Source organism: Kribbella sp. NBC_01510 (assembly GCF_045040325.1).
GTDB lineage: Bacteria > Actinomycetota > Actinomycetes > Propionibacteriales > Kribbellaceae > Kribbella.
Genome location: NZ_CP109418.1, coordinates 8233168 through 9072419, shown reverse-complemented (window position 1 = coordinate 9072419; position 839252 = coordinate 8233168). Strand labels below are relative to the sequence as shown.

At 68.5% G+C, this 839252-nt stretch carries 775 protein-coding genes, 3 tRNA genes, 3 rRNA genes, 4 pseudogenes and 2 riboswitches (1 of these 787 running past the window's edge); of the genes and pseudogenes, 486 read left to right on the top strand and 299 right to left on the bottom strand.

Translation table 11 applies throughout. The annotated features are described in order from the left end of the window. Positions 1–184: 184 nt before the first annotated feature. The 3 genes from OG558_RS44160 to OG558_RS44150 are packed head-to-tail and all read left to right on the top strand — an operon-like array spanning position 185 to position 3351. Positions 185–1522: a hypothetical protein gene (locus OG558_RS44160; protein WP_405068367.1), complete on the top strand. Its 1338-nt coding sequence runs from the start codon at positions 185–187 to the stop codon at positions 1520–1522. Further along, positions 1519–2418 carry a hypothetical protein gene (locus tag OG558_RS44155; protein ID WP_405068366.1) on the top strand — a complete coding sequence of 300 codons (900 nt, stop codon included), beginning with the start codon at positions 1519–1521 and terminating at the stop codon, positions 2416–2418. Before OG558_RS44160 ends, OG558_RS44155 begins: the two co-directional genes overlap by 4 nt. A 54-nt stretch (positions 2419–2472) precedes the next feature. Continuing rightward, positions 2473–3351, top strand: a complete 879-nt coding sequence (locus OG558_RS44150; protein WP_405068365.1) for a CHAD domain-containing protein — start codon at positions 2473–2475, stop codon at positions 3349–3351. 4 nt (positions 3352–3355) lie between these two features. On the opposite strand, the gene OG558_RS44145 is transcribed toward OG558_RS44150, so the two are convergent. Continuing rightward, positions 3356–4525 carry a DUF1015 family protein gene (locus OG558_RS44145; RefSeq protein ID WP_405068363.1) on the bottom strand — a complete coding sequence of 390 codons (1170 nt, stop codon included), beginning with the start codon at positions 4523–4525 and terminating at the stop codon, positions 3356–3358. A 24-nt stretch (positions 4526–4549) separates the two neighbouring features. Here OG558_RS44145 and OG558_RS44140 point away from each other — a divergent pair, with 24 nt between their 5' ends. The 16 genes from OG558_RS44140 to OG558_RS44065 all read left to right on the top strand — a co-directional run bounded on the left by OG558_RS44140 (position 4550) and on the right by OG558_RS44065 (position 20292). After that, on the top strand, positions 4550–5659 hold the full coding sequence (locus OG558_RS44140; protein ID WP_405068362.1) for an HAD-IIA family hydrolase: 1110 nt from the start codon (positions 4550–4552) through the stop codon (positions 5657–5659). A 178-nt stretch (positions 5660–5837) separates the two neighbouring features. After that, a complete protein-coding gene (locus OG558_RS44135) occupies positions 5838–6323 on the top strand; it encodes a polyhydroxyalkanoate synthesis protein PhaF (RefSeq protein ID WP_329480469.1) in 486 nt (161 codons plus the stop codon). Position 6324: 1 nt separating this feature from the next. Next, the gene (locus tag OG558_RS44130; protein ID WP_405068361.1) at positions 6325–6819 is read left to right on the top strand and encodes a hypothetical protein; all 495 of its coding nucleotides are present in this window, start codon (positions 6325–6327) and stop codon (positions 6817–6819) included. Then, positions 6820–7635: a TlyA family RNA methyltransferase gene (locus tag OG558_RS44125; protein WP_405068360.1), complete on the top strand. Its 816-nt coding sequence runs from the start codon at positions 6820–6822 to the stop codon at positions 7633–7635. A gap of 15 nt (positions 7636–7650) precedes the next feature. Then, entirely contained in the window at positions 7651–8589 is a 939-nt protein-coding gene (locus tag OG558_RS44120) for an NAD kinase (protein WP_405068358.1), read from the top strand. Continuing rightward, positions 8589–10310, top strand: a complete 1722-nt coding sequence (gene recN, locus OG558_RS44115) for a DNA repair protein RecN (RefSeq protein ID WP_405068357.1) — start codon at positions 8589–8591, stop codon at positions 10308–10310. The genes OG558_RS44120 and recN overlap by 1 nt, the downstream gene beginning before the upstream one ends. A gap of 127 nt (positions 10311–10437) precedes the next feature. Then, positions 10438–11619: a putative cytokinetic ring protein SteA gene (gene steA, locus OG558_RS44110; protein ID WP_328518946.1), complete on the top strand. Its 1182-nt coding sequence runs from the start codon at positions 10438–10440 to the stop codon at positions 11617–11619. Further along, on the top strand, positions 11616–12563 hold the full coding sequence (locus OG558_RS44105) for a copper transporter (protein ID WP_329480459.1): 948 nt from the start codon (positions 11616–11618) through the stop codon (positions 12561–12563). The genes steA and OG558_RS44105 overlap by 4 nt, the downstream gene beginning before the upstream one ends. Before the next feature lies 1 nt (position 12564). Then, positions 12565–13374, top strand: a complete 810-nt coding sequence (locus OG558_RS44100; protein WP_405068356.1) for a hypothetical protein — start codon at positions 12565–12567, stop codon at positions 13372–13374. Further along, complete coding sequence (gene murJ / locus OG558_RS44095) at positions 13353–14978, top strand: murein biosynthesis integral membrane protein MurJ (RefSeq protein WP_405068355.1); 1626 nt, start codon at positions 13353–13355, stop codon at positions 14976–14978. Before OG558_RS44100 ends, murJ begins: the two co-directional genes overlap by 22 nt. Beyond that, positions 14975–16000: a glycosyltransferase family 4 protein gene (locus OG558_RS44090; RefSeq protein ID WP_405068354.1), complete on the top strand. Its 1026-nt coding sequence runs from the start codon at positions 14975–14977 to the stop codon at positions 15998–16000. Before murJ ends, OG558_RS44090 begins: the two co-directional genes overlap by 4 nt. Positions 16001–16021: 21 nt before the next feature. Then, the gene (locus OG558_RS44085) at positions 16022–17740 is read left to right on the top strand and encodes a CTP synthase (protein ID WP_405068352.1); all 1719 of its coding nucleotides are present in this window, start codon (positions 16022–16024) and stop codon (positions 17738–17740) included. Continuing rightward, positions 17737–18387 (top strand): NUDIX hydrolase, encoded by a 651-nt coding sequence (locus OG558_RS44080; RefSeq protein ID WP_329480449.1) that lies wholly within the window; start codon positions 17737–17739, stop codon positions 18385–18387. Before OG558_RS44085 ends, OG558_RS44080 begins: the two co-directional genes overlap by 4 nt. 101 nt (positions 18388–18488) lie before the next feature. Next, a complete protein-coding gene (locus OG558_RS44075; RefSeq protein ID WP_405068351.1) occupies positions 18489–18638 on the top strand; it encodes a hypothetical protein in 150 nt (49 codons plus the stop codon). Beyond that, positions 18635–19327 carry a cytochrome b N-terminal domain-containing protein gene (locus OG558_RS44070; RefSeq protein WP_405068350.1) on the top strand — a complete coding sequence of 231 codons (693 nt, stop codon included), beginning with the start codon at positions 18635–18637 and terminating at the stop codon, positions 19325–19327. Before OG558_RS44075 ends, OG558_RS44070 begins: the two co-directional genes overlap by 4 nt. Continuing rightward, a complete protein-coding gene (locus OG558_RS44065; RefSeq protein WP_405068349.1) occupies positions 19324–20292 on the top strand; it encodes a hypothetical protein in 969 nt (322 codons plus the stop codon). The genes OG558_RS44070 and OG558_RS44065 overlap by 4 nt, the downstream gene beginning before the upstream one ends. 165 nt (positions 20293–20457) lie before the next feature. Here OG558_RS44065 and OG558_RS44060 read toward each other — a convergent pair whose 3' ends face one another. Then, positions 20458–21066, bottom strand: a complete 609-nt coding sequence (locus OG558_RS44060; protein ID WP_405068348.1) for a hypothetical protein — start codon at positions 21064–21066, stop codon at positions 20458–20460. 106 nt (positions 21067–21172) lie between these two features. On the opposite strand from OG558_RS44060, the gene OG558_RS44055 reads away from it, so the two are divergent. From OG558_RS44055 to OG558_RS44040, 4 genes are all read left to right on the top strand, one after another. Then, complete coding sequence (locus OG558_RS44055; RefSeq protein WP_405068347.1) at positions 21173–22030, top strand: sulfurtransferase; 858 nt, start codon at positions 21173–21175, stop codon at positions 22028–22030. 92 nt (positions 22031–22122) lie between these two features. Then, positions 22123–22356, top strand: a complete 234-nt coding sequence (locus OG558_RS44050) for a hypothetical protein (RefSeq protein ID WP_405068346.1) — start codon at positions 22123–22125, stop codon at positions 22354–22356. A 12-nt stretch (positions 22357–22368) separates the two neighbouring features. Then, on the top strand, positions 22369–22632 hold the full coding sequence (locus OG558_RS44045) for a hypothetical protein (RefSeq protein ID WP_329480437.1): 264 nt from the start codon (positions 22369–22371) through the stop codon (positions 22630–22632). Further along, complete coding sequence (locus OG558_RS44040) at positions 22632–23999, top strand: amidase (protein ID WP_405068344.1); 1368 nt, start codon at positions 22632–22634, stop codon at positions 23997–23999. The genes OG558_RS44045 and OG558_RS44040 overlap by 1 nt, the downstream gene beginning before the upstream one ends. A gap of 1092 nt (positions 24000–25091) precedes the next feature. On the opposite strand, the gene OG558_RS44035 is transcribed toward OG558_RS44040, so the two are convergent. Together OG558_RS44035 and OG558_RS44030 are read right to left on the bottom strand one after the other, a co-directional pair. Beyond that, positions 25092–26132, bottom strand: coding sequence for an HAD-IIA family hydrolase (locus tag OG558_RS44035; RefSeq protein WP_405068343.1), 1041 nt, complete (start codon positions 26130–26132; stop codon positions 25092–25094). Next, positions 26129–27016, bottom strand: a complete 888-nt coding sequence (locus OG558_RS44030; protein WP_405068342.1) for a class I fructose-bisphosphate aldolase — start codon at positions 27014–27016, stop codon at positions 26129–26131. The genes OG558_RS44035 and OG558_RS44030 overlap by 4 nt, the downstream gene beginning before the upstream one ends. A 197-nt stretch (positions 27017–27213) precedes the next feature. Between OG558_RS44030 and OG558_RS44025 the strand changes: the two genes are divergently transcribed. Genes OG558_RS44025 through OG558_RS44010 form a run of 4 tightly spaced genes read left to right on the top strand, consistent with a single transcriptional unit; the run spans position 27214 to position 31462 of the window. Beyond that, positions 27214–28284 carry a class 1 fructose-bisphosphatase gene (locus OG558_RS44025; RefSeq protein ID WP_405068341.1) on the top strand — a complete coding sequence of 357 codons (1071 nt, stop codon included), beginning with the start codon at positions 27214–27216 and terminating at the stop codon, positions 28282–28284. Between the two features lie 12 nt (positions 28285–28296). Further along, positions 28297–29172 (top strand): phosphoribulokinase, encoded by an 876-nt coding sequence (locus OG558_RS44020; protein ID WP_405068340.1) that lies wholly within the window; start codon positions 28297–28299, stop codon positions 29170–29172. A 39-nt stretch (positions 29173–29211) separates the two neighbouring features. Beyond that, positions 29212–30219 (top strand): type I glyceraldehyde-3-phosphate dehydrogenase, encoded by a 1008-nt coding sequence (gene gap, locus OG558_RS44015; RefSeq protein WP_405068339.1) that lies wholly within the window; start codon positions 29212–29214, stop codon positions 30217–30219. Positions 30220–30223: 4 nt separating this feature from the next. Next, positions 30224–31462, top strand: coding sequence for a phosphoglycerate kinase (locus OG558_RS44010; protein ID WP_405068338.1), 1239 nt, complete (start codon positions 30224–30226; stop codon positions 31460–31462). Here the strand turns inward: OG558_RS44010 and OG558_RS44005 are convergent. Genes OG558_RS44005 through OG558_RS43985 form a run of 5 tightly spaced genes read right to left on the bottom strand, consistent with a single transcriptional unit; the run spans position 31438 to position 36119 of the window. After that, positions 31438–32205 carry a CbtA family protein gene (locus OG558_RS44005; RefSeq protein WP_405068337.1) on the bottom strand — a complete coding sequence of 256 codons (768 nt, stop codon included), beginning with the start codon at positions 32203–32205 and terminating at the stop codon, positions 31438–31440. The two genes, OG558_RS44010 and OG558_RS44005, sit on opposite strands and share 25 nt — an antisense overlap. Positions 32206–32215: 10 nt before the next feature. After that, positions 32216–32398, bottom strand: coding sequence for a CbtB-domain containing protein (locus tag OG558_RS44000; protein ID WP_328518967.1), 183 nt, complete (start codon positions 32396–32398; stop codon positions 32216–32218). After that, a complete protein-coding gene (locus OG558_RS43995) occupies positions 32383–33579 on the bottom strand; it encodes an MSMEG_0565 family glycosyltransferase (protein WP_405068335.1) in 1197 nt (398 codons plus the stop codon). The genes OG558_RS44000 and OG558_RS43995 overlap by 16 nt, the downstream gene beginning before the upstream one ends. 3 nt (positions 33580–33582) lie before the next feature. Next, positions 33583–35112, bottom strand: a complete 1530-nt coding sequence (locus OG558_RS43990) for a hypothetical protein (RefSeq protein WP_405068334.1) — start codon at positions 35110–35112, stop codon at positions 33583–33585. Next, on the bottom strand, positions 35109–36119 hold the full coding sequence (locus OG558_RS43985; RefSeq protein WP_405068333.1) for a carbamate kinase: 1011 nt from the start codon (positions 36117–36119) through the stop codon (positions 35109–35111). Before OG558_RS43985 ends, OG558_RS43990 begins: the two co-directional genes overlap by 4 nt. Positions 36120–36237: 118 nt before the next feature. On the opposite strand from OG558_RS43985, the gene OG558_RS43980 reads away from it, so the two are divergent. The 3 genes from OG558_RS43980 to OG558_RS43970 all read left to right on the top strand — a co-directional run bounded on the left by OG558_RS43980 (position 36238) and on the right by OG558_RS43970 (position 38665). After that, on the top strand, positions 36238–36894 hold the full coding sequence (locus OG558_RS43980; protein ID WP_405068332.1) for a hypothetical protein: 657 nt from the start codon (positions 36238–36240) through the stop codon (positions 36892–36894). Positions 36895–36968: 74 nt separating this feature from the next. Then, positions 36969–38132, top strand: coding sequence for an MSMEG_0568 family radical SAM protein (locus OG558_RS43975; protein ID WP_405068331.1), 1164 nt, complete (start codon positions 36969–36971; stop codon positions 38130–38132). Then, a complete protein-coding gene (locus tag OG558_RS43970; protein WP_405068330.1) occupies positions 38132–38665 on the top strand; it encodes an MSMEG_0567/Sll0786 family nitrogen starvation N-acetyltransferase in 534 nt (177 codons plus the stop codon). Before OG558_RS43975 ends, OG558_RS43970 begins: the two co-directional genes overlap by 1 nt. Before the next feature lie 4 nt (positions 38666–38669). Here OG558_RS43970 and OG558_RS43965 read toward each other — a convergent pair whose 3' ends face one another. Then, positions 38670–39650: an AIR synthase related protein gene (locus tag OG558_RS43965; RefSeq protein WP_405068329.1), complete on the bottom strand. Its 981-nt coding sequence runs from the start codon at positions 39648–39650 to the stop codon at positions 38670–38672. A 77-nt stretch (positions 39651–39727) separates the two neighbouring features. On the opposite strand from OG558_RS43965, the gene OG558_RS43960 reads away from it, so the two are divergent. Then, the gene (locus tag OG558_RS43960) at positions 39728–41143 is read left to right on the top strand and encodes a DUF1116 domain-containing protein (protein WP_405068328.1); all 1416 of its coding nucleotides are present in this window, start codon (positions 39728–39730) and stop codon (positions 41141–41143) included. Between the two features lie 4 nt (positions 41144–41147). Next, entirely contained in the window at positions 41148–41960 is an 813-nt protein-coding gene (locus tag OG558_RS43955; RefSeq protein ID WP_405068327.1) for a DUF2877 domain-containing protein, read from the top strand. Here OG558_RS43955 and OG558_RS43950 read toward each other — a convergent pair. Next, the gene (locus OG558_RS43950; RefSeq protein ID WP_405068326.1) at positions 41911–45093 is read right to left on the bottom strand and encodes an ATP-binding protein; all 3183 of its coding nucleotides are present in this window, start codon (positions 45091–45093) and stop codon (positions 41911–41913) included. The two genes, OG558_RS43955 and OG558_RS43950, sit on opposite strands and share 50 nt — an antisense overlap. A 112-nt stretch (positions 45094–45205) precedes the next feature. Here OG558_RS43950 and OG558_RS43945 point away from each other — a divergent pair, with 112 nt between their 5' ends. Genes OG558_RS43945 through OG558_RS43915 form a run of 7 tightly spaced genes read left to right on the top strand, consistent with a single transcriptional unit; the run spans position 45206 to position 52216 of the window. After that, positions 45206–46000: a phosphosulfolactate synthase gene (locus OG558_RS43945; protein ID WP_405068325.1), complete on the top strand. Its 795-nt coding sequence runs from the start codon at positions 45206–45208 to the stop codon at positions 45998–46000. Further along, complete coding sequence (locus tag OG558_RS43940) at positions 45990–46919, top strand: hypothetical protein (RefSeq protein WP_405068324.1); 930 nt, start codon at positions 45990–45992, stop codon at positions 46917–46919. The genes OG558_RS43945 and OG558_RS43940 overlap by 11 nt, the downstream gene beginning before the upstream one ends. Continuing rightward, on the top strand, positions 46904–48253 hold the full coding sequence (locus OG558_RS43935; RefSeq protein WP_405068323.1) for an adenylosuccinate lyase family protein: 1350 nt from the start codon (positions 46904–46906) through the stop codon (positions 48251–48253). The genes OG558_RS43940 and OG558_RS43935 overlap by 16 nt, the downstream gene beginning before the upstream one ends. Then, on the top strand, positions 48244–49236 hold the full coding sequence (locus OG558_RS43930; RefSeq protein WP_405068322.1) for a 1-aminocyclopropane-1-carboxylate deaminase/D-cysteine desulfhydrase: 993 nt from the start codon (positions 48244–48246) through the stop codon (positions 49234–49236). The genes OG558_RS43935 and OG558_RS43930 overlap by 10 nt, the downstream gene beginning before the upstream one ends. Next, positions 49233–50747 (top strand): argininosuccinate lyase, encoded by a 1515-nt coding sequence (locus OG558_RS43925; RefSeq protein WP_405068321.1) that lies wholly within the window; start codon positions 49233–49235, stop codon positions 50745–50747. Before OG558_RS43930 ends, OG558_RS43925 begins: the two co-directional genes overlap by 4 nt. A gap of 55 nt (positions 50748–50802) precedes the next feature. Beyond that, positions 50803–51129, top strand: coding sequence for a hypothetical protein (locus OG558_RS43920; RefSeq protein WP_405068320.1), 327 nt, complete (start codon positions 50803–50805; stop codon positions 51127–51129). A gap of 19 nt (positions 51130–51148) precedes the next feature. Further along, on the top strand, positions 51149–52216 hold the full coding sequence (locus OG558_RS43915) for a type I glyceraldehyde-3-phosphate dehydrogenase (protein ID WP_405068319.1): 1068 nt from the start codon (positions 51149–51151) through the stop codon (positions 52214–52216). Here OG558_RS43915 and OG558_RS43910 read toward each other — a convergent pair whose 3' ends face one another. Further along, complete coding sequence (locus OG558_RS43910) at positions 52217–52873, bottom strand: helix-turn-helix domain-containing protein (RefSeq protein WP_405068318.1); 657 nt, start codon at positions 52871–52873, stop codon at positions 52217–52219. 131 nt (positions 52874–53004) lie between these two features. On the opposite strand from OG558_RS43910, the gene nthB reads away from it, so the two are divergent. The 7 genes from nthB to OG558_RS43875 all read left to right on the top strand — a co-directional run bounded on the left by nthB (position 53005) and on the right by OG558_RS43875 (position 57224). Further along, positions 53005–53667 (top strand): nitrile hydratase subunit beta, encoded by a 663-nt coding sequence (gene nthB / locus OG558_RS43905; RefSeq protein WP_405068317.1) that lies wholly within the window; start codon positions 53005–53007, stop codon positions 53665–53667. Then, the gene (gene nthA, locus OG558_RS43900; RefSeq protein WP_405068315.1) at positions 53664–54260 is read left to right on the top strand and encodes a nitrile hydratase subunit alpha; all 597 of its coding nucleotides are present in this window, start codon (positions 53664–53666) and stop codon (positions 54258–54260) included. Before nthB ends, nthA begins: the two co-directional genes overlap by 4 nt. Beyond that, complete coding sequence (locus OG558_RS43895) at positions 54257–54619, top strand: nitrile hydratase accessory protein (RefSeq protein ID WP_405068314.1); 363 nt, start codon at positions 54257–54259, stop codon at positions 54617–54619. Before nthA ends, OG558_RS43895 begins: the two co-directional genes overlap by 4 nt. After that, positions 54600–55043 carry an OsmC family protein gene (locus OG558_RS43890; protein WP_405068313.1) on the top strand — a complete coding sequence of 148 codons (444 nt, stop codon included), beginning with the start codon at positions 54600–54602 and terminating at the stop codon, positions 55041–55043. The genes OG558_RS43895 and OG558_RS43890 overlap by 20 nt, the downstream gene beginning before the upstream one ends. Before the next feature lie 31 nt (positions 55044–55074). Beyond that, positions 55075–56397, top strand: a complete 1323-nt coding sequence (locus OG558_RS43885) for an FAD-dependent oxidoreductase (protein ID WP_405068312.1) — start codon at positions 55075–55077, stop codon at positions 56395–56397. Positions 56398–56407: 10 nt separating this feature from the next. Further along, entirely contained in the window at positions 56408–56665 is a 258-nt protein-coding gene (locus OG558_RS43880) for a hypothetical protein (RefSeq protein ID WP_405068311.1), read from the top strand. Between the two features lie 70 nt (positions 56666–56735). Further along, entirely contained in the window at positions 56736–57224 is a 489-nt protein-coding gene (locus OG558_RS43875; RefSeq protein WP_328518992.1) for an MSMEG_0572/Sll0783 family nitrogen starvation response protein, read from the top strand. A gap of 56 nt (positions 57225–57280) precedes the next feature. Here the strand turns inward: OG558_RS43875 and OG558_RS43870 are convergent, their stop codons facing one another. From OG558_RS43870 to rpe, 3 genes are read right to left on the bottom strand one after another with little or no spacing between them, the layout of a single operon-like run. Continuing rightward, positions 57281–57982, bottom strand: coding sequence for an HAD-IA family hydrolase (locus OG558_RS43870; RefSeq protein WP_405068310.1), 702 nt, complete (start codon positions 57980–57982; stop codon positions 57281–57283). A 1-nt stretch (position 57983) separates the two neighbouring features. Beyond that, positions 57984–59918 (bottom strand): transketolase, encoded by a 1935-nt coding sequence (gene tkt / locus OG558_RS43865; RefSeq protein WP_405068309.1) that lies wholly within the window; start codon positions 59916–59918, stop codon positions 57984–57986. After that, positions 59918–60631, bottom strand: a complete 714-nt coding sequence (rpe, locus tag OG558_RS43860; protein WP_328518995.1) for a ribulose-phosphate 3-epimerase — start codon at positions 60629–60631, stop codon at positions 59918–59920. Before rpe ends, tkt begins: the two co-directional genes overlap by 1 nt. A gap of 133 nt (positions 60632–60764) precedes the next feature. Here rpe and OG558_RS43855 point away from each other — a divergent pair, with 133 nt between their 5' ends. Both OG558_RS43855 and OG558_RS43850 read left to right on the top strand, forming a co-directional pair. Beyond that, on the top strand, positions 60765–61433 hold the full coding sequence (locus OG558_RS43855) for a response regulator (RefSeq protein ID WP_405068308.1): 669 nt from the start codon (positions 60765–60767) through the stop codon (positions 61431–61433). Further along, a complete protein-coding gene (locus OG558_RS43850; RefSeq protein WP_329480367.1) occupies positions 61430–62599 on the top strand; it encodes a GAF domain-containing protein in 1170 nt (389 codons plus the stop codon). Before OG558_RS43855 ends, OG558_RS43850 begins: the two co-directional genes overlap by 4 nt. Before the next feature lie 10 nt (positions 62600–62609). Here OG558_RS43850 and OG558_RS43845 read toward each other — a convergent pair whose 3' ends face one another. Both OG558_RS43845 and OG558_RS43840 read right to left on the bottom strand, forming a co-directional pair. Then, positions 62610–63605 (bottom strand): class I fructose-bisphosphate aldolase, encoded by a 996-nt coding sequence (locus OG558_RS43845; protein ID WP_405068307.1) that lies wholly within the window; start codon positions 63603–63605, stop codon positions 62610–62612. A gap of 35 nt (positions 63606–63640) precedes the next feature. Beyond that, complete coding sequence (locus tag OG558_RS43840; RefSeq protein ID WP_405068306.1) at positions 63641–64540, bottom strand: LysR family transcriptional regulator; 900 nt, start codon at positions 64538–64540, stop codon at positions 63641–63643. Between the two features lie 108 nt (positions 64541–64648). Here OG558_RS43840 and OG558_RS43835 point away from each other — a divergent pair, with 108 nt between their 5' ends. From OG558_RS43835 to OG558_RS43825, 3 genes are all read left to right on the top strand, one after another. Then, positions 64649–66109 carry a form I ribulose bisphosphate carboxylase large subunit gene (locus tag OG558_RS43835; protein WP_405068305.1) on the top strand — a complete coding sequence of 487 codons (1461 nt, stop codon included), beginning with the start codon at positions 64649–64651 and terminating at the stop codon, positions 66107–66109. 32 nt (positions 66110–66141) lie between these two features. Then, positions 66142–66567 carry a ribulose bisphosphate carboxylase small subunit gene (locus OG558_RS43830; protein WP_328519001.1) on the top strand — a complete coding sequence of 142 codons (426 nt, stop codon included), beginning with the start codon at positions 66142–66144 and terminating at the stop codon, positions 66565–66567. A gap of 62 nt (positions 66568–66629) precedes the next feature. Next, a complete protein-coding gene (locus OG558_RS43825; RefSeq protein ID WP_405068304.1) occupies positions 66630–67547 on the top strand; it encodes an AAA family ATPase in 918 nt (305 codons plus the stop codon). Here OG558_RS43825 and OG558_RS43820 read toward each other — a convergent pair. Further along, positions 67541–68119, bottom strand: a complete 579-nt coding sequence (locus OG558_RS43820; RefSeq protein ID WP_405068303.1) for a hypothetical protein — start codon at positions 68117–68119, stop codon at positions 67541–67543. The two genes, OG558_RS43825 and OG558_RS43820, sit on opposite strands and share 7 nt — an antisense overlap. A gap of 140 nt (positions 68120–68259) precedes the next feature. Here OG558_RS43820 and OG558_RS43815 point away from each other — a divergent pair, with 140 nt between their 5' ends. Together OG558_RS43815 and OG558_RS43810 are read left to right on the top strand one after the other, a co-directional pair. Continuing rightward, positions 68260–68634 carry a BlaI/MecI/CopY family transcriptional regulator gene (locus OG558_RS43815; RefSeq protein ID WP_405068302.1) on the top strand — a complete coding sequence of 125 codons (375 nt, stop codon included), beginning with the start codon at positions 68260–68262 and terminating at the stop codon, positions 68632–68634. Positions 68635–68650: 16 nt separating this feature from the next. Next, the gene (locus tag OG558_RS43810) at positions 68651–69073 is read left to right on the top strand and encodes a cupin domain-containing protein (protein ID WP_329480353.1); all 423 of its coding nucleotides are present in this window, start codon (positions 68651–68653) and stop codon (positions 69071–69073) included. A gap of 16 nt (positions 69074–69089) precedes the next feature. Here OG558_RS43810 and OG558_RS43805 read toward each other — a convergent pair whose 3' ends face one another. The 3 genes from OG558_RS43805 to OG558_RS43795 all read right to left on the bottom strand — a co-directional run bounded on the left by OG558_RS43805 (position 69090) and on the right by OG558_RS43795 (position 71595). Beyond that, positions 69090–69785 carry a DUF4386 family protein gene (locus OG558_RS43805; protein WP_329480351.1) on the bottom strand — a complete coding sequence of 232 codons (696 nt, stop codon included), beginning with the start codon at positions 69783–69785 and terminating at the stop codon, positions 69090–69092. A gap of 127 nt (positions 69786–69912) precedes the next feature. Beyond that, complete coding sequence (locus OG558_RS43800; RefSeq protein ID WP_405068301.1) at positions 69913–70743, bottom strand: LLM class F420-dependent oxidoreductase; 831 nt, start codon at positions 70741–70743, stop codon at positions 69913–69915. A 105-nt stretch (positions 70744–70848) separates the two neighbouring features. Next, positions 70849–71595 carry a phosphotransferase gene (locus OG558_RS43795; RefSeq protein WP_405068300.1) on the bottom strand — a complete coding sequence of 249 codons (747 nt, stop codon included), beginning with the start codon at positions 71593–71595 and terminating at the stop codon, positions 70849–70851. A 354-nt stretch (positions 71596–71949) separates the two neighbouring features. Between OG558_RS43795 and ald the strand changes: the two genes are divergently transcribed. The 7 genes from ald to OG558_RS43760 all read left to right on the top strand — a co-directional run bounded on the left by ald (position 71950) and on the right by OG558_RS43760 (position 79351). Continuing rightward, positions 71950–73065: an alanine dehydrogenase gene (ald, locus tag OG558_RS43790; protein WP_328519009.1), complete on the top strand. Its 1116-nt coding sequence runs from the start codon at positions 71950–71952 to the stop codon at positions 73063–73065. Further along, positions 73062–73994 (top strand): site-specific tyrosine recombinase XerD, encoded by a 933-nt coding sequence (gene xerD / locus OG558_RS43785; RefSeq protein WP_405072296.1) that lies wholly within the window; start codon positions 73062–73064, stop codon positions 73992–73994. The genes ald and xerD overlap by 4 nt, the downstream gene beginning before the upstream one ends. 640 nt (positions 73995–74634) lie before the next feature. Next, positions 74635–75546 (top strand): ParA family protein, encoded by a 912-nt coding sequence (locus tag OG558_RS43780; protein WP_328519012.1) that lies wholly within the window; start codon positions 74635–74637, stop codon positions 75544–75546. After that, complete coding sequence (locus OG558_RS43775; RefSeq protein WP_328519013.1) at positions 75531–75911, top strand: hypothetical protein; 381 nt, start codon at positions 75531–75533, stop codon at positions 75909–75911. The genes OG558_RS43780 and OG558_RS43775 overlap by 16 nt, the downstream gene beginning before the upstream one ends. 2 nt (positions 75912–75913) lie before the next feature. Beyond that, positions 75914–76897 (top strand): segregation and condensation protein A, encoded by a 984-nt coding sequence (locus OG558_RS43770; RefSeq protein ID WP_405072295.1) that lies wholly within the window; start codon positions 75914–75916, stop codon positions 76895–76897. Positions 76898–76983: 86 nt separating this feature from the next. Further along, complete coding sequence (gene scpB / locus OG558_RS43765) at positions 76984–78627, top strand: SMC-Scp complex subunit ScpB (RefSeq protein WP_405068299.1); 1644 nt, start codon at positions 76984–76986, stop codon at positions 78625–78627. Further along, complete coding sequence (locus OG558_RS43760; protein WP_405068297.1) at positions 78617–79351, top strand: pseudouridine synthase; 735 nt, start codon at positions 78617–78619, stop codon at positions 79349–79351. The genes scpB and OG558_RS43760 overlap by 11 nt, the downstream gene beginning before the upstream one ends. A gap of 114 nt (positions 79352–79465) precedes the next feature. On the opposite strand, the gene OG558_RS43755 is transcribed toward OG558_RS43760, so the two are convergent. Continuing rightward, positions 79466–79648, bottom strand: a complete 183-nt coding sequence (locus OG558_RS43755) for a hypothetical protein (RefSeq protein WP_405068296.1) — start codon at positions 79646–79648, stop codon at positions 79466–79468. Positions 79649–79774: 126 nt separating this feature from the next. Here OG558_RS43755 and pafA point away from each other — a divergent pair, with 126 nt between their 5' ends. The 3 genes from pafA (at position 79775) to OG558_RS43740 (ending at position 83598) form a co-directional block, all read left to right on the top strand. Continuing rightward, positions 79775–81136, top strand: a complete 1362-nt coding sequence (pafA, locus tag OG558_RS43750; RefSeq protein ID WP_405068295.1) for a Pup--protein ligase — start codon at positions 79775–79777, stop codon at positions 81134–81136. Between the two features lie 51 nt (positions 81137–81187). Then, positions 81188–82480: a GNAT family N-acetyltransferase gene (locus OG558_RS43745; RefSeq protein ID WP_405068294.1), complete on the top strand. Its 1293-nt coding sequence runs from the start codon at positions 81188–81190 to the stop codon at positions 82478–82480. A gap of 143 nt (positions 82481–82623) precedes the next feature. Further along, positions 82624–83598: an FKBP-type peptidyl-prolyl cis-trans isomerase gene (locus OG558_RS43740; RefSeq protein WP_329480330.1), complete on the top strand. Its 975-nt coding sequence runs from the start codon at positions 82624–82626 to the stop codon at positions 83596–83598. 53 nt (positions 83599–83651) lie between these two features. On the opposite strand, the gene OG558_RS43735 is transcribed toward OG558_RS43740, so the two are convergent. Further along, positions 83652–84098 carry a hypothetical protein gene (locus tag OG558_RS43735; protein ID WP_405068293.1) on the bottom strand — a complete coding sequence of 149 codons (447 nt, stop codon included), beginning with the start codon at positions 84096–84098 and terminating at the stop codon, positions 83652–83654. Between the two features lie 135 nt (positions 84099–84233). Further along, positions 84234–85307, bottom strand: a complete 1074-nt coding sequence (locus OG558_RS43730; RefSeq protein ID WP_405068292.1) for a DUF3866 family protein — start codon at positions 85305–85307, stop codon at positions 84234–84236. A gap of 109 nt (positions 85308–85416) precedes the next feature. Between OG558_RS43730 and OG558_RS43725 the strand changes: the two genes are divergently transcribed. Together OG558_RS43725 and OG558_RS43720 are read left to right on the top strand one after the other, a co-directional pair. Continuing rightward, entirely contained in the window at positions 85417–86370 is a 954-nt protein-coding gene (locus OG558_RS43725; protein ID WP_405068291.1) for a helix-turn-helix transcriptional regulator, read from the top strand. 73 nt (positions 86371–86443) lie between these two features. Then, a complete protein-coding gene (locus OG558_RS43720; protein WP_405068290.1) occupies positions 86444–87415 on the top strand; it encodes a helix-turn-helix transcriptional regulator in 972 nt (323 codons plus the stop codon). Here the strand turns inward: OG558_RS43720 and OG558_RS43715 are convergent. After that, positions 87412–88602, bottom strand: coding sequence for a winged helix DNA-binding domain-containing protein (locus OG558_RS43715; RefSeq protein WP_405068289.1), 1191 nt, complete (start codon positions 88600–88602; stop codon positions 87412–87414). The two genes, OG558_RS43720 and OG558_RS43715, sit on opposite strands and share 4 nt — an antisense overlap. A gap of 153 nt (positions 88603–88755) precedes the next feature. Between OG558_RS43715 and OG558_RS43710 the strand changes: the two genes are divergently transcribed. The 5 genes from OG558_RS43710 to OG558_RS43690 all read left to right on the top strand — a co-directional run bounded on the left by OG558_RS43710 (position 88756) and on the right by OG558_RS43690 (position 91954). Beyond that, the gene (locus OG558_RS43710) at positions 88756–88947 is read left to right on the top strand and encodes a hypothetical protein (RefSeq protein ID WP_329480319.1); all 192 of its coding nucleotides are present in this window, start codon (positions 88756–88758) and stop codon (positions 88945–88947) included. A gap of 59 nt (positions 88948–89006) precedes the next feature. Then, positions 89007–89300, top strand: a complete 294-nt coding sequence (locus OG558_RS43705; RefSeq protein WP_328519027.1) for a twin-arginine translocase TatA/TatE family subunit — start codon at positions 89007–89009, stop codon at positions 89298–89300. 84 nt (positions 89301–89384) lie between these two features. Then, positions 89385–90140 (top strand): twin-arginine translocase subunit TatC, encoded by a 756-nt coding sequence (tatC, locus tag OG558_RS43700; RefSeq protein WP_329480317.1) that lies wholly within the window; start codon positions 89385–89387, stop codon positions 90138–90140. Continuing rightward, on the top strand, positions 90140–91009 hold the full coding sequence (locus tag OG558_RS43695; RefSeq protein WP_329480314.1) for a YegS/Rv2252/BmrU family lipid kinase: 870 nt from the start codon (positions 90140–90142) through the stop codon (positions 91007–91009). The genes tatC and OG558_RS43695 overlap by 1 nt, the downstream gene beginning before the upstream one ends. A 108-nt stretch (positions 91010–91117) precedes the next feature. Next, complete coding sequence (locus OG558_RS43690) at positions 91118–91954, top strand: chitosanase (protein WP_405068288.1); 837 nt, start codon at positions 91118–91120, stop codon at positions 91952–91954. A 58-nt stretch (positions 91955–92012) separates the two neighbouring features. Here the strand turns inward: OG558_RS43690 and OG558_RS43685 are convergent, their stop codons facing one another. Next, a complete protein-coding gene (locus tag OG558_RS43685; protein ID WP_405068287.1) occupies positions 92013–92516 on the bottom strand; it encodes a MarR family winged helix-turn-helix transcriptional regulator in 504 nt (167 codons plus the stop codon). 87 nt (positions 92517–92603) lie between these two features. Here OG558_RS43685 and OG558_RS43680 point away from each other — a divergent pair, with 87 nt between their 5' ends. The 3 genes from OG558_RS43680 to OG558_RS43670 all read left to right on the top strand — a co-directional run bounded on the left by OG558_RS43680 (position 92604) and on the right by OG558_RS43670 (position 97734). Further along, a complete protein-coding gene (locus OG558_RS43680; RefSeq protein ID WP_405068286.1) occupies positions 92604–93494 on the top strand; it encodes an alpha/beta hydrolase in 891 nt (296 codons plus the stop codon). Positions 93495–93584: 90 nt separating this feature from the next. Next, the gene (locus OG558_RS43675) at positions 93585–96398 is read left to right on the top strand and encodes a DEAD/DEAH box helicase (protein WP_405068285.1); all 2814 of its coding nucleotides are present in this window, start codon (positions 93585–93587) and stop codon (positions 96396–96398) included. Between the two features lie 67 nt (positions 96399–96465). After that, positions 96466–97734, top strand: coding sequence for a serine hydrolase domain-containing protein (locus OG558_RS43670; RefSeq protein ID WP_405068284.1), 1269 nt, complete (start codon positions 96466–96468; stop codon positions 97732–97734). Positions 97735–97745: 11 nt separating this feature from the next. Here the strand turns inward: OG558_RS43670 and OG558_RS43665 are convergent, their stop codons facing one another. Further along, the gene (locus OG558_RS43665) at positions 97746–98210 is read right to left on the bottom strand and encodes a MarR family winged helix-turn-helix transcriptional regulator (protein WP_405068283.1); all 465 of its coding nucleotides are present in this window, start codon (positions 98208–98210) and stop codon (positions 97746–97748) included. A 63-nt stretch (positions 98211–98273) separates the two neighbouring features. Between OG558_RS43665 and OG558_RS43660 the strand changes: the two genes are divergently transcribed. After that, the gene (locus OG558_RS43660) at positions 98274–98645 is read left to right on the top strand and encodes a cupin domain-containing protein (RefSeq protein WP_329480303.1); all 372 of its coding nucleotides are present in this window, start codon (positions 98274–98276) and stop codon (positions 98643–98645) included. A 1-nt stretch (position 98646) separates the two neighbouring features. Here the strand turns inward: OG558_RS43660 and OG558_RS43655 are convergent, their stop codons facing one another. Then, entirely contained in the window at positions 98647–99933 is a 1287-nt protein-coding gene (locus OG558_RS43655) for a glycoside hydrolase domain-containing protein (RefSeq protein ID WP_405068282.1), read from the bottom strand. 104 nt (positions 99934–100037) lie between these two features. Between OG558_RS43655 and OG558_RS43650 the strand changes: the two genes are divergently transcribed. The 4 genes from OG558_RS43650 to OG558_RS43635 all read left to right on the top strand — a co-directional run bounded on the left by OG558_RS43650 (position 100038) and on the right by OG558_RS43635 (position 103971). After that, complete coding sequence (locus OG558_RS43650) at positions 100038–100511, top strand: GyrI-like domain-containing protein (RefSeq protein ID WP_329480299.1); 474 nt, start codon at positions 100038–100040, stop codon at positions 100509–100511. Then, positions 100512–101567 carry a DUF5937 family protein gene (locus OG558_RS43645; protein WP_405068281.1) on the top strand — a complete coding sequence of 352 codons (1056 nt, stop codon included), beginning with the start codon at positions 100512–100514 and terminating at the stop codon, positions 101565–101567. 796 nt (positions 101568–102363) lie between these two features. After that, the gene (locus tag OG558_RS43640) at positions 102364–103152 is read left to right on the top strand and encodes a GNAT family N-acetyltransferase (RefSeq protein WP_405072293.1); all 789 of its coding nucleotides are present in this window, start codon (positions 102364–102366) and stop codon (positions 103150–103152) included. Between the two features lie 63 nt (positions 103153–103215). Further along, entirely contained in the window at positions 103216–103971 is a 756-nt protein-coding gene (locus tag OG558_RS43635) for a DinB family protein (protein ID WP_329480293.1), read from the top strand. Position 103972: 1 nt separating this feature from the next. Here OG558_RS43635 and OG558_RS43630 read toward each other — a convergent pair whose 3' ends face one another. Next, positions 103973–104359: a VOC family protein gene (locus OG558_RS43630; protein ID WP_405068280.1), complete on the bottom strand. Its 387-nt coding sequence runs from the start codon at positions 104357–104359 to the stop codon at positions 103973–103975. 65 nt (positions 104360–104424) lie between these two features. On the opposite strand from OG558_RS43630, the gene OG558_RS43625 reads away from it, so the two are divergent. Both OG558_RS43625 and OG558_RS43620 read left to right on the top strand, forming a co-directional pair. Beyond that, positions 104425–104667: a hypothetical protein gene (locus tag OG558_RS43625; protein ID WP_405068279.1), complete on the top strand. Its 243-nt coding sequence runs from the start codon at positions 104425–104427 to the stop codon at positions 104665–104667. A gap of 74 nt (positions 104668–104741) precedes the next feature. Next, complete coding sequence (locus OG558_RS43620; RefSeq protein WP_405068278.1) at positions 104742–105968, top strand: MFS transporter; 1227 nt, start codon at positions 104742–104744, stop codon at positions 105966–105968. A gap of 21 nt (positions 105969–105989) precedes the next feature. On the opposite strand, the gene OG558_RS43615 is transcribed toward OG558_RS43620, so the two are convergent. Continuing rightward, positions 105990–107075, bottom strand: coding sequence for an FAD-dependent oxidoreductase (locus OG558_RS43615; RefSeq protein ID WP_405068277.1), 1086 nt, complete (start codon positions 107073–107075; stop codon positions 105990–105992). Positions 107076–107115: 40 nt separating this feature from the next. On the opposite strand from OG558_RS43615, the gene OG558_RS43610 reads away from it, so the two are divergent. Further along, on the top strand, positions 107116–108009 hold the full coding sequence (locus OG558_RS43610; RefSeq protein WP_405068276.1) for a LysR family transcriptional regulator: 894 nt from the start codon (positions 107116–107118) through the stop codon (positions 108007–108009). On the opposite strand, the gene OG558_RS43605 is transcribed toward OG558_RS43610, so the two are convergent. The 8 genes from OG558_RS43605 to OG558_RS43570 all read right to left on the bottom strand — a co-directional run bounded on the left by OG558_RS43605 (position 108006) and on the right by OG558_RS43570 (position 115307). After that, a complete protein-coding gene (locus OG558_RS43605; protein ID WP_405068275.1) occupies positions 108006–108488 on the bottom strand; it encodes a 2,4'-dihydroxyacetophenone dioxygenase family protein in 483 nt (160 codons plus the stop codon). The genes OG558_RS43610 and OG558_RS43605 overlap by 4 nt on opposite strands. Positions 108489–108499: 11 nt before the next feature. Then, complete coding sequence (locus tag OG558_RS43600; RefSeq protein WP_405068274.1) at positions 108500–109204, bottom strand: SDR family NAD(P)-dependent oxidoreductase; 705 nt, start codon at positions 109202–109204, stop codon at positions 108500–108502. Between the two features lie 91 nt (positions 109205–109295). Further along, complete coding sequence (locus OG558_RS43595) at positions 109296–109946, bottom strand: hypothetical protein (RefSeq protein ID WP_329480281.1); 651 nt, start codon at positions 109944–109946, stop codon at positions 109296–109298. Positions 109947–110033: 87 nt separating this feature from the next. Further along, on the bottom strand, positions 110034–110792 hold the full coding sequence (locus OG558_RS43590) for a hypothetical protein (RefSeq protein WP_405068273.1): 759 nt from the start codon (positions 110790–110792) through the stop codon (positions 110034–110036). 79 nt (positions 110793–110871) lie between these two features. Then, positions 110872–112410, bottom strand: a complete 1539-nt coding sequence (locus OG558_RS43585) for a precorrin-2 C(20)-methyltransferase (protein ID WP_405068272.1) — start codon at positions 112408–112410, stop codon at positions 110872–110874. Further along, positions 112407–113039: a precorrin-8X methylmutase gene (locus OG558_RS43580; protein WP_405068271.1), complete on the bottom strand. Its 633-nt coding sequence runs from the start codon at positions 113037–113039 to the stop codon at positions 112407–112409. Before OG558_RS43580 ends, OG558_RS43585 begins: the two co-directional genes overlap by 4 nt. After that, entirely contained in the window at positions 113036–114130 is a 1095-nt protein-coding gene (locus OG558_RS43575) for a precorrin-3B synthase (protein ID WP_405068270.1), read from the bottom strand. The genes OG558_RS43580 and OG558_RS43575 overlap by 4 nt, the downstream gene beginning before the upstream one ends. Before the next feature lie 10 nt (positions 114131–114140). Next, the gene (locus tag OG558_RS43570) at positions 114141–115307 is read right to left on the bottom strand and encodes an MFS transporter (protein ID WP_405068269.1); all 1167 of its coding nucleotides are present in this window, start codon (positions 115305–115307) and stop codon (positions 114141–114143) included. Positions 115308–115589: 282 nt separating this feature from the next. Between OG558_RS43570 and OG558_RS43565 the strand changes: the two genes are divergently transcribed. After that, positions 115590–116072 (top strand): MarR family winged helix-turn-helix transcriptional regulator, encoded by a 483-nt coding sequence (locus OG558_RS43565; RefSeq protein ID WP_405068268.1) that lies wholly within the window; start codon positions 115590–115592, stop codon positions 116070–116072. An 11-nt stretch (positions 116073–116083) separates the two neighbouring features. Here the strand turns inward: OG558_RS43565 and OG558_RS43560 are convergent, their stop codons facing one another. The 4 genes from OG558_RS43560 to OG558_RS43545 are packed head-to-tail and all read right to left on the bottom strand — an operon-like array spanning position 116084 to position 118123. Continuing rightward, complete coding sequence (locus OG558_RS43560) at positions 116084–116704, bottom strand: dihydrofolate reductase family protein (protein ID WP_405068267.1); 621 nt, start codon at positions 116702–116704, stop codon at positions 116084–116086. Continuing rightward, positions 116704–117207 carry an SRPBCC family protein gene (locus tag OG558_RS43555; protein WP_405068266.1) on the bottom strand — a complete coding sequence of 168 codons (504 nt, stop codon included), beginning with the start codon at positions 117205–117207 and terminating at the stop codon, positions 116704–116706. Before OG558_RS43555 ends, OG558_RS43560 begins: the two co-directional genes overlap by 1 nt. A 3-nt stretch (positions 117208–117210) precedes the next feature. After that, positions 117211–117552, bottom strand: a complete 342-nt coding sequence (locus tag OG558_RS43550; protein WP_329480264.1) for a metalloregulator ArsR/SmtB family transcription factor — start codon at positions 117550–117552, stop codon at positions 117211–117213. A gap of 31 nt (positions 117553–117583) precedes the next feature. After that, positions 117584–118123 carry an NUDIX hydrolase gene (locus tag OG558_RS43545; protein ID WP_405068265.1) on the bottom strand — a complete coding sequence of 180 codons (540 nt, stop codon included), beginning with the start codon at positions 118121–118123 and terminating at the stop codon, positions 117584–117586. Between the two features lie 747 nt (positions 118124–118870). On the opposite strand from OG558_RS43545, the gene OG558_RS43540 reads away from it, so the two are divergent. Next, on the top strand, positions 118871–120298 hold the full coding sequence (locus OG558_RS43540) for a DHA2 family efflux MFS transporter permease subunit (protein ID WP_405068264.1): 1428 nt from the start codon (positions 118871–118873) through the stop codon (positions 120296–120298). After that, complete coding sequence (locus OG558_RS43535; protein ID WP_405068263.1) at positions 120291–120905, top strand: TMEM175 family protein; 615 nt, start codon at positions 120291–120293, stop codon at positions 120903–120905. The genes OG558_RS43540 and OG558_RS43535 overlap by 8 nt, the downstream gene beginning before the upstream one ends. Here the strand turns inward: OG558_RS43535 and OG558_RS43530 are convergent. The 9 genes from OG558_RS43530 to OG558_RS43490 all read right to left on the bottom strand — a co-directional run bounded on the left by OG558_RS43530 (position 120898) and on the right by OG558_RS43490 (position 128798). Next, positions 120898–122469 (bottom strand): carboxylesterase/lipase family protein, encoded by a 1572-nt coding sequence (locus OG558_RS43530; RefSeq protein ID WP_405068262.1) that lies wholly within the window; start codon positions 122467–122469, stop codon positions 120898–120900. The two genes, OG558_RS43535 and OG558_RS43530, sit on opposite strands and share 8 nt — an antisense overlap. A 56-nt stretch (positions 122470–122525) precedes the next feature. Beyond that, a complete protein-coding gene (gene cobF, locus OG558_RS43525; protein WP_405068261.1) occupies positions 122526–123284 on the bottom strand; it encodes a precorrin-6A synthase (deacetylating) in 759 nt (252 codons plus the stop codon). Positions 123285–123303: 19 nt separating this feature from the next. Beyond that, positions 123304–123660, bottom strand: coding sequence for a fumarate reductase subunit FrdD (gene frdD, locus OG558_RS43520; protein ID WP_405068260.1), 357 nt, complete (start codon positions 123658–123660; stop codon positions 123304–123306). Then, a complete protein-coding gene (locus tag OG558_RS43515; RefSeq protein ID WP_329480250.1) occupies positions 123657–124037 on the bottom strand; it encodes a fumarate reductase subunit C in 381 nt (126 codons plus the stop codon). The genes frdD and OG558_RS43515 overlap by 4 nt, the downstream gene beginning before the upstream one ends. Continuing rightward, the gene (locus OG558_RS43510) at positions 124034–124777 is read right to left on the bottom strand and encodes a succinate dehydrogenase/fumarate reductase iron-sulfur subunit (protein ID WP_405068259.1); all 744 of its coding nucleotides are present in this window, start codon (positions 124775–124777) and stop codon (positions 124034–124036) included. The genes OG558_RS43515 and OG558_RS43510 overlap by 4 nt, the downstream gene beginning before the upstream one ends. Before the next feature lie 2 nt (positions 124778–124779). Then, the gene (gene frdA, locus OG558_RS43505; RefSeq protein WP_405068258.1) at positions 124780–126522 is read right to left on the bottom strand and encodes a fumarate reductase (quinol) flavoprotein subunit; all 1743 of its coding nucleotides are present in this window, start codon (positions 126520–126522) and stop codon (positions 124780–124782) included. A 12-nt stretch (positions 126523–126534) separates the two neighbouring features. After that, positions 126535–126768, bottom strand: a complete 234-nt coding sequence (locus OG558_RS43500) for a hypothetical protein (protein WP_328519072.1) — start codon at positions 126766–126768, stop codon at positions 126535–126537. Between the two features lie 84 nt (positions 126769–126852). Continuing rightward, positions 126853–128349 carry a glucose-6-phosphate dehydrogenase gene (gene zwf / locus OG558_RS43495; protein WP_405068257.1) on the bottom strand — a complete coding sequence of 499 codons (1497 nt, stop codon included), beginning with the start codon at positions 128347–128349 and terminating at the stop codon, positions 126853–126855. Positions 128350–128420: 71 nt separating this feature from the next. Then, a complete protein-coding gene (locus OG558_RS43490) occupies positions 128421–128798 on the bottom strand; it encodes a VOC family protein (protein ID WP_405068256.1) in 378 nt (125 codons plus the stop codon). A gap of 143 nt (positions 128799–128941) precedes the next feature. Between OG558_RS43490 and OG558_RS43485 the strand changes: the two genes are divergently transcribed. The 4 genes from OG558_RS43485 to OG558_RS43470 are packed head-to-tail and all read left to right on the top strand — an operon-like array spanning position 128942 to position 131483. Then, positions 128942–129271 carry a YciI family protein gene (locus OG558_RS43485; protein ID WP_329480240.1) on the top strand — a complete coding sequence of 110 codons (330 nt, stop codon included), beginning with the start codon at positions 128942–128944 and terminating at the stop codon, positions 129269–129271. Next, on the top strand, positions 129268–130455 hold the full coding sequence (locus OG558_RS43480; RefSeq protein ID WP_329480238.1) for an RNA polymerase sigma factor: 1188 nt from the start codon (positions 129268–129270) through the stop codon (positions 130453–130455). Before OG558_RS43485 ends, OG558_RS43480 begins: the two co-directional genes overlap by 4 nt. Positions 130456–130473: 18 nt before the next feature. Further along, entirely contained in the window at positions 130474–131103 is a 630-nt protein-coding gene (locus OG558_RS43475) for a maleylpyruvate isomerase family mycothiol-dependent enzyme (protein ID WP_405068255.1), read from the top strand. Then, a complete protein-coding gene (locus tag OG558_RS43470; protein WP_405068254.1) occupies positions 131100–131483 on the top strand; it encodes a VOC family protein in 384 nt (127 codons plus the stop codon). The genes OG558_RS43475 and OG558_RS43470 overlap by 4 nt, the downstream gene beginning before the upstream one ends. Here the strand turns inward: OG558_RS43470 and OG558_RS43465 are convergent. Further along, the gene (locus tag OG558_RS43465; protein WP_405068253.1) at positions 131480–131686 is read right to left on the bottom strand and encodes a hypothetical protein; all 207 of its coding nucleotides are present in this window, start codon (positions 131684–131686) and stop codon (positions 131480–131482) included. The genes OG558_RS43470 and OG558_RS43465 overlap by 4 nt on opposite strands. Positions 131687–131872: 186 nt before the next feature. On the opposite strand from OG558_RS43465, the gene OG558_RS43460 reads away from it, so the two are divergent. From OG558_RS43460 to OG558_RS43450, 3 genes are all read left to right on the top strand, one after another. Next, positions 131873–134479: an ATP-binding protein gene (locus OG558_RS43460; RefSeq protein WP_405068252.1), complete on the top strand. Its 2607-nt coding sequence runs from the start codon at positions 131873–131875 to the stop codon at positions 134477–134479. Positions 134480–134581: 102 nt separating this feature from the next. After that, positions 134582–134833, top strand: a complete 252-nt coding sequence (locus tag OG558_RS43455; RefSeq protein ID WP_405068251.1) for a DUF4242 domain-containing protein — start codon at positions 134582–134584, stop codon at positions 134831–134833. 2 nt (positions 134834–134835) lie between these two features. After that, positions 134836–135675, top strand: a complete 840-nt coding sequence (locus tag OG558_RS43450) for an alpha/beta fold hydrolase (protein ID WP_405068250.1) — start codon at positions 134836–134838, stop codon at positions 135673–135675. Here the strand turns inward: OG558_RS43450 and OG558_RS43445 are convergent. Beyond that, positions 135624–136637 (bottom strand): aldo/keto reductase, encoded by a 1014-nt coding sequence (locus OG558_RS43445; RefSeq protein WP_405068249.1) that lies wholly within the window; start codon positions 136635–136637, stop codon positions 135624–135626. The genes OG558_RS43450 and OG558_RS43445 overlap by 52 nt on opposite strands. 120 nt (positions 136638–136757) lie before the next feature. On the opposite strand from OG558_RS43445, the gene OG558_RS43440 reads away from it, so the two are divergent. The 3 genes from OG558_RS43440 to OG558_RS43430 all read left to right on the top strand — a co-directional run bounded on the left by OG558_RS43440 (position 136758) and on the right by OG558_RS43430 (position 140966). Next, positions 136758–137720: an AraC family transcriptional regulator N-terminal domain-containing protein gene (locus OG558_RS43440; protein ID WP_405068248.1), complete on the top strand. Its 963-nt coding sequence runs from the start codon at positions 136758–136760 to the stop codon at positions 137718–137720. Positions 137721–137905: 185 nt separating this feature from the next. Next, entirely contained in the window at positions 137906–139636 is a 1731-nt protein-coding gene (locus OG558_RS43435) for a SulP family inorganic anion transporter (protein WP_405068246.1), read from the top strand. After that, positions 139629–140966 (top strand): chloride channel protein, encoded by a 1338-nt coding sequence (locus OG558_RS43430; protein ID WP_405068245.1) that lies wholly within the window; start codon positions 139629–139631, stop codon positions 140964–140966. The genes OG558_RS43435 and OG558_RS43430 overlap by 8 nt, the downstream gene beginning before the upstream one ends. Positions 140967–141097: 131 nt before the next feature. On the opposite strand, the gene OG558_RS43425 is transcribed toward OG558_RS43430, so the two are convergent. Next, complete coding sequence (locus tag OG558_RS43425; RefSeq protein WP_405068244.1) at positions 141098–141295, bottom strand: response regulator transcription factor; 198 nt, start codon at positions 141293–141295, stop codon at positions 141098–141100. Between the two features lie 67 nt (positions 141296–141362). Here OG558_RS43425 and OG558_RS43420 point away from each other — a divergent pair, with 67 nt between their 5' ends. Then, entirely contained in the window at positions 141363–141929 is a 567-nt protein-coding gene (locus OG558_RS43420; RefSeq protein ID WP_405068243.1) for a DUF2252 family protein, read from the top strand. 236 nt (positions 141930–142165) lie between these two features. Next, positions 142166–142564, top strand: coding sequence for an SHOCT domain-containing protein (locus tag OG558_RS43415; RefSeq protein ID WP_329480222.1), 399 nt, complete (start codon positions 142166–142168; stop codon positions 142562–142564). Positions 142565–142705: 141 nt separating this feature from the next. Here OG558_RS43415 and OG558_RS43410 read toward each other — a convergent pair whose 3' ends face one another. Further along, positions 142706–146170, bottom strand: coding sequence for a PQQ-dependent sugar dehydrogenase (locus tag OG558_RS43410; protein WP_405068242.1), 3465 nt, complete (start codon positions 146168–146170; stop codon positions 142706–142708). A 246-nt stretch (positions 146171–146416) separates the two neighbouring features. Then, entirely contained in the window at positions 146417–146818 is a 402-nt protein-coding gene (locus OG558_RS43405) for an SHOCT domain-containing protein (protein WP_405068241.1), read from the bottom strand. A 370-nt stretch (positions 146819–147188) separates the two neighbouring features. Here OG558_RS43405 and OG558_RS43400 point away from each other — a divergent pair, with 370 nt between their 5' ends. Next, positions 147189–147707 carry a DUF1269 domain-containing protein gene (locus tag OG558_RS43400; protein ID WP_405068240.1) on the top strand — a complete coding sequence of 173 codons (519 nt, stop codon included), beginning with the start codon at positions 147189–147191 and terminating at the stop codon, positions 147705–147707. Between the two features lie 16 nt (positions 147708–147723). Here OG558_RS43400 and OG558_RS43395 read toward each other — a convergent pair. Continuing rightward, positions 147724–147795: transfer RNA gene (locus OG558_RS43395), tRNA-Arg, on the bottom strand. A gap of 168 nt (positions 147796–147963) precedes the next feature. Between OG558_RS43395 and OG558_RS43390 the strand changes: the two genes are divergently transcribed. From OG558_RS43390 to prmC, 13 genes are all read left to right on the top strand, one after another. Beyond that, positions 147964–148149 carry a PspC domain-containing protein gene (locus OG558_RS43390; RefSeq protein WP_329480215.1) on the top strand — a complete coding sequence of 62 codons (186 nt, stop codon included), beginning with the start codon at positions 147964–147966 and terminating at the stop codon, positions 148147–148149. Between the two features lie 44 nt (positions 148150–148193). Next, positions 148194–148724, top strand: a complete 531-nt coding sequence (locus OG558_RS43385) for a hypothetical protein (RefSeq protein ID WP_405068239.1) — start codon at positions 148194–148196, stop codon at positions 148722–148724. A gap of 57 nt (positions 148725–148781) precedes the next feature. After that, positions 148782–149021 carry a FitA-like ribbon-helix-helix domain-containing protein gene (locus tag OG558_RS43380; protein ID WP_329480211.1) on the top strand — a complete coding sequence of 80 codons (240 nt, stop codon included), beginning with the start codon at positions 148782–148784 and terminating at the stop codon, positions 149019–149021. After that, entirely contained in the window at positions 149021–149434 is a 414-nt protein-coding gene (locus OG558_RS43375) for a type II toxin-antitoxin system VapC family toxin (RefSeq protein WP_405068238.1), read from the top strand. The genes OG558_RS43380 and OG558_RS43375 overlap by 1 nt, the downstream gene beginning before the upstream one ends. A 62-nt stretch (positions 149435–149496) precedes the next feature. After that, complete coding sequence (gene argS, locus OG558_RS43370) at positions 149497–151155, top strand: arginine--tRNA ligase (protein WP_405068237.1); 1659 nt, start codon at positions 149497–149499, stop codon at positions 151153–151155. Next, complete coding sequence (lysA, locus tag OG558_RS43365; RefSeq protein WP_329480205.1) at positions 151152–152555, top strand: diaminopimelate decarboxylase; 1404 nt, start codon at positions 151152–151154, stop codon at positions 152553–152555. The genes argS and lysA overlap by 4 nt, the downstream gene beginning before the upstream one ends. After that, positions 152545–153855, top strand: a complete 1311-nt coding sequence (locus OG558_RS43360) for a homoserine dehydrogenase (protein WP_405068236.1) — start codon at positions 152545–152547, stop codon at positions 153853–153855. Before lysA ends, OG558_RS43360 begins: the two co-directional genes overlap by 11 nt. A 3-nt stretch (positions 153856–153858) precedes the next feature. Further along, a complete protein-coding gene (gene thrC, locus OG558_RS43355; protein WP_405068235.1) occupies positions 153859–154935 on the top strand; it encodes a threonine synthase in 1077 nt (358 codons plus the stop codon). Further along, complete coding sequence (gene thrB, locus OG558_RS43350; RefSeq protein ID WP_405068234.1) at positions 154935–155825, top strand: homoserine kinase; 891 nt, start codon at positions 154935–154937, stop codon at positions 155823–155825. The genes thrC and thrB overlap by 1 nt, the downstream gene beginning before the upstream one ends. A 325-nt stretch (positions 155826–156150) precedes the next feature. Continuing rightward, positions 156151–158199 (top strand): transcription termination factor Rho, encoded by a 2049-nt coding sequence (gene rho / locus OG558_RS43345; protein ID WP_405068233.1) that lies wholly within the window; start codon positions 156151–156153, stop codon positions 158197–158199. A gap of 104 nt (positions 158200–158303) precedes the next feature. Further along, positions 158304–158510, top strand: coding sequence for a 50S ribosomal protein L31 (gene rpmE, locus OG558_RS43340; RefSeq protein ID WP_130387310.1), 207 nt, complete (start codon positions 158304–158306; stop codon positions 158508–158510). A 95-nt stretch (positions 158511–158605) separates the two neighbouring features. After that, positions 158606–159682 carry a peptide chain release factor 1 gene (gene prfA, locus OG558_RS43335; RefSeq protein ID WP_405068232.1) on the top strand — a complete coding sequence of 359 codons (1077 nt, stop codon included), beginning with the start codon at positions 158606–158608 and terminating at the stop codon, positions 159680–159682. Beyond that, positions 159679–160506, top strand: coding sequence for a peptide chain release factor N(5)-glutamine methyltransferase (gene prmC, locus OG558_RS43330; RefSeq protein ID WP_328519096.1), 828 nt, complete (start codon positions 159679–159681; stop codon positions 160504–160506). The genes prfA and prmC overlap by 4 nt, the downstream gene beginning before the upstream one ends. Here the strand turns inward: prmC and OG558_RS43325 are convergent, their stop codons facing one another. Both OG558_RS43325 and OG558_RS43320 read right to left on the bottom strand, forming a co-directional pair. Next, entirely contained in the window at positions 160507–161442 is a 936-nt protein-coding gene (locus OG558_RS43325) for a hypothetical protein (RefSeq protein WP_405068231.1), read from the bottom strand. It abuts the gene before it with no gap. A gap of 36 nt (positions 161443–161478) precedes the next feature. Further along, positions 161479–162495, bottom strand: coding sequence for an adenosine deaminase (locus OG558_RS43320; protein WP_405068230.1), 1017 nt, complete (start codon positions 162493–162495; stop codon positions 161479–161481). 119 nt (positions 162496–162614) lie between these two features. Here OG558_RS43320 and OG558_RS43315 point away from each other — a divergent pair, with 119 nt between their 5' ends. The 17 genes from OG558_RS43315 (at position 162615) to OG558_RS43235 (ending at position 176737) form a co-directional block, all read left to right on the top strand. Next, on the top strand, positions 162615–163418 hold the full coding sequence (locus OG558_RS43315; RefSeq protein ID WP_405068229.1) for an L-threonylcarbamoyladenylate synthase: 804 nt from the start codon (positions 162615–162617) through the stop codon (positions 163416–163418). Then, entirely contained in the window at positions 163418–164536 is a 1119-nt protein-coding gene (locus OG558_RS43310) for a glycosyltransferase family 4 protein (RefSeq protein ID WP_405068228.1), read from the top strand. The genes OG558_RS43315 and OG558_RS43310 overlap by 1 nt, the downstream gene beginning before the upstream one ends. Before the next feature lie 215 nt (positions 164537–164751). Then, positions 164752–165216: a hypothetical protein gene (locus OG558_RS43305; RefSeq protein ID WP_405068227.1), complete on the top strand. Its 465-nt coding sequence runs from the start codon at positions 164752–164754 to the stop codon at positions 165214–165216. Positions 165217–165306: 90 nt separating this feature from the next. Then, positions 165307–165519: a hypothetical protein gene (locus OG558_RS43300; RefSeq protein ID WP_329480181.1), complete on the top strand. Its 213-nt coding sequence runs from the start codon at positions 165307–165309 to the stop codon at positions 165517–165519. A 118-nt stretch (positions 165520–165637) separates the two neighbouring features. Then, on the top strand, positions 165638–166420 hold the full coding sequence (gene atpB, locus OG558_RS43295) for a F0F1 ATP synthase subunit A (RefSeq protein WP_405068226.1): 783 nt from the start codon (positions 165638–165640) through the stop codon (positions 166418–166420). Between the two features lie 74 nt (positions 166421–166494). Then, complete coding sequence (atpE, locus tag OG558_RS43290) at positions 166495–166728, top strand: ATP synthase F0 subunit C (RefSeq protein ID WP_329480177.1); 234 nt, start codon at positions 166495–166497, stop codon at positions 166726–166728. A 30-nt stretch (positions 166729–166758) separates the two neighbouring features. After that, positions 166759–167331, top strand: coding sequence for a F0F1 ATP synthase subunit B (locus OG558_RS43285; RefSeq protein ID WP_405068225.1), 573 nt, complete (start codon positions 166759–166761; stop codon positions 167329–167331). Continuing rightward, positions 167331–168128 carry a F0F1 ATP synthase subunit delta gene (locus OG558_RS43280; protein ID WP_405068224.1) on the top strand — a complete coding sequence of 266 codons (798 nt, stop codon included), beginning with the start codon at positions 167331–167333 and terminating at the stop codon, positions 168126–168128. Before OG558_RS43285 ends, OG558_RS43280 begins: the two co-directional genes overlap by 1 nt. 90 nt (positions 168129–168218) lie before the next feature. Beyond that, on the top strand, positions 168219–169856 hold the full coding sequence (gene atpA, locus OG558_RS43275; RefSeq protein ID WP_329480172.1) for a F0F1 ATP synthase subunit alpha: 1638 nt from the start codon (positions 168219–168221) through the stop codon (positions 169854–169856). A 3-nt stretch (positions 169857–169859) separates the two neighbouring features. Next, positions 169860–170771 (top strand): F0F1 ATP synthase subunit gamma, encoded by a 912-nt coding sequence (locus OG558_RS43270; protein WP_328519108.1) that lies wholly within the window; start codon positions 169860–169862, stop codon positions 170769–170771. Positions 170772–170776: 5 nt separating this feature from the next. Then, a complete protein-coding gene (atpD, locus tag OG558_RS43265) occupies positions 170777–172234 on the top strand; it encodes a F0F1 ATP synthase subunit beta (RefSeq protein ID WP_329480170.1) in 1458 nt (485 codons plus the stop codon). 5 nt (positions 172235–172239) lie between these two features. Continuing rightward, complete coding sequence (locus OG558_RS43260) at positions 172240–172653, top strand: F0F1 ATP synthase subunit epsilon (RefSeq protein ID WP_329480168.1); 414 nt, start codon at positions 172240–172242, stop codon at positions 172651–172653. Between the two features lie 104 nt (positions 172654–172757). Further along, positions 172758–173189, top strand: a complete 432-nt coding sequence (locus OG558_RS43255; RefSeq protein WP_328519111.1) for a DUF2550 domain-containing protein — start codon at positions 172758–172760, stop codon at positions 173187–173189. A gap of 164 nt (positions 173190–173353) precedes the next feature. Next, entirely contained in the window at positions 173354–174406 is a 1053-nt protein-coding gene (locus OG558_RS43250) for a TRM11 family SAM-dependent methyltransferase (RefSeq protein ID WP_405068222.1), read from the top strand. 16 nt (positions 174407–174422) lie between these two features. Then, a complete protein-coding gene (locus OG558_RS43245) occupies positions 174423–175982 on the top strand; it encodes an FAD-dependent oxidoreductase (protein ID WP_405068221.1) in 1560 nt (519 codons plus the stop codon). A gap of 204 nt (positions 175983–176186) precedes the next feature. After that, entirely contained in the window at positions 176187–176336 is a 150-nt protein-coding gene (locus OG558_RS43240; RefSeq protein ID WP_405068220.1) for a hypothetical protein, read from the top strand. 128 nt (positions 176337–176464) lie between these two features. After that, a complete protein-coding gene (locus OG558_RS43235; RefSeq protein WP_405068219.1) occupies positions 176465–176737 on the top strand; it encodes a hypothetical protein in 273 nt (90 codons plus the stop codon). A 1065-nt stretch (positions 176738–177802) separates the two neighbouring features. On the opposite strand, the gene OG558_RS43230 is transcribed toward OG558_RS43235, so the two are convergent. The 3 genes from OG558_RS43230 to OG558_RS43220 all read right to left on the bottom strand — a co-directional run bounded on the left by OG558_RS43230 (position 177803) and on the right by OG558_RS43220 (position 183769). Continuing rightward, entirely contained in the window at positions 177803–178306 is a 504-nt protein-coding gene (locus tag OG558_RS43230) for a Cys-every-fifth RiPP peptide CefA (RefSeq protein ID WP_405072292.1), read from the bottom strand. A 754-nt stretch (positions 178307–179060) separates the two neighbouring features. Further along, the gene (locus tag OG558_RS43225) at positions 179061–181976 is read right to left on the bottom strand and encodes a glycoside hydrolase family 2 TIM barrel-domain containing protein (protein WP_405068218.1); all 2916 of its coding nucleotides are present in this window, start codon (positions 181974–181976) and stop codon (positions 179061–179063) included. Then, a complete protein-coding gene (locus OG558_RS43220) occupies positions 181973–183769 on the bottom strand; it encodes a glycoside hydrolase family 127 protein (RefSeq protein ID WP_405068217.1) in 1797 nt (598 codons plus the stop codon). The genes OG558_RS43225 and OG558_RS43220 overlap by 4 nt, the downstream gene beginning before the upstream one ends. Before the next feature lie 226 nt (positions 183770–183995). On the opposite strand from OG558_RS43220, the gene OG558_RS43215 reads away from it, so the two are divergent. The 14 genes from OG558_RS43215 (at position 183996) to OG558_RS43150 (ending at position 204721) form a co-directional block, all read left to right on the top strand. Then, positions 183996–186359, top strand: a complete 2364-nt coding sequence (locus OG558_RS43215; protein WP_405068216.1) for an Ig-like domain-containing protein — start codon at positions 183996–183998, stop codon at positions 186357–186359. 11 nt (positions 186360–186370) lie between these two features. After that, positions 186371–188359 (top strand): ABC transporter substrate-binding protein, encoded by a 1989-nt coding sequence (locus OG558_RS43210; RefSeq protein ID WP_405068215.1) that lies wholly within the window; start codon positions 186371–186373, stop codon positions 188357–188359. Beyond that, positions 188359–189357, top strand: a complete 999-nt coding sequence (locus OG558_RS43205) for an ABC transporter permease (RefSeq protein ID WP_405068214.1) — start codon at positions 188359–188361, stop codon at positions 189355–189357. Before OG558_RS43210 ends, OG558_RS43205 begins: the two co-directional genes overlap by 1 nt. A 6-nt stretch (positions 189358–189363) precedes the next feature. Beyond that, entirely contained in the window at positions 189364–190452 is a 1089-nt protein-coding gene (locus tag OG558_RS43200; RefSeq protein WP_405068213.1) for an ABC transporter permease, read from the top strand. 10 nt (positions 190453–190462) lie between these two features. After that, positions 190463–191464, top strand: coding sequence for an ABC transporter ATP-binding protein (locus tag OG558_RS43195; RefSeq protein ID WP_405068212.1), 1002 nt, complete (start codon positions 190463–190465; stop codon positions 191462–191464). A gap of 26 nt (positions 191465–191490) precedes the next feature. Continuing rightward, a complete protein-coding gene (locus tag OG558_RS43190; RefSeq protein ID WP_405072291.1) occupies positions 191491–192465 on the top strand; it encodes an ABC transporter ATP-binding protein in 975 nt (324 codons plus the stop codon). Positions 192466–192493: 28 nt separating this feature from the next. Further along, on the top strand, positions 192494–194002 hold the full coding sequence (locus tag OG558_RS43185; RefSeq protein ID WP_405068211.1) for an ABC transporter substrate-binding protein: 1509 nt from the start codon (positions 192494–192496) through the stop codon (positions 194000–194002). Then, positions 193996–195063 (top strand): exo-alpha-sialidase, encoded by a 1068-nt coding sequence (locus OG558_RS43180; protein WP_405068210.1) that lies wholly within the window; start codon positions 193996–193998, stop codon positions 195061–195063. The genes OG558_RS43185 and OG558_RS43180 overlap by 7 nt, the downstream gene beginning before the upstream one ends. Continuing rightward, complete coding sequence (locus OG558_RS43175) at positions 195060–196454, top strand: DUF5060 domain-containing protein (RefSeq protein ID WP_405068209.1); 1395 nt, start codon at positions 195060–195062, stop codon at positions 196452–196454. Before OG558_RS43180 ends, OG558_RS43175 begins: the two co-directional genes overlap by 4 nt. Further along, a complete protein-coding gene (locus OG558_RS43170; RefSeq protein WP_405068208.1) occupies positions 196451–197638 on the top strand; it encodes a DUF5605 domain-containing protein in 1188 nt (395 codons plus the stop codon). The genes OG558_RS43175 and OG558_RS43170 overlap by 4 nt, the downstream gene beginning before the upstream one ends. Then, the gene (locus tag OG558_RS43165; RefSeq protein WP_405068206.1) at positions 197638–199698 is read left to right on the top strand and encodes a hypothetical protein; all 2061 of its coding nucleotides are present in this window, start codon (positions 197638–197640) and stop codon (positions 199696–199698) included. The genes OG558_RS43170 and OG558_RS43165 overlap by 1 nt, the downstream gene beginning before the upstream one ends. Continuing rightward, positions 199695–200801, top strand: coding sequence for a glycoside hydrolase family 28 protein (locus OG558_RS43160; RefSeq protein WP_405068205.1), 1107 nt, complete (start codon positions 199695–199697; stop codon positions 200799–200801). The genes OG558_RS43165 and OG558_RS43160 overlap by 4 nt, the downstream gene beginning before the upstream one ends. 17 nt (positions 200802–200818) lie before the next feature. Then, positions 200819–203524 (top strand): family 78 glycoside hydrolase catalytic domain, encoded by a 2706-nt coding sequence (locus tag OG558_RS43155; RefSeq protein WP_405068204.1) that lies wholly within the window; start codon positions 200819–200821, stop codon positions 203522–203524. 342 nt (positions 203525–203866) lie between these two features. Next, on the top strand, positions 203867–204721 hold the full coding sequence (locus tag OG558_RS43150) for an alpha/beta fold hydrolase (RefSeq protein WP_405068203.1): 855 nt from the start codon (positions 203867–203869) through the stop codon (positions 204719–204721). Positions 204722–204733: 12 nt separating this feature from the next. Here the strand turns inward: OG558_RS43150 and OG558_RS43145 are convergent, their stop codons facing one another. Further along, a complete protein-coding gene (locus tag OG558_RS43145; RefSeq protein ID WP_405068202.1) occupies positions 204734–205753 on the bottom strand; it encodes a LacI family DNA-binding transcriptional regulator in 1020 nt (339 codons plus the stop codon). A gap of 191 nt (positions 205754–205944) precedes the next feature. On the opposite strand from OG558_RS43145, the gene OG558_RS43140 reads away from it, so the two are divergent. Next, a complete protein-coding gene (locus OG558_RS43140) occupies positions 205945–208392 on the top strand; it encodes a pectinesterase family protein (RefSeq protein WP_405068201.1) in 2448 nt (815 codons plus the stop codon). 51 nt (positions 208393–208443) lie between these two features. Beyond that, positions 208444–209637 carry a hypothetical protein gene (locus OG558_RS43135; RefSeq protein WP_405068200.1) on the top strand — a complete coding sequence of 398 codons (1194 nt, stop codon included), beginning with the start codon at positions 208444–208446 and terminating at the stop codon, positions 209635–209637. A 114-nt stretch (positions 209638–209751) separates the two neighbouring features. Here OG558_RS43135 and OG558_RS43130 read toward each other — a convergent pair whose 3' ends face one another. Genes OG558_RS43130 through OG558_RS43115 form a run of 4 tightly spaced genes read right to left on the bottom strand, consistent with a single transcriptional unit; the run spans position 209752 to position 213862 of the window. Then, positions 209752–210768, bottom strand: coding sequence for a glycoside hydrolase family 28 protein (locus OG558_RS43130; protein ID WP_405068199.1), 1017 nt, complete (start codon positions 210766–210768; stop codon positions 209752–209754). Beyond that, complete coding sequence (locus OG558_RS43125; protein ID WP_405068198.1) at positions 210734–211039, bottom strand: hypothetical protein; 306 nt, start codon at positions 211037–211039, stop codon at positions 210734–210736. The genes OG558_RS43130 and OG558_RS43125 overlap by 35 nt, the downstream gene beginning before the upstream one ends. After that, entirely contained in the window at positions 211036–212460 is a 1425-nt protein-coding gene (locus OG558_RS43120) for a glycoside hydrolase family 28 protein (protein ID WP_405068197.1), read from the bottom strand. The genes OG558_RS43125 and OG558_RS43120 overlap by 4 nt, the downstream gene beginning before the upstream one ends. A gap of 10 nt (positions 212461–212470) precedes the next feature. After that, positions 212471–213862 (bottom strand): glycoside hydrolase family 28 protein, encoded by a 1392-nt coding sequence (locus OG558_RS43115; RefSeq protein WP_405068196.1) that lies wholly within the window; start codon positions 213860–213862, stop codon positions 212471–212473. Positions 213863–214009: 147 nt separating this feature from the next. Between OG558_RS43115 and OG558_RS43110 the strand changes: the two genes are divergently transcribed. The 4 genes from OG558_RS43110 to OG558_RS43095 are packed head-to-tail and all read left to right on the top strand — an operon-like array spanning position 214010 to position 221354. Next, entirely contained in the window at positions 214010–215446 is a 1437-nt protein-coding gene (locus OG558_RS43110) for a glycoside hydrolase family 28 protein (RefSeq protein ID WP_405068195.1), read from the top strand. Beyond that, entirely contained in the window at positions 215425–216432 is a 1008-nt protein-coding gene (locus OG558_RS43105; RefSeq protein WP_405068194.1) for a LacI family DNA-binding transcriptional regulator, read from the top strand. Before OG558_RS43110 ends, OG558_RS43105 begins: the two co-directional genes overlap by 22 nt. A gap of 54 nt (positions 216433–216486) precedes the next feature. After that, entirely contained in the window at positions 216487–218490 is a 2004-nt protein-coding gene (locus OG558_RS43100; RefSeq protein ID WP_405068193.1) for a beta-galactosidase, read from the top strand. Beyond that, the gene (locus tag OG558_RS43095) at positions 218472–221354 is read left to right on the top strand and encodes a glycoside hydrolase family 2 TIM barrel-domain containing protein (protein ID WP_405068192.1); all 2883 of its coding nucleotides are present in this window, start codon (positions 218472–218474) and stop codon (positions 221352–221354) included. Before OG558_RS43100 ends, OG558_RS43095 begins: the two co-directional genes overlap by 19 nt. A 369-nt stretch (positions 221355–221723) precedes the next feature. Here the strand turns inward: OG558_RS43095 and OG558_RS43090 are convergent, their stop codons facing one another. From OG558_RS43090 to OG558_RS43075, 4 genes are read right to left on the bottom strand one after another with little or no spacing between them, the layout of a single operon-like run. Beyond that, positions 221724–224474, bottom strand: a complete 2751-nt coding sequence (locus OG558_RS43090; protein ID WP_405068191.1) for a glycosyl hydrolase family 95 catalytic domain-containing protein — start codon at positions 224472–224474, stop codon at positions 221724–221726. Further along, entirely contained in the window at positions 224471–226897 is a 2427-nt protein-coding gene (locus OG558_RS43085; protein ID WP_405068189.1) for a glycosyl hydrolase family 95 catalytic domain-containing protein, read from the bottom strand. The genes OG558_RS43090 and OG558_RS43085 overlap by 4 nt, the downstream gene beginning before the upstream one ends. Further along, positions 226894–227670, bottom strand: a complete 777-nt coding sequence (locus tag OG558_RS43080) for an amidohydrolase family protein (RefSeq protein WP_405068188.1) — start codon at positions 227668–227670, stop codon at positions 226894–226896. Before OG558_RS43080 ends, OG558_RS43085 begins: the two co-directional genes overlap by 4 nt. After that, positions 227663–228778 carry an FCD domain-containing protein gene (locus OG558_RS43075; protein ID WP_405068187.1) on the bottom strand — a complete coding sequence of 372 codons (1116 nt, stop codon included), beginning with the start codon at positions 228776–228778 and terminating at the stop codon, positions 227663–227665. Before OG558_RS43075 ends, OG558_RS43080 begins: the two co-directional genes overlap by 8 nt. 177 nt (positions 228779–228955) lie before the next feature. Here OG558_RS43075 and OG558_RS43070 point away from each other — a divergent pair, with 177 nt between their 5' ends. From OG558_RS43070 to OG558_RS43025, 10 genes are all read left to right on the top strand, one after another. Beyond that, positions 228956–230224, top strand: coding sequence for an ABC transporter substrate-binding protein (locus OG558_RS43070; RefSeq protein WP_405068186.1), 1269 nt, complete (start codon positions 228956–228958; stop codon positions 230222–230224). After that, entirely contained in the window at positions 230221–231090 is an 870-nt protein-coding gene (locus tag OG558_RS43065; RefSeq protein WP_329480096.1) for a sugar ABC transporter permease, read from the top strand. Before OG558_RS43070 ends, OG558_RS43065 begins: the two co-directional genes overlap by 4 nt. After that, positions 231087–231965, top strand: coding sequence for a carbohydrate ABC transporter permease (locus OG558_RS43060; protein WP_405068185.1), 879 nt, complete (start codon positions 231087–231089; stop codon positions 231963–231965). The genes OG558_RS43065 and OG558_RS43060 overlap by 4 nt, the downstream gene beginning before the upstream one ends. Then, on the top strand, positions 231962–233881 hold the full coding sequence (locus OG558_RS43055; protein WP_405068184.1) for a hypothetical protein: 1920 nt from the start codon (positions 231962–231964) through the stop codon (positions 233879–233881). The genes OG558_RS43060 and OG558_RS43055 overlap by 4 nt, the downstream gene beginning before the upstream one ends. A 9-nt stretch (positions 233882–233890) precedes the next feature. After that, on the top strand, positions 233891–234685 hold the full coding sequence (locus OG558_RS43050; RefSeq protein WP_405068183.1) for a hypothetical protein: 795 nt from the start codon (positions 233891–233893) through the stop codon (positions 234683–234685). A 22-nt stretch (positions 234686–234707) separates the two neighbouring features. Then, entirely contained in the window at positions 234708–236567 is a 1860-nt protein-coding gene (locus OG558_RS43045; protein ID WP_405068182.1) for a right-handed parallel beta-helix repeat-containing protein, read from the top strand. Continuing rightward, a complete protein-coding gene (locus OG558_RS43040; RefSeq protein ID WP_405068181.1) occupies positions 236564–238417 on the top strand; it encodes a right-handed parallel beta-helix repeat-containing protein in 1854 nt (617 codons plus the stop codon). Before OG558_RS43045 ends, OG558_RS43040 begins: the two co-directional genes overlap by 4 nt. Before the next feature lie 310 nt (positions 238418–238727). Next, entirely contained in the window at positions 238728–239594 is an 867-nt protein-coding gene (locus tag OG558_RS43035) for an ABC transporter permease (protein WP_405068180.1), read from the top strand. After that, positions 239591–240523: a carbohydrate ABC transporter permease gene (locus tag OG558_RS43030; RefSeq protein WP_329480082.1), complete on the top strand. Its 933-nt coding sequence runs from the start codon at positions 239591–239593 to the stop codon at positions 240521–240523. Before OG558_RS43035 ends, OG558_RS43030 begins: the two co-directional genes overlap by 4 nt. 2 nt (positions 240524–240525) lie before the next feature. Further along, positions 240526–242139 (top strand): hypothetical protein, encoded by a 1614-nt coding sequence (locus OG558_RS43025; RefSeq protein WP_405068179.1) that lies wholly within the window; start codon positions 240526–240528, stop codon positions 242137–242139. Positions 242140–242233: 94 nt separating this feature from the next. Here OG558_RS43025 and OG558_RS43020 read toward each other — a convergent pair whose 3' ends face one another. After that, positions 242234–243340, bottom strand: coding sequence for an SGNH/GDSL hydrolase family protein (locus tag OG558_RS43020; RefSeq protein WP_405068178.1), 1107 nt, complete (start codon positions 243338–243340; stop codon positions 242234–242236). Between the two features lie 487 nt (positions 243341–243827). On the opposite strand from OG558_RS43020, the gene OG558_RS43015 reads away from it, so the two are divergent. Further along, positions 243828–246329 (top strand): DEAD/DEAH box helicase, encoded by a 2502-nt coding sequence (locus tag OG558_RS43015; protein ID WP_405068177.1) that lies wholly within the window; start codon positions 243828–243830, stop codon positions 246327–246329. On the opposite strand, the gene OG558_RS43010 is transcribed toward OG558_RS43015, so the two are convergent. Next, positions 246316–247527, bottom strand: a complete 1212-nt coding sequence (locus tag OG558_RS43010) for an MFS transporter (protein ID WP_405068176.1) — start codon at positions 247525–247527, stop codon at positions 246316–246318. The genes OG558_RS43015 and OG558_RS43010 overlap by 14 nt on opposite strands. 128 nt (positions 247528–247655) lie before the next feature. On the opposite strand from OG558_RS43010, the gene OG558_RS43005 reads away from it, so the two are divergent. Then, a complete protein-coding gene (locus OG558_RS43005; RefSeq protein ID WP_405068175.1) occupies positions 247656–248207 on the top strand; it encodes a CGNR zinc finger domain-containing protein in 552 nt (183 codons plus the stop codon). Between the two features lie 16 nt (positions 248208–248223). Here the strand turns inward: OG558_RS43005 and fabV are convergent, their stop codons facing one another. Both fabV and murA read right to left on the bottom strand, forming a co-directional pair. Then, positions 248224–249393: an enoyl-[acyl-carrier-protein] reductase FabV gene (gene fabV, locus OG558_RS43000; RefSeq protein WP_405068174.1), complete on the bottom strand. Its 1170-nt coding sequence runs from the start codon at positions 249391–249393 to the stop codon at positions 248224–248226. 71 nt (positions 249394–249464) lie between these two features. Then, positions 249465–250751, bottom strand: coding sequence for a UDP-N-acetylglucosamine 1-carboxyvinyltransferase (murA, locus tag OG558_RS42995; protein WP_405068173.1), 1287 nt, complete (start codon positions 250749–250751; stop codon positions 249465–249467). Between the two features lie 49 nt (positions 250752–250800). On the opposite strand from murA, the gene OG558_RS42990 reads away from it, so the two are divergent. Further along, positions 250801–251388 (top strand): cob(I)yrinic acid a,c-diamide adenosyltransferase, encoded by a 588-nt coding sequence (locus OG558_RS42990; protein WP_405068172.1) that lies wholly within the window; start codon positions 250801–250803, stop codon positions 251386–251388. 7 nt (positions 251389–251395) lie between these two features. Here the strand turns inward: OG558_RS42990 and sppA are convergent, their stop codons facing one another. The 5 genes from sppA to OG558_RS42965 all read right to left on the bottom strand — a co-directional run bounded on the left by sppA (position 251396) and on the right by OG558_RS42965 (position 256392). Next, positions 251396–253048: a signal peptide peptidase SppA gene (gene sppA / locus OG558_RS42985; protein WP_405068171.1), complete on the bottom strand. Its 1653-nt coding sequence runs from the start codon at positions 253046–253048 to the stop codon at positions 251396–251398. Between the two features lie 79 nt (positions 253049–253127). Then, positions 253128–254078, bottom strand: coding sequence for a hypothetical protein (locus tag OG558_RS42980; RefSeq protein ID WP_405068170.1), 951 nt, complete (start codon positions 254076–254078; stop codon positions 253128–253130). 110 nt (positions 254079–254188) lie between these two features. Beyond that, positions 254189–255313: a CU044_5270 family protein gene (locus tag OG558_RS42975; RefSeq protein ID WP_405068169.1), complete on the bottom strand. Its 1125-nt coding sequence runs from the start codon at positions 255311–255313 to the stop codon at positions 254189–254191. After that, positions 255310–255927: an RNA polymerase sigma factor gene (locus OG558_RS42970; protein ID WP_405068168.1), complete on the bottom strand. Its 618-nt coding sequence runs from the start codon at positions 255925–255927 to the stop codon at positions 255310–255312. Before OG558_RS42970 ends, OG558_RS42975 begins: the two co-directional genes overlap by 4 nt. A 132-nt stretch (positions 255928–256059) precedes the next feature. Beyond that, positions 256060–256392 (bottom strand): hypothetical protein, encoded by a 333-nt coding sequence (locus OG558_RS42965; protein WP_405068167.1) that lies wholly within the window; start codon positions 256390–256392, stop codon positions 256060–256062. Positions 256393–256519: 127 nt separating this feature from the next. Between OG558_RS42965 and OG558_RS42960 the strand changes: the two genes are divergently transcribed. The 4 genes and pseudogenes from OG558_RS42960 to OG558_RS42945 all read left to right on the top strand — a co-directional run bounded on the left by OG558_RS42960 (position 256520) and on the right by OG558_RS42945 (position 261390). After that, positions 256520–256888, top strand: a complete 369-nt coding sequence (locus OG558_RS42960; protein WP_329480055.1) for an STAS domain-containing protein — start codon at positions 256520–256522, stop codon at positions 256886–256888. A 74-nt stretch (positions 256889–256962) separates the two neighbouring features. Continuing rightward, on the top strand, positions 256963–258945 hold the full coding sequence (locus tag OG558_RS42955; protein ID WP_405068166.1) for a methylmalonyl-CoA mutase family protein: 1983 nt from the start codon (positions 256963–256965) through the stop codon (positions 258943–258945). Between the two features lie 850 nt (positions 258946–259795). Then, positions 259796–260656: pseudogene (locus OG558_RS42950) on the top strand (hypothetical protein); the annotation flags it as partial. Between the two features lie 47 nt (positions 260657–260703). Continuing rightward, positions 260704–261390, top strand: coding sequence for a hypothetical protein (locus OG558_RS42945; protein ID WP_405068165.1), 687 nt, complete (start codon positions 260704–260706; stop codon positions 261388–261390). On the opposite strand, the gene OG558_RS42940 is transcribed toward OG558_RS42945, so the two are convergent. Continuing rightward, positions 261359–261961, bottom strand: a complete 603-nt coding sequence (locus OG558_RS42940; protein WP_405068164.1) for a TetR/AcrR family transcriptional regulator — start codon at positions 261959–261961, stop codon at positions 261359–261361. The genes OG558_RS42945 and OG558_RS42940 overlap by 32 nt on opposite strands. 77 nt (positions 261962–262038) lie before the next feature. Between OG558_RS42940 and OG558_RS42935 the strand changes: the two genes are divergently transcribed. Then, on the top strand, positions 262039–262989 hold the full coding sequence (locus OG558_RS42935) for a patatin family protein (protein WP_405068163.1): 951 nt from the start codon (positions 262039–262041) through the stop codon (positions 262987–262989). Positions 262990–263104: 115 nt separating this feature from the next. Beyond that, on the top strand, positions 263105–263935 hold the full coding sequence (locus tag OG558_RS42930) for an aldo/keto reductase (RefSeq protein WP_329480044.1): 831 nt from the start codon (positions 263105–263107) through the stop codon (positions 263933–263935). Here the strand turns inward: OG558_RS42930 and OG558_RS42925 are convergent. The 4 genes from OG558_RS42925 to OG558_RS42910 form a co-directional block, all read right to left on the bottom strand. Continuing rightward, a complete protein-coding gene (locus tag OG558_RS42925) occupies positions 263890–265122 on the bottom strand; it encodes an MFS transporter (protein ID WP_405068162.1) in 1233 nt (410 codons plus the stop codon). The genes OG558_RS42930 and OG558_RS42925 overlap by 46 nt on opposite strands. 41 nt (positions 265123–265163) lie before the next feature. Further along, positions 265164–266351: an amidohydrolase gene (locus OG558_RS42920; RefSeq protein ID WP_405068161.1), complete on the bottom strand. Its 1188-nt coding sequence runs from the start codon at positions 266349–266351 to the stop codon at positions 265164–265166. A gap of 26 nt (positions 266352–266377) precedes the next feature. Beyond that, positions 266378–267010, bottom strand: coding sequence for a GntR family transcriptional regulator (locus OG558_RS42915; protein ID WP_405068160.1), 633 nt, complete (start codon positions 267008–267010; stop codon positions 266378–266380). Positions 267011–267095: 85 nt separating this feature from the next. Beyond that, positions 267096–267584 carry a pyridoxamine 5'-phosphate oxidase family protein gene (locus OG558_RS42910; protein WP_405068159.1) on the bottom strand — a complete coding sequence of 163 codons (489 nt, stop codon included), beginning with the start codon at positions 267582–267584 and terminating at the stop codon, positions 267096–267098. Between the two features lie 84 nt (positions 267585–267668). Here OG558_RS42910 and OG558_RS42905 point away from each other — a divergent pair, with 84 nt between their 5' ends. Next, complete coding sequence (locus OG558_RS42905; RefSeq protein WP_405068158.1) at positions 267669–269558, top strand: hypothetical protein; 1890 nt, start codon at positions 267669–267671, stop codon at positions 269556–269558. Between the two features lie 15 nt (positions 269559–269573). Here OG558_RS42905 and OG558_RS42900 read toward each other — a convergent pair whose 3' ends face one another. The 3 genes from OG558_RS42900 to OG558_RS42890 form a co-directional block, all read right to left on the bottom strand. Beyond that, positions 269574–270296 carry an isocitrate lyase/phosphoenolpyruvate mutase family protein gene (locus OG558_RS42900; protein WP_405068157.1) on the bottom strand — a complete coding sequence of 241 codons (723 nt, stop codon included), beginning with the start codon at positions 270294–270296 and terminating at the stop codon, positions 269574–269576. 6 nt (positions 270297–270302) lie between these two features. After that, complete coding sequence (locus tag OG558_RS42895; RefSeq protein ID WP_329480030.1) at positions 270303–270767, bottom strand: carboxymuconolactone decarboxylase family protein; 465 nt, start codon at positions 270765–270767, stop codon at positions 270303–270305. Positions 270768–271020: 253 nt separating this feature from the next. Beyond that, on the bottom strand, positions 271021–271737 hold the full coding sequence (locus OG558_RS42890) for a TetR/AcrR family transcriptional regulator (protein ID WP_405068156.1): 717 nt from the start codon (positions 271735–271737) through the stop codon (positions 271021–271023). Positions 271738–271864: 127 nt separating this feature from the next. Here OG558_RS42890 and OG558_RS42885 point away from each other — a divergent pair, with 127 nt between their 5' ends. Genes OG558_RS42885 through OG558_RS42860 form a run of 6 tightly spaced genes read left to right on the top strand, consistent with a single transcriptional unit; the run spans position 271865 to position 277242 of the window. Beyond that, a complete protein-coding gene (locus OG558_RS42885; RefSeq protein ID WP_405068155.1) occupies positions 271865–272863 on the top strand; it encodes an NAD(P)-dependent alcohol dehydrogenase in 999 nt (332 codons plus the stop codon). After that, positions 272860–273759: an ABC transporter ATP-binding protein gene (locus tag OG558_RS42880; protein ID WP_405068154.1), complete on the top strand. Its 900-nt coding sequence runs from the start codon at positions 272860–272862 to the stop codon at positions 273757–273759. Before OG558_RS42885 ends, OG558_RS42880 begins: the two co-directional genes overlap by 4 nt. Further along, positions 273756–274559 carry an ABC transporter permease gene (locus OG558_RS42875; protein WP_405068153.1) on the top strand — a complete coding sequence of 268 codons (804 nt, stop codon included), beginning with the start codon at positions 273756–273758 and terminating at the stop codon, positions 274557–274559. Before OG558_RS42880 ends, OG558_RS42875 begins: the two co-directional genes overlap by 4 nt. A gap of 4 nt (positions 274560–274563) precedes the next feature. Further along, positions 274564–275424 carry an SDR family oxidoreductase gene (locus OG558_RS42870; protein ID WP_405068152.1) on the top strand — a complete coding sequence of 287 codons (861 nt, stop codon included), beginning with the start codon at positions 274564–274566 and terminating at the stop codon, positions 275422–275424. Positions 275425–275464: 40 nt separating this feature from the next. Beyond that, positions 275465–276841, top strand: a complete 1377-nt coding sequence (locus tag OG558_RS42865; RefSeq protein ID WP_405068151.1) for a PLP-dependent aminotransferase family protein — start codon at positions 275465–275467, stop codon at positions 276839–276841. Between the two features lie 2 nt (positions 276842–276843). Continuing rightward, positions 276844–277242, top strand: coding sequence for a VOC family protein (locus tag OG558_RS42860; RefSeq protein ID WP_405068150.1), 399 nt, complete (start codon positions 276844–276846; stop codon positions 277240–277242). A gap of 327 nt (positions 277243–277569) precedes the next feature. Here the strand turns inward: OG558_RS42860 and mmuM are convergent, their stop codons facing one another. From mmuM to OG558_RS42830, 6 genes are read right to left on the bottom strand one after another with little or no spacing between them, the layout of a single operon-like run. Beyond that, the gene (mmuM, locus tag OG558_RS42855) at positions 277570–278520 is read right to left on the bottom strand and encodes a homocysteine S-methyltransferase (protein ID WP_405068149.1); all 951 of its coding nucleotides are present in this window, start codon (positions 278518–278520) and stop codon (positions 277570–277572) included. Next, positions 278504–279430, bottom strand: coding sequence for an FAD-dependent oxidoreductase (locus OG558_RS42850; protein ID WP_329480016.1), 927 nt, complete (start codon positions 279428–279430; stop codon positions 278504–278506). The genes mmuM and OG558_RS42850 overlap by 17 nt, the downstream gene beginning before the upstream one ends. A gap of 51 nt (positions 279431–279481) precedes the next feature. Beyond that, the gene (locus tag OG558_RS42845; protein WP_405068148.1) at positions 279482–280804 is read right to left on the bottom strand and encodes an enolase C-terminal domain-like protein; all 1323 of its coding nucleotides are present in this window, start codon (positions 280802–280804) and stop codon (positions 279482–279484) included. Beyond that, a complete protein-coding gene (gene kdgD / locus OG558_RS42840; RefSeq protein ID WP_405068147.1) occupies positions 280801–281715 on the bottom strand; it encodes a 5-dehydro-4-deoxyglucarate dehydratase in 915 nt (304 codons plus the stop codon). The genes OG558_RS42845 and kdgD overlap by 4 nt, the downstream gene beginning before the upstream one ends. A 52-nt stretch (positions 281716–281767) precedes the next feature. Next, positions 281768–282460: a FadR/GntR family transcriptional regulator gene (locus OG558_RS42835; protein ID WP_405068146.1), complete on the bottom strand. Its 693-nt coding sequence runs from the start codon at positions 282458–282460 to the stop codon at positions 281768–281770. Further along, a complete protein-coding gene (locus tag OG558_RS42830; protein ID WP_405068145.1) occupies positions 282457–283578 on the bottom strand; it encodes a mandelate racemase/muconate lactonizing enzyme family protein in 1122 nt (373 codons plus the stop codon). Before OG558_RS42830 ends, OG558_RS42835 begins: the two co-directional genes overlap by 4 nt. 104 nt (positions 283579–283682) lie before the next feature. Between OG558_RS42830 and glsA the strand changes: the two genes are divergently transcribed. Then, positions 283683–285038: a glutaminase A gene (gene glsA / locus OG558_RS42825; protein WP_405068144.1), complete on the top strand. Its 1356-nt coding sequence runs from the start codon at positions 283683–283685 to the stop codon at positions 285036–285038. 19 nt (positions 285039–285057) lie between these two features. Here the strand turns inward: glsA and glmS are convergent, their stop codons facing one another. The 5 genes from glmS to nucS all read right to left on the bottom strand — a co-directional run bounded on the left by glmS (position 285058) and on the right by nucS (position 288596). Beyond that, on the bottom strand, positions 285058–286878 hold the full coding sequence (glmS, locus tag OG558_RS42820) for a glutamine--fructose-6-phosphate transaminase (isomerizing) (RefSeq protein WP_329480004.1): 1821 nt from the start codon (positions 286876–286878) through the stop codon (positions 285058–285060). Between the two features lie 34 nt (positions 286879–286912). Then, complete coding sequence (locus OG558_RS42815) at positions 286913–287191, bottom strand: hypothetical protein (protein WP_328526954.1); 279 nt, start codon at positions 287189–287191, stop codon at positions 286913–286915. Positions 287192–287265: 74 nt separating this feature from the next. Continuing rightward, on the bottom strand, positions 287266–287574 hold the full coding sequence (locus OG558_RS42810) for a metalloregulator ArsR/SmtB family transcription factor (protein ID WP_405068143.1): 309 nt from the start codon (positions 287572–287574) through the stop codon (positions 287266–287268). Next, a complete protein-coding gene (locus OG558_RS42805; protein WP_405068142.1) occupies positions 287571–287888 on the bottom strand; it encodes a hypothetical protein in 318 nt (105 codons plus the stop codon). The genes OG558_RS42810 and OG558_RS42805 overlap by 4 nt, the downstream gene beginning before the upstream one ends. Positions 287889–287936: 48 nt before the next feature. Next, positions 287937–288596 carry an endonuclease NucS gene (gene nucS / locus OG558_RS42800; RefSeq protein ID WP_405068141.1) on the bottom strand — a complete coding sequence of 220 codons (660 nt, stop codon included), beginning with the start codon at positions 288594–288596 and terminating at the stop codon, positions 287937–287939. Positions 288597–288669: 73 nt separating this feature from the next. On the opposite strand from nucS, the gene OG558_RS42795 reads away from it, so the two are divergent. From OG558_RS42795 to OG558_RS42780, 4 genes are all read left to right on the top strand, one after another. Beyond that, positions 288670–288993 carry a hypothetical protein gene (locus OG558_RS42795; RefSeq protein ID WP_405068140.1) on the top strand — a complete coding sequence of 108 codons (324 nt, stop codon included), beginning with the start codon at positions 288670–288672 and terminating at the stop codon, positions 288991–288993. Beyond that, entirely contained in the window at positions 288990–289871 is an 882-nt protein-coding gene (locus OG558_RS42790) for a methyltransferase domain-containing protein (RefSeq protein ID WP_329479999.1), read from the top strand. Before OG558_RS42795 ends, OG558_RS42790 begins: the two co-directional genes overlap by 4 nt. Beyond that, positions 289868–290323, top strand: coding sequence for an NUDIX domain-containing protein (locus OG558_RS42785; RefSeq protein ID WP_405068139.1), 456 nt, complete (start codon positions 289868–289870; stop codon positions 290321–290323). Before OG558_RS42790 ends, OG558_RS42785 begins: the two co-directional genes overlap by 4 nt. Positions 290324–290386: 63 nt before the next feature. Beyond that, positions 290387–292165, top strand: a complete 1779-nt coding sequence (locus OG558_RS42780; protein WP_405068138.1) for a 3-hydroxyacyl-CoA dehydrogenase family protein — start codon at positions 290387–290389, stop codon at positions 292163–292165. A gap of 13 nt (positions 292166–292178) precedes the next feature. On the opposite strand, the gene OG558_RS42775 is transcribed toward OG558_RS42780, so the two are convergent. Continuing rightward, positions 292179–292967, bottom strand: a complete 789-nt coding sequence (locus OG558_RS42775; RefSeq protein ID WP_405068137.1) for a phytanoyl-CoA dioxygenase family protein — start codon at positions 292965–292967, stop codon at positions 292179–292181. Positions 292968–293136: 169 nt separating this feature from the next. On the opposite strand from OG558_RS42775, the gene OG558_RS42770 reads away from it, so the two are divergent. Further along, positions 293137–293934, top strand: a complete 798-nt coding sequence (locus tag OG558_RS42770; RefSeq protein WP_405068136.1) for a helix-turn-helix domain-containing protein — start codon at positions 293137–293139, stop codon at positions 293932–293934. Positions 293935–294461: 527 nt separating this feature from the next. On the opposite strand, the gene OG558_RS42765 is transcribed toward OG558_RS42770, so the two are convergent. Together OG558_RS42765 and OG558_RS42760 are read right to left on the bottom strand one after the other, a co-directional pair. Next, complete coding sequence (locus OG558_RS42765) at positions 294462–295109, bottom strand: response regulator transcription factor (RefSeq protein WP_328519215.1); 648 nt, start codon at positions 295107–295109, stop codon at positions 294462–294464. Then, positions 295061–296356, bottom strand: coding sequence for a sensor histidine kinase (locus OG558_RS42760; RefSeq protein ID WP_405068135.1), 1296 nt, complete (start codon positions 296354–296356; stop codon positions 295061–295063). Before OG558_RS42760 ends, OG558_RS42765 begins: the two co-directional genes overlap by 49 nt. Positions 296357–296546: 190 nt before the next feature. Between OG558_RS42760 and OG558_RS42755 the strand changes: the two genes are divergently transcribed. The 12 genes from OG558_RS42755 (at position 296547) to OG558_RS42700 (ending at position 307115) form a co-directional block, all read left to right on the top strand. Beyond that, positions 296547–297578, top strand: coding sequence for a fatty acid desaturase family protein (locus tag OG558_RS42755; RefSeq protein ID WP_405068134.1), 1032 nt, complete (start codon positions 296547–296549; stop codon positions 297576–297578). A 67-nt stretch (positions 297579–297645) separates the two neighbouring features. Then, entirely contained in the window at positions 297646–298554 is a 909-nt protein-coding gene (locus OG558_RS42750; protein WP_405068133.1) for a M28 family peptidase, read from the top strand. After that, positions 298554–299036 (top strand): M28 family peptidase, encoded by a 483-nt coding sequence (locus OG558_RS42745; protein ID WP_405068132.1) that lies wholly within the window; start codon positions 298554–298556, stop codon positions 299034–299036. The genes OG558_RS42750 and OG558_RS42745 overlap by 1 nt, the downstream gene beginning before the upstream one ends. A gap of 56 nt (positions 299037–299092) precedes the next feature. Further along, entirely contained in the window at positions 299093–299386 is a 294-nt protein-coding gene (locus tag OG558_RS42740) for a hypothetical protein (RefSeq protein WP_328519219.1), read from the top strand. An 11-nt stretch (positions 299387–299397) separates the two neighbouring features. Next, positions 299398–300162 (top strand): alpha/beta fold hydrolase, encoded by a 765-nt coding sequence (locus OG558_RS42735; protein ID WP_405068131.1) that lies wholly within the window; start codon positions 299398–299400, stop codon positions 300160–300162. A 104-nt stretch (positions 300163–300266) separates the two neighbouring features. Then, entirely contained in the window at positions 300267–301367 is a 1101-nt protein-coding gene (locus tag OG558_RS42730) for an exo-beta-N-acetylmuramidase NamZ domain-containing protein (protein WP_405068130.1), read from the top strand. Further along, the gene (locus OG558_RS42725) at positions 301367–302332 is read left to right on the top strand and encodes a GNAT family N-acetyltransferase (protein ID WP_405068129.1); all 966 of its coding nucleotides are present in this window, start codon (positions 301367–301369) and stop codon (positions 302330–302332) included. Before OG558_RS42730 ends, OG558_RS42725 begins: the two co-directional genes overlap by 1 nt. A gap of 1 nt (position 302333) precedes the next feature. Further along, entirely contained in the window at positions 302334–303611 is a 1278-nt protein-coding gene (locus OG558_RS42720; protein ID WP_405068128.1) for an extracellular solute-binding protein, read from the top strand. Then, positions 303608–304546 carry a carbohydrate ABC transporter permease gene (locus OG558_RS42715; protein WP_405068127.1) on the top strand — a complete coding sequence of 313 codons (939 nt, stop codon included), beginning with the start codon at positions 303608–303610 and terminating at the stop codon, positions 304544–304546. The genes OG558_RS42720 and OG558_RS42715 overlap by 4 nt, the downstream gene beginning before the upstream one ends. Beyond that, complete coding sequence (locus OG558_RS42710) at positions 304543–305421, top strand: carbohydrate ABC transporter permease (RefSeq protein WP_329479971.1); 879 nt, start codon at positions 304543–304545, stop codon at positions 305419–305421. Before OG558_RS42715 ends, OG558_RS42710 begins: the two co-directional genes overlap by 4 nt. A gap of 10 nt (positions 305422–305431) precedes the next feature. Next, complete coding sequence (locus tag OG558_RS42705; RefSeq protein ID WP_329479969.1) at positions 305432–306160, top strand: PIG-L family deacetylase; 729 nt, start codon at positions 305432–305434, stop codon at positions 306158–306160. A gap of 277 nt (positions 306161–306437) precedes the next feature. Beyond that, complete coding sequence (locus tag OG558_RS42700; protein WP_405068125.1) at positions 306438–307115, top strand: hypothetical protein; 678 nt, start codon at positions 306438–306440, stop codon at positions 307113–307115. Between the two features lie 17 nt (positions 307116–307132). Here the strand turns inward: OG558_RS42700 and OG558_RS42695 are convergent, their stop codons facing one another. Then, positions 307133–309853, bottom strand: a complete 2721-nt coding sequence (locus OG558_RS42695; RefSeq protein WP_405068124.1) for an AAA family ATPase — start codon at positions 309851–309853, stop codon at positions 307133–307135. A 154-nt stretch (positions 309854–310007) separates the two neighbouring features. Here OG558_RS42695 and OG558_RS42690 point away from each other — a divergent pair, with 154 nt between their 5' ends. Both OG558_RS42690 and OG558_RS42685 read left to right on the top strand, forming a co-directional pair. Further along, positions 310008–311042 carry a DUF4331 family protein gene (locus OG558_RS42690; protein ID WP_405068123.1) on the top strand — a complete coding sequence of 345 codons (1035 nt, stop codon included), beginning with the start codon at positions 310008–310010 and terminating at the stop codon, positions 311040–311042. A 2-nt stretch (positions 311043–311044) separates the two neighbouring features. Then, on the top strand, positions 311045–312109 hold the full coding sequence (locus OG558_RS42685; protein ID WP_405068122.1) for a HoxN/HupN/NixA family nickel/cobalt transporter: 1065 nt from the start codon (positions 311045–311047) through the stop codon (positions 312107–312109). Here the strand turns inward: OG558_RS42685 and OG558_RS42680 are convergent. The 5 genes from OG558_RS42680 to mce all read right to left on the bottom strand — a co-directional run bounded on the left by OG558_RS42680 (position 312106) and on the right by mce (position 318565). Continuing rightward, complete coding sequence (locus tag OG558_RS42680) at positions 312106–313629, bottom strand: AI-2E family transporter (RefSeq protein ID WP_405068121.1); 1524 nt, start codon at positions 313627–313629, stop codon at positions 312106–312108. The two genes, OG558_RS42685 and OG558_RS42680, sit on opposite strands and share 4 nt — an antisense overlap. Beyond that, positions 313626–315593, bottom strand: coding sequence for a transposase (locus tag OG558_RS42675; RefSeq protein WP_405068120.1), 1968 nt, complete (start codon positions 315591–315593; stop codon positions 313626–313628). The genes OG558_RS42680 and OG558_RS42675 overlap by 4 nt, the downstream gene beginning before the upstream one ends. Positions 315594–315710: 117 nt before the next feature. Beyond that, the gene (gene ccrA, locus OG558_RS42670; RefSeq protein WP_405068119.1) at positions 315711–317042 is read right to left on the bottom strand and encodes a crotonyl-CoA carboxylase/reductase; all 1332 of its coding nucleotides are present in this window, start codon (positions 317040–317042) and stop codon (positions 315711–315713) included. A 136-nt stretch (positions 317043–317178) separates the two neighbouring features. Then, positions 317179–318081: an anti-sigma factor RsbA family regulatory protein gene (locus OG558_RS42665; RefSeq protein WP_405068118.1), complete on the bottom strand. Its 903-nt coding sequence runs from the start codon at positions 318079–318081 to the stop codon at positions 317179–317181. 52 nt (positions 318082–318133) lie between these two features. Continuing rightward, complete coding sequence (gene mce, locus OG558_RS42660) at positions 318134–318565, bottom strand: methylmalonyl-CoA epimerase (RefSeq protein ID WP_405068117.1); 432 nt, start codon at positions 318563–318565, stop codon at positions 318134–318136. 116 nt (positions 318566–318681) lie between these two features. On the opposite strand from mce, the gene OG558_RS42655 reads away from it, so the two are divergent. From OG558_RS42655 to OG558_RS42640, 4 genes are all read left to right on the top strand, one after another. Continuing rightward, entirely contained in the window at positions 318682–319896 is a 1215-nt protein-coding gene (locus OG558_RS42655) for an acetyl-CoA C-acetyltransferase (protein WP_405068116.1), read from the top strand. Continuing rightward, a complete protein-coding gene (meaB, locus tag OG558_RS42650) occupies positions 319896–320852 on the top strand; it encodes a methylmalonyl Co-A mutase-associated GTPase MeaB (RefSeq protein WP_329479947.1) in 957 nt (318 codons plus the stop codon). The genes OG558_RS42655 and meaB overlap by 1 nt, the downstream gene beginning before the upstream one ends. Before the next feature lie 295 nt (positions 320853–321147). After that, on the top strand, positions 321148–321306 hold the full coding sequence (locus OG558_RS42645) for a hypothetical protein (protein ID WP_328519234.1): 159 nt from the start codon (positions 321148–321150) through the stop codon (positions 321304–321306). A gap of 97 nt (positions 321307–321403) precedes the next feature. Next, positions 321404–322108, top strand: coding sequence for a PH domain-containing protein (locus OG558_RS42640; RefSeq protein ID WP_405068115.1), 705 nt, complete (start codon positions 321404–321406; stop codon positions 322106–322108). A gap of 16 nt (positions 322109–322124) precedes the next feature. Here OG558_RS42640 and OG558_RS42635 read toward each other — a convergent pair whose 3' ends face one another. From OG558_RS42635 to OG558_RS42620, 4 genes are all read right to left on the bottom strand, one after another. After that, entirely contained in the window at positions 322125–323399 is a 1275-nt protein-coding gene (locus tag OG558_RS42635; RefSeq protein WP_405068114.1) for an RNA polymerase sigma factor, read from the bottom strand. Beyond that, on the bottom strand, positions 323399–323746 hold the full coding sequence (locus tag OG558_RS42630; RefSeq protein WP_329479941.1) for a YciI family protein: 348 nt from the start codon (positions 323744–323746) through the stop codon (positions 323399–323401). Before OG558_RS42630 ends, OG558_RS42635 begins: the two co-directional genes overlap by 1 nt. A 72-nt stretch (positions 323747–323818) precedes the next feature. After that, complete coding sequence (locus OG558_RS42625) at positions 323819–324556, bottom strand: maleylpyruvate isomerase family mycothiol-dependent enzyme (protein WP_405068113.1); 738 nt, start codon at positions 324554–324556, stop codon at positions 323819–323821. A 31-nt stretch (positions 324557–324587) separates the two neighbouring features. After that, complete coding sequence (locus tag OG558_RS42620; protein ID WP_405068112.1) at positions 324588–325034, bottom strand: DUF4231 domain-containing protein; 447 nt, start codon at positions 325032–325034, stop codon at positions 324588–324590. 32 nt (positions 325035–325066) lie between these two features. Between OG558_RS42620 and OG558_RS42615 the strand changes: the two genes are divergently transcribed. The 4 genes from OG558_RS42615 to OG558_RS42600 all read left to right on the top strand — a co-directional run bounded on the left by OG558_RS42615 (position 325067) and on the right by OG558_RS42600 (position 330360). Further along, positions 325067–325570 carry a MarR family winged helix-turn-helix transcriptional regulator gene (locus OG558_RS42615; RefSeq protein WP_405068111.1) on the top strand — a complete coding sequence of 168 codons (504 nt, stop codon included), beginning with the start codon at positions 325067–325069 and terminating at the stop codon, positions 325568–325570. A gap of 166 nt (positions 325571–325736) precedes the next feature. Beyond that, a complete protein-coding gene (locus tag OG558_RS42610; protein WP_405068110.1) occupies positions 325737–327410 on the top strand; it encodes a methylmalonyl-CoA mutase in 1674 nt (557 codons plus the stop codon). Then, on the top strand, positions 327331–329196 hold the full coding sequence (locus OG558_RS42605; RefSeq protein ID WP_405068109.1) for an NAD-binding protein: 1866 nt from the start codon (positions 327331–327333) through the stop codon (positions 329194–329196). The genes OG558_RS42610 and OG558_RS42605 overlap by 80 nt, the downstream gene beginning before the upstream one ends. Before the next feature lie 213 nt (positions 329197–329409). Next, entirely contained in the window at positions 329410–330360 is a 951-nt protein-coding gene (locus OG558_RS42600) for a tetratricopeptide repeat protein (protein ID WP_405068108.1), read from the top strand. 3 nt (positions 330361–330363) lie between these two features. On the opposite strand, the gene OG558_RS42595 is transcribed toward OG558_RS42600, so the two are convergent. After that, complete coding sequence (locus OG558_RS42595) at positions 330364–330810, bottom strand: MarR family winged helix-turn-helix transcriptional regulator (RefSeq protein WP_405068107.1); 447 nt, start codon at positions 330808–330810, stop codon at positions 330364–330366. Positions 330811–330912: 102 nt separating this feature from the next. Here OG558_RS42595 and OG558_RS42590 point away from each other — a divergent pair, with 102 nt between their 5' ends. From OG558_RS42590 to OG558_RS42580, 3 genes are all read left to right on the top strand, one after another. After that, positions 330913–331932, top strand: coding sequence for an SMP-30/gluconolactonase/LRE family protein (locus tag OG558_RS42590; RefSeq protein WP_405068106.1), 1020 nt, complete (start codon positions 330913–330915; stop codon positions 331930–331932). 73 nt (positions 331933–332005) lie between these two features. After that, complete coding sequence (locus OG558_RS42585; RefSeq protein ID WP_329479927.1) at positions 332006–332890, top strand: MurR/RpiR family transcriptional regulator; 885 nt, start codon at positions 332006–332008, stop codon at positions 332888–332890. A gap of 47 nt (positions 332891–332937) precedes the next feature. Then, on the top strand, positions 332938–334368 hold the full coding sequence (locus OG558_RS42580) for a hypothetical protein (protein WP_405068105.1): 1431 nt from the start codon (positions 332938–332940) through the stop codon (positions 334366–334368). Here the strand turns inward: OG558_RS42580 and OG558_RS42575 are convergent, their stop codons facing one another. Then, a complete protein-coding gene (locus OG558_RS42575; protein WP_405068103.1) occupies positions 334369–335529 on the bottom strand; it encodes a citrate/2-methylcitrate synthase in 1161 nt (386 codons plus the stop codon). Between the two features lie 73 nt (positions 335530–335602). Here OG558_RS42575 and OG558_RS42570 point away from each other — a divergent pair, with 73 nt between their 5' ends. Further along, a complete protein-coding gene (locus OG558_RS42570; protein ID WP_405068101.1) occupies positions 335603–336742 on the top strand; it encodes a citrate/2-methylcitrate synthase in 1140 nt (379 codons plus the stop codon). Between the two features lie 5 nt (positions 336743–336747). Here OG558_RS42570 and OG558_RS42565 read toward each other — a convergent pair whose 3' ends face one another. Further along, the gene (locus OG558_RS42565) at positions 336748–338190 is read right to left on the bottom strand and encodes a flavin-containing monooxygenase (protein ID WP_405068100.1); all 1443 of its coding nucleotides are present in this window, start codon (positions 338188–338190) and stop codon (positions 336748–336750) included. Positions 338191–338386: 196 nt separating this feature from the next. On the opposite strand from OG558_RS42565, the gene OG558_RS42560 reads away from it, so the two are divergent. Together OG558_RS42560 and OG558_RS42555 are read left to right on the top strand one after the other, a co-directional pair. After that, a complete protein-coding gene (locus tag OG558_RS42560) occupies positions 338387–338758 on the top strand; it encodes a YciI family protein (RefSeq protein WP_329479918.1) in 372 nt (123 codons plus the stop codon). Between the two features lie 91 nt (positions 338759–338849). Beyond that, the gene (locus OG558_RS42555) at positions 338850–340094 is read left to right on the top strand and encodes an RNA polymerase sigma factor (protein ID WP_405068099.1); all 1245 of its coding nucleotides are present in this window, start codon (positions 338850–338852) and stop codon (positions 340092–340094) included. 66 nt (positions 340095–340160) lie between these two features. Here the strand turns inward: OG558_RS42555 and OG558_RS42550 are convergent, their stop codons facing one another. Beyond that, entirely contained in the window at positions 340161–340739 is a 579-nt protein-coding gene (locus OG558_RS42550) for a MerR family transcriptional regulator (RefSeq protein WP_405068098.1), read from the bottom strand. A 24-nt stretch (positions 340740–340763) separates the two neighbouring features. Here OG558_RS42550 and OG558_RS42545 point away from each other — a divergent pair, with 24 nt between their 5' ends. Next, the gene (locus OG558_RS42545) at positions 340764–342236 is read left to right on the top strand and encodes an MFS transporter (protein WP_405068097.1); all 1473 of its coding nucleotides are present in this window, start codon (positions 340764–340766) and stop codon (positions 342234–342236) included. On the opposite strand, the gene OG558_RS42540 is transcribed toward OG558_RS42545, so the two are convergent. Next, positions 342196–343158 carry an RNA polymerase subunit sigma-70 gene (locus tag OG558_RS42540; RefSeq protein WP_405068096.1) on the bottom strand — a complete coding sequence of 321 codons (963 nt, stop codon included), beginning with the start codon at positions 343156–343158 and terminating at the stop codon, positions 342196–342198. The two genes, OG558_RS42545 and OG558_RS42540, sit on opposite strands and share 41 nt — an antisense overlap. A 164-nt stretch (positions 343159–343322) precedes the next feature. On the opposite strand from OG558_RS42540, the gene OG558_RS42535 reads away from it, so the two are divergent. Beyond that, entirely contained in the window at positions 343323–343721 is a 399-nt protein-coding gene (locus OG558_RS42535) for a DUF4870 domain-containing protein (RefSeq protein ID WP_329479908.1), read from the top strand. Positions 343722–343731: 10 nt separating this feature from the next. Further along, on the top strand, positions 343732–344547 hold the full coding sequence (locus OG558_RS42530; protein WP_405068095.1) for a phosphotransferase family protein: 816 nt from the start codon (positions 343732–343734) through the stop codon (positions 344545–344547). Here OG558_RS42530 and OG558_RS42525 read toward each other — a convergent pair. From OG558_RS42525 to OG558_RS42485, 9 genes are all read right to left on the bottom strand, one after another. After that, positions 344537–345415: an NUDIX hydrolase gene (locus OG558_RS42525; RefSeq protein ID WP_405068094.1), complete on the bottom strand. Its 879-nt coding sequence runs from the start codon at positions 345413–345415 to the stop codon at positions 344537–344539. The genes OG558_RS42530 and OG558_RS42525 overlap by 11 nt on opposite strands. Before the next feature lie 10 nt (positions 345416–345425). Beyond that, complete coding sequence (glgB, locus tag OG558_RS42520; protein WP_405068093.1) at positions 345426–347636, bottom strand: 1,4-alpha-glucan branching protein GlgB; 2211 nt, start codon at positions 347634–347636, stop codon at positions 345426–345428. Positions 347637–347785: 149 nt separating this feature from the next. Further along, complete coding sequence (locus OG558_RS42515; protein ID WP_329479900.1) at positions 347786–349198, bottom strand: maltokinase N-terminal cap-like domain-containing protein; 1413 nt, start codon at positions 349196–349198, stop codon at positions 347786–347788. Then, entirely contained in the window at positions 349198–350913 is a 1716-nt protein-coding gene (gene treS, locus OG558_RS42510) for a maltose alpha-D-glucosyltransferase (protein ID WP_405068092.1), read from the bottom strand. The genes OG558_RS42515 and treS overlap by 1 nt, the downstream gene beginning before the upstream one ends. A gap of 277 nt (positions 350914–351190) precedes the next feature. Then, positions 351191–351610 (bottom strand): type II toxin-antitoxin system HicA family toxin, encoded by a 420-nt coding sequence (locus OG558_RS42505; RefSeq protein WP_405068091.1) that lies wholly within the window; start codon positions 351608–351610, stop codon positions 351191–351193. After that, complete coding sequence (locus OG558_RS42500) at positions 351610–351819, bottom strand: hypothetical protein (protein WP_328519261.1); 210 nt, start codon at positions 351817–351819, stop codon at positions 351610–351612. The genes OG558_RS42505 and OG558_RS42500 overlap by 1 nt, the downstream gene beginning before the upstream one ends. A gap of 29 nt (positions 351820–351848) precedes the next feature. Further along, positions 351849–352595, bottom strand: a complete 747-nt coding sequence (locus OG558_RS42495; protein ID WP_405068090.1) for a hypothetical protein — start codon at positions 352593–352595, stop codon at positions 351849–351851. A gap of 116 nt (positions 352596–352711) precedes the next feature. After that, entirely contained in the window at positions 352712–353800 is a 1089-nt protein-coding gene (locus tag OG558_RS42490) for an OmpA family protein (RefSeq protein WP_405068089.1), read from the bottom strand. 436 nt (positions 353801–354236) lie between these two features. Further along, entirely contained in the window at positions 354237–354509 is a 273-nt protein-coding gene (locus OG558_RS42485) for a hypothetical protein (RefSeq protein ID WP_405068088.1), read from the bottom strand. Positions 354510–354842: 333 nt separating this feature from the next. On the opposite strand from OG558_RS42485, the gene OG558_RS42480 reads away from it, so the two are divergent. Both OG558_RS42480 and folP read left to right on the top strand, forming a co-directional pair. Next, positions 354843–355439, top strand: a complete 597-nt coding sequence (locus tag OG558_RS42480; protein ID WP_405068087.1) for a winged helix-turn-helix domain-containing protein — start codon at positions 354843–354845, stop codon at positions 355437–355439. A 17-nt stretch (positions 355440–355456) separates the two neighbouring features. Then, positions 355457–356302, top strand: a complete 846-nt coding sequence (folP, locus tag OG558_RS42475) for a dihydropteroate synthase (protein ID WP_405072290.1) — start codon at positions 355457–355459, stop codon at positions 356300–356302. 27 nt (positions 356303–356329) lie between these two features. On the opposite strand, the gene OG558_RS42470 is transcribed toward folP, so the two are convergent. Beyond that, a complete protein-coding gene (locus OG558_RS42470) occupies positions 356330–356950 on the bottom strand; it encodes a Type 1 glutamine amidotransferase-like domain-containing protein (protein WP_405068086.1) in 621 nt (206 codons plus the stop codon). 67 nt (positions 356951–357017) lie between these two features. After that, positions 357018–361370 carry a S8 family serine peptidase gene (locus OG558_RS42465; protein WP_405068085.1) on the bottom strand — a complete coding sequence of 1451 codons (4353 nt, stop codon included), beginning with the start codon at positions 361368–361370 and terminating at the stop codon, positions 357018–357020. Between the two features lie 348 nt (positions 361371–361718). Here OG558_RS42465 and OG558_RS42460 point away from each other — a divergent pair, with 348 nt between their 5' ends. Together OG558_RS42460 and OG558_RS42455 are read left to right on the top strand one after the other, a co-directional pair. After that, a complete protein-coding gene (locus tag OG558_RS42460) occupies positions 361719–362324 on the top strand; it encodes a winged helix-turn-helix domain-containing protein (protein ID WP_405068083.1) in 606 nt (201 codons plus the stop codon). Positions 362325–362335: 11 nt separating this feature from the next. Further along, complete coding sequence (locus OG558_RS42455; protein WP_405068082.1) at positions 362336–363505, top strand: threonine synthase; 1170 nt, start codon at positions 362336–362338, stop codon at positions 363503–363505. Between the two features lie 61 nt (positions 363506–363566). Here OG558_RS42455 and OG558_RS42450 read toward each other — a convergent pair whose 3' ends face one another. Further along, a complete protein-coding gene (locus tag OG558_RS42450; RefSeq protein ID WP_405068081.1) occupies positions 363567–365555 on the bottom strand; it encodes an alpha-1,4-glucan--maltose-1-phosphate maltosyltransferase in 1989 nt (662 codons plus the stop codon). Positions 365556–365761: 206 nt separating this feature from the next. On the opposite strand from OG558_RS42450, the gene glgP reads away from it, so the two are divergent. Both glgP and OG558_RS42440 read left to right on the top strand, forming a co-directional pair. Beyond that, positions 365762–368356 carry an alpha-glucan family phosphorylase gene (glgP, locus tag OG558_RS42445; RefSeq protein WP_405068080.1) on the top strand — a complete coding sequence of 865 codons (2595 nt, stop codon included), beginning with the start codon at positions 365762–365764 and terminating at the stop codon, positions 368354–368356. A gap of 93 nt (positions 368357–368449) precedes the next feature. Continuing rightward, positions 368450–369319: an alpha/beta fold hydrolase gene (locus tag OG558_RS42440; RefSeq protein ID WP_405068079.1), complete on the top strand. Its 870-nt coding sequence runs from the start codon at positions 368450–368452 to the stop codon at positions 369317–369319. Positions 369320–369391: 72 nt separating this feature from the next. Here the strand turns inward: OG558_RS42440 and OG558_RS42435 are convergent, their stop codons facing one another. From OG558_RS42435 to OG558_RS42415, 5 genes are all read right to left on the bottom strand, one after another. Further along, the gene (locus OG558_RS42435; RefSeq protein ID WP_405068078.1) at positions 369392–370261 is read right to left on the bottom strand and encodes a transglutaminase-like domain-containing protein; all 870 of its coding nucleotides are present in this window, start codon (positions 370259–370261) and stop codon (positions 369392–369394) included. Beyond that, positions 370261–371085: a MerR family transcriptional regulator gene (locus tag OG558_RS42430; RefSeq protein WP_405068077.1), complete on the bottom strand. Its 825-nt coding sequence runs from the start codon at positions 371083–371085 to the stop codon at positions 370261–370263. Before OG558_RS42430 ends, OG558_RS42435 begins: the two co-directional genes overlap by 1 nt. Before the next feature lie 40 nt (positions 371086–371125). Then, positions 371126–371512, bottom strand: coding sequence for a hypothetical protein (locus OG558_RS42425; RefSeq protein ID WP_405068076.1), 387 nt, complete (start codon positions 371510–371512; stop codon positions 371126–371128). After that, on the bottom strand, positions 371509–371916 hold the full coding sequence (locus tag OG558_RS42420) for a MarR family winged helix-turn-helix transcriptional regulator (RefSeq protein ID WP_405068075.1): 408 nt from the start codon (positions 371914–371916) through the stop codon (positions 371509–371511). The genes OG558_RS42425 and OG558_RS42420 overlap by 4 nt, the downstream gene beginning before the upstream one ends. Positions 371917–372045: 129 nt before the next feature. Beyond that, positions 372046–372315 (bottom strand): hypothetical protein, encoded by a 270-nt coding sequence (locus OG558_RS42415; protein ID WP_405068074.1) that lies wholly within the window; start codon positions 372313–372315, stop codon positions 372046–372048. Positions 372316–372534: 219 nt separating this feature from the next. Here OG558_RS42415 and OG558_RS42410 point away from each other — a divergent pair, with 219 nt between their 5' ends. Beyond that, positions 372535–376812, top strand: coding sequence for a BTAD domain-containing putative transcriptional regulator (locus OG558_RS42410; protein WP_405068073.1), 4278 nt, complete (start codon positions 372535–372537; stop codon positions 376810–376812). 16 nt (positions 376813–376828) lie between these two features. On the opposite strand, the gene OG558_RS42405 is transcribed toward OG558_RS42410, so the two are convergent. Both OG558_RS42405 and OG558_RS42400 read right to left on the bottom strand, forming a co-directional pair. Continuing rightward, positions 376829–377599: an SGNH/GDSL hydrolase family protein gene (locus tag OG558_RS42405; protein WP_405068072.1), complete on the bottom strand. Its 771-nt coding sequence runs from the start codon at positions 377597–377599 to the stop codon at positions 376829–376831. 124 nt (positions 377600–377723) lie between these two features. Next, positions 377724–377987: a hypothetical protein gene (locus OG558_RS42400; protein WP_405068071.1), complete on the bottom strand. Its 264-nt coding sequence runs from the start codon at positions 377985–377987 to the stop codon at positions 377724–377726. 202 nt (positions 377988–378189) lie between these two features. Between OG558_RS42400 and OG558_RS42395 the strand changes: the two genes are divergently transcribed. Then, entirely contained in the window at positions 378190–382467 is a 4278-nt protein-coding gene (locus tag OG558_RS42395) for a BTAD domain-containing putative transcriptional regulator (RefSeq protein ID WP_405068070.1), read from the top strand. On the opposite strand, the gene glgX is transcribed toward OG558_RS42395, so the two are convergent. Beyond that, the gene (gene glgX / locus OG558_RS42390; RefSeq protein ID WP_329479859.1) at positions 382464–384536 is read right to left on the bottom strand and encodes a glycogen debranching protein GlgX; all 2073 of its coding nucleotides are present in this window, start codon (positions 384534–384536) and stop codon (positions 382464–382466) included. The genes OG558_RS42395 and glgX overlap by 4 nt on opposite strands. A gap of 128 nt (positions 384537–384664) precedes the next feature. Here glgX and OG558_RS42385 point away from each other — a divergent pair. The 7 genes and pseudogenes from OG558_RS42385 to OG558_RS42355 all read left to right on the top strand — a co-directional run. Next, a pseudogene (locus tag OG558_RS42385) lies at positions 384665–385027 on the top strand (Gfo/Idh/MocA family protein); the annotation flags it as partial. A 15-nt stretch (positions 385028–385042) separates the two neighbouring features. Then, complete coding sequence (locus OG558_RS42380; protein WP_405072289.1) at positions 385043–385705, top strand: Gfo/Idh/MocA family protein; 663 nt, start codon at positions 385043–385045, stop codon at positions 385703–385705. Beyond that, positions 385702–386745, top strand: a complete 1044-nt coding sequence (locus OG558_RS42375) for a Gfo/Idh/MocA family protein (protein ID WP_405068069.1) — start codon at positions 385702–385704, stop codon at positions 386743–386745. Before OG558_RS42380 ends, OG558_RS42375 begins: the two co-directional genes overlap by 4 nt. Positions 386746–386964: 219 nt before the next feature. Beyond that, positions 386965–387744, top strand: coding sequence for an enoyl-CoA hydratase-related protein (locus tag OG558_RS42370; protein WP_329479853.1), 780 nt, complete (start codon positions 386965–386967; stop codon positions 387742–387744). After that, positions 387745–388689, top strand: a complete 945-nt coding sequence (locus tag OG558_RS42365) for a methyltransferase domain-containing protein (RefSeq protein ID WP_405068068.1) — start codon at positions 387745–387747, stop codon at positions 388687–388689. A gap of 56 nt (positions 388690–388745) precedes the next feature. Then, a complete protein-coding gene (locus OG558_RS42360; protein WP_405068067.1) occupies positions 388746–389606 on the top strand; it encodes an acyltransferase in 861 nt (286 codons plus the stop codon). Positions 389607–389811: 205 nt separating this feature from the next. Continuing rightward, positions 389812–390678 carry a hypothetical protein gene (locus tag OG558_RS42355; RefSeq protein ID WP_405068065.1) on the top strand — a complete coding sequence of 289 codons (867 nt, stop codon included), beginning with the start codon at positions 389812–389814 and terminating at the stop codon, positions 390676–390678. On the opposite strand, the gene OG558_RS42350 is transcribed toward OG558_RS42355, so the two are convergent. After that, a complete protein-coding gene (locus tag OG558_RS42350) occupies positions 390653–391399 on the bottom strand; it encodes a class I SAM-dependent methyltransferase (protein WP_405068064.1) in 747 nt (248 codons plus the stop codon). The genes OG558_RS42355 and OG558_RS42350 overlap by 26 nt on opposite strands. Before the next feature lie 140 nt (positions 391400–391539). Between OG558_RS42350 and OG558_RS42345 the strand changes: the two genes are divergently transcribed. From OG558_RS42345 to OG558_RS42330, 4 genes are all read left to right on the top strand, one after another. Beyond that, positions 391540–392322: an electron transfer flavoprotein subunit beta/FixA family protein gene (locus OG558_RS42345; RefSeq protein WP_329479844.1), complete on the top strand. Its 783-nt coding sequence runs from the start codon at positions 391540–391542 to the stop codon at positions 392320–392322. 14 nt (positions 392323–392336) lie between these two features. After that, the gene (locus OG558_RS42340) at positions 392337–393293 is read left to right on the top strand and encodes an electron transfer flavoprotein subunit alpha/FixB family protein (RefSeq protein WP_405068063.1); all 957 of its coding nucleotides are present in this window, start codon (positions 392337–392339) and stop codon (positions 393291–393293) included. A gap of 909 nt (positions 393294–394202) precedes the next feature. After that, the gene (locus OG558_RS42335; protein ID WP_405068062.1) at positions 394203–395012 is read left to right on the top strand and encodes an NAD-dependent epimerase/dehydratase family protein; all 810 of its coding nucleotides are present in this window, start codon (positions 394203–394205) and stop codon (positions 395010–395012) included. A 13-nt stretch (positions 395013–395025) separates the two neighbouring features. Beyond that, positions 395026–395691 (top strand): nucleotidyltransferase domain-containing protein, encoded by a 666-nt coding sequence (locus OG558_RS42330; protein WP_405068061.1) that lies wholly within the window; start codon positions 395026–395028, stop codon positions 395689–395691. A 48-nt stretch (positions 395692–395739) separates the two neighbouring features. Here OG558_RS42330 and OG558_RS42325 read toward each other — a convergent pair whose 3' ends face one another. Both OG558_RS42325 and OG558_RS42320 read right to left on the bottom strand, forming a co-directional pair. Beyond that, positions 395740–396216 (bottom strand): pyridoxamine 5'-phosphate oxidase family protein, encoded by a 477-nt coding sequence (locus tag OG558_RS42325; protein WP_405068060.1) that lies wholly within the window; start codon positions 396214–396216, stop codon positions 395740–395742. Continuing rightward, the gene (locus tag OG558_RS42320; protein WP_405068059.1) at positions 396216–396800 is read right to left on the bottom strand and encodes a dihydrofolate reductase family protein; all 585 of its coding nucleotides are present in this window, start codon (positions 396798–396800) and stop codon (positions 396216–396218) included. The genes OG558_RS42325 and OG558_RS42320 overlap by 1 nt, the downstream gene beginning before the upstream one ends. A gap of 118 nt (positions 396801–396918) precedes the next feature. Between OG558_RS42320 and OG558_RS42315 the strand changes: the two genes are divergently transcribed. The 5 genes from OG558_RS42315 (at position 396919) to ligA (ending at position 402873) form a co-directional block, all read left to right on the top strand. After that, positions 396919–397290 (top strand): response regulator transcription factor, encoded by a 372-nt coding sequence (locus OG558_RS42315; RefSeq protein WP_405068058.1) that lies wholly within the window; start codon positions 396919–396921, stop codon positions 397288–397290. A gap of 150 nt (positions 397291–397440) precedes the next feature. Further along, entirely contained in the window at positions 397441–398643 is a 1203-nt protein-coding gene (locus OG558_RS42310; protein WP_405068057.1) for a cysteine desulfurase family protein, read from the top strand. Then, positions 398643–399734, top strand: a complete 1092-nt coding sequence (gene mnmA, locus OG558_RS42305) for a tRNA 2-thiouridine(34) synthase MnmA (protein WP_405068056.1) — start codon at positions 398643–398645, stop codon at positions 399732–399734. The genes OG558_RS42310 and mnmA overlap by 1 nt, the downstream gene beginning before the upstream one ends. Continuing rightward, positions 399731–400708, top strand: coding sequence for a methionine synthase vitamin-B12 independent (locus OG558_RS42300; RefSeq protein ID WP_405068055.1), 978 nt, complete (start codon positions 399731–399733; stop codon positions 400706–400708). Before mnmA ends, OG558_RS42300 begins: the two co-directional genes overlap by 4 nt. Before the next feature lie 35 nt (positions 400709–400743). After that, a complete protein-coding gene (gene ligA, locus OG558_RS42295) occupies positions 400744–402873 on the top strand; it encodes an NAD-dependent DNA ligase LigA (protein WP_405068054.1) in 2130 nt (709 codons plus the stop codon). 99 nt (positions 402874–402972) lie between these two features. Here ligA and OG558_RS42290 read toward each other — a convergent pair whose 3' ends face one another. Next, complete coding sequence (locus tag OG558_RS42290) at positions 402973–403578, bottom strand: hypothetical protein (protein WP_405068053.1); 606 nt, start codon at positions 403576–403578, stop codon at positions 402973–402975. On the opposite strand from OG558_RS42290, the gene OG558_RS42285 reads away from it, so the two are divergent. Both OG558_RS42285 and OG558_RS42280 read left to right on the top strand, forming a co-directional pair. Beyond that, positions 403516–404493, top strand: a complete 978-nt coding sequence (locus OG558_RS42285) for a hypothetical protein (protein WP_405068052.1) — start codon at positions 403516–403518, stop codon at positions 404491–404493. The two genes, OG558_RS42290 and OG558_RS42285, sit on opposite strands and share 63 nt — an antisense overlap. 47 nt (positions 404494–404540) lie before the next feature. Beyond that, on the top strand, positions 404541–404765 hold the full coding sequence (locus tag OG558_RS42280; RefSeq protein ID WP_329479822.1) for a hypothetical protein: 225 nt from the start codon (positions 404541–404543) through the stop codon (positions 404763–404765). A gap of 1225 nt (positions 404766–405990) precedes the next feature. On the opposite strand, the gene OG558_RS42275 is transcribed toward OG558_RS42280, so the two are convergent. Further along, positions 405991–406635: an ACT domain-containing protein gene (locus OG558_RS42275; RefSeq protein ID WP_405068051.1), complete on the bottom strand. Its 645-nt coding sequence runs from the start codon at positions 406633–406635 to the stop codon at positions 405991–405993. 234 nt (positions 406636–406869) lie between these two features. Here OG558_RS42275 and gatC point away from each other — a divergent pair, with 234 nt between their 5' ends. The 3 genes from gatC to gatB are packed head-to-tail and all read left to right on the top strand — an operon-like array spanning position 406870 to position 410164. Then, positions 406870–407166 carry an Asp-tRNA(Asn)/Glu-tRNA(Gln) amidotransferase subunit GatC gene (gene gatC, locus OG558_RS42270; protein WP_131355449.1) on the top strand — a complete coding sequence of 99 codons (297 nt, stop codon included), beginning with the start codon at positions 406870–406872 and terminating at the stop codon, positions 407164–407166. Next, positions 407166–408671 carry an Asp-tRNA(Asn)/Glu-tRNA(Gln) amidotransferase subunit GatA gene (gatA, locus tag OG558_RS42265; RefSeq protein WP_405068050.1) on the top strand — a complete coding sequence of 502 codons (1506 nt, stop codon included), beginning with the start codon at positions 407166–407168 and terminating at the stop codon, positions 408669–408671. Before gatC ends, gatA begins: the two co-directional genes overlap by 1 nt. After that, positions 408668–410164, top strand: coding sequence for an Asp-tRNA(Asn)/Glu-tRNA(Gln) amidotransferase subunit GatB (gene gatB, locus OG558_RS42260; protein ID WP_405068049.1), 1497 nt, complete (start codon positions 408668–408670; stop codon positions 410162–410164). The genes gatA and gatB overlap by 4 nt, the downstream gene beginning before the upstream one ends. A gap of 46 nt (positions 410165–410210) precedes the next feature. Here gatB and OG558_RS42255 read toward each other — a convergent pair whose 3' ends face one another. From OG558_RS42255 to OG558_RS42235, 5 genes are all read right to left on the bottom strand, one after another. Next, positions 410211–410753 (bottom strand): general stress protein, encoded by a 543-nt coding sequence (locus OG558_RS42255; protein ID WP_405068048.1) that lies wholly within the window; start codon positions 410751–410753, stop codon positions 410211–410213. Between the two features lie 73 nt (positions 410754–410826). Beyond that, the gene (locus OG558_RS42250) at positions 410827–411792 is read right to left on the bottom strand and encodes a PQQ-dependent sugar dehydrogenase (protein WP_329479815.1); all 966 of its coding nucleotides are present in this window, start codon (positions 411790–411792) and stop codon (positions 410827–410829) included. 177 nt (positions 411793–411969) lie between these two features. After that, a complete protein-coding gene (locus OG558_RS42245) occupies positions 411970–412887 on the bottom strand; it encodes an LLM class flavin-dependent oxidoreductase (RefSeq protein WP_405068047.1) in 918 nt (305 codons plus the stop codon). A gap of 90 nt (positions 412888–412977) precedes the next feature. Beyond that, the gene (locus tag OG558_RS42240; protein WP_405068046.1) at positions 412978–414264 is read right to left on the bottom strand and encodes a class I SAM-dependent methyltransferase; all 1287 of its coding nucleotides are present in this window, start codon (positions 414262–414264) and stop codon (positions 412978–412980) included. Next, positions 414261–415640 (bottom strand): FAD-binding oxidoreductase, encoded by a 1380-nt coding sequence (locus tag OG558_RS42235; RefSeq protein ID WP_405068045.1) that lies wholly within the window; start codon positions 415638–415640, stop codon positions 414261–414263. The genes OG558_RS42240 and OG558_RS42235 overlap by 4 nt, the downstream gene beginning before the upstream one ends. A 77-nt stretch (positions 415641–415717) precedes the next feature. On the opposite strand from OG558_RS42235, the gene OG558_RS42230 reads away from it, so the two are divergent. The 4 genes from OG558_RS42230 to OG558_RS42215 all read left to right on the top strand — a co-directional run bounded on the left by OG558_RS42230 (position 415718) and on the right by OG558_RS42215 (position 420444). Beyond that, positions 415718–416650 (top strand): 2-hydroxyacid dehydrogenase, encoded by a 933-nt coding sequence (locus tag OG558_RS42230; RefSeq protein WP_405068044.1) that lies wholly within the window; start codon positions 415718–415720, stop codon positions 416648–416650. Positions 416651–416666: 16 nt separating this feature from the next. Further along, positions 416667–417752: a WD40/YVTN/BNR-like repeat-containing protein gene (locus tag OG558_RS42225; protein ID WP_405068043.1), complete on the top strand. Its 1086-nt coding sequence runs from the start codon at positions 416667–416669 to the stop codon at positions 417750–417752. Continuing rightward, complete coding sequence (locus OG558_RS42220) at positions 417752–418015, top strand: MoaD/ThiS family protein (RefSeq protein ID WP_329479804.1); 264 nt, start codon at positions 417752–417754, stop codon at positions 418013–418015. The genes OG558_RS42225 and OG558_RS42220 overlap by 1 nt, the downstream gene beginning before the upstream one ends. Positions 418016–418185: 170 nt before the next feature. After that, on the top strand, positions 418186–420444 hold the full coding sequence (locus OG558_RS42215; RefSeq protein WP_405068042.1) for an MMPL family transporter: 2259 nt from the start codon (positions 418186–418188) through the stop codon (positions 420442–420444). Here the strand turns inward: OG558_RS42215 and OG558_RS42210 are convergent, their stop codons facing one another. After that, positions 420445–421410 (bottom strand): 5-aminoimidazole-4-carboxamide ribonucleotide transformylase, encoded by a 966-nt coding sequence (locus OG558_RS42210; protein WP_405068040.1) that lies wholly within the window; start codon positions 421408–421410, stop codon positions 420445–420447. Next, positions 421376–421456: riboswitch (ZMP/ZTP riboswitch) on the bottom strand. (Overlaps the previous gene by 35 nt.) A gap of 132 nt (positions 421457–421588) precedes the next feature. Between OG558_RS42210 and OG558_RS42205 the strand changes: the two genes are divergently transcribed. Next, the gene (locus tag OG558_RS42205) at positions 421589–422671 is read left to right on the top strand and encodes an IS110 family transposase (RefSeq protein ID WP_405068038.1); all 1083 of its coding nucleotides are present in this window, start codon (positions 421589–421591) and stop codon (positions 422669–422671) included. Positions 422672–424025: 1354 nt separating this feature from the next. On the opposite strand, the gene OG558_RS42200 is transcribed toward OG558_RS42205, so the two are convergent. Next, a complete protein-coding gene (locus OG558_RS42200; RefSeq protein ID WP_329479798.1) occupies positions 424026–424433 on the bottom strand; it encodes a nuclear transport factor 2 family protein in 408 nt (135 codons plus the stop codon). Between the two features lie 134 nt (positions 424434–424567). Here OG558_RS42200 and OG558_RS42195 point away from each other — a divergent pair, with 134 nt between their 5' ends. From OG558_RS42195 to serA, 7 genes and pseudogenes are all read left to right on the top strand, one after another. Continuing rightward, the gene (locus OG558_RS42195; protein WP_405068037.1) at positions 424568–427984 is read left to right on the top strand and encodes a S8 family peptidase; all 3417 of its coding nucleotides are present in this window, start codon (positions 424568–424570) and stop codon (positions 427982–427984) included. An 18-nt stretch (positions 427985–428002) separates the two neighbouring features. Continuing rightward, a complete protein-coding gene (gene ilvD, locus OG558_RS42190) occupies positions 428003–429670 on the top strand; it encodes a dihydroxy-acid dehydratase (protein ID WP_405068036.1) in 1668 nt (555 codons plus the stop codon). Positions 429671–429951: 281 nt separating this feature from the next. Beyond that, positions 429952–431700 carry an acetolactate synthase large subunit gene (locus tag OG558_RS42185; protein WP_329479792.1) on the top strand — a complete coding sequence of 583 codons (1749 nt, stop codon included), beginning with the start codon at positions 429952–429954 and terminating at the stop codon, positions 431698–431700. Continuing rightward, positions 431700–432203 (top strand): annotated as a pseudogene (gene ilvN, locus OG558_RS42180) (acetolactate synthase small subunit); the annotation flags it as partial. The gene OG558_RS42185 and the pseudogene ilvN, both read left to right, overlap by 1 nt. A 184-nt stretch (positions 432204–432387) precedes the next feature. Beyond that, positions 432388–433407 carry a ketol-acid reductoisomerase gene (ilvC, locus tag OG558_RS42175; protein ID WP_329484942.1) on the top strand — a complete coding sequence of 340 codons (1020 nt, stop codon included), beginning with the start codon at positions 432388–432390 and terminating at the stop codon, positions 433405–433407. Positions 433408–433511: 104 nt separating this feature from the next. Then, on the top strand, positions 433512–434753 hold the full coding sequence (locus OG558_RS42170; RefSeq protein WP_405068035.1) for a trypsin-like peptidase domain-containing protein: 1242 nt from the start codon (positions 433512–433514) through the stop codon (positions 434751–434753). A 119-nt stretch (positions 434754–434872) separates the two neighbouring features. Then, positions 434873–436471, top strand: coding sequence for a phosphoglycerate dehydrogenase (gene serA / locus OG558_RS42165; RefSeq protein WP_328519331.1), 1599 nt, complete (start codon positions 434873–434875; stop codon positions 436469–436471). 98 nt (positions 436472–436569) lie between these two features. On the opposite strand, the gene OG558_RS42160 is transcribed toward serA, so the two are convergent. Then, entirely contained in the window at positions 436570–437136 is a 567-nt protein-coding gene (locus OG558_RS42160; protein ID WP_405068034.1) for an O-methyltransferase, read from the bottom strand. A 299-nt stretch (positions 437137–437435) separates the two neighbouring features. Between OG558_RS42160 and OG558_RS42155 the strand changes: the two genes are divergently transcribed. Both OG558_RS42155 and OG558_RS42150 read left to right on the top strand, forming a co-directional pair. Continuing rightward, complete coding sequence (locus OG558_RS42155) at positions 437436–438485, top strand: 3-isopropylmalate dehydrogenase (RefSeq protein WP_405068033.1); 1050 nt, start codon at positions 437436–437438, stop codon at positions 438483–438485. Between the two features lie 46 nt (positions 438486–438531). Beyond that, complete coding sequence (locus OG558_RS42150) at positions 438532–439623, top strand: branched-chain amino acid aminotransferase (RefSeq protein WP_329479784.1); 1092 nt, start codon at positions 438532–438534, stop codon at positions 439621–439623. Positions 439624–439685: 62 nt separating this feature from the next. On the opposite strand, the gene OG558_RS42145 is transcribed toward OG558_RS42150, so the two are convergent. Further along, entirely contained in the window at positions 439686–440180 is a 495-nt protein-coding gene (locus OG558_RS42145) for a hypothetical protein (RefSeq protein ID WP_405068032.1), read from the bottom strand. Positions 440181–440282: 102 nt separating this feature from the next. Between OG558_RS42145 and OG558_RS42140 the strand changes: the two genes are divergently transcribed. The 3 genes from OG558_RS42140 (at position 440283) to OG558_RS42130 (ending at position 442758) form a co-directional block, all read left to right on the top strand. Then, positions 440283–440690, top strand: a complete 408-nt coding sequence (locus OG558_RS42140; RefSeq protein WP_405068031.1) for a hypothetical protein — start codon at positions 440283–440285, stop codon at positions 440688–440690. Positions 440691–440935: 245 nt separating this feature from the next. Continuing rightward, positions 440936–442525, top strand: coding sequence for a citramalate synthase (gene cimA, locus OG558_RS42135; RefSeq protein ID WP_405068029.1), 1590 nt, complete (start codon positions 440936–440938; stop codon positions 442523–442525). Next, positions 442522–442758, top strand: a complete 237-nt coding sequence (locus OG558_RS42130; protein ID WP_329479775.1) for a hypothetical protein — start codon at positions 442522–442524, stop codon at positions 442756–442758. The genes cimA and OG558_RS42130 overlap by 4 nt, the downstream gene beginning before the upstream one ends. On the opposite strand, the gene OG558_RS42125 is transcribed toward OG558_RS42130, so the two are convergent. Beyond that, positions 442745–444001: an MGH1-like glycoside hydrolase domain-containing protein gene (locus OG558_RS42125; protein WP_405068028.1), complete on the bottom strand. Its 1257-nt coding sequence runs from the start codon at positions 443999–444001 to the stop codon at positions 442745–442747. The genes OG558_RS42130 and OG558_RS42125 overlap by 14 nt on opposite strands. A 91-nt stretch (positions 444002–444092) precedes the next feature. Here OG558_RS42125 and OG558_RS42120 point away from each other — a divergent pair, with 91 nt between their 5' ends. Both OG558_RS42120 and OG558_RS42115 read left to right on the top strand, forming a co-directional pair. Beyond that, positions 444093–444545, top strand: coding sequence for a MarR family winged helix-turn-helix transcriptional regulator (locus OG558_RS42120; protein ID WP_405068027.1), 453 nt, complete (start codon positions 444093–444095; stop codon positions 444543–444545). A gap of 75 nt (positions 444546–444620) precedes the next feature. After that, entirely contained in the window at positions 444621–445193 is a 573-nt protein-coding gene (locus OG558_RS42115) for an isochorismatase family protein (protein WP_405068026.1), read from the top strand. A 67-nt stretch (positions 445194–445260) separates the two neighbouring features. Here OG558_RS42115 and OG558_RS42110 read toward each other — a convergent pair whose 3' ends face one another. The 4 genes from OG558_RS42110 to OG558_RS42095 all read right to left on the bottom strand — a co-directional run bounded on the left by OG558_RS42110 (position 445261) and on the right by OG558_RS42095 (position 451469). Continuing rightward, complete coding sequence (locus OG558_RS42110) at positions 445261–446361, bottom strand: ribonucleotide-diphosphate reductase subunit beta (RefSeq protein ID WP_405072288.1); 1101 nt, start codon at positions 446359–446361, stop codon at positions 445261–445263. Beyond that, a complete protein-coding gene (locus tag OG558_RS42105) occupies positions 446322–449135 on the bottom strand; it encodes a ribonucleoside-diphosphate reductase subunit alpha (protein WP_405068025.1) in 2814 nt (937 codons plus the stop codon). Before OG558_RS42105 ends, OG558_RS42110 begins: the two co-directional genes overlap by 40 nt. A gap of 132 nt (positions 449136–449267) precedes the next feature. Further along, positions 449268–449394: riboswitch (cobalamin riboswitch) on the bottom strand. A gap of 118 nt (positions 449395–449512) precedes the next feature. Continuing rightward, positions 449513–450094, bottom strand: a complete 582-nt coding sequence (locus OG558_RS42100; protein WP_405068024.1) for a DinB family protein — start codon at positions 450092–450094, stop codon at positions 449513–449515. A gap of 88 nt (positions 450095–450182) precedes the next feature. After that, complete coding sequence (locus OG558_RS42095) at positions 450183–451469, bottom strand: Fic family protein (protein WP_405068023.1); 1287 nt, start codon at positions 451467–451469, stop codon at positions 450183–450185. 396 nt (positions 451470–451865) lie between these two features. On the opposite strand from OG558_RS42095, the gene OG558_RS42090 reads away from it, so the two are divergent. Further along, entirely contained in the window at positions 451866–452639 is a 774-nt protein-coding gene (locus OG558_RS42090; RefSeq protein WP_405068022.1) for a class I SAM-dependent methyltransferase, read from the top strand. Here OG558_RS42090 and OG558_RS42085 read toward each other — a convergent pair. From OG558_RS42085 to OG558_RS42055, 7 genes are all read right to left on the bottom strand, one after another. Then, complete coding sequence (locus OG558_RS42085; RefSeq protein WP_405068021.1) at positions 452554–453699, bottom strand: Wadjet anti-phage system protein JetD domain-containing protein; 1146 nt, start codon at positions 453697–453699, stop codon at positions 452554–452556. The genes OG558_RS42090 and OG558_RS42085 overlap by 86 nt on opposite strands. Then, the gene (locus tag OG558_RS42080) at positions 453696–457094 is read right to left on the bottom strand and encodes an ATP-binding protein (protein ID WP_405068020.1); all 3399 of its coding nucleotides are present in this window, start codon (positions 457092–457094) and stop codon (positions 453696–453698) included. Before OG558_RS42080 ends, OG558_RS42085 begins: the two co-directional genes overlap by 4 nt. Then, positions 457087–457677: a DUF4194 domain-containing protein gene (locus OG558_RS42075; protein ID WP_405068019.1), complete on the bottom strand. Its 591-nt coding sequence runs from the start codon at positions 457675–457677 to the stop codon at positions 457087–457089. Before OG558_RS42075 ends, OG558_RS42080 begins: the two co-directional genes overlap by 8 nt. Then, positions 457674–459104: a DUF3375 domain-containing protein gene (locus tag OG558_RS42070; protein WP_405068018.1), complete on the bottom strand. Its 1431-nt coding sequence runs from the start codon at positions 459102–459104 to the stop codon at positions 457674–457676. Before OG558_RS42070 ends, OG558_RS42075 begins: the two co-directional genes overlap by 4 nt. A 101-nt stretch (positions 459105–459205) precedes the next feature. Beyond that, positions 459206–459400 (bottom strand): hypothetical protein, encoded by a 195-nt coding sequence (locus OG558_RS42065; RefSeq protein ID WP_405068017.1) that lies wholly within the window; start codon positions 459398–459400, stop codon positions 459206–459208. 10 nt (positions 459401–459410) lie between these two features. Continuing rightward, positions 459411–460262, bottom strand: a complete 852-nt coding sequence (locus tag OG558_RS42060) for a 3-methyladenine DNA glycosylase (protein WP_405068016.1) — start codon at positions 460260–460262, stop codon at positions 459411–459413. Continuing rightward, entirely contained in the window at positions 460259–460741 is a 483-nt protein-coding gene (locus OG558_RS42055; RefSeq protein ID WP_405068015.1) for a GNAT family N-acetyltransferase, read from the bottom strand. The genes OG558_RS42060 and OG558_RS42055 overlap by 4 nt, the downstream gene beginning before the upstream one ends. A 41-nt stretch (positions 460742–460782) precedes the next feature. Between OG558_RS42055 and OG558_RS42050 the strand changes: the two genes are divergently transcribed. From OG558_RS42050 to OG558_RS42030, 5 genes are all read left to right on the top strand, one after another. Next, positions 460783–461571: a fumarylacetoacetate hydrolase family protein gene (locus tag OG558_RS42050; RefSeq protein WP_405068014.1), complete on the top strand. Its 789-nt coding sequence runs from the start codon at positions 460783–460785 to the stop codon at positions 461569–461571. Continuing rightward, positions 461564–463081, top strand: a complete 1518-nt coding sequence (gene gltX, locus OG558_RS42045; protein WP_405068012.1) for a glutamate--tRNA ligase — start codon at positions 461564–461566, stop codon at positions 463079–463081. Before OG558_RS42050 ends, gltX begins: the two co-directional genes overlap by 8 nt. Positions 463082–463089: 8 nt before the next feature. Then, positions 463090–464007, top strand: a complete 918-nt coding sequence (locus OG558_RS42040) for a CPBP family intramembrane glutamic endopeptidase (RefSeq protein WP_405068011.1) — start codon at positions 463090–463092, stop codon at positions 464005–464007. Between the two features lie 118 nt (positions 464008–464125). After that, positions 464126–464197: transfer RNA gene (locus OG558_RS42035), tRNA-Gln, on the top strand. Between the two features lie 78 nt (positions 464198–464275). Further along, positions 464276–464351 (top strand) — tRNA-Glu (locus tag OG558_RS42030). A gap of 51 nt (positions 464352–464402) precedes the next feature. Here OG558_RS42030 and OG558_RS42025 read toward each other — a convergent pair. Together OG558_RS42025 and OG558_RS42020 are read right to left on the bottom strand one after the other, a co-directional pair. Beyond that, the gene (locus tag OG558_RS42025; RefSeq protein ID WP_405068010.1) at positions 464403–466946 is read right to left on the bottom strand and encodes an ABC transporter permease; all 2544 of its coding nucleotides are present in this window, start codon (positions 466944–466946) and stop codon (positions 464403–464405) included. Between the two features lie 3 nt (positions 466947–466949). Next, complete coding sequence (locus tag OG558_RS42020; RefSeq protein WP_405068008.1) at positions 466950–467906, bottom strand: ABC transporter ATP-binding protein; 957 nt, start codon at positions 467904–467906, stop codon at positions 466950–466952. Between the two features lie 29 nt (positions 467907–467935). On the opposite strand from OG558_RS42020, the gene OG558_RS42015 reads away from it, so the two are divergent. Both OG558_RS42015 and OG558_RS42010 read left to right on the top strand, forming a co-directional pair. Further along, positions 467936–469243 (top strand): ATP-binding protein, encoded by a 1308-nt coding sequence (locus OG558_RS42015; RefSeq protein ID WP_405068007.1) that lies wholly within the window; start codon positions 467936–467938, stop codon positions 469241–469243. A gap of 1 nt (position 469244) precedes the next feature. Next, on the top strand, positions 469245–471263 hold the full coding sequence (locus OG558_RS42010; protein ID WP_405068006.1) for a hypothetical protein: 2019 nt from the start codon (positions 469245–469247) through the stop codon (positions 471261–471263). Here the strand turns inward: OG558_RS42010 and OG558_RS42005 are convergent. From OG558_RS42005 to OG558_RS41995, 3 genes are all read right to left on the bottom strand, one after another. After that, positions 471223–471597, bottom strand: a complete 375-nt coding sequence (locus tag OG558_RS42005; protein WP_405068005.1) for a response regulator transcription factor — start codon at positions 471595–471597, stop codon at positions 471223–471225. The two genes, OG558_RS42010 and OG558_RS42005, sit on opposite strands and share 41 nt — an antisense overlap. 93 nt (positions 471598–471690) lie before the next feature. Beyond that, entirely contained in the window at positions 471691–472371 is a 681-nt protein-coding gene (locus tag OG558_RS42000; protein WP_329479738.1) for a response regulator transcription factor, read from the bottom strand. 162 nt (positions 472372–472533) lie between these two features. Then, positions 472534–473253 carry an IclR family transcriptional regulator gene (locus tag OG558_RS41995; protein ID WP_012922430.1) on the bottom strand — a complete coding sequence of 240 codons (720 nt, stop codon included), beginning with the start codon at positions 473251–473253 and terminating at the stop codon, positions 472534–472536. Between the two features lie 140 nt (positions 473254–473393). On the opposite strand from OG558_RS41995, the gene leuC reads away from it, so the two are divergent. From leuC to OG558_RS41975, 4 genes are all read left to right on the top strand, one after another. Then, on the top strand, positions 473394–474824 hold the full coding sequence (leuC, locus tag OG558_RS41990; protein ID WP_405068004.1) for a 3-isopropylmalate dehydratase large subunit: 1431 nt from the start codon (positions 473394–473396) through the stop codon (positions 474822–474824). 14 nt (positions 474825–474838) lie between these two features. After that, the gene (gene leuD, locus OG558_RS41985; RefSeq protein WP_405068003.1) at positions 474839–475438 is read left to right on the top strand and encodes a 3-isopropylmalate dehydratase small subunit; all 600 of its coding nucleotides are present in this window, start codon (positions 474839–474841) and stop codon (positions 475436–475438) included. 251 nt (positions 475439–475689) lie between these two features. After that, positions 475690–476841, top strand: a complete 1152-nt coding sequence (gene corA / locus OG558_RS41980; protein ID WP_329479728.1) for a magnesium/cobalt transporter CorA — start codon at positions 475690–475692, stop codon at positions 476839–476841. Between the two features lie 213 nt (positions 476842–477054). Further along, entirely contained in the window at positions 477055–477639 is a 585-nt protein-coding gene (locus OG558_RS41975) for an HU family DNA-binding protein (protein WP_329479725.1), read from the top strand. 115 nt (positions 477640–477754) lie between these two features. Here OG558_RS41975 and OG558_RS41970 read toward each other — a convergent pair whose 3' ends face one another. Beyond that, complete coding sequence (locus tag OG558_RS41970) at positions 477755–477961, bottom strand: hypothetical protein (RefSeq protein WP_405068002.1); 207 nt, start codon at positions 477959–477961, stop codon at positions 477755–477757. A gap of 14 nt (positions 477962–477975) precedes the next feature. Continuing rightward, positions 477976–478647: a 2-phospho-L-lactate guanylyltransferase gene (gene cofC / locus OG558_RS41965; RefSeq protein ID WP_405068000.1), complete on the bottom strand. Its 672-nt coding sequence runs from the start codon at positions 478645–478647 to the stop codon at positions 477976–477978. Positions 478648–478663: 16 nt separating this feature from the next. On the opposite strand from cofC, the gene OG558_RS41960 reads away from it, so the two are divergent. Genes OG558_RS41960 through OG558_RS41950 form a run of 3 tightly spaced genes read left to right on the top strand, consistent with a single transcriptional unit; the run spans position 478664 to position 481370 of the window. Further along, entirely contained in the window at positions 478664–479458 is a 795-nt protein-coding gene (locus tag OG558_RS41960; protein ID WP_329479721.1) for a lysophospholipid acyltransferase family protein, read from the top strand. Beyond that, the gene (locus tag OG558_RS41955; RefSeq protein ID WP_405067999.1) at positions 479455–480459 is read left to right on the top strand and encodes an NAD(P)H-dependent glycerol-3-phosphate dehydrogenase; all 1005 of its coding nucleotides are present in this window, start codon (positions 479455–479457) and stop codon (positions 480457–480459) included. Before OG558_RS41960 ends, OG558_RS41955 begins: the two co-directional genes overlap by 4 nt. Further along, positions 480456–481370, top strand: coding sequence for an aminoglycoside phosphotransferase family protein (locus OG558_RS41950; protein ID WP_405067998.1), 915 nt, complete (start codon positions 480456–480458; stop codon positions 481368–481370). Before OG558_RS41955 ends, OG558_RS41950 begins: the two co-directional genes overlap by 4 nt. Positions 481371–481397: 27 nt before the next feature. Here OG558_RS41950 and OG558_RS41945 read toward each other — a convergent pair whose 3' ends face one another. Further along, on the bottom strand, positions 481398–482111 hold the full coding sequence (locus tag OG558_RS41945) for a hypothetical protein (RefSeq protein ID WP_405067997.1): 714 nt from the start codon (positions 482109–482111) through the stop codon (positions 481398–481400). Positions 482112–482338: 227 nt separating this feature from the next. Between OG558_RS41945 and OG558_RS41940 the strand changes: the two genes are divergently transcribed. After that, positions 482339–484297, top strand: a complete 1959-nt coding sequence (locus tag OG558_RS41940; protein WP_405067996.1) for a sensor histidine kinase — start codon at positions 482339–482341, stop codon at positions 484295–484297. Continuing rightward, complete coding sequence (locus tag OG558_RS41935; RefSeq protein WP_329479711.1) at positions 484294–484938, top strand: response regulator transcription factor; 645 nt, start codon at positions 484294–484296, stop codon at positions 484936–484938. Before OG558_RS41940 ends, OG558_RS41935 begins: the two co-directional genes overlap by 4 nt. Here OG558_RS41935 and OG558_RS41930 read toward each other — a convergent pair. Further along, complete coding sequence (locus tag OG558_RS41930) at positions 484935–486071, bottom strand: ROK family protein (RefSeq protein WP_405067995.1); 1137 nt, start codon at positions 486069–486071, stop codon at positions 484935–484937. The two genes, OG558_RS41935 and OG558_RS41930, sit on opposite strands and share 4 nt — an antisense overlap. 125 nt (positions 486072–486196) lie before the next feature. On the opposite strand from OG558_RS41930, the pseudogene OG558_RS41925 reads away from it, so the two are divergent. The 3 genes and pseudogenes from OG558_RS41925 to OG558_RS41915 all read left to right on the top strand — a co-directional run. Next, positions 486197–486385, top strand: a pseudogene (locus tag OG558_RS41925) (Gfo/Idh/MocA family oxidoreductase); the annotation flags it as partial. Positions 486386–486453: 68 nt separating this feature from the next. Further along, on the top strand, positions 486454–487239 hold the full coding sequence (locus OG558_RS41920) for a Gfo/Idh/MocA family protein (RefSeq protein WP_405067994.1): 786 nt from the start codon (positions 486454–486456) through the stop codon (positions 487237–487239). A gap of 11 nt (positions 487240–487250) precedes the next feature. Further along, complete coding sequence (locus OG558_RS41915) at positions 487251–488258, top strand: sugar phosphate isomerase/epimerase family protein (protein WP_405067993.1); 1008 nt, start codon at positions 487251–487253, stop codon at positions 488256–488258. A gap of 3 nt (positions 488259–488261) precedes the next feature. On the opposite strand, the gene OG558_RS41910 is transcribed toward OG558_RS41915, so the two are convergent. The 3 genes from OG558_RS41910 to OG558_RS41900 all read right to left on the bottom strand — a co-directional run bounded on the left by OG558_RS41910 (position 488262) and on the right by OG558_RS41900 (position 490822). Further along, the gene (locus tag OG558_RS41910) at positions 488262–489455 is read right to left on the bottom strand and encodes an MFS transporter (RefSeq protein ID WP_405067992.1); all 1194 of its coding nucleotides are present in this window, start codon (positions 489453–489455) and stop codon (positions 488262–488264) included. Next, a complete protein-coding gene (locus OG558_RS41905) occupies positions 489452–489985 on the bottom strand; it encodes a GNAT family N-acetyltransferase (RefSeq protein WP_405067991.1) in 534 nt (177 codons plus the stop codon). The genes OG558_RS41910 and OG558_RS41905 overlap by 4 nt, the downstream gene beginning before the upstream one ends. A gap of 90 nt (positions 489986–490075) precedes the next feature. Then, positions 490076–490822, bottom strand: coding sequence for a MerR family transcriptional regulator (locus tag OG558_RS41900; protein ID WP_405067990.1), 747 nt, complete (start codon positions 490820–490822; stop codon positions 490076–490078). A 48-nt stretch (positions 490823–490870) separates the two neighbouring features. Here OG558_RS41900 and OG558_RS41895 point away from each other — a divergent pair, with 48 nt between their 5' ends. Next, positions 490871–491119, top strand: coding sequence for a hypothetical protein (locus OG558_RS41895; protein WP_329479698.1), 249 nt, complete (start codon positions 490871–490873; stop codon positions 491117–491119). On the opposite strand, the gene OG558_RS41890 is transcribed toward OG558_RS41895, so the two are convergent. Beyond that, on the bottom strand, positions 491116–492276 hold the full coding sequence (locus OG558_RS41890; protein ID WP_405067989.1) for an MFS transporter: 1161 nt from the start codon (positions 492274–492276) through the stop codon (positions 491116–491118). The genes OG558_RS41895 and OG558_RS41890 overlap by 4 nt on opposite strands. 52 nt (positions 492277–492328) lie before the next feature. On the opposite strand from OG558_RS41890, the gene OG558_RS41885 reads away from it, so the two are divergent. After that, positions 492329–493090: a DeoR/GlpR family DNA-binding transcription regulator gene (locus OG558_RS41885; protein ID WP_405067988.1), complete on the top strand. Its 762-nt coding sequence runs from the start codon at positions 492329–492331 to the stop codon at positions 493088–493090. A gap of 115 nt (positions 493091–493205) precedes the next feature. Continuing rightward, positions 493206–494375 (top strand): MFS transporter, encoded by a 1170-nt coding sequence (locus tag OG558_RS41880; protein WP_405067987.1) that lies wholly within the window; start codon positions 493206–493208, stop codon positions 494373–494375. Here the strand turns inward: OG558_RS41880 and OG558_RS41875 are convergent. Both OG558_RS41875 and OG558_RS41870 read right to left on the bottom strand, forming a co-directional pair. Continuing rightward, positions 494359–495471 carry a trans-sulfuration enzyme family protein gene (locus OG558_RS41875; protein ID WP_405067986.1) on the bottom strand — a complete coding sequence of 371 codons (1113 nt, stop codon included), beginning with the start codon at positions 495469–495471 and terminating at the stop codon, positions 494359–494361. The genes OG558_RS41880 and OG558_RS41875 overlap by 17 nt on opposite strands. Further along, positions 495461–496123 (bottom strand): TetR/AcrR family transcriptional regulator, encoded by a 663-nt coding sequence (locus OG558_RS41870; RefSeq protein WP_405067985.1) that lies wholly within the window; start codon positions 496121–496123, stop codon positions 495461–495463. Before OG558_RS41870 ends, OG558_RS41875 begins: the two co-directional genes overlap by 11 nt. Before the next feature lie 89 nt (positions 496124–496212). On the opposite strand from OG558_RS41870, the gene OG558_RS41865 reads away from it, so the two are divergent. After that, positions 496213–496458 carry a hypothetical protein gene (locus tag OG558_RS41865; RefSeq protein ID WP_405067984.1) on the top strand — a complete coding sequence of 82 codons (246 nt, stop codon included), beginning with the start codon at positions 496213–496215 and terminating at the stop codon, positions 496456–496458. A gap of 79 nt (positions 496459–496537) precedes the next feature. After that, positions 496538–497671 (top strand): D-alanine--D-alanine ligase family protein, encoded by a 1134-nt coding sequence (locus OG558_RS41860; protein ID WP_405067983.1) that lies wholly within the window; start codon positions 496538–496540, stop codon positions 497669–497671. 11 nt (positions 497672–497682) lie between these two features. Here the strand turns inward: OG558_RS41860 and OG558_RS41855 are convergent, their stop codons facing one another. From OG558_RS41855 to OG558_RS41840, 4 genes are all read right to left on the bottom strand, one after another. After that, on the bottom strand, positions 497683–498882 hold the full coding sequence (locus OG558_RS41855; protein ID WP_405067982.1) for an RNA polymerase sigma factor: 1200 nt from the start codon (positions 498880–498882) through the stop codon (positions 497683–497685). Positions 498883–498940: 58 nt separating this feature from the next. Next, positions 498941–499357 carry a YciI family protein gene (locus OG558_RS41850; protein ID WP_405067981.1) on the bottom strand — a complete coding sequence of 139 codons (417 nt, stop codon included), beginning with the start codon at positions 499355–499357 and terminating at the stop codon, positions 498941–498943. Between the two features lie 119 nt (positions 499358–499476). After that, complete coding sequence (locus tag OG558_RS41845) at positions 499477–499932, bottom strand: DUF3515 domain-containing protein (RefSeq protein WP_329479678.1); 456 nt, start codon at positions 499930–499932, stop codon at positions 499477–499479. Between the two features lie 30 nt (positions 499933–499962). Next, the gene (locus OG558_RS41840) at positions 499963–500196 is read right to left on the bottom strand and encodes an Lrp/AsnC family transcriptional regulator (protein WP_041290445.1); all 234 of its coding nucleotides are present in this window, start codon (positions 500194–500196) and stop codon (positions 499963–499965) included. Positions 500197–500336: 140 nt separating this feature from the next. Here OG558_RS41840 and OG558_RS41835 point away from each other — a divergent pair, with 140 nt between their 5' ends. Genes OG558_RS41835 through OG558_RS41825 form a run of 3 tightly spaced genes read left to right on the top strand, consistent with a single transcriptional unit; the run spans position 500337 to position 502754 of the window. Further along, the gene (locus OG558_RS41835; RefSeq protein WP_328519390.1) at positions 500337–501299 is read left to right on the top strand and encodes a thiamine-phosphate kinase; all 963 of its coding nucleotides are present in this window, start codon (positions 500337–500339) and stop codon (positions 501297–501299) included. 1 nt (position 501300) lies between these two features. Beyond that, entirely contained in the window at positions 501301–502104 is an 804-nt protein-coding gene (thiD, locus tag OG558_RS41830; protein WP_405067980.1) for a bifunctional hydroxymethylpyrimidine kinase/phosphomethylpyrimidine kinase, read from the top strand. Further along, a complete protein-coding gene (locus OG558_RS41825) occupies positions 502101–502754 on the top strand; it encodes a DinB family protein (protein WP_405067979.1) in 654 nt (217 codons plus the stop codon). Before thiD ends, OG558_RS41825 begins: the two co-directional genes overlap by 4 nt. Here OG558_RS41825 and OG558_RS41820 read toward each other — a convergent pair. Further along, the gene (locus OG558_RS41820) at positions 502751–503908 is read right to left on the bottom strand and encodes an ROK family protein (RefSeq protein WP_405067978.1); all 1158 of its coding nucleotides are present in this window, start codon (positions 503906–503908) and stop codon (positions 502751–502753) included. The genes OG558_RS41825 and OG558_RS41820 overlap by 4 nt on opposite strands. A 48-nt stretch (positions 503909–503956) precedes the next feature. Here OG558_RS41820 and OG558_RS41815 point away from each other — a divergent pair, with 48 nt between their 5' ends. The 4 genes from OG558_RS41815 (at position 503957) to OG558_RS41800 (ending at position 508709) form a co-directional block, all read left to right on the top strand. Then, positions 503957–504583, top strand: coding sequence for an HAD-IA family hydrolase (locus OG558_RS41815; protein WP_405067977.1), 627 nt, complete (start codon positions 503957–503959; stop codon positions 504581–504583). Continuing rightward, positions 504580–505845 (top strand): MFS transporter, encoded by a 1266-nt coding sequence (locus OG558_RS41810; protein ID WP_405067976.1) that lies wholly within the window; start codon positions 504580–504582, stop codon positions 505843–505845. The genes OG558_RS41815 and OG558_RS41810 overlap by 4 nt, the downstream gene beginning before the upstream one ends. Before the next feature lie 135 nt (positions 505846–505980). Then, positions 505981–506466: a GNAT family N-acetyltransferase gene (locus tag OG558_RS41805; protein ID WP_405067975.1), complete on the top strand. Its 486-nt coding sequence runs from the start codon at positions 505981–505983 to the stop codon at positions 506464–506466. Positions 506467–506699: 233 nt separating this feature from the next. Further along, entirely contained in the window at positions 506700–508709 is a 2010-nt protein-coding gene (locus OG558_RS41800) for a hypothetical protein (RefSeq protein WP_405067974.1), read from the top strand. 26 nt (positions 508710–508735) lie between these two features. Here the strand turns inward: OG558_RS41800 and OG558_RS41795 are convergent, their stop codons facing one another. Continuing rightward, complete coding sequence (locus OG558_RS41795; protein ID WP_405067973.1) at positions 508736–510316, bottom strand: GxGYxYP domain-containing protein; 1581 nt, start codon at positions 510314–510316, stop codon at positions 508736–508738. Positions 510317–510403: 87 nt separating this feature from the next. Continuing rightward, positions 510404–511012 carry an HAD family hydrolase gene (locus tag OG558_RS41790; protein WP_405067972.1) on the bottom strand — a complete coding sequence of 203 codons (609 nt, stop codon included), beginning with the start codon at positions 511010–511012 and terminating at the stop codon, positions 510404–510406. Positions 511013–511147: 135 nt separating this feature from the next. Between OG558_RS41790 and OG558_RS41785 the strand changes: the two genes are divergently transcribed. From OG558_RS41785 to rpmB, 5 genes are all read left to right on the top strand, one after another. After that, positions 511148–512425, top strand: coding sequence for an ABC transporter substrate-binding protein (locus OG558_RS41785; protein ID WP_405067971.1), 1278 nt, complete (start codon positions 511148–511150; stop codon positions 512423–512425). Position 512426: 1 nt separating this feature from the next. After that, positions 512427–513422, top strand: a complete 996-nt coding sequence (locus OG558_RS41780; RefSeq protein ID WP_405067970.1) for a carbohydrate ABC transporter permease — start codon at positions 512427–512429, stop codon at positions 513420–513422. Continuing rightward, positions 513412–514239 (top strand): carbohydrate ABC transporter permease, encoded by an 828-nt coding sequence (locus OG558_RS41775; RefSeq protein ID WP_329479655.1) that lies wholly within the window; start codon positions 513412–513414, stop codon positions 514237–514239. Before OG558_RS41780 ends, OG558_RS41775 begins: the two co-directional genes overlap by 11 nt. 24 nt (positions 514240–514263) lie before the next feature. Continuing rightward, entirely contained in the window at positions 514264–516246 is a 1983-nt protein-coding gene (locus tag OG558_RS41770; protein WP_405067969.1) for an aldo/keto reductase, read from the top strand. An 85-nt stretch (positions 516247–516331) separates the two neighbouring features. Next, positions 516332–516553 (top strand): 50S ribosomal protein L28, encoded by a 222-nt coding sequence (gene rpmB / locus OG558_RS41765; RefSeq protein ID WP_134124328.1) that lies wholly within the window; start codon positions 516332–516334, stop codon positions 516551–516553. A gap of 85 nt (positions 516554–516638) precedes the next feature. On the opposite strand, the gene OG558_RS41760 is transcribed toward rpmB, so the two are convergent. Continuing rightward, positions 516639–517631: an SAM-dependent methyltransferase gene (locus OG558_RS41760; RefSeq protein ID WP_405067968.1), complete on the bottom strand. Its 993-nt coding sequence runs from the start codon at positions 517629–517631 to the stop codon at positions 516639–516641. Positions 517632–517787: 156 nt separating this feature from the next. On the opposite strand from OG558_RS41760, the gene OG558_RS41755 reads away from it, so the two are divergent. The 10 genes from OG558_RS41755 to smc all read left to right on the top strand — a co-directional run bounded on the left by OG558_RS41755 (position 517788) and on the right by smc (position 529397). Further along, positions 517788–519401 (top strand): DAK2 domain-containing protein, encoded by a 1614-nt coding sequence (locus tag OG558_RS41755; RefSeq protein WP_405067967.1) that lies wholly within the window; start codon positions 517788–517790, stop codon positions 519399–519401. Then, a complete protein-coding gene (gene recG / locus OG558_RS41750) occupies positions 519398–521656 on the top strand; it encodes an ATP-dependent DNA helicase RecG (RefSeq protein ID WP_405067966.1) in 2259 nt (752 codons plus the stop codon). The genes OG558_RS41755 and recG overlap by 4 nt, the downstream gene beginning before the upstream one ends. Beyond that, positions 521656–522240, top strand: a complete 585-nt coding sequence (rsmD, locus tag OG558_RS41745; protein WP_405067965.1) for a 16S rRNA (guanine(966)-N(2))-methyltransferase RsmD — start codon at positions 521656–521658, stop codon at positions 522238–522240. The genes recG and rsmD overlap by 1 nt, the downstream gene beginning before the upstream one ends. Then, positions 522237–522707 (top strand): pantetheine-phosphate adenylyltransferase, encoded by a 471-nt coding sequence (gene coaD / locus OG558_RS41740; RefSeq protein WP_405067964.1) that lies wholly within the window; start codon positions 522237–522239, stop codon positions 522705–522707. Before rsmD ends, coaD begins: the two co-directional genes overlap by 4 nt. Positions 522708–522836: 129 nt before the next feature. After that, positions 522837–523358 (top strand): YceD family protein, encoded by a 522-nt coding sequence (locus tag OG558_RS41735; protein WP_329479641.1) that lies wholly within the window; start codon positions 522837–522839, stop codon positions 523356–523358. A 67-nt stretch (positions 523359–523425) separates the two neighbouring features. Continuing rightward, complete coding sequence (rpmF, locus tag OG558_RS41730) at positions 523426–523617, top strand: 50S ribosomal protein L32 (protein ID WP_130387616.1); 192 nt, start codon at positions 523426–523428, stop codon at positions 523615–523617. A 15-nt stretch (positions 523618–523632) separates the two neighbouring features. Further along, entirely contained in the window at positions 523633–524361 is a 729-nt protein-coding gene (gene rnc / locus OG558_RS41725) for a ribonuclease III (protein ID WP_329479639.1), read from the top strand. Then, on the top strand, positions 524362–525216 hold the full coding sequence (mutM, locus tag OG558_RS41720; RefSeq protein ID WP_405067963.1) for a bifunctional DNA-formamidopyrimidine glycosylase/DNA-(apurinic or apyrimidinic site) lyase: 855 nt from the start codon (positions 524362–524364) through the stop codon (positions 525214–525216). A 188-nt stretch (positions 525217–525404) separates the two neighbouring features. Continuing rightward, complete coding sequence (locus OG558_RS41715) at positions 525405–525560, top strand: hypothetical protein (protein ID WP_233712037.1); 156 nt, start codon at positions 525405–525407, stop codon at positions 525558–525560. Positions 525561–525836: 276 nt separating this feature from the next. Continuing rightward, positions 525837–529397, top strand: coding sequence for a chromosome segregation protein SMC (smc, locus tag OG558_RS41710; protein ID WP_405072287.1), 3561 nt, complete (start codon positions 525837–525839; stop codon positions 529395–529397). 37 nt (positions 529398–529434) lie between these two features. Here the strand turns inward: smc and OG558_RS41705 are convergent, their stop codons facing one another. Further along, entirely contained in the window at positions 529435–529758 is a 324-nt protein-coding gene (locus tag OG558_RS41705) for a nuclear transport factor 2 family protein (RefSeq protein ID WP_329479631.1), read from the bottom strand. An 85-nt stretch (positions 529759–529843) separates the two neighbouring features. Between OG558_RS41705 and OG558_RS41700 the strand changes: the two genes are divergently transcribed. From OG558_RS41700 to OG558_RS41675, 6 genes are all read left to right on the top strand, one after another. Then, positions 529844–530365 (top strand): hypothetical protein, encoded by a 522-nt coding sequence (locus OG558_RS41700; protein ID WP_329479629.1) that lies wholly within the window; start codon positions 529844–529846, stop codon positions 530363–530365. A 58-nt stretch (positions 530366–530423) separates the two neighbouring features. Next, positions 530424–530954 carry a sigma-70 family RNA polymerase sigma factor gene (locus OG558_RS41695; RefSeq protein ID WP_405067962.1) on the top strand — a complete coding sequence of 177 codons (531 nt, stop codon included), beginning with the start codon at positions 530424–530426 and terminating at the stop codon, positions 530952–530954. After that, entirely contained in the window at positions 530951–531643 is a 693-nt protein-coding gene (locus OG558_RS41690; protein ID WP_405067961.1) for an anti-sigma factor family protein, read from the top strand. The genes OG558_RS41695 and OG558_RS41690 overlap by 4 nt, the downstream gene beginning before the upstream one ends. 39 nt (positions 531644–531682) lie before the next feature. Continuing rightward, complete coding sequence (locus tag OG558_RS41685; RefSeq protein WP_405067960.1) at positions 531683–532777, top strand: threonine aldolase family protein; 1095 nt, start codon at positions 531683–531685, stop codon at positions 532775–532777. Positions 532778–532926: 149 nt separating this feature from the next. Next, positions 532927–533487: a dihydrofolate reductase family protein gene (locus OG558_RS41680; RefSeq protein WP_329479623.1), complete on the top strand. Its 561-nt coding sequence runs from the start codon at positions 532927–532929 to the stop codon at positions 533485–533487. 265 nt (positions 533488–533752) lie between these two features. Further along, positions 533753–534958 (top strand): hypothetical protein, encoded by a 1206-nt coding sequence (locus OG558_RS41675; RefSeq protein WP_405067959.1) that lies wholly within the window; start codon positions 533753–533755, stop codon positions 534956–534958. 21 nt (positions 534959–534979) lie between these two features. On the opposite strand, the gene OG558_RS41670 is transcribed toward OG558_RS41675, so the two are convergent. Further along, the gene (locus OG558_RS41670) at positions 534980–535885 is read right to left on the bottom strand and encodes a M56 family metallopeptidase (RefSeq protein ID WP_405067958.1); all 906 of its coding nucleotides are present in this window, start codon (positions 535883–535885) and stop codon (positions 534980–534982) included. Further along, entirely contained in the window at positions 535882–536274 is a 393-nt protein-coding gene (locus OG558_RS41665; RefSeq protein ID WP_405067957.1) for a BlaI/MecI/CopY family transcriptional regulator, read from the bottom strand. Before OG558_RS41665 ends, OG558_RS41670 begins: the two co-directional genes overlap by 4 nt. Before the next feature lie 78 nt (positions 536275–536352). On the opposite strand from OG558_RS41665, the gene OG558_RS41660 reads away from it, so the two are divergent. The 7 genes from OG558_RS41660 (at position 536353) to OG558_RS41630 (ending at position 545002) form a co-directional block, all read left to right on the top strand. Further along, positions 536353–537771 carry a cytochrome ubiquinol oxidase subunit I gene (locus OG558_RS41660; protein ID WP_329479617.1) on the top strand — a complete coding sequence of 473 codons (1419 nt, stop codon included), beginning with the start codon at positions 536353–536355 and terminating at the stop codon, positions 537769–537771. Positions 537772–537795: 24 nt separating this feature from the next. Further along, entirely contained in the window at positions 537796–538812 is a 1017-nt protein-coding gene (cydB, locus tag OG558_RS41655) for a cytochrome d ubiquinol oxidase subunit II (RefSeq protein WP_405067956.1), read from the top strand. After that, on the top strand, positions 538809–540434 hold the full coding sequence (gene cydD / locus OG558_RS41650; protein ID WP_405067955.1) for a thiol reductant ABC exporter subunit CydD: 1626 nt from the start codon (positions 538809–538811) through the stop codon (positions 540432–540434). The genes cydB and cydD overlap by 4 nt, the downstream gene beginning before the upstream one ends. Continuing rightward, complete coding sequence (gene cydC / locus OG558_RS41645; protein WP_405067954.1) at positions 540431–542110, top strand: thiol reductant ABC exporter subunit CydC; 1680 nt, start codon at positions 540431–540433, stop codon at positions 542108–542110. Before cydD ends, cydC begins: the two co-directional genes overlap by 4 nt. A gap of 43 nt (positions 542111–542153) precedes the next feature. Next, complete coding sequence (gene ftsY / locus OG558_RS41640) at positions 542154–543341, top strand: signal recognition particle-docking protein FtsY (RefSeq protein ID WP_405067952.1); 1188 nt, start codon at positions 542154–542156, stop codon at positions 543339–543341. 64 nt (positions 543342–543405) lie between these two features. Continuing rightward, complete coding sequence (locus OG558_RS41635; protein WP_405067951.1) at positions 543406–543810, top strand: YciI family protein; 405 nt, start codon at positions 543406–543408, stop codon at positions 543808–543810. Beyond that, complete coding sequence (locus OG558_RS41630; RefSeq protein ID WP_405067950.1) at positions 543791–545002, top strand: RNA polymerase sigma factor; 1212 nt, start codon at positions 543791–543793, stop codon at positions 545000–545002. The genes OG558_RS41635 and OG558_RS41630 overlap by 20 nt, the downstream gene beginning before the upstream one ends. Here OG558_RS41630 and OG558_RS41625 read toward each other — a convergent pair. The 5 genes from OG558_RS41625 to OG558_RS41605 all read right to left on the bottom strand — a co-directional run bounded on the left by OG558_RS41625 (position 544995) and on the right by OG558_RS41605 (position 548976). Beyond that, on the bottom strand, positions 544995–545648 hold the full coding sequence (locus OG558_RS41625; RefSeq protein ID WP_328519430.1) for a DivIVA domain-containing protein: 654 nt from the start codon (positions 545646–545648) through the stop codon (positions 544995–544997). The genes OG558_RS41630 and OG558_RS41625 overlap by 8 nt on opposite strands. Then, the gene (locus OG558_RS41620; RefSeq protein ID WP_405067949.1) at positions 545645–546784 is read right to left on the bottom strand and encodes a globin domain-containing protein; all 1140 of its coding nucleotides are present in this window, start codon (positions 546782–546784) and stop codon (positions 545645–545647) included. The genes OG558_RS41625 and OG558_RS41620 overlap by 4 nt, the downstream gene beginning before the upstream one ends. 7 nt (positions 546785–546791) lie before the next feature. Beyond that, positions 546792–547181, bottom strand: a complete 390-nt coding sequence (locus tag OG558_RS41615; RefSeq protein WP_329479601.1) for a group 1 truncated hemoglobin — start codon at positions 547179–547181, stop codon at positions 546792–546794. Between the two features lie 194 nt (positions 547182–547375). Continuing rightward, positions 547376–548344, bottom strand: a complete 969-nt coding sequence (locus OG558_RS41610; protein WP_405067948.1) for an asparaginase — start codon at positions 548342–548344, stop codon at positions 547376–547378. A gap of 56 nt (positions 548345–548400) precedes the next feature. Continuing rightward, positions 548401–548976 (bottom strand): helix-turn-helix transcriptional regulator, encoded by a 576-nt coding sequence (locus OG558_RS41605; protein WP_328519434.1) that lies wholly within the window; start codon positions 548974–548976, stop codon positions 548401–548403. Between the two features lie 78 nt (positions 548977–549054). Here OG558_RS41605 and OG558_RS41600 point away from each other — a divergent pair, with 78 nt between their 5' ends. Genes OG558_RS41600 through OG558_RS41590 form a run of 3 tightly spaced genes read left to right on the top strand, consistent with a single transcriptional unit; the run spans position 549055 to position 551725 of the window. Then, positions 549055–549999: an NAD(P)/FAD-dependent oxidoreductase gene (locus OG558_RS41600; protein WP_405067947.1), complete on the top strand. Its 945-nt coding sequence runs from the start codon at positions 549055–549057 to the stop codon at positions 549997–549999. 26 nt (positions 550000–550025) lie between these two features. Next, the gene (locus tag OG558_RS41595; protein WP_329479593.1) at positions 550026–550484 is read left to right on the top strand and encodes a sigma factor-like helix-turn-helix DNA-binding protein; all 459 of its coding nucleotides are present in this window, start codon (positions 550026–550028) and stop codon (positions 550482–550484) included. Next, on the top strand, positions 550481–551725 hold the full coding sequence (locus OG558_RS41590; protein ID WP_405067946.1) for a hypothetical protein: 1245 nt from the start codon (positions 550481–550483) through the stop codon (positions 551723–551725). Before OG558_RS41595 ends, OG558_RS41590 begins: the two co-directional genes overlap by 4 nt. Here OG558_RS41590 and OG558_RS41585 read toward each other — a convergent pair. Continuing rightward, on the bottom strand, positions 551654–552325 hold the full coding sequence (locus OG558_RS41585; protein WP_405067945.1) for a TetR/AcrR family transcriptional regulator: 672 nt from the start codon (positions 552323–552325) through the stop codon (positions 551654–551656). The genes OG558_RS41590 and OG558_RS41585 overlap by 72 nt on opposite strands. A 251-nt stretch (positions 552326–552576) precedes the next feature. Here OG558_RS41585 and OG558_RS41580 point away from each other — a divergent pair, with 251 nt between their 5' ends. Genes OG558_RS41580 through OG558_RS41565 form a run of 4 tightly spaced genes read left to right on the top strand, consistent with a single transcriptional unit; the run spans position 552577 to position 557571 of the window. Further along, positions 552577–553926 (top strand): ammonium transporter, encoded by a 1350-nt coding sequence (locus OG558_RS41580; protein WP_329479586.1) that lies wholly within the window; start codon positions 552577–552579, stop codon positions 553924–553926. Further along, a complete protein-coding gene (locus OG558_RS41575; protein ID WP_329479584.1) occupies positions 553923–554261 on the top strand; it encodes a P-II family nitrogen regulator in 339 nt (112 codons plus the stop codon). Before OG558_RS41580 ends, OG558_RS41575 begins: the two co-directional genes overlap by 4 nt. Beyond that, positions 554262–556526, top strand: coding sequence for a [protein-PII] uridylyltransferase (locus OG558_RS41570; RefSeq protein ID WP_405067944.1), 2265 nt, complete (start codon positions 554262–554264; stop codon positions 556524–556526). 10 nt (positions 556527–556536) lie between these two features. After that, positions 556537–557571 (top strand): DUF2332 domain-containing protein, encoded by a 1035-nt coding sequence (locus OG558_RS41565; protein WP_405067942.1) that lies wholly within the window; start codon positions 556537–556539, stop codon positions 557569–557571. On the opposite strand, the gene OG558_RS41560 is transcribed toward OG558_RS41565, so the two are convergent. The 3 genes from OG558_RS41560 to OG558_RS41550 all read right to left on the bottom strand — a co-directional run bounded on the left by OG558_RS41560 (position 557564) and on the right by OG558_RS41550 (position 560011). Then, entirely contained in the window at positions 557564–558457 is an 894-nt protein-coding gene (locus OG558_RS41560) for an arginase family protein (RefSeq protein ID WP_405067941.1), read from the bottom strand. The genes OG558_RS41565 and OG558_RS41560 overlap by 8 nt on opposite strands. A 390-nt stretch (positions 558458–558847) precedes the next feature. Further along, entirely contained in the window at positions 558848–559540 is a 693-nt protein-coding gene (locus OG558_RS41555) for a hypothetical protein (RefSeq protein WP_405067940.1), read from the bottom strand. A gap of 3 nt (positions 559541–559543) precedes the next feature. Then, complete coding sequence (locus tag OG558_RS41550) at positions 559544–560011, bottom strand: hypothetical protein (protein WP_405067939.1); 468 nt, start codon at positions 560009–560011, stop codon at positions 559544–559546. Between the two features lie 108 nt (positions 560012–560119). Here OG558_RS41550 and ffh point away from each other — a divergent pair, with 108 nt between their 5' ends. From ffh to OG558_RS41520, 6 genes are all read left to right on the top strand, one after another. Further along, positions 560120–561670, top strand: coding sequence for a signal recognition particle protein (gene ffh / locus OG558_RS41545; protein WP_405067938.1), 1551 nt, complete (start codon positions 560120–560122; stop codon positions 561668–561670). Between the two features lie 247 nt (positions 561671–561917). Then, complete coding sequence (locus tag OG558_RS41540; protein ID WP_405067937.1) at positions 561918–563249, top strand: lytic transglycosylase domain-containing protein; 1332 nt, start codon at positions 561918–561920, stop codon at positions 563247–563249. A gap of 200 nt (positions 563250–563449) precedes the next feature. Next, on the top strand, positions 563450–564586 hold the full coding sequence (locus OG558_RS41535; protein ID WP_405067936.1) for a lytic transglycosylase domain-containing protein: 1137 nt from the start codon (positions 563450–563452) through the stop codon (positions 564584–564586). A 25-nt stretch (positions 564587–564611) separates the two neighbouring features. Further along, the gene (locus OG558_RS41530; protein ID WP_405067935.1) at positions 564612–565700 is read left to right on the top strand and encodes an amidohydrolase family protein; all 1089 of its coding nucleotides are present in this window, start codon (positions 564612–564614) and stop codon (positions 565698–565700) included. Between the two features lie 84 nt (positions 565701–565784). After that, entirely contained in the window at positions 565785–567017 is a 1233-nt protein-coding gene (locus OG558_RS41525; RefSeq protein WP_405067934.1) for a histidine kinase, read from the top strand. Beyond that, a complete protein-coding gene (locus tag OG558_RS41520) occupies positions 567008–567646 on the top strand; it encodes a response regulator (protein ID WP_405067933.1) in 639 nt (212 codons plus the stop codon). Before OG558_RS41525 ends, OG558_RS41520 begins: the two co-directional genes overlap by 10 nt. 67 nt (positions 567647–567713) lie before the next feature. Here OG558_RS41520 and OG558_RS41515 read toward each other — a convergent pair whose 3' ends face one another. After that, positions 567714–569063, bottom strand: a complete 1350-nt coding sequence (locus OG558_RS41515) for an SPFH domain-containing protein (protein ID WP_329479560.1) — start codon at positions 569061–569063, stop codon at positions 567714–567716. 40 nt (positions 569064–569103) lie between these two features. Continuing rightward, positions 569104–569298, bottom strand: coding sequence for a hypothetical protein (locus OG558_RS41510; protein ID WP_184830799.1), 195 nt, complete (start codon positions 569296–569298; stop codon positions 569104–569106). A 124-nt stretch (positions 569299–569422) separates the two neighbouring features. Between OG558_RS41510 and OG558_RS41505 the strand changes: the two genes are divergently transcribed. Both OG558_RS41505 and OG558_RS41500 read left to right on the top strand, forming a co-directional pair. Beyond that, positions 569423–569806 (top strand): hypothetical protein, encoded by a 384-nt coding sequence (locus tag OG558_RS41505; protein WP_329479558.1) that lies wholly within the window; start codon positions 569423–569425, stop codon positions 569804–569806. A 1-nt stretch (position 569807) separates the two neighbouring features. Next, positions 569808–572030 (top strand): caspase family protein, encoded by a 2223-nt coding sequence (locus OG558_RS41500; protein WP_405067932.1) that lies wholly within the window; start codon positions 569808–569810, stop codon positions 572028–572030. Here the strand turns inward: OG558_RS41500 and OG558_RS41495 are convergent. From OG558_RS41495 to OG558_RS41480, 4 genes are all read right to left on the bottom strand, one after another. After that, on the bottom strand, positions 571996–572820 hold the full coding sequence (locus OG558_RS41495) for a carbohydrate ABC transporter permease (protein ID WP_405072285.1): 825 nt from the start codon (positions 572818–572820) through the stop codon (positions 571996–571998). The genes OG558_RS41500 and OG558_RS41495 overlap by 35 nt on opposite strands. Next, the gene (locus OG558_RS41490; RefSeq protein WP_405067931.1) at positions 572820–573770 is read right to left on the bottom strand and encodes a carbohydrate ABC transporter permease; all 951 of its coding nucleotides are present in this window, start codon (positions 573768–573770) and stop codon (positions 572820–572822) included. Before OG558_RS41490 ends, OG558_RS41495 begins: the two co-directional genes overlap by 1 nt. Positions 573771–573885: 115 nt before the next feature. Continuing rightward, positions 573886–575172, bottom strand: a complete 1287-nt coding sequence (locus OG558_RS41485) for an ABC transporter substrate-binding protein (RefSeq protein ID WP_405067930.1) — start codon at positions 575170–575172, stop codon at positions 573886–573888. Positions 575173–575177: 5 nt separating this feature from the next. Then, positions 575178–576125 carry a carbohydrate kinase family protein gene (locus OG558_RS41480; RefSeq protein ID WP_405067929.1) on the bottom strand — a complete coding sequence of 316 codons (948 nt, stop codon included), beginning with the start codon at positions 576123–576125 and terminating at the stop codon, positions 575178–575180. 206 nt (positions 576126–576331) lie between these two features. Between OG558_RS41480 and OG558_RS41475 the strand changes: the two genes are divergently transcribed. The 11 genes from OG558_RS41475 (at position 576332) to OG558_RS41425 (ending at position 584533) form a co-directional block, all read left to right on the top strand. Continuing rightward, positions 576332–577084 (top strand): DeoR/GlpR family DNA-binding transcription regulator, encoded by a 753-nt coding sequence (locus OG558_RS41475; RefSeq protein ID WP_405067928.1) that lies wholly within the window; start codon positions 576332–576334, stop codon positions 577082–577084. Further along, a complete protein-coding gene (locus OG558_RS41470; RefSeq protein WP_405067927.1) occupies positions 577081–578424 on the top strand; it encodes a 6-phospho-beta-glucosidase in 1344 nt (447 codons plus the stop codon). The genes OG558_RS41475 and OG558_RS41470 overlap by 4 nt, the downstream gene beginning before the upstream one ends. Before the next feature lie 174 nt (positions 578425–578598). Further along, positions 578599–579132, top strand: coding sequence for a 30S ribosomal protein S16 (rpsP, locus tag OG558_RS41465; RefSeq protein WP_405067926.1), 534 nt, complete (start codon positions 578599–578601; stop codon positions 579130–579132). Between the two features lie 5 nt (positions 579133–579137). Then, positions 579138–579389, top strand: coding sequence for an RNA-binding protein (locus OG558_RS41460; RefSeq protein ID WP_328526964.1), 252 nt, complete (start codon positions 579138–579140; stop codon positions 579387–579389). Between the two features lie 96 nt (positions 579390–579485). Further along, a complete protein-coding gene (rimM, locus tag OG558_RS41455) occupies positions 579486–580034 on the top strand; it encodes a ribosome maturation factor RimM (protein ID WP_405067924.1) in 549 nt (182 codons plus the stop codon). A gap of 10 nt (positions 580035–580044) precedes the next feature. Further along, positions 580045–581244, top strand: coding sequence for a tRNA (guanosine(37)-N1)-methyltransferase TrmD (trmD, locus tag OG558_RS41450; protein ID WP_405067923.1), 1200 nt, complete (start codon positions 580045–580047; stop codon positions 581242–581244). Positions 581245–581399: 155 nt separating this feature from the next. Beyond that, positions 581400–581759, top strand: coding sequence for a 50S ribosomal protein L19 (gene rplS / locus OG558_RS41445; protein ID WP_329479536.1), 360 nt, complete (start codon positions 581400–581402; stop codon positions 581757–581759). A gap of 143 nt (positions 581760–581902) precedes the next feature. Beyond that, positions 581903–582532 (top strand): signal peptidase I, encoded by a 630-nt coding sequence (gene lepB, locus OG558_RS41440; protein ID WP_405067922.1) that lies wholly within the window; start codon positions 581903–581905, stop codon positions 582530–582532. Then, positions 582529–583293, top strand: a complete 765-nt coding sequence (gene lepB / locus OG558_RS41435; protein WP_405067921.1) for a signal peptidase I — start codon at positions 582529–582531, stop codon at positions 583291–583293. Before lepB (OG558_RS41440) ends, lepB (OG558_RS41435) begins: the two co-directional genes overlap by 4 nt. 141 nt (positions 583294–583434) lie before the next feature. Beyond that, entirely contained in the window at positions 583435–584133 is a 699-nt protein-coding gene (locus OG558_RS41430) for a ribonuclease HII (protein ID WP_329479530.1), read from the top strand. Between the two features lie 76 nt (positions 584134–584209). Further along, positions 584210–584533: a DUF2469 domain-containing protein gene (locus tag OG558_RS41425; protein ID WP_012922325.1), complete on the top strand. Its 324-nt coding sequence runs from the start codon at positions 584210–584212 to the stop codon at positions 584531–584533. 15 nt (positions 584534–584548) lie between these two features. Here OG558_RS41425 and dprA read toward each other — a convergent pair whose 3' ends face one another. The 4 genes from dprA to OG558_RS41405 form a co-directional block, all read right to left on the bottom strand. Beyond that, on the bottom strand, positions 584549–585805 hold the full coding sequence (gene dprA / locus OG558_RS41420) for a DNA-processing protein DprA (protein WP_405067920.1): 1257 nt from the start codon (positions 585803–585805) through the stop codon (positions 584549–584551). A gap of 125 nt (positions 585806–585930) precedes the next feature. Further along, positions 585931–587493, bottom strand: coding sequence for a YifB family Mg chelatase-like AAA ATPase (locus tag OG558_RS41415; RefSeq protein WP_405067919.1), 1563 nt, complete (start codon positions 587491–587493; stop codon positions 585931–585933). Continuing rightward, entirely contained in the window at positions 587493–587849 is a 357-nt protein-coding gene (locus tag OG558_RS41410; RefSeq protein WP_328519468.1) for a YraN family protein, read from the bottom strand. Before OG558_RS41410 ends, OG558_RS41415 begins: the two co-directional genes overlap by 1 nt. 148 nt (positions 587850–587997) lie before the next feature. Next, positions 587998–589620 (bottom strand): APC family permease, encoded by a 1623-nt coding sequence (locus OG558_RS41405; protein ID WP_405067918.1) that lies wholly within the window; start codon positions 589618–589620, stop codon positions 587998–588000. Between the two features lie 136 nt (positions 589621–589756). Here OG558_RS41405 and OG558_RS41400 point away from each other — a divergent pair, with 136 nt between their 5' ends. The 3 genes from OG558_RS41400 to OG558_RS41390 all read left to right on the top strand — a co-directional run bounded on the left by OG558_RS41400 (position 589757) and on the right by OG558_RS41390 (position 591709). After that, positions 589757–590698, top strand: a complete 942-nt coding sequence (locus OG558_RS41400) for a tyrosine recombinase XerC (protein WP_405067917.1) — start codon at positions 589757–589759, stop codon at positions 590696–590698. Positions 590699–590761: 63 nt separating this feature from the next. Then, complete coding sequence (locus tag OG558_RS41395) at positions 590762–591241, top strand: Rrf2 family transcriptional regulator (RefSeq protein ID WP_328519471.1); 480 nt, start codon at positions 590762–590764, stop codon at positions 591239–591241. A gap of 69 nt (positions 591242–591310) precedes the next feature. Beyond that, positions 591311–591709: a VOC family protein gene (locus tag OG558_RS41390; protein WP_329479520.1), complete on the top strand. Its 399-nt coding sequence runs from the start codon at positions 591311–591313 to the stop codon at positions 591707–591709. A gap of 26 nt (positions 591710–591735) precedes the next feature. Here the strand turns inward: OG558_RS41390 and OG558_RS41385 are convergent. Both OG558_RS41385 and OG558_RS41380 read right to left on the bottom strand, forming a co-directional pair. Continuing rightward, positions 591736–592627 (bottom strand): IS5 family transposase gene (locus tag OG558_RS41385; RefSeq protein WP_405065019.1). Its coding sequence is split into 2 segments (ribosomal slippage): positions 591736–592273 and positions 592272–592627, totalling 894 coding nucleotides; the frame shifts between segments, so codons are not numbered across the junction. A gap of 46 nt (positions 592628–592673) precedes the next feature. Next, positions 592674–593327 carry a peptidoglycan DD-metalloendopeptidase family protein gene (locus OG558_RS41380; protein ID WP_405067916.1) on the bottom strand — a complete coding sequence of 218 codons (654 nt, stop codon included), beginning with the start codon at positions 593325–593327 and terminating at the stop codon, positions 592674–592676. Positions 593328–593618: 291 nt separating this feature from the next. Here OG558_RS41380 and rpsB point away from each other — a divergent pair, with 291 nt between their 5' ends. From rpsB to OG558_RS41350, 6 genes are all read left to right on the top strand, one after another. Continuing rightward, on the top strand, positions 593619–594611 hold the full coding sequence (gene rpsB / locus OG558_RS41375; protein WP_405067915.1) for a 30S ribosomal protein S2: 993 nt from the start codon (positions 593619–593621) through the stop codon (positions 594609–594611). A 110-nt stretch (positions 594612–594721) separates the two neighbouring features. After that, positions 594722–595540 carry a translation elongation factor Ts gene (gene tsf / locus OG558_RS41370; protein ID WP_405067914.1) on the top strand — a complete coding sequence of 273 codons (819 nt, stop codon included), beginning with the start codon at positions 594722–594724 and terminating at the stop codon, positions 595538–595540. Positions 595541–595584: 44 nt separating this feature from the next. Next, complete coding sequence (pyrH, locus tag OG558_RS41365; protein WP_329479512.1) at positions 595585–596346, top strand: UMP kinase; 762 nt, start codon at positions 595585–595587, stop codon at positions 596344–596346. A 150-nt stretch (positions 596347–596496) separates the two neighbouring features. Beyond that, complete coding sequence (gene frr, locus OG558_RS41360) at positions 596497–597051, top strand: ribosome recycling factor (RefSeq protein WP_329484939.1); 555 nt, start codon at positions 596497–596499, stop codon at positions 597049–597051. Beyond that, entirely contained in the window at positions 597051–597899 is an 849-nt protein-coding gene (locus OG558_RS41355; RefSeq protein WP_405067913.1) for a phosphatidate cytidylyltransferase, read from the top strand. Before frr ends, OG558_RS41355 begins: the two co-directional genes overlap by 1 nt. Next, positions 597896–598480, top strand: coding sequence for a GNAT family protein (locus tag OG558_RS41350; protein WP_329479508.1), 585 nt, complete (start codon positions 597896–597898; stop codon positions 598478–598480). Before OG558_RS41355 ends, OG558_RS41350 begins: the two co-directional genes overlap by 4 nt. Here OG558_RS41350 and OG558_RS41345 read toward each other — a convergent pair. Further along, positions 598457–599455, bottom strand: coding sequence for an LLM class flavin-dependent oxidoreductase (locus OG558_RS41345; protein WP_405067912.1), 999 nt, complete (start codon positions 599453–599455; stop codon positions 598457–598459). The genes OG558_RS41350 and OG558_RS41345 overlap by 24 nt on opposite strands. 31 nt (positions 599456–599486) lie before the next feature. Further along, entirely contained in the window at positions 599487–599891 is a 405-nt protein-coding gene (locus OG558_RS41340) for a MarR family winged helix-turn-helix transcriptional regulator (protein ID WP_405067911.1), read from the bottom strand. Between the two features lie 62 nt (positions 599892–599953). On the opposite strand from OG558_RS41340, the gene OG558_RS41335 reads away from it, so the two are divergent. The 4 genes from OG558_RS41335 to rlmN all read left to right on the top strand — a co-directional run bounded on the left by OG558_RS41335 (position 599954) and on the right by rlmN (position 602635). After that, positions 599954–600862, top strand: a complete 909-nt coding sequence (locus OG558_RS41335) for an LLM class flavin-dependent oxidoreductase (protein WP_405067910.1) — start codon at positions 599954–599956, stop codon at positions 600860–600862. A 111-nt stretch (positions 600863–600973) separates the two neighbouring features. Further along, entirely contained in the window at positions 600974–601105 is a 132-nt protein-coding gene (locus tag OG558_RS41330) for a hypothetical protein (RefSeq protein WP_405067909.1), read from the top strand. 34 nt (positions 601106–601139) lie between these two features. Beyond that, positions 601140–601439 carry a SelT/SelW/SelH family protein gene (locus OG558_RS41325; RefSeq protein WP_329479498.1) on the top strand — a complete coding sequence of 100 codons (300 nt, stop codon included), beginning with the start codon at positions 601140–601142 and terminating at the stop codon, positions 601437–601439. A gap of 77 nt (positions 601440–601516) precedes the next feature. Next, positions 601517–602635, top strand: a complete 1119-nt coding sequence (gene rlmN, locus OG558_RS41320) for a 23S rRNA (adenine(2503)-C(2))-methyltransferase RlmN (protein WP_328519484.1) — start codon at positions 601517–601519, stop codon at positions 602633–602635. Here rlmN and OG558_RS41315 read toward each other — a convergent pair whose 3' ends face one another. Beyond that, entirely contained in the window at positions 602636–603328 is a 693-nt protein-coding gene (locus OG558_RS41315; protein ID WP_405067908.1) for an alpha/beta fold hydrolase, read from the bottom strand. Between the two features lie 31 nt (positions 603329–603359). Beyond that, positions 603360–604448 (bottom strand): LOG family protein, encoded by a 1089-nt coding sequence (locus OG558_RS41310; RefSeq protein ID WP_405072283.1) that lies wholly within the window; start codon positions 604446–604448, stop codon positions 603360–603362. Positions 604449–604509: 61 nt separating this feature from the next. Here OG558_RS41310 and OG558_RS41305 point away from each other — a divergent pair, with 61 nt between their 5' ends. Further along, the gene (locus tag OG558_RS41305; protein WP_405067907.1) at positions 604510–605799 is read left to right on the top strand and encodes an aspartate aminotransferase family protein; all 1290 of its coding nucleotides are present in this window, start codon (positions 604510–604512) and stop codon (positions 605797–605799) included. A gap of 44 nt (positions 605800–605843) precedes the next feature. Here the strand turns inward: OG558_RS41305 and OG558_RS41300 are convergent, their stop codons facing one another. The 5 genes from OG558_RS41300 to OG558_RS41280 all read right to left on the bottom strand — a co-directional run bounded on the left by OG558_RS41300 (position 605844) and on the right by OG558_RS41280 (position 610997). Further along, positions 605844–606743 (bottom strand): amino acid ABC transporter permease, encoded by a 900-nt coding sequence (locus tag OG558_RS41300; protein WP_405067906.1) that lies wholly within the window; start codon positions 606741–606743, stop codon positions 605844–605846. Further along, positions 606740–607429 carry an amino acid ABC transporter permease gene (locus tag OG558_RS41295; RefSeq protein WP_405067905.1) on the bottom strand — a complete coding sequence of 230 codons (690 nt, stop codon included), beginning with the start codon at positions 607427–607429 and terminating at the stop codon, positions 606740–606742. Before OG558_RS41295 ends, OG558_RS41300 begins: the two co-directional genes overlap by 4 nt. 80 nt (positions 607430–607509) lie before the next feature. Continuing rightward, the gene (locus OG558_RS41290; protein WP_405067904.1) at positions 607510–608343 is read right to left on the bottom strand and encodes a glutamate ABC transporter substrate-binding protein; all 834 of its coding nucleotides are present in this window, start codon (positions 608341–608343) and stop codon (positions 607510–607512) included. 47 nt (positions 608344–608390) lie between these two features. Next, a complete protein-coding gene (locus tag OG558_RS41285) occupies positions 608391–609152 on the bottom strand; it encodes an amino acid ABC transporter ATP-binding protein (protein WP_405067903.1) in 762 nt (253 codons plus the stop codon). 153 nt (positions 609153–609305) lie between these two features. Next, positions 609306–610997, bottom strand: coding sequence for a sigma-54-dependent Fis family transcriptional regulator (locus tag OG558_RS41280; RefSeq protein WP_405067902.1), 1692 nt, complete (start codon positions 610995–610997; stop codon positions 609306–609308). 182 nt (positions 610998–611179) lie between these two features. Here OG558_RS41280 and OG558_RS41275 point away from each other — a divergent pair, with 182 nt between their 5' ends. The 11 genes from OG558_RS41275 (at position 611180) to OG558_RS41225 (ending at position 623203) form a co-directional block, all read left to right on the top strand. Next, complete coding sequence (locus tag OG558_RS41275; protein ID WP_329479482.1) at positions 611180–612817, top strand: hypothetical protein; 1638 nt, start codon at positions 611180–611182, stop codon at positions 612815–612817. Between the two features lie 56 nt (positions 612818–612873). Beyond that, positions 612874–613914: an FAD-binding oxidoreductase gene (locus OG558_RS41270; protein ID WP_405067901.1), complete on the top strand. Its 1041-nt coding sequence runs from the start codon at positions 612874–612876 to the stop codon at positions 613912–613914. Between the two features lies 1 nt (position 613915). Then, on the top strand, positions 613916–615013 hold the full coding sequence (locus OG558_RS41265) for an aromatic/alkene monooxygenase hydroxylase subunit beta (RefSeq protein WP_329479478.1): 1098 nt from the start codon (positions 613916–613918) through the stop codon (positions 615011–615013). 2 nt (positions 615014–615015) lie between these two features. Next, a complete protein-coding gene (gene mimD / locus OG558_RS41260; RefSeq protein ID WP_328526967.1) occupies positions 615016–615351 on the top strand; it encodes a propane 2-monooxygenase effector subunit MimD in 336 nt (111 codons plus the stop codon). 6 nt (positions 615352–615357) lie between these two features. Next, on the top strand, positions 615358–616377 hold the full coding sequence (locus tag OG558_RS41255; protein WP_405067900.1) for an amidohydrolase family protein: 1020 nt from the start codon (positions 615358–615360) through the stop codon (positions 616375–616377). Next, complete coding sequence (locus OG558_RS41250) at positions 616374–617099, top strand: iron-sulfur cluster assembly protein (RefSeq protein WP_405067899.1); 726 nt, start codon at positions 616374–616376, stop codon at positions 617097–617099. Before OG558_RS41255 ends, OG558_RS41250 begins: the two co-directional genes overlap by 4 nt. Further along, positions 617096–618121 (top strand): NAD(P)-dependent alcohol dehydrogenase, encoded by a 1026-nt coding sequence (locus OG558_RS41245; protein ID WP_405067898.1) that lies wholly within the window; start codon positions 617096–617098, stop codon positions 618119–618121. Before OG558_RS41250 ends, OG558_RS41245 begins: the two co-directional genes overlap by 4 nt. Positions 618122–618134: 13 nt before the next feature. Further along, positions 618135–619784 (top strand): chaperonin GroEL, encoded by a 1650-nt coding sequence (gene groL, locus OG558_RS41240; protein WP_405067897.1) that lies wholly within the window; start codon positions 618135–618137, stop codon positions 619782–619784. Positions 619785–619796: 12 nt separating this feature from the next. Then, a complete protein-coding gene (locus OG558_RS41235) occupies positions 619797–620000 on the top strand; it encodes a metal-dependent transcriptional regulator (protein WP_405067896.1) in 204 nt (67 codons plus the stop codon). Then, positions 619997–620464, top strand: coding sequence for an ArsR/SmtB family transcription factor (locus OG558_RS41230; RefSeq protein ID WP_405067895.1), 468 nt, complete (start codon positions 619997–619999; stop codon positions 620462–620464). The genes OG558_RS41235 and OG558_RS41230 overlap by 4 nt, the downstream gene beginning before the upstream one ends. Positions 620465–620533: 69 nt before the next feature. Beyond that, complete coding sequence (locus tag OG558_RS41225) at positions 620534–623203, top strand: WD40/YVTN/BNR-like repeat-containing protein (RefSeq protein ID WP_405067894.1); 2670 nt, start codon at positions 620534–620536, stop codon at positions 623201–623203. Positions 623204–623291: 88 nt separating this feature from the next. Here the strand turns inward: OG558_RS41225 and OG558_RS41220 are convergent, their stop codons facing one another. Continuing rightward, positions 623292–624818 (bottom strand): amidohydrolase family protein, encoded by a 1527-nt coding sequence (locus OG558_RS41220; RefSeq protein WP_405067893.1) that lies wholly within the window; start codon positions 624816–624818, stop codon positions 623292–623294. A gap of 101 nt (positions 624819–624919) precedes the next feature. Here OG558_RS41220 and miaB point away from each other — a divergent pair, with 101 nt between their 5' ends. After that, a complete protein-coding gene (miaB, locus tag OG558_RS41215; protein WP_405067892.1) occupies positions 624920–626392 on the top strand; it encodes a tRNA (N6-isopentenyl adenosine(37)-C2)-methylthiotransferase MiaB in 1473 nt (490 codons plus the stop codon). After that, positions 626389–627078 (top strand): phosphotransferase, encoded by a 690-nt coding sequence (locus OG558_RS41210; protein WP_405067891.1) that lies wholly within the window; start codon positions 626389–626391, stop codon positions 627076–627078. Before miaB ends, OG558_RS41210 begins: the two co-directional genes overlap by 4 nt. Positions 627079–627183: 105 nt before the next feature. Here the strand turns inward: OG558_RS41210 and OG558_RS41205 are convergent, their stop codons facing one another. Both OG558_RS41205 and OG558_RS41200 read right to left on the bottom strand, forming a co-directional pair. Then, positions 627184–627486: a hypothetical protein gene (locus OG558_RS41205; RefSeq protein ID WP_405067890.1), complete on the bottom strand. Its 303-nt coding sequence runs from the start codon at positions 627484–627486 to the stop codon at positions 627184–627186. A gap of 271 nt (positions 627487–627757) precedes the next feature. Beyond that, positions 627758–628207 (bottom strand): NUDIX domain-containing protein, encoded by a 450-nt coding sequence (locus tag OG558_RS41200; protein WP_405067889.1) that lies wholly within the window; start codon positions 628205–628207, stop codon positions 627758–627760. Positions 628208–628645: 438 nt separating this feature from the next. On the opposite strand from OG558_RS41200, the gene OG558_RS41195 reads away from it, so the two are divergent. Continuing rightward, complete coding sequence (locus tag OG558_RS41195; protein WP_405067887.1) at positions 628646–629593, top strand: alpha/beta fold hydrolase; 948 nt, start codon at positions 628646–628648, stop codon at positions 629591–629593. Positions 629594–630273: 680 nt separating this feature from the next. Here the strand turns inward: OG558_RS41195 and OG558_RS41190 are convergent. Continuing rightward, positions 630274–630519, bottom strand: a complete 246-nt coding sequence (locus OG558_RS41190; protein WP_329479453.1) for an antitoxin — start codon at positions 630517–630519, stop codon at positions 630274–630276. Positions 630520–630646: 127 nt separating this feature from the next. Beyond that, the gene (locus OG558_RS41185) at positions 630647–630889 is read right to left on the bottom strand and encodes a hypothetical protein (RefSeq protein ID WP_405067886.1); all 243 of its coding nucleotides are present in this window, start codon (positions 630887–630889) and stop codon (positions 630647–630649) included. A gap of 121 nt (positions 630890–631010) precedes the next feature. Between OG558_RS41185 and miaA the strand changes: the two genes are divergently transcribed. The 4 genes from miaA (at position 631011) to ggt (ending at position 635091) form a co-directional block, all read left to right on the top strand. Next, positions 631011–632000, top strand: a complete 990-nt coding sequence (gene miaA / locus OG558_RS41180; protein ID WP_405067885.1) for a tRNA (adenosine(37)-N6)-dimethylallyltransferase MiaA — start codon at positions 631011–631013, stop codon at positions 631998–632000. After that, positions 631987–632502 carry a SigE family RNA polymerase sigma factor gene (locus tag OG558_RS41175; protein WP_405067884.1) on the top strand — a complete coding sequence of 172 codons (516 nt, stop codon included), beginning with the start codon at positions 631987–631989 and terminating at the stop codon, positions 632500–632502. Before miaA ends, OG558_RS41175 begins: the two co-directional genes overlap by 14 nt. Before the next feature lie 7 nt (positions 632503–632509). Next, a complete protein-coding gene (locus tag OG558_RS41170; RefSeq protein WP_405067883.1) occupies positions 632510–633205 on the top strand; it encodes a hypothetical protein in 696 nt (231 codons plus the stop codon). Between the two features lie 80 nt (positions 633206–633285). Beyond that, on the top strand, positions 633286–635091 hold the full coding sequence (gene ggt, locus OG558_RS41165) for a gamma-glutamyltransferase (protein WP_405067882.1): 1806 nt from the start codon (positions 633286–633288) through the stop codon (positions 635089–635091). 70 nt (positions 635092–635161) lie between these two features. On the opposite strand, the gene OG558_RS41160 is transcribed toward ggt, so the two are convergent. Next, on the bottom strand, positions 635162–636256 hold the full coding sequence (locus tag OG558_RS41160; protein ID WP_405067880.1) for a M20/M25/M40 family metallo-hydrolase: 1095 nt from the start codon (positions 636254–636256) through the stop codon (positions 635162–635164). Between the two features lie 98 nt (positions 636257–636354). Here OG558_RS41160 and OG558_RS41155 point away from each other — a divergent pair, with 98 nt between their 5' ends. The 5 genes from OG558_RS41155 to OG558_RS41135 are packed head-to-tail and all read left to right on the top strand — an operon-like array spanning position 636355 to position 641754. Continuing rightward, on the top strand, positions 636355–637017 hold the full coding sequence (locus OG558_RS41155; protein WP_329479442.1) for a hypothetical protein: 663 nt from the start codon (positions 636355–636357) through the stop codon (positions 637015–637017). Next, complete coding sequence (locus tag OG558_RS41150) at positions 637010–637654, top strand: SIS domain-containing protein (protein ID WP_329479440.1); 645 nt, start codon at positions 637010–637012, stop codon at positions 637652–637654. Before OG558_RS41155 ends, OG558_RS41150 begins: the two co-directional genes overlap by 8 nt. After that, positions 637644–638759 carry an o-succinylbenzoate synthase gene (menC, locus tag OG558_RS41145; RefSeq protein ID WP_405067879.1) on the top strand — a complete coding sequence of 372 codons (1116 nt, stop codon included), beginning with the start codon at positions 637644–637646 and terminating at the stop codon, positions 638757–638759. The genes OG558_RS41150 and menC overlap by 11 nt, the downstream gene beginning before the upstream one ends. 17 nt (positions 638760–638776) lie before the next feature. Next, positions 638777–640207, top strand: coding sequence for a Na+/H+ antiporter NhaC family protein (locus tag OG558_RS41140; protein ID WP_405067878.1), 1431 nt, complete (start codon positions 638777–638779; stop codon positions 640205–640207). Further along, entirely contained in the window at positions 640204–641754 is a 1551-nt protein-coding gene (locus OG558_RS41135) for an amidohydrolase family protein (RefSeq protein WP_405067877.1), read from the top strand. The genes OG558_RS41140 and OG558_RS41135 overlap by 4 nt, the downstream gene beginning before the upstream one ends. A 133-nt stretch (positions 641755–641887) precedes the next feature. On the opposite strand, the gene OG558_RS41130 is transcribed toward OG558_RS41135, so the two are convergent. Beyond that, a complete protein-coding gene (locus OG558_RS41130) occupies positions 641888–642151 on the bottom strand; it encodes a hypothetical protein (protein ID WP_405067876.1) in 264 nt (87 codons plus the stop codon). A 104-nt stretch (positions 642152–642255) separates the two neighbouring features. Here OG558_RS41130 and dapF point away from each other — a divergent pair, with 104 nt between their 5' ends. Then, positions 642256–643098, top strand: a complete 843-nt coding sequence (gene dapF / locus OG558_RS41125) for a diaminopimelate epimerase (RefSeq protein ID WP_405067875.1) — start codon at positions 642256–642258, stop codon at positions 643096–643098. A gap of 84 nt (positions 643099–643182) precedes the next feature. Continuing rightward, positions 643183–644673, top strand: coding sequence for a GTPase HflX (hflX, locus tag OG558_RS41120; protein ID WP_405067874.1), 1491 nt, complete (start codon positions 643183–643185; stop codon positions 644671–644673). A 63-nt stretch (positions 644674–644736) separates the two neighbouring features. Here hflX and OG558_RS41115 read toward each other — a convergent pair whose 3' ends face one another. Beyond that, a complete protein-coding gene (locus tag OG558_RS41115) occupies positions 644737–647112 on the bottom strand; it encodes an immune inhibitor A domain-containing protein (protein WP_405067873.1) in 2376 nt (791 codons plus the stop codon). A 285-nt stretch (positions 647113–647397) separates the two neighbouring features. On the opposite strand from OG558_RS41115, the gene macS reads away from it, so the two are divergent. From macS to ligD, 5 genes are all read left to right on the top strand, one after another. Then, a complete protein-coding gene (gene macS / locus OG558_RS41110; RefSeq protein WP_405067872.1) occupies positions 647398–648522 on the top strand; it encodes a MacS family sensor histidine kinase in 1125 nt (374 codons plus the stop codon). A 234-nt stretch (positions 648523–648756) separates the two neighbouring features. Next, positions 648757–649395, top strand: coding sequence for a response regulator transcription factor (locus tag OG558_RS41105; protein ID WP_328519523.1), 639 nt, complete (start codon positions 648757–648759; stop codon positions 649393–649395). A gap of 147 nt (positions 649396–649542) precedes the next feature. Continuing rightward, positions 649543–651843 carry a protein translocase subunit SecD gene (gene secD, locus OG558_RS41100; protein WP_405067871.1) on the top strand — a complete coding sequence of 767 codons (2301 nt, stop codon included), beginning with the start codon at positions 649543–649545 and terminating at the stop codon, positions 651841–651843. Between the two features lie 604 nt (positions 651844–652447). Continuing rightward, a complete protein-coding gene (locus OG558_RS41095) occupies positions 652448–654445 on the top strand; it encodes an ATP-dependent DNA helicase (RefSeq protein ID WP_329479419.1) in 1998 nt (665 codons plus the stop codon). Further along, entirely contained in the window at positions 654442–655413 is a 972-nt protein-coding gene (gene ligD / locus OG558_RS41090) for a non-homologous end-joining DNA ligase (protein ID WP_405067870.1), read from the top strand. The genes OG558_RS41095 and ligD overlap by 4 nt, the downstream gene beginning before the upstream one ends. A 974-nt stretch (positions 655414–656387) precedes the next feature. Here ligD and OG558_RS41085 read toward each other — a convergent pair. Together OG558_RS41085 and lexA are read right to left on the bottom strand one after the other, a co-directional pair. Next, positions 656388–656897 carry a glutathione peroxidase gene (locus OG558_RS41085; RefSeq protein ID WP_328519527.1) on the bottom strand — a complete coding sequence of 170 codons (510 nt, stop codon included), beginning with the start codon at positions 656895–656897 and terminating at the stop codon, positions 656388–656390. 48 nt (positions 656898–656945) lie between these two features. Continuing rightward, complete coding sequence (gene lexA / locus OG558_RS41080; RefSeq protein ID WP_328519528.1) at positions 656946–657728, bottom strand: transcriptional repressor LexA; 783 nt, start codon at positions 657726–657728, stop codon at positions 656946–656948. A 359-nt stretch (positions 657729–658087) separates the two neighbouring features. Between lexA and OG558_RS41075 the strand changes: the two genes are divergently transcribed. Further along, positions 658088–658624 carry a LysM peptidoglycan-binding domain-containing protein gene (locus OG558_RS41075; RefSeq protein ID WP_405067869.1) on the top strand — a complete coding sequence of 179 codons (537 nt, stop codon included), beginning with the start codon at positions 658088–658090 and terminating at the stop codon, positions 658622–658624. Here OG558_RS41075 and ubiG read toward each other — a convergent pair whose 3' ends face one another. Together ubiG and OG558_RS41065 are read right to left on the bottom strand one after the other, a co-directional pair. Next, entirely contained in the window at positions 658625–659401 is a 777-nt protein-coding gene (gene ubiG / locus OG558_RS41070) for a bifunctional 2-polyprenyl-6-hydroxyphenol methylase/3-demethylubiquinol 3-O-methyltransferase UbiG (protein WP_405067868.1), read from the bottom strand. A 39-nt stretch (positions 659402–659440) separates the two neighbouring features. After that, positions 659441–660010, bottom strand: coding sequence for a GNAT family N-acetyltransferase (locus tag OG558_RS41065; RefSeq protein ID WP_405067867.1), 570 nt, complete (start codon positions 660008–660010; stop codon positions 659441–659443). Between the two features lie 75 nt (positions 660011–660085). Here OG558_RS41065 and OG558_RS41060 point away from each other — a divergent pair, with 75 nt between their 5' ends. After that, a complete protein-coding gene (locus tag OG558_RS41060) occupies positions 660086–660676 on the top strand; it encodes a TetR/AcrR family transcriptional regulator (RefSeq protein WP_405067866.1) in 591 nt (196 codons plus the stop codon). Here OG558_RS41060 and OG558_RS41055 read toward each other — a convergent pair. After that, entirely contained in the window at positions 660669–661619 is a 951-nt protein-coding gene (locus OG558_RS41055) for a nucleoside hydrolase (RefSeq protein ID WP_405067865.1), read from the bottom strand. The two genes, OG558_RS41060 and OG558_RS41055, sit on opposite strands and share 8 nt — an antisense overlap. 92 nt (positions 661620–661711) lie before the next feature. Here OG558_RS41055 and OG558_RS41050 point away from each other — a divergent pair, with 92 nt between their 5' ends. The 7 genes from OG558_RS41050 to OG558_RS41020 all read left to right on the top strand — a co-directional run bounded on the left by OG558_RS41050 (position 661712) and on the right by OG558_RS41020 (position 673015). Beyond that, positions 661712–662752: a glycerophosphodiester phosphodiesterase gene (locus OG558_RS41050; protein WP_405067864.1), complete on the top strand. Its 1041-nt coding sequence runs from the start codon at positions 661712–661714 to the stop codon at positions 662750–662752. 66 nt (positions 662753–662818) lie between these two features. Further along, positions 662819–664531 (top strand): GH39 family glycosyl hydrolase, encoded by a 1713-nt coding sequence (locus OG558_RS41045; RefSeq protein ID WP_405067863.1) that lies wholly within the window; start codon positions 662819–662821, stop codon positions 664529–664531. After that, positions 664528–665415, top strand: a complete 888-nt coding sequence (locus OG558_RS41040) for a dihydrodipicolinate synthase family protein (RefSeq protein ID WP_405067862.1) — start codon at positions 664528–664530, stop codon at positions 665413–665415. The genes OG558_RS41045 and OG558_RS41040 overlap by 4 nt, the downstream gene beginning before the upstream one ends. Beyond that, entirely contained in the window at positions 665412–667115 is a 1704-nt protein-coding gene (locus OG558_RS41035) for a dihydroxy-acid dehydratase (protein WP_405067861.1), read from the top strand. Before OG558_RS41040 ends, OG558_RS41035 begins: the two co-directional genes overlap by 4 nt. Positions 667116–667372: 257 nt before the next feature. Continuing rightward, on the top strand, positions 667373–667867 hold the full coding sequence (nrdR, locus tag OG558_RS41030; protein ID WP_328519537.1) for a transcriptional regulator NrdR: 495 nt from the start codon (positions 667373–667375) through the stop codon (positions 667865–667867). A 94-nt stretch (positions 667868–667961) separates the two neighbouring features. Further along, positions 667962–670856 (top strand): vitamin B12-dependent ribonucleotide reductase, encoded by a 2895-nt coding sequence (locus OG558_RS41025; RefSeq protein WP_405067860.1) that lies wholly within the window; start codon positions 667962–667964, stop codon positions 670854–670856. Positions 670857–671020: 164 nt separating this feature from the next. Further along, entirely contained in the window at positions 671021–673015 is a 1995-nt protein-coding gene (locus OG558_RS41020; protein ID WP_405067859.1) for a glycoside hydrolase family 3 protein, read from the top strand. A gap of 148 nt (positions 673016–673163) precedes the next feature. On the opposite strand, the gene OG558_RS41015 is transcribed toward OG558_RS41020, so the two are convergent. Together OG558_RS41015 and OG558_RS41010 are read right to left on the bottom strand one after the other, a co-directional pair. Continuing rightward, positions 673164–673520: a MerR family transcriptional regulator gene (locus tag OG558_RS41015; RefSeq protein WP_405067858.1), complete on the bottom strand. Its 357-nt coding sequence runs from the start codon at positions 673518–673520 to the stop codon at positions 673164–673166. Between the two features lie 222 nt (positions 673521–673742). Continuing rightward, positions 673743–674567, bottom strand: a complete 825-nt coding sequence (locus tag OG558_RS41010; protein ID WP_405067857.1) for an aldo/keto reductase — start codon at positions 674565–674567, stop codon at positions 673743–673745. A 202-nt stretch (positions 674568–674769) separates the two neighbouring features. Between OG558_RS41010 and OG558_RS41005 the strand changes: the two genes are divergently transcribed. From OG558_RS41005 to OG558_RS40995, 3 genes are all read left to right on the top strand, one after another. Next, a complete protein-coding gene (locus tag OG558_RS41005) occupies positions 674770–675399 on the top strand; it encodes a hypothetical protein (protein WP_328519549.1) in 630 nt (209 codons plus the stop codon). Positions 675400–675738: 339 nt separating this feature from the next. Further along, positions 675739–676134, top strand: coding sequence for a hypothetical protein (locus OG558_RS41000; protein ID WP_405067856.1), 396 nt, complete (start codon positions 675739–675741; stop codon positions 676132–676134). Beyond that, positions 676044–676763 carry a hypothetical protein gene (locus OG558_RS40995; protein ID WP_405067855.1) on the top strand — a complete coding sequence of 240 codons (720 nt, stop codon included), beginning with the start codon at positions 676044–676046 and terminating at the stop codon, positions 676761–676763. Before OG558_RS41000 ends, OG558_RS40995 begins: the two co-directional genes overlap by 91 nt. A gap of 59 nt (positions 676764–676822) precedes the next feature. Here the strand turns inward: OG558_RS40995 and OG558_RS40990 are convergent, their stop codons facing one another. Beyond that, positions 676823–677116: a hypothetical protein gene (locus tag OG558_RS40990; protein ID WP_405067854.1), complete on the bottom strand. Its 294-nt coding sequence runs from the start codon at positions 677114–677116 to the stop codon at positions 676823–676825. 140 nt (positions 677117–677256) lie between these two features. Between OG558_RS40990 and OG558_RS40985 the strand changes: the two genes are divergently transcribed. The 7 genes from OG558_RS40985 (at position 677257) to rrf (ending at position 685861) form a co-directional block, all read left to right on the top strand. Next, positions 677257–677610, top strand: a complete 354-nt coding sequence (locus OG558_RS40985; protein ID WP_405067853.1) for an XRE family transcriptional regulator — start codon at positions 677257–677259, stop codon at positions 677608–677610. Positions 677611–677661: 51 nt separating this feature from the next. After that, positions 677662–677865, top strand: a complete 204-nt coding sequence (locus OG558_RS40980; RefSeq protein WP_405067852.1) for a KTSC domain-containing protein — start codon at positions 677662–677664, stop codon at positions 677863–677865. A 72-nt stretch (positions 677866–677937) separates the two neighbouring features. Next, positions 677938–678165: a hypothetical protein gene (locus OG558_RS40975; RefSeq protein WP_328519554.1), complete on the top strand. Its 228-nt coding sequence runs from the start codon at positions 677938–677940 to the stop codon at positions 678163–678165. Between the two features lie 77 nt (positions 678166–678242). Next, positions 678243–679559, top strand: coding sequence for a serine hydrolase domain-containing protein (locus OG558_RS40970; RefSeq protein WP_405067851.1), 1317 nt, complete (start codon positions 678243–678245; stop codon positions 679557–679559). Between the two features lie 869 nt (positions 679560–680428). Then, positions 680429–681946: ribosomal RNA gene (locus OG558_RS40965) — 16S ribosomal RNA — on the top strand. A 498-nt stretch (positions 681947–682444) separates the two neighbouring features. Continuing rightward, positions 682445–685572, top strand: a 23S ribosomal RNA gene (locus OG558_RS40960). Between the two features lie 171 nt (positions 685573–685743). After that, positions 685744–685861 (top strand): 5S ribosomal RNA (gene rrf, locus OG558_RS40955). The 16S, 23S and 5S rRNA genes sit together here, the layout of an rRNA operon. Before the next feature lie 60 nt (positions 685862–685921). On the opposite strand, the gene OG558_RS40950 is transcribed toward rrf, so the two are convergent. Continuing rightward, positions 685922–686194: a helix-hairpin-helix domain-containing protein gene (locus tag OG558_RS40950; protein ID WP_405067850.1), complete on the bottom strand. Its 273-nt coding sequence runs from the start codon at positions 686192–686194 to the stop codon at positions 685922–685924. 79 nt (positions 686195–686273) lie between these two features. Then, on the bottom strand, positions 686274–687278 hold the full coding sequence (locus OG558_RS40945; RefSeq protein ID WP_405067849.1) for a hypothetical protein: 1005 nt from the start codon (positions 687276–687278) through the stop codon (positions 686274–686276). A gap of 101 nt (positions 687279–687379) precedes the next feature. Here OG558_RS40945 and OG558_RS40940 point away from each other — a divergent pair, with 101 nt between their 5' ends. Beyond that, positions 687380–687865, top strand: a complete 486-nt coding sequence (locus tag OG558_RS40940) for an AAA family ATPase (RefSeq protein ID WP_405067848.1) — start codon at positions 687380–687382, stop codon at positions 687863–687865. Between the two features lie 5 nt (positions 687866–687870). Here the strand turns inward: OG558_RS40940 and OG558_RS40935 are convergent, their stop codons facing one another. From OG558_RS40935 to OG558_RS40915, 5 genes are all read right to left on the bottom strand, one after another. Next, positions 687871–688521 (bottom strand): hypothetical protein, encoded by a 651-nt coding sequence (locus OG558_RS40935; protein ID WP_329479372.1) that lies wholly within the window; start codon positions 688519–688521, stop codon positions 687871–687873. A 201-nt stretch (positions 688522–688722) separates the two neighbouring features. Continuing rightward, positions 688723–691848 carry a chromosome segregation ATPase gene (locus tag OG558_RS40930; RefSeq protein WP_405067847.1) on the bottom strand — a complete coding sequence of 1042 codons (3126 nt, stop codon included), beginning with the start codon at positions 691846–691848 and terminating at the stop codon, positions 688723–688725. Continuing rightward, positions 691845–692516: a hypothetical protein gene (locus OG558_RS40925; RefSeq protein ID WP_405067846.1), complete on the bottom strand. Its 672-nt coding sequence runs from the start codon at positions 692514–692516 to the stop codon at positions 691845–691847. The genes OG558_RS40930 and OG558_RS40925 overlap by 4 nt, the downstream gene beginning before the upstream one ends. Continuing rightward, complete coding sequence (locus OG558_RS40920) at positions 692509–693183, bottom strand: hypothetical protein (protein ID WP_405067845.1); 675 nt, start codon at positions 693181–693183, stop codon at positions 692509–692511. The genes OG558_RS40925 and OG558_RS40920 overlap by 8 nt, the downstream gene beginning before the upstream one ends. Next, a complete protein-coding gene (locus OG558_RS40915; RefSeq protein WP_405067844.1) occupies positions 693180–694370 on the bottom strand; it encodes a hypothetical protein in 1191 nt (396 codons plus the stop codon). Before OG558_RS40915 ends, OG558_RS40920 begins: the two co-directional genes overlap by 4 nt. A gap of 392 nt (positions 694371–694762) precedes the next feature. Between OG558_RS40915 and OG558_RS40910 the strand changes: the two genes are divergently transcribed. The 3 genes from OG558_RS40910 to OG558_RS40900 are packed head-to-tail and all read left to right on the top strand — an operon-like array spanning position 694763 to position 696939. After that, complete coding sequence (locus tag OG558_RS40910; protein WP_329479362.1) at positions 694763–695557, top strand: TrmH family RNA methyltransferase; 795 nt, start codon at positions 694763–694765, stop codon at positions 695555–695557. Between the two features lie 45 nt (positions 695558–695602). Continuing rightward, entirely contained in the window at positions 695603–696577 is a 975-nt protein-coding gene (locus OG558_RS40905) for a GDSL-type esterase/lipase family protein (protein WP_405067843.1), read from the top strand. 11 nt (positions 696578–696588) lie between these two features. Beyond that, a complete protein-coding gene (locus OG558_RS40900; RefSeq protein ID WP_405067842.1) occupies positions 696589–696939 on the top strand; it encodes an iron chaperone in 351 nt (116 codons plus the stop codon). Positions 696940–697118: 179 nt separating this feature from the next. Here OG558_RS40900 and OG558_RS40895 read toward each other — a convergent pair whose 3' ends face one another. Both OG558_RS40895 and OG558_RS40890 read right to left on the bottom strand, forming a co-directional pair. Further along, on the bottom strand, positions 697119–698561 hold the full coding sequence (locus tag OG558_RS40895) for an SWIM zinc finger family protein (RefSeq protein WP_405067841.1): 1443 nt from the start codon (positions 698559–698561) through the stop codon (positions 697119–697121). After that, complete coding sequence (locus OG558_RS40890) at positions 698554–701496, bottom strand: DEAD/DEAH box helicase (protein WP_405067840.1); 2943 nt, start codon at positions 701494–701496, stop codon at positions 698554–698556. Before OG558_RS40890 ends, OG558_RS40895 begins: the two co-directional genes overlap by 8 nt. Positions 701497–701628: 132 nt before the next feature. On the opposite strand from OG558_RS40890, the gene OG558_RS40885 reads away from it, so the two are divergent. Continuing rightward, complete coding sequence (locus tag OG558_RS40885) at positions 701629–702603, top strand: zinc-binding dehydrogenase (RefSeq protein WP_405067839.1); 975 nt, start codon at positions 701629–701631, stop codon at positions 702601–702603. Here OG558_RS40885 and OG558_RS40880 read toward each other — a convergent pair. Continuing rightward, positions 702593–703927, bottom strand: coding sequence for a diguanylate cyclase (locus OG558_RS40880; protein ID WP_405067838.1), 1335 nt, complete (start codon positions 703925–703927; stop codon positions 702593–702595). The genes OG558_RS40885 and OG558_RS40880 overlap by 11 nt on opposite strands. Positions 703928–704047: 120 nt before the next feature. Here OG558_RS40880 and OG558_RS40875 point away from each other — a divergent pair, with 120 nt between their 5' ends. Continuing rightward, a complete protein-coding gene (locus OG558_RS40875; protein ID WP_329479348.1) occupies positions 704048–704242 on the top strand; it encodes a DEAD/DEAH box helicase in 195 nt (64 codons plus the stop codon). Positions 704243–704278: 36 nt separating this feature from the next. On the opposite strand, the gene OG558_RS40870 is transcribed toward OG558_RS40875, so the two are convergent. Continuing rightward, on the bottom strand, positions 704279–705568 hold the full coding sequence (locus tag OG558_RS40870; protein ID WP_405067837.1) for an MFS transporter: 1290 nt from the start codon (positions 705566–705568) through the stop codon (positions 704279–704281). A 406-nt stretch (positions 705569–705974) separates the two neighbouring features. Between OG558_RS40870 and OG558_RS40865 the strand changes: the two genes are divergently transcribed. Continuing rightward, positions 705975–708554, top strand: coding sequence for an MXAN_6230/SCO0854 family RING domain-containing protein (locus OG558_RS40865; protein ID WP_405067836.1), 2580 nt, complete (start codon positions 705975–705977; stop codon positions 708552–708554). 133 nt (positions 708555–708687) lie between these two features. After that, complete coding sequence (locus OG558_RS40860; protein WP_329479342.1) at positions 708688–709236, top strand: hypothetical protein; 549 nt, start codon at positions 708688–708690, stop codon at positions 709234–709236. 96 nt (positions 709237–709332) lie between these two features. Here the strand turns inward: OG558_RS40860 and OG558_RS40855 are convergent, their stop codons facing one another. From OG558_RS40855 to OG558_RS40845, 3 genes are read right to left on the bottom strand one after another with little or no spacing between them, the layout of a single operon-like run. After that, positions 709333–710724 carry a sensor histidine kinase gene (locus OG558_RS40855; RefSeq protein ID WP_405067835.1) on the bottom strand — a complete coding sequence of 464 codons (1392 nt, stop codon included), beginning with the start codon at positions 710722–710724 and terminating at the stop codon, positions 709333–709335. Then, complete coding sequence (locus OG558_RS40850; protein WP_329479338.1) at positions 710724–712373, bottom strand: FAD-dependent oxidoreductase; 1650 nt, start codon at positions 712371–712373, stop codon at positions 710724–710726. The genes OG558_RS40855 and OG558_RS40850 overlap by 1 nt, the downstream gene beginning before the upstream one ends. Before the next feature lie 53 nt (positions 712374–712426). Further along, complete coding sequence (locus OG558_RS40845) at positions 712427–713185, bottom strand: FadR/GntR family transcriptional regulator (protein WP_329479336.1); 759 nt, start codon at positions 713183–713185, stop codon at positions 712427–712429. Between the two features lie 189 nt (positions 713186–713374). Between OG558_RS40845 and OG558_RS40840 the strand changes: the two genes are divergently transcribed. From OG558_RS40840 to OG558_RS40805, 8 genes are all read left to right on the top strand, one after another. After that, positions 713375–714898 (top strand): ABC transporter substrate-binding protein, encoded by a 1524-nt coding sequence (locus tag OG558_RS40840; RefSeq protein WP_405067834.1) that lies wholly within the window; start codon positions 713375–713377, stop codon positions 714896–714898. Then, positions 714895–715845, top strand: a complete 951-nt coding sequence (locus OG558_RS40835; RefSeq protein WP_405067833.1) for an ABC transporter permease — start codon at positions 714895–714897, stop codon at positions 715843–715845. Before OG558_RS40840 ends, OG558_RS40835 begins: the two co-directional genes overlap by 4 nt. Then, entirely contained in the window at positions 715842–716660 is an 819-nt protein-coding gene (locus tag OG558_RS40830) for an ABC transporter permease (protein ID WP_405067832.1), read from the top strand. The genes OG558_RS40835 and OG558_RS40830 overlap by 4 nt, the downstream gene beginning before the upstream one ends. After that, on the top strand, positions 716657–717742 hold the full coding sequence (locus OG558_RS40825) for an ABC transporter ATP-binding protein (RefSeq protein WP_405067831.1): 1086 nt from the start codon (positions 716657–716659) through the stop codon (positions 717740–717742). Before OG558_RS40830 ends, OG558_RS40825 begins: the two co-directional genes overlap by 4 nt. Beyond that, positions 717735–718622 carry an ATP-binding cassette domain-containing protein gene (locus OG558_RS40820; protein WP_405067830.1) on the top strand — a complete coding sequence of 296 codons (888 nt, stop codon included), beginning with the start codon at positions 717735–717737 and terminating at the stop codon, positions 718620–718622. Before OG558_RS40825 ends, OG558_RS40820 begins: the two co-directional genes overlap by 8 nt. Further along, positions 718619–720052, top strand: coding sequence for an aldehyde dehydrogenase family protein (locus OG558_RS40815; RefSeq protein ID WP_405067829.1), 1434 nt, complete (start codon positions 718619–718621; stop codon positions 720050–720052). Before OG558_RS40820 ends, OG558_RS40815 begins: the two co-directional genes overlap by 4 nt. Before the next feature lie 261 nt (positions 720053–720313). Beyond that, entirely contained in the window at positions 720314–721108 is a 795-nt protein-coding gene (locus OG558_RS40810; protein WP_405067828.1) for an SDR family NAD(P)-dependent oxidoreductase, read from the top strand. Between the two features lie 47 nt (positions 721109–721155). Further along, a complete protein-coding gene (locus tag OG558_RS40805) occupies positions 721156–722526 on the top strand; it encodes an amidase (RefSeq protein WP_405067827.1) in 1371 nt (456 codons plus the stop codon). On the opposite strand, the gene OG558_RS40800 is transcribed toward OG558_RS40805, so the two are convergent. Next, positions 722482–723483, bottom strand: a complete 1002-nt coding sequence (locus OG558_RS40800; RefSeq protein WP_329479318.1) for a helix-turn-helix domain-containing protein — start codon at positions 723481–723483, stop codon at positions 722482–722484. The two genes, OG558_RS40805 and OG558_RS40800, sit on opposite strands and share 45 nt — an antisense overlap. Positions 723484–723554: 71 nt before the next feature. Here OG558_RS40800 and OG558_RS40795 point away from each other — a divergent pair, with 71 nt between their 5' ends. Then, the gene (locus tag OG558_RS40795; RefSeq protein WP_405067826.1) at positions 723555–724202 is read left to right on the top strand and encodes an HD domain-containing protein; all 648 of its coding nucleotides are present in this window, start codon (positions 723555–723557) and stop codon (positions 724200–724202) included. 13 nt (positions 724203–724215) lie between these two features. Here the strand turns inward: OG558_RS40795 and OG558_RS40790 are convergent, their stop codons facing one another. From OG558_RS40790 to OG558_RS40780, 3 genes are all read right to left on the bottom strand, one after another. After that, positions 724216–724968: a L,D-transpeptidase family protein gene (locus tag OG558_RS40790; protein WP_405067825.1), complete on the bottom strand. Its 753-nt coding sequence runs from the start codon at positions 724966–724968 to the stop codon at positions 724216–724218. A 73-nt stretch (positions 724969–725041) separates the two neighbouring features. After that, entirely contained in the window at positions 725042–725272 is a 231-nt protein-coding gene (locus tag OG558_RS40785; protein ID WP_405067824.1) for a GNAT family N-acetyltransferase, read from the bottom strand. A gap of 88 nt (positions 725273–725360) precedes the next feature. After that, positions 725361–725777: a hypothetical protein gene (locus tag OG558_RS40780; protein WP_329479311.1), complete on the bottom strand. Its 417-nt coding sequence runs from the start codon at positions 725775–725777 to the stop codon at positions 725361–725363. Between the two features lie 109 nt (positions 725778–725886). Here OG558_RS40780 and OG558_RS40775 point away from each other — a divergent pair, with 109 nt between their 5' ends. Continuing rightward, a complete protein-coding gene (locus OG558_RS40775) occupies positions 725887–726789 on the top strand; it encodes a LysR family transcriptional regulator (protein WP_405067823.1) in 903 nt (300 codons plus the stop codon). Positions 726790–726811: 22 nt separating this feature from the next. Here the strand turns inward: OG558_RS40775 and OG558_RS40770 are convergent, their stop codons facing one another. Further along, positions 726812–727807 (bottom strand): aldo/keto reductase, encoded by a 996-nt coding sequence (locus tag OG558_RS40770; RefSeq protein ID WP_405067822.1) that lies wholly within the window; start codon positions 727805–727807, stop codon positions 726812–726814. 61 nt (positions 727808–727868) lie between these two features. Here OG558_RS40770 and OG558_RS40765 point away from each other — a divergent pair, with 61 nt between their 5' ends. Next, on the top strand, positions 727869–728729 hold the full coding sequence (locus OG558_RS40765; protein ID WP_405067821.1) for a LysR family transcriptional regulator: 861 nt from the start codon (positions 727869–727871) through the stop codon (positions 728727–728729). Between the two features lie 124 nt (positions 728730–728853). Beyond that, a complete protein-coding gene (locus OG558_RS40760; protein WP_405067820.1) occupies positions 728854–730389 on the top strand; it encodes a plasmid pRiA4b ORF-3 family protein in 1536 nt (511 codons plus the stop codon). Positions 730390–730505: 116 nt separating this feature from the next. On the opposite strand, the gene OG558_RS40755 is transcribed toward OG558_RS40760, so the two are convergent. The 7 genes from OG558_RS40755 to OG558_RS40725 are packed head-to-tail and all read right to left on the bottom strand — an operon-like array spanning position 730506 to position 737664. Next, positions 730506–731480, bottom strand: a complete 975-nt coding sequence (locus OG558_RS40755; RefSeq protein WP_405067819.1) for an aldo/keto reductase — start codon at positions 731478–731480, stop codon at positions 730506–730508. Between the two features lie 59 nt (positions 731481–731539). Then, the gene (locus tag OG558_RS40750; RefSeq protein WP_405067818.1) at positions 731540–732505 is read right to left on the bottom strand and encodes a hypothetical protein; all 966 of its coding nucleotides are present in this window, start codon (positions 732503–732505) and stop codon (positions 731540–731542) included. Then, on the bottom strand, positions 732502–733803 hold the full coding sequence (locus OG558_RS40745) for a glycoside hydrolase (protein WP_405067817.1): 1302 nt from the start codon (positions 733801–733803) through the stop codon (positions 732502–732504). The genes OG558_RS40750 and OG558_RS40745 overlap by 4 nt, the downstream gene beginning before the upstream one ends. A gap of 4 nt (positions 733804–733807) precedes the next feature. Continuing rightward, a complete protein-coding gene (locus OG558_RS40740) occupies positions 733808–734581 on the bottom strand; it encodes a 6-phosphogluconolactonase (protein ID WP_405067816.1) in 774 nt (257 codons plus the stop codon). A 1-nt stretch (position 734582) separates the two neighbouring features. Further along, on the bottom strand, positions 734583–735395 hold the full coding sequence (locus OG558_RS40735; RefSeq protein WP_329479293.1) for a carbohydrate ABC transporter permease: 813 nt from the start codon (positions 735393–735395) through the stop codon (positions 734583–734585). Continuing rightward, positions 735392–736324, bottom strand: a complete 933-nt coding sequence (locus OG558_RS40730; protein WP_405067815.1) for a carbohydrate ABC transporter permease — start codon at positions 736322–736324, stop codon at positions 735392–735394. The genes OG558_RS40735 and OG558_RS40730 overlap by 4 nt, the downstream gene beginning before the upstream one ends. Then, the gene (locus OG558_RS40725; protein WP_405067814.1) at positions 736321–737664 is read right to left on the bottom strand and encodes an ABC transporter substrate-binding protein; all 1344 of its coding nucleotides are present in this window, start codon (positions 737662–737664) and stop codon (positions 736321–736323) included. Before OG558_RS40725 ends, OG558_RS40730 begins: the two co-directional genes overlap by 4 nt. 119 nt (positions 737665–737783) lie before the next feature. On the opposite strand from OG558_RS40725, the gene OG558_RS40720 reads away from it, so the two are divergent. Both OG558_RS40720 and OG558_RS40715 read left to right on the top strand, forming a co-directional pair. After that, the gene (locus OG558_RS40720; protein ID WP_405067813.1) at positions 737784–738497 is read left to right on the top strand and encodes a GntR family transcriptional regulator; all 714 of its coding nucleotides are present in this window, start codon (positions 737784–737786) and stop codon (positions 738495–738497) included. 1148 nt (positions 738498–739645) lie between these two features. After that, positions 739646–740149: an SAM-dependent methyltransferase gene (locus OG558_RS40715; RefSeq protein WP_405067812.1), complete on the top strand. Its 504-nt coding sequence runs from the start codon at positions 739646–739648 to the stop codon at positions 740147–740149. A gap of 556 nt (positions 740150–740705) precedes the next feature. Here OG558_RS40715 and OG558_RS40710 read toward each other — a convergent pair. Then, positions 740706–741041, bottom strand: a complete 336-nt coding sequence (locus tag OG558_RS40710; RefSeq protein WP_405067811.1) for a hypothetical protein — start codon at positions 741039–741041, stop codon at positions 740706–740708. Between the two features lie 543 nt (positions 741042–741584). On the opposite strand from OG558_RS40710, the gene OG558_RS40705 reads away from it, so the two are divergent. Beyond that, positions 741585–742757, top strand: a complete 1173-nt coding sequence (locus OG558_RS40705) for a helix-turn-helix transcriptional regulator (protein ID WP_405067810.1) — start codon at positions 741585–741587, stop codon at positions 742755–742757. A 29-nt stretch (positions 742758–742786) separates the two neighbouring features. Next, positions 742787–743671, top strand: coding sequence for a bifunctional diaminohydroxyphosphoribosylaminopyrimidine deaminase/5-amino-6-(5-phosphoribosylamino)uracil reductase RibD (gene ribD / locus OG558_RS40700; RefSeq protein ID WP_405067809.1), 885 nt, complete (start codon positions 742787–742789; stop codon positions 743669–743671). Positions 743672–743675: 4 nt separating this feature from the next. Here the strand turns inward: ribD and OG558_RS40695 are convergent, their stop codons facing one another. From OG558_RS40695 to OG558_RS40685, 3 genes are all read right to left on the bottom strand, one after another. Then, positions 743676–746780 (bottom strand): DUF3427 domain-containing protein, encoded by a 3105-nt coding sequence (locus OG558_RS40695; RefSeq protein WP_405067808.1) that lies wholly within the window; start codon positions 746778–746780, stop codon positions 743676–743678. A gap of 282 nt (positions 746781–747062) precedes the next feature. Continuing rightward, a complete protein-coding gene (locus tag OG558_RS40690) occupies positions 747063–747818 on the bottom strand; it encodes a DUF429 domain-containing protein (RefSeq protein WP_405067807.1) in 756 nt (251 codons plus the stop codon). Between the two features lie 23 nt (positions 747819–747841). Further along, entirely contained in the window at positions 747842–748036 is a 195-nt protein-coding gene (locus tag OG558_RS40685; protein WP_405067806.1) for a hypothetical protein, read from the bottom strand. 402 nt (positions 748037–748438) lie between these two features. Between OG558_RS40685 and OG558_RS40680 the strand changes: the two genes are divergently transcribed. The 3 genes from OG558_RS40680 to OG558_RS40670 all read left to right on the top strand — a co-directional run bounded on the left by OG558_RS40680 (position 748439) and on the right by OG558_RS40670 (position 750248). Continuing rightward, entirely contained in the window at positions 748439–749440 is a 1002-nt protein-coding gene (locus tag OG558_RS40680; RefSeq protein ID WP_405067805.1) for a helix-turn-helix transcriptional regulator, read from the top strand. A gap of 41 nt (positions 749441–749481) precedes the next feature. Further along, complete coding sequence (locus OG558_RS40675) at positions 749482–749793, top strand: antibiotic biosynthesis monooxygenase family protein (RefSeq protein WP_405067804.1); 312 nt, start codon at positions 749482–749484, stop codon at positions 749791–749793. A gap of 209 nt (positions 749794–750002) precedes the next feature. Next, positions 750003–750248, top strand: a complete 246-nt coding sequence (locus tag OG558_RS40670) for a hypothetical protein (protein ID WP_405067803.1) — start codon at positions 750003–750005, stop codon at positions 750246–750248. A gap of 179 nt (positions 750249–750427) precedes the next feature. On the opposite strand, the gene OG558_RS40665 is transcribed toward OG558_RS40670, so the two are convergent. Together OG558_RS40665 and OG558_RS40660 are read right to left on the bottom strand one after the other, a co-directional pair. Then, complete coding sequence (locus OG558_RS40665; RefSeq protein WP_405067802.1) at positions 750428–750778, bottom strand: hypothetical protein; 351 nt, start codon at positions 750776–750778, stop codon at positions 750428–750430. Positions 750779–750941: 163 nt separating this feature from the next. Further along, a complete protein-coding gene (locus OG558_RS40660; RefSeq protein ID WP_405067801.1) occupies positions 750942–751226 on the bottom strand; it encodes a hypothetical protein in 285 nt (94 codons plus the stop codon). A gap of 173 nt (positions 751227–751399) precedes the next feature. On the opposite strand from OG558_RS40660, the gene OG558_RS40655 reads away from it, so the two are divergent. Next, a complete protein-coding gene (locus OG558_RS40655) occupies positions 751400–751705 on the top strand; it encodes an effector-associated constant component EACC1 (protein ID WP_329479250.1) in 306 nt (101 codons plus the stop codon). A 561-nt stretch (positions 751706–752266) separates the two neighbouring features. Here OG558_RS40655 and OG558_RS40650 read toward each other — a convergent pair. Then, a complete protein-coding gene (locus OG558_RS40650; RefSeq protein ID WP_405067800.1) occupies positions 752267–753397 on the bottom strand; it encodes an epoxide hydrolase family protein in 1131 nt (376 codons plus the stop codon). Positions 753398–753451: 54 nt separating this feature from the next. On the opposite strand from OG558_RS40650, the gene OG558_RS40645 reads away from it, so the two are divergent. After that, the gene (locus OG558_RS40645; protein WP_405067799.1) at positions 753452–754447 is read left to right on the top strand and encodes a helix-turn-helix transcriptional regulator; all 996 of its coding nucleotides are present in this window, start codon (positions 753452–753454) and stop codon (positions 754445–754447) included. A 197-nt stretch (positions 754448–754644) separates the two neighbouring features. Here OG558_RS40645 and OG558_RS40640 read toward each other — a convergent pair whose 3' ends face one another. Both OG558_RS40640 and OG558_RS40635 read right to left on the bottom strand, forming a co-directional pair. Further along, complete coding sequence (locus OG558_RS40640) at positions 754645–755295, bottom strand: response regulator (RefSeq protein ID WP_405067798.1); 651 nt, start codon at positions 755293–755295, stop codon at positions 754645–754647. Beyond that, on the bottom strand, positions 755292–757427 hold the full coding sequence (locus OG558_RS40635) for a histidine kinase (protein WP_405067797.1): 2136 nt from the start codon (positions 757425–757427) through the stop codon (positions 755292–755294). Before OG558_RS40635 ends, OG558_RS40640 begins: the two co-directional genes overlap by 4 nt. Positions 757428–757592: 165 nt before the next feature. Between OG558_RS40635 and OG558_RS40630 the strand changes: the two genes are divergently transcribed. From OG558_RS40630 to OG558_RS40620, 3 genes are all read left to right on the top strand, one after another. After that, positions 757593–757937 (top strand): hypothetical protein, encoded by a 345-nt coding sequence (locus tag OG558_RS40630; RefSeq protein WP_405067796.1) that lies wholly within the window; start codon positions 757593–757595, stop codon positions 757935–757937. Beyond that, on the top strand, positions 757934–758620 hold the full coding sequence (locus tag OG558_RS40625; protein WP_405067795.1) for a hypothetical protein: 687 nt from the start codon (positions 757934–757936) through the stop codon (positions 758618–758620). Before OG558_RS40630 ends, OG558_RS40625 begins: the two co-directional genes overlap by 4 nt. A 65-nt stretch (positions 758621–758685) precedes the next feature. Beyond that, positions 758686–759531, top strand: coding sequence for a methyltransferase domain-containing protein (locus OG558_RS40620; protein WP_405067794.1), 846 nt, complete (start codon positions 758686–758688; stop codon positions 759529–759531). Here OG558_RS40620 and OG558_RS40615 read toward each other — a convergent pair. Continuing rightward, on the bottom strand, positions 759512–760603 hold the full coding sequence (locus OG558_RS40615; RefSeq protein ID WP_405067793.1) for an alpha/beta hydrolase family protein: 1092 nt from the start codon (positions 760601–760603) through the stop codon (positions 759512–759514). The two genes, OG558_RS40620 and OG558_RS40615, sit on opposite strands and share 20 nt — an antisense overlap. Before the next feature lie 305 nt (positions 760604–760908). Between OG558_RS40615 and OG558_RS40610 the strand changes: the two genes are divergently transcribed. Next, on the top strand, positions 760909–761580 hold the full coding sequence (locus OG558_RS40610; RefSeq protein ID WP_405067792.1) for a hypothetical protein: 672 nt from the start codon (positions 760909–760911) through the stop codon (positions 761578–761580). On the opposite strand, the gene OG558_RS40605 is transcribed toward OG558_RS40610, so the two are convergent. Then, complete coding sequence (locus OG558_RS40605; protein ID WP_405067791.1) at positions 761577–762623, bottom strand: DMT family transporter; 1047 nt, start codon at positions 762621–762623, stop codon at positions 761577–761579. The genes OG558_RS40610 and OG558_RS40605 overlap by 4 nt on opposite strands. Between OG558_RS40605 and OG558_RS40600 the strand changes: the two genes are divergently transcribed. Together OG558_RS40600 and OG558_RS40595 are read left to right on the top strand one after the other, a co-directional pair. Then, on the top strand, positions 762582–763532 hold the full coding sequence (locus OG558_RS40600) for a LysR family transcriptional regulator (protein WP_405067790.1): 951 nt from the start codon (positions 762582–762584) through the stop codon (positions 763530–763532). The genes OG558_RS40605 and OG558_RS40600 overlap by 42 nt on opposite strands. Before the next feature lie 202 nt (positions 763533–763734). Beyond that, positions 763735–765099 (top strand): FAD-binding oxidoreductase, encoded by a 1365-nt coding sequence (locus OG558_RS40595; RefSeq protein ID WP_405067789.1) that lies wholly within the window; start codon positions 763735–763737, stop codon positions 765097–765099. A gap of 64 nt (positions 765100–765163) precedes the next feature. On the opposite strand, the gene OG558_RS40590 is transcribed toward OG558_RS40595, so the two are convergent. The 4 genes from OG558_RS40590 to OG558_RS40575 form a co-directional block, all read right to left on the bottom strand. After that, positions 765164–765709, bottom strand: coding sequence for a hypothetical protein (locus tag OG558_RS40590; RefSeq protein WP_405067788.1), 546 nt, complete (start codon positions 765707–765709; stop codon positions 765164–765166). Next, positions 765706–766290 (bottom strand): hypothetical protein, encoded by a 585-nt coding sequence (locus tag OG558_RS40585; protein WP_405067787.1) that lies wholly within the window; start codon positions 766288–766290, stop codon positions 765706–765708. Before OG558_RS40585 ends, OG558_RS40590 begins: the two co-directional genes overlap by 4 nt. 196 nt (positions 766291–766486) lie before the next feature. Continuing rightward, the gene (locus OG558_RS40580; RefSeq protein ID WP_405067786.1) at positions 766487–767026 is read right to left on the bottom strand and encodes a dihydrofolate reductase family protein; all 540 of its coding nucleotides are present in this window, start codon (positions 767024–767026) and stop codon (positions 766487–766489) included. A gap of 15 nt (positions 767027–767041) precedes the next feature. Further along, on the bottom strand, positions 767042–767605 hold the full coding sequence (locus tag OG558_RS40575) for an NADPH-dependent FMN reductase (RefSeq protein ID WP_405067785.1): 564 nt from the start codon (positions 767603–767605) through the stop codon (positions 767042–767044). A gap of 93 nt (positions 767606–767698) precedes the next feature. Between OG558_RS40575 and OG558_RS40570 the strand changes: the two genes are divergently transcribed. Together OG558_RS40570 and OG558_RS40565 are read left to right on the top strand one after the other, a co-directional pair. Further along, the gene (locus OG558_RS40570) at positions 767699–770755 is read left to right on the top strand and encodes a BTAD domain-containing putative transcriptional regulator (protein WP_405067784.1); all 3057 of its coding nucleotides are present in this window, start codon (positions 767699–767701) and stop codon (positions 770753–770755) included. 94 nt (positions 770756–770849) lie between these two features. Further along, on the top strand, positions 770850–772352 hold the full coding sequence (locus OG558_RS40565) for an LLM class flavin-dependent oxidoreductase (RefSeq protein ID WP_405067783.1): 1503 nt from the start codon (positions 770850–770852) through the stop codon (positions 772350–772352). A 20-nt stretch (positions 772353–772372) separates the two neighbouring features. On the opposite strand, the gene OG558_RS40560 is transcribed toward OG558_RS40565, so the two are convergent. From OG558_RS40560 to OG558_RS40540, 5 genes are all read right to left on the bottom strand, one after another. Then, a complete protein-coding gene (locus OG558_RS40560) occupies positions 772373–772999 on the bottom strand; it encodes a DUF6308 family protein (protein WP_329479212.1) in 627 nt (208 codons plus the stop codon). A 322-nt stretch (positions 773000–773321) separates the two neighbouring features. Further along, a complete protein-coding gene (locus tag OG558_RS40555; protein WP_405067782.1) occupies positions 773322–775220 on the bottom strand; it encodes a glycosyltransferase family 4 protein in 1899 nt (632 codons plus the stop codon). 139 nt (positions 775221–775359) lie between these two features. After that, positions 775360–775953, bottom strand: coding sequence for a LysE family transporter (locus OG558_RS40550; RefSeq protein WP_405067780.1), 594 nt, complete (start codon positions 775951–775953; stop codon positions 775360–775362). Positions 775954–776208: 255 nt separating this feature from the next. Further along, positions 776209–779811 (bottom strand): UvrD-helicase domain-containing protein, encoded by a 3603-nt coding sequence (locus OG558_RS40545; RefSeq protein WP_405067779.1) that lies wholly within the window; start codon positions 779809–779811, stop codon positions 776209–776211. Further along, a complete protein-coding gene (locus tag OG558_RS40540; RefSeq protein ID WP_405067778.1) occupies positions 779808–782900 on the bottom strand; it encodes a PD-(D/E)XK nuclease family protein in 3093 nt (1030 codons plus the stop codon). Before OG558_RS40540 ends, OG558_RS40545 begins: the two co-directional genes overlap by 4 nt. A gap of 120 nt (positions 782901–783020) precedes the next feature. On the opposite strand from OG558_RS40540, the gene OG558_RS40535 reads away from it, so the two are divergent. The 8 genes from OG558_RS40535 to OG558_RS40500 all read left to right on the top strand — a co-directional run bounded on the left by OG558_RS40535 (position 783021) and on the right by OG558_RS40500 (position 789838). After that, the gene (locus tag OG558_RS40535; protein WP_329479202.1) at positions 783021–783218 is read left to right on the top strand and encodes a hypothetical protein; all 198 of its coding nucleotides are present in this window, start codon (positions 783021–783023) and stop codon (positions 783216–783218) included. 7 nt (positions 783219–783225) lie between these two features. After that, entirely contained in the window at positions 783226–783621 is a 396-nt protein-coding gene (locus OG558_RS40530; RefSeq protein ID WP_405067777.1) for a VOC family protein, read from the top strand. Positions 783622–783724: 103 nt separating this feature from the next. Next, positions 783725–786502, top strand: a complete 2778-nt coding sequence (locus OG558_RS40525; protein ID WP_405067776.1) for an FtsK/SpoIIIE domain-containing protein — start codon at positions 783725–783727, stop codon at positions 786500–786502. Next, positions 786499–787176, top strand: a complete 678-nt coding sequence (locus tag OG558_RS40520) for a hypothetical protein (protein WP_405067775.1) — start codon at positions 786499–786501, stop codon at positions 787174–787176. The genes OG558_RS40525 and OG558_RS40520 overlap by 4 nt, the downstream gene beginning before the upstream one ends. A gap of 16 nt (positions 787177–787192) precedes the next feature. Next, positions 787193–787453, top strand: coding sequence for a hypothetical protein (locus OG558_RS40515; protein WP_328519649.1), 261 nt, complete (start codon positions 787193–787195; stop codon positions 787451–787453). 69 nt (positions 787454–787522) lie between these two features. Beyond that, complete coding sequence (locus OG558_RS40510) at positions 787523–788710, top strand: hypothetical protein (protein WP_405067774.1); 1188 nt, start codon at positions 787523–787525, stop codon at positions 788708–788710. Continuing rightward, positions 788710–789186, top strand: a complete 477-nt coding sequence (locus OG558_RS40505; RefSeq protein ID WP_329479197.1) for a hypothetical protein — start codon at positions 788710–788712, stop codon at positions 789184–789186. The genes OG558_RS40510 and OG558_RS40505 overlap by 1 nt, the downstream gene beginning before the upstream one ends. Positions 789187–789442: 256 nt before the next feature. Further along, complete coding sequence (locus OG558_RS40500; protein WP_405067772.1) at positions 789443–789838, top strand: hypothetical protein; 396 nt, start codon at positions 789443–789445, stop codon at positions 789836–789838. Between the two features lie 138 nt (positions 789839–789976). Here the strand turns inward: OG558_RS40500 and OG558_RS40495 are convergent, their stop codons facing one another. Further along, entirely contained in the window at positions 789977–790288 is a 312-nt protein-coding gene (locus tag OG558_RS40495; RefSeq protein WP_405067771.1) for a hypothetical protein, read from the bottom strand. Between the two features lie 187 nt (positions 790289–790475). On the opposite strand from OG558_RS40495, the gene OG558_RS40490 reads away from it, so the two are divergent. Together OG558_RS40490 and OG558_RS40485 are read left to right on the top strand one after the other, a co-directional pair. Further along, positions 790476–791465, top strand: a complete 990-nt coding sequence (locus OG558_RS40490; RefSeq protein WP_405067770.1) for an oxidoreductase — start codon at positions 790476–790478, stop codon at positions 791463–791465. 11 nt (positions 791466–791476) lie between these two features. Beyond that, the gene (locus OG558_RS40485) at positions 791477–791968 is read left to right on the top strand and encodes a metallophosphoesterase family protein (RefSeq protein ID WP_405067769.1); all 492 of its coding nucleotides are present in this window, start codon (positions 791477–791479) and stop codon (positions 791966–791968) included. A 103-nt stretch (positions 791969–792071) separates the two neighbouring features. Here OG558_RS40485 and OG558_RS40480 read toward each other — a convergent pair whose 3' ends face one another. Then, positions 792072–792227 (bottom strand): hypothetical protein, encoded by a 156-nt coding sequence (locus OG558_RS40480; protein WP_328519657.1) that lies wholly within the window; start codon positions 792225–792227, stop codon positions 792072–792074. Between the two features lie 18 nt (positions 792228–792245). Between OG558_RS40480 and OG558_RS40475 the strand changes: the two genes are divergently transcribed. The 3 genes from OG558_RS40475 (at position 792246) to OG558_RS40465 (ending at position 794780) form a co-directional block, all read left to right on the top strand. Continuing rightward, positions 792246–792878, top strand: coding sequence for a hypothetical protein (locus tag OG558_RS40475; RefSeq protein ID WP_329479192.1), 633 nt, complete (start codon positions 792246–792248; stop codon positions 792876–792878). Between the two features lie 98 nt (positions 792879–792976). Further along, on the top strand, positions 792977–794209 hold the full coding sequence (locus tag OG558_RS40470; RefSeq protein ID WP_405067768.1) for an exonuclease domain-containing protein: 1233 nt from the start codon (positions 792977–792979) through the stop codon (positions 794207–794209). A gap of 55 nt (positions 794210–794264) precedes the next feature. Then, entirely contained in the window at positions 794265–794780 is a 516-nt protein-coding gene (locus tag OG558_RS40465; RefSeq protein ID WP_405067766.1) for an orotate phosphoribosyltransferase, read from the top strand. On the opposite strand, the gene OG558_RS40460 is transcribed toward OG558_RS40465, so the two are convergent. Next, the gene (locus OG558_RS40460; RefSeq protein ID WP_405067764.1) at positions 794777–795718 is read right to left on the bottom strand and encodes a helix-turn-helix domain-containing protein; all 942 of its coding nucleotides are present in this window, start codon (positions 795716–795718) and stop codon (positions 794777–794779) included. The genes OG558_RS40465 and OG558_RS40460 overlap by 4 nt on opposite strands. A 136-nt stretch (positions 795719–795854) precedes the next feature. Between OG558_RS40460 and OG558_RS40455 the strand changes: the two genes are divergently transcribed. After that, the gene (locus tag OG558_RS40455) at positions 795855–796646 is read left to right on the top strand and encodes an alpha/beta hydrolase (protein ID WP_405067763.1); all 792 of its coding nucleotides are present in this window, start codon (positions 795855–795857) and stop codon (positions 796644–796646) included. Continuing rightward, the gene (locus OG558_RS40450) at positions 796643–797422 is read left to right on the top strand and encodes an MBL fold metallo-hydrolase (protein WP_405067762.1); all 780 of its coding nucleotides are present in this window, start codon (positions 796643–796645) and stop codon (positions 797420–797422) included. Before OG558_RS40455 ends, OG558_RS40450 begins: the two co-directional genes overlap by 4 nt. 12 nt (positions 797423–797434) lie before the next feature. Here OG558_RS40450 and OG558_RS40445 read toward each other — a convergent pair whose 3' ends face one another. Together OG558_RS40445 and OG558_RS40440 are read right to left on the bottom strand one after the other, a co-directional pair. Then, on the bottom strand, positions 797435–797692 hold the full coding sequence (locus OG558_RS40445) for a hypothetical protein (protein WP_329479186.1): 258 nt from the start codon (positions 797690–797692) through the stop codon (positions 797435–797437). Between the two features lie 79 nt (positions 797693–797771). Further along, positions 797772–798260, bottom strand: coding sequence for an FBP domain-containing protein (locus OG558_RS40440; RefSeq protein ID WP_405067761.1), 489 nt, complete (start codon positions 798258–798260; stop codon positions 797772–797774). 215 nt (positions 798261–798475) lie between these two features. Between OG558_RS40440 and OG558_RS40435 the strand changes: the two genes are divergently transcribed. Together OG558_RS40435 and OG558_RS40430 are read left to right on the top strand one after the other, a co-directional pair. Further along, on the top strand, positions 798476–799027 hold the full coding sequence (locus tag OG558_RS40435) for a YceI family protein (RefSeq protein ID WP_405067760.1): 552 nt from the start codon (positions 798476–798478) through the stop codon (positions 799025–799027). A gap of 184 nt (positions 799028–799211) precedes the next feature. Next, positions 799212–799715 carry a hypothetical protein gene (locus OG558_RS40430; protein WP_405067759.1) on the top strand — a complete coding sequence of 168 codons (504 nt, stop codon included), beginning with the start codon at positions 799212–799214 and terminating at the stop codon, positions 799713–799715. Positions 799716–799818: 103 nt separating this feature from the next. On the opposite strand, the gene OG558_RS40425 is transcribed toward OG558_RS40430, so the two are convergent. Then, a complete protein-coding gene (locus OG558_RS40425; RefSeq protein ID WP_405067757.1) occupies positions 799819–800376 on the bottom strand; it encodes a hypothetical protein in 558 nt (185 codons plus the stop codon). Positions 800377–800625: 249 nt separating this feature from the next. Between OG558_RS40425 and OG558_RS40420 the strand changes: the two genes are divergently transcribed. The 4 genes from OG558_RS40420 to OG558_RS40405 are packed head-to-tail and all read left to right on the top strand — an operon-like array spanning position 800626 to position 803461. Beyond that, positions 800626–801228: a hypothetical protein gene (locus OG558_RS40420; protein ID WP_405067756.1), complete on the top strand. Its 603-nt coding sequence runs from the start codon at positions 800626–800628 to the stop codon at positions 801226–801228. Between the two features lie 14 nt (positions 801229–801242). Beyond that, positions 801243–802460, top strand: coding sequence for a sensor histidine kinase (locus OG558_RS40415; RefSeq protein WP_405067755.1), 1218 nt, complete (start codon positions 801243–801245; stop codon positions 802458–802460). Continuing rightward, on the top strand, positions 802435–803100 hold the full coding sequence (locus OG558_RS40410; protein ID WP_405067754.1) for a response regulator: 666 nt from the start codon (positions 802435–802437) through the stop codon (positions 803098–803100). Before OG558_RS40415 ends, OG558_RS40410 begins: the two co-directional genes overlap by 26 nt. 4 nt (positions 803101–803104) lie before the next feature. Then, the gene (locus OG558_RS40405) at positions 803105–803461 is read left to right on the top strand and encodes an MmcQ/YjbR family DNA-binding protein (protein ID WP_405067753.1); all 357 of its coding nucleotides are present in this window, start codon (positions 803105–803107) and stop codon (positions 803459–803461) included. A gap of 5 nt (positions 803462–803466) precedes the next feature. Here OG558_RS40405 and OG558_RS40400 read toward each other — a convergent pair whose 3' ends face one another. Then, on the bottom strand, positions 803467–804132 hold the full coding sequence (locus OG558_RS40400) for a maleylpyruvate isomerase N-terminal domain-containing protein (RefSeq protein ID WP_405072281.1): 666 nt from the start codon (positions 804130–804132) through the stop codon (positions 803467–803469). 31 nt (positions 804133–804163) lie between these two features. On the opposite strand from OG558_RS40400, the gene OG558_RS40395 reads away from it, so the two are divergent. Both OG558_RS40395 and pgm read left to right on the top strand, forming a co-directional pair. After that, positions 804164–805639: a fused MFS/spermidine synthase gene (locus OG558_RS40395; RefSeq protein WP_405067752.1), complete on the top strand. Its 1476-nt coding sequence runs from the start codon at positions 804164–804166 to the stop codon at positions 805637–805639. A 53-nt stretch (positions 805640–805692) separates the two neighbouring features. Next, positions 805693–807315: a phosphoglucomutase (alpha-D-glucose-1,6-bisphosphate-dependent) gene (gene pgm, locus OG558_RS40390; RefSeq protein WP_405067751.1), complete on the top strand. Its 1623-nt coding sequence runs from the start codon at positions 805693–805695 to the stop codon at positions 807313–807315. On the opposite strand, the gene OG558_RS40385 is transcribed toward pgm, so the two are convergent. After that, the gene (locus OG558_RS40385) at positions 807312–807698 is read right to left on the bottom strand and encodes a DUF3037 domain-containing protein (protein ID WP_405067750.1); all 387 of its coding nucleotides are present in this window, start codon (positions 807696–807698) and stop codon (positions 807312–807314) included. The two genes, pgm and OG558_RS40385, sit on opposite strands and share 4 nt — an antisense overlap. 76 nt (positions 807699–807774) lie before the next feature. Then, a complete protein-coding gene (locus OG558_RS40380) occupies positions 807775–808512 on the bottom strand; it encodes a HipA family kinase (RefSeq protein WP_405067749.1) in 738 nt (245 codons plus the stop codon). 48 nt (positions 808513–808560) lie between these two features. Here OG558_RS40380 and OG558_RS40375 point away from each other — a divergent pair, with 48 nt between their 5' ends. Then, positions 808561–809610 (top strand): glutamate--cysteine ligase, encoded by a 1050-nt coding sequence (locus OG558_RS40375; RefSeq protein ID WP_405067748.1) that lies wholly within the window; start codon positions 808561–808563, stop codon positions 809608–809610. 45 nt (positions 809611–809655) lie between these two features. After that, positions 809656–810870 carry an IS4 family transposase gene (locus OG558_RS40370; RefSeq protein ID WP_405067747.1) on the top strand — a complete coding sequence of 405 codons (1215 nt, stop codon included), beginning with the start codon at positions 809656–809658 and terminating at the stop codon, positions 810868–810870. 211 nt (positions 810871–811081) lie between these two features. Here OG558_RS40370 and OG558_RS40365 read toward each other — a convergent pair whose 3' ends face one another. From OG558_RS40365 to OG558_RS40345, 5 genes are all read right to left on the bottom strand, one after another. Next, positions 811082–812860, bottom strand: a complete 1779-nt coding sequence (locus tag OG558_RS40365) for a glycerophosphodiester phosphodiesterase family protein (protein WP_405067745.1) — start codon at positions 812858–812860, stop codon at positions 811082–811084. Positions 812861–812982: 122 nt separating this feature from the next. Continuing rightward, a complete protein-coding gene (locus tag OG558_RS40360) occupies positions 812983–813702 on the bottom strand; it encodes a hypothetical protein (RefSeq protein WP_405067744.1) in 720 nt (239 codons plus the stop codon). A gap of 46 nt (positions 813703–813748) precedes the next feature. After that, the gene (locus OG558_RS40355; protein WP_405067742.1) at positions 813749–816406 is read right to left on the bottom strand and encodes an ABC transporter permease; all 2658 of its coding nucleotides are present in this window, start codon (positions 816404–816406) and stop codon (positions 813749–813751) included. Further along, entirely contained in the window at positions 816403–817152 is a 750-nt protein-coding gene (locus tag OG558_RS40350; RefSeq protein ID WP_405067741.1) for an ABC transporter ATP-binding protein, read from the bottom strand. The genes OG558_RS40355 and OG558_RS40350 overlap by 4 nt, the downstream gene beginning before the upstream one ends. 136 nt (positions 817153–817288) lie before the next feature. Then, entirely contained in the window at positions 817289–818263 is a 975-nt protein-coding gene (locus OG558_RS40345; RefSeq protein ID WP_405067740.1) for a hypothetical protein, read from the bottom strand. Positions 818264–818404: 141 nt separating this feature from the next. Here OG558_RS40345 and OG558_RS40340 point away from each other — a divergent pair, with 141 nt between their 5' ends. Genes OG558_RS40340 through OG558_RS40330 form a run of 3 tightly spaced genes read left to right on the top strand, consistent with a single transcriptional unit; the run spans position 818405 to position 821743 of the window. Next, a complete protein-coding gene (locus OG558_RS40340; RefSeq protein ID WP_405067739.1) occupies positions 818405–819514 on the top strand; it encodes a S8 family serine peptidase in 1110 nt (369 codons plus the stop codon). Further along, on the top strand, positions 819511–820392 hold the full coding sequence (locus tag OG558_RS40335; RefSeq protein ID WP_405067738.1) for a S8 family serine peptidase: 882 nt from the start codon (positions 819511–819513) through the stop codon (positions 820390–820392). Before OG558_RS40340 ends, OG558_RS40335 begins: the two co-directional genes overlap by 4 nt. Further along, positions 820307–821743 carry a hypothetical protein gene (locus tag OG558_RS40330; protein WP_405067737.1) on the top strand — a complete coding sequence of 479 codons (1437 nt, stop codon included), beginning with the start codon at positions 820307–820309 and terminating at the stop codon, positions 821741–821743. Before OG558_RS40335 ends, OG558_RS40330 begins: the two co-directional genes overlap by 86 nt. A gap of 229 nt (positions 821744–821972) precedes the next feature. Here OG558_RS40330 and OG558_RS40325 read toward each other — a convergent pair whose 3' ends face one another. After that, positions 821973–822578 (bottom strand): hypothetical protein, encoded by a 606-nt coding sequence (locus tag OG558_RS40325; RefSeq protein WP_328519684.1) that lies wholly within the window; start codon positions 822576–822578, stop codon positions 821973–821975. 55 nt (positions 822579–822633) lie between these two features. Between OG558_RS40325 and OG558_RS40320 the strand changes: the two genes are divergently transcribed. Further along, positions 822634–823692 carry a ring-cleaving dioxygenase gene (locus OG558_RS40320; protein ID WP_405067736.1) on the top strand — a complete coding sequence of 353 codons (1059 nt, stop codon included), beginning with the start codon at positions 822634–822636 and terminating at the stop codon, positions 823690–823692. After that, on the top strand, positions 823692–824327 hold the full coding sequence (locus tag OG558_RS40315; RefSeq protein WP_405067735.1) for an alpha/beta hydrolase: 636 nt from the start codon (positions 823692–823694) through the stop codon (positions 824325–824327). The genes OG558_RS40320 and OG558_RS40315 overlap by 1 nt, the downstream gene beginning before the upstream one ends. A gap of 18 nt (positions 824328–824345) precedes the next feature. Here OG558_RS40315 and OG558_RS40310 read toward each other — a convergent pair whose 3' ends face one another. Continuing rightward, the gene (locus tag OG558_RS40310; protein ID WP_405067734.1) at positions 824346–824963 is read right to left on the bottom strand and encodes an HD domain-containing protein; all 618 of its coding nucleotides are present in this window, start codon (positions 824961–824963) and stop codon (positions 824346–824348) included. A 48-nt stretch (positions 824964–825011) separates the two neighbouring features. On the opposite strand from OG558_RS40310, the gene OG558_RS40305 reads away from it, so the two are divergent. From OG558_RS40305 to OG558_RS40265, 9 genes are all read left to right on the top strand, one after another. Then, positions 825012–825410 (top strand): hypothetical protein, encoded by a 399-nt coding sequence (locus OG558_RS40305; protein ID WP_405067733.1) that lies wholly within the window; start codon positions 825012–825014, stop codon positions 825408–825410. A 1233-nt stretch (positions 825411–826643) separates the two neighbouring features. After that, a complete protein-coding gene (locus OG558_RS40300; protein WP_405067732.1) occupies positions 826644–827759 on the top strand; it encodes a GNAT family N-acetyltransferase in 1116 nt (371 codons plus the stop codon). Further along, the gene (locus OG558_RS40295; protein WP_329479145.1) at positions 827731–828681 is read left to right on the top strand and encodes a potassium channel family protein; all 951 of its coding nucleotides are present in this window, start codon (positions 827731–827733) and stop codon (positions 828679–828681) included. Before OG558_RS40300 ends, OG558_RS40295 begins: the two co-directional genes overlap by 29 nt. Before the next feature lie 68 nt (positions 828682–828749). Beyond that, positions 828750–829154 (top strand): zinc metalloprotease, encoded by a 405-nt coding sequence (locus OG558_RS40290; protein ID WP_405067731.1) that lies wholly within the window; start codon positions 828750–828752, stop codon positions 829152–829154. 147 nt (positions 829155–829301) lie between these two features. After that, positions 829302–830288, top strand: coding sequence for a LacI family DNA-binding transcriptional regulator (locus OG558_RS40285; RefSeq protein ID WP_405067730.1), 987 nt, complete (start codon positions 829302–829304; stop codon positions 830286–830288). Positions 830289–830403: 115 nt separating this feature from the next. Beyond that, the gene (locus OG558_RS40280) at positions 830404–831327 is read left to right on the top strand and encodes a carbohydrate ABC transporter permease (RefSeq protein WP_405067728.1); all 924 of its coding nucleotides are present in this window, start codon (positions 830404–830406) and stop codon (positions 831325–831327) included. Beyond that, positions 831324–832157 (top strand): carbohydrate ABC transporter permease, encoded by an 834-nt coding sequence (locus OG558_RS40275; RefSeq protein ID WP_405067727.1) that lies wholly within the window; start codon positions 831324–831326, stop codon positions 832155–832157. Before OG558_RS40280 ends, OG558_RS40275 begins: the two co-directional genes overlap by 4 nt. A gap of 23 nt (positions 832158–832180) precedes the next feature. Further along, complete coding sequence (locus tag OG558_RS40270) at positions 832181–833464, top strand: ABC transporter substrate-binding protein (protein WP_405067726.1); 1284 nt, start codon at positions 832181–832183, stop codon at positions 833462–833464. Next, a complete protein-coding gene (locus tag OG558_RS40265) occupies positions 833461–834597 on the top strand; it encodes an ADP-ribosylglycohydrolase family protein (protein WP_405067725.1) in 1137 nt (378 codons plus the stop codon). Before OG558_RS40270 ends, OG558_RS40265 begins: the two co-directional genes overlap by 4 nt. Positions 834598–834599: 2 nt before the next feature. Here OG558_RS40265 and OG558_RS40260 read toward each other — a convergent pair whose 3' ends face one another. After that, a complete protein-coding gene (locus tag OG558_RS40260) occupies positions 834600–835409 on the bottom strand; it encodes a discoidin domain-containing protein (RefSeq protein WP_405067724.1) in 810 nt (269 codons plus the stop codon). 12 nt (positions 835410–835421) lie between these two features. Continuing rightward, on the bottom strand, positions 835422–836984 hold the full coding sequence (locus OG558_RS40255) for an alkaline phosphatase D family protein (RefSeq protein WP_405067723.1): 1563 nt from the start codon (positions 836982–836984) through the stop codon (positions 835422–835424). An 80-nt stretch (positions 836985–837064) separates the two neighbouring features. On the opposite strand from OG558_RS40255, the gene OG558_RS40250 reads away from it, so the two are divergent. After that, positions 837065–838363, top strand: a complete 1299-nt coding sequence (locus OG558_RS40250; RefSeq protein WP_405067722.1) for an ADP-ribosylglycohydrolase family protein — start codon at positions 837065–837067, stop codon at positions 838361–838363. Further along, positions 838353–839252, top strand: a complete 900-nt coding sequence (locus OG558_RS40245; RefSeq protein ID WP_405067721.1) for a ribokinase — start codon at positions 838353–838355, stop codon at positions 839250–839252. Before OG558_RS40250 ends, OG558_RS40245 begins: the two co-directional genes overlap by 11 nt. Next, positions 839249–839252: the start of an SUMF1/EgtB/PvdO family nonheme iron enzyme gene (locus OG558_RS40240; protein ID WP_405067720.1), read on the top strand. 1985 nt of this gene lie beyond the right edge of the window; the window shows 4 of its 1989 coding nt (coding positions 1–4); the start codon lies at positions 839249–839251; its stop codon lies beyond the right edge, outside the window. Before OG558_RS40245 ends, OG558_RS40240 begins: the two co-directional genes overlap by 4 nt.

Below are 839252 nucleotides of genomic sequence, written 5' to 3'. Positions count from 1 at the left end.
GGATCTTCTCGGCCCGCACCGCCAGGTCCACGGGAGCCCTCGATGGGGCTCCCCGGCGTGGGTGGCGGTAGGTTTGTGCGGTTACCGCACCACTGCATCGTTTGCACAGCATCGTTAGGAGTCACCGTGGCTACGCCACCTCGCAATTCTCACTCCGGCTCGGGGGACCGTCGTGGTTCGTCCGGTGGCGCCGGAGGTTCCGGTCGCTCTGGAGGCGGCCGGTCTGACTCCGCGGGCGGCCGTTCGGACTTCAGCGCCGGGCGCTCGAGCTCTGGCGGCGGACGGTCCGGTGGAAGCAGCGGGCAATCCGGTGCGGGCGCCGGCCGATCCGGCGGCTCAGGTGGTGCCGGGCGGTCAGGTGGTTCTGGCGGTGCCGGACGATCTGGCGGCGCGGGCGGCTCCGGGCGACCTGGTGCCGGTGGCTCCGGACGATCGGGTGGTGCCGGCGGTTCTGGCGCTGGGCGGTCTGGTGGTACCAGCGGGCGCGGTGGTTCTGGCGGTGGGCAGTCTTCCGGTGGGTATCGGGGACCGTCCGGCCGTGGGGACGGACCGCGGACGGGTGGGCCGCGTGGTGGATCACGGGACGGGCGTTCCGGGGATCGTGACGACAGCCGGTACGACAACCGGCGCGGGTATGCCGGGGCGCGGGGTGATGATAAGGCTGAGCGGGATCCGTTCCGTGGGCAGTTGTCCGATCGTGAGCAGCGCGATGACCGGGGTGCCGGTGCTCGTGGCGCCGGTCGTGATGACCGGGCCGGTGGTTACCGCCGCCCCGAGGGACGTGACGACCGTGGGAGTGCGGGCCGTGGTGGTCCCCGACGGGACGAGAGCGGCTTCCGGCGCGACGAGCGGCCGGCTGACCGCGGTAGCTACCGCAGGGACGACCGGTCTGGACGCGACGACCGCGGCGGTCCCCGCCGCGACGAGCGTGCCGGCGGCGACCGCGGAGGATACCGCCGCGATGACCGCTCCGCAGGTGGCGACCGCGGCGGCTACCGGAGCACCGAGCGTTCCGGCAGCGGCGATCGCGGCGGCTACCGGAGCGATGACCGTTCCGGTGGTGGCGACCGCGGCGGCTACCGACGTGACGAGCGCTCGGGTGGTGGCGATCGTGGCGGATACCGGAGCAGCGAGCGTTCCGCAGGTGGGGACCGTGGCGGCTACCGGAACGAGCGTTCTGGCGGCGGTTATCCGCGGGCCGGGCGGGACGAGCGTGGTGGGCGCGATGAGCGTAGTGGGTATCAGCGGGATGACCGGGGTGGTCGGGATGAGCGGCCGGCTCGGGATGGGTACCGTGGTGCGGCGCGGGGGAGCGGGCCGGCTCGGGGTGAGCGTGGCGCGTTCCGGCGGGATGAGCGTGGTGGCGACTCGCGTGGGCGTTCGGGGCCCCGACGGGACGACCGGGACGAGCGCCGTGGTGGGCCTCGGAGGGATGATCGGGGCGAGGAGAGGGTTGGGCCTCGCCGGGACGATCCGGCCATTCCGGAAGGGATCACCGGGGCTGAGCTCGATCGTTCGGTGAAGGCCGAGCTGCGGTCACTGCCGCGGAGCCTGGCGGATCTGGTCGCCCAGCATCTGGTCGCGTCGGGGCGGTTCCTCGACGACGATCCGGAGCTGGCGTATCAGCATGCCCGGACGGCGCGGCGATTGGCTGCGCGGCTTGGCGGCGTACGGGAGGCTGTGGCGATCACGGCGTACCTGGCGGAGCGTTATGACGAGGCGCTGACGGAGTTCCGGGCAGTCCGGCGGATGACCGGGAACCACGAGGTCCTCGCGATGATGGCTGACTGCGAGCGGGCGCTCGGGCGGCCGGACAAGGCGCTGGCGCTGACGAAGGACAAGCACGTCCGCGAACTGTCGGAGGGTACGCAGATCGAGCTGCTGATCGTGGCGGCCGGTGCGCGGCGCGACATGGGGCAGACGGCGGCGGCGATCCAGACGCTCGAGGTGCCGGAGCTGACCAAGCGGACGCGGGCCGAGTGGTTGCCGCGGCTGCGCTATGCGTACGCCGACGCGCTCGAGGCGGCTGGGCGCACGGAGGACGCGCTCATCTGGTTCCACCGGGCGGCCGGCGTCGACGGGGACGGTGTCACCGGCGCTGCCGAACGCGCTGCCCGGCTCGAAGGCCTCGAGTTCACCGACCTCGACGAAGACGACACCGTCGTGGACGACGAGTACTTCGAGCAGGAAGACGACCTGGCCGAGCAGGAAGACGACCTGGCCGAGCAGGAAGACGCAGCGGATGAGCTGGAAGACGCCGCAGACGAGCTGGAAGACGCCGCGGACGAGCTGGACGACGCTGCGGACGAGCTGGACGATGCTGCGGACGAGCAGGAAGACGCCGTAGCCGAGCTGGAAGAGGCTGCGGACGAGGGTCTGGTGGACACGCCTGCGGAAGACGACAAGCCGGAGGAATAAGACAGCGCGCTCGACGTACAGCCGCGTTCAGCTCGAGCGGGGGAGAATGGGGCGATGACGGAGAGCGTGGGTGGGGTGGGCGAGCCGCTGGGGGCTGAGGCTCCGGTTCGGGTGCTGGTGGGTAGCGCGCTTGCGAAGGGCGCTACCCGGCTGCAGGGCGCCGTGCTGATGGTGGAAAAGGGCGAGGACGACGCCATCCACCAAGTGCGGGTGTCGTGCCGGCGATTGCGGAGCGACCTGAAGCTGTTCCGGAAGCTGCTGGCGGGCGACTGGGCCGGCGAGTTGCGCAGCGACCTGGCCGCCCTGGCCCAGGCGTGCGGTGAAACCCGGGATCTGGAAGTGATCGCCGCGCTGGTGCGCGAGACCGCGAACAGCGAGGACGACGAAGAGCACGTCGAGACGATCCTGACGACGCTCACCGTCGGGCTGGACCGGGCCTCGGCACGATCGGCCGAGGTGGTGCTGGGGGCGACCACCGCGGAACTGCTCGAGACACTCGAAGCCGTCGCCGCGGCGCCGGACCTCAAACCCACGGCCGCCAAGCCGTGCGGCGAGGTCCTGCCCGAGCTCCTCGATGCGGCCAACCTCAAGTTCACCCAAGAGGCCAACAAGCTGAAGCCCTGGACTCCGGACGACGACTGGCACGAGGTAAGGCTGTTGGCGAAGCGCGTCCGGTACGCCGCCGACACCAGCGCATCCGTGCTCGGTGACGAGGCCAAAGCCACCGCCACCCAAGCAGCCAAATATCAAGAGCTATTGGGCCAGCACCAGGACCACTGCGCCGCGGCCGACGCTCTGACCGCCATGGCCGAGGATGCAGCCGCTCAGGACGACCCAGAGCTGTCCTTCACCCTTGGACGCCTGACAGAGCGCCACCGGGCGGCTCGGAGGCCACTCCGCGAGGAGTTCCTCAGTCTGTACCACCGGCCCTGACAGCTCACAGCGTCCGGAACAGCAACCCCACCCGCGGCTTAGGACCGAACGACGTCGCTTTCTGCGGCAGTACGGCGCCCCGCACGGCTGACCGTAGTACCTGATCCATCCGAGGCGCGACGAGCTCCACAGCCGCCTGCTGAGGCCCAGCCAGCGCCACCGCATCCTGAAGGGTGTGGTGGAAGCTGATGTCCGCCTCAACCACTCCCCAGGCCGGCAGCAACAGGTCGTGAAGCATCGAGACGGTTGGAGCTTCCTGTCCGCGCGTGGAGCGCAGAGTCACCCAGCTCGACCCATCGGTCACGGCGATCCGATCCGGTACGCGTTCCACTCGACCGGGCAGCACCTGCCAGCCCTCCGGGGTACGCGTCTGGACTGTGGCGAGGTCGAGCCCCGGTACGACGCGGTGGATCGGATCCAGCGTGAGTGGGTGGCGGTTGTAGTCGACCAGCATCGCCAGACCGAACTCTGCACTCGAGCGGGTCGGTTCGCGCCGCTGGCGTTCCAGGTACGCCGCATAGCGGTGGTGGCCGTCCGCGATGAGCGCCTCGTGCTGAGCCAGTTCCGCTGCGATCATCGCCAGCGTGGAAGGGTCCTCGATCCGCCAGATCCGGTGATGTGCGCCGTTGTAGGTGTCAGCGACGACCCATGGCTCACCAGAGCGGGCGTTGTCCACCGCATCACTCGCTGCGCCACCATCGCCGTATGCGAGCAGGATGGGCTCCAGGTCGGCGTCGGTCGCTTCCATCAGTTCGAGCCGGTCGTCCACCCAGTGCGGCATGACATCCTCGTGGGGCAGCACCACTCGCGCCGCCGGATCCAGGCCGAGTGAACCGACCAGTCCGCACAGTACGGCGCTCCCCAGTTGCTGCTCGTACACGTACAGCGCGGGCCGCGGGTCCTGCACCACCACACCGTCGCGTTGCCACCCGGTCAGCCGTCGCGCGGGTTCGTCGTACCGGCTGGGCCCCAGGTCCGGATCGCGTGGAAGGATGAGCCTCACCATGTTGTGCAGATCAGAGTCAGTCAGCCGCCGGACCAGGGCGGGTTCCAGCACGTCGTACGGCGGTGACGTGACGGCACCGAGCGCGCTCACCTTGCCGGCGACGAACCGCCACGCGCGCAGCGGGTCGAGCCGCAGGGCGCCCCTCGGGTCCGGCCCGCTTGATGGCATGGGCGGAATCGTACGGGGGGAAGCATGACCACGGAACGGAAAGCGCCCGCACCGCTCTCGGCGTGTGATGAACCCCTCGCCAGCCGGTACGACGTGGCCCTGCTCGACCTGGACGGGGTCGTGTACGTCGGCCCGGATCCGGTCCCGGACGCGCCCGAGAACCTGCGGAAAGCTGCCAAGGAAGGCATGCGGATCGGCTACATCACCAACAACGCGAGCCGGCCGGCACGGGTCGTCGCCGAGCACCTCGCGTCGTTCGGGCTGGATGTGATCGCCGACGACGTGGTGACGTCCGCGCAGGCCGCGGCGAAGCTGATCGCCAGCGAGTTCCCCAAGGGTTCGCCGGTGCTAGTGGTCGGTGGTGAGGGGCTGTACACGGCCCTTGAGGAGTACGGGCTGAGTCCGGTCCGGAGCAGCGACGCGCGGCCGGTCGCCGTCGTCCAGGGATTTCACCCGGATGTGAACTGGGTGATGCTCGCGGACGGCGCGCACGCGATTCACGAGGGCGCGAAGTGGTTCGCGACCAATCTGGATCTGACGATTCCGACCGCGGCCGGGAAGGCGCCGGGGAACGGGACGCTGGTGCGGGCGATTCGCGCCGCCGTCGATGTGGATCCGGTCGTCGCCGGAAAGCCCGAGCCGCCGTTGCTGGAGACAAGCATCGAGCGGCTCAAAGCCCAGTGTCCGTTGATGATCGGGGACCGGCTGGACTCGGATATCGCCGGGGCGCACGCGGTCGGGATCGCGAGTCTGTGGGTCGCGACGGGCGTGAACGACGCGCATGACCTGGCCCGGGCGCCGAAGGACCAGCGGCCGACGTACATCGCGGCCGGGCTGGGCGCGCTCGCGGAGAAGCAGGCGGGCGTGACGGTCGACGGTGCGCGGCACACGTGTGCGGGCTGGACCGCCGAGGTCGTGAACAACGCGGTGTCGGTGAAGGGCGAGGGTGCGCCGTACGACGGTCTGCGGGCGATCCTGTCCGCGGTGTGGGCCGCGGTCGACGCGCCGGCGAAACCGGGCCCGAAGCCGGCCAAGACGGCCGGTCGTACCCGTCGCCCGCTCCCGAAGCCCGCGCCGGCCCCCGGCACGATCGCCATCGACGCCGCCCTGCACCGGGTCGGCCTGGACAAATAGACGCATGCCCCCTCACCTGGAGGGTTGCCCGCTGAGGTTTCCAGGGGGGCAACCCGGGGGCAACCCTCCAGCTGAGGGGCTGCCCGTTCGGTTGCGGGTTGGGCAGTTGGGGGGCGGGGCTGGGTGGTATTGCGGGGGTGAGGCGATACCGTTGCTGGGGACGAGCGAGGAGGCAGTCATGGTGTTGGACGCACTGCGCGGCTACGTACAGCTGGCGAGCGGGCTGACCGAGGTCACCCGGCAGAAGGCCCAGGCGGCCGCGAAGGCGCTGCTGCAGCAGACCGGCGCGGATTCGCTGACGACCGGGCTGACCAGCAAGGTGAGCGAGCTGACCGACGAGATCGTTGCCACCAGCAAGAGCAACCGTCAGCTCCTCCAGGCGATCGTGTCGAACGAGGTCGAGGGCGCGGTCGCGCGGCTCGGGTTCGTCCGCGCCGAGGAGGTCGCGGCGCTGACCCGCCGGGTGCGGGCGCTCGAGGGCGAGCTCGCCGAGACCCGCGGCACCGCGCCCGCCGCGGCCGCGCCGGCCGGTGACGAGCTGGAGGACGACGACTGGTCGGCACCGGTGCCGAAGAAGGTAGCCAAGAAGGCGGCCGCGAGGAAGGCACCGGCCGCGAAGAAGGCGGCCAAGAAGCCGGCGGAGAAGCCGGCGGAGAAGGCGTGACATGACCGAGCATCCAGGCGAGCAGTTCCCGCCGGACGTGGACCCCGACGTCGAGCCGGGCTTCGCACCGGACCCGTCAGAGGAAGCACCCGCCCTCCCCGACTACGACACCGAACCGGGCCCGCAGAACCACGCGTACGCCGAGGCCGAGGTCGACACCGAAGCAGCCTTCGAAGCGTCGCTGGACGAATCAGCCGCCGGTGAGACGGCTGAGGAGCACGCGCATGTGGACCCGGCCGAGGTGGAGTTCGGTCCCGAGTTCGCGCGGTCCCCGGGCCAGGAACACGAACACTCCTTCCTGGCCGAGTCCGCCGAGGATCCCGCTCCGCGCGAGCAGGGACATCCTCTCGTGGAGGAGACGATGTCCCGGCTGGACGAGTTGCGCGACCGGCCGGTGAGCGAGCACGCCGAGGTGTACGCCGACCTGCACGAGCGACTGCAGAGCGCCCTGGTCGAGGCCGACGCCGAGCACGGTGACCGAGGCCAGACGGTCTGAGTGGCCAAGGGAGTCAAGCGATCGCGGCTCGACGCCGAGTTGGTACGACGCGGTCTCGCGCGGTCTCGTGAGCACGCGAGCGACCTGATCGCGGCCGGCAAGGTGAAGGTGTCCGGGACCGTGGCCACCAAGCCCGCGACCGGTGTCGGCGCCGACGCACCGATTCTCGTCGACACGTCCGGGACGGACGACCCCGGCTATGCGAGCCGTGGTGCGCACAAACTGATCGGTGCCCTCGAAGCCTTCGACCAGGTGCAGGTCAAGGGCCGCCGATGCCTCGACGCGGGCGCGTCCACCGGCGGATTCACCGACGTACTGCTCCGCAACGAAGCAGCTCACGTGATCGCTGTCGACGTCGGCTACGGCCAGCTGGTGTGGTCGTTGCAGACCGACGAGCGCGTCACGGTGATGGACCGGACCAACGTCCGCATGCTGACCCTCGACGCCATCGGTGGTGAACCGGTCGATCTCGTCGTCAGCGACCTCAGCTTCATCTCGCTCACGCTCGTGCTCCCGGCGCTGATCGGCGTCGCGAAGCCGGACGGTGACCTGGTGCTGATGGTGAAACCGCAGTTCGAGGTCGGTAAGGAGCGGCTCGGCAAAGGCGGCGTCGTCCGCGACCCGGAGTTGCGCGCCGACGCCGTACGCGGAGTGGCGGCCAGGGCTGTCGAGCTCGGGTGGGGAATCGCGGGCGTCGCGGCCAGCCCGTTGCCTGGTCCGTCAGGAAATGTCGAATACTTCCTGTGGATACGCCGGTCAGCGTCGGCGCTCGATGAGACGATGCTCCAGACCGCTGTTCGGAGCGGTCCACAGTGAGAGGTGGGGTCGTTGGTGGGTGAGCACGAGCCGCGGCGCGTGCTGCTGGTGACGCACACCGGGCGGGAACTGGCGGTGGAGGTGGCGCGCGAGGCACACCGGCTGCTGACCGGCGCCGGGATGCAGGTCCGGCTGCTCGGCGACGAGGCCGAGGCGCTCAAGCTCGACCCGGTGGAGATCGTCGACGACCACGAGAAGGCGGCGCTGGACGTCGAGCTGATCATGGTGCTCGGCGGCGACGGCTCGATCCTGCGCGGCGCCGAGCTGGCCCGCCCGCACGGTACGCCGGTGCTCGGGGTGAACCTCGGTCACGTCGGGTTCCTGGCGGAGGCCGAGGTGGACGACCTGGAGCGGATCGTCCAGGTGGTGGTGGACCGCAGCTACACGGTCGAGGAGCGGATGACGCTGGCCGTCGAGGTCCGGCTGGCCGGCGAGCTGATCTTCGACACCTGGGCGCTGAACGAGGCGAGTGTGGAGAAGGCGGCCCGCGAGCGGATGCTCGAGGTGCTGGTGGAGGTCGACGACCGCCCGCTGTCCCGCTGGGGCTGCGACGGCGTCGTGGTGGCGACCCCCACCGGGAGTACGGCGTACGCGTTCTCCGCGGGTGGTCCGATCGTCTGGCCCGAGGTCGAGGCGATCCTGATGGTGCCGCTCAGCGCGCACGCACTGTTCTCCCGGCCGATCGTGGTGGCGCCGACGTCGCGGCTGTCGATCGAGCTGATCCCGTCCTGGCACGGGCGCGGTGTGCTGTGGTGTGACGGCCGCCGGATGGTCGAGGTGCCGCCGGGCGCCGAGATCGAGGTGCGGCGCGGCACCACCCCGGTCCGGCTGGCCCGGGCGCACGAGGCGCCCTTCACCGACCGGCTGGTGGCGAAGTTCGATCTCCCGGTGCTCGGCTGGCGTGGCGCCGCCGAACGCAAACGCAACGGCAACAGCCAACAGGAGAAGACCTGATGCTCTCCGAAATCCGCATCACCGGATTGGGCGTGATCGAGGACGCCACGCTGGACCTCGATCCGGGGTTCACCGCGGTCACCGGCGAGACCGGGGCCGGCAAGACGATGGTCGTGACCGGGGTGAACATGCTGCTCGGCGGCCGGGCGGACAGCGGCCTGGTGCGGCACGGCACCCGCCGGGCGCGGGTCGAAGGCCGGGCCAGCGGCGTACCGAAGTCGATCGTGCAGCAGGCCGAGGACCGTGGCGGTGAGCTGGACGACGACGAGTTGCTGATCGCCCGCGAGCTCTCCGCGGAGGGCCGGTCCCGGGCGTTCCTCGGCGGCGCGTCCGTCCCGGTGTCCGTGCTGGGTGAGGTCTCCGGCGATCTGGTCGCGATCCACGGCCAGGCCGACCAATGGCGTCTGCTGCAGCCCGCGCGGCAACGCGAAACCCTGGACACGTTCGCCGGCAAACCCCTGCTCGTGCCCCTGCAGGAGTACGCCGCGGCCTACAAGCGGCACCGCGAGGTCGAGGCCGAGCTGACCGAGCTGACCACCCGGCAGCGCGATCGCCTCGCCGAGGCCGACCTGCTCCGCTTCGGCCTGGACGAGGTCGCGAAGGCCGAGCCCTTGCCGGGCGAGGACATCGAGCTCGCCGCCGAGGAGGACCGCCTCGCGTACGCCGACGGCCTGCGGACCGCGGCCACCACGGCAGCCGACGCCCTCGCCACCGAGGACATGGACTCCACCCGGCCGAACGACGTGATCGGGCTGCTCGCTCTGACCAAGCAGGTCCTGGATGCGGAGCGCCGGCACGACCCCAAGCTGGCCGAGCTTGCGGATCGGGCCGGCGAGCTCGGGTACCTGGCCGCCGATCTGGTCGGCGAACTGTCGTCGTACGCCGCTGATGTCGACACCGACCCGGCTCGGCTGGCGGTGGTGAGCGAGCGGCGCTCCTTGCTGACCGGTCTGGTTCGCAAGTACGGCGCTGAGCATGGCACCGTGGACGAGGTTCTCGAATGGACGAAGCGGTCCGCGGCTCGCCTGGTCGAGCTGGACGGTAGCGATGAGCGAGTCGAGTTGCTCACCGCTGAGCTGGCTGAACTGGACGCGAGGCTCGCCGACCTGGGCCGGCAGATGCGCGAGGCCCGGATCGAGGCCGCGGAGCGGCTCGGCGTTCTGGTGTCCGAGGAGCTGACCGGCCTGGCGATGCCGCACGCGAAGCTGTCGGTCGAGGTGCACGAGACCACGGCCGGACCGTTCGGGATCGACGAGGTCGAGTTCTGCTTCGCGGCGAACCCGGGGAGCCCGGCGCGCCCACTCCAGAAGGCCGCGTCCGGCGGTGAACTCTCCCGGGTGATGCTCGCGCTCGAGGTGATCCTGTCCGACACGCACCCGGTGCCGACGCTGGTGTTCGACGAGATCGACGCCGGGATCGGCGGCCGCGCCGCGGTCGAGGTGGGCAAGCGCCTGGCCCGGCTGGCGGAGAAGACCCAGGTGATCGTGGTGACGCACCTGCCGCAGGTGGCCGCGTTCGCGGACCGTCACGCCATGGTGCTGAAGAGCGACGACGGCTCGGTCACGACGAGTGGTCTGGTCGCGCTCGACGACGATGCCCGGCTGAAGGAACTGTCGCGGATGATGGCCGGCCTGGAGAACTCCGACGCCGCCCAGGCCCATGCGGAGGAACTCCTCGCCCTCGCCGCGGAGCGCCACAAACCCCGGCGAAAGAAGCGCTGAACCCCGCCGCATTTCGTTCGAAAGGACGACTTTGACGCAGCGTTACTGTTATTTCAGTGCGTGAACAAGGGCCTGCCCGGGTAAATGACCAGGGAAGGGGCTCTTGACATGGCAGGATGAGAGCGCGATGAAACTGCCCAGCCTGCGGAGAGCGCGACCTACTGAACTGCCCGGGACCGCCGGAGTGGTCCGGCTCGATCGGCGTACCAAGAATCTCACGAAACGGCTGAAGCCGGGCGAGATCGCGGTCATCGACCATGTCGATCTGGACCGGGTCAGCGCCGAGGCGCTGGTCGACTGCAAGGTCGCCGCGGTGGTGAACGTCGCCGACTCGATCAGCGGCCGCTATCCGAACCTCGGCCCGGAGATCCTCGTCGAGGCCGGGATCCCGCTGGTCGACGGGGTCGGCCGCGAGGTGTTCTCGATCCTGCACGAGGGCGAGCGGGTGCGGCTGCACGAGGGCTCGCTCTACCGCGGCGAGGAAGTCGTCGCCAAGGGCGTCACCCAGGACAGCCAGACCGTGGCGGAGCTGATGGACGAAGCCCGGTCCGGGCTGTCCAGCCAGCTCGAGGCCTTCACCGCCAACACCCTCGAGTACCTGCGGCGCGAACGCGACCTGCTGCTCGACGGCGTCGGGGTCCCCGAGATCCACACGCCGATGGACGGCAAGCACGTGCTGATCGTGGTCCGCGGGTACGACTACCGCGAGGACCTGGTCGCCCTGCGGTCGTACATCCGCGAGTACCGGCCGGTGCTGATCGGGGTCGACGGCGGCGCCGACGCCCTGGTGGAGAACGGGTACGCCCCGGACCTGATCGTCGGCGACATGGACTCGGTGCGGGACGACACGCTGAAGAGCGGCGCCGAGGTGGTCGTGCACGCGTACCGCGACGGCCGCGCGCCCGGCTCGGAGCGGCTGGAGCGGCTCGGGGTCGACTCGATCGAGTTCCCGGCCACCGGCACCAGCGAGGATGTCGCGATGCTGCTGGCCGACTCCAAGGGTGCCTCGCTGATCGTCGCGGTCGGCACGCACAACTCGCTGGTGGAGTTCCTCGACAAAGGGCGCTCCGGGATGGCGAGCACCTTCATCACCCGGCTGCGGGTCGGTGCCAAGCTGGTGGACGCCAAGGGTGTCGGCCGGCTCTACCGCAGCCGTGTGTCGACCTTCCAGGTGGTCGCGCTGGCCGTGGCCGGCCTGTTCGCACTCGGCATGGCGTTGGTCGCGATCGGCGCCGACGACGTGCTCTGGTCGATCCTGCGGGCGCGCTGGAGCGACTTCGTCTACTGGATCCGGGAGCTGTTCACGTGATCGACTTTCGCTACCACATCGTCTCGATCGTGGCGATCTTCTTCGCCCTGGGCGCCGGTGTGGTGCTCGGTTCCGGCCCGCTGAAGGGCGCCGGCAACGAGCTCGTCCAGGCCCAGGCCGAGAAGGACCGGCAGCAGCTGGCCGACGCGCGGGCCGAGCTGGTGCAGGTGAAGGCCCTGGACAAGTACCGCGACGACTTCGTCGCCAAGGTCACCACCGGGCTGACCGACGGCAAGCTGACCGGCAAGAAGATCGTGGTCGTGACGATGCCGAACGCCGACGGCGACCTGACCACGTCGATCCAGGACGAGCTGGAGAAGGCCGGCGGCCAGGTGACCACGAAGGTGGCGCTGGACGCCAAGCTCTTCGACCCCGGTCAGCGTCAGCTGGTCGAGTCGCTGGTCACCCAGCTTGTCACCGCGGACATCCAGTTCCCGGCCGACAGTACGACGTACCAGCGGGCCGGACTGATCCTGGCCCGGGGGGTCGCGGCCAAGGAGGAAGGCAGGACGGCCGACGCGGACTCGACCAAGATCCTCAGCGGACTGACCGGCGCGAAGCTGTTGTCGCTGAAGCCGTCGCAGATCAAGGACCGGGCCACCTTGTTCGTCGTCGTGGCCGCCAAGCCGCCGACGCCGACGCCGGACAACTCGACGTACAACGACTCCGTCGACTTCATCCAGGGTCTGGATGAGGGCAGCGGCGGTGTCGTCGTGGCCGGTACGCCGGAGACCGCGCAGAACGGCGGTCTGATCAAGGCCTTGCGGAGTGACTCCGAGGCGTCCAAGATCGTTTCCTCGGTGGACGTGGCCGACCTCCCCTCCGGGCAGATGACAGTCGTCTTCGCGCTGGTCGAGCAGGCGAGTGGCAAGGCGGGGCACTACGGCGCCATCGACGCGAAGAACGGCGTCGCGCCGTCGGCCGTACAGACGAAGGACAACTGACGTGGGAATTCTCAGCGCTGCCGTCGCGGCAGCCGCCACCGCCGCGCTCGAACGCGCCGCGGAGAAGCTGCCCAAGGAGAACCGGGAGCTGTTCGAGCGGACCAACCATCGCGGTGAGCCGGTCACGTTGCTGGAGGGACCGATCGCGGTCCTCGGCGCGCTGGCCGGGGTCGCGGCGTCGAAGTCCGACGGCAAGGTCAAGGCGGCCGCGCTGCTCGCGGGCTCGGTGTCGGGTGCGGTCGGTGCGTACGACGATCTGCGCGGCACCGCGCAGGCCAAGGGTTTCCGCGGCCACTTCGGCGCGTTGAAGCGTGGCGAAGTGACCAGCGGCGCGGTGAAGATCCTCGGCGTCGGTGCGGTCGGCCTGGCCGCCGCGGCGCTGCTGCCGCGCAGGTCCAGTGGCGTGAAGGCGGTCGCCGGAATCGTTGCCGACGGCGCCTTGATCGCCGGCACCGCCAACCTGACCAACCTGCTCGACCTGCGTCCCGGGCGTGCGCTGAAGGCGGTCGCCGCGGTGAACGCGCCGCTCGCGGTCGTGAACGGCCCGGCCGGCGCGGTCGTCGGAGCGGCTATGGCCTCTGCCCCGTCCGACCTCGGCGAGCGTTCGATGCTGGGCGACTGCGGCGCGAACGGCCTCGGCGCCATCACCGGTACGGCGCTCGCCGCATCGCTCCCGCGGCCACTCAAGACGCTGGTGCTGGGCGCGGTCGTCGCGCTGAACCTGGCGAGCGAGAAGGTCAGCTTCACCAAGGTCATCGCAGGCAACCCGGTCCTGGACAAGATCGACCAGTGGGGCCGACGACCCAGGTGAGCGAAGACGGCTCGGCCGGCCGGCCGAGCGCGGGAGCGCGCGTAGCGCAGGCGGCTCTGCTCATTGCCGGGATCACCGTGCTCGCCCGAGTGGCCGGCTTCGGCCGCTGGCTCGTCTTCTCGAAGACCGTCGGGGCCGGTTGTCTCGCCGAGGCCTACACCACAGCGAATCAGCTGCCGAACATCCTGTTCGAGGTGGTCGCCGGCGGAGCGCTGGCCGGTGTGGTCATCCCGGTGCTGGCCGGCCCGGTGGCGCGGGGCGACCGAGCCGCGCAGGGGCGCATCATCGGCGCACTCTTCTCGTGGTCCTTCCTCCTGCTGGCGCCGTTCGCCTTGCTGGCTTGGGTTCTTGCAGGTAGGTACTCGGACGCGATGCTGGACCCCGGCGCGGAGTGCGGTGGTTCGGTGGCGACTGCGACGCGGATGCTGGCGATCTTCGTGCCGCAGGTATTCGGCTACGCGATCGCCGTGATCGCGACCGCGGTTCTCCAATCCCACAGGCGTTTCGCGGCCGGTGCGTTGGCGCCACTGATTTCGAGCCTGGTGGTCATTGCCACCTACTTCCTGTTCGCAGCCGCGGCGCCTGACGCCGACGCCGCCTCACGGAGTGCCGCCGGCCTGCTGGCCTGGGGTACGACGGCCGGAGTGGCCGCACTGGCGCTCACAGTCCTCGTGCCGATGCTGTTCCTGCGCCTGCCGATCAGACCCACACTGCGACTGGACCCTGGCGTCGGGCCGGTGCTTCGAAGGCTCGCATTGGCCGGCCTGGCGGTCCTGATCGCACAGCAGCTCACCTTCGTCGTCACCACCTACCTGGCCAACCACAGGGGCGTTGCGGGCAGCATTGCCGTCTACACCTGGGCCAACGCGATCTACCTGCTCCCGTACGCCGTACTCGCGGTGCCGATCACCACGGCGGTGTTCCCGCGACTCGCAGCGACGCATGAGACAAGGGAGCGCTTCGACTTCTACGCGTCGGGCTCGACGCGCGCGGTGATGCTGGCCGGCGGTGCGGGAGCAGCCTTGCTGGTCGGGACCGCTGTCCCGGTGGCACGCATCTTCGCGTACGACGACGGCACGGTGCACGAGGCCACGGCGTCTTCGCTGGCTCACGCGCTGGTCGCCTTCGCACCTGCTGCCATCGGTTTCGCGGTCCTGATGCATGTCGGCCGCGTGCTCTACGCGCGGCACTCCGGTCGCGAGATGGCCATCGTGACGTCGGCGGCCTGGGTGCTGGTCGCCGTTGCCGGAGTGGTGCTGACAGCCGAGTGGGACGCGGTGCCGGCGTTGGCAGCAGCCATGTCGGTAGGCATGGTGGCAGGCGCTGTTGTCCTACTCGTCGTCCTGCAGCGTGAAGCCGGGCCTGGTGTGCTGTCCGGACTGACCCGTGCCACCCTTGCCGCAGTGGTCGGCGCGGCGCTGGCCGGTGCTGCAGGCTGGGCGGTCGCCCTGCCGGCCGACGACGCCGGAGTGGGCGAGGCACTCGTGTTCGGCGTGCTATCGGGTCTGGCGGTTGTCATCGTGTACGCCGCGGTCGCGGTGGTCCTGGATCGCGCGGATGCCCGCGCACTGTTCCGTCGGCGTCTGGTGGAGGAGAAGCAATGAGGATCGGGCTGCTGCTCGCGGAGTCGCGCGGCGGGATCGGGCAGCACGTCGCCTCGCTCGTGCCCCGCTTCATCGACGCCGGGCACGAGGTGGTCGTGTGTGCGCCGCCAGGCACCGCGGAGCACTTCGACTTCGGCGCCGCGACGATCGTCACGCAGGCGCCGGCGCTGCGTGGGTCCGATGTGATCCATGCGCACGGCTATCGCGCCGGCATGGCCGCACTGCGGGACCGGTCGCGGTTGCGGCCGCTCGTAGTCAGCTGGCACAACGCGGTGATCGCACCCGGACCGCGTGGGCTCGTGATGCGGTTGGGCCAGCGCCTGGTCGCCAGGGGCGCGGATCTGACTCTGGGCGCCTCCAGCGACCTCGTGGACCTGGCGAAGAGCTTGGGCGCCCGGGACGCTCGCCTCGCGCCTGTTGCGGCTCCTGCGATGCCTCAGGTCCGCACATCGGCTGCGGACGTGCGCCAGGCACTGGGCGTGGGCCAACAGCCCCTGGTCCTCACGGTGGGTCGGTTGGCTCCGCAGAAGGACTATCCGACCCTGCTGTCCGTCGCTGCCCGGGTGCACGAGTCGACTCCGGACGCCGTGTTCGTGGTCGTCGGTGACGGCCCGCTGCGCGAGAACCTGCAGGCCCGGATCGACGCCGAGCAACTGCCGGTGCGGCTGCTCGGACATCGGTCCGATGTCGCCGATCTTCTGGGTGCCGCCGATGTGTTCTTGCTCACATCGCACTGGGAGGCCCGGGCCCTGGTGATCCAGGAGGCGATGCAGGTCGGCGTACCGGTGGTGGCGACCGCGGTCGGTGGCATCCCCGAGCTGGTCGAGGGCAGCGCTGTCCTCGCGTTTCCCGGTGACGCGGACGGGTTGGCCGACGGCGTTCGGGCGGTGCTGGCGGAGCCCGAGACCGCGAACGGTATGCGGACGCAGGGCCGGGAGTTGGCCGCCAGATGGCCGGACGAGGACGCGGTGGCGAAGAATCTGCTGGACATCTATGCGGGTCTCGTCGCGACCAGGGGTTGACAAGAGGTAGGCTGAAGGCCCGTGGACAGGGCTTCGAACTTCCAGCAGACCAAGCACGTTTTCGTCACCGGTGGTGTGGCGTCCAGCCTCGGCAAGGGGCTGACAGCGTCAAGCCTCGGCAGTCTGCTGACGGCACGGGGCATCCGGGTGACCATGCAGAAGCTGGATCCGTATCTCAATGTGGATCCCGGCACCATGAACCCGTTCCAGCACGGCGAGGTGTTCGTCACCAACGACGGCGCCGAGACCGACCTGGACATCGGGCACTACGAGCGCTTCCTTGACCGGGACCTCTCCCAGGTCGCCAACGTGACCACCGGACAGGTCTACTCGAGCGTGATCGCCAAGGAGCGGCGTGGCGAGTACCTCGGTGACACCGTCCAGGTGATCCCGCACATCACCAACGAGATCAAGGAACGGATGCTGGCGATGGCCGGCCCGGACGTGGACGTCGTACTCCACGAGATCGGCGGCACGGTCGGCGACATCGAGTCGCTGCCGTTCCTGGAGGCGGCCCGGCAGGTCCGGCACGACGTCGGCCGCGACAACGTGTTCTTCCTGCACATCTCGCTGGTCCCGTACCTCGCCCCGAGCGGCGAGCTGAAGACCAAGCCGACCCAGCACTCGGTCGCCGCGCTGCGCTCGATCGGTATCGCACCGGACGCGGTCGTCTGCCGCGCCGACCGGCCGATCCCGGACGGGGTCAAGCGGAAGATCTCGCTGATGTGCGACGTCGACCAGGAGGCCGTGGTGGCCGCCGTCGACTCGCCGAGCATCTACGACATCCCCAAGGTGCTGCACACCGAGGGCCTCGACGCGTACGTCGTCCGCCGCCTGAACCTGCCGTTCCGCGACGTCGACTGGACCCGCTGGGACGAGCTGCTCCGGGTCGTGCACCACCCGAAGGACGACGTCACGGTCGCGCTGGTCGGCAAGTACATCGACCTTCCGGACGCGTACCTGTCGGTCGCGGAGGCGCTGCGGGCCGGCGGCTTCGACAACGACGCGCGGGTGAACCTGCGCTGGATCGCCTCCGACGAGTGCGCCACGCCGGAGGCGGCCGCGCGGCTGCTCGGTGACGTCGACGCGATCTGCATCCCGGGCGGGTTCGGCGTCCGCGGCATCGAGGGCAAGATCGGCGCGATCCGGTTCGCCCGCGAGCAGGGCATCCCGATCCTCGGTCTGTGCCTCGGCCTGCAGTGCATGGTGATCGAGGTGGCCCGCGACCTGGCCGGCCTGGTGGACGCGAACTCCAGCGAGTTCGACCCGGATGCCGAGCAGCCGGTGATCGCGACGATGGAGGAGCAGAAGGACATCGTGTCCGGCTCCGGCGACCTGGGCGGCACCATGCGGCTCGGCCTCTATCCGGCGAACCTTGCCGACGGCTCGATCGTCCGCGGCCTGTACGGCGCCCCGTCCGTGCAGGAGCGGCACCGGCACCGCTACGAGGTCAACAACGCGTACCGGGACAAGCTGGAGACCGCCGGACTGGTGTTCAGCGGACTGTCGCCGGACAACGAGCTGGTCGAGTTCATCGAGCTGGACCGCTTGCTGCACCCGTACTTCGTGGCGACGCAGGCCCACCCGGAGCTGCGGTCCCGGCCGACCAAGCCGCACCCGCTGTTCTCCGGGTTGATCGCGGCCGCCCTGGTCCGCCAGCGCGAGTCCCGGCTCCCGGTCGAGGAGCCTGCCGTCACGAAGAAGGCCGCGGCCGGCAAGACCGCGGTCAAGACTCGATGAAGGACCACCCAGAACTGCGGTTCGGTGCCGGTCTGGCCGACGTCCGTGAGCAGTGGCCGGTCTCCTCGTCGGAGGTCGTGCACACGACCGGTCGAGTGATCTCGGTACGGCGCGACACCGTCGCCCCACCGGGTCAGGACTCGTTCGTGCGCGATGTCGTCGTACACCCCGGTGCGGTGGGTGTGGTTGCCCTGGACGAGGACAACCGGATGCTGCTGGTGCGCCAGTACCGGCATCCGGTCGGCTACCGGCTGCTCGAGCCACCGGCCGGACTGCTCGACGTGCACGGGGAGCAGTACCGCCTGGGCGGTGAGCGCGAGCTGTGGGAGGAGACCGCGACCAAGGCCGCCGACTGGCGCATCCTGGTCGACGCGTTCACCTCGCCGGGCATGACCACCGAAGCGATCCGCATCTTCCTGGCCCGCGACCTGTCACCCGACGACGAGTCCTACGACCGCCTCCACGAGGAGGCCGACATGGAAACCGTGTGGGCCCCCCTGATCGACGTCGTCGGCGCCGTCCTGGCCGGCCACCTCCAGAACCCCATCCTCGTGATGGGCTCCCTCGCCGCCTGGACCGCCCTCAACGGCCCCGGCTTCGAATCCCTCCGTCCCGCCGACTCACCCTGGCCTGCCAAGGACCGCTAGAGCACGACTTTGGTCCCGTGCGGTAGAGGCCTAGGTCCCTGCCCAACGGTCCCGCCCGCGCGGACTCTGGGAGCAACAGCGGGTTCCGCGGAGGTGACCAGATGAAGGGCAGCTACATCCACTGGGGCGTCATCCAGATTTCGGTGACGAACCTGGTGATTATCGTGGCGATGATCGTGATCTTCGGACTGGCCCTCGTCGTCCCGTTCCCGACGGGCCGTTCGGACGATGACGACGAGGCCGGATCATGACCTCGGTCGCGAGCCGCGCGGCGGCCGGGGGACAATCGCAGCCGGAGTCACGGAACTGGACAGCCCGTCTCCGCGCCCGGCTCGGACGAACGGTCCCACCCGGTCAGCTGTTGCCGGACCGGCAACCGGCGTACGTCAACTCCTGGATCTATGTCTTCGGTGCGCTGACACTGGCCGCTTTGCTGACGGTGCTGGCCTCTGGGGTGGTGCTGACGCTGGGCGGTGCGGCCTGGTGGCATACGTCGTCGGTCGGGCACTTCGTGAACTCGCTGCATCTGTGGAGCGTGGAGCTGTTCTTCGCCTTCATGGTGATCCACCTGTGGGGGAAGTTCTTCATGGCCGCATGGCGCGGGCGGCGGGCGCTGACCTGGATGACCGGGGTCGTCGCGTTCCTGGGTTCCATCGGCACCGCGTTCACCGGATACCTGTCGCAGTCGAATTTCGACGCGCAGTGGATCGGTGGTCAGGCGAAGGACGGCCTCAACTCGGTCGGCATCGGTGCTTGGTTCAATGTGCTCAATCCGGGTCAGATGCTGCTGTGGCACGTCGCTCTGCTTCCCGGGTTGCTGGGGATCCTGGTGGTCGCGCATGTCGTGCTGGTCCGCCGGCACGGTGTCGTCCCGCCGCTCGACGCGGAGTCGCCGACCGCGGTGAAGCCTGACGAGTCCGACGAGGAGGGCGTGCGATGAACGCGACCTCCACACCGCACCGGGCCGCGCGACGCGACCGGACCCCGGATGCGCACGACTTTCCCACCCGCTCCTACGACCTGGTGAAGGAGTTCGTCCTGGCGCTGGCCGTCGTGGTCGTCCTGACGGTTCTCCTGGCGGTGGTGTTCTCGTCACCCGACGAGAAGTCGATCAGCCTGGCGGACTGGGCCAACAATGCACCGAACGACGTTGTGGCGACTGCCGCCGGTGAGCTGGCCGGCACGACCACGAGTGCCGAGTACGGCGCGCCGTACAACACCGCCGGGTCCGGACAGGTCCTGGGTCCGCTCGCGCTGCAGCGGTGGGCAGGGGTGCGGATCCCGGTCGACTCCCCGCAGGATCTGGTCATCGCACCGCTGAGCGGTGTGAGTGGCGACCCCGCGCTGACAAGCGCACTGGCCCGCTGGAATGCGGCGACCCCTGAGCAGCGGCAGGCCTGGGCCGCGACCTATGCCGACGCGCTGGCCGCAGCACCGGACACCAACGCCTCCGCTATCCCGGTCGTGCCCGCCGAAGGCCCGGTTCCGGTCCTGACGGCGAGCTTCCTGCGGTTGGCCCGGAGCGGCGGACTCGAAGGCGCACTAGATGCCAAGGGCAACTTCTACAAGGGCGATGCGACGCGTGGCCTGTTACTGCTGTCCGACGGCGCCTACCTGGAGGACCAGGCGCGGGCGCGGAATCTCGGTGGCGACCAGTGGGGCATGATGAACGAGACCGGGAACTACCCGGGACAGCCCTGGATGTGGCTCTACACGTTCTGGTACCAGGTCAAACCGTTCTCGACCTCGGACAACGCCGACGCCCAGGTCTGGGCGCTGATGATGGTGCTGTCCCTCGGGTTGGTGCTCGTGCCGTTCATCCCCGGGATCCGCTCGATCCCGCGGTGGGTACCGATCCACCGGCTCGTCTGGCGCGACTACTACCGTCAGCACCCTCGCCGCTGACCCAGCCCGGGCCGGGAGGGGCTTGAGGCAGGGAGTCAGGCTCCGCATCTTCACGCTGGCCACCGGCTCAGGCCCGTGATCGCGTAGCCCACTCGAGTGGGGAAAGAAACTTGCACCAGGCGCCGAATAGTTTCCCCACCGGCGCGAACCGGTCGGGCTCGGCCGTCAGTGCCGCCCGAGGCCGACCGGCTCGCCGCCACCTTCGCTGAGGGCGGCGGCGACCAGCCGTGCGTTCGCTGCGAACTCCTCAGCGGGCAGCTTCGGCAACATGTCGTCCCAGGCCGCGATCATGGCTCCACGCAACTGCATCATCCCGGCCGGCCGCGCGAGGAACCAGACGTGGAAGTGCTCGCTCCCATCGCCCCACCGGTTGAAATGCGTCCGCCCCACGCTGTCGATCCGCTGGATCGCGCCGGCCACGCGCTGGATCATCGGCCCGAGCGTGGCGGTCAACTCCGGCGGCAGGTTGTCGAGCCGGTAGTGCTCGCGCGGTTCGAGCAGTGCGACCATCGGCAGGCCGCTCAGCTGGAACCCGGCCTTGAGACTCCACTGCTCGTCCGCCCAGATCGCGTACCCGTCCGGATCCGCACACTTCGGGCACGCATCCCCGCCGGGCTCTCCGCGCCGCGGCGGCTCCGGAAGCACCGGGTCGGCCAGCGGCACCACCTGGATGTCGCCCTCGAACGGGAAGAACGGTCCGCCCAGCAACGGCTCGGCTGACATGCGTTCGCCGTACGGAAGCCTGCGGTGGTAGTCGGACGGGAGTTCGGTCATGCGCACATTCTGCCTGCCGGCCGTCTCACGTTCGCAGCGGTCGGATCGAGCAGCGGACAGCGATACGTACACTAACGATTCGTACACTAATCAATGAGGAGGAACGATGGCGCGAGAGCAGGTGCTGGTCGACGGTGACTGGCTGGAGAAGCGGCTGGACGACCCCGCCGTGGTGGTCTTCGAGGTGGACGAGAACAGCCAGGCGCACGCCGATCGGCACATCCCCGGCGCGCTCGCCCTCGACTGGCGCGCCGACCTGCAGGACCCGCTCCGCCGGGACCTGATCGGCCAGGACGCCTTCGAGGAACTGCTGACCACGCACCAGGTCACGCCGGACGACACCGTGATCCTGTACGGCGGGGACAACAACTGGTTCGCGGCCTACGCGTACTGGTATTTCAAGCTCTACGGTCATCGGGACGTGCGCCTCCTCGACGGAGGCACCAAGCGCTGGCAGCTCGATGGACGAGTGCTGACGGATGCGCCGGCCGCCCGTACGCGCACGCCCCGGCCGGCCGCCTACCAGGCCCAGCCCGCGGACGCGAACCTGCGGGCCTACCGCGACGACGTGATCGCCGCCATCGGCCGGGACAGCATCCTCGACGTCCGGTCGCCGGCGGAGTTCTCCGGCGAGATCCTGGCGCCGGCGCACTTCCCGCAGGAGCAGCCGCAGGTCCCCGGGCACGTCCCCGGCGCGGTCAACGTGCCGTGGTCCCAGGCCGTGGCAGACGACGGCACCTTCCTCGCCGACGAACGGCTTCGCGAGCTGTACGCCGGTGCCGGGCTCTCGCTGACCGGACCCGGCGAGGCCGCCGCCGACATCGTCGTCTACTGCCGGATCGGTGAGCGCAGTGCGCACAGCTGGTTCGTCCTGCACGAGCTCCTGGACCAGCCGTCGGTCCGGAACTACGACGGCTCCTGGGTCGAGTACGGCTCGCTGATCGGCGTACCGGTCGAGCTGTGACCCGGCCTGTACGGGCGTTGCAGCGAGGTGCAACGCCCGTGCAACAGGCCGGCGGACCATCTGATCACGACCCCTCAGCTCCGGGAGATCAGATGAGCATCGCCAGGGAACGACACTGGACCACCGACCTCGTCACAGCCTTGTGCCAGCAGCTCTACGCCCTGGCACGACGCGAGGAGGAAGCCGCCGCCAACCTTGCCTCGCGGACGCCGTACTGGGCGTCGCTCCCGCCGTCGGTCGAGGCACATCGCGTGGCGGCCCGGCTGCTGCGCGACGATGCGGACCGCCTCGAGTTCGAGTCCCGTCCCTGGGGCGTCCCGATCTGAGGAGGTGGACCCATGCTGATCGAAAGCTCAGAGGTCGACCAGGTGGTGCTGGTGTGCGGCTCGGACGATTGTGGCGGCCGCGAAGCTGACCACGAGTCCGAGACTGTCGCGTACTGGGAGACGCCCGACTCCGGTACCCTGGTCACCCGGAAAACCTGCCGCCGGTGCAGCCTGGCGACGATCATCCGGCGATGGGTCGGGCCCGCCCGTCCGCCGTCGCACGACTGCGGCTACTACAGCGACTCCTCTGGTCTCTGCTCCTACTGCACCTGCTGATGGTTGCTTGGCCGAGCCTGGCCCAACTCCGGCACGACCTGGTGATGCGGGTCCGTACCTCGACCGCCCTCGTCGACGAGTGCTTGACGCGGATCGCCGAGCTCGACCCGCGGCTGGGCGCCGTACTGGCATTGAATCCGCAGGCGGGAAGCGACGCCGCGGCGGCCGACGAGCAGCTCCGGCGGACGGGCGAACCGCTCGGCCCGTTGCACGGCATTCCGATCCTGGTGAAGGACGTGTTCGAGACGCGAAGGATTCCCACGAGCTTCGGGTGCCGCGCCTTTCGCGACTACGTTCCGGCAGACGACGCGGAGGTCGTACGGCGACTGAGGTCAGCCGGAGCCATCATCCTCGGCAAGACCGCGACCCCGGACTTCGCGATGTCGTGGCTGTCCGACTCGTCCACCGGGCTCGACACCGTCAACAGTCGATCGGAATGGCATGAGGCCGGCGGCTCGAGCAGTGGATCCGCGGTGGCCGTTGCGGCTGGGCTCGCACCGGTAGCGCTTGGGTCCGATACGGGAGGGTCCGTGCGGGTGCCGGCCTCGTTCAACGGGGTCGTCGGGATGCGTCCGACGACAGGCCTCGTACGGACGCGTGGGATGGCCGCACTCGTGTCGATGCAGGACACCCCGGGTCCGCTCGCCAGGTGCGTCGATGATGCCGCGGTCCTGCTGGAAGTGCTGGCGGGTAAGCGATGGGACGAACCTCCGCGGCGGCTGGAAAGCTACCGGCTCGGTGCGCTCGTGTTCCCCGACTGTCCGATGGAATGGGACGGCTCAGAGCAGGTGTCTGCGGTATTCGACGATGCACTCGCTCGTCTGCGCTCCTGCGGGGTTCAGATCGTCGACCGGGTCCAGGTGCCGAAGCTCGGGGACCTCCTTCGGGACAGCTCGCCGTACCTGGTGGCGGCGCGGGAGGACATCGACGCCTTCTTGGCCTCGCGTGGCGGCAGATCCTTCAGCGACCTGTACGAAGAGGGTGTCTTCCCTGAGGGAATGGATCTCGCCGAGTTGCTCGCGACGCGGTCGTCACCTGGAGCTCAGGCCCGGGCCGAGCTGCAGGCCGCGCGGAGTCGGCTGCGTAAAACGGTCGTGGACGTGATGGCGGGTCAGGGATTGGACGCCCTCGTCTACCCGACCGTTCGGGTGCCGGCGCCGCGGCGGGATCGCGATCGGTTGCGACTGCCGAGTCGGCGGCTGCCGGTCAACACCCTGATCGCATCACAGGCGGATCTGCCGGCGCTGACCTTGCCGGTGGGCAGAACGGACGAAGGGCTGCCGGTCGGCCTGGAGTTGCTGGGACGGCCGGCTGCGGACGCGGCTTTGCTGAGCCTGGCACGCCTGGTCGAGCACGCCTTGGCCTGAGTCCGTGAAGCGGCGGCTGCAACGGCTCCCTTCGGTCGACCGAACCCAACCACTTGAAGGGATCTCCCCTCAAGATGCCCCCCTTCTCCGCCCGAAATACCGCGAGAGGGGCAAGATCAGGGGAGATCCCCCCTGAAATGGCGCTCGCTGGTCGCGGCGTGAGTGGTCGGCGGTCTGCGCGTGTTGGTCGGAGGACGGACCCAGATCCGGTGACCTGGGGCACCCGGTGGTGTGGGCCGGTGTGGTGCAGCTCGAAGTATCGGCCGGGCCCTGCCCGGGCCGGCCGGTTTCACGCCTGAATACCTCCGCCGACCAGTTGCGCTGAACCGACACTTCCTGTCGACCTTGCACCCCAGCCACCCGAACCTCACCAGCCAGGCCGGATCCCGGACCTCCGCCCACATCACCCACACATCCAGCAGCAGAGCCTGAAATGAGGCTGTTCTGCTCGATGGCTGGGTGGTGGCATCTGCCGTGTCGTGGTTAGCGGGCGAGCCCCAGGACCGGTGACCTGAGACGGCCTGTGGTCCGGTCGCGGGCCTCGGTTCCCGGCGTCCGGTCGGCAGCGCCCAGACGCCCGGCCGCCGGGGTTCCGGCATGCTGCGCCGCCAGGGGGTGTTGCTCGGCGCGATTGCCGCGACCCTGGACAGGTACCGGGGACCTCGGACACCGCACAGCCTGTCCGAGGCCCCCACATGGTGTCCCAGGCCCCGCGGATCGCCACCGGCCCCACCCGCCGCCACAACGAACCCATCCAGCCACTGCACCTGCCCGCCCCTGTGCGGCCGGTCCGGCTGCGAAGGCTGCCGACGGTGCGGCCGGTCCGGCTGCGGAGGCTGTCGAGGGTGCGGCCGGAGGCTGGCGGCGTGCCGGCGCGACAGGAGGTGTCCGCTCCGGCCCCGGCGTGGCCGGCCGGAGCCAGGCGTGAATGCCTCCTCCGACCAGCACCCCTGGACCGACACCACCTGTCGAGCTGGCACGCCCAGCCGACCTCGCCCACACATCCAGCAGAAGAGCCTGAAATGATGCCCAGCTCATGGACGCTGGACCGCTGGTGTCAGCGAACACAGCATGTCGTCCACGGATCCTGGCTTAGATGCCTAGCCGACGTTCGAGAGCCGTCCATGCAGCGGGGTCCGTGGCGAGCGGTCGATCGTGGTCGCGGGCGTGCCAAGCAGCCGACACGACGGCTCGGAGGAGCCGGTGCCGCGCGACAGGACGCCGTACGGACAGCACGCCTTCCGGTGAGATCGCGACCGCCTCGTCGGGCTCGGGTCGCCGATGCAGGCCAGGTTGCAGCAGACCCGACAGGTCGAACGCGAAGTACGTCGGCCTCGCGTCGGCCTCGGCGAACGCCAGGTCACGCAGGCTGCTCGCCCCGCCCAGCACGAACAGCGAGTCCATTCCGGCCGATCGCGCGCCGACGATGTCGGTGTCCAGCCGGTCGCCGACCATGATGGCTTCGGACCGGTCGCACCCGAGCCGTGAGCATGCGAGCTCGAACAACGCCGTACCCGGCTTGCCCGTCACGTGCGGAGCGGCAGTCGTCGTGGTCTGTACGGCTCCGACGAACGCGCCGTTGCCCGGCGCCAGACCGCGGGAGGTCGGCACCGTCGCGTCGAGGTTCGTCGCCACCCAGATCGCGCCGGCCTGGGCCAGGTAGGCCACCTCGGCCAGGTCGCGCCAGGTCACGTCCTGCCCGGCGCCTTGCACCACAGCTTCCACCGACGTCCCACTGCCGAGCTCGGCGACCCGAACTGCCGTCAGGCCTGCCTCGGTGAGGGCGTCGGCAACGCCCGGTCCGCCCACGGCCAGAACTGGCGCACCGGGCGCAAGCCGTCCAGCGACGTACGCCGCGGCCGCCTGCGAGCTGGTGACGACCGACCAGCCGTCGTCGGTGAGCCCCAGCTCGCGCAGATGTGTCCGGGCCGCTGTGGGCGTCCGGGATGCGTTGTTGGTCGCGAACACCACCGGGACTTCTCCGGCAACCATCGAGTTCAAGCTCGGGATCGCACCCGGCACCGCCTGCGCACCGCGGTACACCACGCCGTCCAGGTCGCAGATCACCCCGCGGTACTTCGCCAGCAGCGGCTGAGACCTGTCAATGACGGCCGCGTCGTGGACGTGGCTCACGAACGCGCCCCGCTGGAGACGAGAGCGGCGGCGACGGATTCGCTGGCCCGCTTGCAGTTCTGCAGCAGGACGCGTCCACTCTCGGCCGCGTTCTGCGCGCGTCCCCAGGCCTCGGCCGCCTCGGCGACCAGCGAACGTGAGAACCCGTAGGTCACCTGCCAGGGATGGCCCGGGTCCGCGGCGATGGCCTGCAAGCGCGCGCAGGCCTGGTCGAGTGGTTGCCCACCGGAGAGCAGCAGTACGCCGGGAGTCTGGGCCGGCACGCCCTTCTCCAAGAGAGCCGTGGTCAGGCGGGCGACCTGCTCGGAGTCCACGGGCACCGGGTTCGAGAGGCCGGGGATGACCATGTTGATCCGCAACAGCAGCCGGCTGGGATCGACACCGACCCGGTCGAGCTCGGCGCGCAGGGCGAGCAACGCGTTGGTCGTGACGGCCTGACTGACGGTAATGCTGGAGGCGCCGAGCTCCGGCATGGCGATAGTGAGGACGGGAAGAATCCCCGCCGCCTGCGCCGCCGCCGCTCCCCGGGCGAGCACCTCCGCACCGATGTGGACAGAGCCCAGGGGAACGTCGAGCGGTGACAGGTTCTCGCGCCACTCGGCGAACGCCGCGCCGCGCCCGGCCAGGTGCGCCAGGGAGATCTCCGGCGTCGTCATGCGTACGCCGATCAACGGCCGGCTCCCGCTGGGACGCAGCGCGGCGAACGCCTCGGGTGTCAGAAGGACGGCGGAGACGTAGTCGCCCAGGCCTTCCGTGTGCAGTACTGCCTCGGTGAACCTGTGGGCCCGGTCCGCGCCGACGAGGGCCTCGGCGTACTCGTCGACGACAAGCATTCCCTTGGGTGGTTCCAGGATCGTGGCTGCGGTCTCGTCGATGGTGCGCATTGGGGCCTCCCGGCAACGAACGTGCGGCGTGCCACCGACGCTAGTCAGCAGTGCGTACGTCCCGATTCACCCTTAGGGCTGAGTGTGTGGGTGAGCTGGTGATCGGCTACCACCCCTGCGGTCACCCCTCGGGTGGATGCCGACGGGACGCGGTGCTGGTGTGCTCGAACAGTCCACCCCCGCCGCGAGGAGCGCCCATGCTGACTGAACGCCCGACGCTGACGCAGTTCCTGACCGAGGAACGGCGTCGTCACCCTGGTTCGACCGCCGACGTCGACGCGCTGATCCTCGACGTCGCGCTGGCCTGCAAGGCGATCTCGCAGCGGATCGCGTCCGGCGCGCTGGCCGGCGTGCTCGGCGCCGCCGGGGCCACGAACGTGCAGGGCGAACAGCAGCAGAAGCTCGACGTACTGGCGAACGAGATCTTCCTGCGCACCAACGAATGGGGTGGGTTGCTCGCCGGGATGGCGTCGGAGGAGCTCGAGGCGCCCTACGCGATCCCTACGCGGTATCCGCGCGGCGACTGCCTGCTCGTGTTCGACCCGCTCGACGGCTCCTCGAACATCGACGTCAACGTGTCGGTCGGGAGCATCTTCTCGATCCTGCGCGCGCCCGGGTCCGGCGCCGAGCTCGAGGACTTCCTCCAGCCCGGCACCGAACAGGTTGCCGGCGGCTACGCGATCTACGGCCCGTCGACCCTGCTGGTCCTCACGGTCGGCACCGGCGTGCACGCCTTCACCTTGGATCCCGCCCTGGGCGAGTTCTTCCTGACCCGGCAGGACATCACGGTGCCGGAGTCGACCAAGGAGTTCGCGATCAACAGCTCGAACAGCCGGTTCTGGGAGCCCGCCGTACGGCGCTATATCGACGAATGCCTGGCTGGGTCGACGGGCCCGCGGGAGAAGGACTTCAACATGCGCTGGGTCGCGTCACTGGTGGCCGAGACGCACCGGATCCTGACCCGCGGCGGCGTGTTCCTGTACCCGCGTGACACCAAGGATCCCGCGCAGGAAGGGCGGCTCCGGCTGCTCTACGAGGCCAACCCGATCGCCTTCCTGATCGAACAGGCCGGCGGCCGTGCCTCGACCGGACGTGAGCGCGTGCTCGAGGTCCGGCCGACCGGGCTGCACCAGCGGACCGGGTTCGTCTTCGGCTCGCGCGAGGAGGTCGACCGGATCGAGCGGTACCACGCCGAGTACGGCGCCGATCCCGAGGAGCAGAGCAACCCGTTGTACGGCTTCCGCGGCCTGTACCGCGCCACCGCCTGAGGAGTTGATCCCATGTCAGCCAAGCACCCCGTCGTCGCGATCACCGGCTCGTCCGGAGCCGGAACCACCTCGGTGATGCGGACCTTCGAGCAGATCTTCCGGCGTGAGCAGGTGCGGGCCGCGTTCGTGGAGGGCGACAGCTTTCACCGCTACGACCGGATGGGGATGAAGGAGCAGATGTCCCGGGCGTTCGCCGAGGGGGATCACACCTTCAGCCACTTCGGCCCGGACGCCAACCTGTTCGAGGAGCTCGAGGCACTGTTCCGCGAGTACGGCGAAACCGGGGGCGGCCGGGTGCGCAAGTACCTGCACGACGAGCCGGAGGCCGCGCCGTTCGGACAGGACCCCGGCACCTTCACACCGTGGGCGGATCTGCCGGACGACACCGACCTGCTGTTCTACGAGGGTCTGCACGGCGCGGTCGTCACGGAGAAGGTCGACGTCGCACAGCACGCGGATCTGCTGATCGGTGTCGTGCCGGTGATCAACCTGGAGTGGACGCAGAAACTGCACCGGGACAAGGCCATGCGTGGCTATTCCACCGAGGCGGTGACGGAGACGATCCTGCGGCGGATGCACGACTACGTGAACTACATGTGCCCGCAGTTCTCCCGCACCCACGTCAACTTCCAGCGCGTCCCCGTGGTCGACACGTCCAACCCGTTCATCGCGCGGACGATCCCGGCGCCGGACGAGTCGATGCTCGTGATCCGGTTCAAGGATTCGCACGGGATCGATTTCCCTTACCTGCTGTCGATGCTGCACGACTCGTTCATGTCGCGGCCGAACACCATCGTCTGCCCCGGCGGAAAGATGGATCTGGCCATGCAGCTGATCTTCACCCCGATGCTGTGGCGGTTGCTCGAGCGCCGCGACAAGACCCGCTGACGTCCATCGTTCCCCGTCCACTCTGGAGGTTCCGTCTTCATGACTGTTCGTGTCGGCATCAACGGCTTCGGCCGGATCGGCCGCAACTTCTTCCGTGCGGTCCGCGCGTCCGGGGCCGACATCGAGATCGTCGGCGTCAACGACCTGACCGACAGGTCCACTCTGGCGCACCTGCTGAAGTACGACTCGATCCTCGGCCGGCTGGACGCCGACGTCAGCGCGACCGGCGACGAAATCGTCGTTGGCCACGCGTCGATCGCCGCCCTGGCCGAACGCGACCCCGCGAAGCTGCCCTGGAAGGATCTCGGCGTCGATCTGGTGGTCGAGTCGACCGGCTTCTTCACCGACGCGAACCAGGCCCGCGCGCATGTCGACAGCGGTGGCGCGAAGAAGGTCATCATCTCGGCTCCGGCCACGAACAACGACGTCACGATCGTCATGGGTGTCAACCACGACCAGTACGACGCCGACGCGCACACCGTGATCTCGAACGCCTCCTGCACCACGAACTGCCTTGCCCCGATGGCCAAGGCCCTGCATGACGGTCTCGGGATCGTCAAAGGCCTGATGACCACGATCCACGCCTACACCGCCGACCAGAACCTGCAGGACAACATCCACAAGGACCTGCGCCGGGCCCGGGCCGCTGCGATCAACGTCGTACCGACCTCGACGGGCGCCGCGAAGGCGATCGGCCAGGTGCTGCCCGAGCTGAAGGGGAAGCTGGACGGCTACGCGATCCGGGTCCCGGTGCCGACCGGCTCCGCCACGGACCTGACGTTCGAAGCGGCGCGCGAGACCTCGGTCGAGGAAGTCAACGAGGTCGTGCGGGCGGCGGCCGACGGCGAGCTCAAGGGCTACCTGCGGTACTCCACCGACCCGATCGTCTCCTCCGACATCGTCACCGACCCGGCGTCCTGCATCTTCGACGCACCGCTGACGAAGGTGATCGGCAACCAGGTCAAGGTGGTCGGCTGGTACGACAACGAGTGGGGCTACTCCAACCGCTTGGCCGACCTGGTCACGCACGTCGGCGCGAGTCTCTGAGCCGATGGCAACCATCGACGACCTCAGCCGAGAGCTGGGTGGACTACGCGGCCGGAGAGTCTTGGTCCGATCGGACCTGAACGTCCCGCTGGACGGCGGCACCATCACGGACGACGGCCGCATCCGGGCCAGCGTTCCCACGATCCGGCGCCTCGCAGACCGAGGCGCCAGGGTCGTGGTGTCCGCGCATCTCGGCCGGCCGGACGGAACGCCGGACCCGACCTTCTCGCTCGCTCCGGTTGCCGAGCGGCTCGGCGAACTGCTCGGCGCGCAGGTGGCCTTCGCGACCGACAGTGTCGGCGAGAGCGCCCAGGCAACGGTCGAGTCGCTTCATCACGGCCGGGTCGCGCTGCTGGAGAACGTGCGCTTCAACGCCGGCGAGACCAGCAAGGACGATGCCGAGCGCGGCCAGGTCGCGGACCGGTTGGCGGCTCTCGCCGATGCCTTCGTCAGCGACGGCTTCGGCGTGGTGCACCGCAAGCAGGCCTCCGTGTACGACGTGGCACAACGGTTGCCAGCGGCAATGGGTCAGCTCGTCGCCACCGAGATCGACGTACTCCGGCGGCTCACCCGGATTCCCGAGCGGCCCTACGTGGTGGTGCTCGGCGGTGCGAAGGTGTCCGACAAGCTCGGCGTGATCGACAACCTGCTCGGCAAGGCCGACCGGCTGCTGATCGGCGGCGGGATGGCCTACACCTTCCTTGCGGCCAAGGGATACGAGGTCGGCAACAGCCTGCTCGAGGCGGACCAGATCCCGGTCTGCCGCGAGTACCTGGAACGCGCGGCGGACCGGGGCGTCGAGCTCCTGCTGCCCGTCGACGTGCTGGTCACCGACAGGTTCGCCGCCGACGCCGTGGCCGAGGTCGTGCGGGCCGACGAGATTCCTGCGGATCGGATGGGACTGGACATCGGTCCCGAGTCCGCGAAGGCGTTCGCGGCCGCACTGGCCGGCGCCCGGACCGTCTTCTGGAACGGCCCGATGGGCGTCTTCGAGTTCGATGCGTTCGCGGCCGGCACCCGTGCCGTGGCACAGGCTTTGGCCGAGATCGACGGACTGTCGGTGGTCGGCGGCGGTGACTCCGCGGCCGCCGTACGGCGACTGGGCTTCGACGAGACCGCCTTTGGCCACATCTCGACCGGGGGAGGGGCCTCGCTGGAGTACCTCGAGGGCAAGAAGCTCCCCGGCATCGACGTACTCGATGCCGGGGAGCGGGAGGGTCAGCGACCGCTCAACGCCCGGTGAGTTCGGGCGTACGCCGTAGCGGTGTGGCTCGCCCGTGCCAGCAGCGTGCCGGTCACCAGACCCAACGTGGTCCAGAGCAGCGCGAGCGTGCCGAGCGACTGGAGCCGGAACCGCCAGACCAGGCCCGCGGCGACGTCTGCGGGAATCGCATCGGGACTGGGCGGCAGACCGGCGAAGAGCAGGACACCCGCCACGACCAGCACGCCGACGACGCTCCAGCAGGTGCGGGTGGACGACCACCCGCGCCGCTGGGCGGTGCGGACGACGGCGAGCAGCGCGATGAGTGTCAGAGCCGCAATGGCGATCGCGCACGCGTAGAGGAGCGTGCGCTCGGTGACCGTGTCCGGGTCGCCGACAGCGGGCGGGTTGGCCGGGTACTTGAGGCCGGGCGCGAGTGCGAAGACCGCGAAGCCCCCGCCGGCCACGACCAGGGCACTGGCCAGCTCGCTGAAGTTCGACGTACGCCGGAATCGGCTCAGGGCAACGGCGTACAGCAGGGACAGCAGCAGCGCGGCGACGATCACGGCAAGGGCACCGCCGATCTGCTGCAGGCCGCGCGAGACGAGCTCGGTGTCGTGCCCTGATTCGCCGTGCGTGTGTTCCATCGCGGTGCGGCTCTCCTCGACCGCCAGCGCGAGCCGGACGGTCGGTTCGACGACCACGAAGCTGAAAGCGGCCGCGACCACACCGGCGGCGAGTCCGCTGGTGAGCGCGGCACGAAGTGTTGACGGCCAGAGGTTCATCTCGTCGTCCCTAGTGGCAGGGCACGCCGAGAATGTGGCGTCCGTCGTGGGTGAACTCGTGGACGTACGGCGCCAGGGTCGACAGCACCGCGCCGTTGTCCTGGAGCATCAGGTACAGCGCGATCAACGACACTACGGCGATCAGGTACGCCCAGACCGGGATGCGCTCGGTGGTGGCTACGTTGCTCGGCATTGGTCGTGGTCTCCTTCGGTGGTGGATGAGAGTGCTCGTCGATAGACCTCGAGGTGCTGTGCGGCGGTGCCGGACCACGGGTACGCCGCGGCGACGGCCGGACCGCGCAAGGCCAGCCGCTGCCGGGTGGTGTCGTCGTCGACCAGGCGCGCCAGACCCAGCGCCAGCGATTCGGCGTTGCCCGCGCCGGTCATCAGGACGTCCTGCTCGTCGGTCAGGAACTCGTGGAACACGTCGATGTCGGACGTGACGACCGGAAGCCCCGCCGCCATCGCCTCGAGGACCACCAGCCCCCACCCCTCCTTCATCGAGGGGAACGCGAAACCGTCGGCCGCGCCGAACCACTCCGGCAGTTCCTCGTCCGGAACGGTGCCGAGCAGGACGATGTCGTCATCGAGCCGCAGACCACTCGACTCCAGCGAGTCGAGGACGTTCTCGCGGTACGCGCGGTAGTCCTGGAAGGAATGCCCGCCGATGATCGCCAGCAGCGGAGGGTCCGGATGCGTCGCCTTCAGCCGGGCCATCGCCTCGACGAGATAGGCGGTGCCCTTGCGCGGCTCGATGCCGCCCACCGTGAGGTAGACGAAGCGGTCGCCGGCGCCGATCCTGCGCCGCAACTCCTTGCGGCGCAGCTCACTGATGCCGGCGCCGAACCGGTCGGTGCGTACGCCGTTGGTGACGATGCCCGCGTGGACGCCGTAGTCCCGCAGCAACTGCTCCTGCCAGAGCTTGCTGACCACGAGCACGTCGTCCGGCTCGAGGATCGCGTTGCGCTGGCAGTCCATCAGCGCCTGGGTGGTGAAGTCGTCGACGTGGTGGACCGTGCGGATCAGCCGGTACGGCGCACCCGCGTCGCGGACGCGTGCGGCGGCCCGGGCCGAGATGCAGTCCTGGCTGTGCACGATGTCGAACTGGTCGCCGATCTCGCTCAGGCATTCGGTCAGCGTGGCGATCGAGTCGAACACCCGCTCCTCGAGCGTGGCAGCGGGGGCCGGTGCCTCGACCAGGTGCACCGGTACGTCGACCTTCCGGAAGAAGCCCTTCCCCTGATCGGACAGCGCCACCACGGTGACGTCGACCCCGGCCGCCTGCAGTGCTTCGGCGAGCTCGAGGGTGTGGACGACGCCACCGCGTGGCTTGACCGAGTACGTCGTGAGCGCGAGGCGCAGGCGGTCAGCCATCGCCTACAGCTCCGCCGCGACCAGAGCGGGGTCGCGCAACGCGATCGCCGAGGCGGCGAGCGCGGCCCGGGCGGCCGTCTCGGTGACGATGGCGCCCGCGCGGCGCAAGGTGTCCTGCTGGGCCGCGAATCCCTGCGGGTCGAGCTCGGTGCCGAGCACGTAGGCGACGACCGTCGCGCCGGAGCCGACCACCTTCTCGATGGCGGGCGCGAGCGTACCGGCCGGATCCTCGTGGGCACCGTCGCCGATCACCACGTCGAGGAGGACCGCGGCCACGGCGGCGTCGTCGACCTGCCGCTCGAGGAACTCGATCCGGGCCTGCGGGTCGATCATCGGGTGCGGACGGCCCTTGGTGTACTCCTCCTCGCCGAGGTCGAGGAACAGATGCGAGTCGGGGGTCGCCGCGTCGACGGTGAGCGACTTGTCCAGCGGGACGTTGGAGTGGATCGAGCCGAGGTGGTCGGTGGCGATCGTCAAGGCCTCGTAGCACAGCGTTCCACCGCTGTAGAGACCGACCACCTTGCGTCGTGCCGGTGCCAGCCCGGTGATCAGACCGGCCACCTCCTCGGCCAGCCCCTGCACCAGATCAGGGGCTGATCCGCCGACCAGGGCGACGGTCTCGGCGGCACCCCGCTCGAGGGTGTTGACCACCGTCACGTGCTCCGCGGTGGACAGGCTGTCCCGCAGGCCCATCAGCGCGGCCACGGTCGGCTTGGACGGTACCTTCAGCAGCCGCTCGGCCACCTCGCGCGACGGCGGCTTGGACACCAGCAGGATCGCCTGGGTCCGCTCGTCCGCGTCGAGCGCGCGCAGCGCCGACTCGGCCATCAGCCCGCCGACCTCGGGTGACAGATCACGGCCGCCGACGCCGATGACGTGCGAGACTCCGATGCCCCAGCGGTCCAGCAGGCTCATCACTTCCTGCGCCCCCGTTCCGGCCGCGGCGACGATGCCGACCGGACCGGCGCTGACCCGGTTGGCGAATCCGAGGCCGACTCCGGCGATCATCGCCGTACCGGCACCCGGCCCCATCACCAGCCGGCCGAGGTCGCGGGCCCGTTCCTTGAGCTCGATCTCCTCCTCGAGCGGCACGTTGTCGCTGAAGAGGAGCACGTCCAGGCCGGCCGTCAGCGCCTTGTGCGTCTCGAGCGCGGCGTACGAGCCGGGCACCGAGATGATCGCGACATTGGCATCCGGCCGCTCGGCGAGCGCGCCGGCCAGATCGGTGGCGTTCGGTACGGCGTCGTCCGCTTCCTGCGCGTTGGCCGCGAAGAGCGTCGCCTCGGCGGTCTCCAACGCTGCTGCCGCCGCGTCGTCGTCATCGGCCCGGACTGCCAGCACAAGATCGTTCGCTGCTGCGCCGTCCGCGTCGCCGGCGATGCCTTGCTCCGCGAGGGTCTCGAGGTTGGCGGGGGTGGCCATCAGGGCCCAGCCCCAGGACACCCCGGGCGATCCGAGGATCGCGCGGGTGGCCTCGAGGAGGCGCACGCTGTCCTTGTAGGAGTTCTTGCGTACGGCGACGCGGGTGCTCATCCGACCAGCTCCTTGGTGGTGGCGGGGGTGGGGACGTCCTCGGTCAGGATCCGAGTGCCACGGTGTCCCTCAACCACCCCGTGGGGTTCGTCGAGGGTCGCGTAGACGAGTTCAGGGGTGGTGATCGCGGCGAAGCGCGGCCGCTCGGCCGCGGACGAGCCCTCGACGAACTTGATCGCGGCGCTCATCTTCGGGCCCATGCTCCCGGGCGGGAACTGCCCGTCGGCGAGATGCCGCCGGGCCTCGGTCACCGTGAGTTCTTCCACGGACCGCTCCCGCGGCGTACCGAAGTCGAGTTTGACCGACGGCACACCGGTGACCATCACGAGCGCGTTCGCGTTCGCCGCGACCGCGATCCGCTCGGCCGCGAAGTCCTTGTCGATGACGGCGTCCACGCCGCGGTAGGCGCCGTTCTCCTCGATCACCGGAATGCCGCCACCGCCCGCGGCGACGACGATGTGACCGGACTGCGTCAGCGCCGCGACGGCGTTCGCCTCGAGGATCGCCTGCGGGGTCGGGGACGGCACGACCCGGCGGAAGCCGCGGCCCGCGTCGGCGACCATGGTCCAGCCGCGCGTGCCGGCGAACTGCTCCGCCTCGCCCTCGGTGAAGAACGGCCCGATCGGCTTGCTGGGCTGGGCGAACGCCGGATCGTTGCGGTCGACAACGATGTGGGTGACGACCGAGACGGCACCGGAGATCTCGCGGCCGCAGACCTCGTGCAGGGCCAGGCAGATCAGGCTGCCGAGGGCTCCCTGGGTCATCGCGCCGAGGGAGAACAGCGGCTGCGCCGGCACCAGCCGGGCGCCCTCCTCGTGCTGGATCGCCAGGTTGCCCACCTGCGGCCCGTTCCCGTGGACGATGATGATCTGCCAGCCTCTGCGCAGGAGTGACCGGACGGACTTGGCCATGGCCAAGGCGTTCGAGTACTGCTCCTCGACGGTGCCCCGCTGGTCCTCGCGGGTGAGTGCGTTGCCGCCGAGGGCAATGACCGCGATATCGCTCATGTACGGCTCCCACTGTCCGGGGGCGGGCGTTGGCATCCGCCCGATGCAGATGGCACAACATAGCAGATGGTCATGTCGTATAGTAGATATCGAGCGAACCCGACCAGGGAGATGTGCGATGACTGACGAGATGACCGCCCGAGCGCTGCGATCCTCCTGGCGTGCGTCGGAACAGGCGCTGTACTCCCTGGGTGGCGGAGATGTCGGGCGCTACGAACGCGCCGTCCAGTTGGTCCGCGCGATCGTCGACGAACTGCGGGACATCACGTCGACCGCCGCCTTGGTCGATCGCTGGCCGGAGGCCGGCGGGATCGTCGCCGCCGCCGTGGAGCGGGTGGGCCTTGCGCTCGGCTCGCTGCCGGTGGATCAGGTGGCAGGTGCGGCCTTCGCGCTGCGTCATGGGGCGTTACAGGCCGACGAGACCCGGCGTGCCAGGTCCGAGCTCATCGCTGCCGCCCGGCAGGACGGCGCTGACTGGGTCGTGCTGCATGAGAGCGGTGACCTGCTGGCCGGGTTCGCGGATCCGTACGGCACCACGCGGATGCACCTCGCGTCCGGTCTCGCGATCGTCGCCGCGGTCCAGCCGGAGCTGATCACGGGCGCGACGGTCCGCACGCTGACCGTGGTCCGGCTCGACCCGCGCACCGGTGACCTCGTGGACGACGACCCCGGAATCGCCGACCTCGCGTACTCCGACAGTTCGTCCTTCCGCAGTGGCGAGGCCGCGTTGCGGGAGGTCGTCGAGGAGGCGGCCGCGGCGGATCGTGTCGGATGATAGACGAACGTGTCTGTCAGGAGATACGGTAAGCCAATTGCGCTGCAGGACGACACGCTCGGAAGGACGCTCCCGTGACCCAGACGGCACAGACCCGGACCCCCATCGCCACGGTCGACGACGGCAGTCGGCTGAGTGACCTGATCCTCGAGCTCCAGGAGAAGGGGCTCACGGTCAGCGGACCGTTGGAGCGTCGGCCCGGTGGCGCCGGTCCGTCGGACGCGGGCATGATCTGGGTCGAGGGGACGCCCGTCACGGTCCCCGTCGACGCCGCGTACGTCGCGAGTACGCCGTACTCCCTGGAGCGGGAGGATTCCGGCCACGGGATCTACCGCGACGGGGTGCGGCTGGCGTCCGCGACACCGGCCGGGCGGCCGCGTTTCTACGACCTCGAGACCGCGGACGGCACGCCGTACTGGAAGCTCGCGCTGATGCACCTGGACTCGCTGGCGAGCACCGTGCTGCAGACCTGTGCCTATTGGGGTAACGACGACCAGTGCACGTTCTGTGGCATCGGTGTCTCGCTCGCGTCGGGCAACACGGTCAAGGTGAAGCGGCCCGAGCAGCTCGCCGAGGTCGCGGTCGCTGCGCGCGATCTCGACGGGGCCGTGGACATCACCCTCACCACGGGATCGACGTGGGGCAAGGACCGCGGCGCGTACTACGTCAGCAAGTGCGGCCATGCGATGAAGGAGGCCTCCGGGCTGCCGGTCGAGGTGCAGTTCGAACCGCCGACCGACCTGGCTGTCATCGACAAGGTGCACAGCCTGGGCATCGACTCGCTCGGGATCCATGTCGAGTCGTTCGATCCGCAGGTGCTCGCCCGGGTCGCGCCGCCGAAGGCCCGCACCGGTATCGAGCGCTACTTCGAGACCTGGGAGTACGCCGTCGAGCGGTTCGGCGAAGGACAGGTGTCGACGTACGTCATCCTCGGTATGGGCGAGGGTCCGGAGGTCACGCTGGCCGGTTGCAAGCGGGCGATCGACATCGGTGTCTACCCGTTCATCGTTCCGCTGCGCCCGGTGCCCGGCAGCCTGATGGCCGATGCCGTCCCGCCGAGTCGTGCCTACACCGAGCGCATCGCGCGGGCGGTGGCGCCCGAGCTGGTCAAGCGCGGACTGACCGCGGACAAGGTCTCCGCGGGTTGCGCGCGGTGTCAGGCCTGCTCGGCACTGGGGTCGCTCGAACGAACCATCCAGCTGGGCATGCCGGGCCGGTTGCCGGTGCGGAGCGCGTGATGGCCCGCTCGCCCGACATCGGCGTCTGGCGGGCGGCCGGGCCGGATCTCGCCCGGCACTACGCGATCCGTCAGCGGGTCTTCGTGCTCGAGCAGCGCATCCTGGAGCTCACCGATCTCGATGGGCACGACCGCGACGCGAACACGATCCACGTGCTGGCTGCGCAGGGCTCTTGCGCGGCCGGCACGGTGCGGCTGTACCGGCTGGACGGCGAGCTGTGGCAGGGCGACCGGCTCGCCGTACTCCCGTCGCACCGGTCCTCGATGGTCGGGGCCGAGCTCGTCCGCTTCGCCGTCGCGACGGCAGGCGCACTCGGCGGCGCCCAGATGGTGGCCCAGATCCAGTTGCCGAACGTGCGCTTCTTCGAGCGGCTCGGCTGGACCCGGGCCGGTGCTCCCGCGCCGTACTGCGGCCGCGACCACCAGCCGATGGTCTATGACCTGACACAGGCGCCGCCCTTCCTCCTCCCCGGGAGACCGGCCGAACTCATGCTCGAGCCGCTCGTCGAGGTGCCGGACCTGCGGGCAGGCTGAGGCCTCAGGCCCACAGACCGGTGATCGTCTCCGTGGCCAGATCCATCAGGACCGCCTCGTGCTCGCCGTCTCCGACGGTCAGCCGGCTGCCTTCGGTCACCTGACCCACCTCCGCACAGACCAGACCGTGCCGCTCGAACACTGCGGCACAGTCCGCGACGCGATCCGCCGGAGCGGTGAGCCAGAACGCGTACGTCGGAAAGGCGATCAGCCAGCGCAATGGGTCCGCATCGGCCGGCATCGGCATCCGCCGGAGGTCGACGGACGCGCCGTGGCGGGTGAACTCGAGCAGCATCGCCAGTGATCCGAGTGCGCCGGCCATCGACACGTCCTTCGCGGCTACGGCTGACCCGTCGTCGGCGACCTGGGCGAGCAGCCGGACATCGCGGGCCAAGGTCGCGGACTGCTCCGCGATGGAGGTGAAGAACGGGAAGTCCGTCCGCATCGTGCCGTCCAAACAGGCCGCGAACAGCACCGCCTGGCCCGGTCGTACGTGCGCCATCGAGAGCGCGGAGTGCACCTGCCCGAGCGCGAACGCCGACAACGAGGTGTCCGCGTCGGCCCGGGTCAGATGGCCGCCGACGATCTTGACGTCGTACATCGTGGCGGCGTCGGCCATTCCACGGAGGACTTCCGTCACGTCGGCGTCGCGGCCGACCACCGTGTTCACGATGGCCTTCGGGACTCCGCCCATCGCGGCGACGTCGTTGACGTTGGCCAGGACGGCGGCGATGCCCGCGCCGTACGGATCCTGGCGGACGAAGGCCGGTGCGATCGCCTCACCGCAGACCACGGCGGAGGCGCCGTCGAGCCGCACCACGGCGCCGTCGTCGCCGGGACCGTGGAGGGGATCGCTGGTGTCGACGAACTCGGACACCTGGGCGATCGCGCCCTTCCCGGAGACGCCCGCGTGCCGGCGGACGACCGCCACCACGTCGTCCACGCGGGGCAGGGACTGGACGGCAGTCGGGGCTGGATCGATCATGACTCGTATCCTATAGTAGATGCTCATATCGGTCGAGAGATATCTGCTCCGGCTGTCACCCCTCGAAAGGCATCGTGATGAGTCAGACTCCCGTCGTCGATCTGCCGGCCGCCGTTGACGTGGTCAACATCGGGCTCCCGTTGTTCGAGACCGCCCTGCGGGATCAGGACCGGCCGGTGATCGGTGTGGACTGGCGGATCCCCGGCGGCGGTGACGCTCGGACCGTGGCGGCGCTGGCCCGGCTGCTGGGTCCCGCGGCCGGCCGGATCGACAAGGCCAACTCCGAGGTGATCCGGCGGCTCAACGAAGGCGTGCCGCTGCTGGTTGGCGTCGACCGCGCAGGTGCTGTCATCCCGGGCATGGGCGAGCGCACCATCCTGCACTGCGGTCCCTCGATCGCCTGGGAACAGATGCCCGACCCACTCCAGCGGTCGGTGCGGGCAGCCGTGGTGGCTGAGGGCTGGGCTCCCGATGTCGCTGCCGCCGGCCGGCTGGTCGAGTCCGGCGAGGTAGAGCTCGAGCCCGCCAACGAGCACCGGACGGTGGTCCCGATGGCCACGTCGATCGGCCCGTCGGCGCCGGTGTACGTCGTCCAGAACGAGCTCGGCGGTACGACGGCGTACTCCAGCATCAACCAGGGATCGGGCGCGGTGCAGTGGTTCGGTGTCGACAGTGACGACGCCATCGCGCGGATCGTGTTCGTCCGGGACAAGGTCGGACCGGTGCTGGCCGAAGCCCTCGCGAGTCACGGTCCGGTCGACGCCTTCGCCCTTGCCGCGCAAGGCGTTCCGATGGGCGACGACGTGCACATGCGCGTCCAGGCGACCACGAACCTGTTCCTGCGCGACCTGCTGCCCTACCTGGTGCGGGCGCAGCACCCCGCGGCGCCCGAGGTGGCGACCTTCCTCAGCGGCAACCACCTGATGTTCCTCAACGTGGCGATGGCCGCGGCGAAGTCGCTGGTGGAGTGGGCCGGCGAGGTGCGCGACGCGAGCATCGTCACGACGATGGCGCGCAACGGGACGACGTACGGCGTCCGCCTGGCCGGCGGTGGTGACTGGTTCCTCGCGCCCTCGCCGCCGATCCAGGATGCCTTGTACTACCCGGGTTTCGGCCCGGAGACGAGTGCGCCGGACATCGGCGACAGCGCCGTGCTCGAGCTGGTCGGACTGGGCGGCCCGGCCGCGGCGAACTCGCCCGCGGTGGCCGGCTTCCTCGGTGGCCGGATGTCGCACGCGATCGCCGCCACCCGGAGCATGCAGCGCATCTGTGCGGGGGAGAGCCCGCGGTTCCGGCTGCCGATCCTCGACAATGTCGGGACCCCGGTGGGTGTCGACGTACGCAAGGTGGTCGAGCTCGGCATCACGCCGGCCGTGAACACCGGAATCATCCACAAGACCGATGGCACCGGTCAGGTTGGTGCCGGCGTGGCCTGGGCGCCGATCGAGCCGTTCACCGATGCGTTGCTCGATCTCGACCGACGGCTTGCCTGACCACGTGACCGAGCACCTCGCGCCGATCGTCGTCGGGGAGGGTGTCGCGGCCGCCCACCCCGACGGGGCGCACGGGACCGTGGTGGGAACCTTCCGGAACGGTTGCTACGTGCAGGTCCACGGCGACATGTACGCCGTCGCCGGACCTGCCGTGGCACCCGGGCCGATCCACCTGATCGTTGAGCACGCCCCCGCTCGCGTGCCGGAGGGCCTCGCTGTCTGGCGCGACGGCACGCGGCTTCGCTCGACCGAATGGCAGCTGGACCTGGCCGGGGCCACTGTGTTCAGGCCGCGGATGCCCGCCGCAACCGAGCTGCACCTGGCGACGACGGCACTGAAGACGATGCGCCACCGGCTGGCAGTGCCTGACGACCTGCGGAACTGCTGGGAGTCGGTGCGTCGGGCCGTGGCCACGGATGATCTGACCGCGGCCAGGGAGCTACTCGAAGGCCGTGGCGGCGGCCTGACGCCGACCGGCGACGACGTACTCGCGGGTGTCCTGCTGGTCCACGCTTGGCGGGGCGACGACCCCGACGGCCTGCTGCGAGTCGCAGCGGAGGCAGCGACGACGAATCTCAGTCGTTCGTTCCTGGCCTGGGCGGCCCGGGGCCAGAGCCTGGCACCTGTGCATGACCTGGTGGCGCACGCGGCGGCGAACGACGTCACCGGGTTCGACCAGGCGGTGGCCACGGTGTCGGCCATCGGCGGGTCGTCAGGCGTTGCTCTCCTCTGGGGGATCGGACTCGCCACCACCGCCGCCGGGACCGTCAGGAGTTGGCGCGCGGCAGCCGTCCCGCCTGCGCGAAGTTCGTCCTGAGCTGCCGGGGGAGTGTGGCCTCCAACCGGCGCAGCGCGTCGCGGGCCTCGTCGGGGCCGCCGACCTCACCGAGGAGCAGCAGGGATCCGGTCTGCCGAGCGAGGGTCGCGGCGTCCTCGCCGCGGCCCAGCAGGTGGAACGCCAAGGCCTGGTACTTGAGCGAGCCCGCCGTACGCGCGGCATCGAGCAGCGACTCGGGATCGTCGAGTCCGATCCGGCAGCGCACCTCGCGAACGCGGAGGTCCGCCCGCCACCGGAACGGCAGCCAGTGCTCGATCAGCCGGCCGGCCGTCTCCAGCCGCTCGGCGGCGAGCTCCGTCTGGCCATCGAGGCGCTCGCTGTCCGCGAGCGAGCACAAGGCATGCAGCTCCTGCTCGATCTGCAGGCTGCCCGCCTCCACCTCGCGGGACTGACTCAGGGCGAGCTCGGACAGGTCGTGGGCCCGGATGGGTTCGCCGAGCTCGCGCCAGACCCAGGCCAGTGTGGTGTTCGTCCGCGCGCGGTAGAACGAGACGTCGTACCGCTCGAGGATCGCGGCCTTCGTCTGCAGCACGGTCAGGGCGCCGGACAGATCCCCGGCGTTGCCGCGGGCCAGGCCGGCGAAGAACAGTGCCCGCAGCAACGGATGGAACGCGCCGATGCGGTTGGAGATCGCGACCGCGTCGTCGAGCACCTCGATCGCCTCGCCGTACCGGTCGGCGTGCGCGAGCAGCGCGCCGAGGCAACTCGACACCGAGGCCTTCACCGCCCCGTCCTCGTCGCCGTTCTCGTCGAGGGCGCGCTCATACGCGCGATAGGCGGCGTCGAAATCGCCGGCCCAGTGCTTGGTCCGGCCGAGCAGGTTCCACGCGCTGGGCCGGGCGCCGGGCATCCGGGATGCTTCGTCCGCGCGGGCCACGGCCTCCTCGACGTCGCGCCGGTAGTACGCCGTCCAGCCGAGCCGCTCGACCGCGGTGGCCCGGAGCGAGCGGTCGCCGCGGGCGACAGCCAGCGCCTCCGCCTCCTGATGGTCGTCGGTCGCCGCGTCGAAGTCACCGAGCTCTTCGCGGGCCGCGCCGCGGCCGATCAGGGCGAGCCCTTCGAGCTCCTGATCGTCGGCCTTGCGGGCGGCGTCGAGTGCCGAGGTGAACAGCCGTACGGCGTCGGCGTTCGCGAACGAGCGGCGCGCCAAGGTGGCCGCTTCGTACCACGACCTTGCCGCCGCCGCGGTCAGGCCGGCGCGCTCCTGGTGATGTGCCCGCAGCTCCGGCCGGGCCGAGAAGATCTCCGCCAGCTGACGATGCCGCAGCACCCGGACCGGTCCGGGGAGATTGTCGTACAGCGCCTGCAGCAGGATCGGCGGCGACGACACGAACAACTCGTTGCGGGAGGCAAGCAAACCGGCCGCCATCGCTTTTTGCAGCGTGGGCATCAGATCGACGGCCGGACGACCGGCCAGCTGCTCGAGGGTGTCGAGGTCGAACGCGGTCCCGATCACGGCCGCGGCCTGGAGCAACTCGTCCACGTCGCTGCCACTGCGTCGGACCCGGTCGAGCACCATCGAGCGCAGGGTGCCGGGAATCTCCGGCTCGGCCTCCCCGCGGTTCAAGGCGGCGAGCACCTCGATCACGAACATCAGCTGGCCCTGGGTCAGCTCCCAGACGAAGGCCGCCTCCGAAGCGCGGCCTGCCTGCTTCGCCAGCTGGGCCACCTCCACCTCGGTGAGTGGACCGAGCTCGACCAGCAAGCCGTTGCCTGCCAAGGCGCGAAGGTCTGGGTCCAGCCGGTCGGACGGGACGGTCGCCACGACGAGAAGGGGCGCATCGCTGATGGTGTGGAGGAGCCACTGGAGTGCTTCCAAGGTGGCCGTGCCGGCCAGGTGCAGGTCGTCGAAGAACAGCAACAGCGGTTGGGCTTCGGCCGCGGTCGTGAGCACATGGCGCAGAGTGTTGAGAATCCGCCGGTGCTCGATCTCCGGGCTCGCGCGCCGGTACTCCGCTGCGCCCACGACGTCGCGCAGATCGGGCACCAGCTCCACCGCCGTGTCGGTCCACGAACCGAGCATGGCCGGCACGGCGTCGGGAGCGGTCGAGAGCAGGATCCGGCTGAGCACCGTGACGAGTGGCTGCAGCGGTGACGACCGCTCGCCCTCGAAGCAGTCGACCCGGATCGCGCGGGCGCCACCGCGATCGGCGTAGTCGGCCAGGTCTTGCGCCAGCGACGAACATCCCGAGCCCGGGCTTCCGGTGACCAGGATCGCGCCGGCTTGACCGGCGGCAGCGAGGTGCCAGCGGTCGACCATCGCGGCGTACTCGTCGTGCCGGCCGATCAGGGTCGAGCTGCCGGCGACCTCGCCTGGACGCGGAGTGAGCACCGGCCCGGGTTCGGCGCCACTCACGATCGCGCTGAACAGGGCGTCGGTCTCCGGGCTGGGCTCGACCTCCAGCTCGTCGCGCAGCTCGAGCCGGAGCTCCTCGTACGTGCGCAGCGCCGACGCGCGATCGCCGAGATGCCACTGCGCGTTCATCAGCGCGCGACCGGCCTGCTCGTCGTGGCGGGCCCGCGTGAGCACCGACTCGGCCTGGCTCGCGATGTCGCTCCACATACCCAGCTGTGCCTGAGCATCCCAGCTGGCGCGGTGCAGCCGGCGGCCCAGCGCATCCACGTGCCGCTGCTGATCCTCGGCCCAACCTCGTTGCGCGAAGGCCGGCGGAAGTTCCGGGTGGCCACGGGTGAGAAGTCCGAAGGCACGCCGCGCGGCGGTCACGGTCACGGCCGGACTCAGCGCGGCGCGTGCTTGCGCGGACTTGGCCAAGTCCTCGACGAGTGCGAGATCACTGGTCCACGCCCGCCCGCTGTTGAAGCGGTAGCCGGTGGACGACGATCCGGTGATCACGTCCGAGCCGACCGCCCGGCGTACTCGGCTGACCAGCGAGGCGATCACCCGGTCGGCGGCGAGGGGAGCATCGTCGTCGTCCCAGAGCGCGTCCACCAGGGCGTCGATCTGCACGAGCGCACCGCCCGCGGCCACCAGCCGGCGCAGCAGGATCCCGGCCCGGCCGGCCGGAACGGGACCGAGGCGGCGTCCGTCCGCGTCGGTGACCTCCAGGGTGCCGAGCACGAAGACGGTCGAGGGCGCCGCATGGGTGGACATCAGGTGACGCTCCTCTCCCGGGTCGGCCTCGGCATTTCCTATGATATAAATACATCACTGATAGTGGAGGGTGTCGATCCTCCCGGGCGAGTCGGCTGGAGAGGCGGGCGCAATGGCTGGGTCTGGTCCGAGCTTCCTCACGCTGCCGGAGCGATCCACCAAACCCCGTTCGGCCGGGCTCACCCACGTCTTGGACAAAGGGTATTCCCTCGACCGCGTGGCGTCGGTGCTCGAGGCGTACGCCGGCTGGATCGACATCTGGAAGCTCGGCTGGGGTACGGCGTACATCGAGCCGGCGCTGGCCGAGAAGGTCCGGCTGCTGCGCGACCACCAGGTCAAGCCGTGCACCGGTGGCACGCTGCTCGAGATCGCCTGGCTGCAGGGCCGGGTCGACGAGTTCTTCGAGTTCGCCACCTGGGCCGGATTCGAGTGCGTCGAGGTGTCCCGCGGGAGCACGGACCTGCCGCCGGCCGAGAAGCACCGGATCATCCGGCAGGCCCGGTCCCTCGGGTTCGAGGTCTTCGCCGAGGTCGGCAGCAAGGACCCGGGTGACCTGGTGTCCGCCGCCGAGTGGACGGACGAGCTCGAGTCGGACCTGGACGCCGGCGCCCGCTGGCTGGTGGCGGAGGGTCGCGAGAGCGGCACCGTCGGTCTGTACGACGCCGGCGGCGAGCTGCGCGAGGACCTGCTCGATGAACTGGTGTCGTCACGTGCGGCCGGATTCATCGTCTACGAGGCTCCGCAGCGGTCGCAGCAGGCTCACCTGCTGCGGCGTCTCGGCTCTGAGGTGAACCTCGGCAACATCGCGCTCGACGACGTGATGGGCCTGGAAACGCTGCGTCGCGGCCTGCGCTCCGACACGATCGGGCTCGGTGCGGCCCTGGAGACCTCGGTCCGTGCGCACTGACGAGCGGGTCGCGAGCCGGCCGACCGATCCGGAGGCGCCGAACGTCATTCCCGGGCGCTATCGGCAGGTCGCCGTCGCCAGTGTTCCGACGCTTGACCCAGCCTGGCTGACCGAGCACTTCACCGATCGCGAGGTGTACTTCCGGACCCGCTTCGTCGTGGCCCGGCACGAAGGCCGCGTGGCCCTCGTCGAGGTGGACCGCAAGCCGTCGGACGACCTGTTCACGCTGACCGTCTCGGCCCGGGTGCTGGCCGGTGCCGACGACTGCGCGGTCGTGGTGGACGAGACCGTTGACACCGCCGTTCCTTCGCAATTGGCAGCCGCCGCCGAGAGGTTCCCCGGCGTCCGCTGTGTTGTGGTCGAGGGCTCGTACTCGCACGTGAGCTTCATCTTCAATCCCGCTCCGCTCCGGATCAGATTGGTCGACGTCGTTCCGCCTGGTCCGGCCAAGTTGCTCGACCAGGTCCAGCGGGTGCTGGCCACCGCCGAGGATCTCCCGCCGGTGGTCGTCGTACCCGATCTTGTGGACAGCCGGCAGCTCCTCGCCGCGGCGTACGACGTACCTCCGCGAGATCTGTTGATCCCGTGCCGTGGCTCCGGGATGGACTTCCCCGGCAGCGCGGTGTCGTTCCTCGACGAGCGACCGGCCGAGCGGGACTGGACCCTGCTCGGGTGTGAGCGGTCCAACCAGATCCATCAATGGTTCTACGGCAGTACGCCGGAGCGGGTCGACATCTGCCCGCGGCAGTGGCTGAAGCCGGATGGCCGGAGCACGCTGACTCGCTGCTGCCTGCTCCAGGAGGGCTTCGAGAGCGGGCGAACCGGAACGGTCGTGCCGTGGGGCGCCTCGCTGGCCGAGGTCCGCGCGGCGCTCGAGACCATCGTCGAACGGGCGGAGGTGGCATGGACGCACATCTGATCGACTCCGCGATCTTCGGTCATCAGTGGAGTACGGCGGAGAGCCGCGGGATCTTCGCCGAGACCGCTCGGGTCGCCCGGTGGGTCGACGTGATCATCGCGCTCGCCGAGGCCCAGGCGGACGTCGGCATCATCCCCGCCTCCTCGGCGGCCGCGATCGCCGGCCTGCGCGGCAGCCGGCTCGATCTGGCCGGCATCGCGGCGGGAACTCGGACAACGTCGCACTCGACGCTCGGCCTGATCCAGGTGCTGCAGCGCATGCTGCCCGCGGAGGCGGCCGAGCACGTCTACTACGGCGCCACCGTCCAGGACATCTCGGACACCGCGCAGGTCCTGGAGATCGCTGAGGTCGCCGGGCTTGTCTGGCGGGACCTGTGGGCGATCGAGGCGGAGCTCCTGGCTCTTGCCGAGCGGCACCGCACGACGCCGATGGTTGGTCGTACGCACGGTCAGCCGGGGGCTCCGATCACCTTCGGCTTCAAGGCCGCGACGTGGGCCGACGAGGTCGGTCGCAGCCTGGAGCGCCTTCGTCAGGGCCGCGACCGCTGGCTGGTGGCGGAGCTGGGCGGTGCGGTCGGCGTACTCGGGTTCTTCGGCGCGCAGGCGATCCCGCTGCGTACGGCGTACTGCGAGAGACTCGGTCTCGGGGAGCCGGCCATCTCCTGGCTGACCACCCGCGATCGGCTCGCGGAGTTCGCCCAGGTGCTGGCCGCCGCGGTCAGCGCGATGGCCCGGATCGCGAACGAGGTCTACGTGCTCGCCAGGGCCGAGCTCGCCGAGGTGCGCGAGCCGTCGCCATCGACCACGGTGGGCAGCATCTCGATGCCGCACAAGCGCAACCCCGAGGTGTCCGAACAAGTCGTCACGCTCGCCCGCCTGGTCCGCTCGTCGGCGGGCGTGCTCGCGGAGACGACGATCGGCGAGCATGAGCGGGACGGACGATCCTGGAAGACCGAGTGGGTCGTGCTGCCGGAGCTCAGCCACTACACGCTGGCCGCGGCCGGGATGACGCGGACCCTGGTCGGCGGCCTGGAGGTCGACCCCGCGCGGATGCTCGCGAACCTGACAGCGACGGAAACCGCGTCCTCGGAGCGGCTGCTCAGCGTGATGTCGGCCCGGCTGGGCAAGCACAAGGCACAAGCGACGCTGCAGGACGCGTACCGGGCCGCGATCGGCACCGGCCGTTCCCTCACGGCGGTGCTCGACGGGCGGATCGAGGCGGCCGAGCTGGCCGAGCTCGACCGGGTCGACACCGGCGCCGCGGCGGCGATGGCCGACGAGGTCGTCGTCCGCGCCACCCGTCGCCGCGCGGGGGAGAGTGCGTCGTGGCGCTAGCGAGCCTCCCGCGGATTCCCCTGGGGATCTTCCCGACCCCGGTGCATCACGTCGCGGATCTCGCGGGTACGCCGGGCTTGCGCGACGTACTCGTCAAGCGCGACGACCTGACCGGATTCGCGTGGGGCGGCAACAAGGTGCGCACTCTCGAGTACGTCCTGGCCGATGCGCTGTCGCTGCGGTCCGACACCATCGTGGTCGCGGGCGGCCCCACCTCCAACTTCGCCGCCCTGTTGGCCGTTGCCGCGGCCGGGCAAGGGATCGACGTCGTACAGGTCTGGTACGGCGACCCGCGCGCCGGTGCGGCTGCGCTGGCCTTGTCGAGGAGTGCCGGTGCTCAGGTCGAGTTCACCGGTTCCGCGGATCGCAGGAGCATGGATCTTCGCGCGGGCGAGTTGGCCGGCCGGATGCGAGCCGAGGGCAGGCGTCCGTACGTCGTACCTCGCGGGGGAGCGACTCCGATCGGCGCCTGTGGTTTCGCCGTGGCCGCCACCGAGCTGGTCGCGCAGTTGGCCGGTCGCTCGGTCACTGTGGTGATCCCGGTCGGCTCGGGAGGCAGCATCGCCGGTCTGGTGGCCGGCCTCGCGTCAGTTGACGGCGACGGGGTCGAGGTGGTCGGAGTGTCGGTCTCCCGGCCCGTCGCGGAGATCGAGGCACAGGTCGCCAAACGTGCCACGGAATGCGCCCGGCTCGTCGGCGCCGGCGGTCCGCTGCCGCGGTGGCGAGTGGTCGACGGACGAGGACCCGGCTACGGCGGGGGATGGCTCGAGGCGGACCGGTTGGCGGGCGCGTTGCTGCAGCACAGCGGATTCGTCGCCGACCCCGTGTACAACGCGAAGGCACTGCTGTGGCTGAACGATCATCGCGGTGAGCTGCCCGGGCCTGTCCTGTACTGGAGCACCGGCGGGGCACTCGCAGCCGCCGACGAACTCACCACCACGGCAGCCGCGACCGCGGCCGTCGGCGAGGAGGCAACGTCATGACAGCGGTGAACTCAGCGCGCCGGGTCGAGGGCCCGTCCAAGGATCGGCCCGCGCAGCAACTCGTCGACGCGGGGTTCGCCTGGGAGATCGCCGACGCACCGCTGCTCCACCACGGGCTGAACATGGCCGACATCGCGCACGTACTCGATCTCCGCCACCGCCGGATCATCCCCGACCGCGCCGCCGCGGCGCTGCTCGGCGTACTGCTGGACACGCATCGCACCCGGCCTGAGGACTTCCCGTACGACGCGGCGTACGGCGAGCCGTACAACTCCCGCGAGCGGCACTTCGTCGCGACCATCGGTGACGACGCCGGCTGGTTGCACGCCGGCCGGCCCCGGCGGGAGGCGGCCCGGGTCGCGCTGCGGATCCTGCTACGCCGACTGACCGCCGAGCTCGCGGCCGGCGCCGCCGAGTTCGCAGCCACCACCTGTCGTACCGCGGCCCGGTACCGCGAGGTCTACATGCCGGACCAGACCTACCTCCAGCAGGCCCAGCCGTCGACGTTCGGCCACTATCTGCTGGCCTTCGTGCCGCCGGCGATCCGGGACTGCGAACGCCTGCTCGACGCACTCGAGCAGGTCAACACGAGTCCCGGTGGGGCAGGGTGTGTCAACGGCAGCCGGTTGCTGGACGACCGGCGAGTGATCGCGGATCTGCTCGGGTTCGGCGACGTCATCACGCACACCCGCGACGCGATGTGGCAGACCGACACCTTCGTCGATGTCCTGAGTACGAGCGTCAGCCTGCTGTCCAACCAGTCCAAGCTGGCCGAGGACCTGGAGATCTGGTCCAGCCAGGAGTTCGACTACATCGACCTGGCCGGCCCGTACACCCGCGCGTCGGTGCTGATGCCGCAGAAGCGCAACCCGTACGCGTTGTCGATCGTCCGCGGTGGCGGCGGCGTCCTGATCGGGCGGCTGACCGGATTCCTGGCGGTCGTGAAGAGCCCGTCGGCCCGCAGCGACAACCTGATCTTCGCGTACGGCGAGATCCCCAAGGCGGTCGAGTTCGCGACCCGCATCACGGCGCTGATGGAAGGCGTCGTCGACACGCTGAGTGTGAACGAGGCCCGGATGTGGGAGCGTCTCGAGGAGGGGTACACCCAGGCCACGGACCTGGCCGAGTTCGTCATGCTCCGGTGCGGCCTGGACTACCGGGCGGCGTACCTCGTGGTCGGGGAGGTGGTGCGCGACGCCAGCCGGCGCGGCGTCCGGGGTGTCGACATCACGTCGGAAGACCTCGATCAGGCCGCGCTGTCGGTCGTCGGGCGTTCGCTGGATCTGGATGCCGAAGAGATCCGGAACGTCCTGGATCCGCGCGCCATCGTGGCGACCCGCAGTGCCCTGGGCGGCGCCGCGCCCGAGGCGGTCGAGACCATGACCGAGGAGTACCTCGCCAAGGCCGTCGACCTCGGCTACCGGGCGAACCACGCGCTCGAGAAGTACGCCGCCGCGGAGGCCCGGCTGCTCGCCGAGGCAGAGCAGGTCGCGGCCGGGCGGGGTGAGTGACCGGCGTTGCAACGCCGTGCAACACCTGTGCAACAGCGGGCGGCAAGATCCGTTCATGGACACGTTCAACCCCGAACCTGACTGCTGCGGATGCCGCTTCGAGCAGAGCGCCCCGGCGCACCATCGGCGCCTGGTCTCGCTGGAGGCGCAGCCGATGACGTCGCTGGTGGAGCTGATCGAGATGGCGGCCACCTGGGGCGAGATCGAGTACGGCGAGGCCGAGCCGGTGATCCCCCCGAGCGAATGGATCGACTTCGCCGAAGCACACGCGTGGGCCGATGGCGACCGCGTGTTTGACGCGCTCGTGGCACTTTCCTCCCTGGTGCCACGAGCGCGGACCAAAGCAGGCGCCGGGCCGGCACGCATGCTGGTGCCGGTGTGACCCGCGAGAGGACTGCCCGATGACCGACGCACCCCGGATCGCGATCAACGGCCTCGGCCGGATCGGACGTGCGCTGCTGCGCGCCATCATCGCGCGCGACTCGTTCGTCGACGTCGTTGCCGTCCATGATCTGACCCCGGCCGCGACGCTGGCCTACCTGCTCCAGCACGACACGGTGCACGGGCGGCTCGGCGTACCGGTGGCGGCGACCGACGACGAGCTCGTGGTCGGCGACCGGCGGATCAAGGTGCTGCGGGCGAACCATCCGGGGAACCTGCCGTGGGGGTCGCTGGGAGTCGACGTGGTGGCCGAGTGCAGCGGGCACTTCACCAGCCGGGACCGGGCCGGCGGGCATCTGCGGGCCGGCGCGAAACGGGTGATCGTTTCCACCCCGACCGACTCGGCGGAGGCGACGATCTGCCTCGGTGTCAACGAGGCGACCCTCGACCCGAACTCGCACCGGATCATTTCGAACGCGTCCTGCACGACCAACTGCGTCGCACCGATCTTCGCGATCCTGGACGAGGCCTTCGGGGTCGAGGGCGGCTGGGTCGATACCGTGCACGCCTACACCAACGACCAGCAGTTGCTCGACCTGCCACACCACGACCTGCGCCGGTCCCGGGCCGCGGGTCAGAACATCATTCCGACCGGGACCGGTGCGGACACCGCACTGGCCCGGGTGCTGCCGCAGCTGAAGGACCGCGTGCACAGCGTCGCGGTGCGCGTCCCGGTGCCCGACGGCTCGCTCAGCAACGTCGTGGGAATGCTCCGTACCCACGCCACCACCGAGCAGGTGCGCGACGCCTTCATCCAGGCCGCACTGTCCGAGCGATGGGCCGGGATCGTGGGTGTCAGCGACATGCCGATGGTCTCCAGCGACGTCATCGGCGACCCGCGCTCCTGCGTCGTCACGCTGCAGGACATCGAGTCGCACGGCAACGCAGTCCGCGTGTTCGGCTGGTACGACAACGAGTTCGGCTACGCCAACCGGTTGCTCGACCTGATCGAGATGGTGACGCTGCGGACCAACGTCAGACGCCCCGCGGAAGCTCGTACGACGCCCTCGTCGGCGCTGGTGTGGTGATCAGCCGCGTCGTTCGGGCAGCGACACCCAGACGACCTTGGTGGTGCGCGCGGACGGATTGCGCCACGAGTGGTTCTCCTCGGAGCGGAAGTGCAGCGAGTCGCCCGCACTGAGGCGATAGGTCTGCGCACCGACCGTCAGCTCCAGCGTCCCGGACTGGACGTGCACCAGGGCCTCGCCGGCCGGACGCCGGTCATCCGGGGCCGACTGTGCGCCCGCGGCCATCTCGGTGATGCTCGCGGTGAGCTCGAACGGCCCGGACTCCGCGGAGATCGAACCCACCACGACGTCGCCGTCGGGTGACGTCCGGACCCGCCGCTGGTTCTTCGGGGTGAAGCTGACCGGCGTGGCCGGCGCGTCGGTCTCGTCGATGAAGTGGGCGACCGGCACCTGGAAGGCGGCCGCCAGCTTCAGCAGCGTGGTGATGGTGGGGACCATCGTGCCCTGCTCCACCTTGTGGATCGCGGCCGGTGAGACGTCGGAGCGCTCGGCCAGCTGCTGCAGCGACAGTCCGAGCCGGCCGCGCAGCGTGCGGAGCCGCGGGCCGATGCCGGCGACGACCTCGGAGACCTCGGACTCCGACAGCGGAGCCCCGGCGGGTCGCTCGGCCGGCGCGTGGTCGCCGACCCGTGCGGATCGTGCGGATGGCGGTGTCACTTTCGGCACTCCTTCGGTCTGCCCCCGGCCTTTAGTAGACGCAGTATATCCGATGGTTGACGGGCGTCGATGTGTCTCATAGTGTATTTCCTTATCGGATAAGAGATTTCGACGAACCCGAGGAGCTGCTGGTGGACGGCATTCACGACATGGGCGGCGCCCATGGCTGGGGCGCGGTCGCGATCGAACCGGACGAGCCGGTGTTCGCGGCGGACTGGCACGCTCGCACCTTCGCGCTGGGACTCGCCTCGATGGGCGCGTCGGGGACCAATCTCGACGCCTTCCGGCACGCGCTCGAGCGCCTGCACCCGGTCGACTATCTCGCCGACGGGTACTACGGGCGGTGGCTGGCGGCCGCAGAGCTGCTGCTGGTGGACAGCGGCGTACTCGCGAAGGGTGCCGTCGAGGCCCGCGCTCGCCGCCTGGCCGGTGAGGACGTCAGCGAGCCGGCTGACGTCGACGTGCGCAAACCGTCGTACGAGCGCGGTGGCCCCGGATCGTTGCGTCAGATCGACGACGCGCCGGCCTTCGAGGCCGGGCAGCGAGTGCGGGCCAGGGAGCAGTACAAGGCGGGCCACACCCGGATGCCCGCGTACGTCCGCGGTCGCGCCGGAGTCGTCGAGGCTCGCCGGCCTGCCGCCGTACTGCCGGACAGCACCGCCCACTTCACCGGCGAGGACGCGCAGCACGTCTACACCGTGCGCTTCGAGGCGACCGACCTGTGGGGGCCTGGCGCCGAGCCGGCGACCGTTTTCATCGACCTCTTCGAGAGCTACCTGGAGGACTGCCAGTGAGTGCCGATCCCCGTTCCGTCGACCGGCCACCGGCCGCCCTGCGCGCCGAGGCGCTCGAGGAGCTGCTCACCGAGCGCGGCCTGGTGAAGACCGAGGTGCTCGACGGCTTCATCAATCGCTACGTCAACGACGTCGGCCCGCTCAACGGCGCCAAGGTGGTGGCCAAGGCGTGGGTCGACCCGGACTACCGCGAACGTCTGCTCGCGGACGGCACCGGCGCCATCAAGGAGCTGGGCTTCGGCGGTCCGCAGGGCGAGCACATCGTGGTCGTGGAGAACACCGAGGAGGTGCACAACCTCGTCGTCTGCACACTGTGCTCCTGCTACCCGTGGCCCGTGCTCGGGCTGCCCCCGAACTGGTACAAGGATCCGGCGTACCGGTCCCGGGCGGTCCGGGAGCCGCGGGCGCTGCTCGCGGAGATGGGGCTGCCACTCGCGGACGACATCCGCATCAGGGTGTGGGACTCCAGCGCGGAGAACCGGTACTTCGTTCTGCCGCGGCGCCCACAGCACACCGACGGCCTGACCGAGGAAGAGCTCGCCGCCCTCGTGACCCGCGACGCCATGGTCGGCGTCGCCGAGGTGGTCTCGTGACAGCGGAGATCGCCGGCACCCTGGACGAAACCGTCACCGGGCTGCCGCGAGCCAACGGCGAGCTCGTCTTCGAGCAGCCGTGGGAGAGCCGTGCCTTCGGGATCGCGGCCGCGCTGGCCGATCAGGGCCTGTTCTCCTGGAAGGATTTCCAGGGCGGCCTGATCGCCGAGGTGGCCCGGCGCGACGGCGAACCGGGGGAGTACAGCTACTACGACCGCTGGCTCGGCGCGCTCGAAGAGCTCTTGACCGAGCGCGGGGTCGTGTCCGCGGACGACATCGACGCCCGCGCCGACGTCCTGTGCCATCGGCCTGCCGGTCACGACCATCGCGACGAGAACCATGGCGACCACGCGCACTGAGGACCTGGTGGCGGCCACCCGCAGCGTCGAGAGTGTCTGGCACGGCGGGTACCACTGCACCGTCGAGGCCGGCCCGTTCACGATCCAGGTCGACGAACCGGAGGAGGTCGGCGGCGCCAACCTCGGTCCGCAGCCGACCGACCTGTTCCTGGCTTCGGTCGCGTCCTGCTTCACGCTGGCGATCAGCTACGCGGCCCGCAAGCGCTCGCTCGACCTCACGGAGCTGACGGTCCGAGCGACCGGCCGGTACGACGGCCTGCAGTTCGGCGCCGTCCACGTCGAGGCGCGGATCGGTGCCCCCGAGGCCGAGCTCGAGCGACTGGTCGCGGCGGCCGAGCGGGTCTGCTACGTGACCAACACGCTGCGCTCCGGCGTCCGGCTGACCACCCGAGCAGTTGTCCCCAAGGACGGAGAGATCCAGTGACCATGCGATGCGAAGCAGGGAGTGAGTTCTCGTGAAGATCGTTGTGATCGGCGGCGGTGCCGCCGGCCTCGGGGTGGCCGGCGCCGCCAAGGGCCAGGACCCGTCCGCGCAGACGGTGGTGTACACCGAGTACGAGGACGTGGCCTACAGCCCGTGCGGGATCCCCTTCGTGCACGGCAAGGAGATCGAGTCGTTCGAGAAGCTGTTCCTCGCGACCAAGGAACAGTACGTTGCCCAAGGCATCGATGTGCACTACGAGACCAGCGTCGAGAGCATCGACCCCAGGTCGCGGACCATCAAGGTGAGCGGCGAGGGCGAGGTCTCCTACGACAAGCTCGTCCTCGCGACCGGCTGGAACTACGACACGCCTGACATCCCCGGCGCCGAACTCGGTGGCATCTACCACGTCAAGAACATCCGCGCCGCGATGGAGTGGGACCGCTACCTCGACACGGTGAAGTCGGCCGTGGTGGTGGAGTCCGGGCCGATCGCGATGGAGATGGTCTCGGCCCTGCGGCATCGCGGCATCGACGTGACCCTGATCGATCCCGGACCGTGGCCGATGGCCGACGTGATCGACCCGGACATCGTCGAGCCGGTCCGGAAGGACTGGGAGGAGTCCGGTGTCACGCTCAAGTTCGGCGAGCGGGTGACCGCCTTCCGGGGCACGGACACCCTCACCCATGTGAGTACGACGTTCGGCGACGTACCGGCGCAGTTGGCCGTGATCGGCAGCCACAAGGTGGCCAACTCCGGTCTCGCCGGGTCCGCCGGGATCAAGCTGGGCAGCACCGGCGGTATCGCGGTCGACCCGCGGATGCGCACCTCCGACCCGAACGTCTATGCGGCGGGTGACTGCGCCGAGATTCCGCACGGTGTCTCGAACGTCCCGTTGCAAGGGCTTTCGGGCAGCCACGCCTACGCCCAGGGCAAGACCGCGGGGATCAACGCGGCCGGCGGCTCGCGGGTGCACAACCCGGTGTACGTGCCCTGGGGGATGCTCGCCGGGCAGTGGATGATCGGCGGGGTCTCGTTCGGCGAGACGCTCGCCACGGCGCTCGGACTGCCCTTCGTCACCGGCGTTGCCGACGGTATCACCCGGGCGCGGTACTACCCGGGCGTGAAGCCGATCAAGGTCAAGCTGCTCGCGGACCCCGAAACCCGGCGGTTGATCGGCGCCCAGATGGTCGGTGGCGAAGGGATCAAGGAGCGCGCGGACTTCCTCGGCATCGTGGCCCGGACCGGTATCACGGTCGACACGCTGGCCACGATGGAGAACGTCTACTCGCCCGCGATCGGCGCGTTGAACGAACCCATCGCGATGGCGGCGCAAGCCCTCGTCGCGAAGCTCTGAGGTGGCCGGTATGCCCTTCTTCCACTGGCTTCGCGCGAACTCCGAGCACGCCCTGCTGGCCGACGCCCAGCGCCGGATGGCGACCAAGTACGGCGCCAATCCGCCGGCCCGTCCGCACGGACTCAAGGACCGCTGGTGGCGACAGGTGTTCGCACCCGTCTACCGGGTCCTGCCGTGGAGACTGCGCCGGACCACCATGCAGGCGATTCCGGGCAGCCATCGCAGGGGATGGCCGAAGCCCGACTACCTCCCGCCCGGCGATTACTGAGCCCCTGCCCCGACCGGGTGCAGGCCGTCCCACCTCTCCGCACTGCCGACACTTCGAAGGAGTCAGCATCATGCCGAAGACAGTCACCATCGAACCGCCCCAGGAGGGCGACATCCTCTTCGACGTCGAGGAGAAGATCTTCCCCGACCACCAGGCCAACGAAGGCGACAAGGCGTATGTCTTCATGCACACGGTCCCGTTCGAGGGCTCCGTCGGCCTGGTCAACATGCTCACGGCCACCCGCCTGCAGCGGAAGGGATTCGACCTCACCTTCATCCTGTACGGTCCCGGCGTCCTGATGGCCTCGGCAGCCCGCGGCTACCCGGCCGTCGGCAGCGAGGGCTTCCCGGGCAACCTCGGCTATAACAAGCAGCTCAAGACGCTGATCGACGAGGGTGCGAAGGTGTACGCCTGCCGGTTCGCGATGGGTGCGCTCTACGGCATGCGCGAGGACGACCTGATCAAGGGCGTCATCCCGTTCAACCCGCTGGACGTGCTGGACGCCAACATCCAGGCCTGGCGGGACCGGGCCATCGTGTTCGCGACCTGGACCGTCTGATCCGTCCCACGATGAACGATGCCCCGCAGCCGTGAGGCTGCGGGGCATCGTCATGTTCATCCTTGTGGAGGCGGGATGCAACGGCGGAACCAGGCGACCAGGGCTGGGTCCTCGAACCCGTCGGCGACCAGCGCTGCGCCGGACAGGTCGTCGTCCTGCGTGTAGTCGTTCTGGGCCGCAACGCAGCACAGTCCGGCCGCCACAGCCGCGCGTACGCCGTTTTGTGAGTCCTCCACGGCCACGGTCCGATCGGCCGGGCAGCCCGTTCGCCGTAGCACCTCGAGGTACACCGCTGGGCTGGGCTTGAGCTCGGGAACTTCGGTGCCGGTGACAACGGTCTGGAAGCGCGGGCCGAAGACCCGGTCCAGCAGCGGTTCGACCCATGCGCGCGTACCGGTCGTTGCCACATGCATCGGTACGCCGGCCGCGTCGAGCTCGTCGAGCAGTCGATGAACACCCGGCCTGGCCTGCACCTTCCCGGCCTCGATCAGGTCCCGCATGATCTCGGTCTTGCGAGCGTGCAACCGCTCCGCCAGGCACCGGGCATCGCCGGCGGGCACTCCGGCCTTCTCGAACCAGAACGCCAGTCGCTTGGCCCCGCCGGCGATGTGAAGCAGCTTTCCGTACGTCGGAACGTCCCAGCGGTCTCCTAGTCCGGCCTCCTCGAAGGCGGCGTTGAAGGCGACCCGATGGCCATCGCGCTCGCTGTCGACCAGCGTGCCGTCGACATCGAAGACGACCGCGGCCGGCCGGCCCACCTCAGGCCCCCGGCGACTGCTGCAGGTACTCGCGGATCCGGCCGAGCACCGCCGTGCTGGTGAAGCCGTGATGGGCCATCACCTGGTCGCCAGGGCCGCAGGTGCCGAACTCGTCGATGCCGATGGCCAGGTCGACCAGCCCCTTCCAGCCCATGGTGCTGCCGGCCTCCAGGCTGACCGTGACCGCGAGCGGATCCGGGACGTAGGCGGATCGGTCCAGCGCGGAGACCACGCGGACGCTGTGACCTTCGGCGGTCAGTGCGTCGGCGACCTCAGCGGCCAGGGCGACCTCGGATCCGGTGGCCACGATCTCGACCGAGACGGGCGAGCGCTCATCGGCCGGCGGCGTGGTCTGGGGGAGTGTCTGGCGCGACAGGATCAGGGCAGTAGGCCCGTCGGTACGCTCCAGCGCGAGCTGCCAGGCCCGTGCCGTCTCGGCGTCGTCCGCCGGGCGCAGTACCTGCAGTCCGGGGATGACTCGCAGCGACTCGATCTGCTCGACGGGCTGATGGGTGGGGCCGTCCTCGCCGACCGCGATCGAGTCGTGGGTCAGCACGTGGATGACGGGCTGGCGCATCAGCGCGGCGAGCCGGAGCGCCGGGCGCAGGTAGTCGGCGAAAACCAGGAACGTACTCCCGTAGACCCGGAACCCGCCGTGCAGGCTGAGCCCGTTCATGATCGCGGCCATGCCGAACTCCCTGATCCCAAAGGCGATCGTGGAGCCCGAGTAGTCGTGACGGGTCACCACGGCTCCGCCGGTCGCTGTCCCGGTGGAGCCGGCCAGGTCTGCCGATCCGCCGATCAGCTCCGGCATCACCGCCGGCAAAGCCTTCAGGCAAGCCTGGGACGACTGTCGAGTGGCCCGAGGCGCTTCGCCGGGAACTGCGGACAACTTCTCCACAAGAGCACCCGGCAGCCGCCGATCGCGGCTGCGACGGAACTCCGCTGCCTGATGCGGTGCGCTCGCCTCGAAGGCGGCGAACACCGCCTGCCAGGCAGCGTGTTCGCGGGCACCGACCGACGCCAACGCATCGCAGGCAGCCCGCACCGGCTCCGGAACGCTGAACGGCGGGTGCTCCCACCCGGCCAATCGCTTGGCCTCCGCGGCCAGTTCCTCCCCGAGCGGTGAACCATGCGCCTTCGACGTACCCGCTACGCCTGGCGCGCCGTGGCCGATCATGGTCCGGACTGCGATCAGGCTCGGGCGCGAGTCAGCCTTGGCCCGAGCGATGGCGGCGCAGATCGCGTCGACATCGGTACCGTCCTGAACCGTCTGCGTGTGCCAGCCGTACGCCGCGAAGCGAGCGACCTGGTCGTCGCTGCAGGAACGGTCGACCGAACCGTCGATGGTGATCGAGTTGTCGTCCCAGAGCACGACCAGCCGGCCCAGACCGAGATGCCCGGCGAGCGAGGCAGCCTCGTGGCTGACCCCCTCCATCAGGCAGCCGTCGCCGACGATCGCGTACGTGCGATGGTCGGTGATCTCCGGGTACCGCGCGTGCGTCATCCGCTCCGCCAGGGCCATCCCGACGGCCATGGCCAGGCCCTGGCCGAGCGGCCCCGTCGTGCACTCGACCCCGGCGGTGTGACCGAACTCCGGATGGCCGGGAGTGCGCGACCCGAGCTGCCGGAACGCGCGCAGTTCGGCCTCGGGCAGGTCGTAGCCGAAGATGTGCAGGAGACCGTAAAGGAGGGCCGAACCATGCCCGGCCGAGAGCACGAAGCGATCCCGGTCGGCCCAGTCAGGTGCCGAGGGGTCGTGGCGCAGATGCCGGCTCCAGAGCGCCCACGCCATCGGGGCGGCGCCCATCGGCATGCCGGGATGGCCTGAGTTCGCGGCCTGCACCATGTCGACGGCTAGGAAGCGCAAGGTGTCGACCGCCAGCCGGTCGGTCTCGACGGAGGGCGTCGCCGTTCGTTGCAGCAGCTCGGTCATCAGGCGGCCTCCTCGTTCTTCTGCGCAGCGCTGACCGCGGCCGCGCGCAACTGCCGGACGGCGGCGGCCTTGCCGTCGCTGTGGGCATACATCCACGAGCCGGAGATGAACACGTCGGCGCCGGCCGCGGCCGCGCCGCGGATGGTGTCGGCGGTGATGCCGCCGTCGACCTCGAGCTCGATCGGCAGGCCGGACTCGTCGATGAGCCGCCGCAGCCGGGCCACCTTCTTCTCCACCGACGGGATGTAGGCCTGCCCGCCGAAGCCGGGGTTGACCGTCATCGCCAGCACTAGGTCCGTCTCGGTCAGGACGTGTTCCACCAGATCCACGGGCGTGTGCGGATTGAGGGCGACACCACTGCGTACGCCGAGATCCCGGATCCGGCCGAGCGTGCGATGGAGATGGGTGCACGCCTCGGCGTGGACGATGATCAGCTCGCATCCGGCCTCGACGTACCGGGGTAGGAGCTCGTCGGGCTCCACCACCATCAGATGCGCCTCGAAGGCGACCCGGCTGTGCTCCTGGGCCGCCGCGATCACGTCCGGGCCGAAGGTGAGATTCGGGACGAACACCCCGTCCATCACGTCCCACTGGATCCGGTCGACGCCGGCGTCGCACAGCGCGCGGATCTCGTCGCCGAGGCGCGCGAAATCGGCGGGCAGCACCGAGGGGACGATGAGCGGACGGGGAGCGCGAGGGGTGGGCTCGGTCATGGCTGGCCTTCCTGATCGGAGACTTCCAAGCGCACCGTGCCGCGCCGATCGCGCCCTCACCCGCCCGGGTGGAGATGCGGGTGAATCCTCGTGATCGTGGGGGAATCGTGCTGTCTCCGCTTACTCTTGGCCCATGCCGGCCACGACTCCGACCCCGCTGCGACTCGTCCTGGTGGACGACCACGAGATGGTGCTGCACGGCCTCGTCGCGATGCTCGGCCATTTCGTCGACCAGGTGGTGGTCACCGGCCAGGCGACGACCGCGGCGGAGGCCCTCACGCTGGTCTCCGACGAACGGCCCGACGTCGTGCTGTGCGACGTACGGATCGGCAAGGAGAGCGGGCTCGACCTCTGCCGCCAGATCACCGCGCAGTATCCGGAGACCAAGGTCGTGCTGCTGACGGTGTACGACGACGAGCACTACCTGTACCAGGCGCTGAGAGTCGGTGCGTCGGGCTACATCCTCAAGCGGATCGACGGTCAGGAGCTGGTCGGGCATCTGCGCCGCGTGCGTGAGGGCGAGACGGTCATCGACCCTGCGCTGGCCGGACGCGTCGCACTGTCCGCCGCCAGGCTCAGCGCGGGCGAGTTCTGGCCGGGCGCGCACCTCGGACTCACCCAGCGCGAGTCGGAGGTCCTGGAGCTGCTCGTCTCCGGCCACTCCAACCGTGGTGTCGCGAGCAAGCTCGTCGTCAGTGAGGACACGGTGAAGACCCACATCCGTGGCCTGTACCGCAAGCTCGGGGTCTCCGACCGCAGCGGCGCCATCGCCGTCGCGCTCCGCGAGGGTCTGTTCCATTGACCGCCGAGACAGGGCCCGTCCCCTCGGCGGCCGAGCTCGCCCGACTTCTTGAGGCCGACGGTGTGCTGCTGCTCGCCAGCGACGGTCAGGAGCTCACGGTCGCCGACATCTGGCCGCCCCATCCGTCGACGGCCGCGCTGAGTATGCCGGTCGGATTCGGGGTGACGGGTCTCGTGGCCCGCAACGGCACGCCCGTCGTCCTCGCGTCCGACTCGCCGCGCAACGCGCTGCACCGGCAGTTGCTCCGTCTCGAGCCCCGGCAGACCGTCGCGAGGATGTGCGTTCCGCTCCGAGGGCTCGAGGACCACATCGTCGGTGTGCTGGCGGCCCATCGCAGTCCGCGCGTTCCCTTCGGTCCGGCCGACCTCGCCCGCGCCGAGCGGTACGCCGCGGCGGTCGGTCTGCGGCTGCACGCCGAGCAGCTGTGGCTGGCGGTGAACCGGCACCGGACCGAGCGGGATCGCCTGATCAAGCAGGCCATCTCGGCCCAGGAGGCCGAGCGCCGGCGGATCGCCTTCGACCTGCACGACGGGGTCACGACCGCGCTGGCGTCCATGTCGTTCCACCTCTCGGCCGCGGACATGACCGTGTCCGAGCTCGCCGTACGCGACTCCGCGGGCGGAGTGCCGGAGGCGGAGCTGGCGCGAGCGCGGGCCGAGCTGGTGAGCGCCCGGGAGCTGGCCGACTTGGCCTACCACCAGACGCGGGCCGCGATCTCCGGCCTGCACAGCCTGGTCCTGGACGACCTCGGCCTGGTCGCGGCGATGGAGTCCCTGGTGCAGATGGCGGCGGGTGGCGAGAGTGCTCCGTCGATCGACCTGCTGGTCGATCCCGCAGCGACCCTCGACGACATCCCCGACCACGTCGCCGCAGCGCTCTACCGGATCGCCCAGGAGGCGCTGGCCAACGCGGTCAAGCACGCCGAGGCCGATCGCGTCGTACTGTCGCTGCGGCGGGTCGGCGACTCGATCGTGTTCGGCTGCGCCGACGACGGCAAAGGGTTCGACCCGGAGGAACGGCGGACCGCCCGCGCGGGCGACGCGGACGGTGCGCAGCACTTCGGGCTCAGCTCGATCGCGGAGCGCTGCGCGCTGATCGAGGCCTCACTGCGGATCGAATCGATCCCCGAGCGAGGTACGACGGTCCTGGTCGAGCTGCCCTTCTGAAGCCCACGGTTCAGCGGGTCGCCTGACCGGCCCGACGGCAGTTGTCCACCAGGACCTGCTGGGCTTTCGGCACATTCCGGGCTTCGCCACCCCAGGTGCTCAGAGCATCGCTCACCAATGCGCGCCCGAAGGAGAACGTGACCGGCCACGCGCGGTCGCCGAGTCGGTGCAGTTCGCGGAGAGACTCGCACACGTGGCCCGTCGGCTGGCCACCGGAGAGGAATGCGATACCGGCCAGCGCCTCAGGCACTGTCTCGGACAGTACGCCGAAGGTGGCAGCGGCAATCGTCCGCGCGGTGGCTGCCGGGGCGTCGAGGCCGGGAGTCACGAAGTTCGGCTTGAGGACGACGCCGGACAGGTCGACGCCGGCCTGGGCCAGTTCGTCGAACAGGGCGCGCAGGGCAAGGTTCGATGCCTGCGCGGATGCCCCCAGATCGTGGTCACCGGTGCACAGGACCTCCGGCTCGACGATCGGGACGATGCCGTGCTGCTGGCAGAGAGCGGCGTACCGGGCGAGCGCGTGACCGTTGGCCCGGGCCGAGTACGGCGTGATCGTGGCGACATCGAAGACCGCGCGCCACTTGGCGAACGCGGCCCCGCGTTCGGCGTACGACGCGAGCCGGTCACCCAGACCGTCGAGCCCTTCGGTGACCAGCGCGCCACCGCCGCCGGGCAGCTTGCTCGTGCCGGTGTCGACCTTGATGCCGGGAAGGATGCCCAGCTCGCGCGCGGCCTGGGGGAACGGGCGGCCGTCGGCCAGCTCCTGCCCGAACGTCTCGTCGCACCAGATCACCCCGCTGACCCGGTCCGAGAGCCCATCGGCGGTGATCAGCAGTTCGCGATAGTCCCGCCGGGCGGTCGGGCTGGACGGAATGCCTTCCTCTTCCAGCCGGGACGACATGGTCTTGATGGATTCGTCGGCGGCTAGGATGCCGCGACCGGCATCGGTCATCCGACGGGCGGTGTCGGCGAGAGTGGGGAGATCGGTGCGCAGCGTCGTGGTCATGCAGTGCAGCATCGCCCGGCGCGGCACCGCCGTACTCACCCCTGGGGGCGAGACCGGGTGTGAAACGCAGCCGCCCCCACCCGCCCGGAATCGCAGACGTGCCGCAGGAACAGCCGGCTCGCCGCGGTCGGTTCGGCGGTCGTGCACAGGTGCCACGGGCGATCGACAGGAGTCCCGGGTACGGCATACGTCGCGAGCTCACCGGCGTCGAGTTGACCGCGCACGGCCTCCTCGTGCACCAAGGTCAGGCCGAGTCCCTGGCGCGCCGCGGCGACTGCTGCCCCCGAGGTCCCGAGGGTGAGCAGCGGTGGCGCCGCCTGCAGCCGGGTCAGCAGCGACAACGTCGTGTCCCGCGTGCCCGAGCCCTGACCGGTGAGCAACCAGGTGCTGGTCAGTGGATCGTCGTCGCGTCCAGGTCGGCCGACGAGTACCAGCCGGTTCGCCCGGCGGGCGCGGGTGACCAGGCCGGATCCGCGCGGCGGCCGTCCGGCGAGCACGACATCGACGGCATGGTCGCGGGCCTGGGCGAAGAGCTCGTCCCGGGGGAGGACCGACAAGGACAGCTCGACCTGCGGATGCTCGTCGACGAACGAGGCCATCAGACGGGGAAGGACATACTCGCTGGCCGTTGCTACCGCGCCGATCCGGAGCCGGCCCCGATCGGCGTCGTGCACCGCGCCGGCCGCCTCGGCGAGCAGCCCGAGGAGCTTGCGGACGTACGCCGCGAACGTCTCGCCGGCGTCCGTCGGCACGATGCCGCGCCCGGCCTTGCTGAACAGCGCGGTGCCCAGCGCGGTCTCCAGCGCCGAGATCGCGGCCGACACCGCCGGCGGCGTGACGTGCAGGGTCTCGGCCGCCGCGCGGATGCTTCCGCCTTCGTAGACGGCCAGGAAGGTCTGAAGCCGTCCCCAGGTGGCCGCGGCCGGCAGATCCATTATGTACCTATCCCTTAATGGTCAGCGGAGAAGTTTCAATTGTAGTTGATGCTTCACCGGAGCAGGCTGGTGCCCAAGGATCACGCAGACACCGGATGGGAGCAGCCGATGACGACGACCGAGAACGGCGCGAAGGCCAAGGAGCGCTGGGACCCGGGGGTGCAGAGCTACGCCGGGATGGGCTACTGGAATCCCGACTACGAGCCCAAGGAGACCGACGTACTGGCCGTCTTCCGGGTGGCGCCGCAGGACGGCGTCGAGCCGATCGAGGCCGCGGCCGCCGTGGCCGGCGAGTCCTCGACCGCGACCTGGACGGTGGTCTGGACCGACCGGCTGACCGCGAACCACCACTACCAGGCGAAGGCCTACCGGGTGGAGGAGGTGCCCGGGCGGCCGGGTGAGTACTTCGCCTACATCGCCTACGACATCGACCTGTTCGAGGAGGGGTCGATCGCCAACCTGACCTCCTCGATCATCGGCAACGTGTTCGGCTTCAAGCCGCTGAAGGCGCTGCGGCTGGAGGACCTGCGGATCCCGGTCGCGTACGTGAAGACCTTCCAGGGCCCCGCGCACGGGATCGTGATGGAACGCGAGCTGCTCAACAAGTACGGGCGTCCGTTGCTCGGAGCAACCATCAAGCCGAAGCTCGGGCTGTCCGCCCGCAACTACGGCCGGGTCGTCTACGAGGCCTGCCGCGGCGGCCTGGACTTCACCAAGGACGACGAGAACATCAACTCGCAGCCGTTCATGCGCTGGCGGGACCGCTTCCTCTACGCGATGGAGGGCGTGAACAAGGCGGTGGCCGAGACCGGTGAGCTCAAGGGCCACTACCTGAACGTGACCGCCGGGACGATGGAGGAGATGTACAACCGGGCCGAGTTCGCCAAGGAGCTGGGCAGCGTCGTCGTGATGATCGACCTGACCATCGGCTACACCGCTATCCAGTCGATGGCGCACTGGGCCAGGCAGAACGGCGTACTGCTGCACCTGCACCGCGCGGGGCACTCGACGTACACCCGGCAGAAGACGCACGGCGTGAGCTTCCGGGTGATCTCGAAGTGGTGCCGGCTGATGGGTGTCGACCACGTCCACGCCGGCACCGTGGTGGGCAAGCTCGAGGGCGATCCGGCGACGACCCGCGGTTTCTACGACACCCTGCGGGAGGACCACGTCGCGAGGAACCCGGAGAACGGGATCTTCTTCGATCAGGACTGGGCCTCGATGCCGGGTGTGCTGCCGGTCGCCTCCGGCGGGATCCACGCCGGCCAGATGCACCAGCTGCTCGACCTCTTCCAGGACGATGTCATCCTGCAGTTCGGCGGCGGCACGATCGGCCACCCGTTCGGGATCGCGGCCGGCGCCGAGGCCAACCGGGTCGCGCTCGAGGCCATGGTCAAGGCACGCAACGAGGGTCGCGACCTGCTCCGCGAAGGGCCTGACGTCCTGCGGGTCGCCGCCAAGTCCTGCGCCCCGCTCGAGGCCGCGCTGTCCACCTGGGGTGACGTCACCTTCGACTACACCAGCACGGATGCCCCCGACGTCGTCCCGACGGCGACAGCCTCCGTCTAGCCCCGATCCGCACCGACTCGAGGAGCATCACCATGCAACTGCGCCACGGGACCTTCTCCTACCTGCCCGACCTCACCGACGACGAGATCGCCGACCAGATCCGCTACGCCCTGCGGCACGGCTGGCCGGTCTCGGTGGAGTACACCGACGACCCGCACCCACGCAACGTCTACTGGGAGATGTGGGGCCTGCCGATGTTCGACCTCGCCGAACCTGACGGGGTCCTTGCCCAGATCAACGAGTGCCGGGCGACGTACCCGAACCACTACGTCCGGGTCCTCGCGTACGACGCGAGCCTCGGGCGTCAGACGACCGCGATGCAGTTCCTCGTGCAGCGGCCCGCCGAGGAGCCCGGCTTCCTGCTCTCCCGGGTCGAGGGGCCGGACCGGACCCAGCGCTACGCCATCTCGTCGTACGCCACGACGCGACCGGCCGGAGCGCGCTACGGGGACGGGTGACCCCCGTGGACACACCGACCGGCTTCGGGTTTCCCCGCACCGCCGCCACCTCGCCTGCGGAAGTGAGCACTGAGGCGCAGGAATCGGTGTTGCTGACGGATGATGCCGAGCTCGACCTGTCGGTCGACGAGGCCGCGGCCAGGGTCGAGGAGACCCTGGCCGCCCTCGAGGCAGAGCTGGTCGGGCTGGCCTCGGTCAAGCGCCGGGTGCGCGAGATCGCCTCCCTGCTCCTGGTGGACCGGGCGCGCCGTCAGTTCGGACTGACGTCGTCCCGGCCGACGCTGCACATGAGCTTCACCGGCGGGCCGGGGACCGGGAAGACGACGGTGGCACTCAGGATGGCCGCGATCCTGCACGCACTCGGGTACATCCGTGCGCCGCGCGTACACACCGTCACCCGCGACGACCTCGTCGGCCAGTTCATCGGGCACACCGCGCCGAAGACCAAGGAGGCGATCGCGCGAGCCGCCGGCGGGGTGCTGTTCATCGACGAGGCCTACTACCTCTTCCGGCCCGACAACGAACGGGACTACGGGCAGGAAGTGATCGAGATCCTGCTGACCGAGATGGAGAACGAGCGAGGTGACCTGGTCGTCATCTTCGCCGGCTACCCGGACCGGATGGCCACCTTCTTCTCGGCGAACCCCGGCCTGAGCTCGCGGGTGCCGCATCACATCGAGTTCGAGGACTACGACCACACGGAGCTGGTCCAGATCGCCGACCTGATGCTGACGTCGGAGAACTTCCGCTTCGACGACGCGGCCCAGGCCGCCTTCTCGGAGTACCTGACCCGGCGGATGCAGCGGCCGCGCTTCTCCAACGCTCGCAGCGTGCGCAACGCGATCGAGCGGTGCCGGCTCCGCCAGGCCCGGCGGCTGGTCGAGCTGAGACGCCCGCTGCGCAAGGAGGATCTCATCACGCTGACCGCGGACGACATCTTCGGCAGCAGTGTTTTCCTGGCGGCGAGCGACGCTCAGTAGGCCACCGACGTGACCCTGCCCTCCACCTCGTCCCAGAGCGCGTCGAGCTTCGCGCACAGCGTCCGGGCGACGTGGCCCGATAAGCCGGTGTGGGGCAGGTGCGGGTGGGGCCGCGTCGGCGCGGCGGCGACGGCTCGCGTGAACCTTTCCCGCACGCGAGCCTCGTCGTCGGAGTCGAGGTGCTCCCCGAGCATCGCGGCGAGCCGCCGTTCGGCGGCGATGGTCCGCCCGAGATGGTGGTGGACGCCGGACCACACCGAGGGCCACGGCACCTGGATCGTCTGGGCCTGGCCGTACTCCTTGGCCTTCGCCCGCACCAGCGTCCGTTCCAGCCGCCGGATCGCGCGCAGGTGGTCGCGCACTTCGGCTCGCCCGGCCGGGAGATGCCGCGCGACCGGCGGAAGCAGGATCCAGGTCGCCGCGGCCGTGTGCCGGCTGGCTTGGGCGAGGAATCTGTCGGTGTTCGTCCGCGCCTCGCCGGGCTGGGCCGGCGACCCGCGGTGGGCGGCTGTCCGCAGCAGCGTGAGCAGCGCGGCATGGCGACCTTCGACTTCGCTCAACAAGGTTTGCATGGTGCACCTCGCGGGTTCGGGGCTGGGGTGCTCCGAGTCTCCGAGCCGTTTCACAAGTGCACAAGGTTGATCTTCGGCTCACCCGTCCGCTCACCCTTCCGGGGCAGGGGGCCGGCGGAATCCGCCGGTACAAAGAGATCGTGGACACACGGACCGGATCGCCGGCGCGACGCGGCGCCGGTGAACTCGAGAGCGAAGTGCTCGCCGCACTGTGGGCTGCCGAAGGACCACTGTCTCCCGTCGAGGTGCAGGCCGCGATGGCCGGCAACCTGGCCTACAACACGGTGCACACCATCCTGACCAGGCTCGGCCGGAAGAGCCTGGTCGCCCGGGTACCCGCCGGCTGCCGCGCTCGCTACCGCCCGACCAAGGGCACCGCGGAGTTCGCGGCGGAGCAGATGCGGACCGCACTGGGCCAGGGCTCGGATCGCCTGGAGATCCTGCACCGCTTCGTCAGGGCCCTCGACCCGGCCGACAAGGCCACGTTGCGAGCGCTGCTCGGCGACCCGGGGTAGGTCCGAGAATGGCGTCATGGACAAGCCGGAGTTGGCGACGTTGCTGGACCTCGAGCCGCATCCGGAAGGCGGGTGGTTCCGGGAGACGTGGCGATCGGCGGTGGAGTTCGAGCCGCCCGGGTACGGCGGCGCCCGGGCCACTGCGACCGCGATCTACTTCCTGTTGGGACCGGGAGAGGAGTCGCAGTGGCATCGCGTCCGGTCGGCGGAGATCTGGCTGTGGCACTCCGGTGGCCCGCTGACGCTGGAGTACGGCGAGTCGCCGGACGTGGCCGAGGCAGTCACTCTCGGGCCGGATGTGACGACGGGGCAACAACCTCAGGTGGTGATCCCGGCCGGCGCATGGCAGGCAGCACGGCCGGCCGGAGACGCGGCCGTGCTGGTGTCGTGCGTGGTGTCGCCCGGTTTCGACTTCGCCGACTTCACGCTTCAGCGCTGAAGCGGCCGGCCCGGGATCACATCTGCGGTACGGCGGCCTCCCCGGTGGACACCTCCGGAAGGTGCTCGCGGACCATGAAGCCACCCGCGCAGGCGATCCAGACCGCGGACAGCAGCAACGGGATCGTGCTCATCAAGGTGCCGCCGGCAACGAACACGCCGTGGGTGGCGAACACGCCGAACGCGCCGGCGAACGACACCAAGGCGGCCAGCAGAGCCAGATAGCCCAGCCAGTTCGGCATCAGGTGGGTGCGCATCACGCCGATCCCGGCCGCCGCCAGCGGGAGCGCGGCGGCGACGCCGATCATCGTCGTCATCACCGCGGTGACGTCGTACATCAGCATCGTGATCGCCACGTTCCGGCCGCCGATGCTGAACACGGTCGCCGCGGTGAGTGCCGCGTTCACGAAGATCGCGGCGCCGACCAGTACCGATCCCGCGAGCAGCGCCAGGTGGACGTCACTGCGCTCGTTCCGTTCCCGGATCGCCTCGGCGAAGGCGGCGGCGAACCAGATCACCAGTCCGGCCGCGGCGGCCCACAGGAGCGCGCTGAACAGGATCGTCGTCCGGTGGTCGTTCAGCCAGCCACTGATCGTGCTGTCCGAGTCGGCGACGGTCGGAGGGTTGCCGGGCAGGAATCTGCCCAGGAGAGCCAGGACGACGAAGGCCAGTCCGGCGAAGCCGCCCCACCTCAACTCGTGTCGCTCAGTCATGGGGAAACACCTCCAAGGAGCACCGCGAAGTGTGGTGCATCTACTGCCGATGTTCCCCCGTTCCGGCCGGGAATCAAGGGGGTGCCGTCCGGCGAACAGGCGCGTCGTCGGACGGCTCCGCGAACCCCTACTGGAGAACGGTTGCCAGGGCCTCGTACCCGGGCAGCAGGTCGATTCCTTCCCGGCCCAGTTGCTGGATCACGACATGGTCCGCACCCGCGTCCAGATGGGCCTTCAGCCCCGCCGCGATCTCGACCGCCGTGCCGTGCAGCACGAGCGCGTCGACCAGCCGGTCGCTCCCGCCGTCGGCGACGTCCTCGCCGGTGAACCCGAGGCGCTCGAGGTTCGAGACGTAGTTGCTGAGCTGCAGGTACGACGCCAGGTAGTCGCGACCGGTCGAGCGCGCGATCTCCGGATCGGTCTCCAGCACCACCTTCTGCTCCGGCGCCAGCAGCACTCCGCCGCCGAGCGTACGGCGTGCTTCCCGGGTGTGCTCCGGCGTCGTCAGGTACGGCAGCGCGCCCGCGGTCCGGGTCGCCGCGAGCTGCAGCACCTTCGGGCCGAGCGCGGCCAGCGCCCGCCGGTCGACCGGAACCTTCGCGTCGTCCAGGTCGTCGAGGTAGCCGACGATGGTCTGGTACGGCGACCGGTACGCGCCGGTGCGCTCCGGGTGACCGATGCCGACCCCGAGCAGGAACCGGCCCGGGTAGTCGTCCTCCAGCCGGTGGTACGACGCCGCCACGTCGGCCGCCGGCGTCTTCCACATGTTCACGATGCTGGTGCCGACAGCAACGGAGTTCGTTGACGCCAGCAACACTTCCGCATCGCGCAGATCGGCCTCCGGGGAGGCACCCAGCCACAACGTTCCGTACCCGGCCTGCTCCAGCCCCGCCGCCAGTTCCGGACCCCAGTGCTGGGGGCCGTGCCAGACCCCGTACCGTCCCAGTTCGACCGCCACGCCGTACTCCTCTCGTCGTCCTACTCAGGGTGCAACTGGGAGCGGGCGGGCTCCATTCCAAGCATCCCCGACCGGCTGGAGGGGCCGTCAATGATCGCTGTCACGTCAGAGGTGGGCGGCGATCTCCGGAACGCGGCGCCGCAGGTCGGTCAATCGACGCTCGGTGCGCTCGGGCTCGCCGACCGTGGCCAGATTGAGCAGGCCGGGGTCGCCCGCAACCTGGCCGGCGCGGATGACGCGGGCCGATCGTTGCGCCCGGATCGGAGCGCCCTCGAGGATCTGCAGTGGCGTGAAGACATCGCCGCCGTACGCGTCGGCCATCAGGCGCAGCCGCGCGGCCTGGTAGGCGGGATCCATCGGCAGCGCGAGGGGGACCGTGTTCCACGCGGTGAAGGCGATGTCGTCCAGGGGGACGCCCGGGCCGGCCATGTCCCAGTCGATCACGCCGCTGAAGCCGGACTCGGTGCCGATCCAGTTGTAGTACCCGTAGTCGTGCATGCAGATGATCTGATCGGCCGCGAGTTCACCCCGGCTGGTCCGCCAGACGATCTCACCCTTCGGCCGGTACGACGCCACGACCCGGTGGTATCCGGCCAGCCAGCGCATGGCGTCCGCGAGCACGTCATCGGGTACTTCGGGGCCGTACGACGTACCCGGGAGGTAGTCGAGGATCTCGCGGCCCTGGTCGTCGAACCCGAGCACCCGCGGGAGGCCGGTCAGGCCGGCGTCCGCCAGGTAGTTGAGCAGGCTGTGAACTGCCGGCGTCCACGCGCCGGTCGCGCGCCGCACCGTGTCGCCGACCCGGACCGCGCCACCGACGTTGCCGCCCGGGAGGGCGATCTCAGCGTCCATGTCAGAACCTTCCCTGAAGCGATTGAAATGCGGGTACTGGAAGAGCACGAACCGTCGCTCTTCGGGGCAGTGCAAAACTGGGGTTAAGACAGAAGTAGAGATTGCGTCAAGATTGCGCAAAGCCTGCGGGGTAAGGGATTCCGGTGCAAACGTCACGGACTGCCACCGCGTCTTACAAGAGTGTAACCGAACCGCCGGGGGTGTTCCGCGAGTCATGCAGCGATCAGACCATCCGTTCAGGTGGTATGAACCTTGCGGGCTTACACTCAGCAGCGACCTGGCATCACCCCTCACGCCGGGCCGCGGACACAACGACGTGGGCCGCACACCTGGATTGTGAAAGAAGGGCGAGTTGTGAAGGTCGGAGTTCCGAAGGAAGTCAAGAACCACGAGTATCGGGTGGCGATCACCCCGTCCGGCGTGCACGAGTTCGCGCGCGCCGGGCACGAGGTTCTGATCGAGCAAGGCGCGGGGGACGGTTCGCTGATCCCCGATGACGAGTTCGTCGCGGCCGGGGCGCGGATCGTGCCGACGGCGGACGACGTCTGGGCGGACGCTGAGCTGGTGCTCAAGGTGAAGGAGCCGGTGGCCGAGGAGTACCACCGGATGCGCAAGGACCAGGTCCTGTTCACCTATCTGCACCTGGCTGCCAGCGCCGAGACCACTGAGGCGCTGCTGACGTCGGGTATCACCGGGATCGCCTACGAGACGGTCCAGCTTCCGGACGGATCGCTGCCACTGCTGGCCCCGATGAGCGAGGTGGCCGGCCGGCTCGCCCCGCAGGCCGGCGCCTACCACCTGATGCGCAACGGCGGTGGCCGCGGTGTGCTGATGGGCGGCGTCTCCGGCGTGCACCCGGCCCGCGTGGTGATCATCGGCGCGGGTGTCGCCGGGATGAACGCGGCCGCGATCGCGCTCGGCATGCAGGCGCAGGTGCAGCTGTTCGACCGCAACATCGCGCGGCTGCGCGAGGCCGACCGGATCTACCAGGGTCACCTGCTGACGATCGCCGCGAACTCGTACGAGATCGAGCGCGCGGTGCTCGAGGCCGACCTGGTCATCGGCGCGGTGCTGGTGCCGGGCGCGAAGGCGCCGAAGATCGTCACCAACGACATGGTGCGGCGGATGAAGCCGGGCAGCGTGCTCGTCGACATCGCGATCGACCAGGGCGGCTGCTTCGAGGACTCGCACCCGACCACACACGCCGACCCGGTGTACAAGGTGCACGACTCGCTGTTCTACTGCGTCGCGAACATGCCCGGCGCGGTGCCGAACACCTCGACGTACGCACTCACCAACGTGACCCTGCCGTACGCGATCGAGCTGGCGAACCTGGGCTGGCGGGAGGCCCTGAAGCTGGACCACAGCCTGGCGCTCGGCCTGAACACGTTCGACGGTCACGTCACCTACGGCCCGGTCGCCGACGCGCACAACCTGCCCCAGCGGAAGCTCGACGAGGTGCTGGTCTGAGCATCGCCCGGGCGGTCAGCGCGTACCTGGACCACCTGACGGTCGAGCGCGGCCTGGCTGCGAACACCCTGGCGTCGTACCGGCGTGACTTGCGCCGGTACGGCGACTACCTCGCGGCCGCCGGGATCGACGACCTCGGCCGGATCACAGAGGCCGTGGTGAGCGACTTCCTGATGCGGTTGCGGGAGGGCGACGCCGACCATCCGCCACTCACCGCATCCAGTGCGGGCCGGACTGTGGTCGCCGTCCGCGGGTTCCATCGGTTCTGTTTGCGGGAAGGTTTGACCGCGGTGGATCCCGCGGCCGCGGTCAAGCCGCCGGCGCCGCCGCAACGGTTGCCGAAGGCACTGTCTGTGGACGAGGTGACGCGGATCCTTGCCGCTGCCGCCGGGGCGGAGGCGGAGCCCGCCGTCCTGGCCACCCGGGACGCTGCGCTGCTGGAGTTTCTCTACGGCACCGGTGCCCGCATCTCCGAGGCGGTCGGGCTGGACGTGGACGACATCGACCTGGAGTCCGGTGCGGTCCTGCTGCGGGGCAAAGGCAGTAAGGAACGCGTCGTCCCGGTCGGGTCGTACGCCCGCGAGGCGCTGTCGGCGTACCAGGTCCGCGGCCGTCCAGACCTGGTACGGCGGGGGCACGGGACGCCGGCGCTGTTCCTCAACGCGCGGGGCGGTCGGCTGTCGCGGCAGAGCGCGTGGACGGTACTGCGCCGGGCCGCACAGCGCGCAGGGATCGCGAAAGAGATCTCACCGCACACACTGCGCCACTCGTTCGCGACACATCTGCTGGACGGCGGTGCCGACGTCCGCGTGGTCCAGGAACTCCTGGGCCACGCCTCAGTCACGACCACTCAGGTCTACACGCTGGTCACCGTCGACAAGCTCCGCGAGGTTTACGCAACGTCCCATCCGAGGGCGCTGTCCTCGTAGGGTGTCGAGCGTGGGGTGTGACTCGCGCTGTCCGCGTGCCAGTTGCTGGGGGCTTGAACAGCAACCCGGGTGTTGGCACAGGAAATAGCCTGTTCAAGGCCCCGGTGGTGTGGGTCAGCCCACGAGACGTGGCACGGACCAGGCGGTTCGCGTCGTACGAGCGGCTCGTGAAACGGTAGACCCGATGCGGTCGATCCGGGGACGGTGTGCGATCATCTGACTACGGTTGGTCATCCGGACGCGGTGATCGGCCGGGTCCGGAGCTTTGTCGACAAACAGCCCCACCCCGGTGCGGAGTGGCTGGTTGAGAGTGCTTGAATGCACGCTTACAGTCGCTGGGATCGCCCGTATCGGTTGAAAGGTTTGACGAGTCATGAACGAGTCGACATTCCCGGGCACCGAGCACCTGCCGACCCCGGCCCGACCGATAGCGCCGACGGTCGCTCAGGCGGGCGCTGCGCCGTACCAGTCCACCTCCTACGGCCACGAGCCGCCGGCAGGCAGGCACGCGGCCCCGACGCAACCGGCAGCAGCGCAACCGGCAGCAGCGCAACCGAACGAGGCACAACCGAACAGCACCACCTCTCCGCGCCCGGCGCAGCCGCAGCGGAACCTGACCCCACCCGACAACTATGCGGAGATGCCGAGGCCGACGGCCAAGCTCACCGCGGAGGACATCGCACCTGTGAATGACGCGCACGGTCCGAGGAACAAGATCGGACCGACCGGCCGGCCGGTGCCCGACCTGCCGATGCCGCAGCGGCCGACGAAGACAGGGCCGGCGCAGGTGATCGCGATGTGCAACCAGAAGGGTGGCGTCGGCAAGACCACCACCACGATCAATCTCGGCGCGGCGATCGCCGAGACCGGTCGCAAGGTGCTGCTGATCGACTTCGACCCGCAGGGTTCGGCCTCGATCGGCCTCGGCGTGCAGCCGCACGACCTGGAGCTGTCGGTCTACAACCTGCTGATGCAGCGCGACATCACCCCGGACGAGGTGATCCGTCCGACCCGGGTGGAGAACCTCGATCTGCTCCCGGCCAACATCGACCTGTCCGCGGCCGAGGTGCAGCTGGTCCAGGAGGTCGCCCGCGAGTACACCCTGCAGCGGGTGCTCGAGCCGATCGTGCCGAACTACGACGTGATCCTGATCGACTGCGCGCCGTCACTCGGCCTGCTCACCGTGAACGCGCTGACCGCGTCGAACGGCATCGTCGTACCGCTGGAGTGTGAGTTCTTCGCGCTCCGTGGGCTGGCCATGCTGACCGACACGATCGGCAAGGTGCAGGACCGGCTGAACCCGAAGCTGGAGATCGTCGGCATCCTCGGGACCATGTTCGACGGGCGTACGACGCACGCCCGCGAGGTGCTCGACCGGGTCGTCCAGGCCTTCGACGAGCGCGTGTTCCACACTGTCATCCGGCGTACCGTCAAGTTCCCCGAGACCACGGTCGTCGGCGAACCGATCACGACGTACGCCCCCTCGTCCCAAGCGGCTACCCAGTACCGCGACCTTGCCAAGGAGGTGCTGGCGCGTTGTCCCGCCGGGTGAGCCTGCCAGGTGCCAGTGAACTCTTCGGGGGTGCGGCACCGAAGCAGACCAGACCCGAGAAGCGCACCACCACTGACGGCCCGGCGCCGGGCGGAGTTCGCGCGCGCACAGCCGTCGTCGACGACCGCAAGTCCAGCGGTCGGGTCCGGCACGACACGAAGATCACCGTGTACGTGACGGAGGAGGAGCTGCTCGGCCTGGAACAGACCAGACTCGCGCTACGTGCCGAGCACGGGTTGATGGCCGACCGCGGCCGGATCGTCCGCGAGGCGATCGACGTCCTGCTGGCCGACTTCGTCGACCACGGGCCGGACTCGGTGCTGGTACGGCGGCTCAAGGCCGCGGAGCTCAAGGGCCCGGAGTGACCGTGTCCTCGGACTCGCTGCCCTTGGACCTGCCCGCTACCGACGGTGGGTCGACTGTTGCTGAGGGCAAGGGGTTCAGCGTCCACCTGGTCAACTTCGAGGGGCCGTTCGACCTGCTCCTGCAGCTGATCAGCAAGCACAAGCTGGACATCACCGAGATCGCGCTCTCGGTGATCACCGACGACTTCATCGCCCACATCAAGGCGCTCGGGTCGGAGTGGGACCTGGACCAGACGTCGGAGTTCCTGCTGATCGCGGCGACCTTGCTGGACCTCAAGGCCGCTCGGCTGCTGCCGAAGGGTGAGGTCGAGGACGACGAGGACCTCGCGCTGCTGGAGGCGCGGGATCTGTTGTTCGCGCGGTTACTGCAGTACCGCGCGTTCAAGCAGATCGCGGCGCTGGCGCAGGAGCGGATGGCGCTGGAGGCCCGGCGCTTCCCGCGGGCCGTCGGGATGGAGCCGCGGTTCGCGGAGCTGCTGCCGGAGGTGCTGCTCGGGATCGACCCGGCCGGACTGGCCGCGCTGGCAGCACGGGCGCTGGCGCCGAAGACCGACGTACCCGAAGGTGTGTCGCTCGCCCACCTGCACGCGCCGACGGTGACGGTCCGCGAACAGGCTGTGGTGATCGTGGACCGGCTGCGGCGCCAACGCAGTACGACGTTCCGCGCGCTGGTGGCCGATTCGCCGGACACCGTGACGACGGTGTGCCGCTTCCTTGCCTTGCTCGAGCTCTTTCGCGAATCGGCGGTCATCTTCGACCAGGTGACGCCGTTGGGCGAGCTGACGATTCGCTGGACGGGCACCGACGAGGGCGAGATCGACGTCTCCGACGAGTTCGACGAGGAATCCAAACCCGAGCCCGAGGACGGCGAGGCCCCTGTGGTCTCCGACGAAACCCCCTTCCTGGAACCCGGCGAATCCCTCACTGCAGAAGACGACCCCGCCCCCCACCCGGCCGAAGACCCCACCGAGACGGCAAACCAGTGACCGAACCAACCCCAACCACCCCCGAGACCCTCGTCACCGAGGACGCTGCCCCGCACACAGCAACCCCCACCGCCCAGCCTGCGGACGTGGAACCCGAGCCCAGGAACAACGCGGTCCTGGATGCGGAGGAGGCCGACGACACCACATCGCCGGTGGAGTCCGGGGAGGTTATTGCCCCCGAATCGGGCAGCAATCTTCCCCAAGCCGGTGCGACCTCCTCGGGCAACCCGGCTGCTTCTCCGGAGGACGACGTACCGGGTGACGACGTGGTGGGGGATGAGGACTACCTGCCGCCGGGGCAGACGGAGGTGCCGGTCGGCGACGAGGTGGTGATCGACGACGACACCATGCGCCGGGCGCTCGAGGCGATCCTGATGGTGACGGACGAGCCGCTGCCCGTGCTGACGCTGGCCCGCGCAGTCGGCCGCCCGACGGGAGATGTGTCCGCGGCGCTGGCGACACTGGCAGCGGAGTACACCGAGCAGGGCCGAGGATTCGACCTGCGTGAGGTGGGTGGCGGCTGGCGCTACTACACCCGCGTCGAGGCAGCGCCGTACGTCGAGCGCTTCGTCCTGGACGGCCAACAGGCGCGCCTGACCCAAGCGGCCCTCGAAACCCTCGCCGTGGTCGCGTACAAGCAACCGGTCAGCCGCGCCCGCGTCTCCGCCATCCGCGGCGTGAACGTGGACGGCGTCGTCCGAACCCTGGTAGCCCGAGGCCTGGTCGAAGAAGCCGGCGCCGACACCGAGTCCCAGGCGATCCTCTACCGCACCACCTCGTACTTCCTGGAACGCATGGGCATGCAGTCCCTCGACGACCTCCCCGAGCTGGCCCCCTACCTCCCCGACATGGACGACATCGAGGACGAACTAGCCGCCCAAACCCTCCCACCCACTCCGTCGCCGGACGCAGACGACGAGTCGCGTACGCCGTCTCCCGCCGAAGCCGACGTGGAAGAGTCGCCGGCCGTCAGCGTCGACGCGGACCTGAACACAACCGAACCCGACGACGACCTCGAGCCGGGCGCCGACCAACGGCAGTCATCAGCCGACGCCGATGAGCCAACTGACGAAGCCGAGCCCACGGACTGGTCCGGAACCGCGTCCGCCGGCCGAGCTGCCGCGGAGGAGTCCGGTACGGCGTCCGCCGACGAACCTGCTGCGGACGACCCGGCCACCGGCGTCGACGGCGATCACACCACCGCCGAGCCGGCCGACCGCGAGGTCGACCCCGACGACGCCGAGCCGACGCCGGCCGACGACGTGGAGACGGGAATCAACCGGGATCGGAGCACCACCGAGCCGATCGACCGTGAGGTCGAGCATGAGTCCGGCGACGCCGATCCTGGTGACGAAAGCGAGTCGGCTGACGCTGACGCGACGAAGTCGTCGGCGGAGACGGACGAGCCCACCGACGGAGCGGAGCCGGCCGATCAGGCTGAGCAGCCACCAGCCGACGACACGGAGCCGGCGGACGAGGTCGAGCTGACGCCAACCGACGCAGCGGAGTCGGTGGGCGAGGCTGAGCTGACACCTACCGACGACACGGAGCCGGCGGACGAGGTCGAGCTGACGCCAACCGACGCAGCGGAGTCGGTGGGCGAGGCTGAGCTGACACCTACCGACGACGCAGAGTCGGTGGACGAGGCTGAGTCGGCGCCGGTAGGCGACGCGGGGGAGCGCATTGCCGGGCGCGAGGCGGCGGATTTGGGTGTGCGGGATGGGGGATGAGACCGGGATTCGGTTGCAGAAGGTTTTGGCTCAGGCGGGGGTGGCCAGTCGGCGGAATGCCGAACTGCTGATCGAGCAGGGGCGGGTCGAGGTCGACGGGGTGGTGGTGACCGAGTTCGGAGTGCGGGTGGATCCTGAGGTTTCGGTCATTCGGGTGGACGGGGAGCGGATCCCGCCGGTCAGCGCTCACGTCTATCTCGTACTGAACAAGCCGCGCGGCGTGGTCACGACGATGTCGGACCCGGAAGGCCGTCCGTGCATCGCGGACTACGTGCAGGACCGCCCGGAGCGCCTCTTCCACATCGGCCGCCTCGACACCGACACCGAAGGCCTGCTGCTACTCACCAACCACGGCGAATTCGCTCACCGCCTCGCGCATCCGTCGTACGAGGTCTCCAAGACGTACGTCGCCGAAGTCGAAGGCAACGTCAAGCCCGGGGTGCTCCGCAGACTCCTCGACGGTGTGCAGCTCGACGACGGCCCGGCCCAAGCCGACACCGTCAAGGTCATCTCCAGCATCCGCGGCCGCACTCTCATCCAGATCACCCTGCACGAGGGCCGCAACCGCATCGTCCGCCGCATGTTCGACGCCATCGGGCACCCGGTCAAACGCCTCACCCGCACCGCCATCGGCCCCGTCCGCCGCGGCAATCTCCACACCGGCGAACTCCGCGCCCTGGACCCCAAAGAACTAGGCCAACTCCTCGACATCGTCGACCTCTAGCTGTCCCCGGTCCGGGTGAGACCGCACGTGCTTTCCGGAAACAAAAGGCCGCCAGGTGACCGGGATGTTCCGGAGAGTGGCAAGGCCGGGGCGAGGGTGATGGTGTTATTCGCCCTACAGCGTTGGGGCTTCTGAGCCGCCGGCGTAGTAGCGGAAGTAGGTCTTGTCGGAGAAGGCGGCGAAGGTGCTGCCTGCCTGGCCGAGGCCCTTGATGACTGTCGCCGTGCCGTTGGCGTGGCCGATGGCATACAGGTAGGCCGTTCGGGTCGTCAACACATGCAGCTCGATGCCGATCACAGGCGAAAGGTTAGGGCTCGAACACCCGACGTATGGCGCCTCCGGTCGCATCAATGGGGTAACACCGGGGTACGGCGCGCCTGAGACATGGCCCGGTTGTCGGAGCAGCGCCGTAGTGTGGGTGATGTGAACCGGCGAATCTTCGGTCTGGAGAACGAGTACGGCGTCACCTGTACCTTTCGCGGTCAGCGCCGACTGACCCCCGATGAGGTGGCGCGGTACCTGTTTCGGCGGGTTGTGTCCTGGGGGCGGAGCAGCAATGTCTTCCTCCGCAACGGGGCCCGGCTCTACCTCGACGTGGGGTCCCATCCGGAGTACGCGACCGGTGAGTGCGACTCGGTCACCGACCTGATCGCGCACGACAAGGCCGGTGAGCGGATCCTCGAGGGTCTGCTGGTCGACGCGCAGAAGCGGCTGCACGACGAGGGCATCTTCGGCGACGTCTACCTGTTCAAGAACAACACCGACTCGGCCGGCAACAGCTACGGCTGCCACGAGAACTACCTGGTCAGCCGGCACGGCGACTTCGCCAAGCTCGCCGACGTGCTGATCCCGTTCCTGGTCACCCGGCAGCTGATCTGCGGCGCCGGCAAGGTGCTGCAGACGCCGCGCGGCGCGGTCTACTCCGTGTCCCAGCGCGCCGAGCACATCTGGGAGGGCGTCTCCAGCGCGACCACCCGGTCCCGCCCGATCATCAACACCCGCGACGAGCCGCACGCGGACGCCGAGCGGTTCCGCCGGTTGCACGTGATCGTCGGCGACTCGAACATGTCCGAGACCACGATGCTGCTGAAGGTGGCCAGCACCGATCTCGTGCTGAGGATGATCGAGGCCGGCATCGTGATGCGCGACCTCACCCTGGACAACCCGATCCGCGCCATCCGCGAGATCAGCCACGACATGACCGGCCGCCGCGAGGTCCGGCTGGCGAACGGTCGCGAGGCGAGCGCGCTGGACATCCAGGGCGAGTACCTGAACAAGGCCCGCGACTTCGTCGACCGGCGCGAGCTCGGGACGCCGGCGGTCGAGCGCGCGCTGAACCTGTGGGAGCGGACGCTGAAGGCGATCGAGTCCGGCGACCTGTCCGGCATCGAGCGCGAGATCGACTGGGTGATCAAGTACCGGCTGATCGAGCGCTACCGGTCGCAGAACAACCTCGGACTGGCCAGCCCGCGGGTCGCGCAGCTCGACCTGGCATACCACGACATCCACCGGCCGCGCGGCCTCTACTACCTGCTCGAGCGCAAGGGCGCGGTCACCCGAGTGGTCGACGACCTGCGCGTCTTCGAGGCGAAGTCGGTGCCGCCGCAGACCACCCGGGCCCGGCTGCGCGGGGAGTTCATCAAGCGCGCGCAGGAGCGTCGCCGCGACTTCACCGTCGACTGGGTGCATCTGAAGCTGAACGACCAGGCCCAGCGGACCGTGCTGTGCAAGGACCCGTTCAAGTCGCACGACGAGCGCGTGGAAAAACTCATCGCCAGCATGTAGTCCTCGGCTAAATCACGTGTCCGGCCGGCGCCCGCGGCGTAGAACATCCGCATGGCGATCGAGATCCGGCCGGTCACCCCGGCCGAGACCAGGGAGTACCTGCGCGTCCTGCCGTACGTGAACGGCCTCCCCCAGGAGGAGCCCGAACCATCCGCCTGGTACGCCGGTCACGCTTCCTGGCCACCGCAGGTCCCAGCGACCGACGAAATGCTGGACCAGTACGTCGAGGAGGCGCAGAGCGACTGGTTCCGACCGCAGGCCGCGTTCGTGGACGGCAGGATCGCCGGTGGGTCGGCGATCGTGTCGGTCCAGGTCACGCTGCCCGGCGGGCGCCAGGTTCCGCTCGGCGGTGTCACGGCTACCGCGGTGCTACCGACGTACCGGCGGCGCGGGCTGTTGCGGAAGATCATGACCGCCATGCTGGACGACTGCCGGCAGCGTGGTGAGTACCTGGCCGGGCTGAGTGCGAGTGAGGGCACCATCTACGGCCGGTACGGGTTCGCTCCGGCGACGTTCCAGCACCGGTGGGAGGTACGTCGTACCGACACCGCCTTCCGTGCGGACTTCGCTGACCCGGGTTCGCTCGAGCTGGTGGACGGTACGGTCGCAGCCGGCGTTTGGCCGGTTTTGCACGAGCAGGTGCGGGCTGTGCGAGTGGGGGAGATCAGTCCGCTGCCCGGCAAGTGGGACGGCCTCGCGACGGGTGTTCTGTCGGCGGACGGCTCCGGACCGGCGCATCACCTCGTGCATCGGGACCCCAGTGGTGATGTCGATGGTGCGGCGTTGTTCCGGCTGCCATGGTCGCCGGACCCTGAGCAGGTCGGCGTACTGCAGGTCGAGGCGTTTGAGGCGCTCACTTTGGATGCCTACCGGGCGTTGTGGGGACTACTGCTCGACTTCGACCTCACCAAGCGGGTTGTCGCGGCCAGGCGTCCGGTCGACGAACCACTCCGCTGGATGCTGACCAACCCCAGGGCGCTGAAGCTCACGCGAACACGTGACAACCTCTGGCTGCGGATCCTCGACGTACGAGAAGCACTGGCGGCTCGCACGTACGCCGCGAGTGGTTCGCTGATCCTGGATGTGTCCGACGACCTGTGCGGGTGGAACGCCGGGCGCTGGCGGCTGGATGCGTCGCCGGAGGGAGCTACCTGCTCGCCGGCTGAGGAGTCGGCAGACATCAGCCTGAGCGTGAACGAGTTGGGTTCGCTGTACCTCGGTGGGGTCCGCGCGAGTGAGTTGGCCAACGCCGGGCGGATCGGTGAACACCGCACCGGGGGTGTAGCCCTGCTGGACGCTCTGTTGCGACCGGACCGTGCACCGCACAACGCAGTCGGCTTCTGAGCGCTGTGACTGAACGTGGTGTGATGCAACGGTGACTCGGGCGGCCGGTGGCACGGTTGGACGTGCAGGCTAGGGTGGGCGGCGTTATTGCCCCTGAGTCGAGCGGCGCGGAGCGCGTCGGGATGTATCGAGGTGCTGGTTTCGTGCGCAAGTTGTTGAGTCTGGTCGCGGTTGCGGCGCTGGGGGCATCCCTGGTGGCCTGCGGCTCCGATGGTAAGTCCGATTTCGGGGCGGGCGGGGTCAAGGTGACCTCGGACTTCGGTCAGAAGCCAACCGTCACCCACCGCGAAGGTGACCCGGACAAGACCCTGGTGACCGAGGTCCTCAAGGAGGGCGACGGGCCGGAGGTCAAGAAGGGTGAGCTGCTCACCGCGAACTACCTCGGCCAGATCTGGCGCGACGGCAAGGTCTTCGACAACTCCTACGACCGCGGTGCGCCGTCGTCATTCCCGATCGGGGTCGGCGGGGTCATCTCCGGCTGGGACGAGGGCCTGGTCGGGAAGAAGATCGGCAGCCGCGTGATGCTGTCCATCCCGTCCGACAAGGGCTACAAGTCGACCGGCAACGAGCAGGCCGGCATCAAGGGTGACGACACGCTGATCTTCGTCGTCGACCTGGTCGGTGCGTCCGCCAACGACACCCCGCTCGACGCGAGCGAGGTTCCCCCGTCGACGCCGACCAAGATCACCGTCAGCGGCCCGCTGAACGCCGAGCCGAAGGTGACGGTCGCGGCCGGCACCAAGCCGCCGGCGAAGCCGGGCAAGCCGGTCGTGTTCGCGCTCGGCAAGGGCAAGCCGATCGAGAAGGGCAGCCAGCTGATCGGCCGGTACGTCGTGTACGACTACACCGGCAAGAAGCAGGCCAGCACCTGGGACGGTCAGCCCGCCGCCAACGGCCAGCCCGCACAGCCGGGTGCGCCGACCGACCAGCTCCAGGTGGGCCCCGGCCCGTCCGGCCAGACGGGTGCGCTCGACGGTCTCGCCGGCATCCCGATCGGCAGCCGCGTCCTGGTCGAGCTCCCGCCGTCGAAGGACCAGGCAGGCAAGGCGATCAACGCCTTCGCGGTCATCGACATCCTGAACGCCTTCCCGGCCCCCAAGCAGCAGCCGGGCCAGTAGTACAAGCGTTCCGAAGGCCGGTCTCCCGAATGGGGGACCGGCCTTCGGTTGTGTCAGCGGTGGAACCAGCGGGCGGTCTGGGGATGAACGGTGAAGGCCAGTGCCGTCAGGACCGCGGTGAGGTGGACCCAGCGGAGGACGGCGATGGTGAAGAAGGTGGCGGACCAGTCGACGGTGGAGAGGTCGCCGTTCTGGATCAGCCAGCCGATCGGTTCGGACACCAGTGACGCGACCCCGACCGTGCCCAGAAGCCAGGCCACCAGATAGCGGGACCACCGCACCCCACGCCGGAAGTAGCGGTCGATCACCACGAACAGCGCGCCGTAGATCACCGCGCGTACGGCGATCTGACCCGCGAGCGACGACGTCGAGGCACCGTCGGCGTACGCGTGGATGACCTGGACCACCGTCTCCGCGACGCCCGCGCCCACGGCGACGAGCCAGAGGGACGTGGCCCAGCGAGCGGTGAGTGGGGCTCCCGCAGGAGCAATGGTTGCCATGCTTCCAGCGTCGCCGCAGAAGCCGTCCGGATCAGGAGTCCTGCGACCACACTCCAGGTGGACCTAGATCCACCTATCAGCCGCGCTCCAGCCCCGTGGTCCGGTCCTGTGTCCGCACAGCCGCCGCGGTGATGATCACGGCACGTCCACCAGACCGGCCGCGTGCCGGCCGGCCGCGGCGGCGGCTTCGAAGTAGGCGCGGTCGCCATCGAGGTCGCGGCCCATGGTGGACAACTTCACCGGTGCGGCCCGCAAGGCCTCGTACAACCCGTCCACTCCGACCCGCACGACCCGGTGCCTGGCCTTGAGTGGCTCCGCGGCGTCCCGTACCGCGTCGCCGAAGTCGCCCGGCAGATCGGGTACGACGACATCCGCCGGCTGCAACGCGACCCGGCCGTACGCGGTCAGACTGTGGTGCGAGATCCCCCGGTGCCGTGGTCGCGGATCGGCCTCCGAGATCCGCAGCGACGCCACCGCCCGCCCACCCAGCGTGCCGACCGCGTTGACCGCCTCACCTGACTGCACACCCGAGAACCCCCAGCGAGTCCCCGTCCCGAGGTTGCCCGGCCCCTGCGTCAGTACGACGAGCTCCGCCGACAACACGTGTACGGCGGTCAACAGCCCGGTGTGAACCGTCACCGCCTCACGATCCCCGCCGTACGCCTGTCCGACGGTCACTGTCCCGCTGAGCCAGCCACTGTCCCGCAGCGACGCCACGGTCCGCGAGAACGCGAGTGGTAGCGCCCCACCGTCGGTCATGACATACACAACCCGGGTTGTCGGCCGAGCCTCGTACACACCGGCCAGTACGGCGGGCAGCGCGGAGTGCAGGTCCGCCACGACCACCGGCGTACGGAACAGGTCGTCCGCATCCCGCAGTACGTCGTGATCCGGCGAGTCCTGCTCGTCCGCACCCATCACCATCGCCTGCAGCGGCGTGTACCGAGCCTTGACCAGGTGACCGCGCTCCGGCGCGTCGGCAGGCAGCCGGTCCGGTATGGCGACCACCAGCGCGTACCCGCCCGTCCCCAGCCCGCGATCGAGCGCACCGACGTTCAGCAACACCCGGTCGCCGGGGACCGGCGTACCCACCAGGTCTGGATAGGCCAGAGCGCGCACAGGCTGCGCACCGACCATCACAGTCAGTTCGACCGCACCGGCCCAGCTCCGCCCGATCTCACGCACCACTCCGTCGCGCCACCGAATCACAGGGCGACACTAGCGGGATCGTGGACCTGCACCGGCGGATCGAACCCGTGTTCGAAGGTTTCGGTGCGGCAGGGCGGGTTTTGACGCTCGAAGGCCGTAAGGTGGTCGGGTGTCGGCGCGGAAGAGTGAGCGACTGCTCAATGTGGTCATCTGCCTGCTGGTCGCGCGCACCTATGTGACCAAGGAACGCATCCGCGAGGTGGTCGAGGGGTACGCGGGCCAGACCGACGACGCCTTCGAGAAGATGTTCGAGCGGGACAAGGACGAGCTGCGCGACCTCGGCATCCCGATCGAGATGGGCACCATCGACAAGTTCTTCTCCGACGAGGTCGGCTACCGGATCCGCCGGGACGTGTTCGAGCTGCCCGAGGTGCACCTGGAGCCGGACGAGGCCGCCGTACTGGGGGTCGCCGCCCGGGTCTGGCAGCACGCCAGCCTGGCCGAGGCGACCACGTCGGCGGTGCTGAAGCTGAAGGCCGCCGGGATCCAGACCGACCAGTCCGCGCTCAGCGCGATCGAGCCGCATGTCGGTGCGTCGGAGCCGGCCTTCGACCCACTTTGGTCGGCTGTAGTGAGCCGGACCGCAGTGCGCTTCCAGCACCTGCGCAGTGGCGCGTCCGAGCCGACCACGCGGACTCTGGAGCCCTGGGGCATCGTGTCCTGGCACGGCCGCTGGTACGTCGTCGGCCGCGACTGGGATCGCCAGGCCACACGGATGTTCCGGATGTCGCGGATCGGCGGAGACGTGAAGACCGTCGGAGCTCCGGGCGCGTTCACCGTGCCGGAGGGCACGGACCTGCGTTCACTGGTGTCCGAGCTGGCGCCGCCGCGGCCGACGTCGGAGGCGAAGGTCCGCGCCCGCACGGGGTCTTGTGTGAGCCTGCGCCGCCGCGCCAACGCGATCGAGCCGTACGAGGAGGGCTGGGACCTGCTGCACGTCCCGTACGCCGACTCCGGCGTCCTGGCCGAGGAGATCGCGTCGTACGGCCCGGATGCCGTGGTCGAGGGACCCGGGGACGTGCTGGATGGTGTTCTGTGGCGGCTTCGGACGGTGGCCGGATGAGCGAGCGAAGCGAGTTCATCATCAAGCACAGCGAGCCAGGCTCATGCGCGCCCGGAGCGAAGCGAGGACGTGCATGAGCAATGCCCGTGACCAGGTGCAGCGGTTGCTCGCACTGGTGCCGTATCTCCGCGAGAACGATGGTGCTCGCGTCGACGACGTGGCGGCGGAGTTCGGCGTACGGCCGAAGCAGATCATCGCCGACCTGAAGGTGCTGTGGTTCTGCGGGCTGCCTGGTGCGCAGATGGGCGATCTGATCGAGATCGACATCGAGGCGGCCGAGGGCGACGGCGTCATCCACATCAACAACGCGGACTACCTGGCCCGTCCGCTGCGGCTGGCCGCAGACGAGGCGCTGGCGCTGCTGACCGCACTGCGCACCTTGCGCGAGGTGACGGCCGGACACGACCGGGAGGCAGTCGACCGGGCGATCGGCAAGCTGGAGCGTGCCGCGGGGGAGGCCGCGGCGGCCAGCGAGGGCGCGGCGGCCCACGTGCACGTCGAGCCGGCCGCGCCGGAGATCGCCGAGACGGTCAACCGCGGCCTGGCCGCCCAGCGCCGCCTGCATCTCACGTACGACGTCCCGTCGCGCGACGAGACCACCGAGCGGGACGTGGACCCGATGCGCCTGGTCGTGTCGGAGGGCCGGACCTATCTCGAGGCCTGGTGCCGGCTGGCCGAGGACGTCCGGCTGTTCCGCCTGGACCGCATCGCCGCCGTCAAACTCCTCGACCTCCCCAGCGAACCGCCGCCCGAGGCGACCCCGCGCGATCTGTCGAACGGCATGTTCCAGCCGTCCGAGCGCGACCTCCTGGCGACCGTCCGGCTGGCGCCCCCGGCCCGTTGGGTCGCCGAGTACTACCCGAACGAGTCCGTCGAGGAAGGCCCCGACAACTCACTGATCGTCAAGCTCCGCGTCGCCGACACCGCCTGGCTCCAGCGCCTCGTCCTCCGCCTCGGCGGCGCCGCCACAGTCCTGGACCCACCCGACCTCACCACCCAGATCGCCGCCACCGCCCGCGAAGCCCTCGCCGCCTACGACGATTAGCCCTGGCTGAGCTGTTTCTCCAGTGGGGCTCGGAAGCCCGGGGTGACGCGGACGCCGGCGAGCCAAGTGGTCCAGTGGTCCGCTTCGGCTTCGATCAGGGCTGCGGTCTCGCGGCCCACGTCCTCCAGCAACTGGTAGCGGACCTCGCCGGTTTCGGGCTGGCCCCAGCCGCCGACGATGCGGCCGTCCGCCCAGATGGTCGGGCCGATGTTGCCGGTGTTGTCGAAGAGCTTGGCCTTGTGCTCGCCCAGGTACCAAGCGCGCTCCTTCCAGCCCATCGGCGTCGGGTCGAGGGCAGGCAGGAACGCGACCCACGGCTCCGTCGGAACCTCCGGCGCCTCGTCACCCGGCAGCACATAGCCGACCTGGCCGTCCAGGTCGACCGGGACCGCCTCGACCGCGGTCAGGGCCTTCTTCGTCTGGCCGGCCGTCCAGCCGGCCCACCATTGCAGGTCCGCCGCCGTACCCGGGCCGAACGACGACAACCACGCCCGCGCCAGCGCCATCCGTGCCTCGTCCGCCGTCGGCCTGTCACCCAGCCTGTCGGGCAGCCAGTCCTCGGCCGGCGACCACTGGTGCTGACCGCTCAGCCACGTCCCCAGCGGGCGCCCACGGACGATCCGTCCCTCGGCCGACAGCTGGAACAACACCCGGCTCGTCACGTACGGCTGAGCGGCGTACGCCTTGCCCTCGGCCATGCTCAGCCGGGTCCGCAGCCGCGGCTCGTCCGCGGCCAGCTCCTGTGCGGTCGCCGATCCACGCAGCGCCAGCGCGGTCGCCGTCGACTCCTCGACCGCCCGCAGCCACTTCCCGGACGCCTCCGGATCGCCCGCTACCCCGGCCTCGGTGAGGTGCTTCACCAGCAACTTCCGCTGCTTGACCGCGATGTCGTCCGTGCACGCCGCCTGCACGATCGGCGCGAACAGAGTCGGTACGACGAACACCGTCCGGCGCATGCCGAGCATCCGGATCAGCACCCGGTCGTCGTAGAGCGCACGCTCCGTGCCCGCGACGTCACTCCCCGGAACCCGCGCAGCCACACTCAGGTGAACCGTCGCCGGGTCGGTGGCGTGCAAAGCGACCAGCGCCGCGGCCGCCTCGACCGGATCCGCCGCCCGGCACTCCGGCCCGAGCCGGTGCCGCCGCCCGAGCCGCGCCCGCCGCTCGTCCACCCCGATCCGAAACATCCGCAACCCCTCGCTCACCGAATACCTACCGACCCCACGCCACGCGGCGTACTCCGCAGACACACGGTTTTACCATCACGTTCCGACACCGTTGTCCGCTCAGACTCCCCGCAGGGCGTGGGCGATGGACGACGACCGGCTAGGCTCCTGGGTATGTACTGGTTCCTGCTCTTCCTCGCGGTGCTGGCGGTGTGGCTTCTGGTCCTCGCCCTGCTCGCGAAGAGGGTGTGGGGCCAGGCCAAGGCGCTGACGCGTGAGTTGGTCGCCGCCCAGTCCAAGCTGGACGCCGCACAGTCCGCGGCCGGGTCTGGACAGACCCGCCAGGATGAGCACGCTCCGGCGTAGTATCGGCCCACGTTCTCACGCTTGAGCCACGAGAAGAAGTTTGTGAAAGGGAGATCGACATGGCACCGCTCCTCGGTATGCCCCAAGGCGCAGAGTGGCTCGTCATCCTCGCGATCGTCGTGCTGCTGTTCGGTTCGGCCAAGCTGCCGGCCCTGGTGAAGCAGCTCGGCAAGTCGAAGAAGATCTGGGAGGAAGAGGTCGGCCCCAAGAAGAAGGAGCCGGAGCTCACCGAAGGCACCCAGCAGGTCCAGGCGCCGACCCAGCAGGCGGCCCCGCAGGCCCAGCCGGCCCAGCAGCCGAACCAGGTGAACGGTCAGGGCGACGGCCTGCCGCCCACCCACACGGCCAACTGAGCCGAGCACCCGCCGGTGTCAATGGTGAGGATCGGACGGCGTAAAGAGAAGAAAGAGCGCCGCCCGAAGGACGACGAGGGTCGGATGACCCTGCGCGAGCACATTGTCGAGCTTCGCAACCGGTTGCTCATCAGCGTGCTCGCGATCGTGGTGTGCACGGTGCTCGGCTGGATCTTCTACGACGAAGCGTTCAGGTTCCTGACCCAGCCCTTCCACACCAGCGTCGGTGACCTGGCCCGGGAGCAGGGCAAGGAGCCGATCCTCACGTTCCCCGGCGTCGGCGACGCGCTGACGTTCCGGATCAAGATCTCCGCGCTGTTCGGCCTGGTGCTCGCCAGTCCGGTCTGGCTGTACCAGCTCTGGGCGTTCGTCGCGCCGGGCCTGCACCGCAACGAGCGCAAGTGGGCCTACATCTTCGCCGGAATCGCGGCGCCGCTGTTCGCCACCGGTATGGCGGTGGCCTACTGGACGCTGCCGAAGGGCATCGCGATCCTGATCAGCTTCACGCCGCTGGACATCCAGAACCTGATCGAGCTGCCGACGTACCTGGACTTCGTCATCCGGACGATGCTGGTGTTCGGCGTCGCGTTCCTGATCCCGCTGGTCGTCGTGCTGCTGAACATGGTCGGCGTGGTGCCGGCCAAGGCGCTCGCCAAGTTCCGGCCGTACATCATCCTGGTGATCTTCGTGTTCGCCGCGGTCGCGACGCCGTCCGGTGACCCGTTCACGATGTGCCTGCTGGCGATCCCGATGTGCCTGCTGTTCTTCGCCGCCGAGGTGATCTCGCGCTTCAACGACAAGCGTCGCGCGCGGCACTCAGAGGAACTGCTGGCCGACTGATGAGGCGTGTTGCGCTGGTAGTGAATCCCACTGCCGGTCGGGGTCTTGGTGCCCGGGTTGCTCCGATCGTCCGTGAACGGCTTGCTGCGGCCGGACTGACCGTCGACGTGTTCGCCACCAGTTGCGCCGAGGACGTCGGTCGGATCTCCGCTGAGGTGGTCGCGTCGGGGGCGGATGCGGTCGCGTTGATCGGGGGCGACGGCACGATCCATCTCGGTGCCCAGGTGCTGGCCAAGTCCGGGATGCCGTTCGGCGTGATCCCGGCCGGCACCGGGAACGACTTCGCCCGCGGGATCGGCGTACCGCTGAAGGATCCGGCCGCGGCGGCCGACCTGATCGTGGCCGGCAAGACCCGGACGATCGACCTCGCGGTGGCGAAGGACGAGTACATCACCACGGTCGTGGCCGGCGGCTTCGACTCACTGGTGAACCGGCGCGCCAACGCGATGAGCTGGCCGAAGGGCAACTCCCGCTACACGGTCGCGACCCTGGCCGAGCTCCGCACGTTCAAGCCACTCGAGTACGTCGTGACCGTCGACGGCGAGGTGATCGAGACCAAGGCCATGCTGGTCGCGGTCGGCACCGGGCCCACGTACGGCGGGGGACTGCAGATCTGCGCCGGCGCCGAGATCGACGACGGCCTGCTCGACGTCACGATCATCCAGCCGGTGTCCCGGCTCACGCTGCTGCAGATGTTCCCGAAGCTGTCCAAGGGCACCCACGTGGGCCACCCGATGCTGCGGACCTTCCGTGGCCGCTCGGTCCGGCTCGAGTCGCCCGGCATCACGGCGTACGGCGACGGCGAGGTGCTCGGGCCGCTCCCGATCGACATCACCATCGCCCCGGGCGCCCTCACCGTGTTCGCCTGAGACAGAACCTTCACACTCTGAACCCCCCTCACCTCTGGTCGTGCTGAGATTGCTCTGATAGGAAAGCTTCCTAACAGTTCATCTCTCGGACGCCCACCGGAGGAGATCGTGCCGAACCGCCCCACTCGCAGGACCACACTCCTGCTCGGACTGACCCTCGCGGCCGCCCCGGCGACCGCCCTCGCCGCCACCCGCTACGCGCCGCACGCCGACGCCGCGACCAGTGGTCTCACCGCGACCGGCCTCGACGATCCCGCGAAGAAGGAGATCGCGATGCAGATCGTCTGCAGCGCGGAGAACTCCTCGCTGGACTGGAAGGCGCAGTACAAGTACATCGAGGACATCGACGACGGCCGCGGCTACACCGCCGGCATCATCGGCTTCTGCTCGGGGACCGGCGACATGCTCGAACTGGTCCAGCTGTACGCCGACCGCAAGTCGGGCAACGTATTGCAGGAGTATCTGCCGGCGCTGCGCCGCGTGAACGGCAGCGACTCGCACTCCGGCCTGGACCCGAACTACACCAAGGACTGGAAGACCGCCGCCAAGGACACCGTCTTCCAGCAGTGCCAGAACGACGAGCGTGACCGCGTCTACTTCAACCCGGCGGTGTCGCAAGGGAAGTCCGACGGCCTGCGCACCCTCGGTCAGTTCTGCTACTACGACGCGATCGTCATGCACGGGCCCGGCAGCGACGCCACCAGCTCCGGGGGAATCCGGAGTCGTGCCCTGAGGACGGCCAAGCCGCCGTCGCAGGGTGGAAACGAGACGACCTACCTCAACGCCTTCCTTGACGCGCGTGTCTGGGCTATGAAGCAGGAAGAGGCACACAGCGACACCAGTCGCGTCGACACCGCGCAGCGCGTCTTCCTCCGCAACGGCAACTTCGACCTGAACACTCCGCTCGACTGGAAGGTCTACGGCGACCCGTACCACATCAGCTGATCCATCCGGACCCGCAGCCGGACTCCCACCGACCACCAGGGGAGGGAGTTCGGCTGTGTCATGTCTGAGGCGTGTCCAGCGGCCCGGGAGCCTGCCGTGTGGTCGCCGCCGGCTCGGTGCGGTCGGTGCGGGGATCGGACTCGGCGCGTTGGCGAAGCATCGAGAGCATGGTGGCGAGCTGTTCGAGATTCGCAGCCGGGAGGACCGAGCCGACCCAGATGTTGAGCTCGGCCTCGACCGTCGGTGTCGCCGCGGCCAGGATCTCGGCGCCGGCTGGCGTCAGTTCGACCAGGGAGGAGCGGCGGTCGTGCGGGTTCGCCGTACGGCGGCAGCGGCCGGCCGACTCGAGTCGGTCGACGGCCTTGCTGGTGGCGCCGACCGTGATCGCGATGTCGTGGGCCAGGTCGTAGACCCGGGCGTTCCCGCGGGCCGCGATGACGCGGAGGAACTCGAACTGGCCGAGCGGGAGGCCGTGCTCGGCCTTCAGCCGGGCGTCGAGCACGTTGTAGAGCCGCGTTTCCAGCCGGACCAGGTCCGTGAACAACGATGTGAGATCAGTCACAGCCAGATCCTGACGATCACGGAATTGGATTCCTCGGAATGTAGTTAGGGGGAACTATATTCCTCGGAATCTATCAGGAGGCGGACGATGAGTCAGGACCAACGAGCCACCGCACGCGGCATGATCTCCAAGGGTGACCCGTCCCGGTCGCCGGCCCAGCAGCGGGATGACTTCGACGCGGTGTTCGGGGCCCTCCCGCTCGGTGACGACGTCACGCTCGAGCCGCGCTCGCTCGGCGGTGTCCCGGCGCTGGACGTGAAGGTCGCCGGAGCCGACGGGGACGGCGTGATCCTGTACCTGCACGGCGGGGGCTACGTGATCGGGTCGGCCCGTACCGGGGCCAATCTCGCCGCGCCGCTGGCCCGTCGCACCGGCCTGCAGGCGGTGTCGCTGGACTATCGCCTGGCGCCGGAGGCCGCCTTCCCGGCGGCGGTCGACGATGCGCTGGCGGCGTACAAGGAACTCCTCGAAGGTGGCCGCGAGATCTTCGTCGCGGGCGACTCCGCGGGCGGTGGGCTGGCGCTCGCCCTGGTACTGGCGGCACGTCGGGAGGGCCTGCCGTTGCCGGCCGCGGTCGTCGTGTTCTCGCCCTGGGCGGACCTCACGCTGTCCGGTGCGAGCATGGACACCCGGGGAGACTTCGACCCACTGTTCAGCCGTGCGCACATGGAGGCGTACGTCGACCATTACCTCGCCGGCTACGACCCGAAGGACGAGTTGGCGAGTCCGCTGCTCGCGGACCTGAGCGGACTGCCGCCGCTGCTGATCCAGGTCGGTACGGCGGAGGTCCTGCTCGACGACTCGCTAGGGCTCGCGGCCCGCGCCGCGGAGCACGAGGTCGACGTCAGCCTGGACGTCGTCGCGGGTGCGCCGCACGTCTACCAGTACAACGTCGGCCTCATGGACGAGGCCGACGCGGCGCTCACCCGGGCCGCCGCCTGGCTGACCCAGCGTGGCTTTGGGGGTGGCGTCGCATAGATTGGGGCCTGTGAGCGAGCGGAGCGAGGTCACCATCCAACACAGCGCATCTCGTGTCTCATCCGCGCCCGGAGCGAAGCGAGGACGTGGATGAGCACTCCGTCCGAGAAGTACGCCGTGTTTCGCTCGGACCAGGAGCATCCCGCCGTGAAGGAGTTTCGGGCGCTCTATGACTTCGAACTGGACGAGTTCCAGCTCCGTGCCTGCGCCGCCCTTGAAGACGGTCATCAGGTGCTCGTGGCCGCGCCCACCGGCTCCGGGAAGACGCTGGTCGGCGAGTTCGCCGTCCACCTGGCGCTGCAGCGCGGGCAGAAGTGTTTCTACACCACCCCGATCAAGGCTCTGAGCAACCAGAAGTACGCCGACCTGGTCAGCCGCTACGGCAGCGACAAGGTCGGCCTGCTCACCGGCGACAACTCGATCAACTCCGAGGCCCCGATCGTCGTGATGACGACCGAGGTCCTGCGGAACATGCTGTACGCCGGTTCCAGCACCCTGCTCGGTCTCTCGTACGTCGTGATGGACGAAGTGCACTACCTGGCCGACCGCGCTCGTGGCGCGGTGTGGGAGGAGGTGCTGATCCACCTGCAGGAATCGGTCTCGGTGGTGTCGTTGTCGGCGACCGTGAGCAATGCCGAGGAGTTCGGCGACTGGCTGGAGACCGTCCGCGGCAACACCGTCGTCGTCCTGGAGGAGAAGCGGCCGGTGCCGCTGTTCCAGCACGTGATGGTGGGTAAGCGGCTGCACGACCTGTTCGCTGGTGAGGCGCCGACCGCAAGGGTCGGCGCGCCCACGAAGGCCAAGTCCGGCAATCCGGCGAAGGCCAACCAGGTCGACCTGAAGGACCTGGTCAACCCGCAGTTGGTCCGGATCGCCCGCGACGACAACCGGATCTTCCGCGACGACTCGCGCAAACCCCGCCGGCGCCGGGATCTCCCGAAGGGCCGCCCGCAGCGGTCCCATTTCACGCCCTACCGGTCCGATGTGGTCGAGGAGCTGGACGCCGGCGCGCTGCTGCCGGCGATCTACTTCATCTTCTCCCGCAAGGGCTGCGAGGACGCGATGATCCAGTGCCTGCGCTCGGGCCTGCGGCTGACCAAGCCGTCCGAGCGGGACGAGATCAAGCGGGTGCTGGCGGAGCGGACCGCGGACCTGCCGGACGAGGACCTCGGCGTGCTCGGTTACCACGACTTCGCCGAGGCGCTCAGCCGCGGCATCGCGGCCCACCACGCGGGCATGCTGGCCGCGTTCAAGGAGGTCGTCGAGGAGCTGTTCGCGCGCGGCCTGATCAAGGTCGTGTTCGCCACCGAGACGCTTGCCCTGGGCATCAACATGCCGGCGCGCACCGTCGTACTCGAGAAGCTGAGCAAGTGGAACGGCGAGGCGCATGTCGACATCACGCCGGGGGAGTACACCCAGCTGACCGGCCGGGCGGGCCGTCGTGGCATCGACGTCGAGGGTCACGCGGTCGTGCTGTGGCAACCAGGCTTCGACCCACGCGCCGTGGCCGGTCTGGCGAGCACCCGTACGTATCCGCTCCGCTCGTCGTTCTCCCCGTCGTACAACATGGCCGTCAACCTGGTCCGCCAGGTCGGGCGGACCAGGGCCCGCGACATGCTGGAGCTGTCGTTCGCGCAGTTCCAGTCCGACCAGGCCGTGGTCGGGCTGGCCCGGCAGGTGCAGCGCAACACCGAGGCGCTCGAGGGCTACAAGGAGTCCATCGACTGTCACCTCGGCGACTTCCTCGAGTACGCCGAACTGCGCCGGCGGATCGGTGAGCGGGAGGCGTCCGGCTCGAAGCGGCGCAAGCTCGATCGCCGGGTCGAGGCCCAGGAGTCGATCGAGAAGCTGCGGATCGGCGACGTCATCCGGATCCCGGCCGGCCGCAGTGCGGGCTGGGCGCTCGTCCTCGACCCGGGGATGCGCTCGGAGCGCGAAGGTCCGCGGCCGACCGTGCTGACGCTGGACCGGCAGGTCCGGAAGCTGTCGATGATCGACTTCCCGACGCCCGTCGACGCGATCAGCAGCCTGCGGATCCCGAAGAAGTTCAACCCACGCAACCCGCAGCAGCGGCGTGAGCTCGCGCAGGTACTGCGGAACCACACGGACATGCTCGGCGAGGACGGGCCGCCGTCGCGCACCCGCGGCCGGGATGTGGTCAGTCACGCCGACGACCCGGAGCTGCAGGAAATGCGGGCGCAATTGCGCGCGCACCCGTGCCACGGTTGCTCGGATCGCGAGGACCACGCCCGCTGGGCCGAGCGGTACTTCCGGCTCGACCGGGAGAACCGCGAGGTGCAGCGAAAGATCGAGCAGCGGACGAACACCATCGCCCGCCAGTTCGACCGGGTCTGCCAGGTCCTCGACGCGTTGCACTACCTGGACGGCGACAAGACCACCGAGGCCGGCGACCGGCTGTCGCGGATCTACACCGAACTCGACCTGGTCGCGGCTGAGTGCCTGCGGCAAGGAGTTTTCGACGACCTCACCGTGCCCGAGCTCGCGGCGTGTCTTGCCGCGCTGGTGTACGAGGCGCGGTCGAAGGACGAGCCGACGTCTCCACGGTTGCCGCGTGGCGACGTACGCCTGGCGCTGGAGAAGATGGGTGGGATCTGGCGCGACCTGTCCGCGCTGGAGCGGGACATGCGGGTGGACTTCCTGCGCTCGATGGACCTCGGCTTCTGCTGGCCGGCGTTCCGGTGGGCGTCGGGTGCCTCGCTGGCCGAGGTGCTCTACGAATCCGACCTGGCTGCCGGTGATTTCGTTCGTTGGGTGAAGCAACTGATCGACCTGACCGAGCAGGTCGCGGACGCGGCCGGACCGACCCCGTTGCGTTCCACCGCGCGAGCCGTGGTCGACGAGATCCGTCGTGGGGTCATCTCGTACGCATCGATGATCGAGTAGACCCCTGCGGTGAGAGACTCCTTCAGCAGTACCCCCCTGCCTTGAAGACCTGAAGGAGAACACGTCCGTGGAGTTGTCGCGCCGGAATCTCGGCAAGCTAGCCATCGCCACCGGCGCGGTCGCCGCCGTCGGCACCGGAGCAGGAACGGCCCTGAGTCGCTCCGCCGATGCCGCCGCGACCTGGAAGACCACCGGCACCGCTGTCGCGGCCCTGGCCGGGTTCGACAGTCAGATGAAGACGTTCATGCAGGCGCGCGGCGTGACGGCCGGCCAGCTTGCGGTGACCTACAAGGGCCGCCTGGTGCTTGCCCGCGGCTACAGTACGTCCACCGCGCTCACCGTCAACCCGACCTCGCTGTTCCGGATCGCCAGCCTGACGAAGTCGTTCACGGCCGCCGCGATCGTGAAGCTGGTGCAGGACGGCAAGCTGAGTCTGTCGACGCCGGTCGGCAACATCATCTCGATCACGCCGCCGACCGGTCAGACCAAGGACACCCGCTGGTCCGCGGTCACGATCAAGCGGCTGCTGCAGCACCTCGGCGGCTGGGACCGCGACATCTCGGGCGACCCGGAATGGGAGGACGCGGTGATCTCCCGGGCGCTGGGTGTCCCGATGGAGCTGCACCCCGCCGACGTGATCAAGTACGAGGCCGGCCGGAAGCTCGACTACGCCCCGGGCACCAAGTACGCGTACTCCAACTTCGGGTACACGCTCGCCGGCCGGGTGATCGAGAAGGTGAGCGGCCTGAGCTACCCCGCCTATGTGCAGCAGAAGCTGCTCACCCCGTTGAAGATCACGCGGATGGCGCAGGGATACTCGATCGCGAAGCACTCCGGTGAGGTGCCGTACGAGTCGCAGTACACCGGAAAGACCGTGCTGGACATGTCGGGTGCCACCGTGCCCGCGCCGTACGGGTCCTTCAGCATGCGCATCCAGGATGCCAACGGCGGCTGGATCGCGAGCGCTCCGGACCTGGTCCGGTGGGCGAAGATGTTCGACACGTCGTCGAGCGTGCTGAACACGGCGTCGCTGAACAGCATCTGGGCGAAGCCCGAGATCGGCGTGAACTCCGACGGCTGGTACTACGGCCTCGGCTGGCAGGTGCGCCCGACGACGGGCGGCACCGGGCGCAACACCTGGCACACCGGCAGCATGCCGGGGACCTTCACCATCATGGTCCGGACCTACAACGGGATGAGCTGGGCGGCGCTGTTCAACCGCCGCGACGACGCCAGCGGCAAGTCGTACGGCGACATCGACGCGGCGCTGTGGACCGCGGCCAACGGTGTGAAGACCTGGCCGACGAACGACCAGTTCCCGAACTACTTCGCCTGACCTGCCCTTGCTTAGAACATCAACGCGCGGAAGTGCGGCGTACTGATCTGGGCCTCGCCGGCCATCTCGGTCAGTATGCCGCGCACCGTGTCGATCGCCTCGTCGCCGAAGCGCCTGCGCAGCTTGCGTTCGTAGGCCTGGTGGAACTTCCGGGCCGCCTGGAGTGCGGCCTCTCCTCGTGCGGTGAGCTGTAGCAGCCGAGCCCGGGCGTCGGTGGGGTCGGGCCGGCGCTCGACGTACCCGCGGCGCTCCATGTCGTCGACGATCTGGCTCGCGCCCTGCTTGGTGATCTCCAGCCGCTCGGCCAGTCCGCTGATCGTGGTCGGCCCGGCGCTCAGCGTGCGCAACACGAACCCGTCCGACCGGCCCTGGTCGTCGTACCCCTGCTCGGCCGTCGCCTGGCGGAGTGCGCGGACGAACTCCTGGTCCGCCAGCAGCAACAAGATCCCGAAATCCGGCTTGCCCGATCGCGTCATGCACGCCATGATAGTCAAGCTGGCTTGGTCAAGTCAGCTTGACTATCTGGAGTGGGGGAACCCATGCACGTCATTCGCGCGACCGAGGCGCCGCGGTTCGAGTTGCACGGCGTCGAGTTCACCGGGCTGGCGGCACCCAGCCGTGGCTCCGCCGGTCTGTGCACCTGGAAGCTCACGGTCGATCCCGGGCACGGCGGCGGTGAGCCGCACACGCTCGACCGGGACGAGGTGTTCATGGTGCTCACCGGTACGGTGCAGATCACGGCCGACGGCGACAAGCTCGGTCCCGGCGACGCTGTCGTCGTACCCGCCGGCGAGCCGATCGCGCTCACCAACCTGGGCGAGGGCAAGGCCGAGCTGTACGTCGCCATCACCGCGGGTTTCACCGGCACGATGGCAGACGGCACGCAGATCCAGCCGCCCTGGGCTCAGTGAGTCAGCAGCGGCGGATCGGCGCGGTGTAGGTCGTGTTGCTCGCCGTGGCGACGTAGTAGTCGGTGACGTACGAGCCGTCGCTCAGACGGTTCCAGACCGAGGTCGTGCCGACCTTGGTGCCGGGGAGCTGGCAGGTGATCCAGGCCAGTGCCCCGGCCGGCAGCGGGCCCGGGTAGGTCCCGTACGACGTACCCGGGCCGCGCCGCCGGCTCAGGCCGTTGATGGTCGTCTGGAACGGGTAGCTGCAGCCGGGGAGGGGCGCGCTGTAGCCGGGCTTGCTCGGTGTCCGGGTGTAGTAGTCCGTGATATAGGTGCCGTTGATCAGCTTGTTCCAGACGATCGTGGTGCCGATCTTCGCGCCGAAGGTCTGGCAGACGATACTGACTTTCGCGTTCGCGGGGATCGTCGACCTGACCGGATAGGCGGTCGAGGGGCCGCTATAGCTGTGGATGGTCGTCCTGACCGTGTAGAGGTACGAGACACTCGCGACCGGTGCGTCGAACCGGTCGTTGTCGATGTTGAGCGTCACACCGCCGTACGTCTCGGTGTGGTCGCCCCGGTACTGCTTGCCGCGCTGTCCGACCGCCCAGAAGGGGTTAGGGACAGTCGGCCAGCCGGTGAGCGAGCTGCTGAGGTCCCAGCGTGCGATCCACAGCGCATCCGGTCGCGCGTACGACGTGGAGTTGTACGCGGCGGCCAAGTCCGGTGCACCGGAGTTCTGGTGGCCGTAGACGCCGGACAGGTATCGCTGCAGGTGTACTTCCTTCGTCCACGCGGACAGGTAGTGCAGTACGGCGGAACGGCAGACGGCGTTCGTGTTGTCGTAGTTCTCCATGTCGTTGTACATCGCACTGCCCGGCAGGATGCCCAATGCCTTGGCCTTGGCGACCGCGTCATCCGCCTCCCGGACCCCGTCCCGGTTGGAGGAGGTGGTCGACATCTTGTATCTCCGGGTACCGCAGGGTGCCTGAAGACCCAGATAGATCGGGACCAGCCGCCAACCCATCGCCGTGACGGCTGTGACCCAGCCGGCCGTGAGCTGTGGCTGGGCACAGCTGCGGTTGACTCCGCCGATGTAGATGCCGATCGCCTTGTAGGGCGATGCCTTCCATGCGGTCATCTGCGTGAGGGTCGGCGCCGTACAAGTGTCGAACGCCAGTCCCGTGAACCGCGTCGCCGTAGTCCCGGCGTTGTAGGTGAGCGGAGTCGTCGGCTCGGCCAGAGCAGGTGCCGACGGACCTAGTACCAACGTGGCAACAGCAACTACAGCAACCTTGACCTTGAACATGGCGGCCACCCCCGGTCTCAGTACACGCTCAGTCGCCCACCTCGGCAAGCCTGTGCCATCCAGCAGGCGTTAGGTTGAGTCCATTGTCGAGTTGGGAGGATCGCATGCCGGAGATCGTGGAAGTGGGGGAGCGGCCGTACGTCGCGCTGCGGGGCAAGGTCGCGTTGGACGGGATCGCGGCGTTCGCGGACCGGATGCGCGAGGTCATCGACTGGCTCGCCGCGCACGAGATCGCGCCGAACGACGCGCCGTTCTTCAAGTACGACGTGGTCGACATGGAGGCCGGGCTGGTGATGGAGATCGGGTTCCCGGTCGACGACCTGCACCACGGCGAGGGTGAGATCGTCACCGGCGTACTCCCGGCCGGCCGCTACGCGAGCGTGAACTACCACGGCCACCCGGACGGTCTGCTCGACGCCACTCGCGAGCTGCTCGCCTGGGCTTCCGCTGAAGGGCTGGAGTGGGACGCTGTCGGCGACAACTGGACCGCCCGCTTGGAGATCTACAAGTCCGACCCGCGCGAAGTCCCTGACATGGCTGATTGGGACACCGAACTCCAGTTCAAGCTGAAGGACTAAGTGCCGACAGTTCTCGCGGGGCTGAGCCGGCTCGACCCCGAGCGGATCCGGCACGTCGCGTCGCCATTGATCGAGCTGGGCTGCGCGTTGCATGTGCTGGCCGAGCCCCGGCATCACGGGCGGGTTGAGTGGGCGGCTGCGGTGCGGATGCCCGCCGTACTGCGGTCGGAGTTGTCGCAGTGGACGTGGACTGTGCGGGCCGTGCGGGCTCGGTTCTTTGCGATCACTGCCGCGACTGGGGTGCCTTCTTGGGAGGACGAGCTACGCGCTCTGCGTGCGCGTTCTCCGTCGGAGTTGGCTGCTGAGCTGGTGCGGCCATTGCGGGGGCGTCCGTTGAGCGCTCGGACCACTGATACGGACGCCGTACTGCATTGGGCTCGTAGCCGGGGGCGGTCTGTCGCTGCATTGGTCGAGGCGTTGCTGACTGATCCTGCTGAGCCGGTACGTCGGTTTGTCGATCTGCTGGATGCTTGTTGGGTCGAGTGGTTCTCTGCGGTGTGGCAGGAATCGCAGGAGGCGCTGGCGGCGCGGGGCCGGCAGGACCGGGATCTGGCGGTGCGGGACGGCGTGGGGGCGATGCTCCGGTCGCTCGACGGGTCGATCTATGTACGCGACGCGGACAGCGTGGTGGTGCAGAAGGTGCAGAGCAAGCGCGTCGATGTTGCCGCGCGGTCCGTTTTGCTTGTCCCGAGCAACTACATTGCGCCGCATCTCTTCCTGGGCGAGATTCCCGGTGAGCCGCTCACGATCATCTATCCCGTCGGCGGTCGTGGGATCGTCGTACCGACCGCTCATCAAGTCCGTGCCCGGTTGGAAGCGCTCGCCGCCCCCGACCGCCTGCAGGTCTGCCGGGCCGTCGCCAGTGAACCCCGCACTGCCGGCGAAATCGCCGCCCTGTGGGGCCTCCACCCCACCCAGGTCACCCGCCATCTCCGAGCCCTCACCCGAGCCGGCCTGGTAACCGCCGAACGCCAAGGCCGCTTCGTCGCCTACCGCCTGGACGAGTCCGCCCTCACCACCCTCGGCACCGACCTCCTCACCCTCATCATGCGGTGATTCCTCCTCACGTGAGACCCGATGTCCCTGGATCGACGTCGAGGTCGTTGCCGAACTTGCCTTTCGCCCCGGGTCAATTTCAGGGGAGAACCGGCTCTCCTGACTGGTGTGTGGGTGGGGTGGTGTCCCGCGGGAGGGTGCGGTCGCGGTACAGCGGACTTTTCGACACGACGTGTGGCCGACCTGGGCTCACGCAATCGTCCATCACCTGGTCTATGGGGTTCGGTGGGTCTGTGTCCTGGTGCGAGGAGGGTTTTACCCCGGTGCGGGACGAAAACCCTCCCCAAACCGGCAGAAAACCCTCCACCGAAGAGAACGGGGCGCACCCCGGGGCCGGTATCTCCGTGTCCACACCCTGCAGCGCCACGGACCCGTGGCCTGCCCCCTCTCTTCCGGTCCGATCGGGGTCGGGGGAGTCTGGCCTGCCGATCCAGGTGTGCCGATCCAGACGGGTAACGCTCCCCCGATAAACCCCCGCCGATCAACAGCGGCCGACCGTCGACTGTCCGCACCGCTCCCACACGGGTGAGGCGGGACGGAGCGGGAACCGGCCAGGGGCACCACGCAACGCGCTCCGAAACCACCCACATCCAGCAGACGAGCCGGAGAACCTCGCAGTTGCACCCTTCTGCCCACCGCATTCCGGGGGTGCTGGGACCAGATCAGGGGTGAACCCCGAACCTGGCTCGTGGTCATTTCGCCTGGTCCAAAGCGCTTTGCAGGCCGCCGGGGTGGGCTTCGGGGTCGGAGCCTGGAGTGGCGGCGGAGCCGCGGGGTTGTGTTGGATGCAACGGTGATGGACGAACTGCACCTCCGCGCGGCCGCAGACCGCAATGTCGAGGACGCGGTCGAGCACTTCGCTCGATACGGCGACCGCGCGCTCTCGAGTCGGCGCGCTGGCACTCTTCTTGTCGCCTCCGCGACCAACTTCGTCGGAGCGTTCCACAACGCAGCGTTGCGCGTGGCACCCGACACCGACCCTCGTCGGGTCCTGGACGAGGCGCGTGCCTTCGGTAGGGCGCACGGTCGGGCCATCGTGCTGTGGGCGGACACCCATCGCGACTATGACTTGGCTGCGCAAGCCCGTACCGAGGGGCTTCTGCTTCAATCCACCGCGCTCGGCATGGCGCTGCACACGCCGCCACCCGCGCCCGCCGTACCCCGTGATACTGAGCTGCTTCAGGTCATGGATCGCTCCGGCGTGGACGAGTTCGTCGCGGTGCATCGGAGTGTGTTCCGCGATGGCGGCCGGTATGTCGGAGCGGTCGACCACTTCGCGTCGCCGGGCGCGTTGTTGACGCCGAACGTGGCGGCCGTAGTCGCCCGGGTGAACGGCACACCGGTGTCCTGCGCGATGGTCATCCACAGCGGGCGCGCCGCCGGTATCTACTGGGTGGCGACCACGGCCGCAGCGCGCAACCGGGGGCTCGGGACGCTCGTGACCGGGGCCGTCGCACGAATGGGCTTCGAGTACGGAGCCGACATCGTCGTACTCCAAGCCACCGAGCTTGGTGCTCCGGTCTACCGACGGATGGGCTTCGTCCCCTTCACCGACTATCAACGGTTCCTCGTGCCTTGGGAATGAGAGCGGAGACTGTCGGAGGCGCGTGTTAGCTTGCGGCAACTGGGTGCTCGAGGAGGAGAAGTCATGGCAACTTTCGGCCGGTCTGATGACCTGAAGGCGGCGGAGTTCGTCGGTGTGGATCTGAGTGGTGCCCGGTTTGTGGAGAGTGATCTGTCCGGGGTGGTGATGCGCGGGGTCGAGGTGGCGCGGACGGATATCGATGCGCCGTGGCTCGGCGAGGGTGAGTTCTTCCGGATCAATGGTGTCGACGTGATCTCGTTCGTCGAGGCTGAGCTGAACCGGCGCTTTCCCGGTCGCGCGGACCGGCAGGCCGGGGATCCGGATGGTCTGCGTGCGGCCTGGAGGTTGCTCCAGTCCACCTGGGCGGTGACGCTCGAGCGTGCCGCGGCGATGCCGGCCGGGATGGTTGACGTGTCGGTGGACGGGGAGTGGTCGTTCGCGCAGACCCTGCGGCACTTGGTGCATGCGACGGACATGTGGCTGGGCAAGGCGGTTCTGGAGATCGAGCAGCCGTTCCATCCCATCGGCCAACCGGACAGAGACATCGAGGCCGACGGCGTGGACGGGTCGGAGTCCACAACGGACAGACCGTCGTACGACGAGGTGCTCGAGGTCCGGGCGGGTCGGGTCGCGATGGTGAGCGACTTCATTGCCACGGTCACACCGGAGGTGCTGGCCGAGACGCGCCGGAATCCGCACGCCCCCGACCACGCCGAGACAGTCCTCTCGTGCCTGCACGTGATCCTCGAGGAGGAGTGGGAGCACCACCGTTTCGCCGTCCGCGACCTCGACGCGATCGAAGCGGGGTCCGACGCTTGATTCAGTCGGCCGCGGGGACCCAGCACAGGCAGAACGGGTGGCCGGCCGGGTCGGCGTAGACCTGGATACCGCGGGGAGCCGTGCGATCGTCGGTAGCCTTCAGCAGGCGAGCACCCAGGCCGGTCACCCGCTCATGGGCAGCGTCCCAGGCTTCGAGGCCCTCGAAGTAGAAGTCGAAATGGATCTGCTGAGGAGCACCATCGGGCCAGTCCGGCTGCACATGGTTCGGAGCTGACTGGACACCCAGCGCCCACTCGCCGTCGACCCAGATCGAGTGCCATCGGTCGCCCCACTTCTCGACGGTGCCACCCAGGAACCCGGCCCAGAACGTGCTCACCGCATCGATGTCGGCAGCGTCCAAGACGATCATCCGGTGTTTGATCTCCATGACTCGCCAGTGTGGCAGCCCAACCGCCGCGCCACCGTGAGCCGGGGTTTGGCGAGAATGCCGGAATGGATCTGCATCTGCGGTTGCGGGAGGAAGGTGGGCTGGCGGAGCAGATCTATGCGCAGTTGCAGGAGCGGATCAGCGCCGACGTGTTGCCTGCGGGAACAGTGCTGCCGTCGTCGCGGGAGCTCGCCGGCGGCACCGGCCGATACCAAGACGCGACCGGCTTCACCTACCTCAACCAGCACTTCGACACCGACCACTTCGTCACCGAGATCCAGGGCGAGGTCTGCCGCCCGAAGAACTAGACCGGCGGGCTGGTGGATTGACGGGATCTGTCAGTCCAACGGCCGAATCAGGCAGATGGACGTTGGGTTAGGGGGTGACTGGATCTCTCCCGCCGGCCGTGCGCCGGTTGATTGCGGCAACGTTGGTCAACACGCTGGGGAACGGTGTGTACGCGGCTGTCGGCGCGCTCTACCTGACCAGGGCAGCCGGGCTCTCGGTCGGGCAGGTCGGCGTCGGTCTCACGGTGGCCGGGTTGGTCGGGCTGGTGACCAGCACCCCGCTCGGTGTCGTCGCCGATCGGCTCGGGCCCAACCGCGCGTACGTCGGCTTCCTCATCCTCCAGGCGATCACGATGAGTGCGCTGACGCAGGTCCGTTCGTTCGTTCCGTACGTCGTGGTCGCGGGCGTCACCGCGATCGCGGACTCCGGCCAGCGGGGCGCGAAGGGCGCGCTGATCGCCGGCCTGTCCCCGGCCGACCAGCGGGTGCGGACCCGGGCGATCCTGCGCGTGACGACCAACATCGGGATGGGCGCGGGGATGGCGCTGGCCGGGATCGTGCTCGCGGTCGACCGGCGGGAGGTGTACGTCGTCGCCCTGCTGGTGAACGCGGTGACGTACCTGGCCACCGCCGCCCTGGTCCGGTTCGGCCTGCCGGCGGTGGAAAGGGTGCCATCGGCAACTGGTCCGGCCGCGTCGACCGCGTTGAAGGACCGTCCGTTCCTGGTCTTCGTCGCGTTGGACGGCGTACTCAGCATGCACAACGCGATGGCGCAGATCGCGATCCCGCTGTGGGTCGCGACCGCGACGGACGCGCCGCGGTGGTTGATCTCGGTGCTGCTGGTGATCAACTCCGTCGCCGTGGTCCTGCTCCAGATCCGGGTCGCCCGCGGAACCGAAAGCCTTCCCGGCGCCGCCCGCGCCGGGCGCCGGGCCGGCCTTCTGCTGGCCGCCGCGTGTGTGGTCCTGGCCCTCACCGACATCACGTCCGGAGCGATCACCGTCGGCCTGCTGATCGCGGCCGCTCTGGTACACGTTCTCGGCGAGATGCTGCAGTCCGCCGGGGGGTGGGGGATCAGCTTCGAGCTGGCCCCGCCCGGTGCCCAGGGCCAGTACCAAGGCGCGTACGCGATGGGTCACCAAGTCGGCGATCTCATGGCTCCACTCATTCTCACCACCATCGCCGTCACCTGGGGCTGGCCCGGATGGTTGCTCACAGCCACCATCTTTCTCACCGCCGGCACGCTTCTCCCGATCGCCGTCCGACGGCACCCCTGTTGGCCCGAACCGACCGCCGCCCGGGATCAGGTAGCCACCGCGTGAGCACGTGGCTGGTCCAGGAGATCACGACGCGACTGCCCGGTCGGGTCTGACCTCGGGTTTGAGGAGGTCGCGGAGGTCGCGGGCGGCGGTGAAGCCGGCTCGGTTGGCGCCGATGGTGCTGGCAGACGGACCGTACCCGACCAGGTGGATGCGGGGATCGAGGACGGTGGCGGTGCCGTTCATCCGGATGCCGCCAGTGGTCTCGCGGAGGTGGAGGGGAGCGAGGTGGGCCAGGTCGGCGCGGAAGCCGGTAGCCCAGAGGATCGCGTCGACGTGCTCCGAACGCCCGTCGGCCCACTCGACGCCGTCGGGCGTGATGCGGGTGAACATCGGGAGCCGGGTGTAGACGCCACGCTCCCACGCAGCCTGCTCCTGCTCGCGGAGGTGCAGGCCCGTCACACTCACCACACTTCTCGGCGGCAGGCCCGCCCGGACGCGTTCCTCGACCTTCGCGACCACCTTGCGGCCGTACTCGGGATTGAAATCCTCACCGGTCCGCCACTCCGGCGGCCGCCGCGTCACCCAGGTGGTCGTCGCGACCTCGGAGATCTCCGCGAGCAATTGGACCGCCGACGCACCACCGCCGACGACCAGCACGTGCTGTCCGGCGAATTCGGCGGCCCCGTTGTAGTCGGCCGTGTGTAGCTGCCGCCCACGGAAGGTCTCGATCCCCGGATACCAGGGAATGAACGGCCGGTTCCATGTCCCCGTCGCGTTCACCAGAGCCGCCGTACGGTAGCTGCCGGCAGATGTCCGCACCTCGAACCCGCCGTCCACGGCCTGCACGCTCGACACCGTCACCGGCCGCACCACAGGCAACTCGAACCGCTTCTCGTAGTCCGCGAAGTATGACGGCACAAACGCGTTCGCCCGCTCCGGCCCAGCGCTCGACGGCACCGGCACGCCCGGCAGGTTCGCGATCCCGTGCACGTCGTGCATGGTCAGCGAGTCCCACCGATGCTGCCACGCCCCACCCGGCTCCGGGTTCCGGTCCAGGACGACGACCTCGTCGTACGGCGTGAAGCCCAGCCGCACCAGGTGGTACGCAGCCGACAAGCCGGCCTGGCCGGCGCCGATCACCACTACCTCGAGCACATCAGAGGTCAACGTCCGGACCGGCCGCGGTCTTCCCGGCTAGCGTGATGCCATGGATCTCACCGCGGCGTACGGGTTCCGGATGGACTGGCTCGTCAGCTTCGTCGCCGTCGCCCGCCACGGCGGGTTCTCGGCCGCGGCCAAGGCGACCTTCCGCTCCCAATCGCGGATCAGCGAACACATCGCCGAGCTGGAGAAGGCCCTCGGTGTGCAGCTCTTCGACCGCACCACCCACCCGGCCAGACTTACTCCGGAAGGACGTGCACTCGTCCCGCACGCCGAGGAGATCCTCAACCGACTCAACGACCTGGCGTCTGCCGGGGGCGAGGTCCGCTTCGGCACTTACCCGAGCGCCGCGGCCTGGCTCTTCCCTCAAGTGGTAAGACGCCTGCCCACGGAGATCAGGCTGCATCTGGTCGAGGGGCCGAGCATCGACCTCGAAGGCGCCCTCGGGCGGGGTGACGTCGACCTCGCGATCCGGCCGGTCCATCCGCTGGTGGCGTCGGAGTCGCTGCAGCATGAGATCCTCTGGACCGAGCCGCTGGTCGCCGTGTTCCAGGATGGCCACCCGCTGGCCGCGGCGCCCGAGGTCAGCCTCGGGGAGTTGGCCGAGTTGCCGCTGATCTCGATCGGAGAAACCTCGGGCGTCCGCCAGTTCGAGTCACACCTTGCGTTCGCCTCCGCTGGACTCAACCCGGAGAGTGTCTTCCGCACCAACCAGCCGCAAACCCTGCTCTCGCTGGTCCGCCACGGTCTGGGCACAGGCGTCACCAACGCACTCGCGGTCACCACCGCCAACCTCACCGGCGTACGCCTGGTCCCGATCAGCGACTCAGGAGTGGAGCGGCAGGTGGCGCTCTTCGTCCACCGCGACCGGCCGCGCACCCCGGCGCTGGACCAGGTGATCACCGCGGTCCGCGCCGTACCCGCGCCCGACCTGGGCTAGCGGATGAATTGGTCGACGTAGTCCGCTCCGAGCCCGTTCGACCCGTAGTGGTCGCGGCAGAGCTGGATCTTGGTGAACGTGTCCTCGTACCCGGTCTGGTTGCCCTCGTCGTCGACGTAGATCATCGCGCCGGAGATGTTGAAGAACGTGATCATCTCGGTGCAGTCCTCGGGCACTCGCAGCGTGTGGATCTCGCCCGGCGGCTCGTACACGAACGATCCCGTCTCCGCGACCCATCCGTGCTCGTCGTACTGCCACTTGCCCTTGATCACATAGCCGAAGACCGCGCTCGGGTGCCGGTGCCGGGACACGATGCCGGACCGGGTGACCTTGAGCAGGTTGCACCACTGACCGGTGACCGTGTTCAGCATCAACGGCCGGAACCATACGTCCGGCGTCTGCGGCACCCACAGCCGCTCGTCCTCGGGCACCGCCGGTACGGCGATCTCCGCGGGCACACCTGCTGAAACCGGGATCATCGACTGCTCCTTCACATGCTCTGGTATCCGCCGTCGACGGGTACGACGGTGCCGGTGACGAACCCCGCGTCCGGCCCGGCGAGGAACGCGATCACACCGGCGACCTCGGCGGGCGTGCCCCAGCGGGCCATCGGCGTCCGGGAAAGGATCCGGTCGGAGGCGACCGGATCGGCTTGCAGCGCGGCGGTCAGGTCGGTGGCGATCCAGCCGGGCGCGACCGCGTTCACCCGGATGCCGTCCGCGGCCCACGCGACCGCGAGCGACTTGGTCAGCTGGACGATCCCACCCTTGCTGGCGCTGTACGCCGGTACGAGCGGACCACCGAAGTAGCTCAGCATCGACGCGACGTTGACGACACAGCCCCGGCTCGCGGAGAGCAGGTCGTGCGCCGCCTCGGCCGCTCGCATCGCGCCGGTCAGGTTGATCTCGACGACCTCGCGGAACACGTCTGGCCGGTGCTCGTCACCTCGCCGGATGATGCCGGCCGCGTTCACCAGGACGTCGAGGCCGTTGAGCGACTCGATCAGGTTCTCGAGGGCGTGCGGCTCGCGCAGATCGAGCTCGCGAACGTCGGCGACTCTCCGCAGCTCCGGCGGGGCCTCCGAGCCGCCCAGGCCGGCGGCGATCACGGTCGCGCCGTCGGCGCCGAACCGCAGCGCGGTGGCCGCGCCGATCCCACTCGTGCCTCCGACGACGAGCGCAGTACGGGTTGACATGTCCGGCATCCTGCACGGCGCCGGCACCTCGGGCAAGGAAGACCCGGACGGCGGATGGGAGCTATCCGCCGTCCGGGTCTGGTCCCTGCTGTCAGTCGCCGCTGAGGTCGATGCGGCGGTGGTAGCGCTGCCCGGCCTTGCCGCCGACCAGCGCGGCCAGCAGCGTGACCACGACAGCCGCCGCGAGGGCGACCAGTCCGCCCGCGGTCAGCGTGTGGACCGCGATCGGCAGTGACGGCAGATCCACCCGGTTCAGGACGTCGTACTGCGAGCCGGCCAGTGCCGCGATGCCCGCGACGACGACCGTCACGAGTACGCCGATCAGCCAGACGCCGAAGCCCTGCCGGGCACCGTCGAACCGGGCCAGCCGGCCGGCTACGTACCCGCCGTTGTAGTAGGCGATCGCCAGGATCACGACCAGGACCGCGCCGGACACGACGCCGATCGTGCCCGCGTCGGCCTTGGCCGCGGTCCAGTCGATCGGGGTCGCGTAGTCCACGCCGGCCGCGATGGCGCCGACGATTCCGGTCAGCAGGGCGATCAGTCCGATCGCGACCAGCCAGCCGAAGAACGCGGAACCGCCTTTGAACCCCCGGTACGCCGGGTCCACCTCAGTGGCGGCCGAAGTCCGGACGTCCGCTCGGTGCGTCGGCTGGGTCTCTTGCTCGTGCTCAGCGCGGCGCAGCGTGCGGGTCTCGTCGAGCTGCTGTGTATCCGTGTCGTCACGGTAGTGCTGGACCATCGTCAGTTCTCCTCACCGGCAGGCCCCGTGCACCCGTCCGGTACCCGCGAAACCGCTGGCCATGCGTGGTGAGGTGGTAACTGCCCGCTAGTCGAGCAAACGGTCGATCTTGTCGTGGTACCGCTGGCCGGCCTTCCCACCGAGGATCGCGAACATCAGCGTCAGCAGGACCAGCGTCGCCGCCGCGATGATTCCGCCCATGGTGAGCGTGTCGTTGGACAGCGCCACGTCCGGCCGGTTGATGTCGGCGATGAGGTCGTACTGGTTGTTCAGTAGCGCGCCTCCGCCGGCCGCGAGGACCGAGACCAGCAGCGCGATCATCCAGACGCCGAAGCCCTGCCGTCCGCCGTCGAAGCGAGCGAGCCGGCCGGCGACGTACCCACCGGCGTAGAAGGCCAGGCTCAGCATGAAGACGGCGACAGCCGCAGCGGTGATGGCCGCTGCGCCGGGGTCGGCCTTCGCGTCGGTACTGGTGTAGTCCAGGACCTGCGCGGTGCCGAGGGCCGCCGCGGAGACGGCGGCGAGCAGCAGCACCGACATGGCGATCGCGATCAGCCACCCGAAGAACGCCGCACCGAACTTGAAGCCGCGGTAGGACAGCAGCTCCGGGTCTACGTCCGGCTCAACGGCCGTCCAGCTGGCGGGCGTCCGGAGTGTCCCCGTCGTCGTTGGCTGGGTCCCCGTCGCCGGTGGTTGGGTCCCCGTCGTCGGTGCCTGGTCCGCGGGGATCGAAATGGTGCTCATCGCGCGGTTTGCCGCCTCTCGCATCTGTTCGTAGCGCTGCGTGCTGGTCGTTTCGGGGTCGGGCGTCGTGATCGTGGCGGCCTCGCCGTACTGCTGGGCCATGTCCGCTGTTCTCCTCACTGGTCAGCCTCGCGCGGTGTCTACCCCGCCGGAGCGCGTCTGACACAGGCGGAGGGCGGATTTAACCAGCCCCTGGCGTGGACTCACTCACTGTCGCCGGGTAGCGGCGCGGAGTGAAGACCAGGGGGCCGGCCGGGCGGGGCACGGTGCGGGTCTGCGACGAGCCGACCAGCAGCAGGCACCGCATGTCAACTGCCTCCGGGGCCAGTTCAGCCAGGGTTGTGACCGTGATAGCTTCCTGCGGGCCGCCCACGTCGCGGCCGATGACGACCGGAGTGTCCGCGGAACGGTGTTCGAGCAGCAGGTCACGGGTCGCGGCCACCTGCCAGGTGCGGGACTTCGAGGCGGGGTTGTAGATCGCGATCGCGAGGTCCGCTCGAGCTGCCGCCGTCAGCCGCTGGGCGATGACTTTCCAGGGCTTGAGCCGGTCCGACAGCGACAGCACGCAGTAGTCGTGCCCGAGCGGTGCTCCGACCCGGCTGGCGACGGCCTGAGCCGCGGTCATGCCGGGCAGCACGCGTACGGCGATATCGGCGTACTCGGGCGCCGACGCGACCTCGGTGACCGCACTGGCCATCGCGAACACCCCGGGGTCACCGGACGAGACCACGACCACGGTCGAGCCCTTGCGCGCCAGGTCGAGGGCGAACGCGGCCCGCTCGGACTCGACCCGGTTGTCCGACCCGTGCTTGCGCTGACGGGCGCGGTCCGGCAGGCGGTCGACGTACGGGCCGTAGCCGATCAGGTCGTCGGCCCCCGCGATCGCGGCGCGCACCTCGGGGGTCATCCACTCCGGCCCGGCCGGTCCGAGGCCGACCACGGTGACCGAACCGTCCGTGGCGGTTTTGGGCGCCGGGGGAGTGAAGGTGTTGTTGATCGGGCTCGGGAGCAGGGCGAGGGAGAAGTACGGGACGTCGTTCGGGTCCACCTCGTTGAGGGGAGCCGTCCGCTGCGCGTCGGTTGTCGCACGTTCGACGTACCAGGCCTCGTCGGCGCGTCCGGCCAGCTCGAAGGCCTCGCGGACGTTGTGGAACGTCCGGCCGAGCTTCATCACCGCTGCAGCGTCGGTGCTGCGGAGGCGGTCGGCGAGGACGTCCGGTGGCAGGGTCCCGGGCAGCACGGTGAGGATCTCGTCCCGCTCGCATAGCGGCCGTCCGAGTACGGCGGCCGCCGCGCTCACCGAGGTCACGCCGGGGACGACCTCACACGGGTAGCGGTCGGCCAGCCGCTTGTGCATGTGCATGTAGGAGCCGTAGAAGAGCGGATCGCCCTCGGCCAGTACGACGACGTCGCGGCCGGCTTCGAGATGCGCGGCGAGCCGCGCGGCGCAGTCGGCGTAGAAGTCGTCCATCGCGCCCTGGTAGCCGCCGGGATGATCAGTGGTCTCGGTCGTCAGCGGGTAGACCAGGTGCTCCTCGAGTTGACCTTCCCTCAGGTACGGCGCTGCCACACTTCGCGCGATGCTCCGGCCGTGACGCGCACTGTGAAGCGCGATCACCTCGGCGGCACCGATCAGCCGGGCCGCCTTCACCGTCACGAGCTCCGGATCGCCAGGTCCCAGCCCGACACCCCACAACCGTCCGATGCGGTCGCCCATCATTCTTCCTCGCTTGCGATCGCGTTGACAGCCGCGGCGGTGATGGCACTCCCACCGCGACGTCCGCGCACTACCAGGTACTCCAGCCCGAACTCGTTCGCCGCCAGCGCGTCCTTGGATTCCGCCGCGCCGATGAACCCGACCGGGATCCCGAGGATCGCGGCCGGCCGCGGCGCGCCGTCCTTCAGCAGCTCGAGCAGGCGGAACAGGGTCGTCGGAGCGTTGCCAATAGCAACGACCGAGCCGCTGAGGTGCTCATCCCAGAGATCGACCGCCGCGGCACTCCGGGTGGTCCGCAACTCGTGCGCCAGCTCGACAGTCCTCGGATCCTGGAGTGTGCAGATCACCTGGTTGTCCGCGGGCAGCCGGCGCCGGGTGATGCCGGCCGCCACCATCTGCGCGTCACACAGGATCGGCGCGCCACCCTGCAGCGCAGCCCGCGCGTTCTTGACGACATTCGGCGACCAGGCTAGGTCCGCGACCAGATCGGTCATCCCACACGCATGGATCATCCGTACGGCGACCTGCGCCACGTCGGCCGGAAGCTCGCCAAGTGCCGCCTCACGCCGGATCGTCGCGAACGACCGCCGGTAGATCTCCGCGCCGTCCCGCACGTACTCGAACCCGCTCATATCCGCTCCCCGTCCACCAGATATCCATTGCCCACAGCAACCACATCCACAAAGTCCCCGGCCGGCTTCCCGCACCGCCGCTCACACCCCGACCAATGCACCCGGCGCCCGTCCCGCTCCATCCCCGGCACCACCCGCCAGGCGTCCGCCCGAACATCCGCCAAGGCTTTCCCGCACCCCGGCCGCCCCGCACACGCCGTCACACCCTCCCAGACCGAGTCCGCGGTAGTAACCAACCCAACCCGCTCCAGCTCTTCGGTCGACACCACCGGCACCACAACCGACCGCCATGGCGTGAGCCGGACCTCGTCAGCAACCTCGGTGAGCACACCAGCCTGTTCCTGGGTGAGGCTTCCCAGTGGGACAGTCACCACGAGTGCAGACCCGTGCCGACCCGCCGCGACCGTGGTGCTCGTCGTCGGGAGGTCCTCGGTCGGCTGCAGCTCGAGCCGGCTGAGGATTCGGTTCTCGCCGTCCTCTAGCTCCGCGATCCGCCACTCCTGGGCGTCGCGCTCGGCCAGGAACGCCTCAGCTGCTGCAACCATGAAGCCGGCCGCATCACTCCACCGCACCCGGACACCGCGGGTACCGACGCTCAGGAGGGCCTCGCGGTCGTCTATCGCTCGGACAGAGACATCAGCCCGCACGCCGGCCAGGTCACCGCGACCGTCGTCCAAGGCGAACAGGAAGCGGCCTGGCAGCTCGGCCAGCGCAGGGCGGGCGCGGAGCTCTCGGTCGACCGCGGCAGCCACCGGGAGTACGTCGTACCGGGACTCCTGGTCCAGACCGGAGAGCGGGGACGCGAGGATGTTGCGGACTCGCTCATGCGTCAGCGACGGCAGCAGTCCGGCCGCGTAGAGCCGGTCCGACAGCTCGCGTGGTCCGTCTGGCCTTAGCGCGCGGATCTGCACGTTCCCGCGCGAGGTCAGCTCCAGTCGCCCGTCGCCCAGCTCTCGCGTGGCCGACCGGAGCACCTCGAGCTGCTGAACGCTGAGCACTCCACCCGGTATCCGCACCCGCGCGAGACCGCCGTCGGCTGCCTGGTGTACCGCCAGCACACCAGGGCACCGATCGGTCTGAGTCCTCGCCACAACCGCGATGCTACGTGCCCGGCACCTCCTGTGTTCTGGACCACAGCAGCACGCCGACCGTGAGTGCTGCGCCCACCCCGCCGCACACCATCGCCGCCGATACAGACCACGCGTCGACCACCAGTCCGCCCAGCAACGCCCCGATCGACAGCACTGCCTGGAACGACGAGGTGAAGAGTACGGTCGCAGCCTCCCGTGAATGCGGTGCGGCCTTCGCGAACATGCTCATCGAGCACACCGGGATCCCGCCGTACCCGAGTCCCCACACCACCAACAGCAGCAGGGCTCCCGCCGTACTGCGACCCACGACAGGCATCAGCAGCGTTGCCGTCGCGATCAGACCAGCGCAGCCGGCGAACGTGAGCGTGAGGTTGCGGGCGGCCGCAGTACCGGCCACGAGGTTCCCCACCAGGCCGGCGGCGCCGTAGATCAACAGGAACACCCCGATCAGCTCCGGCCGTACGACGTCCCGCAGCAAAGGCGTCACGTAGGTGTAGGTGGCGAAGTGCGCCGTCACGATCAGGCAGGTGACGATGAGTGCGTTCCGACTGCCTCGCAGCGCATCCCGCAGTACGGCGGGCCGCGTGACCTGCAACGGCGGCAGCGGAGGGACAGTGATGTAGAGCGCGGCGAGCACGACCAGTGAGAGCACTCCGAGCGCGACGAACGACGTACGCCACCCTGCCAGCTCACCCACGAACGTCCCCACAGGTACGCCGAGCACCGAGCCGAGTGGGACCGCGGAGAAGATGACTGCGGTCGCGCGTACGGTCCACTGCTCAGGGACCAGTCGCCCGGCCAGGCCGGCGCCGATCGACCAGAAGCCGCCGATGGTCAGGCCGACCAGGGAGCGGGCGAACAGTTCGAGCGAGTAGACCGGAGCGGCCGCGGCGAGGAAGCCGGCCGCGGCGAGCAGCACCATCAGGGCACACAGCATCAGGCGCCGGTCGAGCCGGGCTGTTACGACTGTCACGACCGGTGCGGCGACGGCCGCGACCAGGCCGGGCATGGTCATCAGCCAGCCGGTGCGGCCCGGTGTCAGGGCGAAGTCGCTGCCGATCGGGGTCAGCAGTCCGATCGGCAGGATCTCGGTGGTGACGATGGCGAAGATCCCCAGCGTCACCGCGACCACTCCGAGCCACCGGACGGTCGGCGTACGCGCTGCTGTGACAGTCATGCGAGCAACTCAACCTCGCCGCCCGCGCCCCGACTCGCGGCTTTGCGACAGTGCCCTTGGGAGCAAGCTGGACGTCGTTCTTCCGCTATGGCGCCGGCTGCCGTTGCCGGGGGCCAAGGCTTTGCGCGAGTGCGGCCGGGTTGTCGGTGGGGCGTGGCTGGGTCGGCGGCATGGTGCTCAGGGACCGGCCGTGGCCGGCGGACGACTCGACGCTGCGGCACCCGGGGAGAATGATCTGCAGCGGATCATCTTTCAGTAGATAATCCGCGCTATGCTCGGATCATGGCGAAGACACCACCGCGGACGGTTCCCGACCTCACCGGCTACCTCACGCATGCCGGTCACGTCCTCGAGACCCGGCTGTCCGCGGCGCTGGCGGACGTCGGGCTGACGGTGCGGATGCAGTGCGTCCTGCGGCACGCGCTCGAGGAGGAGCGCACCCAGATCCAGCTCGCCGAACTCGCGTACATGGACAAGACGACCATGGTCGTCACCGTCGACGCCCTCGAGAAGGCCGGCTACGCCGAACGCAAGCCCTCCGCCACCGACCGCCGGGCCCGCATCATCGCCGTCACCGAAGCCGGCGCCAAGATCGCCGCCGAAGGTCAGCAAATAGTCGACCGAGTCCACGCCGAGGCTCTAGCCGCCCTCACCGCCCCCCAACGCAAGCCCTTCGTAGACGCCCTGATCACCCTGGTCGACGGCCACCTCTCCACCCCCGTAGAGGCCCAGCCTGTACGCCGCCCCCGCCAACGCGCCAGCTAACAGCCGGCCGCCTACCGCTGCCGGACGGCGTAGGTCAGGTGCGTCACCCTCGGGGAGGGCTCCGCGCGGATCGGCTCCAGGGCCACGCGGTCCGCGTCCACGCCCTCGAACAGGCGGACTCCGGAGCCGAACAACACGGGCGACAGCGCGATCGAGAACTCGTCGATCAGGCCGGCGTTCACGTACTCCAGGATCGTCGCACCGCCGCCGGCGATGCGGACGTCGCGGTCGCCGGCGGCCTCGCGGGCCTGGTCGAGTGCGGCCTCGATGCCGTCGTTGACGAAGTGGAAGGTGGTCCCGCCCGGCCGCTCCCAGGGGTCACGCTTCTCGTGCGTCACGACGAAGACCGGCGTGTGGAACGGCGCCTCCTCCGGCCACATCTGCTCGCCGGCGTCGAACATGCGCTTGCCCATGATGCTCGCGCCGGTGCGCTCGAACGTCTCCCGCGCGATGTCGTTGTCGCGCCCTTCCTCGCCGCCCTCGCCGAGCTTCAGATTCTCCCGGAAGAACCGCAGCGGGAAGACCCACCGCTGCAGTTCCATCCACTGCTTCCCCATCAATTCCCCGAGAGACCCGGGCGCGATGAAGCCGTCCAGCGACATCGACACACCGAAGAACACTTTCCCGGCCATCAGTCCTCAACTCCCTTGACGATCTCGGTGACGTAGGCAGCCAGGCTGCTCAAGGTCTGCTGGCCGCCCTCGATTGCGTGGTACTTCTCGACCGCCTCGTCGCGCAGCTTCTTGGTGGGGAACAACGCGCGCATCTCGATCCGGGTCGCCGCACCGTCGAGGTCGAACGTCACGACCGACTCGAAGGCGTTCGGGTCGCCGCGGAACTCACCATGCAGCATCGCGATCCGCTCCGGTGGGACGATCGCGGTCCAGGTGATCCACTCGGGGTAATCGGTCCCGTCCGGCCCGTGCTGTACGAAGTCCCACTCCCCGCCCTCGCGGAACTCGAAGGACCGCGTGGTCGTGGTGAACCCCTCCGGACCCCACCACCGCGACAAGTGCCGGACCTCGGTGAACGCCTCGAACACCAGCTCCCGCGGGGCGTCGATGACCCGGGAGATCACGATCTCCCGGTCGGCCGTCGCCGGCTCCGTCCGCGTTTCTTGCCTTGCCCCTGCCATCGGTCAGTCCTCCTGCCGTGTCTGCTTGAGATCCTGCACGTAGCTGTCCAGCCGGTCGAAACTCTCGTTCCAGAATTGCTCGAATCCGCCGACCCACTCGTGGATCGGCCGTAGCCCGCGGGCGTCCAGGCCGTAGAGGCGCTGCTTGCCTGCCTTGCGGTCCCGCACCAGACCGACCTCCCGGAGCACCCGCAGGTGCTTGGACGCCCGCGGCTGGCTCATCCCCAGCTCCTGGGCCAGGTCGGTCACCGGACGCTCACCCGCCCGCAGCAGCACCAGGATGTCCCGGCGCTGCGGCTCGGCGATCGCGTTGAACGCGTCCGACGTCGTCGCTGCTCGTGCCATGGACGCCATCATATGCCTATATCGGCATGCGTCAAGGCGAGCTGAACCAGGCGGGTCTCGTCAGATGACGATCGTGACCCTCGTCAGCTGCGACCGGGGATTTCGATTCACTGATGTCGATCGGGTCTGGTGGCGCGCCGTCGATCAGGAGGTCTGTCAGTAGGCGGCCGAGGCGGGGCGGGTAGATCGTCTCGGCCGCTTCGCTCAGCTCCCGCGCCTGCCACCATCGGAAGCCCACGACGCTGCGGGCTTCACCCTCAGTCAATTGCGCCGGCGCCGGCTCGAAGTGATTCACCGTGTACATCAGCCACTCTTCGTGGACCTCGACGACCCGGCCGTCGTACTCGTACAGGTGGTCGCGTCGCCAGACCGGGAGTCCCGGCGGGAGGTCGACCAAGCCGGTCTCTTCGTAGGCCTCGCGACCCGCTGCATCCTGCAATGTCTCGCCAGGCTCGACGCCGCCGCCCACGGGATACCAGCACTCCGCCTGTGTCTGCGGGTCCTTGGCGTGGATGAGCAGTAGCCGGTGGTCCTCGTCCAGCAGCACAAGCTTCACCGCAAGTCGTGCCACGGCCCGAACAGTAGCCGGGCCAAGGCGCCCATCCCGTCTGTCCGATCATTCCCGGCCCCTGCCGCTCCTGGAACAGCCGCCCACCGAGTCGTGGTGTATGGCTGCGCACCGAAACCGCGAGTCGTGGACTGTGGTTGTGAAGTGCCGGGTGTCGGCAGCCGTATTCAACGACTCGACGAAGGGTGCGATAGGTGGTGGATCGGGGCGTTGGGTGGGGGTCGTGATCTTGCTAGAGATCTCGTGTAGCTGATCGGCGGGTGTCCCAGGCGGGCTGATGGGGTTGTCGTTGTGGACGATGACGTGGGCGTGGTCGGTGGGGTGGACTGTGTCCGCGTAGAACTGTTGGGAGGGGGCGTAGCGGCTGCGGTAGCGGCGTTCTACCTCGGTGGCGGATCTGGACGGGGTCTGGTCTCGGGTCCTTCGATCGTCGCGCGATGACGTCGCGGCCCTGCGCGCGCAGTACGACGGCGAGCTCGTCGGCCAGCGTGGTCTTGCTGACGTCGGGGGATCCGTCGATGGTGACCGCGTCGGGTGCGCGGCCGGAACGGATTCGACCGCCTCGGCCAGGCGGCCGAGCAGCTCGCCGCGGGTGCCGTTCGCCATGCTCTGCCGCCGATCCCTGCGTCGTGAAATGTTGCGTCGAGCTCACCCTGTGGCGATCCGGGGTTGATCCGATAAAGGATCGTCTAGTACGGGACTATCTGTTATGGTCGTTCTTGTCAGATCAGTACGACAAGGAGACGACCGATGTCGGTAGATGTTCTGGGTTCTTCGAGCACGAGTGGCAGGGCTGCGCCGGGGCGCGTGAGGTCGCTGGTCGTGCTGTGTGTGATGCAGTTGATGATCATCTTGGACGCGACCGTGGTGACGGTCGCGTTGCCAACGATTCAAGGGGATCTGGGGTTCTCGCAGGCGGGGCTGGCGTGGGTGATGAACTCGTACTTGATCGCCTTCGCGGGACTGCTTCTGCTGGCCGGGCGGATCGGGGATCTGATCGGCAGCAAGCGGGTGTTCGTGGCCGGGCTCGGGCTGTTCACCGCGGCCTCGCTGCTGTGTGGACTGGCCGGCAGTTCGGAGGTGCTGATTGGCGGGCGGTTCCTGCAGGGTGTCGGTGGTGCCCTGGCCTCAGCGGTGATCCTGGGCATGATCGTCAACCTCTACCCGGGTCCGGGTGAGCAGGCGCGGGCGATGGGGGTCTACAGCTTCACCTCCGCGAGCGGCGCGTCGATCGGACTGATCTTCGGCGGAGTGATCACGCAGACCGTCGGCTGGCACTGGGCGTTTCTGATCAACGTGCCGATCGGACTGACCGCGCTGGCGTTTGCGTCGCGATTCCTCGCGCAGGAGAAGGGCCTCGGCCTCGGGAAGGGCGCTGACGTGCTGGGCGCCGTACTGGTGACCGCAGGTCTGTCCCTGGGCGTCTACACGATCGTCCAGACCGCCGAGCCGCACGCGACGCTCCTGCGCACGCTGATCCTGGCCGCGGTCTCGATCCTCCTGCTGGCGGCGTTCGTACTGCGTCAGGCCCGCATCGCGAACCCACTGCTGTCCCTGCACATCTTCCGCAAGCGTCAGTTGACCGTGGCAAACGTCATCGTCGTGCTGCTGTTCGCAGCCGGCTTCGGCTTTCAGTTCACGACTGCGCTCTACGTGCAGCGAGTGCTCGGCTATGACTCGCTCACAACCGGACTGGCCTTCCTGCCCGCGCCGATCATGAACGCCGTGATGTCGCTGTCCATCGCACCCCGTCTGACCGTCCGCTTCGGTCCGCGCACCATGCTCAAAGCAGGTCTGGCCGCCTTCCTCGTGGCGCTGCTCTGGATCAGCCAGGCACCAGTGGACGGTTCGTACGTCGTCAATGTCGCTCCCGTACTCGCGGTGATGGGCGCGGGGATCGGACTGGCCATCCCGGCCGCGATCATGCTGGCCATGTCCGGTGCGGACGCCAAGGACGCCGGACTCGCCTCAGGCCTGAACAACACCGCACAGCAGGCCGGTGCGGCCGTCGGGACCGCCGTACTGGCGACACTGGCCGCTTCCACGACGACGAACCGGCTGGCTGACGGTGCAAGCGACGTACTGGCGCTGCGGGACGGCTACAGCGTCGCGTGGATCACAGCGGCCGCCTTCGTCCTGGCAGCCCTGCTACTCGCTACTGTTGTCGGCCGTGAGTAAGACGAGGGATCCCGACCGGCTGGTCCTGTTCACCGATGCGGTCGTCGCGATCGCGATCACGCTGCTGATTCTGCCGCTGGTGGACGTGGTCACCGAGGCCAAGAGCCACGGGGTCGACGCGGTCGGCGTGATCACCGAGAACAAGGCGCAGATCTACGCGTTCCTGCTGAGCTTCGTGGTGATCTCGAGCTTCTGGCTCGGCCACCACCGGGTGTTCGAGCACGTCAAGGCCTACACCCCGGCCATCATGCGGCTGAACCTGCTGTGGCTGCTCACGATCGTGGTGCTGCCGTTCCCGACCCAGATCGTCGGCGTCTACGACAGCGACCAGTTCACCGCCGGCCTCTACACCGGCACGATCCTCCTGCTCAGCATCTGCCAGTCCGCGCTCACCTGGATGGTCCGCGGGCATCAGGAGCTCGAGGACCCGGACAACCCGGTCAGCAGCCGGGAGCTCGCCGGCTCCCTCGTGATGACCGGGTTGACCCTGGTCGCCTTCCTCCTGGCGGCCTTCGTGCCCGGAGTGCACTTCTATGCGCTACTGCTGCTACTCCTGTCGCCGATCGCGCTGCGCGTCTGGGCTCGGCGGCCCCAAAAGGTCAGCTGAGTTCCGCCCAGAGGGCGCAGTGGTGTTCGGTGCTGAGGTTCACCGGCTGGATGCCGCCCTGGTCCGTCGGAGCCAGTGACAGGCCGTTGATGGTCTGACTGCTGGTCGGCGACCAGTGCGGCCGGTCCGGTCCGTTCGGGTTGCCGGTCCGGGCGAACGCCGTCCAGTAGTCGATCATCTGGTTCGACAGCCGTTGCTGCGTCTGCGGCATCGGGAAGTCGTAACCACCAAGCCGGAACAGATACGGCAGCTCCATGGCGTGCGCGGCGCCCAACCCGGGTTGGGCGATCGGCGAGTGCTTGTCCGCGAATTCGTACGTGTACACAGGCACCTTGCGAGCGGCCTGCTGGTCGCTGGCGATCTGCGTGCACGACCAGATCCGATCCGTGGTGACCGCGCCCCACGCTGCCGCCGGCGACTCGTACCGGTCGAGTGGGTACTGCCGCAGGACCTTCGGAGCCTGCTGGGCGCCCACCATGTTGGTCACCAGTTGCGGGTAGTCCTTGATGTCCCCGAACGCGGCCACCCACCCGTTCGCCTCGTCGTGGTTGTTGCCGGAGATGATCGGGACGCGGTGGAACAGTCCGGCCTTCATGGCCGTTGCCGGACTCAGTGGCACCGCTGCGGTGCCGCCGTACCCGACCTGGGTGAAGTTGAGTGTGTCCTCGACCAGTACGTCGGACTTCACGGCGCGGAGGCAGTCGAGCATGGACTGGCCGGGCTTGCAGGCCAGCTTGGCCTTGTTGCCGTCGGCCCATTCCTTGCCGTTCGCCTGAACACGGCTGACTGGGATCCAGGGTGAGTCCGCGGCCTGACCCGGGTACTGGCTGTTGTCGGCCCAGTTGAAGGCGCAGGAACCGCTCTGCATGATCGCCTTCGCAAACAGCCCGGCGGAGGTCGGTGAGGTCAGCTGTGCGCAGACACTCATGCCGCCGGCGGACTCACCGGCCACGGTGACGTTGCGCGGGTCGCCACCGAAGGCCCGGGCATTGCGTTGCACCCAGCGCAGGGCTGCCTGCTGGTCCTGGATGCCATAGGTGCCGGAGCCCGGCAGACCCGGGTAGCCGAAGAACCCGAAGATGCCGAGGCGGTAGTTGACCGTCACGACCACCACGTCGCCACGGGCGGCGAACTTGGACGCCTCATAGCTGTTGCCGGCGCCGGTGAAGAACCCGCCACCGGGAATCCACACCACGACGCCCCGCGGCTTCGGCGACGAGGCTGCCGGCGCAGTGACGTTCAGATAGAGGCAGTCCTCGGCCGTGGCGCCGTCCGGTGCCTCGGAGTTGGGCTGCTGCGGACACGGGTTGCCGAGCGCCGACGCGCGCACCCCGGCCCACGGCTTCGCCGGCTGCGGCGCCTTCCACCGCAACGCGCCCACGGGGGGAGCGGCGTACGGAATGCCGTCGAAGACCCGCGCGTCCCCGACTGCCTTGCTCGCCACGAGTCCGGCATCAGTTCGTACGACGTCCTGTTGCGCGGCCGTACTCGGCTCCGCGGAACCCACCAAGAGCCCGGCCGGGGCGACCGCCGCGGCCAGCATCACCAAGAGTTTCTTTGTCATGCCGGAAGCGTCGCCTTGATCCCGCCTCCTCCGCTTCGGCCCGAAGGCCAACCCACCTACACCTTTGGTCTACGTCGCAGCAGGTAGGTGTCCATGATCCAGCCCTTCCGTTCGCGGGCCTCGGCGCGGACCTTCTCGATCTCGGCGGCGACCTCGCGGAGTGGGCCGGAGATGAGGATCTCGTCGGGGGTGCCGAGGTAGGCGCCCCAGTAGATGTCGGCGTCCTGGTCGAGGTGCTCGGTGAACGCGGTCTGCGCGTCGAGCATCACGACCACATCGTCCACGTCGTCCGGCCACGCCTTCGCGAGCCGCCGGCCGGTGGTGATCTGGATCGGGCGGCCGACCTGGTTCAGTCCGACCCGGTGCCGCGCGGCCAGCGTCGACACGCTGCTGATCCCTGGGATCACCTCGACCTCGAAGGCCAGTTCGCCCCGCGCCAGGATGTCGTCCAGGATCGCCAGCGTGCTGTCGTAGAGCGAAGGGTCACCCCAGACCAGGAACGCGCCGACCTGATCCTCGCCGAGCTCCGACGCGATCAGCTCCGCACACACGTCGGCCCGGCGGCGACGCCAGTCGTCGACGGCTTCGACGTACGCGCTGGTGGTCCGGTCCCGCTCGGGGTCCCGGCCGACCACCACGCGATGGTCCTGGGCGTACCGCCGCAGGATCTCCGACCGCAGGTCGACCAGCTCTTGCTTGACCTCACCCTTGTCCAGCACGAAGAACACGTCGACCCGTTTCAGCGCCGACACGGCCTGCATCGTCACCTGCTCGGGATCACCCGCTCCGACGCCGATCACCACGATCTCCCGCATTGGCGCAGCCTATGACACCTCAGACGGAGACCAGCAGGCCGGCGGCGATGACGGATCCGACGACAGCACCGCCGTAGCACAGGATCACGATCGGTACGGCGTACCGCTTCAGCTGCAGGCCGTCGTACAGGGTGTAGCGGAAGCGGTGTGCCCAGTGGAACAGGGCCAGCGTGCACACGCCGAACAACACCAGTCGGGTCAACGGATTCCGCAGTACGGCGAACAGGTGCGCATGCGTCGGCGGCGTCAGCCAGTCGAGCGGGAACGCGATACCGAACAGGAACAGCAGCACCGGGATCATCAGAGCGGCGACCATGCCGCCGGAGCTGAACAGCATCCAGAGGAACGGCTCGGGGGAGCGGGAGCGGCGGTTCATCGGAGCACCACCCAGGCGACGATCGCCGACAGCACCACCCAGGCGAGGTAGTGCGCGGCGACGACCTGCCGCGGCGGCAGCCGCCCCCCACGCACCTTGACGACCATCGCCCTGGGCGCCAGGGCGAACCATGTCACCACGTGCAGCAGTATGAAGAGCATCGCGAGCACGTTGATCGCGACCACCCACCAGTGTCCACTCCGCTCCAGGAACCGCTGGTACGACGCGTCGCCGTCACTCACCGCGTTGACCAGCAGCAGCAGATACACCACGGACCACGCGACGAAGACACTGCTCAACTCGCGCAGAACGAAGAGCAGATACGAGCGGCGCTCCAGCCACCAGAACAGGTGGACCGGCCGCTGATAGACGCTCATCGCCGGCGCCGCGGCATCAGCAGGTCCTTGATCGCCTGGGTTGCCGCGGTCAGTTTGTACCGCTGGATCGCGCCCGCCGGGTCCACGCCCTTCGGGCAAACCGCACTGCACTCACCGACGAAGGTGCAGGCCCAGATGCCCTCGGGTGACGTCAGTACGGCGCTACGCTCGTCCGCACCCTCGTCCCGCGAGTCGAGGTTGTACCGCTGCGCGAGCGCGATCGCCGCCGGCCCGAGGAAGTCCTGGTCGAGGCTGTAGACCGGGCAGGCCGAGTAGCACAGCATGCAGTTGATGCACATGCTGTACTGCTGGTACTCGTCCAGCTCCTCCGGCGTCTGCAGATACTCGCCCTGCTCGACCGGGCTCTGCACGTCCCGGATTACCCACGGCTGGACGGTCGGGAGCTTGTCCATGAAGTCGCCGATGTCGACCACGAGATCGCGGATCACCGGGAAGTTGTTCAGCGGCTCGACCCGGATCGGACCGGGTGCGTAGTCGGTGAGGAACGTGGCACAACTCAGCTGGGGCTCGCCGTTGACCGTCATGCCGCAGCTGCCGCAGATGCCCATCCGGCACGACCACCTGAACGACAGTGTCCCGTCCAAGTGGTCCTTGACGTAGGCGAGCCCGTCGAGGATTGCCCAGTGCTCGCGCAGCGGCACTTGGTAGGACTGCATCACCGGTTCGGTGTCTTCCCCGGGCCGGTAGCGCGCGACCTCGAGGGTGATCTCGTCTGCCATCACTACCTCCCGTACACCCGTTCTCCGGGTGGCCACCGCGTGATGGTCACCGGCAGATACGAGACCCGGCGGGTCCCGTCCGGTTGGCGCCGTACCAGTGAATGCGCCAGGAAATGGTCGTCGTCGCGGGCCGGGAAGTCGGTGCGCTGGTGGGCACCGCGCGACTCCTCCCGGCGCGCCGCGCAAGCGATGATGCTCTGGGCAACATCGAGCATGAAGCCGAGCTCGAGCAGTGCGACCAGCTCGGTGTTGAAGTTCTTGCTGTGGTCGTCGATTGCCGCATGCTCGTACCGCAGCTGCAGCTCCTCCAGCCGATGCGCCGCCTTGGCCAGCGAGTCGCCGTCCCGATAGATGCCGGCCCCGTTCTCCATCGTGGTCTGCATCTCGGTCCGGATGTCCGCGATCCGCTCGTGGCCCTCCGCGTGCCGGGCCAGCTCCTCGGTGAGCCTGCGCTCCTCGTCGCGGCCCTGCGCTTCGACTGCCTTGGGTACGGCGTTGTGGTAGCGGCCGGCGAACACCGCGGCGGCCCGGCCGGCCCGATTGCCGAACACCAGACACTCCGGCAGCGAGTTCGACCCCAGTCGATTGGCGCCGTTGATGCTGACGCAGGCCACCTCGCCGGCGGCGTACAGACCCTCGACTGACGTCGCGCCCCGGATGTCGGTATGGATCCCGCCCATCATGTAGTGCACCACCGGACGCACCGGGACCAGCGAGGTCACCGGGTCGATGTTCTGGTACTTCGAGCACAGCTCGCGGACGAACGGCAGCTTGGCGTCGATCAGCTTCGCACCCAGGTGCCGCAGGTCCAGATTCACCACCGGCCCGTACGGCGTGTCGATCGTGCGGCCCTTCTCCTCTTCGTGCACGAACGCCTGCGACAACCGGTCGCGCGGTCCGAGCTCCATGCTGCGCAGCTCCGGGGTCGGGGACGGCGTACCGAGGTCGTAGTCCTGCAGGTAGCGATAGCCGTCCTTGTTGAGGAGCCAGCCGCCTTCGGCCCGCGCCGCCTCGGTGATGAGGATGCCGGTGAACGGCAGGCCGGTCGGGTGGTACTGGACGAACTCCATGTCCTTCAGCGCCGCGCCGGCCCGGTAGGCGAGGGCCATCCCGTCGCCGGTCTTGATGTTCGCGTTGGTGGTGAACGGGTAGACGCGCCCGCAGCCGCCGGTGCACACGATCACCGTGCTCGCTGTGATGGTCTCGATCCGCCCGGTCGCCAGTTCGATCGCGACGACGCCGTACGCGCGACCGTCGTCGACCAGGATCTTCGTGACGTACCACTCGTCGTACCGGATGATGTCGGAGTACGAGAGCGCGGTCTGGAACAGCGTGTGCAGCAGGTGGAACCCAGTCCGGTCGGCCGCGAACCAGGTCCGCCTCTTCTTCATGCCGCCGAACGCCCGGACGGCGATCCGGCCGTCCGGCTGACGGCTCCACGGGCAGCCCCAGTGCTCCAGCCGGAGTAGTTCGCGCGGCGCCTCGGCGACGAACGCCTCGACCGCGTCCTGGTCACACAGCCAGTCGCTGCCGGACACCGTGTCGTAGGCGTGTTCGTCGAGGCTGTCGTCGTCGGCGGCAACGGCCGCGGCGCCACCCTCGGCCGACACCGTGTGGCTGCGCATCGGATACACCTTCGACACGACCGCCACGCGCAGCGCCGGATTCGTCTCGGCCACCGCAATGGCCGCACGGAGCCCCGCGCCGCCGCCCCCGATCACGACCACGTCATGAAACGTGCTCATCGATTACCCCAGTCAGGCCTCATGGTCGCCGCTGTGTTCGTCCAGCAGGATCTTGCCGTCGTGGCGCACGGTGCGGATCCGGACACTGCCGTCATGGAACTCGTGCCGAATCCGCCGGCACCCACAGGCGTAGCTCACGTCGTCGAACCGGAAGCCCTCGAAGTCGTCCTCCTGGCTCCGGTCCGCATCCCCCACCCGCCCGCAGGGCGCCTGTTCCGCCGTCAGATGCGTTTTTGTCCCTGTCATTCGCCAACCCCCTCAACGCTCGAAGGTGTTTGTGACTCACATCACACCTCGATAGTGCGCCTCGGTCCGGGCGGCGGCAATGGCTTACTGCTTGGCTTCGCGCCACTCGCGTTCGAAGGGCAGGCGCCAGGCCCGCGGGGCGATCAGTTGGTGGATCGCGTTCGGGCCCCAGGTGCCCGGCGCGTAGGGCTTGACCGGCGGCGGGTCGTCCAACAGGATCGCGGACCGGTCCCACAGCGATTCGATGCCCTCGGCGGTGGTGAACAGGGTGTGATCGCCGCGCATCGCGTCCAGGATCAGCCGCTCGTACGCCTCCAGTACGTCGCCCGCGCTCCCGGTCTCCTGGGTCGAGAACTGCATCGACAGCTTCTCCAGCCGCATGCCCGGACCGGGCCGCTTGCCGTAGAACGAGAGCGACACCCGGGACGAGTCGGCCAGGTCGAAGGTCAGGTGGTCCGGACCCTCCGAGCCGACCCCGGAACCGGTCGGGAACATCGTCTTCGGCGCCTCCTTGAAGGCGATCGAGATGATCCGCATGCCTTCGGCCATCCGCTTGCCGGTGCGCAGGTAGAACGGCACCTCGGCCCAGCGCCAGTTGTCGATCTCGACCTTCAGCGCGATGAACGTCTCGGTGTCGGAGTCCGGCGCGACCCCGTCCTCATTGCGGTAGCCGGAGTACTGGCCGCGGACCACATCAGTGGGCTGGATCGGCAGCATCGACCGGAAGACCTTGTTCTTCTCCTCCGAGATCGCCCGCGGCTCCAGGGCGGTCGGCGGCTCCATCGCGACGAAGGACATCACCTGCATCAGGTGGGTGACGACCATGTCCTTGAACGCGCCGGTCGGCTCGTAGAACGTGGCCCGCTGGTCCAGCCCGAGTTCCTCCGGGATGTCGATCTGCACGTGGTCGATGAAGTTGCGGTTCCAGATCGGCTCGAACAGTCCGTTCGCGAACCGGAACGCGAGGATGTTCAGCGCGGCTTCCTTGCCGAGGAAGTGGTCGATCCGGAAGATCTGCGACTCGTCGAAGGTCTCGTGCACGAAGTCGTTCAGCTCGATCGCGCTGTCCAGGTCGTCGCCGAACGGCTTCTCCATCACCACCCGGGCCCGGTCGACCAGATCCGCGTCGCGCAGCATCACGATCACCGCCTGCGCGGCCTTCGGAGGCACCGACAGGTAGTGCAGCCGGCAGGCGTCCGGCCCGAGCTTCTCCTCGGCCGCCTTGACGGCCGCGGCCAGCGCCTCCGGCCCGGCCGCGACCGGCACGTACTCGAGCCGGTCGGCGAACTGCGCCCACTCCTCGTCGGACATCCTGTGCGTGCCGAACCGCTCGACCGCCTCCCGCGCCCGGTCCCGGAACTCGTCGCAGGTGAGCTCCTCGGTCGCCGTACCGATGATCCGTACGTCGGGCGCGAACTTGGACTGCTGCAGATACGCCAGGCCCGGCAGCAACTTGCGCTTGGCGAGGTCGCCGGTGGCGCCGAACAGCACGATCACGTGCGGCGCGAGCGGCTCTTGATCCCGTCGCGAGGGCCGCGACCCGGGCGCCGGGTACGCAATGGTCTGGGTACGGTCAGGCATTCAATCCTCCCGAGGACACCACCGGAGCCAACACACTCCGCAGTGTAGGTGGCTCCGGTGACGCTCAGACGTCAGGCGGATTGCCAGAGTCCCAGGATGTTTCCCTCCGGGTCCTCGAAGTACGCGGCGAAGCCCATGTCGCCGACCGGGAGCTTCTCGCCGACCTGCTTGCCGCCGAGGCTCTCGACGGTCTTCAGCGCCGCATCGAGGTCGTCCACGTCGATCGTGAGCACCGGCCCGCGGAGCGCCTCGGTGCGCTCGAACATCCCGCCGTTGATGAAGCCGGCCTCGGACGGCACCGCGTGCTCGTCCACCGGTCCGGTCGACGCCATCGTGTAGTTCATCTCCGGCATCTCCGTCAGGTTCCAGCCGAACGCCTCCCGGTAGAACGCCCGGGCCCGGTCGCCGTCGCTGTACGGAACCTCGAAATGCACTACTCGCCCTGCCATCGCACACCCTCCCTGGTGATCAGTTCGCTCTCGACGCTAGACCCGGTCCGGCGTCGCTTCCAGACCTCGACGCTTACCGTGGAGGTGTCTGTTTCCGGCGGGTCCGTTCGTCGGTCGAGTGAGACCGGCTCTGGAGGAGGACCGTGAAGTACCTGCTGATGATCTGTGGTGACGAGTCGCACGCGAACGACGGCTGCGGCGGCTGGTCGGAGGAGATGGAGCGTCGCGGCGTGGTCGAGGGCGGGGCCGGACTGCGGCCGCCGACCGAGGCGACGACGGTCCGGGTGCGCGACGACGAGCTGCTGCTCACCGACGGGCCGTTCGCCGAGACCAAGGAGCAGATCGGCGGTTTCGTGCTGATCAACTGCGCCGACCTGGACGAGGCGATCGAGATCGCCGCCAAGCACCCGGCGGCGGGCTACGGCACGATCGAGATCCGTCCGGTGTTCGAGCCGCCCCCGGGAGTCGTGTGACGTTCGAGGAGGTCTACCGGCAGGAGTGGGGCCAGGTGGTCGCCACCCTGATCCGCGTGACCGGGAACTGGGAGCTGGCCGAGGAGTGCGCCCAGGAGGCGTTCGCCGCGGCCCTGGAGCGGTGGCCGCGGGACGGCGTACCGGACAAACCCGGTGCCTGGCTGACCACCACCGCACGCAACCGTGCGATCGACTGGCTGCGCCGTGAGGCCGTCGGCGCCGCCAAGCTCCAGGAGGTGGCCGCGATGACGTATGAGCCGGACCCGCAGTACGACGTACCGGACGACCGGCTGCGCCTCATGTTCACCTGCTGCCACCCGGCGCTGGCGATGGAGGCCCGGGTGGCGCTCACGCTGCGGACGCTGGCCGGACTGAGTACGGCGGAGATCGCACGGGCGTTCCTGGTCCCGGAGACGACCATGTCGAAGCGGCTGACCAGGGCCAAGCAGAAGATCCAGCACGCCGGAATCCCGTACCGCGTCCCGCCGGCACACCTCCTGCCAGAGCGGACGCCCGCCGTACTGGCTGTGCTCTATCTGCTGTTCAACGAGGGCTATTCAGATGTCGTGCGCACCAGTCTGAGCGGTGAGGCGATCAGACTGGCCAGACTGCTCGTGCAGCTCATGCCGGACGAACCTGAGGCCGCCGGACTGCTCGCACTCATGCTGCTGCACGACGCGCGACGTGACACGCGCCTGACCGCGGACGGCGTACTCGTGACCCTGGAGGACCAGGACCGCACTCGCTGGGACCACGCCGTGATCACCGAGGCCGAGAGCTTGCTGGACAGCACTCTCCGGCGCGGCGCACCGGGGCCTTATCAAGTGCAGGCAGCCATAGCGGCTTGTCACGCGACAGCTCGTACGGCGGAGGACACGGACTGGCCGCAGATCGCCGGACTGTACGGACGGCTCAAGCAGACTCCGGTGATCGCGCTCAACCGCGCGGTCGCGATCGGCATGGCGGACGGACCGGCCGTGGGACTGCGACTGGTGGACGACCTGGCTGCCGGGCCGCTCGCCGGCTACCACCTGCTGCCTGCGACCCGCGCCGACTTCCTCCGCCGTCTCGGCCGCTTCCCGGAGGCGGCCACGGCGTACCAGGAGGCCCTCGGTCTGGCCGCGACCGACGCGGAACGCCGGTATCTGCAGAACAGGTTGCGGCAGGTGTCTGTCGGCGCCTGATCCGTTCGTCGGTGGGGTATGACGGATATCAGAGTGGCCGTGGCGGGAGAGCGGGCCGATCTCGCCGACGTGCTGGCCGGACTGGCGGACGACGACTGGGACAGGGCGACGCTGTGCGCGGGCTGGCGGGTCCGCGAGCTCGTTGCTCACATCACCATGCCCTATCGGCTGTCCACACCACGCTTCTTGGTGGGGTTGGCCAAAGCTCGAGGCAACTTCGATCGGTTCGCCGATCGCCAGGCTCGCCGCGACGGTCGTGAGCTCTCGGCCGCCGAGCTGCTGGATTGTCTGCGGCAGAACATCGACCACCCCTGGAAGCCGCCGGGTGGCGGCTACCAGGGCGCGTTGTCGCACGACGTGATCCACGGCCTCGACGTGACTGTTGCCCTCGGCATCGACAGGCAGGTGCCCCTGGACCGGATGCGCCTCATCCTCGACGACATGAACCCACGGCAGCTCAAGTACTTCGGCGTGGACGTCACCGGCATCCGGCTCCAAGCCACCGACCTCGAGTGGACCTACGGCACCGGCGAACCACTCACCGGCACCGCCCAGGACCTCCTCCTGGTCCTCTGCGGCCGAACCCTCCCGCCCAACCACCTGTCCGGCCCTGCCGCCGACCGCTTCACCGCTGGAGTGACCCGATGATCATCAGCCTCCCGATCGAGGACCGTCCGCGCTCGCACGCCTTCTACCAGGAGGCTTTCGGCTTCAAGCCAGTCGGTGAGCTTGCGGAGGACGGCATACCCGAGCCCTTGCAGTTCGCCTTGACCGACGACGTGCGGCTCATGCTGATCCCGACCGGCGGCTTCGGCTGGGTCCTCGGCGACCAGCCGGCCGCACCGGCCGGCACCAGCGAGTGCATTCTCAGCGTCCACGCCGATAGCGAGTCCGCCGTCGACGCCCTCGCCGCGAAGGCGGTGGCCGCCGGTGCCGAGCTGGTCACTGCGCCGATCCGCAAGCCCTGGGCCTACATCGCCACCTTCACCGACCCCGACGGCCACCTCTGGATGGTTGAAACCGCCTAGACCGGTCGGCCCCGCGGATCGGCCGCCTGCAGGCCGCCCACAGCCGAGCGCCGGAATCGTCTTGCCCGCAGTGCGTCGATCCGTCGACTGAGCCAGGACTGCCGACCGGACCGCGCCGCGCGGACAAGACGATGGTGCTCCGCTTGGCGGAGCAGATCATCCTGCCGGGCTTCGGCCATCGCCTTGCTGAGGTAGGGATGCATGTTGAGTTCCTCCGTAACCGAGAGGAGCGACGACCGCTCCTCCGACGAGCGTCAAGCAGACGGAGGGACTCTCGAATCGGCGTCGAGCGCCCATCTCGGCGACCGATCCACCTACCTTCCGTGCCGTGCTACCCATTCCGGTGGCGGGTGTTTACGGTGAGTCTGAACCGGTCCCACACTGGGCTCATGGGTTTGCTCGAGCGCGACAGCGCTCTCGAGGCATTGACGCAGTACGCAGCACAAGCCCGTGCCGGCGAGGGGCGGGTAGTTCTCATCTCGGGCGAGGCCGGCGCCGGTAAGTCCGCCTTGCTGGAACAGCTGCAACGAGAGCTCGTCGATGTCTGCTGGGTCGGCGGCACGTGTGACGGCCTGTTCACGCCCCGGCCACTCGGCCCGTTGTTCGAGATCGCCGAGCAGTTGGGGGGTGAACTGCTCGACGCGTGCCGCAGCGATACGGGGCGCGACGAGCTGTTCAGCGTGCTGCTACGCCGCCTGTCGGCCCCAGGTCCGCCGGTCGTCGTCTCGATCGAGGATCTGCACTGGGCCGACGAATCAACGCTTGACCTCGTCCGGTTCCTCGGCCGTCGGATCCGTACGACGCCGTCGCTGCTCCTCGTCACCTTCCGTGATGATGCGCTCGGGTCGGACGAGGCGCTGCGCATCGCCCTGGGTGGACTCGCCGGCGAACGAGCGATGCGTCGGGTGACTGTTCCCGCGCTGTCGGCGGACGCGGTCGCGGTCCTTGCCGCCGGCAGCGGACTTGCGGCCGACGACGTGTACCGGCTGAGTGGCGGGAACGCGTTCTTCGTCCATGAGATCGTGAGGTCCGCGAGCGAGCTGCCCGCTTCCGCGCGCGACGCCGTACTCGCTCGCGTCGCGCGGCTGAGCGATTCGGCGCGAGCTGTGCTCGACATCGCGGCCGTCGCCGGCCTCCACGTCGATCTGGGCCTGCTCGAGTCGTTGGGCACGGCGGTTCGCGATCTCGACGAGCTCGTCGAGGCCGGCGCGCTGGTCAGCGACTCGGAATCGCTGCGGTTCCGCCACGAGATCAACCGGCGTGCTGTGGCGAGCGAGATACCCGTGCATCGCAAGGCTGCGATCCACGCCCAGCTCCTCGCGGCGTTGCAGCGCTCGGGCGGTACCGACGAGGCGGTGCTGGCCTGTCACGCCGACGGTGCCGGAGACCAGGCCGCGGTCCTGCGCTATGCACCGGCCGCCGGGCGGCGGGCAGCCGACCTCGGCGCACACCGCGAGGCTGTCGAGCATTTCGAGTCCGCAGTGCGCTTCGCCGGCCAGGTCACGCCGCGAACGGCTGCCGACCTGTATTCCCGGCTCGCGGCCGAGGCGTCGGTGATCGAACGCTGGCAGCTGGCTCTCGACGCCGGCCAGCGAGCGCTGGAGCTCTGGACCGAGGTGGCCGATGCGCTCCGTTTGAGCGACGCGATGCGTTCGTTGTCCGCGACGATGTGGCGCCTCTGCCGGGGTCGGGAGTCGATGGAGCTTGCTGTCGCGGCCGTCGACGTCGTCCGCGACGGCGGCGCGACCCCGGAGCTGGCCCGCGCCTACGCACAGCTGGCGCAGCTGCGGAGTCACCACGGCGAGGTCGAGGCTGCGTCGTTGCTACTGCGCCGCGCGGGCGACCTGGGCGACGCGCTGGACCTCCCGGATGTCCGTAGCGACGTGGCGAACACCCGAGCCATCGTCGCGTGGACTTCCGGTGAAGAGTGGATGCCCCTGCTGCGCCGCGCGCTGGACATCGCCCTGGACACAGGAGCTCACGAGCAGACGGCGCGTGCCTACGCGAACCTGTGTACTGCGCTGTGCGACTTCGGCCGGCTCGCGGAAGCCGAGGCGTATTACGTGCGGGGTGCGGCCATGTGCGACGAGACCGGCATGACCCGGTTCGGGATCTGTCTGCGCGCCACCTGGGGCGAGATTCTGCTGGGTGTGGGCCGGTGGGACGAGGCGGTCGACGTGTGCCGGCAGGTTCTCGCGAGCGGCGCTTCGCGGTTCAACCGGCTCTCCGCCGCGACCGTGATCGGCCGGGTACATGCCCGGCGGGGCGACGGTGATCCGTGGCCCTACCTGGACGAAGCGGTGACCAGCGCCGACGCGACGGAGCGCCCGGACCTCATCGCGCTGACCCGATCCGCACGGGCGGAGGCGCACTGGCTGGCGGGGAATCTCGACAGTGCGCTGCATGACGTCACCGTCGGGAGTCTCCACATCGAGCGGGCCCACGAATGGCTCCAGGGCCAGATCGCGACCTGGCAGACGCGTCTCGGTGTCGCCGTGACGCCGTCGCCGACCAGGCTCCCGGAGCCGCACGCCCGGTCGGTGAGCGGGGACTTCGATCGTGCGGCCGAACTCTGGGACGCTATCGGCAGTCCCTTCGACGCCGCGCTCGCCCTGCTCGACTCCGGTTCGGAGCCGGGGATGCGGGAGGCGTTGCGCCGCTTCGACACCGTCGGCGCGGACGCGGCCGCGAGGCTGACGCGCCGGCGGATGCGCCGGCTCGGCCTGCGCGCGATCCCTTCCGGTGCGCATCCATCGACCCGCTCCGACGCGGCCGGTATGACCCGCCGTGAGCGCGAGGTGATGACGTTGGTCGCGGCCGGGCAGTCGAACGCGACCATCTCCGCGCAACTGGTGATCTCACCGCGGACCGTCGAGCACCATGTGGCCGCGATCCTCGCCAAGCTCGGAGTCGCATCGCGAACGCTCGTCGCGGCCGAAGCTCGCCGCCGTGGCCTGCTGGAGGCTCCCGACCGGCCGGGCGCAGCAACAAACTAGGTCGCTACGCGCGGAACCTGGGTGCTCACTACGGATCACCCGAACGACCTCGCCGGCATAGGTTCGCTGCGAAATGACCAAGCGACCGAAAGAGTGTGAATCATGCCGCTGTACATGGACATCCACAACTTCACCGACGGCGTCTCGGCAGAAGACGTCGCCAAGGCGCACGCCGCCGACCTGCAGACCGAAGCCGGCTACGAGGTGCGGTATCTGCGGTACTGGGTGAACGAACGCCACGGCAAGGTGTTCTGCCTGGTCGAAGCCCCGTCGGCAGAGGCGGCGTCGACGGTGCATCGCGAAGCGCACGGTCTCGTCGCCGACGAGATCTTCCAGGTTCAGGAAGGAGTCTGACGATGGCCGGACTTGCCTTTCACCGAACCGGAACCGGACCGCCGCTCGTGCTGTTGCACGGCATCGGGTGTTCGCACCGAGTGTGGTCTCCGGTCGTCGCCGCACTCGCCGAGCACTTCGACGTCATCGCCGTTGATCTTCCTGGCTTCGGGGACTCGCCGCCGCTGGCAGCGGGGGTGGAACCGCATCCGGCCGCGCTGGCGGATGCAGTCGCCACCTTTCTCGACGGTCTGGGCATCGTTGCCCCCATTGTCGCCGGGAACTCGCTCGGTGGGTGGATCGCCCTTGAACTGGCCGACATCAGGCCGACCGCCTCTCTCGTACTGATCTCGCCTGCGGGCCTCTGGCCGAGGAGTACGCCGCTGTACAACCGGCTCAGCCTGCGGGGGACGAGGTGGCTCGCGCGGACCTGGGTCAAGCCGCTGTCGCGGTTGGTGAACCACAGGTTCGGACGTGCGCTCGTGCTGCGCCAGATCGTTGGCCGGCCGTCCCAGACCAGCCCTGACGTGGCCCGCGCGATGGTGTGGGACATGGCGACGAGTCCCGGCTTCGACGCGACCCTGGACGCCACCCGCGATCGGCGCTACCTGGCCGGGCCGGGGTTGGAAGTGCCGATCACGGTTGCCTTCGGCTCGCGGGATCTCCTGCTGAGGCGCCGTTCGCGCCACGTCGAGCAACTCCCGCCCCGCCCTCGATTCGAGACGCTGGCCGGCTGCGGCCACGTCCCGATGAGCGACGACCCGCTCGCCGTCGCCGCCCTGATGACAGCTGCGGCCCGCCGGGCCTCTTCTCAGCGGCGCCGGAGAGAGGCGTGTTCGATCGCCGGCGGGGTGGCGTCGTAGTTGTCGGCCGGGTCCAGTTCGGTGCCGGGTGCAACGATCTCGTCGATCCGGTCGAGGATGTCGCCGGACAGTTCGATCGCCGCGGCAGGCAGGAGGCTGTCGAGTTGCTCCTGCGTGCGCGGGCCGATCAGCACCGACGTCACCGCCGGGTGTGCCCGGACGAATGCCGTGGCCAACTGCGGCAACGGCAGCCCGGCCTCGTCGGCGAGTGCGGTCAGCTTCGCCACCGCGGCGGTCTTCGCCTGGCCGGTCGGGGTGGATGGGTCGTAGTGGGACGGCCGTGTCGACGCTCGGTGCGACGACGCCTGGTTCGCCCGGCCGGACAGCCAACCGCTGTTCAGCGGACTGAACGTGAGTACGCCGAGGTCGTACCGCTGGGCCACCGGGAACACGGACGCCTCCGGCCGGCGGGTCAGGATCGAGTACATGGTCTGCTCGGTCAGGAACCGGTGCGTCCCACGGCGTTCCGCGGTCCACTGCGCCTCGACGATCGTCTCGGCCGGGAACATCGACGATCCGAACGCCCGGATCTTCCCGGCCTGCACCAGATCGGACAGAACCGACAACGTCTCGGCGGGATCGGTGTCGTGGTCCGGGCGATGCAGTTGGTACAGATCGAGGTGGTCGGTGCCGAGCCGGCGCAGGCTGTTCTCGACCGACCGCATGATCCAGCGGCGGGAGGCGCCGCGCTGATTCGGGTCAGCACCCATCGGCAGGCCGAACTTGCTGGCCAGTACGACGTCGTCGCGCCGGCCGCGGATCGCCGTACCGACGATCTCCTCGGACTCACCGGCCGAGTAGACGTCGGCGGTGTCGATCAGGTTGATGCCGGCGCCGAGGGCGCGGTGGATGATCCGGACCGAGTCCTCATGGTCCTGGTTGCCCATCGCGCCGAACATCATCGCGCCGAGGGCGACGTCGCTGACCGAGATACCGGTCGCGCCGAGAATTCTGCGTTGCACGGGGTGGTGCCTTTCTCGAGATTGCTGGTACCTCTCGATCAGAGCACCACGGGACCCCGGATCGTGAGCACGTTGCTGGCACCGGCTTGCGCGATCCTGCCAACTTGGTTCACTGGGGGAGTGGACCTGCTCGACGAACTCCGGACGCTCATCCTTCGGCACGCGGCCGGGCAGCGTGGGCACAGCGTGACCCTGATCGACGGTGTACAGGTCAGTCGGCGCGACGAACCCAACGGGCCGACCGCCGGAATGGCCAAGCCGTCGGTCGCGATCGTCGCGTCCGGCGTCAAGCAGACCCTGCTCAACGGTGTCCCGTACGAATACCGCGCCGGGCAGTTCCTCGTCACGTCACTGGACCTTCCGGTCATCGGCCAGGCGCTGAAGGCGAGCCCGGACGAGCCGTTCGCCGTGGTCAGCCTGCGGCTCGACCCGCTGGAGATCGCGCCCCTGCTGCTCGAGACGCCGCCCCGGCCCCCGCAGTACGGCGGTCTGGTGGTGAGTGACGCGACACCGGAGTTGCTCGATCCCGTCGTACGTCTGTTGCGCATCGCTGACCGTCCGGACGACGTACGGGTGCTGGCGCCGGGGATCCGGCAGGAGATCCTGTGGCGCCTGCTGACCGGTGAGCAGGGTGCTCTGGTCCGCCAGATCGGTCTGGCCGACGGCATGCTGGCTCACATCTCGCAGGCGATCCGCTGGATCCGCCGAAACTACAGCGAACCGATTCTCGTCGCCGAGCTGGCCGACTTGGCCGGCATGAGTCAGTCGACCTTCCACCGGCACTTCCGCGCGGCGACCTCGATGACCCCGATCCAGTTCCAGAAGCAGATCCGCCTGCAAGAGGCAAGGGTGCTGCTCCGGACCCAGGCCGCCACCGCGGCCGACGTCGGCTACCAGGTCGGCTACACGAGCGCCGCCCACTTCACCCGCGCTTACCAAAAGGCCTTCGGCCGAACCCCAGGCGAAGACCGAACAAAAGTCCAGCGCTCGCATGCGTCTCATCCCCTCAGGGGTGATGCGAAGGCACGAGCACACGGAGTATCCAGTAGACGACGTGGGCGTGACGTTGACGGACAGGGCTGACGAGATGACGACGGTGATTGTGGGCCGAGTGGCGGCGGCTACCTCGACGGGGGCACGCTCGCCCGCCGCCTGTTCACCACGCTCAACGGCCCCGAGTGCACAGCGGAGACTCGGCAGCTCGAGGCACGCTCGACCCCGCCCCGGTTCACCGCCCACGCCCGATCCAAGCGGGGGAAGGTGATGATGTGAACGGGGGTGCAGCGGTGGCACGGCAGAAGCCGAACGTCTTCGTCCGTGCGGTGCCGATCGTCGAATGGCTTCCTCACTACAAGGGGTCATGGCTCCCGCTCGACCTTCTCGCCGGCCTGTCCGTGTGGGCGCTCGTCGTCCCGCAAGCGCTGGCGTACGCAGCCGTGGTCGGTGTGCCGGCGCAGTACGGCCTGTACACGATCCTCGGCGCCTCGGCCCTGTACGCGGTGTTCGCCGCGACGCGCCAGGTCGTGACAGGACCTTCTGCCTCGGTGGCGGCGGTCACCGCGCCGGTCGCCGCCCTCTACGTTGCCTCGACGGCGCCCGAGTATCTGCAGACGGTCATCGCGCTCACGCTCTGCGTCGGTGTGATCTACGTCCTCCTCGGCGTCTTCCGGATGGGGTGGATCTCGAACTTCCTCGCGAAGGCAGTCCTCGAAGGCTTCGTGTTCGCGGTCGGATTCGGCCTGATCGTCGATCAGCTGCCGAAGATCTTCGGGATCCCCAAGGCTGCTGGTTCGTACTGGGACGTGCTCGTGGGCGTGGTGAAGGATCTCGGTCTGACCAACGCCGCCACACTGACGGTCGGCGCCGTCGCGGTCGGCCTGCTGCTCCTGCTGCGCTTCACGGCTCCGAAGCTCCCCCGAGCGTTCATCGTCGTGATCTTGGGGATCCTGGCGTCTTCGTTGCTCGATCTGAGCACGCACGGTGTCGACGTCGTCGGGGAGGTACCCACCGGACTTCCCGGTGTCGCGTTGCCGACGGGCTTCTCGATCGATCAGTGGCTGTCGATGGCGGTGGGCGCCCTGGCGATCATCCTCGTCAGTTACAGCGAGTCCATCGCCAACGCCACGGAGAGCGCGGCGAGGCATCACCAGGAGTTCGCCCCGGACCAGGAGCTCACCGCGCAGGGCGCGGCCTGGGTCGGTTCATCTCTCGTGGGCGGATTCCCCGGATGCGGCAGCCTGAGCAAGACCGCTGTCAGCGAGAGCGCCGGCCAGAAGACCCAGCTCGCCGGCCTGACAGTTGCAGGGCTCACTGTCCTGACGCTGCTGCTGCTGGCTCCGATGTTCACCAACCTGCCGCAAGCAGTACTCGGTGCGGTCGTCATCGACGCTGCCCTGGGATTGATCCACTTCAAGGTCGCGGGGCGGTTCTTCACGGCGAGCAGGATCAACTTCCTCGTGTTCACAGCGACCGCGGTCGGTCTGTTCTTCGTCGGCGTGGTCGCCGGCATCGTCTTCGGCGTGCTGTTGTCCCTGGTGCTGCTCATCTCGCGGGCGTCGAAGTCGCCGTTGCGTCGGATGGCCTACGATCCCGCGGAACAGGCCTACGTCGAGGCCGATACCCACCCGGATGCGACGACCCCGCGCGGCGTGCTCGTCGTCGAGATGAACGGGCCGCTGTTCTTCGCAGACGCTGCGCCCTTCCGTGCGCACCTGCTCGACCTCGTGTCGGGGAACGACGCCACGACGGTCGTGCTCGACCTCGAGGCGACTCCCGTGGTCGACCTCGACGGAGCGGACATGCTGACCAAGATTCACGGAGAACTGGCCGACAGGGGGGTGCGCATCCTGCTCGTGCACGCGGATGCGGCCGAGCTCGACATGCTGCGACGCGCGGGGACGATGGACGCCGTCGGCGAGGAGAGCGTCTTCGAGACGGTGAGAGCCGCGGTCGTTGCGGCTAGAGGCGCAGAGCGCGGGAAGCAGGGCAACGGTGGCTGAGAAATCCGCCGCCGGGGATCCGAAGGCGATCGTCCGGACCGCCGGGTATCGGCGCCTGCTCGTTCTGGCCGCCGTCGTGGGGTTCTTCGTTTCCCTGGCCGCGTGGGCGTTCTTGACGCTGGTTCCGTGGACCCAAGACCGCGTCTACGTCACCATCCCTCACGCGCTGGGATTCAGCGATGCCCCTTGGTGGTGGCCGCTTCCAGTGCTCGCGATCGCCGGGCTGATCAGCGCGTTCGCGATCGTCCGCTTCCCCGGCAACGGTGGTCCGGTCCCGGCGGAGGGCTTCGCCGGAGGAGTGACCTCCCCCGCAGATCTCCCGGGGATTCTGCTGGCCGGGCTCGCCGCGTTGGGCCTCGGGCTCGTCCTCGGTCCGTCGATGCCGGTCATCGCCCTCGGCTCGGGCCTCGCCGTCTTCGCAGTGCGCAAAGCCAAGAGCGATGCGCCGGACAACGTGGTGATGGTGATGGCGGCGGCCGGGAGCTTCGCTTCCCTCGCGATGGTGTTCGGATCGCCGGTGATCAGCGCGGTCATCCTGATCGAGGCCGCGGGACTCGGCGGCGCCATGCTCCCATTGATCCTGCTACCGGGACTGTTGGCCGCAGGGATCGGCTCCCTGGTCTATCTGGGCATGGGATACCTCACAGGACTGGACACATCGGCGTACGCGATCAACCCGCTTGCGCTTCCGGCGATGCCCCAGCTGACGGTCGTCGATTTCTGCTGGACGGTGGCCGTCGCCGCGCTCGCCGCCGTCGTCACGTTCGCGATCTTCTGGCTCGCTCGAAGGCTGGCGGTCCGTGTACGGCCCAAACCGTTCCTCCTGCTGCCACTCGCGGGTCTGATCGTCGCCGGACTCGCCATCGCATTCGCGCAGCTCGGAGATCAGACCCCGTACGCCGTGCTCTTCTCGGGCTCACGCGCGCTGATTCCGGTCGTCGAACAGGCGGGGACGCTGTCTGTCGCCACGCTCTGCCTGCTCCTCGCCTGCAAGGGACTCGCGTGGAGCGTGTCGATGGGCAGCTTCCGCGGCGGACCCGTGTTCCCGGCGATCTTCGTCGGCGCTGTCGGTGGCCTGCTCGCCTCGCACCTCCCCTCGTTCCCGGAAGGGGCGGCGATTGCCACGGTGATGGCGGCGACCATTGGGGCGGCACTGCGACTGCCGCTGTCAGCGGTGGTGATCGCGTTGCTGTTGACTTCGAGCGCCGGACCCGCTGTCACGCCGCTGATCATCGTTGCAACAGTGGTCTCGTACGTCCTCGTCGACGGGCTCGAAGCCGCCTTCGAACCACCAGCGCCCGAGGACCGAGCCGCTTCCGACGCATCGTAGTCCCCGACCACACGTGTCATCATCCTTCCGAGGATGATTCCCGTCTGTTTCGTTGGATTCGGCCGGTCACGGCAGCGTCGCCCCCGCGGCAGGCGGCAGACCGGACCGGGCCTGCCGTCACCAGGCCGGTGTCAGAGCAGACGCAGATCGACTGCCCGCTGGATGGCCTCCGAGCGTGAGCTCGCCCCGAGCTTCTGGTAGAGCGACCGGAGGTGGGTCTTCACCGTGCTGCGCGAAATAAAGAGGGTGGCTGCTATTTGCTGGTAGGTGCTGGTCGGCAGGAGCTTGAGGATGCGCCTCTCGGCAGCGGTCAGTGGTTCGGTGAGCATGCGACGGGACCGGGAGGCGTCTGGCTGCGCTGCGCGGACCACGAGAGCCGCACTGATCAGCCGCTCCGTGAACGGAACTGGCCGCATCCAGGTGGCCCGCAAGGTCGTCGGCGTCGGCAGCGTCGGTACCCGCGCCTGGGTCTTGCTGATGGACACCCTGAACGGGGTCGAGCCCTTGTTCCTGCAGGCCAAGGAGGCCCAGCCTTCTGTTCTCGCGGAATACTGCGGGCGCAGCCAGTACGCCAACCAGGGCGAGCGCGTCGTTACCGGGCAGCATCTGATGCAGGCCCAGAGCGATATCTTCCTCGGCTGGACCCGCGCCCGCGGCGACGATGGCGTGGACCGCGACTCTTACCTGCGCCAACTGCGCGACTGGAAATTCTCCGCGCCGATCGAGCAGATGATCCCCGAGGGCATGACGTTCTACGCCCGCATGTGCGGGTGGACCCTGGCCAGGGCGCACGCTCGCTCCGGTGACCGCGTCGCCCTGGCCGCCTACCTCGGCGGCTCGAACGCCTTCGACGAGGCGATCGCCGACTTCGCCGAGACCTACGCCGACCAGAACGAACGCGACTACGCCGCCTTCCAGGCCGCAGTAGACGACGGCACGGCACAAGCCACCACCGAGATCTAGAAGCTGATGATCTCGGGCCATCAACCGCCGGCCGGCCGGTCGAGGAGTCGGCTGTGCTGGTCGAGGCGGGTTGGCGGGTCGTGCCGGCGCCAGAATCAACCCGGAACGGATGAGGACGCCGGCCGCGAAATGCGATCGAATGAGTACGCATGCTGAGTGGGGTTGCGTACGCCGAGGATCTTCGAGGTCCGACCTGAGCGCCTCGTCAGCACCAATCCCACACTGGAGGCAGTCAGATGTTCAACGACAACGGGTCGTTCCTGCTCGCATTGTTCGAGTTCTTCATCTTCTTCGCATGGATCATGTGCGTGTTCTATGTCTTCGCGGACATCTTCCGTAGCCACGACATGGGCGGGGTAGCGAAGACTCTCTGGTGCTTGTTCGTCATCTTCGTGCCATTTCTCGGCATCTTGGTCTACCTCATCGCCCGCGGCGGCGGCATGTCGAAGCGCGCCATGGAGCAGCAGCAGGGGCTCCAGGAACAGCAGGCTGAGTATGTGCGTTCAGTCGTCGCTACGAGCGGTGGCGGCTCGAGCGCCGATCAGATCGCGTCGGCCAAACAACTCCTCGACGCGGGGACGATCACTCAGGCCGAGTTCGACCAGATGAAGGCGAAGGCTCTCGCCAGTACATGACAGCTACGCACGGCGATCTGCGCGCCAGACCGGTGCGGGCACACAGCGGGTCCATCGCAAGGGGCGACGGTCGACCCGACAGTAACCGTGCGGTCGCCAGGCCGGCTCGACCACTCCGGGCGGCAAGGTCGTTCGGGGTCGTTAGTTGACCGCTGTTGCCAGGTCGGTCTGGATCTCGGTGGCGGTGAGTGCGCGGTTGTAGACGCGGATGTCGTCGAGCAGTCCGCGCCAGCGTTCGCCGCCACAGCTGCTGCAGGCCGACTGGCCGAACACCAGGGCCTGTGTGTTGGGCACCGGTGCCGTGGTCTCGTTGGCCGTGCGGATCGCAGTCCCGTTCAGGTACAGGGTGTAGGTGTTGGCCGCGTCGTTGAACACGGCGGCGAGGTGCGACCACTGGTTCAGCGGAATCGTCGGAGTGGTGCTGACGTACTCGCGGCAGCCGCCGTTGCTGAACCCGCTGGCGATCTTGTTGCCGGTGGTCTGCAGCCAGTAGCCGCAGCCGCCGGTCACCTCCTTGATCAGGATCGTCTCGTAGTTGCTCAGCGCTGTCGGGTTGACCCAGGCCTCCAGGGTGTAGCTGGAGTTGAGGCTGATCGACGCCGAGTGCGGCACGGTCACGTTGCCCGATGACCCGTTGAACGACAGGGCAGCGCCGTACTTGCCGGCCGTGGTCCAGGTGGCGCCGACGCCCGACAACGTGCCGTTGTTTCCGCTGCCCGACGAGTCGTGCACGCTTGTCCCGGAGCCTTCGTTGAATCCCCAGGCACCCACCAGTCCGGTCGGCAACGGCGTCGCGGTGAACGTCGCCGTGTAGCTCTGCGCAGCCGCCGGCACCGTGATGGTGTGCTGCTGCCCGCCGCCGTCGGACCAGGACGCGAAGGTGTACGACGTGCCGCCCGCGATCTGGTTGCGCGCCTCGATCGTGTGGTTGTACCCGACCAGCGTGTCGTAGACGAACGGCGTCGTCTTGGCGATCCCGTCGAGATAGAGCTGCCGGCCGCTGGGCACGGTGTCGAACGTCAGGTTGACCTTCTGCGGATAGACGATGACCGACTGCGTCGAGGTCAGACCGGTCGAGTCGCGGACGGTCAGCTGGATGCGGTAACGCGTGTTGCCGCTGAAGTCGTGGCCCGTCGACGGGATGACGAAACTGCCGCTCTTCACGCCGGTGATCGGCGTACCGGGGTGGACGTGGCCGTCGTGCAGGAAGTCGATGTTCCAGGTGAACGCACTGGCGGGGAGCGGGCCGTCATCGGGATCGATGCCGTCACCGCTGTACGTGATGACGTCGCCGGCCACGAACTGCGCGCCGTCGGTCGGCGCCAGGATGGTTGCCGTCGGGACGCTGCCCGCGCTGATGGTGATCGGTGTCGAGATAGAGCTGTTCACGCCGTCGGAGACGGTCAGCCGAGCTTGATAGGCGCCGGCCGTGACGTAGGTGTGCACCGGGTTGGCCTCGGTGGAGGTGGCACCGTCACCGAAGGTCCAGGAGTAGGTCAGCGGCTGGCCCTCGGGGTCGGACGAGCCGGCACTCGAGAACGTGACGTCCAGCGGTGCCGGGCCGGAGGCCGGAGTGGCCGTGGCGGTCACGACCGGCGCCTGGTTGGACTGGACGTACTTGATCCGGCGGATCTTGCTCACGCCGAACATTCCACTCTCGTCGGAGTAGCCGAGGTCCGCGTAGTACAGCGCACCGTCGGGTCCCTCGGCCAGGTAGACGATGTCGCCGTACGGTCCGTCCACGGAGCCGTCCGGCGGCTCGAAGTTGAAGCTGCCGGTGACGGCACCGCTCGCGTCGAGGGTGACGCCACGGATCCAGTTCTGGGCGTAGTCGGCGTAGAAGTACGCGCCTCGGTACGCCGGTGGGAACACGGTGCCGTGATAGACGAAGCCGCCGGTGACTGCCGCGTCGCGGCCCGAGTGCGGGTACCAGATCAGTGGGCTGGTGCAGGGGGCCGCACAGGGGCCCTCGGTGCTGGGCCAGCCGTAGTCGGCTCCGCGGACACCGAGCTCGACCTCCTCCTTCGAGGTCGAGGTGTCGTTGCCGCCGACATCGCCGATGAAGTACCGCCCGGTCGGTGCGTCGTAGTACGCCCGGAACGGGTTGCGCAGACCGCGCGCCCAGATCGTGTCGACGTTCGGGCCGGCCCCGTCGTAGAAGGGGTTGTCGGTCGGCGCCGTACCGTCGGGATTGATCCGGTGGACCTTGCCGCGCGGGCTGGTGAGCAGCGGCGCGGCCGAGGGAACGAAGTGCTCACCGGTGGTGAAGAGCAGCTTCCCGTCGTTGGCGAAGTTCAGCGAGCCGCCGTGGTGCTCCGCATTGGCGGTCTGCGGATCCTCGTACAGCACGAACTCGCTGCCGGCGACGGTGCCGTCCAGCGTGGCGTTCGCGGTGAAGCGCGAGACGCGGTCGTGGTTGGGCGTGCCCAGTGTGTAGAACACGTAGTAGTAGTGGTTCGTTGCGAATCCGGGGTCGAGCACGAGGTCGTAGATGCCTTGCTGTACTCCGGCCGAGCCGATGTTCGTGATCTGCAGGAACAGCGTCGGGCTCGGCTGCGTGTACGGCGGGGGCAGGACCTTGATCCGGCCTTGCAACTCGGCCACCAGCATGCGGCCGTCCGGCAGGAACTCGAACGTGGTTGGCAGGTCGAAACCGGTCGCCAGGACCTCGTTCTGGAAGTAGTTGGTGTTGGTGACATTGACGTTGACCAGGGCCGTCGTCGTCGCGTTGCCGGCGGCGTCGCGGGCCCGGGCGGACAGCGTGTGGGCGCCGTTGGGGACCGTGCGACTGTCCCAGGTCAGTGCGTACGGCGCTGTGGTGTCCTCGGGACCGTTGGCACTCCCGTCGACCAGGAACTGCACCGCCACGACTCCCACGTTGTCGGCGGCGTCCGCGCCGACCACGACGATGTCGTTGACGGTGGCATTGTTCGCGGGTGCGGTGATCGCGACAGTCGGGGGAGTGGTGTCGGCCGGCGTCGAGTCAGCCTTGAAGGCCACCATGTGCATGGCCCAGGCGGTGCTGTTCTGGGTTGCGGTGGCGCTGTAGGGGCCTGCGGTGGTGACCAGTCTGTCCTCGGTCCGGTTGCCGAAGTTGCTGCGCCGAGTGGTGAAGCCGGTTCCTCCGGCGGTCACGGTGCCCAGGGACGCGCCGGCTCCGAAGATCAGGTCGTTGGCGTTGGTCGTGGTCGCCGTACCGCTGTTCATCGCGCTCGCGGTGCCGACGGCTGCGGCGGAGACGTCCAGCGGGTTCGTCTTGTCGAGGCCGGAGTACTCGTGGATGTAGAGGTCCCCGAACGACGTGATCGCGGTGCCGAAGGTCGCGCGCACCGTGTTGGTGCCGGCGGCAACGTTCTTCGCGTAGAACACCTGCGAGCTCCAGGCGTTGCCGTTCCATCTCGTCACCGGCGCGGCAGCGGCGTACGCGTTGCCCAAGGTGTCGGTCACCGTGACCGCGGAACTGTTGCTCCACACCACGTAAACGACGATCAGGTTGCCGGCCACGTTGTTGTTGGTGAACTTGAGGCTGTCCAACGTGCCGGTGGTGATCTCCTTGCCCCGGCTCTGTACATGCACCGGCGTGGCCGCCTGTGCCGGCGCTGTCACCGCCACCAACCCCACGGCAGCCAGCGCACCCGTCAGCACAACAGCCGTAACCCGGCCCGACCGACGCCCCCACACATGGCGAAGCCCCATCGCCCCCACCCCCCTGCGTTCGGTGCACGCGGCCCCCCGGGTGCCCCGCTGCGAGTGTCCGCCCATTCCGACACTCACGGCAAGGCCACCCGACTGTGGAGGCCGCTTTGCTACCAACCGCAACCAGAGGGGATGTCGCGGTGATCCCGACCCGGGTCAGCCGCCCGCGAGGGCCTTGGCCTTTCCGGCCTCGAACTCCGCGTCCGAGATCACACCCTTGTCCTTCAGGTCTGCGAGACGGCTGATCTCATCGGCAGCGCTGGTCGAGGACCCGGCCACGCCCTTGATGTACTCACGGGTCGCCGCGTCCTGGGCCTGAGCCTGCTTGTAGGCGCGATCGTGCATCTTCCCGCCACGAACGATCAGATAGATGAACACACCGAAGTAGGGAAGGATCACGACGAAGATCGTCCACAACGCCTTTCCCCAGCCGGACAGGTCGGAGCTGCGGAAGATGTCGGTGAAGACGATGATCAGCAGCCAGAACCAGATGATCCAGAGGAAGAACCAGAGAAGTGACAGGAACACGTCACCATTTCCGAAGTCAAGCGCGATCATCTCGCCGCCCCCTGTTCGTGAAGTGCCGCACCCGGGCACCGGCGGAGCCCGATGGGTGCGTTGTTCTCAGATGTCATGAGATTCCCTCTTTACGTGGGATGTTTACGGGACGATGGTCACAGCCGTCGGCGTCCCCGGCATCCCCTGCGGTGGGTGAGATCGAGAGGACGGACGGGATGAATCCGCTGCCTGGTAGGCACTCAGTGTCACTGTATGTTACGGTCTGTGACCGCTGAGCCCGACGCCTCGGTGCCGCGGACCAACGGTGCGGGGCGGAATCACCTAGGGGAGGGGATGACGGCGCAACGGGGCGATGTGACGGTGGCCGCAGGTGGCCGGGCGGCCACAACCTGAACAGGGGGCACCCATCATGGCAGATCGCAACTACACGCTGTTCGTTGCCGCGTACGACGACGAAGCGTCTGCGCAAGCGGATTTCACGGCCATCAAGGAGCTGGACGACACCGTCGTCATGGCCGCGGTGGTCCTCTCCCGTGACTCCTCGGGCCAGGTGGAGGTCAAGGAGCACGGCGGCGGCTACGTCGCCGCCGGTACGACCCTGGGCGCGGTCGGAGGGCTCGTGGTCGGATTGTTCGCCCCGCCCCTGCTGCTTGCCGGTGTGGTCGGCGCCGGGATCGGCGCCGGCGCCGGGGCCATCGCCAAGCGTCACGAGGAGAAGTCCATCGGTGTGGACGCGGAGGAGTGGCTGCCTGCCGGTTCCTCGGCGATCGCCGCAGTCGTCGACGACCTCTACCTCGACCGTGTCGACAAGGCCGTCGGCAAGGCGGCCAAGAAGGTCAGCAAGGCCATCGACAAGGGCGACTACGACGCCGTCGTCAAGGCCGTCAACGAGGGCGACGAGAAGGTCATCGACGCCGCGGAGTCCTGATCCAGTAAGAAACGTGCGCCCCCGGCAGGATTCGAACCTGCGCACCCGCCTCCGGAGGGCGGTGCTCTATCCCCTGAGCTACGGGGGCTCAGGAACGTGCAGAACAGTAGCAGGAAGTCACTGGAAATCCCGAATCGGGTCGGGCGCTCCGGGAGACCCTGAGCCGACCCTGGAACCACGGTGCGGCGGGATCGACTTCCGGTGCGCAGACGTCATAGTGGTTGTAAGCCCAACAGCTGAAAGGAAATCGGTACCCATGGCTACCACTCTGGTCCGCCCGTCCAACGGTCGCTGGATCGGCGGTGTCTGCGCCGGGCTGGCCCGCAGGTTCGGCATCTCGGCGAACACGATGCGTCTGATCTTCGTCGTCAGCTGCCTGCTGCCCGGCCCGCAGTTCCTGATCTACATCGTGCTCTGGGTGCTGATGCCGTCGGAGGACTGACCCTGCGGCAGCCCGGCCGGGCGCGCATGGCAATCTGGCTCGTCATGAGAGCAGGCAGGTGGCGCCGGGCGGGCGTGACGGCGGCCGCCCTGCTCCTCATGAGCACCGTGGTGGGCGGCTGCCAGGTGGGCCCCGCACCGCCCGGTCCGGCCGAGCTCCGGACCGGGCCGCCTCCGTGGGACGCACCCCGCGACGCGGTCTCGTACATCGACAGGGCCGGTTTCGAACGACTCCCGCTCGACTTCTCCGGCCCCTCGCCGTACACCCTGACCATCGCCGTCACGGTCGACGGCACCGCGGTCCAGGTCCCGGCCGGCGTCGGCATCGACCGCCTCCGCGCCGAGCAGGCCGCCGTCCACACCCACACCACCGACGGCCTCGTCTACGTCGAGGCCAAAACCACCGCCGAGCACCCCACCCTCGCCCAGTTCTTCACCCTCTGGGGCGTCAAGTACGACGCCAACTGCCTCGCGGACGCCTGCAAGTCCCTGACAGTCGCGGTCGACGGCAAACCCGCTCCCTGGGACACACCCCTGGTTCCCAACAGCCATATCGCCGTCACGGTGCGTCACTGACTCGTGCAATCAGTGCTACGCTTTCTGCTAGCACCGAAGGCAGAGAGAGGACCGAGTATGGCGGCAATCACCGTGCGAAGCCTGGACGACGATGTGAAGCACCGGCTGCGAGTTCGGGCGGCGAAGCACGGCCATTCGATGGAGGCCGAGGTGCGAGCGATCCTCGTCGACGCCGTGGCCGAGGAGGAGCCGAGCAACTGGGTCAGGTTCCACGAGCGGTTCGCTGCGATCGGCGGGGTCGAGCTGGATATACCGCCACGGACCGGTGGCCACCGCGAACTGGTCGAGTTCGACTGATGATCGTTCTCGACACGAACGTCCTCTCGGAGCTAATGAAGGAGTCTCCGAACGAGACCGTCTGGCAGTGGCTGCAGGGCAACCCGAACGAGGAGCTGTGCGCGACGGCAATCACGGCCGCCGAGATCCATGACGGAATCGAGCAGATGCCGGCCGGTCGCCGGCGCAGGCAGGTGCGGGAGGCCGCGGACGTCGCATTCGCCGTGGTCGAGGACGACCTGCTGTCGTTCACCGCGGAAGCCGCGATGGCCTATTCGGTGGTGGTCCGGGACCGGCGCCGAGCAGGTTTGCCGATCGGCGTCCTGGATGCGCAGATCGCGGCGATCTGTCTGGTGGAGCAGGCTGCGCTCGCGACCAGGAATACCCAGGACTTCGCCCGGACCGGCGTCGAGCTGATCAATCCGTGGGAGTGAGGCCGTACCGGGCTGTGGATGCTGAGTCAAGGGATCGGGTGGCGGGCCATTAGGCTGAGGCGGTGACTCCGGAACAGCTCGCTGAGAAGATCCTGCAGGCCCTGGCCGCGCTCGCCGCCGACGGCGCCATCACCGTCGAGGGCGGGCTGCCGCGCGAGCTGAAGGTCGAGCGACCCAAGAACCCCGAGCACGGGGACTACGCCACCAACGTCGCGATGCAGCTCGGCAAGCGCGCCGGGCTGAATCCGCGCCAGTTCGCCGAGCTGCTCGCCGCCAAGCTGCGCACCGACGACGCGATCACCGCGGTCGAGATCGCCGGTCCCGGCTTCATCAACCTCCGGGTCGCGGCCGACGCCCAGGGCAAGGTGGCCCAGGCCATCGTCGACGCCGGCCCGCAGTACGGCACGAGCGACACCCTGCACGGCCAGTCGATCAACCTCGAGTTCATCTCGGCCAACCCGACCGGCCCGCTGCACCTCGGCCACACCCGCTGGGCCGCCGTCGGCGACGCGCTCGCCCGGGTGCTGACCGCCGCCGGCGCGACCGTCGCCCGCGAGTTCTACATCAACGACCGCGGCCTCCAGATGGACAAGTTCGGCGCCAGTCTGCAGGCGGCGGCCAACGGTCAGCCGATCCCCGAGGACGGCTACCACGGCGAGTACATCCTCGATCTGGCGAAGCAGATCGTCGACGAGGTCCCGGCCATCCTGTCGCTGCCCGAGGACGAGCAGATGATCGCGTTCCGCGAGGCGGGGTACGAGCGCCAGCTCAAGGAGCAGCAGGCCCAGCTCGAGCACTTCCGGACCAAGTTCGACGTGTGGTTCTCCGAGCGCAGCCTGACCGAGCAGGACGGCGTCGGCCACGCGATCGAGAAGCTGCGCCAGCAGGGTCACCTGTACGACGCCGACGACGCGCTGTGGATGCGGACCACGGACTTCACCGACGACAAGGACCGGGTCCTGATCCGCTCCAACGGCGAGCCGACGTACTTCGCCTCCGACGCGGCCTACTACGTGAACAAGCGCGAGCGCGGCTTCGACGTCTGTATCTACCTGCTCGGCGCGGACCACCACGGCTACGTCAACCGGCTGAAGGCGATCGCGGCCTGTGCCGGCGACGACCCCGAGCACAACATCGAGGTCCTGATCGGCCAGCTGGTGAAGATCCTCAAGGGCGGCGAGGAGATGCGGCTGTCCAAGCGGGCCGGCACCATCGTCACGCTGGCCGAGCTGGTCGAGGAAGGCGGCGTCGACCCGCTCCGCTACACGCTCTCCCGCTACCCGGTCGACTCCCCGCTGACGCTGGACATCGAGGAGATGACCCGGCAGGCCAGTGACAACCCGGTCTACTACGTCCAGTACGCGCACGCCCGGCTCGCGTCGATCCTGCGCAACGCGGACGAGCTCGGCATCAAGCTGGACGAGTTCGACCCGGGCCTGCTCAGCCACGAGCGCGAGGGCGACCTGCTCCGGGCGCTCGCCGAGTTCCCGCGCGTCGTCGCCACCGCCGCCGAGCTGCGCGAGCCGCACCGGATCGCCCGCTACCTGGAGGACACCGCGGCCGCGTTCCACAAGTTCTACGACAGTTGCCGCGTGCTGCCGCGCGGCGACGAGGAGGTGGAGCCGGTGCACAAGGCTCGCCTGACCCTGGTCTCGGCGACCAGGACCGTGCTCGCCAACGGACTGGACCTGCTCGGCGTCTCCGCTCCGGAGCGGATGTGAGAGCGCACGAGGCGGGCGACGCCGGCCACCGCGGACCGGCCTGGTTGCGTCCCCCGGCGGACGTCAACGACCTGGTGCCACAGCTGTGGTCGTCGACCGCGACGAAGACGGCCGACGGGGCGCTCGAGGTCGGCGGTGTCGACGTCCGCGCGCTGGTCGCTGAGCACGGCAGCCCGGCGTTCCTGCTGGACGAGGCCGACTTCCGCGCCCGGGCCAGGGCGTTCCGGGAAGGATTCAAGGACTTCTCGGTCTACTACGGCGGCAAGGCGTTCCTCTGTACGACGGTGGTGCGCTGGCTGATGGAGGAAGGACTGAACCTCGACATCTGCTCGGGTGGTGAACTCGCCGTCGCCCTGCGCGCCGGTGCTGATCCCCAGCGGTTGGCGTTCCATGGCAACAACAAGTCCGAGTCCGAGCTGGCCCGCGCACTCGACGCGAGGATCGGACGGATCATCGTCGACTCCTTCCACGAGATCGAGCGGCTGATCCGGCTCGCCGCGGACCGGGGAGTGGTGGTGCCGGTGATGGTCCGGGTCACCGCCGGCGTCGAGGCCCACACCCACGCCTACATCGCGACGGCCCACCAGGACCAGAAGTTCGGCTTCTCCATCACCACCGGCGACGCGTTCGAAGCCGTTGCCCTGGTCAACAAAGCGCCCGAGCTGGAGCTGCTCGGGCTGCACTCGCACATCGGCTCGCAGATCTTCGACTCGTCCGGGTTCGAGATCGCCGCGAAGCGCGTGATCGCCTTGCACGCAAAGGTTTCCGAGGAGCTCGGTGTGGACATGCCGGAGCTCGACCTCGGCGGTGGCTTCGGGATCGCGTACACCACGCAGGACGATCCGTCCGACCCGGCGCAGCTCGCCACCGAGATGGGCAAGATCGTCGAGCACGAGTGCCGTGCGAACTCCGTCGACATACCGCAGCTGTCCATCGAGCCCGGTCGTGCGATCGTCGGGCCGGCTATGTGCACGGTCTACTCGGTCGGCACGGTCAAGGAGGTCCAGCTCGACTACGGTGCCTCGCGCATCTACGTGTCGGTCGACGGTGGCATGAGCGACAACATCCGCACCGCCCTCTACGACGCCGACTACTCGTGCACGCTGGCAAGCCGGTACAGCCAGGCCGATCCGGCCTTGGCCCGGGTGGTCGGCAAGCATTGTGAATCGGGTGACATCGTGGTGAAGGACGAGTTCCTCCCGTCTGATGTGCGCCCCGGCGACCTCATCGCGGTCCCCGGCACCGGCGCGTACTGCCGGTCGATGGCGAGCAACTACAACCACGTGCCGCGGCCACCGGTGATCGCGGTCAAGGACGGTCACACCAAGGTCGTCGTACGGCGTGAGACCGAAGACGACCTGCTGGCACTCGACATGGGAGCTGAGGGCCATGCCTCCTGACCCAGTGAACGACGCCAAACCTCTGAAGGTAGGCCTGCTCGGTTGTGGCGTGGTCGGCACCGAGGTGGTGCGGATCCTGACCGAGCAGGCTGACCATCTGGCCGCCCGGGTCGGTGCCCGGCTGGAGATCGCGGGCATCGCCGTACGGCGGGCCGGACGCGAGCGCGACATCGCCGTCGACCCGTCGCTCGTCACCACCGACGCCCAGGCACTGGTGTCGCGCGGCGATCTGGACCTGGTGATCGAGGTGATCGGCGGGCTGGAGCCGGCCCGCACCCTGATCCTGTCCGCGCTCGAGCACGGCGCGTCCGTCGTCACCGCGAACAAGGCACTGCTGGCCGAGGACGGCCCGACGCTGTTCGCGGCCGCAGAGAAGTACGAGCGCGACCTGTACTTCGAGGCCGCCGTGGCCGGTGCGATCCCGATCCTCCGGCCGCTGCGCGAGTCGCTCGCCGGTGACGACGTGACCCGGGTGATGGGCATCGTCAACGGCACCACGAACTACATCCTCGACAAGATGGACAGCACCGGCGCCGGCTTCGACGAGGCATTGGAAGAAGCACAGTCCCTGGGGTACGCCGAAGCCGACCCGACCGCGGACATCGAGGGCTTCGACGCGGCCGCGAAGGCGGCACTGCTGGCGAGTTTGGCCTTCCACACCAGGGTTTCCATCGCCGACGTGCACCGCGAGGGCATCACCGAGGTGACCGCCACCGACATCGCGTCGGCCCGCGAGATGGGCTGCGTGGTGAAGTCGCTGGCGATCTGCGAGCTGGACGAGGCGACCGACTCGGTCAGTGCCCGGGTGTACCCGGCGATGATCCCGGCCACCCACCCGTTGGCCAGTGTTCGGGACGCGTACAACGCTGTGTTCGTGGAAAGCAAGGCAGCCGGCCAGCTGATGTTCTATGGTCGTGGTGCCGGCGGCGCCCCGACGGCCAGCGCCGTTCTCGGGGATCTCGTGTCCGCCGCGCGCAACCGGCTCAAGGGCGTGCCGGGGGTCGGCGAGTCGTCGTACACCCAGCGAGCCGTGCGGCCGATGGGTGACGCGATGACCCGCTACCACGTGTCGCTGGACGTGGCCGACAAGGCCGGCGTGCTGGCGGCGGTGGCCCACGCGTTCGCCGAGCACGACGTGTCGATCCAGACCGTCCGCCAGGAGGGCCGGGGCAGTGACGCGCAACTGGTGGTGGTCACCCACACCGCGACCGACGCCGCGTTGTCCGCGACCGTGGAGGCCCTGCGTGACATGGACATCGTTCGGGAAGTCAGCAGTGTGATGCGGGTAGAAGGCGAGTAACGAATGGCTCAGCAGCGGCCTCATCAATGGCAGGGCGTGATCGAGGAGTACAGAGACCGGCTTCCCGTTTCGGCGGACACTCCGGTCGTCACGCTCGGCGAGGGCGGTACGCCGCTGGTGGCCGCGCAGTGGCTCAGCGAGCAGACCGGCTGCGAGGTCTGGCTCAAGGTCGAGGGCAACAACCCGACCGGCTCGTTCAAGGACCGCGGCATGACGGTGGCGATCTCGCTCGCCGCGCAGGCCGGCGACAAGGCGGTCGTCTGCGCCTCGACCGGCAACACGTCCGCGTCGGCGGCGGCGTACGCCGTCCGGGCCGGACTGATCCCACTCGTGCTGATCCCGGCCGGCCGGATCGCGAAGGGCAAGCTGGCCCAGGCTATCGTGCACGGCGCCCGGCTGGTCTCCGTCGACGGCGGTTTCGACGACTGCCTGCGGATCGTCCGCGAGCTCGGCAAGCACTACCCGGTCGCGTTGGTGAACTCGGTCAACCCGGTCCGTCTGGAGGGCCAGAAGACCGCCGCCTTCGAGGTGTGCGACGCGCTCGGCGACGCCCCGGACCTGCACCTGCTGCCGGTCGGCAACGCGGGCAACATCGCGGCCTACTGGAAGGGATACCAGGAGTACGCGAAGGACAAGCTGGCCTCGAAGACCCCGCGGATGTGGGGTTTCCAGGCCGAGGGCGCGGCGCCGATCGTCCGCAAGGCGATCGTCGAGCAGCCCGAAACCGCCGCCACCGCGATCCGGGTCGGGAACCCGGCCTCCTGGACCCTCGCCGAGGCCGCGCGGGACGAGTCCGGCGGCCGGATCGAGATCGTCACGGACGAGCAGATCCTCACCGCACAGCGTGAACTCGCCGCCCGCGAAGGCGTTTTCGTCGAGCCCGCGTCGGCGGCCGGCGTCGCCGGACTCCTGCACGCGAAGGCCCAGGGCTGGCTGCCCGGCGGCTCGACCGTAGTGATCACCGTCACAGGCCATGGCCTGAAGGACATCGACACCGCGCTCGACCACGCCCAGGTGGACGAGTCCCCGGTCACCCCGGCCGACACCGACGCCGTCGCCCGCGTCGCCGGCCTCGCCTGATGACCAGCTGTCACCAGGTGCGGATCCGGGTCCCGGCAACGAGCGCCAACCTCGGCCCTGGCTTCGACGCGTTCGGCCTCGCGCTCACGCTGTACGACGAACTGATCGTGACGCCCGGTGGATCCGGGGTGCGGGTCGAGGTCTCCGGCGAGGGCGAAGGCGAAGTGGCGCTGGACGAGTCGCATCTCGTCGTCCGCTCGATCCGGGCCGGCCTCGAGGCGCTCGGGGCCTCGGTGCCCGGCTTCACCTTGCGGTGCGAGAACCGGATCCCGCACGGACGCGGCCTGGGGTCGTCGTCGGCCGCGATCGTCGGCGGTCTCGCGGCGGCGTACGGACTGGCCGATGAACCGGTCGACCGGGAGCGGATCGTCGTACTGGCGAACGAGATCGAGGGTCATCCGGACAACGTGGCCGCTGCGACATTGGGTGGGTTCACGATTGCCTGGACGGAAGGCGAAACCGCCCGGGCGGTTCGGCTCGACCCGGCGGGCGGCTTGGCCGCAGTGGCTTATGTACCTGACAATCGCGTGCTGACCAAGGAGGCGCGCGGGTTGCTGCCGAGCGTCGTTCCCCACAGTGATGCCGCGGCGAATGCCGGGAAGGCTGCCTTGTTCGTGGCGGCGCTGACCGGGCGTCCCGAGCTGTTGCTGACGGCGACGGAGGATCGGCTGCACCAGGAGTACCGCGAGCCCGCGATGCCCGAGAGCCTGTCGCTCGTGCACAAGTTGCGGGGGAGCGGGCTGGCCGCCGTCGTCAGCGGGGCCGGCCCGACCGTCGCCGTTCTGGGCCGCCCAGATGGGACCTCGCCGGACGCGCCGGACGGCTGGACGAAGTACGAACTGGGAATCGATCCAGTCGGCGTACAGGTCTGGTCGCTGGAATCCGGCTGAGCGCGGGAATGATCCAGAACTGACACGCGTTGTACCCCTCGAGTCAGCAGAACGACCCGTAGTGGTGCTAGTCTCGACTCACCCGATCCCCTCCAGGTGATCGGTGAACTCTCGTCACGATCCGGGCTGTGCTCCCGGCACCCTGTGTTGTGTGGCGACCCTCCTGTGGATTTGACCTTGCGCCGCCTGCGCCGGAGATGTCCGGGGGGACTCAGATCGAGCGAGAGCCTCTTGTGTCCACGTCGCCGTTTCGTCGGTCGTGGGTGATGAAATTTGATCGATGTGCCTTCTGGGACATCGATGATCCGTGTGGGAAGGACCTCACGTGACAGAAACTGTTGAAGCCTCCAGCGGAGCCGGAACTACGTCGGCCCCGGGAACCGATGCCGCGGCCACCACCGCCACGCGTCGCCGGAAGGCCGGAGGCGGCCTCGAGGGCATGCTGCTCCCCGAGCTCAAGCAGCTCGCCGGGACGCTCGGCATCAAGGGCACCGGCGCACTGCGCAAGGGCCAGCTGATCGAGGCGATCAAGGCCGCTCAGGCCGGTGGCTCCGCGGGCACGGCCCGGGCGAAGGTGAGCCAGCCGACCCTGGACGAGGGTGCCGCCGAGGCCCCCGCGGCCAAGACCCCGGCCAAGCGCGAGGGTGGCAGTCGCCGGACCCGCGCCGCCGCCGAGAAGGACGCCGGACAGAACGGCGCCACCCCGGAAGCAGCCGCTCCGGCCACCGCGGCCGTCGAAGCGCCTGCCGCGTCCCAGAACGGGACGACCGCCGCGCAGAACGGCGCCGTGACCGCCGAGCCGAAGGCCGAGCAGAGCGCGGAGAGCCGCGACAACCAGCGCGACGGCAACCGCGACACCCGTGACGCGAACCAGAACCGCGACCGCGATCGGAACCGGGACAACCGCGGCGACGCCAACCGCGACAGCAACCAGAACCGCGACCGCAACCGCGACAACCAGCGGGACAACCAGCGCGACGGCCAGGCTCGGGACAACCAGAACCGCGACCGGGACAACCAGAGCCGGGACAACCGCGGCGACAACCAGCGCAACCGCCAGCAGGACCAGAACGACCGCGGCGAGGAAGGCGAGGGCCGTCGCCGGCGCCGCCGGGGCCGCGACCGCGATCGCAACCGGGAGCCCCAGAGCGGTCGTGACATCAGCCGCAACCGCGGCCGCGGTGAGCGGTTCGACCCGGAGCCGACGATCAGCGAGGACGACGTGCTCGTCCCGGCCGCAGGCATCCTCGACGTACTCGACAACTACGCGTTCGTCCGGACCAGCGGCTACCTGCCCGGCCCGAACGACGTGTACGTCGCACTCTCGATGGTGAAGCGGTACGGCCTGCGCAAGGGTGACGCGATCACCGGTGCGGTTAAGCAGCCGCAGGAGGGTGAGCGCAAGGAGAAGTTCAACCCGCTGGTCCGGATCGACACCGTGAACGGTGCGGATCCGGAGATCGCCAAGCAGCGGCAGGACTTCAACAAGCTGACCCCGCTGTACGCGACCGAGCGGCTCCGGCTGGAGACCGAGCCCGGTGTGCTCACCACCCGGATCGTCGACATCGTCAGCCCGATCGGCAAGGGCCAGCGCGGCCTGATCGTCTCGCCGCCGAAGGCCGGTAAGACGATGGTGCTGCAGGCGCTGGCGAACGCGATCACCACGAACAACCCCGAAGTGCACCTGATGGTCGTGCTGGTGGACGAGCGGCCCGAAGAGGTCACCGACATGCAGCGCACCGTCAAGGGCGAGGTCATCGCCTCGACGTTCGACCGCCCGGCCGACGACCACACCACGGTCGCGGAGCTGGCGATCGAGCGGGCCAAGCGGCTGGTCGAGCTCGGCCACGACGTGGTCGTCCTGCTCGACTCGATCACCCGGCTCGGCCGCGCGTACAACATCGCGGCCCCGGCCAGCGGCCGGATCCTGTCCGGTGGTGTCGACTCGTCCGCGCTGTACCCGCCGAAGCGGTTCTTCGGCGCGGCCCGCAACATCGAGGACGGCGGCTCGCTGACCATCCTCGCGACCGCGCTGATCGAGACCGGCTCGAAGATGGACGAGGTGATCTTCGAGGAGTTCAAGGGCACCGGCAACATGGAGCTCCGGCTGCGCCGCGAGTTCGCCGACCGGCGCATCTTCCCGGCCATCGACGTGGTCGCCTCCGGCACCCGCCGCGAGGAACTCCTGATGTCGAAGGACGAGACCTCGGTGGTCTGGAAGCTCCGCCGGGTGCTGAGCGCGCTCGACGGCCAGGCCGCCCTGGAGCTGCTGATCGGCAAGCTCAAGGAGAGCAAGTCGAACATCGAGTTCCTGCTCCAGGTGAACAAGACCACCCCGTCGGCCGGAGGCCGCTCCACCGACGACGGCAGCTGACGCGATTCGCCAGCTCCGGCTTCCGGATGGCAAACTAGTTTGTTGGTTCCGGTTCACGCTCGTACCGTGCGGGCGACCCGGGGCACCTGAACCTAGGAGATCCTTTGAAGAGCGACATCCACCCGACCTACGTGGACACCACGGTGACCTGCACCTGTGGCGCCACGTTCACCACGCGCTCGACCGCGGAGAACGGCGTGATCCACGCCGACGTCTGCTCGCAGTGCCACCCCTTCTACACCGGCAAGCAGAAGATCCTCGACACCGGTGGCCGGGTGGCCCGCTTCGAGAAGCGGTACGCCAAGAAGTAGCGACCTCACCGCGCGCCGGTCCGCGAGCTCAGGCTCCGCGTGACCGGCGCGCGGTTTGCGTTGTCAGAGAAACTTTTCGAAGGGAGGAGTGCACGATGTTCGAGGCGGTTCAGACGCTCAAGGCCGAGTACGCCGAGCTGGAGCGGCAGATGTCGGATCCGGAGCTGCACTCCGACCAGGCCAACGCCCGCCGGGTCGGCAAGCGGTACGCCGCGCTCGCGCCGGTCGTCCGCACGTACGACGAGTGGCTGCAGACCAGCGACGACATCGAGGCGGCGCGCGAGCTCGCGGCCGAGGACCCCTCGTTCGCGGAGGAGGCCACCAAGCTGGCGGCCCGCCGCGAGGAGCTGGCCGAGAAGCTGCAGATGCTGCTGGTCCCGCGCGACCCGAGCGATGACAAGGACGCGATCCTCGAGATCAAGGCCGGTGAGGGCGGCGACGAGTCGGCCCTGTTCGCCGGCGACCTGCTGAAGATGTACCTGAAGTACGCCGAGTCGCAGCACTGGAAGACCGAGGTCCTCGACTCGGCCGAGTCCGACCTGGGCGGGTACAAGTCGATCACCGTCGCGGTGAAGGCGAAAGGTACGCCGGAGCCGGGTGAGGCGCCGTACGCGAAGCTCAAGTTCGAGGGCGGCGTGCACCGGGTCCAGCGGGTGCCGGTGACGGAGTCGCAGGGCCGGATCCACACCTCCGCGGCCGGCGTGCTCGTGCTGCCGGAGGCCGAGGACGTCGACGTCGAGATCGACCCGAACGACCTGCGCATCGACGTGTTCCGGTCGTCGGGCCCGGGTGGGCAGAGCGTGAACACGACCGACTCCGCGGTCCGCATCACCCACCTGCCGACCGGCATCGTGGTCTCGATGCAGAACGAGAAGTCCCAGCTGCAGAACCGCGAGCAGGCGATGCGCGTGCTCCGGTCCCGGCTGCTCGCCGCGGCTCAGGAGGCGGCAGACCAGGAGGCGTCCGACGCCCGCCGGTTGCAGATCCGGACCGTCGACCGGTCCGAGCGGATCCGCACCTACAACTTCCCGGAGAACCGGTTCTCCGACCACCGCGTCGGCTACAAGGCGCACAACCTCGACCAGGTTCTCGGCGGCGAGCTCGCGCCGGTCATCCAGGCCCTGACCGAGGCCGACCTGACCGCCCGCCTCGAGGCCGTCGACTCGAAGTGAGTACGAAAGCCTTGCTCGGCGAGGCGACGGCGCGACTGCGCGCGGCCGGCATCGCCTCACCCGACTTCGACGCTGCCGAACTGCTCGCCTTCGTCACCGGCTCGAGCCGCTTGCATCTCTCCGTCCCGACCCCCGACCAGAAGCTCCGGTACGACGACCTGATCGCCAGGCGCGCCGCCCGCGAACCTCTGCAACACCTCACCGGTACGGCGGCCTTCCGCTACCGGGAGCTCGCGGTCGGGCCAGGGGTCTTCGTGCCGCGGCCGGAGACCGAGGTGATGGTCGGCTGGATCCTTGACCGCATCGCAGACGTTCCCCAGCCGCTGGTGGTCGACCTCTGCTCCGGTTCCGGCGCAATCGCGGGGGCCGTCGCAACCGAGCGCCCGGACAGCATTGTGCACGCGGTCGAGCTGTCACCCGAGGCGTGCGTCTGGGCCCGGCGCAATCTGGCCGGCACCGGCGCGGTTCTGCACGAGGGCGACATCGACGGTTGCCTGCCCGAGTTCGACGGTCAGGTGGACGCGGTGATCTCCAACCCGCCGTACATCCCTTTGACTGCTTGGGAATCCGTCACCGCCGAGGTCCGCGACCACGACCCAGCCCTGGCGCTGTGGTCCGGCGACGACGGCCTCGACGAGATCAAGGTGGTCGCCGCCACCGCGGGCCGGCTGCTCAAGCCCGGCGGCTGGTTCGCCTGCGAACACGCTGACGTGCAGGGCGAGTCCGCCCCCGCCGTCTTCACCGCCACCGCCTCGTTCACCGAGGTCCGCGACCAACTCGACCTGGCCGGCCGCCATCGCTTCACCACCGGCCGCCGGATCTGACTACTCGTAGACCACGAACTCCGGGCGTGGTTTCAGGGCGAGGACCTGAGCCGGTGTCATCAGCGGGCCCTGGCGAGCGTCCTCGGTGTAGAAGAGTTTGAAGCCGGCGTGGACGGCGGCTGGCGGGTTGGTGGTCAGCTTGGCCCAGGTCTTGAGCTTGTCGACGCGGGCTCCGATCCCGTCGACGGACTTGATCGTCACGACGCCTGGGTGTTTCTTGAGAGCCTGTTCGTTGCTGACGATCCGCGGCGACAACTGGTGAAAGACGAACGCCTTCTCCGGTAGGTCGTTGGCCTGCACCAGCCCCGACAGGTACGACGCGATGCTGTCGAGCTCGACGCCCGTCGTATGACCGAAGACCCGGCCCGGCACCTGACCCGGCCCGACCGCCCACTCCGGATCGAAGGCCAGGCCGACATCCGGCTCCTTCAGCCAGCGTTCCAGCCGTTTCACCTCGGGCAGGATCTTCGCCCGGCCCGGCTGGATGTCGAGCAGCAACAGCATCCGGTGCTTGCGGGCGACAGTCAGGTACTCCTCGATCGCCGCGTCCGGCAGCCGGCCCCGGTACAGCCCGTCCTTGCCCCGCGATCCCTTCGCGACCACGGCGATCAGCTCCATCACCGGCTGCGGCGTCCGCCCGGCCGCATAGGCCTGCGAGAGCTTCTCCAGCTTCGCCGCCTTCGCATCGAGGTTCTTGTCCAGCGGTCCGAGTGCAGGCGATCCGGGCAGGCCGACATAGCCAACCAGTTGGTACTTCGGGAAGATCGTCCGTCCGCCGCGCGGAAGGTCACCGTCGGCCGGCGGGGGAGGAGGGGTCGGCGAACTCGGACTGATCGTCGTCGTCGGCGCGGGCGCCGGGCTGGCGGGACCGGGGACGTCGCTGCAGGCCGCAAGGCTCAGCAGAGCGACGGCCACCACCCCACAGACTTTCCGCACCGGACCAGAGAACCACACTCCTCCACCGCGGGTCGGCTAAGCGTTCACGTAGGTGTCGATCTCGTTCAGCAGAGCGTTCTTGACCGAGTCCTCGGCGAAGGACACCCTGACGGCGGTCTTCGCCAGTTCGGCGACGCCGGCCTCGTCGAGGTCGAGCAGTTGTGCGGCGACGGCGTACTCGTTGATGAGGTCGGTGCCGAACATCGGGGGGTCGTCGGAGTTGATCGTGACCACGAGTCCGGCCTCGACCATCGCGCGCAGCGGGTGCACGTCGTACGACGCGACCGCGCGGGTGGCGATGTTCGACGTCGGGCTGACCTCGAGCGGGATCCGGTGCTCGCCCAGGTAGCCGACCAGGGCCGGGTCCTGCATCGTCGACGTACCGTGGCCGATCCGTTCGGCCTTCAGCACCCGGACCGCGTCCCAGATCGTCTCCGGCCCGGTGGTCTCGCCCGCGTGCGGCACGCTGTGCAGCCCGGCCGCGATGGCGGCCTCGAAGTGCGGCTGGAACTGCGGCCGCGGTACGCCGATCTCCGGGCCACCGAGCCCGAACCCGACCAGGCCGTCGGGCCGGATCTTGGTCGCGATCCGCAGCGTCTCGTCGGCGCCCGGCAACCCGTCCTCGCCGGAGATGTCGAAGATCCAGCGCAGCGTGATCCCGAACTCGTTCTCGGCCGCCACCCGGGCGTCCTCGATCGCCTCGCAGAACGCCTCGGCCGCGATCCCGCGGACCACGGACGTGTACGGCGTCACGGTCAGCTCGGCGTACCGCAGGTTCTGCTGCACGGCCATCTCGCGGGCGACCTCGTAGGTCAGCAGCCGGACGTCCTCGGGGGTCTTGATCAGCTCGACCACGCTCAGGTAGATGTCGATGAAGTGGGCGAAGTCGCTGAACTTGAAGTACTCCGCGAGCAGCGCCGGGTCGGTCGGCACCGGCGACTCGGGGTGCCGGGCGGCGAGCTCGGCGACGATCCGCGGCGACGCGGATCCGACGTGGTGGACATGCAGCTCGGCCTTGGGCAACCCGGCGAGGAACTCACGCGACACAGTCATGTCGGGATCCTAGGGAGTCCGCCGGTCGACTCGTCGGAATCCTGACAATCATTTGTCAGGAACGGGCTCGCTGTAGGCCGGTTGGAGTCGGAGACCACCGGAGTGGCACGATTCGGTGCGTGAGTGAGCGCTTCGACTTCACCGGCGACGAGCTGGCCCCCGCCTATCGAGCGGCCGTGGACGCCATCGAGGCCGGTGAGCTGGTCGTCCTGCCGACCGACACCGTCTATGGCATCGCCGCGGACGCCTTCAAGGCCGACGCCGTGCAGCGGCTGCTGGACGCCAAGGGTCGGGGGCGGGACATGCCGCCGCCGGTGCTGATCTCGGTGGTCGAGTCGCTGGACGCGCTCGCCACCGACGTCCCCGAGGCGGGTCGCAAGCTCTGCCAGGAGTTCTGGCCCGGGCCGCTGACGGTGATCTGCCACGCGCAGACGTCGCTGATGTGGGACCTGGGGGAGACGCAAGGCACCGTCGCGCTCCGCGTGCCCGACCACGAGAACACCCGCGAACTGCTCTCCCGGACCGGACCGCTCGCGGTCAGCTCGGCGAACAAGAGCGGCCGCCCGGCCGCCCTGGACGTGTACGACGCCGAGGAGCAACTGGAGGACACGGTCGCGGTGTACCTCGACGGTGGTGCAGTGACCGGCGGCGAGCCGTCGACGATCGTCGACCTCACCGGTGACACGCCGCACGTCGTACGCCTCGGCGCTCTCTCGCTGGACCGGCTGCGGGCCGTCGTACCAGAGGTCACCTCGGACGACGACGAGAAGCCCGACGAGAAGCCGGCCGACGACGAGAAGCCGGCCGATGACGAGAAGCCCGCTGAAGATGACGAGCCAACTAAAGCGCCGGTCGAGGCGTCCAACTCGGAAGAGAAGGATGACGAGAAGCCAACAGAACCCGATGTGAGGCCTGCGGACTAGTGCGCGAGTACCTGCTGGTCCTGTTCGTGGCGATGGCCACGACCTTTCTGCTGACCGGCGTGGCCAGGCAGATCGCGCTGCGCTACGGCGCCGTCGCGAAGGTGCGGGCCCGGGACGTGCACAAGGTGCCGATCCCGTACTTCGGCGGCATCTCGATCCTCGGCGGCCTGATCGCCGGATTCGCGGTCGCCTCCAGCCTGCCCTTCCTCGGTGACAGCCTGCAGGTCGCGCACGACGCCCGGGCGATCCTGATCGGCGGCGTGGTGATCTGCGCGGTCGGCGTGGTCGACGACCTGTACGAACTGGACGCGATCACCAAGCTGGCCGGCGAGGTCCTCGCGGTCGGCGTGATGGTTGTCCAAGGCATCCAGTTGTACTGGCTCCCGCTGCCCGGCGGTGTCGTTTCGCCTTCGCCTGCTCAGCTCGCGGTGCTGACCGCGGGCATCCTGCTGGTGTCCTGCAACGCGGTGAACTTCGTCGACGGCCTGGACGGCCTGGCCGCCGGGGTCACCGCGATCGGGGCGACCGCCTTCTTCACGTACTCGTACCTGCTGAACGTCCATGAGAACCTCGACCGGGCGACCACCTCGACCCTGATCACGGTCGCGCTCGCCGGTGCCTGCCTCGGCTTCCTGCCGCACAACTTCTTCCCGGCCAGGGTGTTCATGGGCGACTCCGGCGCCCTGCTGATCGGCTTGATGCTCGCCGCGTCCACGATCAGCCTCACCGGCCAGATGGACCCGAATGCGGTCCCGTACGAGGTCGGTGGCTCCAGCCTGCTGCCGGCGCTGCTCCCGTTGATCCTCCCGATCGCCGTCCTCGCGATCCCCGCCCTGGACCTGACGATGGCCTACGTACGCCGTACCAAGGCCGGCCGGTCGCCGTTCGCCGCGGACAAGCTGCACCTGCACCACCGGCTGATGCAGCGCGGCCACTCGCACCGCCGGGCCGTCCTGCTGATGTACCTCTGGACCGCCTTGATCGCGTACGGCGTGGTCGTCCTCGGACTGGTGTTGACCTGGTGGACGGCCCTGATCGTGCTGGCCGTCGCGGTCACCGCGGTCCTGCTCACCACCGGTCTGCCGCGCCGATCCCGGAAACCGCTCGCCAAGGTCTGAGCCGAGTCCGATCGCGAATTGGCAGGGACCAGACCACTCATCAGCGTGGCCTACCGATAGGGTGTTCGTGTACAGCGGCAGGGAGCTCGTTTTGCTGACCGTGCAGACTTTGTGCTAGTTTTCACAAGCACCAGCAAAGTACAGCGACACCCCTGACCCCGCCCACCCGACGACCAGGCCGCGAGACCTGGTCGCCAGCAGGACGGAACCACCAGATGGCTCCTTCGGCTCACAGTCCGAAAGTCGCCGGCCAGGCCACCAGGCACCCGGCGCTAGCGATGCTGCGTGGCGCTCTGATCGCCGCGCTCGTCGTCGGTGTCAACGCGACCGCGGTATCCGCCGTCGCGGCCGGTCTGCCCGGTTTGTGGGGAGCGTTGCTGGGGCTGCTGATGGTGATCGTCTTCTCCGGCGCCGGCCTGTTCGCGCTGCATCTGTCCCGGCGGACCTCGCCGACCATGCAGCTCGCCCTCGCGATGGCGTCGTACACCGGCCGGATCGCGGTCTTCGGCGGTCTGCTCGCCATCGCGCTGAGCTCGGACAGCCTGGCCGAACACGTGAATCTCACCGTGCTCGGCGTGGTCGCGGTGGTCGTCGTGATGGGCTGGACGGCCGGCGAGATCTGGGCCTGGTCGCGGCTGCGCGTACCGATCTACGACCTCGACGAAGAGGTGACGACGTGAGCACCCTGGGTAACGTTTTCCCCGCTGTGGCAGAGGTTACGGGTGCCGATGTGACCGGTCCGGTCCACTCCTGGTACGTTTCGGTTGCCCATGAGCGAGCACGAGGATCCGAAGCCATCACCCCCGAATTCGGGCGACGGCTGGCGGGTCCTGTCCTACTTGATCGGCGGCGTCGTGGTGTACGGCGCCATCGGACTTGGGTTGGATCGCCTCTTCGGCACCCAGTTCTTACTCCCGGTGGGCATCGTCCTCGGTGCCGGGCTCACCGTTCTGTTGTTGCACTTCCGGTACGGAAAGTCCTGATTCCCTCGGGGTCTGGCCTGATCCGCGCCGGGTCTGACGTTGTTGACCGCCATGCCCTGAGCCGCCCTGCCCTTAGCCACAAGGCGTCCGACTTGAGCACGACGCGAGAGGAGACCCGGTGACCGCCGGCGTTCCGACCGAGTTCATCGCACCCGGTCCACAGAGTTTCGACACCCCGCCGATCATCGATGGCGTGGACTGGTTCACCAAGCCCGTGCTGGTGTCCGCACTGACCGTCGTCGTCATCCTGTGGTTCTTCTGGGGTGCGTCCCGCAAGGCCGCCGTCGTCCCGGGCAGGCTGCAGTTCGCCGGCGAGCTCGGGTACAACTTCGTCCGCAACTCGATCGCCCGCGACGCGATCGGCAGCCAGGAATACATGAAGTACGTGCCGTATCTGACCGGCCTGTTCTACTTCATCCTGCTGAACAACGTCGCGGCCACCATCCCGCTGGTCCAGTTCCCGACCTTCAGCCACATCGGCTGGGCGTACAGCGCCGCGATCATGACCTGGGTCATCTACAACGCGGTCGGCATCAGGAAGCACGGTCCCTGGGGCTACTTCAAGCACCAGACCATGCCGCCCGGTGTGCCGTGGTGGCTGATGCCGCTGATGATCCCGATCGAGTTCATCTCGAACATCGTGGTCCGGCCGATCTCGCTGAGCCTGCGGTTGTTCGCGAACATGTTCGCCGGCCACATCCTGCTGCTGGTGTTCGTGCTCGGCGGTGAGTACCTGGTGTTCGAGGCCAACAGCATCGCGCTGGCCGGCGTCGGCATCCTGACCTGGATCATGGGCCTCGCGATCGGTGGACTGGAGCTGTTCGTGCAGTGCATCCAGGCCTACATCTTCGTGGTGCTCACCGCGCAGTACATCGGCAGCGCCATCGCCGAGGACCACTGAGAACCAACCACCCAGACCCGTACGTAACGGAAACCCGGATAGCCCCTATCCGTACTGAAAGGAAACACCGGACCATGGCAAGTGACCTGGCTCTCGCAATCACCGGCAATATCGCCGTTCTCGGCTACGGCCTGGCCGCGATCGGCCCGGGCGTCGGCGTCGGTCTGATCTTCGCCGCCGTGATCAACGGCACCGCGCGCCAGCCGGAGGCCCAGAGCAAGCTGCAGTCGATCGCGTGGATCGGCTTCGGCGTCACCGAGGTGCTGGCGATCATCGGTATCGCGCTCGCCTTCGTCTTCCGTACCTGAGCCACTTCCTCCGACTGACAGGATCCAGACATGAAGACGTTGGTGCTACCGCTCAGCGATGCGGCCGGTGAGACCACGAATCCGCTGATCCCGCACCCCACCGAGATCATCTTCGCCTTCGTTTTCCTGGTCCTGCTGGCCATCGCCTTCGCCAAGTACGTCGTCCCCCGGTTCGAGAAGGCATACGCCGACCGGACCGCGGCGATCGAAGGCGGGATGGACGCGGCCAAGCAGGCCCAGGCCGAGGCGAAGGCGGCTTTGGACAAGTACAACGCGCAGCTGGCCGAGGCCCGGCAGGAGGCTGCGAAGATCCGCGAGGACGCCCGCGAGCAGGGTGCCCAGATCATCGCGGAGATGCGCGAGCAGGCGAACGCCGAGGCCGAGCGGATCGTCACGCACGCGCGGACCCAGATCGACGCGGAGCGGACCCAGGCGGTCGCTTCGCTACGCAGCGAGGTCGGCACCATGGCGACCACGCTGGCCGGCCGGATCGTCGGCGAGTCGCTCGAGGACGAGGCGCGTCAGCGTCGCACCGTCGAGCGCTTCCTGGCCGATCTCGAGGCGTCGGAGTCCGCTCGTCAGGCCGTCGGAACGGACGGCTGATGCGCGGCGCGTCGAACGAGTCACTCGCCCGGGCCGCGGAGGCCCTGGCGGGTGTCACCGTGACCGAGGGGCTGGGCGCCGAGCTGTTCTCGGTCGCCAAGCTGCTGGACGGCAGCGGCGCGCTCCGGCGTGCACTGACCGATCCGGCCCGGCCCCGCGACGCCCGCGTCTCCCTGGTCCAGCAGCTGTTCGGCGGCAAGATCTCCACCCAGGCGCAGGAGATCCTGACCACGGCGGTAGCCGGTCGCTGGGTCGGCGGCCGGGACCTCGGGAACGCCCTCGACCAGCTCAGCGTGCAGGCCGAGGTGGCGTACGCCGACGGCCGGGGCAAGCTGGACGACCTCGAGGACGAGCTGTTCCGGCTGGACCGGATCGTCGCGGCGGAGCGGGGGCTGAGCGAGAAGCTCAGCGACCGCAACATCCCGCTCGCGGCGCGGCAGGAACTGCTCGCCGGACTGCTGCAGGGCAAGGCCGATGCCGTCACCGTGCGGCTGGCCGAGCGTGCGGTGGACGGCCGGGGCCGCAGCTTCGCGGCCGCGATGCGGACGTACCAGGTCGCCGCGGCGGCTCGGCGCAACGCCAGCATCGCGACCGTGCGGGTCGCCACCGACCTGACCGAGGGCGAGCGCGAACGGCTCGCCGCGACGCTGGGACAGCAGTACGGCCGGGACATCCAGTTGAACGTCATCGTCGACCCGAACGTGGTCGGCGGCGTCCGGGTGGACATCGGCGACGAAGTGATCGACGGAACCATCGCGGCCAGGCTCGACGAGGCGCAACGGCGCATCGCGGGCTGAACCCCCTTAACGACATAAAGCGGCGCTAAGGGTCGGGAAAGCCTTTAGAGCCACAACAGGCCAGCAAGGGTCAAGGAAGCAGGAAACACAATGGCTGAGCTCACGATCAGGCCGGAGGAGATCCGGGACGCCCTGGATCGGTTCGTCACCGAGTACCAACCGGAGCAGGCGAGCCGGGAAGAGGTCGGCACCGTGATCGACGCGGGTGACGGCATCGCGCACGTCGAGGGCCTGCCCTCGGCGATGACCAACGAGCTGCTCGAGTTCGAGGACGGCACCCGGGGCATCGCGCTGAACCTGGACACCCGCGACATCGGTGTCGTCGTCCTCGGTGAGTTCGACGGGATCGACGAGGGCCAGCAGGTCCGCCGGACCGGCACGGTGCTCTCGGTACCGGTCGGCGAGGGCTACCTCGGTCGCGTCGTCGACCCGCTGGGCAAGCCGATCGATGGCCTCGGCGAGATCAAGGACCTCGAGGGCACCCGCGCGCTGGAGCTGCAGGCGGCCGGCGTGATGGACCGCCAGGAGGTCCGCGAGCCGCTGCAGACCGGGATCAAGGCGATCGACGGGATGATCCCGATCGGCCGCGGCCAGCGTGAGCTGATCATCGGTGACCGCAAGACCGGCAAGACGGCGATCGCGGTCGACACGATCATCAACCAGAAGGCGAACTGGGACTCCGGCGACCCGAAGAAGCAGGTCCGCTGCATCTACGTCGCGGTCGGCCAGAAGGGCTCCACGATCGCCGCGGTCCGCGGTGCGCTCGAAGAGGCCGGCGCGATGGAGTACACCACCATCGTCGCCTCCCCGGCGTCCGACCCGGCCGGCTTCAAGTACGTCGCGCCGTACACCGGCTCGGCCATCGGCCAGCACTGGATGTACCAGGGCAAGCACGTGCTGATCGTCTTCGACGACCTGACCAAGCAGGCCGAGGCGTACCGCGCGATGTCCCTGCTGCTGCGCCGCCCGCCGGGCCGTGAGGCCTACCCGGGCGACGTGTTCTACCTGCACAGCCGCCTGCTGGAGCGCTGCGCGAAGCTGTCCGACGAGCTCGGCGGCGGCTCGATGACCGGCCTGCCGATCATCGAGACCAAGGCCAACGACGTGTCGGCATTCATCCCGACCAACGTCATCTCGATCACCGACGGCCAGATCTTCCTGCAGTCCGACCTGTTCAACGCCAACATCCGGCCGGCCATCGACGTCGGTATCTCGGTCTCCCGGGTCGGCGGCGCCGCGCAGGTCAAGGGCATGAAGAACGTGTCCGGCTCGCTGAAGATCGACCTGGCCCAGTTCCGGGCGATGGAGGCGTTCGCGATGTTCGCGTCCGACCTCGACGCCACCTCCCGCCGGCAGCTCGACCGGGGTCAGCGGCTCGTCCAGCTGCTGCGTCAGCCGCAGTACTCGCCGTACCCGGTGGAGGAGCAGATCGTCTCCATCTGGTCCGGTACGAAGGGCAAGTTCGACGACGTGCCGGTGGACGACGTACTGCGCTTCGAGCGGGACTTCCTGGACTACCTGCGGCGCGAGAGCAAGGTGCTCGACGCCATCCGCGAGTCCGGGCTGTTCGGCGACGACGAGGCGCAGGCCGTGACCGAGGCGCTGGACGCGTTCAAGCCGACGTTCCAGACCTCCGAGGGCACGCTGCTCGGCACCGAGGCGGAGGCCGAGGCGATGGACGAGGGCGACGTGGAGCAGGAGCAGATCGTCCGGCAGAAGAGGGGTTGACCGATGCCGGCCAATCTGCGGGAGCTTCGCGATCGCAAGGCCTCGGTCTCGACGATCAAGAAGCTCACCCGGGCGATGGAGCTCATCGCGGCGTCCCGGATCGTCAAGGCGCAACAGCGCGCCCAGGCGGCCGGTCCGTACGCGCGTGAGCTCACCCGTGCCGTGTCGGCGGTGGCGACGTTCTCGAACGTCGACCACCCGCTGACCACCGAGAAGCCGAACCCGAAGCGGGCCGCCGTCCTGCTGATCACCTCCGACCGCGGTCAGGCCGGGGCCTACTCGTCCAACGTGATCCGCGAAGGGGAGCGGCTGAACCAGCTGCTGCGCGACGACCAGAAGGAGATCGTCCCGTACCTCAGCGGCCGCAAGGGCGTCGCGTACTACACCTTCCGGCAGCGCGAGATCGCGCAGTCGTGGACCGGCGACTCCGACAACCCGAGCTTCGCCCGGGCCCGGGAGATCGCCGACGCGCTGATCGAGGCATTCCTGAAACCGACCGAGGAGGGCGGCGTGGACGAGATCCACATCGTCTTCACCCGGTTCGTGTCGATGCTGACCCAGCGCGCGGACGTGATCCGGCTGCTGCCGCTGGAGGTCGTCGAGGGCGAGGAGACACCGGCGGCGGACGACGTACTGCCGCTGTACGAGTTCGAGCCGTCCGCCGAAGAGGTGCTCGACGGGCTGCTGCCGAAGTACGTCGCCAGCCGGATCCACTACTGCATGCTGCAGGCGGCGGCCTCGGAGCTGGCCAACCGGCAGCGGGCGATGAAGTCCGCGACGGACAACGCGCAGGACCTGATCGAGAAGCTGACGCGGGACCTGAACCAGGCCCGCCAGGCCCAAATTACCCAGGAAATCAGCGAGATCGTCGGTGGCGCCAGCGCGCTGGCCGACGCGAGCGCCGGGAGCGAGTGAGAGAGATGACTGCCACGGTTACCGAGAAGAACGATCACAGCGGAGCGGCCGGGTCTGTTGGCCGCGTCGCCCGGGTGATCGGCCCGGTCGTCGACGTCGAGTTCCCTGCCGACGCGATGCCCGACATGTACAACGCGCTCGAGGTGGACATCACCCTGGGCGACACCACCCAGACGATCACCCTCGAGGTCGCGCTGCACGTCGGCGACAACATCGTCCGGGCGATCTCGATGAAGCCGACCGACGGCCTGGTCCGCGGCACCGAGGTGCGTGACACCGGCGCGGCGATCTCCGTACCCGTCGGCGACGTCACCAAGGGCCGGGTCTGGAGCGTCACCGGCAAGTGCCTGAACCAGGACGAGTCCGAGTTCGAGATCGCCGAGCGCTGGCCGATCCACCGCAAGGCGCCGGCCTTCGACCAGCTCGAGTCGAAGACCGAGATGCTGGAGACCGGCATCAAGGTGCTCGACCTGCTCACGCCGTACGTGCAGGGCGGCAAGATCGGCCTGTTCGGCGGTGCGGGTGTCGGCAAGACCGTGCTGATCCAGGAGATGATCTACCGGATCGCCCACAACTTCGGTGGTACGTCGGTGTTCGCCGGCGTGGGCGAGCGGACCCGTGAGGGCAACGACCTGATCAACGAGATGGAAGAGGCCGGGGTCTTCAAGGACACCGCGCTGGTCTTCGGTCAGATGGACGAGCCGCCGGGCACCCGGCTGCGGGTGGCGCTGTCGGCGCTGACGATGGCGGAGTACTTCCGCGACGTCAAGGAGCAGGACGTGCTGCTCTTCATCGACAACATCTTCCGGTTCACCCAGGCCGGTTCCGAGGTCTCCACGCTGCTCGGCCGGATGCCTTCGGCCGTGGGGTACCAGCCGAACCTGGCCGACGAGATGGGTGTGCTGCAGGAGCGGATCACCTCGACCCGGGGTCACTCGATCACCTCGATGCAGGCGATCTACGTGCCCGCCGACGACTACACCGACCCGGCGCCGGCGACCACGTTCGCCCACCTCGACGCGACCACCGAGCTCTCCCGCGACATCGCGTCGCGTGGTCTGTACCCGGCCGTCGACCCGCTGACCTCGACGTCGCGGATCCTCGACCCGCAGTACATCGGCCAGGAGCACTACGACGTGGCCGTCCGGGTGAAGCAGATCCTGCAGAAGAACAAGGAACTGCAGGACATCATCGCCATCCTGGGTGTCGACGAGCTCTCCGAAGAGGACAAGATCACCGTCGCCCGCGCGCGCCGGATCGAGCAGTTCCTCTCCCAGAACACCTACATGGCGGAGAAGTTCACCAACATCCCGGGCTCCACCGTGCCGCTGAAGGACACCATCGAGTCCTTCAAGAAGATCACCGAAGGCGAGTGCGACCACATCGCCGAGCAGGCGTTCTTCAACGTCGGTTCGCTCGAGGACGTCGAGCGCAAGTGGGCCGAGCTTCAGAAAGAACAGTGACTGACATGGCTGTTTCCGATTCAGCCGCTGCCAAGCACCTCGAGGTCGCGCTGGTCGCGGCCGAGCGGACCGTGTGGCAGGGCCAGGCCAAGATCGTCATCGCCCGGACCACGGACGGTGACGTCGGGATCCTGCCCGGCCACGCGCCACTGCTGGGCCTGCTCCAGGGTGGCACCGTGCAGGTGCGGACCGTCGACGACGAGTACTTCGTCGCGGCCGCGCCGGACGGCTTCATCTCGGTGGCGAACGACCGGGTCTCGATCCTGGCCGAGGACGCCGAGATGGGTCACGACATCGACCTTGAGGAGGCCCGGCGCGAGCTCGAGCAGGCGCTCGCGACCGGCACCGCGAGCAACGCCGACGCCGACGAGGTGCGACTCGCCGAGGCCCGGGTCAGGGCCGCCGAGACGACGACCTGACCGCACCTGCCATAATTGAACATCGTCACTGACAGTACGGTTCTCCGGCGGTGCCCGGGGCGGCAGTACCGGCTATTGGGCACCGGAAATGGGGTCGGCAAGGTATGAGGACAGTCCTCGATGTCGTCGGGGTCTGTCTGCTTGCCGCCGTACTGCTGATCATCATCTTCGCGTTCCGCCGTCGCTGGTTGTCCAGGGACGGCGGAACGTTTGATTGCAGCCTGCAACTCGCCGAGAAGGACCACGGTCGCGGCTGGGCCCTCGGCCTGGCCCGCTACGTCGGCGACGAACTGCAGTGGTTTCGCGTCTTCAGCCTCGCCTGGTGGCCCAAGCTCGTGGTCAACCGCCGCCAGCTCGAAGGCGTCACCACCCGCCGCCCGATGGGCAACGAGCCCCTCGTCACGTACGCCGGCCACGTCATCGTCGACGCCGAGCTCCGCGACCGGACCGTCCACTTCGCCATGACCGAAGAAGCCCTCACCGGCGTCCTGGCCTGGATGGAATCCGCCCCACCGAGCACCCAGACGTACCTCTGACCGATAATCGGTGGGCACCGCGACGACCGTGTGCCACCATCGCCGCATGACAGCTTTCTTCCGACTGGGCTAGCTCCCGCTGGCCGGTCGAGGCTTTGCCCGCAGCCAGCGAGGCGGGAGCTGATCGTTCGATCGCTCCCGACGCTGACCGGGAGAACACTGTCATGCATTCTGCGCGTAGTGACGCGGCGGAGTCGATCACTCAGGTGCTCGTGCGGACTGTCACGGGGCTGGAGCGCCTTGCGGCCGAGGAGTTGGCGGCCGCGGGTCATCGTGTGATCGACGTGTCCAAACGACAAATAGTTGTCGAAGCCACCACCGCGACCATCATCACCAGCGCGCCTCGGCTGGCCGATGATCTGTTTGTCGTGCGGGCTGCTGTGGCGGATCCTGGGCCGACGAAGCAGGCGCTGGCTGCTGCGGTTCGCGGTCTGGTGGTGCCGGGTACCCGCGGGCCGTTCGCGGTGAGTGCGTCGTTTCAGGGGCGGCGTAACTTCAGCCGCTTCGATGTCGAGGATCTGATCGGCGGGCGGATCGACGGTGGCACGTACCACTCCCGCCGTACGGGCGCGGTTCCGCCGGCTGAGCGGGTCGACTGGCGGGTTGTGCTCGACGGGAAGACGTTGTGGATTGCGGTGCGGCCGTTCGAGGTGCCGCTTCATCGGCGGGTCTGGCGTCGGCGGACGGTGGCCGGGAGCCTGCATCCGCCGGTCGCGGCGGCGATGGCCGGACTGGCCGGCATCAGGGCGGGCCTGCGGGTGCTGGATCCGTTCTGTGGCGCGGGGACGCTGCTGCTCGAGGCATACGCCATCGAGCCCGGTGCGAACTATCTGGGGATCGATCGGCAACCGGCTGCTCTTGCCGCGGCCCGCGCGAACTCTCCGAGCCGGGAAGTCACCTGGCGGACGGGTGACGCCGCCCGGCTGTCCGACCCAGTGGATCGCATCCTGACCAACCCGCCCTGGAACGTCCGCGTGAGCCTCGGCGACTTCGCGCCGTACCTGCGGGAGTGGCGGCGGGTGCTGAGGCCGGGCGGGCGCGTGGTCGCGATCCTCAACCAGGAGCAGGCGGCGCGGATCAGCGTCGATGCTGCCTGGCGAGTGGTCGAGGCGTACGACGTGGCTGTCGCCGGCCGGCATCCCCGCATCGTGGTGGCCGAAAGAAGTGCGCATACGTATGATCCGGGACCAGCGACGGCCGTCGCCGCACCCCGCTGACGAAGGAGCGAAACGCGTGGAACTCACGACGGACGTGCTGGTGGTCGGGGGCGGCCTTGGAGGTGTCGCGGCCGCGCTTGCCGCGGTGCGGCTGGGACAGCGCGTCGCCCTCACCGAGTCGACAGACTGGCTCGGCGGTCAGCTGACCAGCCAACTGGTGCCACCCGACGAGCACCCGTGGATCGAGGAGTACGCCGCTCCCGGGTACTCCGAACTCCGCCGGCGGATCCGGGACTACTACCGGCGCAACTACCCGCTGCGACCCGAGGTGGCCGCCGATCCGCTGCTCGACCCGGGGCGCGGCGCCGTCAGCCGGTTCTGCCACGAACCGCGGGTCGCCGCGGCGGTGCTCGAGGAAATGCTCGCACCCTGGCGGGCGAGCGGCCACCTGACCGTTCATCTCGAGCACGAGCCGATCGCGGCGCACACCGGTGGCGACGAGATCGACGCAGTGACGCTACGCGACCTCCGCTCCGGGAACGAGCTGACCGTATCGGCCGCATACGTCGTCGACGCGACCGAGCTCGGTGACCTGGTGGAACTGGCCGGGGTGGAGCACGTGGTCGGCGCCGAGAGCCGCGCCACCACCGGCGAGTTGCACGCGCCCGAGGTTGCCGATCCGCTGGACCAGCAGGCCTTCTCGTGGTGTTTCGCGCTGGAGCACCGGCCAGGGGAGGACCACACCATCGACAGGCCGGCCGGGTACGCGCACTGGCACGACCACATCGCGCCGTTCTGGCCGGGACCGCAGTTGTCCTGGGAGGACGTCGTACCGGTCACGTTGGAGCGCCGGGAGTGGCGGTTGTTCGAGGCGAACCCGGACCGGCTCGCGCCTTTCTCGCTGTGGCGGTACCGGCAGATCCTTGCCAGCAGCAACTTCCTGAACGGAGCGATCCCCGACGTCACCGTCGTGAACTGGCCGCAGCTCGACTACTGGGAGCAGCCGCTCGTCGGGGCGGCGGACCCCGCGGCGGCGCTGGCCGCGAGCCGGGACCTGTCCTTGTCCTTCCTGTATTGGATGCAGACCGAGGGCGGCTACCCCGGTTTGCGGCTGCGGCCGGATGTCACGGGTACGGCCGACGGTCTGGCGAAGGCGCCGTACATCCGGGAATCGCGGCGGATCCAGGCCGAGTTCACTGTGCTCGAGCAGCACGTCGGGGTCGAGGCGCGGCCGGACGGGTCGGGGAGTGAGGTGTTCGCCGACACCGTCGGGCTCGGACGGTACCGGATCGACCTACATCCGAGCACGGCCGGCCGCAGCTATGTCGACATCGAGGCTTATCCCTTCCAGATCCCGCTCGGCGCGCTGATCCCGGTCCGCGTCGACAACCTGCTGCCGGCGAACAAGAACATCGGCACGACTCACATCACCAACGGCTGCTACCGCCTGCATCCGGTCGAGTGGAGCATCGGCGAGGCCGTCGGCGCGCTCGTCAGCTTCTGCCTCACGAACGGGCTGTCGCCGCGCAAGGTCCGGAACAACCCGAACCATCTGGCCGACTACCAGCGCCTGCTCACGAACGAGCTCGGCGTCCGGCTCGCCTGGCCGGACGAGATCCGTACGCACCGCGACTGACAGACGAATCCCGCGTTCAGGAAGTCCGCCCTCGCCGGCGACGAGTACATCCAGCCGGTGGTGACGGCGATCCGGTCAATCGCGTCGAACGTGATCCTGATGGGAGTCCGTACTGGAGCACCCGGCTGAACGGTGCGGTGACCGATCCGATTGCCCGGGGCAACATCGCGTACGTCCACCACCTCTATCCGAACCAGGGTCCCGTTGACCGCGGCCAAGGGCGATCCGAAGTTCGGCTTCGCGGACTGGCTGGCCGGCTCTCCCGCGGTCTCGCCCTGCTCCGACTTCCTGGCCCGGGGTGCCACGGTCCTCGACGTACGACGCTTCCTCGGGCGCGGCGAAGGCGGTGGATGAGTCGTGAATCGACACCTGGCACTGGATGTCGGCCCTCGGCGACACGGCACCGGTCCTCACGGTGAATCTAGGCACGTGCAAGGACGTCAACGAGGCCGCCGTCGACAGCGGCTACGGCTACCCGAACGTTGCCACCGGCCACCGTCCTGACCGTCTTCCAGGTCGCGGCGCACACCGCCGCCGGCTGGGTCCAGCTCGGCGTCGTTGTCACCGCCGACACCCGGCCCCTCGTCTCATTCGCCGGACCACAGATCTCGGCGTACGCGCGTTCGGACGGCAACTCGTACCGCTCGCCGATCGCCTCGTCGTCCGCCACCGCGAACCAACTGCGCCTGACCATCACAGACCCCTCCAGCACCACTCCCGACATCGCCCGCGTCTACGCGGCCACCGCGCACTGAAGCTCGGCCAGCCGGTGCGCGAACTCGCTCAGCATCGCATCGCCGGCGCCCTCCGACAGCTGGAGGCGGCACTGACTGCGGAAGGCGCGCCTGAAGGACGCGGTGTCTGCGACCACTCCCAACCGGCAACCACTGGCCGACACCTGGCTCGCTGCACGGCGCACACACCCCACCAGCCCACGTCAGATGACCGTGATCCCTACTCGATTCCTGGTCTCGCTCGGTGTGATGTTTTCCCTTGTGGATAAGGGCTTTCGGGGTCCCGACGGATTTGCCGCAGCCTCATAGCGTTGCGTAGAATCGCACACATGTTCGAAGGAGACCTGGCGACGCTGACGACGGCCGACCTGCTGGCCTCGGCCGCCGACCACGACGCCGAGGCCCGGCGGGTCGACGCGCGGCGCCTGGAACATGCCCAGGTCTATGCCGATCGTTTCCATCCTGACGCGTGTCCGGTCCGGCCGGGCCGGCGTGCCTGCGACGGCCGGGAACGGGCGGTGGTGCTGGGTGGCGACGGGTGCCCGGAGATCCTGGAGTTCGCGATCGCCGAGTTCGCAGTGATCCTCGGCATCTCCCCGCGGGTCGCGGCGAACTACATCGGTCAGGCGTTGGCGTTGCGGCACCGGTTCCCGTTCACCTGGGCCCGGGTCTTGGCCGGTGAGGCGACCCCGTGGAAGGCGTGCCGCATCGTCTCGGAGTGCGCGAAACTGTCCGAGGACGCGGCCCGTTACGTCGACCAGCGGGTCGCACCCCTGATCGATTCGATCACCCCGTACCGGCTGAACAAGATCGTCCAGGCCGCGAAAATGCACGCCGACCCCGCCCTGGCGCGGGCCGAGGCCGCCGAGAAGGCCCGTGAACGCGGCGTGTTCGTCGGCCGCTCCACCGAGCACGGCACCAAGACCATGTACATCAAGGCGGCCGCCGGCGCGGTCATCCGCAACGAGGCGACCCTGGCCGCGATCGCCGACGCCCTTAAAACCTTCGGCGACACCCGGTCGGTCCAACACCGCCGCGCCGACGCGGTCGGGATCCTCGCCGACCCTCGCTACACCCAAGAACTCCTCACCCAAGCCCGCCACCACCACACCAACACCTCCGCGCCGGACACCTCCGCGCCGGACACCTCCGCGCCGGACACCTCCGCGCCGGACACCTCCGCGCCGGACACCTCCGCGCCGGACACCTCCGCGCCGGACACCTCCGCGCCGGACACCTCCGCGCCGGACACCTCGACCCTGGACGCCACCGCTCCGGGCACGACCGCTCGGGAAGGCGCCGGCGCTCCGGGCACCACCGCCCGGGGCGGCACTGCTTCGGGTGCGAGTGCTCCGGGCGCCGAGTGCCCCGAGGCCGGTGACGGTCGCTCTCACGGGACCACCGACCTGGCCCGGGCTCTTGCTGACCACCTGGTCGGATCGGGCCACGGCCTCGCTCCCGCGAGGGCCACCGGGATGGCCGGGGCTGCCGCGAAGCCCGGCGTGGGACGAGGTTCCCGGTGGGGTGATGAGGACCGGACCAAGAGACACGACGAGCCCGGCCTGGACGACGAGGCCGATCGCGACGCACCCCACCCGAGTGGCAGCGCCCTGCCCGACCCCCTCGACACCCCCGACACCGTGCCGATCGAACCCTTCGACCCCTCCGACCCCGGCCTACACCTCGACCCCGACGACGGCGAACCCCTGAACGCCGCCGCCCGCCGCGCCCTGCACGCCCGCCTGGCCCAGATCAAACAAGACGCCTACACCACCCACACCACCCCAACCGGCGCCGACCGCGACGGTAGTCCCGACCGGACCCGCGGACGAGTGCGTCCGGGCCAGACCCAGATCTACGTTCACCTCACCGACCACACCCTGGCCACCGGCACCGGCGTCCTCCGCGCCGAACACATCGGGCCGCTGCTCGCCGACCAACTGGCCGAACTCATCGGCCACGGCCCCTACACCGTCAAACCCGTCATCAACCTCAACGACGCCGTCAGCGTCGACGCCTACGAAATCCCCGACCGAATCCGCGAACGCATCAAACTCACCCACCCCGTCGAACTGTTCCCGTTCGGCACCCAAGAGACCCACCGCGGCATGGACCTGGACCACCTCCGGCCCTACGACCCGCTCGGCCCACCGGGTCAAACCAACACCACCAACCTCGCGCCGCTGGGCCGGTACGGTCACCGGGTCAAGACCCACGCCCACGGCTGGACCGTCCACCGCCTCGACCCCAAAACCCTGGAATGGACCACACCCCGGCTTCAGCTTCCACGTCGACCCGACCGGCACCCACCGAGTGCCGAAGGCCACGCCGGATCCCTGAACGGTCACCCCAGGCTGAACCGGAACCGGTGCGAGCAGGCCTGCAGGTCGTGCGGCGGGAGGATCGGAGCACCGCTGGTCGGACTACCCAAGCCGTGCTGCAGGGCATCCAGAGTCACCCACACCTTGTCGCCCGCGACCAGATCCTGCGGATGCGCTGCGGCCGCGAGTTCGGCGATCGTCCACCTGCGAACGGTCAGTGCAAGGTGTGGGTCGCCGGCCAGCCGGATCTTCCCGGCCCTGCCGGACAGTTCGGCCCAACGCACGTCTGCCCGCGAGCCGTTCTCCTGTGGATAGAGAAACGGTACCTGGTAGTCGTCGATGGTCGAGGTGTAGCGGCCGATGCGCGCGGCGGCCCGCGAATCCGGATACGCCTGCCCCGGCCCCAGCCCGAACCAGCTCACGTCCTGGAATCCACCCGGCAGCCCGAACGTCACCCCAACCCTTGCCCAAGGCACCATCCACTGACCAGCCGGCTCCACCTCCACCTCAGCAGCCAGCCGGTCCCCTTCCGCCCTCCATCGGTACGTCGTCAACACCCGAGCGTCCGTAGCCGCCGCCCCCACCATCGTCACCACAACGAACTCGTCTCCGGCCGCCTCCACGGACACCGTCCGATACCGCAACCGGTCCAGCCCGGCGTTGGCCCACCGTGTCGTCCGGTCCAACGTGGTTGCATCCCAGGTCCGCGCATCGTGCTGAGTAGGCGCCCGCCACAACTCCAACGGCACGTGCTCAACCTCCCACCCAGACAGGCTGATCAGCCTCCCGGTCCGCCCACAGAACCGCCCCGCTCCAAGCCGGACGTCGCCGCCATCCTCCAATCTGGTGGGCTGACCCACGGCAGCGCGGGTTGACGCACCGGACTCCGGGATGCGAACCCACAGGCTGGTGGGCTGACGCGGGAGATTGGGGTGCGCGGGATGCGCGTTCGGGGTGACCTGCGCTTGGGTGAAGGCGACCTCATGTCCTGCACTCGCCCACGGGGTGTCGTTGGCCAGCACTGCCCGGACTGTCAGCCAGCGTTCGCGGTTCTGAGGCGGCGCGGAGAAGTCGGGCAACTTGACGGTCGCCTCGGAGCCTGCGGCGATCACCGGCAGGTCTAGGGAGCCCTGCGCGACCACCTCACCGTCGTCGGCGAGGTCCCAGTGCAGCGCCAGGTGGGTGGTGTCGAGGACGTCGTACCGATTGGTGATCTTCACGGCGTCTGAGACCACAGACAGGTGGACGGGCTCGAAGGCTTTGCGGACCTCGGCCAGGACTGGTTGGGGAGTGAGGTCCGGGAAGACCAGCCCGTCCAGGACGTACGTGCCGTCGTGGAGTTCCTCGCCGAAGTCGCCGCCGTACGCGTACGTGCCGTCAGGGCGGAGGATGCCGTGTTCCATCCACTCCCAGAGGAATCCGCCCTGGCAGCGTTCGTAGGTGTGGAAGAGCTCCTCGTACTCCGGCAGCCCGCCAGGACCGTTGCCCCCGGCATGCGAGTACTCGCACAACACGAACGGCATCGCCCGCCGCCGCGCGTCCAGGGCCGGATCGTCCAACGGCTTCTCAGCCCGTCGGCCGATCGCCTCGACCTCGGCGTGGGAGGCATACATCCGGCTGTACACATCGACGTCCGCACAGGTCAGATCGCCCTCGTAGTGCAGCGGCCGCGACGGATCACGACGACGCGTCCACTCCGCCATCGCCGACAGGTTCGCCCCGACGCCGGCCTCGTTGCCGAGGGACCACATCACTACGCACGGGTGGTTCTTGTCGCGCTCGACCATCCGCCGCATCCGGTCCAGCGAGGCGTCCAGGAAGCGCGGATCGTCGGCCGGGTTCCCGCGCCAATCCAGCAGGAAGAAGCCGTGCGTCTCGTAGTCGCACTCGTCCATCACCCAGAACCCGAGCTCGTCGCACAGCTCCAGCAGCCGCGAGTCCGGCGGGTAGTGGCTGGTCCGGATCGCGTTGATGTTGTGCTGCTTCATCACCAGCAGCTCCCGCCGCAGCCGCTCCGTCGGTACGACGCGACCGAGCACGGGATCGTGTTCGTGCCGGTTGACCCCGTGGAACAACACCCGCCGCCCGTTGACCGTCAGTACGCCGTCGACGATCGCCACCGAACGGAACCCGATCCGCAGCGACACGGTCTCACCGGGGGTCACGACGACGGCGTCGTACAACCGCGGTGCCTCCGCGGACCACGGCTCGACGCCGGGGATCATCACCGACTGACCAGCCGTCGCCTCGACACCCAGTTCCGCGATTCGCACGACCGCACCCGGGACGGATTCCACCCGCAGCGTGCCGGCACCGGTCCGATGGTCGTAGTCAGCATGGACCCAGACATCATCCACACCATCAGCGGGCCGGGCGATCAGCGTGACATCGCGGAAGATCCCCGGCAGCCACCACATGTCCTGGTCCTCGAGGTAGCTCCCCGACGACCACTGATGCACCCGCACCGCGAGCACGTTCTGCCCCGGACGCAGTACGGCACTCACGTCGAACTCACTCGGCAACCGGCTCCCGCGAGTCACACCGAGCTCGACGCCGTTCAGCCAGACCCGCGCACACGAATCCACCCCGTCGAAGCGGAGTACGGAAGGCCCGTCCCACGACGCCGCCAGGTCGAACACCAGTCGGTGGTCCCCAGTCGGGTTCTCATCGGGCACGTACGGCGGATCAACCGGGAACGGATACTTCTGGTTCGTGTACGCCGGCCGCCCGTGCCCGTGCATCGGCCAACTCGACGGCACCGGCAAGTACGCCCACTCGGAGTCGTCGAAATCCACCTTTTCGAAGCCATCATCCGCGACCGTCTCCGCCAGCCGGAACCGCCATTGACCATTGAGACTCAGCCGTCCCGCATCCGTGCGTACGGCGGCCCGCGCCGGCAGCACGCCGTACCCGGGGCCCGGGTCTTCGTAGTACGTCATTCCGAGACCCACACCGTCATCGGCCCGACCGTCCGATTGGCCCACGCGTAATAGGGGATCGCCGTCAGCGTCTGCCCGTCCCGCGCCGGCACCTCGACTGTCGTCACCCCACCCAGCAAATCCGGCCGCTCCCGCTCGACCAACGCACCCGGCACCACAGCCGTCTCATCCAGTACGACGTCCTGGTCCAGCTGCTCGAAGCAGTACACCAACGGCCCACGCTCGATCGCGATACACCCACGGACCGAGTCGATCCGTTCGTCCGGCGACGTACGACGAGCCTCCACGGGCAACTCCAGGAGCAGCTCGTCACCGGCCTGCCAGCTCCGCCGAAGCGGAAGCAGCCGCCCGGCAGCCCCCGTCCGCTGCTCCACGCCGTTGATCGCGAGCGTGCAGCCGGCGGCCCAGGCGGGAAGGCGAAGGCCCAGGGTCCAGGCCTCGCCCGGCGACTCGGTCACGCGCACCCGAACAGTGCCGTGCCACGGATACTCCGTCGTCACCTCCAGCCCGACCGTGCCAGCACCGATCTCGGCGGTCACCGCAGCCGGCGCGTAGAGCTGCAACTGCACCCCGTTGTCGTCCGACGTCGCGACCAGTTGATCGAGGGACGAGAGCGTGCGCATCACGTTCGGCGGGCAGCACGCCGTCCCGTACCACGGCTGTCTCCCGCCGATCGCGGACCGCTGGTCATCGGCGTACGCGTGCTGTCGCACCTTCAACGTGTTCACGTAGAAGAAGCTGTCCCCGGTCAGCGAGACCCCGGAGATGACCGCGTTGTACAGCGTCCGCTCGATCAGGTCGGCGTACCTGCTCTCGCCGGTCGCGAGCAGCAGCCGCCAGCTCCACTGCACGCTGGCGATCGCCGCGCACGTCTCGCAGTACGCCGTATCCGGTGGCAACTCGAACGGGTCGCCGAAGGCCTCGCCGTACCACCGCGATCCGACGCCGCCGGTCAGATACGTCTGACTGCCGACCATCGTCTGCCAGGTAGCCCGGAGCGCATCGAGAAGCTCGGTGTCACCGGTCTCGACGGCGACATCGGTCGCCCCAGCCGCGAGATACAACGCCCGCACGGCATGTCCCGCGAGCGTCCGTACGGCGCGCACCGGCAAGTGATCCTGGAAGTACGCCGGCCCATGATGACCCGGCGGGGTCAGCAGCCCGTGCCCGCGCGCCTCGACGAAGTACGACGCCAGCTCCAGGTACGACGGCGTCCCGGTCTCCCGGTACAGATCGACCAGGGCCATCTCGATCAGCGGATGACCGTCGACACCTTCCAGCCGGCCCGGCCCGAACGTCTTGCACAGCAGATCGGCGAGTCGGCAGGCGACGTCGAGCAGTGTGCGATCACCGGTCGCCCGCGACTGCGCGACCGCGGCTTGCAGCAGGTGGCCGGCGCAGTAGAGCTCGTGCCCCTTCTCCAGATCGCCGTACCGCTGACCGTCGAGCACAAGTCGCGTGTAGGTGTTCAGGTAGCCGTCCGGCTCCTGTGCGGCAGCCACCAGCGCGCTCGTTGTCGTCTGCCAGGCCGCGAGCTCGCCGGCCGGCTCGCGGGCCTGCTCCCAGGCGACCGCCTCGAGCCACTTGTAGACATCCGTGTCCGCGAAGAGCTTCCCGGCGAACTGACCCACGCTCGAGCGATCCGCGGCCCGGCGGAAGTTCAGCAGCGTGCCCGCTTCCTCCAGCCGCCGGGCCGCGGCCGGGATCGTCGAGGTGCGGTTGATCCGCTGGCGTTCGGACCAGAAACCACCGGTGATCCGCGCAGCGCCGAGGGGGAGTGGGCGAAGGGGCATGGCTGAAGGAAACCATCACCGTGACGGGGCCGACAAGGGTTCGGCGCCGGATTGGTGCAAACGATTGCCGCCGCGCGATCTCGTGGCTGCAAACGATTGCAAGTCATCCGCGTCATGCTCTTGACACTCCTTCGTAACCTCCGCAACCATGAGGCCCGTCGATCCATTCGATGCCGATTAGATATTCACTCCGGCGGCCGCCCCCTGCGAAAGTGAGGCATGGACGATGACTGAAACTTCCTCCGGCTGGACCCGGCGCGGGTTCGTCGGGACCACCGCCGCCGCCGTCGGCGCGGCCTCCCTGGGGATCGCGCCGACCGCCTCGGCGAAGACCGCGACCGCCGCATCCGCCGCGAGCGAGGACCGGCTGCCCGCGTTCCCCGGTGCCGAGGGCGCCGGGAAGTGGGCCGTCGGCGGCCGCGGTGGTTCCGTCTACGAGGTGACGACGCTGGCCGACTCCGGTCCCGGCTCACTGCGCGAGGGCGTGTCCGGTTCGGACCGGACCATCGTCTTCCGGGTCTCCGGCACCATCGAGCTGCAGTCCCAGTTGCTGATCGCCGGCAACAACCTCACCATCGCGGGTCAGACCGCGCCCGGCGGCGGCATCTGCCTGTCGGGCCACAGCACCGGGATCAAGGGCAGCGCCCACGACATCGTGATCCGCTACCTGCGCTTCCGGCTCGGCGACCACTTCGAGATCGCCGACGACTCCTTCAACACCAACGTGCCCGGCTCGGTCAGCCCGGAGATCCGCAACCTGATCATCGACCACTGCTCGTTCAGCTGGGCGGTCGACGAGTGCCTGTCGCCGTACGGGAACTTCGACGTCACCGTCCAGTGGTGCATCGTCTCGGAGGGCCTGGCGCTGTCCGCACATCCGAAGAACCGGCACGGGTACGGCGGGATCTGGGGTGGCGAGCGCAACACCTACCACCACAACCTGATCGCCCACCAGGGCGGCCGGCAGCCGCGGTTCGGCTACACCGAGGGCATCAACCTCGAGGTCGACCACTACAACAATGTGGTCTACGACCACGGCTACACCTCGGTGTACGGCGGCGAGTGGTCGAACGGCATCAACATCGTCGGCAACTACTACAAGCCCGGCCCGACGACGCTCGGCGAGGTCGCCCCGGTCATCGTGAGCGCGAACCGCGGCGGCCAGTGGTACGTCGCCGGCAACCAGGTCGACGGCCATCCCGACGTCACCGCGCACAACCGGCGGGGCATCCGGTACCCGATCGGCGGCATCGTCGACCTCGCCGAGCCGCAGCCGATCCCGGGTCGCGGCGACATCCAGTCCGCGGCCAAGGCGTACGAGGCCGTGCTCGCGAACGCCGGCGCGATTCTGCCGCGGCGGGACGCGGCCGATGCCCGGGTGGTCGACGAGGCCCGCAACGGGACCGGACGGCTGATCAACTCCCAGAAGGAGGTCGGCGGATACCCGCCGCTGGTTCAGACCGAGGCGCCCGTGGACTCCGACCACGACGGCATCCCGGACTGGTGGGAGAAGGCGCAAGGCCTGGACCCCAACGATCCGTCCGACGCCCAGAAGATCGCGCCGAACGGCTACACCTACCTGGAGAACTACCTCAACTCGATCGTCCCCGACCCGGTCGGCAGCCCGGCGGTACGGATCACCAGCCCGACGTACAACCAGACGATCCCGGGCCGGACCGCGCCCACCGTGACGGTCGAGGCGGACGCCGCGCCGGCCAAGGGTGGCGAGCTGGCCGGCGTCGAGTTCTTCGTCGGCGACCAGTCGATCGGCTCGGCGGCCACAGCGCCGTACCGGGTGCAGTGGAAGAACGTTGCTGACGGCACCTACTGGGTGACCGCGCGGGCCACCGACCGGAACGGGACGGCGACCCAGTCGACCGCGGTGCCGGTGCACGTCAACCTCCAGTCCGGTACGCCGGGTTGGACGTCGGCCGCCGTCGGCAAGCCGGCGGTCCCGGGCTCGGGCAGCCTCGACAGCGGGATCCTGACGATCAAGGGCTCCGGCCGGATCCTCGGCCGGTCGAGCAACTTCCACTACGTGTACCGCAAGCTCCAGGTCGGCGGCGCCGGATCGGTCGCCCAGATCACCGCCCGGCTGGACAAGATCGCCAAGGTGGCGAACGGGATCACCGCCGGCCTGATGATCCGCGACAGCCTCGACCCGGCCGCGCCGTTCATGTACGGCGGAATCGGGTTCGGCGTGGCCGGCGGCATGGGCACGGTCGGCGACAACGCGAGCGACGCGCCGGACGTCACCGACGACGGCGGCCTGAAGGCGCAGGCGATCCGGATCCAGACCGACGGCACGGTGCCGAGTGTCGGGCCGTGGCCGTGGGACGGCAGCTACCTGGATCCCACCAAGCAGTACTGGCTGCGGCTGCTCCGGCGTGAGCGACCGCAGGCGCGGGAGGTCGAGTTCGAGGCCTTCATCTCCACCGACAAGACCAAGTGGGACCGCTTCGGCTACGAGAAGATCATGATGCCGAGCCGGACCTTCTACATCGGACTCGCGATCGACGGCGGCAAGGTGGACAACGCCCTCGTCGACTACGGGACCGCGCAGTTCAGCAACCTCTCGGTCGAGCAGTGAGGCAGGAAGCGATGTCCGGAGCACGACGTACGATCGACCGCAGGCGGATTCTGCAGGGTGGGTTGGGCCTGCTGGTAGCGGCCACAGTCCCCGGCTGCAGTTTCTTCGACACCAAGCCGGCCGGTGCCGGCGCACAGGCTGCCGCAGCCGGTGAGAAGGAGTCGCCGATGCTGAAGGCCCTGGTGGACAAGGGATCCCTGCCACCACTGGCCGAACGCCTGCCGAAGAACCCGCCCGTGATCAAGCCGCTGTCCGGCCAGGCGCAGTACGGCGGGACCTGGCGCTCGGCCATGCTGACCCAGGAAGACACCCAGTGGCTGTGGTACGCGATGGCCTACGAGCCGCTGGTGCGCTGGAAGCCGGACAAGACCGGCAAGCCCGGGTACGACGAGATCGAGGCGAACGTCGCCGAGTACGCGGTCGATGCCGACAGCAAGGAATTCACCTTCACGCTGCGCGAGGGCCTGAAATGGTCCGACGGGAAGCCGTGCACCGCGGACGACATGCTGTTCACCGTGCTCGAGGTGCAGTGCGACACCGGCCTGCACCCGGATGGGATCTACGACGCCTTCCTCTCGCCCGACACCGGCAAGCTGGCCACGATCGAGAAGGTCGACGAGCGGACGGTGAAGTTCACCTACACGGCGCCGCAGCCCTCGCTGCTCGGGCAGATCGCCGACGCGATCTTCCTGCGTGAAGGCGCCTACGGGATGCTGTTGCCGAAGCACTACTTCCAGCAGTTCCACCTGAAGTACAACCCGAACGCGAACGCGCTCGCCAAGAAGGCCGGCGTCGGCAGCTGGACCGACCTGTTCACCCAGAAGCAGAACCCGTTCACCAACGCGGACCAGCCGACACTGGCGGCGTGGAAGGTGGGCACTGCGCTCGGCAAGGGTTCCGCGGTCACGCTGAGCCGCAACCCGTACTACTGGAAGGTCGACGACCAGGGCCGGCAACTGCCCTACATCGATGCCTGCCGGGTCGAGGTGGTCCAGGACGCGCAGGTCGAGCTGCTCAAGGTGATGAACGGCGAGTTCGGCATGCAGTACCGCAACTTCGGCACCCCGCAGAACAAGCCGGTGGTGGCGCAGAACCGGGACAAGGGCGGCTACAAGATCTTCGAGGTGCCGACCCAGCTCACCAACACGATGCTGATCGGCATCAACCAGACGCACAAGGATCCGGTCAAGCGGACGCTGTTCGCGAACAAGGAGTTCCGGATCGGGCTGTCGTACGCGATCAACCGCAAGGAGATCGTCGACGCGGTGTACGCCGGTCAGGGCGAGCCCTGGCAAGGCGCTCCGCCGAAGGACTCGCCGTACTACAACGAGCAGCTCGCCACGCAGTACCTGGAGTTCGACCTGGCGAAGGCGAACCAGCACCTGGACGCCGCCGGGCTGACGAAGAAGTCAGCGGACGGCCGGCGGCTGGGCGCCGACGGCGAGCCGGTGTCGGTGACCGTGCTGGTCAGCGAGTCGTTCCCGGACCACGTCGAGGCGATCGAGTTCGTCAAGAAGCGCTGGCTCGCGGTCGGCGTCGAGTTGCGGACCCAGGCCGTCAGCGAGGACCTCTACAAGGAGCGGGTCAAGGCCAACGACCACGACGCCGGGACCTGGACCAGCGGCACCTTCGTGCTGCCGACCGGCACCGGTGGCGATCACTACTGGGTGCCGACCAACGACGGCAGCGCTCGCTACGGCATCGGCTGGGCGCAGTGGTACCAGTCCCACGGCAAGGAAGGCACCACGCCGCCGCCGGAGGTCCAGAAGCAGCTCGACCTGTTCACCAAGGCCCGCAACGAGCCGGACCCCGCGAAGACACTCGACCTGGGCAAGCAGGTGCTGCAGATCGCGGCCGACCAGTTCTACTACATCGGCACCAGCAGCGTGCCGAGCACGTACGGCGTCGTGAAGAACGACTTCCTGAACGTGCCGGACCAGATGATCGAGGCCGTTGCCCCTGGCATCGTCCATCCCGAGCAGTTCGCGATCGGCACGTAATGCTGCGGTTCGTGACCCGGCGGCTGCTCTGGATGGTCCTGACGCTGGCGGCGATCTCGTTCGTCACCTTCGTCGTGATCAAGCTGCCGCCGGGCGACTACACCTCCACGGTGATCGCGAACGCGGAGGCTCGCGGGCAGGACATCCCGGACTCGCAGATCGCCGAGCTGAAGCGGCACTACGGGCTGGACAAGCCGTTCATGGTGCAGTACCTGACCTGGGTCTCCGGGGTGGTGCTGCACGGCGACCTCGGTCAGTCCTTCGCCTGGAACCAGTCGGTGGCCAGCCTGATCGGCAGCCGGGTGCTGCTCTCGATGGTGCTGTCGATCGCGAGCCTGCTGTTCGTCTGGGCGATCGCGTTCCCGATCGGCATCTACAGCGCCCTGCGGCAGTACTCGCCCGGTGACTACTTCGCGTCGTTCCTCGGCTTCATCGGGATGGCCGTGCCGGAGTTCATGCTCGCACTGGTGATGATGTACGTCGGCTTCCGGTACTTCGGCCAGAGTGTCGGCGGACTGTTCTCCCCGCAGTACGCCGACGCCGCGTGGAACCTGGGCAAGCTGCTGGACCTGATCTCACACCTGTGGATCCCGATCGTCGTGGTCGGCGTGGCCGGCACCGCGGGGCTGATCCGGATCACCCGGGCCAACCTGCTCGACGAGTTGCACAAGCCGTACGTCGCGACCGCACGGGCGAAGGGTCTGCCCGAGTGGAAGCTCCTGCTGAAGTATCCGGTCCGGATGTCGCTCAGCCCGTTCTTCAGCACGGTCGGCTGGCTGCTGCCCGGCCTGATCAGCGGCGAGACGATCGTGTCGGTGGTGATGAGCCTGCCGACCAGCGGCCCGCTGCTGCTCGGCGCGGTGAAGAGCCAGGACATGTACCTGGTCGGCAGCTTCGTCCTCATCCTCAGCACGCTGACGGTGATCGGCACGATGCTCAGCGACCTCGCGCTGGCCTGGTGGGATCCGCGGATCCGCACCCGGTTCCAGAAGGGATAGGTCAGGATGCTCCAGCAGACAGCGCAGCAGACCGTCCCGCAGACCCAGTGGCGGTTGATGTGGCGCCAGTTCCGCCGCCACAGACTGGCCCTGATCGGGTTGATCGTGCTGGTCCCGATCTATTTCGTCGCGCTCTTCGCGGGCTTCTTCGCGCCGTCCGGCAGCGACACCGCCCACACGTCCCTGCCCTACGCGCCGCCGCAGACGATCCAGTTGTCGACCGAGCACGGCCTGTTCGTCTACGGGTTCTCGTCCACCCGGAACAACGAGACCTTCGAACAGACCTTCACCGTCGACAAGTCCAAGATCATCGACGTCGGGCTGTTCGTCCGCGGCGACAGCTACAAGGTCCTCGGGCTGATCCCGTCCGACATCCACCTGATCGGACCGGTGAACGCCGGCGACCCGTTCTTCCTGCTCGGAGCCGATCAGTCGGGTCGCGACCTGCTGTCCCGGCTCATCCTCGGCGCCCGGGTCTCGTTGTCGATCGGTCTGGTCGGCGTGTTCGCCAGTTTCCTGCTCGGCATGCTGATCGGCGGCATCTCCGGGTACTACGGCGGCTGGGTCGACAACGCGATCCAGCGGGTCATCGAGTTCATCATGTCGATCCCGACGCTGCCGCTGTGGATGGCGTTGTCGGCGGCGTTGCCCGGCGGCTGGGGGCCACTGACCCGGTACTTCGCGATCACGGTGATCCTCTCGCTGATCGGCTGGACCGGACTCGCCCGGGACGTCCGCGGCCGGTTCCTCAGCCTGCGCGAGGAGGACTTCGTGATGGCCGCGCGGCTGGACGGTGTCAGCCGGCGCGGGATCATCTTCGGCCATATGGTGCCGTCGTTCGCCAGCCACATCATCGCGTCGGTGTCGATGGCGGTGCCCCGGATGATCCTCGGCGAGACCAGCCTGTCGTTCCTGGGCCTCGGTCTGCAGCCGCCGGCGGTGAGCTGGGGTGTCCTGCTCGAAGGCGCGCAGAACATCCGGGCCGTCGCCACCGCGCCCTGGCTGCTGACCCCGGGCCTTGCGGTCGTGGTCGTCGTACTGGCCATGAACTTCGTCGGCGACGGTCTCCGCGACGCCGCGGATCCCTACAAGTAGGAGGACTCCGATGGCTACGCCTTTGCTGGAAGTCCGCGACCTGAGGACTCACTTCGAGCTCGACGACGGTGTCGTGAAGGCTGTCGACGGCGTCGACCTGACCGTGAGCCGGGGCCGCACGCTGGCGGTGGTCGGGGAATCCGGCTGCGGCAAGAGTGTCACCGCGCGCTCGATCCTGCGCCTGGTCGAGCGCCCGGCCCGGATCGTCGGCGGCCAGGTCCTCCTGTACGGCGACGAGCCCGGAAGTGACCCGCTGGACCTGGTAGCCGCGAAGGACAAGCGGCTGCGGCAGGTGCGGTGGGCCGACATCGCGATGGTGTTCCAGGAGCCGATGGCGTCGCTCAGTCTGGTACACACAATCGGCGACCAGATCGTCGAGGCGATCCGGCTGCACGAGCAGGTCGGCAAGGCGGTGGCCCGCGAGCGTGCGGTCGAGCTGCTAAGCCGGGTCGGCATCCCGGACCCGCAGCGCCGGGTGGACTCGTATCCGTTCGAGCTCAGTGGCGGCATGCGGCAGCGCGCGATGATCGCGATGGCCCTGTCCTGCCAGCCGCGGTTGCTGATCGCGGACGAGCCGACGACGGCGCTGGACGTGACGACGCAGGCGCAGATCCTCGATCTGCTGCAGGATCTCCAGCAGGAGTTCGGCATGGCGATCATGCTGATCACGCACGACCTGGGCGTCGCCGCGCAGGTCGCCGACGAGGTCGCGGTGATGTACCTCGGCGAGGTGGTCGAGCATGGTCCGGCCGCCTCGGTACTGAGTCGCCCCAAGCATCCCTACACACAAGCGCTGGTGCGCTCGGTACCCCGGCTCGGGCAACTCGGTCAGCGCCGGCTGGCCGCCGTCCGGGGGACCGTGCCGCCGCCGTACGAGCGGCCGTCGGGGTGCCGGTTCCATCCACGGTGTGACGCGTTCATGGCCGGGAAGTGCGACGAGACCGTCCCGGTCCGGGTGCGGACCGACGACATCGACGTCGCCTGCCTGCTGTACGGCGAGGGGGAGCAGTGAGCCTGCTGACGACGAACGGCCTGACCATGCACTTCCCGCAGCATGGCGGGTTCTTCGGCCGGAGCCGCGGTGTGGTGAAGGCGGTCGACGGGGTCGACCTGTCCATCCGCGCCGGCCGGACGCTCGGGTTGGTCGGGGAGTCGGGGTGCGGGAAGACGACGCTCGGCCGCTGCATCGTGCGGGCGTACGAGCCGACGTCGGGCAGCATCATGTTCGACGGTGTCGATCTCGCCGCGCTGTCCGAGCGGGAGCTGAAGCCGTACCGCGCGCAGGTCCGGCTGATCTTCCAGGACCCGCACTCCTCGCTCGACCCGCGCAAGACCCTGCGCGACACCGTCGCGGAGCCGTTGCGGGTGCACCAAGGCGGTTCGCGCGACGAGATCGACGACAAGGTCGCGGCGTTGCTGCGTCGCGTCGGACTGCGGGCGGAGTACGCGAACCGCTATCCGCATGCCTTCAGCGGCGGTGAGCGGCAGCGAGTGGTGATCGCTCGTGCCCTGGCGACCGACCCGCGGCTGGTTGTCGCGGACGAGGCGGTCAGCGCGCTCGACGTATCGGTCCGGGCCCAGATCCTCAACCTGCTGAAGGATCTGCAGGAGGAATCCGGGCTGACCTATCTGTTCGTGTCCCACGACCTCGGCATCGTCGAGCATGTCGCCGACGACGTCGCGGTGATGTACGTCGGCAAGCTCGTCGAGAGTGCTTCGACCGAGGAGCTCTACACCAAGCCCCTGCATCCCTACACCGAGGCGCTGCTGAGCGCCGTACCGGATCCCGATCCCGCGTCCCGTGGCAAGCGGTCCCGGATCATGCTCCGTGGCGAGATCGCGGATCCCTCGAAGGTGCCGCCGGGCTGTCCGTTCAGTCCGCGGTGCGGTTACGCCGAGGAGCGTTGCCGCAAGGAAGTACCTGAGCTTCGTGAGGTCGGCGGACGCCGTGTCGCCTGCCACTTCGCGGAACAGCTGGACCTGAAGGGTGTCACCGCCGTCGTTCCGGCGTGACACCGCCGCCCCAGGAGAAAGGCCCACCATGTCTGACCAAGGAATGTCGCGTCGCGGCTTCGTCCGGAACAGTGCGCTGATCGGCGGCCTCGCCGCCCTCGGCGGCGCGCTGCCCGGCACCGCGGCCGCCGCGACCACCAGTTCGACCTCCGCGGTGCCGCGGGCCGGCGCGCAGTCCGCCGCGGGCACGGTCGACATCCCGAACCGCTACAACAAGCCGTTCTCGGTCGCCGACGACGAGCTGTTCATCTTCGCGGCCAACTTCAAGCCGTTCGAGCTCGGCGGCGACGACGACGGCCGGGAGTCGACCCGGTACTTCGACGCCGTCTACGGCGACGCGATCCGCGCCAGGTTCCCCGGCGTGAAGATCAAGTACGCCACCTGGGACTACCCGATCCGGTACGAGGACATCGCCAAGACCACCCGGGTCCCGGACCTGATCCTGGAGGATCCGCGGCTGCGGATCGACCGCGACCTCGAGCCGCTCGGCTGGGTCCAGGACATGACCGCGTTGGTGCAGCAGGCCGGGATCGACCTGACCACGCTGAACGTCGGCTCGGTCGAGCAGGTGAAGTCGCGCTCGGACGGCGGGCTGTACGGCGTCCCGGTGTTCATCGACGAGAGCCTGCTGTTCTACAACAAGCTGATCTTCGACAAGTTCCAGGTGCGGTACCCCGGGCTGGGTTCGACGTACGACGACGTCTACAAGCTGGCCCAGCGGCTGACCCGGCAGGACGGGCTCGACCACTACAAGGGCTACATGCAGCACCCGGACAACTATCTCGTGATGAACCAGCTAGGGGTCTACCCGTTCGTGCCCGGTTCCAGCGAGCAGCCGGCGCCCGAGGACGTCAAGGTCAACCTGACCAGTCCGGAGTGGAAGACCCTCGCGAACAACCTGTACCGGTTCCTGATGATCCCGCGGAACAACTTCACCACGGTGGACGACTTCTTCAAGGGCGACATGAGCTTCCCGGGTCACCTGGCGATGGCGGTCAACAATCTGTCGAAGCTGAACGCCTACGCCCTCAGCCCGCTGTACGTCGAGGAGGACGACGCGGAGCAGTTCGGCGAGTGGGCCAAGAGCGTGCAGATCGGTGTCACCTCGATGCCGGTGCTGTCCCGCGGCTCGACGGCGATCTACCAGCCGGACACCCGGGCCGCGTTCGTCCCGCCGCAGTCCCAGCACAAGGACCAGGCGCTCGAGATCATCAAGTACCTGGTCTCGGAGGAGATGCAGACCCGGATCTCGTCGTACGGGATGAAGGGCGTGCTGAAGACCGACGCGGTGGTCAACGCGTTCGGTACGGCGATCCCCGAGCTGGCCGCGATCGACACGTCCGCCGTGTACTGGGGAGACAACGCGGTGGTCAAGAACTACCAGAACACCGAGTACTGGGACATCCCGCTCTACAAGGTCTTCCGGCAGCACGTGCTCAAGGACGGCATGGACGTCGACTCGTCGCTGCTGGTCGCCGAGCAGCAGGACATCCCCAACTACATCAAGGCCCAGGCCGCCGCAGGACTCACATGGTGATCGATCCCCGCTTCGACGGCCGCATCCGCGAGGGTGCGGCCCTCCTGCCGACGATCCACCCGGGCGACAGCCATGCGGCCACCTTGGTCGAGACGCACGCCGGCGATCTGCTGTGTGCGTGGTTCAACGGGCCGGGGGAGGGGGAGCCGGACACGAACATCGTGCTGTCCCGGCTCCCCGCCGGCGCGGACACGTGGCTGCCCCCGGAACAGCTCTCCGCTGACCCGGATCGATCCGAGCAGAACCCCGTCCTGTTCGTGGCTCCTTCGGGTGAGGTCTGGCTGCTGCACACCTCGAACGAGCCGCATGACCAGTCCACGTCGCGCGTACTCCGACGGGTCTCGCACGACGGCGGCGTCACCTGGGACCCCAGCACGGTGATGTTCGACCGGGCCGGCAGCTTCGTCCGCAACCCGATCGTTGTGCTGAGCAACGGTGACTGGCTGCTCCCGGCGTACGACTGCGACAAGTCCGCCGAGACCACGGTGATCCAGCTGAGCTCCGACCAGGGCGCGAACTGGACGCGGATCGACCTGCCCGACGCGATCGGTCAGGTGCAGCTGAGCGCGATCGAAACCGCCCCGGGTGAGCTGCTCGGCTACTTCCGCAGCCGTGCCGCCGACCGGATCCACCGGTCGGTCTCCAAGGACGGCGGCCGCACCTGGACCGCACCGGAGCGGACCGTGTTGCCCAACAACAACTCCGCGATCCAGGTGCTGCGGCTGACCGACGGCCGGCTCGTGCTCGTGTTCAACGACTCGTCCGCCGAGCGGGACCAGTTCCGCTGGGTGCCCGACGGGAAGGGCGGCGTACGGCGGAAGACGCTGCGGACACCGCTGACACTGGCGCTGTCCGAGGACGACGGTGCCACCTGGCCGCACTGGCGGAACCTGCAGGTGCAGGACGAGGAGTATCGCGACAACGAGTTCGGGTACTCGTATCCGACGCTGTTGCAGACCCGCGACGGCCGGCTGCACGTCGCGTACTCCTACCTGCGCAAGACCATCAAGCACGTGATCCTGACGCCGGAGTGGATCGAGGCAGGAGACCGACTTCCATGACTGTCGAGCGGTGGGGACTGCACGAGCTCACCCTGTCCGGACCCGCGGACGGCAACCCGTTCGCCGACGTGGAGCTCCGCGTCGCCTACCAGTACCGGAACCGGGTCGTGGTGGTCGACGGCTTCTACGACGGCGACGGGATCTACCGCGCCCGGTTCTCGCCGGACCGCGAGGGGGAGTGGTCGTACGTCACGTCGAGCTCCGCGACCGAGCTCGACGGCCACCGCGGTTCGTTCGTGTGCACCCCGCCCGGCCCGGACAACCACGGTCCGGTCGGGGTGCGCGGCTTCCACCACTTCGCGTACGCCGACGGCACGCATTACGACTGCATCGGGACGACCTGCTACCACTGGACCTACGAGTCCAAGGACCTGCAGGAGCTGACCCTCGCATCGTTGCGGTCGGCCCCTTTCGACAAGGTGCGGATGTGCCTGCTGCCGACAGACGGGATGCGCCCGGACCGGACGCCGTTCATGGGATCGACGCCGGGGGAGGTGGACGTCGACCGGTTCGATCCCGCGTTCTTCCGCGCCTTCGAGGGCCGGGTCGCGGATCTGCTCGCGCTGGGGATCCAGGCCGACCTGATCCTGTTCCATCCGTACGACCGTGGGGTGTGGGGGTTCGACCGGATGACGCCGGCGCGGGATGCGGCGTACCTGCGGTATGTGGTCGCGCGGCTGGCGGCGTACCGGAACGTCTGGTGGTCGTTGTCGAACGAGTACGACTTCAACCACGAGAAGACGGTCGCGGACTGGGACCGGCTGCTGCAGCTGGTCCAGCGGTACGACCCGTACCAGCGGCTGCGGTCGATCCACAACGGGACCAAGATGTACGAGGTCTTCACGCCGTACGACTTCACCAAGCCGTGGATCACCCACCAGAGCGTGCAGCACTGGGACGGCGCCGAGGTCGCCGCGTGGCGGGCGTGCCCGAAGCCGGTGGTGATCGACGAGATCGGCTACGAGGGCAACGCCGGCCGCCGCTGGGGTAACCTCACCGCTGACGAGCTGGTCCACCGCTTCTGGCAGGGCATGAGCCTCGGCGGGTACGTCGGCCACGGCGAGTCGTTCGTCGACCGCGAGACGCGCGCGTGGATCTCGGTCGGCGGCCGCCTGTACGGCGAGAGCCCCGAGCGGATCGCCTTCCTCCGCTCGGTGTTCGCCGCGCTGCCCCGGCTGGCCGACGGCGAGCTCGACACCGATCGCTGCGTTCTCCACTACCTCGGCGACCGCCAGCCGTCCGCCGTGGACCTGGAACTGCCCGGCGGCATGCCCTTTCACTTCGACCTGATCGACACCCGGGCGATGACCATCACCCCGCTCCCTGGTGAGCACAGGGGCCGCATCCGTCTCCCGTCCCGTCCCTACCTAGCTCTGCGAGGCACCCGATGATCGAGGTCGAACGCTGGGGCCTACTGGAGCTACCGGCAGACGGCCCGGCCAGTGTCTGGTTCCACCACGAACACGGCAACACCGCCTCCGCGGAGTCCTTCCGGACCGGCGACCAGTGGCTGATCCGTTTCATGCCGCACGTCGAAGGCAGCTGGGACTACACCCTCGCCGATCGACAGCAGACCTTCACCTGCACACCCGCGTCGACCCGAGGCCCGATCCGCCGCTCCGGATCCACCCTGCGATGGGCTGACGGAACGCCGTACCACCCCCTCACCACCACCTGGTTGAGCCAGGCCGGCGACCGGTGGCCTGATGCGTGCCTGGCGATCGCCGCATCTCCGTTCAACCGGGTCCGGCTCCGCGCGGACGTGGAGCGAGTCGACGGGCAGGTCCGCGACCTCTTGGCCGTGGACGTCGCCGCCGAGATCCTCCTGCCCGCCGATGAGTCGGTGATCCGCACCGTGGTCAACCAGGTGGCGGCGTACCGCAATGTCACCTGGTGCCTCGACTCAACCCCAGACGCGCGCCGACTGGCCGAGCTGATCGCCGAGTGCGACTCCAGCCATCACCTGATCTCCGTTCACGCCGCACCGGAAGTGGTGGACCCCGGTCCGCCCTGGTTCACCCACCTCAGCGTTCCGTTGGAGAACCTGCGTGGTGTCTCGGCCCTGCGCCGCGACTACGCCAAGCCGGTCTTCGTCGATGCCTGTGGCTACGAGGGCGACGGCTCCACACCGGACACCAGCCTCAGACCGGAAGAGCTGCTCACTCGTATCTGGGAGGGAACGGTTCGCGGCGCCCACGTCACCCACGGCGAGTGGTACGGCGAAGCCGATGGTGGCCCGTGGTCAGCCGGCGGCATCCGCCCCAACGGCGTTGTCGCCCAGCGCCTCCGCCTACTGCGGGAGGTCCTGGACGAGTTGCCCGCCGAGGTGGAGCCAATCGACGACTACCGCGACGCACCAACTCTCGCCGTACCGGGCTCCTACTACTTGCAATACCTCGGCGAGCACCGCTTCCCCGATCGCACCTTCACGCTTCCCGCGGGCACCTATCAGGTGGAGGTCCTGGACGTCTGGAGCCACTCGGTCCGCCGTACTCAGGAGACCGTCACCGACACCCTCACCGTCCGCCTCCCTGGCAGCCAGTACCAGGCCATCCAGATCCGCCGAGCGACCTGATGCCCGCCCTGACCTCCGGCGACCGCATCGCCGAACTCCGCAGAACCCCAGCCGGAGTAGTCCTCCACCTGGGCCTGACCACGCCTGCGACCTATCTGGAGCGACCGGTCGCCGAGTTGCTGACCTGCTCGTCCGGCCGGCCATGGCAGCCCAACGCGATGCAGCCGGACGGATGGTGGATCTCCCGCCGCCCCGGCGGGCACCGGGCCGGCTGCCGGACCGGACCGGTCGCCGTCGAGATCCGGTTGTCCTTCGACGCGGCCGACCGTCTGAACCTCGAGCTCCGCTGGCGCAACAGCGGTCAACGGCGGCTGGGCGATCTCGCCGTCGGTCTGCTGCTCGACCTCGGTAGCCTCACCGACAGCCAGCTCACCCTCCCCGGCCTGCTCTACAACGACAACCCGTCCGCCGACCCGGCCCGCGCCGTACCCCGGATCGGACCGGCGCCCGGCGGCGGTTTCGTCGCCGAGGAGGACCGCCTCCCGATCCCCGGCGTCAACGTCGAGTGGCGCGCCGGCCGCGAACGCCGCTGGGTCAGCGTCTTCTCCCGCCCGGAGGCTCGCCAGTCCGGAGACGGCCAGGTTCGCTACGGCTCGCTGGGTGTCATCCGCCAGGACGGACCGGTGATCGCCGCGCTGAGCGGCGTACTGATGTTCGACGGCAAGCAGGACGTGCGCTACGTCAGCAAAGCCGAGACCGAGTCGACCGAGGACGGCTACCTCACGCTGCGGTCCGGCGAGGTCTACAGCCAGCGGCTGGTCCTCGACTGGGGTCCACAGCAGGATCGCGGCCACGCCTTCCGGGAACTCGTCCGCACCGGTCGCTCATTGTTCACCGAGCCCGGCGCCCGACCGCTCACCCTGGACGAGATCGTCACCCGCAAGACCGTTGCCCTCGACAACAGGTGGCACCAGGCGGGGACCGTGGCCGGCTACACCAAGTTCAGCGACGTCGCGGACAACGGCCCGGCCAAGCCCCGGCACTTCCTCTACGGCTGGACCGGCCAAGCGCTGAAGCTCGCCTGGTGCGACGCCCGGCTCGGCTTCGAAACCGGCGACCGGACCAGGATCGATCGCTGCCGCGCGGCCGTCGAGTTCTACCTGGCCGGCAGCTCGACACGGACTCCGGGGTTGCGGCACAACGCCTACCAGGTCGCCAGCCGCCGCTGGACCAGCTTCCGTTCCGGCGGGCGGGCGATGGTGTCCAGTCGCGCGTACGGCGAAACGATGGCGGACCTGGCCGAGATCATCACTCTGTTCCGCTCGCACGATGAACCGGTGCCGCCTTCCTGGCCGGACGCCCTCGCCGGCGCGTGGTCGTTCCTCCGCACCGCGCTGCTGCCCGACGGCACCTTCCCGATCGGGTGGCGTCTCGACGGCACTCCCGCCGCGACCACGGTGTCCGCGGCGGGCATCCCGTGCGTCCTCGCGGCCATCCAGGCGTCGATGGTCCTGGACGACTCCTGGCTGTTGTCCGAGGCAACGACCTGGCTGACCCGCTACCACGGTCAGCATGCGCGGACCTTCGACCGCCCGTTCGCCCGCTCGACCCTCGACGCGGCCTGCGAGGACAAGGAGGCGGGCCTGTACTTCTTCCTCGCCGCCTATGAGTTGTACCGCCTCACCGGCGACGACCTCTACGCGCGCTGGGCCGAGGTGACCGCCGACTGGCTGCTCACCTGGGTCTACGTCTGGTCTCCCGAACTGGACCTCGACTCCCCACTCCGCACCGCCGGCTTCAACGCGATCGGCTGGCCCACCGTCAGCGTCCAGAACCATCACCTCGACGCCTTCTTCCCGACGTACGAGCTGCTTGCCTTCGGTATTGCCGTCGAGCGACCGGACTATGTCGCCGCGGCTGAGACGATCATGAACGCGATGGGTCAAGGCATCTGCGGAACGCCGGGGGAGTGGGGCTTCCAAATCGTCGGCGAACAGGGCGAGGCCTTCTTCCAGACCCACTGGCAACGCCGAGGTCACTCCAACACCTGGAATCCGTCCTGGGTGATCGCCGTACCCCTGGCCAACGCTCTCCGCATCCGCGCAGGATCCGCTGAATGACCAACCACTGCATCACCTCGTACGGCGCCCGGCCCGACGACGACTGCACGGATGCGATCGAGCGCGCAGTCCGGGCTTGCGAACTGACCGGTGGCCGGGTCGTGATACCGGTCGGTGTCTTCGTCACCGGACCGATCCGGCTGCGCAGCAACGTCGAGCTGCACCTGTCGGCCGACGCGACGCTACGTTTCCGGACCGATCCGTCGGCGTACCCGATCGTCAGAACGCGCTGGCAGGGGATCGAGTGCTTCAGCCATTCGCCACTGATCTATGCGTACGACGAGGTGAACGTCGCGGTGACCGGGACCGGGACCCTGGACGGCGCGGCCGGCCTGGACAACTGGTGGGCCGATACCAAGCCGGTCGACGACTGGAACCGCTTGCTCCGGATGGTCGCTGGTGATGTCCCAGTCGAGGATCGGATCTTCGCGCCAGGGCACGGCTTCCGGCCGAGCTTCATCCAGCCGTTCAGTTGCCGGCGGGTGCGGATCGAGGATGTGCGGATCGTCAACGCGCCGATGTGGGTGGTGCATCCGGTGTTCTGCTCGGACGTGCTGATCCGTGGCATCACCGTCGACAGCCTGGGTCCGAACAACGACGGCTGCAATCCGGACTCCTGCTCGGACGTCGTGATCAGCGGGTGCTCGTTCGACACCGGCGACGACTGCATCGCGATCAAGTCCGGCCGCGACGCGGACGGTCGCCGGGCCGGCCGCCCGTCGGAGAACATCGTCATCGAGTCCTGCCGCTTCGGCACCGGCCACGGCGCCCTCACCATCGGCAGCGAAACCTCCGGCGGCATCCGCAACATCCACGCCCGCGACCTCCACGTCACCGGCCCCGCCGTCGACCATGCCCTCCGCATCAAAACCAACTCCGACCGCGGCGGCCTGATCGAACACATCACCCTTCACGACACCGTCATCGACTCCGTGACCAGCTCCGCCGTCGTCATCAACACCCGCCACGCCGAACCCACCGGCACCCACCACCCCACCGTCCGCAACATCACCCTCTCCAACCTCCAGGTCCAGGTCGCCCCACGAACCCTGGAGATCCGTGACACCCCCGAATCCCCCGTACATGGCGTGAACTTCAGATAAGAGACGGAGTGGTCCTGGTGACAACTGGCTGGATGCTGACCGATCCACCGAGCGTTCCGGCGCTGACGCCGTACGACCTGCGCTGTGAGCACCGGGTGAAACCACTCGGCATCGGGACCGCGCGACCGCGGCTGAGCTGGCGCCTCGCGTCGCCGGTGCGTGGAGATCGGCAGGAGGCGTTCCGGGTCCGCTTGGCGCGCGACGGCGTACAGGTGTGGGACAGCGGGTGGCGGTCCGAGCAGCAGGCGTACGTCGACCACGGTGGTGCGCCGCTGACGTCGCAGACCGACTACGTGTGGCGTCTGGAGGTACGGGACGCCACTGGGCAGCACGCCGAGGCGTCGGCGACATTTGCCACCGGCATCTTCCATGCGGAGGAGTGGGAGGCGCACTGGATCGAGCACGACTACGAGACCGATCCGTACTTCGAGCCGCCGGTCGACCGCGCGGAGCCGAGGACGGTGCGTCAGGCCACGATCGCCGCACCGCGCTACTACCGGCGATCCTTCGAGCTTCCGCAACCAGTGGTCCGGGCTCGCGTCTACGCGACAGCCCACGGCCTCTACCAACTGAGCGCCAACGGCCAGCGGGTTGGCACCGACGAGCTGACACCGGGCTGGACGGACTACCGCGAGCGCCTCGCCTACCAGACGTACGACGTCACGCACCTGCTGCACGCGGGGGAGAACGTACTCGGCGCAGTGTTAGGTGAGGGCTGGTGGTCCGGGTACGTCGGCTGGGACACCCGCAGCCATGCGCACCACTACGGCAAGAAGCCGCAACTGCTCGCTCAACTCGTGGTCGACCATCCAGATGGATCGCGGACAGTGGTCGCGACCGACGAGCGCTGGGTGGAACGGGTCGGCCCGCTCAGGTTCGCCGATCTGTTGATGGGCGAGTCGTACGACGCCAGGCTCGAGCTCGGCGAATGGTCCAGTCCGGGGTATGACGCCTGGGACTGGGCACCGGCCGGAGACATGGGCGCCGACCTGTCGACTCTGATCGCAGCGCCCACCGAACCGGTCCGGGTGACCGAGGATCTGCCGGCCGTCGCAGTCAGGCCGCGTGGCCCCGGTCGGTTCATCGTCGACCTCGGTCAGAACATCGCAGGCCGGGTCCGACTGCGCATCCGCAACGCATCTGCCGGCGATCGGATTCGCCTGCGACACGGTGAGATGCTGGAGTCCGACGGCGAGCTCTACACGGCCAACCTCCGCACCGCCGACGCGACCGACTACTTCGTCAGCGCCGGCGCCGCCGAGGAGTTCTTCGAGCCGATCTTCACCGTGCACGGCTTCCGGTACGTCGAGGTCGACGGCTACCCGGGTGAGTTGACGGTTGAGGATGTGACCGGCCGGGCACTGCACTCCGATACCCCGGTCGCCGGACGGTTCGAGTGTTCGGACCCCGGCGTCAATCAACTGCTGAGCAACATCCGCTGGGGTCAGCGCGGCAACTTCGTCAGCGTCCCGACCGACTGCCCGCAGCGCGACGAGCGGCTCGGCTGGACGGCGGATGCGCAGATCTTCCTGCCGACCGCTGCGTACCAGGCCGACGTACTGACGTTCTTCGACAACTGGCTCGGCGACCTGGCGGCGGCGCAGACCGACGAGGGCGCGATACCTGATGTCATCCCGCACGTCATCACCGGCCGGCACGGCACACCGGCGTGGGCCGACGCGGCGACCATCGTCCCGTGGACGCTCTATCGCATGTACGGCGACGAACGCGTTCTGCGATCCGCATGGCCGGCGATGCGCCGGTGGGTCGACTACGTGCACCGCGCCAACCCCGACCTGATCTGGCGGAACCGCACCAGCGGGCACTACGGCGACTGGCTGCAGGTCAGCGTACGCACCGACCGGGACGTCCTCGCCACGGCGTACTTCGCTCGCAGTGCCGAGTTCACCGCCGCGACCGCCCGGGTCCTCGGTCTCGAGGACGAAGCGGCGGCGTACGGCGAACTGCGGCAGCGGATCGCGGACGCGTTCGTGACGGAGTTTGTCGATGCCGAGGGCAAGGTTCGCGGCGACACACAGACCGGATATCTGTTGCCGCTGGCGTTCGGGCTGCTCCCGGACGAGGCCGAGCAGGCGGCTGTGAAGCACCTCGTCGCGGATCTGGAGCGGCGCGGCCGGTCGCTGACCACTGGCTTCGCCGGGGTCGCGTTGCTCTGCCCGATCCTGACAAGGTACGGGCACGCCGACCTCGCCTATGAGCTCTTGCACGACGACCGGTATCCGTCCTGGGGCTACTCGATCAAGCACGGCGCGACGACGATCTGGGAGCGCTGGGACGGCTGGACCGAGGAGAACGGCTTCGGCCCCGTCGCAATGAATTCCTTCAACCACTACTCCCTCGGCTCGGTCGGCGAATGGCTGTACGCCGACGTCGCCGGCATCAGCCAGTCCCCGGACTCGATCGCGTTCCAGCACCTGGTGATCCGCCCTCACCCGGGCGGCCGGCTGACGTGGGCCGAAGCCGCCTACGACACACCCAACGGCCGAGTCTCAACCCGCTGGGAGCTCCTCGACGGCGAGCTCCAGCTCGACGTAGTGGTCCCACCGGGAGCTGCGGCCACTGTTCATGTCCCGACGACCGACGCCGGGTCGGTCCGCGAGTCGGGTCGCCCGCCAAGCGAGCTCGTTGTCCTGGAACCGCAGGACAACGCGGTCGTGTTCAAGGTGCCATCGGGCCGGTACAGCTTCACGGCCCGCGTTTGAGCATCCTCTGGCCCCCTGCGCTGACGCCTCAAATGTGGCACCTCTGCCCGATGTGCGGGCGAACTGAGCGAGGTCGCCCGGTGTGCAAGCTCGGCAGGAGGTATCGGTCCGGGGGTGCTGGTCCGGCGCGGCATTCACGCCTGGCCCCAGCCGGCTCGGCCGAGGCCAGGCGGACACCTCCTGTCGACCTTGCACACCCCAGCCACCGTCCCCATCCCCGGGCTGTGCCGTGTCGGAGGTCCCAACTACCTGTCCGAAGCCGCGGCGATCCCACCGCTCCGCACTGGCTTCGTGTGCTGCAGTGCCTGGACAATCATGTGAACCGCATGGTTCACTTCAGGAGTGAACGAGCTGCGGATCGCCGAGCTGTCGTCAGGATCTGTGGAGTACGTCGACACGGGTGGCGACGGGCCGGTCGTCGTGTTCCTGCACGGCCTGCTGATGGATCGAACCCTGTGGGACCAGGTGATCCCGAGCCTGTCTCCACCGTTCCGCTGCATCGCGCCGACGCTGCCACTAGGCGCACACAAACACGCGCTGAAGGACCAGGGAGGTCTCTCGCTCGACGGACTGGCCGCCATGGTGGTCGAACTGCTCGACTGGCTGGGCCTCGATCGGGTCACGCTTGTCGGCAACGACACGGGTGGTGCTGTCGCACAGTTCGTCGTCCGCCACTACCCCGATCGCATCGACAGACTGGTCCTCGCATCGTGTGAGGCCTTCGACAACTTCCCGCCCGGGCTGACCGGCCGCACGATCGTCACTGCCGGCCGACTCTCACCTGCCCTGTTCGGCGTGTTCATGCAGCAGTTGCGGTTGCGCGTCGTACGGCGTTCGCCGGTGGCCTTCGGCTGGTTGACCCGACGCGGCGACGCGGTCGTCCGAGGCTGGCTCGACCCGGTCCTGCACGACCCCGCCGTACGCCGGGACGCCGTACAGCTACTGCGGGCACTAGCCAAAGCCCGGCCCACACTCGCGGCGGCATCTGAGGACCTGGCGAAGTTCGACCGTCTTGCCCTGGTCATCTGGGCAGCCGACGACAAGGTCATGCCCCCTGATCACGGACGCCGCTTGGCCGAGCTCCTGCCGCAGGGCCGCCTCGAAGTCATCCCCGACAGCTACACCCTCCTGCCACTCGACCAGCCCGCCGAGTTCGCCACTGCGGTCATCGCATTCCTCTCGCAACCCGCGCACTGAGGGCTCCAGGTGTTAGCGCGAGGTGCGGCGGCGGGGTGGTTTTGCAGTGGACGCGCGGATGACCAGGTCGCCGGAGAGGTGGGTGGTGGTGGGGGAGGGGTTGGGCGTGAAGCGGGCCCAGGCTTGGCGGCCTAGTTCTACTGTCGAGACGGCGTAGGTTGTGAGGCCGGGGTCGGTGTGGGCGCTCATGGGGGCGTTGTCGATGCCGGCTACCGAGATGTCGTCAGGGACCGACATGCCGAGTTCGCGGAGGCGGCTCAGAACGCCGACGGCTACGTGGTCGTTGAAGGCGATCAGGGCGGTTGGCTTGTGTTCGAGTGCCTCGTCGACGGCCGCATGCCCGTCGCAGAGGGATGAGCCGCAGGGGACGCGGATGACGGTCAGCCCAGCGGCCTCGGGTATCCGGAAGCCGCGTTGTCGTTGCTGGTCGGACCAGGCGGTCGTCGGCCCTTCCAGGTAGGCGATGCGCTGGTGGCCGAGCGACATGAGGTGTTCGCACAAGGCGCGTACGCCGAGGTGATAGTCGACAACCACGGAGCCAACCGAGGGATGACGCAGTACGCGGTTGATCAGCACCAGCCTGCGGGCCGCCTCCGCGACCTCCCTGAGCCTGGACGTGCTCATCCGTGGTGCGCACAGCAGCACGCCGTCGACCCAGCGGGCCAGTTCGAGGGCGGAGCGGTACTCCTGCTCCGGGTCCTCCTCGGTGCCGGCGACCAGCGTGTGGTGGTCGTCAGCGGTCGCCTCGGCCGCGATGCCCTTCAGGATTTCCGCGAAGTACGGGTTGCCGAGGTCGGGTACGACGACGCCGATGGTCCGGCTGCTGCCGCGGAGCAGCGTTTGCGCCGCCGGGTTCGGCCGGTAGCCGACCTCCTGGGCGGCCGCGCGGACCCGCTCGGCGACCTGCGGCGAGACCGGTTTGCCGCCGCTCAGCACGCGGGACACCGTCGCCGTCGACACCTCGGCGAGGCGGGCGACGTCGTGGATCGTGGCACGGGCGGCCGTCGCACGGTCCCCGGTCGGCTTTCTCACCGGATCATTGGACCACGTTCGCGCCGGAATCGCCGCCAGCGCAGCGATGTAAACCTTTTCCCATTCCGTCGAACTTCACCGCGGCCAGGTCTTGACGTGGCTGCGCGACGCTGCGACGGTAGCCGAGGAAAAGGATTACCCGCCCACCGCCCCGGGCACTCGGCCACGGCGGTCCGCGCGAGGAGACCACCGTGAGAAACCGCCTGTCCAGCCTGTTCTTCGCAGTTGTCCTCGTTGTCTGTGCGCTCACCGCTGCGGGTCCGGCGACCTCGGCGACCGCCGCGGCGAAACCGGCGACGTTCGGCCCGTTCGACCCGCGGATCGAGTTGGACGGGCACTGGGGGCGCGACGACGACGTGGCGATCACGGTGAACTCCGGATCCTCGGTCCGCTTCCGCTTCACCGGCGACCACCTCGGCGCCTGGTTCGACACCGCCTCGATCACGAACCCGGCCCAGCTGTACGTCGTGATCGACAGCGGCGATCCCGTCCTGGTCAAGGTCGACGCGGACCACAAGATCTTCGCCGAGAACCTCGACCCCACGGTCGCGCACACAGCCGAGATCCTGGTGAAGGACGTCGACGAGTACGCCAACCGCTGGACCACCCCACTGCAGTCCGGCATCGTCCTGGAGAAGATCGAGCTGGCGCCGGCAGCACAGCTGATTCCGCTGCCGACGACAGCCGAGCATCGCATCGAGTTCTACGGCGACTCGATCACCCAGGGCGTGATGGCGCTCTGTCCGGAGCTCGGCAGCGACTGCGCCGACGGCACCAAGAGCTACCCGCACCTCGTCGGCGAGGCGTTCGGCGCGGACACGAACCAGGTCGGCTTCGGCAAGCAGGGCATCCTGCAGCCCGGCCACGGCAACGTCGGCACCGCGGCCGAGTCGTTCGGCTGGGACCTGGCCGGCTTCCCGGCCGCACCTGCCGACCCGGGCGTCGTCGTGGTCAACTTCGGCACGAACGACGCGTCGTACTCGAGCGCCGAGTTCACCCCGGCGTACCTCGCCTACCTGATTAAGATCAGGGCGGCAGACCCGGAGACCGTGATCGTTGCCCTCCGCCCCTTCAACGGCACGCACGCAGCGGACGTCAAGGCCGCGGTCGCCGCCGCGAAGGACCGGAAGATCGTGTACGTCGATACCACCGGATGGCTGGGGCCGGACGACTTCAACGGCAGTACTCATCCCAATGTCAAGGGCCACCAGGTCGCCGCTGCCAGGCTGACCGCGGTCCTCGAACACCTCACCGGCTGGCACTCCACGCACCCGGGGGACACGGCCGTCGCGAAGCTGTCACCACACGCTACGGCAGAGGCCACCTGCTCGGACACCACGCTGACGATGACCTTCAACGGGCCGGTCCGGCTCGGTGTACGCGGCAGCCTGCAGATCCACCGGGCCGGCGGCGAGGTCGTCGACACGATCGACCTCGCGGATCTCGCGTCGTACCAGCGTTTCATCGGTGGCGCGCGCTCGGACTTCGGCGAGCTGCACACGTGGACGTACCAGCCGGTGGTCGTCGATGGCCGGACCGTCTCGATCCATCCGCATGAGCGGCTCGCGCCCGGGCAGGTGTACTACGTCACGGTCGATCCCGGGTTCGTGGTGGGGAATCCGGGGATCGGCAACTGGAGGTTCCGGACCAGGCAGGACCCGACGACGGACAGCAGGCTGAAGGTCGGCCCAGGCGAGGACTTCTGCACGGTCCAGGGCGCGATCGACTTCGTTGCGGAGGGCCACAAGGCACGCATCGACGTGGCACCGGGCTTCTACCGGGAGCTCGTCTATGTGCCGCAGACGAAGCCGGGTATCACGATCGTCGGCGCGGCCGCCGGCCGCACGGTCATCGGCTACCCGAACAACAACCTGCTGAACGGCGACTACGCGATGGCGAACGTCCCGATCGAGCAGGCGTACTGCCCGCGGCGCGTGCTGGACCAGCCGGACCGCTTCAACTGCTGGCGGTCCGCGATGGGCGTCGACGCCGACGACTTCACGCTGGCGGACGTGACCGTGCAGAACCTCACGCCGTACCGCGGTTCGCAGGCCGAGGCGTTCCGCGGCAACGGCAACCGGATCGTCCTCGCGCGGGTCCGGATCCTCGGGTACCAGGACAGCCTGCGATTGCAGGGTCAGGCCTTCGTGACTGGCAGCTACGTCGAGGGCGACGTGGACTTCGTCTGGGGGACCGGCGGCGTCTTCGTCCAGGACTCGGAGCTGAAGGCGTTGCACGAGGGCTACTACAACCAGGTCCGCAACAGCGACAACGGTCCCGGCAACATCTTCGTCCGGGTCCGGCTGACCCGTGGGCCCGAGGCGCCCGACGACAGCGTGTTCCTCGGGCGGGTCGAGCTGAGCCGCTTCCCGACCAGCCAGGTGGTCTTCATCGACTCGGCGATGGACAGCCACGTGAAGAAGAGCGGCTGGCAGATCACCAGCCCCAACGACTGCGCGGCCGCCGGTCAGGTCCGGTTCTGGGAGTACCACAGCACCGATCTCGCCGGCCGCCCGCTCGACACCAGTGCACGACTGGCGTGCTCCCGCCAACTCAGCGACGACGAGGCGGCGCAGTTGCGCGACCCGTCCGCGGTGTTCGGCGGCTGGCACCCGGTTGCCCCCCGCCCCGAAAGGTGAACAAGGATGAGCCCAGTCAACCGTAGAACCGTTCTCGGAGGAGCTCTCGCCGTGACCGCAACCACCGCGACCGGCTGGCCCGCGACCGCCGCCGCTGACACGCCGGGTTCACCCGCCGGTGGCGTGCAGCCGCATCCGGCGCCGCGGCCGGTCGCACCCGTGAACACGGAGATCGCGGCTGCGCACTCGGCGGCGTACAAGACGCTCCCGCAGGTGGTCGTCGGCGTCGACGTCGAGGATCTGATGAAGATCCACACCGCCGCCGACGCGGATGCCCTCCGCCCGCAGCTCGTCGCGCAGGTCTGGAAGGACACCGGCGTGCTCCCGACCGGTCTCCCGACGGTACGACGTGATGTCGGTGTCCCGGCCGAGTTGCCGACATTCACCGGCGTACGGCGCTACGACCGGCTCGAGGTGGCGATGCCCTTCGGGTACGTCGCCACCGTGTTCGTACTCGAGCCCGCCAAGAGTTCCCACCGCCGGGTCGCGTTCTACCACAACGGCCACGGCGAACCACTCGACACGATGCAGCGGGTCGCCCAAGGGCTCCTCGACCACGGCTACACGGTCCTGCTGTTCGCGATGCCCTTCTACCACTGGAACCCGAAGACCCTGCAGGATCCGGCGGACCCGTCGGTCATGCAACAGCCGTCGCACAACGACCTCCCGCAGTGGGAGTCCGCCGCGTACTCACCGCTCGCCCTGTTCCTGGAGCCCCTCGCGGTGGCGATGAACCACGTCCAGGCGACGTACCGGCCGTCCTCGGTGCAGATGGTCGGCCTGTCCGGCGGTGGCTGGGCAACGACGATCTACCCGGCGCTCGACCCGCGGATCACCCGGTCCTACCCGACCGCCGGCTCGCTGCCGATCTTCGTCCGGCCCGGCTCACCGAAGCCCAGCCCGACGCGGGGTGACTGGGAGCAGCGGCAGGACATGCAGCCCGGGTTCTACGGTCTGGCCGACTTCCCGGACCTCTACGCGCTGGCTGCGATCGGCCCGCATCGCCGGCAGCTCCAGATCCTCAACCGCTTCGACGAGTGCTGCTTCAACGGCGTCGGCCACCGCTCCTACGAGGCCGCGGTCCGGCAGCGGATCGCCGTGATCGGGACAGATGCCGTCAGCAACGAGTCGAACGGCCACTGGGAACTGCTCGAGGACGTCACCCACGGCCAGCACACAATCAGCCCCTACGCCCTGTCCGTCATCCTCTGGGACCTGGACATCCACTGCGCCCACCTGCCGTGAATCTTGTACCGAAGAACGGGTAGTAGTCCCACAGAACCGCGTCAGGCGAAGGGCGTCGAGCGGGCGGAGTCTGGTCGAGGATGACTACTACCCGTTCTTCGGTACGGGATGTGGTCAACGCAGTTGGTGGACGTCGGTGATGCGACGGCCGTTGACGGTGACGTTGTCGAAGATGAGCTCGGCGTGCTGGACTGTGCTGGGGGCGTCGACGGTGAAGCTGCAGTCGATCAGGCGGAAGTCCTCGATGGGTGAGCGGCGGTAGCCGCGGAGCAGCAGGGCGTTGCGAGCCCGGTGAACGGTGACGTTGCGCAGCTCGACGTTCCGGACGGACGGCGTGAGCGGGCCGGTCTCGCCTTCGCCGCGGAAGAAGTTGCACTGGACAACCTCTTTGGTCAGGTTGGAGATCGAGAGATCTCGAAGGTAGACGTTCTCCGCGAAGCCACCCCGGATCGAGTTGGTCTTGATGTACAGACCGAAGTACAGCGACGGCCCGCCGATCACGCAGTCGCGGACGAACACGTTCCGGATGCCGCCGGTCAGGTCCGAGCCGAGCGTGATCGCACCGTACTTGACCCGCAGCACGCACCGCTCGATCAGGATGTCCTCCGAAGGCACGTTCACCCGCAGCCCATCCGCCTCCCGGCCGGACTTGATCGCGATGCAGTCGTCGCCGGCGTTGATCGTGCAGCCGCGGATCAGCACCGATCGACAGGACTCGAGGTCGATGCCGTCGTTGTTCGGTCCTTGCGAATCGATCACCACGTCCCGCACGGTCACGTTCCGGCACAGCACCGGATGGACCTGCCAGAACGGCGACCGCACGATCGTCACACCTTCGATCAGCACGTTGGTACAGTCGTACGGCTGCACGAAACTCGACCGCAAGTGATACCCATCGCCGTACACCCGCTCCGCCAGGGGTACGCCGAAACACGCTTGCTGCCGGAGTTGCGCGAAGTCCTCGTCGCACTCGTGGAACCAACCCCACCAGCTGTCCCAGCCCGCCTGACCGTCGAGCGTGCCCGACCCGGTGACGGCGATGTCGGTGCATCCGTTCGCGTAGATCAGCGGTGAGTAGTTGTAGACCTCCAAGCCTTCATAGCGCGTCTTCGACCACGGGCAGGTAGTCACAGGGGTCCGTGCTGAAGAGCAACGTCGCACCCTCAGACACGTGGAGGTTGACGTGCGACCGCAGGTGGATCGCCCCGGTCTGCCAGGTCCCCGGAGGTACGACGACTCTTCCGCCGCCGGACTCGTAGCACGCGCGGATCGCGCGGGCGATCCCCTCCGTGGCGTCGGTCGCGGTCGCGCCGTACGTCGTGATCGGAAAGTCGCGGTCGGGAAAGACCGGTGGTCGGACGTCGGCCAGGATGCGGTCGGCGTCCGACCAGCCGGCCGTCACAGCAGCTGCGCCGGATCGGTGATCCGCTGGCCGTTGACGGTGAAGTTGCGGAACGACATGTCGACGTCCTGGATCTCGCTGACGTCGTCGATGCTGGTGAACGTGCAGTCGATCAGCCGGAAGTCCTGGATCGGTGAGCGCGGGTAGCCGAACATCGAGAACGCGTTGCGGGCATGGCCGACGGTGATGTTGCGCAGCTCGACGTTGCGCACCCGCGGCGTCAACGACCCGGTGTCGCCCTCGCTGCGGTAGAAGTTGCAGGAGACGACCTCCTTGGTGAGGTTCGAGATCTGCAGGTTGTCCAGGTAGATGTTCTCGGCGTAGCCGCCGCGGACCGAGTTGGTCTTGATGTAGAGGCCGAAGTACAGGTTCGGGCTGCCGATGGTGCAGTTGCGGACGAACACGTTGCGTACGCCGCCGGTCATCTCGCTGCCGATCGTGATCGCGCCGTACCGGATGTTCAGCGTGCAGTTCTCGATCAGGATGTTCTCCGACGGCACGTTGACCCGCAGGCCGTCGGCGCCGCGGCCGGACTTGATCGCGATGCAGTCGTCGCCGCAGTCGAGCGTGCAGTCCTGGATCACGACGTACTGCGAACTCTCCGGGTCGATGCCGTCGTTGTTCGGGCCGCGGCTGTCGATGTGGACGCCGCGCACGGTGATGTTGCGTGACAGCACCGGGTGAATCTCCCAGAACGGCGACCGGAGGATCGTCACGTCCTCGATCAGCACGTTGCGGCAGGACTGGGTCTCGATGAAGGCCGCCCGCAGGAAGTGGCCGGCGCCGAACACGCGATCCTGCACCGGTACGCCGTCCTCGGCCATTTGCTGCAGTGCCTGAGCGTCGGGGCTGGACGGACCGACCCAGGACCACCAGGTCTCCCAGGTCGCCCCGCCGTCGAGGGTGCCCTTGCCGGTGACCGCGATGTTCTCGCAGTCGCGGGCGTAGATCAGCGGCGAGTAGTTCATGCACTCGGCGCCCTCGAAGCGGGTCAGCACGACCGGGAGATACTGCGCCGGGTCGGTGCTGAACAGCAGGGTCGCGCCCTCGGACACATGCAGGTTCACGTTCGACTGGAGGTGGATTGCGCCAGTCAGGAACGTTCCAGCCGGTACGACGACCCGTCCGCCGCCGGACCGGTGGCAGGCGTCGATCGCGGCCGCGATGGCTGCGGTTGCGTCTGTGGTGCCGTCGGCGACGGCACCGTATTCGGTGATCGGGAAGTCACGAGGGCGAAACTGTGGCGGCCTGGTGTTCTGCAGGATCTTGCCGACCTGTCCCCAGCCAGGGCCCGGGTCGTCAGGCGCTGTCGCTGGCAGATCGGCGCCGAACGCTGGTCCGGCGATGAGGCCGGCGGCAGTCGGTGCGAGAGCGGCTCCGGCACCGAGCCGGAGGAAGTTCTTGCGGCTGAGCTTCTCCATGCAGACTCCTTCAGTTGTCGGCGCGGGCGCCGTTGATCCAGACCTGGTCCAGCCGCAGACCGTCGACGTACTGGATCGAGTTGTCCTCTTCCATCGCGTCGAAGCGGCACTGGTACAGCTGGATGTCCCGGAGCGGATCATCGGGGAGGCCGAGCAGGTTCAGCGCGCGCGGCGCGGCGGCCGCGGTCAGCTGGCTGATCGTGATGCCGTGCACGTCCGGCGGGTAGGCGCCGGTGGTGACGTTCGCGTAGTTGAGCACGATCTCGATCACCGCGTCGGCGGCCTGCCCGATAGTCACCCGCCGTACGTCGATGTTCGCGATGGTGCCGCCGCGGTCGGGGTTGCTCTTGATCCGGATCGCGCGTTCCAGCCGCGGGCTGCTCATCCGGCAGTCGCGGACGAAGATGTCCATGACACCGCCGGTGGTCTCGCTGCCGGCCGTCACGCCGCCGTTCCCGTCGGCCATCTCGCAGTCGCGGACGACGGCGTACCGGGTCGGCACGTTCACCCGGCGGCCGTCGGCGTCCTTGCCGGCCTTGAACGCGATGCAGTCGTCGCCGGTGGAGATCGTGCAGCGCTCGATCAGCACGTCGGTGCAGGACTCGGGGTCGATGCCGTCGTTGTTCGGGCCGTGTGGGCTGTCGACGGTGACGCCGCGGATGGTGACGTTGCGGCACAGCACCGGGTGGATGTTCCACATCGGGGAGTCCTTGACGGTGATGCCGTCGAGCAGGACGTTCTCGCAGCGGTTGAACTGGAGCAGGTTCGGCCGCAGGTAGTGACCGGCGCCGAACATCCGCTGGTCGACCGGAACACCGTCGGCCGCCAGCTGGATCAGCAGGGTCTTGTCCGGTGACTCGTTCGGCGGTGGGCCTCCGGTCCAGTCCCACCAATGCTCGGCGTCGGCCCGGCCGTCGAGCACGCCGCTGCCGGTGACGGCGATGTCGCGTTGTCCGTAGGCGTAGACGAAGGGGGAGTAGTTGTAGCACTCGGTCCCTTCGTAGCGCGTGGGGACTGCCGGCAGATACGCGGCGGGATCCTGACTGAACGCGAGCCTGGCGCCTGCGGCCAGATGCAGGTCGACCCCACTCAGCAGGTGGACGGCGCCGGTCCGGTAGTCACCCGCCGGTACGACGACATGGCCGCCGCCGCGCCGGTGACACGTCTCGATCGCCACCCGGATCGCCGCCGTACAGTCGGTCGAGTCGTCACCGACCGCGCCGAAGCCGGTCACGTCGTACCAGCGGTCGGGGAAGTGCGGCGGCTTGATCCGCCGCAGGATCGCGGCGACCTGGGCGTCGGCGGAAGGATGGCCTGCGGCGGCCGGGGCGGTACCGCCGCTGACGATCGCGAGAGCTCCACCGGCGAGCAGGAGGGTACGGCGGCGAACTGGGGCGGACATGCACGGCCTCCTCGAATGCAAACGATTGCAACGATCGTGCCCGGGACCGGCCGAGGTGTCAACGGGTGGCGCGGACGAACTCTTGACCGGCTCGGGATCTGCTGGATACTTGCGGGGCAAAGGTTTACCTACCCAGTGGATCGGAAGGTGCCCGCCCATGCATCCCACCCGTCGTCAGTTCTGGAAATCGGTCTTGGTGGAGTGGTTGCTACCGGCATCGGATTGCCGGCGGTCGCGAGTGTGGACCGTGAGCAGTCCGTCCGGGCCCGGATCCGCCCACCACGGTTCCGGGATGCGTGGTTCCCCATCACGGATCACGGTGCCACGCCGGAGGACGCGACCGCCGGGATCGCGGCGGCGATCCGTGCGTGTCATGCGGCCGGCGGTGGGCATGTCGTCGTACCGCCGGGGGTGTGGCACACCGGAGCGATCCAGCTCCTCAGCAAGGTCGACCTGCATCTCGAGCGGGGCGCGACGTTGCGGTTCAGCACGGATCCGGCCGACTATCTGCCGGTCGTGCGGACGCGGTGGCAGAGCGTGGAGGTGTACAACTACTCCGCGCTGATCCGTGCCGAGGGGCAGACCGACATCGGCATCACCGGCGAGGGCGTGCTCGACGGCGCCGGGGACAACGAGCACTGGTGGTATCTGATCGGCAGTGGTCAGTACGGCTGGCACACCGGCCTGCCGAACCAGCGGGCCGACTGGGCCGAGCTCGAACGCATGAACAACGAGCAGGTCTCGGTCGAGCAGCGCGTCTTCGGCGACGGCCACTACCTGCGCCCGAGCTTCATCCAGCCCTTCCGCTGCACGAACGTGCTGATCGACGGCGTGACGGTGATCAACGCCCCGATGTGGACCATTCACCCGCTCGAGTGCCACAACGTCACCGTGCAGGGAGTCACTGTCCACAACCTCGGCCCGAACGGCGACGGCTGCGATCCCGAGTCGTGCACCGACGTCCTGATCCGGGATTGCACGTTCGAGACCCACGACGACTGCATCGCGATCAAGTCCGGCCGGGACGCGGACGGCCGGCGGCTCGGTCTGCCGTCGCGCGGGATCATCGTCGAGGACTGCACGTTCGTCAGCGGCGGCGCGGCGGTCGCGGTCGGGAGCGAGATGAGCGGCGGGGTCGAGGACGTCTGGGTTCGCCGGCTGCGCATGCCGGCCGACCCGAGCGCGGACGAGGCCTGGCTGCAGTGGGTGCTGTGTGTGAAGTCGACGTCGACGCGCGGCGGGTATGTGCGCAACGTCAGCGTGCACGACGTCGATTCGCGGGCGTGGATGTATCGTCCGTTGGAGATCACCTTCAGCTACCAGGGTGGAGGGGACCAGTCCCTGTTTCCCGACGTGCGGGACATCCGGTTCGACCGGGTCCGGGTGGCCCGGGCCGAACGGGCGTACCGCATCGTGGGAGCGGAGACCCGGCGGATTCGTTCCGTCGCGATCACGAACAGCCGGTTCGACGTCGTCGCGGCGGAGGCTGTCGTACAGTACGCCGACGACGTGACGATCCGGAACGTGCGGATCGGCGACACAGAGGAACACGAGGGGCGAGGGTGGCGGAGCGGGTTCGGCTGATCGACGTGGCGCGCGAGGCGGGCACGTCGGTGTCGACCGTGTCCCGGGCGCTGAACGGTTCGGACCTGATCTCGCCCGAGGTGGTCGCCCATGTGCGCGCGGTGGCGGGCGAGCTGGGCTATCGCGCCGACAAGCGCGCGCAAGAGTTCAAACTGGGCCGTCCGTTGACGGTCGGGGTGACCGTGCCGGACCTGACGAACCCGTTCTTCTCCGAGGTCCTGAAGGGCCTCGCCGCCTCGGCGCGGGCCGGCGGCTACCGCCTGCTGATCGGGGAGAGCGGCGAGGACCCGGCCGAGGAGCTGCGGCTGGTCGAGGAGCTCGTCGACCACTCCGGCGCGCTGGTCCTGTGCAGTTCGCGCCTGACCCGCAGCGGCCTGGAGAAGGCGCTCGCGCTGCCCGTCCCGGTGGTGTGCATCAACCGGACGGTGAAGAACGCGGGCGCGGTCGCGATCGACTACCGCGCGGCGAGCCGTCTGCTGCTCGAACACCTCACCGGCCTAGGCCATCGCCGGGTCCTGTACGTCGGCGGCCCGGCCGCCTCCTGGTCCGATGGCGAGCGCCGCCGGACCCTGCGCCGGACCGCTCGTGCCCTCGACGTCACACTGGACGAGATCGACGGCGGCTGGGCCGGGAACCACGGGTACGACGCCGGCCCGACCGTACTGCGGAGCCGGGCGACCGCGGTGATCACCTTCAACGACCTGGTCGGCGTCGGGCTGCTCAGCTGGATGCACGACAACGACGTCGAGGTCCCGGCCGAGCTCTCGGTCGCGTCGTACGACGACATCCCGATCGCGGCGTACGCGCGGCCGCCGTTGACCTCGTTGCGGAACGAGCGAGCCCGGTTGGGGGAGCTGGCCTGGCAGCAGCTCACCACCCGTCTCGCCGGCAACGACTGGCCGCCGCCGGATCTGCTCACGCCTGAGCTGGTCGTGCGCGCCAGCACGGGGCCTGCGCGGCGCCGGGCGCGGATCCGCGCGCACTGAACGCCTGCATGCAAACGATTGCACGCAGCCGGTGTAGTCGGCTAGCGTTGGCTCATGCTGCCGCCACGTGTCGTGCTGGGGACGGCCTACTACCCGGAGTACCTGCCGCGTGAGCTCGGCGATCGGATCGGCACCGACCTGGACCTGATGGCGGCCGCCGGCCTCACCGCGATCCGGGTGGGCGAGTCGGTCTGGTCGACCTGGGAACCGCGCGACGGCGTCTTCGAGCTCGAATGGATCCGCCCGGTGCTCGACTGTGCCGCTCAGCGCGGGATCGACGTCGTCCTCGGGACTCCGACGTACGCCGTCCCGCCGTGGCTGCAGCGGGCGCATCCGGAGATCGCGGCCGAGCGTCGTGCCGGGGAACGGGTGCCGTGGGGGATTCGTCAGGAGATCGACTATGGCCACCCGGTGTTCCGGTTCCACGCGGGGCGGGTGATCCGGCGGATCGTCGAGCGGTACCGCGACCATCCGGCGGTGATCGGCTACCAGGTCGACAACGAGCCGGGGGTGTTGCTCGCGCACAACGAGGGCGCGTTCCAGGCGTTCGTTGCGCGATTGCAGGACAAGTATGGCGACGTCGAGACGCTGAACGAGGCGTGGGGACTGACGTACTGGTCACATCGGTTGAGTGACTGGCCGGAGTTGTGGCGGCCGGAGGGGAACAGCACTCCGTCGTACGACCTGGCCTGGCGACGGTTCCAGGCGGAGCGGACGACCGAGTTCATCGGGTGGCAGGCGGAGCTCGTGCGGGAGTTGCGGCGGCCGGAGCAGTTCGTGACGACGTGCCTGGCCTACGACCGGCCGGCGGTGGCCGACGTACCGCTGACCTCGCGCCTTGACGTTGCTGCGGGCAACATCTACGTGGATGTCCAGGACGGGCTCGAGCGGCCGGCCCGGCCGTCGCGGCTCGACGTGGGCTGGATCGGGCGCAGTGTCGCCGAGCTGTACCTGGCGGCGGACCGGGTGTACGGGTCGCGAGGCGAGCCGTTCCTGGTCACCGAGACGAACGCGACGTCGATCGGCGGGTCGCACCAGAACCGTCCGCCGTACGACGGTCAGCTGCGGCAACTCGCGTGGGCGATGGTGTCGCGTGGTGCGCGGATGGTCGAGTACTGGCACTGGCACTCGATCCACCACGGCGCGGAAACCTTCTGGGGCGGCATCCTCGGCCACGGTCTCCAACCGGGACGCGTGTATGACGAGATCGCGACGATCGGTGCCGAGTTGACCGCGGCCGGATCAGCGCTGGCCGGATTGCGGCCGGACGTTGACGTGGCGGTCGTGTGGTCGACGGAGAGCGATTGGGCGCTGCAGTTCCAGCCTCCGCTGGCGCATCCGGGAGGTGCTCCGGACAGCTCGTCGTACCGGACGATCGTCGGCGCCTTCTACGCCGGCGTACTCGATGCCGGATTGCAGCCGGGGGTCGTGCCGATCGAGCGGCTCGGTGGGGATCCGGCAGCCCTGGTGTCCCGGTATCCGGCGCTGGTTGTTGCTGCGCTGTACGTCGCCTCTGACGAGCAACTGGACTGGCTGGTCGAGTACGCGCGGGCCGGCGGTCATCTGATCGTGGGACCGCGGACCGGCTATGCGGATCCGGAGGCCCGCGCACGGGCTGAGGTCGCGCCGGGTCGGCTGCGGGATGCGGCCGGGGTGCACTACCTGGAGTACGAGAACTTGCTCGACGACGTACCGGTGACGGGTCTGAACGGGCATGCGACGCGGTGGGCAGAGGCGTTGATCGTTGACGATGCCGAGCCGCTGGCGTGGCTCGAGCATCCCCGCGGTCGGCCGATCGTCACCACGCGACGGTTCGGTGCGGGCCGGGTCACGTATGTCGGCACGGTGCCGGACCCGGCGTTGGCGGCTGCCATCCATGGGAAGTCCGCCAGCTGGGCTCCATCGGTGACCGTGTTGTCGGCGGTGAACTCCGCGGGGGAGCGGTTGTGGTTCGTGCACAACTGGTCTGGGGCCGAGGTGGCAGTGAAAGGGCTTGAACTCGGGCCTTGGGATGTTCGGATGCTCAGAGAGGACCGCGGATGTACTTCGACGATCTGACGCCGAGCACGGGATGCCGGGAACCGCGGGCCTGGCTCAGGTCCTCGCGACCGCGGCTCAGCCTGAACGGGCGGTGGAAGTTCGAGCTGTGGAGCGACCCGGCCGACGCACGGGCAGTGCCCGATGTCCGCGAGGACTGCGGCGAACTGGAGATCCCCGGACACTGGGTGCTGCAGGGCCACCACCGGCCGCGGTACACGAACACCGCCTTCCCGTTCCCGATCGACCCGCCGCGGACGCCGGACGCGAACCCGACCGGCGATCACTGGCGCTGGTTCGATCTCCCGGACGACTGGCCGGCGGACGGCGCCGTACTGCGCTTCGACGGGGTCGACTCGTGCTTCAAGGTGTGGCTGAACGGGACGGAGGTCGGTGCGGCGAAGGGGAGCCGGCTGCCGAGTGAGTTCGACGTCGGCGAGTTGCTGCGGCCTGGACGGAACCTGCTCGCGGTGCGGGTTCACCAATGGTCCTCGGGCAGCTACCTCGAGGATCAGGACATGTGGTGGCTGCCGGGCATCTTCCGCGACGTGACGCTGCTCGCCCGCCCGTTGATCGACGATGTGTTCGTCCATGCGGACTACGACCACCTGACCGGCTCCGGGAGGTTGCTCGTGGAGACCGAGACCGGCGCGGTGGTGCGGATCCCGGAGCTCGGGATCGAGATCGCGGCCGGTGTGCCGGTGACGCTCCCGGCCGTCGAGCCGTGGTCGGCCGAGGCACCACGGCTGTACGACGCGACCGTCGCCGTACCCGGGGAGACGGTCGAGCTGCGGATCGGCTTCCGGACCGTCGCGATGACCGATGGTCTGCTCACCGTCAACGGCCGGCCGCTGTTCTTCCGCGGGGTGAACCGGCACGAGCACGACGAGCGCCGCGGCCGCGCGCTCACCGTCGATGCGATGCGCCAGGACCTGGTGCTGATGAAACAGCACAACCTCAACGCGGTCCGGACCGCGCACTATCCGCCGCATCCCGCGTTCCTCGACCTGTGCGACGAGCTCGGGCTGTGGGTGATCGACGAGTGCGACCTGGAGACCCACGGTTTCATCTACACCGACTGGCGCGGGAACCCGGCCGACGATCCGGACTGGGCCCCGATGATGCTGGACCGGATGCGCCGGATGGTGGAGCGCGACAAGAACCACCCGAGCGTGATCGTCTGGTCGCTGGCCAACGAGAGCCACCGCGGCCGGAACTTCGGCACGCTGGCCGGCTGGACCCGGGAGCGGGATCCCAGCCGGGCCGTGTTCTACGAGCGGGACCGCAGCTACGAGTTCTCCGACTTCTACAGCCTGATGTACACGCCGCTGGAGGATCTGGAGGCGATCGGCACCCGCACCGAGGACGTGCCGCCGGAGACCGCCGACGACCCGGCGCTGGAGACCCGCCGCCGCGGGCTGCCGTTCGTCCTGGCCGAGTACGCGCATGCCATGGGCAACGGTCCCGGCGGGCTGGCCGACTACCAGCGGGTGCTGGAGCGGTACCCGCGGCTGCAGGGCGGGTTCGTCTGGGAGTGGATCGACCACGGCTTGCTGTTGCCCGGAGCAACCGATCATGTGTACGGCGGGGACTTCGGGGAGCGCGTCCACGGCGCGAACTTCTGCATCGACGGACTGCTGTTCCCCGACCGCACCCCGTCGCCGGGGCTGATCGAGTACAAGAAGGTGATCGAGCCGGTCCGCATCACGGGGACCGAGCCACTCACCATCCACAACCTCCGCACCTTCACAGCGCTCGACGACCTGGAGTTCGTGTGGTCGGAGGAAGTGGACGGGGTCGAGGTGCGAGCCGGCCAACTGGAGGTGCCCGAGGTCGGCCCGGGCGAGTCGGTGGGGGTCAGGCTGGACATCCGAGCACCGGGTGATGTGGTGGGCGAGCGGTGGTTGACGGTCCGAGCTGTGCTGGCGAAGGACGAACCGTGGGCCGAGGCGGGCCATGAGATCGCGTGGGCGCAGTTCGCGTTGCCGAGTGCGCCGCCGAAGGACCCGTCGCCGGTGCGGGTTCCAGTCGTGCACCGGGCTGGTGACCTCGTGCTTGGTGGCGGTGAGTTCGACCGTCGAACCGGGCGACTGATGCGGTTGTTCGGAGTGCCGGTCGACGGTCCGCGACTTGACTTGTGGCGGGCGCCCACCGACAACGACAACGGGCAGGGTGGCCGCAACGCGGTGGTCACGGAGTGGCGGACCGCGGGGCTGGACCGGCTTCTGCATCGGGTGGATGAGGTCGAGACCGGGGAGCGCGAACTGGTAGTGCGGACCCGGGTCGCGCCGGACGGGCTCGGGCTCGGCGTGCGCGCGACGTACCGATGGGTGGCGCTCGGGGATTGCCTGCGACTGACGATGGACGTGGTGCCGGAGGGGGAGTGGGGCGGTACGGCGGTCACGCCGCGGTGTGGGAGTTGGCCGCGCGTCGGCGTACGGATGGCCGTGCCTCGCAGCCTGGACAACGTGCGCTGGTACGGCGGTGGACCGGGGGAGGCGTACGCCGACAGCCGCGAGGCGGCCCGCGTCGGACGGTACGTGCGCACGGTAGACGAGTTGCAGACGCCGTACGTCGTACCGCAGGAGAACGGATCGCGGATCGACGTGCGCTGGGCCGAACTGACCGATGCTGACGGCAACGGTTTGCGGGTGGCGGGCTCGCCGTCCTTCCAGCTCACCGCACGGCGGTGGACTAGCGAGGACCTCGAACTCGCCCGCCACCGCTCGGACCTCAGCTCACGAGACCACGTCTACCTCAATCTCGACCTGGCCCAGCACGGCCTCGGCTCCGCCTCCTGCGGTCCGCCCGCCACAGCGCAACACGCACTCGAGGTAGCTCCCCGCACCTTCGGTTTGTTGTTCCGTCAACTCGGCGCGACCTGACCGGATTGATCGGTGAGATTGCCGTGACCTCGGGCAGGTAGTGGGGACCTCGCACATGGCACAGCCTGTCCGAGGTCGCCAGATGGTGTCCCGGGTTCGGTATCGGCACGGTCCCCGGCCAGCAGGACGAGTGCGTCCAGTCACTGCATCTGCCCGCCGGTGCGGGCCGCTCGGGTGCGGACGGTGGTTGGGGTGTGCAAGCTCGACAGGAGGTGTCCGCCTCGCATCGGCCGGGCAGACCGCGGCCAGGCGTGAATGCCTCACCCGACCAGCACCCCTGGACCGACACCTCCTGTCGAGCTTGCACGGCCGGCCGGCCGGCCGGTCGGTCTGGTCGAGGAGGTGCGCGACCAGACCGACCGTCGATCTTCAGTTCGGAATGACGAAGCTGATGTAGGTCGAGTTGCCCTTGTTCGGCACACTCGCGTTGGCGCCCAGTGCCAGTGGGCCTGCCGGCACATCACGCTTGAAGAGGACGAGCCGCTGGTCTGTCGTGCCGACGGTCTCACCGGTCCTGGTGAAGCTGCTGAGCCAGGACGGCCACCACACGTTCTCCCCACGTGGGTCGAACGCGACGTAGACGGTCGCGGGCCGCGTCAGATTCAGAGTCAGGTAATCGTCGGGACCTGTGGCCTTGGAGTCGTCGTTGGCTCCCTGGACCAATGCCTGACCGGTCAGCTCCGCAGGCAGATCGGTGATCGTGTAGCTGCGATCCACGTAGATCGGTGCACCCGCCTGAGCCTTCACGAGGTTGGACAGCTTCTCCGGCGTACGCACACTGACCAGGTCGCTGAGCAGTGGCGGCTCACTCGCCGGTACGCCGAGCATCCGGCTGCCGACCGTCTTCACCGCTGTGGCCGGCTGGCCGGTCAACGGCACGAACCGGAACGACGACAACGGTACGGCGACCCGCTCGACGGTGTACGAGGCGTGGGGTGCCACCGCGATCGACACCACCTCGGCAGAGGTCGGCGATACGACGGTCCCGCCGTGCGAGTCGATCACGCGCACCTGTTGCCCCGGCCACGGGTTGCGGACGCGCAGCGTGTCACGACTGCCTGCCTCGATCCCGATCAGGTTCGGTACGCCGTCATGCACCTCGGTGCTGATCCGGTGGCCACCTTCGATCTGCACCGAGCCGGACACGTCCCAGTCCTTCGGCCACGCCGGTGCGACGTCGACGACACCGTCGTACGACTGGACCAGCGCCTCCTGCAGGCCGGTCGTCACCACGCCGCCCCACTCGTTGTAGAAGCTGTGGTTCCGGACCGCCTCCTGACCGGTGCGGTGGACGGTGAAGCCGTTCGGGTAGATCTGGAAGTCCTGGATGCCCTTCAGCAGCAGCCGTTTCACCTCTTCGGAGAGCCCGAGTCGCGCGGCCCACGTGGTGTCCATGCCCCAGTCCTTGTCCTGGGGATAGACCCGCTGACGATAGGTCGCCTGCATCAGGTCGGAGGTCTCGTCGAAGAGGCCCCAGGGCCAGAGCGCCTCCATCTCAGGGTTCTGCGTGTTGTGCGCCGCTTCGTCCGTGCCGGACCACGCGAGTACCTCCTCGCCCCCACGCTGAACCGTTCGGAACGGCGGGAGCTTCCCTAGCGCGTCCCGGAGCTGCGTCGCCAGTGCGGTGTCGCCCCGCGACGAGGCGAGGTCGGCGACGATCGGGAAGATGACCCGCATCGCGGCGAGGTCCGGGACGGGGTCGCTGGTGTCCCACTGCACTTCGAGCGCGTTGACATGTTCGAGATGCAGCAGGCCGTCCGCACCGGGTGTCAGCGCCGACAGATAGAACTTCGCCACGTCCCGCATCAGCGGATAGCTGCGGTTCAGCAGCGCCTTGTCGCCGGTGTAGCGGTATTGCTGCCAGATGTTGTTCACCAACTCCGGTCCGCTGCTGAGGATCCGGGTCACCCAGCTCGGTTCACTCGTGTTGTCGCAGCCGTCGCCGGTCCCGTCGTACCGGAGGAACTCGGGCACGCACAGCCCTTGCCCGCCGATCCAGTGGGTCCGGGTCCACTCCCGCATCAGCTCGGCACGGTCGAGGTAGAAGCGGAAGTACGGCGCGTTCAGGTCGGCGATGCCCGCGCCGAGGTTGGTGGACACGAGCTCGCGCAGGTTGAAGTGCCAGTACGAGTCCTGCGCCCAATCGGCCTGGTCCTGCGCCGAGGAGAACATCCGTACGACGGCTCCGTGCGTACTCGGCACGTCGCCACGCATCGACGCGGCCATCGTGTAGAGCTGAAGCGTGCGGAGGTTCTCGACGTACTCACCGCTGCCGTCGGCCGACGTGATCCGCATCGGCGCCGCCTTGGCCCAGAACGCGTGCCACCAGGCCAGATGGTTGGTCTGCGAGTCGACCACGGCCCGCTTCGCCGCCGCCCGCAGATCACCACCGCGGTACGACGGAACGCCGACGACCAGCCGGAAGCTGCCATCCGCGTTGGGCCGGAAGCTGAGCCGGACCGTCAACGGGTCGATCACGGACGCCGAGACGTCCCGGGCGTGCGCGGTGAGGGCGGCGACCGCGCCGGTGATGCTGCCGGATGCGCTGTCGTGGAAGGTCTCCGCCAGCGCGGCGACAGCATCGGCCGCGCTGGTGGTCGGTGTCCGCCCCGGCCAGAGCTTGAGGTCGGCTGTCTGCGGCTTCGAGGGATCAGCCCCGGTGACCTCGAGCACGAACTGATCCGCGTCGGCGCGCACGTAGGAACGAGCCGTCATCCCGCCGCCATGCTGCACGAGCTGGCCGTCGTACAGCGCCAGCCGGCCGCTGTAGTCCGTTGCCCGCATCAACGGATCGAGACCGGGTACGACGAGGCGCCCGGCGGACTTGAGATCCGGGAAGGTGTCGACCCGGTTGAGCTGGGCGCTGAAGCCCTTCTCGGCCCACACCGCGGCGCCGAGTACGCCGTTGCCGAGTGGCATGGCCTGGTACGCGCGCCAGGCCGGACCTTCCTGGACGAGATCGGACCGAGCGACCAGCCCGGCCGGGTCGGTGCGCAGGGCGCCGTCGTGCCAGGCCGTCGTGGGCTGGTCGGAGGCTGTGGACGGGCCCGCCGCGGCGAGCGATCCAGTGCTGGTGGCGAGCAGAGCGATGAGCAAGGGCAGGGTCCATCTAGTTCTCATGAGCGCGGCTCGATCAGGTAGTCGACGCCTCGCTGGGTGCGGAACTCGACCACGCCGTCCTCGGGCCGGGCGAACGCGACCGGACCAGAGGTGGACGTCACGTCGACCTGTCCGCCGGTGCGCAACCGGAGACGGTTGCCCAGCAGGGAACGGATCCGGGCCTTGGTCAGCTTGCCCTCCGACCAGGACAAGTCCAGATCGAACCCGCCCCGCGCCCGCAGACCGCGGATACGGCCGGTTGAGAACGCGGCCGGCAGACACGGCAGCAGCGCGACCTCGCCGGAGTGGCTCTGCATGAGCATCTCGGTGATGCCGGAGATGCCGCCGAAGTTCCCGTCGATCTGGAACGGCGGGTGCAGGTCGAACATGTTCGGCGCGGTGCGACCGGGAGCCAGGAGTTGCGTGAGGTGTTTGTACGCGTTGTCCGGTTCGAGCAGCCGGGCACGCAGGTTCAGCTTCCAGGCCAGCGACCACCCTGCCGTGACGGCCGGGCCGCGGAGCTCCAGCGACTTCCGCGCAGCGTCGGCGAGTTCCGGCGTACGGCGGGGAGTCACCTGGTCGCTCGGGAACACGGCCCACAGGTGCGAGACATGGCGACTTGTCTCCAGCGCGGCCTCCTCCCAGTCGATCAGCCATTCCTGGATCTGACCGAGGTACCCGATCTGGATCGGCGCCAGCCGCGACCGGGCGGCAGCCGCCTGAGCGGCCAGTGCGGAGTCCTCACCGAGCAGGGCGGATGCCTCACCGAACACCTTGAACAGGTCGTGCAGGATCTCGGTATCCATCGTCGGGCCCGCGCACATGCTCACCCCGACGTTGTCATAGTCGTGGTGCTTGACCTCCGGCGAGTGCGACGGGCTGGTCACCAGCCAGCCCGTCTTCGCGTCAGCCTGCAACTGGTCGAGGAAGAACTCCACGGATCCCCGCAACACCGGGTAGTACCGGCGCAACATCGCCAGGTCGCCGGTGTATTCGTACCGCTCCCAGAACAGCAGCGACAACCACGCGCCGCCGGTCGGCCAGACCCCGTAGAACGCGAAGTCGACCGGAGCCGTCCCGCGCCAGCCGTCCGTATTGTGGTGGGCGACCCACCCGGGAGCGTCGTACATCGTCGCGGCCGTCCGCGCGCCGGACTCGGCCAGCTCCGTGATCATCTGGAACAGCGGGTCCCAGCACTCGGCGAGGTTGGTGGGACCGGCCGGCCAGTAGTTCATCTCGCAGTTGATGTTCAGCGTGAACTTCGACTGCCACTCCGGCAGCATCTTGTAGCTCCAGATGCCCTGCAGGTTGGCCGGTTGCCCGGGGCTGCGCGAACTGGAGATCAGCAGATAGCGGCCGAACTGGTAGTACAGCGCGGCCAGTTGCGGATCGCCGCCGTTGCGGAACGCGATCACCCGCTGATCAGTCGGCAGCGCGATCGAGTCCGACGTCCCGAGATCGATGTCGAGCCGGCCGAACAGCCGCTGGTAGTCCTCGACGTGCTCGTGCCGCAGCCGTCCGTACGCCGGACGCTCCGTGGGCAACGGTGCGACGGCCCGAGCCACCTGGTCGGCGCTGACGTCGACGTAATTGCGGTAGCTGGTCCCGACCGAGAACACCAGCGTGACCGCGTCGGCGCCCGCGACGGTGAGTTTGCCGTCGGCAACAGTCGTCGTACCGGCCTCGGTGAACGCGCGCAGCAACGCACAGAACTTGACCGACCCGGTCAGCCCTTCGGCGTCGCCACTGATCCCGTTGAGCGCGAGCGTGCGGTCGTCGAAGCGATCGACGGTGGCCGCCTGCTCGGTGGTGAAGGTTGCGTCGAAACTGATCGAGCCGCGTCGATCGGCCGTCAGCCGCATCATCAGCACCTGCGCCGGGTGTGAGACGAACACCTCGCGGCTGTACCGCACACCGTCGGCCACGTAGCTGACCGAGGTGATCGCCGTGGTCAGATCAAGCTCTCGCCGGTACGACGAGACGCCGGCCTCGGTGATGCCGGGGAAGGTCATCATCAGGTTGCCGACCGGCTGGTACTGCATCTGCTCGGTCGGCCGGCCCATGAAGTGCTCGTCCGCGAGGTTCTGCGCGTCGAGGTACTTCTCCTCGGCGATCAGCCGGCGGATCTCCGGGAGCACCTCACGTCCGACCGGATCGTCGTACTGGTGCGGGCCGCCGGCCCAGATCGAGTCCTCGTTGAGTTGTAGCTGTTCGGTCGCGGTCCCGCCGTACACCATGGCGCCGAGCCGCCCGTTGCCGATGGCAAGGGCTTGGAGCCATTCGGTGGCGGGCTGGGTGTACCAGAGTTGGAGCGGGTTGGTCTCGCTGCCGGCGGTCTCGACGGCGGCGGCGGACAAGGGGTCGGTGAGCGAGCCGGCGACGACAGCGGTGCCGGCCGCGGCGCCTGCGGTCCGCAGGACCTGGCGTCGGGTGTATTCGGTCATGGGGCGGTCTCCCTGGGGCGGTAGATGCGCTGGGCGGTGCCGCGGAACACGTCGTTGTGCGTGGCGGGTGGGAGCAAGGCAGCGGTACGACGGACAACGTCGGAACGACTGCCCGTGAGCGTGCAGACGGGCCAGTCGGAGCCGAACATCAACCGCTCGCTGCCGAAGAGGTCGAGAGTGATGCCGACGAGGTCGCTGAAGTCGTCGAACGGTAGATGGGCGGTGCCGGAGAGCTTCACGGTCACGTTCGGCGCTGCGGCGAGGGCCTTCATCCCCGTCAGCCAGTCGGTGTCGACGGCGTTCGGGTTGCCGAGGTGGTCCAGCACCAGGCGGGCTTCGGGCACTGCGTCGGCGAGCCGTGCGGCGCCGATCAGCGCGGGTGGGCGGAGGAGCAGGTCGATGGCGAGGCCGGCGTCGGTGGCGGCTCGCACACCGCTGATGTGTTCGGGGCTGGTGAGCGCTTCCGGATCGGTCTGGTCGGCCGGTGGGCTGCGGATGCCGACGAGCCTCGGGTCGTTCGGTAGGTGGAGGGTGGAGCCGAGAAGGTCGAACCACCCGACGACGCCGACCACCGCGGGAGTGCGGGCCGCGAGGTCGAGCAGGTCGTGGACCTCGGCCGGATCGGCGTCCGCCTGGACGAGCACCAGCTCAGCGAGCGGGCCGTCCTCGGCGAGATCCGTGAGTGCGAAGTCGCGACGCAAGGGATGACCCTCGGGGAGCCACGGCAGTTCGCGTCGTGCGATGTCCCAGACATGAACGTGCGCATCAATCATGGCGGCCGGCGGGTCTGGTGATGGAGCTTTCGCCGCGGGCGTGGGCCGAGAACAGGCGGGCGGCGTCCTCGGGGTCGCTGCCGGCGAGCACCTCGATCAGGTCCAGGTGCCGGCGCGCCATCAGGCCCCAGTCGCCGGCGTACATGGCGTTGGACACGACCTGCAGGTTCCACAGCGCGGGCTCGAGAGTGCGCCAGACGCGCAGCAGCATCGAGTTGCCGCTGGTCGCGAGGACCTGGCGGTGGAAGCGCAGGTCGGCCTCGCGGAAGGCGCCGATGTCGTGGTGATCGGCGGCGTCGGTCATCCGCTGTACCTCGATCCGCAGCAGGTCCAGCTCGTCCGGCGGGACGTGGCCGGTCGCGCGCCGGGCCGCCGCGGCCTCGAGCAGGACGCGGACCTCGCGTGCCTCCCGGGCCTCCACCTGGGAGATCTCGGTGACGAAGTTCCCCAGCCGCGGCTGGTACGTGACCAGTCCTTCGTGGGCGAGCCGTCGTACCGCTTCCCGGGCTGGGGTCTGGCTGGTGCCGAGGACGCGGGCGATCTCGGACTCGACCACGCGCATGCCGGGGGCGAGTTCGCCGGACAGGATCCAGCCGCGGATGGCGTCGTACACCCGATCCGACAGCAGCTCGGTCTCGCCCGACGGCGGGGGCGGTGGTTGCGTGGAACGCAACGCGATCCCGCCACCGGTGCGGTGGTGCTGCAGTTCTTCGCGACGACGACGCGAAACCGTCGACTGCGAGACGCCGTACGAGGCCGCGACGTCGCGGGTCGAGGGCCGGTGTCCGGATCCGGCCATCGATGTTGCCGCCAGCGCGCCGAGCTGGACCCGGTCGACCATCCGCGGCCGGCCGCTGCGCATGCCGTCGTCGAGGCCGGCCATCCCCATCCGCAGGAACCGCCGCCGCCACTTGCCGACCGTGCCCGGGGTGACCGTGAGCAGGTCCGCGACGTCCTTGTTCGACCGGCCCTCGGCGCAGGCGAGCACGATCCGGGCGCGCAACCGCATCCCCGCGCTGGTCCGCGGACCGGTCACGAGCCGGCTGAGCGCGGTCCGCTCGGCCGTCGACAAGGTCAGCGGCGACTTGGGTCTTCCGGCATCGGGCATGGCTGCATGGTGACCCCGCTCACGCCGATCTGCCAACCCTTTATGGCATGGACTTCTGACTCAGAACGTCCACCTTGCCGTTTAAACGTTGACACTTGAGCGGGCTGCTCTGCATTGTCGATCGCTAACGACGCCCGGCCGCCCCCGACGCCGGGACGATCCGAGGAGGACCCGGAAATGGCTCGTTCGGTACGGCGGAAGCCTGTCCTGCTGGCGGCGGTTGCGATCCTGGTGGGCGCGGCCGGCTGCGGTGGTGGCGGGTTCAGTGACGACGGTTCGGCCGGTGCCGGCACCGGTGAGGTGCGGATGCTGGTGAACATCACGCCCAATCTGACCAAGGGATACTGGGAGGGCCTGGTCAAGCCGTTCGAGGACGCCAACCCCGGCGTCGACGTGAAGATCGAGGCACCGACCGGATCCGGTGTGAAGGACACGCTGCCGCAGTTGCTCGCGGCCGGCAACGCGCCGGATGTCGTCGAGACGCTGATGGCCGACAAGGTGCTCGCGCCGCAGATGCTCGACCTGACCGACCAGACGTGGACCAAGGACACCCCGCTGGTGCAGCAGGCCGCACTCGACGGGAAGGTCTACACCGTCGGTGTCGGTCAGCAGGCCCAGTCGCTGGTCTTCTACAACAAGGACGCGTTCACCAAGGCAGGGATCAGCGCGCCGCCGAAGGATCTCGACGAGCTGACCGCCGCGATGGGCAAGCTGAAGGCCGCGGGCTACCTGCCGCTGCAGACGGCCGGCGACTACGTGACCGGGTTGCAGCTGCTGCAACTCGGCGACCCGTCGATCGCGACCAAGCACCCCGACTGGTTCCAGCAGGTCAAGGCCAAGCAGCTCACCGTCGGGCAGTCCATGCTCCCGCTGCTGCAGCGCTACGAGTCCTGGATCAAGAACGGGTACATCGACAAGAACGCGCTCGGCCTGAAGGACGTGACCGCGCAAACCAACTTCCTGTCCGGTAAGGCCGGGATGTACATCATGGGCAGCTGGTTCGTCCGGAGCGCGGAGAGTGCCAAGCCCGCCTTCGACCTCGGGGTGTTCGCCGCGCCGACCGAGACCGGCCAGGCGTACCCGGGACCACAGGGCGTCACGATGGCCGCGCCGTACATGGTGCTCAAGTCGACCAAGCAGCGCGACCTCTCGGTGAAGCTGGTCCAGTGGCTGGTCACCGACCGCGGCGCCGTCCAGAGCCAGCTCGCGCAGGACGGCAACTTCCGCAAGGGCTTCACCGACAAGCTGACGCCGCTCGGCCAGCAGGTGCAGGACATCCTCGACCAGGCGCCGCAGCAGGTGGCCCAGGGCGAGGGGTACGGCGCGAACACGCTGCCGCAAGGCTTCAACGGCGAGTGGAACAAGGCGGTCCAGAGCCTCTACACCGGCAAGAGCGCGCCGGACGTCGCCAAGCGCATCGACAGCTGGATGGGGTCGAAGTCGTGAGGAACCGGCTGACGACCATCAGCATGGTCGGGCCGGCTCTGGCGCTGTTCGTCGTAATGCTCGTCATCCCGGTCGGTCTCTCGGTCTACCTGAGCCTGACCGACTGGAACGGGTACAGCGCGAACCCGGCCGTCGTCGGACTGCGGAACTACCTCGACCTGGTGCGCAGCGACGAGGCGATCCGGGCCGGCTGGGTCACCTTGCTGATCGCCGCCGTCGGGACCGTCCTCCTGAGCGTGCTCGGCCTCGGCTTCGCCCTGCTGGTGAATGGTGCGTCCCGGCTCAACTCGCTGTTCCGCGTCGTCCTCTTCTATCCCCATGTGCTCAGCGCGCTGGTCGTCGGCTTCCTCTGGAGCGCCGTCCTCGGTACGTCGGGTGTCGCGAACGGCTGGCTCACCTCAAAGGGCGCTGACGTGTTTCCGTTCCTGTCCAACCCGAACTGGGCGCTCGCGAGTCTCATCGGCGTCCTCGTGTGGGCCGGATTCGGCGTGAACGTCGTGCTTTATCTGGCGGGTCTGCAGACGGTGCCGAAGGAGCTGCTCGAGGCCGCGCGGATCGACGGGGCCTCGACGCGGCAGACGTTCCGCAACGTCACCCTGCCGGCGCTCGCTCCGGTCGTGACTGTGAACCTCGTGCTGTCGCTGGTCACGCTGCTGAAGACCTACGACCTGGTCGTGTCGCTGACCGGAGGCGGGCCGGCCGGGTCCACGCAGACGGCGGCGTACCTGATTCTGTGGGACTCGTTCCACAACAACGCGCTCGGGTTCGGCTCGGCGCAGAGCGTCGTACTGATGATCGTCACCGCCGGGCTCGCCCTGACGGTCGCGCGGCTGCGATCGCGAGCCGATCAGGGGGTGCAGGCATGAGTGCGATCCGGATGCCGCGGGTCATGACTGTGCAGCTCCGCCCGATGCGCACCAAGGGAGTGGGCCGGGTCGTCTTCCTGGTCGTCATCAGTGCGTTGATGCTGATGCCGCTGTATCTGCTGGTCGTCAGCGCGTTCAAGTCGCAGCAGGACATCCTGACCCACCCGTTCTCGCTGTCACCCGACCGGCTCACCACGGAGTACATCCGCAAGGCGGCGACGAACCCGGACTTCAACATCCTCAAGGGGTACGCCGTCACCGTGCTGTTCGTGGTCTCGGTGAACGTGCTGTCCGTCGCGCTGGCCGGTCCGGTCTCGTACGTGATCGCCCGTCGCAGCGAGCGCCGCTACCGGATGCTCCTGCTGCTGTTCGTGGCCGGGACGTTCATCCCGAGCCAGGTGCTGGTCATCCCGGTCGTCTACACGCTGAAGTACCTCGGCCTGATGGGCACGATCCCGGGCTTCGTGCTGTTCGAGACGACGCTGACGCTGCCGTTCTCGATCTTCCTGTACGCCGGCTACATCATGACGATCCCGGCCAGCCTGGACGAGGCGGCCGCGGTCGACGGCGCCGGCAAGCACCGGGTGTTCTGGTCGATCGTGTTCCCGCTGATGAAGCCGGCCGTGGTGACGATGGTCATCCTGAACACCTTCTCGGTGTGGAACGACTTCGTGAACCCGCAGATCATCCTCGGCCCGGGCAGCGGTCTCTACACCGTCACCACCGGCGTGTACGCCGCGGTGAGCCAGTACTCGACCGACTACACGGTCGTCTTCCCGACGCTGCTGCTCGCGGTGGCACCACTGCTGGTGGTCTTCGTGCTGTTGCAGCGGCACGTGATCAGCGGCCTGACGGCGGGGGCGACCAAGGGATGACAACGACAACTGTTCTTGCCGAGACCCCGATCGGTACGCCACCCGCGTGGGCGATCATGCAGCGCCGCCTGTTCGACGTGATGGACGAGGGTTGGTGGCTGTTCCGCGAACGCTACTGCCTGCCGGACGGCAGTCTCCGGTACGCCGGACCCGTGCAGAGCCGTGATGGCGCGGACGACTTCTACGAGGCGTTCGTGAATTGGCCCGTGCTCTACCAACTCGGCGGCGCGGACGATCTGATCGACGTGGCCAAGTGGCATTGGGAAGGCGTCACCCGCCAGCTCACCGACCTGGGCTTCCTGGTCGACGAGTTCGAGCGTGGCTACGACTGGTTCCACCTCGGCGAGTCGATGATCTTCTTCTACGCGTTGTGCGCGGCCGATCCGGGTGACGAGGCGTTCCGCGAGCGCGCGTACCGGTTCGCGGAGCTCTACCTGCCCGGATCGCCGGCCGGCAACTACGACCCGGCGACGCGCACCATCCGCGCACCGCACAACGGCGGCGGCGGTCCGCGCTGGGGCATCAACGACGAGTGGCGCACGTACGGCGCGGACCTGACGAACATGCGGATCTTCGGGCTGCCGCTGTCCGGCGTACCCGGTATCACCACCTGGGAGGACCTCAAAGATCCAGCCAACGCCGACCTGATGGGCGCGGAAATGATCCGCCGCCTGGGTGCCGGCGACACCGCCGTCAACCTGGCCGCGACCACGCTGACCGCCAACGCCTGGCTCTACGACCACAACGACCGGTTCGCGGCGTGGACGCTGGAGTATCTGGACGCGTGGCAGGAGCGGGCGCAGGCGAACGGCGGTCTGCTGCCGGACAACGCCGGTCCGAGCGGTGCGGTCGGCGAGCTCCAGCACGGCCGCTGGCACGGCGGCCTCTACGGCTGGAACTGGCCGCACGGCGTGTACAGCGTCGGCTCGGCGGCCTGTGTCGCTGCGCTGAACGGCGTCGTGCTCACCGGCGACGCGAAGCGGCTCGATGTCGCGCGCCAGTTGCTCGATCACCTGTACGAGCGCGGCGTCACTGCCGCGGTCGACGAGACTGAGATGAGCATCCGGGATCGTTGGCAGGCCGAGCTGGGCGAGGACTGCGCGAAGCCGACCCTGCTGATCCCGAACCGGCATGGCGACGACGGATGGTTCGACTACCAGCCGCCACAGCTCGGACTGCCGATGTGGTTGTGGCAGGCCGCCTTCGATGCGCCCGACCGCGACCGGCTGACGGAGCTGCGGGAACGCAGTGGCTACGACTGGCGGACGGTCCACGACTTCCGGAACAAGGAGGACGCCGGGCACGAGGCGCCCTGGCTCGCTTACCTGGCCGGCGACAACCCCGGCTATCCCGAGGCGATGCTCGGTGTCGCGCTCTCGCAGGTGCAACGCCGGATGGATCTGATGGCTGCGGACACGACCGACCCGGCCGAGCTGAACATTCATCACTGGCAGCGGCACAATCCAGTTGCGACCGAAGCCCTGCTGCAGTTGACCACTGGCACACCGCAGCTTCTCTACAACGGCGGTCTCCTGCCCCTGCGCGTCCTCTACCTCGACCCGGACCGCGGCCGGCCCGGCCTGCCGCCCGATGTCGCCGCGTTGGTTGACACGGTCGAGCCGGATCGAACCGGCCTGCAACTCGTCAACCTGTCGGCCACCCAGACCCGCCGCGTGATCGTCCAGGCCGGCAGCTTCGGCACCGACCGGATCGACGACGCCACCGTGAGCACCGCGACCGGTGAATACCCGGGCCCGTCGCCGGCGTACACCTCCCCGCCACCGACCCCGGGCACCCGCACGGTCGTTGTCGGCGGCAACAGACTCGAAGTCGTCATGCCGCCGGGCCGGACCATCCGGCTCGATCTCCGGCTGACCCGGAACACCTACCGCGCCGCACATCTGGCGCTTATCTGAGGAGACCCTATGACCAGCACGGAACAAGCCCCGGTGACGCCTGTCTGGGACCTGCCGGTGCGCGGCGAGAACCCGCCGGCGCCGGACCCCGAACTGGTGTCGCGGTTGTCCGAGATCGGGTCGGCCACCGCCTGCGCCCGGTTGCACGGACAGGGCATCCGCCGGACCTTCGTCGACGGTCCGACCAGCATGTTCCCCGGTAAGAAGGTGGTCGGCCGCGCGCTGACCCTGCAGTTCATGCCGCAGCGCGAGGACATCGCCGACGGCCAGACCCAGGAGTACATCGAGCGCAGTACGGCGCTGTGGGCCGTGCTCGACGAGGTCCAGCCCGGTGACGTGCTGGTGGTCCAGGCCTACGGCAGCCACACCACCGGCTGCTTCGGCGACATGCTGGTCCGGTACTTCAAGCTCCGCGGCGGCGCCGGCATCGTGGTCGACGGCCGGATCCGTGACGTACCCCGGGTGGCGCAGCTCGACGTTCCGATCTGGTCGACCGGCGCCACCCCGCACTACGCGTCCCAGTCCGAACTGTTCCCGTGGGCGTACAACGTCCCGGTCGCGGTCGGCGGCGTCCTCACGCTGCCCGGCGACCTGGTGCTCGCCGACGACGACGGTGCGGTCGTCGTTCCCCGGCGGCGCGCGGAGGCCGTCGTCGACGCGGCCGCCGAGCATGACGCCTGGGAGAAGTTCAGCCGGCGCCGGATCGACGAGGGTGCCCCGCTGCGTGACTACTACCCCCTGACCGAGAAGACCCGCCTCGAGTACGAGAGCTGGCGTGCCCGCAACGGCAACGCCGGCGACTGAATCTGAGAGGACCCCGCCCAAGATGTCCCACAAAACAAGGCGTACGGCGCTGAGCGTCGGCGCCGGAGTGGTCGCGATCGCCCTGGTGACGGTCGCGGCCGTCCAGCTCAACACCCAGCCCGCCGGTGCCGTCGACTGCAAGACCTTCTGGGTCGCGCCCACCGGCAACGACTCCGCCAAAGGCACCGAGCAGGACCCGTGGAAGACCGTCACCCGGGCCCGCGACGAGATCCGGGACAAGCACCTCAACGACCGGATGAACTGCGATATCACCGTCAACCTGAAGGCCGGCGACTACCCGGTCTCCTCGACCATCGACCTCGACCAGCGGGACTCCGGGAAGAACGGCCACCGGGTCATCTACCGCAGCGTCGACGGTCCCGGCAAGGCGAACCTCGAAGGCGCCGAGGAGATCACCGGCTGGACGCCGACCCATGACGGTATCTACAAGGCGAAGTTCGACGCGTCGAAGCCGTTCTACACGCTGTTCGAGGACGGGAAGCGGGCCACCAACGCTCGCTATCCGAACCGTGGCTCCGATGACACCTGGTCGCCGTACCTGCGGTCGGTCCTCTACGAAGAGGACAAGATGGACGTGCACAACTGGCTCTACGGGAACCCGGGCGACTGGGATCCGAGCTGGGACATGAGCCAGGCGTCGGTGACGATCTGGTCGGGTGGGTCGTGGTCCTGGTTCACCGACACGATCCCGCTGCTCGACACGAACTTCAAGAAGACCCAGACGACGCTGAAGTACTGGACCCGCTACGCGATGGTCAACAGCAACGGCGGCTCCCGGTACTACTTCCAGAACTCGCTCAGCTTCCTCGACCAGCCGGGGGAGTACTACCTCGACTACAAGGCCGGCGAGGTCTACTACAAGCCGCGCGGCGGCACGATGGACGGCGTCCACGTACTGCGGCCGACGGTGCAGACCGTGCTGGATCTCGCCGGTACGTCGGCGCAGGACCGGCTGCATGACGTGACGTTCGACGGGCTCGGGGTGCAATACTCCGACTTCGTCAGCTGGTACCGCAATGGCTGGGTCGCCGGTGGTGACGCCGGGGCCGAGCACAAGTACCCGGAGTACGACCGACAGATCGAGATGCCGCGGAACCGGTTCGGCGCGATCCGGCTGACGAACACGAGCAATATCGACCTGTCCCGGATGCATCTGTCCGACACCGGGTTCACCGGGATCTATCTGCTGTTCGCCAACGACCACACCCGGATCACCGACAGCCTGCTGGAGAACATCGGTGCCGACGGCATCAAGGTCGAGGGCGGCTGGCCCGGAGAAGGTGACCTGAGCAACCATCACACGATCTCCAACGTCTTCGTCGACCACATCGGCGAGCTGGTACCGGGCGACGCGTCCGGCATCGAGTTGATGGACACCGGCAGCAACACCGTCTCGAACGTCGAGGTGAAGCACAGCGCCCGCTACGGCATCAGCCTTGAGTCCCGACCGGAGGTAAAGGACGGCGACCAATACGCGAACGGCAACACCTTCAAGTACATCAAGCTCGAGGAGATGGGCCTGGACAGCGGCGACATGGGCGCCTTCTACACGTACGGCGTGGACAACCAGGAACCGCATCCGATCCAGAACACCGTCGACCAACTGGTGATCGGCGACGTGATCCCCGACCCGTCGATGCCGGACGCGGGCGGGACCCGCGGAGTCCACATGGACGCCGGTGGTTGCGGCTTCGCGTTCAGCAACGTCCAGGTCGGGAAGGTGACCGACCAGAAGTACCAGTCGTACCAGTGCAACGACGTGACCAACGCCGACTGGGTCGCCGGCTTCGACGCGTCCAAGATGGAGTACGACAAGATCGGCGTCCTGCCGACCTTCCCGTACGACGTCGCGGGCCGGTGATCGCGGTGCGGGGATTCGTCGGCGGAGTGCTCGCCGGGCTCGCACTTCCGGCGCTCGTGGTCGGCGGCGGGGTGGCGGCGCGAGCCGCCGCCCCGGCCGGGGCGGACAAGTGCACAGCGTTCTGGGTTTCGCCCGGTGGGAACGACGCGGCCGCCGGCACCGAACGGAAGCCCTGGAAGACGATCGAGCATGCTCGCGACACCCTTCGTTCCGAGCAGGTGGGTCGCAGCTGTCAGCCGGTGGTGAACCTGAAGGCCGGGACCTACCAGGTGGACAAGACGATCACCTTCGACGACCGCGACTCAGGGGTCGTCTACCGGAGTGTGGACGGCCCGGGGAAGGCCGTCTTCGAGGCAGGGCGGGAGGTGACCGGGTGGACGCCGTACAAGGACGGCATCTTCAAGGCGCCGGTCGACGTGTCCCAGCCGTTCTACAGCCTGTACGTCGACGGCAAACGGGCCACCACCGCGCGGTACCCGAATCGGCAGTCGGATGACGCCTGGGCGCCGTACCTGAAGTCCACCCTCTTCGACCCGACGAAGGAGGCGGTGCACGACCAGCTCGGATTCAGCACCGGCGACATCGACCCGTCCTGGGATCTTCGGCTCGGTACGTCGTGGCCGGCCCAGGTGACGGTGTGGTCGGGCGGCTCGTGGTCGTGGTTCACGGACACGATTCCGATGCTCGACATCAACTTCACCAAGAAGCGGACCACGCTGGTCTACCCGGCGCGGTACGGGTTCATCAACTCCGGCGGCGGCTCGCGGTACTTCGTGCAGAACTCGCTCAGCCTGCTCGACCAGGCCGGTGAGTACTATCTGGACTACCCGGCCAAGACGCTGTACTACAAGCCGGCCGGCGGAACCATGGACGGCGTACACGTGCTGCGGCCCACGCAGACACAGGTCTTCTCGCTGGCCGGCGCCTCGCCGAACCGGCGGGTGGAGAACCTCACGCTGGACGGGCTGACCATCCAGGACACCGACTTCATGGACTGGTACCGCTACGGCTGGAACGGCACCGGCGACTCCGGGATCAAGCACAAGTACCCGAAGTACGACACCCAGATCGAGCTGCCGCGGAACCGGTGGGGCGCGATCACGCTCACCAACACCCGAGGGGTGAAGCTGACCCGGCTGCACATCCAGCAGACCGGCTTCACCGCGATCGAGCTGCTGTTCGCGAACGAGCGGACGACGGTCTCCGACAGTCTGCTCGAACACCTCGGCAACGACGGCGTCAAGGTCGAGGGCGGCTGGCCCGGCGAGGGAGACGTTGCCCATAGCAACACCTTCACGAACAACTACATCCACCACATCGGCGAGCTGGTCGCGGGCGACTCGGCCGGCGTCGAGATCATGAACAGCGGCCGGAACGAGATCAGCCACACCGTCGTCGAGCACGGTGCGCGGTACGGCATCAGCATCGAGTCCCGGCCCGAGATCCCGAACGCCGACAACTACACCGGTGGCAACACCGTCGAGTTCGTCCGGCTGTCGCACCTCGCGCAGGACAGCGGTGACACCGGTCCGTTCTACGCGTACGGCGTACGCAACGAACCGCCGTACACACCGGATGCGGCCGTGTCCCAGCTGATCGTCGACGACGCGAACGCGGACCCGTCGATGCCGGACGCGAAGCCGTACGGCGTGCACATGGACTTCGGCGGCTGTGGATTCGCGTTCTCGGACATCAAGGTGACGAATACAGAGAGCGACCCCTATCACGGACCGTCCGCGGGACCGTGTGACACGTTCGCCAACGTCAGCTGGGAGCCCGGGTTCGACGATTCCCGGATGCAGTACGACCAGATCGGCGTACTGCCGTCCTTCCCCTACCAGAAGCCCTGAGGTGCGGTTTGGCACCGTGACGCTCCGTTCGAGCTGCGCCTTTCCCCAACACACGCCAAGATCGGACAAGGGGGAACGGAAAACGCTCTCCAGACGGGAGGGCGGGTTTCGACGACGCAGGGAGTGAGGCGTGGCCCGAGCAGACGGAATTCTCAGCCCCGAAGCCAACCGAACCAAGTCGATCGATCCAGCCGGTTCCAGCGGTTCCGGCCCCCCGGACAACTCCGCCACCGAGAGACCCAGACTCAGTTCCGGCGCCAAGCCGCTCTCCTGGTGGGGGCGAGCCAGGCGGGACAAAGTGCTGCTGCTGATGGCATTGCCTGGTCTGGTCCTGTTGCTCGCCTTCCACTACCTGCCGTTGTTCGGCAACCTGATCGCGTTCCAGGAGTACCTGCCGTTCGTTCCGCTCGGACGCAGCGCGTGGGTCGGGCTGGACAACTTCGCGGTCATCTTCAACGGTGACCCGGACCTCCTCAATGCGCTGAAGAACACGCTGCTGATCACGCTGGTCCAGGTGGTCTTCGTCTTCCCGGCGCCGATCGCGCTGGCGCTGCTCCTGAACAGCCTGCTGTCGGAGCGGATGAGGCGCATCGTCCAGTCGGTGCTGTACCTGCCGCACTTCCTGTCCTGGGTCATCGTGATCGCGATCTTCCAGCAGGTCCTGGGCGGCAGCGGCCTGATCAACAACGCGCTGCGGTCCCACGGCATCGACACGATCGACTTCCTCGGCAATCCCGACAGCTTCATCGCGCTGCTCAGCAGCCAGGTGATCTGGAAGGACACCGGGTGGGCGACGATCCTGTTCCTGGCCGCGCTGACGCAGATCGATCCAGGACTGTACGAGGCGGCCCGGGTCGACGGAGCCTCGCGCTGGCGGCAGTTGTTGCACGTCACCGTGCCGGGGATCCGCAGCCTGATCATCCTGCTGCTGATCCTGCGGCTCGGCGACTCGCTCACCGTGGGCTTCGAGCAGATCATCCTGCAGCAGAATCTGGTCGGCAGACCGGCCAGCGAAGTCCTCGACACCTACGTCTACAACAACGGCGTACTGGCCGGCCAATGGGGCGTGTCCGCCGCGGTCGGCCTGGTGAAGGGTCTGGTCGGCGTCGCCCTGGTGATCGGCGCCAACAAGGTCGCGCACATCTTCGGTGAGGCGGGGGTGTACCGCAAACCATGAGTACACAGACGAATCTCCTCCGATCCTCCGGTACCGCCGGAGGACGGAGCTCGATCGACGAGATCCCCACGATCCCCGCGCGGGCTCTCAAAGGCATCGTGCTGCTGGTGTGCTGCGCGCTCGTGATCATCCCGTTCATCGGAGTGATCTCGACCAGCATCGCCAGCCAGTCCCATGTCACCAACTCCGGCGGCTTCGTGCTCTGGCCGGACGGCCTCAACCTCGACGCCTACCGGACCATCTTCAACGGCGGTGTGGTGCAGCGGGCGTTGCTGGTCAGCGTCTTCATCACCCTCGCCGGCACGCTGATCAGCCTGGCCGGGTCGACCATGCTGGCGTACGCACTCAGCCGCTCCGGATCCTTCGGGCAGCGGCCGATCCTGATGATCGTGCTGTTCAGCATCCTGTTCAGCCCGGGGCTGATCCCGAACTACCTGGTGGTGAAGGAGTTCGGGCTGCTCGACTCGTTGCTCGCGCTGATCCTTCCGACCGCGATCAACGGGTTCAACGTGATCGTTCTCCGCGCGTTCTTCATGGGGATCCCGGACTCGGTGATCGACTCGGCCCGGATCGACGGTGCGGGCGACTTCCGGATCTTCTGGTCGATCGTCCTCCCGCTGTCCCGGGCGGTGCTCGCGGTGGTCGGCCTGTTCTACGCCGTCGGGTACTGGAACGCGTTCTTCAACGCGATGCTCTACATCAACGACACCGCGAAGTGGCCACTGCAGCTCGTGCTGCGGACGTACGTGATCAACAACACCGAGGTCAGCAGCGGTGATCTCGGCGGGGCATCGGCCGACCAGTTGCCACCGCAGGAGTCGATCCAGATGGCGATCCTGGTGGTCTCCCTGGTTCCGATCCTGATCGTCTATCCGTTCCTCCAGCGGCACTTCACCAAGGGGATGCTGACCGGGGCGGTGAAGGGATGAGCATGATCAGCAGACGAACGCTGCTCGGTGGGTCGCTGGCTGCCGCCGCCGTCGGCCTCAGTGGCTGCTCCACCGTGACCAGGTCGACCGACATCGCAGCGTTGAACAAGCCAGTGGGGCTGCCGACGTACAAGCGGTTCGACGGACCGAAGCCGGACCTGCCTCGAGTGCATCCCCTGATGCCGGACTGCTTCTACCGGTTCCCGGCGCAACCAGCCCGGGTCACCGACGGCGTACCGGCCGATGGCAGCGATCTGTCCGGATCGGTGCCGACGTCGAACCCGATTCCGCCGACCGCCGATCGCAATCCGTACTGGCAGGAGCTGAACCGGAGAATCGGTTCACCGCTGGCGCTGACGATCACCTCGGCGACCGGCACCGACTTCACCAACAAGTTCGCGACCTCGGTGGCCGGGGACACGCTGGGTGATCTGTTCAATGTCGACGGCAAGTTCTCCTATCTGCCTCAGTTCCTCGAGGCCCGGGCCCAGGACCTGACCGAGCACCTGTCCGGCGACGCGATCCTGGAGTACCCGTTCCTCGCGAACCTGTCGCCGGAGTCCTGGCGTGGATGCGTGTTCGCCGGTGGGATCCGGGCGGTGCCGATCCAGCGCGGCGTGATGTCATCCACCCTGCTGCTGGCTCGGCAGGACCTCCTCGATCAGTTCGGCGTCGAGCTCGGCTCACCCGGCGTGGACGAGTTGATCGCGGTGGCCAAGGCGGTGACGGACCAGAAGAAGAACCGCTGGGCCTTCGCCCTTCCACCATCGGCGGCGCTGAGCGCGATGCTGGGGTTGCCGAACGGCTGGGAGGTTCGCGACGGCCGCCTGGTGCACAGCCGGGAACTCCCGGAGCACAAGGAGATGATCGCGATCTCCACGAAGATGCAGGCCGACGGGCTGATTCATCCCGACGGGGTGGCGAAGAACAACCAGAAGGTCTGGTTCAGTCAGGGTTCGGCGGTGATGACGCAGGACACCTACTCGTCCATCCAGAGCTTCTACCGCCGCGCCGTCGTGAAGACCTTCGCCATCTCGCTGCCGGTCGTCCGTGACAGCACTGGGAAGGTCGGCCGGTTCCTGCTCGGTGCGCCGAACAACTCGATCGCGGCGATGCGGCCCAGTTCGCCGGAGCGGACCAAGATGCTGTTGCGGGTGCTCAACTGGATGGCCGCGCCGTTCGGGACCGAGGAGTACCTGTTCCGCAAGTTCGGCCTGCCCGGGCGGCACTACACGCTGAAGGGCACCGACCCGGTCCTGACCGAGGCCGGCGGTAGCGAGGTCTGCCTGGGCGAGTTCCCGATCCAGTACCTGGCCGACGGTGGATATCCGGTCTACTTCCCGGGCCACCCCGAGGCGGTCGATGTCGCGTACAACCACCTCAAGACAATCCTGCCGACCGCGATCCCGCAGGCGACGTACGGGCTCTACTCACCGACCGACTCGACCAAGGGCAAGGTCTCCGACAAGGATTTCGACGCGCTCACCAAGGAGATCCAGCTCGGCCGCTCCGATCTCTCGGACTGGGACACGGCGGTCGCCAACTGGCGCAAGTCGAGCGGCGACGCGATCCGCCACGAATACGAGCAAGCCCTGTCCATCCACGGCCGCAAATAACGGCACCCGGGCCATCGGCCATCGATCCAGCGCCGAAGGCTTCTCCTCTCGCCGCGTGCACCGCCCGCAGGGCGGTGCACGCGGCTGTTCTTGTCTAGTTGCAACGGAGGGTGTCGAGGTTCGCCGCATACCCCATCGCGTGGTTCCCGGCGTCGTTGGGGTGGAGGCCGTCGCCACCGTCGTACGCGGATTGCAGGCGCGTGGGATCGGCGGGGTCCCGCGTGGCAGCGTCGAAGTCGACCACGCCGTCGAACTCGCCGCTCGTGCGGATGAACTGGTTCACGGCCTGCCGCGTCGCCTCCTTCTCGGGGGTGTAGACGAAGGAGCCGCCAACCGGGGTCAGCGTCCCACCGACGATGCAGCGCCCGGACGCATGGACGCGCGCGATCAACTGCCGATACCCCGCGATCAGTTGATCCGAGGTAGCGCCGGCGTAGATGTCGTTGATCCCTTCCAGCAACAACACCGTGCGTACGCCGGGTTTCGTCAACACATCCTTGTCGAGCCGCGCCAACGCACTCGCCCCCGCACTGCCGGCCTTCGCGACCCCACTGAGCACCCGGTTGCCCGAGATGCCTTCGTTGGAGATCGCCAGCCGCCGAGGCTCAGGCAGTTGACCGTACCGATCCGCCAGCACGTCCGGCCACCTGCGGTTCGTGTCGATCGTCGTACCGACCGATGACGTGATCGAATCGCCCAGCGTCGCCACCGTCTCCACCTGCTGCGGCGCCTCGACGATCGCCGCGTTGAGGAAGTACCAGGCCGACGACTCGGTCTGGTACGCCGCCGGCGACTCGTCGGCCGCGTGATCGCCGGACGTCGACTTGTAGCTGTGCTGCATGGCCCGGTTGTGCGCGGTGATCACCCCGGTCGTCCCGACCACATGCAGACTCACCGTCAAACTCGTCCGCGCCGGCACCGGCCCCGGCAGCGGATCACTGATCGCCATCGCCCCCGGTGGTATCTCCACCGACGTACTCCCGCCGAACGTCAACCGCCGACTGGACCCCGGTACGACGCCCGCCGCCGCCTCCTGCCGCCCGACGTACACCGAATCCGTCACCAACGGCTGATCCCCATTCGCGTTCGACACCCGGATCCGCAGGTCCTTCCCACCCACACTCGTCCGCAGGATGTTCCGCACCGTCACGTCGTTCAAGGTGCCACCGGCAATATCGTCACTCGCACCCCACGTAGTCACCTCCGCAGACCCACCTCGATCACCCCCTCCATCCGGTGTCGCGGCCCCCACCAGCCCCGCCGCCCCCACCACAGTCACCAACAAACCCGCGCCCATCCGGCGCCACACTCGAGTTCTCATCCCCTCAAGTCACCACCGAATACCCAGGCATGCAATCGTTTGCGGAGATCCCTGCGCCCAACGGCCGCCTCCACGGGGCAAGCGGTCACAGACACAACAGGAAGCCCGCCCGTCCGCCCGGAACTATCAGCCGCATGCTGCCTACCGCGGCTCGATGATGAGCAGCGTCCGGCCTGAACCGCTGCGCGGTCCAACTCTGGAGGGCTGCACCACCGCGCGGTGGCCGTGAACAGGTTATTGCGTGTCCCAACCCACCAGGTCCTGTCCGCACCCCCGCAGATCGGCGCGGGTCCCGGCGTACTGCGGGATTCGGTGAAGTCGACCTGGTCGGGTGGGTGTTTCCGGGGGTAAGGGACAATGGTCCGCGATGACGCTGACTGAGCAACTGCCGGGGACGACTGGGCCTGACGACCTGTACGACGCGTTCGCGCGTTGGGTGGGGGAGCAGGGGATCTCGTTGTACCCGGCGCAGGAAGAGGCGTTGATCGAGGTGATGACGGGGTCGAACGTGATCCTGTCGACGCCGACGGGGTCGGGGAAGAGTCTGGTGGCCACGGGGGCGCACTTCGCGGCGCTGGCCCACGGGCAGCGGACGTTCTACACGGCGCCGATCAAAGCCCTGGTGTCGGAGAAGTTCTTCGCGCTGTGTGACGTGTTCGGCGCGGACAAGGTCGGCATGCTGACCGGGGACGCCTCGGTGAACCCCGGCGCGCCCATCATCTGCTGCACCGCCGAGGTGCTCGCCAACGTCGCGCTGCGCGAAGGCTCGGCGGCCGACGTCGGTCAGGTGGTGATGGACGAGTTCCATTTCTACGCCGAGCCCGATCGCGGCTGGGCGTGGCAGGTGCCGCTGCTGGAGCTGCCGAACGCCCAGTTCGTCCTGATGTCCGCGACCCTCGGCGACGTCGAGCGGTTCAAGATCGACCTGTCCCGGCGGACCGGCCGCCCGACCGCGATCGTCGCGTCGGGTGAACGCCCGGTGCCGCTGATCTACAAGTACGTCACCACCGCGCTGCACGAGACGCTCGAGGAACTCCTCACCACCCATCAGGCCCCGGTGTACGTCGTCCACTTCACCCAGGCCGCCGCCCTCGAACGCGCCCAGGCGCTGATGAGCATCAACGTCTCCTCGAAGGAGGAGAAGGAGAAGATCAACGAGCTGATCGGTCACTTCCGGTTCAGCAAGGGCTTCGGCCGGACCCTGCAGCGGCTGGTGAAGCACGGCATCGGTGTCCACCACGCCGGCATGCTGCCGAAGTACCGCCGCCTGGTTGAGCAGCTCGCCCAGGCCGGCCTGCTCAAGGTCATCTGCGGCACCGACACCCTGGGTGTCGGCATCAACGTCCCGATCCGGACCGTCGTACTGACGGCTCTGAGCAAGTACGACGGACGCCGGCAGCGGATCCTGAAGGCGCGGGAGTTCCACCAGATCGCGGGCCGGGCCGGCCGGGCCGGGTACGACACCTCGGGGACGGTCGTCGTCCAGGCGCCGGATCACGTGGTGGAGAACGTGAAGGCGCTGGCCAAGGCAGGCGACGACCCGAAGAAGCAGCGCAAGGTCCAGCGGAAGAAGCCGCCGGAGGGGTTCGTCACCTGGGGCGAGGACACGTTCGACCGCCTGGTCGCGGCCGAGCCCGAGGCGCTGCAGTCGCGGATGCGGGTCAGCCACGCGATGCTGTTGAACGTCATTGCCCGCGACGGCAACGCATTCGAGAGCATGCGGCACCTGCTGCGCGACAACCACGAGGACTCGAGGGCCCAGGTCCGGTTGATCCGGCGCGCGATACAGATCTACCGCACGCTCGTCACCGCCGGTGTGGTCGAGCGGCTTGACGAGCCCGACGAGAACGGCCGGCTGCTGCGCCTCACCGTCGACCTGCAGAAGGACTTCAGCCTGAACCAGCCGCTGTCGACCTTCGCACTGGCCGCGCTGGACCTGCTCGATCCGGAGGATCCGCTGTACGCGCTCGATGTGGTCTCGGTCGTCGAGGCGACACTGGAGGATCCGCGGGCGGTGCTATGGGCGCAGGAGCACCACGCCCGCGGCGAGGCCGTGAACGCGATGAAGGCCGAGGGCATCGAGTACGACGAGCGGATGGAACTGCTCGAGGACGTCACCTGGCCGAAGCCGCTCAACGAGTTGCTCGAGGCAACGTTCGAGATGTACCGGCAGACCCACCCGTGGATCGCGGACGCCGGGTTGTCGCCGAAGGCGGTGGTCCGGGACATGTTCGAGCGGGCGATGACGTTCGGCGAGTTCATCGGGTTCTACGGGCTCGCGCGCTCCGAGGGCGTCGTACTGCGCTATCTGAGCGACGCCTACAAGGCGCTCCGGCAGACCGTTCCGCCGGACAAGGTGAACGAGGATCTCACCGACCTGATCGAGTGGCTGGGCGAAGTGGTCCGGCAGACCGACTCCAGCCTGCTCGACGAGTGGGAGGAACTGACCAACCCCACCGACGAGCCGGAGGCCGAGGTCGTCCCGGCGGGTCCGCGCCGGATCACCTTGAACACCAGGGCTTTCCGGGTCCTCGTCCGCAACGCGATGTTCCGCCGGGTGGAGTTGCTCGCCCTGCACCGCTGGGCCGAACTCGGTCAGCTCGACGCCGAAGCAGGCTGGGACGCAGGCCGCTGGGCCGAGGCCGGTACGGCGTACTACGCCGAACACGACGTGGTCAACACCGGCCCGGCTGCTCGCGGCCCGGCGCTCTTCCTGATCGAGGAACACCCCGGCTACTGGGAAGTCCAGCAGATCATCGACGACCCTGAGGGCAACCACGACTGGCGTATCACCGCTTCCGTGGACCTCGCCGCCTCCGACGAAGCCGGCGACCTCGTCCTCGAGTTGGCCTCGTTCAAACCGTTGTAGTCACCGGCGTCTCGAGCGTCCGGACTTCCCGCACGAACATGGGCAGGGACGACAGCGCGATGCCGATGGTGCCGACGGCAACCGCCGTGGTGGTGCCGAAGGTGCTTCCGAGGACGCCGCCGATCGCGGCGCCGATCGGGAGGACGCCGAAGGTGAATGTGCGGTAGGCGCCGTTGCTGCGGGCAAGGGCCGTGCGGGGGATCAGCAGCTGGCGGATCGTCACCGACAACACGTTCGCGCTGCCGAGGCCGATCCCGGCGAGGAACTGGACTGCTCCGAGGAGTACGCCGTACTGGAGTCCGCGGCCGGGGAGGAAAGCCAGCAGGAGTGGGAGTCCGGTGGACAGGATGAGTGAGGTGCCGAAGGCGCGGCCGTAGCCGAGGCGCTTGGCGAGGCGGAGGCCCAGCATCGCGCCGACGAAGGCGCCGGCGCCGCCCGCGCTCAGGGCGATGCCGTAGCCGCCGGCGGACAGTCCACGTTCCTTCACGGCCAGGATGACCAAGTTGACGACGAGGATCTGCGCGGATGCGTTGTACAGAGCGGCGTGCGCGGTCAGGGACCTGAGGAACGGGCTCACCTTGAGCTGTCGCGCGCCTTCCCACAAGCCGGCTCGCTCGTCGGTCGCGTGCGGTGTGGGCTCAGCGCGACGTGCTGAGGCGATGCCCGTCGCGCTGGCCAGATAGGAGGCGGCGTCGACGAGTAGTGCGATGGCCGGACCGAGGAGTTGCACGAGCAGACCGGACACGCCAGGGCCGCCGACCTGGGCTGCGGTCGACGAACCCTGCAGGGCGCGGTTGGCTCCCGGTAGGTCCTGCTCGGGCACGAAGTCCGGCAGATACGCGAACGACGCGATGTCGAACACCACGCTCGCCGCGCCGACGAGGAACGCGACGACGACCAGCAACGGCAGTGTCAGCTGCCCGAAGGCCCAAGCGAGCGGGATGACCGCCACCGCGGCGGCGCGGATCACGTCGGTCGCGATCATCACGCCGCGCTTGCGCCGACGCTCGAGCCAATGGCCGGCCAGCAGTGGGAGGGCCGCGCTCGGGAGGTAGCTCGCGGTGGCGATCGCGCTGACCCCGGCCGCACCCGCGTCCAACGTGAGTGCCGCGGTCAGCGGGAGCGCGACCGCGGTCACCTGCGTGCCGACCGCGGAGACCGTGTGGCCCGCCCAGAACCGCCTGAAGTCGCCGTCCACCAGTACCTCCACCTCATCCGGTAACGGCCATCGCGTCATCGCTGCCGCCGTCGTGAACGGTTACCGCTACGAGCTCTTATCCGGTAACCGTTACCGGATCATGCCTCATGAGCGGTAACGTGGCAAACGTGATTCAGCCAGGTGAGCGCACTCCGGCCCCCGAGCCGCTGGTGCTCGTCCAGGACCTGGTGAACACGGTCGACCTGGAAATGGAGCAGGACGCGCTGACGAGGCCTGCGGAGCTGAGCACGTTCTGTGCCGACCACGGGCTGCCTGGTTTGCGCTTCGACTGGGACGATCTCGAGCAGGTGGTGACGCTTCGCGAGGCGGTCCGCGATGTCTGCCAGGCTCATGCGGGAGTCGACGTACCCGCGCAGTCGCTGGCGGTTCTCGACCGGCTGCTCGCCGAGGCGCCGCTGCGGTTGGCGTTGTCAGCCGACGGCGGTGCGACGGTCCACCCAGCCGAGGGGCTGCGCAACGTACACGCCCTGGTCGCCCAGTTGGCCGCGGACATCACCGCATCCGTCGCGGCCGGCACATGGCCACGTCTCAAGGCATGCGGCGCCGACACCTGCCGCTGGGTCTACTACGACCGCAGCCCAGCAGGCCGCAGCCGCTGGTGCACGATGTCACTCTGCGGCGCCCGCAACAAAATGCGAAAGTACCGCGCCCGCACCTAAGGCCGGCTGGGCTGGGTTAGGGCCAGGGTGTGTCGACTTCGGTGGGAGATTCGTAGTTGGTGGTCGGGACGTCGAAGCCGTAGAGGCGGCGGACCTCGGCGAAGAACCATGCTGTGTCGGCGACGTTGGTGATGTTGTCCTGGGTGGCGGACTCCCAGCGATCGCGGACGGCGGACTGGACGTCGTCGTTCAGCTCCCAGCGGTCGAGCCTGATCCGGCCCTCGTCGTCGAGGTCCAGTGGGGTCGCGCCGGTGAGCTGGTCCCAGAGCGCGATCGACTGCTGGATCGGGGATTGCAGCTCGTCGCCGAGGACGTTGTGCAGGAGGCTGACGTAGAGGCCGATACCCGGGATCGCGGAGGATGCCTGGGTGACGGCGGCGCCGTTGACCGAGGTCATCGCCTGGACGCCGTCCTTGCTCAACGTGAGGGCGGTCTGTTCGAGGTCGGCCTTCGCGGCGCCGATCGAGCCCTGGCGGTAGATCGGGCCGGTCAGGTCGGAGCCGATATAGGTGAGAGCGACTGTGTTGAAGCCGGGGTTGAGCAGACCTCGCTCGGACAGGGCCTCGACCCAGCGAGCCCAGTCCTCGCCGCCCATCACCTTCACCGTCTGCGCGATCTCGTCGTCGGTCGCGACCTCGATGCCGACCTCTTGGAGGACCGGTTGGCCGTCGTCGAAGGCGAGGCTCTTGGTGGTGTGCGCGGCCCCGATCGCCTTGATCGCCGACTGGTACGTCTCCCCGTTCCGCTGATCCACCCGGCGAGGTGCGGCCACGCTGTAGATCAAGTGGTCGATCCCGCCGAACCGCTCGGCGATCAGATCGAGCACCTCGGTCTTCGTGGTGTCCGCGAAGGCATCCGCGTTCACGAAGGAAAACGAGCTGCCGAGCTCGGCGGCGAGCGCCGCGGTCTCGGCGGTGCGATACCAACCGGCGGTCGCAGTACGACGAGCGGTAGGCGCCTTCTCGAAGGACACTCCGACCCCATCGATCCCGTAGCGCGCGAGGCCGGCGATCGTCGTCGCCAACCCGTAGCCGGAACTGGAGCCGATCACGAGTGCCGTGCGGCGTTCCGGCGCACGGCGATCGACTTGGGCGGCCAGGTCGCGGACCAGTTGGGCACATCCGGCGGGATGTGAGTCCAGGAACAGGAATCCACGGCCTACGGGCTTGATCACGCGCTCACTCATGCCGACGACCCTAACCCGCCGGATCGGCTCCGCAGGGCGGAGTGCGGGGAGAATGCGCCGAAAAGGCGAGTTCAGTTCCAGTACAGTTCCGCGTCGTCCGGCTCGACCGTGACGTCCGCGCCGAGGCGGCGGAGGTTGCCGGCGAAGTCGGTGTAGCCGCGGTGGACGTGATGCGCCGCGGACACCAATGTCTCGCCCTCGGCCGCGAGGCCGGCGAGCACCAGCGCAGCGCCGGCCCGGATGTCACTGGCCACCACGGGAGCGCCGGACAGCCGCGGTACGCCGCGAACCACCGCATGGTGACCGTCGGTCTGGATGTGCGCGCCCAACCGAGTCAGCTCCTGCGCGAACGTGAAGCGGCCTTCGAACAGGTTCTCCGTCACCATCGCCGCGCCGTCACTCAGCGCGTTCAGCAGGATCACGAAAGCCTGCAGGTCGGTCGCGAAGCCCGGGTAGGGGAGCGTCACCACGTCGACCGGCTTCGGCCTGTCGTTCATCCGCACCCGGAACCCGGAATCGAGCACGGTGATCTCCGCGCCGGCCTTGTGCAGCTTGTCCAACGGCAACTCGAGGTGCTCGGCGCGGCCGTTCGTGATCGTCACGTCGCCCTTGGTGATCGCGGCCGCGAACGCCCAGCTCCCGGATACGATCCGGTCCGCGACCACGGTGTGCTCGACCGGCGTGAGCAGACCGGTCACTCCGGTGACCTCGATCCGCGGCGACCCGGCGCCGTCGATCTGGGCGCCCATCTCGACCAGCAGCGCGGCGATGTCCTGGATCTCCGGCTCCCGCGCCGCGTTCTCGATGATCGTCGTACCGCCGGCCAGCACGGCGGCCATCATGATCGTCTCGGTGGCGCCGACGCTCGGGAAGTCCAGCCAGACCTCGGCGCCGTGCAGCCCCTGCGGTGCCTCGGCGATCACGAAACCGTGCTCGATGTGCACCTTCGCACCCATCGCCTCCAGACCGGCGACGTGCATATTCAGTCCGCGGGAGCCGATGTTGTCGCCTCCTGGCAGCGCGACCTCCGCGCGGCCGCAGCGGGCCAGCAGCGGACCGAGCACCGAGATCGACGCCCGCAGCTTGCGCACCAGTTCGTAGTCGCACTGGTGACCGATCTCGTGCGGTACGGCGATGGTCGCGATCTGCTCGTCCGCGTCGACCTTCGCCGAGCATCCGAGGGTGTCCAGCAACTGGGCCATGAAGGTCACGTCGAGGATGCCCGGCACCTGCCGCAGCGTCGTCGTACCCTCCGCCAGCAGTGCCGCAGCCATCAGCTTGAGCACGCTGTTCTTCGCCCCAGCGACTTGCACCGCCCCAACGAGGCGTGCCTCACCCGCGATCCGAAACCGTTCCACCGCACGACTGTAGCGAACCGTTGTCCCGGCACTTGCGTAGAGTCCTCGCATGGCTGTGAACTTGACGCGGATCTACACCCGCACCGGTGACGCTGGCGAGACCCGCCTGGGCGACAACTCCACCACCTCGAAGACGGATCCGCGGCTGGCGGCGTACGGCGAGGTGGACGAGGCGAACTCGGCGATCGGTGTCGCGATCGCGGCCGGACATCTGAACAGCACCCTGGTGGTGTTGCTGACCCGGATCCAGAACGATCTCTTCGACGTCGGCGCCGACCTGTGCAACCCGATCGCGCCGGATCCGGAGTATCCGCCGCTGCGCATCACCCAGGAGTACATCGACCGGCTCGAGAGCTGGTGCGACGACTACAACAGCCGCCTGACCAAGCTTCGGTCGTTCATCCTGCCCGGTGGCACCGAGGGCGCCGCCTACCTGAACGTCGCCCGCACGGTGGTCCGCCGGGCCGAGCGAGCCGGCTGGGTCGCCGTCGAGGCGCACGGTCCGTCGGTCAACCTGCTCGCCATCACGTACCTGAACCGCCTGTCCGACCTGCTCTTCATCCTCGGTCGCGTCGCCAACCTGTCGTCCGGCGGCGACGTCCTCTGGGTCCCGGGCGGCGAACGAACCACCCCGTGACGTCGCTCTAGCTCAGCTGCCAGCTCAGCGGCATGGTCAACAAGCCAGTGGGTGGCAGACCGAGCGCCGCGTAGATGCTGCTGGTGACGCCGTCCAGAGTGAGCGGCTGCGTCGTGACCGCGAGGTCGTCGGTGGTTCTCGGAGCGCGAAGTTGATCCAGCAGGTTGCGATGCGGAACGCTCGCCAGCCCGATCTCGTCGCGGTCCAGACCAGCACGGTTGCAGGCCAGGGTTAGCGCGTGCTGGAAGCCGCCGAGCTCGTCGACGAGCTTGCGGGCGTGCGCGTCGGCACCGGTCCAGACCCGACCGCGGGCCAGCCCTTCCAGCTGCTCCTCGGGCAGACCACGGTCCTGCGCCGCCTTGGCGACGAAGTCCTTGTAGATGCGGTCGAGGGTCTCCTCGAGCCGCGCCCACTGGTCGTCGGTGAACTCCTCCTGCGCCGAGTACATCCGCGCGTTCGTACCCTCCGACACGGCCTCCTGCGAGATCCCGATCCGCGCCAGCGCATCGCGTACGACGCCCTTACCGGTCAGCACACCGATGGAGCCGGTGATCGTGCCCGGCTGCGCGACAATCACATCGGCCGGCATGGCGACGAAGTACCCACCTGATGCCGCCACACTGCCCATCGACGCGATCACGGGCCGGCCCGTCGACCTCAGCCGCAGCACCTCGTTCCGGATCGCATCCGACGCGACATACGAGCCACCTGGGCTGTCGACTCGCAGTACGACGGCCTTGACCTTGTCGTTCTCGCCCACGGCTCGCAGTGCGGCGCCGACCGTGTCAGAGCCGGACCCAGGACCACCAAATGGGCTGCTGGAGTTGCGACCGACGGTGATCCCGCCAGACACGCGTACGACGGCCACCAGCGGCTTCTGCGGCCAAGGGAGTGTCTTGCGCACGTCCTGCAGAGTGCGCGGACCACGCCGGATGTAGCGCTCGGCCAGCAACCGACTGTCGTAGCCGAGTTGCTTCTGCAGTTCGTCGTACACATTGGAGCGGTAGCCGAGGCTGTCGACCAGTCCGGCATCCAGTCCGGCCTGTGCGTGGAGCGGTGCGCTGTCCACGAGCTCCCGCACGCGTGCGGTGTCCAGACGCCGCCGTACGGCGATCCCCTCGACGATCTGTTCGTACGCCGACTCCGCGAGCCGCGATGCCATCTCGCGGGCCGGTGCGGTCATCTCCTTCTCGGTGAACGTGTCGGCGGCGGTCTTGTACTCACGCCGCTTGCCCAACTGCGGGATCACCCCGGCCTTGTCCAGCGCACCGCGGATGAAGACGGCCTGCACCGAGACACCGGTGATGCCGATGTCCCCGGACGGCTGGACCCAGATCTCGTCGAACGCGGTGGCCAGGTAGTACGCCACGGTGCCGCTGCCGCCCTCACCGAACGACTCTGTCCACGCGACCGCGGGCTTGCCCGACGTACGGAAATCGGCGACCGCCTCGCGCAGATCCTGCACCTGGGCGAGCGAGAGCCGCTGTCCGCCCAGATGGGCGACCACGCCGGCCACCGCATCGTCGCGGGCACCCTTCCGCAGGGCCGCTACCAGCTCCCGCAATGTCGGCAGGTGGCGCGCACGGAACGCGGCCACCGGCGAAGCGGGCGGCGTCTCGAGTACGCCGCGGGTCAGATCCAGCTCCAGCAGAATCGCCATACTCCGACCCTAAACCCGCGCAAAAGCCCTGCCCCCGTCCGGCAGGGCCGAGCGGGGGCAGGGGAGTGCGACTAGTGGATCATCCGCCGACGCGCTGCGGACCGTAGGCTCCGGTCAGCAGGAAGTGGACCTTCGCCCCGAAGGACGCCTGGAAGCTGCCGTAGCTCTTGATTGCCGTGGTCGGGCCGGTGGCGCGGCCGACGGCGAAGATCGTGCCCAGGTTGGTGTCGTGGTCGAACGCCGCCAGCAGCGTGCTGGTCGCGCCGCAGCGCTGGGCCACAAGCGACTCGTACGAGCCGAACCCGCTGGCCCGGACCTGCGTCACGATCGGCTTCATTGGCGCGGTCACCGGCACCCGCACCGTGTACAGGGCACCGCCCCGGGTGGTGACGAGCAGGGTGTCGTACGTCGCGGTCTCGGCGATCAGTGTCATCGCCTTGACCGAACTGAAGCCCGGCGCCGAGCCGTAGGAGCGCGCCGCGTTCGACACCGTGTAGCGGTAGAGCGAGCCGTTGGCGTGCAGGCCGTACAGGAAGTAGTGCTGCTTCGCGCCGTACACGTAGTTGGAGTCGGTGATCTGGTTGAAGCCGCTCCATCCGGAGCCCAGCTTGGTCGCCCGGACGGTCGGTGTGGTGGCCGTGCCCGTGTAACTGGACACCGCGGCGTACAGGTTCCCGCCCTGCAGGACCATGCCGTAGAACGTGTCGTTGCTACCGCTGGATTCCAGGTACCAGGTGGAGCTCGCCCGGACGCCGAACAGCTTGTACTGGTCGAGAGCAGCCACCGTCGGCGGCTTGGTGGCAGTGATGTCGTAGCCGCCGGCGGTACCGGTGGCGTTGACGGCGCCGACCGACACGCCACAGGCCGCGGTGGCGGCCTGCGCGGCGGTGGTCGGCAGCTTGGCCGCGGCCTTGCCGGCGGACCGGAACGACTCCGGCTTCGGCTTGGTCGCGCCCGCGGTCACGGGGACCGCCGCTGCCGCGACCAGGCTGAGCCCGGCCATCGTCATCGCAACACGTCGCATGGTCATCTAGAGACTTACCTTTCGAGTACTCGATGCCCGCTCGGGCATGCGCCCGTACATCGTTTTCGCGATACTCGGCGTTACAGCAACCATTTGACGAGCCCGATGGCGGAGGGCTAGCTGATTCTGGCCGATGGTGGGGTGGGATTCTCGTCGGTCCAGCCGGACTCGAGGACGACGGTGGAGCCGGGCTTGGGGGCGCCGATCGACGAGCTGAGCAGGCGGCCGGTGACTGGGTCGATGATGTACGAAGCGCCGCTGCCGAACAGGAACGTCTTGTCGCCGCTGGCCTTCGACAGGTCCGCGGCGAGCGTGATCTCGGTGCCGACCCGGCCGATGGGGTCCTTGACGCCGGCCTGGATGTGGGTGCCGGGCAAGGCCGCGAGTACGCGCAGTGCCGCGCCGCGCAGCTTCGGTGGTGAGGGCAGCTCGAACAGCAGGCGACCGGCCGCGGCAAAGACTGGGTAGTCCCGCTCGGCCGCGGTGTCAGCCGGGCCTGCGCTCCTGGCGAGCATCGCCTCGAGCGCGACCGGGTCGGTCGGGAGCGCTGCGATCTGCTGGGCGCTCAATGGCTTGTCGCCGGTCAGGTAGTAGCCGGGCGGGACGTCGCGGAACGACATCTTGTTCACGACCGGCCTCTCGTCCTCGGTGGTGATCGGGTCCACCTCGTACGGCAGCTGCCAGGACGTCGGTGATCCCTGGGCACGCCACTTGGCCGCGTCGGCCGCGGTCGCCGGACTGTAGGCGAGATTCACCCAGCCGAACCACGACTGGACCCCCGGCTTCATCGGCATCCAGCTCTCGCTGATGGATCGCCGTTCGAGCGTGTACTTCGGACTCCCGACCCGGGTGTTCGCACTCAGATGCAGACTCCGGACCCGGAAGTATTTCCCCGAGACCTTCTCATCCACCTCCTGCCGCACCGCCGCGGCAATCAGAACCTGAGCCGCCGTCATCAGCCGCGGCGCGGTCGGCGTCACCGTCGCACCGGGCGCGGCTCCGCCGCCATCCCCACCGCCGCCGACCAGCAACGCCCCACCAAGGCCCACCACGGCCACCACTGCGGTCACTGCAGTAACAGCGGTCCCCACCCACCCCGCGCGTGCCGCCCCAGGCCACCTCTGACGCGTCCTCTCCTCGCGGATCAGCGCTTCCACCTGCCGTCGCGCAGCCGCGGCTGCTTCGGGAGTGGGCGCGTCCGCATCCGGGAAGGCGCGGCGGAGCTGTTCGAACTCGTTCATGACGGGTCCTCGAGGGTGGCGCGGAGGGTGCGGCGGGCCCGGGAGAGGCGGGAGCAGACCGTGCCGTACGCGATCCCGAGCGCCGCGGCGACCTCGTCGTACGTGAGATCGCCGAGGGCGACCAGGAGCAGCACCTCGCGGTCCTTGGTGGAGAGCTTGGCCAGGGCGGCGGCGATTTCGCGGCTCGCGACCTGCGCCGTGACCTGGGCGGCGGTCCGGTCCTCGGGGGCGCCCACCGGCACCGGCAGCGGCAGCTTCGCGATCGCCCGCCAGGCACGCACCTCGTCGCGGCGATGCCGGCGGATCAGGTTCGTCGCGATCCCGTACAGCCAGGCCCGCACGACTCCGTTGCGCCGGTCGAACCGCTCCCGCTGCCGGAACGCGATCAGGAACGTCTCCGCCGCCAGATCGTCGGCGATATCGATCCCCAGCCGGCGAGCGACGTACGCGTGCACCTGACCGAAGTACCGATCGAAGATCACCGTGAACCGGTCCGGCTCCCGCACCGACGCCTCCAGTACGCGGCCGTCCTCGTCCATCGCGGTGTCCGGTACGGCGGCACCCGGCGAGCGACCGGGGAAGTCAACGGCCAGCGAGGCCACGTCGGGCGTCATCGAACTCCTCAGATCTGGTGCGCTGCCGCTCGGCTCACCTTGTTCTTGTCCGATGTCCCCAGAACCCTTCTCGCTACCCCGAGCTGCCGGGACATGGACGCGCGAGAGCGCTCCCTGGAGGACAGAGAAGAGTCAGGAAGCGTCGAGCAGGCCGCGGGCGGCGGCCTCGTCCTGCGGCCAGACGTAGACGGTCCAGCCGTCCTTGGTGCGCGCCGCGGTCGCCTTGATGCCGAAGTCCTTCAAGGTCGACACCGTGACGCGGGCCTCGTTGTAGGTGCGCACGGTCCGCACGTCGCTCAGCAGCCCGAACGCGTCCCGCTCGGCGGGGCGGTCGTCGACCCGGCGAACCAGCGACCCGCCCTTCGCCTTCGAGAAAGCCCAGCGGCAGAGCAGTACCATCAGTCCGGCCAGGGCGATGGCCAACACCGGAAAGACGAAGTACTGGTCGGCGAACACGGACACCATTGTCTCGCGAAAAGAAAAGATCGTGAGGTCTTGGCAACCTTCCCTGTCGCCAGGGAGTCTTTACCAACACAAACGCTGCCACGCGGCCGATGACTCGGGGGCCGCCGGAAGAGCGGAGGGCACGGACATGCTCGCACCGACCCACGACACGACAACTCTGCACACAACCGCCCCATCCTCGACGGTGACCCCGGCCGAGAACAATGTGGTGCATCTGACCGGCATCCTGGACGTCCGCTCGGTGGGCGACGTCCGGCAGACCCTGAACACACTGATCGACACCTCCGACGGCGATGTCATCGTCGACCTGGAGACCGTCGACGCGGTCGACGCGACCGGCCTCGGGCTGCTCGTCGCGACCCATCGCCGGACCCAGCTCCTCGGCCGCCAGCTCGTGCTCTGGCACCCGATGCCCTCGGTCGTCCGCATCCTCGCGGTCACCCGGCTCCACCGCATCCTGCACGTCGAACGCAGCCCCCTGCCGATCGGCGCCTGAGTGTGACGTAAGCCCTGGTGACACCCGTCACGAGGTGCGGACTCACAAGGGAACACAGTCCTACTCTCGGGTACATGGCGACCGAGAAGGATCGACCGTGGGTGATGCGGACGTATGCGGGCCACTCGTCCGCGGCGGAGTCGAACGCGTTGTTCCGGCGGAACCTGGCCAAGGGCCAGACCGGCCTGTCGGTCGCGTTCGATCTCCCGACCCAGACCGGGTACGACGCGGACCACCCGCTGGCCAAGGGTGAGGTCGGGAAGGTCGGCGTACCGGTCGCGCACCTGGGCGACGTCCGTGCGCTGTTCGACCGGATCCCGCTCGCGCAGATGAACACGTCGATGACGATCAACGCGACCGCGATGTGGCTGCTTGCGCTCTACCAGGTCGCCGCCCAGGAGCAGGGCGCGCTTGCGGACGAGCTGACCGGCACGACGCAGAACGACATCGTCAAGGAGTACCTGTCCCGCGGCACCTACGCGTTTCCGCCGGACGCGTCGCTGCGGCTGACCACCGATGTGATCGCTTACACGGTCGCTCAGATGCCGAGGTGGAACCCGATCAACATCTGCAGTTACCACCTGCAGGAGGCCGGCGCGACGCCGGTGCAGGAGCTCGCCTTCGCGATCTCGACGGCGATCGCCGTACTGGACAGGGTCCGCGACGCGGGTCAGGTCCCGCCGGAGCGGTTCGGCGACGTGGTCCAGCGGATCTCGTTCTTCGTCAACGCCGGCGTGCGGTTCATCGAGGAGACCTGCAAGATGCGGGCGTTCGTCCGGCTCTGGGACGACCTGACGCTGAACCGGTACGGCGTGACCGACGCGAAGGCGAGGCGGTTGCGGTACGGCGTACAAGTGAACTCACTCGGGTTGACCGAGGCGCAGCCGGAGAACAACGTCCAGCGGATCGTGCTCGAGATGCTCGGCGTCACGCTCTCCAAGAACGCCCGGGCCCGCGCGGTCCAGCTGCCGGCCTGGAACGAGGCCCTCGGTCTGCCGCGTCCGTGGGATCAGCAATGGTCGCTGCGCATGCAGCAGGTACTCGCGTACGAGTCGGACCTCCTCGAGTACGACGACATCTTCGACGGATCGCACGTGATCGAGGCGAAGGTCGACGAGTTGGTCGCCGGTGCGCGCGAGGAGATCGACCGCGTGCAGGCGATGGGCGGCGCGGTTGCGGCCGTCGAGAGCGGCTACTTGAAGCAGGCGTTGGTCGCTTCGCACGCCGAGCGGCGGCAGCGGATCGAGTCGGGGGAGCAGGTCGTCGTCGGCGTCAACAAGTTCGAGAACACCGAGCCGTCGCCGCTGACCGCGGACCTCGACACCGCGATCCAGACCGTCGACCCGGCGGCCGAGTCCGCGGCGTTGGGGTCATTGCAGAAGTGGCGGGCAGAGCGTGATGGTGCCGCCGTCGAGACCGCGCTGGCCAAACTGCGCGAAGTCGCCAAGACGACCGACAACCTCATGCCCGTCACCCTGGAGTGCGCCCGCGCGGGCGTGACCACGGGGGAGTGGGCCGGGGTGCTGCGGGAGATGTACGGCGAGTACCGTGCGCCGACCGGGGTGTCCGGATCGGTCGGCGTCTCCGGCGGTGGTGCGGCGATCGCCGCCGTACGCGAGAAAGTCGCCGCGACGTCCGAGGAACTCGGCGGCCGGTTGCGCTTCCTGGTCGGCAAGCCCGGCCTCGACGGTCACTCCAACGGTGCCGAGCAGGTCGCCGTCCGGGCGCGTGACGTCGGCTTCGAGGTGATCTACCAGGGCATCCGCCTCACACCTGAGCAGATCGTCGCCGCCGCGGTCGCCGAGGACGTCCACTGCGTCGGCCTCTCGATCCTCTCCGGCTCCCACATGGAACTGGTCCCTCAGGTGGTAGCCGGCCTCCACAAGGCGGGCCTGGAAGACGTCCCTGTCGTCGTCGGCGGCATCGTCCCCGACGCCGACGCCCGCGCCCTCCTGGCCGCCGGCGTAGCCGCCGTCTACACCCCCAAGGACTACGACCTCACCGGCATGATGTCCAACGTCGTAGACGTAATCCGCCACGCCAACAAGCTCGCGTAACCCACGTGTGCTCGCCGGCGGGTGGAGCACATGAGCACAGTGTGGGTGACAGGGGGGCTGCGGTGCGGTCGGTGGGTTCGGGGGCTGCGGGGGTCACCCGTTGGGAGTGCGGACATGGGGTGTGGTGTCCGTGGTCTCGATCAGGTGTCCGAGGTCCGGAGAGTTGCTTGACCGAGTCCCCGGGGAAGATCCTGCGTACCGACGAACGGGTAGTAGTCGGCCACGCCCAACCCGACCGGCCGGCCTTCAGGCTGACCACCTCACCCAGGTGCCCGCGCCGGCCGACCACTACCCGTCCGTCGGTACACCGGGGCCCCTCCCCCTTTCCCCGCCCGAGCCCTCGGGACCCGATCGGTAGGTCGACCTCGGGCGGGCGCGCGAGGTCGACTTTGGGCACCAGATGGTCATTGTGCGGGCGGTTTCGTGGTTGAACCGTGCCCAAGGCGGCGAGCCTGGCCCGGGTACACCCACGGAAACGACAGGGGAGCCGCTATTTCGTGTTCACGGTCCCTGTTTGGGGTGCACGGCGCCGCGCTGTGACCGCTGCGCTGCGTATCGGTGGCGGCGTGATCTCGGTGGGGTTCGCTAGGTCTGGCGTGCGGAGCGGACTGCTGCCACTCACCAACCTCGATCGACGACCCCTGGCCACGCTCGCATCGGAAAGCGCTCGACTGGAAACGGCAGGTTGGTGAGTGCCAGCGGTCCGCCACGAGGCGCGGTTATGAAGCGGCGAGGTCTGTAGGGACCGGGCGTCGGTAGTGTGCACGGCGACTGGGGTTCAGGCAGGCGAGGAGGCGTGGTGGAGTCAGTTGCGGGTGGCGCCGTACGGGGTGACGGGGATCGGCCGATTATGGCGATTGCCTCGCCGGAGTTCATTGTCGAGCGGGATTTCGTTGCGTACGGCGTGAGTGGTGGGGACTACGAGTTCGTGTGTTGTCTGAACTTGTTGGTGGGTGGGGAAGTGGTCCGGAGTGCGACAGGGCGGGACAGCGACACTCTCGTGCCGGGTAGTTGGGATGTGCGGGAGTACGCCGGTCGACAGGCTCGGTTGCAGGTGGTTGATCGGGCTAATGGGCACGTGATCGTCGATTATGTGGTGCAGACCGATCATCCCGACGTACGGCCGGTGGCGACGGAGCCGTTGTACGGCGAGCGATGGCGGCCGCGGCACCACTTCACGGCGCGGCAGTTCGTGATGGATCGGCTGAATCCGGGGATGCGCCAGGAGGGCTGGCTGAACGACCTGAACGGGCTGGTGTACTACGACGGCGAGTACCACCTGTTCGCCCAGCGATGGAACAAGTGCTGGATCCATGCCGTCAGCAACGACTTGGTGCACTGGACCGAGTTGCCGCCCGCGTTCTTCGAGGAATCGCTGGACACGGGCGTGCAGTCCGGGTCGGTGGTGATCGACTACGGCAACACGTCCGGGCTGTCACCTGATCCGGACGAGCCGCCGATGGTTGCCTTCTGGTCGCGCAACGACAACCGGAGTCAGTGTCTGTCGTTCAGCCTCGACAAGGGGCGCACCTGGCAGCACTACGCCGGCAACCCGATCATGACGATGCCCGAGCGCGACCCGAAGGTGTTCCGCTACCACGCAGGCGAACACTGGGTGATGATGCTGTACGGCGACCAGCAGTATCACCTGCTCACCTCGACTGACCTGTTGCACTGGACCGACACCGGCAACGTCGTACCGAACAGCTATGAATGCCCCGACTTCTTCGAGTTGCCGCTGGACGGCGGCGACACCAAATGGGTGCTGGTGCGGGGAGACGGAAGTACTCGGTCGGCGACTTCGACGGGACGCGATTCATCGAGGAGTCCGAGCAGGCGCTGTCCGACGCCGGCCCCAACTTCTACGCCACCCAGACCTGGAACAACACCGAGACAGGCGACGGCCGCCGTATCCAGGCCGCCTGGATGCGGGACGGTGTCTATCCGGACATGCCGTTCAACCAGCAGGTCACGTTCCCGTGCGAGCTCACCCTGCGCACCCTCGACGGCCGCCCACACCTCTTCCGTACGCCGGTACGCGAGCTGGCCACTCTGCACTCCGGCACCAGGCATTGGTCCGGCCTGGTCAAGCCGGGTGACGACCAGGTCCTCACCACCAATCCATTCGAAGCGGACCTGCACCTCGAGGTCGCGATCACACCCGACGCGACCCTCACCGTGAACGTCTCCGGTGCACCGATCCACCTCACCAGCGGCAGCGTGACCTCAGGCTCGGAGCCCCAAGCCCTCTCCGGCCCACTGTGCACCGCTCAGGTCCTCATCGACCGGACCTCTCTGGAGCTCTTCGCCAACGACGGCGAAGTCTCGATCTCCCGCTGCTACCTGCCGACCGACCGAGGCGTCGTCCTGAGTTCGACCGCACCCGTCTCCGTTACCTCGACGCTCCACACCCTCACCTCGATGTGGGTGCCTGGAAGCCGTTGAGGACGGCGTTGACGCCGAGGCGCCAGCGGCGGTTGATGGACTGCTTCGACGTTCCCAGCCGGTGCGCGTTCTCGGCTGCGGCCAGGCCCTCGACGAAGGTGAAGAAGACGAGGGCGATGTCGGTCGGATCGCCGGTGAGGAGCTCCGCATCCACCGCGTCGCGGACGTGCTGCACGAAGATCCTGCGGACCTTCACACCGGCGTTGGTCTCGTCGTGCGTGGGATCGAAGTCGGCGAACGGCCGGGAGAACATGACCTCGGCGAGCACCGGATGCGCCTGGATGAAGCCGCGGAGGGCATCAGCAAGACCTCGCAGGGCCTCGAGTGGGTCCGCGGCCGGGGGGAGCGCGGAGAGTTCGTCTGCCAGCATCCGGAAGCCCTCGAAGAAGACCGCCCGGATGAGTCCCGCCTTGTCGCCGAAGACCTCGTAGATCGCCGGGACGGAAGCATTCGCGCGGCGTGCGACCGTCCGCGTGGTCAGGCCTGCCACGCCCGCTTCGTCGAGCACTGCCAGCGCGCTCGCCAGCCCGCGCTCGTGGAGCGCTTCGGTGCGTTGTTTCAGCCGGGGCACGACCCGACCGTAGCACGCGCCGGTGCATCCGAACCAACGTTATGGAACGACGATACAGAACGAGGTATAAAGGAGCTGTGACCGACACCGTCCTGAAGTTGCTGCGTGACCGTCAGGAACAGCGAAGCACGCCCGGACGCCGTAGCGACGACGCCCGCGTGGCGCTGCTCGTCGAGGGCGGGAGCTCTCGCGGTGCGTACTCGAGCGGGATGACGATCGCCATCGAGCAACTGGGACTGTTGCCGAGCTTCGATGCCGTCTACGGAAGCTCGGCCGGAGCGCTGAACGCGGCCTGGCTGTTGTGCGGCCGCGCTGAAAGCACCATGCATGCCTGGTGGGATCCCATGATCATGGGGACGACCATCAATCCGAGACGCGTCCTGCGGCGCAGCCGGCCCGTGGTGGACACGCGCTACCTCGTGCACACCGTCTACATCGAGATCATGCCGATGGGATTCCAGGAGATTCTCGACAACCCCGTCGAGCTCCACCCGATCGCCACGGACGCTCTGACCGGCAAGGCCGCCGACCTGCACGGACACATCCACGACCAGGCCAGTCTCCAGGCCGCGCTGCGGGCTTCGGCGGCGATGCCGTTGCTCGCCGGCGAACCGGTCGAGATCGACGGACGAGCGTACGTCGACGCCGGTCTCAGCGAAGGGACGCCGGTACGCACGGCCCTGGACCAGAAGGCCACGCACATCGTCGCGTTTCGTACTCGGCGCATGGACGAGACCCAGTCGGCTCCGTCCCGGGCGGAACGGATGCTGATGTCGCGATGGTTCGCTCGGCACGCGCCGGGCGCGCTGGATCCGTGGTTGCGTCGCGTCGAGATCCGGGCGGAGGAGGAGCGGCTCCTCGCGTCGCACCCTGCGACGCTGCAGATCCGCCCGCCGTTGGGGAGCGTGCGCATCGGCCGCACCGAGCGGCGGCCAGGTCCGCTCCAGACAGCCGTCGACACCGGCCGGCAAGCGGCGCTGGACGTGCTGGCTGCCGGCGTCGACGTACCCTCCCGTGGTTCAGGCTGAGGAGGCCGGCATGCGTGACTTCACGGCGCCGGCGGAGGCCGGCCCGCGCGACGCTGGCTCGGCTCATCCTGGACTTCGCGAACGGAGCGTTGAGCTGACGTGGTAGAAGAGGAGCATGGCTGCTAACGACGCTCAGTTGACGCGGACGCTCTCCAACGGCACCGAGATCCCCGTGGTGGGTCTCGGGGTGTGGCAGGTGCAGGACGGCCCGGAGTGTGAGCGGGCGGTCGAGTGGGCGCTCGAAGCGGGCTACCGGCTGATCGACACCGCGCAGGCGTACGGGAACGAGTCGAGTGTCGGGCGGGCGATCCGGAACAGCGGCGTACCCCGGGAGGAAATCTTCCTCACGACGAAGTTCTACCCGGGTGGTCGGGACCCGCACGCCGAAGCGGCGAAGAGCCTGGAGCGGCTCGGGACCGATTACCTCGACCTCTACCTGATCCACTGGCCGCAGGGTGGGCCGACGTGGGCCTGGCCCGGGATGGAGCAGGCCAGCGAGGCCGGTCTGACGAAGGGCATCGGGATCTCGAACTTCAGCGCCGGGGAGATCCAGGAGCTGCTGAAGGTGAGCCAGATCCAGCCTGCGGTCAACCAGATCCAATTCAGCCCGTTCGAGTACCGTGCGGGCCTGGTCGAAGCGTGTGAGGAAGCGGGCATCGTCGCCCAGGCGTACAGCCCGCTGGGCACCGGCCGGCACCTCGGGGATCCGGTGGTCGACCGCATCGCGTCCGCAGCCGGACGTACGCCGGCACAGGTCCTGATCAGGTGGGCCATGCAGAAGGGCCTGTCGGTCATCCCCAAGTCGACCCACCAGGACCGCATCCAGGAGAACTTCGGCGTCTTCGACTTCGAGCTCGACGACGACTCCATCGCCGCACTGGACGCCCTCGACGCCACTCGTCAAACCTCCGACGCGCTGTCTCGCGACGGCAAGTGGTGGTCCTGACCGCCGTAGCGGAGGAGCTGAGGGGTCCACGCAGCTAAGGCGAACATCAGGAGGACCAGGAGGGTCGCACTGACGAAGGCGGTCGCGCTGATGCCGAAGTGCTGCGCGAAGGCGCCGAGAATCAGGGACGTGACGGGCATGACGCCGATGGCCAGCTCCTGGACTCCCAGGGCCCGGCCGTGCAGACGTACGTCGGTGGTCATCAGCAGCAGCGTGGTCTGCAGGACACCGAACGCCGCGCTCAGCACTCCGATCGCTGTCATGAGCACGAACGACGCCGCCGGACTCCTGGACACGGCGAACAGAGCCCACATCGCGCCCCACGCCGCGGTGCCGAAGACGAACAGGCCACCCTTGAAGCGGAAGTCGCCGAGCCAGGCGATCACCAGCGAGCCGGCCAGGCCGCCGAGGCCACTGCAGGTCAGCAGCCAGCCGAGGCCCGCGGCATCCAGGCCGAGCGACTCTTGGGCAAAGACAGGGATGAAGGACTGCGCGATCGGCCACACCAGGGTGTTCGCGGCCAGCGTGACCAGCAGAACCGTTGCGGCCATGCGGTTCCGGCAGATCGCGCGCAGCCCGCTGACGACCATCCGGACCGAGGAGCCGGTGTGCTCGTGAACGACCTGGCCGAGTCCGCGTAAGGGCAGCAGGAGGACGAGCGAAACGGCGTACCAGATCGTCGAGACCCAGAGCGCGGCCGGCGCGCCCAGAGCGTTGATCAGGAGACCGCCGGCTGCGGGGCCGATGACCTGCGTCATGTTGAGCGCCATCGAGTTGAGCGCGTTGGCGTTGCTGAGGTTCTGACGCCCGACCAGGTCGAGCACCAGTGAGGCTCGCGCCGGCTGCGACGGTGACTGCGCGAGTCCGAGGGCGAGTCCGCCGACCAGCAGCACGCCGTACGACGCTCTGCCGAGCGACGCGAGCGTGGCCACGACACTGACGGCCGCCAGCGCCCACGAGCACGCGATGACCAGCAACCGGACCCGGTTGTGCCGGTCGGCGAACGCCCCGGCGAACGGCCCGAGCAGCAACGGCGCCAACCGCACCGCACCGAACACCGCGAGCAGGAAGTCGGAGTGGGTGGTCTCCCAGGCCAGCCACCCCAGGACGAGCGTCTGCGTCCACACGCCGCCGAAGAAGAACAGGTTGGAGAACCAGAGCAGCCGGAACGGGCGGTTCTCTCGCAACGAACCGAGTGTCCGCCCGACCACCGCGGTACGACGGGTATTCACATCTGGAGTTCGCCGTTGTGGACGACGATCCGTCCGCCGGCGACGACCAGTTCCCGGCGAGGCGCACGGACGAGCGCATCCGGCACGTTCTCGGCGTCGATCAGGACGATGTCCGCGCGTGCCCCCGGGACGAGGTCATGGTTCTCGCGGTGGACGAACCGTGCGCCGGCGGTCGTCGCGAGCTCGACCGCGTACGTGAGGTCCGCATCGGTGCGCAGCCCGTGCAGCCGGGCGAAACCGCGGGCGACCTGCAGCAGGTCGCCATCGCCGTACGGCGACCACAGGTCGCGGATGCCGTCGGTGCCGAGGCCGATCGCGACGCCCGCCGTACGCATCTCGCGCCAAGGGAGGGGCGCCGAACCGACCGGTGCCACCGTCGTCCACGAGATCCCGGCCGCGCCGAGCTCGTCGACAAGCTCTGCCTGGCGCGCCGCGGACAGCTCGCCGAGGGCGAACCCGTGGGACACGTTCACCTTCCCCGCGAGACCGGCCTGCCGGGTGCGTTCGATGATCAGCTCGTACTGGAATCCGCCGAGCTGACCGCCGTCGTGCAGATGAATGTCGATCCCGACACCACGTCGTACGGCGATGTCGAACAGCGCGTCCAGCTGACCGACCGGGTCGCGGTCGATCGACGCCGGGTCGAGGCCGCCGATACTCGTGGCGCCCTCCGCCGCGGCTTGGTCCAGCAGATCGAGTACGCCGGGACGCCGGAGTACGCCGTCCTGGGGAAACGCGACGATCTCCACCTCGACCGCGCCGTCGAGTGCGGCTACGGCCTCGCGGACGTTGGCGATCCCGCGCAACCCGACTCCGAGGTCGACGTCGATGTGGGTGCGGGTGGCCGTCGTCCCGTGCCTGAGGAACTCACGCAGCACCGCGGTTGCACCGGCGACACTCGGGATTCCGTACTTGTCCCGCTCGGCGCGCTCATGAGCGATGCGTCCTTGGGTGGTCGGCTGGCCGCCGTACGAGACCCACGGCTGCCCCCACCAGCTCTTGTCGACGTGCGCGTGGGCGTTGACGAACCCGGGAAGCGCCAGCAGTCCGCGCCCGTCAACACGCTCCGCCTGGTCGGCCGCCGTACCGGCCGGGGTGATGTCCGTGATCACGCCGTCGGCAATCACCAGGTCAACCAGGTCGCCACCCCAAGGGCGGACGTCAGCAAGCCGCAGGAAGGTCATGGCCGCAATGGTATACCAAATGGAGATTAGCTCCGGCCGGCCCGCAGCAGAGCCTGGGAGTGGGCGAGGTGCTCGACGGCGAGCCGCTCGGCCTCGGCGACATCGCGGTTAGCGATCGCGGCGTACAGCTGCTGGTGCTGGCTGGCGACCGCCGGCAGATCGTCGTGCTGTGACATCAGCCAGCGCTTCCGGCTGCGCAGCGGGCGTTCGATCTCGACCAGGAGCTCGTTGGACGCCAGTTCCGTCACGATCTCGTGGAAGTCGGCGGCCTTCCGCCGGGCCAGGACGGAGTCGCCTGCCTGGGCCGCGGCGAGTTGCTCGTCCAAGGTCCGCCGCAGCCGGTCAAGACCCGCACGGGTACGGCGTTCGGCCGCGAGCCGGAACGTCAGTGGCTCGAACGCGGCGCGAACCTCGTTCAGATCGGCGATGTCGGAGTCGGTGAACTCGCGAACGACGGCCCAGGACCGGGGCCGCAACGTCACCAGCCCCTCAGCGACCAGCGCCTTGAGTGCGTCCCGGACCGGCACCCGGCTGACGTCCAGCGCCCCGGCCACCTCGCGCTCGACGAGCCGTTCCCCCGGCAGGCGCACCCCGTCGAGGATCTCGCCCCGCAGCCGCCGCGTCACCCGCTCCGTCTCGGACTCTCGACTCTCAGTCATCGGCTCTCCTGATTGGTATACCACCACCCAGGATGCCCTAAGAGTCCACAATCCCCAGCCTGCCTCGCCGAGAATGTGCCTGGGCTCAACCCGCCGACTTCTCCTTGATGAGGTCTTCGACCGACTTCGGGATGGTGGTTTCGAAGTCGAGGAGTTTGGCCCAGGTGGGGGTGACCGTGATCAGGCCCATCTCGGAGTAGAGGCCTTTCACGCCGGCCTCCCACTCGGGGTACTGCTCGTCGGTCATCACCTTGTGGCCGGCGAACAGGTAGCCCTCCGGGACGCCCTGGACCACCTCGACCACGGCGGTGCCGCGGATCAGGAGCGCCTTCGGCGGGAACGCGCCGCTGTCGATGGTGAGGGCGACCTTCGGGTTCTTCCGCACTGCCGCGACCTTGGCCGACTTCGGCACCGTCGCCATCAGGATCCGCCCGCCCTCGATCCAGAAGCCGATCGGGATCACCCGTGGGTCGCCGTCGAGACCGTCGTACGCGAAGCGGGCCGGCTCGGGGCCGTTGAGCAGTTGCTGGGCGTACGGCTTGGCCAGAATCGCGGCGATCTCGTCCTTGGTCATGGTGCTGACCCTTCCACTCGGAGGTGTTCTCATCAGGGGGACGGAGCCGCTTCCCGGTCCTCGACATGGATAGGTTGACGAATCGTGGAGATCTTTCGCTGCGGTGCCGGGACGGTCCACGTCGGGGACGACGGAGCGGTCGAGCAGGTCGTTCATCCGGACGGCCGGCGGGTGCTCCTCGACGAGGGACCGGTGCACGACAGCCTGCATGCCTGGGGCAAGGGCTTCGTCATCACCGAGCGCGGCAGCCATCGCTTCGACAGCCCGGCGATGGTCCGCTGGCGGCAGACCGGGATCGACCTGCTCTATCAGTTCGGCGAGCTGGAGTTGCGCGTCGGCCGGCGGTTCGGGGATCAGTGGACCGAGACCTACGAGCTCCGCAACACCGCGGCCGACCCAGTCGAGATCGGTTCCCTCGCGATCAGTACGCCGTACCGCGACGTCTACACGTCGAGCCGGGAGAGCCTGACGGGCGCTGTCCACGCGCACGTCTGGACCGGCGGGGCCGACGCGTGGGTGTGGGCGGTCCCGATGGACGGCAGCGGTCCCGGGCTCGGCCTGCAGCTGAAGGAGGGCGAGCTGTGGGCGTACTCGATCGAGTCGCGTGAGCCCGGGACCAGCAGCAACGTCCGCGGCCACATCTACCTCCACGTCACCGACCACGCCCGCGCGCCGCACGCGATGGGCGGTCAGCCGGCTGTGTCACTGGCTCCCGGCCAGTCCTACCGCTGGACCTGGCAGTTGGCCTGGTACGACGACCTGCCCGCGTTCCACGCGGATCGTGAACCACTGATCAACGCCGACCAGTTGGCTGCCGAGGTGGGTGAGACGATCCACCTCGCCGGCGCCGGCCCGAGCGAGGTCAGCAGCGACGAACCCGGAGTGATGTACGTCGACGCGACCGACGGCAAGCGGGCCGCGCGGATCGCCGTACTGTTTCATCAACCACTGCAGGAGATCGCGGAGCGGCGGGTGCGGTTCGTCCTCGACCGGCAGCGGCGTCCGGAGCTGGCCGACAGTCGCACGTACGCCTTCGTGCCCTACGACAACGACAGCGGCCTCACTGTGCTGTCCAGCGCCTGGCGGGACTGGTCCGACGCGCGCGAACGGATCGGGATGGCGCAGCTCCTGCAAGAGGTCCGCGCCCGCGGCTGGGGCGACCGTGCGGAGCTGGATGAGGCGCTTGCCGGGTATGAGCAGTTCGTCCGAGAGCACCTCGTCGACGCGGACGGCGCGGTCCACGACGACAGCATCCACAAGACCGCCGTGCGGCTCTACAACTTCCCGTGGTTCGCGCGGTTCTTGCTCGGCCAGGGCGATCGGGCCGGAGCGACCCGCATCCTCAACCGGTACTACGAACTCGGGGGCGACCACTTCCTCGCCTTCGACCTCGGTCCACTGCTCAGCGAACTCGGTCTGCGTGACCATCTGGTCCGGCACGCGCGGACCTTCATCGAGTACGGCGATGAGCTGCCGCCCCACGAGGTCAACTACGAGCAGTCGATGGTCGCGCCGCTCCTCGAGCTCCTGGTGGCGGCGTACCGGACGGCGCCCGACGAGATCGATGGCGCCGAGCTCAGCCGTCGCTTGCCCTGGCTGACCGCGTTCGCTGCGGACCAGCCCGACGTACGCCTGCGACACGTGCCGATCAGGCACTGGGACGGGTACTGGTTCGGGCGGCTGCGGTTGTGGGGCGACGTCTTCCCGCACTACTGGTCCGTCCTGAGTGCAGCCGTGTACGCCGCTTGGCCGCGCGAACTCGTCGACACCGAGCGGGCAGCCTGGCTGGATGCGGCGGCCGACGCGATTCTTCGTGCGAACCTGACCAATTTCGCGGCAGACGGCTCAGCGACGTGTGCCTTCGTCTATCCGAGTTGTGTGAACGGACAGCCCGCCCACGTGGCCGATCCGCTCGCCAACGACCAGGACTGGGCTCTGGTGTACGCAATCAGGCACAGTGATAGGCCGTCCTGAGGACGGCCCATCACCTCACGCCAGCGTTGGAAGCAATTCCCGCAGCGAATCCATCAGGTGCTTGTGCAGGCTGGCGCCGTACGAGATACGCGTAGCCCCGGCGCCCACCAACTCGGCGGCCGTCGGTCCGCCCGGTGCCGCGTGGGCGTTGACCGGTCCACCGACGCCCTCGACCACCGCGGTCAGTTGGTCCGTCGGCGCCATGATCGGGTACACGCAATCCGCACCGGCCCGGCGGTACTCGCGGCCCCGGCGCACCGCATCATCGACCGCGCCGGCCTGGTCGGCGCCGGGACGGACGAAGGTGTCGATGCGGGCGTTGATCACCAGGTCGGCTCCGGCCGCGGCGCGAACCTCGGCGAGGTAGTCGGCCTGCCGGGCCGGGTCGGTCAACTGACCGCCGACCGAGTCCTCGAGGTTGCAGCCGACCGCGCCCGTCTCGAGCAACCTGTCGACGAACTCCTTGGCCGGCAACCCGTACCCGGCCTCCATGTCCGCGGTGACCGGTACGTCGACCGCCCGGACGATCCGAGCGACGGCGGTGAACATCTCGGCGGGCGGTGTCAGCTGGCCGTCGTCGTACCCGAGGACGCGGGCGACCGCCCCGCTGCTGGTGGCAACAGCGGGGTAGCCGGCCTCGGCGATGATCCGGGCACTCACCGGATCCCAGGCGTTGGGCAGGACCAGGGGAGTGCCGCCGTGGTGGAGGGCGCGGAACAGTTCGGCTGTGGCTGTCATCGGGGCTCAGCTCGGCTTGTAGTGGCCGGGCTCCATCCTTCCGGTAACGCCCACCCGGGTCCACATGTTGATGGTGATGATCAATGCGATCAACTGTGCAAGGTCCTTCTCGTCGAACGCCTGCGCAGCAACGTCGTACACCTCGTCCGGCACGTGGTCGACGCTGATCAGCGTGATCGCCTCGGTCAGCGCGAGCGCGGCCTGCTCCTGCTCGGAGTAGAACTTCCGGGCCTCCCGCCAGACCGGCAGCAAGGTGATCCGCTGCTGGTCGTCGCCGACGTGGAGCAGATCCAGCGAGTGCATATCGGTGCAGTACGCACACCCGTTGATCTGCGAGGCCCGGATCCGCACCAGGTGAGCCAGCTTCGGATCCAGCCCCCGATCGGAGACCGCATCCAGTTCGATCATCGCCTTGTAGAAATCAGGAACCACGCTGGCGAGCTTCACCCGCCGCGTCATTGTTGAACTCATATCCCCACGCTATGACCACACCGGCCCAGGCACGTGGTCCACTTCCGACCAAGATCCAGGGGCCAATGCGCTCAGTAGGCGTCCGGCCCCCGAAATCACCAAGGGGTCATCGGAACTTCCGGGCTCGGGATGGTTGGTGGGGTGGTCTGAGGATGGAGTTGCGCACCGGTAGTGGCGGTCGATCCGGTCAGCCAACCGCCACAAACAACAACCACTCCATCTGTTGACGGTGCGCCCTGAGCACGCGCCGAAGTCATCCGTGCAGATCCCCGCTACCGGCGTCGCCGCCGTTTGCTGACTGGAGGGATGCGCTGAGGGCGTCGAGGATGAGGTTGAGGCCGAAGTCGAATTCGTCGGCGAAGTCGTAGGTGGTTTTGAAGTAGTAGCCGGTAGCCATCTCGACGAGGTGGGGGTAGTCGCCGGCGGTGAAGTGCTCCATGATCGACTCCGCGACCGGCGCCACGGTGTCGGGGCCTTCGAACGGGAGGCCGGCTTCCTGGAGTGCGAAGCCGTAGGTGTAGCTGTCGATCAGGGCGTAGGCGTGCGCGGTCATCTCCAGCGAGAAGCCCGCCGCGCGCAGGGTGGCGAGGACCGCGTCGTGGTGGCGCAGCGTCGCCGGGCCCGGGGCGGTCCGGGACTCCATCAACCCGATCGCCCAGCGATGCCGCCGCAGCACCTGACGGGCGGACGCAGCGCGCCGGCGCAGTTCCGAGCGCCAGTCGCCGCCGGGTGACGGCAGGTCGATCTCACCGAAGACCACGTCGACGATGCCGTCGAGGATCGCCTCCTTGCCGGCGACGTGGTAGTAGACCGACATCGGTTTCGCGCCGAGCTCCTGGGCGAGGGAGCGGATCGTGAGTGCCCCGAGCCCGCCGGCGTCGGCCACCCCGACGGCGGCGTTCAGCACCCGCTCCCGGCTGAGCCGCTGGCGTGCTCGCGGTGCGTCGCTGTCGCGCACGGACTTTTCCACCCCCGGACCATAGCAGTTTCGTACAAAGTACGATACGTTGGCCGTACTTAGTACGAAAGGCCATCGGCGCTGGGGGCTCCGAGATCCGGTACACGCTTCGAGATCCAGCACACCAGGGGGAACCACCATGGCCATCACGACCACGACCACGATGCGGGCGATCGTGCAGGACAGGTACGGCGAAGCCGACGTCCTGCAGGTCGGACACATCGCCCGGCCCGAACCGGCCGCGAACGAGGTACTCGTCCACGTGCACGCCGCCGGCCTCGACCGCGGCACCTGGCACGTCATGACGGGCAAGCCGTACCTCCTCCGGCTCGCCTTCGGGTTCCTTGGCCCGCGGAACCCCGTGCCCGGACGAGATGTCGCCGGCACGGTCGAGGCCGTAGGCGCGGCGGTGACCAAGTTCTCCGTCGGCGACGAGGTGTACGGCGTCGCACCCGGCTCGTTCGCCGAGTACGCCGTCACCCGCGAGGACAAGCTCGCCCCCAAGCCGGCCAACCTCTCCTTCGAACAGGCCGCTGTGGTCCCGGTCTCCGCGCTCACCGCCCAGGATGCGTTGACCACCGGCCGGGTCGAGGCCGGCCAGCACGTCCTGATCATCGGCGCATCAGGTGGCGTCGGCAGCTACGCCGTACAGCTGGCCAAGGCCTCAGGGGCGGAAGTGACCGGCGTGGCCAGCACCGCCAAGCTGGACCTGGTCAGGGCGCTCGGCGCCGATCACGTCATCGACTACACCCGCGAAGACTTCGCCGAGACCGGGAATCAGTACGACCTGATCATCGACATCGCAGGCAACCCCAAGCTCTCGAGGCTCCGGCGCGCGCTGACGCCAACCGGGACGGCCGTCATCACCGGTGGTGAGGACGGCGGCAGCCTGAGCGGCGGTATGAACCGGCAGTTCCGCGCGCTGGCCCTGTCGCTGTTCGTGCGCCAGCGCCTGACCTTCTTCGTCAACAAGGAACGCGGTAGCGACCTCGAACGGCTCACGCCCCTCATCGAGGCCGGCAAGGTCACCCCAAGCCTCGACCGGACCTACCCGCTCGACCAGGTCCCGGATGCGATGCGCCACCTGACCACCGGCAGGACCCGCGGCAAGATCGCCATCACCGGCCTGTCCGCGTGATCACCGTCGAGCGACTCACGAAGAAGTACGGCGCCACCCTCGCGGTCGACGACGTCAGCTTCACCGCCGCCGCGGGCCGGGTGACCGGATTCCTCGGCCCGAACGGCGCCGGCAAGTCGACCACGATGCGGATCATGGTCGGGCTGACCCGGGCCACGTCCGGAACCGCCACGATCGACGGGCGGAGGTTCGCGGACCTGCCCAACCCGGGGCTCGAGGTGGGCGTCCTGCTCGACGCGTCCGCGCAGCACGCCGGTCGCACCGGCCGCGAGATCCTGACCCTGGCCCAGCGCCTGATGGGCCTGCCGCGCACCCGGGTCGAGGAGATGCTGGCCGCGGTCAGCCTGACCCCGGGCGAAGCCTCCCGGCGGGTGGGGGAGTACTCCCTCGGCATGCGGCAACGGCTCGGTATCGCGACCGCCCTGATCGGCGACCCGGAAGTACTGATCCTCGACGAGCCCGCGAACGGACTGGACCCGGCCGGCATCCGCTGGATGCGTGACCTGCTCCGCGGGTACGCCGACCGCGGCGGAACCGTGTTGCTGTCCTCGCACCTCCTCCACGAGATCGAGGTCATCGCCGACGACATCGTCATGATCGGCCACGGCAGGATCGTCTCCCAAGGCACCAAGAGCGAACTGCTGCACGCGGCCGGCACGATCGTGCGCGCCGTGGATCTGGCCCGCCTCGAGCAGGCGTTGACGGACTGGGGACTCACCGCGAGCCCGACCGGCGACGGCGCGCTGCGGACCGACGCGGACGCCGCACTCGTCGGGACGGTGGCGCTCGAGTCGGGGATCGCCCTCACCGAACTGCGGGCCGCCGAAGGCGCCGGCCTGGAGGAAATGTTCCTCGAGCTCACCTCCACGACCCAGCGCGAAGGAGCACCGGCATGACCGCCGTCGCAGTAGAAGCCGTCCGGCCGCGCCGAGCCGTCGTCCAGCCGGTCCCGCTGACCCGCATCATCGCCGTCGAGCTCCGCAAGATGTTCGACACCCGATCCGGTTTCTGGCTGATCGCCAGCATCGCGATCACCGCCGTACTGGCCGCCGCCGGCGTCATCCTGTTCGCCGCGGAGGACCAACTCACCTACTCCACCTTCGCGACCGCGATCCGCTTCCCGGTGGTGATCATCCTGCCGCTGGTCGCGATCCTGGCCGTCACCAGTGAATGGAGCCAGCGCACCGGCCTGACCACCTTCACGCTGACCCCGCACCGCGGCCGGATCATCACCGCCAAGGGGATCTCGTCGGTCGTCATCGCGATCGCGGCGATGGCACTGACGTTCGCGGTCGGGGCCCTCGGCAACCTGTTGGGTGCCGCCGTCACCGGCGCCACGCTGGTGTGGGACGTGACGATCACCCAATGCCTGTACTACGTCCTCGGCATGGTCCTGAGCCTGCTGATCGGCTTCATGCTGGGCGTCCTGATCCGGGCCTCGATCGGGGCGGTGGTGGCGTACTTCGTCCTCACCTTCCTGCTGCCCACGATCTTCAGCCTGCTGGCCGCCGGCTCCCAGTGGTTCCACGACCTGCAGCCCTGGGTCGACATCCAGTTCGCGCAGAGCGGCCTGTTCGTCTTCGACAAGTCGCTGACCGGCGAGCAGTGGGCCAACATCGCCGTCACCGGTATCGTCTGGCTTGTCATCCCGCTGCTGATCGGGCTCCGGATGGTGATGCGAGCAGAGGTCAAGTAGGCAGATGACACCTGACCACGAGGGTCCGATGGCCGGCCGGACGGTGCTGGTCACCGGCGGCACCGGCGGCATCGGGAAGGCCACCGCCGCCGGCCTCGCCATCCTCGGCGCCCGCGTCGCGATCACCGGTCGCGACCGCGGGCGCGCCGAGGCTGCCGCAGACGAGATCCGCACGGCGACCGGCGCGCAGGTGGATGTCTTTGTCGCGGACCTGTCCTCGCAGGCACAGGTACGGCGGTTGGCCGCCGAGGTACTCGCGGATCGCGCCCGCATCGACGTGCTGGTCAACAACGTCGGCGGCTACTGGAACACCCGGCACGTCACCGCCGACGGGCTCGAGCGCACCTTCGCCGTCAACCATCTGGCACCGTTCCTGCTCACCCAGCTGCTGCTGGAGCGGCTCGGGGAGAGCGGGACGGCCCGCGTGGTCACAGTGTCCTCGAACGCACACACCGCCGGGCGCATCGACTTCGAGGACCTGCAGGGGGAGCGGTCCTACTCCGGCGAAGGGGCTTACAGCCAGTCCAAGCTCGCCAACATCCTGTTCACCTACGAGCTCGCCAGACGGCTGCAGGGAACCTCGATCACCACCAACGCGCTGCATCCCGGCGTGGTGCGCACCGCCTTCGGTGCCGAGGATCCCAGCGGCGTGCAGCGAGTACTCGTTCCGGTTCTGCGGCCGTTCCTGAAGTCTCCGGCGCGGGGTGCCGCCACCTCGATTCACCTGGCGTCGGCACCAGGTCTCGCGCAGGTGTCCGGAAAGTACTTCGTCAACGGCAAGCCCAAGGCGTCCTCGGCGCGCAGCTACGACGAGGCGGCCGCGAGGCGGCTCTGGGAGATCAGCGAGGAACTGGTGGCGGGCTGAACGGACTGGGACGCGAGGCGGCGGGATAGGGTCCCGTTTCATGGAGGATTCCGATGTGGTCGGGGCGGATCTTCATCTGGATCTGGCCGCGGCACGGGGACGCAACGAGCTGGTCCGGGCCTTGCACGACTCGATCCGGAGCGGGCGGTTGCCGGCTGGCACGCGGTTGCCGTCGTCGCGGTCGCTCGCCCGCGATCTGGGGATCGCCCGCAACACAGTCGCCGACGCGTACGGACAATTGGTCGCCGAGGGCTGGCTGACCGCACGCCAGGGGTCCGGCACGGTCGTCGCCAACCGCGTCAGCACACCGGCGATCGCCGTACCGACGTTGCCTGAGGCAAGGAGTTTCCGGTACGACCTGACGCCGGGGTCGCCCGATGTGTCGACGTTTCCGCGGGGTGAGTGGCTGGCCGCGGCCCGGAAGGCGTTGCCCGCGGCGCCGAACGAGGCGTTCGGACTGGGTGATCCGCGCGGCCGGATCGAGTTGCGCCGGGTGCTCGCCGACTACCTGGCCCGGGCGCGTGGGGTGCGGGCCGATCCGGAGCGGATCCTGATCTGCTCGGGGTATGTGCAGGCCCTGAGTCTGCTCAGCGAGGCCGTCAAGGCCCAGGGCGGTACGACGATGGCGGTGGAGGAGTTCGGGTACGGCCTGCACCGGGACGTGATCCGGGCGCGCGGTCTCGAACCCGTGCCGGTGCCGGTGGACGAGCTGGGTGCACAGGTGTCGGAGCTGTCCGGTCAAGGTGTGCTGCTCACGCCGGCCCATCAGATGCCCACGGGCGTGCCGCTCGCGCCTGAGCGTCGTACGGCGGCGGTCGAATGGGCCCGGGAGTCCGGGGCGGTGCTGATCGAGGACGACTACGACGGGGAGTTCCGCTACGACCGGCAGGCGGTGGGGGCGTTGCAGGCGCTGGATCCCGAGCGGGTCGCGTACACGGGGACGGCGAGCAAGAGTCTCGCACCCGGCCTTCGGCTCGCCTGGATGGTGTTGCCGCAGCGGCTGATCGAGCCGGTGATCGCGGCCAAACGGACCGCGGACTACCAGACCGCGACGCTCGACCAGCTGACGCTGGCGGAATTCATTGCCTCCGGCCACTACGACCGGCACGTCCGGCGCTCGCGCATGCACTACCGCCGGCGTCGGGACCGCCTGGTCGAACTGCTCGCGGTCCGCTCCCCGGAGGTCAAGGTCGCCGGCATCTCGGCCGGAATGCACGTCCTCCTCGACGTACCGGGTGACGCCGAGGACATCGTCGCCCGCGCCGCCCGCCAGGGTCTCGGCCTCGCCAGCCTCAGCAGGTACCACTTCGACCCGACCCCGGCCACCCGCCAAGCCGTCATCGTCGGCTACGGCACGCCACCCGACCACGCCTACCCCGGCGCCCTCGACCTCCTCTGCCAGGTCCTAGGCGTGTGACCATGCCAGCTGATGCGTCGGCACCGATCCACAACCGGATCGGCGCAGTCTTCGTCCACGTCACCGACATGCAGCGGGCGATCGCCTGGTACAGCGCGCTCCTCGGCGTGCCGCAGTCGGCGACGAGCCATGAAGGACTGATCTACGACGTCCCGATGGACGGTCCGACCGGGCTGACCCTCGACGGTCATGCGCATGCCCGCGGCGCGTTTCAGCCGGGCGGGCCGCTGCTGATGCTGCCCGCCGACGACATCCATGCGGCGCACGCCTTCGCCGGCGAGCACGCACGGGAGGTCGGACCGGTGGAGGACATCGGCAGCGTCAGCGTCTTCCACCTCGCCGACCCGGACGGGAACAGGCTCATCGTGTACGCCGAGAACCGACCAGGCGACACCAGCTAGCTCTGCCAAGAGGCGTGGAGGTCGTTGCCGCACGCATGCGGACGGTGGCTGGGGGTGTGCAAGGTCGACAGGAGGTGTCCGCCCTGGCGCCGGCCTGGCCGGCCGGGGTCAGGCGTGAATGCCACGCCCGACCAACGCCCCCGACCGACACCTCCTGTCGAGCTTGCACACCGGCCGACCTCGCCCACACATCCAGCAGTAGAGCCCAATTTCAGAGGTCAACCTCGCAGCTGCACCCTTCTATCCACCGCATGCCAGATGTGAAGGGACCAGATCAGGGGTGAACCCCACACCTGGCCTCCCCGGCTGACTTGGCTTGACGGGGCACTAGCTTCGACCGATAGCGCTGGCCAGGGCGCGGATGTCCGCTGGGCCGACCCGGCAACAGCCGCCGATGTACTCCGCTCCTGCCCGCCGCCAACCGAGGGAGAGGGTGGTGAGGGTGCGCATGGTGGTGGGGTAGGTGGTTGGGTCGGCGATCGGGCCCGGGATGGCGGTTGGAGTCGTGATTGTCGGGGTTGCGGTCCACTGGTGGGTGGTGGCGTCCCAGGATTCGCCGCTGTTCGGGTAGGCGATGGCGGGTTTGCCGGTGACCGCGACAGCCGTCTCCACTGCCTGTTGCACGTCGTCCGGCCGGCAGCAGTTGATGCCTACGGCAACCACCTGGTCGATCGCGGCGATCGCGAAGGCGTCCTTCAGTGGTTGGCCGGCGCGGGTGCGCGAGCCCTCGATCGAGTACGAGAACCAGGCCGGGAAGTCCATTTCGGCCAGCAACTCCACCAGCACCTCGGCCTCGTCCGTATCCGGGATCGTCTCGACCGCGAGCAGATCCGGCCCGGCGCCGATCAGCAGCTCCAGCCGCGGCCCGTGGAAGTCTCGAAGGACGTAAGCCGGCACGCCGTACCGACCGCGATACTCCGAGCCGTCCGCGAGCATCGCGCCGTACGGCCCGACCGACGCGGCAACCAACCGCCCGCCGCCGCCCAGCGCGTCCCGTACGTCGCGGGCGATCCGCACACTGCTGGCGATCAGCCGCTCGGCCTCACCCCGCGATAGCCCGGCGCGCTCGAAGCCGATCACGCTCGCCTGATAGCTGGCGGTGGTCGCGACCATCGCCCCGGCTTCGTAGTACGCCCGATGCACCGCGGCAATCTCCGCCGGCGCATCCTTCAGCAACCGCGCCGACCACAACGCGTCGGACAGATCATGCCCGCGATCCTCGAGGGCGTTCGAGAGGCCGCCGTCGAGGATGACCGGGTGATCAGACGCTTTGGACAAGTTCGAAGACCTCGTCGGCGCAGCCCCAGGAGAGGGTGACGCCGGAGCCGCCGTGGCCGTAGCAGTGGATGACAGGCTCGCCGGTGCGAGTGCGGACGAGTTCGCAGCGGATCGTCGGGCGGGCCGGACGGAGCCCGACGCGCTGCCGGAGGATCTTCGCCTTGCGGAGTTGCGGGACGAGTTCGGCAGCGCGGGCGAGGATCTGGTCCGTCGTCTCGGGGTCGACCGCCATGGTCCAGTCGCCGGGCTGGCTGGTGCCGCCGACGACGACGTCGTTCTCGCGGGGGATGACGTAGGTGAGGTCGTAGGGAGGGCGGTCCGCGATCAGCCACTCGGACAGACCACACTGCTCGACCGTCATCACCTGACCGCGGACCGGCGTCACGGTCGGGTCGGCGGCGGTCAGCCGGGCGCCGAGGCCGGTGCAGTTCACCACCAGGTCGGCCGAGGTCGGCAGCGCGGACAGCGCCGAGCGGGTCAGCGTTCCACCGGCCTGCTCGAGCCGCTTCACCAGCGCTTGCAGATAGACCGGCATCTCGATCACCGGCGCCGTGAACGACCACCCGTCCACGAACCCGGCCGGCGGCGACGGCACCCGGGCCAGATCAGGCAGTACGTCGGCCCAGCGCGGATCCGGCGTCCGTTCCTCCAGGAACTCGCGCCCGTGCCGCATCCGCACCGACGGCTCGAGCTCCGCCAGCTTCGCGAACTCCTCGTACGCCGTCCTGGACCAGGCGGCGACGCGATCCTCGGGGGCCGACAGGTACGGGTACCAGATCGCAGCCGCCACCGCCGACGTCGTCTCCAACGGCAGGTCGCGGGCGAACACGGCCACGTCGTACCCACCCTCGGCGAGCCGGACGGCACAACTCAGCCCGATCACGCCCGCACCCACCACGATCACGCGCATCTACAGATTGTTACCCGCTGATCGCGATCACGCCACCGGTTGCCTGCGGCATCAGCGCACCAGACAGGGCCGCTTCGGGTCGAAGGTCCAGTCCTCGATCAGGTACTGCATCGCGACCGCGTCGTCCCGCGCACCGAGTCCGTGCCGCAGGTACAGCTCGTGCGCGACGGCCAGTGCGTCGCGATCGAGTTCGACACCGAGACCAGGACGGTTCGGTACGGCGATCTCGCCGCCGACGATCTGCAGTGGCTCCTTCGTCAGCGACTGCCCGTCCTGCCAGATCCAGTGCGTGTCGAGCGCGGTGATGTCGCCCGGCGCGGCAGCACCGACCTGGGTGAACATCGCGAGCGAGATGTCGAAATGGTTGTTCGAGTGCGACCCCCAGGTCAGCCCGAAGTCGTGGCACAACTGCGCGACCCGCACCGACCCGGCCATCGTCCAGAAGTGCGGATCCGCCAGCGGGATGTCCACCGCGTCGACCCGGATGGCCTGCGCCAGTTCGCGCCAATCGGTCGCGATCATGTTGGTCGCCGTTCGCAGCCCGGTCGCTCGCCTGAACTCGGCCATCGTCTCCCGCCCGGAGAACCCCGCCTCGGCGCCACATGGATCCTCGGCATACGCGAGTACGTCGTGCAGCCCCGAGCACACCGCGATCGCCTCGCGCACCAGCCAGGCGCCGTTCGGATCGATCGTGATCCGCGCGGACGGGAACCGCTCCGCCAGCGCGCGCACCGCGTCGATCTCCACGTGGGCGTCGAAGACCCCGCCCTTCAGCTTGAAGTCCGCGAATCCGTACCGCTCCTGCGCCGCCTCGGCCAGCGCCACCACCGCGTCCCGGGTCAACGCCGGCTGTCGCCGTAGCCGCGACCAGCGATCACCGAAGCCGTCGTCGGTCAGATACGGCAGCTCCGTGCCCGCCGGATCACCGACATAGAAGAGATAGCCGAGCACCGGCACGGCAGATCGCTGCTGCCCGTCGCCCAGCAGCTCGGCCACCGGTACGCCGAGATGCTGCCCGAGCAGATCGAGCAGAGCCGACTCGAGTCCGGTCACCGCGTGGACCGTCGTACGGAGGTCGAAGGTCTGCAGACCGCGGCCACCTGAGTCGCGGTCGGCGAAAGCACGGCCGACGTCCCGCAGGAGTTGGCGGTAGCGCGCGATCTCCTGGCCTGTCACCAACCCCGCGGCCTCGCGGATGGTCGACGCGATCTTCTCGCCGCCCGGCACTTCGCCCAGGCCGGTGTTGCCCGAGCTGTCGGTCATGATCACGACGTTGCGGGTGAAGAACGGGCCGTGCGCGCCGCTCAGGTTGAGCAGCATGCTGTCGTACCCGGCGACCGGCACGACCTCGACGGACGTGATGGTCGGCGTCATTGGATCTTGCCGATCAGATCGGTCAGCTGGGCGACCTCTTCGGTGGTCAGGTCCTGTAGCGGCGGCCGGACCGGGCCTGCGCTGCGCCCGATCGCGGTGAGGCCGGCCTTGACGATCGAGACGGCGTACCCCTTCATCCGGTCGCGGATGTCGAGGTAAGGGATGACGAACTCGTTCAGCTTGCGGTAGACCGACTCCCGGTCCTGCGCGACGACGTCGGCGTAGAAGCCGAGCGCGAACTCGGGGACGAAGTTGAAGATCGCCGACGAGTACGTGCTGACGCCGAGCTGCAGCAGCGGCAACGCGAACGTCTCGGCCGTCGGCAGGCCGCCGATATACGTCAGCCGGTCGCCGACGCGGGCGTAGGTGCGGGTCATCAGCTCGATGTTGCCGACGCCGTCCTTGAGGCAGACCAGGTTCGCGTTCCGGTCGGCGAGTTCGGCGACGGTGACATCGGTCAGGATCGCGTTCGCCCGGCTGTAGACGGTGACTCCGAGATTGGTACTGCGACAGACCGCCGACACGTGCTCGCTCAGACCACGCTGACCGGCTTCGGTCAGGTACGGCGGGAGCAGCAAGACCCCATCAGCGCCGGCGGCCTCGGCGGCCTGTGCTTGCTCGATCGCGGTCGCCGTACCGCCGGTGGCGGGTGCGATCACCGGGACCCGGCCATTCACCTCGGACACCGCCGTACGGACGACCTTGTCGATCTCCGCCGGGGTCAGGGAGAAGCCCTCGCCCGTGCCGCCCGCGGCGAACAGGCCGGCGACGTCGTACTGGCTCAGCCAGGAGAGGTGCTCGCGGTAGCCGGCCTCGTCGAAGCTCAGGTCAGGAGTGAAATGCGTGACCGGGAAGGACAGCAGTCCGGTCTTGAGCTGGGCAGCCAGTTCGGCGGGGGAGTAGTGGGTCACGCTCGTGAGCCTAGGAAGCATTCTGAATACCTGTCCAAGTTCGTTTTTGGATCTATCGATGCTCTGTGGGCATCGCGAGGCGGTGGCGGGTGTTCGCCAGGTGCACCCGCGCTGCGGCTCGGGCCGCTTCGGGGTCGGAGCGGGCGATCGCGGCGTGGATGTTCTCGTGCTCGTGCACGACGCGGGTGAGATGGTCGGGGTCCGACATCTCGTACGCCGGATCCAGCCGGGTCCGCGGCAACAGGATCATCATCGGCCCGAGCGACCCGATCAGGTCGGAGTAGAAGCGGTTCCCGGCCGCGGCCGCGACCTTCAGATGGAACGCGAAGTCCGCCTCCACCGAGCGGCTCGGGTCGTCCCCGATCCGCCGGAAGTCGGCCAGCGCCCGCTCAATCCCTAGCAGCTGATGCTCGGTACGCCGTACCGCCGCAAGGCCCGCCGCCTCGCTCTCGACGCCGATCCGGAAGTCCATCAACTCCAGCACGTCCTGATGCGACCGAACCTCCCGCAGCCCAGAGGTCCGCTCCGGCACCTCCAGGACGAACGACCCGCGTCCCTGGAACGTCTCCACCAACCCGGCGGCCTGCAGCCGCGAGACAGCCTCCCGCACCACCGTCCGGCTGACGCCGAACTCTTCGACCAAGCTGTTCTCGGCCGGCAACTTCTCGCCGGGCGCGATCTCTCCACTGAGGATGCGCCGCTTCAGCTCCTCGACCAGCTCGTAGGCCAGCCCTCGTCCGCTCATCGGGTGCCGAACTCACACGCGTCGACCGTCCACGCGGCGCACTGCTCGCTCGTGGTGAAGCCCAGGCCCGGACGGTCGGGCACGAGCATGCGGCCGTCCAGTGTCTCCAGCCGCTCGTTGAACAAGGGATTCAGCCACTCGAAGTGCTCGACCCACGGTTCGCGCGGATAGGCCGCGGCCAGGTGCAGATGGATCTCCATCGCGAAGTGCGGCGCCAACTGAAGTCCATGATGATCAGCCAGCGTGGCCAACTTGAGGAACGGCGTGATGCCGCCGATGCGCGGCGCGTCCGGCTGGATGATGTCGGCAGCCCGCGCTTCGATCAGCCGGACGTGTTCGCCGACACTCGACAACATCTCCCCGGTGGCGATCGGCGTGTCCAGCGCAGCCACGAGCTCCGCATGTCCGAGCGCGTCGTACGCATCGAGCGGCTCCTCGATCCACACCAGGTCGAACTGCTCCAGCACGCGGCCGAACCGCAGCGCCGTCGGCCGGTCCCACTGCTGGTTCGCATCCACCATCAGCGGTACGCCGTCGCCGAGGTGCTCGCGGACCGCGCGGACCCGCTCGAGGTCGATCCGCGTGTCCGGCTGCCCGACCTTGATCTTGATCCCGCCGATGCCGTCCGCCAGCGACTTCGACGCGCGCTCCTTGACCTCCTCGATCGGCGCGTGCAGGAAGCCACCGGACGTGTTGTAGGCCCGGACCGAGTCACGATGCGCCCCGAGCAACTTGGCCAGCGGCAGACCGGCCCGCTTCGCCTTCAGATCCCACAGCGCGATGTCGATCGCCGCGATCGCCTGCGTCGCCACCCCGGACCGTCCGACCGACGCGCCCGCCCACAGCAGCTTGTCGTACACCTTCGCGATGTCCGACGGATCCTCGCCGATCAGCCCGCTGGCGACCTCCTTGGCATGCGTGTACTGCGCCGGACCACCGGCCCGCTTCGAGTAGCTGAACCCGATCCCGTGCTGCTCCTGCGCGGTCGCGATCTCCGCGAACAGGAAGACGATCTCGGTCATCGGCCGCTGCCGGCCGGTCAGCACCTTGGCGTCGCTGATCGGCTGGTCGAGCGGCAGGACGACGGAGGACAGCCGGACATGGCGGATGTGGTCCATGCAGTGATCATACAAGCAATCAACTTGTACGACGACTAGCTGTTTGACGGTCTCGTAACACCAGGGAACCAGCCCGGAAACACACGCCGGAGAAGGTCTGTCGCATGGCCGAATTCGACGTGGAGAGTCTGTTCCGCTCGCTCGACACCGACCGGGCGAACGTGGTCTGGAAGTGGAAGCTGCTCGAGGAGCTGGGGCAGGCCGGTCTCCGCGCCGACGACCCGCGCGTCGAGCGCGCGGTGAGTTCGACGGTGGACTCCGATACGCCGTTCGAGCCCGGTCAGCCGGAGTGGCTCGACTTCGAGCAGTTCCGGGAAGTGGTCCGGGAGCCGGTGATCTGGCGTGCCTTGCAAGGGCAGCTGTCGATGCGGCCGGACGAGTTCGCCGAGTTCACCCAGGGCGTCGAGCGGATCTACGCCGAGCTCCTGGACGAGCGGTCCGGTGAGGTCGCGCAGTACATCCCGACCTTGCGCAACGCGGACCCGGAACGGTTCGGAATCGCGGTCTGCACGGGGGACGGGCAGGTGTTCCAGATCGGCGACGCGACCGTCGGGTTCAGTGTGCAGTCGACGTCGAAGCCGTTCAGCTACGCGATGGCGCTCGAGCAGCTCGGCGCCGCCGACGTGCACCGCTGGGTCGGTCAGGAGCAGAGCGGCGGGACCTTCAACGACCCGAGGCTGTCGCTGGACGCGGCCGGCAAGCCGCAGAACCCGATGATCAACGCCGGCGCGATGGCGACCCTCGCGCTGGTCGAGCCCGACCTGGACGTGTCCGAGCGGTTCGCCAAGGTCGAGCAGACCTGGGCCCGGATGATGGGCGCGCCACCCGGTTTCGACCACCGGACCTTCCTGGCCGAGCGCGACACCGGCCACGGCAATCGCGGCCTGGCCAACCTGATGGCCGCGAAGGACATGCTGAACGTGGACCCGAAGGACCGCGACGCGCCGCAGAAGGCGGCCGAGTTCTACTTCGCCGTCTGCTCACTCGAGGTCGACGCCCAGCGGCTCGCGGCGGCCGGAGCCACGCTGGCCAACGGCGGCGTCGCGCCGTACTCGGGTGAGCGGGTGTTCTCCCAGGAGACCGCTGGGCGGGTGTTGTCCGTGATGGGACACAGCGGGATGTACAACGACTCCGGGCAGTTCGCCGGCCAGGTCGGGCTGCCGGCGAAGTCCGGCGTCTCGGGCAACGTGATGCTTGTGGTGCCGGAGAAGCGCCTCGCGGTCGTCACGTTCTCGCCGCGGCTGGACGAGGCGGGCAACTCGGTCCGCGGCGTCGAGGTCTGCAAGCGGCTGGTCAACGAGTTCGGCCTGCACCCGTACCAGAGCCTGGGCGCCGAGCGTGAGGTGGCACGGCTTGCGTTCGGAGGGGTGACGAGGCCGGGTGGCGGACGTGCAGGCCAGCACAATGCAGCGGCCCCCGCCACGGCGAGCGTGACGAGGGCCGGCGAGCTGCAGTTGTGATGGCCTGGCGGTCCGGGCCTTACTCGACCGTCACCGACTTGGCCAGGTTGCGGGGCTTGTCGACATCGTGGCCGAGGGCAACGGCCGCGTAGTACGCGATGATCTGCAGCGGGATGGTGAGCAGGATCGGGTCCAGCTCGGGCTCGTTCTTCGGTACGACGATCTTCGCCGCGACCCCGTCCGGGACCTCGACGCCCGGGTGCGTGACGACGTACAGCGGACCGGAGCGGGCGCCGATCTCGTGCAGCGCACCGATGTTGCGGTCGAGCAGTTCGTCGTCCGGGACGATCGCCACACTCGGAACGTCCGGCGAGATCAGCGCGAGCGGGCCGTGCTTGAGCTCCGAGGTCTGGTACGCCTCGGCGTGCCGGTAGGAGATCTCCTTCAGCTTCTGCGCACCCTCACGGGCGACCGGGTAGCCGCGGGTCCGGCCGACGAAGAACAGGCTCTCGTGCTGGGCGAGCCGGCCGGCGATCTTGGCCAGCTCCTCCTCCTGGGCCACGATCGACTGGATGTGCTCGGGGAGCTTCTTCAGGCCCTCGATCAGCCGGCGGCCGTCGGCGGGGGAGACGTCGCGGATCCGGCCCAGGTGGATGCCGAGCATCGCGAACGCGACCGCCATGTTGGTCAGCGCCTTCGTCGACGCCACCGAGACCTCCGGGCCGGCGTGCAGGTAGACGCCGCCGTCGACCTCCCGGGCGATGCTCGAGCCGACCGCGTTCACCAGGCCGATCACGCGACCGCCCTTGCGCTTCAGCTCCTGCACCGCGACCAGGGTGTCCAGCGTCTCGCCGGACTGGCTGACCGCGATGTAGAGGGTGTCGCGCTCGACGACGGGGTTGCGGTAGCGGAACTCCGAGGCCGGCTCGGCGTCGGCGGGGATCCGGGCGACCTCCTCGATGAACTGGGCACCCATCTGGCCGGCGTAGTACGCCGAACCGCAGCCGAGGATCTTGACCCGCTTGATCTCGCGCGCCTCGCGGGCGTCCATGTTCAGGCCGCCCAGGTGGACGGTGTGGAAGCGCTCGTCGAGGCGGCCGCGGATGGCCCGGCCGACGGCGTCCGGCTGCTCGTGGATCTCCTTCATCATGAAGTGCTCGTGCAGGCCGCGCTCGTACTCGTCGGCTTCCCACTCGACCGTCTTGGCGGTCTTGGTGGTCGGGGCGGCGTCCTGGGTGAAGGTGCGGTAGCCGTCGGCGCGGACGGTGGCCATCTCACCGTCGTCCAGGTAGACGACCTGGCGGGTGTAGCGGATCAGTGCGGCCGCGTCGGAGGCGACGTGCATCTCGCCGTCACCGATGCCGAGGATCAGCGGGCTGCCGTTGCGGGCGACCACGATCCGGTCCGGGAAGTCCAGGTCGATCACGGCGATGCCGTAGGTGCCCTCGATCCGGCGCAGGGCGGCCATCACCTTCTCCTCGAGAGTGGCGCCCTCGGACTGCTCGATCAGGTGCGCGAGCACCTCGGTGTCGGTCTCCGAGCGCAGCTTGACGCCCGCGTCCTCGAGCTGGGCGCGCAGCGCGCCGGCGTTGTCGAAGATGCCGTTGTGGACGACGGCGATCCGCTCGTTGCCGCTGGCGTGCGGGTGTGCGTTGTCCTTGCTCGGACCGCCGTGGGTCGCCCACCGGGTGTGGCCGATCCCCAGCTTGCCGCCGAACCGCTTCGGCAGCGACGCCTCCAGCTCACGCACCCGGCCGGCGTCCTTGTGCACCTTCAGCTCGCTGGACCCCAGTACGGCGACACCCGCCGAGTCGTACCCGCGGTACTCCAGCCGGGCCAGTCCGTCCACCAGGATGGGCGCGGCCGGCTTGGTGCCGACGTACCCGACGATTCCGCACATGTAGTGGTGCCTTTCGAAGGTTGGAGTGTGCCGGTCAGCCGTAGACGATCCGTCGCAGCTGCCGGGCGGAGAGTTCGGGTGAGCGGACCGGCCAGTGCCGGAGCTCGGTGCCGAGCCGGGCGAAGATCTCGTCGTTGCGGGCCCCGTAGGTCTGCAACTCCCGGTGCCGGCGCCGGACGTACTCCTCGGTCGTCTCGGTGAAGTAGGCCAGGACGTCGGCGACCACGCGCCGCGCGTCGTCCGCGGACAAGCCGGTCGTCCGGCTGACCTGCTCGGCCAGCTCGTCCACCGGCCCCACCGCCGCCTCACTGATCACGCGTCAACTCTGCAGCGCTTCCAGGGCCAACACAAAGGATCTGCCCGAAATCGGGCAAAAAAGTTAACCTGTCAGGAAGGGGGTTCGAATCTGCGCAGCCACGAACCGCCGACAGTGAACAGCGGGCCGGTGTCCAGGCGGTAAACGCGTTCGCGGCCCCGCAGGATGACGTGGACCAGCCCGGCCTGCTCGAGGATCCGCAGATGCCGCGTGATCGTCGGCCAGGAGTGGTCGAACCGGCCGGCGATCTCACCTGACGTCATCTCGCCGCCGCGCAGCTGCAGGACCAGCAGGATGGTCCGGCGCGAGTGATGGGCGAGCGCGCTGAACACCCGGTCGAGGTCGTCCAGATCCCGCCCGCCGCGGGAGCCGGCGGTCAAGCGGACAGGTCCTGCGGCACGTAGTGCGGGAACTCCCACTTCGGCCGCCCGTCCCGCTCCTCCAGCAACGGGTCCATCCGCTCCCACAGCGTGAGCACGTCCGGGTGCTCGTGGGCCCGCCCGAATCCGCCGTCCACCCAGGTGAAGATCTCGACGTACGTCGGTTCGTCCGTCGACCGCAACACCACCGACCGCTCCTCCGTGACGAAGCCGAGCTCGCGGAGCGTCGACCAGTGCTCCCCGAGCAGCGCACGGAACTGGTCCTCCGCGGCCGCCCGGACCCGATAGGTGCAGATCACCGTTTCCTTAGCCATATTGCTAAGTATTGGCGCGCCGAGCGGGCTGTCAACGCTTCGGGATGGTCAGAAGAGGCGCAGGACGTCGGATTCCATGCCGCGGAGGGCGTCGTAGTCGACAGTGACGCATTCGAGGCCGCGGTCGGTGGCGAGGAACTGGGCCTGGGGCTTGATCAGCTGGGCGGCGAAGATGCCCCGGACCGGGGCCAGCAAGGGGTCGCGGTTGAGCAGTTCGACGTACCGGGTGAGCTGCTCGACGCCGTCGATCTCGCCGCGGCGCTTGATCTCGACCGCGACGTGCTTGCCGTCGGCATCGCGACAGAGCAGGTCGACCGGACCGATCGCGGTCGGGTACTCCCGGCGGACGAGCGTCCAGCCTTCGCCGAAGGTGTGCACGTGCTCGGCCAGCAGTTCTTGCAGGTGCGCCTCGACGCCGTCCTTGATCAGGCCGGGGTCTGTGCCGAGCTCGTAGGCGGTGTCGCTGTGCACCTCCTCGATGGTGATCCGCAGTTCCTCGCCGGCCTTGTTGGTAACGCTCCAGACGTCGTCCTCCACGGTCAGCTTGCAGGGTGGCGACATCCAGTTCAGCGGCTTGTACGACCCGCCGTCGGCGTGGATCAGGACCGACCCGTCCGCCTTCACCATCAGCAACCGCGGCGCCATCGGCAGATGAGCCGTCAGCCGTCCGGAGTAGTCCACAGAACACGTAGCAATCACCAAGCGCACGAGAAAGCACCGTAGTCCACAACCGGCCCGAAACCCATGTCGCCTGGCCGCACGGAGTGGGAGGCTGGACGCCATGATGCCGAAGGTCAGCGAACAGGCGATCGCCGCGTACGACGCGGTCGCCGCGGGACTGGTGTCGGCCGGGGTGGTCCGGGGCAGCATGTTCGGCATGCCCTGCCTCAAGGTCGGCAAGAAGGTGCTCGCCGGGATGTTCGGTGACGCCATGACGTTCAAGCTCCCGCCCGAGCCCCGGGAGAAGGCGCTCGCGCTGCCCGGCGCCGAGCCGTTCGACCCCGGCATGGGCCGCCCGATGAAGGAGTGGGTGGTGATCCCGCTGGCGCAGTCGGCGGCCTGGCCCGACTACGCCGCCGAGGCGCTGGAGTACGTCGCCGGATGAATCTCATGTGCCCCGCGCGGATTCTGCTGCTACCTGGGGATGTGCAGGATCCGGCGGTCGGGGAGCCGATCGCCCAGGTGTACGCCGGTTCGTTCGAGGCCGCCGCCGGGGCGCGGCTGGCGGACCACCTCGGCGTGCCGCTGACCGTCGTACCCGAGCTGGTACGGCGTCCCGACGACGAGTTGCTGGCGATCGCGGATCTGCATCGCGGCGAGACCGTGGTGGTGCTCGGGCTGGATCTCGGGCTCAGGCTGCCCGCGATCGTCGAGCACACCGGCGACGGGTGGACGCGGGTGCCGAGCGACAACGAGGTGACGCTGGCGACGTACGAGCAGGCGGCCGACCGGTTCCGGGAGTCGATCCCGAAGGAGCCCAATCATCCGTTGATCGACCTGCTCGCCGAGCGGGTCGGGCCGGGTGGGCGCGTGCTGGAGCTGGGAAGCGGGACCGGGCGGGACGCGATCGAGCTCGAGCGGCGGGGGTTCGCCGTACGGCGGACCGACGCGACGCGGGCCTTCCTCGACATGATGCGTGCCGACGGGTACGCCGCCGATCCGCTCGACGCACTCCGGGACGACTTCGGCGGCCCGTACGACGCGGTGTTCGCCGACGCCGTGTTCCTGCACTTCGATCGTGCCCAACTGGCCGACGTACTGCGGAAGGCGGCGCGGGCCGCGGGCGTGCTGGCCTTCAGCACGCGGGAAGGCAAGGGCGAGGAGTGGACGAATCGGCTCCTCGACCTGCCCCGGCACTTCGTCATGTGGCAGGAGGATCCCTTGCGTGATCTGCTCACCAGCACCGGCTGGACCGTTCAGCACCTGCGACGGGGCGAATCCCAGTTCGGTGGCTGGTTCTACGTCCTGGCGACGCGCGCATGATCCGGGCCGGAGTCGTGCTGCTGTCCGGGCAGGGTGTCGCGGCGATCGAGCGGGTCCGGGACGGTACGACCTACCACGTGCTGCCCGGTGGTCAGGTCGAGGACGGCGAGAGCCCGGCCGAGGCGGCCCGGCGGGAGGCACACGAGGAGCTCGGCCTGCTGGTGAAGATCCGCGGGCTCGTCGCGGTCGTGCACTTCGGCGACAGCACCCAGCACTACTTCCTGGCCGAGACGATCGGCGGCGAGTTCGGGACCGGGGAGGGGCTGGAGCTGGCGAGTCCGGCCGAGTCCGAGCGGGGAAGTTATCGGGCGGTGTGGTTGCCGGTCGGGGAGCTCGACGGGCGGCAGCTGCGGCCGAAGCCGATCGCGGCGGCATTGGCCGGCGCGCCGGATCCGGAGTGGCTGATGGACGGCTGGCTGGAGACGCCGGTGGCGTTCGACGAGGGCGTGTGAAGTTGACCTCGCGGGTGACTCAGCTCATGGGCGGACCAGTGTGCGGACTGGCATAGTGCAGGCATGGCTCGGGAACTGAAGACGGTGGGTGTGGTGGGTCTCGGCACGATGGGCGCCGGGATCGCCGAGGTGTTCGCGCGCAACGGGCTGACCGTGGTCGGCGTCGAGCGTGACGAGGAGGCCGCCGAGCGCGGCCGCGGCCACATCCAGCACTCGACCGATCGGGCCGTGAAGCGCGGCAAGCTGTCCGTCGAGGACCAGCAGGCGCTGTTCGACCGGGTCACCTTCGCCACCTCGATGGACGCGCTCGCCGACTGCGACCTGGTGATCGAGGCGGTCATCGAGCGGCTCGAGCTGAAGCGCGAGATCTTCGCCGAGCTCGACAAGGTCGTCCGGGAGGACGCCATTCTCGCGACGAACACGTCGAGCCTGTCCGTGACCGAGATCTCCGTCGCCACGCAGCGTCCGCGCCGGGTCGTCGGCATGCACTTCTTCAACCCGGCGCCGGTGCAGGAGTTCGTCGAGGTCATCAAGACCGTCGTCACCGAGCCGGACGTGGTCGAGGACGTACTTGCGTTGGCCCGCCGGCTCGACAAGGTTCCGGTGGTCGCCGCGGACCGGGCCGGCTTCATCGCCAACGCCCTGCTGTTCGGCTACCTCAACCACGCGGTCTCGATGGTCGAGTCCCGCTACGCGACCCGTGAAGACGTGGACGCGGCGATGCGGCTCGGCTGCGGCTACCCGATGGGTCCGCTGGCGCTGCTCGACCTGATCGGCCTGGACACGACGTACGAGATCCTCGACACGATGTACAAGCAGGGCCGCAACCGGCTGCACGCGCCGGCCCCGATCCTGAAGCAGATGGTCACCGCCGGCCTGCTCGGCCGCAAGACCGGCCGTGGCTTCTACACCTACGAGGCTCCGGACTCGCCGGTCGTCGTGGACGACGACCTGACCCCTTCGACCTCAGGTGACGCTCCGGCCGTCCGCCCGGTCAAGCAGGTCGGCGTGGTCGGCTCCGGCACGATGGCGGTCGGCATCATCGAGGTCTGCGCGAAGGCCGGGTACGACGTTCTGTACGTCGCCCGCGGCACCGAGAAGGTCGACCAGGTCCGGGCCGGGCTGGAACGCTCGCTGGAGAAGGGCGTCCAGCGCGGCAAGCTCTCGTCCGACGAGCGCGACGCGGCCCTGCGCCGGATCACCGGTACGGCGAAACTTGACGACCTCGCCCGGGCCGACCTGGTGATCGAGGCCGTGGTCGAGGAGCTGAGCGTCAAGCAGGCGCTGTTCGAGACCTTCGACGAGATCTGCAAGCCGGGCGCGATCCTGGCCACCACCACGTCGTCCCTGCCGGTGATCGACCTGGCGATGGCGACCAAGCGGCCGGCCGACGTGGTCGGGCTGCACTTCTTCAACCCCGCGCCGGTGATGCAGCTGGTCGAGGTGGTCAGCACCGTCAGCACCGCACCCGAGGTCGCAGACACGGTCGCGGCGCTGGCCGTTGCCGCTGGCAAGCATCCGGTCCGCTGCGGCGACCGGGCCGGCTTCATCGTCAACGCGCTGCTGTTCCCGTACCTGAACGACGCGGTCCGGATGCTCGAGGCGCACTACTCGAACGTCGACGACATCGACGCCGCGATGAAGCTCGGCTGTCGCCTGCCGATGGGTCCGTTCGAGCTGCTCGACGTGGTCGGTCTGGACGTCTCGCTGGCGATCCAGCGCACCCTCTACCTCGAGTTCCGCGAGCCTGGCTTCGCGCCGGCCCCACTGCTCGAGCACCTCGTCACCGCCGGCTACCTCGGCCGCAAGACCGGCCGAGGCTTCCGCGACTACAGCAACTGACCAAGGTCGTGTCCTAGGGTTCGGCGTCGGCGTAGTCGCCGCAGGGGCCGCCGCCGATGGCTTCGGGGAGGACCGCCGTACGACGGTCCGGTCGCACGAGCGGGTTGTAGAAGGCGGCGATCTCGGTGCTGTCCTCCGGGATGTAGTGGAAGATCAGCGCGCGGCGGAAGCGGTCCACGCTCGTGTTGGGCCGGGAGCCGTGCACGACGCTGCCGTGGAAGAACAGCACGTCGCCGGCCCGCATCTTCGTCTGCACCTTGGTCAGACCGTCGGGCACCGGGACCTCGGCGTTGGTGAACGACTCGGTCAGGTCGGCCGGTTCCGGGCAGACGAGCTCGGTCTGGTGCGAACCGGGGACGACCGCGAGCCCGCCGTTCTCCGCGTCCACGTCGTCGACCGCGATCCAGGCGGCCAGGCAGGTCTCGGGATCCGCACGCAGGAACGTGTTGTCCTGGTGCAGGGCCTGCCCGCGGGCGCCCGGCGGCTTGAAGTAGAACATCGACTGGGCACCGAGCGCCGGTCCGATCAGCACGGTGACGACATCGAGGATCCGGCTGTCCAGCATCAGCTCCAGCGCAATCCGGCCAGCCGCTACATCGGTCCGCCGGTGTGGGTGCACGAAGCGCGGGAACCGGGCCAGCGGATCGTCGTCCGGTACGCCGTCGTCGATCGCGAGCGAGTGGTCTTCGGCGACCTGGTCCATGAAAACCGTCCTGAGCTGCTCGACCTCGGCGGCGTCGAGCAGTTGGGGGACCTGCACGATCCCGTCCCGCCGGTAGATGTCGGCGATTGTCTGGGTCATGGGGCCTCCCGGCCTGGACTGAGGAGCGGAGGGAGCGAAGCGACTGGAGAGACGAGGGAAGGCCGGGAGCAACAGCCCCATGACCCGCCGCGCCGGAGGCGTGGCATGAGTAGAGTCATGAGTCCAGGATCTGCGCCGGGAGTCCGGACGGGCGATAGTCTATCGAGCTGTGAACCTTCGAGATCCTGCTGAGTCTCCGCATCCGGTTGTCCGGCGGCTGGAGACCGGTGAGTTCGACGAGGGACCTGAGTACGCGACGTATCGTCGCCGCGGGACCACGGACTGGCTGCTGGTGCAGACTCTCGACGGCACCGGCAGGTTCGGAGCTGTCACGGCGGATCCCGGCACGGTTGTCCTGGTCCGGCCGCGAACCCGGCACGACTACGCCACCACCGGGCCGCGCTGGCACTTCCTCTACGCGCACCTGCACCCGAAACCCGACTGGTTGCCGCTGCTCGACTGGCCCGAAGTTGCCCCCGGCATCCTCCTGCTCAGGCCCGCACCCGCGGCGGCTGAACGAATCGCCGGTCATCTCCGGCTCGCCGTCCGGCACCAGCGCAGCGTCCTCACCCAAGGCGAGCAACTGAGCGCGAACGCCCTCGAGGCCGCACTGCTCTGGTGCGACACCCAGAACCCCAAAGCAATCCGGATCGACGACCGCCTGCTCCGAGTCATCGAGCTGATCGACCAGGATCTCAAGGCGCGGTTCGACCTGCCCAGGTTGGCGCGCGCGGTCAACCTGTCGGTGTCACGGTTCGCCCATCTCTTCCGCGAGCAGCTCGGTGTCAGCCCCCAGCAGTTCGTCGAACGCCGCCGCCTCGACGCGGCCTGCCGCCTGCTCGAACTCACCGCCCGCCCGATCGCCTCGGTCGCCGCCGAGGTCGGCTACCCCGACCCGCTCTACTTCTCCACCCGTTTCCGCCACCACACCGGCCTGAGCCCAACGGCGTACAGGAGCCGCTCTTAAACCGTGGACGGCATGGGTTGTCCGCTGCTGTTGTGGGTTGTCCCCTCGTGCACCAGGGGAGAACCGACAGCGGGATGGGAGATCCGGCGCTTCGGTTGGTTCGGTGGGTGTTGCTCGTGCCGTCGAGCGGATCGCCAGGCCATCACAACGAGGCGGGGACGATGGCCGCCGGCGGGCGGTCGCGGCGTCTGGGTGATTGTGATGGCCTGGAAGTTCACCCGCACCCGCCCGGCGGTGGTGGCGGGTTGGGCGATGCCGCGTCGCTGACCGGATCTGCAGCACTCACCAAACAGGGCGATGCCAGACGGGCCCCGCTCGGCGGCGAGCAGTCGGCGGCTGACGGACCGGGTTGGTGAGTGTGCCACGTCCGCCCAGGCCGAGACCCGCGGGCGGCCGGGGCAGGCTGTTGAGGATCTCCCACCCGATCCGGGATCCCGATCCGGGATCCCGATCCGGGATCGGGTCGCAGCCGCGGGTGGCTTGGTCGCTGGTCTGCGTGCCGCTGAGCCTGTTCCGGGTGACGTGTCCTAGCGGGACGAGAGGTAGGTGAGTACTGCCATCACCCGGCGGTTGTCGTCCTCCGAGGGGGGCAGGTCGAGCTTGGAGAAGATGTTGTTGGTGTGCTTGCTGACGGCCTTCTCGGTGACGAAGAGGGCACCGGCGATCGCGGCGTTGGACCGGCCTTCGGCCATCAGGCCCAGGACCTCGGCCTCGCGCGGGGTGAGCCGGCTGATCGGCTCGTCGCGGGTGTTGCGGGCCAGGAGCTGCCCGATCACGTCCGGGTCCATCGCGGTGCCTCCGGCGGCAACCCGCCGTACCGAGTCGAGGAACTCGGCCACGTTGGAGACCCGGTCCTTCAGCAGGTAGCCGACCGCGCCACCGCCGCCGGTCAGCAACTCCCGCGCGTAGAGCTGCTCGACGTACTGCGAGAGCACCAGGATCGGCAGGCCCGGGACCTGGCGGCGCGCCTCGATCGCGGCCTTCAGGCCCTCGTCGGTGAACGTCGGTGGCAACCGGACGTCGACCACGGCGACGTCCGGTCGGTGCTCCACCAGGGCGGGCACCAGCCGGGGACCGTTGTCGACTGCCTCGACGACCTCGAAATCGTGCGCCTCCAGCAGGCGGATCAGTCCGTCCCGGAGGAGGGCGTGGTCTTCAGCGATGAGGACTCGCAAGGCAACTCCATGATCACGGTGGTCGGCCCGGCGCTCGGGCTCACGACGGTCAACGTACCGTCGAAGGCGGCCAGCCGCCGTTCGATACCGTACAGACCGCCACCGGGCCGGACGACCGCACCTCCGACGCCGTCGTCGCCGACCAGGATGTGCAGCCGCTCTTCCTCGTGGGTGATCTGGATCCACGCCTGCGTCGCGGCCGAGTACTTGACCGCGTTCGCGAGCGCCTCGGCCACCGCGAAGTACGCCGCCGACTCGACCGGCGCGGGCGGCCGCCCCGGTACGTCGAAGGTGACGTCGACCTTGAACGGGCAGGTCAGCGCGAGCGCCTTGACCGCGCCGTCCAGACCGCGATCCGCGAGGACCGGAGGGTGGATGCCACGGACCAGGTCGCGTAGCTCGGACAGCGCCGTACTGGCGGACTCGCGGGCCTCGGTGAGCAGTGCGGCCGCATGGGCCGGATCACGGGCGACCATTTCCTCGGCCATGCCCAGGTTCATGCTGAGCGCGGCCAGCCGGGCCTGGGCGCCGTCGTGCAGGTCCCGCTCGATCCGGCGCAGCTCGGCCGCCTGGGTGTCGACGGTCTCGGCCCGGGACTCGGCAAGCTCGCGGACCCGCATCGCCAGCCGGGCGCTCTCGGTCGGGCCGAGCAGCGAGCGGGCGATGTACGCGTTCGCCTTGAGCAGCCGCTCGCCGGCGGCGTACCAGATCATGAACGCGATCAGCGCGACCGGCATCAGCAGGAAGCTGGTCCAGAAGTTCACCGTGACCAGCCCGCCGAACGGCTCGGTGAACACACCCTCCGGGGTGACGCCGACGAGCAGCGGGTAGACCAGATAGAACAGCGTGGCCAGGAAGAGTACGGCGCTCAGCAGACACAGGGTGAACCCCAGTACGGCGTTCACCAGCAGCCACACGATGTCACGCCAGGTAGCCGGGTCGGTCAGCGTCGTCCGCAACCACATCAGCACACCGGGCACCGGCGGCTTCTTGTACGGGCGGGGGATCGGCTCGCCGAGGAAGCCGGCCAGCATGGTCCGGTGGCAGTTCGCGAACCAGCGTGCGGCCGGTACGAACACGAGCAGCAGCGGGATCCCGACCCAGACCGCGATCAGCGGCACGGCCACCACGTTGAGCACGAAGAAGGCGATCCCGAGCTCGGCCAGGATGGCCAGGAACAGCGCGATCCATGGCTGCGCGAGCTTGGGGTACCGCAGCGGCGGCGCCTGGGTGGCAATCGTGGTCATGTCTCCATCATGACCGAGTGTGAGACCTGACTCAGTGGTGTTAGGCCCACTGTCGCCTGGGCACTGGCTCCCCATCGCGTTCGGGTAGTAGCACTCATGTGCTGAGCCGTTAGGGCGCTGAGGCTTGATGACGTACGCTGGCCGCGGCTGTACGCCTAGGCCTCCCCCGATCCCGAGACGAGGACCTTTGATGGCTCAGCCAACGGTTTCACCCCCTATTGCCACGCGCGGTTCCGACTTCTCCCCGTTACTGCGGGAGATCAAGGCGGCCGGTTTGCTGGAGCGCCGTACGGCGGCGTACGCGATGGCGATCGGGATCAACGTGGTCCTGATGGGACTGACCTGGGCGGCCATCGCCGTGGTCGGCAGTTCGTGGTGGGTGCTGCTGCTCGCGTTCCCGCTGGGCATCCTGACCACCCGGGCCGCGTTCTTCGGGCACGACGCCGGCCACCAGCAGATCGCCAGCTCCCGCAAGCTGCACGACTGGGTCGGCCTGGTGCACGGCAACCTGCTGCTCGGGATGAGCTACGGCTGGTGGAACGACAAGCACAACCGCCACCACGCGAACCCGAACCACACCGACAAGGACCCGGACGTCGGCGAGGGCGTACTGGTCTGGACGCTCGAACAGGCTGAGGGCCGCACCGGCCTGCACGGCTGGCTGACCCGTCACCAGGCGAAGATCTTCTTCCCGCTGCTGACGCTGGAAGGCTTCAACCTCAAGGTCTCCAGCATCCGCTTCCTGCTCGGCCGCCCGCGCCGCGAGGCCAGGCTCGAGCTCGGCCTGATGGCCGCGCATCTCGTCCTCTACTTCACCGCGCTGTTCCTGATCATGTCGCCGGGCCAGGCGGTGCTGTTCGCGCTGATCCACCACATGATCTTCGGTCTGCACCTGGGCAGCGTCTTCGCCCCGAACCACAAGGGCATGGAGATGCCCGACGGCGAGACCAACTGGGGCCACCTCGAGAAGCAGGTGCTCACCTCGCGCAACGTGAACGGCGGCCTGGTCACCGACTGGATGATGGGCGGCCTGAACTACCAGATCGAGCACCACCTCTTCCCGAGCATGCCGCGGGCCAACCTCCGCTTCGCCCAGCCCGTCGTCCGCTCGTACTGCGAACAGATCGGCATGCCGTACGTCAGCACCACCCTGATCGATTCGTACCGAATGGGTCTGCAGCACCTGCACGACGTGGGCAGCGAACTTCGCGCTGAGTTCTAGGCGACTCAGTCGCAGATGGGTTAGGTTCACAGGTCTCGGGGCCGCCCACCCTTGTGAGGAGACCTGCATGACCGATAGATCCGGTCTGAGTCGCCGCGGACTGCTCGGCGCTGTCGCCGGGGTCACCGCCGCAACTGCTCTTCCCGCCGCCCCCGCCTGGGGCACCGACGACCAGCGACCGGGTGCGATGAACCGCCCGACGCTGGACAAGTACGACCGCCAGATCGTGTCCGGCCTGTCCTCGGACCGCGCGCTGCGCCACCTGCAGGTGCTGTCCGAGGACATCGGCCCGCGGATCGGCGGGACCACGAGTGAGAAGCGAGCGGCCGACTACCTCGCCGGCCAGCTCGACAAGTTCGGCTACCGGACCCGGCTGGAGCCGTTCGGAGTGGCGGACAAGTTCACCGCCGAGATCGAGGACGTCCGGGACATCCTGCCCGGCGACCTGTGCTGGCAGGCCGGCGCCGCCCCCGGTGGCAAGCTCGACGTCACCGTCGAGGGTCCGGTCCGGGACGTCGGCCCGGCGACGGCACCGGTCTGGCCGGCTGACGTGGCCGGCTCGATCGTGATCGCGGACGACGTGGCAGCATCGCGCCCGGCCTTAGTCGCGGAGGCCGTGGCGCGGGGTGCTGTCGGTGTGATCCTCTTGCCGGCCGACCAGGTGTTCCCCCGCCGGGCGTCGGCGTTCGCGCCGAGCGGCCTGACCGACGCGCCGATCCCGGTGATCGGCGTCGCCCAGGTGCAGAAGCGGCTGATCCGCGAAGCTCTCGCGGTGGTGAACTCACTACCGTTGCGGATCAGTACGACGGCCCACCGCGGCCTGATCTCGAACAACGTGATCGGCGAGCGTCGGGGGAAGTCCGGTACCAACGGGCCGATCGTGATGGTCAGCGGTCACTACGACTCGGTGATCGGCGCACCGGGTGCGAACGACGACGGCTCGGGCACCGTGCTCACGCTGGAACTGGCCGGGTGATGAGCCGTCTCCCCACCAACGCGACCCTGCGGTTCGCGCTCTGGGGTTCGGAGGAGCAAGGCCTGATCGGGTCCCGGTATCACGTCGCGCAGCTCGCACAGGACCAGCGCGATCGGTACCGGGCGGTCTTCCAGAACGACATGGTCGCCACCAGCTGGGACCCGGCAGTCACCTATTGGCTGCTGTCGTTCACCGGCCTGGCCAACACGGCGACGGATGCGGTCCGGGCGGCCGGTCAGCGGCTCGGGTACGACCCGCAGCTGGTCGGTCCGGTCCAACGTGGTGCGTCGGATCACCAGTCGTTCCAGGAGGTCGGGATCGCGTCCGCCAACTTCTCGTGGCGTGGTGAGATCTCGCCGGCTCACCTGGAACCGCCGTACCACTCGCCCGAGGACACCATCGCGAAGAACGTCAGCCTGGAACGCCTTCAGGTGTCGATGGAGCTGATCGGCACCGCGGCGTACGCCGTCGCGCGCAGCTGACCTGCGGGCCGACCATGCCGGAGTGACCTGGCTCATACGGCTAGCCTTGAAGAGCTATGTCGCGCAGAAGGCCTTCCAAGTGGCAGCGGCCGGTCGGTGACCGGCCGCTGCTCGGTGGTACCCAGGCCCGCGAGGAGCGATCCGACGGCGAGTGGATCGTCCGCCGCGTGTCCGGCTCCGCGTCGGCCAAGTCCTATCGTTGTCCCGGCTGCGACCAGCAGATCCTGCCCGCCACGCCCCACGTCGTGGTCTGGCCGGAGAACCCCAGCCTGCTCGCCGCGATCGGCGGCGCCCAGTCCCTCGACGAGCGACGCCACTGGCACACCGCCTGCTGGCAACGCCGCCGCTGAAAGGTATGCGGATGAAGCTTCCGGTCACGTCGTACGGCGCGTCGGGCACGCCCGTCGTGGTGATGCACGGGCTGTTCGGATCCGGCCGGAACTGGATGACCGCGGCCCGGCGCCTCGCGGACCGGCACCGGGTCTTCGCGTTCGACCTGCGGAACCACGGGACGTCGCCGCACACGGACACGATGAGCTATCCGGAGATGGCCGAGGACGTCCGGGAGACGATCGAGTCGCTCGGTGTCGGGCCGGTCGCGCTCGTCGGTCACTCGATGGGCGGCAAGACCGCGATGCTCACCGCGCTGCAGTTCCCGCAGGTCGTCGAACGCCTGGCCGTGGTCGACGCCGCGCCGGTCGCTTACCCGCCGGCCTTCGTCGAGTACGCCCAGGCGATGCGCAACGCCGACCTGTCCTCGGTGCAGCGCCGCGCCGACGTCGACGCCCAACTGGTTGCCGCCGTACCCAATCCCGGCACCCGGGCCTTTCTCCTGCAGAACCTGATCCTCGATTCGTCGGGTGCCCGCTGGCGCCCCAACCTCCCGGTCATCGAGGCCGCGCTGCCCGCCATCTCCGGCTGGCCGGCGGTCGAGGGACTGCGGTACGACGGCCCGACGCTGTTTATCTACGGCGGCAAGTCCGACTACGTCCAGGAGGACCACCGCGCCACCATCGCGTCGTACTTCCCCCAGGTCCAGTACGCCGAAGTCCCCGAAGCCGGCCACTGGGTCCACGCCGAGCGCCTCGACGACTTCCTTGCCGTGCTGGCCCCGTTCCTGCCCTGATTTGGCAAACGGTTCCCGGTAATCCATTGACCTTTGCCTGATCGCGTCGGTAAGTTTTTGCCCAGTTCCTGCACGATCCACGATCTGGGGCGGCGGTGGTGGCGATGGAGGTACGAACCGGCGCGGAGCGTCTGGCCGCGGAGCCTGGACTGGTGGCCGACGGCCGCCTCGGGCTGATCACGAACTTCACCGGCGTCCTGCCGGACCTGCGGCCGACTGCCGTCGCGCTGCTGGAGTCCGGACTGCGGTTGACTGCGCTCTTCGGTCCCGAGCACGGTCTGCGCGGAACGGCCCAGGCCGGCGCATCCGAGGCCGAGGGCAACGATCCGGACACCGGGCTGCCGGTCTTCGACACTTACCTCCGGCAAGGGCCTGCGCTCGACGAACTGTTCTCCGGCGTGGATGCGGTGCTCTTCGACATCCAGGACATCGGGACGCGGTTCTACACCTATATCTGGACGATGTACGACTGCCAGCAGGCGGCCGCGCGCCTCGGCAAGCCGTTCATCGTCCTCGACCGGCCGAACCCGCTGGGCGGCGTACGCGTGGAAGGTCCGCTGCTACAGCCGGGCTTCGAGAGCTTCGTCGGTCGCGCCCCGATCCCGCTCCGGCACGGCTTGACCGTCGGTGAGCTGGCCCTTCAGTTGGGTGAGGCAACGGTCATCCCGATGGAGGGCTGGTCCCGCTCCTTGCCGTCCGGGCTGCCGTGGGTGCCGCCGTCGCCGAACATGCCGACGATCGACACCGCGCTCGTCTACCCCGGCACGGGCCTCTTCGAGGGCACCAACCTCAGCGAGGGACGCGGTACGACGCGGCCGTTCGAGACGATCGGGGCGCCGTACGTCGACGATCGGCTCGTCCCGGCGTTGCGCTCGTGCGACCTGCCTGGAGTCATCTTCCGTCGTACGTGGTTCGAGCCCGGCTTCAGCAAGTACGCCGGCCAGGCGGTGTCCGGCGTACAGCTGCATGCGGTCGATCGGTCGGCGTTCGAGCCGGTGCGGACCGCGCTGGTGATGCTGCGGGTGCTGAATGAGCTCTACCCGGACGACTTCGGGCTGCTGCCGTCGCTGGACAAGCTGTGGGGATCCGACTCGCTCCGCCAGGCGCTCGAGTCGGGCGACGACCCGGTCGCTCTCTTGCCTGAGGCAACCACACCGGCCGGCTGGGTGCGGCCCGGCGTACTGCTCTACGAAGGGACAGCGTGATGATCCGCTCGTTCGAGATCGGCGACGGCCCGGCGCTCGCCGCGGCCTGGACGGCGGCGGCCCCGGCCGATCCGATCGGTTACCCGCGCTTTCGTGACCTCTTCCTGCTCGACCGCAACTTCGACGCCGCCGGTCTCAAGGTCGCGATTGTCGACAATCAGATCGTCGGCGCGGCCTACGCCGTACGTCGTCTGATCGCGGTCGACGCGGACGACCTGGAACCGGCGAGTGGGTGGATCCCGTTCTTCTTCGTCCACCCCGATCACCGCGGCCGCGGCCTCGGCCGGGAACTGTTGACCGCGGCAATGGACTGGCTCCGCGACCACGGGCGCTCCGAGGTCTTCTTCTCCTCGTACACGCCGAACTACTTCCTCCCCGGCCTCGACGCCGCGCGCTACCCGGCCGCCGGACGGCTGCTGCCGGCGCTCGGCTTCGAGCGGCAGTACGACGCGGTCGCGATGGACCGGAGTCTGGTCGGGTACGAGATCCCGGCGGACGTCGGGAAACGGATCGAGACGTTGACGGCCGAGGGCTACAGCTTCGGCACCCCGAACGGCGACGAGCTGACGTCGCTGATCTCCATCGCCGGTGGCGAGTTCAACCCCGACTGGGCGCGCGCGATCCGCGAGGCCGTCGTCGCGGGGATGCCACTGGACCGCATCGTGGTGGCCCGTGATCCGGGCCGCGGGATCCTCGGCTGGGCGATGCACGGGACCTACGAGTCGGTGATCGATCGCTTCGGGCCGTTCGGCGTACTGCCGGCCGCGCGCGGAACCGGGCTCGGCAAGGTGCTGCTGCACCTGACGCTCGAGCGAATGGTTGCCCTCGGCGCGCACAGCGCCTGGTTCCTGTGGACCGGCGAGAAGTCGCCGGCCGGGCAGCTCTATCTGAAGACGGGGTTCAGCATCACGCGCACGTTCACCATCCTCCGGGCGCCGCTGGCCCCGGCCGAAGGGACTGACTGACATGCGAATCTGCAAGGGACTCAGGCTGGCTGTCGTCGTGGGTCTGCTCGCCACGGGCGCCGCGTGCGGTGGTGGCAGCGGCGGCTCGGGTGGTGGCGGCAAGGTCGAGCTGACGCTGCTGAGCCACTACAGCGACGGCCCGTCGAAAACCGGGCTGGACAAGATGATCGCGGAGTGGAACAAGGACAACCCGAACATCCAGGTCAAGGCGGAGGTCGTCAAGTTCGACGACCTGCTGACCACGATGACGGTCCGGCAGACCGGCGGCCGGGGCGCCGACATCGTCAGCGCCTACGGCCTGTGGGGCGGGCAGTTGCAGAAGGCGAACGTCGTGGCCAAGGTGCCGGACGACATCGCGTCGAAGATCAAGGCCGAGTACAGCCCGGCGGCACTGGGCGCGGTCACCACCGGCGACACGCTGCTCGGGTACCCGACCGAGCTCAACACCTACGTGCTCTTCTACAACAAGAAGATCCTCGCCGCCGCCGGCATCACCAAGCCGCCGAGCACCTGGGCCGAGCTCGAGGACGCGGCGAAGAAGACCGTCAAGCGGGACAGCAAGGGCAACATCCAGGTCGAGGGCCTGAGCCTGATCCAGGACGGTGACAACAAGTCGGTGCACCCGTTCCTGTCGCTGCTCGACTCCGCGGGCGGGAAGTTCCTCGCACCCGACGGGACGCCGCAGTTCGACAACGAGCAGGGCAAGGCCGCGCTGAAGCTCGAGAGCGACCTCGCGACGGCGAAGGCGACCAATCCGTCGATCTCGCCGACCAAGCAGTTCCGCAGCGGCGGGGTCGCGATGGCGATCCAGGCCGGCTGGTGGATCGGGAGCCTGCGCGAGCAGATGAAGGACAAGTACTCCGATGTCGGGGTCGCGGCGATCCCCGGACCGGCCGCTGGTGACAAGGGCTCGCTGGCCTACGGGTTCTTCATGGGCGTGAACCAGCGCAGCAAGCACGCGGACGAGGCGTGGAAGTTCCTCACCTGGCTGAACGAGCACAAGACCGGCGACGGTGTCACCGAGGTCGGCAAGTGGCTGGCGGACCAGGGTCTGATCCCGCCGCGGACCGCGGACCAGGCGACGTACAAGAAGTCGCTCTCGGACCCGAACCTGATCCCGATCTACGACGCGACGACGTACGCGATGGCGGAGCCGAACCAGCCGGGGGCATACGAGGCGAAGACCGCGCTGCACAACGCAATCATGACGGTGCTTGCCGACGGCAAGAGTCCTGACGACGCGCTGGCCCAAGCGGCCAAGGCCGTCAAGCCCCAATGACCACCGCGGTCAGCAGGGTCGGCGCCGTCGCGGCGCCGGCCCAGCGGGTCGGCAGGCTGCATCGCGAGGGCCGGGCGGCGTACCTGTTCCTCACGCCGGTGCTGCTGTTCTTCTGTGTGTTCCTGATCCTGCCGTTCATCTTCGCGATCGTGCTCGCGTTCTCGGACTGGGGTGGGTTCGACCTCGGCACGATCCAGTGGGCCGGCGTCGCGAACTTCCGGGAGGTGCTCAGCTTCGACGGCACCTTCGTCAAGCCGATCCTGGTGAACACGCTGCTGTTCGCCTTCGGATCGGTGCTGCTGGCAACGTTCGGCTCGGTGCTGGTGGCCTACTGCATCGACCGGCTCAGCTTCCAGGGATTCTGGCGAGTGCTGTACTTCCTGCCGGTGGTCGCGACGGTGGTGGCCATCGGCAACGTGTGGAAGATGATGTACCAGCCGGCCGGCTTGATCAACGGCGTGCTGAACAAGCTCGGCGTCAACAGCATCGGCTTCCTCTCGGATGCGTCGTACGCGCTGCCTTCGGTGACGATCGTCCATGCGTGGGCTTCGATCGGTGGCGCCGTACTGATCCTGACCGCTGGGCTCAAGGCGATCCCGGAGATGTACTACGAGGCCGCGGAGGTCGACGGGGCCGGGTCCTGGCACATGTTCTGGTCGATCACCTTGCCGTTGCTGCGGCCGGCGTTGCTGTTCGTGCTGATCACCCAGTTCATCGGTGGGCTGCAGTCCTTCGCGCTGATCATCGTGATGACGGGTGATGGTGGGCCCGTCAACGCGACGAACGTGGCGGCGTTCGAGATGTATCAGCGGGCGTTCAAGTTCGGCGCCTGGGGGACCGCGAGTGCGATGGCGATGGTGCTGTTCGTGATCATCCTCGTGATCACGCTGCTACAGCTCTGGATCGCCCGCCGGCGGGGAGAGGAGACCTCGTGAGACGACGTCGTGGTGGGTTCCCGTGGTTCGCGTACCTGATCGTCGTCCTCGGTGCGATCGCGATGGTGATGCCGTTCCTCGACATGGTGATGAGCTCGTTCAAAGGCCCAGGGGAGTACGGCGTCATCCCGTACAAGCTCCTGCCCAAGTCGTTCAACCTGGACAACTATCGTGACGCGATCTCACAGCTGGAGCTCGCCCGGTTGTTCCGCAACAGCGTGATCGTCACGATCAGCGTGACCGTGTCGGTGCTGATCACGTCGTCGATGGCCGGCTACGCGCTGGCGAAGCTGCGGTTCCGCGGGCGGGCGGTGATCTTCCGGTTCATCCTCGCCACGATGATGCTGCCGCCGTTCCTGCTGCTGATCCCGACCTTCCTGATCATGCTGAACTGGCCGCTGGCCGGCGGCAACGACATCCTCGGCCGCGGTGGTGACGGCGGACTCACCACCAGCCTGATCGCGCTGATCCTGCCGTTCGCGGTCAGCGGGTTCGGGATCTTCCTGATGCGCCAGTTCATGGTGTCGCTGCCGGACGAGATGCTCGAGGCGGCCAAGATCGACGGCGCCAACCAGTGGCAGATCTGGCGCCTGATCGTGCTCCCGCAGACCAAGCCGGTCGCGATCACGCTCGGCCTGATCACGTTCATCGGCACCTGGAACGAGTACATCTGGACTCTGCTCATCTCGTCATCCGACCCCGCTCTGCAGACGCTGCCGGTCGGCATCCAGCTGCTGCAGAGCTTCCTCGACCCCGACCGCACCATGCCGATCGTGATGGCCGGTCTGGTGATCAGCACCCTCCCGGTGCTAGTCGTGTTCCTGCTGTTCCAGAAGTACTACGTCCGAGGCGTCGTACTGAGTGGCCTGAAGTGAGGAGACCCCTTTGACCAGAACAGTGCTTGCCATCGGAGCGCACATCGGCGACATGGACCTGACCGCCGGCCCGACGTTGGCCAAGCTGGTCCTGGAAGGTGCCAACGCCACCATCGTCGCGCTGACCCCGGGGGAGCGTGGCCACCCCCGGCTGTCGCCGTCGGAGTACAAGAAGCAGAAGATCGCCGAGGGCGAGGCCTTCGCCACCGCGATCGGCGCCGACTTCATGGTCCTCGACCACAGCGACGGCTTCCTCCCCGACACCGACGAGGTGGCCGTGGAACTCGCCACGATCATCCGCGAGAAGCAACCCGACACGATCATCACCCACTGGAAGAACTCCATCCACAGCGACCACGAACACGCAGCTCGTCTGGCCGAACGCGCCCGCTTCCTGGCCGGCCTCCCGATGGACCCCTCCTCCGAGAATGACGGCCCTGTGCGCAAGCTGGCAGACCTACCCCGCCACGGCGTCCGCACCTTCTTGCACGCCGAGAACTGGGAGGACATGGAAGGTTTCCACCCCTCGCTCTACGTCCCCATCCCCGACGAAGCCTTCTATCGCTGGGTCTCCGCGATCCGCCACCAGGCCTTCGCCCGCGGCGAAACCTATGGCTTCCGCTATATCGACTACTACACCGCCCTCATGACCACGAGAGGCTGCCTGGCCTCCTACCCCCGAGCCTGCGCCTTCCACACCAACCCCACCCCCGAAGTAACCAAACTCGCCGGCCCGTAGATTCATCCGCGTGCTGTCTAGTGAGATTGCCTTGAAAGTGGCTAGTCTTCTAGACTATTCTGTGTGGTCAGTGAGCAGCCGACGCGGAGGGTCGTCAAGGCCTTCAGGCCTTCAGGGATGCGGCCTGGCGGCGGGCTCGGACGGAGGGGTCGCACAGTGTGTATGAGTGTCCCTGCGGGCAGCACGTGTTCACTCTGCCCGATGGATATCGGGCGATCTCTCCTGGTGTCGTCCGCAAAGCCGGCAAGGCGCTCGCCGAGTGCGAGGGGTAGGGCTGATGAAGAGCTATGAGGCGGCGGTGACTCGCGAGGGTCGCTGGTGGATGATTGAGATTCCTGAGCTGGACGGTCTCACTCAAGCTCGCCGGCTCGACGAGGTGGAGAGGGCAGCGCGCGAGTACATCGCGGTGACGACTGACGTTCCGCTCTCTCAGGTTGCGGTTGAGATTTCCGGAATCCAGGTTGCTGGGCAAGATCTCCTCGAGGCGAAGGCGCTCGTTGACGACTTGCGGGGCCGCGCAAGGCAGCTTGATGCGCTCATTGGTGACCTCACGCGTGAGGTTGCTTCGGCTCTGACGGATGCGGACGTTCCCGTCAGGGATGTGAGCAGCGTTCTCGGGGTGTCGCACCAACGAGTCTCGCAGTTGGTGCAGGCAGTCGCTGACGGAGGAGCGTCTGACCTGGCACAACTTCTGCGCGCAGCAAAAGGTGAGTACGCGCACGATCTGGTTGTCCGTCTCAAGGACGGGCGGTCGTTGCGAATCCTCGAGGTGGAATCTCCGAAGACGGCGAAGGGCTCGAAGAAGCCGCGACCACGACGAGCCGCAGCGCAGGATGCCGGACACTCGGTGACTCGGAAGGCTGCGAACGCGAGGAGTGCCAGGAGCACCAGTAGCTCTGCTGTGGCCGGCCGTTCGGCGCCGAAGAAGGAAAGTCTGAAGAGCCGGATGGCGTGAGGCTCAATGACGGGGGATCACGTTCTGTTGGCGAGGGCGTCGCGGAGGGCGGCTCGGGTGGTTATGCCTAGTTTGGGGAAGATTCGGTAGAGGTGGCCGCTCACGGTGCGGGGTGAGAGGTAGAGCCTGGCGGCGATCTCCTTGTTGGTGAGGCCGGAGGCGGCGAGGCCGGCGATCTGTAGTTCCTGGGCGGTCAAGGGCGCGCTTGACGGAGTCGAAGCAAGCCCGGTGGCTCGCAGCTCCCGCTCGGCTCTTGCGGTCCAGGGATCGGCGCCGAGCGTGCGGAAGACGGCGCGAGCGGCCTCGAGTTGTGCCTTGGCTTCGGTCAGCGCACGGATGCGTCGCAGCCGTTCGCCGTACGCGAGACGCACGCGCGCGACGTCGAAGGGCCACTGGTCGACCGTGGGCAGGTTGAGAGCTTCCTCGAACAACGCGGGCGCATCAGCGTCCCCGGCCGCCATGCCCGCGGCGCCGGCGGTGAGGATCGCCAGTCTGGGTGAGAGCTCCGGCAGCCTCGCGTCCTGCAACGCGCGTACGTGACGTTCGGCCTCGGCCCGTCGATCGGTGCGTACGGCGGCCTCGACAAGATCCATCGCGATCCACAAGCTGTGCGGGACGTGGGACGCGAGCGTGCCGGCGGGACTGACCGTGGTCGCGTGGTGATACGCGCTCTCGAAGTCGCCGCGGCCGAGGTCGCCGAGGACGAGGGCATGGTGAGCGAAGACCCGCGCCGCGCCGACGCCGCGCGGACCCGCCCAGCCGATCATCTGGTCGGCCAGCGCGCGGCTCGTCTCGAACCTGCCCCTGACCGCGGCCAGCAACGCCTGGTGATAGCGGAAGTACCAGCCGAAGAATCGGCCCCCACCCTCCTCGGTAAGGGCCAGTCCTTCGGCGGCGAGGTCGGCAGCCTCGTCCCACCGGCCGCGGTGGAAGTCGTCGACGCAGATGTCCATCAGCGCCAGCAGATGTCTGCGCGCCGGGCCGCCGTCGCGGCCGTTCAGCACCGCTCGCCACAACAGATCGCGCAACTCCGCGAGACGGTCCGCGTACCAAGCGGCCGCGGCGTGGCCTTGCACCAGGGTCTCATCGTGATGACCCTGCAGCGCCGCCAGCAGTCGAGGAAGAGCCGCGACGCCCGTGCGGGCCGGATCGGCGAACAGGTCCACCGTCAGCGTGAGCGACGGCGGCGGCTCATGCGAGAGCCGGCCGAGCGCGTCGTACAGCGGCTTCCACAGTTCGCTGCGGCCGCCGAAGAAGCAGATCTGCAGCAGCGTCGCGAGGCCGTTGACGAGTTCGACATCGTCGGCGTCGCCACGGTCCAGGCTGCCCTCGATGGCGCTGACCATCATGCGGTGGGCGGTGTCGACATGCGCGTCACTGCTGAGCATCACGAGCGTCGCCGCCGACGCGTAGTGCAGAGATGCGCTGCCGGCTCGCCGGCTGCCTTCGAGGAGTTCCGCCGTACTCCCGACCTCGCCCATCGCCTCCGCGCCGATGTAGGCGGCCGCGGCCAGCCGGCGACCGTGCTCGGCCGGGCTCGGGCTCAGATCCGAAGCGCGGGTGAGCAAGGCGACTGCGGTCGTGAAGTCACCTCGCGCGACGGTGCTGTGAGCTGCCGCCTCCAAGGCTGCGGCGACCTGTTCGTCCGGCTCGATCGTGGCCGCGCCGAGGTGCCAGGCCCGGTGCTCGGGCTGGTTCACGAGGACCGCGGCCAACCTCCGGTGCGCCGAGCGCCGTTCTGCCGAGGTCGTCGCGTCGACCACCGCCGACCGGATGAGCGGGTGCCGGAACACCACCCGATGCAAGTGCTCGGTCACTTGCACCAGTCGCTCCCGCTCGGCCGGCGCCAGATCATCGATCCGGTAAAGGTTGTTGCCCGCGGCCTCTAGTACACCGAGATCCCCGGTGCCCTCGAGAGCGGCGGTGAGCAGCAGCGCCCTGGTTGCGTCAGGCAGCGTTGCCATCCGCGCCGCGAAGTGCCTCTGCAAGTTCCGCCCGAGCGGCAGTACGGCGGGGAGCGGCGCGGCGCCCACCCGTTGCGACTGGCTCATGGTCCTCGGGAGTTCGAGCAATGCGAGCGGGACGCCTTGCGCGGTGTCGAGGATCCGGGTCTTGACGGTCGTGTGCAGGTCGGGGAACCGAGCTGTCAGGAGGTGATCGGCGGCCGCGTCGTCCAGCGGCTTCACCTCGTACTCCGGCAGTCCCGTCCGGTCGAAGAACCCCTGGTCCTCGCCGGTTCGGCCGGACACCAGCAGCCCGGCTCTGCTGCCGGCGAGCCTCCGCGCGACACAGCTCAGCACGCCCGCGCTGGCCCGATCGATCCAGGGGACGTCGTCGACGACGAGTAGGAGCGGCGATCGGATCGCCGCCTTGCGCAGGAGGACGGTGGCAGCGTTGGACACCAGCAGCCGGCCCGGGGGAGGCCCGTCCCCGAAGCCGAGAGCCACCTGCAGCGCGTCACGCTGCGCGGCGCTCAGCTCGTCGAACTCCTCGATCAGCGGGTACAGCGCCTGGTTCAGCGCGGCATAGCTGAGCTCGCCCTCGAGTTCGGTGGCGACGACGCGCAGAACGGTCGTTCCGGACGCTCGCGCGTACCGTTCCGCGGCGTCGAGCAGTGCCGTCTTGCCGACACCGGGGCCGCCCGAAACCAGCAGGGTCCCGCCGTCGACGGCGGCCGCACGCACAAAGGCCTCGAGGAACTCCAGTTCCTCCAGCCGCCCGACCAGCGTGGGGCTCATCAGTCACCTCCCGGCACCCGCTTCGGATTCTATGAGCCCAGCCATCGGTCAGCTGACTCGATCGCACGGAGCGAGTCAGATGACTCATCCGCGCCGGTACACCGATCCACGACTGTGGTCGTGCCGAATCACCACCCGAGGAAAGGGAACGACCATGTCGCACCATCTCGACTCACCGCTGGCACGCCAGGACGTCCGTCTCGACATCACGGATCTGTATGTGTTCCGCGGCGAGGCCGGCACCGTGCTGGCCATCAACGTCTGTCACTCACTCGCCGGTGACATCCCGACGCCGGGCTACCACCCGGAGGGCAAGTACGAGTTCAAGATCGACCTCGACGACGACAGCGTCGAGGACCTCACGTACCGGTTCGTGTTCGGCGATCGCGACGACCTGGGCCGGCAGAGCCTGACCGTCCACCGCCTCACCGGCGCGGCGGCCTCCGACCCGTTCGCCACCGGCACTGTCGTCGCGGCGGGGGAGACGGAGGAGGCGCTGTCCGGCGACGGCGGACTGCGCGTGTGGGCCGGAAAGGCCGGCGACCCGTTCTGGATCGAGCCCGACGTCCTGCACGCCGTCGGCCACGCCTTCCAGGACGGTACGACGATCGACCTCGGAAGCTGGACCCCCGACCAGGCGACGAACGGGTTCGCCGGGCACACCGTCTACTCGATCGTCCTCGAGATCCCCGACGCCGAACTGCTCGACGCCTCGCAGACGACCCGGCCGATCGGCGTCTGGGCCGTCGCGAGCCTGGCCACGGACGCGGGCGGCTGGCGCTCGATCAACCGGATCGGGCTCCCGATGATCCACCCGCTGTTCACCCAGTTCAACGAGAAGCTCGGCGACGACCTCAACGGCGGCCGGCCGAGCGACGACCCTGAGACCTACGGGAAGCTGCTGACCGACGAGATCGCCGGCGTCGTCCGCGCGTACGGCACGGCTGCCGACCCGGAAGCCTACGCGTCGGCCGTCGTACGGCGGTTCCTGCCCAACCTGCTGCCGTACGTCGTCGGTACGCCGGCCAGCTTCGGCTTCAACTCCTGGAACGGCCGGTCGCTCACCGACAACGCGCCGAACGTGATGTTCTCGATCGCCGCCAATACACCGGTCGCGCTCGGGATCGGCAAGGAATCCGTGACGTCGAAGCCGAGAGACTCCTTCCCGTACGTGCCGGCGGCGAGCTGACGATGAAGGCCACCTTGAGCAGCACCCGCCGGTCGATCGCGGCAATGGCAGCCTTCATCCTGCTGCTGCACGTGACCGGATGGGGACTGCTCGTCGCGCTGGTCGCGCCGGGGCACTACAGCCTCGGCGCGTCCGGCGGATTCGGGGTCGGTCTCGGGCTCACGGCGTACACGCTGGGGATGCGGCATGCGTTCGACGCCGACCACATCGCGGCGATCGACAACACGACGCGCCGGCTGACCGCGGCCGGTCAGCGGCCGGTATCCGTCGGGTTCTGGTTCTCACTCGGGCACTCCAGTGTGGTCTTCGGGTTGTGCCTGCTGCTCGCCTTCGGTGTGCGGTCCCTGGTCGGTCAGGTCGAGGACGACTCGTCCACACTCCAGTCGGCCATGGGTTTGATCGGTACGGCGGTGTCCGGCGTCTTCCTCGTCGCGATCGGCCTGGTCAACTTCGTCGTACTCGCGCGGATCGCGGCGGTCGTCCGCCGGATGCGGAAGGGGTACGACGACGAGGCGGAGCTCGAAGCGCAACTCGACCGCCGTGGTCTGCTCAACCGGCTGCTCCGCCCAGTGACCAAGGCCGTGCACAAGCCGCGCCACATGTATCCGGTCGGACTGCTGTTCGGCCTTGGTTTCGACACCGCAACCGAGGTGTCGCTGCTGGTCCTCGCGGGTGGAGCCGCGGCGTTCGCCCTGCCCTGGTACGCCGTACTCGTGCTGCCGATCCTGTTCGCGGCCGGGATGAGTCTGCTGGACACGATCGACGGCTGCTTCATGAGCCTCGCCTATCGCTGGGCGGTCAGCAAGCCGGTACGCCGGGCGTTCTACAACCTCGTCGTCACGGCGTTGTCCGTGGCCGTCGCGCTCGTGATCGGCACCATCGAGATCGTGTCCATCGTGACCGATCAGCTCGACATCCGGTCGGGACCGCTGCCGGCCATCAGCCGCCTCGACCTGAACCACGCCGGCTACGTCATCACCGGTGCGTTCGTCGCGACCTGGGCCGTCGCGCTGCTGGTCTGGCGCTACGGCCGCATCGAGGACCGCTGGTCCACCCGATCGTCCTAGGAATCGTCGGCCTTGCGGACCCAGACTTCCCTGATGATCAAGAGGATCGCGGCGGCGGACGGGATGGCGAGCAGGGCGCCGACCACGCCGAGGAGGGCGCCGCCAAGGAGCGCGGCGATGACGGTGACCGCGCCGGGGATGTCGACGGCTCGGCGCATGATGCGGGGAGCCACGAAGTAGTTCTCGATCTGCTGGTAGACGATGCCGTAGGCGAGGCAGATGACGCCGGTCCAGAGACCGGTGGTGAAGCCGATCAGGGACACGATCACGACGCCGATCAGGCCGCCGACCATCGGGATGAAGTCGCAGACCATCACCACGATCGCCAGCGCCACGGCGTACTGGCCCAGGCCGACGATCTCCAGGAAGACGAACATGCAGAAGCCGGCGCACAGCGCCACCACGAACTGGCCGCTGACATAGCCGCCGACGCGGGTCAGGACCTCGTCGCCGAGGATGGACACGCGGGTCCTGCGGGTGCGCGGGACCAGGCTGTACGCCGCCCGCTTCACCGACGGGAGCGACGCGAGGAAGTACAGGGTCAGGATCAGGATCGTGAAGGTGTTGAACAGTGCGCCCGCGACGACCTTGCCGACGCCGAGGATGCCGCCGAACGCGCGCTGGGCCAGCGCCGGGTCCTGGATGTACTCCTGCGCCTTCTGGATGTAGTGGTAACGCTGGTTGAGGTCGTTCAGCGTCTTCGACTTCTCCAGCAGGTCGAGCCAGTCGGGGGCGTTCCTGATCAGGCTGTTGATCTGGTCGCTGACGACCGGGACGATCGCGAAGCCGACGCCGGTGACCGCGAGGATCATCAGCAGGAACACCACGCCGACCGACAGACCGCGCCGCAGGCCGCGGCGCATGAACCACTCGACCAGCGGGTTCAGGCCGACGGCGATGAACATCGAGACCAGCAGCAGGATGAGCACCGAGCGGGCATGGCCGAGCGCGTTCCACAGTCCCCAGGCGGCCAGTACGCCGAGGGCCGCGAAGAACCCGAACACGAACGGGTTCGAGCGCCGCAACGACGGCCCGGGCAGACCCATGCCGACATCCGGGTGCCGTTCCTCGATCAGCAACTGCGCGGCGAAGTCGTCATCCTCCGCATGCTCGGCCCGGTCGGCAGCCTTCTTCGCGTGCTCCTCGGACTCGTCAGCGTCGTCCTCGGACTGGTCGGCTTCATCGGCCGATTCGTCCGCCTGCCGCGCAGCCTCCCGAGCCGCACCAGCCGACTCGTCCGCCGTGCCCGCGGCGACTGTCGCCTCCTGCGCTGAGTCGTCCGCCTTGCTGGCGGCGACTGTCGCCTTGTCGGCTGAATCCTCGGCCAGATCGGCGGAATCCTCGGCCAGATCGGCGGAATCCTCGGCCTTGTCGGCTGACGACTCCGCCTGCTCGGCGGCGTGTTCACTCTTGCCGGCGGCGGCTTGGGCCTCTGCGGCAGCGGTCTCGGCTTCGCGGGCGGCCTCGGTGAGGTCCCGGTCAGGGGTCGCTGTGGAGGTGTCGTCGCCGGGTGGCGTCACGTCGTCTTGTCCTTCGGGGATCGCGAGCCTGCCTTGGCCTCGTCGGTCTTCTCGTCGTCGGCGGCCGAACCGTCCGGCCGCGCCTGCACCCGAGTCTGCTCGTTCGCGAGGTCATCCAGCCGCAACTCGTCGATCCGCGTCGAGTCCGCCGGCTCGTCGTCATCCGTGGCCGAAGCCGCCGAGGACGAGGACGACGGGGACGAGGACGACGCGGACGCCCCGGAAGACGACGCACTACCGGAGCCGGACCGCGCAGAGCCGGAGCCGGACCGACGCGGCCGCGCCGAGCCCGATGCCCCAGAGCCCGAGTCAGACACAGAGCCCGAGCCGGACGTCGAGCCCGAGCCGGTCGCCGAGCCCGAGCCAGCCGGCTTGACGTCGTCACCCGAGAGCGCGGAGTCGTCACCCGAGCCCGCGGAGTCGGTGGCCGAGGACGCGGACTTGGAGGCTGCGGACGTGGAGGTGGCCGAGGTGGACTTGATGGAGGAGGTGGACGTGGGGGAGTCGGAGGGCTCAGCGGGACCGCCGGCGGTCTTGCTGGCGAGGTCGTCGGCGTCCTTCGGATCGACCCGCAGGCTGGTGTCGATCCGGGTCTCGTCGACCCGCGCATCGCCCGCACTGATCCCGACGAACGGGCTGGCTCCGGTGAACGGTCCCTCATCTTCCTCGTCGTCCGACGAGGCACCCGCCGCGCCACCGGCGAACGGGCTGGCGGTCGGAGCCGGCGACTCAGGGAACGGCCTGGCCGAGGATCCGGTAGGCGCCGCGGAGCTCGCCGGGTCTGCCGCCGGCGCCTCGGTGAAGGGGGACGGCGAGGGGGACGGGCCGGCGAAGGGGGTGGTGGGGCTGTTGAGGGCGTCGGTGGGTGGGGTCTGGGGGCGCCTGAAGGGGTTCACGTACGCCGGGGCGGCGGTTTCGGAGTCGAGTTCGGCGGCCTGGCGGGCGATGTTGCTGGCGATCTCGTTTAGGCCGGCGATCTGGGTGAGGATGCCGTCGCGCCGCTTCGCCAGGCGCTCGGTCTCCCGGGCGACGACCGTACGCGACCGCTCCGCCTCGTCCGCGGCATTCGCCAGCTCGGCCTCGGCGCGGGTCCGGGCAGTCGTCAGCAACTGCTCCGCCTCCCGCCGCGACCGCGCGATGGTCCGCTCGGCCGACTCCTCGGCCTCGGTGCGGATCTTGCGCGCCTGCTCGGTCGCCTCCGCGACCCGCCGCTCGGACGCCTCCGCGGCCTCGCGCATCTGGGTGGTCAGGTTCTCGGTGTCGGCCGCGATCTGCTGGTGCTTGTCGGCCAGCTCCTTGGCCTGCTGCTCGCGCTCGTCGGCCAGCCGCGCCCGCAGCGCCGCGGACTCGCGCTGGATCGCCGTCCGGATCTTCTCCGCCTCGTGCAGCGCGCCGTTCTTCAGCGTGCTCGACTGCGACTCCGCGGTCAGCTGCAGCTGCTCGGCCTTGCGCCGCGCTGCCTGCAACACCTCGGACGCCTCGGTCTCGGCGGTACGGCGAAGCTCCGCGGCGTCACCCTCGGCGGTCCGGCGCACGCTGTCGGCCTCGTTCAGCGCGACCGTGCGGATGTCCTCGGCCTCACGTTCACCGGTCGCGCGGGTGGCGGCCGCCTCCTTGGCGGAGTTGGTGCGCAGCTCGTCGGCCTCGCGGCGGGCCTCCTCGAGCGCCTCGGACGCCTGGTCCTGGGCGAGCCGGAGGATCTGCGCGGCCCGGTCGCCGAGTCCGGCGTACGACGGGTTCGCACTGGCGTCGAGTTGACGCCGGGTCTCGTCGAGCTGGCGCTGCATCGGCGCCACGCTTCCTTGGAGCTCGTCGGCGCGATTACGTGCCTCGGCGAGTTGCATTTCCAACGCGCGGACGTAGTCGTCCACCGCCTGCTTGTCGTACCCACGGCGACTGACCGGGAAGCCCCCGGCCGCGGTCGCCGTACGGTCGAAGAATGGCAGGCTCGACTCGTCAGGCATTTTCCCGAGATTCCCTTCTGGCGGCTCAGCGTGAATCCCCCACCTTAAGCCTGTCAGAACCCGGGTGTAACCGCCCAATCGGCCCAGTGCGGAACCGGCGGCGCAGCTCTTGGCAAACTACCTGTCGCGGAAGCGATTGATCGCTTCCTCATGCTGTGCCCGCAGTTCCCGGTCCCGAACCCCGAGACCTTCGGCCGGCGCCAGTGTCAGCACGCCGACCTTGCCCTGATGCAGGTTGCGGTGGACGTCGTACGCGGCCTGGGCGGTCTCCTCGAGCGGGTAGACCCGGCTGACGGTCGGATGAACCATGCCCTTGGCAATCAGCCGGTTCGCCTCCCAGGCCTCGCGGTAGTTGGCGAAGTGCGAGCCGATGATCCGCTTCAGGTTCATCCACAGGTAGCGGTTGTCGTACTCGTGCATGAACCCCGATGTCGACGCACACGTCACGATCGTCCCGCCGCGCCGGGCGACGTACACCGACGCCCCGAACGTCTCCCGCCCCGGGTGCTCGAACACGATGTCGGGGTCGTCCCCACCGGTCAGCTCGCGGATCCGTGCCCCGAACCGCTTCCATTCCTTCTGATCCTGGGTCACCGGGTCCTTCCAGAACCGATATCCCTCGGCGGACCGGTCGATGATCAACGACGCCCCCATGGCGCGGCAGATCTCCGCCTTCTCCGGCGACGACACCACGCACACCGGGATCGCCCCGCCGTTCAGCGCGAACTGGGTCGCGTAGGAACCCAGTCCACCGGACGCACCCCAGATCAGGACGACGTCGCCCTGCTTCATGTTCGCGCCGTTGGCCGAGACGAGCTGCCGGTACGCCGTACTGTTCACCAACCCTGGAGAGGCGGCCTCCTCCCAGGTCAGGTGGGCCGGCTTCGGCATCAACTGGTTCGACTTCACCAGCGCGATCTCGGCGAGGCCGCCGAAGTTCGTCTCGAAACCCCAGATCCGCTGCTCGGAGTCGAGCATCGTGTCGTTGTGCCCGTCCGGGGACTCCAGCTCCACCGACAGGCAGTGGGCGACCACCTCGTCGCCGGGCTTCCAGGCGTTCACGCCCGGACCGGTGCGCAGGACGACGCCGGCCAGGTCGGAGCCGACGACGTGGTAGGGCAGGTCGTGGCGGGCGGTCAGCGGCGACAACTTCCCGTACCGCTTCAGGAAGGAGAATGTCGACACCGGCTCGAAGATCGACGTCCAGACCGTGTTGTAGTTGATCGCGCTCGCCATCACCGCGACCAGCGCCTCGCCCGGTCCGAGCTCGGGTGTCGGCACGTCGTTGAGATGCAGGCTCTTGCGCGGATCCTTGTCCTTGCTGTCCAGGCCCTCGAACATGCCCGCCTCGTCGGCGTGGACGGTGATGCCGCGGTAATGGTCCGGTACGTCGAGCTCGCCGACGGCCGCGGTGTCACCGGCGAGGATCGCGTCGAGGATCTGCTTCACGTCGTACCTCCTGCAGCGGCGGTCAGTGTGAGCGGAACTTACCGCTGAGTATGCACGTCTGGCTGTGCCCTGTAACACAGCCGGCGGCGGGTGAGACGACCGTCACTTTTGCAGTCCACCGTTGTCAGTGGTCTTATCACCGCAGGCGAGTGTGCAGCCGCACCTGGGTGAAGTCGTCCCCGGACCGCAGCTGGACCAGATCGCAGAGCTGGTTCGCCAGCCAGACGCCGCGGCCGCCGAGCCCGTCGAGCGGCGGCAGCACGCGGCCGACCAGGAGGTCGTCGATCCGGCCGCAGTCGGCCACGTCGCAGATCAGCGTGCCCTCCGCGATCCACACGGACAGCGTCCCGCTACCACCGCCGAACCGGATGCTGTTCGTGCAGACTTCGTGCAACGCCAGCTCCAGGTCGTCGAGCCGGCCCCCTGAAACACCGTACGACGTCGCCAGCGCGTTGACCCATTGCCGCACCTGACCGAGGTCGGCCAGCCCGAACTTCCGCCGCTCGGCCCGATCCGGTACGTCGCTCAGCGCCGTACGGAATGTCTTCTCCGCAAGGGCTTCCGCGCCGGAGTGGGTGGCGGTCGGGTCGATACCGACGGATGCATCGTAGGGGCAGCGCAGCCGGAACGACCGGGCGTCCGCGAACGCGATGTCCAGCAGCGCCTCGTGCAGCAGCGCCTCGTCGTACTCGGGCGCGCTCCGGCCGACGTAGGCCGGCTCACCCAGGCCGCGCAGCGGGCGGGCGGAGTGCTGCTCGAGCGCGTCGCGCCAGAGCGGGATCAGCCGGGCTGGGTTGCCTCCGGCAACAGTCATGTCGATGAAAGCCACCTGATCGCGGGCCGCGCCGAGGCCGTCGCGCAGCAGCGCGGTCTGCTCGGGCGGCAGCACAGCCACGATCGATTCCCCCGCCGCCAGACCGTCTTGCACGAACGGCACCGCGAGTCGCACGAACTCCTCGTCAGACGCGTAGACGAAGGCGTCGTGCTGGAACCCGGCCGGCGCACCGCGCAAGGAGTCGGTGGCGCTGTCCTTCAGCACCCGAACAGCGTAGTCCGCTCCGGGTGACTCAGCGGTGTGTCGGCGCGTGCCGTCACCCCCTGTTCGAAGCCGGTGGCTCCACGAGTTCGACCAGGACTCCGCCGGCCGACTTCGGGTGGATGAAGTTCACCCGCGACCCACCCGTGCCGCGCTTCGGAACGTCGTACAGCAGCTGGGCGCCGCGTTCGCGCAAGGTCGCCGATACGGCCTCGATGTCGCGCACCCGGTAGGCGAGCTGCTGGATGCCCGGACCGCGCTGCTGGAGGAACTTCGCGATCGGCGACGCGTCCGACAGCGGCGCCAGCAACTGGATCGACGAACCCGAGTCGCCGACCGACAGCATCGCCTCGCGAACGCCCTGCTCCTTGTTGATCTCCTCATGCGCGACCGTCATGCCGAACACCTCGGCGTAGTATCGGACGGCTTCGTCGAAGTCGGCCACCGCGACCCCGACGTGGTCGATCGCATCGAAGAGGGCTTCCATGACGTCAGCCTGGCCCAGGACGGTGCTGGGAGGCCATCGAAAGTGGCCGAGCTGACACGACCTGTGTGACTTGATCGACAGCGGCGTACCAGTGCTGTCGCAGGTATCGTGACAACATGTCTGACGCCACCCGCAGTTCACAGCACACCAGTGTCATAGTCGCCGGCGCACGCACCCCGATCGGGCGGCTGCTGGGCGGCCTGAAGGGCTTCACCGGCGCCGAGCTCGGCGGGTTCGCGATCAAGGGCGCCCTGGCGAAGGCCGGCGTCGCACCGGACCAGGTCGAGTACGTGATCATGGGCCAGGTGCTGCAGGCCGGTGCCGGTCAGATCGCCGCCCGGCAGGCCGCGGTCAAGGGCGGCATCCCGATGAACGTCCCGGCCATCACGATCAACAAGGTCTGCCTGTCCGGCCTGAACGCGATCGCGCTCGCGGATCAGCTCATCCGCGCCGGCGAGTACGACGTCGTCGTGGCCGGCGGGATGGAGTCGATGACGAACGCGCCGCACCTGCTGCCGAAGTCCCGAGAGGGATTCAAGTACGGCGATGTGCCGCTGGTCGACTCGATGGCGTTCGACGGGTTGTGGGACGCGTTCACCGACCAGGCCATGGGTGCGCTGACCGATCAGGCCAACAACGACGGCCTGAAGCTGACCCGCGAGGAGCAGGACGAGTTCAGCGCCCGCTCGCACCAGCAGGCCGCCGCCGCGTGGAAGAACGGCGTGTTCGCCGACGAGGTCGTCCCGGTCGAGGTGCCGCAGCGCAAGGGCGACCCGATCGTGGTCGACAGCGACGAAGGTGTCCGCAGTGACACCTCGGCGGAGTCGCTGGCCAAGCTGCGGCCGGCATTCGGCAAGGACGGCACGATCACGGCCGGTTCGGCGTCGCAGATCTCCGACGGCGGGTGTGCCGTCGTCGTGATGAGCAAGGCGAAGGCCGAGGAGCTCGGGCTGAGCTGGCTCGCCGAGATCGGCGCGCACGGTTCGGTCGCCGGACCGGACTCGACGCTGCAGAGCCAGCCGGCCAACGCGATCGTCAAGGCCTGTGGCAAGGAGGGCATCGAGCCCACCGCGCTGGACCTCATCGAGATCAACGAGGCGTTCGCCGCGGTCGGTATCGCGTCCGCGCGGGAGCTGCAGGTCGACATCGACAAGGTCAACGTCAACGGTGGCGCGATCGCGCTCGGCCACCCGATCGGCATGTCCGGCGCCCGCCTGGTGCTGCACCTCGCGCTCGAGCTGCAGCGGCGCGGTGGTGGCGTCGGCGCGGCCGCGCTGTGTGGCGGTGGCGGCCAGGGCGACGCCCTCATCGTCCGGGTCCCGAAGAGCTGATGCCGCGCCGGACCGCGCCGGTCTCGGAGCTGGTCGAGCGTGCCCGGGAGGGTGACTCCCGGGCCGTCGCCCGACTGATCTCGCTGGTCGAGGACGAGTCGCCGCTGCTGCGTGAGGTGATGGCGGCGCTGTCGCCGTACGCCGGGAACGCGCACATCGTCGGTATCACAGGCTCGCCGGGGGTCGGCAAGTCCACGTCGACGTCGGCGCTGGTTTCGGCGTACCGCGAGACCGGGAAGCGCGTCGGCGTACTCGCGGTGGACCCGTCGTCGCCGTTCTCCGGGGGAGCGTTGCTGGGGGACCGGGTGCGGATGCAGGACCACGCGACGGACACCGGGGTGTTCATCCGGTCGATGGCGTCGCGGGGGCATCTCGGTGGGCTGGCGTGGACGACGCCGCAGGCGCTGCGGGTGCTGGACGCGGCCGGGTTCGACGTCGTCCTGGTGGAGACGGTCGGGGTCGGGCAGTCCGAGGTGGAGATCGCCGGGATGGCCGACACGACGCTCATCCTGCTCGCGCCGGGCATGGGTGACGGGATCCAGGCGGCCAAGGCCGGGATCCTCGAGGTCGGCGACATCTACGTGGTGAACAAGGCGGATCGCGACGGCGTGCAGAGCGTGACCCGGGATCTGCGGGCCATGCTCGCGCTGGCCGAACGAGGCGAGGGCGCCTGGACTCCGCCGATCCTGAAGACGGTTGCCTCGCGCAACGAAGGGGTCGCCGAGGTGGTGGCCGCGATCGAGGACCGGCTCGGCTGGATGCAGGCGAACGGGGTCCTCACCGAGCGGCGCCGGGGTCGCGCCCGGGACGAGATCGAGGCGATCGCGATGACCGCGTTGCGGTCCCGGTTCGCGCACCTGCACGGCGACGCGCGGCTGGACGTGCTGGCGGCGAAGGTGGCCGATGGGGACACCGACCCGTACAGTGCCGCCGACGAGCTGATCGCGGCCCTGTGATTCCGGTCTCGGTTGGAACACTCGACCACGGAGTGTCACAATGTGTCTTCGCTTTTCGTTCATCGGTTGTTGTGCCGAATTCGGGCAAATGCCGCACATTTTCCGGCGGGCGTCATGATGCGCCGTGTCACGGCGGCGCGCCGGTGGGTGCCATGGCCCCGAATCCGTTACAGAATGGACCTTGTAGCTGGTGAGCATTGTGCGGTGGGCTGTGTTCAGTCAGTGACAATTGGTGACGGTCCGTGATACAACACAAACACAGTCGATCGAGTGGTTGCGAACGAGGAGTGGTGACATGCCGAAGAAGCTGTTGATGTGGTCGGTCATCGCCTTTGCGGCCTTCTATCTGTTCACTCAGCCGACGAACGCCGCCAACGCTGTGGGAGGCGCGTTCTCGGCCATCGGCAACGCGTTCGACAGCGTGATCACCTTCCTGAGCGCGCTGTTCAGCTGATCTGCGGTTCGAGTGTCCCGTTTCGAGCAATCGTGCGGGACACTTGGCTGTAAGGGACGCGGCAGGGCCGACAGCGGGGCTGACAGGGAGTGAGTGGATGGCCGGAATAGGCCTGTTCCGGATCTTCGACCCGAAGGTCCGGCGCCATCTGATCTCGGACGAGGGCGAAGTCGTCATCGACGAGGTCCGGCAGCACTGGGTGGTGTACGGGTTCCCCATGCTCGAGGTCGCGCTGGCGACCACCCTGCTGGTGGTGCTGGCGACTACCTCGATCGGCGGCACTCAGGTGCTGCTGGTGATCGTGCTGTTGCTGCTGTCGCATGCCTTCTGGCAATTCCTCACCCATCACCGGGACCGGTTCGTGGTCACCAACATGCGGGTCATGCGGATCCGTGGCGTCTTCTCCCAGAGCATCGCGACCACCCCGATCGCGCGAGTCCTCGACATCACCCTGAAGAAGCCGAGCATCGGCCGGATCCTCGGCTACGGCCACTTCGTGTTCGAGTCGGCGGCGCAGGATCAGGGCTTCCGGGAGATCAGGTGGGTCAGCCGCCCGGACGACCGGGATCTGACCATCCAGCGAGTCATCCAGCGCACCGGCCTGCGCGCCGCGGCGAGCGTCGACGTGCTGGAAGGCGACGAGGACTCCGACGACGACGGTACCGGCCCGATCGGGATGGACTCGGCGCAGGAGGTCACCACCACGGTCGCGCCGCCCCATCACGCCCGGCCGCCGGCCCCCACCGGCCCGAAGTCGATCTTCAACAGCGAACGCGGCAACTGGACCGACGACAGCGACTGAGCCGCTGCGTGCCGGCTCAGCTGGTCGGCGGGTGCTCGGCTGCTCGTGACTGCTCGGCCGCGTGCCGGCGGAACAGTGCGCGGCGGCGCTCCCGATGCGCACGTTCTGGGTGATTGGCCGGGGCGCTCGCCAGGGCCTCATCCAGTTCCGGGACTGCCTCGGCGTACCGTCCCTGCCGGGCCAGCAGTTCGCCGCGGATCGCATGCCAACGAGGACTTCGCGGTACGGCGTCCAGTTGCGCCAAGGCTGACGTGATGTCGCCGGTCTCGGCCGTCGCGACAACCTGGCCCAGCTGTGCCGCCGGGCTGGGCGCGATCTCGATGAGCAGTCCGTACAGGCGCTGGATCTCGCGCCAATCCGTCGCGGTGTAGCTGGGGACGCGGTCGTGCTCGGCGGCGATCGCGGCCTGCAGTTGATACGCATCGGCCTGCCGATTCGATCGCTGCAGTGAGTCGTTGAGCAAGGCGACCCCGCGAGCGATCAGGTCCGCGTCCCAGCGGCCACGGTCCTGCAGATCGAGCGTGACCACCTCGCCGTGCTCGTCGACGCGAGCCGGCCGGCGTGCCTCGGTCAGGAGCAGCAACGCGAGCACCGCGGACGGCATCGGCTGATCGGGCAGCAGGCTGTGCAGCAGTTCGCCCAGCCGGATCGCCTCCGCACAGACGTCCACGTCGTACGCCGCCTCGCCCTCGACGGGGGCGTGGCCCGCGGTGTAGAGGCTGTGGATCACCGCGCACACGGCTGGGAGGCGGTCGGGGAGCTCCGCCTCGGTCGGTACGCGGTACGGGATGCGGGCGGCGGCGATCTTCTGCCGTGCACGGGTCAGCCGCTTGGTCGTGGCGACCTCAGTAGTCAGGAGTACGCCGGCGATCTGGGCGGACGACAGGCCACACAGCGTGCGGAGCGCGAGCGCGACCCGGGTCGGCGGTGAGAGCGCGGGATGGCAGCAAGTGAAGATCAACCGCAGCAGATCGTCCTGCACCACTTCGTCGGCCTCGAGTTCCTTGGTCGTCGTGAGCTCGATCAGCTCCGAGCCGTCCCGCTCCTTACCGGCCCGGGCCTGCTCGCGGCGGATGATGTCGATCGCCTTCCGGCGGGCCGTCACGGTCAGCCAGGCGCGCGGCTCGGGCGGTACGCCGGTGACCGGCCAGGCGCCCAGCGCCGCCAGAGTCGCCTCCTGGACGGCGTCCTCGGCGAGCTGGACGTCACCGACGGTCCGGATCAGGGTCGCGAGGATGCGGGTCCCCTCGATCCGGATCGTCTCGGCGACCGCGTCGTACCGCTGGTCCACTACCTGGCCAGGATCACCGGCCGGACCTCGACCGCGCCGCCCCAGGCCGCCGGGAGCTGGGCCGCGATCGCGACCGCTTCCTCCAGGTCCTCGGCGTCGATCAGGTAGTACCCGGTCAGTGCTTCCTTGGTCTCGGCGTACGGTCCGTCGGTCGTGATCACCGGTCCGCCGCGGGCGCCCTCGACCCGGACGACGGTCGCCGTCGAGGTCGGGTGCAGGACGGCGCTCGCCTTGATCCGGGCGGCGTTGTCCACGGCGAACTGCCGGTACTCGGCCAGCTCGTCCGCCTGCTCAGGCGCCCACCAGTCCACGTCCGCGGTGTAGGTCAGTGCAAGGTACTGCGGCATCGGAATCCTCCTTCTGCTGAGACCACTGTGGTCCCTCAGGAAAGGAACGAACAGGCAGACCCGCGGAGGACATCAGCCGGTGGCTTCCTTGAGCCGTCCCCGGAACGCCCGTACGACGTCCTCGTCGCCGGCGGTCTGGATGGCGTCGTCGGCGACGCGACCCCAGAGCCAGAGGTAGACCGGCATCGGCTCCCCGAAGATCTCGGCGTCCGCGTCGCCCTCGGCTCCCTGACGGATCTCGACGCTCATGCTGTCCGCGCGGATCGTCCAGGAGCGCCCGGTGGCGGTGATGCGCACGGTCGCGTCGATCGGGTGGGCTGTGTCGCCTTCCTCCCACCACGGGCCGGCCAGGTTCGGATAGAGCAGCTCGTCGATACCGTCGAGCGCCAACTCGGCGTCGATCGGCGTGACGACCGCGTGCGCCTGCTCGACGTCGATCCGGTGCACCACGCTCTCGAACGCCATCCGCCGGTACCAGAACCCGGAGGTGGTGTCGCGCGGGTTGAACGTCCACGTCTCGAGCCCGGTGCCCGCCTTCTCCAACGCGTCGACGATCGCCGCTCGAGCCTCGTCGTACCACTCGAACGTCTCCCGCCCGCTGAAGTCCGGCGGCCAGTCCTCCGGCCGCGCCCCCAGCCGCAGCACCTCGACCTTGTGCACGTAGACCTGCGCCACATGCCGCAGCACCGACTCGACCGTCCAGCCCGGACAACTCGGCACGGCGGCATCAAGCCCCATCCGCGCAACCTCACCCAACCGCGCCGACTCAGCCCGAACGTGCGCCAGGTAAATCTCCGCTGACAAAGTCATGCCCAGACCCTGCCAGATCCCGTAGACAGTTTCAGACACTGCGCTGCTTGAGCGCGGCCTCCCAGTCCTCCGTCTCGGTATGACTGATCTCGACGACCCGCTCGGTCAGCAGCTTGCTCGGCTCGGCGGCGGTCGCGTACCGGCCGGCGCGCTGGACGTAGAGCCACGCCTCGTTGCGCAGGTCTTCGGCGGTTCGGCGATAGGTCGGATAGGAGTCCTTGAACCCGAACAGGGTGCGGATTCCCTCCGCCAGCGCGATCACGCCGCCGAGCGCGGGAGCCAACCAGGTGGGGGTGTTGATCGCGGCCGAGATCGCGATGAACAGGGCCGCGACGAGCTGGACGGTGCCGAGCCCGCGGTAGGCGATGCGGGCGCGGTTGGCCTGCCGGTGATACCAGCGAAAGCGGAGGGTGATCAGCTCTTCCGCGGGCGCGTCGGTGCCCAGCGCCGGGAAGTCCGAATCTCTGAGGGTCGCCATGATGTGCCTAGTCTCCAGCTAACCTTCGGCTCATGGCGAGGAAGAGGGCGTTGCCGTTCGATCCGATCGAGGAGGCATCGCGGCAGTGGGGGCGGCGGTGGGGGGCCGTCGAGCAGATGCGGGCCGTGACGTCGCTGATGCGGGCCCAGCAGATCGTCATCGGCGAGCTGGACGAGATTCTGCGCAAGCACGGGTTGACGTTCGCGCGGTTCGAGGCGCTCGTGCTGCTCACGTTCTCCCGGCGCGGATCGCTGCCGCTGGGGAAGATGGGGGAGCGGCTGCAGGTCCATCCCACCTCGGTGACCTCGATCGTACGGCGGCTGGAGGCGGCCGGACTGGTGACCAGGACGCCGCACCCGGACGACGGCCGCGCCGTGCTGTGCGAGATCACGCCCGAGGGGCGTGAGCTGGTCGAGCGCGCCACCGCTGATCTGGTCGCTGCCGACTTCGCCCTGTCCGGCCTGACCGACGAGCAACTCGGGATGCTCTGGTCCGTCCTCGAACCCCTCCGCCACAACGCCGGCGACTTCACCTGACGAGCGAGTCCCGGATCCCCACGCCATCACAACGAGTTGCTTAGCGCCCCGCCACGCGGCGCTCGGCCGCCGCGGCGCGATTGTGATGGCCTGGCGGTCCGGTACCAGTTGGAAATAGTTGGACGTCCTAGTATTTTGGGAACCAGTCCCCGAGGAGGTCTGACTGATGGATGCCGAGCAGATTGCCGCCGGCCGGAGCCGGTGGCAGCAGCGGTACGACGCGGCACGAAAGCGGGAGGCGGACTTCACCACGCTGTCCGGCACCGAGGTCGAGCCGGTCTACGGGCCTCCCGACGGCGTCGCCGACCCGCGGATGGAGCGGATCGGGTGGCCCGGCGAGTTCCCGTTCACCCGCGGTCTGTACCCGACCGGGTATCGCGGCCGGGCCTGGACGATCCGCCAGTTCGCCGGCTTCGGCAACGCCGAGCAGACCAACGAGCGGTACAAGATGATCCTGAACGGCGGTGGCGGCGGCCTGTCGGTCGCGTTCGACATGCCGACGCTGATGGGCCGCGACTCCGACGAGCCGAAGTCGCTCGGCGAGGTCGGCCACTGCGGCGTCGCGATCGACTCGGCCGCGGACATGGACCGGCTGTTCAAGGACATCCCGCTGCAGGACGTCACGACGTCGATGACGATCTCCGGTCCCGCCGTACCTGCATTCGTGATGTATCTGGTCGCGGCCGAGCGGCAGGGCGCCGACATCAGCAAGCTCAACGGGACGCTGCAGACCGACATCTTCAAGGAGTACATCGCGCAGAAGGAGTGGCTGTTCCCGCCGGAGCCGCACCTGCGCCTGATCGGCGACCTGATGGAGTACTGCGCGTCGACCATCCCGGACTACAAGCCGCTCAGCGTCTCCGGCTACCACATCCGCGAGGCCGGCTCGACGGCCGGACAGGAATTGGCCTACACACTCGCCGACGGCTTCGGGTACGTCGAGCTCGGGTTGTCCCGCGGTCTCGACGTCGACGTGTTCGCGCCCGGCCTGTCGTTCTTCTTCGACAGTCACCTGGACTTCTTCGAGGAGATCGCCAAGTTCCGCGCGGCGCGGCGGATCTGGGCCCGCTGGCTGCGCGATGTGTACGGCGCGAAGACGGACAAGGCGCAGTGGCTGCGGTTCCACACGCAGACGGCCGGGGTGTCGTTGACGGCGCAGCAGCCGTACAACAACGTCGTACGCACGGCGGTCGAAGCGCTGGCCGCGATCCTCGGTGGGACCAACTCGCTGCACACCAACGCGCTCGACGAGACGCTCGCGCTGCCGAGTGAGGAGTCGGCCGAGATCGCCCTGCGCACGCAGTCGGTGCTGATGGAGGAAGTCGGGGTCACCAACGTCGCCGACCCGCTCGGCGGTTCCTGGTACGTCGAGGAGCTCACCGACAGGATCGAGGCGGAGGCCGAGGAGATCTTCGCCCGGATCAAGGAGATGAGCCCGGACGAGACGATGACCGGCGGCATCCTGCGCGGCATCGAGGACGGCTGGTTCATGGCCGAGATCGCCGACGCCGCGTTCGAGTACCAGCAGAAGCTGGAGAAGGGCGAGAAGAAGATCGTCGGCGTGAACACGCTGACCGATACGGTTTCCGGCGAGCTGGAGATCCTCCGGGTCTCCCACGAGGTCGAGGTCGAACAGTGCCGGGTGCTCGCGGCGCGCAAGGCCCACCGCGACGAGGACCGGGTACGCCGTACGCTAACGGCTCTGGTGGAGGCGGCCAGGGGTACTGGCAACCTGATCGAGCCCATGCTGGAGGCAGCGCGTGCGGAGGCCACGATGGGGGAAATCTGTCACGTTCTTCGGGACGAGTGGGGGGAGTACCGAGAGCCCGCCCGATTCTGAGGAACTGCCGGCCCCAACCATCGAGGCGGTCGCCCAGGCCGCGATCGGTCCACTCGACGGGCGCAGCGTGGTCGTGTGTGGTTCGGACCGCACCATGCTGCGGGTTGTCACGGAGCTGGTGAGTTCGGGCGAGCGAGTGACCGCGATCGTGAACCCGGCCTCGCGGCACTACGACCGGATCAGCGAGCTGGGTGCGCAGGTGATGGGCGTCCGGGTCGTGAGCGAGGGACTGCTCCGCCGCGCCGGGATCGACGCGAACGACGGGAACTCGTCGACCGCACGAGCCCTCGTGCTGCTGGACACCGACGACGTCCACAACGTCCACACCGCACTGACCGCGCGCGAGATGGATCCCGAATTGCGCATCATCGTCCAGATGATCAACCCGCGGCTGGGTAAGCAGTTGCACAGTCTGCTGGGCGACTGCGTGGTGATCTCGGGGCCGTCGCTGGCCGCACCGGCGTTCGTCTCGGACGCGCTGGAGGACGACGAGCTCACCTGGCTCGAGATCGGCGGCCGGCGGCTGGTCGCCGGTCAGGCCGACCTGATCCGGGCACCGCATCTGACCGTGCTGGCCGACACCACCTCGTCGGCGACGCCCGAGCTGCTGCCGCTGTCCACCTCCGACCCGGAGGGCGACATCGTGCTCGGCACCGGCGTACGGTCCGTGTGGCGGACCAAGGATGTCCGGCGGGCCGGCTGGCTGATGGGAGTCCGCGACATCTTCGACCGGCGGGTCCGGCGGATCGCCGCGGTGATGGCCATCCTCGTCCTCGGTGGCACGGTGCTCACGCATTTCATCGCGAGGGTCGAGTGGTTGCGGGCCCTCTACCTGGCGGCCGGCGCGGTGACGTCGGCAGGCATCGAGGACAACACGTTCTCCGATGCGGCTCCATGGGCAAAGGTGGCGGCCGTCTTGGTGCAGCTGACCGGCATCCTGCTGATGGCGCTGCTGACCGCTGTGATCGTCGACTCACTGATCGGTGCCCGGTTGTCGCGGGTGATCGGCGGGGTGCGGGGGCGGCCGCGTAACCATGTGGTCGTCTGCGGCCTCGGTACGGTCGGCGCCCGGGTGCTGGAGATCCTGGCCGAGCGCGGGGTCGCGGTGGTCGGCGTCGAGCAGGACGACGACGCCCCCGGCGTACAGACCGCGCATCGGCTGCGGATCCCGGTGGTGATCGGTGACAGCAGCAACGAGGAGACCTTGCGGTCGGCCGGCGTACAGCGGTGCCAGTCGGTCCTCGCGATCACCGACGGCGACATCACCAACCTGGAGTCGGCGATGGTGGTGCGCGATCTGAACCCCGACGCGCGGATCACGATGCGGATGTTCGACCACGACCTGGCGCAGCGGGTCGAGCGGCAGCTCGGGCTCGGGCACAGCCGGTCGGTGTCGATGCTGGTCGCGCCGGCGATCGCGGCCGCGGTGGCGAACCGGCGCAGTCAGGTGACGGTCCCGGCCGGTCGGCGTGTTCTGCTACTTACCGAGGTCACCGTCGAGCCTGGCTCGGTCGCCGTCGGCCTGCGGCTGGGCGAGCTGGACGAGGCGGGTGGGCTGCGGGTGCTCGCCCGGCAGGACGCTGGATCGTCGGCCCGGCAGGACGCTGGGGCACCGGCTCGGAAGAACGCGGCGGCGCCGGCTCGGGAGGACGCGGCGGCGACCTGGGACTGGAAGCCGGCCAACGAGCGGGTGCTCCGGCCGGGCGACCGGATCGCCGTCGCCGGCACCCGCAGCGGCCTCGCTCGGCTCCTCCTGGCGACCCGGCCGCAGCACCGTTCGGCCTAAGTCCTCACCACCGGACCTCCGCACGCCATCTCCGGCGCCCAGGTGGGCACCTCGCTGCGTTGGAGGGCAGGGCACGATGAACCCCGCATCGAGCCCCGCCCTCCGCCTTGCGATGCACCCACCTGGACACCGGAGCTGTCGCACGGATTTCCGGTGGCGAGCACTGTCATAGAGGATGGACCTTGTGAACGTGAACGGAATGCGAGGGCAGTCGTGAGTCAGTCGAACTTCTCCCGTCCCGGGGCGATCGATCTGTCGTCCCTGCGCAAGCCCGCCGGACCGGGCGGCCCAGCCGGTCCGGCCGGTCCCGGTGCGCCGGCCGGCGGCGGTGGTGTCGCGGGGTCGTACGCGCTGAACGTGAGCGAGCCGACCTTCCAGGCCGATGTGATCGAGCGGTCTCTGCAGGTGCCGGTCGTGGTCGAGTTCTGGTCGCCGCGCTCGGAGGCTTCGATGGCCCTGGGCCCGGTGCTGGCCCGGCTGTCCACCGAGTACGCCGGCAAGTTCCTGCTGGCCCGGATCGACATCGACGCGAACCCGCAGCTGGCCCAGGCGGTCGGCGTCCAGACGGTGCCGCTGGTGATCGCCGTACTGCGCGGTCAGGTGGTCCCACTGTTCCAGGGTGCGGTGGGGGAGCCGGAGGCGCGGCAGTACTTCGACCAGCTGCTCACCGTGGCGGTCGCGAACGGCATCACCGGCCGGGCCGATCCGGTCGGGCCTGCGGACGCTGTGTCCGACGATGAGGAGGAGCCGCCGCCGAACCCGCGGTACGAGAAGGCCGAGAACGCGGTCGGCGCGGGTGACCTGGACGGCGCGATCGCGGCGTACGAAGAACTGCTCAAGGAGACGCCGGGCGACGCCGAGGCGAAGTCAGGGCTGGCGCGAGTGCAGTTGGTCAAGCGGACGCAGGACGTTCCGGCCGAGGTGCGGACTCGCGCGGCCGATGACCCGTCGGACGTCGAGGCGCAGATGCTGGTCGCTGACGTCGACCTGATGGGCGGGCACATCGACGACGCGTTCAACCGGCTGATCAGCACGATCCAGGTGACCGCGGGCGACGAGCGGAACACCGTCCGGCTGCATCTGCTCGAGCTCTTCGACGTGGTCGGCGCCGACGACGACCGGGTGATCAAGGCGCGCCGGCGGTTGATGGCCGCGCTGTTCTGAGGTTCAGCTCTTCAGGATCGGGTCGGTGGTGAGCGCCGTGGAGACGCGGGCGAGGAGGGCTCGGAGGGTGTCGAGCTCCTCCCCGCTGAAGGCCGCGGCCAGCCGGCGCTCGACGCCTGCCGCGCGCTCGTCGGCCTGATCCAGGGCCTTGCGGCCCGCCGGGGTCGGGCGGGTCTCGATCACGTGCTTGTGCAGCGGATGCGGGGTCCGCTCGATCAGTCCTGCCGACTCCAGGTTGCGCAGGATCGTCGTCATGGTTTGCGGCGTGACCGCGCATCTGCGGGCCAGCTCCGCGGCCGAGATGCCGGGCTGCTCGTCCAGCACGAAGAGGGCGGCGTACTGCGGCACCGTGAGGCCGGCCGGCTTCACGGCGGCCGCTTTGGCCGATTGAAGCTCTTGCTCGACCCGCTTGAGGTGACTGCCGAGCCGCTTGTCGAAGGACATCCGCATGCGGACCATGGTACGAATCGCGTTGGCTATATATGCATTGACTAGCATCAGAGCTCTGATTAACCTCTGTGTTCGTATCCGCTCACGGGAGAGGTTCTTTTCATGAGGTTTCGTCTGCTGGCGGTCCTGCTCACGCTGACCGCCGTACCTGCTTCCGCGGCCGTGGCCGCTCCGGCCGGCTCTGCTGACCTTGCGTCTGCTCGTCCGGCGGCTGCTCTCTCGGCGTCCGCTTGGCCGGTGGAGATCGACGGCCGGACCGCCGACCGCTACCCGGAGGGGATTGCCTGGGACCCGACCCGGCAGGCCTTCCTGATCGGCTCGATCGCTACCGGCCGCATCCTGGTCGTCCAGCGGGACGGCTCGGCGCGCGTGCTGGCCCAGGCGCCCGGCGTCTCCACCTTCGGCCTGCACGTCGACGCTGTACGCAACCGCTTCCTCGTCACGTACGGCGACATCGGCAACGGCGAGCGCTCGTCGGACGCGACGGCGTACAAGCAGTCCGGTGTCGGGATCTACAACCTGCGCACCGGCCGGCTGGAGCGCCGCGTCGATCTCAACACGACCCGGCTGAACCCGGCCGGCGGCCGGCATGGTGTGAACGACCTCGCCATCGATGCCGTCGGCAACGCTTACGTCACGGATCCGGCGGGCGACGCGATCTACAAGATCACGCCGCTGGGGCGGGCCTCGGTCCTGGTCCGCGACGATCGGCTCCGCAGCGACACGATCGGCGCCAACGGCATTGTCTGGGACTCGGCCGGCTATCTGGTGACGGTCCGCTACGACACCGGCCAGCTGTTCCGGATCTCCTCGGGTGGCCGGATGTCTGAGGCTGCTGTTGGCAAGCGTCTGGTAGGCGGCGACGGACTGGCACTCACCCCGGACCATCGATTGGTTGCCATCACCAACAAGCTCGGCGCTCCCGGTGTCGAGGCCGCGACGGTCCTGACGAGTCGTGACAACTTCCGCAGTGCTCAGGTGCGGTCGACCGAGGCATGGCCGGTCCCAGGTCCGACCACTGCCGCGGTCACGCCTCACGGCATCTACGTGCTGAGCGGCCGCATCGACGTCCTGATCGGCGGTGGCCGGTCCGACGAGTTCACCATCCGCCGGCTCCCTTGATCCTCGGCGCTGGCCGGAATCGGACAGCGTGAACTCTTGTAATCAGGCGTGTGCCGCTCTGAGAATAATTCACATGACCGCTCTCGCCGAGTCGCCGCCGCCGAGTCTGGAAGCGCGGATCCACGGTCTGTTGCCCGCGCTCAGCCCGGCACAGGCCCGGATCGCGACCGAGGTCCTGCGTGATCCGGCGGCGGTGGCCTCGTCGACGATCGGCCAGCTCGCGGCCCGGTGCGGTACGTCGCTGCCGAGCGTCACCCGGTTCTGCCTCGCTCTCGGCCTGTCCGGGTACGCCGAGCTCCGCCTCGCGCTCGCGGCCGAGAGCGGGCGGAGCAGCGACAGCTGGGAGCGGGGGACCGGGTCCGAGGTCGGGCCGGACGACTCGCTCGACGACGTCCTCCGGACGCTGCTGCGCGCCGACACCCGCGCTCTCGAGGACACCGTCGCATCCCTCGACGTCGACGCGCTCGGGCGGGCGGTCCGGGCGATCTCCGACGCCCGCCGGATCGATCTGTACGCCGTCGCCGGGTCGGCGTCCGTCGCCGAGGATCTCCGCCTCCGGCTGCACCGGATCGGCCGGGCCGCCAGTACGTGGAACGACGTCCACACCGCGCTCGCCAGCTCGGCGCTGCTGGGCATCGGCGATGTCGCGATCGGCATCTCGCACAGCGGCGAGACGATCGAGGTCCTCGAGCCACTCGGCCGGGCCGGCCGGCAGGGCGCGACGACTGTTGCCATCACCAACTATCCGCGCTCGCCGCTCGCGCGGATGGCGGACGTCGTCCTGGTCACCGCCGCGCGCGACGTCACGTTCCGGACCGGCGGTCTGTCCGGCCGGCATGCGCAGATGATCGTCCTCGACGCGCTGTACCTGGGGGTCGCCCAGCGCGACTATCCCCTGGCGGAGCAAGCCTTCGACGCCACCGCCGACGCCGTCGCGGACCACCGCCGACGGTCCTGAACCTCCCGCCTGCCCGCTCCACTCGACCCGCCCTTCGAAGGAGAACCATGCAGAGCCCACACCGCAGCCTCGGCCCAACCCGCCGATCCCTCCTCCTCGGCGCCGGCGCCACCGCCCTCACCACCGCAGCCGCCGGCACCCTCCCAGCGGCCGCGTCAGCCGCGACCGGCGACTCGACCGCAGCGGGCGGCGTGCCCGCTGCCGGCACTGTCGCCTCCGCGGGTGGCGCCGCCTCGCCCGCTGCCGTCCCCTCGCCGGACGAGCTTCCCCTGACTGGTGGTGCCGAGTTCACGATCGGGTTGTTCTGGCCGCCGCATCCGTACGCGAGTACGGCGGAGCGGTACGCCGAGATCAGGTCCGCCGGCTTCGACTTCATCATCTCGGGCAACTACGCCGGCGACGGCAACATCTTCCAGTACCAGCTCGATCTCGCCCGCACCGCCGGACTGCAGATGCTGATCTCCGACGACATCCAGATCCGCAACATGTCGCGCTGGTTCTCGATCTCGGACAACACCGCCGACTTCCTCAGCGTCACGCCGGCCGAGGCGAGCGCCCTGTACATCCGCGCCCGCGACGCCTACGGCCCCTACTCGTCGCTGGCCGGCTTCAATCTGTACGACGAACCCGGCGCGGGCTGGTTCGGCACGCTGGCGAAGGCCGTGGCGATCTCCCGCGAACTGGCGCCGGGACTGCTGCCGTACATCAATCTGCTCCCGTCCGACGACCCGGCGTACTACCGCACCTTCGTCGACGTGGTGAAGCCGTCACTGATCTCGTTCGATCGGTACCCGCTGCTGTCCGAGAACCGCGAGGACGCGAACTACTTCCACAACTGGGCGATCATCCGGGACGCGGCGCTGCACGGCGACATCCCGTCCTGGGTCTTCATCCAGACGCTTGCCTACAACAACCACCGCGAGCCGACCGCGGCCGAGCTGCTCTGGCAGATCAACATCAGCCTGGCGTACGGCGCGAAGGGCATCCAGTACTTCACCTACTGGACTCCCGAGGCTGCTCGCGGCGAAGGGTTCGGGCCGGCGCTGATCACCGTCGACGGCCGCCGTACACCGCGGTACGCCGCGGCGCAGAAGATCAACACCACTTGGCTTCACCAAGTCGGCCGCGAGCTCAAGCCACTCGTCTCCGAGTCCGTTGCCCACGCCAACGAAACTCCGCTGCCCAACGGCGCTGTCGGCTTCACTCCCATCAACCTGGTCACCGGCGTCTCGGGAAGCTCGGTGGTCATCGGCACCTTCCGTTCGCGCGACACCACCTCCGCCGACCGCTGGCTACTGGTCGCCAATCGCTCGCACAGCGCCCGCGCCCAAGCCGTCGTCACGCCGAACCAGCAGACGGTTGCGTCCGTCGGTCTCTTCCAGCCGGCCAGCCAGACCTACACGGCTCGTCCGGTCGCCCCCATCCCGTTCGACCTGGCACCTGGTGCCGCCACCCTCGTGAAGCTCGGCGCGAAATAGTCAGCTGGTCGGGCCGGTGTAGACACCCATAGCACGGAAGCGGAGGGCTGGGGCCGCGTACTCCTCCAAGGCGTGCGCGGTCCAGCCGATGATGCGGGCCAGGGCGAAGAGCGCATCCCCGGCGTCGGGCCGGAAGTCGTAGGCATGCATCATCGCCGCGATCGCCAGATCGCTGTTGGGGAAGCCCGGTGTGCGGGCAGTGACCTTGGCGATCGTCTCGACGATCGGATGGTCGTCGAGCAGCCCCAGCAACACTTCGGCCCGCGGGTCGCGCTCCTGGTAGATCTTGTGTCCGAAGCCGGGGACCGGCTCCCCTGATCGCAACTGATCCGACAATGCTCCCAGCGGATCCCGCTGCGCCCGCTGCAGGAACTCGTAGGCCAGAGTCGGCGCGGCTCCGTGGTACTGCCCGTCCAGTGCCCCGAGCCCCGCCGACACGACGGCGTACAGGTTCGCCCGGGCACTGGCGGCCACTCGTGCCGCAACCGTCGAGACGGCAAGCCCGTGATCGGCCAGCAGGATGAGCGCCGCGTCGAGCACCTCCGGCCGTGGCTGTTGGGGGGACAACTTCGGCCAGAGCCTCGCACCGACTGTGTCCCGGGCGGATGCCGTCGGGCCGGGCAACGCCGTGACCAAGGTGCCGAGGAGCTTCTCGGCCGCTGCGGTCACGGAGCCGGGAGACAGGTCGAAACGCAACGGATCAGCAGCTCCCAGGACGGCGACCGCCACGCGGAGCTTGTCCGTCAAGCGTGCCGTGCTCGGGACAACCTCCATCGCGTCTCGAGCCAACTGCACCGACTCGCGCTGCACCGGGAGCTTCGGCTGTTCGCTGAGCTCACCGGTCCACAGCAGGTGGGCGACCGCCTCGACGGTCCACTCGGTCGCGAGCTCGCGGACCGAATGACCGCGGTAGTACAGCTCGTCGTCCTGCAGCAGGGTGAGCTCGGACTCGATCCGCTCGACCACTCCGGAGTGCTCGACGGACCGACTCGCCAGCCGCTCGACGTCAGCTACGGCGAACAGGCTGCCGCGTCGCCCCCGAGCCCGGACGCTGGTGAGCAGGCCGCGGCTCACGTACGCATAGATCGTCTCCGGTTTCACCTGGAGCCGGCGCGCGACCTCGGCCGTGGTCAGGTAATTCTCGTCACTCTGCGGCGGCATCCGCGCTCCTCCGAGCGTTCATGTTGACTGGATCAATATTGACAATAGTTGATTGCGTGTCAACTCTGAAGATATGTCAACAACAATCAATGTTCCGCCCGGCCTCCGCAATGTCGTCGTCACCGAGACGACCCTCGGCGACGTCCGTGGTGACGAAGGGTTCTACCACTACCGCGAGTACTCGGCGATCGATCTCGCCAAGTCGAAGACGCTGGAAGACGTCTGGTTCCTGATGTTCGAGGGCCACCTCCCGACCGCCGCCGAGCGCGACAGGTTCCTTGCCGAACTCGCGCCGCTCCGCGTGCTGCCCGACGAGGTGCTGGCGGTCTTGCCCGCGGTCGCGACCGCGGGACCGTCGTTCAACCCGTTGGCCGGTCTCCGCACCGCGTTGTCGCTACTCGCCGCCGTACGCAAGCTTCCGCCGCTGTGGGACGCCGACCCGGCACGCCGGAAGGCCGACGCGATGCTCGTCTGCGCGGTGACGCCGACCATCCTGGCTGCGCTCTACCGCCTCCGCGAAGGTCAGCAGCCTCTGGAGCCCCGGCCCGACCTCACCGCCGCGGCCAACTGGTTGTACCTGGTGACCGGCAGCGAGCCGAGCGCCGTACAGGCCGCAGCGATCGAGCACTACCTGGTCGCCACCGTGGACCACGGGTTCAACGCGTCGACCTTCACCGCGCGAGTGATCGCGTCCACCGGCGCCGATGTCGTCTCCGCCGTTGCCGGAGCGATCGGAGCCTTCTCCGGACCGCTTCACGGCGGCGCACCGGACCGTGCACTCGCCAGCCTCGACGAGATCGGCACCCCGGACCGGATCGACTCGTGGGTCCGCGAGAAGGTGTCCGCCGGCGACCGCATCATGGGCTTCGGACACGCGGTGTACCGGACCGAGGACCCCCGCTCGCTGATGCTGCGCGACATCGCCCGCGGTCTCGGCGGAGACCTGGTGGACTTCGCGACCACGGTGGAGCAGCGCATCGTCGACGTACTGGCCGAACTCAAGCCGGGCCGCAACCTCTACGCCAACGTGGAGTTCTACGCCGGCGTCGTGATGGAGCTGTGCGGTCTCCCGCGCGCCATGTTCACTCCGACGTTCGCAGTCAGCCGCATCATCGGCTGGTCCGCCAACATCCTCGAGCAGTCCACCGACCCCAAGATCATCCGCCCAATCGCGATGTACGTCGGCCCGCAGCCGCCGGTCCCGGTGCCGTAGGGCGGTCAGGCGGCGCGTTTGAACCGCATGGTGCCGTCGGCAACCGGACTGAAGCGAAGGACGACGAGGTCGCGGGGGTAGTTCTGACGGAGGCGCCAGGGGCCGGTGGAGCCCTGGCGCGGGAGGATGGCCGCGGCCCGCCGGATGTAGCCGGACGAGAGGTCGACCACGGGACGCGCGGGAGCGTCGTACTCTGCCGGGTCGATCTCGGGGACGCAGATGCTGGTGCCGGTCGCGGCCAGGTGGTTGAGCAGGCGGCACACGTACTGCGAGGTCAGGTCGGAGCGCAGCGTCCAGGAGTTGTTGGTGTAGCCGATGCACCAGGCCAGGTTCGGTACGCCGCTCAGCATCATGCCCTTGTAGACGAAGGTGTCGTGCGGGTGGACCCGCCGGCCATCCACCGTGACCTCGATCTTGCCGAGGGCAACCATGCGGAGGCCGGTCGCGGTGACCACCAGGTCGGCCTCGAGCTCCTGACCCGACTGCAGCCGCAGACCGGTCGGCGTGAAGGTCTCGATCTCGTCGGTGACCACAGAGGCCGAGCCATCCCGCAGTACCTCGAACAGGTCCGCGTCCGGCACCAGACACAGTCGCTGGTCCCATGGCTTGTAGTGGGGAGTGAAGTGCGGGTCCACGGGGATCGACTCCGGCAACTGCTTGGCCACTGTGCTGTTGAGGAGCCAGGCGGCGTGTGCCGGCCATTTCCGGAACGCGCTGTAGAGCGCCGTACTCAGGGCGACGTTCTTACCGCGGATGAGCCGGTGTGCGAGCTTCTCGGGCAAGAGGGCGCGCAGTCGGTCCGAGAACGCGTCATGCGCAGGCCTGGACGCCACGTAGCTCGGTGTTCGCTGCAGCATCGTCACGTGCTCCGCCGTACGAGCCATAGCCGGCACAAGCGTCACCGCGGTCGCACCGCTGCCGATGACAACTACGCGCTGACCTGTGTAGTCCAGGTCCGCGGGCCACTGTTGCGGATGCACCACGCGCCCTTGGAACTCCCTCTGCCCCGGGAAGTCGACCACATAGCCCGAGTCGTAGTCGTAGTACCCGCTGCACACATACAAGAACGAGCAGGTGTACGAGCCCTGACTCGTCTCCACCGACCACTGCGCCTCCTCCGACGACCACGACGCCCGTACGACGCGCTCGCCGAAGCGGATGTGCTTGTCGATGCCGTAGGTGGAGGCGGTCTCGTGCAGGTACTCCAGGATCGACGGGCCGTCCGCGATCGCCTTGGCTGCCTTCCAGGGATGGAACGGGAACCCGAGCGTGAACATGTCGGAGTCCGACCGGACCCCGGGATAGCGGAACAGATCCCACGTCCCGCCGATGCTGTCCCGGGCCTCCAGGATCGCGTACGTCCGATCGGGGCTCTGCGTCTGGAGCCGGTAGGCCGCGCCGATCCCGGACAGTCCGGCGCCCACGACCAGGACGTCGAAGTGCTGCATGAATGCCTCCTGGATGCCGGTTGAGTTCCTGGTCCACGGTAGGCGAGACCGGGAGGATGGTGCTGTCCGTATCCGCCGTGTCACGTGAGGTGAGCCGGGATGATGAGTGAGAAAGTCGTTGCCGGAGCTGTCGATTCCGTTTGGCGTCGTTCGTCAGCAAGATGTCCAGTAAGAACCCTAGACAAGGGAGCCAGAGATGGCGCAGTACATGTTCCTGCTGTTCGACAGCGAAGAGTGGTACGACAACGTCACGGCGGAGGAGTGGCAGCAGGCGATGAAGCTGCACGGCGCCTTCGCAGAGGCGGTCGAGAAGGCCGGTGCGCGGATCCTCGGTGGGGAGGCGCTGGAGCGGTCGAGCACGGCCAGCACGGTCAAGCAGCGCGAGGGTGCCGAGCCGCTGGTCACCGACGGCCCGTTCATCGAGACCAAGGAGGCCCTCGGCGGCTACTACGTGATCGAGGCCCGCGACCTCGACCAGGCGCTCGAGCTCGCCAAGATCTGCCCGTCCGGCAACGTCGAGGTTCGCCCGGTGATGGACACCTCGATGGACTCCGGGCCGTCTGTCTGACCATGCCCGCCGGCCGGGTACACCGACGGGTTTCGTCGTCGGCGTACCCGTCGGGCTTGGGCCGGCGGGGATCGAAGGGGGTTGGCCGGGGGTGAACGAAACCGGGGGCGCGCTGTCGGCGGTCGAGGTCGCCCGGGTAGTCGATCGGGCGCACCGGGAGAGCTGGTCGACCGTGCTGGCGTCAGTGGTGCGGCTGACGCGGGATCTGGATCAGGCGGAGGACTGCACGCAGGACGCGTTCGTGCAGGCGTTGCGGACCTGGCCGGACGGGATCCCGGCGAACCCGGGTGGATGGCTGACGACAGTGGCGCGGCGACTCGCGCTCGACGGGTTCCGACGCGAGACGAACCTGCGACGGAAGCTGCCGTTGCTGGTGGAGGATCCGGTCGCGCCGGGGGACAAGGAGCAGCCGACGGATCCGCTGCGACTCGTGTTCACCTGCTGCCACCCGGCCTTGGCGCGGGACTCGCAGGTGGCGTTGACGTTGCGGCTGATCTGCGGCCTGACTACCCGGGAGGTGGCGGCCGTGCTGTTGATCAGCGAGTCGACGGCGGCCGCGCGGATCACCCGGGCGAAGAAGAAGATCGCCGCGGCCGGCATTCCGTACCGGATCCCAGCGGATCACGAGTTGCCGACGCGGTTGGACGTCGTACTGACGGTTGTGCATCTGGTGTACACGGCGGGACATGTTGCGGCCGGGCCGGAGTTGCGGCGGACGGATCTGACCGGGCGGGCGGTGGAGCTGGCGCGGATGCTCGTGCGGTTGATGCCGGACGAGCCGGAGCCGCAGGCGTTGCTGGGGTTGCTGTTGATGACGGAGGCTCGCGGGGATGCGCGCGTGAGCGAAGACGGGGAGCTGGTGCTGCTGGCGGATCAGGACAGGTCGCGGTGGGACGCGCGGCTGCTGGCGGAGGGAGTGTCGAGGGCGACGGCCGCTTTGCACCGGGGGCAGGGACGGTTCGTGTTGCAGGCGGCTGTCGCCGGGCTGCATGTGACCGCGCCTTCGTGGGAGCGGACGGACTGGACGCAGGTGGTCCGGATGTACGACGCGATGATGCTCAGCTGGCCGACCCCCATCGTCGCGCTCAACCGGGCCGCCGCGCACAGCCTCGTCCCCGGCGCCGACCTCGAGGCGGCCCTCGCCGAATTAGATGCCCTCAGCAAGGAGACGGCGCTCGCGTCCTACGCCTACCTCCCGGCAGCCCGGGCCGACGTGCTCGTCCGCCTGGGACGCACCGACGAAGCAGCCGACGCCTACCAGACCGCCATCAGCCTGACCGCCAGCGAAACCGAACGCCGCTTCCTGACCCACCGGCTCGCCACTCTCACCGGCTGACCCGCCCATCACTCACCAAGTCGGCCTGACGCACGCATCACTTTCCAGGCCGGCCTGACGCACGCGTCACCTGCCAGGTCGGCCGGGAGCCCAGAGTTGGTCGGCGTCGCCGGCTTCCAGGCGACCTCGGTAGACGTCGATCTTGTGGTCGATGAGTTCGAGGTTCTCCTGCAGTTCGGCGAGTTTGGTGAGCACCTCGGCGCGATGGGTCTCGAGGAGTTCCAGGCGATCCTTCTCGTTGCCTCGGCCGGCGGTGACGAGTTCGGCGTACTGGCGGATGGTTCTGATCGGCATGCCAGTGGCACGGAGCCGGGTGCACACCTTGATCCAGTCCAGATCCAGCTGGTGGTAGCGGCGCCGCCCGCTTGCGGTCCGGTCAACGGTTGTGACGACCAGGCCGGCACGCTCGTAGTACCGCAAGGTATGCACGCTCACCCCGGTCCGCGCCGCAGCCTCGGCAATAGTCACCCCTGGCCCACCAGCCGCAAGCGAGTCGCGGCTCGTGTCGGTCGCGCCGGACCCGCGGCTGGATGCGGCGTCGCCGGGCGTGCGGGACTCGCGGCTGGTTGCCGCCTCGCCGGGCACGTTGGTGCCGGGGTTTGTCGCGGGCTCGGGGGGTTTTGAGGAGGGTTTGACTTCGAGCACGCTCTAAATTCTAGCTTCGGGGGTATGAGTGTTCCAATGCTTCAGCGGGCGGCAGTGGGTGAGCTCAGTCGGCGGCGTCGGCTGGGGGTGCTGGCGATCTGTTGCGCCAGCATCGTTGTCGTGGTGATGGACATTTCCATCGTCACGGTGGCGTTGCCATCGATTCGGGCGGATCTGGGGGCGTCGGTAGCGCAGTTGCAGTGGACGGTTGACGCGTACACCCTGGTGCTGGCGAGTCTGCTGTTGCTGGCCGGGTCCACGGCTGATCGGGTCGGGCGGCGCAGGGTGTTCCAGATCGGGCTGGCCGCGTTCGGGCTGGGGTCGCTGTTGTGCAGCCTGGCGCCGACGGCCGAGTGGCTGATCGCGGCCCGCGCGTTGCAGGCGGTCGGCGGCACGATGCTCAACCCGGTGGCGATGGCGATCGTCGCGACCACGTTCCCGGACCGGGCCGAGCGGGCGCGGGCGATCGGGGTGTTCGGGGCGATGTCCGGGTTGGCGCTGGCGTTGGGCCCGATCCTCGGTGGAGCGCTGGTCGACGGCGTCGGGTGGCGGGCGATCTTCTGGATCAACGTGCCGGTGGTTGTCGTGGCGATCGTCCTGACAGCGTTCTTCGTGCCCGAGTCGCGGGCGCCGAGAGCGCGGCGGTTCGATCCGGTCGGGCAACTGCTGGTCATCCTGATGCTGGGATGCGTGGTGTACGCGATCATCGAGTCCGAGAAGCGGGGCTGGACGTCGCCAGTCATCCTCGGGCTGCTGGGAGTCGCCGTACTCGCGGTGCTGGCCTTGCTTGTTTATGAGCCACGGCGCACCGATCCGATGCTCGAGTTGCGGCTCTTCCGGAGTGTGCCGTTCAGTTCGGCGATCCTGATGGCGTTGTTCGCGCTGTGCGGGTTCGGCTCGTTCTTGTTCGTGACGACGCTGTATCTGCAGAACGTCCGTGGGTTGTCCGCGCTCGCCGCGGGGCTGTGCCTGCTGCCGGTGGGAGCGGTGATCATGATCGTCTCACCGTTCACCGGCCGGTTGGTCGGTACGCGCGGCCCGCGGTTGCCCCTGGTGGTCGCCGGGTCGGCGCTGGCGATCGGGGCGGCCAGTTCGTTGTGGCTCGGGCCGACGACACCGTTGCCGGCCGTACTCGTGATCTATCTGTTCTTCGGGATCTTCCTTGGCACGGTCAATCCACCGATCACCAATACGGCGGTCTCCGGCATGCCGCTGTCCATGGCCGGTCTGGCTGGCTCGGTGGCGTCCGCGGCTCGCCAGACCGGCACCACGTTGGGAGTGGCAATCGCCGGCACGATCGTCGGCTCGACCGCTGCCGGGAACTCACAAGCCTTTACTCACGCTGAGCATCACCTCTGGTGGCCGGTCATGGGCTTGGGGATCGGTCTCGTCGCGTTGGCTCTGCTGAGTACGACGAGGTGGGCGCGCGCTACGGCCCAGCGGACTGCCGAGCTGTTCAATCGACCGGCAGCGACGCCGGAAGGCCGAAGTGGGTGACGAGGCTCGGGATGCTGAAGACGTGGATGTGCGTCAGACCGGTAGGAGTCGGGGTGAGTACGGCGACGCCATAAGGTTCGTAGGAGTCGGACGAGGTGCGGAAGTAGGCGCCGACCGCTGGTTGGCCGTTGGCGGTGATGGGCATCATCCGCCAGTCGCCGGGTGAGCCGACGGCTCCGGCGAGGAGGCGGAGGCACATCACGCGGCCGTTGAACCAGGCGGTGGTGCCGACCATCTCGATCGCGGCGTCGGCGCGGAGGGCGCGTTCGAGAGCGGCAGTGTCCGCGTTCTCGAAGCCGGTGATGTATTCGGCCAGTAGGGCTTGAGCTTCTGGATCGGTCGGCTCGAGGATCTCACCACGCGACGGAGCGGTCTCGTCGAGTCGGGCGCGGGCTCGCTGGAGCGTGCTCTTCACGGCAGCGACCGAGGTGTCGAGCATCGTCGCGACCTCGGCCGCCGGGAACGCGAGTACCTCACGAAGGATCAGTACGGCGCGCTGCTTGGCCGGAAGGTATTGCAGCGCCGCGATCAGCGCCAGTCGAAGGCTCTCCCGGGTGGTCACGATGGTCGCGGGGTCGGTGGACGAGCTGACCAAGGAGTCCGCGAGGGGCTCCACGAACGCCACGCCGGCCGGCGCGGATCCCGGGGTGAGGTCCGTGGCCGGGGCGCCGAGGCCGGACGGGAGGGCTCGCCGGCCGCGCTGCTCGAGCGCGGTCAGGCACGCGTTGGTCGCGATGCGATAGAGCCAGACCCGGATCGACGAGCGGCCTTCGAAGGTCGAGTACGAACGCCACGCCCGCAGGTAGGTCTCCTGGACGACGTCCTCGGCCTCGTCCACCGCCGCCAGCATGCGATAGCAGTGCGCCAGCAGTTCCTTCCGGAACGGTTCGGTACGACGAGCAAACTCGGCCTCGCCCGTCATCAGCGCTCCTTCAAGCATCAGTCCACCAGCCCAGGCAGCGGGCGGACCCAGCCTGCCATGCGCCGGATCGCACCGGCCTCGGACTCCTTGCTCGTCATCGTTCTGGTCCCTTCTCGATGAGTTCATCACGGTAAAGACCGGTCGTCCCACGAAAAGGAATCGGTGTGCTTCACTGGATCATGAGTACGCCGAACGCCGGGTCGTCCTTGTCGGCCTCGGAGGAGCGGACGTGGGCGATGGTGGCCCACATCGGGGTGTTCGTCGCGGCCTGGTTCGCGATGGGATTCCTGTGCCCTCTGGTCGTGTGGCTGGTGTATCGCCAGCGGTCGGACTTCGTCCGGCGGCACGCCCTGGAGTCGCTCAACTTCCAGTTGTCGCTGCTGATCTACACCGCGATCGCGGTCGTTCTGATCCTGATCACGTTCGGCCTGGGCGTGCTGATCATCATTCCGCTGATCATCATCGGCGCGGTTGCGGCAGTCGTCTTCATCGTGCTCGCGACCATGGCGGCGTCGAGCGGCAACGAGTACCGCTACCCGCTCACGATCCGCCTGGTCCGCTAAGGTCTGGCCGGTGGAGCTCATCGGCCAGGGCATGGAAGGCGCGGTCTACGACCTCGGCGACGGGACGGTCCGCAAGATCTGGTTCGACCGCCGGCCGGACGACGTCCGCCCGCTGCAGGCGTTCCTCGACGAGCTGCCGCCGCTGCCGTTCCGGACGCCGCGGATCCGCGAGATCACTGCCGACGACCACGGTCAGGCGATCAGCGTCGAGGACAAGCTGACCGGCACGCCGATGAACGAAGCGGGCCTCACCGAGGATCAAGCGCTCGACGCCTTCGTCGCGATCGTCGAAGCCCTGGGCACAACCGTCGCCGGTCCCGCGAGCCAGGCGCTGCCCGTCCTCAACCAGCCGTTCTGGCAAGGGTCCTGGGGCGAGTCGCTGGCAGCCCTCGTACGACGCCGTGCCGCAGCCGCCCGCCCGCACCTGGAGCGGGACGTCCCCGGCTTCGCCGACCTGCTGGACCGCCTCACAGCCGGGCTCGCACGGATCCGGCTCGACCGATTGAGCGTGGTCCACGGCGACATCTGCCCACCCAACCTGCTCATGGACGGCGCCCACATCGCAGCCGTGCTGGACTGGGGTTTCTACTCGACCGCTGGCGACAACACCTTCGACGCCGCGCTGGCGGCCGGCTTCTTCGACATGTACGGCCCGGACGCCCGGCGCCTCGACAACCGGCTCCTGGACCGCTTCGAGCAGTTGGGCCACGACCGCGATCGCATGGACCTCTATCGCAAGGCCTATGCCATCACCACCGCGACCATCTACGACGCCGACGCCACAGACGGCCACTACGCCTGGTGCGTTGCCCAGCTCACGAGGTGATGGGCGAGCCGTTGCTCAGGTTGTGGAGCTGTGACGGCGCGGCCAGGATCAACGGCAGCCGGCGGGCGTTGAGCGGGGAGACCAGACCATCGAGGGCGTCCGGCGAATGCCACGAGATCCCGCGGATCTCGAAGCCATCCGGCTGCAGCGTGTCCAGCAAACCCGGGTCGTGGACGCCACCGTCGTACAGGATCTCGACGGCGTCGCCCCAGCCTTCCCATCGCGGGAGCCAGTCGATCGCTAGTACGCCGAGCAGCGGCAAGGCGATCCCGAGTTCCTCGTGCATCTCACGGGAGGCTCCGCCGGCCGGGTCCTCATCCGGCTCGACCACTCCGCCGGGGAGCTCCAAGTCGTTCTTGTAGCTGACCTGGCACAGCAGCACGCGGCCGGTCGTGTCTCGCACGATCACATGCGCGATCACGCGCTTCTTCGGCAGCGTGGAGTCCATCAACGCAGTCCAGCCCGTCACTGTGTCCGGGCGCGGGTCGTCGACCCGCATCCCGTACACCGCAACGTCCCGGCGCTCACCCTCCACCAGCGCCGCACCACGCAGCACGCCCTCGCGCCGGAAGCCCGACCGGATCGCGACCCGAGCAGATGCGTGAATGGCCGGGTCCACCTCGACCTGCAGCCGCTCCAGCTCGAGCTCAGCGAAGGCGAACTCGCTCACCAGCCGGACGGCCCGCTGCGCGACCTCAGGCCCGCCGTCCAGCTCCCAGACGACCAGGCCGACGCCAGGCGTGGTCCGTCGTACCTCGACGGTGCCGAGTGGCTTGCTGTGCTCGACGTCGAAGCTCACCACCTGCTGATCCTGCCGCGACAATCGCAGCGTCAACTCACCATCGGTCAGCGGGTGTACGGCGGTCACTCCGTGAACGCTACCCGGTGAAGCGCAGGTACACCGTCGCCAGGGGTGGCACCGACAGCTCGGTGCTCGTCGCCATCCCGTGCCACTCCGGCCCGTCCGCCTCGACGGCACCGTAGTTGCCGACCCCGGATCCGCCGTACACGTCGGCGTCCGTGTTGACCGCCTCCTCCCAGCGGCCGCCGTACGGAAGACCGAGGCGGTAGCCGTGGTGCGGGATCGCGGAGAAGTTGGCGATGCAGGCCACGGTCGGCTCGCCGTCGTCGCCGTACCGGAGGAACGAGAAGATGTTGTTACTGGCGTCGTTCGCGTCGATCCAGGTGAACTTCGCCGGCGCGTGGTCGGTCCGCCAGAGCGCGGGGGTGTCCTTGTAGACACCGTTCAGGTCACGGACCAGCTGCTGCAGGCCGCGGTGGTCGGTGTGGTCCAGCAGCCACCAGTCGAGCTCGCCCTTCTCGGACCACTCCGACTCCTGGCCGAACTCACAGCCCATGAACAACAGCTGCTTGCCCGGGTGCGCCCACATCATCGCCAGGTACGCGCGCAGGTTCGCCAGCTGCTGCCAGCGGTCGCCGGGCATCTTACGCAGCAGCGAACCCTTGCCGTGCACGACCTCGTCGTGCGACAGCGGGAGGACGAAGTTCTCCGAGTAGGCGTACATCATCGAGAACGTCAGCTCGTGGTGGTGGTACTGGCGGTGGATCGGCTCGTGCTCCAGGTAGCGCAGCGAGTCGTTCATCCAGCCCATGTTCCACTTGAAGCCGAACCCGAGGCCGCCCAGATGCGTCGCCCGGGTGACGCCCGGCCAGGAGGTCGACTCCTCGGCCACGGTGATCACACCGGGCATCCGCTTGTAGAGGGTCGCGTTCATCTCCTGCAGGAACGACACGGCCTCCAGGTTCTCGCGGCCGCCGTACTGGTTCGGCACCCACTGACCCTCTTGCCGCGAGTAGTCCAGGTAGAGCATCGACGCGACCGCGTCCACCCGCAGACCGTCGATGTGGAACTCCTCGGCCCAGTACAGCGCGTTCGCGACCAGGAAGTTGCGCACCTGCGGCCTGCCGAAGTCGAACACCAGCGTGCCCCAGTCCGGCTGCTCGCCGCGGCGCGGGTCCGGGTGCTCGTACAGCGGTGTCCCGTCGAAGCGCGCCAGCGCCCAGGCGTCCTTCGGGAAATGGGCCGGCACCCAGTCGACGATCACGCCGATGCCGGCCTGGTGCAGCCGGTCGACCAGCAGCCGGAAGTCGTCCGGATCGCCGAAGCGCGACGTCGGCGCGAAGTACGACGTCACCTGGTAGCCCCACGAGCCGCCGAACGGATGCTCCATCACCGGCATCAGCTCGACGTGGGTGAAGCCCATGTCGTTGACATAGGCAACGAGCTCGTCGGCCAGCTCGCGGTAGGACCTGCCCTTCCGCCACGACCCGAGGTGCACCTCGTAGACACTCATCGGCTCGGCGTAGGCCTCCGCGGCGGCGCGCCGCTCCAGCCAGGCCGCGTCGTCCCAAACGTAGGACGACTCGTGCACGACGGAGGCGTTCGCCGGGGGAGTCTCGGCGAGGTTGGCCATCGGGTCTGCCTTCTGCCGCCAGACGCCGTCCCGGCCGCAGATGTCGAACTTGTACCGCGTCCCCGGGCCGATGCCGGGCACGAAGATCTCCCACACCCCGGACGAGCCCAGCGAACGCATCGGATGCGCGCGGCCGTCCCAGAAGTTGAAGTCCGCGGTCAGCCGGATGCCTTGCGCGTTCGGCGCCCAGACGGCGAACGACGTCCCGGTGACCGCTCCGGCCGGGCCGTCGTACCGGCGGACGTGGGCGCCCAGCACGCTCCACAGCTGCTCGTGGCGGCCCTCGCCGATCAAGTGCAGGTCGACCTCACCGAGCGACGGGAGATAGCGGTACGGATCGTCCAGCTCCACCGCGGGCCCATCGGTGTAGCTCACTTCGAGCCGGTAGTCCGGCACCTTGTCGATGTCGAGAACGCCGACCCAGACACCCTCGAACTCGTGCCGCAGGTCGAGCCGCCGGCCGTCGTACAGCACGGTGACGGTCTGGGCGAACGGACGGAGCACGCGCACCGTGACGCCGTGCTCACCAAGGTGGGGACCGAGCACCTGATGGGGATCATGGAACGTCCCGCCGACCAGCTGCTCCAACACGGTCCGATCCACCAGAACCGCTGTCACCACAGGCTCGTCGGCCGGTACCACCGGCACCTCCATGGCTTCTCTGTCTCCCATAAAACACATCCTGCCCGATCGAGGCCGCATTCACCGCACCCCGTACCCGCCGAGTCCGGACGTACACACGATCAGGCGTGCAAGGCGTTCCGTACGGCGTTGAACCGGGTGGCGTCTCTACTCGGCAGAGATCACTGTTCGGCCAACTGGGCCGCCGCGGCGAGCGGGATCGGCAGCCAGGTCGGCCGGTTGCGGGCCTCGTAGAGCGTCTCGTAGATGACCTTGTCGGCCAGGAACGCGCTCAGCAGCACACTCTGCTCACGGGGGTCGGTGCCCGCGACCTCGGCGTACCCGTCGCAGAACGCCTCCTGGTTGCGGCTCGCCCACTCGGCGGCGCGGTACGCGATCTGCTGGTCGCCCTGGTGATCGGCCAGCAGCGACCGGGCCGCGTAGTCGAACGACCGCAGCATCCCGGCGATGTCCTTGACCGCGGTGTCCAGCGCGCGCCGCTCGATCAGCGACTTGGCCGGCTCTCCCTCGAAGTCGATCAGCTTCCAGCCGTCGATCGTCCGCAGCACCTGGCCCAGGTGGAAGTCACCGTGGATCCGCTGCACCGTCACCGGCTGGTCGTACGCCGCGAGTGCCTCGAACCACCGGGTCAGTCCAGGCTTGTACGGCGCGAGGTCGGGGATGGCCGCGGCCGCCAGCTCGAGACGGCGCTGCATCGCGGCGGCGTGCTCCACCAGCTTGGCCGGCTCCCAGATGTCCGTGCCGAGGGCCTTGGCCAGCTCCGAATGGACCTGCGCCGTGCTCGCACCCAGCCGATGCGACTCGGCCGCGAAGTCGCCGCCGACCTCCTCGGCGTGCAGGTCCGCCTCGGCGTACAGGTCCCGCACCGACGAGGTCGCGAACGACCAGCCGTCCGTCGCGTTCTTCTGGAACGCCGTCATCATCGCCAGCTCGCCGCTGTCGGTGCCGCCGCCGGCCCGCGGCCAGCTGCCGCGCGCCGATCCGAGCACCTCCGGGACCAGCTCGGACCCGGACTCGGTGAGCGCCGACTCGATCTCGACCCCTGGGTTGCTCCCAGGCTCGAGCCGGCGAAACACCTTCAGCAACGCGACGTCGCCGAACACCAGCGACGTGTTGCTCTGCTCGACGGTGAGGACGAGCGAATGCGCGTCCTCCGGTACGACGATGGTCCGATCCGGAGCGTGGACGGGATGGAACTCCAGCCCGTCCAGCCGCCGTCCGTGCGTCAGCCCGTCGAGCCAGTACGGAGTCGCTTCCTTGTCGTGCAGAGCGTCGTACACCCAGACCTCGGCGTCGCCCAGGTCCGGCTCCGCCCACTCACCGATCAGCGCGTGGCCGAGGTTCTCGACCGGGGTGCGGTGGTAGCTGAGCGGCAGCTGGTACACCCGGATCGGGAACTCCGACCCGGGCGGACCCGAACAGTAGACGAACCCGATCCGGACCGCGGGCCAGACGTCCGCATCGGACAGCCACACCGAGGTGGCCATCGCGTCGACGTGGACGTCGTGTCCCTTCTCGCCGAACCACCGCTGGCCGGCGCAGAAGGACTGGACCTGGTCCAGATGGGAACTCACTACATGCTCTCCTCGTGGTCAGCCGGCTTCGGCAGCCGGAACCAGTAGAACCCGTGCGCGCTGAGCGTCAAAAGGTAAGGCAGCTCCCCGATGGTGGGGAAGTGCACGCCGCCCAGTAGCTCGATCGGCTCCACTCCCTGCCAGTGCCGCAGGTCCAGCTCGATCGGCTGCGGGAACCGCGACAAGTTGTTCACGCACAGCACCACGTCGTCACCGAACTCGCGCACGTACGACAGCACGCTGGGGTTGGAACCCCCTAGGTCTGTGAAGGTACCCATGCCGAAACACGGGTGCTGCTTGCGGGTCTGGATCATCCGCCGGGTCCAGTGCAGCAGCGACGACGCGTTCTCCATCTCGGCCTCGACGTTGACCGCCTGGTAGCCGTAGACCGGGTCCATGATCACCGGCAGGCTGAGCTTGCCCGGCGTCGCGGTGGAGAAGGAGGCGTTCCGGTCCGGGGACCACTGCATCGGCGTCCGGACGCCGTCGCGGTCACCGAGCCAGATGTTGTCGCCCATGCCGATCTCGTCACCGTAGTACAGGATCGGCGAGCCCGGCAGGCTGAGCAGCATCGCCGTGAACAACTCCATCTTGTTGGTGTCGTTGTCCAGCAGCGGTGCGAGCCGGCGGCGGATGCCGATGTTCGCCTTCATCCGCGGGTCCTGCGCGTACTCGCCCCACATGTAGTCGCGCTCCTCGTCGCTGACCATCTCGAGCGTGAGCTCGTCGTGGTTGCGCAGGAAGATGCCCCACTGGCAGGTGTCCGGGATCTCCGGGGTCTGGGCCAGGATCTCCGAGATCGGGAACCGCGACTCCCGCCGTACGCCCATGAAGATGCGCGGCATCACCGGGAAGTGGAACGCCATCTGGCACTCGTCACCACCGGAGCTGCGGTCGCCGAAGTACTCGACCACGTCGGCCGGCCACTGGTTCGCCTCGCAGAGCAGGACGCGGTCGGTGTAGTTCGCGTCCACCTCCTTGCGGACCCGCTTGAGGAACTCGTGGGTGCGGGGGAGGTTCTCGCAGTTGGTGCCCTCGGTCTCGAACAGGTACGGCACCGCGTCCAGCCGGAAGCCGTCCACGCCGAGGTCGAGCCAGAACTTCAGCGCCTCGATCATCGCGTCGCCGACGGCCGGGTTCTCGAAGTTCAGGTCCGGCTGGTTGGAGTAGAACCGGTGCCAGAAGTACTGGCCGCGGATCGGGTCCCAGGTCCAGTTCGACGTCTCGGTGTCGACGAAGATGATCCGGGCGTCGGAGTACTGCTCGTCGGTGTCGGACCACACGTAGAAGTCGCCGTACGGGCCGTCCGGGTTGTTCCGCGACTCCTGGAACCAGGGGTGCTGGTCGGAGGTGTGGTTCATCACGAAGTCGACGATGATCCGGATCCCGCGCGCGTGCGCGGCCTCCATGAACGCGGCGAAGTCCGCGATCGTGCCGACCTCGGGCATCACCCCGGTGTAGTCGGAGATGTCGTAGCCGCCGTCGCGCAGCGGCGACGGATAGAACGGCGGTAACCAGAGACAGTCGACGCCGAGCCACTCGAGGTAGTCGAGTTTCTCGGTCAGGCCTTGCAGATCGCCGATGCCGTCGGCGTTCGAGTCCTTGAAGGACCGCACGAGGACCTCGTAGAAGACGGCCCGCTTGAACCACAGCGGGTCACTCTTCGTCAGTCCGTGGTGCTGCTCCGGCAGCATGTCGGTCACGCTCACCTCCATCGGGTGTCTCCAAACCTAGCGGTACTGCGGCTTGTCGCCACGACGTGACGACGGTGTGTGGACTCGCCCGGACCCGCACTGGTTCCCGTACCCCGTCGTGGGGTTCGTACTCCCTCGCATCGGAGTGCGAGGGGGACAGCGCGCGGCTCCCGGGTGGGCCCGGTGATGTGGTGGACGCCCCGGGACGGACGGTTCCGGCAAGGCGTTCCGCTCAGTGTGACGGCCCTCCACCAGTACAAGCAAATAGGGGCCCAATCCCCCTATCCCACAGGCCCGTTCAGCCCCTCCGCGGCGACCGTCCGTCCCGCTCCCGCACGGGGGAGGCCGCCTTGCGCCGGCCGCCGGAACGGCCGGCCGCGGGTTGTCGCCTGGTGGCGCCGCGCGCGTCGGCCACACCCTCGCGCGGGTCGACCCGCTGGTCGACGTCTTGCTCCGCAGCCTGCTGTGCCTCGGCTTCGCGGGCCTTGACCAGCTTCGGGTTCAGCAGTTCCTCGGGCGTCAGGTCGACATCGCTCAGAATGCTGCGCAGGGTCCCCTTGGCGACGTCCCTGCCGCCGTGCACCGGGACGGTCGTACCGCGACCGTCGGCGTCGTTCTTCATGATGTGGTGACTGCCGTTGACCCGATCGACCCGGAAGCCGTGCTTCTTGAGCTGGGCGACGACCTTCTCGCCGCTCAGGGAGGGGACCTTGGCCATCAGGGCGTCTCGACGGTGACCGTGATCTGCTCGGGCACGCCGAAGGACTCGATCAGCCCGGTCAGCGCCTCGCGGAGATCCTCGACCGCCGCCTCCGGGGTGTCACCCTCGCCGTTCGCGCCGACGCCGTGCCGTAGGAGCGCATGCGCGCACCAGACGCCGTCCTCGTCCTGCTCGATCGTGTACGGGACGGTGACGTCGTGCTTCACGGTCGGACCCTCTTCTTTCGTGCGGGGCGTCAGTCGTGGGGGTTCGCGGACTTGCGGGGGCGGCGGGTGTACCTGGTGAAGCCCGCGCGTTCGGCGTCGGACTCGGTGCGGAACCAGACCTCGGGTTTGGTCCGGCCGTAGTACGGCGAGTCGGGGGTGTGGAACAGCATCGACTGGGCGTTGCCCTTGATGGTGAACCCGTCCGGCGGACCTTGATGAGGCACCGCGTCGGCCGAGCCCTCACCGTATCGCCCGGGCGGCGCATCGGCCCGCACCTGCGGCCCGGTCGCGTCTGTGTCGTCGCCGCCGACCGGGTCGAGGTGGTCGAAGAGCGTCGGCTCCGCCTCCATCAGCCGGGAGAACACAGGACCCGGCTGCTCACGTACGACGGGCGCCGGCACCTCACGGACGGGCCTCGGCTCCGCGCGGACCGGCGTCGGCTCCTCACGGACGGGTCTCGGCTCCCCGCGGACCCGTGTCGGTTCCGCGCGTACGGCCGGTCGCGGTTCGGCGCGGACGACGGGTTGCGGTTCGGCTCGTGCGACGGGTGGGGACTCGGATCGTGCCGCAGGTGGGGACTCGGCTCGTGCGGCGGGTGGGGACTCGGCAATCGTGGCTCCGACGAGGACCTCTTGCTTCTCGTCCGCCGGCTCCCCGACCTGTGGCTCCGGGGAAGTGGCCGGCTGGCGGCGTTCGAGGAGGATCCAGGTGATGGCCGCGCCGATCAGGAAGGCGATCAGAGACCACAGCCAGTTGTGGCGCAATAGCCAGCTCATCGGCGGGCTCCTCTGGCCGGGGTGCGGACAAGGCGGTGTAGCAGCCAGGCGGCCGCGCTGCCGAGCACGAACGCGACCAGAAGCAGGATCCAGATCTGTGCGATCAGCCAGCTCATTCAGTTCCCCTGCAGTACTCGGATCTCGGCCCGGCGATTGGCGATCCGGCCGGTGGCGGTGGTGTTGGGCGCGATCGGGAAGGCCTCGCCGTAGCCGTTCGCGTGGATGTGACCCGCGGCCACGCCGAGCCGAACCAGCTCGGCCTTGACCTCGGCGGCCCGGCGCTCGGACAGCGGCAGGCTGCTCGCGGGCGAACCGAGGTTGTCGGTGTGGCCGGCCACCTCGAAGAACGCGGCCGGACAGGTCTTCAGCAGTGCGGCGGCCTTGACCACCGTGGGCTTCGACGCGTCGTTCACGATCGAGGTGCCGGACAGGAAGTTGATCTTGTGCTGCCGGTTGAACTCGGATACCCGGGTCTGCAACGTCCGGCACGGCTCACTGACCGTGGTCGTCGTCGGCGCGGGGATCTCCAGCTGGTTCGCGATCACCCCGCCGGGCACGGCCTTCGCCGCGGCCCGGGCGACCGTGGCTTTGCTTGCCTGATCCGGCACCTCACCCGTCAGCGTCACGGTGCTGCCGTCGTACCGGACCGAGGCGTCGCCGGTCCCGATCGCGAGTGCCTGCAGCACGGTGGACACCGCGGTCGCGTCGGTCAGCCCGTTCGCGGGATCGATCGTCGTCCGGTCGTCGTACTCACGGTTTTCGCCGAGCACCTTGGCGACCTCGGCGGCGATAGCATCCTTGACGCCTTGATCCTTCACCGCGGCCTGCACCCGGATCGACTGATCCGTCCGGCCGACCTCGAACGGTGCGACGGTCGGCTCGGCGGGCGGCTCGCTCGGCGGGGGAGTGGGCGTCGTCGACCCGCCCTCGATCCGGACCGAGCGAACGCCTTCGACCGTCCCGACGACCTCGCGGACGAGGTCGGGGTCGACGCCGGCCGGTACGACGATCTTGGCGTCGCGACCGTCGAAGTCGACGGACCCGGACTCGATGCCCCGGGCCTGCAGCGCCGCCACGGTCTGGTCGCGGAGATCGTCCTCGGTGGTGCCCGCCCTGGCCGGAATCAGCACGGCCGTCAGCAGCACCGGGACCGCGAGGGCCGCGAGCAGCCAGATGACGATCGGCCGCCGAACGAGACCGGGCACTGTTCCTCCGTCGGGTGCGGTCAAGAGTGACCGTGCGCGAGGAGATTACTCCGCCGCGCGCCCCGTCTGCACACCTCTCGAAGGAGCGTCGTGATGATCACGAGAACATTTTTATTCGGTCAACTTCTTTATTTAACTGGATGTGGTCGATAGAGTGCGGACAGTTCCGCTCCCGAACGGCCAGGGACTGGATGGCGCGTTCTTCTGGGCGGTGTCCGGTGACACCGCCGACGACAGCCTGATCACCGCGGTGAAGACCGTCTGCTGATCCCGCCCGGACCGCCGGCCGCGCCCGCCGCCCCGGGCCGGTCGGCCTTTCCCTGTTCGGCATTGGTTTATCGGCTCTTCTGCTGGATGTGTGGGCGAAGTGTGCGGGTCGGCTGGTGTGCAAGCTCGACAGGAAGTGTCGGTCCAGGGGCGCTGGTCGGCGAGGCATTCACGCCTGGCGCCGGCCGGCCCGGCCGGGCCAGGGCGGACACTTCCTGTCGAGCTTGCACACCCCAGCCACGTCCGCACTCCCCGCTGCCACCGTCCGCCCTCGCCCCGGCTGCCACCGTCCGCCCTCGCCCGGGCTGCCGCCGTCCCGCATCGCCGGGCTGCCAACGTCCGCACCCGACCAGCCCGCACCGGGCAGGTGCGGTGACCGGACCCGCTCGTCGTGCCGGCCGGGACGACGAGCGGGTCCGATCACCGGGACCTGGGACACCATCTGGAGACCTCGGACAGGCCGTGCCGTGTTCGAGGTCCCGACTACCTGTCCGAGGTCGCGGCAATACCGCCGATCAACATCCAGGGTCCGCAGCCATTTCGGGACTCCGGCACTTTGGCCATGGGCTGTCTCGAGTCACCGGACCAGGGCCTGCCCGCCGACCACGACACGGCAGATCGGCCACCACGCACACACCGAGCAGAAGGTCCGTTTTGTCCTGACTCGGACAGGTCGCATTTGTGCCAGCCCGGGGTGCTGGGAATCCCTTGACTTACTTCGCGCCGTAAACCGTACTTATGGCTGGCCGGCGTTGGATCTGGGGAGGGGCTCGCCATGGAGAGGTCGTCGGATTCGTCCTTGATCATCGGCGTGGCCACGTCCACGGCCGAACGTGTGCAGCTCGCGCGGCTGCTCGGCACCGCCGACGCGCTGCTGCTGGTGTCCAGTGCGGACCAGGCCCGCGCGTTCCTCGAACTCACCGCGATCACCTCGCCGGCCGGTCCCGTCGTACTCGCGCCGGCAGTGCTGCAGGCCTCCGATGAGCAGCCTGCCCAGATCGGGGCAGTGCCCGCTTCCGTGGTCGCCGTGCCGACGACGGTGGCGATGCCGGCCGCGCGGGCCGCGGTGGTGACCGCGCCGGAGCCTGAACTGTTCCTTGACGTCGACCGCCGGGTGGTCCGCTGGAAGGACCGCGAGGTGTCGCTGACGCGTCTGGAGCACGACTTCCTGCACTGCCTGGTCGAGGAACCCGGCCGGGTCTGGACCTACCAGCGTCTCCACCACGCCGTCTGGGGCAACGAACACCTGGGCCACGGCTCGCACATCCACTCCGTCGTGAAGCGCCTCCGCCAGAAGCTCGCCCATCTCGGCGCCACCGTCACCATCCACGCCGTCCGCGGCGTCGGCTTCCACCTCCTCCCCACCACCTGACTGGGGTAGCGTCCCAGCTGGTGCGAACGCAACTGGTGGGGATCGTCAACGTCACGAGGGACTCGTTCTCCGATGGGGGACGGTACTTGTCCTCCGGGGACGCGATCGCGCATGCGCGAGAGTTGTACGCGGCCGGCGCCGAGCTGGTCGAGCTCGGGCCGGCGTCCAGTCACCCGGATGCGGAGAAGGTGTCGCCGCAGGAGGAGATCGAGCGGCTGGCCGGGGTGATCGACGGGCTGGACGGGATTCCGTGGGGTGTGGATTCCTATCACCCCGAGACACAGCGGTACGCGGCTGCGCGTGGAGCGACGTACCTGAACGACATCCAGGGCTTCCCGGATCCCCGCCGGTACGACGAATTGGCCGGGCTCACGTGTCGGCTGGTGGTGATGCACTCGGTGCAGCGGACCGGTCCGTCGGCGCGGGTGCGGACTGACGCGGGGGAGATCTGGTCGTGGATCGAAGAGTTCTTCGACGAGCGGATCGCGGCGCTCGAGGCGGCGGGTATCGAACGCGACCGCCTGATCCTCGACCCCGGCCTAGGCTACTTCCTCGGCAGTACGCCGGAACCGTCCCTGACCGTGCTCGGCAACTTGTCCCGGCTGAAGACCCGCTACGACCTACCGGTCCTGATCTCGCCGTCCCGCAAGTCGTTCCTGCGCGACCTCACCGGCACCGACCTCACCGGCATCGGACCGGCGACCCTTGCCGCCGAGCTCCATGCCGCCACCGAAGGCGCCGACTACATCCGGACCCACGACCCCGCCGCGTCGGCCGACGCCTTGACCGTCCACGCCGCGTTGACACGCCCGTCTCGATCGTCCCGCGGACGCGATCTCCGGAACTTCACTGTCGCCTGGTGACGAAGAAGTTCCGGAAAGCCGGTCGCGTCAGCGGTTCCAGTCCGCCGTGATCGCGGACGGGCGCCGGTCCACGAGTCCGTCGGTGATGAGCAACGCCTCGTCGTCGTTGTAGGCGATGAAGGTGAGGCCGGGCCGGTCGGCGATCAGCTTGTCGTAGCGCTCGCGGCGTCCGCGGTTGCTGTGGACGAGAGGGTGGAAGGGGACAAGACCCAACCCGGTGGTCGAGTTGACCTGGCCGGGGTCGTCGGGGGCGTCGTACACCGCGAGATCCGGGGCGGTGAGGATGGCACCGGCCGAAACGCCTGCGTACGCGAGACGTCCGGAACGGACAGCCGGCGGGACCGCCTGTGCGAAGCCGCTGCGCTGGGCGTGTTCGAGGAGGAAGATCGGCTGGCCGCCGGTCACGAAGACCAGGTCGGCGCTCTCGAGTACGGCGTCGACGTCGTGGCGGCCGGCGCCTTCGAGGTCGAATCTCACGACACCCAGGCCGCAGGTGGTGAGCACGTCCATGGCGACGTCGACCCAGGGAGTGGCCGGTAGGGGATTGCCTGCGGTCGGTATGAGGACGGCGCGGCGTGGACGGCGGGGGAGCTCGTCGAGCCAGGCCGGAAAGGCCCCAAGACCTTGGCTGCCGAGAAACAGGTTCACGTCGACACCTTGGAAGGGACCGGCCCCCGCCCCGTGCGGGGCGAGGGCCGGCCTACCTAGCGCGGTGTTACTTGATGGACTTCAGGGCGAAGTTCTCGGTCACCGGCTCGCCGGCGAGGAGTTTCGTGGTGCGGGTTTGGGGCTTGTAGCCGTCCTTGGCGGCGATCAGGGTGAGGGGGTTGTTGCGACGGTCCAGCCAGTAGGCGTAATTGCCGTCCTTGTCGGTGATGAACGTGTAGGACTGCGCCCACGAGTCCACCTCGACGATCGCGCCCGGGAGCGGAGCTGTGGCGCCGGACGAGCTGACGCCCGTGACGTTGCCCTGCAGCTTGCTCCAGGTGGTCGGCGGGGTGACGGTCATCGTCACGCCGACCGGTGCCACCGTGTAGGGCGTGTTCTCGCCGATCGTGACCGCACCGCTGTAGGTGCCGGGCTGGTCCACGTTCGCGGTGAGCGTGACCTTGACCGTCGTCGACGCGCCCGGGGCCAGGGTGGCCTCGGTCTTGTCGATGGACAGCCAGCTCACGTCCGCCGACGACTCGGAGCAGTCCTCGAGACCCGGCAGGGCCTCGCTGTCGACCGTGGCGGTGAATTGACCCAACGAGCCACCGACCTTGTAGAAGCCGCAGGCCGCGCCACCGCGGTACCGCGGCACGTTGGCGTTCGGCAGGGCGGCCCAGGTGTCCGACGCCGGGTCGTACGAGAACCCGGCGTTGGTGATGGCACCGGCCTGCACGCCGCCGACGATCAGCAGCTTGCCGCCGGCGACGGCGTACGACGACGCCCAGCTGTCGGCCGGAGCGTCGGCGACCGCGGCCCAGGAGTCGGCTCCCGGGTCGTAGACGTACGCCGACTTCTGCGCGTTCGTGCCGTCGTTGCCACCGGCGCAGTACACCTTGCCGTCGATGGCGCCGCAGGATGCGAACGCGACCGACTTCGGGTAGTTGGCCAACGTCTGCCAGGCGTTGGTGGCCGGGTCGTAGCGGACCACCGTGTTGCTCATCGGCAGACAGCCGGAGGTCGTGCAGCCACCGACGGCGTACAGCTTGCCGTCGGCAACGGCCTGACCGGCTGCGGCCCGCGGTGCCGGGTTGGCCGCCAGTGAGGTCCAGGCGTTGCTCGCCGGGTCGTAGGCCCAGGTCGCCGCGTCCGGTCCGGCAGCGCCCCAGCCGGAGCTGGCAATGATCTTGCCGGCCACGACGCCGACGGTGACGGCGTTGCGGGCACCCGGCAGCGGAGCGATGGCGGTCCACGCCATCGACGCCGGGTCGTACACGTAGCTGTTCCCGGTCGACGCGTTACCGTCGCCACCGGCAATCGAGTAGACCTTGCCGTCCAGGTTGACCACCCGGTTGTCCATCACGGTCGCCGGGTAGTCGGCGATGTCGGTCCACGGAGCCGCGAGCGGCTTCGCGACAGCCGGCGTACCGGCGGTCTTGCCCGACAGCATGCTGGCGAACGAGGTCGGCACCGCGAGCCGCTGCAGCGGGGCACCGGTGCTGGTCAGCACCTGCGCCTTGGTGGTCTTGGTGCCGTTCGCGTTCTCCAGGACGAAGCCGTTGTCCTTCTCACCGAACTTGACGTCGACGTCCGCGCCACCGGTGTTGGTGACTGTGAACGACTTGGTGACCTTGCCGGTGGGCAGCTTCAGGTTGCCCGACACACTGCCCGGCGTGACGCTCAGCCGGCCGGCCTTCAGCGCGTAGTCGGCCTGGGTCGTCCAGTCCGCCTCGACGTTGACGGTCGCCGTCGCGCTGACGTAGTTGCCGGCCTTGGCGGTGAAGCCCTGGTCGCCGTCCGCGGACGAGTACATCCAGTAGAAGCCGTCGTTCAGGCCGGTGTCCTCGGGCGTCGCCACGGTGGTCGCGGACTCGGAGCTGCCGTCATGGGTGACGACGGCACCGTTCACGAACCCGTTCGTGTTGGCGTCCTTGACGTTGCCGACGACGATGCCGCCGCCGGTCGGCTCACAGGTGACCTGGCTGCCGATCAGCACGTTGTCGACGATCCACCACCATTCGAACGAGGCGTCGTAATAGTGGAAGCGAACCTGTACGGCGGACTGGCCGGCCGCCTGCGGGATCGCGATCTCCTGGACGCCGCGGATGTCGGCGGCGTCGGACAGTACGTTGGTCCAGGTGGTTCCGCCGTCGATCGACAGGTCCACCTCGGCCTTCTCCTGGCTGAACCGGTTGAAGTCCTGGTTGAACCGGATCACCGGGGCGGTGACCGCGCTCAGGTCCACGACCGGGCTGACCAGCGACGTGTCCTGCGAGCCGCCGGAGCCGTACCTGTCACTGTCGACGACCGCGAACTTGCCGCTGCCACCGGACAGGTTGCCCCGGTTGCCCGGGTCGTTGAACTGCCAGACCTGGCCGTTGCCCTTGTTGTCGACGACGGTCCAGCCACTCGGGACCGCACCGGAGTCGAACGTCTCGTAGACACCGTCCGAGCCGAACTTGTAGCCCGGTGCGGTGATGCAGTCGGCCGTGACCGGGACCGCGATGTTCTTGGTCACGTTGCCCGTGCCGACCGTGATCGGCTGGCTGACCGTCTGGTAACCCGGGTACTGCGACTCGACCTTGAGCGAGTACGCGGCACCGGACGGAACCTTCAGGCTGAAGCGGCCGTTGCTGGGCGTGGTGTAGTCGAACACGCCACCCGGACCCTCGACGCTCACCTTCGCGTACAGCGGCCAGCCGTGGCCGGAGCCGTCCGTGATGGTGCCGCCGACACTCACCTGCGGAGTGCTCTCCAGCGCGAAGTCCTTCGTGGTGGTCTGACCGGTGGTGATGGCGACCGTTGCCGTCTGGGTCTTGTACCCGAACGACTCGACGGTCAGGTCGTAGCTCCCGGCCGGCAGGACCGACGAGAACGTGCCCGTGCTGCTGGTGGTCAGCACCTTGTCGGGCTGGCCGGCCGCCTTCACGGTCACGCTGGCGCCGGCGATGGCGGCACCGCCGGTGGCGGCGGTCACCTTGCCGGTCAGAGTGCCGGTGTCACCGATCGGTGCGGCGTTGAGCAGAGCCAGTGCGTCCAGACGGCCCTGACCGAAGACGTTGTTGTTCTCCGGGGTGCCGCCGCATTGGCTGTCCGGCGCGTCGACGGCGGTCTGGTTCAGCAGTGCGCGGGTGGCGTTGACGTCACCCTTCAGCGCCGGCGAGGCGGACCACAACAGCGCGATCGTGGCCGCGAGGTGTGGTGTGGCCATCGACGTACCGTTGAAGCTGCCGTAGGTGTTGCCGGGCAGGCTGGAGCGGACGTTGACGCCGGGGGCCGAGATGTTCGGCTTGATCGTGCCGTTCTGACCGACACCACGGCCGGAGAACGACGCGATGTTGTTGTTGATGTCGTAGGCGCCGGCCGAGTAGTTACTGGTCAGGCTGCCCGGCGACCCGCTGGTGTTGCAGGCGGAGCCGCTGTTGCCGTTGGCGAACGCACCGAAGATCCCGGACGCGGTCCAGGCCAGGGTGATGTCCTCCATGAACGGGTCGTTCGACGGAGTCTGCGAGCCCCACGAGTTGTTGATGACGTTCGGCCGCTTGCTCGCGTCCGGGTTCTGGCCCGCGAGGTTGGTCGGCTCGAGCATCCACTGGCCGGAGCTGATCAGAGCCGCGTCGCTCGGGCAGCAGCCGTTGGCGGCGATCCACTTGACGCCCGGTGCGACGCCGACCTGGTTGCCCGCGCCGTCGTCACCGACCATGGTGCCCATGGTGTGGGTGCCGTGGCCGTTGCCGTCGGCCGGCTGGCTCGGCGAGGTGCCGGCGGCGTCGAACCAGTTGTAGTTGTGGTCGAAGGTGCCGTCGCCGTTGTTGCCGCGGTACTTGCCCACCAGCGCCGGGTGGTCGAACTGCACCCCGGTGTCGATGCTGGCGACGACGATCCCCTCGCCCTTGTCGCCGTACTGCGACCAGACCTGGTCGGCCTTGATGTTGGCGACACCCCACTCGACCGAGTTGATCTCGTGCTCGGTCGTGCCCTGGGTGACCTTGGGAACGTCGATCGCGACCGGGGCGTACAGGCCCTCGACCTCGGTGTGGGTGGCCAGGTTCTGGGCCAGCGCGAGCGAGCCGCTGTCGATGCGGATCGCGTTCGTACCCCAGAACGAGGTGTACTTCACGTGCTGCGCGTCCAGCTCGGCGCGGATCTTCGCCTGGCTGTCCGCCGCGGTCTTGCGCAGCGCGGCGGCCACGGCGGTGCCGCGCTCATTCCAGTCGGTGATCTTGCTGGCGGCGGTCAGGTCGGCCTTCGCGCCGAACCGGACCCAGTAGTCGGACGACGCCTTGGCGTCCTTGCCTTCCAGCTTCGCCATCAGTTCCGGCTTGATCTTGGCGGCCGGTGACGGTGTGGCGTCGGTTTTGGTGGGCGGTGCGGCCTGGGCCTGGCCGACGGCGGCCAGCCCGGTTGCGACGACAGCCACCGTCGCCAGGGCACCCACCAGCGATCTGGCAAGTCCCCTTCGTGGTTGATGTGACATCTCTGCAGCCCCTCACTTGGAACGACCCCGAGTCGACTCCCCCGAGTCATTTCGTTGCGTGCAGAGGTGCATGGGGGTTCGCGTCAGGGCGAACGCTCCGTGCCCCCTAGTTACAACACGGTCGCGGTCTGTGACACCGCGAGCCTGACGTGGAGCCTATGTGTCAGAACAACGTGGTAACAAGCACACTTGGTGAGCAGGATGTGACTATCTGTCGCACCGATCGAGGCAAAGTGGTCAAACGTTGGCAGTCCGTTGACGATCCCGGGCAGAGGTTGACATCGTGACCAAATGGTCACCGCCCGTGTCCCCGCCCCGGACCTCGATCTGACCACGACTGGTCCTGAGCCGTTCCCGCTGCTTATTGCGGTCGCGGCCTCGCCCGAGGAGCGCGTGCGCCTGGCCGAGCTCGTCGACGACGTCGCGCCGCTGCTCCTGGTCTCCAGCCTCCACGAACTCCGCAAGCTGCTCGTGCCCGCGCAGCAGCCCCCGCCCGCGTCCCCCGAACAGCCCGAACCGCCAGAGCCCGACGCCGTCGAGGCCACCGCGGCCCGGAGCTCGGACGAGGAGCCGGAGGCCGACGTCCTGACGATCGACCGGGTCCGCTCGGTCGCCCGCTGGCGCGGCAGCGAGATCCAGCTCACCGAACTCGAGCACGACCTGCTCACCCGGCTGATGTCGGAGCCACTGCGCGTCTGGACGTACGACGCTCTGCACCAGACCGTGTGGCGCAGTCGCGACCTCCGCGGCACCGCCGACGTGCACTCGGTGGTGAAGCGCCTGCGCCGCAAGCTCGACGAACTGGGCACCACGGTCACCATCGACGCGGTCCGCGGCACCGGGTTCCGTCTCACCGATCACCAGCGCCCGGCGATCACCAATCTCCGGGCGGGGTAGTTTCTGTCGGTGTGACGTTCTCTGCGCTGAGTCATCTCGAGTGCCCTCGTTGTGGATCCGTCCACGACGCCGACCAGGTCATCGGCCTCTGCCCGTGCGGATCACCCCTGCTCGCCAGGTACGACGTACGCGCGGTGACGCTGACCAAGGACGAACTGGCCACGCGTCCGCCGGATCTGTGGCGGTACCACGAGCTGCTGCCGGTGCGATCCGCCGGCAACGTGGTGACCCTGGGGGAGGGGATGACGCCGCTGCTGCCGTTGCCGCGGTACGGGCGTGAGCTCGGGGTCGACCGGCTGTTGATGAAGGACGAAGGGCTGATCCCCACCGGTACGTTCAAGGCGCGGGGTGCCGCGGTCGGGGTGTCGCGCGCCTACGAGGTCGGCGTACGGAAGATCGCGATGCCGACCAACGGCAACGCCGGGTCCGCCTGGGCCGCGTACGCCGCCCGGGCCGGGATGGAGGCGTTGATCGCGATGCCGATCGCGGCGCCGGAGATCTGCCGGCGCGAGGTGGCCGTGGTCGGCGCCGAGCTGCACCTGATCGACGGGCTGATCGGCGACGCCGGCGCGTTCGTCCGCGCGGAGCTCGCCAAGCGCGAGGGCTATCTCGACGTGTCGACCCTGAAGGAGCCCTACCGGATCGAGGGCAAGAAGACGATGGGCCTGGAGATCGCCGAGCAACTCGGCTGGCAGCTGCCCGATGTGATCCTCTACCCGACCGGTGGCGGCGTCGGCATCATCGGCATCTGGAAGGCGCTCGTCGAGCTCCGCGACCTCGGCTGGATCGAGGGTCCGCTGCCGCGACTCGTCGCCGTACAGTCCACGGGCTGCGCGCCGATCGTGCGCGCGTGGGAGAAGGGCCTGCCGGAGAGCGAGCCCTGGCCGGACGCGCAGACCGTTGCCTTCGGCATCACGGTGCCCAAGGCGCTCGGTGATTTCCTTGTCCTGCAGGCGATCGCGGAGACCGACGGCTGTGCCGTTGCCGTCGACGACGCGGACATCCTGGCGGAGCAGCACAAGCTAGCCCGGTTGGAAGGCGCCTTCATCTGCCCCGAGGGAGCAGCGAACTTCGCGGCCGTCCGGCAGTTGCGGGAGTCCGGCTGGATCCGCGCCGATGAACAGGTCGTCGCCCTGAACACCGGCGCGGGTCTGAAGTACCCGGAAACCGTCCCCCTCTGACTCGTTACGTCCGAAGAACCGTGCGCTATAGCCCTCAGTTCTTCGGACGTAACGACTGGGGTCACGCCTGGCCGCGGCGGACGGCGAGGATGTGGCACGGTTCGCCGTTGGGGTCGAGCCTGATGTAGTTCTGCTGGCCCCAGCGCCAGGTTGCGCCGCTGATCTCGTCGTACACGGTGAAGGTGTCCTCGGGGCGCATGCCGAGCGCGGCCATGTCGAGGTGGACCATCGACTCGCGGACCGAGTGCGCGTCGGTGTTCACCACGACGATGACGGTGTCGGTGTGGCCGTCGGGCGCGGTCGTGCGCTTCGAGTAGCACATGATCGCGTCGTCCTCGACCGAGTGCAGCGACAGGTTGCGCAGCTGCTGCAGGGCCGGGTGCCGGCGGCGGATGTTGTTCAGCAGGGTCAGGTACGGCGCGAGCGTCCGCCCCTCGGCCGCCGCGGCATCCCAGTCCCGCGGACGGAGCTGGAACTTCTCGGTGTCCAGGTACTCCTCCGAGCCGGGCCGGAGTGCGACGTGCTCGAACAGCTCGAACCCGGCGTACACGCCCCAGGAGGGTGACGACGTCGCCGCGATCGCCGCCCGGATCTTGAACGCGCCGGGGCCGCCGTACTGCAGATAGGCGGTCAGGATGTCCGGCGTGTTGACGAAGAAGTTCGGCCGCAGGAAGTGCCCGGTCTCCTTGGTCAGCTCCTGCAGGTACTCCTCCAGCTCCCACTTCTCGTTGCGCCAGGTGAAGTAGGTGTAGGACTGGTGGAACCCGACCTTGGCCAGCTCGCGCATCATCGGCCGGCGGGTGAACGCCTCGGACAGGAACACCACGTCCGGGTCGGTCTTGCGGATCTCGCCGAGCAGGTACTCCCAGAAGTTCACCGGCTTGGTGTGCGGGTTGTCGACCCGGAACACGGTCACGCCGTACGAGATCCAGAGCTTCACGATCCGCAGCACCTCGGCGTAGATGCCCTCGGGATCGTTGTCGAAGTTGATCGGGTAGATGTCCTGGTACTTCTTCGGCGGGTTCTCGGCGTACGCGATCGAGCCGTCCGCGCGGACCGAGAACCACTTCGGGTGCTCCTTGACCCAGGGGTGGTCCGGCGACGCCTGCAGGGCCAGGTCGATCGAGACCTCCAGGCCGAGCGCGCGAGCCTGGCTGACGAAGTACTCGAAGTCCTCGAAGGTGCCGAGCTCCGGGTGGATCGCGTCGTGGCCGCCCTCCTCCGACCCGATCGCCCACGGCGAACCCGGGTCGCCCGATTTCGGGTCGAGCGTGTTGTTCGGGCCCTTGCGGAACGAGTGGCCGATCGGGTGGATCGGCGGCACGTAGATGATGTCGAAGCCCATCCCCGCGACCGCCTCGAGCCGCTTGGCCGCGGTCCGGAAGGTCCCGGACGTCCACTGCCCGGTCTCCTCGTCGTACGACGCTCCCTCCGACCGTGGGAAGAACTCGTACCAGCTGCCGTACAGCGCGCGGGTCCGGTCGACCCACACCGGATAGGTCTCCGAGGAGGTGATCAGCTCGCGGACCGGATACCGACCGAGGGCGGACCGCACCTGCGGCGAGATCCCCGCGGCCAGCCGGGCCTCCGGCGGCAGCGCGCCGTTCGCCAGCGCGTGCGCGGCGTCGCCGAGCGTGGCGCGATCCGCCCGTACGGCGGGGGGCACACCAGCAGCCGCCCGGTCGAAGAACGCTGCGCCCTCGGCGAACATCAGATCGATGTCGATCCCGGCCGGGATCTTGATCTCGGCGTTGTGCCGCCAGGTCCCGTACGGGTCGCTCCAGCCCTCGATCGCGAACGTCCACGCGCCCTGCTCCTGCAGGGTGACGTCGACCGTCCACCGGTCGCTGCCCTGGCCCACCGGGGTCATCAGCATCCGTCTGGTCTGTCCCGACGGCGAGGTCAGCACGACGTTGGCGTTCACCGCGTCGTGGCCCTCCCGGAAGACCGTGGCAGCGATGGTGAACGTCTCGCCGACCGACGCCTTGGCCGGATACGCTCCGGCGTCGACGGTCGGGGTGACCTCGGTGATCGGGATGCGCCCAGTCATGGCGTAGACGAACCTTCCCTGTCTGAGTGTGGATCCGCCCGGTTGCGGATCCGGCGGGGTGGGTAACTACGTCGAGAACTACAGGACTGATGTTATGGGTTCCCAGTGCTTGCCTGTGACATGCACCTCTGCAAAATCTTGCTCGCGTTGCAAGATCGATGCAGGCCGAGGGTGTCTTGCGCACCTGAGGCCGGTACGGTGTCCCGGTGCGAGCGATACGACGATTTTCCGTCCGCCCTGTCCTCCCCGAGCCGCTGACCGGCCTGGGCACCCTGGTGAACAACCTCCGCTGGGCCTGGCACCCGGAGACGCAGGACGTCTTCGAGGCCGTCGACCCGCAGCTGTGGCGGAGCACCGGCGGTGACCCGGTCAAGCTTCTCGGTGAGGTCCCGGCGGCCCGGCTCGACGAGCTGGCCAATGACAATGCCTTTCTCCGCCGGCTGGAGCTGGCCGTAGCCGACCTGAACGGCTACGTGACCGACGACCGCTGGTTCCAGACCGAGGCCGGTTCGCCGGTGAGCTCGGTGGCTTACTTCTCCCCGGAGTTCGGGATCACCCACGTGCTGCCGCAGTACTCCGGCGGCCTGGGCATCCTGGCCGGTGACCACCTGAAGGCGGCCAGCGACCTCGCCGTACCGCTGATCGGTGTCGGTCTGCTGTACCGGCACGGCTACTTCGCGCAGTCGCTGAACGCCGAGGGCTGGCAGCAGGAGCGTTACCCCCTGGTGGATCCGGACGGGCTGCCGATCAGCCTGCTCCGGGATGGTGACGCCCCCGCGACCGTGACGCTGAAGTTGCCCGGCAACCGCGAGCTGCACGCCCAGATCTGGGTCGCCCAGGTCGGCCGCGTGCCGCTGCTGATGCTCGACTCCGACATGGAGGAGAACGACGCGGGAGAGCGCGAGGTGACCGACCGGCTGTACGGCGGTACGACGGAGCACCGGCTGCTCCAGGAGCTGCTGCTCGGCGTCGGCGGTGTCCGCGCGGTCCGCGCGTACTGCCGGATCACCGGCCACCCGGCGCCCGAGGTGTTCCACACCAACGAGGGCCACGCCGGTTTCCTCGGCGTCGAGCGGATCCGCGAGCTGGCCGCCGACCAGGGCCTGGACTTCGACACCGCGCTCGAGGTGGCCCGCGGCGGCACCGTGTTCACCACCCACACCCCGGTCCCGGCCGGCATCGACCGGTTCCCGGTCGAGCTGATCCAGCAGCACTTCTCCGCGGATGCGTTCGGCCACGGGGTCCCGATCGACCGCATCCTCGAGCTCGGCGCCGAGGACTTCGACGGCGGCGACCCGGGCGTGTTCAACATGGCGATCATGGGGTTGCGGCTGGCCCAGCGGGCCAACGGCGTGTCCAAGCTGCACGGTGTGGTCAGCCGCGGCATGTTCTCCGGGCTCTGGCCGAGCTTCGACCCGATCGACGTGCCGATCACCTCGATCACCAACGGCGTGCACGCGCCGACCTGGGTGCCCCGGGAGATCCACGAGCTGACCTACGCCAACTACACCGCCGAGGGCGACACCGTCTTCGAGGGCCTGGACAAGACCACCGACCAGCAGATCTGGGAGACCAAGCGGATCCTGCGGCAGCGGTTCATCGACGACACCCGGGCCCGGGTCCGGCAGTCCTGGATCAACCGCGGGGCCAGTGAGGCCGAGCTCGGCTGGGTCGACTCGATCCTCGATCCCGACGTCCTGACGATCGGCTTCGCCCGGCGGGTCCCGTCGTACAAGCGGCTGACGCTGATGCTGCGCGACCCGGCCCGGTTGAAGGCGCTGCTGCTGCACCCACAGCGGCCGATCCAGATCGTCATCGCGGGCAAGTCGCATCCGCACGACGAGGGCGGCAAGAAGCTGATCCAAGAGGTGGTGCGCTTCGCCGACGACCCGGACGTGCGGCACCGGATCGTGTTCGTGCCGGACTACGACATCGCGCTCGCGCAGCCGATGTACCCGGGCTGCGACGTCTGGCTGAACAACCCGTTGCGTCCGTACGAGGCGAGCGGCACGTCCGGGATGAAGGCGGCGCTGAACGGTGCCCTCAACCTGTCCATCCGCGACGGCTGGTGGGACGAGTGGTACGACGACGAGTTCGGCTGGGCGATCCCGTCTGCGGACGGGATCGAGGACACCGACCGGCGCGACGACCTCGAGGCGCACGCGCTGTACGACCTGATCGAGAAGCAGGTCGCGCCGCGGTTCTATGACGGCGCGGTGCCCGGCCGGTGGATCGAGATGCTGCGGCACACGATCAAGGAGCTCGGCCCGAAGGTGCTCGCCACCCGGATGGTCCGCGACTACGTCGAACAGCTCTACGTGCCGGCCGCGAAGTCGTCCCGTTCGCTGAACGCGACGTACGACGGCGCGCGCGAGCTCGCCGCGTGGAAGCAGAAGGTCCGTGCGGCCTGGCCGCAGATCCGGGTCGACCACGTGGAGCTGCAGGGCCTGGGCGACGTACCGCAGCTCGGGACCACGGTCGGCATCCGCGCCTTCGCGGCGCTCGGCGACCTGGCCCCGGCGGACATCTGCGTCGAGGTGCTGCACGGCCGCGTCGACACCAACGACGAGATCACCGACCCGGTGCGCGCGTCGCTGTCGCTGGCGGAAACGTACGAAGGCAACCGCCACCGCTACGAGGGTGAGCTGAAGCTGGACCGCACAGGCCCCTTCGGCTACACCGTCCGGGTGATCCCCAACCACACCGGTCTCGCCACCCCGGCCGAAATGGGCCTGGCCGCCGGTCCCTCGGACCCCGACGACCCGTCCGCCCCGGACCTCCCCGTCGGCTCCGAATTCTGAGCCCCTTCACCACAAACGCACGACCCGCCTGCCTCACCAGGCGGGGTCGTTCGTTTGCCGGCGGGCGCGGCCCCCGACGCTAGGCTTTCGCCCATGGAGTTCGTGCAACTCGCCGATGGCCGCAAGCTGGAGTACCTGATCGAGGGGCCCGCCGACGGGATACCGCTCGTGTTTCATCACGGCACACCGGGTGCTGCCGTCCGCTTTGCCCCACTGGCCGAGGCTGCGGAGCGGCACGGGCTTCGACTGGTCAGCCCCGGCCGGCCCGGGTACGGCGCGTCGACGCCGCAGCCTGGTCGCTCGATCGGCGACGTGGCCGCCGATGTCAGCAGTCTCCTGGACGCGATCGGTGCGGACCGCTTCCTCAGCATCGGCCTTTCCGGTGGCGGCCCGCATTCGCTGGCCTGTGCGGCGCTGCTCGCCGACCGCTGCATCGCGGCGGCCACGCTGGCCGGGGTTGGGCCGGCCAACGCGGACGGGCTGGACTTCGTGGCCGACATGGGGGAAGAGAACGTCGCCGAGTTCGGCGCCGCGTTCAAGGGCCGCGCGGCGCTCGAGCCGCTGATCGAAGAGCAGTCGAGCGAGCTCGCCGGCGCCGCACCGCAGGACTTGGCGGCCGCCTTCGGTGATCTGGTCTCCGAGGTGGACAAGGCGGCGATGACCGGTCCGATTCTGGACTGGCTCGCCGCCTCGGCCCGGCGCTCCGTCGCCGAGAGCATCGCGGGCTGGCGCGACGACGACCTGGCCTTCGTCAAGGACTGGGGCTTCCGCCTCGATCGGATCACCACGCCGGTCGCGATCTGGCAGGGCGACCAGGACCGGATGGTCCCCCAGGCCCACGGCCACTGGCTGGCCGCCCACGTCTCCGGCGCCACCTTCCACTTCGAAGCGGGCGAGGGCCATCTCTCCCTGCTGAACGGGATCGACCGCGTCGTCGCCGACCTGGTCACCCATCTCGCCTGACCACCAGGCCGGGGGCCGTTCAGCAGGTACGTCGACCTGCCGCCGCCGACCGTGCGCCGGATCAGTCGTGGGTTACTCGGTCGGGCGGGTGAGATTCATCCAGGCGTGTTCGGTGCCGGCGGGGGACGTGACGAAGGCACGGCCGGTGAAGGTGAGGGCCGGGTTGGTCCGGTAGAGATCGGTCAATTCCTTGCCGGCGGTCTCGTCTCCGTTGTCGGAGGCAACCAATAGGCGGGCGACCTGGTCGGTCAGGTCCACGTCGGCGCCGTCGAGGCTGCCGGACATGGTGCCCCAGTTGTCCCAGAGCAGGAGTTCGTCGCCTTGCAGGTGGGCGTGCTGAAGGTGGACGTAGTTCCGGATGAACCAGCCGCCGCGGATCGGCAGGCCGGGGTCGACGCCGAAGAGATCCGGGTCGAGGTCGCCGGCGCGGACGCCCAGCCAGACCTCGGCGGCGGACAGGAACGGGCCCTTCGGCATGTCCAGCGTGTTGAACGGGTGGTCGCCGGCGGGGTCGAGCTCGGGGTCGATCATCACCCAGCGGTCGCCGTTCCAGTACTCCGCGACGACGTGGTCGTGGTTGAACCCGGACGCGAAGTACACCGCGAACCCGATCCGGCTGCGGGCTGGAATCCCCTTGTGTCGCAGGGCCGAGACGAACATCAGCGTGTAGTCCCGGCAGCACCCGACCAACCGGTCGACCGGCTCCCGCGGTACGGCGAGCGCCGTACCGTTGCGCTTCTGGTCGGTCGTCAGCATCGCCGACACCCACCGGTGGTCGATCTCGGCCAGCCGGTCGCCGGTGAATTCGATCCCGCCGCCGCGGTAGTGGATGAGCAGGTTGCGGACCACCGCGCCGATCCCGGCAACGTCGTCCGGCAACGCATCGAACAAACCGGCATGTACGCCGGGGTCACTGAACTCGGTCTGAACCGCGTAGTCCATCAGGCTTTCCTTTCGAGAATGGGCAGGGCGATGTCGACGGCCGGCTGGTCGCGCGGAAGCAGATGACAGTCGGGCCGATAGACCTCCCGCGGCGGACCTGCCTCGGGCAAACCGGCCGCGCGCGCCCAGTCGTAGACGAGGTCGTACGCGAGCATGATCCGCGGAAACGCGCACTCGTCCATCGTGATGCTGCAGTACGCCTCGCGATGGGCCGGTTCGACCCGGATCGCGATCGGCCCGGCCGGATCCACCAGCCCGTCGAACGGCATACAGACCTCGACGGGCGCCTCGGCCTCCGGCGTCACCGCGCCGTGGAAGATCACCCACGACTCTCCGGTCAGCGTCGCCCCCGCGGCGGCCAGGTGCGCGCGGATCTCGTACGTCGAGGACACGATCACCCCGATCAGCGTCTGCTGATCCGTATCGGTGCGGATGGTCGCGATCTTCGTCGCCGGTACGTCGCGGGTCAGCACCGGCCGGGGTGGCAACCCGGACGTCCCCGTCCGGCTCAACCGGTCCCGCAGGTACTGCAGCGTCGCCCGCCGGGCCGCGGTGGTCGCCTCCTGGGCGATCCACCACCGATCCAGCCGGATCAGCGCCTCCTCGTCGGACCCCGCGAGTATCTCGGCGATCTTGGTCAACGGCATGTCCAGCTGCCGCAGCACACTGATCCGGCGGGCCCGCTCGAGTTGCTCCTCGTCGTACAGGCGGTATCCGTTGGCCGGGTCCACCTGGGCCGGCGGCAACAACCCGGACACGTCGTACAACCGCAACGCCTTGTGCGAAAGCCCGGTCCGTCGTCCGAACTCGCTGATCGTCAACACGCGACCATCAAACCCCCTGCCCCAGGGGCAAGGTAAAGCGTCATCCTGGGAACGCCCTCACATCGGGCTGCACCCACCCCGTCCGCGCGGCGGGTGACGCCAGCGTGCGCGACTGGTAGAAGTGCGTCAGCAGCCGCTTGTCCAACAGCCCCGGATTGTGCGTGACCAGTTCCTCGAAGGACGCTTCCGGCTCCTCGTCCATGTGGTACGCCGTCAACTCGACCCAGGCCCGGCTCACGGTCGCGTTGTACTTCTGCGGCACTCCCGCGTAGCGCGCGGTCTGCTGGATCCCGTCGCTGATCAACTCGACCGCGCCGGCCGTCCCACACCGCCGTACGGCGAGCCACGTCAAGCGCACGTGCTCCCGGTGCCCGAACCGGTCGGCGGTGGCCATCACCTCACGCATCAGTTCGTCGAAGGTGCTCATATCGCTGCCAATGCGGTGAGCACCTTGCGAGCCTGATTCACAGCGGTCGGCGACACCCCGGCGAGCGCCTGCTTTTCCACGGCAGCGAAAGCTCGCTGCACCTGACCAGCGCTCTTCGCCCCAACCTCCGTCAGCGCGATCTCCACGGCCCGCCGATCACCCGGTCGCGCGGCCCGGGTGATGTGCCCCTTCTGCTCCAGCCGATCCAGTACTCCGGTCAGCGTCGTCGGCCTGACTCCCGCAGCCACACCCAGCTCGGACACGGTCCGCGCCTGCCCGTCGGCCAGATTCGCCAGCACGTTGACCTCGGAAGCAGTCAGCCCCAGCTCACCCAGCTCCGTCCCCAGCACCTGCAACGTCACATGCGTCGCCCGCTGCAACAACACCAACAATCCATTTTCCACGAATCCAGATTATCCGGATCCGTAGTATTTGCCCAGAGACTCCTGCAGGCAGTGCGGCGAAGGATCTGGTCGACGCGCATGCCGGAGGCCGGCGGTCACCCGACGGACTCCGGGTCGGGGTGAATCCGGTCAGGTGATCGGCATCGCAGCGCGGTCGCGGCGCCGTTGCGTGCCAAGAGTGACGGCGAGCCCTGCGCCGCCCAGCGCGATTCCGGCCAGTGCGCCGAGTACAACCGAGTTGGCATCCAGGCCGTCGTCCTGGACGGGGCCCGTTGCCGTTCTCTCGCCGGATGAGCCGCCCTCCGGGTTCGGAGGCTCCTGCGCCATAGCCGGGGGCGCCGCAGTCATCAGTGCGACGCTGACTACGGCGGCGGCCGCCAGCATGGTCAGCCTGGTCACAATCGACCGCCTGTTTGGTGCTGCTGTGGTTGGCACTGCCCTGGTGGACATGTCCGCTACTCCTGTCCCTCATCTGGCGGGATTGCCGCGGTCGGCCTTCCGATCGCCGCGATGTGTTGGTCCAGTTGTGCTACCGAGTGGTGTCGAGCCGGCCCTGCCCGGTATCAACGCGGTATCGCCGACCTTGACGTTCGGTACCGCGCGGTCGACAGTCGAGATGTGGGTATCGCCGTGCTCGGCCCGCTCACAATCGAGGGGGAGCAACTCGGGCGGCGCGACCGCGTTGTGCTAGCTGCGCTTGTAGTGCACCCGGGGGACGTTGTCAGTGCCGAAGTACTGGCTGACGTGTTGTGGGGCGAGCAGTTGCCCGCTTCCTGGTCCAAGATCGTGCAGGGATGTGTGGTCCGGCTTCGCAAGATCCTCGGCAGCCACTCGATCGAGACGTCGTCGCTGGGGTACAGGTTGACGATCCCCCGCGACGAGATCGACACCCAACGCTTCGAGCACACTGTCGTCAGGGCGACCAACCTGCTGGCAGCCGGCGATGCCGAGCGGTCCGCTCTGCTTCTGGCCGATGCGCTGACACTCTGGCGGGGTAAGCCGCTGACCGACGTCGAGGGCTGGGACAGCGCGCGGATAGAGAGCGCGCGGTTGGAAGAGTTGCGGCAGAGTGCCGAGGAGTTGTACGTCGAAGCGTCGCTGCGCTCGGGCCGGCACGAGAGCGTCCTTGCCAAGGCTCGGGCCCTGACAGCGGAGGCACCGCTGCGCGAGCGAAGGTGGGCGCTGCTGGCGACCGCGCAGTACCAGTCCGGCCGTCAGGCCGACGCCTTGAAGACGCTTCGTGAGCTACGCGTCGTGCTGAATCACGAGCTCGGTCTGGACCCCGGTCCAGACATCGGTCTGCTGGAACAGGCGATTCTGCGCCAAGATCCGTCCCTGGTGGTGGCGAGCGCGCTGCCAGAACCGAGCACGGAGTGCCCCTATCTGGGTCTCAAACCATACGACCTGGACGATGCAGAGGTGTTCTTCGGCCGTGATGCCGAGGTGGCTGCGGGATTGCGAAAGCTGGCCGACAACTCGGTACTGGCTGTCGTCGGCCCGTCCGGGTGTGGGAAGTCATCGCTGGCGCGGGCAGGCATCGCGGCCCGCTTACGCAGCGGCGGCCGGCGGGTCGTGGTGATGACTCCCGGCGTACATCCGGTTGCAGCACTGGCCGACGCGCTGCCCGGCGATGTTGTGCCGACTGTGCTGGTTGTCGATCAGTGTGAGGAGGTGTTCACGCTGTGTACGGACGCCACCGAGCGCGAAGCATTCCTCGACAGGCTGACCGCTCATTGCGCCGAGGCCCCGCTGATCCTGTCGTACCGGGCGGATCGGCTGGCCGAGATCGCGGCGTACCCGGGCTTTGCTCACGCTGTCGAACAAGGGCTCCAGTTGCTCGCCGGGATGTCCAGGACAGACCTACGCACAGCGATCATAGAGCCGGCCAGGCTGGCCGCGTTGGTGGTGGAGCCGGGACTTGTCGACCTGCTGGTCAGAGAGGTGGTAGGACAACCTGGCGCGCTTCCGCTGATGTCGCACGCGCTCGCCGAGACCTGGCAGCGCCGCGAAGGCCGGACGTTGACTGTCGACGGCTACCGTGCATCCGGTGGGATCGAGGGCGCGGTGGCCCAGTCAGCCGAAGAGATCTATACCCGGCTTCGCCCTGAGCAGCAGGCCAGGTTGCGCGACCTGCTGCTACGCCTAGTGACCCCTGGGCCGGATCGGCAGCCGATCCGCGGCCGACTGCCACGACGGCTCGTGGTCACCGGGCCGGAGTCCGACGCGCTGCTCGATCTGCTGGTCAGCTCGCGTCTCGTCACCAGCGACGATGGCGTGGTCGAGCTGGTCCACGAGGCGGTCGCCCGGGCCTGGCCGAGGCTGCGGCATTGGCTGGACGACGACCTGGAGGGCCAGCAGATCCTGCACCACCTGACAATCGTCGCCGACTCCTGGAACTCGCTCGGTCGACCCGACAGTGAGCTCTACCGTGGAGTGCGGCTCGCCAAAGCCCTGGATTGGCGGGAGAGCGCCACGGTCCCGCTTACGGAGATCGAGAGCGAGTTCCTCGCTGCCGGCCAGCACCTGTCGGAGGCTGAACTTCGCGCGGTCGAGAACCAGGCTCGGTACCAGGTCCGCGTCAACCGACGTCTCCGAGGAGCCCTGGCCGCAGCCGCCCTGTTGCTGGCCGGGACCCTGATAGTCGGCGTCGTAGCCGTTCGGCAGGCGGAACAAGCCGACCAGCAGGCAGCCGCTGCGGAGCAGGCGGCCGTCCGGGAGCTCGCGCGCCGCGTTGGGGCACGAGCGCTCCTGACCGAAGGCATCAGCCACTCTGTGCTGCTCGCAGCGCAAGGGGTACGCCTGGACGACTCCCCGGAGACACGAGTCAACCTGCTGGCTGTGCTGAACAAGCGCCCACTCCTGGTCCGGTCATCCCCAGCTGCGGGGGCCGGTGATCTCGGCGCCATCTCGATCTCCCGGGACGGAACTCGTGTCGTCGCGGGCGGTAAGGACGCGACGTGCAATCTGTACGAGACGGAATCGGGGCGAGAGATCGCCTCTTTCGCGTTCGTGGCGCATCCCGACACACAAGTGCGCGGGCATGTCGGAGGGACCGGGGTGGGGGGTGGAGTGTCCTGCTACCCCCTCTTCACCGCGGACGGCCGCTACGTGGCGGCGATGACCAACTATGCGACCGATATGCCTGAGGGCCCGCGCGCCAACGCCGTTCGGTTGCTGACCCCCGACGCCCTCGACGTGGTTCCGCTCGCCTTCCCGAGCCAACAGTTGCTGTACTACCGCGACCTCGTCGTCAGCGCCGACGCGCAACACCTGGCTGCGAGCGTTCAGTTGATCCCGCAGGGGCGTGAGATGCCGATCGATGCCCCCGCCCTCGCGCTCGTCTGGGACCTCCGCGCGCGCGAACGGAGGCCACAGAAGGTCACCCTCCCGCCCGGCCCGCACGGACTGGCCCTGAGCCCCGATGGCCACACCGTCTACACCCAGCAGCCGCTCGCGGCGTTCGACGTCGCCAGCGGGAAAGTGCAATGGCGGCGTGACGGACCCCCTCTGATCGCAAGCAGTCCACCGCCGGCCATCGACCTCACTCGGGACGGCAACCTGTTGGCGCTCCAACCCATCGGGACGACGGACAGGGCGATCGCGCTCGTCGACGCGCACACTGGCAGGACGGTGAGGATGCTGCGCGGTCATACCGGCGCCCTGCGAGACGTCGCTTTCTCCCGTGACGGCAGGCTGCTCGGGTCCGCTTCGGACGACGGGGAGGTCATCGTCTGGGACGTGGCTACCGGCAGTCCTCGCGAGCGGATCAAGACTTTCGAGATCTCCTGGGCAGTTGGCTTCAGCCCCGACAACCGCACGCTGTACACGGGTGGCGACGAGGGCATCCTGCGGACGTACGACCGTTCGGGGCAACAGCTGTATCTCCGCCGGACACAGCCCGTGCCCCCGCGTGACTACCTCCACGTGCTGGCATCTGCCGACGGCGGAACTGCCTATATATGGCGGGACGCAACGGACTCCTGGCTGAGCTTCGCTGACGCGGTGACCGGGGCCACCACCGCACCCGTGCGACTGCACGGCGAAGTCGAGCGGGCGCCCCGGACACCCGCCTCGTGGCATCCGGACGGCCGGCACCTCGCGGTGTTCGATGCCGGGGGCGCCGTTACGGTTCTCGACTCCCAGACTGGCAAGGTCGTCGTGCGGCGCCATGTCGTCGAGCCGGACATCTACTCAATTGCGTATGTTGAGGGCGGCAATCGCATCCTGGTCAGTGACTCCCGGAACCAGACCACGTTCTTCGACGCGCGCACACTGCAGCCCAGCAACGTACCCGTCAATCTGACCAGCAATTGTTGTTCGGCGGCATCCCCCGACAATGAGCGAGCAGTCCTCTTCGATGACTCGCCCGACGGCGCCGCAGAGCACTGGCGGGTCATCCGTACGGCGACCGGCAACGTGCTCTCGGAGGGCGACCTGAATCTCCGCGTCAACCATGCGGTGTACTCGCCCGACGGTCGGCGCATCGCGGCCACCGGGAGCAAGGGCGAAGTAGTGATCGTCGATGTGGACTCAGGTGTCCTCCACAGTGCTCCGACAACTGGGCACAGTGGTGCGGGCAGGTTCGTTCGATTCTCGGGGGACGGCTCTCGCCTGGTGTCGGGCGCCGCCGATGGGACCTTTAGCGTCTGGGACGCACGCAACCTCGAGCTGCTCCTCACCACTCCGGTCGGCACCAAGAAGGGAGCCGGCTCCCCGAGCTTCACCGAGGGACATGACGTGGTGACGATCGCTGCGTTCGACGGACAGACCTACCTCTGGGACACGCGCATCGGGGCGACGCTCGACTTCGCCTGCAAGATGGCCGGCCGCAATCTCACCAATGAGGAGTGGAGACAGGCCTTCGGTGACCGTCCGTACGGCAAGACCTGTCCCTGACATCGGCGGAGTGACGTCAGTACTTCGCGATCGTCGCCGGCAGGGCGGCGAGTAGGGCGTCCGCGTGGCGGCGGTAGCCGAGGTTGTTCGGGTGGAAGCTGTCCGGTGCGAGCATGCCGCGCCATGGCGGTCGGGCGTGCCGGGAGACCTCGGCCACTGGGAGACCGCGGGATGCCGCGGTGGTGCTGATCAGCTGGTTGATGCGGGTCACGTACGGGCTGCACACCCCGCCGATGCGCCAGAGGCGGTCCGGGACGGTCAGGTCCATCAACACCGACGAGGACGGGAGTCGCTCGATCACTTGCCGGAGGTGGTCGCGAAACCGCGTCGGCGGCGTGGCCAGGATGTCGTTGCTGCCGATGCCGCACGTCACCAACGTAGGCGTCAGTCCATCGACCAGTGGTAGCTGATCCTCCAGCACGTGCCGGGTCTGCGCGCCGGACCGCGACAGGTTGAGCACCCGCCACGGATTGCCGGTCCGACGCAATGCGTTGAGCACTTGGCCGACGTACCCATGCAGTGGCGACGACGCGCCGAGCCCTTGAGCAGTTGAGTCGCCGAGTACCACCCAGAGCGGTCCGTCGGTGGCCAGCGCGTTCTCGTTCTGCCGCGTCCAGAAGTCGGCGAACGTCCGAGCCTGTACGTCGACGTACGCGACGCCATCCACCCAGCGCCGCACAGCCAGCCGCGAACTCGTCCGCTCGGCTTCACCCCACCGCATGATCGCGTGGTGCAGCGCACCGATCGGCGTCGTCCGCTCACGCACCCCACGACGCAGCAAGAACATCGGTCCCCCCAGACATGAACAGACGGTGACCAGTGAATGTACTGCAGGAAGGTTAACGACTCATCAGAGTGCGCGAACGGCGCCGACCGGGACCCGATGGACGGATCCCGGCCGGTCGCCCCGCTCAGGCGGGATGCGCGGTGGAGCGGTCGCGGCGGCGCTGGACCCCGTACGCGATACCCACACCCGCGCCACTCAGCGCGATGCCGGACAGGGCACCCAGAGCGACTGAGGTCAGGTCCACTGTGTCACCCGGCGCGGGTGTGGCACGCTCGGTGGGTGCGCCACGCGGTTCGGGAGGCTCCATAGCCATCGCCGGCGCGGCGGTTGTCATGAGGGCGACGCTGACTGCCGCCCCCGCGGCCAACCGGGCGAACCGGCTGGTCATGGAATGCTTCCTGGTACCTACTGCGGTGGTGAACATCGCTCCCTCTCCTCCCCGGAGCGGGGTTCGCCATGGTTGGCGATCCGGTTGCGCCTCGAGGTGATGGCACCGTTGTCCCGCCCGGCGGTATCGGGCCGGGCGAGCCCGGTATCAGCGCGGTATCAGCGACCTTGACGGGTGACCGGACACGGTCGACAGTCGAAGAGTGGGTATCGCCGTTCTCGGCCCGCTCACCATCGAGGGGGAGTGGAAGAACCTCACACGACGAGACCGCGTCGTTCTGGCCGCATTAGCAGTGCATCCGGGGGAGGTTGTGAGTGCTGGGGCGCTCGCTGACGTGTTGTGGGGAGACCGGCCGCCGGCCTCGGAGGCCAAGGTCGTCCAAGGTTGTGTCGTCCGGTTGCGCAAGCTTCTCGGCAGCCACGCGATCGAGACATCGCCGGCCGGCTACCGGCTGGCCGTTGCCGACGACGAGATCGACAGCCGCCGCTTCGAGCGTGCGGTCGGCCGGGCCGGCCAACTGCTGACGGCCGCCGAGGCGGAACGGGCGGCCGTCGTACTCGCCGACGCGCTGACGCTGTGGCGAGGTCCTCCGTTCGACGATGTCGCGGGATGGGACACCGCGCGGATCGAGATCGCCCGCCTGAGCGAGCTGCGACAGGTTGCGGAAGAGTTGTATGTGGAGGCGTCGCTGCGGTCCGGTGGCCACGACGGTGCCCTCGGCAAGGCCCAGGCTCTGACCGCGGAGGCTCCCCTGCGCGAGCGGAGGTGGGCGCTGCTCGCGACCGCGCAGTACCAGGCCGGTCGGCAGGGCGAGGCGCTGGAGACGCTCCGGCGGCTCCGAGTAGTGCTCGACCGCGAGCTCGGGATCGACCCGAGCCCGGCGATCGACGCGCTCGAACAGGCGATCCTGCGTCAGGATCCGGCGCTGGTGGTCCCGAGCGCACTGCCGGAACCGAGCGCAGTCTGTCCGTACCAAGGCCTGAAGCCGTACGACCTCGACGACGCCGAACTGTTCTTCGGCCGCGAGTCGCAGGTCGCCGTGGGACTGAGGAAACTGTCCGACACTTCGATCCTCGCCGTCGTCGGCCCGTCCGGTTGCGGCAAGTCCTCACTGATCAGGGCCGGCATCGCGGCGACCCTGCGCAGCGACGGGCGGAGCATCGTGACCATCACGCCAGGGGTTCACCCGATGCGAGCGCTCGCCGCCGCACTGCCCGGCAAAGGCCCGCTGCCCACGCTGGTCGTCGATCAGTGTGAGGAGGTCTTCTCGCTGTGTCAGGACGAGGCCGAACGGAAGGCGTTCCTGACCCGGTTGATCGATCACGCCACCGTGGCGCCATTGATCCTGTCCTTCCGTGCCGACCGGCTCGCCGACATCTCCTCCCATCCGGGCTTCGCCCAGGTCGTGGAGAACGGCATGCACCTGCTCACCGGCATGTCTGAGGCAGAGCTTCGGGAAGCGATCACCGAACCGGCGCGCCTCGCCTCGCTGATCGTCGAACCAGGTCTGGTCGACCTGCTGATCGGTGAGGTCGCCGACCAGCCAGGCGCTCTCCCGCTGATGTCCCACGTTTTGGCCGAGACCTGGCAACGTCGCGAAGGCCGCACGCTGACCGTCGCCGGATATCGCGCGTCGGGTGGCATCCAGGGCGCTGTGGCGCAGTCCGCCGAGCAGGTCTATGCGCGACTCACACCGGAGCAACAGCCGATGCTGCGGGCGCTCCTGCTGCGACTCGTCACTCCAGGCCCGGACGGCCAGCCGGTCCGCAGCCGGTTGCCGAGACGGACGGTGGTGACCGGCCCCGAGTCGGACGCGCTCATCGATCTGCTCATCAGCTCTCGCCTCGTCACCAGCGACGACGGCGTTGTCGAACTGGCTCACGAAGCCCTCGCCAGGGCTTGGCCGCGTCTCCGCGGCTGGCTCGAGGATGATCTAGAAGGCCAGCAGATCCTCCACCACCTCACCCAGGTCGCCGACTCGTGGCAGTCACTCGGGCGTCCGGAGAGTGAGCTGTACCGAGGCGTCCGCCTCGCAAAGGCCCTGCAGTGGCAACAGGACGCAGCACCGGCCCTCACGCGGACAGAGACCGACTTCCTCACCGCAAGCAAACGCCTCTCGGTTGCAGAACTCCACGCCGCCGAGGACAGCGCCCGCCAGCAGATCCAGGTGAACAGGCGCCTACGCGCTGCGCTGACCACGGCTGCCGTCTTGCTGGTGGGAGCCCTGATCGCCGGCTTCCTGGCGGTCGGCCAAGCCGTCCGAGCCGATCGGCAGGCCACAGCCGCAGACCAGGCAGCCGTACTCGCGGCGGCAGGCGCGGGAGGGAAGGCCCTGGTTCAGAGCGACATCGACAACTCCCTGCTCTTGGCGGTGGCCGGGGTCCGCATGAAGGTGTCGCCGGCGACGCGAGCGAGTCTCCTCGCTGTCCTCGCGAAACACCCACAACTAGTCAGCTCGATCGAAACGGAGAACCTGGACTCCTACGGCATCGAGGTGACCGCCGACGGTCACCGGGCGCTCGTGTACGACGCCAACGGCACCTTGCTGCTCTACGACCTGCCCAGTGGCCAGCGGCTCGCTGCACATCGCCCCCCGAACCGGTCGACGGGAGCGGTCCATCGGGATTACCTAGGCTCGTTCGCGCTGAGCCCGGGCGATCTGGATGTGGCCGTCGGGATGCCACCGCCCACCACTGAACCGGTGCAGTTGCTCACGCCCACGAAGCTGCAGCCGACCGGCCGACGGCTGCCCGGCTTCACCAAGACACCGGCGCGAGCGACCCATGTTGTCTACAGCCACGACGGCACCACCCTCGTCGCAATGATCCAGTACTACGGCGACGGTGTCGCGAACGATTTCAGCAGCGGCGCCGTGTTCGTCTGGGACGTGCGACCTGGCCGGCCGCCGACAGTGCTACGGATGATGTCGCTGCCGGCCGAGTCGGTTCAGGACGTGGCGGTCAGCCCGGCGGGCGACCGCATTTACACGACCAAGCCACTGGCCGCCTACGACGTTGCCTCCGGCAAGCAGCTCTGGTCGAGACCGGAGCTGGCGTTTGCCGAGTCCGACGTCAGCCCGGACGGGAAGATGCTCGCGCTCGGACTCGAGGCCAAGGACACCGCTGGCCCCGACCACAACGATGCGTTGCTGCTCGACACGGCGACGGGGGCAACTTTGCACCGTCTGGACAGACACACGGCCAACCTCCTGAGCGTGCGGTTCTCCCACGACGGAAGGTTGATGGTCTCGACGGGCGCGGATTCCCGTGTCGTGGTGTGGGATGTCGGGAGGGGACGGGCTCTGGAGGACATACCGATCTCAGAGGGTGACACGCTCACTGCCGCCTTCAGCCCGGACGACGACACGCTCTACACGTCTGCAGGCGACAGCGCGCTCCGGACCTGGGATCTGACCGGGGGCCGCAGGTACGTCACCCCGACGAAGAGGCCGACTGGCTTCAGCTGGGGGTGCCGATACATGGCTCCCGGGGGCAAGACCCTCGAAAAGTTCGTGGGGACAGATCCCGCCGATCCGAACCCGGGCGAGACAGGCGGCAGCTTCATCGACACGACAACCGGGAAGGTGGTCCATTTCGACCCTGCCCGCGTTGGCGAATCTACGAACAGTTGCGGTAGCTGGCACCCGAATGGAGACAGGTTTGCGATCGGTAACAGTGAGGGTGAGGTGTTCGTCTTCGAGGCTCGAACCGGCCGCCTCTTGGTGAGCCGCAAAGTGTCGGCCGCGCCGATACTGGATCTCGACTACAGCGGGTTCGACGGCAGTCGTATCGTCATCGGTGACGCGTCCGGCGCGGCAGCGCTGCTGGATGCGGAAACGCTGCTCCCGGTGAGCGAGCCGCTCATGATAGGTGCTCCGGTCGCGTGGTTGTCGGCGAGCCTGGACAACAGCTCAGCTTTCTTGCTGACCGGTGGACACCACATCTCGGACCGGCTGGACGTCCCCTCCACAGGCTGGGCGATGGTCGATCTGGCGACGAGCAGGGTGCTCCGGCGCGGGAAGCTTCCGATGAGCGATCCCGCGGTGGTCTCCTTCGCCCTGGATGGCAGGCGGGTGGCCATCGGGAGCGCCAAAGGACAGGTTCTCATCCTGGACTCCGGCACTGGTCAGGTTGTCGCGGCGCCGAAGCTCGTCCATCAAGGCTGGACGAACGGACTCGCCTTCTCCCCGGACAGTTCACTGTTGGTGTCGTCAGGTTTCGACGGAAGTGTCAGTCTCTTCGACAGCGCCACGGCGGCGCTGCTCGGTTCGGTCGCCATTCCGGACCAGCCGCTGGTCACCGCTGACTTCCTCGCCGACGGGCAGACCGTGATGATCGGCACGTGGAACGACGGGATCTACCGGTGGGACACGCGGCTGGAGCATGCGATCGATACTGCGTGCCGGATGGCTGGGCGGGATCTGACTGCGGCGGAGTGGCGGGAGAGCTTTGGGGATCGGCCGTATCAGAAGACCTGTTAGAGCGCGCGCAGTAGCACTAGGCAGCGGGGGGCGAGGGGGACGGTGGCGCCGGCTTCTACTTCGGTGACCATGCTGTTGCTGGTGTCGAGGACTACTTCGTAGGCGGGGGCCCAGGAGGGGTCGGGGACGACTACCTGGCGCGTCTCGGGGGTGGCGTTGAGGGCTAGGAGGAAGGAGCTGTCGGTGAGGGCGTTGCCTTCGGCGTCGGTGGCGCGGAGGGCGTCGCCGGCCAGGAACATGCCGATGGTTCGGAGGTTGCCGTCGTACCAGTCGGCGTCGGTCATCTCGCTGCCGTGCGGTGCGATCCAGGACAGGTCCTTGCGACCGCCTGGTACTACGGGGCCGCCGGAGAAGTAGTGCCATTGCCGCAGGACCGGGTGGGCCGCCCGCAGTGCGATCAGCTTCTTCGTCAGCTCGAGGTGGTCGGACCACTCGGCCGGCAGCGACCAGTCGAACCAGGAGAGCTCGTTGTCCTGGCAGTAGGCGTTGTTGTTGCCGTGCTGGGTCCGCCCGCACTCGTCCCCGGCGGTGATCATCGGTACGCCGGTGGACAGGATCAGCGTGGACATCAGATTGGCCATCTGGCGTTTGCGCAACGCAACCACACGCCGGTCAGCGGTCTCGCCCTCGAACCCGCAGTTCCACGACCGGTTGTCGTCGGTGCCGTCCCGGTTGTCCTCGTGGTTCGCCTCGTTGTGCTTGTGGTCGTAGCTGACCAGGTCGCGCAGGGTGAACCCGTCGTGCGCGGTGACGAAGTTGATCGACGCGTACGGGTACCGACCGTCGTCGCCGTACAGGTCGCTGGAGCCGGACAGCCGGTAGGCGAGGTCCTTCACGCCGTCGGAGGTGTTCCGCCAGACGTCCCGGACGCTGTCGCGGAACTTGCCGTTCCACTCCGACCACGGCGTGCCGAAGTTACCCACCTGGTAGCCGAACGGTCCGACGTCCCACGGCTCGGCGATCAGCTTGACCCGGCCGAGCACAGGATCGGCGGCGACTTCGGCGAGGAACGGATGGTCGATCGTGTCGACCTCGTGCCGCTCGTTGCGGATCAGCGTCACGGCCAGGTCGAACCGGAACCCGTCGACGCCCATCTCCTCGACCCAGTACCGCAGCGAGTCCATCACCAGGCGACGGACCTGCGGGTGCGAGGTGTCGACCGAGTTGCCGGTGCCGGTGACGTCGTACATCGCGGCGCCGTGTGCGAGCCGGTAGTACGCGCGGTTGTCGATGCCGCGGAAGCTCAGCGTCGGCCCGTCGAACCCGCCCTCGGCGGTGTGGTTGTAGACCACGTCGAGGATCACTTCGATGCCGGCGGCATGGAACGCGGCGACCATCGCCTTGAACTCCGCGACCTGTTCGCCGCGCGAGCCCGCGGACGAGTACGGCGCGTGGGGCGCGAAGAAGCCGAGGGTGTTGTAACCCCAGTAGTTCGGCAGGCCGCGGGCCGCGATCGAGGGTTCGGTCAGGAAGTGGTGGATCGGCAGCAACTCGACCGACGTCACCCCGAGGTCGGTCAGATAGCTGATCACGGACGGGTGCGCGAGACCGGCGTACGTCCCGCGCTGGTGCTCGGGTACGTCGGGATGGAGTTTGGTGAAGCCCTTGGTGTGCAGCTCGTAGATAACCGTCTCGCCCCAGTGCACGGGCTTGCTGATGGGCGGTGGCGGCTCCGAGGCGGCGACGACCACGCTGACCGGGACATGCCCGGCCGAGTCGCCGTCGGACGAGTCGTAGATGAGTGGGCTGGCGAAGTCCAGCGAGCCGTCGACGGCCCGCGCGTACGGGTCGAGCAGGAGCTTGGACGGGTCGAAGCGGAGCCCGTGCGACGGGTCGAACGGACCGTGCACGCGGTACCCGTACCGCTGGCCGGCGCCGACACCCGGGACGAACCCGGTCCAGTATTCGCCGGTATGGGCCAGATCCAGGTTCCGCTGGCTGCCGTCGTCGGCGATCAGCGCCAACTCGACGCGCTCGGCTGCAGGAGCCCAGAGCGTGAACGTCGTCCCATCGGTCTGGACCACTGCTCCGAGCCCGAGAGTGGTCGGGGCGGCGGTCACGTCGGTCACCGGCACATTCTGCACAGTCTGGGGTGGCTTATCGATAACGAAGGTGGATGTGTTCATGAGACGGTAGTTGCGAACGTCTGTGCGCAATGATACGCAAGGACCGTTACTAATTAGCCGAAGTCCAGCAGGGCCGAGTAGGGGATCACATGTCGGAAGAGTTGGCCGGTCTGACCGTCGGTCTGATCGGCGCGGGCAACATCGCCCACGTCCACGTCGCCGCGTGGAAAGCACTCGGCGCCCGGGTTCTGGTGCACTCGCTCGAGGGCGCCCCGGAGCTCGCCGAGCAGTACGGGCTGGAGGTGGCGCCGACGCTGGACGGTCTCCTCGCGGAGGTCGAGTTCGTCGACATCGTCACCCCCTCGCCGACGCACAAGGAGATCGCGCTGGCCGCGATCAAGGCGGGCAAGAACGTGATCTGTGAGAAGCCGCTGACGCTCACCGCGGCCGACTCGCACGAGGTCATCGACGCCGCGCAGGCCGCCGGCGTCCGGCTGTACCCGGCCCACGTGGTCCGGTACTTCCCGGCGTACAAGGCGGCGTACGACGCGATCCAGGCGGGCCGGATCGGCGAGGTCGCGGTGGCGCGGTTCTTCCGCCAGGCGTCGTCGCCGGCCGGTGCCGGGTGGTACCGCGACGTCGCCCACTCCGGCGGCGTGATCATGGACCTGATGGTCCACGACCTCGACCAGGCCCGTTGGCTGTGTGGCGAGGTCACCAGCGTGTACGCCGTACAGAACCCGCCGACCGTGGACGGCATCAGCCCGGTCAACGTGGCCGCGCACGTGACGCTCACCCATGACACCGGAGCGATCAGCCACTGCCGCGCGACGTGGGGCGCGACGGGTACGACGTTCCAGTCCGGCTATCAGGTCGCGGGGTCGAATGGCGTCCTGAAGTACACGTCCAACGGCGACACGGGCTTCGCCGAGGAGTTGCAGGACGGTGGGGCCGGCGGTGACCTGCTGATCCCGGCGTCGACGCTAGGGGAGAGTCCTTACCTGACGCAGCTTCGTGAGTTGGCGATCGGTCTGCGCGGTGGACCGGAGCCCCGAGTGCTCGCACCGGATGGCGCCACCGCGGTCTACCTGGCCGAAGCGGCCCGCGCGTCCATGGAGACCGGCCGCGCTGTCGACATGAAGACCTTCGTCCAGACGGGAGCCGTGGCATGAGCCTGAAGATCGCGATCGCTTCGTTCGCTCACACTCACGCGGCGGGCTACGCCCACCTGCTCGGCTCGATGCCGGACGTCGAGGTGCTGTCCGCCGATCCCGACGGTGCGTCCGCGCCGGACTCCGGTCCGCGGGGTGCTGCCTTTGCCGAGCAGATCGGCATCCCGTACGTCGACTCGTACGACGAACTGTTCGCCTGGGGCCCGGACGCCGTGGTGGTGACCTCGGAGAACTCCGGCCACCGTGCACTGGTCGAGCGTGCGGCCGCGGTCGGTGCGCACGTGCTGTGCGAGAAGCCGCTGGCCACGGAGGTCGAGGACGGCGAGGCGATGCTGGCTGCCTGCGAGGCCGCCGGATCGATCCTGATGATCGCGTATCCGGTCCGCTTCTCGCCGTCGTACCTGCGGCTGCGGGCCATGGTCGAAGCCGGCCGGCTCGGCGACGTGTTCGCCGTACTGGGGACAAACAACGGGAAGATCCCGTACGACCAGCGGCAGTGGTTCACCGACCCGAAGCAGGCCGGTGGGGGAGCACTCGTCGACCACACCGTGCACTGTGCCGACCTGATCGACGGTCTGACCGGCGGTGCGTCGGCGACGCGCGTGTACGCCGCGGCCAACCACGTGCTGCACCAGGACAAGGGCGTGGTCGTGGAGACTGGCGGGCTGGTGACGGTCAACTACGACAACGGGCTGTTGGCAACCATCGACTGCTCATGGAGCGTTCCGGACAACGGTCCGACCTGGGGTGGCGTCTCGCTGCAGGTGACCGGGACCAACGGGTCGGTGGAGATCGAGCCGTTCCTCCCGCATGTCGGTGGCACGGATGCGTCCGGTGAGGTCTTCCTGGGGATCGGGGGCAACCTCGACGCGTCGCTGCTCGCGACATTCCTGGGCGCGGTGCGGGAGTCCGGCCCCGCGAAGCCCGGTACGACGCCTGCCGTCGTACCGCAGCCGGACGGTGCGGTCGGCCTGCGCACGCTGCGCATCGTCGACGCCGCCCGCCGCTCCGCCGCCTCGGGGCAAGCGGTCGAGCTCTGATCCCCGCTGGTCGCCACCACCCACGGGTCGGTGGCGACCAGCACCCTCAGCGTCTCCTGCACGTGAGCCCGCGGTACACCCGCTAGGCCTGTTTCGCGGACGGTTCCGCCCTCCATCTCCGCCGCCGGAGGCGGCGTGCAGGTCTTTGCTTCGTTCCGGTACGGTTCCCGGGGATGTGACCGATGGGTAGCGGGCCCTGGATTGTGAAGGAGCGAGGCGATGGGCGAGTTCGTCAACCTCACCGTGAGTGATGGTGTGGGCACGATCCGGCTGGACCGGCCGAAGATGAACGCGCTGAACGTCCAGGTCCAGGAAGAGATCCGGGCGGCAGCGGTCGCTGCGGCTGAGGACGACGCGGTCCGCGCCGTGGTGGTCTACGGCGGCGAGCGGGTGTTCGCGGCCGGCGCGGACATCAAGGAGATGGCCGACATGTCGTACGCCGACATGGTCAAGCACTCCGGTCCGCTGCAGACCGCGCTGTCGGCGGTCGCCGCGATCCCGAAGCCGACCGTCGCGGCCATCACCGGGTACGCGCTCGGTGGTGGCTGCGAGCTGGCGCTGTGCGCCGACTACCGGATCGCCGCCGAGGACGCCAAGCTGGGCCAGCCGGAGATCCTGCTCGGCGTCATCCCCGGCGCCGGCGGCACCCAGCGGCTGTCCCGCCTGATCGGCGCGTCCAAGGCGAAGGACATCATTTACACCGGACGCTTCGTCGACGCCGCCGAGTCGCTCGCGATCGGCCTGGTCGACAAGGTCGTGCCGGCGGCTGAGGTGTACACCGCGGCTGTTGCCTGGGCGTCGCAGTTCTCCGGCGGTGCGGCGCTGGCGCTGCGGGCCGCCAAGGAGGCGATCGACGCCGGGCTCGGCGTGGACCTGCAGACCGGGCTCGAGATCGAGCGGCAGCAGTTCGCCGCGCTGTTCGCCACGGAGGACCGCGGCATCGGGATGAAGTCCTTCGTCGAGAACGGCCCCGGCAAGGCCGAGTTCAAGGGAAACTGAATGACCACCTCTGCTGAGAAGCCGGCCGCGACCGCCGAGGAGGTCGAGGCGGCCTGGAACGACAACAAGCTCGCCCAGGTGCTCTACCACGACTGGGAGGCGTCGACGTACGACGAGAAGTGGTCGATCTCGTACGACGAACGCTGCGTCACCTACGCCCGTGACCGCTTCATCGCGATCGCCGGCTCGGACGGCTGGCCGTACGGCAAGTCGCTGGAGATCGGCGCCGGCACAGGCTTCTTCACCCTGAACCTCAAGCTCGCCGGAGTGCTCGCCGAAGCGCACGTCACCGATCTCTCGCCGGGCATGGTCGAGGCGGCCAAGAAGAACGCGGCCACCCTCGGCTTCGCGGTCGAGGGCCGGGTCGCGGACGCGGAGAAGCTCCCGTACGACGACGACACCTTCGACCTCGTCATCGGCCACGCCGTCATCCACCACATCCCGGACGTGGAGCTCGCCTTCCGCGAGATGCTGCGCGTGCTCAAGCCGGGCGGCCGCTTCGTCATCTGCGGCGAACCCACCCGGTACGGCGATTACGTCGCGCGCCGGCTGTCCCGGTTCACCTGGTGGGCGACCACGAACGTGACGAGGCTACCCGCGCTCTCGCACTGGCGTCGTCCGCAGGAAGAGCTCGACGAGTCGTCCCGGGCCGCTGCGCTGGAGGCGGTCGTCGATCTGCACACGTTCGACCCGGACACGCTGGCCCGGATGGCCGGTCGCGCCGGGGCTGTCGACGTACGGACTGTCACCGAGGAGCTGTTGGCGGCGTGGGTCGGGTGGCCGATCCGGACGTTCGAGGCCGCCGTACCGGAGCAGAAGCTCGGGTTCGGCTGGCGGATGTTCGCGTACAAGTCGTGGCTGCAGTTGTCGAAGGTGGACAAGGTGCTGTCGGCCTTCGTTCCAGACGAGCTTTACTACAACGTCTCCATCACAGCCAAGAAATGACCGGGGCGGTGGGGCGGGGAAAGATGAGCGCTCCCTCTGCGCAGTAGGGTGTTCTGATGCGGTTGTTCACCGCGGCGAATCTGAGCTGGGTGGTGCGCCATCGGGCCTGGACGCCGTACTACCTGAAGCGCTACTGGCGGTTCGCCTGGTTCAAGCTGCGCCACCCGCAGGTGATCACCGAGGGTTTCGTCTTCCTGGGCAAGAAGCTGGAGGTCGTGGCGCGGCCCGGCCACGGCCGGATCATCCTCGGCAAGTGGGTGCACCTGGGTGACGAGACCCGGCTGCGCGCGCACGAGGGCACGCTGCGGATCGGCGACAAGGTGGTGTTCGCACGCGACGTCACGGTGAACTGCTACCTGGACATCGAGATCGGTGCGTCCACGCTGATCGCGGACTGGACCTACATCTGCGACTTCGACCACAAGACCGACGACCTGGACCTGCCGATCAAGGATCAGGGCCTGGTGAAGTCACCGGTCCGGATCGGCCCGGACTGCTGGCTGGCCACGAAGGTGACCGTCACGCGCGGAACCGACATCGGTCGCGGCGTGGTGATCGGTGCGAACAGCGTTGCCCGTGGCAACATTCCTGCGTACGCCGTCGCCGCCGGGGTCCCGGCCGTCGTCGTCGCCGACCGCACCACCCGTTACGCGGCCAACGCCGCCCGCCGTGCCTACCTGGCCGGTCTGGCCGAGGCCAATGCCCGCACCAAGGCGCGGCTCCAGACCGGAGTCCCCGTCGAGGCGAGCGTCGTACCGGAGGAGGCCGCGGCCGACGATGTGGTGGCGACCGGTGACGAAGAGGTTGGCGGCGAGGGGTTCTCAAGTTACTCACCGGTCGGGCACTATGTCCCGCACGAAGAGTCAGTGGCCCCACACGATCGGTTGAGCGTCGGAGAGGAGACCCACCGTGCCTGATCCCGTCGGTGCGGAGCCGTCCGCGGGCGACCGCTCGCCGCTGGACCAGGCCGCGGCCGACGGCTCGATCACGCGGGCCCGGATCCGCTCGGTCGACCCGGTTCCGATCATGACGGAACCCGCTGGCGCTACGTTGGAACCAGTGTTTGAAACGAATGATCCGGATGTGGGCGTGAATCGTAGGTTGGACCCAGAGGTACAGGCAGTGGACGGCACGACCGCCGCGGGGGCCCCGTTCGCGGGCGCCCGGCGCAGGTTGTCACCGCGGCCGGTCCCGGTCAGCCGGCGCAGGAGACCGCCGGCCGCGACCACCGGACCGGCGACGGACGAGGAACCGACCCCGGCTGAGGAGATGGACGACGTGGGTACGCACGACGAGAAGGCGACGGCCGCCGAAGCCGACAAGGCCGCGGACACCGGCACCACGACGCCGGCGGCCGCGGCGAGCGGTGCGGGGACGACGGCCACCGCGACGACGGCCACCGTGACGAAGGCCGCCCGGCCGAAGACCGCGGCGGAGATTGTCGCGGAGCAGCGAGCGCGGGAGAAGGCTGCGGCGGAGACCCCGGCCGGCAGTCCGGCCGCGGGCACCGGTGCGGCCGGCTCGGAGGCAGCCGCACCCGAGGCCGGCAAGGCCACCGCGGGCAGCGATCCGGCGGCGACGTCGGTGACCAAGCCGATCGGCAAGGTGCCGGCAGGGGCTGTTGCCTCGAGCAATAAGTCTGCCGGTCCGAAGGGCTCGGCCGGCTCGGGCAAGGGCAAGCAGGCGCTGACGTCGGTGGGCTCCGGGGTGCGGAAGCTGCGCAACCTGATCGCCTCGCTGATCTGGCTGGCCGCGGTACTGGCCGCCGCCGTACTGGCGCTCGGTGCGCTGTTCACCGCGCTCGACCAGACCAACCAGAGCAACGAGATCGTGCGCTGGATCCTGGAGCGCGGGCACGACCTGGTCGGGCCGTTCAAGGACCTGTTCCGGCTCGAGACCGCGAAGAACACCCTGCTGGTGAACTGGGGGATCGCGGCGCTGGTCTACCTGATCGCCGGCAAGATCATCGAACGCTTCGTGCGTCCTTAGGTCGCGCCACGAGGACGAGATCGAGAGATTCTTCCAGGTCGCCTGGGCGGATCTCGAAGTCCTCGTGCGTGGTGCTCGTGACGAGCTCGGCGAGATTCGCATCCCACGCGTCATGCTCGGCGGCCAGCTGACCGTCGACGCAGGACCCGTACTGCGCTTCCCACGCGGTGAGTCGTCGTCCGTGGCGGAGTCCGAGGGCTTGCGTGATGTCGAAGTGCGGCTCGAGCAATTCGGCGAACTCGGCGGCCGTGAGCTCCCGGGTGTGGTACCAGTTCCCACTCGGGAAGGTCAGGCGGTTCGGCGTACTCAGGACGAGGGTGCCGGTCGGCTTGAGGATGCGCGCGCATTCGGTGACGAACCGCGGCTGCTCCCAGAGGTGCTCGATCGTCTGCAAGGACGTGACGAGATCGAACGTGCCGGTCGTGAAGGCGGTCTGGACGAGATTGCCCCGGACGACATTGAGCTGTGGATAAACCCGGCGGACGTGCCGCAACGTCGTATGTTCATAGTCGAGACCGGTCACGGAGTCCGCGCCGGCCAGGCGGAGTTGCTCCGCGCCGTACCCCTCGCCGCAGCCGGCGTCGAGGACGCGGCCGGTCGGATCGATCGGCAGATTGGCCGTGATCCATCGATAGGCGGCGTCATGGCGCGCGAACCAGTAGTTCTCGTGCCAGATCCCGGGCGCGGTTCTCTCGCCGGTGAGCGGTAACGTCTCGGTCACCTGAGTCAGACTAGGGCTGCGCCGGCCGGACCGGTGCTGCGCCGGACTGTGATGGGACTCGCACGCGCCTTATGTTTCTCGCGAGTAACATCCGTGGCAGGCTTGGGAGAGACCGTTAACCAGAAGGGGTCCCACACGCTATGAAGATCGTCGTCTGCGCGAAGTTCGTGCCGGATGCCACCGCGGACCGCCGCTTCCGCTCGGAGGACAACACGGTGGACCGTGCGGGTGTCGACGGGCTGCTGTCCGAGCTGGACGAGTACGCCGTCGAGACCGCTCTGACTGTGAAGGAGGCCAGTGACGCCGAGGTGACGGTGCTGACCGTCGGCCCGGAGCAGGCCGCTGACGCGGTGAAGAAGGGCCTGCAGATGGGTGCCGACGCCGGTGTCCACGTGATCGACGACGCGATCCACGGCTCGGACGCGGTCGCGACCTCGCTGATCCTGTCGAAGGCGCTGGCCAAGCTCGAGGCCGATCTGGTCGTGTTCGGGATGGGCTCGACCGACGGCGGCATGGGTGTCGTGCCGGCGATGGTGTCGGAGCGGCTCGGGCTGCCGGCCGTGACGCTGGGCTCGGAGGTGACCGTCGACGGGCAGACCGTGCGGATCCGCCGTGACGGCGACACCGCGAGCGACACGGTCGAGGGCACGCTGCCGCTGGTGCTGTCGGTGTCCGACCAGGCCAACGAGCCGCGGTACCCGTCGTTCAAGGGGATCATGGCGGCGAAGAAGAAGCCGGTCCAGACCTGGTCGCTGGCCGACCTCGAGATCTCCGCCGACCAGGTGGGTGGCGCGAGCGCGTGGACCGAGGTGGTCGAGGTGACCGCCCGTCCGCCGCGCAGCGCCGGCACGATCGTCACCGACGAGGACGGCAGCGGTGCCGCCGAGCTCGTCGAGTTCCTGTCCACCAACAAGTTCCTCTGAGGAGCGATCAGTTCATGTCGAACGTTCTGGTTCTCGTTGACCACACCGGCGGCCAGGTCCGCAAGACCACCGCGGAGCTCCTCACCATCGCGCGCCGGCTCGGCGAGCCGGTCGCCGTCTACATCGGCGACGGCGTGCAGGACGCGCTGCCGGCGCTCGGTCAGTACGGCGCGACCAAGGTGATCGCGCTGTCCGACCCGTCGCTCACGCAGTTCCTGGTGGCTCCGAAGGCGGAGGCGCTGCAGCAGGTCGCGGCGAAGATCGAGCCGGCCGCGATCCTGATCTCGTCGAACGCCGAGGGCAAGGAGATCGCGGCCCGGCTCGCGGTCAAGCTCGACTCCGGCCTGATCACCGACGCCGTGGATGTCGTCGCCGGCGATGGTGGCGCGGTCACCACGCAGTCGGTGTTCGCGGGCAACTTCACCGTCCAGGCGAAGGTCACCCACGGCACCCCGATCATCACGGTCAAGCCGAACGCCGCCACCCCGGAGGCCGCGCAGACCTCGCCGGAGGTGGAGGAGTTCGACGTAACGATCTCCGACGGCGCGAAGACCGCCCGCATCACCGACTCCAAGCCCCGCGAGGCGACGGGTCGCCCCGAGCTCACCGAGGCCGCGATCATCGTCTCCGGCGGCCGCGGCACCGGCGGCGACTTCGGCCCCGTCGAAGCCTTCGCCGACTCGCTGGGCGCCGCCGTCGGCGCCTCCCGCGCCGCCGTGGACTCGGGTTGGTACCCGCACGCCTACCAGGTGGGCCAAACCGGCAAGACCGTCTCCCCGCAGCTCTACGTGGCGGCAGGTATCTCGGGCGCCATCCAGCACCGAGCCGGCATGCAAACCTCGAAAACCATCGTCGCCATCAACAAGGACCCCGAAGCCCCCATCTTCGAACTGGTCGACTTCGGCGTAGTAGGCGACCTCCACAAGGTCCTACCCACCGCCACCGAAGAAGTAACCAAGCGCAAGTCCTGACCCCGCCCGGTACAGCCGGGTAGCCCACCGAACCGAGTGGGCGCCCGGCTCCCCAGGCACCGCACCCGGGTCGGCCCCCGGCACCCTGGTTCGCGCAAACCAGAACCGGGGTGGGTTCCCAGAACCCCACCCCAACCTCCCAAGCCACCCCTCAGGCTCCGGCCGACCTGCTCACCCCGGTCCCGGCGGCCCGGCTCGGCACCCCTCCCGAGCCGGGCATCGTCATGTCGCCGGTGGCTCTCCTCCGAGTCGTGGATTTCGGTCGGCGATACCAGCTCCGCCAACCGTCCTCCACGACTCGCCGCCCACGAGTTGTTCGGAACTTGAAGCCGTGGACCGCCGGCTGATCCTTGGCGGTTAGTTGTCGATCGCCTGGTAGACAGTGGCCGATAGGTCGTGCCACATCCGCAGCCTCTGGTCGCCGGCGTGTGCCCGCTGCAGACGACGATCGCCGTCAGGTCCTCGGCGGCATCTTTGTACCAAGAGGTGCCGTAGAAGCCGGGACATCCGGGCGAGGATGGCCAGCACACCCGGGACGACGCCGGAGTCGACGCGACGCTCGATCAGCTCTCGCACCCGAGCCAGCCCTGTCGACGAGAAGCCACCAATACTCATCTAGTCCGTTCGCAAGTTACACGGTGCGCGACAACCGCACGTGCCGCGAGGACATTGAGGCTCGGTGGCTAGTGCCGCGTCGAGCAAGTTGGGGAGGTAATCCGGAGTGACCACTACCCCGAAGGCCGTCCCGGCGGCCAGGTGCGGGGTTCACCCCTGATCTTGTCCCTTCACCCTGGGAATGCGGTGGGTAGAAGGGTGCAGCTGCGAGGTTCTCCCCCGAAATTGCCCCGGGCGCAAGGCAAGTGCGGTAACGACCTCGACGTTTCTTGGCGAGGCACTAGCATGCGGTGGGTGCGGATTTGGGTGAGTGGGGCTCGGGGGAAGCTGGGGAGTGAGGTCTGTCGGCAGTTGGTTGCCGAGGGCTATGAGGTGGTCGAGGCCGACCTGGTGGGGCCGGGGGCGGTCGACCTGAGTGACCGGGCAGCGGTGGCGCGGTCGCTGCGTGGGGTGGAGGCGATCGTGCATTGTGCCGGGATCGCGAGTCCGGAGAACATCACGCCGGTGCGCCTGCTCGAGGCCAACGCGCTCACGACGTTCAACGCGCTGGAAGAGGCGTGGGCGCAAGGCATTCGGACGGCCGTGCTCGCGTCGAGCGGGTCGATCTACGGCACCGCGTGGTCACCGGAGGAGATCGGCACTCCGTCGGTGCCGATCGATGAGGAGACCGCCCTCCGATACGTCGATCCGTACGCGCTCACCAAAGACGTGCTCGAGCGTATGGGCGAGATGTACGCGCGCCGCGGCATGCAGGCCACCGCCCTCCGTTTCCACTGGATCCTCACCCCCGACGAAGTACGCCGCTACATCGCCGACGCACCGCCCGAGGACAACCGCCGCAACCTTTGGGGGTACGTCGATCTCGCCGAGGCTGCTCGGGCTTGCGTGCTGTCCCTGCAGCCCCGCACGGCCGCCGAACGCTACGAGACCTTGGTGATCGCCGCCGAGGACACGGGCATGGAACAGCCCACCGCCGACTTGCTCGCGCGCTACTCACCCGACACCGTGGTCACCGGGGACCTCTCCGGCACCCGGTCGCTCTTCGACTGCCGTCGCGCCGCCGAGGTGATCGGCTGGACCCACCGCAGCCGTTGGCGAAACTAGCTCGGGAGGTCAGATGGAGGAGCGGCCTTGGTATGCGGACGGGCTGGATCCGGAGGAGTTGGCGTTCCAGCGCTTGTACGGGCCGTGGAAGGTGTCGACGCCGGCGGATGCCCAGGAGTTGATGCACGGGTACGACGGTGACTGGTGGATCAATGGTGGATGGGCGATCGAGGCCTTCACCGGCGTACGGCGGGAGCACGAGGACGTCGACGTATCACTCTGGCGCCGCGACATCGAGAAGCTCCGCCTTCATCTCAACGGCCGCTACGACCTGTGGTCGAACGCGGGTGGACGGCTGCAGCCGCTGACCGATCAGCGGCCGGAGCAGCCCGACGATGCCGACCAGATCTGGTTGCGGCGGCACGCGCTGGCGCCGTGGGAGTTCGACCTCCAGCCCAACCCGGACCGCGACGGCCGCTGGGTCTTCCGCCGTGATCCCACCCTCGACTACGCCCTCGACGAGATCACCTGGCGAGCACCCGACGGCATCCGCTACATCAACCCCGAACTAGCGATCACCTACAAGGCCCGCGTCGGCCGCCCGAAAGACGAGCGCGACCTGGACGCAACGCTCCCTCTCCTCACCCCAGACCGCCGCACCTGGCTGGCCGACATGATCGACCACCTCCACCCCAACCACCCCTGGCTACCCCGCATCCGTGCAACATCCGCCACCTGACTCAGATGAGGGCACCCAACTGATCGGCAGGCGGGTGCGACACGCGCTTCAGAGCCAAACTGGGCGGCGGGAGTCTATGCCGGTGCCGTAGTCGGGGTCTCCGCCGCGGACAAGGAGCCAATGAGTGGTGGCTCGAGCGCGGTAGAGGCGCAGGTCGGCCGGAGGGCGGAGTTCCTTGACACCGTACACGCGGAGTTCTGGGTAGCGGGAGGTGTACAAGGCGGCGCAGTGATCGAGTTCGTCGTCCGGGACGAGTTCGGCGCGGGCGCGGAAGTACACGGCCGAGGCGCCGCCGATGCGGACGCTCGAGTCGAAGATCGCGATCGTGACGTCCGGGGCGGCCGCGATGTTCAGTGAATGCAAGGCATCCGGTGACGACGCCCAGTAGAAGTCGTCGTGGCCGTCGGGCGTGAAGTAGACCGGGGTCACCCACGGAAGACCGTCGGCGTCGACAGTTCCCACCGTCATGTACTTGTTGGCTTCGATGACCGCCGCCGCGCGCCGGTCGAGGGTCTCTTGCGACATCACTTCTCCTGACGGATTACGTCGTACGTGAGGTGGGTGGCGTTCGGCGTACTCACGGTGTCGCGCTGGACCAGGCGGACGGGCGGGATCGTCGTCCGCTCGAGCAGTGGAGTGCCGTCTCCGAGCACGATAGGCGCCAGGTGGATGCGCACCTCGTCCACCAGGCCGGCGTACAGGTACTGCCGGCAGAGGTGACCGCCACCCATCACCACCACGTCCTTCGCGCCCGCAGCGGCCTTCGCCGACTTCAGCGCCGGCACGATCCCGTCGGTCTCGAAGCGGAACCGGTCACCGAGCCGCACCCGCGCCGGCCGATGTGACGTGACCACGAAGACCGGCGGCGCCGCGTCGTCACGCTCCCAGCCCTGCGGCCCGTCGATGACGTCGAACGTACGGCGTCCCATCAGCACCGCGCCGACCTCGGCGAACAACTGGTCGAGCACCTTCCGGTCGGCCTCATCCGGATCGGAAACCCAGTCGTGCAACGGTTCGCCTCCGATCCCGAGACCGTGCGCGAGGTCGGCGCCGGGGGCCGTGACGAAGCCGTCCATCGACATCGTGATGTCCAGAAATACGCGTCCCATGGTGTTCTCCCATCAACGAGGTTGTGGGCACCAGCCTCCGAGCCGGCGGCACGGAAAGTCGTCCGTGCCGACCACGGAAGCACCACGGAAGCACCACCGATGACGGCATGATGGGCGGATGGCTGGTCCGAAGGAGGTGTCCGCGCGGGAGGCCGAGGTCCTGACCGCGCTGGCCGGTGGCCGGTCCAACGCTCAGATCGCGCGGCAGTTGCAGATCAGCATCCGCACGGTGGAGAGCCACGTCTCCGCACTGCTACGCAAGTACGGCGTCTCGGACCGCCATGAGCTGGCCGGACTGGCCACCGTGGGCCAGGGCTTCACCACACCGACCGGTCCAGGCACCAGCCGCACGCCTGGATGGCATCGGCCGCATCCTCAGCCGAGCTGGCGGTCGTGGCCGGCTTCCACGACGCCGCGCAGTACGTCGAACGCGCAGTCACGGAGAACGCCTGGTCGGACGCCGTGCTGCTGCGCGCCAGCGGCCGCCTGACCCGGGACCGGGTCACGCTCGCGGAGGCGGCCCGGCCGGTTCGAGCGGATCGGAGCACACTTCGAGCACGCCCGTACGCTCCGGCTCCTGTCCCACCGCTGAGGCCCGAGGAGCGGGAACAACCGTGGCGGACATACTCTTGAAACCGTTATGACCTCTCCCGAGCGCCGCACGGTGTACCTGGACCACGCGGCGACCACTCCGATGCTCCCGGCCGCGATCGAGGCGATGACCTATCACCTCGCGCGGACCGGCAATGCGTCGTCCCTGCACGGTTCCGGCCGAGCGGCCCGGCGGACGGTCGAGGAGTCGCGCGAGACGATCGCCGAGGCGCTCGGAGCGCAGCCGAGTGAGGTGGTTTTCACCTCCGGCGGCACCGAAGCGGACAACCTCGCCCTGAAGGGGCTGTGGTGGGCCCGGCTGGCCGAGGACCCGCGGCGGCGCCGGATCCTGCTCAGCGGGATCGAGCATCACGCCGTACTCGATCCGGCCATCTGGCTGGGTCAGCACGAGCAGGCCGAGATCGAGTGGCTGCCGGTCGACGAGCTCGGGCGGGTGCGGCGGGACGACGTACGACGCGCGATCGAGAGCGATCCGGAGAGCGTGTCGTTCGTCACGTTGATGATGGCGAACAACGAGGTTGGCACGCTGCAGCCGGTGGGCGAGATCGCGGCGATCGCGCAGGAGTACGGCGTTCCCGTGCACACCGACGCGGTCCAGGCGATCGGGCAGGTGCCGGTGGACTTCGCGGAGCTGGGGGTGGACGCGATGACCGTGTCCGCGCACAAGCTCGGCGGTCCGTACGGGATCGGCGCGCTGATCGTCCACAAGGAGACGAAGCTGACGCCGATCCTGCACGGCGGTGGGCAGGAGCGCGACGTCCGCTCCGGCACGCTGGACGCGCCTGCGACCGCGGGGTTCGCGGTCGCGATGGAGCACGCGATCAAGCACCAGGCGGACGAGGCGCGGCGGTTGACCGAGCTGCGGGACGCGCTGATCGACGGCGTGGTGAGCACGGTCGAGGGCGCCAAGTTGTCGGGTGACCCGGCGGACCGCTTGCCCGGTAACGCACACTTGTCCTTCAGCGGCTGCGAGGGCGACTCGCTGTTGCTGCTGCTCGACGCGCGCGGGATCGAGGTGTCGACCGGGTCCGCGTGCAATGCCGGGGTCGCCGAGCCGAGCCACGTGCTGCTGGCCATGGGGTACGACGACCAGCGGGCGCGCGGGTCACTCCGGTTCACCCTCGGGCACACCAGCACCCGCGCCGACGTCGACGTCGTACTGGAGAACATCGGACCGGTGGTGGAGCGGGCGAAGTCCGCAGGATTGCAGAACGTGGGAAGGAACACCTGATGCGGGTACTCGCAGCCATGTCCGGCGGGGTCGACTCCGCCGTCGCGGCGGCGCGGATGGCCGAGGCCGGGCACGACGTGGTCGGAGTGCACCTGGCCCTGAGCCGGAACCCGCAGTCGTACCGCAGCGGCGCGCGCGGCTGCTGCACGATCGAGGACTCCCGCGACGCCCGCCGGGCCGCGGACGTGATCGGCATCCCGTTCTACATCTGGGACCTGGCCGAGCGGTTCCACGCCGACGTGGTCGAGGACTTCGTCGCGGAGTACGCGGCCGGTCGTACGCCGAACCCGTGCCTGCGGTGCAACGAGAAGGTGAAGTTCAGCGCCGTACTCGAGCGGGCGCTCGCACTCGACTTCGACGCGGTCGCAACCGGGCACTACGCGCGGATCGTGGAGACTGATTCCGGTCGTGAGCTGCATCGGGCTGTGGATCCGGCCAAGGACCAGTCGTACGTGCTCGGGGTACTGACGCAGGAGCAGCTCAAGCACGCGTTCTTCCCGCTCGGGGACACGCCCAAGACCGAGGTCCGGGCCGAGGCCGAGCGGCGCGGGTTGTCGGTGGCGGCCAAGCCGGACAGTCACGACATCTGTTTCATTGCCGACGGCAACACTCCGGGTTTCCTCAGCAGGCAGCTCGGTGAGGCGCCCGGTGACATCGTCGATGCGCAGGGCAACAAGCTGGGTGAGCACAAGGGCACTCACGGCTTCACCGTCGGTCAGCGCAAGGGCCTGCGGATCGGTACGCCGGCCGCCGACGGCAAGCCGCGGTTCGTGCTGGACATCAGCCCGGTCGACCGCACGGTGACGGTCGGATCGCGCGAGGAGCTGGCGGTCGCGCAGCTGACGGCGTCGAAGCCGCGCTGGTGCGGTCCCGTGCCGGACTCCGAGTTGCACGTGAAGGCTCAGCTGCGCGCGCACGGCGAAGAGGTCGCCGTCACCGCCCGACTCGAAGGCGATCTCGTCGTCGTCGACTTCGACGAGCCGACCTCAGCGGTCGCACCCGGTCAGGCCGTCGTGCTGTACGACGACACCCGCGTGATCGGATCAGCCACAATCGACACGGTCTCCCGGGTAGCGGCGCAACACGCATGACGACCACTGGCCTGGGGTCGCTGCCGGGTGACGACATCCGCGAGTGGACGAAGGTGCTGCTCGAAGCGGTCGACATCCCGTTCCTGGCCGAGCTGCCGGCGCGTCCGTACGGCGACATGCTCAGCCGGGCTGTCGCCGTACTGACCGAGCTGGCCGTAGACCTGCAGCCGGCCGGATGGCGGCTGACTGGGGGGAGTGATCCGCGGGCGAGTCTGGATCAGCGCCGGGCGCGGTCGTTGCTCGCGGAGGATCTGGATGTGCTCGAGGAACTGGCGGACGGCTACACCGGGCCGTTGAAGTTGCAGCTCACCGGGCCGTGGACTCTGGCGGCCACGATCGAGCGGCCGCGTGGTGACAAGGTGCTCGCGGACCACGGAGCCCGGCGTGACCTGGCCGAGGTGCTGGCGTTGGGGCTGACGGATCACGTCGCCGAGGTACGACGTCGTGTGCCAGGGGCGGAGCTCGTCGTACAGATCGACGAGCCGGCCCTGCCCGCCGTACTCGCCGGAGCCATCCCGACGGCGTCCGGCTGGAGCAAACACCGTTCGGTCGACGGTCCGGGCGCTGTGGAGCTCCTGAGCCTGGTGACGACCACAGCACCCACCGTGATCCACTGCTGTGCCGCACGACCGCCGATCGAGGTCTTCACCAAGTCCGGCGCCACCGGCGTCTCCGTCGACATCTCTTTGCTCGGCAATCCCGGGTGGGATCAGATCGCCCTCGCCTCCGAGGCCGGCACGACCCTCTACGCGGGCCTGGTCCCCACCACGGGCACCCTGCCGAACCCCGAGCAGGCCGCGAATCCGCTGATCCGCCGCTGGCGCGAGCTCGGCCTGGACCCGGAACTCCTGAAGAAGGTCGTCATCACGCCTGCGTGCGGCCTCGCGGCCTCTCCGTCACCAGCCGACGCGCGGGCACGATTGGACCTGCTCCGCCGAGTCGTCGACGCAGTAGGCGAAGCCGCAGACGCCTGACCCAAATCGTCGGCGCTCGCCTGTAAGTTCTCCTCATGAGCACGGAGATTCCCGAGACGACTGCTGCTGAACAGCCTGCTGCGCCGCCCGAGGTGCGGGAGCGGCATGCCGCTCTGAGCAAGGAGATCGAGGACCACCGGGTGAAGTACTACCTGGGCAGCTCGATCATCTCGGACGCGGACTTCGACGAGCTGATGCACGAGCTGCAGGCGATCGAGGAGCAGTACAACGAGCTCCGCACGCCGGACTCGCCGACGCAGAAGGTCGGCATCCCGATCTCCACGCTGTTCACCCCGGTCCAGCATCCGATGCGGATGGAGAGCCTGGCGAACGCGTTCTCCGCCGAGCAGATGGAGGCGTGGGCCAAGCGGCTGGAGCGGGAGGTGACCGTCAGCCAGATCGACGACAGCGGCTTCCTGTGCGAGCTGAAGGTCGACGGGCTCGCCCTCGACCTGGTCTACGAGAACGGCACGCTGGTCAGCGGCGCCACCCGCGGCGACGGCCGCACCGGCGAGGACGTGACGCTCAACGTCCGCACGATCAAGAGCATCCCGAACGAGCTGGACGGCAAGGACCTGCCGTCCTTCCTGGAGGTCCGCGGCGAGGTCTACTTCCGCGTCGAGGACTTCGAGGAGCTGAACGCGCAGCTGGTCGAGGCGGGCAAGGACCCGTTCTCCAACCCGCGCAACAGCGCCGCCGGATCGCTGCGGCAGAAGGACCCCCGGGTGTCCGCGAGCCGCCCGCTGCGTTTCGTCGTCCATGGCCTCGGCCGCGTCGACGGCTATCACGTCCGCCGGCTGTCCTCGGCGTACGAGCAGCTCGAGGCCTGGGGTCTGCCGGTCAGCGACCGCGCCCGCAAGGTCGAGACGCTCGACCAGGTCAACGAGTTCATCGCGTACTACGGCGAGAACCGGCACTCCGTCGACCACGAGATCGACGGGGTCGTGGTGAAGGTGGACGAGGTCGACCTGCAGCGCGCGCTCGGCTCGACCTCGAGCGCCCCGCGCTGGGCGATCGCGTACAAGTACCCGCCGGAGGAGGTCACCACCAAGCTCCTCGACATCGAGGTGAACGTGGGCCGCACCGGCCGCGTCACGCCGTACGGGCGGATGGAGCCGGTCCGGGTGGCCGGGTCGACGGTCGAGTTCGCGACCCTGCACAACGCGTCGGAGGTCAAGCGCAAGGGCGTCTGGATCGGTGACACCGTCGTCCTGCGCAAGGCCGGCGACGTGATCCCCGAGATCCTCGGCCCGGTGATCGACCTGCGGCCGGACGACGCCCACGAGTTCGTGATGCCGACCGAGTGCCCCTCCTGCGGTACGACGCTGCGCCCGATGAAGGAGGGTGATGTCGACATCCGCTGCCCGAACACGAAGTCCTGCCCGGCGCAGTTGCGGGAGCGGTTGTTCCACCTGGCCGGGCGGTCGGCGTTCGACATCGAGGCGCTCGGGTTCAAGGGTGCCGACGCACTGATCGGTGACGGGCTGATCGTGGACGAGGGCGACCTGTTCGCGCTCACCGAGGAGGACCTGGCCCGGAGTTCGTTCTTCACCGTCAAGGCCGGATCCTTGTCGGCGAACGCCCTGCGCCTGCTGGCGAACCTGGAGCAGGCCAAGACCCAGCCGCTCTCCCGCGGGCTCGTCGCGCTGTCCATCCGGCACGTCGGCCCGACCGCGGCGCAGGCGCTCGCGGCCGTGTACGACGACATCGAGGGCATCCGCGCGGCGAGCGAGGAGGAGCTCTCGGAGATCGAGGGTGTCGGCCCGACCATCGCGCACGCGGTGATCGAGTGGTTCGAGGTCGACTGGCACCAGGCGATCGTGGACAAGTGGAAGGCGGCCGGCGTCCAGCTCCGCGAGGAGCGCACCGGCCCGACCGTGGCGCAGACCCTCACCGGCCTCTCGATCGTCGTGACCGGCACCGTCGAAGGCTTCAGCCGGGACGAGGCTACCGAGGCGATCGTGTCGCGCGGCGGCAAGGCGGCGTCCTCGGTCTCGAAGAAGACCTCGTTCGTCGTGGTCGGCGACTCGCCGGGATCGAAGTACGACAAGGCGGTCCAGCTGGGCGTCCCGATCCTGGACGCCGCCGGCTTCCAGGTGCTGCTCGACCAAGGTGCCGACGCCGCAGCCGAGGTGGCCACCACACCGGACCCCGGCGACGCGTAGCTCCCTGCTACGGGTGATCAGCGCCACGTCGTCGTACGGCGTGGATCCAACGGCCGGACTGAGCCGTCCGACTGTTAACTTTGCACGTCCACACGTGGGTCAAAAGGAGCGAATATGACGACGCCGCCGCAGGGACCGTGGGGTCCTGGGCAGCCGGGGGGCCAGCCAGGCGGGCAGCAAGGGGGACAGGGTGCGCAAGGCGGCTGGGGACAGCAGCCTCCCGGCCAGGGTGGTGGCGGCTGGGGTCAGCGCCCGCAGCAGCCTCCCCACCAAGGTCAGCCTCCGCAGCAGAGTCGGCCGCCCCAGCAAGGTCAGCCCCCGCAGGGCCAGCCCCCGCACGGACAGCCTCCGCAGCAGGGTCAGCCCCCGCAGCAGGGCGGCTGGGGTCAGCAGCCGACGCAACCCGGTCAGCAGGGCCGACCGGGTCCGGGGCAGCCTCAGGGACAGCCCGCGCAGGGCGGTTGGGGTCAGCGCACCGCGCAGCAGCAAGGCGGTCCCTACCAGCAGCAGGCGTGGGGTCCCCAGGGCCAGCAGCCGGGCGGCGGCTGGCAACAGCAGCAGGGTGGACAGCCCCAGTGGCAGCCGGGCGGCCCCGGCGGCTCCAAGGGCCCCGGTGGCATCAGCAAGGACAAGCTGCCGTTGGTGATCGGCGGCGGTGTCGTCGGCATCGTGCTGATCGGCCTGCTCGTCTTCCTCGGCATCCATGCGTTCGGTGGTGACGACAAGCCCGAGTCCGGGCCGACCACGTCCGAGCAACCGACCGGCAACCCGACCAGCGGCGGCGGCGACAAGAACGGCGAGCTCGGCAATGCGACCGGTCAGGCGAAGACGGCGACCGAGAAGCTGCAGGGCCTCGGCTACGGCTGCAGCGACCTGTTCAACACCGCGCAGGGCGCGCACCGCGGCTGCTTCAAGTACGAAGGCGCCACCGAGGCCCAGGCGATCTTCCAGTTCCAGTCGGACGGCACGATCATCGGCGTGGACCTGACGTCGCAGAACGAGGACAACGTCAACAACGCCGCGGTCACCTTCGACGCGGCACTGCAGGCGCTCGGCAACGACACGTTCGGCGGCAGCGAGGTCAAGAAGGTCCAGGACGCGATCAAGACCGGCCAGAAGTCGCAGAAGGTCGGCAGCACCTGGGGTGAGTTCGAGCTGCGCAACGACGGCGACACCGTGGAGCTGTCCGGTGGCAAGTCCGGTTCGGACTCGCTCGACCTGCCGAAGAAGACCTTCGACACGACCGAGCCGCAGCTGGCCGCGGCGCTGAAGGCGAAGCAGTACGTCTGCACGAGCTCCTGCAGCAAGCAGGTCGGCAAGTACGGCTCGCAGCGGGTGTACTTCTACGCCAGCGAGGGCGAGGGCATCAAGCAGATCGAGATGAGCGCCTCGGGTGACCCCGGCGACGTGAAGAAGGCGCTGCCGGCCGCGGTCAACGACGCGTTCGGGGTGCTGAAGGGCGGGGACGTCGCGGCGCTGAAGTCGTACATCCAGTTGCACAGCGACGGGAAGTCGTACGCTTCCTACGTGGCCGGATGGCGGGTCGAGATCACCGGCAACGCCGAGGACGACTACGCCTCGCAGCGGATCAACATCTCGTACGAGACGTTCTTCGTCTGAGCGCTACGGTGGATGTCACGGCTGTCGGCCGAGGACAGGGAGGCCGGATGAAGTTCCCCCGGGAGAAGCGGGATGCGCGGACGGTGGCGGCGCCACCGCCCGAGGCCGTCCAGCGCGTCGACGGCGGTGGGGCCTGGGGCCCCACCCAGTTCGATCTCCCGGACCGCAACGGCAGCAACAGCCAGGCGATCCTGATCGTCGCCCTCGTCGGCGTCGTCGTCCTCCTGATCCTCGCCGGCCTCTGGGTCCTCGCCTACTTCCAGTTCACGTAGACACAGGCGGAGCCCTCGGACCCTCCCTCGGAGCCGGGGGCTCTCGCTTGTCATCCCACACCCTCCCCGCTCAGCCGCTGACCCCAGCGTTGCGCTTTCGAGGCAATTTGGGCGGATAACCCCTCGAACTGAGCGTTCTCCCCTCGCATACCAGGGGAGAAGGCACCGCTTCAGGGGATATCCGCTGGAGTGGTCGATGGGGCGGCCAGCCGGTGGCCGGCCGCGAGCCGCAGCGCCGACCGGGGTCGGGCGCGGGCTTCGGCGTACGGCGTGCTGCGGCCGGGGGCGCGGACACTATGTCGGAGGCTGGGACACCTCGCGAGCTGTCCCGGGTCTCGACAGCTTGGGAGCGGTCCTTCTGCGCGCCCTGCCCATACCAACCAGCGCTCCTCGGCCCTCGAACCATTCGAGGGGATATCCGGGTCTTCTGCTCGATGTGTGGGTGGTGGCCGAGGTGCGGCGTCCTCGTCGGGGGCCGGATCCGTTGGCCTGAGACTGCTTGTGGTGGGCGGGGATCTGCACTGTCAGGTCCCTGCCCGCCATGTCCTGTGTGAGGCCTCCGGCCGACGGCGGGATCGTTGCGACCTCGGACAGGTGCCAGGGACCGCGGACAGGGCACAACCTGTCCGGCGACCCCAGCTGGTGTCCCAGGTCCCGCAGATACGCACCGATCCCACCGTCAACCCCACGAACCCACCCCAGCTCCCGCTCCGCCGTGCCCCGCCCGGCTCCCGCTCCGCGCTGCCCCGCGGTGCGGTCGGTTGGGTGCGGTCGCAGGCTGATGGGGGGCAATTGGAGGCTGGGACGTGCAAGGTCGACAGGAGGTGTCGGCCCCAGCCCTGGCCGGGCCAGCCGATCTCAGGCGTGAATGCCTCGCCCGACCGGCACCCTGGACCGACACCACCTGTCGAGCTGCACACCGGCCAGCCTGGCTCACCTCGCCCACACATCCAGCAGAACAGCCGGATAACCCCTCCAACTGAGCGTTCTCCCCTCGCATACCAGGGGAGAAGGCACCGCTTCAGGGGATATCCGCTGGAGTGGTCGAGGGTGCCAGAGCGCGGACAGTTGCGCCGACCGGGGGCGGGCGAGGACTTCCACTTCTACGGCGTAAGGCGGTGGCGTACGCCGAACTGTGTCAGGCGGCGGCGAACCGCGTCAGGCGGCGGCGAACGGCGTCAGGCGGCGGCGAACGGCGTCAGGCGGTGGCGTGCGGCGGACTGTGTCAGGCGGTGGCGCGGATGGTGACGGCGAGGGAGGCGAGGTAGGAGAGGCGGGCGACCTCGGAGCCGAGGAACTCGGGGCCGCCGCGGCGGCCGATCACCAGGATCCGGCGCTCGGACTCCAGCGGCGCCGCGACCAGCACGGACTCCGAGAGGCCCTTGTGATCCGGAGCTTCCAGCGTCGTTGCCTTCTTCATCGGCAGCCACTGCCCGGCCATGTCGCCGAACTCCGGCGTGGCGCTCGTCTCCAGCGCGACCTTCACCTCACTGCCGGTGCCGTCCAGCAACGCGGCCCAGTCGGCATGCAGCACGGCCGGCGACTGCTCGACCAGGATGTCGATCGCGTCCGCCGGAGCCGACGTCATCTGCTCGACGGCCTCGAGGTCCATGTGCAGTCCACCGCCGGCGCCGTACCGGGAGAACCAGATCACTTCGACGTCGGGTACGCCGTTGCACGCGGAGACCAGGCGGTCCGGCAGCACGCCGGGCGGCAGGTCGACCACGATGTCGTCGACGGCGCTGCCGTTCTCCCGCCGGTGCTCGACGATCTCGATCGCGTGGATGTCGGCGTTCACCTCACCGAGCGCCGTCGCCACAGTGCCCAGCGAACCGGGCCGGTCCGGGATGATCAATCGCAGCAGGAACACCGAACGATCATCTCCCAGTCGATCACCATGCGCGTAACGCCCCGTCGCGGCCAATGTTACAGAGCGGAGCCCGAAGACACGCCCGGCCCTCTCGGCGGACGATCACGAACCGTCGTCCGCAGCCCCCTGGGGACAAGGAAACGCGACCGTCACAGCCGCCCACTAGGATGGCTCGGGTGTCACTCAGAACCTCTCTGTGACTCCATCAGCAACTTGCAAGCATTGGATCAGTTCATGCCATCGATTACCCGCGAAGAGGTCGCGCACCTGGCGCGACTGGCGCGGATCGAGCTCACCGATGACGAGCTCGACCACCTCGCGCCACAGCTCGACCAGATCATCACCCTGGTCGGGCAGGTCAGCCAGGTGGCTGCGGACGACATCCCGCCGACCTCCCATGCCCTGCCGCTGACCAACGTGATGCGCGCGGACGAGAACGTGCCGTGCCTCACCCCGGAGCAGGCGCTGTCCGGCGCGCCCGCCGCGGAGGAGCAGCGATTCCGGGTGCCGCGGATCCTGGAGGAGGACTGATGACCGACCTGATCCGTAAGACCGCGGCCGAGCTCGCGGAACTGATGACGTCCGGCCAGGCCAGCTCGGTGGAGATCACCCAGGCGCACCTGGACCGGATCGCGGCGGTCGACGGCGACGTGCACGCGTTCCTGCATGTCGACACCGACGGCGCGTTGGCGCAGGCTGCCGCTGTCGACGCGAAGCGCGCGGCGGGCGAGCAGCTCTCCCCGCTGGCCGGTGTCCCGCTGGCGCTGAAGGACGTGCTGACCCAGGAGGGCGTGCCGACCACGGCCGGTTCGAAGATCCTCGAGGGCTGGAAGCCGCCGTACGACTCGACGGTCGTGAAGCGGCTGAAGGCGGCCGGCATCGTCATCCTCGGCAAGACCAACATGGACGAGTTCGCGATGGGCTCCTCGACGGAGAACTCGGCGTACGGCACCACCCACAACCCGTGGGACCTGGGCCGGATCCCCGGTGGTTCCGGCGGCGGTTCGTCGGCGGCCATCTCGGCGTACGAGGCGCCGCTCGCGATCGGCACGGACACCGGTGGCTCGATCCGGCAGCCCGGTGCGTTCACCGGCACGGTCGGCGTCAAGCCGACGTACGGCGGGACGTCACGCTACGGACTGATCGCGCTGGCTTCGAGCCTGGACACGCCCGGCCCGTGTGCGCGGACGACCCTGGACGCGGCGCTGCTGCACGAGGCGATCGCCGGGTACGACCCGATGGACTCGACCTCGATCAACCAGCCGGTCCCCGCCGTCGTCGCGGCGGCGCGCAACGGTGACGTGACCGGTCTGCGCATCGGTGTGGTCAAGGAGCTCGGCGGCGAGGGATACCAGCCCGGCGTCGAGGCGCGCTTCCACGAGGCGGTCGAGCTGCTCACCAAGCTCGGCGCCGAAGTGGTCGAGGTCTCGTGTCCGCACTTCCAGTACGCGTTGCCGGCGTACTACCTGATCCTGCCGAGCGAGGCCTCGTCCAACCTGGCCAAGTTCGACGCGATGCGGTACGGGCTGCGCGTCGGCGACGACGGCACGAACAGCGCGGAGAAGGTGATGAGCCTGACCCGCGAGGCCGGCTTCGGCGCCGAGGTGAAGCGCCGGATCATGCTCGGCACGCACGCGCTGTCGAGCGGGTACTACGACGCCTACTACGGGCAGGCGCAGAAGGTGCGGACGCTGATCGCCCGCGACTTCGCCAACGCCTACGAGCAGGTCGACGTGCTGGTCTCGCCCGCGACGCCGACGACGGCGTTCGCGATCGGGGACCGGATCGACGACCCGATCGCCATGTACAAGAACGACCTGTGCACGATCCCGTCCAACCTGGCCGGCAACGCGGCCGGCTCGTTCCCGTGCGGCCTGGCCGACGAGGACGGCATGCCGGTCGGCTTCCACGTGATGGCGCCGGTGATGCGCGACGACCTGTGCTACACCGTCGGCGCCGCGCTGGAGTCGGCGCTGGCCGATCAGTGGGGCGGCGTGCTGATGACCAAGGCTCCGGAGCTGGAGGTGACCCGATGACCGCGACCGTCCTCGAGATCGACGACGCGCTGGCGCAGTACGACCCGGTGATGGGCCTCGAGGTCCACGTCGAGCTGAACACGAAGTCGAAGATGTTCTGCGGCTGCCCGACCGAGTTCGGTGCGCCGCCGAACACGCAGACCTGTCCGGTCTGCCTCGGCCTGCCGGGCGCACTGCCGGTGGTGAACAGGGTCGGCGTCGAGTCCGCGATCAAGATCGGCCTGGCGCTGAACTGCGAGATCGCCGAGTGGTGCCGGTTCGCCCGGAAGAACTACTTCTACCCGGACATGCCGAAGAACTTCCAGACCTCGCAGTACGACGAGCCGATCGCGTACAACGGCTGGACCGAGGTGGTCGTCGACGGCGACACGTACCGGATCGAGATCGAGCGCGCCCACATGGAGGAGGACACCGGCAAGTCCACCCACGTCGGTGGCGCGACCGGCCGGATCCACGGCGCCTCGCACTCGCTGGTCGACTACAACCGGGCCGGCATCCCGCTGATCGAGATCGTCACCAAGACGATCGAGGTGCCGGGGGACAAGGCCGCCGCGGTGGCCCGCGCGTACGTGAGCATGCTGCGCGACCTGCTGCTCGCGTTGGGCGTCTCGGATGTCCGGATGGATCAGGGATCGCTGCGGTGTGACGCGAACGTGTCGCTGAAGCCGCACGGCTCGACTGTTCTGGGCACACGAACCGAGACCAAGAACGTGAACTCGTTCCGCTCGGTCGAGCGCGCGGTGACATACGAGATCACCCGGCAGGCAGCGGTGCTGAACTCCGGCGGCAAGGTCCTGCAGGAGACCCGGCACTGGCACGAGGACACCGGCATCACCACGTCCGGCCGGGAGAAGTCCGACGCCGACGACTACCGGTACTTCCCGGAGCCCGACCTGGTCCCGATCGCGCCGTCGCGCGAGTGGGTCGAGGAGATCCGTTCTTCGTTGCCCGAGGCACCTTCTCTGCGCCGGGTCCGGCTGCAGGAGGAGTGGGGTTTCACCGACCTCGAGATGCGCGACGTCATCAACGGGAACGCGCTCGAGCCGATCGTGGCGACGGTCGGGCTGGGCGTGACGCCGGCCGCCGCGAAGAAGTGGTGGCTGGGTGAGCTCGCCCGCGCGGCGAACGAGTCCGGCCAGGACCTGGACGCGCTCGGCGTCGGCCCGGCCGAGGTCGCCGAGGTGCAGAAGCTGGTCGACGAGGGCTCACTCAACGACAAGCTCGCCCGCCAGGTGTTCGACGGCCTGGTCAAGGGCGAGGGCACGCCGGCCGAGATCATCGAGAAGCGCGGGCTTGCCCTGGTCTCGGACGACTCGGCACTGATCGAGGCCATCGAGCGGGCGATCGCGGCGAACCCGGATGTGGTCGAGAAGGTCAACTCCGGCAAGCCGGCCGCGGCCGGTGCACTCATCGGCGCGGTGATGAAGGACATGCGCGGCCAGGCCGACGCGGCCAAGGTCCGCGAACTCCTGAACGCGAAGCTGGGGATCTGAGGTAGTCGCCGGACCCCGGGGCTCACCCGGGGTCCGGCGACTCAGCTCAGGCCGCGTCCTTTTCCGTTCGCGGCTTCGGCTCGTGCTGCGGTGCGTCCGCGATCACCTCGCGCTCGACCCGGCCGTCGTCGATGTCGGCGGCGTCGGCCAGCAGGGTCCGAGCGACGGAGAGCTCGTCGGGCGGGCAGCGCACCTCGTAGCGGGTCGGCACGATCTCGATGGAGACAGCGTCGGGGCGGTTGCGGACGAGCCCCTTGAACAACCCCCACAGCCCACCGATCAGAGCGCCGTACACGACACCCCACACGACGACGGCCAGGCCGGTCAGCGTCGTCTGGGCCACGAGCGTGACGAAGATCGCGGCGAGTACGCCGAGCAGCGCACCCTGCAGCGCCCCGGCACCGGTGAGCCGGGCGACCGGGATCGCTCGCTGTCTCTCGGCCCGCCGGAGCCCGGCGCCGACCACCTCCAGGCTGGCCGCGTCCATCCCGTAACTTCGCAGGTACCCGACCGTTCGGTGAGCATCCTCGTAGCTGCTCACCGAAGCGATCACACTGCTGGGAACGACGGACACCTGGCCGGTCCGCATACCGATCTCCTCCTCCGAACGCTGGCTTTCCTCCACAAGTACCAGACGGCCAAAGGTTTGAAACGGTTGGCAATCAGCGGCTGATCGTGATCCGGAGGATCCGGTCGTCGCCGCCCCGAGGGTCGCCGCGCCCGTCGGTGTTCGATGTGGTCAGCCACAGCGACCCGTCCGGAGCCGCCTCCACGGTGCGCAACCGGCCGTACTGGTTGGTGAAGAACGCCTGCGGCTCGCCGATTCGCTTGCCGTTGGCAACAGGTATGGCCCAGAGGCGCTGCCCGCGCAACGACGCCATGAAGATGTACCCCTGGGCAAACGCGATCCCGGACGGCGAGGCGTCGGAGGTGTGCCACTGGGCGATCGGGTCGGTCATCCCGTCGAGGTGGCTGATCCCCTCGGCGGCCGGCCAGCCGTAGTTCGCGCCGGGCGTGATCGCGTTCAGCTCGTCCCACGTGTTCTGGCCGAACTCGGCGGCGTACAACTGGGTGCCGTCGAACGCGAGCCCCTGCACGTTCCGGTGGCCCTTGGTGATCCACAGGCGACCGTCCGGGTTGCCCGGCGCCGCCTTGCCGTCGGTCGTGATCCGCAGGATCTTCCCGCCCAGCGATCCGTCGTCCTGCGAGTTCGGCCGATCCGAGCCGTCGCCGGTCCCGGCGTACAGGAATCCGTCCGGCCCGAATCGCAATCGCCCGCCGTTGTGGATGGCGGAGGAGGGGATCCCTTCCAGGATCACCTGCTGGTCGGACAGCTGGTTGTCCTGGTACGTGATCCGGGCGATCCGGTTGTCGTCTCCGCCGGAGTAGTACGCGTAGATGTACGGCTTCCCCGGATACCCGGGGTCCACCGCCAGCCCCAGCAACCCACCCTCCGCCGACGCGTTCACGTCCTCCACCGTGCCGACGTCACTCACCTGCCCGCCGGCGATCCGCTTGATCTTCCCCGAGTCCCGCTCCGCCACCAACGCACTCTTGTCCGGCAGAAACGCCAACCCCCACGGCACCTGGATCCCCGTCGCCACGGTCGACGCCACAGTCAGCCGCACGGACGCCTGCTGGCCTGCAGCCGAGCCGGTCGGCGCAGACGTCGTACTCGGAGAAGCCGGCGCATCGTCGGAACACCCGGCCACCAAAGCCAACGCAGTCAAGAACACCGCAGCCCCGCCCCGCTGCCTGACCCTGGTCCCGCCCACGCCGTCTCCTCAGGTCGATTGCCTCCCAAGTTAGCGGCTGACACCAGCCCGTACGGCGGGAACGACCCGACCTGCAATCAATTCGAGAGACCGCATCGCGGCCTGGTGGGACAGCGTCGGCAGTCTCAGCCAGTGCGCGAAGTGGACGAACCGCGTCGCCTCGTGCAGAGCGATCAACCGTTCGGCGATGTCGTCCGGCGTACCCACCAGGTAGTCGTCACGCCGCAACGCCGGCGGTTCGGTCCCGCCGTACGACGCGATTTCCCCCTCCAGGTAAGCGATCCCCGGCGCGGCATCGGCCCAGGCCCGGTCCGCGTCATCGTCCACGTGCATGATCCCGGTGCAGATCAACGGCGGCGGGTTGTCGACGACCTCGTCGAGCAGCTGTCGCCGCTCGATCAGATCGGCCGGGGTCGCACAGTAGATGATCACCCCGTCGCCCACCCGAGCGGCCCGGCGCAGCCCCGCCGCAGTCACTCCGGCGGCATAGATCGGGATCTCACCCCGCGGCCGCGGCGTGACTCCCAGCTGACCCGCCCAAGCCTGCCTGACCAGCCGCACACCGTCCTCTAGCAGCGCGCCACGCCGCCGTCGGTCCGCTCCGAGGGCAGCGAACTCCCGCTCGGCATACCCCTGCCCGACCCCGAGCACGAACCGCCCACCCGACACCAGATCGAGTACGGCGGCATCCTCGGCCACCCGCAGCGGGTGATGCAACGGCAACACGAGCACGTTGGTTCCGATCCGGATCCGCTCCGTCCGCCCGGCCAGCACTCCCGCCATCACCAACGGCGAAGGCAACGCCCCATCCGCCGCCAAGTGGTGCTCCGACAGCCAGGCGCCGTCGAACCCGAGCCGATCGGCAACCACGACCTCCTCGACCCGTTCCCCCGAGTAGCCCGCCCCTTCCGCCCGAACATCCACCAACACCCCGAACTCGACATCCACGCACCCACCGTCTCCCGGCGCGGGGGAGACGGTCCAATGCCGACTCCGCCTTGACTCCATGCATGACGGGCATGGAGTCAAGACGAGGGTTCAGCTGAGCCAGGTGGGGCGGAGGGGGAAGTGGGCGTTGGCGTCGTCGTCGAGTTTTACGGCTAGGATCTGGTGGAGTTGGGTGTTGTTGCGTTCGAAGCCGACTCGGCAGGCGGCCAGGTAAAGGCCCCAGATCTTGGCGGTGGGGTGGCCGACCTCGGCGACGGCCTCGTCCCAGTGGACGACCAGGTTGTCGGACCAGGCGGCCAGGGTGAGGGCGTAGTGCTCGCGCAGGTTCTCCTCGTGGCGGACCTCGAAGCCGGCGTCCTGGGCCTCGGCGATGATCCGGCCGGAGCCGATCAGCTCGCCGTCGGGGAAGATGTAGCGGTCGATGAACGCGCCGGTGGAGCGGAAGCGGTTGTCCGGGCGGGTGATGCTGTGGTTCAGCAGCCGGCCGCCGGGCTTCAGCCGGTCGAGCAGGAACCCGAAGTACGACGGGTAGTTGCGCACGCCGATGTGTTCGGTCAGGCCGATCGAGCTGATCGCGTCGAAATCGCGCTCGGCGACGTCCCGGTAGTCCAGGAAGCGGACCTCGGCCAGGTGCTCGAGTCCTTCCCGCTTGATCGCCTCGTTGGCCCACTCGGCCTGGGCGGACGACAGCGTGACGCCCAGCGCACGAACGCCGTACTCGCGGGCCGCGTGCCGGACCATGCCTCCCCAGCCGCACCCGACGTCGAGGAGCCGTTGCCCGGCCTGAAGGTCGAGCTTCCGCGCGACCAGGTCGTACTTCTCGTACTGCGCCTCCTCCAGCGAGGCCTCCACAGTCGGATAGACGGCACATGTGTAGGTCATCGACGGGCCGAGGATCCACTCGTAGAACGTGTTCGACACGTCGTAGTGGTGGTGGATCGCCGCCTTGTCCCGGGCCTTCGAGTGCCGCAGTCCCTCGAAGGTACGACGCCACTTCGGCAGGTGCTCCTGCGGCGGGGGCGGCGGCGGCTTCAGGTGACTCCAACCGAGCCCGCGGACGATCCGCAGCGCCTCCGCCGTCGTCGGACGCTCGAAGTGCACCTGGTTGAGCATCATCCGCATCAGGTCGTACGGATTGCCCTCGTGGATGCCGGTGATCTCCAGATCGCCCATCACGTACGCGCGGACCAGGCCGAGGTCCCCGGGTGCCGTGAGTACGTAGGACAGGCCGCGCTCGGAGGCCAGATGCATGTGGATCGGCGAGTCCTCCGGGCCGGTCGCGCTCCCGTCGTACGCCGTGAACCGGAACGGCAGGCCGGCCGGAGTCACCGTGGTCAGTGCGTCAGCGATCGAAACCTGGGTCGCGAGCGTCGTCATCGGCGCGTCACCGCCTTCTCGTAGAGCCCGGTGAGCCGGGCGTTCGGGTCGTAGCGTTGCTTCACCTCGGTCAAGGCCGGCACGTTGTAGAGCCGGTCGAAGGTGTCTCGGTCGTAGTACGCGTCGGAGTACAGCGATTTGTGCCCGCCGAACTCGGCCACCGCGGCCTCGATCCGCCGGTTCACGTCACCGTCGGAGGCGCCGGGGGCGATCGCCACGGTGCCCCAGAAGCCGACGTTCACGTAGGTCTCGCCGGGCTTGAGCGGGTACAGCGGCCAGTCCGCCGACCCACGCAGCCGGAGCGGGCACAGCCAGACCGGCCGCATCCCGACCTCGGCGTCGAACCAGCGCAGGAACCCGGCCAGCCGGTCGACCGGGATCTCGACATCCTGGACGACCCGTTCGCGATCGGGCCGCCCGCGCCGGCGGTCGAGGCGTGCGGCGACATGATGCCGGTTCTCGAGGCCGACGATCTTGTGGAACACGTCGCTCCGCCGCCAGCGTCGCGGCCACAGGCGCCGTACCACCGGATGCTGTGCGCCGAACGCGGCCGAGCACCAGAACCAGTCGGTGTCCCAGCGCCACAGGTAGTCGTGCGCGGTGAGGAAGTCCGTCGGCCGCTGCTGGATCGAGCGGTAGTAGATCTGCTGGCCGGTGTAGTCGCTGGTCCGCACAGCGGCGTCGCTGTTCCGCCCGAGGGTCAGGTACGCCTCCGACGGGCTGAACGCGACCCCGTCGACGAACTGCACCGGCTCCCCGTCGTACGTGCTTGAGGCAACGATCTCGTCGATCGCCGGGGCCAGCTCGTCGAGGCCGAGGCGGACGTGCCGGAGGGCGACGTACGGCGAGATCCGGTCGAGCTCGATCGTCAGCCGGGTGGCGTAGCCGAGAGTGCCGTAGGAGTTCGGGAACATCCGGAACAGGTCCGCGTGCTCACCCTCCGGGCGTGCGGTGATCAGGTCGCCGGCGCCGGTGAGGATGTCGAGTTCCAGCACGGACTCGTGCGGCAGTCCGGCCCGGAACGACGACGACTCGATGCCGAGCCCGGTCACCGCGCCGCCGAGCGTGATCGTCTTCAGTTGCGGCACGACCATCGGGGTCAGCCCGTGCGGGAGCGTGGCCGCGACCAGGTCCTCGTACGTGCACATGCCCTGGACGTCCGCGGTCCGCGCGGCCGGGTCGACGCTGATCACGCCGGTCAGCTTCGACACGTCCAGGCCGGGGCGCTCGACGTCCGTCCGTGGGCGGAACAGGTTCGAACTGCGCTTCGCCAGCCGGACGGGGTCGCCCGGAGGGATCCGCTGATACGACTCCCGCAATCGCCCTACGGCCTGATCATGCTCGAGCGTCGCCGCCAGATCCGATGTCGAAGGCACCGATCCAGAGTACGACGACGTCCGGTGTCTGGCACGGGTGTTCAAAAGTGTCCTGGCACCCGAGTAGGTTCGTGGGCATGGCTGATGTGGTGAAGGCATGGCTGCCGTGGGAGGACCCGGACACCTTCCTCGGCGGGCTGCCCGCGGGATTCGACGTCGACTTCTACGACGGCGGGGAGCGGCCGGAGTCGCTCGCCGAGGTCGAGGTCTACGTGCCGGGATACATGGGTGGCTCCCGGGTGATCGACATCGTCAGCGAGATGCCGAGCCTGAAGGTCGTGCAGCTGCAGACCGCCGGCTTCGAGCATGTGCTGCCGCATCTGGCCGAGGGCGTGACCCTGTGCAACGCGCGCGGGGTCCACGACGCGTCCACCGCGGAGCTCGCGGTCGCCCTGATCCTCGCGTCGTACCGGCGCCTGCCGCGGGCCGTCCGCGACCAGGACCAGCAGGTCTGGCCCCGCTCGTACGACGAGGTCGACGACTCACTCGCGGATCGCACGGTGCTGATCCTGGGCTACGGGTCGATCGGGGAGGCGCTGGAGCGGCGGCTGAGCGGGTTCGAGTGTGAGGTGATCCGGGTCGCCCGGCGGGCCAGGGACGGCGTACATCCGATCACCGAGCTGCCGGAGTTGCTGCCGCGGGCGGATGTCGTCGTCCTGCTGACCCCGGCGACTGCGGAGACGCGCGGGATGGTGGACGCGAAGTTCCTGGCGAGCCTGAAGGACGGCGCGCTGTTGGTGAACGTTGCTCGCGGTGTCGTCGTCGACACCGACGCGTTGCTGGCCGAGCTCGGCACGCGGCGGATCAGCGCCGCTCTGGACGTGACCGACCCCGAGCCACTGCCCGCCGGTCATCCGCTCTGGTCGGCTCCGAACGTGCTGATCAATCCGCACCGCGGCGGTGCCTCGACGGCGTTCGCGCCGCGGGTGGCGCGCCTGGTGCGCGCACAGCTGGAGCGCTACGTCTCCGGCGAACCGCTGATCAATGTGGTGGCAGGTCCACCGCGCTGAAACGAGGAGGACAAGGATGTCCGAGGCCGTACTGCTGATCGGGACCAAGAAGGGGCTCTGGATCGGCCGGAGCGATGCCGCCCGCAAGAACTGGACCCTCGACGGGCCGCACTTCGAGATGCAGGGCGTGTACGCCGTGGGCATCGACACCCGGGGTGAGCGGCCGCGGATGTTCGCCGGCGGGACCAGCGAGCATTGGGGACCGGCCGTCTTCCACTCCGACGACCTCGGTGCGACCTGGGACGAGCCGCCGGAGGGATCGATCGGATTCCCGGCCGACGCCGACGCCGCACTCGAGCGGGTCTGGCAGATCCAGCCTGGACCGGCCGGTCAGCCGGGTGTCGTGTACGCCGGGACGCAGCCGTCGGCGCTGTGGAAGTCGACCGACGGGGGAGTGACGTTCGAGCTGGTCCGCGGGCTGTGGGACCATCCGCACCGCAAGGAGTGGGGCGCTGGCTTCGGTGGTCAGGCGGTGCACACGGTGCTGCCGCATCCCACCGATCCCGAGCAGGTCAGCGTCGCGATGTCGACCGGTGGGGTCTATCGGACGGCCGACGGCGGCGCGTCGTGGGAGCCGGCGAACCACGGGATCCAGGCGAAGTTCTTCCCCGACCCCTACCCGGAGTTCGGTCAGTGTGTGCACAAGCTGGCCGCGCATCCCGCCGTACCGGAGCGGATGTTCGCGCAGAACCATCACGGCGTCTACCGGTCCGACGACGGTGGGGCGATCTGGAAGTCGATCGCGGACGGGCTGCCGTCGGACTTCGGGTTCCCGATCGCGGTGCATCCGCACGAGCCGGCGACGGTGTACGTCTTCCCGCTGATCGCGGACGCGAACCGGATCCCGACCGAGGCCAAGTGCCGCGTCTACCGCTCTCGCGACGCCGGAGCGACCTGGGAGCCGCTGACGACGGGCCTTCCCGACGTGTCGTATGTCCCGGTCCTGCGTGACGCGCTCACCACCGACACCGCCGACCCGGCCGGTGTGTACGTCGGCACCCGCGACGGCTGCGTCTACGCCAGCGGCGATGCCGGTGACACCTGGGTCGAGGTGGCACGTCACCTGCCGGATGTGCTCACCGTGCGCGCCGCGGTGATCTGATGATCTCCGTCCGCCTGCCGACCGTCCTCCGGCCGTTCGCGGGCGGAGCCGAGTGCGTCGAGGTCGACGGCTCCACCGTCGCCGAGGCCTTCGCCGCCCTCGACCCAGTGCTGCGACGGAGGTTGACCGACGAGCAGGGCGCCGTCCGCCGGCACGTCAACGTCTACCTCCACAACGACAACATCCGCGACCTGGACGGCCCGGGGACGAAGTTGAGCGACGGAGATGAGTTGCTGATCCTGCCTAGCGTCGCGGGCGGTTGACACCGCGCCAAAGGAAGACTGCAGTCCGGGTGACGGGCAGCGATCGGTTGGTGGCGTAGGGGTGTGCCCGGGGGGCGAGGGGTTGTGACGGGCGTCGGGCCCGGCTTACTGTCGGCGGAGGGGTCGACGGCGGGGCCGTCGCCTGGGGGGCACCTGGGGGAGGGGGCCCTGTGCACGCGTTTCTGGATCGTCTCGGCCGGGGGGCCGCACGGTTCCACTGGTTCGTGATCGCAGGCTGGCTGGTGCTGGTCGTCGGATTGTTCGTACTACGGTCCGCGTTCGGCGGCACGTACGTGAACAACTACACGGTCCCGGGCAGTGAGTCGTCGGCCGGACTGAACATCCTGAACAAGGACTTCGCCACCGCCGGCGGCTACTCCGGTTCGATCGTCTTCCACGCGAAGACCGGCACGGTCTCCGAGCAGGCCGACGCGGTGAAGACGTCGATGGCGGCCGTCGCCAAGCTGCCGGACGTGGTCTCGGCCGTCGACCCGCTGGCGACGTCACAGACGGCGTACATCTCCAAGGACGGCAGCATCGTCAACGCTCCGGTCTCCTTCTCGGTGGTGCCGGCGTCGCTCGACAGCAGCTATCTCGACAAACTGGATGCCGCCGTCCAGCCGGCCAGGGCCGCCGGGCTCCAGGTCGAGTATGGCGGAGGCGCCGGCCAGATCGGGAAACAGGCGGACGACACCCTGTCCGAGACCATCGGCCTCGCGCTCGCGCTGTTGTTGCTGTTCCTGATGTTCCGGTCGATCGTCGCGGCCGGACTGCCGCTGATCGCCGCGATCTTCAGCGTCGGCGGCGGGCTGGCCATCCTCGGTCTGCTCGCAGCGGTGAAGGACTTCCCGGTCTCGGCGCCGACGGTCGCCACCCTGCTCGGACTCGGCGTCGCGATCGACTACGGGCTCTTCATGGTGTCGCGCCATCGCGAGCAGCTCGAGGACGGGATCGGAGTCGAGGAATCGGCCGGTCGCACGGAGTCGACGTCCGGCGCGGCCATCCTGGTCGCCGGCGGGACGGTCGTCATCGCGATTCTCGGCCTCTACGTCTCCGGCGTACCGTTCGTCGGCGCGCTCGGTCTGTCCTCGGCCATCGTCGTCGCGGTCACCGTGCTGGCGGCGCTGACCCTCATCCCCGCGATGCTCGGCCTGGCGAAGTTCCTCGTCCTCAACCGCAAGGACCGGCACCATCTGGTGGAGGAGCGGGAGCTCGAGGCCGGGCTCCCGAACGAGCAGGCCGTGGCCGAGCACCGGGCGGAGGAGCGCGAGCAACGCGACCTCAAGCACGAGCAGAGCCCGTTCGCCCGCTGGGGACGCAAGGTGAGCGACCGGCCGTGGCCGTACGGCATCGCCGCCACCCTCGTGCTGCTCGTCCTGGCCATACCACTGCTGTCGATGAACCTTGGCCAGCTCGACGCCGGCACCGATCCGGCGGCGGACTCGAGCCGGAAAGCGTACGACCTGGTCGCCCAAGGGTTCGGCCCGGGTGCCAACGGTCCGCTGACGGTCGTCGTACAGCTCCCGTCCGAGAGCTCGACCGACAAGCAGACCTTGCTGACCGGCCTCACGTCCACGCTGCAGAAAACCGCCGGAGTGGCCGCCGTCCAACCGGCGACCATGAACAGCGCCGGTACGACGGCGATCATCACCGTCATCCCGACCACGTCACCGTCGTCGGCGGAGACCGAGGATCTGGTCAACCGGATCCGCGACGACGTACTCGCGGGCCAGCAGGAGCCGACCTTCGTCGTCGGCACGACCGCCGGGTACGTCGACTTCACCGAGAAGGTGGCCGGGCGGATGCTGTGGCTGATCGGCGCCGTGGTGCTGCTCGCGTTCCTACTGCTCACCGTGGCGTTCCGCTCGCTGCTGATCGGGGTCAAGGCCGCGATCCTCAACCTGTTGTCGGTCGGCGCCGCGTACGGCGTCATCGTCGCGGTCTTCCAGTGGGGCTGGGGATCCTCCCTGGTCGGGATCGACGAGAAGGTGCCGATCCCGTCGTTCGTGCCGATGCTGATGTTCGCGATCGTGTTCGGGCTGTCGATGGACTACGAGGTGTTCCTGCTGTCCCGCGTGCACGAGGCCTGGATCGCGACGAACGACAGCCATCGCGCCGTGGCGATCGGGATCGGCGCGACCGCTCGGGTGATCACGACCGCGGCGGCGATCATGATCGTGGTCTTCCTGAGCTTCGTCCTCGACGACGACCCGACGGTGAAGATGCTGGCGGTCGGCATGGCCGTCGCCGTCCTGATCGACGCCAGCATCGTCCGGATGGTTCTGGTCCCGTCCGTCATGACGCTGCTCGGCGACCGGGCCTGGTGGCTGCCGGACTGGCTCGACCGCATCATTCCCGACATCCAGCTGGAAGGCGGTCCGCAGCCGGCCCCGGCCGAGCGCGAGCCACCCAAGGTCGACGTCGCCTGATCAGTGCCGGAACAGCCGGACGCCGGTCGGCGACCAGCTGATGCCGCGCACGGCGCACGCCTGTGCGACCTCGTCCGACCGGATGGACCCGCCCGGCTCGGCGATATGCGCGACGCCGTACCGGTGCGCTTCCTCGACGTTGTCGACGAAGGGGAGCGCACCGTCGGACACCATCGCCACATCCGCGAGCGCTTCGGTCGAACGGCGGTCCCACCACGCGGCAGCCTTCTCGCCGGCGAGTCGGGTGCAGTCCACCCGCGACTGCTGCCCGGCGCCGACGCCGATCGTCATGCCGTCCTTGACCATCGCGACCGTGTTCGACTGCGTGTACCGCACCACGATCAGCCCGAGCAGGAGATCCCGGGCCGCCGCGTCCGGCACCGCGGGATCCAGCAGCTCACGAGTCAGCGGTACGTCGTCCCGCCGCTGTGTCAACCGCAGTCCGTAAAGCTCGCGAACCTCCTCCGCCGGCGGCTCGAACGCCGGATCCGCCTCCAACACCAGAAAGCTCCCACGCTTCTTCGCCGCCAACGTCCCGACCACGCCCTCGTCGTACCCGGACGCGATGATCCCGTCCGACACGACACGCTTGAGCACCCCGGCGAGCTCCGCGTCGACCGGATGCGAGACGGCAACGAAGTCGCCGTACGACGACTTGGGATCGGCATCGCGAGCACGCAGGTAGGCGCCGGCCACGCTGTCCCCCAGCGCCGCCCCAGCAGGAGACACATGCTTGTAGGACGCCGCCGCCGGAACGCCGAAGGCACCGGACGCCTCGCGGACGAGCTGCCAACCGGTCAGCGCATCCAGGACGTTGACGTACGACGGAACGCCCGAGACGACTGCGAACGGGGAGCCGCCGAGAGCCGTCATCGTGGCGGGCTGGTGGGGATTCATGCCGTAGCGCATCAGAAACCTCCGAAACGAGAGCCGGAGGCACCCAGGCGGACGACGCCTTGTCCACAACCCGCTCCCCGGTGGTACTCCACCCTCGCCAGTCGCGGTCGACCAACACTTTAGACCGTATGTAGGAACTGCTTCTCGAGTTGGGGGTAGTTGCTGGCCGGGACCTCGCTCGCGCAATCGTGGGTTACCGAACGCGGTTGTGGTGTTCGGCCTTTCCGACAGGTGTGAGGAGGTCCCGGTGTTTTCTGAGCGTACGAGTGTTGGTCTGGATGTGCACGCACGGTCGGTTGCTGCAGCGGCGATCGACGGGCAGACCGGTGAGGTGTTCAAGGCGCGGTTGACGCCGTCGCACGCGGAGGTGCTGGAGTGGATCGGCAGGCTGCCGGGCCCATGCGCTGTCGTGTATGAGTCCGGGCCCACCGGGTTCGGTCTGGCTCGTGCAGTGATCGCGGCGGGGCTGCGGTGCGAGGTGGCGGCGTCGTCGAAGCTGCAGCGGCCCGCGGGCGATCGAGTGAAGACCGACGCGCGGGACGCGCTGCATCTGGCCCGGTTGCTGCGGCTGGACGAGGTCGTGCCGGTGCGGATCCCGGGCCCGGCCGAGGAGGCCGCGCGTGACCTGGTCCGGGCCCGGGAGGCCTCCCGGCAGGATCTGATGCGGGCCCGGCATCGGGTGTCGAAGCTGCTGCTGCGGCACGGGATCGTGTATTCAGGCGGTAAGGCGTGGACCGAGCTGCACGACCGGTGGCTGCGCCAGCAGTGCTTCGACTCGGTCCCGACCCGGATCGCGTTCGATGATGCCTACGAGACGGTCGTGCTGACCACGGCTCGCCGTGCCCGGTTGGACGAGAAGATCAACACGCTAGCCGGGGACAGCGAGTTCACCGCGGTGACGCGGCGGCTGGCGTGTCTGCGGGGCATCTCCACGCTGACCGGGTTCGCGCTCGCCGTCGAGATCGGCGACTGGCAACGGTTCACCGGCGCGAGCATCGGCGCCTACGTCGGGCTGGTGCCCAGCGAACACTCCTCTGGGCAGAGCCGCGTGCTGGGCGCGATCACCAAGACCGGCAACGCCCACGTGCGGCGGCTGCTGGTCGAGGCCGCCTGGCATCACCGCACCACCTACACCCCCGGCGTGGTGCTGCGACGCCGCTGGGACCAGGCCCCGGCCGCGGCCCGGGCCCGCGGTCATGCCGGCAACCAGCGCCTGCACGCCCGCTGGGTCGACCTGAACCTGCGCAAGAAACGACCGGTGATCGCCAACGTCGCCGTCGCCCGCGAACTGGCCGGCTGGTGCTGGTCGCTGGCGGTGATCCCCGACTGAAACGTGCCCTAACCCGAGCCCCCGTTGGGAGTGGAGATCCGAGGAACCGGCAGCGCGAGGAGCAACGCGCCCCCGAGGCTATGAGCAGCCCGAATGCCACAAGGGCCATTCTGGCCACGCTCGTCCTTAGACCCGCGCTACGCTCCAGCCGAACACACGGTCCTGCAGGTAACCAACCCGCGCATATCAGCCTTGACCACGCGTCGTGCAACGACACGCTGACCTCGGCCTCCACCCCCAGCGGGCCCCCCTTCCCCGCAACGCCGCACAGCATGACGTCGTCCTCGCCGGCGTCAAGGCCAAGCCCTGCCGGGTGGCCTACGGCCAGCCTTGACACCGACTGCGGGCGGCCATCCAGGCGGCAACCACGGCGGGGAAACCCTTCCCTCGTCCTGCCCCGACATCAGGACCGACTCCCCACGCCCACTTGACAAACAGGCCCTACATATCAGCATGACGTCGTCCTCGCCGGCGTCAAGGCCAAGCCCTGCCGGGTGGCCTACGGCCAGCCTTGACACCGACTGCGGGCGGCCATCCAGGCGGCAACCACGGCGGGGAAACCCTTCCCTCGTCCTGCCCCGACATCAGGACCGACTCCCCACGCCCACTTGACAAACAGGCCCTACATATCAGCCCGGATCCGTGAACCGGTCCGGCGCTCGTCCCGTGATCTCGCTCCGCCGCAGCCCACCGCGCAACTTCCGGGGGATATCCCGTCCTGTTGTGGGTTCTCCCTCGGTGCACGCGGGGAGAACCCACAACGGCAGGGGATAACCGGCTCTTCTGACGTATCCGTGGGTGGCTCGTTCGCCTCCTTCGCGTCCCCGGCAGTCGGCCTTGTTCTGTCGGTTGCCGCCGGGGGGCGGGGAGGATCTCGTCCCGGATCCCGGATCGGGTGGGAGATCCTCCCCAGCCTGCCCCGGCCGCCCGCGGGTCTTGGCCTGGGCGGACGTGGGGCACTCACCAAACCCGGTCGTCAGCCGCCGACTGCTCGCGGCCGAGCGGGGCCTGTCTGGCATCGCGCTGCTTGGTGAGTGCTGCAGGTCCGGTCCGCGGCGCGGCATCGCCCAACCCACCACCGCCGGGCGGGCTGTGGCGGACTTCCAGGCCATCACAATCACCCAGAGGCCGCGATCATCCGTGGCAGGCCATCGTCCCCGCCACGTTGTGATGGCCTGGCGATCCGGTCGACGGCACGAGCAACACCCACCGAACCAACCGAAGCGCCGGATTTCCCATCCCGTTGTGGGTTCTCCCTTGGTGGACGAGGGGAGAACCCACGACGGCAGCGGACAACCCATGAAGTGGACGCCATCGCGGGGGATCGGACCGGTCAGCATCCACGGATCCAAACTCAGTCGCGCCAGACTCCGGTCCAGTCGTAGAGCGCAGCGGTGGTCGCGTACTCGCGGAGGTACGCAATGCGGCCCTGGTCGAGTCGTGCGATCGTGGCGCCGTCGAAGGCGCCGGGTTCGCCCTTCCACGTGCACTCGAAGCGCCACTCGACGATCAGCGTGTCGCCGGCCGCCGCCGATGACGTGATCTCCCAGGCGTCGACGGTGCCGCCGGCGCCGAACCAGGCGTTCATCCACTGCTCGACCCGCGCCTTGCCCCGATAGACCGGCCCATACGACTCGATCACCACGCAGTCGTCGGTCAACGTGTCCAGAACCGCCGCGATGTCGTGCCGCCGCCACCCGTCGACGTACGCCTCGAGTCGGGTGCGACCGCTGTCGGTCGGCGGGTGACTGATTCCGGTCATGTCGGCCTCCTGTCACGGCAGTCTCGTGACCGCGCCGGGTGGGATCGGATACCAAAGGTCACGACGCACCTGATCGGTGCCTATGGCAAGACGTCCGCACCTGATCGGTGCCTACAGCAAGGATGGTGTACCCGGTGGGGTTTCCACGATCTTTACCGATACCGGCGCTGCTGGCCAGCGGCGCCCTGGCGCTGTCCGGGCTGACTGCTCCAGTCACCGCTACCGCGGCGCCGACAGTTGGCGCGCCGGTCGTCGAGCCGGCCCCCGTACTCAGGAGCCCCGCCACAGTGACGTTGCTGACCGGCGAGCACGTCACGCTGCGGCCCGGCCCGGACGGGAAGCCGCAGGTCGACGTCCGGTCCCGCGACGGTGGGTCCGCGGTCGGGTACGCCGTACGTAACGACCACGGCCGGATCAGCGTGATCCCGCACGACGTCGCGAGCCTGGTTCCCGGCGTACTCGACCCTGCCCTGTTCGACGTGACCGGCCTCGTCGAGATGGGGTACGACGACGCGCACCGCGCGGACCTGCCCGTGATCGTGCGGGAGAGTTCCGGCGCGCGGACGATGGCAAACGCCGGATTCACCCCGAGCCGCACGCTGGCCAGCATCGGTGCGACTGCGGGCCGGATCGAGAAGTCCTGGGCGACAGCGTTCGGATCGGCCCTGACGGCCGCCCGGTCCGCCCTGCCGGCCAAGATCTGGCTGGACACAGCCCTGCATGGTGACCCTGTGCCTGAGTCGGCGCCCGGGACCGGCAGATCGACGAGCAAGACGCCGCCGAGTAGCGGTTCCAAGGCCGCAGCGGCACCGCTGGACCCATACCTGGAGCAGGTGCAGGCGCCGACCGCGTGGCGCCGCGGCCTCGACGGTCACGGCGTGAAGGTCGCGATCCTCGACTCCGGCATCGACACCGGCCACCCGGCACTCGAGGGCAAGGTGACGGCCACCGAGGACTTCACCGGCGAAGGCCCGCAGGACGACTTCGGTCGCGGCACCCAGATCGCGTCGCTGGTGGCCGGCAACGGCGCCGGGTCCGACGGCGCCCGGAAGGGCATCGCACCCGGAGCCGAACTGATCTCCGGCAAGATCCTCAACGCGGCCGGCGAGGGCACCGTGTCCGAGCTGATCGCGGCGATGGAGTGGGCCGTCGGGCAGCACGCTGACCTGGTCAACGTCAGCCTTGGCGCCCGCGCCCCGTTCCAGGGCGACGACCTGCTGGCCGACGCGGTCGACCGGCTGACGGCGCAGAGCGGTGCGCTGTTCGTGGTCGCGGCCGGCGACGACGGGGACTTCTACGCCACACCGTTCTCGGTCGAGACGCCGGGTACGGCTGACTCCGCGTTGACAGTGGGTGCGCTCGATCCGGCCGGCAACCGGGCCCGGTTCACCAGCATGGGCCCGACGTACTCCTGGCGGCAGAAGCCGGAGATCGCCGCGCCCGGCACCGGCATCCTGGGCGCCCGGGCCGGTGCGCGCGACGGCGACCTGTACGCCATGGGCTTGGGTACGTCCCGGTCCACGCCGCTGGTGACCGGCTCGGCCGCGTTGCTGCTCCAGCAGCACCCGGAGCTGACCTGGCAGCAACTGAAGGCGCGGTTGAGCAGCAGTGCTGTCGACAGCACCGGCGTCTTCACGGGGTGGTTCGGCAGCGGCAGGGTGAACCTGGACGTCGCGACGTCCCCGACCGGCCTGGTGCCGAACGTCGGCGTGATCGACTACGCGGCGATCCGCCACCCTGACGACTCGCCGCAGAAGCGCACTCTGACGCTGACGAATCCCAGTGCCGAGCCGGTCACGCTCACATTCGCCGACCAGGAGGTGACCATCTGGAACAAGCAGGCCCCAGGGTCTGCGGTGACCGTGTCACCGGCCACCCTGACCGTGCCCGCCGGTGGGACCGCCGACGCCACGGTGACCTTCGACCCGACCGGCCTGAGCGACGTCGTCGGGCAGTGGAACTCGATTGTCGACAACATCTGGGAGGGTGCGCTCGACGTCATCGACAGCGCCGGGAAACGGCGCCTCCGGCTGGCCCTGAACGCCTACGACGAGCCGCCGATGTACGACGCCTCGGTCCTGGTGCTCGACCGCAACGGCAAGCCGGTCTCCGGTGGCTACGTCAACGTCTTCAACAGCACCGACGGTCACTACAACCAGATCCTCCTGGACGACCAGGGTCGCGGAACCGCCCGAATTACGCCCGGGGTGCACATGGCGTACGGCTTCGTACCGACAGGCGACACGATGACGTTTGCCGTCGAGTCGAACGTCACCGTGACCCGGAACACGTCGTTCACACTGGACGCCCGTCAGGCGGTCCAGGTGAAGGCTCCTGTCGTGGAGGGCCAACCGACCGGGGTCGTCGAGGGCACGATCGGCTTCACGCGAGGCAAGGACGCGCAGAACTGGCAGGCCGACGAGCTGCCGGTGACAGCGGCCGATCTTGCTGCCGGCCGGTTGTACGTGACGCCCACGGCCGCTCCCCAGGGCGGCTTCGCCGAAGCTGTCACCCGGTGGCAGCTGAGGTCGACCGAGAAGACCGGCCACGACACCCCGGACCTGTACCAGGTTTACCAGAGCGCGAACCGTTTCAGCGCGCCGCTGGTCAAGCCGGTCGACCGCAACGCCGTGCGCGACATGGCCTCGGTCGAGACCAGTTTCGGCACCGCGTGGGGTGGTGGCGAACGTCGCGTCGTCCGTGGCGTGCAGAGCAGGTACAGCGGAATGTCCTGGACGAGCGAACGAACCGTGGAGGCTCCCTCGCGCGAGGTCGAGTTGTTGTCCGCCGGTCCGGACGTCGCGTGGTGGCAGTGCGAGAAGGCGCCCGCCAGCGGCGATGCCGGACTGTGTGACGACCCGGTCCGGACGTACCAGCGCGGTGAGAAGGTCCGCTCAGCTCTCGGTACCGCGGTGCATCCACAGATCCGCAGCCACAGCATGTGGAACAGCACGTTCGCCCTGCAGGTCGGGATGGGGGACGCCAACCACGTCGGCATTGTGGACGGTTCCATCGTCGGTGGGCAGCGGCTGGCGCTGTACCGCAACGGCGAGTTGATCGGTGATGCTCCGGATGTGGGCTACGTCTTCGACGTGCCCGCAGGGCCGGCCCGCTGGCGGGTGGAGCACAGCTGGCGGACCAAGGCGGTCCCGACGTCCGGGGAGGCGGAGACCGCCTGGGAATTCACCGCCACCGCACCTGCCGGGAGGGACGAGAATCCGGTGGAGCCGCCGATGATCCGTCCGGCCTACGACCCCTACGTAGCTCTCGACGGCAGCACACCGGCCGGGCGGCCGATGCAGTTCGATCTGGACCTCAGCTACCCGGACGGCGCCGGCGTGCCGGTGAAGGCCGCGAAGCTCTGGGTGTCCTCCGACCGCGGCAAGCACTGGACCCAGGCGCCGCTGGCGCGGACCGGGGACGGTTACAAGACCGTCGTCGCGCCGTGGATGCTCCAGCCGGGCAAGTCGCTGTCGGTCCGGACCGCGGTGACGGACCGGTCAGGCAACTCCGTGGACCAGACTGTGCTGGACCTGGTGCCTGTGCGCTGAGCCCATAGAGTGAGCTGCATGGTCGATCTGAAACCACGCAGCCGCACAGTGACCGACGGCCTGGAAGCAACCGCCTCCCGCGGGATGCTCCGGGCCGTCGGCATGGGTGACGACGACTGGGCCAAGCCCCAGGTCGGCGTCGCGTCGAGCTGGAACGAGATCACCCCCTGCAATCTGTCCCTGGACCGGCTCGCGAAGGCGGTCAAGGAAGGGGTTCATGCGGCAGGTGGGTACCCGCTCGAGTTCGGCACGATCAGCGTGTCCGACGGCATTTCGATGGGCCACGTCGGCATGCACTACTCACTCGTCAGCCGCGAGATCATCGCCGACTCGGTCGAGACCGTGATGGAGGCCGAGCGGCTGGACGGCTCGGTCCTGCTGGCCGGCTGCGACAAATCGCTGCCCGGCATGCTGATGGCCGCGGCCCGGCTCGACCTGGCCGCGGTCTTCCTGTACGCCGGTTCGATCATGCCGGGCAGGCTCGGCGACAAGGACGTCACGATCATCGACGCGTTCGAGGCGGTCGGCGCGTGCCTGCGCGGCCTGATCACCCAGGACGAGGTCGACGCGGTCGAGCGGGCGATCTGCCCCGGTGAAGGCGCCTGCGGCGGCATGTACACCGCCAACACGATGGCCGCGTCCGCCGAGGCCCTCGGTATGTCGCTGCCCGGTTCGGCCGCGCCGCCGGCCGTCGATCGCCGCCGCGACGGCTACGCCCGCAAGTCCGGCGAGGCGGTGGTAGGCCTGCTGCGGAAGGGGATCACGGCACGGCAGATCCTGACCAGGGAAGCGTTCGAGAACGCGATCGCGGTAGTGATGGCACTGGGCGGGTCGACGAACGCAGTCCTGCATCTGCTGGCGATCGCGCGTGAGGCAGAGGTGGATCTGACGCTGGAGGACTTCGCCAGAGTCGGTAGCCGAGTTCCACATCTGGGAGACCTGAAGCCGTTCGGTCGCTACGTGATGACCGACGTCGATCGCGTCGGCGGCATCCCGGTGGTGATGCGCGCGCTGCTCGACGCCGGCCTCCTGCACGGCGACTGCCTCACGGTCACCGGTAAGACCATGGCCGAGAACCTCGCCGACATCGCACCGCCCGACGTCGACGGCACGATCATCCGCGCGCTCGACAAGCCGATCCACCGCACCGGCGGCATCACGATCCTGCACGGCTCGCTCGCCCCGGAGGGCGCGGTGGTGAAGAGCGCAGGCTTCGACTCCGACGTCTTCGAAGGGACGGCGCGAGTCTTCGACGGTGAACGGGCTGCCATGGATGCGGTCGCCGAGCTGAACCCCGGCGACGTCGTCGTGATCCGGTACGAGGGTCCGAAGGGCGGCCCCGGTATGCGCGAGATGCTCGCCGTCACCGGCGCGATCAAGGGCGCCGGCCTCGGCAAGGACGTCCTGCTCCTCACCGACGGCCGCTTCTCCGGCGGTACGACGGGACTCTGCGTCGGGCACGTGGCCCCGGAAGCGGCCGACGGTGGCCCGATCGCGTTCGTCCAGGACGGCGACCGGATCACCCTCGACGTGAAGAACCGCACCCTCGACCTCCACGTCACCCCCGAGATCATCGAACTCCGCAGGCAGGGCTGGACCCCGAGGACTCCGGCCATCACCAAGGGCGTGCTCGGCAAGTACACCCGCCTGGTCGGCTCGGCCTCCCAAGGAGCCGTCTGTATCTAAGACGGTCATCTCAATAAATGAGACACATGAGCGCCGAACTTGACCCGATCGCGGTGTGTCGGCGAGTGTTGCCTACATGCGATCGATTCTCCTCGTACTTGTGCGGCGCGCCGACTGACGCGACCACAGAGTCGAGCGCGCCCCCTTCAGCCCACCCGGCGGAGGGGGTTTTTTGTTGCCGATGCGACTATCTGCGACCCAGATGAGCAGAGACGACAACCAAGAGCGAGGATGGATCGGTCGCGACAAGCCAATCGTGACAGGACTTAGGGAAGGCACTCATGAGTGAGCAGCTGACCGGGGCACAGGCTCTGATCCGCGCACTGGAACATGCCGGAGTGGACACCGTCTTCGGCATCCCGGGTGGCGCGATCCTCCCGGCGTACGACCCGATGCTCGACTCGACCCAGATCCGCCACATCCTGGTACGTCACGAGCAGGGCGCCGGCCACGCCGCGCAGGGGTACGCCGCCGCGTCCGGCAAGACCGGTGTGTGCATGGCGACCTCGGGTCCCGGGGCGACCAACCTGGTCACGCCGATCGCCGACGCGTACATGGACTCGGTCCCGATGGTCGCGATCACCGGTCAGGTGGCCAGCGCCGCGATCGGCACGGACGCCTTCCAGGAGGCCGACATCCGCGGCATCACGATGCCGATCACCAAGCACAACTTCCTGGTCAACGACCCGAACGACATCGCCACCACGGTGGCCGAGGCGTTCTACATCGCCTCCACCGGCCGGCCCGGCCCGGTGCTGGTGGACGTGACCAAGGACGCGATGCAGGCGCGGGTCGACTTCCAGTGGCCGACCGAGCTGTCGCTGCCCGGCTACCGGCCGGTGACCCGCCCGCACCCGAAGCAGGTGCGCGAGGCGGCCCGCCTGATCGCCGCGGCCGAGAAGCCGGTCCTGTACGTCGGCGGCGGCGTGATCCGGGCCCAGGCCGACGCCGAGCTGAAGGAGCTCGCGGAGCTGCTCGGCATTCCCGTGGTGACCACCCTGATGGCCCGCGGCGCGCTGCCCGACACCCACGAGCTGCACTTCGGCATGCCCGGGATGCACGGCTCGGTGTCCGCGGTCGGCGCGCTCCAGCGGTCCGATCTGCTCATCTGCCTGGGCGCCCGCTTCGACGACCGGGTGACCGGCCGGCTCGACTCGTTCGCGCCCGAGGCGAAGGTCATCCACGCCGACATCGACCCGGCCGAGATCGGCAAGAACCGTGCCGCCGACGTGCCGATCGTGGGGGACTGCAAGGAGGTCATCACCGACCTGCTCGCCGCGCTCCGCACCGAGATCGCGAACGCCGGCCGCACCCCGTCGTACGACGCCTGGCGCCACCAGCTGGAGGCGGTCCGCAGCAAGTACCCGGTGGCGTACGACGAACCCGACGACGGCAGCCTGTCCCCGCAGTACGTGATCGAGCGGATCGGCAAGATCGCCGGCCCGGACGCCGTCTACACCGCGGGCGTCGGCCAGCACCAGATGTGGGCCGCGCACTACCTCCCGTTCGAGAAGCCGCGGCACTGGCTGAACTCCGGCGGCCTCGGCACCATGGGGTACGCCGTTCCGGCCGCGATGGGCGCGAAGGTCGCCCGGCCGGACAAGACCGTGTGGGCGATCGACGGCGACGGCTGCTTCCAGATGACCAACCAGGAGCTGGTCACCTGCGCGCTCGAGGGCATCCCGATCAAGGTTGCCGTGATCAACAACCAGTCGCTGGGCATGGTCCGGCAGTGGCAGACGCTGTTCTACGACAAGCGGTACTCCAACACCGACCTGCACTCGGCCCGGATCCCGGACTTCGCCAAGCTGGCCGAGGCGATGGGCGGCGTCGGGCTGCGTTGCTCGGACAAGGACTCGGTCGACGCCACGATCGACAAGGCGATGTCGGTCACCGACCAGCCGGTCGTGGTCGACTTCGTCGTGCACCGCGACGCAATGGTCTGGCCGATGGTCGCGGCCGGCACCAGCAACGACGACATCCAGATCGCCCGCGACATGGCGCCCAAGTGGGACACCGAGGAGCTCTAATGTCCAAACACACCTTGAGCATCCTGGTCGAGAACAAGCACGGTGTGCTGGCCCGTGTCGCGGCGCTGATCTCGCGACGGGGGTTCAACATCGATTCCCTCGCGGTCGGTCCGACCGAGCACCCCGAGGTGTCCCGGATGACCATCGCGGTCAGCGTGGACGAGCAGCCGCTGGAGCAGATCACCAAGCAGCTGAACAAGCTGGTGAATGTGATCAAGATCGTCGAACTCGAGCCCAGCCAGACGGTTCAGCGCGAACTGCTGCTGGTGAAGGTCAAGGCGGACACCCTGACCAGGGGACAGGTGCTGGAGACCGTCCAGCTGTTCCGTGCGAAGGTGGTGGACGTGGCTCCGGACGCGATCACGATCGAGGCGACCGGCAATCCCGAGAAACTCGAGGCCATGCTCCGGGTGCTGGAACCCTTCGGCGTCCGCGAGCTGGTGCAGTCCGGCATGGTGGCGATCGGCCGGGGCAGTCGCTCCATCTCCGACCGCACGCTGCGGCCGGTCCCGGTGCCACCGCCGTACGTCGCCTCCGGCACCCCGACCGTGCAGGCGCAACCCGTCGACCGGGCGCACCACCCGGTCCCGGCACCCCCGCCGGGCCGGCCAGTGGCCCCGGCCCGTCAGGCCTGAACGCCGTACCCCCATTCACTACAGAGGAGAAGAGCCCGAAGTGGCAGCTGAAATGTTCTACGACGACAACGCCGACCTGTCGGTGATCCAGGGCCGCCACGTGGCCGTGCTCGGCTACGGCTCCCAGGGCCACGCCCACGCGCTGTCGCTGCGCGACTCCGGCGTCGACGTCCGGGTCGGACTGCCCGAGGGCTCGAAGAGCCGGGCCAAGGCCGAGGCGCAGGGCCTGCGGGTGCTCACCCCGGCCGAGGCGGTCGAGGAGGCCGACGTCATCGTCGTACTCGCGCCGGACCCGGCCCAGCGCAAGCTCTACGCGGAGGCCATCGAGCCGAACCTGGTCGACGGCGACGCGCTCGTCTTCGGTCACGGCTTCAACATCCGGTTCGGCTACATCAAGCCGCCGGCCGGCGTGGACGTGTTCATGGTCGCCCCGAAGGGCCCGGGCCACCTGGTCCGTCGCGAGTACACCGAGGGTCGCGGCGTACCGGTGCTGGTTGCGGTCGAGCAGGACGCCACCGGCAAGGCGTGGGACCTGGCGCTCTCGTACGCCAAGGGCATCGGCGGTCTGCGGGCCGGCGGGATCAAGACCACCTTCACCGAGGAGACCGAGACCGACCTGTTCGGTGAGCAGGCCGTCCTCTGCGGTGGCGTGTCGGCGCTGATCCAGTCCGGCTTCGAGGTGCTCACCGAGGCCGGCTACCAGCCCGAGGTCGCGTACTTCGAGTGCCTGCACGAGCTCAAGCTGATCGTCGACCTGATCTACGAAGGCGGCATCGCCAAGCAGCGCTGGTCGGTCTCCGACACCGCCGAGTACGGCGACTACGTGTCCGGCCCGCGGATCATCGACGCGTCGGTGAAGCAGCGGATGAAGGAGGTCCTCGGTGACATCACCGACGGCACCTTCGCGGCCCGCTTCATCGCCGACCAGGACGCCGGCGCGCCGGAGTTCGCCGAGTTCCGCAAGAAGAGCCAGGAGCACCCGATCGAGGCCGTGGGTAAGGATCTGCGCGGCCTGATGGCGTGGGTCAAGTCGCACGACGACGACTACGTCGAGGGCAGCGCCGCGCGCTGACGTAACGAAAGAACAGGTCCGGGGCACCCAGGTGGGTGGCCCGGACCTGTATTTTTGGCACAATCAGTGACGGTTGTGGTTTGTGCTGATGATGGGGGGAACCGATGGAGGGGCGCGAGCTGCCGCGGCCGCCTCGGCGGATCCCCCCGGGCGCCGGCTCGCTCACCCAACTGGACAGCAGTACGTCGCGTGGCCCGCAGCCGCCACCGCGACAGCCGTGGCTTTTCGGGCGGATCCTGGCCGGTTTCATCGTGCTGCTGATCATCGTCGCGGGCGGTGCGGCCACCGGATGGTGGATCCGGTCACAGAACGTGGGCCCCGTATCACCGGAGGTCATCGACGCGGCCGGTCCGGAGGTCACGGAAACAGTCGGCCAGGAGGTCATGAAGACGGCCGGCCCGGCCGTGGTCCGGGTGCTCGCCACGACCTGCGCAGGCACCGGCGAGGCGACCGGCGCGCTGATCGACGGGGACAGAATCCTCACCGCGGCATCCGCGATCGAGCAGGCACTGTCAATCGTGATCGTCACCCCGGACCACCGGATCCGCCCGGCCAATCTGCTCGGCACCAGCCCGGACGGAGTCGCCGTACTGCAGATGATCGGGAGCCTGGACGGCGAGCGGCTGTCGCTGGCGCGCGAAGATCCCGATCCGAAGGCCAAGCGTGCGCTGATCGGCTACACCGCGGCCGGCGAGCAGGTGATGAACCCCATCGGTTCGGCAGCTGATCCCACGGCTCTGAGCGAGGTCATGAACGCGACCAAGCTCGGCGGCCCCGTCGTGGACAAGGCTGGCCAGGTGGTCGGTGTGGTCGTCGGCCGTACGGTCCAGGCGAGCAGGATCGTCCCACTCGAGAAGCTGCGCGGGTACGCCGTGCCGAGGTCGACCGGGATCACCGCCGTCGCAGGAGGTTCGTGCGAGGAGTCGCGTGGACCGCAGACCGCGATCGCCCCGGAGTTGCTGGTCGCGAACACAGCGCTGGCGGCGGAGGTCCAGAAGCTGCTCGGCAACTATCTGACGCAGGAGAACAGGCGCAACTTCCCCGCGTTGCAGGCGTTGTACTCCGAGCAGCTGGCCCGGTCGATCACTCCGGTGAAGGATCGGCGCAGTCACCGCACGACATACTTCTTCGGCCCGGAGATCACCGAGGTCTCCCGGTATGCCAAGGACGGCGCCTACGCCCGGATCACGTTCAACGCGCTCTTCTCACCCGTCACCACCGGCGCCGACGGCCGGCGGTGCAACCGGCTGGACAACCGCTACCGCCTGGTCCGGGAGGGCGGCAGGCTCGTCATCGATACGGCCGTCTCGATGGAAAAACCTCCGCGGAGCTGTGAAGCGGAGTGACCGGCATTCGGGTCCCTTCGGTGGGCTCCGGACCGGACAAGGTACGATCGCATCAGCGGGCACAGCGCGGTGCTCTGTTCTACATGAGCCCCTACCGCTTCCAGGAGTGAGATTCCTCCATGACTGACGTAACCCGGCCCGTCGTCCTGATCGCCGAAGAGCTCAGCCCGGCCACCGTCGAGGCGCTCGGCCCCGACTTCGAGATCCGGCAGATCAACGGCGCCGACCGCGCCCAGCTGCTCCCGGCCATCGCTGACGTCGACGCCATCCTGATCCGCAGCGCCACCAAGGTGGACGCCGAGGCGCTGGCCGCGGCCAAGCGTCTGAAGGTAGTCGCCCGGGCCGGTGTCGGCCTGGACAACGTGGACGTGAAGGCCGCCACCCAGGCCGGTGTGATGGTCGTGAACGCACCGACCTCCAACATCGTCAGCGCCGCCGAGCTCGCGGTCGCCCTGCTGCTGGCCGCCGCGCGCCGCGTCCCGGCCGCCGACCAGTCGCTGAAGAACGGCGAGTGGAAGCGGAGCAAGTACTCCGGCGTCGAGCTGTTCGAGAAGACCGTCGGCATCGTCGGCCTCGGCAAGATCGGCGTCCTGGTCGCGCAGCGGCTGGCCGCCTTCGGCATGAACGTGATCGCCTACGACCCGTACGTGCAGGCCGGCCGGGCCGCGCAGATGGGGGTCCGGCTCGCCTCTCTCGACGAGCTGCTGAGCGTCAGCGACTTCATCTCGGTGCACCTGCCGAAGACCCCGGAGACGATCGGTCTGATCGGCGACGAGGAACTGCACAAGGTCAAGCCCGAGGTCATCATCGTGAACGCGGCCCGCGGCGGCATCGTCGACGAGCAGGCGCTCCACAGTGCTCTGAAGGAAGGCCGCGTGGCCGCCGCCGGCCTGGACGTGTTCGCGTCCGAGCCGTGCACCGACTCGCCGCTGTTCGAGTTCGAGAACGTGGTCGCCACCCCGCACCTCGGCGCGTCTACCGACGAGGCGCAGGAGAAGGCCGGCATCGCGGTCGCCAAGTCGGTCCGGCTCGCGCTGTCCGGCGAACTGGTGCCGGACGCGGTGAACGTCCAGGGCGGCGTGATCGCCGAGGACGTCCGGCCGGGGATCGCGCTGACCGAGAAGCTCGGCCGCATCTTCACCGCGCTGGCCGGCGGCGTCGCGCAGCAGCTCGATGTCGAGGTCCGCGGCGAGATCACGCAGTACGACGTCAAGGTCCTGGAACTGGCCGCACTCAAGGGTGTCTTCGCGGATGTCGTCGAGGACAACGTCTCGTACGTGAACGCGCCGCTGCTCGCGGCCGAGCGGGGTCTCGAGGTCCGGCTCGTCACCGACCACGACAGCCCCGAGCACCGCAACCTGATCACCCTGCGCGGCACGCTCGCCGACGGCGCCCAGGTCTCGGTGTCCGGCACGCTGGTCGGCGTCCGGCAGTCGGAGCGGCTGGTCGAGATCGACGGCTTCGACCTCGAGGTCGAGCTGTCCGCCCACCTCGCCTTCCTCACCTACGAGGACCGGCCGGGCATCGTCGGGCAGATCGGCCGCATCCTCGGCGAGGCGGACGTGAACATCGCCGGCATGCAGGTCAGCCGCGACCGCAAGGGCGGCAAGGCGCTGGTCGCGCTGTCGGTCGACTCGGCCATCGCGCCGGCCGTGCTGGACGACATCGCGACCGCGGTCCAGGCCGACACCGCCCGTACCGTGGACCTGGAAGCCTGATTCAGACGAACGACTGATTTACTGGAAGCGGTCAGCCGCCCGCAGGCGCATGGCGGCTGGCAAGGGCCCGGGCTCCATAGCCCGGGCCCGCTTCATGTTCAGTGCCGGGTGGCGAGGAGTACGGCGGCGTCCGGCGCGACCATCACCTCGACGGTGGTGAAGCGCTTGTCCATCAGCCATTCCTGCCGGAGCGTGTCGACGCGGCCCTCGTACATCGGCGGCCAGACCGCCGACGGCGTGAAGTCGTCGAGGACGACGAAGCCGCCGGGCTCGACCACGTCCGCGATGATGTCGCGGGCCGAGAGCTTCGCCTCGCGCGCGTCGACGAACAGCAGGGCGAACGGGCCGCGCTCGATCAGCGCGGTCCAGTCCGCCGAGACGACCTCGATCCGCTCGTCCGCGGCGAACAGCTCCGCCACCACCTGCGCCAGTTGCGGGTCGCTCTCCGCGGTGACGATCCGGGTGCGCTCGCCGGCGCCGCTGCGCAGCCAGGCCGAACCGACGCCGCAGCCGGTCCCGAGCTCACCGAGCAGGCCCGTCTTCGACGCCGCGAGCGACGCGAGCAGGCGACCGGTCTCGTTGCGGGTGGAGCTGACGAATCCCCGCCGGCCGGACAGGCTGAGGGCCGCTGAAACCAGCGGCGGCAGTTCTGGAGGAGCACTCACCGGTTGAGAGTTGCACAGCTCTGGTCCAGTACCAGCACCGGGATCTCACATAGCGGGACAAGCTGCCCGCATAGTGGTGAAATAGTCGGACGCCAGAGTAAATTCGGTCGCACCCTGCCGCCCGCATCCTGTCTCGGGAGGAGCAGCATGTACGAGATGTATCCAGCCAATTGGCCCGCGATCGACGCCCGGGAACGGAAGGCGACCCGCCGTCGCCGGCCGTCCCGCCTGGCGAGCGATGAGGTCAAGGCTGTCCAAGAGGCCATGAACCGCCGTGACAATGGGGGAGAACCCAAGAAGTGAGCGACAAGAAGAACTTCACGCTGGCCGTCGTTCCCGGGGACGGGATCGGACCCGAGGTGACCACCGAGGCGCTCAAGGTGCTCGACGCGGTTGCCGCACAGCACGGCGTGACGTTCGACCGGACCGAGTACGACCTCGGCGCGAAGCGCTGGCACGCCACCGGTGAGACGCTGCCGGACGCCGAGCTCGAGGAGATCCGCAAGCACGACGCGATCCTGCTCGGTGCGGTCGGCGACCCGAGCGTGCCGTCCGGGGTGCTCGAGCGCGGCCTGCTGCTCAAGCTCCGGTTCACCCTCGACCACTACGTGAACCTGCGCCCCTCGAAGGTCTACCCGTCGGTCGGCTCCCCGCTGGCGAACCCGGGCGACGTCGACTTCGTCGTCGTCCGCGAGGGCACCGAGGGTCCGTACGTCGGCAACGGCGGCGCACTGCGGGTCGGGACGCCGGCCGAGATCGCCACCGAGGTGTCGGTCAACACGGCGTACGGCGTGGAGCGGGTGGTGCGGGACGCGTTCGCCCGGGCCCAGGCGCGGCCGCGCAAGAAGCTCACGCTCGTGCACAAGAACAACGTGCTCGTGCACGCCGGCCACCTGTGGAAGCGGACCTTCGACAAGGTCGCCGAGGAGTTCCCGGAGATCGCCGTCGACTACCTGCACGTGGACGCGGCGACCATCTTCCTGGTCACCGACCCGGCCCGGTTCGACGTGATCGTCACCGACAACCTGTTCGGCGACATCATCACCGACCTGGCGGCCGCGATCAGCGGCGGCATCGGGCTGGCCGCGAGCGGCAACATCAACCCGGACCGGACCGCGCCGAGCATGTTCGAGCCGGTGCACGGCTCCGCGCCGGACATCGCCGGCCAGCAGAAGGCCGACCCGACCGCGGCGATCCTGTCCGCCGCGCTGCTGTGCGAGCACCTCGGCCTGACCGAGGCCGCGACCGCGATCGAGGCGGCCGTCACCGCCGATATCGAGGAGCGCACCGGTGCGATCCGGACCACCGCCGAGATCGGTGACGCGATCGCCAAGCGCGCTGCGGGCTGAGAGGCGACACTCGCATGACCACTTGGCCAAGAGGTACGGTGCGGCTATGAGCGCCGATCTGCAGTTCACCGTTGAGCCAACCACCCAAGCGGCCAGCGACGACCAGCGCGCCACGATCCTGGCGAACCCGGGATTCGGGCAGTACTTCTCCGACCACATGGCGATCGCCACCTGGTCCAAGGAGAGCGGCTGGCACGACGCGAGGATCACCGCCTTCGGACCGCTGGAGCTGTCTCCGGCCACCGCGGTGTTCCACTACGCCCAGACCATCTTCGAAGGGATGAAGGCCTACCGGCATCCCGACGACTCGATCCACATGTTCCGCCCCGAAGCCAACGCGGCCCGGTTCGCGCGGTCCGCGCACCGGCTCGCGCTGCCGGAGCTGCCCGAGGCAGCCTTCCTGGAGTCGCTGCGCACGCTGGTCGAGCTGGACAAGGCCTGGGTGCCCGCCGGTGGCGAGACGTCGCTCTACCTGCGGCCGTTCATGTTCGGGTCCGACCCGTTCCTCGGTGTCCGCCCGTCCGCGCAGGTCACGTACTGCGTGATCGCGTCGCCGGCCGGCTCGTACTTCTCCGGCGGCGTCAAGCCGGTCCGGATCTGGCTGAGCGAGGAGTACACCCGGGCCGCCCCTGGTGGCACCGGCGCGGCGAAGACCGGCGGTAACTACGCCTCCTCGCTCCTGGCCCAGGCCGAGGCGATCGAGGAGGGCTGCGACCAGGTCGCCTTCCTCGACGCGGTCGAGAAGAAGTGGGTCGAGGAGCTCGGCGGGATGAATCTGTACTTCGTCCTCGACGACAACTCCGTGGTCACGCCGGAGCTGTCCGGCACCATCCTCGAGGGCGTCACCCGGGACTCGATCCTCAAGCTGGTCACCGACCTCGGCTACACCGTGACCGAGCGGAAGATCTCGATCGACGAGTGGCGCGATGGCGCGGCCTCCGGCACGGTCCGCGAGGTGTTCGCCTGTGGCACCGCCGCGGTGGTCACCCCGGTCGCCTCGCTGAAGTGGAAGGACGGCGACGTCCAGGTCGGCGACGGCAACGGCGGCCCGGTCACCGCGGCCGTCCGGAGCGCCCTCCTCGACGTCCAGTACGGTCGCGCGGCCGACCCGCACGGCTGGATGACCCGCGTCTGCTGATTCCGCTTACGTCCGAAGAACTGTGGCCTATGACCCACAGTTCTTCGGACGTTGTGCTGTGATCAGAAGCGGGTGGCCGAGCGGGCGGCCACGCTGACGAAGACCGCCACCAGCCAGATGCCCAGGGCAACGAACGGCGCTCCGGTCCAGTGCAGGTCGGTGAAGTCCGACAACGCCTTCCCGGTGACGATGATGACCACGGTGATCACCAGCCCGGCAGTCCCGGCCACCAGCGCGTACGTCGACTCCGCCGGTGCCAGCAACAACGACAACGCGAGCAGCAGGTAACCCAGCAACAGAACGACCCCGAGCGGGCCCAGCGGTGCGTCCTTCCCCGGTGCCAACCCGAACAGACTGGTCCCGCCGTACACGTCGATGGTCATGCTGGTCCCGCGATCCAGGACGAACCACGTCGGCGCGAGCACGACAAGCAGCGCCAGCCCGGTCGCGAACCCCATCAGCCGGAACTGCAGTTCTTTGAGTTGGTCTGTGTCTGCGGCGCGAGACAGCGGTGCCTTGAGGATCTCGATGGCCTCGCGATCGTCCTGCTCGGACACTGACGGTCCTCTCTCAAGCGACTGTTTCACAGCATCTTCTCAGGTCTGGGGTGCAGACGGACGGTCGCTGTCCACAGGCCGGGTTCGATAGGGTCGGGGATCATGAGCAGCTTCCCCGACGATGTCGAGGCCTACTACGCGGAGCTCGCCGACCGGCGCTCATGGTCGCCGGAGACGGTCACCGCGATCCGCGCCACCGTCGAGCTGATCCGGGATCTCGACCGCGGCACCGCCCCGCGGACGTACGGCGCGATCGCCGACGACCACGGCACCGACTGGCTGTACGAGGCGGTCTGGCACGAGCGGGAGTGGGTCGTGGTCCGCCAGCTCGGCGTGGGGGAGGACGGCGACGTCACGCGGTACTGGTGGCAGCGGCTCGAGGACGACCAGGGCATGCTCACCGACCAGGCCCTGGACCGCGACGAATGGGGCCTGCGGCCCCTGTCCCGCGAGGACTTCTACACCGCCTGGGACGACCCGGGCTGGTCCCTGACCATGCTGACGGCCTGAACTCCGCCGTACGCGGTAGTACTGGTTCGCGTACTGAATGACCGTGATACGAGACGCTCCCGCCATCGCGTGGACATTCTGTGGCAGACTGCCAAATGTCATGAAGAACTACCAGGTCATTATTACCTAGGCGCGCTCAGCCAGCAGTACCTGAGCGCGCAGACCTCTCGCACCTTGCGGGAGGTTTTTTGTTTGCCCCCGACGTCACAGTTCGAACACCGCCAGCCCCCCTCGGAAGGCCGATCATGAGCATCTCGGACGAGTTCCACGTCTATGACACGACTCTGCGCGACGGGGCGCAGCAGGAGGGGCTGGCGCTGTCCGTGGCCGACAAGATCGCCATTGCGCAGCACCTGGACGACCTGGGCGTGGGCTTCATCGAGGGCGGCTGGCCCGGCGCGGTGCCGAAGGACACCGAGTTCTTCGAGCGCGCCCGGACCGAGCTGCACCTGAAGAACGCGACCTTCGCGGCCTTCGGCGCGACCCGGAAGCCGGGGACGACCGCGGCCGAGGACGCGCTGGTCGCCGCGCTCCGCGACTCCGGCGCGGGCGTCGTCACACTCGTTGCCAAGAGCCACGATGCGCATGTCGAACGGGCGCTGCGTACCACGCTCGACGAGAACCTCCGGATGATCGCCGACACCGTCCGTCACCTGCGCGAGCACGGTCAGCGGGTCTTCCTCGACACCGAGCACTTCTTCGACGGCTACCGCGCCAACCGCGCATACGCGCTGGAAGTGGTACGAGTAGCCACCGAGGCCGGTGCCGACGTGGTCGCACTGTGCGACACCAACGGCGGGACGCTGCCCCGGGAGCTGCAGGACATCGTCCGCGACGTCCTCGATTCCACCGGCGCACGCCTCGGCATCCACTGTCACAACGACGCCGGCTGCGCGGTGGCGAACTCGATCGCCGCCGTCGAGGCCGGCGTCACGCACGTCCAGGGCACGATCAACGGGTACGGCGAACGCACCGGCAACGCCGACCTGCTCGCGATCGTGGCCAACCTCGAGCTCAAGCGCGAGATGGACCTGCTCCCGGCCGGCAAGCTGGCCGAGTCGTTCCGGATCGCGCACGCGATCGCCGAAGTGACGAACGTTCCGCCGTCGACCCGGCAGCCGTACGTCGGTGTGTCCGCGTTCACCCACAAGGCGGGCCTGCACGCCAGCGCCATCAAGGTGGATCCCGATCTCTACCAGCACACGGATCCGGCCCGGGTGGGTAACGACATGCGGATGCTGGTCTCCGAGATGGCCGGCCGGGCGAGCGTCGAGCTGAAGGGCCGCGAGCTCGGCTTCGACCTCGGCAACGACCGCGACCTGGTCGGCCGGGTGACCGACCGGGTCAAGGAGATGGAAACCCGCGGGTACACGTTCGAGGCCGCGGACGCCTCGTTCTCGCTGCTGCTGACCGAGGAGGTCACGGGGAAGCGGCCCAGCTACTTCGACGTCGAGTCGTGGCGAGTGATCACCGAGTCCCGGGCCGACGGCGAGGCGGTGTCGGAGTCGACGGTGAAACTGGTCGCGGGCGGCGAGCGGGAGATCGTCACCGGTGAGGGCAACGGCCCGGTGAACGCTCTCGACCATGCGCTCCGCACCGCGATCGAACGCGCGTACCCGGCGGTGAACAAGTTCGAGCTGGTCGACTACAAGGTCCGCATCCTCGACCAGGGGCATGGGACGGACGCGGTGATCAGAGTGCTGATCGAGACCGCGGACGGCGAAGGTTCGTGGGTGACGGTCGGGGTCGGGCACAACATCGTCGAGGCGTCCTGGGAGGCGCTCGTCGACGGCTTCACCTTTGGTCTGCTGCGTCACAAGGAGGTCGTCCGATGAGTCTGCTCGCGGTCGAACGCATCACCACGGTCTTCACCGCGCAGGTGGTCGAGGTCGAGGGGATGCTCGCGCGCATCGCCGTACTGCTGAATCCGTACGACGTCCGCGAACTCGCACTGTCGCTCGATCAGGGCGAGTTGCGGGTCGTCGTCGAGGGCGACGGTTTCGACGCCGGCCGGGTCGCTGCCCGGCTGGCGAAGGTGATCGGCGTCTTGGACATCACGTACTCCTGAGCAGGTCGAGCGTCAGGGCAGCTGTCCACGAGAAGTCCCGCGCTCCGCGGGCAGCTCCGGTGAACGGATCGACGTACTCGGCGAAAGTCGTCTCCGCGGCCAGCGCGAGTACGTCGTCCCGCAGCACGCCGGCCGCCTCGTCGTACCCGAGCTGGGCCAGGCCGCGGTGGATCACCCATGCGGTGTTGAACCAGCTCGGCCCACGCCAGTACCGGGACCGGTCGAACGCGGGCCCGGTCAGGTCGTAGCTCGGCACCAGCTTGACCTGGCCGAGCCGGAACTTCGGTCCGCGCGCGGTCGCCAGCAGCTCGTCGACCTGGCGCAGCTCGGGGACGAGCAGCGGAACGAGCCCCGAGATCGTGTCCGCTCCGACCAGCCGGTCGTCGTGCAGATCGCGCGCGTGAAAGTTGCCATTGGCAAACAGTCGTTCGAGTGCCGTCGTCAGTTCGGCCGCCGCGCTCAGATGTGGCGCAGGATCGAGTGCCAGCTCCTCGGCGATCGAGGCGAGCGCGTGCTCCGAGACGATCAGCAGGGCGTTGAAGCACGGATCTTCGAGCGCGAACTCGAAGGGTGTCCGGGTGTCGTCGTAGCCATGGTCCCGGTACGTCGCGGCGAGCCGGACATACCGTCCGTAGTCGAGGTCCGTCGGCCGATCGGTGCCGCTGGCATGCTCGGTGTCCCTGCGGGTGAAGGTGTCCGGCGGCGCCGGTTCGACCCGCGCCAGCGCTTCGTCCCAGGCCGGGCTGTTGTCCATTCCCGACTCCCAGGGATGCACCACGGAGACCAGGCCACGGCCACCGAGATCCCGGCGTTCCCGCAGATAGGCATGCCAGGCAACGAGCTTCGGATACAGCCCGGCCAGGAAGTCGCGTCGTACCGACTCCGCCTCGTCGGCCTGGTGGGTCAACCAGACGGCGAGTGCGTGAACCGGGGGCTGGACGATCCCCGAGGTCTCGACGCCGCCGGGGGTCGATGCCTGCCAGAAGTCGGGTCCCGGGAAGTAGGCGTCTCGCGGCACGCTGGGGGAGAAGTTGATGTGCGGGATCCGTCCGTCCTGCCACTGCGAGGCGAACAGCGACTCCAGTTCGATCTGAGCGCGCTGTGGTGCGGCATGTCGCAGTCCGATCGCGATGAATGCGGAGTCCCAGCTCCACTGATGCGGGTACAGCGAACGCGACGGCACCGTCGAACGGCCGGTCCAGTTCTCGTCCAGGACCCTCGTCGCAGCGTCCCGAAGCTCCACCAGGCTCACACGGTCTACGTGATCACACCCGGAGCGGGTCGGCAACCTCCCCTGTTTAGTCAGTTCGGACTGATCAGTTTATGCTGTTCAGATGAGTGCAACGATCTCGGCGTCGGCGGTGCAGGCTGCCGGCGAGGTGCGGGTGGTCTTCGGCCGCGTCAAACGCCGGTTGAAGGAGCTCGCGGACAAGGACGACCTGACCCCGTCGCAGTCGTCCGTGCTCAGCCGGCTGGACAAGGACGGTCCGGCGTCGGCCAGCGAACTGGCGGCGGCGGAGCGGGTTCGTCCGCAGTCGATGGCCGCGATCCTGTCCGCCCTCCGCGCGGCCGACCTGATCGAGCGCCATCCGGATCCTCAGGACGGCCGTCGCCAGGTCATCTCACTGACCACGACAGGCCGGCACCGGATCCAGGGTGACCGGAGGGTTCGGCAGGAGTGGCTGGCCCAGGCCCTGCAGGACAACTGCACGGAAGCCGAGCGGCAAACCATCGTGAAGGCTCTGGCTCTCCTCGACACCGCCCTCGAGGCGGCGGCCTCGCGGTGACCCCTGCCCCGGCCAGATTCGACCGGCCCCCGCCCGCTGGGATCGGTCGTCCACAACCCAACTGAGAGGCTCATCGTGCCCGTCACCACCCTCGACCCGAAGACCGCCCTCGTGGTCATCGACCTGCAGAACGGCGTCGCCGTCCTTCTCGGCGAGCCGTATTCCACCGCGGACGTGATCAACCGGACGGCGGAGCTCGCCGATGCTTTCCGCAAGCACGACCTTCCGGTCGTCCTGGTCCGGGTCAGCTTCGCCGCCGACGGTTCCGATCGCCTGCCCGGGCGCACCGAGCTTCAGCGCCGGACCGGTACGCCGACCGCCAACGCCGCCGAGATCGTCGACCAACTGGCCGGGCATCCCGAGGACATCATCGTCACCAAGCGGAACTGGGGCGCGTTCTACGGCACCGACCTCGACGTCCACCTGCGCCGCCGCGGTATCACGCAGATCGTCCTGACCGGAATCGCGACCAGCATCGGCGTCGAGTCGACCGCCCGCGCCGCCTACGAACACGGCTACAACGTCACCCTCGCCACCGACGCGATGACCGACCTGTCCGCCGACTCCCACGACCACGCCCTCACCCGGATCTTCCCCCGCCTCGGCGAAACCGGCACCACAGCCGAGATCATCGCGCTGCTCGGCTGACTCCTCGTCGCCCTGATGACGGCGCGCGCCCGCCAGGGCAGGTCCTGGCGGGCGCGCGCCGGCTACCTCAGTCCCAGCTCAGGCCGCTTGATGACTGGTACTCGATGACGCGGGTCTCGAAGAAGTTCTTCTCCTTCTTCAGGTCCATCACCTCCGACATCCACCCGAACGGATTGCGGGTCTCGCCGAAGATCGGGGCGAGGCCGATCTGCTCGGCGCGGCGGTCGGTGATGAAGTGCATGTACTGCTCGCACAGCTCCGCGGTGAGGCCGAGCATGCCATTCGGCATCGTGGCCCGCCCGTAGGCGACCTCCAGTTCGCAGGCCTCGGTCAGCATCTGCCGGATCTCGGCCTGGAACGCCTCGGTCCACAGGTGCGGGTTCTCCTGCTTGATCTGGTTGATGCAGTCGATGCCGAAGTTCAGGTGGATCGACTCGTCCCGCAGGATGTACTGGTACTGCTCGGCGATGCCGACCATCTTGTTCCGCCGGCCCAGCGACAGGATCTGCGCGAACCCGGTGTAGAACCACATCCCCTCGAACACCACGTAGAACGCGATCAGATCGCGCAGGAACGCGGTGTCGGTGGCCGGCGTCCCAGTGCGGAAATCCGGGTCTTCCAGGTGCTGCGTGTACTTCAGCGCCCAGGCGTCCTTGTCCGAGATCGATGGCACCTCGCGGTACATGTTGAACAACTCGCCCTCGTCCAGGCCGAGCGACGTACAGATGTACTGGAAGGTGTGCGTGTGCACGGCCTCCTCGAACGCCTGGCGGAGCAGGTACTGCCGGCATTCGGGGTTGGTCAGCTGCCGGTAGACGGCCAGGACGATGTTGTTCGCGACCAGGGACTCCGCAGTGGCGAAGAACCCGAGGTTGCGCTTGAGCATCAGCCGCTCGTCGTCGGTCAGCCCGTCGCGTGCCCCTGGTTGACGCCGCCACAGCGAGATGTCGGCCTGCATCGCCACCTCGGTCGGCATCCAGTGGTTGTTGCATGCGGCAAGGTATTTGTCCCAGGCCCACCGGTACTTCAACGGCAGCAACTGGTTGACGTCGGCCCGCGCGTTGATCATCGCCTTGTCGGCGACCTCGACACGCGACGCGCCGACGGCGATCTCACTCAATCCGGTCGTCACTGGCAGGCCTCGCAGTCCGGGTCGTCGATGGAGCAGACAGCTCCCGCAGGTTCAGGAAGTGCAACCGCTACCGCGTTCAGTCGTCCATCCGTGCCCGTCAGCGTGGACTTCTCGACGTGGGTTGCTGACTGGGAACGCAGGTAATAAGTCGTCTTGAGGCCATATCGCCACGCCGATCGGTACAGCTCGTCCAGCGCCCGGCCGGACGGCGCGGCCATGTAAAGGTTCAGCGACTGCGCCTGGTCGATCCACTTCTGCCGCCGCGACGCCGCCTTCACGAGCCACATCGGGTCGATCTCGAAGGCGGTCGCGTACAGCTCGCGCAGGTCGGCCGGCACCCGCTCGATCCCGGCCAGGACGCCGTCGTGGTACTTCAGGTCCGACACCATCACCTGGTCCCACAGCCCGCGCGCCTTCAGGTCGGCGACGAGGTACGGGTTCGCGACGGTGAACTCACCGGACATGTTCGACTTCACGAACAGGTTGCTGTACGCCGGCTCGATCGACTGGCTCACGCCGCAGATGTTGGAGATCGTCGCGGTCGGCGCGATCGCCATCACGTTCGAGTTCCGCATGCCGTCGCGCAGCACCTTCTGCCGGAGCACATCCCAGTCGAGCTGCGTGCTGTCGTCGACGATCACGTCGCCGTCCCGAGCGGCCCGGAGCAGCTCGAGCGAGTCGATCGGCAGGATCCCCTTGCTCCACAGCGAACCGTCGTACGTCGAGTAGCGGCCACGCTCGGCGGCGAGGTCGCTGGACGCCTCGATCGCGTGGTAGCTGATCTGCTCCATCGCGCTGTCCGCGAACTCGACCGCGGCGTCGGAGGAGTACGGGATCCGCAGCGAGAACAGCGCGTCGGCGAAGCCCATCAGGCCGAGGCCGACCGGGCGGTGGCGCTGGTTCGCGCGCTCGGACTCGGGCGTGGTGTAGAAGTTCACGTCGATGACGTTGTCGAGCATCCGGACCGCCGTCTTCACGGTGTCGCGGAGCAGATCGGCGTCGAGACCCCCCTCGGTCAGGTGCGCGACCAGGTTGACCGAGCCGAGGTTGCAGACCGCGGTCTCCTCGACCGTCGTGTTGAGAGTGATCTCGGTGCACAGGTTCGACGAGTGGACCACGCCGTCATGCTGCTGCGGCGAGCGCAGGTTGCAGGCGTCCTTGAAGGTGATCCATGGATGCCCGGTCTCGAACAGCACGGTCAGCATCCGGCGCCACAGGTCGACGGCCTTGACCCGCTTGAACACGCGGATCTCGCCACGGTCCGCCGCCGCTTCGTAGCCGGTGTACGCCTCGGCGAACGCTGCGCCGTACAAGTCGTGCAGGTCCGGGACCTCGTTCGGCGAGAACAGGGTCCAGTCGCCGCCCGCCTCGACGCGCTGGAGGAACAGGTCCGGCACCCAGTTGGCCGTGTTCATGTCATGAGTACGACGCCGCTCGTCGCCGGTGTTCTTGCGCAGGTCGAGGAACTCCTCGACGTCGATGTGCCAGGTCTCCAGGTACGCGCAGACCGCGCCCTTGCGCTTGCCACCCTGGTTGACCGCCACGGCGGTGTCGTTGGCGATCTTCAGGAACGGTACGACGCCCTGCGACTCACCGTTGGTGCCGCGGATCTTGGCGCCGATGCCGCGGACCGGGGTCCAGTCGTTGCCGAGGCCGCCGGAGTACTTGGCGAGCAGAGCGTTGTTGCGGATGCCGTGGAAGATGCCGGCCAGGTCGTCGTCGACCGTGGTCAGGAAGCACGACGACAGCTGCGGCCGAGTGGTGCCGGAGTTGAACAGCGTCGGCGTCGACGACATGAACCGGAACGAGCTGAGCAGTTCGTAGAACTGGATCGCGCGCGCCTCCCGGTCGTCCTCGCGCAGCGCCATCCCCATCGCGACCCGGAGGAAGAACGCCTGCGGCAGCTCGAACCGGACCTTGTCGATGTGCAGCAGGTACCGGTCGTACAGGGTCTGGAGAGCGAGGAAGGTGAAGTCGAGATCGCGCTCGGGACGGATCGCGGCGGCGAGCCGGTCGAGGTCGAAGGTGGCCAGCTCGGCATCGAGGTGACCGGCGTCGATACCGACCTGGATGTAGCGCGGGAAGTAGTCCGCATACGCCTCGGTCATGTCGGCCTGGCTGGCCTGCCGGGGCTCGCCGTGCACGCGGCCGAGGGCCTCGCGGCGGATCTGGTCCAGCAGCAGGCGGGACGCGGCGAAGCTGTACTGCGGCTCGGTCTCGACGTAGGACCGGGCGGCCATCACCAGCGCGAACTCGACCTCGTGCTGTGCGATGCCGTCGTAGCAGGAGCCGAGAGTCTCGTCGAGGATCAGCTCGGGGTCGACCGAGTCGAGCCCATCGGCCGCTTCCGCGACGATCACCCGCAGCCGGTCGACATCCAATGGCGCGGTGCTGCCGTCCGCGGCGCGCACCGAGACCGCGGGCCGCTCGGCGATCCCGGCCGGGTCAGATGGTGTCCTGGCCTTGGTCCGCTCCTCGCGGTACAACACATAGGCCCGGGCGACCTGGTGCTCACCGGCGCGCATCAGCGCCAGCTCGACCTGGTCCTGGATGTCTTCGACCTGGACGCTGCGGCGGGTGTCGCCGCGGCTGGTCAAGGCGCCCACGACCCGGCCGGTCAGCTCGGCCACCAGGTCGCGGACCCGGTGGGTGGCGCCGGCGTCGGCGCCCTCGACCGCGAGGAACGCCTTGCTCATGGCAACGGAGATCTTGGTCGGATCGAACGCGGTGCTGCTGCCGTCACGGCGGACGACGGTCAGCTGGATCGGCTGGTCGGTCGTCACCGCGGAGGATGAGGAAGCAATAGTCACAGGTGTGCTCTCCACAAGAGTTCGGAGGACCGTTGCCGCACGGATGGGCGCATGACGAGGCAGGCAGCTCCGGCCGGGAACGCTGCCGCCACGCCCTGCGACCCACCCGCGAGGTCTCGGACCGCGCGCACCGGCGGTGCGCGCGCCGGTGGCAGGTATCCGGACTCGCGGACAGTGTCCGCTCACCGTTGCGGGGCAGTTCCGGATTCGCACCGGATTCCCCTGTTGCCTCGGAGTGGCCCACATCTTGTGGTGCCGGACGCGATGAGCTGTCCAAATATGTAGAGCCGCTCCGAACCACCAGCAGTAGTGATGCTAGGTGGATCGCACTAGATCTTGTGGTAGCGCCACGCCGCGTGTCGCACATGTTGTGGTCCTCACGCTGCGACGGCATAGAGATCCTGCAAAGTCATGATCTCCGAGCCGTGGTGGATCAGCTCGCGGTTGAGCCGGAGCACGACGTGACCGAACGGCTCGCCGGCGTCCAGCTCGGTCGCCTGGCTCAGGCCGACCGCCATCACCTGCTCCTCGTCCAGCGCGGCGATCGACTCCTGCCAGGCGTCCACCCAGTGCGTCAGCCAGGCGACCGCATCGCGGGCGTTGCCGTGCAGCGTGATGTCGGCGCGCCCCTGCCGGCTCTCGCCGAACGTCCACTCCCAGCGCTCGAAGAACGTCTCGGTCAGGTGGGCGATCAGCCAGGCGATCGTGCGCGGGCCGCGATGGTCCGGCTCGTCCGGCCACTGCGCCACCCACTCCCCGGATCCGAGTGATCGGTAGTGCGAGGCGTAGTGACGTCGTACGACGGTCAGGGCCTCACTGCTCGGACGCCAGAAGTACTGCTCGTCGGTCAGTTGGGCGAGCCGTCCGGACAGCACCATCCAGCTGAAGCCGAGCTGGCCTCGCACCATCGCCATCGCCGATGGTCGGTGCAGGATCTCCCAGTCGAACGGCTCCGGCATCACGATTCCTCACGCTCCCCGTCGGGCATCTCGATTTGAGACGCGATCGAACATGTGTTCGAATTGTGTCCCGACGGGGAGGAGAAAGTCAATGCTGACGGTGTGTTGGTTCTGGCCTCGACGGCACGGGTCTGCTAGGCGGTTCGATCCTGGTATCGGCCGCCGGGCTGGCGAAGCGCCGTTCGAGCAACGTGAACGCGTCGATCAGTTCGGGCGCCTCGTAGACGCGGTTCCGGCGGCCGTCGGTGACCTCGCGCAGGACACGTGTCTCGACCAGGCGCGCGAGTCCTTGGTTGGCGGCCTGCTGAGACCGGTCGATGAGCCGCGCGGCCGCGGTGAGCGTGAGGACCGGGGCCGCGGGCAAGGCGTCGATCAACAGGTCGGTCGCGGAGCCCGCGCGGACCGGCGCGGCCCGTTCGCGCCAGGCGGTCTTCAGGTCGGTCGCCGTCTGTTCGAAGCGGGCTGCCTCCGCGGTCGCATGGCTGCATGCCATCGCGAACATCTGCAGCCAGGGGTTCGCCGCAGACCGAGCCTTGATCGTGGTCGCCCGTCCGACATACCGGAAGGCTGTCAGCGCATCGATGTACTGCGTCGCATGTGTGGCGAGCGACAGCGACACCGGCGGCACGGTCCGGGTGATGAGGCCGTCGGCCCGCAGGATCAGGTGGATCAGCGCACGCCCGGTCCGTCCGTTGCCGTCGGCAAAGGGATGGATCGTCTCGAACTGTGCGTGCGCGATCGCGGTCTTGGCGAGCACCGGCAGCCGGGACTCCCGGACGAAGGCCATCAGATCCGCGAGCAGGTCGGGGAGCAGCTGCGCCGGCGGCGGGACGTAGTACGCCTCGGCGGGGGAGCGGCCGCCGATCCAGTTCTGCAGATAGCGGACCTCCCCGCCGAACTCCGGCGTCGGAGACTGGGCCATCAGCCGACGGTGCGCCTCGAGCAGGTGGTCGACCTCGAGCTTGTCGCCGGCCTGGACGGACTCGGTCACCCAGGTCATCGCGTCGACAGCGCCCAGCACTTCCTCGGCGGTGACGTCGCCGGGTCCGCTGGTGGGCCGATCACGGAGGACGTCGGCCTTGAGCAGGCGGCGCGCGCCGACAACGAGCCCCTCGATCTGCGACGACCCGACGGCCTCGGCCCGCAACAGGAGCCGTGCCAGCGCCTCGCTGTTCGTCAGGACGGCAGCGGTCGCGTCCAGCCGGGCGAGATCGCCGGCCGCATCCTCCAGTGCGGCGAGAACGTCGTTGCTCAGGTCGAACTCACGCCCGACCAGCGGATCCGGGAAATACAACTCGTACGACCCACCCAACCGCTCTGCCCGGGTGAACCCGTCCGGGTGCCCAGGCCACCGATGCAACTCGACCCGTGCCATACCTCTTATTCAACCTTATCCACAAACCTTGAACAAGAGTCCACAGCCTGTGGATCGTGGAGAGCCCGACCGATCCGTGGTGACAGAACGTGGCATCGTTCCCCAGGCCACGAGCGGCTTCCGCTGTCATGGCGTCACCGGCAGCCGTGACGGCGGGTGAGGGGGCGTCGATGAGCATGAGTGGCGAGGTGTGGACCCAGCTGTGGGCAGACTGGTCCGTGGCCGAACGGAGACGGACGGAGGCACCGGTGACGTTGGACGCGGAGACTCGGCAGATGGTGGCCGCGAATGAGGCCGACTGGGACGCGCGAGCGCCGCTCCACGCGGCGAGCCGGTTCTACAGTCAGCCCCCGGAGTATTGGTTCGCGGACTACGAGTGGGCAGACCTCGGCCCACTTGAAGGACGCGACGTACTCCACCTGCAATGCCACCTCGGCACCGAGACGATCGCCTTCGCCCGGCGCGGCGCGGGTCACCGGGCTGGACCTCTCCCTGAAGTCCCTCGAGGAAGCTCGCCAGATCGCTGCCGACGCTGAGCAAGACGTCGACTACGTGCACGCCAACGTGTACGACGCGGTCGATGCGCTGCAGGGCCGGCAGTTCGATGTCGTCTACACCGGCAAGGGCGCGCTCTGCTATCTCCCGGACCTGCAGCAGTGGGCCAAGGTGGTTCACGAGCTGCTGAAACCCGGTGGCGCTCTCTACCTCGTCGAGTTCCACCCGCTGCTCACGGCACTCCGCGAGGTCTCCCTTCCCGGCGAGTCCGACGACCTCACCCTCCGCGCCGACTACCTCGAAGGCCGCGGCGCGATCGCCCACGACTCCACCGTCAGCTACACCGGCGACGAGGTCCCCGGCCGCCAACGCAGCTACGAATGGCACCACGGCCTCGGCGAAATCGTCACCAGCCTCGTCGGCGAAGGCCTCCACGTCACCACTTTGCGCGAGTCCGAAGTCCTCCCCTGGCCACGCTGGCCCGCCATGCAGCAAACGCCGGAAGGCTGGTGGCGACTACCGGACGATGCGCCCCGGATCCCTTACTGTTCGCGCTCAAGGCAACCAGGCCGGCGTGACTCGCCCACGATCAGCGGTAGCCGAGACGCTTCTCGACCCAGGTCCAGTCGATGCGCTCCTGTTCGAGCCGGATGCGTTCCCCGAACCGATCGGTGACCAGGTCTGAGTAGAGCGCCGCCTCAGCGACAGTGAGGCGGCTGAGGTGCGCTGCCGTCGGTGTGGCCTCACGTCCCCAGCGCTCGCGATGGGCGAGCAGGGTGTCCCTGTCCATCATGAATGAACGGGTCTGTGGCAGCCATGCCCTGAGTTGGTTGAGGATCGCGAACCCGTGGGTGTCGAGGTCGCCCCAGTAGTGCACTTGGGCGTCGCGGAGCCACGGCAGCGAACCGGGACGGTTGACTTCGAAGCCTTTCCCCCACACCACGATTCCCTCGACCGGGACGGGGACACTCAGAAAGGTGATCTCGTTCTCGACGATCACGGCGTCTCGTACCTCGAGGTCGAGCTGTGCGAGCTCCTCCAGCCGCAACGCTGCCTCGGAGAACGGCGATACGAGCCCGAGCCCGGAGCCCGGGCGCAAACGCACCATTTCAGGCTTTGTGCGCAGCCCGAGAGCGGTGAGGAATCCCGCCGACGAGGCTGATACGCCGAGCAGCTGGGCGAGGACTGAGCGGTGCCGCTCGACGAACTTGGTGTCGACACCGGGCGCACTGATCTCTCTGAGGTACTTGGACGAGCCCCGTGCGTCCGCGAGCCAGCGATATGCCGTCAGCAGGCCCGGCCAGCTCCGCCCCAGTGCGAGTGCTCGGAGCGGTTGACTGGCAACCCAGGTGTGGACGGCCGGATATCCAGCGGTCAGTGCCAGGATCTCGGCGAACTCATCTGCCTTTCCCGCGACGCCGAGCAGAGCCCACGCCTGCTTGTACGTCGTCACCTTCGCGCGCGTGGGTAGCTCATTGCGCCCGATCAGGCGGCCGCCGATCGAGGCATACTCGAGGGAGTACTGGGCGTCACCGCGACGACCGGCGTCCAGTGCCGCGATCCAATCCCGGACCGCATCGAGGTCGTCGCCGATCTGTGCGGCTCGGGGCCCTCGCAGCGGGATGTCGATGATCGGGAACGGGTGCCCGGCAGCCAGGGCTCGTAGCAACGTGCCGTCGTCCCAGCGGCGCAGGACCCGGGCCCGGATGTCGGGAACCGTCGTCCAGTCGGTCATGTCCGATGCCCGGCCCGGCGTTCCTGGAACTCCTCGATCGTCAGGGTCTGGAGCCGCGAGTAGCTTCCGGCCGGGTTGTCGACGAATCCGATTGCTTTGACATAAGGCTCGATCACGTGCACCTTCTGCAAGGGAGTCACGATGAGCAGTTGCAGGCCGAGCTTGGCGAAGAGTTCCAGTGCATAGCGCGTCGACGCGTCCGACCCCCGGCCGAACGCCTCGTCGATGACTGCGAACCGGAAGTCCCGCGACTTCTCCGCGCCCCACTCCAGGCCGAACTGGTAGGCGAGTGAGGCGGCAAGGATCGTGTAAGCCAGCTTCTCCTTCTGACCGCCGGACTTGCCGTCGGAGTCGCGATAATGCTCCCACTCGCGGTCGGTCTCGCGATCACGCTCGGAGGCCGAGAACGTGAACCAGTTGCGGACGTCGGTCACCCGGCGAGTCCACGCCTTGTCGGCGTCGGCGTGGCCGTCCCGGCCGCGGAACCGATCGATGATCCGTTGGACCTCGAGGAAGCGGTGTTCGGAGTACTGATCGTCGTCGGGGGTCAAGGTGTCATCGGTTGCCGTGCGCAGGTCGCTGCGGAAGTTCTGGATCTCCTGGTTGACGGTCCGCTCGGCGACGAGCGTGATGTACCGTCCGGCGCTGTAGTCGATCGCACCGAGGGCCTCGTTGATCCGGTCGACGCGGGTGTGGATCTCATCGGACTGGCGCCGCAGCCAGTTGTTGAACTGCGCGAGCTCACGGATCGTGTTGGTGTTGAGCTGTCGCTTGAATTCATCCTCGAACCGGGGGAGGTCGTCGTTCGCCACCCGGTCGTGGAACGCGCCGAACTCTGCTCGTGCGTCGACACTCGCGTCCATCTCCGTCGTTGCCTCGGGCCAGCGGCGCCGTACGTCGTTCATGTACTGCAGGATGCTCTGGGTGTAGCCGCCGAGCTCTCGGCCGATCCGATCGATGGTGGCCTGCAAGTCCGAGCTCAGCGACTCGGCCGCCCGGCCACAGGCCTCGGCGGTCTTCGGCATCTTGCCCTCGAGCAGGGCTTCGAGATCGCGGTACGACGCTCTGCCGGTCGCGACCTGGTCGGCCGGCTGATCTGCGACGAACCGCTGATCTGCCCGCCGGGACTCTGTGGCCCGGTCGATTCTCTCCGCGAGCACCCGGACATCACCGGTGAGCTCGGTCAGTTTGGCCTCCAGCCCGCTGGCCAGTTCGGCGTTGGCCCCGAGGCGCCGCTCGATCTCGGCCAGTGCCGACGAGCCGGCGACGAGGCGTTGCCGCTCCGCCTCCGCGGCCTCGGCACGGGCGAGGGCATCCTTCCAGTCCAGCTCGCTCCAGGACGTGTAGACCGCCAGGTTCGCCAGCGCGGTCAACTGTGCCGACAGCTCCCGGCCCTCCTTCTGGAGCGCTTCGAAGCGCTGGTCGGCCGACAGCAACTGCTGCTGCTGCTGGACGAGCTGCTCCGTCAGGGCGGCGACCTTCCGCTCGTTCACCCAGCCGAGCACCCATCCGCGGGGGTCGTCGACCCTGGACCGATCGTCCTTCTCGTGCCGGTCACCCGAGCGAACCTGACCTTGCCGGGTGACGGCCCGATTCTCCTCCCGGAACTGCTCGACGGAGTCGACGCAGCGGTAGTCGGCCCTGCGGACGAGCTCGTCACGCAGGTAGTCGTGGAACGGGCCGTCGGCGATGTCCAATGTGTCTGCGAGGACCAACGCATCCGAAGACCCGGTCGCGCGCAGCCGCACTCGGCGCGCGGCCACGCGCTCGTAGACCAGCCGGCCGCCGACCACTGTGCCGTCGTTTCGCCGGTAGGTCAGGCGATGGTCGTTGACCCAGCGAGCGACCCGGCCGTAGTGCTGTTGCGGCACGAGCAGGGAGACGGCGAAACCTCGGAGCACCCGTTCGGCGGCTCCTCGCCACTCCGAGAACTCCGCGGCGACATCGAGCAGCTCGCCGGCGAAGGGCAGTTCGGTCTCCTCGAGCCCCAGCTCCTGGCACAGCTGAGCGCGAACGTCGAGGTGACTGCTGGGCAGGTTGCTCGTCCGGCCGGCCAGGCTGGTCAGTTCGGCCCGGGTCTCCTCGCCCTGGCGTCGGAGCTCGCCGCGCTGCCCGATGCACCCGGCGCGCTCCTCCTCGAGGCCGTCCTGCCGCGTCTCGAGCCTGCCCCGGTTCTCCGTGGTGTGGATGGCCAAGGCAGCGAAGCCTTCGGCATCGGTCACCGCGTCGAGACCGGCAGCCTGGACCCGGGAGTCGAAACCGGCCCGGCGGTCTCGCCGCTCGGTGGCTTGGGCACGGGCTGCTTCGGCCTCGGCCTCGAGTTGGCTGACGCGATCACCGCCCGCCGTCGAGCGATCGGCGATCAGTCGCTCGCGCGCCTGGCCGGCGGCCCGATAGGCCTGCTGCGTCTCGGTCGCCTGCTGCGCGTGGGTCGCGCGCCTCGCCTCGTTCGCGTCAATCTCCTCGGACAGCAGGCGGATCCGTAGCTCGGCGAAGAACAGGCGCACGGCGTCGCGTCGCCGTTCGGCGATCGTCCGCCGGGCCATCGCGTCGTCGTACTTGTCGCTGGTGGCGACCAACGGCCGCAGTGCTTCGAGTTGATCCCGGGCGCGCTTGACCGCGTCGTGCGCCTTGGTCAGGTCCTCGAAATGAGCGACGATGCCCTTGACCCGCTCGGCGGCGTCGACCGGTTCCAGCATGTGGTTGCGGACGAACTCGTTGAGATTGCCGACCGACTTCATCGAGACGGTCTGGTGGAACAGCTCCATCGACTGCTCAGACCTGATGCCCAGCAACCGCCGGACGTGGCGGGAGTACTCGGGAAAGACGGTGTGGATCTCGGCACCGGCCGACCGCAGCCGCCGGCGCAGGTCGTTGAGGTCGGATCCGAAGGCGGTGAACTCACCCTCGATCGAGAGTTCCTTGGCCGAGGTGACGAAGAAGCGGTCCGGCTGGCCGGCTTTGTCCTTCTGGTGGAAGACTTGCGCCACGGTGACGGTCTCGCCGTGCCCCTCGTTGACGAACACGCCGAGGAGGACGGAGTACGACGTGTGGTCGCGCAGGCCGATCGGTCGCGACGTGCCCGAGGACTCGATGCGCTCGGACTTGTAGTGCCCCTCGACGTAACTGCGCAGCGTCCGTTCCTTGGCCTCGGCGCCGGCCGCCTTGTTGTAGGAGATCTTGTGTGCGGGCAGCAGAAGTGTCGTCACCGCGTCGACCAGGGTGGACTTCCCGCTGCCGATGTCGCCGGTCAGCAGGGTCGTCTCGCCGCCCGGGGTCAGGCGCCAGACCCGCTGATCGAAGGTGCCCCAGTTGAAGACCTCCAGGTGGTCCAGCCGGTAGCCGGCACGGCCGGCGACCTGGAGCTCGACCGACGAGAACAGACCGTCACTCATCGCCGCCGCCTTCCGCGGCGGGCGCGTACTCCCGCAGCTTCCCGGCGAAGTCGGACAGCGTCTGGGCGTCGACATAGGCCTTGAGAATGCGCCGGACCTCCCACTGGTCGGTCTGGCCCCGGAGCTGTCGCAGGAAACCCAGCTCCGCGGCCTTTCTGATCGTAGTCTCCGCCTGGTCGATGACCCGCGCCTCGTTGGTCGAGTCGGCGAGGAAGAGCCGCAAGAGGTCGACAATCTGGTCTCGACTCAGGACCAGCTTGCCTTCGCCGCCCTTGGTCTCGAACTCCACGAGACGCTTGCGCAACAGGACGAGCAGCAGGCTGAGGTTGTACGTGAGGCTCCGTCGGTTCACCAGGCGGGGCAATGCGGCGTCGCCGTCGCCTTCTTCCTGGCTGCGCAGATAGGCGTAGCCCTCGGTGTCGTCGACCACCACGTCGACGCCGATGGTGGTGAAGTGGTCCCGCACCGCCGGGCCGTGTCGTTGCAGCGCGGACCAGGTGTCCTCATCGGTCTCGCGGTAGGCGACGCCGCGCATCAGGCGGATGATGGCCGTCGCGACGGCCTGCTCGTCCGGTGTCCTCATCGTCGTGTCACCGTCACCTGTGGCAGCCTCGCTCGCCGTACGACGTCGCCGTCGGTGTACTCGACCAGGATCTCGGCGTCCTCGTCCATGGTCACGTCGATGTCCTCGTCGGTCAGGGCGAGGTATCCGACGATCTCGGCCGCACCGTGCTCCACCGGATAGAGGTCGATGATGTCGCTGAGCAGCGCCGAGCTCCGCTCCGGTACGACGGATCGGATGTTGCCGGCCAGACGTGCCTGATCGACGAAGCTCTGGTCCAGAAGTGCGGCGACGTCCACGATCTCGTCGTCGACGGGAGCCAGCAGGCTGTCGACGCGCGCCGCCGGACTGGCGTCGTACAGCGGGCGCTCGAACGGCAGCGCGATGGGGACGCCGGGCTCGTCGATCTCCAGTCCGAACTGCGGCGGCGAATCGCGGCACGTCAGCGCAGCGGTCTCCACCAAGCGGACCAGATCGATCACTCGACGGTTCTCCAGCCACACCTGGTCGTCCAGGAACCGCCGGAGCTGCTCGGAGATCTGCCGCACGGTGCCCTGGGTGCGCTCGGCGGCCTCGGACCAGTCGTGATGGATGGTTCGCAGGCGCCGGTCCGCCTCGACCTCATCGAGGGACTGAACCTGAGTCAGCAACGCGGACAGCTCGTCCTGGCGTGCCTCGGACAGCAGGAAGTCGTAGAACGCCTGGAAGCTGCGGCCCTGGTCCGATCCGTTGATGTCGGCGCGACTTCCGACCAGCTCGGCCAGGAGGTCTCCCTTGCTGCCCTGCCATGCGGCGATCTGCTCGCGGGCAGCGCGGTCGAGGCCGCGGAAGTTCTCCTCGACCTCCCGGAAGTCCGACAGCAGCTCCCGGGCCGTGCTCGCGAACTGCTGATAGCGGTCGCGGAGTGCGACCCGGTCGAGGATGGTGACGGTACCGGCCTCGACGTCGGCGATCTCCCGGTCGATCGCAGCGCGTCGTCGCCGCAGTTCGGCGAGCCGGACCTCAGGGTCGGTCTCCGTGCCATGCACAATCTGGCGCAACAGCTCGACGACGGTGTGCAGGCGGGACTCGGTGCCGACGAACGCCCTGATCTGGAGGCCGGTCACCCACGAATGGGCCTTCTCGAACGCGGGGGTCGCGTCGTAGTGGACCTCATCGGAGCCGAGCGGATAGAAGCGTCGCAGCCAGCCTGCCTCGGTGGCGGCCCAATCCTCCAGATAATCGGTAGCCGTGCGCGGATAACGAGGTTGCTCAGGATCGGCAGAATTCAGTGCGTACAGCTCGTCGTCGAGAGCTGATGCAAGAACGTTCGCGGACGTCGCTCCATGGTTCTCGTCCACGAAGAATCGGCCGAGGAACGACAACACAAGCGCGGCGTTGCCGGCACGCAGCAGCCGCCAGGCAGGATGCCTGTCTCTCAGTCTCGCGATCTCCCCGTACTCCACCACTGGCCATCCTCCAAGTGATCTACTGCTGCGCAAGCTTAGGGCTGCCCGTCGACACTCCAGCCCGGCTCTGCCCCGGCCTGTCGGCACACCGAGCCGAGAGGTCAGCGTTTCTGGGGGCCGCGGAAGGCGACGTAGAGGAGGGAGACGCCGGCTGCTGCGACGAGGGGGCCGACGATGGCCCAGAAAGAGCTGCCGGTCATCGAGCTGCCTTTGAGGTAGCCGAGGCCTTGGAGGGTCCAGACGGCGCCGATGGCGAGCAGCAGAGCGCCCAGTGTGATGGCGACGATCTTTCCCATGAGGCCGAGGTTAGCCGAGGAGGCTGTCGCAAAGGGCGATGAGCTGCCGACGGAGCGGGCGGGCGCGCTGGGCGAAGGTGCGTTGGGCGGCGGCGTACTCGGCTTTGCCCGCAGGGGTTTCGACGGCGACGGGCTCGTAGCCAAGGGGCGAGAGGTCGTACGGCGAGGCGCGCATGTCGAGGGTGCGGATGTCGCGAGCCAACTCGAAGCAGTCCAGGACCAGCGCACTGGGGGTAAAGGGCATGAGTTTCGAGGCCCACTTGTAGAGGTCCATGTTGGCGTGCAGGCACCCGCCTTGTTCCAGCGTGGGCTGGGATTCGCGGGTCGGTTGCAGGACGTTCAGCGGACGGGCGGGCGATGTGAAGAAACGGAACGCGTCGAAGTGCGAGCAGGCGATCTTGTGAGACTCGACGACCTGGTCGGTGCCGGCGGTGCCCAGTCGCAGCGGCCACTTCTCATGGCGTACGGCGGAAGTCCGATAGACCATCGCCCATTCGTGCATCCCGAAGCACCCGAACTGTGGCTGGCGATCCAGCGTCGCGGCGAGCAACCGGCGGATCCACCGGATGCTGTCCGCGCGACGCGAGACCTCCGCCGGATCCAGGGTCGCGGCACCGTCGACGTACGTGTAGCCGCGGCGTCCGTCGTACTCAGAAGCCTCGAGCAGACGAATGCCTGGCCCGGGGTGCCAGATGCGGAGCTGGTTCGGGCGGGTGGGGTAGTAGGTGAAGAGGAAGTCCTCGACCGGGTGCGGTTCGCGGCGACGCCGGCGCTCGAGGTGATCGGCCAGCAACGCGTCGACGCGTTGCCGGTGACCCGTCGCGTACGACGTCCACTCGCCCGGAGTCAGCGTGGCAGTCACAGGTCCAGGGCGAACGCGTACAGGTCGACACCGGCGATCGGGGACCAGTCGCGCGACGGGAGCCGAACGAAGCCGAGACGTTCGTAGATGCGGTGAGCGGTGGTCATGTAGTCCGCACTGCTCATAACCAGGCGGGCCAGGCCCAGCTCCCGGGTGCGCTCGATGCACCGCTCGGTCAGAGCGGTCCCGATGCCGAGCCCGCGGGCCCGGCCCGCGACGCCGAGCATCCGGAACTCGCCCTCGTCGTCCAGCCCGATCTCCCGGTAGACAGAGCCACGCGGACAGTAGGTCACAGTGCCGAGCAGACCGGTGGCGTCCGCCGCGACCCACAGCTCGGCCTTGGCGGCCCGGTCAGCCGCCGCACGCAGCGTCCTCGCGTAGTCGCCCCGGACGAAACCGTCGTGCGTGTACGCCTCCACGGTCAGTTCGCCGGCCGCGTCGTACTCGGCCGGAAGGGCCAGGCGGATATCAACAGTCACCGGATAACTGTCTCATTCCCCTGCGACGGTAGGCTCGGGCCGTGCGTATCGCCAGATTCTCCGTCGACGACGAACCGAAGTACGGCGTCGTCGAGACCGACGACCCCGAAGGCCTCGTCGGCACCGTCGCCGTGCTCGACTCGGACCCGCTCTACCGGCCGGTCCAGTTCACCGGGGAGAAGCTGCAACTGACCGATGTCCGGCTGCTCGCCCCGGTGATCCCGCGCAGCAAGGTGGTCTGCGTCGGCCGCAACTACGCCGCGCACGCCGAGGAGCTCGGCAACGAGGTGCCCAAGGAGCCGATGATCTTCCTGAAGCCGAACACCTCGGTGATCGGCCCGCGGGACGGCATCGTCTATCCGGAGCAGACCAACAACCTGCACTTCGAGGGCGAGCTGGCGATCGTGATCGGCCGGATCTGCCGCGACCTGCCCAAGGAGCGGGTCAACGAGGTGATCTTCGGCTACACGGTGGCCAACGACGTCACCGCGCGGGATCTGCAGAAGACCGACGGGCAGTGGGCCCGGGCCAAGGGGTTCGACACGTTCTGCCCGCTCGGCCCGTGGATCACCACCGAGCTCGACGTGTCCGACGTACGCGTCACGACAGAGCTGAACGGCGAGCCGAAGCAGGACGGGCGGACCTCGCAGTTCATCTTCGACATCCCGGAGGTGCTGGCCTACATCACCTCCTTCACCACGCTGCTGCCCGGCGACGTGGTCCTCACCGGCACCCCGGCGGGGGTCGGCCCGATGCTGCCCGGCGACGAGGTCGCGGTCAGCATCGAAGGAATCGGAACTCTGACGAACAAGGTGATCGTGCGTGACTGAGCGGCCAGACGACGACGTCCTCGGCGGCCTCGAACCGAACCAGGTCCGGGTGCGGTTCCCACCGTCCCCGACCGGCCTGCTGACGGTCGGCAACATCCGTAGCGCGCTGTTCAACTGGGCCTTCGCCCGGCACTACGGCGGCAAGCTGGTGCTCCGGATCGAGGACACCGACACCGCGCGCAACACCGAAGAGGGCTACCAGTACACCTACGACTCGCTGCGCTGGCTCGGCCTGACCTGGGACGAGGGCCCCGAGGTCGGCGGCGACTTCGGCCCGTACCTGCAGTCCGAGCGGATGGACGTGTACGCCGACGTCGTCGCGAAACTCCTCGCGGCCGACAAGGCGTACCACTGCTACTGCTCGCAGGAGGAGCTCGACCAACGTCGCGAGGCCGCCCGCACCGCCGGCGAGCACAGCGGGTACGACGGCCACTGCCGCACGCTGACCGAAGAGCAGGTCAAGGCGTACGTCGACGAGGGCCGCCGGCCTGTGGTCCGGCTGCGGATGCCCGACCGGCCGATCGTGTTCGACGACCTGGTCCGCGGCGAGATCACCTTCCTGCCGGAGAACCTGGGCGACTACGTCCTGGTCCGGGCGAACGGTTACCCGCTCTATCCGCTGGTGAACCCGGTCGACGACGCGCTGATGGGGATCACCCACGTGCTCCGCGGCGAGGACCTGCTGCCGTCGACGCCCCGGCAGATCGCGCTGTACGAGGCGCTCGCCGACATCGGCATCGGCAGCGGCCGGACCCCCCGGTTCGGGCACCTGCCGTTCGTGATGGGCGAAGGCAACAAGCGGCTGTCGAAGCGCGACAAGGGCTCCGGCCTCGGCGAGTACATGGAGCGTGGCTTCCTGCCCGAGGGCCTGCTGAACTACCTGGCCCTGCTGGGCTGGTCGATCGCCGACGACCGTGACGTCTTCACCATGGACGAGATGATCAAGGCGTTCGACATCCGCAAGGTGAACTCGAACGCGGCCCGGTTCGATCCGAAGAAGTGCGAGGCGATCAACGCCGCCCACATGCGGATGCTGCCGGCGGACGAGTTCGGGTCCCGGATGATCCCGTTCCTGGCCGCGGCCGGCCTGCTCCCGGCCGAGCCATCGGACGAGCAGCTCGCCGTGCTGCGGGCCGCCGTACCGCTGGTGCAGGAGCGGATGAACACGCTGTCCGAGTCGGTCGACATGCTCGGGTTCCTGTTCGTCGACGAGGACGCGTTCACGGTCGACTCCGATGCCGCGGCCAAGGTGCTGACCGGCGACGCGGGCGCCGTACTGGAGGCGTCGGCGAAGGCGCTGGCCGATGTCGAGTGGACGACCGAGGCGATCGAGGCGGCCCTGCGGGCATCGCTCATCGACGGGCTCGGGCTGAAGCCGAAGAACGCGTTCGGGCCGGTCCGGGTGGCGATCTCCGGGCGCCGGATCTCGCCGCCATTGTTCGAGTCGCTGGAACTGCTCGGCCGGGAGAAGTCGCTGCACCGGCTCGAGCGGGCCCGCCGTACGGCGTGATGGCGGCCATGGAACGGGCCGACGCGGGGCCGCCGTACCAGCGGCTGCTGCGGAACTCGGACGCCCCGCGCGGATTCGTGGTGATCGGGGCCTTCACGATCCTGGTCGCCTGGATGATCGCCAGCCTGATCATCCTGGGCTTCCAGCAGGGCATCCGGAAGGATCCCGACGGCACGGTCTCGTGGTTCGGGCTGCTGGCGACGAACCTGTCGCTGATCGTCCTGATCCCGCTGAGCATGCTGGTCGCGCGGAAGCTGAACCGGCAGTCCCCGGGGCTGTTGTCCTCGGTGGTCGGGCGGCTGCGCTGGCGGGCGCTGGCGTGGTTCGCGGTGGTCGCCGTGGCGCTCGAGCTGGTGATGCTCGCGGTCATCCAGTTCGGTGGCATCGAGCTCGCGGGTGGTGAACGCCATGGCGGTGGCGCGGCGCCGGATGCGGTCGCGGTGATCGCAGTCACACTGCTGACCTCGACGTTCCAGGCGGCGGGGGAGGAGTACTTCTTCCGCGGTTACCTGCTGCAGGCGGTCGGGGCGCTGGTGCGGAGTTCGATGGTGGCGATCCTCGTCACGACCCTGGTGTTCACGATGGCGCACGGGGTCTGGCCGTGGCAGAGTCCGGCGCTGTTCCTGGACCGGTTCGCGTTCGGGCTGGTCGCGGCGCTGCTCGTCGTACGCACGGGTGGACTCGAGGCGTCGATCGCGGCCCACGCGGCGAACAACGTAGTGACGTTCGTGTTCGCGGCGCTGACGAACAGCGTGGGTGCGAGCCTGGGCGTGCAGGACGCGCCGTGGGGGCTGGTGGTGCTTGATGTGGCGAAGTTCGTGGCGTTCGGCGCGGTCGCGTTGTGGGTGGCCCGGCGGATGAAGCTGGCGACCGTGTGCGAGCTGCCGCTGACCGTGGCGCCGACCGACCGCAAGAGGCTGGTGTGACGGGAGTGACAACCCGCCGGAGGGGGGCTCGTTTTGGTGTCCGGGCTCTTGCTCGGGTACTCTCTTCGAGCCAGGTTGTGAGGGCGGCGACGGTCTCACAACGGCAGTGAAATGCCTTTGGGGTATGGGGTAATTGGCAGCCCGTCTGATTCTGGTTCAGTTAGTCTAGGTTCGAGTCCTAGTACCCCAGCGGATTGGACCGCACCGATGGAAATCGGTAGAGTTCAACCTCGTTGCCCGGCCCGGAAGGGCCGGACGACAACCCTCTGGCCCCGTTGTGTAGCGGCCTAGCACGCCGCCCTCTCAAGGCGGTAGCGCGGGTTCGAATCCCGTCGGGGCTACCAGAGAAACGAAGGCCCCGGACCTCATGGTCCGGGGCCTTCGTCTGTGTGCGCTCAGTCCGCCACCACCGCCTTCAGGACATCGACCTTGGCGGCCGACCTGGCCGGTCCGAGGGCCGCCAGGACCCCTGCCACCGCGGCCAGCACCACATAGAGCGCCACCTGCAGACCGGGGATCGAGATCGCCTTGATGCCCTCGTCCGCGAGTGCCTGCGACAGTGCGAGCCCCAAGCCGATGCCGAGGGCGGCGCCGGCCAGCGCACCGATCAGGGAGATCACCACGGACTCCCAGCGCACCATCGCCCGGACCTGGGCCCGCGTCATGCCGACCGCCCGGAGCAGGCCCAGCTCACGGGTCCGCTCGAAGACCGACAACACCAGGGTGTTGACGATGCCCAGCAGGGCGATCAGGACCGCCAGCATCAACATCACGGTGACGAACGAGAGCAGCGAGTCGATGAAACCGCTGGCCTCCTTCTCGAATCCCTTGCGATCGAGAACCTTCGCGTCGGGGTGGGCGGCCAGCGCCGCGCTGATGGCCTGCTGGACCGTCGACCGGTCGGCGCCGGGTGCGAGCGTGACCAGTCCGGACGTGATCAGCTGCGGACCGGCAGCGGCGGTCTGAGCAGCGATGCTGATGACGAAGTCGTCGCTGATCCAGCCCTTGCTGTCGTAGATACCGACGACCTTCATCGTGTGCTTGCCGGTCGCGGCGAACTCGGTCCCGATGGTGTCGCCGACCTTCCACCCGTGCGTGGTCGCGGCGGACTGCGCCACGACGATCCCGCTGGTGCCGAGGTTCGACACCGAGCCGGCCGACAACCGCAGGTTCAGCCCGGCGGTCGCGGTCGCGGGATCGACCGAGGAGTAGCTCGAATCCGCGCCGTCGAACCGGGCCTGCCCCCAGCCGCTGGCGGAGACCTTGTCGACCCCGGCCACGCCCTGGACCACCTTGATCGCCTCGGGGCTGTAGCCCGGGCCCTGCTTGCTCGACGGAGTGATGAACAGGGCGGCGTTGGTCGAGTCTCCGATGATGTCGGTGAACGATGCCTTCAGCGACGAGGCGAACACGCCCATGCTGACGACCAGGGTCAGGCCGACCATCAGGGCGGCGGCCGTGGACGACGTACGGCGTGGGTTGCGCATCGCGTTCTGCCGGGCCAGCTCGCCGGGCAGGCCACGCAGCCGCAGCGGGACGCCGATCAGCGCCGCGAGCGGACGGGCGGCAGCCGGCAGCAGCATGAGGACACCGACGATGATCGCCAGCAGACTTGGGCCGAACAGCTTCATGCTCAGATCGCTGTACAAGGTCAGGAAGAGTCCGGTCAGGCCGACCACAGTCACGACGGCGCCGCTGATGATGCGCTTCTTCGTCGGGTTGCCGGAGCCTGGCACCGCTTCACGCAGCGCCTCGACCGGCAGCACCTTCGTCGCCCGGTAGGCCGGGACGAGGGCCGCCGCGACTGTGACCACGGTGCCGACCAGCAGGGACACCACGATGGTGCGCGGTTCCACCTGCATCGACGTACTGGGCAGGGTGAAGCCGACCAGGTCCATCAGCAGGTTGAGGCCCTTGGCGACAAGCAGGCCGAGACCGATACCGACGGCCGACGCGAGGATGCCGAGCAGCAGCGCCTCGAGCACCAGGCTCCGGTTCACCTGGCGCCGGGTGGCGCCGATGGCCCGCAGCAGGGCGATCTCGCGGGACCGCTGGGTGATCGTCATGGTGAACGTGTTCCAGATGATGAACGAGCCCACGAACAGGGCGATGCCGGCGAAGATCATGAACAGCACGGTGACGACCTTCAGGTCCTTGTTCACCGCGTCCGTGGACTCCTTCACCACGGTCGCACCGGTCACTGCCTCGGCGCCGTCGGGCAGCACCTTGGTGATCCGTTGAACCAGGTCGGCGGGTGCCACCCCGGGTTCGGCGCTGACGTTGATCGAGTCGAAGAGGCCGGGCGCTCCCAGCACCTTCTGAGCGGTGGCGGAGTCGAAGTAGGCCCCCGTCGTACCGCCGAGGTTCTTCTCGCCGCCGAATCCGACGGTGCCGACGACGGTGAAGTTCTCGGCCGGACCGTTGAACAGCACCTTGATCGTGGAGCCGAGCGCGATGTGGTGCTCCTCGGCGCTGGTGGCGTCGATCGCGACCTGATGCGCACCCGAAGGTGCTGCGCCGGTCAGGATCTTGACGTCACCGCGCAGGGCGGGATCGGCCGGCATGCTGTAGCCCATGGTGGGAGCTCCACCGCTGGTCAGCACGGCCCGGCCACCGTTGTCGGTCAGCAGCGCGTAGCCGCTGACCGAGCCCTCGGCGGTACGGACCCCGTCGGCCTTGTTGACCTGGGTGAGGACAGCGGCGGGGATGGGACCCCGGCTGGTGCCGATGCCTTCGGACTGGCTGTAGGCGGCCTCGGCGCGAACGACCGCGTCGGTGCCGCCGGAGACCTTGCCGAACAGCTGGTTGAACGCCAGGTGCATGGTGTCGGTCAGGACGAGGGTGCCGGCCAGGAAGGCGACCCCGAGCGCGATCGAGGCCACGGTCAGGACGAGGCGCACCTTGTGCGCGAGCATGCCGCGCAGTGTTGCGGTGAACATGGTTCAGGCTCCTAGATGCTTCATGAAGTCGAGTACGGCGTCGGCCGTCGGCTCGAACATCTCGTCGACGACGTGACCGTCGGCCAGGAACAGGACCCGGTCGGCATAGCTGGCGGCGGTCGGATCGTGGGTGACCACGACGACGGTCTGGCCGAGTTCCTTGACTGCCTTGCGCAGGAAGCCGAGCAACTCGGTTCCGGCCGCGGAGTCGAGTGCACCGGTGGGCTCGTCCGCGAAGACGATCTGCGGACGCGAGGCGAGCGCGCGGGCCGCTGCCACCCGTTGCTGCTGCCCACCGGACAGCTCGGTCGGGCGATGGGTCAACCGGTTCTCGAGGCCCAGCTTGTCGACGATCGACGCGACCCAGATCTCGTCCGGTTTGCGGCCGGCGATGCGGATCGGAAGAACGATGTTCTCCGCCGCGGTCATCGTCGGCAGCAGGTTGAACGACTGGAAGATGAAGCCGATCTGGTCCCGGCGCAGTAGCGTGAGCGCCTTGTCGTTGAGCGAGGTGATCCGGGTGTCCCCGAGGAACACCTCGCCCGACGAGGGCCGGTCGAGGCCGGCGAGCATGTGCAGCAAGGTCGACTTGCCAGAGCCCGACGGTCCCATGATCGCGGTGAAATGGCCGGCCTCGAGGCTGACGTTGACGTCTTTCAGCGCGGCGATGGTCGCGTCGCCGGTGCCGTAGAACTTGCTGACGCCCTCGGCCCGGGCTGCGGCCGTCGCGACAGTGGTGGTGCCGGTGGTGCGGATGGTGGCAGACATGTGTGTGTTTCTCCCCTGTGCCTGGATTCGTGGTGCCTGGTTCGACCCCCCGGTCGAGCGGCGTGCTTCCAGCAAAGGCGTTCCGGCCTGCCGATCCCATCGGGCTGGGCGCACGGCACCCGGGCGCTGCCCGCGGGCAATCGGCGGACGATCGTGCGGCTGACCCCACCCCGGGGGTTCGGGCACTCCCATCCCGGCGACGCTGGGCGCAGACTGCAGAGGTGAAGTTGTGGGGGCGACGGCGTACTGGCCGTGAACAACTCGCTGGTCTGCTGGTATTGGGTGGGCTCGTGGTGTTCGTGGTGCTGGTGTACGTCCTCATCGTTCTGGGCGGCGGAGCGCTCATCGGCCACACCTCGTCGCCGCACGGAGGACTGTCGGTGTTGGCGACCGCGGTGGTGGCACTGTCCTTCAGCCGGGTGCAATCACGGCTCGAGGTCGTCATGTCGCGGTTGGTGCACGGTGGGTCGCAGTCGCCGTACGAGGTGTTGAGCAAGTTCTCGCCGGCAGTGATCGGCGGCCCGGCCGAGGAAGACCTACCGGCCAGGATGGCCGAAGTGCTGGCCGCCGGCACGGGGGCGAAGGCAACGCAGGTCTGGCTGATGGTGGACGGCCGGTTGAGGCTCGCCGCAACCTGGCCACCCATGGACGGATCGCCTGCGGTCGAAGCGGCGGCGGGTGACCTGCCCGGCCGACGGGAGTTGCCGGTGCGCCAGGCGGGCGAACTGCTGGGCGTTCTGGTGGTGCAAGAACACGAGAACGTACCGCTCACTCCGGTCGAGGAACGGCTCTTCGCCGGGCTCGCCGACCAGGCCGGGCTGGTGCTGCGCGGCGCTCGATTGCGGGCCGAGCTCATGCATCGGCTCGCGGAGTTGTCCAGGCTCGCGGAGGAACTGCGAAGGTCGAGGCAACGTCTCGTCGACGCTCAGGACGCCGAGCGGAAGCGGCTCGAGCGCGATATCCACGACGGTGCTCAACAGCATCTGGTCGCGCTCGCGGTGAACCTGAGGCTTGCCCACACCTTGGCCGGACGGTCGCCGCAGCGGGCCGATCGACTGCTCGCGGAGCAGTGCAAGGCGGCCACCGTGACGATCGAGACGATCACCAGCCTCTCGCGCGGCATCTACCCGAGCCTGCTTGTCGACGAAGGTCTTGCGGCCGCGCTCCGGACGGCGATCTCCCGTAGCCCACTGCCGGCCGAACTGGTTGCCGGTGACCTCGGCCGGTACCCGGCCGGCGTCGAGGCCGCGGCGTACTTCTGCGCACTGGAGGCGCTGCAGAACTCGGCCAAACACTCGTCGGCTAAGGCGATCCGCGTGGATCTGCGCGGCGGTCCCGCGGTCCTGGAGGTGACGGTCCACGACGATGGTGCCGGGTTCGACCTCGCGGCGGCGGGGGCCGGTGCGGGGCTGGCCAACATGCGTGACCGGGTCGAGTCGGCCGGTGGAACGCTGACCATCGAGACCACACCCTCGCGCGGCACGCTGGTCGCCGCCAGGTTGCCGGGCGCGCGCCGGCCGGGGGACTGACATGTACGCGCGGGTGGCCTGGGTGCTGACGGCGTTGACCGTACTCATCGCCGGTGCGGACGTCTGGGTCACCTCGGCGTACCGGCCGCTGCTGTCGGAGGAAGCGGTCGCCGTGCACGGGTTCCCGTTCGTCACCGGCGCGGTCATCGGATGCGCCGCGATGGGCGCGCTGATCGTGGCCCGGTGGGCGCGACACCCGATCGGCTGGCTGCTCTGCCTGATCGGCTTCTTGTCGTCGATCTCGTTGCTGACTGAGGCTTACAGCGTGTGGGTCATCAAGGCTGGCGGGCCGGGGCCGCGGAGTCTCGGTGGAATCTCAGGCTGGATCTCCGCCCTGTTGGGTGGACAGCTTTCCCTGGCCGCGCTGTCCATCCTCTTCCTGGTCGCGCCGGACGGCCGGCTCCTGTCCCGCCGCTGGCGCGCGGCGGTCGTCGTGGCGTTGGTCGGGTACGTCGCGTACGCCGGCAGCCTGCTCACCCTGTCGCCGGCCGGGTTCGACATCGACCACCAGGACACCGTCGGGCCGCTCGGCAGCCTGTTGTCCGTGGTCGGACTTCCCTTCATCGCCATCGGCCTGGTCGCCGCGATGGTGTCCATGGTCCTCCGGATGCATCGCAGCCAGGGAGTGCAGCGGCAGCAGGTGCGGTTGATGGCGCTGTCGGTGGCGTTCGTTGCCCTGAGCTTCGTCTTCCTGATCGTCGTCCAGATCTTCAACGGCGGTCAGCAGACCTGGATCTCCAGCCTCCCACTGTTCTTCTCGTATTTCTGCCTCCCGCTGCTGTTCTCCGTCGCGGTCCTGCGCTACCGGCTGTTCGACCTGGACCTGATCATCAACCGGGCCGTGGTCCTCGCCCTGGGCACGATCTTCGCCGGGATCGGCTACACCGGCCTGGTCCTTGCGGTCGCGGCCCTGCTCCACACCCGGACCAGTGGATTCTGGCTGTCGCTGCTCGCCACCGCACTGGTCGCGCTCGCCTTCCAGCCACTCCGCCAACGGACCGTCCGGCTCGCGAACCGGCTCGCTTACGGAGCCAGGGCGCAGCCTTATGAGGCGCTCTCCGAGTTCAGCCGCCGGCTCGCCGAGCCACCATCACCAAGTGCGCTGCTGCCCGCTGTCGCGGAAGCGGCCGGGCGCGCGGTCTCCGCGCAGTCCTCCACCGCAGACCTCAGAGTTCCCGGCCTGGTGGGGCTTTCCGTCGCCTGGCCCGGCCCGTCCGACGGATCGCCGGAGTACCAGGTGCCCGTCCGGCAGGGTGGCGACACCCTCGGCAGCATCGGCGTCACGATGCCGAAGGGGCACGGGCTCCGGGCTGCGGACGAGCAACTCCTGCAGGATCTGGCCGACCAGACCGCGCTCGCCTTCCGCAACGCCGCGATGGAGTCCGAGCTGGCGGGGCACGTGGCTGCCCTCGATCGCACCACCGCTGCGCTGGCTGAGTCCCGACGACGGATCATCGCGGCCGACGACGCCGCTCGCTGCCGGCTGGAGTCAGCGATCTCCCGGGACGTGCTGTCCCATCTCCAGCCGATGCCCGGGCGGTTGAGCGGCCTCAGCGTCGCCAAGTCGGGGAGCGCGGCGACCGACGAGCTCGAGCACCTTGTGGACGAGACGAACGCGGCACTCGAGTCGTTGCGGGCATTGACCCGAGGGTTGTTCCCCACCCAGTTGGCCCGCGCAGGCCTGGCCCGCGCCCTCAGCTCACACCTGGCGCGGAGCGGCTCGACGGTCACTCTGCACGTCGAACCGGCGGCTGACCGGCGGTTCGCGGCCAGGGTTGAGGCGGCGGTCTACTTCTGCTGTGTCGAGGCCGTGCGCGCCGGGTCCGGCGCAACCCGCATCGACCTCCGGATCGTGGCGTCGGAGCTGGTCGTGCAGATCGATGGCCTCGCCCGTGGCCAGATCGACGTACAGGCGATCGTCGACCGGGTCGAGGCGGCGGGCGGACGGCTGTCGCTCGATCGGGAGGATCAGCTGTCCGTCAGCATTCCGGTCGATCCCGACGAGCCCACGCGGCCGTGAGCAGGTCCGGACCGAACGCGGCCTTGGCCAGATACGACGTAGCCCCACAGCCGGAGATGTCGAACTCCTCCCGGTCATAGGTCGAGAGCAGTACGACGACTGGCGCGTCGGCCTCCTTGGTGATCTGCCGGGTGGCCTCGATCCCGTCGATGCCGGGCAGGTTGACGTCCATCAGGACGAGGCCCGGGCGCAGCCTCGTGACGGCGAGCAGCGCCTCCTCGCCGGACGACGTGGACGCGACGACGACGAAACCGTCGGTCTCCGACACGACGGCAGCGATCGCCCGGCGAAACGGCTCCTGGTCGTCCACGATCAGGACGCGTACGTCGGCCACTGGCTCACCTCCTGTCCGCCATCGTGGGGGACAAGGCCGTGGCGGCAACATGGTGCTGTCCGCCCGGACTGGTGCGGCTGACCCCCGCAGACGTCAGCGGCCGGACTGTCCACCGGTCGCCTCGAGGTAGGCGAGGACGGCCATCACGCGCCGGTTGACGTCGGACTCGTCGGCCAGGCCGAGCTTCTGGAACAGCGAGCTGATGTGTTTCTCGACAGCCCGGGTGCTCATGAAGAGGGCCTTGGCCGTCGCCTCGTTGCTGCGGCCGGCGGCGAGTTCCTGGAGCACCTCGCGCTCCCGATCGGTCAGTCCGGGCAAGGGCGACCGCGCATCTCGCGCCTTACGCGCCAGCAGACCCTCGACCACCCGGGCATCGAGGACGGAGCCGCCACGCGCAACGTCGTACAGGGCTCGCAGCAGCTCGTCGCGCTGCGACACCCGTTCCTTCAGCAGGTACCCGAGGCCCGCGACGCCGTCGGACAGCAGGTCGAACGCGTAGTCCTCCTCGACGTACTGCGACAGCACGACGACCCCGATCGACGGGTGGTCTGCGCGGATCCGCTTGGCCGCGTCGATGCCCTCGGTCGTGAAGGTCGGAGGCATCCGGATGTCGGTCAGGACCGCGTCCGGCCGGTGCCGGGCCACAGACTCCAGCAGCGCGGCCGGATCGGTGACCACGTCGACGAGCTCGACGTCCTCGGTCTCGGCGAGCAGCGCGGAGATGCCTTCGCGCACGAGGAAGTTGTCATCCGCAAAGACAACTCGCAACGCCACAGCACTCACTGTAGGCCCGCCGTCCAGGTCGAGCTGAGGTTGTCAGGCTTGCGCCTCGTCGTACGTAGCGGGCAGCGTGCGGTGCCGGCCTCCGGCGAAGTAGGCGACGGCCGCGACGGCGGCGTACGCGGCATGGTGATCCCGGATAGCGGGTGGTGGCAACTACTCAGAGGCGCGGCGCAGTGCCTCTGAGAGACGCTCGGCGGCGGCCATCACGGCGGGAGCGTGCATGCGGCCGGGCTGGCGGGAGAGGCGTTCGATCGGGCCCGACACGGACACCGCGGCGATCACCTTGCCCGATGGCGAGCGGACCGGGGCCGAGACGGACGCGACGCCCTGCTCCCGTTCGCCGACCGAGTGCGCCCAGCCACGACGCCGTACGCCGGCGAGTGCGGCGGCGTTGAAGGTCGCATTGTGAAGGCCGCGGTGCATCCGCTCCGGGTCCTCCCAGGCGAGCAGTATTTGCGCTGCCGAACCAGCGGCCATGGTCAGCTGGCTGCCGACCGGGACGGTGTCGCGCAGGCCGGACGGACGCTCGGCGGCGGCGACGCACACCCGGTACTCACCCTGGCGGCGGAACAGCTGCGCCGACTCACCGGTGATGTCGCGCAGCCGGGCCAGCACCGGGCCGGCCGTCGCGAGCAGCCGGTCCTCACCGGCGGCCGAGGCCAACTCGCTGAGTCGCGGGCCGAGCACGAACCGCCCCTGCATGTCGCGGCCGACCAGACGGTGGTGCTCCAGTGCCACCGCCAGCCGGTGCGCGGTCGGCCGAGCCAGACCCGTGGCCGCCACCAGACCGGCCAGGGTCGCCGGCCCGGACTCGAGCGCGGACAGAACGAGGGCTGCTTTGTCGAGAACGCCGACTCCGCTAGAGTTGTCCATGGGACGATATTGCCGTCTCGAATCGTGGAACGCAAGTCGCTAATCCGCCCTGGTGCAGAGCACTGTGAGCGATAGCACGCCACCACATAGCTCGACCGGGGCGGTGGGGCGGGAAAAAGTATCCAAGGAGGAGAAGTCTGATGGGTAGGACGTTGTCGGAAAAGGTCTGGGATGCGCACGTCGTGCGCCATGCCGACGGAGAACCCGACCTCCTCTACATCGACCTCCACCTGGTCCACGAGGTGACCAGCCCGCAGGCGTTCGACGGCCTCCGGCTGGCCGGCCGCCCGGTCCGCCGGCCCGACCTGACCATCGCCACCGAGGACCACAACGTCCCGACGTACGACGTGGACAAGCCGATCGCGGACCCAGTCTCGCGCACGCAGGTCGACACCCTGCGGAAGAACGCCGAGGAGTTCGGCATCCGGATCCACACCCTCGGCGATCCGGACCAGGGCGTCGTGCACGTGATCGGCCCGCAGCTCGGCCTGACCCAGCCCGGCATGACCGTGGTCTGCGGCGACAGCCACACCTCCACCCACGGCGCGTTCGGGGCGATTGCCTTCGGCATCGGCACCAGCGAGGTCGAGCATGTGCTGGCCACCCAGACCCTGATGCAGGCCCGGCCGAAGACGATGGCCGTGACCGTCGACGGCGTACTGCCGGACGGCGTCTCCGCGAAGGACCTGGTGCTGGCGCTGATCGCGCAGGTCGGCACCGGCGGCGGCCAGGGCTACATCGTCGAGTACCGCGGCGAGGCGATCCGCGCGTTGAGCATGGAAGCCCGGATGACGATCTGCAACATGTCGATCGAGTGGGGCGCGAAGGCCGGCATGATCGCGCCGGACGAGACCACGTTCGCCTACCTGCAGGACAAGCCGCATGCACCGCAGGGCGTGGATTGGGAAGCGGCCGTCGAGTACTGGAAGAGCCTGGCCACCGACGCGGACGCGACCTTCGACCGCGAGGTCGTCCTGCGCGCCGAGGACATCGCGCCGTTCGTCACCTGGGGCACCAACCCCGGCCAGGGCATCCCGCTGTCGGAGAGCGTCCCGTCGCCGGACGACTTCGACAACGAGAACGACAAGGTCGCCGCCGAGCGGGCGCTGGAGTACATGGGCCTCACCGCCGGTACGCCGATGCGCGAGATCCACGTGGACACAGTGTTCCTGGGCTCCTGCACCAACGGCCGGATCGAGGACCTGCGCGCCGCCGCGGGCGTGCTGGCCGGCCGGAAGGTTGCCGAGGGCACCCGGATGCTGGTCGTCCCGGGTTCGGGCCGGGTCCGGTTGCAGGCCGAGGCCGAGGGCCTGGACACGATCTTCAAGGACGCCGGCGCCGAATGGCGTGGCGCCGGGTGCTCGATGTGCCTGGGCATGAACCCGGACCAGCTGGCCCCGGGGGAGCGCAGCGCCTCCACCTCGAACCGGAACTTCGAAGGCCGTCAGGGCAAGGGCGGCCGGACCCACCTGGTCTCGCCGCTGGTCGCCGCCGCGACCGCGGTCACCGGGACCCTCGCCGCCCCGGCGGACCTTCCGCCGGTCGACGTCGCCGCACCCGAGAACGTCTGAGGAGCAGCAGAATCATGGAAGCCTTCACCCAGCACATCGGTACGGCGGCCCCGCTGCGCCGGAGCAACGTCGACACCGACCAGATCATCCCGGCCGTGTATCTGAAGCGGGTCACCCGGACCGGTTTCGAGGACGGATTGTTCGCCGCCTGGCGCAACGATCCTTCCTTCGTCCTCAACCAGCCTGAGTACGACGGTGTCTCGGTGCTCGTGGCCGGGCCGGACTTCGGCACCGGATCGTCCCGGGAGCACGCGGTCTGGGCCCTGCTCGACTACGGGTTCCGCGTGGTCGTGTCGTCGCGGTTCGGCGACATTTTCCGGGGTAACTCGGGCAAGGCCGGCCTGCTCGCGGCACTGGTTACCCAGGACGTCGTGGAGCGACTGTGGGCCACCATCGAGGCCGACCCGGGCACCAAGGTGACCGTCGACCTGGAGCACAAGACGATCTCTGCTGGTGACGTCTCGGCGCCGTTCGAGATCGACGACTACACCCGCTACCGGCTGCTGAACGGACTCGACGACGTCGGCATCACCTTGTCGCACGAGGCCGACATCGCCGCCTACGAAGCGACCCGGCCGGCCTTCAAACCGGCCACTCTTCCCGCGAAGGCTTGACTCGTGAGTTATCGCCGCCGTAACGCGCAGCACCCCGGCGGCGATAACTCTGGTGTTACCCTTGCGTCGTTGACAGAACAAGGCTTGCGAGATCAAGGAGGTGAGGCGCTGGTGACCAGCGATCCCTCCAGACATACCGATCTCGCTCGACCTTGAGAGGCTGAATCCTCTGGTAGTTGCGGCTTGAGTGCCGTGGGGGTCGGGCAGACGCGTGCCCATCACTCACTCGCTTCACCGCACCTGGAGGACTTATGTCCGACCTGCGCCTGCGCACACTGCGCGCCTTCGGCCGCGCCCCGTCGCTCCGTACCGCCGCCCGCAAGCACGCCGTTCCCGCTGTCGAGCCGGTCGAGAAGCCACGCGAGGCCGCGAAGCCCAAGGGGCACAGCGTCGTCGACAGTGCGATCTACTGTGGCGGCCGGCGGGTCGCCTCCCCGGGGTCGCTGGCCGAGACCTATCGCGTCCTGCACAAGGCCCCGCAGAGCCTGGCCTGGATCGGCCTGTACCGGCCGGACAGCCGTGAGCTCGCGTCGCTGGCGCAGGAGTTCGACCTGCACGAGCTGGCCATCGAGGACGCCATCCAGGCCCACCAGCGGCCGAAGCTGGAGCGGTACGGCGACACGTTGTTCGTCGTCCTGAAGGCCGCTCGCTACCGGGACGCGACCGAGGAGGTCGAGTTCGGCGAGGTCCACGTGTTCGTCGGCCCGGACTTCGTGGTGACGGTCCGGCATGCCGAAGCGCCGAACCTGGCCGCCGTACGGCGCCGGGTCGAACGCGATCCCGAGCTGCTCGGCCGGGGCACCGAGGCCGTGCTCTACGCGATCATGGACAAGGTGGTCGACGGTTACGCACCGGTGGTCGCCGGTCTCGAGAACGACATCGACGAGATCGAGACCGAGGTGTTCCGCGGTGACCCCAAGGTGTCGCGGCGCATCTACGAACTGTCCCGTGAGGTGATCGAGTTCCAGCGCGCGACCCGGCCGCTGGTCGGCATGCTCGAGTCGCTGCGCGGCGGTTTCGAGAAGTACGGCGTCGACGAGGAACTGCAACGTTCACTGCGCGATGTGGCCGACCACGTGACCGAGGTGGTGGAGAAGGTCGGCGGTTTCCGCGAACTGCTCCGCGACATCCTGACCGTGAACTCGACCCTGGTGGCGCAGCAGCAGAACGAGGAGATGAAGAGCCTCGCGATCGCCAGCAGCGCGCAGAACGAAGAGGTCAAGAAGATCTCCGCCTGGGCGGCCATCCTGTTCGCGCCGACCTTGATCGGCACCGTCTACGGGATGAATTTCGACAGCATGCCCGAACTGCACTGGCAGTACGGCTACCCGTTCGCGATCGGCCTGATGGGCATGGTCTGCGGTGGTCTGTACCTCATCTTCAAACGCCTCAGTTGGCTCTAGACAGGGCTCCGGCGCCGGTGAAGGATGGGACCGGATCGTTGCTCTGAAGGGATTCGGGGACCTCTGAAGGGCCGGATCGGGCCAAATTGTGGCACGAATCGCCCAAAACAAGGCCGAATTGCCGCGTTGGTGTTTGTGAACGGCGTGTTGAGTCCATAACGTTCACGTGAGATCGAGCGCTGTGCTCGACGCCTACGTTCACGGAGGGAAGCAGTGAACAAGAGCCAGTTGGTCGAAGCGCTCGCAGTGCACTTCGACGGAAACCGCCGCCAAGCCCAGCACGCACTGGAATCGGTGATCGACACCGTAGAGCGCGAGCTGACCAAGAAGGGTGGCAAGGTCGCTATCACCGGGTTCGGTGCCTTCGAGGCCATCGAGCGTGGCGCGCGCATCGTGCGCAACCCGCGGACCGGCGAGACCAAGCGTGCCAAGAAGACCGTGGTTCCGAAGTTCCGCGCGGGTGCGGAGCTGAAGGCCGTTGTCTCCGGCGCGAAGAAGCTGCCGAAGCTGGTCGTGCCGAAGCCGGCCGCGACCGCCACCAAGGCGGCCGCCCCGGCGAAGAAGGCCGCTCCGGCCAAGGCCGCGGCGACCAAGACCGCCGCCGCCAAGAAGGCGACGGCGACCAAGACGGTTGCGAAGAAGGCCCCGGTCAAGGCAGCTGCCAAGAAGGCCCCGGCCAAGACCGTTGCCAAGAAGGCGCCGGTGAAGAAGGCTCCGGCCAAGACCGTTGCCAAGAAGGCGCCGGCCAAGAAGGCCCCCGCCAAGAAGGCTCCGGCGAAGCGCGTAGCTACTCGCTGACCTTCAAGCACTGCAGCACCGCAGTAACCGCACTACAGCGAAGGCCGGTCTCCCCACTCCAGGGGCGACCGGCCTTCGCCGTGTGGGGCAAAGCTCAGGATGCCTGCGGCAACCTTTAGAGCTCGGTGGCGAACTCGACCTTGCTGACGGCCAGACTGGCGCCGGATCCCGTGGTCTCCAGCCGGACCCGCTGGCCGACGCGCAGGTGCCGGACCGGGGTGTCGGCGACGGCATGCACGGTGAAGGGGAGCTCGATCCCGGTGTCGGTCAGCACGGATCCGGAGAAGGTTTCGCCGTCGTACCGGCTCACGGTCGCTTGCATGTCCCAACCGTACTTCAGCAGGCGATGCCCTCGGTGCCCGTCGCCGCACCCAGCACCAGCGACATCACGTCCGCGGTGGCCGGACCGACACCGAGTTGTACGGCGTGCGCCAGATCGGCCGCCGTGTCGACATCTCGCCGTACCGACTCGATCCCCGCGAGCTCGATGGGGACCGCGCCGGAGGCCTGGTGGGCTAGTGCGGAACCGACACCGAAGCGCGGATCCAGCGCGACCCCGGGGGCTGCGGCGAGCAACGTCGTACCGGTGCCGGGCTGGTCGATCACGAACGACCGCGGCGCCACGCAGGCGGCCAGTACGGCGGTCAGCTCGGCAGGGCGCAACGCGGGCAGATCCGCCGAGAGAGCGGCGACTCCGTTGCCCGGGAACTCCGCGGCCGCGACAGTGGCACCATGCAGCAAGGCTTCGTTCAGACCCGCGGCCGGGAGGTCGGGCACCACCCGCGCACCCACCGCGCTGACGTCCGCGGCCACCACGGGATCGTCGGTGACGACCAGGACCGCGCGCACCAGGGGAGAGGCGAGGGCGGCCGCAGTAGTGTCTACAGCGAAGGCGCGGGCCAGCTCCGGCCGGTGCTGAGGGTAGGCGGACGCGAGCCGGCTCTTCGCGATCGCCGTACGCTTCACCGGGATCGCCAGGATCCAGGGAGCGACCTGTAGGTCTGCCATCAGGCAGGATTCTCCCATGACGGATGGCAGTGACGAGCACCAGGAGGCAACAGTGGACGGCCAAGGCAGCGATCCCCGGCCGCGCCGGGGCTTCTGGTTCGGCCTGGTGGTGGCGATCGTCAAGCCGTTCATGCTGGTGTTCACCAAGCATGAGTTCACCGGCCGGGAGAACATGCCGCGGTCGGGTGGCGTGGTGTTCGTGACCAACCACATCTCGCATTTCGACCCGCTGGTGCTCGGGTTCTTCATCTGGGAGTGCCGCCGGATCCCGCGGCTGCTCGGCAAGGCGTCGGTGTTCAAGCTGCCGATCCTCGGCCGGATCATCACCAGCGCCGGGCAGATCCCGGTGCACCGGGAGTCCGCGCAGGCCGCCGACGCGTTCCGGGACGCCGTGGCCGCGGTCGAGAAGGGCGAATGTGTCGGCGTCTATCCGGAGGGCACGATCACCCGCGATCCGGCGATGTGGCCGATGACGGGCAAGACGGGCGCGGCCCGGATCGCGTTGATGACGGGCTGCCCGGTGATCCCGATCGCGAACTGGGGTGCGCAGGAGATCATCGAGTCGTACACCGGCAAGCTGCGGATCAGGTTGCTGCCGCGTAAGACGATCAGGGCCCGGGCCGGGCAGCCGGTCGATCTGAGCGCGTTCCAGGCCGAGCCGATCACCAACCAGCTGTTGCACGAGGCAACCGACGTGATCATGCGGGCGGTCGCCGAGACGCTCGGCGAACTGCGCGGCGCGACCCCGCCCAAGGAGCTTTACGACCTGCGCAAAACCCGCAAGTCTGACGACGGTAAGGAGACGGCATGACGAAGGTCGCGGTGTTCGGGGCCGGATCCTGGGGTACGGCGTTCGCCGTCGTGCTGGCGAATGCGGGGAACCAGGTGTCCGTCTGGGGTCGGCGTGAGTCGCTCTGCGAGGCGATCAACACCCAGCACGAGAACGCCGACTACCTGCCCGGCCTTCGTCTCCCGGACGCGATCACGGCGACCCACGACCCGGCCGCGGCGGCCGATGGCGCTGAGGCCGTCATACTCGCGGTCCCGAGCCAGTCGTTGCGGGAGAACCTGACGGACTGGGCCGGCGTCCTGCCGAACGCCGTACCCCTGGTCAGCCTGATGAAGGGCGTCGAGGTCGGTACGACGAAGCGGATGAGCGAGGTGATCGCCGAGCTGACCGGCGCCGGGCCGGAGCGGATCGCGGTGGTGTCGGGTCCCAACCTCGCGCGCGAGATCGCCGAGGGACAGCCGGCCGCGGCGGTGGTCGCGTGTGCCGACGAGGGCACGGCGACCCGGATGCAGAAGCTGTGCCACTCACCGACGTTCCGCCCGTACACGAATGTCGACGTGATCGGTTGCGAGCTCGGCGGCGCGTGCAAGAACGTGATCGCCTTGGCAGTCGGGATGGCGGTCGGGCTCGGGTTCGGCGACAACGCGCGGGCATCGGTGATCACCCGCGGGCTGGCGGAGATCGCTCGCCTCGGTACGGCGCTGGGTGCGGACGAGCACACGTTCTCCGGGCTGGCCGGCTTGGGTGATCTGGTCGCGACGTGTTCGTCGCCGCTGTCGCGGAACCGGACATTCGGCGAGAAGCTCGGGCAGGGCATGACGGTGGCCGAGATCGCCGGTGCGACCCGTCAGGTCGCCGAAGGCGTGAAGTCCTGCGCGTCCATCTCCGAGCTGGCGCATCACCACGACGTCGAGATGCCGATCGCCGAACACGTCACGAAGGTCGTCGCCGGTGAGATGACCCCGAAGGACATGCTGTTCAGCCTGGTGTCCCGCTCCGCCAAGTCGGAGCGCTGGGGATGATCCCGGCCGCCTTCGCACAATCCACGATCGACCGTGAAGGCGAGGCAGGCGCGGCCTGGTTCGCCGAGCTGCCCGGGATCGTGGACGAACTGCTGGAACGCTGGAGCTGTGCGCCGGACGGCGACGTCATGCACGGCGGCGTCGGCGTGATCGTCCCAGTCCGGCGGGCGGCGCAATCCGCCGTACTGAAGGTGTCGTTCCCGCATCCCGGCAACGTCCACGAGCCGGAGGCCTTTGCCGCGTGGGATGGACGCGGCGCGGTCCTGTTGCACGAGCGCGACGACGACCGGTTCGCGATGCTGCTCGAGCGGGCCCGTTCGTCGACACTGGCTGCGGTCGACGACGGAGACGAGATTCCGGCCATCGCCGGGGAGCTGAGCCGCCGGTTGGCGATTCCCGCACCGGCTGGACTGCCGCGTTTGAGCGAGCAGGCCGATCAGTGGGAAGCGGAGCTCGGCAAGGACGCGGAGGAGCTGACGCACGCGCTGTCCGATGCTGTGGTCGATGCCGCGGTGGCGACCGTTCGTGAGTTGGGGCGGGTCCAGCCCGACCTACTCGTCCACGGTGACTTTCATCCACGGAACATTCTGCGCGCCGATCGTGAACCGTGGCTGGCGGTCGATCCCAAGGGGTACGTCGGAGACCCTGCCTACGACAGCGGGACCCTGCTGAAGGTGTGGACGTTCCTACACCTCGGCGTGGCAGATCTGCCCAAGGCCGTCCACCGGGCCTTGGACATCTTCGCGGAGGCCGCCGAACTCGATCGGGAACGCGTCCGGCGGTGGGCCCAGTTGCACGCGGTCCAGGCCGCGTTCTGGGGACGCCGGCACGGCTTCCGCAGAGCTCGCAGCGGGCCAGAACTCGATCTGTTCACTGGTTACGCGGACCGGTTGGCGGCGTTGCTCACCTAGCTGGTACGGCGCCAACCGGCGCTCGCGTCACTTCGAACGGACGGGTGCGACCGGAGGAAGGTCGAAGTCGTCGTTGCGCATCCGGAGCAGGGCGACGCTGGCTCCGGCGAACCCGACGGCGGCGACCAGGAGACCGATGCCGGCGGCAACGTGCCCGGGCATGAACGGATGGGTGAAGCCGCCGACGGCGAGCGCGATCCCCATCCACGCAGGGGCGACGCGGCTGCGCCACAGGGCGATGCCGAGCAGCAACAGGCCGATGGTGATGGCGATGATGAACAGCAGACCACCGAGCAGGATGGTGGGCTGATCCGCTCCCGCGGCGGCGAGCTTTCCCATGGTGGCGCTGTCCAGGCCTTCATGGACTGTCAGGTACTCGACGCTCACCACACCGGGCAGCAGGAAGAACCCGGCACTCAGGCCGATCACCGCGATCAAACCGCCGGCGGTCGCCAGCCGCGGTGCGGGCCGGTGACTCGCCCAAGCCACGGCAAGCACTGCGGGGATGAGCAGGAAGAACGGAACCTGGATCCACTGCAGCGCTTCGAAGCGGCCAGGGTTCGCGGTCACCGCGGCGAGGTTCGTCTCGAACGACGCGTTGCCGTCGACCGGACTGAGCAGGTAGTACGCGCCCTGCGCCAGCATCGGCAGGGGTGCGACGACCGCGAGCAGTATCCGCCAGAAGCGCCGTACGTCGCGCGGCGTCTGAGTCGCTCTCTGGGTGGTCGGGGTGCTTGTCATGGTTGCTCCTTCAGAAGCCGGAATGCCGTCCTGGCCTCAGCGTCCGGTCCGGGTGCCCCCAGCCGGCAGGGCCACTGCGGCCGGGGCGCTCGAGAAATGTTCCTGGTTCGGGTAGGGGCCGGCCCATACGCGATCGTGGGGTAGCGGCCGGATGATGAGGACGTGAGCGCCAACCTTGAGCGGATCGTCGGGAACCGTCGGCTCAAGCGGGCCCCACCGGGCTGCTGGTGCTCGCGTTCGCCGAGGCGGCCGTGACAGCTGTCGCCGCAGCGGCGTCCGGGCTTACCTGGGAGCGCCTGGTCGATCTGTTCGTGGTGACGAACGCGCTGATCGGGTTGTCGCTGGCGCTGGCCGGCTGGCCGATCGCGTACTACCACCCGCGCAATCTCGTCGGCTGGTCACTGCTTGTCGGCGGCTGCTTCTACGCCGCAACCGGAACCGGCCTCAGCGTGCTCGCGTGGGCCGGGGAGCCGACCGCCGCGTGGCGCGTTCTCGCCACGCTGACCAACGGCAGCTGGAGCTGGGCGCTGGCACTGTTCATCCCGCTGGCTCTGGTGCTCTTCCCGGACGGCCGGTTGCCTGGCCGCGGTTGGCGCCGGCTGGTCGTCGTACTGGTCGTCACCGCGGTGATCTGGTGTGGCGCCGGTGTGCTGGATCCGTACGGCGGACTGACCGCCGAAGTAGGTATTCCCGGCTACCCGGCCTGGTCCGGGTTCCGGCAGATCGTCTGGTTCCAGGTCGCCGGGCAAATCGGTCTGCTGGCTGGTTTCGCGGGTGCCCTGGCAGCCCTGACCGTGCGGTACCGACGCGGGCCGGAGCAGATCCGCCGGCAGATCCTGTGGCTGTTGCTGGCGCTGATCGTGATGATCACCTGCTTCGCGATCGACTCCGTCTTCGAGTGGGAGTTCCTGCTGGTCGGCGTCCTGCCGATCTTGCTCCTTCCGTTGTCGATAGCCATCGCGATCCTGCGGCACCAACTGCTGGACATCCGGCTGGTGGTCTCTCGCTCGGTGCTGTACCTGCTGCTGACCGGCGGTGTGGTCGCCGCCTATCTGGCCCTGGTCCTGCTGCTCGACCAGACTGTGCGACGGCAGGTCTCGCTCAACTCGTCGGTGCTCGCCACGCTGGTGATCGCCTTGGCTTTCAACCCGGTCCGGGTCTGGCTGCAGCGCTTGATCCATCGGGCGTTCTACGGCGCGCGGAGGGATCCGGTCACCGCGATCGCCGAGGTCGGCGCGCGGATCGGCGCCGGTGCGGGCTTGACCGGGGTTTTGGAGGCGCTGTGCCGCGTCATGCGCTTCCCCGCCGCTGCCCTCGTCATCGACGGCAGTCAGATCGCTGCGCACGGCGAACTGCCCGCACTCCAGCACGCAGTCGTACTGGTCTCCGGAGACGACAGGCTGGGTGAACTCGTCATCGGCCTGCGCTCCGGGGAGTCCCGGCTGAACCAGGCCGACGAGCAGGTGCTGATACTGCTCGCCGCGCCGTTGGCGGTCGCGGTGCAAGCGAGCCGTCTGGCCGGCGAACTGCGGGTCTCCCGGGAACGGATCGTCAGCAGCCGAGAGGAGGAACGACGGCGCATCCGCCGCGACCTGCACGATGGCCTCGGCCCGGTCCTGACCGGGGTGGTGCTCAGCGCCGATGCGGCCCGCCGCCTGCTCCGGACCGATCCGGATCGCAGCTCTGAGCTGCTGGCCGGTCTGCGTGATCAGACGATTGGTGCGATCGAGGAGATCCGGCGACTGGTGTACGGCCTGCGCCCGCCGGCTCTGGACGGACTGGGGCTGCTGGGCGCGCTGCGCGAGTACGCCCTGATGGTGTCCCGGCGAAGCGACGGCGCGGCGCTGACCGTCACCGTCGAGGCGCCACCCGTGCTGGCCGAGCTCTCCGCCGCCGTGGAAGTGGCGACCTACCGGATCGCCACCGAGGCCATCACCAACGTCGTTCGGCACTCCACTGCCACCGCCGCCGCCGTGTACCTCGCCGTTGACACCGCCACGTTGCGACTGGAGATCCGCGACAACGGCGTGAACGCTGGTCCCGCGTGGCAATCGGGAGTCGGGCTCACCTCGATCAGCGAGCGGACCGCCGAGCTGGGTGGTCACTGCCAGATCCGGTACGACGAGAACGGCTGCTCGGTCAGCGTCGTCCTTCCCCTGACAGCACCGGCGGTGGTGGTTCCATGACGCTGCGGATCGTGGTTGCGGACGATCACGGCATCGTCCGGGAAGGGCTGGGCGCCCTGCTGTCGGCACACGACGGTTACGAACTCGCGGGCACGGCCGCCACCGGCGCAGAGGCGGTCCGCTCCGCCGTCACCCTGCGACCCGATGTCCTCGTGATGGACATCCAGATGCCCGACCTGACCGGCATCGAGGCGACGCGGCAGATCACGCGGGTCGCGCCGGAGGTCGCCGTCCTGATCCTCACCATGTTCGACGACGACGAGTCCGTGTTCGCCGCGATGCGCGCAGGCGCCCGCGGCTACGTACTCAAGGGGGCCGCGCCGGACAATGTCATCCGCGCCATCGCCGCGGTGGCCGCCGGCGAAGCCATCTTCGGCCCCGGGATCGCCCGCCGGGCCCTGGACTACCTGTCCGGACCGCGCCCGGACCAGGCCGCGTTCCCGGAGTTGACACCCCGGGAGCGAGAGGTTCTCGATCTCATCGCCGCCGGCCTGGGCAACGCCGCGATCGCGGCCCGGTTGGGCCTTGCGCCGCCGACCGTGGGCAACCACATCACCAGCATCTTCGGCAAGCTCCAGGTCGCCAGCCGGGCGGAAGCGATCATCCGGGCCCGCTCCGCCGGCCTCGGCGAGGACCGCTAACCGATGGCGTGCAGGAGAACGAGGGTCGCCGCGCCGCGGAGGGCGGCGTCCTGGCCGGAGCGCGCGGTGACCACGCGCAGGTCGGTCGTGGCCAGCGGCAACGATCTGGCATAGATCGCTTCGCGGATGCCGGCCAGCAGGCTGTCGCCGGCCTGGGAGAGTGAGCCGCCGATCACGATGACGGACGGGTTCAGCAGGCTGACGGCCGCGGCGAGCACGGTGCCGATCTCACGGCCTGCCTGGCGGATCGTACGGGTCGCGATCGTGTTGCCGGCCCGGACCAGGTCGACCACGTCCTGACTCGACGACGGTTCCAGCCCGGCGGCGCGCAGTTGCCCGGCGACGGCCGTGGCCGACGCGACCGCCTCGAGACAGCCCGTGTTCCCGCAGCGGCACACCTCGCGGTGTCCTGGCGCCTGGATGTGCCCGATGTCCCCGGCCGCGCCCTGGGCCCCGCGATGGAGCCGGCCGCCGCTGATGACGCCGGCGCCGATGCCGGTGGCGACCTTCACGAACAGCAGGTGCTCGACCTCGGCGTACTCCGTCGCGTGCTCGCCGAGCGCCATGATGTTCACGTCGTTGTCGACCAGGACCGGTCCGAGGTGTTCACGGCTCAGCCGGCCGACGACGTCGTACGAGTCCCAGCCCGGCATGATCGGCGGATGGTTAGGCCGGCCGGTGCTGTGCTCGACCGGTCCCGGCAGTCCGACGCCAGTCCCCGCGAGGTCCGTGACGGATCGCCGTGCTGCCCGCAACAGGACACGTCCCATCCGCGCGACCTCGCTCAGGACCACCTCGGGTCCTTCGGCGATGTTGAGCCGGGTTGTCGACCGGTCCAGGATCTCCCCGGTCAGATCGGTGAGCGCGACCGACACGTGCGTCGCGCCGACGTCCGCGGCCAGGATCAGCCGCGCGGTGGGATTGAACCGGAACCGCGCCGGCGGTCGCCCGCCGGTCGACGCCGCTTCGCCGGACGGTACGACGAGACCCGACGCGAGCAATGCCTCGATCCGGCCAGTCACTGTGGACCGGGCGAGGCCGCTGAGGTCGATGAGTTCGGCGCGGGTCCGCGGTTGCCCGTCCAGCAGCAAGCGCAGTACGGCATCGGTCTCCGCCGTACCGAGATCGCTCATGGCCGCACTTCCGTCCCTGGGCCGGTGGACTTTTGCTTGACAGGGTTCAAAAGTGTCACATAGCGTCCTTCGACGTGTCCACCAGTGCGCGCAACCTCCGGGTCGGGATCGTCGGTGGCGGCTTCATGGGCCACGTTCACGGCAGGTCCGCGTTGGTGTCCGGCGCCTCGGTGGTTGGTGCCGTTGGATCATCACCTTCAAGGGCTGAGGCAGCAGCGGAGGCAACCGGCGCCGATCGTGGCTTCGCGACCCTCGACGAACTGCTTGCCGCCGACATCGACGTGGTCCACGTCTGTACGCCGAACAACACCCACCTCGAGGTGACGCTGATTGCGCTCGAGGCCGGCAAGCACGTGATCTGCGAGAAGCCCTGGCGACCTCGGTGCAGGACGCGGCCGGACTGCACGCCGCCGCGTTCGAGGCCGAGCTGGTCGGCACGGTGCCGTTCGTCTACCGCTACCACCCGATGGTCCGCGAGCTGCGCAGCCGGATCGCCGCCGGTGACGCTGGTGTGATCACCAGCCTGCACGGGTCGTACCTGCAGGACTGGCTGGCGGGCGCGGACGACCAGAACTGGCGGGTCGACGACTCGACCGGCGGGCCGTCGCGGACGTTCGCGGACATCGGGTCCCATTGGTGCGACCTGACCGAGTTCGTCACCGGCGACAGGATCGCCGCGATCAGCGCGCAACTGCGGACCGTCCGGGGTCAGCGCGGTGGTGTCGAGGTCCGCACCGAGGATCTGGCCACCGCACAGTTCCGCACCGAGGCCGGTGTGGTCGGCACGATCGTGGTCAGCCAGGTCGCGGCCGGCCGGAAGAACCGGCTGTACCTGGAGGTCTCCGGCACCGAGTCGAGCTTCGGCTTCGACCAGGAGGATCCGGATCGCCTGTGGGTCGGCCGTCGTACCGCATCGCAGCTGCTGACGCGCGACCCCGAGACGCTGAGCCCGCCCGCGGCGCGGGTGAACCGGCTGCCGGCCGGGCACGCGCAGGGGTACCAGGACGCGTTCGACTCGTTCGTCGCCGACAGCTATGCCGCCGTCCTGGGCGACCACCCGGACGGCCTGCCCGACTTCGCCGCCGGCGCGCGGTCCGCCCGCGTGGTCGACGCCGTACTGCGCTCGGCCGCGAACGACAGCGCCTGGATCACCGTCGACAACTCTTAGGAGCCAGTGAGATGCCTCGTCCGATCACTCTGTTCACCGGTCAGTGGGCCGACCTGCCGTTCGAGGAGGTCTGCGAGTTCGCCTCCTCGGCCGGGTACGACGGGGTCGAGATCGCCTGCTCGGGTGACCATTTCGACGTCCAGCAGGCGGTCGACGACGACTCGTACGTCCAGGGGCGCAAGGACATCCTGGAGAAGTACAACCTGCAGGTGTTCGCGATCTCCAACCACCTCGTCGGCCAGGCGGTCTGCGACAACCCGATCGACTTCCGGCACCAGGCGATCGTGCCGTCCCGGATCTGGGGCGACGGCGAGGCCGAAGGCGTCCGGCAGCGGGCCGCCGAGGACCTGAAGAACACCGCGCGGGCGGCGGCGAAGCTGGGCGTGAACACGGTGATCGGCTTCACCGGCTCGTCGATCTGGCAGTACGTCGCGATGTTCCCGCCGGTGCCGGCGGAGCGGATCGAGGCCGGCTACCAGGACTTCGCCGACCGGTGGAACCCGATCCTCGATGTGTTCGACGCGGAGGGCGTGCGGTTCGCGCACGAGGTGCACCCGTCGGAGATCGCGTACGACTACTGGACCACCGCGCTGACGCTGGAGGCGATCGGTCACCGCGAGGCGTTCGGGCTGAACTGGGACCCGAGCCACATGGTCTGGCAGGACATCGACCCGGTCGCGTTCCTCTGGGACTTCAAGGACCGGATCTACCACGTCGACTGCAAGGACACCCGGATGCGGGTCGGCGGCGGCCGCAACGGCCGGCTGGGCTCGCACCTGCCGTGGGGTGACCCGCGGCGCGGCTGGGACTTCTACTCCACCGGCCACGGCGACGTGCAGTGGGAGGACTGCTTCCGCGTACTGAACTCGATCGGCTACGACGGCCCGATCTCGGTCGAGTGGGAAGACGCCGGCATGGAGCGCAAGGTCGGCGCCGCCGAGGCCGTCAACGTCATCCGGGCCCTCGCCTTCGACAAGCCGGCGGCCGCCTTCGACGCCGCCTTCGCCACCGACAAGTGAGTCCTACGGTCGTGGCACCCGCGCCGCGCGGGTGTCACGACCGGCGGCGACGCCGATGACGAGTTGCACGACGGACAGCCCGGCGAACACGATCAGAGTGGTGTCCCAGCCGCCGGTCTGCTCGGCCAGATAGCCGGCGAGCACCGGCCCGGTGGCGGCAAGCAGATAACCGACGGCCTGCGCCATCCCCGACAACTGCGTGGTCTCGTGATGACTTCGGCCGCGGATGCTGATCAGCGTGAGCGCGGCGACCAGGGCCGCGCCCTGGCCGAGGCCGGCGACGATTGCCCAGACCACAGACAGGCCCGGCGCCAGCAGCAGGCCGAGCAGGGCGATCAGGATGGGAAGGCTGGCGGTGATCGTGCCGGCCTGCTGATTGTCCGGTTGTCTCATCAGCCGGGGTATGGAGAGGCCGCCGATGAGGCCGAAGCCCTGGAAGAGGAACAGGTGCACCCCGGTGGCTCGCTCCGAAACACCGGTCGAGATCTCGATGCTGGGCAGCCAGGTGACGAGCAGATAGAAGCTTGTCGACTGCAGACCCATGAAACCCGTGACAAGCCAGGCCATCGGCTGCCGCCATACGCTCACCAGTGGCGCCTCGTCGTCCGCGACCGGCGGCGGGAGCGGCTCCGGCGACAGCGTCCGCGGCAGCCAGACCAAGGCGCTCAGTACGGCGAGTCCGCCCCAGACCGCGAGAGCGAGCTGCCAGTCGACCGCGTCGGCGATCGGCACCGCGGTGATCGACGCCAGCGCGGCCCCGCCGGTGATGAACGCCGTATAGACCCCCGTAGCACGGGACACATGTCCGGCGTAGTCGCGTTTGAGGACGACCGGGACCAGCACATTGCCGACCGCGATCGAGGCGCCGATCAGGACTGTGCCGATCCACAGCCCGGCCGGACCCGTGTACGACCGTACGAGGCTGCTCACGGCGAGGATCAGGAGCGAGATGAAGATCGCTCGCTCCATGCCATGGCGCCGGGAGACCCGGTGAACGATGGGTGATGCAGCGGCGAACGCCAGCAGCGGCAGCGTGCCGAGCAGACCGAGCACTCCTTCGCCGAGTTGCTCGTCGACGCCGATCCGAGGCAGCACCGGACCAACGGCGGTGAGCGCCGGGCGCAGCGACAGAGCGACGAGGAAGACGGTCGCGGTGATGACCGGCGACCGCGCTCGAGCCGCGGCTGATGGTGTCACGCACGCTCCGCGAGAACGGACAGGTCCGGCCAGCTGTATCGGAAGCACGACGGCGTCCCGTTGAGGTTGGCCGGATCGCCTCCCGGCGGCGGCACGTGGCTACGGTCGCCACGGGTCCCACCGCAGGCTTCGTAGAACTGCTGGGCGGCCTTGTTCTGCTCCAGGACCCACAGGTAGAGACCTGACGACGGAGTCGCCTCCAGGACGGCCTGCGCGGTCAAGGCGAGCAGACGGCTCCCGATGCCTTGTCGCTTGAGTGGGGACCGCACGTGGAGGTTGTCGACCAGGGCACCCCAGGTCGGGTCCGAGTCGAGGAGTGTGTGAGCGAGCCCGACCAGCTCCCCGTCGTACTCCGCGACGATGGTGCGCGCCTGCGGCGACGCTGTCGTCAGTCGCTCGGTCCATCTCCCCGCCAGGAATCCGGCGGGTTCCCGGTCGAGGAAGGCGTCCGCGTAGGCGCCGCGGTAGTGCCGCTGCCAACTGTCGGCATGGAGCCCGGCCACGGCGAGTGCATCCTCCGGCCCGGCCATCCGAAACCGCAGACCTGAATCCGTCCCTGTCGAATTGAGCACCTTGAATTCGTATCACTGGTGAGGCGTCAGTGCCGGGGCTGTCCACTTTCAGTCCAGGCCGGCCACCCCCAGTTCGCCAAGCCGGTGGCGGATCAGGGAGTCCAGTTGCTCCCAGGCCGGCGACGACGCGTTGACCGTGGTCTGGAGGAGTTGGGGGATGGCCGAGTCGGCGGACACGCCCGGGAGGTCGGTGCCGTAGCGGTCGATGCTCGCGGCAACGATACGGTCGGCCAACTCGGTCAGGAACGGATCGGCCGGATCCAGATCGTGCGCCCGGTCGTAGGCAAGGTAGAGACCCAGGAGATCGGCGTCGGTGAGGGCCTGTGCCTGGTCGTGGAAGAGGGCGTCGGCGACCTCCGGGTGGGTGGCGTAGACCACGATCCAGAGGTCGCGTTCCATCGCGATCCAGCGGTCGGTGAAGCCCAGGTCGGTCAGCCCGACGAGGTGGTGGTCGATCTCGGCCGGCAGCAGGCGGACCTCGCCGGCGGCGAGCTTCCGGAGCCGGCGCTGAGTGTCGCGGAGCCGGCGGATGCGGTCGGTGAGCTCGGCATCGATCTGCTGCAGCGCGGCACCGAAGTCGTCCGGCTCCGACCCGAGCTCGCCGATCCGCGCCAGTGGAACGCCCGCCTCGGCCAGCGTCCGGATCCGCACCAGGTCGACCACGGCTTGTGCCGGGTAGCGGCGATACCCGGACGAGTCCCGTTCCGGCTCGGCCAGCAGGCCCTTCGCGTGGTAGACGCGGACGGTCTTCGTCGACACCCCGACGTACCGGGCCAGCTGTCCGATGGTGAGCACGCATCCATTCTTGACCTTGCCCTAAGGGCAATGTCGCATGATCGACTCATGACTGACTGGGATACTCTCCGCGCGCTCGCCGACGAGGGCAACGAGAAGGCGATGGACCGCCTCGCCGACCTGGCCGACGAGCGCGGCGACGTGGACGCTCTGAACGAGCTCCTCGACGAAGGCAACGAGCGCGCCGGCGAACACCTGACCCGCCGCGCGGCCGCCGCGAAGGACCTGCTCGAGCTCCAGCGGATCAGCGACGCCGGTTACGACGAGGCGGGGGAGGTCCTCGACCGGTTGCTCTAGGTGCGCACTCGCGGCCTGGTACGCAGTACTGGGGCGAACACGGCCAGCGCGGAGGCAAGGGCGGTGACGACCATGAAGGAGACGGTCAGGTTGCTGGCCTGGGCGATGCCGCCGATGATCGACGGCGCGACCAGCCCGGAGGCGTAGGTGATGGTGGCGACCCCGGCAATCGCCTGGCTGGCGTTCGTGCCGCTCCGGGCGGCGGCCGCGAAGGCGAGCGGTACGACGACCGCGATCCCGATCCCGATCAGCGCGAACCCGGCCATCGCCACGATCGCGCTCGGAGCGACGACGACCAGTACGCCGCCGGCCGTGGCGATCACGCCACTCCACCGAACTGTCCGTACGGCGCCGAACCGGTCGACCAGCGCGTCACCGCTGAGCCGCGCGATCGTCATCGTCAACGCGAACCCGGTCGTCGCACCGGCCGCGACCGCGGCCGAGCTGTCGAGGATGTCGCGCAGATAGACCGCCGACCAGTCCAGACTCGCCCCCTCGGCGAACACCGCACAGAATCCGACCGCCCCGATCAGCAACGCCGACTTCGGCGGCAACGTGAACCGCGCCGGCGGCTCCTCGTCCTCCTCGGGATGCACGTCCAGCACGAACTGACACACCACGGCCCCGACCACAGTGAGTACGACGGCCATCACCGCATGGTGGAGCTGGGCACTCAGCCCGGCATGCGCCGCCACCGTCCCGATCGCGGCACCGAGCAGCGCTCCCGCACTCCACATGCCGTGCAGGCCGGACATGATCGACTTGTTCAGCCGGTGCTCGATCTCGACCCCGAGCGCGTTCATCGCGACATCGGCCATCCCGGAGGTCCCGCCGTACACGAAGAGTGCGGCGCAGAGCGTCGGCAGGTTCGGGGCGAGCGAGGGGAGGAACAGCGCGAGCGTCCACAGGGCGAGCAGGCCGCGGAGGGCGGTCCTGGTGCCGAAGCGGTGGGTCACCCGGGCGGCGAGCGGCATCATCAGCGCCGCGCCGAGAGCCGGGAAGGCGAGCGCCAGCCCGAGCTGGCCCGGGGATGCGCCCGCATGCTCCTGGATCCACGGCACCCGGGTCGCGAACGAACCGGTCACCGAGCCGTGCACGCAGAACACCGCCGCCACGGCGTACCGCGACCGCCGGACCAGTCTGGTGTCATCAGTCACAAGCAAACACACAATCTGTTTGAACGATCAGGCGGATGGTAGGTTTCTGCGCGTGAGAAGCGCGGAACGGCATCAAGTGATCGTAGAACGACTACGGGCTGTTGACCGAGTTTCGGTCCAGGAACTGGTCGAGGCCACCGAGGCGTCGGACATGACGGTCCGCCGCGACCTCGACTTCCTCGCCGTGCAGGGCGTGCTCAAGCGCGTCCACGGGGGAGCCGTGTCAGCGATGCCCTCCGGTGTCGAACCGCCGTACTCGCTCCGGGCTCAGGCGTCCGTCGCGGCGAAGCAGGCGATCGCCAAGGCCGCTGTCGCGCACATTCACGACGGCGAGACGATCGTCCTGGACAGCGGTACGACGGCGCTCGAAGTCGCCCGCCTGCTCCACGATCGCGCGCTGACGGTCATGCCGCTCTCGTTGCATGTCGCCCACGAGTTGGCCGACGCGCCGAGGATCCGGTTGCTGATGCCCGGCGGCGAGGCGCGCAAGGGAGAGTTGGCCCTGGTCGGCCCGCTGACCGTCGCGTCCCTGCGGGCGCTGCGCTTCGACCTGGCTGTGCTCAGCCCGTGCGCGTTCAGCCTGGATGCCGGCCTGACCGCGTTCGACCTCGGCGACGCGGAGGTCAAGCAGGAGGCGCTGAAGGTCGCCACTCGCTCGATCGTGCTCGCGGACGCCGCCAAGTGGGATCGCGCCGCCCTCGCCTACGTCTGCCCGGCTGACCGCCCCGACGTGATCATCACCGACCCCGAAGCCCCGGAGGACCAGCGGACGCTGCTTGCCCAGCGCGGGGTCCTCGTAGAGGTGGCCTCTTGACTGTATTGATGCCACGCCTCCGGCACGGCGGGTCACGGGGCCTTGACTCCCGGCCTTCCCTCGTCGCTCCAGTCGCTTCGCTCCCTGCGCTCCTCAGTCCAGGCCGGGAGGCCCCGTGACCAGCACCGAGCTGCGTTCGCAGACCGCTCCGCCACGAGCCGCTCGCGTCGCCACCTGGCTGTACTTCGGGCTGAACGGCTTCGCGGTCGGCATGTGGGTCGTCCACATCCCCAGCATCGAGCACGCGACCGGCATCTCGCACAGCACACTCGGACTCTTGCTGCTGGTGCTCGGCGGCGCCGCCTTCACCGGCATGCAGGTCGCCGGTCCGCTGGTCGATCGCCTCGGTCAACGCCGTCTCGTTCCAGCCGCCGGCGTACTGCTCGGCATCGCGCTCGCGGGTCCCGGCCTGGCGCACAACTGGTGGACGCTCGGCCTCGCCCTCATCCTCATCGGCTTCGGCAACGGCTCGATCGATGTCGGCATGAACGCTCAGGCCGTCGTGGTCGAGCGTGGTTACCCGCGCCCGATCATGGCTGCCTTTCACGCGATGTGGTCGATCGGTGGCGCCATCGCCGCACTGATCGGAGCCGCCACGCTGCGGGTCGGCGTACCGACCGAGGTGACACTGGGCCTGTCCGGCGTGGTGTGCATCGTCATCGCCCTGGCTGCCCGGCCCTTCTTGCTCGAGGCAACTATCGGGGAAGAGCACGAGCCAGAGCAGGAGCGTGCCAAGCCACCCGCGAAGCTGGTCTGGGCGCTCGGCGGGCTCGCGTTCGGCCTGATGCTGTCCGAGGGCGTCGCCAACGACTGGGCCGCGCTGCACTTCCGCGACATCCTCGGTACGTCGGTCAGCACGGCCGCCTACGCGTACGGCGCTTTCGCGGTGGCGATGACCGTGGGCCGGTTCCTCACCGACCGGGTCGCCGCGGTCGTCGGACCGGCCGCGATCGTCCGGTGGGGCGCCGCGATGGCCGCAGTCGGCCTCACCATCGTGATCGTGGTCCCGTGGGTCCCGGTCGCGCTGTTCGGTTGGGCGCTCTTCGGTCTCGGTCTGGCCGGCGGCGTACCGCAACTCTTCACCGCCGCCGGCAACCTCGACCCGCGTGCGGCCGGTGCGCTGATGGCACGCGTCGTCGGACTCGGGTACGTCGGTCTGCTCGCCGGGCCGGCGTTGATCGGCGGACTCGCGCACTGGATGCCGCTGAACATCGCGTTCATCCTGCCGGTCGTGCTGTGTGTCCTGACGTTCCTCGGTGGGCCGGTGCTCAAGTCCCGTTCCTGAGGGCCTGCTCGAGGTCGGCCCACAGGTCGGCGGGGTGCTCGATCCCGACGGCCAGACGGATCAGGTCCTCGGGGATCGTCGGGACCTCGATCGGCCAGCGGCGACGGCGTTCCAGCATCGACTCGACGCCGCCGAGGCTGGTCGCGTGCACCCAGAGCTGCGTGCTCTCGCAGACCCGCTGCGCGGCTTCGGCGTCACCACCGAGCTCGATCGACAGGATCGCGCCGAAGCCCGACATCTGCGCCTCGGCACGCTTGCGGCCCGGATCTCCCGGCAGACCCGGGTAGCGCACCCGGCTGACCCGCGGGTGTTCGAGCAAACGCTGGGCCAGGAATGCCGCGTTCGACTGTGCCCGCTCCATTCGTAGCGCGAGTGTCCGCAGACCACGCAGGGCGAGCCAGGCTTCCATCGGGCCCGGGATCGCTCCGAGGCTGCGGCGGCGGAGTTCGATCGAGGTCCACAGATCGTCGTCGGCCGTGACGACCGCGCCGAGGATGACGTCGGAATGACCGGCGATGAACTTGGTGGCCGAGTGCATCACGATGTCCGCACCCAGTTGGAGCGGCTGCTGCAGCAGGGGCGTCGCGAAGGTGTTGTCCACGACAACGATTGCCCCGGCCGCGTGACCGGCGGCGGCGGTCGCCGGGATGTCCGCGACCTCCATCGCTGGGTTCGTGGGTGACTCGATCCACAGCATGAACGCGCCGTCGACCGCCTGGACGACCGCCTCTGTGTCCGCGACGTTCACTCGATCCACCTGCAGGCGGCCGGCCTCAGCTTGCTGGTCGAGCAGTGCGAGTACGCCGGAGTACGCGTGCTGCGGCGCGACCACCCGGCCGCCGACCGGCACGAGATCGACGATCGCAGCGACGGCCGCCATGCCGGATGCGAACGTCAGCCCACGGCCGCCTTCGAGCTCCCCGAGCGTCTCCTCCAGCGCGGACCACGAGTCGTTGCCGAACCGCCCGTACCCGCGGTCCCCACCCGCGACGTACGTCGAGCTGAACACGGGCGACTGACCGACCGGCGCGTTCGGCACGCGTTCGGGCCGGCCGGCATGGACGACAACAGTGGACGGGTCGAGATCAGAAGCCATACGAAGGATTCTCCCGGGCCCCGATGACGCGCCGCCGAGAGGGGCCGGACGTCGGGGCCGCCGGGAGCGCGATGCCGCCTCCGCGCAGGAGGGTCATCGCGCGCCGAGCCAGCTCGTTCACCTCGGTGCCGTCGGGGTTTTCGACCCAGGTCCGGACGACTGTCTCGATGATGTTCATCGCGATCCCGGCGGCCAGGGCGGCAGTGAACTCGGCGTCCCGCGGGTCGCTCGCGGGCAGCCGGCGTACCAGCTCATCCGCGAGATCGTTGCGGAAGCGCCAGATCAGCTCGTTCAGATGCGCGCTCACCGAGGCCGTCTGCGCGGCCAGGTCGAACACGGCGCGAACCCGATCCGGGTTCCGCTCGAGCTGCGCCAGCACCCGCTCGATCACCGCCTGCAGGCCGTCCGGCAGATCCAGCCCGGGCTGCTCGCGGAACCACATCACCGCGTCGACCAGGCAGTCCTCGACGAACTCCAGGACGAGGGTTTCCTTGGTCGGGAAGTACCGGTACAGCGTGCTCGGACCGACCTCCGCGGCCGCGGCGATCTGCTCCACCGTGGTCCGGCCGAAGCCGTGGTCGGTGAACAGCTCGAACGCCTTGTCCGCGATCAACCGGCGGGTCCGTTCCCGCTTCACCTCGCGCAGTCCCATCTCCACCTCCGCGGGCAGAGTATCGGTTCGCCGACTCCGGTAGATACCGTCATATGGTAGTCACTACTGAATTCGACCGAGGGGCATCGATGACCGAGAACTTCCCCGTCAGCCGCCCGTCCGGATGCCCGTTCGACCCCGCCCGCGAGTACGCCGCCGACCGCCGTACCGCGGGCCCCTCGAAGGTCTCCACACCGGCCGGCGTCCAGGAGGTCTTCGCCCGCCTCTACATCCGCATCCCCACCCTCCGCCTCGCCGTACCCTTCGAGAAGATCCAGTACAAGAACAACACCCTCGTGTACGGCGTCACGTCACTCCCGGTCACCTGGACATGACCGCTACGGACCGCGATCTGAACAGCTCTTAACCGAACCCCGATCGGTTCCTGATCTCCGGGCCGCTACAGTCGAGCCGGTGAGTGAGTACTCGAGGGAAGAACAACGCAAGCCCCGTGTCGCCGTCGTCTTCGGTGGCCGGTCGAGCGAACACGCCATCTCCTGCGTGACCGCGGCCAACGTGCTGCAGGCGATCGACCGGGACAAGTACGACGTGGTCCCGGTCGGCATCAGCACGAGCGGCCACTGGGTCCTGGAAAGCGGCGACCCCGAGCGGCTGTCGATCACCGACGGCAAGCTCCCCGAGGTCGACGTGGCTGCGCTGCCGGTGCTCTTCGGCGCGAACCGCGAGCTCGTGGTGAGCGAAGCCGGCCAGGTCCCGAGCACGCTCGGTGAGGTCGACGTGGTCTTCCCGCTGCTGCACGGCCCCTGGGGCGAGGACGGCACCATCCAGGGCCTGCTCGAGATGTCCGACATCCGGTACGTCGGCTCCGGCGTACTGGCCAGCGCCGTCGGCATGGACAAGCACTACATGAAGGTCGTCTTCCAGGCCGCCGGCCTCGAGGTGACGCCGTACGTCGTCATCCGGGACCGCGACTGGACCCAGGACCCGGCCGCGTGCCGGGCGGCTGTCGATGCGCTCGGTTACCCGGTGTTCGTGAAGCCGGCCCGGGGCGGCTCGAGCCTGGGCATCAGCAAGGTGAACAGCCTGGACGAGCTCGACGCCGCGATCGCCGAGGCGCGCTCGCACGACCCGAAGGTGCTCGTCGAGGCGTTCGCCAAGGACCCGCGCGAGATCGAGGTCGGCGTACTCGGCGGGCTGAACGGCGGCAAGCCGGAGGTCAGCGTCTGCGGCGAGGCCGCGGTCTCGGGCGGCGGGCACGACTTCTACGACTTCGAGACGAAGTACCTCCCCGAGGGCGAGGAGTTCCTCGCGCTCTCGGTCCCGGCCGACCTCCCCGAGGAGATCGCCGCCGACATCCGCGCGAAGGCCCTCACCGCCTTCGACGCCATCGAGGCCGAGGGCCTGGCCCGTGTCGACTTCTTCCTGGACGCCGACGGCCGCGTCATCATCAACGAGATCAACACCATGCCCGGCTTCACGCCCACCAGCATGTTCCCCCGCCTCTGGGCAGCCTCCGGCATCGACTACCCAGCCCTCGTCGAACGCCTCCTGACCCTGGCCACAACCCGCCCGACCGGCCTCCGCTGAATCCGCCGCGGTCATAGCCGGCTCGCTCGGGTGTGGAGGTAGCGCTGCTGGGGGAGGCTGGTCGTCCTGCTGGCGGCTTCCTCGTAGGCCGCCCGGGCACCCGCCGTATCACCGGACATCTCGAGCAGATGGGCCCGGACGGCCGACAATCGGTGATCCTTGGCGATCCGGTCGTCGTCCTCGATCGAGGCGAGGAGCTCGAGCCCTTCGTCCGGCCCACGTGCCATCGCGACCGCCACGACGTGATTGAGCGCGACCATCGGGTTGTCGGTCACCTGGAGCAACACCTCGTACAGCGCGAGGATCTGGGCCCAGTCGGTCTCCTCGGCTGACGGCGACTCGTCGTGCACCGCCGCGATCGCGGCCTGCAACTGATAAGGCCCGACCGGCCCTCGGGGAAGTGCCGCGGTGATCAACTCGACGCCCTCCTCGATGAGCTCCCGGATCCAAAGCGACCGGTCCTGCTCGGCCATCGGGACCAGCTCCCCGAGCGGACCCGACCGCGCCGGCCGACGGGCATCGGTCAGCAACATCAGCGCCAGCAATCCCGTCACCTCGCTGTCGTCGGGCAGCAGCCGGTGCAGCATCCGCGCCAACCGGATGCCCTCGGCCGACAACTCGACCCGTTGCAGGCTCGGCCCCGTCGTGCTCGCATAGCCCTCGTTGAAAATCAGGTAGACGACCTGCAAGACGGCACCGAGCCGCTCCTCCCGGTCAGCCGGCAGCGTGAACCGCGCCCCGCTCTCCTTCACGCGAGCCTTCGCCCGGGTGATCCGCCGCGTCATCGTTGCCTCCGGCACCAGGAAGGCCCGGGCGATCTCCGTGGTGGTCAGACCCCCGACCGCCCGCAACGTCAACGCGATCTGCGACGCGGGGGACAGGGACGGATGGCAGCACATGAACAGCAGCACCAGCGTGTCGTCGGTGTCCGCGACCGGCTCGCCCGGCAGGGTCCACTGAGCCACCCGGTCCTCACGCCGCTGACGGGCCTGCTCCCGGCGGAGCAGATCCGTCAGCCGGCGCGAAGCCACCGTGATCAGCCACCCGCGTGGACTGTCCGGCACGCCTTCGTCCGGCCACTGCTGCGCCGCCGCGAGCAACGCCTCCTGCACCGCGTCCTCAGCGATGTCGAAATGCCCGTACCGCCGGACCAGCGCCCCGAGCACCTGCGGCGCCAGCTCCCGCAGCAGATCCTCGAGAGCGCCGGTCATGAGCACCAGCCCCATGACCCGCGGCGCCGCAGGCGCGGCATCAACATGGTCATGTCGATCACTCCAACAGGTCGTCCTGGCCGTCGACCAAAGGCCGGATGTCGGCATAGGCGGTCGCACGGACGAAGTCCGGCGCTGGCGTGTCGCGGAGTCTGGCCGCGATCTCGGTCGCGCGGTCGAACGACTCGCACTCGACGATCCAGTATCCGGCCAGCACCTCTTGGGTCTCGGCGTACGGCCCGTCGGTCACCACCGACACGCCATCCTTCGAGCCCAGCCGTCTGGTCAGCACCGGCGCCGCGAGCGCGCGGGTCTCGACCAGTTCACCGGACTCGGCCAGGTCGGCGTTGAACTTCGTCATGAACGCGCCCATCGCCGCGAAGTCCGCACCCGTCCAGGCCGGCTTCCCGGTGTCCTTCCCCGCCATCCCGTCGTAGTCCTGCTGCGACGCGTACGTCAGGATCATGTACTTCATCGGATTCTCCCGTCGTCCCGGGCGCCCACGGCGGGCGCCTCTCAGCCGAGACGTCGCCCCCGCCGGCCCGAACCGGACATCAACCGCAGAGGAACATCTCGACAGGGAGTATGCCGTCGTCAGATACAGGGCGTGACGAGTTTGTTGTACCTGTGGACAACGTCTGAGACGTCGGTCAGCGCGTTCGCCTCGGGCTTGTACTTCGACGGGACGGCGACCTCGAGGTAGAGGGCGCGCCCGATCGTGGTGAAGACGAAGCCGTTCGTGACCTCTTTGGCGAACCAGCCGACGCCGTTCACCTCGAAGCACTGCGACTGTGCATCGGCCATCCCGGCCGGCGGACTGACGCCACACGTGACCTCGATCGGCGGATCGCCGTACGCGGTGGTGAGCGGGCTGGCCGGCTCGGTCTTGCGTCGCTTGGCGTCCAGGACCTTCTCGGGTAAGGCCTTCACGAGCTGGGCGCAGGCGGCGGCGACCTCGGGCGCGGGGGACGGGACGGCGACGGGCGTAGGACCAGGGCTGCACCCGGCCAGGACGATCAGACCGAGTGCGGCGAGGAGGAGTTTGGGCATGCGAAAGATGGGCGGGACCCGTGAGTGAGCTCAGATGTGGACGACGGGGCAGGTCAGGGTCCGGGTGATGCCGGGCACGTTCTGGACCCGGGCAACCACCAGTTTGCCCAGTTCGTCGACGTTGCGGGCTTCCGCGCGGACGATCACGTCGTACGGACCGGTGACGTCCTCGGCCAGGGTGACGCCCTGGACCTCGGCGATCTGTGCAGCGACGTCGGCCGCCTTGCCGACCTCGGTCTGGATCAGGATGTAGGCCTGGACCACCACGTCGTTCTCCACTCAGTCGTCCTCAGCTGGCTCCGGCTGTGCTAATGCGGGGTACTGCGCGACCGCCGGGCGTACTCTTCGTTGCCCGGTCACGGTACCGCCTAGACTCCGGTTGGCGATATGGGAGGTCTGTTGACGTGACAGAGACGTTGGGGAGCACAGGTGAGTTCGGTCTGATCGAGGCCGTCACCAAGGGGCTGTCCACAGGTGAGGACGTCCTGGTCGGACCCGGTGACGACGCTGCCGTGATGGCGGTGCCCGACGGGCGGATGGTGATCACGACCGATCTGCTGGTGGAAGGGCGCCATTTCCGCCAGGACTGGTCTTCGGCGTACGACGTGGGCCGCAAGGCCGCCGCGCAGAACCTGGCCGACATCATGGCGATGGGAGCCAGACCGACCGCACTCGTGGTCGGCTTCGGTGCGCCCGCCGACCTGCCGACGGCCTGGGCGCTGGAGCTCAATCAGGGCCTTGTCGACGAGTGTGAACTGGTCGAGGTGAGCATCATCGGTGGCGACACGGTCCAGTCGGACAAGATCGTCGTTTCGGTGACGGCGTTCGGTTCGCTCGACGGACGGCCCCCGGTGCTGCGATCCGGTGCGCGGCCGGGCGATGAGGTCGCCTATATCGGCCGGCTGGGCTGGGCCGAGGCTGGCTGGGCGGTGCTGGCGCGCGGGTTCCGCTCGCCGCGGGCTGTGGTCGAAGCGCATCGCCGCCCCCAACCGCCGTACGCCGAAGGCCCGCGAGCCGCCCTGGCCGGAGCGTCCTCGCTGTGCGACGTGAGCGACGGACTGCTCGCTGACCTCGGGCACATCGCGGTTGCCAGCGACGTTGTCATCGATGTGCACACGCATGCGCTGACCGTGCCCGAGCCTCTCCAGGCCGTGGCTGCCGCGACCGGTGTGGACGCGCTGAAGTTCGTGCTGACCGGCGGCGAGGACCATGCGCTGGTCGGCACCTTCGAGCCGGCCGACGTACCCGAGGGCTGGACCGTCATCGGCTCGGTTGCTGAAGGCAACGAGGAGCGCCCGGGCGGCAACGTCACGGTGGACGGCGCGCCGTATGCTGCCGAGTCCGGTCACGCCCACTTCAGGAGTTGAGATGCTGCCCAGAGTGCTGACCATCGCCGGCTCGGACTCCGGTGGCGGAGCCGGGATCCAGGCAGACCTCAAGGCGATGCTGGCCAACGGTGTGCACGGCATGAGCGTGCTGACCGCGATCACCGCGCAGAACAGCCTCGGCGTCCAGGGCGCGTGGGAACTGCCGGAGGAACAGGTCCGGGCACAGTTTCGCAGCGTGGTGGACGACATCGGTGTCGATGCGGTGAAGACCGGCATGCTGGCGTCGGCATCGATGGTCAGCGTGGTCGCGTCACTGCTGCGGACGCTGCCACCGTCGGTGCCGGTGGTGGTCGACCCGGTGTCGGTATCGAAGCACGGCGACGCATTACTCGCCGCCGACGCGATGGACGCCGTACGCAGCGAGATCGTCCCCATGGCCACCGTCCTCACGCCCAACCTCACTGAGCTCGGACCGCTCGCCGGAGTCGACCTGGAGACGGTGGAGGACCGGGAGCGCGCGGCCGAGCTGCTATTGGACGCTGGTGCGTCGTGGGTACTGGTGAAGGGCGGTCATGACGTCGGTACGGCGTCGGTCGACGTGCTGCACGGTCCAGGGGTACGACGGTCTTACAGTGCAGTGCGGCTGGACAACAGACACACGCACGGCACTGGATGCACGCTGGCCAGCGCGATCGCGTCGTACCTGGCCCGTGGGTACGACGTACCGAGTGCAGTGGGCGCTGCGAAGGAGTACGTGACTGGGGCGATCGCGGCCGGGTTCGCACTCGGTGGTGGAATCGGTCCGGTCGATCACGCGTGGAGATTTCGAGGGAGTGGCAGTTGACGATCCAGCAGCCCCCGGTTGACGGGTACTGCGAGCAGTGCGGCTTCAACTACGACACGGGTGACCTGCAGGGCACGGTGACGCTGCTCATCCGGCAAGCGGCGGACTGCAGCATGGCGCTCACCAAGGCCGCGGCCGGTCCGGACCCGGACGTCGTACGGCTGCGTCCGGAGCCCGACGTGTGGTCGGCGATCGAGTACGCCTGCCACGTGCGCGACGTACTGGAGATCCAGCGGCAGCGGATCGCGCAGTGCCTGGCGGAGGACCGGCCGGTGTACGCGCCGATGGATCGGACTCGTCGGGTGAAGCAGTTCAAGTACGAGGATCAGGACCCGATGGAGGTGGCGGCCGCGCTGATGCGGTTCGCTCGGGAGTTCGGGGCCGCCGCGCGGGTGCTCACGCCGCCGCAGCTCGGGAGGTTGGGGCTCTACAACTACCCGGTACGCGCGCCCCGCACGTTGGGCTGGATCATCCGCCACACCGCGCACGAGATCCAGCACCACCGGCTCGACCTCATCACGATCCTGGCGAAGGTCGAACCGCCGATCGTGCCAAAGCCCAAGCCAGAGCCCTCGTCGGAGACCGAGTCGTCTTTGGAGTCCGAGTCGTCGGAGATCGAGTCGGAGTCTGGGGAGAAGGCGGCCGACTAGTGCTGCGCGGCCCAGGCGGCGATGGCGGGCTGGCTGGTGAGGAGATCGAGGGCCAGTGCCGCGGCACCGCGGAGCGGGCCGTCGGGCTGATACGTGGCGGCAAGGATCGGTGGGGGAGAGCCGCGGTGGAAGGTCATGAGTCCGTCTAGGTAGGCCTGCTCGAAGGTGGGCGCCGCAGCGGCCCGGAGTGGGATCGCCAAGCCACCGATCGTGACCACATCAGGGTCGTGGGCGTTGACGAGCCCGGCGATGCCGGTGGCGAGGGCGGCGACGACCTTGGTGACCGCACGGGTCGCAGCACGGTCGGTACGTCGCAGTACGGCCTCGGTGTAGCCGTACGGATCGTCCGGAGTCGGCTCCTTGAGGTGCCTGGCGAGCGCGCGACCGTCGATGTCCAGATCCCAGCAGCCACGGGCGCCGCAGGCACACAACCGGCTGCGGTCACCGAAGGGCATGTGGCCGTACTCGCCGCCGGCTCCGGACGCGCCCTGTACCGCTACGCCGTCGATCAGCAGCGTCCCGCCGAGACCTACCTCGACGATGAGGTGCAGCGCCGTACCGGCCCCGGCAGCGGCGCCAGTGCGGGCCTCGGCCACACCACTGAGGGTTGCGTCGTTGCCGGCGAGCAGTGGGAGCCCAGTACCGGCGGTGACGGTCTCCAGGTCCAGCTCGGCCCAGTTCAGCGTCGGCGCCTGCATCAAGTGGTTGTCACGGATAGTGCCCGGTGCAGCCAGGCTCACCAGGCGCAGACGAGCGCCGTACCGCTGCTGTGTCCGCTCCACCTCGCGCCGCAGGTTGCTGAGCACCACCTGCGCTCGCCTGCTGCGATGGCGCTTGTTTTGCTGGTCTAGAAGTGTCCCGTCGAGCGTGACGACCGCACTCCGCCAGCTGCTCTGCCTCAGGTCGAGCGCGAGCACTACCGGCCCTTGCGGATGCGCTCGCAGCAGTGTCGTCGGCCGCCCCCGACCCTGACTGGGTGCAGGAACCTCGGTGAGTAGGTGTACGTCGCGTAGCCGGGCAGTGACCTCGGTCGCCGAGCCGGTGCTCAGCCGCAGCTCTCGCGCCACCGCGGCCCGGGTGATTCCGGGCCGGCGGCTGAGCTGCGCCAGTACGTCCGAAGCCGTCTGCCACTGTCCCCGACGCACTGGAGTCATAGCATCGTTTTACCTTATGCTCGTAGGACGAGTTTAATTGGAGGGGTCATGAACGTCCGGGACATCCGCGCCGTGCTGTTCGACATGGACGGCACACTGGTCGATTCCGACGATGCCGTCGACCGGGCGTGGACACGGTGGGCGGTGGAGTACGGCGTACCCCCTGCCGACGCACTCGCCATCGCCTACGGCAGCCCGTCCGAGACGACGATCGCGCGTCTCCGGCCTGATCTCTCCGCTGAGGAGTGGTCCGCGGCGGCGGCACGCTTGCTGGATCTCGAGTGCGATGACCTGACGGACGTCGTGCCCGCACCCGGTGCGATCGAGCTGATCGGCACACTGGAGCGGCTTGGTCTGCCGTGGGCTGTCTTCACGAGCGCGTCCAACCGGCTGGCGAAGGTCCGCCTGGGCGCCGCCGGCATCTCCCCGTCGATCCTGGTAACCGTCGACGACGTCACCCATGGCAAGCCCGATCCCGAGGGCTACCTGCGCGCCGCCGAGCTCCTCGGCGTACCGCCTCGGCACTGCCTCGTGGTCGAGGACACCGAGGTCGGTCTGTCAGCCGGCCGCGCCGCCGGTGCGGTCACCGCCGGCCTGAAGGGCACTCGCGCCGACATCGAGCTGCCCGACCTGCACCGCCTGATGACACTGTTCACCGACCTGAGTGCCAGATGAGCCCCAACGCGGAAGCCCGGATGGATTCCGCGGCGCGCGGAGACGAGATCCGGATCGGTCTCGGGCTGTCGTCGATGGGATACGTGCTCGCCGGGCTCGGTGGCTGCGTTGCGATCCTGGCGCGAGATCTGGACGAGCCCACAAGTCGGCTGGCCCTGCTGTCATCGGGATTCGCGGCCGGGCTGCTATTCGTCGCACTGGTCGGCCCACGACTGCTCCGGTCCTGGTCGATGACATCTGTCCTCTCACTTGGCGCAGTCATCTGCGCGATGGGCACGGTGCTGCTCGCGGTCGCTCCGGTGTACGCCGTCGCGATCGCCGGCGGACTGTGCATCGGACTGGGTGGCGCACTACTGGTCCTCGTCACCCCGCTGATGCTGGACGGCCCCACAGCCGCCGCACGACTCAGCCGGGTCAATGCGGTCGCCAGTGCGACCGGCATCCTCGCACCTCTCGCCATCGGCGCCCTTGACTCGCTCGGCCCCACCGGCCGTCTGGCCATGCTGGCCGCCGCTCCGCCTCTTCTGGTGCTCGCTGTCATGACGCGACGCTCGAAGCCGGTCGCCCCCCGCGCCCCTGTCTTGATCGACTCTGCGCCCGCAGCGGCTGTTGGCAGGTCTCATAGCCGTCCCAGGGTGGGGCGGCAGGTTGCGACGGCGGTCGGCCTCGGGTGGCTGCGCATCGTACTGTCCGTGGCCGTCGAGTTCTGCTTCGTGGTGTGGGCAGTAGCCCGGCTGGTCGCCGCCGGGTTGCCGACGGCAACAGCCGCGTTGCTCGGCAGCGCGTTCCCCATCGGCATGGCGGTCGGCCGGGTGATCGGCCCGATCCACTGGCGCGGCTGGTCGCCCGTCGTACCGTCAGGGGTCTTCGCGGTCGTCGGCACGCTGCTCGTCAGCCTCTTCGACGTGCCTGCTGTCGTAGCGATCGGACTGGTTGTCGCGGGGATCGGCGTCGCTCCGCTCTACCCCGTCACCCTCGCCGCCCTGGTCGCGACCCCCGGCCTCAGCCCTGCCCGGCTGGCAGCGATCGGTGCGATGGCGTCCGGTGTGGCGATCCTGGTCGCGCCGGCGGCTCTCGCTCTGCTCGCTCGAGCCGTCGACCTGCGTACGGCGTACCTGATCACCCTCCCTCTTCTCGCAGCCCTCTTCGCGTTGAGCCGCCGACCGAGAACATCTTCGGTCGAGGGCCTCGGCCGCGACGACGTCCACGTCCGGCGCGACAGCCCTTGCGCTGTTGACGGACTCGCTCCGCACGTCGATTGACGGTCACGTAGCATCAGTCGGCATGGAGTGCTTTGCCGCCTGGCGTACCCGCCGCTGAAGGTCGACCCGCCGCATCGCGAACTGCGAGCGGGTCCCGTCATGTCCTGACCCCCTTCAGTGCGAGAGGCACACTTCATGCTCATTCGTTCGTACGTTCACTCTGACCTGTCCCGGCTCATCGAACTGACCATCGAGACGTTCGGGCCGTTCTACGAGGATTCCTTCCGCCCGCTCGTCGGCGAACTCATCTTCTCCATCCAGCACGGCAATTGGCGCGACGACTACCGCAAGCAGGTCGCCGGACTCCATGACCCCGACTCCTGCAAGTACGTCGCGGTCGCGGAGGAGGACGACGTACTCGCGGGCTACGTCGCATGGGCCGTGGACCCGGCGCGCCCGGTCCACGGCACGATCACGATCCTCGCCGTCGCGGCCGAGCACCGCCGAGAGGCCCTCGGCACCGCCCTGTGTGAGCACGCCTTCGATGCGATGCGGGCGCAGGGTGCGGAAATGGTCGAGATCGGCACCGGTGGCGATGACTTCCACGCGCCCGCCCGCGCCTTCTACGAGAGCCTCGGCTGCATCAAGCTCCCCCTCGCGGTCTACTTCCGCACTCTCTGATCCGGCCGGGCGTCAGGCACGGCGCGAGTCCGTCGACAACAGCTCCCACGTTGTGGACGGACTCGCGCCACGTTGACGAACAACCGTGCCAGGAGAAGTGACCCCCGACGCGGGTGTCTGGGCATACCATCGATCGCCTCACTGCGTGATGTGATGTTTTCCCTTGTGGATAAGGGCTTTCGGGGTCTTGGTTGATTTGCCGCGGTGTGTCTCTGGCGCGTACTATCGAACACATGTTCGAAGGAGATCTGGCGATGCTGTCGACGGCCGACCTGCTGGAGTCGGCCGTCGAGTGGCGTGCCGTCGGTGTCCGGGCCGATGTCCGGGTCCTGGAGGTCGCCTTGGTCTATGCCGATCGCTTTCACCCTGACGCGTGCCCGGCCCGGCCGGGCCGCCGTGGCTGCGACGGCCGGGAACGGGCGGTGGTTTTGGGTGGTGACGGGTGTCCGGAGGTCTTGGAGTTCGCGGTCGCGGAGTTCGCGGTGGTGCTGGGGATCTCACCCCGGGTCGCGGCGGACTACCTGGGGCAGGCGTTGGCGTTGCGGCACCGGTTCCCGTTCACCTGGGCGCGGGTCCTGGCCGGTGAGGCGACCGCGTGGAAGGCGTGCCGGATCGTGGCCGACTGCGTGAAGCTGTCCGCGGACGCCGCTGCCTATGTCGACCAGCGGATCGCACCCCTGATCGATTCGATCACCCCGTACCGGTTGGACAAGATCGTGAAGGCCGCGAAGATGCACGCCGATGCCGATTTGGCGCGGGCCGAGGCCGCCGAGAAGGCCCGCGAACGGGGTGTGTTCGTCGGCCGCGCGGATGAGCACGGCACCAAGACCATGTACATCAAGGCCGCCGCCGGTGCAGTGATCCGGACCAAGGCGACCCTCGACGCGATCGCCGAGGCGTTGAAGACCTTCGGCGACACCCGCCCGGTCCAGCATCGCCGCGCGGACGCGGTCGGGATCATCGCCGACCCCCGCTACACCCAAGAACTCCTCACCCAGGCCCGCAACCACCACCTCACCACCCCAGCACAAGACACCCCAGCCCCGGGCACCACGGCCCCGGACTCCGCGGGGTCGGACACGACGGCCCCGGACTCCGCGGGGTCGGACACGACGGCCCCGGACTCCGCGGGGCCGGACACGACGGCCCCGGACTCCGCGGGGTCGGACACGACGGCCCCGGACTCCGCGGGGTCGGACACGACGACCCCGGACGCCGCGGGGCCGGTGAGCACGAGCCGTCCGGGTGCGAGCCACCGGGGCGCCGGGTGCCCAGAGGCCGGTGACGACGACCGTGCTCACGCGACCACCACCGACCTGGCCCGGGCTCGTACCGACCACCAGGTCGACTCGGGCCACGGCATCGCTCCCGCGGGGGCGAGCGGGATGCCCGGCGCGGGCTCGGCATCCCGGAGGGGTGACGAGGACCGGACCAAGAGACACGACGAACCCGGCCTGGACGACGAGGCCGACCGCGACGCACCCCACCCCAGTAGCAGCGACCTGCCCGACCCCCTCGACACCCCCGACACCGTGCCGATCGAACCCTTCGACCCCTCCGACCCCGGCCTACACCTCGACCCCGACGACGGCCGGCCCATGGATGCGGCCGCCCGCCGCGCGCTGCACGCGTGCCTGTCCCAGATCAAACACGCCGCCTATACGACCCACGCCACCCGAGCCGGCGAGGACAGCGCCGGTAGTCCCGACCGTGCCGGCGGACGGGTGCGTCCGGGCCAGACCGAGATCTACGTTCACCTCACCGACCACACTCTGGCCACCGGGACCGGCGTGCTGCGCGCCGAAGGCATCGGGCCGCTGCTCGCCGATCAGTTGGCCGAACTCATCGGCTACGGCCCGTACACCGTGAAGCCGGTCATCGACCTGAACGACGCGGTCAGCGTGGACGCCTACGAGATCCCCGACCGGATCCGCGAACGCGTCAAACTCACCCACCCGGTCGAGTTGTTCCCGTTCGGCACCCAAGAAACCCACCGCGGCATGGACCTGGATCACCTGCAGCCCTACGACCCCCTCGGCCCACCAGGTCAGACCAGCACCACCAACCTCGCGCCGCTGGGCCGGTACGGCCACCGGGTCAAGACCCACGCCCACGGCTGGACCGTCCACCGCCTCGACCCCAAAACCCTGGAATGGACGACACCCCACGGCCTCCGATTCCACGTCGACCCCACCGGCACCCACCGAGTCCAGGCGCCGCGTCAGGCGACTGACCCAGGTTGAGCCAAAGGTTCGGGATCGCTAAACGCCTACGGCTTGGCGTACTTGCCGACCATCTTGACCAGAGTGTCCGGCGGGACGACCTTCACGTGCGGCGCAAGTCCGTCGACGACAGCCAGTACGTTGTCGACGGACTTGCTCCAGGCGTGCCACACAACGACTGAGTAGCCGGCGGTGGAGTGCGGGTTGCGAGTGGCGGCGTTGAGTTTGGCGGTAACGGAAGCTTCGTCGGCGCCGTCGAGGCCGTCCCAGAGCATGGTGCGGGCTGAGATGACTGGCTTGCCTTCGGACCAGGTGACCTTGCCTTTGAGGCCGTCGTAGCGGGAGTACTCGAGGTAGATCAGGCCGTCGATCTCCGGGCGCTTGAGGTACGACGACCAGAGGGCGGTGTTCTCGAAGGAGTTGAAGTCAATAATCTGGGCGACGGAGAGATCCGCGCGTCCCATCGATCGGGCCAGGGACGCGGTGTGCTTCTCCAACGCGGCTGCCGGATACCTGCTCGGGTACATATAGCCGCCGCCGGACGGTCCAACGACCCAGCGGTCCTTGCGGGACTGGTCGTAGTACCACCGCATGACTGAGGGGGCGAGGTCGATGAGGGAGGGGGAGATGCCCCAACCCAGGTCGATCTCTCCGCGGCGGGGGCTTCCGAACCAGCGTTTGTCGGTGGGGAAGTCGCCGAGCATCCACTGGATGTTGTCGCCATCGGTGATCAGGAAGGTGACGTAGTGGGCATTAGGGTCCGGTTCAGGGGCCCTCCCCCCACCCCCTCCGCGCTGGCTCAACCGGTCCTCGCGAATGCCGGACAAGACGGACAGATTGCGGGCGTGGTCGGCCGGCAGGGCCTTGACGCCGGCCGTCGAGTTCACGCCGATGAAGGCGTCCTCGCCGTTCGACGCGTCGCCCCAGCCGATCACCGTGGCGTCGTCGTCGAGGGCGTTGACCACCTCGGCACGGAAGTCCGAGTTGCCGTCGAAGAAGGCGAGCGTCCCCGCCATCGTCACGTAGTCCCGCAGTCGCTCCGGCCAGTCTGTTCTCTGCTCGACCGCGACGTCGTGCCGCAGCCGTGGCCAGTAGTTGTCCACGACCCAGCGATCGTCCTTGTCCCGCACGTCCAGGACCTTGCGCAATCCGTGCTGGATCGCAAGTGCCTCCAAGCTCTCCTCTATTGCCACGGCACCCGTCAGGCCGGCGAGCGTGGTCGCCACGTTGACCGACGGAGTGCCTGTTCGAAAGAGAACATATCCGTCGACGCCCGACCGGCTGACGGTTTTCCACAGGTCACCGGTACGGGTACGGACGCCGTACCGGGAGACGAGGTCGTCGAGCCAGAACTGGTAGCCCAGCGACGGGATGTTCAGATAGAGCGATTCGCCACCGCGGCGCGCCATCAGACCCTGCAGCGTGGTCGCGAGTGTCCGCTCGGCGGGGCTCAGCGAGTCTTCGGTCAAGACGTTCAACAAGCGCGGCCGCTGTCCCTTCGGGTACTGCGGGCCAGGAGAGGCGGAGGTGCCGAAGGCGAAGGACGGCGCCAGCGAGCCGAGTCCCAATCCGGCAGTCAGGCCGAGCGCGCGGCGGCGGGTCAGGGTGAGACGTCGGCGATCGGACATGTGGTGCCTCCAGGGAGCGGCTGGTGACTGTCCTACGTTGTCATCTGCCCGGCGACGATGCCACAACCACCCTCACGCCACAAGACCTCAGTCCGGAACCGGCAGCCCATAACGGCGAAGCAGCTCGACCAGCGCCGGCACCCCGGCCGACAGGTCGTACACCTCAGCCCGCAGTCCGACGCCCAAAGCACCCGCCACGTTGGCTTCGTTGTCGTCGATGAAGAGCACCTCCGAGGCGGACACCTGCAGAGCAGCGAGGATCGCCCGGAAGTACGCCGGATCCGGCTTGGCCAGCCCGAGATCACACGAGTAGAAGGTCTGGTCGAACCAGGCGCCGTACCCGCGTTCGTCCTGCATGATCGCCCGCCGGTAGGCCTGCTGGTTGGTCGCGAGATGACACCCGATCCCGGCCGCCCGCAGCGAGCCGATCAGCGAGATGACCGCCGGCTCGGCGGCGAACCAGTGCCACGGCTCCATGGCCTCCTCGACCGAGGCCGGCGAGTTCCAGCGGTGGAGCACCTCGGCCACCGCGTCCCGGAAGTCGCCCTTCCCGACCAAACTCGGCTTCTCGGCGGCCATCAGGTCGGCGACGAAAGCGTCGCTGTCGGAGGGAACGAGCGAGGTCAGGCGGGCCCACCAGTCCTGGCTGGGGCGCTGGACGACGCCGTCGGCATCGAAGAGTACGGCGGAGAGCATGCCGCCCATCCTGTCATCCGCGCCAACCCGGACGAGCCCTTGACCGGTTCAGTCGGAATGCGCTTACCTAATGGCAACGTAAACATATGTGGACACCTTCCGGCGAAATCCAACAGAAAGCGCCAGGTGAGGCGTATGACCCTGAGCAGAAGAAAGTTCCTAGCGTTCGGCTCCGCCGCGGCCGCCGCGGGTCTCACCGGGTGCAGCTCGCGAAGTTCACTCGGCGGATCCGACGAGCTCAGCATGTGGACCTGGGTCGGTTCGGTCAACGACGGCCTGATCGGTCAGGCGGAGAAGGCGATCCCGGGGTACGACGGCATGAAGCTGGCGATGACCCGGATCGGGACCAACTACAAGACCAAGGTGCTGACCTCCCTGGCCGGCAAGTCGCTCGTGCCCGACATCGTCGCGATCAACGACGACGTGGCGACGTACTTCCCGAACCAAGACCAGTTCGTCGACCTCAAGACCCTCGGCGCCAACGAGCTCGAACAAGACTTCCTGCCCTGGAAGTGGAAGCTCGGGATCACCCCCGAGGGCCGGATGATGGCCTACCCGATGGACACCGGACCGACCGCGCTGTTCTACCGGACGGACATCTTCCAGAAGGCCGGTATCGACACCGACCCCGCCGCGGTCGCCGAGCTGGCGCCGGACTGGGACAGCTACATCGAGCTCGGGAAGAAGCTCAAGGCCGCCGTGCCCGGCTCGGCCATCACGGACAACATCACCGGTGTCTTCAGCTACGCACTGGCCCAGCAGTCCAAGCGCTACATGAGCGAAGACGGCCAGTACATCGGCGACCAGGACCACATCCGCTCCGCGTTCGATCTCTCGATCCGGGTCGTCAAGGAAGGGCTGTCCGCGAACGCACAGTCCGGTACGACGGACGCGAACGCCGTGGTCACCAACGGCAAGCTGGTCGCGTACAACGCTGCGGTCTGGTGGGCGCAGCTGGGACCGAAGAACGCGGCCCCGAAGACGAAGGGACTCTGGCGGGTGACGGCGGCTCCTGGTGGCGCCGGCAACCGTGGCGGGTCCTTCCTGGCGATCACGAAGTACTGCAAGAACCCGAAGGCGGCCTTCGCGTTCATCAGCTGGCTGGAGTCGGCGAAGAACCAGGCCCAGGCGTTCCTCGACCCAGTGCTGTTCCCGTCCACCCCGGCCAGCTACACCGACCAGACGATGGCCGCACCGGATCCGTTCTTCGGTGGCCAGAAGATCGTCGACGTCTTCGCCGCGTCGGCCAAGAAGTATCCCGGTGCCTACTTCTCGCCGTACGACACCATCATCGGTACGCCGCTCGGCGCCGAGCTGGTGAACGTCGAAGTGGCCGGGAAATCGCCGGACCAGGCCTGGGCGGACGCGCAGCGCCAGATCGAACGTGAACTCACCCGAGCGGGGGCGATCTGAGATGGCTGTCACCACGAAGGCATTCCCGGCGACCGTCGGCACGACCAAGGACCCCGGGCCGTCCAAGCGGCCGAACAAGTATCGCCAGGCGCTGCCGCAGTACGCGGCGGTCTCGCCGTTCTTCATCCTGTTCGCGGTGTTCGGCGCGTTCCCGGTGCTGTTCTCGATCTGGATCTCGTTCCATTCCTGGAACGGCATCGGCGCGATGAAATGGGTCGGGCTGCAGCAGTACAGCTACCTGCTCAGCGATCCGAAGTTCTGGCAGTCGATCGGCAACACGCTGATCATCTGGGTGCTGTCGACTGTGCCGATGCTGTTGCTGGCGCTGGTGATCGCGAACGCGCTGCACAACGCGACCCGGTTCCGCAGCTTCTACCGGATCGCCTACTTCATCCCGAACGTCACCTCAGTGGTCGCCGTCACGATGGTCTTCGGCTCGATCTTCAGCAACAACTTCGGCCTGCTGAACGCGTTCCTGCAGTCGATCGGGCTGACCAAGATCGAATGGCTGACCCAGCCGTGGGGGATCAAGGTCGCGATCGCCAGCATCGTCACCTGGCGCTGGGTCGGGTACAACGCGATCATCTTCCTGGCCGGCCTGCAGGCGATCCCCGGCGACGTCTACGAGGCGGCCAAGGTCGACGGCGCGTCGTCGCGGCAGACGTTCTGGCGGGTCACCGTGCCGCTGCTGCGCCCGGTGATCCTGTTCACCGCCGTCACGTCGACCATCGGCGGCCTGCAGATCTTCACCGAGTCCCAGGTGCTGGTCGGCGACACCGGCGGCCCGGGCGGCTCGGGGACGACGATCGTGTCGTACCTGTACCAGAGCGCGTTCCTGAACAACCAGTTCGGGTACGGCGCCGCCATCGGCTGGGCCCTGTTCATCTTGATCGTGTTGTTCAGCATCATCAACTGGCGGCTGATCGGCGGTGGTGACGAGCGGATCGCCCGCCGTGCCGCCCGCCGCACTGGAAGGGAGCAGGCCGATGCGCGCTGACCGGGCCCGGAACATCGTCAGCCACATGGTGCTGATGTTCGGCGTAGTGCTGTCGATCTTCCCCTTCTACTGGATGGTGGTGATGGCCTCCAACACCACCCCGGACATCTTCACCTACCCACCGAAGCTGCTGATCGGATCGCACCTGTTCGAGAACATGGGCAAGGTGCTCGACAACATCGACTTCTTCGGCTCGATGCTGATCACCGTGATCGTCGCGCTCGCGGTGACCGTGCTGGTGCTGTTCTTCGACTCGCTGGCCGCCTTCGCGTTCGCGAAGTACGAGTTCCCCGGCAGCAGATGGCTCTTCGGGCTGCTGCTGGCCACCTTCATGATCCCGGCCCAGCTGTCCCTGGTGCCGCAGTTCGTGACGCTGGCCGAGTTCGGCTGGATCGGATCGCTGAAGGCGCTGATCATCCCGGGCGCGGCGAACGCGTTCGGGATCTTCTGGATGCGCCAGTACGCCCGCGGCGCGATCCCCGACGAGCTCATCTCGGCGGCCAAGGTCGACGGCGCCGGCTTCTTCCGCCAGTACCTGACCGTCGGCATCCCGGTACTGCGGCCCGGCCTGGCGTTCCTGGGTATCTTCTCGTTCATCAACGTCTGGAACGATTACCTCTGGCCGTTGATCGTGATGACCGACCCGAACAAGCTGCCGCTCCAGGTCGCACTGCAGCAGCTGAACGGCATCTACGGCACCGACTACTCGATGGTGATGGCCGGCGCCCTGATGAGTGTCATTCCACTGATCGGCGTCTTCATCATCGGCGCCCGCTCCTTCATCGCCGACATCGCCGCCGGCGCCATGAAGTTCTGACCCCACAATCGAACGGGACTCCTCTTGACTGACACCACACTCCGCTGGGGAATCATCGGCACCGGGAACATCGCGTCCCGGTTCGCGAGCCAGGTGCCGACGTCGGCGGCCAACGCGGTCGTCGCCGTCGGTAGCCGGTCGATCGACTCGGCCAATGCCTTCGCGGACAAGTACGACATCACCAACCGGCACGGTTCGTACGACGATCTGCTCGCCGACCCGGACGTGGACGCGGTGTACGTCGCGACGCCACACCCGATGCACCCCGAGTGGGCGATCAAGGCCGCCGAGGCCGGCAAACACGTGCTGTGCGAGAAGCCGCTCGCGATCAACAAGGCGTGGGCGGAGGCGATGATCGAGGCCGCCGTACGCAACGACGTCTTCCTGATGGAGGCGTACATGTACCGCTGCCTGCCGCAGACCAAGCTGGTCGCCCAGCTGGTCCGCGACGGCGAGCTCGGCACCGTCCACCAGATCCAGGCCACGTTCGCCTTCGCCGCCGGGTTCCGGCCGGAGAGCCGGATCTTCGCCGACGAGCTGGCCGGCGGCGGGATCCTCGACGTCGGCGGCTACCCGGTCTCGTACGCCCGGTTGATCGCCGGCGCCGCGACCGGGCAGCCGTACGCCGATCCGGCCGCGGTGACCGCGGTCGGGCACGTCGGCGAGACCGGCGCCGACGAATGGTCGGTGGCGACCCTGTTCTTCGACGGCGGGGTCACGGCCCAGGTCAGCACCGGCGTCCGGCTGACGGATCAGAACCAGGTCCGCATCTTCGGCAGCGAGGGCTACCTGGTCATCGAGGACCCATGGTTCGGCGGCGACGGCAAGCCGACCCACGTCACCCTGCACAAGGTGGGGGAGGAGCCGCGGGACATCTCCGCCGACCCCGCTCTCATCTACGCGGCCGAGGCCGAGGCGGTCGCCGCGGCGATCGAGCAGCGGCAGGCACCGGAGATGAGCTGGGCCGACACGCTCGGCAACCTGACCGTCCAGGACGCGTGGCGGGCGGCGATCGGGCAGCAGTACGCGAGCGAGCGGGACGACGCGATCATCCCGACCGCGACCGGCCGGCCGCTGCGGCGCCGCGACGACGCCCCGATGACCTACGGAAAGGTCGCCGGCCTGGACAAGCAGGTCTCCCGGCTCGTCATGGGCGTCGACAACCAGCAGACCCTCACCCACGCGGCCGCGATGTTCGACGACTTCGTCGAGCGCGGTGGTACGACGTTCGACACCGCGTACATCTACGGCGGTGGCCGCGGCGAGAAGCTGCTCGGCCAGTGGCTCACCTCCCGCGGCAACCGCGACGAGATCGTTGTCATCGGCAAGGGTGCGCACACGCCGTACTGCGACCCCGCGTCGATCACCCGGCAGCTGGAGGAGAGCCTCGAGCGGCTGCAGACCGACCACGTCGACCTCTACCTGATGCACCGCGACAACGAAGAGATCCCGGTCGGCGAATTCGTCGACGTCATGGACGAGCACTTCAAGGCCGGCCGGATCAAGGCGTACGGCGGCTCCAACTGGTCCACCGCTCGGTTCGACGAGGCCAACGCGTACGCCGAGGCGAACGGCAAGCAGCCGTTCACCCTGCTGAGCAACCACCTCAGCCTCGCGCGGGCGTACGACGTACCGTGGGCCGGGTGCCGGCACGTGTCGGACGACGAGTCGCAGGCATGGTTGCGGGAGCGGCAGGTCGCGCTGTTCCCGTGGTCGAGCCAGGCGCGCGGGTTCTTCACCGGGCGGGCCAAGCCGGAGGACCGGTCGGACGAGGAGCTGGTGCGCTGCTTCTACTCCGACGAGAACTTCCGCCGGCTCGACCGGGCCCGGGAGCTCGCGGCGGCCAAGGGCGTCGAGCCGACCGCGATCGCGCTAGCCTGGTTGCTGCACCAGCCGTACCCGGTGTTCCCGCTGATCGGGCCGCGGCACATCAGCGAGACCCGGACCTCGACACCCGGTCTTTCGGTGTCCCTGTCGGACGAGGAAGTGGCCTACCTCACTGCGTGATCGAGCGGCTGTTGACCGAATTGGTCGTGCGTCGGGGCCCATGTAACATGGTCTGTCGGTGTCACGACCCTGAACACGGAGAATCATGTCTAAGAAGTGCGATGTTTGCGGCAAGCAGCCGACGTTCGGCAACAGCGTTGCCCGCCTGGGTAAGGGCGCGATGATCCGCCGGGTGAAGGCTCGCACGCCCCGGCGGTTCAACCCCAACATCCAGCCGGTCCGGGCGATCATCAAGGGCACGCCCACCAAGCTGAAGGTGTGCACGTCCTGCATCAAGGCCGGCAAGGTCCAGCGCGTCGTCGGCTGACCCCAGCTTTCACTCCGTTTAGGGCCTTGAAATAGGCGCCCGGGATCACCCGGGCGCCTATTTCGCGTCTTCGCAGCCGTTCGCGTCAGTGCTTTCGCGCCACCACGGTGATCTCGTTCCGGTTGTGATGCAGTTGCCGCGCATGCAGTACGTCGTACTCCTGCCGCAGCACGTACAGACCACGCCGGGCGCCGTCGAGCGGGTTCCTCCCGCCACCCTTCAGCGTCACGACCGCCAGGCCGCCGCGACGCAGGTGGGCGGCCGCGTCGAGCATCATCCGGGCGCTCATCACCTGATCCATCCGCATGTCGTTCACCACGACGTCGAAGCCCACCCGGTTCCGGCGGAAGAACTCACCCGCCGTCGTCTGAACATGGTGGATGCCGCGGTCGGTGAGCAGCCGGGGATCGAGACCACCGGGATCGACGGACCACACCTCCTGCCCGTGCTGCCGCAGGATCCGCGTCCAGCCACCCGGCGAGGCGCCGAGATCCACGGCCTTCCCGCCGGCCGGCAACTCCAGCCCGAAGGTCGCGATCGCCTCCTCCAGCTTGAACTCCGACCGCGAGACCCGCTCGTCGGCCCGAGCCAACCGCATCCGCCCACCCGGCCAGTCCGACAAGCTGTCCGCGAGCCGGTTGAGGCCCAGGACCACAGCTCGGCGCCCGACGAAGCACGAGACGACGTACTCCTGATCGGAGCGGGTCACGGTCACGCCGCGATCGGTGAGCGCCTGCTCGATCCGGTGGTAGTAGGAACCACCAGTGCCCTCGCCGTCGGTCCAGGCCTGGACGGCGAGCGCCTTCGGGTACTCGGGCAACTCGCCCAGCACCAGCTCGGCCAGCTCGTAGTCGGGCGGCAGCTCCTCGAAGCTCCCGATCTCGACCGTCAGATGCCGGACGAACATGATCCGTCCCACATCACAGGCCTGAGCCAGCGCGTGCACGGTGGGCCCGGTAACCCGGCCGATGTCCCCGCCGATCCGCTCGATCCGCACCTCCCGGCCGAACTCACCCCGGATCTCCCGCACGGCCCAGTCGTAACTGTCGGCCGCGACCGAGAACAAGACGCCGCTCACCCCCCAAACCCTAGCCGTCGGCGTACCGAACGACTGGACGTAGTCGGGTACGTATACGCCCGCGCACGCCTGACGATGTGTGCCGGGAGCGGCAACTGAGGGACTACTACCCGTCCTTCGGTACGCATCCTCGCGGGACCGGTTAGCCTTCCGGGCGTGGAGGAACTGACCGTCGAGGTGTTGCGGGCCTGGGCTCGGACCGCGCTGGCCGAGTTGGGCCGTGCGCGGACCGAGATCGACGAGCTGAACGTGTACCCGGTGCCCGACGGCGATACCGGGACCAACCTCTACCTGACCTGGGGGGCCGCCTGTGACGCGCTGCCCCAGGGTGAGCTGACCTTCGCCGAGGCGGTCCAGGCGTTCGGCCGCGGCGCCCTGCTCGGCGCCCGCGGCAACTCCGGCGTGATCACCTCTCAGCTCGTCCGGGCCTACGGCCTCCGGCTCGCCGAGAACCTGCCGCGGCACCAGGGCGAGGGCGTACTCGCGGATCCGCGCATGAGCGAGCCCGTCGCCTTCGCCGACGCGTTGAAGTACGCCGCCGACGCCGCCTACAGCGCGGTCGCGCAGCCGGTCGAGGGCACCATGCTGACGGTCGCCCGGGCCGCCGCGACCGGTGCGATGACGGCCGCGAACGACGGGAAGACGCTGGCCGACGTCTGCCTGGCCGCCGTGGCCTCGGCCCGGCAGGCGCTCACCAAGACCACCGAGCAGCTCGACGTACTGCGGCGTGCGGGCGTCGTGGACGCCGGGGGAGCGGGCCTGGTCGTGATCCTCGGCGCGATGGAGTCGGTGCTGACCGGGCGGCTCGTACGGGTCGACGTACCGGCGCGGGTCCAGCCTCAGGGCGAAAGCGCCGAGAGCCAGGACGGACCGGCGTACGAGGTGATGTACCTGCTGGACGCGACGGACGACAAGATCGGCGACTTCCGGCAGAACCTGGCCGGGCTCGGCGACTCGGTCGTCGTGGTCGGCGGCGACGGGCTGTGGAACGTGCACGTCCACACCGACGACGTCGGCGCCGCGATCGAGCAGGGCATCGACATCGGCCGCCCGCACCGGATCCGGGTCACGCACTTCGCCGACCACGCGCACCACCACGAGCCGATCCCGGGCCGGGCGGTGATCGCGGTCGTCGCCGGCGACGGGCTCGCCGACCTGTTCGCCGAGGCGGGGGCGCACATCATCAGGGGCGGCCCGGGCCGGCGGTGCTCGACCGGCGAGCTGCTGCAGGCGATCGAGAAGTCGAAGGCGCCGGAGATCGTGATCCTGCCCAACGACAACGACTCGATCGCGGTCGCCGAGGCCGCCGCGACCGCGGCCCGGCAGGACGGGATCCGGGTGGCCGTGATCCCGACCCGGGCCCAGGTCCAGGGCCTGGCGGCGATCGCCGTCCACGACCCGGAGCGCAGCTTCGACGACGCCGTCGTCCAGCTGTCCGCCGCGGCCGGCCAGACCCGGCACGGCGCGGTGACGATCGCGGTGAAGGACGCCTGGACGATGGCCGGCATGTGCCGGGTGGGCGACGCGCTGGGCGTGGTCGACGGCGACTTCGCGCTGATCACCGAGGATCTGGAGGCGGCCGCGTTCGGGGTGGTCGACCGGCTGCTCGGTGGCGGCGGTGAGCTGCTCACTATCGTCACCGGAAGCGGTGTCGCACCCGGCCTGGTCGATGCTGTGGAGCGGCACGTACGGCGGAACCGCAAAGATGTCGATGTCGTGGTGTACGACGGAGGGCAGGACAGGTACCCGTTGCTGATCGGGGTGGAATGAGAACCGACATGGACCGGAAGATCCGCGACTTCCTCGGTGCCAAGACGGCCAAGACCTTCGCGGACGTGCTCGAGATCGAGACCGTCGGCGAACTGCTGCGGCACTACCCGCGGCGCTATCTGAAGAAGGGTGAGCTGACCCCGTTCGACGAACTGGAGGTCGGCGACCAGGCGACCGTGAACGGCCGGGTCAAGAAGGTCACCGTCCGCTCGCTGGACACCAAGGCCGAGATCCCGATCACCGACGTGCAGAAGTGGGCCCGGCGCAAGACGCTGACCAAGGTCGTCGTGACGGATGGCCGGCGCGACCTGGAGCTGGCTTTCTTCAACCAGCCCTGGCTGGCGACCAAGCTGACGCCCGGGACCGCCGCCCTGTTCTGGGGCGAGGTGACGATGTTCCGCGACATCATGCAGCTGAAGAGCCCGGGCACCGAGATCCTCGACACCGACGACCTGTCCGAGGCCGAGATCGAGCGCCGGGCCCGGCCGTTCCGGCCGCTCTACCCGGCGACGGCGAAGTTGCCGACCGCAACGATCGAGCGGTCGGTGAAGATCGTGCTGGACAGCCTGGACGAGAGGCTCGACGACCCGATCCCGGAGCTGATCCAGCGCAAGGAGAAGCTGCTCGGCCTGCGCGAGGCCCTGCAGAAGGTGCACCTGCCGGACACCGAGAAGGACATCCGCGACGCGCAGCAGCGGTTCCGGTTCGAGGAAGCGCTGGTGATGCAGACGATCCTGGCCCAGCGCCGTGCGGTCACCGACGCGCTGAACGCCGTACCGCGGCCGCGGACCGAGGGCGGCCTGCTGGACGAGTTCGACCAGCGGCTGCCGTTCAAGCTGACCGAAGGTCAGGCGGAGGTCGGCGAGGAGATCTTCGCCGACCTGGCGCGTCCGCACCCGATGCACCGGCTGCTGCAGGGCGAGGTCGGCTCCGGCAAGACCGTGGTCGCGCTGCGGGCGATGCTGTCGGTGGTCGACAACGGCGGGCAGGCGGTTCTGCTGGCACCGACCGAGGTGCTCGCGACCCAACACCACAAGACGCTGACCAAGATGCTTGGTGACCTGGCCGAGGCGGGGATGCTGGGTGGTGCGGAGCGGGCGACCAGGGTCGGTCTGCTCACTGGTTCGCTGAACGCGGCCGCCCGTCGCACGGCGATGCTGGACGCGGCCAGTGGCGCCGCGGGGATCGTGGTCGGGACGCACGCGTTGCTCGAGGACAAGGTCCAGTTCGCGGATCTCGGGCTCGTGGTGGTCGACGAGCAGCACCGGTTCGGCGTCGAGCAGCGGGCGGCGCTCAGCCAGAAGTCGGGGGAGAACACCCCGCACGTGCTGGTGATGACGGCGACGCCGATCCCGCGGACCGTCGCGATGACGGTGTTCGGCGATCTCGCGGTCTCGACGCTGATCGAGTTGCCGGCCGGACGGTCGCCGATCCAGTCGTCGGTCGTCCCGGCTCAGCAGAAGCCGGACTGGCTCCAGCGGGCCTGGACCCGGGTTCGCGAGGAGGTCGGCAAGGGCCATCAGGCGTACGTCGTCTGCCCGCGTATCGGGGACGACGTGAAGAACGCGGGGGACGAGGAAGGCGAGTTCGTCCTGGGCGAGGAGGACAAGCCGCCCGCCGGACCCGGGTCGACGAAGCCGGCCCGCCCGCCGATCTCCGTGATGCAGGTGGCCGAGGCGCTGGGGGAGATCCTGCACGACCTGCGGGTCGAGATCCTGCACGGCCGGTTGCCGGCCGAGGAGAAGGACACCGTGATGTCGCGGTTCGCGGCCGGCGAGGTCGACGTGCTGATCGCGACCACGGTGATCGAGGTCGGGGTCGACGTACCGAACGCCTCGACGATGGTGATCATGGACGCGGACCGGTTCGGCATCTCGCAGCTGCACCAGCTGCGCGGCCGGGTCGGCCGGGGTCGTGTGCCGGGGCTGTGCCTGCTGGTCACCGACCTGTGGCCCAGTTCGAAGTCGTACGGGCGGTTGGACGCCGTGGCCTCGACCACGGACGGGTTCGAGTTGTCGCGGATCGACCTGGAGACACGGCGTGAGGGCGACGTACTCGGTGTGGCTCAGTCGGGCCGGCGGAGCAGTCTGAAGCTGCTCAGCGTGCTGCGGGACGAGGAGATCATCTTCACCGCCCGGCATGTCGCCAACTCGATCGTGTCGGTGGACGCGGAGCTGGCGGAGTACCCGACGCTGCGCGCGTTCGTGCGGAGTGCACTGGAGTCCGAGACCACCGAGTACTTGGAGAAGACCTGATGCGGATCGTCGGCGGATCCGCGGGCGGGCGGCGGATCGGCGTACCGCCGGGAAGTGGCACACGCCCGACCGCGGATCGGGTCCGGGAGGCGCTGTTCTCGTCGCTGGAGTCGGAGTTCGGCAGCTTCCACGGGTTGGCGGTGCTCGACCTGTACGCCGGATCCGGGGCGATCGGCCTCGAGGCGCTGTCGCGAGGCGCCGCCCGCGTCGTGCTGGTGGAGTCTGACCGGAAGGCGGCGGAGGTGATCTCGGCCAACATCAAGGTCGTGGGGCTGCCGGGAGCGACGGTGCTCACGCGGCCGGTGGAGAAGGTCGCGTCGGGGAACAGTCCGGCGGTCTTCGATCTGGTCTTCGCGGATCCGCCGTACAAGCTGGAGACCGCCGAGCTGCAGGACGTGCTGACCGAGCTGGCCGCGAACGGGTGGCTCGCCGACGACGCGGTGGTTGTGGTCGAGCGCGGGAAGCGGGAGCCGTGGGAGTGGCCGGAGGGGTTCGCCGCGCTGCGGGATCGCAAGTACGGCGAGGCCCGCCTTTGGTACGGTCACCGCCATGGCCAAGGCGAGGGCAACGGGGTCACCGAATGAGTAAGGCTGTTTTCCCAGGGACCTTCGACCCGCCCACCAACGGGCATCTCGACATCATCGCCCGGGCGTCGGCCGCCTTCGGTGAGGTGATCGTCGCGGCCGGGGTGAACCAGTCGAAGTCCCGGCTGTTCGACCCGGACGAGCGGATCGCGATGCTGACCGAGCTCGCCGAGCCGTTTCCGAACGTCCGGATCGGCACCTTCGACGGCCTGCTGGTCGACTACTGCCGGGCCGAGGGCGCCGGCGTGATCGTCAAGGGCCTGCGGTCGGCCGCGGATTACGACTACGAGCTGCAGATGGCCCAGCTCAACCACGCGATGACCGGGGTGGACACGATGTTCCTGCCGACCCGGTCGGAGAACGCTTTCATCTCGTCCAGCTGGGTGAAGGAGATCGCCCGGCTCGGCGGCGACGTGGCCGCCTTCGTGCCGCCGCGTGTTCACGCGCGGTTACTGGAAAAGCTCTGAAATCACCCCGAATTGGGCGAGCGGCTGCGGAGTTGGTAATGTAGAGCACCGGTCTCGACGAGACCGAGATCTTGCCTGCCCACGCCTGAAAGGGATGTCCTGAGCGTCTTGGACCCGCGGTCCCCCCTCGTGATCGATACGCACGAGCTGACACGCCGCGCCGGGTCCCAGCGCGAAGTCACCTTCACGGCACCGGCGCCGGCGGATCTCGGAATCGACGTGATCGGCGTCCCCGAGGGCGATCCGATCCAGTTCGATCTACGGCTGGAATCGGTTGTCGAAGGGGTTCTCGTCACCGGAACGGCGCGTGGCCGACTGGTCGGGGAGTGCGCGCGGTGCCTGGTCGATATCGAGGACGAGTTCCTCGCTGACGTCCAGGAGCTGTACGTCTACCCGGAAAGCGAAGCCGAACCGGACGAGGCCAGCCGGATGGAGGGCGATCTGATCGACCTCGAGCCGGCGCTGAGGGACCAGGTGGTGCTCGCGCTGCCGTTCCAGCCCTTGTGTACGGACGACTGTCCGGGTCTGTGCCCCGAGTGCGGGGTACGCCTGGCGGACGAGCCCGGCCACAAGCACGAGGACGGCGTCGACCCGCGCTGGGCGGCCCTCGGTAACCTGCTTCAGCAGGACGAACGACCGCAGGACAACTGAAGACCGAATACACGTCAGCTAGCCGGCCGGGTCAACCAGCCCCCGGCCGAACCGAGGAGTCATAACCGTGGCCGTTCCGAAGCGGAAGATGTCGCGCAGCAACACCCGCAGCCGCCGGGCCCAGTGGAAGACCACTGCCCCGTCGCTGGTGACCTGCGTGAACCCCGCCTGCCGCGCGAAGCACCTGCAGCACACCGTTTGCCCCAACTGCGGCCAGTACGGCGCCAAGGGCGAGCGTCGCCAGGTCGTCGAGAGCTAAGCGACACCTCACCCAGTGAATTCGGTCAACGAAACGGGGCTCTACGCCGAGCTGAACCAGCGGCTCGGCGTATCGCTGGCTGACGAACTACTGGAGCACGCCTTCACCCACCGTTCGTTCGCGTACGAGAACGGTGGGTTGCCGACCAACGAGCGGCTGGAGTTCCTCGGGGACTCCGTGCTCGGCGTCATCGTCACGGAGTCGCTGTTCCGCAACCATCCGGACCTGTCCGAGGGCCGGCTGGCCAAGCTGCGCGCCGCCGTGGTCAACATGCGCGCGCTCGCCGGGGTCGCCCGCGACCTCAAGCTCGGCAAGTATCTGCGGCTCGGCCGCGGCGAGGAGGCCACCGGCGGCCGGGACAAGTCGTCGATCCTGGCCGACTGCGTCGAGGCACTGATCGGCGCCGTCTACCTGGATCGTGGCTTCGAGACCGCCGGCCAGGTCGTGCACACGCTGTTCGACGACCTGATGGAGTCCTCGGCCCGGCTCGGTGCCGGCCTGGACTGGAAGACCTCCCTGCAGGAGCTCGTCGCCCAGCTCGGCGTCGGCGTACCCGAGTATGTGATCGCCGAGTCCGGGCCGGACCACGCCAAGACGTTCGAGGCGCGGGTCCGGATCGGCTCCGACACGTACGGTCACGGCATCGGCCGGAGCAAGAAGGAAGCCGAGCAGCAGGCCGCCGAAACCGCCTGGAAGGCGTTGCGCGCCGCGCACCCCGACAGCACCGACCCCTCGCAGTCCTGAGTGCCTGAGCTTCCTGAAGTAGAGGTCGTGCGCCGGGGTCTGGCGGAGTTCACCACCGGCCGGACCATCGACGCGGTCGAGGTCCTGCATCCCCGCCCGGTACGGCGTCACGCCGCCGGGCCGGACGATTTCGTGGCGCGGCTCAAGGGCCAGGTGTTCACCGAGCCGGCCCGGCGCGGGAAGTACCTCTGGCTGCCGCTGGAATCCGGCGACGCGGTCTTGACCCACCTCGGTATGAGCGGTCAGTTCCGGGTCCAGCCGGTCGGCGCGCCGGACGAGCCACACCTGCGGGTCCGGTTCCGGTTCGCCGACGACGGCGGAGAGGTCCGGTTTGTGGACCAGCGGATGTTCGGTGGTCTGTCCTACTCCGAAGGCGGCGCGGAACTACCGCCGGAGATCGCCCACATCGCCCGCGATCCGTTCGATCCTCTGTTCGACCCGGAGGCGGTCGGGGCCGCGATCCGGCGCCGCAAGACCGGCCTGAAGCGGGCCTTGCTGGACCAGACGGTGATCAGCGGAGTGGGCAATATCTACGCGGATGAAGCGTTGTGGCGCGCCAGGCTGCACTACGCCCGGGCCACAGAAACGCTGAAACCCTTACAAACAAGGGAGATCGTCCGGCATGCCCACGAGGTGATGGCCGAGGCGCTGGACGTCGGCGGGACCAGCTTCGACGCGCTGTATGTCAACGTGAACGGGGAATCCGGCTACTTCGAGCGCGGCCTGAACGTCTATGGGCAAGAGGGTTCGCCATGTCCGCGCGACGGGCGGCCGATTCGTCGGGAGCCGTTCATGAACCGTTCGTCGTACCGGTGCCCGAAATGTCAGCCGGTCCCTCGCCATGTTCGCTGGTGAGCGGGGTATCGTTAATAAATGTGGCCCAGGTTGACCGTCGGCCCCGCCGGTGTCACCCTGAAAGACGGCACACATTTTCGGCGCTCCGTTCGTGACCAGGACTCAGGAGCGCACCCGGCCAGAACCTTCCGGAGGACAGCACAATGGCCAAGGCTCTTCTAGGGCACCTTGGAGGCACTGACCCGCGCATGCTCGAGCAGGTTCGTCTGCTCAACCGGCGTGTCGCCGATCTGGAGGCGCACGTGATGCGTCTGCAGGCAGAGAACGACCACCTCGTCGCACAGGTCCATGAGGGCCGGCTGCTCACCGTCGACGAGGCTCTGCGCGCCCCCGCTTCGGTCTGAGGACCCGAGCCGCGACAACAGAGTTCCATCTCTACCGTCCGCACTACCACGGCGGTGGCCCCCGTCCGGGCCCCCGCCGGTTCTATGTCCAGCTTCTGTGCCCTTCGTCGGCCGTTCACGGTCGGCCTCCCTCGATTCGCAGGCAGGTCTTTGTAGACTGCGAAGCGGAACTACTTCCCCGGGTAGCGGCAGCGTCACGAGCAGTACTGGCGTCATGTGCAGTTATGGCGGTTCCTTCGGTATCGTCTGTCCTTTCACGGGTTGGAGAGCTTCGCTTTGTACCTGAAGAGCATGACGCTCCGAGGCTTCAAGTCGTTCGCGTCGGCCACGACGATGAACTTCGAGCCGGGCATCACGTGCATCGTCGGCCCGAACGGCTCCGGTAAGTCCAACGTCGTCGACGCCCTCGCCTGGGTGATGGGCGAGCAGGGCGCCAAGTCGCTGCGCGGCGGCAAGATGGAGGACGTCATCTTCGCCGGCACCTCCGGCCGCGCCCCGCTGGGCCGCGCCGAGGTGGTGCTCACCATCGACAACACCGACGGCGCGCTGCCGATCGAGTACGCCGAGGTGACGATCAGCCGGACGATGTTCCGCAACGGCGGGTCCGACTACCAGATCAACGGCCAGAACTGCCGGCTGCTCGACGTCCAGGAACTGCTCAGCGACTCCGGTATCGGCCGCGAGATGCACGTCATCGTCGGCCAGGGCCAGCTCGACTCGATCCTGCGCGCCACGCCGGAAGGCCGGCGCGGGTTCGTCGAGGAGGCCGCCGGTGTCCTGAAACACCGCAAGCGCAAGGAAAAGGCGATCCGGAAGCTGGAGGCCACCGAGGGCAATCTGCACCGCCTCGGCGACCTGATCACCGAGATCCGTCGTCAGTTGAAGCCGCTCGGGCGCCAGGCAGAAGTTGCACGGCGCGCGGTGACGATCCAGGCGGAGGTCCGGGACGGCCGGGCCCGGCTGCTCGCCGACGACATCGTCCAGGCCCAGTCCGCCCTCGAGGCGGAGCTTCGCGATGAGGCTGCGCTGACCCAGCGCCGGACCGAGACCGAGGCGAAGCTGCGCGAGGCCCGCGAGCTGGAGGCCGAGCTCGAGGACGCCCTGCGCGAGGACGCTCCGGCCCTCCAGGCCGCCCAGGACACCTGGTACCAGCTGTCCGGCTTCAGCGAGCGGATCAAGGGCACGGCGCGGATCGCGGCGGACCGGATCCGGTCGCTGAACGACGAGGCCGAGGAGCCGCGCCCGGGACGCGACCCGGAGGAGCTCGAGCTGGAGGCCGCCCGGGTCCGCGAGACCGAGGCGCAGATCGAGGCCGAGGTCGAGGCCCACTCCGAGCTGCTTGCCGAGGCCGTCGAGCGCCGCCAGCAGCTCGAATCCCAGGAGGCCGAGGAGGAGCGCCGGATCTCCGCGCTGATCCGGGCCGCCGCCGACCGCCGCGAGGGCCTGGCCCGACTGACCGGCCAGGTGAACGCGCTGAAGAGCCGCGCGGCCGCCGCCGAGTCCGAGATCGGCCGTCTCGCCAGCAACATGCGCGAGGCCGAGGCCCGCGCGGGCAAGGCGCAGCATGACTTCACCGCGCTGGAGACTCAGGTCGCCGGGCTGGACGCCGGTGAGAAGGGGCTCGACGACCAGTACGAGGCCGCCCAGGCGGTCCTCGACGAGATGGACGAGCGCCTGGCGAAGGTGCGGGCCGAGGAGCGCGACGCCGAGCGCGAGCGCACCGGTCTGTCCGCGCGCAAGGAAGCGCTGGAGCTCGGTCTGAACCGCAAGGACGGCGCCGGCGCCCTGCTGGCCGCCTCCGAGCAGGTGAACGGCCTGATGGGCTCCGTGGCCGCCCTGCTGAGCGTCCGGTCCGGGTACGAGACAGCCATCGCGGCCGCGCTCGGCGAGGCCGCCGACGCGGTCGCAGTGACGCACACCGAGGCCGCGCTGCAGGCTGTCGGGCACCTGAAGCAGCACGATCTCGGCCGAGCCGGGATGCTCCTCGGTGACGCCCCGGCCGACGACTACGCGATGTGGCCGCCGCTGCCGTACGGAGCGTCGTACGCCGTGGATGTCGTGGACTGCCCTGAGACCCTGCGGCCCGCGTTGCGGCGGCTGCTGCGCAAGGTCGCCGTGGTGGACGACGTACCCGCCGCTCGTTCGCTCCTGCGGAACCTTCCCGACATCACCTGCACCACCCGCGGTGGCGACGTACTCGGGGCTCACTTCGCGTACGGCGGTTCGGACGCGGCACCGAGCCTGATCGAGGTGCAGTCCGCGGTCGACGAGGCCGCGGAGAAGCTGACCGAGGCGACCGCGCGGAGCGAGCGGCTGCGGTTCGAGCTAGCGGCGCTGGAGGACGAGCGGGCCCGGCAGAAGGAGTCCGTCGAGATCACGCTGGCCCGGCTGCACGAGTCGGACGCGGCGATGGCGGCGGTGGCCGAGCAGTTGGCGCACTTCGGGTCGCTGGCGAAGGCGTCCCGCGGCGAGGCGCAGCGGATGGCCGAGGCGATCGCGGCGGCCGAGGAGGAGCGCGACCGGAACCTGTCCGGCCTGGCCGAGCTGGAAGAGCGGCTGATCGACGCGGAGGCGTTCGACGACGACGGCGACGAGGCGGACACGTCGGAGCGCGACCGGCTGGCCGAGGCGGCCAAGGCGGGCCGGGCGACCGAGATGGAGGCGCGGCTCGCGCTGCGCACCACCGAGGAGCGGGCCCGGGCACTGTCCGGCCGGGCCGACTCGCTGGAGCGCGCGGCGCGGCAGGAGCGTGAGGCGCGAGCCCGGGCGATCGCACGGGCGGCACGGCGTGCTCGCCAGGCGGAGGCGGCCCAGGCCGTCCATCTGGCCGCTGGGCACGTGCTGGCCCGGCTGGAGTCCTCGCTGCAGCAGGCTGCGACCGAGCGGTCGGCGATCCAGGCGCAGCGGGCGGACCGCGAGCAGGCCCTGGCGCAGGCCCGGTCCGCGACGCGGAACCTGAGCTCCGACCTGGAGCAGCTGACCAACACCGTGCACCGGGACGCGCTGGCGCGGGCCGAGCAGAAGATGCGGCTCGAGCAGCTGTACGAGAAGGCGCTCGGCGAGATCGGCATCGAGGTCGACGCCCTGGTCGCGGAGTACGGGCCGGATCAGCTGGTGCCGCCGCTGCCGAAGGAGGGCGACGACGACACGCTCGAGCTCGAGGGTGAGCCGTTCAACCGGACCAAGGTCGAGAAGCGGCTCAAGCAGGCCGAGCGCGCGCTCAACCAGCTCGGGCGGATCAACCCGCTCGCGCTGGAGGAGTTCGAGGCGATGGAGGAGCGGCACCGGTTCCTGTCCGAGCAGCTGGAGGACCTGCGCAAGTCCCGGCGTGACCTGATGGACATCGTCAAGGAGGTCGACGAGCGGGTCGAGCAGGTCTTCACCGAGGCCTACCGCGACGTCGAGGTCGCCTTCGAGCACGTCTTCAGCCGGCTGTTCCCGGGTGGTGAGGGCCGGCTCGTGCTGACCGATCCGGACGACATGCTCGGCACCGGCATCGACGTCGAGGCGCGCCCGCCGGGCAAGAAGGTGAAGCGGCTGTCGCTGCTGTCCGGTGGCGAGCGCTCGCTGGTCGCGGTCGCGTTCCTGGTCGCCCTGTTCAAGGCGCGTCCGTCGCCGTTCTACATCCTCGACGAGGTCGAGGCGGCGCTCGACGACACCAACCTCGGCCGCCTGCTGGAGCTCTACGAGGAGCTCCGAGAGAACAGCCAGCTCCTGGTCATCACCCACCAGAAGCGCACCATGGAGGTCGCGGACGCCCTCTACGGCGTCACCATGCGCGGCGACGGCGTCTCGTCCGTCATCTCCCAACGAATCCGCGAACCCGAACCGGTGTAACCGTCCCGGTCGGCGCCATGCTTGCCTCGGGCAAGTATCAGGCGGTGATCGTCATCGAGGCGAGCTGGTCGGCCTGGACGTCGAAGGCGAAGTGGGACGGGCCGTTGAAGCCGTCGCCGCCGACCTGGGTGAGGATCGTGAGCGGGTTGCCCGGGGTGGAGACCTCGGTGCCGGTGAAGGTGGCCCGCTTCCCGATCAGCTCGTTCTCGCTCCAGGCGCGGATCCGGTCGTGACCGCGGAACTGGCGGCCCCAGTCGTCGACGTAGCCGTCGGCGGCGAAGGCCGCCACGAACGCGTCGTTGTCCTGCTCGTCGATCGCGGTGAGCGCGCGCCGGACCGCGGCCGGGATCTCTTGGCTCATAGCTCCAGACGATATCCCTCCCGGTTGAACCGATCGCCGGTTCCGCACGTGTGCGGGGTGACGATGAGTCAATCAGGAGGATCTGATGAGGCGACTGGGGAGTGTGATCGGTGTGATGGCGCTCAGCCTGGCCGGGCTGACCGCCTGCGGTGGCAGCAACGACTCGAGCTCGGGCTCCGGTGCGAGTTCGGCGCCGGCTGCCAGCCAGGCCGCGGGCGGGGAGGCGAAGCTGGCGACGGCCGACGTCAGCGGGCTCGGCAAGGTCGTTGTCGACGGCAACGGGCGGACCGTGTACGTCTTCGACAAGGACACCTCCGGCAAGTCGAACTGCGAGGGTGGCTGCCTGGCCATGTGGCGGGCCGTGACAGCCGGTGACGGGACTCCGCAGCTGGACGGCATCAACGCGTCCATGGTCAGCACGATCACCAGGTCCGACGGCAGCAAGCAGTTAGCGATCGGGGGGCTGCCACTGTATCTGTTCGCGAGTGACGCCAAAGCCGGTGACGCCAAGGGCCAAGCGTTCGGCGGCATCTGGTGGGTGGTGGGCGCGGACGGCAAGAAGGTCACCACCCAGCCGTCCAGCTCCGGCAATGGCAACGGCTACTGAGAGCCTCGGGTGGATCCCCGCCATTGCCAACGGCGGGGAATCCCCTATCGTACGGACGGTGGGTGACTACCCGGGGCCGGACGCTGCCGAGACGCTGATCCGTGCCCTGTACGCCGAACACGGGCGCAGCCTGCTGGCGTATGCGACCCGTCTCACCGGTGACAGGGCCGCGGCGGAGGACGTCGTCCAGGAGACTCTGGTCCGGGCGTGGAAGCACGCCGGCGACCTGACCGAGGGCAAGGGATCGGTGCGCGGCTGGTTGCTGACGGTGGCGCGGAACATCGTCACCGACCGGGCCAGGGCCCGAGCGGTGCGGCCGGCCGAGGTGGCGGACGTGGAGGACCGGCCGCCGGTGGAAAGTGATCACTCCGAGTCGGTGGTGAACACCATGGTGGTGCTGGAGGCACTGGACAAGGTGTCACCGGAGCACCGCGAGGTGCTGGTGCAGTTGTACTACCGCGGCCGGTCGGTGGCCGAAGCCGCGAAGGAACTAGGCGTCCCGCCGGGTACCGTGAAATCGAGATCGCATTACGCCCTCCGCGCTCTGCGCGCGGTGATGGCAGGACAGGAAACGGAGGTGGCCCGATGAGTGAGCACGACCGTACGCAACTGGGCGCCTACGCCCTGGGTGCGCTGGAGCCGGCCGAGATCCAGGACGTCGACGAGCACCTGGCAACCTGTGCCGAGTGCCGGGCCGAGCTGGCCGAGCTCGAGGAGATGAAGGACTACCTTGGCGAGGTGCCGCCGGAGGCCTTCCTGGAGGGCCTGCCCGAGGGTGGCGACCTCCTGCTGCAGCGCACGCTGCGGGAAGTGCGGGAGCTGACTCCCGAACCTGTTCAGGCGCCGGCTCCGGTCAAGCGGCGGTCCCGCTGGCTGCTGGTCGCCGCCGCGCTGGTCCTGGTGGCCGGTGCGCTCGGCGGAGGCGTAGCCCTCGGCCGTTCGAGTGTGCCGCAGGCCGATGAGCCCGCGGCGGGCTACAAGGAAGTCACAGCGACCGATACGAACACCGGTACGACGATGGCGACGACTGTGGAGCCACGGGCCGGGTGGAGCTGGATCCGGGTGAACATCAAGGGCCTGAAGGCCGGGGCCGAGTGCCAGATGCTCGTCACCGACGCAACCGGCAAGTCCTGGGTCGCAGGCAGCTGGGTGGTGTCCCCGAAGGCAGCCCGCGACGGCAGCGTCTTCGGAGGCGGAGTCCTGGTGCCACTCGACCAGGTGCGTTCAGTGGAGATCAAGACCATCCAGGGCGAGCACGTGGTCACCGCGACCGTCTGAGTCGTCAAACTCGGTTGCGGGGCGCGGGAGGATGGAGCCGTGGCGACTACTACCTCCGACGATCTCAGGGCCCGGCGTAAGGCGGCGGCCGACAACTGCGAGCGCTGGCTGTCCCTTCGCCGGGTCAGCGTGCCGGACAGGCTGAAGCAGCTCGCAGAGGTCGCCACGGACGACAAGACCGACATCTATGGCAGCGGTGGTGACGTCGCCGCGCTGGAGCAGGAAGTGGCGGAGCTGCTGGGCAAGCCGGCGGCAGTGTTCCTGCCGACCGGCATCATGGCCCAGCAGAGCGTCCTGCGGGTGTACGCCGATCGCGCGGGAACCAGCCGGGTCGCCGTGCACGGACTCTCACACCTGCTGGTGCACGAGCTGAACGCCCTCGAGGAGGTGCACCACCTCCGGATCGAGCGACTCACGTCCCAGCCCCGGCAGCCCCGGCCGGACGAGCTGGCCGCGATTCCCGGCAAGCTGGCCGCGGTGACGCTGGAGCTGCCGCTGCGCGACGCCGGGTTCGTCCTGCCGTCCTGGGACGAGTTGGTGGTGTTCGCCGAGTCCTGTGCGGAGCGCGGCGTACCACTGCATCTGGATGGCGCTCGGCTGTGGGAGAGCACGCCGTACCTCGAGCACAGCCTGGCTGAGATCGCCGCACTCGCGTCGACGGTGTACGTCTCGTTCTACAAGGTGCTGGGTGGCGTCAGCGGCGCCGCGCTGGCCGGCCCCGAGGACGTGATCGCCGAGGTACGCCGGTGGCAGCGGCGACTGGGTGGCAACCTCTTCTCGCTGTTCCCGTACGCCGTGTCCGCGCGGGAGGGACTGCGGACGGTGCTCCCAGTGATGGGCGATCTGCATCAGCGGGCCGTGGAGCTCTCGATGGCCTTGCAGAGCGAGGGATTCCGGGTCTTCCCGGAGCCGCCGCACAGCAACTCGTTCCGGGTCTACGCGCCGCGCGCGGCCGAGGCGATCGAGCTGTCCGCGGTCGAGCGGATGGAGTCGACCCGCGAGTCGATCTGCGGTCGCTGGCAGCCGGCCGACGTACCGGGCTGGTCGTGGGTCGAGCTGGTGGTGTCGCCGGCCACGCTGGAATGGCAGGTCGACGAGATCGCCAAGGCGTTCGGGGAACTTCTGGCGCGCTGAGCACGTCATGTTCAGTGAGTTGGGGCTGGGATTCGGGGAGAGATGTGCTGACATTCGTCGTCACCATGGTGGTTCTGCTGGTTCTGTCGGGGCTCGTGCTGCTGGCCGTCGCCCGGGGTGAGGGGAAACATTTCGGGTAGCCTCGCTGGATGAGGCGGCTGATCTTTCAGGAGTACGTCACGCTCGACGGGTACGCCGCCGGGCCGGACGGTGGGCTGGAGTTCTTCGACAAGATCGCCGGGCGGGCCGACGACGACAATCTGGCGTTGCTCGAGAGTGTCGACACCATGCTGCTCGGCGCCGAGACGTACCGGTTGTTCGTGACGTTCTGGCCGACCGAGGCGTCGGCCGACGAGGTGATCGCGCCGAAGCTGAACGCATTGCACCTGGTGGTCGTGTCGACGACGCTCGAGAGCGCTCCGTGGGGTCCCTATGAGCCGGGGCTGGTGGTCCGCGACATCGACGCGGTACGCGCCCTGAAGGCCGAGCAGGACGGCAAGGACATCATCTTGTGGGGCAGCATCTCGCTGTTCCACTCCTTGCTCCAGGCCGGACTCGTCGACGAGGTGCAGCTGCGCATCTGCCCGGTGCTGCTCGGCGCGGGCAAGAGCGCGTTCCCGAGCGGCAACTCGCCGGTCGATCTCGAGCTGATCGAAGCCAGGCCGTGGGCCGAGGGCGGCGTCCTCGTCCGCTACCGCCCGGCTGACTGACCGCGTCGACGATTGCCTTCACCACCTGGCGGTCACTCTCCGGGGTGACCCACTCGCGCCCTCTACGGGCGTTCATGAACCTTCTCGCTGCGAAACTGAACCCTTGCGCCAACAGGTGAAGGAGCGGTTCGTGAAGTCTCGTAGCGGAAGGGTGGCCGTCGGCGCGGCCGCGCTCGTGGATGCCTCGATGATTGCGGTCAGTTATGCGGCGTGACTTCCTCCGGAGTCCTCGTAACCGACCGCGGCGTCCGGCACCGCTCCGGTCATGACCCCCGGTCAGTACGTCGACACGCTGAACCCGGTCGAGCAGAGGTACTACTCGGCGGACCTGCGCGAGGGAGAGACGGCGTACTTCTCCGCTACGGCGGTGTTCCCACGCGGCAACCCGATCGAGGACGAGGTCCTGGACATCGCGGTCTACGGTCCGGGCGGCGTCGACTGTCACAAGTCGGTGCGTGAGCAGAACACCAGCGCGAAGCAGGGGGGCAGTCTCACCACTCTGCTCACCTGGGACGGAGTGGCCAAGGGCGGCTCGGATGCCGACGAGTGCAGCAAGCCCGGTCGCTACAGCTTCCGGATCACCCGGGACGCGAGTGAGGGTGGCACCGACCGGGTGCCAGTGGAGTTGCTGCTGCGCGTCGAGCCTCCGGTCGTCGGCAGCAAGGGCGATCAGTTGTCCGGCGCGAAGGTCGGTTTCGCGGCACCGCCGGCCGGGGCCGGCCGGGTGGTCCACGGCGGTGGCTCCTTCAACGAGGCAACCGCCTTGAACGGTCCCGGCCGGTACACGGAGACGATCTACTACGGCGAGGAGCTGTTCTACCGCGTCAAGCTCGACTGGGGGCAGGGCCTGGCCTACCGGGCCACCTTCTCCGGCCGCGCGCAGGCCGCGACCGCGAACGTCACCGCCTCCCTGTTCAGTCCGGTGCGGGCCCCGATCGACTTCGACACGATGGTCTACACCGCAGTCGGTCGAGTGCTGCCGGTCGACGGCAAGCCGCTGGCGACCCCGCGGGTCTCGTATCTCAACCGCACGGCGAGCGACGACGACGTGCAGAAGACGGCCGTCGACGGGTGGTACTACCTCGTCGTCAGGCTCAGTCCAGGCGACGGTTCGGTGTCGGGTGGAGTACCACTGACCATCGACCTCGCCGTGGCCGGCGACAAGATGGAAGGACCGAAGTACGCGACCTCGGGTGCTGAGTCCTCACCGACTCCGAGCCCGGAGGACAGCGCATCCGCTAGCGCCAGCCCTAGCACGACGCCGGCAACGGGCGGCGGTGACGAAGGGTCTGGGACCGCACGCACGAACGACTCGTCATCGCCGTTGCCGTGGATCATCGCGGGCGCGGCAGTGATCCTGGTGCTCGTCCTGGCTGTGCTGCTTGTCCTGCAGCGGCGTCGCAAGTCCTCCCGGCCGCTGCCAGGTCGGCTACCCCACCAAGGTGGGCCACCGAACCAGCAGTGGGGCTGATCCTGGGGCTGGCGAGAGCCGTCAGCTGACGGCGTTGACGATGGCCCGGACCAGCGGGGCCGCGACAGTGACTGTCGGCAGGATGAGGACAGCGGCCGCCACGGCGTACGTGGCGGCCGCGATCCACGTGTTGCCCAGCTCGGGTTCGGCCAGGCGCTGGACTCGCAGCAATGTCGCCGACTCGGCTGCCGCGAGGCCGGCCTGAGGCGCCGGGGCACCGGCCAGTGCGACCAGCGCGTGGGCCAGTGGGCGTGGTCCGTTCCGGCGGCGGGCGTCGTCGTCGGCCAGGAGTTCCACCAGGGTGCGGGCCTGCTTCAGCGCGACCTCGCTGCGGACCCTGCGGGGGAAGGCCTGGTGCAGGGCGGTAAAGGCCTCCAGCACGAGGTCGTGGCGGGCGCGCAGGTGGGCTTGCTCGTGCGCGAGTACTGCCGCGAGCTCGCTGTCGTCGAGTCTGTCGAGCGCGCCGACCGACACGACGACGCGGGCGTCGCGGAACGCGGGCAGGCAGTAGGCGAGCGGGGTCTTCTCGGCCAGGACGCGCAGGCCGGGGATCAGGCCGTCGGGCGTGGCCAGTACGTCGACGAGGTCGCGGTGACGCTTGCGGCGCGCCCTTGTCCCGACCGCCACATGTCCAGCGGCCCAGACGAGCCGCACCAGAACCAGTGCGGTCATGGCGAGAATCAGTGCGGCCACAAGGTCCCTCGGCGACGACGGGTCGAAGCGTGGTTCCCCCGGCTCGCCCGCGGCCGAGTAGGACATGGCGATGCCCGCACCCAGTGCGGCCAGCACTGCTGCAAGCGCTAGTGCCTGCCAGAGGATGACGGCGGCGCGCGGGACCTTGTAGGGCCAGCTCGATCGCGCCAGCAGAGCCGGCGCCGGGCCGGTCAGGATCAGCGCGAGGGCGGCGAGCAGGATCGGGGTGATCACCCGGCCTTCTCCTGACTGTCCAACCGGCTCAGTGCCTCCCGCAGCAGCGCGGCCTCTTCGTCGCTGACCTGGCCGACGAAGCGGACCAGAGCCTCGCGCCGGTCGCCGGAGCGGTCGAGGGCGTCGCGCATCAGGTCGGCGGCGAGCTCCTCGCGCGGTGCGGCGGCCCGGTACCGCCAGGCCTTGCCGTCGCGCTCCCGGTCGGTGAGTTTCTTCTTCGCCAGCCGGTCGAGCACCGTCATCACCGTGGTGTACGCGAGCTCCCGGGTGCCCGCCAGTTGTTCGTGCACCTCCCGCACGGTCAGCGCGGCCGGGGCAGCCCAGAGCTGCTCCATCACCAGCCGCTCCAGGTCGCCCAAGGGGCGCGGGGCCTTGTCATCGCTCGCCACGTGACCAGTATAACTACGCAATGTAGTAGATGGGCGCTAGCATCTACTACGTCATGTCGTAGATGGGGAGGCCGTGCCGTGGACACCTTGGATCTGGCCCGCTGGCAGTTCGCGATCACCACCGTGTACCACTTCTTCTTCGTCCCGGTGACGATCTCCCTGGTCGCGATCACGGCCGGGCTGCAGACCGCGTGGTACCGGACCGGCCAGGAGAAGTACCTGCGGCTGACCAAGTTCTACGGGAAGCTGTTCCTGATCAACATCGCGATGGGCGTGGTCACCGGCATCGTGCAGGAGTTCCAGTTCGGGATGAACTGGAGCGACTACTCGCGCTTCGTCGGGGACGTGTTCGGCGCCCCGCTGGCGCTGGAGGGGCTGCTGGCGTTCTTCCTCGAGTCGACGTTCATCGGGTTGTGGATCTTCGGCTGGGAGCGGTTGCCGAAGCTGGTGCATCTGGGGTGCATCTGGATGGTGGTGCTCGGCTCGCAGTTGTCGGCGTACTTCATCCTCGCGGCCAACTCCTGGATGCAGAACCCGGTCGGCTTCCGCTACAACGCCGCCCGTGGCCGCGCGGAACTGACGGACCTGGGCGCGGTGCTGACCAACAAGGTCGTCCTCGTCACCTACCCGCACACGATCTTCGCCGCCTTCATGGTCGGCGGCGCGTTCGTGGCCGGCGTCGCGCTGTGGCACCTGGTACGGCGGCCGAAGGTGGACCGGGACGTGTTCCGTACGGCGCTGAAGATCGGGGCCGTGATCGTGCTCGTCGCCGGCGCCGGGGTGGCGGTGAGCGGAGATCTCCAGGGCAAGGTGATGACCGAGGTGCAGCCGATGAAGATGGCCGCGGCCGAGGCGCTGTACGAGACCGAGAAGCCGGCCTCGTTCTCGATCCTCACCGTCGGCACGCTGGACGGGTCGAAGGAGATCTTCTCGGTCAAGCTGCCGTACCTGCTGTCGTTCCTGGCCACCGGCCACTTCAACGGCCAGGTGAAGGGGATCAACTCGCTGCAGGACGCCTACGAGCACCTGTACGGCCAGGGGTCGTACAAGCCGAACATCCCACTGACCTACTGGACCTTCCGGCTGATGATCGGGGTCGGGATGGCGTCCGCGGTGATCGCGCTGTGGTTGCTCTGGGCAACGCGCCGGGGCCGCGCGCCGGCCCGGTGGCTGGTCTGGCTGGCGATCCCGCTGCCGCTGCTGCCGCTGGCGGCGAACTGCTTCGGCTGGATCTTCACCGAGACCGGGCGGCAACCCTGGCTGGTGTTCGGATTGTTGCCGACGGCATCGGGTGTGTCACCGGGGACGACGAGTGCCGAGGTGATCGCGTCGCTGGTGGGCTTCACCGTCCTGTACGGCGCGCTCGCGGTGGTCGAGGTGAAGCTGATGTTCCGGACCATCCGCGGCGGTCTGGCCGGGACGGACGGAGCCGCGGGACCCGACTCCCCGGACGATTCGACGGACGAGGCCGAGAAGCCCCTGTCCTTCGCCTACTGAGCATCCGGACTGAGGAGCTTTCTGATGGAACTCACGACGGTTTGGTTCATCGCGATCGCGGCGTTGTGGACCGGGTACTTCGTGCTCGAGGGATTCGACTTCGGGGTCGGGATGCTGTTGCGGGTGCTCGGCCGGAACGAGCCCGAGCGGCGGGCGGTGATCACCACGATCGGGCCGGTCTGGGACGGCAACGAGGTGTGGCTGATCGTGGCCGGCGGGGCGACGTTCGCGGCGTTCCCGGAGTGGTACGCGACGTTGTTCAGCGGGTTCTACCTGCCGCTGTTCGCGATCCTGGTGACGCTGATCCTGCGCGGGGTCGCGCTGGAGTACCGCGGTAAGCGCGACGAGTTGTGGTGGCGCGGCCGGATGGACGTGCTGATCACGATCGGGTCGGTGGTCCCGGCGGTGTTGTGGGGAATCACCTTCGCCAACCTGGTCCGCGGCGTACCGCTGGACAACTCCTTCGAGTACGTCGGCAGTTTGGGGGATCTGCTGAGTCCGTTCGCCTTGCTCGGTGGGCTCACCTTCGCCGCGGTCTTCGTCGCACACGGCGCGATCTTCCTGGCTCTTCGCACCACGGACGACCTCCGGCGGCGCGCGAACGCGCTGGCCTCGCGGGCCGGCTTGATCGCGGCGGTGCTGGCGATCGCCTTCCTCTGGTGGGCGCAGGCGCTGCGTGGCGACAAGGCCTCGATCATCGTGGCGATCGTCGCCGTCGTCGCGTTCGCGGCCGGTCTGGTGGCGAACGTGCGTCGGCGCGAGGGCTGGGCCTTCCTGGGTACGGCGGTGGCCATCGGGCTGGCGGTGGTGTCGTTGTTCGCCGCGATGTTCCCGGCCGTGATGCCGTCAACACTTGATCCGCAATCAACATTGACAACAGTTAATGCCGCGTCAACGCCGTACACATTGAAGGTGTTGACGATCATTGCCGGGATCTTCCTGCCGTTGGTGATCCTGTATCAGAGCTGGACCTACTGGGTGTTCCGCAAGCGCATCACTGTCGATCCGGTGCCCGTGTCGTCAGAGGCGCCGAGCTTGTGAAGCCCCTCGATCCGCGGTTGCTGCGGAGGGCCCGGGGTGCCCGGGCCTTCCTGGCCGCGTCGGTGCTGATCGGTGTCGCGAGTGGGGTGCTGATCGTGGTGCAGGCCGTGTTGCTGGCGCACGGCATCGCCGGAGTGGTGCTACGGGGCAGTGCGGTTGCCGGCGTGGCCTGGGGGCTGGCGTGGGTGGTCGTGGGGCGGGCGTTGCTCGTGTGGGCGCAGGAGGTGGTGGCTCAGCGGGCCGCGGCTGCGGTGAAGTCGACGCTGCGGCGGCAGGTGCTCGAGCACTCGTTGAAGCTCGGGCCGGTGTGGCTGAGCGGCGAACGCAGTAGTGCGCTGACAACCTTGCTCACCAAGGGACTCGACGACCTGGACCCGTACTTCGCCCGCTACCTGCCACAGCTCGTACTCGCGGCGACCGTACCGGCCGGCGTGATCGGGTGGATGGCGACCGGCGACCTGATCGCGGCCGGGACCGTACTCGTGACTCTCCCGTTGATCCCGATCTTCATGGCGTTGATCGGCTGGGCGACGCAGTCCCACAGCCGACGCCGCCAGCACGCGCTCGCCGTACTGGCGCATCACTTCGCCGACGTGGTCGGTGGACTGCCCACACTGAAGCTGTTCGGTCGCGCCAAGGCGCAGCAGTCCGCCGTACGACGGGTGACCGACAAGCACCGGGTCGCGTCGATGGGGAGTCTGCGGCTGGCGTTCCTGTCGTCGCTGGCGCTGGAGTTGCTGGCCAGCATCTCGGTGGCGTTGGTCGCGGTCGGTGTCGGCCTCAGAGTCATCGACGGCAAGCTCGGGCTGGAGACGGCGCTGATGGTGCTGATTCTTGCGCCGGAGGCGTACCTCCCACTGCGTCAGGTCGGCATGCAGTTCCACGCGAGCGCCGATGGGGTGGCGGCGGGTGAAGAGGTGTTCCGCGTGCTCGAGACTCCGCTTCCCGAGCGCGGCGACCGTACCGACGTACCGGATCTGCGGCTGAGCCCGCTCTCTCTGTACGACGTGACCGTGCGGTACCCGGGTCGCGAGGAGCCGGCGTTGGACGGCTTCGACCTGGAGCTCCGGCCGGGCGAGGTCGTAGCGCTCACTGGTCCGAGTGGTGCCGGGAAGTCGACTGTGCTGTCGGTGTTGCTGGGCTTCGTCGAGCCCGAGCGGGGTGTGGTCGTGGTTGGCGGCAGTGCGGCGGACGAGTTCGAGCCGACGGTGTGGAGGCGGCAGTTTGCCTGGGTGCCTCAGCGTCCGGGGTTGCGGTTGGGAACGGTCGCGGACAACGTGCGGCTCGGGTTGCCGGATGCGTCGGACGACCAGGTGCGGTTGGCGCTCATCGCGGCCGGGGCGAGTGAACTGGAGCTGGACAAGGCAGTGGGGGAACAGGGGCGGTTGCTGTCGGGTGGTCAGCAGCGTCGGGTTGCTCTAGCGCGTGCGCTGATCACAGACGCGCCAGTGCTGTTGCTCGACGAGCCGACTGCAGGACTGGACGCGGATGCGGAGGCCGCAGTCATCGCCGGGCTGCGTGCTGGCGGCCGGACCGTGCTGATGGTCGCCCACCGCCCCGCTCTGATCGCCGCCGCTGACCGAACAGTCACCGTCGGAGCCCGAGAGCTGGTGAATGCATGATGGCAGCGGACACGTCGCACGGGGCACGGGATGTGCAGCGGCAGGCCGGCCCGCTGTGCGGGCCGTGGCGGCTTGTACGGCCCGAGGGGCGCCTGTGGGGGCGGCTTGGGCTCGCGCTGCTCTTGGGGGTCGCGGCTGCGGGATCGGCTGTGGCCCTGCTGGCTACCTCGGCTTGGTTGATTACGGCTGCCTCGGCTCAGCCGCCGGTGTTGTTGTTGATGGTGCCGATCGTGGCGGTGCGGGCGTTCGGGGTTGGGCGTGGGGTGTTCCGGTACGCCGAGCGGCTGGTGGGGCACGACGCGGCGTACCGGGTGCTGGGGGAGACCCGAGCGAGGATCACCGGGCGGCTGGAGCGGTTGGCGCCTGGTGGGCTGACGTCGCGGCGTCAGGGTGATCTGCTGGCGCGGCTTGTGCTGGACGTGGATGCAGTGCTCGACCTGTGGTTGCGGGTCGTGCTGCCGGTGGCGGTCGCCGCGTTGACTGCGGCCGCGACCGTCGCCTTGCTTGCCATCCTGCTCCCCGCGGCCGGCGCCGCCGTCGCACTGGCCGTCCTGATCGCCTGCACGCTCGTGCCGTGGCTGACAGCCAAAACCGCAGAGCGTGCCGAGCAGAAGATCGCCGGTGCACGAGGCGATGTCGCCGCCGCGGCCACCGAGACTCTGCTGACCGCAGGTGATGTCGTCGCCTTCAACGCGATCGACAACGTCCTGGATGCCTTCAGTAGGAGCGACGCCAGACTGGCCGCAGTCGAGCGCCGTTCAGCGTGGAGCACAGGCCTCGGCGGCGCTCTACTCGTCATCTGTGTAGGCGGTGCGAGCGTGGCGGCCCTGGTGCTCGGCAGTACGGCCCACATCACCGGCGCAGTGTTCGCCGTACTGGTGCTGACGCCACTCGCACTCGCCGACGTGCTCGGAGGGATCCCGGCGGCCGCACAGCTCGCCATCCGGGTACGAGCGTCACTGCGCCGAGTGCAGGAGCTCATGGACAGCCCGGAGCCGGTGACCGAACCAACGGCCCCGCAACCGCTCCCAGCCGGACGCGACCTCGAGGTCAGGCTCCTGCGAGTCGGGTACGACGACAACGACGTACTGGACGGGTTGAGCCTCGACATACCGGCCGGGAGCCGAGTGGTGATCACCGGGCCGAGTGGTTCGGGCAAGAGCACGCTGGCGGCGGTGCTGTTGCGGTTCCTCGAGCCGCGAGGTGGTGAGGTGCTCCTGGACGGCGTGGACCTCGCAAGGCTCGAAGGCGATCAGGTGCGGTCCGTGGTGGGCCTGCTGACGCAGGAAAGCCATGTGTTCGATACGAGCATCCGGGAGAACCTGCTGCTCGCGAAGCCGGGTGCGAGCGACCTGGAGCTCTGGAAGGCGCTGTACCGGGCGCGGCTCGGGATGTTCGTCGAACAGCTGCCCGACGGGCTCGACACGATGGTCGGCGAGCATGGCGCCAGGCTGTCGGGGGGCGAGCGGCAGCGGCTCGCCTTCGCCCGGCTGCTCCTGCCCGACCGCGACGTACTCGTGCTCGACGAGCCGACCGAACACCTGGACGAGGCGACCGGTCGCGCGCTCCTGGCGGACCTGTTCGCCGCGGCTGATCGCCGTACGGTCGTTCTCCTCACCCACCGGCCCGAGCTGGTGCCGGATCACGTACCGCGACAGCTGGTGTGCCTGACGTAACGAATGCGGGCGGCGGGCCGGGCGTCTGTCAAGATGGGGAACCGTGTTGACCCCACAGCTCGTCACTCTGCTCACCGACCAGGCTCTCATCGCCATCATCGTGGTGATCGCGGTCGTCGTGGTCGCCGGTACCACTGGACTGGTCGTCACCCGGCGGCGGAAGGCCGAGCTGCCGCCCGCCGCCCAGCCGGCGTCGCTCGACACCGCGGAGCCGAAGGTCGGCGAGGACGCCGAGGAACCGCGGGACACGCCGACCCGGACGCTGGAGGACGCCGAGCTGCCCGAGGGCGGGGCCCCCACGATCGAGAAGCCGGAGTCCGCACAGGGCCGCCTGGTCCGGCTGCGCGCCCGGCTGGCGCGGTCGCAGGGCTCGCTCGGCAAGGGCCTGCTCGCGCTGCTGTCGCGGGACAAGCTGGACGAAGAGACGTGGGATGACATCGAGACCACACTGATCACCGCGGACGTCGGTGTGGCGCCCACGCAGGAGCTGGTCGAGAAGCTGCGGACCCGGATGCGGGTAGAAGGAGTGAGCGGCGACCAGGCCCGGGAGATCCTCCGCGAGGAGTTGATCGACCTGGTCAACCCGGCGCTGGACCGCTCGCTCAAGGTGAGCCGCAAGGACTCGCAGCCGGCCGTCGTCCTGGTGGTGGGCGTGAACGGGACCGGTAAGACGACCACGATCGGCAAGCTGGCGCGCGTACTGGTCGCCGAGGACAAGCACGTCGTACTGGGTGCGGCGGACACGTTCCGGGCCGCGGCCGCGGATCAGCTGCAGACCTGGGGTGAGCGGGTCGGTGTACGGACGGTCCGTGGGCCTGAGGGCGGCGACCCGGCCAGCATCGCGTTCGACTCGGTCAAGCAGGGCATCGAGGAGGAGGCGGACGTCGTACTGGTCGACACCGCCGGCCGCCTGCACACCAAGACCGGACTGATGGACGAGCTCGGCAAGGTGAAGCGGGTGATCGAGAAGTCCGCCGAGGTGGACGAGGTGCTGCTCGTGATCGACGCCACGACCGGCCAGAACGGACTGACCCAGGCACGCGTGTTCGCCGAGGTCATCGACGTCACCGGCCTCGTTCTGACCAAGCTGGACGGTACGGCGAAGGGCGGCATCGTGATCGCGGTGCAGCGCGAGCTCGGCGTACCGGTCAAGCTCGTCGGCCTCGGTGAGGGACCCGACGATCTGGCACCGTTCGACGCTGAGCAGTTCGTCGACGCATTGCTCGACTGAGGCATGTAGAGACGGCTGCGGCGGCTTCGTCCTCCGGGTGAATGGACTTCGAGGAGGAGATGACATGACCAGGTTCCTGTTGTTGATGAACTACGACCCCGGCAACGTCGACACGCCGATGCTCGAGTGGGACGAGGCGGACATCAAGGCGCACATGCAGTTCCTCAGCGACCACCTGGAGCGGTTGCGGCACAGTGGCGAACTGGTGGAGGCCCAGGCGCTGACCTGGCCGCAACACGCGAAGGTCGTCCGCGCGGCCAGCGTCAGTGCGCCAGTGCTGACCGACGGTCCGTACGCCGAGTCCAAGGAGGTCCTGGCCGGCTACACGATGGTCGATGTGGAGTCGGAGGAGCGCGCGCTGGAGATCGCGGCCGAGCAGTCGGCCGCGCCCGGTCCGGGCGGGATCCCGATCGAGCAGCCGATCGAGGTCCGCCGGGTGATGGAGTCGGATGCCGACGTCTTCGAATGAGCATCGCCTCGAGGACCTGCTGCGTGAACTGACGCCGCAGGTCCTCGGTGCGGTCGTCCGGTGGTCCGGCGACTTTGCCGCGGCCGAGGACGCCGTCCAGGAGGCGCTGCTGGCGGCGGCGCTGAGGTGGCCCAAGGAGGGTACGCCGGACAACCCGAAGGCATGGCTGATCCAGACCGCGTCCCGGCGGCTGATCGACGAGGTCCGGCAAGTGCAGGCGCGGCGGCGCCGGGAAGAGCGGGCCGCGCTGCGGGACCTCCCGCCGGAGGACGTCGAGGAGCGGGACGACACGCTCCAGTTGCTGTTCCTGTGCAGCTATCCGGCTCTGACCCCGGCGTCGGCGATCGCGCTGACGTTGCGCGCCGTCGGCGGGCTCACGACGGCCGAGATCGCCACCGCCTATCTGGTGCCTGAGGCAACGATGGCGCAGCGGATCAGCCGGGCCAAGCAGAAGATCAAGGGGGCGGCCTTCGAGCTCGACGCGAGCGAGGAACGGCTGCGCAACGTGCTACACGTGCTCTATCTGATGTTCAACGAGGGCTACACGACCAGCAGCGGTCCAGAGCTGCAGCGCAGCGACCTTTCCGGCGAGGCGATCCGGCTGACCCGCACAGTGCACGCACTGCTGCCGGACAACGGTCAGGTCACCGGTCTGCTCGCGCTGATGCTCCTGAACGACGCCCGCCGCCCCGCACGCACCGGCAGCGCCGGAGAGCTCATTCCGCTCGCGGAGCAGGACCGCACGCTCTGGAACCAGGACTACATCACGGAAGGCGTGGCACTCGCGGTCGAAGCGTTCAGCACGCCGCCCCTCGGTGAGTACCAGCTCCAGGCCGCGATCGCCGCACTGCACGACGAGGTGGACCGCGCCGAGGACACCGACTGGCCGCAGATCCTCGCGCTGTACGGCCTGCTGGAGGACTTGTCCGGCAATCCCATGGTGAAGCTCAACCGTGCCATCGCGGCGGCCATGGTGGACGGCCCAGACACCGGACTGAAGCTCCTCGAACCGCTCGACGAGGAACTGGCCGGCCACTACCGGCTGGACGCCACCCGTGCGCACCTCTACGAACTGCGCGGCGACCACGCGACCGCCGCGGAGCACTTCCGCGCTGCCGCCCGCGGTACGACGAGCGTGCCGGAGCGCGACTACCTCACGAGGAAGGCAGCCGCGCTCCCGCGGATCAAATAGGCCGCCGATGGCCCGCCGCGGACCGGGTGTCCAGCACGGCGTTGTCGGCCGCGGCGGACAGGTCCGTCCACCACAGGACCTCCTCCTGAGGCGTCGCTTCGTCGGTACTCGCGTCGGCCCGCACCTGCGGCAACTTGCCTAGCCGATCGACCTGCTCCGCCAATGCATCGAGGACGGACCGGAGTTGCACATGGGCCACCCGGGTGAAGGTCTGGACGTACTCGAGGTCGGCCACCGGGGCATCACCCGGTGGCATGTGCTTGACCGCCGATTCCACCGACTCCTTGGCTTGGGCCAGCGCGTCCCGCTGCTGGGTGCGAGCAGACTCCACCAGGTCCTTGGCGTACTGCTCGGCCTCGGCCACCAGGTTGTCCGAGATCTGTTGTGCCTGGCTGAGCAGTCCGACCGCGTGCGCGGTGATGTGAGCCCGCTGATCCGCGTCCGGCGTGCTGGCGCGCAGGCGCTCGACTTCGGCACGCAGTTCGGCCCGGTCCGCATCGGCGTACTCTATCTGGTCGGCCAGCTCGCCCAGGTACGCCATTACTTCGCTCTGGTCCAGGCCCTTCCGGCGAGTGCCGAAGGTCTGGTTCCGGATGGCGTACGGCGACTGGGCCGGTCTCCGGGCGAACGGGTCTTGGCGCGTCACTGCTGACTCCCTGCCGAGGTCGTGATCCCCAAAGATTCGGTGTGGATATCGGTCTCCGGCACACCCGCTTCGGTGAGCTCGGCGACGGTGTGCCGGACCATGGCGGGCGAGCCGCACACCAGGGTGGTGCGGTTCGGCCACGGCCCCTGGGCGGCCGCGATCGCGCCGACCTGCCCCCGCTGTCCGGGGTACGACGTGTCGTCGGACACGACGGGGGTGTAGTTGAACCACGGCCGCTGGGTGAGACTGGTCAGCTGCTTGTGCTCGTAGAGGTTCCATGGCATCCGGGCCCCGTGGAACAGATGCACCCGCGGGACCTGGCTCGGTGGCGTGCGCCGGTCCAGTTGCTCGAGCATGGCCCGGAACGGAGCCAGTCCGGTGCCGCCGGCGATCATCACGAGGTCCCGGCCGTCGTCCTCCGGCAGCTTCAGCGTGTCGCCGACCGGAGCGCCGATCCGGACCGCGTCACCGCGCCGCAGCGACCGGACCGCCGGGCCGCTGACCTGGCCGCCGGGGACCAGGCCGATGTGCAGTTCGAAGGACCCGTCACTGCGCGGTGCGTTGGCCGGGCTGTAGTAGCGCCAGCGCCGTGGCCGGTAGGGAATCTCCATCGCCACCGACTGACCGGGCCGATAGTCGAGCGGCTGCTCCGGGTGGATCTGCACGATGGTCACGTCCATCGTGCGTCGATCCACCCCGAGGACCTCGCCGGGCCACCAGGCCGGGGAGTTCTCCGCCGAGTCCTCGGCGGCCTGGACCATCACCGTCGCGACCAGGCCGTACGCCTCCGCCCAGTCAGCGGCCAGCTCGGACGTCCAGGCCGCGCCCAGGAAGTGCTGCAGCGTCGCGAGCAGCGACGCGCCGACAGCGGAGTAGTGGTCGGCCACGACGGAGAACCGCCGATGATCGCGGCCGAGTTGTTGCAGGAACGGCACCACCTCGTCGAGTTGGGTTGCGTTGCTGACCACGGCGCCGAGGGCGCCGACCAGCTTGTCGCGCTGGGCGGCCATCGAGACCGGGAACATCTCCCGGACCTCGGGATGGGACAAGAACAGGTGGGAGTAGAAGAACAGCGGCACCTCGTCGCCCGCCTTGGCGACCAATGCCCAGCTGCTCTTCAGAGCGGCCGGGTCCATCCCCGGGTCAGTTCGCGCTGACGATGTCGTCCTGGGTGGCCCCCAGCGCTGTCACCACCCGGCCGGTGATGTCCTCGGGTACGTCGTGCGCCTCCAAGGCCGCCACCAGATGCACGACCACCTTGCCGAAGTCGTCAGTGGTGATGCCGCGGCCCTTGTGCGCGTCGGCCAGCGCCGGGCCGTCGTACGAGACCGGGCCGCCCATCACCTGGGAGACCAGTTGCACCTGGTGTCGCTTCAGCCGGGCCAGATCGCTGTCCGCGAAGTAGCCGGACAACTGCGGATCGGCGAGGACGTTGCGGTAGAAGAGATCTACCACCGAGGCGATCGCCGGACCACCGCCGACCGCCTGGTAATCGCTGTTCCCCGTCGTGCTGGCCTGTGTCTGCTCGACCACGGCGCAACCATCTCCAAACCATTCGATATGGGTCCCCGAGCGTAACGATCCGAGCACCAACTGGCGCCGAGGTCAAGTTGAGGCTACGGAATTGCCACGATCCGTCCGATCTTCGTGGCAGCCGGTTTGGCCGCTCCGATCCGGGGTATTAGAGACTGCCTGGTCCGTTTTCAGAAAGGTGCCTAAGGCAATGATCAGTGGTACTGCGCGAAGGCGGCGGTGATCTCGTCCGGATCCTCATTTGTTGCCAGCAGCAAGCGAAGCAGGACGCGCGCCTTGTACGGGTCGAGGAAGCCGGCGTCGATCAGTCCGCGCTGCAACAGGTCGGACTCCGATCCCACGGACCGGTAGGTGTTGCGTAGTACCGAGCCGGCTCCGGTCCGCGAGGTCAGGACGACCGGCATCGCGGCAGCCAGCTCGCCGAGCACCGGCGCGAGCGCGGCCGGCACGTGCCCTACGCCGAAGGCGGCGACGACCAGGCCCTGGTGCGTATCGCGCAACCCCTGCAGCAGCAGCCCATCGTCGTCCATCGTGACGGTGTACAGCGCCACCCGGGTCGCGTCGAGCGTGGCCGGCTCAGCACTGCCGTGTACGCCGTCGAGGCGCAATGGGCGCGTGAGGACGCGGACGCGATCCTCGACCACGTGACCGATCGGACCGGTGTTGGGGGAGACGAACGTCGCCGTACTCGTGCTGTGCGTCTTGCGCACCCATCGGGCCGCGTGGATCTCGTCCTTGAACACGACCAGTGCGCCGAGGTCGCGGGCCGCGGGAGAGCAGGCGACGCGGAGGGCAGCCAGCAGGTTCGCGGGGCCGTCAGGGCCGGCCAGCGTCGGATTGCGCATCGCACCCGTGAGCACGAACGGCTGCGGGTGCGGCCAGATCTGGTCGACCAGGAATGCGGTCTCTTCCAGAGTGTCTGTGCCCTGAGTGACCACGACACCGGTGGCGCCGGCGGCCACGGCCTTCGATGCCGCGTCGACGACCTCGAGCATCTTCGCAGCGGTCAGGTTGGCACTCGGCACTGCCTCGATGTCCTGGATCTCTACCGGCCGGCCCAGCTCGGAAAGGCCGGGGACGGCGGCGGCCAGAGCCTCGCCGGTCAGCCGGTGGCCGCCGGCCATGGCGATGGTGCCGCCCAAGGTGAACAATGCGATGCTCACTACCAGTTCCTCCTCAGTCACACGGACCCGCCCGACAGACGGCCGCAGCCTACTGGCTACCGGGTGCGGGCCCGGACGTGCATGCGCTCCCCTTGCGGGCCGTACAGGCACAGCGCCTCGGTCGGCCCCGGACCAGGGTTGCCGAACCAGTGCGGCACGCGCGTGTCGAACTCCGCCACCTCGCCCTCCTTCAGCACGAAGTCCTGGTCGCCGAGCACCAGCCGGAGCTGTCCGGACAGCACATAGATCCAGTCGTACCCCTCGTGCATCTTCTGCTGCACGTCACCGCCGGGGTAGCCCTCCGGCAGGATCTGCTTGAACGCCTGCAGCCCACCCGGGCGCCTGGTCAGGGGGATGTGCACGGTGCCGTTGTGCCTGATCGGCTTGGCATGGATCCGCGGGTCACCGGTCGGCGGTGCGTCCACCAGTTCGTCCAGCTGCACCTGGTGGGCCCGTGCGAGTGGCAGGAGCAGTTCGAGTGTCGGCCGCCGTTGCCCGGACTCCAGCCGGGACAGCGTGCTCACCGAGATCCCGGTGGACTCGGACAGCTGGGCCAGCGTGGTGCCGCGCTCGACCCGCAGCGCGCGCAACCGCGGCCCGACCGCTTCGAGAACGTCGTCGAGGGTGTCCATGTTGCCATTGTGGCAAACAAAGTTGTCGAAAACGAAAACCATCGCGGATCCTCGGACCATCAGCGAGAGGAGCCGGAGATGAAGAAGTACGACGTGATCGTGATCGGCGGGGGAGCCGCGGGGCTGAGCGGGGCGATGGCGCTGGCACGCTCCCGCCGCTCGGTGCTGGTGATCGACGACGCCACGCCTCGCAATGCGCCGGCCGAGGGCGTGCACAACTACCTGACCCGCGACGGCATCCCGCCGAGCGAGCTGACCGCGATCGGCCGTCAGGAGGTGATCGGGTACGGCGGTGAAGTCGTGAGCGGCACCGTGACCACGGCCGGCCGGGACGGCGACTTCACAGTCGGTCTCGCGGACGGTACGACGTACCAGGGCCGGCGACTGCTGGTGACGACCGGGCTGGTCGACGTGTTGCCCGACGTACCCGGGCTGGCGGAGCGATGGGGCAAGGACGTGCTGCACTGCCCGTACTGCCACGGCTGGGAGGTGCGCGACCAGGCGATCGGCGTACTGGCGACCAGTGCGATGGCGCTGCACCAGGTGCAGATGTTCCGGCAGTTGAGTGACGACATCACGCTGTTCCTGCACACGGCACCGGAGTTGACCGAAGAGCAGTGGGAGGAGCTCGCTGCGCGCGGAATCGCCGTAGTACAAGGGAAGGTCGAGCAGCTCGAGGTGGAGGACGGCAAGCTGACCGGAGTCCGGCTGGAGGGCGGCAACGTCATCCCGCGGCAGGCTCTTGCGGTCCAGACCACAGTGCGGGCGCGGGCGAACTTCCTGGCCGACCTGGGTCTGGAGCCGACCGTCCGCGAGGCCAACGGCGTCGAGATCGGCACGGCCATCCCGGTCGACGCGAGGGGTGCGACCGAGGTGCCGGGAGTCTTCGCGGCCGGCAACGTGACCGATCCGATGGCCCAGGTGATGTCGTCCGCGGCCGCCGGCCTGATGACCGGCGCCGGTATCAACTTCGACCTGATCACCGAAGAGACACGTCTGGCGGTAGCAGCGCGGAGTAGTTGAGGAGTTGAATAGGGGAGGGAGGGTGGATGCGCGAGACGGTCGACCCGGACTTCGCCTCGTATGTCGATGCGCGGCAGGGCAGATGGCTCCGGACGGCGTACCTGGTGTACGGCGATCTGGAGCGAGCCGAGGAGGCACTTCTACGCGCCTTCACGCGGTTGTCGCTGCGCTGGACCAGGGTGGACGACCCGGATGCGTTCGTCCAGCGGATGCTGTACCAACCGGCGCTGGCGCGCTGGAGCCGGGTGAAGGCGTTCCCGGACGAGGACGACCCGGTCAAGCTCGCACTCGCCGACCTGACGCCGGTGCAACGGACAGTGCTCGTGCTGCTGCACCTCGAGGAGCTCACCGAGTACGAGGTGGCCGACGTACTCGGCATCTCGTACACGGCGGCGCACACGCACGGGCTGACGGCCTTCAGCCGGTTCAACAAGGCGCTCGGGCTGGGGGACTGGCGTGACGCGGACAGGGGTGAGGCGCGGTGAGGCGCGAGGACGTCCAGCCGCTGCTCGCCCGGGCGGTCGGCCGGCTTCCGGAGCCGGACCTGGCCGACGCGGCCTGGGCGGAGGGCGTCGCCATCCGGCAACGCCGGCGCCGCAGTGTCCTCGTCGGACTTGTGGTCGTGGTCCTGATCGCCGTCATCGCCGCGATCGGGTTCGGAGTCAGCTCCGGCAAGGGGGCTGAACTCGTCCCACCGACCACTCCGCCTACGAACCCGCCTGACTACGTCGCACCGGCCGGACAGATCGCCGGGATCGACTACTGGGTGGCCCCGCCGTCCGGGAGCGAGCGCTTCCTCGACCGGCTCGAAACCCCGCTGGGCGACAGTCTGCAGTTGCCCAGCAACGCAAAACCGTTGTCCGAGCACCCGATCGACCGGATTGCCGCCGTCGTGCTGGAGAAGCGTGGCGACACGTACGGGCCGTTGCTGCTGGGCGCCGATGCGTCCTGGTCGCGTGCCGACGTGCAGTTGGTGCCGATCGCCACCGGGTCGCCGTTGAGCCCGGGCGCCGTGTCACCCGACGGCCGGATCGCCGCGTTCCCGCAGCCGGGGGAGCTCGTTACGGTCAACGCCGGGACGGCGGAGGTCAGCCACTACGACGTACCGACCGAAGACCTCCGCAGCGTGTCCTGGCTCGGAGACGCCCAGCGCGTACTCGTCAGCGGACCTGGTGTGGCCTACCGCGTCCTGGTGGGCGAGGGCGGGTTCGGCGAGGGACCACTGGTCAAGGTCAACGGGGCCAAGGACGCTGATGCGGTCACAGCGCCGTTCCGGTTGGACGGCGGGTCAGTGGGCCGGTACACGGTCAGCGGACAGTGGATCGAGGACAGCCCCCTGGCGCTCCCGGTCCGGTTCTGGGTCGGCCAGACCTTCTCGACGAGCAGCATCGCCGCCCGGCTCTTCGTCTCCAACGACCTTCCTCAAGTCCCGACGAAGGTCTCGCAACCCCAGGTCCTGGCGGCGATCTCCACTCTGCGCGCTCAGCCCAGTCGCCTGCTGGTGCTGGGCGAGCCGGTCGGCGGGCCGCCGAGGACGCCCCGGGCCGACCGCGCCTACGTGCGCGAGCCCGGCTGTTGCTCCGTCCTGGGCTGGTACGGCGACGGCACTCCACTGCTGCAGGTCCGAGGCTGGGTCTTGGCCTGGGACCTGTCCTCAGGCAGAGTGCGGCGAGTCACCGAACTCGGCGTGGACGGTCTGGCCGTCGGACCAGGCATCCGACCCTGAACCGTCCTTCAAGATGGCCCGCAGGGTGATATCCACCAGGCGGTCCGCGTCTTCGGGCAGCGGCATCGGCTCCCCGGTCAGCGCGCGGATGATGAATACCCCGGCGAGCCACTGGACCATCAGCACCGGGTCCGCGGTCGCCCGAATCGGCTCGCCCCGGTCCCGGGCCCGGTCCAGGGCGTCCCTGGTTTGCTCGATCCGGCGCCCCAGGAAGTCGCGGTAGATCGCGGCGGACCGGACATCCCGGTTCGCCTCCGACACCGCGAGGCGGATCAATGCAAGTCCCCTTTCACTGTTCACGAAGCTCAGTGCATAGCTGTAGACCTGGCGCAGATCGCCGGCGATCGAGCCGGTGTCGGCATCAGGGATCTCCAGGTCGAACAGTTGGGCCATCGCGTCGCTGGCGAGCAGCTCTTTGCTCGCCCAGCGCCGATAGATCGTCGCTTTGCCGACTCCCGCGGCCTCGGCGACGTCGTCGACGGTCATCCCGTCGAATCCCCGCTCGAGGAGCAGTTTCAGCGCGTACTGCCGGATCCTCGGCTCGGCGTCGGGGTCTCGTGGTCGGCCACGGCGCGGCCTCACATCGTGGTTGGTCTCCATTTCTCGTCCCCAGGTCGGACGGGTGCAGTGGCGCGGCTGCTGGCCCGTGTGGTCCAGGCCAGAGTGCCACATGTTCGCCGATGTCACCTCGATGTCACCTGGGAGGGCGCTTTGTCACATGCCTGAAACAAACGGACCGATCGGCTGAAACGGCGCGCCGACACCGTTTGCGGTGTGGCTGAGCGCGGGCTCCCCGGCGTTGTGGAGTCTCCCGACTGAGGACGCCGGCCACCCCCAGAACGATGGAAGGGATGACGTTGATGGAGATCAACGCCGGCGATACCGCCTGGGTCTTGGCAAGCGCCGCCCTGGTGATGCTGATGACACCAGGCCTGGCCTTCTTCTACGGCGGCATGGTGCGCATGAAGAGCGTGCTGAACATGATGATGATGAGTTTCATCACCATCGCCGTCGTCACGATCATGTGGGTGGTGGTCGGCTACTCTTTGACGTTCGCCGGCGACACCGGGCATGTGGTCGGTGACTTCTCCGAAGTCGGCCTGAAGGGCCTGATGTCCCCGGACGCGGTGAGCGGCTCGACGCCGACGCTCGCGTTCGTCGCGTTCCAGTTGATGTTCGCGATCATCACGCCGGCGCTGATCTCGGGTGCGATCGCGGACCGGGCCACCTTCCGTGGCTGGATAGCGTTCGTCGTGGGCTGGACGCTCCTGGTGTACTTCCCGGTCGCGCACTCGGTCTGGTTCCTGCAGGACGGCGAGGGCGGCTGGATCGGCGACAAGCTGAAGGCGGTCGACTTCGCCGGTGGTACGGCGGTGCACGTGAACGCCGGTGCCGCCGCCCTCGCGCTGGCGATCGTGCTCGGCAAGCGGATCGGCTGGAAGAAGGACCCGATGCGGCCGCACAGCCTGCCGCTGGTCATCCTCGGCGGCGGCCTGCTGTGGTTCGGCTGGTTCGGCTTCAACGCGGGCTCCGCGCTGAGCGCCGGCACCACCGCCGCGGTCACCTTCGTGAACACCCAGGCCGCCACCGCCGCCGCCGTGATCGGCTGGCTGATCATCGAGCGGATCCGGCACGGCAAGGCCACCACGCTGGGCATGGCGTCCGGTGCGGTCGCCGGTCTGGTCGCGATCACCCCGTCCTGTGGCGCGGTCACCCCGGTCGGTGCGATCATCCTCGGCCTGCTGGCCGGCGCTGTCTGCTGCTTCGCGGTCTCGCTGAAGTACAAGTTCGGCTTCGACGATTCGCTTGACGTGGTCGGCGTACACCTCGTCGGCGGTCTGTTCGGCTCGCTGATGATCGGCCTCCTCGGTACGGCGGCGGCCCCGTCGGCGGTCAACGGCCTGTTCTACGGCGGCGGTGTCTCGCAGCTGGGCAAGCAGGCGCTGGCCAACCTGGTGGTCGGTGTGTACTCCTTCACGGTGGCGTTCATCCTGGGCAAGGTGATCGACATGACCATCGGCTTCCGGGTCACGGAGGACGACGAGGTCACCGGTGTGGACCAGGTCGAGCACGCGGAGACGGCGTACGACTTCCTGGGCGCGTCGGGTCTGCGTGGGCACACCCCGCTGGCCAGGCCGAGCACCGCTGAGACCGAGAATGGCACCACCGAGACGTCCGAGAAGGAAGGTGCGAACGCATGAAGCTGATCACCGCGGTGGTCAAGCCGCACAAGCTGGAGGACGTCCGGGCCGCGCTGGAGACGTTCGGCGTCACCGGCATGACGGTCACCGAGGCGAGCGGCTACGGCCGGCAGAAGGGCCACACCGAGGTCTACCGCGGCGCCGAGTACGAGGTGGACCTGGTCCCGAAGGTCCGGCTCGAGGTCGTCGTCGAGGACGGTGACAGCGGGGACGTGGTGGACGTGATCGTCAAGGCCGCGCAGACCGGCAAGATCGGCGACGGCAAGGTCTGGGTCACCCCGGTCGAGACCATCGTCCGGGTGCGGACCGGAGAACTGGACGGAGACGCCCTCTAGATGGTGAACCGAGCAGAACAGCGGCGCGCTCGTGCCGAGGAGGCCGACGCGCTGCTGTACCTGCTCCTCTCCAAGGCCTGTGACGCCCTCGGTGTACCTGCCGAGGGCGTCGCGCTGGTCGCGGTCGGCGGCTATGGCCGGGAGGAGCTGTCGCCGTACAGCGATCTCGACGTGATGCTCGTGCACGTCGAGGGGTACCCACGGGTGGACGAGCTGGCCGCACAGATCTGGTATCCGCTCTGGGACTCGCGGACCAAGCTGGACCACAGTGTCCGGACCCTCGCGGAAGCGCGGAAGGCAGCAGCCGACGACGTTCGCGTCGCGCTCGGCCTGCTGGATGCGCGCCACGTCGCGGGGGACTCGCACCTCACGCTGGAGCTGAGGTCGGTGCTGATGGCGGACTGGCGGCGTACCGCTCGCTCCAGGTTGCCTGAGCTGGCCCAGGCCTGCCGTGACCGGGCCTCGACCGTCGGAGAACTCGCGCATCTCGCCGAGCCCGACCTGAAGGAGGCGTACGGCGGTCTGCGAGATGCCGTCGTCCTGCGCGCGTTGGTGGCGTCGTGGTTGGTCGACGTACCGCATCCGGTCGTCGAGCGGGCGCGGCTGGACCTGCTGAACATTCGCGACGAGCTGCACACGGTCGCCGGTCGTTCCACCGACAGACTGGTCGCCGACCTCGCCGGTGAGGTCGCAGCCGGGCTCGGTCTGTCCGGGCGCGATGAATTGCTGCGGCACGTGTACTCGACCGGTCGCACACTCGCGCATGTGTGTGACGTGTCCTGGCGACGGGTCGAGAGCCTGATGACCAAGCCGCCACGGTCCAGGCGCCGGCAGCGGACCGGTGGGCCATTGCTGCTGGCACTCGATGAGGGAGTCGGGCAGCACGAGGGTGAAGTCGTGCTGATGCCGGATGCGCGGCCGGAGCGCGACGCAGTACTCGGGCTGCGGGCTGCCGCGGTCGCCGCCGATCGTGAACTCGTCCTGTCGCCTGCTGTGTGCGCGCGATTGGCGTCGTCCGCTGCTGACCTGGGTGAGCCATGGCCGGGTGAGGCGCGGCGGCTGCTGTGCGCGCTGTTGGGTGCGGGCAGCGGGCTGCTCGAGGTGTGGGAGGCGCTGGACCAGGCCGGCTACATCTCGCGGATCCTGCCCGAGTGGGACACAGTGCGGTTCCGGCCGCCGCAGTCAGCGGTCCACCGCTTCACTGTTGACCGGCATTTGCTGGAGACCTGTGTCGAGGCTTCCAAGATGGTGCGCGACGTACGGCGGCCCGACCTGTTGCTGGTCGCCGCACTGCTGCATGACCTCGGGAAGGCGGTCGACGGCGACCACAGTGTCACCGGTGCGGTCATCGCGGGGCGAGCGGCCCGGCGACTCGGCTTCATCGACGCGGATGCGGACACGATCGGCCTCCTGGTCCGGCAGCACCTCATGCTCGCTCAGGTCGCTACCCGCCGGGACCTCGACGACCCGATGACGGTGGACCTGGTGGCTGGGATCGTCCGCACCACCGAGACGCTCGACCTGCTGGAGGCGCTCACGTACGCCGATGCCCGGGCGGCGGGTCCGGCTGCGTCATCACCGTGGCGGATGCGTCTGGTCGGTGAGCTGTGCCGGCGCGTCCGCGGTGAGCTGTCCGGGGGAGGGGAGGGCATGTGGACCGATGCTCCGCCGATCCCCGTACCGGTCCTGCACCAGGTGGTCGGTGTCGGGCGGCTCGGGCTGACAGTGACCGAGCATCACGGTGACGTGCGCGTCAACGTCGCCGTACCCGACCAAGTGGGGACGCTGTCGACGGTTGCCGCCGTACTGGCTGTGGAGCGGCTCGCTGTGCGGTCCGCGGTCATCACCTCCGTTGAAGGCCTGGGCATCTCGCAGTGGACCGTCGCTGGATCGCCGCCCGACCCGGTGCGGTTGCGTGACCGGCTCGCTGTGGCGCTGCGGGACGACACCGATCTCGTACGACGCTTGGCCGCGCGCGACTCGTCGGCTCTGAAGCAGCGGGTGGCCAGCCGGGTCGATCTGTTGCCTGGAGCTTCGGAGACGGCGACTGTGCTGCAGGTGCGGGCTCACGACCGTCCCGGCCTGCTCTACGACGTCACGGCGGCCATAGCTTCGACCGGGGCCGACATCCGCTCCGCCCATGTCAGCACGCTGGGTGCTGAGTGTGTGGATGTCTTCTACCTCACGGACGACCATGGCTCGCCCCTCGAGGACGAGGACGCGCGGACGACGGCAAAGTCGGTACTGGATCGCCTGACCTTCTAGTCTCGGCTGTGTGCATGTCGTAGAGGCGCTTCAGCGCCAGGCCGTTGCTTGTGAGGACCTCGGGTCGCCCATGTACGCCGAACTGTGTCGGCTGATCGTGGACGACTACGAGGTGGGCGGTCCGTCGGTCGAGGTACTGGCCGGCTATGAGGACCGATCGTTCGGTGAGGCGATCGGACTGCGATTGCTGGGCGCAGTCCATGGGCTGGTGCTGGCGGGGGAGGTGCCCGAGCTCGCCGCGTTCTACCCGAGTGTCGGCGGGGTGTGGGATCCGGTGCTGGGGTGGGAGGCGTTCGCTCAGGTCCTGGAGTCACGGTCCGGGGAAGTGCGGTCGTTGCTGACACAGCCGCCGCAGACCAACGAGGTGGGCCGCGCGGCCGCGCTCTATGGCGGTCTGCTGCAGCTGGTCGAGACGATGCCGCTGCCTGTGCGGCTGTTCGAGATCGGGGCTAGTGCTGGGCTCAATCTGCGGGCGGACCAGTTCCGGTACTTGGCGGATGGGACGTCGTACGGTCCGGCTGACAGTCCCGTGGTGTTCGAGTCGGCGTGGACCGGGCGGACGTTGAAGCCGGCGCCGCTGCGGATCGCGGAGCGAGTGGGTTGCGACATCGCGCCGGTGAACCCGCTGACGGAGGAGGGCGCTCGTACGCTCACGTCGTACGTCTGGCCCGACATGGCTGAGCGGCTGGAGCGGTTGCGTGGTGCGCTGGCGATCGCCCGGCAGGTGCCGGCCGACGTACGACGGGAGGGCGCAGTCGCGTTCTTGCGGGGGATGGAGTTGTCTCCGGGGCACGTGACCGTGGTGTGGCACTCGATCATGTGGCAGTACTTGCCCGCGGACGATCGGGCAGCTGTGGATGACCGGTTGGCGGAGCTCGGCTCGGAGGCGTCCGAGTCTGCTCCATTGGCGCGGCTCCGACTCGAACCGATGCGACGAGGCGAGTCGTACGAGTTCGTGGTCGAGCTGCAGACCTGGCCGGGCGGGGAACGGCGGATCCTCGGGCACGCCGAGCCGCACGGGCAGGGGCTGGTCTGGGTCAGCTGAAGGAGGCCACCAAGGTGTCGGTGAGCTCGGCCGCGTAGCTGCCGTCGGGATCCAGATCGGGGTCGTAGATGCCGATGTCGATCCCGCTGCACCGGGGGGACGCGAGCAACGGTCGGAGCAGGGCCTGGAGGTGGGCGTGATCGATGCCGCCCGGGTCAGGACTGTCCACGGCGGGCATCACCTCGGCGTCGAGGATGTCGACATCCAGGTGCACCCAGAACCCGTCGAGCTCGTCTCGCTCCAAGTGCTCGAGGACTCGAGTCGCTGCCCGAGCGGGATCCGCCGCGATCGTCAGCGCCGGCCACACCGGGATCCCGGCCATCTCGACGTCCGCGACGTACTCGTCGTCTTCCCGGATCCCGAGGAGCGCCGCGTCGGTGTCGAGAGTGTAGGGGCCGAGGTCCTCGAGGTTGGTGAGATCCGCCTGTCCGCGCCCGGTGACCAGTGCGAGCGCCTCGCCTCCCGCGGCCCCGACGTACGGCGAGTTGTCGACCGTCCGGAAGTCCGAGTGGCCGTCCAGGTACACCACGCCGTACCGCCCACGCCGCTTCATCGCCAACGCCGGCCCCAGCAGGTTGCTGCACTCACCCCCCAGCAACACCACAAACTTCTCGTCGTCGAGCAACTTGCCCACCCGATCCGCCAGCTTCACCGTGTACGACGCCATCTGCGGTGCGTTGAACACTCCGTCCCCCGGCTTCCACCCACCCCGGTCATACCGTGGCGGCGTCACACAGCCCGCATCCCCCGCCCCGATCCGCCCCAAGAACCCCTGATCCCTGATCGCCCCCGCCAACTTGTAACACCCCGGCACCGCCCCGACCACCGGCGCCCGCAAACCCAGGTTGGAAGGCCCGTCCACCACCACCACCCGACTCCGGGCCACCACGGTCTCCTAACCAATAGATCATCCTTTATCGGTTAGATCCTTTCGGCCGGAGGACCCTGTTGTCAATGACCTCGCTCAGGCGATCGGCGTCCGTGCGGGCCTGGTCCGGCAGACGGTCCGGGCCGCCGGGATCCGTCACCTGGCACGGGTCTGCTCCACGTGGCCTGGGACGCCGGTGCGAGCCCGGCAAGAAATCTGAGCTCACTTGGCTCGTCGTGTTGCTGCGAGCGGTGCTGCTCCGGCCGAGCGGTGGTCACGGCGGTTTGCAATGGCGTCGCCGGGAACGGCTGGAACGGTGTCCGCAGGTAGTGCCGCCGGATCTCGTCGATCTTCGCGTTCAGTGCTTGGCGGACTTTCTCCGCGACGTAGTGACCGGTCGTCGTCCGCTCATCCTGCAGGCGTGGCCACAGCTCGTGCGTCATGGTGGGAATCAGGGCCGCTTGGGCAGCTCGCTGGTGATCCCTCGCGGTGTGGAACTGGTTCCCACAGGCGGTTCTGGACGACGGCCTTCGCCAGTTGGTCGAAGTGCGCGACCGCCGGGCCGCGGGTCAGGTCGTTGATGATCGACACGCGGTCCCGGCGTACGCCGGAGACCTGGTTCACCAGACTGTCGGTCGCTGTGTAGGCGCCCTCGTACTGCGGTTGCGGCATGGAGAGACCGAAGTACCCCGCCTGCCGAGTGAAGAGCCGGAAGTCCTCGATGGCCCGGAGTTCGGCGACTCCCTCCATCAGGCCACGGGAATGCTCGGAACGAACCGCGTTGGGTTCAGCCGGGTCATCTGTCGCGATGCTCGCGTGGGTCGTCTCATGGATGACGGTCGCGAGCGCCTGGGACTGCCCGGCCAGTGCTTCCGGCATGGCGGTGCCGGTCAGGTAGGGCAGTACTGCGCTGCCGGACAGCCGCATCGCGCCGGTTCTCGGAATGAAGCCGCCGAAAGAGGTTTCCGAGTCGCTTGCCCACAGGCTGCCGTTCCAGCGATCGACGCTGGTCGGACGAAGGCTTCGCGCCAGCCGGTACAGCCGAGCGAACTCCAGGTAGGTGGCGGAGTCGCTGGGGACCAGCCTGTCTCCGCCAGTCATCGATCAGCCGCCGTTGCCGGTCGAGTCGTCGAGCGGCCAGGCTGGGTCGCGCAGATCGTTCTCCAGATGCTCGAGGGTCCGCGTCATCGCGCGGATGTGCGGAGCCTCATCCTTGGAAGCGCGGTCCGCGATCGCCCAGATCTGCCGACGGGCTTCCTCCAGGACTGCGATCTGCTCGGCTGCGGATCCACCGGACCGGTAGGCGTCGGCGCTGATGCGGCCGGCCTCGTAGTACAGAGCACTCCAGTGGCGCGCGGGCTCTGGTGGATCGGCCAGCTCCTCGATCAGAGCCATGGTCCAGGTCCGGTCGTGCTCGGACGCGTCCGCGGGCACGAGCGCGCGGAGGCCGCCCTGCACATCCGCGACAGCTGCCTCTGGGTCGTGCCTGATCTTGTCCTGCGCGCGCAGGTAAGCCAGGTTGAACCGCTCGACATCGAACGGCATGCGCTCCTCCTCGATCTGGTCGTACACCGAGCCCAACGCTAGCGATTCCCGGGGTGGGGGCGTGGGAGTTATCCACAGGTTGGGGGGCCGGTAGACTCGGGGAGTTCATCGCTTCGAGGAAACGGACTGTTTCTCGTGTTCGACACGCTTTCCGATCGGCTCTCCACCGCGTTCAAGAATCTGCGGGGCAAGGGCAAGCTGACTGATGCCGACATCGACGCGACCACCCGGGAGATCCGGATCGCGTTGCTGGAGGCCGATGTCGCGCTGCCGGTGGTGCGGGAGTTCATCGCGGCGGTCCGGGAGCGGGCCAGCGGGGCCGAGGTGCGCGGCGGGCTGAACCCGGCGCAGCAGGTGATCAAGATCGTCAACGAGGAACTCGTCAACATCCTCGGTGGCGAGACCCGTGAGCTGCGGATGGCGAAGCGGCCGCCGACGGTGATCATGCTCGCCGGTCTGCAGGGCGCCGGTAAGACCACGTTGGCCGGGAAGCTGGCCAAGTGGCTGAAGGAGACCCAGCACCAGACGCCGATGCTGGTCGCCGCGGACCTCCAGCGGCCGAACGCAGTCACCCAGCTGCAGGTGGTCGGCGGGCAGGCCGGCGTACCGGTGTTCGCGCCTGAGCCGGGTAATGGCGTCGGCGACCCGGTGGACGTCGCCCGCAGGGCGATGGACGAGGCGCGGACCAAGCAGTACAGCGTGGTGATCGTCGACACGGCCGGCCGGCTCGGTATCGACGAGGACATGATGAAGCAGGCCGCGGACATCCGCGACGCGGTGCAGCCGGACGAGGTGCTGTTCGTCGTCGACGCGATGATCGGCCAGGACGCGGTGACGACGGCCCGGGCCTTCGAGGACGGGGTCGGTTTCGACGGTGTTGTGCTGACCAAGCTCGACGGTGACGCCCGCGGTGGTGCCGCGCTGTCGATCGCGCAGGTCACCGGCCGCCAGGTGATGTTCGCCAGCAACGGCGAGAAGCTCGAGGACTTCGACGTTTTCCACCCCGACCGGATGGCGTCCCGCATCCTCGGCATGGGCGACGTGATGAGCCTGATCGAGCAGGCCGAGCGCTCCTTCGACGCCGAGGAGGCCGCCAAGACCGCGGCGAAGCTGCAGAAGCGTGGCGGCAAGGACTTCACGCTGGACGACTTCCTCGCCCAGATGCAGTCGGTCCGCAAGATGGGCCCGCTGACCAAGATCTTCGGCATGCTGCCCGGTGCGAACCAGTTCAAGGACCAGCTGGAGAACTTCGACGAGCGTGAGATCGACCGGATCGAGGCGGTCATCCACTCGATGACCCCGGCCGAGCGGACCGATCCGAACATCATCAACGGCTCCCGCCGGGCCCGGATCGCGAAGGGTTCGGGCACCGAGGTCGCCACCGTCAGCGGTCTGGTCGAGCGGTTCTTCGAGGCGCGGAAGATGATGTCCGCGATGGCCTCGGGCAAGGGGATCCCGGGGATGCCGGGGATGCCAGGAGCCGGCGCAGGCGGTGCGCGGAAGGCCAAGCAGCAGTCGAAGAAGGGCAAGAAGCGCGGCTCCGGCAACCCGGCCAAGCGGGCGAACCAGGGCACCTCCCAGCCGGCCGCCCCGCAGCCCGGTCAGCTGCCGGCCGCGTTCGGCGGCGGGCAGGACGGCGACTTCGAGCTGCCGGACGACCTCAAGAAGATGCTCGGGGGCAACTGACCTCTACGTCGCTGATGTCGGATTTGTCATCTGATCAGCTGACGCCGCGGCGCCCGGTCCGGCCTATGGTGGTGGACGGGGAGCGGGAGTGAATTCTGGCCGACGTGGGGTTGAACGCGACCGTTCGGCACCCGGTCACTGTATGAAGTGGCGCACCGTTACCGGTTGCCCACGACCCTGTGACGACTAAGATCGTGCCTGCGCCCGAGAGACACACCACTGCGGAATGCGTCGAAGGACGGTTCGGATGAGGCAGCAGTTCAAGAACCTGGACACGTGGCGGGGGAAGTTGACCGCCACCTGGGTCTGCTTGGCTCCGCCCACCGCCATGGTCGCCGTCTTCGTCGTCGGTGGCGTCACCTCGAACACGTTCATCGTCGACGCCCACGCGCTGGCCGCTCCGCGCGAGGACGCAGTCTTCAACGACCTGGCCAACAACGTCCCGAAGCAGCCCGGTGTCGACGGCAGCCTCCCGACCCAGGAGAAGTCGACGGTCCAGGTCCCGATCACGGGTACGACGACTGGCACGGTGCAGCCGATTTCCGGCATCACCGGCGACACCTCGGGCATCCCGGGCACGGTGCTGGCGGCGTACCAGAAGGCTGCCAACGATCTCGCGCTGGCGATGCCCGGCTGCCATCTGACCTGGCCACTGCTGGCCGGCATCGGCAAGGTCGAGTCCGCGCACGCCAGCGGCGGCAAGGTCGAGCCGAACGGGAACACCCGCGGCAGGATCCTGGGACCGGTGCTCAACGGCGGCCCAGGGATGGCCGCGATCGCGGACACCGACCACGGTGTGTACGACGGCGATGCGAGCTGGGACCGTGCGGTCGGGCCGATGCAGTTCATCCCGGGGACGTGGACGACGTTCGGCGCGGACGGCAACGGCGACGGGATCAAGGACCCGCACAACGTGTTCGACGCGGCCCGGGCGGCGGGGGACTACCTGTGCGCCGGCGGTGCGAACCTGGCTGACCCACAGGGCCTCGTGCAGGCAGTGCTGCGGTACAACCACTCGATGGACTACGTGTCGACCGTGCTGCGGTGGATGCAGACGTACAGCACGCAGACGGTGACGATCCCGGACACCCAGGGCGTGATCACCCCGCCGACCGACGACACCGGCAACGTCGACCGGAGCAACGACCCGACCCGGACCGGCACCACGACGACGACGCCGACTCCGTCCCCGACACCGACGGTTCAGCCGACGACGACGCGACCGACCACGGGCCGGCCGAGCACGCCGGCGCCGACCACGACGTCCAACAGCCCGGCCACCCCGCCGTCCTCGACACCGACGTCGACGAAGCCGCCCTCGACGCCGCCGACCACGACGCCGACGCCGACGCCGACTCCGACCCCCACGCCGACACCGACCCCCACGCCGACCCCCACGCCGACGCCGACACCGACCCCCACGCCGACGCCAACACCGACGTGCACGCCGGCGCCGACGGAGACACCGACCGCGACCCCGACGGCCACTCCGACCCCGGATCCGTGCGTCACCACGACGCCGGCGGGCGACCCGACCTCCGAGTCGACGCCAGCGCAGGCGGCCCAGCCGGCCAACTGACCCGGTGCGGTAACGCGGCAGATTACCTGGGAGCCCGTTTTCGCACGTGTTGGCGGGTCAGGTAACTTTGCGTCGTCTTGATGTAACTTTCTGGCGTATGGATCGTTGAGGGGACTATGCGCCTAACCCGTAGTGGTAACCGTCGGGTCAAAATCATCATCGCGTCACTGTGCACAGCCCCCCTCCTGGTCGGGGCCATCGTGACAGTCGCTTCGGGTGGGGCCGGTGCCTCCGGCTCGCTCGTGGCGGACAGCCCGGTCGCTCCATCGCCTGGAGCCGGGCTGAACAGCGGTGAGTTCGACGAACTGACGATGATCGTGCCGCAGCGTCCCGGTGTGGACGGCCGGCTCGGATCCGACAAGCCCGCCCGCGCCGACGTCCCCGTCCAGGGGGCGACCGACGGCAGATCCGTCGTCCGGCCCGGGCGGCCGGGTGCCGTCAACGGCATCCCGCGCGGGGTCTTCCCCGCCTACCGCCGCGCCACCGCGAACCTCGCCGTCGTCCGGCCGAACTGTGGGCTGACCTGGCCGTTGCTGGCCGGCGTCGGCAAGGTCGAGTCCGACCACGCCAGTGGCGGCCGGGTCGACGTGGCCGGCACCACCCGCGGCAAGATCCTCGGCCCGGTGCTGAACGGCCGGAGCGGCAACGGCCGGATCACCGACTCCGACAAGGGCCGGTACGACGGCGATCCGACCTGGGACCGTGCGGTCGGGCCGATGCAGATCATCCCGCAGGTGTGGGACGAGTTCGGGGCCGACGGCAACGGCGACGGCTTCCGCAACCCGAACAACGTGTACGACGCCGTCACCACGGTCGCGGTGGTGCTGTGCTCCGAGGGTGACGACCTGAAGCAGCCGCGCGACCTCGTCGCCGCCCTGCTGCGGTACCAGCACTCCAAGGACTTCGTCGCCACCGTGCTGAAGTGGATGCGGGTCTACAGCAAGAACGCGGTCCTGATCCTGAACGCCAAGGGCAGCCTGTCGGTGCCGAAGTCGTCTGGCAACGCCGAGCGCAAGGTCGACCCGCGCGCGGTGCCGGACATCCCGGACGACACCACGGCGACCTCGACGACGGCGACACCGCTGCCGACGACGCGGCCGTCCACGCCGATCGGCGAGGCGACGCAGCCGGACCCGGTCACGACGCCGACGCACCGGCCGACCCGGCCGACGCAGACGCCGACCAGGACGCCTACGCAGACGCCGACCCCGACGCCCACTGCGACCCCGACGCCGACCCCCACGCCGACGCCGACGGACACCCCGTCCGGTACGCCGTGCGCGAGCAACGACCCGACCACCCCGACCTGCACGCCGGGCGGCGGCTCGCACGGGTGACGGAACGCCGGATACGGTCGGCCCTATGACTGAACCCGGCGTACTCAGGCTGGTCGGCACGGTGCTGCCGGCCGGCGAGCAGCGGGAGCTCCACCTGAGCGGTGGGCTGGTCGTCGACCGGCCCACCGCTGCCGATGTCAGCACCGTGCACACCGGTGGCTGGATCGTGCCCGGGCTGGTCGACGCGCACTGCCACATCGGCCTCGACCAGCACGGCGCCGTCGACCGGGAAACCCAGGAGCAGCAGGCGATCGCCGACCGCGCGGCCGGCGCGCTGCTGGTCCGGGATGCCGGTTCGGCCGCGGACACCCGCTGGATCGACGAGCGCGAGGATCTGCCGAAGATCATCCGGGCCGGCCGCCACATCGCCCGGTCGAAGCGCTACATCCGCAACTACGGCTGGGAGATCGAGCCGGACGAACTGGTCGCGTACGTCGAGCAGGAGGCCGGCCGTGGTGATGGCTGGGTCAAGCTGGTCGGCGACTGGATCGACCGGGACGCCGGCGACCTCACCGCGTGCTGGCCGGCCGAGGCGCTGACCGCGGCGATCGCCCGCGCCCACGAGCTCGGCGCGCGGGTCACCGCGCACGTGTTCGGCGAGCACGCCCTCCCTGATCTGCTTGCCGCCGGCATCGACTGCATCGAGCACGGCACCGGCCTGCTGCCGGACATGCTCGACCGGATGGCCGAGTACGGCGTCGCGGTGGTCCCGACGCTGGTCCAACTGGAGAACTTCCCGCAGTACGCCGACCAGGCCGCCGCCAAGTTCCCGGTGTACTCGACCCACATGCGCGACCTCTACGATCGCCGCCTGGTCCGGCTGCGGGACGCTTACGAGGCCGGCGTACCGGTGTACGCCGGGACCGACGCCGGCGGCGTACTCGGGCATGGCCTGGTGGCGCAGGAGATCCAGGCCCTGACCGAGATCGGGATGTCGGGGGAGCAGGCGCTGGCCGCCGGGTCGTGGGGTGCGCGCGAGTGGCTCGGCGCGCCCAGTGAGCTGAGGCCCGGCGATCCGGCGGACTTGGTCGTGTACGAGGAGGACCCGCGGGCGAACCCGGCCGTCCTGACCCACCCGCGGCTGATCATCCTCCGCGGTCGAATGATCCCTTGATCGGCCCCGCTCCAGCTCATGCCAGCAGGAACAGTAGAGCCTGCTGTACCGACGGGCGGCGGTAGGTTGCCGGAGGATTGAGGCATGTTGACCAAGATCTGGCTCCGGGGCCTTCGCGCCAGTGGATACCTGGTGGTCCGCTCTCTGAAGGCGATGGTGCTGCTGGCCGCGCTGCCGATCGGCCTGCTGGTCGGCTGGGCCTTCCCGGGCGGGACCGCAAGCCTGGTCCGGCTCGCGAACAATGAGCGGTACAACGCGACGGGGTACCTCGGTCTGGCGCAGGACCCGCCGCTGCCGCTGGCCGCCCCGCGCAAGCCGGGCGACGTCGTGACGCTGTTCCGGGACAAGTCCTTCAAGCGCAGCCTGTGGATTCTGCTCGGGCCCCTGGTCATGATCCCCGAACTGATCATCGGGGTGATCTCGGTGAGCGGGATCCCCTCGGCACTCCTCAGCATGGCGCTGTGGCCGTTCACCTCAGGCCAGTCCAGCCTGATGGCTGTCGACGTCGACAGCTGGTTGAAGGCACTGACACTCGGCCCGCTGCAGGTGGCAGTCACTCTGGGCTTCCTGGGCTGGGTCGCGCCGGCCGTGGCCCGCGGACACGCTCGAGCGGTACGGCAGCTGCTCGCACCGAGTCAGGCCGAGTTGGACACCGCACGGTTGCAGCAGCGGGTCGTGGAGCTGACCAGGAGCCGGGCCGGCGCCGTGGACTCGCATGGTGCAGAGCTACGGCGCATCGAACGCGACCTGCACGACGGCACGCAAGCTCAACTGGTGTCACTGGCCATGCGGATCGGCATCGCCAGGCAGACCATGGCCGACGACCCGGAGAAGGCGGCCAAGCTGCTCGACGACGCCCGCGACGGTGCAGAGCAGGCGATGAACGAGCTGCGTGGCGTACTGCGGACCATGTACCCGCCGATCCTCGCCGACCGCGGTCTGGACGGTGCGGTCTCCGCACTGTGCGCTCGCTGCCCACTGCCCGTCGACCTCCGGCTGGGCGAGCTCGGGCAGGTGCCGGCACCCGTGGAAGCGGCTGCGTACTTCGTCGTCGCCGAGTCGCTCACCAACGTGACGAAGCACAGTGCCGCCGGGCATGTCGACGTACTGATGGAGCGGCGTGGTTCTGAGCTCTGTCTGGTGATCACCGACGACGGGATCGGTGGAGCGCGGATCAACGAGCAGTCCGACCTGCTGGGTCGGGGGAGTGGGCTGCATGGGATGCTCCACCGGGTGCAGGCGATCGACGGTCAGGTAGAGCTGCAGAGCCCGATCGGTGGGCCGACCACTATCGAGGTGATCCTTCCGTGCGGGTGATGATCCTCGAGGACAACCCGATCCTCGCCGAAGGCCTCAGCCTGCTCCTGGACAACTCCGGCTTCGAGGTTGCCGCGATCGCCACCGACGCCGAGGAGTTCGCGGAGGCGATGGCGACGCACGAGGTGGACATCGCGGTGGTCGACGTACGCCTCCCGCCGACCTTCACCGACGAGGGCCTCCGTGCCGCGATCGAGGCCCGCCTGGTCCGGCCCGGCCTCCCGGTGCTGGTCTTCTCGCAGTACGTCGAGGAGGTCTACGCGGCCGAATTACTTGCGGCCGGCAGTGAAGGCGTCGGCTATCTGCTGAAGGACCGGGTGTCCCGAGTCGACGAGTTCATTGAGGCGGTACGGCGGGTGGCCGCGGGAGGGACTGTGCTCGACCCGGAGGTGGTCAGCCAGCTGATGGTCAAGCGGAGCAACCCACTGGACCGGCTGACGCCACGGGAACATGAGGTACTCGCGCTGATGGCGGAGGGACTCGGCAACACAGCGATCGCCGAGAAGCTGGTGATCTCCGAAGGCGCCGTCCACAAGCACGTCGGCAACGTCTTCCTCAAGCTCGACCTGCCCCCGACCGATTCCGGTCACCGCCGCGTGCTCGCCGTACTCGCGCACCTCGGGCTCTGAAAGCCGTAACGTCCGAAGAACCGAGCGCTATAGGCCACAGTTTTTCGGACGTTACGCGGGGGTCTTACTACGCGGTCTCGTCGGGGACGGACTCTAGGAGGGGCTTCTCGTTCTTCTTGGTGGCCAGGGAGTCGATCAGCTGCTTGGCCAGTGCGAAGCCGGAGCCGCCCATGGTGATGGTCTTCACCAGGGTGTCCTCGATGCCCTGGGCACCGTTCAGCACGACCATGTTGCCGACCTTGTCGAACGACGACGACGCCGCCCGGACGATCTCCGGGTACGCCTCGGCCAGCTGCTGGGCGACGACCGCGTCGGTGTTGGTGGCCAGCGCCTCGGCCCGGGCCTTGATGCCGGCCGCCTCGGCCATCGCCTTCGCCTGGACGGCGGCGGCCTCGGCCTTACCGGTCAGCTCGGTCGCCTTCGCCTGCGCCTCACCGCGCAGGTGGACCTCCCGGGCCTGAGCCTCGGCGGCCGCGATCTGCGCGTCACGGGCGGCCTGGGCGAGTGTGCGCTGCCGGTACGCCTCGGCATCGGCCGGCTTCAGCACGGTCGACTCCAGCTGCTTCTCGGCCAGCGATGCGTTCAGCTTCGCGGTCTCCGTCTCGGCGACCACGACCTCCTGCCGGGCCAGCGCCTCGGCCAGCGGGCCGGACTGGGACGCCTTCGAGTTGGCCTGGTCGACCTCGGCCTGGTAGCCGGCCTGGGCGATCGAGCTCTCCCGGACGGCCGCGGCCTTCTGCGCCGCGGCGGCCTGCTCGCGCTCGGTCGCCTCCCGGTCGCGCTCGGCCTGCGCGATCCGGGCCGCGGCCTCGACCGCGGCGGCCTGCGGGCGGCCCAGGTTCTTGATGTAGCCGGACTCGTCGTCGATCTCCTGGATCTGCAGCGAGTCGACCACCAGGCCGAGCTTCTCCATGTCGCCGGCCAGCGAGCCGCGGATGTTCGTGGTCAGCGTCTCCCGGTCGTGCAGCATCTCCTCGACCGTGGTCGAGCCGACGATCGCCCGCAGGTGACCGGCGAACAGCTCGTGGATCGTGCTCATCACCTGCTCGTCGCTCTGCTCCAGGAACCGCCGGGCCGCGTTCGCGATCGAGCCGTAGTCGTCACCGACCTTGTACGCCGTGACGCCCTTGATGTGCAGCGGGATGCCCTGGCTGGACACGCAGGTGACGGTCAGCGGTGTCGCGCGGATGTCCAGCGGCAACCGCCGTACGGTCTGGAAGCCCGGCAGTACGGCGGTGCCGCGGCCGACCACGATCTTGAAGCCGAGCGTCTCGTTGATCTGCTCGGAGCTCGAGTGCGCGCCGAGGCCGGAGATGATCAGAGCCTCGTTCGGCTCCGCCACCCTCCAGACCATCCGGAACACGATGAGGAGGACGACCACCGCCACCGCGGCGATGATCACGTACGTCCAGAGCATTTCCCCTCCAGGGGCTGTACAGATTCAGAGGAACAGGGAGTCAGATGGCGCGAGCGACGTACACGGTGCGGGGCGGGTCGAAATCGACCACGACCACCTGTGTGCCCACCTCGATCACCTCGTCGGTCGCCGGGTAAGCGTAGAAGGCCTCGGTGGCACCCCGGACCGGCAGCATCACCTCGCCGACGATCCCCGGTGCGATCCGGCCGATCACACGTCCCCGCTTGCCCACCATGACGCCCCTCCGACGTACAGCTGCCACTCTGGGTTCCGCAGCCTACCCGCAGGTCACGCCTTGTCGCCGGGACGGCACAGGAGCATGGTTGAACCACGCGCGGCCTGGGGGGCGGGGAGGGGTCATGAGCGCCGATGTTCGCGTAGGGGTGGTCGAGGAGGGATCCGACGAGGCGCGGCTCGAGGAGCTGGCGCTGTTGCTGCGGGAGGAGTTGCTGACGCTCGACGTCCAGTCGGTCGAGCCTTACTACGAGGGTGCGGCACCCGAGGGGACGCGGAGCGGCCTCGCCGCGCTCGCAGGCGTTCTGTCCGTCTCGTTGGCACCTGGCCTGCAGGCGATCGGCGCGGTTGTCGCCGTCGTGCGAGGGTGGCTGCGCAGGTCCGGCGGCGGGCGGACGGTGAAGCTCACGATCGACGGGGACGTGATCGAGCTGACCGGTGCCAGCGATCGGGCGCAGCAGGAACTCGTGGACGCCTTCATCCGGCGTCACAGCGGCGCGGACGGATGAGATGGGCGGCTCGCGCGTCGCGCTCGTCGTAGCCAACGACGAGTACGCCGATCCTGGGCTGCGCAGCCTGGCCGCCCCGGCCCAGGACGCGGCCGCGCTGGCGGAGGTGCTGACGGATCCGTCGATCGGCGGGTTCGAGGTCCGCGTTCTGCACAACGAATCGGCCCAGGAGATCAGGTTCGCGGTCGAGGACTTCTTCGCCGACCGCGCGCCCGAGGACCTGCTGTTGCTGCACTTCTCCTGCCATGGCTTGAAGAACGCGGCCGGCGAGCTGTTCCTGGCCGTCGCGGACACCCTGCCGACGAGGCTTGCGTCGACCGCGGTGGCGGCGGACTTCGTCAACCGGCAGATGGCCGACAGCCGCGCCCAGCGGATCGCACTGTTCCTGGACTGTTGCTACGGCGGCGCATTCCCGCGGGGCATGGTGGTCCGCGCGTCCGGCGAGGCGCAGGTCCGGGACGCGTTCGCCGGGCAGGAGCAGGTCGGCGGCGGGCGTGGCCGCGTGATCGTCACGGCGTCCAGCGCGATGGAGTACGCCTTCGAGGGCGGCCAGCTGACAGCGGATGCGTCGACGCCGGCTCCGTCGGTGTTCACCAGCGCCGTCGTGGACGGCCTGACCACCGGTGAGGCGGACAAGGATGGCGACGGTTGGGTCGGACTCACCGAGCTGGTCGGGTACGTGACCGACCGGGTTCATCGGGTCACGCCGAACCAGAACCCGCAGATGTGGACGTTCGGATCGCAGGGTGAGCTGCTGATCGCGCGCAGCCGGATCCGCCGGATCACCCCGGCCCCGCTCGCCCCCGAACTGTCGGAGGCGATGGAGAGTCCGTTGCCGGCAGCAAGGTTCGGGGTCGTCGACTACCTGCGTGAGCGCCTGGACGACGCGGATCTCGCGCAGGCGTACGCCGCGTGGCAGGCACTGCACCGGATGGTCGACGACGACAGCCGCAAGGTCTCCGAAGCGGCAACCGAAGCAATCGCCCGAGGCGTCCCGCGGGTCGCGCCGGCCGAGCTAGACCTCGAGCTGGCCGATGGTGTGGCGGTGGGTGAACTGCGGGTCGAGGGACCACCGATCGCCCGGATCGCCGTCGCGTCATCCGAGGTCCGCTGGGTCCGGGTGGAGCAGGAAGGCGCGACCGTGCGGGTGACCGCTGCGCCTACCGCACCGACTGACCGCCTCGCTTCGGTGATCGTCGAGGGACCGACTGGGCAGTGCACGGTGCCGGTCCGGCTGACGATGCCGGACACCGAGTCCGAACCACCACCCCCACCACCCGAACCCGAACTCCCGGCCAAGCCGACCCCGATCCCGAAGCCGCCGGAACCCGAGCAGGCACAGCCGACGCCGACCGTCGGCCAGTCCCCGCAACCCAAGCCCAGGCCGCAACCCGAGCCGTCCCCCCAACCCCGGTCGACCACGCAACCTGCGGGCGTGCTGCGACCGGTGGTGGCCGGCCGCCGGCCGACGGCCTCCGGGCCTCCGGCGAGCACGGTTCCCTGGTGGCTGATCGCCGTACTGGTCGTCGGCTCGCTCTTCCTCGTCCTGGTGAACTGGCCGGGGTCCACCGACTCCCGCAAGCTCTGGTATGACCCGGACACCACCGGCTGGTACGTCCACCGCAGCCCGGGCGACCCGTTGTTCCTGGCCTCGATCGCTGCCCTGCTGGCATCGCTGGGCGCTCGCTGGTGGGGCCGCGTCGCTCTCGGCGTCGTGGCCGGCTGCGCGGTGTCCGCGCTTACAGCCGGCGTCATAGTCCTCGGCGGCGGCATCACCGCCTTCGACACCGGCGCCTGGGTCGCTACCGCGGCGACCGCGGCCGTACTGATCGTCGTACTCCTGGTCGGACTGCGGCCCGGGAACTGGCCGTGGTGGCCGGTTCCGCGAGTGCCGAGCGCCCTGGTTGTGGCCGGCGGCATCGTGTTGCTGGTGGCGTTGCTGGTGAAGGACTCGGACGGCCATTCGCTGCTCACTGTCACCGGGCTGTTCCTGCTCGACCCCCTCGTGACGGTCGCGCTCGGCTGGTCGGCGCTGGCCGCGGTCGAGACCCGGGCCTGGCTGACAGCCGCCGTCGTGACATACGTCGCGCTCGGCGTCATCGGTGCCGTCCCCACCTGGACTCAGGGTGGCTCGGCCCCGGTCTTCCTGATCTATCTGGCCGGCGAGGCTCTGGTCGCCACCGGTGTGCTCATCCACGTACGGCGCCCTCCGTCGCACCCTTGATGAACTGGCGGGCGAAGATCGCGAAGACGATCACCAGCGGCACCATCGCCATCAACGCACCGGTCATCACCATGCTGTAGTCGACGCCGTGCGACCGGTTCAGCGTGGACAGCGCCACCTGCAGCGTGAGGTGGTCGGGATTGGTCAGCACGATCAGCGGCCACATGTAGTCGTTCCAGGACGCGACGAACGTGAAGATGCCGAGGAACGCCAGCGCCGGCCGCGCCGATGGCAGTGCGACGTGCCAGTACGTGCCGAGGAACCCGCAGCCGTCGAGCGTCGCGGCCTCGACCAGTTCGTCGTGGATCGAGTTCTGGAAGTACTGCCGCATCCAGAAAATGCCGAAGGCGTTCGCCGCCCCCGGGATGATCAGCGCCTTCAGCGAACCGACCCACCCGAGGATCGCCATCGTCTGGAACTGGGGCACGGCGGCCAACTGCGCGGGCAGCAGCATCGTCGCCAGCAACAGCACGAACAGCGCCTGCCGTCCGGGGAACCGGAACTTGGCGAAGGTGAACGCGGCCAGCGAATCGAAGAACAGCACCAGCAGCGTGGTGGAGATCGCCACCACCGCGGTGTTCGCCATCGACTGGAAGAACGCTACGTTCGCCAGCACGTGCCGGACGTTGTCGTCGAACTGCGACCCGAAGGTGAACTTCGGCGGGAACCGGTAGATGTCCGCCGTACTGTTCGACGCCATGATGATGGTCCAGGCGAACGGGAACATGAACACCAGCAGGGCCAGCACGAGGACGGCGTGCAGCGCGATCCCGCGCCATCGGTAGCGCATCATCGGTCCTCTCCCCGGCCGCGGAAGATCCGCCAGTTGACGGCCGTGAACAACAGCACGAGGAGGAAGATGCTCAGCGCGATCGCGGCGGCGTACCCGTAGTCGTTGTCCAGGAACGCGGCCCGGTAGAAGAACAGGACGACGGTCATCCCGCTCTGCCCGGTGCCGCCGCTGTTGCCGACCATCACCTGCGGCTCGGTGAAGGTCTGCAGTCCGCCGATGGTCGAGATGATCACGGTGAACAACACGACCGGCCGCAGTTGCGGCAGCGTGATCGAGAAGAACGTCCGGACGGCGCCGGCCCCGTCGACCTTGGCCGCCTCGTACTGCTCTCTCGGGATGGCTTGCAGACCGGCCAGATAGATCAGCGTGTTGTACCCGACCCACTGCCACACGATCATCGTCGAGATCGCGATCTTGATCCCCCAGGGCTCGCCGAGCCAGTCCTGCTGCGGGATGCCCAGCGAGCGCAGGGCCGCGTTGACCAGGCCGAAGTTGGTGCTGAACACCGAACTGAAGAAGATCGCCATCGCCACCAGCGAGGTGACGTTCGGGATGAAGTACGCGATCCGGTAGACGTTCGTGAACCGTACGGCGGACTGCAGCATCACCGCGAGCACCAAGGCAATGGCCAGTGTCGGAACCGTGGACATCAGGAACAGGACCACGGTGTTCTTCAGCGCCTGCCAGAACGTCGGGTCCGCGACCAGGAACCTGAAGTTGTCCAGTCCGGTGAACCGGCGGGCGCTCAGACCGTCCCAGCGCTGGAACGCCAGCACGATCGTCGACACCATCGGGTAGAGCCCGAAGACCGCGAACAGCACGTAGAACGGCGACAGCGCCAGGTAGAACCGCCAGTACGACCAGACCCGGCGCCCGCGCCGCCGACCGGCAGGGGATCCGGTCAGCGGCGCGGTACTCGTGGCCGGCGCGGTTGCCGTTCCGGTCATGGGGCCTCCCGGCCTGGACTGAGGAGCGGAGGGAGCGAAGCGACTGGAGCGACGAGGGAAGGCCGGGAGCACCAGCCCCATGACCCGCCGCGCCGGAGGCGCGGCCATGACTCAGTCATTGCACGCCCTGGCGCTTGGCGATCGCTTTCGCCTTCGACACTGCGGAGGCCCAGGCGGCGTCGGAGGTCTTGGAGCCGGTCTGCACGGTCTTGAGCTCGTCGTGGAACGGCGCGGCCACAGCGTCGTCGAACGGGCTCTGGTACGCCACCGGGATGGCCTTGGCGGCCGGGCCGAAGGTGTCGATCGGCACCTGCCCGCCGAAGAACGGGTCGGCCGCCTTCAGTTGCGGCCTGTCGTACGCCGCCGGTGCGGAGGGGAAGATCTGGGCATCGCCGAACGCCTTCGCCTCGTTGTCCGGGCTGAGCATGTACTTGATCACCTCGAACGCCTTCTGCGGGTCGGCCGCGTTCTTGGTGATCGCGAGGAACGAGCCGCCGAAGTTCGCCGGTCCGCTCGGCGTCGGGGCCAGCCGCCACTTGCCGACGCTGGTCTTGACCGCCGACTTGATGTCCAGCGCCACCCAGGCGGCGCCGATGTGCGCGGGGATCGTGCCCTGGTCGAGGCCGGCGTTCCAGTCCGGGCCACCGCTCGGCGTCTTGCCGTCGATCTTCAGCGTCATCGCCTTGACCGAGGTGTCCCAGGCCTTGCGGATGTGGTCCTGGTCGCCGATGAAGGTGTTGTCCTTGGAGATGTACCGCTCGGTGCCCTGGCCGACGACCATGTCGTACAGGTCGGTGGCGTCCCAGACGAGCGGCGCCTTCGGGTTCGCCTTCTTCAGCTCGACCCCGGCGGCGAAGAAGTCGTCCCAGGTCTTCAGCTGCTCGGCCACCTTGGCCGGGTCGCTCGGCAGTCCGCCGGCGGCGAAAACGTCCTCGCGGTAGAACAGCGCGGTCGGGCCGACGTCGATCGGCAGGCCGATCACCTTGCCGTCCAGCGTCGTGGCCTGCTTGACCTTCCAGTCCAGGTAGTCGCCGAGGATCGAGTCCGCGCCGACCGTCTTCAGGTCCACGAACCGCTCGGCCTGCGGCAGCAGCGAGGCGATGTCCTCGCCCTTGATGCCGGTGATGTCCGGGATGCCCGTACCGCCGTTGAAGGTGGTGATCAGCTTCTGCTTGAAGTCGCCGCCGATCTCGGAGTACTTGATCTTCGGGTCGGGGAAGTGCGCGATCGTGTCGTCGAGCACGGACTTGCCCAGACCGCCCGGCCAGCACCACATCGCCAGCGCGGTGGTGGTGTTCTTCTTCGCCGTCTCCCCGGTGTCCATTCCGGACGAGCAGCCGACGAGGGATCCGCCAAGCACGGCCGTGAAGCCCCCGAGCAGCGTCCGACGTGAGAGCTCCATGGGTTCTACCTTCCTGAGTGGGCGCTGATCAGCGCATGGAGGTGGTGGTCTTCGGGATGCGCGGCCTGCCAGGCCGCCAGGTCCGCCCAACGGGGCGCGGCGTCGGCGCCGCCCAGCCGGGTGACCGACAGCGCGGCGGTGAGTGCGGCGAACCGCACGCGCTGCTCGAGTGGCAGCTCCCATAACGTGGCGGCGATGAAACCGGCGGCGAACACATCACCCGCCCCGGTGGTGTCCGCCGCCGGGACCGGATACGCAGGTACGGCGACTCTCTCGCCAGTACTCGCGTCGAGCGCGAGGGCTCCGGAGGCGCCGTTCGACACGACGACCAGCGGCACCTGCTCCGCCAGCCGGTCGAGCGCCTGCTCCGGACTGTCCGTCCGGGTGTAGCTCATGGCTTCGCCGGCGTTCGGCAGGAACACGTCGCAGTGCTCGAGCTGATCGAGCACGGCGGGGTCCCACTGCTCGGACGGATCCCATCCGACGTCGGCGAACACCACGCAACCGGCCGCTTTCGCCTTCGCCAGCCACTCGTTCGGCCAGGGGCCGATGTGGGCGGCGACGGCTCGGGCGGCCGGTGGCGCGGTGATCAGCTCGTCGGCCGACAGCGGGGGAGGGGTCCCGCGGGTGACGAGTGCCCGATCGTTGTCATAGGCAAGGGCCACGGTGAGCGGGGTCCGCCAGCCGGCGAGCTTGCGGGAGAGAGTCAGGTCGATGCCCTCGGCGGTCAGGCTGTCCCAGATGTGGTCGCCTTCGGGGTCCGCGCCGAACGCTGCGGCCAGTCCGGTCCGCAGGCCGAGCCGGGCGAGCGCGACCGCGAAGTTCGCGATGCCGCCGGGGCTCTCGTGCGAATCGGCGGCCCAGACTTCGGTGCCGGGCCGGGGCGGAGTGGGCAGGCCGAGCACCAGATCCTGGAAGACCAGGCCGGACACCACCACGTCCAGCGCACTCATCCACGTCCTCGCTTCGCTCCGGGCGCGGATGAGGCACGAAAGACGCTGTGTTGGATGGTGAACTCGCTCCGCTCGTCCACGTTTCAGCACGCTCCTGCAGGGTCGATCAAACTCGTGCATGAATCTTGGAGCTACTGCGCAAGATCCGCAATACCTGCTCACGACATTGACTGAAAATGACAGAGTTTGCGTGATACGGTCTGTCTGTGTTGCCGAAGCAGCGACAGGATCAGATCGTCCGCGCGCTCCGGGCCGACGGGGCCGGGGGCGTCAAGGTGCTGGCCGGCCACTTGGGGGTCAGTGAGGCTACGATTCGCCGCGACCTCGAGCAGTTGCACGCCGAGGGCCGGCTCACCCGGGTCTACGGTGGCGCGCTCGCGGTTGACGGCGGTGACGAGCCGTTCGCGGACGTGAACGCCGTACATGCCGAGGAGAAGGACCGGATCGCGCGGCGGGCCGCGGAGTTGGTGAGTGACGGCGAGTCGGTGTTGCTCGACATCGGGACCACCGCGCTGCGGGTCGCGCAGCACCTGCACGGCCGCTCGATGACGGTGGTGACGAGCAATCTCGCCGTACTCGAGGAGTTGCAGCACGACGAGCAGATCGAGCTGATCGTGCTCGGCGGGTTCGTCCGGCGGAGCTACCGGTCCCTGGTCGGGTATCTGACCGAGGAGAGCCTGCGGCAGATCCACGTCGACTGGCTGTTCCTCGGGACCAGTGGGGTCCGGCCGGACGGGCGCGTCATGGACAGCACGATGATCGAGGTGCCGGTGAAGCGCGCGATGATCAAGGCCGCCGACCGGGTGGTGCTGCTGGCGGACCGGACGAAGTTCCCGGGGCACGGGGTTGCGCGGGTCTGCGAGCCGGGCGAACTCTTCATGGTGGTGACCGAGCCCGACGCCGACGAGGCGACCCGGGCCCAACTGGCGGAGGCGGGGGTACAGGTGATGTTGGCGTGAGGCTGACCATTCTCGGCGGCGGTGGATTCCGGGTGCCGCTCGTCTATCAGGCGTTGCTGGGTGATCGTGGCGCCGGGCGGATCACGTCGGTGGTGCTGTACGACGCCGACCGGACGCGGCTCGCGTCGATCGCCGCGGTGCTGCGGCAGCAGGCCGCAGCGGTGGCCGACGCTCCGGTGGTCACCGAAACGACCAATCTGGACGACGCGCTGCGTGGTGCGGATTTCGTTTTCTCGGCCATCCGGGTGGGCGGTCTGGAAGGGCGGACTGTCGACGAGCGGGTCGCGCTGGATCTCGGCGTACTCGGGCAGGAGACGGTCGGAGCCGGTGGGATCGCTTACGGCCTACGGACGCTGCCGGTCGCCGTGGGAATCGCCCAGCGGATCGCGGCGGTCGCGCCCGAGGCCTGGGTCATCAACTTCACCAACCCGGCGGGGATGGTGACCGAGGCGATGATCCCGTACCTGGGGGACCGGGTGATCGGGATCTGTGACTCACCGTCCGGGCTGGGCCGTCGGGCGGCGCTGGCGCTCGGACTCGATCCGTCGACTGCCTTCTACGACTACGCGGGGCTGAACCACCTGGGCTGGCTGCGCGGTCTGCGGTCGGGTGGAGTGGATCGGCTGCCTGAGCTGCTGGCGTCGAGCGATGCGCTGGCGTCGTTCGAGGAGGGGCGGCTGTTCGGCGCGGACTGGCTGCGGTCGTTGGGATGCATCCCGAACGAGTACTTGCATTACTACTACTTCGCGCGCGAGACGCTGGCCGCCGTACAGGGGGTTCGGCAGACGCGGGGGACGTTCCTGCTGGAGCAGCAGTCCGCGTTCTACGCCGAGACCGAGCAGCATCCGGACCACGCGCTGGAGCTGTGGCAGAAGACGCGGGCCGAGCGTGAGTCGACGTACATGGTGGAGAGCCGCGAGATCGCCGACGCGGGAGAGCGCGACGAGCGGGACATGGCGGCCGGGGGATACGAGCAGGTCGCGCTGTCGCTGATGCGGGCGATCGCCCACAACGAGCGGGCCTCCCTGATCCTGAACGTCCGGAACCGTGGCGTACTGCGTCAGTTGGACGACGACGCCGTGGTCGAGATCCCCTGCACGGTCGACGCCAACGGTGCGCTGCCCGTCACGGTGTCCCAGCTGACGGACCACCAGGCCGGTCTGGTCTGCTCGGTCAAGGCTGTCGAACGGTCCACGATCGAAGCCGCGGCCTCCGGATCCCGGGATGCCGCGTTGCGGGCCTTCGCCTGGCATCCTTTGATCGACTCCGTGACCGCCGCGGGGAAGCTTCTCGACGCGTACGCCGGCCAACTGCCGGATCTCGCCCGCTTCCGGGCGTGACGCCGGATTCGTCGCCGTACCCGACTATCTGGCACAATGGCCTGCTGAGTCCGTCCAGGTTCGTGCAGCCCTCTAACTCCACTGCCTGATGCGGCCCATTCGAGTGGTCACCCGTTGTCCCCACGACGCTGTGCTGCTCACCCAGACATGTAATCCAAGGGAGACCCCACAAACGTGGCAGTCAAGATCCGTTTGAAGCGCATCGGCAAGAAGCGTGCGCCGCACTACCGCATCGTCGTGATGGACGCCCGCACCAAGCGTGACGGCCGCGCCATCGAGGAGATCGGCAAGTACAACCCGAAGACCGAGCCGTCGTTCATCCACGTCGAGTCGGACCGGGCGCAGTACTGGCTGAGCGTCGGCGCGCAGCCGACCGAGGCCGTCGAGGCGATCTTCAAGGCCTCCGGCGACTGGCAGAAGTTCAAGGGCGAGGCCGCTCCGGCGCCGCTGCGGGTCAAGGAGCCGAAGCGGGACAAGCAGGAGATCTTCAACGAGGCCCTCGCCGAGGCGCACGGCACGCTGAAGACCGAGGCCGTCACCGCCAAGAAGACCGCGGCGAAGAAGACGGCCGAGAAGAAGGACGACGCGCCCAAGGCCGAGGAGCCCAAGGCCGAGGAGCCCAAGGCCGAGGAGCCCAAGGCCGAGGCTGCTGAGGCTCCGGCCGAGGCTGCCACCGAGGCCGCGCCGGCCGACGACGCCAAGGCCTGACGATGATGGAGACCGAGGCGCTCGAGCACCTGGTCCGAGGCATCGTGGACAACCCCGACGACGTCAGCGTCCGGGCCCGGAACCTGCGGCGTGGCCGCACCCTCGAGGTGCACGTCCACCCCGACGACATCGGCAAGGTGATCGGCCGCAACGGCCGGACCGCCACCGCCATCCGTACCGTCGTCGGCGCCCTCAGCTCCGAGTCCTCCCTGCGCATCGACTTCGTCGACGAGCTCAACCGGCGTCCGCGCCGCTGACTCGCAGCAGTCCCCGAAGGGCCGCACCCCACCGGGTGCGGCCCTTCGCCATATCCTCAGGTGAATCGTCGTGTCTGCAGAGAGAGGTTTGTGCGGGTGTTGGTGACTGTCGGACGGATCGGCCGGGCGCATGGTCTCAAGGGCGAGGTCGGGGTGGACGTCCGCACGGATGAGCCGGATCGGCGGTTCGCGGAGGGCGCGACCGTGGTGACGGACTCGAAGGTGCCGCGGACGCTGACCGTGGCCGCGAGCCGCTGGCACAGTGGGCGGCTGCTGGTGAAGTTCGCCGACGTGCCGGACCGGACCGCGGCCGAGCAGTTGCGGAATCTGACCGTGCGATCCGAGGTCTCGGAGGACGAGCGCCCCGAGGACCCGGAGGAGTACTACGACCGCGAGCTGATCGGCCTGGCCGTCCGCACCGACGACGGCGCCGAGGCCGGAGAGATCATCGACGTCGTACACCTGCCTTCGCAGGACCTCCTGGAGATCCGCCGCCCCGCGGGCAACGCCGTACTCGTGCCACTGGTCGAGGAGCTGGTCCCGGAGATCAACGTGGACAAGCGGTACGTCGTCGTGGCCGACCGGCCCGGTCTGCTGGACCCGGAGGGCGCCGAGGTGGCCCCGACCGAGCCGGGCCCGGAGTGAGGCCGGACAGATGAGGCTGGACGTCGTCACGATCTTCCCGGAGTACCTGGCCGCGCTCGACGTCTCCCTGGTCGGCAAGGCGGCCAAGAGCGGCCTCCTGGACATCCACCTGCACGATCTGCGCGACTGGACCCACGACCGGCACCGAACCGTCGACGACACCCCGTACGGCGGTGGCGCCGGCATGGTGATGAAGCCGGAGCCGTGGGGCCAGGCAATCGACGCCATCGCGCCCGCAGACGGCCCGACGCAACCCCGGCTGATCGTGCCGACGCCCGCAGGCCGCCCTTTCACCCAGGAACTCGCCTATGAGCTCGCGGCTGAGCCATGGCTCGCTTTCGCGTGCGGCCGCTACGAGGGCATCGACGCGCGGGTCGCGTCGTACGCCGGTGAGCGCATGCGGGTCGACGAGGTATCCATCGGCGACTACGTGCTCAACGGCGGTGAGGTCGCCGTACTCGTCATGGTCGAGGCAGTGGCTCGCCTCCTGCCCGGAGTGATCGGCAACCCGGAGTCCCTGGCCGAGGAGTCGCACTCCGGCGACGGCCTGCTCGAGTACCCGGTCTACACGAAACCCCCGAGCTGGCGCGGGTACGACGTACCCGACGTACTGCTCTCGGGGAACCACGGCCTGATCGCGGACTGGCACCACGAGGAGTCGGTACGCCGTACTGCCGAGCGCCGGCCTGATCTGCTCGCGGCGTGGGGCGATGCGGTCGCCGGGAAGGATGATGCCGCGTCTCAGGTCCGGCTGCTGCCGGCCACCGAGGAGGACGCGGGGGAGCTCTACACGCTGCAGCTGGCAGCCTTCCTCTCGGAGGGACGGCTCTACGGCGATCTCGCCATCCCGCCGCTGGCCGAGGAGCTGGACGCGTGTGTCGCCAGGGTCAAGCAGGGCGGCGTGCTCAAGGCGGTCGCGGGCACGCGGATCGTCGGCTCAGTGCACCTGACCGTGGATGGTGAGGTCGGCCACATCGGACGGCTCATGGTTGCGCCGGACTGGCAGGGCCGTGGTCTGGGGGCCCGGTTGCTGCGGGTCGCCGAGCAGCTCGCGCCCGCCGGCGTCACGTCGTACCAGCTCGACACCGGTGCGGAGAGTGACCGCAACCTCGAGCTGTACCGGAAGGCTGGTTACCGTGAGGTACATCGACGGCAGCAAACCGCGAAAGTCGAGCTGGTCGTGCTCACGAAGCGTCGCAAGCGGCGCTGATTTCGGTTCCGCTGGCGCGGTGTGGCAAGATTGCTCGTTGCTGCCCTTCGGTGCTCCTGCCACAGGGGGTGACCACCGACCGGCAGCTTTTGATGACTTCATCACCACCGACATTTCGTGGGTGACCTGTGGCACGCGCGAGGAAGAGACACCTGATGAGCAACGTCCTGAACGAGCTCGACAACGCGAGCAAGCGCGACGATATCCCCTCCTTCCGCCCCGGTGACACCGTCAAGGTGCACGTCAAGGTCGTCGAGGGCAACCGGTCCCGCGTCCAGGTGTTCCAGGGTGTCGTGATCCGGCGCCAGGGTGGTGGCCTGCAGGAGACCTTCACGGTCCGCAAGGTCAGCTTCGGCGTCGGCGTCGAGCGGACCTTCCCGCTGCACACCCCGATCGTCGAGAAGATCGAGGTCGTGACTCGCGGCGACGTCCGCCGGGCCAAGCTCTACTACCTGCGCGAACTGCGCGGCAAGGCAGCCAAGATCAAGGAGAAGCGGGACGTCCCGGCCTCCTGAACGTCTTCTAGCGACGACGGTCACCTATGGCGCCGAGCACTGCGACTCGCGCTCGCCCTCGCCCGGCATCGAGGGCACGTCGCAGCAAGGGACGTCACCGCAGGCTGAAGCAGCGGAATCCGCTGCTCAGTCTGCTTGTCGAGATGACCACCGTGACGGTGCTCGCACTCGTCATCACGGTGGTGCTGCGGTTGTTCGTCGCGGAGGCGTTCTACGTCCCGTCGGAGTCGATGTACGACACCCTGACCAAGGACGACCGCATCCTGGCCGAGAAGATCAGCTATCTGCACCGGGACGTCGACCGCGGCGACATCATCGTCTTCAAGGACCCGAGCAACTGGCTGAACGAGGAGCAGGCGCAGCCCGGCCCGTTCCGCAAGGTCGGTGAGTTCGTCGGCATCCTGCCGCGCAGCGGCGAGGGTCACCTGGTCAAGCGCGTCATCGGCATCGGCGGTGACAAGGTGGTCTGCTGCAACAAGGCCGGCCAGATCACCGTGAACGGGATCCCGCTGGACGAGCGCGAGTACCTGCTCAAGGACGCCAAGCCGTCCGAGGTGCCGTTCTCCGTGGTCGTGCCGGCCGGCCATCTGTGGGTGATGGGCGACAATCGGGCCGAATCGGCCGACTCCCGTGCCCATATGGGCGGCCCCGGCGGTGGATTCGTGCCGGTCGAGAACGTGGTTGGCCGGGCCTGTTGCGTAATCTGGCCGTCTGACCGGATGACGATGCTGCGTCCTCCGGAAACCTTCAAGAAGCCGGGGCTGAAGAAGTGACCGATACACCGACCAAGACGGACGCCAAATCCGGCCACCGCTCAGGCTTCGGGGCGGCGGCCCGCGAATTCGTGCTGATCGTGGTCGGGGCCCTGATCGTCTCTTCGATCCTGCGGGCGTTCGTCGGGCAGATGTTCATCATCCCGAGCGAGTCGATGGAGAACACCCTGCTGGTCGGGGACCGCGTCGTGGTCGAGAAGCTCACCGACGTGAAGCGCGGCGACGTGGTCGTCTTCGAGGATCCGGGCGGCTGGCTCGGCCCGGAGGAGAGCGGTCAGAAGCGCGGCTCGATCGGCCGGTTCTTCGAGGTCGTCGGCCTGCTGCCGGACTCCAGCCACGGTCACCTGATCAAGCGCCTGATCGGCATGCCGGGCGACAAGGTCGCGTGCTGCGACTCCAAGGGCCGGCTCCTGGTCAACGGTCAGCCGCTCGACGAGACCAGCTACCTGTATCCGGGCGACGCGCCGTCGCAGATGGAGTTCCAGGTCACTGTCCCGGCGGGGCGCGTGTTCGTGATGGGTGACCATCGCTCTGCCTCGGGGGACTCCCGCGTCCATCTGCAGGACACCGACTCCGACGGCGCCAACCAGGGTGACGCCGCCTTCGTCCCGATGGACAAGATCACCGGCCGCGCGATCATGATCGTCTGGCCCGCCGGCCGCTGGGCCAAACTCGGCGTACCGGACACCTTCAAAGCCGTTCCAGCGCCCGGGCCGGCCCCGGACAAACCCTCGATCTCCCTCACCCCACCACCCAAGTGAGAGACCCCCGGTGCCCAACCTCTCGCCCTTCGGCCCCGGCCACACCCGACGCACTCGCCACACCCACCCATCTGCACCCGACCTCCTGCAATGTTGGTCGGTGCGGCTGCCTAGGGTGGGGTGTGTGATGCGGAGGGCTGCATGAGTGCGTTGCCGCGCGGGAGCACGGTCCGGCGGGATGCCGGGTTGTACGGGTACGAGCGGGCTCTGCGCCGCGTCGGCCTGGACCCGATCGCCGGCGTGGACGAGGCCGGCCGTGGACCCTGCGCCGGCCCGCTGGTCGCCGCCGCGGTGATCTTGCCGGAGGGCAAGCGCGGTCAGATCCCCGAGCTCGCCGACTCCAAGCTCCTCACCGCCAAGGCGCGCGATCGCTGCTACGACGAGATCCGCAACCGCGCCCTCGCCTGGTCGGTGGTCTCGATCGAGTCGACGGAGTGTGACCGCCTCGGCATGCACGTCGCCAACGTCGAAGCGCTCCGGCGAGCCCTTTTCCGTCTCGACGTACGCCCGGCGTACGTGCTGACCGACGGCTTCGGTGTCGACGGTCTCGACGTACCGGGCCTGGCGATCTGGAAGGGTGACCGCGTGGCGGCTTGTATCGCCGCCGCATCTGTGATCGCCAAGGTGACGCGGGACCGGGTGATGGAGCACTGGGACAAGGTGTACCCGCAGTACGGTTTCGGGATCCACAAGGGCTACTGCACGCCTGAGCACCAGGCGGCACTGGACGAATACGGCCCGTGCCCACAACATCGACGGCGGTTCGAGAATGTCCGCCGCAGTCTGCGGCCCGATATGGGACAGAATGTGACCAGTCCCACCGGAGTGGAGAGCCTGTGAGTGAGCGTAGCGAGCGAACCAACAACTCAGCACCCCGCAGCGCTCATGCCGGAGCCGAGCGTAGCGAGGTGGCGGCATGAGCGCTGACGACCTCGAGAAGTACGAGACCGATATGGAGCTACAGCTCTATCGGGAGTACAAGGACGTCGTCGGGATCTTCAAGTACGTCGTGGAGACCGAGCGGCGTTTCTACCTGTGCAACGCGGTCGACCTGAAGGTCCGCACCGAGGGCGGCGACGTGTACTTCGAGGTGACGATGGCCGACGCGTGGGTCTGGGACGTCTACCGTTCCGCCCGCTTCGTCAAGAACGCCAAGGTGGTCACCTTCCGCGACGTCAACATCGAAGAGCTCGCCAAGTCCGACCTGGAAGTCCCCAAAGACTCCGACTTCGGCCGCTGACCACCGCACCAGGGCTCATGTGCTCGGCGGGCTTTGGTCTGGTGGTGGAGTTGTTGGGGTCAGGCGCCAGCCCGAGTCGTCGTGCTCGATGAGGTGTAGGTCTGCCAGGGTGTCGAGGCAGCACTCGGTTGTGGGTAGGTCCAAGCCCGCGGTGGTGGCTATCCGGTCGGCAGGGGCGGAACGGACGACAGGGACGGCGTCGAGCGTGCGGCGGACGTCGTGGTTCAGGTCGTCGATCGGATTCTTGGGGGCGTGCGGGTACGGGCTGAGGTGGGTGCCGAGCGGCGAGATCGCTTCGATGATGTCGGCAACGTTCGTGACGAGGACTGCGTCTCGTTCGCGGACCAAGAGGTGACTGCCTTCGGACATCCGCGACGTGATCGGACCTGGCACGGCGAGCACAGCGCGACCGCACTGCTCGGCCCAGCCCGCGCTGTTGAGGGCACCGCTGCGTACGGCGGCCTCGATCACGACCGTCCCCAGCGTGCCGGCGGCGATGAGCCGGTTGCGGGACAGGAACCGCAATTTCGTCGGCGAACATCCCGGCGGTAGTTCACTCACGACCAGGCCGTCCTCGACAATCCGGCTGAACAGGGCCGAGTTGCTCTTCGGATAACTGACATCGACCCCGCACGCCAGCACCGCAACCGTCAGCCCCGACGCCGCGAGCGCGCCACGGTGAGCCGCTGCGTCGATCCCATAAGCCCCGCCGGACACCACCGTGACGCCGTTGTCCGCCAATCCCGACGACAGCTCAGCCGCGACATGCTCGCCGTACGACGAACATGCGCGCGCACCCACCATCGCCACGGCCTGGGTGAGGGCACGCCGCAGGTTCGCCGAGCCGCGGACCCACAAGCCGAACGGCACGCCCGCTCGGCGGCTCAGCTGGCCGGCCTCGGCGAGGATCTCCACCTGCTCCGGCCACTCGTCATCCCCAGGAATCACAAACCGTGCCCCCGCCGCAGTCGCTCGCTCCAAGTCGCGCTCCGGCTCAGCCTCAGCCAGCCTGGTAGACCACCGCTCGACCCCAGGAGCCTTCTGCTGCAGCAGCTCCCAGATCTCCAGCACGTCCAACCCGTCGAACGCCTTGAGCGCCGCCAGATCCCCGGGCTCCACCACCCGAGACAACCCAACCCGAGCCAACCGCTCCTCGTCATCACCCCCACCAACCCCAGCCCGACCCGGTCTGTTCGGCGGCGGAGGCGTCTTGAGCGGCAGACTCGCGTCCGTCGCGAGGCCGTTGGTCGTGGTGGCGCAGGTCGAGTTCATATCGGGCTCCTTGTGCGGGACGGCTGTCGGTGGGGTCAGTCAGCCGGGGAGACGGGTGAGGCCGGCCGGTCGCCGCCGGGTCAGGTGAGGGGTGGGTGTTGTTCGGGCGGACGTTGTGCGGTGTTTCAGCTGAGGGGGCGGGTGTCGGCGAGGTTGGTCAGGGGTTCGCCGGTGCGGAGTTGGAAGGCTTGGTGGGTGAGGTCGACGGTGGGTTGGGCGATGCCTTCCAGGTCGGCCAAGGTCCAGGCGAGGCGGACGACGCGGTCGAAGCCGCGGGCGGTGATGCGGCCGCCGGAGTAGAGGTCCTCGAGGAGTTTGTGGCTGGCGGCATCGAGTGGGTAGTCGCGGCGGAGGACCGGGCCGGGGACCTCGCTGTTGAGGATCCAGCCGGTGTCGCGGTAGCGGTGCCCTTGGCGCTCGCGAGCCGACTGGACGCGGGCGGCGACGACTGCGGTCGACTCCGGTTTCTCATCGTTGATGGCGCGGGCGGCCGGCAAGATCTGGCGCTGGATATCGAGGCGGTCCTTGATCGGGCCGCTGATCCGTTGCCGGTAGCGCGCCAGCACTTGAGGCGTGCAGTTGCAGATCCCTTGGTTCGTCCCGGACAGTCCGCAGGGGCAGGGATTGGCCGCCAGGACGAGCATGAAGCGTGCCGGGAACTTGGCCACGGCGGCCGATCGATGCACCTCGATGTAGCCCGACTCGAGCGGCTGCCGCAGCGTGTCCAAGGTGAGCGGATGCATCTCGGGCGCCTCGTCGATGAAGAGGATCCCGCGGTGTGCGCAACTGATGGCACCGGGCCGCGGCATCCCCGAGCCGCCGCCGACGAGGCTGGAGAGCGACGCCGTGTGGTGTGGCGCGATGAACGGCGGACGAACGACGAGCTCGGCGTCGCTGGTCAGCAGTCCGGCCAGCGAGTGCACAGCCGACACTTCCAGCGAGTCGTCCGTGCTCAGGTCGGGCATCAGTCCAGCGAGCCGCTCCGCCAGCATCGTCTTGCCGGACCCTGGCGGCCCGTGCAGGAGCAGATGATGCCCACCCGCGGCCGCGGCCTCGATCGCCCGCCGCCCTTCGTGTTGGCCGATGACATCGTCGAGGTCGACCTCAGGAACCCGTGTCAGCGACTCGGACAACAGCCGCGGCTCGGCGCGGGGTGGGGCCTCGTCCGGGACCTCGGTCCCGCGGAGCAGCGCGAGCACCTGCCGCAATGACCGCACGCCGTACACCTCGATGCCGGGGACCAGGCGGGCTTCGCCGGAGTTGAGCTCGGGGACGACGATGCGCTCGAAGTTGGCCCTGGCGGCGGCCAGCGTCATCGCGAGGGCACCGCGGACCTCACGGACCCGGCCGTCGAGTCCGAGCTCGCCGATGATCGCCGTCTGCCGGAGCGGGCCGGGCTCGACCACCCCGGCCGCCGTGAGCAGAGCCAGAGCGATCGCGACATCGTAGTGAGAACCGGTCTTGGGCAGCGTGGCCGGCGAGAGGCCGATGGTGACCTTGCGGTCGGGGAATCGCTCCCCGCTGTTCACGACCGCGGCGCGGACCCGGTCGCGGGCCTCGGACAGCGAGGCGTCCGGTAGGCCGATCAGCGTTGTCTTCGGCAGGCCTTGGGCGATGTCCGCTTCGACCTCGACCAGATGCCCTTCCAGGCCGACCAGAGCGACCGACCACGTCTGAGCGAGCGACATCAGGCCGCCCCCCGCACGTGGTCGACGCTCGGCGGCGTGTTGTGGTCGAAGAGGACCGCGATGATGTCGATCCGGATTGCCGCGGGTCTGAGCTGGTGGGTCTGCAGCCAGCGGCCGGCCAGCTTGCGGAGCGTGGTCAGCTTCCGGTAGGTGATCGACTCCAGCGGGCTGCCGTAGTTCAGCCCGCGGCGCGTCTTCACCTCACAGACGACCAGCGTGTCGCCTTCGCGCGCGACGATGTCGATCTCGCCGAGCTCGCAGCGCCAGTTGCGCTCGAGCACGGCGAAACCGTGCGACGTGAGATACCTCGCGGCGAGATCCTCGCCGTACCGCCCGACTGCGTTCTTGGTCCGCATCGATGACCACCTCCGGCTAAGAACATGCCGGGATCAGGCCACGATTTCAGACCTCAGTTTTCGCCTGTGGACAACTCTGTCACCGATGATGTTGCCGGGGACAACGATCACGGGCACGACGTTGCCGCGGACAACCGCCGGGACGGCGTCAGTTGCGCATGTGCTTGCCGCGGGACGGTTTGTGCTGCTCGTGCGGCGGTGTGCGCACCGCACGCAACTCGTTCGGATCGGGCCGGATGGCCTGCAGGCCGCCGGTCCCGGGATCGGTGTCGCCGATGTCGAAGTCCCAGCTGTCCTCGTTCGCCAGCCGGCTGTGCCAGCGCCCGTACAGGCCGTAGATCGCCAGTCCGATCGCCATCCAGATGCCGAACTTCGTCCAGGTGCTCGTCTTCATGTTGAGCATCAGCCACAGTGTTGCGCCCAGCGACAGCAGCGGGATCAGCGGCACCATCGGCACCCGGAAGCCGCGCTCCAGGTTCGGCTCGGAGCGGCGCAGGGTGAGGACGCCGATCGCACAGAACGCGAAGCAGAACAACGCGCCGATGACCAGCAACTCCTCCAGCTCCAGCACCTTCGGATAGAGCGTCAGCGCCAGGGCGGCGACGCCGGCAGCGGCCGCCGCGCGGGCGGGGGAGGAGTAGACCCGGCTGACTCGGCCAAGACTCTTCGGCAGGAGACCATCGCGGCCCATGTTGAACAGGACGCGGCTCTGCGCGATGAGAACAACCATGATCACCGTCATCAGCGCCAACAGGGCGCCTAGGTTGACCACCTTCGCGGCCCAGCCGACACCGACCGCGGCCATCGCCTCCGAGACCGGTGCGCTGCCGCCCAGCTTGCCGTACGGGCGCATCCCGACCAGTACGACGGCCATCGCGATGTAGAGGATCGTGACGGCGCCGACGCCGAGCAGCATGCCCTGCGGAACCGTCTTGCGCGGGCTGCGCGCGTCCTCGGACGCGGTCGCGATCAGGTCGAACCCGATGTAGGCGAACACGATCGAGCTGGCCGCGGTGAAGATGCCCATGATGCCGAAGGAGCCGAACGACGAATCCAGGATCCAGCCGAGCAACGTCGGACTGGCGGTCGCGGGCGCGGCCCGGGCCATCGGCACGAACGGGTGGTAGTTGGCCATGTTGATGTGCGCGGCGCCGACGATCACGACCAGCAGGATCACGGCGACCTTGGCGATCACCACGACCGTCAGCACCCGGGCCGACAGCTTGGTGCCGGTCACGATCAACGCGGTCAGGATCAGCAACAGCACCGGGGCGACGAGGTTGACCTCGGCGTTCGGGCCGAAGAACTTGGCCACACCGGCGGGCAGCGTCACGCCGAATCCGTCCAAAGTGGCCAGGAAGTACGCCGACCAGACGCGGGCGACGATGGCCGCCGCGGTGACGAGCTCGAGCACGAGCGCCCAGCCGACCAGCCAGGCCCACATCTCGCCGAAGGTCACATAGCTGAAGGTGTACGCGCTGCCCGAAACAGGAATGGTGGACGACAGCTCGGCGTAGCAGGCCGCGGCCAGCACACACACGATCGCCGCGATCACGAACGAGATGATCACGGCCGGGCCGGCGACCGTGGCCGCCTGGTTACCGCTGATGCTGAAGATGCCGGACCCGATCATCACGCCCAGGCCAAGTACAACCAGGTCGCGACGACCGAACAAGCGCGGCAGACGGTGTCGCGCGTCCTCGACTCGAGTGAACGCCGACTCGACCGGCAGGCGCCGGCCTACGGTCTGTCCGTTCGCTGAGGGGGCCATGGTCAGGGGTGCCTCCGTTGCTACTAGGGCAATCGGGCCGAACAGTAGTCGACCGTCGGGCTATCGACCAGACCTCCCCTCCTCGACCCCCGCGCGGTGGCTTGCGATGCCGGGCCGGCTCCCGCATCGTCGAGGCATGACGCCGGACGCTGTCAGCACGAACCCCGACTGGCCGGAAGGTTTCGCTGCGTTACTGGCTGACTACGAACGGCATCTGACGGCGGAAAGAGACCTCAGCAGACATTCCGTGAGAGCCTACATCGGAGATGTCGCGGATTTACTCGAACATTTGATTCGGCTTGGTCACGATGATCTCGAGTCCCTCGACATCCGCGGGCTGCGCTCCTGGCTGGCCAAGCAGCAGAGCCTCGGCAAGGCGCGCAGCACGATGTCGCGGCGGGCCACGGCCGCGCGTGTCTTCACCGCGTGGGCGCAGCGGACCGGCCGGATCAGCACGGATCCGGGGGCGTTGCTGGCGAGCCCGCGGCCGCACAAAACCCTGCCCGGCGTGCTGGGCCAGGCCGACACTCGAGCCGTCCTGGATGCCGCCGCGGTGGCAGCGGATGACGGCAGCCCGGTCGGGCTGCGCGATCTGGCGATCATGGAACTCCTGTATGCGACCGGCATCCGCGTCGGCGAGCTTTGTGCCCTCGACATCGACGACGTCGACACCTCGCGTCGCGTCGTCCGCGTCTTCGGCAAGGGACGCAAGGAACGCTCCGTCCCGTACGGCGTGCCCGCTGCCGAAGCTCTCCAGAGATGGCTGGACGAGGCGCGACCGGAGGTGGCGCGACACGGGAGCGGCCCGGCTGTCTTCCTCGGCGCTCGCGGCGGCCGGATCGACCAGCGAGCGGTACGACGTCTCGTCCACGAGCGGATCGGGGTCGTCGACGCGCCGGACCTGTCGCCGCACGGGCTCCGGCACACGGCCGCTACCCATCTGCTCGAAGGTGGCGCCGATCTTCGCAGTGTCCAGGAACTGCTCGGGCACGCCTCGCTGGCGACCACGCAGATCTACACCCACATCTCGACCGACCGGCTCCGCAAGGCCTACGAGCAGGCCCATCCTCGAGCCTGATCCGCGGCCGGGACGGGGTGTGGATGCGGCGCGGTGGCAGGGCGATGGGGCAGACTGCGGGACATGCGGGTTTCGGCGAAGTCTGACTATGCGTTGCGGGCGTTGATCGAGATCACTCAGCGATGGGTGGCGAACGATCCCTCGGTGGTGTCGGCCGAGGAACTCAGTCGCGCGCAGGGGATTCCGCACGGCTTCCTGCAGGGCATCCTCGCCGACCTGCGCCGCGCCGGCGTGCTGGTGAGTCAGCGCGGCCAGTCCGGCGGGTGGCGGCTGGCCGTCGATCCGAACGAGATCTCGGTCGCCGACGTGATGCGCGCGGTGGACGGACCGATCGTGAGCATCTCCGGGGTGCGGCCCGAGAGCGTCGCGTACAACGAGCGGGCCGTCGTCCTGCAGCGCGTCTGGATCGCCGCGCGGGCCAGCCTGCGCGACGTGCTCGAGCACACCACGCTCATCGACCTCGCCAAGAACAAGCTTCCGGCCGGCGTCGAACGCCGCTCCCGCGACGAGGACGCCTGGCAGGCTCGGGTCCCCGGCAGCTGAGGCTCGCGCTCCGGCCCGGCCATTGCTACAGTGACGACTTATATAAGTCGATACTACAGGAGGGGTTTGATGGCTGAGCAGATCTCCACGTTCCTGATGTTCGAGGGCAGGGCCGAGGAGGCGATGAACTTCTACGTGTCGCTCTTCGACGACGCAGAGGTCGTCTCGATCACTCGGCACGGCGCGGAAGGTCCGGGCCCCGAGGGGTCGGTGATGACCGCGGTGTTCACGCTCGCGGGGCAGCGGCTCATGTGCAGTGACAGCTTTGTGCAGCACCAGTTCACCTTCACTCCGTCGGTGTCGCTGTTCGTCGACTGTGCGGACGAGGCCGAGCTCGACCGGCTGTACGCCGCCCTGTCCGAGAAGGGCGGGGTGCTGATGCCGCTCGGGGAGTACGGCTTCAGCCGGAAGTTCGGATGGGTCAACGACCGCTTCGGGGTCTCATGGCAGGTCAATCTGCCCGCCTAGGTCTGGCCGGACTAGGGCGTGTCTCCTTATTGGCGTAGCCAGCTGACGATCGCGCAGAGAACGGCGCCTCCGCGGTAGGTGAGGGCGAGTTTGTCGTAGCGGGTGGCCAGGCCGCGCCATTGCTTGAGGGTGTTGAAGGATCGTTCGACCACGTTGCGGCCTTTGTAGATCTCGGCGTCGAAGCCGACCGGTCGGCCGCCGTGGCGGCCGCGTCGTTTGCGGTTGGTCTGCTGGTCGGCGGGTTCGGGGATGACCGCGACGACCCCGCGGGCCCGCAGCAGGGCGCGGTTCGCGCGCGACGAATAGGCCTTGTCGCCCAGGACCCGGTCGGGCCGGGTGCGGGCCCGACCCGGCCCGATCCGTGGCACCGCGATCGCGGCGAGCAGGTACGGAAACATCGGTGAGTCATGGCCCTGGCCCGGACCCACCAGGATCGCCAGCGGCCGGCCCCTGCCGTCGCTGGCGTGGTGGATCTTCGTGCTCAGGCCACCGCGCGAGCGCCCGATCGCGTGATCAGGCGGTTCACCGCGCGGATTCTTGTAGTTCGATCGTTCCCCCTGTGCCACCCAGAGCACGCGGCAGGTTCGTCGCGTGCTGATGCGCACGATTGATCGTCGAGTCCACCGACACGTTCCAATCGACCTCGCCGGCCGCGTCCGCCTCGGCCAGCAGCCGCGCATGGATCCGGTCCCAGGTGCCATCGGCGCTGAACCTGCGGTGCCGCTTCCAGACCGTCTGCCACGGCCCGAACGCCGCCGGCAAATCCCGCCACGCAACACCAGTCCGGAAACGGAACACGATGCCCTCGACCACCTGCCGATGATCACGAAACGGCCGCCCCCGCTGACCAACCGACGACGGCAGCAACGGCTCGATCCTCGCCCACTGGGCATCGCTCAACACAGCCAGACGCGACATCCCACCAGCATCACCGACCAACCAGCCACCATTTAGGAGACACGCCCTAGTGGCGCCTGATCAGCAGACCGCCGGCCAGCATCAGGGCTGCCGTCGCGCCGACGATGGCGGCGGCCGTCCGCTCCCCGGCTCGGGACGTGTCGTGCGGTGCGTCGGCACGCTCGGCACGCGGGCTTGGTTCAGGTGGCGGAGCTGCCGCCCGGGGTGGCGGATCTGGGCTGAGTGGAAGTAGGCGGACCGGGCGGTCGGGGACCAGGGTGAGCGGGTTGAGGTACTGCTTGCCCTGGATAAGGCCCCAGTGCAGACAGGTCGCGGGTCTGCAATGCGAGCCGGCGGCAGAGAGATGGCCGATCAGGGTGCCAGGGGTCACGGCGGCCCCCACCGCCAGCGCCGGGACGACCGGCTCATAGGTGGTACGGCGAGGGCCGGTCGAGACCGTGACCACGCCGCGTCCCGCGAGCGGACCGGCGTACGTGATGGTGCCGGTGGTCGCCGCGAGGACGGGTTGGCCCGGGGTGCCGGCCAGGTCGACGCCGCGATGGCCCGGGAGCCAGGGTTTGGCCGGGAGTTCGAAGCCGTGCACGACCTGTGGTCGTGGCTGGAGAGGCCACGCCGGTCGCACCGGCGGGGCCGCCGTGGCGGGTGGGGTGGTTCCGAGAGTCAGCGCGGCTGTGGTCAGGGTCAGGAGGATGAGCTTCATACCCTGGAACATGCCGTCGGGACGGGCGGTTGCGGACAGTGAGTTCGCGGCCTGTGGACAACCGGTGGCCGGTTCGCCTTCGGCGGGGCTGGTCCCGTACACTTCCGGTGGCGTCCCATGTGAGTGGGACGACTACGCATGCCCGCACAACAGCGCGTTTCCCTCGGTCCCGGGACCTCCCGGGTGGGTTCGTGCGACGGGCATCAGGAGCGGCGGGCCACCCGGTTCGGCGCGAGACAACCGAGAACAGCGCCCGCGCGAGCAGCCGGGCGCGACAGGAGGAACACCCTCATGGCCGTCGTGACCATGAAGCAGCTCCTTGAGAGCGGCGTGCACTTCGGGCACCAGACCCGGCGCTGGAACCCGAAGATGAAGCGCTACATCCTCACCGAGCGCAACGGCATCTACATCATCGACCTGCAGCAGTCGCTGTCGTACATCGACCGCGCCTACGAGTTCGTTCGTAGCACGGTCGCCTCCGGCGGCGCGATCCTGTTCGTCGGCACCAAGAAGCAGGCCCAGGAAGCCATCGCCGAGCAGGCGACCCGGGTCGGCATGCCGTACGTGAACCAGCGCTGGCTGGGTGGCATGCTCACCAACTTCCAGACCGTGAACAAGCGGCTCCAGCGGCTCAAGGAGCTGGAGCTGATCGACTTCGACGACGTCGCGGCCTCCGGTGTCACCAAGAAGGAGCTGCTGCAGAAGCGGCGCGAGCACGACAAGCTGCTGAAGACCCTCGGCGGTATCCGCGACATGGCCCGGGTTCCGGCCGCCGTGTGGATCGTGGACACCAAGAAGGAGCACCTCGCGGTCGACGAGGCGCGCAAGCTGAAGCTGCCGATCATCGGCATCCTGGACACCAACTGCGACCCGGACGAGGTCGACTTCCCGATCCCGGGCAACGACGACGCGATCCGTTCGGTCGGCCTGCTGACCCGCGTGGTTGCCGACGCCGTCGCCGACGGTCTGATGTCGCGTGGTGGCCAGGGCGCTGCCGCGGCCGGCGAGGAGCTGGGCGCCGAGGAGCCGCTGGCCGCCTGGGAGCGGGAGCTGCTGGAGAGCCAGAACGGCACCACCGAGGCCAAGGCCGCTGACGCCCCGGCCGCTGCCGAGGTCCCGGCTGCCGAGGCTCCGGCCGCTGAGGCTCCGGTTGCCGAGGCCCCCGCCGCGGACGCCCCGGCCACCGAGGTGCTGACCGAGCCGATCGCGACCGACGCCGTCGTGGTCGAGGGGACCGAGTCCGAGGCCAAGGCCGAGGAGACCCCGAAGGCCGACGAGGCCTGACAGCCACGGATGCCGCCCGGTCCGCCGGGCGGCACCCCGCTGCGCCGCATGGTCCGCAACCGGGCCTGCCCCGCTCATCCAGCCGCATCGACAAGACGAGAGAACGAGGAATGGCGAACTACACCGCCGCTGACGTGAAGAAGCTCCGCGACGCCACCGGCGCGGGCATGATGGACGCGAAGAAGGCGCTCGAGACCACCGACGGCGACTTCGAGAAGGCGATCGAGGAGCTGCGCATCCACGGCGCGGCCAAGGCCGCCAAGCGGGGCGCCGAGCGCTCCGCCACCAACGGTCTGGTGGCCGCGGCGGAGAACGCGCTGGTCCAGCTCAACTGCGAGACCGACTTCGTCGCCAAGAACGAGCAGTTCCAGCAGCTCGCCGCCGACATCGTCGCGCACGCCGCCGCCAGCAAGGTCGGCGACGTCGAGGGCCTGCTGAGCGAGAAGCTGTCCGACGGCAAGTCCGTCGCCGAGAACATCGAGGCCCTGGCCGCGGTCATCGGCGAGAAGCTCGAGCTCGGCAAGGTGGCCGTGTTCGACGGCCAGGTGACGGCGTACATGCACAAGCGTGCCGCCGACCTGCCGGCCCAGGTCGGCGTGCTGGTCGAGTTCGAGGGCGACAACGTCGAGGCCGCTCGCGGTGCTGCCATGCAGGCCGCTGCGATGCGCCCGCTCTACACCACCCGCGACGAGGTCCCGGCCGAGACGGTCGAGAACGAGAAGCGGATCGCCGAGGCGACCGCCCGCGAGGAGGGCAAGCCGGAGCAGGCCCTGCCGAAGATCGTCGAGGGCCGGGTGAACGGGTTCTTCAAGGACGTCGTGCTGCTCGAGCAGGCGTCGGTCCAGGAGAGCAAGAAGTCCGTGAAGGCCGTGCTCGACGAGGCCGGTGTGACCGTGAAGCGGTTCGCCCGCTTCGAGGTCGGCGCCTGATCGCAGGAAAAGCACAGTTCTTCATCGACGAGGAGGCCGGAATCGTGACGGAAACCCTGGGTACCGAGACGAGTCCGGCCTCTTCGCCGTTCGCGCCCGCCTACCATCGGGTGCTGCTGAAGCTCTCGGGTGAGGTGTTCGGCGGCGGCAAGCTCGGCGTCGACCCCGACGTGGTGAACTCGATCGCCAAGCAGATCGCCGAGGTGGCCCGGTCCGGTGTCCAGGTCGCCGTCGTGGTCGGTGGCGGCAACTTCTTCCGCGGCGCCGAGTTGCAGCAGCGCGGGATGGAGCGCAACCGGGCCGACTACATGGGCATGCTGGGCACGGTGATGAACTGCCTGGCGCTGCAGGACTTCCTGGAGAAGCTCGGGATCGAGACCCGGGTGCAGACCGCCATCACGATGGGCCAGGTCGCCGAGCCGTACATCCCGCGCAAGGCCGAGCGGCACCTGGAGAAGGGCCGCGTGGTGATCTTCGGCGCCGGCTCCGGCATGCCGTACTTCTCCACCGACACGGTCGCCGCCCAGCGTGCGCTGGAGATCGGCGCCGAGGCGCTGCTGATGGGCAAGCAGGGCGTGGACGGGGTGTACGACTCCGACCCGAAGAAGAACCCGGACGCGGTGAAGTTCGACCAGCTGTCGTACGACGACTTCCTGGCCCGCGGTCTGCGGGTGGCCGACGCGACCGCGATCAGCCTGGCCCGCGACAACGCGCTGCCGATCGTGATCTTCGGGCTCGAGGAGGGCAACATCGCCCGGGTCGTCCACGGCGAGAAGATCGGCACCGTCGTTTCCCCGGGCCAGTAGCCCCAGGTACGCCGTACGCGCCCGTACGACTAGGATCGTTCGACACGGGTGGATGTCCGTTATCTGGTAAACCTGCGTTCGTAGGGTTCCTGTGTTCGTTGGTTGGAGTGGCCGCGCCGAGGCGGCCCTGAGGAAGCGAGGAATGTCGTGATCGACCAAGCTCTCCGCGAAGCCGAGCAGAAGATGGCGAAGGCCGTGGAGGTCGCGAAGGACGACTTCGCCGCGATCCGCACCGGCCGGGCGCACCCGCAGATGTTCGCGGGCATCCTGGCCGACTACTACGGCACGCCGACGCCGCTGCAGCAGCTGGCCGGTTTCCAGGTGCCGGAGCCCCGGACCGTGCTGATCTCGCCGTACGACAAGGGTGCGATGACGGCGATCGAGAAGGCGATCCGCGACTCTGACCTGGGTGTGAACCCGGGCAACGACGGCGCGGTGATCCGGGTGGTGATGCCGCAGCTGACCGAGGAGCGGCGCAAGGAATACATCAAGGTCGCCAAGACCAAGGCCGAGGAGGCCAAGGTCTCGGTCCGCAACATCCGCCGGCACGCGATGGATCAGGTGCACAAGACCGTCAAGGACGGCGATGCGGGCGAGGACGAGGGCAAGAGTGCTGAGAAGCGCCTCGACGGGTTGACGAAGAAGTACGTCGACTCGATCGACGAGCTGCTCAAGCACAAGGAAGCCGAACTGCTCGAGGTGTGATGGGCGTCGAGAGCACGCCCGCGCCGAGTCCCAGCCCGAGCCGCGCCGGGCGGAACCTGCCTGCGGCGATCGCCGTGGGTGTCGGCCTCGGCGCGCTGATCCTCGGATCGCTGTTCTGGCAGAAGGTGCTGTTCACCGTCCTCGTGCTGGCGGTCGTACTGATCGCCGTCGACGAGATGATCAAGGCGCTGCGGACCGGCGGGGCGATCATCCCGCGGGTCCCGCTCTTCGTCGGTACGACGGCGATGCTGCTGTCGGCGTACTTCGGCGGACCGATGGCGCTGCTGGTCGCGCTCGCGCTGACCGTGCTCGGGACGATCTTCTGGCGGGTGCCGGGCGGGACGATCGGGTTCGTGCGGGACGCGAGCGCTGGGGTCTTCCTGATCGGCTACGTGCCGCTGCTGGCCGGGTTCGCGATCCTGCTGGTCCAGCCGGAGGTGGACGGCCCCGAGCGGGTGGTCACGTTCTTCCTGGTCGTGGTCGCCAGTGACGTCGGCGGTTACGCGGCCGGTGTTCTGTTCGGCAAGCACCCGATGGCGCCGACGATCAGCCCGAAGAAGTCCTGGGAGGGCTTCGCGGGCTCGGTGCTCGCCTGCATCGGGGCCGGTATCGCCTCGGTCGTCTGGCTGCTCGACGGGGACTGGTGGGCCGGTGCGATCGTTGGTGCGGTCGCGGTGCTGACTGCCACGGTCGGCGACCTCGCCGAGTCGATGATCAAGCGCGACCTGGGCATCAAGGACATGTCGAACCTGCTGCCCGGGCACGGCGGCGTGATGGACCGGCTGGACTCGTTGCTGGCGACGGCGCCCGCGGTCTGGCTGGTGCTGCATCTCCTGGTGAAGCCATGACGGTCGCACCGGACGGACGGTCCCTGGTGGGCGGCGTCGTACGACTGGACCGGCTGCGGGACAGCGACATCGAGGAGCTGTACGCCGCGATCGGCAACGAAGAGGTGTACGCCGGGGGATTCGGCGGCGGTCGTGGGCCGGAGAGCGCGGAGGCGATGCGGGCCGCGTGGATCCCGGCTGCGGCGAAGCGGTTCGCCTACGCGGTCCGGTTGGTTGCCGACGGCACGGTTGTCGGTACGTCGAGCCTCGGGGACGTCGACCTGGTCAACGAGAGCATCCACCTCGGCTGGACCGGCTACGCGCCGGCGGTCTGGGGTACGGCGGTCAATCCGGCGACGAAGCTGCTGTTACTCCAGCATGCCTTCGAGGACTGCGGATTCGGCCGGGTGAAGATCCAGACCGGCTCGAAGAACACCAGGTCTCAGGCAGCGATCGCGAAGCTCGGTGCGACGCGTGAGGGCGTGCTGCGCCGGCACAAGAGACTGGCCGACGGCTCGTTCCGCGACACTGTCGTGTTCTCGATCCTGGCCGATGAGTGGCCTGAGGTCCGCAAGGGCCTAGAGGCGCGCATCAACCGGTAGCGCCAGCTCCGCGAGGGCGGCGTACGACGCCAGCAAGTCAGCCCGGTCGTAGGTGTTGGTCGTGATCAACACTTCGTCGACGGCGGTACGGCGTACTAGACCGCCGAGTGCTGCGTCGACCTCGTCAGGCGTGCCGTAGATCTGGCCACGGAGACCGCTCTCGAAGAACTCTTGCTCGCGAGCGGTCATCTCGGGTGGCACGTCCGGCTGCAAAGGCGGGAACACGCCACGGGTGCGTGAGTACGCGCTGGCCCATGCCTCGGGCAACAGGATCTGCCGGGCAGCTTCTGTGGTGTCCGCGACCGCGGCGGTGACAGCGAGGATCACGTAGGGTTCCAACGTCCAGGCCGATGGTTGGAAGCTCGTGCGGTACTGGTCGAGGGTCTCGAGCACCTGAGACTCGGAGCGAGCGGCGAGGACCACCGGCAGGCCCAGAGATGCTGCGATCGCAGCGCCTTCGCCGACCGCCAGGATGAACGGTGGGATGTGCAGACCTTCGCCGGGGCGGGCGTGGACCTGGTTCTGCTGGGTGCCGGCGAGATACGCCAGCAGCTCGCGGACCTGGGCGGCGAAGTCTTCGGTCGCATCCTTCTCGACGCCCAGGGCACGACGGATGCCGTTCGTGAAGCCGACTGATCGGCCGAGGCCCATGTCGATGCGGCCCGGGTACAGCGACTCCAGCACTCCGAACTGCTCGGCCACCACGAGCGGCCGGTGGTTCGGCAGCATCACACCGCCGGTGCCGACGCGGATGCGACTAGTACGGGCGGCTACTGCCGCAGCCAGCACTGTGGGAGCGGAGCCGGCCACTCCGGGCACACTGTGGTGCTCTGACACCCAGAAACGCTTGTACCCAAGCTCTTCGACCTGCTGAGCCAGCTCGACGGTCGCACGCAGTGTCTCGGCTTCCGTCTCACCTACTCGCGTCCGCGAGCGGTCCAGCACGGACAGGGGAACGCCGGAGAGTGCAGCCATGATGCAGAGTCCAACGGGCGCGGCAGAACCGTCATTCCCCCAGCAGGGCCTGAAGATCCGAGCGGAAGCGTTCCCCGTCGCCCAGGGGAGCGAGGAACTCGCGCTCGACCTCGAGCCGGATCCGTTCGGCCGTGGCGTAGGTGGATTCGCCCAGCTCGGTCAGCGCGACGACGTTGCGGCGCCGGTCCTCGGGGCTCCGCCGGCGCTCTACGAATCCTCGGTCCTCCAGGCCGTCGATGAGGTCGCCGATCGAGGTCCGGTCGACGCGGAGCCTGGATGCGACCTCGAGCTGTGACAGCGGCTCGCCGGACGCGACTGCGGACAGCACGGCCAGATCGCGGCCGTTCAGTCCGTGCGGGGCCAGCGCCTTGGTCTGCGCCTCGGTCAGCCGCGCCAGGACGTGTTTGAGCAGATACCCCAGCCGGTCCGACACCATATGAGCAAATCTACCGGCAACCTGATCGTCAGGAGAGCTGATCATCAGTTATCCTGACGATTATGGAACTGTCTTTCGGTCTGAAGACCACCCCGATGCATGTCCCGTACGCCGACATCCAGCGCGTTTGGCTGGAGGCCGACGAGGTTCCGCAGCTCCGTGACGCCTGGCTCTGGGACCACTTCCTGCCGCTGGTCGGCCCCAAGGACGGCGACGTGCTCGAAGGCTGGACGCTGCTCACCGCGCTGGCCGCACAGACGACCCGGCTCCGGCTCGGGCTGCTCGTCACCAGCAACCGCATCCGCCCGCCGGCGGTGCTCGGCAAGGTCGCCAGCACGCTGGACGTGATCTCTGGTGGGCGGCTGATCATGGGTCTGGGTGCCGGCGGTACGCATCAGCCGGCCGGTACGGGCGGCATCCCGGGCCCGAACCCGGCCGTTGCGGAGTACGCGGCGTACGGCCTGACGCTCGTACCGCCGGGGGAGGGCGTGGATCGGCTGCGCGAGACGATCGAGATCCTGCGCGGGATGTGGACGCAGGACGTCTTCGACTTCCACGGCAGGTACTACACGCTCGAGGAGAACCGGAACGAGCCGAAGCCGATCCAGCGACCGGGTCCGCCGCTGCTGATCGGCGGCTGGGGCAACCGGATGATGAGGCTGATCGCGGAGTACGCCGACATCTGGAACATCGCCGGCCCGCCGCACAACGACTTCGACGTCCTGACCGATCGCGTACGGCGGCTGGACGCGGAGTGCGCGCGGATCGGCCGCGACCCGGGCACGATCAGCCGGTCACTGCAGCAGATCGTCTCGTACGACGATCCGGCGTCGACCCGGGCGATCGTGCACCGCGCCGTCGGACTGGGGTTCGATCACATCGTGCTGTCGCTGCCGAGGCCGTATCCGGAGCGGGCGGTGCGCTGGCTGGTCCGGGAGATCATCGAGCCCGTGGAGGAAGCTGCCGCCTGACCTTTCGAGCTGGGTGGAAAGGGTTGGAGAATATTCGTCGCCAACATCGTTGCCCCGGCCAACAACCACTCGCCGGGCTACCCGAACTACACGATCTACCACTACTTCACCGTGATCGGGTACGACTCCGGTGACACGACCGTGCTGATCGCCGACCCGGCCGGCTTCGCCCCGACAGCGACGTACTGGCTCACCTTCAACCAGCTCGCCACCCTGATCCCGCCGAAGGACTACTCGGCCTGAAGGCGCCCCTCGTCACGGCGATACCGTTGTCGCCGTGACGAGGGAACCGCGGTTGGAGATCGAGTACTGCACGCAGTGCCGGTGGTTGTTGCGGGCGGCCTGGACCGCGCAGGAGTTGCTGACCACCTTCCCGAAGGAGCTCGGGGAGGTCGCGCTGATTCCGGGCACCGGTGGCGTCTTCGAGGTGCGGCTGGACGGGGAGACGTTGTGGTCGCGCAAGGCGGAGGGTGGATTCGCCGAGATCCCCACGCTGAAGCAGTTGGTGCGTGACCGGATCGCGCCGGACCGCAAGCTCGGTCACTCGGATCGCAAGGAGCCGGCCGCCGAGAGCTGACCGGGTCTGTGATTCTGGGCACGTGGGGGATGTGAATTTGTGAATGTGGTCGGCGGCAAGGGACAATCGGGGATGTTATGACTACCTCCCTTCCTCTTGTCTTCGATGAGCCGCGCCGTGCCAAGAAGCCGCCGCGGCATCTGGCCGACCTCACCGGGGAGGAGCGGCGTACGGCGGTCGCCGCGCTGGGGGAGCCCGCATTCCGGGCCAAGCAGCTGTCGAACCACTACTTCTCCCGGCTGGTGTCCGACCCGGCCGAGATGACCGACCTGCCGGCCGCGACCCGCGACAAACTGGTCGCGGAGCTGATGCCGCCGCTGCTGACCCGGGTGCGCGACCTGGAGTGCGACAACGGGGAGACCCGCAAGACGCTGTGGAAGCTGCTCGACGGCTCGCTGGTCGAGTCCGTCCTGATGCGGTATCCGGGTCGCACCACCATGTGCGTGTCCTCGCAGGCCGGGTGCGGGATGGCGTGCCCGTTCTGTGCGACCGGCCAGGCCGGACTGACGCGCAACATGACCACCGCCGAGATCGTCGAGCAGGTCGTCGACGGTGCGCGGGCGCTGTCCCGCGGTGAGATCGCCGGCGGGCCGGGACGGGTCAACAACATCGTGTTCATGGGCATGGGCGAGCCGATGGCCAACTACAAGGCCGTGATCGGCGCGGTGCGGCGGTTCACCGACCCGTCGCCGGAGGGCCTCGGGATCTCGGCGCGTGGTGTGACCGTGTCGACGGTCGGGCTGGTGCCGCGGATCAACCAGCTCGCGACCGAGGGGATCCCGGTCACGCTCGCACTGTCGCTGCACGCGCCGGACGACGAGCTGCGGGACGAGCTCGTGCCGATCAACAACCGCTGGAAGGTCGACGAGGTCCTCGACGCCGCCTGGGCGTACGCGCGGCAGACCAAGCGCCGGGTGTCGATCGAGTACGCGATGATCCGCGACATCAACGACCACGCCTGGCGGGCCGACCTGCTGGCGGAGAAGCTACGGGCCCGCGGCGACTGGGGCTGGGTGCACGTCAACCTGATCCCGCTCAACCCGACCCCCGGTTCCAAGTGGACCGCCTCCGACCCGGCCGACGAGCGCGAGTTCGTCCGCCGCCTCGAGGCCGGCGGCATCCCCACCACCGTCCGCGACACGCGCGGCCAGGAGATCGACGGCGCCTGCGGCCAGCTCGCCGCCGCCAACAAGTGATCAGCAGCCGCTGAGGATCTTCGCCAGGGCGGTTGGTTGGGAGAACATCGGCCAGTGGCCGGTGGGGAGCTCGACCAGGTCCCAGGTCGGGGACTCGAGGTGATTGGCCACGTCGGATGACGCGGTGGCGCCGTCCAGCAGGCACTTGATGTAGGTCGTCGGGAGCTCGGTGATCGGGCGGGTGACGACAGCTGGCTCGGTGATTGCGCGGCCGGGGTGTGGGGTGCTGCGGGAGACGATCAGGGCGATGGTCTCGTCGGAGAGGTCCTGGTCGGCGTAGTCCTCGGCGGTGAGTGGCGGCCAGAAACCGCCGGACGCGGTCAGCTGCTCCTGAACCCAGGCGCGGCCTTCGTCGGACCAGCCGTCGACGAACGACTTCCCATCCGTCGGGATGTTCGAGTCGACGTACACCACCCGCCGCAGCCGATCACCGATCCGCCCGGCCGCCTGACCGACCGGGATCCCCGAGTAGCTGTGGCCCGCGAGTACGACGTCCTGCAGGTCGTTGTCCTCGATGACCGCCACGATGTCGTCGATATGTTGCTGCTGACCGGCGTCCGGACCACGCCGCTCGGCGACCCCGCTCAGCGTCACCGGGTAGACCCCATGCCCGTCCGCACGCAGGGCCGCGGCCACCTCGTCCCACGCCCACCCACCGAGCCACGCCCCAGGCACCAACACGAAGTTCATCATGCCGGGGACCGTAAACCACGCCACCGACAGTTCAGCCGACGAGGGCAGCGGCCTCGTCGATGGTGTCGACCAGCTGGATGGAGCGGGCCATCGGGCGGTCGGAAGCGAGGGTCTGCAGGAGAGGCCAGACGGGTAGCTTCACGGTCCAGTGGTCGATGCCGACGAGGATGAGCGGGATCTGGGTCGCCGGGTCGCCGTAGTAGTTGGGGGTGACGGCCTGGAAGACCTCCTGCACGGTGCCGGCCGCGCCAGGCAGGTAGATGATGCCGCCACGTGCCCGGCTGAGCAGGACGTCCTCACGCTGCGCGTTGGAGAAGTACTTCGCGATGGCCGACGCGAACACGTTCGGCGGCTCGTGGCCGTAGAACCACGTCGGGACGGACACACCACCGTCCCCCGGGAACTCACGCCGTACGTCGAGACCCGCGGCGGCCCACGCGGCCACAGAGGGTTTGAACGACGGTACGCGCGCTAGTGCGGCAAGTGCACGGTCGATGGCGGCGTCGTCGTATTCCGAGAGTGACGCACCGAGGTTGGCGGCCTCCATTGCACCGGGGCCGCCGCCGGTGACCACCATGCGCTTGCGGCGAGCGAGCGTACGACCGAGGAGCACAGCGGCTCGGTAGCTGTCGTCGCTCCGGAGTACGCCGTGGCCGCCCATCACACCCACCCAGGGCTCGTTGCCGGGCAGATCGTCGAGAGCATCGCCGATGGCGTGGTCGTGGAGGGCCGCGGCGAGGGTCCGGCTGGTGTCGCCCTTCTCGTCGTGCTGCCTGGACCACGCGTAGATCCGGGCGTCCGGTGTGGCGTCGTACCCGTGCTCGAGGCCGGCGTACAGCTCCTCGGCGTCGTACAGCGTGCCGCGGTAGGCGTCGAAGGGGAGGGACGGGATCGCCGGGAAGACGAGTCCGCCGCCGTCGCGAATCCAGCTGTCCGCCTTCTCCTCCAGCAGGCAGCCGAGGAACAGGGCGCCCATCGGGCGCAGGCCGAGCAACTCCGCCGTCCGTCCGGTCAGATCGACCGACTGCACCCGCCACCCGTCCATCGAGGTGGCCCCGGCAGCGACGATCCGGTCGAAATGCTCCAGGGACTCGATGTCCACATGCGGAATGCTCGGCATTGTCACGGAGAGCACCCTAACCGCGATAGACGTGCACTATGAGTTGAGGTAAAGGTTGGACATGACACATGCGGAGCTCTGGGAGCGTCACAAGGCCGTCATGCCGGACTGGCTCGCGTTGTACTACGAGGAGCCGATCGAGATCGTGGAGGGAACGGGTCGCCGGGTCACCGACGGTGAGGGCGCCACCTACCTCGACTTCTTCGCCGGCATCCTGACCAACGCGATCGGCTACGACATCGCGGAGATCTCCGACGCGGTGCGCGAGCAGCTCGGCAGCGGGATCGCGCACACCTCGACGGTGTACCTGATCCGCAAGCAGATCGAGCTGGCCGAGCAGATCGCCGAGTTGTCCGGCATCCCGAACGCCAAGGTCTTCTTCGCCAACTCCGGCACCGAGGCGAACGAGACGGCGCTGCTGCTCGCCACCCAGAACCGCCGCTCCAACCAGGTGCTGGCGATGCGGAACTCCTATCACGGCCGCGCCTTCGGGACCGTCGCGATCACCGGCAACCGCGGCTGGTCCGCGAGCAGCCTGTCCCCGGTGAACGTGCAGTACGTGCAGGGCGCGTACCGGTACCGCAGCCCGTTCCGCGACCTGCCCGACGCGGACTACATCAAGGTCTGCGTCGACGACCTGCGCAACGTCATCGAGACCACCACCGCCGGCGACGTCGCCTGTCTGATCACGGAGCCGATCCAGGGCGTCGGCGGGTTCTCGTCACCCCCGGACGGCTTGTACGGCGCCTTCAAGGAGGTGCTCGACGAGTTCGGGATCCTCTTCATCTCCGACGAGGTGCAGACCGGGTGGGGGCGGACCGGTGAGCACTTCTGGGGGATCCAGGCGCACGACGTCGTACCGGACGCGATGACGTTCGCGAAGGGGCTCGGCAACGGGTTCGCGATCGGCGGCGTGGTCGCCCGGCCCGACCTGATGGACAGCATCAAGGCGAACTCGCTGTCCACCTTCGGCGGCAACCCGATCTCGACCAGCGCGGCGAAGGCGACCATCGACTACCTGCTCGACCACGACCTGCAGGCGAACGCGGCCAAGCGCGGCGCCCAGCTGGCCGACGGACTGCGCGGCATCTCCGAGGAGTTCCCCGAGCTCGGCGACGTCCGCGGCAAGGGCCTGATGCTGGCCGCCGAGATCGTGAAGCCGGACGACAACAGCCCCGACGCCGCCACGACCGCCAAACTCCAGCAGGAGACCAAGAACCGCGGCCTCCTCGTCGGCAAGGGCGGCCTCTACGGCAACGTCCTGCGGATGGCGCCGCCGATGACCCTGACCGAGGAAGAAACCGCCGAGGCACTGGAGATCATCCGAGACTCCTTCAACACCCTGCGCTGACCACAGAAGAGCCCCTCCGTGCGAGGGGCTCTTCTCTTCGTCGGTCAGATCGGCGGGATGGCGCCGGCGGCCGCGGCGGCGACGGCGGTCTGGTCGATCTGGTCGGGGGCGATGGGTCCCCCGGCGGAGCGGCCGCGGCGGCGCGTCAGGCCTTCGACCCACTGGGCGAGCCGGCCGAGCAGGTAGTTCAGGATCACGAAGATCGCGCCGACGACGATCAATGCCGGAAGCAGGTTCGACTTGTAGTTGCCGATCTGCTCCGCCTTCCGGAGCAGTTCCTCGTACGTGATGATGTAGCCGAGCGCGGTGTCCTTGAGGATGACCACCAGTTGGCCGACGATGGCGGGCAGCATCGCGGTGATTGCCTGCGGCAACAGGATCAGGCGCATCGTCTGTCCGCTGGTCAGGCCGATCGCCTTGGCCGCCTCTTCCTGCCCCTTCGGCAGGGAGTAGACGCCGGAGCGGACGAGTTCGGCGACCACCGCGCCGTTGTACAGCGTAAGGCCGGTGACGACCGCGGCCAGGGCGAGCCGATCCGGCGGGACCACCTCGTAGTTGGCGTACAGGGCGTAGGTGAACAGCATCATCAGCAGCACCGGCACCGAGCGGAAGAACTCGACGATCACGCTGCACGGCCACCGGATCCAGGCCGCGAGCGACAGCCTTCCGATGCCCAGCAGCGTCCCGAAGACCAGCGCCAGGACGACCGAGATGGCGGCCGCGGTCAGCGTGCCGATCAGGCCGGGGATCAGGTACTGGGTCCAGATCTCGCCGGTCAGGAACGGCTTCCACTTCGCCGCGGTGAGCTGCCCCTTCTCGTTGAACTTGGCGAGGACGAACCACAACACCAGGACCAGCACGACGATGCTGCCCACGCCGACGGCGGCGTACAGGCGCTTGGCCCGCGGGCCGGGCGCGTCGAACAGAACGCTGCTGTTGCTCATCGCTTCACCGCCAGGCGCTTCGACATCGAGGTGAACAGCACGCCGACCGGCAGCGTCAGGATGACGAAGCCGACCGCGAAGATGCCGAACACCACGAAGATCACGTCCGGCCGGTTCTCCATCATCACCTTCATCACCGCGGAGGCCTCGGTGACACCGATGACGGAGGCAACCGTCGAGTTCTTGGTTAGGGCGATCAGCACGTTGCCCAGTGGGGCGATCGCACCGCGGAACGCCTGCGGGAGTACGACGTACCGCAGCGTCTTCAGGAACGGCAGGCCGATCGCTCGCGCCGCTTCGGCCTGGCCCAGCGGCACGGTGTTGACACCGCTGCGGATCGCCTCGGCCACGAACGACGCGTGGTAGACCGACAGGCCGAGGACGGCGAGCCGGAAGTTGTTGTCGGTGATGAAGGTGTCCGAATCCTTGTTCGCCAGCGAGACGCCGAGCTGCAGGAACAGCCCGAGGTTGCAGAACACGATGACCAGGGTCAGCGGTGTGTTCCGGACGATGTTCACGTAGGCGGAGCCGATCACCTGCAGCACCCGGACGGGGGAGACCCGCATCACCGCCACCCCGGTGCCGATCAGCAGCGCGAAGAACGCCGACAGCAGCGTGAGGTAGATGGTCGTCCGGAAGGCTTGCAGACCGTCGTACTCGACGAAGAACTCCGAAATCACGTCCATGTTTCTCCAGCTGGGAACGAGGTGGAGATCAGCACGCCGGGGAGAGACCGCGCGAGCGGCCTCTCCCCGGCGATGTCAGATCAGGCGCAGGCGTCGAAAGTCTTCGGCGGGTTGGTCGCCGGGTCGAGCTTCAGCCCGGACGGACCCAGGTTCTTGTCGAAGGCCTTCTGCCACTCGCCGGAGTCCACCATCTTCTTCAGCGCGTCGTTGACCTTGGTGCAGGTCTCGGTGTCGCCCTTCTTCAGGCCGACGCCGTACCGCTCGGTCGAGAACGTCTTGCCGACCACCTTGAACTTGCCTTTGTTCGCCTCCTGCGAGGCGTAGCCGGCCAGGATGGTGTTGTCGGTGGTCACCGCGTCGATCGCGCCGGCGCCGAGGGCCTCCACGCACTTGGAGTAGGTGTCGTACTCCTGCAGCTGCACGGTGCTGGCGAACTTGTCCTTGACCTTCTGCGCCGACGTGGAGCCGGTCACCGAGCACAGCTTCTTGCCGTTCAGCGTCTCCGGACCGGTGATGTCGGTGTTGTCGGCCTTGACCAGCAGGTCCTGGCCGGCGGTCAAGTACGGGCCGGCGAAGGAGACCTTCTCCTTGCGGGCGTCGGTGATCGAGTAGGAGGCGAAGATCATCTTGACCTGCCCGTTGGCCAGCAGCGTCTCGCGCTGGGCCGACGGGGACTCCTTGAACGTGATGTCCTCGTTGTAGCCGAGCTCCTTGGCGACGTACTTCGCGACGTCGACGTCCATGCCGGTGTAGTTCGCGCCTTCCTTCAGGCCGATACCGGGCTGGTCGAACTTGATGCCGATGGTGACCTTCTCACCACCGCTGGAGCCCGAGCTGTTGCTCGAGTCGTCGCCGCAAGCGACCAGTCCGGTCGCAGCCAGGCCCGCGATGCCGAGGGCAGCGATGATTCGCATTGTCTTTTCCTCCGTTGTTCGGTACTGCTTGGGAACGGCGCGAGGGGTCAGTGGGTGAGGATCTTCGACAGGAAGTCCTGCGCCCGCTTGGTTTGCGGATCGGTGAAGAACTTCTCCGGCTCGGCTTCCTCGACGATCTGACCGTCGGCCATGAAGACGACCCGGTTGGCCGCCCGGCGGGCGAAGCCCATCTCGTGGGTGACCACGACCATCGTCATGCTCTGGCCGGCCAGGTCGACCATCACGTCGAGGACCTCTTTGATCATCTCCGGGTCCAGGGCCGACGTGGGCTCGTCGAACAGCATCACCTTGGGATCCATCGCCAGGGCGCGGGCGATCGCCACCCGCTGCTGCTGACCACCGGACAGCTGTGCCGGATACTTGTCGGCCTGGGCGGTGACGCCGACCCGCTCGAGCAGACCGCGGGCCTTCTCGTCCGCCTCGGCCTTGGACAGACCGCGCACCTTCGTGGGACCGAGGGTGACGTTCTGCAGGATCGTCTTGTGCGCGAACAGGTTGAACGACTGGAACACCATGCCGACGTCGGCGCGCAGCTTGGCCAGGGCCTTGCCCTCGCTGGGCAGCGGCTGCCCGTCGAGGGTGATGCTGCCCTCGTCGATCGGTTCCAGCCGGTTGATCGCGCGGCAGAGCGTGGACTTTCCGGACCCGGACGGACCGATCACCACGACGACCTCGCCCTTGGCGATGGACAGATTGATGTCCTTCAGGACGTGCAGCTCGCCGAAATGTTTGTTGACCCCGGTCAGCGCGACCAGACCGGTCTTCGTCAAGGTGCCGGAATCGCTCATGGCCCAGAACCTAGCGGAGCCTAGGGTGCGGTCGCAGCGCTGGGCGGTTCCACGGTGGTAACGATCTGCAATAACCGGCGCGTACTGTGATGGAAGCCTCACAGGCTGTCCATCTGTATTAGCGTCCGATGTGAACCAGTCAGGCGGGACCCGTCAGGTGACGATTCCGTAGTCGCGGATCTTGCGGTAGATGGTCGCCCGCGACATCCCCAGCGCGGCGGCCGTGGCCTGCTTGTCGCCGTCGTACATCGACAGCGCGTCGACGATCGCGTCCCGCTCCAGCGCCTCGATCGGCGTCAACTGCCGACGGGTCGTGGCCCTGCACTCGGGTGGCAGATCGGCCAGCTCGACCACGCCGGACCGGCGTCGCTTGGCGACCGCGGTGAGGACGGCGCGCAGGTGGGTGATGTTGCCCGACCACGGCAGCCGCATCAACTGGTTCATCGTCGTGGTGGAGAAGATCAGGCCGCTGACGCCGGCCTTGGCCAGCAGCGATCGGACCAGTGCCGGAATGTCTTCGAGATGGTGCCGTAGCGGAGGTACTTCGACGGTCCGGGGGAAGAACGCCAGCAGTTGGTCGGCGATCTCGGACCGGTCCGCCGGCAGGGTGAGCGCGACCCAGGCGTCCCCGGCGATCGCGCCGTCGCGGACGCTCTGCAGTACGTCGGTGAGGCCGTAGAGGACCTCGCCCGTCAAGAGGTTGGCCCGCCGGATGATCAGGTCGGAACCAGACTCCAGTTCGGCTCGGGCCTCGGCCGGCAGGTCGTCGCCGGTCACCGCGGGATCGAGAACGGCCAGCCGCCGATCGGGGGACACGTGCCGGCGGACCGCGCGTAGCAGGGACAGCTTGCCCGCGCCCGGTTCGCCGTCGGCGATCAGCCACTCGGACCGGCGGCACGCGTCCAGCATCTCCTGGGTGACGTGCTGCCAGACCGCGCTGGACCCGGTCGTGCCAGGAACCAGGGGGGCGCGGGCGGGTTGCTGACTGCGGGCCGGTGGCCGTTGCTCCTTGATCTGGATGACGCCGCCGGCCAAGGTGTCGCCGAGGAAGGTCGGCCGGTAGGCCAGCCGCGCGGTCGTCCCGCTGGGCAGGTCGGTCAGGATCACCAGCGGCTTCGTGCCACCCCGCGCGTCCCGGGTGCGGTCGATCAGCGCCGCCTGGTCGACGGCGTCGAACCGGGCCTGTGCGTAGGCGTTCATCATGAACACTTCGTCGCCGAGCGCGAGCACCGGGCCGCCGCTGTGCCGGCAGGCGGCGTAGTAGTCGCTCAGCAGCGCGTGGTCGAGTGCGTTCGCCTCCTCGACGACCCGTTCGTGGATCCGCCGGGCCGCGAGCTTGGCGAACGACAGCAGGATCGAATTCGAGTTCCGGGCCTGGGTGGTGATGTCCAGAACGCCGAGCAGGCCGCCGGTGACCGGATGGGTGATCGGCGCCCCGGCGCAGGAGAACATCCGCAGCTTGTCGTTGTAGTGCTCGGGCCCGTGAATCAGGATCGGGCCGCCCACCTCGAGCGCCGTACCGATCCCGTTGGTCCCGACCTCGGACTCGGCGTACTGGAATCCGGGCGCGAGGTCGACGGAGTCCAGCCGCCGCAGCAGGGACGGGTCGCCGCCGCGGCGGTCGAGGACGACGCCCTTCGCGTCGGTCAGGATGATGCAGACCGGCTCGTTGGTGAGCTCCGACGACAGCGCGTCGATGACCGGCCTGGCGGCCCGCATCAGCGTGGTCTCGCGGTCGATCCGGTCGAAGTACTTCGGGGCGGGGCGGTCAACGTCCACTTGAGAGGCGTGTGAACGCTCCCATGAGACCCGGATCGGATCCCGGACCGGCTGTGCAGCGCTCATGGGTCGCCTCCTTCACGTCCGTCACCAGCGGAGTTCCCACCACGGTAGCCGCCCCGTGTGTGACCGCCATCTCACATTGAGACACGGACGCCGCCCCCGGACGGCTTTCATCCCTTCTTAACGCAGCCCGCCGTACCGCAGGAGCCGGGCCGAGAGCCGGCTCCCGATCATGGAGGCAGACATTGAGTAGGCAGAGTCTCACCAAGGCGCACGCCAAGATCACCGAGCTGTCGTGGGAACCGACCTTCGCGACCCCGGCGACCCGGTTCGGCACCGACTACACGTTCGAGAAGGCGCCGAAGAAGGACCCGCTGAAGCAGATCATGCGGTCCTACTTCCCGATGGAGGAAGAGAAGGACAACCGCGTGTACGGCGCCATGGACGGCGCGATCCGCGGCAACATGTTCCGCCAGGTGCAGCAGCGCTGGCTGGAGTGGCAGAAGCTGTTCCTGTCGATCATCCCGTTCCCGGAGATCTCCGCCGCCCGGGCGATGCCGATGGCGATCGACGCCGTACCGAACCCGGAGATCCACAACGGGCTCGCGGTGCAGATGATCGACGAGGTCAGGCACTCGACGATCCAGATGAACCTCAAGCGCCTGTACATGAACAACTACATCGACCCGGCCGGGTTCGACATGACCGAGAAGGCGTTCGCGAACAACTACGCGGGCACCATCGGCCGGCAGTTCGGCGAGGGGTTCATCACCGGTGACGCGATCACCGCCGCGAACATCTACCTGACTGTGGTCGCGGAGACCGCGTTCACCAACACGCTGTTCGTGGCGATGCCGGACGAGGCCGCGGCCAACGGCGACTATCTGCTGCCGACCGTCTTCCACTCGGTGCAGTCCGACGAGTCGCGCCACATCAGCAACGGCTACTCGATCCTGCTGATGGCCCTCGCCGACGAGCGCAACCGGCCGCTGCTCGAGCGCGACCTGCGCTACGCGTGGTGGAACAACCACTGCGTCGTGGACGCGGCGATCGGGACTTTCATCGAGTACGGCACGAAAGACCGCCGCAAGGACCGGGAGAGCTATGCGGAGATGTGGCGGCGGTGGATCTACGACGACTACTACCGCAGCTACCTGCTGCCGCTGGAGAAGTACGGCCTCACGATTCCGCACGACCTGGTCGAGGAGGCCTGGAAGCGGATCGTCGACAAGGGCTACGTGCACGAGGTCGCGCGGTTCTTCGCCACCGGCTGGCCGGTGAACTACTGGCGGATCGACGCGATGACCGACAAGGACTTCGAGTGGTTCGAGGAGAAGTACCCAGGCTGGTACTCGAAGTACGGAAAGTGGTGGGAGAACTACAACCGGCTCGCCTACCCCGGCAAGAACAAGCCGATCGCCTTCGAGGAGGTCGGGTACCAGTACCCGCACCGCTGCTGGACCTGCATGGTGCCGGCGCTGATCCGCGAGGACATGGTGGTCGAGAAGGTCGACGACCAGTGGCGCACGTACTGCTCGGAGACCTGCTACTGGACCGACGCGGTCGCCTTCCGCGGCGAGTACGACGGCCGCCCGACACCCAACATGGGACGCCTGACCGGCTTCCGTGAGTGGGAGACCCTGCACCACAACAAGGACCTGGCCGACATCGTCCAGGACCTCGGGTACGTGCGTGACGACGGCAAGACACTGATCGGCCAGCCGCACCTGGACCTGGACGACCCGAAGAAGATGTGGACCCTCGACGACGTCCGCGGCAACACGTTCATGAGCCCGAACGTGCTGCTGAACGAGATGTCCGACGCCGAACGCGAGGCCCATGTGGCGGCGTACAAGGCCAACGGAACCAAGCCCGCGGCCTGACGCGATGAGCTGTCTCGTCTGGCACTGAATCCACCGAGCATCAGGAGGAGGCCGACATGGCCGACACCCACCGGATCCGCTTCGAACCGGTCGACATCGAGATGGACGTCACCGAGGACGACAAGATCCTCGACGCGGCGTTCCGGCAGGGCATCCACCTGATGCACGGCTGCAAGGAGGGGCAGTGCTCCGCCTGCAAGTCGTACGTCCTGGACGGTGACCTGCAGATGGAGCGCTACTCCACGTTCGCGTGCAACGACGCCGAGGTGGCCGAGGGGTACGTGCTGCTGTGCCGGGCGCATGCCTTCAGCGACTGCACGATCGAGCTGCTCAACTACGACGAGGACGAGTTGCTCGGCGGCGTTCCGATCCAGACCGTGACCGCCCGGGTCCTGGCGATCGAACCGGTCACGCGGGACATCGTCTCGCTCCGGATGAAGACGGAGCAGGCGTTCGAGTTCAGGCCGGGTCAGTACGTCGACATCACCATCCCCGGCACCGACGACCACCGCTCGTTCTCGATGGCGACCACCCAGTCGACGCCGGACGAGCTCGAGTTCCTGATCAAGAAGTACCCGGGCGGCCGGTTCTCGGCTCTGCTCGACGGCGAGCTCGCGGTCGGCGACGAACTGTCGCTGACCGGGCCGTACGGCTCGTCGACCCTGAAGGACGGCCATGTGCTGCCGGTCGTCTGCGTGGCCGGCGGGGCCGGGATGGCGCCCATCCTGTCCATCCTGCGGCACCTGCGCGAGACCGGCAGCACTCGTCCGGTCCGCTTCTACTACGGCGCTCGTACGGCGGCCGACCTGTTCTACCTCGAGGCGATCAAGGAACTCGGTGCGGAGCTCACCGGCTTCGAGTTCGTCGCCTGCCTGTCCGAGTCGGCTCAGGACGCGGACGGTCTGCAGGTCGAGGAGGGCAACGTCACCGACATCGTCGAGCGGCGGGAGGCCGAGCTGCACCGCAGCGAGGTCTACCTGTGCGGGCCGCCGCCGATGGTCGACGCCGCCCTGGCGTTGCTGGAGGCAAGCAACGTTCCGAAGGACCAGGTCTTCTACGACAAGTTCACCAGCCCAGCGACTAACGATGGAGTCTGAGATGCCAGAAACCAAGCACCGCAGTTTCCCGAAGATCGAGTTCACCGACTCCGAGGCCGGCGCGCTGGAGTTCCCCAGCTCGCAGAGCCGGTCGTACAACTACTACAAGCCGGCCAAGCTGCGCGCGACGATGTACGAGGACGTCACGGTCGACGTGCAGCCCGACCCGGAGCGGCACCTGAGCCAGGGCTGGATCTACGGCTTCGGCGACGGTCCCGGCGGCTACCCGAAGGAGTGGACCGCCGCGAAGTCCTCGAACTGGCACGCCTTCCTCGACCCGAACGAGGAGTGGAACCAGACGATCTACCGGAACAACTCCGCGGTCGTCCGGCAGGTCGACCTCGGCCTGCAGAACGCCAAGCGGGCCCGGGCGTACGACGCCTGGAACCCGGCCTGGCTGAAGTTCGTCGAGCGCAATCTCGGCGCCTGGATGCACGCCGAGAACGGCCTTGCCCTGCACGTGTTCACCAGCATCCAGCGGTCCGGTCCGACGAACATGATCAACACCGCGGTCGCCGTCAACGCCGCGCACAAGATGCGGTTCGCCCAGGACCTCGCCCTGTTCAACCTGGACCTGTCCGAGGCCGACGTACCGTTCGACGGCGCGGCCCACAAGGAGGTCTGGAAGAGCGCGCCGGAGTGGCAGCCGACGCGTGAGGTGGTCGAGCGGCTGACCGCCGTCGGCGACTGGTGCGAGCTGTTGTTCGCCACCAACATCGTGTTCGAGCAGCTGGTCGGGTCGCTGTTCCGCACCGAGCTGGTGATGCAGATCGCGGCCCGCAACGGCGACTACATCACGCCGACCATCGTCGGCACCGGCGAGCACGACTACGACCGCGACCTGGGCTACAGCCGCAATCTGTTCCGGCTGCTGACCCGGGACGCCGAGTTCGGCGAGACCAACAAGGTGCTGTTCGGCGAGTGGCTCGCGACGTGGGTGCCGCGTTGCCTCGACGCCGCGCACGCGCTGCAGCCGATCTGGTCGCAGCCGGCCGACAAGTCGGTCACCTTCGCGGACAGCCTGGACGCGGCCAAGCAGAAGTTCCGTTCCCTGCTCGAGGATCTCGGGCTCGACACTCCGAAGGAGCTGGACCAGTGAGCATGCAGTTCGGATCTGCCGCCGAGTTCTCCAACAAGACCGGTGTGACCCTGATGAACACGCCGATCGGCCGGGTCGTCGCCCAGGTGATGGGCGCCAAGGACGGCGTCGAGCTGACCGAGTACCCGTCGATGATCCGCGTCGACGGCACCGGGTTGCTCGACTTCGACTACGCCGAACTGTCCGACGCGCTCGGGATGGAGTTCGACGGCTCGGTGTTCGAGGAGATCTCCTCCACCCACTACGGCCGGATGGTGCACCTCGACGACAAGACCATCCTGTTCGCCAGCCCCGAGGACGCCGCCGAGTACATCGGTTTCGACCTCACCACGAAGTGAGGCCGCATGTACGAGAAGAACGGTGAGAAGTACTACATCGTCGACGCCCACATCGCGCTGTGGGACGCCCGGGCGGAGAACCAGCGCGACATCCACGGCAAGCAGTTCATCGACTGCTTCTACGACTACCACAAGAACCTCAGCCCCGAAGAGGTCGTCTGGGACTACGACACCTACACGTACTACGGCGAGCAGCGCCTGCTGAAGGACCTGTTCGAGGACGGGTACGTCGATCACGCGATCTTCCAGCCGGCCATCCTGAGCGACTTCTACAAGCGGGGTTTCGGCCAGACCGAGGACGCCCTCGCGCTGACCCGGGCGAACCCCGGCAAGCTCACCTACAACCACGCGTGGGACCCGCGTCACGAGGAGGCCGGCCTCGAACAGCTCCGCAAGGACGCCGACCGGATGGGGCTGAAGGGCGTCAAGCTCTACACCGCCGAGTGGCACGGAGACTCCCGCGGCTACAAGCTGGACAGCCCGTGGTCGCGCCGCTATCTCGAGGAGTGCCTGAAGCTCGGGATCAAGAACATCCACGTGCACAAGGGCCCCACCATCCGGCCGCTGGACCGGGACGCGTTCGACGTCGCGGACATCGACCAGGTGGCGACCGACTACACCGACCTGAACTTCATCGTCGAGCACGTCGGCCTGCCCCGGCTGGAGGACTTCTGCTGGATCGCCACCCAGGAGCCCAACGTGTACGGCGGTCTGGCGGTGGCGATGCCGTTCATCCACACCCGGCCGAAGTACTTCGCGCAGATCATCGGGGAGTTGCTCTACTGGATCGGCGAGGACCGGATCCTCTTCTCGTCGGACTACGCGCTCTGGACACCGAAGTGGCTGGTGGAGAAGTTCGTCGACTTCCAGATCCCGGCGGACCTGACCGAGTACGCGCCGCTGACCGTCGGGCAGAAGAAGAAGATCCTCGGGCTGAATGCGGCGAGCCTGTACGACCTCGACGTACCCGAGGAGCTCCGGCTTCCCGCTGACGCCGGATCGCGGGAAGAAGCCGTGGCGTCATGATCACGGTCGCGGTGTCGCTGGAGGCCGGCGTCGCGGCGGCGCTCGCGACCGTCGTCGACCCCGAGCTGGACCAGCCGATCACGGAGCTGGGCTTCGTCCGGTCGGTCCGGATCGACGACGCCGGCGTGACCGTCCACCTCCGGTTGCCGACGTCGTTCTGTGCGCCCAACTTCGCCTACCTGATGGCATCCGACGCGGTCGACGCCCTGCGTCGGGTGCCGGAGGTGGGCACGGTGACGGTACTGCTCGACGATCACCACGACTCGGACAAGATCAACGCCGGTCTGGCCGCGGACGCGGGCTATGTCGGCACGTTCGGATCCGAGGCCGAGCAGGACCTGGACGAGCTGCGCCGGACCTTCCAGCGCAAGGCGCACACCGCGGCGATGGAGCGGTGCGTGATGGCGTTGCTCCGGTTCAGCAGTACCACCGTCGACCAGTTGTCCGGGCTCACCCTCGGCCAGCTGGTCGGTGGTCCGCACAAGGAGGCCCTGCTCCGGCGGCGGACCGACATCGGACTCGGCATCCGGCCCGACGACCTAGTGCTGGTCGACGACGACGGCGTTCCGGTGCCGCCCGAGGCGATACCGATGCGGCTGCGGTTCGCGAAGGCAGTCCGGATCTCCGTCGAGGGCAACGCGCACTTCTGCCGCGGCCTGCTTGCCACCCGGTACGACGACGAGCCGGGCGGCCTGATCACCAATACGAGGAGGACGAAATGAGAGCCGTCCAGGTCATCGGCTATCACGAGAAGTTGCAGCTGTCCGACGTACCCGAGCCGAAGGTCACCGGGCCGCTCGACGTCGTCGTCCGGATCGGGGGAGCGGGGGTCTGCCGGACCGACCTGCACATCCTCGAAGGGCAGTGGGCGGAGAAGAGCGGCGTACGGCTCCCGTACACGATCGGCCACGAGAACGCCGGCTGGGTCCACGCGGTCGGCGACGCGGTCACCAACGTGGCGGTCGGCGACAAGGTGATCCTGCATCCGCTGATCACCTGCGGACTCTGCCGGGCCTGCCGGTCCGGCGACGACGTGCACTGTGAGGCGAGCAGCTTCCCGGGCATCGACACCGACGGCGGGTACGCCGAGTATCTGCGCACCACCGCCCGGAGCGTCGTACGGATCGACGACTCACTCGAGCCGGCCGATGTCGCGGCGCTCGCGGATGCCGGGCTGACCGCGTACCACGCGGCAGCGAAGGCGGCCCGGGCGCTCAGGCCGGGCAACGTCTGCGTGATGATCGGCGCGGGCGGACTGGGGCACATCGGGATCCAGGTGATGAAGGCGATCTCGGCGGCGACCGTGGTCGTTGTCGACCGCAACAAGGCCGCGCTCGACCTGGCCGTCGAGATCGGCGCCGACCACGGAATCGTTGCCGATGGCACCCAGGTCGACCAGGTCCGGGAGCTGACCGGCGGTGCCGGCGCGGAGGCGGTGATCGACTTCGTCGGCGAGGGCGGCGCCACCGCCGATGGGGTCGCGATGCTGCGGCGGGCCGGCAACTACTACGTCGTCGGGTACGGCGAGAACCTCGACGTACCGACCATCGACGTGATCTCGACCGAGATCAACTTCCTCGGGAACCTGGTCGGCTCCTACAACGACCTGCAGGACCTGATGGAGCTCGCGGCCCAGGGCAAAGTCGCGCTGCACACCACGAAGTACCCGCTGGCCGAGTTCCAGCAGGCCATCGACGATCTCGACCACGGCCGGGTCCGCGGCCGGGCGATCCTCATCCCCTAGCAGGAGGCTGACCATGGCGAAGGAACTGCGGTTCAACACGGACGCGCGGCGGTTGCTCGAGTCCGGCGTGAACGCGCTCGCGGACGCGATCAAGGTGACGCTCGGACCGAAAGGCCGTAACGCGGTGCTGGAGAAGCTGACCGGCCCGCCGACGATCACCAACGACGGCGTCACCATCGCTCGCGAGATCCAGCTGCGCGAACCCTTCGCCAACATGGGCGCGCAGCTCGTCAAGGAAGTCGCGATGAAGACCAACGGGGTGGTCGGCGACGGCACCACCACGGCCACCGTGCTGGCCCAGGCGATGGTCCGCGAAGGCCTTCGCGAGGTCGACGCGGGCGCCAACCCGATGCGGGTCCGGCGCGGGATCGAGCAGACCGTTCCGGTGGTGATCGAGACGCTGCGGGAGTGGGCGGTCGAGGTCCGCGGCCGCGACGAGCTGCGGCACATCGCGACACTGGCGGCCAGTGACGACGAGGTGATCGGCGCGGTGATCGCGGACGCGGTCGACTGGGTCGGGCGCAACGGCATCGTCACCACCGAGGAGTCGGACACGCTCGGGATGTCGGTCGAGGTGGTCGACGGCATCGAGTTCGACCACGGCTACGTGTCGGCATACATGGTGACCGACCGGGAGCGGATGGAGACCGTCTACGACCACCCGGTGATCCTGCTGACGAACAAGAAGATCACCCAGGTGCAGGAGATCATGCCGGCCGTCGAGGTGGCACAGCGCGCCGAGCGGCCCCTCGTCGTTCTCGCCGAGGAGGTCGACGGGCCGGCGCTGCAGCTGCTGGTCGGCGGCAACATGCACAACACGATGCGCTCGGTCGTCGTCCGGGCGCCCGGCTTCGGCCACCGCCGGATCGCCGAGCTGGAGGATCTCGCCACCGCGCTCGGCGGTTCGGTGATCGCGAAGGACACCGGGCTCGACCTGTCCGACGTGAGCCGCGAGCACCTCGGGTCCTGCGACCGGATCACGATCACCGAGGACTCCACGACGATCGTGGGCGGGCACGGGGACGCGTCACTGGTGGAGGCGCGGATCTCCCAGCTGGAGAAGCAGTTCGAGCGAGCCAAGATCGAGGCCGACCAGGACAGCCTGCAGCTGCGGATGGCCCGGCTGGCCGGCAAGGTCGCGGTGATCCGGGTCGGCGGCGCGACCAGCGTCGAGCTGAAGGAGCGGATGCTGCGGGTCGAGGACTCGCTGGCCGCGACCCGGGCCGCGCTCGAGGAAGGTGTGGTGGCCGGCGGCGGGACCGTCTTGGTCCAGGCACAGGCCGTGCTGTCGAAGCTGGAGCTGTCCGGCGACGAGGCCATCGGCCGCGAGGTGGTCCGGCGAGCACTGCCGGAACCGCTGCGGTGGATCGCGATCAATGCCGGGTACGACGGCGACGAGGTGGTGGCGCGGGTCGCCGAGCTGCCGAACGGGCACGGCTTCAACGCGCTCACCGGCCAGTACGCCGACCTCGTGGAGGACGCGGTGATCGACCCGCTCAAGGTCACCCGGGCGGCGCTGGAGAGCGCGGCCTCGATCGCGGCGCTGCTGATCACCACCGAGACCGCCGTCGTCGAGGAGATCCTCGGCAACCCCGGCGCGATCATGGCGCCCGGCTTCGGCGATCTCGCCGAGGGCATGGTCCGCCCGTCCAACATCTACTGACGGGAGCGTGCCATGGGCGACCGACGGCATCAGTTGCTGGAGACCTTTCTGCACCGGGTCCTCGGCGTCGGCCTCGACGAGGTGCACGCGGAGGCCGTCGTACTCGCGCAGGGTCTCAGCGACCGGCTCGAGGAGCTGATCGACACCGCGCTCGGATACCCGACCCGGGACCCGCATGGGGCGCCGATCCCACCCAAGGCGCGCGTGGACGCATGATCGAACCGACCTCGCCGCAGCTCGCCACCGCGGCCCGCACCTTCGGGCTGTTGCTGGCGCCGGTCCGGCTGCATCTGGTCGCACTGGCGAGCTGCGGTGAGTACGACGTCGGCACGCTGGCCGCGCGGGTTGGCGTCAGCGTGCCGACGGCGAGCCAGCACCTGGCCAAGCTGCGACTGGCCGGCCTGGTCAGCGCCCGGCGGGAGGGTCGCCGGCAGTTCTACACCGTCGACGACCCGCACGTGATCGCGCTGGTCGAGCAGATCTTCCAGCACGTCGCCCCCGACGGCTCCCTCGTGCCGGATTCCGCGGACCCAGCCGGCCCTGGTCCGGCGAGAAACGCTCGCCGGCAGCGGCTGAGATCCGCCGGCTTCGCAGGTTTTCCCTTGCCCGTGCCGGAGGTGGATCGATCACTTCCACTGCAGGCATCCCGGACGTATCGTCTCCGCGGCTCTGTGCGTTGATCCAGGGCTACGGGAGTGCCGAAAGGTTGAAGGCACCCCGCCGAAGATGGGTCGGAGACTTACATGCGGATGTCGCTGACAAGGCGCAGTCGGAAGATTCTCGCCGGCAGCCTCGGTGTCGCCCTCGTTGCCGTGGGAGTTGGCGGCTACGCCGGCCGATACGAGCTGAAGGAGGAGTGGCTCAAACACCAGTGGGCCGGCCGGCACTACAACGCGGCCGTGATGGAGAAGGCACTGATGATTGCCGGTGGCAATCCGGCCGAGATGCAGAGCGAGTCCAAGGAAGCCTTCACCATCGCCGACGAGTTCGAGCAAGCACGTACCGCGCCCGGTGGGATCGTGGCCCCAGGCGCCTACTCGGCCGCGTTCGCGCAGCTGACCGCCATGCAGCACACCGCGGGCGCATGGCGTGACGTGACCCGGGTGCCATACAACGCGGACGACCCGAGGTACCGCGACTGGTACTCCAACTCCAGTGGCGGCGCGGGCCACGTCACCGGCCGGATCACCGGTCTGGCCGCCGACACCGCCAACCATGTGTACGCCGCCGGCGCGAACGGCGGCGTCTGGCGGTCGACCACCGGCGGCGGCAACTGGACACCGCTGAGCGACTCACTGCCGTCACTGAGCGGGGGCGATCTCCAACTGGCCGGCGACGGTTCGCTCTGGTACGCAACCGGCGAGGCCAACACCGGCGGTACGTCGTACGTCGGCTCCGGCGTGTACCGGCTCGCGAACCCGGTCACCGGGACGTTCTCGCCGGCCGACCGAGTCGGTGGCAAGGAGCTGGAGTCGACCACGGTGGGGCGGCTGCGCTGGGGTGGCGGGCAGGTGTTCGCCGCCACCAACCGCGGCGTCTGGTACCACGACGCGTCGACCACCGCCGGCGCCTGGAAGGTCGCGTTCTACCCGAACCCGGACTTCATGCCCGAGATCAAGGACGACGCCGGCAACGTGCTGGTCCCGGCCGGCAGCCAGACCGGTGGGGCGACCAACGCGGCGTACAAGAACATCGTCAACGACATCGCGATCGACCCGAAGAACCCCAAGCACGTGATCGCCGCGATCGGCTGGCGCTCGGGTGACACCTACAACGGGTTCTACGAGACCACCGACTACACCGCGGGGCCGTCGAGCTGGAAGCGGCTGGACGTGGTGCTCGGCGGTATCAAGAACAGCACTGACGTCGGCTACACCACCTTCGCCTTCAGCAAGACCGGCGACCGGTTGTACGCCCTGGTCCAGCAACCGAGCAAGATCAACGGCAGCACCAGCCTGGCCGGCATCTTCGTCTCGAAGACCGGCAGCCCGTCCGGGCCGTGGAACAAGATCGCCGACCCGCAGATCCTGCACAACAGCGGCTCCGCGCTGGACCGCAAGGGATACGCGGTCGGCGTCCAGGCCTGGTACAACCAATTCCTGGCGGTCGACCCGGCCAACGCCGACCACGTCTGGGCCGGGCTCGAGGAAGTGTTCGAGACGACCGACGCCGGTTCGCACTGGGCCGCCGTCGCTCCGTACTGGAACTTCGGCTTCGGCTGCTGGAACATCGACGACTCGAAGAACAGCTGCCCGATGGCGCCGCACTCTGACCAGCACTCGGTGGCCGTGGGTACCTCGGGCGGCAAACCGGTCGTCTTCGTCGGCAACGACGGGGGCGTCTACAAGCGCCCGGTGAACGGACAGGTCAATGCCAACAAGAACGGCACGGACTGGCAGTCACTGACCACCGACGGCTCGATGGACGCTCTCCAGTACTACTCCGTGTCGGTCGGCAAGGACACCAAGAGCGGCGGTGTCGTGGTGTCCGGAGGCCTGCAGGACAACGGTGTGTCGAACCTGTTCGGGGTCAAGCCGGACGGGTCCAACTCCGACACCGGGATGGGCTCCAGCTTCGGTGGTGACGGCGGCGACGGTGTGGCTGACCCGCAGAACGGCTGCAACCAGCTGCAGGAGTACGTCGCTCTCGCGGTGAAGATCACCAACACGTGCGCACTGAACAAGGGTGCGCTCAGCGAGGCCGACGCGAGCTCCTGGAGTCTCGACCCGGGCGATCCGGGTGCGCGCTTCATCGCGCCGATCGGGATCGACTCGGCCGACTCGAACGGGTTCATCGCCGGCGGCCAGTACGTGTACACCTCCACCAAGGGCTGGGGGATGCGGAGCGCCTCGGAGTGGACCAAGGCGTTCGACCTCGGCGCGGGTCACGCGGCCACGGCGGTCGCGATGCGCGGTGGCGTGGGCTGGGTGAGCTGGTGCGGCCCCTGCAACAACGCCGGATTCACCCGGGGTCTGGCCACCAACGCGGGTGGGTCGTGGCACCAGGTCACGTTGCCGGCTGAGGTCCCCAACCGGTATCTGGCCGGAGTCGGCATCGACCCGGCGAACGGTCAGCATGCGTACGTCGCGGTGAACGGGTTCTCCCGGCGGTTCACCGAGGGGCCGGGAGCGGGTGTCGGCCACGTCTACGAGACGAAGGACGGCGGCGCCACCTGGGCGGACATCTCGGCGAACCTGCCCGACGTGCCGACCAGCGCGGTCAAGCAGCTGGCCAACGGCGCGCTCGTGGTCGGCTCCGACCTCGCGACGTTCTATCGCGCACCTGGCGCGACCACGTGGCAGGTGCTCGGCAGCGGTCTGCCGACGACGACGGTGATGGACATCGAGTCCGGACCCGACGGCAACATCTACGCAGCCACCCACGGTCGCGGCATCTGGAGCATCAGGCCACCGGCCTGAGTACACCGCGAGGACGGCTCACCCCGGAGGGTGGGCCGTCCTCGGCCGTTCATGCACCGCCTGCGGCGTGGTTCTTCCGGTGGGCCGATCAGGCCGGCCGGGCCGTCGCGCAGCAGCCGCCCGCGGCGATCGCTCCGGCCGCTGGTGGTTCCCTGACGACGGCCTCCACCTCGGCGAGCATCCGCTGCCGCTGCGTCGGTGAGATGACCCGGCCGCGCGTGACGACCGAGTGGATCTTCCGGGTGTTCCGGATGTCCGTCAGCGGGTCCGCATCCAGTACGACGAGATCCGCGATCTTCCGTGGTTCCACCGAGCCCAGGTCCGCGGTCAGCCCGAGGAACCTGGCCGGCTCGACGGTGGCGGCGTACAGGGCCTGGCGTGGGGTGGCACCGGCCGTCACCAAGTGCTCGAGTTCCTCGTGCAGGGCGAAGCCGGGGACGGAGTACGGCGTACCCGTGTCGGTGCCGGCCAGGATCGGGACGTCGTGGGCGAACAGTTCACGGACGAACCGCTGCCGCCACGCCCACATCTGGCGCTGGTGCGAGATCTCCTCGGCGGTCCGGTTGGCGGCGTACAGGTTCTCCATCACGTAGTCGTAGGTGCCGATCGAGTCGGCGCTCAAGTACTTGGCGAGCGCGGGATCGAGCCGGGTGTAGCCGGGTTGGTCGAGGACCTTGTGCATGGTCAGCGTCGGCGTCACGCGGGTGCGGTTGCGGCGCAGAGTGCCGAAGACGTCCGCCGCCCGGGCCGGGCTGTAGGTGTTCGCGGCGATCCACTCGATCGGGTGCAGTTGCCGGAACCAGGCGTTGTAGTCGCCGGTGCTCACGCTGATCGCGCGGACCATCCGCCGTACCTCGGCCTCGCGAGTGGAGACGGACAGGCCGAGCGAGTGGATGTGCTCGATGCTGCGCTGGCCGGCGTTGCTGACCTCCTTCGAGGTGAGCTCGTCGGGTCCGTGGCCGTGGACGGTCAGTCCGACCTTGCGGGCCTCGTCGAGGATGGCGGCGTACGCCAGCTTGTTCAGGCGCGAGTACACCTTGACGAAGTCGGCGCCCTCGGCCTTGACCTGGTGTACGGCGGCTCGCGCGGCGGCCGCGTCGTCGACGACGAGGACGTGCAGGAGGTTCGGATCCCACAGGGTCGGGTCGCCGTCGATGATCTGGCTGGCCACGATCATCCGCGGGCCGAGCAGCGTGCCGGTGTCGATCCGGTCGCGCCAGTCGTAGAGCATCGGGTTGGAGGCGGCCATCTCGCGGACCATGGTCAGGCCGTTGGCCAGGTACAGCGGGGGAGACACCCGCTCGTCGCCGAGGCTGTGGACGTGCATGTCGGCGAGTCCGGGGATGACGTACTTGCCGGTTGCATCGATCACGGTCGCGCCGCGCGGGACGGGGATCCGGCCGACGCCGATGATCCGGTCGCCGCTGAGCAGCACGGTCTGGTTGCGATCCCGGCTGCCGGTGGCGACGTCGATGACGGTGGCGTTGATGAGGGCGGTGAGTTGCTTTTGGGGCTTTGCCGAGGCTGTGGAGGTGCTTGTCGAGAACGAGCCACCGGCGATCACGGCGGCGCCGGCGGCGGTACGGGCGAGGAACTGACGGCGAGAACTGTTCATGCCCCTCACTATTCTCGCCGGGCGCGCGCCGGTCAGGGGTTACAGGCAGCAGGTCCCAGGTAGGGAAATGTCTACCTCGGCACGTACTCTTGGTGGCTGTCATGCGTACTTATGAGGTCCGCACCTACGGGTGCCAGATGAACGTCCACGACTCCGAGCGGCTCCGCGGCCTGCTGGAGGACGCGGGTTATGTCCGCGCGCCCGAGGGCGACCAGGCCGATGTGGTCGTCTTCAACACCTGCGCGGTCCGGGAGAACGCCGACAACAAGCTGTACGGCAACCTCGGCCACCTGGCGCCGGTGAAGGCGAAGAAGCCCGACCTGCAGATCGCCGTCGGCGGTTGCCTGGCGCAGAAGGACAAGGCGTCGATCGTCCGCAAGGCGCCGTGGGTCGACGTGGTCTTCGGGACGCACAACATCGGCTCGCTGCCGGTGCTGCTGGAGCGGGCCCGGGTGGAGCAGGAGTCGCAGGTCGAGATCCTCGAGTCGCTCGAGGTGTTCCCGTCGACACTGCCGACCCGGCGCGAATCGCCGTACTCGGCCTGGGTGTCGGTGAGCGTCGGCTGCAACAACACGTGCACGTTCTGCATCGTGCCGGCGCTGCGCGGCCGGGAGAAGGACCGGCGGCCGGGCGACGTCCTGGCCGAGGTCGAGGCGCTGGTCGCCGAGGGCGTCCTCGAGGTGACCCTGCTCGGCCAGAACGTGAACTCGTACGGCGTCGAGTTCGGCGACCGTTACGCGTTCTCGAAGCTGCTCCGTGCGTGCGGCGGGATCGACGGCCTGGAGCGGGTCCGGTTCACGTCGCCGCATCCGCGGGACTTCACCGCGGACGTGATCGAGGCGATGGCCGAGACGCCGAACGTGATGCCCTCGCTGCACATGCCGCTGCAGTCCGGTTCGGACCGTGTTCTGAAAGCGATGCGGCGCTCGTACCGGCGTGATCGGTACCTTCGCATCATCGAAGACGTCCGGGCGGCGATGCCGGATGCCGCCATCACGACCGACATCATCGTCGGGTTCCCGGGGGAGACCGAGGAGGACTTCCAGGGCACGCTCGACGTGGTCCGGCAGGCGCGGTTCGCGGGGGCGTTCACCTTCCAGTACTCCAAGCGTCCTGGTACGCCGGCTGAGTCGATGGAGGATCAGGTCCCGCGCGACGTCGTCCAGGATCGGTACGAGCGGCTGGTCGCGTTGCAGGACGACGTGGCCTGGGACGAGAACAAGGCGATCGTCGGTCGGTCGCTCGAGGTGCTCGTCGCCGAGGGTGAGGGGCGCAAGGACGCCGCCACTCATCGGCTCAGCGGGCGGGCCCGCGACAACCGCCTCGTCCACTTCGCGCTCCCCGAAGGCGTCGACCCGCCGCGGCCGGGCGACCTGGCCACGGTCGAGGTCACCTACGCCGCACCCCACCACCTGGTCGCGGACGTCTTCGGCGCCGTACGCCGCACTCGCGCCGGCGACGCGTGGGAACGCGCGCAGGACGCACCGGCCGCTACACCTGGAGTGATGTTGGGCATGCCAACGATCGGAGCCACGCCCCTCGAACCGGCAGCCGGCGGCTGCCAGGCCGGATGACGGGTCGGCCGGGCGGGGGGGCTCCCCTCCTGCCACCCGACGCGGAGCCGTTTGCCTCGGGGCGAGACGCGGACATCTTCTCGATCGACGACCAGTGGGTCCTGCGGCGCTACCGCGACGGGTACCCGGTGCGCGACGAGGCGGAGTTCATGCGGCACCTCGCGAAGTACGACTACCCGGTGCCGGCGGTCCGTGAGATCGACGGTCCGGACATCGTCATCCAGCGACTCGACGGTCCGACCCTCGGCGACGCGGCGATCGCGGGTGACCTCAGTGCGACGGAGGTCGGCGAGATCCACGCCGATCTGCATCGCCGCCTGCAGGCCATCCCGGCACCCAGCGGTGCGCCGGGCCAGGTCGTGATCCACGGAGATCTGCACCCGCTCAACGTGATCGCGACCGCCCGTGGTCCGGTCGTCATCGACTGGCGCAACGCCAGGGAAGGCACACCCGAGTACGACATCGCGATGTCCGCGATCATCTTCGCCCAGGTCGCGCTCGACCCCGCCTTCGAAGCACTCTCGCCGTTGTTGCGCGAAGCCCTCGCCACCTACCTCGCGAACTCCATCGACCCGACCCCCGGCTTGCCCGCCGCACTCGAGGTCCGCGGCAGCAACCCGACGCTCACGCCCGCGGAACTAGCGCTGCTGCCCGCGCAGGAAGAGCTCATCCGCTCACTCCTCTAGCGCGACGCCTGGTGGGCTGGGACACCCGGTTGCGGGCGGAGACAGGAAATAGCTTGTCTCCGCCCACCAGAAGGCGTCCCAACTCCCGACAGTTGGCTGCCGGGGCTAGGCGTTCAGGAACTGTGACGGCTTCAGCGCGCGGGTGACGATGCGGAGCTCTCGCCGAGGTGGCCGGCGAACGCCTGCTCGATCACGTTGGCGTAGTGGTTCGCGCCCAGCAGCCACGGCTTGCCGGCAGTCGCGAGCCCGTTGGACGACGTCGATCGTGTTCCGGGCCAGGTCGAAGTGGTAGAGCCGGATCATGCCGGACCCGCCGTAGTACCGGTCCTGATAGTTGGTCAGGTGCAGGTGCACGTCGTGGCCGGCGGCGTTCTGCCGGACCACCCGGCCGGGCGGCCGCCAATCCATTGCCAGCAGCAACCACTGCCGTCCGGCCGCCCGGAACACGTGGTACGAGTTGTACCCGTTCGCCGTCGAGCCGCTCAGCGGCGCCGGGTCCCCCCGGTCCTGATCGAACTGATACTGCGTATCCGGTACGACGGCCAGCGTGAAGCGCGGGTGCTCGGTGTCGATCCGTCCCGCCGTCTTGCTCGCCGTACCTGCCGCAACTGCTGCCGTCGTGCCGCTGCCGGATGCCGCAGCATTCCCGGTGGTGAGAGGCGAACCCTGGAAGCAGAAGTCAGAACCCGTGCGCGATCACGGCAGGCAGTCCGTCACCGGCGATCCCCGCCAGCACCCGAGCCTCATGCGGCACCACCGGATCGGGCAACTTGTCCAACGAGAACCAGTCCAACCCATCCGCCTTGTCCGGCTCCATCAACCGAGGCTCACCCGACCACCGAGTCGTCGTGAAGAAGAAGTCCACCCGCTCATCAATCGGATCCCCGTTCCCGCCGGTCCGATGCATCGCGGTCACCGGCACGAGATCACCCGGATCGATCTCCACCCCAACCTCTTCCCGAACCTCCCGCACCGCGGCCGCAACCGCCGACTCTCCCCGCTCCACATGCCCAGCCGGCACCGCCCAATACCCATCCATATAGCCGGTATTGGCCCGCAGCATCATCAACACCTCGTCCCCCCGCCGCAACACCACATAAGCCGCCGGCACCACCCGAAACCGATCCATACCCCAGACCCTAATAGCCCCCATCGACACCCGTTTCACCACGGCAAGGACACCGCGAAAGGACACGCCTCCGGCGCGACTGTTCTTTCGCCCGCCTCCGGCGGCGCACACTGTGGACACGGATCACCGCGATCGGCGAATCAACTCGGGCGCGCGGACAAGTCCCACTGGGGAGTTGGGGCCAGCTGTTCGCCAGCCGCCGCAGGCTTCGGAGTCACCGTCGTAGCGGCCTCCTACCAAGCAGTCTCCTTGCACGGCGTCCGCTACGTCCCCGTCACCGGCCACCAACTCACCCTCCAACTCGCCTGGTCCGCCGACAACACCAACACCACCCTCCCCGCCTTCTTACAAACCGCCCGCCAAACAACCCAGCTCCGGAGTTAGCCAGTAGAAAAACAGTTGGCTCGCTCGACCGGGTGATCGTGTAGAACCACGTGCATGGTTCTTCCGACTGAGGTCGTTGCGACCGAGCGGATCGAAGTCCGTGATGGGCACCGCCTGGCGGTGCGGCGTCGTGGGGACGGCGGCGTACCGCTGCTGCTCATCCACGGGTTCCCGTGCACGAGTCGCATCTGGTCGCACAACATCGTCCCGCTGGCCGAGGTGGGTTTCGACGTCGTCGCGCCGGACCTGCGCGGGTACGGCGACTCCGATTTCGCACCGGATGACTTCTACGACCTCAACGCGTTCAACACCGACCTGACCGCCTTGTTCGACAAGCTCGGCTGGGATCGCGCAGTCATCGCCGGGCACGACCTGGGCGCGATGATCGCCGTCGACATGGCCAACCGCCACCCCGACCGGGTGGACCGCTTGGTGATCCTGGACGACTCCATGCCCGACCTGGCTGAGACGTTCGCAGCGGCGGGCATCCCGCCGAGCCGGCCCAAGCCCGCCGTCTACGACTACCACCGCCTCCAAGGGCGCCACGCCGACGCCTTGGTCGCAGACCTCAACACCCCCGAACAGCGGCGGCGTTACATAGCTGAGTTCTACGGACATCGCCTGTGGTGTCCGCCCGATGCCTTCGACGAAGACGATTTGGCCTTCCTGACCGAGCCGTACGGCGACACGGACCGCCTGCGCGCCTCCTTCGCCGACTACGAAGTGGTCATGGGCACCCGGCCACTGTCGGCCCCAGAAATGCTCGACCGCCCGGTCCAGCAGCGCGCCCTGGTACTGATCGGCGCCGACCAGGTAACCATCGGCGACCACGCCGAGCAGCGATGCGCACTCGCCTTCCCGGAAGCAGTCGGCCCCTTCTGGGTCAAAGGCGCCGGCCACTTCATGCCCTGGGAGCGCCCCGAAACAGTCAACCGAGCCATCCACTCCTTCTGCGGCGACCTCCTAGCGACCGCCGCCAAGCGCCCCGGCCCTCACACCTGAACCTCCTCCGAGCACCACAGCCCTGCTCGTCATTCGCCGCTGACCAGTTCCACTCGGCTTGGTAGGGGGAGTGCGGCTGCTGCCGCGTCAAGCAGGGTTGGGGCGGTAGTCCGGAGTGACCGCCAGCCCGAAGCCGGTCCTGGCGGCCAGGTGCGGGGTTCACCCCTGATCTGGTCCCTTCACCCCGGGTATGCGGTGGGTAGAAGGGTGCAATTGCGAGGTTCTCCCCTTAAATTGACCCGGGGCGGAAGGCAAGTGCGGTAACGACCTCGACGTTTCGTGGCGAGGCACGAGCTTGCCCGGTGCATCGGCCAGCAGACCGCCAGTTGCTCCCCTCCGCTCGTCATCGGCCGGGTAATTGTTCATGCCGGTTCGCCTTCCTTCGGAACGACTTCGCTGCGCCGATCACGACGGCTCGTGTTGCGGCGCGCGCCCTTCTAGCTGGCTGTTTCACCGATTGCGCTGGTCCCTGTCACCGGTGTGCGCGCCGCCGAAGGCGGTGTCCAATGCCGGGCGGGCGCTTCCATGGTTTTTCCGCGCCGAGTGCGCGATCCGTGTCAGCGGTTCGCGGCGCGGCCAGAAGAGCTGGCGCCGCGACAAGGTGTCCTTTGGGCGTGTTCACCCCTGGACATGACGAAAGGGCCGCAAGGGGGTTTCCCTTGCGGCCCTTCGGGTGGTGATCAGGCGGGCTGGTTCGGGCCGTCCGGGATGTCGTCGTTCTGGCCGTCGAGGCCGTCCAGGCCATCCTTGGCTTTCTCGACACCCTGGGCGATCTTGTCGCCGTACTTGCCGCCCGTCTTCTCGTCGACGAAGTCACCGGCCTTGTCGAGACCCTCGCCAACCTTGTCGCCGTGCTGGTCGACCAGGTCGCCGGCCTTTTCCTTCAGGCCCTCGGCCTTACCCTTGAACTTGTCGAAGATGCCCATCTCCGGGCTCCCATTCCTGCGTAGTTAAGTGCTTACAGACAGCTTGCGGCGATCTTCGCACCTGCAACGCCAGAACTGTGGGATCTCCGCGAGTGCCATGCGGACGGGCCCGGAGTCGGACCGAGACTCAGACGTCGTCGCCAGACGGCTCCGACTCTACGTCACCACCGCTGTCTTCACCCTCGTCGCCAGTGGACTCGACGTCTCCACCACTGAACTCGACGTCGCCGCCACTCCTGGACTCGACATCGCCGCCGCTGCGCTTGAATTCGACGTCGCCGCCACTCTTCGCGGCGAACTCATCGGCCTCGTCGCCCAGCCCCAACTTCTCCTTGGCCGCGTCGGACTCTTCCTCGAACGGATTCGACACTGGTTTCCTCCCGTAGACGTAATGCGATCTGCAGTGTTCCTACCGAACTTTCCGGGTCAACCACAAGGCCAGTCTGGCCCTCTTGGCGGAGTCTTCATAAGGACCCTGTCAGACTGGAGGGATGCCCGATCCACTCGTCGTCGCGGTCGTCGGTCCCACCGCCGCCGGCAAGTCCGACCTGTCCGTTGCCTTGTGCAAGCGCCTCGGCGGCGAGGTGGTGAACGCGGACGCGATGCAGGTCTATCGCGGCATGGACATCGGTACGGCGAAGATCAGTACGACGGAGCGCGACGGCGTACCGCATCACCTGCTGGACATCCTCGATGTCACCGAGACCGCGACCGTCGCCGAGTTCCAGCAACTGGCCCGGCAAGCGATCGACGACTGCATCAACCGCGGCAAGGTCCCGGTGCTCGCCGGCGGATCTGCGCTGTACATCCGCGCGATCCTCGACGACTTCGTCTTCCCCGGCACCGACCCCATCGTTCGCGCCCGCCTGGAAGCCGAGCTGGCGGACAAGGGCTCCGGGGCCCTGCACGAGAAGCTGACGCAGATCGACCCGAAGGCGGCGGAGCAGATCCTGCCCAGCAACGGCCGCCGGATCGTCCGGGCGCTCGAGGTCGTCGAGATCACCGGCGGCCCGTACGTCGCGACCCTGCCCGAGCATCGGTACGTGTATCCGGGTGCGGTCCAGCTCGGTCTCGACGTACCGCGGCCGGAGCTGGACGAGCGGATCGGGCGGCGGGTGGACCGGATGTTCGACGCCGGATTCGCCGACGAGGTGCGAGGTCTGCTGAACAAGGGTTTGATTGAGGGGAAGACGGCCAACCGGGCGCTCGGCTACTCGCAGGTGATCGCGTTGCTGAACGGTGAGATCGACGAGGTGGAGGCGCGGGAGCGGACCGCGCAGGCCACGCGCCGCTTCGCGCGCCGGCAGGACTCGTGGTTCCGTAAGGACCAACGAATCAGTTGGCTGCCGTACGACGCCCCCGATCTGCTGGAGAAGGCACTCGAAGTGATAGCCGAAGGCAACCGGAAGCCGAGCAGCGGCGTAGTCGGGGTGGAAGAAGGCCCGAGTCATCAATCAGGGGCCGTAGATGCGAGGGGGTGACCGTGAGGCCGAGTTCCGCGAGTACCTGCTCGCGGATCGCACCCGACTGATGAGGACGGCTCTCCTGCTGACCGCGGGGGACGTGCACACCGCCGAAGATCTGGTGCAGACCGCCTGCACGCGGGTCTACGTGCACTGGCACCGGATCAAGCACGAAGGCGCCGGCCCTTATGCGCACCGCATCCTGGTCAACGCCTTCCTGGACGAGCGTCGCCGCGCCGGCCGCCACCCCGAGGTGGTGACGGCGGAGACGGTCGAGCCGCGGCTGTCCGACGAGGCGGACCCGGTGGACACCCTGGCCGTGCGCGGGGCGTTGCTGGATCTCGCGCCGCGGCAGCGGGCGGTGCTGGTCCTGCGGTACTTCCAGGATCTCGACGTGGCCACCTGCGCACGGATCCTGGAGTGCACCGAGGGGACCGTGAAGAGCCAGACGGCGAAGGCGTTGAAGCGTCTGAAAGAACTGATGTCCGAGGAAACGGATCGTACGACGGGGAGTAGTTGAGAACACGGTGGACGAGGTCAAGAGGCTGTTGGAGGGGTTCGCGGATACTGCGGCCGATGGGTTGCCGGACGCGGACATCGAGGCGGACGTCGCCCGCGGCCGGCGCGCGCTCCGCCGGATCAAGCGCCGGCGCCGGGTCACCGGAGTACTGTGCGTGGCCGCCGTGTCGGCCGCTGTCCTTGCGGTCGGCAACCAGGTGAAGTGGTGGGGGACCGGCGGCAGCACCGAGGTCGCGGGCGGATCGGGCGAGCCGGAGACCGCCGCCGCGAGTACGACCCCCTCGACGGCCCGACCCGCTCCAGCCAAGAGCGGCGAGACGATGTCCATGTTCGGCGCGACCGTGGCGGAACTGGTGGCGAACAACAAGCCCTGGCGCACGATCGACTGCGCGCTCGCGCCGAAGGGCTGGACCGCCGAGACCCCGATCGCCGCCGGCCGCGTCGTACTCTCGCAGCCCGAGATGCGGACCGCGGACACCGCCGCCAAGATCGTGCTGCAGGCAGCTCCACAGGCGCGCAGTCTGATGTCGGTCCGGGTCACCGACGGGGCCGGCAAGACCTTCCACATCGGCACTCTCGACGGCCGGCTGACCGGCCAGGTGAAGCTCGCCGACAAGTGGCTGCTGGTCCAGCTCCCGAGCGGCACCGTCGAGTGGCCCGACGACGTCCTGCGCCAGTTCATGGACTCCTGCGCCATCAAGTAGGCGCGCCTCGAGTGGCGCACAACCTCGCCGTGGGATAGGCAAGGGCTTGACCCTGTCGCCGACGCCCCGCGGGAGAACTCGTGAAGAAGCTGGTCGCATCTCTGTCTGCAGGTGCCCTTCTCCTGTCCGGTCTGAGTGCGAGCGGAGCCGTCGCGAGCCCGCCGGACCAGAGCCCGGTCAGACAACCGACCGCGGTCGGGTTCGGCGGCGCGGTGTCGTCGGTCGACCCGAACGCGACCAAGATCGGCCTCGACGTACTGCGGCGTGGCGGCAACGCGGTCGACGCCGCGGTGGCCACGGCCGCCGCCCTCGGGGTGACCGAGCCGTACTCCGCCGGTGTCGGCGGTGGCGGGTACTTCGTCTACTACAACGCCAAGAAACACAAGGTGTTCACGATCGACGGCCGCGAGACCGCACCCGCGGACATGCCGTCGGACGCGTTCATGAACAAGGCGACGGGTCAGCCGTACCCCTTCGCGCAGCTGGTGACCTCTGGTGTGTCGATCGGTGTGCCGGGCACGCTGGCGACCTGGGACAGCGCGCTGCGGCAGTGGGGTTCGCTGCCGCTCGGCAAGGCTCTGACTCCGGCCGCCGACCTGGCCGATCGCGGCTTCGTGGTCGACCCGACGTTCCGGCTCCAGACGCTCGAGAACAAGGACCGGTTCGCGCAGGTCGTGCCGACGGCGAAGCTGTTCCTGCCCAACGGCGACGCGCCGCAGGTCGGGTCGGTGTTCAAGAACCCGGAGCTCGCCGACACCTACCGCCTGATCGCCAAGCAGGGCGCGTCGGTGTTCTACCGCGGTCCGCTGGCCGGCGAGATGGCGGCCGTGGCCGAGAACCCACCGAAGACCGCCGACGCCACGCTGCCGTTCTTCAGCGGATACCTCGCCACGGGCGACCTGGCGAAGTACAAGGCGATCGACCGCCAACCGACCAGCGTTCGGTACGACGGCCTGGACGTGTACGGCATGCCGCCGTCGTCATCCGGCGGCATCACCGTCGGTGAGGCGCTCAACATCCTGCAGCCGCAGCACCTGAGGCAGCAGAGCACCACGCAGGCGCTGCACACCTACCTCGAGGCCTCCGCGCTGGCCTTCGCGGATCGCGGTGCGTACATCGGTGATCCGGCGTACGTCGACGTACCGCAGAAGGAGCTGTTGTCACCGGGCTTCGGCGCCGAGCGGTCGTGCTTGATCGACCCGCAGAAGGCCGCGGTCAAGCCGGTGCCGGCGGGCTCGCCGGACGGCAAGTACTCGCCGTGCGCGCAGGGCACGGCCGCCGAGCAGCGGCCGGACACCGAAGGCCGTTCGACCACGCACCTGGTCACCGCGGACAAGTGGGGCAACGTCGTCTCGTACACGCTGACGATCGAGCAGACCGGTGGCAGCGGCATCACGGTCCCCGGACGCGGGTTCCTGCTGAACAACGAGCTGACCGACTTCTCCGCAGTCCCTGACCCCAAGGACCCGAACATCGTGGCGGCCGGCAAGCGGCCACGGTCCTCGATGTCGCCGACGATCGTGCTGCGCGGCGGCAAGCCGTACATCGCGATCGGATCGCCCGGCGGCTCGACGATCATCACCACCGTCCTGCAGACGCTGACGAACCGGCTCGACCGTGGCATGACCCTGCCGGAGGCGATCGCCGCACCGCGCGCGTCCCAGCGCAACACTGCGTCGGTCACCGCCGAACAGTCCTTCATCGACACCTACGGTTCGGCGCTCGCGCCGTACGGCCACACCTTCACGCCGGCAGGTGCTCCCGGGAGCTCGGCGGCCGAGATCGGAGCAGTCGCGGCGCTGGAGTTCCTGCCCGGCGGCGCGATCCTGGCGGCCGCGGAGCCGACCCGCCGAGGCGGCGGATCCGCGGGAACCGTCCGGCCCTGACCGACCCGTTGCGTCCGAAGATGTGAGGGCTATAGACCACGGATCTTCGGACGCAACGGGTCTTCTGGCGCTAGAGCGAGGTGATGATCGCGGCGACCAGGTCGGCTCGTTCGGCCAGGCTCGCCGCGATCACCTGTTCGTGGACAGCGTGGGCGCCTTGACCCAGCGGCCCCAGGCCGTCCAGCGTCGGAATCCCGAGCCAGCCGGTCAGATTGGTGTCGGCGGCCCCTGAAGCCGCTGCTCCATCGACTTCCTGGCCAACAGACCGCCCGGCTGCGATCACCTTCCCCAGCAACTCGTCGGTCGCCGGCGACGGCCGCCAGGCCGGGCGATTCGACATCACGCGCACCTGAATCTCCGCGTTCGCACGCACCGGCTCGAGACCGGTCACCGCGTCGAGTACCGCCCGCTCTGTCTCCGGATCGACGAACCGGAAGCCGATATCGGCCGCCGCAAACCCGGGTACGACGTTCGTCCGGCCGCCTCCGGTGATCGTGCCGACGTTGCACAACACCTCGGCGTACCTGCTGACCACCGCGCGGACGAGGATCAGTTGGTCGACGAGTTCGTCGACCGCGGAGACGCCACTGCCAGGGTCGAGGGCGGCGTGTGCCTCGCGGCCGGTGACCTCGATCCGGACCCGGGTGCTGCCCCAGCGCGATGTCTTGAGGTCGCCGTTCGGATGCGGTGGCTCGAGGCCGAACGCGGCGAGCACCCCGGCCGACTCGGCGGTGACGAGATCGCGGGCCGATGGGGAGCCGATCTCCTCGTCGGCGACCACCACGACGCGCACCGGACGGTGTTCGAGGACGGCGATCTGTTCGAGCGCCGTTTCCAGGACGACGAGTCCGCCCTTCATGTCGAAGACGCCGGGACCGTGGATGACTCCGTCCTGTTCACGCCAGGGCATCGCGTCCTGCAGCTGCCCGACCGGCCACACGGTGTCGTGGTGCCCGAGGAAGAGCAGCGGCGCCTCCGCGGCCCGCGGCCCCCGGCCGGGGAAGTCGGCAACTACGTGGTCGCCGGTCGGTGCTGCGACGCGACGGGCGGTCCCGCCCAGCTCGCGATACCGGGCCAGGAGCCGGTCGGCGAACGCGTTCAGAGCCTGGCTGTCACCGGTCGGCGTCTCGTGCCCGACGTACTCCCGAAGACGATCTGCGGTCATAGATAGAGAACGTATCATCATTCGGGCATCGGTTGACTCGGTTGTTCTGAACAGATTAACTCCGGTTATCTGATACGTATCTTCGAGAGGAGTGGCCGGTGCACGACAGTTTCCGGACCGTCTCGCTCACCACCGGTGCGCAGTACGCCGAGGCCTCGTCGCTGTACCGCGAGGTGTTCGGCTACCAGCAGCCGGACTACGGGCTGAACCCGCGGCTCCTCGGTGCGCTGGCGGGCAACGGCGGCTCGGTCGTCGGTGTGCTGGACGAGGCGGATCGGCTCGTTGCCTTCGCCTACGGCTTCTGTGGCACCGACGGCCGCGGCTTCTACCACTACTCGCAGTCGGCCGTGGTCGCCGCGGGACAGCAGGGGCGCGGCCTGGGCCGCCGGTTGAAGCATGCGCAGCGCGAAGTGGCCCTCGGTTCCGGCATGACGCGGATGCGCTGGACCTACGATCCGTTCCAGATCCGCAACGGGCACTTCAACCTGGATGTGCTCGGCGCCCGAGGCCGCTGGTACGTCCCGGACATGTACGGCCCCGGCACCGACCGCGTGGTCGTCGAGTGGGATCTGACCCGCGAACCCGAGCCCACGGAAGTGGCCGCTCAGCTGGTCCTGCCGGCCGAGGTCACGGACGAGGTCCGGCAGGTGTGGCGAGACAGTTTCGTGGAGTTGTTCGGCAAGGGCCTCGCCGCGGTGTCGTGCCGCCGTCGCCCCGACGGGACTGCCGGCTACGACTTCGGACCGGTGGACGATGACTGAAGAGGCCCGCAACCGCGAACTGGCCAGCCCGCACCAGCGGTACGACGCCCGCCTGCAGAGGCGATCGTCGACCCAGTTGCAGCGCCGAGTGGTCGAGCAGGAACGAGCCTCGATCGAGCAGGCGCTCGACCGGATCCTGGCCGACGACTCGATCGCCCAGGCGGCAGCCCGGATCGTGGCCGCCCGCCGCCGGTTCATCATCGGCTCGGCGAAGTCGTTCTCCTACGCCTCGCTGCTCGCCTTCGACCTCAGCGCCGGCCTGTCCCAGGTCACGCTGATCGACGGCACGGTCGTCCGCGGTGTCGACGTACTGTCCGACGTTCGGTCCAACGACCTGATGGTCGCGTTCTCGCTGCGCCGCTACCGCCGCGACACCGTGGAGATCGCCCGCGCCTTCGTCGAGGCCGGCGGTGAACTCGTCGCCGTCACCGACTTCGAGGACGCGCCGCTGGCGAAGATCGCGAACCAGAGCATCTACGTCGCCACCGGGAGTGCGTCGTACGTCGATTCGCCCACGGTGGTGGCGTCCGTGCTGCACGTGCTGGCGACCCTGACCACGGCGAGCGCGAAGGGCGCGCGCCGGCGGCTGGGAGAGCGCGACCGCCTGAACACGGAGCTGGGACTGTATGTCAACTGACCTTGAGATCACCGCTGCCCGGCTGCACCGGGTGCGGATGCCGCTGGTGCACGCGTTCCGCACCAGCTCGCACCGTAAGACGTTTCTCGATCACATCCTGGTCGAGCTGGAGGACGCGTCCGGAGCTGTCGGCTGGGGCGAGATCGCTTCACCGTCGGATCCGTACTACGCCCCGGAGACGGTCGAGACCTGCTGGCAGATCGCCGAGCATTACCTCTTGCCGGCCGTGCTCGGTCAGCAGTGGCAACACCCGGAGCAGGTCTCGCGATTGTGGGCGAAGGTCCGCGGCAACCAGTTCGCCAAGGCAGGTGTGGATGTCGCGGCCTGGGTGTTGTGGTCGGCCGTGCGGGGAGTGCCGTTGGCCGAGGCGCTCGGCGGGACCCGGACCGAGGTGGTCGCCGGGGTTTCGCTCGGGATCGAGCCGACGATCGACGGCCTGCTGGCCGAGGTCGAGCGGCAGGTCGCGGCCGGCTATCCGCGGGTGAAGCTGAAGATCGCGCCCGGCTGGGACGTCGAGCCGGTGCGAGCGGTGCGCGCCGCCTACCCGGAGCTCGACCTTCATGTCGATGCCAACGGCATCTATTCCGGGGACGACCTGGACTACCTGCGGGCCCTGGACGAGTTCGGCCTGACGATGATCGAGCAGCCGTTCGCGCCGCGGAACCTGCTGGATCACGCCCGCCTGCAGCGACAGGTGGCGACCCCGATCTGCTTGGACGAGAGCATCGAGACGCTCGACGACCTCGAGACCGCCGTATCCGTCGGGGCGTTGAAGGTGCTCAACATCAAGGTCTCGCGGATGGGCGGACTGACGACAGCCCGCGCCGCGCACGACCGCGCGCAGCAGGCCGGGATCCCGGTCTGGTGCGGGGGCATGCACGAGTTCGGCGTCGGCCGCGCGGCCAACGTCGCGCTCTCCAGCCTGCCCGGTTTCTCCCTCCCGTCGGACGTGTCCGCCTCGGACAAGTACTACGCCCAGGACGTCATCACCCCTCCGGTGACCGCGTCCCGAGGTGTCGTCCAGGTGCCGACGGGACCAGGTCTGGGTCACGCGCTCGACACCGACCTGATCGCCGCGAACACCGTGGCCACGCTCGCTCTCTGACAGAACAGGACCCTTGGATGAGTCAGGACCTACGCACGGACGCCCCGGCGAACGCTTACCAGACGAAGCTCGCGACCGGCCGTCGACACTGGCTGAACGCGATCGCCGCGATCGGGTTGCTGGCGTCGGTCGTCGCCGGGCTGCTCACGGACGGCCCGACGTTGTGGGGCCTGCTGCCGATCGTGCTGTACGCCGTCTTGTGCCTGCTGGGCATGGACATCGTCGTCGGCACCGTCATCTCGGTGCTGTCCGGCATTCTGATCGTCGGGCTGAGCCCGATCGAGACCGGCACGTTGCTGGGTAAGTCGCTGGCCGACTCGGTCACGGCGATCGGCCTGATCATCGTGCTGGGCGCCGGCGTCGGCGAGGTGCTCAGGGTCACCGGCGTGGCGACGACGATCGTGTCGGGCGTGATGCGCGTCGCCGGGGATCGCAGCCGGGTCGCGGTCGTCGTCGGTGTGATGGTGTCGTGCCTGGCCCTGGTCGCCAGCCTCGGCACGCTGGCCGGTGCGCTCGCCATCGCGGCGCCGATCGTGCTGCCGATCACCGCGCGGCTGGGCTACACCCGCGCGGCGACCGCCTCGATGATCTTCATCGGCGGCTGCGCCGGCCTCACGGTCGCGCCGTTCGCGGGATCGAACGTCGCGATCATGACCGCGGCCGACGTCAACTACCTGACCTACCTCGGGTACGGCGCCGGTCCGCTGGCCGTGCTGTCTCTGGTGCTGGGCCCGTTCGTGGTGGCCTACATCCAGCGCCGGACCGCGGGCACCGGCGACGAGTACGACCTCGCCGAACTCGTCTCCGACGACAGCGCGACCACCGCTCGGGCCCCGCGGGCCGCGACGGCCACCTTCCTCGTCGTACTGCTCGGCAGCGTCGTGTACGCGACAGTGACCGAGGCCGGCACGAACTTCCCGTTGCTCGCGCTGCCGGTGCTGGGGATCGTCACCGGTCTGGCCGGCCGGCTGAGCGCCCGGGACATCGCCGAGCACATGTACCGCGGCGGCGCGAAGCTGATCAGCATCCTGCTGCTGTTCTGGTTGCTGGCCGCCCTGTTCGCGCTGATCGACCAGCTGGCGCCGTTCAAGGTCATCCTCGACGAACTCGGGCCCGAGCTCGCGACGGTGTCCGGGTTCGGGGTGGCGATCGCGATCGCGTTGCTCGGCTGGGTCGGCGTACCCGGCGCCACGGCGGCCCAGGTCGTCCTGCTCGACAAGGTGTTCGGGACGCTGGCGGCGAGCGCGGGCGTGGGTCCGGGCGCGTGGGTCGTGGTGCTGCTCTTCGCGTCGAAGGCGGACACGTACGGGCCGTTCCCGAACGCCAACATGGTCGGTGCGATGGGCCTGGCCCGGTCCTCGGACCTGAAGAGCATGCTCATCACCGGATGGATGATGCTGGTGCCCGCCTGCGTCATGTACGCCGGGATCCTGCTGGTGACGACATGATCGCGATCACCGGCGGACTCGTCCTGGACGGCACCGGGACAGAGCCGGTTGCGGCGACGGTGGTGGTAGACGGCGGCCGGATCGCCGATGTCCTGCCGCCCACCTCGCAGCCGGCCGACTCCGCGGTGATCGATGCCGCAGGCAACATCGTGGCGCCGGGCTTCATCGACCTGCACTCGCACGCGGACTTCAGTGTGCGTACGTCGCCCGAGGCGACCACCCAACTGCGTCAGGGCGTGACCACCCTGGTCACCGGGAACTGCGGCTGGTCCCCGTTCCCGATCACGGACCTGGAGTCCATGCGGACCGGTACGGCGTTCCTCGACCCGAAGCACGACTGGTCGTGGCGGGACACTGGCGAGTTCGCCGCATCCCTGGAGCCCGCGGCCGTGAACGTCGCGCTCCAGGTCGGCCACTCGGCGCTGAGGATCGCAGCGATGGGCAACGCGGAGCGGGCGCCGTCACCGGACGAGCTGCGGACGATGCAAGACCTGCTGCGCATCGCCGCGGAGCAAGGCGCTGTGGGCTTCTCGACCGGCTTGATCTACGCGCCGGGTGCCTACGCGGAGTCGTCCGAAGTCGCCGCCCTGGTGGCGACCGCGGCCGACTGCGGGCTGCTCTACTCGACCCACATCCGCAACGAAGGCGCGGGTCTGCTCAGCGCATTGGACGAGGCGATGACCGCGGCGAGGGCAGCCGGCGCAAGACTCGAGGTCTCGCACCTGAAGTCCGTCGGCGAACGAAACCACGGTCTGGTCGTCACGGCGCTCGAACGCCTCGACCAGGCCCGCACAGACGGTCTGGACGTCACCTGGGACGTCTACCCCTACACAGCCTCCAGTACGACGCTCACCACCCGGCTGCCCACTTGGGCGATGGACGGCGGCACGCAAGGTCTCCTGGCCAGGCTCGCCGATCGGACCGAACGCGAGCGGATCGCCGCCGCTCTTCGCACCGGTGACCTGTTCGATCCGGACGCGGTCGTGATCGCGTCGGTGCCACCCGGCCGGTACGAGGACTGTCGCGGCCTCAGCCTCGCGGAGATCGCCCGGCGCGACGAGGTGGACGCGGCCGAAGCCGCACTGAGGGTGCTCGAGCACCACCGGGCCGCGGTCAGTGTGGTCAACCACGCGATGAGCGAGGACGACGTCGTGACCGTGCTGCAGCACCCGTGCACGAGCGTCGCGAGCGACGGCTGGATCCTCGACGCCACCGGGCCCGGCCACCCGCATCCGCGCAACTTCGGCACATTCCCCCGGGTCCTCGGCCGGTATGCGCGGGACCTCGGCGTACTCTCCCTGCCCGAGGCGATCCGCCGGATGACCTCACTGCCCGCGTCCCGGCTGGGTTTCTCCGACCGCGGTGTGATCAAACCCGGTGCCGTCGCCGACCTCGTCGTACTCGACCCATCGCGAGTCGCCGACAGGTCGACGTACGACGATCCCTGGCAACTGTCCGTCGGCATCGAGCACCTGCTTGTCGGGGGTCAGCAGGTGCTGGCCGACAGCGTACCTACGGGTAAGCGGCCGGGGCGCGTCCTCACTTGACGCGCTGTCCCCGGGCTCGCCCTCCCAGCGGACGTGGCCGCCTCGGAGAAGTACTACGCCCAGGACCGGCGGCCAACCCTTTGGAGGCGAGGTAATCGATGCCACAGGCAACATTGTGGCATCGATCGTCCGCTCAGGTCGTCTTGAACCGCTTGGGTTCGCTCGGCAACGGGGGAGGCGTGACGGCGGCGTCCTCGGCGGTCGTCTCGAGCCATCCGTCGTACTCGGTCAGCAGATCGTCGAGTTCGCTCCGATCCACATCGCGCAGTACGACGACCCACGGGTGGTCCTCGTCGTCGTCCTCGCCGTGGAAGCGGCCGCGCCGTACGTCACCGTCCAGCCGGGCGGCGACCGTCTCGGCGTCCTCCTGCTCCCAGAAGTAGGCGATCAGCTCCATGGGCAACACCGTACGATCTTCCTCATGGGCGAGCGAAGCGAGGCCATCAGAAGGCACAGTGCATCTCGTGTCTCATCCGCGCCCGGAGCGAAGCGAGGACGTGGATGAGCAAGTTTGCTTGGCTGAAGGGGCACGGCACGGAGAACGACTTCGTGATCCTGCCCGACCCCGACGGCACGATCCACGGCGAGCTGGACGCGTCGGTGGTGCGCTTCCTGTGCGACCGGCACGCCGGCCTCGGGGCGGACGGCGTCCTGCGGGTGATCGAGGGCGGCCGGCAGTCGTACGTCGAGGACGGCGGCGACTGGTTCATGGATTACCGCAACGCCGACGGCTCGATCGCGGAGATGTGTGGCAACGGCGTCCGCGTCTTCGTGCGGTATCTGACCGAAGCCGGGCTGACCGGGGGCAAGCCGGTCCGGGTCGGCACCAGAGCCGGCGTCAAAGAGGTCGTGCTGAACGACGACGGCACGCTGACGGTGGACATGGGCGAGCCCACGCTGCCCGGTCCGGCGGGCGTGGTCGTGGAGGCGAACGGGCACCAGTGGCCGGCTGTCACCGTGGACATGGGCAACCCGCACGCGGTCGCCTTCGTCGACGACCTCCGTGAGCCCGGCAACCTGTGCGACCAGCCCACCTGGTCCCCCCAGGAAGCGTTTCCCGACGGCGTGAACCTCGAGTTCGTCGTACGGCGGGGTCCGCACGACGTCGAGATGCGGGTGCACGAGCGCGGATCGGGGGAGACGCGATCCTGCGGGACCGGGACCTGTGCCGTGACCGTGGCGGCCGCGCGGGCGGCCCGGGACGAGCTCCCGGTCACGTATCGCGTCGGCGTACCGGGCGGTGAAGTCACCGTGACGTGGCGTGCGGACAACCATCTGGAGCTGACCGGACCGGCCGTGATCCACGCTCGCGGAGACTTCGATCGGGCCTGGTTACCGGCCTGAAGGGGAATTCAGGTACCGCGTGGGGCGTTGACGTGGTTAATCGGGTCGCCTGTACTAGGTGGCCCGTGCCACGATGGAAGGTATATGACGACCCATTCGAACTTTTACGACGAGACCACCGACGTCGAACTTGACCTCACTGAGGGCGATGACTCCGGCGATTCGTTGACGGGTCACGACTCGCACGACTCCGAGCTGGGCACCGAGGGGCTCGAGCTCGAGGAACGCCAGGCCCTGCGCCGTATAGTCGGCATGTCGACCGAGCTGACCGACATCAGCGAGGTCGAGTACCGCAAGCTGCTGCTCGAGCGGGTGCTGCTGGTCGGCGTCTGGACCGAGGGCAGCGCCGAAGACGCGGAGAACTCGCTGGCCGAGCTGAAGCTGCTCGCCGAGACCGCCGGTTCCGAGGTGCTGGACGGCGTGATCCAGCGGCGGAAGAAGCCTGACCCGGCGACCTTCATCGGTTCCGGCAAGGTGGCCGACCTGCGCAACCTGGTCGCGTCGCTCGGCGCCGACACGGTGATCGCCGACGGCGAGCTGGCCCCGGCGCAGCTGCGCAACCTGGAGGACAAGCTCAAGGTCAAGGTGGTCGACCGGACCGCGCTGATCCTGGACATCTTCGCGCAGCACGCGAAGAGCAAGGAAGGCAAGGCCCAGGTCGAGCTGGCCCAGCTGCAGTACATGAAGCAGCGCCTGCGTGGTTGGGGTGGCAACCTGTCCCGCCAGGCCGGTGGACGCGTCGGCGCGGCCGGTGGCGGTATCGGTGGCCGTGGTCCCGGTGAGACCAAGATCGAGACCGACCGGCGCCGGATCAACACCAAGATCTCCAAGCTCCGCCGTGAGCTGAAGGACATGAAGGGCACGCGGTCGACGATGCGCCAGGAGCGCCGCCGGCACTCGATCCCGTCGGTCGCGATCGCGGGTTACACCAACGCCGGCAAGTCCTCGCTGCTGAACAAGATCACCGGAGCCGGTGTCCTGGTCGAGAACGCGCTGTTCGCGACGCTGGACCCGACCACCCGGCGGACGACGACCTCCGACGGCCGCGTGTACACGTTCACCGACACCGTCGGGTTCGTCCGGCACCTGCCGCACGACATCGTCGAGGCGTTCCGCTCGACGCTGGAAGAGGTCGCGGACGCGGATCTGCTGCTGCACGTGGTCGACGGTTCGCACCCCGACCCGCTGGCCCAGATCCAGGCGGTCCGCGAGGTGCTCGGCGAGATCGGCGCGACGGACGTCCCGGAGATCATCGTGATCAACAAGGGCGACCTGGCCGACCCGATCGCGCTGGCCCCGATCCTGCACCGCGAGCCGGGCGCGATCATCGTCTCGGCCCGCACCGGCGACGGCATCGACAAGCTCAAGGCGCTGGTCGAGGCATCGCTGCCGCAGCCGGACGTGGCCGTCGACCTGCTGCTTCCGTACGACCGCGGCGACCTGGTCTCCCGGATCCACTCCGAGGGCTCGGTCGGCCAGCTCGAACACACCGCCGACGGCACCCGCCTCACCGCCAAGGTCCATCCCGACCTGGCCGGCGACCTGACGCCGTACCAGGTGGCAGCGGCTCAGTAACCGAACACGAAACAGCCCCCGAGGTCTTGGCCTCGGGGGCTGTTCTTCGTGCTGCTCAGGGTGTCACTTGCGCTTGGAGACCTGGACCGTCATGGTCGTTCCGTTGCGCGAGAGGACCTTGATGTTGACGCCGTTGTTCGGCACCTTGACGCCGTTCTGCGGCTGCTCCGGGTACCAGTACTGCTTGCTGTCGTTGAAGGTGGAGACAGCATTCTGGCCGCGGATGTAGTTCGCCTGCCCGTTGACGTGCAGGGTGAACGAGTCCGCCTTCTCCAGACCGAACGGCGCGTCGTACCCGGCGATCCGCGGCCGCCAGATCTGGCCGTCGAGACGGTTGATCGGGACCGGGTGGCTGTCGATCGGCAGCACCAGACCCTGACCGGGGTGCTCGTTGGTGTTGTTGTCCTCCTGCGAGGTGTCCCAGTACCAGAGCAGCAGACCGTCCTGGTACGGGAAGTGCTCGACCTTGTCCGGCAGCGTGCTCGCCCAACCGAAGTTGTACGGGCCGGTCTGCAGGTACTGGTCGTGGTCGACGTAGTTGATGTGCGACGCCATGTAGTAGTTGTCGTGCAGGGTGGTGAAGCTGGCGCCGGCCGCGCTGAAGCCGTTCAGCGTCCAGCCGTCGGGCGAGGTCTCGGCACCGGACGTGACCACCGCGGTCGTGCCTGAGGTCACCGCGATCTCGTCGGCGAAGAAGCCCTTGCCGCCGGCCGCGGGGTCGGTGGTGTAGCGGAACTGCAGGCCGATCGTCTTGCCGGCGTACGCCGACAGGTCGAAGGTGGCCGGCTGCCAGCCGGTGCTGGTGCCGTCGATGCCGTTGCCCTCGGCCGCCTTGGTGATGTTGCCGGCGATCGGCTTGTAGCCGGTGCCGTCGTTCACCTCGACGTAGGCGTAGTCACAGGCCTCCGCGCCACAGTCCTCGATGTCCCAGTTGGCCTGGAAGGTGAGGCTGGCGGGCTGGCCGGCCGGCAGCGTGACCTGACGGTTCATCGTGTGGGTGAAGTTGTTGCCTTCACCACTCCACCATGACTTGGTGCCGGCCGCTGGTGGCACCAGGTCGTGCACCAGGGGCTTCTTCGGCAGCGTCACCACCAGGCTCTGGGGTTTCTTGGTGTTGTACTCGTGCGGGCCGAGCTCGACGGTCCGGTTCTGACCGGCCGCGACGATCTCGTAGTCCAGCCAGCCGAGCTGCAGCTTGTCCCACGCGTTGAAGTCGGCCGCCTGCTCGCCGATGCCGCCGTCGGTCGGCTTGCCGACCCGGCTCTGGGCCATGATCGTCCACCAGTTCACGCCGTTCTCGACCGGCGCGCCGGAGGTGTCGTACTCGTCCGGCAGACCCAGGTCGTGGCCGTACTCGTGGGCGAAGACGCTGATGCCGCCGTTCTCCGGCTGGATCGTGTAGTCGCCGACGTACAGGCCGGTGTCGCCGATCTGGGCGCCGCCGCGGTTCGGCTGGTTCACCGGGCCGCCGGGGAAGTTGGCGTACCAGCGGTGCGACCAGATCGCGTCCTCCCCCTGCTGCGGGTCGCCGTCGGCCTGGTCGCCGCCGGCGTGGACGATCTGGAAGTGGTCGATGTAGCCGTCCGGCTCGTTGAAGTTGCCGTCACCGTCGTAGTCGTAGCGGTCCCACTGGTCGAACGTCTTCAGGTCCGCGGTGATCTGCGCGGTGGTCCGGCCGGCCGCCTTCTGGTCGGCGACCCACTGGTTGACCGCGTCCTGGATCAGGAACCAGGTGTTGTTGCAGACGTTGCCGGCACACGGGAACCCGTTCGACCGGCCGTAGCGGGCCTCGTTGTACTTGACCTTGACCCAGTCGGTGACCTCGCCGTCGACGCTGTACCGGCCGGACGACTGCTTCTCGTAGTACTTCTTCACCGAGTTGCCGGTGCCGAAGTACAAGTCCTGGAAGTGCTTCTGGTCGTAGTTCGGCTGCCAGACGGTCGAGTTGTCCACCGACCGGTCCGGCGCCGGGATCTGGTTGTTCAGCGGGCCCTCGAAGGTGGCCGGGCCGGGGATGCCGGCGTTCTGGTCCTTGTCCGGGTAGCTCGGGTGCCGCTCGTTGCCGAACTCGGCCAGCACGACGAAGATCTTGTCGGTCTTCTCCCGGCTCAGCTCGACGTACTGGTCGACCCGGCCGTTGGCGTTCTTCACACCCTTCGCGCCGACCTGCTTGCTGCCGAGGTTGACGACGGTGCTGCCGTCGCGCTGCTCGACCTTGGCGGTGCCGTTCAGCACCTTGGTCAGGGCCTCCTGCCGCAGGTCACGGCGCTTGTCCTCCTGCGGGCTGGACAGTTCGTCCGGCGCGGGTGCCGCCTCACTCGCGACCGGCGCGGCGCCCATCTCCCGGGGCGGTGTGGCGGCATCGCTGGCCGAGGCCCACCCGAGCCCGGCCGTTGCCGCCAGTGCCAGGCTGAATAGCCCGGCGGGTAGCTTGCGCACGATTCCCCTCCATGCTTGGTCGATGCCAGCCGCGTATGGTGACGCGGCGTAGTCAGTTGCTCCCCCGAGCGTGTTTTGCGCGAGAGTACGGGGAAAATCGGCAGAGCTGAAGTATTTGCCGGAAATTCCGGCAAAGCTGCGGGGAATCCTGCGGCAGGAAGTCAGAGCCCCCATACCGCGCCGCGCCGGAGGCGCGGCATCCAACACCGTCATCGGTGGAACTACTCAATCCGCCGCGTACGACGCCTCACCCGCGGCAGCCCCCGGAGTTGGCAGACTGTGCTAGTGGAGCGCGAGACGGTCGACCTGCTGCAGCCCCTGTGGCGTGCGCTCGTCGTGTTCCGCGTGATCACCTGGGCGTTCGCCTGCTTCGGAGTCTGGTCCCGCTGGGACGGGATCGTCCGGCCGTCCGGCGCGCTGCTCCTGCTGGCGGTCATGGGCGCCTGGACGGTGGTCTCCTCGATCGGCTACAGCCGGCGCTGGGGACGGCGGAACACCCGGCTGGCGTTCGCCGACCTGATCGTGACCGTCGGCTGTATGTACGCGACCTTGTGGGCGCAGCCGCTGGTCGACATCCGGGCCGGAGCCTCCGTGCTGACCTCGGTCTGGGCGGCCGGGCCGGTGCTCGCGCTGGCGATCTCCCGCGGTCGGGACGGCGGTCTGCTCGGTGCGGCCACGATCAGCCTCGCGCTGCTGTCGCTGCGCGGTGTCGAGAATGCGGCGGAGATCCTCGCCAACGTGCAACTGCTGCTGGTCGCGGGCCTGGTCGTCGGGTACGCCGCCTCGACTCTGCGGCAGGCGGGAGCCCGGCTCCGGAAGGCGATCGCCGCCGAGAGCGCGACCGCCGAGCGGCTGCGGCTCAGCCGGTCCATCCATGACGGTGTGATGCAGGTACTGGCCCAGGTGCAGCGCCGCGGTACGGCGATCGGCGGCGATGCGCTCGAGCTGGCCAAGTTGGCCGCTGAACAGGAAGTTGCCCTGCGCACCTTGATGTCGACCCGGCCGACCGCTGCCGGGGGCGACCAGGTCGATCTGTGCGGGTTACTGTTGCCGTTGGCCACGCCGCGGGTGGATGTCGTCGTACCGGCCGGCCAGGTGTTGTTGCCGGCCGCAACCGCGGACGAACTGGTTGCCGCGGTCAAGGAAGCGCTGAGCAACGTGACCAAGCACGCCGGTACCGAGGCCCGCGCCTGGGTCGTGGTCGAGGACCTCGGCGACGCGGTGGTGGTGTCGATCCGCGACGATGGGATCGGTACGACGCCGGCCCGGCTCGAGCAGGCCCGGGTCGACGGGCACCTCGGCGTGAGCCAGTCGATCCGCGGCCGGATCACAGACCTGGGCGGCACAGTCACAGTCCGGACAGGCCCGGGCGAAGGAACCGAGTGGGAGTTGAAGGTGATTGCGCCGTGACTGTGTTGAATTCCGCGCCTCCGGCGCGGGGTCATGGGGCTTTGACTCCCGGCCTTCCCTCGTCGCTCCGGTCGCTGTGCCTTTGGCCGAGCCTCCGGCACGGCGGGTCATGGGGCTCTTGCTCCCGGCCTTCCCTCGTCGCTCCGGTCGCTTCGCTCCCTGCGCTCCTCAGTCCAGGGCGGGAGGCCCCATGACCGGGCTCCCTGCACTCCTCAGTCCAGGCCGGGAGGCCCCATGACCAGGGTCATGATCGTCGACGACCATCCGATGTGGCGCGAGGGGGTGGCGCGCGATCTGGGTAGCCGCGGGTACGACGTCTGCGCGACGGCGTCGGACGTGTCGGGCGCGGTGAAGATCGCGCTGGCGACCCGGCCGGACGTGGTGGTGATGGACCTGCAACTCGGCGACGGTTCCGGTGTCGACGCCACCCGGGAGATCACGACGGCGTTGCCGGACACGCGAGTACTGGTGTTGTCGGCCAGCGCCGAGCAGGACGACGTACTGGCGGCGGTGAAGAACGGCGCGTCGGGGTATCTGGTGAAGTCGGCGTCGCTGGATGAGTTCGACGACGCGGTACGGCGTACTGCCGAAGGCGATGCGATCTTCAGCGCCGGCCTGGCCGGGCTGTTGCTGGGGGAGTACCGGCGGCTCGGGGCTGCTGGGCCCGAGGTGCCGAAGCTGACCGACCGGGAGACCGAGGTGCTCCGGCTGGTCGCGCGCGGGCTGACCGCCCGGCAGATCGCCACCCGGCTCGTGCTCTCGCACCGGACAGTGGAGAACCACGTGCAGAACACGCTCCGGAAGCTGCAGCTGCACAACCGGGCCGAGCTGGTCCGCTACGCGATCGAGCACGGCTTGGACACACCCGAATAGCCTCGGGCGCTGGTTACAGTCGCGACCTGGTCGCTTGTGCAATTGTTCGCCGTACCGCTTGAATGACTCCGTACACTATGCGTTCCACCCTCGGTGGATGCTCTCTGTCACGACCCGCACTATGGGTGCCCAGCTCCGGAGGCTGTAGTGAACCGGTCGTCCCTCATCCGTGCGCTGCTTGCGTTCTTCGTGCTCGCTGCATCGACGTACGTCGTCCTGACGGCCCGGCCGCAACTCGGCCTCGACCTGCGCGGCGGCACGCAGATCGTGCTGGAGGCCAAGGACTCGCCGACGGTCAAGGCGACCAAGGAGACCACCGACAAGGCGACCCAGGTGCTGCACCGGCGGATCGACGCCCTCGGCGTCAGCGAGCCGAACGTGACCCGCCAGGGCGAGAACCGGATCATCGTCGAGCTGCCTGGCGTGCAGGACCCGCGCGAAGCAGCGAAGGTGATCGGCAAGACCGCGCAGCTCACCTTCCACGAGGTGATCGACCAGGTCGCCGCGAAGCCGGCCAAACCGGCAGCGGGTGAGGTCTACCTGCCCAGTGACACCGGGCAGGGCTTCCTGCGGCTGGCCAAGCCGGCGATGACGGGCGAGCTGGTCAGCGGGGCCGAGGGGTTGCTCGATCCGCAGCAGGTCGCCCAGGGCTGGTTCGTCGAGATGAAGTTCAAGGGCGACGGCGGCAAGATCTGGGCGAACATCACCGGCAAAGCCGCGTGCCAGCCGGTCAACACACCGCAACGCCTGATCGCGATCGTGCTCGACAACGAGATCATCAGCGCACCGCAGGTCGACCCGAACGGTGGCAACCAGCTCTGCAACCTCGGCATCTCGGGCGGCACCACGACGATCTCCGGCTCGTTCGCCGAGGCCGACGCCAAGGACCTGGCCGCGCTGATCTCCGGCGGCGCGCTGCCGGTGCCGGTCGAGGTGATCGACCAGCGCACGGTCGGCCCGTCGCTGGGTCAGGACGCGATCCAGGCCAGCGCGCTGGCCGCGATCATCGGGCTCGCGCTGACCGCCCTGTTCATCGTGATCGTCTACCGCCTGGTCGGCCTGATGGCGGTCCTCGGCCTGGTCGGGTACGCCGGGATGTCGTACGCGGCCCTGACCGCACTCGGGGCCACGCTCACCTTGCCTGGTCTGGCCGGCTTCGTGCTGGCGATCGGGATGGCGGTCGACGCGAACGTGCTCGTCTTCGAGCGCGCCCGCGAGGACTACACGTCCGGCCGTACCGACGGCCTGCGCCGGTCGCTGCGCAGCGGCTTCCAGAACGCGCTGTCCGCGATCGCCGACTCCAACATCACCACCCTGCTGGCCGCCGGCCTGCTGTTCTTCCTGGCCGCCGGCCCGGTCCGTGGCTTCGGTGTCACGTTGAGCATCGGCGTGGTGGCCTCGATGCTGTCCGCGCTGGTCGTGACCCGGGTGCTGGCCGAGTTCGCCGTCTCGCGAGGTTTCGTACTGCGGCACCCGCGGCTGAGCGGGATCGCGGGGCACGGCCGGGTGCGGACCTGGCTGGAGGCGCGGCGGCCGTCGCTGATGAAGCACAGCCGGCGGTGGTTGCTGATCACCGCGGTGGCGATCGTCGTCGCCGTCGCGGGGGTTGCGGTGCGCGGGCTGAACCTCGGCATCGAGTTCACCGGTGGGCGGCTGCTCGAGGTGAGCACGGCCCAGCGGATCACGCCGGACCAGGCGCGGGCCGCGGTGGCGGAGGCGGGCTATCCGACCGCGGTGGTGCAGGCGTCCGGCGCCGACGACATCACTGTGCGGACCGGGACGATCAGCGACGACGAGGCGGAGAAGATCCGCGAGTCCATCTCCCGGATCGGCGGCGGTACCGAACTGGTGCGCAACGAGAGCATCGGCCCGTCGCTGGGTGAGGAGCTGCGGAACAAGGGCCTGATCGCGCTCGGCATCGCGCTGCTCGCCCAGTTGCTGTATCTGGCTGTCCGATTCCGCTGGACCTTCGGCGCCGGCGCCGTCCTCGCACTCGTGCAGAACGTCGCGGTCGTGGTCGGCGTCTTCGCCTGGACCGGCAAGCCGATCGACGGCATCTTCCTGGCCGCGATCCTGACGATCATCGGCTACACCGTGAACGACTCTGTCGTGGTCTTCGACCGCATCCGCGAGACCCGCAACGCCCGCTCGACGGACAACCTAGGCAGCATCATCGACACCGCGATCGTCAACGTCCTGCCACGAACCATCAACACCGGCATCTCGACGCTCTTCATCCTGAGCGCGCTGCTGTTCCTCGGCGGCGACTCACTGGCGGACTTCGCCCTCGCACTGCTCCTCGGCATCCTGGTCGGCACCTACTCCTCGAACCTGACCGCGGCGCCGCTCCTGCTCGAGCTCGAACGTCGCTACCCGGCACCGCCGCCCCGCCCGAAGCGCCCCCAGGTCGACCGCGACGCCCAACCCGACCGCGGCGCAGTCGTCTAACCCCGCCCCCACCACCTCGCCCCCACCACCTCGCCTCCACCACCTCGCCTCGTCCTCCACCACCTCGCCTCCACCACCCCCCTCCCGGCTCGTTGCCGCGATCGCGGCAACGAGCCGGCATGCATGCACCCAGCCGCACTGCCGGCGCGTCCACCACCTCTCACCCGCCCCTGCCGCTCTTCGACTTTGTGCACCGGCCAACCGTCCGCGGCCCGGTTCGATGGTTGACCGGCGCACAAGGTCACCACATGTGGTCGCCGCGGATGGGTCGCTGGCGGCGGTCGTCCGGGGTGGGTGACCAGCCGGCCTCCGACCGACCGCAGCCCCCGGGGCGCTGCCACTTTGTGCACGGACCAACCGTCCGCGGCCCGGTTCGATGGTTGACCGGTGCACAACGTCGCCATGCGTGATGCGCGCTGCATCGGTCTACCCCCCTCGCCGAGTCGTGGGTTCTGGTCGATGGTTCGGCGGTGTGCCTGACCGTGATCCACGACTCGGGGGGTGGCGTGCGGCGGGGTGGTTGCGGGAGTGGGCGGTGGTGGGGGATGGGTTGTCCACAGGAGGGGCGGCGGACCGGAAATGTGTCTGTCCCGCGGGCTAGGGTGTGGCGGTGGGTGTTGACGTACGCGAACTGCTCGAAGCCGCTGTCTCCGGAATCAACGGTCAGACACGACCTGGTCAGGTGGAGATGGCCGAGGCCGTCAACACCTCTATGCACGACGGCTCCCACCTCCTCGTCCAGGCGGGCACCGGCACAGGTAAGTCTCTCGGCTACCTCGTCCCGGCGCTCCTGCACGCGATCGAGGACCGCCGCGTCGTGGTCTCGACCGCGACTCTCGCGCTCCAGTCCCAGCTGGTCGACCGCGACGTCCCCGCCCTCCTCGACGCGACGGAGAAGCTCCTCCCGCGCAGACCGTCGTACGCGATCCAGAAGGGCCGCAACAACTACGCCTGTCTGCACCGCATCCGCGAGGGCGCGCCGGACGACGACGGCATGCTCATCGACGTCCCACCGCCCGGGCAGGTCGGCCAGCAGGTGCTCGAGCTCCGCGACTGGGCCGAGCAGCAGCTGCTCGACGGCGAGGCCGGCGACCGCGACCACGCGCCCTCGCATCAGTACCAGGCCTGGCAGCAGGTCGCCATCGCCGCCCGCGAGTGCCTCGGGGCGCAGAAGTGCCCGTACGGCGAGGAGTGCTTCGCGGAGAAGGCCAAGGAGCAGGCCCGCAAGGCCGACATCGTCATCACGAATCACGCGCTGCTCTCGATCGACGCGTTCGAGAACCGCACTGTCCTGCCCGAGCACGACGTCGTCATCGTCGACGAGGCCCACGAGCTGCCGGCCCGGGTCACCGGCGCCGCGGGTGACGAGCTCTCGCCGCAGATGGTCGAGCGCGCCGCCAAGCGGTCCCGCCGCTTCGTCGACGACGACAAGGCCGACGACCTGATCGACGCGTCCGACGCTCTCCGCGCCGCCCTCGACGGGACCCGCGAAGGCCGCATCGAGGCGTCGAACGGTCCCGTGCTCGAGGCCGCCGCGCTCGTCCGCGATGCGGCCCGCGGGCTGTACTCCGACCTGAACAAGAAGTCCGACGACAAGGACGACGACCCCGACGGCGCCAAGCGGCAGGCCAAGGGCGCGGTCAAGGAGATCTTCGACGTCTCCGAACGCGTCGCCGCGCTGAGCGACCTCGACGTCGTCTGGATGACCGACCGCGACCGCTTCGGCCGCGAGCTCCGGATCGCCCCGCTCACGGTCGCGGGTCTTCTCCGCGAGCTGGTGCTCAAGGACCGCACCGCCGTTCTCACCTCGGCGACGCTCTCCCTCGGCGGCGACTTCGACGCGATCGCCCGCCAGGTCGGCCTGCGCCCGGCCGACAAGCTCGAGGACGACGACGAGATGCCGGAGGTCGACTCGGATTCCGAGACCGGCCCGCTCCCGTGGCGCGGTCTCGACGTCGGTTCGCCGTTCGAGTACGAGAAGCAGGCGATCCTGTACGTCGCCAAGCACCTGCCGCCGCCGCATCGCGACGGACTGGGCCAGAAGCAGTTCGACGAGATCATCGATCTGGTCACCGCCGCGGGCGGCCGGACGCTCGGCCTGTTCTCGTCCCGGCGGGCTGCCGAGGCGGCGACGGCCGCGGTCCGCGAGGCGACCGACCTGAAGGTGCTCTGTCAGGGTGACGCGCAGCTGGGCGAGCTGGCCCGCGAGTTCGTCGACGACCCGGAGACGTCACTGTTCGGCACCCTGTCGCTCTGGCAGGGGATCGACGTACCGGGGTCGACCTGCAACCTGGTGATCATCGACCGGGTCCCGTTCCCGCGTCCGGACGAGCCGCTGATGGCTGCCCGCCAGCGCGCCGTCGACGAAGCCGGCGGAAACGGGTTCATGGCCGTCGCCGCGACCCACGCCGCGCTGCTCCTCGCGCAGGGGACCGGCCGGCTGATCCGCCGCAGCTCCGACCGCGGGGTGGTCGCGATCCTGGACCCCCGCATCGTCACTCAGCGGTACGGCGCCTTCCTGCGCGCCTCCCTGCCTCCGATGTGGCCGACCGCCGATCGTGAGAAGGTCCTCGGAGCCTTGAAGCGATTGCAATCGACATGAGTCCCGTGACCGGTCCGCCCGTGCTGCCGATGATGGCGGCGCTAGGGGAGATGCCGTCAGGCGCGGGCTGGTCGTACGAGATGAAGTGGGACGGCATCCGCGTCATCGCCGAGGTGGAGTCCGGTGTCTGCCGGCTCTGGTCGCGGAACAGCCGGGACGTGTCCGGCGGCTACCCCGAGCTGATCGGCCTGGCCGAGGCGCCGGGTTTGCGGCTCCCCGCCGTACTGGACGGCGAGATCGTCACCCTGGACGAGAACGGCGCACCCTCGTTCGGCCTGCTGCAGCGACGGATGCACGTCCGCGATCCGCGCCACCTGCGTCACCTGATCACCGAGGTCCCGGTCTCGGTGCGACTCTTCGACGTACTCCGCCTCGACGGCAAGTGGTTGCTAGAGGCAACGTACGACGATCGCCGTGGACTGCTGGACTCGTTGGAGATCGGCGACCCGTTCTGGGAGACACCGCCCGCGTACGACGACGGGGCGGCGGCGCTGAAGTTGTCGGCGTCGACCGGGCTCGAGGGAGTGGTGGCGAAGCGCCGGAAGTCGCGGTACCTGGCCGGCCGCCGCAGCAGCGACTGGATCAAGGTCAAGCCGGTGCAGACGCGCGATGTCATCCTGTGTGGCTGGCATCCGGGAGAGGGCAACCGCGAGGGCAAGATCGGCTCGTTCTACTGCGGCGCGTACGCCGAACCGGGCGGCGACCTGGTCCTGATCGGCAAAGTCGGCTCCGGTCTCGACTTCGCCACCCTGGACATGCTGTCCGCCGAGCTGGCCGGCTTGGAGATCGACCGCCCACCGTTCGATCCCGCCACGATCCCCGGGCCCGACCGCCGTCGCGCCCACTGGCTCGACCCGGTGCTGGTTGCTGAAGTCACCTACTCCGGTTGGGCCGCCGATGCCCGGCTCCGTCACCCCGTGTGGCGGGGCCTCCGCTTGGACATCAACCCCGAAGCGGTTCTCGTCTGAATCCCTCGCCGCAAGTCCGCCCCCAGTCCATCCCACGCCGCGCTCGCACCAGGCCGACACTCAGCCGCACACACCAGCCCGGCACCGCTCCCGTACACGCACTCCCTGCGCAAACCCGAACGTCCGCCCGGCACGGGGCTGGCCGGCACCGGGCACTCTCCACTGGGCCCCGGCACCCGGCCACTGGGCACCGGCCCCCGACGACCGAGTTGGCACCGGGCACCGGGCACCGGGCAAACCCGCAAGGTTGGCACGGGGCACCCGGCCACTGGCCCCCGACCACCGAGTTGGCAGCGGGCAAACCCACAGGGCCGGCATCGGACAACCCTCCACTGGGCACCGGCCCCCGACCACCGAGTTGGCACCGGGCACCGGACAAACCCACAGGGCCGGCGTCGGGCACCCTCCCGGACTCGCACACCCCTCGGGCGACCTCCGATCGGGACCTTGCACACCATCTGGGGGCCTGGAACAGGTCGTGCCATGTCCGAGGACCCCATGACTTGTTCGAGGCCCCGCCCGAAGGAAGCCGAGCAGCGTGTCGAGCACCCGGCATCCCGGCACCCCTGGCAGCAGGCAGGCCTTCCGCGGCACCTGGCACCCGCGGCAGCCGGCGCCCGCGCCAGCCGTCGCCTGCGGCACCAGGCGCCTGCGGCACCAGGCGCCCGCGGCATCCGGCGTCGGGGGCTTCTGGGCTTGTTCGGCGGGTGTCCAGGCAGGGTTGATGACGCAGCGAGTGTGCTAACGCGTGGGAATGTTCACGTGCAGCAGCGGAAAGCCCGGGCTGCCAGAACATGCGGGCACCGGGCCGAAATGTTCGGAATGCGGAGAGAAAACCTGCTGCGCTGAGACGGCAGCTGTTCAGGTGTCGCAGAAAACGGCGATTTTCAGCCAATGACGAGGAGAACTCCGGTGCTCTTCACGCAAACGACTGTTGCACCCGGCCACGATTCCCTCGAGGCCGCATCCGCAGGTCAGTCGTTCGCTTCCCGGGACGGCGCCGGAATCTCCAGCGCAGCCTCGATCTTGTCGGCCAGTTTCTCCGGTGAGTGAGTCGGCGCGTAGCGCGCGATCACCCCGCCGTCGCGGCCGATCAGGAACTTGGTGAAGTTCCACTTGATCCGTCCGCCGAGCAGGCCGCCTTGCTCACGCTTCAGCCAGTTGTACAGCGGAAGCGTCTTCGACCCGTTCACATCGATCTTGGCGAACATGGGGAACGTGACGTGATAGATCGTCGAGCAGAAGTTCGCGATCTCCTTCTCGTCACCGGGCTCCTGGTGGCCGAACTGGTCGCAGGGGAAGCCAAGCACCGAGAAGCCCTGCCTGCGGTATTTCTTGTAGAGCTTCTGCAGGCCGGAGTACTGCGGGGTCTGGCTGCACTGCGAGGCCGTGTTCACCACCAGGAGCACCTGGTCGCGGAAATCGGCAAGAGACTGTTCATTGCCTTCGATCCGCACGGCGCTGAAGTCATAGACAGTCGTCATGACTCAATGCTGACACGACACGCCCGACTTCGCGCGGCGTCTGACATGTCAGACTCGGCGCAGAACTGTTACGACCTTTCCGAGAATGATCGCGTCCTTGCCGTCGATCGGCTCGAAGGCGGGGTTGTGTGGCAGCAGCAGGATCTCGGTCTTCGTCTTCTTGAACGTCTTCACGGTGGCCTCGCCGTCGATCATCGCGGCCACGATGTCACCGTTCTCCGCGGTCGGCTGCTGCCGGACGACCACCCAGTCGCCGTCACAGATCGCCGCCTCGATCATCGACTCACCCTTGACCCGCAGCATGAACAGCGTGCCCTCGCCGACCATTGCCTTGGGCAATGGGAAGACCTCCTCGATCTCCTGCTCGGCCAGGATCGGCCCACCGGCGGCGATCCGGCCGACGACCGGCACGTAGGCGGCGTCCGGATGCGCGTCGCCGGCCCCGGTCTCGTCGTACGTCGTCTGCCGCACCGAACCGAGCGCCGTCCGCCGGGCCGCAGCGTCGACCTCGCCCGGGTAGCGGACCTCGATCGCCCGTGGCCGGTTGGGATCGCGGCGGAGCAGGCCCTTCTGCTCCAGCACGCGCAGCTGGTGGGACACCGAGGACGAGCTGGTCAGGCCGACCCGCTCGCCGATCTCGCGCATCGACGGCGGATAGCCGCGGCTGTCGACCGAGTCCCGGATGACGTCCAGCACGCGGCGCTGGCGCGGCGTCAGACCGGTCGCGTCGGCCGGGCCGTCGGGCAGCTCGGCCACGGTCCGGTCCGCCGGCTGACCGGCCCCCGCGGCGCGGCGCTCGTCCTTGCTGGAACCGCTCGGCGTCCTGGCCATCGGTGATTGCTCCTCTGGTCGGGCCGGCGGTCGCACACCGGCCAAAAGCTTGCTCGACTGACACGACCGTAGACCGAATCCTGAGATTCTTCAAACATCTGTTCGAAGGCGTGTCGGTTCGCACGTCTGTTCGTGTGTCGGGTTATAAGCCGCGGGCGAGGCGGCCGGGGTGGTGGGAATTTACCGGGCGTGTCGTGGTTGGAAGTGGTTGCGCGACGGGCGCCTGTCGGTTAATCATTCGTACAGGCGTTCGATCGAACAAGTGTTCGGGCCGGTCGATTTCCGGAAACTGTCGGAGGGGACCGGTAGACACAGATCGACAGCGCAAGACGTGGTCTGGACGAGGTCTGGAGGATCCGATGAGCACAACGGCTCTCGCGGCAGATGCACTGGTGGGCCGCCAGGCGCCTGAGGTCGCGCCGTCCCCGAGTGGGACCCCGCGCCGCCGCCCCAGGATCGCCGGCACCACCACCGAGCCGCTGCCGGTCCGCGGCTGCTCCGGTGAGGTTCTCGGCCGCCGGGCGGCCGACGTGCGTCGCGCCACCGCTGGGTCTACTCGGGTCCGGCGTCAGGCGGTCGCCGAGGTTGAGGCACCCGCTTTGCGGCTCACCCGCCGCGGCCGGATGCTGCTGACTGCCATCTCCGTCGTCGTCTTCGGATCGGCGATCGTCGTCCTCGGCCTGCGCGTCACCGGAGTCCTCGTCCCCGGCCCGGACTTCTCCCACACGGTCCCCGTCCAGGTGGCCCCCGGCCAGACCCTCTGGTCGATCGCCCAGGACACCAACCCGACCCAGGACCCGGCCACCGTCGTCGAGAAGATCGCCGACCTCAACAAGCTCGCCAGCCCGGCCGACGTCGTGCCCGGCCAGACGCTCCAGATCCCGATCGCGCGCTGATCAGACCGTCTTGGTGGCGCAGCCGATGTAGGACACAGCGGTGCCCTTCACCTGGCCCACGTCCATCAGCCGGCTGAGGCGGCCGAAGGTGATCCGACCGCGGCGGGCGCGGGTGAAGTTCCACAGCAGCGAGGCTTTGTTCGCACGTGGCCCGAGCCCGGTGATCTCGTCGAGGCGTAGCCCGTGCCGGTGCAGGATCTCCTCGAGCTCCGCCGGCTTGATGAACAGCGCCCAGGAGTGCAGTTCGGTATCCACGACTCGCGTCAGTCGCCAGTCCTGCAGCAGTTTGACGGCCAGCAGTTTCGACGTGAGGGTGCGGTTGATGGTGTCGAACAGGTAGAGGCCACCGGGCTTGAGTACGCGCGCAGTCTCGCCCACCACCCGTTCCAGGTCCGACACGTGTTCGAGCACGTCACAGCAGTACGCGAGATCAACACTCGCATCGGCCAACGGCAGCCGCTCGCCCGCGGCCACGGCGTACCCGACGCCCAGTCCCGACGACTCCGCATGCTCGCGTGCCGTTCGGACCGAGACCTCCGACGGATCGAGGCCGACGACCCGGCACCCCAGCTGTGCGAACGCCTCGGCCAGGAATCCGCCCCCGCACCCGATGTCGACCGTACGCAGGCCGGCTGGATCGCGTCCAGTCCGACGGAGTACGCCGCGGAAGTAGGCGAGCCGCCCAGGCGTGAAACTGCCGTTCAGCGCGTTCAGTGGGTTGGCCTCGTCCCACCAGCCGCCGCCCAACCGGTCGTAGATCTGGTTGTCGATGCCCATCGCGGCCCCCGATCCCAGTAAACAACTTCGCTGGGAACCTCAGGCCCGGGCGGCCCGCCACTCGTCCTCGAGCAGGGCGTAGACGTACTCGTTGGCCCATTCGCCCTTGAAGATGAGCGCATGGATGTGGTGCGCCTCCCGGCGCATCCCGAGGCGTTCCAGCAGGCCGGCGGACGCGGTGTTGCGGTCATCCAGGATCGCAACGATCCGGTGTAACCCAAGATCCTCGAATCCAACTCGCAGCACCTCGCGCGCAGCCTCGGCCGCGAGCCCCTTGCCCTGGTAGTCGGTGTGCAGGGCGAAGCCGATCTCGCCCTGGCGGTCGGTCTCGCTGGCCCATTTCAGCAGCACCTCGCCGATCACGGTCCCGGTCTCGCGGAGCTCGATCGCGAGCACCAGCCACTGGCCCGGTTCGGTCAACTCGCCCTGGCTCAGCTTCTTCTCGAGGGCGACGCGGGTCTCGTCGCGATCCCGGACCGGCCAGGGCGTGTAGCGCACCACCTCAGGTCGCGAATGGAACACGAACAGATCGTCCAGGTCGTCCATCCGATGCGGCCGCAGGTCGAGTCGCTCGGTTCGCAGCGGGTAGGTGGGGCGTAATCCAGGCACGGAGCCGTCCTCGAGTAGGCTGTCTAATGTCGTTAGACAATAGCTGCCCAGCTCGAGATTCGACAACGAGGTTTAGTGACCAGACGCGACCCGTCCTCCCATGCCGCGGCCGGGATATCGACGGCCGCCATCGCCGACGCTGCACTGGCTGTCATCCGCGCCAGTGGCGTCGACGGTCTCACCATGCGCTCTGTGGCCGAGCGCCTGCAGGTCCGCGCCCCGTCGCTGTATCACCACGTCCACAACAAGTCCGAGCTCCTCGACCTGGTCGCTCGGAACGCGTTCGACCAGTTCACCGCGGACAAAACGGCGTACGTCGAACTCGGCAGCGTCGACGAGTGGATCGCGGTCACCAAGGCCGGCGCGCTCGAGCTGCGAGCGTTCTACGCCGAACACCCTGGCCTGGCCGGCCTGATCCAGTCGAAGGCCACCCCTGACCGCGACCAAGGCGAAGGCTCACGCGCCGAGTTGGTGCGCGCGCAGATCCAGTCGCTCGTCGACCTCGGCGTACCCGAGTCTCGAGCGCGCCACATCTTCGAGGTGAGCGCCCGGTGGACGTTAGCCGCCGTAGTCGCGGAGTCCCCAGGCTCGACGGATCTCTTCAGCGATGGCCTCGATCTCTTCCTGGACGGCGTTCGCGCCCGCCTGCAGGAGTTGGCTACTTGACCGTGTCCAGCCACAACTGGGCATAGCGATCACCGTCGACAGCAGTCGCCACCTGTACGGCGGTCGACGACGGCCCGTGGGGATCGCTGGAGAGATCCGCGGACCAGTCCCGCGTGTCGACGATCGTGCGACCTCGGGACCAGCTCCCCGCCAGCTCCACTCGCAGCGGGAAGCGCTGAGTCGTCAGCCCGGACGGATCGATCACCGCACACACCGCGCCGCCGTCCCCGATGCTCGCCCCGTCGGAGTTGTAGAGCTCGCTCCGCCTCTCGATCAGCTTCCGCGCCAACTCCGCCGACGGCGATCCGCCCAACCCGCGCGCCTGGTCCAGCGAGATCACCACGTCGTAGAAGACATCCAGCCCGTACATCGTCACCGGTACGCCGAGCTCGCCGGCCGCACTGAGCACGATCGCGGCCGCCTCCGGGTCGGTCCAGATGTTGAACTCCGCCGACGCGGTCGCGTTCCCGATGCCGGCCGCGCCGCCCATGAACACGATCTCGCGGAGTCCCGCAGCCGCTTCGGGATAGGTGCGCAGCAGGAGCGCGATGTTCGTCATCGGTGCCAACGGGACAAGCGTCACCAGGTCGCCGGTCGTCGCGGCGTCCCGCAGTACGTCGCGCAGTAACTCGACCGCATGCCGGGAGTCCGTCGTACGGGGGGATCGCGGCCAGTCGAGATCGCCGAGCCCGTCGACGCCGTGGACGTGCGGAGCGGCCCGCACGGGCTGGAGCAGCGGCAGCGCGGCGCCACGAGCGACCGGAACGTCGGGCCGGCCGGCAGCCTCCAGCACGGTCAGCGTGTTGATCACCACGTCGTCCAGTCCGACATTGCCGCCGACGCAGGTCACGGCCTTGAGGTCGAGCTCGGGGTGCCGAGCGGCCAGTAGGAGGGCACAGGCGTCGTCCAGTCCTGTGTCGACGTCGAGAATCACCGGCTTCATGGCGCCATCCTCACGCATGCCGGGTTACATCCGGAGTTGGCGGTCAGTTCATCACCGGCTTGAGCGGTGTTCGCGTCGCCTTTCTACGGTCGATGCCTGTGACCCTGACCGTCGCGCGGCCCGTGCGGGAGTCGTTCGTTCGCGAGCCCGGAGCGCCGCTGCGCATCTGGGCACACCGCGGTGGTTCCTCGGCGGCGCCGGAGAACACGGCCGCGTCCGACGAGGTCGCTCGCCGCGCCGGGGTCGAATGGATCGAGAACGACGTACAGCCGACGAAGGACGGCGTACCGGTGGTCCTGCACGACGAGACTGTCGACCGGACCACGGACGGGACCGGCGCGATCAGGTCGCTGACGGCGGCTCAGGTGGCCGAGTTGGATGCGGGGTCGTGGTTCGCGCCCGGGTACGCCGGTCTGCGGGTGCCGACGCTGGCGTCGCAGCTTGACGGATTCAAGGTGCGTGGTGGCAATCTGCTGCTCGAGATCAAGGGAGCGCACCCGCGCGAGTCGGCCGCGCGGATTGTCGACGAGATCCACGGCCGCGGGATGAGTCGCCGGGTGTTCGTACAGAGCTTCGAGCCGCAGCACCTGCGCTGGGTCCGCGAGCTCGCTCCCGAACTGCCGCTCGGTCTGCTGCGATCCACGCTCGATCCGGATCCGCCGGTGATCGCGAAGGATCTCGAGTTGTCGGCGTACAACCCGTCGGAGACCGCGTTCGGGATCCGGCCGGGCATCGTCGCCGACCTGCACGCGGCCGGGGTCGCGGTCAACATTTGGACTGTCGACAATCCGGCCAGCTGGAACGCGCTGGAGCGGGCCGGTATCGACGGCATCATCACCAACCGCCCGGCCGAGCTGGCCGGCTGGAACGCGGCGTTCGGCCAGCGGGTCAAACCGGCTGCGACGATCCTGAGCCCGGCGGTGGGGGAGCGGATCGAGCGGGGCCAGCGCCTGCGAGTTGCCGTCGGCAACAATTCGCCCGAGCCCATCGCGATCACCCTTGACGGGGCGCCGGTCGTCAACGGCGCCTCGATCGACACGACGCTGCTGACGACTGGGTGGCACACCGTGACGGCGACCGTCGCGGGATCGACAGTCGAGATCACCTTCGAGGTGATCGCGCCGCGCTTGTAGGCTGGCTCGGAGCTGTTTATCGATACAGCGCTCGTGCCATGAGCAGCACCGGACCGAGAGGCCGATATGACTCAGAACGCCTCGCCCAGCGCAGTCCAGCGACTCGCCTACGCCCCCTCCGACCCCGAGGCCACACCGATCCGCCAGGCACGCGTCACCGTCGACGCGGCGCACGACCTCGGCGTACTGGACCGCCCGTGGGCGAGCCTCGGGTACGACGAGATCAACTGGACCTACACGCCGCAGGGACGCCGGACCCTGCGGACCATCGGTGGCTTCGCGGAGACGCCGTACCACGTCCGGCCGCACAACATCTTCAACAGCGGCACCGGGCTCGGCCTGCCGCATTGGGGCAGCGGCAACGTCTACCACGAGGACGCGGACGGCAAGCCGTACTACGACTTCACCATCGCCGACCTGACGTACGACGCCATCGTCGGCGCCGGCCACCATCCGCTGGTCGAACTCGCGTTCACCCCGCTGGCGCTCGTACCAGAGGAGGCGAAGACGAACTTCGCCTTCGAGGGCAGCCCGAGTCAGTACAGCGCCTATGAGGCCGGCTGGTGGTCCTATCCGCCCAAGGACTACGCCAAGTGGGGCGGACTGGTCGCGGCACTCGTCGAACACGCTCTGGAGCGGTACGGCGCAGACGAGGTCCAGCACTGGCTCTGGGAGCTGTGGAACGAGCCCGACATCTCCTACTGGCGCGGTACGCCGGAACAGTTCCACGACCTGTACGACGTGACGGTCAAGGCGATCCGTGGTGTGTATCCATCCGCCAAAGTCGGTGGACCCGCGGTCACCGGCGGGGACGAGGGCGCGGTCTTCCTGCGCGGCTTCCTCCAGGCCTGCGCCGACCGTGAACTGCCCGTCGACTTCGTGTCCTTCCACACCAAGGGCTCGCACTTCACTCCGTGGCGCACGTACGGCCCGATCGGCGCCCCGGCTCCGATCCAGCAGTCGCCGTCGACCCCGAAGATGCTCCGCGAGATCGACCGCGCGCTGGCCGTCATCGAGGAGTTCCCGCAGTACGCCGGGCAGCCGGTGATCGTGGACGAGTGCGACGCGTCGGTCCCGGCGCACTGGGGGATCTACGACAACGCGAACTTCGCCTATCGCAACAACGAGTACTACCCGGTGTTCCAGGCCAAGCTGATGAAGAAGGTGCTCGACCTCAACGCGCAGCACACCGCGAAGGTGCACGAGGCAACCACCTGGAGCTTCTCGATGGAAGGCGAACGGTACTTCGAGGGCACCCGGAGCTTCGTCACCGCGTCCGGCATCGAGAAGCCGCTGATGAACGCCTACCGCGCCTTCGCCCGCCTCGGCCACCGCCGGTTGGCCGCTACCTCGGACCAGGCCGCGGACATCTCGGATATCGGTGCCCTAGGCAATGGTCTTCCCGAGGAGGTCGACGTCATCGCCGGTTCCGACGGCGACGAGATCACGATCCTCGTCTGGCGCCACACCGACGACCAGTACGCCGCTGACCAGGCCACGGCCCGCGTCGACCTCGAGGTGAACGGGCTGCATTCCGGCCCGTGGACCGTCCAGCACTTCCGGATCGACCACAGTCACAGCAACAGTCACACGATCTGGCAGGAACTCGGCGCACCCCAGGATCCGACGCCTGAACAGCTCGCGGCCATCACCGCCCGCCAAGGTCTCGAGCGATTCACCGACGATGTGGTGGTCGAGATCGACGGCGGCTTCACGATGCCGTTGGACCTCCCGCGACCGGCGCTTGGTCTCGTCGTGCTGAAGAGGGGAGCGGTATGACTTTGGATCCCGGCGTGTGGGGCGTGTTGGCGACTCCGCTGACCGCGGACGGTTCGGCCGTGGACACTGAATCGCTGGCGCGACAGGTCCGCCATTACGAGTCGATCGGTGCGACCGGGCTGACCGTGCTCGGCGTGTTCGGCGAAGCGGCTCGGCTGAGCCCCGCTGAGCGCCGTACGGTCGTGGAGACGGTGGTCGCGTCGTCGTCACGGCTGCCGCTCGTCGTCGGGATCAGCTCGCTGGAGCTCGACGAGGTGTGCGCGGAGGCCGCCAACGTCCTGTCGGCGGTCGGTTCCCGCCTCGCCGGACTTATGGTTCAAGTGAACTCCAGTGATCCCGGTGCGCTGAGCAACCATCTGAATGCCGTTGCCGAGCGCACCGAATGTCCGATCGTCGTCCAGGACTACCCGGTCATCACCCGCATCCGGATCACGACCGCCGATCTGATCGCCGCCGTACGCGATGTGCCGTCCGCCGTCGCGGTCAAGTCCGAGTCGTCCCCGAGCCCACCCGCCGTCGCCGAGTTGGCGGCCGGACTCGACGTACCCATCTTCGGTGGCCTCGGCGGTACCTGTCTGCTCGACGAGCTCGCCGTCGGCGCGGCCGGCGCGATGACAGGCTTCTCTGTGCCGGAAGGCCTGATCGCGTGTGTGACGGCGTACCGCGACGGCGGCTTCGACGCTGCTCGCGAGGTGTGGCGGGACTACCTTCCGCTGGTCAACTTCGAGTTCCAGGCCGGGATCGCACTCGGTCTACGCAAACACAGTCTCGTCCGGCGCGGCTTGATTGCGTACGACGCCGTCCGGGCGCCGGCCGCCGTACCGCCGGAGAGCATGTTGCGGCTGCTGGCCGAGCACCTGCGGAACACGCCTGGCGTCTCATGAGCGGCATCTACCGCGGGCTGGTGAGCTACGGGGATCCGGAGTTCTCGCGGTATCTGCGGCGCGCGTTCCTGCACGCGAGCGGGCGGTCGCCGGAGTCGCTGGAGCGGCCGGTGATCGGGATCGCCACGTCGACCAGCGATTTCAACCCGTGCCATCGGCAACAGCCGGAGCTGGTGAAGTCCGTTGCCCGCGGCATCATCGCGGCCGGCGGGCTGCCGATGGAGTTCCCGACGATCTCGCTGGGCGAGAGCTTCCTCGAACCGACCGCGATGGTCTACCGCAACCTGATGGCGATGGATGTCGAGGAACTCGTCCGGGCTCAGCCGATGGACGGGGTCGTGCTGGTCGGCGGGTGTGACAAGACCGTGCCGGCGCAGCTGATGGGCGCGTTCTCGGCCGGTCGTCCGGCGATCCAGCTCGTCACCGGCCCCATGTCGACAGGTCGGTATCAGGGCGAGCGGTTGGGCGCATGCACCGACTGCCGACGGTTCTGGGCGCGGTACCGGGCCGGTGAGGTGCCGGAGCAGGAGATCGGTCGGGTGGAGCGGAACCTGGCGACCACAGCCGGGACCTGTGCGGTCATGGGGACTGCTTCGACGATGGCCTGCCTGGTAGAGGCGCTCGGCATGGCGTTGCCGGACAGTGCGGCCGCACCGGCGGTGCACGCCGACCGTTTGCGGATCGGCGAGGCGACGGGTGCCGCTGCGGTGTCGATCGCCGCGGCCGGCCGTACGCCGGCCCAGATTGTCACGGCAGCCTCGATTCGCAACGCTTTGCGGGTGCTCCTCGCCATCGGTGGATCCACGAACGCGCTGATCCACCTCACTGCCATGGCCGGGCGACTCGGGCTCCGGATCGATCCGGCAGAGTTGAACGAGTTGAGTGAGACCACGCCGGTCCTGGTCGAGCTGAAGCCAACCGGTGCGCACTACATGGAAGATCTCCACGCGTCGGGCGGACTGCCCGCCGTACTGCATGAGCTTCGGGACCTGCTCGACCTGTCCGTGCTGACGGTGACCGGCGAGACGCTGGGGGAGCGGCTCGGTGACGGGCCGGCGTGGGTGGACCGGGACGCCGTACGGCCGCTGAGCACGCCGAGTCGGCCGAAAGGCGGGCTGGTGTGGTTGAGCGGGTCACTGGCACCATCTGGTGCGCTGATCAAGCGGTCTGCCGCCGACCCGGCGCTCTTCGAGGCAACCGGCCGGGCCGTGGTCTTCACGTCGCTGGAAGACCTGGCGGCCCGGATCGACGACCCAGACCTGGACGTCGAGCCGACTGACATCCTGGTCCTGCAGAACGCCGGTCCACTCGGCGCCGGCATGCCCGAGGCCGGCTACCTCCCCATCCCGGCCAAACTGGCCCGGCGCGGAGTCCGGGACATGGTCCGCATCTCCGACGCCCGCATGAGTGGTACGGCGTACGGGACGATCGTTCTCCACGTCACTCCGGAAGCCGCCCTCGGTGGACCGCTGGCGCTGGTACGCACCGGCGACCGGATCCGTCTCTCGGTGTCCGAGGCCCGGCTCGACCTCTTGGTCCCACCCGAAGAGCTCGAGACCCGCCGGGCCGTTCTCGCACCACGCCGTACCCCTGAGCTCACCGGTTACCGGCGGTTGTTCCGCGACCACGTTCTGGGAGCGGACCGGGGCTGCGATTTCGACTTCTGCCTACCGGCCGGTGAGGCGGTCGCGGGACCGTAGTCTGCGCCTCCGCAGGCCCGTTCCGGTGGCGCCACGCGGGAGTACACGGGGTCGCGCGGGTGTTGAAACAGGGAGACGCGCGCGAGATTCGACCGTTCTTGCAAACTGTCGGAGCAGCGATCTAGGATCCCTAGATGTAGTGGTTACACGGGTGTAATTTTCCACAGGTAGTGGTTGGTTGCACACAGGTCATACACAGGTTGTCCCCAGGCTGATCCACAGACCGCCCCCTCGGCGGCCGACGGGAGGAGTGATTCGTGCACTGTCCGTATTGCCGGCACGCCGACTCCCGAGTGGTCGACAGCAGGGTGGCCGAGGACGGCGGAGCGATCCGCCGCCGGCGGCAGTGCCCGGTCTGCGAGAAGCGGTTCACCACCGTCGAGCAGATGCAGTTGACGGTCGTGAAGCGCTCCGGCGCGACCGAGCCGTTCAGCCGGGAGAAGGTCATCAACGGCGTCGGCAAGGCCTGCAAGGGCCGGCCGGTGGACGTGGACGCACTGGCCCGGCTGGGCCAGAAGGTCGAGGACGCGCTCAAGGCGAGCGGCTCGCCGGAAGTGCCCGCGCACGAGGTCGGACTAGCGATCCTCGGTCCGCTGCGGGAGCTGGACGAGGTCGCCTACCTGCGGTTCGCGAGCGTCTACCGGCAGTTCGAGTCCGCCGACGACTTCGAGACCGAGATCGCGCTGCTGCGGGCGGAGAAGGAGCCTCAGGGCACCGAGCCGCGCCCGCTGAAGCCGACCCAGCAGACATAAATCGGGGATTCAGCAACACCTGCAACACCTGGCGTTACTCAACGGGGCGGTCCCGACAGACCGCGGCGGTACAGACACAGGGCGAGGAGCAACCATGACAGAGACGGTGACCGGCCACTCGGGGTCGACCAAGAGGTCGGCGGCCGGGTTCCGCAGGGGCAAGAACGTGCCCGCGGGACTCACCATCGAGCGCATCTTCACGACCGAGGGTGTGCACCCGTACGACGAGGTGACCTGGGAGCGTCGCGACGTCGTACAGCAGAACTGGAAGACCGGTGAGACCGTCTTCGAGCAGCGCGGGGTCGAGTTCCCCGACTACTGGAGCGTGAATGCGTCCACCATCGTCACCACGAAGTACTTCCGTGGCGCGGTCGGTCACGACAACCGCGAGTGGAGCTTGAAGCAGTTGCTCGACCGGGTCGTGAAGACCTACCGCAAGGCCGGTGAGGAGTACGGCTACTTCGCCACCCCGGCCGACGGCGAGGTGTTCGAGCACGAGCTCGCCTGGATGCTGCTGCACCAGTACTTCAGCTTCAACTCGCCGGTCTGGTTCAACGTCGGGACCGCGTCGCCGCAGCAGGTGTCGGCCTGCTTCATCCTCGCCGTCGACGACTCGATGGACTCGATCCTGAACTGGTACAAGGAGGAGGGCCTGATCTTCAAGGGCGGCTCCGGCGCCGGTCTGAACCTGTCCCGGATCCGTTCCTCCAAGGAGCTGCTGCAGTCCTCCGGCGGCACCGCCTCCGGCCCGGTCTCCTTCATGCGCGGCGCGGACGCCTCCGCCGGGACGATCAAGTCCGGCGGCGCCACCCGGCGCGCGGCGAAGATGGTCGTGCTCGACGTCGACCACCCCGACATCGAGGAGTTCGTCGAGACCAAGATGCGCGAGGAGGAGAAGATCCGCGTGCTGCGTGACGCGGGCTTCGACATGGACCTCGGCGGCCGCGACATCACCTCGGTGCAGTACCAGAACGCCAACAACTCGGTCCGGGTCACCGACGAGTTCATGCGCGCGGTCGAGGAGAAGGGCGAGTTCGGGCTGCGGGCGCGGCTGGACAACTCGGTGATCGAGACCGTCGACGCGCGTGAGCTGTTCGACAAGATCTCGCACGCCGCGTGGGCCTGCGCCGATCCCGGCCTGCAGTACGACGACACCATCAACGACTGGCACACCACGCCGGAGACGGGCCGGATCACCGCGTCCAACCCGTGCTCGGAGTACATGCACCTGGACAACTCGTCCTGCAACCTGGCGTCGCTGAACCTGATGAAGTTCCTCCGCGACGACGACCTGTTCGACTCGGAGAAGTTCGTCAAGGCCGTCGAGCTGATCATCACCGCGATGGACATCTCGATCTGCTTCGCCGACTTCCCGACCGAGGCGATCGGCGACACCACCCGCGCGTACCGGCAGCTCGGCATCGGCTACGCGAACCTCGGTGCGTTGCTGATGGCAACGGGGCACGCCTACGACTCCGACGGTGGTCGCGCACTGGCGGGCGCTATCACGTCGCTGATGACGGGGACGTCGTACCGGCGGTCGGCCGAGCTGGCCGGCGTCGTCGGCCCGTACGACGGCTTCGAGCGGAACAAGGACGCCCACACCCGGGTGATGCGCAAGCACGCGGCGGCCAACGACGCGATCCGGACCGTGCACCAGATCGACAAGGACGTGCACAAGCACGCCACCGCGGCGTGGGACGGCGTACTGAAGATCGGTGGCAAGAACGGCTGGCGGAACGCGCAGGCCTCGGTGCTCGCGCCGACCGGCACTATCGGCTTCATGATGGACTGCGACACCACCGGTATCGAGCCGGACTTCTCGCTGGTCAAGTTCAAGAAGCTGGTCGGCGGCGGCTCGATGCAGATCGTCAACCAGACGGTCCCGCGGGCGCTGCGCCAGTACAGCTACACCGAGGAGACGATCGAGGCGATCGTCGAGTACATCGCCGAGCACGGTCACGTCGTCGACGCGCCCGGCCTGAAGCCGGAGCACTACGAGATCTTCGACACCGCGATGGGCGAGCGGGCCATCAAGCCGATGGGTCACGTGCGGATGATGGCGGCGGCACAGCCGTTCCTGTCCGGCGCGATCTCGAAGACGGTCAACCTGCCGGAGACCGCGACGGTCGAGGAGATCGCCGACGTCTACTTCCAGGGCTGGAAGCTCGGCCTGAAGGCGCTCGCGGTCTACCGCGACAACTGCAAGGTCGGCCAGCCGCTGGCGGACGCGAAGGCGAAGAAGACTGCTTCAGCCGCGGCCGAGACTGGCACTGTCGCGGAGAAGATCGTCGAGAAGGTGATCGAGTACCGGCCGACCCGCAAGCGCCTGCCGAAGTCACGGCCGTCGCGGACCACGTCGTTCTCGGTCGGTGGCGCCGAGGGCTACATGACCGCCGGCTCCTACCCGGACGACGGTCTCGGTGAGGTCTTCCTGAAGATGGGCAAGCAGGGTTCGACGCTGGCCGGGGTGATGGACGCCTTCTCGATCGCGATCTCGATCGCGCTGCAGCACGGCGTACCGCTGGAGACCTACGTCCAGAAGTTCACCAACCTGAAGTTCGAGCCGGCCGGTCTGACCGACGACCCGGACGTCCGGATGGCGCAGTCGATCATGGACTACATCTTCCGCCGCCTGGCCCTGGACTACCTGCCGTTCGACGACCGGGCCGCCCTGGGCATCTACTCGGCGGACGAGCGGTCCCGGCAGCTCGACACCGGCTCCTACGAGCCGGCCCCGGTCGAGGTGTCCGAGGCCGAGTCCCTGAAGTCGGTCGAGCCGGTCGCTTCGGACGTCGCCGACAAGCCGGTCGAGGCGGCCGCCGCGAAGCCGGTCAAGGGCGAGGCCCACACCACCGCCGAGATGCTCGAACTGATCACCGGCACCTCGGTCGACGCACCGCTCTGCTTCACCTGCGGCACGAAGATGCGCCCCAGCGGTTCCTGCTACGTCTGCGAAGGCTGCGGCAGCACCTCCGGCTGCAGCTGACCACCAGCTGAAAGCATCACGGCCCCCGGGAACTTCCCACATTCCCCGGGGGCCGAGGTGCGTCGCTCAGCGCATGAAGTGCGGCGAGTCCTTGACCGTAGCGGTCGATCGCCGGAGGGTGACGAAGAGAGCGCTCCACTCCTTTCTCGCCCATGGAGAACGTCATGCGTTTGAGTAAATCATCGCATCGCACCTGGGCCGCGTTGGTCACCGTCGGCCTGGTGATCGCACTGGTTTCGGTCCCGTCGTCGGGAGCTGCTCCCGACCGTGGGTCGTTCGATGCAACGGCCCGCCCGCAGATGCGCAACAGCGGGCAGGCCTACCTGAACACCAGACTTCCCATCAAGGCGCGGGTCGAAGACCTCCTGCGCCAGATGACGCTGGAAGAGAAGGTCGGCCAGATGACCCAGGCCGAGCGAGGTGCAGTGACGAACGACGCCTCGCTCGTCACCACCTGGCGGCTCGGCTCGGTGCTGTCCGGCGGCGGCTCGGTGCCGACCCCCAACACGCCAGAGGCCTGGGCAGACATGGTCGACAGGTTCCAGGCCGCCGCTCTGCAGACCCGCCTGCAGATCCCGATCCTGTACGGCGTCGACTCGGTGCATGGCCACGGGAACTTGCTCGGGGCAACGGTTTTCCCGCACAACATCGGACTCGGATCGACCTGGGACCCCGAACTGGTCCAGCGGATCGAACACGTCGTGGCCGAGGAGACCCGTGCCACCGGGCCGCAGTGGGTGTTCGCCCCGTGCATCTGCGTCGCTCGCGACACCCGGTGGGGCCGCACGTACGAGAGTTTCTCGGAGAGCCCCGCTCTGGTGAGCCGCTTTGCGGCCGCGATCGAAGGATTCCAGGGTAAGAACCTCGCCGCGACGGATCGGGTGCTCGCCAGCGCCAAGCACTTCGCGGGTGATGGTGACACCGAGTTCGGATCAGCCGCCGGCGACTACACGATCGACCAGGGCATCACGGTGACGAACCGCCAGGACTTTGCCCGGTTCGACCTCGCCCCGTACCTTACCGCCGTCGGCAAGTACGACGTCGGCACGGTGATGCCGTCGTTCTCCAGCATCGACTGGACCGAGGACGGCGTCGGTAACCCGATCAAGATGCACGCGAACCGTGAGCTCATCACCGACCTGCTGAAGGGCAAGCTCGGGTACGACGGTTTCGTCATCTCCGACTGGGAGGGAATCCATCAGCTCCCGGGGGACTGGGCAGAGCAGGTCCGGACCGGGGTCAACGCCGGCATCGACATGTTCATGGAGCCGAACGCGTACCAGTCCTTTGAGACCACGCTGCTCGACGAGGTGAGCGCCGGTCGAGTGTCCCAGGCCCGGATCGACGACGCCGTACGGCGGATCCTGACCAAGAAGTTCGAGCTCGGGCTGTTCGAGAGGCCCTACACGGACCGCACACATCTCGCCGACGTCGGCTCGGCACAGCACCGTGCGCTCGCGCGTGAGGCCGTCGCCAAGTCGCAGGTGCTGCTGAAGAACTCCGACGGGCTGCTGCCGTTGAAGAAGAACGCCAAGGTGTACGTCGCCGGCCGCAACGCCGACGACATGGGGAACCAGGCAGGCGGCTGGACGCTCAGCTGGCAGGGCGCGTCGGGACAACACCGAATTCCTGGCAACACGATTCTCGACGGCATCCGGCAGGTTGCTCCTCAGGCACAGGTGACCTACAGCAAGGACGGTTCGGCACCGACGGCGGGCAGCGACGTGGCTGTGGTGGTCGTCGGCGAGACGCCTTACGCGGAGGGCTTCGGTGATGTCGGTGGTCCGCAGTGGGCGTACGATCCCGAAGACGCCGGAGTGCCGCGAGAACCGAAGAGCCTGGATCTGCAACCGGTGGACCGAGCGGTCATCGACAAGGTGTGTGGGGCGATTGCCAAGTGCGTGGTGCTGGTCGTCTCCGGCCGCCCACAGGTCATCCCACCTGCGCAGCTCGCCACGATCGACGCCCTGGTCGCGTCCTGGCTGCCTGGCTCACAAGGCGAAGGCGTAGCCGACGTGCTGTTCGGGAAGCGCCCCTTCACGGGCAAGCTCTCCCACAGCTGGCCACGCAGTGCCGACCAGGAGCCGATCAACATCGGCGACCCGAACTACCATCCCCTGTACCCCTTCGGCTGGGGACTCCGCACCAGAAGTCAGTAGCTACTGACCCCAGCGCGTCGCGGTCAGCTGTTTGCGTAGCTGACCGCGACGACGCTCGAACTGCTGCTGATCCCCAAGCAACGGAGTCGGATCCGACTCGGTCGTCACCGGCTCCTTCACAACCTGAGCCGGTCGGTTTGCCCTCGGGTCAGCTCTTGTTGCTTTCGGCAACCGTGATCGCCTGTTCCAGTGTCTGGCGAGCGCGCGCCAGCTCGGCTGCGCGCTCATCCAGCCGGCTGAGTTGCAGGCGCAGCTTGTCCAGCACACCTGGGCACGGATTCAGCGAGCCATCGGTATGGGCACACGGCAGCACCAGCTTGATGATGCTGGTCGACAAACCCGCGGCCAGCAAAGCGCGAATCTGCCTAACCGTCAGCTCAGCCGCTTCGTCGTACTCGCGATACCCGTTGGCCTGCCGCCTCGACGCAAGCAGCCCGACACGTTCGTAGTACCGCAGCAGCCGCTCACTCGTGCCGGTGCGCTTGGCCAACTGCCCAATCAACATCAGATCTCCGCTGAACTCGACCGTGCCCCAATGCCAACGTCCAACCCCGCCCCAACCCACCGCATTCCGCCGTCCTCCCGCGCACCTGGTCGGCCGCGCATTCAGCCCAGGGACAGCGTCCGCACGCGGTGCACGCTCGCGCGGCTCGTTTGTCGTGTACCTCGCGGCATTCGTACGGCGTATTGCAGCGGGTGTTCGTGTCCAATGAGGCGCGCGCGGGGGTTAGTGGCCGGCTCGGTCTGAATCGGCGGCGGGTTTGGCGGTGCCGTCGAGGGCTGACACGGCGGCGAGCTCGGCGTCGGTCAGGTCGAAGTCGAAGACCGCCAGGTTGTCCTCGAGGCGTCCGCGGTCGCTTGATTTCGGGATCGGTACGACGTCCTGCTGTGTCTCCCATCGCAGGACCACCTGACCCGGCGACCTCTCGTGCGCCTTCGCAAGGTTCTGCACCGTCGGATGACTCAGGAGCTCGGTCCCCTTCCCGAGCGGGCTCCACGCCTCGGTGACGATCCCATGCGCGGCATGGAACTCACGCTCGGCCGCCTTCGCCCACACCGGACTGAGCTGGACCTGGTTCACCTCCGGCGCCTCACCGGTCTCGTCGATCAACCGCTGCAGATGCGCGGGCTTGAAGTTCGACGTACCGATCGCCCGCACCAGTCCTGCCTCCCGCAGCGCGATCAGCCCACGCCATGCGTCGACGTACCGATCCTGCTGCGGATTCGGCCAGTGGATCAGCAGGAGGTCCAGGTACTCCACGCCGAGCTTCTCTGCGCTCGCCTCGAACGCGACCCGCGGACCCTCGGCGCTGTGCCACCGCTTGTTGAACTTTGACGTCACGAACACCTCGCCCCGAGGCACGCCCCGCAGCGCCCGCCCGACGCCGACCTCGTTCCGATAGTTCTCTGCAGTGTCGACCAGCCGATACCCCAGCTCGAGCGCCACACTCGTCGCCCGTTCCGCATCTGCGTCGTTCATCGGCGACGTCCCCAACCCCAGCCGTGGCATCACCGCTCCGTGACTCAACGTGACTGTCGGAACCTGGCTCATCCATCTCCTCCTTCGGCGAACGCTGCCCGGCCACCGTACGTCGATCACGATCCGCGCCCACCGCCCGGGCGACCCGATCCCGTCGTACGTCGTAAGGTCCAGGCGGCCAGTCTCAGCACCGGCAAACCGGGCGCGAACTGTCGGATCCGTGGTTCATCATGGTTGCTGGCGGGGGATCGAAACACGTTGGAGGGATGGGCGTATGAAGAACCGGCTGATCACTCTGGTGGACCTCGGTCTGGACAGCTCGTTCGACGCGTCGATGTCCTTCGTCCAGGGGATCACCGGGAACATCAACGCCGGCTGGGACCAGCCGGTGATCGACGTGAACTTCGTCCGCACCCGCGACCACGAGACCGCCTTCTCCGCGCTCACCACCCCTTCGACGGTGCTGCACGTGATGGCACACGGTGACCACAGCGAGGAGCCCTCCTTCTTGTCCACCGACGGCCAGACCCAGGTCTCGCTGCGATCGCTGGCGGAGTGGTTCCTGGACCGCCAGTGGGGGATCGCCAGTGGCGTGGTCATCGCCGACGGCTGCAAGACCGGCATCGGCAAGTGGCAGCGCGCCATCCGCGATTGCCTCCAGGACGACATCACCTATATCGGCACCAGCACCGTCATCGGCTGGTACGAGGCCACCGTCTTCTGCTCCGCCTTCTACGGCGCTCTGGTCCGCAACCGCGGCCTCGGCCGCACCCCGGCCGAACAAGGCTGGGACGCCGCCAACCGAGCCATCCGCGCCTACGAAACCCTCACCGACGCCCGCTGCCCCTACAAACCCGTCCTCCTGACCCCTTCCCGCCGAGCCCTCCGTTCTCTCACTGGCTAGCCCGCGCCCGCGCACTACCTCTCCGCGTGGACCGGATCCTGGACCGCGAACCGGGAGACGTCGGACCATGCGGTTGGCGCCCGGCGGTGTGGAGGGTTGTCGGCCGGGTACCAACCGCTGTCTTGGTCGCGGCGACTCCGCCATAGCCCCTGGGGTAGGCCCGACACGCGCGGTGCGACTACTTTGGGTTAGCCATGTGAAACTTTTGGTGGGCACGTCGTGTGGCGCGTCCGTGGTCTGGGTTGCCGGTGACCTGGATGGAGTAGGGACGGGGGAAGCCGTCCAGTACGCATTCCCCGACCTGCTGACGTCCGCCCGACGTGGTGAAGGAACGCCACCATGAAGTTGCACCGGAACACCCTCCTGACCGCTGCCGCGATTGTTCTGATCCTGTACGTCGTTTCGCTCATCGTCGGCCTGCCGGGATGGGCCGCGATCGTGCTCACTGTGGTCCTGCTCGTCCTGCTGGCTGTGGTCTGGAAGCAGCCCGACGAACCCTGTCCCGTCGTGACCAAGCCGGCACCGGCGCCATCCGTCGTACTGCCTGATCGGGAGCCGGTCTTCTCCGGACCGCCGACGCGGACGGTCGCCGACGTACGGCTGCCGTCTGCTTCGCCGGACTTCAGTTCAGCTTCTCGGCGATCGTGCAGTGGTCGACCGTGTTGTCCGGTTCGCGGCACGCCGACCTCGGTGCGGTCGCGGTCGATGCCTTGCTCGAGCGCGCTCGAGCCCTGACCGCGAGACAACAGGTCACTGAGGAGTCGCTCAACCAGCACCGCGTGGCCGCGCTCCTCGGCGAACCCGCCCTCGACGAGAAGGGGCAAGTGCGCAGTTGGGCCACCGAGGTGCGGCTACGATTGCCGGACGCGGATCAGAAGCACCTCCAGCACCTCGCCGCCCTGCACCGCCGGGAGCAGACGACTCTGCTCGAACGCCGGATGGAGCAAGACAAACGTGCGTACCTGAAGGAGGACGTCTTCGCCACGCCTGGATCGGCGGCGGTCTGGTGGCTCGTCAATCACCCCGGCGAGGTCGAGAACGCGGTCGGCCTCCTCGACACGCTTTCCGAGCTGTCCGCCGCTGCGAACGATCTCCCGGTTCAATGCGCGGAGGCGATCGATCGTCCGCCGCCGACCCGCGCCGAACTCGCCTTCAGCGCCGCGGTCGACGACCTTGCTCAGGCCGACGACGCGAATCATCCGACGGACGAGTCCCAGCAGGGGTCCGTCCCGCGGCACGCCGGCGCCCAGCAAACCAGGGACCGCACCAGGGCCGGCGCCGCCAGGACCGACCTGAACGGGTCGGCGACGAAGTCGGCCAAGGACGCCCAAGGCGAGTACCGAGAGCAGTTCTATTCGGAGTAGGCCGGTGAGGCGGGCCGGCTGCAGGGTAGGCCCGCCCCACCGAGATCGGGAGCGCATGCTCATTCGTCCAGCCAGCGAATGATGGTCGCGCCGCTGTGACCGTGGATGCTGAGGAGGGCGTCGACGCCGTCCGGCCAGACCGTGGTCGTCGGATAACGTCCGCCCCAATGCAGGGCGACCGTCCCGTCGGACCACTCGACTCCCTCCGCGACGACGCCCGTACCGCTGATGCCGGAGACGTCGACGTGACGGACCAGCTGGAAGCAGCGTGGCCCGGACTTGTTCGCGACTTTCAGATGACGCCGTCGCGGGGTCCGCAGCAGCGTCGCGGTTCTACCGCTGATCTCGTCCATGCGCAGAAGTCAACCGGTGGTTCGTCGGCCTCACCAGGAACTCAACCGGTATCCACAGGGCAGAAATTCTGCCCTCCGACGGTGACTTGATCGCCATATCCTCATTGCAGGGAGTGATCGACACGCAAGGAGTGACAGCGATGACAGTCATCGAAGAATGGACCGGCCGGCACGCACACGCCCTGCGTACGGCGCTGCGGTTGACCAACGAGGCGTTCGCCGACCAGCTCGGCATCTCGCCACGCACGGTCACAAAATGGCGTGAGAGACCTGAGATGGTGCCGAGCCCGCACCTCCAGGATGCTCTCGACACCTTTCTCAGTCAGGCGTCGCCCGACGCCGGGGTCAGATTCGCGGCCAACCTGGGCCTGGATCACCGCCGATCACCGCTCGACCATTCGGCGCTGAGCCAGCTCAACGCGGCGCTCGGCGATCTGGCCCGCGCCCTGGCACGCCTCGAGACCGAGGATCCGGAGCGATCACGGGCGCACTGATGGACGGTGCAGACTGGCGGGCGCAGCACGACGTATCGAGAGGAGCTGCGGATGAGGCGACGCCTGGTGAACTCGTCGAGCGTGCGGTCGGTCGGTTGGTCCGGCGGCACGCTGGAGCTCGAGTACGTCAACGGCTACACCTACCAGTACTACGAGGTGCCGCAGCCGACGTACGCCGCTCTCCTCGCCGCGCCGAGCATCGGCGCGTACGTCAACGAGCACATCAAGCCGTACTACGAGTTCCGAGAGATCTGAGTTTCCGGCGGGACTTCGGCGGGCACCGGCTGGGACGGTCCACACGGGGGTGCGCCCAACCAGGAGGTGGATATGCGCACTCGTAGAGCCTCTACGACTCGTTCCCGCACCATCACGATCGTTCTTGTCATCTGGCTGCTCATCGGCCTGGCGGCCGCCACGCAGCGGAACTACTTCGCGGGATCCGACGCGACGTGCGCCAAGGTAGGCACGACGCTGGTCACCATCGTCGCCGGCCCACTCAACTACATCGGTGCCAATCCGAAGATCGACTGCAACGCGCCTGAGCCGTCGAGGTAATCCCTCCTCGCGGCGAACCGCGTCCGCCGTACCGTTCCCTCCCAGAGGCTCTGAATCACGGAGTCGAGGGAGGGAACGTGGACGTTCTGCGCGATGGGATCGAGACGGATCTCGAGGAGTTCAAGGTGCCCGGCGCGAGCTGGGCGGTGTTCGAGGACGGTGAGATCCGCCAGACCGGGACGGCCGGTCTGGTGGAGGCCGGCGTGCCTGCGGCCGTCACGCCGGACACGTTGTTCCAGGCTGCCTCGATCAGCAAGCCTGTCGCCGTACTGGCGATGCTCAGGCTGGTGGACCGTGGATTGCTCGACCTCGACGAGGACGTGAACCGGAAGCTCACGTCATGGCAGGTCCCGCGGACAGGCTATTGGCAGCCGGTCGTGACGTTGAGGCAGTTGGCCAGCCACAGTGCGGGCCTGACTGTGCACGGGTTCCCTGGATATCGCCATGACGATGCGCTGCCGACAACAGTGCAGATCCTCGACGGCGTGCGCCCGACGAACACCTTCGGCGTCCGGGTCGATCTGATCCCTGGGACGCAGTTCAGGTACGCCGGCGGCGGCACGATCGTCATGCAGCAGCTACTCGAGGATGTGACAGGCACGCCGTTCCGCGAACTGGTCCGTGAGCTCGTGCTGGAACCATTCGGCATGTCTGACAGCGACTACGCGCAGCCGCTGCCACCAGAACTTCACGCGAGAGCAGCGACTGCACACGATGAACTCGGCTGCCCGCTCGACGGCAGATGGCACGCTTACCCCGAGCTGGCGGCCGCAGGGCTCTGGACGACGCCGACGGACCTCGCGAAGTTGGCCATCGGTGTCCAGCGGACGTACGCAGGGACCGACGACGCACTCCTGTCGCCCCAGCTGGTCCGACAGATGCTCACGTCCCAGATCACCGCAAGTCAGCGGATCGGCGGGCTGGGTCATCTGGGACTTGGGTTCTTCCTTGACGACACTGGGCAGCGTTTCGGACACAGTGGCGGCAATGCGGGGTTCCGCTGTCATCTGCTGGCGTACCGCGACACCGGACAAGGCGCCGTCGTCATGACCAACGGTGACAACGGCTCGTGGGTGGTCATGAGGGCGTTCGCTGCTATTGCGTCGGCGTACGGCTGGGAGGGCTACCCGCAGGACGTCGAGCTCCCGGATCTACCGGCTGACGAGGTGCTGGCTGACCTCGTCGGCTCGTACCGGTTGGACGGCAGGATGGCGTTCACGATCGAGCGGCGGGGGAGCGGCCTGGAGGTGACGTTCGACGGTCAGCCGTCGCTGCGCTTCATGCCGCGGTCGGCGACGCGGTTCGCGGTCGGCACTGGCACCGAGCTCGAGGCACGCGACGGCGGGCTGGTCTTCCACCAGGAGGGCGCGGAGCTCGCCTGCACGCGGGAATAGGAGCTGGGGTGGCCTGGTTACACCTGATGCCGCTCGGTTCATGACCCCGGGCCCCAACTTAAGCCGCTACGAGCGGCCACCCGCCGAGAGGCGTCTGCTGGGCGGTGCGTTACGTGACAGGTGGGAGTCGGTTGACCGGCTCCCACCTGTTGAGTTCCTGGTACGACGGGTGTGCCGGGAGCGACCGTACGACGGTGTGGTGGCGGTGCCTGTGGATGGCCCGCGCAAACCGCTTGCGTGGTGCGGCATCATGGAAATGTCGCTCGCGGAGACGCGAGTGAGTGATGTGACCAGAGGGACGACCACTGCTTCGTCTCGACATCGGTTGGCCGGTGTCGAGGGGGGTGCAGAGGGAGCCCGGACAGGGTCCGGGACCCCGATTTGCATCTGCACCGCGAATGTCAGTAATGTTCTTCTTGTTGGAGCGAGGCGCGGGACGCGAAAGCGGCCGGCAGCTCCGACAAACTCCCTGAAGGTCTTGGAAGCCGAAACACGCCTCGGCGGGTTTCGGTCACTGAGTCGCGCAGGGGGACTGGGACGAAAGAGGCCGATTTGACCGGCCCCGGACGAAACAGTAAAGTTGGGCGAGTTGCCCCGGAGCTTCAAACGAAAGTCTGAAGCGCGGTGTGCGTCCGATTCTTGAGAACTCAACAGCGTGCCGAAAGTCAATGCCGAAATTGTATTATCCCCGTGCATGGGCTTCGGATGATGTTCTGCCAGGGACTTTTGTGGTTTTTGGTGGGGGTTGTTTGTTGTCTGTGTCGGATTCCTTTGAAATATTTCTGGATTCAAGTCAGTTTGATTTGTTTCTGATGTTCAGAGGATCACTCGATGTGTCGGCTCACCGGTTTTCCGGTTTGTCATATTTTTCAACGGAGAGTTTGATCCTGGCTCAGGACGAACGCTGGCGGCGTGCTTAACACATGCAAGTCGAGCGGTAAGGCCCCTTCGGGGGTACACGAGCGGCGAACGGGTGAGTAACACGTGAGCAACCTACCCTCAACTTTGGGATAAGCCTCGGAAACGGGGTCTAATACCGGATATGACTTCCGCCTTCATGGGTGGGGGTTGAAAGTTCTGGCGGTTGGGGATGGGCTCGCGGCCTATCAGCTTGTTGGTGGGGTAATGGCCTACCAAGGCTTCGACGGGTAGCCGGCCTGAGAGGGCGACCGGCCACACTGGGACTGAGACACGGCCCAGACTCCTACGGGAGGCAGCAGTGGGGAATATTGCGCAATGGACGAAAGTCTGACGCAGCAACGCCGCGTGAGGGATGACGGCCTTCGGGTTGTAAACCTCTTTCAGCAGGGACGAAGCGAGAGTGACGGTACCTGCAGAAGAAGGACCGGCCAACTACGTGCCAGCAGCCGCGGTAATACGTAGGGTCCGAGCGTTGTCCGGAATTATTGGGCGTAAAGGGCTCGTAGGCGGTTCGTCACGTCGGGAGTGAAAACTCGGAGCTTAACTCCGAGCCTGCTTCCGATACGGGCAGACTAGAGGTAGGCAGGGGAGAGCGGAACTCCTGGTGTAGCGGTGGAATGCGCAGATATCAGGAAGAACACCGGTGGCGAAGGCGGCTCTCTGGGCCTTACCTGACGCTGAGGAGCGAAAGCGTGGGTAGCGAACAGGATTAGATACCCTGGTAGTCCACGCCGTAAACGTTGGGCGCTAGGTGTGGGGGACATTCCACGTCCTCCGTGCCGCAGCTAACGCATTAAGCGCCCCGCCTGGGGAGTACGGCCGCAAGGCTAAAACTCAAAGGAATTGACGGGGGCCCGCACAAGCGGCGGAGCATGCGGATTAATTCGATGCAACGCGAAGAACCTTACCTGGGTTTGACATATAGGGAAATCTCGCAGAGATGCGGGGTCCGTAAGGGTCCTATACAGGTGGTGCATGGCTGTCGTCAGCTCGTGTCGTGAGATGTTGGGTTAAGTCCCGCAACGAGCGCAACCCTCGTCCTATGTTGCCAGCACGTTATGGTGGGGACTCATAGGAGACTGCCGGGGTCAACTCGGAGGAAGGTGGGGATGACGTCAAGTCATCATGCCCCTTATGTCCAGGGCTTCACGCATGCTACAATGGCCGGTACAAAGGGCTGCGAAACTGCAAAGTGGAGCGAATCCCAAAAAGCCGGTCTCAGTTCGGATTGGGGTCTGCAACTCGACCCCATGAAGTCGGAGTCGCTAGTAATCGCAGATCAGCAACGCTGCGGTGAATACGTTCCCGGGCCTTGTACACACCGCCCGTCACGTCATGAAAGTCGGCAACACCCGAAGCCGGTGGCCTAACCCTTGTGGAGGGAGCCGTCGAAGGTGGGGCTGGCGATTAGGACGAAGTCGTAACAAGGTAGCCGTACCGGAAGGTGCGGCTGGATCACCTCCTTTCTAAGGAGCATTGACGCCAGGTTCCGTTAAGGGTCTGGTGTCTACTCGTCGTTTCCTGGACGTTCGTTTCAGGGCGACGGTGCTTCGGAATGTGGAACATTGACCATTAGGCCGGGATCTCGAGTGATCGAGTTAGTACTGCACTTCTTTTCGGAGGGTGCGTGGAACGCGGAGAGCATGAGAGTGAAAGGTCGAGGCGCGCTGTTGGGTCCTGAGGAATCGGGCCCGGCTCACTGGACGTGATGTCTGGGGGGACGTGGACTGGTTTTTCTGGGTCACAGTCACACTGACGTTGTGTTGGTGTGGTGGGTGGCTGGGGCCGGCTCTCACCAAACTGCTGGTGGGTTCGCTTGATGGGTGTGTTGTTTCCCTGGATGGTGTGCTCGATCATGTGTGTGGTGGTTTAAGGGTTGGTGTTCCTGCCCGTATTTTGAGAACTGTATAGTGGACGCGAGCATCTCTTTGTAGCGTAATTTTGTCTTTTGTTGTTTGTTTTTGTGACAAGCTACTAAGGGCAATCGGTGGATGTCTTGGTACCAAGAGCCGATGAAGGACGTTGGAGCCTGCGATAAGCCCCGGGGAGTTGGCAACCGAGCTGTGATCCGGGGGTGTCCGAATGGGGAAACCCAGCTGGCATTCTAAAGCCAGTTACCAGTGCCTGAACACATAGGGTTCTGGAGGGAACGCGGGGAAGTGAAACATCTCAGTACCCGCAGGAAGAGAAAACAATAGTGATTCCGTGAGTAGTGGCGAGCGAAAGCGGATGAGGCTAAACCATGTGCGTGTGATAGCCGGCGTGCGTTGCGTATATGGGGTTGTGGGAGCATTCGGGTCTTAATGCCGTGAGACCAGAGAGTTATAAATCGCTGTTGAAGTCGAATCTTCTGGAATGTCGAGCCGTAGTGGGTTATAGCCCTGTAGGCGTAAGACAGTGACTCTCGAGTGTTTTCCCAAGTAGCACGGGACTCTTGAAATCCCGTGTGAATCTGGCGGGACCACCCGCTAAGCCTAAATACTTCTTGGTGACCGATAGCGGACTAGTACCGTGAGGGAAAGATGAAAAGTACCCCGGGAGGGGAGTGAAATAGTACCTGAAACCGATTGCCTACAATCCGTCGGAGCATCTCCTTGTGGGGTGTGACGGCGTGCCTTTTGAAGAATGAGCCTGCGAGTTAGTGGTGTGTGGCGAGGTTAACCCGTGTGGGGTAGCCGTAGCGAAAGCGAGTCTGAATAGGGCGCTTTAGTCGCATGCTCTAGACCCGAAGCGGAGTGATCTATCCATGGGCAGGTTGAAGCGTGGGTAAGACCGCGTGGAGGACCGAACCCACCAGGGTTGAAAACCTGGGGGATGACCTGTGGATAGGGGTGAAAGGCCAATCAAACTCCGTGATAGCTGGTTCTCCCCGAAATGCATATAGGTGCAGCGTCGCGTGTTTCTTACCGGAGGTAGAGCACTGGATGGTCTAGGGGGCTTACCGGCTTACCGAAATCAGCCAAACTCCGAATGCCGGTAAGTGAGAGCGCGGCAGTGAGACTGCGGGGGATAAGCTCCGTAGTCGAGAGGGAAACAGCCCAGATCACCAGCTAAGGCCCCTAAGCGATTGCTAAGTGGAAAAGGATGTGGAGTTGCCCAGACAACCAGGAGGTTGGCTTAGAAGCAGCCACCCTTGAAAGAGTGCGTAATAGCTCACTGGTCAAGTGATTCCGCGCCGACAATGTAGCGGGGCTCAAGCAATCCGCCGAAGCTGTGGCATTCACACTCGTACCAGGTGTTGTCTTCGGACGGCATCCAGGTGTGTGGATGGGTAGGGGAGCGTCGTGCAGCGTGTGAAGCAGCCTAGTGATGGAGTTGTGGATGCTGCACGAGTGAGAATGCAGGCATGAGTAGCGAATGACGGGTGAGAAACCCGTCCGCCGGATGATCAAGGGTTCCAGGGTCAAGCTAATCTGCCCTGGGTAAGTCGGGACCTAAGGCGAGGCCGACAGGCGTAGTCGATGGACAACGGGTTGATATTCCCGTACCGGCATTAACACGACCCGACCGAACCCGCTGATGCTAAGGACCAGAATCCATGACGCCTTCGGGCTGAGTGGGGGACGGTTTGACCCGAGGTGGTAGTAGGTGCATTGAGGAGTGACGCAGGAGGGTAGTCCAACCGCGGCGATGGTAGGCGCAAGCTGATCCGCGGGCAAGGTGGTAGGGCGAGGCATAGGCAAATCCGTGTCTCATTGTGCCTGAGAGCCGAGGCGGACCCGTTTAGGGGAAGTGGATGATCCCATGCTGCCGAGAAAAACTTCGCAGTGAGTGTTAGAGCCGCCCGTACCCCAAACCGACACAGGTGATCAGGTAGAGAATACCAAGGCGATCGAGTGAACCATGGTTAAGGAACTCGGCAAAATGCCCCCGTAACTTCGGGAGAAGGGGGGCCGGATCCGTTAGGTGACTTGCTCACCGACGCGGTGATGGCCGCAGAGACCAGGCCCAAGCGACTGTTTACTAAAAACACAGGTCCGTGCGAAGAAGTAATTCGATGTATACGGACTGACGCCTGCCCGGTGCTGGAACGTTAAGGGGACAGGTTAGCTGGCTTTAGGGCCGGCGAAGCTTTGAACTTAAGCGCCAGTAAACGGCGGTGGTAACTATAACCATCCTAAGGTAGCGAAATTCCTTGTCGGGTAAGTTCCGACCTGCACGAATGGCGTAACGACTTGGGCGCTGTCTCAACCGTGGACTCGGCGAAATTGCATTACGAGTAAAGATGCTCGTTACGCGCAGCAGGACGGAAAGACCCCGGGACCTTTACTACAACTTGGTATTGGTGGTCGGTACAACTTGTGTAGGATAGGTGGGAGACTGTGAAGCTCGGACGCCAGTTCGGGTGGAGTCATCGTTGAAATACCACTCTGGTTGTTCTGGCTGTCTAACTTTGGTCCGTTATCCGGATCAGGGACAGTGCCTGGTGGGTAGTTTGACTGGGGCGGTCGCCTCCTAAAAGGTAACGGAGGCGCTCAAAGGTTCCCTCAGCCTGGTTGGCAATCAGGTGTCGAGTGTAAGTGCACAAGGGAGCTTGACTGTGAGACAGACATGTCGAGCAGGGACGAAAGTCGGAACTAGTGATCCGGCGGTGGCATGTGGGAGCACCGTCGCTCAACGGATAAAAGGTACCCCGGGGATAACAGGCTGATCTTCCCCAAGAGTCCATATCGACGGGATGGTTTGGCACCTCGATGTCGGCTCGTCGCATCCTGGGGCTGGAGTAGGTCCCAAGGGTTGGGCTGTTCGCCCATTAAAGCGGCACGCGAGCTGGGTTTAGAACGTCGTGAGACAGTTCGGTCCCTATCCGCTGCGCGCGCAGGAGACTTGAGAAGGGCTGCCCCTAGTACGAGAGGACCGGGGTGGACGAACCTCTGGTGTGCCAGTTGTTCCGCCAGGAGCACGGCTGGTTGGCTACGTTCGGGAGTGATAACCGCTGAAAGCATCTAAGCGGGAAGCACGCTTCAAGATGAGGTCTCCCACCGGGTTAACCGGGTAAGGCCCCCAGTAGACCACTGGGTTGATAGGCCAGAAGTGGAAGCATCGCAAGATGTGGAGCTGACTGGTACTAATAGGCCGAGGGCTTGTCACACACACCCACCCATGGTGGGTAGCAAACCCTCCAGAAGACACTGCGCTACGTAACTGAGAGAAGCATTCGCGTCCACTGTACGGTTCCCGAAATACGGTCAACCCCCAGCCCACCAAACCCCACACGGGGTTTGTGGCTTGGCAGGATGGTTGGTTGATATTTCTATAGAGTTTCGGTGGCCATAGCGTCGGGGAAACACCCAGTCTCCATTCCGAACCTGGAAGTTAAGCCCGACAGCGCCGATGGTACTGCGATCGGGAGATCGTGGGAGAGTAGGACGCCGCCGGACATTCACACTGTTAAGGGCCACCCCAACTGGGGTGGCCCTTAACACATGTCCCGATGGTCCTCAACCAAGCAGCTGCTTGCGGGCGGGAGTGTAGGTCCACCACGGGCGGGCGGGGTTGCCGTTGGCTTGGTCCACGGCCGACATGATGGTGTCGAGGAGGCACGGATCGTGGCGGCGTCCGTCGACGGTGCAGATGGTGTCGTAGATGTCGACCGGATCGCGGCCGGCCAGCTGGCGGACTTCGGTGATATCGGCACGCCGCAGGTAGCCGGCTACTGCCCGGCCGACGTTCATGAGGGTCGTCAGATCTGAGGTTGTTGGAGTGGGTGGCATCTGTCGATCGTCACTCGTGCGGAGTCTGGTGTCTTGAAGGTTTCGGACACCGACCCCGTTTGACGACATCAGACCAGGCTCAGTAGGTCTGGTAGTAGATGAGTTCGCCTGATTCGCCAGCGGCGGCGCCTTCGCTTGGGATGAACAGACTGACCACGATGGCCGGCTGCCCGTTCGGTGCGTTCAGAGCAGTCACGGTCGGATTCGCGAAGGCCGTGCTGCCGCCATCAGTCCGGATAGTGGTCTGATCGGCGTTGCCGGTCTGATAGTCGTACACGAACGTGCGCCAGGAGCCGAAGTCGCCCTTGGTGTACTGACCCTCGATCAGACCGAAGCTGTAGCCGCGGAAGACAGCCTGGTCGCGGTCGCCGATGTTGCCACCGACACCCCAGTACAGCAGGGCGTTGTCGTAGTTCGGCTGCGCCGCCGTACTCCAGGAGCTGAAGTTGGTCAGCTGTCCGCGTTGCTGCCTGTCCCGGTCGCAGTTCCACCAGTAGTGCCCACCGATGTCGATCGTCGAATGGTCGATGTCGGGAGCGAGGGTGATCCCGTAGATGTTCGGCGTGCCTTCGGCGCAGGACGACAACTGGCGGGGAGCGTCGAAGGACCGCGTTACCTGGCCGGCCAGCAGGTCGGTGCGGCTGGCGAAGTAGCGGAAGGCGAGGTGGTTGTTGCCACCCCCGGGCTGCTCCTGCTCCCAGGCCATCACGAAGCCGCCGTTCGATGCCTGGGCGATCGTCGGCTGCGACGCCGGTCCGGTGTTACTTCCCGCGAGTTCGCGGACCCAATGCCAGTTCAGTAGATCGGTCGAGGTGGCGAGGTTGACCCGGAAGTGGCCGTCGGCCGCCAGATGATGGGAGACGGCGAGGTAGCCACCAGTCGCGTCCTGGATGATCTTGACCGTATCCATCACGTGTCCGGCGTCGTCGTGCACCGCGTACCGCTTGCCGGTCGCGCCGCTCACGTTCTCCACGATCGATCGAAGCTCGGCGCGCGCCGGATCCGACGGTGGGGCATCGGCGGCTGCGGGTGCCGAGACAGTGGCCAGAAGCAGCGCTGAGCAGGTCAGAAGTCTGATGAGCATGGGCGGTCCTCCGTGGGGCGGGTTGTGTAGAACGCTTGCCCACCGCCGAACCTGGGGAAACCCGTTGCCAACATCAACGGCCGCATGCGTAGGGTCTGCGCATGGAGAATGCGGCGATGGTGCTGATCGTGGGGTTGCCGGGGGCGGGGAAGACGACGGTCGCGCGACGGTTGGAGGTTGAGCGGGCGGCGCTCCGGTTTACGCCGGATGAGTGGATGGAAGCGTTGCTCGGGGTGAGCGAGGACAACGGTCGGCGGTGGGTGCTGGAGTCGCAACTGTTCTGGGATCTAGCGGCTCGGGCATTGACGGTGGGCGTCAGCGTGATCCTGGACTATGGGTGCTGGTCCGAGACCGAGCGGGACCTGTTCCGGGAGCGGGCCCACGAACTCGGTGCGCGCACGGAGATCGTCGTACTGGATCTGCCGTTGGATGTGTTGTGGGAGCGTCTGCACGCGCGCAACGCGGCGTTGCCGGCCGGGACGTTCGCGATCAGCCGGGAGGAGTTGGTGGAGTACGCCGCTCAGTTTCACGTACCGAGTGTCGCGGAGCTGGCGCGGTGGGATCACCAGGTCGTTGTGACCGAGTAAGCGGTCTACTCCTCGGGGGCGATACCGACCAAAGCGGCTGCGGCGCAGATGTGGACCGGAGTGAGATCGGCAGGGGCGACCGGGGCCTGGAGCAGTGTGCCGCGCTCGAACGGGGTCAGCGTGATGTCGATGCCGTGGGCACCTGCCACGAGGCCGCGGACGTACGTGAGCCAGCCCATCATCGGAATGCCGCGGCGGAAGACCCCGGCCGCGGCAGCGAGCTCGGTGTCGGCAATGCTGGCCCACTGCGGTTCCCAGATCGTCACGACCGCGCGGAGGACCTGGGCGAACCGCTCGGACTGCGCGAGTGCGTCCTCGTCGCTCCAGTGCAGCGTGAGCTGGTCGGAGACCGTGGTGAGCGTCCCGCCCATCGACAGGTCGAACAGCCAGGGCAGCTCGCCGGTGCTCTGCAGATGCAGACGGGTGGTGCTGGAACCGTTCGCGAGGACCTTGGTGGTCGCCTCGACCATCTCCTGGAGCGGGGTCGCAGCGTCGGCCTCGAGGACGTGGTAGCCCCAGCGTTCGTCCTGGGTCCAGTTGTGTACGTCGGGGAACGCCACCGCGACCGCGGTCAGCGTGCGGCCCACGCGCAGCGCGCGGTGTTCGACGGACTCGTCACGATGGGTCCACTGGGCGCGGAGCAGCCAAGATGCCATTCACGCCCTCCGATCGTGAGGTGGCCGGACCTGAGACGGTACGCCGATGATCGAGCCGTTGGCCAGAGCTCCGCGCACCCGGTGTGAGCGCTTACGGCGGTCCTCTGGAGCTGTCACCGAACTAGTTTGAGGCACCGGCGGTTCGGGGGTCAGCACCGGGGTCCGATTTTGGTAACCACCCAGCCAAAGTCTGGACAGGTGTCAAGACGTGAGGGTCGGCGACGCGAGGTCGAGGGTCGGGGTGTCGCCGCGGTACGAGGTCAGCCACTCGCGGAGGAGTCCCACGCGGGCGGCGTAGTCCTCGTTGCCCTTGACGACGGGTGCCTGGTTGTACGCCATGGTGTCGGAGCTCCGGCGAAGCTTGACGTACAGGCGGGACGACGACAGGGCGTAGCGCTCCATGTCGTCCTGCAGCGCGCCGATGACGGTGATGTTCCGGTCGCGACCGATCTGCTCGAACAAGGCGACGGCCTCACGGCGGTGCTGGGAACCGAGGTTTCGCCCCAGCTCGTCGAGGATCAGCAGCAGCGGCCGGTCCGAACCACCGGCGAGCGCGGCCGCGCACACCAGCTTGACCGCCTTCTCGTCCATCTGGGCCGTGTTGCCCTTCACGTTGAACGCGGAGAACGGCCCGCCCTCCGAACGCCGCCACTTCGGCGTGACCGTCCAGCGCCACGGCTTGTCCGGCTCGGCGGGCGGGTCGGGCTCCGGGAACTCCAGTTTCGCGCCGTACCCGCCGTACTGCTGGTCGAGGCGGTCGAACTCCTGGGAGACCAGGCGGAGCCGCGCCTTGATGCCGTCGGCGAGGGAGGCCCTGTGGGCGCGGGCGGTGCTCTCGGACTCCGCTAGGCCCTCGCGGGCGCGCTCGAGGGCGGCGTTCCGTTCGGCGCGCTGGTTGGCGATCTGCTGTTGCTGCAGGCTGTCGAACCTCTCGTGCTGCGCGAGGTGACTGCTCAGCGTCCGCTGCAGTGCCGGGACCAGGCCGACGCGGGCGCCGAGGGTGCCGTTCGTCCAGCCGTCCGGGCCGTTGAGGATCTCCCAGAGTTCGGCCGGGATCTCCTCGCGGGATCGCGCGTTCGGGAAGCACCGGCGGATGACGTCGTCGAGCTGCGTGCAGGCCTGGTGGTTCCAGTCGGCCGCCGTACGGCGTTGCGCGTCGTCGGGCAGACCGAGAATGAACTCCTCGGCCTCGGCGGGCGTCGTGCCCCAGGCCGTGGTCCGGGTCGTCAGGTCGAGCGAGGTCTGCTCCTCCAGCAGCGTGAGCCGGCGGCCGGTCAGGTCGTCGAGGATCCGCTCGTGGTCGCGGCGGGTCGCCTCGAGGTTCTTGAGGCGTTCGTCCCGGACGAGCTGCTGACCGGCGGCGGTCTCGGCGGAATCCTTGGCGGCCTGGAGTTGCGGCGCCAGTGAATCACGGTCGGTCTCGTGCCGGTCGATCGTCTCGCGGAGCGCGAGGACCTGCTCCTGGACCGATTCGGCGTCGGCCAGTGCGCGGGCCGCCGCCGTACGACGTTCTGCCTGGTCGACTCGGGATCGCGCCTGCTCCAGCGCCGCGGACGTGACGGCCCGGGCCTCGACCGTGGCCTCGAGCCGGCGGTGGGCGGCCTCGATCCGGGCGGTCCGGCCGGTCAGCGGTTCGTCGAACTGCCCGACCGCGACGACGCCGGCGACGTCGTCGATGTTGTCCTTGGTCGCGCGTTCGCCGATCGCCGCGAAGAAGGTATCCAGGGTGAAGCGCTTGTCGGCGGATTTCGGGCCGCCGCGCTGACCCTCATGGGTCGCGCCTGGCCGATTCGCGAGCACCAGAAGGAATCCGGCGCACCCGGCATCGGCCAGCGCAGTCGACGCGACCGCAGCGTCACCGGCGTCGATGACAACGGCCTCGCGGTACGGCGCGAGTCGCGGCTCCCACTCGGCTCGGTCGGCGGACGGCAGCTCGGTGATGTCGGTGAGCGCACCGCATTCGATGCCGGCGGTCTCGAGGACCTGCTGCTGTGGCGCCGATACAGTCTGGCCGCTCTCGGCCTCCCGCAGCTCGGCCGTCGCCTGGTCGACCGCGGACCGGGCCGCGTGCTCCCGGCCGATGTGCTCCTCGAGTACGGCGCGTGCCTCGGTCTGCTCCTCGGCCGCAGCGGCTAAATCACGCCCGTCCGCCGAACGTCCCGCGTCCACCAGTCGGCGGTGCTCCTGGCCGAGCCGCTCCAGCTGCTCACGCACCGAACGCTGCGCCAGATCGAGCTCACGGTCACGCGCATCCAGCTTGTCGCGCTCCTGCCGCGTCAGCTGGACGTCCCGCAGGAGGAGCTCCTCGTTGCCGAAGGCTTCGATCTCGGAGTCGACGGCCTCGCGTCGCGCCTCCTGCTCGGCGACGCGTTCGTCGAGTACGTCGAGTTCCTGCAGGATCTCGTCGTTCCGTGCCGCGCCGTCGATCAGATGCCGGGCGCTCCGAGCCTGCCAGGACTCCTTGGCCGCGGCGAGCGCGTCCCGGGCTGCGGCGCGCTGCAGGATGCCGGCCTCGACGGTCGCCATCTCCTGCTCCCAGCGCTGCAGGTCGGTCGTCGCCTGCTTGGTCGCCTCGCGTTGGGTGTGCTCGGCGGATCGATGCGCCTGCTCCTGCTCGAGCTCGTGGTCGAGACCGGTGAGGGTGGCGATCGCGTTGAAGATGCGCGCCGGGCCGAGCTCGTTGAGCGGCTCGGCGAGGAGGTTGGCCGTCGGGCTGGACCGCACCGAGGTGGACAAGAACGAGACGCATCGGACCTGACCGCCGTACAGGACTGTGGACAGCTTGTTGGCGTGGAAGTCGGTGCGGCCGTTCGAGTGCGGGAGGGCGGCCCACAGCGCATCGGCGCCGGCGGCACGCTCGGCCTCGGTTGCGCCGTACGGGACGTGTAGGCCGTTCTTCCAGCGCAGGTCGATGTACGAGGCTTTGCGGTTGATGCGGATCCAGACGGTGATCGCGGCCGCCTCGATCTCGGCGAGGTCGGTCAGGTCGGGGTCGGAGAAGACGCCGACGATGTAGCCGCGGTCGACGTTGGACCAGTTGCCCTCCTGGCCGGCGGCTTCGGCGGTGAACAGTAGTTCGGCCGCGCCGGGAGCGCCGCTGGTCAGGCGCCACTGGTCGTCGGCGTGCAGGAGGCTGAGCGCGGCGATCCAGGACGACTTGCCGGCGCCGTTCGAGTCGGTCGGGCCCTGGCCGGCGACCGTGACGAGACCCTGGCCGACCATCGGGATCGGATGCGTCGAGAGGCGGGACAAGTCGACGACCTGTACGCCGAGCAGCACCTTGGACCCGAGGATGTCGAACGGACCGTCCTCTGCTGCGCTGCTCATATAGCTCCTTCTTCTGTGCTGCTGTCGATCGTGAGGCTGCTGCCGTTGCGGGCTCGAATGGCTTCGGCGATGGGGCTCGCAGGGGCGGCGGCGAGGATCAGCTGGTCTTGGAGGCGGCGGCGGGCGGCCGGGGTGAGTCGCTGGAGTTGTGGCCCGGGGATGTAGCTGGGGCCGCCGGAGTGGTCGCCGGAGAGTTGGATCAGGCCGGCGGCGCGGAGGCGTTGAAGTGCTAGACGTCGCTCCTCGCCGCTGATCCTGGTCGTCCGCAACTCGTCGACTGTCGTGGGGCGGGCAGACTTCCAGCTGTCACCGGTCAGGATGCCTTCGCTGCGGGGGATCGCGACCGAGTGGATCAGTACGAGGACGAGCACTGCGCGGTCGATGACGGACAGCGGCTGCCAGCCCTGGGCGGTCAGCGTCGCGGCAATGTCGTCGGCGTACCCGGAGGTCCAATGGGTGCCGTTGACGTGGACCAGTCTCCGCCCGATGAGCTTCAGCATCTTCTGCACATGCCGCCGAAGCGTCACGTCTCTGAGCCCAGCCAACTGCACTTCAGCCACCGGGTGCGCGGCGTACTGCACTGCACTGAACGCAGCCAGCACTTCATCCCGAGCCCGATCACTCAAATCCAGCAACAACGAATCAAACAACACATGCTGCTCACTCATCGGACCCCTCCCGGGTGGAGGCCGGCGTCGGGTTCGCTTCGGCGGAGAGGGGGTCTGCGTCTGGGGTTGGGGTGGTGGGGGTTGCCAGCAGGGGTGGGGGTGGGTCGGGGAGGTGGCGGCAGAGGTCTCGGAGGGTGGATTGGTCGGTGGGGGTCCAGGTGATGACTCGAGGGCCTAGGCGGACTTCGCCGGCTTTCTCGTTCCAGAGGAGCCAGTGGGTGGCGTGGAGGCGGCGGAGGCTGCCGATGATCAGGGTCAGGTCGCTGGGCTGCTCGGGGCGGCCGCGCATGGCGGCGTACACGGATCTGATCTGGGCGAGTGTGCCTGTCGAGCCCGGCCAGGCTGGGCCGCTGCGGTCGGTCCAGCAGCAGGTGACGCAGATTGCTAGGACTCGGGCGGTCTCGTTTGGCTGTTCGACGGCGACCGGGGGAGTGCCGAGCTCCTCCAAGACGGTGTGACCGGCGCCCGAGGGCAGCGTGGGCACGAGCCAGACGGTTGAGCCGTCTGGCGATGCTGCCCGCGTGAGGCCGGCGACCGCCGGTGTGTCCGGCTCGACCTCGAGCGGGCCGGCAGACTGCACCTTCGCCCACCACAACGCGTTATACAGCCGCCGCTCCACAGCCTCGGACGACCGCCGCTCGCCACCCTCCGAGGAATGGGTGCTCATTGGGTCACCCGGCGGAAGGTGCCTTCGGTGGCCCAGGGGGTGCCGGCGGTGGGGTCTATTCGCATGCCGTCGGACCAGACGAGTTCGTAGTCGAGTTCGTCGTGGAGGTGGGCTGCTGTTAGCTCGGCTAGCACTCGGCGGGCGGTGAGCCAGTCGCCGGCGTCGTCTATGACCTCGACGATGTCTACGGACGTTCGGCCGGCTAGGACGCGTTCGGCTTCGGCGCGTCGGTCCTCGCGGTCTGTTGCGGCGGCTGATTCCGGGGCGTCGGCGTCTGCGGTCGGACGGGGTGGCGCCATGCGGGCGGTGCCGGTGCGGCGGCCTGTTTCTACTGCCTCGACCATTGTTTGCGGCGAGAAGTCTGGGGCGGCTGCGTCGAAGAGCAGGCCGTCTAGGACGCCGGCCAGGACGTCCGGCTCGCTGCTTCGCGTGAAGGTCAGCCAGGTTTCGATCGGCAGGAGGCCGAGTGCGCGCGTGGTGCCTGCTCGCTCCACCAAACGCCCGGCGGCCAGCTGTACGGCGTCGGCGTACGCGGCCAGGGACATCCGCAATGAGGTGCAGGCGCGATGCAGGCTTGGCCAACGGTCCAGGACGATTCGGTGGACCTTCTCGGCTTGCTCGATCAGGCGTTCGTTGCCCCAGGCGAGCTGGGCGTTCTCTCGGAGTTGGGCGGTGGTGCTGGTGGAGACGAGGATGGCTAGCTCGTTGCCGAGGAGCCGGAAGACCTTGGTTAGTCGCTCGATGGACGCCTGGCCTTGCTCAGAGGTCGCGTGTGGGTCGCTGACGCTGTGGGCCTCCAGGGTGAGCAGTTGGTGCAGCTCCGCTTGGCCGCCCTGGACCGACATGCGGCGCAGGAACATGAGCATCACATAGGGCGCGAACGCGGCTCGGTGGCGGAGTTCGTTCGGGCGGTCGACGAGTTTGGTGATTGCGCCGTACTGGCGGAGTACGTCGAAGCGCCGGACGATCACGTCGTGCGGATAGGCGCGGCAGGCCAGCGTGGCTTGCTCGACGGTGAGGCCGTCGCTGCCGGCCTCTGCGAAGGCGTCCAGGATCGCTTGATCGACGTCGAGGAGATCGGGGTCGACGATCATTGCGCCGGCCTCGCGGGCGAGGACGGCGAAGACCTGACGGTAGACGCGGAGGACTGCTGCCTCGGCCTCGGCGTCCAGCAATGTCGGGTCCATCCGTACTCCCTCCCGTGTGATAGCGACCGGCTACCAGAGAAAAAGGACTCTAACCACCCGAACCGACAGACCAAAACCGGGCTGCCCGGCACCTGTGGACAAGCTCAAAGGCGGGGTGGGCTGGTTCGCACCGACAGACCAAACCGGGTTGGCGGCGAGCTGTGGACAACTGCACCGGCGGGCCGGGAGCGGGTTGCGGAGGGCCTGTGGAAAACCGGATGACGGTGTGGCCGGGGGTGTTTACCATCCGAGTGTGAAGAGAATCCTTGGCTGATGCGGTCCAGGTAGACCGCGTCAGTCCCACGGCGCCTTCGGGCGTTCGCCACGCCGGTGTGGGCCCAGTACAGGGTCCCGGCGCGCTTGCTGATTCTCTCCTTTCCGGAGCTTTGCACATGACCGTGCATGACGCGCGCTCGATCGGCGCGCAACACCCCCGTGTCCGCGATCTGCTCACTGTCCGCAAGGACGCCTCACCCGGCCGGATCATGGTGGAAGGCAGTTGGGAACACGACCGCCTGCTCACCACCCAGGCCCCGATCGACGCCTTCTTCTGGTGCCCCGAGGCCAGTACGACGTCCGCCGTACATCGGATCGCGGAACGCGCCGCCGAGGTGTACCGCATCTCGGAGAAGCTGCTCGCCCGCCTCTCCCGCAAGACCCGCTCCGACGGGTTGATCTCGATCGCCCGGCTGCCGGTGTGGACGCCGCACGCATTCCGGTTCACCAGCGAGTCACTGGTGCTCGTCGCCGACGGAGTCGAGTACGCCGGGAACCTCGGCACCCTGATCCGTACCGCCGACGCGGCCAAGGCGGACTGCCTCGTCCTCACCAGCCGGCGCGCCCGGCCGAGCCACCCGGCCGTGTACTCCGCCAGTCGTGGGACTGTCCTGTCCACACCGGTCCTGGAGTTCGACGACATCCCTGCAGCCGCGGCGTGGTTGCGCGACCACGGCTTCCGCGTCCACCTCGCCGACCCGGCGGCCACGGGTAGCTATCGGGTCCCGCAGTACGACGGACCGACGGCCTTCGTGGTCGGTTCGGAGGGGGCGGGCTTGTCGCGCGAGTGGCACGAGCAGGGCTTCGGCGCGGTGTCGATCCCGATGCTCGGCCAGGCGGATTCGCTCAACGTCGCGCTGTCGGCCGGCATCCTCCTGTTCGAAGCGCGGGCTCGGAAGGAAGGCTGGTGAAAGGCCGGGCAGAATGACACCGCCACCGATGAACAAGGAGTGCCCGTGCCGTTCGAGCCAGGCGAGGTCGTCGCCCCGTCAGATCCGCGCATCGTCCTGGAAGGCCAGTGGGGTCAGCAGCCTGGAGTGGCGATCACCGTCAACTCCGGCTCGCGGATCTCGTTCTCGTTTGCGGGCGAACGACTCCAGTTGCTGTTCGACACGGAGGGCCTCACCGTCGCGCCGCACCTGTGGATCACGGTGGACGACGGCGAGCCGGAGCTCCACCTGATCGACGACCCGGTGGTCGAGCTTTCCGCGCCGACCGGACAGCACCGGGTCGAGGTCGTGGTGAAGGACGTGAACGAGCACGTCAACAGGTGGAACCCGCCGTTCGAGTGTGCGGTGGTGTTCGCCGGTCTCGTGCTCGACGTGAACTCGCGGCTGCGGCTGAGCGGTCGGCCGGTCGGTCCGCGGCTCGAGTTCTACGGTGACTCGATCACGCAGGGCGTGCAGTCGCTGAGCTCGCACTCCGAGTCGGAGGGCGCCGATGGTACGACGACGTACGCCTATCTGACCGCCCGCGCGTTCGGCGCGACGTCGTACCAGGTGGGCTTCGGGAGTCAGGGGATCAGCAAGCCGGGCAACGGCGAGGTGCCGGCCGGGGTGGACTCGTTCGGCTGGAACTTCGCCGGCTCGCCCGCCGAACGGGTCGAGCCGGCCGACGTCGTCGTGATCAATCTCGGCGTGAACGATCCGACGCTCGAGCCGGAGGAATACTCCGGTTACGTCACGCGGGTGCGGTCGGCGTACCCGGAGACGACGATCGTGGCGCTCACCCCGTTCAGCGGCAAGCATGCCGAGACCATCCAGGCCGCGGTGAAGTCCCTCGACGATCCGAACCTCGTCTGCATCGACTCCACCGGCTGGATCACCGAGGACGATTGCACCGACCTCGTCCATCCGACCGCCGCCGGCCACGCGAAGATCGCCGCCCTGCTGATCCCGGCCCTGGAGGAGCACACCTCGCTCCGGCGCTGAGAGGATGAGGGATGGCGGAGAAGTTCTCGACTGTGGACGAGTACATCGCGTCGTTCCCGGCGGAAGTCCGAGAGGTGCTGGAGCAGGTACGGCGTACTGTCCACGCGGCCGTGCCCGGGGCGGGGGAGAAGATCAGCTACCAGATCCCCACGATCACCCTCGACGGGAAGTCGCTGCTGTACTTCAGCGGCTGGAAGGAACACATCTCCGTTTACCCGATCCCGCCCGTCGGTGACGCACTCGCGACTGCGATCGAGCCCTACCGCTCCGGCAAAGGCACCCTCAAGTTCCCACTGAAGGACCCGATCCCGTACGACGTCATCACCCGGCTGACCCGGGCTTTCGTCGTCGCCCGCGGCTAGTGCTGTGGAACGTTGGATTGCGACGGTGCTTGGCCGACCGCGTTCGGCGGTGCCAATCGGCTCGTGACAACCCCGGGAGGTCCTTCCACGGCGCAGGCGGGGTTGCAACCTGGCGTTGCTTGGCGCGGCACAAGCTCCCGAACGCCAGCGCGATCGCTGACGGCGCGGACCGGGCGCATCTAGGACGTCAGGAGGTCGCGCGGGTCGGGGGAGGGTGGGCCGGTCAGGGTCCAGTCGTTGAAGTGTTGGCTGAAGCGGTACCAGAGCGCGTCGGCGCCTAGGCGGAGTTGGGTCTTGCCGGCGGTGACGCGGTTGGCGTCGATGGTGGCACCGGGAAGGGCTTCGAGCGCTTCGATCAAAGATGCTGGGTCGACGTCGGGTGGTTCGTCGACTGCGGCTGCGAGGCCGCCGGCGCCGGCTTCGCGCCAGGCGACGGCCCAGCTCGTGAGTTGGCGGGCTGGTACGCCGGCTCGATGCGCGAGGTCGGCGAGGTCCGGCGTACCGAGGACCAAGGCTGCGCGGCGGGCGAGATCCTGTTCGAAGGTCAGGTCAAGACCACCGTCGCCGTCGCCGGAGGCGAGCTCCCATGCTCGTCGGGCGGCGTCGGTAGCCAGGACGACGAGGTCTCGTACGTCGACGCCCGAGGATCGTGGTGGGTCCAGGACTCGTACGGCAGCCGGCGTACCGGGAGATCCCATTGGTCTTGGTGGAACGGGCACTGGAACCGGGCCGGGGGTGCTGGCTCCGTCTTCGGAGGCGAAGTAGCGGGCGAAGGCTGCTATAGCGGGGATGCCTGGGGGTGGGGGAGTGCGGACAACCGTGGTGGGGACTGCTGGGGCTGAGCGCCGCGCGCGGAGGGCGGTGAGGAGTTCGTCCTTGCGGCGGCCGCGGAGGAGCAGGAGGGCGAACGGGTCGTCGTCGAGGGCGTCGGCTACGAGGTAGCAGACCGCGGCGGAGTGTTTGCAGGGGACTGCGAAGTCGGGGCAGCTGCAGTTGGTCAGGACCTCGCCCGCGCCCGGCAGCAGGTCCAAGCCCGCGGCGTGGACGTCATCGACGACCTCGGGTGGGAGCTCGCCGTCGAGCAGCGCGGCCACGCGACCGATCTGGGCTGAGACGACGTCGAGGACGGCGTCCCATTCGGTGGTCGAGAACGCGCGGATGCGGACCGTCACCTGGTACGGCGTGACGCGGCTGCCCTGTACGACGGCCTCGACCTCGCCTGGGGTGACGGTCAGCTCCAGAACACTCCCGCGGCGTGCGTACGAGCGTCCGCGCGAGAGCCGACCGGGATCCAGCCGAGCGCGCTGCTCCAGCGCCTCCAGCCACGCCCGGCCCCACCACGTAGCTCCAAACGGCCGCCTACTGCCGGGCCCCCTTGCCGCAGGCAGCCCGGCATCCTCGTCTCCCTTCCGCCGCCACCCCTGCCATGGCGCCCGCTCACCCGAAGCCCCCTGAACTTCCCGCGCCGCCTGCCCACCCGGTGACGACAACTCCAGCGACCCCGACGCCCTCCGCGGCACCGAGTCGTCGGATCTTCCACGCCTGCCCCGCAGGTCCGCCACCTCCCGGGCCTTCTGGTTGTCCAGGTCGTCGGCGGGGTTGCGGGGTGGTTGGTCACTCATCGGGCTCACCGGCCGGGGACACGCGACCAACGGCTGATGGGTTGTGCGGACCTGCGGCGCCGGCTCGTAGAGGAGTGGTGGACAGCTCGACGAGCTCGGACAGCTCGGTGTCGGACAGTTCACTCAACCAAGCCTCGCCCGAGCCAACCACCGCATCGGCCAGGTTGCGTTTGGCGGCTATGACCGTGGAGATGCGGTCTTCCAGGGTGTTCTCGGTGACGAGGCGGTGGACCTGCACCGGGCGGTCCTGGCCGATGCGGTAGGCGCGGTCAGTCGCTTGGTCTTCGACTGCTGGGTTCCACCAGCGGTCGTAGTGGACGACGTGCGTCGCGCGCGTCAGCGTCAGCCCGACTCCACCGGCCTTCAAAGACAGCAGGAACACCTGCGCCTCGCCGCCCTGGAACTGCGAGACCAACTGCTCCCGCTTGCGTACGCCGATTCCGCCGTGCAGGAACAACGTCTTGACCTGCCGTGCCGCCAGGTGGGCCTCGATCAGCCGGCACATCTCGACGTACTGGCTGAAGATCAGCACCGACTCGCCCTCGGCCAGGATCACGTCGAGGAGTTCGTCCAGCGCCGCGAGCTTGCCCGACCGGCGCTCCAGCGGACCCGGCTCGTGCAGGAACTGCGCCGGGTGGTTGCACACCTGCTTCAACTGGGTGAGCAGGCTGAGCACCAGCCCGCGCCGCGCGATCCCTTCCGCGGACTCGATCTTCGCCAGCGTCTCCTTCGCGACCGCTTGATACAACGTCGCCTGCTCGGTCGTCAGCGGTACGACGACATCGTGCTCGGTCTTCTGCGGCAACTCCGGCGCGATCCCGGGGTCGCTCTTCTTCCGCCGCAGCAGGAACGGTCGCGTCACGCGCGCGAGCCGAGCGGTCGCCTCCTCGTCGTGATAACGCTCAACGGGTACGGCGACGTCGTGCCGGAACCGATCGAGTGTCCCCAGCAACCCGGGCGCGGCCCAGTCCAGGATCGACCACAGTTCGGACAACCGGTTCTCCACCGGTGTCCCGGTCAGGGCGATCCTCGTTGCCGACGGCAACGTCCTCAACGAGCGCGCTGTCCGTGACAACGGGTTCTTCGCGTGCTGCGCCTCGTCCGCGACCGCGAGCCCCCAGAACACCTCACCGAGAACCCGATGGTCCTGCCGCACCACGCCGTACGTCGTCAGGACGACCTCATCTGGAGTCAGGTCACTCAACGTCCGCCCGGCTCCGTGGTAGCGCCGCGTCGGCACGTCCGGCGCGAAGCGTGCGAACTCCCGCTCCCACGTGCCCAGCAACGTCGACGGGCAGACCACCAACGTCGGCCCACGACCGCGTCCGAGCAGGTGAAGGTGCAACGCGATGACCTGGATCGTCTTGCCCAGACCCATGTCGTCGGCCAGACAGCCGCCGAGGCCGAGATCCGCGAGCTGCGCCATCCACGCGACGCCGCGCCGCTGGTAATCGCGCAGGGTGGCCTGCAACCCAATGGGCTCCACGAACGGCGCCGGCTCCTCGGCCGCGCGCAACCGTGCGAGCATCGACGCCAGCGACCCGTCGGCGTCGAACGCCACGAGCTCGCCGTCGACCTCGATGGTCGCGGTCAACGCGGCACCGAGCGCCTCCGCACCGGTCAGCTTCCGCGAGCCGCCGCGACGCAGCTTCCGGACCAGGTCGTGATCGACGCGCACCCAGCGGCCGCGCATCCGGACCATCGGTCGCTTCGCCTCCGCGAGCGCGGCGACCTCCTGCTCCGTCAGCTCCTGCCCGTCCAACGTCGGCCGCCATCTGAACGCGACCAGGTCAGTCAAGCTGAAGTCCGGCCCGGTCACAGCACCAGGAGCCGGCGTCGCGACCGTCCCGCGCACGGCCAGCTCACCGGCAAAGAGTTCGGTCGGCCAGAGCACCTCGATCCCGGCGCCTTCCAGCGCCGTGCTGCCTTCGGCCAACTCCTCCAACGCCGCATCATCAACACCGACTTCCGCCGGGGCCGCATCGCGCAACGCGGCACCCAGCGGCGGCCAGACCCGAGCACCGCGCCGCAATGCCAGCAGCAGATCGGTCTCCGCACGCTCCCCAAGAGCGGAGAGCACAGCGGCCGGTGCGTTCCACACGTCCGACACATCGAGCAGGAGGCTCGGATCCACGCCGCTCCGCAGCTGCAGCACAGCCCGGAACTCGTCAACTGACTCGGACGGCGGCTCGATCCGCAGCACCAGCCGCGCGCCGGCCGCTTCACTCAAAGCAGTCTCGTCCAGCCACCCGGAAGGTCCGCTCAGCTCGATCGGATCCGACGAAGCGAACGGAGCCGCACCAGGACGTACGGCGACGGGAGCAGCCGGCGTCCGTACGAGCGTGTCCGCCAGCGCGTCCCAGAACGCTCGCACCAACTGCTCCGGGTCGATCAGCCGCACGGGCCTCGTTCCCTCGATCGGCAGTGCATGTCCGTACGCCGGCATCGCGGCGCCGAGGTTCCGCAACCAGCCGAGGTCCAACGGATCCAGCGGCGCCACTCGCCAAGCGCCGTACCCATCAGGACTTCGATCCGGGACGAGCCGGCCCCGCCCAATCAGCCCCAGGCCGGCAAGCGCCGCCGCCCGCCACGCCTCCCAACTCGCCGAGCTGGCCGAGCCCGTCAAGGAACCGTCCGAGCCGGTCGCCGAGTTGGTCGAGTCGGCCGACGAACTAGCCGAGCTCGCCAAGGAGCCGACCGAGCCCAGTGCCGGGCTCGCCGACGAGGTGGCTCCGTCGTCGGACCCCAGTCGCGCGAGAACCTCGTCGATCCGCAGTAGCCGGGCCGGCACTGTGGTCCGTCGCACGGCCGACCCCTTCGGCAGCACGAGATCGACCGTCCCGTCGGCGACCTCACCGGCCGCCGCGAGGTCGCCGTACAGCGCCAACCGCCCCGCGCGCGGCGGGTCGGCGGGAACGAAGACGGCGTCGAACATGCCCTGCACAGTACGCCGGACCACGGACAACTTTCCGCCCGTCACACCGAGCCTGTGGACAACCGCTCGAGTTGACCTGAACCAGCGTTGAGGTTGCACGCTCGGAGTTCACAGACGATGAGGGAGCATGCTATGCGCGCAGCAGTGGTGACCGAGTTCGGCGGCCCGGACGTGATCAAGACCCAGGACCGGCCGGACCCGGTTCCTGTCGTCGGCCAGGTCCTGGTCGAGGTGTTGGTCGCCGACGTCATCTTCGTCGAGACTGCCATCCGGAAGGGACAGCAAAGCAAGTTCTTCGACGTGAAACCGCCCTACGTGCCGGGAGGTTCCCTGGGCGGCCGGGTCCGCGCGGTCGGCGCCGACGTACCGGGGGAGTGGATCGGTAAGACCGTCGTGGGCCGAGCTATCGGCTTCGGCGCTCACGCCGAGCTGGCGCTGACAACTGCCGATCTGGTCGAAGTGCCCGCCGAGCTGGACCTCGAGACCGCGGTCGCAGTCTTCGGCGACGGCTTCACCGCTCTCATGCTCGAGGAGCTGGCGCCACCGATGCAGGGCAAGGAGGTGGTGATCACCGCGTCCGCCGGCGGCATGGGCCTGCTCCTGACGCAGTTGGCGCACCGGGCCGGCGCGCATGTCATCGCCGCCGCCCGCGGGCAGGGGAAGCTCGACCTCAGCGAGGCACAAGGCGCCGACGTGGTGATCGACTACGGCAGGTCCGGCTGGGAGAAGTTGGTGCTAGAGGCAACGAACAATCACGGAGCCGACATCGTGTTCGAAGGCGCAGGCGGTGAGCTCGGCGCCACCGCGTTCACAGTGGTCAGGGACGGCGGCTGGTTCTCGGCCCACGGTGCCCCGAGTGGCGGCTTCGCGGCGTACGACGCTACCGAGGCGCAACGCCGCGGGATCACGGTGAAGGGCATCGCCGACCTCCGCGCCGATACAACCACCACGACAGTCACCGGCGCCGAGGTGATCAGGCGAGCAGTCGCCGGCGACCTCGTCCCCGTGATCGACCATGTCTACGACCTCGACCATGTCGCCGACGCGCACACCGCTTTGGAGAACCGCGCCCTCCGCGGCAAGGCCCTGATCAGGGTCAGTCGGTGACCGGCTGATCACTGTGGTCGGTGACAGCGGGCGGGATGGGCCGGGCGGTGACGATCCGGTTCCGCCCGTCCCGCTTGGCGCTCAGCAGTGCGTTGTCTGCCGCGAGTACTAGCTGGTCCATCGTCTCGGCGACATCCGGGTACACCGCCGCGCCGAACGAGGCCGGCACGCCGGCGATCACAGCGGTGCTGGCGGTTGTGGTAGCCACCGACACGTTCAAGGCGCTGAGCCGGTCGCGGATCCGCTCGGCCACCTCCAGGACCTCGGTCTCCGAGGCTCCAGGCAGCAGCACCGCCAGCTCGTCGCCGCCGACGCGGGCGACGAGATCACCCTGCCGGACTTCTGCGCGGACGCTCTCGCCGACCGCACGCAACGCCTGGTCACCGGCCGGATGACCGTAGGTGTCGTTGATCTCCTTGAACTTGTCCAGGTCCAGCATCAGCAGACCCACGCTGCTGCGCAGAGTCTCGGCCCGAGCCAGCTCCACCGGCACAGCGCTGGCCCAGTACGCCGGGGTCGCCAGACCGGTCTTGACGTCAGTCCCCGCGGCCCGCTGGAACTGCGGAAGGAGGAGGTCGCGGTGCAGCGTCAGCACTGTCACCATGAGGATGGGCACCACCCATGGGTACGAGGCCTGGAGCGCGGCAACCGCCACACCGAGACCGAGACCCGCGACCACGACAAGCTGGTCGGCCAGATCGCCTAGAGCACCACGAGCGGTGGCATCTGGAGACGACAGCAGGATCGCACCGATCACCAGTGCGAAGTTCACCAGCCACCATGTAGTGGCCGCGGCCACTACGACGAGCAGGGACCACGGTCCGGTCGGCACGCGCGGCTCGAACAGCAGGCCTCCGGCCCGCAGCACCGCGGCGGCCGCGGCACTGGCCAAGATGAACGTGCTGGCGGAGAACACCTTGCGGTGCGCGATGGTCCGGCCGTAGACCCGGATCCAGGAGTATCCGTACGAGACGACGATCAGTGCGACGACCAGGCTGAGCGGGAGCAGCAGCAGGCCGGCGAACACCCAGAGGCTCTTCAGGTTCGTGTACGGCGAAGTATTCGCCGCCATTTCGCGTCGGCGCTCGATTCCGCGGGCAGACTCGAGGTGAAGCACGGAGGCGGCCGCCAGTACCGCGAAGGCGGCCCACTCGGACGGCCTGACGCCGGTTCGGGCGCCGGACACCGTCGAGGCCACAGCCAAGGCGGTGATGATGACTGCGACCGCGTCGACGCCGAGCACATAACTGAGCGCGGGACGCGGCAACGACCAGAGCTTCCAGTGGCGGGGTGGCACCCACCTGCTCCGACCGATCAGAATCATGGTGGCCTCACACGGATAGACCTGAGCGGTAATTCTTGAATAGTAACTGACTGTTCACGCGAGGTCACCCCCGACCCGCATCAATTCCATCTGGCGGATGGCGAAGGAAGGATCAGCACCATGGCGAAGATCAGCACCGGCAACGAGTGGCTCCACGGCGGCAACGAGTGGTTCACCGGCGGGAACGAGTGGTTCCACGGCGGGAACGAGTGGTTCCACGGCGGGAACGAGTGGTTCACGCAGAGTGGCAACGAGTGGTTCCGTCAGTCCGGCGGATCCGGTAACGAATGGTTCATCAGCGGCAACGAATGGTGATCCACGGCTACCCACCGAAATTTCTTTACTGACATTTTACGGAGCGTGTCCGGAGGCATTTTCCCCTGAATCTCCGGCCACTCGTCCGGCACCGTTTTCGGCGGTGCCGGCCCGGGATCGGCGGGCGTGTGTCCACGCGGCGCCCGCCGCCAGGGCGGCGATCGTGCCTAAGCCGCCCATCACTCCCAGTGCGACCGACGGCGAGGACTCGTTGGCGATCAGGCCCGCGAGCAGAATGCCTGCACCCTGACTGCTCTTGAGAGCTGTGCTGGCGACTCCGAACGCTTGTCCTCGCTGCGCGTCCGGCACTGCCTGGACGAACGCCGCACTGGTAGGCAGGTGGTACGCCGAGGCGAGGCCTGACACTGCCCACAGCACCACTGTGACGGCGAGACCTGGCGCCAGGAAGCAGACGATCAGTGGAGCGCACGCCAGCATGGCCAACGGCCCCAGGAGGTTCATGCGGCGCTCGGGTGACCAGAGGGTGATGAGCCACATACCTGCGACAGCGCCCGCCGGGCTGGCGGCCAGCAGGAGTCCCGCGGCTGTGGTGCCCTGGCCGATCTCGTGCGCGTAGGGGACCGCCAGGCCCTCCACGGTCACGTAGAAGCCGGCGATCGTCGCCAGGACGACCAGTGCGCGGAGTTTCGGCGTACGGGCGACCAGGGAGACGCCCGCGGACAGGTCTTTGAAGTAGTTGGTTGGTGGCGCATCAGTGTCACGGGCAGGCACAGCGCGGCGTCGTACGCCGACCGCGATCAGCACTGCGGACAGCAGGAAAGTCGCGGAGTCCAGCAGGAGGCCGCCTGACGTCCCGACGGCGACGACGACCAGGCCACCGGTGCCGAAGCCGAGGACCTGGCTGAACTGGACGACCATGTCGTTCGCAGCCTTGCCCAGAACGTAGTGATCCCCCGGGAGTACGGCGGGGAGCGTCGCTGCTCGTGCGGCGTTGAAAGGCGAGCCGAACGCCTGCAGAGCGACCAGGAGCAGGACGACCACCACCAGTGGCAACGCCTGGATCGCCATGGCTGCAACGAGAACCGCCCGCGCGAGGTCGGTGACGATCATCACAGTACGACGCGGATACCGGTCGGCGATTCCGGCCAGTAGCGGCCCGAACAGCAGGTCCGGCACGTAGGTCAGGGCGTAGGTGAGCGCGGTCAGCCCCGCGGAGTCGGTGCGGTCGAAGACCAGGACCGACAGCGCCACACGCGCCAGCTGGTCGCCTGCGACGGACAGAACGCCGGCCAGGAACAACGCCCTGAACTCGGCGTGCCCGAACACGTCCCGCCAGCGCGCACGCTCGATGACCCCACCCACCATGCCTAAGACCTTAACCACAATCCGTGGCGTGACACCTCCCGGCTGTGACTGAAAGGGTTTCCCTCCGGCGGCAGAGCCCTGGTTCAAAGGTTTGTTCACGGCGCATCAGTGCCACATGGGGCACCCGGTTGTGACGAGTTTGGGTGAACGTTCTACTCTGGAGATCTCCGGTAGCGGGGTCTGGGCGGGGCGGCCCCGACCCTGCTACCGGAGCTCTTCTTTGTGGGGGCTGGCCCGCACGCAAACTGCCCGACCGGACGGAGCCGAAAACTGTCCGTGGTCACCGGTAGCGTTCTCAGTGCCAGGGGCGGCTCCTGGACGTGCTTCCTTCTCCTTCACCAGGCCAAGTAGCGCGTCCGCTCTCCGCCCCTGGCACCTTCGTCCACGCCACCTGTGGGGAGACGCGATGCCGGATCTGGGGACGCACACCGCGACTGAGGCACAGGCCGCTGTGCTGCTGCGCCGCCGACGCCTCGTCGACGCCACCACGCTGACCCCGCCAATGCGACGTTCCGCGTGGCAGTGGCTCCGCCGTCCGCTCACCATTCAGGTCGGACTGTCAGCACTGCAGGCCGACCTGATCCAGCGCGGCTTCCTGCTGTCCGTCGAGCTCTTCCGGCACTGCAGCTCGCTGTCGGCGCCGGCACTCGCCGGCTTCGGCAAAGCGTTGCTCGACCTGCTCGACGCCGAGTCCGGTCACGACACCGAGCACACACCGCTGTTCCGCGGCTTTCCGGAGAGCGTTCCCGGCGACACGGACACCTTCTACGTCAACCGGGTCTTCGCGCGACTCCTGCAAGAGCCCGAGCAGCCCTGCGTCCTGTGCGGCGACGCGAAGTCGGTGCACGCCGTCTCGCCGTGCGCACATCTGGTCTGCCGGACCTGCTGGGACGGTTCGGACCTCAGCGCCTGCCCGCTCTGCCTGCGCAGGATCGACCCGAAGGACCCGTTCCTCAAACCAGCGTTCGACGAAGTGCAGTCGGCGCACGTGCGCTCGAATCGCCTGCGCCTGCTCTCCCTGGCGACGGACGACGCGGCGAGACAGACCGTCGAAGCTCTCCTCGTACGACGCTCGCCGCTGTCGGCCGTGGATCGTGTCGACCTGCAGGTGCTGCTCGCCGGTGCCGATCCGTCCTGGCTGCCCGTCGACATCCCGGTCCGGGAGACGCGTGCGCTGGTCGTCGCACACTTCCTCGACGAGGATCCGGAGCTGATCGATCGCGCCGGTACGGCGACCGACGTACTGCGGCTGCTGTACGTGCTGATGGATGCCGATCCCGGATTGCGGACGCCGCCGGCCCGGCGGACATCGTTGCCTCGGGCAACGCGGCGGCTGGTGCTGCAGCGGCTCGACCGGCTGCCGGCCGAGCCGTTGATCGAGGACATGCTCCGGCACGAGCGCGCCTGGAAGCGGATCGCGGAGAACATCCATCCGTTCGAGTTCGCGGGCCGGTATCCGCTGGCAGCGTTGGCGTTCAGCATCCTCCGTCGCACGGACGTGGACCTGAGGACGGCGGCCGGGCGAGCGGTGGCGAGTGAAGCGGCCCGGCATCCCTTTGTCCGTCTGGAGGATGGGCGGCCGGCCACGAGCACGTTTGCGTCGCGAGTCGAGGGCGCGCTGGCGACCGGGCGACCGGAGCACGCGCTCGACCTGTTGCGGCAACGGCCGGGGGAGTTGGTGCGGCGCCTCGTGCACCTGGCGCGGGCCCTGCCCACGGATCAGCATGGTGCGCTGGTGGACGCATTGACGACCGCGGCGCCGGATGTGTCGCCGGCGGTGATCACGGCCGCGCTCGGTCAGGTGCGCACACCGCCGGGCGATCTCCGGTTGTTCTTCCCGCGTGGTGGGACGGCGCGGATCTGGACGGCGGTGGACGAGCGCGAACCCTTGCCGCCCGAGCTGACCGCCGCGCTGTCCGGCGTACTCGTCGGCGAAATGTTGCGTCGGGCGACGGATCTGCCGCGGTGGCGACGGGTCTTCCTGGACGAGGAGCTGACCCGGCTGGCTGCCCCTGGTTCGGAGCGGGGCTCGTCGTCGACGTTGCTGCGGATGACCCGGGGGAGTGCGGTTCCGATCCCGCCGGACGAGCTGCTGCGGTTGTTCCTGCACTGGGTCGAGCCGAGCGGCCGGCGGGTGAATCTCGATCTGTCGGTCGCGGTGTTCGACGAGGAGTGGGGTTTCGTCGGGCTGTGCGACTACATGCGACTCCGCTTCGACCAGGACGCGTTGGTGCACTCGGGCGACCTGACATCCGCGCCGTCGCCGGCAGGATCGACGGAGTTCGTGGATCTCGACCTGCGCGCGGTCCGGCGAGTCGGCGGCCGGTATGTGCTGCCGGTGGTCTTCAGCTACAACAACGTGCCGTTCGACGAGCTCGAGCGCGGGTTCGTCGGCGTCATGCGGCAGCCGAACGGCCTGTTCGATCCGGCGGCGGTCGAGGAGCGGTTCGACCTGACCGGTCCGGCGAAGATCCTGCTGCCGTTCGGCGTCGACCTCCTGACGAAGGAGCTGCGCTGGTACGACGTCAACCTCAGCGCGGCCGGCTACGGTCACAACATCGCGCGGTACGGCGGCCACCTGGCGCTGATGGCGGCGACCCTGGAGGAAGTGCACGGCTCCGGCGACCGGGTCAGCCTGTGGGAGATCTGCTGTTGGCACGCGGCCGCTCGCGCCGACGAGATCGCCGTACGGTGTGCCGACGGGTCTGTGGTCGGCTACCGGCGCGACCCTGCCGAGGATCTCGCGGCGTTCGCGCGGCGGCTCACGACTCGTTTGGAGCCTGACCGGGTCTGGGACGAGGACGCCGCCAACCGGTCCGACTTCGTCGCGGTCGTCGCCGGCGACGTCGTACCTCGCTCGGGTGCGGAGATCTACGCGCTGCACCCGCGTCTTCTCGACCACGCGAGCCACACGCTGATCGACGCTCCACACCTGCTCGCCGTACTGGCTCCCGACACCCGGGCGCACGCGCCGCTGCCCGGCTGAGCCTGACCCGCGCTCGGGCGAGTCTGGCAGGAGCCTGAGAAGAGTTTGACATTTCCGTGACGGCCGCGCGGTGCGTGCTTTGGTGCGCTTCGGAGCAGGAGTACAACGGAAGTGATGGCGAAGGGAGCCACGAATGACGTATGACGTGGTGGTGCTCATCGAGCGGGAGATGAGCGAGGGCGACGCGCGCCGTGTTGCCGCCCTGCACGCAAGGCGCGAGGAACCCGTGAAGTACGACCTGCTGATCTCCAGCCATCCGGAGGGTGGCTTCGGTGGTCCGATGGCGTTGCTGGGCTCGTCATTCGCGGATGTGGCCGGCCTCACCGGCTCGGCGTCCGTGGTCGGCTCCGCGACAGGCCCGTCCGCACGCGTCAGCCCGCCGGCCGGCTCGAGCCGGGCACCGATGGCCACACTCGCCGATCCGGACGTCGATCTGGCCTCGGTGATCGAGCACAGTTCGCACCGGCTGCGCGACGCGAGCCGCTACCCGGTCAACGTCTCGATCACGCACGGCGAGGTGCTGCTGGCCCTGATGTCGCTGGTCAAGAGCACCCGGAGCCAGGAGGTCGTCGTGGTCGCCTGGCCCGAGACCGCCGCCCACTTCCTGTGCTCCGACTGGATCACGAAGGCCCGCAAGATCCTCAAGGTCCCGCGGGTCCGGATCCTCGAACACGACACCTGAGGAGTTCCGAACGACACGACCTAGTCACCCCATCGGAGCGGGCGGGCTCCGGGGTGACGGGGCGCACTGCCACTACCTCCTGTCGTTCGGTACGGGTCAGCCGGCGCCGATGGGCTGATGCGGCAGCCGCACCTGCAGCGTCGTCTCGCCGGGGTGGGAAGTGATCGTGATCGTCCCGCCGTGGTGTTCGGCGACGATCCGTTGCGCGATGTCGAGCCCGAGGCCGGTGCCCTTGCCGACGTCCTTCGTCGTGTAGAACGGCTCGAACGCGCGAGCGGCGACCTCCGGCGGCATGCCGGGGCCGGTGTCGGTGAACTCGACGACGATCCGGTCGCCGTCGGCGCGCGTGCTGATCCGCAGCGTCCCGGTGCCGTTCATCGCGTCGACGGCGTTGTCGATCAGGTTCGTCCACACCTGGTTCAGCTCGCCGGCGTACGCGTCGATCCGCGGGACGTCCGCGCCGTACGACCGGATCACCTCGACCCCGTCGCGGAGCTTGTGCCCGAGCATGACCAGCGTGCTCTCGATCCCCTCGGTCACGTCGACGGTCTGGATCGAGCCGCGGTCCATCTGCGAGTACGAGCGCACCGCCGCAACCAGCTCCGTGATGCGCCGGGTCGACTCCTTCACCTCGCCCAGCAACGTCGCCGCGGAGAGGGTGCTGGCAACCCATTCCAGCCCAGGCTCCAGTGAGTCGCCCAGTACGTCGGCCGCACGATCGCACCACTCGACGCTGGTCCCGGCGGCGGCCAAGGGCGGTGCGATCATCCAGTCCTGCTCGATGCCGTGCTCGTCCAGCCACTCCGAGATCGTGTTCTCGTGGTCGGCGAGGTCGACCGGATCGGGTGCCGCGGTGCCGGCACCGAGCTCGAGCCGCAGTTCGTCGAGGGCGCTGAACTGCGCGGCCGTCACCTCGCCTACCGCGAGCTGCCGCAAAGCCGACAGCAGCGAAACGCAGGCCGTGTCGAGGGCACTGACCGAGCGCGCGGCCGCGGCGGCGGGGTTGTTGATCTCGTGTGCGAGCCCGGCCGCGAGTGTTCCGAGCGTGATCAGCGCATCCCGCTGCCGCGCCGTCGACTCGATCGCGCGCGCGGTCCCGTACACACCCTTGATCAGATGCCCGGCGAGCGGGAACCAGGCGTCGATCCGGTCGCGCAACGCCTCGGCCGGCACCCGCAGTACTCGGCCTTCGGTCAGCCCACGGCCGCTGGCGAGGTAGACGCCGTGCTCGTCCCACGCCCGGAACCCGCCGGCCCAGCGGCCCGCGACGTCGATCTTGCCCAGCACGGTGTCCTCGCGGCCGATCTTGCGATGCAGCGCGATCGCGCCGTCGACCAGCACCCACCAGAAGTCGGCCGGCTCGCCCTCGTGGAACAGGTCGCGGCCGGGCTCGATCGCAACCTCGGTGCTGCCGTTGATCAGCTCGTCCAGTTGCGCGTCGGTCAGCCCGGCGAAGAGGGGGATGCCCCGCAGGTCGTCGGCGTTCATCAGACGGTCGCCAGGTAGCGGTGGACGAGATAGATCGACATCGCGCCCTCGCCGACAGCGGATGCGACTCGTTTCATCGAGTCGAGCCGGACATCACCGGCCGCGAACACGCCCGGCACGCTGGTCTCCAACGCGTACGGCGGCCTCCGCAGCGACCAGCGATCCAGCGCGACCAGATCCGGCCCGGTGATGACGAACCCCTTGCTGTCGCGCACGACGGTCTCCCCGAGCCACTCGGTCCGTGGCGAGGCGCCGACGAAGATGAACAACCAGCTCGCCTGCACCTCCTCGACCCGGCCGGACTCCCGCTCGGCCAGCGTCAGCGCCTCGAGATGCCCGTCGCCACGGCAACCGACCACCTCGGTCCGGCACCGCACCTCGATGTTGGTGGCGCTGCTGATCTTGTCGATGAGGTACCGCGACATCGAGCTCTCGAGGGTGTCCCCGCGGACCAGGAGCACGACCCGTTTGGCGTAGCGGGCGAGGTTGAGGGCCGCCTGACCGGCCGAGTTCGCCGCGCCGACGACGTACACCTCGTCGCCCTGGACCTGACTGGCCTCGCTCGCCGTGGCGCCGTAGTACACGCCGCGGCCGGTCAGCTCGCTGAGGCCCGCGAGGTCGAGGCTCCGGTACGAGATGCCGGTCGCGACGATCAGCGCGCGGGCCTCGATCTCGCCGGATCCCTCGAGCAGTACGGCGTGCACCGGGCCGCGGGACTCGAGTCCGACGACCGATCGGGCCAACACCATCTCCGCACCGAAACGGGATGCCTGGGCGACCGCTCGCTGGGCAAGGTCGGAGCCGGTCAAGCCGCGCGGGAAACCGAGGTAGTTCTCGATCGCCGCGCTGAGCCCGGCCTGGCCGCCGGGCGCCTCACGTTCCACGATCACCGTGCTCAGGCCCTCGGACGCCGCGTAGACGCCCGCCGCCAGGCCGGCGGGTCCACCTCCGACGATGCAGACGTCGTACAACGGCTGCTCGGCCCGGGTTCGCAGACCGAGGGCGGAGGCGAGGTCGACAGCGGACGGCGAGCGGAGGGCGTCGCCGTCAGGAACCAGGACCAACGGCAGGTCGCTGTCGGTCGCGGCGGCAAGGTCGCGGAGCCGTTGGCCCTCGGCGTCGCGCTCGACGTCGTACCAGACGTAGGGCACGTGGTTGCGGGCCAGGAACGTCTTGATGTCGTGCGCGCGGTCCGACCAGCGGTTGCCGACGACCCGAAGATCCGACGTGTGCTCGGGGTTGGCGTGCCGCCAGTCGTCGAGCAGGTCGTCGACGACGGGGAACAGCTGATCCTCGGGCGGGTCCCAGGGCTTGAGCAGGTAGTAGTCCAGGCCGATGTCGTTGATCGCCTTGATGGCGACGTCGGTGTCGGCGTATGCGGTGAGCAGGAGGTACTTCGCGCCCGGTGCGTGCTCGCGGGCCTGTTCGAGCAGTTCGATGCCGGTCATCCCGGGCATCCGCTGGTCGGTCGCGATCAGCGCGATCGGCTGGTTACGCAGGGCGAGTTTGGTCAACGCGGCCAGCGCCTGGGCGCCCGACGTCGCCTTCACCACGAGGTAGTCGTCGCCGTAGCGCCGGCGCAGGTCGCGGGCGATCGCCGCCGAGACCATCGGGTCGTCGTCGACGCTGAGAATCGCCGGTTTGTTCACACTGAGCCCCCCACTGCGGTGAACCGATCCCGTCAGAATGCCACGAGATCCGCCTACTCATCTATCAGCGCGCGAAGCGTTTCCCGTGCGGGTTCGGGCACGTACCCGGCGTAGTAGTCGTACATGTTCTGCCGGGCGATCCGGGCCGCCGCGTGACCGTTGCCGGAGCGGATCGCCGCCACCACCTCGGCGTGGTGCCGCAGCGATTCCAGCATCAGGGCCCGGCTGTTCGGCGCGTGCGCGATCTTGTCCGAGATCAGGCTCAGGACGACGCCGCGGACGACCTCGTTGCAGGTCTGGATCAGCGAGTTGCGGCTGATCCGCGCGATCACGTCGTGGAAGGCGAGATCCGCCTCGCTGAACGCGGCGAAGTCGATGTCGATCGCGGCCCGCATCGCGACCAGCGTCTCCTCCATCTCGGCGAGCTGCTCGGGCGTGCGCAGCCGGGACGCGACCTGGATCGCGGCGCCGTCCATGATCATCCGGAACCCGATCAGCTCGCTCAGAGTGAGCTCGTCGACCCGCGCGAGCCGGACCATCTGCTTGCGCAGCGCGGTCTGGGAGAACGGCAGGATCTCCGGCCCGTTCGGATCACCCGGCCGGGACCGGACCATGCCGTTGCTCTCCAGCACCCGCAGTGCCTCGCGCACAGTGGACCGGCTGACCTCGAACTGCGCCACCAGTTCGCGCTCGCTCGGCAGCCGCTGGCCCGGCGCGAGATCACCCCGGGCGAGCGCCTCCTCGACCTGCTCGACGATCCGCTGGTACGCGCGGACCGGTTGCACCGGCTGGAACTGCGGGCCCTTCGCCATCCGGTGCACCCCAATCGCCTTGACAGAGCCGTGTGGTGCGACAAACCTAGTGGCCCACTGATACCTAGTCCACTGGTCGGACCAGTCACAGCTGGACGGCGAAGTCCGCCGTACGGCGTGGTCCCGGTCGCGCGGCCGGACCGGGATCGTCAGAATGCGGCGACAGTTCGAGGCACTGGAGGAATTCGCGTGAAGACCCCTCGCATCAAGGTCGCGCTGCCCAGCCGTGCGATCGCCGTCGCCGCTGCGGCGCTCTTGGCCCTGACCGCCTGCTCAGCCGGTTCGAGTACGTCGGGCGGCAGTTCGCCGGGAGGTGATCAGAAGCTGTCGATCGGCCTGGTCGCGGAGCCGGCCAGCCTGGACTTCACCACCACCGACGGCGCCGCGATCCCGCAGGTGCTGCTCGGCAACGTGTACGAGACCCTGGTCAAGCAGGACGACTCCGGCAAGATCGTGCCGTCGCTGGCCAAGTCGTGGACCGTCTCGCCGGACCGCACGACCTACACGTTCGACCTGGTCGACAACGCGAAGTTCACCAACGACAAGCCGTTCACGGCGTCCGACGCGGTGTTCAGCATCAACCGCGTCAAGACGGCGTGGACCACGTCGCTGAAGGCCGCGATGGACGTCGTCTCCGGCACGAAGGCGCTGTCGCCGACGCAGTTGCAGGTGACGCTGAGCAAGCCGAGCAACGACTGGTTGTTCCGGATGACGACCCGGATCGGCGCGATGTTCTCCGAGAGCGGCGTCAGCGCGCTGGCGACCCAGCCGATCGGCACCGGGCCGTACAAGTTCTCGACGTGGAACCGCGGCGACTCGATCGTGCTGCAGCGCAACGACAGCTACTGGGGGAACAAGCCGTTCTTCAACCAGATCACGCTGAAGTACTTCAAGGACCCGACCGCGCTGAACAACGCGCTGCTGACCGGCACGATCAACGTGATCGGCACGGTGCAGGCGCCGGAGGCGCTCAGCCAGTTCACCAGCAACGACAAGTACCAGGTGATCGAGGGCACCACGAACGGCGAGGTACTGCTGTCGTTCAACAACTCGCGGCCGGTCTTCAAGGACCTAAGGACCCGGCAGGCGATCCGGATGGCAATCGACCACAAGGCCTTGCTAGACACGTGTTTCGCCGGTCGCGGCAAGTTGATCGGCAGCATGGTCCCGCCGACCGACCCGTGGTACGAGGATCTCACCGGGATCGCGCCGTACGACCTGGCCAAGGCGAAGTCGTTGCTGCAGGCCTCCGGTGCGGCCGGCAAGACGCTCCGGCTGCGGCTGCCGACGTTGCCGTACGCAACCTCCTGCGGCCAGGTGGTGAAGAGCCAGCTGGAGCAGGCCGGACTGAAGGTGCAGATCGACCAGCTCGAGTTCCCGGCGGCCTGGCTGACCACGGTCTTCAAGAACGCGGACTACGACATGTCGATCATCGCCCACGTCGAGCCCCGCGACCTGGCGGCCGTGTTCAACGCGAAGTACTACACCCGGTACGACGACCCGACGCTGCAGGGTTATCTGGCCGCGGCGGACGCAGGTGACGAGGCCGCGCAGGTCGACAACATGAAGAAGGCGGCGCGGCGGCTGTCCGAGCAGGCCGCGGGCGACTGGCTGTTCCTGCTGCCGAACCTGATCGTCGCGGACAAGGACATCAAGGGCCTGCCGCAGAACGCGATCTCCGAGTCCTTCGACCTCTCCACGCTCACCCGATGATCCTTCGCCTGCTCGAGCGCACCGCTGTGCTGCTGGTCAGCCTTGCGGTGAGCTCGGTGCTGGTGTTCGCGTTCATGGCCGTGCTGCCCGGCGACCCCGCCCGGGTGGCCCTCGGGGTGAACGCATCCGACCAGGCCGTGGCCGAACTGCGCCGCCAGTTCGGCCTCGACCGGCCGTTGCCGACGCAGTACTTCGACTGGCTCGGCGGACTGTTGCACGGCGATCTCGGTACGTCGTACGTGTCGAAGGTGGCGATCGGACCACAGGTATTCGACCGGCTGCAGGTGACCCTGTGGCTCGTGGTCGCGGGCATGGTCATTGCGCTGGCGATCGCGGTGCCGGCCGGGACGATCATGGCTGCGCGGCACCGCAACGTGTCCGGGCTGGCCTTGTCCGCGGTGTCCCAGCTGGGAGTCGCTGTACCGGCGTTCCTCGCGGGGATTCTGCTGATCATGCTGTTCGCGGTGAAGCTCGGCTGGCTGCCTGCCAACGGCTGGACACCGCCGGCGCAGGATCCGACCATGTTCGTCAAGCAGTTGATCCTGCCTGCCTTGGCACTCGGTCTGGTGCAGGGCGCGGTCCTCACCCGGTACGTCCGTAGTGCGGTGCTCGATGTCTTGCGTGAGGACTATCTGCGGACAGCCCGGGCCAAGGGACTCCGCCCGTTCCCGGCGCTGTGGCGGCACGGCCTCCGCAACGCGGCCGTCCCGGTGGTGACCGTGCTCGGTCTCCAGCTCGCGACGTTGCTGATCGGTGCGGTGGTGGTCGAGCGGGTGTTCGTCATCCCGGGGCTCGGGAGCCTGTTGCTCGACGGTGTGTCGAACCGCGATCTGCTCCTCGTCCAGGATGTGGTTATGGTGCTGGTGATCGCCGTACTGGTGGTCAACTTCCTGGTCGATCTGCTGTACGTCGCGCTCGACCCCCGGCTGCGGACGGGGGAGCGATGAGGCGGTTGAATCCGAGTCTGATCGCCGGCGGTGTGATCGTCGGAGTCATCGTGCTGATGGCGCTGGTCTCGTTCGTCTGGACGCCGTACGACGCGACGTTCGTGGACCCCGCGATCCGGTTGGCGAAGCCGTCGTGGGAGCACTGGTTCGGGACGGACAAGTTCGGGCGGGACGTGTTCAGCCAGATCATGGTCGGCTCGCGGACCACGTTGTTCGTCGGTGTGGTCGCGGTGGGCGTGGCAGCGGTGATCGGCGTACCCCTGGGAATCCTCGCGGCGATGGTGCGGCGGTGGCCGAGCGAGTTCATCATGCGGTCCAACGATCTGCTGCTGGCGTTTCCGGCGTTGCTGCTGGCAATCATGTTCGGCGCGGTGTTCGGGGCCAGCACGCTGACCGCGATGATTGCTATTGGCATCGCTTCGGTGCCGAGCTTCGCGCGAGTGATCCGGAGTGGGGCGCTGCAGGTGATGCGAACCGAGTACGTGCTCGCGGCGCGGGCGGCCGGGCGGCGACCGGGGCCGATCGCGGTGCGGCACGTGCTGCCGAACGTGACCAGCCTGATCACCGTGCAGGCCTCGGTATCGTTCGCGATCGCGGTGCTGGCCGAGGCGGCGCTGTCGTTCCTCGGCTACGGCACCCCGCCGCCAACGCCGTCGTGGGGGCGGATGCTGCAGGAGAGCCAGGAGTTCCTGTTCACCGCGCCGCGGCTGGCGATCTTCCCGGGTGTTGCGATCGCGATCGCCGTACTGGGGTTCAACCTGCTGGGCGACGGCCTGCGGGACCGGTTCGATCCGAAGCTGGAGGACCGGCGATGAGTGGCGACGTACTGAGCGTTCGCGGGCTGACTGTCAGGGTCCGGGACAAGACTCTGGTGTCCGACGTAGACCTGACGGTCGGACCGGGGGAGCGGGTCGGGCTGATCGGGGAGTCCGGCTCGGGCAAGTCATTGACTGCGCTGAGTGTGCTCGGGTTGCTGCCGGAGGACGTGGTAGCCGATGGATCGGTGCGGTTGACCGGGGTCGACCATGACCTGATCGGTGCGGACGAACGCCGCATGTCGCGCGTCCGCGGTGTGCAGATCTCGATGGTGTTCCAGGAGCCGATGACCGCGCTGAACCCGACGATGCGGATCGGCGATCAGATTGCCGAAGCGATGCTGATCCATCAGACGCGGCCGGGTCGTGGTGCCGCGCGGGCCGCGGCGGCCGAGCTCCTCGAACGGGTGCAGCTGCCCGCGGATACTCTGCGGGCTTACCCCCACCAACTCTCCGGCGGTCAGCGTCAGCGCGTCGTCCTCGCCATCGCGCTGGCCAACGATCCCGCGTTGCTGATCTGCGACGAGCCGACGACTGCCTTGGATGTCACCGTGCAGGCGCTCGTCCTCGATCTGATCGTCAAGGGCGTGGTTGCGCGCTCGTCGGCGCTGCTGTTCATCACGCACGACCTCGCGGTTGTCGCGACCGTGTGCGAGCGCGTGCTCGTCATGTACGGCGGGCGCGTGGTCGAGTCGGGTCCGGTCGGTGAGGTGTTCACCCGGCCACGGCATCGCTACACCGAGGGTCTGCTGGCGGCATCCGATCTCGAGACGGCCGACCGCCGGCTGACCACGATCCCGGGCAACGTCCCGCCGGCCGGTCAGTTCCCCTCCGGCTGTGTCTTCCGCACCCGCTGCCGCCATGCGACCGACCTCTGCGCCACCAGTCCCGAGTGGTCCGGCACCGAAGCCGCCGGCTTCGCCTGCCACCACCCAGCCGGCGACCCCCACGACCCGGTCCCCATCCAGCGCCCGGCTGGAGACAACTCCGTCGACCCGGCCTCCACCACGCAGCGCCCGGTTGGAGACAACTCCGCGGATCCGGCGTCCGCCACTCATCGGCCCGGAGGTGCTCATGCCTGACGCCGTTGTCCACGAGCGCGTTCCGGCGGCTCGCGAGCCCGAGGCCTCCCCGGCGATCCAGGTCGTCGATCTCGTCCGCGACTACCCCCGCCCCCGGACCTCGCTGCTCCGGCCGGCCCCGGTGGTTCACGCCCTGCGCGGTGTGAGCCTGGAAGTCAAGCGGGGCGAGCGCTTCGGCATCGTCGGTGAATCCGGCTGCGGCAAGTCGACCCTGCTCCGGATCATCGCCGCCCTCGACCAGCCCACCTCCGGGCACGTGATCGTCGAAGGCACCGACATCACCCGCCTCCCGGAGCGCCGGCTGCGATTCCTCCGCGAGAGCCTCCAGCTCGTCTTCCAGGACCCGATGAGCTCCCTCGATCCGCGGATGCGTGTCCGCGACATCATCGCCGAGCCCCTCGTCGTACAAGGCCATCCGGCCTCCGGCGAGCGCGTCCGCGAGCTGCTCGAGGCAGTCGGGCTGTCGGCCGACGCGGGAGACCGGTACCCGCATCAGTTCTCCGGCGGTCAACGCCAGCGCATCTCGCTCGCCCGCGCGCTCGCCCCCCGCCCGCGCATCCTGATCGCGGACGAGCCGGTCAGCGCCCTCGACGTCTCCGTCCGTGCGCAGGTCCTCAACCTCATCTCGGATCTGGTCGACGAACTCGACCTGACCCTGGTGTTCGTCTCCCACGACCTGTCGGTGGTGAAGCACGTCTGCGACCGCGTCGCGGTGATGCACGCCGGCCAGGTCGTCGAGACCGGCTTCACCGGTGACGTGTACGCCGCACCCCGGCACCCGTACACGCAGCGCCTCGTCTCGGCCATCCCGACGCTGCCACGCGCGTTGTCCGGGGCAACGACCTCCGACCTGCTCGCGACGAAGGGAGAACCAGCGTGAAGTTCCCAGCCGGGCTGCCGATCGGCGCGTCCTGGGTCGAGCCACCGTCGACCGCTCCGGTGATCTTCCCGTACGACGGTTCGACGGTGGCGGACGCGCCCGTGGGATCCGCCGAGCTGGCCCGGCAGGCACTCGACCACGGGGTCGCCGTCCGCGAGACGGTCGGGCGATTGCCGTCGTACGTGCGCCGGAAAGTCTTGCAGAGCGTGCATTCCGCGGTCTCCGCGGAGCGCGATGCCTTCGTCGACCTGCTCGTCCTCGAGACCGGGAAGCCGCTGGTCGACTGCCGGGTCGAGATCGATCGCACGCTGCTCACGCTGGAGACGGCGGCCGAGGAGGTCGCCCGGCTGCATGGCGAGACCGTGCCGCTGGATCTGTTGCCGAGTGGCGAAGGGTTGCTCGGCTTCTGGGTGCGGAAGCCGATCGGGGTGGTCGTCGGCATCACCGGGTTCAACTATCCGTTGCTGCTCGCCGCGCACAAGATCGCGCCCGCGTTCGCCGCCGGCTGCCCGATCATCATCAAGCCCGCACCGCAGACACCGCTCGCCACGCTCTGGCTGGTCCACCTCATGCGCTCGGCCCTGCTCGAAGCGGGTGCGCCCGAGAGTGCTCTCCAGTTGGTCACCGGGGGAGCGGACGTGGGCGCGACTCTCACGACGGACGGTCGTATCGGAGCCGTCTCCTTCACCGGTTCCGCCGCGGTGGGCCACCAGATCGCCCGCGATGCGGCGCCGACCAAAGTCCTGCTCGAACTGGGCTCCAACTCCGCCCTGGTCGTCGCGGAGGACGCGGACCTCGACGCGGCCGCGGACGCCATCGTGCGCGGCGGATACTACGCATCCGGTCAAGCCTGTATCTCTGTCCAACGCGTCATCGCCGTCGAAACCATCCGTGACGCCTTGCTCGACAAGCTCGGCGCTCGTCTGCCCGCTGTCGTCGTGGGTGATCCACGAGATCCGTTGACCCGCGTGTCCGCGCTCATCGATCCTCAGTCGACCGGCCGCGTCCGCGAGTGGGTGGACGAGTCGGTCCACGCCGGCGCCACCATCGCGTACGCCGCTTCCGGCGACCTGCTGGGTCCGACGGTGCTGATCGACGTACCACCCGGTCAGCTCGCCTGGGACGAGGAGATCTTCGGGCCGGTGATCGCCGTACGGTCGGTGCCGGATCTCGACACCGCCTTCCGGACGGTGAACGAGTCGCGGTACGGACTGCATGCGAGCGTGTTCACGTCCTCGCTCGACACCGCGTTCACCGCGATCGACCGGCTCGAGGTCGGCGGCGTGGTGATCAACGAGGTCCCCGGCTTCCGCTCCGACGTCATGCCGTACGGCGGCGTGAAGGACTCCGGCATCGGCCGCGAAGGCCCCCGCTTCGCCATCGAAGAACTAACGACAACCCGAATGGCCATCATCCGCCCGAGCCCCTGAGGCCACCCCACCGACCTGACCCCCCCACCCCCACCCGACCGACCGCACCCGACCGACCCGACCCGACCCGACCCGACCGACCCGACCCCGACCCCGACCCGACCGACCCCGACCCACCCGACGCCGACCCCGCCCCACCCGACCCCCGACCCACCCCGCGCACCCCGCCGTTCGGCCGACTTTGTGCACCGGATCCGTGTCCGGGGCGGCCGATCGTGCGGATCCCGTGCACAAAGTGGGCAGATCACGAGAGGTGAGAACGTGACGGACTACGCGAGGTTGTTCCGGCTCGACGGGAAGCACGTGGTGGTGATTGGTGCCGGGAGTGGCATCGGTCGCGAGAGCGCGCTGGCTTTGGCCGCGCATGGCGCGCGGGTGACCTGCGCCGACCGGGACCTCCCCGCCGCCGGGGAAACGGTGGCTCGCGGCAGCGATGAGCCCACCGGATCAGCTGGCGGGCTCACGGCGTACCAGCTGGATGTGCTCGATGATGCGGCGATCGAGCGGGCGGTCGGCGAGCTCGGGCCGGTCGACGTGCTGGTGTTCACCGCGGCGACCAACGTCCGGAAGCGGATCGTGGACTACAGCGGCGAGGAGTTCGACCGGGTGGTGTCGCTCAACCTGCGGGCGTCGTTCCAGCTGATCCGGGCCTTCGGCAAGGAGATGGCGGCGCGGGGGAGCGGCAGCATCATCGGGTTCAGCTCGATCCGCGGTACGACGGTCGAGCCCGGGCAGTCGGTGTACGCGGCAACCAAAGCCGGCCTCGTCCAGCTGCTCCGGACCGCGGCCGCCGAACTCGGACCGTACGGCGTCCGCGCCAACGCGATCGCCCCCGGCGTCGTCGAGACCCCGCTGACCGCGCAGATCAAGGCGAACCAGGCCTGGTACGACGCCTACGCGCAGAAGGGCGCGCTCGGTCGCTGGGCCCAGCCGAGCGAACTGGCCGGCGCGGTCGTCTACCTCGCGTCCGACGCCGCCAGCTTCGTCACCGGCAGCGTCCTCGCGGTCGACGGCGGCTGGACCGCGGTCGACGGGCGCTTCGACCCACCCAACTGAGCGTCCGCGGACCTCGCACCGTTTGATCCCGACCCCAAGGAGCATGCATGAGTCTCGCCGATCTGACCGCGACCGACCTGCTGTCTCGCTTTCGCAACGGTTCGCTCTCACCTGTCGAGGTGATCGACGACGTACTCGCCCGGGTCGAGGAGCTGGAGCCGCGGATCTGCGCCACGTACGCGCTCGACCCGGACGGTGCCCGGGCCGCGGCCCAGGAATCCGAGCGCCGCTGGCGTGACGGGGTCGCCGGTGCGCTCGACGGCGTACCCGTGACCGTCAAGGAGAACATCGCCACCCGCGGCACCCCGGTCCCACAAGGCACCGCCGCCACCGAGCTGATCCCTGCCACAGAGGACGCGCCGGCGGCGGCTCGGCTCCGCGCCGCCGGGGCAGTGATCTTCAGCAAGACGACGATGCCGGAGTACGGGATGCTCTCGTCAGGCGTGTCGACCTTCCACCACCTGACACGCAACCCGTGGGACCTGTCGAAGACGGCCGGCGGCTCGAGCGCCGGCGCGGCCGCCGCCGCAGCGGCCGGCTACGGACCGATCCACATCGGGACCGACATCGGTGGCTCGATCCGTCTGCCCGCCGGGTGGTGCGGCCTGGTTGGCCTCAAACCCACGCACGGCCGGGTCGCGGTCGGCAACCCGTACCCGGGCCGGGCGATCGGCCCCCTCACACGTACGGCGGCGGACGCGGCGCTGGCCTTGTCCGTCATGTCCGGATATGACCCGCGCGACCACACGTCCCTCCCGGCCGCGTCGGACAGTTACGAGGTTACCGTCGAGGGTCTCCGCGTGGCGTTGCTGCTGGACGCCGGGGTCGGCCTGCCGGTGGACCCTGAGGTGACCGCGGCCGTCTCGTCGGCGGCCGCCGTACTGGAGAAGGGCGGCGCGGTCGTCGAGCCGATCGGCCCGATCATCACGCGCGAGATGCTCGACGGGTTGGATCGCTTCTGGCGGGTGCGGTCCGCGGTGGACATCGCGGCGTTGCCCGAGGAACGCCGGGCCAAGGTGCTCCCGCAGATCCGTTCGTGGGTATCGACGGCCGGTGATGTGTCGGGTTTCGACGTCTTCCACGGATACAGCCAGATGGGCGCTATGGCGGCTGCGGTGACCGGTGTGCTCACGTCGTACGACGTCATCTTGTCGCCGGTGGCGCCGATCACCGCGTTCCCGGCCGAGCTCGCGTATCCGACGGACGATCCGTCGAAGCCGTTCGAGCACATCGGGTTCACCGTGCCGTACAACATGTCGGCCCACCCCGCGACCACCGTGAACGTCGGTTGGTCGACGTCGGGTCTACCGATCGGGGCGCAGCTCGCCGTACCGCATCACCAAGACCTGAAGGCGCTCGCCCTGGCCGAGTATCTAGACAGCTGGCAGACCGACCGGCGCGAGTGGCCGATGGGCTGAACTCTCGGTGGTAGGACGAAACGAGTCGCGGTAGACGCTGGGTGGGACGCCGACGTGTTCTTTGAACAGGGTGCGGAAGTTGGCTGAGGTGCCGAGGCCGCAGCGCCGCGCGACGACCTCCACCGTGAGGTCGCTGGATTCGAGCAGCTCCCGTGCGCGGCTGAGTCTGGCTTCCAGGATCCATCGCATCGGTGGCCGCCCGGTCTCGGTGTTGAAGTGCCGGATGAGGGTACGTCGGGACAATCCGGCCTCTTGTGCCAGTTGATCCACAGTGAGCGGCTGATCGAGGTTGAGCAGCGCCCACTCGTACACACCCGTCAGGCCGCCTGTGCGTCGCACGGGCAGGTCGATGTACTGGGCTTGGCCGCCGGTGCGGTGAGGGGCGGTGACGAGCATGCGGGCGCGCTGGTTTGCCGCGCGGTCCCCGAAGTCGCGACGGATGAGGTGCAGGCACAGGTCCAGTCCGGCGGCGACACCGGCCGAGGTCAGCACGTTGCCTTCGTCGACGTACAGCACCTTCGGCTCGACCGAGACCTGCGGGTACTGACTGGCCAGGGACTCTGCGTGCCACCAGTGCGTCGTGGCACTCCGACCGTCGAGCAAGCCTGCGGCCGCGAGCGCAAACGCGCCGGTGCAGATAGACATCATGCGGGCGCCCCGCGCTGCGGAGTCAGCCAGCGCGGCGCAGACCGCGTCAGACGGCACAACCGGCTCGGCCTGCCCAGGAACGATCACCGTGTCGGCGGATCTCAGGCAGTCCAACCCGTGCTCGATGAGGATCGCTGGGCTGCCGTGCAACTGGACTGGGCCTGGCTGCTCGGCACACACGGTCAGTTCGTACGGCCCGTCCCGCCAACTGCCGAAAACCTGCAGCGGAATCCCAAGGTCCAGCGCGAGAGCATCTGGGAGGACCAGGACAACGACATGATGCGCATCGCTGGGGGTCCGATCGGGCATGGCACGATCCTATCGTTGCATGGCGTGCGTGCCACTGACGGTGTCACCTTGCTCGCGTCTACGGTCGGATCATGAACTCTTCCGATCGCATCCCGGCGCTGCCCGACAGTCCCGTCGCGCGGCGCGCTGTCGAGCTCGCCGTGTCCGCCGAGAGCGAGCCCGTTGCCAACCACAGCATCCGCAGTTACCTGTTCGCCACACTGCTCGCCGAGCATGAAGGGCTGAAGCCGGGCGTCGACTTCGAGGCCGATCTGCTCTTCTACGCCTGCGTCCTGCATGACCTCGGCACCTCGCCATCGGTGCCGGGCAAGCAGCGCTTCGAGGTCGAGGGTGCCGATATGGCCGCCGAGTTCCTGACCGAGCACGGGTACGGCGCGCACGAGATCGATCCGGTCTGGGAGGCGATCGCGCTGCACACCACACCCGGTATCGCCGAGCGCCGGGGAGTGCTCACCAACCTCACTCGTCGAGGCGTGGCAGTCGACTTCGGCGTCGGCGCCGAGTTTATGACAGACGCTCAGGGCGAGGTTGTGCACCAGCGCTACCCGCGGCTGAACGTGGTCACCGTCCTGGTCGACGAGATCGTCCGGCACGCCGCCCGCTCCCCACAGGCCGCCGCCCGCTACACCCCCGGCGGCGAACTCACCCGCGAACGAAGGGAACTCGGCGCGCCAACGAGTCTCGAACTCGTTGCGACCGCCTCACGCTGGGGAGCGTAGCCAAAGTCCCCGCTCAGAATTCGCCGTAGACCTGGACCTTGGTGCCGATGGGGGTGTCGGCGAAGATTTCGTGGATTTCGGGGCGGAGGACGCGGACGCAGCGGTGGCTGGCGGGGTAGGGCTTGATCAGGGAGTTGACCCGGGAGCCGTGCAGGGCGATGCCGGGGCGGTCGCGGAGGAAGTAGAGGGAGTCGTACATGAACGCGTCGTCGTACAGGCTGCTCTCGTGTGCGCCGGCCCACTTGCGCCAGACCTCGCCGGTGCGGTTCGGGGTCTCGTACCCGGGTGCGCCGGTCGAGATCCAGACGATCCGCTTGTAGGTCTTCCCAACGATTTGATACAGGATCTGGCAGGTCTTGTTCACGTAGATGCCGGGCGAGCGCGTCGGCGCCGGCCGCTTGGTTGCGTTGAGCACCGAATACGCGTCGTTGAGGGTGAGCCCGGCGCGGCTGACCGGCATGCCGTTGGTCTCGCGCCACGCGCACAGCGCCTGCTTGGCCCGCGCGGTGATGTCACCGTCGATGTCGCCGACCGGGTAGCCGAGCTTGTCCAGTTGCCGCTCGACGCGCAGCGCGTAGTACTGCGGCTTCTGCTTCACCCTCGGCTTCGGCTTCACCGGCGTCGGCTTGGCGGTCGTCGGTGTCGCGGACGGCGTACCCGACGCCTTGGGGGAGGGAGTCGACTCGCTCGCGGCCACGTCGGAACACCCGGCGAGCACGAACGCTAGTACGACGGCACCGGCAACGAGACCACGTCGACGAGACACGATTCCCCTCTCCCTCGAGCACTTTTCAGAGTCGCAGAACCACGCCGTGTGATCCGGCAGCGACCCGCCGAGATTAGTGCTCCGAGGGTTCCCCGGACGCGTCGTTCTCCGATCCCGTCACCGAACCGTTGCCGACGACAGGTCCGGGGTCGTCCCGCAGCCTGCTGTACAGATACCCGTCCCGGTACTTCCCGGCCCGGAACTCGCACGCCCGGATCACCCCTTCGAGGGTGAAACCCGCCTTCTCCAACGCCTTCTGTTCGGCCAGATTCTCCGGATGCGTCGCGGCCTGGATCCGCTGCACGGGCGTGTGGTGGAAGAGATCGTCAGATCCCCTTCACCGACAGGCCGCAGCTCGATCCACATCCGGCCAGACTAGGTCGATCGGGGGGTTAGAGACCGAGGTCCCGAAGGAACTGAGGCTTGTAGGCCTGCATCACGACGTACCGCTGATCCGGCACCTCCATGCCCGCGTTCTTCGCCGCGTCACTGGCAGCGTCGTGCTCACCCACCGGCACACTCGGGTCGGTCCAGTCCTGCTCGGCCGAATTCCACCGCGTCACCGTGTACTCGGCTTCGATCTTGTCGTGGGCGACCAGTTCCTTGGCGGTCCGCTCCGCTTCCTGCGCATCCTCGAGGGTGTGCGTGTAGAGCAGCATCCGGTTCCCGTCCCGGGTCACCGTCACCTGACTCCCGAGCCGCTTCTGCGCGTCATCGTCCAGATCCAGCGCCCGCAACCGCTCCCAGAACGTCAACCTGTGCTCGTCGTTCCCGAGCACAACCTCAACCCGAAACTCCTCATCCGCCATGTTCGACACCCTACCTACTGGAAGCCTCTCGGCCGTCGTGGCAGGGGGTCGTCGGCCAACATGCGGGACAGGTGAATCGTTTTGCTTCGATCGACTACAGTTCTGAGTCATGGAGCTGAGGCACTTGGAACACTTCGTGGCGGTGGCCGAGCAGAAGCACTTCACGCGGGCGGCCGAGGCGATGTCGATCTCCCAGTCCGGCCTGTCCGCCTCGATCCGCGCCCTCGAACGCGAGCTGCGCGCCTCCCTCTTCGTCCGCAACACTCGCAGCGTCGAGCTCACCGAGGCCGGCCGAGCGCTGCTGTGCGAGGGTCGCCGTACTCTCGCCGCCGCTGAGGCAGCCAAGGACGCGGTCGCCGCGGTCCAGGGTCTGCTGCGCGGTCACCTCACCGTCGGCCTCGAGCAGTGCCTCGGCGTCGTCGACGTACCGGCTCTGCTGGCCAAGTTCCGCTCCGCCTATCCCGGTGTCGAGATCGAGGTCCGCCAGGGCGGTTCCACCCCGATGCTCGACGAGCTGGCGTCCGGTCGCCTCGATGTCGCGTTCGTCGCCACGGACGGTGGCCGCATCGACGGGTTGGACCTCCGCCCGCTCTCCCGGGAGTCGATGGTCCTCGTCTGCGCCCCCGACCACCGCCTCGCCAAGGCGTCCGCGGTTTCCCTCGACGACCTGGTGGGGGAGTCGTTCGTGGACTTCGACCCGACCTGGGGCGCCCGTACGATCTCCGACCAGGCCTTCACCACGGCCGGCGTCGCTCACCCCGTGACAATCGAGGTGAACGACGTACACACGCTCCTGGCCCTGGTCGCCCACAACCTCGGCGTAGCCCTCGTCCCCGAACGGATCGCCGCCAAACGCGGCGACCACATCACCGTCGGCCTCACCCCCGGCAGCGCCGCCGACTGGCAGGTCTCCGTAGCCGTCCCCACCGGCACCGCCGCCTCCCTGGCCGCCGACGCCCTCCTCGGCATGCTCCCGACCACCGCGACGCATACTGCAGACTCGCGACGCTGATCCGGTCGAACGGCCAGCGCCTTCACCGAGCGTCCTGCAGCAACGTCGCGCCGACGGGCTTCACGCGGGCGAGTACGGCGTCGATCCGCGTGAGCGTGTCCGGGTGCAAAGTGATGTCGGCCGCGGCCAGGTTCTCGGATATGTGCGCCGGCGTACGACTGCCCGGGATCGGCACCACCGCCGGATCCTGGTGCAGCAACCAGGCGAGCGCGAGCTGGCTCCGGGTGATCCCGAGGTCCGCGGCGAGCGACTGGAGAGCGGCGTACGACGCGTTGTTCGCTGTGAGACTGTCCGAGTCGAACCGAGGCGCGTTGTTCCTGAAGTCGTCCTCGCCGAGATTCTGCACGGTGCCGGTCAGGAAACCCGCACCGAGCGGGCTCCACGGTACGACGCCGATGCCGAGTTCACGCGCCGCCTCGAGCAACTCGGGATCCACCGGCCGCCACATCGACCACTCGGTCTGTACCGCGGCGATCGGATGTACGGCGTGCGCCCGCCGCAGCTCGTCCGGCGTCACGTTCGACGCTCCGAGGTGGCGAACCTTGCCATCGGCAACGAGTTGGCCCATGGCGCCGACGGAGTCCTCGATCGGCACCTGCGGGTCGGGGAAGTGGAGATAGTAGAGGTCGATCGCGTCGATCCCGAGGTTGCGCAGGCTGTTCTCCGCGTACGCACGGATGTATCTCGGCTCGGCATTCACCAGCAGCTCTTCGAACGCGAAGCCGACCTTCAACGGATGCGCTTGCGCACCGTCGGCCAGGGCGAGGCCGAACTTGGTCGCCACGGTGATCTTCTCGCGACGCCCGCGAATCGCCCGCCCGACCAATCGCTCGTTGTGACCATCGTCGCCGTACGCATCACTGGTATCGATGAACGTGCCGCCGGCCCCGATCGCCGCGTGGATTGCCGCGACCCCGCGCTCGTCGTCGATCTCGCCGTACATGCCAGGCGACAGCACCATCGCGCCGAACCCGATCGGTGGTACCTGGAGCCCGCCGAGAGTGCGAATTGTTGTCATGGCTCCACCCTCAGGTCGTGGGTGCTTGCCGGTCCAAGACCTGTTGATATAACCATCGGTTATGGATGCGCATTTGCGGGAGCTGCGCTACTTCGTCGCGACGGCCGAGGAACTGACCGTGACGGCTGCGGCCGCACGCCTGTTCGTCTCCCAGCCCGCGCTGTCCAAACAGCTGCGCGCGCTCGAGCGCCGGCTCGGGTTCGAGCTGTTCCAGCGGCTGCCGCGCGGCCTGGCCCTCACCGACCAGGGGAGTGCTCTGCTCCCCGTCGTACGCGCGATGCTCGAGACCTGGGACCGCGGGTACGTCGAGGCGCGAGCACTCAGCCACCCTCGGCAGTTGGTCGTCGGTATGCAAACCGCCATCGGCCGCGACCTCCAACGCCCCGCGGTCCAACGCTTCCGCGAACGCGCCCCCGGCTGGACGGTCTCCTTGCGGCTCGTCGGCTGGGATGACCCAACCGCCGGCCTAGCCGACGCCACAAGCGACGTCGCCTTCGTCTGGCTACCGGTACCTGAAGAGCTGGCAACCCGAGTCCTGATCCGCGAAGACCGCTGGGTAGCCCTGCCCTCAGGGCATGCGCTCGCCGACCGCGCCGAGATCCCCTTCGCCGCGCTGCTTGACGAACCATTTGTCGCCTTGCCAGTCGCAGCGGGCCCACTCCGAGACTTCTGGCTGGCGCTGGACGCCCGCCCCGGCTCGGCGCTGATCGCAGCAGAGGCCACGGCTGCCGACGAGGTCCTGGAACTGGTCAGTGCAGGCGTCGGCGTCGCCCTCATCGCCGAGGGCAACGCTCGCCTCTACGAGCGTCCCGGCCTGACCTTCCGCCCCGTCCCCGACCTCCCGCCCGCCGAACTGGCCATAGCCTGGCGCCGCACCGATTCCCGCGACATCGTCCACCTCTTCGTCGACTCAATCGGGTGATTGCGCCAGGACGACGACCGGCCGCGCCCCAGCGATGCGGGCCTATACGCCGTACTCCAGCGGGCCCGCGCCCCTATGCCGCGGCCGTCCCACAACCTCTCATGGTGGGCGGTAGCGTTTCCGCATGGCGCAGAACCACGATCCTCAGTCGAGCTCGGTCAGTCAGGCCGAGTTGCTGGAACAGTTCAAGGCGGTCATCGCGGGCAGGGGCACCGATGACCTGAGCAGACTGCTTCCGCAGCTGCTGGGTGCCGCGATGCCTGGGCTGGATCCGTTCGGCCAGACGCCACCGCCTTCACGGCGGCGAGCACGTCGTGCCGACGTGGTCACCTTTCGGGTGCGCGTCGATCTGACGGGGACCAAGCCCCCGCTGTGGCGGCGGCTAGAGCTCGCCTCTGACCTGTTCTTGAACGAGGTCCACGAAGTCATTCAGGCTGCATTCGGATGGACCGACAGCCACTTACACGAGTTCGCCTCGGGCAAGGACTACTACCACCCTGCGAGCGAGCATTATCTCTGCCCGTTCGAAGACGGCCGGATCGGCGTACCCGAAGAGGACGTACGCCTCGATGAGGTACTCGCGAAGCCGGGTGACAAGCTGTTCTACCTGTACGACTTCGGCGACGACTGGATGCACGTGATCAAGCTGGAAGCCGTGCTGCCCCGGGACGACTCCGCTGCCAAGGCTGTCTGCATCGGCGGCCGAGGTCCTGGCCCGAGTGAGGACTGTGGCGGGGTCTATGGCTACGAGCTGATCACCGCCGCGCTCGATCCCACGCATCCAGGACATGCCGAGGCGATCGCCGACTATGCCCGCATGTACGGCGAAGACGCCGAACCGGGCGATTACGCGCCCTCCTCGTTCGACCTCGACGAGATCAACGAGATGCTGGCCGGGTTCAGCGAGGGTGAACCAGATCTTCCTGGACCGCTCGGCGGACTCGTCCTGGCGATCCGCTCAACGACACACAGAAGGCTGTTCCAGCGGATGATCGTCGACGCGGACCTGGACGCGGCTGTTGAGATCGACGCTGATACCGCGGCGCAGATGGTCTCGCCGTACCGTTGGCTGCTTGACCGTGTTGGGGATGACGGCATCAAACTGACCGGCGCCGGCTACCTGCCGCCTGTCCATGTGGAAGCCGCTATGGCCGAACTCGGACTGGGCGAAGAATGGATCGGCAAGGGCAATCGAGAGATTCAGACCATGCCCGTACTGGCCCTGCGAGAGTCGGCACAGGCGATGGGCCTGCTTCGGAAGCACCGCGGAACACTTCTCCTGACACGGTCCGGACGTGCCGTCCGCAATGATCCGCTCGCACTGTGGTGGCACCTGGCCGAGCGGATGCCACCGGCGTCCAGAGACGCCTGTGAAACCCAAGCCGGGCTCATTCTCTTGGCGACTCTCGCCGCGCGATCCACCGATGAGCCGGTCAGGACCATCGCGGAGTTGCTCAGCGCGATCGGCTGGATGAGTAGCGATGGAATACCGATGACGCCATCTCTGGCCGGCCAAGCGGTCTGGGACACCAGGGCTGCACTGCACCGGCTCGGAGCCTACGTCAGCGAGCCAGGCATCCACCGCTGGTCCGCCACACCCACGCCGCAAGGCGTGACGTTCGCGAGGGCCGCACTGCGCACCTGGTCTCCCAAGTCCTGACGAAGCTCCAGGTCCCGCCGCCGCTTTCCAAGCTCACGGCATCGGCGGGCCGACCTAGGAGCGCGCATCGCCCGTACGCCGCTGTACTTGCGCACGGGCGATGCTTCGCCGGTCTCTTACCAGGCGTAGTCCTCGGGGGAGGTCTTGTAGCCGGGGAAGATCTCGTCGAGGCGGGCGAGGGCCTTGTCATCGAGCTTGATGTCGACCGCGCGGACGGCGGACTCGAGCTGCTCCATCGTCCGTGGGCCGACGATCGGACCGGTCACGGCCGGCTGGTGCAGCAGCCAGGCCAGCGCGAGCTCACCGGGCTCGTGGCCGAGCTCGTCCGCGAAGGCCTCGTACTGCTCGATCTGCGGGCGGAGCCTTTCGAGTGTCTCCCTGGCCCGGCCCTCGAGGCGGCGTACGCCCTCGTTCTCCTTGCGGACGACACCGCCGAGCAGACCGCCCTGCAGCGGCGACCACGGGATCACGCCGAGGCCGTACGCCTGCGCGGCCGGCAGCACCTCGCGCTCCACGTCACGCACGAGCAGGTTGTAGATCGACTGCTCGCTGACCAGGCCGATGTAGTTGCGTCGCGCCGCGGCCTCCTGGGCCTGCGCGATGTGCCAACCCGCGAAGTTGCTGGATCCGGCGTACAGGATCTTGCCCTGCTGGATCGCGACCTCGATCGCCTGCCAGATCTCGTCCCACGGCGTCGCGCGGTCCACGTGGTGGAACTGGTACAGGTCGACGTAGTCCGTCTGCAGCCGCTTCAGCGACGCGTCGAGCGCGCGCCGGATGTTGAGCGCCGACAGCTTGCCCTCGTTCGGCCATCCCTCGCCCATGTCGCCGTAGACCTTGGTGGCGAGCACGGTCTTGTGCCGGTTCGCCGGGTCCTTCGCGAACCACTCGCCGATGATCTCCTCCGTGCGACCCGGGTAGATGGCCCGCCCGTACCCGTTGGCCGTGTCGAAGAAGTTGATGCCCTTGTCGTGCGCCGCGTCCATGATCGCGTGCGCGTCCCCCACCTCGGTGTGAGGACCGAAGTTCATCGTCCCCAACACGATCCGACTAACCGACAAACCAGTACGCCCAAGATGAGTGAAGTCCATACCCCCCACCCTTGCTCGCCGGCGCCGACTCTTCCAACAAAATAATCAGGTCAGTGCCATCACTTGAGCTTCTGAGTCAACCTGCTCCGGACCACTTCGGTCGGGATGGCGCCACCTTCAGCGATCGCATCCAGCAGCGCTCCCACGAGGGCGGGGTCGTGCGTGTGCTGAAGATCGAGGTCGAGACCGCGGCGCTCGCACGTACGGCGAAGCGCGGCGAACACGGGCGCATCCGGCTCGCGGACGAGACCGCCGCCGACAACCACCGTGACAGGATCGGCCAGCCCACAAGCGCGGGCGAGGCTGAGGATGTAGTCGGCGAGGCGTTCCGTCTGTGTGTCGACCAGCTCAGCCACCACCGGGTCGTCATCGATGAGCTCCAGGACTGACGGGGCGTACGCCGCCAGAGCCGCAAAGGTGAACGAGTTGCCGCGGGCGGTCGTGGTCTCGAGCATCTCCTCAGGAGTCGATGCGCCGAACAGCGGCGGAAGTACGGCGGTGAGCTTCGTCGACTCGGCCATCCCGAGCTGGGACAGATACACCGATCGCAAGGCCTCACTCACGAGACCGGCGCCGCCGAGCGGGTGCTGCAGCCACCACGACAGCGCCCACTCTCTCAACGGACCCCGGCCGGCCAGTGCGGCCCCGGTGCCGAGTACGACGGAGACACCCTGTCCATCGAGCCGGCCGCACCGAATCAGCGCGAAACCGTCGTTCTTGATGCTGAAGGCCCCCTTATCGAAGAGGCCGCCCAGCGCCGCATTCCAGAACTGTTCGTCGACGGGCCAGTCGACACCCGCCAACCGGAAGGCCGCATGCCTGACTTGGGACGGCCCGATGCCCGCGGAGTCGAGTACGTCGCCGACGAGGCCGAGGACGACTGCTTTGGCGGCCTCCGGCCCGGCCGGCGCGTAGATGTCGCCGACACCGCCCCGGGCGAGGCCGACGAGGTCACCGTCGGCCGTCGTCAACCCCGCCCAGGTCTTGGTGTTGCCGGCGTCGACAGCGAGAAAGAGGTCTGTCACCTAAGAAGTCTTTCAGGCAGGTACGCCGCGTGCGCCGCGGCCATCTCGTCGTACAAGTGCTCCGCGACCGACAGATCGGGCACCAGCGGGTTCGCGATGAGCGCCCGGATCGCGTCGGCGCGCGTGCCCTCCCACGCAGCCTTCGCCGCCAGCATCTGGTAGTCGGCGAGCTGACGCGTGATGCCCCGAACAGCAAGCGGCAGCGACTGTTGCGGGTCGATGTGGCAGCCCTTCCGGTTGACGGTGCAGTAGACCTCGACGACGGTCTCCGCGTCGAAACCCGGGAGCGCATTGTCAACATTAGGAAGGTTGACAGGCAGACGTGCGCCCGTGTCGTTGTAGTAGGCACTCATCACGTCGATCGCCAGCTCGAGCTCGTGGATCCCGCCCCGCGACCGGGCCGGATCGAGGTGCGGATGGCTGGATTCGGCCTGCTCGCGGTAGTGATCCCAGTACCCGGGGACCGCGTTCATGATGACTTCCGAGCGGGTTCGAGGCGCGGCCTGCTGGTCTCGGAACACCTCGTTGCGGAAGTAGTAGTAGTTGAAGTAGTCCGACGGAATGGAGCGCATCACCACGGCAAGGTGCAGCGCCCGCTTCGAGTTGGCATCGAGGGTCGGGTCGTCCTTGCGGGCCTCCCACGCCGCGTCGAGCAGCGGCATGACGTCCTCGCCGTCGTACAGGTGCTCGTAGCTCCAGCAGTTGTGGTTGACACCGGCCATGGTGACCTTGGCACGATCAGGGTCGAGCCCGGCCGCCCTGAGTACGACGGGCGGGAACACGATCGGCCCCTCGCACATCGAGTAGATCGGGATGGGCGTGTAGTCCGCAACCGCCTGGGACACGATGTTGACCGGGTTGGTGTAGTTGAAGATCACCGCGCCCGGGGCAACTGCCTGAAGGTCATCGGTGATGCTGCGCATGTCGTTGATTGAGCGCAGTGCCATGAAGAACCCACCGGGCCCCTGGGTCTCCTGCCCGATCACGCCGTGCTTGAGCGGAATGCGCTCGTCGAGCGCGCGGGCGGCGAAGTTGCCGGGCCGGAAGCTGGTCAGTACGGCGTCGACGTCGGCCAGTCCGGCGCGCTGGTCCGTCGTCGCCGTGACGGTGATGTTGTCACCGCCTTCCACAGCGAACTTCTCGGCGATGCGGCGTACGGTCTCCAGGCGCTCGGGGTCCTGGTCGATGAGCACCACTTCCGAACCCGCGAACTCCGGTCCGTGCCACAAGAACGAGGCCATGGTGCCGGCCGCTCTGGAGGATCCTCCGCCGATGTAGGCCATCTTGATTCGAGCCATGTCTTTATGAGACCCCTTCTCGTTCTGACTTGGGCGCGGCCTCTTCGTCCGCGTAGATGAGAGCGTTGCGGCAGTCGTGGACGATCGTTGCCGGCCACATCGGGTCGTAGCTGTCGGCCTGGCGAACCCGGTCGAAGGCATACGCCTTGTTGGGTCCCCACAGGAGCATCGCCACGGAATGCGAGAGCTCCGCCAGTTCCGCCGTACCGATCGTGACGCCGTACGTCGGGACGTCGGCCGGGGACCGTAGATGCGGGAACGTGGACAGGTTGTCTCTCCGCGTCGACTCGGGCAACTTCACGACCCGGGTCGGTGCGTCTCGCGGCGTACCTGGTCCGTTGAGAGCGACGTGACCGTCGCCCTGGCCACTGGCGAGCAGGAAGAGATCGATGCCGCCCAAAGCGAGCACTTCCTGCTCGAGGGCGCCGGGCTCGTTGGGGTCGGGGGCGATGAGACTGTCCGGACGAAGTCCAAGGGGGCCTAGCAGATTTCGTTGGGCCCAGCCGATGCAGCTGTGCGGCGTGCTGGGGGACAGCAGCTCCCATTGTCCGGCTTGCCCCGTGACGTACTCGTCCATCATCACCACCTGCAGGCCGTCCACGCGGACCCCGCGCTGAAGCGCCAGTCGGCCCAATGCGGCGGCGACTGGCGTCGCACTGCGACCGGCGGGAAAGCCGACGACATACCGATCCGCGGCGGCAAGCCGATCCAGAATCTGCTCGGCCACGACTTCGCCGATCTGGGCAGCGGAGGACAGCACGGTAATAGGTGTCGCCACGTCACTCCTTGACCGCGCCGGCCATGACGCCGCTGATGAACTCACGCTGGAAGAACAGATAGAGAGCGACGACCGGCAGCGACACGATCAGCGAGCCGGCGGCCATCAGGTTGACCTGCAGCACGTGCCGGCCCTGAAAGGCGCCGAGGGCAACGGTCGCGGTCTGCTTCTCGGGATCGCCGAGGAAGATCAGCGACAGGAAGAAGTCGTTCCAGGTCCACATGAACGACAGGAGGACCAGGGTGAGGACCGCCGGACGAGCCATCGGGACGAGGATGCGCCACAGGGTGCTCCACACGCTGGCTCCGTCGACAGCGGCGGAGTCCATCACCGAGCGGGGGAGCGCTCGGAACGTCGCCCGCATCCAATAGGTCCCGAACGGAACTCCCATGCCGAGCTGGATGATGACCAGTCCCAGCCACGAGTTGGTAAGGCCGATGTTCTGGAACTCGTAGTACAAGGGGATGACGATCACTTCGGTGGAGACCATCATCCCCAGTAGGATGACCGGGAAGAGGAACCGCTCGCCGACCACTCCGAGGATGCCGAACGCATAGCCGGACAGGACGGCGAGCACGGTCTGTCCGATAACGGCGGACACCGTGATGACCAGGGACGCGTACATCGAGTGGGCGAGGTTCCCGTCGTGCCAGGCCGCCCCGAAGTTGCTCCACGCAATCTGCGAGAAGTCCAGTGCGCCCGAGGTGTTCGGGCTGAGGGAGGTCAGGACGAACCACGCGACGGGGAACAGCACCCCGATCGTCAGCGCGATGACGATCACGTAGTTCGTGGCGCGCTCGTACCTGGAGATCATCGGTCTTTGTTCTCCATGATCCTGGTGATGGCGACCGCGATGCCGAGGCAGAGGACGGCCAGGACCACACCAGTCGCGGAGGCCTTGCCGACATCAGGGTTCACGAAGGCCAACTGGTACAGGAGAAGCGCCGGGGTGGTCGTGGCCGTCCCCGGGCCGCCCTGGGTCGTGATGTAGACCATGTCGAAGGTCCGCAGCGCCCCGGTGATGGTCAGGGTCAGTGCGATGGCCATTTGGCCGCGCAGGCTGGGGAGGGTGATCAGCCTGAACTCCTGCCACCGCGTCGAACCGTCCAGCCGCGCGGCCTCATAGAGCTCGTCCGGGATGGCCAGGATGCCGGCGAGGAACAGCACCATCGTGAACCCGAAGCCACCCCAGACACCGATCATGCCGAGCGACGGGAGGGCCCAGGTGAAGTCACCGAGCCAGTTGCGGGTCAGGTGGTCCAGGCCGACCCAGCGCAGTGCGCCGTTCAAGGGACCATCAGGCGCGTAGATGCGTTTCCAGATGATCGCCACGACGACACTCGTCAGCACCTGCGGGAGGAAGAGGAACCAGCGGTAGATGCCCTCGCCACGGATCTTCGCGCGGCTGAGCAAGGCGGCACTGATCAACCCGAGGCCGAGCGGTATCAGGCCGAACATGAGGATCAGGACCAGGACGTGGCCGAAGGCGGCGTACATCCGTGGATCGCGTCCGAACTCGAGGTAGTTCTGCAGTCCGACCCACGACGGCTCGCTGACACCGTCCCACTTGTAGAACGAGTAGTTGACCGTCTGGAGCAGCGGTACCAGGACGATTGCGCCGTACAGCAGGAGGGCGGGCGACAGGTAGAGCAGCCCGATCCAGCGCCTCTTTTGCGCTTGCCTCGAGGCCGTTCGTGACCTCGGTTTGGCGCCGACCGCCAGGCGAGAGGTCTGAACGGTCATCGTCGTCCGGCCTGGAACTTGTCGTAGTCCGCCTGAACCGCCTTGACCAACTCGTCAGGCGCGCTCCGGCCGGCCAGCAGCAACTGGACCTGACCGCCGAGGGTGTCCAGCATCGAGGGAGTCGACCAGTCGAAGTACGGGACGTAGCCGTTGTCCTTGTCCAGCGACCGCTGACCGGCGATCTCCGTGCCGAACTCGGCGTTGTCCGTCGGTGCCTTGACGTCGTTGAGCAGAGGGAGAAAGCCGTTCTCGACGACGTACTGCGCGGTCTGCGGGCCCGCGAGGAAGTCGAGGAACGAGGCGGCGATATCCGGGTGCGCGCACTTCGAACCGAGTGCGACGGCGGTGGATGCGCCCGTACCGACGACCTTCCCACCGGTGGCCTGGGGGAGTTGGACGTACCCGTACTCCTGCTTCTGGGCACCCTTGAAGGCCAGCGTTCCCGTGTACTCGAAGCGGAACGCGGACTTCCCCTTGAGGAACGCGTCGATCGCATCGGCGTACTGGATGCCGGCATGGTTCGGCGTCAGCCAGCTCTTGTCCTGGTACGACTTCAGGCGCTCGGCCGCCTCCGACAGCCCGATGTCGCCGGCCTTCACGGCTCCGGTCGAGTAGACGAAGTCGTTGATCTTCTTCTGATCGCCGAACAGATCCTGCAGCGCCAGCAGGATCGCCGTCGACGAACCCTTGTCCTGCGACCCGTAGCCGATCGGTACGACGCCCGCGGCCTTGGCCTTCTCACACGCGGCCTCGAAGGACGCGAGGTCGGTGGGCACAGTGGCGCCGATCCGGTCCAGCACTGTCTTGTTGTAGTAGAGGCCGATCAGCGACGAGCTGGCGACCGGTGTGGCGAACAGCGATCCGGAGCCCATCTCCTTGCCGTCCGGCGTGAACTGGGTCTGTCGCAGGATCGTGCTGGGGAACTTGTCCCAGCCGAACGCCTTCGAGTAGCCGTCCAGGTTGAGGACCAGTCCCGCCTTGGACAACGTGCCCAGGGACTGCCAGCCGTTGTTGACCGTGATGATGTCCGGCGGGTTCTTCTCCTTCAACCGCAGGTTGGCCGTCTGGGTCAGCTGGCCCCAGTCGACGGACGTGCGCTTGATCGTCACGTTCGGGTACTTCTGCTGGTACGCCTTCACCGCGTTGGCCACCCACTGAGCGGCATCGCCGGACCACCAGTCCAGCATCGACAGCGTCACCGCGCCGGCCTTGGCGACGTCGATCGACGTGGCCGGCGCGGACGGGGCACTGCTCGCCTTGGTGCCCTGTGGCGCGCAACCAGCAAAAGTGAACAGGCCGAGCGCTGCCCCCGACTTCAACACCGTCCGCCTGGTAACCATCGTGACTCCTTCGTCCGTGACTTTCCAACCACCCTACGACTCCGAAACCAGTTATGCCAGTCCCAACCAGTTGCCTATTCTGAGCGTGTTTGAGTCGCGAAACTGGTATAGTAAGTGCCGTGACAGCAGCAGAACCCGCGGTTGAGCGTGTCAAGAAACGGATCCACGAGGGCATCGTCAGCGGGCGATACCCGAGCGGAAGCAGGCTGCCGAGCGAACGCCAGTTCGCCCTCGAAACCGGCCTCAGTCGCATGACCGTCCGGGCCGGCTTCCAGGCCGCATCCGACGACGGCCTGATCCTCCCGTCACCCCAACGCGGCTGGTACGTCCGCGACCTCGTCCTCCGCGAACCCCCGAGCCGACTCCAGTCCTTCACCGAGATGGCTCACGACCTCGGCTTCCGCCCCAGCTCCGAACTCCTGGACCGCCGCGAACGCCCCGCCACCCTCGACGAGGCCCACCGCCTCCACCTGGCCCCCACAACCCCCGTAGTAGCGATCCGCCGCCTCCGAGGTATGGACGGCCGCCCCGTCACCGTCGAGGACCTCGTCATCCCGGTCGCCATCGCCCCCTGGCTGACCACCGTCGACCTAACCGACGCGTCCCTCTACGAACTCTTCTCCACCCACGGCATCGAGTTCTCCTACTCCCGCTACACCGTCCAAGCCCAGAACGCCGACGAGACCTTGGCCACCCTCCTCAACCTCCCCGCCGGAGGCGCCATCCTGGTCGCCACCGAAATAGCCTTCACCCAGGACACCACCCCCCTCCTCTCCGGCACCAACCACTACAGAGGCGACGCCTACCAATTCACCGCCGACCTCACCCGCTAGGTGAGAGATGTCGGGCGACCGCTCCGGCGTCAGCAACAGCGACACGCCATGCGACTCAACACCGCGCTCGATAGGTGCGGTTGCTGATGAAGTGCACCGGCTGCTTGTGGTTACTGATGTTGCAGACCGCTTGTCTGGCCGTGCCTGTGTCTCGAAGCCTTCTCGCTCTATTGTTTGCCGTGCAGCCGTCGCAGGATCTTGCCGGCCCGAGATGGTGATCATTTGTCATTGGAGGTCCTCGCCAGCGCGGAGAAGCCCGCGCAGTTCTCGACGTACCGGGCGATGTCATTATCAGCCGCGTCGGCGGCGGCCCGGGGGTTCCGGTTCCTTGTCGTGCGGGGCTGATCACAGATCTGCATCATCGGCTACCTGCGATGTAACGGTATGGGTAGAGCCGCGATACATGACCATGTAACGCCGAGTGAGGGGGACTCCATCAATATCTCGCTTCTGGCCGATCTGGTCACTATCGTCGTCGGCGGTGTGGGCGTGCCTGTCGCCCTCTATCAGCTGAGCCTCGCGCGCCGGGCTCGTCAGCATGAACTCGCAAATATCTACATCCAGAGATTCTGGGACATTGATGATGAGAGGCAGCGGGCGACCATCGATGGAAAGGACAACGAGGCGTTGTTCCAGGACCGCCGCTACGTCAGGCTGTGTGAGGATGAGTTCGAGATCGCCCGGTTAGGGTTTCTCGACCCTAAAACATGGGCCGTCTGGCATTCAGCGATTCGAGACGCTCTCCAAGGCTCGCGGAGCCTAACGGCTGCGGGTCCAGATGAGCTGGTGCTAGCTCGCCGTTGCCGAGACGCCGCTCAACACGAGCCATCTGCCTGTCCCGCGATCATTGGTCGACTAGAGCCGAATCGTGCATCGAAGCATCGTTCGTGGCTGACTAGGAAGGGTCGCGGTGTCGCTGCACGACTCCGCGCGAGCTGAACCGGGCAGTCGGATCTGGTCCGAGCCCTCGACGTCATGGACGGCGTCCATTCGGGTCGGGCGAGCGAGGCCGTGCGGGACATGCGTTCAAGTCTGTCGTCATATCGTGATAGAGGAAGTCGTTCAGTCGCCGAGTTGGACGGCCGTGCCGCGCGCTACCTTTACGGCCGCTGGCCGACGAACCCGTGGCGACGATTAGAGAGGACCGTATGATTCACCCCATCACTGTGGAGCATGTTGCCTACGTCGTCGGCGGGCGCGCAGAGCCGACCGACGACTACTGGGGCGGAACCCAAACGATCATCCGGATCGACGGCGAGAGGTTCACCGAGGAATCCACCCGTGGGCTCGATGACTTCTCGCACCTCGAGATCGTGTTCCACTTCCACCTGACGGATCAGAACGATGTCAACCTCGGGGCGCGGCGCCCGCGGGACAACCCGGACTGGCCCGAAGTCGGCATCTTCGGGCACCGGAACATGCGGCGAGTCAACCGGCTCGGCGTCTCACGCTGCCGCCTCCTGAAGGTCGATGGCCTCGACCTCGTAGTGGAGGACCTAGACGCGGTCGACGGCACGCCCGTACTCGACATCAAACCCTGGTTCGCCGAATTCGGCCCCCGAGGCGAGACCCGACAAGCCTCCTGGACCACGGAGATGTTGACCGACTACTTCGCTCAATCCGAGAACGCACGCCCTGATCCTCCACGCTGACCACAAGCTTCGCCCCAAGCGCCGGTTGAGGATGGCGACCGATCTCCTGCGGGCTTCCGGAAGTCCATGTCGACGGACGGCGGGGCCGACCCTGAGATGCCATCCTCGTTGGACGGGATTTCAGACGTCGATGACACACGGTCGGCCAAACGCAGTCAGGACAATCTGATTCGGCCGATGGTCAACAGTTCGTTGGACCCGGCTCATAGGTCGACCCCGAGTACTCTGCGACCTGATGCACTACTCAGCCAGGCGTGTGCCTAGATCGCTCCGTCCATCCAGTCCCTGCTGAACCCCCTTGGTTGAGAGCAAGGTTGTGGTCGCATTGCTCGGCGAGAGGCACCCGGAGAGAAGGTATGGGCGTTCGTCGGGCAACGGCGGCGGACGGGTTCGCCATACCGCTGGTTTCGCACAGCGAGGGTTAGGGAAAGACTGGTGAGCCGCCGGGTTCGGTCCGAGTGCTTCGTTCTGGACCGAGTTCACCCGTAGCTGGTGAAGCGGGAATCGACCGGCTTCGTCCCCCATTTGAAGATATAAGGAAGCGATGCCGATTCCGTCAGATCAGTAGGGGTGGGGAGCCGACGACCATGATGCGTGCGCCGGTGGCTCGCTCGAAATAGTCCTTGATGGTTGCCGGAGCGCTGAGCACCGCGAGATGGAGCATGCTCGGGACGACCACCGCGGTCACTTCGTAGTGGTAGACGGCATCAATCAAGGCTTGAAAGGCGGCTGGCGAGGTGTCGATCTCTTCGACGTACATCGTCCCCATGGCGAAGCCCTCCACCTGGGCGAAGTGCTCCATGCGCTCCTTGGCGCTGTAGAGCTCCTCCTCGGTCATTAGCAGATGCCTGAGCAAGTATCCGAGCAAGAGCGGACGCGTGTAGTCAGTCATGCATCCTCGTCCCGCCAGCGTCGGAAGCGCTTGTTCAGCCGCTCGATCAATCGGGCGAAGAAGCGTCGATGGCGCTGCCCCTTCACGACGGCTCAGCATCTCGCACCGCGATCGGCTGGTTGGTGACGCGAAGACAGGCAAACCGGCGACACATGGCGGCAGCATGCCGCTCAGCCACGTCCTGTGGCACCTCCAGGTCCAAGATCGCGGTTCGACCGAACCAGACCCGCACACGGTGACGTGGTACGGCGATCCTCGGCGGCTCAGTCATCTGTCAAACCCGCGCTGGATGACGCCACCATCGCGAGAGTCATGCCTTGGGATGGTGTTGCCGGGTCGCACTGTTCCCCCAGGTGGTTGATCGTGATGCGTTCTTGGATGGCGGACCAGCGGCGGATGCAAGGGCTCGGCACCGCTGGTCCGTCCACAACAAGTTCATCGGTTACGGTTAGCGGGAACCAGAGCAGAAATGATGCAAAACTGGCGCGTTGTTGACGCGCCGCCGACGACGCGGTACGGCCTCCCGACGGGGATGATCGAGTTATGGCAAGCAGACGGGTGCGACTTGCCCAGCGGCGCAAGGCCGCCGGCCTAAGTCAAGAACGCCTCGCTGCGCAGCTCGGCGTCGATCGCTCTACGGTCGTGCGATGGGAAGCTGCTGACACCGCTCCTCAGCCGTGGTTGCGGCCGATCTTGGCTGACGCGCTAGGCATTACCGCCGATGAGCTTGGTGCATTGCTCGATGAAGTAGATGAGGGGATTCACCCAGGCGACGGTCTGCTCACAGACCGTCCCACCAGCTCAATCCAGTTAGGCAATGGACCACGCTTGGACGCAGTCGTCGAACATCTTCGTGAGCACTGGCATCTGCTCGTCAAAACGGACAACTTGCTTGGCCCTCGCCATGCACTCGGTGGTGTGCTTGCCCGGCTCGACACCATTAACGAACTACTGAAGACTGCCGCTACCAGCGGCCGCCCGCAGGTGGTCCGCCTCGCAGCGCAGTACGCCGAGTCAGCCTCTTGGCTCTACGAAGACAGCGGCGGGACTACTGAGGCTCTCCACTGGAGTGGACGAGCACTGGAATGGGCCATCGAATCGGACGATTCGTTGATGACAGCCTGGGTGTTGTTCCGCCGTAGCCAGCAAGCCGTGCCGAGCGGCAACGCCGGCCAGGTGTTGGGGCTGGCCGCAGCAGCGCGCCGGGCATCGCCTGATCTGCTGCCGCCGATGCGTGCCGCGATCGATGAGCAAGAGGCGCGAGGGTTCGCCCTGGATGGCGATGAGACTGCTGCGCAGCGCAAGCTGGATGATGCTCACACGTGGGCAGCAACTGATGTTGTTGGCGACGCCCGGACTGGGCACGGCTCTTTCTGTACCGCGAGTTATATCGAGCTGCAGCGGGCCGCATGTTGGCTGACGCTCGGACGGCCTGCGCGCGCGATCGAACTGTATGAAGCGACACTGCCTGGCTTGCCAGAGGTATATCGGCGTGACCGGGGTATTGCGCTCGGACGCCTGGCGAGTGCCTACGCCGCCACCAGCGAGCCCGAGGTGGCTGCGCAGACCGCGACCGAAGCACTCGCCATCGGCCAGGAAGCCGGTTCAGCCCGGACTCTCGGGGTTGTCCGAGCGGTTGGCAAGAGGTTGGGCACCCATCGCCAGTTGCCCGCAGTCGCTCATTTGATGCGCGAACTAGCGATGGAGCCGGGCTAGCCATGGGAACAAGGGAAGAAGTAGCCGCGATGCGGCGGGCAATCGCCCTGTCCGCCTTCGGAGTCGGTGCCACCAGCCCCAATCCGCCCGTTGGGTGCGTAGTACTTGATGTCGAAGGCAACGTTGTTGGTGAGGGATACCACCGTCGCAAGGGTGAAGCGCACGCGGAGGTTCACGCGCTCACGGCGGCGGGTGAGCGTGCCAGCGGTGGTACGGCGGTGGTGACGTTGGAGCCGTGTAACCACCAAGGCAGAACCCCACCCTGTCGACAAGCACTGATTGATGCGGGTGTTGCGCGGGTCGTTATCGCCCTGATTGATCCGACATCGCGCGAAGAGGGGGGAGCGGTCCGACTCCAAGCCGCAGGAGTTGACGTCGAGCTCGGCGTCCTCGAGGACGAAGCCCGGTTTGTTATCGGACCATGGCTTAGCGCACTTAAGTCAGGAATCCCCTATGTGCATTGGGTCTACGTCACAGACGACGATGCAACTCTCGACGTGGATCGGATCGCGGCGAGGTTTAGATCCGAAGTAGACGCCGTGCTGACGACTGACGGTGGCCTCGAGGAGGGTGTCCCGAACTCGCATTCACCCGACGTGTTCTCGCTGCCGATGACCGTCGGGGCAGCACCCGCCGCAGTACTGACTGATATGTTCAGCCGGGGCGTCCGGACGCTCCTCCTCTCAGGACGGTCGAAGCTTGCGAACGCAATGGCTGACGAGGGCTTGGTCGAACGCATCAGCTGCCATATCCCTCGGCAGCCGGCCTCTGTTGGACCCACGACATCTGGCCGACACCACGACGTGCCCGAAGGATTCGAAGTGACTGGCGTTACGCTGGCCGACAAGTACGTCCGCTTGAACCTCAGCAAGATTTCACCAGACGAGGGATTGCGCACGGCTCGGTTCACCTAGGAACCTATGCGACTACTGACGCTGCTTGGAAGACCTCGGTGGGCATGGGGTGAGTTAGCTGCCAGGTGATGGCGATCGGGCGCTCGCCGGTGTGAGTGGTGTACGCCGCTGGCCCAAGGAAGAGATAGGGGTCTGTGACCCCGTCGGTGCGCTTGTGTTGGCGGGCGAAGATGAGGATGTCCGTGCCTCGCTGGCGATGATTCAGGTAGCGCTGGCCGGTGGCGGACTTCACCGTTGTGCTGCTCTGGGATTCCCAGTGGAACAGCGTCGGGCTGATTGCATAGTCCTGGTACATCGTCGTGGGGGAGTAGTCGGCCTCGGACTTGGTAAGGGTCACGAGGAACGCGTCGAGGTCCCTCTCCTGTGAATGCAGGACCCCGGATTGGAACGTACTCGGGCGGCGTTCCAGATTCGCGTAGTCGAGCGCGGCGAGGATCTCCTCGCGCTGATACCGAGCATGCACGCGGAGAGGTAGATCGCGGAGCCGACCGCTGAGTTGGAAGGCGCGATGGTGAGCATGGTCCATGGCGAAGTCGGTGATCTCAAGGAGCTCGTCACGCAGGGCGTGCTCTTGGCGGAGCACATCGAGGCCCTCCGCGTAGGACGAGAATCCGCCGCCATTGGGCCACAGTGAGAAGAACAGCATGCGGGCGAACCCTTGGTGGGCTGGAGTCAGTTCGTCGTACGTCGGTCCGTCGTCCTGCAGAAGTCGTCGATAGACGCGGGCCCGGTCAGCGTCGTCGACATGAGCGAGGGCACGTACGCGTCGGAGGAGAGCTGGCTCGCGGCTCGATCCGGTGCGCGTAGGGAGCCCAGCATCCCGGCGGAGTGCGGTCCAGCTGCGGCCAGGTCGCAGTACGTCGCTGAGCTCTGTACCGGACTCCTCGAGGAATGTCGGCAGCGTCTGGTCGCCTTGCGCCCTGAGCTCCTTGACCATGTCCTGCCACCGACCGGCGATCTGGCCCTGAAGGTTGGAGAGGACTACGTCCTGCGCGATCTTGTCTAGCACGATCTGGCAGCCAGGCGGGAGGAAGGGGAAGCCATGCTCGACCTGGCGTTCCAGACCTTTGCGCGTCTCGCCGGTCAGAGCGCGAAAGCGCAGGTCGAAGCGGAACTCCTTGCGCTGGTGACCGACAAAGTCGAGGGCGGTGAGGACCGGCTTACCTTCGGCTTGGCGTAGGCCTCGACCGAGTTGTTGAAGGAAGACAGTGGGACTCTCGGTCGGCCGGAGAAAGAGGACTGTGTTGACCTCTGGTAGGTCGAGGCCTTCGTTGAAGAGATCTGCGGCGAACAGCGCATTGACGCGGAGTTCCTTCAAGTCACGCAATGCCTGATCACGGTCGGCGGTCGGGGTCTGGCCGGACACGGCCCGGGCTGGGATGCCTGCCTTGCTGAAGACTCCGGCCATGTACTCGGCATGCGCGACGGACACGCAGAAGCCGAGCGCTCTCATGGACGTCAGATCCGTGAGCTTGTCCCTCACTTGGTTCACTACGATGGCAGCACGTCGATCGTTGCCCGTGTAGAGCTTCTCGAGTTGCTGCTCGTCGTACCTACCTCGCTTCCACTGAAGATCAGCCAGGCTGGTGTTGTCAGAGATCCCGAAGTAGTGGAAGGGAGACAAGAGGTCCGCAGACAGGGCGTCCCAGAGCCGAAGTTCGACCGCAGCTCGTCCGCCGAAGTAGCTCAGCAGGTTAAAGCCATCGGTGCGTTCTGGCGTCGCTGTCAGACCGAGTAGCTCGCGGGGCTGCAGGTGATCGAGCAGCCGACGATACGTTGGCGCTGCGGCATGATGGAACTCGTCAACGACCACGATTTCGAAGGCGTCCATAGGCATTGTCGTGACGTCGTACGAGTGAAGAGCCTGCACGGACGCAAAGACGTGTCGCCAACGCTCGGGGCGTGCGCCGGAGAAGTACTCCTCGCCGAAGGTGGCGTCGGCGAGGACCTCTCGGTAGGTGCGAAGCGACTGCTGCAGGATTTCCCGACGGTGAGCGACGAACAGGAGTGACGGCGCTGGCTCCCCTCGCCGAAGCGCCGCATCGCGAAGCCGGCGATAGTCGAGCGCTGCGATGACCGTCTTGCCGGTGCCGGTTGCAGCGACAACCAGGTTGCGATGGCGGTCATGGACCTCGCGTTCGACCTCGATCTCCTCGAGCATCTCGGCCTGATACGGCCGCGGACGTACCTCGAGGCCGGCGAGGGAGATGGTCACTCGATCTGATGTCTTGCGGTTGCCGGCTTCCGCCAGCGCATCGTCGAGGCGGTCACGGTCGCGCGCTGGGTCATAGGACTCGAAGGTTGAGTCATTCCAGTAAGTGTCAAAGGTCGCGCCGAACTTGTTCAGCAGGCCCGGCGTGGCTATCCGCGAGAGGCGGACATTCCACTCGACGCCATCGAGAAGGGCGGCTCGCGAGAGGTTTGAGGATCCGACGTACGCCGTGTCGAAGCGGGTGTTCCGCCGGAACAGCCAGGCCTTGGCGTGTAGACGGGTTCGGAGTATGTCGTACTGGATCTTGACCTCGGCGCCGAAGTCGTTGACGAGCCGGTCGAGGGCTGGTCGATCGGTCGCCCCGAGATAGGTGGTGGTGATGACGCGGAACGGTGCATTGCGAAGTCGGAGGCGCCGCAGCTCCGGCTCGAGCAGGCGGAGGCCGTACCACTTCACGAACGCGCAAATCAGGTCGACTTCATCCGAGGTATCAATCTCGGCGCGTAGCTCCGGCCCCAGCGATGGTTCACCGTGAGCGTTAGTGAGCAGGGCCGCGTCGGATAGCGGAGTACTTGGCCGGGCTTCGCCGTACCCGGTAATGCCTGGTCGAGCGGGCGGACGCAGGGCGTGTAGCTGACGAGGCTTCCCATCGGGCAGCGCATCAGTGTGTTCTGCCAGCCGCTGGAGGAGGTCGTTGACTAGAGCAACCCGCTTCCCCTCATCGCGAGTACTTCCGAGCACCCGCAGTACGGCGTCTCCGACATGCCGAGCGAGAACCTCCGGCTGATCGGCCTCGTCGACATCGTGGAGTACGGCTACCTGCCCGTCTGTCTGACCGTTCGCTATCGCCTCGAGCAGGCCGCTCGTGACCAGCGCGTCGTAGATCCCTGGCTTCATCCAGCTATCACCCCTCGCAGAGGAGCTTGCCAGACTGCACCGACAGCCATCGACTTTGATGCACCTGAGCGTGTCAGGTCGCCGTCGGCCCAATGCGTCCGTGCGCGCAAGGAGCCCTACCTGTTCGTGCGCGCGAGGAGCCCCTACGCTGCCGAGTCGGTCAGGAACTGGCCAAGGTACGCATCTAGGTTGTGGCCTCGGGGTGACATGGAAGCGTCTGCCTCTTCGTCGGGGCGACGTTCTCGAAGGGCCGCGACGATCCTGTTTGGCCGCATTATCCGATCAGGTTGAGTCGACAATGCGAGCGATGTCGGGTGTCACGGGCGTAACAATGTAGCCAGTCTCGATGTCACCGATCACTCGCACAGCTGTTGGGTTAGCCTCGGAGTACGCCGCGATGTATGCGCAGACGACCGCGTCGATCGAGTCCTCCACCCTTGCGAGATCCACCTTTCGACTAGCTTGTTCGGCTACTCGCCTTATCCGGTGCCAATCGGCGCAGTCGTGCAGCAGGAGTGGGGGAGTGGCCGTATGGAGCCCGTCGAGGTAGTCGAGCAGGCGAAGTAGTTCACGCCGCAAGTGTTCTAGGTCCCGTCCTCCCTTGTGCTTGTACTGGAGGATCCTCGGCAAGTCGAAGAGCACGACGATTGCCGGGTGCGGATAGACCTCCATAGCTCGACGGTCGGACCGGTCCGCGGGATCAACAGAGAGCCCGAGCGCACCAGCGAGGCGGAGGGCACGAGTGCCGTTCGCAAAGTGAGGCTTCGAGAGGTTCGAGGAGTGGCAAGAGGCGTTGTACCTACCGAAGTACCGACCGACTAGATTCTCGCAAGGCCGGCTCCCAGTCGGATTGGTGACGATTATTGGTGCGTCGATGGCGACCAGGCAAGGGCCGACGGTCCAGGGTGTGAGCCAGTCCAGGATGTCGTCGTCGGTCTGCCGTTGCGTGGCTGCCAAGAGTCGTCCTTCTGCGTCAACGACCGCGAGCCCAGTTACGTTGTTCTGGCCCCACGCAAGGTCTACTCCGACGTAATGCATCAGTCCTCCATCCGAGCTGTGGTCTAGGCGAGCTGCCCTGAGTCGTTGATCGACGAGGCCGTCTCGGTTATCAGGTTGATGACCTGGGTCTCGTGACTCACACCGACGTCGGTTCGAATGTCGCGGCGATCGTGAAGTTTTTGCTCGTCCGGCGCCAGGACCTCCTCGAGCACGGCCTCGGCACCGTCTCCGCGGAGTACCACCAGCTCGCGTCCCATTGCCCCTCCTTCCTATGACCTTAATCGGCCGGGGTGAGTCCTGGAGTGAACCGCTCATCTGAGCGGACGCCCGCCTGGTCGATGGCGCCGCAGGCCTGCGCCGGTTCACGCGTCGCCCACTCGCTTGGATTCGTTCAGCACCAGGCCAGGTTGTCGGTGCCTGACCCGCGCGATCCATCGCCTTGTAAGGGAGAAAGCACCATATGCCTGCCTCGTCGCTGACCGGGGCGGCTTGGTCGCTGGGATCCAGGGGAAGCTGGGTGCACCGCGAACGCCGTTCCATACCGGGGTCAGACACGCTGCTGGCGCAACGGACAGAGCCGCGGCATAGGAAGCGCATAAGCGCCATCCACGACATGATTGCGGAAGAAAATCTTCCGCTATCGGTGAGACGATGGCGGGATGTTGGAGACCTCGGCGCGGTTGTTGCGGTTGTTGGCCTTGTTGCAGGTGCGGCGGGACTGGCCCGGGGCGGAGCTTGCTGAGCGGCTTGGGGTGTCAACGCGGACTTTGCGGACGGATGTTGAACGGTTGCGGACGCTGGGGTATCCGGTTGAGGCTCGACCTGGGGTGGCGGGTGGGTATCGGTTGGGGGCGGGTGGGGTGCTGCCGCCTTTGTTGTTGGATGACGAGGAGGCGGTGGCTGTGGCGGTGGGGTTGCGGACTGCGGCGGCTGGTGGGGTGGCGGGGATTGAGGAGACGTCCGTGCGGGCGTTGGTGAAGTTGGAGCAGGTTTTGCCGGGGCGGTTGCGGGGGCGGGTGAGGGCGGTCGCTGGGGCGACGGTGGCGGTGGGTGGGGCAGGGCCGCGGGTTGATGCTGAGGTGTTGACGGGGATTGCGGGGGCGATTCGGGATCGGGAGCGGTTGAGGTTCGACTACACCGGCGGGTCGGGTGGCGGAGTGTGGGGTGATGAGCCGCGCGACGGCGAGCACCAGGACGACGTACAGCCTCCAAGGACAGTGGAGCCGCATCGGTTGGTGGCTTGGGGGCGGCGGTGGTATCTGGTTGCTTGGGACAACGGTCGCGAGGCCTGGCGGACGTTTCGGGTGGATCGGATGAACCTGAAGACGCCTAATGGGGCTCGGTTTGTGGCGCGGGAGTTGCCTGAGGAGGATGTGGCGGAGTTCGTACGGCGGTCTGTGGGGGAGGCCTCGTGGCAGTACCGGGCTCGGGTGAAGGTGTTCGCGTCGGCGGCGTACGTGAAGAATCGGATGCCGATTCCGATCGAGCCTGACGTGATCGACGAGAGCGCGTGCATCGTCGAGTTGGGGTCGGATGATCCGCATCAGTTGGCTGTGTGGTTGGGGCTGATGGATGCGGACTTCGACGTACTTGATGCGCCGGAGTTGGCGGCTGCGGTCCGGGAACTCGGCGATCGGTACCACCGCGCCGCCGGCGGGTGAAGATCAGGTCTTAGGCTGAGACCGGGTGGAGGGAGTGGCCGATGATTGCGCGGATCTGGCGGACCGGGGTCGACGAGAGCCGGGGCGAGGAGTACGACGCGTTCGCGGTGGAGCGGTCGTTGCCGATGTTCCGGAGGCAGCCGGGGTGCCGGGCTGTGTTCTTCGTGCGGACCAAGGACGGGCGGGCGGCGATCACGTTCTGGCAGGACCTGGCCGCCGCCGAGGCGCTGCTGAGCTCGAAGGACTACCTCGAAACGGTCGACGCGATCCTGGCAGCCGGATTCCTGCGCCCACCACAGTCGGTTGAACTCCTGCCAGTCGATCAGCTCTGGCTTGCGCCTGACCTGGTCTGATCCCGGTCAAAGCTCGCGACTGGGTGGGGCGCCGCGGCCTGGGGCGGTGCGTGGTTGCTGAGCGGGTGGACCGTGTCTGACGGCACCGGAGGCGGACGCGACATCGGAGGCTGCGGCGAGCGCCTTGCGGAGGTCGGGTGGAGAGGTAGGCGAGGTGGACCGGTAGGTTCGGCGGCGCCGCGGCGGAACGTAGGCCGGTAGTTGGGAAGGTGGGCGAGCTCTGGGGCGGGACGGCCGCTTTCGCGCTGCAGGCGGGTGCCGGCGATCTCAAAAGGGAGATTGTTCCGGCGCGGTGCGAAACAGATGGCCTCCCGGTAGGGCAGGCCGCCGTCCTCGGGTTCGAACTCGCGGTAGATCAAGCGATGCGACGGACCGAGGTCGTTGCCGTAGTGGGACTCCGGGATGACCGGCACTTTGAGCTCGGCGCAATCACGAAGATCGTGGTGGCCCGGTGAGTAGCCGAGCCGCTTCCCGTCGTACTCTTCCTCATGCCCCTCGGCCAACGCTTGCAGGCCGAGCTTGAGGGCGCGGAACTCACGACCACGAAGGCTGTCAGGCTGTGTCGCGGCGGCGTGCTCGAGCAGGGCGAGCTGTCGCCGAAGCCTAGGCCTGACGAGGATCCGAAACCGCGTGGTCATTTCTTCGGAAGATCGGAATCGTCGATCGGCTCGTTGAGGTCCCAGCCGATCTCCGCCGCGACCTCTTCGAGCGGGACGGATGGTCCGTCGTCTGCCAGACTTTCCCTGGCGGCGTCGTACACGTGGTCGAAGCCTTCAGTCTCCGCAGCCAGTACGGCGAGGCGCCGCCAGAGGTCCCACGAGATGACGACACCCTCGGGCTGGCCGGCGTCACCGACGATGAATGGGCCGGCCTCGCCCTCACGGAATCGTCGGAACATCTGTGCGAGGTTCTCGGCTGCGGTGGAGGTGTCGATCACCCAGATCCGTTCGCCGCCAGGGAGTACGTACGGCGTTTCGGAGTCCATGGTTGTCCTTCCGGTTGGTTGTGCGTCTTCATCAGAGTAGGAGTCGGGGTGCGGACGCGATCAGGCTTATCCACAGGGGCTGTAGGCGTCGAGCTGGCCTATTTCGGCGGGCGGAACTCGGAATCGTCAATCGGTTCGTTGAGGTCCCAGCCGAGTTCAGCGGCTACCTGCTCCAGGGGAATCGAGGGCCGGGGATCGGCGAGGCGGGCGCGCACGATCGTGTGTCGAATCCCTCTTCGTCGAAGACTCGGGTGTCGAGGGCTCGCCAGAGTTCGAAGGGGACGACGACGCCTTCCGGTTCGCCTCCGTCTCCGAAGATCAGGGGGTCGATGTGGCCGAAGCGGAAGCGTTCGAGCATGTGGGGGAGGAGTTCGGCGGCGGTGGGTGTCTTGATGACCCAGACGCGTTCTCCGTCGGGGAGGAGGTACGGGGTTTCGTCGGAGTCCACGGGATGTCCTTCCGCTGGGGCGAGGTTCTTCATGAGAATAGGGGTTGCGCGCCGACCACGAGCGGAGTTATCCACAGGGGGCCTTGGGCAACTGATGGGAGCGGCAAATGGGTGAAGGGCACTGGGTTGAGGTTCGGGTGGTCCCTGAGCCGGGACTGGATGAGAAGCGGTGTTTGAAGGCTGTTCGGCAGTTGCGGAGGGAACTGGCTGAGGAGGGGTTGCCTACGCAGGATGTGGTGGAGCGGCCGGGTGGGTTGGCTCAGGATGACGGGTCTATCGCGATTGCGGTGGCGTTGGTGGGTGCGGGTGGGGTGGTGCCGACGTTGGTCGCCGTACTGCGGGATTGGATTCAGCGGCGGAAGAGCCCGGGGAAGATCGTTGTGACGCTGGGAGACGACTCGATCGAGTTGGAGCGACCGACGTTCGATGAGCGGGCGGAGGTGCTCGAGGCGTTCTTGAGTCGGCATCAGGGGAAGTAGGAAACCAGACGTTGTCGGGTGGGCGGCGCGGGCGTAGCGTCGATAGCGGGATTCTGGCGACGTGGCTGGCGGGGAGCTGGTGCGGAGCACGCTGGGGGCGGGCGACGCATGGTGTCGCGTGGGGGGAAGTCACGCGACCGTGCCGTGAGGAGACTGCCTGGTTCGAGGGGCGGGCCAGGGATGAGGATCTCCGAGGGGAACGTGATGAGGTCTTCGTTGGGGTGCCGGCCCGTGGGTCGGTGCAGGATTCGGGAACACCTCGCTCAGCGAGCCGTTCGTTGTGGTCAAGGCGCCTGTCGATGCCAGTACGGCGCTCGGCTGCAGCGGACCTGGTGGCGGCAACACCACAGCGCCTGAGGTCTGCCCGGAGAAGGAAGCTCTGCCCGGACGTCCCTCCAGATGGGTGGAGCCCAAAGGAGCCCGGGGTGCGCAAGCATCCCGGGCTCCCTGCGTCCCGCGCAGTCGTACGGCGGACGGGAGGCAGATGCCTACAGATTGTCGCGACTGAAACGCTGACGGGCCGGCTCGCGGGAAGCGAGCCGGCCGAGGTGGTCAGGGGGCTTACAGGTTGCGGAAGAAGGTCCGCAGATCGGCGGTGACGTCGTCGGGGCGTTCGAGAGCGGCGTAGTGACCGCCGTCCTTGAAGTTCGACCAGTGGACGATGTTGGTGTTGTCGCGCTCGGCCAGCGGACGGATCGTCTTGAAGTCGTCGGCGAAGACCGCGACACCGGTCGGCGCGTTGTTGAGTTGCGGCTCGGTGCCGGCGTGGGCCTCTTCGTAGTGGTAGCGGCCGGCTGCGGCTGAGGTGTTGGTGAACCAGTACAGCGACACCTCGGCGAGGATCTGGTCCCGGGTGACCAGGCTGGTCCCGTTGCCGAAGCTGTTGAAGAGTTCGTTCCAGGCCAGTTGCCCCACCGGTGAGTCGGAGATGCCGACGGCAACGGTCTGCGGCCGGGTGGAGTTGATCGCGTTGTACCCACCGACCGACTGGAACCACTTCAGGTGCTCCAGCGCCGCGTAGTCCTCGGGCGTGAACTTCTCGAACTCGGCCGGGTCGCCCGACGGGAACGAGAACAGCTGCAACACGTGCAGACCAAGGAAACCAGGAGGGTTGAGCAGGCCCAGCTCCCGCGAGACCATGGCGCCCCCGTCGGAGCCGTGCGAGCCGTACGAGTCGTACCCGAGACGACGCATCAGGGTGTCGAAGGTCCGGGCGACCCGGGCCATCGTCCAGCCGCGGTCGACGAGCGGCGTACTGAACCCGAAGCCCGGGATCGACGGGACGACGACCGAGAAGGCGTCGGCGTCTGATCCGCCGTACGACGAGGGGTCGGTCAGCGGGCCGATCATGTCGAGGAAGTCGACGAACGAACCCGGGTAGGTGTGGACCAGCAGCAGCGGTGTCGCGCCCTCGACCTTCGACGGGATGTGGAGGAAGTGGACGGTCTGGCCGTCGATCTCGGTCAGGTAGTGCGGGAACTCGTTCATCCGCGCTTCCTGGGCCCGCCAGTCGAACCCGTTCTGCCAGTGGTCGACCATCTCGCGGAGGTAGTAGTTCGGGGTGCCGTACTCCCAGTCGTCGCCGGGAACGGGCTCGGGCAGCCGCGTCCGCGCGAGGCGGGCGAGCAGATCGTCCAGGTCTGCCGGGGCGATGTCGACGGTGAAGGGCCGGATGCTCTCGTTCGTGTTCATGGCTTTACCGTAGAATCCGTATAGGAACATTACTTTCCTGTTTAGGAGACGGATTTGCTCGAGACTTCCTCGCGGCTGCTGTCCCTGTTGGCGCTCCTGCAGTCCAGGCCGGCTTGGACCGGCACCGAGCTGGCCGAGCGGCTGGAGGTGACGACTCGGACGGTTCGCAACGACATCGACCGGCTCCGCGAGCTCGGCTACCCGGTCGACGCGACGCGCGGCCCGGCCGGCCACTACCAGCTCGGCGTCGGTGCGAAGCTCCCGCCGCTGCTGCTGGACGACGAGGAGGCCGTGGCCGTCGCGGTCGGGTTGCGTACGGGCGCCGGCGTCGCCGGGATGGCTGACAGCAGTACGCGGGCGTTGACGAAGCTCGAGCAGGTCCTGCCACATCGGCTCCGGCGCCAGGTGAACGCGATCCACCGGGCGATGTCGAAGGGGCCGGACAACACGGGCTCGAACGTCGAGGATCCCGAGATCGACCCGGCCACGCTGACCGCGATCGCGGCCTATATTCGCGACGAGCACTACGTGCGGTTCGACTACTCGATCCCTACCGGTGCGCTGATGCGCGGCGCCGGGTCGGGCCGGAGCTCCGATCTGCCCGTCCTGGTCGAGCCGTACCGCTTGGTGAGCTGGCAGCGGTACTGGTACCTGGTGGCGCGGGACGAGACCGGCGACTGGCGGACGTACCGGGTCGACTGGATGTCGTTGCGGATGGCAACAGGCCGGCGCTATCAACCCCGCCCGATGCCGGCTGACGACTACACCGACTTCGTCCTGCGCGACGTCGCGACGACCGGGTGGCAGGTGCACGCCCGGATCACGGTGTTCGCGCCGGCGCAGGAGGTGCTGTCTCGGATCCACGCCGCGGTCGGCATCGTCGAGTCGGTCGACGACAGTACGAGCGTCCTCGTCACCGGCGCCGATTCGCTCGAGATCATCGCCGTCTACATCGGCATGCTCGGCCTCGACTTCCACGTCGACGGCCCACCCGCCCTGCTCACTCACCTCGAAAGCCTAGGCACCCGCTACCTCAACGCGATCCGCTGAGTCTCGCGCGCCGTCCCCGCTCCGCGACTACCGCCGCCGACGGGCGCTTTGGGGTAAGAAATCGTCAATGAGCGCCAATTTCTTACCCCAAACCTGGCCGGACCCCCGCTCGAGGCGGAGGCTGCTCGGCGTCGACTTCCACGTGGACGGCCGACACGCCCTGCGCACCCGCCTCGAAACCAGCGGTATCCGCTTCCTCAACGCGATCCGCCATCTGTACCAAGGCCGGCGTTGCGGGCCTGGACTATGGCGGCGGAGCGGTCGGCGATGCCTAGTTTGGTGAAGATCGCGGAGACGTTGTTGGCGACTGTCTTCGAGGCGAGGTCGAGGCGGTCGGCAATGGCGGAGTTGGACAGGCCGGCGGCGAGCAGGTCGAGGATCTGGCGTTCGCGCGAGGTGAGTTCGGGGAACGGCTCGGCCGCGGGCGGCGGTGCGGAGAAGAAGCCGAGCATGCGCCGCGCGACGCCCGGCCCGAAGATCGCCTCGCCGGCGGCGACCGCCTGGATCGCCCGGGCGATCTCCTCCTGCTCGGCGCCCTTCACCAGGTAGCCGCGAGCGCCGGCCCGCATCGCGGCGAACACCGAATCGTCGTCCTCGAACATCGTCAACACGAGTACGGCGACATCCGGCGCCGACCTCACCAACTCACGCGTCGCAGCGAATCCGTCGAGGTCAGGCATCCGCAGATCGAGTACGGCGACATCCGGTCGCGTCGTGATCACCTCACGAACGGCCTCGCGCCCGGTCGACGCGACCCCGACTACCTCGATGCCATCCAGCGACGTCAGCAACGCCGCAAGACCCGCCCGGACCACCGGGTGGTCATCGGCCAGCACGACGCGAATCATCTGTGCCCCAAGGGGAAACTCGCATGAACGACCCCGCCACGCGGTGTCGGACCAGCCTCGAACTTCCCGCCCAGCTCGGCGGCGCGCTCCCGCATGGCATGCAGGCCGACACCAGGACGCCAGGCCCCGTTCGGCGGACCGTCGTCGCTCACTTCGATCTCCAGGTCGGTACCACAGCGCAACGCCAGTACGGCGGACGTCGCGCGGGAGTGCCGTACGACGTTCGTCAGCGCCTCGGTCGCGATCCGATAAGCAGCGACCTCCAGGGCCGCAGGCAGCACAGGCAGTCCATCGGCCGACACCTCCACCTGGATGAACGCCCCGTCGGCACGGAACGACAGTTGGTCCGCCCGCTGCCGCAGAGCCCCGACCAGCCCGAGTTCGTCCAGCGCTGGTGGGCGCAGATCGTCGACAAGGCGCCGTACGTCGGAGATCGCGGTGCGGGTGTCGGCACGCAGGGTGGCGAGGAGTTCGTGTGCTCGGGCAGCGTCCGTGGCGACGAGGTTGGCCGCGGCGTCGGCGGTGAACGCGACGCCGGTCAGCGTCGGGCCGAGTCCGTCGTGGAGGTCGCGGCGGATCCGGCGGCGTTCCTCCTCCCGGGCCGAGACGAGCTTCTCGCGCGATGACTGCAGTTCGTTCGACAACCGGGTCGCATGCACGGCGACGGCCAGCGGTACGGCGACCAGCGCGAGTACATTGCGGTCCGCCGAGGACAACCCGGACTCGCCCGAGCGCAGTCCGACCTCGAGCGATCCGACCACCTGACCGCCGTACTCGAGGTCGAGCGGCACGACGGCCCGCGGCATGACGGCCCGCGGCATGACGGTCCGCGATTCGGCGGTCCGCGGCATGACGGCCCGCGGCATGACGGCCCGCGATTCGACGGTCCGCGGTGAGGCAGATTGCGATGCGTCGGCGTCCGGGGGTGTCCCGGCTTCGGCGACGATCCTATTGTCGACAATCAGAGCGGCATACGGGAGGCGCAGGGCGGAGCGGATCGCGGCGACCACGCCGGGGAGGCCGGCGGACAGTTGCTCGCCGACACGCGACGCGACGCGAGCGGGGTCGTTGCGGTCGCCGTACAAGGCTCGGTCGACGAGGTGCTGGAGGCGGGGGAGGACCGGCGCGATGATCAGGGCGACGAACACGGTGACCGCGGCTGACCGCCCTACCTGGGACGCGATGAGCGAGTCGAGCAGCGCGACCAGCGCCGCATAGGCGCCGATGGCAACCAATGACAGCAGCGCCCAGGTCAGTGCTCGTGACACGACCAGCCGGATGTCGAGCAGTTGGTAGCGCACGATCGCGACCGCGACGGACGCGGGGATCAGCGGAATCGCGAGCAGGACGAGGATCGGCGTACCGGCGATGAACGCCCACGGGGTGACGAAGAGGACCGCGATGACGGATGCCAGCAGCAACCACAGGAGTTGCCGGCGGCCCATTTCGTCGGCGCGCCGGTATCTGATCAGCAGGCAGGTGATGGCCAGCAGGAACGCGACCAGGTTGCGCAGTTCGGCGGCGGTCCACAGCGGCCGGAGTTCGTCGTACGACGAGATGGCCAGGTAGCCGCGGGGAAGGCCCGGGGAGATCGTGTCGCCGCTTCCGACCATCTCGAGCACGAACAGCGGTGCAGTGACGATGATGCCGATCGCTGCCCAGCGCCAGCGTGGGGAGAGCAGCCGACCGGTCGGGAAGTACAACAGCGCGAGCGGGAGGAAGAGGCCGATCGACCACGGCCAGGCTGCCAGCGCGAGGGTGCCGATCACGCGTTGGGCGGTCGTCGGGGCGCCGGCGTCGGCCAGCAGCGGGGCGAGGGTTCCACCGAAAGCCGTCGTGGCGTGACCGATGCCGTCGGCGATGAACAGCCAGCCGATCGGGTTCGCCGGCCGGTGCCACGCGATCACCAGTCCGCACAGTCCGAACGTCAGACCCATCAGCCCGTTGGTCACGACGAACGCGTCCAGTAGGTCCTGCCAGCCCCAGCCGATCACCGCGGCGAACACCAGAGCCGCGATCACTTCGGCGATGGCGAACGCGCCCAGACCGCCCGCGAGCATCTGCCGAGCCGGGCGGGAGCCGTCGCGCCGGCCCGCGGCGGGGCTGGAGGGTGCGCCGAGGGCTGCGTTCATACCCGCAGTGTGCTCCCGGAAGTGTCCCGGCGTCTCGGGAATCCGATCCCGCGCCGCCCGGGGAACTGCCTGAACTGTGGGGAACCCGCGCCCAGGCGCCGTACCGGGGGGAGCCGCGACGGTGGAGCCATCAACAAACCTGAGGGGGTAGGCAAGATGTCTCGGATGAACAAGGCTGGTCTGGTCGCGCTCGGCTTGCTGTCGGTGGTGGACCTGTTCGGGCCTCTGATGACGGATGGCGAGCATCCGCCGATGGTGATCGCCGTCGGCGGGTCGGTGGTCGGGCTGATCAGCCTGATCCTCCTGGTCTTCGCCTGGCAGGGAAAGCGATGGGCGTTGGCTCCGCTGATCACGTTGCGGATCGCGTCGGCGCTGCTCGCAGTCCCAGCGTTCTTCGTGTCGGACGTGCCGGCCGGCGCGGTGGCAGCCGCGGGCGTCGGCGTCGCGGCAACGGTCTTCGGCGTCGTGGCGGTGCTCCTGCCGTCGCGTGAGCTGGTAGGTGCGCGATGACGCAGACGATGACGCGTACGACGCATGCCGACGTACGACCGGTGTCGCGATGGGTCGCGGCGCTGATCCTGCCGATCGGGCCGGCCGCGATCGCCTTGCTGCGGTACTTCCTGCCGTACGACACGGTCGACGACGTGCCGACGATCGTCACTAAGATTGTCGACAATCTGGATCGCAGTTCGCTGGTGATCTGGCTGGGCTACATCGGGATCCTCACGCTCGTCCCGGGCGCGTACTTCGTCGGAAAGGTCACCCGGCGACGGGCACCCTGGATCACCGCGATCGCGCTGTTCCTCGTCGTACCGGGGTATCTGTCGTTGCCGTGGACGGCGGCCAGTGATCTGTTCACCTGGTCGGCGGGAACGGCGGGTCTGGACCCCGCGTCGATCGCCAAGGCGGTCGACGTGACGCACGGATCGATGAATCTGGCCGGCGCGCTGTTCGTCGTCGGGCATGTGTTCGGGACGATCGTGCTAGGGCTCGCAATGTGGCGGTCGCACATCGTCGGCCGGTGGGCCGCGGTGGCGGTCATGGTGTCGCAACCGATCCACTTCGTCGCGGCGATCATCGTGCCCAATCACACGCTGGATCTGATCGGCTGGGGTCTGCAGGCAGTCGGGTTCGCGGCGGTGTCGTGGGTGATCCTGCGGATGCGCGACGACGACTGGCAACCGTTGCCCTGAAGGGAAACGGCCTTCGGGGTGGGCTCGTCCGGCGATACCCTCGGCCGGGTGAAGAGGGAGATCAGATGACCGGGACACCGGCGGCGGACGAGCCCGCAATCGACGCGCGGCGGGGGAACTTCAGGCTGAAGCACGTCGCCGAGCAGAACATCGAGCGGCAGGCCTCCATCCTCGACGAGATGGCCGCGCAGCCCGCCGTACGAACGCTCAAGACCTGGGCTCTCGCCGAGCTTGCGCCGGCCGCCGGCGAGACCGCGGTCGACGTCGGCTCGGGGACCGGCGAGGACGTGGTCGCGTTCGCGGAGCGGGTCCGGCCGGACGGTCGCGCGGTCGGCGTCGAGCCGAGTCCGGGGCTCCGGGACGAAGCGGTACGACGTGCTGCGGGGGCACCAGTCGAGTACGTCGACGGGCGCGCGGAGGGGCTGCCGTTCGACGACGAGTCGGTGGACGTGTTGCGATGTGAGCGGGTCCTGCAGCATGTCGACAATCCGGCTGCGGCGGTGCGGGAGATGGCGCGCGTACTGCGTCCTGGTGGGCGGATCGCGCTCATCGACACGGACTGGGCGACGGCGATCCTCCATCCGGCCGATCCCGACGTACTGCGCCGGATGGTCGACTACTTCCTCTCCGGGTCCGCGAACCCGTTCTCCGGCCGGCAACTGCGCGGTCTGCTCGCAGACGCGGGGCTCGAGATCACGGGCGAGACGGCCGGCACCACGATCGAGCCGCAGGAGGGCGCGCGCCAGGGCTTTGTCTCGATGATGCAGCTGTCGTCGGCCGAGGCCGGCGTCATCACCCCCGCCGAGGCCGATGCCTTCGCCAAAGGTCTCGCGGAGGCCGCCGATCGCGGCGCATTCCACCTGTCACTGACGATGTACGCCGTCAGCGCGGTCAAACCCCGTGCTGTTTGAGGAACGTCACGGACCGGGCCATCGACGTCGGCCAGGCCGGGCCGAAGGCGTGTTCCTCGCCGGGGTAGGTGTACATGGTCGCGTCCTTGCCGGCGGCCTTCAGGGCCGCGAGGGTTTCGCGGGACCAGGCGATCGGGCAGGTCGAGTCGGATTCGCCGTGGTGGATCAGCAGTGGCTCGGTGACACGGTCGAAGAAGTTGACCGCGGAGAGGTTCCGCCAGAAGGCCGGGTTGCGGGACGGTTCGCCGTACGTGCGCAGGATGGTGGTCGCGATCGGGCGGTCGTTGCGGATCCAGCGATTGAAGTTGTCGACCGCGTCTGAGCTGACCGGCGCGAACACGACCGCGGCCTTCACCAGGCCGGGTTGTGCGACGAGCACGTTGTAGGTGATCCCGCCGCCCATCGACCGGCCGAGCAGTCCGATCCGCTCGGGATCGACGTACTGCGAGGTCCGCAGGGCGTGGACCGCGTTGATCACGTCCTCGGTGTAGCCGAGCCTCAGGTCGAGTTCGGACCGTGGATCGTCCGACGATTGCGCGTGATTGCGGTAGTCCGTGTGCAGTACGACGTACCCGCGCCGGGCGAGGTAGTCCTGCTCCCGCATCAGGCCGCGGCCGTTGGTGTAGACGGCCGGGTCGATGAAGCCGTGGTTCAGGACGAGTGCTGGATGTCGTCCTGGGGTGGTCGGGACGTTCATGATCCCGGAGATTGTCAACAATCCGCTTGTGTACGTGACGTGGTAGCGGGTGTAGGCGCCGTTGCGCGCCAGCACGGGGCCGAGGCGGAGGTTGCCGCCGTTGTACTTCTTCGTCATCAGCGCCTGCAGGGACACCGGGTTCGGCGCGGCCGGCGGTGTCGGCGTCGCTGCCGGCGTCGGGGCGGCGGTTGTCGAGGTGCCGGACGGGGTGGAGGTGGCAGACGGTGGGGGCGTGGAGGCGGCGGATGGCGTGGTGGGGGTCGAGGAGGTCGCGCTCGGAGCGGGCGCAGGGGGTGCCGCGTCGTCGGTACTGCAGGCGACCACGGCCGTCATCACGAACGCGACGACTCCCGCCCACGCCATCCGCCGGTCCATGGGGTCAAGTCTGCCGTCGTACCGGCCGGAACCGGTCGAAAGTTCCCGCAACGATTGACATCCTCGCCTGGTGCCCGGGCGAGGGTGCTCGCTGTAGGCGACCGCATCCGGTGGGTCATTCATCAGCTCGCACAGAATGCAGGATTACTGTCGCGTACCGTGCATCGTTCGCGCATTGCCGATCGGCGTGGCAGCATTTCGCTCCGGACGATTATTCAAGTTGGGGGCTTGAAATGTCACGAGCCAAACGTGCGATTCATCGGCGCCACCGACCGGTCCTGCTCGCCGTGGGTGTGGTCGCCGCGGTGACCGTCGCCGCGGGCGTGGCGATCGCGCGGTTCGGGTCGCCGGATCAGCCGACGACTCAACCTGCACACAGCGCGAGTCATCCGGCACACAGCGCGAGCCATTTGTTGCCCACAACGAGTTCGGCGTCCTTGCCCACCGCCGGTTCGTCGCCGACGGGCGGAAGCAGTGCGAGTTCGGTGGCGGATGCTTGTGCCGCGGAGATCCGGACGACCGAGGCGGTGGTGGCCGCGGCCCGGACGGGTGCCGAGCATTGGCGTGAACACGTCCAAGCCAGGACGGATTTGCTGACTGGCAAAAACCCTGAGGCGACCACAAAAGCGATCTGGAAGCGGACCCGACTCGCCGGTCCCGGTGATATTGCCGCATTGAATTCAGCCCTTACCGAGCAAGCCAAGGCCGCAGGCGGCTGCGCGAAAGTGTCAGGTAGTCCGGCAGTGGCGTGTAAGAAACGGCTGACGGTCCTCGACGCGGCGGCAGTCGCAGACCGAGCGGCCGCTGCCGACTGGGCCAACCATCTGGCGATGATGGCTGCTCACGCGGCGGGAGACTTCGGCGCCGAACACGCGCAGGAAATGTGGGTCGCCGCCTGGACGCACGCCCCGCAGAACCTGAACGCGGCAGCGCGGGCCAACACAGCCCTCGCCAAAGCCCCAGCCTGTAAGCCTTAACTCCTGACCAGGTATTCATCAGCAGCGGGCAGTGCCGTCGCAGTCGATCGGCTCGGCCATTGCACGATCAGTACGGCGGACAACACCAGCGTGCCGCCGAACCACTGGGTCGGGCTGAGGTGTTCGCCGAACACCGCGGCCGCCGCGACCACCGTCACGACGGGCTCGAGGATCGACAGAATCGAGGCCACCGACGGACCGACCCGCGCCATGCCGGCGAAGAACAACAGGATCGCCGCGACCGTACTCACCATGGCCAGCGCCGCCAGCCACAGCCATCCCACCGCGGCGAAGTCGAAGTCGCCCCGAAACGGCCCGGCGCCACCCACGGCACCCCGGATCAACCCACTGACCAGGAAGGTGCCGAAGGCCCCGACGCAGACCAGCGCCGAGAGCGCGAGCGGCGGCACATCGACTGTCGCCCGGTCCCCAACCAGGATGTACGCCGTGTAGACAATCGCCGCCCCCAGCGCGAGCAACACACCGACTGCATCGAAGCGTCCCGACATCGCCCCACCGAGCACCAGTCCGATCCCGGCCAGCGCCATCCCCAGCGCCCACACCCGCCGCCGCGACGCGCGCTCCCGGCCCAGTGCGACGGTCACGGTCATCACCAGCACCGGGTAGACGTAAAGGATCAGTGCGACGAGCGAAGCGTCGATCCTGGCCAGCGCAGAGAAGTACAGACCGGCTTGCGCCGCGTAGCCGAACACGCCCATGCCGAGTCCGATCAACACGGCGCGGCGGGGGAGGTTGCGCAACGCACCGCGTGCCAGCGCGACGATCAGCAATACTCCGCCGGCCAGGCCGAAGCGGACCAGAAGGAGTGCATCCACCGACACCCCAGCGTCGTAGGACAACTTGCCGAACACGGCCATCGCCCCGAACCCGGCGGCGGAAAGCAAACAGAAGAGGGCGCCCACGCCATCGATCGTCAGGCCTGTGGATTGTTCACGTCCATCGCGGCTTCCTGGACAGGACCGTGTAGCTATTCTGAACAGATGCTCGACCTGCGCCGGCTCCGCCTGCTCCGCGAAGTGCACGACCGCGGCACCGTCCACGGCGCCGCGCGATCCCTCGGGTACACGCCCAGCGCGATCTCGCAGCAGCTGTCAGTGCTGGAGCGAGAAGCCGGCACTCCACTGCTCGAACGCGTCGGTCGTAACGTCCGGCTGACCGCGGCCGGCCAGGTTCTGGTCCGGCATGCGTCGTCGCTGCTCGAGGGAGTCGAGGCAGCCGAGGCGGAGCTCGCGTCGGTCGCCGCGGGCCGAGTGGCCGGAGTAGTCCGGATCGCGTCCTTCCAGTCCGCCTTCCTGCGCATCGTGGCGCCGGCGGTCCGCACGCTCGCCACCACTCACCCCGACATCCGGGTCGAAGCTACCGAAGCCGAGGTCGAGCAGGCCGCACCGGCCCTACGCCTGCAGCAGCTCGACGTAGTGGTCGGCGACGAGTACGACGGTCAGCCGCGGGCCGTGCACGCCGACCTGCACCGCGAGCCTTTACTACGCGAACAGATCCGCGTCGTCCTGCCTGCCGACCACCCCGAGGCTGCCGCCGACCGGGTGCCGATCGCGAGGCTGGCCGACCTCCCGTGGGCCTGCTGCCAACCCGGCACCGGCCATCGCGAGATGCAGGTCCGGGTGTGCCGCGAGCTGGGCGGCTTCGAACCTGACCTCCGCTACAGCTCCGACGACTTCCTCATCCTGCTCGAACTGGTCCGCACCACTGGAGCCGGTGCCCTTCTCCCAGACCTGGTCCTCCGCCACGGCGCCCCCGGTGTCGCCGTCCGCCCGCCGGCCGAAGGCTCCGTCGGCCGTGAGGTCTTCCTGATGACACGCCGTACCCAAACCCCGCCCGTGGCCGCGGTAGCCGACGCCCTCCGCACCGCGGCAACTGCCAACGTCGTGACGCAGCCAGACGGTGCGTCCGTCGAAGGAGCCTCGCGCGGCTAATTTAGGCATTGACGAATCGGGGGACCGCGCGAGAGTGTCGGGGTTGGAACGGGCGAGGTCTGGGGGGAAGGCCGGCTGCCCGTCGGGGGTTCAGACGCTCTCTGGGGTGAGGTTTCGCGCGACGCTCGACGGTGACGACCGGTCTGCGCGGCGTGCGTCGTACGCGCGCCGATTTGCGACAGGCGACGGTTCGGGGAGCGACATGAGCACGATGGACGACTTGAGGGAACGCACCAGAGGACAGATCCTCACCGAAGGTGACGAGGGGTACGACGAGGCCCGGCGGGTCCACAACGCGATGCACGACAAGCGGCCGCAGGTCGTGGTGCGGTGCGAGAACGCCGGTGACGTGATGGCCGCCGTGGACTACGCGCGGACCAACCAGCTGGATTTGGCCGTCCGCGGCGGAGCGCACAGCGTGCCCGGATTCGGCACGGTCGAGGGCGGCGTCGTCATCGACCTGAGTGGGATGCGCAACGTCCGGGTCAACCCGGTCAGCCGGACCGCGCGGGCCGGTGGCGGCGCGACGTGGGGCGACTTCAACGCGGCCACGCATGCCTTCGGGCTGGCCACGACCGGCGGCATCATCTCGACCACCGGCGTCGGCGGCCTGACGCTCGGCGGCGGGATCGGGTACCTGGCCCGCGGCCTCGGGCTGTCCTGCGACAACCTGATCTCGGCCGATGTGGTGACCGCGGACGGGCAGTTCCTGATCGCCAGTGAGAAGGACAACGAGGATCTGTTCTGGGCGCTCCGCGGTGGCGGGGGCAACTTCGGTGTGGTGACCGCGCTGGAGTTCCGGCTAGCGCCGGTGTCGACGATCTACGGCGGTCCGATGCTGTTCGAGATGTCCGACGCGACCGCCGTCCTGTCGGGGTTCCGCGAACTGATCAAGGACGCGCCCGAGCAGCTCGGCGGGTTCCCGGCGTTCCAGATCGCGCCGCCGCTGCCGTTCATTCCGGAGGATCGGCACGGTGAGGTGTTCACCTTCATCGTCGGCTGCTGGGCGGGCGATCCGGATGAGGGTGAAGCGCAGATCTCGAAATACCGCGAGTTCGCGCCCGTGGTCGCCGAACACGTCGGGCCGATGCCGTACCCGGCGCTGAACAGCGCCTTCGACGGGTTGGTGCCGCCGGGGCTGCAGCACTACTGGAAGGCGAACTTCGTCACCGAGCTCACCGACGACGCGATCCAGGCCCACCTGCGGCACGCGCCCGGGCTGCCGGCGGTGAACTCGACCGTGCACATCTATCCGATCAACGGCGCCTGCCACCGGGTCACACCCGACGGCACCGCGTTCGCCTACCGGGACGCGAACTTCGCCACCGTGATCGCCGGCATGTGGCCGGACCCGGCGCAGAACGAGGCCGGCGTCGAGTGGGTTCGCTCGTACTACGACGACCTCTCGCCCCTTTCCGAGGCCGGCGGCTACATCAACTTCATGGCCGACGACGACCAGGGGCGGATCCGCGACAACTACAAGCAGAACTACGACCGGCTGGTCGAGGTGAAGCGCAAGTACGACCCGGGCAACCTGTTCCATCTGAACCAGAACATCGCGCCTTAGGCAACGAACCGCACGGCCCGTACGACGTTCGCCGTACGGGCCGCGCGGTCTGGTGTTCGCCGGGTCAGAGGGTCAGCAGGCGCTGGAAGAAGGCGCGGTAGCGCTGCAGGGCCGAGCGGAGGTCTTCGGTCGACGGCTCGCCGTCGGACCACTGCTTCTCCAGCTCCTGGTGCTGCTGGTCGAAGGTGTCCGAGAGGCGCTTGAGCAGGTCGTCGACGAGGTTGTCCGCCTCGCTGACGGAGTTGCGCGGATCGTCGACGAAGCCCTGCTGGATGACCTCCCAGCGGGTCCGGAAGTCGACCACCGCATCGGGAGCCACCAACGGGTCCTCCACTGCCGACGCGCCCACGGTCTCATCCGTCGTGCGGTCGTCGGTCGTGCGGTCGGCCAGGCCGGCGTCCGGGGTGCGGTCGTCGTACCGGTCGTCCGCCGGGCGGCTGAGCGCGTCGTCGGTCACACGGTCGTCGTAACGGTCTTCCGCGATGCGGTCGTCCGTCGTACGGCCGAGCGCGTCGTCCGTCGTAGGGCCGGGGTCGATGCGGTCCGTGTCGGTCATGACGCGGTCGTCGTCCGTCGTCGGGTCGAAGCGACGGTCCTCGTGCATGGTCATGCTTGCTCCTTCGCGTCGGTCGGTTGGGTGCGGTGGTGTCCGCCGTCGTTCGTGCTGTCGGCCAGCAGGGCGTCGACCAGCGCGCGATAGGCGGTCACCGCTTGCCGGAGTTCTTCGGTGTCGGCCTCACCGTGGGCCTGGGCGACCGCGACCCGGTGCGCGTCGCGGTAGTGCGCGGCGACCTCCGGGTGGTCGACCGAGATGTCGTTGACGCGCTGGTCGAACTCGTCGACCGGGTACCCGGTCTCGCGCATCATCCGCAGGACGAGCCGATCCGCGTCGGCGACTGCCGATCCGGGACGGTCGACGAAGCTCTGCTGGATCCGGGCCCACTCGCCACGGTAGAGCTCCGCGGACTCGCGGCTCAGCGGGACGATGTCGAGCTTCGACACCCGGCGTTCACGCTGGCGCAGTTCGCGCTCGGCGCTGCGCCGGTCACCCGAGTCCTCGAGCGTGCGCTCGTACTCGGGGCCGAACCGCTCGTGCAGTTGTTGCGATTCTCTGCGCTGGTACACGAAGAACACCGCTGCCGCCGCGAGTACGACGATAACGATGATGACTATGGTCAGGACGGTACCCATCAGACCTCCAGTCCGATTGCTGGTGCGGACCTGCGATCTGGCGAAACCGATCGCGAGGACCCTCTGCAGGCGGTCCCCAGCGCCGCCTCACATCCCCGAAGTCACACCGGTACCCAGCACAAACGCGGACAAGCGTCCAGCCGGTCACCTTGTGCTTCGGTGACCAGCTGGACGCTGTCCGTGATGTGCTGAGTGATCAGGCCTTCGGCGCCAGCTTGTGCACGACGATGCCGGACTTGAAGGTGGTGGTGCCGAGCAGCTCGAGGTGGGTGACCTCGAGGTCGATGCCCTTGAACATGTTGTCGCCGTCGGCCACCACCGGGAAGAACCAGAAGTGGTACTCGTCGACCAGCTTGTTCTCCAGCAGGGTCTTCGAGAACGACCCGGTGCCGTACTTGATCAGGTTGCCGCCATCCTGCTCCTTGAGCCGCCGGACCGCCTCGGCGGCGTCACCCTCCAGCGGCTGCGCGTTCCACTTCCACTCGGTGAGCGTGCGGCTCGCGACGTACTTCGGCATCGCGTTGAAGTGGTCGGTGAACGGGTCTCCGCTGCGCTGCGACCAGGCGTCGGCGAACCCTTCGTAGGTGACGCGGCCGAGCACCTGCGCGTCGACGCCCTCCATCAGCGCGACCGAGTAGGCGGAGTGCTCGTCGTCCCAGTACGGCGGGCTCCAGCGCTGCGGATTGTCGATGACGCCGTTCAGGGTGATGAAGGTGGACTCGATCAGCTTCCTCATTGGACTATCCCTCTCTCAGTGTTGGTAAGGACGCTTGGAGCGCGCGTCCCGGAGCGCTTCGGCCCACCAGACGAGCTGGTCGAGCATGACCTTGGCTTCCGCCTCGTAGCCGGCGGAAGGGCGTGGCCAGCCGCCGTCCGCTGTGAACTGCTCCCAATAGCAGGGCAGTGCGACCGTGTTGCGAATGGTGACGGCCTGCAGTTCGGTGAAGACCTGCCGGAGCTGTGCGGTGGCGCATCGCCCACCGCTCTCCCGGCCGTAGCTGACGATTGCGACCGGCTTGGCGTGCCATTCCTCGTAGTACCAGTCCAGTGCGGTCTTCAGCGGTGCCGGGAAGCTGCAGTTGATCTCCGGCGTCACCACTGCGAACGCATCCGCTTTGGCGAGCCTCGGAGCGAGTACGGCGACCTCCGCCGGCATCTCGTCGTCGGTGTCGGGCAGTGTGGCCGGCAGGTGCGCGGTGGCCAGGTCGACCAGGTCGACTTCGAACTGCTTGGCCGCCTGCCTGGCCAGCCAGTGCGCCACGGTCGGACCGAACCGCCCGTTGCGGGTGCTGCCGATGATCACTGCCAGTCGCATCGTCGTGCCTCCTTCCGATGAGACAGACTCTGCCGGAGACCGTTTACGGTTTCTTTCCGGTCGCTGGGCCGGTGATCGGAATAGGGTGCGGCCATGCGCTTCGGGGTGCTGGGACCGGTGACGGCCTGGACGGACGCGGGATCGCCCGTGGTCATCCAGGGGCTGAAGGTCCGTGCGCTCCTGGCTGACCTGCTGGTGCACGAGGGCCGCCCTGTCCCGGCGGACCGACTGATCGACGACCTGTGGGGCGCAGACCTGCCGGGCAACCCGTCAGGCACACTGTCGGCCAAGGTCTCGCAACTCCGCCGCGCTTTCGAGGACGCCGAGCCGGGCAGCCGCGGACTGGTCAACTCCGGTCCGGCGGGTTACTCACTGACCGTCGACGGTTCGTCGTACGACGCTCTGGAGTTCGCCGACCGGATTGCGTCGGGTGACCTCGGTGAGGCACTCGAACTGTGGCGTGGACCCGCGTACGCCGACTTCCTCGACCAACCGTTCGTCGAGACAGCCATAGCCCGACTGACCGAGCAGAGGCTGACCGCTCTCGAGACGTGGCACGAGGAGCGGATCGGCTCTGGTGACTACCCGGTCAGCGAGCTCGCCGACCTCGTGAGCTCCCACCCGCTGCGAGAGCGACTCCGGGCCTCACACATGAAGGCCCTCTACCGCAGCGGCCGGCAGAGCGAGGCATTGGAGAGCTACGAGCAGCTGCGTCGTCACCTGCTGGATGACCTCGGCCTGGATCCCAGTCCTGAGCTCGTCGCGCTCCACCAGTCGATCCTCACGCAAGAGCTCCCGCACGCTCGCACCAACCTTCCGGCCCAACTGACCGACCTCATTGGACGTGCGGAGGCCGTGGAGGACGTCAGCTCGTCTCTAGCGTCTTCGCGTCTCGTCACGCTGACTGGGCCTGGGGGAGTAGGCAAGACACGCCTGGCACTCGCTGCTGCCGCCGAGGTGGTGGATCGCTTTGCGGACGGCGTCGTCCTGGTGGAGCTGGCGGCGGTGACACCTGACGCGATCTCGGTCAGCAGTTCGCTCACAGACGCCGTACAGGCCGCACTGGACCTCCGGGATTCCACTGGCTCCAGTGAGGGCGTGGTCGACCGGCTCGCGGCTGTGATGGGCTCTCGCCTCCTGGTGCTGGATAACTGCGAGCAGGTGGTCGCAGAGGTTGCGGAGCTGACAGACCGGCTTCTGGCCGCGGCACCGGGGCTGCGCGTGCTGGCGACGAGTCGTGAGCCGCTGGGCCTCGCGGGCGAGGTCGTCTGGAGTGTGCCGCCGCTTGAGGTGCCGTCGCCTTCCTTCGATCTGGACGCACTCGGCGAGTGCAGTGCGGTCCAGCTGTTCATGACTCGCGCGGCGGCTGCCTCGCGTGGCTTCACTCTGTCGGCGGAGACGGCTGCCGACGTGTCCGTACTGTGCCGGCGGCTTGACGGGATCCCACTGGCGTTGGAGCTCGCTGCGACTCGCGTGCGGGCGTTGGGAGTCCGTGGATTGGTGGCGCGCCTCGACGACCGCTTCCGGTTGCTGGCGACCGGACACCGTGGTGCTGCACCGCGCCAGCAGACTCTGTTCGCGATGATCGACTGGAGTTGGGAGCTGCTCGCTTCCGATGAGCAGTCCGTCCTGCGACGGCTCGCCGTACCTGCGGATGGATGTACGGCGGAGGCCGCGGCGGCGCTGTGTGATGAGCCGGACGTACTGGATGTGCTGGTTCGGCTCGTGGACCGGTCGCTCGTCGTACCCGTGCACGGGGTGGATGGGGCGCGCTATCGGTTGCTCGAGTCGGTTGCGGCGTACTGCACGGAGAAGTTGCGTGCCTTCGGTGAGTTGGAGGCAGTGCGGCAGCGCCATCTGTCGTACTACACGTCGCTGGCCGAGGCAGCTCGGCCTGCTTTGTTCGGTGGTGAGCAGAGTCGGTGGTTGCAGTTGCTCGACGAGGACTCGGCTAACTTGCGGACTGCACTGGATCGGGCGGTCGCCACTGAGCAGGTGGATGTGGCGGAGCGGTTGGTCGATGCGCTGGCTTGGTACTGGTTCCTGCGCGGGCGTCTGATGGAGGCTGTGCGGTCTTTGGAGGCTGTGCCCGGCTCTGCGCGGGCTGAGGCTTGGCGGGTCGGGTTCAAGTACCTGCTGGGTGACAGTGATGCGGCGGGGGAGCGGGACCGCTGGGCTGATGCGGCTGACGCTCGAGCGCAGTGGTGGATCGCCTACACCGGCAGCGACGCGGGCGACCTCGCAACGTGCCTGACGCTCTTGGAGAGTGCACTGAAGAGCTTCGAGGCCGACGAAGACCAATGGGGTGTGGCTGCGGTACTCGCGGCACGCGCGAAGCATGCGCACGTACGGGCTGACCTGGCGGCGTTGTCAGCCGACGCCTCCGAGAGTGTGCGGATCTTCCGGTCGCTGGGAGACCGGTGGGGCATGTTGCAGGCGACCAGTTGGCTTGGCGCCCACGCGGAGCTCGTCGGCGACTTCGACGAGTCGGCGCGGCTGCATCTGGAGAGCGCGCAGATAGCGGAGGAGCTAGGACTGTGGCCTGAGCTCGCCAGCGCGCTGGGCATGCTTGGGTGGACCTCGATCAGACAAGGCCGCTATGAGTTGGCCCGCACCCACGGCGAGCGCGCACTGCGGCTGGCGACCGAACAAGGCCAGCGCTCGACGCAGGCCCTTGCGGAGATCGTGCTGGGCTTCGCAGCCCGTCGTACTGGCGCCCTTGCGGAGGCCTCGCAGCGCCTACAGGCCTTGATCGACGCCGCCCGCCGACAGGGCGAGCCAGTGCTCTACTTGTCGATCGTGCTGGAGGAGCTCGGCTTCGTCAGGGAACTCCAGGGCGACGTTGTGGCCGCTTTGGAGCTGCACAGGGAGGCGTTCCGGATCTCTGAGGAGTTCGGTTCGCTGCGCAGCATGTGCTGGGCTCTGGAAGGCATCGCGGCCTGCCATCCCGACAAGACTCTCGCCGCGACCCTCCTCGGCACGGCTGCCGCCACCCGCGCCAGTGAGAACTACCTGATCGCCGCGACCGAGTCCGAGGACTTGACGCGAGCCACCACGGCCGTCGAATCCGCGGTGGGGGAGGACGCCTACCGCGCCGCCTACGCCACCGGGGGCACCCTCACGCCGCAGCAAGCCTTCGGCTTGGTGTGATCCTGTTCGCCAGCAGATGTTCTGTGGTTGAGATTATTCGTCTAGCGAAGTAGTTTTGCTCGCGAGCGAATCCCTGACAGGTGAAGGTGAACCCATGGACTACGGCCACGAGCTGGTCTTCGGCACGTTCCTGACCCCCGCGGTCGACAACCCCACCCGCGTGATCGCGCTGGCGCAGCTGACAGAGCAGGTCGGTCTCGACCTCGTCAGTTTCCAGGACCATCCGTACCAGCCCCGGCTGATGGACGCCTGGACTCTGCTGTCCGTCGTCGCCGCGCAGACCCAGCGTGTGAAGGTCACCACGAACGTCGCCAACCTCCCGCTCCGTCATCCCGTCGTCCTCGCCCGCAGCGTCGCCACGCTGGACCTGATCACCGGCGGCCGCGTGGAGCTCGGCCTCGGCGCCGGCGGCTTCCTGGACGCCGTCGCGGCCAACGCCGGCCCGCGTCTGACCACCGGCCAGAGCATCGCCGCGCTGGAGGAAGCCATCGCGATCATGCGCGAGGTCTGGACGCCGACCGGCGGCGGCATTCGGCTGCCTGGCCAGCACTACACCGTCTCCGGCGCCAAGCGCGGTCCCGAGCCCGCACACGACGTCGAGATCTGGCTGGGCGCCTACAAACCCCGCATGCTCGCCCTCACCGGCCGCCTCGCCAACGGTTGGCTCCCGACCAGCGCGTACGCCGGCCCTGACCAGCTCGCCGCGATGAACAAGATCATCGACGAGGCCGCGGTCGAGGCGGGCCGCGACCCCGCCTCGGTCCGGCGGCTCTACAACGTGTCCGGCCGGTTCAGTGGCAGCGGTGGCTTCCTGCAGGGGCCCGAGGAGGTGTGGATCGATCAGCTCGCAGAGCTGACGATGGGCGAAGGCATAAGCACGTACATCCTCGGCTCCGACGACCCGGACGACATCCGCCGCTTCGCCGAAGTCGCCGCTGGTGTCCGCGAGGCCGTCGATGCTGCTCGCTCCGGAGCCGTTGTCGAGCCGCGGGCGGCGGATGGGTTCGGCGTCGTGCCGACTCCGCCTCCGGCTGTACGACGGAGCGCCGTACAGGTGCTCGACGAGTCGGAGCGACCCACTGGTCCTGCGCTCGACCCGGACCGCAGGTATACGCCGTACCAGCTGTCCTCCGGTCAGCATCTGATCGACGTACACGACCATCTGCGCGCGGAGCTCGAGCAGATCCGCGATCTGGTCGAGCAGGTGGCTGCCGGCTCGATCGGGGTCGGCCAGGCGCGCTCACACATCAACACCATGACCATGCGGCAGAACAACTGGACCCTCGGCACGTACTGCGAGTCCTACTGCCGCCTGGTGACCACACACCACTCGTTGGAAGACGCATCGCTCTTCCCGCACCTCAGGCGAGCCGATCCGGCGCTCGCGCCTGTCGTGGACCGGCTGGAAGCCGAGCACCGCATCATCCACGACGTACTGGAAGGTGTGGACAAGGCGCTGGTCGCGCTGGTCGACGGCTCGGGTTCCATCGACGGTCTGCGCGCGGCGGTCGACCTGCTGGACGACACGCTGCTCTCACACCTGTCCTACGAGGAGCGCGAGCTGGTGGAGCCGCTGGCGCGGCTCGGCGTTATGTAGCCTCACCCAGCAGCGAGGCGCTATTTAGCCTCACCCAGCAGCGAGGCGAGGATGTCGAGCAGGCGGAGCGTCGGCACCTCGCCGAGCAGCCGCGCGGCCGACGTGGACGGCTCGGCGATCAGGCGGACCTGCAGCAGCTTGAAGTCGCGGATGTTGGCCGGGTTCACCAGGTCGCGGTGGACCGCGGTGAGGAACTCCGAGCCCGCCGACGCCGTGCCATAGGTCATCCGGATGAAGCTGTCGGTGACCGGGTAGAGGTACGGCCGCTTCAGGTGCAGCAGCTTCGACTTCTTGGCGTGGCCGAAGCCGCGGTGGCCGGTGAACTTCTCGTCCAGCGCCATCGCCGCCAGGAACAGGTCGCTGCCCGGGGTCGCGTCCTCCAGCCGCGCGTCGACCGGGATCGCGGCGAACTCCTTCTCCGCCTCGACCTCCAGCAGCCACGGGATGTCCATCGCCCGCAGGTCGGCGCCGATCACCATCGTCCGGGCCAGGTCCTCGAGCGTCACCTGGTCAGGATCGGAACCGCCGACGCACGTCATCCCGGGCAGACCGTCGTAGTACTGAAGTACGGCGCCGTTGGTCTCGGCGTACAGCCGCAACTGCGCGATCGCCTCGTCGACGACGATCTTGCGAGTACCGATGTTCATGAGCCACACCCTCACACTCTTGGTGGCAGACCCGCCAGCGGCCGGACCAACATCCGAACGTTCCAACTCTGTTTCCGCAGATCGTAGGCGACCGCGCGCTCATCCACACGGCAGGGTCACTTCCCGTTATCCACAACCTGTAACCATGCACTCGCACGGCCTCCGATCCCCATAGACTCTCAGTGACTGACCATCAACTGAGCGGAGGCGATCATGGCGTTGGCCCGGCGACTCGTCGCCTTGTTCCTGACCGTCCTGCTCCTCGTGCCCACCGGCCCGGTGGCTCATGCGGCGCGTCCCGACACGTCGGCGGGTGGTGGTTTCAGTCCGCCATGAACTTGCGAAGCACGTCAGCGCCTGGTTCGCCCGGCGGCAGCCATTGACTCCCAGGAAAGACGTCGGCCAGAGCCTGATCGGTGACGAAGATCGGGCCTGCGTAGCCGGCGGGGACCTTCGCCGGCAGCAAGGTCGGGTCGTCGATGATGATGCCGTGCTTCACTCGGGAGGCGGCCAGTACCGGTAGGTCCGCCGCGATGCTGGTGCTGCCGAACGCCGACCGGTCATTGGCCGTCAACAAATGGGTCACGTCTTCAAGGTCCGCGTGCGTCATGGCCGTTGGCAGTAGCGCTCCATCGTGCAGCCACGGCAACCACTGGACCGCTCTGTCCATCGGCGCGATGGCCAGCCTCGCGGCCTTGGTCTCGACCGACGGACGCCCGAGCAACTCGTAGTACAAGGATCGGAGATGTTCGGCCTGGCTGTCCCAGGACATTTCGTGACGCAACTTGCCGTCAGCAACGCGCTCGCGGTATGGCGCGGCGTCGGCCAAGATGTGTGACACCTTGGCGGCAAGGTCCGACGCGTTCTCCGCCTCGAAGACTTCACCGATCCCAGTACTGCCAACAAAGTCTCGCAACGTCGGCATGTCGCTCGTCACGACCGGAAGCCCGGCGAACACATACTCGAAGACCTTGTTGGGTAGCGCCATCTCGTGGCTCGGGTACCGCAGCAGCGGAATCAGCCCGACATCTGCGGTCCGCAGGTAGTGCGTGACATCGTTCGGAGGCACCGGGTCGAGAAAGTGGACTCGATCGCCGACATTCAGCGAGGTGGACAGCCGGCGTAGCTCGTCAACCGGTCTCATCTTGACGGTCGGTACACACACCACTGCGAGATGTACGCCGGGAAGATGCTGGAGGGATGCGATCGCCGTTTGAACTCCGCGCGCATGGGTGATCCCGCCGCTGTAGACCATCAACGGCACCGCAGGCTCGAGTTCGAGCGCGTCGCGGATATCGGGCATATCAGCGATGGGCTCGACAGCCGGTGGGCTGTTGATCACAACGGTCGGCGTACGATCCAACCGGTGCCGTGCCTGCAGCGTGTGCGCGATCGCCGGGCTGACGGTGACCACGCGATCCACCTTCTGGATGTACTCGCGCTCATGTTTGGCCCAGGCAGCAATGAGCCGCGGCGTCCGCGGTGGATAGACGGACAGGCCAGGGACGTACTCGTGGGCGTCGTAAACGACTTTCACAGCGCGCCCCTGCAGGGCTGCTCTCCCTGCCGCTCGGACGGCGACCCCGATAACGTGCATGTCGTGGGCATGCAGGACGTCTGGGCGTAGCCGGTCCAGCAGTTGCGCGAAGGTGGCTTCGTAGTCGTACGCCTCCGGGATGATTCTCCGCCAGCTCACAGGTCGGGCCCGTTGTGTGAGCCACCGGTCCCAACGCTGCCAGAATGTTGCTGCCTGTCGTCCTTCGTAGCCGGCCAGCCGCGAGCGAAACGCAGCCAGGGTACGCGTCAGCCGAAGGTTCTGTTGGCGTAGCTTGCGGGCCGCCTTTCCGGTCTGGAACCTGATCGTTCCGATCGAGCCGGCCATCCGCTGGGCCTTGGCACGTCCGGATTCCGCGGTGAGCTCAGCCTGCCGAGCCGACAGCCGAGCTGCCTGGACCGACCCGGGAACAGTGCCGGCGAGGATCCGCCGCGAGCGTCGGCGACCGCGACGCCGGTTGCGTTCGTCGCGGAGAGGGAAGCGGCCGGGCACCCGGATCATCACAACGTCACCGTCGATCGTGTCGATGGTGATCGACCCCGACGCCGTCACGCCCAGCAACGTGACCCGCCAACCCTCCTTGCCAAGGGCAACCGCCTCCTTCAGTACTCGGGTGTCGTTGGTGATGTCATTGGCGACCAGCATGACGACATGCGAAACGTGCACGCGGCCCTCCTCGGGTAGTGGTTACGTGCAGGAACGTGCCGTGCTGCAGGATTGGTTGCAGATTCGCTCGGAGTCGGCTGCAGATGCGCCGTACTGGCGGACGGGATAGCGTCGCCTCAGGTTCTTGTCGGCTGGATCGTCAGAGCAGCCGTGAGGACGAGACCAGGCGGATGGCCAGCGCGATGATCACCAGGCTGGAAAGCAGTGCAGTGAGCAGTCGGCCGAGGTGTCCGGTGAGGGCTCGGCCCAGTAGGGCCCCGCTGGTGGCTAGGAGTAGTTGCCAGGTGGCGGATGCTGCGAAGGCAGCGACTACGAAGGAGGCGCGCTCGGGTGGTGTAGGGGTGGCCGACGTGCCGGAGCCGCCGAGTACCAGGGCGGCGAAGTAGAGCACTGTCATGGGGCTGAGGAGGGTCATGCCGAGCAGTCCGAGGTACGCGGTTCGTGCGCCTGGCGGGAGGTCCTGGGCGATTCCGGCCAGGCGGGGTGCGCGGTATCGCCGTACCGCCGTCAGAGCGCCGACCGTGGCTAGCCCTATCAGCACCACCATGGAGATCCAGCGCAGCGGGACCACTATTGGCACAAGCAACGGTGCGAGGGTTGTACCTGCGACGGTGGCTGTCAGGGCGTAGAGGCCGTCGGCTGATGCGACTCCCAATGCGGCGCTGGCTCCGACTCGGAGCGAAGCTCGGGCGGTCAAGGCTACGAGATAGGTGCCTACGGGTCCGACTGGCATGGCTATGCCGTAGCCGGCCAAGAGGCCTGCCACCAGCGCGGCCGTCACGAGCGGACGGGGATCGACCTCCGGCATCGGACGCGGCGCTGCTGGATGCCCGCGGCCGGTCCGGCAGCAGGAATCAACAGCAACAGTCCGATGGTCGTAGCCATGCGCTCATGATGCGGACTGTCGCTGATGCTCCACAAGCGAATTTACGAGCGCCGCCATCAACCAGTTCGAGTCCAGTTGCCTGATGCAACAACCTGCGGCGGGTCAGAGGCGGCGTTCGATTGCCTTGGTGGGGTTGAGGAAGAGGAGGACCGGCGGGGCGGTGTTGGGGAGGATGGCTGCGTACGTTTGGAGTTGGGGGGCGTAGTACGCGACTCGGGCGTCGAGGGCGGCTGCCGGGATGGCGTCGGTTTTGTAGTCGACGATCGTGAGGCGGCCGTCGTCTTCGCGGTAGATGAGGTCGACGAAGCCTTCGAGGACGGTGCCGTCGGGCTGGACAGTGCCGACGTAGGACTCGCGCCAGTGTTCGCGGCCGGCGGCTCGTTGGACGACGTCGGAGGCGAGAGCTGAGCGGACGAGGGCGGTGACCACGTCGGCGTACTCGAGGACGCCCTCGGCGAGGCATTGGGTGGAGACTGCGGCTTCGAGGCCGGCGCCGGTGGACAGGTCGACGACTTGCAGTACGGCGTGAACCGCGCGGCCGATCGCGGTGCCGTAGCGGCCCTTGGACCACGGCGGGAGTTCAAGGTCGCGCGGGGCTTTGGCGGTGCCGGGATCCACCTCGGCGAGGACGACGTCGGGGCCGGTGCCTTCCAGGCCGGATGCGCTCTGGGCGGAGCGAGCGCGGCTGGCGGACTGGGCGGTGGCAGCGCGGGATTCCCATTCGGTGCGGGAGATCGGTGGGGTGACGTCGGGGGTGATGCGCGGCTCGCGTTCGACCGCGGGCGGGCTGGTGAAGAGCGTGGCGTGGGGCGCCTCGACGCCGCCGGCGGAGGCGAGGAGCTCCGCGTTGCTGGAGTGGCGGCGGTTGCCGGAGCGATGCAGGGAGACGACCAGGTGATCGCGTGCGCGGGTGGCGGCGACGTACAGGAGGCGTCGGCGTTCGTAGTCGTCCATCTGCTCGTCGACCGGCTGGACGAGGTCGAAGTCCTCGGTCTGCACGGATGACTTGAGCTTCACGGCGTACCCGCCGTCCGGTGGCCAGAGGACCTGGACGCCGCGCTGCCGGTTGGGCGCCGCGGTCATACCGGACAGGATGACGATCGGGAACTCCAGACCCTTCGCGGCGTGGATCGTCATCACGCGGACGGCGTCCGCGTCGGTTTCGGGCAGGACGGCCTCGGCGACGCGTGAGGTTTCCTCGCCCTGGTGGGCGGCCCAGGCCAGGTACGAGCGCAGGCCGCCGTGCTCGACCTCGGACCAGGCGCGGGCCTGGTCGACGACGAAGCGGATCCGGCGCCAGGCGTCGCGGGCCCGTGGGCCGATTGCTGCGACTTCGAGCATGCGGCGGTCGGCGACGATCTTCGCGAGAACTTCGCTCGGGGTGAGCCAGCGGGCGGCCTTGTAGGTGCTCCACAGCCAGGCGATCGCCTCGCCGACCGGGTGGGTCACGAGGGAGTCGGGGATGGGCGCGGCCAGGTTGAACGTGCCGCCGGAGCGTTTCCAGACGAAGAGGTCGTCGTCGCCGCAACCGAACAGTGGCGAGCGCAGGGTGGTGACGAGGGCGAGTTGGTCGCTCGGATCGCCGAGGGCGCGGGCGCAGGCGAGGAGGTCGCGGACTTCGGCGGTCTGATAGACGAGGGAGCTGGCCTCGGCGCGGTACGGGATGTCGGCGCGGTCGAGGGCGTCCTCGAGGAAGGGGAGCGACGTACGCGCGGGGACCAAGACGGCGATGTCGCCGGCCTCCGCGGGTCGCCAGTTGCCGGTGCGGTCGTCGTACACCTGCCAGTCGTCGCGCAGCGCCTGCTCGACGACTGCCGCGACGTCACGCGCCTCGCGTTCACGGAGGACGGAGGCTTGCGCGCGGGGGAGGTCGTTGTGCGGCTCGGCGCCGAGGACGGTGACGCTCGGGCCGGAGGCGGTCTCGTCGTAGGGCCCGGGAGGCGGGGGTACGACGGCGGACGCGGAGTCGTCGCCGTGGCGCCGGAACGGGAGTACCGCGGCGAGGTCGCCCAACGGGTCGCCGGAGTCAGTGCTGTCCGCTGGGGAGATCGGGGTGCTTGGTGTGGCAGATGCGGCGGGGTCCTCGGGGGCGACGAGGTCGTCGAAGAGCGTGAGGTCGTCGTCGGAGTCGTCGAGGAAGGAGAGCTGGTCGCCGCGGACCGCGGCGGTGGTGCTGGGATCGGTGCCGGCTGGTCGAGCTGAGCGTGAATCCGAGCCTGACAGGCCGGGGTCGGCAGGCGAGCCGGGGCTGGGGTGCGACGAGTCCGGCCTGGGGCCGGGTGAGGCCGAACCTCCGGCGGAGGTGGGGCCGGTGCGGTGGGGGGAGAGGGATTGGTAGGAGGGTTGGGCGGATTCTTGGGGCTGGATCAGGGTTTCGAAGACGGTGTTGATCCAGCGGAGGATGGGTGCGACGGTGCGGAAGTTGGTGGTGAGGGCGACGGTTTCGCCGAGGAGGTGCTGGGCGGTGAGGTACGTCGCGATGTTGGCGCGGCGGAAGCGGTAGATCGACTGTTTGGGGTCGCCGACGACGAACAGGCGGCCTTCTGGGACTTCGACGTCGCGCCAGTCCTCGGCTTCTGCTTCGGCGCCACCCGCGATCCGGACGGCGAGCTCGATCTGGATCGGGTCGGTGTCCTGGAACTCGTCCAGCAGGAGCCGCTCGAAGCGCTCGTGCAGCGCTGCGCGGACAGCCGGGTTCCTGCGCAGGAGGTCGCGGGCGAGAACCAGGAGGTCGTGGAACTCCAGGCGCCCTTCCTCACGGCGGATCCGGGCCGATTCCAGCACGCGCTCGGCGATCCAGTGTGAAAGGTGCCGAAGGCAAGCATCCAGGAGCAGCTCGACCAGCGAACCAGCGACCTCGACCACCTCGGTGCAGTCGCCGCGGACCCCGTTGATGTCCGGCCAGTTCTCCTTGCGTCCGATCCGGCCGACCTTCAGACCGCGCAACGTCTGCAGGATCGCCAGCTGCGTCTCCTGGTCGGTCGCGGCCTCCAGCATCACCCCCAGCTCGCGGATCTGCGCCACCTTCGGCAACAGCCGGTCCTCGGGATCCAGACACGACCCGGCCACTCCACCGATCTGCGCCGCTGCCGCGACGAGCCCGGACAGATCCGGCATCGACACCAGCTCTGGTGGATCCACCAGCACGCGTTCGGCGATCAGGTCCCAGTCGTTCCCGAACAGTCGTGCCAGTGATCGCAGGTGTTTCAGCTCGACCCCGACTGCCATCGCGAGCAGCAGCGGCTCCGCGATCGAGTCGTCGTCCAGCAGCAGCTGCTGCAGCTCGGCCCAGCGCTCCTCGAAGGCGACCGACGAACCCACCTCGTCCAGGACGTCGATGAGTGGCGGCAGGCCGGCTTCGATCGGATGGGCGAGCAGGATCTGCTGGGCGAAGGCGTGCAGAGTGCCGATCGAGGCCGAGTCGAGGTCGTCCAACGCTGCATCGGCGAGCTGCCCGGCCGGGCCTTTCCGAGCCCTTTCGAACTCGACCCGCAACCGATCGCGCAGCTCGGCGCCGGCCTTCTCGGTGAAGGTGACGGCGGCGATCGTGCGCAGCGGTACGCCGTCGCGCAGGACCAACGTGGTCACCCGGTCTACGAGTGCATGGGTCTTGCCGGATCCGGCGCCGGCCTCGACGAACAGCGTGGAGTCGGTGTCGGATCGGATCCGGTCCCGGGCGGGCCCGTCCAGCAGTTGCTCAGTCATCGCCGGCCGGCCCCCTCGGAAGCGAGCAACTCCAGAGCGGTCGGATCGATCAACCGGACCAACCTCTCCAGCGTCGGGTCGTGCCGCTTGCGATCCCACCGCGCCCGCACCTCGCTGTGCCCGAGCCCGTCCGGGTTGCAGTACGGGCACTGCACCCACAGGAAGTCCGGCACCTCGGGCGCCTTCGGTGGGAAGAATCCGGCCGCGATCGACGACACGATCACGTCGAGCGTGTCGACGTACCGGGCCTCGACCTCGGGGGTCAGCGGCACCGGGATCCGCTTCCCGCCGCGCCGGACGAACCAGTACGACGCCTCGACCGGTGTGGACTGCTCTCCCAACCGGGCCCGCGCCGCGTACGCGTACACCGGCAGCTGCAGCTTCGTCCCGCCCGCCACTGGATCCGACTCGATCGCCTCGTACCGCGAGAACCCACCGGTCTTCACGTCCGTCACATAGATGGTCCCGTCCGCGCCGAGATCGACCTTGTCGGCCGACCCTCGCAGCAGCACCCGCCCGGACGGCACCGGGATCTCCACCGGCGGCTCCCCGTCGAACCCGAACCGCAGCTCGCTCGCCACCACGGACGCGTCCCGCTCCACCCGCCACCGATCGTCGTCGGTCAGCAGCACCATCAGGTCACCGAGGATCCGCAACCGCTCCCGCTGCCACAACCGCGGATGCCCGGTCAGACCCTCTGCCTCGAACTGATCCGCGAGATCCGCCCCGATCGCGAGCAGCAACGACCGCTGCTCCGCCGTCCACGGCTCGCCGTACCCGGGCAGCGAACCGGCCAATCGCGACACAAAGGCATCGAGACTGTTGTGGATCAGGTTCCCCACCTGCAATGGCGAGATCACCAGCAGATCCTCGGGCGCCTCGAGCGGCTCCACCTGAAGCAACCGCTCGACGAAATACGCATGTGGACACGTCGCGTACGCCTCCAACGACGTCGGCGAGGCGATCCGTTCCTCGACGGCGTACTCCGGCAGACCGGGCACCCCGGACAGGTCCCCGTCGAACCGCGTGAAGGCATTGCTCCCACGCCCGCGCAAGAGCTCCCGCGCACGCACGAGCACCTCGTCGTTCACCCACAACCGGGCCGCCGCGGCGCGGACCTGCCACTCCTGCTCCGTCGCCGGCATGGTTGCCGTCGTCAACGATCCTGCGTACGACGCCGACGTCCGCAGCCGCTCGCCGTACTTGTCCCACTGCGTCGCGGGCAGCCCGTGATCGCCCGTCAGCTCTCGCAACGACCCCAGCAACCAGCGCGTCGGCAACCGCCGCGACGATCGGCGCAGGTCGCCGCGCGGGAACGACGCCACCACCTTCCGCGACCCGGCCGAGAACGCGACCAGCAGATGCCGTTGCTTCTCGTCGAGCCGATCCCGGAACGACGCCAGCTCCGGCGCGGCCGCCTCGCGGACGCGATGGGGCAGGAGCGCATCCTCGTGGACGCGCCCCGGATACAGATCCTCGGACAGGCCGACGACGTACACGATGTCCGCCGCCAACCCGATGCTCGCCGACAGCGGCGCCACCAGTACACCGGTGCCGAATGTCCCGACGCGGGGGAGTGACTGCTGCAACTCCAGATCGAGCACGTCGCGCAGCACGGCGAGACCGGCCGGCGTCCCGAGCTCGTCCAACGTGGACAGGCCCTGCAGCGAGCTCCCGACCGCGGCTGCGGCGTACTGCTCCTCGATCGGCAAGGACGAATAGTCGCCGAGCAGATCATGGAAGAGCTGAAGGACTCCGCCGGCAAGCTCGGACCAGGTCTCCAGCAACGCCAGGGCACCCAACCGGCGGCGGAGCTCGGAGGCGAACGCGTGCAACCGCTCGGCCATCGAGGCGTTGTACTGCGCGCGCCGCACCGCGGCGGGCCGTGGATCCTCGGCGGCCTCTTCCTGATCAGCGGTACGACGCTCGGACTCGGCGTACCGAGCGAGCCGGGTATCCCAGTCGTCGCCGCGAACCACACCGGCGGCCCGCGACATCCGCTCCCACTGCGGCACCGGGATCCGCCGGCCGGTGAAGTCGCGCGTCGGCGCGTTGGCGAGCGCACGGAACACATCCGCGCGCGGCAGATCCTGATCGATGAGCGCGAGCACCTCGAGGAGGGTCCGCGCGATGGCGCGCTCGTGCACCGGTCGCGTGCCGGGTCCGTTGACCTCGATCCGCGCGGCACCGAGGTGCTCGTGCAGCAACCGCGCGTACGGCGAGGCGGCCGAGTACAGCACCGCGATCCGGTGCGCCGGGGTGTGGTCGAGCGCCTCGACCACATCGCGGACGACACACCGCACCTCGTCGTCGGCGTCGGACGCGTTCAGGATCTCGGTGGCGACCGGGTAGTTCTTCGAGATCGACGACGGCAGGTCGATACCGATGCGCTCGAGCGACCGCCGGACGGCACGGTCGGCTCGTCGTACGTCGGTCAGACCCACGATCACCGTGAGATCGGCCGCGGCGGTGCCGAGCGCCTCGACGAAGGCTGCCTCGGACTGGGTGAGCTCCTGCGGAAGAAAGAGGACGAGCGCACCGAGCTCGCCGACAACAGCGGGCGAGGCCGCGATGCGCGTGGCGGCGGCCCTCAACAGATCCGTCTCGTCATACCAGTCCGCGGCGAGCTCGGTGGTGACGTGGCGGTGCAAGCGAACGAGGTCCGGGCCGAGAGTGGAGGCGTGCGTGACCTTCTCGAGCGCGGGGTCGGTGAGGTCGCGGAGCTCGCGATGGGCTGAGGCAAGCGCTTGGATGGTCGACGGATGCTCGGCGACCTCCTCGAAGATGCCCGGTGCCTTCGACAGCGCCGTCCGCCAGGTCGCCGCGACGATCGGCCGGGTCGCGGGCCGGCGCGGGGACAGGACACCCGCGGCGAGTTGCTCGGCCAGTCGCTCCAACGTCGCCAGGTAGAGGCCGGCGATGCCGCTGCGGGCGAGGTGGCGGCGGGCGATGACGCCGGCGAGGTTGTTGGGCAGCAGCAGCGTGACAGGGGTCATCGGATCGTCCGCCTTCAGCCGCGCGACCACGGCCTCCAGGCACTCGAGCGCGGCCGCTCCGTACGCCGTGCTCTCGATCCGGGTGCTACTCACCACAACCCCCGATGCTCGACTGTCACCGCAGACGGTAAACCCTGCCACGGACAGAAAGGTGACGGGGCGCGAAACGCCAAGGTTTCTGCAGGCCTGGCGATCCGCTCCCACAATGAAGAAATGACCAGGGAGACGACGATCGCGCGGGTGTTGCTCGTGCTCGTCTTCGCGCCGGCCGGCGGCCTGTTCGGCAAGGCCGTGGCTGAGGCCGCGCAGAGCCGCGCGTGGTGGCCGTGGCTGGTCGCCGCACTGGTCTGGCTGGTGCTGTCGGGACTGATCTCGATGGCGGTTTCGAACCATCTCGACGAGCACAGATAATGCTCCGATGGTCGCTGCGGTGCATCACGTCGAGATCTGGGTCCCGGACCTGTCCCGGGCCCAGGAGAGCTGGGGCTGGGTCCTCAATCGGCTGGGCTGGAAGGACGGTGACGGCTGGCCCGGCGGGATGACGTGGGCGGCTCCCGACGGCAGCTATGTCGTGGTCGAGCAGAGCCCGGCGATGTCGGCCGGCGAGCACGACCGGCTCCGGCCCGGGATGAACCATCTCGCCCTGAACGCGGCCGGCCGGGCCGAGGTCGACGCGATCGTCGCAGAGGCGGGCCGGCATGGCTGGACGCTGATGTTCGCCGACCGGCACCCGTACGCCGGCGGCCCGCAGCATTACGCCGCCTTCCTGCACAACACCGACGGCTACGAACTCGAGATCGTCGCTCCCGATTAGCAGGTGAGACTACTGATGCCTTGAGTGACGGTTGGGATTACCCATATGACATGGTTACTCCAGGCAAGCAGTGGTCGCGGGGCAAGGTGGAAGGACGGTGCTCGTGACGGAGAAGCCTGACGGGGGAAACACGCCCGGATCGGCTTCGCGCTCCGCGCGGACGACAGAATCAGCACCGGAGCTCCTGGAGGCGCGGATCCGGGGTCTCCAGCATGCGCTCGGGCAGCTGCTGGACAACGCACACCGGCTGACGTACGCCGAGCATCAGCGGGCCGTGCAGCTGCATCGTCAGCTACAGGAGCAGACCGCCATCGCCCGGCGCGAGTCGCGCTCGCTCGTCGACGCCAAGACCGCGGAGGCGCTGTCCACCGCCGAGCCGAAGGCCCGCCTGCTCGCGGACCGGCTCGCGCCCGGTCTGGCCGCGATCCCGCCGAACGACGCCCGCTGGCGTTCGCGTCAACTGGTCGGCGCCGGAGTCTCGTCGTACGTGCGGGTCGGCGAGCTGGACGGCGGTACGCCGGTCGTCGCGCCGCTGCTGCGGACGAACGGCTGGAAGGTGACCGCGGATCGCAACGAGTTCGCCCGCAGACTCCTGCAGAGCGTGGCGTTGCGGCTGGTCGCGGCCGCCGAACCCTTCCGGCTCAGGATCGACGCGTACGACCCGCGGCTGACCGGCATGATGGGCCTGCTCGGTCACCTGACCACGAAGTATCCGCAATTGGTGCCTAGGGCAACACACACCCCGGAGCAGCTGCACGCCGTGCTGTCCGGGCTGGTCGACGTCTCGTCGCTGCGGGCCAGCCGGCAGGCACAGCTCGGGCACGAGCGGTTCGAGGATCTGATCCGGGAGACCGGGCGGGTCACCGAGCCGTATCGGCTGATCATCCTGTTCGACTACCCGACCGGCATCGACACGCTCGCCCAGCGCGATCTGCTCCGGCTGGCCGCGACCGCCGGCCGGCGCGGCATCTGCTTCCTGGTCCATCACGACCCGTCGACGTCCGCCGAGCTGGACGTCGACACCAAACAGTTGCTCGATCTCCTCGATCCGGTGGCCATCACCAGCGAGAAGGTCGAGGTCGCGCAACTGCCCGGCGTCCCCGCGAAGCTGGATCCGCCGTTCGACGCGAACATTGCCGCCGGCATCTGTGACGTGGTGGCCGAGCTCGCGGAGATCGCCGTACTCCCGACCATCGACTTCGAGCGGACCCTGCCGGACCGGTCGACCTGGTGGCAACCGGTCACGGACGAGATCGGCACGGTGATCGGGTACGACGATCGCACGCCGGCGCTGGTGCGGTTGCGCAGCGGCAACCCGGCCCTCCCGCACGTCCTCGTCGGTGGCGCCGTCGGCCAGGGCAAGTCGAACCTGCTGCTCGTGATGATCCACGGTCTCGCCGCGCGCTACGACCCGGCGGATCTGGAGATGTACCTGCTCGACTTCAAGCATGGTGTCGAGTTCTCCGCGCTCGGTCCGGCCGGGGAGCGCGAGCATTGGCTGCCGCAGGTGCGGGTGCTCGGCGTGCACAGCGATCGTGCGTTCGGTCTCGCCGTACTGCGTCATCTGTCGGACGAACTGGCGCGGCGCAGCGAGATCTTCAAGTCGCACGGCAACGTCGCCGACATCGCGGAGCTTGCCCCCGGCCCCGGTCGGCCGCCGCGGATCCTGGTCGTCCTCGACGAGTTCCAGGTGCTGCTCGAGGACGACGACGAGCTCGCGGACGAGGCGGCCAAGCTGCTCGAGCGGTTGGTCCGGCTCGGACGCGCGTACGGCGTGCATGTCGTACTGGCGACGCAGACGATCGAGGGCGTCAAGCGGCTGGCGACGCGGCGGGACTCGATCTTCGGCCAGGTTCCGTACCGCATCGCGCTGAAGACGACGCCGGCCGACTCGCAGGCGATCCTGCGGAGCGGGAACACGGCGGCGGCCGAGCTGCAGTTCCGCGGCGAGGCGGTACTGAACGCGAACTTCGGCTCGCCGGACGACAACCAGCATGTGCTGGTCAGCTTCGCGGACAAGGCGGTGCTGGACTCGCTGCGGCGTGAGTTGTGGCAGCGCGCGGGTACGGCGGTTCACCCGCCGCGGATCTTCCATCTGGCCGAGCCGGCCCGGTTGACGGACACGGCGGCCGCGGTGAGGCCCGAGCTTGGGCGGCCATGGACCGGGTTGCCGATCGCGGTGACGGAGGAGCCGGTGCAGATCGAAGTACGGCCCGAGCCGGGTGCCGGCGTACTCGTGCTCGGTGACGGCCCGGTCGACGCACTCGGCGTACTGAGTGGGCTCGCGTTGTCGACGGCGGCCGCGGCTGTGGATCCACCGCGGTTCGTGTTCCTGGACGGGACGGACTCGTCGCCGGCTGTTGCTGAAGGCAAGGATGCGCTGGTGCAGGCATTGCGGCAGCTCGGATGCGAGGTCGAGACGGTCGACAAGCACGCCGACATCGTGCCGCGGCTGTTCTCGCTGCGGGAGTCGGTACGCAACGGGCACGTCGGTGAGACCTATCTGCTCGGGTTCGGGTTCCATGGCGTGCCTCGGATGCAGCTGCATGCGGAGGGATTCTTCGAGAGCCCGGCGAACGCGCTGCAGGACATCGTGCGCGATGGACCCGCGCAGGGGCTCATCACCTTCGGGTGGTGGAACCGGCTGCATGTGTGCACCGAGCAGCTCGGGTACGGGCGCGCGAACGTGGCGACTCATCTGTTCCTTCGGCACCCGCAGGACGGCGTACGCGCGGTGGCCGGTCCGCTGGTGCGATGGGCTTCGGAACCACACCGGGGTCTGCTGTGGGACGGACTGCACCCTGAGGCACAGGTCGTCGTACCGTTTGCCGCACTGCGATCCGACGAGGTGGATCGCGCGGTGGAGTTGGTACGGCGATGAAGACGGAAGCGCAGGAGTGGGCTGAGTACGCGCGGGCGCTGCGGACGGTCGCAGGAGCCCGTGCGGACGCGCAGCAGGCGCAGGACCGGCTGACGGCGCACAAGTCGAAGGCTGAGGCCACTGCGATGGCGGAGGCCGATGCCATGGCTGAGCGCGGGCGGCAGTTGGAGCTCCGGCTGAACGCACTGGCCGAGAAGGCCGCTGCGAGTCTGCAGCGAGCCGGACTGCCGGCGGAGGGGAAGCGGGCGAACCATGCGTTGCCCGAGATCCGCGTACTGAACGACATCGAGTCCGTCGCGGCCGGGATCACCAAACAGCTGAGTGACACCGTTGAGCAGTTGGAGGAGGTCCGTGCAGCGGCCCGGGCCGAGCAGGAGCGACGGAAGCGACGTACCATCAGCGCGGCCTTGATGCTGGTCGGGTTCGTAGTGGTGTGGGTGGTGACCGGGTCGTTCCTGGCCGGAGTGGAGGCGGCAGCGATCGCCGCCGTCACGATGCTGGCCGCGTCGCGGGCGCTCGGCCTGCCGCGGCTGCCGGGCGCGCGGTGGTGGGGCTGGGGTGGTGCGGTCGCGGTCGTCGTCGCGATGGCGGCCGGTCTGCCGTGGTGGCTCGCGATCGCCGTACCGGTGATCGTGTCTGGTACGGCGATCGTGCTGCCGAAGAAGCGCAACTAGTTTGGGAGTGGGTTAGGTGTCCGACGTACAGCGGCTCAAGGAACAGCTGCACCAGGTCTCGATGGAGGCCAAGCAGGCAGCGGGGGGCCTGGCCGGGTTCAAGCTACGGTTCACCCAGCACAGTCAGCTGGTGGAGAGCCTGATCGCCGGTACGGCGACGGGCGTCGACCGGGACATCACGGAGATCCTGGACGCGGCCGGCAAAGCGGTCGAACAGGCCGCCGAGGCGCTGGAGATCGCGTCGGCCGGATGCAAGAGCTACGCCGACCAGATCTGACCGGTCGTGCCGTCTGAGCTGCAACGGGTCGCTCGGGGCCTGGTGGATTGCCTCGACGAGGTGCCTGCCGTGGTCGCCCATCTGCAACGCACCGCCGCCCGCTGCCGCGAGAACGCCCAGGTTGCGCTGTTGGCCTCCCAGGGCCGGGCGACCGCCGCCGCTCAGCAACTGGACGCGGCCGCCCGCGCCTGCGAGGCCGCCGCCCACTACCTCTCCCTGGCCCCGCCGAAGGCCCGGGCCTGGGCCGAGCACCTCATCGGCGACGGCGCCGTGGGAGCTCGCCCGTCGGCGAACTCCGCCGACCGCAACAAGACCACGGGCGGCAGCGGCGACCTCGCCGTTCGAGACTCCCAAGGCCGCACCAAACGCCTCACGGCCACCTTCGAAGACCTCGAGGTTGCCGAAGACAACGAACCGCCTCTCATCACGGTCGCCCGCAAGGCCTTCGAGAAGTTCCGCAAACGTCATGAGAAGGACGAGGACGAACGCGACCTCCCCGAGGACCCGCTGGAGATCGAGATCACCGTCGCCGAAACCGGCGAGCCGCAGATCGACGAGCGCGACGAAAAGGAAGAGGAGAAGCGCGAAGAGCGCCTCCTCCAAGGCTTCGAAATCACCGTAGACCTCGCTGAACCCATAAAGAACCTCCTGGCCGCCATGGCCGGATCCGCTGGCCAGAAGTGGCAACACGCCACCCTCACCATCACCACAGACCGCGTAGAAGCCACCTTCGACTACCCCGACGACAAGCAACCGATCGTGGTCGACATCGAACTGCCGGAGGTCGACGAGCCGGCCTTCGACCCCGCCTTCGATCAGCGCCCGCTGACGGTGGACTTCGCGCCTCTCGTGTTCGATCCGCACAATTCGTTCAATCCGAAGGAGCGGCTGATCGCGGACCGGCTCGCCGAGGAAGGATGGCGCGTCGACGCCAGGCCGCCGGACCACACCCGGGACAAGGTGAAGAATCCGGATGTCATGGTGCGCAAGGGCAGGCACGATTCGGGCGTGATCATCGAGTTCAAGACCCCGCAGAGTGGTAGCTCCAATGCGATCAAGCGGAACATCCACGAGGCCAGCGAGCAGGCTGGGGAGCTGGGCGAGATTCTGATCGACGGTCGACCGGTGCGGCTGTCCGAGGACGTTGCCTGGCGGTCATTCCGGAGGGCGTGCGGCCAGCCAGGTTCGACGGTCGCACGCGTTGTTCATGTCATTCTCGGTGACGGGCGTTTGGTCACCTACACAAAGGAGCAGTGATGTCCACCAGCGACACCATCTTCCTGGCCTCGCGTGAGCCCCTTGACAGAACGGCCGGCTGGTTGGCGGATGTCCTGGGACTGGAACGGCTGGATGATCCGGAGTTGAAGGAGAACGAGCACTTCTTCCGGGGGCGTGCACGGACCGCCGACGGGAACGTACTGCTCGTGGTCGGGCCGAACATTTATGGCGAAGTCGATCCGGAGCCCGAAGACGTCTCGGCGATCGACCATTACACAGGTGTGGTCGACGTACGCCTCTCGGGCCGGAAGAACGAAGAGGCACAGGCCCGGGAAGCCCGTGCCGTGTTCGATGAGCTAGCTGCGACCCGGCCCGACGTGGCCCTGGTCCTGGACCACGCGATGTCCTGGATCGTGGCGGCGTACTTGCCCGGTGCCGGGACCTACGCTTTCCCGCCTCGCACCTCCCTCGACGCCGACGCCATCGACACCTGGCGCCCTTGGGTCGTCACCTGAGGCCGAGCGGCTGATGTCGGTCGCCTGACCTCCCGATGCTGCTTGTGCACAACCCCGACATCCCTGAGCAGAAAATTTCTGCGGAATCGCGTCATGAAGTGGGGAGGAGGCCGTCACTACCTGTGAACGCATTCTCACAGGGAAGTGGATGTGATTGACGTGAAGGGTTGTTCTTCGAGGTTGCTGATGGGAACTGCACCGATCCAGGCCCGGAGCGTTGGCTGCCGGGCGAGCAGCTCTGGGAGGTAGCGCCGAAATGAGTCCTCGTCGCTTCCGGCTGATCCGCCATCATGACGTCTCCGGTGTCAGTGGCACCGGTCCGGTCGCCGAGGGCGTGCAGTTCACCGACGGGGCGGTCGCGCTCCGCTGGTACGGCGACTATCCGACCACGACCGTCTGGGACGGGATCGACTCCGTCGTCGCCATCCATGGTCACGGCGGAGCCACCGAGGTCGAGTGGATCGACCCGGACCCAGGCCCCGATCCCGACCTGAAACTGCCACCCCGCGAAGTCCTCCCACCCCGACCGTGGCCGGATCTGCACTCCGCCACCGAGCCACAGGATCCCGACCCCCTGCACAGCGATCGTGAACTCGGTTCGTACGGCGGTGCGCCGCCGGCCGGGTCGTCGTCGTACCGGGTGTTCCGCTGAGCCGGCCCGGGTCCGGCGCCGCGGACCCGGACTGATCGTGAGCGGGCCGGTGCCGAACCTCCCGCACGGTGCCGCCCACCCACTGACCTCGGGCCTAGTCGTATCGCGAGTCCGGCTAGGCCCGAACCCGCCCTGGGGTCAGCTGTACTCCATGGTCTGGACCAGATCGAGGTTGTAGAACGCGCCCGGTCCGTCGCACAGTTCCATCATCTTGGCCGAGAACTCGGTCGTGTCGGCCCGCTGCGAGTTCGCCATCGCCTCTTCGTACGAGCCGAACTCGACGATGGCGAAGTAGCGCCCCGGCTCGTCCCGGTCGGCGCAGGTGATCCCGCGGACGGGGGCGGGACCGTCACCCTCGGCTGCGCGGTTCTTGCTGAACTGTTCCATCAGCGCCGCGATCTCGTCCGGCTTCGACGTCCGGTACTCGATGATCTGAACGAAACCAGCCATTTCTCCCCCTTGTCCATGGCACCAATTCTGAGGTGCCTCCTGCTGCCGACACTGCGCCCGGATCGCCCGCGCCGCAAGGGGTCGACGCTTACGGTGACGTGACGCTGGCGCGAGATCACGGCGCGTCGATTCTGCCGTCCGCAGAGGTGGCTGGGTTTTGTCCGCCGGGCCTGATTGGCTTGCCCGCATGGAGATTCTGATCCTCGGTGGGACAGCATGGCTCGGTCGCGAGATCGCGACGCAGGCGTTGGCGCGCGGGCATTCCGTCACCTGCCTCGCCCGTGGTGAGAGTGGCGCGATCGCGGACGGCGCCACGCTGATCGCCACCGATCGCAGCCGTCCGGATGCGTACGCCGCTGTGCCCGAGCAGGACTGGGACGCGGTGTTCGAGGTGTCCTGGCAGCCGGGGTTCGTGCGCGGCGCGCTGGCGGCCTTCGGTGCGCGGGCCAAACATTGGACGTACGTGTCGTCGGGCAACGCGTACGAGAAGTTCGACACGCCGGGTGCCGACGAGTCCGCCGTACTGCGGGAGCCGACGGAGCTGGACGTGGCCGAGCGGGAGCAGTACGGCGAGGCGAAGGTCGCCAGCGAATTGGCCTCGCGGGAGGTGGTCGGGGACCGGCTGGTGATCGCGCGGGCCGGGCTGATCGGTGGGCCGGGGGACACGAGCGATCGGGCCGGGGCGTGGGTGGCGCGCGCGGCCCGGGCGCCGGAGGAGCCGCTGCTCGTGCCGGACACGCCTGACCTGCCGACGTCCGTGATCGACGTCCGCGATCTCGCCGTCTGGTTGCTGGACTGCGCGACCGAAGGGCGGACCGGGACGTTCAACGCCGTCGGCCCGGTCGTGCCGTTCGGGGAGTGGATCGAGCTCGTGCGCGAAGTCGGCGGCCACACCGGACCGGTCGTGCTCGCACCGCAGACGTGGTTGGAGGAGCAGAAGGTCGAGCAGTACATGGGGCCGGATTCGTTGGCGATGTGGCTGACCGAGCCCGGCTACGAGGGCTGGTCGAACCGCAGCGGCGCGGCGGCGCTCGCGGCCGGGCTCACGCATCGCTCGCGGCGGGACTTCCTCGTGGACACGCTGGCCTGGGAGCGGGAGCTCGGTCTGGACCGGGAGCGCCGCGCCGGCCTGAGCCCTGCGAAGGAGAAGGAGTTGATCGAGTCGCTGCCGGAGTAGAGAGTGGGCGGATGCGGTTGGTGCTGATCTCGGACACTCATCTGCCGGGGCGGGCGAAGAAGCTGCCTGAGCCGGTCTGGGAAGCGGTCGAGCGCGCCGACGTGGTCATCCATGCCGGGGACTGGGTGAGCGTCGCGTTGCTGGACGAGTTGGAGTCTCGTGCGGCCCGGTTGGTCGGGTGCTGGGGCAACAACGACGGCCCGGAGTTGCGGGCGCGGTTGCCGGAGGTCGCGCGGGTGACGCTCGACGGGTTGTCGGTCGCCGTCGTGCACGAGACCGGGCCGGCCAAGGGACGCGAGGAGCGCTGCGAGAAGGACTATCCGGGCGTGGGCCTGCTGGTGTTCGGCCACAGTCACATCCCCTGGGACACGACGGCTCCCGGTGGATTGCGGCTACTGAACCCTGGGTCGCCGACGGATCGGCGCCGGCAGCCGTACTGCACCTACCAGACGGCGACGATCACCGCCGGCAGCCTGAAAGAAGTTGCTCTTCACAACCTTTGAGATGGTTGCGGCCGACAACGACTCTCGGCCGGCCGTGCGGGAGCATACGCCGTACCACCGAGTTACGGCGTACCCGCACGACCGGCCGAGCGTCGTGCCTGAGTCAGGCGTTCGCTGCTTCCTTGGCTCGGGTCTTGAGCCGGTCGCGCACCTCTTCCGGCGTGTAGGCGCGACGCTTCCGCTCGCCTCGCGCGACCACCACGCCCGTCGCGGCCACGCCGACGAGCCCCGCAAGTCCTACCACCTTCCATACCTTCATGCGGTCTAACCTAGCGATGTGGACAGCCGGATTGCACTGGATGACGCTACGGAACTGACACGAACAGGTGACATTTGGCTGTTCCGTGGTGACAAAGCCGCCGACCGCGCCATCCAGCTGACGACGAACAGCCCGATCAACCACGTCGGCATGGCGATCGTGATCGAGGATCTGCCGCCGCTGATGTGGCACGCCGAGCTGGGCCGGTCGCTGCCGGACGTGTGGAGCGGCACGCACCACCGCGGTGTGCAATTGCACGACCTGCGGGATGCGGTCCTGGTGTGGGCGCGCAAGTACGGCCAGCGGGCCTGGCTGCGGCAGCTCGAGCACCCCGTCACGCGGGAGATGGAGGACGCCGTACTGCGGACTGTCGCCCGGCTGGACGGTACGCCGTTCCCGTCGACGGCTCGCCTGGCGACCAGGTGGGTGCGGGGCCGGGTGCCGGCGTTCCGGCGCGGATCGCGGGAGCTCGAGCTGGAGTCGGCGTACTGCGCCGAGGTGGTGGCGGTGACGTACGAGGAGATGGGGTTGCTGTCCGGGCGGCGGCCCAACTGGTACGACCCGGGACGCTTCTGGAGCGGAGACGAACTCGAGTTGGCCGATGGCGCCCGGCTGGGCGACGAGATCGCGGTGGAGATCCCCGACGAATGAGGTCGGGTCGCTGACGCCGATTCCGGACCGGACGGAAACTGTCGGTGACGTGTGATTGGGTTGTTCCAGTCGGTCATCGAGCCGGAGGAGGCCCGCGGATGTATGCCGTCATCGACACCGAGACGACCGGCCTGCTGCCGAGTCATCGGCATCGGGTGATCGAGGTCGCCGTCGTGCTGCTGGACGCCCGCGGGCAGGTCGAGCACGAATGGGTGACGCTGCTGAACCCGCAGCGCGATCTCGGTCCGCAGCACATTCACGGGATCCTGACCGCCGATGTGCTCGCCGCGCCGGAGTTCGCGGATGTCGCGCGGCCGTTGGGTGAGCTGCTGGCGGGCCGGATGGTTGTCGGGCACAACGTCGAGTTCGATCTCGGGTTTCTGCGGGCGGAGTTCGCCCGGCTGGGTGTCGCCGTACCGCTGATCACCGAGCGGTCGATGTGCACGATGGCGTTGGCCGGTTATCTCTACCCGGGCGCGAAGCGGACGCTCGGTGCGTGTTGTGCGGCGGCGGGCATGTCGATCGAGGGGTGGCACTCGGCGCTGGCCGACACGCGGGCCACGGCCGAGCTGTTCGGCCGGTATCTGAACGCCTTTCCGTCACCGCCGCCGTGGCAGTGGGCTTATGAGGAAGTCAGTCGATTGCGGTGGCCGGCGTTGCCCTCGAGCAACGTCGCGCCGACCGTGCGGCCGGTGCATGCCGGCGGGCGGCATGGCTGGATGAGCAGGCTCGTCGATCAGTTGCCGCGCGTCCCCGAGCCGCCGCAGGCCGACTCGTATCTCGCGCTGCTCGACATGATCCTCGCCAATCGGGAGATCACCGCGGCGGACGCGGATCAGCTCGTCCAGGTCGCGACCGACCTTGGCCTGACGCGTTCGCAGGTTCATGACTTACATCAGTACTACGTCTCGGCGCTGGCGGAGGCGTCGTGGGGCGGAGGCGAGATCACCGCGCATCAGCGGAGCGATCTCGACCAGGTGGCGGTGATGCTCGGGCGCCGGGCTTCCGATGTGGACGAGGCGCTGGTGCGGGCGAGCGACGGGCGGTACGCCGTACCGGCGCGTCCTGGGGCGAGGGGCTTCCCACGGGGGAGCACGATGGTCTTCACCGGCGACATGGTCGAGCCACGCGAGGTTTGGTGGGACCGGGCGGTGGCGGCCGGGTTCGTGCCGCAGGAGGCGGTCCGCCCGGACACGACGTTCGTCGTAGCCGCCGACGTGGACAGCCTGTCAGTGAAGGCACGCGCCGCCAGTGAGCTGAACATCCCGATCATCTCCGCAGAAGACTTCCGCCGCTTCATGCCCGCCGAAACCGAACGCAAGGCCGGCTAGCGGCCACCGGCCACCGGGCAGCGCGACCGCTGATGCGGCCCGTTAGGGTGCTCGGGTGGAGCTTGCGGAGTTGGGACGGCGGATCTATGCGACTGCTCATCTGACCGGGGAGTTCGTGTTGCGGTCGGGGCAGACGACCAGCGAGTACTTCGACAAGTACCGGTTCGAGGCGGATCCGGTGTTGCTGGATGCCGTGGCCGAGGCGATGGTGCGGCTGGTGCCGGCTGACACCGAGGTGCTGGCGGGGTTGGAGATGGGCGGGATCCCGGTCGTGACCGCGCTCGGCCGGCACACCGGGTTGCCGTGCGCGTTCGTCCGCAAGCAGGCCAAGCCCTACGGGACGCGCCGCCTGGCCGAGGGCGCCGAGACCGCGGGCCGGCGGGTCACGATCATCGAGGACGTCGTCACTACCGGCGGCCAGATCGCGCTCTCCGCCAACGACCTCCGCGCTCTGGGCGCTCACATCACCGATGCCCTGTGCGTCATCAACCGCAACTCGACCACCCCGGCCCCGCTGACTGAAGCGGGCCTGACGCTGACCGCGCTGCTCACCCCAGAACACCTCGGCTAGCGCCGGCGCCACTCCTGCGGCGTCATGCCGTACGCCTGGCGGAACCGGCGGGTGAAGTGCGCGGCATCGAGGAACCCCCAGCCGGCAGCGATCGAGGCGATGGGGCGGCGCCTGCTCGCCGGTTCGGCGAGCTGGCGAGCGGCGCCCTTGAGACGCTCGCTGATCAGCCACTGCTCGAGGCTGAGGTGGTGCTCGGCGAACAGCTTGTAGAGGTAGCGGAGCGAGATGTTGTGCTCCGCCGCGATGCGGGTGGGGCTGAGCCCTGGATCGGCGAGATGGCGGCGCGCGTACCAGGTGATGCGAGCGAACAGTACGTCGCTCATCGCCGGCGGCTGGGTGTCGCGAGCCGTGGCCGAGGTCAGCAGGGCGCGGACGAGTTGCGTGGTGGCCGTGCCGACCAGGTCGGCCGACGGTGTTCCGTGCAACGACTCGATGATGCTCGGCAGCACCGTGAGATGGTGCAGCACGAGGTCGTAGAGCGGGCTGCTGGGCAAGCGTTGAGCGGCCGCGCGGACCGATTCGACGCTCAGCCCGAGGTCGGCGTAGTCGATCTGGAAGGCCTGCGACGCACCATGCCCACTCCAGGCGAAGTCGTACGGCGCGGTCAGATCGACCAGCATCAGGTCGCCGGTGCGGACGCGCTGATCGACGTCACCCTGGCTGAAGACGCCAGACCCGATCACCTGCACGGCGAGGGCCAGGCGCTCCGGGCCTCCGATCCGGACATGCTTCGGCGTCCGGACCAGGCGCATCCCGGATCCCTCGTTGCGGAACAGGTCCGGCGTGCCGAGTTGCCAGAAGTCCATCCTGGCGTGCACGTCGCCGTGTGGATCCTCGTGCTCGACACGGGCCGGCACACTCGCCGACATCATCGCGGCGTAGAACGCTTCGGGCCGGTCCCGCCGCGGTAGCCCGGCGGTGTCGAGCAACACGGCCATGCCCACCCCCTAGACCCTGGAGTCTGGTGGGCGAACTGTGCAGACACAGCCCAGATCCGTGCAGGCACATCCTACGGAGCGCGCCGTACGGACAGCTACGGTTTCGGCCAACATCCCCGACGGAAGGGACGCGATCATGCCTGCTGACACCGTCGTACTGGTGCATGGATTCTGGGTGACGCCGCGGAGCTGGGAGCACTGGATCACCCACTACGAAGCGCGCGGGTTCCGGGTGCTGGCACCGGGCTACCCGGGGTTCGAGGTCGAGGTGGAATCACTCAACGCGGACCCGGACCCGATTCTGAAAGTGACCGTGCCGGCGATCATCGAGCACCTGGAGTCAGTGATCCGCGAACTGGACACGCCGCCGATCATCATCGGGCACTCGGCCGGCGGGGCGTTCACGCAGATCCTGCTCGACCACGGCTTCGGAGCCGCCGGGGTGGCGCTGAACTCGGCGCCCACCGAGGGCGTCCGGGTGGTGCCGTTCTCGCAGGTGAAGTCGACGTTCCCGGTGCTGAGGAGCCCGGCGAACCGGCACAAGGCGATCCCGCTGTCGTACGACGAGTGGAAGTACGCGTTCACGAACACGTTCGGCGAGGAGGAGGCGCGGGCGCTGTACGAGCGCTACGCGATCCCCGCGAACGGCGGGATCCTGTGGGGGAGCGTGCTGTCGAACTTCCAGCCCGGTCACCAGGACACCTGGGTCGACTACCACAACGACGCGCGCGCGCCGCTGCTGTTCGTGTCCGGCTCCGAGGACCACATCATGCCGCCGGAGATCCAGCGCTCCAACGCCAAGCATTACAAGTCGCAGACCATCACCGAGATCCGCGAGTACGACGGGTACGCGCATCTGCTGCCGGCCCAGGCTGGGTGGGAGAAGATCGCGGACGAGGTGCTGGACTGGGCAGTGAAGCATTCGTGAGCCAGGCGCGCATCACCCACATCGGCGGCCCGACGACGTTGATCGAGGTCGACGGGTGGCGGCTGCTCACCGACCCGACCTTCGACCCGCCGGGGCGGCACTACAGCTTCGGCTGGGGTTCGGGCTCACGCAAACTGACCGGGCCGGCGATCGCGGTCGACGAGCTGCCGCCGATCGACGCCGTACTGCTGACGCACGACCACCACGCCGACAATCTGGACGACACCGGCCGGGCTCTCCTGCCCAGGGCGGGCGCCGTGGTCACCACCGCGGCTGGTGCTTCGCGGCTCGGCGGCGCGACGATCGGTCTGGTGCCGTGGTCGGTTCACACGCTGCGGCAGCCTGGCCGACCACCGCTCGAGATCACCGCGACGCCGTGCCGGCACGGGCCGCCGCTCAGCCGCCGGATCACCGGCGACGTGATCGGCTTCGCCTTGCGCTGGCCGGGGCAGGAACACGGCGCGCTGTGGATCTCCGGGGACTCTGTGCTGTACGACGGAATCCGGCAGGTCGGCGGCCGATGTGAGGTCGGCACTGTGCTGCTGCACCTCGGCGCCGTGCAGTTCGGCATCAGCGGGCCGGTTCGGTACACGATGACCGGTCGCGACGGCGTGGAGCTGTGTTCGCTGCTGCGGCCGCGCACGATCGTCCCGGTCCACTACGAGGGCTGGAGTCACTTCCGGCAAGGCCGCGCCGGCATCGAGTCGGCGTTCTCGTCGGCGAAGGCGGACCTCACCTGGCTGGAGATCGGGACGCCAGGAACCCTGCAGGTCTAGGGACCTGCGGCGTCACTCGTTGTCGTCGGTTTCGCGTTCGATCTCGAAGCGGAGTTGCTTGCCGGAGCGGATGCGTTCGATGGCGGAGAGGCAGGCTTCTTCGCTCATGTCGACGCCGATCTCGGCGAGTTTGTGGCGCAGCACGCGAGCGGCGTCCTCGGCCGACCGGGCACTGGTCTCGTTGATCGCCTCGATCGTGGTCGCGGTGAGCATCTCGCGGATGTCCGGGTGAACCTTGTGGATCTCGTGCGTGATTCTGAACTCGGTCATCGCGACTCGCTCTCTCGTTCGCCCCCGCGGGCCGGTTTTACTCGACACCAGAGTAGTGTCCCGGCGCCGGTCAGGCGCGCTAAGCGAGCACGCGATTTACGAAACCTTCAAGGCGTGTCGCGAGCCGCTCGGCCCGCACCTCGGGGTCGGCGGTTTCGCCTTGTGGTACGTCGAGTTCGCGCAGGCCGCGGACGTACAGCGAACAGGCCAGGTCCGCGCAGATGTACGTACCCACCGTGTTGCCCGCGCGGCCGGCCGTGCCGGCCCGGCGGGCGGCGAACAGGGCGACGTCGGTGAGGTGGTGTGCGGTGTTGCACAGGTCGCACAGCCCGGCGCCGCGCCGCGGCGCACCCGAGGCCTGGGTGTTCACCGCGATGCCGGTCACGCCGGCCTCGCGCCGGACCACCAGATAACCGCGGTTGGGCGCCTTCGGGTCGCGCCAGCCGAGGTAGTCCAGCGACTCCCAGGGGAGTTCGGTGAACCGGGGCGGCAGCGTCATCGCCTTGATCTGGCTCTTGGACGAGTTGACGAACGAGCGCCTGATCTCGTCGGCGCTGAGCGGTTCCACGACGGTCCCTCCGATCTTTCGACCACCTATGAGACCCGGTACCGTCGTACGCCCGCAACCGAATAACCCGTTGCTGCAGGCAACGGTCGGCTCCCGGCGCGGCCCGCGGTCCGGGTCCGCGGCCCGGACACGCCCTACCCGGGGTAGACATCTGGGCGCGATAGGTGAAAGCTGGACGGTGAAAACTTCAACTACTCTCCCTGGAGGATTCCGGTATGTCCAACGAGTACGCCGCCCTGTCCGGTGACTACACGATCGACACGGCGCACAGCCGGGTCGGCTTCGTCGCCCGGCACGCGATGGTGACGAAGGTGCGGGGGTCGTTCGACGAGTTCGAGGGCTCGATCCACATCGACGGGGAGACCCCGGAGAAGTCGTCCGGGAAGGTGACGATCCAGGCCAAGAGCATCAACACGCGGAACAGCCAGCGCGACGACCACCTGCGCAGCAACGACTTCCTGGACATGGACAACCAGCCCGAGATCACGTTCGCGTCCACCGGCATCAAGCAGACCGGTGACGCGGAGTTCGTGGTGTCCGGGGACCTGTCCATCCGTGGTGTCACGAAGCCGGTCGAGATCGCGTTCGAGTACACCGGCACGGCGACCGACCCGTTCGGCAACGAGCGCGTCGGCCTCGAGGGCTCCGTGGTGATCAACCGCAAGGACTTCGGCGTCAGCTGGAACGCGGCGCTCGAGGGCGGCGGCGTCCTGGTCAGCGAGAAGGTCACCCTGGAGATCGAGGTCTCCGCGATCAAGAACGGCTGAACCGGCGACAGATCCCGCGCCCGCCCGCCGGCGGCCGCGGGATCTTTTCGTCCACCAGCAAGCCCAGCCGTCAGTGGTACGCCGGGTTTGTGGCGGTGCGATCACGATCGGGTGTGGTTGGGATTCCGGGGGAGTGACCTGGGCAGACTCGGGGTGAGTGCCGGCTAGGTCGAGGGGTCCGCCGATGATCGACACGAGACTGAGGCGTTGGTTGCGTCCGTTGTTCGGGCGCCGCCGCGACGGTCGGCGTACGCCGGAGCTGTTCCGGCCGCGGGGTACGAGTTCGCGGGTCAGCCGGCTGGCGGCCCGGTACGACGCCGACGTGGACGCGGCGCTGCAGCGGCTGTGGCCGAAGGCGCGGATCTACCACGATCGTGAGTTCACCCGGGACCGCGCTGACTTCCTGCTGGTCGTGCGCGGGCGCGGGGTGATGGTCGAGACCAAGGTGAAGGGCGATCCCGGAGTGTTCCGGGGGTCGACGTTGCCGCCGCTGCTGGATCGCTTGGAGCGGGACGGCCGGCGGCTGGTCGTCGTACTCAATCAAGGCGATCCGACGCCGGCCCGCGAACTGATCGCGAGCAGGCTCGGTGACAAGGGCTGCGTGGTCGTGTGGTCGGGTCCTGAGCACGACGCCGAGTTGCGTGGTGCGGTCGAGGGACTGCTGCAGCAGATGGTCCGCCACCGCTGACGGACGCAGCAGTGCGGAGAGCTGAACTCTCTGCGCTGCGGGGCTCCGGTCGCGAGGTGTGCCGGCTGGCAGCGATCCGGAGACGATGTGCGGCCCGCGGGAGTCAGCAGGCGTTGGGGGTGGTCGTGCCGCCGTCGACGACCCACCGGCCCTGCAGTGGCTGGACGCGCATCTGGTCCAGCCAGCGCGTCGGCGTGGAGGCAGGCAGGACCGCGCGGCCCTTCGCGTCGACGGTTCGGGCTGCGGTGGTGTCGTAGCACGCGCTGACGATGACGCCGTTCGACGCCAGGGTGCGTTTGGCCCACAGGACTGTGGTGATGCCGGTGTTGTGGAGCCTCTTGGTGCGGTAGTACTTCGCTTGGACGCTGATCGCCTGGAACACCCTCGCCGTCATCACCGGCGCGAGCTGCTTGGTCTTGCCGCCGCCGCTGCGCATCATCTGATCCAGCGCGACCCGGTAGTCGTAGTACGCGCGGACGACCGGGTCATCCGCGCCGGCCAGGTCCGTCTGCCCGGCCACCTCGTCGGTGAGGGCATGCTTGGACGCCTTCTTGGCGCCGGGGGCCGAGGCGGCGGCGCCGGACGCGGTGTCGGTGCCGCAGCCGGCGAGCATCAAAACCGGGATCAGCGTGGCGGTCACCGCCAGGTTTCGACTGCGCATGGTGTCCGAACCTCCTGTTGGACGCGGCATCGCCGCTCGCGCCGTCGGGCACCCCCGTTGTGCACTGGGAGCCGTGCACGCCATCCGGCACTGACCGTGTAACGTCAAAATTCGGATCGTAGTCACTGTGACCTGGATCACAATGGACCCCTACCGGGGTACTGCCCGCGACCTGGCTCCCTGGCCGGATGTGCCGGGCGCCGCTGATTCCTAGCCTCGATCTCAGGACTTGAGAGCCGAGGAGAGATCATGACGGACACGCTGCACACCGGCCGGACCACACCGGATCGACCGCTATCCGGGCAGCCGGGTGCGCGCCGGCTACGGCGTCTGGCCAGGTCGATCGCGTACGACGTATTGCTGGTGCCGGTCGGCGTACGGACGATGGCCGACGCGGTGCTTGGCGAGGCGAAGACAGCAGCTCGGCGTTGGCGGAGGTTGGGCCGGCTGCTGAGCCAGGAGTCGGCGGCTGGAGCGTCGCCGGTTGGAGTGGGACGGGTGTTCGGGTACGGGCTGCTCAGTTCGGTGCTGGGGCTGATGAGCTGGTTTCTGCTGATGCTCGCGGTGACGGCGGTGGTGCGCGGGCCGTTCTACGGGTTCGTGGAGGACGGGCCGTTCGGGCCCGGGACGTGGGGCGGGCCGACGAAGGCGGGGGCCTGGGCGGTGCACGCGGCGGTATCGCTGCCGGCGATCGTGGTGTTCCTGCTCGCGCTGCGCGGGATCGCGTGGCTGCAGGCGGCGCTGGTTCGGGGGCTCGACGAGACGACGACCCGACGGTGGGTGCTCCCGGCAACTATCGCTCTGACGGCCGGAGGACTGCTGTTCTTCTGGTCTTGGCTGCAGCAGCTGTGAACTAGGGTCCAACCGTGACAGGTGAGCTGGGGATGCGGAACCGGTGGCCGCGTGGGCGGTGGGCGTGGGTCGCCGGGCTCGGCGTCGCGGCGTTGCTGGTGCTGACCGTCATGGATCTGAGTCAGCACTACAGCGTGTCGCTCGGCGCCGTACTGGCGCTGGCGATGGCGCGAGCGCTCAGCTTGGGTCTCGCCTGGCTGCGGCCACGGGCGGCGCTGGTCGTATCGCTTGCGACCACGGCGATCACGGCGGCGGTGACGACACCGGTCAGCACGGACGAGCCGTGGCCGTGGGGGACCACCGCGGCGTTCGGGCAGTCGTTCGTCCTGGCGATCGTCGGCGCGCGCGGACTCGGACGCCGTGAGCTGGTGGGCTGGTGGGCCGCCACACAGGTCGTCGGCCTGGTGGCCACGGTCCTCGCACCCGAGCGAGGCGGCTGGGCCGGCCTGGTCGCCATGGCGGTGATGTCCGCGATCGCGGTCGTCGTCGGCGATCTGATCCACTCGCGATCGGAGACGAACCGGCAGCTGGCCGAGCAGGAGAACATCAGCCGGACCGAGCGAGCCGAGCGGTCGCGGCTGCAGGAGCGGGCCAGGATCGCCCGCGAGTTGCATGACGTCGTCGCGCATCACCTGTCGGTCGTGGTGGTCCGTGCGGACAGCGCACCGCATCGGTTGCCTGACGTGCGGGACGACGTACGCGCGGAGTTCGCCGAGATCGCCGATGCGGCGCGGGCATCGCTGACGGAGATGCGACAGGTGTTGCGGCTGTTGCGGGAGCCGGTGGAGCAACCGCCGCTGGGGGAGTTGGGACCGCAGCCGGGGCTGGATCAAGTGGCGGAGCTGGTCGCGAGTACGCGGCGGGCCGGAGCGGATGTGCGGTTGGAAGCAGAGGTTCCGACCGGACTCGATCCTGCGGTCGAGTTGACGGCGTACCGGGTCGTGCAGGAGGCGCTGAGCAACGCTGTCCGGCACGCGCCGGGATCTGTTGTCCGAGTGGATGTTCAGCGGGTCGGCGATGCCCTCGAGGTCAAGGTGACCAACGGGCTGCCGCGCGAAGCGGTGCCGGCCGGTCAGGGGAGTGGGCACGGGTTGGTGGGGATGCGCGAGCGGGTTGCGCTCGTGGAGGGGACGATGCACGCCGGTCCGACCCCCGAAGGCGGTTATCTGGTGACGGTGTCGATACCGGTCGGGACGGAGGTGGCGAGTGGCGATCAGAGTGCTGGTGGTTGACGACCAGGAGATGGTGCGGGCCGGGTTCAGCGCGTTGCTGAACGCGCAGGCCGATCTCGAGGTCGTCGGACAGGCCGGCGACGGCGCCGAAGCGGTTGAACTGGCGGCCGAACTGCATCCGGACGTGATCCTGATGGACGTGCGGATGCCGGTCATGGACGGCCTCGCCGCGACCCGCCGGATCCTCGCGACCGCAGCGTCCGGGGACTCGCCGCGCGTCGTCATGCTCACGACCTTCGACCTCGACGACTACGTGTACGCCGCACTCCGGGCCGGCGCGAGCGGCTTCCTGCTGAAGCACTCGACCCCCGACGAGCTGGCGGCGGCGGTCCGGATCGTCGCCGCCGGCGATGCGCTGCTGGCGCCCTCGGTCACGCGCCGGCTGGTCGAGGATTTCGCCCGGGCACAACCCGTCGTACCGATCACGCCGGTCCACCTCACACCGCGCGAGACCGACGTACTGCGGCTGGTCGCGAGGGGACTGTCGAACCGGCAGATCGCGGCCGAGCTCGTGCTGGCGGAGCAGACGGTGAAGACGCACGTCAGCAACATCCTGACCAAACTCGATCTGCGCGATCGGGCCCAGGCAGTGGTCTACGCCTACGAAGCGGGCGTCGTCGTCCCGGGTCCGCGACACTAGAGCGATGGACGTTCTGGAACGCGTGCGCGGCCTGTGCCTGGGGATGCCCGAGGCGACCGAGCGGCCGAGTCACGGCGAGCCGACCTGGTTCGTGCGCGACAAGAAGGTGTTCGTGATGTACGCCGATCAGCACCATGACGACCGGGTCGCGGTCTGGATGGCCGCGCCGCCCGGCGTCCAGGAGTCGCTGGTCGCGGATGATCCCGAGCACTTCTTCCGGCCGCCGTACGTCGGTCATCGCGGCTGGCTCGGCGTCTACCTGGACGTCGAGGTCGACTGGGACCACTTCGAGGACCTGGTCGAGGGCGCGTACCGGCAGATCGCCCCCAAGACCCTGATCGCCCGTCTGGACGAGACCTAGTCAGGTCAGTCGTTCAGCGGGACCGACGTCTGTGGCAGGCGAGGCAGCTCCAGACTCCAGCCTGCCGCGTAGTCGGGTCGCTCCCAGTCCCACGCCCGGATCTGGGCCGCACTGCGGCGCCCGAAGATCGCCCGGAACAGCTCGTACGACGACGTCCGCACGACAGCTGGCGGACCGCCGGAGCCGGCCGAGTACGTGCCGTCCGGGGTGATGACCGTCAGCGGTCCCGGGGAGTCCAGCATCCAGTCAAGGGTGGCACTCCAGACCTCGGCCGGCGGACGCCCACTCCCGATCGCACCATGCAGGTCCGCCTCGTGCGCGCTCGCGTCGACGTACGGATTGCAGACGAGCGGATGAGACGTCGTACCGCTGACCACCAGCCGTTCGAGCGCGGGCCCCGCAGTGGCCCATTCGTCCAGGACGGCGTCGATCGGCAGATTGCGCCGGAATTCCACTTGGACCGCCGTCCAGGGCGGTCGTGGCGCACCGGCGAGGTTGCCCGCCACGAAGTCCGCCGAGACGCCCACCAGGTGGGAGACGAGGTTGTGCACACTCCACTGCGGGCAAGCGGGTACCTGCCGATCGAGATCGGCGGCGGCGAGGCCGCGGACCGCGGCCGTCACTCGTTCCCGGCTCGCGTGGTACAGCTCCGCGCTGGTTTTCGCGTCCATCACGCTTTCATTGGACCGGTAGGGTGACGCGGTGGGCAAGGGTGAAGCTGGACCGGTCGGGCAGAGGTTGGCCATCACGCTGGCGTTCGGCAGTTCGGCCGCCGTGATGGTGCTGGAGCTCGTCTCGCTGCGGCTGGTGGCGCCGTACATCGGGCTGACGCTGGAGACGAACACAGCGGTCATCGGAGTCGCGCTTGCCGCCATCGCGACCGGAGCCGCCCTCGGCGGACGGTTCGCGGACATGGTTTCGCCGAGCCGGACTCTGGGTCCGCTGATCCTCTTCGCCGGCGCGCTGGTGATGCTGATCCTCCCCGTCGTCCGCTGGACCGGTGAGGCGCTCCGGGAAGACGCCAGCAACTATGTGTTCCTGGTTCTCGCGGTGACTCTGTTCGCACCGGCCGCACTGCTCGCGGCCGTAACGCCGATGGTGACGAAGCTGCGGCTGGCGAGTCTGGCCCAGACCGGCACCGTGGTCGGCCGGCTGTCCGCCTATGCGACTGTCGGTGGGATCGTGGGCACGGTGCTGACCGGGTTCGTGTTCGTGGCGAAGACCCCGATCAGCACGATCGTGCTCAGCCTCGGTGGGCTGCTGGTCGTCGCCGGAGCCGCGTTGACCGTCGTACTGCGAGGTGCTCGAGCAGCTGTGAAGCCGGTGGCGCTCGCACTGGTCGGTGCCACGCTGACTCTGGTCGCACCACGACCCTGTGAGGTCGAGACGGCGTACCACTGCGCCCGGGTCGTTGCGGACCCCAATCGTGAGGGCGGACGGACGCTGTACCTCGACCAGCTCAGGCACTCGTACGTCGACCTGAACGATCCGACCTATCTGGAGTTCGACTACATCAAGAACTTCGCTGCCGCGATCAACGGCAGCTGGCCGGCCAAACAACCGCTGGACGCGCTGCACGTGGGCGGTGGCGGGCTGACCATGCCGCGGTACCTGACCGCGACCCGTCCGGACAGCAAGAACCAGGTGTACGAGATCGACGGGGCAGTGGTCGAGCTGGACAAGAAAGAGCTCGGAGTGCGGACCGGACCGGATCTCTCGGTCACTGTCCGGGACGGCCGACTCGGAGTCCGGGACGAGGCGACGGACAGCAAGGACCTCGTCATCATGGACGCCTTCAGCGGACTGTCCGTCCCTTGGCATCTGACCACGCGCGAGCTGGTCGCGGACGTCAAGCGGGTGCTGCGGCCCGACGGCGTCTACCTGGTCAATGTGATCGATCACGGGAAGGCCCTGTTCGCCAACTCCGAGGTCAAGACACTGCAGGCGGAGTTCGCCTATGTGGCCGTGATCGCCACGACAGACGAGTTCGCCGGGCGGACCGGCGGCAACTTCGTTCTGGTGGGCTCCGACCGGCCGATCGACGTCCGCGCGATCGAGGCAGGCGTCGGACCGGACATGGAGGTGCGGGACCAACTGACCGATTTCGTCGGCGACGCACCGGTGCTCACCGATGACTACGCCCCCGTCGATCAACTCCTCACGCCCTACGCGAGCTGAGACACGGCTCCCGGGGAGTTGTGATCTGACGCCGGGGCTTGTTGCATGAGGTCATGGACCCACGCGCAGGCCAGCCCGCTCAGCCCGAGGACCTCGTCGACATCGCCGCGTTGCTCAAGGCGTACGACGACATCACCCCGGACGTGCAGAACCCAGCCCAGAAGGTCGTCTTCGGTACGTCGGGACACCGCGGCTCGAGCCTGGACGGTGCCTTCAACGAGGCACACATCCTGGCCATCACCCAGGCCATCTGCGAGTACCGGGCCGGTGAAGGGACCACTGGTCCGCTCCTGGTCGGCCGGGACAGCCATGGCCTCTCTGAGCCGGCCTGGCGCACGGTGCTCGAAGTACTCGCGGGCAACGACGTGCAGACCCTGGTCGACAGCGCGGACCGGCTCACGCCGACCCCTGCCGTGTCACACGCGATCCTGCGGCTCAACCGCGGTGCCGGCGCCGGTGCGGACGGCATCGTCATCACGCCGTCGCACAACCCGCCCCGCGACGGCGGCATCAAGTACAACCCGCCGCATGGCGGCCCGGCGGACTCGGACGCGACCGGCTGGATCGCGGCCCGGGCCAACGCGCTGATCGCCGGCGGCAACCGGGAGGTACGGCGCAAGCCGTTCGAGCAGGCCCGTCAGCACGCGGGGGAGTACGACTTCGTCGGCCACTACGTCGACGACCTGCCCTCCGTGCTCAACCTGGACGCGATCCGCACCGCCGGCGTGCACATCGGCGCGGACCCGCTCGGTGGGGCGAGTGTGGACTACTGGGCCGCGATCGCCGAGCGGCACCAGCTCGACCTGACGGTCGTGAACCCGAGAATCGACCCGACCTGGTCCTTCATGACGCTGGACCACGACGGCAAGATCCGGATGGACTGCTCCTCGCCGTACGCGATGGCCTCGCTCGTCGCTCAGCGAGACAAGTACGACGTGGCCACCGGGAACGACGCGGACGCGGATCGGCACGGCATCGTCACCCCGGACGCCGGCCTGATGAACCCGAACCACTACCTGGCCGTCGCCATCTCCTACCTGTTCGCCAACCGCCAGTGGGGTCCGGACGTGGCGGTCGGCAAGACGCTGGTGTCGTCGTCACTGATCGACCGCGTGGTCGCGGACCTGGGCCGACGACTGTGGGAGGTCCCGGTCGGCTTCAAGTGGTTCGTACCCGGGCTGATCGACGGCTCGGTCGGCTTCGGGGGTGAGGAGTCGGCCGGAGCGAGTTTCCTGCGCTTCGACGGCACGGTGTGGACCACGGACAAGGACGGGATCCTGCTGGCGTTGCTGGCGAGTGAGATCACCGCGGTGACCGGTGAGACGCCGTCACAGGCCCACGCGAAGCTGGTCGAGCGGTTCGGTGCATCGGCGTACTCGCGGGTGGACGCACCCGCCACGCGTGAGGAGAAGGCCAAACTGGCGGCCTTGTCCGCGGACGCGGTCACAGCGACCGAGCTGGCCGGTGAGCCGATCGTGGACCGGCTGACGAGTGCACCGGGCAACGGGGCGCCGATCGGTGGGCTGAAGGTCACCACCGAGTCGGCCTGGTTCGCGGCGCGCCCGTCCGGCACCGAGGACCTCTACAAGATCTACGGCGAGTCCTTCAAGGGCGCCGACCACCTGGAGCAGGTCTTCGAGCAGGCCCGCGAGGTGGTGTCGGCAGCCCTCGCTTAGCGCACGAAGGCGTCGAGCAGCCGGTCCAGGTCCGCGGCGGGGTCGTTGGTGAGCCCGCTGTGGATCGGTCCGGGGTGTACGACGGTACTGCGGGGCGCGGCGAGCCAGCGGAAGCGCTCACCGATCCGGGTGGCCGCGGCAGGCCCACCGTCCGGGTCACCGGCGCAGATCGCGCGGATCTGCTCCAGTGACGCGCACACCACGTCCACGTCGACCGCAGGGTCCAGAGCCTTCAATCGCGACGGCTCCACGTCCCAGGCCGCGCCCAGGAAGTCCATAGCGCGGCAGTAGAGCACCGCACCGACGTTGACGAACTCACCGCGCTGGATCCGCGGCGCCGCCCGCAGAATCACATAGTCGAAAGGCACCAGATCAGAGCTCATCGACGTCCTCGCTTCGCTCCGGGCGCCGATGAGGCACGAACGCGCTGTGTTGTTTTGGTGCCCTCGCTCCGCTCGGTCACCGGGCACCTCCTGGCAGCCAGGCCGACCGGTCATCCAGGCGGGCGGTCAGATGGCCGAGATACCGCTCCCGGTCCCCGTCGTCGATCCATTCGTCCGGCACGAGCCCGATCACCTCGGTCAGCAACGCCGGTGTGATCGCGGCCGCCAGCTCCGCATCCACCGCCGGTACGCCGGGTGCCGCGATGGAGAACACGTGGTCCGAGGCGTCGTACGGGAGGCCGGCGAACTTCTCCGCGGACATCCAGGAGTGGTGGAAGTACAACGCGGCTCCGTGGTCGATCAGCCAGAGGTTCTTGTGCCAGACCAGCATGTTGGTGTTCCGCCAGGACCGGTCGACGTTGGCGACGAACGCGTCCAGCCAGAGGATCCGGGCCATCCCCTCGTCGCCTGGGTTGCCGGCCGAACCGTCGTACCCGAAGGAGCCCGGCAGGAAGTCGACGGCCAGGTTCAGGCCGGCGCTGCGGATCAGCAGTTCCTGGATCTCGAAGTCCGGCTCGGACTTGCCGATCGCGGGGTCGAGCTGGATCAGTTTCAGCTCCGGGACGCGCAGGCCGAGGCGGCGGAACAGTTCGCCGACGATCACTTCGGCGACCAGCGCCTTCGGGCCCTGCCCGGCGCCGTGGAACTTGATCACGTAGGTGCCGAGATCGTTGCCTTCGACAACACCAGGGAGCGAACCGCCCTCGCGCAACGGCAGCACGTAGCGGGTCGCGGTGACGATCGGCAGACTCACGCCGCAGAGCCTAGCCGCCGCCGGTTTGGTCTCGGGTACCGGCCGAGGGTGAGGCATCCTTCGTTCGGAGTCGAGGAAGAGCTGTTGCTGGTGTCCGCCACCGGTGATCCGCTCCCACGCAGCAAAGCGGTCGTGGCGGACCTGGAGGACGTCGAGCTCGAGCTGACGCGAGCCATGGTCGAGATCAACACTCCGGTCTGTGACACGTCGACCGAGCTCCGTGTGCACCTGACAGAGATGCGCTCCAAGCTCGCCAAGGCCGCCGCCGAGGAGGGCGCTCGGCTGCTGGCGATCGGGGTACTTCCGCACGGGGAGGCGGCTCAGCCGATCACGAAGAAGCCCCGCTACCAGGAGCTGGCCGACAAGTGGGGGCTGCTGGCGCGCGAGCAGAGTGTCTGTGGTTGTCATGTGCATGTCGACGTCCCTGACCGGGACGGAGCCACCAGGGTCAGCAACCACCTGCGGCCGTGGCTGCCGGCACTCCTCGCACTCACCGCGAACTCACCGATCTATCTGCAACAGGACACCGGCTTCGCGAGTTGGCGCTGGTTGATGACGACACGCTGGCCATGTGCCGGCCCACCGCCGTACCTGGAGTCGGTCGAGCACTATGACGCGCTGGTGGCGATGCACCTGGCGGCAGGCACGTTCATCGACGAACGGATGGTCTATTGGGATATCCGGCCGTCCACGCATCTGCCGACAGTCGAGGTCCGGGTCAGCGACGTCCCACTCACCATTGACGAGACGGTGCTGCTGGCCACGCTGATCCGTGCGCTGGTGATGACTGCGCTGGACGACGGCGGCCGGGGCCCGAAGCTCGAGCCGGAGGTACTGCGGGCCGCCTACTGGCTGGCGGCGCGCGATGGACTCACCGGTGGCGGGTTGGATGTGCGCGGCGGCGAGCCACTGCCCATGGCCCAGGTCGTCGAGCGACTGCGACGGCACGTGGAGCCTGCGCTTCAGGAGCTCGACGCGGTGGACCTGGTGAACGACGGCATCCAGCGCGCACTGGTCGACGGCAACGGCGCGGTCAAGCAACGCAAGGCTTTCCGTGAGGGCAAGGATGTCCTGGCCCTCACGGAAGTCACGCCTTAACCCCAATACCGTTCAGTTAAGATGACAGTGGTGTAGTTTGGGTGCATGCCGCGGGCGGGTTGGAAGAAGCCGGAGTCGGATCGTCGGTTGTCGGACTTGGTGTCGGTGGGGGTGTTGACGCGGGTGTTCCCGCCGGCGCTGGTTGACGAGGTGATCGCTGGGGTGGGGCGGACCGAGCGGCGTCATCGGGCGTTGCCGGCACGGGTGGTGGCGTACTTCTCGATCGGGATGGCGCTGTTTTCCGAGGGGTCGTATCAGGATGTGCTGTCGCAGTTGACCGATGGGCTTTCGTGGGCCTCGGGTTGGCAGGAGTCGTATGTGCCGCCGAGCAAGTCGGCGATCTTTCAGGCCCGTGCCCGGCTGGGGTCGGAGCCGTTGGCTGCGTTGTTCGAGCGGGTGGCCCGGCCGATCGGTGACGAGGCGACCCCGGGGGTGTGGTTGGCCGGGCGCCGTCTGGTCGCGGTCGATGGGACCTGCCTCGATGTCGCCGACACGGCGGTGAACGCGGGGTACTTCGGGCGTCCGGGGGTGAATAAGGGAGAGCAGGCGGCGTTCCCGCAGGCCCGGGTCGTGGCGTTGGCCGAGTGCGGCACCCACGCGGTGTTCGCCGCGCAGGTCGGGGCCTGCACCCAGTCCGAGGCCACGTTGACCGGCTCGCTGTTGGACCGGCTGGAACCCGGGATGGTGCTCCTGGCCGACCGGGGGTTCTTCTCCTACGCCTTGTGGCGCAAGGCGATCGGGACCGGCGCGGACCTGTTGTGGCGAGTCCGGACAGACAAGGCCGGCCCCAAACCGGCTCACGTGCGCGACCTCGAGGATGGCTCCTGGCTGGCCACTTTGCGCCGGTCCACCCCCGCGGCGGCCCGTCGCGAGGAGCCGATGCCGGTCCGGGTCATCGACTACACCATCGACGACGGACGCGAGAACCCCACCAGCTACCGGCTGTTCACCACCTTGCTGGACCCGGCCGAGGCCGCCGCGGTCGACCTCGCCGCGGCCTATACCCAACGGTGGGAGATCGAGCTGACCTTCGACGAGCTCAAGACCCACCAACGCGGACCCCGCACGGTGCTGCGATCGAAGTCGCCCGACCTGGTCCTCCAAGAGATCTGGGGACACCTGTGCTGCCACTACGCGATCCGCTGCCTCATGGGCCAGGCCGCCACCCACTCCGGCCACGACCCGGACCGGGTCAGCTTCGTCGCCGCGCTGCGGATCACCCGGCAAACCATCGCCCACCCGGGCGCCTTTTCCCCCTGACCAGCACGGCCGCGACAGTCCCGGCTGGCCGGAGTTCCTCCGGCGCCTCCTCGGTCGACTCAACCCCGCCCGGCGCAGCCGCGCCGCGCCACACGTCATCAAACGCAAGATGCCCAAGTGGCACGTCAAACGCGCCGACCACCGCGCCTGGCCCCAGCCCCAGCAACCGCCCACCTACCAAGTCAGAGCCCTTAACTGAACGGTATTGGCCTTAACCCCGCAAGAAGTCCTCTAGCCCGTGCAGGTCGTCGGTGTTGATGTAGTCGACACCAGCCGCGGACAGCTCGCCCCACAGCGCTTCGCGGGCAGCGCCCGGCGTGTCCGGGGTCTCCCAGAAGCGCACCCGGTAGCCGGCGTGGTGCGCTGTCACCACAATGTCGTGCAGCTTGGTCTTCTCGACCTCCGGCATCGGGCCGACGCCGTTCCAGGTGAAGACGTTCGTCCAGTTGTCACTCACCAGCGGCATCAGCGACGCCGGCATCCCCGACTGCAGATCGCCGAGGCGGCCGTCGTACCCGGCGTAGCGGACCTTCTGCGCCTTCAGTACGTCGAGCGGCCGGTTGCCGCTGATCACCGACGTCACCGCGCCCTCGAGCACCCGCCCGTTCATGAAGACCGTGCTGATCCCGCGGTACTTCCGCAGTGCCTGATCGACAGCGGCGTACGTCGACGGCCCGTCGCTCTTGATGTCGATCAGCAACTGGAAGTCGCGACCGTGCTGGTACACCTGCCCGTGGTTCTCCCGAACCCGGTCGGCCAGCGGCTTCAGGTACAGGCTCTCCAGAGTCCGGCCCGCTACGGCGTCGTCCAGGTCATGCGCGACCCGCAGCTCACCGTCCACCAGCCACACGTCCGCCTCGACGCTGTTGAACCCACGGTCCAGTGCGTCCTGCAGTGGCCGGCGGTGGTCGTAGTCGTTGTGCGCGTGGGCCGACGGCAGCGCCCGTACGGCGGGAGCGTCGTACGCACGCGGCAGCCGGAACCCGTTCGCGCGGACGACGTCGCGCACCCGGTCCGGGTAGTCGCTGATGATGCCGTCGACACCTTGGTCGATGAACCACTGGATCGTCGCCGGGTCGTCGACCGTCCAGGGGATGACCTTCAGGCCGGCCTTGTGCGCCGACTTCACCAGGTCCTTGGTGAAGTACGGCCGGAACGCGGGATCGGTGATCTTCCCGCCCTGCGGAAAGCCGTCCACCGGGGAGATCGCGGACGCGCCGAACGAGGTGACCGCCTTGATCGGGTCGCCACCGAAGTCGTCGATGTCGATGCCACCGAGCCACGGCGACTTGCCCGGCTTGCCGACCTGCAGGAAGTCGAAGTTGTCCAGCGCGACCAGCGGCAGCTCCGGCGCGACCTGGTGCATCCGCATCAATGAGCCCCAGTCGAAGCTCTGGATCGTCACCTGGCGGGCGATGCGGGCCTTCCGGATCTCCCGCGCGACCACCTGGACGAACTGCTCCCGCGGCGCGGTCTCCGACGGCGCACCGGCTTCCACCTTGGTCTCGACGTTCAGCTTCACGTCGTACGCGTGGTAGCGGTGCACGAGCGCGAAGATGTCGCGCAGCTCCGGCATCCGGGCGCCCGGGTCGGGCTGCTGGCCGGGGAAGCCCGCCTGCGGTAGCGATCCGCAGTCGAGCTGCTTGACCTGCTTGAGGGTCAGCGTGTTGATGAACTTCCCGACGTACGGGTACTCCGGGTCGTTCGGCGTGTACGGCGCGGTGTCGCGGCACTTGCTGCCCGTGACCTTGCGGTCGTGGGTGACCACGGCGTACCCGTCCTGGGTGATCTGAACGTCGAGCTCCAGCGTGCTGACGCCGAGCTCGAGGCCGTGCGAGAAGGACGCGATCGTGCTCTCCACGGTGAGCCCAAGGCCGCCACGATGGGCCTGGATGTCGAAGTCGCCGCGGGTGGCGGCAGCCGGGGCCGCGGGCAGTACCACTGCGGCGACGAGGGCGAACGGAAGCAGCGCGCGGGGAAGGCGGCGCATGAGGGGTTCCTTCCGGAGGTATGGGCGGACGTCCCTGAGGCTGGCTGCCGCAGGAATACCTGTGCCCTCGTGAAGGTAGCCGAGAAAAGGCCGGCCGGTGACCGCCGCGTGTCGCCGGACCGCTACGGAACGGAGTTGATCCGCTGGACGGACTGGCTCTCGGCCGTGACGCTCCCGTCCTTGAACGCCTTGTCCAGCGTCCCTTCGCTACGGCGAGTGAGCGTGAGGTCGATCTGGCACGCAGGCGCCGCCGCTCCCGGAGTCGGTGTGGTCGCCGCGGCCTTGATCGAGCCACGGGCGATCGTGGCCGAGGTCCGGCCCGGCTCCAGCTCCAGGCTGCCGGGCCGGATGCACTGGCCGGTCCAGGTGAGGATCGACGGCAACTGCGACGGCTCGCTCTCGAACCGTACGACGAGGTCGCGGCGGCGCGAGGAGGTCGTGCCGGCCACGGGGGCGACGAGGCGGACCCGCTCGGGCAGTCGCACCGTCGACCGGGGTGCCGAGTCGTTGTCCTTACCCCGTTCGAGTTCGACCGTGATTTCGGTGCCCGGCGCAACCACACCGTCGAGGCGGTTGCTGCAGTCGGTCACCCCCGCGGCCCGGCGATGCCGCAGTCCGACGTCCTTGCCGCCGCCCGACGCGGTGATCTGCTCGCCGTCACCGAGCTCGACGAAGGTGAGCGTGCCGACCCGTAACGACGCACTCACGTCGGCGGCGTCAGTTCCTTCGGGCAGCGTGACAACGAGGGTGGCGGTGATCCCGCTGGTCCGGATGTCTTTCGACTCGACGGTCGAACAACCGGTGAGGACAAGGACGACTACCAGGGCGGCGATTCGCTTCACAGCGAGCGAAGCTAACACCGCCGAGGGTTAGCCGAGGCCCGTACAACTACTCATACTGCAGGGCCTCCAAGGGATTCAGCTTGGCTGCGCGGCGAGCTGGCCAGATGGCGGCGAAGATCCCGACCACCACCGAGACGACGGCGAAGATCACCAACTGGCCGACCGGCACGGTGAACGAGATCTCCTCCAATCGCGCGGCCAGCAGCGAGGCGAGCAGCAGGCCGAGGATGATTCCGATCACCGCGCCGATCAGCGCCGTAATCACGCTCTCTTGCCGGATCATCCGCTTCACCTGGCCACGGGTCAGCCCGATCGCACGCAGCATGCCGAGTTCGCGGGTCCGCTCGAACACGGTCAGCACCAGAGTGTTGACGATGCCGAACAGGCTGACCAGCACCGACAGCGCCAGCAACACGTAGAGCACGTTCAGCAAGCTCCTGATGCTGTCGGTCTGAGCTTTCTTGAACTCCTCGATGGTCACTGCCTTGGCGTTCGGGAACCCACTCAGGGCGGCGTTCAGCGTGGCGGTGTTCTCCGGGGTGACCCCACCCTGCATGTTCAGGAAGGTGTAGATGTTCTGGGGTTGCGAGGTCATGGTGTCGAAGGTGGTCGTCGCGATCGTCACGTTCCCGAACGGCGACCCGCCCGCCGGCGGCTTGAAGATCCCGCGCACCTTGAACGGCAGCGTCTTGCCGGTCGCCGCCTGCAGCGTGATGGCCGAGCCAAGGGTGAGCCCGTGCTCGTCGGCGTAGTCGGCATCGACGATCGCGCCGTCCGGGTCCAGCTCGGACAGCGATGCCTGTGAGCCGGCTCGCCAGTCGAACCTGAGCAGCTGGGACGCGGTCTGGTCGATGGCGGTGATCGGGATCGTCTTGTCGAACGCCTTGGCCTGTCCGCCGCGGACACTGGTCACCTCACCCACCGACGGGACCTGGGCCACCGTGGTTGCCACGGCCGGCGGCAACGGGCTGAAGTTGTTCTGCGCGGTGATCGCGTAGTCCGAGCTGGAGATCCGGTCGACCGCGTCCTCGAATGGCTTGATGATCCCGGCGCCGAGGGTGGCGACCAGGGTGACCAGCGCCAGCCCGATCATCAGTGCTGCCGCGGTCGACGCGGTGCGGTGCGGATCCCGCCGGCTGTTCTGCCCACCGATGGTCACCGCCGGGCCGTCCGGGAGTACGCGGGGGAACTCTGTGTGCCGGCCGAAGAGACGGCGTATCGCCCAGAGCGGAACCAGAATGAACGGCCAGATCAGGACCGTCAGTACGACGACCGACCAGCGCGCGATCGGATCCGACACGGCCGCCAGCGGCCGCACGAGTCGCGCGGAGAAGGCGGCGATCCCGAGGAACAGCAGCAGCACTCCGGCGCCGAGGAGCCACAACAAGGTGCTTGTCGACAATCCGTTGGCGAACAGGCCGACCACCACCAGCGCGACTCCGGCGACGGCGAGCAGCACGGCGGCCACCGGGCGGTAGCGATGAAGCCTCCCGGGCGCGAGGGTCGCGCCTTCGCGGACCGCTGCGATCGGTGGCACCCGGGTCGCCCGCCACGCCGGGCGCAGGCTCGCGAGGACAGTGACCACGACACCGACCACCAGGGCGACGATGATCGTCCGGGTCTCGAAGACCAGCCCGTTGTTCGGCAGCGTGAAGCCGATCGCGTCGAAGAGCTTGAACAGCCCGGTCGCGATCGCCAGCCCGAGGAAGAGCCCGGCGACGGCCGCGACGAAACCGGTGACGAGTGCCTCCAGGACCACCGTGCCGAGGATCTGCCGGCGGGAGGCGCCGAGGGTGCGGAGGGTGGCGAACTCGCGGGTGCGCTGGGCAATCGTGATCGACAGCGAGTTCGCGATCACGAACGAGCCGACGAACAGGGCGATGGCGCCGAACACCAGCAGGAACGTCTGCAGGAAGTTGAGGAAGCTCGTCGTCCCGGCGGCATCCTCGGCCGCCTGGTCGTCGGCGGTGCGGACCTGGGTCGCCGGGGGCAGGATGGGCCGGACCGCGTCGACAAGCTGTTGCGGGCTGGTTCCGGACTTGGCGGCGATCAGGATCTGGTCGAGCTTGCCGGGCTTGCCGAACAACTGCTGCGCCGTGCCCAGGTCGAAGCCGGCCAGCGTGGCGCCGCCGATCGACGACACCGCGCCGAACTCGACCAGTCCGGAGATCCGCATCCGCTGGGCCGGGCCACGCGCCTGCACGCCGATCGTGTCACCGGCCGCGAAACCCTTCTTCTGCGCGGCTTGCGTGTCGATCACCACTTCGCCCGGCGCCGGCCAGGATCCCGACACCAGGGTCAGCGAGTTGAACTGCGGCAGCGCGGGATCGACGCTGAAGCCGAGGTTCGGCGCGCCGCCGAAGACGATCGCCTTGCCGTCCTTGCCGATCAGCTGTGCCTCGCCGCCGACCGCACCGCCGGCCGCGCCGACCTGGGGCAGGTCGCGGACCTTCTGCAGCAGGTCCGCCGAGAACGACGGTGCCGTCGCCGTCCCGTCCTGGGTCGCGTCGAGCGCGGACTTCCCGGTGATCGCGGCGTCGGTGTTCTTGTAGTTCTCGGTGAAGATCGAGTCGAACGCGGACGTGATCGAGTCCGTCAGCACGTAGGTGCCCGAGATCAGCGCGACCCCGAGAACGACGCCGATCGCGGTGAGCGCCGTACGCAGCTTGCGGGCCAGCAGACCCTGCAACGCGAACTTGATCACTGCAGGTCCAGCGTGTCGATGATCTGCAGGATCTCGTGCTGGTTGGACCGGCCGGTCTCCTTCACGATCTCCCCGTCGGCCAGGTAGAGCACCCGGTCGGCCATCGCGGCCGCTTTGGCGTCGTGCGTCACCATCACGGTGGTCTGGCCGTACTCGTCGACCGACGACCGCATCAGCGTGAGGATCTCACCGCTGGTCCGGGAGTCGAGGTTTCCGGTCGGCTCGTCGGCGAACACCACGGTCGGCCGCGACACCAAGGCCCGTGCGATCGCGACCCGCTGTTGCTGGCCGCCGGACAGTTCGGCCGGCCGGTGCTCGAGGCGGTCGGCGAGGCCGACCCGTGCGACCAGACCGTCGAAGAACTCCTGGTCCGGCTTCGTGCCGGCGATCGTCAGCGGCAGCAGGATGTTGTCCCGGGCGGTGAGCATCGGCAGCAGGTTGAAGAACTGGAAGATGAAGCCGATGTGCTGACGGCGCAGCTTGGTCAGGGCGTCGTCACCGAGGGTGGTGATCTCGATGCCGTCGATCTTGACCGAGCCTGATGTCGGCCGATCCAGCCCGGCCAGGATGTGCATCAGCGTCGATTTGCCCGAACCAGACGGTCCCATCACCGCCGTGAGCTGACCGGGCTCGATCTGCACACCGACGCCGCGCAGCGCGTGAACCGCGGTATCTCCTTCGCCATAAACTCGTACGAGGTCCGTCGCGTCCACGACCTCGGTGACATCGGTAACTGTCCCCTCCATTGCCGATCGCCCTCCCTGGCTGATCAGCGGCCACCCCAGACGGCCGATCTACAACTTCCACCGAGTCTGCCCGCGTTCGCGCGGTATCGATAGGGGGTTTTCCCCGGATCGACCCCTGACCGCCGTAGATCCGGGCTCAGATCCAGCCGCGGCGGGCGGCGTGGAAGCCGAGCTGGAGGCGGGTGTCGGCGGACACCACGTCCATCAGTGCGCGGACGCGTCGCTGGACGGTGCGCATGGAGAGATTGAGCTGATTGGCGACCGCCTGGTCGGTCAGGCCGGCGAGCAGGAGCCCGAGGATGCGGGCGTCCAGCTCCGGCAGGCCGTCGGTCGGGCCCTCGACCATCCCGTTCGTGCCAAGAACCAGGGGGAGGCCGTCACGCCAGACGCGGTCGAAGAGGGCGAGCAGTGCGTCGAGCATGCCGCTGCTGTGCACGATCAGCGCGCCGATGCTGCCTCCGGCCCCGGACAGCAGCGGTACCAAGGCGATCCGGCGGTCCACGATCAGCAACCGCATCGGCAACTCCTGCACGACGCGGACCTCCTCGCCCGCCCTCAGCGAGTCGGAGGCGGCCGCGAAGAACCCGGGCCGGTCGAACGCACTCCGCTCGATCACCACCCGGTAGCGCACGCCTCTGGTGACCGCGGCGTCCTCCTCCTTGTTCTCCTCCGGCGGCACGACCGCGATCTGCGCCTTGACGAACCCGAGCACCTCCTCGCGCGCCGACATCTGCAGTTGCGCGAACCGCTGACCGACCGCCTTGGCCCCGCGGACGACGTCCACCACGTCACTGATCGAACGCTCGGCGTCCGTACCCCGGTAGACCTCGGCCAGCGACTCGATCTCGCGCTGCGCCCGCCGCAATTCCTCCTCGCGTTGCACGGCCAGGGCGGCCAGGGCGACCGACGGCGGCGAGGCGACGTACCGGTCGTCGCCGCTGCTGGACCGGGCGGCCAGGCCGAGCGTCTCCAGCGCGGTCAGCGCGCGTGCTGCCTCGACCGGGTGGCAGCCGAGCCGGGTCGCGAGCTCGGCGACGTCGTACGACGGCACCTCGACGAGGGCGCGGTACGCGAGTTCTTCGGAGTCATCCAGTCCGAGCACGTCGAGCACGATGCCTCCCAGCAGACGACGGTGTGGCGGCCGGACCCTGGCGGGTTGGCGAATTGTCGCAATCTTGCCAGGAGAGACCCATCCTTCGCTGGCGGTTTTGCGATGGACTACCCGTCAACCGTCCCGAAGGTGGTTCTCCCCATGCATCTGGTCCGTAAAGCCTTGGTCGGCGCGACTGTTACTGCCCTCCTCGCGATCACCACCCTTCCGGCCACAGCTGGTCCGCCGGGCTCCACTGGTCAACCCACGCTGCCGGTCCAGGTCGACAGCGCGAAGCTCGTCACGCTGCTCACCGGTGACAAGGTGCAGGTCACCCCGGCTGGCTCCGGACGCAGCAGTGTGCGGTTCGTCCCCGCCGACTCCGCCCACGCCGGCTACGAGACCCGAACAGTCGGCAAGGACCTGTACGTCGTACCCGACAGTGCGGCCCGGCTGGTCAACAGCGGCAAGGTGGATCAAGCACTCTTCAACGTGAGCGGTCTGATCCGGCAGGGGTACGACGACGCGTCCACCAGCCAGATCCCCGTCATCGCGACCTATAAGCCGACCGCCCGGGCCGCACAGCAGACCGTGCCCGCCGGATCCACGCGCACCCGGACGCTCTCGTCCGTCGGCGCGAGCGCGCTGCGGACCGACAAGGCACACGCACACGACACCTGGCAGTCGCTCTCGACCGGTCGTGACGTCCAGAAGCTCTGGCTCGACGCGAAGGTCCACACGACCCTCGACCAAAGCGTCCCGTACGTCGGCGCGCCCCAGGCCTGGCAGGCCGGGTACGACGGAACCGGTACGACGGTCGCCGTCCTCGACTCGGGTGTCGACGCGGAGCACCCGGACCTCGTCGGCGCGATCAAGGCCCAGCAGAACTTCACCGACAGCCCGGACGTCGCCGACCACGACGGCCACGGCACGCACACCTCGTCGACGGTGGCCGGTCGCGGCGTCGCGTCAAACGGCAGGAACAAGGGTGTCGCACCGGGCGCACAACTGCTGTCCGGCAAGGTCCTGAACGACTCCGGCAGTGGTGACCTGTCCTGGATCATCGCCGGCATGGAATGGGCCGTCGCCGAGGGCGCCGACGTGATCAGCATGAGCATCGGTACGTCGGAACCCGTCGACTGCACCGACTCGATGGCGGCCGCGGTCGACCGGATCAGCGCATCGTCAGGCGTTCTGTTCGTTGTTGCCGCTGGCAACCTTGGCGGACCGGCCGAGGCGATCAGCAGCCGGGGTGTGCGGCCTCGGCGATGACGGTGGCGGCCACCGACCTGACCCAGACGACCGCGGACTTCTCCAGCCGTGGACCGGTGCTGGCCAACCACGCGGTCAAGCCCGACATCGCGGCGCCTGGTGTGGACATCACCGCGGCACGGGCGGGCGGTCGTGGCGATTCGGCGTACATCGACATGAGCGGCACCTCGATGGCGACGCCGCACGTGGCCGGCGCGGCGGCGATCCTGAAGCAGCAGCACCCCGACTGGAAGGGGCAGCAACTGAAAGCGGCCCTGCAGAACTCGGTGCGCTCGGAGAGCAAGGTCGGGATCTACGAGCAGGGCGCCGGTGAACTCGACGTCGCCCAGGCCGTCACGCAGCAGGTGACCGGTCCGGGCACGGTCGACCTCGGCACGTTCGCCTGGCCGCACACGCCGGAGCAGAAGCTCACCAAGCAGCTGACCTACCACAACAGCGGCACCGAGCCGGTGACGTTGACGCTGACCGTCGATGCGCGGGGCAACAACGGCAAGGCGCTACCGGCGGGACTGATCAGCTTCGACCCGTCGGCGACGGTCGCCGCCGGTGCGACGGTGGATGTTCCGGTGACGATCGACCCGAGCGCTGCCCTGGACCCCGGTGCCTATGGCGCGGTCAGCGCGCGAGTGGTTGCTACGGGCAACGACGGGCGCACGGTGGTGACACCGCTCGGCTTCTACCTCGAGCCGCAGTACGTCGATGTGACCTTCAGGTTGATCGACCGTGACGGCAAGCCCGCCGCGTCGATCACATCGCTCGATGTCTTCGACCTCGACAGTATCGCGGCGCAGCGTGTCGGCTTCGACGGCGCGGACCAGACGCTGCACCTGCGGGCGGGCACGTACTCACTGGCCGCGACGATCGCGCACGAACGATGACGCGAACGGACTCGTCGATTCGTACGCGTTCCTCGGCGACCCGGAGATCACGCTGACGAAGGACACCACGATCACGTACGACGCCCGGACGGCGGCCGAGGCGAAGGTGACGACCCAGCGTCCGACCGAACGGAAGGGCGGCAGCCTGACCTATGGCCGGATTGTCGACAACTGGATCCTCGCGTCGAGCCGCGGCTACGGCACGCAGGTGAAGTCGATCTACCTCGGGACGACACCGAAGGCTCGCCGCGGCACCTTCGAGGTGGTCGAGGGCTGGCAGTACGGATCACCGGCCGGCGCGAAGTCGCCGTACCTCTACAGCTTGGCGTTCACGCATGAGCAGCAGGTGAAGGGCAGGCCCGACCATCGGGTCCGGGACCGGGACCTGGCAACGATCGACGCGACGTACTACACGCCCGGCAAGGCCTACAACTATTCCGAGTACGTCGACGTGTGGCGACCGTGGAGCATCAACTTGATCCCGACCGGCGACCGGGGGACCGTGGCGGCGCCGACCCGGGTGCAGCACCTGGTCACGGCCGAACGGGACACCAAGGTGTCGCAGATGGTCGGTCATGCGGACGCGATGGCGTGGCCGTTCGCGACCCTGATGACGTCGACGGCGACGGCGTACAAGGCCGGCAGCCGGCACAGCGAGAGCTGGTTCAAGGCGGGGTTGCGGCCGGGGCTGGTCACCGACCAGGCGACCGGGCTGAAGTACACGCCGGCGGGCCGGGACGGGAACACGGTCTGGAGCAATTTCGCGAGTTGGTCGGATACCGAACCGGGACATTTCTCGCGCCAGGGATTTCTCGACCTGGGCGGCACCGAGCTGCTCGCGGACGGGGTGTCGCTGGGGAAGTACGGCTACTACGGCCAGGGAGTCTGGCACGTGCCGGCGGCGGCAACGAATCTGGAGCTGGTCTACGACCTGATCCGCTGGCAGCGCGGCGACTACAAGTGGGAGTCGCCGAGCACCGTCGAGACCCGGTGGAAGTGGAACAGCTCCGCAGCGGACGCGGGTAAGCCGTTGCCGCTGCTCTTCCCCGACTACGACCTCGCCGTCGACCTGAACGACCGCGCACCGCGGATCCCGGCGTTCCCGGTCAGCATCACCGCTGAGTCAGGCCAGTGGTACAAACCCGGCCGCTTCACGTCGGCTCGCGTCTGGACGTCGTACGACGACGGCACGACCTGGAATCAGACTCCGGTGGTGAACCTCGGCACCAAAGCCGTGGCCCTGGTCAACAACTCCAAGGCGACGACGTTCGTCACCCTGAAGGTCGAACTGACGGACTCCAACGGGAAGTCCGTCACGCAGACACTGACCCGTTTCTACGGAATCCGCTAGACAACGAGAGCACCCCCGGCCTGGTCGGCCGGGGGTGCTCTTTCAGCTGAGTTAGTGGCGTCGGACCGGGAAGCGCCTCACGGCGCGTGGCCGCTCGTAGCGGCTAATTTTGGGACCCGGGGCTTGCACCGGCCCGACACCTCGAACAGTATAACCGGCGCTCAAACCCCTTGTCCTGTAGGGATCTCGGGCTTCAAGACGCCATAGCATCCGAAGCCGGGACGCGCAACTACCAGAGTTGCCCGGCGCGTTCGGACCGGGCCGCGGTCTGCAGTTGATCCGCCATTTCGACGAGCTTCGAGGCCGACAGCACCCGGTCGTGACCGTCGTCGGCGAGGTGTGCCCGGCCGGTCGCGACGATCCGCGCGAACGCGGCCGCCCGGTCCAGGGTCGTCGCGAAGTCCCCGGTCGCGACACCCCGCAGTACGGCGTCGACCATGTCCCGCACCTCGGTCGGACCCGGCGGCTCCGCGACACCCGCGACCACCGCGTGCACCTCGGCGTACTTGCGACCGGCCGCGAACTCGCGGGAGACCTCTTCGGCGTTGGTGTGCACCCACGAGCGCAGCAGGTACAGCCGCCACAACGCGCCCGGCAGGGAGTCCGACGGCGAGTCGGACCATAGTTCGGCGAGTTCGTCCAGGCCGTAGTCGTCGGCCAGTTTGACCACCCGCGCGTGGACCTCGGTGTCTTCGGAGTTGCGGACGCCGCGCACCAGCAATTCGGCGGTCCGGTGTGCTACCTCGGTGACCGCAGCCGGATCGGCGGCGCCGGGCAGCGACTCGAACAGCTTGTTGCCGGGCAGGATCGGCCGGCGCGGATTGGGGGTCGTCACGGCGTCTATGGTGCCTGACCTGGCCAACCCTCGCACGCCGACCGAGGTTTCCCCCGTGGCTGCCATCGGACCCGGGACCTTCCCGGGCGATCCGGTCGAGGTCATCATCGAAGGAGAGGAGCGTCTGCCGGCCGCACGAGAGGGATCCACGATGCCGGAACTGAGCGTTGCACCGCACGGGCTGCACCACGTCACGGCGATCGCCGAGGACCCGCAGCGGAACGTCGACTTCTACACCACCGTGCTGGGGTTGCGGCTGGTCAAACGGACCGTCAACTTCGACGCGCCGGACACCTATCACCTCTACTACGGAGACGAGTCGGGCCAGCCGTCCACGTTGCTGACCTTCTTCCCCTGGCCAGGCGTCCAGGGCGGCCGGCAGGGGACCGGTCTGACCACGGCGACGGCCTTCAGCATCCCGCCGGAGGCTGTCGGCTGGTGGCAGCGGCGGCTGAAGGACCTCGGCGTGGACGCGGACGACCCGGTGGCGCGCTCGGACGAGGAGGTGCTCCGGCTTCGCGATCCGGACGGGCTGGTGATCGAGCTGGTCGCCTCCGACGGTGACTCGCGATCAGGGTGGGACGGCGCGGCCGCCGTACCGGCCGACGACGCCATCCGTGGCCTGTACTCGATCACCTTGACCGAGCAGCAGTTGGATCCGACCGCGGAGATGCTCGCAGGCCTGCTGAGCATGGAGTTCACCCACAACACCGCTGACCGGACCCGGTTCGTGATGACCGGCGGTGCGGACGGCACTGCCGTGGACGTCCTTCCCAGCAAGGATGATCGGGGACTGCAGGCGGCCGGTACGGTGCACCATGTCGCGTTCCGGGCGCCTGACCGGGAGACGCAGGCGAGGTGGCGCGAGGAGCTGATCGAGGCCGGGATCCAGGTCACCGAGATCCTCGACCGGCAGTACTTCACCTCGATCTACTTCCGGGAGCCGGGCGGGGTGTTGCTCGAGATCGCGACCGACCAGCCGGGATTCACCGTGGACGAGCCGCTGCTGGAGCTCGGCCGCCACCTCAAGTTGCCGCCCTGGCTCGAACCGGACCGCGAGCAGATCGAGGCATCGCTGCCGGGCATCCGGCTGCCTTCGGAAGCTGCGGGGTGATGGACCCGGCCCTGCGGCGGCCGCACGTCTGGGAACCGGGGACGGGTCGTCCGCCGCTGTTGCTGCTGCACGGGACCGGCGGGAACGAGTACGACCTGCTCGGACTGCGGGAGTACCTGATCCCGGATGCCCCGGTGCTGGCGCCGCGCGGGACGGTGCTGGAGAACGGGATGCCCCGGTTCTTCCGCAGGCTCCGCGAGGGCGTGTTCGACGAGGACGATCTGCGGGCGCGGGCCGACGAGCTCGCCGTGTTCCTCGCCGCGGCCGAGCAGCAGTACGGCGTGCCGCCCGGATCCTGGGTGGCGATCGGGTTCTCGAACGGCGCGAACATCGCGTCCGCGCTACTCCTGCGCCACCCGGAGGCGCTCAGCGGGGCGGTGCTGCTGGCGGCGATGGTGCCGTTCCAGCAGGACGAGCCCGGGGAGGTCCTCACCGGCAAACGCGTACTGATCGTGAACGGCGACCGCGACCCGATGGCGACACCCGACCAGACCCGGACGCTCGCCGCCCAGCTCCGCGCCCGCGGCGCGGACGTCGAGATCCGTCCCTTCCCCGGCGGCCACACCATCGACCCCGGCCAGTTACCCCACGTCAAACAATTCCTCGAGGCCTTCGTCAGTCCGAGACCTGGATGACGATCCCCGTCCTGCGATTCAGGGGCGAGGGGCGTGCTCGAGTGGGTTGGCGGCCATCCTGACGCCCAGGTCGTTGCGGATGGCGGCGGCGGCCGAGCTGTCCGGCTTGCGGCTCGCCTGGTCCTGGAAGCACTTCAGGAACTCGTCGGCCAGACTGAGCCGCGGGTACCGCGCCAGCACCTCGTTCCGGAAGCTGACCGGGAAGTCCGCCTGGCCACGCCCCACGATGTCGAAGCCGGTGGATCTCACCATCAGGAAACCCTCCGGGTCCTCCTGCGGATCCACGTCGGGCCACATGTGCCGGACGATCACCTCCGACACGCGCGTACGCCGCTGCACCGGCCAGCCGGCACCTGCCGCGAACACCCACGCCACACTTCCGCCGGCCACTTCGAACGGCACCCGGTGGCTGTCGAAGTCCTCGACCAGGCCCAGGTCGTGGAGCAGGGACGCGACGAAGAGCACCTCGGCATCGAAGTCGACACCCCGCGCTGTGCCGAGAGCCGCCGCCCAGAAGTAGACCCGCAGCGAGTGGTTCACCAGTGCGGGCGAGCAGTACGACGTAGTCACCTCGACGGCGTTCGTGCACGCCGGAGAGTCGGGAACGAAAAGGTCGGCCAGCCGCATGGTGTTCATCATCGCAGCCGACCGGCGTGTGGACGCATACCTCAGTACTCTCGGCGTATGGCAGGTGCTGGGAAGGCCAACGGCAAGCTGGCCAAGAACTTGATCAAATACAGCGTGCGGTACGGGCCGTTCGTGATCGAGGCGGTCAAGCACGGGCGCGAACCGGCCCAGCAGGCGGTCCAGGCCGCCTGGGCGAAGCGGGCGGCCCGGCGGAAGGCGAGCGAGCACGCGCTCACCGTGCGCGAGGGGTCCTTGCTGAAGGTGATCAAGGACGGGGAGTCGATCTTCTTCGTCTTCTCCGGCGACGCGATCGTGACGACGTACCCGCCGGTGCCGCAGAGCGCCTACCCGGAACTCCTGCGCCACTCCGACCTTGACCAGCGGGTGACCGCCGACGAGATCGCCGCGCGCAAGCCGAAGATCGCTCCCCGCCTCCCCAAGATCCGCCGCCGCTGACCCCGCCACGTCCCCGCCCCGCCCCGGCGGTAGGCGGCCGGCTTGCGCATTTGGTGGGTTGACGTCTCATGTGGTGGGTTGCCGTACCGGATTCCGGGGCGCCAACCCACCATCTGGGACGTCAACCCACCAAGGGGGGTCGCTCGGCACCATGTCCGCGCCGATACACAGCACCGGACGGAGACCGGAAGCGGTGGGCTGGGACAGGTCGTGGTGGGTCGGGGCTGGTGGGCTTGGGCCGTGGGTTGGGACGGGCCTTGGTGGGTTGGGACGGGTCGTGGTGGGTCGGGGCTGGTGGGCTTGGGCCGTGGGTTGGGACGGGCCTTGGTGGGTTGGGACGGGTCGTGGTGGGTTGGGACGGGTCGTGGTGGGTTCGGACAAGGAATTGCCTGTCTCGGCCCACCACGACCTGTCCCAGCCCACCAGAGGTGGACCAATCCGCGGGGAACACGCCCGCCGGAACCGCCCAGGTGGTCGGCGGGCTCGGTTGCGCATCTGGTGGGTTGACGTCCCATGTGGTGGGTTGACGTCCCATGTGGTGGGTTGCCGTACCGGATTCCGAGGCGCCAACCCGCCATCTCGGACGTCAACCCACCAAAGGGGACGCTCGGGACAGGTCCGCGCCGACACACAGCACCGCGCGGGGACCGGGGCCGGCGGGTTGAGGCCGGTCGTGGTGGGGCCGGTGGGCTGGGACAGGTCGTGGTGGGGTGGGACGGGTCGTGGTGGGTTGGGACAGGTCGGTTGGGGCCGGAAGTGGTGGGGTGGGACGGTCGTGGTGGGTTGGGACAGGTCGGTTGGGGCCGGAAGTGGTGGGGTGGGACGGGTCGTGGCGGGTTGGGACATGGAATTGCCTGTCTCGGCCCACCAGGACCTGTCTCAGGTCGCCAGAGGTGGACCGGTCCGCGGGGAACGAGCCCGCTGGAACCGCCCGGCCCAGCCTCGGCACACCCGCCACCGTGGCTCATTGCCTCCTTGCCCACCCCGGGACAACGCGCCTATCCCGACCGGGACACCCGGCCGACAATCACCCATACATCGAGCAAGAGAGCCGGGTTGACCCCTCATATCGTGTCGGCGGGGAGCGTTTCGTGTCGGCGGGGAGCGTTCGATCGGCGGGGATGGCTGGGGTCGGACGGTGAGAAGGTTGACGCGGGCGTAACATGCCGGACCCGGTGGGGCAACAGGCGGACCGCACAGTGGAAGGACGTTTCCACGAGGGAGGGCGTCCGCATGCTCTGGAAGATCAGGACCGAACTCGCCGACCGGCCCGGTGCGCTGGCCGAACTCGCTGCACGGTGTGGTGCGGACGACATCAACATCCTCAGCCTCGAGGTGTTCACCGCCGAGACCGGCGCCGTCGACGAACTGGTGGTCAACACCGGGGTCGGCTGGACCGCTGACGACCTGGTCGCGCTCGCCGCCGAGGCCGGTTGCCTGCGTACGACGGTCCGCCCGTGCCAGGCCGACGTACTGAGTGATGCCCCCACCCGCTACCTGCGCGCCGTACTGCGGCTGATCGACGACCCGATGTCCGTCGACGACGAGCTCGGCAACCTGCAGGGGTTCGAGGAGTACACGCCTGCCGAGTGGGCCCGGGCCGACGCGCTGGTGGAGATCGCCGGCCGGCTCACCGAGCGGTTCGACGGGTCCGTGGTCGAGGGCCCGCGCCCCGGCAGCGCCGTACCCGAGTTGCGCAAGGCGACCGTCGAGGACGCCGAGGCCGTGGTCGCGATGCACGAGCGGTGCTCGTACGAGAGCCGCACCCGGCGGTACCACGTGCCGATGCCGAAGCTGACCACCCGCACCGCGCGGCATCTGTCCGCGCCGGCCGGCGGGGTGTCGGTCGTCGCGGCCGTCGGTGACGCCGTGATCGGGATGGCGACGGCCGCGCCGTGGGAGGAACTTGGGAGTACGACGATGGAGGTCGCCGTACTCGTCGAGGACGGCTGGCAGGGACAGGGCCTCGGACTGCGGTTGCTGCGTCAGGTGGTTAGTGACGCGCGGGTGCTCGGCGCCGACCGGGTCGTCTGCATGGTGCAGCCGGAGAACCACGCGATGCTGCGCACTCTCGAGCGCCTGCGGATGCGGTCCCGGGTGGTTCGGGACGGCGACAGCCTGATGGTCACCGTTGCGCTGTCCGACCAGAGCCTGTCGCATGCGGTGGATCGGCCACCAGTGCAATATCGTCAGACACGTGCCACCCCTTCCCACCGGTCGCAATCCACACGGTCTGCTGGTCAGCCTGCCCGCGAGCACGCGCTCGCCGCTCTATCAGCTCTTCAGCCGCATTCTGATCGCGCTGGGGCTGCTGACCGTGATGGTGCTCATCGTGGTGGTCGACCGTAGCGGCTACCGGGACAGCTACGACGGTCGCGTCGGTCTGATCGACAGCATCTACTACGCCACTGTCACACTCACCACGACCGGGTACGGCGACATCACTCCGGTGACGCCCGCCGCCCGGCTGGTGAACGCCTTCATCGTCACCCCGCTGCGGATCGCGTTCCTGGTGGTACTGGTCGGCACGACACTGGAAGTCCTGGCCAACGAGGGTCGCCGGATCATGCGGGACACACGATGGAGGAAGCGCATGAAGGACCACACCGTCGTGGTGGGCTACGGCACCAAGGGCCGCTCCGCCGTCCAGACGCTGATCAGCAACGGGGTCAAGCGGGACAGCATCGTGGTGATCGACCCGCGGGCCCAGGCGATCGGGGACGCGGGCAACGACCAGATGGCCGCCTTCCACGGCGACGCGACGAACCGGACCGTGCTGCGCCGGGCCGAGGTGATGACGGCCCGCGAGGTGATCGTGACGACCGACCGCGACGACTCGGCGGTGCTCGTCACGCTGGCGGTGCGGCAACTGAACCCGAACGCGCACGTCGTGGTCGCGGTCCGCGAGGAGGACAACGTGCCGCTGCTGCGGCAGAGCGGTGCGGACGCGGTCGTCACGTCATCCGAGGCGGTCGGCCGGCTGCTCGGCCTGACCTCGGTCAGCCCGAACCTGGGTGAAGTGATGGAGGACCTGCTCACGTACGGCGAGGGCCTCGAGGTGGCCGAACGTCCGGTGCTCGGCCGCGAGGTCGGCAAGCCGCCGTCCGCCGTCCCCGACCGCGTCGTGTCGGTCGTCCGCGACGGCAAGGTGCACCGCTACTACGACGCCAACGTCTCGGTCCTGGCCGCCGGCGACAAACTCATCGTCGTCCGCCCCGCCAAGGAAACCCCCTGGGCCGAACGCCCCGGCGCGGACGAGGGCGACGAGTAGCCCTTCCGCGACACCGATCGTGTGCTTAGAGTCGGACTGCTTGGGGACCGTTTCAGCAGGGGGCAAGCATGAGGTGGCTCCTCGGTTGGGCGTATCTGCCGGACATCGTCACCAAGCCGGGCCGGGCGTATCTCGACGGAGTCATCCTCAACTGGGAGTCGGTCCCGGGCGCGTCGACCGCGTTCGCGGGCCGGTACGACGAGGGCAAGACGGCGACGCACGAGGTCGGGCACTGGCTCAACCTGGAGCACACTTTCTTCGGTGGGTGCAATGCCAAGGGCGACTTCGTCGCCGACACCCCGGCGGAGAAGACGCCGACCTCGGGCTGCCCGGCCGGCAAGGACACCTGCACGGCACCCGGTGACGACCCGATCCACAACTACATGGACTACTCCTACGACTCCTGCAACAACCAGTTCACTCCCGGCCAGGCTCAGCGGATGGCGGACGCCTGGCTGCTGTACCGCGCCTGATCGCCGTCCTCCCGGACAGTGGCCCCGCTGACGGGTCACGGTCCGGTTGCGTGTGGTGGTCGTTGCCGGCCTGAGGTTGACCGCGCGGCGCCGGCGTCCTAATGTCTGGCCTGTAAACGATTACAAGAACGATTACAGGAGGCCGGCGTGAGTCGTCCGACGATCGCGGAGGTGGCTCGGGCAGCCGGGGTCTCGGTGGCGTCGGTGTCGCGCGTACTGAACGGGCTGCCAGCGACCGAGGAGATGGTCGAGCGGGTGCAGCGGGCGGTGCAGGAGCTCGGGTACGTGCCGGACTCCCGGGCACGATCGCTCAAGGTCGGGCGCACGTTCCAGCTGACGCTGGCGGTCGCCGACGTCGGTAACCCGGTCTACGTGACGATGATGCGGGCGGTCGAGGAGGTCGTGTCCGCGGCCGGTTATCGGCTGGTGGTGACCACGACGGGGCCGGATGTGGTGGACGAGGTCGCGCTGGTTCGTGGGATGGCCCGCGGGTACGCCGACGGCCTGGTGATCAGCCCGCTCCGCGTCGACGAGGACCTGATCAAGTCGATCCGCGAGTGTGAGGTGCCGGTGGTCGTCGCCGGTAACGTCCCCGCCAAGGCAGGCGTCGACACGATCCGCGCCAACTCTCCGAAGGGCATCCTGCTGGCGGTCGAGCACCTGACGGCCAAGGGACGCACGCGGATCGCCTTCGTCAACGGACCGGCGGACACGGTGCCGGGCACGGCCCGGGCGAAGGGGTTCGCCGACGCGATGAAGGAGTTCAAGCTGACGTCGGCCGGTGAGATCGAGGCTGCCGACTTCACCTTCGCCGCCGGACGCGAAGCGGGGAAGAAGCTGTTCAAGAAGCGCGGTCCTGACGCGGTGGTCTGCGCCAACGACCTGCTCGCCGTCGGAGTCATGCACGAGCTCGCCGCCTACGGACTCGACGTTCCGAGCGACGTGGCGGTGGTCGGGATGGACGACAGCGAACTCGCCGAGCAGTGCTTCCCGCCATTGACGAGTGTGAACCTCGGGTCGGCCGAACGTGGCCGCCGGGCGGCTGAGTTGCTGTTGGCAAGGATCGAGGACTCCACCCGGACTCCGCGGCGGATCGTCGTACAGCCGTCGTTAAGTGTGCGGAGGTCCACGTGACCGTGTTGAATGCCGCGCCTCCGGCGCGGGGGTCATGGGGCTTTTACTCCCGCCCTTCCCTCGTCGCTTCAGTCGCTTCGCTCCCTACGCTCCTCAGTCCAGGGCGGCGGGCCCCATGACCGCCACACTGACCGCGCCGACCCCCACGCCGGTCAAGAAGACCACCAGGCCGAAGCAGAATCGCGAGGCGATCTTCCTTTTCCTGCCGGCGCTGCTGCCGGTCCTGCTGCTCAGCGTCTACCCGCTGATCCGCGGCATCGCGCTCGGCTTCACCGACGCGCGCGCGGGGCTCAACGTCGAGACGAACTTCGTCGGCTTCGACAACTTCTCCAAGCTGCTGCACAACGGCCTGTTCTGGGACTCGTTCCGGATCGGCATCATCTGGACCCTGTCGGTCACGATCCTGCAATTCGTCGCCGCGCTCGGCCTCGCCCTGCTGCTCAACACGAACATCAGGTTCCGTGGCGTCGCCCGGACCATCGCCCTGATCCCGTGGGCGATGCCGCCGGTGGTGGTCGCGATCATGTGGCGCCTGCTGCTGCACCCGACCAACGGCCCGGTCAACGAGATCCTGCAGAACCTGCACCTCACCGACCACCCGATCAACTTCCTCGGCAACTTCAGTACGGCGTTGCCCGCGGTGATCGTGGTCGGCATCTGGGTCGGCATGCCGATGACCACGGTGACTCTGCTGGCCGGCCTGCAAGGCATCGACCGCACGCTGTACGAGGCTGCGGCGGTTGACGGCGCGAGCGCCTGGAGCCAGTTCTGGAACATCACGCTGCCGCAGCTGCGGACCGTGATCGTCGCGATCACCAGCCTGGACCTGATCTGGAACTTCAATTCGTTCGGCCTGGTCTACGTGCTCACCGCGGGCGGTCCGGGCGGCAAGACGATGCTGCCGATGCTGTTCGCCTACAACGAGGCGTTCCGGTACGGGAACTTCGGCATGGCCGCCGCGATGGGTGACGTGATGGTCGTCATCATCATCTTGTTCCTCGCCGTCTACCTGCGGAACCGGCTGAGGAGCGAGGCATGAGAACACGACCGGCCGCCCGTGCCCTCCAGTACGTCGCCGTCGTTTGCTACCTGATCTTCCTCGGCTTCCCGCTGCTCTGGCTGATCTCCAGCTCGCTGAAGTCGCCGCAGGAGTTCGCGAGCATCACGCCGTCGCTGCTGCCGAAGAACGCCGACTTCTCCAACTACACGGACGCGCTGAGCGAACAGGGCCTGGTGCGGGGACTCGGCAACAGCCTGCAGATCTCGATCCTCACCACGATCCTGGTGCTGATCGTGGCGCTGCCGGTGTCCTACGCGCTGGCCCGCTTCCGCAGCCGGCTGCGGCCGGTCACGAACGGCTGGATCCTGGTCAGCCAGGTGTTCCCGGTGATCCTGATCGTGATCCCGCTGTTCATGATCCTGCGGCCGTTGCACCTGACCAACACGATCCCCGGTGTGGTGATCGTCTACATGGTCTGGTCGCTGCCGTTCGCGTTGTGGATGCTGCAGGGGTACGTCGCCGCCGTACCGCGGGAGCTGGAGGAGGCGGCGTCGGTGGACGGCGCGAGCCGGGTCCGCACCATCGTGTCGATCGTGATGCCGCTGCTGCGACCGGGGCTGATCGCGACCGCGATGTTCACGTTCATCTCGGCGTGGAACGAGTTCTTTTTTGCCCTGGTCCTGCTCCAGGACCCGCAACTCAAGACGCTGCCGCTGGTCCTGGCGCGCTTCGTCGGTGCTGAAGGTCAGGTCCAGTTCGGTCCGCTCGCGGCGGCGTCCGTCCTGGCCACTGTCCCCAGCTTGGTCTTCTTCGCCTTCCTGCAGCGCCGGCTGACTTCCGGCCTGTTGAGCGGCGCAGTCAAGGGCTAGCCCCTTCCCCTGAGGAGAAACACATGAGGAAAGCAGTAACCGCCCTGGCGGCGGCGGGCGCACTGGTGGCGCTCGCGGCGTGTGGGGGCAACAGTGACAACAGCTCCGGTGACTCGGGGTCCTCGACCGAGAAGGTGACGCTGAAGTTCCAGAGTCTCGCCTTCCAGAAGACCACTGTCGCCGCGACCAAGAAGATCGTCGCGGACTGGAACGCCGCCAACCCGAACATCCAGGTCGAGTACGTCCAGGGCAGCTGGGACTCGGTGCACGACCAGCTGGTGACCCAGTTCCAGGGCGGCACGGCGCCGGACATCATTCACGACGAGTCCGCCGACATCACCGGCTTCATCAACCAGGGTTACCTGGCGGACCTCTCGCCGTACCTGAGCCAGGAGACGAAGGACGCGGTCTCTCAAGGCGTCTGGGACACCGTGTCGAGCGACGGCAAGGTGTACGCCGCTCCGACACTCCTGCAGTCGTACGTCGTGTTCGCCAACTCGGCGGCGCTCAAGACGGCCGGGATCACGGCGACCGGTGACTCGCTCAGCTGGGACGACCTGGCCGCGGACGCGAAGAAGCTGACCGCCGGCGGTAAGCACGGCCTGGGCTGGGGCCTGAAGAGCCCGACCGCGACCGTGCTGAACCTGGGCATGAACTTCGACGCGCAGTTCTTCGAGGGCACCGGCAAGGACGCGACGGCGAAGATCGGCGACCCCGAGCTCGAGGTCCCGAAGCGGATCCACGCGATGGCGTACGACGACAAGTCGATCGACCCGACCTCGCTGACCCAGAGCAGCTCCGACGTCCTGCCCGGGTTCTACGCCGGCAAGTACGCGATGGTTGTCGGTGGCAACTTCGCCGCGCAGCAGATCCTCCAGGAGGCGCCGAAGGGCTTCCAGTGGGAGGTGCTGCCGCCGCTGAAGGGCAACGGCATCAAGCAGGCGGCGAACCCGCAGACGCTGTCGGTGCCGGCCGAGGGCAAGCACATCGAGCAGTCCGCGAAGTTCATCGACTACTTCATGAAGGCCGAGAACCTGGCCGCGGTCGGGCAGGGTGACTGGCTGATCCCGGCCACCCAGGCGGCCCGGGACGCGATCCTGAACTCGACCGGCGGCAAGAACGGCTGGGAGCAGACGCTGGCCAGCGGCAACGACCTGACCAAGGCGCCGTTCCAGAGCGTGGAGAACTACCCGAAGTGGAAGGACCAGATCGCGACGCCGGCGCTGCAGGAGTTCCTGGCGAACAAGACCGACCTCGCGACGCTGGGCAAGAAACTGAGCGATGGATGGGGTCAGGTCAACCAGTGACCTCCGCGCTGGAACAGAAGGCGACAGGTGCCCTCGTCGGCTCCGCGGTCGGTGACGCGATCGGTGGGGCCGTCGAGGGCTGGACCCCGGCGGCGATCCGGGAGCGGCACGGCGGCTGGGTGACCGGCATCGTCGGCCCGTGGTACGACGACTGGCGCACCGCGCGCCCGATCGCGCCGTACCACAAGGGCGACGGGCACATCACCGACGACACGTTGATGACGCACGCCCTGGTCGAGGTGTACGACGAACGCCGTGCCCACCTGGACGCGTACGCGATCGCCGAGTCGCTGGTCCCGAAGATGCTGACCGGGCCCCGGTGGGTGCCGGAGCTGGAGACCGAGGCGCTGCTGCTGCAGCGGGTGTTCCTGGCCGAGAAGTGGCTGGTCGCCCGGTTGCACTACGGGCACGTCGATCCGCGCGAGGCCGGCGTCGGCAACATCGTCAACTGTGGTGCGGCGATGTACGTGGCGCCGGTCGGCATCGCCAACGCGGGCGACCCGGCGGGTGCGTACGCCGAGGCGATCGAGCTCGCGGGTGCGCATCAGTCGAGCTACGGGCGGGAGGCGGCCGGGGTGTTCGCGGCCGCCGTCGCCGCCGCGATGACGCCGGGCGCAACGGCCGCTTCGGCGGTCGGCGCGGCGCTGGCACTGGCCAAGGACGGCACTCGGAGGGCCGTCGAGGCGGTGGCCGCGGCGGCCGACGGGGTGACCGACTGGGAGCAGGCGATTCCCCTGCTCCGCCAGGCGATCGAGCCCTACGACACGGTCGGCCCGGACTATCGCGACCAGTCGATGGACGCGCGGCGGCCGAGCCGGACGAAGGCGATCGAGGAACTGCCGGTGGCCCTCGGCTTCGTGCTCGTGTCCGAGGGCGACGTACGCCGGGCTGTCCTGGGCGGCACGAACTACGGCCGGGACGCGGACTCGATCGCGTCGATGGCCGGTGCGATCACGGGTGCCCTCAGCGGACTGAGCGGCGTACCCGCAGACTGGGCGGCCGACATCGCCGCGGCCAGCAAGACTGATCTGGTGGAGCCGGGGCGCGTGATGGCCTCGGTGGCCCTGGACATCCGCGCGGCCGACGCCGAGCGGTGGGCCCGGCGCGTGGCCGCGTTGGATGCCCTGGTCTGATGTCAGCTGCCGTACGCCTCGAGCTCCACGATCCGCGAGTAGCCATGGTCGTTGGAGTCGCGGCTGACGAGTTGGACCGCGTCCACCGCGCGGGGCTCGAAGGTCATCGTGACCTTGCCAAGCACGTTGCCGCGGACCTCGCCGACGGTGGTCCAGGTGGCGCCGGTGCGGACCTGGATGTCGAAGTCGCGGATCCCCATCACGGCCGCCGGGTAGCGGGCCGAGTCGAGGGTCTGGAGGACGACTCGGCCGATCGTCGTCGCCTGGAGGAAGTCGACGCCGTACGTGTCCGGGAAGACGCCCTTGGTGGCGTCGTGCCAGCCGCTGGCACCCCACTGCGCGGAGTCGGAGTTGCCGTCGACGCCACCGCACAACCGCATGTCGCCGTTGGTGGAGGACGCGACCGCCTGCTCTCCGAGCAGCACGTCGTCCCGCTGCGGGACGGGCTTGATCGCGACCGGCACCTTCAGGTGATCGCGCCCGACGCTCAGGTCGACGGTGTGCGTCGCGGGCGTGGTTCCGCGCGGGACGGTGATCTCGAGTGGAGCGGTGACGAGCTGACCGACGGGCAGGTAGCTGGAGAACTGGTGCCGGGACAGGGTCAGCGCGGAGTCGGCCGACAGCCGCATGTCGGCGACGGTCGGGTTCCGGCCGGTGTTCGTCATCCCGAGGCTGAGCTTCCCGGACGGGAAGCAGGGGAGTGGAACGACCTCGACCAGTTGGGGCGTGGCGCTGATGTCGATGGCGTTGTTGTTGCTGATGGCAACTGCTCCGACGGGGAGCAGGAGGACGAGCAGCGCGGCGCGATTCATAGTCGGTTCCGTTCAGGCCAGATGGGTACCGGGACGGCCGTCCTCGACGACCAGGGTGGCGCGGGTGGACGCCGTACCGCCGGGTGTGGTGACGCGGTCGACGATGCGGAACTCGGACGTCCACCGGGTGCTGTCGAGGCGGCAGCTGAGGTAGCCGCGCTGGACGTTCTGGAACTTCACGTGCGGGTTCTCGGTGAGCAGCGCCCGGCCGGTGGCGTCGGCGTCGACACCGTCCTTGCCGGACGAGATCGACGTCGTGACGAACTCGGTCCCGACCGCGGGGGTCGAGGGATCGGCGAAGTTCACCCGCAGATCGGACGCGACACTGCGGTGCAGGTCCCCGGTCAGTACGACGAAGTTGCGCACGCCGCGATCGCGCACGCCGGACAGCACCCGGTCGCGGGACGCGGTGTACCCGTTCCAGGTGTCCATCGGCAGCTCCTGCTCCGGGCCGGTCTTCCGGTCGAGCTGGGCCATGGCGACCTGTTGGGCGACGACGTTCCATCGGGCGCTGGAATCACCGAGCGTGTCGAGCAGCCAGCGTTCCTGGGTGGCGCCGGTGATGGTCCGCGCAGGATCGGTCGACACCTGGTCCGGCGGCAGCCAGCCGCCCGTACTGGTCTGGTCGTCGCGGAACTGCCGCGTGTCCAGCACGCTCAGGTCGGCGGTCCGGCCGTAGCGGAGCTGACGGTACAGCTGGATGGACGGACCGTCGGCGGACTGGTCCAGGCGCAACGGCATGTGTTCCCAGTACGCGCGGAAGCCGTTGGCCCGGCGGACCAGGAAGTCGTCGTGCGGCAGCCCGTCCTCGGAGACGTAATCGGCCCAGTTGCCCTCGACCTCGTGGTCGTCGAGCGTGACGATCCACGGCGACGCGGCGTGCGCGGCCTGCAGGTCGGGGTCGGTCTTGTGCAGTGCATAGCGCGCCCGGTACTCGTCCAGCGTGAAGATCTCGCCGGCGAAGTCGACCGGGACCGTCTGGTTGCGGACGCCGGCGGTCGGACCGACGCCGACCTCGTAGATGTAGTCGCCGAGGAACAGCACGACGTCGTGGTCCCGGCGTACGACGTCCTGATACGCGGTGTAGAAGCCGTCGTAGAAGGCCTGGCAGGACGCGACCGCCATCGTCACCGCGGGCTGGTCCGACGGTGCCGGCGCGGTCCGCGTGCGGCCGGCCGGACTGACCTGCCCGGCCGCGCGGAAGCGGTAGAAGTAGTGCCGCCACGGACGGAGCCCGCGGACGTCGACGTGCACGGTGTGGGCGTACTCCGGGCGGGCGTGGGCGGTGCCCCGTCGTACGACGCGGCGGAACAGCTCGTCCTCGGCGACCTCCCACTCGACCTGCACCGCGCGGTCGTCCATCCCGCCGAACGGTTCGAGCGGACCCGGCGCGAGGCGGGTCCAGATCACCACGGCGTCTGGGAGCGGATCGCCCGAGGCGACGCCGAGCGTGAACAACGGCCGATTGTCGGTGCGATGCGGTATTGCTGTCGCAACGAGATCAGGGAGGTTGCCGGTGAGCGCAAGCGCGGCGGCGGCGCCGGTCGCGGTGAGGAAGCTGCGGCGAGTAGCCATGGCAGGCAGTATCAGGCTGTGGTGAGACGACTAACCAGGTGTGTGTTTCGCCTGGCGCAACAGGGGAAGGAAGAAGCCCGATGAGACTGACCTGGGTGCAGCCGGAGGACTTGCTGCCGCACCAACTGGTCCAATCCCGGTCCGAAGGTGTCGACGTCACCGACGTCCAGGCGCGCTGGCTGACCGCCGGCGGCACGACGGACGCCCCGGCGTCGGGCGCCACCGACGAGCCGGCCGCACCCGAGCTGCGGGCACTGGCCAGGGAACTGCTCGACGAACTGGACGCACGGACGGCGGCCTGGCATGAGCCGGAGATCCCCGATCTGCCGTCGCTCGGCCAGCCGGTCGACCTCGAGCAGCGGACGGTCAACGCGTGGCTCGGCCGCGCGGCCGGGAATCTGCTCGGCAAGGTGGTGGAGAAGATCCCGCGCGAGGGTATCCGGGAGATCCTGGAGACGTCGGGCCAGTGGCCGCTGACGCAGTACATCACCGCCATCGGCGTACCGGAGGAGGTGCAGCGACGCTGGCCGTGGAACCGGCGGTCGGAGCCGACCAGCCTGCGCGAGGTCATCGACGGGATGCCCGAGGACGACGACCTCAACTTCGCGATCCTGGCGTTGCAGTTGCTGGAGCGGCACGGGTCGGAGCTGACCACCGAGGACGTGGCGCAGGCGTGGCTGAACGACCTTCCGGCCGGACGCGTGTTCACCGCCGAACGTGTTGCCTACCGCAACCTTCTCGACGGCGTCGAACCCGCGCGGGCCGCGCTGGTCGGCAATCCGTTCCGCGAGTGGATCGGCGCGCAGATCCGGACCGACGCCTACGGCTGGGCGCATCCCGGTGACCGCTCGGCCGCGGCCCGGCTCGCGCTGGTCGACGCCCGGCTGAGCCACACCGGTGCCGGTGTCGACGGCGCGCTCTGGGTCGCCGCGATGTCGGCCGCCGCGCTGGTGCTGGACTCGCCACGCGAAGTCGCGGTCGCCGGTCTCGATGTGGTGAACACCGACGGGGCGATCGCACGGGCCGTCCGGTTCGGGCTGGCCCTGGAGGACGTCAAGCTGGACGACGCGCTCGACGCCCTGCACGCGGAGTACGGCGACCTGCACTGGGTGCACGCGGTCAACAACACCGCGCTCACTGCCTACGCGCTGACTGCCCCGGACTTCGCCACCGCGGCCGGTCGCGCGGTGATGGGTGGGTGGGACACCGACTCGGTCGGCGCGACCGTTGGTGCGGTGTTTGGCGCGGTGCGCGGAGTTCCGGCAGAGTGGTCCACACCACTTGCGAACCGGATCGCCACGAGCCTTCCGGGAATGGATCAGATCGCATTCACCGAGCTGGCACGACGGACTGTGGAGGTGGCCCGGGGTGGAGCCTGAGGTTGTCGTTGTGGGCAGCGCGAACGTGGATCTGGTGCTCCCGGTCCAGCGGATCCCGCGCCCCGGCGAAACGGTGCTCGCGGGAGGCATGACCCGGGGGCCGGGCGGCAAGGGCGCCAACCAGGCGGTCGCGTCCGCGCGGGCCGGTGCCCGCACGGCGATGGTCGCCGCTCTTGGCGACGACGACGGCGGTGCCCTGCTCCGGGACGCCCTCGGCAGCTCCGGCGTCGACCTCTCCCTGGTCTCGGCGACGGCCACCCCGACCGGTACGGCGATCATCACGGTCGACGAGAGCGGGGAGAACTCGATCGTCGTCGCCCCCGGCGCGAACGGCGAACTGTCCTTGTCCGCGGCCGCGACAGCGGTCGTCGGTGCGGCGAAGATCGTTCTCGCCCAGCTGGAGATCCCGTTCCCGACCGTCCAGGCGGCGGCCGCGGCGAGCTCGTACTTCATCCTCAACGCAGCCCCGGCCGCCGAGGTGGCCGACGAGTTGCTGGCCGACGTCGACCTGCTGGTGGTGAACGAGACCGAGGCCGAGGCGATCGCCGGCGCGGACCGGTCCGCGCTGCTGAAGAAGGTGCCGGCGGCGGTCGTCACCCTGGGTGCGGCCGGCGCGGTGATCCTGACCCGCGGTGACGACGAGATCGAGGTGCCCGGCGTACCGGTCGGCGTGGTCGACACCACGGCCGCGGGTGACACGTTCTGTGGTGTGCTCGCGGCGACGTTGGCTTCCGTGTCAGCTACCGGCGCGATCACGACCAGCGACCTGACGAATGCGGTCCGACGCGCTAACGTTGCTGCTTCATTGAGTGTTCAGGCAGCGGGGGCGATCTCCTCGGTGCCTCACGGGGAAGCTATCGACGCGCGTTATGCGGAGGTGTACCTGTGA

What these genes read in the sequence shown, in the direction of transcription:
- OG558_RS44150 (WP_405068365.1), top strand. Translation starts at nt 2,473, where the DNA reads ATGACGGAGAGCGTGGGTGGGGTGGGCGAGCCGCTGGGGGCTGAGGCT.
- OG558_RS44145 (WP_405068363.1), bottom strand. Translation starts at nt 4,525, where the DNA reads ATGCCATCAAGCGGGCCGGACCCGAGGGGCGCCCTGCGGCTCGACCCG.
- OG558_RS44140 (WP_405068362.1), top strand. Translation starts at nt 4,550, where the DNA reads ATGACCACGGAACGGAAAGCGCCCGCACCGCTCTCGGCGTGTGATGAA.
- OG558_RS44135 (WP_329480469.1), top strand. Translation starts at nt 5,838, where the DNA reads ATGGTGTTGGACGCACTGCGCGGCTACGTACAGCTGGCGAGCGGGCTG.
- OG558_RS44130 (WP_405068361.1), top strand. Translation starts at nt 6,325, where the DNA reads ATGACCGAGCATCCAGGCGAGCAGTTCCCGCCGGACGTGGACCCCGAC.
- recN (WP_405068357.1), top strand. Translation starts at nt 8,589, where the DNA reads ATGCTCTCCGAAATCCGCATCACCGGATTGGGCGTGATCGAGGACGCC.
- steA (WP_328518946.1), top strand. Translation starts at nt 10,438, where the DNA reads ATGAAACTGCCCAGCCTGCGGAGAGCGCGACCTACTGAACTGCCCGGG.
- OG558_RS44090 (WP_405068354.1), top strand. Translation starts at nt 14,975, where the DNA reads ATGAGGATCGGGCTGCTGCTCGCGGAGTCGCGCGGCGGGATCGGGCAG.
- OG558_RS44080 (WP_329480449.1), top strand. Translation starts at nt 17,737, where the DNA reads ATGAAGGACCACCCAGAACTGCGGTTCGGTGCCGGTCTGGCCGACGTC.
- OG558_RS44075 (WP_405068351.1), top strand. Translation starts at nt 18,489, where the DNA reads ATGAAGGGCAGCTACATCCACTGGGGCGTCATCCAGATTTCGGTGACG.
- OG558_RS44070 (WP_405068350.1), top strand. Translation starts at nt 18,635, where the DNA reads ATGACCTCGGTCGCGAGCCGCGCGGCGGCCGGGGGACAATCGCAGCCG.
- OG558_RS44065 (WP_405068349.1), top strand. Translation starts at nt 19,324, where the DNA reads ATGAACGCGACCTCCACACCGCACCGGGCCGCGCGACGCGACCGGACC.
- OG558_RS44060 (WP_405068348.1), bottom strand. Translation starts at nt 21,066, where the DNA reads ATGACCGAACTCCCGTCCGACTACCACCGCAGGCTTCCGTACGGCGAA.
- OG558_RS44055 (WP_405068347.1), top strand. Translation starts at nt 21,173, where the DNA reads ATGGCGCGAGAGCAGGTGCTGGTCGACGGTGACTGGCTGGAGAAGCGG.
- OG558_RS44050 (WP_405068346.1), top strand. Translation starts at nt 22,123, where the DNA reads ATGAGCATCGCCAGGGAACGACACTGGACCACCGACCTCGTCACAGCC.
- OG558_RS44045 (WP_329480437.1), top strand. Translation starts at nt 22,369, where the DNA reads ATGCTGATCGAAAGCTCAGAGGTCGACCAGGTGGTGCTGGTGTGCGGC.
- OG558_RS44040 (WP_405068344.1), top strand. Translation starts at nt 22,632, where the DNA reads ATGGTTGCTTGGCCGAGCCTGGCCCAACTCCGGCACGACCTGGTGATG.
- OG558_RS44030 (WP_405068342.1), bottom strand. Translation starts at nt 27,016, where the DNA reads ATGCGCACCATCGACGAGACCGCAGCCACGATCCTGGAACCACCCAAG.
- OG558_RS44025 (WP_405068341.1), top strand. Translation starts at nt 27,214, where the DNA reads ATGCTGACTGAACGCCCGACGCTGACGCAGTTCCTGACCGAGGAACGG.
- OG558_RS44020 (WP_405068340.1), top strand. Translation starts at nt 28,297, where the DNA reads ATGTCAGCCAAGCACCCCGTCGTCGCGATCACCGGCTCGTCCGGAGCC.
- gap (WP_405068339.1), top strand. Translation starts at nt 29,212, where the DNA reads ATGACTGTTCGTGTCGGCATCAACGGCTTCGGCCGGATCGGCCGCAAC.
- OG558_RS44010 (WP_405068338.1), top strand. Translation starts at nt 30,224, where the DNA reads ATGGCAACCATCGACGACCTCAGCCGAGAGCTGGGTGGACTACGCGGC.
- OG558_RS44005 (WP_405068337.1), bottom strand. Translation starts at nt 32,205, where the DNA reads ATGAACCTCTGGCCGTCAACACTTCGTGCCGCGCTCACCAGCGGACTC.
- OG558_RS44000 (WP_328518967.1), bottom strand. Translation starts at nt 32,398, where the DNA reads ATGCCGAGCAACGTAGCCACCACCGAGCGCATCCCGGTCTGGGCGTAC.
- OG558_RS43995 (WP_405068335.1), bottom strand. Translation starts at nt 33,579, where the DNA reads ATGGCTGACCGCCTGCGCCTCGCGCTCACGACGTACTCGGTCAAGCCA.
- OG558_RS43990 (WP_405068334.1), bottom strand. Translation starts at nt 35,112, where the DNA reads ATGAGCACCCGCGTCGCCGTACGCAAGAACTCCTACAAGGACAGCGTG.
- OG558_RS43985 (WP_405068333.1), bottom strand. Translation starts at nt 36,119, where the DNA reads ATGAGCGATATCGCGGTCATTGCCCTCGGCGGCAACGCACTCACCCGC.
- OG558_RS43980 (WP_405068332.1), top strand. Translation starts at nt 36,238, where the DNA reads ATGACTGACGAGATGACCGCCCGAGCGCTGCGATCCTCCTGGCGTGCG.
- OG558_RS43970 (WP_405068330.1), top strand. Translation starts at nt 38,132, where the DNA reads ATGGCCCGCTCGCCCGACATCGGCGTCTGGCGGGCGGCCGGGCCGGAT.
- OG558_RS43965 (WP_405068329.1), bottom strand. Translation starts at nt 39,650, where the DNA reads ATGATCGATCCAGCCCCGACTGCCGTCCAGTCCCTGCCCCGCGTGGAC.
- OG558_RS43960 (WP_405068328.1), top strand. Translation starts at nt 39,728, where the DNA reads ATGAGTCAGACTCCCGTCGTCGATCTGCCGGCCGCCGTTGACGTGGTC.
- OG558_RS43950 (WP_405068326.1), bottom strand. Translation starts at nt 45,093, where the DNA reads ATGTCCACCCATGCGGCGCCCTCGACCGTCTTCGTGCTCGGCACCCTG.
- OG558_RS43945 (WP_405068325.1), top strand. Translation starts at nt 45,206, where the DNA reads ATGGCTGGGTCTGGTCCGAGCTTCCTCACGCTGCCGGAGCGATCCACC.
- OG558_RS43935 (WP_405068323.1), top strand. Translation starts at nt 46,904, where the DNA reads ATGGACGCACATCTGATCGACTCCGCGATCTTCGGTCATCAGTGGAGT.
- OG558_RS43925 (WP_405068321.1), top strand. Translation starts at nt 49,233, where the DNA reads ATGACAGCGGTGAACTCAGCGCGCCGGGTCGAGGGCCCGTCCAAGGAT.
- OG558_RS43920 (WP_405068320.1), top strand. Translation starts at nt 50,803, where the DNA reads ATGGACACGTTCAACCCCGAACCTGACTGCTGCGGATGCCGCTTCGAG.
- OG558_RS43915 (WP_405068319.1), top strand. Translation starts at nt 51,149, where the DNA reads ATGACCGACGCACCCCGGATCGCGATCAACGGCCTCGGCCGGATCGGA.
- OG558_RS43890 (WP_405068313.1), top strand. Translation starts at nt 54,600, where the DNA reads ATGGCGACCACGCGCACTGAGGACCTGGTGGCGGCCACCCGCAGCGTC.
- OG558_RS43880 (WP_405068311.1), top strand. Translation starts at nt 56,408, where the DNA reads ATGCCCTTCTTCCACTGGCTTCGCGCGAACTCCGAGCACGCCCTGCTG.
- OG558_RS43875 (WP_328518992.1), top strand. Translation starts at nt 56,736, where the DNA reads ATGCCGAAGACAGTCACCATCGAACCGCCCCAGGAGGGCGACATCCTC.
- tkt (WP_405068309.1), bottom strand. Translation starts at nt 59,918, where the DNA reads ATGACCGAGCTGCTGCAACGAACGGCGACGCCCTCCGTCGAGACCGAC.
- rpe (WP_328518995.1), bottom strand. Translation starts at nt 60,631, where the DNA reads ATGACCGAGCCCACCCCTCGCGCTCCCCGTCCGCTCATCGTCCCCTCG.
- OG558_RS43855 (WP_405068308.1), top strand. Translation starts at nt 60,765, where the DNA reads ATGCCGGCCACGACTCCGACCCCGCTGCGACTCGTCCTGGTGGACGAC.
- OG558_RS43845 (WP_405068307.1), bottom strand. Translation starts at nt 63,605, where the DNA reads ATGACCACGACGCTGCGCACCGATCTCCCCACTCTCGCCGACACCGCC.
- OG558_RS43840 (WP_405068306.1), bottom strand. Translation starts at nt 64,540, where the DNA reads ATGGATCTGCCGGCCGCGGCCACCTGGGGACGGCTTCAGACCTTCCTG.
- OG558_RS43835 (WP_405068305.1), top strand. Translation starts at nt 64,649, where the DNA reads ATGACGACGACCGAGAACGGCGCGAAGGCCAAGGAGCGCTGGGACCCG.
- OG558_RS43830 (WP_328519001.1), top strand. Translation starts at nt 66,142, where the DNA reads ATGCAACTGCGCCACGGGACCTTCTCCTACCTGCCCGACCTCACCGAC.
- OG558_RS43820 (WP_405068303.1), bottom strand. Translation starts at nt 68,119, where the DNA reads ATGCAAACCTTGTTGAGCGAAGTCGAAGGTCGCCATGCCGCGCTGCTC.
- OG558_RS43810 (WP_329480353.1), top strand. Translation starts at nt 68,651, where the DNA reads ATGGACAAGCCGGAGTTGGCGACGTTGCTGGACCTCGAGCCGCATCCG.
- OG558_RS43805 (WP_329480351.1), bottom strand. Translation starts at nt 69,785, where the DNA reads ATGACTGAGCGACACGAGTTGAGGTGGGGCGGCTTCGCCGGACTGGCC.
- OG558_RS43795 (WP_405068300.1), bottom strand. Translation starts at nt 71,595, where the DNA reads ATGGACGCTGAGATCGCCCTCCCGGGCGGCAACGTCGGTGGCGCGGTC.
- OG558_RS43780 (WP_328519012.1), top strand. Translation starts at nt 74,635, where the DNA reads ATGCCGAGGCCGACGGCCAAGCTCACCGCGGAGGACATCGCACCTGTG.
- OG558_RS43760 (WP_405068297.1), top strand. Translation starts at nt 78,617, where the DNA reads ATGGGGGATGAGACCGGGATTCGGTTGCAGAAGGTTTTGGCTCAGGCG.
- OG558_RS43745 (WP_405068294.1), top strand. Translation starts at nt 81,188, where the DNA reads ATGGCGATCGAGATCCGGCCGGTCACCCCGGCCGAGACCAGGGAGTAC.
- OG558_RS43735 (WP_405068293.1), bottom strand. Translation starts at nt 84,098, where the DNA reads ATGGCAACCATTGCTCCTGCGGGAGCCCCACTCACCGCTCGCTGGGCC.
- OG558_RS43720 (WP_405068290.1), top strand. Translation starts at nt 86,444, where the DNA reads ATGAGCAATGCCCGTGACCAGGTGCAGCGGTTGCTCGCACTGGTGCCG.
- OG558_RS43715 (WP_405068289.1), bottom strand. Translation starts at nt 88,602, where the DNA reads ATGTTTCGGATCGGGGTGGACGAGCGGCGGGCGCGGCTCGGGCGGCGG.
- OG558_RS43710 (WP_329480319.1), top strand. Translation starts at nt 88,756, where the DNA reads ATGTACTGGTTCCTGCTCTTCCTCGCGGTGCTGGCGGTGTGGCTTCTG.
- OG558_RS43705 (WP_328519027.1), top strand. Translation starts at nt 89,007, where the DNA reads ATGGCACCGCTCCTCGGTATGCCCCAAGGCGCAGAGTGGCTCGTCATC.
- tatC (WP_329480317.1), top strand. Translation starts at nt 89,385, where the DNA reads ATGACCCTGCGCGAGCACATTGTCGAGCTTCGCAACCGGTTGCTCATC.
- OG558_RS43695 (WP_329480314.1), top strand. Translation starts at nt 90,140, where the DNA reads ATGAGGCGTGTTGCGCTGGTAGTGAATCCCACTGCCGGTCGGGGTCTT.
- OG558_RS43680 (WP_405068286.1), top strand. Translation starts at nt 92,604, where the DNA reads ATGAGTCAGGACCAACGAGCCACCGCACGCGGCATGATCTCCAAGGGT.
- OG558_RS43675 (WP_405068285.1), top strand. Translation starts at nt 93,585, where the DNA reads ATGAGCACTCCGTCCGAGAAGTACGCCGTGTTTCGCTCGGACCAGGAG.
- OG558_RS43665 (WP_405068283.1), bottom strand. Translation starts at nt 98,210, where the DNA reads ATGACGCGATCGGGCAAGCCGGATTTCGGGATCTTGTTGCTGCTGGCG.
- OG558_RS43660 (WP_329480303.1), top strand. Translation starts at nt 98,274, where the DNA reads ATGCACGTCATTCGCGCGACCGAGGCGCCGCGGTTCGAGTTGCACGGC.
- OG558_RS43655 (WP_405068282.1), bottom strand. Translation starts at nt 99,933, where the DNA reads ATGTTCAAGGTCAAGGTTGCTGTAGTTGCTGTTGCCACGTTGGTACTA.
- OG558_RS43650 (WP_329480299.1), top strand. Translation starts at nt 100,038, where the DNA reads ATGCCGGAGATCGTGGAAGTGGGGGAGCGGCCGTACGTCGCGCTGCGG.
- OG558_RS43640 (WP_405072293.1), top strand. Translation starts at nt 102,364, where the DNA reads ATGGACGAACTGCACCTCCGCGCGGCCGCAGACCGCAATGTCGAGGAC.
- OG558_RS43635 (WP_329480293.1), top strand. Translation starts at nt 103,216, where the DNA reads ATGGCAACTTTCGGCCGGTCTGATGACCTGAAGGCGGCGGAGTTCGTC.
- OG558_RS43630 (WP_405068280.1), bottom strand. Translation starts at nt 104,359, where the DNA reads ATGGAGATCAAACACCGGATGATCGTCTTGGACGCTGCCGACATCGAT.
- OG558_RS43625 (WP_405068279.1), top strand. Translation starts at nt 104,425, where the DNA reads ATGGATCTGCATCTGCGGTTGCGGGAGGAAGGTGGGCTGGCGGAGCAG.
- OG558_RS43610 (WP_405068276.1), top strand. Translation starts at nt 107,116, where the DNA reads ATGGATCTCACCGCGGCGTACGGGTTCCGGATGGACTGGCTCGTCAGC.
- OG558_RS43605 (WP_405068275.1), bottom strand. Translation starts at nt 108,488, where the DNA reads ATGATCCCGGTTTCAGCAGGTGTGCCCGCGGAGATCGCCGTACCGGCG.
- OG558_RS43600 (WP_405068274.1), bottom strand. Translation starts at nt 109,204, where the DNA reads ATGTCAACCCGTACTGCGCTCGTCGTCGGAGGCACGAGTGGGATCGGC.
- OG558_RS43595 (WP_329480281.1), bottom strand. Translation starts at nt 109,946, where the DNA reads ATGGTCCAGCACTACCGTGACGACACGGATACACAGCAGCTCGACGAG.
- OG558_RS43590 (WP_405068273.1), bottom strand. Translation starts at nt 110,792, where the DNA reads ATGGCCCAGCAGTACGGCGAGGCCGCCACGATCACGACGCCCGACCCC.
- OG558_RS43585 (WP_405068272.1), bottom strand. Translation starts at nt 112,410, where the DNA reads ATGATGGGCGACCGCATCGGACGGTTGTGGGGTGTCGGGCTGGGACCT.
- OG558_RS43580 (WP_405068271.1), bottom strand. Translation starts at nt 113,039, where the DNA reads ATGAGCGGGTTCGAGTACGTGCGGGACGGCGCGGAGATCTACCGGCGG.
- OG558_RS43570 (WP_405068269.1), bottom strand. Translation starts at nt 115,307, where the DNA reads ATGACTGTCACAGCAGCGCGTACGCCGACCGTCCGGTGGCTCGGAGTG.
- OG558_RS43565 (WP_405068268.1), top strand. Translation starts at nt 115,590, where the DNA reads ATGGCGAAGACACCACCGCGGACGGTTCCCGACCTCACCGGCTACCTC.
- OG558_RS43560 (WP_405068267.1), bottom strand. Translation starts at nt 116,704, where the DNA reads ATGGCCGGGAAAGTGTTCTTCGGTGTGTCGATGTCGCTGGACGGCTTC.
- OG558_RS43555 (WP_405068266.1), bottom strand. Translation starts at nt 117,207, where the DNA reads ATGGCAGGGGCAAGGCAAGAAACGCGGACGGAGCCGGCGACGGCCGAC.
- OG558_RS43550 (WP_329480264.1), bottom strand. Translation starts at nt 117,552, where the DNA reads ATGGCACGAGCAGCGACGACGTCGGACGCGTTCAACGCGATCGCCGAG.
- OG558_RS43540 (WP_405068264.1), top strand. Translation starts at nt 118,871, where the DNA reads ATGTCGGTAGATGTTCTGGGTTCTTCGAGCACGAGTGGCAGGGCTGCG.
- OG558_RS43530 (WP_405068262.1), bottom strand. Translation starts at nt 122,469, where the DNA reads ATGACAAAGAAACTCTTGGTGATGCTGGCCGCGGCGGTCGCCCCGGCC.
- cobF (WP_405068261.1), bottom strand. Translation starts at nt 123,284, where the DNA reads ATGCGGGAGATCGTGGTGATCGGCGTCGGAGCGGGTGATCCCGAGCAG.
- frdD (WP_405068260.1), bottom strand. Translation starts at nt 123,660, where the DNA reads ATGAACCGCCGCTCCCGCTCCCCCGAGCCGTTCCTCTGGATGCTGTTC.
- OG558_RS43515 (WP_329480250.1), bottom strand. Translation starts at nt 124,037, where the DNA reads ATGAGCGTCTATCAGCGGCCGGTCCACCTGTTCTGGTGGCTGGAGCGC.
- OG558_RS43510 (WP_405068259.1), bottom strand. Translation starts at nt 124,777, where the DNA reads ATGGCAGACGAGATCACCCTCGAGGTCGCGCGCTACCGGCCCGGGGAA.
- frdA (WP_405068258.1), bottom strand. Translation starts at nt 126,522, where the DNA reads ATGAGCACGTTTCATGACGTGGTCGTGATCGGGGGCGGCGGCGCGGGG.
- OG558_RS43500 (WP_328519072.1), bottom strand. Translation starts at nt 126,768, where the DNA reads ATGACAGGGACAAAAACGCATCTGACGGCGGAACAGGCGCCCTGCGGG.
- zwf (WP_405068257.1), bottom strand. Translation starts at nt 128,349, where the DNA reads ATGCCTGACCGTACCCAGACCATTGCGTACCCGGCGCCCGGGTCGCGG.
- OG558_RS43490 (WP_405068256.1), bottom strand. Translation starts at nt 128,798, where the DNA reads ATGGCAGGGCGAGTAGTGCATTTCGAGGTTCCGTACAGCGACGGCGAC.
- OG558_RS43475 (WP_405068255.1), top strand. Translation starts at nt 130,474, where the DNA reads ATGACGGATATCAGAGTGGCCGTGGCGGGAGAGCGGGCCGATCTCGCC.
- OG558_RS43470 (WP_405068254.1), top strand. Translation starts at nt 131,100, where the DNA reads ATGATCATCAGCCTCCCGATCGAGGACCGTCCGCGCTCGCACGCCTTC.
- OG558_RS43465 (WP_405068253.1), bottom strand. Translation starts at nt 131,686, where the DNA reads ATGCATCCCTACCTCAGCAAGGCGATGGCCGAAGCCCGGCAGGATGAT.
- OG558_RS43460 (WP_405068252.1), top strand. Translation starts at nt 131,873, where the DNA reads ATGGGTTTGCTCGAGCGCGACAGCGCTCTCGAGGCATTGACGCAGTAC.
- OG558_RS43455 (WP_405068251.1), top strand. Translation starts at nt 134,582, where the DNA reads ATGCCGCTGTACATGGACATCCACAACTTCACCGACGGCGTCTCGGCA.
- OG558_RS43450 (WP_405068250.1), top strand. Translation starts at nt 134,836, where the DNA reads ATGGCCGGACTTGCCTTTCACCGAACCGGAACCGGACCGCCGCTCGTG.
- OG558_RS43425 (WP_405068244.1), bottom strand. Translation starts at nt 141,295, where the DNA reads ATGCTCACCGAACCACTGACCGCTGCCGAGAGGCGCATCCTCAAGCTC.
- OG558_RS43415 (WP_329480222.1), top strand. Translation starts at nt 142,166, where the DNA reads ATGTTCAACGACAACGGGTCGTTCCTGCTCGCATTGTTCGAGTTCTTC.
- OG558_RS43405 (WP_405068241.1), bottom strand. Translation starts at nt 146,818, where the DNA reads ATGATCGCGCTTGACTTCGGAAATGGTGACGTGTTCCTGTCACTTCTC.
- OG558_RS43400 (WP_405068240.1), top strand. Translation starts at nt 147,189, where the DNA reads ATGGCAGATCGCAACTACACGCTGTTCGTTGCCGCGTACGACGACGAA.
- OG558_RS43390 (WP_329480215.1), top strand. Translation starts at nt 147,964, where the DNA reads ATGGCTACCACTCTGGTCCGCCCGTCCAACGGTCGCTGGATCGGCGGT.
- OG558_RS43385 (WP_405068239.1), top strand. Translation starts at nt 148,194, where the DNA reads ATGAGAGCAGGCAGGTGGCGCCGGGCGGGCGTGACGGCGGCCGCCCTG.
- OG558_RS43380 (WP_329480211.1), top strand. Translation starts at nt 148,782, where the DNA reads ATGGCGGCAATCACCGTGCGAAGCCTGGACGACGATGTGAAGCACCGG.
- OG558_RS43375 (WP_405068238.1), top strand. Translation starts at nt 149,021, where the DNA reads ATGATCGTTCTCGACACGAACGTCCTCTCGGAGCTAATGAAGGAGTCT.
- OG558_RS43360 (WP_405068236.1), top strand. Translation starts at nt 152,545, where the DNA reads ATGCCTCCTGACCCAGTGAACGACGCCAAACCTCTGAAGGTAGGCCTG.
- thrC (WP_405068235.1), top strand. Translation starts at nt 153,859, where the DNA reads ATGGCTCAGCAGCGGCCTCATCAATGGCAGGGCGTGATCGAGGAGTAC.
- thrB (WP_405068234.1), top strand. Translation starts at nt 154,935, where the DNA reads ATGACCAGCTGTCACCAGGTGCGGATCCGGGTCCCGGCAACGAGCGCC.
- prfA (WP_405068232.1), top strand. Translation starts at nt 158,606, where the DNA reads ATGTTCGAGGCGGTTCAGACGCTCAAGGCCGAGTACGCCGAGCTGGAG.
- OG558_RS43320 (WP_405068230.1), bottom strand. Translation starts at nt 162,495, where the DNA reads ATGACTGTGTCGCGTGAGTTCCTCGCCGGGTTGCCCAAGGCCGAGCTG.
- OG558_RS43305 (WP_405068227.1), top strand. Translation starts at nt 164,752, where the DNA reads ATGGCTCCTTCGGCTCACAGTCCGAAAGTCGCCGGCCAGGCCACCAGG.
- OG558_RS43300 (WP_329480181.1), top strand. Translation starts at nt 165,307, where the DNA reads ATGAGCGAGCACGAGGATCCGAAGCCATCACCCCCGAATTCGGGCGAC.
- atpE (WP_329480177.1), top strand. Translation starts at nt 166,495, where the DNA reads ATGGCAAGTGACCTGGCTCTCGCAATCACCGGCAATATCGCCGTTCTC.
- OG558_RS43285 (WP_405068225.1), top strand. Translation starts at nt 166,759, where the DNA reads ATGAAGACGTTGGTGCTACCGCTCAGCGATGCGGCCGGTGAGACCACG.
- OG558_RS43280 (WP_405068224.1), top strand. Translation starts at nt 167,331, where the DNA reads ATGCGCGGCGCGTCGAACGAGTCACTCGCCCGGGCCGCGGAGGCCCTG.
- atpA (WP_329480172.1), top strand. Translation starts at nt 168,219, where the DNA reads ATGGCTGAGCTCACGATCAGGCCGGAGGAGATCCGGGACGCCCTGGAT.
- OG558_RS43270 (WP_328519108.1), top strand. Translation starts at nt 169,860, where the DNA reads ATGCCGGCCAATCTGCGGGAGCTTCGCGATCGCAAGGCCTCGGTCTCG.
- atpD (WP_329480170.1), top strand. Translation starts at nt 170,777, where the DNA reads ATGACTGCCACGGTTACCGAGAAGAACGATCACAGCGGAGCGGCCGGG.
- OG558_RS43260 (WP_329480168.1), top strand. Translation starts at nt 172,240, where the DNA reads ATGGCTGTTTCCGATTCAGCCGCTGCCAAGCACCTCGAGGTCGCGCTG.
- OG558_RS43255 (WP_328519111.1), top strand. Translation starts at nt 172,758, where the DNA reads ATGAGGACAGTCCTCGATGTCGTCGGGGTCTGTCTGCTTGCCGCCGTA.
- OG558_RS43250 (WP_405068222.1), top strand. Translation starts at nt 173,354, where the DNA reads ATGCATTCTGCGCGTAGTGACGCGGCGGAGTCGATCACTCAGGTGCTC.
- OG558_RS43225 (WP_405068218.1), bottom strand. Translation starts at nt 181,976, where the DNA reads ATGACGTACTACGAAGACCCGGGCCCCGGGTACGGCGTGCTGCCGGCG.
- OG558_RS43220 (WP_405068217.1), bottom strand. Translation starts at nt 183,769, where the DNA reads ATGCCCCTTCGCCCACTCCCCCTCGGCGCTGCGCGGATCACCGGTGGT.
- OG558_RS43215 (WP_405068216.1), top strand. Translation starts at nt 183,996, where the DNA reads ATGACTGAAACTTCCTCCGGCTGGACCCGGCGCGGGTTCGTCGGGACC.
- OG558_RS43210 (WP_405068215.1), top strand. Translation starts at nt 186,371, where the DNA reads ATGTCCGGAGCACGACGTACGATCGACCGCAGGCGGATTCTGCAGGGT.
- OG558_RS43205 (WP_405068214.1), top strand. Translation starts at nt 188,359, where the DNA reads ATGCTGCGGTTCGTGACCCGGCGGCTGCTCTGGATGGTCCTGACGCTG.
- OG558_RS43200 (WP_405068213.1), top strand. Translation starts at nt 189,364, where the DNA reads ATGCTCCAGCAGACAGCGCAGCAGACCGTCCCGCAGACCCAGTGGCGG.
- OG558_RS43195 (WP_405068212.1), top strand. Translation starts at nt 190,463, where the DNA reads ATGGCTACGCCTTTGCTGGAAGTCCGCGACCTGAGGACTCACTTCGAG.
- OG558_RS43190 (WP_405072291.1), top strand. Translation starts at nt 191,491, where the DNA reads ATGCACTTCCCGCAGCATGGCGGGTTCTTCGGCCGGAGCCGCGGTGTG.
- OG558_RS43185 (WP_405068211.1), top strand. Translation starts at nt 192,494, where the DNA reads ATGTCTGACCAAGGAATGTCGCGTCGCGGCTTCGTCCGGAACAGTGCG.
- OG558_RS43180 (WP_405068210.1), top strand. Translation starts at nt 193,996, where the DNA reads ATGGTGATCGATCCCCGCTTCGACGGCCGCATCCGCGAGGGTGCGGCC.
- OG558_RS43175 (WP_405068209.1), top strand. Translation starts at nt 195,060, where the DNA reads ATGACTGTCGAGCGGTGGGGACTGCACGAGCTCACCCTGTCCGGACCC.
- OG558_RS43170 (WP_405068208.1), top strand. Translation starts at nt 196,451, where the DNA reads ATGATCGAGGTCGAACGCTGGGGCCTACTGGAGCTACCGGCAGACGGC.
- OG558_RS43165 (WP_405068206.1), top strand. Translation starts at nt 197,638, where the DNA reads ATGCCCGCCCTGACCTCCGGCGACCGCATCGCCGAACTCCGCAGAACC.
- OG558_RS43160 (WP_405068205.1), top strand. Translation starts at nt 199,695, where the DNA reads ATGACCAACCACTGCATCACCTCGTACGGCGCCCGGCCCGACGACGAC.
- OG558_RS43120 (WP_405068197.1), bottom strand. Translation starts at nt 212,460, where the DNA reads ATGGAGAAGCTCAGCCGCAAGAACTTCCTCCGGCTCGGTGCCGGAGCC.
- OG558_RS43115 (WP_405068196.1), bottom strand. Translation starts at nt 213,862, where the DNA reads ATGTCCGCCCCAGTTCGCCGCCGTACCCTCCTGCTCGCCGGTGGAGCT.
- OG558_RS43100 (WP_405068193.1), top strand. Translation starts at nt 216,487, where the DNA reads ATGCTGCCGCCACGTGTCGTGCTGGGGACGGCCTACTACCCGGAGTAC.
- OG558_RS43095 (WP_405068192.1), top strand. Translation starts at nt 218,472, where the DNA reads ATGTACTTCGACGATCTGACGCCGAGCACGGGATGCCGGGAACCGCGG.
- OG558_RS43090 (WP_405068191.1), bottom strand. Translation starts at nt 224,474, where the DNA reads ATGAGAACTAGATGGACCCTGCCCTTGCTCATCGCTCTGCTCGCCACC.
- OG558_RS43085 (WP_405068189.1), bottom strand. Translation starts at nt 226,897, where the DNA reads ATGACCGAATACACCCGACGCCAGGTCCTGCGGACCGCAGGCGCCGCG.
- OG558_RS43080 (WP_405068188.1), bottom strand. Translation starts at nt 227,670, where the DNA reads ATGATTGATGCGCACGTTCATGTCTGGGACATCGCACGACGCGAACTG.
- OG558_RS43075 (WP_405068187.1), bottom strand. Translation starts at nt 228,778, where the DNA reads ATGCCCGATGCCGGAAGACCCAAGTCGCCGCTGACCTTGTCGACGGCC.
- OG558_RS43070 (WP_405068186.1), top strand. Translation starts at nt 228,956, where the DNA reads ATGGCTCGTTCGGTACGGCGGAAGCCTGTCCTGCTGGCGGCGGTTGCG.
- OG558_RS43060 (WP_405068185.1), top strand. Translation starts at nt 231,087, where the DNA reads ATGAGTGCGATCCGGATGCCGCGGGTCATGACTGTGCAGCTCCGCCCG.
- OG558_RS43055 (WP_405068184.1), top strand. Translation starts at nt 231,962, where the DNA reads ATGACAACGACAACTGTTCTTGCCGAGACCCCGATCGGTACGCCACCC.
- OG558_RS43050 (WP_405068183.1), top strand. Translation starts at nt 233,891, where the DNA reads ATGACCAGCACGGAACAAGCCCCGGTGACGCCTGTCTGGGACCTGCCG.
- OG558_RS43045 (WP_405068182.1), top strand. Translation starts at nt 234,708, where the DNA reads ATGTCCCACAAAACAAGGCGTACGGCGCTGAGCGTCGGCGCCGGAGTG.
- OG558_RS43035 (WP_405068180.1), top strand. Translation starts at nt 238,728, where the DNA reads ATGGCATTGCCTGGTCTGGTCCTGTTGCTCGCCTTCCACTACCTGCCG.
- OG558_RS43030 (WP_329480082.1), top strand. Translation starts at nt 239,591, where the DNA reads ATGAGTACACAGACGAATCTCCTCCGATCCTCCGGTACCGCCGGAGGA.
- OG558_RS43025 (WP_405068179.1), top strand. Translation starts at nt 240,526, where the DNA reads ATGATCAGCAGACGAACGCTGCTCGGTGGGTCGCTGGCTGCCGCCGCC.
- OG558_RS43015 (WP_405068177.1), top strand. Translation starts at nt 243,828, where the DNA reads ATGACGCTGACTGAGCAACTGCCGGGGACGACTGGGCCTGACGACCTG.
- fabV (WP_405068174.1), bottom strand. Translation starts at nt 249,393, where the DNA reads ATGAGTGAGCGCGTGATCAAGCCCGTAGGCCGTGGATTCCTGTTCCTG.
- OG558_RS42990 (WP_405068172.1), top strand. Translation starts at nt 250,801, where the DNA reads ATGGCTGTGAACTTGACGCGGATCTACACCCGCACCGGTGACGCTGGC.
- sppA (WP_405068171.1), bottom strand. Translation starts at nt 253,048, where the DNA reads ATGGCGATTCTGCTGGAGCTGGATCTGACCCGCGGCGTACTCGAGACG.
- OG558_RS42980 (WP_405068170.1), bottom strand. Translation starts at nt 254,078, where the DNA reads ATGACCATGCGACGTGTTGCGATGACGATGGCCGGGCTCAGCCTGGTC.
- OG558_RS42975 (WP_405068169.1), bottom strand. Translation starts at nt 255,313, where the DNA reads ATGAACGAGTTCGAACAGCTCCGCCGCGCCTTCCCGGATGCGGACGCG.
- OG558_RS42970 (WP_405068168.1), bottom strand. Translation starts at nt 255,927, where the DNA reads ATGACGCCCGACGTGGCCTCGCTGGCCGTTGACTTCCCCGGTCGCTCG.
- OG558_RS42965 (WP_405068167.1), bottom strand. Translation starts at nt 256,392, where the DNA reads ATGGTGTCCGTGTTCGCCGACCAGTACTTCGTCTTTCCGGTGTTGGCC.
- OG558_RS42960 (WP_329480055.1), top strand. Translation starts at nt 256,520, where the DNA reads ATGCTCGCACCGACCCACGACACGACAACTCTGCACACAACCGCCCCA.
- OG558_RS42955 (WP_405068166.1), top strand. Translation starts at nt 256,963, where the DNA reads ATGGCGACCGAGAAGGATCGACCGTGGGTGATGCGGACGTATGCGGGC.
- OG558_RS42945 (WP_405068165.1), top strand. Translation starts at nt 260,704, where the DNA reads ATGGGTGCTGGTGCGGGGAGACGGAAGTACTCGGTCGGCGACTTCGAC.
- OG558_RS42930 (WP_329480044.1), top strand. Translation starts at nt 263,105, where the DNA reads ATGGCTGCTAACGACGCTCAGTTGACGCGGACGCTCTCCAACGGCACC.
- OG558_RS42920 (WP_405068161.1), bottom strand. Translation starts at nt 266,351, where the DNA reads ATGACCTTCCTGCGGCTTGCTGACGTCCGCCCTTGGGGTGGCGACCTG.
- OG558_RS42915 (WP_405068160.1), bottom strand. Translation starts at nt 267,010, where the DNA reads ATGACTGAGAGTCGAGAGTCCGAGACGGAGCGGGTGACGCGGCGGCTG.
- OG558_RS42910 (WP_405068159.1), bottom strand. Translation starts at nt 267,584, where the DNA reads ATGACCAAGGACGAGATCGCCGCGATTCTGGCCAAGCCGTACGCCCAG.
- OG558_RS42900 (WP_405068157.1), bottom strand. Translation starts at nt 270,296, where the DNA reads ATGACAGCCACAGCCGAACTGTTCCGCGCCCTCCACCACGGCGGCACT.
- OG558_RS42895 (WP_329480030.1), bottom strand. Translation starts at nt 270,767, where the DNA reads ATGAGTTCAACAATGACGCGGCGGGTGAAGCTCGCCAGCGTGGTTCCT.
- OG558_RS42885 (WP_405068155.1), top strand. Translation starts at nt 271,865, where the DNA reads ATGGCCATCACGACCACGACCACGATGCGGGCGATCGTGCAGGACAGG.
- OG558_RS42875 (WP_405068153.1), top strand. Translation starts at nt 273,756, where the DNA reads ATGACCGCCGTCGCAGTAGAAGCCGTCCGGCCGCGCCGAGCCGTCGTC.
- OG558_RS42870 (WP_405068152.1), top strand. Translation starts at nt 274,564, where the DNA reads ATGACACCTGACCACGAGGGTCCGATGGCCGGCCGGACGGTGCTGGTC.
- OG558_RS42865 (WP_405068151.1), top strand. Translation starts at nt 275,465, where the DNA reads ATGGAGGATTCCGATGTGGTCGGGGCGGATCTTCATCTGGATCTGGCC.
- OG558_RS42860 (WP_405068150.1), top strand. Translation starts at nt 276,844, where the DNA reads ATGCCAGCTGATGCGTCGGCACCGATCCACAACCGGATCGGCGCAGTC.
- OG558_RS42850 (WP_329480016.1), bottom strand. Translation starts at nt 279,430, where the DNA reads ATGCGCGTGATCGTGGTGGGTGCGGGCGTGATCGGGCTGAGTTGTGCC.
- OG558_RS42845 (WP_405068148.1), bottom strand. Translation starts at nt 280,804, where the DNA reads ATGACGCCGACCATCACGTCCGTCGAGGTCGTGCCGGTCGCCGGGTAC.
- OG558_RS42835 (WP_405068146.1), bottom strand. Translation starts at nt 282,460, where the DNA reads ATGAGCGGACGAGGGCTGGCCTACGAGCTGGTCGAGGAGCTGAAGCGG.
- OG558_RS42830 (WP_405068145.1), bottom strand. Translation starts at nt 283,578, where the DNA reads ATGGACCACATCCGCCATGTCCGGCTGTCCTCCGTCGTCCTGCCGCTC.
- glsA (WP_405068144.1), top strand. Translation starts at nt 283,683, where the DNA reads ATGGCCGAATTCGACGTGGAGAGTCTGTTCCGCTCGCTCGACACCGAC.
- glmS (WP_329480004.1), bottom strand. Translation starts at nt 286,878, where the DNA reads ATGTGCGGAATCGTCGGGTACGTCGGCACCAAGCCGGCCGCGCCCATC.
- OG558_RS42805 (WP_405068142.1), bottom strand. Translation starts at nt 287,888, where the DNA reads ATGGCTAAGGAAACGGTGATCTGCACCTATCGGGTCCGGGCGGCCGCG.
- OG558_RS42795 (WP_405068140.1), top strand. Translation starts at nt 288,670, where the DNA reads ATGATGCCGAAGGTCAGCGAACAGGCGATCGCCGCGTACGACGCGGTC.
- OG558_RS42790 (WP_329479999.1), top strand. Translation starts at nt 288,990, where the DNA reads ATGAATCTCATGTGCCCCGCGCGGATTCTGCTGCTACCTGGGGATGTG.
- OG558_RS42785 (WP_405068139.1), top strand. Translation starts at nt 289,868, where the DNA reads ATGATCCGGGCCGGAGTCGTGCTGCTGTCCGGGCAGGGTGTCGCGGCG.
- OG558_RS42780 (WP_405068138.1), top strand. Translation starts at nt 290,387, where the DNA reads ATGGCTCGGGAACTGAAGACGGTGGGTGTGGTGGGTCTCGGCACGATG.
- OG558_RS42775 (WP_405068137.1), bottom strand. Translation starts at nt 292,967, where the DNA reads ATGACCCAGACAATCGCCGACATCTACCGGCGGGACGGGATCGTGCAG.
- OG558_RS42760 (WP_405068135.1), bottom strand. Translation starts at nt 296,356, where the DNA reads ATGACCACGATTGCCACCCAGGCGCCGCCGCTGCGGTACCCCAAGCTC.
- OG558_RS42755 (WP_405068134.1), top strand. Translation starts at nt 296,547, where the DNA reads ATGGCTCAGCCAACGGTTTCACCCCCTATTGCCACGCGCGGTTCCGAC.
- OG558_RS42750 (WP_405068133.1), top strand. Translation starts at nt 297,646, where the DNA reads ATGACCGATAGATCCGGTCTGAGTCGCCGCGGACTGCTCGGCGCTGTC.
- OG558_RS42745 (WP_405068132.1), top strand. Translation starts at nt 298,554, where the DNA reads ATGAGCCGTCTCCCCACCAACGCGACCCTGCGGTTCGCGCTCTGGGGT.
- OG558_RS42740 (WP_328519219.1), top strand. Translation starts at nt 299,093, where the DNA reads ATGTCGCGCAGAAGGCCTTCCAAGTGGCAGCGGCCGGTCGGTGACCGG.
- OG558_RS42735 (WP_405068131.1), top strand. Translation starts at nt 299,398, where the DNA reads ATGAAGCTTCCGGTCACGTCGTACGGCGCGTCGGGCACGCCCGTCGTG.
- OG558_RS42730 (WP_405068130.1), top strand. Translation starts at nt 300,267, where the DNA reads ATGGAGGTACGAACCGGCGCGGAGCGTCTGGCCGCGGAGCCTGGACTG.
- OG558_RS42725 (WP_405068129.1), top strand. Translation starts at nt 301,367, where the DNA reads ATGATCCGCTCGTTCGAGATCGGCGACGGCCCGGCGCTCGCCGCGGCC.
- OG558_RS42720 (WP_405068128.1), top strand. Translation starts at nt 302,334, where the DNA reads ATGCGAATCTGCAAGGGACTCAGGCTGGCTGTCGTCGTGGGTCTGCTC.
- OG558_RS42715 (WP_405068127.1), top strand. Translation starts at nt 303,608, where the DNA reads ATGACCACCGCGGTCAGCAGGGTCGGCGCCGTCGCGGCGCCGGCCCAG.
- OG558_RS42700 (WP_405068125.1), top strand. Translation starts at nt 306,438, where the DNA reads ATGAAGAGCTATGAGGCGGCGGTGACTCGCGAGGGTCGCTGGTGGATG.
- OG558_RS42695 (WP_405068124.1), bottom strand. Translation starts at nt 309,853, where the DNA reads ATGAGCCCCACGCTGGTCGGGCGGCTGGAGGAACTGGAGTTCCTCGAG.
- OG558_RS42690 (WP_405068123.1), top strand. Translation starts at nt 310,008, where the DNA reads ATGTCGCACCATCTCGACTCACCGCTGGCACGCCAGGACGTCCGTCTC.
- OG558_RS42685 (WP_405068122.1), top strand. Translation starts at nt 311,045, where the DNA reads ATGAAGGCCACCTTGAGCAGCACCCGCCGGTCGATCGCGGCAATGGCA.
- OG558_RS42675 (WP_405068120.1), bottom strand. Translation starts at nt 315,593, where the DNA reads ATGCCTGACGAGTCGAGCCTGCCATTCTTCGACCGTACGGCGACCGCG.
- mce (WP_405068117.1), bottom strand. Translation starts at nt 318,565, where the DNA reads ATGGAAGCCCTCTTCGATGCGATCGACCACGTCGGGGTCGCGGTGGCC.
- OG558_RS42655 (WP_405068116.1), top strand. Translation starts at nt 318,682, where the DNA reads ATGTCTGACGCCACCCGCAGTTCACAGCACACCAGTGTCATAGTCGCC.
- meaB (WP_329479947.1), top strand. Translation starts at nt 319,896, where the DNA reads ATGCCGCGCCGGACCGCGCCGGTCTCGGAGCTGGTCGAGCGTGCCCGG.
- OG558_RS42645 (WP_328519234.1), top strand. Translation starts at nt 321,148, where the DNA reads ATGCCGAAGAAGCTGTTGATGTGGTCGGTCATCGCCTTTGCGGCCTTC.
- OG558_RS42640 (WP_405068115.1), top strand. Translation starts at nt 321,404, where the DNA reads ATGGCCGGAATAGGCCTGTTCCGGATCTTCGACCCGAAGGTCCGGCGC.
- OG558_RS42630 (WP_329479941.1), bottom strand. Translation starts at nt 323,746, where the DNA reads ATGCCGCAGTACCTTGCACTGACCTACACCGCGGACGTGGACTGGTGG.
- OG558_RS42625 (WP_405068113.1), bottom strand. Translation starts at nt 324,556, where the DNA reads ATGACTTTGTCAGCGGAGATTTACCTGGCGCACGTTCGGGCTGAGTCG.
- OG558_RS42620 (WP_405068112.1), bottom strand. Translation starts at nt 325,034, where the DNA reads ATGGCGACCCTCAGAGATTCGGACTTCCCGGCGCTGGGCACCGACGCG.
- OG558_RS42615 (WP_405068111.1), top strand. Translation starts at nt 325,067, where the DNA reads ATGGCGAGGAAGAGGGCGTTGCCGTTCGATCCGATCGAGGAGGCATCG.
- OG558_RS42610 (WP_405068110.1), top strand. Translation starts at nt 325,737, where the DNA reads ATGGATGCCGAGCAGATTGCCGCCGGCCGGAGCCGGTGGCAGCAGCGG.
- OG558_RS42595 (WP_405068107.1), bottom strand. Translation starts at nt 330,810, where the DNA reads ATGCGGATGTCCTTCGACAAGCGGCTCGGCAGTCACCTCAAGCGGGTC.
- OG558_RS42590 (WP_405068106.1), top strand. Translation starts at nt 330,913, where the DNA reads ATGAGGTTTCGTCTGCTGGCGGTCCTGCTCACGCTGACCGCCGTACCT.
- OG558_RS42585 (WP_329479927.1), top strand. Translation starts at nt 332,006, where the DNA reads ATGACCGCTCTCGCCGAGTCGCCGCCGCCGAGTCTGGAAGCGCGGATC.
- OG558_RS42580 (WP_405068105.1), top strand. Translation starts at nt 332,938, where the DNA reads ATGCAGAGCCCACACCGCAGCCTCGGCCCAACCCGCCGATCCCTCCTC.
- OG558_RS42575 (WP_405068103.1), bottom strand. Translation starts at nt 335,529, where the DNA reads ATGCCGCCGCAGAGTGACGAGAATTACCTGACCACGGCCGAGGTCGCG.
- OG558_RS42570 (WP_405068101.1), top strand. Translation starts at nt 335,603, where the DNA reads ATGTCAACAACAATCAATGTTCCGCCCGGCCTCCGCAATGTCGTCGTC.
- OG558_RS42565 (WP_405068100.1), bottom strand. Translation starts at nt 338,190, where the DNA reads ATGCAGCACTTCGACGTCCTGGTCGTGGGCGCCGGACTGTCCGGGATC.
- OG558_RS42560 (WP_329479918.1), top strand. Translation starts at nt 338,387, where the DNA reads ATGGCGCAGTACATGTTCCTGCTGTTCGACAGCGAAGAGTGGTACGAC.
- OG558_RS42545 (WP_405068097.1), top strand. Translation starts at nt 340,764, where the DNA reads ATGAGTGTTCCAATGCTTCAGCGGGCGGCAGTGGGTGAGCTCAGTCGG.
- OG558_RS42540 (WP_405068096.1), bottom strand. Translation starts at nt 343,158, where the DNA reads ATGACGGGCGAGGCCGAGTTTGCTCGTCGTACCGAACCGTTCCGGAAG.
- glgB (WP_405068093.1), bottom strand. Translation starts at nt 347,636, where the DNA reads ATGGAGGTGCCGGTGGTACCGGCCGACGAGCCTGTGGTGACAGCGGTT.
- treS (WP_405068092.1), bottom strand. Translation starts at nt 350,913, where the DNA reads ATGGAGGTGAGCGTGACCGACATGCTGCCGGAGCAGCACCACGGACTG.
- OG558_RS42505 (WP_405068091.1), bottom strand. Translation starts at nt 351,610, where the DNA reads ATGGCCAAGGTCCCCTCCCTGAGCGGCGAGAAGGTCGTCGCCCAGCTC.
- OG558_RS42495 (WP_405068090.1), bottom strand. Translation starts at nt 352,595, where the DNA reads ATGAGCTGGCTATTGCGCCACAACTGGCTGTGGTCTCTGATCGCCTTC.
- OG558_RS42485 (WP_405068088.1), bottom strand. Translation starts at nt 354,509, where the DNA reads ATGGTGTCCCAGGTCCCGGTGATCGGACCCGCTCGTCGTCCCGGCCGG.
- OG558_RS42480 (WP_405068087.1), top strand. Translation starts at nt 354,843, where the DNA reads ATGGAGAGGTCGTCGGATTCGTCCTTGATCATCGGCGTGGCCACGTCC.
- OG558_RS42460 (WP_405068083.1), top strand. Translation starts at nt 361,719, where the DNA reads ATGGTCACCGCCCGTGTCCCCGCCCCGGACCTCGATCTGACCACGACT.
- OG558_RS42450 (WP_405068081.1), bottom strand. Translation starts at nt 365,555, where the DNA reads ATGACTGGGCGCATCCCGATCACCGAGGTCACCCCGACCGTCGACGCC.
- OG558_RS42440 (WP_405068079.1), top strand. Translation starts at nt 368,450, where the DNA reads ATGGAGTTCGTGCAACTCGCCGATGGCCGCAAGCTGGAGTACCTGATC.
- OG558_RS42435 (WP_405068078.1), bottom strand. Translation starts at nt 370,261, where the DNA reads ATGGACTACGCGGTTCAGACCGAGTTCAGTGACCCCGGCGTACATGCC.
- OG558_RS42425 (WP_405068076.1), bottom strand. Translation starts at nt 371,512, where the DNA reads ATGAGCACCTTCGACGAACTGATGCGTGAGGTGATGGCCACCGCCGAC.
- OG558_RS42405 (WP_405068072.1), bottom strand. Translation starts at nt 377,599, where the DNA reads ATGTTCTTGCTGCGTCGTGGGGTGCGTGAGCGGACGACGCCGATCGGT.
- OG558_RS42400 (WP_405068071.1), bottom strand. Translation starts at nt 377,987, where the DNA reads ATGACCAGCCGGTTCGCCCGGTTGGCCGCGGGGGCGGCAGTCAGCGTC.
- OG558_RS42375 (WP_405068069.1), top strand. Translation starts at nt 385,702, where the DNA reads ATGAGCCTGAAGATCGCGATCGCTTCGTTCGCTCACACTCACGCGGCG.
- OG558_RS42370 (WP_329479853.1), top strand. Translation starts at nt 386,965, where the DNA reads ATGGGCGAGTTCGTCAACCTCACCGTGAGTGATGGTGTGGGCACGATC.
- OG558_RS42365 (WP_405068068.1), top strand. Translation starts at nt 387,745, where the DNA reads ATGACCACCTCTGCTGAGAAGCCGGCCGCGACCGCCGAGGAGGTCGAG.
- OG558_RS42360 (WP_405068067.1), top strand. Translation starts at nt 388,746, where the DNA reads ATGCGGTTGTTCACCGCGGCGAATCTGAGCTGGGTGGTGCGCCATCGG.
- OG558_RS42345 (WP_329479844.1), top strand. Translation starts at nt 391,540, where the DNA reads ATGAAGATCGTCGTCTGCGCGAAGTTCGTGCCGGATGCCACCGCGGAC.
- OG558_RS42340 (WP_405068063.1), top strand. Translation starts at nt 392,337, where the DNA reads ATGTCGAACGTTCTGGTTCTCGTTGACCACACCGGCGGCCAGGTCCGC.
- OG558_RS42330 (WP_405068061.1), top strand. Translation starts at nt 395,026, where the DNA reads ATGGAGGAGCGGCCTTGGTATGCGGACGGGCTGGATCCGGAGGAGTTG.
- OG558_RS42325 (WP_405068060.1), bottom strand. Translation starts at nt 396,216, where the DNA reads ATGTCGCAAGAGACCCTCGACCGGCGCGCGGCGGCGGTCATCGAAGCC.
- OG558_RS42320 (WP_405068059.1), bottom strand. Translation starts at nt 396,800, where the DNA reads ATGGGACGCGTATTTCTGGACATCACGATGTCGATGGACGGCTTCGTC.
- OG558_RS42315 (WP_405068058.1), top strand. Translation starts at nt 396,919, where the DNA reads ATGGCTGGTCCGAAGGAGGTGTCCGCGCGGGAGGCCGAGGTCCTGACC.
- OG558_RS42310 (WP_405068057.1), top strand. Translation starts at nt 397,441, where the DNA reads ATGACCTCTCCCGAGCGCCGCACGGTGTACCTGGACCACGCGGCGACC.
- mnmA (WP_405068056.1), top strand. Translation starts at nt 398,643, where the DNA reads ATGCGGGTACTCGCAGCCATGTCCGGCGGGGTCGACTCCGCCGTCGCG.
- OG558_RS42300 (WP_405068055.1), top strand. Translation starts at nt 399,731, where the DNA reads ATGACGACCACTGGCCTGGGGTCGCTGCCGGGTGACGACATCCGCGAG.
- ligA (WP_405068054.1), top strand. Translation starts at nt 400,744, where the DNA reads ATGAGCACGGAGATTCCCGAGACGACTGCTGCTGAACAGCCTGCTGCG.
- OG558_RS42290 (WP_405068053.1), bottom strand. Translation starts at nt 403,578, where the DNA reads ATGGATGCCGAGGAAGACGAGCAGGCCGATCAGCACGATGCCGACGAC.
- OG558_RS42280 (WP_329479822.1), top strand. Translation starts at nt 404,541, where the DNA reads ATGAAGTTCCCCCGGGAGAAGCGGGATGCGCGGACGGTGGCGGCGCCA.
- gatC (WP_131355449.1), top strand. Translation starts at nt 406,870, where the DNA reads ATGCCATCGATTACCCGCGAAGAGGTCGCGCACCTGGCGCGACTGGCG.
- gatA (WP_405068050.1), top strand. Translation starts at nt 407,166, where the DNA reads ATGACCGACCTGATCCGTAAGACCGCGGCCGAGCTCGCGGAACTGATG.
- gatB (WP_405068049.1), top strand. Translation starts at nt 408,668, where the DNA reads ATGACCGCGACCGTCCTCGAGATCGACGACGCGCTGGCGCAGTACGAC.
- OG558_RS42255 (WP_405068048.1), bottom strand. Translation starts at nt 410,753, where the DNA reads ATGCGGACCGGCCAGGTGTCCGTCGTTCCCAGCAGTGTGATCGCTTCG.
- OG558_RS42240 (WP_405068046.1), bottom strand. Translation starts at nt 414,264, where the DNA reads ATGACGACGCTCGCGACCCAGGTTTCGATCGCTGACGCACTGACCACG.
- OG558_RS42230 (WP_405068044.1), top strand. Translation starts at nt 415,718, where the DNA reads ATGGCTGATGTGGTGAAGGCATGGCTGCCGTGGGAGGACCCGGACACC.
- OG558_RS42225 (WP_405068043.1), top strand. Translation starts at nt 416,667, where the DNA reads ATGTCCGAGGCCGTACTGCTGATCGGGACCAAGAAGGGGCTCTGGATC.
- OG558_RS42220 (WP_329479804.1), top strand. Translation starts at nt 417,752, where the DNA reads ATGATCTCCGTCCGCCTGCCGACCGTCCTCCGGCCGTTCGCGGGCGGA.
- OG558_RS42200 (WP_329479798.1), bottom strand. Translation starts at nt 424,433, where the DNA reads ATGACCGGAATCAGTCACCCGCCGACCGACAGCGGTCGCACCCGACTC.
- ilvD (WP_405068036.1), top strand. Translation starts at nt 428,003, where the DNA reads ATGGTCGATCTGAAACCACGCAGCCGCACAGTGACCGACGGCCTGGAA.
- OG558_RS42185 (WP_329479792.1), top strand. Translation starts at nt 429,952, where the DNA reads ATGAGTGAGCAGCTGACCGGGGCACAGGCTCTGATCCGCGCACTGGAA.
- ilvC (WP_329484942.1), top strand. Translation starts at nt 432,388, where the DNA reads ATGTTCTACGACGACAACGCCGACCTGTCGGTGATCCAGGGCCGCCAC.
- OG558_RS42170 (WP_405068035.1), top strand. Translation starts at nt 433,512, where the DNA reads ATGGAGGGGCGCGAGCTGCCGCGGCCGCCTCGGCGGATCCCCCCGGGC.
- serA (WP_328519331.1), top strand. Translation starts at nt 434,873, where the DNA reads ATGACTGACGTAACCCGGCCCGTCGTCCTGATCGCCGAAGAGCTCAGC.
- OG558_RS42150 (WP_329479784.1), top strand. Translation starts at nt 438,532, where the DNA reads ATGAGCGCCGATCTGCAGTTCACCGTTGAGCCAACCACCCAAGCGGCC.
- OG558_RS42140 (WP_405068031.1), top strand. Translation starts at nt 440,283, where the DNA reads ATGAGCAGCTTCCCCGACGATGTCGAGGCCTACTACGCGGAGCTCGCC.
- cimA (WP_405068029.1), top strand. Translation starts at nt 440,936, where the DNA reads ATGAGCATCTCGGACGAGTTCCACGTCTATGACACGACTCTGCGCGAC.
- OG558_RS42130 (WP_329479775.1), top strand. Translation starts at nt 442,522, where the DNA reads ATGAGTCTGCTCGCGGTCGAACGCATCACCACGGTCTTCACCGCGCAG.
- OG558_RS42120 (WP_405068027.1), top strand. Translation starts at nt 444,093, where the DNA reads ATGAGTGCAACGATCTCGGCGTCGGCGGTGCAGGCTGCCGGCGAGGTG.
- OG558_RS42100 (WP_405068024.1), bottom strand. Translation starts at nt 450,094, where the DNA reads ATGCCGGAGCCGTTCGACTGGGAGATCCTGCACCGACCATCGGCGATG.
- OG558_RS42095 (WP_405068023.1), bottom strand. Translation starts at nt 451,469, where the DNA reads ATGGCACGGGTCGAGTTGCATCGGTGGCCTGGGCACCCGGACGGGTTC.
- OG558_RS42085 (WP_405068021.1), bottom strand. Translation starts at nt 453,699, where the DNA reads ATGACCGACTGGACGACGGTTCCCGACATCCGGGCCCGGGTCCTGCGC.
- OG558_RS42080 (WP_405068020.1), bottom strand. Translation starts at nt 457,094, where the DNA reads ATGAGTGACGGTCTGTTCTCGTCGGTCGAGCTCCAGGTCGCCGGCCGT.
- OG558_RS42075 (WP_405068019.1), bottom strand. Translation starts at nt 457,677, where the DNA reads ATGAGGACACCGGACGAGCAGGCCGTCGCGACGGCCATCATCCGCCTG.
- OG558_RS42065 (WP_405068017.1), bottom strand. Translation starts at nt 459,400, where the DNA reads ATGGGAAAGATCGTCGCCATCACACTGGGCGCTCTGCTGCTCGCCATC.
- OG558_RS42040 (WP_405068011.1), top strand. Translation starts at nt 463,090, where the DNA reads ATGGAACGGGCCGACGCGGGGCCGCCGTACCAGCGGCTGCTGCGGAAC.
- OG558_RS42025 (WP_405068010.1), bottom strand. Translation starts at nt 466,946, where the DNA reads ATGTTCACCGCAACACTGCGCGGCATGCTCGCGCACAAGGTGCGCCTC.
- OG558_RS42020 (WP_405068008.1), bottom strand. Translation starts at nt 467,906, where the DNA reads ATGGGAGTGCCCGAACCCCCGGGGTGGGGTCAGCCGCACGATCGTCCG.
- OG558_RS42010 (WP_405068006.1), top strand. Translation starts at nt 469,245, where the DNA reads ATGTACGCGCGGGTGGCCTGGGTGCTGACGGCGTTGACCGTACTCATC.
- OG558_RS41995 (WP_012922430.1), bottom strand. Translation starts at nt 473,253, where the DNA reads ATGGACAACTCTAGCGGAGTCGGCGTTCTCGACAAAGCAGCCCTCGTT.
- leuC (WP_405068004.1), top strand. Translation starts at nt 473,394, where the DNA reads ATGGGTAGGACGTTGTCGGAAAAGGTCTGGGATGCGCACGTCGTGCGC.
- leuD (WP_405068003.1), top strand. Translation starts at nt 474,839, where the DNA reads ATGGAAGCCTTCACCCAGCACATCGGTACGGCGGCCCCGCTGCGCCGG.
- corA (WP_329479728.1), top strand. Translation starts at nt 475,690, where the DNA reads ATGTCCGACCTGCGCCTGCGCACACTGCGCGCCTTCGGCCGCGCCCCG.
- OG558_RS41970 (WP_405068002.1), bottom strand. Translation starts at nt 477,961, where the DNA reads ATGCAAGCGACCGTGAGCCGGTACGACGGCGAAACCTTCTCCGGATCC.
- cofC (WP_405068000.1), bottom strand. Translation starts at nt 478,647, where the DNA reads ATGGCAGACCTACAGGTCGCTCCCTGGATCCTGGCGATCCCGGTGAAG.
- OG558_RS41960 (WP_329479721.1), top strand. Translation starts at nt 478,664, where the DNA reads ATGACGGATGGCAGTGACGAGCACCAGGAGGCAACAGTGGACGGCCAA.
- OG558_RS41955 (WP_405067999.1), top strand. Translation starts at nt 479,455, where the DNA reads ATGACGAAGGTCGCGGTGTTCGGGGCCGGATCCTGGGGTACGGCGTTC.
- OG558_RS41950 (WP_405067998.1), top strand. Translation starts at nt 480,456, where the DNA reads ATGATCCCGGCCGCCTTCGCACAATCCACGATCGACCGTGAAGGCGAG.
- OG558_RS41945 (WP_405067997.1), bottom strand. Translation starts at nt 482,111, where the DNA reads ATGACAAGCACCCCGACCACCCAGAGAGCGACTCAGACGCCGCGCGAC.
- OG558_RS41935 (WP_329479711.1), top strand. Translation starts at nt 484,294, where the DNA reads ATGACGCTGCGGATCGTGGTTGCGGACGATCACGGCATCGTCCGGGAA.
- OG558_RS41930 (WP_405067995.1), bottom strand. Translation starts at nt 486,071, where the DNA reads ATGAGCGATCTCGGTACGGCGGAGACCGATGCCGTACTGCGCTTGCTG.
- OG558_RS41915 (WP_405067993.1), top strand. Translation starts at nt 487,251, where the DNA reads ATGCCTCGTCCGATCACTCTGTTCACCGGTCAGTGGGCCGACCTGCCG.
- OG558_RS41905 (WP_405067991.1), bottom strand. Translation starts at nt 489,985, where the DNA reads ATGGCCGGGCCGGAGGATGCACTCGCCGTGGCCGGGCTCCATGCCGAC.
- OG558_RS41895 (WP_329479698.1), top strand. Translation starts at nt 490,871, where the DNA reads ATGACTGACTGGGATACTCTCCGCGCGCTCGCCGACGAGGGCAACGAG.
- OG558_RS41875 (WP_405067986.1), bottom strand. Translation starts at nt 495,471, where the DNA reads ATGGCTTCTGATCTCGACCCGTCCACTGTTGTCGTCCATGCCGGCCGG.
- OG558_RS41870 (WP_405067985.1), bottom strand. Translation starts at nt 496,123, where the DNA reads ATGGGACTGCGCGAGGTGAAGCGGGAACGGACCCGCCGGTTGATCGCG.
- OG558_RS41865 (WP_405067984.1), top strand. Translation starts at nt 496,213, where the DNA reads ATGACCGAGAACTTCCCCGTCAGCCGCCCGTCCGGATGCCCGTTCGAC.
- OG558_RS41855 (WP_405067982.1), bottom strand. Translation starts at nt 498,882, where the DNA reads ATGACCGGCGCTCTCGAGGATCTGCTGCGGGAGCTGGCGCCGCAGGTG.
- OG558_RS41850 (WP_405067981.1), bottom strand. Translation starts at nt 499,357, where the DNA reads ATGAAGTACATGATCCTGACGTACGCGTCGCAGCAGGACTACGACGGG.
- OG558_RS41845 (WP_329479678.1), bottom strand. Translation starts at nt 499,932, where the DNA reads ATGCCCAAACTCCTCCTCGCCGCACTCGGTCTGATCGTCCTGGCCGGG.
- thiD (WP_405067980.1), top strand. Translation starts at nt 501,301, where the DNA reads ATGCTGCCCAGAGTGCTGACCATCGCCGGCTCGGACTCCGGTGGCGGA.
- OG558_RS41820 (WP_405067978.1), bottom strand. Translation starts at nt 503,908, where the DNA reads ATGACTCCAGTGCGTCGGGGACAGTGGCAGACGGCTTCGGACGTACTG.
- OG558_RS41815 (WP_405067977.1), top strand. Translation starts at nt 503,957, where the DNA reads ATGAACGTCCGGGACATCCGCGCCGTGCTGTTCGACATGGACGGCACA.
- OG558_RS41810 (WP_405067976.1), top strand. Translation starts at nt 504,580, where the DNA reads ATGAGCCCCAACGCGGAAGCCCGGATGGATTCCGCGGCGCGCGGAGAC.
- OG558_RS41805 (WP_405067975.1), top strand. Translation starts at nt 505,981, where the DNA reads ATGCTCATTCGTTCGTACGTTCACTCTGACCTGTCCCGGCTCATCGAA.
- OG558_RS41800 (WP_405067974.1), top strand. Translation starts at nt 506,700, where the DNA reads ATGTTCGAAGGAGATCTGGCGATGCTGTCGACGGCCGACCTGCTGGAG.
- OG558_RS41795 (WP_405067973.1), bottom strand. Translation starts at nt 510,316, where the DNA reads ATGTCCGATCGCCGACGTCTCACCCTGACCCGCCGCCGCGCGCTCGGC.
- OG558_RS41790 (WP_405067972.1), bottom strand. Translation starts at nt 511,012, where the DNA reads ATGCTCTCCGCCGTACTCTTCGATGCCGACGGCGTCGTCCAGCGCCCC.
- OG558_RS41785 (WP_405067971.1), top strand. Translation starts at nt 511,148, where the DNA reads ATGACCCTGAGCAGAAGAAAGTTCCTAGCGTTCGGCTCCGCCGCGGCC.
- OG558_RS41780 (WP_405067970.1), top strand. Translation starts at nt 512,427, where the DNA reads ATGGCTGTCACCACGAAGGCATTCCCGGCGACCGTCGGCACGACCAAG.
- OG558_RS41775 (WP_329479655.1), top strand. Translation starts at nt 513,412, where the DNA reads ATGCGCGCTGACCGGGCCCGGAACATCGTCAGCCACATGGTGCTGATG.
- rpmB (WP_134124328.1), top strand. Translation starts at nt 516,332, where the DNA reads ATGTCTAAGAAGTGCGATGTTTGCGGCAAGCAGCCGACGTTCGGCAAC.
- recG (WP_405067966.1), top strand. Translation starts at nt 519,398, where the DNA reads ATGAGAACCGACATGGACCGGAAGATCCGCGACTTCCTCGGTGCCAAG.
- rsmD (WP_405067965.1), top strand. Translation starts at nt 521,656, where the DNA reads ATGCGGATCGTCGGCGGATCCGCGGGCGGGCGGCGGATCGGCGTACCG.
- coaD (WP_405067964.1), top strand. Translation starts at nt 522,237, where the DNA reads ATGAGTAAGGCTGTTTTCCCAGGGACCTTCGACCCGCCCACCAACGGG.
- OG558_RS41715 (WP_233712037.1), top strand. Translation starts at nt 525,405, where the DNA reads ATGCTCGAGCAGGTTCGTCTGCTCAACCGGCGTGTCGCCGATCTGGAG.
- OG558_RS41705 (WP_329479631.1), bottom strand. Translation starts at nt 529,758, where the DNA reads ATGAGCCAAGAGATCCCGGCCGCGGTCCGGCGCGCGCTCACCGCGATC.
- OG558_RS41700 (WP_329479629.1), top strand. Translation starts at nt 529,844, where the DNA reads ATGAGGCGACTGGGGAGTGTGATCGGTGTGATGGCGCTCAGCCTGGCC.
- OG558_RS41690 (WP_405067961.1), top strand. Translation starts at nt 530,951, where the DNA reads ATGAGTGAGCACGACCGTACGCAACTGGGCGCCTACGCCCTGGGTGCG.
- OG558_RS41680 (WP_329479623.1), top strand. Translation starts at nt 532,927, where the DNA reads ATGAGGCGGCTGATCTTTCAGGAGTACGTCACGCTCGACGGGTACGCC.
- OG558_RS41675 (WP_405067959.1), top strand. Translation starts at nt 533,753, where the DNA reads ATGACCCCCGGTCAGTACGTCGACACGCTGAACCCGGTCGAGCAGAGG.
- cydB (WP_405067956.1), top strand. Translation starts at nt 537,796, where the DNA reads ATGGAACTCACGACGGTTTGGTTCATCGCGATCGCGGCGTTGTGGACC.
- cydC (WP_405067954.1), top strand. Translation starts at nt 540,431, where the DNA reads ATGATGGCAGCGGACACGTCGCACGGGGCACGGGATGTGCAGCGGCAG.
- OG558_RS41635 (WP_405067951.1), top strand. Translation starts at nt 543,406, where the DNA reads ATGACCAGGTTCCTGTTGTTGATGAACTACGACCCCGGCAACGTCGAC.
- OG558_RS41630 (WP_405067950.1), top strand. Translation starts at nt 543,791, where the DNA reads ATGCCGACGTCTTCGAATGAGCATCGCCTCGAGGACCTGCTGCGTGAA.
- OG558_RS41620 (WP_405067949.1), bottom strand. Translation starts at nt 546,784, where the DNA reads ATGGACCCGGCCGCTCTGAAGAGCAGCTGGGCATTGGTCGCCAAGGCG.
- OG558_RS41605 (WP_328519434.1), bottom strand. Translation starts at nt 548,976, where the DNA reads ATGGACACCCTCGACGACGTTCTCGAAGCGGTCGGGCCGCGGTTGCGC.
- OG558_RS41600 (WP_405067947.1), top strand. Translation starts at nt 549,055, where the DNA reads ATGAAGAAGTACGACGTGATCGTGATCGGCGGGGGAGCCGCGGGGCTG.
- OG558_RS41595 (WP_329479593.1), top strand. Translation starts at nt 550,026, where the DNA reads ATGCGCGAGACGGTCGACCCGGACTTCGCCTCGTATGTCGATGCGCGG.
- OG558_RS41585 (WP_405067945.1), bottom strand. Translation starts at nt 552,325, where the DNA reads ATGGAGACCAACCACGATGTGAGGCCGCGCCGTGGCCGACCACGAGAC.
- OG558_RS41580 (WP_329479586.1), top strand. Translation starts at nt 552,577, where the DNA reads ATGACGTTGATGGAGATCAACGCCGGCGATACCGCCTGGGTCTTGGCA.
- OG558_RS41575 (WP_329479584.1), top strand. Translation starts at nt 553,923, where the DNA reads ATGAAGCTGATCACCGCGGTGGTCAAGCCGCACAAGCTGGAGGACGTC.
- OG558_RS41570 (WP_405067944.1), top strand. Translation starts at nt 554,262, where the DNA reads ATGGTGAACCGAGCAGAACAGCGGCGCGCTCGTGCCGAGGAGGCCGAC.
- OG558_RS41555 (WP_405067940.1), bottom strand. Translation starts at nt 559,540, where the DNA reads ATGACTGGCGGAGACAGGCTGGTCCCCAGCGACTCCGCCACCTACCTG.
- OG558_RS41540 (WP_405067937.1), top strand. Translation starts at nt 561,918, where the DNA reads ATGAGGCAGCAGTTCAAGAACCTGGACACGTGGCGGGGGAAGTTGACC.
- OG558_RS41530 (WP_405067935.1), top strand. Translation starts at nt 564,612, where the DNA reads ATGACTGAACCCGGCGTACTCAGGCTGGTCGGCACGGTGCTGCCGGCC.
- OG558_RS41525 (WP_405067934.1), top strand. Translation starts at nt 565,785, where the DNA reads ATGTTGACCAAGATCTGGCTCCGGGGCCTTCGCGCCAGTGGATACCTG.
- OG558_RS41515 (WP_329479560.1), bottom strand. Translation starts at nt 569,063, where the DNA reads ATGCTCTGGACGTACGTGATCATCGCCGCGGTGGCGGTGGTCGTCCTC.
- OG558_RS41510 (WP_184830799.1), bottom strand. Translation starts at nt 569,298, where the DNA reads ATGGTGGGCAAGCGGGGACGTGTGATCGGCCGGATCGCACCGGGGATC.
- OG558_RS41505 (WP_329479558.1), top strand. Translation starts at nt 569,423, where the DNA reads ATGAGCGCCGATGTTCGCGTAGGGGTGGTCGAGGAGGGATCCGACGAG.
- OG558_RS41500 (WP_405067932.1), top strand. Translation starts at nt 569,808, where the DNA reads ATGGGCGGCTCGCGCGTCGCGCTCGTCGTAGCCAACGACGAGTACGCC.
- OG558_RS41495 (WP_405072285.1), bottom strand. Translation starts at nt 572,820, where the DNA reads ATGCGCTACCGATGGCGCGGGATCGCGCTGCACGCCGTCCTCGTGCTG.
- OG558_RS41490 (WP_405067931.1), bottom strand. Translation starts at nt 573,770, where the DNA reads ATGACCGGAACGGCAACCGCGCCGGCCACGAGTACCGCGCCGCTGACC.
- OG558_RS41485 (WP_405067930.1), bottom strand. Translation starts at nt 575,172, where the DNA reads ATGGAGCTCTCACGTCGGACGCTGCTCGGGGGCTTCACGGCCGTGCTT.
- OG558_RS41480 (WP_405067929.1), bottom strand. Translation starts at nt 576,125, where the DNA reads ATGAGTGCGCTGGACGTGGTGGTGTCCGGCCTGGTCTTCCAGGATCTG.
- OG558_RS41460 (WP_328526964.1), top strand. Translation starts at nt 579,138, where the DNA reads ATGGAGACCGAGGCGCTCGAGCACCTGGTCCGAGGCATCGTGGACAAC.
- trmD (WP_405067923.1), top strand. Translation starts at nt 580,045, where the DNA reads ATGAGGCTGGACGTCGTCACGATCTTCCCGGAGTACCTGGCCGCGCTC.
- rplS (WP_329479536.1), top strand. Translation starts at nt 581,400, where the DNA reads ATGAGCAACGTCCTGAACGAGCTCGACAACGCGAGCAAGCGCGACGAT.
- lepB (WP_405067922.1), top strand. Translation starts at nt 581,903, where the DNA reads ATGACCACCGTGACGGTGCTCGCACTCGTCATCACGGTGGTGCTGCGG.
- OG558_RS41430 (WP_329479530.1), top strand. Translation starts at nt 583,435, where the DNA reads ATGAGTGCGTTGCCGCGCGGGAGCACGGTCCGGCGGGATGCCGGGTTG.
- OG558_RS41425 (WP_012922325.1), top strand. Translation starts at nt 584,210, where the DNA reads ATGAGCGCTGACGACCTCGAGAAGTACGAGACCGATATGGAGCTACAG.
- dprA (WP_405067920.1), bottom strand. Translation starts at nt 585,805, where the DNA reads ATGAACTCGACCTGCGCCACCACGACCAACGGCCTCGCGACGGACGCG.
- OG558_RS41415 (WP_405067919.1), bottom strand. Translation starts at nt 587,493, where the DNA reads ATGTCGCTCGCTCAGACGTGGTCGGTCGCTCTGGTCGGCCTGGAAGGG.
- OG558_RS41410 (WP_328519468.1), bottom strand. Translation starts at nt 587,849, where the DNA reads ATGCGGACCAAGAACGCAGTCGGGCGGTACGGCGAGGATCTCGCCGCG.
- OG558_RS41405 (WP_405067918.1), bottom strand. Translation starts at nt 589,620, where the DNA reads ATGGCCCCCTCAGCGAACGGACAGACCGTAGGCCGGCGCCTGCCGGTC.
- OG558_RS41400 (WP_405067917.1), top strand. Translation starts at nt 589,757, where the DNA reads ATGACGCCGGACGCTGTCAGCACGAACCCCGACTGGCCGGAAGGTTTC.
- OG558_RS41395 (WP_328519471.1), top strand. Translation starts at nt 590,762, where the DNA reads ATGCGGGTTTCGGCGAAGTCTGACTATGCGTTGCGGGCGTTGATCGAG.
- OG558_RS41390 (WP_329479520.1), top strand. Translation starts at nt 591,311, where the DNA reads ATGGCTGAGCAGATCTCCACGTTCCTGATGTTCGAGGGCAGGGCCGAG.
- OG558_RS41380 (WP_405067916.1), bottom strand. Translation starts at nt 593,327, where the DNA reads ATGAAGCTCATCCTCCTGACCCTGACCACAGCCGCGCTGACTCTCGGA.
- rpsB (WP_405067915.1), top strand. Translation starts at nt 593,619, where the DNA reads ATGGCCGTCGTGACCATGAAGCAGCTCCTTGAGAGCGGCGTGCACTTC.
- tsf (WP_405067914.1), top strand. Translation starts at nt 594,722, where the DNA reads ATGGCGAACTACACCGCCGCTGACGTGAAGAAGCTCCGCGACGCCACC.
- OG558_RS41355 (WP_405067913.1), top strand. Translation starts at nt 597,051, where the DNA reads ATGGGCGTCGAGAGCACGCCCGCGCCGAGTCCCAGCCCGAGCCGCGCC.
- OG558_RS41350 (WP_329479508.1), top strand. Translation starts at nt 597,896, where the DNA reads ATGACGGTCGCACCGGACGGACGGTCCCTGGTGGGCGGCGTCGTACGA.
- OG558_RS41345 (WP_405067912.1), bottom strand. Translation starts at nt 599,455, where the DNA reads ATGGCTGCACTCTCCGGCGTTCCCCTGTCCGTGCTGGACCGCTCGCGG.
- OG558_RS41340 (WP_405067911.1), bottom strand. Translation starts at nt 599,891, where the DNA reads ATGGTGTCGGACCGGCTGGGGTATCTGCTCAAACACGTCCTGGCGCGG.
- OG558_RS41335 (WP_405067910.1), top strand. Translation starts at nt 599,954, where the DNA reads ATGGAACTGTCTTTCGGTCTGAAGACCACCCCGATGCATGTCCCGTAC.
- rlmN (WP_328519484.1), top strand. Translation starts at nt 601,517, where the DNA reads ATGACTACCTCCCTTCCTCTTGTCTTCGATGAGCCGCGCCGTGCCAAG.
- OG558_RS41315 (WP_405067908.1), bottom strand. Translation starts at nt 603,328, where the DNA reads ATGATGAACTTCGTGTTGGTGCCTGGGGCGTGGCTCGGTGGGTGGGCG.
- OG558_RS41310 (WP_405072283.1), bottom strand. Translation starts at nt 604,448, where the DNA reads ATGCCGAGCATTCCGCATGTGGACATCGAGTCCCTGGAGCATTTCGAC.
- OG558_RS41305 (WP_405067907.1), top strand. Translation starts at nt 604,510, where the DNA reads ATGACACATGCGGAGCTCTGGGAGCGTCACAAGGCCGTCATGCCGGAC.
- OG558_RS41300 (WP_405067906.1), bottom strand. Translation starts at nt 606,743, where the DNA reads ATGAGCAACAGCAGCGTTCTGTTCGACGCGCCCGGCCCGCGGGCCAAG.
- OG558_RS41295 (WP_405067905.1), bottom strand. Translation starts at nt 607,429, where the DNA reads ATGGACGTGATTTCGGAGTTCTTCGTCGAGTACGACGGTCTGCAAGCC.
- OG558_RS41290 (WP_405067904.1), bottom strand. Translation starts at nt 608,343, where the DNA reads ATGCGAATCATCGCTGCCCTCGGCATCGCGGGCCTGGCTGCGACCGGA.
- OG558_RS41285 (WP_405067903.1), bottom strand. Translation starts at nt 609,152, where the DNA reads ATGAGCGATTCCGGCACCTTGACGAAGACCGGTCTGGTCGCGCTGACC.
- OG558_RS41280 (WP_405067902.1), bottom strand. Translation starts at nt 610,997, where the DNA reads ATGAGCGCTGCACAGCCGGTCCGGGATCCGATCCGGGTCTCATGGGAG.
- OG558_RS41270 (WP_405067901.1), top strand. Translation starts at nt 612,874, where the DNA reads ATGGCCGACACCCACCGGATCCGCTTCGAACCGGTCGACATCGAGATG.
- OG558_RS41265 (WP_329479478.1), top strand. Translation starts at nt 613,916, where the DNA reads ATGCCAGAAACCAAGCACCGCAGTTTCCCGAAGATCGAGTTCACCGAC.
- mimD (WP_328526967.1), top strand. Translation starts at nt 615,016, where the DNA reads ATGCAGTTCGGATCTGCCGCCGAGTTCTCCAACAAGACCGGTGTGACC.
- OG558_RS41255 (WP_405067900.1), top strand. Translation starts at nt 615,358, where the DNA reads ATGTACGAGAAGAACGGTGAGAAGTACTACATCGTCGACGCCCACATC.
- OG558_RS41250 (WP_405067899.1), top strand. Translation starts at nt 616,374, where the DNA reads ATGATCACGGTCGCGGTGTCGCTGGAGGCCGGCGTCGCGGCGGCGCTC.
- OG558_RS41245 (WP_405067898.1), top strand. Translation starts at nt 617,096, where the DNA reads ATGAGAGCCGTCCAGGTCATCGGCTATCACGAGAAGTTGCAGCTGTCC.
- groL (WP_405067897.1), top strand. Translation starts at nt 618,135, where the DNA reads ATGGCGAAGGAACTGCGGTTCAACACGGACGCGCGGCGGTTGCTCGAG.
- OG558_RS41235 (WP_405067896.1), top strand. Translation starts at nt 619,797, where the DNA reads ATGGGCGACCGACGGCATCAGTTGCTGGAGACCTTTCTGCACCGGGTC.
- OG558_RS41230 (WP_405067895.1), top strand. Translation starts at nt 619,997, where the DNA reads ATGATCGAACCGACCTCGCCGCAGCTCGCCACCGCGGCCCGCACCTTC.
- OG558_RS41225 (WP_405067894.1), top strand. Translation starts at nt 620,534, where the DNA reads ATGTCGCTGACAAGGCGCAGTCGGAAGATTCTCGCCGGCAGCCTCGGT.
- OG558_RS41220 (WP_405067893.1), bottom strand. Translation starts at nt 624,818, where the DNA reads ATGAACAGTTCTCGCCGTCAGTTCCTCGCCCGTACCGCCGCCGGCGCC.
- miaB (WP_405067892.1), top strand. Translation starts at nt 624,920, where the DNA reads ATGCGTACTTATGAGGTCCGCACCTACGGGTGCCAGATGAACGTCCAC.
- OG558_RS41210 (WP_405067891.1), top strand. Translation starts at nt 626,389, where the DNA reads ATGACGGGTCGGCCGGGCGGGGGGGCTCCCCTCCTGCCACCCGACGCG.
- OG558_RS41205 (WP_405067890.1), bottom strand. Translation starts at nt 627,486, where the DNA reads ATGGATTGGCGGCCGCCCGGCCGGGTGGTCCGGCAGAACGCCGCCGGC.
- OG558_RS41200 (WP_405067889.1), bottom strand. Translation starts at nt 628,207, where the DNA reads ATGGATCGGTTTCGGGTGGTGCCGGCGGCTTATGTGGTGTTGCGGCGG.
- OG558_RS41195 (WP_405067887.1), top strand. Translation starts at nt 628,646, where the DNA reads ATGGTTCTTCCGACTGAGGTCGTTGCGACCGAGCGGATCGAAGTCCGT.
- OG558_RS41190 (WP_329479453.1), bottom strand. Translation starts at nt 630,519, where the DNA reads ATGGGCATCTTCGACAAGTTCAAGGGTAAGGCCGAGGGCCTGAAGGAA.
- miaA (WP_405067885.1), top strand. Translation starts at nt 631,011, where the DNA reads ATGCCCGATCCACTCGTCGTCGCGGTCGTCGGTCCCACCGCCGCCGGC.
- OG558_RS41175 (WP_405067884.1), top strand. Translation starts at nt 631,987, where the DNA reads ATGCGAGGGGGTGACCGTGAGGCCGAGTTCCGCGAGTACCTGCTCGCG.
- OG558_RS41160 (WP_405067880.1), bottom strand. Translation starts at nt 636,256, where the DNA reads ATGACCGCAGATCGTCTTCGGGAGTACGTCGGGCACGAGACGCCGACC.
- OG558_RS41150 (WP_329479440.1), top strand. Translation starts at nt 637,010, where the DNA reads ATGACTGAAGAGGCCCGCAACCGCGAACTGGCCAGCCCGCACCAGCGG.
- menC (WP_405067879.1), top strand. Translation starts at nt 637,644, where the DNA reads ATGTCAACTGACCTTGAGATCACCGCTGCCCGGCTGCACCGGGTGCGG.
- OG558_RS41140 (WP_405067878.1), top strand. Translation starts at nt 638,777, where the DNA reads ATGAGTCAGGACCTACGCACGGACGCCCCGGCGAACGCTTACCAGACG.
- OG558_RS41135 (WP_405067877.1), top strand. Translation starts at nt 640,204, where the DNA reads ATGATCGCGATCACCGGCGGACTCGTCCTGGACGGCACCGGGACAGAG.
- OG558_RS41130 (WP_405067876.1), bottom strand. Translation starts at nt 642,151, where the DNA reads ATGGAGCTGATCGCCTACTTCTGGGAGCAGGAGGACGCCGAGACGGTC.
- dapF (WP_405067875.1), top strand. Translation starts at nt 642,256, where the DNA reads ATGAGCAAGTTTGCTTGGCTGAAGGGGCACGGCACGGAGAACGACTTC.
- hflX (WP_405067874.1), top strand. Translation starts at nt 643,183, where the DNA reads ATGACGACCCATTCGAACTTTTACGACGAGACCACCGACGTCGAACTT.
- OG558_RS41105 (WP_328519523.1), top strand. Translation starts at nt 648,757, where the DNA reads ATGACCAGGGTCATGATCGTCGACGACCATCCGATGTGGCGCGAGGGG.
- ligD (WP_405067870.1), top strand. Translation starts at nt 654,442, where the DNA reads ATGAGTCCCGTGACCGGTCCGCCCGTGCTGCCGATGATGGCGGCGCTA.
- OG558_RS41085 (WP_328519527.1), bottom strand. Translation starts at nt 656,897, where the DNA reads ATGACGACTGTCTATGACTTCAGCGCCGTGCGGATCGAAGGCAATGAA.
- lexA (WP_328519528.1), bottom strand. Translation starts at nt 657,728, where the DNA reads ATGGCCAGGACGCCGAGCGGTTCCAGCAAGGACGAGCGCCGCGCCGCG.
- OG558_RS41075 (WP_405067869.1), top strand. Translation starts at nt 658,088, where the DNA reads ATGAGCACAACGGCTCTCGCGGCAGATGCACTGGTGGGCCGCCAGGCG.
- ubiG (WP_405067868.1), bottom strand. Translation starts at nt 659,401, where the DNA reads ATGGGCATCGACAACCAGATCTACGACCGGTTGGGCGGCGGCTGGTGG.
- OG558_RS41055 (WP_405067865.1), bottom strand. Translation starts at nt 661,619, where the DNA reads ATGAAGCCGGTGATTCTCGACGTCGACACAGGACTGGACGACGCCTGT.
- OG558_RS41050 (WP_405067864.1), top strand. Translation starts at nt 661,712, where the DNA reads ATGCCTGTGACCCTGACCGTCGCGCGGCCCGTGCGGGAGTCGTTCGTT.
- OG558_RS41045 (WP_405067863.1), top strand. Translation starts at nt 662,819, where the DNA reads ATGACTCAGAACGCCTCGCCCAGCGCAGTCCAGCGACTCGCCTACGCC.
- OG558_RS41040 (WP_405067862.1), top strand. Translation starts at nt 664,528, where the DNA reads ATGACTTTGGATCCCGGCGTGTGGGGCGTGTTGGCGACTCCGCTGACC.
- OG558_RS41035 (WP_405067861.1), top strand. Translation starts at nt 665,412, where the DNA reads ATGAGCGGCATCTACCGCGGGCTGGTGAGCTACGGGGATCCGGAGTTC.
- OG558_RS41025 (WP_405067860.1), top strand. Translation starts at nt 667,962, where the DNA reads ATGACAGAGACGGTGACCGGCCACTCGGGGTCGACCAAGAGGTCGGCG.
- OG558_RS41020 (WP_405067859.1), top strand. Translation starts at nt 671,021, where the DNA reads ATGCGTTTGAGTAAATCATCGCATCGCACCTGGGCCGCGTTGGTCACC.
- OG558_RS41015 (WP_405067858.1), bottom strand. Translation starts at nt 673,520, where the DNA reads ATGTTGATTGGGCAGTTGGCCAAGCGCACCGGCACGAGTGAGCGGCTG.
- OG558_RS41010 (WP_405067857.1), bottom strand. Translation starts at nt 674,567, where the DNA reads ATGAGCCAGGTTCCGACAGTCACGTTGAGTCACGGAGCGGTGATGCCA.
- OG558_RS41005 (WP_328519549.1), top strand. Translation starts at nt 674,770, where the DNA reads ATGAAGAACCGGCTGATCACTCTGGTGGACCTCGGTCTGGACAGCTCG.
- OG558_RS41000 (WP_405067856.1), top strand. Translation starts at nt 675,739, where the DNA reads ATGAAGTTGCACCGGAACACCCTCCTGACCGCTGCCGCGATTGTTCTG.
- OG558_RS40990 (WP_405067854.1), bottom strand. Translation starts at nt 677,116, where the DNA reads ATGGACGAGATCAGCGGTAGAACCGCGACGCTGCTGCGGACCCCGCGA.
- OG558_RS40985 (WP_405067853.1), top strand. Translation starts at nt 677,257, where the DNA reads ATGACAGTCATCGAAGAATGGACCGGCCGGCACGCACACGCCCTGCGT.
- OG558_RS40980 (WP_405067852.1), top strand. Translation starts at nt 677,662, where the DNA reads ATGAGGCGACGCCTGGTGAACTCGTCGAGCGTGCGGTCGGTCGGTTGG.
- OG558_RS40975 (WP_328519554.1), top strand. Translation starts at nt 677,938, where the DNA reads ATGCGCACTCGTAGAGCCTCTACGACTCGTTCCCGCACCATCACGATC.
- OG558_RS40950 (WP_405067850.1), bottom strand. Translation starts at nt 686,194, where the DNA reads ATGCCACCCACTCCAACAACCTCAGATCTGACGACCCTCATGAACGTC.
- OG558_RS40945 (WP_405067849.1), bottom strand. Translation starts at nt 687,278, where the DNA reads ATGCTCATCAGACTTCTGACCTGCTCAGCGCTGCTTCTGGCCACTGTC.
- OG558_RS40940 (WP_405067848.1), top strand. Translation starts at nt 687,380, where the DNA reads ATGGAGAATGCGGCGATGGTGCTGATCGTGGGGTTGCCGGGGGCGGGG.
- OG558_RS40935 (WP_329479372.1), bottom strand. Translation starts at nt 688,521, where the DNA reads ATGGCATCTTGGCTGCTCCGCGCCCAGTGGACCCATCGTGACGAGTCC.
- OG558_RS40930 (WP_405067847.1), bottom strand. Translation starts at nt 691,848, where the DNA reads ATGAGCAGCGCAGCAGAGGACGGTCCGTTCGACATCCTCGGGTCCAAG.
- OG558_RS40925 (WP_405067846.1), bottom strand. Translation starts at nt 692,516, where the DNA reads ATGAGTGAGCAGCATGTGTTGTTTGATTCGTTGTTGCTGGATTTGAGT.
- OG558_RS40920 (WP_405067845.1), bottom strand. Translation starts at nt 693,183, where the DNA reads ATGAGCACCCATTCCTCGGAGGGTGGCGAGCGGCGGTCGTCCGAGGCT.
- OG558_RS40915 (WP_405067844.1), bottom strand. Translation starts at nt 694,370, where the DNA reads ATGGACCCGACATTGCTGGACGCCGAGGCCGAGGCAGCAGTCCTCCGC.
- OG558_RS40910 (WP_329479362.1), top strand. Translation starts at nt 694,763, where the DNA reads ATGACCGTGCATGACGCGCGCTCGATCGGCGCGCAACACCCCCGTGTC.
- OG558_RS40900 (WP_405067842.1), top strand. Translation starts at nt 696,589, where the DNA reads ATGGCGGAGAAGTTCTCGACTGTGGACGAGTACATCGCGTCGTTCCCG.
- OG558_RS40895 (WP_405067841.1), bottom strand. Translation starts at nt 698,561, where the DNA reads ATGAGTGACCAACCACCCCGCAACCCCGCCGACGACCTGGACAACCAG.
- OG558_RS40890 (WP_405067840.1), bottom strand. Translation starts at nt 701,496, where the DNA reads ATGTTCGACGCCGTCTTCGTTCCCGCCGACCCGCCGCGCGCGGGGCGG.
- OG558_RS40885 (WP_405067839.1), top strand. Translation starts at nt 701,629, where the DNA reads ATGCGCGCAGCAGTGGTGACCGAGTTCGGCGGCCCGGACGTGATCAAG.
- OG558_RS40880 (WP_405067838.1), bottom strand. Translation starts at nt 703,927, where the DNA reads ATGATTCTGATCGGTCGGAGCAGGTGGGTGCCACCCCGCCACTGGAAG.
- OG558_RS40875 (WP_329479348.1), top strand. Translation starts at nt 704,048, where the DNA reads ATGGCGAAGATCAGCACCGGCAACGAGTGGCTCCACGGCGGCAACGAG.
- OG558_RS40870 (WP_405067837.1), bottom strand. Translation starts at nt 705,568, where the DNA reads ATGGTGGGTGGGGTCATCGAGCGTGCGCGCTGGCGGGACGTGTTCGGG.
- OG558_RS40865 (WP_405067836.1), top strand. Translation starts at nt 705,975, where the DNA reads ATGCCGGATCTGGGGACGCACACCGCGACTGAGGCACAGGCCGCTGTG.
- OG558_RS40860 (WP_329479342.1), top strand. Translation starts at nt 708,688, where the DNA reads ATGACGTATGACGTGGTGGTGCTCATCGAGCGGGAGATGAGCGAGGGC.
- OG558_RS40855 (WP_405067835.1), bottom strand. Translation starts at nt 710,724, where the DNA reads ATGAACGCCGACGACCTGCGGGGCATCCCCCTCTTCGCCGGGCTGACC.
- OG558_RS40845 (WP_329479336.1), bottom strand. Translation starts at nt 713,185, where the DNA reads ATGGCGAAGGGCCCGCAGTTCCAGCCGGTGCAACCGGTCCGCGCGTAC.
- OG558_RS40835 (WP_405067833.1), top strand. Translation starts at nt 714,895, where the DNA reads ATGATCCTTCGCCTGCTCGAGCGCACCGCTGTGCTGCTGGTCAGCCTT.
- OG558_RS40830 (WP_405067832.1), top strand. Translation starts at nt 715,842, where the DNA reads ATGAGGCGGTTGAATCCGAGTCTGATCGCCGGCGGTGTGATCGTCGGA.
- OG558_RS40825 (WP_405067831.1), top strand. Translation starts at nt 716,657, where the DNA reads ATGAGTGGCGACGTACTGAGCGTTCGCGGGCTGACTGTCAGGGTCCGG.
- OG558_RS40820 (WP_405067830.1), top strand. Translation starts at nt 717,735, where the DNA reads ATGCCTGACGCCGTTGTCCACGAGCGCGTTCCGGCGGCTCGCGAGCCC.
- OG558_RS40805 (WP_405067827.1), top strand. Translation starts at nt 721,156, where the DNA reads ATGAGTCTCGCCGATCTGACCGCGACCGACCTGCTGTCTCGCTTTCGC.
- OG558_RS40800 (WP_329479318.1), bottom strand. Translation starts at nt 723,483, where the DNA reads ATGCCCGATCGGACCCCCAGCGATGCGCATCATGTCGTTGTCCTGGTC.
- OG558_RS40795 (WP_405067826.1), top strand. Translation starts at nt 723,555, where the DNA reads ATGAACTCTTCCGATCGCATCCCGGCGCTGCCCGACAGTCCCGTCGCG.
- OG558_RS40780 (WP_329479311.1), bottom strand. Translation starts at nt 725,777, where the DNA reads ATGGCGGATGAGGAGTTTCGGGTTGAGGTTGTGCTCGGGAACGACGAG.
- OG558_RS40775 (WP_405067823.1), top strand. Translation starts at nt 725,887, where the DNA reads ATGGAGCTGAGGCACTTGGAACACTTCGTGGCGGTGGCCGAGCAGAAG.
- OG558_RS40770 (WP_405067822.1), bottom strand. Translation starts at nt 727,807, where the DNA reads ATGACAACAATTCGCACTCTCGGCGGGCTCCAGGTACCACCGATCGGG.
- OG558_RS40765 (WP_405067821.1), top strand. Translation starts at nt 727,869, where the DNA reads ATGGATGCGCATTTGCGGGAGCTGCGCTACTTCGTCGCGACGGCCGAG.
- OG558_RS40760 (WP_405067820.1), top strand. Translation starts at nt 728,854, where the DNA reads ATGGCGCAGAACCACGATCCTCAGTCGAGCTCGGTCAGTCAGGCCGAG.
- OG558_RS40755 (WP_405067819.1), bottom strand. Translation starts at nt 731,480, where the DNA reads ATGGACTTCACTCATCTTGGGCGTACTGGTTTGTCGGTTAGTCGGATC.
- OG558_RS40745 (WP_405067817.1), bottom strand. Translation starts at nt 733,803, where the DNA reads ATGGCTCGAATCAAGATGGCCTACATCGGCGGAGGATCCTCCAGAGCG.
- OG558_RS40735 (WP_329479293.1), bottom strand. Translation starts at nt 735,395, where the DNA reads ATGATCTCCAGGTACGAGCGCGCCACGAACTACGTGATCGTCATCGCG.
- OG558_RS40730 (WP_405067815.1), bottom strand. Translation starts at nt 736,324, where the DNA reads ATGACCGTTCAGACCTCTCGCCTGGCGGTCGGCGCCAAACCGAGGTCA.
- OG558_RS40725 (WP_405067814.1), bottom strand. Translation starts at nt 737,664, where the DNA reads ATGGTTACCAGGCGGACGGTGTTGAAGTCGGGGGCAGCGCTCGGCCTG.
- OG558_RS40715 (WP_405067812.1), top strand. Translation starts at nt 739,646, where the DNA reads ATGATTCACCCCATCACTGTGGAGCATGTTGCCTACGTCGTCGGCGGG.
- OG558_RS40710 (WP_405067811.1), bottom strand. Translation starts at nt 741,041, where the DNA reads ATGACTGACTACACGCGTCCGCTCTTGCTCGGATACTTGCTCAGGCAT.
- OG558_RS40705 (WP_405067810.1), top strand. Translation starts at nt 741,585, where the DNA reads ATGGCAAGCAGACGGGTGCGACTTGCCCAGCGGCGCAAGGCCGCCGGC.
- ribD (WP_405067809.1), top strand. Translation starts at nt 742,787, where the DNA reads ATGCGGCGGGCAATCGCCCTGTCCGCCTTCGGAGTCGGTGCCACCAGC.
- OG558_RS40695 (WP_405067808.1), bottom strand. Translation starts at nt 746,780, where the DNA reads ATGAAGCCAGGGATCTACGACGCGCTGGTCACGAGCGGCCTGCTCGAG.
- OG558_RS40690 (WP_405067807.1), bottom strand. Translation starts at nt 747,818, where the DNA reads ATGCATTACGTCGGAGTAGACCTTGCGTGGGGCCAGAACAACGTAACT.
- OG558_RS40685 (WP_405067806.1), bottom strand. Translation starts at nt 748,036, where the DNA reads ATGGGACGCGAGCTGGTGGTACTCCGCGGAGACGGTGCCGAGGCCGTG.
- OG558_RS40680 (WP_405067805.1), top strand. Translation starts at nt 748,439, where the DNA reads ATGTTGGAGACCTCGGCGCGGTTGTTGCGGTTGTTGGCCTTGTTGCAG.
- OG558_RS40675 (WP_405067804.1), top strand. Translation starts at nt 749,482, where the DNA reads ATGATTGCGCGGATCTGGCGGACCGGGGTCGACGAGAGCCGGGGCGAG.
- OG558_RS40665 (WP_405067802.1), bottom strand. Translation starts at nt 750,778, where the DNA reads ATGGACTCCGAAACGCCGTACGTACTCCCTGGCGGCGAACGGATCTGG.
- OG558_RS40650 (WP_405067800.1), bottom strand. Translation starts at nt 753,397, where the DNA reads ATGAACACGAACGAGAGCATCCGGCCCTTCACCGTCGACATCGCCCCG.
- OG558_RS40640 (WP_405067798.1), bottom strand. Translation starts at nt 755,295, where the DNA reads ATGATTCGCGTCGTGCTGGCCGATGACCACCCGGTGGTCCGGGCGGGT.
- OG558_RS40635 (WP_405067797.1), bottom strand. Translation starts at nt 757,427, where the DNA reads ATGAACGCAGCCCTCGGCGCACCCTCCAGCCCCGCCGCGGGCCGGCGC.
- OG558_RS40630 (WP_405067796.1), top strand. Translation starts at nt 757,593, where the DNA reads ATGAACAAGGCTGGTCTGGTCGCGCTCGGCTTGCTGTCGGTGGTGGAC.
- OG558_RS40625 (WP_405067795.1), top strand. Translation starts at nt 757,934, where the DNA reads ATGACGCAGACGATGACGCGTACGACGCATGCCGACGTACGACCGGTG.
- OG558_RS40620 (WP_405067794.1), top strand. Translation starts at nt 758,686, where the DNA reads ATGACCGGGACACCGGCGGCGGACGAGCCCGCAATCGACGCGCGGCGG.
- OG558_RS40615 (WP_405067793.1), bottom strand. Translation starts at nt 760,603, where the DNA reads ATGGACCGGCGGATGGCGTGGGCGGGAGTCGTCGCGTTCGTGATGACG.
- OG558_RS40600 (WP_405067790.1), top strand. Translation starts at nt 762,582, where the DNA reads ATGCTCGACCTGCGCCGGCTCCGCCTGCTCCGCGAAGTGCACGACCGC.
- OG558_RS40595 (WP_405067789.1), top strand. Translation starts at nt 763,735, where the DNA reads ATGAGCACGATGGACGACTTGAGGGAACGCACCAGAGGACAGATCCTC.
- OG558_RS40590 (WP_405067788.1), bottom strand. Translation starts at nt 765,709, where the DNA reads ATGACCATGCACGAGGACCGTCGCTTCGACCCGACGACGGACGACGAC.
- OG558_RS40585 (WP_405067787.1), bottom strand. Translation starts at nt 766,290, where the DNA reads ATGGGTACCGTCCTGACCATAGTCATCATCGTTATCGTCGTACTCGCG.
- OG558_RS40580 (WP_405067786.1), bottom strand. Translation starts at nt 767,026, where the DNA reads ATGAGGAAGCTGATCGAGTCCACCTTCATCACCCTGAACGGCGTCATC.
- OG558_RS40575 (WP_405067785.1), bottom strand. Translation starts at nt 767,605, where the DNA reads ATGCGACTGGCAGTGATCATCGGCAGCACCCGCAACGGGCGGTTCGGT.
- OG558_RS40570 (WP_405067784.1), top strand. Translation starts at nt 767,699, where the DNA reads ATGCGCTTCGGGGTGCTGGGACCGGTGACGGCCTGGACGGACGCGGGA.
- OG558_RS40565 (WP_405067783.1), top strand. Translation starts at nt 770,850, where the DNA reads ATGGACTACGGCCACGAGCTGGTCTTCGGCACGTTCCTGACCCCCGCG.
- OG558_RS40560 (WP_329479212.1), bottom strand. Translation starts at nt 772,999, where the DNA reads ATGAACATCGGTACTCGCAAGATCGTCGTCGACGAGGCGATCGCGCAG.
- OG558_RS40550 (WP_405067780.1), bottom strand. Translation starts at nt 775,953, where the DNA reads ATGCCAGTCGGACCCGTAGGCACCTATCTCGTAGCCTTGACCGCCCGA.
- OG558_RS40545 (WP_405067779.1), bottom strand. Translation starts at nt 779,811, where the DNA reads ATGACTGAGCAACTGCTGGACGGGCCCGCCCGGGACCGGATCCGATCC.
- OG558_RS40535 (WP_329479202.1), top strand. Translation starts at nt 783,021, where the DNA reads ATGACCAGGGAGACGACGATCGCGCGGGTGTTGCTCGTGCTCGTCTTC.
- OG558_RS40530 (WP_405067777.1), top strand. Translation starts at nt 783,226, where the DNA reads ATGGTCGCTGCGGTGCATCACGTCGAGATCTGGGTCCCGGACCTGTCC.
- OG558_RS40520 (WP_405067775.1), top strand. Translation starts at nt 786,499, where the DNA reads ATGAAGACGGAAGCGCAGGAGTGGGCTGAGTACGCGCGGGCGCTGCGG.
- OG558_RS40505 (WP_329479197.1), top strand. Translation starts at nt 788,710, where the DNA reads ATGTCCACCAGCGACACCATCTTCCTGGCCTCGCGTGAGCCCCTTGAC.
- OG558_RS40500 (WP_405067772.1), top strand. Translation starts at nt 789,443, where the DNA reads ATGAGTCCTCGTCGCTTCCGGCTGATCCGCCATCATGACGTCTCCGGT.
- OG558_RS40495 (WP_405067771.1), bottom strand. Translation starts at nt 790,288, where the DNA reads ATGGCTGGTTTCGTTCAGATCATCGAGTACCGGACGTCGAAGCCGGAC.
- OG558_RS40490 (WP_405067770.1), top strand. Translation starts at nt 790,476, where the DNA reads ATGGAGATTCTGATCCTCGGTGGGACAGCATGGCTCGGTCGCGAGATC.
- OG558_RS40485 (WP_405067769.1), top strand. Translation starts at nt 791,477, where the DNA reads ATGCGGTTGGTGCTGATCTCGGACACTCATCTGCCGGGGCGGGCGAAG.
- OG558_RS40480 (WP_328519657.1), bottom strand. Translation starts at nt 792,227, where the DNA reads ATGAAGGTATGGAAGGTGGTAGGACTTGCGGGGCTCGTCGGCGTGGCC.
- OG558_RS40470 (WP_405067768.1), top strand. Translation starts at nt 792,977, where the DNA reads ATGTATGCCGTCATCGACACCGAGACGACCGGCCTGCTGCCGAGTCAT.
- OG558_RS40460 (WP_405067764.1), bottom strand. Translation starts at nt 795,718, where the DNA reads ATGGCCGTGTTGCTCGACACCGCCGGGCTACCGCGGCGGGACCGGCCC.
- OG558_RS40455 (WP_405067763.1), top strand. Translation starts at nt 795,855, where the DNA reads ATGCCTGCTGACACCGTCGTACTGGTGCATGGATTCTGGGTGACGCCG.
- OG558_RS40445 (WP_329479186.1), bottom strand. Translation starts at nt 797,692, where the DNA reads ATGACCGAGTTCAGAATCACGCACGAGATCCACAAGGTTCACCCGGAC.
- OG558_RS40435 (WP_405067760.1), top strand. Translation starts at nt 798,476, where the DNA reads ATGTCCAACGAGTACGCCGCCCTGTCCGGTGACTACACGATCGACACG.
- OG558_RS40430 (WP_405067759.1), top strand. Translation starts at nt 799,212, where the DNA reads ATGATCGACACGAGACTGAGGCGTTGGTTGCGTCCGTTGTTCGGGCGC.
- OG558_RS40425 (WP_405067757.1), bottom strand. Translation starts at nt 800,376, where the DNA reads ATGCGCAGTCGAAACCTGGCGGTGACCGCCACGCTGATCCCGGTTTTG.
- OG558_RS40420 (WP_405067756.1), top strand. Translation starts at nt 800,626, where the DNA reads ATGACGGACACGCTGCACACCGGCCGGACCACACCGGATCGACCGCTA.
- OG558_RS40405 (WP_405067753.1), top strand. Translation starts at nt 803,105, where the DNA reads ATGGACGTTCTGGAACGCGTGCGCGGCCTGTGCCTGGGGATGCCCGAG.
- OG558_RS40400 (WP_405072281.1), bottom strand. Translation starts at nt 804,132, where the DNA reads ATGGACGCGAAAACCAGCGCGGAGCTGTACCACGCGAGCCGGGAACGA.
- pgm (WP_405067751.1), top strand. Translation starts at nt 805,693, where the DNA reads ATGGACCCACGCGCAGGCCAGCCCGCTCAGCCCGAGGACCTCGTCGAC.
- OG558_RS40385 (WP_405067750.1), bottom strand. Translation starts at nt 807,698, where the DNA reads ATGAGCTCTGATCTGGTGCCTTTCGACTATGTGATTCTGCGGGCGGCG.
- OG558_RS40370 (WP_405067747.1), top strand. Translation starts at nt 809,656, where the DNA reads ATGCCGCGGGCGGGTTGGAAGAAGCCGGAGTCGGATCGTCGGTTGTCG.
- OG558_RS40365 (WP_405067745.1), bottom strand. Translation starts at nt 812,860, where the DNA reads ATGCGCCGCCTTCCCCGCGCGCTGCTTCCGTTCGCCCTCGTCGCCGCA.
- OG558_RS40350 (WP_405067741.1), bottom strand. Translation starts at nt 817,152, where the DNA reads ATGGAGGGGACAGTTACCGATGTCACCGAGGTCGTGGACGCGACGGAC.
- OG558_RS40340 (WP_405067739.1), top strand. Translation starts at nt 818,405, where the DNA reads ATGCATCTGGTCCGTAAAGCCTTGGTCGGCGCGACTGTTACTGCCCTC.
- OG558_RS40335 (WP_405067738.1), top strand. Translation starts at nt 819,511, where the DNA reads ATGACGGTGGCGGCCACCGACCTGACCCAGACGACCGCGGACTTCTCC.
- OG558_RS40315 (WP_405067735.1), top strand. Translation starts at nt 823,692, where the DNA reads ATGGACCCGGCCCTGCGGCGGCCGCACGTCTGGGAACCGGGGACGGGT.
- OG558_RS40310 (WP_405067734.1), bottom strand. Translation starts at nt 824,963, where the DNA reads ATGAACACCATGCGGCTGGCCGACCTTTTCGTTCCCGACTCTCCGGCG.
- OG558_RS40305 (WP_405067733.1), top strand. Translation starts at nt 825,012, where the DNA reads ATGGCAGGTGCTGGGAAGGCCAACGGCAAGCTGGCCAAGAACTTGATC.
- OG558_RS40300 (WP_405067732.1), top strand. Translation starts at nt 826,644, where the DNA reads ATGCTCTGGAAGATCAGGACCGAACTCGCCGACCGGCCCGGTGCGCTG.
- OG558_RS40295 (WP_329479145.1), top strand. Translation starts at nt 827,731, where the DNA reads ATGGTGCTCATCGTGGTGGTCGACCGTAGCGGCTACCGGGACAGCTAC.
- OG558_RS40290 (WP_405067731.1), top strand. Translation starts at nt 828,750, where the DNA reads ATGAGGTGGCTCCTCGGTTGGGCGTATCTGCCGGACATCGTCACCAAG.
- OG558_RS40280 (WP_405067728.1), top strand. Translation starts at nt 830,404, where the DNA reads ATGACCGCCACACTGACCGCGCCGACCCCCACGCCGGTCAAGAAGACC.
- OG558_RS40275 (WP_405067727.1), top strand. Translation starts at nt 831,324, where the DNA reads ATGAGAACACGACCGGCCGCCCGTGCCCTCCAGTACGTCGCCGTCGTT.
- OG558_RS40270 (WP_405067726.1), top strand. Translation starts at nt 832,181, where the DNA reads ATGAGGAAAGCAGTAACCGCCCTGGCGGCGGCGGGCGCACTGGTGGCG.
- OG558_RS40260 (WP_405067724.1), bottom strand. Translation starts at nt 835,409, where the DNA reads ATGAATCGCGCCGCGCTGCTCGTCCTCCTGCTCCCCGTCGGAGCAGTT.
- OG558_RS40255 (WP_405067723.1), bottom strand. Translation starts at nt 836,984, where the DNA reads ATGGCTACTCGCCGCAGCTTCCTCACCGCGACCGGCGCCGCCGCCGCG.
- OG558_RS40250 (WP_405067722.1), top strand. Translation starts at nt 837,065, where the DNA reads ATGAGACTGACCTGGGTGCAGCCGGAGGACTTGCTGCCGCACCAACTG.